General features: G+C 60.7%; 628 protein-coding genes, 4 tRNA genes, 2 rRNA genes, 2 other RNA genes and 9 pseudogenes (2 of these 645 only partly in view). 358 read left to right on the top strand and 287 right to left on the bottom strand.

Going from position 1 to position 720,868, the window contains the following annotated elements; genetic code table 11:
• The 8 genes from J3P89_RS24975 to J3P89_RS24940 all read left to right on the top strand — a co-directional run.
• Nucleotides 1-1,752, top strand: a 23S ribosomal RNA gene (locus J3P89_RS24975); it begins 1,140 nt to the left of the window's first position.
• Nucleotides 1,753-1,916: 164 nt separating this feature from the next.
• Nucleotides 1,917-2,032 (top strand): 5S ribosomal RNA (gene rrf, locus J3P89_RS24970).
• Between the two features lie 155 nt (nucleotides 2,033-2,187).
• Entirely contained in the window at nucleotides 2,188-5,640 is a 3,453-nt protein-coding gene (recC, locus tag J3P89_RS24965) for an exodeoxyribonuclease V subunit gamma (RefSeq protein WP_434695961.1), read from the top strand.
• Nucleotides 5,637-9,326 (top strand): exodeoxyribonuclease V subunit beta, encoded by a 3,690-nt coding sequence (recB, locus tag J3P89_RS24960; protein WP_434695960.1) that lies wholly within the window; start codon nucleotides 5,637-5,639, stop codon nucleotides 9,324-9,326. Before recC ends, recB begins: the two co-directional genes overlap by 4 nt.
• On the top strand, nucleotides 9,323-11,419 hold the full coding sequence (recD, locus tag J3P89_RS24955; protein ID WP_434695959.1) for an exodeoxyribonuclease V subunit alpha: 2,097 nt from the start codon (nucleotides 9,323-9,325) through the stop codon (nucleotides 11,417-11,419). The genes recB and recD overlap by 4 nt, the downstream gene beginning before the upstream one ends.
• A 133-nt stretch (nucleotides 11,420-11,552) precedes the next feature.
• A complete protein-coding gene (locus J3P89_RS24950; protein WP_305497013.1) occupies nucleotides 11,553-12,128 on the top strand; it encodes a YfiR family protein in 576 nt (191 codons plus the stop codon).
• Nucleotides 12,125-13,393, top strand: a complete 1,269-nt coding sequence (locus J3P89_RS24945; RefSeq protein WP_305497012.1) for a diguanylate cyclase domain-containing protein — start codon at nucleotides 12,125-12,127, stop codon at nucleotides 13,391-13,393. Before J3P89_RS24950 ends, J3P89_RS24945 begins: the two co-directional genes overlap by 4 nt.
• Nucleotides 13,394-13,398: 5 nt before the next feature.
• On the top strand, nucleotides 13,399-13,902 hold the full coding sequence (locus J3P89_RS24940; protein ID WP_434695958.1) for an OmpA family protein: 504 nt from the start codon (nucleotides 13,399-13,401) through the stop codon (nucleotides 13,900-13,902).
• Here the strand turns inward: J3P89_RS24940 and J3P89_RS24935 are convergent.
• Nucleotides 13,899-14,846 (bottom strand): LysR family transcriptional regulator, encoded by a 948-nt coding sequence (locus J3P89_RS24935; RefSeq protein ID WP_434695957.1) that lies wholly within the window; start codon nucleotides 14,844-14,846, stop codon nucleotides 13,899-13,901. The genes J3P89_RS24940 and J3P89_RS24935 overlap by 4 nt on opposite strands.
• A gap of 139 nt (nucleotides 14,847-14,985) precedes the next feature.
• Here J3P89_RS24935 and J3P89_RS24930 point away from each other — a divergent pair, with 139 nt between their 5' ends.
• Both J3P89_RS24930 and mmsB read left to right on the top strand, forming a co-directional pair.
• Nucleotides 14,986-16,512, top strand: coding sequence for a CoA-acylating methylmalonate-semialdehyde dehydrogenase (locus tag J3P89_RS24930; protein ID WP_434569899.1), 1,527 nt, complete (start codon nucleotides 14,986-14,988; stop codon nucleotides 16,510-16,512).
• Between the two features lie 10 nt (nucleotides 16,513-16,522).
• Nucleotides 16,523-17,410 carry a 3-hydroxyisobutyrate dehydrogenase gene (mmsB, locus tag J3P89_RS24925; protein WP_434695955.1) on the top strand — a complete coding sequence of 296 codons (888 nt, stop codon included), beginning with the start codon at nucleotides 16,523-16,525 and terminating at the stop codon, nucleotides 17,408-17,410.
• Nucleotides 17,411-17,548: 138 nt separating this feature from the next.
• On the opposite strand, the gene J3P89_RS24920 is transcribed toward mmsB, so the two are convergent.
• Together J3P89_RS24920 and J3P89_RS24915 are read right to left on the bottom strand one after the other, a co-directional pair.
• Entirely contained in the window at nucleotides 17,549-17,893 is a 345-nt protein-coding gene (locus tag J3P89_RS24920; protein WP_003177747.1) for a cupin domain-containing protein, read from the bottom strand.
• A gap of 96 nt (nucleotides 17,894-17,989) precedes the next feature.
• A complete protein-coding gene (locus J3P89_RS24915; protein WP_434695954.1) occupies nucleotides 17,990-18,871 on the bottom strand; it encodes a LysR family transcriptional regulator in 882 nt (293 codons plus the stop codon).
• Between the two features lie 200 nt (nucleotides 18,872-19,071).
• Here J3P89_RS24915 and J3P89_RS24910 point away from each other — a divergent pair, with 200 nt between their 5' ends.
• Entirely contained in the window at nucleotides 19,072-19,836 is a 765-nt protein-coding gene (locus J3P89_RS24910) for a sulfite exporter TauE/SafE family protein (RefSeq protein ID WP_434695953.1), read from the top strand.
• On the opposite strand, the gene J3P89_RS24905 is transcribed toward J3P89_RS24910, so the two are convergent.
• Nucleotides 19,826-20,140 carry a putative quinol monooxygenase gene (locus J3P89_RS24905; RefSeq protein WP_434626273.1) on the bottom strand — a complete coding sequence of 105 codons (315 nt, stop codon included), beginning with the start codon at nucleotides 20,138-20,140 and terminating at the stop codon, nucleotides 19,826-19,828. The two genes, J3P89_RS24910 and J3P89_RS24905, sit on opposite strands and share 11 nt — an antisense overlap.
• A 198-nt stretch (nucleotides 20,141-20,338) precedes the next feature.
• Here J3P89_RS24905 and J3P89_RS24900 point away from each other — a divergent pair, with 198 nt between their 5' ends.
• From J3P89_RS24900 to J3P89_RS24890, 3 genes are all read left to right on the top strand, one after another.
• The gene (locus J3P89_RS24900) at nucleotides 20,339-20,929 is read left to right on the top strand and encodes an NAD(P)H-dependent oxidoreductase (protein ID WP_434695952.1); all 591 of its coding nucleotides are present in this window, start codon (nucleotides 20,339-20,341) and stop codon (nucleotides 20,927-20,929) included.
• A 171-nt stretch (nucleotides 20,930-21,100) separates the two neighbouring features.
• A complete protein-coding gene (locus J3P89_RS24895) occupies nucleotides 21,101-22,012 on the top strand; it encodes a LysR substrate-binding domain-containing protein (RefSeq protein ID WP_434695951.1) in 912 nt (303 codons plus the stop codon).
• 103 nt (nucleotides 22,013-22,115) lie between these two features.
• Complete coding sequence (locus J3P89_RS24890) at nucleotides 22,116-23,009, top strand: NAD-dependent epimerase/dehydratase family protein (protein ID WP_434695950.1); 894 nt, start codon at nucleotides 22,116-22,118, stop codon at nucleotides 23,007-23,009.
• A gap of 134 nt (nucleotides 23,010-23,143) precedes the next feature.
• Here J3P89_RS24890 and J3P89_RS24885 read toward each other — a convergent pair whose 3' ends face one another.
• A complete protein-coding gene (locus J3P89_RS24885; RefSeq protein ID WP_434695948.1) occupies nucleotides 23,144-24,589 on the bottom strand; it encodes a SulP family inorganic anion transporter in 1,446 nt (481 codons plus the stop codon).
• A gap of 335 nt (nucleotides 24,590-24,924) precedes the next feature.
• Here J3P89_RS24885 and J3P89_RS24880 point away from each other — a divergent pair, with 335 nt between their 5' ends.
• The 6 genes from J3P89_RS24880 (at nucleotide 24,925) to J3P89_RS24855 (ending at nucleotide 29,858) form a co-directional block, all read left to right on the top strand.
• Complete coding sequence (locus tag J3P89_RS24880; protein WP_434695947.1) at nucleotides 24,925-26,274, top strand: gluconate:H+ symporter; 1,350 nt, start codon at nucleotides 24,925-24,927, stop codon at nucleotides 26,272-26,274.
• 24 nt (nucleotides 26,275-26,298) lie between these two features.
• A complete protein-coding gene (locus tag J3P89_RS24875) occupies nucleotides 26,299-27,159 on the top strand; it encodes a MurR/RpiR family transcriptional regulator (RefSeq protein WP_434695946.1) in 861 nt (286 codons plus the stop codon).
• Between the two features lies 1 nt (nucleotide 27,160).
• Nucleotides 27,161-28,633: an N-acyl-D-amino-acid deacylase family protein gene (locus J3P89_RS24870; protein WP_434695945.1), complete on the top strand. Its 1,473-nt coding sequence runs from the start codon at nucleotides 27,161-27,163 to the stop codon at nucleotides 28,631-28,633.
• Nucleotides 28,634-28,757: 124 nt separating this feature from the next.
• Nucleotides 28,758-29,126, top strand: coding sequence for a glyoxalase superfamily protein (locus tag J3P89_RS24865; protein ID WP_434569886.1), 369 nt, complete (start codon nucleotides 28,758-28,760; stop codon nucleotides 29,124-29,126).
• 70 nt (nucleotides 29,127-29,196) lie between these two features.
• Nucleotides 29,197-29,442, top strand: coding sequence for a FitA-like ribbon-helix-helix domain-containing protein (locus tag J3P89_RS24860; protein WP_305496991.1), 246 nt, complete (start codon nucleotides 29,197-29,199; stop codon nucleotides 29,440-29,442).
• On the top strand, nucleotides 29,439-29,858 hold the full coding sequence (locus J3P89_RS24855) for a type II toxin-antitoxin system VapC family toxin (protein ID WP_434695944.1): 420 nt from the start codon (nucleotides 29,439-29,441) through the stop codon (nucleotides 29,856-29,858). The genes J3P89_RS24860 and J3P89_RS24855 overlap by 4 nt, the downstream gene beginning before the upstream one ends.
• Before the next feature lie 54 nt (nucleotides 29,859-29,912).
• Here J3P89_RS24855 and J3P89_RS24850 read toward each other — a convergent pair whose 3' ends face one another.
• From J3P89_RS24850 to J3P89_RS24825, 6 genes and pseudogenes are all read right to left on the bottom strand, one after another.
• Complete coding sequence (locus J3P89_RS24850; protein ID WP_370871140.1) at nucleotides 29,913-30,617, bottom strand: methyl-accepting chemotaxis protein; 705 nt, start codon at nucleotides 30,615-30,617, stop codon at nucleotides 29,913-29,915.
• A gap of 201 nt (nucleotides 30,618-30,818) precedes the next feature.
• Nucleotides 30,819-31,697 (bottom strand): annotated as a pseudogene (locus J3P89_RS24845) (methyl-accepting chemotaxis protein); the annotation flags it as partial.
• 466 nt (nucleotides 31,698-32,163) lie between these two features.
• Nucleotides 32,164-33,105: a LysR family transcriptional regulator gene (locus tag J3P89_RS24840; protein ID WP_434569885.1), complete on the bottom strand. Its 942-nt coding sequence runs from the start codon at nucleotides 33,103-33,105 to the stop codon at nucleotides 32,164-32,166.
• Nucleotides 33,106-33,174: 69 nt separating this feature from the next.
• Complete coding sequence (locus J3P89_RS24835; protein WP_434695943.1) at nucleotides 33,175-34,704, bottom strand: tripartite tricarboxylate transporter permease; 1,530 nt, start codon at nucleotides 34,702-34,704, stop codon at nucleotides 33,175-33,177.
• Complete coding sequence (locus J3P89_RS24830) at nucleotides 34,701-35,234, bottom strand: tripartite tricarboxylate transporter TctB family protein (protein WP_434695942.1); 534 nt, start codon at nucleotides 35,232-35,234, stop codon at nucleotides 34,701-34,703. The genes J3P89_RS24835 and J3P89_RS24830 overlap by 4 nt, the downstream gene beginning before the upstream one ends.
• Nucleotides 35,235-35,286: 52 nt before the next feature.
• Nucleotides 35,287-36,303 carry a Bug family tripartite tricarboxylate transporter substrate binding protein gene (locus J3P89_RS24825; protein WP_434695941.1) on the bottom strand — a complete coding sequence of 339 codons (1,017 nt, stop codon included), beginning with the start codon at nucleotides 36,301-36,303 and terminating at the stop codon, nucleotides 35,287-35,289.
• 421 nt (nucleotides 36,304-36,724) lie between these two features.
• Between J3P89_RS24825 and J3P89_RS24820 the strand changes: the two genes are divergently transcribed.
• From J3P89_RS24820 to J3P89_RS24780, 9 genes are all read left to right on the top strand, one after another.
• A complete protein-coding gene (locus J3P89_RS24820; RefSeq protein ID WP_434695940.1) occupies nucleotides 36,725-37,729 on the top strand; it encodes a 4-hydroxythreonine-4-phosphate dehydrogenase PdxA in 1,005 nt (334 codons plus the stop codon).
• A 319-nt stretch (nucleotides 37,730-38,048) separates the two neighbouring features.
• A complete protein-coding gene (locus J3P89_RS24815; protein ID WP_434695939.1) occupies nucleotides 38,049-39,224 on the top strand; it encodes an L-rhamnonate dehydratase in 1,176 nt (391 codons plus the stop codon).
• 51 nt (nucleotides 39,225-39,275) lie between these two features.
• Nucleotides 39,276-40,271 carry an AraD1 family protein gene (araD1, locus tag J3P89_RS24810; protein ID WP_434695938.1) on the top strand — a complete coding sequence of 332 codons (996 nt, stop codon included), beginning with the start codon at nucleotides 39,276-39,278 and terminating at the stop codon, nucleotides 40,269-40,271.
• 23 nt (nucleotides 40,272-40,294) lie between these two features.
• Nucleotides 40,295-41,875 carry an aldehyde dehydrogenase (NADP(+)) gene (locus tag J3P89_RS24805; protein ID WP_434695937.1) on the top strand — a complete coding sequence of 527 codons (1,581 nt, stop codon included), beginning with the start codon at nucleotides 40,295-40,297 and terminating at the stop codon, nucleotides 41,873-41,875.
• Between the two features lie 118 nt (nucleotides 41,876-41,993).
• On the top strand, nucleotides 41,994-42,665 hold the full coding sequence (locus tag J3P89_RS24800) for a histidine phosphatase family protein (RefSeq protein ID WP_434695936.1): 672 nt from the start codon (nucleotides 41,994-41,996) through the stop codon (nucleotides 42,663-42,665).
• A gap of 24 nt (nucleotides 42,666-42,689) precedes the next feature.
• The gene (locus J3P89_RS24795; protein ID WP_434695935.1) at nucleotides 42,690-43,535 is read left to right on the top strand and encodes a phosphatase PAP2 family protein; all 846 of its coding nucleotides are present in this window, start codon (nucleotides 42,690-42,692) and stop codon (nucleotides 43,533-43,535) included.
• Between the two features lie 205 nt (nucleotides 43,536-43,740).
• Nucleotides 43,741-45,447, top strand: a complete 1,707-nt coding sequence (locus J3P89_RS24790) for a ShlB/FhaC/HecB family hemolysin secretion/activation protein (protein ID WP_434695934.1) — start codon at nucleotides 43,741-43,743, stop codon at nucleotides 45,445-45,447.
• A 24-nt stretch (nucleotides 45,448-45,471) separates the two neighbouring features.
• On the top strand, nucleotides 45,472-53,247 hold the full coding sequence (locus tag J3P89_RS24785) for a DUF637 domain-containing protein (protein WP_434695933.1): 7,776 nt from the start codon (nucleotides 45,472-45,474) through the stop codon (nucleotides 53,245-53,247).
• The gene (locus J3P89_RS24780; protein WP_434602755.1) at nucleotides 53,244-53,606 is read left to right on the top strand and encodes a hypothetical protein; all 363 of its coding nucleotides are present in this window, start codon (nucleotides 53,244-53,246) and stop codon (nucleotides 53,604-53,606) included. Before J3P89_RS24785 ends, J3P89_RS24780 begins: the two co-directional genes overlap by 4 nt.
• Before the next feature lie 229 nt (nucleotides 53,607-53,835).
• Here J3P89_RS24780 and J3P89_RS24775 read toward each other — a convergent pair whose 3' ends face one another.
• Nucleotides 53,836-54,012: a hypothetical protein gene (locus J3P89_RS24775; protein ID WP_434569872.1), complete on the bottom strand. Its 177-nt coding sequence runs from the start codon at nucleotides 54,010-54,012 to the stop codon at nucleotides 53,836-53,838.
• Nucleotides 54,013-54,388: 376 nt separating this feature from the next.
• On the opposite strand from J3P89_RS24775, the gene J3P89_RS24770 reads away from it, so the two are divergent.
• Both J3P89_RS24770 and J3P89_RS24765 read left to right on the top strand, forming a co-directional pair.
• Nucleotides 54,389-55,222 (top strand): oxidoreductase, encoded by an 834-nt coding sequence (locus tag J3P89_RS24770; RefSeq protein WP_434695932.1) that lies wholly within the window; start codon nucleotides 54,389-54,391, stop codon nucleotides 55,220-55,222.
• A 23-nt stretch (nucleotides 55,223-55,245) separates the two neighbouring features.
• A complete protein-coding gene (locus tag J3P89_RS24765; protein WP_434695931.1) occupies nucleotides 55,246-56,175 on the top strand; it encodes an AraC family transcriptional regulator N-terminal domain-containing protein in 930 nt (309 codons plus the stop codon).
• 57 nt (nucleotides 56,176-56,232) lie between these two features.
• Here the strand turns inward: J3P89_RS24765 and J3P89_RS24760 are convergent, their stop codons facing one another.
• Nucleotides 56,233-56,718, bottom strand: coding sequence for a MarR family winged helix-turn-helix transcriptional regulator (locus tag J3P89_RS24760; RefSeq protein WP_434626251.1), 486 nt, complete (start codon nucleotides 56,716-56,718; stop codon nucleotides 56,233-56,235).
• A gap of 49 nt (nucleotides 56,719-56,767) precedes the next feature.
• Between J3P89_RS24760 and J3P89_RS24755 the strand changes: the two genes are divergently transcribed.
• Complete coding sequence (locus tag J3P89_RS24755) at nucleotides 56,768-58,240, top strand: FAD-dependent oxidoreductase (RefSeq protein ID WP_434695929.1); 1,473 nt, start codon at nucleotides 56,768-56,770, stop codon at nucleotides 58,238-58,240.
• A gap of 38 nt (nucleotides 58,241-58,278) precedes the next feature.
• Here J3P89_RS24755 and J3P89_RS24750 read toward each other — a convergent pair.
• Both J3P89_RS24750 and J3P89_RS24745 read right to left on the bottom strand, forming a co-directional pair.
• Nucleotides 58,279-58,416: pseudogene (locus tag J3P89_RS24750) on the bottom strand (integrase); the annotation flags it as partial.
• Between the two features lie 334 nt (nucleotides 58,417-58,750).
• Nucleotides 58,751-60,655 (bottom strand): DUF6119 family protein, encoded by a 1,905-nt coding sequence (locus J3P89_RS24745; protein ID WP_434695928.1) that lies wholly within the window; start codon nucleotides 60,653-60,655, stop codon nucleotides 58,751-58,753.
• Between the two features lie 160 nt (nucleotides 60,656-60,815).
• On the opposite strand from J3P89_RS24745, the gene J3P89_RS24740 reads away from it, so the two are divergent.
• From J3P89_RS24740 to J3P89_RS24710, 7 genes are read left to right on the top strand one after another with little or no spacing between them, the layout of a single operon-like run.
• Entirely contained in the window at nucleotides 60,816-63,218 is a 2,403-nt protein-coding gene (locus J3P89_RS24740) for a type I restriction-modification system subunit M (RefSeq protein WP_434695927.1), read from the top strand.
• The gene (locus J3P89_RS24735) at nucleotides 63,215-64,441 is read left to right on the top strand and encodes a restriction endonuclease subunit S (RefSeq protein ID WP_434695926.1); all 1,227 of its coding nucleotides are present in this window, start codon (nucleotides 63,215-63,217) and stop codon (nucleotides 64,439-64,441) included. Before J3P89_RS24740 ends, J3P89_RS24735 begins: the two co-directional genes overlap by 4 nt.
• On the top strand, nucleotides 64,438-64,758 hold the full coding sequence (locus tag J3P89_RS24730) for an AlbA family DNA-binding domain-containing protein (protein ID WP_434695925.1): 321 nt from the start codon (nucleotides 64,438-64,440) through the stop codon (nucleotides 64,756-64,758). The genes J3P89_RS24735 and J3P89_RS24730 overlap by 4 nt, the downstream gene beginning before the upstream one ends.
• Nucleotides 64,758-65,060, top strand: coding sequence for a winged helix-turn-helix transcriptional regulator (locus J3P89_RS24725; protein WP_434695924.1), 303 nt, complete (start codon nucleotides 64,758-64,760; stop codon nucleotides 65,058-65,060). The genes J3P89_RS24730 and J3P89_RS24725 overlap by 1 nt, the downstream gene beginning before the upstream one ends.
• Nucleotides 65,057-68,173: a type I restriction endonuclease subunit R gene (locus J3P89_RS24720; protein WP_434695923.1), complete on the top strand. Its 3,117-nt coding sequence runs from the start codon at nucleotides 65,057-65,059 to the stop codon at nucleotides 68,171-68,173. Before J3P89_RS24725 ends, J3P89_RS24720 begins: the two co-directional genes overlap by 4 nt.
• Nucleotides 68,173-68,889 carry a M48 family metallopeptidase gene (locus J3P89_RS24715; protein WP_434695922.1) on the top strand — a complete coding sequence of 239 codons (717 nt, stop codon included), beginning with the start codon at nucleotides 68,173-68,175 and terminating at the stop codon, nucleotides 68,887-68,889. Before J3P89_RS24720 ends, J3P89_RS24715 begins: the two co-directional genes overlap by 1 nt.
• Nucleotides 68,870-69,307: a LasR-specific antiactivator QslA gene (locus J3P89_RS24710; RefSeq protein ID WP_434695921.1), complete on the top strand. Its 438-nt coding sequence runs from the start codon at nucleotides 68,870-68,872 to the stop codon at nucleotides 69,305-69,307. Before J3P89_RS24715 ends, J3P89_RS24710 begins: the two co-directional genes overlap by 20 nt.
• A 127-nt stretch (nucleotides 69,308-69,434) precedes the next feature.
• On the opposite strand, the gene tnpC is transcribed toward J3P89_RS24710, so the two are convergent.
• The 3 genes from tnpC to tnpA form a co-directional block, all read right to left on the bottom strand.
• Nucleotides 69,435-70,961, bottom strand: coding sequence for an IS66 family transposase (gene tnpC, locus J3P89_RS24705; RefSeq protein ID WP_434694656.1), 1,527 nt, complete (start codon nucleotides 70,959-70,961; stop codon nucleotides 69,435-69,437).
• Between the two features lie 83 nt (nucleotides 70,962-71,044).
• A complete protein-coding gene (gene tnpB / locus J3P89_RS24700) occupies nucleotides 71,045-71,380 on the bottom strand; it encodes an IS66 family insertion sequence element accessory protein TnpB (RefSeq protein ID WP_017279403.1) in 336 nt (111 codons plus the stop codon).
• Complete coding sequence (gene tnpA / locus J3P89_RS24695) at nucleotides 71,377-71,709, bottom strand: IS66-like element accessory protein TnpA (RefSeq protein WP_434694657.1); 333 nt, start codon at nucleotides 71,707-71,709, stop codon at nucleotides 71,377-71,379. The genes tnpB and tnpA overlap by 4 nt, the downstream gene beginning before the upstream one ends.
• A gap of 1,066 nt (nucleotides 71,710-72,775) precedes the next feature.
• Here tnpA and J3P89_RS24690 point away from each other — a divergent pair.
• Genes J3P89_RS24690 through J3P89_RS24675 form a run of 4 tightly spaced genes read left to right on the top strand, consistent with a single transcriptional unit; the run spans nucleotide 72,776 to nucleotide 75,752 of the window.
• A complete protein-coding gene (locus tag J3P89_RS24690; RefSeq protein WP_434695920.1) occupies nucleotides 72,776-74,176 on the top strand; it encodes a YfjI family protein in 1,401 nt (466 codons plus the stop codon).
• A complete protein-coding gene (locus J3P89_RS24685) occupies nucleotides 74,169-74,522 on the top strand; it encodes a hypothetical protein (RefSeq protein ID WP_434695918.1) in 354 nt (117 codons plus the stop codon). Before J3P89_RS24690 ends, J3P89_RS24685 begins: the two co-directional genes overlap by 8 nt.
• The gene (locus J3P89_RS24680) at nucleotides 74,506-75,486 is read left to right on the top strand and encodes an integrase domain-containing protein (protein WP_434695917.1); all 981 of its coding nucleotides are present in this window, start codon (nucleotides 74,506-74,508) and stop codon (nucleotides 75,484-75,486) included. The genes J3P89_RS24685 and J3P89_RS24680 overlap by 17 nt, the downstream gene beginning before the upstream one ends.
• Nucleotides 75,483-75,752, top strand: coding sequence for a hypothetical protein (locus J3P89_RS24675; RefSeq protein WP_223518197.1), 270 nt, complete (start codon nucleotides 75,483-75,485; stop codon nucleotides 75,750-75,752). Before J3P89_RS24680 ends, J3P89_RS24675 begins: the two co-directional genes overlap by 4 nt.
• A gap of 166 nt (nucleotides 75,753-75,918) precedes the next feature.
• Here J3P89_RS24675 and J3P89_RS24670 read toward each other — a convergent pair whose 3' ends face one another.
• The 8 genes from J3P89_RS24670 to J3P89_RS24635 form a co-directional block, all read right to left on the bottom strand.
• Nucleotides 75,919-77,175: an integrase domain-containing protein gene (locus J3P89_RS24670; protein WP_434695916.1), complete on the bottom strand. Its 1,257-nt coding sequence runs from the start codon at nucleotides 77,173-77,175 to the stop codon at nucleotides 75,919-75,921.
• 186 nt (nucleotides 77,176-77,361) lie between these two features.
• Nucleotides 77,362-77,755: a transfer-messenger RNA gene (gene ssrA, locus J3P89_RS24665) on the bottom strand.
• Between the two features lie 95 nt (nucleotides 77,756-77,850).
• Complete coding sequence (locus J3P89_RS24660; RefSeq protein WP_434695915.1) at nucleotides 77,851-78,132, bottom strand: hypothetical protein; 282 nt, start codon at nucleotides 78,130-78,132, stop codon at nucleotides 77,851-77,853.
• Nucleotides 78,133-78,260: 128 nt separating this feature from the next.
• Nucleotides 78,261-81,071, bottom strand: coding sequence for an FAD-binding and (Fe-S)-binding domain-containing protein (locus tag J3P89_RS24655; protein ID WP_434695914.1), 2,811 nt, complete (start codon nucleotides 81,069-81,071; stop codon nucleotides 78,261-78,263).
• Nucleotides 81,068-81,739, bottom strand: a complete 672-nt coding sequence (locus tag J3P89_RS24650; RefSeq protein ID WP_434653721.1) for a LutC/YkgG family protein — start codon at nucleotides 81,737-81,739, stop codon at nucleotides 81,068-81,070. Before J3P89_RS24650 ends, J3P89_RS24655 begins: the two co-directional genes overlap by 4 nt.
• Nucleotides 81,736-83,193, bottom strand: a complete 1,458-nt coding sequence (locus J3P89_RS24645; RefSeq protein ID WP_434695913.1) for a LutB/LldF family L-lactate oxidation iron-sulfur protein — start codon at nucleotides 83,191-83,193, stop codon at nucleotides 81,736-81,738. The genes J3P89_RS24650 and J3P89_RS24645 overlap by 4 nt, the downstream gene beginning before the upstream one ends.
• Nucleotides 83,190-84,014, bottom strand: coding sequence for a (Fe-S)-binding protein (locus tag J3P89_RS24640; protein ID WP_434695912.1), 825 nt, complete (start codon nucleotides 84,012-84,014; stop codon nucleotides 83,190-83,192). The genes J3P89_RS24645 and J3P89_RS24640 overlap by 4 nt, the downstream gene beginning before the upstream one ends.
• Nucleotides 84,015-84,164: 150 nt before the next feature.
• The gene (locus J3P89_RS24635) at nucleotides 84,165-85,859 is read right to left on the bottom strand and encodes a lactate permease LctP family transporter (RefSeq protein ID WP_434695911.1); all 1,695 of its coding nucleotides are present in this window, start codon (nucleotides 85,857-85,859) and stop codon (nucleotides 84,165-84,167) included.
• A gap of 263 nt (nucleotides 85,860-86,122) precedes the next feature.
• Here J3P89_RS24635 and J3P89_RS24630 point away from each other — a divergent pair, with 263 nt between their 5' ends.
• On the top strand, nucleotides 86,123-86,890 hold the full coding sequence (locus tag J3P89_RS24630; protein WP_434653717.1) for a GntR family transcriptional regulator: 768 nt from the start codon (nucleotides 86,123-86,125) through the stop codon (nucleotides 86,888-86,890).
• Between the two features lie 120 nt (nucleotides 86,891-87,010).
• Here the strand turns inward: J3P89_RS24630 and smpB are convergent, their stop codons facing one another.
• Nucleotides 87,011-87,493, bottom strand: a complete 483-nt coding sequence (gene smpB, locus J3P89_RS24625; protein WP_030139770.1) for an SsrA-binding protein SmpB — start codon at nucleotides 87,491-87,493, stop codon at nucleotides 87,011-87,013.
• Nucleotides 87,494-87,611: 118 nt separating this feature from the next.
• On the opposite strand from smpB, the gene J3P89_RS24620 reads away from it, so the two are divergent.
• From J3P89_RS24620 to J3P89_RS24610, 3 genes are read left to right on the top strand one after another with little or no spacing between them, the layout of a single operon-like run.
• Complete coding sequence (locus J3P89_RS24620) at nucleotides 87,612-89,015, top strand: sodium-dependent transporter (RefSeq protein WP_434695909.1); 1,404 nt, start codon at nucleotides 87,612-87,614, stop codon at nucleotides 89,013-89,015.
• Between the two features lie 7 nt (nucleotides 89,016-89,022).
• Entirely contained in the window at nucleotides 89,023-89,466 is a 444-nt protein-coding gene (locus tag J3P89_RS24615; protein WP_305496926.1) for a type II toxin-antitoxin system RatA family toxin, read from the top strand.
• Nucleotides 89,463-89,765 carry an RnfH family protein gene (locus J3P89_RS24610; protein WP_434695908.1) on the top strand — a complete coding sequence of 101 codons (303 nt, stop codon included), beginning with the start codon at nucleotides 89,463-89,465 and terminating at the stop codon, nucleotides 89,763-89,765. Before J3P89_RS24615 ends, J3P89_RS24610 begins: the two co-directional genes overlap by 4 nt.
• Before the next feature lie 59 nt (nucleotides 89,766-89,824).
• Here J3P89_RS24610 and bamE read toward each other — a convergent pair whose 3' ends face one another.
• A complete protein-coding gene (gene bamE, locus J3P89_RS24605) occupies nucleotides 89,825-90,352 on the bottom strand; it encodes an outer membrane protein assembly factor BamE (protein WP_305496923.1) in 528 nt (175 codons plus the stop codon).
• A 97-nt stretch (nucleotides 90,353-90,449) separates the two neighbouring features.
• Here bamE and fur point away from each other — a divergent pair, with 97 nt between their 5' ends.
• Nucleotides 90,450-90,854 carry a ferric iron uptake transcriptional regulator gene (gene fur, locus J3P89_RS24600; RefSeq protein ID WP_305496921.1) on the top strand — a complete coding sequence of 135 codons (405 nt, stop codon included), beginning with the start codon at nucleotides 90,450-90,452 and terminating at the stop codon, nucleotides 90,852-90,854.
• Nucleotides 90,855-90,928: 74 nt separating this feature from the next.
• Here fur and recN read toward each other — a convergent pair whose 3' ends face one another.
• The gene (gene recN, locus J3P89_RS24595; protein ID WP_434695906.1) at nucleotides 90,929-92,602 is read right to left on the bottom strand and encodes a DNA repair protein RecN; all 1,674 of its coding nucleotides are present in this window, start codon (nucleotides 92,600-92,602) and stop codon (nucleotides 90,929-90,931) included.
• A 240-nt stretch (nucleotides 92,603-92,842) separates the two neighbouring features.
• Between recN and grpE the strand changes: the two genes are divergently transcribed.
• The 8 genes from grpE (at nucleotide 92,843) to J3P89_RS24555 (ending at nucleotide 103,288) form a co-directional block, all read left to right on the top strand.
• Nucleotides 92,843-93,409, top strand: a complete 567-nt coding sequence (grpE, locus tag J3P89_RS24590) for a nucleotide exchange factor GrpE (RefSeq protein WP_181287537.1) — start codon at nucleotides 92,843-92,845, stop codon at nucleotides 93,407-93,409.
• 101 nt (nucleotides 93,410-93,510) lie between these two features.
• A complete protein-coding gene (dnaK, locus tag J3P89_RS24585) occupies nucleotides 93,511-95,427 on the top strand; it encodes a molecular chaperone DnaK (protein ID WP_434602781.1) in 1,917 nt (638 codons plus the stop codon).
• Nucleotides 95,428-95,717: 290 nt separating this feature from the next.
• Nucleotides 95,718-96,842 (top strand): molecular chaperone DnaJ, encoded by a 1,125-nt coding sequence (gene dnaJ, locus J3P89_RS24580; RefSeq protein ID WP_030139779.1) that lies wholly within the window; start codon nucleotides 95,718-95,720, stop codon nucleotides 96,840-96,842.
• Between the two features lie 9 nt (nucleotides 96,843-96,851).
• Nucleotides 96,852-97,658 (top strand): 4-hydroxy-tetrahydrodipicolinate reductase, encoded by an 807-nt coding sequence (gene dapB / locus J3P89_RS24575; protein WP_434653713.1) that lies wholly within the window; start codon nucleotides 96,852-96,854, stop codon nucleotides 97,656-97,658.
• Nucleotides 97,659-97,912: 254 nt separating this feature from the next.
• On the top strand, nucleotides 97,913-99,049 hold the full coding sequence (gene carA / locus J3P89_RS24570) for a glutamine-hydrolyzing carbamoyl-phosphate synthase small subunit (RefSeq protein WP_305496914.1): 1,137 nt from the start codon (nucleotides 97,913-97,915) through the stop codon (nucleotides 99,047-99,049).
• A gap of 105 nt (nucleotides 99,050-99,154) precedes the next feature.
• Entirely contained in the window at nucleotides 99,155-102,376 is a 3,222-nt protein-coding gene (gene carB / locus J3P89_RS24565) for a carbamoyl-phosphate synthase large subunit (protein ID WP_434695904.1), read from the top strand.
• Between the two features lie 2 nt (nucleotides 102,377-102,378).
• Nucleotides 102,379-102,855: a transcription elongation factor GreA gene (gene greA, locus J3P89_RS24560; protein WP_030139783.1), complete on the top strand. Its 477-nt coding sequence runs from the start codon at nucleotides 102,379-102,381 to the stop codon at nucleotides 102,853-102,855.
• A gap of 28 nt (nucleotides 102,856-102,883) precedes the next feature.
• Complete coding sequence (locus J3P89_RS24555; RefSeq protein WP_434695903.1) at nucleotides 102,884-103,288, top strand: MFS transporter; 405 nt, start codon at nucleotides 102,884-102,886, stop codon at nucleotides 103,286-103,288.
• Nucleotides 103,289-103,297: 9 nt separating this feature from the next.
• Here the strand turns inward: J3P89_RS24555 and J3P89_RS24550 are convergent, their stop codons facing one another.
• Complete coding sequence (locus J3P89_RS24550; protein ID WP_181287543.1) at nucleotides 103,298-103,606, bottom strand: YhbY family RNA-binding protein; 309 nt, start codon at nucleotides 103,604-103,606, stop codon at nucleotides 103,298-103,300.
• Nucleotides 103,607-103,713: 107 nt separating this feature from the next.
• Here J3P89_RS24550 and rlmE point away from each other — a divergent pair, with 107 nt between their 5' ends.
• The 16 genes from rlmE to J3P89_RS24470 all read left to right on the top strand — a co-directional run bounded on the left by rlmE (nucleotide 103,714) and on the right by J3P89_RS24470 (nucleotide 119,257).
• Nucleotides 103,714-104,364, top strand: coding sequence for a 23S rRNA (uridine(2552)-2'-O)-methyltransferase RlmE (gene rlmE, locus J3P89_RS24545; RefSeq protein WP_305496908.1), 651 nt, complete (start codon nucleotides 103,714-103,716; stop codon nucleotides 104,362-104,364).
• 193 nt (nucleotides 104,365-104,557) lie between these two features.
• Nucleotides 104,558-106,471 (top strand): ATP-dependent zinc metalloprotease FtsH, encoded by a 1,914-nt coding sequence (gene ftsH, locus J3P89_RS24540; protein WP_305496907.1) that lies wholly within the window; start codon nucleotides 104,558-104,560, stop codon nucleotides 106,469-106,471.
• 8 nt (nucleotides 106,472-106,479) lie between these two features.
• Nucleotides 106,480-107,331, top strand: a complete 852-nt coding sequence (gene folP, locus J3P89_RS24535) for a dihydropteroate synthase (RefSeq protein ID WP_434695902.1) — start codon at nucleotides 106,480-106,482, stop codon at nucleotides 107,329-107,331.
• Nucleotides 107,332-107,347: 16 nt separating this feature from the next.
• Nucleotides 107,348-108,685, top strand: a complete 1,338-nt coding sequence (glmM, locus tag J3P89_RS24530) for a phosphoglucosamine mutase (RefSeq protein ID WP_434602785.1) — start codon at nucleotides 107,348-107,350, stop codon at nucleotides 108,683-108,685.
• Between the two features lie 66 nt (nucleotides 108,686-108,751).
• Nucleotides 108,752-109,507 carry a triose-phosphate isomerase gene (tpiA, locus tag J3P89_RS24525; RefSeq protein WP_305496904.1) on the top strand — a complete coding sequence of 252 codons (756 nt, stop codon included), beginning with the start codon at nucleotides 108,752-108,754 and terminating at the stop codon, nucleotides 109,505-109,507.
• Nucleotides 109,508-109,511: 4 nt separating this feature from the next.
• Nucleotides 109,512-109,895, top strand: coding sequence for a preprotein translocase subunit SecG (gene secG / locus J3P89_RS24520; RefSeq protein ID WP_025211789.1), 384 nt, complete (start codon nucleotides 109,512-109,514; stop codon nucleotides 109,893-109,895).
• Nucleotides 109,896-109,916: 21 nt separating this feature from the next.
• Nucleotides 109,917-110,002 (top strand) — tRNA-Leu (locus tag J3P89_RS24515).
• A 97-nt stretch (nucleotides 110,003-110,099) separates the two neighbouring features.
• A tRNA-Met gene (locus tag J3P89_RS24510) sits at nucleotides 110,100-110,176 on the top strand.
• A gap of 138 nt (nucleotides 110,177-110,314) precedes the next feature.
• Nucleotides 110,315-110,773: a ribosome maturation factor RimP gene (gene rimP / locus J3P89_RS24505; RefSeq protein WP_053118762.1), complete on the top strand. Its 459-nt coding sequence runs from the start codon at nucleotides 110,315-110,317 to the stop codon at nucleotides 110,771-110,773.
• Between the two features lie 59 nt (nucleotides 110,774-110,832).
• Nucleotides 110,833-112,314: a transcription termination factor NusA gene (gene nusA / locus J3P89_RS24500; protein WP_047229054.1), complete on the top strand. Its 1,482-nt coding sequence runs from the start codon at nucleotides 110,833-110,835 to the stop codon at nucleotides 112,312-112,314.
• 27 nt (nucleotides 112,315-112,341) lie between these two features.
• The gene (gene infB / locus J3P89_RS24495) at nucleotides 112,342-114,861 is read left to right on the top strand and encodes a translation initiation factor IF-2 (RefSeq protein ID WP_434626165.1); all 2,520 of its coding nucleotides are present in this window, start codon (nucleotides 112,342-112,344) and stop codon (nucleotides 114,859-114,861) included.
• Between the two features lie 159 nt (nucleotides 114,862-115,020).
• Nucleotides 115,021-115,422 (top strand): 30S ribosome-binding factor RbfA, encoded by a 402-nt coding sequence (gene rbfA, locus J3P89_RS24490; protein WP_181287552.1) that lies wholly within the window; start codon nucleotides 115,021-115,023, stop codon nucleotides 115,420-115,422.
• A gap of 3 nt (nucleotides 115,423-115,425) precedes the next feature.
• Nucleotides 115,426-116,343: a tRNA pseudouridine(55) synthase TruB gene (truB, locus tag J3P89_RS24485; protein WP_434626164.1), complete on the top strand. Its 918-nt coding sequence runs from the start codon at nucleotides 115,426-115,428 to the stop codon at nucleotides 116,341-116,343.
• Between the two features lie 143 nt (nucleotides 116,344-116,486).
• Nucleotides 116,487-116,756, top strand: a complete 270-nt coding sequence (gene rpsO / locus J3P89_RS24480; RefSeq protein WP_011332409.1) for a 30S ribosomal protein S15 — start codon at nucleotides 116,487-116,489, stop codon at nucleotides 116,754-116,756.
• A 194-nt stretch (nucleotides 116,757-116,950) separates the two neighbouring features.
• Nucleotides 116,951-119,056 (top strand): polyribonucleotide nucleotidyltransferase, encoded by a 2,106-nt coding sequence (gene pnp, locus J3P89_RS24475; RefSeq protein WP_305496899.1) that lies wholly within the window; start codon nucleotides 116,951-116,953, stop codon nucleotides 119,054-119,056.
• Nucleotides 119,057-119,181: 125 nt separating this feature from the next.
• Nucleotides 119,182-119,257 (top strand) — tRNA-Thr (locus J3P89_RS24470).
• Nucleotides 119,258-119,268: 11 nt separating this feature from the next.
• Here the strand turns inward: J3P89_RS24470 and J3P89_RS24465 are convergent.
• Nucleotides 119,269-119,814, bottom strand: a complete 546-nt coding sequence (locus J3P89_RS24465; protein ID WP_434698054.1) for a hypothetical protein — start codon at nucleotides 119,812-119,814, stop codon at nucleotides 119,269-119,271.
• 299 nt (nucleotides 119,815-120,113) lie between these two features.
• On the opposite strand from J3P89_RS24465, the gene J3P89_RS24460 reads away from it, so the two are divergent.
• Nucleotides 120,114-120,419 (top strand): DUF6388 family protein, encoded by a 306-nt coding sequence (locus J3P89_RS24460; RefSeq protein WP_434602788.1) that lies wholly within the window; start codon nucleotides 120,114-120,116, stop codon nucleotides 120,417-120,419.
• Nucleotides 120,420-120,457: 38 nt separating this feature from the next.
• Here the strand turns inward: J3P89_RS24460 and nadC are convergent, their stop codons facing one another.
• Nucleotides 120,458-121,306: a carboxylating nicotinate-nucleotide diphosphorylase gene (gene nadC / locus J3P89_RS24455; RefSeq protein WP_434695901.1), complete on the bottom strand. Its 849-nt coding sequence runs from the start codon at nucleotides 121,304-121,306 to the stop codon at nucleotides 120,458-120,460.
• A gap of 267 nt (nucleotides 121,307-121,573) precedes the next feature.
• Here nadC and J3P89_RS24450 point away from each other — a divergent pair, with 267 nt between their 5' ends.
• From J3P89_RS24450 to J3P89_RS24430, 5 genes and pseudogenes are all read left to right on the top strand, one after another.
• Nucleotides 121,574-123,784, top strand: coding sequence for a DUF1631 domain-containing protein (locus J3P89_RS24450; protein ID WP_434695900.1), 2,211 nt, complete (start codon nucleotides 121,574-121,576; stop codon nucleotides 123,782-123,784).
• 64 nt (nucleotides 123,785-123,848) lie between these two features.
• The gene (gene ampD, locus J3P89_RS24445; RefSeq protein ID WP_434569850.1) at nucleotides 123,849-124,409 is read left to right on the top strand and encodes a 1,6-anhydro-N-acetylmuramyl-L-alanine amidase AmpD; all 561 of its coding nucleotides are present in this window, start codon (nucleotides 123,849-123,851) and stop codon (nucleotides 124,407-124,409) included.
• Entirely contained in the window at nucleotides 124,406-125,242 is an 837-nt protein-coding gene (gene ampE, locus J3P89_RS24440; protein ID WP_305496891.1) for a regulatory signaling modulator protein AmpE, read from the top strand. The genes ampD and ampE overlap by 4 nt, the downstream gene beginning before the upstream one ends.
• Nucleotides 125,243-125,542: 300 nt before the next feature.
• Nucleotides 125,543-126,682 (top strand): annotated as a pseudogene (locus J3P89_RS24435) (HAMP domain-containing protein); the annotation flags it as partial.
• Nucleotides 126,683-126,826: 144 nt separating this feature from the next.
• The gene (locus J3P89_RS24430; protein ID WP_434698053.1) at nucleotides 126,827-127,540 is read left to right on the top strand and encodes a methyl-accepting chemotaxis protein; all 714 of its coding nucleotides are present in this window, start codon (nucleotides 126,827-126,829) and stop codon (nucleotides 127,538-127,540) included.
• A 52-nt stretch (nucleotides 127,541-127,592) separates the two neighbouring features.
• On the opposite strand, the gene J3P89_RS24425 is transcribed toward J3P89_RS24430, so the two are convergent.
• Nucleotides 127,593-128,369, bottom strand: coding sequence for a TatD family hydrolase (locus J3P89_RS24425; protein ID WP_434695897.1), 777 nt, complete (start codon nucleotides 128,367-128,369; stop codon nucleotides 127,593-127,595).
• Nucleotides 128,370-128,389: 20 nt separating this feature from the next.
• On the bottom strand, nucleotides 128,390-129,385 hold the full coding sequence (gene cra, locus J3P89_RS24420; protein WP_434695894.1) for a catabolite repressor/activator: 996 nt from the start codon (nucleotides 129,383-129,385) through the stop codon (nucleotides 128,390-128,392).
• Nucleotides 129,386-129,673: 288 nt separating this feature from the next.
• Between cra and ptsP (J3P89_RS24415) the strand changes: the two genes are divergently transcribed.
• The 4 genes from ptsP (J3P89_RS24415) (at nucleotide 129,674) to J3P89_RS24400 (ending at nucleotide 136,968) form a co-directional block, all read left to right on the top strand.
• A complete protein-coding gene (ptsP, locus tag J3P89_RS24415; protein WP_434695893.1) occupies nucleotides 129,674-132,538 on the top strand; it encodes a phosphoenolpyruvate--protein phosphotransferase in 2,865 nt (954 codons plus the stop codon).
• The gene (gene pfkB, locus J3P89_RS24410; RefSeq protein WP_434695892.1) at nucleotides 132,538-133,479 is read left to right on the top strand and encodes a 1-phosphofructokinase; all 942 of its coding nucleotides are present in this window, start codon (nucleotides 132,538-132,540) and stop codon (nucleotides 133,477-133,479) included. The genes ptsP (J3P89_RS24415) and pfkB overlap by 1 nt, the downstream gene beginning before the upstream one ends.
• Before the next feature lie 13 nt (nucleotides 133,480-133,492).
• Nucleotides 133,493-135,238, top strand: a complete 1,746-nt coding sequence (locus J3P89_RS24405; protein ID WP_434695891.1) for a PTS fructose-like transporter subunit IIB — start codon at nucleotides 133,493-133,495, stop codon at nucleotides 135,236-135,238.
• A gap of 188 nt (nucleotides 135,239-135,426) precedes the next feature.
• Nucleotides 135,427-136,968 (top strand): alkaline phosphatase D family protein, encoded by a 1,542-nt coding sequence (locus J3P89_RS24400; protein ID WP_434695890.1) that lies wholly within the window; start codon nucleotides 135,427-135,429, stop codon nucleotides 136,966-136,968.
• 137 nt (nucleotides 136,969-137,105) lie between these two features.
• On the opposite strand, the gene J3P89_RS24395 is transcribed toward J3P89_RS24400, so the two are convergent.
• Both J3P89_RS24395 and J3P89_RS24390 read right to left on the bottom strand, forming a co-directional pair.
• On the bottom strand, nucleotides 137,106-139,631 hold the full coding sequence (locus J3P89_RS24395) for a PepSY domain-containing protein (RefSeq protein ID WP_434698052.1): 2,526 nt from the start codon (nucleotides 139,629-139,631) through the stop codon (nucleotides 137,106-137,108).
• Nucleotides 139,632-139,914: 283 nt separating this feature from the next.
• A complete protein-coding gene (locus tag J3P89_RS24390; RefSeq protein ID WP_434695889.1) occupies nucleotides 139,915-142,233 on the bottom strand; it encodes a TonB-dependent receptor in 2,319 nt (772 codons plus the stop codon).
• Between the two features lie 209 nt (nucleotides 142,234-142,442).
• On the opposite strand from J3P89_RS24390, the gene J3P89_RS24385 reads away from it, so the two are divergent.
• Both J3P89_RS24385 and J3P89_RS24380 read left to right on the top strand, forming a co-directional pair.
• Nucleotides 142,443-143,123: a Fe2+-dependent dioxygenase gene (locus J3P89_RS24385; RefSeq protein WP_434695887.1), complete on the top strand. Its 681-nt coding sequence runs from the start codon at nucleotides 142,443-142,445 to the stop codon at nucleotides 143,121-143,123.
• On the top strand, nucleotides 143,124-143,885 hold the full coding sequence (locus tag J3P89_RS24380; protein ID WP_434695886.1) for a tetratricopeptide repeat protein: 762 nt from the start codon (nucleotides 143,124-143,126) through the stop codon (nucleotides 143,883-143,885).
• A gap of 36 nt (nucleotides 143,886-143,921) precedes the next feature.
• Here the strand turns inward: J3P89_RS24380 and J3P89_RS24375 are convergent, their stop codons facing one another.
• From J3P89_RS24375 to J3P89_RS24355, 5 genes are all read right to left on the bottom strand, one after another.
• Complete coding sequence (locus J3P89_RS24375; protein WP_305496871.1) at nucleotides 143,922-145,085, bottom strand: type III PLP-dependent enzyme; 1,164 nt, start codon at nucleotides 145,083-145,085, stop codon at nucleotides 143,922-143,924.
• Between the two features lie 497 nt (nucleotides 145,086-145,582).
• Nucleotides 145,583-146,740 carry an osmoprotectant ABC transporter ATP-binding protein OsmV gene (locus J3P89_RS24370; RefSeq protein ID WP_434569839.1) on the bottom strand — a complete coding sequence of 386 codons (1,158 nt, stop codon included), beginning with the start codon at nucleotides 146,738-146,740 and terminating at the stop codon, nucleotides 145,583-145,585.
• Nucleotides 146,737-147,390: an ABC transporter permease gene (locus tag J3P89_RS24365; protein WP_305496867.1), complete on the bottom strand. Its 654-nt coding sequence runs from the start codon at nucleotides 147,388-147,390 to the stop codon at nucleotides 146,737-146,739. Before J3P89_RS24365 ends, J3P89_RS24370 begins: the two co-directional genes overlap by 4 nt.
• A 15-nt stretch (nucleotides 147,391-147,405) precedes the next feature.
• Nucleotides 147,406-148,308: a glycine betaine ABC transporter substrate-binding protein gene (locus tag J3P89_RS24360; RefSeq protein ID WP_434626150.1), complete on the bottom strand. Its 903-nt coding sequence runs from the start codon at nucleotides 148,306-148,308 to the stop codon at nucleotides 147,406-147,408.
• Between the two features lie 24 nt (nucleotides 148,309-148,332).
• A complete protein-coding gene (locus J3P89_RS24355; protein ID WP_186612146.1) occupies nucleotides 148,333-149,049 on the bottom strand; it encodes an ABC transporter permease in 717 nt (238 codons plus the stop codon).
• A gap of 334 nt (nucleotides 149,050-149,383) precedes the next feature.
• On the opposite strand from J3P89_RS24355, the gene J3P89_RS24350 reads away from it, so the two are divergent.
• The 3 genes from J3P89_RS24350 to leuS all read left to right on the top strand — a co-directional run bounded on the left by J3P89_RS24350 (nucleotide 149,384) and on the right by leuS (nucleotide 154,678).
• Nucleotides 149,384-150,967, top strand: coding sequence for a peptide chain release factor 3 (locus J3P89_RS24350; RefSeq protein WP_434626148.1), 1,584 nt, complete (start codon nucleotides 149,384-149,386; stop codon nucleotides 150,965-150,967).
• A gap of 288 nt (nucleotides 150,968-151,255) precedes the next feature.
• Complete coding sequence (locus tag J3P89_RS24345) at nucleotides 151,256-151,507, top strand: hypothetical protein (RefSeq protein WP_434569836.1); 252 nt, start codon at nucleotides 151,256-151,258, stop codon at nucleotides 151,505-151,507.
• Between the two features lie 711 nt (nucleotides 151,508-152,218).
• Entirely contained in the window at nucleotides 152,219-154,678 is a 2,460-nt protein-coding gene (leuS, locus tag J3P89_RS24340) for a leucine--tRNA ligase (protein WP_434695885.1), read from the top strand.
• Nucleotides 154,679-154,915: 237 nt separating this feature from the next.
• On the opposite strand, the gene J3P89_RS24335 is transcribed toward leuS, so the two are convergent.
• The 9 genes from J3P89_RS24335 to J3P89_RS24295 form a co-directional block, all read right to left on the bottom strand.
• Nucleotides 154,916-155,896: a peptide ABC transporter ATP-binding protein gene (locus J3P89_RS24335; protein WP_305496858.1), complete on the bottom strand. Its 981-nt coding sequence runs from the start codon at nucleotides 155,894-155,896 to the stop codon at nucleotides 154,916-154,918.
• The gene (locus J3P89_RS24330; RefSeq protein WP_434653691.1) at nucleotides 155,896-156,864 is read right to left on the bottom strand and encodes an ABC transporter ATP-binding protein; all 969 of its coding nucleotides are present in this window, start codon (nucleotides 156,862-156,864) and stop codon (nucleotides 155,896-155,898) included. Before J3P89_RS24330 ends, J3P89_RS24335 begins: the two co-directional genes overlap by 1 nt.
• A 10-nt stretch (nucleotides 156,865-156,874) precedes the next feature.
• The gene (locus J3P89_RS24325; RefSeq protein WP_186613348.1) at nucleotides 156,875-157,786 is read right to left on the bottom strand and encodes an ABC transporter permease subunit; all 912 of its coding nucleotides are present in this window, start codon (nucleotides 157,784-157,786) and stop codon (nucleotides 156,875-156,877) included.
• 10 nt (nucleotides 157,787-157,796) lie between these two features.
• Complete coding sequence (locus J3P89_RS24320) at nucleotides 157,797-158,807, bottom strand: ABC transporter permease subunit (RefSeq protein WP_305496852.1); 1,011 nt, start codon at nucleotides 158,805-158,807, stop codon at nucleotides 157,797-157,799.
• A gap of 74 nt (nucleotides 158,808-158,881) precedes the next feature.
• The gene (locus tag J3P89_RS24315) at nucleotides 158,882-160,477 is read right to left on the bottom strand and encodes an ABC transporter substrate-binding protein (RefSeq protein WP_434695884.1); all 1,596 of its coding nucleotides are present in this window, start codon (nucleotides 160,475-160,477) and stop codon (nucleotides 158,882-158,884) included.
• Between the two features lie 75 nt (nucleotides 160,478-160,552).
• The gene (locus J3P89_RS24310; RefSeq protein WP_434673518.1) at nucleotides 160,553-161,974 is read right to left on the bottom strand and encodes an OprD family porin; all 1,422 of its coding nucleotides are present in this window, start codon (nucleotides 161,972-161,974) and stop codon (nucleotides 160,553-160,555) included.
• A 171-nt stretch (nucleotides 161,975-162,145) separates the two neighbouring features.
• Nucleotides 162,146-163,747, bottom strand: coding sequence for an ABC transporter substrate-binding protein (locus tag J3P89_RS24305; RefSeq protein WP_434569832.1), 1,602 nt, complete (start codon nucleotides 163,745-163,747; stop codon nucleotides 162,146-162,148).
• A gap of 305 nt (nucleotides 163,748-164,052) precedes the next feature.
• Nucleotides 164,053-165,678 (bottom strand): ABC transporter substrate-binding protein, encoded by a 1,626-nt coding sequence (locus J3P89_RS24300; RefSeq protein ID WP_434695882.1) that lies wholly within the window; start codon nucleotides 165,676-165,678, stop codon nucleotides 164,053-164,055.
• 255 nt (nucleotides 165,679-165,933) lie between these two features.
• A complete protein-coding gene (locus J3P89_RS24295; protein ID WP_434695881.1) occupies nucleotides 165,934-167,535 on the bottom strand; it encodes an ABC transporter substrate-binding protein in 1,602 nt (533 codons plus the stop codon).
• A gap of 291 nt (nucleotides 167,536-167,826) precedes the next feature.
• On the opposite strand from J3P89_RS24295, the gene J3P89_RS24290 reads away from it, so the two are divergent.
• The 5 genes from J3P89_RS24290 to J3P89_RS24270 all read left to right on the top strand — a co-directional run bounded on the left by J3P89_RS24290 (nucleotide 167,827) and on the right by J3P89_RS24270 (nucleotide 182,577).
• On the top strand, nucleotides 167,827-180,654 hold the full coding sequence (locus J3P89_RS24290; RefSeq protein ID WP_434695880.1) for a hemagglutinin repeat-containing protein: 12,828 nt from the start codon (nucleotides 167,827-167,829) through the stop codon (nucleotides 180,652-180,654).
• On the top strand, nucleotides 180,651-180,971 hold the full coding sequence (locus tag J3P89_RS24285; protein WP_434695879.1) for a hypothetical protein: 321 nt from the start codon (nucleotides 180,651-180,653) through the stop codon (nucleotides 180,969-180,971). The genes J3P89_RS24290 and J3P89_RS24285 overlap by 4 nt, the downstream gene beginning before the upstream one ends.
• A 382-nt stretch (nucleotides 180,972-181,353) precedes the next feature.
• Nucleotides 181,354-181,635: a hypothetical protein gene (locus J3P89_RS24280; RefSeq protein WP_434695877.1), complete on the top strand. Its 282-nt coding sequence runs from the start codon at nucleotides 181,354-181,356 to the stop codon at nucleotides 181,633-181,635.
• 200 nt (nucleotides 181,636-181,835) lie between these two features.
• On the top strand, nucleotides 181,836-182,099 hold the full coding sequence (locus tag J3P89_RS24275) for a hypothetical protein (RefSeq protein ID WP_434695874.1): 264 nt from the start codon (nucleotides 181,836-181,838) through the stop codon (nucleotides 182,097-182,099).
• A gap of 208 nt (nucleotides 182,100-182,307) precedes the next feature.
• Nucleotides 182,308-182,577: a barstar family protein gene (locus J3P89_RS24270; RefSeq protein ID WP_434695873.1), complete on the top strand. Its 270-nt coding sequence runs from the start codon at nucleotides 182,308-182,310 to the stop codon at nucleotides 182,575-182,577.
• Nucleotides 182,578-183,141: 564 nt separating this feature from the next.
• Here J3P89_RS24270 and J3P89_RS24265 read toward each other — a convergent pair.
• Nucleotides 183,142-183,291, bottom strand: a pseudogene (locus J3P89_RS24265) (IS4 family transposase); the annotation flags it as partial.
• Nucleotides 183,292-183,333: 42 nt separating this feature from the next.
• On the opposite strand from J3P89_RS24265, the gene J3P89_RS24260 reads away from it, so the two are divergent.
• The 5 genes from J3P89_RS24260 to J3P89_RS24240 all read left to right on the top strand — a co-directional run bounded on the left by J3P89_RS24260 (nucleotide 183,334) and on the right by J3P89_RS24240 (nucleotide 186,177).
• Complete coding sequence (locus J3P89_RS24260) at nucleotides 183,334-183,750, top strand: hypothetical protein (protein ID WP_434695871.1); 417 nt, start codon at nucleotides 183,334-183,336, stop codon at nucleotides 183,748-183,750.
• Between the two features lie 129 nt (nucleotides 183,751-183,879).
• Nucleotides 183,880-184,161 (top strand): hypothetical protein, encoded by a 282-nt coding sequence (locus J3P89_RS24255; RefSeq protein WP_434695868.1) that lies wholly within the window; start codon nucleotides 183,880-183,882, stop codon nucleotides 184,159-184,161.
• Nucleotides 184,162-184,172: 11 nt separating this feature from the next.
• Nucleotides 184,173-184,553 carry a hypothetical protein gene (locus J3P89_RS24250; protein WP_434695866.1) on the top strand — a complete coding sequence of 127 codons (381 nt, stop codon included), beginning with the start codon at nucleotides 184,173-184,175 and terminating at the stop codon, nucleotides 184,551-184,553.
• 217 nt (nucleotides 184,554-184,770) lie between these two features.
• Nucleotides 184,771-185,325, top strand: coding sequence for a hypothetical protein (locus J3P89_RS24245; protein WP_434695865.1), 555 nt, complete (start codon nucleotides 184,771-184,773; stop codon nucleotides 185,323-185,325).
• Between the two features lie 468 nt (nucleotides 185,326-185,793).
• Entirely contained in the window at nucleotides 185,794-186,177 is a 384-nt protein-coding gene (locus tag J3P89_RS24240) for a DUF6124 family protein (RefSeq protein WP_434695864.1), read from the top strand.
• Between the two features lie 201 nt (nucleotides 186,178-186,378).
• Here J3P89_RS24240 and J3P89_RS24235 read toward each other — a convergent pair whose 3' ends face one another.
• A complete protein-coding gene (locus J3P89_RS24235) occupies nucleotides 186,379-187,095 on the bottom strand; it encodes an SIMPL domain-containing protein (protein ID WP_434695863.1) in 717 nt (238 codons plus the stop codon).
• Between the two features lie 365 nt (nucleotides 187,096-187,460).
• On the opposite strand from J3P89_RS24235, the gene J3P89_RS24230 reads away from it, so the two are divergent.
• The 4 genes from J3P89_RS24230 (at nucleotide 187,461) to J3P89_RS24215 (ending at nucleotide 192,102) form a co-directional block, all read left to right on the top strand.
• The gene (locus J3P89_RS24230) at nucleotides 187,461-188,723 is read left to right on the top strand and encodes an ATP-binding protein (protein WP_305496839.1); all 1,263 of its coding nucleotides are present in this window, start codon (nucleotides 187,461-187,463) and stop codon (nucleotides 188,721-188,723) included.
• Nucleotides 188,716-189,276: a response regulator transcription factor gene (locus J3P89_RS24225; RefSeq protein WP_003177957.1), complete on the top strand. Its 561-nt coding sequence runs from the start codon at nucleotides 188,716-188,718 to the stop codon at nucleotides 189,274-189,276. The genes J3P89_RS24230 and J3P89_RS24225 overlap by 8 nt, the downstream gene beginning before the upstream one ends.
• Nucleotides 189,277-189,367: 91 nt before the next feature.
• Nucleotides 189,368-191,095 (top strand): ABC transporter ATP-binding protein/permease, encoded by a 1,728-nt coding sequence (locus J3P89_RS24220; protein WP_434695862.1) that lies wholly within the window; start codon nucleotides 189,368-189,370, stop codon nucleotides 191,093-191,095.
• A gap of 260 nt (nucleotides 191,096-191,355) precedes the next feature.
• Complete coding sequence (locus tag J3P89_RS24215) at nucleotides 191,356-192,102, top strand: FadR/GntR family transcriptional regulator (protein ID WP_434626136.1); 747 nt, start codon at nucleotides 191,356-191,358, stop codon at nucleotides 192,100-192,102.
• A 163-nt stretch (nucleotides 192,103-192,265) separates the two neighbouring features.
• On the opposite strand, the gene J3P89_RS24210 is transcribed toward J3P89_RS24215, so the two are convergent.
• Nucleotides 192,266-192,607 carry a hypothetical protein gene (locus tag J3P89_RS24210; RefSeq protein ID WP_434695861.1) on the bottom strand — a complete coding sequence of 114 codons (342 nt, stop codon included), beginning with the start codon at nucleotides 192,605-192,607 and terminating at the stop codon, nucleotides 192,266-192,268.
• A gap of 314 nt (nucleotides 192,608-192,921) precedes the next feature.
• On the opposite strand from J3P89_RS24210, the gene kdgD reads away from it, so the two are divergent.
• From kdgD to J3P89_RS24185, 5 genes are all read left to right on the top strand, one after another.
• Complete coding sequence (gene kdgD / locus J3P89_RS24205) at nucleotides 192,922-193,833, top strand: 5-dehydro-4-deoxyglucarate dehydratase (RefSeq protein WP_186613371.1); 912 nt, start codon at nucleotides 192,922-192,924, stop codon at nucleotides 193,831-193,833.
• 91 nt (nucleotides 193,834-193,924) lie between these two features.
• Complete coding sequence (locus J3P89_RS24200) at nucleotides 193,925-195,370, top strand: aldehyde dehydrogenase family protein (protein WP_434626134.1); 1,446 nt, start codon at nucleotides 193,925-193,927, stop codon at nucleotides 195,368-195,370.
• A gap of 85 nt (nucleotides 195,371-195,455) precedes the next feature.
• Nucleotides 195,456-196,820, top strand: coding sequence for an MFS transporter (locus J3P89_RS24195; protein ID WP_434695860.1), 1,365 nt, complete (start codon nucleotides 195,456-195,458; stop codon nucleotides 196,818-196,820).
• Nucleotides 196,821-196,832: 12 nt separating this feature from the next.
• Nucleotides 196,833-198,386: a galactarate dehydratase gene (gene garD / locus J3P89_RS24190; RefSeq protein ID WP_434602819.1), complete on the top strand. Its 1,554-nt coding sequence runs from the start codon at nucleotides 196,833-196,835 to the stop codon at nucleotides 198,384-198,386.
• Between the two features lie 261 nt (nucleotides 198,387-198,647).
• On the top strand, nucleotides 198,648-199,589 hold the full coding sequence (locus J3P89_RS24185; RefSeq protein ID WP_434569817.1) for an AEC family transporter: 942 nt from the start codon (nucleotides 198,648-198,650) through the stop codon (nucleotides 199,587-199,589).
• Between the two features lie 12 nt (nucleotides 199,590-199,601).
• Here the strand turns inward: J3P89_RS24185 and J3P89_RS24180 are convergent, their stop codons facing one another.
• From J3P89_RS24180 to gatC, 7 genes are all read right to left on the bottom strand, one after another.
• A complete protein-coding gene (locus tag J3P89_RS24180; RefSeq protein ID WP_434695859.1) occupies nucleotides 199,602-201,077 on the bottom strand; it encodes a PhoPQ-activated pathogenicity-related family protein in 1,476 nt (491 codons plus the stop codon).
• A gap of 143 nt (nucleotides 201,078-201,220) precedes the next feature.
• Complete coding sequence (locus J3P89_RS24175) at nucleotides 201,221-201,601, bottom strand: carboxymuconolactone decarboxylase family protein (RefSeq protein ID WP_434695858.1); 381 nt, start codon at nucleotides 201,599-201,601, stop codon at nucleotides 201,221-201,223.
• Entirely contained in the window at nucleotides 201,598-202,656 is a 1,059-nt protein-coding gene (locus J3P89_RS24170; RefSeq protein ID WP_434698051.1) for a calcium/sodium antiporter, read from the bottom strand. The genes J3P89_RS24175 and J3P89_RS24170 overlap by 4 nt, the downstream gene beginning before the upstream one ends.
• A gap of 49 nt (nucleotides 202,657-202,705) precedes the next feature.
• Nucleotides 202,706-203,083, bottom strand: a complete 378-nt coding sequence (locus tag J3P89_RS24165) for a septal ring lytic transglycosylase RlpA family protein (RefSeq protein WP_434569816.1) — start codon at nucleotides 203,081-203,083, stop codon at nucleotides 202,706-202,708.
• A 185-nt stretch (nucleotides 203,084-203,268) separates the two neighbouring features.
• Nucleotides 203,269-204,714 (bottom strand): Asp-tRNA(Asn)/Glu-tRNA(Gln) amidotransferase subunit GatB, encoded by a 1,446-nt coding sequence (gatB, locus tag J3P89_RS24160; protein WP_305496820.1) that lies wholly within the window; start codon nucleotides 204,712-204,714, stop codon nucleotides 203,269-203,271.
• Nucleotides 204,715-204,724: 10 nt separating this feature from the next.
• Nucleotides 204,725-206,176 carry an Asp-tRNA(Asn)/Glu-tRNA(Gln) amidotransferase subunit GatA gene (gene gatA, locus J3P89_RS24155; protein ID WP_434695857.1) on the bottom strand — a complete coding sequence of 484 codons (1,452 nt, stop codon included), beginning with the start codon at nucleotides 206,174-206,176 and terminating at the stop codon, nucleotides 204,725-204,727.
• A gap of 16 nt (nucleotides 206,177-206,192) precedes the next feature.
• Nucleotides 206,193-206,480 carry an Asp-tRNA(Asn)/Glu-tRNA(Gln) amidotransferase subunit GatC gene (gene gatC / locus J3P89_RS24150; RefSeq protein ID WP_072388421.1) on the bottom strand — a complete coding sequence of 96 codons (288 nt, stop codon included), beginning with the start codon at nucleotides 206,478-206,480 and terminating at the stop codon, nucleotides 206,193-206,195.
• A gap of 214 nt (nucleotides 206,481-206,694) precedes the next feature.
• Between gatC and mreB the strand changes: the two genes are divergently transcribed.
• From mreB to tldD, 8 genes are all read left to right on the top strand, one after another.
• Nucleotides 206,695-207,732: a rod shape-determining protein MreB gene (gene mreB, locus J3P89_RS24145; protein WP_002555108.1), complete on the top strand. Its 1,038-nt coding sequence runs from the start codon at nucleotides 206,695-206,697 to the stop codon at nucleotides 207,730-207,732.
• A gap of 139 nt (nucleotides 207,733-207,871) precedes the next feature.
• Nucleotides 207,872-208,996, top strand: coding sequence for a rod shape-determining protein MreC (mreC, locus tag J3P89_RS24140; RefSeq protein ID WP_434698050.1), 1,125 nt, complete (start codon nucleotides 207,872-207,874; stop codon nucleotides 208,994-208,996).
• The gene (gene mreD, locus J3P89_RS24135) at nucleotides 208,993-209,481 is read left to right on the top strand and encodes a rod shape-determining protein MreD (protein WP_305496816.1); all 489 of its coding nucleotides are present in this window, start codon (nucleotides 208,993-208,995) and stop codon (nucleotides 209,479-209,481) included. The genes mreC and mreD overlap by 4 nt, the downstream gene beginning before the upstream one ends.
• Nucleotides 209,482-209,644: 163 nt before the next feature.
• Nucleotides 209,645-210,241, top strand: a complete 597-nt coding sequence (locus J3P89_RS24130) for a Maf family protein (RefSeq protein ID WP_434695856.1) — start codon at nucleotides 209,645-209,647, stop codon at nucleotides 210,239-210,241.
• Between the two features lie 56 nt (nucleotides 210,242-210,297).
• Entirely contained in the window at nucleotides 210,298-211,755 is a 1,458-nt protein-coding gene (gene rng, locus J3P89_RS24125) for a ribonuclease G (RefSeq protein WP_305496813.1), read from the top strand.
• A gap of 61 nt (nucleotides 211,756-211,816) precedes the next feature.
• Nucleotides 211,817-215,620, top strand: coding sequence for a YhdP family protein (locus J3P89_RS24120; protein WP_434695855.1), 3,804 nt, complete (start codon nucleotides 211,817-211,819; stop codon nucleotides 215,618-215,620).
• A gap of 134 nt (nucleotides 215,621-215,754) precedes the next feature.
• Nucleotides 215,755-216,618, top strand: coding sequence for a carbon-nitrogen hydrolase family protein (locus J3P89_RS24115; RefSeq protein WP_434626116.1), 864 nt, complete (start codon nucleotides 215,755-215,757; stop codon nucleotides 216,616-216,618).
• Between the two features lie 5 nt (nucleotides 216,619-216,623).
• Nucleotides 216,624-218,066 (top strand): metalloprotease TldD, encoded by a 1,443-nt coding sequence (gene tldD / locus J3P89_RS24110; protein ID WP_003197828.1) that lies wholly within the window; start codon nucleotides 216,624-216,626, stop codon nucleotides 218,064-218,066.
• Between the two features lie 155 nt (nucleotides 218,067-218,221).
• Here tldD and yjgA read toward each other — a convergent pair whose 3' ends face one another.
• A complete protein-coding gene (gene yjgA / locus J3P89_RS24105) occupies nucleotides 218,222-218,746 on the bottom strand; it encodes a ribosome biogenesis factor YjgA (RefSeq protein ID WP_014336624.1) in 525 nt (174 codons plus the stop codon).
• 108 nt (nucleotides 218,747-218,854) lie between these two features.
• Here yjgA and pmbA point away from each other — a divergent pair, with 108 nt between their 5' ends.
• From pmbA to J3P89_RS24075, 6 genes are all read left to right on the top strand, one after another.
• Nucleotides 218,855-220,201 (top strand): metalloprotease PmbA, encoded by a 1,347-nt coding sequence (gene pmbA, locus J3P89_RS24100; protein WP_434626111.1) that lies wholly within the window; start codon nucleotides 218,855-218,857, stop codon nucleotides 220,199-220,201.
• Between the two features lie 259 nt (nucleotides 220,202-220,460).
• Nucleotides 220,461-220,856, top strand: coding sequence for a FagA protein (locus tag J3P89_RS24095; RefSeq protein ID WP_434695854.1), 396 nt, complete (start codon nucleotides 220,461-220,463; stop codon nucleotides 220,854-220,856).
• Nucleotides 220,849-222,225, top strand: coding sequence for a class II fumarate hydratase (locus J3P89_RS24090; RefSeq protein ID WP_434695853.1), 1,377 nt, complete (start codon nucleotides 220,849-220,851; stop codon nucleotides 222,223-222,225). The genes J3P89_RS24095 and J3P89_RS24090 overlap by 8 nt, the downstream gene beginning before the upstream one ends.
• 27 nt (nucleotides 222,226-222,252) lie before the next feature.
• A complete protein-coding gene (locus J3P89_RS24085; protein WP_434695852.1) occupies nucleotides 222,253-222,693 on the top strand; it encodes a hypothetical protein in 441 nt (146 codons plus the stop codon).
• A 1-nt stretch (nucleotide 222,694) separates the two neighbouring features.
• Nucleotides 222,695-223,306 (top strand): superoxide dismutase, encoded by a 612-nt coding sequence (locus tag J3P89_RS24080; RefSeq protein ID WP_434695851.1) that lies wholly within the window; start codon nucleotides 222,695-222,697, stop codon nucleotides 223,304-223,306.
• A gap of 29 nt (nucleotides 223,307-223,335) precedes the next feature.
• Nucleotides 223,336-224,226 carry a ZIP family metal transporter gene (locus tag J3P89_RS24075; protein ID WP_434695850.1) on the top strand — a complete coding sequence of 297 codons (891 nt, stop codon included), beginning with the start codon at nucleotides 223,336-223,338 and terminating at the stop codon, nucleotides 224,224-224,226.
• A gap of 147 nt (nucleotides 224,227-224,373) precedes the next feature.
• Here J3P89_RS24075 and J3P89_RS24070 read toward each other — a convergent pair whose 3' ends face one another.
• From J3P89_RS24070 to J3P89_RS24025, 10 genes are all read right to left on the bottom strand, one after another.
• Nucleotides 224,374-224,649, bottom strand: coding sequence for an HPr family phosphocarrier protein (locus J3P89_RS24070; RefSeq protein WP_434695849.1), 276 nt, complete (start codon nucleotides 224,647-224,649; stop codon nucleotides 224,374-224,376).
• A 15-nt stretch (nucleotides 224,650-224,664) separates the two neighbouring features.
• On the bottom strand, nucleotides 224,665-225,522 hold the full coding sequence (rapZ, locus tag J3P89_RS24065) for an RNase adapter RapZ (protein WP_434695848.1): 858 nt from the start codon (nucleotides 225,520-225,522) through the stop codon (nucleotides 224,665-224,667).
• Between the two features lie 2 nt (nucleotides 225,523-225,524).
• Complete coding sequence (ptsN, locus tag J3P89_RS24060; RefSeq protein ID WP_210642854.1) at nucleotides 225,525-225,989, bottom strand: PTS IIA-like nitrogen regulatory protein PtsN; 465 nt, start codon at nucleotides 225,987-225,989, stop codon at nucleotides 225,525-225,527.
• Between the two features lie 12 nt (nucleotides 225,990-226,001).
• Entirely contained in the window at nucleotides 226,002-226,310 is a 309-nt protein-coding gene (hpf, locus tag J3P89_RS24055) for a ribosome hibernation-promoting factor, HPF/YfiA family (RefSeq protein WP_039592236.1), read from the bottom strand.
• Between the two features lie 76 nt (nucleotides 226,311-226,386).
• A complete protein-coding gene (locus J3P89_RS24050) occupies nucleotides 226,387-227,880 on the bottom strand; it encodes an RNA polymerase factor sigma-54 (RefSeq protein WP_434695846.1) in 1,494 nt (497 codons plus the stop codon).
• A 162-nt stretch (nucleotides 227,881-228,042) separates the two neighbouring features.
• Complete coding sequence (lptB, locus tag J3P89_RS24045; RefSeq protein ID WP_305496791.1) at nucleotides 228,043-228,768, bottom strand: LPS export ABC transporter ATP-binding protein; 726 nt, start codon at nucleotides 228,766-228,768, stop codon at nucleotides 228,043-228,045.
• Entirely contained in the window at nucleotides 228,768-229,316 is a 549-nt protein-coding gene (lptA, locus tag J3P89_RS24040; protein ID WP_305496790.1) for a lipopolysaccharide transport periplasmic protein LptA, read from the bottom strand. The genes lptB and lptA overlap by 1 nt, the downstream gene beginning before the upstream one ends.
• Nucleotides 229,303-229,875 carry an LPS export ABC transporter periplasmic protein LptC gene (gene lptC / locus J3P89_RS24035; RefSeq protein WP_434695844.1) on the bottom strand — a complete coding sequence of 191 codons (573 nt, stop codon included), beginning with the start codon at nucleotides 229,873-229,875 and terminating at the stop codon, nucleotides 229,303-229,305. The genes lptA and lptC overlap by 14 nt, the downstream gene beginning before the upstream one ends.
• Nucleotides 229,876-229,882: 7 nt before the next feature.
• Nucleotides 229,883-230,407, bottom strand: coding sequence for a KdsC family phosphatase (locus J3P89_RS24030; protein WP_305496788.1), 525 nt, complete (start codon nucleotides 230,405-230,407; stop codon nucleotides 229,883-229,885).
• Nucleotides 230,408-231,382 (bottom strand): KpsF/GutQ family sugar-phosphate isomerase, encoded by a 975-nt coding sequence (locus J3P89_RS24025; protein WP_434626092.1) that lies wholly within the window; start codon nucleotides 231,380-231,382, stop codon nucleotides 230,408-230,410. It lies immediately after the preceding gene.
• A 273-nt stretch (nucleotides 231,383-231,655) separates the two neighbouring features.
• Between J3P89_RS24025 and J3P89_RS24020 the strand changes: the two genes are divergently transcribed.
• From J3P89_RS24020 to hisC, 10 genes are all read left to right on the top strand, one after another.
• Complete coding sequence (locus J3P89_RS24020) at nucleotides 231,656-232,465, top strand: ATP-binding cassette domain-containing protein (RefSeq protein WP_305496786.1); 810 nt, start codon at nucleotides 231,656-231,658, stop codon at nucleotides 232,463-232,465.
• The gene (gene mlaE, locus J3P89_RS24015) at nucleotides 232,465-233,262 is read left to right on the top strand and encodes a lipid asymmetry maintenance ABC transporter permease subunit MlaE (RefSeq protein WP_305496784.1); all 798 of its coding nucleotides are present in this window, start codon (nucleotides 232,465-232,467) and stop codon (nucleotides 233,260-233,262) included. The genes J3P89_RS24020 and mlaE overlap by 1 nt, the downstream gene beginning before the upstream one ends.
• Nucleotides 233,262-233,729, top strand: coding sequence for an outer membrane lipid asymmetry maintenance protein MlaD (mlaD, locus tag J3P89_RS24010; RefSeq protein ID WP_030139861.1), 468 nt, complete (start codon nucleotides 233,262-233,264; stop codon nucleotides 233,727-233,729). The genes mlaE and mlaD overlap by 1 nt, the downstream gene beginning before the upstream one ends.
• An 11-nt stretch (nucleotides 233,730-233,740) precedes the next feature.
• Entirely contained in the window at nucleotides 233,741-234,394 is a 654-nt protein-coding gene (locus tag J3P89_RS24005) for an MlaC/ttg2D family ABC transporter substrate-binding protein (RefSeq protein WP_305496782.1), read from the top strand.
• Nucleotides 234,395-234,402: 8 nt separating this feature from the next.
• Nucleotides 234,403-234,708, top strand: a complete 306-nt coding sequence (locus J3P89_RS24000; protein ID WP_434698049.1) for an STAS domain-containing protein — start codon at nucleotides 234,403-234,405, stop codon at nucleotides 234,706-234,708.
• Nucleotides 234,709-234,822: 114 nt separating this feature from the next.
• Entirely contained in the window at nucleotides 234,823-235,062 is a 240-nt protein-coding gene (locus J3P89_RS23995; RefSeq protein WP_007953556.1) for a BolA family protein, read from the top strand.
• Between the two features lie 22 nt (nucleotides 235,063-235,084).
• The gene (murA, locus tag J3P89_RS23990; RefSeq protein ID WP_434695843.1) at nucleotides 235,085-236,350 is read left to right on the top strand and encodes a UDP-N-acetylglucosamine 1-carboxyvinyltransferase; all 1,266 of its coding nucleotides are present in this window, start codon (nucleotides 235,085-235,087) and stop codon (nucleotides 236,348-236,350) included.
• 129 nt (nucleotides 236,351-236,479) lie between these two features.
• The gene (gene hisG / locus J3P89_RS23985) at nucleotides 236,480-237,115 is read left to right on the top strand and encodes an ATP phosphoribosyltransferase (protein WP_305496776.1); all 636 of its coding nucleotides are present in this window, start codon (nucleotides 236,480-236,482) and stop codon (nucleotides 237,113-237,115) included.
• Between the two features lie 124 nt (nucleotides 237,116-237,239).
• Complete coding sequence (gene hisD, locus J3P89_RS23980; protein ID WP_434695842.1) at nucleotides 237,240-238,577, top strand: histidinol dehydrogenase; 1,338 nt, start codon at nucleotides 237,240-237,242, stop codon at nucleotides 238,575-238,577.
• A 1-nt stretch (nucleotide 238,578) separates the two neighbouring features.
• Nucleotides 238,579-239,631, top strand: coding sequence for a histidinol-phosphate transaminase (hisC, locus tag J3P89_RS23975; RefSeq protein ID WP_434695841.1), 1,053 nt, complete (start codon nucleotides 238,579-238,581; stop codon nucleotides 239,629-239,631).
• Between the two features lie 204 nt (nucleotides 239,632-239,835).
• Here the strand turns inward: hisC and J3P89_RS23970 are convergent, their stop codons facing one another.
• The 3 genes from J3P89_RS23970 to algW all read right to left on the bottom strand — a co-directional run bounded on the left by J3P89_RS23970 (nucleotide 239,836) and on the right by algW (nucleotide 244,091).
• On the bottom strand, nucleotides 239,836-240,555 hold the full coding sequence (locus tag J3P89_RS23970; protein WP_434695840.1) for a DUF4198 domain-containing protein: 720 nt from the start codon (nucleotides 240,553-240,555) through the stop codon (nucleotides 239,836-239,838).
• Nucleotides 240,556-240,569: 14 nt separating this feature from the next.
• A complete protein-coding gene (locus tag J3P89_RS23965; protein WP_434695838.1) occupies nucleotides 240,570-242,675 on the bottom strand; it encodes a TonB-dependent siderophore receptor in 2,106 nt (701 codons plus the stop codon).
• 255 nt (nucleotides 242,676-242,930) lie between these two features.
• A complete protein-coding gene (gene algW / locus J3P89_RS23960) occupies nucleotides 242,931-244,091 on the bottom strand; it encodes a Do family serine endopeptidase AlgW (protein WP_305496771.1) in 1,161 nt (386 codons plus the stop codon).
• A gap of 104 nt (nucleotides 244,092-244,195) precedes the next feature.
• On the opposite strand from algW, the gene J3P89_RS23955 reads away from it, so the two are divergent.
• The 3 genes from J3P89_RS23955 (at nucleotide 244,196) to cysN (ending at nucleotide 248,050) form a co-directional block, all read left to right on the top strand.
• Nucleotides 244,196-244,954, top strand: coding sequence for a Nif3-like dinuclear metal center hexameric protein (locus tag J3P89_RS23955; RefSeq protein WP_434626075.1), 759 nt, complete (start codon nucleotides 244,196-244,198; stop codon nucleotides 244,952-244,954).
• Nucleotides 244,955-245,224: 270 nt separating this feature from the next.
• Nucleotides 245,225-246,142 carry a sulfate adenylyltransferase subunit CysD gene (cysD, locus tag J3P89_RS23950; protein WP_007912374.1) on the top strand — a complete coding sequence of 306 codons (918 nt, stop codon included), beginning with the start codon at nucleotides 245,225-245,227 and terminating at the stop codon, nucleotides 246,140-246,142.
• A gap of 9 nt (nucleotides 246,143-246,151) precedes the next feature.
• Nucleotides 246,152-248,050, top strand: a complete 1,899-nt coding sequence (gene cysN / locus J3P89_RS23945; protein WP_434695837.1) for a sulfate adenylyltransferase subunit CysN — start codon at nucleotides 246,152-246,154, stop codon at nucleotides 248,048-248,050.
• Between the two features lie 192 nt (nucleotides 248,051-248,242).
• Here the strand turns inward: cysN and J3P89_RS23940 are convergent, their stop codons facing one another.
• Genes J3P89_RS23940 through J3P89_RS23930 form a run of 3 tightly spaced genes read right to left on the bottom strand, consistent with a single transcriptional unit; the run spans nucleotide 248,243 to nucleotide 251,650 of the window.
• The gene (locus J3P89_RS23940) at nucleotides 248,243-249,151 is read right to left on the bottom strand and encodes an acyltransferase (RefSeq protein ID WP_434695836.1); all 909 of its coding nucleotides are present in this window, start codon (nucleotides 249,149-249,151) and stop codon (nucleotides 248,243-248,245) included.
• Nucleotides 249,152-251,251, bottom strand: coding sequence for a phosphate acetyltransferase (pta, locus tag J3P89_RS23935; protein ID WP_305496764.1), 2,100 nt, complete (start codon nucleotides 251,249-251,251; stop codon nucleotides 249,152-249,154).
• 60 nt (nucleotides 251,252-251,311) lie between these two features.
• A complete protein-coding gene (locus J3P89_RS23930; RefSeq protein WP_305496763.1) occupies nucleotides 251,312-251,650 on the bottom strand; it encodes a DUF3565 domain-containing protein in 339 nt (112 codons plus the stop codon).
• Here J3P89_RS23930 and J3P89_RS23925 point away from each other — a divergent pair.
• The 3 genes from J3P89_RS23925 to J3P89_RS23915 all read left to right on the top strand — a co-directional run bounded on the left by J3P89_RS23925 (nucleotide 251,619) and on the right by J3P89_RS23915 (nucleotide 254,055).
• Nucleotides 251,619-252,104 (top strand): FKBP-type peptidyl-prolyl cis-trans isomerase, encoded by a 486-nt coding sequence (locus J3P89_RS23925; protein WP_305496761.1) that lies wholly within the window; start codon nucleotides 251,619-251,621, stop codon nucleotides 252,102-252,104. The two genes, J3P89_RS23930 and J3P89_RS23925, sit on opposite strands and share 32 nt — an antisense overlap.
• Nucleotides 252,105-252,219: 115 nt before the next feature.
• Entirely contained in the window at nucleotides 252,220-252,702 is a 483-nt protein-coding gene (locus J3P89_RS23920) for a glutathione peroxidase (protein WP_434695835.1), read from the top strand.
• Nucleotides 252,703-252,951: 249 nt separating this feature from the next.
• On the top strand, nucleotides 252,952-254,055 hold the full coding sequence (locus tag J3P89_RS23915; protein ID WP_434695834.1) for an NADH:flavin oxidoreductase: 1,104 nt from the start codon (nucleotides 252,952-252,954) through the stop codon (nucleotides 254,053-254,055).
• A 128-nt stretch (nucleotides 254,056-254,183) separates the two neighbouring features.
• Here J3P89_RS23915 and J3P89_RS23910 read toward each other — a convergent pair whose 3' ends face one another.
• Together J3P89_RS23910 and cysZ are read right to left on the bottom strand one after the other, a co-directional pair.
• Nucleotides 254,184-255,383: a glycosyltransferase family 4 protein gene (locus J3P89_RS23910; protein WP_434695833.1), complete on the bottom strand. Its 1,200-nt coding sequence runs from the start codon at nucleotides 255,381-255,383 to the stop codon at nucleotides 254,184-254,186.
• A 39-nt stretch (nucleotides 255,384-255,422) separates the two neighbouring features.
• Nucleotides 255,423-256,181, bottom strand: coding sequence for a sulfate transporter CysZ (gene cysZ / locus J3P89_RS23905; protein ID WP_434653658.1), 759 nt, complete (start codon nucleotides 256,179-256,181; stop codon nucleotides 255,423-255,425).
• A gap of 311 nt (nucleotides 256,182-256,492) precedes the next feature.
• On the opposite strand from cysZ, the gene trxB reads away from it, so the two are divergent.
• On the top strand, nucleotides 256,493-257,455 hold the full coding sequence (gene trxB / locus J3P89_RS23900) for a thioredoxin-disulfide reductase (protein WP_212799028.1): 963 nt from the start codon (nucleotides 256,493-256,495) through the stop codon (nucleotides 257,453-257,455).
• A 196-nt stretch (nucleotides 257,456-257,651) separates the two neighbouring features.
• Here trxB and J3P89_RS23895 read toward each other — a convergent pair whose 3' ends face one another.
• The 7 genes from J3P89_RS23895 to J3P89_RS23865 all read right to left on the bottom strand — a co-directional run bounded on the left by J3P89_RS23895 (nucleotide 257,652) and on the right by J3P89_RS23865 (nucleotide 262,329).
• Nucleotides 257,652-258,902: a 2-aminoadipate transaminase gene (locus J3P89_RS23895; RefSeq protein WP_434695832.1), complete on the bottom strand. Its 1,251-nt coding sequence runs from the start codon at nucleotides 258,900-258,902 to the stop codon at nucleotides 257,652-257,654.
• A gap of 277 nt (nucleotides 258,903-259,179) precedes the next feature.
• Entirely contained in the window at nucleotides 259,180-259,518 is a 339-nt protein-coding gene (locus J3P89_RS23890) for a HopJ type III effector protein (protein ID WP_434695831.1), read from the bottom strand.
• Nucleotides 259,511-259,807 (bottom strand): DUF1244 domain-containing protein, encoded by a 297-nt coding sequence (locus J3P89_RS23885; RefSeq protein WP_305496754.1) that lies wholly within the window; start codon nucleotides 259,805-259,807, stop codon nucleotides 259,511-259,513. The genes J3P89_RS23890 and J3P89_RS23885 overlap by 8 nt, the downstream gene beginning before the upstream one ends.
• Before the next feature lie 97 nt (nucleotides 259,808-259,904).
• On the bottom strand, nucleotides 259,905-260,285 hold the full coding sequence (gene folX, locus J3P89_RS23880; RefSeq protein ID WP_014340149.1) for a dihydroneopterin triphosphate 2'-epimerase: 381 nt from the start codon (nucleotides 260,283-260,285) through the stop codon (nucleotides 259,905-259,907).
• Entirely contained in the window at nucleotides 260,286-260,843 is a 558-nt protein-coding gene (gene folE, locus J3P89_RS23875) for a GTP cyclohydrolase I FolE (protein WP_434569779.1), read from the bottom strand.
• Nucleotides 260,844-260,863: 20 nt separating this feature from the next.
• Nucleotides 260,864-261,568, bottom strand: coding sequence for a dihydromonapterin reductase (folM, locus tag J3P89_RS23870; RefSeq protein ID WP_434695830.1), 705 nt, complete (start codon nucleotides 261,566-261,568; stop codon nucleotides 260,864-260,866).
• 200 nt (nucleotides 261,569-261,768) lie between these two features.
• A complete protein-coding gene (locus tag J3P89_RS23865; RefSeq protein WP_434653654.1) occupies nucleotides 261,769-262,329 on the bottom strand; it encodes an antibiotic biosynthesis monooxygenase in 561 nt (186 codons plus the stop codon).
• A 220-nt stretch (nucleotides 262,330-262,549) separates the two neighbouring features.
• On the opposite strand from J3P89_RS23865, the gene J3P89_RS23860 reads away from it, so the two are divergent.
• Nucleotides 262,550-263,509, top strand: a complete 960-nt coding sequence (locus J3P89_RS23860; RefSeq protein WP_434695829.1) for a MerR family transcriptional regulator — start codon at nucleotides 262,550-262,552, stop codon at nucleotides 263,507-263,509.
• Nucleotides 263,510-263,572: 63 nt separating this feature from the next.
• On the opposite strand, the gene J3P89_RS23855 is transcribed toward J3P89_RS23860, so the two are convergent.
• Complete coding sequence (locus J3P89_RS23855) at nucleotides 263,573-264,178, bottom strand: hypothetical protein (RefSeq protein WP_434695827.1); 606 nt, start codon at nucleotides 264,176-264,178, stop codon at nucleotides 263,573-263,575.
• 52 nt (nucleotides 264,179-264,230) lie between these two features.
• A complete protein-coding gene (locus J3P89_RS23850) occupies nucleotides 264,231-264,707 on the bottom strand; it encodes a PAS domain-containing protein (protein ID WP_305501358.1) in 477 nt (158 codons plus the stop codon).
• 155 nt (nucleotides 264,708-264,862) lie between these two features.
• Here J3P89_RS23850 and J3P89_RS23845 point away from each other — a divergent pair, with 155 nt between their 5' ends.
• The 4 genes from J3P89_RS23845 (at nucleotide 264,863) to J3P89_RS23830 (ending at nucleotide 268,206) form a co-directional block, all read left to right on the top strand.
• A complete protein-coding gene (locus J3P89_RS23845) occupies nucleotides 264,863-265,318 on the top strand; it encodes a flavodoxin (protein ID WP_434695826.1) in 456 nt (151 codons plus the stop codon).
• Between the two features lie 166 nt (nucleotides 265,319-265,484).
• Entirely contained in the window at nucleotides 265,485-266,267 is a 783-nt protein-coding gene (locus tag J3P89_RS23840) for a class II aldolase/adducin family protein (RefSeq protein WP_434569773.1), read from the top strand.
• Complete coding sequence (locus J3P89_RS23835) at nucleotides 266,267-267,169, top strand: alpha/beta fold hydrolase (RefSeq protein WP_434695825.1); 903 nt, start codon at nucleotides 266,267-266,269, stop codon at nucleotides 267,167-267,169. The genes J3P89_RS23840 and J3P89_RS23835 overlap by 1 nt, the downstream gene beginning before the upstream one ends.
• A 125-nt stretch (nucleotides 267,170-267,294) precedes the next feature.
• A complete protein-coding gene (locus tag J3P89_RS23830) occupies nucleotides 267,295-268,206 on the top strand; it encodes an SDR family oxidoreductase (protein ID WP_434695824.1) in 912 nt (303 codons plus the stop codon).
• A 42-nt stretch (nucleotides 268,207-268,248) separates the two neighbouring features.
• On the opposite strand, the gene J3P89_RS23825 is transcribed toward J3P89_RS23830, so the two are convergent.
• The 3 genes from J3P89_RS23825 to J3P89_RS23815 all read right to left on the bottom strand — a co-directional run bounded on the left by J3P89_RS23825 (nucleotide 268,249) and on the right by J3P89_RS23815 (nucleotide 271,631).
• Entirely contained in the window at nucleotides 268,249-269,013 is a 765-nt protein-coding gene (locus tag J3P89_RS23825) for an N-acetylmuramoyl-L-alanine amidase (RefSeq protein WP_434695823.1), read from the bottom strand.
• 330 nt (nucleotides 269,014-269,343) lie between these two features.
• Nucleotides 269,344-269,610, bottom strand: a complete 267-nt coding sequence (locus tag J3P89_RS23820) for a hypothetical protein (RefSeq protein ID WP_434695822.1) — start codon at nucleotides 269,608-269,610, stop codon at nucleotides 269,344-269,346.
• The gene (locus J3P89_RS23815; protein ID WP_434695821.1) at nucleotides 269,607-271,631 is read right to left on the bottom strand and encodes an S-type pyocin domain-containing protein; all 2,025 of its coding nucleotides are present in this window, start codon (nucleotides 271,629-271,631) and stop codon (nucleotides 269,607-269,609) included. Before J3P89_RS23815 ends, J3P89_RS23820 begins: the two co-directional genes overlap by 4 nt.
• Before the next feature lie 580 nt (nucleotides 271,632-272,211).
• Here J3P89_RS23815 and J3P89_RS23810 point away from each other — a divergent pair.
• The 3 genes from J3P89_RS23810 (at nucleotide 272,212) to J3P89_RS23800 (ending at nucleotide 278,170) form a co-directional block, all read left to right on the top strand.
• Nucleotides 272,212-274,005 (top strand): DUF1302 domain-containing protein, encoded by a 1,794-nt coding sequence (locus tag J3P89_RS23810; protein ID WP_434626045.1) that lies wholly within the window; start codon nucleotides 272,212-272,214, stop codon nucleotides 274,003-274,005.
• A 22-nt stretch (nucleotides 274,006-274,027) separates the two neighbouring features.
• Nucleotides 274,028-275,395 (top strand): DUF1329 domain-containing protein, encoded by a 1,368-nt coding sequence (locus J3P89_RS23805; protein ID WP_434695820.1) that lies wholly within the window; start codon nucleotides 274,028-274,030, stop codon nucleotides 275,393-275,395.
• Between the two features lie 222 nt (nucleotides 275,396-275,617).
• Nucleotides 275,618-278,170 (top strand): LuxR C-terminal-related transcriptional regulator, encoded by a 2,553-nt coding sequence (locus J3P89_RS23800; RefSeq protein ID WP_434698048.1) that lies wholly within the window; start codon nucleotides 275,618-275,620, stop codon nucleotides 278,168-278,170.
• Here J3P89_RS23800 and J3P89_RS23795 read toward each other — a convergent pair.
• Entirely contained in the window at nucleotides 278,167-278,973 is an 807-nt protein-coding gene (locus J3P89_RS23795) for an IclR family transcriptional regulator (protein WP_434653648.1), read from the bottom strand. The genes J3P89_RS23800 and J3P89_RS23795 overlap by 4 nt on opposite strands.
• A gap of 161 nt (nucleotides 278,974-279,134) precedes the next feature.
• Between J3P89_RS23795 and hmgA the strand changes: the two genes are divergently transcribed.
• From hmgA to maiA, 3 genes are read left to right on the top strand one after another with little or no spacing between them, the layout of a single operon-like run.
• Complete coding sequence (gene hmgA, locus J3P89_RS23790; protein ID WP_434695819.1) at nucleotides 279,135-280,439, top strand: homogentisate 1,2-dioxygenase; 1,305 nt, start codon at nucleotides 279,135-279,137, stop codon at nucleotides 280,437-280,439.
• A 3-nt stretch (nucleotides 280,440-280,442) separates the two neighbouring features.
• Nucleotides 280,443-281,747 carry a fumarylacetoacetase gene (gene fahA / locus J3P89_RS23785; RefSeq protein ID WP_434695818.1) on the top strand — a complete coding sequence of 435 codons (1,305 nt, stop codon included), beginning with the start codon at nucleotides 280,443-280,445 and terminating at the stop codon, nucleotides 281,745-281,747.
• Nucleotides 281,748-281,756: 9 nt separating this feature from the next.
• Nucleotides 281,757-282,392 (top strand): maleylacetoacetate isomerase, encoded by a 636-nt coding sequence (maiA, locus tag J3P89_RS23780; protein ID WP_434695817.1) that lies wholly within the window; start codon nucleotides 281,757-281,759, stop codon nucleotides 282,390-282,392.
• A gap of 36 nt (nucleotides 282,393-282,428) precedes the next feature.
• On the opposite strand, the gene J3P89_RS23775 is transcribed toward maiA, so the two are convergent.
• A complete protein-coding gene (locus J3P89_RS23775; protein ID WP_434602853.1) occupies nucleotides 282,429-283,232 on the bottom strand; it encodes a SirB1 family protein in 804 nt (267 codons plus the stop codon).
• A gap of 187 nt (nucleotides 283,233-283,419) precedes the next feature.
• On the opposite strand from J3P89_RS23775, the gene J3P89_RS23770 reads away from it, so the two are divergent.
• Complete coding sequence (locus J3P89_RS23770; RefSeq protein ID WP_434569763.1) at nucleotides 283,420-284,439, top strand: Glu/Leu/Phe/Val dehydrogenase dimerization domain-containing protein; 1,020 nt, start codon at nucleotides 283,420-283,422, stop codon at nucleotides 284,437-284,439.
• 67 nt (nucleotides 284,440-284,506) lie between these two features.
• Here J3P89_RS23770 and J3P89_RS23765 read toward each other — a convergent pair whose 3' ends face one another.
• On the bottom strand, nucleotides 284,507-284,767 hold the full coding sequence (locus J3P89_RS23765) for a YebG family protein (RefSeq protein WP_003205410.1): 261 nt from the start codon (nucleotides 284,765-284,767) through the stop codon (nucleotides 284,507-284,509).
• 293 nt (nucleotides 284,768-285,060) lie between these two features.
• On the opposite strand from J3P89_RS23765, the gene J3P89_RS23760 reads away from it, so the two are divergent.
• The 3 genes from J3P89_RS23760 to J3P89_RS23750 are packed head-to-tail and all read left to right on the top strand — an operon-like array spanning nucleotide 285,061 to nucleotide 286,778.
• Nucleotides 285,061-285,369 carry a phosphate-starvation-inducible PsiE family protein gene (locus tag J3P89_RS23760; protein WP_434695816.1) on the top strand — a complete coding sequence of 103 codons (309 nt, stop codon included), beginning with the start codon at nucleotides 285,061-285,063 and terminating at the stop codon, nucleotides 285,367-285,369.
• Nucleotides 285,370-285,424: 55 nt separating this feature from the next.
• On the top strand, nucleotides 285,425-285,907 hold the full coding sequence (locus J3P89_RS23755) for a phosphate-starvation-inducible protein PsiE (RefSeq protein ID WP_434695815.1): 483 nt from the start codon (nucleotides 285,425-285,427) through the stop codon (nucleotides 285,905-285,907).
• A gap of 7 nt (nucleotides 285,908-285,914) precedes the next feature.
• A complete protein-coding gene (locus tag J3P89_RS23750; protein ID WP_434695814.1) occupies nucleotides 285,915-286,778 on the top strand; it encodes an RES family NAD+ phosphorylase in 864 nt (287 codons plus the stop codon).
• Between the two features lie 142 nt (nucleotides 286,779-286,920).
• On the opposite strand, the gene J3P89_RS23745 is transcribed toward J3P89_RS23750, so the two are convergent.
• Nucleotides 286,921-288,456 carry a caspase family protein gene (locus J3P89_RS23745; RefSeq protein WP_434695813.1) on the bottom strand — a complete coding sequence of 512 codons (1,536 nt, stop codon included), beginning with the start codon at nucleotides 288,454-288,456 and terminating at the stop codon, nucleotides 286,921-286,923.
• 413 nt (nucleotides 288,457-288,869) lie between these two features.
• On the opposite strand from J3P89_RS23745, the pseudogene J3P89_RS23740 reads away from it, so the two are divergent.
• Nucleotides 288,870-289,133: pseudogene (locus tag J3P89_RS23740) on the top strand (phosphate-starvation-inducible PsiE family protein); the annotation flags it as partial.
• Here J3P89_RS23740 and J3P89_RS23735 read toward each other — a convergent pair.
• A complete protein-coding gene (locus J3P89_RS23735) occupies nucleotides 289,130-289,447 on the bottom strand; it encodes a DUF3509 domain-containing protein (RefSeq protein WP_305496721.1) in 318 nt (105 codons plus the stop codon). The pseudogene J3P89_RS23740 and the gene J3P89_RS23735 sit on opposite strands and share 4 nt — an antisense overlap.
• Nucleotides 289,448-289,955: 508 nt before the next feature.
• Here J3P89_RS23735 and J3P89_RS23730 point away from each other — a divergent pair.
• Entirely contained in the window at nucleotides 289,956-290,366 is a 411-nt protein-coding gene (locus tag J3P89_RS23730; RefSeq protein ID WP_434626030.1) for an HPF/RaiA family ribosome-associated protein, read from the top strand.
• An 84-nt stretch (nucleotides 290,367-290,450) separates the two neighbouring features.
• Here the strand turns inward: J3P89_RS23730 and fecA are convergent, their stop codons facing one another.
• The 4 genes from fecA to J3P89_RS23710 form a co-directional block, all read right to left on the bottom strand.
• Nucleotides 290,451-292,790 carry a TonB-dependent Fe(3+) dicitrate receptor FecA gene (gene fecA / locus J3P89_RS23725; protein WP_434695812.1) on the bottom strand — a complete coding sequence of 780 codons (2,340 nt, stop codon included), beginning with the start codon at nucleotides 292,788-292,790 and terminating at the stop codon, nucleotides 290,451-290,453.
• Between the two features lie 109 nt (nucleotides 292,791-292,899).
• Complete coding sequence (locus tag J3P89_RS23720; protein ID WP_434695811.1) at nucleotides 292,900-293,847, bottom strand: FecR domain-containing protein; 948 nt, start codon at nucleotides 293,845-293,847, stop codon at nucleotides 292,900-292,902.
• An 8-nt stretch (nucleotides 293,848-293,855) separates the two neighbouring features.
• Nucleotides 293,856-294,344, bottom strand: coding sequence for a sigma-70 family RNA polymerase sigma factor (locus tag J3P89_RS23715; RefSeq protein WP_434569758.1), 489 nt, complete (start codon nucleotides 294,342-294,344; stop codon nucleotides 293,856-293,858).
• A 156-nt stretch (nucleotides 294,345-294,500) separates the two neighbouring features.
• The gene (locus J3P89_RS23710) at nucleotides 294,501-295,376 is read right to left on the bottom strand and encodes a helix-turn-helix domain-containing protein (RefSeq protein WP_434695809.1); all 876 of its coding nucleotides are present in this window, start codon (nucleotides 295,374-295,376) and stop codon (nucleotides 294,501-294,503) included.
• Nucleotides 295,377-295,511: 135 nt separating this feature from the next.
• Here J3P89_RS23710 and J3P89_RS23705 point away from each other — a divergent pair, with 135 nt between their 5' ends.
• Complete coding sequence (locus J3P89_RS23705) at nucleotides 295,512-296,411, top strand: DMT family transporter (RefSeq protein ID WP_434695808.1); 900 nt, start codon at nucleotides 295,512-295,514, stop codon at nucleotides 296,409-296,411.
• Between the two features lie 166 nt (nucleotides 296,412-296,577).
• Here J3P89_RS23705 and J3P89_RS23700 read toward each other — a convergent pair whose 3' ends face one another.
• The 5 genes from J3P89_RS23700 to norR all read right to left on the bottom strand — a co-directional run bounded on the left by J3P89_RS23700 (nucleotide 296,578) and on the right by norR (nucleotide 301,790).
• A complete protein-coding gene (locus J3P89_RS23700; protein ID WP_434695807.1) occupies nucleotides 296,578-297,549 on the bottom strand; it encodes a 2-hydroxyacid dehydrogenase in 972 nt (323 codons plus the stop codon).
• A gap of 236 nt (nucleotides 297,550-297,785) precedes the next feature.
• Nucleotides 297,786-298,535, bottom strand: coding sequence for a YkgJ family cysteine cluster protein (locus J3P89_RS23695; RefSeq protein WP_434695805.1), 750 nt, complete (start codon nucleotides 298,533-298,535; stop codon nucleotides 297,786-297,788).
• Between the two features lie 78 nt (nucleotides 298,536-298,613).
• On the bottom strand, nucleotides 298,614-298,940 hold the full coding sequence (locus J3P89_RS23690; RefSeq protein ID WP_434695804.1) for a hypothetical protein: 327 nt from the start codon (nucleotides 298,938-298,940) through the stop codon (nucleotides 298,614-298,616).
• A 116-nt stretch (nucleotides 298,941-299,056) separates the two neighbouring features.
• Nucleotides 299,057-299,959 (bottom strand): chemotaxis protein CheV, encoded by a 903-nt coding sequence (locus tag J3P89_RS23685; RefSeq protein ID WP_030139917.1) that lies wholly within the window; start codon nucleotides 299,957-299,959, stop codon nucleotides 299,057-299,059.
• Between the two features lie 277 nt (nucleotides 299,960-300,236).
• Nucleotides 300,237-301,790 (bottom strand): nitric oxide reductase transcriptional regulator NorR, encoded by a 1,554-nt coding sequence (gene norR, locus J3P89_RS23680; RefSeq protein ID WP_434695803.1) that lies wholly within the window; start codon nucleotides 301,788-301,790, stop codon nucleotides 300,237-300,239.
• 150 nt (nucleotides 301,791-301,940) lie between these two features.
• Between norR and hmpA the strand changes: the two genes are divergently transcribed.
• The 7 genes from hmpA to cyoE all read left to right on the top strand — a co-directional run bounded on the left by hmpA (nucleotide 301,941) and on the right by cyoE (nucleotide 309,564).
• Nucleotides 301,941-303,122, top strand: coding sequence for an NO-inducible flavohemoprotein (gene hmpA / locus J3P89_RS23675; protein ID WP_434695802.1), 1,182 nt, complete (start codon nucleotides 301,941-301,943; stop codon nucleotides 303,120-303,122).
• Nucleotides 303,123-303,426: 304 nt separating this feature from the next.
• On the top strand, nucleotides 303,427-303,936 hold the full coding sequence (locus J3P89_RS23670; RefSeq protein ID WP_434602864.1) for a disulfide bond formation protein B: 510 nt from the start codon (nucleotides 303,427-303,429) through the stop codon (nucleotides 303,934-303,936).
• Between the two features lie 781 nt (nucleotides 303,937-304,717).
• Nucleotides 304,718-305,665, top strand: a complete 948-nt coding sequence (gene cyoA / locus J3P89_RS23665; protein WP_305496696.1) for a ubiquinol oxidase subunit II — start codon at nucleotides 304,718-304,720, stop codon at nucleotides 305,663-305,665.
• 3 nt (nucleotides 305,666-305,668) lie between these two features.
• The gene (cyoB, locus tag J3P89_RS23660) at nucleotides 305,669-307,699 is read left to right on the top strand and encodes a cytochrome o ubiquinol oxidase subunit I (protein ID WP_434626009.1); all 2,031 of its coding nucleotides are present in this window, start codon (nucleotides 305,669-305,671) and stop codon (nucleotides 307,697-307,699) included.
• Nucleotides 307,700-307,702: 3 nt separating this feature from the next.
• Nucleotides 307,703-308,329, top strand: coding sequence for a cytochrome o ubiquinol oxidase subunit III (locus J3P89_RS23655; protein ID WP_053125033.1), 627 nt, complete (start codon nucleotides 307,703-307,705; stop codon nucleotides 308,327-308,329).
• A complete protein-coding gene (cyoD, locus tag J3P89_RS23650) occupies nucleotides 308,330-308,665 on the top strand; it encodes a cytochrome o ubiquinol oxidase subunit IV (RefSeq protein ID WP_249876093.1) in 336 nt (111 codons plus the stop codon).
• 11 nt (nucleotides 308,666-308,676) lie between these two features.
• Nucleotides 308,677-309,564, top strand: a complete 888-nt coding sequence (gene cyoE / locus J3P89_RS23645; RefSeq protein ID WP_039591595.1) for a heme o synthase — start codon at nucleotides 308,677-308,679, stop codon at nucleotides 309,562-309,564.
• Nucleotides 309,565-309,757: 193 nt separating this feature from the next.
• Here the strand turns inward: cyoE and J3P89_RS23640 are convergent, their stop codons facing one another.
• The 4 genes from J3P89_RS23640 to J3P89_RS23625 form a co-directional block, all read right to left on the bottom strand.
• Entirely contained in the window at nucleotides 309,758-310,462 is a 705-nt protein-coding gene (locus J3P89_RS23640) for a hypothetical protein (protein WP_434626004.1), read from the bottom strand.
• A gap of 120 nt (nucleotides 310,463-310,582) precedes the next feature.
• Nucleotides 310,583-311,326, bottom strand: a complete 744-nt coding sequence (locus J3P89_RS23635; RefSeq protein WP_434695801.1) for a DUF72 domain-containing protein — start codon at nucleotides 311,324-311,326, stop codon at nucleotides 310,583-310,585.
• 76 nt (nucleotides 311,327-311,402) lie between these two features.
• Nucleotides 311,403-312,416 (bottom strand): sensor domain-containing diguanylate cyclase, encoded by a 1,014-nt coding sequence (locus J3P89_RS23630; RefSeq protein ID WP_434695800.1) that lies wholly within the window; start codon nucleotides 312,414-312,416, stop codon nucleotides 311,403-311,405.
• Nucleotides 312,417-312,689: 273 nt separating this feature from the next.
• Entirely contained in the window at nucleotides 312,690-313,592 is a 903-nt protein-coding gene (locus J3P89_RS23625) for a LysR family transcriptional regulator (protein ID WP_434695799.1), read from the bottom strand.
• 98 nt (nucleotides 313,593-313,690) lie between these two features.
• On the opposite strand from J3P89_RS23625, the gene J3P89_RS23620 reads away from it, so the two are divergent.
• Together J3P89_RS23620 and J3P89_RS23615 are read left to right on the top strand one after the other, a co-directional pair.
• A complete protein-coding gene (locus J3P89_RS23620) occupies nucleotides 313,691-314,866 on the top strand; it encodes an aspartate aminotransferase family protein (protein WP_434695798.1) in 1,176 nt (391 codons plus the stop codon).
• Nucleotides 314,867-315,019: 153 nt separating this feature from the next.
• Entirely contained in the window at nucleotides 315,020-315,754 is a 735-nt protein-coding gene (locus tag J3P89_RS23615; RefSeq protein ID WP_018604257.1) for an OmpA family lipoprotein, read from the top strand.
• Nucleotides 315,755-315,965: 211 nt separating this feature from the next.
• On the opposite strand, the gene ehuA is transcribed toward J3P89_RS23615, so the two are convergent.
• From ehuA to ehuB, 4 genes are all read right to left on the bottom strand, one after another.
• Nucleotides 315,966-316,835, bottom strand: a complete 870-nt coding sequence (gene ehuA, locus J3P89_RS23610; RefSeq protein WP_434695797.1) for an ectoine/hydroxyectoine ABC transporter ATP-binding protein EhuA — start codon at nucleotides 316,833-316,835, stop codon at nucleotides 315,966-315,968.
• Complete coding sequence (gene ehuD / locus J3P89_RS23605) at nucleotides 316,835-317,491, bottom strand: ectoine/hydroxyectoine ABC transporter permease subunit EhuD (RefSeq protein WP_434695796.1); 657 nt, start codon at nucleotides 317,489-317,491, stop codon at nucleotides 316,835-316,837. The genes ehuA and ehuD overlap by 1 nt, the downstream gene beginning before the upstream one ends.
• Complete coding sequence (gene ehuC, locus J3P89_RS23600; protein WP_434625989.1) at nucleotides 317,488-318,147, bottom strand: ectoine/hydroxyectoine ABC transporter permease subunit EhuC; 660 nt, start codon at nucleotides 318,145-318,147, stop codon at nucleotides 317,488-317,490. The genes ehuD and ehuC overlap by 4 nt, the downstream gene beginning before the upstream one ends.
• Before the next feature lie 78 nt (nucleotides 318,148-318,225).
• Nucleotides 318,226-319,083 (bottom strand): ectoine/hydroxyectoine ABC transporter substrate-binding protein EhuB, encoded by an 858-nt coding sequence (ehuB, locus tag J3P89_RS23595; RefSeq protein WP_434695795.1) that lies wholly within the window; start codon nucleotides 319,081-319,083, stop codon nucleotides 318,226-318,228.
• A gap of 289 nt (nucleotides 319,084-319,372) precedes the next feature.
• Here ehuB and J3P89_RS23590 point away from each other — a divergent pair, with 289 nt between their 5' ends.
• The 8 genes from J3P89_RS23590 to J3P89_RS23555 all read left to right on the top strand — a co-directional run bounded on the left by J3P89_RS23590 (nucleotide 319,373) and on the right by J3P89_RS23555 (nucleotide 328,860).
• Entirely contained in the window at nucleotides 319,373-320,767 is a 1,395-nt protein-coding gene (locus tag J3P89_RS23590; protein ID WP_434695794.1) for a PLP-dependent aminotransferase family protein, read from the top strand.
• A gap of 215 nt (nucleotides 320,768-320,982) precedes the next feature.
• Nucleotides 320,983-321,954, top strand: a complete 972-nt coding sequence (gene eutB, locus J3P89_RS23585) for a hydroxyectoine utilization dehydratase EutB (protein WP_434695793.1) — start codon at nucleotides 320,983-320,985, stop codon at nucleotides 321,952-321,954.
• Between the two features lie 22 nt (nucleotides 321,955-321,976).
• A complete protein-coding gene (locus J3P89_RS23580; protein ID WP_434695792.1) occupies nucleotides 321,977-322,969 on the top strand; it encodes a cyclodeaminase in 993 nt (330 codons plus the stop codon).
• A 41-nt stretch (nucleotides 322,970-323,010) separates the two neighbouring features.
• On the top strand, nucleotides 323,011-324,201 hold the full coding sequence (gene doeA, locus J3P89_RS23575; protein WP_434695791.1) for an ectoine hydrolase DoeA: 1,191 nt from the start codon (nucleotides 323,011-323,013) through the stop codon (nucleotides 324,199-324,201).
• 3 nt (nucleotides 324,202-324,204) lie between these two features.
• Complete coding sequence (doeB, locus tag J3P89_RS23570) at nucleotides 324,205-325,206, top strand: N(2)-acetyl-L-2,4-diaminobutanoate deacetylase DoeB (RefSeq protein WP_434695790.1); 1,002 nt, start codon at nucleotides 324,205-324,207, stop codon at nucleotides 325,204-325,206.
• 174 nt (nucleotides 325,207-325,380) lie between these two features.
• On the top strand, nucleotides 325,381-325,860 hold the full coding sequence (locus J3P89_RS23565; protein ID WP_305496671.1) for an Lrp/AsnC family transcriptional regulator: 480 nt from the start codon (nucleotides 325,381-325,383) through the stop codon (nucleotides 325,858-325,860).
• Nucleotides 325,861-325,990: 130 nt separating this feature from the next.
• The gene (locus tag J3P89_RS23560; RefSeq protein WP_434695789.1) at nucleotides 325,991-327,478 is read left to right on the top strand and encodes an NAD-dependent succinate-semialdehyde dehydrogenase; all 1,488 of its coding nucleotides are present in this window, start codon (nucleotides 325,991-325,993) and stop codon (nucleotides 327,476-327,478) included.
• On the top strand, nucleotides 327,475-328,860 hold the full coding sequence (locus J3P89_RS23555; protein WP_434695788.1) for an aspartate aminotransferase family protein: 1,386 nt from the start codon (nucleotides 327,475-327,477) through the stop codon (nucleotides 328,858-328,860). Before J3P89_RS23560 ends, J3P89_RS23555 begins: the two co-directional genes overlap by 4 nt.
• Nucleotides 328,861-329,114: 254 nt before the next feature.
• Here the strand turns inward: J3P89_RS23555 and J3P89_RS23550 are convergent, their stop codons facing one another.
• Nucleotides 329,115-329,552: a YhcB family protein gene (locus tag J3P89_RS23550; RefSeq protein WP_305496666.1), complete on the bottom strand. Its 438-nt coding sequence runs from the start codon at nucleotides 329,550-329,552 to the stop codon at nucleotides 329,115-329,117.
• A 148-nt stretch (nucleotides 329,553-329,700) separates the two neighbouring features.
• Here J3P89_RS23550 and J3P89_RS23545 point away from each other — a divergent pair, with 148 nt between their 5' ends.
• The 3 genes from J3P89_RS23545 (at nucleotide 329,701) to zapE (ending at nucleotide 332,905) form a co-directional block, all read left to right on the top strand.
• Nucleotides 329,701-330,330 carry an alpha/beta hydrolase gene (locus tag J3P89_RS23545; protein ID WP_434698047.1) on the top strand — a complete coding sequence of 210 codons (630 nt, stop codon included), beginning with the start codon at nucleotides 329,701-329,703 and terminating at the stop codon, nucleotides 330,328-330,330.
• Between the two features lie 24 nt (nucleotides 330,331-330,354).
• Nucleotides 330,355-331,710, top strand: coding sequence for a tryptophan--tRNA ligase (locus tag J3P89_RS23540; protein ID WP_434695787.1), 1,356 nt, complete (start codon nucleotides 330,355-330,357; stop codon nucleotides 331,708-331,710).
• Between the two features lie 100 nt (nucleotides 331,711-331,810).
• Nucleotides 331,811-332,905, top strand: a complete 1,095-nt coding sequence (gene zapE, locus J3P89_RS23535) for a cell division protein ZapE (protein WP_305496664.1) — start codon at nucleotides 331,811-331,813, stop codon at nucleotides 332,903-332,905.
• Between the two features lie 83 nt (nucleotides 332,906-332,988).
• On the opposite strand, the gene J3P89_RS23530 is transcribed toward zapE, so the two are convergent.
• From J3P89_RS23530 to J3P89_RS23515, 4 genes are all read right to left on the bottom strand, one after another.
• Nucleotides 332,989-333,975, bottom strand: a complete 987-nt coding sequence (locus J3P89_RS23530) for an asparaginase (protein WP_434695785.1) — start codon at nucleotides 333,973-333,975, stop codon at nucleotides 332,989-332,991.
• A gap of 74 nt (nucleotides 333,976-334,049) precedes the next feature.
• Nucleotides 334,050-335,246, bottom strand: coding sequence for a hypothetical protein (locus J3P89_RS23525; protein WP_434695784.1), 1,197 nt, complete (start codon nucleotides 335,244-335,246; stop codon nucleotides 334,050-334,052).
• A 13-nt stretch (nucleotides 335,247-335,259) separates the two neighbouring features.
• Nucleotides 335,260-336,147, bottom strand: a complete 888-nt coding sequence (locus tag J3P89_RS23520; protein WP_305496660.1) for a nitrilase family protein — start codon at nucleotides 336,145-336,147, stop codon at nucleotides 335,260-335,262.
• Nucleotides 336,148-336,398: 251 nt separating this feature from the next.
• The gene (locus J3P89_RS23515) at nucleotides 336,399-337,295 is read right to left on the bottom strand and encodes a GlxA family transcriptional regulator (protein WP_305501352.1); all 897 of its coding nucleotides are present in this window, start codon (nucleotides 337,293-337,295) and stop codon (nucleotides 336,399-336,401) included.
• 244 nt (nucleotides 337,296-337,539) lie between these two features.
• On the opposite strand from J3P89_RS23515, the gene J3P89_RS23510 reads away from it, so the two are divergent.
• Nucleotides 337,540-338,676: an acyl-CoA dehydrogenase family protein gene (locus J3P89_RS23510; RefSeq protein ID WP_434695783.1), complete on the top strand. Its 1,137-nt coding sequence runs from the start codon at nucleotides 337,540-337,542 to the stop codon at nucleotides 338,674-338,676.
• Nucleotides 338,677-338,802: 126 nt separating this feature from the next.
• On the opposite strand, the gene J3P89_RS23505 is transcribed toward J3P89_RS23510, so the two are convergent.
• Complete coding sequence (locus tag J3P89_RS23505; RefSeq protein ID WP_198796609.1) at nucleotides 338,803-339,843, bottom strand: NADP(H)-dependent aldo-keto reductase; 1,041 nt, start codon at nucleotides 339,841-339,843, stop codon at nucleotides 338,803-338,805.
• Nucleotides 339,844-340,088: 245 nt separating this feature from the next.
• On the opposite strand from J3P89_RS23505, the gene rplM reads away from it, so the two are divergent.
• The 7 genes from rplM to J3P89_RS23470 all read left to right on the top strand — a co-directional run bounded on the left by rplM (nucleotide 340,089) and on the right by J3P89_RS23470 (nucleotide 344,963).
• On the top strand, nucleotides 340,089-340,517 hold the full coding sequence (gene rplM / locus J3P89_RS23500) for a 50S ribosomal protein L13 (RefSeq protein ID WP_003205365.1): 429 nt from the start codon (nucleotides 340,089-340,091) through the stop codon (nucleotides 340,515-340,517).
• A 14-nt stretch (nucleotides 340,518-340,531) separates the two neighbouring features.
• Nucleotides 340,532-340,924, top strand: a complete 393-nt coding sequence (gene rpsI, locus J3P89_RS23495) for a 30S ribosomal protein S9 (RefSeq protein WP_003228056.1) — start codon at nucleotides 340,532-340,534, stop codon at nucleotides 340,922-340,924.
• Nucleotides 340,925-341,180: 256 nt separating this feature from the next.
• Entirely contained in the window at nucleotides 341,181-341,774 is a 594-nt protein-coding gene (gene petA / locus J3P89_RS23490) for a ubiquinol-cytochrome c reductase iron-sulfur subunit (RefSeq protein WP_305496657.1), read from the top strand.
• Nucleotides 341,774-342,985: a cytochrome b gene (locus J3P89_RS23485; protein WP_305496655.1), complete on the top strand. Its 1,212-nt coding sequence runs from the start codon at nucleotides 341,774-341,776 to the stop codon at nucleotides 342,983-342,985. Before petA ends, J3P89_RS23485 begins: the two co-directional genes overlap by 1 nt.
• Nucleotides 342,985-343,767: a cytochrome c1 gene (locus tag J3P89_RS23480; RefSeq protein WP_305496653.1), complete on the top strand. Its 783-nt coding sequence runs from the start codon at nucleotides 342,985-342,987 to the stop codon at nucleotides 343,765-343,767. The genes J3P89_RS23485 and J3P89_RS23480 overlap by 1 nt, the downstream gene beginning before the upstream one ends.
• A gap of 151 nt (nucleotides 343,768-343,918) precedes the next feature.
• Entirely contained in the window at nucleotides 343,919-344,536 is a 618-nt protein-coding gene (locus tag J3P89_RS23475; protein WP_003178195.1) for a glutathione S-transferase N-terminal domain-containing protein, read from the top strand.
• A 16-nt stretch (nucleotides 344,537-344,552) separates the two neighbouring features.
• Nucleotides 344,553-344,963 (top strand): ClpXP protease specificity-enhancing factor, encoded by a 411-nt coding sequence (locus J3P89_RS23470; RefSeq protein WP_434569742.1) that lies wholly within the window; start codon nucleotides 344,553-344,555, stop codon nucleotides 344,961-344,963.
• 325 nt (nucleotides 344,964-345,288) lie between these two features.
• On the opposite strand, the gene J3P89_RS23465 is transcribed toward J3P89_RS23470, so the two are convergent.
• From J3P89_RS23465 to J3P89_RS23445, 5 genes are all read right to left on the bottom strand, one after another.
• Nucleotides 345,289-345,444, bottom strand: a complete 156-nt coding sequence (locus J3P89_RS23465) for a hypothetical protein (protein WP_434698080.1) — start codon at nucleotides 345,442-345,444, stop codon at nucleotides 345,289-345,291.
• 689 nt (nucleotides 345,445-346,133) lie between these two features.
• Complete coding sequence (locus J3P89_RS23460; protein ID WP_030139689.1) at nucleotides 346,134-346,712, bottom strand: BON domain-containing protein; 579 nt, start codon at nucleotides 346,710-346,712, stop codon at nucleotides 346,134-346,136.
• Complete coding sequence (locus J3P89_RS23455; RefSeq protein WP_007928463.1) at nucleotides 346,709-347,302, bottom strand: phosphoheptose isomerase; 594 nt, start codon at nucleotides 347,300-347,302, stop codon at nucleotides 346,709-346,711. The genes J3P89_RS23460 and J3P89_RS23455 overlap by 4 nt, the downstream gene beginning before the upstream one ends.
• A 97-nt stretch (nucleotides 347,303-347,399) precedes the next feature.
• The gene (locus J3P89_RS23450; protein WP_434569741.1) at nucleotides 347,400-347,762 is read right to left on the bottom strand and encodes a YraN family protein; all 363 of its coding nucleotides are present in this window, start codon (nucleotides 347,760-347,762) and stop codon (nucleotides 347,400-347,402) included.
• Nucleotides 347,762-349,573: a penicillin-binding protein activator gene (locus J3P89_RS23445; RefSeq protein WP_434695782.1), complete on the bottom strand. Its 1,812-nt coding sequence runs from the start codon at nucleotides 349,571-349,573 to the stop codon at nucleotides 347,762-347,764. Before J3P89_RS23445 ends, J3P89_RS23450 begins: the two co-directional genes overlap by 1 nt.
• A gap of 251 nt (nucleotides 349,574-349,824) precedes the next feature.
• On the opposite strand from J3P89_RS23445, the gene rsmI reads away from it, so the two are divergent.
• The 18 genes from rsmI (at nucleotide 349,825) to lpxC (ending at nucleotide 369,268) form a co-directional block, all read left to right on the top strand.
• Complete coding sequence (gene rsmI / locus J3P89_RS23440) at nucleotides 349,825-350,697, top strand: 16S rRNA (cytidine(1402)-2'-O)-methyltransferase (protein WP_434625955.1); 873 nt, start codon at nucleotides 349,825-349,827, stop codon at nucleotides 350,695-350,697.
• Between the two features lie 74 nt (nucleotides 350,698-350,771).
• Nucleotides 350,772-351,125, top strand: an RNA gene (rnpB, locus tag J3P89_RS23435) — RNase P RNA component class A.
• 308 nt (nucleotides 351,126-351,433) lie between these two features.
• The gene (gene mraZ, locus J3P89_RS23430; RefSeq protein ID WP_186530428.1) at nucleotides 351,434-351,889 is read left to right on the top strand and encodes a division/cell wall cluster transcriptional repressor MraZ; all 456 of its coding nucleotides are present in this window, start codon (nucleotides 351,434-351,436) and stop codon (nucleotides 351,887-351,889) included.
• A complete protein-coding gene (gene rsmH / locus J3P89_RS23425) occupies nucleotides 351,886-352,833 on the top strand; it encodes a 16S rRNA (cytosine(1402)-N(4))-methyltransferase RsmH (RefSeq protein ID WP_305496646.1) in 948 nt (315 codons plus the stop codon). Before mraZ ends, rsmH begins: the two co-directional genes overlap by 4 nt.
• Nucleotides 352,830-353,123: a cell division protein FtsL gene (gene ftsL / locus J3P89_RS23420; RefSeq protein ID WP_003178214.1), complete on the top strand. Its 294-nt coding sequence runs from the start codon at nucleotides 352,830-352,832 to the stop codon at nucleotides 353,121-353,123. The genes rsmH and ftsL overlap by 4 nt, the downstream gene beginning before the upstream one ends.
• Nucleotides 353,123-354,862: a peptidoglycan D,D-transpeptidase FtsI family protein gene (locus J3P89_RS23415; protein ID WP_305501351.1), complete on the top strand. Its 1,740-nt coding sequence runs from the start codon at nucleotides 353,123-353,125 to the stop codon at nucleotides 354,860-354,862. The genes ftsL and J3P89_RS23415 overlap by 1 nt, the downstream gene beginning before the upstream one ends.
• On the top strand, nucleotides 354,862-356,325 hold the full coding sequence (locus J3P89_RS23410) for a UDP-N-acetylmuramoyl-L-alanyl-D-glutamate--2,6-diaminopimelate ligase (protein WP_434695781.1): 1,464 nt from the start codon (nucleotides 354,862-354,864) through the stop codon (nucleotides 356,323-356,325). The genes J3P89_RS23415 and J3P89_RS23410 overlap by 1 nt, the downstream gene beginning before the upstream one ends.
• Nucleotides 356,318-357,685 (top strand): UDP-N-acetylmuramoyl-tripeptide--D-alanyl-D-alanine ligase, encoded by a 1,368-nt coding sequence (locus tag J3P89_RS23405; RefSeq protein ID WP_434695780.1) that lies wholly within the window; start codon nucleotides 356,318-356,320, stop codon nucleotides 357,683-357,685. The genes J3P89_RS23410 and J3P89_RS23405 overlap by 8 nt, the downstream gene beginning before the upstream one ends.
• The gene (mraY, locus tag J3P89_RS23400) at nucleotides 357,685-358,767 is read left to right on the top strand and encodes a phospho-N-acetylmuramoyl-pentapeptide-transferase (protein WP_339478079.1); all 1,083 of its coding nucleotides are present in this window, start codon (nucleotides 357,685-357,687) and stop codon (nucleotides 358,765-358,767) included. The genes J3P89_RS23405 and mraY overlap by 1 nt, the downstream gene beginning before the upstream one ends.
• 5 nt (nucleotides 358,768-358,772) lie before the next feature.
• The gene (gene murD / locus J3P89_RS23395; RefSeq protein WP_434673579.1) at nucleotides 358,773-360,119 is read left to right on the top strand and encodes a UDP-N-acetylmuramoyl-L-alanine--D-glutamate ligase; all 1,347 of its coding nucleotides are present in this window, start codon (nucleotides 358,773-358,775) and stop codon (nucleotides 360,117-360,119) included.
• Complete coding sequence (gene ftsW / locus J3P89_RS23390; protein ID WP_434695779.1) at nucleotides 360,116-361,333, top strand: putative lipid II flippase FtsW; 1,218 nt, start codon at nucleotides 360,116-360,118, stop codon at nucleotides 361,331-361,333. The genes murD and ftsW overlap by 4 nt, the downstream gene beginning before the upstream one ends.
• A complete protein-coding gene (murG, locus tag J3P89_RS23385) occupies nucleotides 361,323-362,393 on the top strand; it encodes an undecaprenyldiphospho-muramoylpentapeptide beta-N-acetylglucosaminyltransferase (protein WP_434695778.1) in 1,071 nt (356 codons plus the stop codon). Before ftsW ends, murG begins: the two co-directional genes overlap by 11 nt.
• Complete coding sequence (gene murC / locus J3P89_RS23380; protein ID WP_305496639.1) at nucleotides 362,386-363,846, top strand: UDP-N-acetylmuramate--L-alanine ligase; 1,461 nt, start codon at nucleotides 362,386-362,388, stop codon at nucleotides 363,844-363,846. The genes murG and murC overlap by 8 nt, the downstream gene beginning before the upstream one ends.
• Nucleotides 363,843-364,808: a D-alanine--D-alanine ligase gene (locus tag J3P89_RS23375; protein ID WP_305496638.1), complete on the top strand. Its 966-nt coding sequence runs from the start codon at nucleotides 363,843-363,845 to the stop codon at nucleotides 364,806-364,808. Before murC ends, J3P89_RS23375 begins: the two co-directional genes overlap by 4 nt.
• Before the next feature lie 3 nt (nucleotides 364,809-364,811).
• Nucleotides 364,812-365,678 (top strand): cell division protein FtsQ/DivIB, encoded by an 867-nt coding sequence (locus J3P89_RS23370; RefSeq protein WP_434569734.1) that lies wholly within the window; start codon nucleotides 364,812-364,814, stop codon nucleotides 365,676-365,678.
• 15 nt (nucleotides 365,679-365,693) lie between these two features.
• A complete protein-coding gene (gene ftsA, locus J3P89_RS23365; RefSeq protein ID WP_058542749.1) occupies nucleotides 365,694-366,953 on the top strand; it encodes a cell division protein FtsA in 1,260 nt (419 codons plus the stop codon).
• Between the two features lie 97 nt (nucleotides 366,954-367,050).
• Nucleotides 367,051-368,244 (top strand): cell division protein FtsZ, encoded by a 1,194-nt coding sequence (gene ftsZ, locus J3P89_RS23360; protein ID WP_305496634.1) that lies wholly within the window; start codon nucleotides 367,051-367,053, stop codon nucleotides 368,242-368,244.
• 112 nt (nucleotides 368,245-368,356) lie between these two features.
• Complete coding sequence (lpxC, locus tag J3P89_RS23355) at nucleotides 368,357-369,268, top strand: UDP-3-O-acyl-N-acetylglucosamine deacetylase (RefSeq protein ID WP_030139673.1); 912 nt, start codon at nucleotides 368,357-368,359, stop codon at nucleotides 369,266-369,268.
• Between the two features lie 230 nt (nucleotides 369,269-369,498).
• Here the strand turns inward: lpxC and J3P89_RS23350 are convergent, their stop codons facing one another.
• The 5 genes from J3P89_RS23350 to J3P89_RS23330 all read right to left on the bottom strand — a co-directional run bounded on the left by J3P89_RS23350 (nucleotide 369,499) and on the right by J3P89_RS23330 (nucleotide 377,547).
• Complete coding sequence (locus J3P89_RS23350) at nucleotides 369,499-370,983, bottom strand: sensor domain-containing diguanylate cyclase (RefSeq protein ID WP_434698046.1); 1,485 nt, start codon at nucleotides 370,981-370,983, stop codon at nucleotides 369,499-369,501.
• Between the two features lie 258 nt (nucleotides 370,984-371,241).
• Nucleotides 371,242-372,621 carry a heavy metal sensor histidine kinase gene (locus J3P89_RS23345; protein ID WP_434695777.1) on the bottom strand — a complete coding sequence of 460 codons (1,380 nt, stop codon included), beginning with the start codon at nucleotides 372,619-372,621 and terminating at the stop codon, nucleotides 371,242-371,244.
• Nucleotides 372,596-373,270 (bottom strand): heavy metal response regulator transcription factor, encoded by a 675-nt coding sequence (locus J3P89_RS23340; RefSeq protein ID WP_434625940.1) that lies wholly within the window; start codon nucleotides 373,268-373,270, stop codon nucleotides 372,596-372,598. The genes J3P89_RS23345 and J3P89_RS23340 overlap by 26 nt, the downstream gene beginning before the upstream one ends.
• Nucleotides 373,271-373,279: 9 nt before the next feature.
• A complete protein-coding gene (locus J3P89_RS23335) occupies nucleotides 373,280-376,393 on the bottom strand; it encodes a multidrug efflux RND transporter permease subunit (RefSeq protein ID WP_434695776.1) in 3,114 nt (1,037 codons plus the stop codon).
• On the bottom strand, nucleotides 376,390-377,547 hold the full coding sequence (locus J3P89_RS23330; protein WP_434695775.1) for an efflux RND transporter periplasmic adaptor subunit: 1,158 nt from the start codon (nucleotides 377,545-377,547) through the stop codon (nucleotides 376,390-376,392). The genes J3P89_RS23335 and J3P89_RS23330 overlap by 4 nt, the downstream gene beginning before the upstream one ends.
• Nucleotides 377,548-377,776: 229 nt before the next feature.
• Between J3P89_RS23330 and J3P89_RS23325 the strand changes: the two genes are divergently transcribed.
• On the top strand, nucleotides 377,777-378,034 hold the full coding sequence (locus J3P89_RS23325) for a hypothetical protein (protein WP_434625934.1): 258 nt from the start codon (nucleotides 377,777-377,779) through the stop codon (nucleotides 378,032-378,034).
• A 28-nt stretch (nucleotides 378,035-378,062) separates the two neighbouring features.
• Here J3P89_RS23325 and J3P89_RS23320 read toward each other — a convergent pair whose 3' ends face one another.
• On the bottom strand, nucleotides 378,063-379,031 hold the full coding sequence (locus J3P89_RS23320) for a LysR family transcriptional regulator (protein WP_434569728.1): 969 nt from the start codon (nucleotides 379,029-379,031) through the stop codon (nucleotides 378,063-378,065).
• A 312-nt stretch (nucleotides 379,032-379,343) separates the two neighbouring features.
• Between J3P89_RS23320 and J3P89_RS23315 the strand changes: the two genes are divergently transcribed.
• The 4 genes from J3P89_RS23315 to J3P89_RS23300 are packed head-to-tail and all read left to right on the top strand — an operon-like array spanning nucleotide 379,344 to nucleotide 384,195.
• Complete coding sequence (locus tag J3P89_RS23315; RefSeq protein WP_434695774.1) at nucleotides 379,344-380,939, top strand: efflux transporter outer membrane subunit; 1,596 nt, start codon at nucleotides 379,344-379,346, stop codon at nucleotides 380,937-380,939.
• Between the two features lie 11 nt (nucleotides 380,940-380,950).
• Nucleotides 380,951-383,131: an FUSC family protein gene (locus J3P89_RS23310; RefSeq protein WP_434695773.1), complete on the top strand. Its 2,181-nt coding sequence runs from the start codon at nucleotides 380,951-380,953 to the stop codon at nucleotides 383,129-383,131.
• Complete coding sequence (locus tag J3P89_RS23305; protein WP_434569726.1) at nucleotides 383,121-383,321, top strand: DUF1656 domain-containing protein; 201 nt, start codon at nucleotides 383,121-383,123, stop codon at nucleotides 383,319-383,321. The genes J3P89_RS23310 and J3P89_RS23305 overlap by 11 nt, the downstream gene beginning before the upstream one ends.
• A 10-nt stretch (nucleotides 383,322-383,331) precedes the next feature.
• Nucleotides 383,332-384,195 carry an efflux RND transporter periplasmic adaptor subunit gene (locus J3P89_RS23300; RefSeq protein ID WP_434695772.1) on the top strand — a complete coding sequence of 288 codons (864 nt, stop codon included), beginning with the start codon at nucleotides 383,332-383,334 and terminating at the stop codon, nucleotides 384,193-384,195.
• Nucleotides 384,196-384,480: 285 nt separating this feature from the next.
• On the opposite strand, the gene J3P89_RS23295 is transcribed toward J3P89_RS23300, so the two are convergent.
• From J3P89_RS23295 to yaaA, 15 genes are all read right to left on the bottom strand, one after another.
• Nucleotides 384,481-385,305, bottom strand: coding sequence for an SDR family oxidoreductase (locus J3P89_RS23295; protein ID WP_434695771.1), 825 nt, complete (start codon nucleotides 385,303-385,305; stop codon nucleotides 384,481-384,483).
• A gap of 30 nt (nucleotides 385,306-385,335) precedes the next feature.
• Nucleotides 385,336-385,800 (bottom strand): multidrug transporter, encoded by a 465-nt coding sequence (locus J3P89_RS23290; protein WP_434695770.1) that lies wholly within the window; start codon nucleotides 385,798-385,800, stop codon nucleotides 385,336-385,338.
• 202 nt (nucleotides 385,801-386,002) lie between these two features.
• Nucleotides 386,003-387,454 carry a mannose-1-phosphate guanylyltransferase/mannose-6-phosphate isomerase gene (locus tag J3P89_RS23285; protein WP_434569722.1) on the bottom strand — a complete coding sequence of 484 codons (1,452 nt, stop codon included), beginning with the start codon at nucleotides 387,452-387,454 and terminating at the stop codon, nucleotides 386,003-386,005.
• A gap of 150 nt (nucleotides 387,455-387,604) precedes the next feature.
• Nucleotides 387,605-388,270 carry an alginate O-acetyltransferase AlgF gene (locus J3P89_RS23280; RefSeq protein ID WP_434625923.1) on the bottom strand — a complete coding sequence of 222 codons (666 nt, stop codon included), beginning with the start codon at nucleotides 388,268-388,270 and terminating at the stop codon, nucleotides 387,605-387,607.
• A 14-nt stretch (nucleotides 388,271-388,284) separates the two neighbouring features.
• Nucleotides 388,285-389,460 (bottom strand): alginate O-acetyltransferase, encoded by a 1,176-nt coding sequence (locus tag J3P89_RS23275; RefSeq protein ID WP_305496611.1) that lies wholly within the window; start codon nucleotides 389,458-389,460, stop codon nucleotides 388,285-388,287.
• A gap of 11 nt (nucleotides 389,461-389,471) precedes the next feature.
• On the bottom strand, nucleotides 389,472-391,037 hold the full coding sequence (locus J3P89_RS23270) for an MBOAT family O-acyltransferase (protein WP_434625921.1): 1,566 nt from the start codon (nucleotides 391,035-391,037) through the stop codon (nucleotides 389,472-389,474).
• A 213-nt stretch (nucleotides 391,038-391,250) separates the two neighbouring features.
• Nucleotides 391,251-392,375: a mannuronate-specific alginate lyase gene (locus J3P89_RS23265; RefSeq protein WP_434631474.1), complete on the bottom strand. Its 1,125-nt coding sequence runs from the start codon at nucleotides 392,373-392,375 to the stop codon at nucleotides 391,251-391,253.
• A gap of 23 nt (nucleotides 392,376-392,398) precedes the next feature.
• Entirely contained in the window at nucleotides 392,399-393,850 is a 1,452-nt protein-coding gene (locus J3P89_RS23260) for an alginate O-acetyltransferase (protein WP_434631471.1), read from the bottom strand.
• Between the two features lie 12 nt (nucleotides 393,851-393,862).
• The gene (algG, locus tag J3P89_RS23255) at nucleotides 393,863-395,455 is read right to left on the bottom strand and encodes a mannuronan 5-epimerase AlgG (RefSeq protein WP_434695769.1); all 1,593 of its coding nucleotides are present in this window, start codon (nucleotides 395,453-395,455) and stop codon (nucleotides 393,863-393,865) included.
• A 26-nt stretch (nucleotides 395,456-395,481) separates the two neighbouring features.
• Entirely contained in the window at nucleotides 395,482-396,966 is a 1,485-nt protein-coding gene (locus J3P89_RS23250) for an alginate export family protein (protein ID WP_305501346.1), read from the bottom strand.
• 5 nt (nucleotides 396,967-396,971) lie between these two features.
• A complete protein-coding gene (algK, locus tag J3P89_RS23245; protein WP_434569717.1) occupies nucleotides 396,972-398,456 on the bottom strand; it encodes an alginate biosynthesis TPR repeat lipoprotein AlgK in 1,485 nt (494 codons plus the stop codon).
• 15 nt (nucleotides 398,457-398,471) lie between these two features.
• Complete coding sequence (locus tag J3P89_RS23240) at nucleotides 398,472-399,641, bottom strand: alginate biosynthesis protein Alg44 (RefSeq protein WP_305496605.1); 1,170 nt, start codon at nucleotides 399,639-399,641, stop codon at nucleotides 398,472-398,474.
• A 35-nt stretch (nucleotides 399,642-399,676) separates the two neighbouring features.
• On the bottom strand, nucleotides 399,677-401,158 hold the full coding sequence (alg8, locus tag J3P89_RS23235) for a mannuronan synthase (RefSeq protein ID WP_370870998.1): 1,482 nt from the start codon (nucleotides 401,156-401,158) through the stop codon (nucleotides 399,677-399,679).
• Nucleotides 401,159-401,258: 100 nt separating this feature from the next.
• Nucleotides 401,259-402,575, bottom strand: a complete 1,317-nt coding sequence (locus tag J3P89_RS23230) for a nucleotide sugar dehydrogenase (protein ID WP_305496603.1) — start codon at nucleotides 402,573-402,575, stop codon at nucleotides 401,259-401,261.
• An 810-nt stretch (nucleotides 402,576-403,385) separates the two neighbouring features.
• Entirely contained in the window at nucleotides 403,386-404,165 is a 780-nt protein-coding gene (gene yaaA / locus J3P89_RS23225; RefSeq protein ID WP_434695768.1) for a peroxide stress protein YaaA, read from the bottom strand.
• 310 nt (nucleotides 404,166-404,475) lie between these two features.
• Here yaaA and J3P89_RS23220 point away from each other — a divergent pair, with 310 nt between their 5' ends.
• The 5 genes from J3P89_RS23220 (at nucleotide 404,476) to moaE (ending at nucleotide 408,651) form a co-directional block, all read left to right on the top strand.
• Nucleotides 404,476-405,600 (top strand): polysaccharide deacetylase family protein, encoded by a 1,125-nt coding sequence (locus J3P89_RS23220; RefSeq protein WP_434695767.1) that lies wholly within the window; start codon nucleotides 404,476-404,478, stop codon nucleotides 405,598-405,600.
• A 339-nt stretch (nucleotides 405,601-405,939) separates the two neighbouring features.
• Complete coding sequence (locus J3P89_RS23215) at nucleotides 405,940-407,334, top strand: PhoH family protein (RefSeq protein WP_030139644.1); 1,395 nt, start codon at nucleotides 405,940-405,942, stop codon at nucleotides 407,332-407,334.
• Between the two features lie 148 nt (nucleotides 407,335-407,482).
• Complete coding sequence (gene moaC / locus J3P89_RS23210) at nucleotides 407,483-407,956, top strand: cyclic pyranopterin monophosphate synthase MoaC (RefSeq protein ID WP_434695766.1); 474 nt, start codon at nucleotides 407,483-407,485, stop codon at nucleotides 407,954-407,956.
• Entirely contained in the window at nucleotides 407,953-408,195 is a 243-nt protein-coding gene (locus J3P89_RS23205) for a MoaD/ThiS family protein (RefSeq protein ID WP_305496595.1), read from the top strand. Before moaC ends, J3P89_RS23205 begins: the two co-directional genes overlap by 4 nt.
• Nucleotides 408,196-408,198: 3 nt before the next feature.
• Complete coding sequence (gene moaE, locus J3P89_RS23200; RefSeq protein WP_434695765.1) at nucleotides 408,199-408,651, top strand: molybdopterin synthase catalytic subunit MoaE; 453 nt, start codon at nucleotides 408,199-408,201, stop codon at nucleotides 408,649-408,651.
• A gap of 82 nt (nucleotides 408,652-408,733) precedes the next feature.
• On the opposite strand, the gene rhlB is transcribed toward moaE, so the two are convergent.
• Both rhlB and J3P89_RS23190 read right to left on the bottom strand, forming a co-directional pair.
• Nucleotides 408,734-410,209 (bottom strand): ATP-dependent RNA helicase RhlB, encoded by a 1,476-nt coding sequence (gene rhlB, locus J3P89_RS23195; RefSeq protein WP_434625908.1) that lies wholly within the window; start codon nucleotides 410,207-410,209, stop codon nucleotides 408,734-408,736.
• 98 nt (nucleotides 410,210-410,307) lie between these two features.
• A complete protein-coding gene (locus J3P89_RS23190) occupies nucleotides 410,308-410,964 on the bottom strand; it encodes an alpha/beta hydrolase (RefSeq protein ID WP_434625906.1) in 657 nt (218 codons plus the stop codon).
• A gap of 471 nt (nucleotides 410,965-411,435) precedes the next feature.
• On the opposite strand from J3P89_RS23190, the gene J3P89_RS23185 reads away from it, so the two are divergent.
• From J3P89_RS23185 to J3P89_RS23170, 4 genes are all read left to right on the top strand, one after another.
• A complete protein-coding gene (locus J3P89_RS23185; RefSeq protein ID WP_186610954.1) occupies nucleotides 411,436-412,467 on the top strand; it encodes an amino acid ABC transporter substrate-binding protein in 1,032 nt (343 codons plus the stop codon).
• 65 nt (nucleotides 412,468-412,532) lie between these two features.
• Nucleotides 412,533-413,714, top strand: a complete 1,182-nt coding sequence (locus J3P89_RS23180; RefSeq protein ID WP_434673593.1) for an amino acid ABC transporter permease — start codon at nucleotides 412,533-412,535, stop codon at nucleotides 413,712-413,714.
• Between the two features lie 10 nt (nucleotides 413,715-413,724).
• Nucleotides 413,725-414,822, top strand: coding sequence for an amino acid ABC transporter permease (locus J3P89_RS23175; protein ID WP_434695764.1), 1,098 nt, complete (start codon nucleotides 413,725-413,727; stop codon nucleotides 414,820-414,822).
• Between the two features lie 10 nt (nucleotides 414,823-414,832).
• Nucleotides 414,833-415,597, top strand: a complete 765-nt coding sequence (locus J3P89_RS23170; RefSeq protein WP_003178331.1) for an amino acid ABC transporter ATP-binding protein — start codon at nucleotides 414,833-414,835, stop codon at nucleotides 415,595-415,597.
• A gap of 57 nt (nucleotides 415,598-415,654) precedes the next feature.
• Here the strand turns inward: J3P89_RS23170 and J3P89_RS23165 are convergent, their stop codons facing one another.
• Nucleotides 415,655-416,140 (bottom strand): type II toxin-antitoxin system MqsA family antitoxin, encoded by a 486-nt coding sequence (locus J3P89_RS23165; RefSeq protein ID WP_434695763.1) that lies wholly within the window; start codon nucleotides 416,138-416,140, stop codon nucleotides 415,655-415,657.
• Nucleotides 416,137-416,448, bottom strand: coding sequence for a type II toxin-antitoxin system MqsR family toxin (locus tag J3P89_RS23160; protein ID WP_434625899.1), 312 nt, complete (start codon nucleotides 416,446-416,448; stop codon nucleotides 416,137-416,139). The genes J3P89_RS23165 and J3P89_RS23160 overlap by 4 nt, the downstream gene beginning before the upstream one ends.
• 166 nt (nucleotides 416,449-416,614) lie before the next feature.
• On the opposite strand from J3P89_RS23160, the gene J3P89_RS23155 reads away from it, so the two are divergent.
• The 5 genes from J3P89_RS23155 (at nucleotide 416,615) to J3P89_RS23135 (ending at nucleotide 420,532) form a co-directional block, all read left to right on the top strand.
• Nucleotides 416,615-417,274: a FadR/GntR family transcriptional regulator gene (locus J3P89_RS23155; RefSeq protein ID WP_434695762.1), complete on the top strand. Its 660-nt coding sequence runs from the start codon at nucleotides 416,615-416,617 to the stop codon at nucleotides 417,272-417,274.
• Nucleotides 417,264-418,592 (top strand): CynX/NimT family MFS transporter, encoded by a 1,329-nt coding sequence (locus tag J3P89_RS23150; RefSeq protein ID WP_434695761.1) that lies wholly within the window; start codon nucleotides 417,264-417,266, stop codon nucleotides 418,590-418,592. Before J3P89_RS23155 ends, J3P89_RS23150 begins: the two co-directional genes overlap by 11 nt.
• A gap of 88 nt (nucleotides 418,593-418,680) precedes the next feature.
• A complete protein-coding gene (locus J3P89_RS23145; protein ID WP_434695760.1) occupies nucleotides 418,681-419,151 on the top strand; it encodes a nuclear transport factor 2 family protein in 471 nt (156 codons plus the stop codon).
• A 42-nt stretch (nucleotides 419,152-419,193) separates the two neighbouring features.
• The gene (locus J3P89_RS23140; RefSeq protein ID WP_434695759.1) at nucleotides 419,194-419,517 is read left to right on the top strand and encodes a GIY-YIG nuclease family protein; all 324 of its coding nucleotides are present in this window, start codon (nucleotides 419,194-419,196) and stop codon (nucleotides 419,515-419,517) included.
• A gap of 79 nt (nucleotides 419,518-419,596) precedes the next feature.
• The gene (locus tag J3P89_RS23135; RefSeq protein WP_434695758.1) at nucleotides 419,597-420,532 is read left to right on the top strand and encodes a glutathione S-transferase family protein; all 936 of its coding nucleotides are present in this window, start codon (nucleotides 419,597-419,599) and stop codon (nucleotides 420,530-420,532) included.
• 147 nt (nucleotides 420,533-420,679) lie between these two features.
• Here J3P89_RS23135 and J3P89_RS23130 read toward each other — a convergent pair.
• Nucleotides 420,680-420,799, bottom strand: a pseudogene (locus J3P89_RS23130) (glutaredoxin family protein); the annotation flags it as partial.
• On the bottom strand, nucleotides 420,799-421,803 hold the full coding sequence (yejK, locus tag J3P89_RS23125; protein ID WP_420765369.1) for a nucleoid-associated protein YejK: 1,005 nt from the start codon (nucleotides 421,801-421,803) through the stop codon (nucleotides 420,799-420,801). The gene yejK and the pseudogene J3P89_RS23130, both read right to left, overlap by 1 nt.
• 394 nt (nucleotides 421,804-422,197) lie before the next feature.
• Here yejK and J3P89_RS23120 point away from each other — a divergent pair, with 394 nt between their 5' ends.
• Nucleotides 422,198-422,479, top strand: coding sequence for an HU family DNA-binding protein (locus tag J3P89_RS23120; protein WP_030139622.1), 282 nt, complete (start codon nucleotides 422,198-422,200; stop codon nucleotides 422,477-422,479).
• Nucleotides 422,480-422,772: 293 nt separating this feature from the next.
• On the opposite strand, the gene rlmF is transcribed toward J3P89_RS23120, so the two are convergent.
• The 5 genes from rlmF to J3P89_RS23095 all read right to left on the bottom strand — a co-directional run bounded on the left by rlmF (nucleotide 422,773) and on the right by J3P89_RS23095 (nucleotide 429,483).
• Nucleotides 422,773-423,792 (bottom strand): 23S rRNA (adenine(1618)-N(6))-methyltransferase RlmF, encoded by a 1,020-nt coding sequence (rlmF, locus tag J3P89_RS23115; RefSeq protein ID WP_434695757.1) that lies wholly within the window; start codon nucleotides 423,790-423,792, stop codon nucleotides 422,773-422,775.
• Nucleotides 423,793-424,054: 262 nt separating this feature from the next.
• Complete coding sequence (locus J3P89_RS23110; RefSeq protein WP_434695756.1) at nucleotides 424,055-426,901, bottom strand: valine--tRNA ligase; 2,847 nt, start codon at nucleotides 426,899-426,901, stop codon at nucleotides 424,055-424,057.
• A 231-nt stretch (nucleotides 426,902-427,132) separates the two neighbouring features.
• A complete protein-coding gene (locus J3P89_RS23105; RefSeq protein WP_434625881.1) occupies nucleotides 427,133-427,498 on the bottom strand; it encodes a DNA polymerase III subunit chi in 366 nt (121 codons plus the stop codon).
• Between the two features lie 7 nt (nucleotides 427,499-427,505).
• Nucleotides 427,506-427,934, bottom strand: coding sequence for a DNA polymerase III subunit chi (locus J3P89_RS23100; RefSeq protein ID WP_305496566.1), 429 nt, complete (start codon nucleotides 427,932-427,934; stop codon nucleotides 427,506-427,508).
• Nucleotides 427,935-427,992: 58 nt separating this feature from the next.
• Nucleotides 427,993-429,483, bottom strand: a complete 1,491-nt coding sequence (locus J3P89_RS23095) for a leucyl aminopeptidase (protein ID WP_434569699.1) — start codon at nucleotides 429,481-429,483, stop codon at nucleotides 427,993-427,995.
• Nucleotides 429,484-429,799: 316 nt separating this feature from the next.
• Here J3P89_RS23095 and lptF point away from each other — a divergent pair, with 316 nt between their 5' ends.
• The 8 genes from lptF (at nucleotide 429,800) to pdxJ (ending at nucleotide 438,325) form a co-directional block, all read left to right on the top strand.
• A complete protein-coding gene (lptF, locus tag J3P89_RS23090; protein ID WP_434625879.1) occupies nucleotides 429,800-430,921 on the top strand; it encodes an LPS export ABC transporter permease LptF in 1,122 nt (373 codons plus the stop codon).
• The gene (gene lptG, locus J3P89_RS23085) at nucleotides 430,914-431,975 is read left to right on the top strand and encodes an LPS export ABC transporter permease LptG (RefSeq protein WP_434625877.1); all 1,062 of its coding nucleotides are present in this window, start codon (nucleotides 430,914-430,916) and stop codon (nucleotides 431,973-431,975) included. Before lptF ends, lptG begins: the two co-directional genes overlap by 8 nt.
• A gap of 235 nt (nucleotides 431,976-432,210) precedes the next feature.
• Nucleotides 432,211-434,010, top strand: a complete 1,800-nt coding sequence (lepA, locus tag J3P89_RS23080) for a translation elongation factor 4 (RefSeq protein WP_434695755.1) — start codon at nucleotides 432,211-432,213, stop codon at nucleotides 434,008-434,010.
• Nucleotides 434,011-434,015: 5 nt separating this feature from the next.
• A complete protein-coding gene (gene lepB, locus J3P89_RS23075) occupies nucleotides 434,016-434,870 on the top strand; it encodes a signal peptidase I (RefSeq protein ID WP_305496556.1) in 855 nt (284 codons plus the stop codon).
• A gap of 184 nt (nucleotides 434,871-435,054) precedes the next feature.
• Complete coding sequence (gene rnc / locus J3P89_RS23070; RefSeq protein ID WP_030139612.1) at nucleotides 435,055-435,744, top strand: ribonuclease III; 690 nt, start codon at nucleotides 435,055-435,057, stop codon at nucleotides 435,742-435,744.
• Nucleotides 435,737-436,639 carry a GTPase Era gene (era, locus tag J3P89_RS23065; protein WP_072345611.1) on the top strand — a complete coding sequence of 301 codons (903 nt, stop codon included), beginning with the start codon at nucleotides 435,737-435,739 and terminating at the stop codon, nucleotides 436,637-436,639. Before rnc ends, era begins: the two co-directional genes overlap by 8 nt.
• A 202-nt stretch (nucleotides 436,640-436,841) precedes the next feature.
• Nucleotides 436,842-437,531, top strand: a complete 690-nt coding sequence (gene recO / locus J3P89_RS23060; RefSeq protein WP_434695754.1) for a DNA repair protein RecO — start codon at nucleotides 436,842-436,844, stop codon at nucleotides 437,529-437,531.
• 50 nt (nucleotides 437,532-437,581) lie between these two features.
• Nucleotides 437,582-438,325: a pyridoxine 5'-phosphate synthase gene (gene pdxJ, locus J3P89_RS23055; RefSeq protein ID WP_434695753.1), complete on the top strand. Its 744-nt coding sequence runs from the start codon at nucleotides 437,582-437,584 to the stop codon at nucleotides 438,323-438,325.
• Nucleotides 438,326-438,543: 218 nt separating this feature from the next.
• On the opposite strand, the gene mltF is transcribed toward pdxJ, so the two are convergent.
• Nucleotides 438,544-440,004 (bottom strand): membrane-bound lytic murein transglycosylase MltF, encoded by a 1,461-nt coding sequence (mltF, locus tag J3P89_RS23050; protein WP_305496550.1) that lies wholly within the window; start codon nucleotides 440,002-440,004, stop codon nucleotides 438,544-438,546.
• A 288-nt stretch (nucleotides 440,005-440,292) separates the two neighbouring features.
• On the opposite strand from mltF, the gene purL reads away from it, so the two are divergent.
• Together purL and J3P89_RS23040 are read left to right on the top strand one after the other, a co-directional pair.
• Nucleotides 440,293-444,189 (top strand): phosphoribosylformylglycinamidine synthase, encoded by a 3,897-nt coding sequence (gene purL, locus J3P89_RS23045; RefSeq protein WP_434695752.1) that lies wholly within the window; start codon nucleotides 440,293-440,295, stop codon nucleotides 444,187-444,189.
• Nucleotides 444,190-444,193: 4 nt separating this feature from the next.
• On the top strand, nucleotides 444,194-444,505 hold the full coding sequence (locus tag J3P89_RS23040; protein WP_434673607.1) for an NGG1p interacting factor NIF3: 312 nt from the start codon (nucleotides 444,194-444,196) through the stop codon (nucleotides 444,503-444,505).
• 331 nt (nucleotides 444,506-444,836) lie between these two features.
• On the opposite strand, the gene nagE is transcribed toward J3P89_RS23040, so the two are convergent.
• Genes nagE through J3P89_RS23015 form a run of 5 tightly spaced genes read right to left on the bottom strand, consistent with a single transcriptional unit; the run spans nucleotide 444,837 to nucleotide 452,005 of the window.
• Nucleotides 444,837-446,546, bottom strand: a complete 1,710-nt coding sequence (nagE, locus tag J3P89_RS23035) for an N-acetylglucosamine-specific PTS transporter subunit IIBC (protein ID WP_434695751.1) — start codon at nucleotides 446,544-446,546, stop codon at nucleotides 444,837-444,839.
• 34 nt (nucleotides 446,547-446,580) lie between these two features.
• The gene (gene ptsP, locus J3P89_RS23030; protein WP_434695750.1) at nucleotides 446,581-449,094 is read right to left on the bottom strand and encodes a phosphoenolpyruvate--protein phosphotransferase; all 2,514 of its coding nucleotides are present in this window, start codon (nucleotides 449,092-449,094) and stop codon (nucleotides 446,581-446,583) included.
• Nucleotides 449,095-449,147: 53 nt separating this feature from the next.
• Nucleotides 449,148-450,170 (bottom strand): SIS domain-containing protein, encoded by a 1,023-nt coding sequence (locus tag J3P89_RS23025; RefSeq protein WP_434695749.1) that lies wholly within the window; start codon nucleotides 450,168-450,170, stop codon nucleotides 449,148-449,150.
• On the bottom strand, nucleotides 450,151-451,257 hold the full coding sequence (gene nagA / locus J3P89_RS23020; RefSeq protein ID WP_434695748.1) for an N-acetylglucosamine-6-phosphate deacetylase: 1,107 nt from the start codon (nucleotides 451,255-451,257) through the stop codon (nucleotides 450,151-450,153). The genes J3P89_RS23025 and nagA overlap by 20 nt, the downstream gene beginning before the upstream one ends.
• 16 nt (nucleotides 451,258-451,273) lie before the next feature.
• On the bottom strand, nucleotides 451,274-452,005 hold the full coding sequence (locus J3P89_RS23015) for a GntR family transcriptional regulator (RefSeq protein ID WP_305496537.1): 732 nt from the start codon (nucleotides 452,003-452,005) through the stop codon (nucleotides 451,274-451,276).
• Nucleotides 452,006-453,674: 1,669 nt separating this feature from the next.
• Here J3P89_RS23015 and J3P89_RS23010 point away from each other — a divergent pair.
• Nucleotides 453,675-453,983, top strand: coding sequence for a DUF6124 family protein (locus J3P89_RS23010; RefSeq protein ID WP_434695747.1), 309 nt, complete (start codon nucleotides 453,675-453,677; stop codon nucleotides 453,981-453,983).
• Nucleotides 453,984-454,532: 549 nt separating this feature from the next.
• On the opposite strand, the gene J3P89_RS23005 is transcribed toward J3P89_RS23010, so the two are convergent.
• Together J3P89_RS23005 and J3P89_RS23000 are read right to left on the bottom strand one after the other, a co-directional pair.
• Nucleotides 454,533-455,039: a L,D-transpeptidase family protein gene (locus J3P89_RS23005; RefSeq protein ID WP_305496533.1), complete on the bottom strand. Its 507-nt coding sequence runs from the start codon at nucleotides 455,037-455,039 to the stop codon at nucleotides 454,533-454,535.
• A gap of 40 nt (nucleotides 455,040-455,079) precedes the next feature.
• Nucleotides 455,080-455,631, bottom strand: a complete 552-nt coding sequence (locus J3P89_RS23000; protein ID WP_434695746.1) for an NUDIX hydrolase — start codon at nucleotides 455,629-455,631, stop codon at nucleotides 455,080-455,082.
• Nucleotides 455,632-455,778: 147 nt separating this feature from the next.
• Between J3P89_RS23000 and J3P89_RS22995 the strand changes: the two genes are divergently transcribed.
• The 3 genes from J3P89_RS22995 to J3P89_RS22985 are packed head-to-tail and all read left to right on the top strand — an operon-like array spanning nucleotide 455,779 to nucleotide 457,125.
• Nucleotides 455,779-456,378: a CoA pyrophosphatase gene (locus J3P89_RS22995; protein ID WP_434569685.1), complete on the top strand. Its 600-nt coding sequence runs from the start codon at nucleotides 455,779-455,781 to the stop codon at nucleotides 456,376-456,378.
• A gap of 16 nt (nucleotides 456,379-456,394) precedes the next feature.
• Nucleotides 456,395-456,919 carry a gamma carbonic anhydrase family protein gene (locus tag J3P89_RS22990; protein WP_434695745.1) on the top strand — a complete coding sequence of 175 codons (525 nt, stop codon included), beginning with the start codon at nucleotides 456,395-456,397 and terminating at the stop codon, nucleotides 456,917-456,919.
• On the top strand, nucleotides 456,916-457,125 hold the full coding sequence (locus tag J3P89_RS22985) for a DUF1289 domain-containing protein (protein WP_434569683.1): 210 nt from the start codon (nucleotides 456,916-456,918) through the stop codon (nucleotides 457,123-457,125). The genes J3P89_RS22990 and J3P89_RS22985 overlap by 4 nt, the downstream gene beginning before the upstream one ends.
• A gap of 158 nt (nucleotides 457,126-457,283) precedes the next feature.
• On the opposite strand, the gene J3P89_RS22980 is transcribed toward J3P89_RS22985, so the two are convergent.
• On the bottom strand, nucleotides 457,284-457,892 hold the full coding sequence (locus J3P89_RS22980) for a Pr6Pr family membrane protein (protein ID WP_434698045.1): 609 nt from the start codon (nucleotides 457,890-457,892) through the stop codon (nucleotides 457,284-457,286).
• A gap of 42 nt (nucleotides 457,893-457,934) precedes the next feature.
• Nucleotides 457,935-458,165 (bottom strand): VF530 family DNA-binding protein, encoded by a 231-nt coding sequence (locus tag J3P89_RS22975; RefSeq protein WP_434569681.1) that lies wholly within the window; start codon nucleotides 458,163-458,165, stop codon nucleotides 457,935-457,937.
• Between the two features lie 57 nt (nucleotides 458,166-458,222).
• Here J3P89_RS22975 and J3P89_RS22970 point away from each other — a divergent pair, with 57 nt between their 5' ends.
• Complete coding sequence (locus tag J3P89_RS22970) at nucleotides 458,223-458,477, top strand: hypothetical protein (RefSeq protein WP_434625845.1); 255 nt, start codon at nucleotides 458,223-458,225, stop codon at nucleotides 458,475-458,477.
• 172 nt (nucleotides 458,478-458,649) lie between these two features.
• Nucleotides 458,650-461,064, top strand: coding sequence for a glucose/quinate/shikimate family membrane-bound PQQ-dependent dehydrogenase (locus J3P89_RS22965; protein WP_434695744.1), 2,415 nt, complete (start codon nucleotides 458,650-458,652; stop codon nucleotides 461,062-461,064).
• Between the two features lie 211 nt (nucleotides 461,065-461,275).
• Here J3P89_RS22965 and purT read toward each other — a convergent pair whose 3' ends face one another.
• From purT to J3P89_RS22935, 6 genes are all read right to left on the bottom strand, one after another.
• Nucleotides 461,276-462,457 carry a formate-dependent phosphoribosylglycinamide formyltransferase gene (gene purT / locus J3P89_RS22960; protein WP_434695743.1) on the bottom strand — a complete coding sequence of 394 codons (1,182 nt, stop codon included), beginning with the start codon at nucleotides 462,455-462,457 and terminating at the stop codon, nucleotides 461,276-461,278.
• A 90-nt stretch (nucleotides 462,458-462,547) separates the two neighbouring features.
• Complete coding sequence (locus J3P89_RS22955) at nucleotides 462,548-463,015, bottom strand: VUT family protein (RefSeq protein WP_434569679.1); 468 nt, start codon at nucleotides 463,013-463,015, stop codon at nucleotides 462,548-462,550.
• Between the two features lie 225 nt (nucleotides 463,016-463,240).
• Nucleotides 463,241-464,026: a siderophore-interacting protein gene (locus tag J3P89_RS22950; RefSeq protein ID WP_434653569.1), complete on the bottom strand. Its 786-nt coding sequence runs from the start codon at nucleotides 464,024-464,026 to the stop codon at nucleotides 463,241-463,243.
• A 4-nt stretch (nucleotides 464,027-464,030) separates the two neighbouring features.
• A complete protein-coding gene (locus J3P89_RS22945; protein ID WP_434695742.1) occupies nucleotides 464,031-464,600 on the bottom strand; it encodes a PadR family transcriptional regulator in 570 nt (189 codons plus the stop codon).
• Between the two features lie 150 nt (nucleotides 464,601-464,750).
• Nucleotides 464,751-467,858, bottom strand: coding sequence for a transglycosylase domain-containing protein (locus J3P89_RS22940; RefSeq protein ID WP_434695741.1), 3,108 nt, complete (start codon nucleotides 467,856-467,858; stop codon nucleotides 464,751-464,753).
• Nucleotides 467,859-468,089: 231 nt separating this feature from the next.
• Nucleotides 468,090-468,551 carry an REP-associated tyrosine transposase gene (locus tag J3P89_RS22935; RefSeq protein ID WP_434695740.1) on the bottom strand — a complete coding sequence of 154 codons (462 nt, stop codon included), beginning with the start codon at nucleotides 468,549-468,551 and terminating at the stop codon, nucleotides 468,090-468,092.
• 554 nt (nucleotides 468,552-469,105) lie between these two features.
• On the opposite strand from J3P89_RS22935, the gene J3P89_RS22930 reads away from it, so the two are divergent.
• The 4 genes from J3P89_RS22930 to J3P89_RS22915 all read left to right on the top strand — a co-directional run bounded on the left by J3P89_RS22930 (nucleotide 469,106) and on the right by J3P89_RS22915 (nucleotide 473,562).
• On the top strand, nucleotides 469,106-470,527 hold the full coding sequence (locus J3P89_RS22930) for an amino acid permease (RefSeq protein ID WP_305496506.1): 1,422 nt from the start codon (nucleotides 469,106-469,108) through the stop codon (nucleotides 470,525-470,527).
• A gap of 193 nt (nucleotides 470,528-470,720) precedes the next feature.
• The gene (locus J3P89_RS22925; protein ID WP_305496504.1) at nucleotides 470,721-471,095 is read left to right on the top strand and encodes a GtrA family protein; all 375 of its coding nucleotides are present in this window, start codon (nucleotides 470,721-470,723) and stop codon (nucleotides 471,093-471,095) included.
• Nucleotides 471,092-472,042 (top strand): glycosyltransferase family 2 protein, encoded by a 951-nt coding sequence (locus J3P89_RS22920; RefSeq protein ID WP_434695739.1) that lies wholly within the window; start codon nucleotides 471,092-471,094, stop codon nucleotides 472,040-472,042. Before J3P89_RS22925 ends, J3P89_RS22920 begins: the two co-directional genes overlap by 4 nt.
• Nucleotides 472,043-472,065: 23 nt before the next feature.
• Nucleotides 472,066-473,562, top strand: a complete 1,497-nt coding sequence (locus tag J3P89_RS22915; RefSeq protein ID WP_434698044.1) for a glucosyltransferase domain-containing protein — start codon at nucleotides 472,066-472,068, stop codon at nucleotides 473,560-473,562.
• Nucleotides 473,563-473,654: 92 nt separating this feature from the next.
• Here the strand turns inward: J3P89_RS22915 and J3P89_RS22910 are convergent, their stop codons facing one another.
• The 7 genes and pseudogenes from J3P89_RS22910 to J3P89_RS22880 form a co-directional block, all read right to left on the bottom strand.
• Entirely contained in the window at nucleotides 473,655-475,274 is a 1,620-nt protein-coding gene (locus J3P89_RS22910; RefSeq protein WP_434695738.1) for an FMN-binding glutamate synthase family protein, read from the bottom strand.
• A gap of 219 nt (nucleotides 475,275-475,493) precedes the next feature.
• Entirely contained in the window at nucleotides 475,494-475,928 is a 435-nt protein-coding gene (locus J3P89_RS22905; RefSeq protein WP_434698043.1) for a sensor histidine kinase, read from the bottom strand.
• Between the two features lie 291 nt (nucleotides 475,929-476,219).
• Nucleotides 476,220-476,306 (bottom strand): annotated as a pseudogene (locus tag J3P89_RS22900) (hypothetical protein); the annotation flags it as partial.
• A gap of 590 nt (nucleotides 476,307-476,896) precedes the next feature.
• Nucleotides 476,897-478,702 (bottom strand): DAHL domain-containing protein, encoded by a 1,806-nt coding sequence (locus tag J3P89_RS22895; protein WP_434695737.1) that lies wholly within the window; start codon nucleotides 478,700-478,702, stop codon nucleotides 476,897-476,899.
• Nucleotides 478,699-479,658, bottom strand: coding sequence for a cytochrome-c peroxidase (locus tag J3P89_RS22890; RefSeq protein ID WP_434695736.1), 960 nt, complete (start codon nucleotides 479,656-479,658; stop codon nucleotides 478,699-478,701). The genes J3P89_RS22895 and J3P89_RS22890 overlap by 4 nt, the downstream gene beginning before the upstream one ends.
• A 41-nt stretch (nucleotides 479,659-479,699) precedes the next feature.
• A complete protein-coding gene (locus J3P89_RS22885; RefSeq protein WP_434695735.1) occupies nucleotides 479,700-481,574 on the bottom strand; it encodes an EAL domain-containing protein in 1,875 nt (624 codons plus the stop codon).
• Nucleotides 481,571-483,862: a GGDEF/EAL domain-containing response regulator gene (locus J3P89_RS22880; protein WP_434695734.1), complete on the bottom strand. Its 2,292-nt coding sequence runs from the start codon at nucleotides 483,860-483,862 to the stop codon at nucleotides 481,571-481,573. Before J3P89_RS22880 ends, J3P89_RS22885 begins: the two co-directional genes overlap by 4 nt.
• Before the next feature lie 226 nt (nucleotides 483,863-484,088).
• Between J3P89_RS22880 and J3P89_RS22875 the strand changes: the two genes are divergently transcribed.
• From J3P89_RS22875 to J3P89_RS22860, 4 genes are all read left to right on the top strand, one after another.
• Complete coding sequence (locus J3P89_RS22875) at nucleotides 484,089-485,456, top strand: HD domain-containing phosphohydrolase (RefSeq protein WP_434695732.1); 1,368 nt, start codon at nucleotides 484,089-484,091, stop codon at nucleotides 485,454-485,456.
• 214 nt (nucleotides 485,457-485,670) lie between these two features.
• Nucleotides 485,671-486,087 carry an NUDIX hydrolase gene (locus J3P89_RS22870; RefSeq protein ID WP_434695731.1) on the top strand — a complete coding sequence of 139 codons (417 nt, stop codon included), beginning with the start codon at nucleotides 485,671-485,673 and terminating at the stop codon, nucleotides 486,085-486,087.
• 23 nt (nucleotides 486,088-486,110) lie between these two features.
• On the top strand, nucleotides 486,111-486,749 hold the full coding sequence (locus J3P89_RS22865; RefSeq protein WP_434602926.1) for a LysE family translocator: 639 nt from the start codon (nucleotides 486,111-486,113) through the stop codon (nucleotides 486,747-486,749).
• On the top strand, nucleotides 486,746-487,243 hold the full coding sequence (locus J3P89_RS22860) for a GNAT family N-acetyltransferase (protein ID WP_434695730.1): 498 nt from the start codon (nucleotides 486,746-486,748) through the stop codon (nucleotides 487,241-487,243). The genes J3P89_RS22865 and J3P89_RS22860 overlap by 4 nt, the downstream gene beginning before the upstream one ends.
• A 168-nt stretch (nucleotides 487,244-487,411) precedes the next feature.
• On the opposite strand, the gene metR is transcribed toward J3P89_RS22860, so the two are convergent.
• Nucleotides 487,412-488,329 (bottom strand): transcriptional regulator MetR, encoded by a 918-nt coding sequence (gene metR / locus J3P89_RS22855; protein ID WP_053124730.1) that lies wholly within the window; start codon nucleotides 488,327-488,329, stop codon nucleotides 487,412-487,414.
• 175 nt (nucleotides 488,330-488,504) lie between these two features.
• On the opposite strand from metR, the pseudogene J3P89_RS22850 reads away from it, so the two are divergent.
• Both J3P89_RS22850 and J3P89_RS22845 read left to right on the top strand, forming a co-directional pair.
• A pseudogene (locus J3P89_RS22850) lies at nucleotides 488,505-489,107 on the top strand (5-methyltetrahydropteroyltriglutamate--homocysteine S-methyltransferase); the annotation flags it as partial.
• Nucleotides 489,108-489,242: 135 nt separating this feature from the next.
• On the top strand, nucleotides 489,243-490,262 hold the full coding sequence (locus J3P89_RS22845) for an alpha/beta fold hydrolase (protein WP_305496480.1): 1,020 nt from the start codon (nucleotides 489,243-489,245) through the stop codon (nucleotides 490,260-490,262).
• Between the two features lie 59 nt (nucleotides 490,263-490,321).
• Here J3P89_RS22845 and J3P89_RS22840 read toward each other — a convergent pair whose 3' ends face one another.
• A complete protein-coding gene (locus tag J3P89_RS22840) occupies nucleotides 490,322-491,203 on the bottom strand; it encodes a LysR substrate-binding domain-containing protein (protein WP_434695729.1) in 882 nt (293 codons plus the stop codon).
• Nucleotides 491,204-491,313: 110 nt separating this feature from the next.
• Between J3P89_RS22840 and J3P89_RS22835 the strand changes: the two genes are divergently transcribed.
• A complete protein-coding gene (locus J3P89_RS22835) occupies nucleotides 491,314-492,942 on the top strand; it encodes a 5-guanidino-2-oxopentanoate decarboxylase (protein ID WP_434698042.1) in 1,629 nt (542 codons plus the stop codon).
• A 145-nt stretch (nucleotides 492,943-493,087) separates the two neighbouring features.
• Here the strand turns inward: J3P89_RS22835 and J3P89_RS22830 are convergent, their stop codons facing one another.
• Complete coding sequence (locus tag J3P89_RS22830; RefSeq protein WP_434569660.1) at nucleotides 493,088-494,017, bottom strand: AraC family transcriptional regulator; 930 nt, start codon at nucleotides 494,015-494,017, stop codon at nucleotides 493,088-493,090.
• Between the two features lie 327 nt (nucleotides 494,018-494,344).
• Here J3P89_RS22830 and J3P89_RS22825 point away from each other — a divergent pair, with 327 nt between their 5' ends.
• Both J3P89_RS22825 and J3P89_RS22820 read left to right on the top strand, forming a co-directional pair.
• On the top strand, nucleotides 494,345-494,698 hold the full coding sequence (locus tag J3P89_RS22825; protein WP_434673628.1) for a putative quinol monooxygenase: 354 nt from the start codon (nucleotides 494,345-494,347) through the stop codon (nucleotides 494,696-494,698).
• Nucleotides 494,699-494,738: 40 nt separating this feature from the next.
• Nucleotides 494,739-494,972 (top strand): hypothetical protein, encoded by a 234-nt coding sequence (locus tag J3P89_RS22820; RefSeq protein ID WP_434698041.1) that lies wholly within the window; start codon nucleotides 494,739-494,741, stop codon nucleotides 494,970-494,972.
• A 161-nt stretch (nucleotides 494,973-495,133) separates the two neighbouring features.
• Here J3P89_RS22820 and J3P89_RS22815 read toward each other — a convergent pair whose 3' ends face one another.
• The 6 genes from J3P89_RS22815 to J3P89_RS22790 form a co-directional block, all read right to left on the bottom strand.
• The gene (locus J3P89_RS22815; RefSeq protein ID WP_305496469.1) at nucleotides 495,134-495,754 is read right to left on the bottom strand and encodes a flavin reductase family protein; all 621 of its coding nucleotides are present in this window, start codon (nucleotides 495,752-495,754) and stop codon (nucleotides 495,134-495,136) included.
• Between the two features lie 194 nt (nucleotides 495,755-495,948).
• Nucleotides 495,949-496,167, bottom strand: a complete 219-nt coding sequence (locus J3P89_RS22810) for a hypothetical protein (protein ID WP_434695727.1) — start codon at nucleotides 496,165-496,167, stop codon at nucleotides 495,949-495,951.
• A gap of 136 nt (nucleotides 496,168-496,303) precedes the next feature.
• Complete coding sequence (locus tag J3P89_RS22805; protein WP_305496467.1) at nucleotides 496,304-497,623, bottom strand: MFS transporter; 1,320 nt, start codon at nucleotides 497,621-497,623, stop codon at nucleotides 496,304-496,306.
• 289 nt (nucleotides 497,624-497,912) lie between these two features.
• Entirely contained in the window at nucleotides 497,913-499,247 is a 1,335-nt protein-coding gene (locus tag J3P89_RS22800) for a sigma-54-dependent transcriptional regulator (RefSeq protein WP_434695726.1), read from the bottom strand.
• Nucleotides 499,240-501,003: a sensor histidine kinase gene (locus J3P89_RS22795; protein WP_434695725.1), complete on the bottom strand. Its 1,764-nt coding sequence runs from the start codon at nucleotides 501,001-501,003 to the stop codon at nucleotides 499,240-499,242. The genes J3P89_RS22800 and J3P89_RS22795 overlap by 8 nt, the downstream gene beginning before the upstream one ends.
• Nucleotides 501,004-501,314: 311 nt before the next feature.
• A complete protein-coding gene (locus J3P89_RS22790) occupies nucleotides 501,315-502,838 on the bottom strand; it encodes a fumarate hydratase (RefSeq protein ID WP_434695724.1) in 1,524 nt (507 codons plus the stop codon).
• Nucleotides 502,839-503,320: 482 nt separating this feature from the next.
• Between J3P89_RS22790 and J3P89_RS22785 the strand changes: the two genes are divergently transcribed.
• Both J3P89_RS22785 and J3P89_RS22780 read left to right on the top strand, forming a co-directional pair.
• A complete protein-coding gene (locus tag J3P89_RS22785) occupies nucleotides 503,321-504,427 on the top strand; it encodes a diguanylate cyclase domain-containing protein (protein ID WP_434602934.1) in 1,107 nt (368 codons plus the stop codon).
• Nucleotides 504,420-505,370: an iron-sulfur-binding ferredoxin reductase gene (locus tag J3P89_RS22780; protein ID WP_434695723.1), complete on the top strand. Its 951-nt coding sequence runs from the start codon at nucleotides 504,420-504,422 to the stop codon at nucleotides 505,368-505,370. Before J3P89_RS22785 ends, J3P89_RS22780 begins: the two co-directional genes overlap by 8 nt.
• A 173-nt stretch (nucleotides 505,371-505,543) precedes the next feature.
• On the opposite strand, the gene pyk is transcribed toward J3P89_RS22780, so the two are convergent.
• On the bottom strand, nucleotides 505,544-506,995 hold the full coding sequence (gene pyk / locus J3P89_RS22775; RefSeq protein WP_434695722.1) for a pyruvate kinase: 1,452 nt from the start codon (nucleotides 506,993-506,995) through the stop codon (nucleotides 505,544-505,546).
• A 311-nt stretch (nucleotides 506,996-507,306) separates the two neighbouring features.
• Here pyk and J3P89_RS22770 point away from each other — a divergent pair, with 311 nt between their 5' ends.
• Complete coding sequence (locus J3P89_RS22770) at nucleotides 507,307-507,681, top strand: tetratricopeptide repeat protein (RefSeq protein ID WP_305496455.1); 375 nt, start codon at nucleotides 507,307-507,309, stop codon at nucleotides 507,679-507,681.
• 271 nt (nucleotides 507,682-507,952) lie between these two features.
• The gene (locus J3P89_RS22765) at nucleotides 507,953-508,312 is read left to right on the top strand and encodes a PilZ domain-containing protein (RefSeq protein WP_434625785.1); all 360 of its coding nucleotides are present in this window, start codon (nucleotides 507,953-507,955) and stop codon (nucleotides 508,310-508,312) included.
• Between the two features lie 22 nt (nucleotides 508,313-508,334).
• On the opposite strand, the gene J3P89_RS22760 is transcribed toward J3P89_RS22765, so the two are convergent.
• From J3P89_RS22760 to J3P89_RS22735, 6 genes are read right to left on the bottom strand one after another with little or no spacing between them, the layout of a single operon-like run.
• On the bottom strand, nucleotides 508,335-509,666 hold the full coding sequence (locus J3P89_RS22760; RefSeq protein WP_434695721.1) for a DUF58 domain-containing protein: 1,332 nt from the start codon (nucleotides 509,664-509,666) through the stop codon (nucleotides 508,335-508,337).
• Between the two features lie 25 nt (nucleotides 509,667-509,691).
• Nucleotides 509,692-510,696 carry an AAA family ATPase gene (locus J3P89_RS22755; RefSeq protein ID WP_434695720.1) on the bottom strand — a complete coding sequence of 335 codons (1,005 nt, stop codon included), beginning with the start codon at nucleotides 510,694-510,696 and terminating at the stop codon, nucleotides 509,692-509,694.
• Nucleotides 510,693-511,856, bottom strand: a complete 1,164-nt coding sequence (locus tag J3P89_RS22750; RefSeq protein WP_434695719.1) for a DUF4350 domain-containing protein — start codon at nucleotides 511,854-511,856, stop codon at nucleotides 510,693-510,695. The genes J3P89_RS22755 and J3P89_RS22750 overlap by 4 nt, the downstream gene beginning before the upstream one ends.
• Nucleotides 511,853-513,409, bottom strand: coding sequence for a DUF4129 domain-containing protein (locus J3P89_RS22745; RefSeq protein WP_434695718.1), 1,557 nt, complete (start codon nucleotides 513,407-513,409; stop codon nucleotides 511,853-511,855). Before J3P89_RS22745 ends, J3P89_RS22750 begins: the two co-directional genes overlap by 4 nt.
• Complete coding sequence (locus tag J3P89_RS22740) at nucleotides 513,396-514,370, bottom strand: stage II sporulation protein M (RefSeq protein WP_434695717.1); 975 nt, start codon at nucleotides 514,368-514,370, stop codon at nucleotides 513,396-513,398. The genes J3P89_RS22745 and J3P89_RS22740 overlap by 14 nt, the downstream gene beginning before the upstream one ends.
• The gene (locus tag J3P89_RS22735; protein ID WP_434653540.1) at nucleotides 514,367-515,092 is read right to left on the bottom strand and encodes an RDD family protein; all 726 of its coding nucleotides are present in this window, start codon (nucleotides 515,090-515,092) and stop codon (nucleotides 514,367-514,369) included. Before J3P89_RS22735 ends, J3P89_RS22740 begins: the two co-directional genes overlap by 4 nt.
• A gap of 232 nt (nucleotides 515,093-515,324) precedes the next feature.
• Here J3P89_RS22735 and sbcB point away from each other — a divergent pair, with 232 nt between their 5' ends.
• The gene (sbcB, locus tag J3P89_RS22730) at nucleotides 515,325-516,752 is read left to right on the top strand and encodes an exodeoxyribonuclease I (protein ID WP_434695716.1); all 1,428 of its coding nucleotides are present in this window, start codon (nucleotides 515,325-515,327) and stop codon (nucleotides 516,750-516,752) included.
• Nucleotides 516,753-516,861: 109 nt separating this feature from the next.
• Here the strand turns inward: sbcB and mvaT are convergent, their stop codons facing one another.
• The gene (gene mvaT, locus J3P89_RS22725) at nucleotides 516,862-517,239 is read right to left on the bottom strand and encodes a histone-like nucleoid-structuring protein MvaT (protein WP_305496444.1); all 378 of its coding nucleotides are present in this window, start codon (nucleotides 517,237-517,239) and stop codon (nucleotides 516,862-516,864) included.
• A gap of 297 nt (nucleotides 517,240-517,536) precedes the next feature.
• Here mvaT and purU point away from each other — a divergent pair, with 297 nt between their 5' ends.
• Both purU and J3P89_RS22715 read left to right on the top strand, forming a co-directional pair.
• Nucleotides 517,537-518,385: a formyltetrahydrofolate deformylase gene (purU, locus tag J3P89_RS22720; RefSeq protein ID WP_305496443.1), complete on the top strand. Its 849-nt coding sequence runs from the start codon at nucleotides 517,537-517,539 to the stop codon at nucleotides 518,383-518,385.
• A 70-nt stretch (nucleotides 518,386-518,455) separates the two neighbouring features.
• Nucleotides 518,456-518,635, top strand: a complete 180-nt coding sequence (locus tag J3P89_RS22715) for a hypothetical protein (protein ID WP_434695715.1) — start codon at nucleotides 518,456-518,458, stop codon at nucleotides 518,633-518,635.
• 4 nt (nucleotides 518,636-518,639) lie between these two features.
• Here the strand turns inward: J3P89_RS22715 and J3P89_RS22710 are convergent, their stop codons facing one another.
• Genes J3P89_RS22710 through J3P89_RS22700 form a run of 3 tightly spaced genes read right to left on the bottom strand, consistent with a single transcriptional unit; the run spans nucleotide 518,640 to nucleotide 521,537 of the window.
• Nucleotides 518,640-519,635, bottom strand: a complete 996-nt coding sequence (locus J3P89_RS22710) for a lysylphosphatidylglycerol synthase transmembrane domain-containing protein (protein ID WP_434625767.1) — start codon at nucleotides 519,633-519,635, stop codon at nucleotides 518,640-518,642.
• Nucleotides 519,632-520,405, bottom strand: a complete 774-nt coding sequence (locus J3P89_RS22705) for a DUF2334 domain-containing protein (RefSeq protein WP_434695714.1) — start codon at nucleotides 520,403-520,405, stop codon at nucleotides 519,632-519,634. Before J3P89_RS22705 ends, J3P89_RS22710 begins: the two co-directional genes overlap by 4 nt.
• Before the next feature lie 10 nt (nucleotides 520,406-520,415).
• Entirely contained in the window at nucleotides 520,416-521,537 is a 1,122-nt protein-coding gene (locus J3P89_RS22700; protein WP_434569641.1) for a glycosyltransferase family 4 protein, read from the bottom strand.
• A 283-nt stretch (nucleotides 521,538-521,820) separates the two neighbouring features.
• Here J3P89_RS22700 and J3P89_RS22695 point away from each other — a divergent pair, with 283 nt between their 5' ends.
• Entirely contained in the window at nucleotides 521,821-523,308 is a 1,488-nt protein-coding gene (locus J3P89_RS22695) for a helicase HerA-like domain-containing protein (RefSeq protein ID WP_434695713.1), read from the top strand.
• A 138-nt stretch (nucleotides 523,309-523,446) separates the two neighbouring features.
• Here the strand turns inward: J3P89_RS22695 and J3P89_RS22690 are convergent, their stop codons facing one another.
• Nucleotides 523,447-523,902, bottom strand: a complete 456-nt coding sequence (locus tag J3P89_RS22690; RefSeq protein WP_053124648.1) for a DUF721 domain-containing protein — start codon at nucleotides 523,900-523,902, stop codon at nucleotides 523,447-523,449.
• Between the two features lie 307 nt (nucleotides 523,903-524,209).
• Here J3P89_RS22690 and secA point away from each other — a divergent pair, with 307 nt between their 5' ends.
• The 4 genes from secA (at nucleotide 524,210) to J3P89_RS22670 (ending at nucleotide 529,995) form a co-directional block, all read left to right on the top strand.
• A complete protein-coding gene (gene secA, locus J3P89_RS22685) occupies nucleotides 524,210-526,951 on the top strand; it encodes a preprotein translocase subunit SecA (RefSeq protein WP_305496429.1) in 2,742 nt (913 codons plus the stop codon).
• Nucleotides 526,952-527,070: 119 nt separating this feature from the next.
• Nucleotides 527,071-528,288, top strand: coding sequence for a bifunctional glutamate N-acetyltransferase/amino-acid acetyltransferase ArgJ (gene argJ / locus J3P89_RS22680; RefSeq protein WP_434653534.1), 1,218 nt, complete (start codon nucleotides 527,071-527,073; stop codon nucleotides 528,286-528,288).
• Nucleotides 528,289-528,421: 133 nt separating this feature from the next.
• The gene (locus J3P89_RS22675) at nucleotides 528,422-529,054 is read left to right on the top strand and encodes a glutathione S-transferase family protein (protein ID WP_434695711.1); all 633 of its coding nucleotides are present in this window, start codon (nucleotides 528,422-528,424) and stop codon (nucleotides 529,052-529,054) included.
• Nucleotides 529,051-529,995: a Nudix family hydrolase gene (locus J3P89_RS22670; RefSeq protein WP_434695710.1), complete on the top strand. Its 945-nt coding sequence runs from the start codon at nucleotides 529,051-529,053 to the stop codon at nucleotides 529,993-529,995. The genes J3P89_RS22675 and J3P89_RS22670 overlap by 4 nt, the downstream gene beginning before the upstream one ends.
• A 122-nt stretch (nucleotides 529,996-530,117) precedes the next feature.
• Here the strand turns inward: J3P89_RS22670 and J3P89_RS22665 are convergent, their stop codons facing one another.
• From J3P89_RS22665 to J3P89_RS22655, 3 genes are read right to left on the bottom strand one after another with little or no spacing between them, the layout of a single operon-like run.
• On the bottom strand, nucleotides 530,118-530,699 hold the full coding sequence (locus J3P89_RS22665; RefSeq protein ID WP_434695709.1) for a cob(I)yrinic acid a,c-diamide adenosyltransferase: 582 nt from the start codon (nucleotides 530,697-530,699) through the stop codon (nucleotides 530,118-530,120).
• Between the two features lie 2 nt (nucleotides 530,700-530,701).
• Nucleotides 530,702-532,738 (bottom strand): sensor histidine kinase, encoded by a 2,037-nt coding sequence (locus J3P89_RS22660; protein WP_434602950.1) that lies wholly within the window; start codon nucleotides 532,736-532,738, stop codon nucleotides 530,702-530,704.
• Nucleotides 532,739-532,784: 46 nt separating this feature from the next.
• Entirely contained in the window at nucleotides 532,785-533,702 is a 918-nt protein-coding gene (locus J3P89_RS22655; RefSeq protein ID WP_434695708.1) for a putative 2-dehydropantoate 2-reductase, read from the bottom strand.
• A 143-nt stretch (nucleotides 533,703-533,845) separates the two neighbouring features.
• Between J3P89_RS22655 and J3P89_RS22650 the strand changes: the two genes are divergently transcribed.
• Together J3P89_RS22650 and J3P89_RS22645 are read left to right on the top strand one after the other, a co-directional pair.
• Entirely contained in the window at nucleotides 533,846-534,331 is a 486-nt protein-coding gene (locus tag J3P89_RS22650) for a YajQ family cyclic di-GMP-binding protein (RefSeq protein ID WP_042728748.1), read from the top strand.
• Nucleotides 534,332-534,473: 142 nt separating this feature from the next.
• Nucleotides 534,474-535,316 carry a mechanosensitive ion channel family protein gene (locus J3P89_RS22645; RefSeq protein WP_305496415.1) on the top strand — a complete coding sequence of 281 codons (843 nt, stop codon included), beginning with the start codon at nucleotides 534,474-534,476 and terminating at the stop codon, nucleotides 535,314-535,316.
• Between the two features lie 93 nt (nucleotides 535,317-535,409).
• Here the strand turns inward: J3P89_RS22645 and J3P89_RS22640 are convergent, their stop codons facing one another.
• A complete protein-coding gene (locus J3P89_RS22640; RefSeq protein ID WP_434695707.1) occupies nucleotides 535,410-536,777 on the bottom strand; it encodes an OprD family porin in 1,368 nt (455 codons plus the stop codon).
• A gap of 818 nt (nucleotides 536,778-537,595) precedes the next feature.
• On the opposite strand from J3P89_RS22640, the gene J3P89_RS22635 reads away from it, so the two are divergent.
• A complete protein-coding gene (locus J3P89_RS22635; RefSeq protein ID WP_434695706.1) occupies nucleotides 537,596-538,021 on the top strand; it encodes an HIT family protein in 426 nt (141 codons plus the stop codon).
• A 3-nt stretch (nucleotides 538,022-538,024) separates the two neighbouring features.
• Nucleotides 538,025-538,231 (top strand): SlyX family protein, encoded by a 207-nt coding sequence (locus J3P89_RS22630; protein ID WP_217861372.1) that lies wholly within the window; start codon nucleotides 538,025-538,027, stop codon nucleotides 538,229-538,231.
• Between the two features lie 70 nt (nucleotides 538,232-538,301).
• On the opposite strand, the gene J3P89_RS22625 is transcribed toward J3P89_RS22630, so the two are convergent.
• On the bottom strand, nucleotides 538,302-538,907 hold the full coding sequence (locus J3P89_RS22625; protein ID WP_186611670.1) for a cold-shock protein: 606 nt from the start codon (nucleotides 538,905-538,907) through the stop codon (nucleotides 538,302-538,304).
• Nucleotides 538,908-539,304: 397 nt separating this feature from the next.
• On the opposite strand from J3P89_RS22625, the gene J3P89_RS22620 reads away from it, so the two are divergent.
• The 18 genes from J3P89_RS22620 (at nucleotide 539,305) to J3P89_RS22535 (ending at nucleotide 553,013) form a co-directional block, all read left to right on the top strand.
• Nucleotides 539,305-539,778 (top strand): Dps family protein, encoded by a 474-nt coding sequence (locus J3P89_RS22620; protein WP_305496408.1) that lies wholly within the window; start codon nucleotides 539,305-539,307, stop codon nucleotides 539,776-539,778.
• A 204-nt stretch (nucleotides 539,779-539,982) separates the two neighbouring features.
• Nucleotides 539,983-540,324, top strand: coding sequence for a ribbon-helix-helix domain-containing protein (locus J3P89_RS22615; RefSeq protein ID WP_434695705.1), 342 nt, complete (start codon nucleotides 539,983-539,985; stop codon nucleotides 540,322-540,324).
• A gap of 118 nt (nucleotides 540,325-540,442) precedes the next feature.
• Nucleotides 540,443-540,664, top strand: coding sequence for an FmdB family zinc ribbon protein (locus J3P89_RS22610; protein ID WP_003178589.1), 222 nt, complete (start codon nucleotides 540,443-540,445; stop codon nucleotides 540,662-540,664).
• A gap of 75 nt (nucleotides 540,665-540,739) precedes the next feature.
• A complete protein-coding gene (aspS, locus tag J3P89_RS22605) occupies nucleotides 540,740-542,515 on the top strand; it encodes an aspartate--tRNA ligase (RefSeq protein ID WP_305496406.1) in 1,776 nt (591 codons plus the stop codon).
• A gap of 117 nt (nucleotides 542,516-542,632) precedes the next feature.
• Complete coding sequence (locus J3P89_RS22600) at nucleotides 542,633-543,379, top strand: YebC/PmpR family DNA-binding transcriptional regulator (RefSeq protein WP_305496404.1); 747 nt, start codon at nucleotides 542,633-542,635, stop codon at nucleotides 543,377-543,379.
• 152 nt (nucleotides 543,380-543,531) lie between these two features.
• Nucleotides 543,532-544,056 (top strand): crossover junction endodeoxyribonuclease RuvC, encoded by a 525-nt coding sequence (ruvC, locus tag J3P89_RS22595; RefSeq protein WP_305496403.1) that lies wholly within the window; start codon nucleotides 543,532-543,534, stop codon nucleotides 544,054-544,056.
• Between the two features lie 115 nt (nucleotides 544,057-544,171).
• Complete coding sequence (ruvA, locus tag J3P89_RS22590; protein WP_434695704.1) at nucleotides 544,172-544,780, top strand: Holliday junction branch migration protein RuvA; 609 nt, start codon at nucleotides 544,172-544,174, stop codon at nucleotides 544,778-544,780.
• On the top strand, nucleotides 544,781-545,842 hold the full coding sequence (ruvB, locus tag J3P89_RS22585) for a Holliday junction branch migration DNA helicase RuvB (protein ID WP_003178599.1): 1,062 nt from the start codon (nucleotides 544,781-544,783) through the stop codon (nucleotides 545,840-545,842). It begins immediately after the preceding gene.
• Between the two features lie 128 nt (nucleotides 545,843-545,970).
• The gene (ybgC, locus tag J3P89_RS22580; protein WP_434695703.1) at nucleotides 545,971-546,438 is read left to right on the top strand and encodes a tol-pal system-associated acyl-CoA thioesterase; all 468 of its coding nucleotides are present in this window, start codon (nucleotides 545,971-545,973) and stop codon (nucleotides 546,436-546,438) included.
• Nucleotides 546,428-547,123, top strand: a complete 696-nt coding sequence (tolQ, locus tag J3P89_RS22575) for a protein TolQ (RefSeq protein ID WP_305496399.1) — start codon at nucleotides 546,428-546,430, stop codon at nucleotides 547,121-547,123. The genes ybgC and tolQ overlap by 11 nt, the downstream gene beginning before the upstream one ends.
• Before the next feature lie 23 nt (nucleotides 547,124-547,146).
• Nucleotides 547,147-547,599, top strand: a complete 453-nt coding sequence (gene tolR / locus J3P89_RS22570) for a protein TolR (protein ID WP_162254906.1) — start codon at nucleotides 547,147-547,149, stop codon at nucleotides 547,597-547,599.
• The gene (gene tolA, locus J3P89_RS22565; protein ID WP_186611664.1) at nucleotides 547,599-548,678 is read left to right on the top strand and encodes a cell envelope integrity protein TolA; all 1,080 of its coding nucleotides are present in this window, start codon (nucleotides 547,599-547,601) and stop codon (nucleotides 548,676-548,678) included. The genes tolR and tolA overlap by 1 nt, the downstream gene beginning before the upstream one ends.
• Nucleotides 548,675-549,976: a Tol-Pal system beta propeller repeat protein TolB gene (gene tolB, locus J3P89_RS22560; RefSeq protein WP_370870988.1), complete on the top strand. Its 1,302-nt coding sequence runs from the start codon at nucleotides 548,675-548,677 to the stop codon at nucleotides 549,974-549,976. Before tolA ends, tolB begins: the two co-directional genes overlap by 4 nt.
• A 52-nt stretch (nucleotides 549,977-550,028) precedes the next feature.
• The gene (gene pal, locus J3P89_RS22555) at nucleotides 550,029-550,526 is read left to right on the top strand and encodes a peptidoglycan-associated lipoprotein Pal (protein WP_003178634.1); all 498 of its coding nucleotides are present in this window, start codon (nucleotides 550,029-550,031) and stop codon (nucleotides 550,524-550,526) included.
• 6 nt (nucleotides 550,527-550,532) lie between these two features.
• Nucleotides 550,533-551,366, top strand: coding sequence for a tol-pal system protein YbgF (gene ybgF, locus J3P89_RS22550; RefSeq protein WP_434569627.1), 834 nt, complete (start codon nucleotides 550,533-550,535; stop codon nucleotides 551,364-551,366).
• A 166-nt stretch (nucleotides 551,367-551,532) separates the two neighbouring features.
• Nucleotides 551,533-552,180: a 7-carboxy-7-deazaguanine synthase QueE gene (queE, locus tag J3P89_RS22545; protein WP_434695702.1), complete on the top strand. Its 648-nt coding sequence runs from the start codon at nucleotides 551,533-551,535 to the stop codon at nucleotides 552,178-552,180.
• 1 nt (nucleotide 552,181) lies between these two features.
• The gene (queC, locus tag J3P89_RS22540; protein WP_305496390.1) at nucleotides 552,182-552,874 is read left to right on the top strand and encodes a 7-cyano-7-deazaguanine synthase QueC; all 693 of its coding nucleotides are present in this window, start codon (nucleotides 552,182-552,184) and stop codon (nucleotides 552,872-552,874) included.
• Between the two features lie 63 nt (nucleotides 552,875-552,937).
• Nucleotides 552,938-553,013, top strand: a tRNA-Lys gene (locus tag J3P89_RS22535).
• Nucleotides 553,014-553,183: 170 nt separating this feature from the next.
• Here J3P89_RS22535 and J3P89_RS22530 read toward each other — a convergent pair.
• The 6 genes from J3P89_RS22530 to J3P89_RS22505 all read right to left on the bottom strand — a co-directional run bounded on the left by J3P89_RS22530 (nucleotide 553,184) and on the right by J3P89_RS22505 (nucleotide 560,203).
• Nucleotides 553,184-554,635, bottom strand: a complete 1,452-nt coding sequence (locus J3P89_RS22530; protein ID WP_434695701.1) for a hypothetical protein — start codon at nucleotides 554,633-554,635, stop codon at nucleotides 553,184-553,186.
• 96 nt (nucleotides 554,636-554,731) lie between these two features.
• A complete protein-coding gene (locus J3P89_RS22525; protein ID WP_434695700.1) occupies nucleotides 554,732-555,919 on the bottom strand; it encodes a cyanate transporter in 1,188 nt (395 codons plus the stop codon).
• Nucleotides 555,920-556,191: 272 nt separating this feature from the next.
• Nucleotides 556,192-557,106 carry a copper homeostasis membrane protein CopD gene (gene copD / locus J3P89_RS22520; protein WP_434695699.1) on the bottom strand — a complete coding sequence of 305 codons (915 nt, stop codon included), beginning with the start codon at nucleotides 557,104-557,106 and terminating at the stop codon, nucleotides 556,192-556,194.
• A gap of 1 nt (nucleotide 557,107) precedes the next feature.
• Entirely contained in the window at nucleotides 557,108-557,494 is a 387-nt protein-coding gene (gene copC / locus J3P89_RS22515) for a copper homeostasis periplasmic binding protein CopC (protein WP_434695698.1), read from the bottom strand.
• 53 nt (nucleotides 557,495-557,547) lie between these two features.
• Complete coding sequence (locus tag J3P89_RS22510; protein ID WP_434695697.1) at nucleotides 557,548-558,450, bottom strand: copper resistance protein B; 903 nt, start codon at nucleotides 558,448-558,450, stop codon at nucleotides 557,548-557,550.
• 10 nt (nucleotides 558,451-558,460) lie between these two features.
• Nucleotides 558,461-560,203: a copper resistance system multicopper oxidase gene (locus J3P89_RS22505; protein WP_434695696.1), complete on the bottom strand. Its 1,743-nt coding sequence runs from the start codon at nucleotides 560,201-560,203 to the stop codon at nucleotides 558,461-558,463.
• A 316-nt stretch (nucleotides 560,204-560,519) separates the two neighbouring features.
• Here J3P89_RS22505 and nadA point away from each other — a divergent pair, with 316 nt between their 5' ends.
• On the top strand, nucleotides 560,520-561,578 hold the full coding sequence (gene nadA, locus J3P89_RS22500; protein ID WP_434695695.1) for a quinolinate synthase NadA: 1,059 nt from the start codon (nucleotides 560,520-560,522) through the stop codon (nucleotides 561,576-561,578).
• A gap of 216 nt (nucleotides 561,579-561,794) precedes the next feature.
• Here nadA and J3P89_RS22495 read toward each other — a convergent pair whose 3' ends face one another.
• The 8 genes from J3P89_RS22495 to J3P89_RS22460 form a co-directional block, all read right to left on the bottom strand.
• A complete protein-coding gene (locus J3P89_RS22495) occupies nucleotides 561,795-562,283 on the bottom strand; it encodes an RDD family protein (protein WP_434569619.1) in 489 nt (162 codons plus the stop codon).
• 94 nt (nucleotides 562,284-562,377) lie between these two features.
• A complete protein-coding gene (locus J3P89_RS22490) occupies nucleotides 562,378-562,590 on the bottom strand; it encodes a cold-shock protein (protein ID WP_003227496.1) in 213 nt (70 codons plus the stop codon).
• Nucleotides 562,591-562,983: 393 nt separating this feature from the next.
• Nucleotides 562,984-564,108, bottom strand: coding sequence for a glycine cleavage system aminomethyltransferase GcvT (gene gcvT, locus J3P89_RS22485; RefSeq protein ID WP_434695693.1), 1,125 nt, complete (start codon nucleotides 564,106-564,108; stop codon nucleotides 562,984-562,986).
• A 31-nt stretch (nucleotides 564,109-564,139) separates the two neighbouring features.
• Nucleotides 564,140-565,516, bottom strand: coding sequence for an L-serine ammonia-lyase (locus tag J3P89_RS22480; RefSeq protein ID WP_434695691.1), 1,377 nt, complete (start codon nucleotides 565,514-565,516; stop codon nucleotides 564,140-564,142).
• 191 nt (nucleotides 565,517-565,707) lie between these two features.
• Nucleotides 565,708-568,557, bottom strand: a complete 2,850-nt coding sequence (gcvP, locus tag J3P89_RS22475; protein WP_434695690.1) for an aminomethyl-transferring glycine dehydrogenase — start codon at nucleotides 568,555-568,557, stop codon at nucleotides 565,708-565,710.
• An 11-nt stretch (nucleotides 568,558-568,568) separates the two neighbouring features.
• Nucleotides 568,569-568,952, bottom strand: a complete 384-nt coding sequence (gene gcvH / locus J3P89_RS22470; RefSeq protein ID WP_434561638.1) for a glycine cleavage system protein GcvH — start codon at nucleotides 568,950-568,952, stop codon at nucleotides 568,569-568,571.
• Between the two features lie 432 nt (nucleotides 568,953-569,384).
• Complete coding sequence (locus J3P89_RS22465) at nucleotides 569,385-570,893, bottom strand: sigma-54-dependent transcriptional regulator (protein ID WP_186635657.1); 1,509 nt, start codon at nucleotides 570,891-570,893, stop codon at nucleotides 569,385-569,387.
• A gap of 204 nt (nucleotides 570,894-571,097) precedes the next feature.
• Nucleotides 571,098-572,003, bottom strand: a complete 906-nt coding sequence (locus J3P89_RS22460; protein WP_434695689.1) for a LysR family transcriptional regulator — start codon at nucleotides 572,001-572,003, stop codon at nucleotides 571,098-571,100.
• A gap of 112 nt (nucleotides 572,004-572,115) precedes the next feature.
• Here J3P89_RS22460 and J3P89_RS22455 point away from each other — a divergent pair, with 112 nt between their 5' ends.
• Complete coding sequence (locus J3P89_RS22455) at nucleotides 572,116-572,994, top strand: MBL fold metallo-hydrolase (RefSeq protein WP_434695688.1); 879 nt, start codon at nucleotides 572,116-572,118, stop codon at nucleotides 572,992-572,994.
• Nucleotides 572,995-573,187: 193 nt separating this feature from the next.
• Nucleotides 573,188-573,802: an NAD(P)-dependent oxidoreductase gene (locus J3P89_RS22450; RefSeq protein ID WP_434695686.1), complete on the top strand. Its 615-nt coding sequence runs from the start codon at nucleotides 573,188-573,190 to the stop codon at nucleotides 573,800-573,802.
• Between the two features lie 9 nt (nucleotides 573,803-573,811).
• Here the strand turns inward: J3P89_RS22450 and J3P89_RS22445 are convergent, their stop codons facing one another.
• The 11 genes from J3P89_RS22445 to J3P89_RS22395 all read right to left on the bottom strand — a co-directional run bounded on the left by J3P89_RS22445 (nucleotide 573,812) and on the right by J3P89_RS22395 (nucleotide 586,443).
• Entirely contained in the window at nucleotides 573,812-574,141 is a 330-nt protein-coding gene (locus J3P89_RS22445) for a GlpM family protein (protein ID WP_187293334.1), read from the bottom strand.
• A gap of 25 nt (nucleotides 574,142-574,166) precedes the next feature.
• Nucleotides 574,167-575,495 (bottom strand): sigma-54-dependent transcriptional regulator, encoded by a 1,329-nt coding sequence (locus J3P89_RS22440; RefSeq protein WP_434695685.1) that lies wholly within the window; start codon nucleotides 575,493-575,495, stop codon nucleotides 574,167-574,169.
• Nucleotides 575,492-577,393: a sensor histidine kinase gene (locus J3P89_RS22435; protein ID WP_434695684.1), complete on the bottom strand. Its 1,902-nt coding sequence runs from the start codon at nucleotides 577,391-577,393 to the stop codon at nucleotides 575,492-575,494. The genes J3P89_RS22440 and J3P89_RS22435 overlap by 4 nt, the downstream gene beginning before the upstream one ends.
• Nucleotides 577,394-577,608: 215 nt before the next feature.
• Nucleotides 577,609-578,343 carry an amino acid ABC transporter ATP-binding protein gene (locus J3P89_RS22430; protein ID WP_434695683.1) on the bottom strand — a complete coding sequence of 245 codons (735 nt, stop codon included), beginning with the start codon at nucleotides 578,341-578,343 and terminating at the stop codon, nucleotides 577,609-577,611.
• A complete protein-coding gene (locus tag J3P89_RS22425) occupies nucleotides 578,340-579,011 on the bottom strand; it encodes an amino acid ABC transporter permease (RefSeq protein WP_014339892.1) in 672 nt (223 codons plus the stop codon). The genes J3P89_RS22430 and J3P89_RS22425 overlap by 4 nt, the downstream gene beginning before the upstream one ends.
• The gene (locus tag J3P89_RS22420; protein ID WP_434569610.1) at nucleotides 579,011-579,757 is read right to left on the bottom strand and encodes an amino acid ABC transporter permease; all 747 of its coding nucleotides are present in this window, start codon (nucleotides 579,755-579,757) and stop codon (nucleotides 579,011-579,013) included. Before J3P89_RS22420 ends, J3P89_RS22425 begins: the two co-directional genes overlap by 1 nt.
• Nucleotides 579,758-579,944: 187 nt before the next feature.
• Nucleotides 579,945-580,859, bottom strand: coding sequence for a glutamate/aspartate ABC transporter substrate-binding protein (locus tag J3P89_RS22415; protein ID WP_434695682.1), 915 nt, complete (start codon nucleotides 580,857-580,859; stop codon nucleotides 579,945-579,947).
• Between the two features lie 440 nt (nucleotides 580,860-581,299).
• Complete coding sequence (gene glpD / locus J3P89_RS22410) at nucleotides 581,300-582,838, bottom strand: glycerol-3-phosphate dehydrogenase (RefSeq protein WP_434673656.1); 1,539 nt, start codon at nucleotides 582,836-582,838, stop codon at nucleotides 581,300-581,302.
• A gap of 319 nt (nucleotides 582,839-583,157) precedes the next feature.
• Complete coding sequence (locus J3P89_RS22405; protein WP_434569608.1) at nucleotides 583,158-583,913, bottom strand: DeoR/GlpR family transcriptional regulator; 756 nt, start codon at nucleotides 583,911-583,913, stop codon at nucleotides 583,158-583,160.
• Between the two features lie 96 nt (nucleotides 583,914-584,009).
• Nucleotides 584,010-585,515 (bottom strand): glycerol kinase GlpK, encoded by a 1,506-nt coding sequence (glpK, locus tag J3P89_RS22400; protein WP_434695681.1) that lies wholly within the window; start codon nucleotides 585,513-585,515, stop codon nucleotides 584,010-584,012.
• A 76-nt stretch (nucleotides 585,516-585,591) separates the two neighbouring features.
• On the bottom strand, nucleotides 585,592-586,443 hold the full coding sequence (locus J3P89_RS22395) for an MIP/aquaporin family protein (RefSeq protein ID WP_434695680.1): 852 nt from the start codon (nucleotides 586,441-586,443) through the stop codon (nucleotides 585,592-585,594).
• A 323-nt stretch (nucleotides 586,444-586,766) separates the two neighbouring features.
• On the opposite strand from J3P89_RS22395, the gene ybaK reads away from it, so the two are divergent.
• Together ybaK and J3P89_RS22385 are read left to right on the top strand one after the other, a co-directional pair.
• On the top strand, nucleotides 586,767-587,237 hold the full coding sequence (gene ybaK, locus J3P89_RS22390) for a Cys-tRNA(Pro) deacylase (protein ID WP_434695679.1): 471 nt from the start codon (nucleotides 586,767-586,769) through the stop codon (nucleotides 587,235-587,237).
• 186 nt (nucleotides 587,238-587,423) lie between these two features.
• Complete coding sequence (locus J3P89_RS22385) at nucleotides 587,424-588,206, top strand: PhzF family phenazine biosynthesis protein (protein ID WP_434695677.1); 783 nt, start codon at nucleotides 587,424-587,426, stop codon at nucleotides 588,204-588,206.
• 132 nt (nucleotides 588,207-588,338) lie between these two features.
• On the opposite strand, the gene J3P89_RS22380 is transcribed toward J3P89_RS22385, so the two are convergent.
• Both J3P89_RS22380 and argF read right to left on the bottom strand, forming a co-directional pair.
• Nucleotides 588,339-589,448 carry an ABC transporter ATP-binding protein gene (locus tag J3P89_RS22380; RefSeq protein ID WP_434695676.1) on the bottom strand — a complete coding sequence of 370 codons (1,110 nt, stop codon included), beginning with the start codon at nucleotides 589,446-589,448 and terminating at the stop codon, nucleotides 588,339-588,341.
• A complete protein-coding gene (gene argF, locus J3P89_RS22375; RefSeq protein ID WP_305496361.1) occupies nucleotides 589,445-590,365 on the bottom strand; it encodes an ornithine carbamoyltransferase in 921 nt (306 codons plus the stop codon). Before argF ends, J3P89_RS22380 begins: the two co-directional genes overlap by 4 nt.
• Before the next feature lie 403 nt (nucleotides 590,366-590,768).
• On the opposite strand from argF, the gene J3P89_RS22370 reads away from it, so the two are divergent.
• From J3P89_RS22370 to grxD, 3 genes are all read left to right on the top strand, one after another.
• Nucleotides 590,769-591,056, top strand: coding sequence for a hypothetical protein (locus tag J3P89_RS22370; RefSeq protein ID WP_305496360.1), 288 nt, complete (start codon nucleotides 590,769-590,771; stop codon nucleotides 591,054-591,056).
• A gap of 123 nt (nucleotides 591,057-591,179) precedes the next feature.
• Nucleotides 591,180-593,288, top strand: coding sequence for a molybdopterin oxidoreductase family protein (locus J3P89_RS22365; protein ID WP_434695674.1), 2,109 nt, complete (start codon nucleotides 591,180-591,182; stop codon nucleotides 593,286-593,288).
• A 99-nt stretch (nucleotides 593,289-593,387) separates the two neighbouring features.
• Entirely contained in the window at nucleotides 593,388-593,729 is a 342-nt protein-coding gene (gene grxD / locus J3P89_RS22360; RefSeq protein WP_186729809.1) for a Grx4 family monothiol glutaredoxin, read from the top strand.
• A 195-nt stretch (nucleotides 593,730-593,924) separates the two neighbouring features.
• Here the strand turns inward: grxD and bfr are convergent, their stop codons facing one another.
• Nucleotides 593,925-594,398, bottom strand: coding sequence for a bacterioferritin (gene bfr, locus J3P89_RS22355; RefSeq protein WP_186635709.1), 474 nt, complete (start codon nucleotides 594,396-594,398; stop codon nucleotides 593,925-593,927).
• A 199-nt stretch (nucleotides 594,399-594,597) separates the two neighbouring features.
• Complete coding sequence (locus J3P89_RS22350) at nucleotides 594,598-594,816, bottom strand: bacterioferritin-associated ferredoxin (protein WP_003178704.1); 219 nt, start codon at nucleotides 594,814-594,816, stop codon at nucleotides 594,598-594,600.
• A 305-nt stretch (nucleotides 594,817-595,121) separates the two neighbouring features.
• Between J3P89_RS22350 and J3P89_RS22345 the strand changes: the two genes are divergently transcribed.
• Nucleotides 595,122-595,724 (top strand): peroxiredoxin, encoded by a 603-nt coding sequence (locus J3P89_RS22345; RefSeq protein ID WP_434569603.1) that lies wholly within the window; start codon nucleotides 595,122-595,124, stop codon nucleotides 595,722-595,724.
• A gap of 213 nt (nucleotides 595,725-595,937) precedes the next feature.
• Here J3P89_RS22345 and rnt read toward each other — a convergent pair whose 3' ends face one another.
• Together rnt and pyrC are read right to left on the bottom strand one after the other, a co-directional pair.
• On the bottom strand, nucleotides 595,938-596,615 hold the full coding sequence (rnt, locus tag J3P89_RS22340) for a ribonuclease T (protein WP_434695673.1): 678 nt from the start codon (nucleotides 596,613-596,615) through the stop codon (nucleotides 595,938-595,940).
• Nucleotides 596,612-597,658, bottom strand: a complete 1,047-nt coding sequence (pyrC, locus tag J3P89_RS22335; RefSeq protein WP_434625695.1) for a dihydroorotase — start codon at nucleotides 597,656-597,658, stop codon at nucleotides 596,612-596,614. Before pyrC ends, rnt begins: the two co-directional genes overlap by 4 nt.
• Before the next feature lie 193 nt (nucleotides 597,659-597,851).
• On the opposite strand from pyrC, the gene J3P89_RS22330 reads away from it, so the two are divergent.
• Together J3P89_RS22330 and J3P89_RS22325 are read left to right on the top strand one after the other, a co-directional pair.
• Complete coding sequence (locus tag J3P89_RS22330; protein WP_434695672.1) at nucleotides 597,852-598,850, top strand: flagellar protein MotY; 999 nt, start codon at nucleotides 597,852-597,854, stop codon at nucleotides 598,848-598,850.
• 128 nt (nucleotides 598,851-598,978) lie between these two features.
• Nucleotides 598,979-600,196, top strand: coding sequence for an argininosuccinate synthase (locus tag J3P89_RS22325; protein WP_003204943.1), 1,218 nt, complete (start codon nucleotides 598,979-598,981; stop codon nucleotides 600,194-600,196).
• Between the two features lie 9 nt (nucleotides 600,197-600,205).
• On the opposite strand, the gene J3P89_RS22320 is transcribed toward J3P89_RS22325, so the two are convergent.
• Nucleotides 600,206-600,421, bottom strand: coding sequence for a hypothetical protein (locus J3P89_RS22320; protein ID WP_434695671.1), 216 nt, complete (start codon nucleotides 600,419-600,421; stop codon nucleotides 600,206-600,208).
• A gap of 292 nt (nucleotides 600,422-600,713) precedes the next feature.
• Between J3P89_RS22320 and J3P89_RS22315 the strand changes: the two genes are divergently transcribed.
• Nucleotides 600,714-601,340, top strand: a complete 627-nt coding sequence (locus tag J3P89_RS22315; RefSeq protein ID WP_305496355.1) for a response regulator transcription factor — start codon at nucleotides 600,714-600,716, stop codon at nucleotides 601,338-601,340.
• 54 nt (nucleotides 601,341-601,394) lie between these two features.
• Here the strand turns inward: J3P89_RS22315 and J3P89_RS22310 are convergent, their stop codons facing one another.
• The 8 genes from J3P89_RS22310 to metG form a co-directional block, all read right to left on the bottom strand.
• Complete coding sequence (locus tag J3P89_RS22310; protein ID WP_135846865.1) at nucleotides 601,395-601,577, bottom strand: PA3496 family putative envelope integrity protein; 183 nt, start codon at nucleotides 601,575-601,577, stop codon at nucleotides 601,395-601,397.
• A gap of 107 nt (nucleotides 601,578-601,684) precedes the next feature.
• A complete protein-coding gene (gene nth, locus J3P89_RS22305) occupies nucleotides 601,685-602,323 on the bottom strand; it encodes an endonuclease III (RefSeq protein ID WP_434569599.1) in 639 nt (212 codons plus the stop codon).
• Nucleotides 602,320-602,847, bottom strand: a complete 528-nt coding sequence (locus tag J3P89_RS22300) for an Rnf-Nqr domain containing protein (protein WP_434695670.1) — start codon at nucleotides 602,845-602,847, stop codon at nucleotides 602,320-602,322. Before J3P89_RS22300 ends, nth begins: the two co-directional genes overlap by 4 nt.
• Nucleotides 602,840-603,451: an RnfABCDGE type electron transport complex subunit G gene (locus tag J3P89_RS22295; protein WP_434695669.1), complete on the bottom strand. Its 612-nt coding sequence runs from the start codon at nucleotides 603,449-603,451 to the stop codon at nucleotides 602,840-602,842. Before J3P89_RS22295 ends, J3P89_RS22300 begins: the two co-directional genes overlap by 8 nt.
• Nucleotides 603,448-604,434 carry an RnfABCDGE type electron transport complex subunit D gene (locus tag J3P89_RS22290; protein WP_434653503.1) on the bottom strand — a complete coding sequence of 329 codons (987 nt, stop codon included), beginning with the start codon at nucleotides 604,432-604,434 and terminating at the stop codon, nucleotides 603,448-603,450. Before J3P89_RS22290 ends, J3P89_RS22295 begins: the two co-directional genes overlap by 4 nt.
• The gene (rsxB, locus tag J3P89_RS22285; protein WP_434695668.1) at nucleotides 604,421-605,425 is read right to left on the bottom strand and encodes an electron transport complex subunit RsxB; all 1,005 of its coding nucleotides are present in this window, start codon (nucleotides 605,423-605,425) and stop codon (nucleotides 604,421-604,423) included. The genes J3P89_RS22290 and rsxB overlap by 14 nt, the downstream gene beginning before the upstream one ends.
• Nucleotides 605,422-605,994 (bottom strand): Rnf-Nqr domain containing protein, encoded by a 573-nt coding sequence (locus tag J3P89_RS22280; protein WP_434695667.1) that lies wholly within the window; start codon nucleotides 605,992-605,994, stop codon nucleotides 605,422-605,424. The genes rsxB and J3P89_RS22280 overlap by 4 nt, the downstream gene beginning before the upstream one ends.
• Before the next feature lie 129 nt (nucleotides 605,995-606,123).
• Entirely contained in the window at nucleotides 606,124-608,169 is a 2,046-nt protein-coding gene (metG, locus tag J3P89_RS22275; protein ID WP_434569593.1) for a methionine--tRNA ligase, read from the bottom strand.
• A 311-nt stretch (nucleotides 608,170-608,480) separates the two neighbouring features.
• On the opposite strand from metG, the gene apbC reads away from it, so the two are divergent.
• Nucleotides 608,481-609,575 carry an iron-sulfur cluster carrier protein ApbC gene (gene apbC / locus J3P89_RS22270; RefSeq protein WP_434695666.1) on the top strand — a complete coding sequence of 365 codons (1,095 nt, stop codon included), beginning with the start codon at nucleotides 608,481-608,483 and terminating at the stop codon, nucleotides 609,573-609,575.
• A gap of 143 nt (nucleotides 609,576-609,718) precedes the next feature.
• Here apbC and J3P89_RS22265 read toward each other — a convergent pair whose 3' ends face one another.
• Nucleotides 609,719-610,477: an SDR family oxidoreductase gene (locus J3P89_RS22265; protein ID WP_434695665.1), complete on the bottom strand. Its 759-nt coding sequence runs from the start codon at nucleotides 610,475-610,477 to the stop codon at nucleotides 609,719-609,721.
• 158 nt (nucleotides 610,478-610,635) lie between these two features.
• Between J3P89_RS22265 and J3P89_RS22260 the strand changes: the two genes are divergently transcribed.
• The 4 genes from J3P89_RS22260 (at nucleotide 610,636) to groL (ending at nucleotide 614,162) form a co-directional block, all read left to right on the top strand.
• Entirely contained in the window at nucleotides 610,636-611,367 is a 732-nt protein-coding gene (locus J3P89_RS22260; protein ID WP_434695664.1) for a HugZ family protein, read from the top strand.
• Nucleotides 611,368-611,433: 66 nt separating this feature from the next.
• Nucleotides 611,434-611,910: an FxsA family protein gene (locus J3P89_RS22255; protein WP_434602980.1), complete on the top strand. Its 477-nt coding sequence runs from the start codon at nucleotides 611,434-611,436 to the stop codon at nucleotides 611,908-611,910.
• A 261-nt stretch (nucleotides 611,911-612,171) separates the two neighbouring features.
• Nucleotides 612,172-612,465 carry a co-chaperone GroES gene (locus J3P89_RS22250; RefSeq protein WP_003204913.1) on the top strand — a complete coding sequence of 98 codons (294 nt, stop codon included), beginning with the start codon at nucleotides 612,172-612,174 and terminating at the stop codon, nucleotides 612,463-612,465.
• Nucleotides 612,466-612,518: 53 nt separating this feature from the next.
• Nucleotides 612,519-614,162: a chaperonin GroEL gene (gene groL, locus J3P89_RS22245; protein WP_181288598.1), complete on the top strand. Its 1,644-nt coding sequence runs from the start codon at nucleotides 612,519-612,521 to the stop codon at nucleotides 614,160-614,162.
• Between the two features lie 185 nt (nucleotides 614,163-614,347).
• Here groL and J3P89_RS22240 read toward each other — a convergent pair whose 3' ends face one another.
• Nucleotides 614,348-615,091 (bottom strand): phosphatase PAP2 family protein, encoded by a 744-nt coding sequence (locus J3P89_RS22240; protein ID WP_434695663.1) that lies wholly within the window; start codon nucleotides 615,089-615,091, stop codon nucleotides 614,348-614,350.
• Nucleotides 615,092-615,410: 319 nt separating this feature from the next.
• Between J3P89_RS22240 and colR the strand changes: the two genes are divergently transcribed.
• The 5 genes from colR (at nucleotide 615,411) to J3P89_RS22215 (ending at nucleotide 619,096) form a co-directional block, all read left to right on the top strand.
• Nucleotides 615,411-616,094 (top strand): two-component system response regulator ColR, encoded by a 684-nt coding sequence (colR, locus tag J3P89_RS22235; RefSeq protein ID WP_030142512.1) that lies wholly within the window; start codon nucleotides 615,411-615,413, stop codon nucleotides 616,092-616,094.
• On the top strand, nucleotides 616,084-617,361 hold the full coding sequence (locus J3P89_RS22230) for a sensor histidine kinase (RefSeq protein ID WP_305496342.1): 1,278 nt from the start codon (nucleotides 616,084-616,086) through the stop codon (nucleotides 617,359-617,361). Before colR ends, J3P89_RS22230 begins: the two co-directional genes overlap by 11 nt.
• Before the next feature lie 123 nt (nucleotides 617,362-617,484).
• Nucleotides 617,485-618,153, top strand: coding sequence for a class I SAM-dependent methyltransferase (locus J3P89_RS22225; RefSeq protein ID WP_434695662.1), 669 nt, complete (start codon nucleotides 617,485-617,487; stop codon nucleotides 618,151-618,153).
• A gap of 5 nt (nucleotides 618,154-618,158) precedes the next feature.
• Nucleotides 618,159-618,872: a lipopolysaccharide kinase InaA family protein gene (locus J3P89_RS22220; protein ID WP_305496340.1), complete on the top strand. Its 714-nt coding sequence runs from the start codon at nucleotides 618,159-618,161 to the stop codon at nucleotides 618,870-618,872.
• A complete protein-coding gene (locus tag J3P89_RS22215; protein WP_305496339.1) occupies nucleotides 618,869-619,096 on the top strand; it encodes a hypothetical protein in 228 nt (75 codons plus the stop codon). Before J3P89_RS22220 ends, J3P89_RS22215 begins: the two co-directional genes overlap by 4 nt.
• Before the next feature lie 168 nt (nucleotides 619,097-619,264).
• On the opposite strand, the gene J3P89_RS22210 is transcribed toward J3P89_RS22215, so the two are convergent.
• The 6 genes and pseudogenes from J3P89_RS22210 to gap all read right to left on the bottom strand — a co-directional run bounded on the left by J3P89_RS22210 (nucleotide 619,265) and on the right by gap (nucleotide 628,388).
• The gene (locus tag J3P89_RS22210) at nucleotides 619,265-622,291 is read right to left on the bottom strand and encodes a multidrug efflux RND transporter permease subunit (RefSeq protein WP_434695661.1); all 3,027 of its coding nucleotides are present in this window, start codon (nucleotides 622,289-622,291) and stop codon (nucleotides 619,265-619,267) included.
• 13 nt (nucleotides 622,292-622,304) lie between these two features.
• Nucleotides 622,305-623,454 (bottom strand): annotated as a pseudogene (locus J3P89_RS22205) (efflux RND transporter periplasmic adaptor subunit).
• A gap of 132 nt (nucleotides 623,455-623,586) precedes the next feature.
• Complete coding sequence (locus tag J3P89_RS22200; protein WP_434695660.1) at nucleotides 623,587-624,684, bottom strand: DUF1513 domain-containing protein; 1,098 nt, start codon at nucleotides 624,682-624,684, stop codon at nucleotides 623,587-623,589.
• Nucleotides 624,685-624,686: 2 nt separating this feature from the next.
• A complete protein-coding gene (locus tag J3P89_RS22195) occupies nucleotides 624,687-625,751 on the bottom strand; it encodes an imelysin family protein (protein ID WP_305496335.1) in 1,065 nt (354 codons plus the stop codon).
• 28 nt (nucleotides 625,752-625,779) lie between these two features.
• The gene (locus J3P89_RS22190; protein WP_434695659.1) at nucleotides 625,780-627,207 is read right to left on the bottom strand and encodes a di-heme oxidoredictase family protein; all 1,428 of its coding nucleotides are present in this window, start codon (nucleotides 627,205-627,207) and stop codon (nucleotides 625,780-625,782) included.
• A 179-nt stretch (nucleotides 627,208-627,386) separates the two neighbouring features.
• The gene (gene gap / locus J3P89_RS22185; RefSeq protein WP_434695658.1) at nucleotides 627,387-628,388 is read right to left on the bottom strand and encodes a type I glyceraldehyde-3-phosphate dehydrogenase; all 1,002 of its coding nucleotides are present in this window, start codon (nucleotides 628,386-628,388) and stop codon (nucleotides 627,387-627,389) included.
• A 231-nt stretch (nucleotides 628,389-628,619) separates the two neighbouring features.
• On the opposite strand from gap, the gene edd reads away from it, so the two are divergent.
• From edd to J3P89_RS22130, 11 genes are all read left to right on the top strand, one after another.
• On the top strand, nucleotides 628,620-630,446 hold the full coding sequence (gene edd / locus J3P89_RS22180) for a phosphogluconate dehydratase (protein WP_434569583.1): 1,827 nt from the start codon (nucleotides 628,620-628,622) through the stop codon (nucleotides 630,444-630,446).
• On the top strand, nucleotides 630,443-631,402 hold the full coding sequence (locus J3P89_RS22175) for a glucokinase (protein WP_434695656.1): 960 nt from the start codon (nucleotides 630,443-630,445) through the stop codon (nucleotides 631,400-631,402). The genes edd and J3P89_RS22175 overlap by 4 nt, the downstream gene beginning before the upstream one ends.
• Nucleotides 631,403-631,577: 175 nt before the next feature.
• Nucleotides 631,578-632,309, top strand: a complete 732-nt coding sequence (locus J3P89_RS22170; RefSeq protein ID WP_042730801.1) for a response regulator — start codon at nucleotides 631,578-631,580, stop codon at nucleotides 632,307-632,309.
• Nucleotides 632,299-633,768 (top strand): ATP-binding protein, encoded by a 1,470-nt coding sequence (locus J3P89_RS22165; RefSeq protein ID WP_434625656.1) that lies wholly within the window; start codon nucleotides 632,299-632,301, stop codon nucleotides 633,766-633,768. The genes J3P89_RS22170 and J3P89_RS22165 overlap by 11 nt, the downstream gene beginning before the upstream one ends.
• 219 nt (nucleotides 633,769-633,987) lie before the next feature.
• Entirely contained in the window at nucleotides 633,988-635,247 is a 1,260-nt protein-coding gene (locus J3P89_RS22160) for an AGE family epimerase/isomerase (RefSeq protein WP_434695655.1), read from the top strand.
• Between the two features lie 116 nt (nucleotides 635,248-635,363).
• Complete coding sequence (locus tag J3P89_RS22155) at nucleotides 635,364-636,665, top strand: ABC transporter substrate-binding protein (RefSeq protein ID WP_434653473.1); 1,302 nt, start codon at nucleotides 635,364-635,366, stop codon at nucleotides 636,663-636,665.
• A 144-nt stretch (nucleotides 636,666-636,809) separates the two neighbouring features.
• Nucleotides 636,810-637,718, top strand: coding sequence for a carbohydrate ABC transporter permease (locus tag J3P89_RS22150; RefSeq protein ID WP_030139360.1), 909 nt, complete (start codon nucleotides 636,810-636,812; stop codon nucleotides 637,716-637,718).
• Nucleotides 637,711-638,556, top strand: coding sequence for a carbohydrate ABC transporter permease (locus tag J3P89_RS22145; RefSeq protein ID WP_305496327.1), 846 nt, complete (start codon nucleotides 637,711-637,713; stop codon nucleotides 638,554-638,556). Before J3P89_RS22150 ends, J3P89_RS22145 begins: the two co-directional genes overlap by 8 nt.
• 2 nt (nucleotides 638,557-638,558) lie before the next feature.
• Nucleotides 638,559-639,719, top strand: coding sequence for an ABC transporter ATP-binding protein (locus tag J3P89_RS22140; RefSeq protein WP_434569579.1), 1,161 nt, complete (start codon nucleotides 638,559-638,561; stop codon nucleotides 639,717-639,719).
• A 131-nt stretch (nucleotides 639,720-639,850) separates the two neighbouring features.
• Complete coding sequence (locus tag J3P89_RS22135) at nucleotides 639,851-641,197, top strand: carbohydrate porin (protein WP_434695654.1); 1,347 nt, start codon at nucleotides 639,851-639,853, stop codon at nucleotides 641,195-641,197.
• 286 nt (nucleotides 641,198-641,483) lie between these two features.
• The gene (locus J3P89_RS22130) at nucleotides 641,484-642,338 is read left to right on the top strand and encodes a D-hexose-6-phosphate mutarotase (protein ID WP_434695653.1); all 855 of its coding nucleotides are present in this window, start codon (nucleotides 641,484-641,486) and stop codon (nucleotides 642,336-642,338) included.
• A 140-nt stretch (nucleotides 642,339-642,478) separates the two neighbouring features.
• Here the strand turns inward: J3P89_RS22130 and J3P89_RS22125 are convergent, their stop codons facing one another.
• Nucleotides 642,479-643,348, bottom strand: a complete 870-nt coding sequence (locus J3P89_RS22125) for a MurR/RpiR family transcriptional regulator (RefSeq protein ID WP_025212249.1) — start codon at nucleotides 643,346-643,348, stop codon at nucleotides 642,479-642,481.
• 187 nt (nucleotides 643,349-643,535) lie between these two features.
• Between J3P89_RS22125 and zwf the strand changes: the two genes are divergently transcribed.
• Genes zwf through J3P89_RS22110 form a run of 3 tightly spaced genes read left to right on the top strand, consistent with a single transcriptional unit; the run spans nucleotide 643,536 to nucleotide 646,391 of the window.
• Nucleotides 643,536-645,008: a glucose-6-phosphate dehydrogenase gene (gene zwf / locus J3P89_RS22120; RefSeq protein ID WP_305496323.1), complete on the top strand. Its 1,473-nt coding sequence runs from the start codon at nucleotides 643,536-643,538 to the stop codon at nucleotides 645,006-645,008.
• On the top strand, nucleotides 644,995-645,708 hold the full coding sequence (gene pgl, locus J3P89_RS22115; RefSeq protein WP_434695652.1) for a 6-phosphogluconolactonase: 714 nt from the start codon (nucleotides 644,995-644,997) through the stop codon (nucleotides 645,706-645,708). Before zwf ends, pgl begins: the two co-directional genes overlap by 14 nt.
• Before the next feature lie 17 nt (nucleotides 645,709-645,725).
• On the top strand, nucleotides 645,726-646,391 hold the full coding sequence (locus J3P89_RS22110; RefSeq protein WP_283556083.1) for a bifunctional 4-hydroxy-2-oxoglutarate aldolase/2-dehydro-3-deoxy-phosphogluconate aldolase: 666 nt from the start codon (nucleotides 645,726-645,728) through the stop codon (nucleotides 646,389-646,391).
• A 229-nt stretch (nucleotides 646,392-646,620) separates the two neighbouring features.
• On the opposite strand, the gene J3P89_RS22105 is transcribed toward J3P89_RS22110, so the two are convergent.
• Together J3P89_RS22105 and J3P89_RS22100 are read right to left on the bottom strand one after the other, a co-directional pair.
• Nucleotides 646,621-647,808 (bottom strand): aminotransferase class V-fold PLP-dependent enzyme, encoded by a 1,188-nt coding sequence (locus J3P89_RS22105; RefSeq protein WP_434695651.1) that lies wholly within the window; start codon nucleotides 647,806-647,808, stop codon nucleotides 646,621-646,623.
• 16 nt (nucleotides 647,809-647,824) lie between these two features.
• A complete protein-coding gene (locus tag J3P89_RS22100; RefSeq protein WP_305496320.1) occupies nucleotides 647,825-648,061 on the bottom strand; it encodes a DUF3820 family protein in 237 nt (78 codons plus the stop codon).
• A 206-nt stretch (nucleotides 648,062-648,267) separates the two neighbouring features.
• Here J3P89_RS22100 and J3P89_RS22095 point away from each other — a divergent pair, with 206 nt between their 5' ends.
• From J3P89_RS22095 to J3P89_RS22080, 4 genes are all read left to right on the top strand, one after another.
• Complete coding sequence (locus tag J3P89_RS22095; protein ID WP_186709209.1) at nucleotides 648,268-648,732, top strand: PA2169 family four-helix-bundle protein; 465 nt, start codon at nucleotides 648,268-648,270, stop codon at nucleotides 648,730-648,732.
• A gap of 192 nt (nucleotides 648,733-648,924) precedes the next feature.
• Complete coding sequence (locus J3P89_RS22090; protein WP_434695650.1) at nucleotides 648,925-650,925, top strand: FUSC family protein; 2,001 nt, start codon at nucleotides 648,925-648,927, stop codon at nucleotides 650,923-650,925.
• Nucleotides 650,912-651,118, top strand: coding sequence for a DUF1656 domain-containing protein (locus tag J3P89_RS22085; RefSeq protein ID WP_249873604.1), 207 nt, complete (start codon nucleotides 650,912-650,914; stop codon nucleotides 651,116-651,118). The genes J3P89_RS22090 and J3P89_RS22085 overlap by 14 nt, the downstream gene beginning before the upstream one ends.
• A 10-nt stretch (nucleotides 651,119-651,128) precedes the next feature.
• The gene (locus J3P89_RS22080) at nucleotides 651,129-651,992 is read left to right on the top strand and encodes an efflux RND transporter periplasmic adaptor subunit (RefSeq protein ID WP_434602993.1); all 864 of its coding nucleotides are present in this window, start codon (nucleotides 651,129-651,131) and stop codon (nucleotides 651,990-651,992) included.
• 165 nt (nucleotides 651,993-652,157) lie between these two features.
• Here J3P89_RS22080 and J3P89_RS22075 read toward each other — a convergent pair whose 3' ends face one another.
• A complete protein-coding gene (locus J3P89_RS22075) occupies nucleotides 652,158-652,628 on the bottom strand; it encodes a MaoC family dehydratase (RefSeq protein WP_003227420.1) in 471 nt (156 codons plus the stop codon).
• Between the two features lie 40 nt (nucleotides 652,629-652,668).
• Nucleotides 652,669-653,613 (bottom strand): lysophospholipase, encoded by a 945-nt coding sequence (locus tag J3P89_RS22070; RefSeq protein WP_434695649.1) that lies wholly within the window; start codon nucleotides 653,611-653,613, stop codon nucleotides 652,669-652,671.
• A gap of 225 nt (nucleotides 653,614-653,838) precedes the next feature.
• Here J3P89_RS22070 and fadD2 point away from each other — a divergent pair, with 225 nt between their 5' ends.
• Nucleotides 653,839-655,527, top strand: a complete 1,689-nt coding sequence (fadD2, locus tag J3P89_RS22065; protein ID WP_434695648.1) for a long-chain-fatty-acid--CoA ligase FadD2 — start codon at nucleotides 653,839-653,841, stop codon at nucleotides 655,525-655,527.
• A 373-nt stretch (nucleotides 655,528-655,900) separates the two neighbouring features.
• Nucleotides 655,901-657,592 carry a long-chain-fatty-acid--CoA ligase FadD1 gene (gene fadD1 / locus J3P89_RS22060; RefSeq protein ID WP_434695647.1) on the top strand — a complete coding sequence of 564 codons (1,692 nt, stop codon included), beginning with the start codon at nucleotides 655,901-655,903 and terminating at the stop codon, nucleotides 657,590-657,592.
• Nucleotides 657,593-657,803: 211 nt separating this feature from the next.
• On the opposite strand, the gene J3P89_RS22055 is transcribed toward fadD1, so the two are convergent.
• Complete coding sequence (locus J3P89_RS22055) at nucleotides 657,804-658,181, bottom strand: hypothetical protein (RefSeq protein WP_305496313.1); 378 nt, start codon at nucleotides 658,179-658,181, stop codon at nucleotides 657,804-657,806.
• A gap of 195 nt (nucleotides 658,182-658,376) precedes the next feature.
• On the opposite strand from J3P89_RS22055, the gene J3P89_RS22050 reads away from it, so the two are divergent.
• The 3 genes from J3P89_RS22050 (at nucleotide 658,377) to def (ending at nucleotide 660,226) form a co-directional block, all read left to right on the top strand.
• Complete coding sequence (locus tag J3P89_RS22050) at nucleotides 658,377-658,568, top strand: CsbD family protein (protein WP_434695646.1); 192 nt, start codon at nucleotides 658,377-658,379, stop codon at nucleotides 658,566-658,568.
• A gap of 171 nt (nucleotides 658,569-658,739) precedes the next feature.
• A complete protein-coding gene (locus J3P89_RS22045; protein ID WP_434569568.1) occupies nucleotides 658,740-659,690 on the top strand; it encodes a YihY/virulence factor BrkB family protein in 951 nt (316 codons plus the stop codon).
• Nucleotides 659,687-660,226 carry a peptide deformylase gene (gene def / locus J3P89_RS22040; protein WP_434569567.1) on the top strand — a complete coding sequence of 180 codons (540 nt, stop codon included), beginning with the start codon at nucleotides 659,687-659,689 and terminating at the stop codon, nucleotides 660,224-660,226. The genes J3P89_RS22045 and def overlap by 4 nt, the downstream gene beginning before the upstream one ends.
• Before the next feature lie 124 nt (nucleotides 660,227-660,350).
• On the opposite strand, the gene J3P89_RS22035 is transcribed toward def, so the two are convergent.
• The 3 genes from J3P89_RS22035 to J3P89_RS22025 all read right to left on the bottom strand — a co-directional run bounded on the left by J3P89_RS22035 (nucleotide 660,351) and on the right by J3P89_RS22025 (nucleotide 662,810).
• On the bottom strand, nucleotides 660,351-660,770 hold the full coding sequence (locus J3P89_RS22035) for a GNAT family N-acetyltransferase (RefSeq protein WP_434695645.1): 420 nt from the start codon (nucleotides 660,768-660,770) through the stop codon (nucleotides 660,351-660,353).
• Between the two features lie 302 nt (nucleotides 660,771-661,072).
• Nucleotides 661,073-661,606, bottom strand: a complete 534-nt coding sequence (locus tag J3P89_RS22030; protein ID WP_434695643.1) for a hypothetical protein — start codon at nucleotides 661,604-661,606, stop codon at nucleotides 661,073-661,075.
• Nucleotides 661,607-661,778: 172 nt separating this feature from the next.
• Nucleotides 661,779-662,810 carry a LacI family DNA-binding transcriptional regulator gene (locus J3P89_RS22025; protein WP_434569565.1) on the bottom strand — a complete coding sequence of 344 codons (1,032 nt, stop codon included), beginning with the start codon at nucleotides 662,808-662,810 and terminating at the stop codon, nucleotides 661,779-661,781.
• A 216-nt stretch (nucleotides 662,811-663,026) separates the two neighbouring features.
• On the opposite strand from J3P89_RS22025, the gene J3P89_RS22020 reads away from it, so the two are divergent.
• Nucleotides 663,027-663,560 (top strand): gluconokinase, encoded by a 534-nt coding sequence (locus J3P89_RS22020; protein WP_434625629.1) that lies wholly within the window; start codon nucleotides 663,027-663,029, stop codon nucleotides 663,558-663,560.
• A gap of 92 nt (nucleotides 663,561-663,652) precedes the next feature.
• Nucleotides 663,653-665,005 (top strand): GntP family permease, encoded by a 1,353-nt coding sequence (locus J3P89_RS22015; protein ID WP_305496305.1) that lies wholly within the window; start codon nucleotides 663,653-663,655, stop codon nucleotides 665,003-665,005.
• Nucleotides 665,006-665,167: 162 nt separating this feature from the next.
• Here J3P89_RS22015 and alaC read toward each other — a convergent pair whose 3' ends face one another.
• A complete protein-coding gene (gene alaC, locus J3P89_RS22010) occupies nucleotides 665,168-666,382 on the bottom strand; it encodes an alanine transaminase (protein WP_434695642.1) in 1,215 nt (404 codons plus the stop codon).
• A gap of 208 nt (nucleotides 666,383-666,590) precedes the next feature.
• Between alaC and J3P89_RS22005 the strand changes: the two genes are divergently transcribed.
• Nucleotides 666,591-667,253, top strand: coding sequence for a LysE family translocator (locus J3P89_RS22005; protein ID WP_305496303.1), 663 nt, complete (start codon nucleotides 666,591-666,593; stop codon nucleotides 667,251-667,253).
• 79 nt (nucleotides 667,254-667,332) lie between these two features.
• On the top strand, nucleotides 667,333-667,821 hold the full coding sequence (locus J3P89_RS22000) for a GyrI-like domain-containing protein (RefSeq protein ID WP_434695641.1): 489 nt from the start codon (nucleotides 667,333-667,335) through the stop codon (nucleotides 667,819-667,821).
• Nucleotides 667,822-667,887: 66 nt separating this feature from the next.
• On the opposite strand, the gene J3P89_RS21995 is transcribed toward J3P89_RS22000, so the two are convergent.
• From J3P89_RS21995 to J3P89_RS21965, 7 genes are all read right to left on the bottom strand, one after another.
• Nucleotides 667,888-668,574, bottom strand: coding sequence for a dTMP kinase (locus J3P89_RS21995; RefSeq protein ID WP_434695640.1), 687 nt, complete (start codon nucleotides 668,572-668,574; stop codon nucleotides 667,888-667,890).
• Nucleotides 668,571-669,707: a radical SAM protein gene (locus J3P89_RS21990; protein ID WP_434695639.1), complete on the bottom strand. Its 1,137-nt coding sequence runs from the start codon at nucleotides 669,705-669,707 to the stop codon at nucleotides 668,571-668,573. The genes J3P89_RS21995 and J3P89_RS21990 overlap by 4 nt, the downstream gene beginning before the upstream one ends.
• Nucleotides 669,708-669,736: 29 nt before the next feature.
• Complete coding sequence (locus J3P89_RS21985; RefSeq protein ID WP_434695638.1) at nucleotides 669,737-670,570, bottom strand: inositol monophosphatase family protein; 834 nt, start codon at nucleotides 670,568-670,570, stop codon at nucleotides 669,737-669,739.
• The gene (locus J3P89_RS21980) at nucleotides 670,567-671,622 is read right to left on the bottom strand and encodes a hypothetical protein (RefSeq protein ID WP_434695637.1); all 1,056 of its coding nucleotides are present in this window, start codon (nucleotides 671,620-671,622) and stop codon (nucleotides 670,567-670,569) included. Before J3P89_RS21980 ends, J3P89_RS21985 begins: the two co-directional genes overlap by 4 nt.
• Before the next feature lie 3 nt (nucleotides 671,623-671,625).
• Nucleotides 671,626-672,960, bottom strand: a complete 1,335-nt coding sequence (locus J3P89_RS21975; protein ID WP_434695636.1) for an MATE family efflux transporter — start codon at nucleotides 672,958-672,960, stop codon at nucleotides 671,626-671,628.
• Between the two features lie 61 nt (nucleotides 672,961-673,021).
• Nucleotides 673,022-674,077 carry a hypothetical protein gene (locus J3P89_RS21970; RefSeq protein WP_434695635.1) on the bottom strand — a complete coding sequence of 352 codons (1,056 nt, stop codon included), beginning with the start codon at nucleotides 674,075-674,077 and terminating at the stop codon, nucleotides 673,022-673,024.
• A gap of 218 nt (nucleotides 674,078-674,295) precedes the next feature.
• Entirely contained in the window at nucleotides 674,296-674,781 is a 486-nt protein-coding gene (locus tag J3P89_RS21965) for a GNAT family N-acetyltransferase (RefSeq protein WP_434695634.1), read from the bottom strand.
• A gap of 140 nt (nucleotides 674,782-674,921) precedes the next feature.
• On the opposite strand from J3P89_RS21965, the gene J3P89_RS21960 reads away from it, so the two are divergent.
• The 3 genes from J3P89_RS21960 to J3P89_RS21950 all read left to right on the top strand — a co-directional run bounded on the left by J3P89_RS21960 (nucleotide 674,922) and on the right by J3P89_RS21950 (nucleotide 677,069).
• Nucleotides 674,922-675,347, top strand: a complete 426-nt coding sequence (locus tag J3P89_RS21960; RefSeq protein WP_434569559.1) for a YybH family protein — start codon at nucleotides 674,922-674,924, stop codon at nucleotides 675,345-675,347.
• A 56-nt stretch (nucleotides 675,348-675,403) separates the two neighbouring features.
• Nucleotides 675,404-675,748, top strand: coding sequence for a YciI family protein (locus tag J3P89_RS21955; protein ID WP_434695633.1), 345 nt, complete (start codon nucleotides 675,404-675,406; stop codon nucleotides 675,746-675,748).
• 85 nt (nucleotides 675,749-675,833) lie between these two features.
• Complete coding sequence (locus J3P89_RS21950; RefSeq protein WP_434653452.1) at nucleotides 675,834-677,069, top strand: RNA polymerase sigma factor; 1,236 nt, start codon at nucleotides 675,834-675,836, stop codon at nucleotides 677,067-677,069.
• Between the two features lie 210 nt (nucleotides 677,070-677,279).
• On the opposite strand, the gene J3P89_RS21945 is transcribed toward J3P89_RS21950, so the two are convergent.
• From J3P89_RS21945 to J3P89_RS21930, 4 genes are all read right to left on the bottom strand, one after another.
• Complete coding sequence (locus J3P89_RS21945; RefSeq protein ID WP_434695632.1) at nucleotides 677,280-678,623, bottom strand: imelysin family protein; 1,344 nt, start codon at nucleotides 678,621-678,623, stop codon at nucleotides 677,280-677,282.
• A 145-nt stretch (nucleotides 678,624-678,768) separates the two neighbouring features.
• Entirely contained in the window at nucleotides 678,769-680,820 is a 2,052-nt protein-coding gene (locus J3P89_RS21940) for a putative bifunctional diguanylate cyclase/phosphodiesterase (protein ID WP_434569555.1), read from the bottom strand.
• 410 nt (nucleotides 680,821-681,230) lie between these two features.
• Nucleotides 681,231-681,827 (bottom strand): superoxide dismutase, encoded by a 597-nt coding sequence (locus J3P89_RS21935; RefSeq protein WP_127929573.1) that lies wholly within the window; start codon nucleotides 681,825-681,827, stop codon nucleotides 681,231-681,233.
• Between the two features lie 174 nt (nucleotides 681,828-682,001).
• Entirely contained in the window at nucleotides 682,002-682,604 is a 603-nt protein-coding gene (locus J3P89_RS21930; protein WP_434625618.1) for a LysE/ArgO family amino acid transporter, read from the bottom strand.
• Nucleotides 682,605-682,702: 98 nt separating this feature from the next.
• On the opposite strand from J3P89_RS21930, the gene J3P89_RS21925 reads away from it, so the two are divergent.
• The 4 genes from J3P89_RS21925 to J3P89_RS21910 all read left to right on the top strand — a co-directional run bounded on the left by J3P89_RS21925 (nucleotide 682,703) and on the right by J3P89_RS21910 (nucleotide 686,608).
• On the top strand, nucleotides 682,703-683,596 hold the full coding sequence (locus J3P89_RS21925; RefSeq protein ID WP_434695631.1) for a LysR family transcriptional regulator ArgP: 894 nt from the start codon (nucleotides 682,703-682,705) through the stop codon (nucleotides 683,594-683,596).
• Between the two features lie 55 nt (nucleotides 683,597-683,651).
• Nucleotides 683,652-684,644 (top strand): NAD-dependent epimerase/dehydratase family protein, encoded by a 993-nt coding sequence (locus tag J3P89_RS21920; RefSeq protein ID WP_434695630.1) that lies wholly within the window; start codon nucleotides 683,652-683,654, stop codon nucleotides 684,642-684,644.
• A gap of 107 nt (nucleotides 684,645-684,751) precedes the next feature.
• Complete coding sequence (locus J3P89_RS21915; protein ID WP_434695629.1) at nucleotides 684,752-685,633, top strand: ATPase; 882 nt, start codon at nucleotides 684,752-684,754, stop codon at nucleotides 685,631-685,633.
• Nucleotides 685,634-685,765: 132 nt separating this feature from the next.
• Entirely contained in the window at nucleotides 685,766-686,608 is an 843-nt protein-coding gene (locus tag J3P89_RS21910) for a cache domain-containing protein (RefSeq protein WP_434695628.1), read from the top strand.
• Between the two features lie 99 nt (nucleotides 686,609-686,707).
• Here J3P89_RS21910 and rapA read toward each other — a convergent pair whose 3' ends face one another.
• Nucleotides 686,708-689,554 (bottom strand): RNA polymerase-associated protein RapA, encoded by a 2,847-nt coding sequence (gene rapA, locus J3P89_RS21905; protein ID WP_434695627.1) that lies wholly within the window; start codon nucleotides 689,552-689,554, stop codon nucleotides 686,708-686,710.
• Between the two features lie 248 nt (nucleotides 689,555-689,802).
• Here rapA and J3P89_RS21900 point away from each other — a divergent pair, with 248 nt between their 5' ends.
• From J3P89_RS21900 to ccoM, 3 genes are all read left to right on the top strand, one after another.
• A complete protein-coding gene (locus J3P89_RS21900) occupies nucleotides 689,803-690,144 on the top strand; it encodes an aspartate-semialdehyde dehydrogenase (protein WP_434569549.1) in 342 nt (113 codons plus the stop codon).
• An 88-nt stretch (nucleotides 690,145-690,232) separates the two neighbouring features.
• Nucleotides 690,233-690,394 (top strand): hypothetical protein, encoded by a 162-nt coding sequence (locus tag J3P89_RS21895; RefSeq protein ID WP_434569548.1) that lies wholly within the window; start codon nucleotides 690,233-690,235, stop codon nucleotides 690,392-690,394.
• Nucleotides 690,395-690,538: 144 nt separating this feature from the next.
• Nucleotides 690,539-690,655, top strand: coding sequence for a cytochrome c oxidase subunit CcoM (gene ccoM / locus J3P89_RS21890; RefSeq protein WP_434695626.1), 117 nt, complete (start codon nucleotides 690,539-690,541; stop codon nucleotides 690,653-690,655).
• Between the two features lie 257 nt (nucleotides 690,656-690,912).
• On the opposite strand, the gene J3P89_RS21885 is transcribed toward ccoM, so the two are convergent.
• On the bottom strand, nucleotides 690,913-692,388 hold the full coding sequence (locus J3P89_RS21885) for an inorganic phosphate transporter (RefSeq protein ID WP_305496282.1): 1,476 nt from the start codon (nucleotides 692,386-692,388) through the stop codon (nucleotides 690,913-690,915).
• 359 nt (nucleotides 692,389-692,747) lie between these two features.
• Entirely contained in the window at nucleotides 692,748-692,948 is a 201-nt protein-coding gene (locus tag J3P89_RS21880) for a hypothetical protein (RefSeq protein WP_305496281.1), read from the bottom strand.
• Nucleotides 692,949-693,491: 543 nt separating this feature from the next.
• On the opposite strand from J3P89_RS21880, the gene pcaR reads away from it, so the two are divergent.
• The 11 genes from pcaR (at nucleotide 693,492) to pcaC (ending at nucleotide 704,421) form a co-directional block, all read left to right on the top strand.
• Complete coding sequence (gene pcaR / locus J3P89_RS21875; protein ID WP_305496280.1) at nucleotides 693,492-694,334, top strand: pca regulon transcriptional regulator PcaR; 843 nt, start codon at nucleotides 693,492-693,494, stop codon at nucleotides 694,332-694,334.
• A 109-nt stretch (nucleotides 694,335-694,443) separates the two neighbouring features.
• Entirely contained in the window at nucleotides 694,444-695,790 is a 1,347-nt protein-coding gene (locus J3P89_RS21870; protein ID WP_305496279.1) for an MFS transporter, read from the top strand.
• Between the two features lie 303 nt (nucleotides 695,791-696,093).
• Nucleotides 696,094-696,954: a CoA transferase subunit A gene (locus tag J3P89_RS21865; RefSeq protein WP_434695625.1), complete on the top strand. Its 861-nt coding sequence runs from the start codon at nucleotides 696,094-696,096 to the stop codon at nucleotides 696,952-696,954.
• A complete protein-coding gene (locus tag J3P89_RS21860) occupies nucleotides 696,951-697,730 on the top strand; it encodes a CoA-transferase subunit beta (protein ID WP_420764441.1) in 780 nt (259 codons plus the stop codon). Before J3P89_RS21865 ends, J3P89_RS21860 begins: the two co-directional genes overlap by 4 nt.
• On the top strand, nucleotides 697,731-698,933 hold the full coding sequence (gene pcaF / locus J3P89_RS21855; RefSeq protein ID WP_434569544.1) for a 3-oxoadipyl-CoA thiolase: 1,203 nt from the start codon (nucleotides 697,731-697,733) through the stop codon (nucleotides 698,931-698,933).
• A gap of 37 nt (nucleotides 698,934-698,970) precedes the next feature.
• On the top strand, nucleotides 698,971-699,675 hold the full coding sequence (gene pcaH / locus J3P89_RS21850; RefSeq protein ID WP_434695624.1) for a protocatechuate 3,4-dioxygenase subunit beta: 705 nt from the start codon (nucleotides 698,971-698,973) through the stop codon (nucleotides 699,673-699,675).
• A gap of 1 nt (nucleotide 699,676) precedes the next feature.
• Nucleotides 699,677-700,243 carry a protocatechuate 3,4-dioxygenase subunit alpha gene (gene pcaG, locus J3P89_RS21845; protein WP_305496274.1) on the top strand — a complete coding sequence of 189 codons (567 nt, stop codon included), beginning with the start codon at nucleotides 699,677-699,679 and terminating at the stop codon, nucleotides 700,241-700,243.
• A gap of 217 nt (nucleotides 700,244-700,460) precedes the next feature.
• Nucleotides 700,461-701,756 carry an MFS family transporter gene (locus J3P89_RS21840; protein ID WP_434625601.1) on the top strand — a complete coding sequence of 432 codons (1,296 nt, stop codon included), beginning with the start codon at nucleotides 700,461-700,463 and terminating at the stop codon, nucleotides 701,754-701,756.
• A gap of 69 nt (nucleotides 701,757-701,825) precedes the next feature.
• Nucleotides 701,826-703,190, top strand: a complete 1,365-nt coding sequence (locus J3P89_RS21835) for a 3-carboxy-cis,cis-muconate cycloisomerase (RefSeq protein ID WP_434695623.1) — start codon at nucleotides 701,826-701,828, stop codon at nucleotides 703,188-703,190.
• Nucleotides 703,191-703,202: 12 nt separating this feature from the next.
• Entirely contained in the window at nucleotides 703,203-704,018 is an 816-nt protein-coding gene (gene pcaD, locus J3P89_RS21830) for a 3-oxoadipate enol-lactonase (protein ID WP_434695622.1), read from the top strand.
• Nucleotides 704,019-704,028: 10 nt separating this feature from the next.
• Nucleotides 704,029-704,421, top strand: a complete 393-nt coding sequence (pcaC, locus tag J3P89_RS21825) for a 4-carboxymuconolactone decarboxylase (RefSeq protein ID WP_305496270.1) — start codon at nucleotides 704,029-704,031, stop codon at nucleotides 704,419-704,421.
• A 209-nt stretch (nucleotides 704,422-704,630) separates the two neighbouring features.
• Here the strand turns inward: pcaC and J3P89_RS21820 are convergent, their stop codons facing one another.
• From J3P89_RS21820 to J3P89_RS21805, 4 genes are all read right to left on the bottom strand, one after another.
• Nucleotides 704,631-705,884 carry an OprD family porin gene (locus J3P89_RS21820; protein ID WP_434673685.1) on the bottom strand — a complete coding sequence of 418 codons (1,254 nt, stop codon included), beginning with the start codon at nucleotides 705,882-705,884 and terminating at the stop codon, nucleotides 704,631-704,633.
• 462 nt (nucleotides 705,885-706,346) lie between these two features.
• Nucleotides 706,347-707,804, bottom strand: a complete 1,458-nt coding sequence (gene adeC, locus J3P89_RS21815; RefSeq protein WP_434695621.1) for an AdeC/AdeK/OprM family multidrug efflux complex outer membrane factor — start codon at nucleotides 707,802-707,804, stop codon at nucleotides 706,347-706,349.
• Nucleotides 707,801-710,965, bottom strand: coding sequence for an efflux RND transporter permease subunit EmhB (emhB, locus tag J3P89_RS21810; protein WP_434653431.1), 3,165 nt, complete (start codon nucleotides 710,963-710,965; stop codon nucleotides 707,801-707,803). The genes adeC and emhB overlap by 4 nt, the downstream gene beginning before the upstream one ends.
• 3 nt (nucleotides 710,966-710,968) lie before the next feature.
• Complete coding sequence (locus J3P89_RS21805; RefSeq protein ID WP_434625590.1) at nucleotides 710,969-712,126, bottom strand: efflux RND transporter periplasmic adaptor subunit; 1,158 nt, start codon at nucleotides 712,124-712,126, stop codon at nucleotides 710,969-710,971.
• 265 nt (nucleotides 712,127-712,391) lie between these two features.
• Between J3P89_RS21805 and J3P89_RS21800 the strand changes: the two genes are divergently transcribed.
• A complete protein-coding gene (locus J3P89_RS21800; protein ID WP_434653428.1) occupies nucleotides 712,392-713,024 on the top strand; it encodes a TetR family transcriptional regulator in 633 nt (210 codons plus the stop codon).
• Between the two features lie 221 nt (nucleotides 713,025-713,245).
• Here the strand turns inward: J3P89_RS21800 and J3P89_RS21795 are convergent, their stop codons facing one another.
• The 4 genes from J3P89_RS21795 to J3P89_RS21780 all read right to left on the bottom strand — a co-directional run bounded on the left by J3P89_RS21795 (nucleotide 713,246) and on the right by J3P89_RS21780 (nucleotide 716,511).
• A complete protein-coding gene (locus tag J3P89_RS21795) occupies nucleotides 713,246-713,770 on the bottom strand; it encodes a hypothetical protein (RefSeq protein ID WP_434695620.1) in 525 nt (174 codons plus the stop codon).
• A gap of 172 nt (nucleotides 713,771-713,942) precedes the next feature.
• Nucleotides 713,943-714,992 carry an alkene reductase gene (locus J3P89_RS21790; RefSeq protein WP_434695619.1) on the bottom strand — a complete coding sequence of 350 codons (1,050 nt, stop codon included), beginning with the start codon at nucleotides 714,990-714,992 and terminating at the stop codon, nucleotides 713,943-713,945.
• Between the two features lie 32 nt (nucleotides 714,993-715,024).
• Entirely contained in the window at nucleotides 715,025-716,191 is a 1,167-nt protein-coding gene (locus J3P89_RS21785; RefSeq protein ID WP_305496263.1) for an MFS transporter, read from the bottom strand.
• A 17-nt stretch (nucleotides 716,192-716,208) separates the two neighbouring features.
• The gene (locus J3P89_RS21780) at nucleotides 716,209-716,511 is read right to left on the bottom strand and encodes an ArsR/SmtB family transcription factor (protein ID WP_014336977.1); all 303 of its coding nucleotides are present in this window, start codon (nucleotides 716,509-716,511) and stop codon (nucleotides 716,209-716,211) included.
• A gap of 152 nt (nucleotides 716,512-716,663) precedes the next feature.
• Between J3P89_RS21780 and J3P89_RS21775 the strand changes: the two genes are divergently transcribed.
• Nucleotides 716,664-717,248: an ACP phosphodiesterase gene (locus J3P89_RS21775; protein ID WP_434695618.1), complete on the top strand. Its 585-nt coding sequence runs from the start codon at nucleotides 716,664-716,666 to the stop codon at nucleotides 717,246-717,248.
• 113 nt (nucleotides 717,249-717,361) lie between these two features.
• Here J3P89_RS21775 and J3P89_RS21770 read toward each other — a convergent pair whose 3' ends face one another.
• Complete coding sequence (locus J3P89_RS21770) at nucleotides 717,362-718,156, bottom strand: lysophospholipid acyltransferase family protein (protein ID WP_434695617.1); 795 nt, start codon at nucleotides 718,154-718,156, stop codon at nucleotides 717,362-717,364.
• Nucleotides 718,156-718,911 (bottom strand): L-ornithine N(alpha)-acyltransferase, encoded by a 756-nt coding sequence (gene olsB / locus J3P89_RS21765; RefSeq protein ID WP_434695616.1) that lies wholly within the window; start codon nucleotides 718,909-718,911, stop codon nucleotides 718,156-718,158. Before olsB ends, J3P89_RS21770 begins: the two co-directional genes overlap by 1 nt.
• A 152-nt stretch (nucleotides 718,912-719,063) precedes the next feature.
• Here olsB and J3P89_RS21760 point away from each other — a divergent pair, with 152 nt between their 5' ends.
• Entirely contained in the window at nucleotides 719,064-719,936 is an 873-nt protein-coding gene (locus J3P89_RS21760; RefSeq protein WP_434695614.1) for an acyl-CoA dehydrogenase, read from the top strand.
• Nucleotides 719,937-720,119: 183 nt separating this feature from the next.
• On the top strand, nucleotides 720,120-720,868 hold the 5' portion of the coding sequence (locus tag J3P89_RS21755; RefSeq protein ID WP_434695613.1) for a serine hydrolase domain-containing protein. Its footprint extends 346 nt past the window's final position; the window shows 749 of its 1,095 coding nt (coding positions 1-749); its start codon is at nucleotides 720,120-720,122; its stop codon lies beyond the right edge, outside the window.

Here is a 720,868-nt window from a genome sequence, read left to right as displayed (position 1 = left end):
ACACCGAAGCTACGGGTATCACGCAAGTGATGCGGTAGAGGAGCGTTCTGTAAGCCTGTGAAGGTGAGTTGAGAAGCTTGCTGGAGGTATCAGAAGTGCGAATGCTGACATGAGTAACGACAATGGGTGTGAAAAACACCCACGCCGAAAGACCAAGGTTTCCTGCGCAACGTTAATCGACGCAGGGTTAGTCGGTCCCTAAGGCGAGGCTGAAAAGCGTAGTCGATGGAAAACAGGTTAATATTCCTGTACTTCTGGTTATTGCGATGGAGGGACGGAGAAGGCTAGGCCAGCTTGGCGTTGGTTGTCCAAGTTTAAGGTGGTAGGCTGAGATCTTAGGTAAATCCGGGATCTTAAGGCCGAGAGCTGATGACGAGTTACCCTTTGGGTGACGAAGTGGTTGATGCCATGCTTCCAAGAAAAGCTTCTAAGCTTCAGGTAACCAGGAACCGTACCCCAAACCGACACAGGTGGTTGGGTAGAGAATACCAAGGCGCTTGAGAGAACTCGGGTGAAGGAACTAGGCAAAATGGCACCGTAACTTCGGGAGAAGGTGCGCCGGTGAGGGTGAAGCACTTGCTGCGTAAGCCCACGCCGGTCGAAGATACCAGGCCGCTGCGACTGTTTATTAAAAACACAGCACTCTGCAAACACGAAAGTGGACGTATAGGGTGTGACGCCTGCCCGGTGCCGGAAGGTTAATTGATGGGGTTAGCTAACGCGAAGCTCTTGATCGAAGCCCCGGTAAACGGCGGCCGTAACTATAACGGTCCTAAGGTAGCGAAATTCCTTGTCGGGTAAGTTCCGACCTGCACGAATGGCGTAACGATGGCGGCGCTGTCTCCACCCGAGACTCAGTGAAATTGAAATCGCTGTGAAGATGCAGTGTATCCGCGGCTAGACGGAAAGACCCCGTGAACCTTTACTATAGCTTTGCACTGGACTTTGAATTTGCTTGTGTAGGATAGGTGGGAGGCTTTGAAGCGTGGACGCCAGTCTGCGTGGAGCCATCCTTGAAATACCACCCTGGCAACTTTGAGGTTCTAACTCAGGTCCGTTATCCGGATCGAGGACAGTGTATGGTGGGTAGTTTGACTGGGGCGGTCTCCTCCTAAAGAGTAACGGAGGAGTACGAAGGTGCGCTCAGACCGGTCGGAAATCGGTCGTAGAGTATAAAGGCAAAAGCGCGCTTGACTGCGAGACAGACACGTCGAGCAGGTACGAAAGTAGGTCTTAGTGATCCGGTGGTTCTGTATGGAAGGGCCATCGCTCAACGGATAAAAGGTACTCCGGGGATAACAGGCTGATACCGCCCAAGAGTTCATATCGACGGCGGTGTTTGGCACCTCGATGTCGGCTCATCACATCCTGGGGCTGAAGCCGGTCCCAAGGGTATGGCTGTTCGCCATTTAAAGTGGTACGCGAGCTGGGTTTAGAACGTCGTGAGACAGTTCGGTCCCTATCTGCCGTGGACGTTTGAGATTTGAGAGGGGCTGCTCCTAGTACGAGAGGACCGGAGTGGACGAACCTCTGGTGTTCCGGTTGTCACGCCAGTGGCATTGCCGGGTAGCTATGTTCGGAAAAGATAACCGCTGAAAGCATCTAAGCGGGAAACTTGCCTCAAGATGAGATCTCACTGGGACCTTGAGTCCCCTGAAGGGCCGTCGAAGACTACGACGTTGATAGGCAGGGTGTGTAAGCGCTGTGAGGCGTTGAGCTAACCTGTACTAATTGCCCGTGAGGCTTGACCATATAACACCCAAGCAATTTGCTGATCCTGCTCTGGAAACGGAGAAAGGCGCCAGATTGCGGTGTGTGAAGACGAAATGAACCGAAAGTTCGAGTCAAAACCCACAAACTATCGCATACCCATTCGCTGGAACGTGACCGCAAGGCACGCGCTGGCTACCGAATTTCTTGACGACCATAGAGCATTGGAACCACCTGATCCCATCCCGAACTCAGAAGTGAAACGATGCATCGCCGATGGTAGTGTGGGGTTTCCCCATGTGAGAGTAGGTCATCGTCAAGATTAAATTCCGAAACCCCTATCTGCTGACGCAGGTAGGGGTTTTGTTTTGCCCGCAAGAAAATTCTTACGACAAGTGCAGAAAGCTCCCGGCTGTCACGGCCCCCCGACAATGCTAAGGTTCCGCCCTGGCTTTTGCATTTTTCAAGGACGCCTTTATGCCGGACGCTAAGTCCCTCAGCCCTGCTTTCATGGTGGTCCACGGGAACCGCCTTGATGAGCTGCGCAGCCTGGTGATAAGCCTCATGCGGCGCTATCCGCTGGCCCCTCTTGAAAATGAAATCGCGCTCGTACAAAGCAACGGCATTGCCCAATGGCTGAAGCTGGCACTGGCTGAGGATCCCCTTGACGACGACATGGGCGGCTGCGGCATCGCGGCTGCGATTGATGTGCAGTTGCCCGGCAGTTTCATGTGGCAGCTCTATCGAATGGTGCTCGGGCGTGATGAGATTCCAGCCAAGTCCTTGCTGGACAAGGCCCCGCTTACGTGGCGCCTGATGCGCCTCCTGCCGCAATTGATTGAACAGCCCCATTTCGAGCCCCTGCGGCGTTTTCTGACCCATGACACGGACTTGCGCAAGCGGTACCAGTTGTCCGAGCGCCTTGCAGATTTGTTCGACCAATATCAGGTGTACCGCGCCGACTGGCTCGAAGACTGGGCCCAAGGGCGCCATCAGATCCGCAACGTCCGGGGTGAAATCAAGCCGCTCGCGCCGGCGAATTGCTGGCAAGCGGAATTGTGGCGGGCGTTATTGCTGGATGTGGGAGAGCAAGGCATGGCTCAAAGCCGTGCGGGTGTTCATCAGCGCTACATCGAGCGCATCAATAGTCTGGAAGCCGCTCCAAAAGGTCTGCCTGCACGGGTAATAGTCTTCGGTATTTCCTCACTGCCCGCCCAAGCGCTCGAAGCCCTGGCCGGGCTGTCACGGTTCAGTCAGGTTTTGCTGTGCGTCCATAACCCATGCCGTCACCATTGGGCAGATATCGTGGCCGACAAGGATCTGCTTCGCCACCAATACAAGCGGCAGGCACGCAAGAGCGGTATGCCGGACGTCCTGGACCCGCAAACCTTGCATCAGCATGCTCATCCATTGCTGGCTGCCTGGGGGAAGCAGGGGCGCGACTATATCAACTTGCTCGACAGCTATGACGAGCCAAACACCTATCGCTCGGTATTTCGCGAAGGGCGGATCGACCTGTTCAGCGAAGGCAATCCCACTACGCTCCTCAGCCAGTTGCAGGATGACATTCTTGAGCTGCGGCCACTTAGCGAAACCCGGGAAAAGTGGCCCGCGGTCGATACCTCGCGAGACGGATCGATCCGTTTTCATATCGCCCACAGCGCCCAGCGTGAAGTCGAGATTCTTCACGATCAGTTGCTTGCCCATTTCAGCAATGACCCGGCTTTACGCCCTCGGGATATCATCGTCATGGTCCCGGACATCGACAGTTATGCGCCGCATATTCGCGCGGTATTCGGTCAACTCGACCGGGTCGATCCGCGTTTCATCCCATTCACACTGACGGACCAAGGTCAGCGTGGACGCGATCCGCTGCTGATTGCCGTCGAGCATTTGCTGAAACTTCCCGATAGCCGTTTCCCCGTCAGCGAAATCCTTGATTTGCTGGACGTCCCGGCATTGCGTGAGCGATTTGGCATTGATGAGGCCGATTTACCGACACTGCACCGTTGGATCGAGGGCGCAGGCATCCGTTGGGGGATAAGCGCCGAGCACCGAGCCGGGTTGGGCTTGCCCGCGGAGTTGGAGCAGAACAGTTGGCGTTTCGGCCTGCGTCGCATGTTGTTGGGGTATGCCGTTGGTGATTCGCAAGCCTATGAAGGCATAGAACCCTATGACGAAATCGGCGGTCTGGATGCCGCATTGATCGGTCCGTTGGTTGCATTGCTCGATGCCCTGGAGGTTGCTTACCAGGCGCTCAGTCAACCCGCCTCACCTCAGGACTGGGGGACGCGCCTGCATGATCTGATGCAGTTGTTCTTTCTGGCGAGCAACGAGCATGACGATTATCTGCTGGCCCAGCTCGAGGACTTGCGTGAAAACTGGTTGGAAACCTGCGAGTCGGTCGGCCTGCACGACGAGCTGCCGTTGACGGTTGTCAGAGAGGCCTGGCTGGCGGGGCTGGATCAAGGGCGACTGTCCCAGCGGTTCCTCGCCGGTGCGGTCAATTTTTGTACCCTGATGCCGATGCGGGCGATCCCCTTCAAGCTGGTCTGCCTGTTGGGCATGAACGATGGTGATTACCCGCGGGCCCAACCGCCATTGGATTTCGATCTCATGGGCAGTGATTATCGGCCGGGAGATCGCTCTCGACGCGAGGACGATCGCTACCTGCTGTTGGAGGCGCTGCTTTCTGCGCGGGAAAAACTCTACATCAGTTGGGTCGGGCGCAGCATCCGCGACAACAGCGAGCGGCCTGCCTCAGTCCTGGTCGGACAGTTGCGCGATCATCTCGCAAGTGGCTGGCAGTTGGCGGATGTCCATGGCGACCTTCTTGAAGCGCTGACCCAGGAGCACCCCTTGCAACCGTTCAGCGCTCGTTATTTCTACCAGGGCGATGAGCTGTTCAGCTATGCCAGCGAATGGCGAGGACTTCATGAGATTCATGAGCACGCTGGCAAGCCTGGGGCCCTGGAGCCCTACGTTCAGGAGGAACCCCTGGGGCTTGGTCAGTTGCAGGATTTCCTGCGTAATCCTGTCCGGCACTTTTTCAGCCAGCGACTCAAGGTGTTCTTCGAGCCTCTCGAAGCCCCATTGGCGGACGACGAACCTTTCATCCTGGATGCCTTGCAGCGCTATAGCCTGAGCGACAGCCTGCTTGAGGCTGCCCTTGTTCGCCTTGACCAAGCGGACCTTGCATTGGACGCCCATGCCAGGAGGCTTCAGAACAGCGGCCTGTTACCCATGGCTGGCTTTGGCCAATGTATGCAGCGTGAATTGATCGAGCCGCTGCCTGATCTACTGCAACGCTACCAGCAACTTCTGGTGCTATGGCCGACTCCGCTGACCAGTGCCGTGCCCGTCAGCCTGCAATTACACGGTGTGAACATTGAAGGTTGGCTCAGCGGTCTGCACCAGCGCTCCGATGGTGCGGTCCTCGCCATCACTGCCATTCCCAACAGTATCGGTTCTACCAGGACCCGGAAATGGCACCGCTTGATACGACCCTGGGTGAACCATCTCGTGGCTTGCGCCAACGGTCTGTCGATGACGACGGCATTGGTCGCCAGCGATGACAGCTTGCTGCTGAATCCTTTTGACGAGTCGGTAGCCCGCAAGCTGCTCGGCGATTTGTTGCAAGCCTGGCAGGCTGGCATGCGCCAACCGCTGCCAATCGCAGTGAAGACCGCCTTCGCCTGGCTCGGCCAGAGTGATCCGGACAAAGCCGAATCGGCCGCTCGAAAAGCCTACGAAGGCGATGGGCTGACGTCTGAAGGCGAGCGGCGCGAAAGCCCCGCCCTGGCTCGGCAATATGCCGACTTCGATGCGCTTATCGCTGACGAAACATTCCCCGACTGGTGTGACGCGCTCTATCGACCGCTTCTGGAAGCACCGTGGCGTTCGTTGGCGGGTGAGGAAGCGCATTCATGAGTCGACAAACACCCTTGGCGCTGGCTTTCCCACTACGCGGCAGTCAATTGATCGAAGCCAGCGCAGGAACTGGCAAGACCTTTACCATCTCGGCGTTGTACTTGCGCCTGGTGCTGGGACATGGCGGCTCGACGGCCGGCTTTGGCCGTGAGCTGCTTCCTCCGCAGATACTGGTGGTGACTTTCACCGACGCTGCCACCAAGGAATTGCGCGAACGCATCCGCACCCGCCTCGCGGAGGCGGCGCGTTTTTTTCGTGACGAGATTCCCGCTCCCGACGCGTTGATAAACGCACTGCGTGATGAGTTTGTAAAAGGGCAATGGCCTGGCTGTGCGAATCGGCTGGATATCGCCGCGCAATGGATGGATGAAGCCGCCGTTTCGACGATCCACAGCTGGTGCCAGCGGATGCTTCGTGAGCATGCCTTTGACAGTGGCAGCCTGTTCACCCAGACCCTGGAAACCGACCACAGCGAATTGCTCGGCGAGGTGCTGCGCGATTATTGGCGATTGTTCTGCTACTCGATGGAGGGTGAGGCACTGGATTGGGTGCGAGCGCACTGGGGCGGTCCTGCTGCGTTGTTGCCACGGGTGAGGGGGTTGTTTGCCAACTCGCGAGGTGGTGACGATGGGCTTGAACCGACGGAACTCATCACCGCGTCCCTGCGCGAGCGCAGCGCAGCCTTGCTCGATCTCAAGGCGCCCTGGCGGCAGTGGGCGGTGGAGTTGCTGGAGATCTGCCAGCAAGGCGTAGCTAATAAAACCGTCGACGGGCGCAAGATGCAGGCTCGTTACTTCGAGCCATGGTTTCAGAAGCTATCTGCATGGGTTGAAGACGAGAGCCTGGAGTTGCTCGACATCGGCACCGGCTTCACGCGCTTGACGCCCGAAGGCATGGCCGAGGCCTGGAAGGGCGACGTGCCCAACCACCCAGGGCTGGACGCCATGGCGGGCCTGAAGGCCGGCCTGGATGCCTTGCCCACACCTGACGCTGCGGTGCTGCAGCATGCTGCACAGTGGGTCGGGGCGCGCTTCGAGGCGGAGAAGCGGCGCCGGGCGGAAATGGGATTCGACGACATGCTGCTGCGCCTGGACGCAGCTTTGCAGGCTGAAGGTGGGGAGCGCTTGGCGAGCCTGATTCGCGAGCAGTTTCCGGTTGCGCTGATTGACGAGTTCCAAGACACCGACCCGGTCCAGTACCGCATCTTCGAGAGCATCTATCGCATTGGCGACAACGATCCTGAAACGGGGCTGTTCCTGATCGGGGATCCGAAACAGGCCATTTATGCGTTTCGCGGCGCCGACATCTACACCTATCTGCGCGCCCGCGAAGCCACTGCCGGCAGGTTGCATACACTGGGGACCAATTTCCGTTCCAGCCATGCCATGGTCGGCGCTGTGAACCATATTTTTCAATACGCCGAATCGCGGCTGAATGGGCGCGGGGCTTTTCTGTTCCGCGAGCCATCGGGTGAGAATCCGGTGCCATTCCTGCCGGTCGACTCCCAGGGCCGCAAGGAGTCCTTGCAGCTTGCGGGGCGGACGGTCGCGGCCTTGAATATCTGGCATCTGGCCTCGGACCAGCCGCTCTCCGGAGCGGTGTACCGACAGCAAATGGCCGTGGCCTGCGCCAGTGAAATCACGGCGCTGCTCAATGGTGGCCAATCAGGGCACGATGGCTTCGTTGGTGATGGGGAAATGTTACGGGGGCTTCGACCGGCGGATATCGCCATCCTGGTGCGTGATGGCAAGGAAGCGCAGGCCGTGCGAAACGAGTTGTCGGCACGGGGTGTGCGCAGCGTTTATCTATCCGATAAGGACTCGGTCTTCGCCTCGCAGGAGGCAAGGGATTTGCTGGCCTGGCTCAAGGCTTGCGCCGAGCCGGACGTCGAGCGGCCGCTGCGAGCTGCGCTGGCCAGCGTCACCCTGAATCTGCCGCTTGCAGAACTGGAGCGCCTCAACCAGGACGAGTTGGCCTGGGAACGCCGAGTCATGCAGTTCCGTAGCTATCGGGTGGTCTGGCGCACCCAGGGCGTGCTGCCCATGCTGAGGCGCCTGCTGCATGACTTCAAGCTGCCCCAGGCCTTGATGATGCGTGGCGATGGCGAGCGGGTGCTGACCAACCTGTTGCATCTGTGCGAGCTGTTGCAGCAGGCCGCCGTCGAGCTGGATGGCGAGCAGGCCTTGATTCGCTATCTGTCCGAACACCTTGCATTGACCGGGCAGGCGGGAGAAGAACAGATCCTGCGCCTGGAAAGCGACGAGCAACTGGTCAAGGTGGTCACGATCCATAAATCCAAGGGGCTTGAGTATCCGTTGGTCTTCCTGCCGTTCATATGCTCGACGAAACCGGTGGACGGCACTCGATTGCCGTTGCATTACCACGATGAAGCCGGTCATGCGCAGATCAGTCTTACGCCCAGCCCCGAGTTGATCGCCAAGGCCGACGACGAGCGCCTGGCCGAGGATCTTCGGCTTTTATACGTGGCGCTCACCCGTGCGCAGCATGCCTGCTGGTTAGGTGTGGCCGATCTCAAGCGAGGCAGTAACAGCCGCTCGATCCTGCATCTGTCTGCGCTGGGGTATCTGTTGGGCAATGGTGCGCCGTTGACCGAGTCGGTGGCGTTGAGACGTTGGCTGGAAGATCTGCAGCAGGGTAGCGAGGCGGTGAGCTGCCAGGATATGCCGGAGGCCAACGATCAGCACTATCGAGCCCCACGTAACGATGCGGTGTTGCTTGAACCCTTGCTTCCGGTACGTAAAGCCAGCGAGAACTGGTGGATCGCTTCGTACAGCGCGCTGCGCTTTGGAGAAAGTCTCAGCGCCGGCACCGATTCCGCGCCGGAAAACCCGCAGGCGCAGAAAATGTTCGACGACGAACGGCTTGATCCTGACGCTCCCAGGGAAGTCATCGCCGTCGGCGGTGATATCCATCGTTTCCCCCGCGGTCCCAACCCCGGTACGTTTCTCCATGGTCTCTTGGAATGGGCTGCCGGAGAGGGGTTTACCGCCTCGCCAATGGCCCTCGAAGATGCCATCGCGCGACGTTGCAACCGCCGCGGCTGGAAAGGCTGGATCAGCACCCTTGGAGACTGGTTGCAGCACCTGGTCACGACGCCCTTGCAGATCGGTGGCGGACAGTCTCCGGTGGTACTGGCTCAATTGAGCCAATTTCAGGTCGAGATGGAGTTCTGGTTCTCCAGTCACAAGGTTGATGTGCTCAAGCTTGATGAGCTGGTTTGCCAGTCAACCCACGGTGGCGTGGCTCGTGTCGCCGCAGAACCGGCACTGCTCAACGGAATGTTCAAGGGCTTCATCGACCTGACCTTCGAGCATGACGGCCGGTATTACGTGGCTGACTACAAATCCAACTGGCTGGGCGCCGATGACATGGCCTACACCGCTCAAGCCATGGAGCAATCGATTCTGGACAATCGTTACGACCTGCAATACACGCTGTACCTGTTGGCCCTGCATCGCCAGCTCAAGGCGCGCCTGCCAGACTATGACTACGACCGGCATGTCGGTGGCGCGTTGTATCTTTTCCTGCGCGGCACACGTGCAGCCAGCCAGGGCGTGTTTTTCACCAAGCCCCCTCGGGCACTGATCGAACAGCTTGACCGCCTGTTCCAGGGAGCACCCGCGCCCAAGGCCGAGCTGGCATGGGTGCAAGGAGAATTGTTATGAGTCGCTCCTTTGCCGACCTGCTGCCTCAATCGCTCGACGACGAAGGGCTGGTCGACCTGGCGCCCCTGAGTCGTGCAGAGGACCTGCTGCTGTTGCTCACGCGCTGGGTGGAACGTGGCTGGTTGCGGGCCCTGGACAAGGCATTCGTGGTGTTCCTCCATGAATTGTCGCCTGGCGATGATCCGCTGGTATTGCTGGCGGCTGCGCTGACCAGCCACCAACTGGGCCATGGGCATGTTTGCCTGGACCTGTTAGAGACACTCAAGGAACCTGATTTCGCCCTGTCACTGCCCCCCGAGGGCGACCTGCAGACGGGCGTGATGCTGTTGCCTTCGCAGATCCTGAGAACGCTGGACGGTGCCCATTGGTGCAAGGTCCTGGCGTCCAGCCGCCTCGTGGCCCTGGCGGTCGATGAGAGCGAAGAGGCGCAGCAGCGGCCACTGGTATTGTCCGGCAAACGGCTTTACCTGCGTCGTTACTGGGGCTATGAACGACGGATCGACGCGGCGTTGCGTCAACGCCTGGCCGAACAGGAAAGCGCCCCTGATGACCTGCGCGAGCGGCTGGACGGACTGTTCGGGCCGGCCAGCACGACCGGCCCGATCGACTGGCAGAAGCTGGCTTGCGCGCTGGCGACGCGGAGCGCGTTCAGCATTGTTACCGGCGGCCCGGGCACGGGTAAGACCACCACGGTCGTGCGCTTGCTTGCCTTGCTGCAGGCACCTGCCGTCGAGGCGGGGAAACCGCTGCGGATTCGCCTGGCCGCACCCACCGGCAAGGCCGCTGCGCGGCTGACCGAGTCGATCAGCCAGCAAGTCCGGACGCTGGATGTGATCGACGCCGTACGCGAGCGAATTCCCTGCGACGTCACCACGGTGCATCGCCTGCTCGGCAGCCGTCCCGGCACCCGACATTTTCGCCACCATCATGGCAATCGATTGCCGTTGGATGTGCTGGTGGTCGATGAGGCGTCCATGATCGATCTGGAGATGATGGCCAATCTGCTGGACGCGCTGCCGTCCCATGCGCGGTTGATTTTGTTGGGCGACAAGGACCAGTTGGCTTCCGTGGAGGCCGGCGCGGTACTGGGGGATCTGTGTCGGGATGCCGAGGACGGCTGGTATAGCCCACAGACGCGCGCCTGGCTCGAATCCGTCAGCGGCGAGAGCCTGGCGGTGAGCGATCTGAAACAGGATCTCGACGACAGTCACCCCCTCGCGCAGCAAGTGGTGATGCTCAGGCATTCCCGACGCTTTGGCGAAGGCAGCGGTATCGGCCAACTGGCCCGACGGGTCAATCGACAGCAACCTGAAGAAGCTCGTCAATTGCTGGAGGAGGGCCGATATGCCGACCTGTTCTCCCTGGCGCTGAAGAGCCAGCACGACGGGACGCTCGAGCGCTGGTTGCTCGATGGTCGACCCGGTGGTCCGCAGGGCTATCGACATTATCTGAGCCTGCTGCGAGAGCGACGTCCGGACATTTCTCGCCCGCTGGAGGACAGTTGCTGGACTGATTGGGCGCGTGAGGTCTTGTCGGCCTTTGACGAGTTCCAATTGCTCTGTGCCGTACGCAAGGGGCCGTGGGGCGTCGAGGGCCTGAACCCGAGAATCACCGCCGCGCTGCTCAAGGCTCGCCTGATCGATAGCGATCACCAGTGGTACGAGGGGCGTCCGGTACTGATGACTCGCAACGACTACGGGCTGGGATTGATGAACGGCGATATCGGGATCGCTCTCAAGTTGCCCGAGCATGATGGTCCTGACGCTGGCAAGCAGGTCCTGCGTGTTGCCTTTCCTCGTAACGATGGCCGGGGTGGTGTGCGTTTCGTCCTGCCCAGCCGCCTGAATGACGTGGAAACCGTTTACGCCATGACTGTGCACAAGTCCCAGGGGTCGGAATTCACCCACACGGCCCTGATTCTTCCGGATGCCTTGAACCCCGTTTTGACCAAGGAACTGGTGTATACCGCCATTACCCGAGGCAAGCAGTGGTTCAGCCTGATCGAGCCGCGCACGGGAATATTCGAAGAAGCGGTTCGGCGCAAGGTCAAGCGGTTGAGCGGGTTGATGCTGGAATTGGATGGAAACGACTGAAGCTCGGGTTTGCCTGTTTGTTCAAAGGTTGTGATTAGTCTGTTTTCTGACGGAAATTTGCGTAGGACTCTGTCTCGCTGGCTTTTTGACACTGTGCTATCGTTTCGCACTTATCCACACCAAGAGATTCTCCATGGAAGCGGCGGTTCGGGGGGCGGCGCGCGGAAACGGCCGGAGGCATTATGTGCTCGCCGGTCTGCTGTGCTTGCTGTCGCCTGCAATTGCCGCCCAAGAGCCGACCTCTACCACTCGGGCCGAACAGCGGGCCGAAGCGGTCACCCAGGTCGTGTTGGGGATTCTCAGCTACGCTCGCTGGCCTGTTGAACCGACGCAATTGCAGCTGTGCATCGTCGGTCCGACCCAATACACCGACGACCTGGTCAAAGGCACCGCCCAGGCCACCGGCAGGCCTGTGACGGTACAGCGCTTGCTGGCCGACCATCCCGGCATCGCGAGCGATTGCAATGCCGTCTACATCGGCAGGCTGACCAACGACGAACGCTCCCGATTGTTTGAGTCCCTGATCGGCAAGCCGGTGTTGAGCATCAGCGAAGGCGGCGACCAATGCACCGTGGGCAGCCTGTTCTGCCTGCGGGTCGGAGATGAACAGGTGTCGTTCGAGGTCAACCTCGACTCGGTGGCACGCAGCGGTGTACGCATCCATCCGAGCGTCCTCCAGCTGTCACGCCGTAGGCCCGCCGCGCCATGAATTCGTCCAGATCACGAATTCGTCCCACGTTGGGCTCGGTCATCGGTCGCGGTCACCTGATCGTTGCGCTGGTGGCGATCACCATGGCCAGCGTCTCCCTGACCTTGTTGGGCGTGCTTGCCTTACGGGTCTATGCCGATCACAACTTGCATCTGATTGCCCGTTCGATCAGCTACACCGTGGAGGCGGCCGTGGTCTTCGATGACGCTGCGGCGGCCACCGAAGCGCTGGCCCTTATTGCTTCCACTGAAGAAGTCGCCGATGCCCAGGTCTTCAATGAAAGTGGCCGTCTGTTGGCGCATTGGCGGCGACCGGAAACCGGTCTCCTGTCGGAGCTGGAAATGCACATCGCCAAGGCATTCCTGGAAAAGCCCATCAGCCTGCCAATCATCCACCAGGAACAGAACATTGGCAGGATCCTGCTGGCAGGACACGGCGGTAGCTTGTTGCGCTTTCTGCTCAGCGGCCTGGCCGGGATCATCCTGTGCACGGCGGTCAGTGCCTGGGTCGCCCTGTATCTGGCGCGCCGTCAGTTGCGGGCGATTACCGGACCTTTGCGTAGCCTTGCTGAAGTAGCCCACGCCGCCCGTTGCGAGCGTGCCCTGGATCGCCGAGTGCCACCGGCCGATATCGCCGAACTGGATAATCTGGGCAACGACTTCAACGCACTGCTTGCCGAGCTGGAATCCTGGCAGACCCATCTGCAAAGCGAAAACGAGACCCTGGCTCACCAGGCCAGCCACGACAGCCTGACCGGGCTGCCGAACCGGGCCTTTTTCGAAGGTCGGCTGATCCGTGCCTTGCGCAATGCCAACAAGCTCGACGAGCAAGTGGCCGTCCTCTACCTGGACAGCGATCGCTTCAAGGGCATCAACGACAACTTTGGTCATGCCGCCGGTGACGCGGTGTTGACCGCCGTGGCGACCCGGGTCCGGGCGCAGTTGCGTGAGGATGACTTGGTCGCGCGTCTGGGCGGTGACGAGTTTGCCGTGCTGCTGGCGCCGTTGCACAAGACCGAGGATGCCGAACGGATCGCTGAAAAAATCATCGCGAGCATGGAGATGCCGATTCAATTGCCCGGCAATGCCTCGGTCCTGACGTCCCTCAGCATCGGCATCGCCGTTTACCCCGATCATGGCGCCACGCCCGGCGCCTTGCTCAGCGCCGCCGATGCGGCGATGTACCAGGCCAAACGCCTCGCCCGAGGCGGCCAACACACGGCGGGGTCGGAGCACCCGGTCGCGGATCTTCAAACCAGGAGCTGATTTGCATGTTTTCCAATTCGCGTTTTTCTCTGCTGCGTTATGCAGCATTTTTGTTCATCGCCATTTTTGCCATCAGCGGATGCCAGACGACGCCGCAAAAAGGACTGAGCCCAGCGCAGATCGCTGTTCTCAAGGAGCAGGGGTTCAAACTGACAGACGACGGCTGGGCCTTCGGACTTTCGGGCAAAGTGCTGTTTGGCAGTGACGTGGAAAGCCTCAACCCGGCCAGCACCGAGATCGTCGAGCGGATCGGCAAGGCACTGCTGGGTGCGGGAATCGAGCGGGTACGTATCGACGGCCACACCGATGCATCGGGCTCCCAGGCCTATAACGAACAACTGTCGATACGTCGGGCCGAAAGCGTTGGCAAAGTCTTGAGAGGCGTGGGCATGCGCGAAGAGAACGTCCAACTGCGTGGCCTGGGCAGCAGCCAACCCGTCGCCCCCAACGACACCGCCAGCGGGCGCACCGAAAATCGTCGCGTGGCCATCGTGGTCATCGCCGACTAATCGGCAAACACCATCTCCCGGCTGTCGCCCATGAGTAGTGGCTGGTTCTGTTCGGTGACTTCCCGGATGTAATCCCACAACAACGTGATCCGCTTGAGCTTGCGCAGATCCTCCCGGCAGTACATCCAGAATTGCCGGGTGACCGTGATTTCCTCCGGCAGCACTGGCAGCAGGCGTGGGTCTTGGGCGGCCAAAAAGCATGGCAGGATCGCCAGTGACCGGCCTTGTTGCGCCGCCACGAATTGCGCGATCACGCTGGTGCTGCGCAGATGAGCGTGGGCGCCGGGCAATACGTTGGCCAGGTAGAGCAGCTCGGAACTGAACGCCAGGTCATCCACGTAGCTGATGAACGAGTGCCTGCTCAGGTCTGCCGGGCGGTGGATCGGTGAGTGATTGTCCAGGTATTGCCGGGTTGCATAAAGCTGCAACCGGTAGTCGCAGAGTTTGCAGCACACGTACGGTCCGTGTTCCGGGCGCTCGAGGGCGATGACGATATCGGCTTCGCGCTTGGAGAGGCTGATGAAGTGCGGCAGCGGCAGGATGTCCACCGAGATCGCCGGGTAGGCGTCGACGAAGTGGCTCAACTGCGGGGTGATGAAAAAGCTGCCGAAGCCTTCGGTGCAGCCCATGCGCACATGCCCGGACAGCGCGACGCCTGAGCCTGAAACCTGTTCGCAAGCCATGTGCAGCGTGCTTTCGATCGACTCGGCATAGCCCAGCAAACGTTGGCCTTCAGCCGTCAGGACAAAACCGTTGGTCCGGGATTTTTCGAACAGCAGCGTACCCAAAGAAGCTTCCAGCGAGCTGATGCGTCGCGACACCGTGGTGTAGTCGACGGCCAGACGCTTGGCGGCCGTGCTGGCCTTGCGGGTGCGGGCCACTTCGAGGAAAAACTTGAGGTCGTCCCAATTCAGCGACCCGAGGGATGTAATGTTTTTTTGCATGATGGACCGGTTTTTATGTGCGTTCTTATTAGAAGTTTGCACATCTATACTCCAAAAACCGTCTCATCACCAAGGTGCCTGTTGACCTTGGTCGTTGCTGAACCAGCGCGCCCTTATAAGAACAATCCCGGAGGCCAGCATGAACGTTTCCCTTACGCCCAGCGACACAGCCCTGCAAACCGTCAGATTGCTGATCGATGGCGAGTGGGTCGAGTCCCAATCCAGCGAATGGCACGACATCGTCAACCCGGCCACCCAACAAGTGCTGGCGAAGGTACCGTTTGCCACGGCCTCGGAAGTCGATGCCGCCATCGCTGCTGCCCAGCGTGCTTTCCAGACCTGGAAATTGACGCCGATCGGTGCGCGGATGCGCATCATGCTCAAGCTTCAGGCGCTGATCCGCGAGCATTCCAAGCGCATCGCCGCGGTGCTCAGCGCCGAACAGGGCAAGACCATCGCCGACGCCGAGGGCGATATTTTCCGCGGCCTGGAAGTGGTCGAGCACGCCTGTTCCATCGGCACCCTGCAAATGGGCGAGTTTGCCGAGAATGTCGCCGGTGGGGTGGATACCTATACCCTGCGCCAGCCGATTGGTGTGTGTGCGGGCATTACCCCGTTCAACTTCCCGGCGATGATTCCGCTGTGGATGTTCCCGATGGCCATCGCCTGCGGCAATACGTTCGTGCTCAAGCCGTCGGAGCAGGATCCGCTGTCGACCATGCTGCTGGTGGAGCTGGCCATCGAGGCCGGTGTTCCGCCGGGCGTGTTGAACGTGGTGCACGGCGGCAAGGATGTGGTGGATGCGCTTTGCACTCACAAGGACATCAAGGCCGTTTCCTTCGTCGGCTCAACGGCGGTCGGCACCCATGTGTATGACCTGGCGGGTCGCCATGGCAAACGCGTGCAATCGATGATGGGCGCCAAGAACCACGCCGTGGTGCTGCCCGACGCCAATCGCGAGCAAACCCTGAACGCCCTGGTCGGTGCCGGTTTCGGCGCGGCGGGCCAGCGTTGCATGGCGACTTCGGTGGTGGTGATGGTGGGCGCAGCCAGGCAATGGTTGCCGGAGCTGAAGGCGCTGGCGCAGAAACTCAAGGTCAATGCCGGCAGCGAGCCGGGCACGGATGTCGGCCCGGTGATTTCCAAGCGAGCCAAGGCGCGCATCCTTGAACTGATCGAGAGCGGCGTGCAGCAAGGCGCAAAACTTGAACTGGATGGCCGCGACATCAGCGTGCCGGGCTTCGAGCAGGGCAACTTCGTCGGTCCGACCCTGTTTTCCGGCGTAACCACCGACATGCGCATCTACACCGAGGAAATTTTCGGCCCGGTGCTGGTGGTGCTGGAGGTCGATACCCTCGATCAAGCGATCGCCCTGGTCAACGCCAATCCGTTTGGCAACGGCACTGGCCTGTTCACCCAGAGCGGTGCGGCGGCGCGCAAATTCCAGAGCGAAATCGACGTCGGCCAGGTCGGTATCAACATCCCGATCCCGGTGCCGGTGCCGTTTTTCAGCTTCACTGGCTCCCGCGGCTCGAAACTCGGCGACCTCGGCCCTTACGGCAAACAAGTGGTGCAGTTCTACACTCAGACCAAGACCGTCACCGCTCGCTGGTTCGACGATGACAGCGTCAACGACGGTGTGAACACCACCATCAACTTGCGTTAAGGAGCCGGACATGAACATCGCATTTATCGGCCTCGGCAACATGGGCGCCCCGATGGCGCGCAATCTGCTCAAGGCCGGCCATTCGCTGAACCTGTTCGACCTGAACCAGACGGTGCTGGCCGAACTGGCGGCGCTCGGCGGCACCATCAGCGCCTCGCCTCGCGATGCGGCCCAGGGCGCGGCGCTGGTGATCACCATGCTGCCGGCCGCTGCCCATGTGCGCAGTGTCTGGCTGGGCGAAGACGGCGTGCTGGCAGGTATCGCCGCCGGTACGCCGGCGGTGGATTGCAGCACCATCGATCCACAAACCGCCCGTGACGTGGCGGCTGCCGCTGCCAGGCAGGGAGTGGCAATGGCCGATGCGCCTGTTTCGGGCGGCACCGGCGGCGCGGCGGCGGGCACCCTGACCTTCATGGTCGGCGCCGCGCCTGAGCTGTTCGCCACCTTGCAACCGGTACTGGCGCAAATGGGCCGCAACATCGTGCATTGCGGCGAAGTCGGCACCGGGCAGATCGCCAAAATTTGCAACAACCTGCTCTTGGGGATTTCCATGGTCGGCGTCAGCGAGGCCATGGCTTTGGGCGATGCCCTGGGGATCGACACCCAGGTGCTGGCCGGCATCATCAACAGTTCGACCGGCCGATGCTGGAGTTCCGATACCTACAACCCATGGCCCGGCGTGATCGAAACGGCCCCGGCGGCGCGTGGATATACCGGCGGGTTTGGCGCGGACCTGATGCTCAAGGATTTGGGCCTGGCCACCGAAGCCGCGCGGCAAGCCCGTCAGCCGGTGATATTGGGGGCAGTGGCGCAGCAGTTGTACCAGGCGATGAGCCAGCGGGGCGAGGGCGGCAAGGATTTCTCGGCGATTGTGAACAGCTATCGCAAGCCGCAGTGAACCTGTGATATCGAGAGGCTTTTGTGGCGAGGGAGCTTGCTCCCGCTTGGGTGCGAAGCGCCCATCAAAATTGGGGTTGCTGCGCAACCCAGCGGGAGCAAGCTCCCTCGCCACAGGTGGTCCCTCGGCTTTTTTGTTTCAGGCAAATACGAAATATTTGCGCACGGTCTCGACCACTTCCCACGTGCCTTTCATGCCTGGCTCGACGACAAAAATATCACCGGCGCGCAGATGAATCGGCGCCATGCCGTCCGGGGTGATCACGCAGTAGCCTTCCTGGAAATGGCAATACTCCCACTTCACGTAGTCCACCCGCCACTTGCCGGGCGTGCAGATCCAGGTGCCCATGATCTTGCTGCCGTCTTCGCTGGTATAAGCGTTGAGGTTGACGGTGTGCGGGTCGCCTTCGAGTTTTTCCCATTTGCAGGCATCGAGTACAGGCAGCGGATGAGTATCGCGCAGGACGGTGATGGGGGCGGTCATGTGAGCTCCGAAGGGGCAGGAAAGAACCTGCACCCTAGCGTGGAGAAGGACCAGGCAGATGCCTGAACTCGACACCGGGCTGCCCAGAAGCGCGCATCATTCGGCCAGATGCCGGGCCAGGGCCTTGGCGTAGGCCGGCAGACGTTCGAAATTCCGTGCGCAAAGCAACAGCGCCCGGTGCGCCCAGGCCTCCTGCAACGGCACGTAGTGATATGAGGATTGGGATGGACGGCGTTCGATAGCAGCTTTCGGCACGACGGCAATACCCGCGCCATGGGCAACCATGCGGATCACCCCGTCAAAGCTCTCGGCGCGAATGCGGATCTGCATGCGCATTCCGGTGTGCAGCGCCTGTTCCTCCAGGTAAATCGCCAGCGCGCTGGTGGCGCTCAGGCCGACATAGTCGTGGTTGAGGGTCTCGCTGAAACTCGGCGTGCGGCCGTCAGCCAAGGGATGTCCCGACGGTAGGACCAGGACCAGCGGATCGTCACGAAAAGGCCAGGTCTGAAGGCCAGCGGTGTCCACCGCGTCGGAAACGATACCCAGGTCTGCGGCGCCCTGGCGCAACGCATGGGTGATCCGTGAACTGGGCAACTCCTGCTGGTCGATGTCCAGGTTGGGGTGGCTGTTGAGGAAACTGGCGAGTAATTCGGGCAGGTATTCGGTCATCGCGCTGGTGTTGCATAGCAGCCGCACCTGGCCTTTGACGCCTTTGGCGTATTCGGCCAGGTCCTGTTGCAGATGTTCGGCGTGCTGCAGCAGGACCCGGGCATGCTGGGCCAAGGCTTTGCCGGCTGGCGTCGGAGTGACGCCGCGCCGCCCGCGTTCGAGCAGGTCGATGCCCAGGGACGCCTCCATGGCACGCACCCGGGCGCTTGCCGCTGCCAGGGAAAGATGGCTGCGAGCGGCGCCGGCGGTGATGTTGCCGGTGTCGAGGATGTTCAGGTAGAGGCGCAGGTCGGTGAGATCGAAGTGCATGGGCTGCTCTCGGGAGGCTTCGGTGCCTGGTTTATCGCTTTCGCGAGCAGGCTCGCTCCCACACGGTTTGCAATTCAACTGTGGGAGCGAGCCTGCTCGCGAAAGCGGCAACGTAAATTTTTTTTGCCTATCGCCAGACAAGAGGCACCCTCAGTATATGGCACATTTTCAAACCCGGGCGTGGACATCAGCATAACCCCATGAACACACTCCTCGCCTTCTATCAAAACCTCGGCCTGGCCCTTTCCTTGCTGGTCATCGGTACCTTTCTGCTGGCCGGTACCATCAAGGGCGTGATAGGCCTCGGCCTGCCGACCATTTCAATGGGCCTTCTCGGCCTGGCTATGGCTCCGGCACAGGCTGCGGCACTGTTACTGATTCCAGCCACGCTGACCAACGTCTGGCAACTGGCATCTGGCGGGCATCTGCAAGCGTTGATCCGGCGCTTGTGGCCGCTGCTGCTGGCGATTTTCATCGGCACCGGCCTTGGCACTTTGTGGATCGGCATGGTGGGCGGCGCCTGGGCGGTACGGGCGCTCGGCGCGGCGCTGGTGTTGTATGCGTTGAGCGGGTTGTTGTTGCCGACATTGCGAGTGAGCGCCCGGGATGAACACTGGCTCGCGCCACTCTGTGGCCTGCTGACCGGTGTGATCACCTCGGCCACAGGCGTGTTCGTCATCCCGGCGGTGCCTTATCTGCAAGCGCTGGGCTTGAGCAAGGATGAGTTGGTGCAGGCCCTCGGCCTGTCATTCACCGTCTCGACGCTGGCCTTGGCGGCTGGCCTGCTGTGGCACGGTGCGCTGGGGGGCGGTGAACTGAGCGCTTCGCTGCTGGCGCTGGTGCCGGCGCTGCTGGGGATGTGGCTGGGGCAATGGCTGCGCCAGCGGATCAGCGCCGTATTGTTCAAGCGGGTGTTTTTTATTGGCCTTGGTGTGCTCGGCGGCCACCTGTTGATCAGCGGCTAGCCGAGGATCGACTGAGCATGTCGACGCGGCGAATCTCGAAGTCGCGTTCCAGATAGTCCATGCGCTGCTCGAAGAACTGCTTCATGTGCGGCAGGTTCGAATGCACTTCCAGGTCAGCCTGGGATGCCCAGATCTCATAGAAGATGAACAACGTCGGGTCCTGCTGGTCGCGCAGCATGTGATATTCGATGCAGCCAGGCTCGGCACGACTCGGTTCGACGTAGGCGCGAAACAGCGTTTCGAAAGCTTCGGCTTTTTCCGGGCGGGTCTTGGCGTGCAGGATGAAACCGTGCAATTCACTCATCAGGTGGGCTCCTGGTCAAAGGGTCCGGCGAATTTTACGGCAACAATCCAGTTGCGATTCGTGCGTATAGGTCAAAACAGTTTTGTCGTTTCGCTGCTTATTCCGCGCGAAGCTCATCGGTACTCTGCCGCCATCATTTTCAATCTTTCCCTTCGGCGTCCGTCCAGCGGTCTACGCCGTGGAACCAATGAGGCTCCGATGAAAAAAATCCTGTTGCTCAATGGCGGTAAACAATTCGCTCACTCCGACGGTCGCTATAACGCAACCCTGCACGACACTGCGCTCAGCGTGCTCGATCGTGGCGGTCTGGATGTAAAAACCACGTTCATCGACGGCGGCTACGACATCAAGGAAGAGGTCGCGAAGTTCCTTTGGGCCGACGTGATCATTTACCAGATGCCCGGCTGGTGGATGGGGGCGCCATGGACGGTAAAAAAATACGTCGACGAGGTCTTCACCGAAGGCCACGGCAGCCTCTATGCCAGCGACGGCCGCACCCGTTCCGATGCTTCGCAGAAATATGGCAGCGGTGGCCTGGTGCAGGACAAGCAGTACATGCTGTCGCTGACCTGGAACGCCCCGCAGCAAGCCTTCGACGACCCGACTGATTTCTTCGAAGCCAAGGGCGTGGACGCGGTGTATTTCCCGTTCCACAAGGCCAATCAGTTCCTCGGCATGACCGGTCTGCCAACGTTTCTCTGCGTGGACGTGATGAAGCGTCCGAACATCGAAGAAGATGTGGCGCGGTATGAGCGGCATTTGATAGAGGTGTTCGGTCTTTCGCGGTAATCGGGCTAGTATCCGGCTGACTTGAAGCGAAGGTGTCGTGGCGAGGGAGCTTGCTCCCGCTGAGGTGCGAAGCGCCTCCAAAAAGCGGTCGCTACGCGCCCAGCGGGAGCAAGCTCCCTCGCCACAAAGGCGATCGTTACATCGGTATATGCATTCCACGAGAGGATGTCTGTGAAAGCCAGATCCGACGAGTTGCAGATTTTTGTCTGCGTGATCGAGTGCGGATCGATTTCCGCCGCCGCCGAGCAGGTCGGGCAGACGCCGTCGGCGGTCAGCCGTACGTTGTCGCGCCTGGAGGCCAAGCTCGACACCACGCTGATCAACCGCACCACGCGGCGCATGGACCTGACTGAAGAGGGCAAGTATTTCTTCGAGCAGGCCAAGGGCATTCTCGACCAGATGGACGAGCTGGAAGAGCGCTTGTCTTCCCGCCAGAAGAACCCCGCCGGGCGCTTGCGGATCAATGCCGCATCGCCGTTCATGCTGCACGCGATCGTTCCTCATATCGAAGAATTCCGCACGCTCTACCCCGACATTCAGCTCGAACTCAACAGCAACGACTTGATCATCGATCTGCTCGAGCAAAGCACAGACATCGCCATCCGCATCGGCACCCTGACCGACTCGACGCTTCATGCACGGTCGCTGGGATGCAGTCCGTTGCACATCCTCGCCAGCCCGGCCTATCTCAAGCGCCATGGCACACCCTCCAGCGTGGCCGAGTTGGCGGAGCATTCGCTGCTGGGGTTTGCCCAGAACGACGGGCTCAACCAGTGGCCGCTGCGCCACATCCACGGTGATCGCTGGCCGATCCAGCCGGCCATCAGCGCGTCCAGCGGCGAAACGGTGCGTCACCTGGCGCTGCAAGGGCAGGGCATCGCTTGCCTGTCGGATTTCATGACGCGCGACGATATCAGTGCCGGTCGCCTCAAGGTGCTGCTGGCCGATGCCAACAGCGGCTACCGCCAGCCGATCAACGCGGTGTACTACCGCAACTCTCAACTGGCGCTGAGGATCCAGTGCTTCCTGGACTTCATCCAAGGCAAGCTCGCCGGGTACGCCTCGCGGGAATTCAAGGGCTGATTCGTGACTTCAAGGCAAGAGTGATTTGGGCAACGTGGACTGTTTCGGCAAGGAACGCTCCTCGATACTCGTCCCATCACTGATCTCGCCAAGGAGTTACCCTATGAAAGTATTTGTTACCGGCGCTGCCGGCTTCATCGGCGGTTCCATTGCCACCGGTCTCGTGCGGGCCGGCCATCAGGTCACTGGCCTGGTGCGCAACGCCGAACAAGCCGACGAGTTGAGCGCGCTGGGCATCACGCCGGTTATCGGCACCCTTGAAGACAGCGCGCTGCTGATCAAACAGGCACGAGCCGCCGACGCGGTGGTCAACGCCGCCAGCAGCGACCATCGTGGCGCGGCCGGAGCGTTGGTCGAGGCGCTCAAGGGCTCGAACAAGGTGTTGCTGCATACCAGCGGTTCGAGCATCGTCGGCGACGCATCGGGCGGTCGTGCCAGCGATGACATCTACTACGAAGACTCCCTGCCGCAACCTACCGCCGACAAGGCGCCCCGTGTCGCGATCGACAACCTGATCCTCGAAGCGGCAAAGCATGGCGTGAATTCGGCGGTGATCTGCAACACGCTGATCTACGGCCACAGCCTGGGCGTCAAGCGTGACAGCGTGCAACTGCCGCGCCTGCTCAAGCAGGCACACAAAAGCGGCGTGGTGCGGCATGTCGGACCGGGGCAGAACATCTGGTCCAACGTGCACATCGAGGACGTGGTCGAGTTGTACTCGCTGGCCCTGACCCGCAACCAGCCTGGCACGTTCTACTTTGTCGAAAGCGGTGAAGCTTCGTTCATCGAGATGACCACCGCGATGGCTCAGGCGCTGAACCTTGGCGAACCGCAGGATTGGCCGCTGGCGGATGCCGAAGCCGAGTGGGGTTATGAAATGGCCAATTACGGCCTGGGCTCCAACAGCCGCGTGCGCGGCAAGAATGCCCGCGAGCTGTTGGGGTGGACGCCGAAGCGCACGTCGGTGGTGGCTTGGATTCTTGATGAGATGGTGTGAGTTACTTCAGTAAATATAAATCTTGTGGGAGCGGGCTTGCTCGCGAATACGGTGTGTCAGTCGATAGAAATGTCGCCTGACATGCCGCTTTCGCGAGCAAGCCCGCTCCCACACATTTTTATATCTGGCGTTTCTCAGTCGTGATGCACACCCGCGCGCTTGAGCATCTGTTTGCAACGCTCAGACAGATGAAACACCCGCAGATGCTTGCCCGCCTTGCTGTAGCGCTCGCGCAGGGTCATCAACGCGGCGATGGCCGAGTAGTCGACGAAGCTCAAGTGGCGGCAGTCCAGGGTCACCAGGTCGGGGTCGTTGGCCGTGTCGAACTGGTTGAGGAACGGCGTGGTCGAGGCGAAGAACAACGTGCCGTGCAACCGATAAAGCTTGCTGCCGTCGGCTTCCAGGTGCGTGTCGGCGTACAACTCCCGGGCCTGTTGCCAGGCGAAGTTGAGCGCCGCGATGATGATCCCGCAAAGGACCGCGACGGCCAGGTCGGTAAACACCGTGATGACGGTGACCGCGATAATTACCAGCACATCATTGGCCGGCACCTTGTTGATCACCCGCAACGAGGCCCAGGCAAAGGTCTGCTGAGCGACCACGAACATCACGCCCACCAGCGCGGCCAGCGGGATGCGTTCGATCAAGGGCGACAGGAACAGCACGAACAGCAACACCATCACCCCAGCCACCACTCCGGACAAGCGGCCGCGCCCGCCGGAGCTTAGGTTGATCACCGTCTGGCCGATCATGGCGCAACCGCCCATGCCGCCTAACAGGCCGGACGCCATGTTTGCCGCGCCCAAGGCCACGCACTCACGGTCCGGATAACCACGGCTCTCAGTAATTTCGTCGGTGAGGTTGAGGGTCAGCAGCGTTTCCAGCAGGCCGACCATCGCCATGACCACCGCATAGGGCGCGATTATCAGCAATGTTTCCAAGTTCCAGGGGATATCTGGCAGGGTAAAGACCGGCAAGCCACCGGCGATGTGGGCCATGTCGCCCAGCGTCCGGGTCGGCAGGCCAAGCAAGTAGACCGTCAGGCCAATCCCGAGGATTGCCACCAGGGCCGGCGGTACGCTACGGGTCAGGCGCGGGAGCAGATAGACGATGGCCATGGTCAACGCCACGAGGCCGGCCATCAGGTACAGCGGGGCGCCGCTCAGCCAGGTTCCGTCGCTCTTGAAGTGCTCCAGTTGCGCCAACGCGATGACGATCGCCAGGCCGTTGACGAAACCGAGCATCACCGGGTGCGGCACCATCCGCACCAGCTTGCCCAGCCGCAGCAGCCCGAACGCCATCATGATCAATCCGCCCAGCAGCACCGTGGCCAGCAGGTACTGCACGCCGTGTTGCACCACCAGCGCGACGATCACCACCGCCATCGATCCCGCCGCCCCCGACACCATGCCCGGCCGCCCGCCGAACAGGGCGGTCAACGTGCAGATGATGAAGGCGCCATACAGACCCATCAGCGGATTCAGATGCGCAACCAGGGCGAAGGCAATGCATTCCGGGAGCAAGGCGAAAGAGGTGGTGAGGCCGGCGAGGGCGTCGGCGCGAAGACGAGCTGGTTTCATGGTTTACCTGATTGGGCGCCGGTGAAGAGTCGGCTGCCGAAGAAGTGGTGCGAAAAGCAAGGGGGGAATGGTACGGAATCGAGGACCTTGGGGCCAGTGATTGGCTTTCCGGGGGCCGGCTTTGCAGGCCAGCGGGAGCAAGCCCCCTCGCCACGAAGGGCCAGTCTGGCGATGAAAATTCGGCTGTGGATTTTCATCGGCGCCTTGTCTCGATGTCCCTGCGCGACATTTTTTGTCTGTGGGCGAAAATTACTTTCAGCGGGTTTGTAGATTTCTTCTCGAAATGATTTATGAGTTTCATAAACAACGACGTGACCCCATTCGAGGAGTAACGCATGGCCCCTGATTTCGGTTATTGGCTGTTGGTCTACGCGGCGATCGCGATCATTGCGCTGATTGTCCTGATCGCCCGCTACCGTCTCAACCCGTTCATCGTGATTACCCTGGTTTCTATCGGCCTGGCGCTGCTGGCCGGGATGCCAGCGTCCAGCGTCGTGGGCGCCTACGAGGCGGGCGTGGGCAAAACGCTGGGGCACATTGCGCTGGTGGTGGCCTTGGGCACGATGCTCGGCAAGATGATGGCCGAGTCCGGTGGCGCGGAGCGGATGGCGCAGACGCTGATCGAGCGCTTCGGCGAGCGCAACGCTCACTGGGCGATGGTGTGCATTGCGTTCCTGGTGGGGTTGCCGTTGTTTTTCGAGGTCGGCTTTGTGCTGCTGGTGCCTATCGCATTCACGATTGCCCGGCGTGTCGGCGTGTCGATCCTGATGGTCGGCCTGCCAATGGTGTCCGGGCTGTCGGTGGTCCACGCCCTGGTGCCACCGCATCCGGCGGCGATGCTGGCGGTGCAGGCATTCCAGGCTTCGGTGGGGCAGACGCTGCTGTATGCCATCCTGATCGGCATTCCCACCGCAATCATCGCCGGTCCCCTGTACGCCAGATTCATCGTGCCACGCATTCAGCTGCCGGCCGAGAACCCATTGGAGCGGCAATTTCTCGACCGCGAGCCACGTGCCAACCTGCCGGGCTTCGGTATCACGTTGGGGACGATCCTGTTGCCGGTGGTCCTGATGCTGATCGGTGGCTGGGCCAACCTGATTTCCACACCGGGCAGCGGTTTCAACCAGTTCCTGTTGTTTATCGGCAACTCGGTGATCGCCTTGCTCCTGGCGACCATTCTCAGCTTCTGGACCCTCGGCCTGGCCCAAGGCTTCAACCGCGAATCGATCCTCAAATTCACCAACGAGTGCCTGGCGCCTACGGCCAGCATCACTTTGCTGGTGGGCGCCGGCGGTGGTTTGAACCGGATTCTGGTGGACGCTGGCGTGACCCAGCAAATCGTCGGGCTGGCCCAGGAGTTCCAGTTGTCGCCGTTGGTCATGGGCTGGCTGTTCGCCGCGTTGATGCGCGTCGCTACCGGTTCGGCGACGGTGGCGATGACCACGGCCTCGGGCATTGTCGCGCCCGTGGCGATCGGCCTCGGTTATCCCCATCCTGAACTGTTGGTGCTGGCGACTGGCGCCGGGTCGGTGATCTTTTCCCACGTCAACGACGGCGGCTTCTGGTTGATCAAGGAATACTTCAATATGACTGTCACCCAAACCTTCAAGACCTGGACCGTGCTCGAAACGTTGATCTCCTTGGTCGCGTTCGGCCTGACCCTCGGGCTTGCGCGCGTGCTCTGATCGCGCTCCAACAGAGGTGCCGTCATGGACATCCTTTACCAGATCCGCTCCCGTCAGGATTTCTTCAGTGCAGGCGAAGGAAGAATCGCCCGACTGATGCTCGACGACGTAGGATTTGCCGCTTCCGCCAGCCTGGATGAACTGGCCCAACGCGCCGAAGTCAGCAGTGCCACGCTGTCGCGGTTTGCCCGGACTGTCGGCTGTCGCGATTTGCGCGATCTGCGCCTGCAACTGGCCCAGGCCAGTGGCGTTGGCAGCCGTTTCCTCGACCCCACGGGCGCGCCCGAGCAGTCGGCGTTTTATGGGCAGATCGTCGGCGATATCGAATCGACGCTGCGCCAGCACTTGTCGGCATTTGACGAGTCACGCTTCGCCGACGCGGTACGGATGATCGGCAAGGCGCGGATGATCCATGCGTTCGGGCTCGGCGGGTGGTCGGCGCTGTGCGGCGAAGAGTTGCAGGTGCGGCTGGTGCGTTTCGGCTACCCGATCGCCGCCTGCCGCGACCCGCTGATGATGCGTATCACGGCCACTTCGCTGAGCGATCAGCATCTGGTGATTGCCTGTTCGTTGACTGGTATCACCCCGGAGCTGCTCGGCGCGGTCGAACTGGCGCGCAGCTACGGTGCAGCGATCCTGGCGATTACCCGCACCGACTCGCCGCTGGCCCACCTGGCGGATGTGGTACTGCCCCTGCAAGGTGCCGAAACCTCGTTCATCTTCAAACCCACGGCGGCGCGCTACGGCATGCTGTTGGCGATCGATGTGCTCGCCACCGAGTTGGCGCTGGCCCATCCGCAAGACAATCAAGAGCGCCTGCGGCGGGTCAAGCTCGCCCTGGACGATTACCGAGGCGGCGAGGACGACCTGCCGCTGGGAGACTGACATGCACTACGACACGCTTATTCGCAACGCGCTGATCATCGACGGCAGCGACAAGCCTGGCTACAGCGCCGACGTGGCGATACGCGCCGGTCGTATCGAGCACATCGGCGACCTCGGCGCCGCCCGGGCGACTGAAGAAGTCGACGCCGCCGGCCGGGTGCTGGCGCCGGGATTCATCGACGTGCATACCCACGACGACACGGTAGTCATACGCCAACCGCAGATGCTGCCCAAACTCAGTCAGGGCGTCACCACGGTCATCGTCGGCAATTGCGGCATCAGCGCTGCGCCCGTCAGCCTGCGGGGCGATCCACCGGACCCGATGAACCTGCTCGGTGCTGCCCAGGCGTTCGCCTACCCACGCTTCGCTGATTATCGTGCGGCGGTGGAAGCCGCCACGCCGGCGGTCAATGTCGCGGCACTGGTCGGGCACACGGCGCTGCGCAGCAACCACCTGGACGATCTGCTGCGCACTGCCAGCGCAGGAGAAATCGCCGCCATGCGTCAGCAACTGCGCGAAAGCCTGGAGGACGGTGCGCTGGGTTTATCCACCGGGCTGGCCTACGCCAACGCGTTCTGCGCGTCGACCGATGAAGTCATGCAACTGAGCGAAGAGTTGGCAGCGTTCGGCGCGGTCTACACCACCCATTTGCGCAGCGAATTCGAACCGGTGCTGGAAGCGATGGACGAGGCCTTCCAGATCGGCCGTCATGCCCGGAGCCCGGTAATCATTTCCCACCTCAAATGTGCGGGCGCCGGCAATTGGGGGCGTAGCCCACAGGTGCTCGCGGCGTTGGAAAGTGCCGCTAGAAGCCATCCCGTCGGATGCGACTGTTATCCCTACGCGGCGAGCTCTTCGACGCTGGACCTCAAGCAAGTGACCGATGCCCATCGCATCACTATTACCTGGTCGACGCCGCACCCGCACATGAGCGGACGGGACTTGATCGACATCGCCGCCGAATGGGGCATGCCACTGCTGGAAGCCGCGCGCCGCCTGCAGCCGGCCGGCGCGGTGTACTACGGCATGGACGAAAGCGACGTAAGACGCATCCTCGCGCACCCGTTGTCGATGGTCGGCTCCGACGGTTTGCCCGAGGACCCGTTTCCCCATCCTCGGTTGTGGGGCGCTTTCCCACGGGTGCTGGGACATTTCAGTCGAGATATCGGGCTTTTTCCGTTACACACCGCCGTGCACAAGATGACCGGCCTTTCGGCTGCACGCTTCGGCCTGAAGGAACGGGGTGAAATCCGCGAAGGATATTGGGCCGACCTGGTGTTGTTCAATCCGCAAACCGTCCGCGACGTCGCCGATTTCAACCAGCCGCAACGGGCTGCCGAGGGCATCGATGGCGTATGGATCAACGGCGTCCTGAGTTATCGCGATGGCCAGGCAAACGGCCGCCGGGAAGGCCGATTCCTGGCGCGGGAAGGCAATCTGCGCCAGGGATTTCGGACTTTTAAAGGTGTGTAAGCGGCTGATATAACGTTAATTGACGCCACAATAATGGCACTACGACACTAAAGAAGCCGGCTTATAGGCCGAAGCATTGGGGTCAACCCATCTAAACTGGGTCATTTCAGCCAGGGAGCAACCCATGAGCTTCGGTAAGACCACCCCGATCCTGCGGATTTTCGATGAAACCAAGGCCTTGGCGTTCTATGTCGATTTCCTGGGCTTTACTGTCGACTGGCAACATCGCTTTGGTGACGACTATCCGCTGTACCTGCAAGTGTCGCGCGGTGATTGCGTACTGCACCTGTCCGAACACCACGGCGATTGCACACCGGGTTCGGCGCTGCGGATCGAGACCGATGAGCTGGAAGCATTCCAGCAACAGTTGATGGCCAAGCAATACCGCTACGCCCACCCACAAATCCAGGCCATGCCATGGGGCAGCCAGGACATGACCATCAGTGATCCGTTCGGGAATCGGCTGGTGTTTACCAATGCGATCAGTGTGTAACGGCGGCTGGACAACTTGATGAGTCTTCGACTAGCCTGCAATCAATGATTTCATTGATTGCAGGGACGTTATGGCCAGTATTACGATTCGAAATCTTGATGATCAAATCAAAGAACAGCTGCGTATTGCCGCAGCTCATAACGGTCATTCCATGGAGGAAGAGGCTCGTCTTATTTTGGGGCGCGCGCTAGCGACGGTAAGCCCTGCGGGAGGACTTGGGAGCCGTATTCGAAACAGGTTCAGTGCTTTGGGGGGCGTTGAGCTGGATCTACCGTCCCGTGACGAAAAAGCCAAGGCGGTGGATTTCTCTGAATGATATTGCTCGATACCAATGTTATCTCCGAATTCATGCGCGCTGAGCCGGACACGAAGGTTCTAACTTGGATCGATTTGCAGCCCGCAATGGATCTGGTTATCTGCGCTGTCACGGTAGCGGAAATTCTTCATGGTATAGCTCGGCTGCCTTTCGGCAAGCGAAAGCAGAAGCTCGAATCCCATGCCATGGCCATCTTCGAAGAGGATTTTGCCGGCAGGATCCTGTCTTTTGATGCCCATGCGGCTGTTGAGTACGCAACTCTTGTCGCTTCATGCGAGGCCAAGGGTAAGGCGGTTGGCATGGCCGATGCGCAAATCGCAGCGATTTGCCGAGCTCACGGTGCTGCGGTTGCTACGCGCAATATAAGAGATTTCGAGTTTCCAGGAGTCGAGGTAATCAATCCGTGGTGCGCATGAGCCGCATCGCTACGTAAAGCGCCCGCTTTCTGTTGGAAGCGGGCGCTTTTGTAATCAAACCCTGAAATGACTGACCATCTGCTGCAACTGACTGCCCAACCGCGCCAGTTCAACGCTGGACGCCGCGGTTTCTTCACTGGCGGCGGCGGTCTGTTCGGACACGTCGCGCACGTTGATGATGCTGCGGCTGATTTCCTCGGCCACGGCGCTTTGCTGCTCGGCGGCGGCGGCGATCTGCTGGTTCATCGACTGGATGTTCGACACCGTACGGGTGATGTTCTCCAGTGATACGCCGGCCTTGCGGGTCAGGGCCACGCTGCTGTCGGTGAGGTTGCGGCTGTTGTTCATCACGGCGGCCACTTGCTGGGTGCCGTTCTGCAGGCCGGCCACCAGGCCTTCGATTTCCTCGGTGGATTTCTGGGTGCGCTGGGCCAGGCCACGGACTTCGTCGGCAACGACCGCAAAGCCACGCCCGGCTTCACCGGCGCGGGCGGCTTCGATGGCGGCGTTGAGCGCCAGCAGGTTGGTCTGTTCGGCCACGGCCTTGATCACGTCCATCACTGCGCCAATCTTGTCGCTCTCCTGTTGCAGCACGCTCATGGCGTCGGTGGAGCGCACCACTTCACTGGCCAGGCGTTCGATCTGGGCAATGGCTTCGCTGACCACCTGGTCGCCGGCACGGGCTTCGCCGTCGGCGGCGGCCGCTGCCTGGGAGGCTTCTTCGGCGTTGCGGGCAACTTCCTGCACCGTGGCGGTCATTTCGTGCATGGCGGTTGCGACCTGGTCGGTCTCGACTTTCTGGCTGTTGACCCCGGCACTGGTCTGTTCGGTGACCGCCGACAATTCTTCGGCGGCGCTGGCGATCTGAGTCACGCCATCACGGATGCCGCTGATGAGGTCGCGCAGGGTCACGCCCATGCGCGCGATGCCCTGTTGCAGTACGCCCAGCTCGTCGCGACGGGTGACGATCACATCCTGCGACAGGTCGCCACTGGCGATGCGTTCGACCACGGTCAGGGTTTCGCGCAGCGGACGGGTGATCTGGCGGGTGATGATGACGGCAGCAATGATGCCGACCAACAACGCCAGCAATGTGCTGACCATTTGCAACGTACGCGCCTGGGCGCTTTCGGCGTCGCGACGGTCGAGCTGGATCTGGTACAGCTGTTCGCTCAGGGAAACGATGGTCGCGCCCTGGTCGGTCATTTCCTTGCGCGCCTGCACCACGTCGGCCGTAGCCGATTTGAAGGCCTGCACGGCGCTGCGGTATTGCACCAGGGTGGTTTCCAGCTGACGCAGTTCGTCCTGATGGACGCTGGCAAAATATTCGTTCAGCGGCTTGAGCGAAGCAATCGCCGCGTCCAGTTGGGCGAAGGCCTTGCGTTCGGTATCGGCGTTGGGGTTGGCGGTGTAGCCGCGCACTTCATAGCGAGCGAGCATGAACGCCTGCTTGGCTTCAGTGATGGCCTGGAACTGGGCGAAGCGTTCATCGTTGAGGGCCATTTGCTTCACATCGGCGTCGATGGCCTCGATCAGCTTGTAGGCCGTTTCGGCGTTTGCCCCCATGACATCACGAGCGCTGTTGCCGGTGCGGTAAGCGCTGCGCATTTTGTTCAGTGATACTTGATAGGCGCTGATGGTCGCGCTCTGCTCTCTGAGCAGCTTGACGTTTTCCGGGCTCTTGAAGCTGTTGAGCAGCGCGTTCTGTTGCGCGACGAAACCGTCGAGGGTGGTTTGCACATTCTGTGCAGCGGTTTCGTCACCGTTGGCCAGCATGTATTGCAGGCGAGTCACGCGCAGTTTGGTCAGGCCAGCGTTGAGCTGGGTGATGTCGCTCATCCAGTTGCTGCGGTCGATCAGGCCGCCAAGACTGGTCCAGCTCGTCAGGGCCAGCAGGCAGGTCAGGACCAGCACCAGGCCGAAGCCCAGGCCCAATTTCATGTTGACGCTAATGTTGCCAAACCAGCTATTCATCAAATTCCTCCAGGAACGTTGTGCTGCTTATCGTCGGTTGGCTGGAAGATTGTTGTTGTTAAGAGCCAGCAAAAACGTGTAACGGAGCTTTATCGGCGGAAACGGAGGGATCTGTAAGATTTTTTTCCACATCGGGAAAGGCAGGGGGCACAGCGGGCGACTCGGCCTGAAATTCAGGCAAAAAAAAAGCCCGCGGGAGAGCGGGCTAAAACCTTAGTTTCTTGAATGAGCGAGGCGATGTTAGCGAATCCCGCGAGGACGTGGGGTGAAGAAAAGTTCATGCAGGGGCTGGCCTCATCGATTGGCTGATCGGCCGTCTGACGCGGGCCTGTCAGTTCAATAGCGCATGCTCGGCACGTACCGAATTCATGAACGCCTGCATCGCCGATGACTGGATGCGATGGCGGCGGGTGATCAATCCGTACGGTGGCAACCGGGCTTCGAACTTGATCGGCAACACGGCGAGCAAGTCACGACCTGGATAATCCTCGACGACCGATATCGGGGTGACGCCGAGCATGTCGGTCTGCTGGACCAATGAGAGCAAGGTCATGATCGAGGTGGTTTCGACGATGCTGCTGGGGATATCGACCCGGGCGTTGTGAAACACCTGGTTGATGATTGCGCGCATCGGGCTCGGGTGTTGTTGCAACACCCAGGTCATGCTCTGTAGCTCGGCCCAGCCCAGTCGGGTCGCCTGCGCCAGTGGATTCTGCGCGCCACAAATGACACACAGCGCCTCTTCCCCGAGGCTGTCGAAGAGCAACTCTTCGGCGCGGGCACCGGCGGGAATACGGCCGAGGACAATGTCCAGTTGATCCTGCAACAGCGCTTGTACCAGCACGTCGCTGGTGTCGACCTGGATGCTCATGGACAACCGGGGATGGCTTTGTTTCAGGGTCGCGATGGTGCGCGTCAGCAGTCCCGAAGCCAGTGCCGGAATGGCGCCGACTGCCACCCGGCCGAGGTTGCCGGATTCGAGTGCCACCAGTTCTTCGCGCATGCCGCTGAGCTCGGCGAAGACCATGCGCGCATAGTAAATGACGGTTTCCCCGAAAGGAGTGGAGCGCATGCCACGGGGCAGGCGCTCGAACAACTCGACGCCGAGCAAGTCCTCGGCTTCGTGCAGCATTTTGGTGGCAGCGGGTTGGGTCATACCGATGTGGTCGGCGGCGCGGCGCAGAGAACCTAATTCCTGCAATGCCAGCATCAGCCGAAGTTGGCGCAGACGCAGTCGACTATGGATGACATTGGCAACAGGAATTCGGGTCATGGGCGGTGCTCGCAGGAAGGTCCGTGGCAAGCCTGACAATAAATGCCAGGCGTTACCAGCAGCGCCGAGTCACAGCAATGATTTCGCCTCGGCGACGTGGGGTTTACGCAGGCCCACCAGCAGGCCCAGTGCCTTGGAAATCAGCGGCCAGAACAGCATCAGCAGCGCGGCGGTGGTCAGGCTGCCCACCAATGGGTTGGACCAGAAAATGCCCAGCTGTCCGTCAGAAAACAGCATTGACTGGCGGAATGCATCTTCGGCCTTGTCCCCCAGGACGGCTGCCAGCACCAGCGGCGCAATCGGATAGCCGAGTTTCTTGAACAGGTAACCCAGCGCACCGAAGCCCAGCATCAGTACCACGTCGAATAACGAGTTGTGCACCGAGTACGCACCGATGGCGCAGACCATGATGATGATCGGCGCGATGATCGAGAACGGAATGCGCAGGATCGACGCGAACAGCGGCACGGTGGCCAACACCACGATCAGGCTGACCACGTTGCCCAGGTACATGCTGGCGATCAGGCCCCAGACAAAGTCGTGTTGCTCGACGAACAGCGTCGGCCCGGGGTGCAATCCCCAGATCATCAAGCCACCGAGCATCACCGCTGCCGTGGCGGAACCCGGAATGCCCAGCGTCAGCATCGGCAGCAGCGCGCTGGTACCGGCAGCGTGGTCGGCGGTTTCCGGGGCGATCACCCCTTCGATCTCGCCTTTGCCGAAGTTGTCGCGGTTTTTCGAGAAACGTCGCGCCAGGCTGTAGCTCATGAACGATGCCGCCGTCGGGCCGCCGGGGGTGATGCCCATCCAGCAACCGACCAGTGTGCTGCGCACGATCGTCCACCAATAACGCGGCAGTCTGGCCCAGGTGCGCAAGATCACCATCGGTGTAATGCGCGCATGTTCGCCGCGAAACACCAGGCCTTCCTCCACCGTGCAGAGGATTTCGCCGATGCCGAACAGGCCGATCACCGCCACTTCAAAACTGATCCCGGTCATCAGGATCGGCTGGTCGAACGTCAGGCGCAGGTTGCCGGAAACCGTGTCCATGCCGACTGCCGCCATGGCGAAGCCAATCATCATCGCGACCACGGTTTTTAATGGCGGGTTCTTGCTCATGCCGATGAAGGTGCAGAACGCCAACAGGTACACCGCGAAGAACTCCGGCGAGCTGAAGGACATGGCGAACGCTGCGATTTTTGTCGACAGGAACGTCAGCAACAACACCCCGCACAACGCACCGATCAGCGCCGAGCTGAACGCGGCGGTCAACGCCTCGGCAGCCCGGCCTTCGCGGGCCATCGGGTAACCGTCGAAGGTGGTCGCCACCGATGAAGGCTCGCCAGGAATGTTGAACAGGATCGAGGTGATCGAGCCGCCAAACAGCGCGCCCCAATACATGCACGACAGCAGGATGATCGCCGACACCGGCGACATGGTGAAGGTCAAGGGCAGCAACAGCGCCACGCCATTGGGCGCGCCGAGACCGGGCAACACACCGACCAGGATGCCCAGCAGAACGCCGACCACCATCAGACCAATGTGGCCCGGGGTCAGGATCAGGTTCATGCCCTGCAACAGGGAATCGAACTCGCTCATTTGAAGGCTCTCCCGGCCAGGGCAATCCAGTCGCCTATTGGGCCGGCATCCAGCGGGACCTTGAACCACAGCGCGAAAATCAGGTAGCTGGCGAGCGCCGCACCGAGGGCAACCGCACCGATCATCCACTTGCCGTAAGGCTTGGCGCGGACCTTGTCGCGCCACATGAACCAGGCAATGAAGCAGGCCGACGCGAGGTAGATGCCGGTGAAGGGCATCGCACCGACGAACAGGGCAATGGGCACAAAAACCGATAGCACTTGCTTGAACGCACTGCGGGTGAGGAATGCAACACTGAGGGCCTGCCAGCGCACCACCGTCAGCACGCCGTTGGCGACGCTCGCCGCACTCAGTATCAGGCCGATATAGAACGGGAAGTAACCCGGTTCAGGGCCGGCATCGCCCCAGCCGATGCCTTGTTCGACACTGCCGAACATCACCACGGCACCGAGCAGGGTAGTAAACAGCGTCAGGCCGAGCTCGACCCAACGGGTACCGACCAGCGCCGGTGAATCCGAAGAATGGGACATCAAACACCTCCAGTAGGTGACGACCGCCCTGGGGCGAGCGGCCCTGGCAACTTCAGTTTTTCAGCCAGCCGGCTTCCTTGAACACCGGGGTGACGCGGGCGACGTCCTTTTCGATGTAGGCGGTCAGGGGCTCGCCTTCGAGGAAAGTCGGCACCAGCGCGTTCTGTTTGACGTAGGCCTTGAACTCATCGGTCTGCGTGACTTTGCGCATCAGCTCGACATAAAAGGCCCGTTGTTCGGCACTGACATCGCCGGGCATGAACACCGTACGCGGGAAGCGGTACTGATCGATGCCCAGGCCTTGTTCGTGGCAGGTTGGAACATCGGCCCAGGCTTTGTTCCCGGCGACTTTCTCGGTGTAGCTCATGCGCTCCTTGCTGAATACGCAGAGCGGTTCGACTTGCTCACCGCGCCATTGGCTGATGCTTTCACTGGGGTTGTTGACGTTGGCCGCGATGTGTTTGCCGGCCAGTTGGGTCGCGGCTTCACTGCCGCTCTTGAACGGGATGTACACCAGTTTGCTGTTGTTGGTCTGGTTGAGCAGCAGGGTTAGGGTCTGGTCGACGTCCTTGGACTGGCTGCCCCCCATGCGCAGCTTCGCCGGGTCGGTCTTGGCCGCTTCGTAGAAACCTTTCGCGTCTTTCCACGGCGCGCCCTTGTAGCTCCAGAGGATAAAGTCATCTTCGGCCACGGCGGCAATCGGGGTCAGTTCCTGCCATTGGTAGCCGAGCTTGGAAACCAGCGGCAACAGGTAAACGTTATTGGTGGCGATCACCAGTTTCTCTGCATCGCCCTTGTTCATCTTCATGTCGAGGAAGGCCTCGGCACCGTTGCCGCCACCCTTGTTGAGGACAATGGTGTTGACGTCGAGCAGCTTATGGGTGGTGATGATCGACTGGATCAGGCGACCGAGCTGGTCGGTTCCGCCACCCGGGCCGCCGGCGACGACGATTTCGACATTCTTGTCCGGTTGCCAGGCGGCGTGAGCAAGGGCGGGAAGGACGCCGACGGCAATCAGGGCGCCGCCTAGAAGAAGACGCGATGTGCGACGGACGAATGCATTTCGCATGATGGGCCTCGTTTTTGTCGTTGTTATGAGTGACTTGTCTGCGCGATGAAGCCGCAAGCCTGGCCTGAGTGTGGAAAGGTGCCGGCGCCGCGTCTAGTCAAAACAATACATACACCGATAGCCTGGGGTTATAGCTCGCGAAAAGGAGCGGGTGGACATCGTTCAGAGTCGAGGGCTGGGGCTTTTTTTGAAACAAGCAGAAATAGAACCCGAAGGCTGAAAGCGCGCTGTGCCATAACCCAAAGCTATCACGTGATTTCAAGTTTTGATTAGACGGTTATCGCCAGGCCTCCGATAGTGCTCGGCAACGTCTTCAGGCCGACGGCATTTCACAACAATAACAAACGGGGTACATGCCATGGCTCAGGACGAGAGCTTTGCGTCATGACCGGGCGTGGTATGGACCCTTGAGGAGTGAAGCATGAAAAAAACCACTATCGCCATGGTCCTGGGTGACCCGGCCGGCATTGGCCCGGAATTGATTGCTCGCTTGCTTGCCGAGCCCGAGGTACGCAGCAAGGCCAATATCATTGTGATTGCCGAGGAAGCGGAAATGCGTCGCGGCATGCGCATCGCCGGCAGCGAGTTTCCTTATCGCCGGGTGGAGACCCTGGACGTGTTGGAGTTCGTCGATGACACGCCGCTGTTCCATGACTTTCGCGGCGATACGGTCGGCGAGTTCCCCCGTAGCGAGGCCAGCGTGATTGGCGGTCGCTACAGCCTCGACACTCTGGAAAAGGCCCTGCGCCTGACCGAAGCCGGGACCACCGACGCGGTCCTGTTCGGGCCGCTGAACAAGACCTCGCTGCACATGGCGGGCATGGCCCACAGCGATGAACTGCACTGGTTTGCCGAGCTGCTGGATTTCCACGGACCGTTCTGCGAATTCAACGTGCTCGACAATCTTTGGACTTCACGCGTGACCTCCCATGTGGCCCTGTCCGCAGTGCCGGGCCTGCTCAGTGAGCAGCGGGTAGTGGAAGCGATTCAACTGATCGACACCGCCCTCAAGCGCAATGGCCTGGAGCAGCCGCGAATCGGTGTTTGCGGCTTGAACCCGCACAACGGCGACAACGGTTCGTTCGGTCGCGAGGAGCTGGACATCATCGGTCCGGCCGTACGCTCGGCGCGGGCGCTGGGCATCGCGGCGCAAGGGCCGTATCCGGCAGACACGATCTTTCTCAAGGTCCAGGGCGATGCCAATGCCTTCGACGCTGTCGTGACCATGTATCACGACCAAGGCCAGATCGCGATCAAGTTGATGGGTTTCTCCCGTGGCGTGACGGTGCAGGGCGGCTTGCCGATTCCGATCACCACCCCGGCCCACGGCACCGCTTTTGATATCGCGGGGCAGGGCAAGGCCAACGTTGGTGCTACGCGTCAGGCCTTCGAAATCGCATGCCGGATGGGGCGCAACCGGCACTGATCCTGAAATCAATGCGGTCCGTTGTGGGAGCGAGCCTGCTCGCGATCACGGTGGTACAGCCACATTTTCAGTGGCTGATACACCGTTTTCGCGAGCAGCCTCGCTCCCACATTTGTTTGTGTATGGCTGATAACCCGATCTGCTCTCTTACTCGGATGTGCTATCACCTCAGGCTATCGCCGGATACGCATAAGTGATTATCCGCAGTCCTCGGACGCTGGCTAAAGTCGGCCCATCGGATGCCGGAGCCCCTTCCTGAAAAGGCTCTGCGCACACGACTGACAATGACAAGAAGCCGCAGCCCAAGGAACTGTATTTCATGAAAATCAAAGCGATCCGTACCCGCGTTTTCGAGTGGAAGGGCAAAGTCGTCCCGCCCCAGGCGCACTTCTGCACCAACGCCAGCGACATCCTGTTCGAGCGCGGCGACGCGATGGGCTCCTTCCGTTTCCACGGCTGGCTGGTGGTGGAAGTCGAGACCGACAACGGCCTCGTCGGCATCGGCAACTGCGCCCTGGCACCGCGTGTGGCCAAGGAAATCATCGACACCTACCTGGCACCGATCGCCATTGGCGAAGATCCTTTCGACAACGAATACATCTGGCAGAAAATGTACCGTCAGAGCCACGCCTGGGGCCGAAAAGGCATTGGCATGGCAGCGATCTCGGCGATCGACATCGCGATCTGGGACATCATGGGCAAGGCGGTCAACAAGCCGGTGTTCAAGTTGCTCGGCGGTCGCACCAAGGAAAAGATCTGGACTTACGCTTCCAAGCTCTACGCCAACGACAACCTCGATCTGTTTCTCGAAGAGGCCCAGGGCTATCTCAACCAGGGTTTCACCGCGCTGAAGATGCGCTTTGGCTACGGTCCGAAAGACGGTCCGGCGGGGATGCGCCGCAACATCGAACAAGTGCGCGCCCTGCGGGAGCTGGCCGGCCCTGACATCGATATCATGCTCGAATGCTACATGGGCTGGACCCTGGAATACGCCAGGCGCATGTTGCCGAAGCTGGCCGAGTTCGAACCGCGCTGGCTGGAAGAACCGGTGATCGCCGACGACATCGAAGGCTACATCGAACTGAAGAAGATGGGGATCATGCCGATCTCCGGCGGCGAGCACGAGTTCACCTCCTACGGCTTCAAAGACCTGTTGGAACGCCGCGCCGTCGACGTCATCCAGTACGACACCAACCGCGTCGGCGGCATCACTGCCGCGCGCAAGATCAACGCCATGGCCGAAGCCTGGTCGGTGCCGGTCATTCCCCATGCCGGGCAGATGCACAACTACCACTTGACGATGTCCACCACCGCCTCGCCGATGGCCGAGTTTTTCCCGGTGTTCGACGTCGAGGTTGGCAACGAACTCTTCTACTACGTGTTCAAGGGCGAGCCGCAACCGGTCAACGGGTACATCCAGCTCGACGACAACACGCCGGGCCTGGGCCTGGAAATCTCCGATGAATACCTGAGCGACTTCAACATCATCGAGTGACCTGGACGCGCCGCAAACGAGCGGCGCCTACCCTGATTTCTGGAGGCCACCATGCGCCTGATTCAATTTGAAAACTCCGCCGGAGAGCGCCAGGTCGGCGTCGTCGATGGGGCACTTGTTCAAGTGCTCAAAGGAACCCGCAATACCCGTGAACTGGCGCTTGCAGCGATCCGCGGCAATCGCAGCCTGCATGAAGAAGTCGCTTCGCGCGGCACCGAGCCGGGCCCGGATTACACAGCGCTGTTGCACCAAGGCAAAGTCCTGCCGCCGCTGGATCACGAAGATCCGGCCCATTGCCTGATCAGCGGCACCGGCCTGACACATCTGGGCAGCGCCTCGGCGCGGGACAAGATGCACCAGCATGACGGTGAGGTCGAGGCCGGCATGACCGACACCATGCGCATTTTCAAATGGGGGATCGAGGGCGGCAAACCGGCGCCGGGGCAGGTCGGTGCGCAACCGGAATGGTTCTACAAGGGCGACGGCAGCATCGTCGTGCGCCCCGGCGCGGACTTCCCGGTGCCTCCGTTTGCCGAAGATGCCGGCGAAGAGCCGGAGCTGACCGGCCTCTACGTGATTGGCGACGACGGCCTGCCGTATCGCATCGGTTATGCATTGGGTAACGAGTTCTCCGACCACGTCATGGAGCGGCGCAATTACCTGTACCTCGCCCACTCGAAACTGCGCAGTTGCTCCTACGGCCCGGAGCTGCGCGTCGGGGAGTTGCCCAGGCATCTGGTCGGCACCAGTCGCATCGAGCGCAATGGCGAAACCCTCTGGGAGAAGGCTTTTCTCAGCGGCGAGGACAACATGTGCCACAGCCTGGCCAACCTGGAATTTCACCACTTCAAGTACGCGCAGTTCTTGCGGCCGGGTGATGTCCATGTGCATTACTTCGGCACCGCTACCCTGTCGTTCGCCGACGGTGTGAAGACACAGCCGGGGGATCGCTTTCGGATCAGCCTCGATGAGTTCGGTGCGCCGCTGGTCAACGGTATCGGCGAGAGTGCCCAGCCGCTGCCCATCGGCCAGGTGCGTGCGCTCTAAGCCTTCAACAGGAAAATGCCCTCATGACATTGCCACAGGGATACAACTACATCGGCGGCCGTCGCAGCGCCAACGGCACCCTGCAACTGCAAAGCTTCGATGCGAGCACCGGCGAGCCCTTGCCCGGCACCTTCTTCCAGGCATCCGAAGCCGAAGTGGATGCCGCCGCCAAGGCCGCTGCTGCGGTTTACCCGGTTTACCGCAACCTGAGCGCGGAAAAACGCGCTTCGTTTCTCGATGCAATCGCCGAGGAAATCGACGCGCTGGGCGATGACTTCATCGCTACCGTGTGCCGCGAAACCGCATTGCCTGCCGGGCGCATTCAAGGGGAGCGCGGTCGCACCAGCAGCCAGTTGCGTCTGTTTGCCAGCGTGCTGCGTCGTGGCGACTTCTACGGTGCGCGGATTGACCGCGCATTGCCCGATCGCCAGCCACTGCCACGTCCGGATCTGCGTCAATACCGCATCGCCCTGGGGCCGGTGGCGGTGTTTGGCGCCAGCAACTTTCCGCTGGCCTTTTCCACGGCTGGCGGCGACACCGCTTCGGCGCTGGCAGCGGGGTGCCCGGTAGTGTTCAAGGCCCACAGTTGCCATATGGCGACTGCCGAGTGGGTGGCGGACGCGGTCATCCGTGCCGCTGAACGGACTGAAATGCCGGCCGGCGTGTTCAACATGATTTATGGCGGGGGTGTCGGTGAATGGCTGGTCAAGCATCCGGCCATTCAGGCGGTGGGCTTCACCGGTTCGCTTAAGGGTGGCAACGCCTTGAGCCACATGGCTACCACCCGGCCACAGCCGATTCCGGTGTTCGCGGAAATGTCGAGCATCAATCCGGTGTTTCTGCTGCCCGAAGCGTTGGCGGTACGCGGCGAGCAGATCGCGGCGCAGTTGGCCGGTTCGGTGACGTTGGGATGCGGTCAGTTCTGTACGAATCCGGGTTTGGTCATTGGCCTGCGCTCGTCGCAGTTCAGCCTGTTCCTGGAAAGCTTCTGCGCGAGCATGAACCAGCAACCGCCACAAACCATGCTCAACTTGGGCACCCTGGCCAGTTACAGCCGCAGCCTCGGTGAGCTGCACGAACATCCGGGCCTGACGCACCTGGCGGGCAAACCGCAACAGGGCAACCAGGCACAGCCGCAGGTGTTCAAGGCCGAAGTCAGCCTGTTGCTCAAGGGCGATGCATTGCTTCAGGAAGAAGTGTTCGGGCCGACCACCATCGTCATCGAAGTGGAGAATCGGACACAGCTGGCGGCGGCGCTGCACGGCCTGCGCGGACAATTGACGGCCACGTTGATCGGCGAGGCTGATGAATTACTGGAGTACCGTTGGCTGACAGAAGTACTGCAGGAAAAAGTCGGGCGGATCCTGCTCAACGGTTATCCGACCGGGGTAGAGGTGTGCGAGGCGATGGTGCACGGCGGACCGTATCCGGCGACATCCGATTCACGAGGCACATCAGTGGGCACGTTGGCCATCGATCGTTTCCTGCGGCCGGTGTGTTTCCAGAATTACCCGGATGCGTTGTTGCCCCAGGTATTGCAGAACGGCAATCCGCTAGGGATTCGGCGGCTGGTGGATGGGGAGGTGACTGATCGAGCGCTGTGAGCGGCGCGATCGTTCAATCCGAAGTTTTTTTTCACATCGCTTTCACTGCCTGCCTACGTCGGCCGCTCTACTGTCGCGCCATCGAATCACTGGGTGGATGCCGTCGGGGCGGCTTGATGTGGAACTGAGACTGAGTCTTTTCGGCCTGACGCGCTCGATCGATAGGCGCCGTTTTGCCCGTTACCAAAACCCCGTGGTCGTGCTCGCCTCGGCGCTGCTGGCTGTCCCGTTGGTCCTGTGGCTACTCAGCCCGGCAGCGGTGCCGGACCTGGCCCATGGCAACGTCGCCGGCGCCCGGGCCCTGGCCAATGGCTGGGCCAAGGGCGAAATGATCGTGCTGGTGCGCCATGTCGAGCGCTGCGACCACTCCAAGGCTGCTTGCCTGGGTGACCGCGAAGGCATCACCGACCGCGCCCGTGCCGTTGCGGTGGGGCTCGGGGCCCGGTTCGAACAACTGGGCCTGGACCACGTCGACCTTTACAACAGCCCACGGGTGCGCACCGCGCAGACGGCGGGCTACATGTTCAACAAGGTGAGCGCCGGTGACGATTGGCTGTTCGATTGCCGCCATGACCTGCTGCGCAATGCCCTGGCCCACAAAGTGGCCGGTCGCAACCTGATCCTGGTCACCCACAGCGAATGCATGCAGGCGATGGAAACCGCGCTTCTGCGCCCGACCTCGACGTTCGGCTATGGCGCTTCGCTGTTTGTTTCCATCGCCCAGCCACAAGCGCCACGGTTGCTCGGTTTTATCGAAGCCCCTGACTGGCGCTCGGTGACATTCCAGTAATTCTTCCCACGACCAGGACCGCTCATGCTGACGTCTGCCCGCGCCCGTTTCTACGGGCTCAACCTCGGAATTCCCTTGGCCTGTGCCGCCGTGGTGTTCCTGCTGTTCGATCTGACCCGCATCGACATTGCCATCAGCAATCTTTTCTACGACCCGTTGCATCAGGTCTTTCCGTTGGGGCATGTGCGGCTGTTCGAGCAAATCACTCACAAATGGGCCAGGGCCATTCCGAACTGGACGGGGGAGGCGGCCATAATCGGCGCCGTGTTGTCGTTTTTATGGCCGCTGTTCAAACCGGAAAAACGCCCTGGGCTACTTCGCGTACTGGACAGAACCCGACTGGTGAAACCGCTACGTTTTGCCTACAAACACCGGCGCGATTTCCTCTACGTTGTCTTCGCCTTTTCGCTCAGTACCGGGGTTATCCATTACCTCAAGGGCCATACCAGCGTGTACTGCCCGGTGGAAACCACGCAATACGCCGGCAAGATCGAGCACAAGAAATGGTTCCGGAATTTCGACCTGCTCAAAGTCGCCGGTGACGGCCGTTGCTGGCCGGGTGGTCACGCGTCCGGCGGCTTCACCCTGCTGGCGCTGTACTTCGTCGCCCGTCGTTATCGCTGGCGTCATTCCAAAGCGGTGATGTATGGGGCGTTGGCCTTGGGGTTCGTCTATGGCACGACGCGGGTCCTGCAGGGCTGGCACTACATGTCCCATACCTTCTGGGCAGGAATCTTTGTCTGGTTGAGCTGTTGGCTGATGGCGCTGCTGTTTTATGGACGAGGCGCCTTGGAGCAGCCGCTGTCGAATCGACAGCGCACGGTGCCGCCCGTCGTGCCGGCGTTGGGCAACGCGCCTTCCTCCGCCTGAACGGCAGGCCTGGAAATTGCGGATAGCGCGAATCAACCAAGCCATTCGGACGCGTCCTGTGAGATGCGTCTCTTTTCTACGCAGAAAGTTTTCCCTCTCCTGAACTGACGGCGATATGCGCGGTCTGGTGTGCGCGCAACGCTGTGCCTGCATCCGGTTGGCCTGCTCGCACGCTTGCTGTCATTTCTGTATCGAGGGATCGAACATGTCCGTAATTGCCTTAGGGACGAGGCTTGTCGCTGCGTCGCTATATTTTCTAGCGATGAACATCGCCGTTGCCGCGCCCACCCCCGGCGATACGGACCTGATCCGCGAACGCCAGGACCGCCTGCTCGAAGAACAGCGCCGGCGCCTTGAAGAACTCAAAGACCTGCCGGGCAAATCCGCCGCGCCCCAGGCCCCCACCACGCCGGCCGACAGCCGTTGCTTTCCGATCAAGACCATCGAGCTCAAGGGCGCCGATGCCTTGTCCGAACGTGAGCGTCAACGTCTGCTCAAGCCTTACATCGGTCAATGCCTGGGCGTGCCGCAGCTTAACCAACTGCTCAAAGCCATCACCGACCATTACCTGGAAAAAGGCCTGGTCACCAGTCGCGCCTATTTGCCACAACAGGACTTGTCCAGCGGACATCTTCAAGTGCTGGTGGTCGAGGGACGGCTGGAAGGGCTGAAGGGGGAAGAGGGCAGTGGCTTGTCCGAACGGGAATTGGCCATGAGCTTTCCCGGCAAGCCGGGCGAGTTGCTCAATCTGCAGGAAATCGAGCAGATGGTCGATCAACTGAACCGCTTGCCGTCCAATAACGTGGCGATGGAACTGACGCCGGGGCAGAACATCGGCGGCAGCGAAGTGCTGGTCAGGAACACCCCGCAGAAACCCTGGCGCGCCGGCCTGTCACGGCATAACGATGGGCAGAAGACCACCGGCGAGCAGCAATGGGGCGCTTCCCTGGACTGGGACAACCCCTTGGGCCTGGCTGACCAACTGGCTCTGCGTGGCGGCCACGACGCCCTCAGCGATCATCAGAAGACCTCGCGCAACGGCATGCTTTATTACAACCTGCCGTTTGGCTGGTGGAACCTGACCTACAGCTATAGCCAAAGCGAGTACAGGGCGCTGGGCCAGGCCAATGGCTTCAATTTCAAGCAGAGCGGCGACAGCCAGAATCATCAGTTGCGGCTGGAGCGGGTGATCCACCGCGATGCCCTGAGCAAGACCTCCCTCAACACCGGGCTGGCCTACCTGCGCACCAACAATTTCGTCGAAGACAGCAAACTCGCCGAAAGCAGCAATCGTATCAGCGAGGCGCAATTGGGTATCAATCACGGGCGGCGGATCGGCACTGCTTTTGTCAACCTCGACCTGGGCATGCAGGATGGTATCGGTGCCCTCGACGCCCAGGGCGATCACGACCCCGGGCCTGGCCTGCCGGATGCGCGTTATCGCAAATACACCGCCACCCTCAGCTACCTGCAACCCTTTGTACTGGGCGGCGAGTCTTTCAGTTTCAGCAGCCTGATGACCGGTCAGCGCAGTGAAGACGCCCTGTTCAGCCCGCAGCGCATGAGCCTGGGCGGGTTGTCGTCGATTCGGGGTTACAAGGACCAGACACTGTCCGGCGACAGCGGCGGCTACTGGCGCAACGACCTGCGCTGGAGCCGGCCGGTGACGCTGCAATGGCTGCGTCCGGTGTTCGCCGAGTACGGCACCAGTCTGGGTTATGACCAAGGCGTGATCCGCGGCAACCGCTACAGCGGTGACGAGCACGGGCGCATGTCAAGCAACTCGTTGGAGCTGTTCGCCCGGGGTGAGCATCTGAACGCCAGCGTCACTTTTGCCCATTCCCTGGAACGCCCGGACGCCCTGACCGAGCGCGAAGCGCCGATCTATTTCCGCGTGGATTTTTCTATTTAACGCCGCTGCAACGAGACCTTGATCATGGACGACCGCCAATACGCCTTCCTGGCCCGCCAGCCTTCCGCTGCCTTGAAAACCCGTGACGCCTTCTGGGGCATGCCCAAGCGTGGGCTGGCGTTCCTGTTGGTCAACGTCATGTTCTGGCAGCCGCTGTGGGCCCAGGCCGAGGGCATCGTCGTCAGCGCTCCGGGCACCAGTCTCGGCCAGGCCGGCAATGGCGTGCCGATCGTCAACATCGCCAAACCCAATGGCAGTGGCCTGTCTCATAACCAGTTCAAGGATTACAACGTCGGCAGCAACGGCGTGATCCTCAACAACGCCACCAAACCCGCCCAATCCACGCAGTTGGGCGGGGTCATCCTCGGCAACCCGAACCTCCAGGGCACGGCCGCCAAAACTATCCTCAACGAGGTCAACGGCGGCAGCCCCAGCCAGTTGCGCGGCTACACCGAAGTGGCGGGGCAGTCGGCTCACGTCATCGTCGCCAACCCTTATGGCATCACCTGTAACGGCTGCGGTTTCATCAATACGCCGAAGGCGACCCTGACCACGGGCAAACCGATCATCGAAAACGGCCAGGTGGGCCGCTATCAGGTGGACCAGGGCAGCGTCGCCATTGAGGGCGCGGGCCTAAATGCCAACAACGTCGACCGCTTCGAAATCATCACCCGCAGCGCCAGAATCAATGCCGAGATCCAGGCGAAGAATCTGACCATCGTTGCCGGGCGCAACGACGTCAACGCCGACACGCTCGACGCTACCGCTCGCGCCGACGACGGCAGCACCCAACCGGAGCTGGCCATCGATTCCTCGGCCCTGGGCGGCATGTACGCCGGCACGATCAAACTGGTGGGCACCGAGGCCGGCGTCGGTGTGAAGCTGGACGGCAAAATGGTTGCCAGTGGTGGTGATATCCAGCTTGATGCCGATGGCCGTCTGAGCCTGGCCGAGACAGCGGCGACCGGGGCTGTCGATATCCACGCCAAAAGCCTGGAAACCCGTGGCCAGGTGTACGCCGGCACTCGACTCGAGGCCAACACCCAGGGTGACCTGACCAGCCAGAAAAACCTGGTGGCGCGCGACAGCATCCGCCTGGACAGCGGCGGCACGTTGACCAACAACGGTATTGTCGAGGCCGGGGTCAACGCCGATAACAGCCGAAATACCGGGGGCGATGTCACCCTTACGGCAAGGCAACTGAACAACGCCGGCAAGACGGTCATCGCCAGTCGCGACCTGACCGTCACGACCACCGCGGCGCTGAACAACCAGGGCGGCACGCTTAGTGGCGGGCGCAAGACCACGATCACCGCCGACGTTGTGGATAACCGCAACAAAGGCCGGATCCTCGGCAATAGCGAACTGCAGTTGAACGCCAATCGGGTCCTGAATGCCCAGGGCGGGCTGATCAACAGCCAAGGGACTCTGATCGCCCATCTGGGCCATCTGGACAGCAACTCGGGCGAACTCTCCAGCCTGAACAGCGCGACCCTGATCCTCGGCAGCCTGGACAACCTGACCGGCCTGGTGATGGCCGGCAGAAACCTCGACATCACCAACACGGGCGCGATCAACAACCAGGGCGGCGAGCTGTCCAGCCAAGGCGCCATGAGTGTGCGCACCGGCAGCCTGAGCAACCGCGACAAGGGCACCGTCGCCGCCAACGACACGTTGTCGGTCACGGCGACAGGCCAGGTGGACAACGCCCAGGGCGGGCTGATCGCCAGCCGTACCGCCGGCATCGAACTGGATGCCGGGCGCCTGGACAACGCCAAGGGCACGCTGCAAGGCCAAGGGCTGGTGACCGTGGATGTGGCGGGCGACATCGATAACCAGGGCGGCAGCATCATCGCTCGGGACGCCGACCTGAATGTCTTCGCAAACAATCTGGACAACCGTGGCGGCGTACTGTCCAGCGTCAAGGCCGCGCTCCAGGCGCGGGCCACAGGTGTGCTGAGAAACGGTTATGACGCGAACCGTCAGGGCGGCACGATCCAGGCCCAGGGGCTGTATATCAAGGCCTTGGCCGGGCTGTTCAACGACGGTGGGCGCATCGCCGCACAAGCGGGCGATGTGGTGATCGATAACGCCGGTGTGGATGTCGACAACCGCAACGGCGGGATCTACGCCGTTGGCAACCTCCGAGTCATTGGCCGCGCACTGGACAACAGCAGCGGCGGACAGGTCAGCGCCAATCGCATCGACCTCGATCTCTCGGGGGCTCTGAACAATAACGCCGGCATTATTGAAAGCCAGGACAGCCTGGATATCCTGGCCGCCAGCCTGAGCAACCAGAAGGGCCAACTGCGCACCTTGGGCAAGGCCAGCACGACGGTATTCCAGATTGGCGGCCTGTTCGACAACAGCGACGGCACTTTGGAAACCGCCAGCCAGGATGTGGGCCTGGACACCGGCAGCCTGCATAACGTGGGTGGCGAGTTGTTGCACACGGGCCTGGGATTGTTCGGCATCAGCCAGGCCAACCTGGGGCAGGCCGGCGGTCGCCTGGTGACTTACGGCAATCTGACCGTGAAGGCTGATCGCTGGACCAACAGCACCGCGATTCAGGCCGGGAAACTGGTCGTTGAAGTCGACCAATTCACTCAGACCGCCACGGGCCAGTTGCTCAGTACCGATAGCATGGTGGGCCGTGGCACCGACTGGCGCGTCGACGGCCTGGTCGGCAGCGATGGCGCCATCGACCTGCAACTGACCGGCGAATATGCCGGTAATGGCCGCCTGAGCAGTCTCGGCAGCTTGGGGCTCAAGGCCGCGCTGATCAATCTGGAGGCGGGCGGCAGTATTGCCGGCGGCGACAGCACAACCGTCGTGGTCGATGGCGTTCTCAACAGCTACGGTCGGCTGACCTCGGCGGCGGACATGAGCGTCACTGCCGCCACCATCAACAACTACGGCACGTTGGGCAGTGCTGACGGACTCGGCGTATCGACCGGCGACCTGCTCAACGAGCACGGATTGATTTTCAGCGGCGCCGATACCCGCCTGCGGGTAAACAGCCTGACCAACCGTTACGCCGACATCTACAGCCTGGGCAACCTGAGCATCGATCGCGACGGCCTCGGCACCCGCGCCCGCAGCATCCTCAACAGTTCCGGTACGTTGCAAAGCGACGGCAGCATGCGCCTGGCGGCCAGCACCATCGACAACGTCCGCGAGGTATTGACCTCCCATGACGCCGGCATCTACACCGCCTCCATCAGGGAAGTGGCCTGCCTCGAAGGCGTCAACGCCGGTGACTGCAGCGGCGGCAAGGAAAACCACGTCTGGCAGATCGTCCAGCGTGACAAGTTCGAAGTCACCGCGGCCAGCGCCGCTTCCAGCATCACCACCGGCGGCAATCTGGATATCCAGGGCGACAGCCTGACCAATCGGAGCAGCAGCATTGGCGTCGGCGGGGCACTGACCGCCAACCTCGTCAGCCTGGACAACATCGGTATCGAGACCGGTGAGATCGAAACCTCGCGCACCTTTATGTCCGAACGTACGCGCAGTCCGGGTGGCTGGCGCGCCGCCGCGAATGATTTCACCAACAGGTACTGGTTGCAGAGCCCGGGGTACAACGTCAACGACCTGGGCGGCCTTGAAGCGGCGATGAGTCGTTTCATCGGCATGACCGAGCGTGAGCTGCCCCAGTTCCGCACCCAGACCAGTACCACCGATAACCAGACCTATGCCGCGATCATCCAGGCCGGTGGTGCCGTTGATGTTCGCACCCAGGGCAACGCCGACAACAGTATCGTGCGCGGGGGCTACAACTACGTCGGTGCCGGGCCGCGTACCGATACCCAGGCGGACACTGCATTCTCGACCCGCATCAACGTCAATCGGCAGCTGCCGCCGGACCTGACCCAGCAGCAGGTCGATCCGCTCACCTTGCCGGGCTTCGATTTGCCCACCGGGCAAAACGGACTGTTCCGCATGAGCGGCGACGGCTCGGCCACGCCGACCCAAGGCGCGGGGCTGACCCAAGTGCGTGGCCTGCCGGACCGTTCGTTCCAGGCCAACCCGCAAAAATACCTGATCGAGACCAACCCGGCGCTGACCGACCTGCGCCGGTTCATGAGCTCGGACTACCTGCTGACAAATCTGGGCTACGACCCGGACACCGCCGCCAAGCGCCTGGGCGACGGTTTCTACGAGCAACGCCTGATCCAGCAAGCCGTGATCGCCCGCACCGGCCAGCGCTTCCTCGACGGCCAGACCTCCGATGACGGCATGTTCAAGTACCTGATGAACAACGCCATCGCCAGCAAGGACGCGCTCAAATTGTCGTTGGGCGTGAGCCTCACCGCCGAACAGATCGCGGCCCTGACCCATGACATCGTCTGGATGGAAACCCGGACGGTGAACAACCAGCAGGTGTTGGTGCCGGTGCTGTATCTGGCCCAGGCCAACCATCGGCTGGCGGCCAATGGTGCGTTGATCCAGGGCTCCGATGTAAGCCTGATCGCTGGTAAGAACCTGAATAACTCCGGGACCTTGCGCGCCTCAAGCAACCTGAGAGTCGCGGCCGGCGACAACCTGGTCAACAGCGGTTTGCTGGAAGCGGGAAGTCGCCTCGAGGCGCTGGCCGGCAAGGACCTCACCAACAGGGCCGGCGGCATCATTACCGGGCGGGACGTCAGTGTCGTTGCCCTCACGGGCGACGTGATCAACGAACGTACCGTCACCACTCACGAAAGCAGCAGCGGCTACCGCACCGAACGCACCGACTTCATCGACAGCGCGGCCCGCATCGAAGCGGAAAACAACCTGACCATCAGTGCCGGGCGTGACATCAACAACGTCGGCGCAGTGCTGAAAAGCGGGACCGACACCACGCTCAATGCCTCGCGCGATGTCAATCTCGTCGCCGCCGAACGCATCACCAGCGGCACTCGCGGCCGGCATCGTGATCAGGACATCAAGCAATACGGCTCCAGCCTCGACAGCGGCCGCGACCTGACCGCCAACGCCGGCCGCAACCTCCTCGTCGTCGCCAGCCAGATCGACGCCAAGCGCGACGTCACCCTCGCCGCCAAAGAAAACCTGACCATCGCCTCGGCTGCGGATGAACAGCACTCTTACGGCAAGAGCAAGAAGGTCACCAGCCAAGAGGATCATGTCAACCAAGTAGCTTCGACGGTCAAGGCGGGGCGCAACGTTGCCGTGAGTGCGGGGCAGGACCTGGCGCTGATTTCCAGCAAGGTCAACGCTGCTAACGAGGCCTATTTCGTGGCAGGTGGCAGGCTTGAGCTGCTGGCTGCGCAAAACAGCCACTATTCGCTGTACGACATGAAGAAAAAAGGCGGGTGGGGGAGTAAGAAAACTCAGCGGGATGAGGTGACCAAGGTTACGCATGTGGGCAGCCAGATCACCACGGGCGGTGACCTGGTATTGCTCAGCGGGAGTGACCAGCGTTATCAGGCGGCCAAGCTGAACAGTGGCAATGACCTGACGTTACAGAGCGGCGGTTCGATTACCTTCGAGGGCGTCAAGGACCTGAGCCAGGAAAGCCATACAAAGAGCGATTCAAGTCTGGCTTGGAACTCGATGAAGGGGAAAGGCCACACCGACGAAACCTTGATTCAAAGCCAATTGCAGGCTCAGGGGAATGTGGCCATCAAAGCGGCCGATGGCTTGAAAATCGATATCAAGCACATCAACGAGAAAACCGTCAGCCAGACCATCGATGTCATGGTCAAGGCTGATCCCAAGTTGGCGTGGCTCAAGGAGGCCGAGCAGCGAGGGGATGTGGATTGGCGGCTGATAAAGGAAACCCACGAGTCGTTTAAATACAGCCATTCGAGCCTGGGCCAGGGCGCGATGCTGGCGATCATTATCATCGTTACCGTGCTGACGGCGGGTACTGCAACCGCCGCTACAGTCGGCGCCAGTGCTGGCAGCGCTGCTGCTGGGGCGGCAACTGCCGCAGGTGCGTCAGCTGCCACGGCTGCGACTGTAGGCGCTGCTGCATCGGCCGCCGCAACGGCGAGCTTTTCGGCAGCAGTCGCGCAAACGGCGGTCAGTACGATCAACAACAAGGGTGATCTGGGGGCGACCTTCAAGGACGTCTTTTCGTCAGACAACCTGAAAAACTACGTAATCGCCGGGATCACGGCCGGTTTTACCAAGGGCGTCATCGACCCCGCGCTCGGCGGCAATACGGTGCCGTTCAATAACCTCACGAAGGGTTTTGATTTAAATACGCTTCAAGGCGTGGGTGGCTTTGCGCTGCATGCCGGGGCTCAGGGTGTTGCGGGAGGCATCATCAAGACCGCCATCAATGGCGGTAGCCTCGGTCGGAACCTCAGTGATGGGTTGGTCTATCAGGCAAGTACCATCGCAGCGGCCACAACGTTCAATTTTGTCGGTGGTTATGCCCAGGACCATTGGCAAACCGCGAAGAATGCGGGCGATACCACAGGCATGACCATGTGGGCCGAAGGCGGCGTCGCTCGTACTGCCATGCACGCATTGGCGGGAGGAGCGATCTCCAGCGCTACCGGTGGCGACTTCAAGACCGGCGCCATCGCGGCGGGTGCCAGCCAGGCCATGGCTGGAGAACTTAATTCGATTTTCGATACACAGCCTGATCTGCGACAAGCGGTTTCTCAGGTTGTCGGTTTGACGGCCGCTGGTCTTGCTGGCGGTGATGTCGAGAAAGCCTCTTGGGTCGCGTTGATGGCTGACGAATACAATCGTCAGCTTCACCAGAAAGAGACCGTTGCACTTGAGAAACTGCAAAAGGAAACACCTGAAAAATCTTATGAATTGAAAGCGGCTGCGTGTGCTCTGGTTCATTGTTCCGCCTCGGTTCCGGTGGACGATCCAAACTACCAGGCGGTCAAAGCGCTTGAGGCGGACGGCAAGGGATTCTCAGGTGCGCAAAGCGCGCTGATTGCAACCGGTGCCTATGACGAATATTCGAAGTGGGACCAGGCCAATGACGACCTGCTGGTAAACGATAAGGAGCTCAGACAGTCGTCCCAGGCAAGCCGCGCGGTACTCGGCGCGATAGGGGCCGCGGCAGGATTCGGCGGCGCGATACTTTCCACGCCCGCTTGTATCACCGGAGCCGGTTGCGCTATACCTGCGTTCTCCGGTCTGGGCGGCGCAGCGTCGTTTGTCGATGGGTGGCAGGCCACCGGGCAGCTGTTCGCTCCTTACGATTACACGCAAGGAAGCAAGGTACTCGCGTCCTTCGACAGCGCAACCTATCCAGGCGACGTAAACCCCCTCCGCGACTATGGAACCGAGGCCGCCAAGGCCGCGATGGAAATAGCGTTGCTCAAGGGCGCAGGGAAATACCTTGATGGGAGTGGGGCTTCGGTACTGGTTTCGGGGGTTAAAGGGGGTGGAGCAAAAGTAACGGCGGGGTCAGTAGAAAAGCAAGCGACGCCTAGTTTTCCCAATCAGTTTCCAGACCACCCAACAGGTGTTCCAACACTTATCTCAGATACGAAGTTGACTCAAGGCGCAGGAAAGTACAATTATATTGTTCTTGAAGATGGTCAGTTAGTAATAGGACGAAAATTTAATGATGTAGGTGGTGGTCATATTGATCTCGCGAATGGTAAGCCGGTTATTGCTGCGGGAGAGGTAAAAATTGTGAACGGCAATGTTAAATATATTGATAACACATCAGGGCACTATGAACCCTCTGGTCCCGCTGCTCAAGCCGCAGCAGAAAATGCATTTTCTAAAAAAGGGCTTGATGTGGGAGGTAAGTACATAGAAAAAGTATGGGTGTCTGATCCTGCTGACACCAGAAAGGGTGCCTGGGTGCCTAAATGAATGAAGTCATTAAACAGTTTGATATTCTTTGTGATGTGGCTGCGGCCGCCTTTGGTGAAGAACTAGAGATTTCCTACGAGACGTCTTTACTAAATATTTTGGAATTTGTTAAAAAAAATCCGGAGTATAAAGAAGATTTCATAGAGAGATTTAAGTTGATTTTAATGTCTGGGGGCTCGCCATTTGAAGTTGTGGCATTTTGCATGCGTGAGCTTCAATGGTACGAAATTAAAGAATTTGTAATTTCAAAGATGAATCCTTCGGAGGATCCTCGTAGTGAGGCCCTGCGAAGCACATTAACCGCCTATGATGAATTTTGGCCTGATGCGGATCTTTATCGCTACTATGGCGCAGACTAGTTGGTGCAGGCGAAAAGCGGGATGGTTGTGGAAATCAGCGCTGAGGTTGATGGCTTTAAAACGTTGTCGGCGGATTTTCCAATTTCATGTTGTATAAGCTTAAGTATGGTAAAGGTCTAATCGACTGGCGCGCAGATAACTAATCGTCGAAAGACCCTAATAAGCTTGAGTGAGGGACAGACCACATTCCTACCCAATTTCTGCGATAAAAACGTGGTCTGCCGCTTTTTCAGGCCTTGGTCGACTGAGTGAAAGCCCAAGCAAACACGATAACGGCAATGACGGGTCTGATCAGATCCGTCGCTGGCGCCTGACCGGTAAACACCCCGAGGCCGAAAAATACGAAGGCCGCCAGAGCTGCGAGAACACCCAATGCTGAAATCCAGCGGAAATATCGTGGGAACATCACATCAATCCGTTAAAAAAATAGTACAGACCAGGTTTTATGAGTAAGAGGCAACGGCTTCTTCGATAAAACAGGATGTGTCTTCGTTATCCTATGTATCTTTTTTTCGGGTCAGATTTCAATTCGTACTTGCTAATGGAACAGCAAGATATGTTTTCATTCGATCCATGAACTGGATGGGAGATTTCAGGGCTTGTGAAGCGGGCCCAGTATACCCGCGGAAGCCTCGGCTGAGGCATGTGAGTCTAGGGTAGGGCGCTGGCGGCGATGCCTCTGACGCGCTGATAGGAATAGGCAATGCCCCAAGGCAAACCGGCATAGGAGGGCCATTTTTCGCTCGCTACCATGGCTACCGGTTCATCCATTGGAGTTCACCATGCCCAGTCGCAAAACCCTATTCATCACCGGCGTGAGCAGCGGCTTGGGTAGCGCACTCGCGCAAGAGGCAATTGCAGCAGGCCACCGTGTCATCGGCACCGTGCGCAATAAGACGGCGTTGCAGGCCTTCGAGTCGCTGTCCACCGAGCGTGCCCATGGCGTTATCCTGGACGTCACCGAGTTCGATCGAATCGACGCCGTTGTGGCGGCGACGGAGGCTGCCCACGGCCCGGTCGATGTGCTGGTCAATAATGCTGGCTATGGCCACGAAGGCATCTTCGAAGAGTCGCCACTGGAGGAAATGCGTCGTCAGTTCGACGTCAACGTGTTTGGCGCGGTGGCGGTGACCAAGGCCTTCGTGCCGTATTTTCGCCAGCGCCGTGCCGGTCATATCCTCAATATCACTTCCATGGGCGGCACGATTACCATGCCGGGCATCTCCTATTACTGCGCGAGCAAGTTTGCCCTCGAAGGTCTCTCCGATACGCTGAGCAAGGAACTGCTACCGTTCAACATCTTCGTGACGGCCGTCGCGCCCGGCTCGTTTCGCACCGACTGGGCCGGCCGTTCGATGCAGCGCACGGCGCGGAGCATTGCCGACTACGACGCCAGTTTCGATCCGATACGTAAAGCGCGCGTGGAGAAAAGCGGCAAACAACTGGGCGATCCGCGGAAAGCGGCGCAGGCCATGCTGCAGATCATCGCCAGCCAGACGCCACCCGCGCATTTGCTGTTGGGCAGTGATGCGCTGAAGCTGGTGCGGGAGAAGCTGAGTCGTGCCGCCAGTGAGATTGATCAATGGGAAGCGCTGACCCGTTCGACCGACAGTTGAACGGCCCGCAAAAGGGGACGTCGATGACTCAGGCCGCTGCGCGCATGGTGCAGTTGATGGAACAGCTCGCACCGGCGGAGGGCTACAACCTCAGCGCGCTGGACGACGTCCGCTTCCTGCGTTCGAACCGCCCCCTGACGCGTACGCCGGTGCTGTATGAACCCGGCATCGTGATCCTCTGCCAGGGGCGCAAGCGCGGTTATCTGGGCGATGACGTCTATGTCTATGACGCCCAGCATTACCTGGTGGTGTCTGTCCCCGTTCCATTCACCATGGAGACCGACGCCAGCGCCGCGGAGCCCATGTTGGCGGTCTATATGCACCTCGACTTGCAACTGGCCAGCGAACTCATGTTGCAAGTGGACGAAACCCACGGCCCCAGCGACGCCCAGCCCAAAGGCATGTACGCCTCGCCCATGGATGAGCCGCTGCACGCCTCGACGCTGCGCTTCCTGGAGGCAATGAGCCGTCCGGGCGAGGCGCAAATATTGGGCCCCTCTCTGATGCGGGAAATCTACTATCGAATCCTGACTGGCGAACAGGGCGGCTCGATGCGCGCCGCCCTCAGTCGCCGGGGACATTTCGGCAAGATCACCCGGGCGATACGCAAGATCCACAGTTGCTATCACGAGCATCTGGACGTCGAAACCCTGGCCCAGGAAGCCGGCATGAGCGTCCCCAACTTTCACCTGCACTTTCGCAACGTGACGGGCGCATCACCCATGCAGTACCTGAAGTCGACCCGCCTGCACCAGGCGCGATTATTGATGCTGCGCAACACCATGAACGCCTCGACGGCGGCGTTCAGTGTCGGCTATGAAAGCGCCTCGCAATTCAGCCGCGAGTTCAAGCGGATGTTTGGTCGGACGCCGCAGGCCGAGGTGGAATGGATGAGGGCGACTTATGCGTTGCCGGAGGGGGTGGCGGCGTCGGGGTATGTTTCTTCGCATTAGGGATGGGGTGGTTGTTGTGGCCGCTCCATGGTGGCTGATCCCGCGAAAGTTGCCGAGCTAACCAGCCCCTGTGCCCTGTTCCAGGGCCTTGGCAAATTTACGCATCAGACGCACCAGGTCGGTGATGTCCTCGGCAGCCCAGTCCTGAAAGATTCCTCGTGCCAGGCGCTCGCGCGCTTGGTCTATCTGGTCGGTGATCGCCTTGCCCTTCGCGGACACCACCGCCTCGCGCATCCGTCGATCTTCCGAGTTCTCATGCCGGATCACTAACTCCATGTGTTCAAGCTTGGAGACCTGACGGCTGATGGTCGTATAGTCCCTGCCTAGGCGACCTGCCAGATCCACGACACCAATCGGCCCCACCCGCTCGATTACCACCAGCAGGCGAAAGAGCGCCTGGTCCAGGTGTACGCCAGCTTCCGCGATGAGTCGCTCGTCGTTCCTAGGCCGGTTCATCACGCTCACGATCGAGATCAAGGACCGATGCAGATCCTTCATCTGCGCCGATATATGTGTATCTTGCACTTTATTTTCGACGGTCATAAGCTGCCCTCCTGATATGTGCATCTTACACATTCTTGGGAGAGGTGATATGCGTAAGCCCGTTGACGTCCTGATTTGTGGTGCCGGTGCCGCGGGCCTTACCTTAGCGATTGACCTGGCGCGGCGAGGGGTGCGCTTTGCCCTCATCGAAAAGCTTTCCTCGCCCTTCTTGGGCTCGCGCGGCAAAGGCATTCAGCCCCGCACCCAGGAGGTCTTCGAAGATCTCGGGATCCTGGACCGGATCATGGCCGCAGGCGGTATCTACCCGACTATTCGCAAATACGCGCCCGATGGCAGTCACGTGGACCAAGACGTGACGAACGTTGCCGAGCCCACACCTGCCGAGCCCTATTGCCTGCCTTTGATGATTCCTCAATTCAAGACCGAAGCAGTCTTGCGCGAGCGCTTGATCGAACTGGGGCATGCGCCAGAGTTTGGTGTCGAGCTAACCGGGACGCTGGTCAGCGCCGACGGAGTCAAAGCCGTACTCGCAACCCCGGATGGAGAACAGACCCTCCATACCCGATACCTGGTGGGTGCCGATGGCGGGCGCAGCTTCGTGCGCAACACCTTGGGGATTGGCTTTCCGGGCAAGACCCTGGGCGTACGGGCAATCGTGGCCGATGTCATATTGGATGGACTGCCGCGCGACGTGTGGCACCAGTTTGATGGTGGGAACTCAGGCCCATTGGCTATCTGCCCGTTGGCGGGCACAGACCTGTTCCAGATCCAGGCCCCCGTTCCCTTGGAGGGCGATATAGATCTCTGCGCGGCTGCGCTGACCGAACGCGTTGCCCTGCACACGGGGCGCACGGACATCATGGTCCATTCGGTCGCCTGGTCATCCATCTACAGCATGAATGCCAGGCTTGCCGATCGTTACCGGGATGGCCCGGTGTTCCTGGTCGGCGATGCGGCGCATGTCCATCCGCCTACCGGTGGACAAGGCCTCAACACCAGCGTCCAGGACGCTTACAATTTGGGCTGGAAGCTGGCGGCCGTATTGGCCGGCGCACCAGAGGCTCTACTGGACACATACGAAGCAGAGCGCCGCCCGGTGGCCGCAGACGTGCTCGGGCTGTCCACGCGCCTGCTTGCAGGCTTCAAGACCGGGGACAACAGGCGGACCCGTGAGGTCCAGCAGTTGGATATCGGCTATCCCCACTCGCCGCTATCGCTCCCGTCGCAGGCCACTGACAGCTGGCTCGCGCCAGGCGATCGTGCACCTGATGCCGTCATGCGAGGCGCAGGCGGCAGCCCAACGCGCTTGTTCAACCTGTTCAAGGGCACACATTGGACCTTGTTAGCCAATGGTCCCTCGAACTTCGCGCCAAGCGCGGGCTTGCATATCCACGGCATCGGGCCCGGCTCGGAAATCGAAGATTATCTGGGTCAATTCGCCCAGTTTTACGGCCTCGCTGAAGGCTCCGCCGTGTTGGTCAGGCCGGATGGCTATCTGGCGGGGTTCTTCACGAAAGATCAGGTGGTTGCATTGGACGGCTATCTGGCTCGCTACAACTAAGAGGACTTCAGCGTTTCCTGATTATGGTCTGATTTCGGATGAAAATAGATGATTGCTTGGCCGTTGCTGCGTACGCGGAGCTGCAACCCGTCGTCATCTGTGAGGACGTAATCCTTGGACTCCGGTTTGGCTCCCTTCAGTTGTCGGTCGGATCGGCGCAGGGCTGGAGCAGGGATGAGATCTACCTCAGGCGCTGTTTGGTATTCCAGAAATTAGTCCCGGCGGGCTTGGAATACCTGAAGAGTCAGAGCTCGGCGGATGCCAAAAAACCTCAGAATCGCTGAGACTCTTGATTTCGCTGGGTTTCAGGCACAAAAAAGACGTCCCCAGACGTCTTTTTTTCGTTGAGTTGGGGCCGGGGTAAGTTGAACTGGTTACGTAACGTTATGATTTACTTGGTTAATATTTTTTTTCGTTTTCTCTTGGAATACCATTTGGAATACCGTGCCAAAAAATTGAATTTAATTTTGTCGCCAATTTTGGCAAGAGCAAGACCAATAGTTAAGGGGGTTAAGGTTTAGCAGGGCGCTTCTGGGGGCCAGAGATCGGCTTTTTGGCCTTGATTGCAGGCTTTTTTGGTTTGGCACTTTTCGCCGGAGGCTTGGGAGTCAGTTTCTCGATGATTTCCTTACGGATATTCATACCGGTGCGTTTCAGCCTATCACTGGCGGCCATTAAGCTGACTTTACTGAAAAATGGTATGCCGATAGTGCCGTCAACATACCTATGACGCATGATTCCATAAACAACGGTGTATTCGCCCCGATCCACTTCACGCTTGCGCCCGTCCGGAAGGGTTCCGACGAAGGCAGATCCGCCTTTCGTTGCCGTGACCGTGTCTTTTAGCTTTCGGCGAAACTCGCTGTCGGCAACAAAAGCCTCGGCGCTGACAACACCCTGCATCCATAAGTGACTGATCGGCCCAGACGACTCTCCATCTTTAAGATGAATGAAGTATTTATCGTTTGAATAAAAATCACAGGGTTCCAGGTTGGCGGCGACAACACCTTCCGGATTGATTTTTGTACGATCAAGCTTGACCAGATCAGACCGGTTTTTTAACAGATCTACGATTAGCTCTTCTTCATTTAGGCAGTGGGTCGGTCCGATGATTACGATGTCTTCAATGCTGTCAAAGTGCTCATCGACCCTGTCCTTGAACTTTTTCGAAATTTTGTACCACTTGCCTGCGAACAATACGTAGTTTGTAGGCGCTGGTGTCGACAGGGTCGCCTCCCAATTGAGGCAATCATAAACCTTCCAGCCGGGCTCAATGGCGCCGGTGTTCAGGTTTTCGGTGCGGATTTTGTGAGACGCTTTTATCTCCTGGATCGTGTGCGTGCAACCCATTCGATTAAGCTCTGCGGCATAATCCTCGATTGAAAGCTTGGTGAATTCAGGCTTGCGGCTATTGAAACCCGAATATTGAAGGGAGGTTCCCTCAACGTAGTTTTGGATTTCCGGAGGGGACATATGTAGCAGGCTCTTTGATCCGCTCCGGATTGCTTGGATTTCCTGGAAGAGGAGTCTGTCCAAGCGCCTAAGTCGAGATGGATTTGCCTCAACTTTGACGTTGTCAAACCACGCATAGTCTTTCTTATACGTCTTAGATTTGAAGGCACTCAAGATCTCTACGCATTTGCTGTGGAATTGCGATGGCGTTAGCGGAGTGTCCAGACTGAGAGCATCTTTTCCTGCGACGAATTTGGCGAAGGCGTCGTCTTCGGGCTTGCCTCCTGCAACCCTTGCGAGGTCTCGCAGGGTGTCTACCCCGAATTGGCTAAAATCGGAAAGCCTACTGGCCTGAACCCGCCGCTGAAACGTGACTGCATCCGGAGTCGCTAAGTCGAGACTCAGAAGGCTTCCCCTTCTTACAGTATTTAAGGCAACCTTCAGTCCGAATTGATGCACGAATGCATCGTCGTTCAAGGTGATGTGTGCGTATCCAAAGCACAGCGCCATCCACCTCTGCTCTACGCTCAAGAACAAAATCGCCGCTGAACCACTTGAATGCAGCGCGTCGAACGGATCGCTGACAAAGCCCTGAAGGAGGCTCAGCCATTCAGGTACGGTGTCGTAGACTTGGCCATAGTAAAGGACGCCTTCACCGTCACCATCCCAGTCCTGACCTTTTAGCTCGCGCGCGCCACCTGGCCCATAAGCAGCACTGATTGCATCAGCTGGATTTTTTTTAGGCTTGAGTAGCCTGACGGTGATCGAGTTAACAGCGTTCCGTGCCATCTTAGATCTCCACTTAGGCGCCAATGCAGGTATCTTGCGGATTTCCAGATTCTGATGGTCGTAATGGCAAATTGCAATGCTGGTCCACGTGTTGTCTTCCTGCCAGCTCTCGACCTTGAGCGAAACGGCGGTCCCGATCCCGGCGGGATGAAAAATGTATAGAATGGTGCCCATTCTGAGCTGGCAGTTTGAATCCAATCACTCCGGGAAAAGCTCACCCGCTTTGCAGCGACACTCATGCGGCAGTGGCTGCAATTACTTCAGCAAAAATGACGAATGATATGCCATCAGGCCAGGCCTGGTGGTTCAGAAAGCTACGGAAATCTCATCACTCATGGCCATCAAAAAATCAGAGCTCTACTCGTCTTTATGGTCTTCCTGCGACGAGTTGCGCGGCAGCATGGACCCGAGCCAATACAAGGACTATGTCCTTGTGCTGTTGTTCATTAAGTACGTCAGTGACAAGTACGCAGGCCAGCCCTTTGCCCCGATTACCATCCCAAAGGGTGCCAGCTTTGCCGACATGGTTGAGCTTAAAGGCAAGCCGGATATTGGCGATCAGATCAACAAGAAGATCATGGCGCCTCTGGCCAGTGCTAACAAGCTGTCCGATTTGCCGGATTTCGACGATAGCAACAAGCTCGGCACCGATAAGGAAAAGGTCGAGCGTCTCACTAACCTGATCACTATCTTTGAGAATCCAGCGCTCGACTTCTCAAAGAACCGTGCGGCTCACGATGACATTTTGGGGGATGCGTACGAATTTCTTATGCAGCACTTCGCCAAGGATTCGGGCAAGAGCAAGGGCCAGTTTTATACCCCGGCCGAGGTGAGCAAGGTCATCGCCAAAATCATCGGTATCGGGCAGGCGAAAACCAGCAGCGACACCAGCGTCTATGACCCGACTTGCGGCTCGGGTTCGCTTCTGCTCAAGGTTGCCGACGAAGCCGGAACGCCTGTGACCCTTTATGGTCAGGAAAAGGACTCGGCCACCAGTGGGTTGGCGCGTATGAACATGATTTTGCACGACAATCCCGCGGCGCTAATTGCCCAGGGGAATACTCTAACCAGCCCTGCTTTCACGCTTAAAGCGGGTAATTATGACCTGCTCAAGAACTTCGACTACGTTGTGGCGAACCCACCTTTTTCAGATAAACGTTGGAGCACTGGGCTGGACCCACTGAATGATCCTTACAACCGCTTCGAAACCTTTGGTGCGCCTCCAGCCAAACAGGGTGACTACGCCTACTTGCTGCATATCATCCGATCACTAAAAAGTGAGGGCAAGGCCGCCTGCATCTTGCCGCACGGCGTACTGTTTCGCGGTAATGCCGAGGCCGAAATCCGCCGTAAGTTGATCCGTCACGGCTACATCAAAGGCATCATCGGCCTGCCGGCCAACTTGTTCTACGGTACCAGTATCCCTGCCTGCATTATTGTTATCGACAAGGAACATGCGACGGGGCGCAAAGGCATCTTTATGCTCGACGCCAGTGCTGGTTTCATCAAGGACGGTCCGAAGAACCGCCTGCGTGAGCAAGATGTTCATAAAATCGTCGATGCTTTCGCCCGTCAGGACGACAGTGAGCCACGTTACGCTCGTATGGTGAGTTTTGAGGAAATCGAAAAGAACGACTTTAATCTCAACCTGCCGCGCTACATCGACAGCACCCAAGCTGAAGACAAGCAAGACATCGAAGGCCATCTCAAAGGTGGGATTCCGGCCTCTGATATCGAGGCGCTAGCCGGTTATTGGGCTGTATGCCCCCAGCTCAAGGCTGCGTTGTTTAGCGCCAACCGCCCCGGTTACTTTGATTTGACCGTGGGCAAAGCCGAGATTAAATCCTGCATTTTTGGACATCCGCAATTCGTCGATTTTATTGCCGGTATGGCCACACATTTTGATGATTGGCGTGTACCTGCGACGAAAACCCTCAAGGCTCTGCAACTGGGCTTCCATCCCAAGCAACTGATCCATGAAGTTGCTGAAAGCCTGCTGCTGCACTATCAGAACCAGCCGCTGATCGACGCCTATGACGTTTACCAGCATCTGATGGATTACTGGGCCAGCGTGATGCAGGACGACGCCTACCTGATTGCTGCTGACGGCTGGAAGGCCGTGACTTACCGCGTTATTGAGAAGGACAAGAAGGGCAAGGAAAAGGACAAAGGCTGGGCCTGTGATCTGTTGCCTAAAACTCTGATCGTCGCCCGCTACTTCGGAGCTGAGCAGGCGAAGATCGACCAAGTTTGTACCGACCTTGAGGCGACCAATGTTGCCCAGGCAGAGTTGGAGGAGGAACACAGCGGCGAGGAAGGCATATTCGCTGATCTCGAGAAGATCAACGCCGCCACCGTAAAAGAGCGCATAAAAGACGTCGGTAAGGAAGCTGCCGAGGAATTGGCCGTGCTTAAGCAATGGCAAGCGCTGGCAGCCCAGGAAACTGCGCTGAAAAAGCTGCTTAAAGAGCTAGAGGCTGATCTGGACGAAAAGGCGTATGCCAAGTACCCGCTCCTGACTGAGGTGGAAATCAAGCAATTGGCCGTGGATGACAAGTGGCTGGGTACCTTGAAGACCTCCATTAGCGGTGAGATGGATCGTGTTAGTCAGACCCTGACCCTACGTGTGAAGGAACTGGCTGAACGTTATGAAACTCCGTTGCCGCAATTGACCTGTCGCATTAGCGAGTTGGAAGCCAAGGTGGCCGAGCATCTGAAAATGATGGGGTTTGTATGAAGCCTGGTTACAAACAAACTGACGTGGGAGTTATTCCAGAAGATTGGCGTTATTTACCAATCACAAAGGTTGCTCGTCTAGAGAGTGGCCATACACCGAGCAAGCGCCGCTCGGATTATTGGGGTGGTGGTATCAATTGGGTTTCCTTGTTTGATAGTAAGGGGCTATCAAGGAATGAGATATCTACTACCGAAAAAACCATAACAGAGGAGGGACTGAATAATTCTTCGGCGAGGCTCCTACCTGCTGGGACTGTTGTTTTTTCGCGTACTGCGACTGTAGGGAAAACTTCAGTTATGGCCTCATCTATGGCTACTAGCCAAGATTTTGCAAATTATATTTGTGGTTCGGATTTGCATAACATTTTTTTGGTTTACCTTTTTCGCGGCATGGGGCGTACTTGGAAAACGCTCATGGCAGGTAGTATCCACAATACCATTTACATGCCTACATTCAAGGCATTGAAAATTCCAGTTCCTCCGCTTCCTGAACAAAAAGCTATTGCCGCAGCTTTGAGCGATACGGATGAGCTGATCGAATCGTTGGAAAAACTGCTCACCAAAAAACGTGAGATCAAGCAAGGCACGATGCGAGAATTGCTCACTGGCCTGCGCCGCCTTCCGGGGTTCAGTGCTGAATGGGAAACAAAGAGGCTTAATCAGCTAGCGGATATTCGCAGTGGTGGGACACCCAGTACTTCTCAATCGGAATACTGGGATGGTGATATTTTATGGTGCACTCCCACCGATATTACACGATTGAATGGCCATAAGTATCTTTCGGATACAAGTCGGAAAATCACTTTGCTTGGGTTACACGTAAGTTCGTCAGAGTTGATTCCAGAAAACTCGATTATTATGACTTCACGGGCAACGATAGGCGAGTGCGCGATCAATCTGCGGCCGCTATGCACGAATCAAGGCTTCAAGAATTTTATTCCGTTCGATGGAGTTAGCTTCGAATTTCTTTATTACTTGTTGTCAGCACAGAAACAAAAATTTATCTCTCTATGCGGTGGGAGTACCTTCTTGGAAATAAGTAAGTCGCAGTTGGTAGTTTATGAGGTGCAGGTGCCAGACGAAAAAGAGCAAACGGCTATCGCATCTATTCTCTCCGCTATTGACGCCGAACTTACTACCCTAGAAACCAAACTCCAGAAAGCTCACCGCCTCAAACAAGGCATGATGCAGGAACTCCTCACTGGAAGGATTCGATTGGTATGAGTGAACACCAGCAGCGGGAACGGAAGGCCGCGTGCCGTGACGTGTATCTAAAGTGGATATGCGGTTTCGCCAATGCTGAGGGTGGCGTGCTGGAGATTGACCGCAGCGATGCCGGCGAACCGATGGGAGTGGCCGACGTGGTACGCCGGCTGGAGGAGATCCCGAACAAGGTGCGCGACGTGCTGGGGATCATGGTAGATGTGAACCTGCGCGAGGAAGCTGGCAAGGCACTGCTGGAGATTGTGGTGCCGGCATACCCAAGCCCGGTAAGCTACAAAGGCGAGTTCCGTTTTTTGATAGTAGCCTGTCGGGGTTGATGATTACCTTTCGAGCCGATCCGGGGCAACTTGCCGAGGCCCTGGGCGAAGAAGTAAGACTGGATTTGGAGGAAACCCCGACGGAGCCACCGCTGGTTACCCAAGAAACCAGCTCGAAAACGGCACAGGGAAAAATTCTGGCTCTATTACGTCAGCAGCCGACGACAACCAGGCGCGAGTTGGCAACGCAACTCGGTCTGAGTGCTGATGAGATCAAATATCCTCTAAACAAGCTGCGAGCGGCCGGGGTGATCCGGCATGTTGGCCCAACCAAGAATGGACGCTGGGAAATACTCAAATGACCGATATCGGCAAAGCAGAACGCGTGACACAAAACCGTGTGGCTAAGTTGTTTGTTGATGCATTAGGTTATAGGCATCTCGGCGACTGGGCAGAGCGCGCCAACAACAGCAATATCGAAGAGGGATTACTCAGTCCTTACTTGGGCGGAGCGGGTTATAACCAAGCGCAAATCAATGCCGTGCTGCACAAGCTCACCACTGAGGCCAACAAATCCGACCGCACGCTGTATGGCACCAATCAAGCTGTTTATCAGTTGCTGCGCTACGGTGTGCCGGTGAAAACCGAAGTCGGCAAGGTGACCGAGACGGTGCATCTGATCAACTGGGTTGAGCCGCTGAAAAATGATTTTGCTATTGCCGAGGAGGTTACGCTCAAGGGCAGCCTGGAGCGTCGGCCGGATATCGTGCTCTATGTGAACGGTATCGCTATTGGTGTACTGGAGCTGAAGAACAGCCGCATTAGCATTGGTGACGGTATGCGCCAGAGCTTGTCCAACCAGCAGCCTGAATTCAATGAATGGTTCTTCAGTACGGTGCAGTTTGTCTTTGCCGGCAATGACTCTGAAGGTCTGCGCTACGGTACCACCGGCACTCAGGAAAAGTATTTCCTGACCTGGAAGGAAGATGAATCCGATAACAGCCACTACAAGCTGGACAAGTACCTGCTAAAAATGTGCGAAAAGGCCCGGCTGATCGAGCTGATGCACGATTTTGTGCTGTTTGACGGCGGTGTGAAAAAGCTGCCGCGAGTGCACCAGTACTTCGGCATCAAGGCTGCGCAGGGGCATGTGAAGCAGCGCCAGGGCGGTATTATTTGGCACACTCAGGGCGCAGGTAAAAGCATTTTAATGGTGTTGCTGGCCAAGTGGATTTTGGAGAACAACCCACACGCCCGCGTGGCCATAATCACCGACCGTGACGAGCTGGATAAGCAAATTGAAAGGGTGTTCCGCGATGCTGGCGAAACCATTTGCCGTACGGGCAGTGGCCAGGAGCTTATGCGCCAGCTCAGCCAGCCAAGCCCACGTCTGCTGTGCTCGCTGGTCCATAAATTTGGCGGCTCTACCAAAGGTAAAGATGACAAGGCCTTCGATGCCTTTATCAAGGAATTGCAGGCCCAACCCAGCCAGACCATGGGCGAGCTGTTTGTGTTTGTCGATGAGTGCCACCGGACTCAGGGCGGTCGGCTCAATCGAGTGATGAAGGCGTTGATGCCCAATGCGGTGTTCATAGGCTTCACCGGTACGCCGCTGCTCAAAAAGGACAAGGCCACCAGCCTGGAAGTGTTTGGTGGTTACATTCATACCTACAAGTTTAGTGAGGCGGTGGAAGATGGGGTGGTGCTGGACCTGCTCTACGAAGCCCGTGACATTGACACCAGGCTGGGGTCTTCAGAGAAAATTGATCAGTGGTTTGAGAACAGCACCAAGGCATTGAACAAGTGGCAGAAGGATGAACTGAAGCAGAAGTGGGGCACCATGCAGAATGTGCTCAGCTCCAAGACGCGTATGGACCGCGTGGTGGCGGATATCATCTTCGACTTCAGTACCAAGCCGCGTCTGTCCAGCCTGCGCGGCAACGCTATTTTTGTTGCCTCCAGCATCTATGAGGCCTGCAAGTACTTCACGCTGTTCCAGAAGTCATTGTTCAAGAGCAAGTGCGCAATCATCACGTCCTACAACCCGCTAGCCAAGGATGTGACGCTGGAAGAAACCGGCGCCAATACTGAAACCGACAAGCAGTTTATCTACAGCACCTACATGGATCTGCTGGAGGGTGTACAGGCAAAGCCTGGCATGTCTAAAACTGAAACCTATGAAGAACGGGCCAAGGCGCTGTTTATCAAGGAGCCGGCCAACATGAGGCTCTTGGTGGTGGTGGACAAATTGCTCACCGGCTTTGACGCGCCACCGTGCAGTTATCTGTATATCGACAAATCGATGCATGACCATGGCCTGTTTCAAGCCATCTGCCGCACCAATCGACTGGATGGCGAGGACAAAGAGTTTGGCTATGTTGTCGACTATAAGGACTTGTTCAAGAGTGTTGAGAATGCCATTGCGGTCTACACCTCAGAGCTGGATCACAGCGCTGGCGGGGTAGATCCAGAAGTGCTGTTGCACGATCGTTTGACGCAGGGCAAGGAACGGCTGGACGATGCATTGGAAGCGCTGGCACTGTTGTGTGAGCCGGTAGCTCCACCTAAGGATGAGTTGGCACATATTCAATATTTCTGCGGCAATACCGAGATAGCAGATGATCTGCAAAACCGCGAACCACAGCGAGTAGGCCTTTACAGGGCCGTAGTTATGCTGTTGCGCGCGTATGCGAATTTGGCTGATGAGATGGAAGCGGCAGGTTACAGCTTGGCGCAGATTGGAGAGATCAAGCGCAAGCGTGATCGATACCTGATGCTGCGCGAAATCATCCGAATGGCCAGCGGAGAGACGCTCGACATCAAGCCGTTTGAAGCGGACATGCGGCATTTGATCGATACCTATATTGAGGCCAGCGAATCGCGCAAAATTTCCCCCTTTGACAATATAGGGTTGCTGGACTTGATCGTGACGACGGGTATTGGCCAGGCCATTGCCGAGAAATTGGGTGAGATGAAAGGCAATCAGGGAGCGGTAGCCGAAACGATTGAGAACAACGTTCGCAGCAAGATCATCAAGGAAAACCTGACCGACCCGGCTTACTTCGCAAAAATGTCGGCGCTGCTTGATGAAATCATCAAGCAGCGTAAGGAAAAGGCCATCGAATACGAAGAGTACCTCAAGCGTATTGGTGAGCTAGCGATCAAAGTGCAAGCAGGCAAGGTGAAGGGCACACCGCAAGTGCTGAACACTCCTGGCAAGCTGGCGCTCTACAACAACCTGACGCCAAAGAACTCGGTGGGCGAGCCGGCAATGCCCTATGGTCAGTCGAGTGAGAACGCTTATTTGGATCTAGCGTTGAAGATAGACAAAGCCGTTAAACAGGCACGACCTGATGGTTGGCGCGGCATACAGGCGAAGGAGATGATGATCAAGCAGGCTATGTACAAGGTTTTGGACGATGAGGAAGAGGTCGATCGTCTGTTTCAAATCATATTTGCTCAGCAGGAATATTGATGTCCGAGCATATTGACCTTGGTGATATCCGTGTCGAGGTTCAGAGAAAGAACAATAAGCACGCGCACCTCTATGTCTATCCGCCCGAGGGGCGGGTGCATATATCTGCCCCTCTGCACATGGGCCTGGATGCTCTGCGAGCGTTCGCTATTTCTCGGCTGAGCTGGATTAAGGCGCAGCAGCGGCAAATGCGTGCCCAACCCCGCGAGACGCAACGTGAGTACCTGAATCGCGAAAGCCATCAGGTGTGGGGGAGGCGCTATTTGTTGGAGATTATTGAGGTAAATGCAGCGCCAGTTGTCGAGCTAAAGCATTCCACGCTGGTGTTGCAGATACGTCCTGATAGTGACGAAGCTTGGCGTGAGGCGTTGCTGGAACGCTGGTATCGCGAGCAGTTGCGGGCGAAGCTGCCCGTGCTGCTGGGCAAGTGGCAGCCTTTGATAGGGGTTAACGTTCGACGTATCTTGGTACAACGCATGAAAACCCGCTGGGGGGGATGCAAGCCGAGCACCGGTAATATTCGGCTGAACACTGAGCTGGCGAAAAAACCGCCGGAGTGTTTGGAGTATATTCTGGTACATGAGCTGGTGCACCTGATCGAACCTACTCACAACGCCCGGTTTCTAGCTCTGATGGATAAACTCATGCCCTACTGGCGGCATATCAAAGACGAGTTGAACCGTTTACCGGTCCGGCATGAAGAGTGGGATCACTGAAATATTTGAAATAGGGTTAGCAAGTTCTACCTTGAGTGAGCCTTTACACGTCAGGGTAATACTCAGGCCGGAGCCAACTGGTGCAGACGACGTTAGCTCCAGTATCATTTGGGTCATGCTCCATCCGCTCCCACGTTGGTCTGGTGGTGAGTTCTCTATTCCCTCTGCTGAAGGCTGTCCCGGTATCCGAACACTATGGGGCAATGAGTTCCGCTCGCTGATTGAGTGCGGCGTTAGGTGCGCTGAGGCCTGGCTAGATGACTCATCATTACCGCTGTGGTGGCAGATGGCGCGAGATCCCCAAGAAGCATTTGAAGCAGGCTTTCTGCTGCGGTTGCAGCAGACGCTGATCATGCGGCGCGAGGCCCCCCTTCCCAATCAACCAGCTTTGATGCATGAGTTTGTAACTGAGGTTTGAGACTTCGTTTTTCCCGCCAAACCCTCCGATCAAGCGATCTTTGATCGCGCCGATCGGAGGGTTCACTTGCTTTTTATCGCAGCGACCTTGTTCCACCGTAAGCGTCCGCCCAACACACCTTGTGTGATTAAACGGGCGTCCACCTGTGTGGCAACAGCGCGGTAATCTCACTCGCCCGCTGCGTCGGCAGGCGTGTAAGAACATCCTTCAAGTAAGCATACGGATCATGCCCGTTGAGCCGCACCGACTGGATCAAACTCATGATCGCCGCCGCACGTTTACCGCTGCGTAACGAGCCCGCGAACAGCCAGTTCGAGCGCCCAAGAGCCCACGGCCGGATTTGATTCTCGCACCAGTTATTATCGATGGGCACAGCACCGTCATCGAGATAGCGCGTCAGCGCTACCCAGCGTTTGAGGCTGTAATCCAGCGCCTTGGCGATGGCCGAACCCTCAGGCACAAGCTGTCTTTGGGCGATCATCCAGGTATGAAGTGCGTCGGCGATTGGCGCCGCTTTTTCCTGCCGTATTCGCTGCCGATCACTCAGCTCCAGCTCTCGGACTTCTCGTTCAACTTCGTACAATGCCGCGATGTAGTGCAGCGCTTTTTCGGCGACCTGGCTCTTGTTGGTCGCGTGCAAATCGAAGAACTTTCGGCGTGCATGGGCCATGCAGCCGATTTCTGTAACGCCCAGTTCAAAGCCTGCCTTGTAGCCGGCAAAGTCATCGCAGACCAGCTTGCCGTTCCAACTGCCCAAGAAGGCTCGGGCATGTTCGCCAGCGCGGCTCGGGCTGAAGTCGTAAACGACCGCCGCTAGGTCGGAGAACTGACTGGTGGCATAGGCCCAGACGTAAGCGCGGTGAGTTTTTTTCGCGCCAGGCGTCAGCATTTGTACCGGCGTCTCGTCGGCGTGAACGACGCCGTGCGTCAGCACGGCTTCGCGCAGCGCATCAACCAGCGGTTGAAGTTGCACGCCGCAGTTGCCCACCCACTGCGCCAAGGTCGAACGGGCGATGGGCAGCCCGGCGCGGCCAAAGATTTTCTCTTGGCGATACAGCGGCAGATGGTCGGCGAACTTGGCCACCATGATGTGGGCCAGCAGGCCTGCGGTCGGGACGCCTTTGTCGATGACGTGCGCCGGTACCGGCGCCTGGATCAGCGTTTCGCACTGTTCGCAGGCCCACTTTCCACGGATGTGGCGCTCGACGGTGAACACGCCGGGCGTGTAGTCGAGCTTTTCGCTGGCGTCTTCGCCGATGCGCTTGAGGGCGCAGCCGCACTGGCAGTGGCTGTTGTCCGGTTCGTGATGGATCAGTGTGCGAGGAAACTGCGGTGGCAGCGGTGCGCGCTTGGGTTGCTGGCGCACTTTGGCTTCGACAGGTGCCGGTTGCAGCGCCTCAAGTTCGGCTTCGATAGCGGCGATATCCGTATCGATCAAGTCGTCGAGCAGGCTGGCTTGATCCGGGCTCAACTGCTCGCTGCGCTTGGCAAATTTGAAGCGTTTGAGCAGCGCGATCTCGTGGGCCAATTTCTCGTTGACCGACTTGTGATGAGTGATTTGCTTGTCCATCGTCTCGACGCGCTGGATCAACTGCGCCGCCAAGGCACGCAATTCTTCAGGGTTTAATTGATCGAGATTCGGATGCGAAGTCATGCAGCCGATTTTGCCAGAGAGGGCTAGTGGCGGCGATAGACTGATGGGCCAATTGCGCTGGCAAGCGCACTATGGCAGACAAGTTAGAGCACCGTGATAGCTCCTCCGGAACCGACGCGTTGCCAAGGTAAGCCGAGCACCAAGGCTTGAAGTTGCTCTGCATCCAACTCGACTTCAGAGCCGTGCCGCACGCCCGGCCAAAAGAAACGTCCTTGATTCAAGCGCCGGGCTGCAAGCCAAATCCCCAAGCCATCATGCACCAGCACTTTCATGCGATTGGCACGACGGTTGGCAAACAGATAAGCACAGTGCGGCTTCGCCGCACCGAACACCGCCACGACCCGCGCCAGCGCAGTTTCAGTGCCGGCGCGCATGTCCATGGGCTCGGTGGCGAGCCAGATGGAGTCGATGCGGATCATCGCAGCAGGTCTCGCAGGAAAGCAGAACACGCCGCTGCATTTTCTGCCGGCCAACTCACCACGACTACGCCTTTTGAATGCGGCACTTCGATTCGGATCGTGGCAGGAAGGGCCTGATGCATCGGCACCGGCGGCGGTGTCTTGACCGGGATGAAGGCGGTTTGAAGTGTCAGGTTTTTCTGCGCATGCACGCGTATCCATTTATGGACGAGGTTGGCGTTGAGATTGTGGGTCAACGCGACATTGGCGATCGAGGTGTCAGGCTGAGCGCATTCGGCGATGACCTGGGCCTTGAAGGACTTTGAATAGGAACGGCGTTCTTGTGGCATAGGCGTCCGCTTAAAAAGGCTAAAAATGGTGTCCACTTAAATTTAGGTGGACACCATCGCCTCAAGCGACGGTGTTAGGAAGGTGTGTTGCCCGGACGGTTACGTTCCACCTGCCCATTTTCAAATTTGAACAACGCCACGCTTGCTTTCACCCGTCAGTAATCCCCCCCCCGATTTCTATCGAGCGCAGTATCATTTCACTGTACATGCGCATCTTTCGTTGGGCGTGGATGTAGGTGTGGTGACAGCGGCGACGCCGGCGACAACCCACGTAGAACGTGACCTGGAGCTTGGCGACAGACGTGGCGACAGTCGCCACTTTCTGAACGCATTGGCGGTGACGCTTGACCGCCTTTTCGAGTGGGTATAAAAATTGGCGCACGGATCGCTGTCGTTGACAGCACCTGCCCAGGTAGCCAGAACCTTCAAGGCTACGCCACTTGTGTGGTGGTTCTCCCAAAGTGCGATTAGCATCCGGCGGCTCGCACGGTCACTCCCCAAGAGTGATGGATGCCTACTCGACTGATCTGTCCACTGCGGCAGATGATGAACCTACCTCGCTGCGCTGCAGCAACCTCACATTTCGGCACACTTCGCTGCGCCCGTCTCCGCCCGTCTCTTTCTCCTGGAAAGAGACGGGCGCTCGTAGCACTGCTGCAAGCCACGTCGTACAAGGCATTGCCGCAACTCTCCTCGTGACAATCGGCCTGACAAATCCGATTCGTCGCCCTCCGCAACGACACAGGCACCGGTGCCGCAGCCCATGGAAAGGCTGCCCCTGACTGACAGTCAGGTATGCCCCAGGTTTCTAGGTCTTTGCCTTCTCCCTCCCAGGATCTCCAGGTGCCGAACTCGTCAGTCGGCACAGCCTCCACCCGCCCGCATCTTCGGATGCGCCTAAGGAGGCCAGAGCCATGGGTTCATGCCCTTGCTCCCGGTCGTAAGGAGCCGTTCGTTCCACGTCAGTGAACACCTCACAGGCCGCAGGGGCCTTGATCCCTGATAACACTCAACAGCCGTGGCGGGACTACGTGAGGACAACCAGCAATGAACGAGGAGAGGGCCCATGCAGCAGTTAGATCCGAAGCTTGAACTACCACAACCACCTCGACCGCTGATTGAGTCGAATCCCGTGGCCCAGTCTTATCCGGTGCAGGCGCTCGGGGGGATTCTTGGGCCTGCGGTGGAGCGCATGGCCGAGGTCATCGGCGTGCCCCAGGCGCTGGCCGCGCAATCGGTGTTGGCCGCCTCGGCCCTGGCCACTCAAGGTCATGCCGGCTTACAACTCGACGGGAGACATTATCCCCTGTCGTTGTACCTGATCACGGTGGCTGCGTCCGGTGATCGCAAGACCGCGGCAGACCGATCCGCACTGCTGCCAGCGCGCCAATGGGAGCGTGAACAGTGGCAACACTATCGTGAGCAGCTCTCTCGGTACCGTGCCGCACAGCGACAAGCGCAGCGTATCAATCCTGCCGATCCCGCCCCCACAAACAGCGTACCGCTCGAAGCGGAGCCTTCGGCCCCTCGGTTGATCACCACAGACCCGACGATCGAGGCCCTGATCAAGGGGCTCTGCCATGACTTGCCGAGTATGGGGCTGTTCTGTGACGAGGGAGGACAATTCCTTGGCAGCAGCACCATGAGTCGGGACAACCGTTTGAAAGCGGTCACGACCTTGTCGTCACTCTGGGACGGTAGCCCGATTGATCGTGCTCGCTCTATGGCAGGCGAAAGCCTAAGAGCCTATGACCGACGCCTGAGCCTGCACCTGATGCTGCAACCGTATTTGGCCATGCAGTTACTCAGTGACCCGTTGCTGCAGGGCCAAGGCATTCTAGGGCGCTGCTTGATGACCTGGCCCATCAGTCTAGCCGGGCAACGTAGCTACCAGGCTGTTGACTTGTCCAAAGACGCCGCCCTCAAGCGCTATCATTACCGCCTTTCGGCTCTGTTTTATCAGCCTTGGTCACTTTCCGCTGACGGCGCCTTGCAGCTGTCAAAGCTGAGCCTCAGTCCGCTGGCGCGTCGTCGCTGGATTGATTTGCATGATGCTATCGAGGCTCAGCTGGGGGAGTTTGGCGAGCTGGCCAGCGTACGGCCCAGCGGATCAAAGGCCGCCGATAACCTGCTGCGCATCGCCGGCATTCTTGCAGTTGTGGAGGAGAGCAGCGTCGTGGAGGTCGACCATATCCAACGGGCCTCCGCTTTAGTCGGCTACTACCTCACCGAGATCCAGCGCCTGACTGAGCAGGAGCCAGTGTGTCGAGTAAAAGAGGAGGCAGACCGGCTGCTGCGATGGCTACAGGTCAAAGATTGGAAGCGTTTCAGTATTCGTGAATTGAATCGCAACGGTCCCCGCTTTGCCCGCAAGAGCAGTCGTCATGCCGCCAAGCTGCTGGTCGAGTTGATTGATCACCAGTGGTTGATCACCGATGGCCACACCTTCGAGGTGCGCCATGTTTAATCTTGATGAAGCGCTGCGCAACCATCTGGCTCAGCGTCAAAAGGAGCCCAAAGCTCGATTTGTCGCCGCTACTGTCGCCACTTTGTCGCCACGCTCAAAACCAGGCAGGACGAAGGTTGTCGCCGCTGTCGCCAGTGTCGCCACCACCCATAAAGCTATCGCCTCTACGACAGCCATTATTCAATCGTTGAAAGAGGAGGGTGCGCATCTTTACGTCACCGACAACACGCTGTGTTTTCGCCCGACTGATTGGGCTCAGTTCGCGATTGTAAGTGCGCACTGGCGAGCCCTTTTGCATGATCTCTCGGCAGTCGATCAGGAACAGATAAATGGCTCGGGTCGGTAAGCGAGCGGGGCGCAATTTCGGCTTCGGTCGCCAGCTTAGCTATGCTGGACCGCAAGCACTGAAAGACCTGTTTGGCGACGGCCATTTTGCTACCGTCAAAGCCCATAGTGATCGCTGGCAGGCGTTCGTGCATTGGTGTCGATCCGATGAAGGACCGAGGGTCAACGACGCGCGCCAGATAGGCCGCGAGATCCTCATGCGGTACGCCGTCCACGTGCGGGAGCAGGTTGATCAGGGCAATGTCGGCATTGCCACCGCGCAGAACCGACTGTCCAGCGTGAACCGAACGATGGCCGCGCTGCGCGGTGATCAGTACGTCAAAATCCCGAGTCCGAGTAAGGCACTGGGCTTGCAGCGCTCTAGCGTGCGTAGTGAGGCTCCGCAAGGCCAAGACCGTACGCAGGTCAAGTTGATCGTACGGGCGCTGTCAGATCGTCAGCAATCGAGGGTGAGTTCCATTGTGCTCCTCGCCCGTGAGACTGGTATGCGCCTGCGCGAAGCGATCCTGGCCGATCTGCCCCGACTGCAACGTGAGGTTCGGCAACTGGGCAAGATCAACATCCAGGATGGCACCAAAGGTGGCCGATCAGGGGCCTCGGCACCGCGCTGGATTACGGTAACGGATCAAGTTCGCGATGCCCTGGATTGGGCCCGCGCGACCTCACCCAATGGCAGCCGGAATTTGTTGGCGCCCGGCGAAAGCTACAAAGACTTTATGCGGGCAGTTGTGCGACCGGCACGGGACATCCTGCATGAGCATGGATTGAAAGGTTTTCATGAGCTGCGGGCGGCTTACGCCTGTGAGCGCTATGAGCAACTAATCGGCTTTCCTGCACCCGTTAATGGCGGTCGTATTCATCAAGAGGATCGAGCACTCGATCGGCGAGCCCGTAAGCAGATCAGCCACGAGTTGGGACATAACCGCATCGATGTGGTGAGTGCCTACATCGGAGGCCAGCGATGACGGCCGAGTTCGACATAGCGTTGTTCCTGCGCCCTATGCTCAAAGGAGCACATGCCACGCAACAGCGGCACATCAGGCAAGCAGAAAGGATGCACGAGGTGATTCGTGAACGCTGGGGTTGCGCGACTCCCTGGTCCTGGAGAGAAAAGCACGTGAGATGGTTTCTGGAGCACTATTTGCGATGCTCAGCTCCAGCTACCATCTACTACTACGAGTTAACAGCGGGGTTGATCCGCCGTAGAAAGGCAAAAGTCGTGGTTGCCTGATAGACCTTTAAGCGTGAGCCCCTGAGTATGGGAATGCGGAGCCTTCCCATACTCAGGGGCTTGGCTGAAAAAGCGCAGGCATACCAGAGATCTGGCAACTGTCGTCACTCCTTTCGCCCTACTACACGACACGGATCGTAGACGGTGGCGCATACCTTTTGGATGTTCAGCGAATCGGTACGACATTGCGATCTCTGGTTTGATTGATGGCCGATGCCGACAGGCTGCCGGTGGCCGCCTCCTGGATATGTTCACTCCACCAAGCCATCATCGGACGCCGGCGTTCGATGTAATCCGTCCGGTTGTAGGCGCTACGAACTTCGTCCTTGTCGACATGCGCCAGTGCGACCTCAATCAGCTCCGGATCCCAGCCATGCTCATTCAGGATGGTGCTCGCCATCGAGCGCAAGCCATGGCTGACTAGACGGTCCTGAAAGCCCATGCGCTTCAACGCCATATTGGCGGTCTGGCTATTGGCATGGGTGCGGGGATTTCTATCTGACGGGAACACGTACTCTCTGTTACCGCTGAGTTGCTTGAGCGTCTCCAGTAACGAAAGTGCCTGATCGGTAAGAGGGATTGTGTGCGGCCGACGCTTTTTCATGCGCTCTGGCGGAATGGTCCAAATGCGCTTGTGGAAGTCGATATCTGCCCATCGTGTGGTAGCTGCTTCGGCAGGGCGGGTCATCGTGTGCAGTTGCCATTCGATCAGGCAGCGGGTCGTGCGCTTGATGCTGGCGTTCGCGATTTCCATCATGAGCTCGGGAAGCTCCTCAGGTGGTAGCGCAGCCATGTTCTCTTTCTTGGGTTTCTTGAACACCGCCCGAATTCCATTGAGGGGGTTCGCAAATATCAGCCCGGAGTTGACCCCGTAGGTCATGATCTCGTTGAGTCGTTGACTCAATCGTTTCACGGTTTCGAGACTCCCTTTGGCCTCGATTGGGCGAAGGATCTTGATAACCATCGGAGCAGTGATTTGAGAGAGCGGCGTTGTTTTCATGCTTGGGAACACATGGAGCGTCAGCGATCTCCAAATGTCTTCGGCGTAGGCTTTGGTTACGGAGTCTTTCTTCAGCTCGAACCAGGCGGTGGCCACCTTCTCGAACGTGTGTTCAGTCTCAGCAAGTTTGGCTTGCCTTACCTCATCACGCTGGGTTTTGGGATCAATGCCCAAAGCGAGCAGCTCACGCGCCTCTGCTGCTTTCTTCCGGGCGTTGGCTAGCGAGAGGTCGGGGTATGGACCGAGCGCCATATTAAGACGGGCTCTCGTCAACGGCTCGCGGTAATTGAAATTCCACATCATCGAGCCGCTGGCGCGTACTCGAAGCTGCAGGCCGTCGCCGTCGCTGAGGACGAAGTCTTTACCAGTTGCCTTGACTGCCTTGAGCTGGCGATCGGAGAGGCGGGTTGCGTTAGTAGGCATGGGGGCTACCTCCAGCACCGTTTTGGTATCCTGAAAATAGCATTTGGTAACTCGGGATACCACCTGGGATACCAAAGCGCATGGAACTCAGAAATCCTCCAAAGCCCCCAAAAGAGCTGAAACCCTCGTATTTACTGGATTTCAGGCACAAAAAAAGACGTCCGTGGACGTCTTTAGTTGATCAAATGGTGGAGCCGGGGGGATTTGAACCCCCGTCCGCCAGTACTCCGCTGTCGGTACTACATGCGTAGCCGTGTCTATTAAGTTAACCCTCAGCGACCCGACGGGCAGGGTGCTTTGGGCGAGTTGTGTAAGTTTTAGCCGCTTCGTCCACAACGTACTGCACGGCGATTCCGTTCTATATGACAATCACTTTGGGTTTACGGACATCCCCTGGTGATTGCTGGACCCGAAGGTACCAGAAGGGAAGGGCTAAGGCTGCTTACGCAGCGAGAGCGTATTCCCCGTAGGTTTCGTCATTGGCAACTATAGGAAGTTGCAACAGTGGATTTACGAGTTCTGTTACCAACTCGGCATGCACCTAAAGTTTCGCAACCGGCGTCGAATCCTAAACGGCCCCGAACCTGGCGCTCTGTGAATCTGTAGAGCGACAGGCCTGCGTAGTGTACGCCAATCAGTCGGCAAGGCCAACCCGAAGGTTGGCCTGCTCATCGATCACTTGTTGGTGCCATCGGAAGTTTTTCTTATTTCCAGGATGGTTTGCTGGGTTTCGGCGACGCAATCTTCATATTTGCCTTGCGCTTTAAGCGCCTTGGCCTTGCTCAAGCTAGCTGTCACACGGCCGTTCAGGTCGGCTGACGACTGATATTGCGTCTTGGCGTTTTCGATGGTTTGGATGTTGGTCTCGCACAGGCTGTCCGGCTTGTCGGCGGCGAACGAAGTGGAGGCCAGCATTGAGGCAGTTACGAACAGACCTAACAGTGCAGAACGCTTCATATGTATCTCCTTGAACTGAGGGATCCAGACTTCGCTGGCCGTCAGGACGGACAACCGAATGGAGGAAAAGCCCCGTCGTTCGGGGCTTGTTCTGTGGACTACCGTCTCGCTCAAGGGTTCTATTTTTTTCACATCGCCCTGGCCCGTGTCACTCGATCGACCAGATAAACCAGCCCGTGGTAATCAATCGCACCGTGTTGCGTAAGACCGATCTCACAGGTCCGGCTGGTGGAGATTCCTTCGCTGCAATGCTCCACCGCGCCCTTCAGCGTGCGCAACGAGTGGGCGTTCAGTTCCGGCGTGGTGAAGCCTTTGTCCCCGGCAAACCCGCAGCAATGGATGCCTTCCGGGATGACCACGTTTTTGCTGCACCTGCGCGCCAGATCGATCAACGCCTGGCTCTCGCCAAGGTGCTGCGTGCTGCAGGTGACGTGCACCGCAATGGGGGCCTCTTGAGGCGTGAAGTCGAGGCGATCCATCAGGTGCGTGCGAATGAAACGCACCGGGTCGTACAGGTCCAGACGTACGTCACCCAAGTCTTGAACGAGGCGCAGGGTGCATGGGCTGGTGTCGCAATAGATCGGGTCGAGCCCGCCGCGGCTGGCGTGCAGCAGCGCACCGATCAGTTCCTGGCGCTTGTGCTCGGCCTGTTCGGCGTAGCCTTTGGATGCAAAGGGCTGGCCGCAGCAGAGGCTGTCTACGTTGTCCGGGAAAACGACTTGGTAACCGGCTTTTTCCAGCAGCCCGCGGGTCTTGTCGTGCAGCGACATCTGTTCTTTGTCCCCTGCCGCCGGGCCCATGACGCGCGACACGCAGGCCGCCAGATAAACCACCCTCGGGCGTTGGTCCGACACGCTGGGGCTGAACCGAATCGCCCTTTCCGGTTGCGGCATGGCGTTGGTCCATTGCGGGACCTGTCCTTTGGACAGCCGCGTCAGCCCGGCGGACAAGCGTGCCAGGCGCGGCGCTCCCAACATCATCCGCGCACCGTTGGCGACGTGCAGGGTAAAGCGCGCCCCTTGCAGGACAGTGGCGAAATTGCCCGCAAGCCAATCGGCGGTTTTCGTACGCGTCGCGGTACGGCTGCGGAGTTTTTTCACCAGTTCGCCGGTGTTGATTCCGACAGGACAGCGCTGGGCGCAAAGGCCCGTGGCGGCACAGGTATCGATGCCCTGGTATTGATAGGCCGTTTCCAGCTCGGAGGTATCGATACCGGCGCGCTTTTTCGCTTGAATGTCGCGCCAGATCACGATGCGCTGGCGCGGGCTCAAGGTCAGGTCCTTGGAGGGACACACCGGCTCGCAGAAGCCGCACTCGATGCACTTGTCGACAATCTCATCGGCTGCCGGCAATGGCTTGAGGTGCTTGAGGTGGATCTGCGGGTCCTCGCTGAGCACCACGTCCGGGTTGAGAATGCCGTTGGGGTCGAGCAAGCGCTTGAGCTGCCACATCAGTTGATAGGCATCGGTGCCCCATTCCAGCTCGACGAACGGTGCCATGTTGCGGCCGGTGCCGTGTTCGGCTTTCAGCGAGCCGCCGAATTCCACCGCCACCAGTTGCGCTACGTCATCCATGAACGCCTGGTAGCGTGCGACTTCTTCAGTGCTGTTGAAGCCTTGGGTGAAGACAAAGTGCAGATTGCCTTCCAATGCGTGTCCGAAAAGGATCGCTTCGTCGTAGTGATGTTTGTCGAACAGGGCGATCAGGCGATTCACGCCGGCGGCCAGTTGCTCGACCGGGAAGGTCACGTCTTCGATGATCACCGTGGTCCCGGTCTTGCGCACCGCGCCTACGGCGGGGAAGGTGTCTTTGCGGATGGCCCACAAGCGGGCGTTTTCTCGCGGGTCCTCGGTGAAGTCGACTTGCCTTTCCACTGGGAAAGCCGCCAGGGAAGCCATGATCCGGGCCAGTTGTTCCTGTAGTAACGATGACGAAGCGGCGCGGGATTCGATCAGCAACGCGCAGGCATTGCTCGACAGGTGCTGTACGAAATCCGGCATGCCCGGCTTGTCCTGCACCGAGCGCAGGCTGCGGCGGTCCAGCAGCTCCACGGCTGAAACCGGCTGGCTTTTCAGTACGGTCACGGCGTTGCAGCAGGTCTCCACATCCGGAAACACGATCAGTGCCGAGGCCTTGTTCGGGTGGTCGATGACGGTGTTGTAGGTCACCGCGCTGATGAATCCCAAGGTGCCTTCAGAGCCCACCAGCAGATGGCTGAGGATATCCACCGGCTCGTCGAAATCCACCAGGGCATTGAGCGACAGGCCGGTGGTATTTTTCAGACGGTATTTGTGGCGAATTCGGTCGGCGAGCTCCGTGTTGGCGCGTGTCTCACGGCCAAGGGTTGCCAGTCGCTCCAGCAGTTCGCCGTGGCTCGCCCTGAATGCCGCCACGCTGGCGGCGTCTTCGGTGTCCAGGCGCGTGCCGTCGGCGAGTACCAGGCGAATGCCGGCCAGGGTGTGATAGGTATTCTGCGCCGTGCCGCAGCACATGCCGCTGGCGTTGTTGGCGACGATCCCGCCAATCTTGCAGGCATTGATCGACGCCGGGTCCGGGCCGATCTTGCGCCCGAAGGGCGCCAGCCAGGCGTTGGCCTGGGCGCCGATCACGCCGGGTTGCAAACGGATCTGCGTGCCTTGCTCGCGAATGTCCCGGCCGTTCCAGTTGTCCCCGAGCACAATCAGCACTGAATCGCTGATGGCTTGGCCGGACAGGCTGGTGCCGGCCGCACGGAAGGTCACCGGAACCCGGTCGCGCTGGGCCAGTTGCAGCAGGGCGATGACTTCGTCTTCGCTTTCGACGCGTACCACCAGTTTCGGAATCAGCCGGTAAAAGCTCGCATCGGTGCCGAAGGCCAGGGTCGACAACGGGTCATCGAAGCGTCGTTTTTCCGGGATCAGTTGGTGTACGTCGCGCAGGAAAGGGGCCGGAAGGGTCATTGGTCCTCCAGAATCAGCACTACCAGGTCCTTGGGACCGTGGGCGCCGTAGGCCAGGACCTGCTCGATGTCGGCGGTCTTTGACGGGCCCGACACCAGCAGGGCGTTGGTCGGCATGCCTTGGGCCCATTCGAATTCCTGTTGCACTTCATAGAAGTTGTCACGGATTTCGCTGGCCTTGAGCAAGGCGAAGTGCACCGGCGGGACGAGGCTCATCAGGCGCGGTTCTTCCCGCGTCGGCCAGAGAATCAGGCTACCGGTTGCGGCGATGGCTCCGAGGGTGCCGGTCAGGCTGGCAGGCGTATCGTTAAACAGCTCGGCTTTCCATTCCTCCACCGGCCGATCGTAGGCCTTGAGCGCAGGAAGACCCGGATTGTTCGCCCAGAACTGTACGATTTTTTGCCCGTGGGGCGTCGTCGGTGCGATCAGCAGGCTCGGCAGTTGTCGGTCGCGCAGCAGTTGTGCCAGCAGCGTCGGCCAGGCTTCGCCGGACGTCAGGTGAATTTCGGTGTGCACCGCTTCCATCAGCTTGCGCAGTTGTGGGATTCGCTCCTCGGGCGCGTAGCGGTAGGTCTGTGTCACCAGTTCGACGTCGTAGTTGTCGGCAACGGGCGTGGTGCCGGTCAGGCTTTTACGCAGCTTGGCGAGGATATTTTCCTTGGCGCTCATCGGCGGTCTCCCTGCGGGGTCAGGTGGTCGCGGGCCAGGTCATGCAACGAGCGGGCGGCGGGTTTCGGGGCGCTGTGGTTCTGGGTCCAGGGGCCGACGTTCTGCGGTGTCAGGCCGCGCAGGCGCGTGGCGAGGAAAGCGAACAGCCGGTACAGCCGTGGCGAGCTGTTGAGCCGGGCCCAGGCATTCCAGATGAAGCGCTCCTTGGCCGAATACTTGCTGCCCTGGCCGCGCATGACCGGGTTGGGGCTGTCCGGCGCCTTGACGTTTTCTTCTCGCAGCCGTCGCAGCAGGGCCGGGATCGGGATTTTCACCGGGCACACTTCGCCGCAGGCACCGCACAGCGAAGACGCGCTCGGGTGATCCGGCACTTTGGCCAGGCCGACCATGTGCGGCGTGATGATTTTTCCGATAGGTCCCGGGTAAACCTCGCCGTAGGCATGGCCACCGATTCGGGTGTAGACCGGGCAATGGTTCATACAGGCGCCGCAGCGAATGCAGTTCAGGGTCTGGCGCAGCTCACTGTCGGCAAATGCCTGGCTGCGACCGTTGTCGAGCAGGACCAGGTGAACTTCCTGCGGCCCGTCCAGTTCGTTTGCCTTGCGCGGGCCGGAGATCATGTTGACATAGGTGGTGATCGGCTGGCCCAGCGCCGAGCGGGTCAGCAGCGAGAGCAGCGGCACGACGTCCCGCAGGTTCTCCACGACTTTTTCAATGCCGGTCACGGCAATGTGCACCGGCGGCACCGTGGTCGACATCCGCCCGTTGCCTTCGTTTTCCACCAGCAGCAGCGTGCCGGTTTCGGCGACGGCGAAGTTGACACCGGAAACGCCGACGTCGGCTTCGAAAAATTTCTGCCGCAAGACCTTGCGACCGATCTGAATGAGTTGGTCGACGTCCTTGGTGTACTCCACGCCAAGTTTGTCGTGGAACAAGGACGCGACCTGACCGGCATTCTTGTGGATTGCCGGCATGATTATGTGTGAAGGCTTCTCGTGGTCGAGCTGGACGATGTATTCCCCCATATCGGATTCGAGACATTCAATGTCCCGAGCCTCGAGGAAATGGTTCATCTCCATCTCTTCGCTGACCATCGATTTGCCCTTGATCACTTGCCGCGCCTCGTGAGCGCGGATGATCGAGAGGACGATGCCATTGGCCTCGTCCACCGTTTCCGCCCAGTGCACATTCACACCGTTGCGGGTCAGGTTGGCTTCAAGTTGCTCGAGCAGGTCGGGCAGCTTGGATAACGCGCGGGCGCGGACAGCATTGCCCAGCACCCGCAGGTGTTCTCTTTCGTGGGCATCGCTGAAGGACGTTGCCCGTTTTGTCATCAGTGAATCCATCGCAGTGCGAAAGTTGTTTCGCAGTTGCGTGTCGTCCAACGCCTTGTGGGCGCGGGCGCGAAAATCTTCCTGCACTGCAACGGTAGGAATCAGCGTCGGCGTACTCATGCGACACCTCCGGTACGCTGCCAGAGGAAGCTCGCCAGATGCTGGCCGCGTAGCGCTTCGCGCTGTTTTTCCAGCGCGCCGTTGATGTTCATCAGGCAACCGCAGTCGGCGCTGACCACCTGATGCGCGCCGGATTCCTTCAGCGCGCGGGTCTTGTCGGCCACCATCGCGCCGGAAATATCCGGCATGCGAACGCTGAACGTCCCACCAAAACCGCAGCATTCACTTTCGTGACTGTGGTCGACCCGCTCCACGTTGCGCAGCTGTGCCAACAACGCACGGCCATGCAGGTGCGTATTCATTTCCCGTCGTGCCGAGCAGGACGTATGCAGCGCGACCTTTACCGGCGCGCCACCGTCGTTCAATTGCATCTTGCACACGAACAGCAGGAACTCGGCCAGCTCATAGGTCCTGGCCGCCAGGGCCTGGACCTGTTTGAGCATTTGCGGTTCGTCCTTGAACAGGTCGGCGTAATGTTCACGCAGCATGCCGGCACACGAGCCCGACGGCACGACCACCGGATAATCCCCGGCAAACAGGGCCAGTTGCGCCCGCGCCACCGTCCGCGCCTGCTCGGTATATCCCGAGGTGTAGGCCGGTTGCCCGCAGCACGTCTGGCCTTGCGGGTAGTCGACCTGGATGCCTTCGCGCTCAAGCAGATGAATCGCGTCCATCCCGGCTTCGGGGTAGAACAGATCCACCACGCAGGTTCCGAACAGATAGACCCGTCGGGGTTTCTCGCTGGGATACTGGCGCGGCTCAGGCAATGGCGGGGCGACTCGGGTCGCGTTCGGCACGGCGTTGTAAAAAAGCTCGCTCATCAGGCGTGTCTCCGGGTGGTCCCGGTTATCCGTCTGCTGAGGCTGCTGAATATAGAGAGGAAATCTTTCAGCAGCCTTGCAGACCCGGTGGTGAATAGCGGACGCCGAATCACGTTTCAGCGTCGGGTTTTTTAATGTTTCGTGTAGTACTCAGTGAACCAGCATGCCGGTGAACCAGTAGGCCTGGGCCAACGTGATCAAGCCGACGATCGTTGCAAAGAATAGGCTGTGTTTCAGGGTGAAACGGAACAGATCCGATTCCTTGCCCACCAGGCCGGTTGCCGCGCAGGCTACGGCGATCGATTGTGGCGAAATCATTTTGCCGGTGACGCCGCCACTGGTATTGGCTGCCACGAGCAATGTGTCGTTGACACCGATCTGGTGCGCGGTTGTCGCTTGCAGCGAGCCGAACAGCGCATTGGACGAGGTATCGGAGCCGGTCAGGAACACGCCCAGCCAACCGAGGAATGGCGAGAAGAACGGAAACGCTGCGCCAGTTCCGGCCAATACCAGGGCCATGGTTGATGACATGCCCGAGAAGTTGGTGACGAAGGCGAATGCCAGCACCATGCCGATGGACAGAATAGGCCAGCGCAGTTCGTAGAAGGTCTCCTTCAAAGTGGTAAGACCAGTTCTGAAGTTGATCTTCAAGACGATCATCGAGATGAGTGCCGAGAAGAAAATCGCCGTGCCGGTGGCCGAAATCGGATCGAGCTTGAACACCGCCGGAATCGCCGTGGGGTTGATCACGATAGGGGCGACCTTGATGACCATTTGATCCAGGTGCGGAATTGCGAAGTTGAACACCCAGCCGTACATCGAGCCACCGGCGGCGAACATCGCCTTGAAGGGCTTCAGGGTCCAGATGGTCACCAGCACGGTCAGGATCAGGAACGGTGACCAGGCCTTGATGATTTCCCCCAGGCTGTAGGGCGAAGCCACGGTGCTGCGCGGCTGGCCGAAACCGCCGACGCTGGCGGTGATCGCTGCGCTGGAGGTTGCGCCGGCAATCTGGGCGCCGGCGGTACGCTTGGGCTGCCAGATTTTCAGGAACAGCGTCAGGGATACCAGGCTGGCCAGGGCCGACGTGATGTCCGGCAGTTCCGGGCCGATGAAGTTCGAAGTGAAGTACTGGGTGATGGCGAAACTCAAGCCCGCTACCAGGGCGGCTGGCCAGGTTTCCCGCACACCGCGCAAGCCATCCATCATGAACACCAGCCAGAACGGCACGAACAGCGACAGCAATGGCAGCTGGCGACCGGTCATGGCGCCGATCTTGAAGGCGTCGATCCCGGTGACCTGGCCCGCAACGATAATCGGAATGCCCAGTGCGCCGAAGGCTACCGGAGCAGTGTTGGCGATCAGGCACAGGCCGGCGGCGTAGAGCGGGTTGAAACCCAGGCCGACCAGCAGCGCGGCGGTAATCGCGACGGGAGCGCCGAAACCGGCGGCACCTTCCAGGAATGCGCCGAAGCAGAAGCCGATCAGCAACACTTGCAGGCGTTGGTCATCGGTAATCGACAGCACCGAGCTGCGGATGATTTCGAACTGGCCGCTCTTAACGGTCAGTTTGTAGAGAAACACCGCGGCGACGATGATCCAGGCAATCGGCCAAAGACCATAGGCAAAGCCATAGCCGGCGGCGGCAAACGCCATGTCGGCCGGCATCTGGAAAGCGAAGATCGCGACGGCAATCGCCAAGGCCAGGGTGATGCTGCCCGCCACGTGCCCCTTGAGGCGAAACACCGCCAGGGCAAGGAAGAAAAACACGATGGGAATGACGGCCGCGAGTGCGGACAAGCCTAGGCTGCCGAGCGGGCTGTAAAGCTGTTGCCAGGTTTGCATATTGGGTGAGCCCCTAATTGTTGTTGGTCAGGCACTGGTCAGCGGTTTTGGATAATTGGTAATACCAATTTACAAGCGCTGTCGGCTAGGGTAAAAGCCTTGGTCGTCGTGTGTCAATTTGCCGCTTTGAAACTTTCGTCGAACAAGCGGTGCAGATGGCATCTGATCTGCTGGCATTAATATTTTTTGTCGGGTGTGGACGAGGCCCGGATGGGCCAGAATAGAGAGCCCGGCGAGCCGTCGGGACCGTGGAGAATCGAGTTATGGGGTTTGATCAGATTCGTCAGCGCCGTTTGTCTGACGATATTGTCGAGCGGCTTGAAGGCATGATCCTCGAGGGCACGTTGAAGTCCGGCGAGCGACTGCCGGCCGAACGAACCTTGGCCGAGCAGTTCGGTGTGTCACGCCCTTCGTTGCGTGAGGCAATCCAGAAGCTGACGGCCAAGGGTTTGCTGATCAGTCGTCAGGGCGGCGGCAACTATGTGGTGGAGTCGCTGGGCTCGACGTTCAGTGATCCGCTGCTTCAGCTCCTGGAAAGCAATCCCGAAGCACAGCGTGATCTATTGGAGTTCCGGCATACCTTGGAGGCGTCCTGCGCTTATTACGCGGCATTGCGGGCTACCGAGGTCGATCGCGAGCGGCTGACAGCGGCGTTCGATGAGTTGCAGGATTGTTACTCGCGTCACGAAGAGGTGAGTCGGGCGGAGGAGGGCGCGGCGGATGCGCGCTTTCACCTGGCGATCGCCGAGGCCAGTCATAACGCGGTTTTGCTGCACACCATTCGCGGCTTGTTCGACCTGCTCAAGCGCAACGTGGTGACCAATATCGGCGGCATGTACAAACAGCGCAGCGAGACCCGCGACATGCTGATCAGTCAGCATCGGGAATTGTATCAAGCCATCATGGATGGTCACGCCGAGCTGGCGCGGGAGGTTTCCAGCCGACATATCCTGTATGTGCAGGAGGTGCTGGAAGAGGTGCGTCAGGAAGTGCAGCGGGTTGCCCGGGCGGAGCGGCGCAAGGGGATGTAGCCCTGTTGCGGATCGTGTGGGAGCGAGCTTGCTCGCGATGGCGGTCTGTCTGACACATCAATGCAAGATATGCCGATGCCATCGCGAGCAAGCTCGCTCCCACAGTGGCTCGCGGTCGGGCTAGTCTTCCTTGCCCTTGTTACGCACCGCGCGCTGCAACTCGCGCCCGGCATCGCGTTCGCGCTCGGTGTCGCGCTTGTCGTATTCCTTCTTGCCCTTGCCCAGTGCAATTTCGCACTTGATCAAATGCTTGCTCCAGTACAGCGAGGTACAGACGCAGGCGTAACCCTTCTGCTGCACGGAGGCGAAGAGCTTCTCCAGCTCCCGCTTATTGAGCAGCAGTTTGCGCGAGCGCACAGGATCGGCAATGACATGGGTGCTGGCGGTGGTCAGCGGCGTGATGTGGCTGCCCAGCAGCCAGGCTTCGCCGTCCTTGAGCAGGACGTAACTGTCGACCAGTTGCGCCTTGCCGGCACGCAAGCTTTTTACTTCCCAGCCGGCCAGGACCATGCCAGCCTCGAAACGCTGTTCGATGAAGTAATCGTGTCGCGCCTTTTTGTTTTGCGCGATGGTCCCTGTGGGGTGTTTCTTCTGTTTAGCCATAGGGGCGGCATTATAGGCAGTTGCGTGCGTGTCGGCTACGGTGAAGCACCATGCTTGAGCAGGTTGAATGAATCCCGGACAATGCGGCCTCTTTTTTGAACGCTTGGGCGTGATCACGATGTCGACAGACAAGGTTTCTGTCCACGGCAGTTGGGCTAGCCGCTGGGTCTTCATATTCGCTGCCACCGGTTCGGCCGTGGGGCTGGGTAGTATCTGGAAGTTTCCGTACATGGTCGGCGTCTACGGCGGCGGTGCCTTCGTATTGATGTTCCTGGCATGCATCGCCCTGATCGGTGCGCCGGTCATGTTGGCCGAAACACTGATCGGTCGTCGCGCCCGGCAAAGCCCGGCCAATGCCTTGAAGGTGCTGGCGACGGAGGCGGGCCATTCGGCCAGGTGGTCGTGGGGCGCGTTCGCCGGAATGGTCACGGCACTGTTGATTCTTTCTTTCTACAGTGTGGTTGGCGGCTGGTCCCTGGATTACATCATCGATATGGGCCGGGGAGATTTCCAGGGGGCGACGCCCGATCAGGTCGGCGCCTACTTCGGCAACGTGATCGCCGACCCTTGGAGGCTGACACTTTGGCACACACTTTTCATGGTGCTCTCTGCCGTAGTGATCGCCCGAGGCGTGGTCGCCGGGCTTGAGCGCAGCCTGCGGATCATGATGCCGCTGCTGTTCGTGATGATCCTGGTGCTGCTGGGCTACAGCATGACCACCGGACATTTCATGGAGGGCGTGCATTTCATGTTCGACTTCCAGCCGGAGAAGGTCATGGACGGGCTGCTGCCGGCCATGGGGCATGCGTTTTTCTCCCTCAGCGTTGGGGTCGGCTCGATCATGATCTACGGCGCCTACATGCCCAAGAACGCCTCGCTGACCAGGACTGTCTTCGGCGTTGCGTTGCTGGATACCTTTGTATCGTTGCTCGCTGGGGTAGCGTTGTTCCCGATTGTCTTCGCCGCAGGCCTGAATCCCAGTGAAGGGCCGGGGCTGATGTTCGTCAGCCTGCCTTTCGCCTTCGGCAGCATGCCGTTCGGCCAGGTAATGGGCGTGGTGTTTTTTGTCCTGGTGGCGGTCGCTGCCTGGAGTTCGGCCATTTCCTTGCTCGAACCGATGGTCGCTTACCTGGTTGAACGAACCCGACTGAGTCGCGCCTGGGTCACTTTCTGGCTGGCCTTCACCTGCTGGTTCGTGGGATTGGGTACGGTGTTTTCCTTCAATATATGGAAGCAGGCGAAGTTTTTCGTGAACGAAGGCGGTCTGTTCCACCTCTATCAGTGGGGGGCGACCGGAGGGCTGGATTTCTTCGGAGTGATTGATTTCTTCACGTCGCGGATCATGCTGCCTTTGGGTGGATTGTGTTTCGTGGTGTTTGCAGGGTGGATCATGGGGCGTGACGCGGTGCGCGATGAACTGTCGCTGCGCAGCCCGGTGGTGTTCGCCTTGAGTCAGTTCTTGATGCGCTATGTGGCGCCCATCGGCATCCTGGTAGTGTTTGCCGCCCAGCTGTGGAAGTGACGCTTACATGACGACACATATTCAACGCTCGGCCTTGCTGCCCTACCCGGCGCAGGCGCTGTACGACCTGGTCAACGACGTGGCGAGTTATCCGGAGTTCTTGCCCTGGTGCTCGTCCGCCGAGGTGCTTGAAAGCTCCGAAACTCACATGCGCGCCAGTCTCAATGTGGCCAAAGGCGGATTGAGCCAGCACTTTGTCACGCGTAACACCTTGGTGCCGGGGCAGTCGATCGAAATGAACCTCGAAGAGGGGCCGTTCAATCAGCTCCATGGTGTCTGGGTGTTCAAGCCGCTCGGGGAAAAGGCCTGCAAGATCAGTCTGGATCTGTCGTTCGACTACGCGGGGCCAATCGTGCGGGCGACCTTGGGGCCGCTGTTCAACCAGGCGGCCAATACGTTGGTCGATGCGTTCTGCCAACGCGCGAAGCAGAACGCCGAGCTCAAGCGTTGATCGAAATTGAAGTGGTGCATGCCAGCGTCGACCGCCAGGTCTTGCGCACATGTTTAGTGCCCGAAGGTACCAGTGTTCGCGCTGCGCTGTTGGCGTCGGGTATTGCCGAGGATTTTCCGGAGCTGGACTTGAGCGCGTGTCCGATCGGTATTTTTGGCAAGGTGGTCGCCGATCCGGATCAGCAAGCGGTGCAAGCTTGTGATCGGCTCGAAATTTATCGACCGTTGCTGGCTGATCCGAAAGAAATTCGTCGTCTGCGAGCGGCCAAGGCTGCCCAGGCGCGTCAGGCGGATCAGTAAGCAACGCCTAATTACAGGCAATAAAAAACCCGGCATCCCGGGTTTTTTGTTGTCGCAATTTATTGCGGCGAGGTGTCCAGAGGCTCGGGCGTCGGGACAGGTACGGTCTCGACGTTGTCCACATCCTTCTGGATCTGATCCAGCAACGAACCTGGCTTGGCCGGTTTTTCCGGTTTCGGCTGTTCGGCATTCTGGGTCGGGTCGGTGACGGTCGTACCGCTGTCCTTGCCCATGATGGCCTCATCGCGGCTCACACCAGGCATGAAATCACCCGACAGGCTGACAAGTTGGTCATTGGCATTGAAGATAACGCTGATGCGTTCCTGTTGCCGTTCACCACCGCCTGGCTGCAGGCTGTACAGGTAATCCCAGCGATCGGCATGGAACGTGTCGGTCAGCAGGGGGTTGCCCATGATAAACCGTACTTGCCGACGGGTCATTCCCGGGCGTAACTGGTCTATCATGTCCTGCGTGACGACATTGCCCTGCTGGATGTCGATTTTGTAAACCCCGGGGAATGAACAACCGGCGAGTGCGAGCAGTCCCACGAAGGTGAAACTGGTTAGCAAGAGCTTGGTGTTTTGCATCGGTGGGCGACTTCCACTATCTTGGCTGGGACAACGTAAACGCCGATCATACCCGCATTAAGAGAAGCTGCGAAGCAGCATCGCGAGAAAGCTGACCATGGTTGAAAATAGCGAACTACGCAAAGCCGGCCTCAAAGTGACCCTGCCAAGGGTCAAGATTCTGCAAATGCTCGATTCCGCCGAGCAACGCCACATGAGTGCCGAAGACGTCTACAAGGCGCTCATGGAAGCTGGCGAGGACGTCGGTCTGGCCACGGTTTACCGTGTATTGACCCAATTCGAGGCGGCGGGACTGGTGGCTCGTCATAATTTTGATGGCGGTCATGCTGTCTTCGAATTGGCGGACGGGGAGCACCATGACCACATGGTGGATGTAGAGACTCGCGAGGTAATCGAGTTCGTCAGTCCTGAAATCGAAAAGCTGCAAAAGGCGATTGCTGACGAGTATGGCTTCGATTTGATCGATCACCATCTCGTCTTGCATGTCCGCAAGCGCAAGTAAGTTCGTCACGTAGGCGAAAGCCCGCAAAACGAAAGAAGGCGACCCTCGGGTCGCCTTCTTGCTTTACAGCGCTTTCAGCTTTTTGCCGCAACCACCATTTTTTTGGCATGGGCCAGGGATTCCTTGGTCAGGTCGATGCCTCCCAGCATCCGTGCCACTTCTTCCACGCGCTCGTTCTTGTCGAGCTTGGAGACAGCGGTGCGAGTCGCGTCTTCGCCACGCACCTTGTGCACGAACAAATGCTGATGGCCTTGGGCTGCGACCTGAGGCAGGTGAGTCACCGTCAATACCTGCCCGCGCTCACCCAGCCTGCGCAGCAATTGACCGACGATCTCCGCTGTCGGGCCGCCAATGCCCACGTCGACTTCGTCGAAGACCAATGTCGGTACACGGGATGTCTGCGCCGTGATGACCTGGATGGCCAGGCTGATGCGCGACAACTCACCGCCGGACGCCACTTTTGCCAGGGCCTTGAGCGGTTGCCCGGGGTTGGCACTGACCAGTAGCTCCACTTGTTCCAAGCCATTGGGCTGAAGCTCGTCGCCGGCGTTGGGGCGCAGTTCGATGGTAAATCGGCCGCCTGGCATGCCAAGGCGCTGGATTTCCTGCTCCACGGCACCGGCCAGGCCGGTGGCGGCCTTACGGCGCAGTTCGCTGAGTTCCCTGGCCTTTTCCTGGTAATGCCGCGCGTAGGAAGCCAGCTCATCTGCGAGTCGCTCGATGGATTCATCGTTGGCGTTCAGGGTTTCCAGTTCTTCCAGCAGGCGTTGCTGCAGTTCGACGACTTCGGTTGGCTGGACGCGGTGCTTGCGTGCAAGCGTATAGATAGTGTCCAGGCGTTCTTCCAGGTATTGCAGGCGCGCGGGGTCGGCATCGAAATGATCCATGAACCGGTTCAGTTCGCCGACGGCTTCCTCGACCTGGATCTGTGCGCTGGTCAGCAGGTTGCTGGCCTCGCTCAGGGCGCCCACCGAATTGCTGACACTGGAGAGCCGGTTCAGGCTCGCCGTCAATGCGCTGAGCACATTGCCCGAGTCGCTTTCGCTGCATTGTTCGACTACCTGGCGGCAGACGCCCAGCAGTGCTTCGGCGTTGGTCAGGTTCTTGTGTTCCTGTTCCAACTCCTCCAGTTCGTTTTCACCCAGGGCCAGGTTCTCCAGCTCTTCGAGCTGGTAGCTCAAGAGTTGGTGGCGGGCGCGTTGCTCGTCGCCGGAATTGGCGAGTCGGTCCAGCTCCTGCCGGGTCTGGCGCCAGCGTTGGGCTGCCAGGTGAACCTGGCGGGCCAGGTCGGTGGCTCCGGCGTATTCGTCGAGCAGGCGGCGATGGGTATCGGTCTTGAGCAGGGACTGGTGTTCATGCTGGCTGTGAATATCGATCAGCAGTTCGCCTAGTGCTTTCAGATCACCCAGCGGGCAAGGGGCGCCATTGATATAGCCGCGGGAGCGACCTTCGGCGGTGATGACCCTGCGCAGGATGCATAGGCCGTCGGTGTCCAGGTCCCGTTCGGCCAGCCACGCGCTGGCTTCGGGAATGTCGACCAGGTCGAAAGTTGCCAGGATGTCGGCCTTGTCTGCGCCGGGGCGCACCACGCCGCTATCGGCACGATCACCCAGGGTCAGCCCGAGGGCATCGAGCATGATCGATTTGCCAGCGCCGGTTTCACCGGTAATCACGCTCATGCCCCGGTCGAGTTCGAGGTCGAGATGTTCGACGATGGCGTAGTTGTGTACGGACAGGTGCACCAGCATAAGGCCGCTCCCAGGCTTTAGGTCTGGTTATTTATACAGTGTTTTGTCGCGAGCTGACAATGCCTGGCCTTAGCTCCATTTGCTTGGATTGCGTGGTTTTTTAGCGCGGCTGGGAATGATATGCAGCTGTTTTTTGTAAGGTTAATTCGTCGCGCGGCCCTTGAAGCTGAAAAACGTGGCCCCATATACCGGGGCAGAAGCGCGAGTCGAGCTCGCGGACGAAGTTGAAAGGAGAAATCTATGGCTGACGAACAGACGCAGGATACGCAAAATCTAGACGCCAATCAGGCTCCCCAGGATTCGGGCGAAGACCTGTCGGCTCGTGTACAAGTGCTCGAAGAGCAACTGGCCGGTGCTCAGGATCAGGCGTTGCGCGTAGCAGCCGACCTGCAGAATGTCCGCCGCCGCGCCGAGCAAGACGTGGAAAAGGCCCACAAATTCGCCCTGGAGCGTTTCGCCGGCGACCTGCTGCCGATCATCGACAGCCTGGAGCGCGGCCTGGAGCTGTCCAACCCGGACGACGAGAACATCCGTCCGATGCGTGAAGGCATCGAGCTGACGCTGAAAATGTTCCAGGACACCCTCAAGCGTTATCAGCTTGAAGCGATCGATCCCCACGGTGAACCCTTCAACGCCGAGCACCACCAGGCCATGGCGATGCAGGAAAGTGCCGACGTCGAGCCGAACAGCGTGCTGAAAGTGTTCCAGAAGGGCTACCTGCTCAACGGCCGCTTGCTGCGCCCGGCCATGGTTGTGGTCAGCAAGGCGCCAGCGCCGGTTTCGCCTTCTATCGATGAGCAGGCTTGAAATCGGGCGCAACGGCCCCATTAAGAAGTCAAGCGTTTAAGTACTACCGCAGTTAGCCACCACTGCTGCGGCAAAAAAATTCAAGTTCCGGGAGAGTTAACATGGGCAAGATTATCGGTATCGACCTGGGGACCACCAACTCGTGCGTCTCCGTGCTGGAAAACGGCAAGGCCAAAGTCATCGAGAATGCTGAAGGCGCGCGTACCACGCCGTCGATCATCGCTTACGCCAACGATGGCGAGATCCTGGTGGGCCAGTCCGCCAAGCGTCAGGCTGTGACCAATCCGCATAACACCCTGTACGCGGTGAAGCGTCTGATCGGTCGCAAGTTCGACGAAGAAGTCGTGCAGAAAGACATCAAGATGGTGCCGTACAAAATCGCCAAGGCTGACAACGGCGACGCATGGGTTGAAGTGAACGGCCAGAAAATGGCGCCGCCACAGATCTCGGCTGAAATCCTGAAAAAAATGAAGAAAACCGCCGAAGACTACCTCGGCGAGCCAGTGACTGAAGCGGTCATTACCGTTCCTGCGTACTTCAACGACAGCCAGCGCCAGGCGACCAAAGACGCCGGCCGCATCGCTGGCCTGGACGTGAAACGTATCATCAACGAACCAACCGCAGCCGCTCTGGCCTACGGTATGGACAAGGCCAAAGGCGATCACACCGTGATCGTTTATGACCTGGGTGGCGGTACTTTCGACGTTTCCGTGATCGAAATTGCCGAAGTCGATGGCGAGCACCAGTTCGAAGTATTGGCAACCAATGGCGATACATTCCTGGGTGGTGAAGACTTTGACATCCGCCTGATCGACTATCTCGTCGATGAGTTCAAGAAAGAAAGCGGCATGAACCTCAAGGGTGACCCGCTGGCCATGCAGCGTCTGAAAGAGGCCGCTGAGAAAGCCAAGATCGAACTGTCCTCGAGTCAGTCGACCGACGTGAACCTGCCGTACATCACCGCAGACGCTACCGGTCCGAAGCACCTGAACGTGAAAATCTCCCGCGCCAAGCTCGAAGCGCTGGTGGAAGACCTGGTTCAGCGCACCATCGAACCTTGCCGTATTGCGATGAAGGATGCCGGTATCGACGTCGGCTCGATCAACGACGTGATCCTGGTCGGTGGCCAGACCCGTATGCCGCTGGTCCAGAAGCTGGTTACCGATTTCTTTGGTAAAGAAGCACGTAAGGACGTGAACCCGGACGAAGCCGTTGCCATGGGTGCTGCCATCCAGGGTGCCGTTCTGGCCGGCGACGTGAAAGACGTTCTGCTGCTCGACGTCAGCCCGCTGACCCTGGGTATCGAAACCATGGGCGGCGTGATGACCGCGCTGATCGAGAAAAACACCACGATTCCTACCAAGAAATCCCAGGTGTTCTCGACGGCCGACGACAACCAGAGCGCCGTGACCATCCACGTGCTGCAAGGTGAGCGTAAGCAAGCGGCCCAGAACAAGTCCCTGGGCAAGTTCGACCTGGCCGAGATTCCACCGGCGCCACGCGGTGTGCCACAAATCGAAGTGACCTTCGACATCGACGCCAACGGCATCCTGCACGTCGGCGCGAAAGACAAGGCCACCGGCAAGACCCAGTCGATCGTGATCAAGGCCAACTCCGGCCTGTCCGAGGAAGAAATTCAGCAGATGGTTCGCGACGCTGAAGTCAACGCCGAGGAAGACCGCAAGTTCGAAGAGCTGGCCAGCGCTCGTAACCAGGGCGACGCCTTGGTTCACTCGACCCGCAAGATGGTTGCCGATGCCGGTGACAAAGTGACCGCTGAAGAGAAGACCGCGATCGAAGCCGCCGTGGTTGCCCTTGAAGCTGCCGTCAAAGGCGACGACAAGGCTGCCATCGAAGCGAAGATCGAAGAGCTGTCGAAAGTCTCCGCGCCAGTGGCCCAGAAGATGTATGCCGAGCAGGCCCAGCCAGCTGAAGGTGCTGCGCAGCAAGGCGAATCGGCCGAGAAAGCCGATGACGTGGTCGACGCTGAGTTCGAAGAAGTGAAAGACAACAAGTAATCGCTTGTTGGTCGGCCGGTTGACTGCGTTTGTGCGGTGGCTGGTAGGATGTCGCCGCGCGGGAGCTTGCTCCCGCGTTGGCGTGTCTGGAGTCAGTGAATTTTTACAGCATGCGACAGCGTTCGGGTGCTGGCGGTGTGTTCGGGAATGCTCCTGCTTTCCGGGCGATATGCGCCGAGACCAGGATCGTTGAATCGACGTGAGTTGGGTCCGGGCCTGTATTGGGGCTCAACGAGTTTGGCAAGGTTCAGGAGAGGTTTGCCGGACGTCCTATAAGAGTGCAAAGACTAATGGCGAAGCGTGATTTTTACGAAGTATTGGGTGTCGAGCGGGGAGCCAGCGAGGCAGAGCTGAAAAAGGCCTACCGTCGCCTGGCGATGAAGCACCACCCAGACCGTAATCCCGGCGATAAAGCGTCGGAAGAGATGTTCAAGGAAGCCAACGAGGCTTACGAAGTTCTGTCCGATTCCAGCAAGCGCGCGGCCTACGACCAATACGGGCATGCCGGTGTCGACCCGAGCATGGGGGGTGGCGGTGCCGGTTTCGGCGGCCAGAACTTCTCCGATATCTTCGGCGATGTGTTCAGTGATTTTTTTGGCGGCGGCCGCGGCGGCGCCCGTGGTGGTGCCCAGCGTGGCAGCGATTTGCGCTACACGCTGGAGCTGAACCTGGAAGAAGCGGTGCGTGGTACCACGGTCAATATCCGGGTGCCGACGCTGGTCAATTGCAAGCCGTGCGACGGTTCGGGCGCCAAGAAGGGCTCTTCGCCGGTCACCTGCCCGACTTGCGGCGGCATCGGCCAGGTTCGCATGCAGCAGGGCTTCTTCTCGGTCCAGCAGACCTGCCCGCGTTGCCATGGCCAGGGCAAGATCATTTCCGATCCGTGCGACTCCTGCCACGGCGAAGGGCGTGTCGAAGAGTACAAGACGCTGTCGGTCAAAGTACCGGCCGGTGTCGACACCGGTGACCGCATTCGTCTGTCCGGCGAAGGCGAGGCGGGTGCCCAGGGCGGCCCGACCGGCGATCTGTATGTAGTGATCAACGTGCGCGAGCACGCGATCTTCCAGCGTGATGGCAAGCATCTGTTCTGCGAAGTGCCGATCAGTTTTGTTGATGCGGCCTTGGGCGGTGAGCTTGAAATCCCGACCCTTGATGGTCGCGTCAAGCTGAAGATTCCCGAAGGGACGCAAACCGGCAAGCAGTTCCGCATTCGCGGCAAGGGCGTGGCTCCAGTGCGTGGCGGCGGTGCGGGCGACCTGATGTGCCGCGTCGCGGTAGAGACACCGGTCAACCTGAGCCGGCGCCAGCGGGAGCTGTTGGAAGAGTTCCGTAGTTCCCTGGCGGATGACAACAGCCACTCGCCGAAAACCACCGGTTGGTTCGAAGGTGTGAAGCGCTTCTTCGGCGATCTGTAAGGAGTGGGCATGCGACGTATAGCTGTGATGGGCGCCGCGGGGCGTATGGGCAAGGCGCTGGTCGAGGCGGTGCAGCAGCGCTCGCCGCTCTCTGGCCTGACGGCTGCCATTGTCCGGCCCGACAGTACGCTGGTGGGCGCCGATGCTGGCGAGCTGGCCTCGATCGGGCGTATCGGCGTGCCGATGTCCGGTGGGCTGGAAAAGGTACTCGATGAGTTTGACGTCCTGATCGACTTCACCCTGCCGGAAGTCATGCTGAAAAACCTCGCCACCTGCCGCAAGGCTGGCAAGGCCATGGTCATCGGCACGACCGGCCTGGATACCGCGCAGAAGCAATTGTTGGCCGATGCCGGCAAGGACATACCGATCGTGTTCGCGGCGAACTTCAGCGTGGGCGTGAATCTCTCGCTCAAGCTGCTGGACCTGACGGCGCGGGTGTTGGGTGATGATGCGGATATCGAAATCATCGAGGCGCATCACCGTCACAAGATCGATGCGCCTTCGGGAACAGCCTTGCGCATGGGCGAGGTGATTGCCGATGCGCTGGGTCGTGATCTGCAGGAAGTGGCTGTGTATGGGCGCCAGGGGCACACCGGTGCGCGTGAGCGAGACACCATCGGTTTCGCGACCGTGCGTGGTGGCGACGTGGTAGGTGATCACACCGTGCTGTTCGCCACCGAGGGTGAGCGCCTGGAGATTACGCACAAGGCGTCGAGTCGGATGACTTTCGCCAAGGGCGCCGTGCGTGCCGCGCTGTGGCTGGATGGTCGCGAACCCGGCTTGTACGACATGCAGGACGTTCTCGACCTGCGTTGATGCCTTCAAGGCGGGGTTCAGGTTACACTGAGCCCCGTTTTACACCGCTTCGCGACGGCCTGTCGCATTCCCCTGCCTTTAAGGCTCATTAGCGGTGGACCAAAAAAGCCTTTTTCTGTAAGCTACAGCTTTAGTGTGTCCACTAAAAGCGCGCAGAATAATTCAGTGAACAAGCGGGGTGACGTGTCCATACGTCACTCCGCTTTTTTACAACCTGCGATCGCCCTTTCAGGCTTTATTTACGGGAGGTCTTCTTGACTAAGCCAGCCATACTCGCCCTTGCTGATGGCAGCATTTTTCGCGGCGAAGCCATTGGAGCCGACGGTCAGACCGTTGGTGAGGTGGTGTTTAACACCGCAATGACCGGCTATCAGGAAATTCTTACCGATCCTTCCTACGCCCAGCAAATCGTTACCCTGACTTACCCGCATATCGGCAACACCGGCACCACGCCGGAAGATGCCGAGTCTGATCGTGTCTGGTCCGCTGGCCTGGTCATCCGCGACCTGCCGCTGGTAGCGAGCAACTGGCGTAACAAGATGTCCCTGTCCGACTACCTGAAAGCCAACAACGTCGTGGCGATCGCCGGTATCGACACCCGCCGCCTGACTCGCATCCTGCGGGAAAAAGGCGCGCAGAACGGCTGCATCATGGCCGGTGACAATATTTCCGACGAGGCCGCCATTGCCGCTGCCCAGGGTTTCCCAGGCCTCAAAGGCATGGACCTGGCGAAAGTCGTCAGCACTCAGAAGCAGTACGAATGGCGCTCCTCGGTCTGGGACTTGAAAACCGATAGCCACGCGACGATCGAGGCTTCCGAACTGCCGTATCACGTGGTCGCTTACGATTACGGCGTCAAGCTGAACATCCTGCGCATGCTGGTCGCGCGCGGTTGCCGCGTAACCGTAGTGCCGGCCCAGACCCCGGCGGCCGACGTCCTGGCCCTCAAGCCCGACGGCGTGTTCCTGTCCAACGGTCCGGGTGACCCGGAGCCATGCGACTACGCGATCCAGGCGATCAAGGACGTGCTGGAAACCGAGATCCCGGTATTCGGTATCTGCCTGGGGCACCAGTTGCTGGCCCTGGCTTCGGGCGCCAAGACCCTGAAAATGGGCCACGGCCACCACGGTGCCAACCACCCGGTCCAGGACCTGGATACCGGTGTCGTCATGATCACCAGCCAGAACCACGGTTTTGCGGTTGACGAGGCGACCCTGCCGGCCAACGTACGGGCCATCCACAAGTCGCTGTTCGACGGCACGCTGCAAGGCATCGAGCGTACCGACAAGAGCGCGTTCAGCTTCCAGGGCCACCCTGAGGCGAGCCCGGGCCCGAACGATGTGGCGCCGCTGTTCGATCGCTTCATCAATGAGATGGCCAAGCGACGCTGACCGCGTGAAACCCGAGGGCGGCCCCGGAAACGGTGGCCCCCGCGGGCGCTTCAAAGATTGTTCGACGGCCTAGCCGACTGACCTGCGGATTTGAGTGACAAACCCATGCCAAAACGTACAGACATAAAAAGCATCCTGATTCTCGGCGCTGGCCCGATCGTGATCGGCCAGGCCTGCGAATTCGACTACTCCGGCGCCCAGGCTTGCAAGGCCCTGCGCGAAGAGGGTTATCGCGTCATCCTGGTAAACTCCAACCCGGCCACCATCATGACCGACCCGTCGATGGCCGACGCCACCTACATCGAACCGATCAAATGGCAGACCGTTGCCAAGATCATCGAGAAGGAGCGCCCGGACGCATTGCTGCCGACCATGGGTGGCCAGACCGCACTGAATTGCGCTCTGGACCTAGAGCGCGAAGGCGTCCTGGAGAAGTTCGGTGTGGAAATGATCGGCGCCAATGCCGACACCATCGACAAGGCCGAAGATCGTTCGCGCTTCGACAAGGCGATGAAATCCATCGGCCTGGACTGCCCACGCTCGGGCATCGCCCACAGCATGGAAGAAGCCAACGCCGTGCTGGAACGCCTCGGCTTCCCGTGCATCATCCGTCCGTCCTTCACCATGGGCGGCACGGGTGGTGGCATCGCCTACAACCGTGAAGAATTCGAAGAAATCTGCGCCCGTGGCCTGGACCTGTCGCCAACCAAGGAACTGCTGATCGACGAGTCCCTGATCGGTTGGAAAGAATACGAAATGGAAGTTGTCCGCGACAAAAAGGACAACTGCATCATCGTTTGCTCCATCGAAAACTTCGACCCGATGGGCGTGCACACTGGCGACTCGATCACCGTTGCGCCGGCCCAGACCCTGACTGACAAGGAATACCAGATCCTGCGTAACGCCTCCCTGGCGGTACTGCGCGAGATCGGCGTGGAAACCGGTGGCTCCAACGTCCAGTTCGGCATCTGCCCGAACACTGGCCGCATGGTGGTCATCGAGATGAACCCGCGCGTGTCCCGTTCGTCGGCCCTGGCCTCGAAGGCCACCGGTTTCCCGATCGCCAAGGTCGCCGCCAAGCTGGCCGTCGGCTACACCCTGGACGAACTGTCGAACGACATCACCGGCGGCAAGACTCCGGCGTCCTTCGAGCCGTCCATCGACTACGTGGTGACCAAGCTGCCGCGTTTCGCCTTCGAAAAATTCGCCAAGGCTGACGCGCGCCTGACCACCCAGATGAAATCGGTGGGTGAAGTCATGGCCATCGGCCGGACTTTCCAGGAATCCTTGCAAAAAGCCCTTCGTGGCCTGGAAGTGGGTGTCTGCGGCCTCGATCCGAAGCTGGACCTGAGCAAGCCGGAAAGCATGAGCGAGCTCAAGCGCGAGCTGACCGTGCCGGGCGCCGAGCGTATCTGGTACGTGGCGGATGCCTTCCGCGCCGGCATGACAGTCGAGCAGATTTTCGACATGAACATGATCGACCCTTGGTTCCTGGTGCAGATCGAAGATCTGATCAAGGAAGAAGAGAAGGTCAAGACCATGGGCATGTCCAGCATCGATCGCAGCACGATGCTGGGTCTCAAGCGCAAGGGCTTCTCCGACATGCGCCTGGCCAAGCTGCTGGGTGTGACCGAAAAGAGCCTGCGCACTCACCGCCACAAGCTGGAAGTCTTCCCGGTCTACAAGCGCGTCGACACCTGCGCGGCCGAGTTCGCCACCGACACTGCCTACCTGTACTCCACGTACGAAGAAGAGTGCGAAGCCGCGCCTTCGACCCGGGACAAGATCATGATCCTGGGCGGCGGTCCGAACCGGATCGGCCAGGGCATCGAGTTCGACTACTGCTGCGTGCACGCTGCACTGGCGCTGCGCGACGATGGTTACGAAACCATCATGGTCAACTGCAACCCGGAGACCGTTTCCACCGACTACGACACCTCTGATCGCCTGTACTTCGAGCCAGTGACCCTGGAGGACGTGCTGGAAATCGTCCGTGTCGAGAAGCCAAAAGGCGTGATCGTCCAGTACGGCGGGCAGACCCCTCTGAAACTGGCCCGCGCCCTCGAAGCCGCCGGCGTGCCGATCATCGGCACCAGCCCGGATGCTATCGACCGCGCCGAAGACCGCGAACGCTTCCAGCAGATGGTCGAGCGCCTGAACCTGCGCCAGCCACCAAACGCCACCGTGCGCAGCGAAGACGAAGCGATTCGTGCGGCGGCGAAGATCGGTTATCCGCTGGTGGTGCGCCCGTCCTACGTACTGGGCGGCCGTGCGATGGAAATCGTTTACCAGGAAGACGAACTCAAGCGCTACCTGCGCGAAGCGGTCCAGGTGTCCAATGACAGCCCGGTTCTGCTCGACCACTTCCTCAACTGCGCCATCGAAATGGACGTGGACGCGGTCTGCGACGGCAAGGATGTCGTGATCGGCGCAATCATGCAGCACATCGAGCAGGCAGGCGTTCACTCCGGTGACTCCGCCTGTTCGCTGCCGCCGTATTCGTTGCCGGCTCACATCCAGGACGAGATGCGTGAACAGGTCAAGAAAATGGCCCTGGAGCTCGGGGTTGTCGGCCTGATGAACGTGCAGCTGGCGCTTCAGGGCGAAGACATCTATGTCATCGAAGTCAACCCGCGCGCCTCCCGGACCGTACCGTTCGTGTCCAAGTGCATCGGTGTTTCCCTGGCGATGATCGCTGCTCGCGTGATGGCTGGTAAAACCTTGGCGGAGCTGAACTTCACCAAGGAAATCATCCCGAACTTCTACAGCGTGAAAGAGGCGGTGTTCCCATTCGCCAAATTCCCTGGCGTTGACCCGATCCTCGGCCCGGAAATGAAATCCACCGGTGAAGTGATGGGCGTTGGCGACACCTTCGGCGAAGCCTTTGCCAAGGCCCAGATGGGCGCCAGCGAAGTTCTGCCAACAGGCGGCACGGCGTTCATCAGCGTGCGTGATGACGACAAGCCACTGGTTGCGGGCGTGGCCCGTGATCTGATCAACTTGGGTTTCGAAGTGGTCGCCACTGCCGGTACCGCCAAGCTGATCGAGGCGGCGGGCCTGAAAGTGCGCCGCGTGAACAAGGTGACCGAGGGTCGTCCGCACGTGGTCGACATGATCAAGAATGACGAAGTCACGCTGATCATCAACACCACCGAAGGCCGTCAATCGATCGCCGATTCCTATTCCATTCGTCGCAATGCGCTGCAGCATAAGATCTACTGCACCACGACTATTGCTGCCGGCGAAGCGATCTGCGAAGCGCTCAAGTTCGGACCCGAGAAGACCGTACGTCGCTTGCAGGATCTACATGCAGGATTGAAGGCATGAGCATAACCAAGTACCCGATGACTGTTCAGGGCGCGAAGGCCCTGGAGGAAGAGCACGCTTTCCTGACCAAGGTCGAGCGTCCGCGCTTGAGCCAGGCGATCGGTGAAGCCCGTGAACTGGGCGACCTGAAGGAAAACGCCGAATACCACGCTGCCCGAGAGGAGCAGGGTATGGTCGAGGCGCGTGTCCGTGACATCGAGGGTCGCATGCAGAATGCGGTGATCATCGACGTCACGACGATTCCGCACACTGGCAAAGTGATTTTCGGCACTACCGTGGAAATCGCCAACGTCGAGACTGATGAAAGCGTCACTTACCAGATCGTTGGCGAGGACGAGGCGGACATCAAGCTCGGCAAGATTTCAGTCGGCTCGCCTATCGCCCGCGCCTTGATTGCCAAGGAAGAGGGTGATGTGGTTGCCGTGAAGACACCTGGCGGTGTCATTGAGTACGAGATTGTCGAAGTCCGTCATATCTGAACGAAGGCACCCGCTGCGTGCGGGTGCCATGATCTGGCAGCTCACCCAGATGTTATGGGTGGGCGGCGTCTGGTTGTTGCATATCGGTCTGCTGCCGGTGCTGGGTCAGATCGGCCTGGCACCGCTGCTGATCGATGAAATCGCAGGTATGCTGACGGCGCTGCTGGTGGGTTTTTCGGCAGTGTGCGTGATCTTCCAGGCTTTGGTGCTGGTTCAGGCCGAGGGCCTTGGCAGTCTATGGCGCGACATCCGTGGGCAATTGCTGCTCATGGCCTTGTACGCTTGCGGGATGTTCCTGGCGGTGCGTCTCGGCTGGCCGGATGCGAGCCAATGGCAGGTATTCAGCTACCTGGTGCTGGGTTTTTCCGGCCTGGTGCTGGTGCTGCAGCCTGTTCCCGGATGGAGCGGCAGGGTGCGCGAAGCACACCCTTGACCCTTTGCATCATTTGAAGCGGTGAACGTTCGACAGTTGCTTGTTGACGCTGAAGTTCTTGCGATAAATCAGCGCCATCTTGCCGATGACCTGGACCAGGTCAGCCTTGCCGACCTTGCACAGCTCGGCAACGGCAGCCAGGCGGGCTTCGCGGTCGAGGATGTTGAGCTTGATCTTGATCAGCTCGTGATCGCCGAGGGCGCGTTCCAGTTCAGCGAGGACACCTTCAGTCAAACCGTTGTCAGCCACAGTCAAAACCGGTTTCAGATGGTGGCCGATGGATTTGTATTGTTTCTTCTGCTCTTGAGTGAGCGGCATAATCTGACCCCTGCGTCTGATCTTGTAAAAAGCGGCGGCCAGTTTACCCGAGCGAGTCCGGGACCGCCCACTTAATCACGACCCGATTTATTTTTCAGAGGTGGCCCGTGGCCCGTTCCAAGACTAGCCAGAACTGGCTCAGAGAGCATTTCAACGATCCGTACGTCAAAATGGCGCAAAAAGACGGTTATCGCTCGCGCGCCAGCTATAAATTGCTGGAGATCCAGGAGAAGGATCGCCTGATTCGTCCTGGCATGACCGTGATCGACCTCGGCGCAGCGCCGGGTGGCTGGTCGCAGGTGACCAGTCGTCTGATTGGCGGCCAGGGGCGATTGATCGCTTCGGACATCCTGGAAATGGACAGCATCCCTGACGTGACCTTTATTCAGGGTGATTTCACCGAGGACGCCGTATTGGCGCAAATCCTCGAGGCCGTCGGAAATACGCAAGTCGACCTTGTGATTTCCGATATGGCCCCCAATATGAGTGGATTGGCGGCTGTCGACATGCCTCGTGCAATGTTCCTCAGCGAGCTGGCCCTGGATCTGGCGGGGCGGGTTCTGCGTCCGGGTGGTGATTTCCTGATCAAGGTCTTCCAGGGTGAAGGCTTCGATGAATACCACAAGGGCATGCGCAAATTGTTCGACAAGGTGCAGATGCGCAAGCCTTTGTCGTCCCGCGACCGCTCTCGCGAGCAGTATCTGCTGGCGCGAGGGTTTCGCGGAATTGAAGGCGCTTCCAGTGATGAGCGGCTTTGAAAGAGGCCGATAGTTTTTTTTGTATCGCATTGCGGGCGTCGCGTAACGAAAATTGCGCGAGTCAAAGTTTCACAAAGGGTTACAGACGGCGCCTGCCAGAGTCGCAGGTAATGTAGTAAGTTAGGCCGGTGAATATCATGCGAAGCGCGCGCCAGTAGCGGAGCTTGCTTCAGAGGGTAGTTAATTGAACGATATGGCAAAGAATCTGATCCTGTGGTTGATCATCGCCGCTGTCCTTGTGACCGTGATGAACAACTTCTCCAGCCCTAACGAGCCGCAGACCCTCAACTATTCCGATTTCCTCCAGCAGGTCAAGGAAGGCAAGGTCGAGCGCGTAGCCGTTGATGGTTATGTGATTACCGGCAAGCGCAGCGATGGCGATAGCTTCAAGACCATTCGTCCGGCGATCCAGGACAATGGTCTGATCGGCGACCTGGTGGACAATCATGTTGTGATCGAAGGCAAGCAGCCTGAGCAGCAAAGTATCTGGACCCAGCTCCTGGTCGCGAGCTTCCCGATCCTGGTGATCATCGCGGTGTTCATGTTCTTCATGCGCCAGATGCAGGGCGGGGCTGGAGGGAAGGGCGGGCCGATGAGTTTCGGCAAGAGCAAGGCCCGACTATTGTCCGAAGATCAGGTCAAGACCACCCTGGCTGACGTCGCCGGTTGCGATGAAGCCAAGGAAGAGGTCGGCGAGCTGGTTGAATTCCTTCGCGATCCGGGCAAATTTCAGCGCCTGGGCGGGCGTATTCCCCGCGGCGTGCTGATGGTGGGGCCACCTGGTACCGGTAAAACCTTGCTCGCCAAGGCAATCGCCGGCGAAGCCAAGGTTCCGTTCTTCACAATTTCCGGTTCCGACTTCGTCGAGATGTTCGTCGGCGTCGGTGCCAGCCGTGTCCGCGATATGTTCGAGCAGGCGAAGAAGCACGCACCATGCATCATCTTCATCGACGAAATCGACGCCGTTGGTCGCCACCGTGGTGCCGGCATGGGCGGCGGTCATGATGAGCGCGAGCAGACCCTCAACCAGTTGCTGGTCGAGATGGACGGTTTCGAGATGAATGACGGCATCATCGTGATTGCCGCTACCAACCGTCCGGATGTGCTCGACCCTGCGCTGCTGCGTCCAGGTCGTTTTGACCGCCAGGTCGTGGTGGGGCTGCCGGACATTCGTGGTCGCGAGCAGATTCTGAAGGTTCACATGCGCAAGGTGCCAATGGGAGATGACGTTGCTCCGGCGGTCATCGCTCGCGGCACACCGGGTTTCTCCGGTGCTGACCTGGCGAACCTGGTAAACGAAGCGTCACTGTTTGCTGCTCGTTCCGGCAAGCGTGTCGTGGAGATGAAGGAATTCGAACTCGCCAAGGACAAGATCATGATGGGCGCCGAGCGCAAATCCATGGTCATGTCGGAAAAGGAAAAGCAGAACACCGCTTACCACGAGGCGGGACATGCCATCGTCGGTCGTGTCGTGCCTGAGCATGATCCGGTGTACAAGGTTTCGATCATTCCGCGCGGTCGTGCGCTGGGTGTGACGATGTTCCTGCCGGAAGAGGACCGTTACAGCCTGTCCAAGCGCGCGCTGATCAGCCAGATCTGTTCGCTGTACGGTGGCCGTATCGCCGAGGAAATGACGTTGGGCTTTGACGGCGTGACGACGGGTGCCTCCAACGACATCATGCGCGCAAGCCAGATTGCCCGGAACATGGTTACCAAGTGGGGCTTGTCCGAAAAGCTTGGTCCGTTGATGTATGCCGAGGAAGAGGGCGAAGTGTTCCTGGGTCGCGGCGGCGGTGGCCAGCATGCAAGCTTCTCTGGTGAGACGGCCAAGCTGATCGACTCGGAAGTTCGCAGCATCATTGACCAGTGCTACGGCACGGCCAAGCAGATCCTTACGGACAACCGCGACAAACTGGACGCGATGGCTGACGCACTGATGAAATATGAAACCATCGATGCCGAGCAGATCGACGACATCATGGCCGGCCGCACACCTCGTGAGCCTCGTGACTGGTCCGGTGGTGGCACGGGTACCTCCGGTACGCCGCCAGCGGTACAGGGTGAGCGTCCCGAGACGCCCATCGGTGGTCCGGCCGCCGACGTCTAAGGCTTGAAATGACTTCTGTTCAGTCCTCTAACCGGTTGCCTTGCGGCAACCGGTTTCTTGATTTGGCCCGTGCGCACGTCATGGGCATTCTTAATGTCACTCCCGATTCCTTTTCCGATGGCGGAAGATTCTGCCAGCTCGACGCTGCATTGCGGCATGCCGAGGCCATGGTGGCGGCGGGCGCAACGCTGATCGATGTTGGTGGTGAATCGACCCGTCCCGGTGCGCGGGCGGTGTCACCTACCGAAGAGCTGGAGCGAGTGGCGCCGATTGTCGAGCGTATACACCGCGAGCTTGATGTCATCATTTCGGTTGATACCTCTACGCCAGCGGTCATGCGCGAGGCAGCGCGACTGGGGGCGGGGCTGATCAATGATGTCCGGTCCTTGCGGCGCGACGGTGCGCTGGACGCCGCGGCGGCAACCGGTTTGCCGGTGTGCCTGATGCATATGCTCGGCGAGCCGGGGACCATGCAGGACGATCCGCACTATGATGATGTGACCAGGGAAGTGGCCGGGTTCCTCGCGGAGCGCCTGGACCAGTGTGCTGCCGTGGGCATCCCTGCCGAGCGGATCATCCTTGATCCCGGGTTTGGCTTTGCCAAGACCCTGGCTCACAACCTGAGCCTGTTCAAACATATGGAAGCCTTGCATGCCCTGGGGCGGCCCCTGTTGGTTGGCGTCTCGCGAAAGAGCATGATAGGCAATGCCTTGGGCCGCCCGGTGGGAGAGCGCCTGTATGGCGGTCTCGCCCTGGCTGCATTGGCCCTTACCAAAGGTGCGCGCATTTTACGCGTGCATGATGTAGCCGAAACGATGGATGTCGTGCGGATGATCGACGCTGTGGATTCAGCCGAATAAGAATGACGGAGCACTTATGAGCAAGAAATATTTTGGCACCGACGGTATTCGTGGTCGGGTCGGCGAATACCCTATTACCCCTGATTTCATGCTCAAGCTCGGCTGGGCCGCTGGCATGGCGTTCCGCAAGATGGGCGCATGCAAGGTGCTGGTCGGCAAGGACACGCGAATTTCCGGCTACATGTTCGAATCGGCTCTTGAGGCCGGTCTTACGTCGGCGGGCGCCGATGTGATGTTGCTGGGCCCGATGCCGACGCCGGCCATTGCCTACCTGACTCGTACATTCCAGGCCCAGGCGGGCATTGTGATCAGTGCTTCGCACAATCCTCATGATGACAACGGCATCAAGTTTTTCTCTGGCAAGGGCACCAAACTGCCGGACGAAATCGAGCTGATGATCGAAGAGCTGCTGGATGCGCCGATGACGGTGGTCGAGTCGAGCAAGATCGGCAAGGTGTCGCGGATCAACGATGCATCGGGTCGTTATATCGAGTTCTGCAAAGGCAGTGTTCCGACCGGTACGAGCTTTTCCGGTCTGAAAATCGTTGTCGATTGCGCGCATGGCGCAACCTATAAGGTCGCTCCCAGCGTTTTTCGCGAATTGGGCGCCGAGGTGGTGGTGCTCTCTGCCCAACCCAACGGGCTGAACATCAACCACAATTGCGGCTCGACCCATACCGAGGCATTGCAGGCTGCGGTCCTGGCCGAACATGCCGATCTAGGGATCGCTTTCGACGGTGACGGTGACCGGGTGTTGATGGTCGACCATACCGGTACGGTCGTTGATGGTGATGAGTTGCTGTTCATCATCGCGCGCGATCTGCATGGTCGCGGCAAGCTGCAGGGCGGCGTGGTTGGTACGTTGATGAGCAACCTCGGGCTTGAATTGGCCTTGGCGGATCTGGATATCCCGTTCGTACGGGCCAATGTCGGCGATCGCTACGTGATCTCTGAATTGCTGGAGCGCAACTGGGTGATCGGTGGCGAGAACTCCGGCCACATCGTCTGTTTTGACCATACCACCACCGGTGATGCGATCATCGCTGCCCTGCAAGTGTTGATGGCGCTCAAGGCGCGTAACGAGGGGCTTGCGCAGTCGCGCCAGGCGTTGCGTAAATGTCCGCAAGTGTTGATCAATGTGCGCTTCGGCGGAGGTGTCAATCCTCTCGAGCACACGACGGTCAAGCAGGCCAGCGAACGCGTAACGCAAGCAATGGCTGGCCGTGGGCGGGTGTTGTTGCGCAAGTCTGGCACGGAGCCTTTGGTGCGTGTCATGGTCGAAGGCGAGGATGAAGCACAGGTCCGCGGTTATGCCGAAGAGCTGGCGAAGCTGGTTACTGAAGTTTCTGCCTGAATTCGGCTTGCCAGTCATGAATCGGTTGGGTAACATCTGCGCCCACTTTGACCGACGAGGTACAGCATGCGTCGCCCTATGGTAGCTGGTAACTGGAAGATGCACGGTACCCGCGCCAGCGTCGCTGAGCTGATCAAGGGCCTTCGTAACCTGGCCTTGCCAAGCGGTGTTGATGTAGCGGTGTTCCCGCCTTGCCTGTATATCAACCAAGTGGTTGATGGCTTGAAAGGCAAATCGATTTCGGTGGGTGCACAAAACTCTGCAGTGGAATCCATGCAGGGTGCGTTGACCGGTGAAATTGCGCCGAGTCAGCTGGTGGACGCAGGATGTTCACTGGTCCTGGTCGGTCATTCCGAGCGTCGCCTGATCATGGGCGAGCAGGATAAGACCCTGATTCGCAAATTTGCCGCGGCACAGGCTTGTGGTCTGATCCCGGTGTTGTGCGTAGGGGAAACCCTCGAACAGCGTGAGGCAGGCAAGACTCTCGAAGTTGTTGCTCGCCAGTTGGGCAGCATCATTGAGGACCTGGGTGTCGGTGCGTTTGCAAAGGCAGTCATTGCTTACGAGCCGGTCTGGGCCATTGGCACCGGGCTGACTGCTTCGCCTCAACAAGCGCAGGATGTGCACGCCGCCATCCGCGCGCAGTTGGCGCAAGAAAATTCTGAAGTGGCACGAGGTGTGCGGCTTCTATACGGCGGCAGCGTGAAGGCGGCCAATGCGGTCGAACTGTTCGGCATGCCGGATATCGATGGGGGGCTCATTGGTGGAGCGTCCCTGAATGCAGATGAGTTCGGTGCGATCTGTCGCGCCGCGGGAAACTGAAAAAATGCTGGAAACAGTCGTAGTCGTTTTTCATCTGCTGGGCGCACTGGGTGTAGTTGCTCTCGTATTGCTGCAGCAGGGTAAAGGTGCGGATGCTGGTGCGTCTTTTGGTGCAGGTGCTTCAAATACTGTATTCGGAAGCCAAGGTTCCTCTACCTTTCTTAGTAAGTTTACTGCTATACTCGCCGCCGGTTTCTTCATAACCAGCTTGGGGTTAGGTTACTTTGCTAAAGAGAAGGCTCATGAGCTGACTCAGGTAGGTTTGCCAAACCCAGCGGTGTTGGAAGCGCCAAAGCAACAACCGGCTTCTGATGATGTCCCGGTGCTTCAAGAGCAAAAGTCGGCCAATCCGGCGACTGACGTACCTCCAGCTCAAGAGCAGAAGTAAGAAGGTTTCAAACGCTGTATTGCCGAGGTGGTGGAATTGGTAGACACGCAACCTTGAGGTGGTTGTGCCCATAGGGTGTAGGGGTTCGAGTCCCCTTCTCGGTACCAATTATCAGGAGAGCCCGCAATTGCGGGCTTTCTTGTAGGTGGAAGCGTTACATTGACCCTGTAAGGGATCGGTCGTATACTTCCGCCCCAGCTTTGTCGCGGGATGGAGCAGCCTGGTAGCTCGTCGGGCTCATAACCCGAAGGTCGTCGGTTCAAATCCGGCTCCCGCAACCAGTTTCAGGGCCCCTTCCAAGGGGCTTTTTGTTAGCTGGACATTTACAACGCCGCTGTTCGACGGCGTTTCAGGGATGGGCGATTCGCCCATTTTTTTTTATTTGCATGGCATGCACATACATGCACGAGGGGGTTCAGGTGTCGAGCAAGCTAGAACAGTTGCAGGCCTTGTTGGCCCCGGTGGTCGTGGCCCTTGGCTATGAATGCTGGGGTATTGAGTTTTCGGCTCAAGGTCGCCACTCACTGTTGCGCGTTTATATCGATAAGGAAGGCGGCGTGTTGGTGGATGATTGCGCCATCGTCAGCCGTCAGATCAGTGGTGTGCTGGATGTTGAAGATCCCATCACCTCCGAATACACCCTTGAAGTTTCCTCGCCTGGCATGGAACGCCCTCTGTTCACTCTTGAACAGTTCGCTTTGTTTGCCGGTGAACAAGTGAAGATCAAGCTGCGCTCGCCCTTTGAAGGCCGACGCAACTTCCAAGGCCTTCTGCGCGGTGTGGAAGAACAGGATGTCGTGGTGCAGGTAGATGACCATGAGTTCCTGTTGCCGATCGATATGATCGACAAGGCCAACATTATTCCCAGTTTTGACTGATACGTGCCAGATACTGCGGATCCCGCGGATCCAATGGCTTGCGAAAGGCGAGGCGTACGATGAGCAAAGAAGTACTGCTGGTTGTTGAGTCGGTATCCAATGAAAAGGGCGTACCGGCTAACGTTATTTTTGAAGCACTCGAGCTGGCCCTGGCCACTGCTACCAAGAAGCGCTTCGAAGACGAAGTTGATTTGCGTGTGGAGATCAATCGCCACACTGGTGCCTACGAGACTTTCCGTCGCTGGACGGTAGTCGAGGAAGCCGACCTGGATGATCCGGCTATCGAAACCTGGCCGAGCAAGGTTGCAGAAACGCATCCTGGCGCCAAGGTGGGTGATGTCGTCGAAGAAAAGATCGAGTCCATCGAATTTGGCCGCATTGCTGCACAGACTGCCAAGCAGGTCATTGTGCAGAAAGTTCGCGAAGCCGAGCGCGCGCAAGTCGTCGATGCCTATCGCGAGCGCCTGGGAGAGATCATCTCCGGCACCGTTAAAAAAGTCACCCGCGACAACGTGATCGTTGATCTGGGCAACAATGCCGAAGCATTGCTGGCTCGTGAAGACATCATTTCTCGCGAAACTTTCCGTGTTGGCGTGCGTTTGCGTGCGCTACTCAAGGAAATCCGCACCGAGAACCGCGGCCCGCAGCTGATCCTGTCGCGTACCGCGCCGGAAATGCTGATCGAGTTGTTCCGCATCGAAGTGCCGGAAATTGCTGAAGGCCTGATCGAAGTAATGGCCGCCTCCCGTGATCCGGGTTCGCGCGCCAAGATCGCGGTCCGCTCCAAGGACAAGCGCATTGACCCGCAAGGTGCGTGCATCGGCATGCGTGGTTCGCGCGTCCAGGCCGTATCCGGCGAGTTGGGCGGCGAGCGTGTGGATATCGTCCTGTGGGACGATAACCCGGCTCAGTTCGTGATCAATGCCATGTCGCCCGCTGAAGTGGCGGCAATTATCGTCGACGAGGATGCCCATGCCATGGACATCGCCGTTGGCGCAGACAATCTCGCTCAGGCCATCGGTCGCGGTGGTCAGAACGTGCGTCTGGCTAGCCAATTGACTGGCTGGACCCTGAACGTGATGACCGAATCGGACATCCAGGCCAAGCAGCAAGCTGAAACCGGCGACATCCTGCGCAACTTCATCGAAGAGCTTGAAGTCGATGAAGAGCTGGCGCAGGTGCTGGTGGATGAAGGCTTTACCAGCCTGGAAGAGATTGCCTACGTACCGGTGGAGGAAATGCTCAACATCGACGGCTTTGACGAGGACATCGTCAACGAGCTTCGCGCTCGTGCCAAGGATCGCTTGTTGACCAAAGCCATCGCTACTGAGGAAAAGCTGGCAGACGCCCATCCGGCCGAAGACCTGCTCTCGCTTGAGGGCATGGACAAGGATTTGGCGATGGAACTGGCGGTGCGCGGCGTAATTACCCGCGAAGACCTGGCCGAGCAGTCTATTGACGATCTGCTCGACATCGACGGCATTGACGATGATCGTGCCGGCAAGTTGATCATGGCCGCCCGAGCCCACTGGTTCGAGTAATTAGGCGCGGCCTGAGGAGAGAAGTGCATGACGCAAGTCACGGTGAAACAACTGGCCGATGAGGTCAAAACACCGGTAGAGCGCCTGTTGCAGCAGATGCGTGAGGCAGGTCTGCCGCACACCGCCGCCGAGGAACATGTGACCGACAGTGAGAAGCAGTCCCTGCTCACTCACTTGAAGAGCAGTCACAAGGCGAAAGTGGAAGAACCGCGCAAGATCACTCTGCAGCGTAAAACCACCAGCACCCTGCGTGTTGCCGGTAGCAAAAGCATCAGCGTTGAAGTACGCAAGAAGAAAGTCTTCGTACAGCGCAGCCCGGAAGAAATCGAAGCCGAGCGCAAACGCGAACTGGAAGAACGTCGCGCGGCAGAAAATGCTGCACGTCAGAAGGCTGAAGAAGAAGCCAAGCGTCGCGCCGAAGAAGAAGCGCGTCGCCAGCCTGCTGCTGCGCAATCTGCTCCAGCCGAAGTGGTCGAGACACCTGCGGCGGCAGCTGAGCCAGTGCGTGAGAGCGCTCCTGTCCTGGCAGCTGCTCCGGCGCCGGCGGACACCCGCAAGCGCGACGAACAGCGTCGTCCGGACAAACCACGTGCCGACGACAACCGTCGTGGCAGTGGCGATGGCGAGCGCAAAAACGCTCCTCATCGTGCTTCGGTCAAGGAAAAGGCGCCTGCGCCGCGTGTTGCGCCACGTACCACCGACGAAGAAAGCGATGGCTTCCGTCGCGGCGGTCGCGGCAAGGCCAAGCTGAAGAAACGCAACGCCCACGGTTTCCAGAGCCCTACCGGCCCTGTCGTGCGTGAAGTGAAGATCGGCGAGACCATCACTGTGGGCGATCTGGCCCAGCAGATGTCGGTCAAGGCTGCTGAAATCATCAAGTTCATGTTCAAGCTGGGCACGCCAGCCACCATCAACCAGGTACTGGACCAGGAAACTGCCCAACTGGTCGCCGAAGAGCTGGGCCACAAAGTGACCCTGGTCAGCGACACCGCCCTGGAAGACTCCCTGGCCGAGTCCCTGAAGTTTGAAGGTGAAGCTGTTTCCCGTGCGCCGGTCGTGACCGTCATGGGTCACGTTGACCACGGTAAAACCTCGCTGCTCGACTACATCCGTCGTGCCAAGGTAGCCGCTGGCGAAGCCGGTGGTATCACCCAGCACATCGGTGCGTACCACGTTGAAACCGACCGTGGCATGGTGACGTTCCTCGATACCCCGGGCCACGCCGCGTTTACCGCGATGCGTGCCCGTGGTGCCAAGGCGACCGACATCGTGATCCTGGTGGTTGCAGCGGACGACGGCGTGATGCCGCAAACCATCGAAGCCGTTCAGCATGCCAAGGCTGCTGGCGTGCCGCTGGTGGTTGCGGTGAACAAGATCGACAAGCCGGGCGCCGATCTCGATCGCATCCGCAGCGAACTGTCGGTCCACGGCGTGACCTCCGAAGAGTGGGGTGGCGACACTCCTTTCGTTCCGGTCTCGGCGAAGATGGGTACCGGCGTTGACGAACTGCTCGAAGCCGTTCTGTTGCAAGCCGAGGTTCTGGAATTGACCGCTACTCCTTCGGCTCCTGGCCGTGGCGTGGTCGTTGAATCGCGTCTCGACAAGGGCCGTGGTCCGGTCGCGACCGTCCTGGTTCAGGACGGTACCCTGCGTCAGGGCGACATGGTGCTGGTCGGTTCGAACTATGGCCGCGTGCGCGCCATGCTCGACGAGAACGGCAAGCCAATCAAGGAAGCCGGTCCGGCTATCCCGGTCGAGATCCTCGGCCTGGACGGTACCCCGGATGCTGGCGACGAGATGAGCGTTGTGGCTGACGAGAAGAAAGCCCGTGAAGTGGCTCTGTTCCGTCAAGGCAAGTTCCGCGAAGTCAAACTGGCTCGCGCTCACGCCGGCAAGCTGGAAAACATCTTCGAGAACATGGGCCAGGAAGAGAAGAAGACGCTTAACATCGTCCTCAAATCCGACGTCCGTGGTTCGCTCGAAGCGTTGAACGGCGCCTTGAATGGCCTGGGTAACGACGAAGTGCAAGTGCGCGTTGTCGGTGGCGGTGTCGGTGGTATCACTGAATCCGACGCCAACCTGGCACTCGCTTCCAACGCTGTACTGTTCGGCTTCAACGTGCGTGCCGATGCCGGCGCGCGCAAGATCGTCGAGCAGGAAGGCCTGGATATGCGTTACTACAACGTGATCTACGACATCATCGAAGACGTCAAGAAAGCCTTGACCGGTATGCTCGGCAGCGACGTTCGCGAGAACATCCTGGGCGTGGCCGAAGTGCGCGATGTGTTCCGTTCGCCGAAGTTCGGCGCGATCGCCGGTTGCATGGTGATCGAAGGTGTCGTTCACCGTAACCGTCCGATCCGCGTATTGCGTGAAGACATCGTGATCTTCGAAGGCGAGCTGGAATCCCTGCGCCGCTTCAAGGATGACGCTTCCGAAGTACGTGCCGGCATGGAATGCGGTATCGGCGTCAAGAGCTACAACGACGTCAAGGTCGGCGACAAGATCGAAGTCTTCGAGAAGGTCCAGGTTGCTCGCAGCCTCTGACTCGCGTACTTCAAGAGCCGTACCGGGCAGTCGCATGAATATGCGCTGCCTGGCTGGCGGACTCTAAACGCAACGCCCGGTCTGGCTTTTGCCAGGCCGGGCGTTTGCCGCTTTCAGACCTCACGGGTTTGACCGTGGGGCAGTAACAGGTAACAAGACATGGCAAAAGAATATAGCCGTACCCAACGAATCGGCGATCAGATGCAGCGCGAGCTGGCCCAACTGATCCGTCGCGAAGTCAAAGACCCGCGCGTCGGCCTGGTGACCATCACCGCTGTTGAAGTCAGCCGTGACGTCGGTCACGCCAAGATCTTCATCACGGTGATGGGGCAGGACAGCGCCGAAGAAATTGCCCAGAGCATCAAGGTACTCAACTCGGCAGCCGGTTTCCTGCGCATGCAACTGGCGCGGGAAATGAAGCTGCGCAGCGTTCCACAGCTGCACTTCCACTACGACGAAAGCGTCGTGCGGGGTGCGCATCTGTCGGCGCTGATCGAGCGTGCCGTGGCTGAAGACAGTCAGCATCCGGCTGCCGCTGAACCCGAAGACACCAAGGAGTAATCGGTGGCTCAGGTCAAACGTATCCGTCGTAACGTCAGCGGCATCATCCTGCTCGACAAGCCGTTGGGATTTACCTCCAACGCGGCGTTGCAGAAGGTTCGCTGGCTGCTCAATGCTGAAAAGGCCGGGCACACCGGCAGCCTCGATCCACTGGCTACCGGCGTGCTGCCGCTGTGCTTCGGCGAGGCGACCAAGTTCTCCCAATACCTGCTCGATTCCGACAAGGGTTATGAAACCCTGGCGCAACTGGGCAAGACCACCACCACGGCGGATGCCGAAGGTGAGGTTTTGCTGGAGCGTCCGGTGACCGTTGGTCAGGCGGATATCGAGGCGGTGTTGCCGAAATTTCGTGGGCAAATCAGTCAGATACCGCCGATGTACTCCGCGCTCAAGCGTGATGGACAGCCGTTGTACAAACTGGCCCGTGCAGGCGAAGTAGTGGAGCGCGAACCGCGTTCTGTTACTATTGCGCGCTTGGAATTGCTGGCCTTTGGCGGTAATACTGCACGGCTCGCCGTGGATTGCAGCAAAGGCACCTATATCCGTACCCTGGTGGAGGATATCGGCGAGCAGCTCGGCTGTGGCGCGTACGTGGCGGAATTGCGACGGACCCAGGCCGGGCCTTTCACCCTGGCCCAGACGGTCACGCTGGAAGAGCTCGAAGCGGTACACGCCGAAGGCGGCAACGAAGCGGTCGACCGTTTCCTCATGCCTTCGGACAGCGGTTTGCTCGATTGGCCGCTGCTGCAGTTCTCCGAACACAGTGCGTTCTACTGGCTCAACGGCCAGCCGGTGCGCGCTCCGGATGCGCCGAAGTTCGGCATGGTCCGGGTGCAGGATCACAATGGTCGCTTCATCGGTATCGGTGAAGTGAGCGAAGACGGGCGTATCGCGCCGCGTCGATTGATTCGGTCGGAATGACCGGAACCAGCCTGTGTAACAACAGGCTGGCGAGTGTGGCTGTTAACAGGCACGGTCACTACTCATTTATAGATACAGGGATTTGTCCCTGGCCTGTTGAAGCTGTTTCCTCGGAACAGTTTCCTGACTAAAAGGATTGCCTCATGGCTCTCGACGTTCAAGAAAAAGCTCAAATCGTTGCTGACTACCAGCAAGCTGTTGGTGACACTGGTTCGCCAGAAGTGCAAGTTGCACTGCTGACCGCCAACATCAACAAACTGCAAGGTCACTTCAAGGCCAACGGTAAGGATCACCACTCCCGTCGTGGTCTGATCCGCATGGTAAACCAGCGTCGCAAGCTGCTGGACTACCTGAAAGGCAAGGACGTGAGCCGTTACAGTGCTCTGATCGCTCGCCTGGGTCTGCGTCGCTAATCAGCGATTGCGCTAGAGGTTGGTGGTCTGTCGTACGTCAGTGGGTTTCCCGCTGGCGCATGGCAGGCTCCCAGCCTCAAGTTTTATCTGGATACACGTTTTACCCTGGACAGGCGTCGGGCCGATTCCCGTCATTGCCCAAGAATTTCGCAAGAAGACAAGTTCCCCAAGAGCCACAAAGAAGGTAGGACACCGTGAACCCGGTAATCAAAAAATTCCAGTTCGGTCAGTCGACCGTTACCCTCGAGACTGGCCGTATCGCCCGTCAGGCCTCCGGCGCAGTGCTGGTCACCGTTGACGACGACGTCAGCGTATTGGTGACCGTAGTGGGTGCCAAGCAAGCCGATCCAGGCAAGGGCTTCTTCCCTCTGTCTGTGCACTACCAGGAAAAGACCTACGCCGCGGGCAAGATCCCTGGCGGTTTCTTCAAGCGTGAAGGCCGTCCTTCCGAGAAAGAAACCCTGACTTCCCGACTGATCGACCGTCCGATCCGTCCGCTTTTCCCCGAGGGTTTCATGAACGAAGTGCAGGTTGTCTGCACCGTCGTTTCCACCAGCAAGAAGACCGATCCGGACATCGCTGCGATGATCGGTACCTCGGCTGCGCTGGCGATCTCCGGCATTCCTTTCGATGGCCCGATCGGCGCTGCCCGCGTTGCGTTCCACGAAAGCACCGGCTATCTGCTGAACCCGACCTACGAGCAACAGAAGGCATCGAGCCTGGACATGGTCGTGGCCGGTACTTCCGAAGCCGTGCTGATGGTTGAATCCGAAGCCAAGGAACTGACCGAAGACCAGATGCTGGGCGCCGTGCTGTTTGCCCACGACGAGTTCCAGGTGGTCATCAACGCTGTCAAGGAACTGGCCGCCGAAGCCGCCAAGCCAACCTGGACCTGGGCTCCTCAGCCAGAAGCCACCGAGCTGCTGGGCGCGATCCGTGCCGAGTTCGGCGAAGCGATCTCTCAGGCCTACACCATCACCATCAAGGCCGACCGCTATGCGCGTCTGGGCGAGCTGCGTGACCAGGTCGTTGCCAAGTTCTCCGGCGAAGAAGGCCAGCCATCGGCCAGCGACGTCAAGGCGGCTTTCGGTGAAATCGAATACCGCACCGTTCGCGAAAACATCGTCAACGGCAAGCCGCGTATCGACGGTCGCGACACTCGCACCGTGCGTCCGCTGAACATCGAAGTCGGCGTTCTGCCAAAGACCCACGGTTCGGCGCTGTTCACCCGTGGTGAAACCCAGGCGCTGGTCGTTGCGACACTGGGCACCGCCCGTGACGCGCAACTGCTCGACACCTTGGAAGGCGAAAAGAAAGACCCGTTCATGCTGCACTACAACTTCCCTCCGTTCTCGGTGGGCGAGTGTGGTCGCATGGGTGGCGCCGGTCGTCGCGAAATCGGTCACGGCCGTCTGGCCCGTCGTTCGGTCCAGGCCATGCTGCCGGCCGCTGACGTGTTCCCGTACACCATTCGCGTGGTATCGGAAATCACCGAGTCCAACGGTTCGAGCTCGATGGCTTCGGTCTGCGGCGCTTCCCTGGCCCTGATGGACGCTGGTGTGCCGATGAAGGCGCCGGTGGCCGGTATCGCCATGGGTCTGGTCAAGGAAGGCGAGAAATTCGCCGTCCTGACCGACATCCTGGGTGACGAAGACCACCTGGGCGACATGGACTTCAAAGTGGCCGGTACCGCCAAGGGCGTCACCGCACTGCAGATGGACATCAAGATCAAGGGCATCACCGAAGAGATCATGGAAATCGCCCTGGGCCAAGCCCTGGAAGCGCGCCTGAACATCCTCGGTCAGATGAACCAGATCATCGGTCAGTCCCGTACCGAACTGTCGGAAAATGCTCCGACCATGATCGCGATGAAAATCGACACCGACAAAATCCGTGATGTCATCGGTAAAGGCGGCGCGACTATCCGTGCGATCTGTGAAGAAACCAAGGCTTCGATCGACATCGAAGACGACGGTTCGATCAAGATCTTCGGCGAAACCAAGGAAGCGGCAGAAGCAGCACGCCAGCGCGTCCTGGGCATCACCGCAGAGGCCGAGATCGGCAAGATCTACGTCGGCAAGGTTGAACGCATCGTCGACTTCGGTGCGTTCGTCAACATCCTGCCGGGCAAGGACGGTCTGGTTCACATCTCCATGCTGAGCGATGCTCGCGTCGAGAAAGTGACCGACATCCTGAAAGAAGGCCAGGAAGTGGAAGTGCTGGTACTGGACGTGGACAACCGCGGCCGTATCAAGCTGTCCATCAAGGACGTTGCAGCAGCCAAGGCGTCGGGCGTTTAATCACTCCCTCGCTTGACCGCTGAACAAGCAAACGCCCCGACTGGTTCGGGGCGTTTTGCTGTGTGCTGAAAATCCCTTCAGGGCAGGTTGCCTGTCCCCCGGGGACGATGCTAGGTTTAGCCACCGCCCGTGTAGCTCAGTCGGTAGAGCAGCGCACTCGTAACGCGAAGGTCGCAGGTTCGATTCCTGTCTCGGGCACCAATCCCCCCTGGTTATTTCACCTTCCTGCTCAGTTCCTCGACCGTGCGTTTGAGCTGTGTCAGCTCGTTGTCCTGATCGCTGAGCTGCCGTTTCAGGGACGAAATTTCGCTGCTGCTCGAACTTGAGCTGGAACCGCTGTTGCGCTTGAGTTCTTCCACTTGCTTGCCAAGGTCGTTCAGATCGCGTTCCTGTTCCTTGATGATGCGCTTGAGATCGTCTATCTCCTTGCTGCTGGAGGTGGAGCTGGAGCCACTGTTGCGTTTGAGTTCTTCGATTTGTCGGGCCTGCTCGCCAAGGGTGCGCTTCTGACTGTCCAGCTCGGCGGTGTTGTCCTTGACTGCTTCTGGTAGTTTTTCCAGATCACCCACGCTGATATTGGTCTTGACCAGAATATCCTTGTCGAATGAGTTGCGAAGCAGCGGGATAGTGTCAGACGGCAGAGGGGTGCCGGAGGAAACTTCGACTGCCGCTTGAACGGCACCGATCAAGCTCAGGCTGCCGAGCAGGAGGGACGTGGTTGCAAACCGGGTCGACGAACGTTTCGCAAGGCTGCGCATCATTGGGTTCCTGAAGAAGTGCCGATATGGCACATCGCTATGACTGGTTGCCATGACAAATGTTCCTGGGCACCTTGCCGTCAGGCATGAGATTTTTTCTGCGGTGGATGTAAAGAGCCGTGTAAATCGTTGGCAAAACATCCTATATTCGTCACCTGCATGAGCATCGCCCAGCAGTTTTCAGATGATCCACGAATGGTTCTGAAGGCCAGGAAAACCGAGCTTCCAACGGCTTCCTGCGTCAGAGAGATCCTTGATGATCCAGATCCATCTTCCATTCCCAGATCAGCGAGAACGCCATGACCGCTAAAGAATTGTCCCAAGAAGCCAGGCACGAAGAAGCCCTGGAAAAGTACCTCGAAGAAACGCCGCAGTTGCGCGATGAGATCAAGGACTTGTCCGCCGATGATCAGAAAGACCAGGTCCAGTGGGCATTCGAGGATGAGGCTGAAGCCCAGGGCCTGCAGCCTTGGGAGCTGACGCTCAAGTACACCAGTACGCCGGAAGAGTTCGAGGCGCAGCGCCTTGTCTTGCACAAGGAGGCGGCCGAGGTGTTGGGTGTGGATTGGGATGAGTACTGCGAGATGAATAATCTGGTGGTCTGAAAAAAACGCCAGCCTCTCAAGGCTGGCGTTTTTTGTTGTCAGAGACTCAAGCGCATCGACAGATCCACGGCTTTTACGTCCTTGGTCATCGCACCGATGGAGATATAGTCCACGCCGGTCTCGGCGATCGGGCGCAACGTGCTTTCGTTGATGCCGCCGCTGGCTTCCAGTTTCGCCTTGCCGCCGTTCAGGCGCACGGCTTCGCGCATGTCGTCCAGGCTCAGCTCGTCGAGCATGATGATGTCGGCATCGGCCGCCAGCGCTTCTTTCAATTCCGCCAGGCTTTCCACTTCGATTTCCACCGGCTTGCCCGGTGCGATCTTGTGGGCGGCGCTGATGGCCTGGGCAATGCCACCGCAGGCGGCGATATGGTTTTCCTTGATCAGAAAGGCATCGTAAAGGCCGATGCGATGGTTATGGCAGCCGCCGCAGATCACCGCGTACTTCTGGGCCAGGCGCAGCCCGGGCAGGGTCTTGCGGGTATCCAGCAATTTGACCTGGGTGTCGGCAACAAAGTCCGCCAGGTAGCGGGCCCGGGTGGCAACGCCCGAGAGCATCTGCAGGAAGTTCAGCGCGCTGCGTTCGCCCGTCAGCAGTGAGCGAGCCGGGCCTTCGAGGTGGAACAGCGCCTGGTCGGGGCTTGCCCGGTCGCCGTCGCGCACTTGCCAATGCACCGCGACGCGGGGATCCAGTTGTCTGAACACCGCATCGGCCCAGGCCGTGCCGCTGATGATCGCGGCTTCGCGGGTGATGATGGTGGCCTTGGCCAGGCGTTCGGCGGGGATCAGTTGTGCGGTGATGTCGCCGCTGCCGATGTCTTCGAGCAACGCACGGCGCACGTTGGCTTCGATTTCGGCGGTCAGATCGGCGAGGCGTAGATTCGGCATGACGGGCTCCACAAACAAAGTGGCCGGATTATAGGGCCAGGCCGCAGGCGAACCCAAGGCGCCACTTGCGCGCTGCCGGATGAAACCTGCATTTGGTCGCATGCCCGCAACATTTTCCCGATTGTCCTGTCAGTTGTTCCGAGTATTTCGAGCTGGTTCACAAGTGTCCACTGGTGCGACAGGGTTCTTTTACTCGATAATCCGCCTTTCGATTGACGCCATGACTTTGACGTCGCGAACCGAAGAATGCCCTTTCAGGAGGCCAGGATGCACAACGACGGGAATGTAGTGCCTTTGCACAAGGCGTCTACCGATCAGGCGAGTCGCTCGCCGCTCGCCCGCCTGCCTGTGATTCTGCTTCAGGTTCGCGACAAGGCTGCGCAGCAGTTGCGCCTTGGCTTGCAGGAATTGTTCGATAACGCTGACGATACCTTGTTCGAAATGGCCGACCGGGCGCGTAACGATGTGGAGCAGAACCTCTACTTCGAAGCCATGCGAGACCTGCGGCTGAAACGCAAGAGCATCGAACGTGAATTCCTCGAGCAGTTTTTCGAGGCGTTCGTCAATCTTGCCCAGTACGATCTGACCCAGGCCACCCTCGCGCCCGTATTGGGCGCCATACCGGCCCATCCCAACCATGATGACCTCGAACGCCGGCTGGCGGTGGAAACCATGGTCACCCGGGTGCTCAGTCGCGATGGCCTGTCTCTCGATCAACTCACGGCGCGACTCGGCGCGTTACTGTCGCGGCCCCTGGCGAACCAGCACAACCCCTTGAGCCCGGCCCTGCTGTGTGAGAATTTTCTCCAGGCCGGGCGTAACCTGGGCGTAGGCATCAAGGTCAAGCTGATCCTGCTCAAGCTCTTCGAGCGGTATGTGCTCAGCGAATGCGACAACCTTTATTCCGAGGCCAATCAGCTATTGGCGGCAACCGGGATCTTGCCGGATTTGAAGGTTTCTCCGTCGCGGCGGGCCTCGGACCGTGTCGAAGAGCCTGCTCGACCCAGCACTGCCGGGCCTGCCAGGCCAAGGGTCGACGATGTCGATGACAGCGTGCACGAAGTCTTCGCCGCTTTGCAGAAGTTGTTGGTCCAGGTGCGCGGCAGTGTCGCGCCGACCCTTGAGCCCAGTGCACCGGCCCAGCCAATCACGACCCGTGACCTTTTGCGCTTGTTGTCTCATTTGCAGCAATACGTGCCGGCCCCCTCGGTTCAGGATGACTTCGACCTGCGCAGCCAGCTTGAACAGCTGTTGACCCGGGTCAGTGTCAAGAGCGGCAAATCCCGCGTGGTCGAAGGCGCGGACGAAGACGTGATCAACCTGATCGCGATGATGTTCGAATTCATCCTTGATGACCGTAACCTGCCGGACTCCCTCAAGGCCTTGATCGGCCGGCTGCAGATCCCGATGCTCAAGGTCGCGGTGCAGGACAAGAGCTTTTTCAGTCGCAATAATCATCCGGCGCGCCGGTTGCTCAATGAAATCGCAGCGGCGGCGATGGGTTGGGGTGATTGCGATGATCATCAGCGCGACAGCCTCTATCTGCGCATCGAGCAGGTGGTGCAGCGCCTGTTGAACGACTTCGTCGACGATCCGGCGATATTTTCCGAAGTGCTGGCCGATTTCCTGGCGTTCACCAGCGACGAGCGCCGCCGTTGTGAATTGCTTGAGCAGCGCATCCGTGACGCCGAAGAGGGAAGGGCAAAGGCCGACCTGGCCCGACAGCGGGTCGAAGGGGCACTGAACCAGGTCATGCTGGGCAAAGTCCTGCCCCAGGCCGTAGTGGATTTCGTGCAGCAGGCCTGGAGCCAGGTGCTGCTGCTGACCGGCTTCAAGCATGGCGAGCATTCAGCCGAATGGCGGGCCGACGTGCTGACCCTGGAACAATTGGTCTGGAGTGTCCAGCATCACGAAGAGTCCGATGCGGGCCTGCGTTTGCTGGCGATGGTGCCGGAGCTGCTCAAGGCCCTGCGCGAGGGGCTGAGTCGCTCGGCGTTCGATCCGTTCGCCACCAGCGAATTTTTCAGCGAGCTGGAATTGCTTCATGTCCAGGCCCTGCAGCGGCTGGGTCAGGCAACGGAGGCTGGCGAGCCGGCGGATCTGCCGGTCATGGTCGAAGTGGCGGAACCCATCGTCCTTCGCACTGCGCCACAGACGCCCGCGCAAGAGCCGACCGTGCGCTTGCCGGCTGATGATGCAGGCCTGCTTCAGGTCGATCAATTGCGCCTGGGATGCTGGGTAGAGTTCCAGGAAGACGAAGACAACAGCCTGCGTTGCAAGCTGGCGGCGATCATCCAGGCCACCGGCAAGTTCGTTTTCGTCAACCGCACCGGCCTCAAGGTCCTGGAGCACAGCCGCACCAGCCTCGCCCTGGAGTTCCGCCGGGGAGCGGCACGTCTGCTGGACGACACCCTGCTGTTCGACCGGGCATTGGAGTCTGTTCTCGGCAACCTGCGCCAGCTCAATCGCGGCAAGTGATCGCGCAGCCGACGTAGATCGCGGCATACTGGCGGCACTCACCGTCGTCATCGAAGGAACCCGTATGCAGCTGGACCCCGTGAGCGGTTGGTGCGATGGCGTGCGTCATTGCCCTTCGCCCAATTTTAATGCGCGCCCCGAAGGCGAGATCTCCCTGCTGGTGATCCACAACATCAGCCTGCCGCCGGCACAGTTCGCGACTGGCAAGGTGCAGGAATTTTTCCAGAATCGTCTGGATGTCACGGAACATCCCTACTTTGCCGGTATTGCCGACCTGCGTGTCTCTGCGCATTTTCTGATCGAACGTGACGGCGCCGTGACGCAGTTTGTCTCTTGTCTGGAGCGTGCGTGGCATGCGGGGGTTTCGTGCTTCGAAGGGCGGGAGACGTGTAACGATTTTTCCATAGGCATCGAGCTTGAAGGCACCGATGATCTGCCGTTCACCGACGCGCAATATGTCGCGTTGGTGGACCTGACCCGGCAGCTTCGCGCGGCGTTTACGGCGATCACGGTGCAGCGCATCTGTGGGCACAGCGACATTGCTCCGGGGCGCAAGACCGATCCGGGACCGGCATTCGACTGGGCGCGCTATCGCGCGGCCCTGACAGAAGGGGAAGGACAATGAGTTTTCTGGTGTTGCTGCTGGCAGTCTGGATCGAGAAATTCTCGGCCCTGCGCCAGCGGGTCCAGCGTGACGGCGGTTGGCTGGGCGAGCTGAACAAGCTCGAAGCGAGCCCACGCTGGGTCAATCGGCCCTGGCTGGTGCTGATGGTGATGGTGCTGTTGCCGGTGGCGCTGTTGGCATTGCTGTTATGGGTGCTGGAGCCGGTGGCCTATGGTCTGCTGGCACTGCCGGTGCACCTGTTGGTGGTGATCTACAGCCTGGGGCGCGGCGATCTGTTGGCTGAACTCGGGCCGTTTCGCGACGCTTGGCGCCGTGAAGATCTGCAGGCAGCGAATCATGTGGCCAAGCGCGACCTGAACATCGATGCCGATGGCGGCGAGCAGTTGCTGGAGCGGGTCCAGGGGCACTTGCTGTGGCAGGCGTACCAGAGTTTTTTTGCGGTCATCTTCTGGTATTTCCTGCTGGGCCCGGTGGCTGCCCTGAGCTATCGATTGCTCGCCCTTGCCGCCGAACACAGCCACAACCCCGGCGTGGCCGAGCGTGCGGCGCAGCTGCGCCACGCGTTTGATTGGGTACCGGTGCGGTTGTTGGCGGCGAGCTTCGCCCTGGTGGGCAACTTCGTGGCGGTCAGCCGGGTGATGCTGCACGAACTGCTGAACTGGAACATCAGCGCGGCCGACCTGATCAACAAGGTCGGCCTGGTGGCCGGCGAGATCCCGACTCCCGTCGCCGGGCCGGACGGCATCAACAGCCTGGATCGGCTGTGGGAACTGCTGTTGCGCGCGGCAGTACTCTGGTATGCCGGGTTTGCGTTGTGGACGGTGTTGGCCTAGGCAAGCGAGTCGGTTGTGGCGAGGGGATTTATCCCCGCTGGGGCGCGAAGCGGCCCCCTCGCTTTTGGAAGCCAGATACCAGGGGCTGCTTCGCAGCCCAACGGGGATAAATCCCCTCGCCACGACTGAGCCGGGTCATTCCTCTCGTTAACCTTAAGTTACAAATCTCCTCGCCGATTTAGGCTATACAGAAGCAGCGTCCGCATAGTGGCCTTCTGCTGCCTGCCCGCGCGCCTATAAAAATAAAAATTATCGGGAGACTTCCTTGTGAAGAGTTTGCTCTGGCCCGCCGTCGCCCTGATGAACCGCCTGAGCTTCGGCATGAAGTTCAGCCTGATCAGCGTGTTGTTCCTGCTGCCGATGCTGGTGACCAACTTCTTTCTGGTACGCGATTCCTACCGGGAGTTTCAGGGCACTCAAGTCGAGTTGCAAAGCCTCGACTTGCTGGGCAGCAGCCTGACTCTACGCCGCGACCTGGAGACCTTGAACAACCTGGTGCAGATCAATGCCAGCCTGGGCCAGTCCGGCAAGGCGGGCGACGTGGAAAGCCGGATCAGCACCCTGGAGCAACAGATTCTCGCGCGCCTCCAGGGCATGCAGGCGATGGCCGCAGAGCCCGAGCACGTCAGCGCCTTCGATGCCAAGCGCGACGAAATGATTGCCGCCTTCAAGGCCCAGCAGGCCGAAAGCTCACTGCAAAGCAAAAGCGCGTTGATCGGCAGGTTGCTCAACAATGCGCAAATATTTGGCCAGGTCATCGCCAGCCAGGCGGGCCTGAGCCGCGACAACCAGGGCGACATCCGCCAACTCAGCGACCTGATGGTCGGCGTGACTCCCAAGGTCACCCAGATCCTGGGCGAAGGGCGTGCGCTGGGGGCTTCGTCGTTGGGCTTGGGGTTCCTCAATTCTGCTTCGAGCACCCGGTTTGACGAGTTGCTGGTACAGGTCGAAAAACTCCAGGGCGAATATGATCTTAAATTGCAGGACGCCCTTGGCTCCAGCAAGGCGGCCGGGCAGGCGCTTGCCGAGCAGGCTGGCGCCAGCAGGAATTCTCTCAAGCAGGCCGCCGAACTGATCGAGGAACAGGTGGTGATGGCTGATACGCTCGACGCCCCCTGGTCGGCGTTTTACCAGCAGGTCAGCGGCCTGATGGAACAGACCTATCGGCTGAACGAAGTGACACTGGGTTTTCTCGGTGTCCAGTTGCAGCACCGCCTGGAGCAGAACCGCAGCCACATGGTGCTGCAAGCGGTGGCACTGGCGGTGGTGTTCCTGTTGATTTTTTACCTGTACGCCGGTTTTTATGCCTCGACTCGCACCACGCTCAAGCATTTGGGCGCAATGATGGACAAGGTCGCGGCCGGCGACATGACGGTCAATTTCGTGGCTCGCAGCAAGGATGAGTTGGGCGAGCTGGGTGAAGTGTTCAACGGCACCGTGGCGAAAATCCATGACCTGATCGAGCAGGTCGGTCGCACGGTTGCCGAGGTCGAGCGCCAGGCCGGTCAGGTGCAAGCGGTGTCTGCCCAGAGCAACCAGGCCGTGGCCGGGCAGCGCAGCCAGATCGAGCTGGTCGCCACGGCGATGAACCAGATGTCGGCCACCGCCCAGGAAGTTGCCAGCAGTGCCGCCGCGGCGGTCAGCAGCGCCCATAGCGTGAATGATGAAACCCTTAGCGGACGCGGCCTGGTTGAGTCACAGCAAAGCAGCATCGCCCGGCTGGCCAGTGAAATCGATCAGTCGGTGCAAGTGATCAATCAACTGGCCACCGACAGCCAGGCCATCAGCCGTGTACTGGATGTGATCAAGAGCATCGCCGAGCAGACCAACCTGCTGGCGCTCAATGCCGCGATCGAAGCGGCCCGGGCCGGCGAGCAGGGGCGTGGGTTCGCGGTGGTGGCCGATGAGGTCCGTACCCTGGCCAAGCGAACCCAGCAATCGACCGAGGAAATCGAAGCGATGATCAGCCGGCTGCACAGCGGCGTGGGCGCCGCCGTCAAGGCCATGGGCAGCAGTCATGAAATGGCCAGCGGCACCGTCGGCCAATCGGAAAGGGTTCAGCAGGCCCTGGAAAATATCCTCGGCGCCGTAGGCATGATCGTCGACCAGAACCAGCAGATTGCCGCTGCCGCAGAGCAACAGACGGCGGTCGCCCATGACATCGACCAGAACATCGTCGAGATCAACCGCGCGGGCGAGCGCACCGCCGAAGGCGCGCACCAGACCGAAGACGCCAGCCGCGAATTGTCCGCGCAGGTGGTGCAGCTGAAGCAGTTGATCAATGCGTTTCGGGTTTGATTCCTGTGTCCACACAGTTCCAATGTGGGAGCGAGCCTGCTCCCACAGGTTGTCACCAATTGAACAGTTGGCGGGCGTTGGCCGTGCTGGCCTCGGCCAATCGCTCCGGGCCGATCCCCATGATCTGCGCCAACGCCGCGCAAATCGCCGGCAAATGCGCCGGGCTGTTGCGCTGGCCGGGGAACATCGCCGGGGCCATGTCCGGTGAATCGGTCTCCAGCACCACCGCGTCCAGCGGCAGTTTTGGCAGCACCCGGTGCATGCGCAAAGCCTGCGGCCATGTCGCAGCGCCGCCGAGGCCGAGCTTGTAACCGAGCCTGATGTATTCGCGGGCCTCTTCGAAGCTGCCGGCGAAGGCGTGGATGATGCCGGTGCGGGTGGGGCGGATACGCTTCAGGGTCGCGATCACCGCCGCGTGGCTGCGGCGCACATGGATCAGTGCCGGCAGTTCGAACTCCACGGCCAGGCCCAGTTGTGCCTCGAACAACGCCTGCTGGCGATCACGGTCCAGGGTCTCGATGTAATAGTCCAGGCCGATTTCCCCCACCGCACACAACTGCCGATGCCCGGCCAGGCGGGCCAGCCAGTCACGCAATTGCTGAAGATCTTCGCCACGATGCCGGTCGAGGTACACCGGGTGCAGGCCCAGCGCGGCATGCAGGTCGGGGTCGCTTTGCACGAGGTCCCAGACCCGTTGCCAGTTGTCCCGAGATACCCCCAGCAAGACCATTTGCCGAACGCCCAGGGCGCGGCTTTCGGCCAGCAGCGCCGAGCGATCCGCGTCGAAATCCGGGAAGTCCAGGTGGGTGTGGGTGTCGATCAGCTCCATGGTTCGATCCGGGAAAATCCTCAGCCTTGGTGGATGCGCTGTTTGAACGTGCGGGCAATCGCCTGGACACCAGGCTGGTAGTTATCGTTCTCGATGGCTGCCAGCGCCAGTTCCAGCGCCTTGGCGGCGATCAGTTGATGCTGTTGGGACATGGCATTGACCGGCAGCGGCAGGAAATCCAGCAATTGCGTATCACCAAACGTGCCCAGGCGCAGCGGCCGCGACTTGAGCGGAAAATCATGCAGGGCGTCGAACACGCCTTGCAGCAGTACATAGGACGTAGTGATCAGCGCATCGGGCAAATGCCCCAGGCGCGCGAGCATCTCGTCCATCAGTTGGCGACCGCATTCACGGCTGAACGACTCGCCGTGTTCGATAAACACCTGGCCGTCGAACCCGGCCAGCGCCTCGCGGAACCCCGCGGCCCGCTCCTGGCTGATGCTCAGTTCGGGACGGGCACTGATCAGCGCGATCTGCCGCGGGTGGGTGTCCAGCAGGCTGCGGGTCAGTTGCAGGCTGGCCTGGCGGTCATCGCTGATCACCGAGCAGAAGTGCGCCGGCTCCATCACCCGGTCGATGGCGATGATCGGAATACCCTTGGCCTGGAGCTGACGGTAACTGTCATCCTCGGCCGGCAGGCAACTGGCGACGATCAGCGCATCGCAGCGCCGGGCGCGGAACAGTTGCAGCAATTGGCGCTCGCTGTCGGGCGCGTCGTCGGAACTGGCGATCAACAGTTGATAGCCCCGGGCGCGGGCGCCTTGCTCCAGGAGCTTGGCAATACGGGCATAGCTGGGGTTTTCCAGGTCCGGCAGGATGAAACCCAACGTCCGCGTGTGCCGGCTGCGCAGCCCGGCGGCCTGGGGGTTAGGCGTGAAGCCATGTTCTTCGACCACCGCCCGCACCCGTTCGACGGTCGCGTTGCTGATGCGTTGCTGTTCGGCCTTGCCGTTGATGACGTAGCTGGCGGTGGTGACGGACACACCGGCAAGCTGGGCGATATCACTGAGTTTCAACCCGGTTTTCCTTGTTTTTTCGAGTGTGCCGCGACATTGAAGGCCCATCCTACCCGATTCGGCACGATGGTCACCCCCGAGGCGCTTTCGACAAGTTGCACTTCAAGGATGAGAGATTATCGAGTAACGTGCCAATCTTTCTAGATTAAACGTTTCAGCAGGCGTATTTTCAGGCTCTTGGGATTTTCTGGCCGCACTGCCGCGATACCGCCGGAAGCCGTCCCACACGCTAAGCTGATTCATTCAAAACAATACCTGGCGCCCACCGGACGCCAAAAAGGAGAAAGCATGCTCGAGCTCACTCTAGAGCAGATATCCATGGCCCAGGTGGCTGTGGATAAAGACGCCGCGCTGCAATTGCTCGCCGACAAACTGGTGGCCGATGGCCTGGTCGCCGAAGGTTACCTCGCCGGTTTACAGGCCCGCGAGGCCCAGGGCTCGACCTTTCTTGGCCAAGGTATTGCCATTCCCCACGGTACCCCGCAGACCCGCGACCTGGTGTATGCCACCGGCGTGCGCCTGCTGCAATTCCCGGACGGCGTGGATTGGGGCGATGGCCAGATCGTTTACCTGGCGATTGGCATCGCGGCCAAATCCGACGAGCACCTGCGCCTGTTGCAACTGCTGACCCGCGCCCTCGGCGAGACGGACCTGGGCCAGGCCCTGCGCCGCGCCGGGTCTGCCGAGGCGCTGTTGAAACTGCTGCAAGGCGCGCCGCAGGAACTGGCGCTGGATGCGCAGATGATCGGCCTCGGCGTGTCGGCCGACGATTTCGAAGAACTGGTGTGGCGCGGCGCTCGTCTGTTGCGCCAGGCGGACTGCGTGAGCAACGGCTTCGCCGGTGTGTTGCAGCAGGTCGAGGCGCTGCCGTTGGGCGACGGCCTGTGGTGGCTGCACAGTGAACAGACCGTCAAGCGCCCTGGCCTGGCTTTCGTCACGCCGGACAAGCCCATCCGCTACCTCGGCCAGCCCCTGAGCGGACTGTTCTGCCTGGCCAGCCTCGGCGAGGCCCATCAGGCCTTGCTGGAAAGACTCTGCGCGCTGCTGATCGAAGGTCGCGGCCACGAACTGGGCCGCGCCACCAGCAGTCGCAAGGTCCTCGAAGTGCTGGGCGGCGAGCTGCCCGCCGACTGGCCCAGCGCCCGTATCGGCCTGGCCAATGCCCACGGCCTGCATGCACGTCCGGCGAAAATCCTCGCGCAGTTGGCGAAAAACTTCGAAGGTGAGATCCGCGTGCGCATCGTCGACGGCCAGGACAGCGCCGTGTCGGCCAAGAGCTTGAGCAAACTGTTGAGCCTGGGCGCCCGTCGCGGCCAGGTCCTGGAGTTCATCGCCGAGCCGAGCATTGCCGCCGATGCGCTGCCGGCCTTGCTGGCCGCCGTCGAAGAGGGGCTCGGCGAAGAGGTCGAACCGCTGCCGCCACCGAGCGCGCCACGGGAAACCACCATCGCCGAAGTCGCCAGCGTGATGCTGGCGCCCGAATCCGGCAGCCTGCTCCAGGCGGTCGCCGCCGCACCGGGCATCGCCATCGGCCCGGCGCATATTCAAGTGCTGCAAGACATCGACTATCCGTTGCGCGGCGAGTCACCGGCCATCGAGCGCGAGCGCCTGCAAAAAGCCCTGAGCCAGGTGCGCCGCGACATCGAAGGCTTGATCGAGCGCGCGAAGGCCAAGGCCATCCGCGAAATTTTCATCACTCACCAGGAAATGCTCGACGACCCGGAGCTGACCGACGAGGTCGACACCCGCTTGAAGCTGGGCGAGAGCGCGCAAGCGGCGTGGATGGGCGTGATCGAAGCCGCCGCGAAAGAACAGGAAGCCCTGCAGGATGCCTTGCTTGCCGAACGTGCCGCCGACTTGCGGGACGTTGGCCGTCGGGTGCTGGCGCAACTGTGTGGCGTGGAAACGCCGGCTGAGCCGGATCAACCGTACATTCTGGTGATGGACGAAGTCGGCCCCTCCGACGTCGCCCGCCTGGATCCGGCTCGGGTGGCGGGGATCCTGACCGCCCGGGGCGGCGCCACCGCCCACAGCGCGATTGTTGCCCGTGCCTTGGGCATTCCCGCCCTGGTCGGCGCCGGGGCAGCGGTATTGCTGCTGGCGCCGGGCACCTCCTTGCTGCTGGACGGCCAGCGCGGTCGGCTGCATGTCGACCCGGACGCCGCCACGCTGCAACGCGCCGCCGAAGAACGCGACACCCGCGAGCAGCGCCTCAAGGCCGCCGCCGAGCAGCGTCACCAACCGGCGCTGACCCGTGACGGTCACGCCGTGGAAGTGTTTGCCAACATCGGCGAAAGCGCCGGCGTCACCAGCGCGGTGGAGCAGGGCGCGGAAGGCATTGGCCTGCTGCGCACCGAATTGATTTTCATGGCTCACAACGAGGCCCCGGACGAAGCGACCCAGGAAGCCGAATACCGCAAGGTGCTCGATGGCCTGGCCGGTCGGCCGCTGGTGGTGCGAACCCTTGATGTGGGCGGCGACAAACCGTTGCCGTACTGGCCGATCGCGAAGGAAGAAAACCCGTTCCTCGGGGTGCGCGGCATCCGCCTGACCTTGCAGCGTCCGCAGGTCATGGAAGCGCAGTTGCGCGCCTTGTTGCGCTCGGCGGACAACCGTCCGCTGCGGATCATGTTCCCCATGGTTGGCAGCGTCGACGAGTGGCGCCAGGCCCGCGACATGACCGAGCGCCTGCGCCGGGAAATCCCGGTGGCGGACCTGCAACTGGGGATCATGATCGAAGTGCCGTCCGCCGCGTTGCTGGCGCCGGTGCTCGCCAAGGAGGTCGACTTCTTCAGCGTCGGCACCAATGACCTGACCCAATACACCCTGGCGATCGACCGGGGCCACCCGACTCTGTCGGCCCAGGCCGACGGCCTGCATCCAGCGGTATTGCAGCTGATCGACATCACCGTGCGCGCGGCCCATGCCCATGGCAAATGGGTCGGCGTGTGCGGCGAGCTGGCGGCCGATCCGCTGGCGGTGCCGGTGCTGGTGGGCCTGGGCGTCGACGAATTGAGCGTTTCGGCCCGCAGCATTGCCGAGGTCAAGGCGCGGGTTCGCGAATTGAGCCTGGCGCAAGTACAAACCCTGGCCCAAGAGGCCTTGGCCGTGGGCAGCGCTGACGACGTGCGCGCATTAGTGGAGGCGCTGTAATGGCGAAGATTCTTACCCTGACCCTCAACCCGGCGCTCGACCTCACGGTGGAGTTGGCGCGCCTGGAACCGGGCCAGGTCAACCGCAGCGATGCCATGCACGCCCACGCCGCCGGTAAAGGCGTGAACGTGGCCCAGGTGTTGGCCGATCTCGGCCACACGCTGACGGTCAGTGGATTTCTCGGCGAGGACAACGCCCAGGTGTTCGAGACGCTATTCGCTCAGCGTGGCTTCGTCGACGCATTCATCCGCGTTCCGGGCGAAACCCGCAGCAACATCAAGCTGGCCGAGCAGGACGGCCGCATCACCGATCTCAACGGCCCGGGCCCAATGGTCGACGAAGCCGCGCAGCAGGCGTTGCTGGCGCGCCTTGAGCAAATCGCCCCAGGCCACGATGTGGTGGTCGTGGCGGGCAGCTTGCCGCGTGGCGTCAGTGCGCAATGGCTGCGGGCGCTGATCACGCGCCTGAAACAACTTGGCTTGAACGTGGCCCTCGACACCAGCGGCGAAGCCTTGCGCGTCGCCCTGGCGGCGGGGCCGTGGCTGATCAAGCCGAACACCGAGGAGCTGGCCGATGCGCTGGGCTGCGCCGTGGTCAGCGAATTGGCCCAGGCGCAAGCGGCGCAGCGCCTGCATGCCGAGGGTATCGAGCACGTGGTGATTTCCCATGGCGCCGACGGCGTGAACTGGTTCAGCGTCGGTTCGGCGCTGCATGCTTCGCCGCCCAAGGTGACGGTTGCCAGTACCGTGGGTGCCGGTGATTCGCTGCTGGCCGGCATGCTGCACGGCTTGCTCGGTGCGCACACGCCGGAGCAGACCCTGCGCAGCGCCACGGCCATCGCCGCCATGGCGGTCACGCAGATCGGTTTTGGCATCCACGACACCGCGTTGCTGGCGTCGCTTGAACAGGGCGTGCGCGTGCGCCCCCTGACAGAACAATAAGAGGGTTCGCAAGATGAAATTAGCCATTGTGACGGCCTGCCCGAACGGCATGGTCACCAGTGTGTTGTGCGCCCGTCTGCTGGACGCGGCGGCCCAGCGCCAGGGCTGGAGCACCAGCGTTGAAGTGCATGACCCGGCGCACCCCGAGCGCCAGTTGTCGGCCGCCACGCTTGAGGCGGCCGAGTGGGTGCTGCTGGTTGCCAGCGGCCCGGTGGACCTGTCTCGATTTATCGGCAAGCGGGTATTTCGCAGCACTCCGGCCCAAGCCCTGCAAGACGTTGATACGGTGCTGCGGCGTGGCGCCGAGGAAGCCGCGGTACTGGCCGAGGCCGACGTGCTCGCCGAAGCACCACAGGCCTCGACCGAGCGCGCCCCGCGCCTGGTGGCCATCACCGCGTGCCCGACCGGCGTTGCCCACACCTTCATGGCCGCCGAAGCCTTGCAGCAGGCAGCGGCGCGTTTGGGCTACGACTTGCAGATCGAAACCCAGGGCTCGGTGGGCGCGCGTAATCCGCTGAGTCCCGAAGCGATTGCCGAGGCCGACGTGGTGCTGCTGGCGACGGACATTGAAGTCGCCACCGAGCGTTTCGCCGGCAAGAAAATCTACCGCTGCGGCACCGGCATCGCGTTGAAGCAGGCCGAAGCCACGTTGAGCAAAGCCTTGGCCGAAGGTCGGCAGGAAAGCGTCGCCAGCGAGGCTTCCGGCGGTCCGGCGAAAGCGGAAAAAAGCGGCGTCTACAAACACTTGCTGACCGGTGTTTCGTTCATGCTGCCGATGGTGGTGGCGGGTGGCTTGATGATCGCCTTGTCGTTCGTGTTCGGCATCGAGGCCTTCAAGGAGCCTGGCACCCTGGCGGCGGCACTGATGCAGATCGGCGGCGATACCGCATTCAAACTGATGGTGCCGCTGCTGGCGGGCTACATCGCCTATTCCATCGCCGACCGACCGGGCCTGGCGCCAGGCATGATCGGCGGGATGCTGGCGAGCACCTTGGGCGCCGGGTTCATCGGCGGGATCATTGCCGGCTTCCTGGCCGGCTATGCCGCCAAGGCGATCAACCGCTACGCGCGGCTGCCCCAGAGCCTGGAAGCGCTCAAGCCGATCCTGATCATTCCGCTGTTGGCGAGCCTGTTCACCGGCCTGGTGATGATCTACATCGTCGGCAAACCAGTGGCGGGCATGCTCGAAGGCCTGACGCATTTCCTCGACAGCATGGGCACCACCAATGCGCTGCTGCTGGGCGTGCTGCTGGGGGCGATGATGTGCGTCGACCTCGGTGGGCCGATCAACAAGGCCGCTTATGCGTTTTCGGTGGGGCTGCTGGCTTCGCAGAGTTATGCACCCATGGCCGCGACCATGGCCGCCGGCATGGTCCCGCCGATTGGCCTGGGCATCGCTACGTTCATCGCCCGGCGCAAATTCGCCAAGACCGAGCGCGAGGCCGGTAAAGCGGCATTGGTGCTGGGGCTGTGCTTCATTTCCGAAGGCGCGATTCCGTTCGCGGCCAAGGATCCGCTGCGGGTGATCCCGTCAAGTGTTGCCGGTGGTGCGCTGACCGGTGCGCTGTCGATGTATTTCGGCTGCAAACTCATGGCCCCTCACGGCGGCCTGTTCGTGATGCTGATCCCCAACGCCATCAATCATGCGCTGCTGTACCTGCTGGCAATCGTCGCGGGCAGCCTGCTGACGGCAGTGACCTATGCGCTGCTAAAGCGGCCTGAGGCGGTGGAGATGGCGCTGGAGCCGGCGAAGGCCTGACCTTTTGTGATTCCCCTGGTGGGAGCGAGCCTGCTCGCGAAGACGGTGTGTCAGTTGGCAAATTTGTTGCCTGACACACTGCTTTCGCGAGCAGGCTCGCTCCCACAGGGTTATCGATGTTCAGGTATCCCTGTCACACCCACTTCACACAGCCATGTTTAAGTTTTCCCATTTCAAGGGAGAACACCATGAGCGAATTCGACCTGGGCCGTCGCCGTGTAATGCAAGCCGTTGGTGCCGGTTTGTTGCTGCCGGGGCTGGCGCCGGCGGTGATTGCTTCGGTCAAGGATCGGCCGGTGCTGACCGAAGGCGTGCAGTCGGGCGACTTGCAGGGCGACCGGGCGATGATCTGGAGTCGCAGCGACCGCCCGGCGCGAATGGTGGTGGAGTGGGACACCCGCAGTCAGTTCTCCAACCCTCGGCGCTTTGTCTCGGCGCTGGCCGACAGCCGCAGCGATTTCACCGCCCGGGTCGAACTCACCGGCCTGCCGCCCGACCAGGCGATTTTCTACCGCGTGCATTTCGAAGACGCCCGCAGCGGTGTCGCCAGCGAGCCCTGGCTCGGCCACTTGCGCAGCGTGCCGCAGTTCAAGCGCAACATCCGGTTTGTCTGGAGCGGCGATACCGTCGGCCAGGGATTCGGCATCAACCCGGACATTGGTGGCATGCGCATCTACGAAGCCATGCGCCTGCGCCTGCCGGACTTTTTTATCCACAGCGGCGACACCATCTACGCCGACGGCCCGGTGCCGGCGCAGGTCACCACCGAGGGCGGGCGCATCTGGCGCAACCTGACCACCGAAGCCAAGAGCAAGGTTGCCGAGACCCTGGACGAATATCGCGGCAACTACCGCTATAACCTGATGGATGAAAACGTCCGTCGTTTCAACGCCGAGGTGCCGCAGATCTGGCAATGGGACGACCACGAGGTGGTCAACAACTGGTCGCCGGGCAAGCAACTGGACGAGCGCTACCAGACCAAGGATATCCACAGCCTGGTAGGCCGTGCGCGACAGGCCTGGCTGGAATATGCGCCGATGCGCCTGCAGAAGGCCGACCATGGTGAACGGATCTATCGCAAGCTCGGCTACGGACCGATGCTCGATGTGTTCGTGCTGGACATGCGCAGCTACCGCGAAGCCAATGACGCCAACCTCGGCGCGGCGAAACCGTTCCTGGGGCGTGAGCAACTGAACTGGCTCAAGCGCGAACTGAAGCAATCCCGGGCGCAGTGGAAAGTCATTGCCGCCGACATGCCCATTGGCCTCGGCGTACCCGACGGCGAAGTCAGCCCCGGTGTGCCGCGCTGGGAAGCGGTCGCCAACGGTGACCCGGGCGAGGCCCAGGGGCGTGAAGTGGAAATTGCCGAACTGCTCGGTTATCTGCGCAAGCATCAGGTGCGCAACTACGTCTGGCTGACTGCCGATGTGCACTATTGCGCCGCCCACCATTACCATCCTGAACAGGCCGCGTTCCAGGATTTCGAACCGTTCTGGGAGTTTGTCGCCGGGCCGCTGAACGCCGGCAGCTTCGGGCCCAATACCCTGGACAAGACCTTCGGTCCGGAAGTGGTATTCCAGAAAGCGCCCCCCGTGCAGAACACTTCGCCGTTTGCCGGTTATCAGTTCTTTGGCGAGGTGAACATCGACGGACAGAGCGGCGAGATGAGCGTGGTGTTGCGCGATCTTGAAGGGGTGGCGGTGTTCGAGAAGAAGTTGCAGCCGGTTTGAATCCAAGGCTCACCACAAAACCAATGTGGGAGCGAGCTTGCTCGCGAAAACGGTGTGTCAGGCAACACAAGTGCAAACTGACACACCGCCTTCGCGAGCAGGCTCGCTCCCACAGGGTTGATGTCGGGCGGCCAGGATCAGTAAACATCCCGCCGATACCGGCCCTGCTCGATCAGCTTTTCCACTTCCTCGCGGCCCAGCACCAGGTTGAGCACGTGGTCCACGCCTGACGCCATCCCCTGCAAGCTGCCGCAGACATAGATCACCGCGCCGTCGGCCAGCCATTGCTTGAGCAACGCGGCCGATTCCAGCAGGCGGTCCTGGACGTAGATTTTCTTTTCCTGATCCCGGGAGAACGCCAGGTCCAGGCGTTCCAGGTCGCCGGAGGTCACCCATTCCTGCAGTTCGTCGCGGCAATGGAAATCATGCTCGCGGTTGCGCTCGCCGAACAGCAGCCAGTTGCGCTGCATGCCCTGGGCAACACGGGCCTTGAGCAAACTGCGCAAGCCGGCCAGGCCGGTGCCGTTGCCCAGCAGAATCATCGGCACGCCCTGGGGCGGCAGATGGAAACTGCTGTTGCGACGGACGCGCAGGCTGATGGGGCTGCCCAGCGGCGCATGCTCGGTCAGCCAGCCGGAACCGATGCCCAGGCTGCCATCGGCGTGACGTTCCTGGCGTACGATCAGTTCCAGTACACCGTCGGCGGGGATCGAGGCGATGGAATATTCACGCATTCCCAGCGGTGCCAACGCCTCCACCAGCGCCTGGGCGTGCAGACCCACTAGGTGTGCGCGGTTTTCCGGCAGTTGACGCGTGGCGAGGGCTTGTTCGAGCGTCTGCTGCAAGCCATCGACCTGCACCCGAGCGATACCGGCGATACCCAGGCCATCGAGGAAGTGTTCGATAGCCCACGGGTCATTGCGCGGCAGGATTTCCACCAGGTCACCGGCCAGCCAGCTGCTCGGGCCGGGGGCGCCGAGGCCGAGCAGGTACACGCCCGAACCGCTGCTGTCGGGGTTGAGCAGGGTGCGTTGGCTCAAGGTCCAGTGTTCAAAACTCGGCGCTTGCCACGCATCCGCCGGAGGCTGGCCGGTCAGCTCGGCCAATTGCTGTTGCCAGTGCCGCAAGGCGTACGGGTCGCCGCTGTCCACTTCCACCGGTGCGAACAGCGTCTTGCCGCCGTGCTCCGCGAGCCAGGCGTGCAGACGGCGGGCGAAACCGCAGAAATTGTCATATTGCCGGTCACCGAGGCCGAGGACCGAGTATTGCAGGCTTTCCAGGCTCATCGCCCGGCCGAGCACCTTGCGCTCGAAACCGCGAGCGCTGTCCGGTCCTTCACCGTCGCCAAAGGTGCTGACGACAAACAAGGCGCGGGTGGCGCTGTTCAAATCCTTTTCGCTGACGCCGGCCAACGGCTGGACCTTCACCGGTAGCCCGGCGGCCTGGAGCTGGCCGGCGGTCTGCCAGGCCAGTTGCTCGGCAAAACCGCTCTGGCTGGCAAAGCCGATCAGCCACGCCGGGGCATCGCCAGGGTTGCCGGCAAGCGCCTGGCGAGCCTGGCGGACCTGACGTTTTTTGCGTCGGCGGTCCAGGTAGAGCAGCCAGCCGGTGATGAAAAACAGCGGCATCGCCAATGCGGCGGCGGTCACCAGGATCCGCCCGACCAGGCCGAAGTAACTGCCGACATGCAGGGCATAGATGCTGGTGAGCAATTGCGCCTTGAGGCTCTTGTCGGTGTAGCGGCTGTGACGGCTGATGACGCCGGTGCTCGGGTCGAGCATGAGTTGGTTCAGGGCGCGGTCATGGGGGGCGTCCTTGAGCAGGTAGAACACCGTCGCCGGTTGCCCGGCCACCGGTGGCATGCGCACGTTGTAGGCGGACAGGCCGGGGCCGGCGGCGCTGTAGATGCTGCTCCACATGGCCCGGTAATCGGCGATCGGCGCCGGGCCGCTCGGTGCCGGGCCACGGGTGCGCACGCGCTCATCCTTGGGCGAATCGGAAAGCAGGCGGGTCAGGCCTTTGTTGTACCACTCATAGGACCAGGTCAACCCGGTCAGGGCGGCCAACAGATAGAACAGCAGGCACCAGGTGCCCGCAACGGAGTGCAGGTCCCAGTTGAAGCTGCGGCCCTTTTTCGCCCAGTCGAGGGTCAGCCAGGCGCGCCAGTTTTTCCACTGGCGTGGCCAGCGCAGGTAGAGGCCGGACAAGCAGAAGAACACCAGGATCAGCGTGCAGGCGCCGGTAATCTGCCGGCCCACGTCGTCCAGGGTCAGGACGCGGTGCAGCCTGAGCATCAGGCCGAAGAAATCCTGGCCCACCACATTGCCGAGAAACTGCGCGTTGTAGGGGTTGAAGTAGCGCATCGGCCCGCGTTTCTCTCCGGGCGGGGCGGTGAAGATCGCCCGCGCGGCGTTGCCACTGTCGGTTTCGACCCAGAGCATGGCGACGGTCTTGCCTGAGGCGGCTTCGATCTGCTCCACCAGTTCGGCGGGCGGCAGGACGCCGGCCGGTTGTTTTTCAACCGTCAGCACCTCGGGGTTCAATGCCCGCAGGATCTCGTCCTGGAAAGACACCACCGCACCGGTAACGCCCATCAACGCCAGGACCAGCCCGGCACTGATGCCGAAAAACCAGTGCAACTGGAACAGGGTTTTCTTCAACACGTCGCCCGCCTTGTTCATTCAATACTGTTTGTCACGGCGTGCATTATGCCGTGTGTTATCGAGAAGCATTCATAAACACACATAAAAGCCCCATTCATTTGCATGAACGGGGCTTTGCCCGGTGCCGGTCAGTAATGGGCGGTGGTTAGATCCTGTGGGAGCGAGCCTGCTCGCGAAGACGTCGTGTCAGTCACGCATTTATCAACTGACACTCCGCTTTCGCGAGCAGGCTCGCTCCCACAGGTTCATTGCCTGGCCATCGGCGTCGGGTTCTTTCAACCGGTCAGAAGTGGAAATTAGTACTCAACAACGCCGTGCGCCCGGCCGCCTGGTTGGCGAAGTGGGTCGAGAATGCCTTGTCGTAGTAAGTCTCGTCGGTCAGGTTCTGCACGTTGAGTTGCAGGTCCAGGTGCTTGCTGACCTTGTAGCTGGCCATGGCGTCATAACGCACATAAGAGTCGACCATGGTGGTGTTCGCCACGCTGCCGAACACATCATCCACATAGAAGGCCCCGCCACCGATGGTCAGCTTTGGCGTGAGCGCGTAGGTGGTCCAGACGCTGGCGCTGTTTTTCGGCGTGTTCGGCAATTCGTTGCCATCGCTGGTGCTCATTGGCCCGCCATCGACCTGCTCACTGTCCAGGTAACTGTAGCCGGCGAACACCTGCCATTTCTCGGTGAGCTTGCCGCTGGCCGACAGCTCCAGGCCGTCGACGCGAGTCTTGCCGGCGTTTTCATAGGTCGTGGTGTCGACCTGCACCCGGGCGTTTTCCTTCTCGGTGCGGAAAATCGCCGCGGTCAGCGAAAGCCGGCTGTCGAGCAAGTCCCACTTGGTGCCGATCTCGTAGTTCTTGGTGGTTTCCGGCTCCATGTCACTGGCGAGCAGGTTGCCACTGCGGTCTGGCGTCCCACCGAGCGGATTGCCCTCGATGCCTTCGCCAACCATGCTGCCGGGCGGGGTGGCCGAGGTCGCGTAGGACGCATAGATGCTGCCGTTGTCGGCTGGTTTCCAGACCAGGCCGAACTGGCCGGTGACGAACTCGCTGGTGTCGTCACCCTTGGACGTGGTGGTGCCGGCGGCGTCGTAAGTCTTGTATTTCGTGTCGAAGTGGTCGTAGCGCAAGCCCATGTTCACCAGCCACTGCGGTGACAGTTCCAGCGTGTCGAACACGTAGAGCGCGCGGGTGACGCTGGTGGTGTCGGTGCCGGCATAGTTGCGGGAAATCGCGCCGTTCCAGGGATCGTTCGGGTTCGGATTGGACAGCGACGTGCAGTTGTAGCCGCTCGGCGCGCCGACCAGGGCCGGTGTGCAGTTGGTGTTCGCGGCGGTGGTGCCCGGTACGGTGTCGGTGTTGACGTTGTACGAAGTCTTCTCGCCGGTCTCGCGGCTCAGCTCGATGCCCGTGGAGAAACTGTTCTTGAAGCCGGCCACATAAAAATCACCGAACAGATCAGTCTGGTTGGTGGTGGTGTCGACGTTGCTGACGCGGCTGTTGACGCGCCGCCAGACCGTACCGTTGTTGACGTTGCCCTTGCTGTCGTCGGGTTGGGTGAGAATGTAGTCCTGCATGCTGGAGCCGTGGCGCAGGGTGTTCTTGACGGTCAGTGCATCGCTCAGGTCATGCTCGATGGCGATGGTCGCGGTGTCGACGCGGGTCTTGCGGAAGTCGCGGTCGCTGAGTCCATAGAAATTGCTGCTGTCGCCGCCGGCATCGGGCTTGTCCGGGTTGGCTTTGGTGCGGTCGGCGGTGCGGCCCGAGGCGGGAACGCTGTAGGGAATGCCCGAATCCGGCAGGTCGTTGCTTTCCAGGTGGTAGTAATCGAGGTTGACCCGGGTGTCGGTGCCCAGGCCGAACGCCAGCGACGGCGCGACGCCCCAGCGATCGTAGTTGACCTGGTCACGACCGGCGACGTTGCTTTCGTGGCTCATCAGGTTGAGCCGGCCGGCGGCGCTGTCGCTGAACTGGTAATTGCCGTCGAGGGTGTAGCGCTGGGTCTGGTCCGAACCCCAGGTGAAGCCGCCGTCGAACGAGTCGCCCAAGTGGGCTTTCTTGCTCACCAGGTTAATGGTGCCGCCGGCGGCGCCGCGGCCGCCGATGGCCGAGTTCGGGCCCTTGCTGACCTCGATGGACTCCACCGCAAAGATCTCCCGGCTTTGCGAACCGGTATCACGCACGTTATCCAGGTAGGTGTCGCCCTGGGCATCGAAGCCACGGATGAATGGACGGTCGCCCTGGGGGTTGCCGCCTTCGCCGGCGCCAAAAGTGATGCCCGGCACGGTACGCAGGGCATCCTGCATGTTAAGGGCGCCGGTGTCCTTGAGCACCTGCTGGGGAATGACCGTCACCGAGCGCGGCGTGTCGACCAGCGGCGCGGTGTATTTCGAGGACGAGGCTTTTTCGACCTGGTAGGACGTCGTGTCCTGGGCCTCGCCCGTAATGCTGGTAGCGTCCAGGGAAATGGCATTGCGCGGGGCTTTTTCGTCGATCTTTTCCGCCGCTTGGGCCATCTGTGCGATTGACGTCGCACCGAGGGCGACGCCGATGGCGGAGGCCAGCAGACGAGGTGAATTAACCGGTAATTGTGATTGTTGACGCGACATGAACAGTGCCTTCCCCAAGGTTGAGGCGGCGGAATATAGGGTAAACAGTTTTATGTATCAATTGCGAAATATTGCTATTTGGGAGGAATTTACATTCTTTACATTTTGCCTTTACGGTTTCTGCCCAATGGCGCGTTGGCGGGGGTTGTACACTGTCAATAAGAATCACTACCATTGGCGCCCCGCGTTATCCACAGGTCTTGAATGCCATGTTGCTGCACATTCCCGGTGTGTTTTCTCCTGAAGAAGTGCAGCGTATCCGCGAGGCCCTGGAGCAGGCCGAATGGGCAGATGGCAAGGTCACGGCCGGTTATCAATCGGCCAAGGCCAAGCACAACCTGCAACTGCCCGAGGGGCATCCCCTGGCCAAGGAAATCGGCGCGGCCATGCTGGATCGGTTGTGGAAAAACCCCTTGTTCATGTCGGCGGCGCTTCCACACAAAGTCTTCCCGCCGCTGGTGAACTGCTACACCGCCGGCGGCAGTTTCGATTTCCATATCGACAATGCCGTGCGCCAGCCCAAGGGCAGTGCCGAGCGGGTGCGCACCGACCTGTCGGCCACGCTGTTCTTCAGCGACCCGGAGGACTACGACGGCGGCGAGCTGGAAATCCAGGACACCTACGGCACCCAACGGGTCAAATTGCCGGCCGGGGACATGGTGTTGTATCCGGGCACCAGCCTGCACAAGGTCAACGCGGTTACCCGTGGTACACGCTATGCCTCGTTCTTCTGGACCCAGAGCCTGGTGCGCGAAGACAGCCAGCGCGCATTGCTATTCGAGATGGACGGTGCGATCCGGGAACTGACCCGGGACGTGCCCGAGCATCCGTCGTTGATTCGCCTGACCGGCACCTACCACAACCTGTTGCGTCGCTGGGTCGAGGTGTAGGTGGCGGATTTTCGTCTGCGCCGCGAGGAAGTGCTAGACGGCGAGGCCCTCAAGGCCATGCTCGAGGACAGCCCGGCGCGGGCGGCCCAGGCGATTCTGATCGCAGCGGGCGAAGGGCTGCTGGAGGCCCAAGCACTGCTCGGGCAGATCCTGCTGGACGGGCGCGGTATCGAACAGGACAAAACCCTGGCCCGGCGCTGGTTCGAGATCGCCGCCCAACGCGGGCACCTGATGGCGCGCAACATGCTGGGGCGATGCCATGAGCATGGCTGGGGTTGCGTCGCCGATCCTTCGGTCGCGGCCGGACATTATCGCCAGGCAGCCGAGGCAGGACTGGATTGGGCGATGTACAACCTGGCCAACCTGCTGGCGACTGGGCGCGGCGTTGCTGAGAATCAGCCGCAAGCGCTGGCTCTTTATCGTCGAGCCGCGGAGTTGGGGCACGCCAAATCAATGAATCTGTTGGGGCGTTATCTGGAAGAGGGGCGCTTCTGCCCGGCGGACCCGGTGGCGGCGGCCCGGTGGTATCGACGTTCGGCCGAAGGCGGGGATTTTCGGGGGCAGTTCAGCCATGGCTGCGTATTGATTGCCGATGCCCGTATCGAAGAGGGCTTGGTGTGGTTGCGCCGGGCGTTGGCCGGAGGGAATCTGAATTTTCTTCGTGTCGCCGTGCAAACCTTGCAGACGGCGCGGCTGACTGCGTTGTCTCCACTGATTGAGGCCTATCAGGCGCGAATCCAGCAGATGCAAAAAAGCCCGTGAGCCAGTCACGGGCTTTTGGGTCAGGCAAGCGCGTTTTTACACGTAGAACGACTTCAGCGGCGGAAAGCCATTGAACTCCACAGCGCTGTAGCTGGTGGTGTAGGCACCGGTCGACAGCCAGTACAAACGATCGCCAATCGCCAGGTTCAGCGGCAAACCGTATTTGTAGTTCTCGTACATGATGTCAGCGCTGTCGCAGGTCGGGCCGGCGATGACCACTTCTTCCATCTCGCCTTTCTTCTCGGTCCAGATCGGGAACTTGATGGCTTCGTCCATGGTTTCGATCAGGCCGGAGAATTTGCCCACGTCGGTGTACACCCAACGCTCGACGGCGGTACGCGACTTGCGCGCCACCAGCACCACTTCGCTGACCAGGATGCCGGCGTTGGCGATCAACGAACGGCCCGGCTCGAGAATGATTTCCGGCAGTTCGTCGCCGAAGTCTTCCTTGAGGAAGCGGATGATTTCCTCGGCGTAGGTTTCCAGGCTGTTGGTGCGGGTGATGTAGTTGGCCGGGAAGCCACCGCCCATGTTGATCAGCTTCAAGACGATGCCGTCTTCTTCTTTCAGACGCTCGAAAATCACCTTGACCTTGGCGATGGCCGCGTCCCAGACGCTGATGTCGCGCTGTTGCGAGCCGACGTGGAACGAGATGCCGTACGGCACCAGGCCCAGGTCGCGGGCGAGGATCAGCAGGTCCATGGCCATGTCGGTCTGGCAGCCGAACTTGCGCGACAGTGGCCAGTCAGCCGTGGTCGAACCTTCGGTGAGGATGCGCACATAGACTTTCGAACCCGGCGCGGCCTTGGCGATGTTGCGCAGGTCGGCTTCGGAGTCAGTGGCGTAGAGGCGCACGCCCTTCTCGTAGAAGTAGCGGATGTCCTTGGATTTCTTGATGGTGTTGCCGTAGCTGATCTGGTCCGGGCCGACGCCGCGGCTCATCACCTTATCCAGCTCATAGATCGAGGCGATGTCGAAGTTCGAGCCTTTATCCTTGAGCAGGTCGATGATTTCCACCGCCGGGTTGGCCTTGACGGCGTAGTAGACCTTGGCGAATTCGAAACCGGCGCGCAGGTCGTCATAGGCCTTGGCGATCATCGCGGTGTCGATCACCACGAATGGGGTTTCCTGCTTGTCGGCGAACGCCTTCATTTTCTGAAAGGTTTCGCGCGCGAAATAATCTTCGACCTGGATCGACATACTTGGGACTCCTACTGGCAAACATCAGGATCAATGGGTTTGAGGGCAGCAACCCCCGCGAACGTCCTCCGTATCCCCACTTTGGTTCGCCTACTTCCCAAGGCATGTCGCCGAAAGCAAAAAGGCCATGGGACGCTTGAGTCCCTTGGCCTTGCTGTCTCGTCGTCAGTACTTGAGCCGGATGGATCGTTTCCAGCATGGACGTTCGGCGCGAACTTTAGGGCGTGAGGGGCCTGAGATCAACTAAAAATGTCGCGTTTTTGCACGTCTCCGTCGTGCAGTGCGCGACAGCTCATGATGTAACCGACCGGTGTGACAGGTTGATGTTCCCTCGGATCGGTTTTCGAGCCTGTTGGATGTCACGTTTGCACTTGTGGCGAGGGAGCTTGCTCCCGCTTGGGTGCGAAGCGCCCATCGCTTTTTTTGGGCCGCTTCGCGACCCAGCGGGAGCAAGCTCCCTCGCCACAAAAGCAGCTACAAAGGCACTCTTTTCCCGCCTAGATAGACGCGGTCTCGGCCGGCGAGACGATACTGGTCTTGCCGCCACGGGACTTGCCGGAGCTCAGGTATTCGGCAATCGATTCCTGGGTCACTTCCCCAAGAAAGACCCGCTCGGCATCCATCACCGGCAGCCACGAACGGTTGAACTCATACATACGCGACAACAGAATCCGCAGATGTTCGTCGTAGGCCGCGGTGGCGTTGAATTCCCGCAGGAACTGCCCGCAGGTGCCGGTCTGGCGGTACAGGTCGCGCCGGCGCACATACCCCAGCGCCTTGTTCTCGGCGCAGGTGACCACCACGTAGCGACGGTCGTGTTCGTCCATCAACTCCAGCGCCTCGGCCACCGGTGTTTCGGGGCTGACCGACGGGGCGTTGTCCGCCGCGTCTTCGGCCTTGACCAGCAACAGGCGCTTGAGCGTGCTGTCCTGGCCGACGAAATTGCTGACGAATTCATCGGCCGGATGGGCGAGGAGCGTGTCCGGGTGATCGCACTGGACCAGCTTGCCGGCGCGGAAGATCGCGATCTTGTCGCCCAGCTTGATGGCTTCGTCGATGTCGTGGCTGACCATGATCACGGTTTTGTTCAGCGCCCGTTGCATCTCGAAGAACTCGTTCTGGATCATCTCGCGGTTGATCGGATCGACCGCGCCGAAAGGTTCGTCCATCAGCAGCAACGGCGCATCGGCGGCCAGGGCGCGGATCACGCCGATCCGCTGCTGCTGGCCGCCCGACAGTTCACGGGGGTAGCGATGCAGGTACTGCTTGGGTTCGAGCTTGATCATGCTCATCAACTCGCGGGCGCGGTCGTGGCATTTCTGCTTGTCCCAGCCGAGCAGGCGCGGCACCACGGTGATGTTCTCCTCGATGGTCATGTTCGGGAACAGGCCGATCTGCTGGATCACGTAGCCGATGTTGCGGCGCAGGGTCACCTCGTCGAGGCCGGTGGTGTCTTCGCCGTTGATCAAGACCTTGCCCGAGGTCGGCGGGATCAAGCGGTTGATCATCTTCAGCGTGGTGCTTTTGCCACAGCCCGACGGCCCGAGGAACACGCAGATCTCGCCTTCGTTGACGGTCAGGTTCACCGAGTCCACGGCTTTTACATCCTTGCCGTTGCTCTTGAAGGTTTTGCTGAGGTTTTGAAGTTCGATCATTTTAATAGTCCTTTCGGGGTCAGCGAGCGTTGCAGCCATTGCAGAAGCAGGTCGGCGAAGATGGCCAGGAGGCTGACCAGCACGGCGCCGACGATCAGCATCGACATGTCGCTGCGGCTGATGGAAGCGAGGATGAGCACGCCCAGGCCACCGGCGCCGATGGTGGCGGCGATGGTCATGACGCCGATGTTCATGACCACGGCGGTGCGTACGCCGGCGAGGATCACCGGCACGGCAATCGGCAGTTCGACCATGCGCAGGCGCTGGCCGAAGGTCATGCCGATGCCGCGGGCGGCTTCACGAATGCCCGGTTCGACGCCGGTCAAGGCCAGGTACGTGTTGCGCATGATCGGCAGCAGCGAATAAAGGAACACCGCGGTGATCGCTGGCATCGGACCGAGGCCCTGGCCGAACTTGGAATAGAACGGCAGCAGCAGGCCGAACAGGGCAATCGACGGAATGGTCAACAGTACCGTGGCGCTGGCTTGCAACGGGCCGGCGAGCGCCGGGAAGCGGGTCATGAAAATGCCCAGCGGCACACCGACGATTATCGCCAGGGTCACGGCGATGCCCACCAGGGTGATGTGCTGCCAGGTCAGGTGCAGCACCAGCGGCCAGTCCAGATGGGAAAAGGCGTCAAGAAAATCCATGGCTTTTCCTCCAGGTCATTGGGTTGAGAGCAGGGAATGCTGGCGCAGGAAATCGGCGGCAACGGCGGAAGGGCTTTCATGATCGACATCCACACGGGCGTTGAGCTGGCGCATGGTTTCGTCGTCGAACAGTTCGGCCAGTGGCTTTAGCTGCGCGGCCAGTTGCGGATGGGCGTCGAGGAAGGCCTGGCGCACCACCGGCGCGGCGGTGTAGTCGGGGAAATAGTGCTTGTCGTCTTCCAGCAGCTTCAGCTTGAACGCGTTCAGTCGGCCGTCGGTGGTGTACACCAGTCCGGCGAACACCTGGCTGTTGCGCAGGGCGGTGTAGACCAGGCCGGCGTCCATCTGCCGGATATTCTTGCGGGTCAGGTTCATGCCGTAGCGCTCGACCATGCCGGCCAGGCCGTCGGAACGGTTGGCGAACTCGGTGTCCAGCGCGACCAGGTGATTTTCCTCGGCCTCGGTCTGCAGCACCTTATTCAATTGGCTGATGGAATTGATCTGCGGGTACTTCTTCGCGACTTTCTCCGGCAGGGCCAAGGCGTAGGTGTTGCTGAATTTCGACGGCGCGAGCCAGACCAGGCCTTTTTTCGCGTCGAGTTCTTTAACCCGGGCGTAGGACTGGGCGCTGTCGAGTTTTTCCGTGACATGGTTGTAGGAAACCAGCGACACGCCGGTGTATTCCCAGAGTAAATCCAACTGCCCGGTTTCATGGGCGCTGCGGGCCAGGTTGCTGCCCAGCCCGCCAGTGACCTGTGCGTCGTAGCCCTTGTCGCGCAGGTATTGCGCGGTGATCTCGGCCAGCAGGGTCTGCTCGGTGAACACCCGGGCACCGAGGCGGATCAGCGGTTTTTCAGCGGCTTGGGCGAATCCCGCGAACAGCAGCAGGCAGCCCAGGATCAAGCTCAACTTCTTCATAATAATTCCTTTATCCAGCCAAGCTCAGGACGGTCGCAGACCGCGTTCCAGCCAGAGGCGGCTGGCCAGGGTTACCAGGCCGTCGAGCAGCAGCGCCAGCAAGGCGGTGCAGGCCGCGCCGAGCAGCAATTGCGGCTGATTGTTCAAGGCGATGCCGGGGAAGATCAGGCTGCCAAGGCTGTTGGCGCCGATCAGGAACGCCAGCGGTGCGGTGCCGACGTTGATCGCCAGGGCTACGCGCACGCCACCGACGATGATCGGCACGGCGTTGGGCAGTTCGACTTTCCACAACACCTGGCGCGGGGTCATGCCGATGCCGACGGCAGCTTCCTTGAGCGAGCCCTGGACATTTTTCAAGCCTTCATAGGTGTTGCGCACGATGGGCAACAGCGAGGCGAGGAACAGGGCGAAGATCGCCGGCCCGCTGCCGATGCCCAGGATACCCAGGGCAATGGCCAGCACGGCCAGGGGCGGCACGGTATTGCCGATGTTGAACACTTGCATGAAGCGTTCGGCGCGCCCGACCATGCCGGGGCGGCTGAGGGCGATGCCGGCGGGAATGCCGACGATCAGGGCCGCCAACATGGAAGCCAGTACAAGCATCAGGTGCGCTTGCAGGTAGAACAGCAGGTCGTCGCGGTAACGGTGGATCGTATCGATGCCGATCCAGTGGACCAACAGGGCCAGGAGGGCGACGACGACCGCCCCCCCGATAAGCCCTTTGCCATAGCGGATAGCCACAGGCGGACTCCTTTGTCTTTTTTTGTCGGCGCACGCTTTCCCGGGCGGCGGACCTTCATTGGTTGCCGGGAAAACGTTCGCGAGAAGCAGCTCTTTTCGATGCCGTCAAAACGGCTGTCGAAGCGAGCCATGAGCGCAGCCTCGTCAGGCTAACTTGCTGATTTTTCAGCCCCTGACGGTTGCTCGTATCAGGGTGGTGGACGCCTCCACGTGGCAAAAGGTTCCCATGTGCGGCAGCATCTGGCCACCCTTGATGTGCTCAACGGTTCGGTTCCTGGCACAAGTTGAGCTATAATCGCCGCCCTTTTTTGAATCACCTGCCAGGCGATTTCCCATGACCAAACAGGCCGCCGAAGTCGCGAAACGCCGCACTTTCGCCATTATTTCCCACCCCGATGCCGGTAAGACCACCATCACCGAAAAGCTCTTGCTGATGGGCAAGGCGATTGCGGTGGCCGGCACGGTGAAATCCCGCAAGTCCGACCGCCATGCCACCTCCGACTGGATGGAGATGGAAAAGCAGCGGGGTATCTCCATTACCACGTCGGTCATGCAGTTCCCATATCGCGAGCACATGATCAACCTGCTCGACACCCCGGGCCACGAAGACTTCTCCGAAGACACCTACCGCACCCTGACCGCGGTGGACTCGGCCTTGATGGTCCTCGACGGCGGTAAGGGCGTCGAGCCACGGACCATCGCGCTGATGGACGTCTGCCGTCTGCGGGACACGCCGATCGTCAGCTTCATCAACAAGCTCGACCGCGACATTCGCGACCCGATCGAACTGCTCGACGAAATCGAAGCGGTCCTGAAGATCAAGGCCGCGCCGATCACCTGGCCGATCGGTTGCTACCGCGACTTCAAGGGCGTTTACCACCTGGCCGACGACTACATCATCGTCTACACCGCCGGCCACGGTCATGAGCGCACCGAAACCAAGATCATCGAAAAGCTCGACTCCGACGAGGCCCGCGCGCACCTGGGCGACGAATACGAGCGTTTTGTCGAGCAGCTGGAGCTGGTGCAGGGCGCCTGCCATGAATTCAACCAGCAGGAATTCCTCGACGGCCAACTGACTCCGGTGTTCTTCGGGACCGCCCTGGGCAACTTCGGCGTCGACCATGTGCTCGACGCCGTCGTCGACTGGGCCCCGCGTCCGCTGCCACGCGTTGCCAACGAGCGCACCGTGGAGCCGGTGGAAGAGAAATTCGCAGGCTTCGTGTTCAAGATCCAGGCGAACATGGACCCCAAGCACCGCGACCGTATCGCCTTCATGCGCATTTGCTCCGGCAAGTACGAGAAGGGCATGAAGATGCGCCACGTGCGCACCGGCAAGGACGTGCGTATCGGCGACGCCTTGACCTTCTTCTCCTCGGAGCGCGAGCAACTGGAAGAGGCCTTCGCCGGTGACATCATCGGGTTGCACAACCACGGCACCATCCAGATCGGCGACACCTTCACCGAAGGCGAAGCCCTGGGTTTTACCGGCATCCCGCACTTTGCCCCGGAACTGTTCCGCCGGGTACGCCTGAAGGATCCGCTCAAATCCAAGCAACTGCGCCAGGGCCTCCAGCAGTTGGCCGAAGAGGGCGCCACCCAGGTGTTCTTCCCGGAGCGCAGCAACGACATCATCCTCGGCGCCGTCGGTGTGCTGCAGTTCGACGTCGTCGCCAGTCGCCTGAAAGAGGAATACAAAGTCGAGTGCTCCTACGAGCCGATCACCGTCTACTCCGCCCGCTGGATTGAATGCGACGACAAGAAAAAACTCGAGGAATTTTCCAACAAGGCCGTGGAAAACCTCGCGCTGGACGGCGGCGGCCACCTGACCTACCTGGCGCCAACACGGGTCAACCTCGCGCTGATGGAAGAGCGCTGGCCAGATGTGAAATTCCGCGCGACGCGCGAGCATCACTAAGCCCCAAGCGTCGAAACCGGAAACCTGTGGGAGCGAGCCTGCTCGCGAAAGCGGTGGGTCAGCTTGCCTGGATGTCGGATCTGCGGGCCTCTTCGCGAGCAGGCTCGCTCCCACATTGGACCTTTTGGTGTTATTGGGTTTGGGAATAAACCTTATTCGAAACCAATCTTTATGGCAGCGGCATTTCTGGCTGTTCCGTGGCGTCCTATCTGATGAACCGGTCTGTTCGGAACAGTGTTTCCTGAGCACCGTCGGCCCCGGCTTTATCCGGTAAAGAAGGAATTGGCTATGAATAAGCTGCTGCGCATGATGTTTTTTCTAAAGGTGTTGGTGATGCTGTCCCTCGGTTCCACCGCTGCATGGGCCGAATGCGATGAGCACGAGAAGCACGCGTCGAGTGGCTCGGTGGTTCAAGGCGAGTTGATGCTTGCCGCGACCGATGCGGACGCAGGCGATCCGGACGATGGCGAGGATGATGATGGTTCGCCAATCGACACGCCGGATGGCGATGAGGATGAAGAGGGCGATAGCCAGACGTAGATGCCCTGCATAAAAAGCCCTCCAGCCCGAGTCGGTCTGGAGGGTTTTTTTATTTCCCTGGCCAGGGTGTGGTTGCCCCGCCCATGGGTAGTCGATTTTTGTGCTCCGCATAATTTTTCATTATATGTCTGAAATATAAAATCCTGCTTGTGTCCCCGTTATAAGTTCTATCTGTAAGAATCTTCCTAACTGCTTGTAGGTTCATTCTTTTCGCATTGATGACCAAGCATTTAAAGCTATCTGTTTTTGCACCGCATTGGTTACAGTTGTACCGCCAAGCGTACACGCAAGGTGCAGCGCAATGACGGTGACTGGAGCGTGCAGGAAACAAAGTGATCCGCAGTCCGGCGCCTAGCTTCGATATGAAAGTTCATGTCGACGAAACGCAACGTTAGCGGATATTTAAGTCAGTTAGGGGGGCATATTTACTCAGGTATCCCTCCGCGAGCTCCTTCAGTCAGGAACTGATTGTATTGCGTTACAATTTAGCTGGGCGAGAATTTAGAGAGCCTACTATACATATGGCTGTCGTTCTCGATTGCTAAAGTTCCTGCCGCTGGAAAAATTTGAAAACTATAGAATGGATCGAGGCTAAGATATCTCCTATAACGCAGGAAAAGTTCCTCTGCACGAGATGGCGATCGAATTTGCCGTTCTTATTTTTCGCATAAGTTAACTCCTATAGCTTTTGGAAAGGCGCGAGAATCGATCATGGATAACGATCAGTTTAGAAGTAAGTGGCAGCAGCGCTGGATGGAAGACAATACATTTGCCGCTGATAACGTCAGTAGCAAGCCTCCCTATTATGTTTTGGATATGTTCCCGTACCCTTCTGGGAATGGCCTGCATGTAGGGCATGCTGTCGGTTATATTGGAGCCGATATCGTCGCCCGTAGAAAAAGAATGGAAGGGTTTAATGTATTGCACCCTATGGGCTGGGATGCGTTCGGTTTGCCGGCGGAACAATACGCAATAAAAACTGGCACGCACCCTGCAGAAATCACCAAGATAAACTGCAAAAACTTCAAGGGCCAACTGAAGCTGATGGGGTTAAGCTACGATTGGAGTCGAGAAATCGACACCTCTGATGTCAAATACTATAAGTGGACGCAATTTCTCTTTCTAAAACTCTACGAGCGTGGCTTGGTGTATGAGAAGGAGGAAAATGTCTGGTGGTGCGAGGCACTTAAAACAGTTCTCGCCAATGAGGAAGTTATCGATGGTCGCTCTGAGCGGGGTGATCACCCTTGCATCAAAAAGCCGCTGAAGCAGTGGGTAGTCAAGATCACTGAATATGCTGAGCGGTTATTAGCCGACCTGGATCGACTCGACTGGCCTGAATCAGTCAAAAAAATGCAGCGAGAATGGATCGGGCGCACAGAGGGTATTGAAATTGATTTGCTGACGCGTGAGGACGCCGCCCAGCTCTTAACGTTGTACACCTCAGAGGCCGAAACACTGTATGGCAGCAACGCCGTGTTCCTCTGCACTGAACATCCCTATGTGAAAGAACTGTGTCAGGGTCGTGACAGTGATCTTTCTGCCAGGATCGCCGCGTTGCAGGATCCGAAGATGACAGTGGACGGCCTGTCTTTAGATCGCCATGTATCTCATCCATTGACGGGCGCATTTCTGCCTATTTATGTCGTCAACTACCTGGCGTTCGATGGAAAAGAACAGGCGATATTCTCTGTCCCTGAGACCGATCCCAAAGCTGCAGCGTTGTGCCAGCTCTTCGGCTTATCGCACCTGTCCGTGCTCGATGAGGCGGATGGACAGGTCGTCCTCAGAAACTCCGCAAGTTTTAGCGGCCTCTCAAGACACGAGGCTCGGGAGCGGATTGAAGCAAACCTCATCGATGATCATTGTGCCACTCGTAAAGTGCGTTACCGGATGCGCGATTGGTTGTTCTCACGACAGCGCTATTGGGGCGAACCTTTCCCACTGTATCGAGACGGTAACGGTAAGCTTATTGCTGCCAGCCCTAACGAGCTGCCAATCGAATTGCCGGTAGTCGAGAACTTCTGCCCCGGTGCCGATGGCGCGAGCCCTTTGCAACGTGCACAAGAGTGGGTGAACTGCTGTGATGCGGCGGGTGACCCGCTCTACCGGGTCACGGACACCATGCCCGGATGGGCCGGCTCGTGCTGGTATTTCTTGCGGTTCATGGACCCCCATAATGACGCCGAGCCGTTCTCCGCACAAAGTATGGAGTATTGGCAACAGGTCGACCTTTATATGGGCGGTTCAGCCCATGCGACCATGCATCTGCTCTATGCCAGATTCTGGCACAAGGTCCTGTTTGATGTAGGTCTGGTGAATTTTGATGAGCCCTTCAAGACGCTTTATAACCAAGGATTGGTGACGGCTGATGCCTTCAAGGATGGAACCGGTCGCATCGTGGCCGTAGATGACGCCGAGTATCGCGTAGGTAAGTATTGGCTGAAAAATAGCGGTCACGAGTTGCAAGCTTTCAATACCAAAATGTCGAAATCCCTTCTCAACGTCGTCGTTCCTGATGACATCATTCGTGATTACGGCGTTGACACTTTCCGGATCTACATGATGTTCATGGGGCCGCTCGGGCAGAATAAAAAGTGGGACATCAAAGGGATAAAGGGGTGTGAGCGCTTCCTCAATAGGGTACTGAGTATTTTTTTCGATGGTCCTGAATCCGAAGCTACGCGCAATGAATCCGCGGCTTCGGATCAGCATCCGCTGGAGAGTTTGTGGGGAAAAACCCTGTCCAAGGTCGATGCGTCCTTCGAGACGTTGAATTTTAATACCGCGATTGCTGCGTTTATGGAATTCATGAATCAGGCCGAGAAGTACAAGGGGTATTTTCTTGAGCAAATAGGCGCTGATTTCGTAAAGGCCCTGTTCCCGTTTGCTCCTCATGTCTGCTCTGAAATTTGGGAGCGTTTGGGCTACAACACTATCGACTCTGAACCCTGGCCTCAGGTTCGAGTGTGTCCGATCAAGGCGACGCGGATCTATATCAACGGCAAGTATGTGGATGACCTAACGGAAGGGACAGGCGAGGAGTCGGTTGACGTCGATTTGGCTCGAAGCAAGGTTATCAAGGCCCTCGAAGGGTGCGCAGTAACCAAGGTGATATTTGTGCCAAATAAGGTTGTTAACTTTCTTTGCACTCATGAGGCCCGGGGATGACGATGAGGATGCAGAGAGCGACAGCCAGACGTAGATGCCCTGCATAAAAACCCTCCAGCCCGAGTCGGTCTGGAGGGTTTTTTTATTTCCTGTGGCGAGGGAGCTTGGCCCCGCTGGACCGGTCCGACGCTTCGGGCGCAGCAGGCCCAAAAGGAGGGTCCGCTTCGCGGCCCAGCGGGAGCAAGCTCCTTCGCCACAAAGGCTTTCTTGCCTTAAGTGCTTTGCTGCCTTTTAGCCTTACGCCGCGCCGTCGAGAAACCGCTCGGCGTAGTGACACGCCACCAATCGGTTATCCAACGGGCGAAGCGCCGGCTCTTCGGTCTTGCAACGCTCGGTCGCGTACGGGCAGCGCTTGTGGAAGGCGCAGCCGGACGGTGGGTTGAGCGGGTTGGGCAGTTCGCCGACGATTTTGATCTTCGGCTTGTTCGGGTCCGGGTGGATGGTCGGGGTGGCCGACAGCAGCGCCTGGGTGTAGGGGTGCAATGGGCGGCTGTAGATGGACTCGTTGGGGCCCATTTCCACCGGGCGGCCGAGGTACATCACCATCACGTCGTCGGCGACGTGCTGCACCACCGCCAGGTTGTGGGAGATGAACACGTAGGCGGTATTGAACTCCTGTTGCAGGTCCATGAACAGGTTCAGCACCTGCGCCTGGATCGACACGTCCAGCGCCGAGGTCGGTTCGTCCGCCACCAGCACCTTGGGCTGCAGCATCATGGCGCGGGCCAGGGCGATGCGCTGGCGCTGGCCGCCAGAGAACATATGCGGATAGCGCTGGTAATGCTCGGGGCGCAGGCCCACCTGCTTCATCATCGCCTGGACTTTGTCGCGACGCTCGGTGGCCGAGAGGTTGGTGTTGATGAGCAACGGCTCGGCCAGTTGATCACCGATTTTCTGCCGCGGGTTGAGGGACGCATAAGGACTCTGGAAGACCATCTGCACGTCTTTGCGCAGTTGCTTGCGCTCGGCCTTGTTGGCGCCGGCCACTTCCTGGCCGGCGATTTTCAAGGAACCGGCGGACGGCTCTTCGATCAGCGTCAGGGCCCGGGCGAGGGTGGATTTGCCGCAACCGGATTCGCCCACCACGGCCAGGGTCTTGCCGGCTTCCAGTTCAAACGACACACCGTTGAGGGCGCGCACGGTCGCATGGCCCTTGAACATGCCACGGGACACTTCGTAATGACGGGTCAGGTCACGGGCGGTAAGTACGACGGCCATCACGCCACCTCCTGGTTCAACGGGTAGAAGCAGCGGGCGAGGCTGTTGGATTTCGGATCGAGCGCAGGGCGCTCCTGGCGGCAGTTGTCGCGCACGTACGGGCAGCGCGGCGACAGCAGGCAGCCTTGCGGGCGGTCGTAGCGACCGGGCACGATCCCCGGCAACGTCGCCAGACGCTCGGCGCCCATGCTGTGCTCCGGAATCGCCGCCAGCAGTGCTTCGCTGTACGGGTGGGCCGGGATGTCGAACAGCTGCGGCACCTGGCCCACTTCCACGGCCTGGCCGGCGTACATCACGCACACGCGCTGGGCGGTTTCAGCCACGACGGCGAGGTCATGGGTGATCAGCACCAGGCCCATGTCCTGCTCTTTCTGCAGGGCCAGCAGCAGGTCCATGATCTGCGCCTGGATGGTCACGTCCAGAGCGGTGGTCGGTTCGTCGGCGATCAGCAGTTTTGGCTCGCCGGCAATCGCCATGGCAATCGCCACGCGCTGGCTCATGCCGCCGGACAGTTGATGCGGGTAGGCATCCATGCGGCTGGCGGCGCCCGGGATCTCGACTTTTTCCAGCAGTTCGATGGCGCGCTTGCGGGCGGCCTTGCCGGACAGCTTCAGGTGCAGGCGCAGCACTTCTTCGATCTGGAAACCCACGGTGTAGCTGGGGTTGAGCGCGGTCATCGGGTCCTGGAAAACCATCGCCAGGTCCTTGCCGACGATCTGCCGGCGCTGGCGGTTGCTCAGCTTGAGCATGTTCTTGCCGTCGAAGTTCAGCGCGTCGGCGGTGACGATGCCGGGGTGCTCGATCAGGCCCATCAGCGCCATCATGGTCACGGATTTACCCGAGCCCGATTCGCCGACGATCGCCAGGACCTCGCCTTTGTCTACGCTCAGGTCCAGGCCGTCGACCACCGGCACGGCGGTGGCGTCGCCGAAGCGGACGTTGAGATTCTTGATTTCTAGCAATGACATGGGAATCTCCTCAGGCGGCATTCTTGAGTTTCGGGTCCAGCGCATCGCGCAGACCGTCGCCCATCAGGTTGATTGCCAGCACGCTGAGCAAAATGGTCAGGCCGGGCAGGCTCACGACCCACCAGGCGCGTTCGATGTAGTCGCGGGCCGAGGCCAGCATGGTGCCCCACTCAGGGGTTGGTGGCTGCACGCCAAGGCCGAGGAAGCCCAGGGCGGCGGCGTCGAGGATCGCCGAGGAAAAGCTCAGGGTCGCCTGGACGATCAGCGGTGCCATGCAGTTGGGCAGCACGGTGATGAACATCAGGCGCGGCAGGCCGGCACCGGCCAGGCGGGCGGCGGTCACGTAGTCGCGGTTCAGCTCGCCCATCACGGCGGCGCGGGTCAGGCGCACGTAGGACGGCAGCGAGACGATGGCGATGGCGATCACGGTGTTGATCAGGCCAGGGCCGAGGATGGCGACGATCGCCACGGCCAGCAGCAGCGAGGGCAGGGCGAGCATGATGTCCATCAGGCGCATGATGGTCGGGCCGAGGATGCGCGGGAAGAACCCGGCGAACAGCCCCAGCAGGATGCCCGGGATCAGCGACATCACCACCGACGACAAGCCGATCAGCAGCGATAGCCGCGAACCCTGGATCAAGCGCGAGAGCAAATCACGGCCCAGTTCGTCGGTGCCCAGCAGAAACTGCATCTGCCCGCCTTCGAGCCACGCCGGGGGCGTCAACAGGAAGTCGCGGTATTGCTCGCTCGGGTCGTGCGGCGCGACCCACGGGGCGAAGAGTGCGCAGAACACGATCAGGATCATGAACAGCAGCCCGGCGACGGCGCCCTTGTTACGGGAAAACGCCTGCCAGAATTCTTTGTACGGGGACGGGTACAGCAGGCTTTGATCGACTGCTACCGCGGTAGTTGGAGTACTCATGGTCTTGATCTCAGCGCTGGTGACGGATACGTGGGTTGGCAAAGCCGTAGAGGATGTCCACGACGAAGTTGACCAGAATCACCAGGCAGGCGATTAACAGGATGCCGTTCTGCACCACGGGATAGTCCCGGGCGCCGATGGCTTCGATCAACCACTTGCCGATGCCCGGCCAGGAGAAGATCGTTTCGGTCAGGACCGCGCCGGCCAGCAGCGTGCCGACTTGCAGGCCGACCACGGTCAACACCGGGATCAGCGCGTTGCGCAGGCCGTGCACGAACACCACGCGCGATGGCGACAGGCCCTTGGCCTTGGCGGTGCGGATGTAGTCCTCGCGCAGCACTTCGAGCATCGAGGAACGGGTCATGCGGGCGATCACCGCCAGCGGAATGGTGCCCAGCACGATGGCCGGCAGGATCAGGTGATGCAACGCGTCGAGGAACGCGCCCGGCTCATCGGCCAGCAGCGTGTCGATCAGCATGAAGCCGGTTTTCGGCTCGATGTCGTAGAGCAGGTCGATCCGTCCCGACACCGGTGTCCAGCCCAGGGACACCGAGAAGAACATGATCAGGATCAGGCCCCACCAGAAGATCGGCATCGAATACCCCGCCAGGGAGATGCCCATCACCCCATGGTCGAACAGGGATCCTCGCTTGAGTGCCGCGATCACCCCGGCCAGCAGGCCGAGGATACCGGCGAACAGCAGCGCGGCCAGGGACAGTTCCAGGGTCGCGGGAAACAGTGAGCTGAACTCGGTCCATACGCTTTCACGGGTGCGCAGCGATTCGCCAAGATCGCCCTGGGCCAGTTTGCCGATGTAGTCCAGGTACTGGGCATACAGCGGTTTGTTCAGGCCAAGGCGTTCCATTGCCTGAGCATGCATTTCGGGATCGACCCGACGTTCGCCCATCATCACTTCCACGGGGTCGCCGGGGATCATGCGAATCAACGCGAAGGTCAGCAAGGTGATGCCGAAGAACGTGGGAATCAGTAATCCCAGTCGGCGGGCAATAAAACTAAACATCTTCAGGTGTACCTCATCAGCCGGTTAGGCGTGCCCGGCAATCCTTTGGTGAAGGTTGCCGGGCGTCTTCTTATCTACTTCACCTGGGTGGTGGCGAAGTTGTTAGTGGTGAGCGGGCTAATTACATAACCCTCTACGTTCTTGCGCATTGCCGTGAACATGCGGGTGTGGGCCATGCTGATCCATGGCTGGTCCTGGTTGAAAATCACCTGGGCCTGCTCATAGAGCCTCGCGCGCTCCTCGGGGTTCACTGTGGCGCGTGCCTGGTCGAGCAGCGCCTGGAATTTCTCGTTGCACCAGCGCGCGTAGTTTTCGCCGTTCTTGGCGGCTTCGCAACTGAGCATAGGCGTCAGGAAATTATCCGGGTCGCCGTTATCGCCCGCCCATCCGGCGGAAACCATGTCGTGCTCGCCGTTTTTCGCGCGTTTGAGCATTTCGCCCCATTCCATCACGCGGATATCGACCTTGATCCCGACTTTCGCCAGGTCGGCTTGCATCATTTGCGCGCCGAGCATCGGGTTGGGGTTGGTCGGACCGCCGCCGTTGCGGGTGAACAGGGTAAACACGGTGCCTTCCGGCACGCCGGCTTCCTTGAGCAACTGGCGCGCCTTGTCGAGGTCGCGGGTCGGGTTCTTCAGGTCGTGGTTGTAACCCAGCAGCGTCGGCGGGTACGGATTGACCGCGGCGGTGGCGTTGCCCTTGCCGAACAGCGCGTTGACGTAGGCTTCCTTGTCGAAGGCCAGGTCGATGGCTTTGCGCACCCGCACATCGCTCATGTATTTGTGGCTGGTGTTCAGGGCGGTGTAGGAAACGGTCATCGCATCCAGCTCGGTGACCTTCAGGTTCGGGTCTTTCTTGATGCCGGGGATATCGTCCGGTTTCGGGTAAAGCGCAATCTGGCACTCGTTGGTCTTGAGTTTCTGCATGCGCACATTGTTATCGGTGGCGATCGCCAGCACCAGCGCATCGGCCGGCGGCTTGCCCCGGAAGTAGTCCGGGTTGGCCTTGAAGCGAACCTGGGCGTCTTTGTTGTAGCGCTGGAAGATGAACGGCCCGGTGCCGATCGGCTTGTTGTTCAGCTCGCCGGCCTTGCCTGCCTTGAGCAACTGGTCGGCGTATTCGGCCGGGTAGATCGAGGAGAACGCCATGGCGATGTCGGCCAGGAACGGTGCTTCGCGGCGGGTCAGGGTGAACTTGACCGTGTGCTCGTCGACTTTTTCGACGTTCTTGAGCAGTTCCTTGAAACCCATGCTTTCAAAGTACGGGAAACCCACGCTCGACAGTTTGTGCCACGGGTGATTCGGGTCCAGCTGGCGCTGGAAGCTCCAGACCACGTCGTCGGCGTTCATGTCGCGGGTCGGCTTGAAGTAATCGGTGGTGTGGAACTTGACGCCTTTGCGCAGGTGGAAGGTATACGTCAGGCCGTCGTCGCTGATGTCCCAGGACTCGGCCAGGGCAGGAATCACTTCGGTGGTGCCGGGCTTGAAGTCGGCCAGGCGGTTAAAGATCGTTTCGGCCACGGCGTCGGCGGTGACTGCAGTCGTGTACTGGACCATGTCGAAGCCTTCCGGGCTGGCTTCTGTGCAAACCACCAGGGGTTTGGCCGTGGCGCCAACGGCAACACTCAGCAGTGCGGCGGCAATGGCGGCGCGTAGGGGGTTCATGTTCATCGTCAATCCTCTGCAATCGGTTGAACGGCAAAAAACCGAACGGTCAACCTTGTGGGTCGACCGTCGGTGGAAAGGTTAGAGAATGTTGAACGGGATGGTGGTGACCAGGCGGAATTCGTTGATGTTGCCATCAGCCTGGTTTTCGCTGGCGCGGTGTGTGGTGTAGGTCGCACGAATCGCGGTGGCCTTGAGCGGGCCGCTCTGCACGGCGTAGGAGGCGCCGACGCCATATTCGTAGTGAGTTTCGCCGTCCATCAGGCTCAGGTCGCCGCGCTGCTTACCTGGATCGGTGTAGGCAGTGCCACGGTAATGCGTGCCGTCAATGCCCCAGCCACGTGCCTGGTAGATGTTGAACTTCAGGCCGGGCACGCCGTACTCGGCCATGTTCAGGCCGTAGGCGATCTGGAACGATTTCTCGTTCGGGCTGTTGAAGTCGGACAGCAAGGAGTTGGCCAGGTAGATGCCGTTGGTTTCGTGCAGGTAGTCGAAGTATTCGTCGCCGTTCACTTCCTGGTAGGAGAACGTCAGGCTGTGAGCTTGGTGAGCAAGGCCGAGGGACAGGGAGTAGGTATCGTTGTCGATATTCCCCATCAGTTTTTTGCCTTCGTCGACGGTTTTGTAATAATTCAGGCTGGTGGTCAGGCTGAGCACCTGGCTATCGCCCAGTTCATGGGTGGCGCCGAAGTAGTATTGGTTCCAGAAGTCTTCGACCTTGGCGCCATACAGGCTGGTTTTCAGGCTCTTAAACGGCTGGTAGTTGACGCCGGCGGTATAGACCTTGTCGGTTTCCACGCCAGTGGCGGAATACTCGGTGCGAAATTTCGACAGGCTCTGCTCGGTTCGTGGCGAAACGCGATCGAAGCCGGCCAGATCGAACGACAGGTTGTTGAATTCTTCACTGTGCAGGCTGATACCTTCGAAGCTCGAAGGCAATGCACGGTTGCCGATGACGTCGATGATCGGCGTACTGAAATTCTGGCGACCCGCGGTCAGCGTCGTGTTCGATACGCGGAACTTGGCGTTGGCCAGGCCCAGTTTGCTCCACTGGTCCACGGCATCGCCGTTGGAGTCCGCCAGGGTGCGGTTGGAGCCACCGGCGATGTGCTTGCGATCCCGGTCCAGCACGATAGCGTTGTAGGCGGCGACTTCGGTGCTGACGCCGACGGTGCCCTGGGTAAAGCCCGAGGTGTAGTTGACGATGGTGCCTTGGACCCAGTTGATACGACGAGCAATCGGCGTCGCTGGCACGGTAGGGTCATTTTTTACGCTATTTGGCTTGTAGCTGAATCGGTCGTCGCGGCGTTTCAACTCGTTGGAGTACCAGTTACGCGTCGTGCCTCCCAGGCTTTGGCCGTCGATGAAACCTTTTGCTTCGCTTTGGGCGCTGCTGTCGGCCAGCGCGGTAGGAACGAATTCCTGACTGACAGATTCAGCGTAAGCCGTGGCCGTAACGCTGCTGATGGCCAAGGCCAGTATCGCGGTGCTGCTCAGTTTCATGGGTAACGCTCCTTTTTCTTTCTTTTTTATGCCGTTCTTTTTCGGTGATACGGCTATTGGTTTACAACTCATTTGCAGCTTGCAAACGTTTGCCAGGCGCTTGATCGGCGAATTAAGGCAAAACGCTGGCGGAGGGCTTCCAAAGGAAGCCCTCGCTGCATGGCTAAACGGTTATGGGTTCAGGCTGACGCCCGAGAAGACGTTGCGACCGAAGGGGCTGACCTTGAACCCTTCGACTTTGGCACTCAGCGGCTGATTGACCGTCGAGTGGGCGATAGGCGTGATCGGCACTTGCTGCTTGAGCAACTGCTGGGCCTGTTTATAGAGCACGGTGCGCTGCTCGCGGTCGGTGACGATCTTGGCCTGCTTGATCAGCTTGTCGTAGTCCTGGTCACACCATTGGGAGTAGTTGTTGCCGCCAATGGCGTCGCAGCTGTACAGCGTGCCCATCCAGTTGTCCGGGTCCCCATTGTCGCCGGTCCAGCCGATCAGGTTGATGTCGTGCTCGCCGTTCTTGGTGCGCTTGATGTACTCGCCCCATTCGTAGGTGACGATCTTCACCTTCAAGCCGATCTTCGCCCAGTCGGACTGGAGCATCTCGGCCATCAGCTTGGCGTTGGGGTTGTACGGGCGTTGCACGGGCATGGCCCAGAGGGTGATTTCGGTGCCTTCCTTGACCCCGGCGGCCTTGAGCAGCTCCTTGGCTTTTTCCGGGTCGTAGGGGGCGTCCTTGATGGTGTCGTCGTAGGACCATTGGGTTGGCGGCATCGAGTTTTGCGCCAGTTGTCCCGCGCCCTGGTACACGGCGTTGAGAATGCCCTGCTTGTTCACTGCCATGTCCAGCGCCCGGCGTACTTCGACCTGGTCGAAGGGTTTGTGGCGAACGTTATAGGCGATATAGCCAAGGTTGAAACCGGGCTTCTCGATCAGTTGCAGCTTGGGATCGTTCTTCAGCGCAGGCACATCGGCCGGGCGTGGATGCAGGGTGATCTGGCATTCGTTGGCCTTGAGCTTCTGCACCCGTACCGACGCGTCGGTGTTGATCGAGAAGATCAGGTTGTCCAGCTTGACCCGCTCAGGCGCCCAGTACTGCTTGTTGGCGACGTAGCGGATGTTGGAGTCTTTCTGGTAGCTCTTGAACTCGAAAGCCCCGGTGCCGATCGGCTTCTGGTTGATGTCGCTCGGCTTGCCGCTAGTGAGCAGCTTGTCGGCGTACTCGGCCGAAAGGATCGAGGCGAAGCTCATGGCGATGTTCTGGATGAATGCGGCGTCCACGCTGTTGAGCGTCATGACCACCGTCAGCGGTCCTGTCGCTTCGACCTTCGCGATGTTCTTGTTCAGGCTCATGCCGTTGAAGTACGGGAACTCGGTGGGGTAGGCCTTGCGAAACGGATGCTGCGGATCGAGCATGCGGTTGAAGGTGAACAGCACATCGTCGGCATTGAAATCCCGGGTCGGCGTGAAGTAGTCGGTGGTGTGGAACTTCACCCCTTCGCGCAGGTGGAAGGTGTATTTCAAGCCGTCTTCGGAAATGTCCCAGCTCGTCGCCAGGCCCGGCACGACATTGGTCGCGCCTTTTTCAAACTCGGCCAGGCGGTTGTACAGCGGTTCGGCGGCATCGTTGTCGGTCGCGGTGGTGTATTGCGCGGTGTCGAAACCGGCAGGGCTGCCTTCGGAACAGAACACCAAGCTGCCGCCGGCAGCCTGGGCCGCGGATGTAGCGGCCAGCAGGCCGGTGCCCAGCAATGCGGATAAAACCAAGGTATGGCGCATGACGCTCCCTCTCTCGTTCGGGGTGTTTGACAGTGAACCGGTGCCCTTCCAGGGACGGGCCGGGGCACTGGGCTCATTCCAATGCGTGAACAGCGCTGCCGCAGGATTGGCAAAACCTCCAGCCCCGACGGTATGAGTCGTGTGCCAGGCGGTAATGCGTAATGCCTGAAAGACTTGTGGGAAAAGGCGACACGTCCTAAACCAACTGCTGTGGTACGCAGTGCTTTTGGATGTAGGCAATTTCCAAGTCTTTGTCTCGGCAGATAAAGCAACGGCGACGTTGGAAACGCCGCCGTTGATTACCTTTATTTGCTGACGCTGACGCCGTAGAAGGAGTTCAAGCCAAAGGGGCTGATCTTGAAGTCCTGCACGTTGGCGCGCATGGGTTGATACACCGTCGAGTGAGCGATAGGTGTCATCGGCACGGCGTCCTTGAGGACGTGTTGCGCCTGTTTGTAGAGGTCGGTGCGCTTGGCCTGGTCGGTGGTGCGCTTGGCTTCCTTGACGAGGCCGTCGAACTTCTTGTCGCACCATTTGGAGAAGTTGTTGCCTTGCAGCGAGTCGCAGCCAAACAACACGTTGAGCCAGTTGTCCGGGTCACCGTTGTCGCCGCTCCAGCCAATGATCATGGCCTGGTTCTCGCCGCCCTTGGAGCGCTTGATGTACTCGCCCCACTCATAGCTGGTGATCTTGACCTTCAGGCCGATCTTGGACCAGTCGTTCTGCAGCATTTCCGCCATCAGTTTGGCGTTCGGGTTGTACGGACGCTGAACCGGCATGGCCCACAGAACGATCTCTGTGCCTTCCTTGACACCGGCTTCCTTGAGCAGAGCCTTGGCTTTTTCAGGGTCGTATTTGGCATCTTTGATGGTGGTGTCGTAGGACCATTGGGTCGGAGGCATGGCGTTGACCGCCAGTTGTCCCGCACCTTGGTACACCGAGTCGATGATCTGTTGCTTGTTTACAGCCATGTCCAAGGCTTGACGAACGCGCAGGTCAGCCAACGGGTTGGGCTTGTCGTCGCCTTTGACTTTTTCCATCACGTTGTAAGCTACATAACCCAGGTTGAAACCCGCCTGGTCAGGCATCTTCAGCGCTTTGTCGTCCTTGAGGGCCTTGAGGTCGGCCGGGCGTGGGAAGAGGGTGATCTGGCACTCGTTCTTCTTCAGCTTCTGGATACGCACCGACGGGTCGGTGGTGATGGCGAAGATCAGGTTGTCGATCTTCACGTCTTCAGGCTTCCAGTAGTCCTTGTTGCCGGTGTAACGGATGTTGGAGTCTTTCTGGTAGCTCTTGAACACGAACGGGCCGGTGCCGATCGGCTTCTGGTTGATGTCGGCAGGCTTGCCGTCCTTGAGCAGCTGGGCGGCGTACTCGGCGGACTGGATCGAGGCGAAGCTCATGGCCAGGTTCTGGATGAACGCGGCGTCGACATCCTTGAGGGTGAACTTGACGGTGTGGTCGTCGACTTTATCGACCTTGGTGATGTTGGTGTCCATCCCCATGTCGGTGAAGTACGGGAATTCGGTTGGGTACGCCTTACGGAACGGATCGTCCTTGTTGATCATGCGGTTGAACGTGAACAGCACGTCATCGGCATTAAATTCACGGGTCGGCTTGAAATACGGGGTGGTGTGGAACTTGACGCCGTCACGCAGGTGGAACGTGTAGGTCAGGCCGTCTTCGGAAATGTCCCACTTGGTGGCCAGGCCAGGAATCACGGCGGTACCGCCGCGCTCAAACTGGGTCAGGCGGTTGAACATGGTTTCTGCAGAGGCATCGAAGTCGGTTCCGGTGGTGTACTGACCAGGGTCAAAACCGGCCGGGCTGCCTTCGGAGCAGAACACCAGGTTAGTCGCGGCGGAAGCGAAAGGAGCGCTGGCTAACAAGCCTGCGCCGACTAAAAACGGAATGACCGCGTGTTTAAGCATGTTGGCCTCATGATTTGTTGTCATTTTTGGATTTGAGGGCGACCTCGTGAGTCGTCCTGCGGATACTTATGCAGGCCCCATACCCAATGCAAGATCCAGAGCGGTTTCAAGTCTGAAACAGTGGCACGTACGTACCTTAATGTCGCATCTTTATAACTTTTGACGCATTTGAACGTTTGCGCAGGTTTTTTTGGGGCAAGCGGCGCTCCGTACCGGTGCGCTGCGAGGCTGCAACGCACCGGCCTGGGGCGGGTTTTACTTGTTCAAACCCACGCCGTAGAAGGGTGTAAGCCCGAACGGGCTGAGCTTGAAATCCACCACTTCCTTGCGTATCGGCTGGAACACCGTCGAGTTGGCGATGGGCGTGATGGGCACCTGCTGCTTGAGGATTTTCTGCGCCTGGCGGTACAGGTCGATGCGTTGTTGGCGGTCGGTCGAGACCTTGGCCTGCTGGACCAGCCGGTCGTAGGCCGGGTCGCACCACTTGGCGTAGTTGCTGCCCTTGACCGCCGCGCAGCTGTACAGCACGCCGAGCCAGTTGTCTGGATCGCCGTTGTCGCCGGTCCAGCCGTAGATCATCGCGTCGTGTTCGCCATTCTTGGCGCGCTTGATGTACTCGCCCCATTCGTAGCTGACAATGTTGGCCTGGATGCCAACTTTGGCCCAGTCCTGCTGGATCATTTGCGCAGACATTCGCGCATTGGGGTTGGAGGCGCGCTGCACCGTCATTGCCCATAAATCGATGGTTGTACCGGGCGCAACCCCTGCTTCCTTGAGGAGCGCCTTGGCCTTGGTCACGTCATGGGGCGCGTCCTGGATCGCCGGGTCGAACGACCATTGGGCCGGGGGCAGGGCGTTCTGCGCCAGTTGCCCGGCGCTCTGGTACACAGCCTTGATGATCGCCGGCTTGTCGATGGCCATGTCCAGTGCCTGACGGACCTTGAGCTGGTCCAGCGGCGAATGCGTCACGTTATAGGCGAGGAAACCCAGGTTGAAACCGGGCTGCCTGAGCACGCGCAGGTTCGGGTCCTGCTCCATCACTTCGATGTCGGCCGGGCGCGGATAACCGCTGACCTGGCATTCGCCGCGCTTGAGCTTTTGCAGGCGCACGGCGGCGTCCGGGGTGATGGAAAAAATCAGGTTGTCGAGCTTAACGTCCTCGGGTTTCCAGTACGCCGTGTTGGCGGCGTAGCGGATCTGCAAATCCTTCTGATAGCGCTTGAACACAAACGGCCCGGTGCCGATGGGCTTCTGGTTGAGTTCGCCGGCCTTGCCTTCCTTCAATAGCTGCGCTGCGTACTCGGCGGGCTGCACGGAGGCAAAACTCATCGCCAGGTTCTGCACGAATGCGGCGTCGACGTTGTTCAGGCTGAAGCGCACGGTGTGCTCGTCGATCTTTTCGACGCTTTTGATCGTGGTGTTCAGGCCCATGTCGGTGAAATACGGCGACTCGGTGGGGTAGGCCTGACGGAACGGATGTTGCGGATCGAGCAGGCGCTGGAACGTGAACAGCACGTCGTCGGCGTTGAAGTCGCGGCTCGGGGTGAAATAGTCGGTGGTATGAAACTTCACACCCTCGCGCAGGTGGAAGGTGTAGGCCAGGCCATCGGCGGATACGTCCCAGCTTGACGCCAACCCGGGCTCGACTTCGGTGCCGCCGCGCTTGAACTGGGTGAGGCGGTTGAAGACGGTTTCGGCCGAGGCATCGAAGTCGGTGCCGCTGGTGTATTGGCTGGGATCGAAGCCGGCGGGGCTGGCTTCGGAGCAATAGACCAGGGTGGTCGCGGCCTGGGCCAGTGGGGCGCCGCTGATCAGGGCGAGCGTGAGCAAGAGGGGCTTGAAGGTGGTTCTGTCCATGAAATCCCTTAGGGCTTGATGACGGTTTTCTGAAGGGTAGCGGGTGCGGCGGGCGCGTAGGAAATATCTAAAAGTGAGGATGACCCGTGGGTTTGGGCATACCGCGCTTTTCATCAATATTTAATTGACGCCGAAATAATGGCTATCTAGTATCGCGCCACTATTTTGATATTGCTTTTTCGGGGCGGGGACGATGCGCGTCTTCCCGCCTCGGGACGAAGTCATGTTCGGCTCTGCCGCGACCGACTTCGGCATGGATGACCTTTAATTGCTCTGCAACGAGACCCGATCATGGACGACCGCCAACACGCCTTCCTGGCCCGCCAACCTTCTGCTCTCCTGAAAAACCGCGAGCGGTTTCTCGGCATGCCCAAGCGCGGCCTGGCGTTCCTCTTGGCCAACGTCATGTTCTGGCAACCGATGTGGGCCCAGGCCGACGGCATCGTGGTCAGCGCGCCGGGCACCGGCCTGGACCGGGCGGGCAACGGCGTGCCCATCGTCAACATCGCCAAGCCCAATGCCAACGGCCTGTCCCACAACCAGTTCAAGGACTACAACGTCGGCAGCAACGGCGTAATCCTCAACAACGCCACCTCCCGCACCCAGACCACGCAACTGGGCGGGATCATCGTCGGCAACCCGAACCTCCAGGGTTCAGCGGCCACGACCATCCTCAACGAAGTCAACGGCGGCAGCCCCAGCCAGTTGCGCGGCTACACCGAAGTGGCCGGGCAGTCGGCCCACGTCATCGTCGCCAACCCCTACGGCATCTCCTGCAACGGCTGCGGTTTTATCAACAGCCCGAAAGTGACCCTGAGCACCGGTAAACCAATCGTCGAAAACGGTCGGCTGGATCGTTATCAAGTGGACCAGGGCAGCGTCGCCATCGAAGGCGCCGGTCTTAACGCGAGCAATGTCGATCACTTCGAAATCATCACCCGCAGCGCAAAAATCAACGCTGAGATCCAGGCCAAGAACCTGACGATTGTCGCCGGTCGCAACGACGTCAACGCCGATACCTTGAGCGCCACTGCCCGCGCCGATGACGGCAGCGCCAAGCCGGAACTGGCGATCGACTCTTCGGCGCTGGGCGGGATGTACGCCGGGGCGATCAAATTGGTCGGCACCGAGGCCGGGGTTGGGGTGAAGCTGGACGGCAAGTTGATTGCCAGTGGCGGGGATATCCAGCTCGATGCCAATGGGCATCTGAGCATGGTCGATACCTCGGCCAGCGGGGGGGTCAACGTCAAGGCGGCGAGTCTTGACGCGAAGGGCCCGGTTTACGCCGGCACGACGTTGAATGTGCAGACTCAGGGTGACCTGAGCAACCGGCAAACCCTCGCCGCGCGGGACAGCATCACGTTGAATGCCGGTGGGCAGTTGAGCAACAACGGCATTATTGAAGCCGGGGTGAATGCGGATAACACGCGCAATGCTTCGGGGGATGTGAGCGTTACTGCGAATACGCTCGATAACCACGGCAAGAGCATCGTCGCCAGCCGTAACCTGACCGCCAACGTTACGCAAACGCTGAATAACCAGGCCGGCACCCTCAATGGGGCCACCACCGTAATCACCGTCGGAACACTGGATAACCGCAACACCGGACGCGTACTAAACAACAACACGTTGAACCTCAACGCCGGTCAGGTCCTGAACAATGGCGGTGTCATCAGCAGCGGCAATATCGGTGGTAACGTCGGGCAGCTGGTTAACAGTAACGGTGAACTCTCCAGCCAAACCAATACTGTACTGACGGTCACCTCGCTGGATAACGTTTCAGGGTTGATGACGGCTGGGCGTCTGCTGGATCTCACCGCGCTCGGTACCATCAATAACAGCACCGGCAAGATCGGCGCAAAACAGGCTCTGGTCATTCGGGCGCATCAGATCGACAACAGTCAACAGGGACAAATGACCAGTGAGGGGGCGCTGACCACCCGGATCGTCGCTCAGCTCAACAACCAGAAAGGCCTGATCCAGGCCAATGGTGCGATGGATGTGCAAGCCACTCGCTTGGATAACCGCACCGGCAAAATTTCCAGCCTCGGTACCCTGGACATCAACAGCACCAGTGTCGCTAACCGTGGAGGGCTCATTCGCGCCGATCAGGCCGCGAAACTGTTGATCGATGGACTGGATAACCGAGCCAAGGGCCGCATTGAAAGCAAGACCGCGTTGGCGTTTGAAGGCAATTCGCTGGATAACCGTGATGGGGGGCTGGTCACTTCGACAGGAAAGATGAATCTGAAGGCCAAAGAAGTGGCCAACGATGCCGGACGGATTTCCGGCAAGGGCGATATCGAAGCGACCATCGACACTTTGATCCAGCAGGGCGGCGAGCTGGTTGCGGAGGGTAATCTGCTGCTGACCGGCAAGAGCCTGGATAACCGCCAGGGCGGTTTGGTCGGATCACTCAAGGCGCTGACAATCAACGTCGATCAAATCGACAATCGCGGTGGCTCGCTGTCCAGCCAACTGGATCTGCACATCCAGGGCGCTCGCATGGATAACAGTGAGGGCGGCAAGGTGTTGTCCGATACCACGCTGGGCCTGAAGGTCGAGCAGATCATCAACGCCACCAATGGTCTGATCTTCAGCAAAGGTGCAAGCACGCTCAGCGGCATCGGACTGAGCAACATTGGTGGACAAATTGTCACCCAGGGCAGCCTGGCCCTGAACTTCGATGAGACCTTCGATAATCAGCGGGGTCTGGTCAGTAGCGAGGGTCAAACGACCTTGAACGTCGGTCGCCTCGACAACCGCCTGGGCAAGCTTTCGAGCCTTGAAGCGATGGCACTCACGTCTGCCGGCGAGGCGCTCAACCAGGGCGGCCTGATCGCATCGCAAAAAGGCCTGGCGTTCAACAGTGCCAGCCTCGACAACAGTGACCAAGGCCTTATCAGCGCGAAAGCCAATTCAACACTGACCACCGGTGAATTGAAGAATCGTCAGGGCGGCAGTCTCGCCACCGACGGCACGTTGTTGCTAACGGCGGCGCATCTCGACAACTCCGGTGGGAAGATCGGCAGCCAACAACAGCTTCAGGTGTCCGTCACCTCGCTGGAGCAGGAGGGCGGAGAGCTGTTCAGCAACAGCGACCTGACCCTGGACCTAAATCACGGTCTGCTGAACAACCAGCGCGGCAATCTGCATACACCGGGTCAATTGCTTCTGAAAAACCTCACTGAGGTGAACAACAGCGGCGGTGAAATTTCCGGCGCAAAAGCGTGGAGCATCAACGCGCAAAACCTGAACAACGATGGCGGCAAATTGCTGAGCAACGAAAAGCTGACCTTCGTCATCGACCAGGCGCTCAGCAACATAAAAGGATTGATCGCCTCCGCCGGCCTCGACAGCCGTAGTGCCAGTCTGAACAACGCCAATGGCGAAATCCGTAGTCGTGGAGATATCGATCTCACTATCGCGGGTTTTTTTGACAATCAGGCAGGGGTGGTCATCGCTGATGACGGTCTCACGATCAAAGCGACTGAGTTGGATAACCGCCAAGAGGGCTTGGTAGGTGCGACAAAAGCATTGGCACTGACCGTCGATCGTCTAGATAACCGCAATGGTGAACTGTCGAGCAAAACGGACGTGATGCTGGCAGGTGCCTGGCTGGATAACAGCGACAGCGGCTACATCCTGGCAGGCGGAAACCTGGCGTTGACAGTGGGGCAGATCATCAACCGCAACAAGGGACTCGTGTCCGGCGACACGGGACTGACGCTGACGGGCGAAACGCTGGAAAACAGCGGTCGGCTGATCACCCAGCGTGACCTCGCGATCAATCTTTCCTCGGATCTAATTAACGATCAAGGCGGCCTCTTCAGCGAAGGCTTGCTAACAATTGACGCCCAAAGCCTTAGCAACAACGGCGGCACGGTCTCCAGCGCCAAGGCCTTGGCTATCGAAACCCGTGATGCAGTCAGTAACCGTGCCGGTCAACTGCTGACCGACACAACCCTCACGATCAATAGCAGTGCGCTGGACAACCAGCAGAAAGGCGTCCTGAGCAGCAAGGGCAAACTGAACATCACCACCGGTGCGCTGAACAATAGCCAGGGCAGTGTCTATTCCGGCGACCGGCTGGAAATAAGCGCCGGTCAGGTGACTAATGCCGCTGGTAGCTTAGGCGCGGCCAATTCGTTGGTGGCAACTATCCAAGGTCTGGATCAGCAGGGCGGCCAGTTGTTCAGTAAGGGCACCCTGAGCGTCGACTTGAACGGTGGCGGGCTAAACAACCAGGGCGGCTTCCTCGGTGCGCCGGGCCAGTTGTTGCTGAAAAATCTAGGCGAGGTAAACAACCGCGACGGTGAGATTTCCAGCGACCTTGCTTTCGATCTGGTCGCCAAATCTCTGGACAACAGCGGCGGACAGTTGCTCAGCAATCAAAAGCTCACCCTGACCATCGACAATGCGCTGACGTCGGTGAAAGGCAAGATCGCGGCTGCCGCGCTGCAAATCCGCGCAGCCAGCCTGGATAACAGCGGTGGCGGTGTATTGCTCAGTGACAGCGATATTGGCGTGACCGTCGATGGATTGCTGACTAACGACAAAGGCACGATCAAGGCTGCGCAACAACTGGATCTCGACAGCATCGGGCTGAGCAACGTGGGCGGCACGCTGTTGGGCGGCTCGGGCGTCGACATTGATCTGGGGCCGGCAACGGGGGATCTGGATAATCGCAATGGTTTGATCAACACCAAAGGCGTGTTGAGCATCGCTCATCTGCGTGACCTCAATAACCAGATAGGCGAAATCTCCAGCGTCAACAGCTATAACCTGACCGGTAACCGCCTGGATAACCGCGGCGGTAACCTGATCAGTAATGATCGATTGAGCCTCGCCGCTGTAGAACTGGAAAACCAGGGCGGCTTGGTGTCCGGCTGGAACGGGCTGACGGTCAGCGGCGGCTCGCTCGACAACAGTCAGGAAGGCACGGTTTCCAGTTTACTCGGTAACCTGACCATCGACCTCAGCGGTGCGTTGATCAACCGCGACAAAGGCGGTCTGGCCGGTAAGGGCGAGCTGAGCATCACGGCGGCCAGCCTTGATAACAGCAGCGGTATCGTTACCAGCGGCGGCAAGCAGACGCTGACGTTCACCAGTGGAAACCTTACAAACGTCTTGGGTGGACTGATCGAAAGCGCAGACACGCTGGATATCCACGCGGCCGGTTTGGATAACACGTCTGGCCGTGTCACCGCCAGCAAAGCGATGGTCGTCACGGGTACTCAATTGAATAACACCGGCGGCAGCCTGGTGGGGGCAGACAGCATCACCCTCGACTTGCTTGGTGCCCTCACGAACGTCAATGGCGCACTGGGCAGTACCGGTCCACTGGTTATCAAACGTTCCAGTGGCGTGGACAACCAGGGCGGCCAGTTGATCAGCCAGTCCATATTGACCCTGCTGACTTCCGGTGACTTGAACAACAGCAATAGCGGGACAATTTCGGCTATCGGTCAGTTGAATCTCACTGCTGGCGGCACGGCTCACAACGATGCCGATGGTCTGATTTCCAGCCGTGACGCCGGCGTGACTCTTACATCCGCCGGACTGGGCAATGCCAAAGGCGCGGTGCAGAGCTACGGCGCCCTGAGCGTGAACGCTGGCAACGGCGCCATCGACAACCAGGGCGGTAAAATCATCGCTCAGGCAGGTGATTTGAACCTCACCGCCGCCAGCCTCGACAGCCGGAGCGGCGTGCTGTCCAGTCTGAAAGGCCTCTTACAAACTCGCCTGACCGGAGCGCTACGCAACGGCCAGGGCGGCAAGCTCGAAGGCAGCCGCCTTGACTTGCGAGCGTTAGGTGGCATCTACAGCGACGCAGGCCGTATCGCCGCAAATACTGGAGACATCCTGCTCGATGCTGGCGGGAACGCACTGGACAATGGCGGCGGCGGGATCTACGCCAAAGGACGGGTAAATGTCGCGGCCGGGTCGCTAAACAATAACGCTGGCCAAATCAGTGGCAGCAATATTGAACTTGGCGTCAATGGCAACCTTACTAACAATGCCGGCCTGATAGAAAGCGCTACGAATCTCGCTGTGCGAGCCTCCAATCTCGACAATCAGGGCGGCAAGTTGCGGGCATTGGGCAGCAATGGCAAGACCGATTTCCAGATTGGTAGCGTGTTCGATAACCGCAATGGTCTGTTGGAATCCGCCAATACGGATCTGACCCTCTTAGCCCCGAGCCTCCTCAACGCAGGTGGATCCGTCACGCACGTTGGCCTGGGTGAGTTCGGCATCTCCACAGCGAACGTAATGAATGCCGGCGGTTCGTTATTGACCCGTGGTGGGTTGACGTTGAACGCAGCCAGTTGGACTAACAGTAGCGTGATCCAGGCCGGTCGCCTGACGGTCAACGTCAACAATTTCACCCAGACAGCCAGCGGGCAACTGTTAGCGGCGAATCAACTGATAGGCAAAGGCGGAAACTGGATCAACGACGGGTTGATTGCCAGCGATGGCAGCCTGGACATCCAGTTGACTGGCGGGTACAGCGGCAATGGTCGCATGAGCAGCCTGGGCAATCTGACCTTCAAGGCTGCGCAGCTTGGTTTGACGAGCGCTTCGAGCATCGGCTCAGGCGGGCTCGGCACCATCACCGTGGACGGTTTGCTAAATAACGCAGGTGGGCGCCTGACGTCCAATGGTGGCTTGCTCCTCAAAGCCGGAGCGGTGAGCAACACTGGTACGCTCGGCGCCGCCCAGGAACTGACGATCAAGACTGCCAGCCTGGTCAATAACACCGGGCTCGTCTTCAGTCGCGGCAACATGAGTCTGTTTGCCAACGATTTCACCAACCAGACTGGTGATGTTTACAGCATTGGTGATCTGACGATCGCAGGGAGGGATGGTGGTAGGGCGAATAACGTCAACAACCTCGCCGCCTCTATCAATGTTGATGGTGATTTTTCGCTGTCGGCGAACAGTTTCAACAATAAAACTGAAGGCGTGGTTGGTGAAGAGAAATTTATCGCCGGGGACATTACGTTTGACCGACTTGCTACGTTCTACGTAAACGAACGCTATGAGTCGACTTCGACAATCTCAGGCCCGCAAGCCTCCCTCATCGTCGCGGGTAACCTCACAGGTGACATCGGATCCTTCAACAATACCGCATCGCTTGTTTCAGCTGGTAAGTCTATCAAGCTAGATGTTGACACTTTTAGTAATCTCGGCCTTCAGTCAGGCAGTTTCACTCGTTCGCGAATATATAAACTTAGCGGACTACCTAACGACGAAACTAGCTGGATCAACGCAGACCTACAACGTTATGCAGATCGAAATTCAGAAAGTCAATATGGCTATATTAGAAGGTGGCATGAGCCGGACAAAGGAGGAACTTTTTGGGACTACAATTCGCTTGATAAACAAAAACTCAACAAAATAAATACCAAGTTTGGCATTGGCGCCGAAGTCGCCATACCTACCCAGATATTGTCGGGCGTGCTGAAGAAAGATGACCGGATCTTCACCAACGGCGGCGGCAGCGTTTCGTCCATCGTGCAGGCCGGACAAGCTGTAGAAATCAACGCCAAAACCACGATCAACAACGGCAACCTCAACCCTTACACTAATTTTGATGGCACGGCCAAGACCTCGGCTGACACAGGCGTCAAGAGCGGCGTCAAACCGACTATCGTGTTCTTGAACCCGCAGTTGCCACCAGACTTGGCCCAACAGCAGGTCAATCCGCTGGCGCTGCCAGGCTTCACCCTGCCGGTAGGCAACAATGGCCTGTTCCGCCTCAACGGGAAGGGCGCAAGCGAGCAGACGAATGTGCCAGGCGGAGACCGAACCATTGGTTCGGTTACCGGCACGACCGCCGAGCGCTCTGTCGGGTATCCAGCGAGACCCGCCACTGCTTTGCAGTTCGATCAGAACGATCCAGTTGCCATAAACAAGCGCGACCTGATCCTGGCTGCTCGTCCTTCGTTGAACCTTAACGACAAGGCTGCCCTGATCAATGTCAACGCAAGCGCCGGTGATGGTCCGGTGGGTGTGCTGTTGCCCAACGGCGGCAACGGCGCGTTCGACGTTCCGCGTGTCCAGGGTCTTCCTGAGACCAGCGTGCGCTCCAACGCGCAAAAATACCTGATCGAAACCAACCCCGCGCTGACCGACCTCAAGCAGTTCATGAGCTCGGATTATCTGCTGGACAAGCTGGGCTACGATCCGGACACCAGCGCCAAACGTCTCGGCGACGGCCTGTTCGAACAGCGTTTGGTGCAACAAGCTGTGGTCGCCCGGACCGGCCAACGTTGGATTGACGGCCAGACCTCCGACGAAGCGATGTTCAAGTATCTGATGAACAATGCCGTGGCCAGCAAGGAGCAGCTCAACTTGTCCCTGGGCGTGACCTTAAGCTCCCAGCAAGTGGCGGCCCTGACGCATGACATCGTCTGGCTCGAAGAGCACGAAGTGAATGGGGAAAAGGTGTTGGTGCCGGTCCTCTACCTGGCCCAGGCCAACAACCGCCTGGCACCCAACGGTGCGTTGATCCAGGGCGGTGATGTAACCCTGATTGCCGGTGCGGATCTAAACAACGCTGGCACGCTGCGAGCTTCGAATAATCTATCGGCCGAAGCGGGCAACAACCTCACCAACAGCGGCTTGATCGAAGCCGGCGAGCGCCTGACGCTCAAGGCAGGCAACAATATCGTCAACAGCGCTGGCGGCATCATTACCGGTCGCGACGTGAGCTTGACCGCCACCAAGGGCGACGTGATCAATCAGCGGGACGTCTACGGTTTTGATACCAACTACGGCGGGACGCTGCAGCATCGGGATGTCTTGAACAGCGCTGCACGGATTGAAGCGGCCAACGATCTCAAGATCGATGCGGGGCGCAACGTCAATAATATTGGTGGGGTATTGCGAAGCGAGGGAGACCTGAAGCTCATCGCAGGCCAGGATGTGGATATCACTTCGGTCCAGGATCGCCGCACGGATTCGCGCGGCAGTAATTTCCTCAACCAGACCATTACCCAGCATGCAGCGGAAGTAACTTCCGGACGGGATCTATCGATCAGCGCCGACCGTGATGTTGCGATTGTCGCCAGTCGATTGGATGCCAAGCGTGATCTCATCGTTGATTCCGGTAATGACATCGTTATCACCTCTGCCGCCAACCAGAGCGACTACGTCTCGCGCAGTAAAAGAAGGGCGAATGAAACACACAGTGTCACCCAACAGTCGTCGGTATTAAATTCGGGCCGCGACATTGCGCTGAATGCGGGTAACGATCTGGGCATCATCGCCAGCCGGATCAAGGCCACTGAAGATGTCAGCCTCGATGCGGTACAGGACATCACTGTTGCGTCGGCCAAGGATGAAAGCTCTTCCTATTACTACAAGAAGAAAAAAGGTTCGTTCGGTCGAAGCAAGACGACCCAAAAAGAAAGCTATGAAAGCGAAAACGTCGCTTCGGTCATCGAGGCGGGTCATGACCTGACCGTCAACGCGTCTAAAGATGACGATGGAGCCGTCAGCCTCGATGGAGGACGCAATGTCGCGATCATCGGCAGTCAATTGAATGCCGGTAATGATCTGGTGGTCGGTGCAACCCAAGACGTAGCCGTTCTATCCGCCACGGAGGAGTCTGGCAGTTACACCAAGAAGACCAAGACGGGTCGGTTTGGCATGTCGAAAAGTGGCAGCAGTCAACTACAGACTTCTGTCACACAGATTGGAAGCGAGTTAAACGGCGGCCACGACGCGGTCGTCATTGCAGGGCGTGACGTGCGCCTGAACGCGAGTGAAATCAACGCCAATCACGACGCCGAGCTGCATGCCGGGCTGGTGGACAAGGAAGGTGATATTACCCTCTCGTCTGCGGATGACCAGGCTTACAGCCGCGCCGAGAAATATAAGAAAAAAGTGGGCATGTCGCTCAAAGACACCATTGGTGCATTCGCGGGCACGCCAGGATTGGGGGCAGATATCACTGTCGCCGCTTCACAAAAAGGCGGCCGAGAGGTTGTCAGCTCCACAAGTATTGGTAGCCAAGTGAATGCGGGGCACGATGCAATTCTTGATGCAGCCCGTGACATTAACGTTATCGGCAGTGGCATCAGCGCTGATAACAATGCTTCGCTAAAGGCAGGCCGCGACGTCAACGTCGTCGCCTCGATCGATCAGCAGCGTAGCAATACCTGGAAGACGGACAAAAGTGTAGGTCTTAAGCAGACCATAGACAGTAATGCGTTCTCGACATTTGTTGGCAGTGAAACCATCCAACATGGCGTAAATAGCAAGGGGTACACCGCAGCAGGTAGCTCCATCAATGCGGGAATGAACCTCAATGTGGATGCTGGGCGCGATATAAACCAGCAGGGCTCTGATCTGACGGCCGAGAACAATATTCGCTTCAAAGCGGGGCGCGATATCAACGTTGATGCCAAGGAGGAGGCTAGCCAAGTCACCATCATTGACAGCATCAAACGCAACGGTCTTACGGTGACGACGGCCTACAACATTGGCAACACGATGGACGGACTCAAGGGCACCGGCAAAGGTGAGGACGGGGTCAGCAAAGGATCGAGTGTACTCAAAGCGGTGGATACCCTTGATCAGTTCTTCAGTGGGCCAAAGTTTGACGGCCATTTTGGTGCCTCCAGCGTCAGTTCCAGCCACACTCAAAGCTCCGTGACGCAACGGCCGTCGACGCTTTTAGCGGGCGGCGATATTTCGCTGGACGCAGGGAACGACGTCAGTGTCAGCGGAAGCCAGTTCAATGCCGGTCGTGACATCAACGTCAGTGGCAAGAACATCACGTTGGATGTCGCCCACGGCTCAGACAGCAGTGAGGGACATTCCACCCAGAGTAAAGGTGGCGTCAAGGGCGGCACCACAGGTGGCTTCAAGCTTGGAGTAGGTGTCAGCAACGCAGGCACTGAGGATAAATCACTCCAAGGTTCCTCTTCGCCCACGCAGCTAACTGCTGGCGGCAATATAAATCTCGACGCGAAGAATGACCTGACCCTCATTGGGACCCAGGCGACCGCGGAGCGAGACATCTCTCTCAAAGCCGGTAACGATCTGAACGTTCTTTCGGCGCAAAACGCTTATAGCAGTTCTCATGATCGACGCAGCTGGGGGGCAGAGGGCGGCATTATCGCTGGTCAAGATGGCTTCGGCGTTTATGGCTCAGTAAACGTTGGGATCGGTGATCTGAATCGCGAAGGCGTAAGGCAGCAAGAGGCTTATCTGTACGCTGGCAACAAACTGGGCTTCGAGAGTGGACGTGATACCAACATTGCCGGCGCTACTTTGCGCGGTGATGAGGTCGTAGGTGACGTTGGTCGCGACCTCACTGTGACTTCGGTGCCCAACACCGGCAAGGTCGAGGGCAAGGAGTTCGATGCCAGCCTCACCGTTGCGGTCAGTTTCGGTGCGACAGTGAGTGGCTCGTTGGGTTATGGCCAGACCAATGGCAAGACCAATTGGGTTGAAAACCAGACGGTTATTAACGGTAAGAATAAAGTCGACATTCGTACCGAAAACCACACCCAACTCGATGGTTCGGTGATCACCGCCGATAACGGTAACCTGAAGCTGGATACCAACACCCTCGGGCACCGCAATATCACGGGTAAGGACAATGAGCACGGTTACTACCTCAGTGTCAGTGGCAGTTACGGCGGCGGCAATGGTTCTCAGGCAGACAAGCCGAACAAAGGCATGGAAGGCGAGAGTAAAAACAGCTGGGCGATCGAGGGCTACAACTACGAAAAGGAACGTGAGCAGATTCTCAATGCCACGGTGGGCTCGGGCCAGGTTGTCGTACGTAATGACAAGACCGCAGGGCAAGATTCTACGACGGGTCTTAATCGAGATGTGAACCAGGCCTACGTTGTCACCAAGGATAAAGAGCATCGTACAGATCTGTATGTGAGTAGCTCCTCGATCGACGCGGTCAGCCATCCGGTCGAGACGGTGACGAAGTGGGGCGAGAATGTAGTCAACTTCAAGGCGAACATGGTCAAGGAGGCCGAGGCCGGGGTCGATTTCCTTACAAATCTGGATCGAGCAATAAGTGCCCAATTGGTCGGGAATGGGGATGTTCCTCAAGCGCTTATCGACAAGTTGGGCAGCGAGCGGGCGCTTGCCGTTACTAAAAACTTCGTTCGACAGGGGCTTGATCCAGAGCAGATAAAAATATTGCCTGCCGCCGTGCTGGATGGATTGGCTGAGTTTGCAAAGCAGGCAGCTGATTACGAAAAATTGGTTGAGAGCTGCACGGCAAACAATACCTGCCCGGGCATGACGACATCGGGTGGGCCTGATAGGCCGGGCTCTATCGAACTACCGCCTATTCAGGTTCCGGCGGAGCTCGTTACTCACGGACAGCTTGCACTCAATCAAGTGTTGGATCTTATTGATCTCGCCCAGGGCATGCCCACGGAGACAGTTGAAGCGACCGTTGTTGGCATTCAGGCGCTGATGGGGCCCATGAAGTTCCTTTTGAGCATGACTGCCAATGGTTTGCTCAACGCCGCATATGGCCCTGAAATCGATGAACTGAAGGATCTGGCCGCGATCAAGGTGGCGTCGAGACTGATCGGAGAATCTGAGGAAGAGCTGACCAAGAGGCACCAGGAAGCCAAAGGTGAACATGACAAGGGTAATGATGAGTATCAATACGACGGTGATGGGTACGTTGTTGCGACTCGGTTTTTGATCGATGCGGTGCTGGGAGAGTTTAAGTCTCTTGGTATGAAAGGTGGTGAAAGGGTACTGTCGGTTGTCGGTAAAAGAGGCGGAAAGCAGACGGTCAACGAACCGCCGTCTCCACCTGATAGGACTCCTATTAAAATTGAGAAAATGGAAGATTTTTTCAATCAGCCTGGTTTCGGAAGTGAACTGTCCGAGGGAGTAAGAAAGACATCAAAGAGGGTTCAGGGGCAATCAGTTTTCAAGGCGACAGCTAAAATTGGCGAGAATATCAAAAAGGGAGATCAGGTGTATCTGGATAATTTACATAAAGATCATCTTGAGGTGTTTGATAAATTTGATAATGTAAAGTTTGTTTTGAATTTGGACGGTTCGATAAATGTGGATAAAACAAATAAGGTGCTGGCGGAAGGGAGGAAGTTGAAATGACTGATCTGGATAGCCTGAAAAAAGTTATCGCTAAGGTGGCGGAGGCAAAGAAAGGGGGGTTCAAGGGAGCAGATTGGGAGGCGGATTATAGTCTTAATTGGGATGACGAGTTTTTAGAGAGGTACGAAAAAGGAAAAGAAAGTGTTGCTAAAGCTTTGGCTGCATTAGAAGGAAATGATGATGCTGAGCTACAGGCGGCCTTGGTAATGGGGCGAGCAAACTTCCTTGATCTTTCGAATTTTTTTAGAGATATATATGATGATCTGGATGTTTTGGCTAGGGCAGGTTTGAAAGGGAGAAACGGGGACAGACCCTGAGGATCCCCACAAATCTACTCCTGACTCTGCACAAAAAAGGGGACAGATTTATTATATGTGATGATGCGGAGTGGTCAGGCCCTGGTTTGATTGTGTAGAGGCAAAGCTGATCGGAAAATAAATCTGTCCCCTTTTTTTTTGTTTTAAAGAAAAAAGGGAACAGATTTGTTTTTGAGCAAAAAGGGGACGATTTATTTTCGAGGAAAATGATGGGCATTTCCCTCTGGCGACCAGCAGAGATGTTCCTGACCTGAACCTGATTGGCTGTGAAGGAAATAAATCCGTCCCCTTTTATCCTTTTATCCTCGTCCCCTTTTATCCTATAGTTAATTCTGCAAGTAGAGCTTGGGAAACAATCGCGATTTTTTCCGTCAGGGTGAGTATGGACTATCCAATTTTGATTAATATTTTAAGGTCTGTATTTTCAGTTGATGTTGGGCTGGAGGCTTGCGAAGCGCAAGCAGCGTTGGAGCGCATTCTAAACGATGCAGTCCAGAAAGTACGTTTGGAAAAGGAATTGAAGTGCCTTTTTCAGGACGGTTCTGTTTCGTGGGTGAATCTATTAGATAATGTTGATTATGTTGTTTGTCCGGCAGATGATGAGTTTGAGGCCAAAGAGTATTTCATGACGATTATAGGCAGGCAGATTTTTGTTGGCGATTAAATGAAAAGGACAAAAAATGGAGAAAAGGGGATAGATTCGTTCTCTGAGCCTTTGGTGATGCGGAGGTGGTCAGGCCCCGGTTTGATCGTGTAGGGGCAAAAGCTGATCGGAAAATAAATCTGTCCCTTTTTTGCATGTCCCTTTTTTGCAGTAGTTGTTGGGGGTTATTAATACGGTTTTCTCAAAGTGATGGAAAGGCTATGCTTAACAATAGTTTGGTTGAGCGATTTGTTGCTCAGGAATTCAGTCCTCATGTTCGTAAGGTTTTACGGGAGGCTCTTCAGCAGAGAGTTGACGCCGATAAGGTTTTAGCTGGGCAGTGTGAGTTTAATTGCTTTGATGTTGAGTTTGATTTTTTAAAAGGAATGGTTGTTGTTCAAGATGTTCTCGACTCAGGGGAAGAGAGTAGCGTGGAAATGCCGATTGCAGATTTTGTTGTTCTTTGCGGTCTTAATGATAATTGATGGGGCCGGAATGGACCACGGCGCGTTGTTGTAGGGAGGGCGGTGGGATGTACCGCGCTCCCGATCATTACGAAACTTTCATTCCAATTAAAAGCTGAGGATTGTGGAATGGTGCCGTTCAGCTTTTCGGACCTGCTTACTTAGTATGACGCTGCGGAAGTTTTCTATGTGCGGACGGATCCCGCTATTGAATCCACAGAAGAATTTAATGAAGGCGTTTTATTACCTGCTTTGGTTGCCCGGATATTTTGGATTCAATTGGGATGCTTTGTATGATTGCTTGAGAGATCTCAGTTGGATTCCTTGCAGGCAGCTCGTTCTCGTGCATGAGTCTTTGCCAAGATTGCTAAGAAAAGATTTGCGGTTATATCTTGAGGTGCTGCGTGATTCGGTACTTGACTGGGCCGGAGATGAAGGGCATGAAATAGAAGTGGTCTTTAAGTCTGTAGATAGAAACATGGTTGAAGGTATGCTTTAGCATTAGCTTGAGAGGTACGTAAAAAGCGGGACGGATTTTCTTACTTCGCAGGGGAAATGCGGAGCGATTCCCACCTGATGGATCGCCTATAAGGCGAACCCAAGAGCAGCTGTAAAATAAAATCGTTCATTTTTATGTTAGTAAAGACTCAAATGGATTACTTTAATGATCAATGTATATCACGATTATGTTTGCCCTGTTTGTGGGTACGACCGTCTTGATGAGCCGGCTTACGATAACTTCGGCTGTGCCACGTACAATATTTGTCCGTGCTGTGGCACAGAGTTTGGATACGATGACTCGACAGTAGCGCATGCAGAGCTACGCAAAAAATGGATTTCTGAGGGTAAATTGTGGTGGAGTAAGCATCAATTGAAACCTAATGATTGGGATCCGGTAAGGCAGTTAAAAAAACTACCCTCGTAATTGGCGAGAATTAGAAGAGAGAAAATAAAAACGAATAAAAACGGTACGGATTTATTTCGCGGGGGAACCAAGGGTAGCCATCACCTGGATCTGATTTTCAAAAAGGGGACGCAAAAAGGGGACGGATTTGAATGGCACTTACTTAACCTTCTTCGGGTGTCCATTCTTCCTGACCTCAGCCCTTGCTGATCGACGTGTTTTCATCAGCATGGGGTAAGGCTTGAGTCTTCGTTTTATGGCGCGCGGCTCAATCCTGCCAGGACGCCTTCCAACACGTTTCTGGGCAATATGCGTCTAAGTTGAACCCGGTGATTTCAGGAAAAAATAGTGATGAGCTTCGAACTGTCGGGTTTTGGTGATTTAGGTCCGGTGCACGTGGGTATGACTCGCGATCAATCGCGGGCGATATTGGGAGGTAATTTTGACGAGTTCTTCAAAACGAAAGACTCTACAGTTCCGACTGACGCCTACGATGATCTAGGAGTGCATGTTTATTTTGATGAGGGTTTCACCATCATCGGCGTGGAATTTATGAAATGGAGCGACCTCAGCTGGCGCGGACAGCGTTTGTCCGGTGCGGATGTACTTGAAGTTCAGCAGCATATGGTTGCGCAAGGCGAGGTCCTGAGCTTTAATAGTTCAGGATTTGATGTGGACGGATTGGGTCTTAGGATTTATGCGCCTGATATGGGTGAGGAGGACGCTGTGATAGAGGCGGTTTATGTCAGCTTTGTAAAAAACAAATAAGTTTGCTAAAAGGGCGGGCACATTTTTAAAGCCTTAAAATTGATAAATAAAAAAGTGGTCATATTTATTTTCTAAGCCTGTGATGATGCGGAGCGATCAGGCCCCGGTTGGTCGTATGGGTGCGAAAAGATGATCGAAAATAAATCTGTCCCCTTTATTGTACGTCCAGATCTTCGGATAAATGGAGAACTGGCCGATGTATACTCCCCGACCTCAACGAGCCCTATTTCAGTATTGAAAACGGTAGGCTACAAGGTGCAGAAGCAAGCTGACAATATCGTGATAAACCTCGCTGACTCGCCGCTAAGTATCGAGGCGATAGAGAGTGCATTGAAATTAAGTCCTATTAAAAATCTGAAGCGCTTGTTTCTCATAAAGGGTGATAACAAGCGTGTTATCGAGATTGACTAATGACAATAACAATGTTTATGGAAGTAGAGGTTGGCGTGTCGTTGGAAATAATTAAGGGGGCCGTGGCAGAAATTGCTAACGATATTGAAATGGAGGAGAGGTCCTTTGAGGGGTATTTTTCTGCATCGAACGGTTTCTTTTATTTTGAGGAGGTTGAGCCTCCGAGTGCCGTCGCAGCGGAAGGATGGAACGTTGAGTGGCAGGTGGGTGTATTGGGTGCATTTCATTGTCCTATGCAGCAGCTGGAGCAAAACTGGAGCGAAATCAAGCATCTGATGGAAGAGGTTTTTAAATGCTCTTCGTCGCGCTTCGTCCTTTCTTTTCAGTTTGATCGTGTATATGCGTTTAATGAGGGGGATGGTGTTGTGTACAAAAGCAATATGGTGATCTAAGAAGAAATGGGGGCAGAAAACCACAGAAAAGGGTGCTGATTCTAATGGCATTACTTAACCCTCTCCAGTGTCTATTTTTCTTGATCTCAGCCCAGGATGATCGATGTATTTTTTCTGTTAAGGCATGAGCTGTACGATTCAATGGTGTAAAAATTCAAAGAACTGGAATAGTGCGTCAAGCACCGATGAGTTACCTAATCATGCGCACGGAGTGTTTATGAACAAGTTCCCCCTGGTGATATTAACCCTAATCCTGAACTTATCCGCCTGCAAATCCAACGTCAGAGATTCCTCCCCCACCGTGCTCAACAACGGCATCCAGTTCCAGCAAAACAAAGTGACCGTCGATGCGCAGCACGCCAAGGTCATCATGAAAGCGTCCGGGGCTACTTATCCGGTGGAGTTTTCCATCAGGCGCGCGGCGGATCCTGATCAGCGCATGGATGTGCAGGGAACCGTAGTGGATACCGGTCGGGGCAGGGTGTTCGGCTGGATTGCCAAGGTCAACGAGACGGTGCACAGCGCAACCTTGAAGCACTTTCCGCAATTGGAGGTGGAGGCTGACGTTGATCAGCCCTTCGAGGTCTCAGGCTTCGCCAGTGACGGGAGCATCGGTAATGGTTACCGTTGTGGTCCGGTCCGAAGCACTTTTACGCCGCAGCGAAGCAAGGTTTATCTGGTGGAATTCCAGTTTGTGGGCAGCCGGTGCGAGCAGCATGTGTTTGATGTCACGCAGCCACAGGAGCGTGTTCCTGTGGCGAGCTTGCCTTAGCTCGGAGCGAGTGGGCTGGGTGGCTTGATGTTGTCATGTCGTACCGAGGTGTCTGGTTTGGGGCTGCTGCGCAGCCCAGCGGGAGCAAGCTCCCTCGCCACGGGGAGATGTGGCGGGTTTTTAGGGGCATGCGTCCTTCGAGAGCTTAGGAACGTTCGGCCTTATAAAAGGAAATGTCCGACGTGTTTTTAAGGTTGTCGGTCGGAAGCGCGGTTTCTAGTCTTTTGCTTGTCGCTGCCATTCAGCGGCCGGGCGTGAGAAACCCGAATAATAGGCATCCAGCCTCGGTACCTGCATAATTGCAGCCAGCTTATCCGCTGCCTGTAGATGCGTTATGGCGGCTGTGTGCGGGCAGACCTCGGTCTGGCCGAGTACCTATTCTCGGATTTCTCACCCCTGCGCACAGCTGCCACCAATTACCGAGTGAGAAACGGTAAGTGATGGCTCTCATCACTAATAGGTAAAAAAATGGATAAGCCAGTCCCCGACCCCCCCTTCAACAAACTCAACCCGCTTGCCGGCTTCGATTCTATCGAAGAGCTGCTGAAAGACCGCGCCGCCGCCGAGCGAGTCCTCGATCATTACCTCAATCCAAAACCGTCAGAGACAAGCACTGATCCACGCATCGACAGCCTGTTTGCAGTCACGGCCGTAGCCGACACCGATACATTGCTAACCAGCGCTTCGGAAACCCTGGCTTCGATCAAAGCCATGGCCGAGGATCTGGCCTTTGAAGTGGAGGGCACGCGGCGCAGCGTGGCGCTGGGGATTCATCAGTTGGTGGAGTTGTGCCAGTTGCTGGTGGACAAGGCGCTGGATCAGTTGGAGGCGCAGGCCAGCCCGGCACCTTGATCTCCTTGTGGCGAGGGAGCTTGCTCCCGCTGGACTGCGAAGCGGTCCCAACAGCAGCGACTCAATTTATCTGGCACACCGAGGTGTCTGGTTTTGGGGTTACTGCGCCCGAAGCGTCGGACCGTCCCAGCGGGAGCAAGCTCCCTCGCCACGGGGGACGCGGTGGTCGGTCGGTGGATACTGACTGGCCACCGCCGATCATTACTGCATCAACACCTCAACCACCCCATCCGCGGTCATGGTCACTTTGCTGGTGCCGGCTTCAACCTCAGGCGTGACCGACTCGGTGTCCATGGATGCCGCTTTCATCATCATTTGCGGGCGCATGTACGGTTGTGGATAACCGTTGGTGTTGAAGTTCAGGTTGACGATCTTGTAGCCCTTGCCGCCCAGGGCTTCGGTGGCGAGTTGGGCGCGGGCCTTGAAGGCGTTGACGGCGTCCTTGAGCAGGGCGTCTTCGCTGGTCTGGCGGGTGGCGGTGGCGATGGCGAAGTCCATGCCGGCCATTTTCATGTCGCCCAGCAGTTCGCCGGTGAGTTTGGACAGGGCGGCGAAATCGGCGCTTTCCAGGCGCAGCTCGGCGCGTTCGCGCCAGCCGGTGATTTTCCCGCCTTTGTTGTCGTAGACCGGGTAGCTGTTGCGGCTGCCCTGGCGCAGGTTGATGTCCTTGACTTGCTTGGCCTGGCCGATGGCTTTGTTCAGCGTGGTGCTGACGGCGGCGGCGAGCTTGGCCGGGTCGGTGTTCTGTTCCTCGGTGTAGAGGGTGACGATCATCAGGTCGCGGGCCACTTCCTGGCTGGCTTCGGCGTGCAGGGAAATCTGGTTGTAGTGCAGCTCATCGGCGGCCAGGGCCGGCAGGCTGGCGGCGGCGCCGAGGCTGAGGGCGAGCAGGGCGGCGGGGCGACTGAACGTGTGCATGAAAGCTCCTTGGGATGATGCGCAGGGGTAGGTTCCGAGCCTGCGTGAACGATAAGACTCTAGCTTTTATGGGCGGGTTCGCACAGTTACAACTTCTATACAGATGATGCCCGGCGAGGGCTTTCTGTGGTGAGGGGATTTATCCCCGCTGGACTGCGTAGCAGTCCCAGAATTGTCATGATCCCGCTCAGCGTGGTGCCTGACCTTTTTTTGGGCCGCTTCGCGCCCCAGCGGGGATAAATCCCCTCGCCACAATATTGGTGTGCCATTTCATGGCTGTGGCGCTTTGCCGCATCTTCGCCTCTGCCCGCCGCGCCTTGGTTATACTCCGTGCGATCCGCCTGGAGCGCTCATCAGGAGAGCTCATGCTCGCCCCTTTGCAAATGACTTCCGCTTCGCGCCAGAACCTCTGGCGTCTGACGTTCATCCGCATTCTGGTCCTCGCGGCCCAGGCCGGCTCCGTGGGGCTTGCCTATTGGTTCGACCTGCTGCCGCTGCCCTGGCTGCAACTGGCGATTACCCTGGTGTGCTCCAGCGTACTCTGCGCATTGACGGCGATTCGCCTGCGCACTTCCTGGCCAGTGACCGAGCTCGAATACGCCGTGCAACTGGCCTGCGACCTGTTTATCCACAGTGCGCTGCTGTATTTCTCCGGCGGGTCGACCAATCCCTTCGTGTCGTATTACCTGGTGCCGCTGACGATTGCGGCGGTGACGCTGCCGTGGCGTTTTTCGCTGATCCTGTCCGGCATCGCCCTGGCGCTGTACACCTTGTTGCTGGCGCGGTTCTATCCGCTGGAAACCTTCCCCATCGCCCGAGAAAACCTGCAGATCTACGGCATGTGGCTGAGTTTTGCCCTGGCCGCCGCGGTCATCACGTTTTTTGCCGCGCGCATGGCCGAAGAGCTGCGTCGCCAGGAAGAGCTGCGGGCGATTCGCCGCGAAGAGGGCCTGCGCGACGAGCAATTGCTGGCCGTGGCGACCCAGGCCGCCGGCGCCGCCCATGAATTGGGCACGCCGCTGGCGACCATGAGCGTGCTGCTCAAGGAAATGCGCCAGGACCATCATGATCCGGCGTTGCAGGAAGACCTCGGCGTGCTGCAGGACCAGGTCCAGCTGTGCAAGGAAACCCTGCAATACCTGGTGCGTGCCGCCGAGGCCAACCGCCGGTTGGCCATCGAAATGCAGGACGTCACCGACTGGCTCGACGAGGCCTTGAATCGCTGGCACCTGATGCGCCCCGAAGCCAGTTATCGCTTCCAGTGCCTGGGCCAGGGCACGGTGCCGCGCATGGCGCCGCCGCCGGACCTGACCCAGGCCTTGCTGAACCTGCTGAACAACGCCGCCGACGCCTGCCCCGAAGGCCTGGAAGTGGTGCTGGACTGGAACGCCTATGAACTGACGATCTGCATTCGCGACCACGGCGCCGGTGTGCCGCTGGCGATTGCCGAGCAGATCGGCAAACCGTTTTACACCACCAAGGGCAAGGGTTTCGGCCTCGGCCTGTTTTTGAGCAAGGCCAGCGTGACACGCGCCGGCGGCTCGGTGAAACTCTACCCCCATGAGGAGGGCGGCACGCTCACCGAGCTGCGCCTGCCCCATGCCGACCGAGGAGACGAATATGAGTGACGAGATCCAAGTCGACGGCGAAGAACTGCCGCACCTGTTGCTGGTGGACGACGACGCCACCTTCACCCGCGTCATGGCCCGGGCCATGTCCCGACGCGGTTTTCGCGTCAGCACCGCCGGCTCCGCCGAAGAGGGCCTGACCATCGCCCAGGCCGACCTGCCGGACTACGCCGCCCTCGACCTGAAGATGGATGGCGACTCCGGGCTGGTGCTGCTGCCCAAGCTGCTGGAACTCGACCCGGAAATGCGCGTGGTGATCCTCACCGGTTATTCAAGCATCGCCACGGCGGTCGAGGCGATCAAGCGCGGCGCCTGCAATTACCTGTGCAAACCGGCCGACGCCGACGACGTGCTGGCCGCGCTGTTGTCCGAGCATGCCGACCTGGACACGCTGGTGCCGGAAAACCCGATGTCGGTGGACCGGCTGCAGTGGGAACACATCCAGCGGGTGCTGACCGAGCACGAAGGCAACATCTCCGCCACCGCCCGCGCCCTGGGCATGCACCGGCGGACCTTGCAGCGCAAATTGCAGAAGCGTCCGGTACGTCGCTGAACCTGCGCTGAACGAATGCTGTCCACCCTCGCGACACATCGGGCCGTTGCTTTATGATCGGCCCGAGTTTTCCCCTTATCGAGCCTTAACCATGAATCAGAACGCTGAATATTCCGCGGTCAATGACGCGGTGCGCGGCCAGTTTTTCCGCCGTGTCTGGCAAATGACCACGCCATACTGGCGCAGTGAGGAGAAGGGCAAGGCCTGGACGCTGTTGATCGCCGTAATTGCGCTGTCGCTGTTCAGCGTGGCGATTTCGGTGTGGCTGAACAATTGGTACAAGGATTTTTATAACGCCCTGCAGGAAAAGAACAGCGAGGCGTTCTGGAAGTTGATCCTGTATTTCGGCGGCATCGCCACGGTGGCGATCCTCGGCGCCGTGTATCGTCTGTACCTCACCCAGATGCTCACGATTCGCTGGCGGGCCTGGCTCACCGAGCAGCATTTTGCCCGTTGGCTGAACGACAAGAATTATTACCGGCTGGAGCAGGGCGGCTACACCGACAACCCTGACCAGCGGATTTCCGAAGACCTCAACAGCTTCACTTCCACGACGTTGAGCCTGGGCTTAGGGCTGCTGCGTACCGTGGTCAGCCTGGTGTCGTTCTCGATCATTCTGTGGGGCGTGTCGGGCAGCATCGAAGTGTTCGGCTACACGATCCCTGGCTATATGTTCTGGTGTGCGCTGCTGTATGCGGCGGTGGGCAGCTGGCTGACGCATTTGATCGGGCGCCGCCTGATCGGCCTGAACAACAACCAGCAGCGCTTCGAAGCCGACCTGCGTTTTTCCATGGTGCGGGTGCGGGAAAATGCCGAGAGCATTGCGCTGTACAACGGCGAACCCAACGAGAACCGCCGCCTGAGCGAGCGTTTCGGCCTGGTGTGGCACAACTTCTGGGACATCATGCGCGTGTCCAAGCGCCTGACGTTCTTTACCTCTGGTTACGGGCAGATCGCGATCATCTTTCCGTTCATCGTCGCTGCGCCGCGTTACTTTTCCGGAAAGATCCAACTGGGCGAGCTGATGCAGATCAACTCGGCGTTCGGCAACGTGCAGGAGAACTTCAGTTGGTTCATCGACGCTTACGCCTCGCTCGCCGCGTGGCGCGCCACTTGTGACCGTCTGCTGAGTTTCCGCCAGGCCATGAGCGACAACGAAGACCGGGTGCCGGCCATCGATGTGCAGAACCAGGGCAACGAACTGAAAGTCCGCAACCTCGGGCTGGACCTGAGCGACGGTCGCCATTTGCTGACCCGCGCCGAACTGAGTGTCGAACCGGGCGAGCGGGTGATGCTCAGCGGGCGTTCCGGCAGTGGCAAGTCCACCTTGCTGCGGGCGATGGGGCATTTGTGGCCCGCCGGGCACGGCAGCATCCTGCTGCCTTCGGCGCGTTATCTGTTCCTGCCGCAAAAGCCTTACCTGCCGATTGGCAGCCTGCGCGAGGTGTTGAGTTATCCACAAGCGGGCGATATCTACCCCAACGAACGTTATGCACAGGTGCTGGAAACCTGTCGCCTGCCGCACCTGATTTCGCGGCTGGACGAAAGCAACCATTGGCAACGCATGCTCTCGCCGGGCGAACAGCAGCGCCTGGCCTTCGCCCGTGCGTTGCTGTATGCGCCGCTATGGCTGTATATGGATGAAGCAACGTCGGCGATGGATGAAGAAGACGAGGCAACGCTGTACCAGGCGTTGCTCGACCAGCTGCCAGGCCTGAGCATCATCAGTGTCGGCCATCGAAGCAGTTTGAAACGTTTCCATGGGCGACATGTGCGCATCGAGAATGGCCAACTGGTGGAGCAGTTTGTAACCGCCTGAACACCATAGAACCTGTGGGAGCGAGCTTGCTCGCGATTGCGGTTTGTCAGTTGATATTGCATCGCTGACCCACCGCTATCGCGAGCAAGCTCGCTCCCACAAGGGTTTGCGGTGGAGCCGGGCCTCTGTGTCCATAGTTGCACAATGTAGGAGCGAGCCTGCTCGCGATGAAAGCGACTCGGTTTCTGCACCAACGGTGATCGTACAACCACGTTGCGCTATGATGCGTATTCAGCCGCTTGTCAAAATAGAGATACACCATGGAAAACCCGCTCAACGTCCCACGTCTTCCCCGCAAGCGCCGCAGCCTGGCGCAGGAGCTGGTGACGGTGCTGTCCGAGCAGATTCGCGACGGTCTGCTCAAGCGTGGCGATAAATTGCCCACCGAGTCGGCGATCATGGAGGCCCATGGCGTCAGTCGTACCGTGGTGCGCGAGGCGATCTCCCGTTTGCAGGCGGCAGGGCAAGTGGAAACCCGCCACGGCATCGGTACATTCGTGCTCGACACGCCGAGCCCGAGCGGCTTTCGCATCGACCCGGCGACGGTGGTCACCTTGCGTGACGTGCTGGCGATCCTGGAATTGCGCATCAGCCTGGAGGTGGAATCGGCCGGGCTGGCGGCGCAGCGCCGCAGCGACGAACAATTGGCAGCGATGCGCGCGGCGCTCGACGCCCTGAATGAAAGCGCGGCCCACGCCAGCGACGCGGTGGCCTCGGACTTCGCTTTCCATCTGGAAATCGCCTTGTCCACCGGCAACCGCTACTTCACCGACATAATGACCCACCTGGGCACAAGCATCATCCCGCGCACCCGACTGAATTCGGCGCGCCTGGCTCACGACGACCAGCAGCACTACATGGATCGCCTGAGCCGCGAGCACGAAGAAATCTACGAAGCCATCGCCCGCAGGGACTCCGATGCGGCCCGCGCGGCCATGCGCCTGCACCTGACCAACAGCCGCGAGCGGCTGCGCCAGGCCCATGAAGAGGCGCAAGCACAAGGCTGAACTTCGCTGCTTTTCGTGGCGAGGGAGCTTGCTCCCGCTTGAGTGCGAAGCGCTCATTTGGAGAGGGGCCGCTGCGCAGCCCAGCGGGAGCAAGCTCCCTCGCCACGCAGGCCCTGTGTTGGGTTCTGGTTCAGCAGATGAACAACCCGGAACGGAAGGGCGGTTACGGCTCGATCTTCAACTTCACCGGGGCTGAATGGATGTCCTGGCTGGACTCGTTGGCAAACCGGTACTGCAATTCAACTTCCTTTCCGATATACCTTCTCAGCTCTTTCTCGGGCACGATCACCCGTAATCCCGTCAATTTAATCGGCCCTTGGTCGGGGTCGTCCCATCGGCCCGCAGGCACTTGTTCTCCTTCCCAATCGGGAATGTTATCGGCGCGAAGCGTCGGAAAAACCCACCAGTCGGCGGAAATCCCGTCGGCATCAGGGATCAAGACGTCCAGGGTTTTTCCCAAAGCCGACAAACTGATCGACAGGATGGGTGGGTCGAACATAGCCATGATCTAACTCCATGTAGTCTTGGCCGCGGCTGTTTTGCGGGCGGCTCATGTCAAAGATTGTTTGGGTTCGCAGTAATACCCTCTCAGCACTGCCGAGAAGGCACAACTGTCAGATCTGCTAGTGGTAACGAGCGCTCGGGTATGCCGCGCACTGTCCTGAACCCCGGCGGAAGAGGTCGCGCTCGGCCACAACACCTACCCACCGACGAAATTCAGTTGACGTTCAGATTTTAAGTTGTACGATGACCTACAACTTCTCACGAAGCTGAACCGCTTTCCTACAACACAACATTTGCGTCCAGGGTGTTCGAATAATGAATCCACAAGAACTGAAGTCCATCCTCTCGTCTGGCCTGCTGTCGTTCCCGGTCACCGATTTCACTGCCAATGGCGATTTCAATCGCGACAGCTACATCAAGCGCCTCGAGTGGCTGGCCCCGTATGGCGCCTCTGCGTTGTTCGCAGCGGGCGGCACCGGTGAATTCTTCTCCCTGGCCGCCAGTGAGTATTCGCAAGTCATCAAGACTGCCGTCGATACCTGCGCCACCAGCGTGCCAATCCTCGCCGGTGTTGGCGGTGCGACCCGCCAGGCCATCGAATACGCTCAGGAAGCCGAGCGTCTGGGTGCCAAGGGCTTGCTGCTGCTGCCACACTACCTGACTGAAGCCAGCCAGGACGGCGTTGCCGCCCACGTTGAAGCCGTGTGCAAATCGGTGAAGATCGGCGTGGTGGTCTACAACCGTAACGTCTGCCGCCTGAACGCCACCCAGCTGGAGCAGTTGGCTGAGCGTTGCCCGAACCTGATCGGCTACAAGGACGGCCTGGGCGATATCGAATTGATGGTGTCGATCCGTCGTCGCCTCGGCGATCGTTTCAGCTACCTGGGCGGCCTGCCGACCGCCGAAGTCTACGCCGCTGCCTACAAGGCGCTGGGCGTACCGGTCTACTCCTCGGCGGTGTTCAACTTCATCCCGAAAACCGCGATGGACTTCTACCACGCCATTGCCCGCGAAGATCACGAAACCGTTGGCAAGATCATCGACGATTTCTTCCTGCCGTACCTGGACATCCGCAACCGCAAGGCCGGTTACGCGGTGAGCATCGTCAAGGCCGGTGCGAAAATCGTCGGCTACGACGCGGGCCCTGTGCGCACGCCGCTGACCGACCTGCTGCCAGAAGAATACGAAGCCCTGGCCGCGCTGATCGACAAGCAAGGCAAGCAGTAACAGACCCGACAAAGCCGCTGAGCAATCAGCGGCTTTTTGCGTACAGGGACGCCCAGCGTTCCTAGACAGGTTTTGTAATAGGAGAAGCTCCGTGGCAGATTCAAAGCGTTTCGATAACTACATCAACGGTCAGTGGGTAGCCGGTGCCGACTATTGCACCAACATCAACCCGTCTGACTTGTCCGATGTCATCGGTGAATACGCCAAGGCTGACGCCGCTCAAGTCAATGCCGCCATCGACGCTGCTCGTGCTGCGTTCCCGGCCTGGTCGACCTCGGGTATCCAGGCCCGCCACGACGCGTTGGATAAAGTTGGCAGCGAAATTCTCGCCCGCCGCGAAGAACTCGGCCAGCTGCTGGCCCGGGAAGAGGGCAAGACCCTGCCCGAAGCCATCGGCGAAGTGACTCGCGCCGGCAATATTTTCAAATTCTTCGCCGGCGAGTGCCTGCGCCTGTCGGGCGATTACGTGCCGTCGGTGCGTCCGGGCGTCAACGTTGAAGTCACTCGTGAAGCCCTTGGTGTGGTTGGCCTGATCACCCCGTGGAACTTCCCGATCGCTATTCCCGCGTGGAAAATCGCCCCGGCCCTGGCCTACGGCAACTGCGTGGTGATCAAGCCCGCCGAGCTGGTGCCGGGCTGTGCCTGGGCCTTGGCCGAAATCATTTCCCGCGCCGGTTTCCCGGCCGGTGCGTTCAACCTGGTCATGGGCAGCGGCCGCGTGGTCGGTGAAGTCCTGGTCAACAGCCCCAAAGTCGACGGCATCAGCTTCACAGGTTCCGTGGGCGTGGGCCGGCAGATCGCGGTCAACTGCGTGTCGCGCCAGGCCAAGGTGCAGTTGGAAATGGGCGGCAAGAACCCGCAGATCATCCTCGACGACGCCGACCTCAAGCAGGCCGTCGAGCTGGCGGTGCAGAGCGCGTTCTACTCCACCGGCCAGCGTTGCACCGCGTCGAGCCGCCTGATCGTCACCGCCGGTATCCACGACCAGTTCGTCGCGGCGATGGCCGAGCGCATGAAGTCGATCAAGGTCGGTCATGCATTGAAGGCCGGCACCGATATCGGCCCGGTGGTCTCCGAGGCCCAGCTCAGCCAGGACTTGAAGTACATCGACATCGGCCAGAGCGAAGGTGCGCGGTTGGTCAGCGGTGGTGGTGTGGTGACCTGCGACACCGAAGGTTATTTCCTGGCGCCGACGCTGTTCGCCGACAGTGAAGCCTCGATGCGCATCAGCCGCGAAGAAATCTTCGGCCCTGTCGCCAACGTCGTGCGCGTGGCTGACTACGAGGCGGCGCTGGCGATGGCCAACGACACCGAGTTCGGTCTGTCGGCCGGTATCGCCACCACCTCGTTGAAGTACGCCAACCACTTCAAGCGCCATTCCCAGGCGGGCATGGTCATGGTCAACCTGCCGACCGCCGGCGTGGATTATCACGTACCGTTCGGCGGGCGCAAAGGTTCGTCCTACGGTTCGCGCGAGCAAGGCCGCTACGCGCAAGAGTTCTACACCGTGGTGAAGACCTCCTACATCGGCTCGTAATACGCAATACCGGACGGCGCCGGGCTCCGGCGCCGACCGTACAATTTGATTTCCCGCATAAAAATAAATAGTGGAAGTAGATTACATGCAAGAGACCAAGCCGACGCACGTCCGCTATTTGATCCTGCTCATGCTGTTTTTGGTGACGACGATCAACTATGCCGACCGTGCCACCATCGCCATCGCTGGTTCCAGCCTGCAAAAAGACCTCGGCATCGATGCCGTCACCCTCGGTTATATCTTCTCCGCCTTCGGCTGGGCCTACGTGGCCGGGCAGATTCCTGGTGGTTGGCTGCTCGACCGTTTCGGTTCGAAAAAAATCTATGCCCTGAGCATTTTCACCTGGTCGTTGTTCACCGTGCTGCAAGGCTATGTCGGTGAATTCGGCATGTCCACGGCCGTGGTTGCGCTGTTCATGCTGCGCTTCCTGGTCGGGCTGGCCGAAGCGCCTTCCTTCCCGGGCAACGCCCGTATCGTCGCGGCCTGGTTCCCCACCGCGGAACGCGGCACCGCCTCGGCGATTTTCAACTCGGCGCAGTATTTCGCCACCGTACTGTTCGCACCGCTGATGGGCTGGATCGTCTACCGCTTCGGCTGGCAGCACGTGTTCATCGTGATGGGCGTGATCGGTATCGTGTTCTCGCTGGTCTGGCTGAAGGTGATCTACAGCCCGCGCCAGCACCCGATGATCAACGAGGCCGAGTTCAATCACATCGCGTCCAACGGCGCGATGGTCGACATGGACCAGGACAAGGGCAAGGAAAAGAAAGCCGATGGTCCGAAGTGGGATTACATCCGCCAGCTGCTGACCAACCGCATGATGCTCGGCGTGTACCTGGGCCAATACTGCATCAACGGCATCACCTATTTCTTCCTCACCTGGTTCCCGGTGTACCTGGTGCAGGAACGCGGCATGACCATCCTCAAGGCCGGTTTCATCGCGTCTTTGCCGGCCATTTGCGGCTTTATCGGCGGCGTGCTTGGCGGGGTGATTTCCGACTACCTGCTGCGCAAGGGCCACTCGCTGACCTTCGCCCGCAAGGCGCCGATCATCGCCGGCCTGCTGGTGTCCAGCAGCATCGTGGCGTGCAACTACGTCGACATCGAATGGATGGTGGTGGGCTTCATGGCCCTGGCCTTCTTCGGTAAAGGCGTCGGTGCACTGGGCTGGGCCGTGGTCTCCGACACTTCGCCAAAACAGATCGCCGGCTTGAGCGGTGGCCTGTTCAACACCTTCGGCAACCTGGCGTCGATTACCACGCCAATCGTCATCGGCTACATCATCAGCTCCACCGGTTCGTTCAAGTGGGCGCTGGTGTTTGTCGGTTGCAACGCGCTGATGGCGGTGTTCAGCTACCTGGTGATCGTGGGCCCGATCAAGCGTGTCGTGCTCAAGGAACCAACGGCCAGAGATGGCGACACTTCCAGCCTGTCTGAAGCCAAATCCTGAGGAGCGGCGTCGATGAATCTGATTGAACATGCCGATTCGCCCCGTTACATCCGCCTGCATGAGCGGGACAACGTGGTGATCGTCGTCAACGACCAGGGCGTACCGGCCGGGACCGAATTCCCGGACGGCCTGGTCACCGTCGACTTCGTGCCGCAAAGCCACAAAGTCACCCTGGAGGATATTCCCGAGGGCGGCGAGGTGATTCGCTACGGCCAGGTCATTGGCTATGCGCTGCAGCCGATCCCGCGTGGCAGCTGGGTCAAGGAAGACCAGCTACGTATGCCCACCGCGCCACCGCTGGACAGCCTGCCGCTGTCCACCGACGTGCCGGCGGCCGATGCGCCGCTTGAGGGCTACACCTTCGAGGGTTATCGCAACGCCGACGGTACCGTCGGCACGCGCAACATCCTGGGTATCACCACCACGGTGCAGTGTGTGACCGGCGTGCTGGACCATGCGGTCAAGCGCATCAAGGATGAGCTGCTGCCCAAGTATCCGAACGTCGATGACGTGGTGGCGCTGACCCACAGCTACGGCTGTGGCGTGGCGATCACCGCCACCGATGCCTATATCCCGATTCGCACCGTGCGCAACCTGGCGCGCAACCCGAACCTGGGAGGCGAGGCGCTGGTGATCAGCCTGGGCTGCGAGAAATTGCAGGCCGGGCAGGTCATGCACGAGGGCGACAGTTCGGTGGATCTCAGCGAGCCATGGTTGTATCGCTTGCAGGACTCCAGCCACGGTTTCACCGAAATGATCGAGCAGATCATGGAGCTGGCCGAGACCCGTCTGAAAAAACTCGACCAGCGCCGTCGCGAAACCGTGCCGGCCTCGGAGCTGATCCTGGGCATGCAATGCGGCGGCAGCGATGCGTTTTCCGGCATCACCGCGAACCCGGCCCTGGGCTACGCCTCGGATTTGCTGCTGCGGGCCGGTGCGACGGTGATGTTCTCCGAAGTCACCGAAGTGCGCGATGCGATCTACCTGCTGACGTCCCGGGCGCAAACCCGTGAAGTCGCCGAGGAGCTGGTGCGCGAGATGGACTGGTACGACCGCTATCTGGCCAAGGGCGAGGCCGATCGCAGCGCCAACACCACGCCGGGCAACAAGAAGGGCGGGCTGTCGAACATCGTCGAAAAATCCCTGGGCTCGATCGTCAAGTCCGGCAGCAGCGCGATCAACGGCGTGCTCGGCCCGGGCGAGCGCTTCAAGCAGAAGGGCCTGATCTTCTGCGCCACGCCGGCCAGCGATTTTGTCTGCGGTACGCTGCAACTGGCGGCGGGGATGAACCTGCATGTATTCACTACCGGACGCGGTACGCCGTACGGTTTGGCGATGGCGCCGGTAGTGAAGGTCTCGACCCGCACCGAACTGGCTCAACGCTGGCCCGACCTGATTGATGTCGACGCCGGCCGGATCGCCACCGGGCGTGCAAGCATCGAAGAGTTGGGCTGGGAGCTGTTCCACTACTACCTGGATGTGGCCAGCGGCAAGAAACAGACCTGGGCCGAGCGGCACAAGTTGTACAACGACATCACGCTGTTCAACCCCGCGCCGATTACCTGATGATTGAGTAACCGCTGGAGATCCAATGTGGGAGCGAGCTTGCTCGCGATGGGGGCGGTACATTCAGCATTGATGCAAGCTGCCCCGGCGCCTTCGCGAGCAAGCTCGCTCCCACAGGGGATATGTGGTGAATGTGGATTTGTGGTCGGCCCCGTACAGATGTAGGAGCGAGCCTGCTCGCGAAGAGGCTCGACCAGACGCCAGTGCCGTGAGTGGCTATCATTAGCCACCTAACGACACTCCTTCTCAAGGTCCCCCGGCATGCTGGCAATTTTCCTCGAAACCCTGAACATCACCGCGCCGGTGTTTGCCATGCTGTTTCTGGGGACGCTGCTCAAGCGTATCAATTGGATCAACGACAACTTCATCTACATCGCCTCGTCGCTGGTGTTCAACGTCACCATGCCGGCGCTGTTGTTCCTCGGCATCCTGCATGCCGACCTGCATGCGGCATTGCAGCCCGACCTGCTGATCTATTTCTCGATTGCCACCCTGGCGAGTTTTGCCATGGCCTGGGGCTGGGCGATCTGGCGTTGCCCGCGTGAAGATCGCGGTATCTATACCCAGGGCGCGTTTCGTGGCAATAACGGCGTGATCGGCCTGGCGCTGGCGGCGAGTATGTACGGTGACTACGGCATTTCCCTCGGCGCGATTCTCGCGGCGCTGGTGATCCTGTTCTACAACACCTTGTCGACCATCGTGTTGGCGGTCTACAGCCCGGTGATCAAGTCCGACCCATGGAGCATCTGCAAAAGCGTGGTCAGCAACCCGCTGATCATCAGCGTGCTCGCCGCCGCGCCGTTCGCCTATTGGCAAATCGGCCTGCCGAACTGGTTCGAGACCTCGGCCAGGTACTTGTCGCAAATGACCTTGCCCCTGGCGTTGATCTGCATCGGCGGCACGCTGTCGCTGGCGGCCTTGCGCAAGAGCGGCAAGATGGCCCTGAGTTCGAGCCTGGTGAAAATGGTCGGCCTGCCCCTGGTGACCACGTTGGGCGCCTGGCTGTGGGGCTTTCGCGGCGCCGAGTTGGGGATCCTGTTCCTGTACTTCGGCAGCCCCACCGCCGCCGCCAGCTTCGTCATGGCCCGCGCCGCAAATGGCAACCATGAGTTGGCGGCGGCAATCATCGTCATCACTACGCTGATGGCGGCGATTACCACCAACGTGGGGATTTTTGTGCTGCAGTGGGGTGGGTGGATCTAGACCCTTGCTTGTTCAGTGGTCAGCCAAGGTCTTGCAGGCCGGCTCGATCACGGGTGGAGCAACCGCAGGATAGCTGTCCGGCGTAATGACGACGGGCGTGGTCGAGACGAACCCATCGGCGAATGTCGCCTCTACAAACGTGGCGCTCCAACCGCTGTCTGGCGTGGCAAGCGGTACTTGCAGGTGTGGTTCACCGGGCTGCAATGGTTTCGATACGTAGCGGATGCCGCAAGAGTGGCGGAAATCGCGGGCCAGCGGATTATGTGCGGTCCATTGGACGACCTTTGACGGCGCCTCGGAAAACCTCACATCAAGCATTGGCTTTTGCGCCACCGTAAGCTGTTCGATGCGCACGACAGGCAACGGCCGGTCGCGCTGCCAACGCCCCAGAGCGGTGATCAAGGTCTGTTCGGTGAATGCCGAAATACCGTAGTGGCTGCTATTCGGAGCCACGCGAAGGGCGGTCGGCGCGGGCAGCTTTTCGAGATAGAAACGCGCATTGTCCGGAACGAAGAAATCGTCGCCGCTGGCATTGACGATGTACTTGTCGATCGACAGGCGCTCGGCATACGCGCTGTCCAGATAGGCCAGCGGGTCTTCGATTTGCCGCAGTTGGGCAAAGGCGGGGGTGTGTCGTTGCCGGGTGATGCCTTGCTCGTGATAGTCACGAAACGCCAGCGGCCACTGTTTGCCATAGGTGCGCCAGGTGTGCTCAAGGACCTGGTCCATGTTCAGTATGTCTATCACGAACGGGACGATGGCGTTGATCCGTGAGTCGACGATCGCGGCCAACCATACAGCCCAGGCCCGCTTCGAAGTGCCGGTGGCGACAAACGTGTCGATTTGCCAATCCTTCAGTTCCGCCTGGGCCAGGTCCATGGTCTTGACCACCGTTGCGGCCATGGGCAAATGCAGGGTCATGAACGGATTGGATTCCGGCGCCTTGAGAAAGAGTTGCCAGCTGTGCGCCACGCTGGAGTCCTCACGACGAGGAACCTGGTCATCGGTATAGGTCAGGTATTGGTTGGGCACGTCGCTGACCGAAATCACGATGGTGCGACTCTTGCGGGCGATTTCCTGCAGCGTCGCTTCCGTGAAGTCCGTCGGGGGAGCGGATGACTTGCCTGGAGCGGGGATGCTGATGCCGTTATTGGTCACCAGGAGCGCGCGGTGCCTGGTCGCGCCTGCGGGAATATAGATTTCTACCGTGTGCCCCCAACGCGTGGGGCTGACCAGCTCGCGAGGGGACCAGTCCTGTGAGTTCAGGCGAAAGCTGCGTTTTTCCAGATCAGGCAAGCGCTGGGTTTCGACGAGGTGGTAGTCGAGCGGGTAGCTGTCCTGGGTCTTCTTGTAACAGGCCAGCACTTCATTGAAATCCGCGGATTCTGCTCCGAGGCAGTACTGAGAAGGTTGTGCGGCAGCAGCGCAGGCAAGCGAGGCAAGCGCCATGACGATGGCCGATACGAGGCGTAGTGGGAATTTCCACATGAGGGGCTCCTTGTGGATAGGCGTCCATGAACTGGGCCGCCAGTTTGGCCCACGACACTTCGATAGGCACGTTCGATTGATGCCCCGATATTGTCCGGATATGTCGTCTCTTGCAGATGCCCCTTCGCTTGCGCGATTCCCGTCTATGCCAAAGGCTCGTACGCCTCAATCACTTCCTGCGCCGCCCGAAACGCATCGATCGCCGCAGGCACGCCCGCGTACACCGCGCAATGCAGCAGTGCCTCACGAATCTCCTCTACCGTGCAGCCGTTGTTCAAGGCGCCGCGCACGTGGCCTTTGAGCTCCTGGGGGCACTTGAGGGCGGTGAGGGCGGCGAGGGTGATCAGGCTGCGGGTTTTCAGCGGCAGGCCTTCGCGGCTCCAGACACTTCCCCAGGCGTGCTCGTTGACGAAATCCTGCAGCGGCTGGGTGAATTCGGTGGCGTTGCCCAAGGCGCGATCGACGAAGGCGTCGCCCATCACCTGGCGACGCATGTCGAGGCCGGTCTTCGGAGTGTCGGTCATCGCAAATCCCTCTTGTGGTGTTGGCGGCGCCAGGCGCGCACGGAAGTGAACAGCAAGAACGCCAGCAGCGCCGGCAGTACATAGAACAGCATCAGCCGTTCCAGTTGGCCGGCCAGGGGCATGCCGGTGGTGAACGACACCACGTGCAGCCCGTAAGCCAGGTACAAGCCCAGCAACAGCAGCCCTTCGGCGCGGGTGACGCGGTAACCGGAATAGAATACCGGCAGGCACAGCACCGCCACGCCGAGCATTACCGGCAGGTCGAAGTCCAGGGCATTGGGCGAGACCGAGAGCGGCGAAGGGGCGACGAGGGCGGTCACGCCGAGTACGCCCAGCAGGTTGAACAGGTTGCTGCCGATCACGTTGCCCACCGCAATGTCCCGCTGGCCACGCAGTGCGGCGATCAGCGAGGTGGCGAGCTCCGGCAGCGACGTACTGACGGCAACGATGGTCAGGCCGATGATGCGCTCCGACAGTCCCAGGTCCGTCGCCACTTCCACTGCGGCGCCCAGTAACAGGTGCCCGGCGAAAACCAGCATGGCCAGGCCCGACGCGATCATTACCAGGCTTTTGGGCCAGGCCATGTCGACCATTTCGCCCAGCGGATGCGGTCGTCCCGAATGCCGGGACTGGCGCAGCAGCAGCGCCAGGTACACCGCCAGGGCTATCAGCAGCAGCGCTCCGTCCAGTCGGCTCAGCTCTTCGTTCCAGGCCAGTACGAAAACCAGCAGGCACGCGCCGATCATCAGCGGGATGTCCAGGCGCACCAGTTGTCGCGAGACGCGCAACGGAATGATCAGGGCCGACAGGCCTAGAGTCACGAGGAGGTTGAAAATCGTGCTGCCGATGACGCTGCCCACGGCGATGTCGGCGTTTTGCGCCAGGGTCGCCTGCAGGCTGACGGCCATCTGTGGCGCGCTGCTGCCGAAGGCGACGACGGTCAGGCCGATGATCAGCGGACGCACCTGCAAGCGCGCCGCCAGGCCGACAGCGGCACGCACCAGCAGCTCGGCGCCGGCGATCAGCAACAGCAAGGCGCCGAGCAATTCGATCAGGCTGAGCAGGGATAAAGCGTTGATCAGGGAAATGGCCGGACTCCGTCTGTCAGTCGTCGAGGGCTTGTACGCGCACCCGCGCGGTACCGCTACGCAGCATGCCCAACTGTTCGGCAGCGGCGCGCGATACATCGATCAGTCGGCCGCGTGAATACGGACCACGGTCGTTGATGCGGACCACGACGCTGTCGTTGTTTTTCAGGTTGGTGATTTTCACCCGGGTGCCGAACGGCAACTGGCGATGAGCGGCCGTCAGGCCGTGCTGGTCGAAACGTTCGCCGCTGGCGGTGCGTTTGCCGTGGTGCCGGGAACCGTAATAGGAGGCGACGCCGGTCTGGTCGTAGCCGTGTGGATCGACCGTCCCGCTCTGGCTGGCACAGCCGGCCAGCAGGGACAGCAGGGCGCAGGCGCCGAGGAGACGCTTCATGTAGGGGGTTTCCACATCAGTGTGGTTGTGAAAGTTATTGTGGCGAGGGAGCTTGCTCCCGCTGGGCTGCGCAGCAGCCTCCTGAATCTGGCAGCAGATTATTGGGGGCCGCTTCGCGACCCAGCGGGAGCAAGCTCCCTCGCCACAGGGGGGTGAGCCAGATTGGAAGACTGGCTCCATGGCCATCAGCCCTCGAGCTTGCTTTTTAGCAGTTCGTTGACCTGTTGCGGGTTGGCCTTGCCCTTGGAGGCTTTCATGGCCTGGCCGACGAAGAAGCCGAACATCTTGCCGCGCTTGGCTTCGTCCGCCGCGCGGTACTGTTCGACCTGCTCGGCATTGGCCGCGAGCATTTCATCGAGCACGGCGCTGATCGCACCGGTGTCGGTGACCTGTTTCAAGCCGCGCTTCTCGATGATCTCGTCGGCGCTGCCTTCGCCATTGGCCATGGCTTCGAAGACCATCTTGGCGATCTTGCCGGAAATGGTGTTGTCCTTGATCCGCAACAGCATGCCGCCCAGTTGCTCGGCCGAGACCGGCGACTCGTCGATTTCCAGGCCCTGCTTGTTCAACAGGCTGCCCAGTTCGACCATCACCCAGTTGGCCGCCAGCTTGGCGTCGCCGCCGATGCTTACGACTTTCTCGAAGTAATCGGCCTGTTCGCGGCTGGTGGCCAGGACGTTCGCGTCATAGCTCGACAGCCCGAACTGCGCCTGGAAGCGCTCGCGCTTTTGCGGCGGCAGTTCCGGCAGGGTGGCGCGCACTTCGTCGAGGAACGAGTTCTCGATGACCACCGGCAGCAGGTCCGGATCGGGGAAGTAACGGTAGTCGTTGGCTTCCTCCTTGCTGCGCATCGGACGGGTCTCGTCCTTGTTCGGATCGTACAGGCGAGTCTGCTGGATGACCTTGCCGCCGTCCTCGATCAGTTCGATCTGGCGCTGGATCTCGCTGTTGATCGCCTTCTCGATGAAGCGGAACGAGTTGACGTTCTTGATCTCGCAGCGGGTGCCGAACTCGGTCTGGCCCTTGGGCCGGATCGACACGTTGCAGTCGCAGCGCAGCGAGCCTTCGGCCATGTTGCCGTCGCAGATGCCCAGGTATCGCACCAATGCGTGGATCGCCTTGACGTAGGCCACGGCTTCCTTGGCGCTGCGCATGTCCGGCTCGGAGACGATTTCCAGCAGCGGCGTGCCGGCACGGTTCAGGTCGATGCCGGTGGCGCCGTTGAATTCTTCGTGCAGGCTCTTGCCGGCGTCTTCTTCCAGGTGCGCACGGGTGATGCCGACGCGCTTGACCGTGCCGTCTTCCAGGGCGATGTCCAGGTGGCCCTTGCCGACGATCGGCAGTTCCATCTGGCTGATCTGGTAGCCCTTGGGCAGGTCCGGGTAGAAGTAGTTCTTGCGGGCGAACACGTTGTGCTGGCCGATCTCGGCGTCGATCGCCAGGCCGAACATCACCGCCATACGCACCGCTTCGGCGTTGAGCACCGGCAATACGCCGGGCATGCCCAGGTCTACCAGGCTGGCCTGGGTGTTGGGCTCGGAACCGAAGGTGGTCGAGCTACCGGAAAAGATTTTCGATCGGGTGGTGAGCTGGGTATGAATCTCCAGCCCGATCACGACTTCCCATTGCATGTGTTTCTCCTCAGAAGCCGGTTGGGGTGCGGGTGTGCCAGTCGCTGTTCAGCTGATACTGGTGCGCCACGTTGAGCAGGCGGCCTTCCTGGAAATACGGCGCGAGCAGTTGCACGCCCACCGGCAGGCCATCGACGAAGCCGGCCGGCATGGACAGGCCCGGCAAGCCGGCGAGGTTGGCGGTGATGGTGTAGACGTCTTCCAGGTACTCGGCGACCGGGTCGCTGTTCTTGGCGCCGAGCTTCCAGGCCGGGTTCGGCGTGGTCGGGCCGAGGATGATGTCGACCTCGTTGAAGGCGGCCATGAAGTCGTTTTTCACCAGGCGGCGGATTTTCTGCGCCTTGAGGTAGTAGGCGTCGTAGTAGCCGGCGGACAACGCGTAGGCGCCGACCATGATCCGGCGCTGCACTTCGGCGCCGAAGCCTTCGCCACGGGAGCGCTTGTACAGGTCGATCAGGTTCTGCGGGTTTTCGCAGCGATAGCCGAAGCGCACGCCGTCGAAGCGCGACAGGTTCGAGGAGGCTTCCGCCGGAGCGATCACGTAATACGCGGGAATCGCGTGCTGCATGTTCGGCAGGCTGATTTCCTTGATGACCGCGCCGAGCTTCTCCAGCTCTTTGACGCTGTTGTGGATCAGTTCGGCGATGCGTGGGTCGAGGCCGGCGCCGAAGTATTCCTTCGGCACGCCGATCCGCAGGCCTTGCAGCGAGCCGTCGAGGCTGGCGCTGTAGTCCGGCACCGGTTCATCGATGCTGGTGGAATCGTTCGGGTCGAACCCGGCCATGCCTTGCAGCAGGATTGCGCAGTCTTCGGCGGTGCGTGCCAGCGGGCCACCCTGGTCGAGGCTGGAGGCGTAGGCGATCATGCCCCAGCGCGAGACGCGGCCGTAGGTCGGCTTGAGGCCGGTGAGGTTGGTGAACGCCGCCGGCTGGCGAATCGAGCCGCCGGTGTCGGTGGCGGTGGCCGCCGGCAACAGGCGCGCAGCCACGGCGGCAGCGGAACCACCGGACGAACCGCCCGGTACGTGTTCCAGGTTCCAGGGGTTCTTCACCGCGCCGTAGTAGCTGGATTCGTTGGCCGAACCCATGGCGAATTCGTCCATGTTGGTCTTGCCCAGCGTCACGGCGCCAGCGGCGGCCAGCTTGGCGACCACGGTGGCGTCGTACGGGGCCTTGAAGTTGTCGAGCATCTTCGAGCCGCAACTGGTGCGGATGCCCTGGGTGCAGAACAGGTCCTTGTGGGCGATCGGCGCGCCGAGCAGGGCGCCGCTCTCACCGTTGGCGCGACGGGCGTCGGCGGCCTTGGCCTGGCTCAGGGCCAGTTCTTCGGTGAGGCTGATGAAGCTGTTGAGCTGCGGGTCGAGCTGGGCAATGCGCGCCAGCAGGGCCTTGGTCAGCTCTTCGGAGGAAAATTTCTTGTCGGCGAGTCCGCGGGCGATCTCGGCCAGGGTCATGTGATGCATGAGAGGCTCTTTCCCTTTAGTCGATGACTTTCGGAACCAGGTACAGGCCGTTTTCGACCGCCGGTGCGATGGACTGGTAGGCCTCGCGGTTATCGGACTCGGTGACGACGTCGGCGCGCAGGCGCTGGCTGGCTTCCAGTGGGTGGGCCAGCGGCTCGATACCGTCGGTGTCGACCGCCTGCATCTCGTCGACCAGCCCTAGAATGCTGTTCAGGGCAGAAGTAATGTGTGGAAGATCGGCTTCATTGAGGCCCAGACAGGCCAGATGAGCGATTTTTTCCACGTCGGAGCGTTCAAGCGCCATGGGATTCTCCAGTGGAAAACAAAACGGACGCAGTCTGTCCGTGTGTTAGATTGTCGGAACACTACCGCATTTCTACGGCCCTACGGCCGCGATCTTGGGGTTTGGTGCACAGAAAAGCGGCCAATTTAACATATTGGCGCCTTGCCCAAAATCCCTGTCGTTGTTAGAGTTTGCCGCACTTTTTTACCCACGCGTTGCCTAGGGTCCCTTTCCCATGTTCAAGAAACTGCGTGGCATGTTTTCCAGCGATCTTTCCATCGACCTGGGCACTGCCAACACCCTTATTTACGTGCGCGAGCGCGGTATCGTCCTGAATGAACCCTCGGTCGTGGCCATCCGCACCCACGGTAACCAGAAAAGTGTCGTGGCTGTCGGTACCGAAGCCAAGCGCATGCTGGGCCGCACACCGGGCAACATTGCAGCCATTCGCCCGATGAAGGATGGCGTGATCGCCGACTTCAGCGTCTGCGAAAAGATGCTGCAGTATTTCATCAACAAGGTTCACGAAAACAGTTTCCTGCAGCCCAGCCCTCGCGTGCTGATCTGTGTGCCCTGCAAATCCACTCAGGTGGAGCGTCGCGCCATCCGCGAATCGGCCCTCGGTGCCGGTGCCCGTGAAGTATTCCTGATCGAAGAGCCGATGGCCGCTGCCATCGGTGCCGGCCTGCCGGTGGAAGAAGCCCGCGGTTCGATGGTCGTCGATATCGGTGGCGGTACCACTGAAATCGCCTTGATCTCCCTGAATGGCGTGGTCTATGCCGAGTCCGTGCGTGTCGGCGGCGACCGTTTCGACGAAGCGATCATCACCTACGTACGCCGCAATTACGGCAGCCTGATCGGCGAATCCACCGCCGAGCGCATCAAGCAGGAAATCGGCACCGCCTACCCGGGCGGCGAAGTGCGTGAAGTCGACGTGCGCGGCCGTAACCTGGCCGAAGGCGTTCCTCGTGCCTTCACCCTCAACTCCAACGAAGTGCTCGAGGCGCTGCAAGAGTCGCTGGCGACTATCGTGCAGGCGGTCAAGAGCGCCCTGGAGCAGTCGCCGCCGGAACTGGCATCGGACATCGCCGAGCGCGGCCTGGTGCTGACCGGTGGTGGTGCGCTGCTGCGTGACCTCGACAAGCTGCTGGCCCAGGAAACCGGCCTTCCGGTGATCGTCGCCGAAGACCCGCTGACGTGCGTTGCCCGCGGCGGTGGCCGTGCGCTGGAAATGATGGACAAGCACACCATGGACCTGCTCTCCAGCGAATAAGCTGGCGGGATCGTCTATGTTGTTCGCTTCCGGGCAGCACTTTGCAGTGCTGCCCGTTGGCGTTTATCTTCTGTCATTCGTATCCAGGCCGGTTGATGCCGTATGAATAAAGACAACATTTGCCTGGGAGGAGCGGCCTATTAAACCGCTTTTTGCCAAGGGCCCCTCATTGGGCGTACGCCTGCTGGTGTTGGCCGTGCTATCGGTCGCGCTGATGGTGGTCGATGCCCGCTTCACGCTGCTCAAGCCGGTGCGCAGCCAGATGTCGCTGGTGTTGATGGAGTCCTACTGGATCACCGACCTGCCGCAGCGGCTGTGGCAGGGTGTGGCCAGCCAGTTCGGCAGCCGCACCGAACTGGTCGCCGAAAACGAAAAACTCAAGACCGAAAACCTGCTGTTGCAGGGGCGCATGCAGAAGCTCGCGGCCCTCACCGAGCAGAACGTGCGGCTGCGCGAGTTGCTCAACTCCTCGGCGCTGGTCAACGAGAAGGTCGAGGTCGCCGAGTTGATCGGCATGGACCCCAACCCCTTCACGCACCGGATCATCATCAACAAGGGTGAGCGCGACGGCGTGGTCCTCGGCCAGCCGGTGCTCGATGCCCGTGGCCTGATGGGGCAGGTGGTCGAGCTGATGCCCTACACCTCCCGCGTGCTGCTGTTGACCGATACCACCCACAGCATTCCGGTGCAGGTCAATCGCAACGGCTTGCGGGCGATTGCCAGCGGCACCGGCAACCCCGAGCGCCTGGAGCTGCGGCACGTGGCCGACACCGCCGACATCAAGGAAGGCGACCTGCTGGTCAGCTCGGGTCTTGGCCAGCGATTCCCGGCGGGGTATCCGGTGGCGACGGTCAAGGAAGTCATCCACGATTCCGGTCAGCCATTTGCCATTGTCCGGGCGGTGCCCACGGCCGCGCTGAACCGTAGCCGTTACCTGCTGCTGGTGTTCAGCGACAACCGCACGCCTGAAGAGCGCGCCAATGACGCCGCCGTGGCCCAGGAAGTCCAGGATCGGCAGGGTGGCGAGTCGACGGCGCCTGCTGCGCCTGCGCCCGCACCTGCACCCGCGTCGTTCCCGGCCACGGTGCCAAAACCCCAAGTGGCGGCGCCCGTCACGGCAACCACCCCGCCGGCCGCACCCGCTGCGACGCCCGCCCGGCCGGCCGCCCATGCGACGACATCCCAACCTGCAAGGCCCGCGGCCAAGCCACCGGCCTCGACACCCGCCGCTACACCGGCGACCAGGGGAGCACGAGAAGAATGAGCAGTACTCGATCCGGTAACGGCTGGATGGTCTGGCTGACCTTCGCCATCGGCCTGTTGCTCAGTGTGTCGCCGCTGCCGCAGTTCATGGAGATCCTGCGTCCGTTGTGGCTGGCCTTGCTGCTTGCCTTCTGGGCGCTGGCCTTGCCGCACAAGGTTGGCATGGTTACCGCCTGGTGCCTGGGCCTGACCGAAGATGTGCTTTATGGCACGTTGCTGGGGCAGAACGCGCTTATCCTGACCTTGATCACTTTCCTGGTGCTCTCGCTGCAACAGCGCCTGCGGATGTTTCCCATGTGGCAGCAGAGCCTGGTGATCCTGGTGATCTTTGGCCTGGCGCAACTGGTGCAATTGTGGCTCAGCGCACTGACCGGCAATCGTCAGCCGACGCTGGCGCTGGTGTTGCCGGCCCTGGTCAGTGCGTTGCTCTGGCCTTGGGTCAGCTTCGGTTTGCGTGGCTTGCGCCTGCGTTTCAAGATCAACTGATGCGGTCGGGATCCCTACACTTTTTTAATGACTTACATCCCTGTGGCGAGGGAGCTTGCTCCCGCTGGGCTGCGTAGCGGCCCCATTTTTACGGTCGCTGCACAACCGAGCGGGAGCAAGCTCCCTCGCCACAAAAGCCGGCGCGTACAAGGGAGATGTCTTGATGAAACCGCTTTACCTTGCCTCGGGCTCGCCGCGTCGGCGTGAATTGCTCACGCAGATCGGCGTTCCCTTTACCGCGATCAGCGCGGACATCGACGAAACTCCCCTCGACCACGAAACCCCATCGGCCTATGTCGAGCGCCTGGCGCGGGGCAAGGCCGAGGCTGGGCTGCACTCGTTGCAGAACGGCACCGATTGCTGTGTGCTGGGTGCCGATACCGCGGTGGTACTGGATGGCCGGATTCTCGGCAAGCCTCAGGACCAGGCCGATGCCAAGTCGATGCTGCTGAGCCTGTCCGGTCGCGACCATGAGGTATTGACCGCGATTGCCGTGCTCGATGGCCAGCGCTGCGAATCCCGGGTGGTTCGCAGTCGGGTGCGCTTTCGCCCGGTCACGGAGCAGGAAGCGATGGCGTACTGGGCCAGCGGCGAACCCCATGACAAGGCGGGTGGCTATGGTATCCAGGGGCTGGGCGCGGTGTTCATCGCCGACCTCGAAGGCAGTTATTCGGCCGTGGTCGGCCTGCCGCTGTGCGAAACCTTCGAGCTGCTCGGCCATTTCGGCATACCCTGTTGGCAAACCTTGAGCGCGCGCTGAGCGCCGTCTGACCAGATGCGGCCATAATCGTGAATATGCCTGAACGAGACCCTGCCATGAGTGAAGAGATCCTGATCAACATCACGCCGATGGAATCGCGCGTGGCGGTGGTTGAAAACGGCGTCCTGCAAGAGGTCCATGTCGAGCGTACGCAAAAACGCGGGATCGTCGGCAATATCTACAAGGGCAAGGTGGTACGGGTGCTGCCGGGCATGCAGGCGGCCTTCGTCGATATCGGCCTGGACCGCGCGGCGTTCATCCACGCCTCGGAAATTTCGATGCGCGAAGGGCCGGCGGTAGAGAGCATCAGCGCCTTGGTCCATGAAGGCCAGAGCCTGGTGGTGCAGGTCACCAAGGACCCCATCGGCTCGAAGGGCGCGCGCCTGACCACCCAGTTGTCGATTCCGTCGCGCTATCTTGTGTACATGCCACGCACCGCCCACGTTGGCATTTCCCTGAAGATCGAGGACGAAGCCGAACGCGAGCGTCTGAAGAAGGTTGTCAGCGACTGCGTTGAGAAAGAAGGCATCAAGGAGGCCGGCGGTTTCATCCTGCGCACGGCCGCCGAGGGCGCCGGGGCCGATGAAATCCTCATGGATATCCGCTACCTGCGCAGGCTCTGGGACCAGATCGCCGAGCAGATCAAGACCATCGCCACGCCGAGTGTGATCTACGAGGACCTGGGCCTGGCGCTGCGGACCCTGCGGGACCTGGTCAGCCCGAAGATCGAGAAAATCCGTATCGATTCCCGGGAAACCTTCCAGAAAACCACGCAATTCGTCGCCGAGCTGATGCCGGAAATCGCCGACCGCCTGGAGCACTACCCTGGCGAGCGGCCGATTTTCGATCTGTACGGCGTCGAAGATGAAATCCAGCGAGCCCTTGAACGCAAGGTGCCGCTCAAATCCGGCGGTTACCTGGTGGTCGATCCGGCCGAGGCGATGAGCACCATCGACGTCAATACCGGTGCATTCGTCGGCCATCGCAACCTTGAGGAAACCATCTTCAAGACCAATCTTGAAGCGGCCACGGCCATCGCCCGGCAACTGCGCCTGCGTAACCTGGGCGGGATCATCATCATCGACTTCATCGACATGGAAGACGAAGAGCACCAGCGCCAGGTGCTGCGGACCCTGGAAAAACAGCTCGAACGCGATCACGCCAAGACCAACATCATCGGCATTACCGAACTGGGCCTGGTGCAGATGACCCGCAAGCGCACCCGCGAGAGCCTTGAGCAGGTGCTGTGCGAGCCGTGCAGCAGTTGCCAGGGCCGGGGCAAGCTGAAGACTCCGGAAACCGTGTGTTACGAAATCTTCCGGGAAATCCTCCGGGAGGCGCGCGCCTACCAGGCCACCGGCTATAGAGTGTTGGCGAACCAGAAGGTGGTGGATCGCCTGCTGGATGAGGAGTCCGGCAACGTCGCGGAACTGGAGGCCTTTATCGGGCGCACGATTCGCTTCCAGGTGGAAACCATGTATTCCCAGGAACAGTACGACGTGGTGTTGCTCTGAAGCGGCGCGCGCAGCGCCAGGGCCGCGAATATGAATGCCTTTGCCAGGGGAGCCCGCTGACATGGAGCGTCTGACACGCCTTATGGGGACGCTGACTCGCTGGGGGCTGGGCCTGTGTGCGCTGCTGCTGATACTGCTGGCCCTGTATGTCAGCCTCGGCCGGGAGTTGATCCCGCTGGTGGCCGAGTATCGCGGTGAAGTCGAGAGCCGGGCCGGCGAAGCGTTGGGCATTCCCGTGCACGTTGGTAGCCTCGAAGGCAGTTGGAGCGCCCTGGCGCCCGTCCTGGCGGCGCGCGACGTGGTAGTCGGCGAGGGGCCCAACGCCTTGCACCTGGATCAGGTACGTGCCGTGCCTGCGGTGTGGGACAGCCTGCTGGCGCGCCAGGTGCGCATCGCTCATCTGGAAGTCAGCGGCCTGAAGGTCAGCCTGAAAGAGGGCGCTGACGGCAAATGGTCCCTTGAAGGCCTGCCGGTGAAGGACGATCAGCCGCTCGATCCGCAGCAATTGCTTGAACGCATGCAGATGATTTCAAAACTGTCGGTGCTCGACAGCCAGGTCACCTTGCAGCCGCTGGACCATCCGCCCCTGAGCCTGACCTATGTTGGTCTGAGCTTGCGCACCGGTCCGGCTCGCCAGCGCCTGGACGCACGTCTTACCCTGCCTGACGGCCAGCCCGTGGCGCTCAACCTGCGCACCCGTATCCGCGCCAGCGATTGGCGAAATGGCGAGGCCGACGCCTACCTGAGCCTGCCGCAAAGCGACTGGTCGAAATGGCTGCCGAAACGCCTGACCCGGCAGTGGAATTTTGCCGAGATCAAGGCCGGTGGGGAATTCTGGCTCAGTTGGGGCGGGGGCACGGTGCAAAGCGCCGCCGTGCGGTTGAACGCGCCACAGATCCAGGGCGCCTATGCCGATCGCAAGCCAGTGCAGATCCACAACCTGGCCCTCAACGGATATTTCCAGCGCAGCAGCCAGGGGTTCACCGCGACCTTCGACTCGCTGGCGATGAACCTGGGTGAGACGCGCTGGGAAACACGCCTGCAATTGCAACAGAACGGCGCCACCGAGAAGGTCGAGGAGCGTTGGCACGTGCAGGCCGATCGCCTTGACCTGACGCCGCTCACGCCGTTGCTCAATGCCCTGGCGCCATTGCCCGAAGGTGTCGCCACGGCGATCGACCGGCTCAAGGTGACCGGTGGCCTGCGCAACGTGTTGCTGGATTACCGGCCACAGAACACCGGTGATCAGAAAATCAGCTTCGCCACCAATCTGGACACGGTCGGGTTTGACGCCTATCGCGGCGCCCCAGCGGCGCGCAACGTCTCAGGCAGCCTCAGCGGTGACCTCGGCGGCGGTGAGCTGCGCATGGACAGCAAGGATTTTTCCCTGCACCTGGACCCGATTTTCGCCAAGCCGTGGCAATACTTGCAGGCCAATGCCCGGCTGACCTGGAAGCTCGACAAGCAGGGATTCACCCTGATCGCACCGTACTTGAAGGTGCTGGGAGAGGAAGGGCGGATTGCCGGCGACTTCCTGATCCGCCTGCATTTCGACCACAGCCAGGAAGACTACATGGACCTGCGGGTCGGCCTGGTGGACGGTGACGGGCGCTACACTGCCAAGTACCTGCCGGCCGTCCTCAGTCCGGCGCTGGATGAATGGTTGCGCACCGCCATCGTCAAGGGCGCGGTGGACGAGGGTTTTTTCCAGTACCAAGGCTCGCTGAACAAAGGTGCCGAGGACGCGTCTCGCAGCATCAGCCTGTTTTTCAAGGTGCATGACGCCGAGCTGGCGTTCCAGCCGGGCTGGCCTTCGGTCAGCAAGGTCAGCGGCGACGTCTTTGTCGAGGACAGCGGCGTACGTATCTATGCCAGCCAGGGGCAACTGCTGGACACGCAGGTCAAGGACGTTGCGGTGACCATTCCCCATGCGCCGGCTGGGCAGAATGTTCATCTGCTGTTGGACGGCGGCTTCGCCGGCGTATTGGGCGACGGGCTGAAAATCCTCCAGACCGCACCCATCGGCACGGCTGAGACCTTCGCCGGTTGGGAAGGCGAGGGCGGTCTGCAAGGCAAGGTGAACCTGGATATTCCACTGGCCAAAGGTGAACAGCCGAAGATCCTGGTGGATTTCAGTACCGACAAGGCCCGGCTCAAGCTCAGCGAGCCGGCGCTGGAGCTGACCCAGCTAAAGGGCGACTTCCGTTTCGACAGCAACAAGGGGCTCAGTGGCAAGAACATCGCGGCCCGGGCATTCGACCGGCCGGTAAGCGCGCAGATTTTTGCCGAGGGCCGTGCCGGTGCGCTCGACACACGGGTGGTGGCGTCCGGACGGGTCGAGGTCAAGAAGCTTACGGACTGGTTGAGCGTGACCCAGCCGTTGCCCATCTCCGGCGTGGTTCCCTATCAGTTGCAAGTGACGCTCAACGGTGCCGACAGCCAATTGTCGGTCAGCTCCGATCTCAAGGGCGTGGCGGTGGATCTCCCGGCGCCCTTCGGCATGGCTGCGGATGTCGGGCGCGACACGGTGTTCCGTATGACGTTGCAAGGGGCGGAGCGTCGCTACTGGGTCGATTATGGCGACCTGGCCAGTTTCACTTACGCCGCGCCGAGCGGAAAAGTCGCTGAGGGGCGTGGCGAATTGCTGCTGGGCGCCGGCGAGGCGGTTCTGCCTGGCGCCAAGGGGCTGCGGCTGCGCGGCACATTGTCGGAGCTGGACGTGAGCCCCTGGCAGGATCTGTTGGGCAAATATGCCGGCAAGGACCCGGGCGGCAGTGCCCGGCAGGTGCTCAGCAGTGCCGATCTCAAGGTTGGCAAGCTCACCGCGATGGGCACGACGCTGGACCAGGCCTCGGTGCAATTGGACCGCAAGGCCGATGCCTGGGCCCTGCGGCTCGATAGCCAGCAGGCCAAGGGCAGCGTCAACCTGCCGGATGCGAAGGCCGCGCCGATCGGGATCCGGCTCGACTATGTGCGCCTGCCGGCCGCGGACCCGACGGTTCAGGCCGACGAAAACGCCCCGGACCCGCTGGCCTCGGTGGACCCGAGCAAAATCCCGGCGATGGATATCGCCATCGACCAGTTGTTCCAGGGGCCGGATCTCATTGGTGCCTGGTCGCTGAAAGTCCGGCCGACGGGCAAGGGCATCGCGCTGAATGATCTGGACATGGGCCTCAAGGGCATGGTCCTGCATGGCAATGGCGCCTGGGAGGGCCTGCCCGGTTCCACCAGCAGTTGGTACAAGGGCCGGATCAAGGGCAAGAACCTTGCCGATGTGCTCAAGGGCTGGGGGTTTGCGCCTAGCGTGACAAGCCAGGAATTCCATCTGGACGTCGACGGACGCTGGCCCGGTTCGCCTGCATGGGTCGCCACCAAGCGTTTCTCCGGCAGCCTCGATGCGTCACTCAATAAGGGTCAGTTCGTCGAAGTCGAAGGCAGCGCCCAGGCCTTGCGGGTTTTCGGCCTGTTGAACTTCAACTCCATCGGCCGGCGCTTGCGCCTGGATTTCTCCGATCTGTTCGGCAAGGGGCTGAGCTACGATCGGGTCAAGGGCCTGCTGGTGGCGAGCAGCGGGGTGTACGTGACTCGTGAGCCGATTACCCTGACCGGACCTTCGAGCAACCTGGAACTCAACGGAACGCTGGACATGGTGGCCGACCGGGTCGATGCCAAGCTGCTGGTAACCTTGCCCGTCACGAATAACCTGCCGATCGCCGCGTTGATCGTCGGCGCACCGGCGGTGGGTGGGGCGCTGTTTCTGATCGACAAGCTGATCGGCGACCGCGTCGCGCGTTTTGCCAGCGTAAGATACGACGTCAAGGGGCCGTGGAAAGAGCCGAAGATCACTTTCGACAAGCCGTTTTGACAGGTAGTGACAATCCCTTTGTGGGAGCGAGCCTGCTCGCGAAGGCATAGGATCAGTGCCAGTGATGTGAACTGACCCAGCGCTTTCGCGAGCAGGCTCGCTCCCACAAGGGAGATCGACAGTAAGGAGAAGCCATGCCAGTCGCCGTGATTCAAATGGTCAGCCAGAGCGATGTGCTCGCCAACCTGGCCCGTGCCCGGGTGTTGCTGGAGCAGGCCGCGGCGGGTGGCGCACGGCTGGCGGTGCTGCCGGAAAACTTCGCGGCCATGGGCCGGCGGGACGTTGCCGATATCGCGCGGGCCGAAGCCTTTGGTCAGGGTCCGATCCTGCCGTGGTTGAAACAGGTCGCGCGCGACCTCAGGTTATGGATTGTGGCCGGCACGTTGCCGTTGCCGCCGGTGGGCCAGCCCGAGGCCAAGGCCCATGCATGTTCGTTGCTGGTGGACGACCAGGGCGAGATCGTCGCGCGTTATGACAAGCTGCACCTGTTCGACGTGGACGTGGCGGACAATCGCGGTCGTTACCGCGAATCCGATGACTATGCTTATGGCGGCAACGTGGTGGTTGCCGACACACCGGTGGGCCGGGTTGGCCTGACGGTCTGCTACGACTTGCGTTTTCCCGAGCTCTACAGCGAGTTGCGGGCGGCCGGGGCCGAGCTGATTACCGCGCCTTCGGCGTTTACCGCGGTGACCGGCGCTGCGCATTGGGACGTACTGATTCGCGCCCGGGCCATCGAAACCCAGTGCTACGTGCTGGCGGCCGCCCAGGGTGGGTTGCATCCGGGGCCCCGGGAAACCTTTGGCCATGCCGCGATAGTCGACCCGTGGGGGCGTGTGCTGGCGCAACAGGATCAAGGCGAGGCCGTGCTGCTGGCCGAGCGCGACGACAGTGAACAGGCGTCCATCCGGGCGCGCATGCCGGTGGCGAGCCACCGGCGCTTTTTCTCGCAGGGCGCTCGACAGCGACCTGTCCAAGACGACGAATTCAAGGCGTAAAACATATGAGCGGGTTGTTGTCCTCAGTCAGTGAACACCTTTTAGCCCCCGGCGGCGTGACCCTCGAAAGCCTGCAAGGCGTGCTGGGCGACCTGGCCGGTCCGGGCATCGATGCGGCCGACCTGTATTTCCAGGGACAGATTTCCGAGTCCTGGTCGCTGGAAGACGGCATCGTCAAGGAAGGCAGTTTCAACCTCGACCAAGGTGTGGGCGTGCGTGCCCAATCCGGCGAAAAGACCGGGTTTGCCTACAGCAACGCCATCACCCTTGAGGCCCTCGGCGCCGCGGCTCGTGCGGCTCGCTCGATTTCCCGGGCCGGGCAGAATGGCACGGTCCAGGCGTTCAGCAGCCAGGACGTGGCCCAGCTGTATGCGCCGGACAACCCACTGGAAGTCATGAGTCGCGCCGAAAAGGTCGAGCTGCTCAAGCGCATTGACGTCGCCACGCGTGCCCTCGACCCGCGTATCCAGCAGGTATCGGTGAGCATGGCCGGGGTCTGGGAGCGGATTCTGGTGGCCTCCACCGACGGTGGCCTGGCGGCGGATGTACGGCCGCTGGTGCGTTTCAACGTCAGCGTGATCGTCGAGCAGAACGGTCGCCGTGAGCGCGGCGGCCATGGGGGTGGCGGTCGTACCGACTATCGTTATTTCCTCAGCGAAGACCGCGCCATGGGCTATGCCCGCGAAGCGCTGCGCCAGGCGCTGGTGAACCTTGAGGCCATCCCGGCCCCGGCCGGCACGTTGCCCGTGGTGCTTGGGTCCGGCTGGTCCGGCGTGCTGCTGCACGAAGCCGTGGGCCACGGCCTGGAAGGTGACTTCAACCGCAAGGGCAGCTCGGCCTACAGCGGACGCATGGGCGAGATGGTCGCCTCGAAACTCTGCACCATCGTCGACGACGGCACGCTCGCCGGGCGTCGTGGCTCGCTGAGCGTCGACGATGAAGGCACCCCGACCGAATGCACCACGCTGATCGAGAACGGCGTGCTCAAGGGCTACATGCAGGACAAGCTCAATGCCCGCCTCATGGGCGTGGCCCGCACCGGCAACGGTCGCCGCGAGTCTTACGCGCACCTGCCCATGCCGCGCATGACCAACACCTACATGCTCGGCGGCCAGAGTGATCCGGCGGAAATCATCGCGTCGGTGAAGAAGGGCATCTACTGCGCCAATCTCGGCGGCGGCCAGGTGGACATCACCAGCGGCAAGTTCGTGTTTTCCACCAGCGAGGCCTACCTGATCGAAGACGGCAAGATCACCGCGCCGGTCAAGGGCGCGACGTTGATCGGCAACGGGCCGGAGGCGATGAGCAAGGTGTCGATGGTCGGTAACGACCTGGCGCTGGACAGCGGCGTGGGCACGTGTGGCAAGGACGGTCAGTCGGTGCCGGTAGGCGTCGGTCAGCCGACACTGAAGATCGATGCGATTACCGTGGGTGGCACGGGCGCATAAAAATATTCAGGGATGTGCGCACGTCATCGTGGCGAGGGAGCTTGCTCCCGCCGGGCTACGCAGTAGCCCCAATGCGGTTGCTACGCAACCGAGCGGGAGCAAGCTCCCTCGCCACGGTAACTGCCGCCTCTTGCAGAGGAGTCAAGCTGTTACGATCAGCGCAGGCCGCGTTGAGTCTCGTCCAGCTCACGGATGTACTTGAAGATTTTACGGCTCGACGCCGGCGGCTTGTTCTGCGCCAGTTCGTGCTGGGCCTGACGGATCAGCGAGCGCAGTTGCTGGCGATCGGCCTCCGGGTAGTCGATGACGAATTTTTCCAGAGTGCCGTCATCGCCTGCGATCAGGCGATCACGCCAGCGTTCCAGGTTGTGGAAACGCTCGTTGTACTGCCGGGTGGAGGCATCGAGCTGGTCGAGCAGAACCAGGATGGCGTCAGTGTCCTGGTCGCGCATCAGCTTGCCGATGAATTGCAGGTGCCGTTTACGCGCGATATTCGCGGTGTGCTTGGGCGCATCGGCCAGGGCCCGGCGCAAGGCGTCGGTCAAGGGCAGTTTGGCCAGCAAGTCAGGCTTGAGTGTTGTCAGGCGCTCGCCGAGGTCAACCAGAGCATGCAGCTCGCGTTTGACCTGGGATTTGCTTTTTTCACCCTCGTAGAGGGAGTCGTCGTAAGAATCAACCATGGTGGCAGTCCGCAAAGAAACGCCGCCATGATAACCAGTCGGGGGCCGCTTGTCCGGCCCGGTCGCTCGATGGCCATTACCGAAAGCAGAATTTGAGTGGAGAACACCATGAGTGCAGTTCAAAGCGTCGGCCCGCAAGCATTGCCGGCACTGCAGGAACAGGTCGAGCAGATCCTCGCCGAAGCCAGGCGACAGGGCGCCAGCGCGTGCGAAGTGGCGGTGTCGCTGGAGCAGGGGCTGTCGACGTCGGTGCGCCAACGCGAAGTGGAGACCGTCGAATTCAATCGCGACCAGGGCTTTGGTATCACTCTTTACGTGGGGCAGCGCAAGGGGTCGGCCAGCACCTCGGCCAGCGGCCCTGACGCCATTCGCGAAACAGTCGCCGCTGCATTGGCGATTGCCCAGCATACGTCCGAAGACGAAGCCTCCGGCCTGGCCGATGCCGCGCTGATGTGCAAGGAGCTCAAGGACTTCGATCTGTTCCACGCCTGGGACATCACGCCCGAGCAGGCCATCGAGCAGGCACTGCGCTGCGAAGCGGCAGCATTCGACGCCGACAGCCGGATCAAGAATGCCGACGGCACTACGCTCAATACCCACCAAGGGTGCCGCGTCTATGGCAACAGCCATGGTTTCATCGGCGGGTACGCATCGACCCGCCACAGCCTCAGCTGCGTGATGATCGCCGAGGCGGACGGGCAGATGCAGCGCGACTACTGGTACGACGTGAGTCGCCAGGGTACATTGCTGGCGGACCCGGTGAGCATCGGCCAGAAGGCTGCGCAACGGGCCGCCAGTCGCCTGGGCGCGCGGCCTGTGCCGACCTGTGAGGTGCCGGTGCTGTTCTCCGCCGAGTTGGCCGGTGGCTTGTTCGGCAGCTTCCTGTCGGCGGTGTCCGGCGGCAACCTGTACCGCAAATCCTCGTTCCTCGAAGGCGCGCTGGGCCAGAAACTGTTTCCTGAGTGGATGACCATCGACGAGCGTCCGCACCTGATGCAGGCCATGGGCAGTTCGGCTTTCGACGGGGATGGCCTGGCCACCTATGCCAAGCCGTTCGTGGAAAACGGCGAGCTGGTTTCGTACATCCTCGGCACCTATTCGGGTCGCAAGCTGGGCATGCCGAGTACCGCTAATGCCGGTGGCGTGCACAACCTGTTCGTCACCCATGGCGAGGAAGACCAGGCAGCGCTGCTGCGGCGCATGGGGCGTGGGTTGTTGGTCACCGAGCTGATGGGCCATGGCTTGAACATGGTGACCGGCGATTATTCCCGTGGCGCGGCGGGGTTCTGGGTCGAAAATGGCGAGATCCAGTTCCCGGTCCAGGAAGTCACCATTGCTGGCAACATGCGCGATATGTTCAAGCAGATCGTGGCGGTGGGCAGCGACTTGGAGCTGCGCAGCAACATCCGCACCGGCTCGGTGCTGATCGAGCGAATGATGGTGGCGGGTAGCTGAAACTCATCGCATCAAAAAAGGCGCGTCATCTGTTGGGATGACGCGCCTTTTTTGTGCCCGCAGAAACCCGAGACAAGAGAGCTTTTGTGGCGAGGGAGCTTGCTCCCGCTCGGTTGCGCAGCGACCGCAAAATCCTGGGGCCGCTGCGCGACCCAGCGGGAGCAAGCTCCCTCGCCACGACGGTGAGTGCTATCTTGCTGTTGTGTTGGTTCTTGTTATCATCTAATAATGAATCTCATTCGCCGATTGAGCCCCGGTCATGAGTCTTGCCCTGCACGAACAACCCTACCTTGAAAACTGGCGCTGGATGAGCCGCCAGATCCGCTGCGCGATGAGCCCGGACGAGCCGCGGCTGATCGCACACTACCTGGCCGAGGGGCGCTACCTGGCCTGCTGCACCGCCACGTCGCCGTGGATGATTGGCGAAACCGCCTTCCGGCTGTTGCTCGACACCGCTTCGGATGTCGCGCTGCCCTGGCACTGGCGCACCCTCTGCCTGGATCAAGCCTGGCGTCCTTTGCGTGAACTTGAGCGGCAAGCGCTTTGCCGCTGCCGCCTCAAGCGTTGGCAAAGCCATGCCTGGGCGCTGGCTACCTGCGCGCTGGAGCCATCGATTTCCCTTATTGAACTGGAGCAAGGATTTCCCGATGAGTAATACCCGTATCGAACGCGACAGCATGGGTGAACTTCAGGTCCCCGTGGAAGCACTCTATGGCGCGCAGACCCAGCGCGCGGTGGATAATTTTCCGGTCAGCGGCCAGCGCATGCCGGCGCAGTTCATTCGTGCCCTGATCCTGGCCAAGGCCGCAGCCGCACGAGCCAATGTCGACTTGGAGCAAATCAGCGTCGCCCAGGGCAAAGCCATCGTCGATGCGGCCCAGGGCCTGCTCGAAGGCGACTTCATGGCGCATTTCCCGGTGGATATCTTCCAGACCGGCTCCGGCACCAGTTCCAACATGAACGCCAACGAAGTGATTGCCACGCTTGCCAGCCGCTTGCTGGGAGAGGTGGTCAACCCGAATGACCACGTCAATTGTGGCCAGAGCAGCAACGACATCATCCCCACCAGTATTCATGTCAGCGCCGCGCTGGCCCTGCACGAGCAATTGCTGCCGGCGCTGTTGCACCTGGTCCAGGTGATCGAACGCAAGGCCGAAGAAGTCCACCCCTTCATAAAGACTGGCCGCACCCACCTGATGGATGCCATGCCGGTGCGCTTGAGCCAGGTGCTCGACGGTTGGGCGCAACAGCTCAAGGCCAACATCGGCCACTTGCAGGATCTGTTGCCGAGCCTGCAGTCCCTGGCCCAGGGCGGTACGGCGGTTGGCACCGGCGTTAATGCCCATCCACGCTTCGCCGAATTGTTCAGCCAGCAGCTGACGCAACTGACCCAGGTGCAATTCACCCCGGGCAAGAACCTGTTCGCGCTGATCGGCTCCCAGGACACTGCCGTGGCGGTTTCCGGGCAGCTCAAGACCACCGCCGTGTCGCTGATGAAAATCGCCAACGACCTGCGCTGGATGAACTCAGGGCCGCTGGCCGGCCTGGGCGAGATCGAGCTCGAAGGCCTGCAGCCTGGATCTTCCATCATGCCCGGCAAGGTCAACCCGGTCATTCCCGAAGCCACCGCCATGGTCGCGGCCCAGGTCATCGGCAACGACACGGTGATTACCATCGCCGGCCAGTCGGGCAATTTCGAACTCAACGTGATGCTGCCGATCATCGCCCAGAACCTGCTGAGCAGCATCGCCCTGATGTCCACCGCCAGCCGATTGCTGGCGGACAAGGCCATCGCCACGTTCAAGGTCAACGAAGCCAGGCTCAAGGAAGCGCTGTCGCGCAATCCTATCCTGGTCACGGCACTGAATCCGATCATTGGTTACCAGAAGGCCGCTGGAATAGCCAAGGAGGCTTATCAGCAAGGTCGCCCGGTGATCGATGTCGCCTTGGAACACACCGACCTGTCGCGCGCCGAACTGGAGATCCTGCTGGACCCGGAAAAGCTCACCGCGGGCGGTGTGTAACCCCGACACTTGTGTGGAGGACTCATCATGGAGCATTGGAAACGTACGATCGAACGGGCCAATCAACATTTCCTGCAGGGCGAGTGGGTGGATGCCCGCGAAGCCTACCTGCAAGCCCTGGCCCTGGCGCAGGTGTTGTTCGAGCGTTGGGCGGATGCCGACGAAGCCGTGGCCGCCTGTGTCGTGTCGCATCATAACCTGGCGGATCTGCACTTGCGCCTGAACCAGCCGGAGGAGAGCGCCGAATACCTCTGCGCGGTTCACCAACGGTTATTGCAGACCATGCAGGACGAACGCCTGGCGCCGGCCCTGCGTGCCGCCGCGATGCGCCAGAGCCACAGGACCTATGTCGAACTGCTGAATTTCATCAGCGAGCATGGCGAGTACCCACGCACTCAGCGCCTGCTGCACAACGCTGCCGTTTCGTCCCGGCACAGCCACGTCCCTTACCATTACGGAGTCCACTGAGATGGCTTTCACCTTGCCTGCATTGCCTTACGCCTACGATGCCCTGGAACCGCACATCGATGCGCAGACCATGGAGATTCACTACACCAAGCATCACCAGACTTATATCAACAACCTCAACGCGGCGGTGGATGGCACTGAATATGCCGATTGGCCCATAGAAAAACTGGTGGCCAGCGTGGAGCAATTACCGCAGGCGCTACGAGCCGCGGTGATCAACCAGGGCGGTGGCCATGCGAACCACTCGCTGTTCTGGGAAGTGATGACGCCCCACGGTGGCGGCCAGCCGGACGGTGCGCTGGCAGCGGCGATAGACGCGCAATTGGGCGGTCTCGATCAGTTCAAGGAAGCCTTCACGAAAGCGGCACTGACCCGTTTCGGCAGCGGCTGGGCCTGGTTGAGTGTGACCCCGCAAAAGACTCTGGTGGTAGAAAGCAGCGGCAACCAGGACAGCCCGCTGATGGGCGGCAACACGCCGATCCTGGGCCTGGACGTCTGGGAGCATGCCTATTACCTGCTGTATCAAAACCGCCGTCCGGAATACATCAACGCGTTCTACAACGTGGTCAATTGGCCAGAAGTCGCCCGGCGCTACCAGGCTGCGCTTGCTTGAGTTCCTTATAAAACAACCCAAGGCTAACTATGGACACTGAAACTCTGGCGGTAGGCGGCGGGCGAATGTTCCGCTATGCCTTGGGCTCGCTGTTGCTGTTGGCTGGCATGACATTATTGGTGGCCCAAGGGCTGGCGTGGCTGGACCTTGAGCCAAAAATGTTGCGTGCGCTCCAGGGCGGTGGGCTTTGCGCCTTGGGTACGGCGTTGGGCGCGGTGCCGGTGCTGGTGATACGGCGCATGCCTCAGGCCATGAGCGACTCGCTGCTGGGCTTCGGGGCCGGGGTGATGCTCGCCGCCACCGCGTTTTCGCTCATCGTGCCGGGCATTGCCGCAGCCGAGCAGTTGGGCTTCACGCCTTGGGCGGCCAGCGGGCTCATCTGTTTCGGCATCCTGTCGGGGGCGTTCGGACTGTACCTGGTGGACCGCAAGGTCTCTGCCAGCCCTGAACGACTGGTTGCGACGCCAGGACGACCGGTTATTGCGCCGCGGATCTGGTTGTTCGTGTTCGCCATCATCGCCCACAACATCCCGGAAGGCATGGCGGTGGGCGTTTCGGCGGGCGGCGGCATGGCGGATGCCGATAGCCTGGCGATGGGCATCGCTTTGCAGGATGTGCCGGAAGGGCTGGTGATTGCGCTGGTGCTGGCCGCGGCGGGGATGTCGCGGGTCAAGGCGTTCCTGATTGGCGCAGCGTCAGGGCTGGTCGAGCCGGTGTTCGCATTGCTTTGTGCCTGGCTGGTGACGTTGGCCGAGGTGCTGTTGCCGTTGGGGTTGGCGCTGGCCGCCGGAGCGATGCTGTTGGTGGTGACCCATGAGGTGATTCCAGAATCGCGCCGCAATGGGCACGAAAAACTGGCGAGCCTGGGGCTTTTGATTGGGTTCTGCTTGATGATGGTGATGGATACGGCGTTGGGGTGATGTGCAAGTGGATGAGCTTTTTGTGGCGAGGGAGCTTGCTCCCGCTCGGCTGCGAAGCAGTCGTAACATCTGTGTTGAGAAAGAGGGGCTGCTTCGCAGCCCAGCGGGAGCAAGCTCCCTCGCCACGGGTGAATCAGCAGTGCCTGATTACTCGCCTTCGTCGAAATAGTTGTTGATCAGTGCCACCAGCGCATCCATGGCTTCCTGCGCCTGTTCACCTTCGGTACTCAGGTGGATCTTGGTGCCTTTACCCGCAGCCAGCATCATCATCGCCATGATGCTCTTACCGTCGACTGTTGCCTCCGGCGTGCGCCCGACCCTGATCGTGGTATCCGGAAACTTACCCGCGACACCGACAAATTTCGCCGACGCGCGGGCATGCAACCCCAGCTTGTTGATGATTTCAATTTCCCGAGCAGGCATCGCGGTGTGAATCCTTTAGCTGAGGTCGCGGTGGCGGACCTGGACATTCTTCAAGGTTTGTTGCAGGAGCTGACCCAGGCGTTCCGTGAGGTACACGGAGCGGTGATGACCGCCAGTGCAGCCGACGGCAATCGTGACATAGGCGCGGTTGTTGGCGGCAAAACGCGGCAGCCATTTGAGCAGGTAGCTGGAGATGTCCTGGTACATTTCCTCGACGTCCGGCTGGGCGGCCAGGTAGTCGATCACCGGCTGGTCGAGCCCGGACTGCTCGCGCAGTTCAGGTTTCCAGTAAGGGTTGGGCAGGCAGCGGACATCAAACACCAGGTCGGCATCCACCGGCATGCCACGCTTGAAGCCGAACGACTCCACCAGGAACGCCGTACCGGGTTCCGGCTGGTTCAGCAGGCGCAACTTGATGGTGTCGCGCAACTGGTACAGGTTCAGGTTGGTGGTGTTGACCTTCAGGTCCGCCAGGTCGGCAATCGGCCCCAGCAGTTGGCTCTCGTCATGGATCGCTTCCGCGAGGGAGCGGCTGGCGTTGCTCAAGGGGTGGCGTCGACGGGTTTCCGAAAAGCGCTTGAGCAGGGTTTCTTCGTCAGCGTCCAGGTACAACACGTCGCACTGGATATGCCGGTTGCGCACTTCCTCGAGCAATTCGGGAAACCGCGACAAATGGCTCGGCAGGTTGCGAGCGTCGATGGACACGGCTACCAGCGGTTGCGCCAGCTCGGTATGGATCAGGGCACGCTCGGCCAGTTCCGGAAGCAGGCCGGCCGGCAGATTGTCGATGCAATAGTAGCCGCTGTCCTCAAGGACGTTGAGGGCCGTGCTTTTACCGGAGCCGGAGCGGCCACTGACGATGATCATGCGCATGTTTAATGGCCGTTCTGCTCGTCCAGGACTACCTGATACAAGGCTTCGTTGCTTGGGGCGCTGCGCAGTTTTTCGCGTACTTCCTTGCGGTCGAGCATGCTGGCGATCTGACGCAGCAGCTCGAGGTGCGCATCGGTCGCCGCTTCCGGGACCAGCAATACGAACAGCAGGTCGACCGGGGCGCCGTCGATGGCGTCGAAATCGATGGGGGCTTCAAGGTGTAGCAGCGCACTGATCGGCGCGGAACAACCCTTGAGGCGACAATGGGGAATGGCGATGCCGTTGCCAAAACCGGTGGAACCGAGTTTTTCACGGGCAACCAACGCCTCGAAAACGTCCTGCATTTCCAGATCCGGCACTTCGCGGTGGATCAGGTTGGCGATTTGTTCGAGGGCTTTCTTTTTACTGCCACCCGGCGCGTTCACCTGGGAACGGCCGGGGGTCAGGATGGATTCTAGTCGGATCATGGATTGGGGGGGTTAACGACCGGTTGCGCCCTGGAGGAGGCTCTGGGTCTTTTCCTTATGCTTTTTGAGTTGGCGATCCAGCTTGTCGGTCAGCAGGTCAATCGCGGCATACATGTCTGAATGCTCTGCGTTGGCAACCACTTCTCCGCCGGGGATATGCAGCGTGGCTTCGATTTTCTGCAGCAGCTTCTCGACGTTCATCGTGACTTGCACGTTGGTGATCTTGTCGAAATGCCTTTCCAATCGGTCGAGCTTTTCGCCGATGTAGGTGCGCAGGGGTTCGGTCACTTCCAGTTGGTGTCCACTGATGTTGACTTGCATACAGCTTCTCCTTCGTTGCCAGTGCATAAAGCGGCAGGCAGAAATACCTGCCACTGGAACGCTGTGGCGTGGCCTGTTACATCAACCGCTTGCGTTCGCTCGAAGGTGCGATTCCCAGGGATTCGCGGTATTTGGCGACGGTACGGCGGGCCACCTGAATGCCTTGTGCCTCCAGTAAACCAGCGATCTTGCTGTCACTCAACGGCTTTTTCTGATTTTCCGCGGCGACCAGTTTTTTAATGATCGCGCGGATGGCCGTGGACGAGCATTCACCGCCTTCGGAGGTACTGACGTGGCTGGAGAAAAAGTATTTCAATTCATAGATGCCCCTTGGGGTATGCATGAATTTCTGGGTGGTCACCCTTGAAATCGTCGACTCGTGCATGCCCACCGCCTCGGCGATATCGTGCAGGACCAACGGTTTCATCGCTTCGTCGCCGTACTCCAGGAAGCCGCGCTGATGCTCGACGATCTGGGTGGCGACTTTCATCAGGGTTTCGTTGCGGCTTTGCAGGCTCTTGATGAACCAGCGCGCCTCCTGCAACTGGTTGCGCATGAAGGTGTTGTCGGCGCTGGTGTCGGCGCGCTTCACGAAACCGGCGTATTGGGCGTTGACCCGCAGCTTGGGTACCGATTCCTGGTTCAGCTCCACCAGCCAGCGATCATTGTGTTTGCGCACGATGACATCGGGGACGACATACTCGGGCTCGGTGGACTCGATTTGCGAGCCGGGGCGCGGATTCAGGCTTTGCACCAGCTCGATGACCTGGCGCAGCTCATCTTCCTTGAGCTTCATCCGGCGCATCAGCTGGCTGTAGTCGCGGCCGCCCAACAGGTCGATGTAATCGGTTACCAGGCGCTTGGCTTCGGCCAGCCATGGCGTCTTGGCGGGCAGCTGGCGCAATTGCAGCAGCAGGCACTCACCGAGGTTGCGAGCGCCGATGCCGGCGGGTTCGAATTGCTGGATGCGGTGCAGGACGGCTTCGATCTCGTCCAGCTCGATATCGAGCTCTGGGTCAAAGGCTTCGAGGATCTCTTCGAGGGTCTCGTCCAGGTAGCCCTGGTTGTTGATGCAATCGATCAACGTCACCGCGATCAGCCGATCGGTGTCCGACATCGGCGCCAGGTTCAATTGCCACAGCAGATGGCTCTGCAGGCTTTCACCCGCGGACGTGCGAGTGGTGAAGTCCCACTCGTCGTCATCACCGCCTGGCAGGCTGCTGGCGCTGGTCTGGTAGACGTCTTCCCATGCCGTGTCTACGGGCAGGTCACTGGGAATGCGTTCGCTCCATTCGCCATCGTCGAGGTTATCTACCGTCGGGGCGGCTTCCTGATAGGACGGTTCCGGGACCTCCGGGGTGGTTTTCTGCTCGACGTTGTCGGCCAATGGGTCGGTGTTGTCGAAGTCGTCGCCTTCTTCCTGGCGTTCGAGCATCGGATTGGACTCCAGGGCCTCCTGGATTTCCTGTTGCAGGTCCAGGGTCGACAATTGGAGCAGGCGGATAGCCTGTTGCAGCTGCGGTGTCATCGTCAGCTGCTGGCCCATTCTCAAGACTAGCGATGGTTTCATGGCTGGGGCTTAACACCTTATTCGCCGGCGCACATGCGCCATCCACTACAGGGCGCCGGAGCGCCAAACTTAAGCAAATTATATGCCTGAAACTGAAGTGTTTGCCTAGGGGGCGATCTCAATTAATTGAGGGCGCCCCGGCATCCGCCAGGCCACCTTTGCTTAAAGGCGGAACTCATGACCCAGATACACTTCCTTGACCAGTTCGTTGGCCAGGATGGTGGCGGAGTCGCCCTCGGCGATCAGCTGGCCATCGTTGACGATGTAGGCGGTTTCGCAGATATCCAGCGTCTCGCGCACGTTGTGGTCGGTGATCAGCACGCCGATCCCCTTGGCCTTGAGGTGATGGATGATCTGCTTGATGTCGCCCACGGAAATCGGGTCCACGCCGGCAAACGGCTCGTCGAGCAGAATGAATTTCGGCGCGGTGGCCAAGGCGCGGGCGATCTCCACGCGGCGACGTTCGCCACCGGACAGACTCATGCCCAGGTTGTCGCGAATGTGGCTGATATGGAACTCCTGCAGCAGGCTTTCCAGCTCCTGGCGACGGCCAGCCTTGTCGAGCTCCTGGCGGGTTTCCAGGATCGCCATGATGTTGTCGGCCACCGACAGCTTGCGAAAGATCGACGCCTCTTGTGGCAGGTAACCAATGCCAGCCTTTGCCCGGCCATGCATCGGCCGGTGGCTGACGTCTAGGTCATCGATCAGTACGCGACCCTGGTCTGCCTGCACCAGGCCGACAATCATGTAGAAACAGGTGGTCTTGCCCGCGCCATTGGGGCCGAGCAGACCAACGATCTGGCCGCTTTCGATGGACAGGCTGACGTCACGCACGACTTGGCGGTTCTTGTAGCTCTTGGCCAGATGCTGAGCTTTCAGAGTTGCCATTACTGGGCCTTCTGCTCGTCGGTTTTCTTCTTCGGCTGGATCACCATGTCGATGCGCGGGCGCGATTCGGTGACCTTGCTGCCAGTGGCGCGACCGGCGCTGGCCAGTTTCTTGTTGGTGTCGTAGACGATTTTCTCGCCCTGGGTCACGTTATTGTCCTTGTCGACAACCTTGGCGCGGTCGATCAGCACGACACGGTCCTGGGACGCATGATACTGGATGGTGACGCCATAGCCCTGGACCGGCTTGGTGTCGCCCGCGGTCTGCATCTGCTCGAAGTAGGCCAGGTTGCCCACCGAGGTCACCACGTCGATGTCGCCGGACTGGGTGCGCGTGATGGTCACGGTGTTGCCGGTGACCTTCATCGAGCCCTGGGTGATGATCACGTCGCCTTTGTAGGTGGCGACGCCGTTCTTGTCGTCCAGTTGCGCGTCGTCGGCCTGGATGCGGATAGGCTGGTCGCGGTCGGTGGGGAGGGCCCAGGCGCTCGCGCTTCCCAGTGCTGCGCCCAGACTGAGCAAAATAGGGAGGGTTTTAGCGAGCTTCATACTGTCCTCTTACGTTCGATAGCAGGTGTATCCTGCTTTCCTTCAAATAGGCCTTCATTCCCGTGCCGGTCGACACGCCGCCGGCGCCGTCGATTCTAACGGGTTGCTCGGTCTGCGCATATTGGCGCTGCGGGAAGACTGTCATACGGGTACTGGTAATGATGGTCGTACGGTTCTTCTCATCGGTCCGGGCCACGCGTACCGAGTCGATCAGTTCCACCTCGGTGCCGCCGGGATTGACCTCGGCACGCTCGCTTTGTACGTGCCACGGAAATTCCGTGCCGCGGAACATGTTCAGGTCCGGCTTGGTAACCAGCGTGATGTCGCTGGCCTTCACGTGATCGACCTTGTCCGAGGTCATCTCATACTGCACCTTGCCGTCAGGCAGGTACTGCAAGGTATGCGTGTTGGTCGCGTACCAGTCGATATCGTTCTCCGGCGCCTGGACCGCGGGTTGGTCGAGGAAGCGTTCCGGGCTGATGTTCCAGTAGCCCACCGCCGCGAAGATCGCGGCGATACAGCCGAACACCAGGATGGTGCGAATTTTCTTGCTTAGCATAGGTGGCTCACAGGTACGCGGCGTTGGCCGCTTCGAGGTGGCCCTGGGCACGCAGGATCAGTTCACAGAATTCCCGGGCCGCGCCTTCGCCGCCCCTCGCCGTGGTAACGCCATGGGCGTGCTCGCGTACGAAGGCGGCCGCGTTGGCCACGGCCATGCCCAGGCCGACACGGCGGATCACCGGAAGGTCTGGCAGATCGTCACCAAGGTAGGCGACCTGCTCATAGCTTAGATTGAGTTGGCCGAGGAGTTCGTCCAGCACCACCAATTTGTCTTCGCGGCCCTGATAAAGGTGCGGGATGCCGAGGTTCTTCGCGCGCCGTTCGACCACTGGGGTCTTGCGGCCACTGATGATGGCGGTCTGCACGCCGGTGGCCATCAGCATCTTGATGCCCTGGCCATCAAGGGTGTTGAACGTCTTGAATTCGCTGCCGTCTTCGAGGAAGTACAGGCGGCCATCGGTCAGCACACCATCCACGTCGAACACTGCCAGTTTGATTGCTTTGCCGCGTTGCAACAGGTCTGTGCTCATTTACATGACTCCCGCACGCAGCAAGTCGTGCATATTCAGGGCGCCCACCGGGCGGTCTTCGTCGTCGACCACCACCAGGGCGCTGATCTTGTGGTCTTCCATGATCTTCAAGGCTTCGGCGGCAAGCATTTCGGCCCGGGCCGTCTTGCCGTGGGGGGTCATGACCTCATCGATGGTCGTGCTGTGAATATCGATGGTGCGATCCAGGGTACGACGCAGGTCGCCGTCGGTGAAGATCCCGGCGAGCTTGCCGTCCGTCTCTAGAATAACGGTCATGCCCAGGCCCTTGCGGGTCATCTCCATGAGGGCGTCCTTGAGCAGCGTGCCACGCTGTATCTGCGGCAATGCATCTCCCGCGTGCATCACGTTTTCGACCTTGAGCAGCAGCCGGCGGCCCAGGGCGCCACCGGGGTGGGAGAAAGCGAAATCTTCGGCGGTGAAGCCCCTGGCTTCCAGCAAGGCCACGGCCAGGGCGTCGCCCATGACCAGCGCCGCCGTGGTGGAAGAGGTGGGTGCCAGGTTCAGCGGGCAGGCTTCGTGTTCGACGTGCACGTTGAGGTTCACCTCGGCGGCCTTGGCCAGCGGCGAGTCAGGATTGCCGGTGAGGCTGATCAACTGGATGCCCAGGCGCTTGATCAGCGGCAGCAGGGTAACGATTTCATTGGTGGAGCCGGAGTTCGACAGCGCCAGGATGATGTCGTCCCGAGTGATCATGCCCATGTCGCCATGGCTGGCTTCGGCGGGGTGGACAAAAAACGCCGGGGTGCCGGTGCTGGCCAGGGTCGCGGCAATCTTGTTGCCGATGTGCCCGGATTTACCCATGCCCACCACGACCACGCGGCCCTTGCTGGACAGAATCATCTCGCACGCACGTACGAAATCAGCATCGATATGGGCCAGCAGACCTTGCACGGCTTCGAGTTCGAGGCGGAGGGTACGTTGTGCCGATTGAATCAGTTCGCTGGATTGGCTCATGTCAGAAATCGTATAGCCCGATGAAAAGGCGGCGATTATACCGGCAATGAACGATTCCCTCACGTTAGTTCGTCATGCTTTGTTCAGGCAGCCCCAACGCTTGACATGAAATGTGACGTTTTACCTCAAGCAAGGCTCAACGGGCGGGCGTCGGCCTTGGGCGCTTGGTCGTTGCAGTGATATAGTTCGCCGCCGGTTCGTGTGCCCGGCGTTACCGGCGTTTGTCGGCTGGCCGGGACATCCGAATATGAGGCTGCATCGCAAGGAGTTTAGATGAGTGCCGACAACGCCTACGCGGTCGAGCTGAAGGGGCTGTCCTTCAAGCGAGGGACGCGCAGCATTTTTAATGACATCGATATTCGTATCCCGCGCGGCAAGGTGACCGGCATCATGGGGCCTTCCGGCTGCGGCAAGACCACGCTGCTGCGCCTGATGGGGGCACAATTGCGTCCCAGTGCCGGCGAAGTCTGGGTCAATGGCCAAAATCTTCCAGAATTGTCGCGCAGCGATCTGTTCGATGCGCGCAAGCATATGGGCGTGCTGTTCCAGAGCGGTGCGCTGTTTACCGATCTCGACGTGTTCGAAAACGTGGCGTTTCCCCTGCGGGTCCATACGGAGCTGCCGGAAGAGATGATCCGCGATATTGTCCTGCTCAAATTGCAGGCCGTCGGGCTGCGCGGCGCCCTGGAGCTGATGCCGGACGAACTGTCCGGTGGCATGAAGCGTCGGGTCGCGTTGGCTCGGGCGATTGCCCTCGATCCGCAGATCCTCATGTACGACGAGCCCTTCGTCGGGCAGGACCCTATCGCCATGGGCGTGCTGGTGCGCCTGATCCGCCTGCTCAACGATGCGCTGGGCATCACCAGTATCGTGGTGTCCCACGACCTGGCCGAAACCGCGAGCATTGCCGACTACATCTATGTGGTCGGCGATGGCCAGGTGCTGGGGCAGGGCACGCCCCAGGAGCTGAAGGATTCGGACAACCCGCGTATTCGCCAATTCATGAAAGGTGATCCGGACGGCCCGGTGGCGTTCCATTTTCCGGCCACGGATTACCGTACCGATCTGCTGGGGAAGCGCTGATGCGCAAGAAGTCATTAATAGAAAGAGTCCGCCTGTTCGGTCGCTCGGGCATCGACGTGGTGGCGGTACTGGGGCGTTCGTCGCTGTTCCTGATGCACGCCTTGCTCGGTCGCAGTTCGACCGGCGGCGGTTTTGGCCTGCTGGTCAAGCAACTGCATTCGGTGGGAGTGATGTCCCTGGTGATCATCGTCGTCTCGGGGATTTTCATCGGCATGGTCCTGGCGCTCCAGGGCTTCAGCATATTGTCCAGCTATGGGTCGGAGCAGGCGGTCGGGCAGATGGTTGCGCTGACCTTGCTGCGTGAGCTCGGCCCGGTGGTCACTGCGCTGCTGTTTGCCGGGCGCGCCGGTTCAGCGTTGACGGCCGAGATCGGTAACATGAAGTCCACCGAACAGTTGTCGAGCCTGGAAATGATCGGGGTCGACCCGCTCAAGTACATCATTGCCCCGCGCTTGTGGGCCGGCTTCATTTCCCTGCCGGTGCTGGCAATGATCTTCAGCGTCGTGGGGATCTGGGGCGGCTCATGGGTTGCCGTCGATTGGCTGGGGGTCTATGAAGGCTCCTACTGGGCCAACATGCAGAACAGCGTCGATTTTCTCGACGATGTGCTCAACGGTGTGATCAAGAGTGCCGTATTCGCTTTCGTGGTGACCTGGATCGCCGTGTTTCAAGGTTATGACTGTGAGCCCACGTCAGAGGGGATCAGCCGTGCCACAACCAAGACCGTGGTATACGCCTCGTTGGCCGTCCTGGGCCTTGACTTTATTCTGACCGCCTTGATGTTTGGAGATTTCTGATGCAAAACCGCACCCTGGAAATCGGTGTCGGCCTTTTCCTGCTGGCTGGCATCCTGGCTTTGCTGTTGCTGGCCCTGCGGGTCAGTGGACTGGCGCCGACCGCAAGCACCGATACTTATAAACTTTATGCTTATTTTGACAATATCGCCGGTTTGACGGTCAGAGCCAAGGTGACCATGGCCGGTGTGACCATCGGCAAGGTCACGGCAATCGATCTGGATCGCGACAGTTTCACCGGTCGGGTGACGCTGCAGCTGGAAAAGCGCGTGGACAACCTGCCGACTGACTCCACTGCATCTATCCTCACGGCTGGGCTGTTGGGTGAGAAATACATCGGTATCAGCGTGGGCGGGGAAGACACCCTGCTCAAGGATGGCGGGACCATTCACGACACGCAGTCGTCGCTGGTGCTTGAGGACCTGATCGGTAAATTCCTGCTCAATACCGTTAGCAAAGACGCCAAATGAGGAGCTTTTGAATGATCTCTATCCTGCGACGCAGCCTGCTGGTCCTGCTGGCGGCGCTGCCGCTGATGGGCAACGCCGTGGCGGCGCCTTCGGCGCACGACATCATCAAGACGACCACCGACCAACTGTTGGCCGATCTGTCGGCGAACAAGGAAAAGTACAAACAGGACCCGGGCGCATTTTACGAGTCCTTGAATCGTATCGTCGGGCCGGTGGTGGATGCCGACGGTATTTCCAAGAGCATCATGACCGTCAAGTATTCGCGCAAGGCTACGCCCGCGCAGATGACCCGCTTCCAGGAAAACTTCAAGCGCAGCCTGTTCCAGTTCTATGGCAACGCCTTGCTCGAGTACAACAACCAGGGGATCACGGTCGACCCGGCCAAGGATGAGTCAGGCGAGCGCACCAGCGTCGGCATGACGGTCAAGGGCAACAATGGCGCCGTGTATCCGGTGTCCTACACACTCGAGAAAATCAACGGCGAGTGGAAAGTCCGCAACGTGATCATCAACGGCATCAACATCGGCAAGTTGTTCCGTGACCAGTTCGCCGATGCGATGCAGCGCAATGGCAATGACCTGGACAAGACCATCAACGGTTGGGCCGGTGAAGTCGCCAAGGCCAAGGAAGTTGCCGAAGACGCCCAAGAGAAGCAGCAACAATGAATGAGCCGGTGAGTGAATCGGCCATTCGCCTGAGCGAGGCCGGCGAGCTGCTGCTCAGCGGCGTGCTGGATTATCGTACTGGCCCTGGTTTGCGCAAGCAGGGCCAGGCGCTGATCAAGTCCGCGAAGACTGCGGAGCTGGTTATCGACTGTTCGGGCGTGCAGAAGTCCAGCAGCGTCGGCCTGTCGCTGCTGCTGTGCTTCATGCGCGACGCCAGGGCCGCCGGCAAGACGTGGAGCATCCGCGGGATGCCCGAAGACATGCGCGAAATAGCCCAGGTCAGCGAATTGACCGAGCTGTTGGCGCATCCCTGACCCACATCGCTGGAAGCGCCCCCTGTCAGAGTCCTGCTTCGCGGGGTTCGCAGGCGCGGGGCTTTTTTGTATGATGTGCGACCCGTGCGCACAGGGCGCCGATTGAGGTTGAGCATGCAGGCTGTAGAAGTGAAGAGCTTCCTTGAAGGAAAGCTGCCTGGTACGCAGGTGGAAGTTGAAGGCGAAGGCTGTAACTTCCAGTTGAACGTGATCAGCGATGAACTGGCGGCGTTGAGCCCAGTGAAGCGTCAGCAGAGCATCTATGCCCATTTGAACCCATGGATTGCCGATGGCAGCATCCACGCGGTCACGATGAAATTTTTCAGCAGCGCGGCCTGGGCCGAGCGCACCTGAGCCCAAGGGCCTCGAGATTCTTATGGATAAACTGATTATTACCGGCGGCGTTCGTCTTGATGGCGAAATCCGTATTTCCGGGGCAAAGAACTCCGCCCTGCCGATCCTGGCCGCGACGCTGCTGTGCGATGGCCCGGTGACCGTGGCCAACCTGCCGCACCTGCACGACATCACCACGATGATCGAGCTGTTCGGTCGCATGGGCATCGAGCCTGTGATCGACGAGAAGCTCAGCGTCGAAATCGACCCGCGCACCATCAAGACCCTGATCGCGCCGTACGAACTGGTGAAGACCATGCGTGCGTCGATCCTGGTACTCGGCCCGATGGTCGCTCGTTTCGGTGAAGCCGAAGTCGCCTTGCCTGGCGGTTGCGCCATCGGTTCGCGTCCGGTGGACCTGCACATCCGTGGCCTCGAAGCCATGGGCGCGGTGATCGACGTCGAAGGCGGCTACATCAAGGCCAAGGCGCCTGAAGGCGGCCTGCGTGGCGCGCATTTCTTCTTCGACACCGTCAGCGTGACCGGTACCGAAAACATCATGATGGCCGCCGCCCTTGCCAAGGGCCGCAGCGTGCTGCAAAACGCTGCCCGCGAGCCTGAAGTCGTCGACCTGGCGAACTTCCTGATTGCCATGGGCGCCAAGATCAGCGGCGCCGGCACCGACACCATCACCATCGATGGCGTCGAGCGCCTGCACTCGGCCACCTATAAAGTGATGCCGGACCGTATCGAAACCGGCACCTACCTGGTAGCCGCCGCCGTCACCGGTGGTCGCGTCAAGGTCAAGGACACCGATCCGACCATCCTCGAAGCCGTCCTGGAAAAACTCAAGGAAGCCGGTGCCGAAGTCACCTGCGGTGAAGACTGGATCGAAGTGAACATGCACGGCAAGCGGCCGAAAGCCGTCAACGTGCGGACCGCTCCATACCCGGCGTTCCCGACTGACATGCAGGCGCAGTTCATCTCCCTCAACGCCATTGCCGAAGGCACGGGCGCGGTGATCGAGACGATCTTCGAAAACCGTTTCATGCACGTCTACGAGCTGCACCGCATGGGCGCCAGGATCCAGGTCGAAGGCAACACGGCCATCGTCACCGGGACCGAAAAACTGAAAGGCGCGCCTGTCATGGCGACCGACCTGCGGGCTTCGGCCAGCCTGGTCATCTCTGCACTGGTTGCCGAAGGCGACACGCTGATCGACCGCATCTACCACATCGACCGTGGCTACGAGTGCATCGAAGAGAAGCTGCAGATGCTCGGCGCCAAGATCCGTCGCGTACCGGGCTAGTACCGGCTGAACGGGCACAAGGAAGTGCCCTCTGATTTCGTTTCACATCGAGGGTGGTTGCACCCTCGATGTCTGTCTGGCGCCGCTTGCGACCAGGCATGAGTACCTTGATAAGGACTGACGTTTCCCATGTTGACCATCGCACTGTCCAAGGGCCGCATCCTTGACGACACCCTGCCGCTTCTGGCCGAAGCGGGCATCGTGCCGACCGAGAATCCGGACAAGAGCCGCAAGCTGATCATTCCTACGACCCAGGCCGACGTGCGCTTGTTGATCGTGCGCGCCACCGATGTGCCGACCTATGTGGAACATGGCGCCGCCGATCTGGGCGTAGCCGGCAAGGACGTGCTGATGGAGTATGGCGGCCAGGGCCTTTACGAGCCGCTGGACCTGCGGATCGCCCGTTGCAAGCTGATGACCGCCGGCAAGGTTGGTGCCCCCGAGCCCAAGGGCCGCCTGCGGGTGGCGACCAAGTTCGTCAACATTGCCAAGCGTTACTACGCCGAACAAGGCCGTCAGGTCGACATCATCAAGCTCTACGGCTCGATGGAGCTGGCGCCGCTGATCGGCCTGGCGGACAAGATCATCGACGTCGTCGACACCGGCAATACGTTGCGGGCCAATGGTCTTGAGCCGCAGGATTTCATCGCCGACGTCACCTCCCGGCTGGTCGTCAACAAGGCTTCGATGAAAATGCAGCACGCCCGCATCCAGGCTTTGATCGATACCCTGCGCAAGGCAGTGGAATCGCGACACCGCGGCTGATTCACCTGCGCGACTTCTGCGTCGCGCCCGTCTATCCGCGTCATAGCCAATTTTCTCAGGTGCCCACGCGAATGGACTGGTAACTTAGGGCGCCTGAGCATTTGCCATTAATGAGGCCCTCGCCATGACCGCTCCCACCTCGATTCGCCGACTCAACGCTGCCGACCCGGATTTCGCACATCATCTGGATCATCTGCTGAGCTGGGAGAGTGTGTCCGACGACTCGGTCAATCAGCGTGTGCTCGACATTATCAAAGCCGTGCGCGAGCGTGGTGATGCCGCGCTGGTGGAGTTCACCCAGAAGTTCGATGGCCTGCAAGTCGCCTCGATGGCCGACCTGATCCTGCCGCGCGAGCGCCTGGAGCTGGCCCTGACCCGAATCACCGTGCCCCAGCGCGAAGCCTTGGAAAAAGCTGCGTCCCGCGTGCGCAGCTATCACGAAAGACAGAAGCAGGATTCCTGGAGCTACACCGAAGCCGATGGCACGGTGCTTGGCCAGAAGGTCACGCCGCTGGACCGCGCCGGCCTGTATGTGCCGGGTGGCAAGGCCTCCTATCCGTCTTCGGTGTTGATGAACGCGATTCCGGCCAAGGTGGCTGGCGTGACCGAGGTGGTCATGGTCGTCCCGACCCCGCGCGGGGAAATCAACGAACTGGTGTTGGCGGCCGCCTGCATCGCCGGCGTCGACCGAGTGTTCACCATCGGCGGTGCGCAGGCCGTGGCTGCGTTGGCCTATGGCACCGAAAGCGTGCCGCGGGTCGACAAGGTGGTCGGGCCGGGCAATATCTATGTCGCCACCGCCAAGCGCCACGTATTTGGCCAGGTCGGCATCGACATGATCGCCGGCCCTTCGGAGATCCTCGTGGTCTGCGACGGCCAGACCGACCCGGACTGGATCGCCATGGACCTGTTTTCCCAGGCCGAGCACGACGAAGATGCCCAGGCCATCCTGGTCAGTCCGGATGCCGGGTTCCTCGACAAGGTCGCTGCCAGTATCGCCAAGCTGCTGCCGACCATGGACCGCGCCGAGATCATCAACACCTCGATCAATGGCCGTGGAGCGCTGATCAAGGTCGAAGACATGGAGCAGGCCATCGAGGTCGCCAACCGCATCGCGCCGGAACACCTGGAGTTGTCGGTGGCCGACCCGCAAGCCTGGCTGCCGAAGATTCGCCATGCCGGTGCGATCTTCATGGGCCGTCACACGTCCGAGGCATTGGGTGATTATTGCGCGGGCCCCAACCACGTGCTGCCGACCTCCGGCACCGCGCGTTTCTCGTCGCCGCTGGGCGTTTACGATTTCCAGAAACGTTCGTCGATCATTTTCTGCTCCGAGCAGGGCGCGTCCGAACTGGGCAAGACCGCTTCGGTGCTGGCCCGCGGCGAATCGCTGAGCGCCCACGCCCGTAGCGCCGAGTACCGCATTCTTGACGAGCCATCCATTGAAGGGCAGGGGAACTGAAATGAGTAAATTCTGGAGCCCGTTCGTCAAGAACCTGGTGCCCTACGTGCCGGGCGAACAGCCGAAGCTGACCCGGCTGGTCAAGCTCAACACCAACGAAAATCCCTACGGCCCATCGCCCAAGGCCCTGGCCGCGATGCAGACCGAGCTGAACGACAATCTGCGCCTGTATCCGGACCCCAACAGTGATTTGCTGAAAACCGCCGTGGCCCGGTATTACGCAGTGCAGACCAACCAGGTGTTCCTGGGCAACGGTTCGGATGAAGTGCTGGCGCACATCTTCCACGGCTTGTTGCAGCACGATCAGCCGTTGTTGTTCCCGGACATCAGCTACAGCTTCTATCCGGTTTATTGCGGGCTGTACGGTATCCAGTTCGATGCGGTGCCGCTGGATGAACAATTCCGGATCGACCCGGCCGACTACGCCAAGCCTAATGGCGGGATCATTTTCCCCAACCCGAATGCGCCGACCGGTTGCCTGCTGGCGCTGGACGCGGTGGAACAGATCCTCAGGGCCAGCCCGGATTCAGTGGTAGTGGTCGATGAGGCCTATATCGATTTCGGCGGCGAAACGGCCATCAGCCTGGTGGATCGTTATCCGAACCTGCTGGTGACACAAACCCTGTCCAAGTCACGCTCGCTGGCGGGGCTGCGCGTGGGCCTGGCGGTGGGCCATCCGGACTTGATCGAAGCGTTGGAGCGGATCAAGAACAGCTTCAACTCCTACCCGCTGGATCGCCTGGCGAATGTCGGCGGCGCGGCAGCGTTCGATGATCGCGAGTATTTTGACCAGACCTGCCGGTCGGTCATCGAGCACCGCGAATGGGTAGTTGGGCAGCTTGAAGCCAAGGGTTTTGAAGTACTGCCGTCGGCGGCCAACTTCATCTTCGCCCGTCACCCCCGACATGACGCGGCGGGGCTGGCGGCGAAACTGCGCGAGCAGGGCGTGATCGTGCGGCACTTCAAGCAGGCGCGCATCGCCCAGTTCCTGCGGATCAGCATCGGCACGCCGGAGCAGAACCAGGCACTGATCGAGGCTCTCGGCGAGCTCTAACCTTCAGCACGGCCCTGTGGGAGCGAGCTTGCTGGCGATGGCTGACTGTCTGCCACCTCAAGAGTGGCTGAACTGACGCTTTCGCGAGCAGGCTCGCTCCCACATGTGTTTCAGGGTGTCCAAAAGGTCGGCAAAACTTGTAAATCCCCTGTGGGAGCGAGCCCGCTCGCGAAGGCGTCGGCTCAGCTCCCGCAGTTTTCGACTTCACTCGTGATGCGGCTCACCGAGGAATGTCAGCGAAGTAAACACCCCGCGCGTCTCCACGTCCTTGTTGTCCTTGAGCGGGATTTCCATGCTCGCGGCGATCACGTTCAAACCTTCATTGCGCACCAGCACCTTGGCCCGGCCTTCGGCGTCGGTTTCAGTGCTCACGGTGTTCGGTGCGCTGCGGTAGTCGCCCACCAGCTTCACACCGGCCGCCGGTTTGCCATCGAGCAGCACCCGCACCGGCAACGATTGGCCGGGGCCGACGGTCAGCGGGTCGACTTCCGGCAGGATCACGAACTTGATCGGTTCGAGCTTCGGCAGCTTGGCGCCCGGCTCGTAGATCGCCAGGCTGTACTTGAAGGTCTGGGTTGATTCAATCGCCCCAGGCACTTTGCTGCGGCCTTCGTTGATCCATTTCTTGTCGGCAGTCTGCGACCACATGCCGTTGTCCAGGGCGACCGCCAGCACGGCCGGCGGCTTGAGCGGCTGCAGGCGCGCGTGGTCCGACAAACGCTCCACCGTGACCGGGATCATCTTGCCGCCGAGGTCGTAGGCCCAGGCGCCACTGATTTTCTGCGCCTTGAAGGCGTTGTCTTCGGCGCCGTGGCCGTAGATCACCTCGATATTGCCGCGGCGTTGTTCGGTCCACAGGCCATGGGCCGAGGCGTCGATAGCCAGGAGCATGCCGAGCAGGGCAAAGGTCTTGGGGTATTTCATGCTGATTTTCCTTTTTATAGATCGAGGGTGAGGCTGACAGTGAAGTTGCGCGGATCGCCGGGGGTGACCCAGTAATTGCTGTAGGAGCGTTCGTAGTATTTTTCGTCGAGGACGTTGTTCAGGTTCAGGCCGACGGTGACGTTGTCACTGGCCTTGTAATGGGCCAGCAGATCCACGGTGTGGTAGGCCGGCAGTTCGAAGTCCTTGCCGGCCTCGCCCGAGCGATCGCCGACATAAGTGAATGCCGCGCCAACGTCCGAGCCGCGCAGATGGCCGTCCTGGAATTCGTAGACCCCAAGCAGGCTGCCGCTGCGCTTGGCAACGCCGAGGATCCGGCTGCCGTCGGGAATCTGTTCGTCGCCCTTGGTCACTTCGGCATCGATGTAGGCGAAGGCGCCAATTACCCGCACGGCGTCGGTCACCTGGCCGGTGACCTGGAGGTCGATGCCCTGGCTGCGGGCCTTGCCCACGGCGCGGCTGAAGTCGGTTCCGGCGACTTGGGTCAGGACGTTTTCCTTCTCTATATGAAAAGCCGCCAGGGTGGTGCTCAGGCGATCGTCGAACAGCTCGCTCTTGATTCCGAGTTCATAACCGACACCTTCCTCCGGGTCGAAGGTTTTGCCGCCGGCATCCAGGCCGTTATTGGGCTTGAACGAAGTGGAGGCGTTGGCGAACAGCCCGACTTCAGGCGTCAATTGATACAGCAGCCCCGCGCGTTGCGTCAGGGCGTCATGGCGCTGGCGACTGGTGACGTCGTTGACATGGTTGTCGATGCTTTGCTCGAAGTGCTCGTAACGCACGCCAAGCAGGCCGCGCAGCTTGTCAGTGAAGACGACCTGATCCTGCAGGTTCAGGGCCCTGCTTTCGACATGCTCGAAGAAGTCCGTGCCGGAGCGCGTACCGTTGGGTTTTGGCTGGCCGTAGATCGGGTTGTAGATGTCGATGGGATAAGCGCTGCCGGCGATGGTCGTCACGCGCTCGTTCTTGCGGTAGTCCTCGTATTCCGTACCGATCAGCAGTTCATGTTGCCAGGGGCCGAGGTCGAACTGGCCGCGCAGTTCCAACTGAGTGATGCTGTCGTGCCAATCATTGTCGCGCTCGCGGTAGCGGCGGTTCACGGTGTGGCCGTCGGCGTTCAGGGCGCGCGCCTCTGAGGCGAAGCCCCACAGTTCACCCTGCTTGTAATGGCTGGCGAGACGCAGTTGCCAGGTATCGTTGAGCTGATGCTCAAGGGCGGCCTGGAGCATATTGTTGTGATTGTCGATGTCGCCGTCGTTGGGTTCGCCGAGGAAAGTCGAGCGGGAGACGCCACCCCAGCGATTATTCGGAGCGACGATGCCGCGATCGAACGTCGAGCTGTGGCGCACGATTTCGCTTTCCACCAGCAGTCGAGTGTCCGGGCTCAGTTGCCAACTGATGGACGGGGCCACGAAGACGCGCTTGCTGTCGACGTGATCACGGAAGCTGTGGTTGTCCTCCACCGCCAGGTTTACTCGCGACAGCAGGTTGCCTTCGGCGTCCAGTGGCGTATTGACGTCCAGCGCTGTGCGATAGCGGTCCCAGCTGCCGGCGCTGGTCTGCAGTGTGGTGAAGGCTTCGGGTTGGGGTTTCTTGGTGACAATGTTCACCGTCCCGCCAGGGTCTCCCCGACCATAAAGGCTGGCCGCCGGGCCCTTCAGAACTTCGATGCGTTCGATATTGGCGGCGTCCGGGGTGCTTGGGTAACCGCGGTTGGCGCTGAAGCCGTCCTTGTAGAACTCCGACGTGGTAAAGCCGCGCACGCTGTATTCATAAAGCGTCAGGCCGCCGAAATTGTTCTGCTTCGATACGCCACCGGCATATTCCAGCGCCCGTTCGACGCTGGTACTGCCCAGGTCCTTGAGCACGCTGGCAGGAATCACGCTGATGGATTGCGGAACGTCACGCAGGGCGGTGTCGGTTTTGGTCGCGCTGGCGGAGCGGGTGGCGCGATAACCTGAAACGGGGCCGGTAGGGGATTCGTACTCGGACGTGACGTTGATGGCGTCCAGTTCCAGGGGCTGGATTTCTTCGGCGAAGGCGGGATCACCGAGCAGGCCCAGGGCGATACTGGCAGCGGAAATCCGTTTGAAGGATGACATGTTATGTTGTTCCAATTTTTAGTATTGAAACAATATAACACTACTAATGAGAATTTATGCTATTTCTGGCTCCTGCGATTCGCGGATAGTTTTTGTGGCGAGGGAGCTTGCTCCCGCTAGGTCGGTCCGACGCTTCGGGCGAAGCGGCCCCAGCAGGATCGGATGCGGTCGGTCTGATAGTTTTGAGGTGACAGGTTTTAGGGCCGCTGCGCGACCCAGCGGGAGCAAGCTCCCTCGCCACAGGGGAATGGATGGTTACTCTTCTTCCTTGAGCACCACCGGTGCCGGCGGTGGACGCAGGCCGATCTCGGCGGTGAGCTTGAGCTCCTTGCCGTTGCGCATCACCTGGATGGTGACCTTGTCGGTGGGCTTGATCCGCGCCACCTGGTTCATCGAGCGGCGGCCGTCGCCGGCCGGTTCGCCGTCGATGCTGAGGATCACGTCGCCCAATTGCAGGCCGGCTTTCTGGGCCGGACCGTCGCGGAAAATCCCCGCCACGACGATGCCGGGGCGCCCGGACAAGCCAAAGGATTCCGCCAGCTCCTGGGTCAGCGGCTGGACTTCAATGCCCAGCCAGCCGCGAATCACCTGGCCGTGCTCGATGATCGACTTCATCACCTCCATGGCCAGCTTCACCGGAATGGCGAAGCCAATGCCCTGGCTGCCGCCGGACTTGGAGAAGATCGCCGTATTGATCCCGGTGAGATTGCCATTGGCATCCACCAGCGCACCACCGGAATTACCGGGATTGATCGCGGCGTCGGTCTGGATGAAATCCTCGTAGTTGTTCAGGCCCAACTGGTTGCGACCGGTGGCGCTGATGATGCCCATGGTCACGGTCTGGCCGACGCCGAACGGGTTGCCGATCGCCAGGGCCACGTCGCCGATACGGATGCTGTCGGAGCGGCCGATGGTGATCGCCGGCAGGTTTTTCAAATCGATCTTCAGCACGGCCAGATCGGTTTCCGGGTCGCTGCCGATCACCCGCGCCAGGGTTTCACGACCGTCCTTGAGTGCCACCACGATCTGGTCGGCACCACTGGTGACGTGGTTGTTGGTCAGGATGTAGCCTTCCGGGCTCATGATGACGCCCGAGCCCAGGCTTGATTCCATGCGCTTCTGCTTGGGGGAATTGTCACCAAAGAAGCGTCGGAATTGCGGGTCCTCGAACAGCGGGTGACCGGACTTGTTGACGACCTTGGTAGTGTACAGGTTGACCACCGCCGGCGCGGCGAGGGTCACCGCATCCGCATAGGACACGGGGCCCTGCTGCGGAGCCTTGGCCTGCGGTGCCTGTTGCAGGTTGACGTCGAGGCTTGGCAAGCCGACCCATTCCGGGTAGCGCTGGATAATCAGTAGTGCGACAAGTACGCCGGCCAACAGCGGCCAGCCGGAAAAACGCAGCGCCTTGAGCATTAAGCACGTCCTACAGAGGTTGCAGGCGGAATGGGACCGCCCATAATGTCGCGCATTATACGAGGCCGCGCACGCCTCTGAACGGGATATTTAGGAGTCTTTTTATGGCCGTAGCCCTGAGCACCCTGGTTGAAGAAGCGGACCGGTACCTGGCAAGCAGCCGGGTCGCCGATTACTGCCCCAATGGCTTGCAGGTCGAGGGCGCGCCGCAGGTGATGCGCATCGTCAGCGGCGTGACCGCCAGCCAGGCGCTGCTCGACGCCGCCGTGGAGGCCAGCGCCGACCTGGTGCTGGTGCATCATGGTTATTTCTGGAAGGGCGAGAACCCGTGCATCACCGGCATGAAGCAGCGGCGCCTGAAAACGCTGCTCAAGCACGACATCAGTCTCTTGGCTTACCACTTGCCGCTGGATCTGCACCCCGAGGTGGGCAATAACGTGCAACTGGCCCGGCAACTGGACATCACCGTCGAGGGGCCGCTGGATCCGGACAATCCGAAAATCGTCGGCCTGGTCGGCTCCTTGTCCGAGCCGATGACGCCCCGGGATTTCGCCCGCAAAGTCCAGGAAGTGATGGGGCGCGAGCCGTTGTTGATCGAAGGCGAGCAGATGATCCGCCGGGTCGGCTGGTGCACCGGCGGTGGCCAGGGCTACATCGATCAGGCGGTACTCGCCGGGGTTGACCTGTATCTCAGCGGCGAAGCGTCGGAGCAGACCTTCCACAGCGCCCGGGAGAACGGGATCAGCTTCATTGCCGCCGGGCATCATGCGACCGAGCGCTATGGCGTCCAGGCCCTGGGTGACTATCTGGCGCGACGCTTCGCGCTGGAGCATATCTTCATCGATTGCCCAAACCCGATCTGACTGTTTATATCCCTGTGGGGAGTTGTAGCCCCTGTGGGAGCGAGCTTGCTCGCGATAGCGGCGGATCAGTCGACATTAATGTAGCTGACACTCCGTCATCGCGAGCAAGCTCGCTCCCACAGAAAAGCATGTGCGGGGCCCGAACCACTGGGCATATCCATATGCTGTTTCGATCTAGTTGGCGCCCTGATTAGAAGAGGTCGCTGTGCTAGGATTCCCCGCTCGAACACGGCCCGCTGGCCGTTCATAAGAAAGCTTTCGTGAGTAGCCATGGTCGACAAACTGACGCATCTGAAACAGCTGGAGGCGGAAAGCATCCACATTATCCGCGAGGTGGCCGCCGAGTTCGATAACCCGGTGATGCTGTACTCCATCGGTAAAGACTCCGCCGTGATGCTGCACCTGGCACGCAAGGCGTTTTTCCCCGGCAAGCTGCCGTTTCCGGTGATGCACGTCGACACCCGCTGGAAATTCCAGGAGATGTACAAGTTCCGCGACAAGATGGTCGAAGAACTGGGCCTGGACCTGATCACCCACATCAACCCGGACGGCGTCGCGCAGAACATCAACCCGTTCACCCACGGTAGCGCCAAGCACACCGACATCATGAAGACCGAGGGCCTGAAACAGGCGCTCGACAAGCATGGTTTCGACGCTGCATTCGGCGGCGCCCGTCGCGATGAAGAGAAGTCCCGCGCCAAGGAGCGCGTCTACTCGTTCCGCGACAGCAAGCACCGCTGGGACCCGAAGAACCAGCGCCCCGAGCTGTGGAACGTCTATAACGGCAAGGTCAACAAGGGCGAGTCGATCCGCGTCTTCCCGCTGTCGAACTGGACCGAGCTGGACATCTGGCAGTACATCTACCTCGAAGGCATCCCGATCGTGCCGTTGTACTTCGCCGCCGAGCGTGAAGTGATCGAGAAGAACGGCACGCTGATCATGATCGACGACGAGCGCATCCTCGAGCACCTGTCCGACGAAGACAAGGCGCGCATCGTCAAGAAGAAAGTGCGTTTCCGTACCCTTGGCTGCTACCCGTTGACGGGCGCGGTGGAGTCCGAGGCCGAAAGCCTGACGGACATCATTCAGGAAATGCTCCTGACGCGAACTTCCGAGCGCCAGGGCCGGGTCATCGACCACGATGGCGCAGGCTCGATGGAAGACAAGAAACGTCAGGGTTATTTCTAAGGGGTTGTCATGTCGCACGTATCTGATTTGATCAGCGAGGACATCCTCGCCTACCTGGGCCAGCACGAACGTAAAGAGCTGCTGCGCTTTTTGACCTGCGGTAACGTCGACGACGGCAAGAGCACCCTGATCGGGCGCCTGCTGCACGACTCGAAGATGATCTACGAAGATCATCTGGAAGCGATCACTCGCGATTCGAAGAAAGTCGGCACCACCGGTGACGACATCGACCTGGCGTTGCTGGTCGACGGCCTGCAGGCCGAGCGCGAGCAAGGCATCACCATCGATGTCGCCTACCGCTATTTCTCAACCGCCAAGCGTAAATTCATCATCGCCGACACGCCCGGCCATGAGCAGTACACCCGCAACATGGCCACCGGTGCCTCCACCTGTGACCTGGCGATCATCCTCGTGGATGCCCGCTACGGCGTGCAGACCCAGACCCGTCGCCACAGCTTCATCGCCTCGTTGCTGGGCATCAAGCACATCGTCGTGGCCATCAACAAGATGGACCTCAAGGACTTCGACCAGGGCGTATTCGAGTCGATCAAGGCCGACTACCTGAAGTTCGCCGAAGGCTTGAAGATGAAGCCCACCAGCATGCACTTCGTGCCGATGTCGGCGCTCAAGGGCGATAACGTGGTGAACAGGTCCGAGCGTTCGCCGTGGTACACCGGCCAGTCGCTGATGGAAATTCTCGAGACCGTGGAAGTGGCGGGCGACCGCAACTTCACCGACCTGCGTTTCCCGGTGCAGTACGTCAACCGTCCGAACCTGAACTTTCGCGGTTTCGCCGGCACCCTTGCCAGCGGCATCGTGCACAAGGGCGACGAAGTCGTGGTGCTACCGTCGGGCAAGAGCAGCCGCGTGAAATCCATCGTCACCTTCGAGGGCGAGCTGGAACACGCCGGCCCGGGCCAGGCTGTGACGTTGACCATGGAAGACGAGATTGATATCTCCCGTGGCGACCTGCTGGTACACGCCGACAACGTTCCGCCGGTGACCGACAGCTTCGAAGCGATGCTGGTGTGGATGGCCGAAGAGCCGATGCTGCCGGGCAAGAAGTACGACATCAAGCGCGCCACCAGTTACGTGCCCGGCTCGATTGCCAGCATCGTCAACAAGGTCGATGTGAACACCCTTGAAGAAGGTCCGGCCAGCGCATTGCAGCTCAACGAAATCGGCAAGGTGAAGATCGCCCTGGATGCGCCGATCGCCCTGGACGGCTACGAGAGCAACCGCACCACCGGCGCCTTCATCATCATCGACCGCCTGACCAACGGCACCGTCGGTGCCGGCATGATCGTCGCCCAGCCGCTGGCCCACGGCAGCAGCACGCACCACGGCAAACTGGCCCACGTGTCGGTGGAAGAACGCACCCAGCGTTTCGGCCAGCAGCCGGCCACCGTGCTGTTCAGCGGCCTGTCGGGCGCGGGCAAGAGCACGCTCGCCTATGCGGTAGAGCGCAAGCTGTTCGACATGGGTCGCGCGGTGTTCGTGCTCGATGGTCAAAACCTGCGCCACGACCTGAACAAAGGCTTGCCGCAGGACCGTGCCGGGCGCACCGAGAACTGGCGTCGTGCGGCTCACGTCGCCCGTCAGTTCAACGAAGCGGGCCTGTTGACCCTGGCCGCCTTCGTTGCACCGAGTGCCGAAGGGCGCGAGCAGGCCAAGGACCTGATCGGCCGCGAGCGCCTGCTAACGGTCTATGTCCAGGCCTCGCCAACGGTGTGCGCCCAGCGTGATCCGCAAGGGCTGTACGCCGCCGCCGGCGACAACATCCCGGGCGAGTCCTTCCCGTACGACGTGCCGCTGGATGCTGATCTGGTGATCGACACCCAGTCGCTGACCCTGGAAGAGAGCGTCAAGCAGGTGCTGGATCTGCTGCGCAAGCGTGGGGCGATCTAAGCCTCGCCGCTGTAACTAAAAAGCCCGCAGATGAGTGATCATCCGCGGGCTTTTTATTTCTCGAGAGAACACCCCCGGTCCAGTGTGGGAGCGAGCCTGCTCGCGAAAGCGGTGCGTCAGTCTAAGTAGATGTGACTGATCCAACGCCTTCGTCGGATCGCCGCCCGGAGCAGGCTCGCTCCCACAAAGGAATCAGCGGCGGTTTGGAAATTCGCGATGCATCTGCTCAAGCAGCGCATCCTTGTCCTGCCACAACTGGTTGATCCAACCCTGGAATTCCAGGCGATACTCCCCATCCTGATCGTAGCTTTTACCAATGAACTGCGGTGGGATCTTCAACTCCTGGAAATGCACCACCACCTCGCCAACGTTGCCGCAGAGCAAATCCCAATAGCCCGGACGGCCGCCCGGATAATGGATCGTCACGTTGATGATCGACTCCAGCTGCTCGCCCATCGCATCAAGCACAAACGCGATGCCGCCGGCCTTGGGCTTGAGCAGGTAGCGAAACGGTGATTGTTGCTGGGCATGCTTACCCTCGGTGAAGCGCGTGCCTTCGACGAAATTGAAGATGCCCACGGGGTTGTTGCGAAACTTCGCGCAGGTCTTGCGGGTGGTTTCCAGGTCCTTGCCTTTCTTCTCCGGATGCTTTTCCAGATACGCCTTGGAATAACGCTTCATGAACGGAAACCCCAGCGCCCACCAGGCCAGGCCGATCACCGGCACCCAGATCAGCTCCTGCTTGAGAAAGAACTTCAATGGGCGGATGCGTCGGTTCAGCACGTATTGCAGCACCATGATGTCGACCCAGCTCTGGTGGTTGCTGGTGATCAGGTACGAGTGCTGGTAGTCCAGGCCTTCCAGGCCGCTGAGGTACCAGCGGGTAGGGCGTACCAGGTTCATCCAGGCCTTGTTGTTACTGATCCAGGCTTCATGGATGTGGCTCATCAGCCAGTCGGTGAAACGCTGGGCGGCGGGGAAGGGCAGCAACAGCTTGAAGATCGCCACGACGAACAGCGGCGTACAGCAGGCGATGGTGTTCAGCGCCAACAGCAGCGAGGCAATGACGCCGCGCACGGGGGCAGGCAGGAAATCCAGCATTTAAATGTCCAGAGGTCGGTTGGCGGCTTGGATCGCTGTCAGGGCGATGGTGTACACGATGTCATCGACCTGGGCGCCGCGCGGCAGATCGTTCACCGGTTTGCGCAGGCCTTGCAGCATCGGCCCGAGGCTGACGCAGTCGGCGCTGCGCTGCACGGCCTTGTGGGTGGTGTTGCCGGTGTTCAGGTCCGGAAAAATGAACACCGTGGCGCGGCCGGCTACCTGGCTGTTGGGCGCCAATTGCCGAGCCACGGCCTCGTTGGCGGCGGCGTCGTATTGCAACGGCCCGTCGATCAGCAAGCCATGTTGTGCCTCGTGGGCCAGCAGGGTGGCCTCGCGGACCTTCTCCACTTCTTCACCGCTGGCCGATTCGCCGCTGGAATAGCTGAGCATCGCCACCCGTGGCGTGATGCCGAACGCTGCGGCTGAATCGGCGCTTTGCAGGGCGATTTCGGCCAGCTCCGCTGCACTGGGGTGCGGGTTCATCACGCAGTCGCCGTAGACCAGCACTTCCTCGGGAAACAGCATGAAAAATACCGAGGACACCAGCGAACAGCCGGGTGCGGTCTTGATCAGTTGCAACGCCGGGCGAATGGTATTGGCGGTGGAGTGGATGACCCCCGAGACAAGCCCGTCGACTTCATCCAGCGCCAGCATCATGGTGCCGATCACCACGGTGTCTTCCAGTTGCTGCTCGGCCATCGGTGCGTTCAGGCTCTTGCTTTTGCGCAGCCGCACCATGGGTTCCACGTAGCGCTCGCGGATCGTATCCGGGTCGAGAATCTCCAACCCAGGCGGCAGTTCGATGCCTTGGGCGCGGGCCACCGCTTCGACGTCGGCCGGCTTGGCCAGCAGCACGCAACGGGCGATGCCTCGGGCCTGGCAAATCGCCGCCGCCTGTACGGTCAGCGGTTCGCTGCCTTCGGGCAAGACGATACGCTTGTTGGCCGCTTGGGCGCGCTGGATCAGTTGGTAGCGGAACACCGCCGGCGACAGGCGCATTTCCCGGGGCGTGCCGCAGCGTTGGTGCAGCCAGTTGGCGTCGAGGTGACTGGCAACAAAATCGGTGATGATCTCCGCGCGTTCGCGGTCATCGATGGGGATTTCCTTGTTCAGGCTGTTGAGCAGGTTGGCGGTGTCGTAGGAGCCGGTGCTCACCGACAGCACCGGCAACCCCGCCTGCAAGGCGCCTCGGCACAAGTCCATGATGCGCGGGTCGGGCAGGGTGTCGCTGGTCAGCAGCAGGCCGGCCAGCGGCACGCCGTTGATCGCGGCCAGGCTCACGGCCAGGATGATGTCATCGCGATCGCCCGGGGTGACCACCAGTACGCCGGGCTTGAGCAGCTCCACCGTGTTGCGCATGGTGCGGGCGCAGATGATGATGTTGCTCATGCGCCGGGTTTCGTAGTCGCCGGCGTTGAGCACCTGCGCGCCCATCAGGTCGGCCACGTCGCGGGTGCGCGGGGCGTTGAGTTCGGGGCGAAAAGGGATGCAGCCGAGCAGGCGGAAGTCGCCGCTGCGCAGCAGGGGCGAGTGCTCCTTGAGCCGTGCTGAAAACGCTTCCATGCTTTCGTCGGTGCGCACCTTGTTGAGGATCACGCCGAGGACCTTCGGATCTTTCGGCCCGCCGAACAGTTGCGCCTGCAACTCGACACGACCGGACAGTTCGGTCAGCACTTCGTTTTCCGGCGCCGACACCAGGATCACCTCGGCGTCCAGGCTCTTGGCCAGGTGCAGGTTGACCCGGGCGGCGTAGCTGGCGCTGCGGGTCGGGACCATGCCCTCGACGACCAGCACGTCCTTGCCGATCGCGGCCTGTTGATAGAGGGTGATGATTTCTTCCAGCAATTCATCGAGCTGGCCATCGCCTAGCATGCGCTCCACATGGGCCAGGCCCAGTGGTTGCGGTGGCTTGAGGCCGTGGGTACGGGCCACCAGTTCGGTGGAGCGTTCCGGGCCGGTATCGCCAGGGTGGGGCTGGGCGATGGGTTTGAAAAAGCCGACTTTCAGCCCGGCCCGTTCGAGGGTACGCACCAGCCCGAGGCTGATGGAGGTCAGACCCACACCAAAGTCGGTGGGCGCGATAAAAAAAGTCTGCATGCGGATTCTCTAGAGGGGCATGGCAAGGCTGCAGCCTATGACTGGCTGTCTACCGTCAATTCAGTCGCCAAGGTTAGCGCTAACCGGGCCTTGAGCGCACCAGCCGCAATCAAAGGGCTGGCCTATTTTTTCAATACGTTGCGCCGGGTCCAGCACCCAGGCCCGGGATTGCCACGGTGGCTGGTGGCGCAAGTGCTGGGTGTGGCCGCAGGACAGCTCGGCCACCCAGTGCCCGTCCTCATCCTGATGGAAACCGGTGACCGTTGGTCTGTTCGAGCTAGCCCGTTTGTCCGGGTTCCGTTCGCTTTCGGGCAAATCCTTGTTTAGACTTGTCCGTTCTTCATTCTTATGCAAAAGGTCTCGCCCCATGCTGATCGCCGCCAATAAGGCTGTCTCCATCGACTATACCCTGACCAACGACGCTGGTGAGGTCATCGACAGCTCCGCCGGCGGCGCTCCGCTGGTCTACCTGCATGGCGCAGGCAACATCATCCCGGGCCTGGAAAAAGCCCTGGAAGGCAAAACCACCGGTGATGAGCTGAAAGTGGCCGTTGAGCCGGAAGACGCTTATGGCGAATATTCCGCCGAGCTGGTCAGCACCCTGAGCCGCAGCATGTTCGAAGGCGTGGATGAGCTGGAAGTGGGCATGCAGTTCCACGCTTCGGCGCCTGATGGCCAGATGCAAATCGTCACTATCCGTGACCTCGACGGCGACGACGTGACTGTCGACGGCAACCACCCGTTGGCCGGTCAGCGCTTGAACTTCCAGGTCAAGATCGTCGACATCCGTGATGCCAGCCAGGAAGAAATCGCCCATGGCCACGTCCATGGTGAAGGCGGCCATCAGCACTGATTTCTGCGCTACGCTCAAGTTGACTGGAGAGGCGCCCTATGGCGCCTTTTTAGTCGCTTGCTGTTAGCATCGCCCATGGCTGTTTCGAAAAGATCCGCAAACCCTGGAGTTCGTCATGAGTGCTTTCCACGACCTTAAACTGCAAGCCCTGGATGGTCAGGAGCTTCCCCTCGCGCCATTCAAGGGCCAAGTCGTGCTGGTGGTCAACGTCGCCTCCAAATGTGGCCTGACGCCTCAGTACGCGGCGCTGGAAAATCTTTATCAGCAATACAAGGACAAGGGGTTCAGCGTGCTGGGCCTGCCCTGTAATCAGTTCGCCGGCCAGGAGCCTGGGACCGAGCAGGAGATCCAGGAATTCTGCAGCCTCAATTATGGCGTGACGTTCCCGCTGTCGAGCAAGCTGGAAGTGAACGGCCACGACCGTCACCAGCTGTACCGTCTGTTGGCGGGTGAAGGTGCCGAGTTTCCCGGGGACATCACCTGGAACTTCGAAAAATTCCTGCTCGGCAAGGACGGCCGGGTGCTGGCGCGTTTCTCGCCGCGCACGTCGCCGGATGATCCTTCGGTCATCCAGGCGATTGAAAAAGCGCTGGCTTGAACCTCAGCTTGTGATTGCTCCGTGGCGAGGGAGCTTGCTCCCGCTCGGTTGCGTAGCGACCGCCAGAAGCCAGGGCCGCTTCGCAGCCCAGCGGGAGCAAGCTCCCTCGCCACGGGATGCTTGAGCCCATACCTCAGCGCGGCCTTTTGATCCTTAATCACTCCAATCAATAGTGCTACCCAGCGCTGTGCATGCCCCATATTATCGTCGTCATATCCGATCTGTGACCTCGTTTTCATGGAGTGCCCCATGCCTGTAAAAGCCCTGTTCAAACCCTTTCATCTCGGCGCGCTGGAATTGCCGACCCGGGTCGTGATGGCGCCGATGACGCGCTCCTTTTCGCCTGGCGGAGTGCCGAACTCCAAGGTGATCGAGTATTACCGTCGTCGCGCGGCGGCTGGGGTCGGCCTGATCATCACCGAGGGCACCACGGTCGGCCATCAGGCGTCCAATGGCTATCCGAACGTACCGCACTTCTACGGCGACGCCGCGCTGGCCGGCTGGAAAAAAGTGGTCGATGCCGTGCACGCCGAAGGCGGCAAGATTGTTCCGCAACTGTGGCATGTGGGCAACGTGCGGCGCCTCGGCACCGAGCCGGATGGCACCGTGCCGGGCTACGGCCCGACTGAAAAACTCAAGGACGGCCAGGTCGTGGTCCATGGCATGACCCAGACGGACATCGACGAGGTCATTGCGGCATTCGCCCAAGCGGCAAAAGACGCCCAGAGCATTGGCATGGACGGGGTGGAAATCCACGGTGCCCACGGTTACCTGGTGGACCAGTTCTTCTGGGAAGGCAGTAACCAGCGCACCGACGGTTACGGTGGCAGCCTGGCCAACCGTTCGCGTTTTGCGATCGAGCTGATTCGCGCGGTGCGGGCTGCGGTAGGTGAGGGCTTCCCGATCATCTTCCGTTTTTCCCAATGGAAACAGCAGGACTACACCGCGCGCCTGGTGCAGACGCCCGAAGCGCTGGGAGAATTTCTCAAGCCCCTGGCGGATGCCGGCGTGGATATCTTCCACTGTTCTACGCGTCGCTTCTGGGAGCCGGAATTCGAAGGCTCGGACCTGAACCTGGCCGGCTGGACCCGCAAGCTCACGGGCAAGCCCACCATTACCGTCGGCAGCGTCGGCCTTGATGGTGAGTTCCTGCAATTTATGGTGAACACCGACAAGGTTGCGCAACCGGCCAGCCTGGAGAATCTGCTCGAGCGCCTGAACAAGGAGGAATTCGATCTGGTGGCGGTGGGGCGCGCGCTGCTGGTGGATCCGGACTGGGCGCAGAAAGTGCGGGAAGGGCGCGAACAGGAGATTCTGCCGTTCAGCCGCGAGGCGTTGATGACGTTGGTCTGAGTGGCGCCTGCCTTCGCGAGCAGGCTCGCTCCCACATCCGATCCTCAGTGAACATACATCTTATGTTTGACCGAGATCCAATGTGGGAGCGAGCCTGCTCGCGAAGGCGATTTCAAAATCACCGAAGCTCAACGCACCGTCGGCGCCGCAGGCAGCACCTGCTCACCCACACAAACCCCGCGTAACTGCGCCTCGAACTGCTCGATCACCGATGCCCAGCCCTGGCGACTGGCATGCTGGCGCGCATTGAGCCGCACACAACGCAAGGCCTCGCGCTCTTCCAGCAGCCAGCGGGCCGCGTCGCAAAAAGCCTCTTCATCCCCAGGCATCGCCAGCACGCCGTTATAGCCGTGACGGATGTGCTGCGCCGCCGCAGCTTGATCGTAGGCCACCACGCCCAGCCCCGAGGCAAGTGCTTCGAGCACGACGTTGCCAAAGGTTTCGGTCAGGCTCGGAAAGACAAACACGTCCCCGGACGCATAATGCGCAGCCAGCGCTTCGCCACGCTGTGCGCCGCAAAAGATCGCCTCGGGCAATAGCTGTTCGAGGGCGGGCCGCTGCGGGCCGTCACCGACTATCACCAGTCTGATTCGCCGTGCCGGGAAGGCGCTACTCAGCGTGTCGAAACTGCGCTTGAGCAGCCCGAGGTTTTTCTCCGGCGCCAGGCGTCCGACATGGATGACTGCAATGTCGTCCTCGCCCAGGCCCCACGTTTCACGAAGGTCTGTGGAGCGTTTGGCTGGATGGAACAATTGGCTGTCCACGCCGCGGGACAGCAACGCCACGCGTTCGAAATGCCGGCGTTCCAGTTCCAGACGCTGGCTGAGGCTGGGCACCAGTGTCAGGCTGGAGCGGTTGTGGAACCAGCGCAGGTAATGGGTCAGCCCGCGACTTAGCAAGCCGAGGCCATATTGCTGGGTGTACTGCTGGAAATTGGTATGAAAGCCGCTGACCACCGAAATCCCCAGGCGCCGCGCTGCTCGTAGCGCGGACAAGCCCAGCGGGCCTTCCGTGGCGATATACAGCACGTCCGGGCGATGACGTTTCCAGCGCCTGAGCAACTTGTGCATCGACGCCTGCCCCCATTGCAGCCCCGGATACCCGGGCAAAGGCCAGCCCCGGCATAGCAGCAACTGCTCGTCACTGGCCAGGCCCTGGTCCCCGGCCTGGCGGGGGCGGATCAGTTCCACCCGGTGCCCGCGGGCACGCAAGCCGTCGTAGAGACGACCCAGGGTGTTGGCTACGCCATTGATTTCCGGCGCAAAGGTTTCGGTGACGAGGGTAACGTGCAGGAGTGTGGTCATGACCCCAGTGTCGACCGGGGCCATTTCGTCATTGTGACGCCAGGATGATGGATTTGTGACGGCTCAGCCCTGACGGGCCAAAGCGGTCTCGGCACCTTGTTCGCGCACCCAGAACAGCGTCGCCCCGGCCACCGCCGCCGGCATCATCAAAATGTTCACGAAGGGGATCAGCAACACCAGGTAAACGCTGCCGCCGAAGCCCAGGCTCTGCCAGCGTTTTTCCCGCAGCCAGGCGAGCATCTCTTTCCAACCCAGTTTGTGGTTGTCCGCCGGGTAGTCGATGTACTGGATCGCCATCATCCAGATGCCGAACAGCAGCCACAGCGGTGCGGCGACGATATTGATCACCGGGATGAATGACAGCACGAACAGCCCCAGGGCCCGGGGCAGAAAATAGCCGAGCTTGCGCGCCTCCCGGGCCAGGGTACGCGGGATCATCGCAACCAGCTCGCCCCAACTGAACGCGGGGAAATCATCGGTGCCGCGAACCACTACCTCGACTTTCTCGGCGAGAAAGCCATTGAAGGGCGCCGCAATGATATTGGCGAGCATGGTGAAGCTGAAAAACACCATCAGTACGACAAGGACGACGAACAATGGCCAGAGCACGTAGCTGAGAAAGCTCAGCCAATCCGGCAACGACGGCATCAGCGTGTCGACCCACAGGCTGAACTGGTGACCGGCGAGGTAGATCAGCCCGACGAACAACACCAGATTGATCGCCAGCGGCAACAAGACAAACAGGCGCAGGCTTGGGCTCAGGACCAGTTTGAGTCCTTCTCGCAAATATTGCGGGCCGGACAGGACAGGGGCGGCGGGCATAGGTGGCTCCGAGGGTAGGTGGACGCGCCGACCTTACCGGCTTTGCTCGGTGCGCGAAAGCCACGACACGGTGTGTAACAAAGGTTTAGCGCAGGGTCGCAGCTATCGGGAGCGCTGCCGCGGATAGAGCTCACCTATGAGCTGGATTGTTAAACCGTATTTCCTTAATCTTCGCTCCCTCGATACGCTGCACCCAATCTTTTTCAGGACTGTCGAACCCAAGCCTTCCCCAAGTGCATCCACAGTCCTTTTTTATTCCCGCCGCATAGCCGGCGTTCCGGGCCGCAGGGTCCGGTCAACAGGAGCAGGTCATGTCTGAAGTCCGTCATTCGCGAGTGATTATCCTCGGTTCCGGCCCTGCCGGTTACAGCGCCGCGGTCTATGCGGCACGTGCCAACCTCAAGCCGTTGCTGATCACCGGCATGCAGGCCGGCGGTCAGTTGACCACCACCACTGAAGTCGACAACTGGCCGGGTGATGTCCATGGCCTGACCGGTCCGGCCTTGATGGAACGCATGAAGGAACACGCCGAGCGCTTCGAGACCGAGATCGTTTTCGACCACATCAACGCCGTGGATTTCGCCGCCAAGCCCTACACCCTGACCGGCGACAGCGCGACCTACACCTGTGACGCCCTGATCATCGCCACCGGCGCCAGCGCCCGCTACCTGGGCCTGCCATCGGAGGAAGCTTTCATGGGCAAAGGCGTGTCCGCCTGCGCCACCTGCGATGGTTTCTTCTACCGCAACAAGCCGGTCGCCGTGGTCGGTGGCGGCAACACCGCAGTCGAGGAAGCTCTGTACCTGGCCAACATCGCCAGCACGGTCACGCTGATCCACCGTCGCGAAACCTTCCGCGCCGAGAAGATCCTGATCGACAAGCTCAACGCCCGCGTCGCCGAAGGCAAGATCATCCTCAAGCTCAACGCGACCCTGGATGAAGTGCTGGGCGACAACATGGGCGTGACCGGTGCCCGCCTGAAGAACAACGACGGCAGCTTTGACGAGATCAAGGTCGACGGCGTCTTCATCGCCATCGGCCACACGCCGAACACCTCGTTGTTCGAAGGCCAGCTGGAGCTCAAGGACGGCTACCTGGTGGTCAAGGGCGGTCGCGACGGCAACGCCACGGCCACCAGCGTCGAAGGCATCTTCGCGGCCGGCGACGTGGCCGACCACGTCTACCGTCAGGCGATCACCTCGGCCGGCGCCGGTTGCATGGCGGCCCTGGACACCGAGCGTTACCTGGATGGCTTGCAGAACGTTTCGTTCTGATCCATCGGGCAATAAAAAACCGGCTTCGGCCGGTTTCTTTATGCCTGTCACATGACCAACGGGTGGATGCCGAGCCCTTGTGGGAGCGAGCTTGCTCGCGATGACGGTGTGTCAGTCAACATAGATGTTGGCTGACCTGACGCTATCGCGAGCAAGCTCGCTCCCACAGGTTTTTTTGTGGTCAGAGCATTGCATTTCAGGCCAGTTCCGCCAGGCACGCTTCCAGGATGTCCAATCCCTCTTCCAGCACCGCCGGCTCGGTCGTCAACGGCGCCAGCAGCCGAATGATGTGCCGGGATTTGCCGCTGGGCATCAGCAGCAAGCCCGAATCCCGTGCCGCCGCCAACAATTGCGTCAGTTGAGCCGACGCCGGGGTGCCATCGGCGTGGGCCAGTTCGATGCCACGCATGGCGCCCACTCCGGTCAACCGCCCCAGATAGGGAGACAGCCCGCGGCGGCGCCAGGATTCGTAGCGGCTTATTATGGCCTCCTCCTGGCGCGCCCCCCAGGCCCGCAGGTTCGTGTCGGTCATCTCGTCCAGGGTCGCCAGCGCGGCGGCGCAGGCGATAGGGTTGCCCGAGTAGGTGCCGCCGAGGCCGCCCTTGGGCAGGTTGTCCATCAGGGCCTTGCGTCCCATCACCGCCCCCAGCGGGACACCGCCGGCGATGCTCTTGCCCAGCAGAATCAGGTCCGGTTCGATGCCCAGCCGCGAAAACGCAAAACGTTGGCCGGTACGGCCGAAACCGGACTGGATCTCATCGATGACCAACACGATGCCCTTGTCGTCACAGAACTGGCGCAGCGCCTGGGCGAAGGTCACGTCCATCGCCAGGAAACCGGCTTCGCCCTGCACCGGCTCGACGATGACACAGGCTACGTCGTTTACATCGATCTCGACGCTGAACAGCCGGTCCATGGCTTTCAAGGCTTCGGCACAGGTCACGCCGTTGTCCTGGCTGGGATAGGGCAGGTGATAGACCGGTCCGGGCAGGACACCTACTTTTTGTTTGTAGGGCGCAACCTTGCCGTTGAGGTTGAGGGTGGCCAGGGTCCGGCCGTGGAAGCCGCCATCGAATGCGATTACGGCGGTGCGCCCCGTGGCGCCGCGGACGATTTTCAAGGCGTTCTCCGCTGCCTCGGCGCCGCTGTTGGTAAGCATGCCGCTAACCGGATAGTCCACCGGGATAAACCTCGCCAGGCGCTCCATCAATTCGAGATAAGGCCGGTGCGGCGCGGCATTGAACGCATAGTGGGTCAACCGGGTGGCTTGCTCGCGAATCGCCTCGACGACACGCGGATGACAGTGGCCGAGATTCAGCACGCCGATGCCGCCGACAAAATCAATGTAGCGCTTGCCATCCGTGTCCCAGACTTCGGCGTTTTTTCCATGGTCGAGGCTGACGGGGTGAACGAAGGAAATCGATTGGCTGATGCTTTCGCGGCTCATGGATGACGGCTCGGAGGAAGAAATATTGCCTTTATCTAAGCCGCGGGGAGAGGTGTCCGGCAAACGAAATAAAGTTGCCGGGTCAATCATAAAAGTCGGGATGTGGATAACTGTGAATCTTGCCAGAATCGCTTCTGTGGCGAGGGAGCTTGCTCCCGCTGGACTGCGAAGCAGTCCCAAATCAGCAAGTGCGGTGTATCAGTTGCAGCGGCGCGTGGCCAGCGGGCTACTTCGTAGCCCAGCGGGAGCAAGCTCCCTCGCCACAAGAGCGGGACGGTCAGCGCCGTTGCAGCGGCTGCGCCTCGAACTTCACGCCGGCGAGACCATGGACCATCAACGCGCGGATATTGCCGTGATCGCTGCCCTCGGGCGTGGCCAGCACCGAACGGTAATGCTCGCCAAACGCCAGGAGTGCTTCTTCATCGCTCAAGCCTTCAAGCAACGCCAGGCCCAGGGTCTTGCACGAACCTTCGTTCTGCCCGGCGGCGTTCTCGACGCCACCGTTGTTGAAAGCCTGGGGCTGGTAATCGTAGCCATCGGCGACAAAGGCCAGGGTATCGGCGAAAACATGTTCGCCACTGTTGAGGCTGGCGCGGAAGGTGTTCAGGTCAGGCATCGGGAGTTCCTTTGGCGAACGCCGCTTGCTGTTCGGCGCTGGCTTCTTTCTGGTATTGAGCTTTCCACTCGGCATAGGGCATGCCATAGACGACTTCGCGGGCATCGTCGAGGCTGACCTCGACCTGACGCTCGTCGGCGGCAGCCTTGTACCACTTCGACAGGCAGTTGCGGCAGAAACCGGCGAGGTTCATCAGGTCGATGTTCTGCACATCCTTGCGGCTGTCCAGATGGGCAACCAGCCGGCGGAAGGCGGCGGCTTCGAGTTCGAGGCGTTGTTGATCGTTCATGGGAGTCTCTGCGAGACAGCTTCAAGCGGCGAGCTTCAAGCTGCAAGTGGGTTTGCGTTGTTCAGGCTTGAAGCTTACAGCTTGAAACTTTTGGCTGCTACGAAGCAGCACGGCTTGCCGCGAGGGTAATCGACACTGACTCGGCGAAGCGCAAGGCGTGCGGCTTGTCGACTTCGACCTCGGCGTACAGCACCGACTCGTTGGCCATGACCAGGTCAAGCAACTCCTGGGTCAGGCGTTCGAGCAAGGCGAATCGGTTGCCCTCCACATGGGCGATGATTGCCTTGGTGATGGTGCGGTAGTTCAGGGCGTGGTCGATGTCGTTATCGCGCACTGCCTCTTGGGCCGCGTAGAGGATGGTCAGGTTGATCAACACATCCTGCTTGTTGAGGATCTCGTCCTCGTTGATGCCAATGAACGTACGCAGGCGCAGGTCCTTGACCTTGATGCGCGCCATGGCGGGTTGAAGTTGTGGCATTTATTGGCTCCGTCGAATCAATTGCAGGAACTCCTGGCGCGTGGTGCTGGACTCGCGAAAAGCGCCAAGCATCACCGAGGTGTTCATCGTCGAGTTCTGTTTTTCGACACCGCGCATCATCATGCACATGTGCTGGGCTTCTATCACCACCGCAACGCCGGCGGCCTGGGTGACCTGCTGCACCGCGTCAGCGATTTGCCGGGTGAGGTTTTCCTGGATCTGCAGGCGACGGGCGAACATATCCACCAGCCGGGCGATCTTCGACAGCCCCAGGACCTTGCCCGTAGGAATATAAGCCACATGGGCCTTGCCGATGAAGGGCAGCAGGTGATGTTCGCACAATGAATAGAGTTCGATGTCGGCAACGATCACCATTTCATCGCTGTCGGAGGCGAACAGGGCGCCGTTGACGATCTGTTCGATGCTCTGTTCATAGCCATGGCAAAGGTACTGCATGGCCTTCGCGGCCCGCACCGGTGTGTCAAGCAGGCCTTCGCGTTCCGGGTCTTCGCCCAGGCCGATCAGGATCTCGCGGTAATGCTCGGGCGACAGGGCCATTGCGCTTCCTCGGAACAGGATTATTTGATGTGCCGCCCACCGTTGACGGTCAGGGTCGTGCCGGTGACGTAGGGGTTGTCCAGCAGATAACGCAGGCTCTGGTAGATCACTTCACTGCCCGGCTCGAAACCCAGCGCGGATTTGGCCAGGGCCTTGGCCCGATAGGCTGAATCGTCGTCGGGATTGAACAGTAGCAGGGCCGGGGCGATACCGTTGACCTTGATGGCGGGTGCGTATTTTGCCGCAAACGACAAGGTCAGGCTCTCGAGCCCGGCCTTGGTGGCGCAATAGGCGATGTGCCGGCTGCTGCCCTTGCGGGTCACGTCATCACTGATGTGCACGATATCGGCCGGCACCGAGCGTTGCAGCAGCTCGGCGCACTGCAGGTTGATCAGGTAAGGTGCGAGCATGTGCACGCCAAACATCGCGCCGAAGGCGGCCGCCTCATCGCCTGGGGTTTCGGCCAGCCAGGCCGAGGCGTTATGCACAATGGCGCGTAGCTGGTCGGTGTGCTGCTTGAGTTGTTCGATGAAGGCGATGATTCCCGCTTCACTGGAAAAGTCGGCAAACAGCATCGTGGCCCCTGAGTCCCGTAGCGTCTGCACGCCCGGGCGTTCGGTGCGATAGGTGGCGATGACCGGTTGCCCGTCTTCCAGCAACCGACGGGCGCAGTGCAGGCCGACACGCTGGGCTGCGCCGGTGATGAGGATCGGAGCGGTAGGCATGGGGCGGCTCGGTTTGCGGCGGAAGCAAAACTATAACAGTGCCGGATACCGTGTACCTATTGGCAACCGATCCAGTGAATGCATTGCCAATTTCACTGTGGGAGCGAGCCTGCTCGCGAAGGCGTTGGTCCAGCTGGATTCAATTTGGCTGGCAGGCCGCTTTCGCGAGCAGGCGCGCTCCCACACGAAGTCCTGCTGCATTAATGGTTCTGCGTCGCCGGCACTGGTCGTTGCGGTGCGCCGGCGAGCCAGTTCGCCAGCAAGTGGGTCGATAACGGGATAAACAGATAAACCATCAGCGGCGTCAGGATGAGCGTGCTGATCAGCACCCGGCTCAACATGCCCAGTTCAACCAGTAATGGCCCCAGCAGAAAATTGAACAACAACGAAACCGGAAAAAACGCCAGCCAGATAGCCACCGCCTGTTTCCAGCGCGGTGGGCGTTGGTTGACGGCGCCGAACCAGCCGTCGATGCCGCGCACACGGTGTTCGGAGGGATGGGCAAACAGCTCGCTGCCGCGTCCCAGCCAAGCCGTACGCGAGGCCGAATGTTCCCATGCATGCAGGGTCTGCTCATCGGCGAAACGGAAGATGATCTGGAATTCGTCGTCTTCGGGCGGCGGCGCAAGTACGCCTGAGCCCAGGTAGCCGGGGAAGTCGGTCGCCAGTTGCTCGCCTTCGCGCAACCAGGCGATCAGGTCCTGATAGCGGCCATTGGCGACGCGGCGGGCAACCATCAACGTGACGGGTGAGGCAGACATTTTGTATCTCCATGTTACGGTTGCGGCACTCCGGGTAGGAGATTCGCTTGAAGAACGGCCCGAGGGTAAGGGGGCGGCGTTCGATGCCTGAAGGCAAGCAAGGATTATTCCTTGTAGGATAAAAAACTACAAATTCGAATATGGTTCGCCATCTCCCTTGTAAAGACATCCCCGGTGAGGAGTAAACTGGGATCCAATTCGAGCCGGGTAAGCCTTCGGAATGAGCGTGATCATCGAAGAGAACCTTGCGTTTCAGGCCTCCGTGGCTTTGAAAAGCGAGGACTTGTTTCCCATCCGTGAAGTGGCGCGGGTGACTGGCGTGAATCCGGTGACCTTGCGCGCGTGGGAGCGGCGCTACGGCCTCATCCAGCCCACACGCACCGAAAGCGGGCACCGCCTGTATTCATTGGGCGATATCGAAAAGGTTCGCAGCATTCTCGCCTGGATCGAACGCGGGGTAGCGGTGAGCAAGGTGGGGAAAATTCTCGCCAGGACCGAGTCGGTCCAGCCAGCCTCCAGGTTCATTTCGCCCGATCTGGTGCGCGCCGATTACGCCCAGTGGCAACAGCTCGTGGCTGAAGCAGTCGGCAACTTTGACGATGTGGAGCTGGATCGGGTCTATGGACAGATTTTTTCCAGCTATACGGCACCGGTCGTCTTCCAGGACATCCTGATGCCGCTCTGGCGAGCATTGCTCCAACGCCAGCATGAGTTCGGGCAGACCAGTGAGTGGCTGTTTTTCGACGGTTTCTTGCGCTCGCGTGTCATGCAACGACTCTTGCTGAAGCGCGAAACTTCGTCGCGCCGGGTCCTGGTCAGCGCCATAGCTGGCCAATGCCGGGAATTGGAGTTGCTGGTCACGACGCTATTCATCTCCAGGGCGGAGGTGGATGTCAGGCTCATGGCTGTCGGCCAACCCTTTGACGAATTGACCCTGATTTGCCAGAAGATCAAGCCATTGGCGCTCGTGCTGGTTTCCAATCATGCGCCGGCCGCGGAGCTGCCCAAGCGGCTGAACAGGCTGGCGATGAGCCTCGATTGCCCGGTCATGCTCGCCGGCGATGCGTCCGACCTGGCGCAGGAAAGCCTGGCGGGCTCTTCCATCGCTTGCCTGGGAAATGAAGGCATGCTGATGCGCCAACGCTTGCGTCAATTTCTGGCGGGTAACCTGGACACTTGAATGGCTTGCTAGGATTTGTACGAAAAGTCGCCGATCGTCGCGCAGGCACTTTTCGTACAAAGCCTAGAGGTGCATCGCCGGATGGGTCAGACGATGTTGCTGGAGGATGTACTGACGCAGGCGCTCGGTTTCGTCCTGGTCATGCTGATTCAGATGGTAGGCGTACAGGCCCTGATCGGTTTCCCGTTCGAACGTACCGCGAAGCGAAATTCTCTCGTAGCCTGAAGGGCTGAACCACAACGCGAACTGTTTTGGCGGTTTGGTGCGGTTGCGAATTTCCAGCAGAACGCCCTTGCAAGATACCTCGTGCACCCATAAAGGACCTGGCTGACCCTTGGCATTTTCCAGCGCAACCGGTGCCTGGAGCGTCAGGCGCCATGGGCGCACCTTTGGTCCATCCTCATAGATGCTCGGCACACCCAGGCGCAGGTGCATGGCATGGAATTCGTCTTCCACCAGATGCAACGGAAAGGTCATCTGCTGGTTTTCGAAATTGGCTTGTAACGTGACCTGCTCGTTTGCCGCCAGGCGCGTCAAAAGGTCACGGATCTGCGACCCACCGTTTACCAGCAAGCTCGACGTGACATCCCGCTCGTTCAACTGCGGGCTATGCTGCATGGTCCGGATGAAATCCAGCTCATCCTGGGTAAGAAGGGCGTCGCGCTGCATACAGTGCTCGAAAAATATGTGCGAGTTCACGGGTGATTGTAGTGACTGACCATTAATTCGCCGTTTTGTTTGCGCCGTTCGTCGCATCCAGGCGCGCAATGGTCTCCCGTGCTTCAGCCAACTCCTTTTCAAGCTGGGCGATTCGCTGTTGAGCTTTCACCTGGATTGTCACGTCCTTCTGCACACCGACGAAATAAGTGTGCCCGTCAGCCTGGTTTTTCACGGTCGACAACGACAGCTCATTCCAGAACGGCGTGCCGTCCTTGCGATAGTTGCGAAGGACCTGTCGGCATGATCCGCCTTGCTTCAAGGCCATGCGGATGTGCTCCAGGGCCGGTTGATCGCGATCGCCGGACTGCAGGAAACGGCAGTCCTGGTAGAGGATCTCGTCGCGGCTGTAGCCGGTCAGCCGTTCAAACGCCGGGTTTACATAAATCAGGATATTGTCTTCGTCGCCTTCCTTTTCGGCGATGACGATCCCGTCGTTCGAAGCGCTGATCACTAACTGCATCAAGTGAGCATTAATCATGAGGCCTCCAGCCATCGTCATCCCTGCGTGCGCTGCATTCTAGAAGAACTCTGGGCGATGTCTACTTGCCATTATCGGTTGTTGAGAATCAATCCCGGCATCACTGTTCAGCCTGCTACCATTGCGGCTCTTTATTCCGCTTCAGGATCAGATTGATGAAAGTCGCCATCCTTTCCGGCTCCGTATACGGCACCGCCGAAGAAGTCGCCCGGCATGCCGCCAAATTGCTTGATGACGCCGGTTTCCAGACATTCCACAATCCGCGGGCAACCCTGGCGGATATCCAGGCGTTTGGCCCGCAGGCGTTGTTGGCCATAACGTCCACTACCGGCATGGGCGAGCTGCCGGACAACCTGATGCCATTGTATTCGACGATTCGCGACCATTTGCCCGCGTCGTTTCGCGGCCTGCCCGGTGCGGTGATCGGCCTCGGGGATGCCAGCTATGGCGATACGTTCTGCGGTGGTGGCGAGCAGATGCGCGAATTGTTCGCCGAGCTGGGCGTGCACGAGGTGCTGGCCATGTTACGCCTGGATGCCAGCGAGAGTGTGACGCCGGAAAGCGATGCCGAGCCCTGGCTGGGCGAATTGATCGCTGCATTGCGCCATTGATGGAGGAGCGGCCGGCACTGATCGCGGATGTTCGCCTGATGACCCGCTAGGTCAGTAAGCTGGCTGCCAATGCAACTACCGGCCCTGGCGGAGCTGACTAGACTGGTTTTCTGTTCATGGAGGTTGGATACGCCTCCACCATAACAAGAAACCAGAGGTCATAACCGTGAGCGTGACGCCCATTCAATCGACACCCGGCATCAAGGACCAGGTCAGCGCCGCGGAATGGCAAACCCGCGTCGATCTTGCCGCCTGTTACAGGCTGGTCGCGCTGCACGGCTGGGACGATCTGATCTTTACCCATATCTCCGCCAAGGTCCCCGGCACCGAAGATTTCCTGATCAACCCGTTCGGGTTGATGTTCCATGAAATCACCGCGTCGAGCCTGGTCAAGGTCGACCAGGCCGGCAACAAGCTGATGCCCAGCCCCTACGAGATAAACCCGGCGGGTTACACCATTCACAGTGCGGTGCACGAGGTGCGGCACGATGTGATGTGTGTGTTGCACACCCACACGGCCGCCGGTGTCGCGGTATCGGCGCAAAAACAGGGCGTCCTGCCGATCAGCCAGCAATCGCTGTTCGTGCTGTCGAGCCTGGCGTATCACCCTTACGAAGGGGTCGCCCTCAATCCTGAAGAAAAGGCCCGCCTGCAAGCGGACCTGGGCGACAGTAATTTCCTGATGCTTCACAACCACGGTCTGCTGACTTGTGGCGGCACCATCGCCGATACCTTCCTGATGATGTTCATTTTCCAGCGAGCCTGTGACATCCAGGTTCTGGCGCAGACCGGCGGCGCTGAGTTGATCGCCATCGAGCCTCAGGTGCTGGCCGGTGCCCGGGCGATGGTTGCCGGGGTGACCCGAAGCGCCCAAGGCATGGGGGGCGCGCTGGCCTGGCCGGCCTTGCTGCGCAAACTCGACCAGCAAGATCCGGGTTATAAAAGCTGATGCCCATGGTCCAGATTCCGCTGCGTATCTGGCGCCAGCGCGGACAGACCTTCATGTTTCGAGGTCACGCTATCCGCTATTGGGTGGCGGGCCACGGCGAGCCTCTGCTGTTGATCCACGGGTTCCCGACCGCCAGTTGGGACTGGCATTACCTGTGGCAGCCGCTGGCACAGCGTTACCGGGTGATCGCCTGCGACATGCTCGGTTTCGGTGACTCCGATAAACCCGTGGATCACACCTATAGCCTGTTGGAGCAGGCCGATCTGCACCAAGCGTTGCTGACGCATTTGAATGTGACGCAGGGAGTTCATGTGCTGGCCCACGATTATGGCGACAGCGTGGCCCAGGAGTTGATTGCCCGGCACAGCGAGGCGCGCGCCGACGTCGCCAGTTGTGTCTTTCTCAATGGTGGACTGTTCCCCGAGACCCATCGCCCGGTGCTGATGCAGAAGTTGCTGCTCAGCCCCTTGGGGTGGCTGATAGGCCGGGCCTTCTCCAGGGACGGGCTGGTGAAGAGTTTCCAACGGATTTTCGGCCCCAGGACCTGCCCGACCGAAAGCGAGATGGATGATTACTGGAGCCTGGTCGAAACCCATCACGGGCCGCGGATCATGCACAAACTCATCGCCTATATTCCCGAACGACGGGTGCAACGCGACCGTTGGGTGCAGGCGATGCAGCGCGGCGAAGTGCCGTTGCGGGTCATCGACGGGGCAATCGATCCGATTTCCGGTGCGCATATGGTGGCGCGTTACCGCGCCTTGATTCCGAACGCCGACACGGTGCTGTTGCCTGACATTGGTCACTATCCACACACCGAGGCACCTGTTCAGGTACTCAAGCATTACCTGGCATTTCGCGAAATCATCGCGGCGCCGATCAGGCAAATGGCCTGTTCATGACCGATTGCCTGGCATCATCCCCTCACCTTATCGCCCACCATTCACTCTGAGCCCAGTTGATTGTGGCCTGCCGACTTGTGCCGGACACTCGTGGCAATGTCCTATCGGCCTGCTGGAGTTCTGCCATGAGTGAATCTGTGCGCTTCGAAGATAAAGTCGTGATCGTCACGGGAGCCGGCGGCGGCCTTGGCCGCGCTCATGCGCTGCTGTTTGCCCGGCAGGGCGCACGCGTGCTGGTGAACGATCTCGGCGGGTCGGCGCAGGGGGAGGGCGCCAACGCCTCGGCAGCGGATCGGGTGGTGGCAGAAATCCGTGCCGCCGGTGGTGTTGCCGAAGCCAATCATGACTCGGTCACCGATGGCGACAAGCTTGTGCAAAACGCCCTCGACGCCTTCGGCAGGGTGGACGTGGTCGTCAATAATGCCGGTATCCTGCGCGACAAGACCTTCCATAAGATGGACGATGCCGACTGGGACCTGGTTTACCGTGTCCATGTCGAAGGTGCCTATAAAGTCACCCGCGCCGCCTGGCCGCACCTGCGCGAGCAGAACTACGGACGAGTGATCTTCACCGCCTCCACGTCCGGCATCTATGGCAACTTCGGCCAGTCCAACTACGGCATGGCCAAGCTTGGCCTGTACGGCCTCACTCGCACCCTGGCCATCGAAGGTCGCAAGAACAACATCTTCGTCAACGCCATCGCCCCCACCGGCGGCACGCGGATGACCGAAGGCCTGATCCCGCCGCAGGTATTCGAACAACTCAAACCTGAACTCGTCAGCCCGCTGGTCGTGTACCTGGCCAGCGAAGCCTGCCAGGAAACTTCCGGATTATTCGAAGTAGGCGGCGGCTGGATGGGCAAGGTGCGCTGGGAGCGCAGCCTCGGTGCCGGCTTTGATCCGCGCGAGGGGTTTTCACCTGAGGACGTCGCGGCTCACTGGCAGCAGATTTGCGACTTCGAAAACGCAGTCCACCCGAACGACAACCTGGAAGCTTTGAAAGAGATGATGGCGAACCTGCAGCGTCACGCCATTTGAGTCGCGTCCCTGGGCACGTTGTCGCCAGGCGCGGCACCGCGCTCAGGGGAAGTACTTCTGCACCAGGGCCGCGAGATTCGCGGCGGTCTCCATGTCCATCACACCGTCATGTTTCGCAGGACGGAAATGCAACTGGAAGGCGCGGACCAGGCGTTGGAACCCAACATTGGTCGTCGCGGCCGACGTATCAAAACCATACCTCCTGAACAGACCGAGCAATTGCTCGCGGGTCGGCACGCCGCTGATTTGATAGGCCTGCAGGAAAGCCTTTTGGGCGTGGTCATCAAACCAGGCGCCGATACCCTTGAGATACAACGCATGCCACGGAAACATCGGGCCGGGATCACTCTTGCGCCCGGCGGCGATATCCGAGTGCCCCACTACGTTTACCGGACTGATTTCCGAATGGCGTTTGAGGATATCCGTTGCCAGGTATTCGATCGCCTCGATTTGCTGGGGCGCATAAGGCGGAAAGGTAAATTGCCCTTGGTTGTCCGTTGCCAGATTGACGATTTCGACGCCGATCGAAGTATCGTTCAGGTTGCTGCGATTACCCCAACTACTCACCCCGGCATGCCAGGCCCGCTGGCTCTCGTCCACCAGATTGAAGATCTGCGGCTCCTTGAAACCCGCCTTCAAATAGGTAGGGTCGGCAAAGTCCGGGATGAGGTAATGAGCACTCACGGACGGGCCGGTCAAAGCATTTATCGAAGAGGCGAAGTTGCCGGCGGTGTAATGGAAGACTAGAAAGCGAACGCGACTGTTGTAGCCTTTTTTTGAACGATGGGTTGTGTTGTTTATTAGCATTATCAAATAACTCACTGGTTAATAATCGAAGCGGAGCGCTGCGATTGAATTTCAGCGTAACAGATGAGTTATTTAAGCGTGTGTAGTGGGTTTCGGGCTTTGTTGTAGGAATGGGTTCGTTAATGAAAGGGGCGAATCTATTGGGTGAGCTGTGGAATACGCCTGGTGATCCTTAATGACCGAAGTAGGCAGCGTGACGGTAACGCAAAAAAACCGACAAAGTATTACGTGTCAATTTTTCTCACGGGATTCTGATTTTGTACCAAAGATCCAGTCGGCTATTAAAGGCCGTCGCCAGATAGAGAGGCAACGGCCTGAGACCAAGTTAGATCAAGTGCTTTCGGCGTATCTTTTTTCCAATACGAATTTCGGTGCTTTCCAGTTTGGTCCCTTTAGGCATAGACCTTTTTCCCCCCTTGTCAGTATTCCCGCCTCGAAAAGGTTCTTATAAGTTATTTCAAGCTCCCCGTGTTGTATTAGCTCACGCTTGTGGCGCCTGATCATCATGTCTAAGTGCGGAGAAGCCTTCAGTAGCGCAAAGACCGTGACGATCTCTTCCAAAGACTCGTTCTTAACGATCTGCTCGACAGTGCTCATTGCGACATCTCCTTCAGAAGCTTCTGATAATCTCTTTCATCCTGTAGTCCCGCTTTGGCTAAGGCGTCGGAGGTATAAAGTAATGACTCGTGATCGTGGACTTTAAAATCTTCGAGTGTCGCGGTATGTGCATTGTTCCAAGCGGGTGAGCTTTGCTCGGGCGAGAAGTCGTCAGCCAGCCCGAGGTTTCGAAATCTTTCGAGTTCTCTAATCTCATGAGTGTAGTACCGCCGATCTGTATCGGTGATATTGATATTGCCACTCAGAATGTTTTCAAGCCGTACGATCATCACATCGTTCGCATCAGATTGGTTCAGCCGAGAGATATGCAGTTTTAGGGCATCCAAACCGTCCTGAGTGACGGTCGCCGTGCTCCAGTCTAATTCCACAATAGGCCCTCCCGCCTGCTCCGGATTGAAGTTGCGTCCACTGTGCTCACCTTTGGTGGTAGCACCCTCGTAAGGACTGTTGAAGACGGTATAGATCGGTGGAATGCCCGAGTCAGCTGGAAACACTGTAACGAACCCACCAAAACGGTAGAGATCAAACTCCGGGTGCGTATCGGTTCGTCCAGTTACCGCCACTGGCGTCGCGCCGGTATAAGGGATCATGTTCGGCACGCTGGCGGGCAGCGATGTCGATGCGCCGTCCGGCTTCACTATGGGCGTCCAGATAATGTTGCTGGACGCAGCATCCGGGCTTACGGACCGGTAAAAGTTTCCCAGCGGATCAAGCGTGGCGAGCCGTACGGGGACCTTGGAGAATGTCGGTGCACTTTGGGTGCTTGTTACGACGTACTCCGTTTTTTTGCTCGTTGTTCTGGAGCCAATGATGAGGGGCAGGATGATCTCACCCTGTACTGCTGCGATTGCCTGCAGATCGTCGGAGTTGTCTGGCGAGAGTTCGGAAAGGGGGACGCTCAAGGCATAAAGGTCGCTATTTCCCAGTTCCGATGAGTAAAGCAACGCCGCGAACCCCGCCAAAGCTGGCACTGTTACCGCTGTGAGCGATTCGATAGCCATGGCGACCGCGGTCCTTAGCGCAGTCTGGATTGCCAGCATCGTTGCCGGGCTTGTGGCCACAGTGCTGCCGGCCATGGCGAACACTGGACTGGCTGCCGCGCCTACCATGGGCAGTGCCCGACCAGACAGGGCTTGGCCTAACGCTTCTGCCTGGGTCGCACGCCGGATCTCGGCTTCGGCTGCTTTGCGAGCCTCTTCCTCGGCCTGGCTGTTGGCTTGCGCCTGGGCTTTTGCCTGCGCAGCGGTTTCCTCCGCCGCGAGTCGTGCTTGTTCTTCAGCGGCGTATTTAGCTTCGGCTTCAGCGGCTTCACGTGCCGTCTCAGCGGCCACACGTTGGGCTTCGGCTTGAGCAGCGGCCAGCGCTTTCGCCTGGGCCTCTGCGACGACTTTATTCTGCGCGGCCAAGAGGGCCTCAAGGAGTTTCATCTGTTCGGCAAGAAACTTCGCCTGGTAAGCGGCGGCGTAAGATACGTTCCATTTGGCAATGGCGTCGGTATAACCCCTTTGCCCTCCGCGACCACCTACGAGTTCAAAGCCTTTATGAGGGGGGTGCCCAGTCATGTGGGACAGCGGATCATAACCATAGTAAAGATTGGCGCTGGTTATTTGTTGTTGATGGTCTGCCCTGGTTTTGGAAAGTTGCTGGTCAAGGGTTTGTAACTCAATATCGTAAGCGGCGGTTTCCAGTGGGGCAGCAGCCCGAACGGCTGCTCTTGTATTCGCAAGTTCGGCATCGGTTATGTATGTAATATTCTGGATGTTTTCCGTAAAACATTCTTCGACCGACTCATTGCTTTCAATAAGCCATTCAAACGCGTAGTCAACTGCGTCGAATCCACGGTCGGAGTGGTCCGGGCCCGATACGCCCCCTACGCCAAAACCAAAGCCATGAGACGACGTAGGCGTGCGGGGTATACCTCTATTTACAACGATGTTCTTTTCCTGCGGCATGTCGAGGTCCTTTCGAATCGAATAATGGAAACTCATGTCGGTATTCATGAATCCGTGCATGGTCATAGGGATCAGTGCCATCCGTGGCGACGACGAAGACTATAAATTCAAACGCTTTAGCCAGACAGGTAGGCCTTTCCGACAATGTTGTAGGAAACAAGAAAGTCCCCCCGCGGAAATAACCCGGAAATAAAAAAGGCCGCTGCAAAACGCAGCGGCCTAAACGTGACGTTGTAAAGGAGCTACAAATCAACGTCAGTGGACACGGGGACGATGGATTGATGCGCAATCCATCCGAATGACGGTGCGCCAGGCGCGAGGGACGCCTGGCGGCTTGCGCTTGCAGGCCCGTTGTCCCGCAAGCCCGGCCAGCATAGGGATGGGACGTTTTCGGAAACAGCCCGGATCCGGACATGCACTGTTGCAGTGCATGTAACAGTGCAGGCGCAGCGATGAAAATGCACGCCGTTGATAACCTCTCATCCAGTCCGTTCATGCACCACGCAAAGGCCCGGCCCGCATGGGCTGTCATCCTTTGGAGGTACATCGCGAATACCCCCTTGGTGCGCTTATCGCCCATGACGTGGGGCAGTAGGGTGGAGGCTCTGTCACTCACCGGGGAAGACGCATGACAACAATAACAATGCGCGCCATCTTCAAGCCGCAGGCGCTGGCCGTCGCGGTGGCCTTGGGTTGCTGTGCCCAGGCGCAGGCCGTTTCATTCAACATTGGCGAAATCGAGGGGCAGTTCGACTCCTCGCTGTCGGTTGGCGCGAGCTGGGGCATGCGCGATGCCGACAGGGATCTGGTCGGCACCGTCAATGGCGGTACGGGCCAGTCTTCCACCGGTGACGACGGCCGATTGAATTTCAGGAAAGGCGAGACCTTCTCGAAAATCTTCAAGGGCCTCCACGACCTCGAACTCAAGTACGGCGACACCGGCGTGTTTGTCCGTGGCAAGTATTGGTACGACTTCGAGCTCAAGGACGAAAACCGCGAGTTCAAGGACATCAGCGACAGTAACCGCAAGGAGGGCGCCAAGTCGTCGGGGGCGCAGATCCTCGATGCCTTCGTCTATCACAATTATTCCATCGCCGATCTGCCGGGCACGGTGCGCGCCGGCAAGCAGGTGGTCAGTTGGGGCGAAAGTACCTTCATCGGCAACTCCATCAACAGCATCAACCCGGTGGATGTGTCCGCGTTCCGTCGCCCGGGTGCGGAGATCAAGGAAGGCCTGATCCCGGTCAACATGCTGTTCGCCTCCCAGGGCTTGACCGACAAGCTTACCGTCGAAGGTTTCTACCAACTGGAGTGGGACCAGACGGTTGTGGACAACTGCGGCACCTTCTTCGGTAACGATGTGGTCGCCGATGGTTGCACCGATGGCTATACCGTAGGCAGCCCGGCGATTGCGCCGTTCGTGCCGTTGACCACCGCGTTCGGCCAGGGCATCCAGGTGACCAGCGAAGGCGTGGTCATTCCCCGTGGCGGTGACCGCGATGCGCGGGACTCCGGCCAGTGGGGCACGGCGTTGCGCTGGCTCGGCGATGACACCGAGTACGGCCTGTACTTCATGAATTACCACAGCCGCACGCCGACTGTGGGCACCACTACGGCGGGGCTCTCTACGCTGGCTGCGCTGCCGGGGATGGTCGCGACTGCAAACGCCATCGCCCCTGGCAGCGGCGCGGGCCTGGCGCAAAGCGTGATGTTGGGGCGCGGTGGGTATTACCTCGAATACCCTGAAGACATCCGCCTGTACGGCGCCAGTTTCTCCACCACGTTGCCGACTGGCACGGCGTGGACCGGCGAAATCAGTTACCGCCCCAATGCACCGGTACAGGTCAATACCAACGACCTGACCCTGGCCTTGGTGAACCCGATCGCCGGAGGCGCCGCGTCACCGATCGCCACTTCGCCGGGCGCGGACAATACCGGTTACCGCCGCAAGGAAGTGACCCAGGTGCAGAGCACCCTGACGCACTTCTTCGACCAGGTGCTGGGCGCCGATCGCCTGACCGTGGTCGGCGAAGCAGCGGTCGTCCATGTCGGCGGTCTCGAATCGAAGGACGAGCTGCGTTATGGACGCGATTCGGTCTACGGCCAGTACGGCTTCAACGGCGACACCGACGGTTTTGTCACCTCGACCTCCTGGGGTTATCGCGCCCGGGCGATTCTCGACTATTCCAACGTTATCGGCGGGGTGAACTTCAAGCCCAACCTGTCCTGGTCCCATGACGTGGCCGGCTATGGGCCCAACGGTTTGTTCAACGAAGGGGCCAAGGCGGTCAGCGTGGGTGTCGATGCCGATTACCGCAACACTTACACCGCCAGCCTGAGCTACACCGATTTCTTCGGCGGCGATTACAACGTTCTCGAAGACCGCGACTTCCTCGCGCTGAGCTTCGGCGTGAACTTCTGATCTGGCTGACAAGGAAAACCCAATGCGCAAGATGATCCTGCAATGCGGTGCCCTGGCCCTGAGCCTGCTGGCCGCGAACGTGATGGCGGCGGTCTCGCCGGAGGAAGCGAACAAACTGGGCACCAGCCTCACCCCGCTGGGTGCGGAAAAGGCCGGCAACGCCGATGGCTCGATCCCGGCCTGGACCGGCGGTATCCCGAAGAATGCCGGTGCCGTGGACAGCAAAGGCTTCCTCGCCGACCCGTTCGCCAGTGAAAAACCGCTGTTCACCATCACCGCCACGACCGTGGACAAGTACAAGGACAAACTCTCCGAAGGCCAGGTCGCGATGTTCAAGCGCTACCCGGAAACCTACCGGATTCCGGTCTACCCGACCCACCGCAGCGTTGGCCTGCCGCCGGAGATCTATGAGGCGGCCAAACGTAGCGCACTGAACGTGAACGCCATCAACGACGGTAACGGCCTGGCCAACTTCACTGGCAACCGCTACTACGCGTTCCCGATTCCCAAGACCGGCGTGGAGGTGCTGTGGAACCACGTCACCCGCTACCACGGCGGCAACCTGCGGCGCGTCATCATCCAGGCCACACCGCAGACCAACGGCAGCTTCACGCCGATCCGCTTCGAAGAAGAGATCGCCGTGCCGTTTCTGATCAAGGACGCCGACCCGGAAAAAGCCAGCAACGTACTCACTTATTTCAAGCAAGAGGTGACGGCCCCGGCGCGCCTGGCCGGTAACGTGTTGCTGGTGCATGAAACGCTCGACCAGGTGACGGAGCCGCGTCTGGCATGGATCTACAACGCCGGCCAGCGTCGCGTGCGTCGTGCCCCACAAGTTGCCTATGACGGCCCGGGCACCGCTGCCGACGGCTTGCGTACTTCCGACAACTTCGACCTGTTTTCCGGCGCCCCGGATCGCTACGACTGGAAGCTGGTGGGCAAGAAGGAAATGTACATCCCGTACAACAGCTACAAACTCGATTCACCGAGCCTCAAATACGATGACGTGATCAAGGCCGGGCACATCAACCAGGACCTGACGCGTTACGAGTTGCACCGGGTCTGGGAAGTAGTGGGTACGGTCAAGCCCAGCGAGCGGCACATCTACGCCAAGCGCCACATGTATATCGATGAGGACAGCTGGCAAGCGGCACTGGTGGATCACTATGACGGGCGCGGCCAGTTGTGGCGCGTGGCCGAAGGGCATGCCCAGTTCTATTACGACCATCAGAACCCGGGCTACACACTCGAAGCGCTCTACGACATCATCGCTGGCCGCTACATTGCCCTGGGGATGAAAAACGAAGAGAAGCACGCCTACGTCTATGGGTTCGAGGCTCGGGCAGCCGACTACACGCCGGCAGCGTTGCGGTCGAGCGGGGTTCGCTAGATCGTCTTGGCAAAATACCCGTGGCGAGGGAGCTTGCTCCCGCTGGGCCGCGAAGCGGCCCCAAAGCCCTCCAGGCCCTGAGCAAAACCAATGACCGACAGCTGAGCTGCCGGTCATTTTTTTATGAGCCGCAATCAGCGCGCTGAATATTTCTCCTAAGGTGCTCGACACAGGTCTAGGGTGATGGAACAACAATAAAAGGGACCTTGCACAATGACCGCCATGACCGCCATGACCCCGTGTCCGGACCGTCCCGGGCTGCTGCCGCGCCTGTCTTCGACGCATGTGCCACGCCGGTCCTTGAGCGAGTCGTTGCTGGCTTCCGAGGCGCGGGTAAAGCTGCTCTACGCACCGGCGGGCAGCGGCAAGAGCGCTTTGTTCGCTGAATGTTTCCTGCAAGCGCCCCCGGGCTGCCGGCTGCATTGGCTGCGGCTGGGGGGCGCGGCGATGGATGTCGCGCAATTCTGTGAGTGCCTGGCCCAGGCCCTCGGATTGCCGGTGGTCGATGAGGCGAGCCTGTTGGCTCACCTGGCACGGTTGCAAACCCCGACATGGTTGTTCCTGGATGATTATTGCCGGGTGCCCAATCCGGCACTCGACCAATTGCTCGACCGCTTGCTGAACACCAGCAGTCCGGCGCTGCATCTGTGGCTCAATGGCCGTCGCCGCCCGCATTGCAATTGGCCGCGCTTGTTGCTGGACGATGAGCTGCACGAGTTCGACGCGCAAGCCCTGGTTTTCACCGCCGAGGATGTTCAGCAATTGCTCGGGCATTTGCCCGGCCCACTGGCAGCACGCACCGCCCGCGAGGTGGTTCAGCGCAGTGGTGGCTGGTGTGCCGGGGTGCGCTTCGCCTTGCTCGAACGTTGCGAGTGGGCGCGGAGCAACGCTTCGTCGGGGCGTGCCGGGACTTTGCCCGACTACCTCGAATATGAATTGTTTGGCGCCTTGTCCCCGGAGCTGGCGCAGGCCTGGCGCGTGCTGGCGCATTTGCCGCGCTTCAATGCCCGGCTTTGCGAGCATCTGTTCGGCGATACGGTGGGGGCCGAATGCCTTCCCTTGCTGCTGGACCTGGGATGCTTCATCGAACCGTGGGCGCAGTCTTCGGAATGGATGCAGATTTTCCCTCCGCTGGCCCGCCTCGTGCGTGAGGAGCCCTGGCCCCAGGCGCGCTCCTGGCACCGGCGGGCCTGCCAATGGTTCGCCGCCGAGCAGGATTGGCCGATGGCATTCGAACAGGCCATGCAAGCGGGGGAGTTCGAGACCGCCGTGAGTGTCCTCCAGCATCTGAATTTCGAGCATGTCTTGCAGGGCAACAACGTCCAGCTGTTATTGAGCCTGCATGACCAGCAGGACGAGGCGTTGTCCCTCGGTACGCCGCAATCGGTGGGGCTGGTTACCGCAGCCTTGCTGTGTGCCGGACGTTTCGCCGAGGCCGAGCGGTGCATCGAGCAATTGGGCAGGTTCGCGCCACAGCCGCTGGCCTGCCGGCAGCGAGAACTGATTGCCCGCTGGCAGGTCTTGCGTGGTTGGCTGCTGCATCTGGACGGCGAGGGCGAACCGGCGCGTGAGCATTTCCTTCAGGCCGAAGCCGGCCTCGAACCGCACGCCTGGGCCCTCAAGGTGCTGTGCCTGATCGGCCAGACGCAGCAGGCACTGCTCAAAGGTGAGCTGGCGTCCGCGCAATGGATCAACCGTCAGGCGCTGTGCCTGGCCCGGGCTCATGGGTCGCTGGTGTTCGAAGGATTGCTGGAACTGGATCACGCCCAGGTGCTTGAGCAACGCGGCGCGCCCCATCGGGCGGATCATTTGTTGAGCGCCGTCCAGGTGCTGCTCGACAAGCCCGGCCAGGACTTTTCCGCGTTGCTGGGACGTATCGCCCTGCGACGTGGGCGCCTGGCGTTACGCATGGGATCTGACGAGCAGGCCGCCGAACACTTTCAAGCCGGCCTGGAGGCGGGCCTGCGCAGCCAGGACAAACAAGTGCTCTACGGCTTTCTCGGCAAGGCTTGCCTGGCGGCCAACCGGGGTGACTATGGCGAAGCCTTCATGCAACTGCGCGACGCCGAGCGGATCATGCAGCAGCGACACATCCCCGACACGGTCTATCGCGGCGTGCTGCTGCAAACCAGCTGTCAATTCTGGTTGCAGCAGGGGCGCCCGGAGCTTGCTCATGAAGTCTTGACCCGGGTCTTGCGGCATTTCCACGGGCCGCAGGCCAAGCAGGCGCCGCCAGCGACCCTGGAGCTGATTCCGCGTCTTGAGTATCTGCTGGTGCTGGCCGAGGTCTACCTGCATCGGGCGCATGAGCCGCAGGCTCGCCTGCAGGCGATGATCGCCCAGGCACGGCAGCGCGAAATGCACGCATTGGAAACGGAGTTGCAGTTGGCGCTGGCCGAGGTCGTCTGGTTGTCCGTCGATCGCACTTCTCTTGGATTGATCGCGCCGGAGGCGCTCAAGCAAGTGGCCTGTTGGCGGGCGCAGCAAGCCTTGGGTGAGCTGCGTATGCGCCAGCCTGAACTGGTGCACTGGATGCAATCTCAGGAGCGGATCGAGCTGCCGGGACGCGCGGCGGAAGAAACGCTGCTCAGCCAGCGCGAACTGGAAGTACTGGAACTCATTGCCCAGGGCCATTCAAACCAGCAGATCGCCGAGCGCCTGTTCATCTCGCTGCATACGGTGAAAACCCATGCGCGGCGGATCCATAGCAAGCTGGGCGTACAGCGGCGGACACAAGCGGTCGCAAAAGCGAAAAACATGGGCGTGATGAGTTAGCCAATATCCTGCTGGGCTGATGACCCTGAGTCATACCCCATTCGCCGGCTCACGGCCCGGGTCGCGGTCAACAGGCGCTGCGCCGCCGGGCCGTTTTCGTCGGCGTGGAACAGCGATGTCGGACCCACAATGGTCATGACTGCCGCCACCTGGCCCATGGCGTTGAATACCGGCGCGGACAAGGCATCAATGCCGGGCATCAACAAGCCATGCACATGGTGCAGGCCGCGACTGCGGATCTGCCCCTGCAAGGCGGCATAGACATTGTCATCGGCCAAGGCGTGGTCAGTGGCGTCGCGCACCTCCTGTTCGCGCAGCTCGATGGTCTCGCGCTCCGGCAGGTAGGCACTGAAAACCAATCCCGTGGATGAGCTGAGCAACGGCAGGACCGAGCCCAGTTGCGTCACCACGGTCACGGCCCGCACGGCGGGTTCGATCCGCACCACGGTCGCGCCGTGATTGCCCCACACCGCGAGAAAACAGGTTTCGTTCAAGTCGTCGCGCAGTTCGGCCAAGGGCAGGGCAGCTACTTGCAGCACATCCATGCCGTTGAGCGCCGCCAGCCCTACGCGTAAGGCTTCGCGGCCCAAACCGTAGTGGTTGGTTGCGCTGTTCTGTTCGGCGAAGCCACTCGCGATCAGGGCTTGCAGGTAACGATGAACCTTGCTGGCCGGCATCTGCACATGTTCGGCCAGGCGTGACAGCGAGGTGGAAGGGGACAACTCGGCCAAGGCCTTGAGGATGTCGGTGCCGACCTCAGCGGAGCGGACTTTCTGTTTACCGTTGCTGGGCGGGTTTTCCATGGAGGTTCTGGTCCGGAAGCGAATGGGCGTCTTTATAGCTTGACGGTGGTCGCCGAGCAAATTACGTTATGCGTAATCGAATTACGATAAAAATAACCCGGTGCGCCCAGGCTCCTCCACAGAGCGACGGGACGCATCCAGTCCTGTATTCAGGAGGCTCCATGAACCTCGATTCCACGGCGTCGGACCTGGCTTACCAGTCTGGCTTCGGTAACGAATTCGCCAGCGAGGCGCTGCCCGGCGCACTGCCCGTTGGCCAGAACTCTCCGCAGAAAGCCCCGTACGGCCTGTACGCCGAACTGTTTTCCGGCACCGCCTTCACCATGGCCCGCAGCGAAGCGCGGCGAACCTGGATGTACCGCATCCGTCCTTCGGCCAACCATCCGGCCTTCGCCAGGTTGGAACGGCAATTGGCCGCAGGCCCGCTGGGCGAGGTGACACCCAATCGCCTGCGCTGGAGCCCGTTGCAGATCCCTGCGGAGCCCACCGATCTGATCGACGGCCTGGTGCGCATGGCGGCCAATGCCGGTGCGGACAAACCCGCCGGTATCAGCATCTATCACTACTGCGCCACCCGCTCCATGGAGCGGGTGTTCTTCAATGCCGATGGTGAGTGGCTGATCGTGCCGCAACTGGGGCGGCTGCGCATCGCCACTGAGCTGGGTGTGCTGGAAGTGGCTCCGCTGGAAATCGCCGTGCTGCCTCGAGGGCTGAAATTTCGCGTCGAACTGCTCGACGCGCAAGCTCGCGGCTACATCGCCGAGAACCACGGGGCGCCGTTGCGCCTGCCAGACCTCGGGCCGATCGGCAGCAATGGCCTGGCCAATCCAAGGGATTTCCTGGCCCCCGTCGCCCATTACGAAAACCTCGTGCAACCGACCACGCTGGTACAGAAGTTCCTCGGTGAACTGTGGGCCTGCGAGCTGGACCATTCGCCGTTCGACGTGGTGGCCTGGCACGGCAACAATGTGCCGTACAAATACGATCTGCGGCGATTCAACACGATCGGCACGGTCAGCTTCGACCACCCCGATCCGTCGATTTTCACCGTATTGACGTCGCCGACCAGTGTCCATGGCCTGGCGAATCTCGATTTCGTAATTTTCCCGCCGCGCTGGATGGTGGCGGAAAATACCTTCCGTCCGCCGTGGTTCCATCGCAACCTGATGAATGAATTCATGGGCCTGATCCAGGGCGCCTACGATGCCAAGGCCGAGGGCTTCCTGCCGGGCGGCGCGTCGCTGCACAGTTGCATGAGCGCCCACGGCCCGGATGGCGAGACCTGCACCAAGGCGATCAATGCCGAGCTCAAGCCAACGAAAATCGACAACACCATGGCCTTCATGTTCGAGACCAGCCAAGTGCTGCGTCCCAGCCGTTTCGCCCTGGACTGCGCACAATTGCAAACTGACTACGACGCCTGCTGGGCCTCGCTGCCGGTCACTTTCGACCCGACCCGGAGATAACCCATGACCCAAGTTTCCCCTACCCTCAGCTGGGTTGTTTGCGCTAATGGTCATCCCGACTTCCCGCTGCAGAACCTGCCGCTGGGCATCTTCAGTGTCGCTGGCGAAGCTCCCCGTAGCGGCGTGGCGATTGGTGAGCGGATCTTCGACCTGCAGGCCGCGTTGCAAGCGGGCCTGTTTGACGGCAAGGCGGCTGAAGCCGTCGAGGCCATGCAGGGCGGCCAGTTGAACGCCTTCTTCGACCTGGGGCGCGAGGCCCGGGTTGCCCTGCGCGAAAGATTGCTCGAACTGTTGCGCGAGGACAGCCCCCAGCGGGACGCGATCCAGGCCCAAGGCGCGCGGTTGCTGCCACTGGCGGCGGACTGCCAGATGCACTTGCCAGCGAAAATCAATGACTACACCGATTTCTACGTAGGCATCGAGCACGCGCAGAATGTCGGCAAGCTGTTTCGGCCGGACAATCCGCTGCTCCCCAACTACAAATACGTTCCCATCGGTTATCACGGTCGCGCTTCGACGGTTCGCCCGTCCGGTACCGATGTGCGCCGTCCGCAAGGCCAGACGCTGCCGCCCGGCCAGGCCGAACCGATCTTCGGCCCGTGCGCGCGGCTGGATTATGAGCTGGAGCTGGGTATCTGGATCGGCAAGGGCAACGCCCTGGGCGAGCCCATTGCCATCGGCGATGCGACCGAGCACATCGGCGGTTTCTGCTTGCTCAACGATTGGTCGGCCCGGGATATCCAGGCCTGGGAATACCAGCCGCTGGGGCCTTTCCTGTCGAAAAGTTTCCTCACCAGCGTATCGCCGTGGGTGGTGACGGCCGAGGCTCTTGAGCCGTTCCGTCGCCCGCAGCCGGCACGCCCGGAAGGCGACCCCCAGCCGCTGCCGTATCTGCTGGACAAGCGTGACCAGGCTGGCGGAGCCTTTGATATCGAACTGGAAGTCCTGCTGCTGACCGAATCCATGCGCGAGCAGGGCCTGGCGCCTCATCGCCTGACCTTGAGCAACACCCGGTACATGTATTGGACCGTGGCGCAGATGGTCGCGCACCACAGCGTCAACGGTTGCCAATTACAGGCCGGCGATCTGTTTGGCTCGGGCACATTGTCAGGGCCTGAAAATGGTCAGTTCGGCAGCCTGCTGGAAATCACCGAGGGCGGTAAAAAGCCGATCGAACTGGCATCCGGCGAAATCCGCAAATTTCTCGAAGACGGTGACGAAATCATCCTGCGCGCCCGTTGCGGCGGCGAAGGTGCCGCCTCCATCGGTTTCGGCGAATGCCGCGGCAAAGTCTTGCCGGCGCATTGAGGGGGCGGCATGGAGCTTTACACCTACTACCGTTCCACGTCGTCTTACCGGGTGCGCATCGCGCTGGCGCTCAAGGGCCTGGATTACCGGGCCCTGCCGGTCAACCTGATCGCGCCGCCAGGGGGCGAACATCGCCAGCCGGCCTACCTGGGGATCAACCCCCAGGGGCGGGTACCCGCGCTGCGTACCGATGAGGGCGCTTTGCTGGTCCAGTCTCCGGCGATCATCGAGTACCTGGAGGAACGTTATCCACAGGTGCCGTTGCTCAGCCGTGACCCCGTGCTTCGCGCACATGAGCGTGGCGTGGCCGCACTGATCGGCTGCGACATCCATCCACTGCACAATGTCAGCGTGCTCAACAAACTCAGGCAGTGGGGCCACGACGAAGCGCAGGTGACGGAGTGGATCGGGCACTGGATCAGCCAGGGGCTGGCAGCAGTGGAACAGTTGATTGGCGAAGACGGCTATTGTTTTGGCGCGGGGCCAGGCCTGGCGGACGTTTACCTGATCCCGCAGCTGTATGCGGCCGAGCGCTTCAATGTGTCGTTGCAGGGGTATCCACGAATCCGCCGGGTGGCGGCGTTGGCGGCAGCCCATGCGGCGTTCCAGCAAGCGCATCCGGCGAGTCAGCCTGATACTCCCTGAGTCGCTCCCACAGGGTGTGTAATGGGCCGCGGGGGCTCAATGCACAATCGTATTCGGTGGCAGATGCCCCAGCCGCTCGGTCAGCCGGATCCGCTGGATCGGGTCATCACTGAGCATCAATGCATGTTCGAGATCGAAACGTTCGGCGTTGGGGCAATCGAGTCGCTGGTAGAGGCTGGCGCGGGCCAGGTAGTCGGCGGCGCTGGCGTTACCCAGTTCCAGCACCCGTTCGGCATCGACCAGCGCGGCGATGTAGTCGTCGTTGGCCAGATGTAATTGCCTGAGATTACGCGACAGCCGCTGGAGCATCTGCATCGGCTCGGCGCAGACCATGTGCTCGGCCTTGAGCGGCAGGTTGGCGCCGTATTGGCGATGCAGCAAGTCCCGGCAGTCATTGGGGTACAAGCGGCGACCGCCGCAGGGGTCGAGCAGGTGGTCCGCGCCAGGTACGCGCAGCAGGAAATGGCCGGGGAAATTGACACCGGTCATCGGGATTTCCAGGCCCTTGGCCAGCTCCAGGGCTATCAGGCCCAAGGCCAGCGGTTGCCCTCGCTTGCGGACCAGGACCTTGTCCAGCAGCGCCGCGCCAGGCCGTAGCGGCGTAGCGTCGTCCTGGGCGAAACCCAGATCATTCAGGCGCCGAAGCAGGGGCTGGCCCAATTCGCTGACAGGCAGCATCGGCAGGCCGTGGCTGACTTTCTGCTGCAGCTCCCTGAAATCCTTCAATAACGCTGGCACGTCCACTTCACGATCATGCTCGGCGGCGATCCACAGGGCTGCTTCGAGCAGTGCGGGTGGCGAGCGGTGCAGACAGTCAAAAAAGGCTTGGCGCGGTTTCATCACAGTCTCCGGACTATGCCTCGTTTTAGCTCTGCCGCGAGGTTTCGTCCAGTCTCGCAAAGAGGGGGTAGCCGGTTATGCCGAAAAGACTGACGATCATGCGGCGTTATTCCGGCGTGCTCCTGCAATTTTCGATTGCGCGCCTATACTGGCGAGACAGACAAAAAAGTGATTCGGGAGCCTGTCGATGTTTGCTCTCATGCAAAGCTCCCGCCTTGAATCGCTGCACTTGAGCGTAGACCCGGCAACCGGGTTGAAGGCGGTGATTGCCATTCATTGCAGCCGTCCTGGGCCTGCACTGGGTGGCTGTCGTTATCTTTCCTACCCCGACGACGAAAGTGCCGTGGCCGACGCCGTGCGCCTGGCCCAGGGCATGAGCTACAAGGCCGCGCTGGCCGGCTTGCCCGTGGGCGGGGGCGTGGCGGTCATCATGCGTCCGGCACACGTCGAGAGCCGTGCGGCGCTGTTCGAAGCCTTCGGCCGCTGCATCGAGCAGCTGGACGGTCGCTACATTACCGCCATCGACAGCGGCACATCGGTGGCGGACATGGACTGTATCGCCCAGCAGACTCGTCATGTCACCAGCACCACTGCCGCGGGAGACCCGGCGCCCCATGCGGCAATGGGGGTGTTCGCCGGGATCCGCGCCACGGCCATGGCTCGCCTGGGCAGCGACAACCTGGAAAGCCTGCGGGTGGCCATCCAGGGCTTGGGCAATGTCGGTTATGCGCTGGCCGAGCAACTGCATGCGGCGGGCGCCGAACTGCTGGTCAGCGATATCGACCCCGGTAAAGTGCAACTGGCGATGGAACAACTGGGCGCCCATCCCATCGCCAACGACGCACTGCTCAGTACTCCCTGCGACATCTTGGCTCCCTGCGGCCTCGGCGGGGTACTCAACAGCCAGAGCGTGGCGCAACTGCGCTGCTCGGCCGTTGCCGGCTCGGCGCATAATCAGTTGAGCAACCTGCAAGTCGCCGACCAGTTGGAAAGACGTGGGATCCTCTATGCACCGGACTACGTGATCAATTCCGGCGGCCTGATCTATGTTGCCTTGAAACACCGCGGCGAAGAGCTGCCGACCATCACGGCGCATCTCGCCAAGATCGGTGCCCGGCTCACGGAAGTCTTCGCCCATGCCCAGGCCGAAAAACGCTCACCGGCCAGGGTGGCTGACGAGCTCGCGGAGCGTTTGTTGTACCGATAAAAAAAGATCGCAGCCTTCGGCAGCACCTACACCGTGTAGGAGCTGCCGAAGGCTGCGATCTTTTTGATCATTCGTCCGACGGATTGAGCAGTTCGGACAACGCGTCTGGCTGGCTCTTGAATGCCTTGGCGAACACATCACGATTCTTCGCCATGTAGATGCCGGCTTCCTCCACCTGTTGTTCGCTCAGCGATGGAACGGCTTTTTGCAATACTTCGGCGAGCAATTCAGCGAGTTCCAGCATTTTGTCATGACGGTCAGCTTCGGCTTTATCCATGAACAATCGCTCCAGATCTCGGCTGCTGCGGTATACCACTTCGACGGCCATTCACCACCTCACATGCCTTCACATTTGGTTTTGTCTGTGACTACTGTATTTATATACAGGCCAAAGGATAAGCGAATCCTGACGATTTGAATAGTGGCTTTTTAATGTAGACCGGTTTCGAGGTTTGTCGCCCAAGACAAACGTGCCCACGACGGGACCGCTTGATGTCGCCAACGTGTCGAATGCCAGCCCGGTGCCATCTCATTGCGGTCGCTGGCCTTTTTTCTGCATGCAGAACAACCGTCACGTCCAACCCGCATCATCCGGTCGAGTCGACCTAAGGAAACTACATCGTGAAAATCAACTGGGCCGAGAACCTGCGCCAGAATGTCCACCAACTGGCCGAATCCCTGGGCAACCTGTTCGTCGAGACCTTCCACTACCTGGCGCTGTTCGCCATCGGGGCGGTGACGGCATGGGCTGCCGTGATGGAGTTCCTGCAGATGATCGAGGAGGGTCATATCAAGATCGACGACATCCTCCTGCTGTTCATCTACTTGGAGTTGGGGGCGATGGTCGGGATTTGTTTCAAGACTACCTACGCAATACTAACACTCGAAATCCAGCCGAAATCCAGTAAGAACGGGTTTCTGGCTGCTTGACCTTAGACTTTATTTTTTCTCGTCTTGTTTTTGCATATGATTGGAGCAGTTGAAAATGGATAGTTTGAATTGGGCTGACAAGCTACGTAAAAAACTTCATTGCTCGGCTGATTCGCTGGGAAATCTGTGTGTTGAGGCCTTCCACTATCTAGCCTTGTTCGGCATTGGAGCCATTACCGCCTACGCTGCCATTGTCACATTTATCCGGATGTTGAGTGAAGGCAGTGTGAGTGTTGATGATGTTCTACTTTTATTCATTTACTTAGAGTTAGGGGCTATGGTAGGTATTTATTTTAAAACAAACCATATGCCAATTAGGTTTCTCCTTTACGTAGCTATCACAGCATTAACGCGATTATTGATTGGTGACGTATCCCACCATAAAGATCCCGATGCTGGCCTTTTGTATGTCTGTGGCGGGATTTTGCTACTCGCTTTTTCCATTTTAGTAGTTCGTTTCGCGTCTTATCAGTATCCTTCTACAAAAAATTTAGGGGCTTCAGGAGAGGGCGTTGTGGATAAGGGAATGATCAAATGAGGACTCTATGAAAACGATCACGGATTCATATCCACCTCTACCGCTAAAATACTTGCTTTCTCTTATCAGAGAATTTGAGAATGCATCTCTGAGTCTAAAACAGACGATAATTTCTGAGTTGATTAAGGTGCATCCTATTCTTAGTGTTGATTTTTCTAAGGGTTCTGTATTGAGGCGAGCTAGAAAAATTGAAGAAAGAGATTATCCTGAGTCAGTGCAGGAGCTACTCTGGCGGTTAGGCGGTGTCGCATCAGTGGGTCGGGCTAATCCTGAGGGTTATCCGGTTTTGTATGTCGCTGACAGACCAGAGACAGCATTCTCCGAGACACATATCGAGGGAAGCTTTGTTTTGCTATCCGAAATACAAATCAGAGATGGTTGTAAATGTCGAATTGCTCCTATCGGTGAAATGGTTAGAGTGCAACGTTCCGGTCGAGGGTTCCTCTCCGGTGATGCTTCCTCAATAATTAATAATATGTTGAACGCTTGTTCTTTGAATGAGGCGAAATCTCTTCTTATAACAGACGCATTTTTATTTGAATGCTTGGTAAAGGATGATGCTCCGTACTCAGTATCATCGTATGTTGCTAAATCAGTTTTTGAAAAAAATAGCAATATATCTGCGATTGCCTACCCCAGCGTCCGACAGGGTGGAGCTATCAATTTTGCGGTTAAGACCGAAGATTTTTGGAAGTCATGGGGAGTAGTAGGTGCTCGTCGAATGCATGTGCTTAATTTGGCATGTGGATTCTACGGAACATCAATGACTGAACATGTCGTAGAAATCACTACGCAAGGTAAGTTGGTTTGGGATAAAGGGGTCGTTGAGAATGATATTGCAAAGCGGTTTGTAAAGGCGTGGCGTCCATAAATATATAGAGATTTTTTTCATGCGGTCGATGAAAACCAAAACTCCAAAGAGTCGCCATTTTGAGTTATTTCGTTAATTTTAAGGGTGGCGAATCTTTCTGGTGAGGGCTTCTGGGTTGTCTGGCCAGAAGCCCTGGCATACATTACTCAAGCCTTTTTTTAAGCTCTACTTCTAGCCAGTTTATTAGATCTTTTTTGATGTGTTCAGCAGCAGATTTTTCAGGCTTGCTCGCATTCAAATTGACTTTTATCGTTTTCCATTTGTTGCAAGTTGGTTTTGATAGGTCTTCCCAGTTTTTTCTTTTTAGTAACTCGTAGGCAAAGTGGATGGATAGTTCTTTATAGGAGTATACGATTACCACGTGGAGACAAGCCGGTGGGGCTAATTGGATAGTCGGTTTGAAGTCGGTTTTAATTATCCTATCTTCGGTGTGGTGGGTGTAGCTAAAACCGTCTATATGGCGAGATGTTTTTGTCACGGTTTCAAGCTTGTATTCGACCTCTTCTTCACGTGCCCACCTTCCTAGAGTTCTTGCAATCGCAAGTCCGGAGGTTAAGCTTGCAAGTGCGTCGCGTTTGGCAGGTTTTGCAGGTAACGCCTTATACTCCTCTGTTTGGTAGTTCTTCGTTCCGTAAGTTGGTTGTGCGAAGTATTCTGTATCTGTTTTCTCGCTTAGCCACTCGCCGATTTTTACAGTGTTTGGGACTTCGGGTGGTGATAGATGGGTGTTGGTGGTGATTTCGTATGTTTCATTTATTTCTTTCGACCATTTTTGTATTTCGCTTTTAAACCCAGCTAGGAACCGGTTCAGGGTTTCTTCGCTAAAACATAATGTGTTGGATTTTTTCTTTGCTATTTCGTAAATTGACTCTTGCGCAGGTGCAGGAGTGGTTTCAGTTTGTGGTTTGCTTTTAGATGGGGTGTCACTTTCCTCATCGGTCTTCAAACCAAAAAGATCGTTAATAATTTTTTTGGTTTCTTTGGTTATATTCCCGAATTTTTCGATGTTGTCAGATTGAGTTGCAAAAATCGGCTTGGGACCTCCCTTTTTAGAAAAATCATCTGCAACCGCTGCCATGATGTCTCTGTAACGAACCTCGCCATCAAGGTCGCTTATTGCAGTCAATATACTTTCGGTAAATACGCTGAATTCTGAGCCTGCAAAGGAAGATTGGTCTTCTCGTGATGAGAACCAAAAATAAATATCGTTAAGTCCATACTTTTTCGCTGATTTTTTAAGCTGATCCTCAGCATTGAATTCACTTTTGATGTATTGGGTCCCACTGAAGCAGGCGTCGATGACTTTAATGCAAAGCTTTGGAGAGAGAGTTTTAATCCAATCATCAATTTCCGAGTTTCTAATTCCCGTGGCCTCTTTGCGGCTACTGTCAAAATCGGAGGGTACATAGAAAAAGTCGTCCTCGGTTCGCTCCCCATGGCCGGAAAAGTAAAAGAATAATTCGGTGAGATTTTCATCTTTATATTTTTCGACAATTTCCGAGATTTTCTTCTTTATTTCTGAAGCTGGTTCATTATTGCCTAAATAGGTTATCTCTTTGAAATCTTTTACGTTCTCAATAACCGCTTTAATCGCTTTTGCATCATTTTTGCAGGCTGGTAAGTTTTCATAATTCGAAGAGCTATATTGGTCTACTCCAATTACAATCGCAATATTCATTTGTTTACTATTACCTGTTTAAATTTTTTTGAAAGTGTCGATAATCTTATGTTTGGAGTTTTTGTTCAGCTTTTTCTATGTTTAAGTGCTTCGTCAAAGTTTGCTAATTTTTAGCGGTTTACTTCATGTTGAGCTGAGGCACTTTGACATCATAGGGTGAGCCATGTGGGTGTCAAGTGTTTAGACGGGGTCGGTTTAATGATTTTCGAGAAGGGGCAATTTAACGATCTGTACACGTCGATCAATGGTGCGAATTGATTCTTTAGCGAAGGCGTTTTGAAAATATGTTTTGTTAGGAGATGGTGTTGACCTGCTTTGTGTAATTCAACGGGGCGCTGAAATCAGGTTACAGAAGGATTCAGACGGGTGCCTGTGCCAAGATAGGGAGGCATCAGTGGTTAGCACGGTTACTCAAGACCAATCACATGCCGGTGCGATTTCTCATCTACGTGGCGATCACCGCGTTGACGCGCCTGCTGATTTCCAACGTCTCGCATCACAGCCCGCCGGACCTGGGCATCATCTACTTGTGCGGAGGCATCCTGCTGCTGGCGTTCGCGATCCTGGTGGTGCGCTACGCCTCGTCGCAGTTTCCCTCGGTGAAGATCGAACACCCGCACCGTAAGGTCGGCGCGGGGTCGAGCGAGCATGCCGAAGTGGAGAAGGGTGAAATCTAGAGACCGGCGGCGCTGGACGCCTGGCCCTGTGCCTGCGGTGGCGGCACCTTGATGTTGTCGCCGCCGGTCATGGCTTCGAGGATGGCCACGGCGCTGTGGCCCTGTTCGATGGCAATGCCGAATTGAATGCTCTGCACCAAGCGCTTGAGCCGTTCCGGGTCGTTGCGTTGCTGCGCGCTGATCATGCGCTTGGCAACGACGCGCCCGGCCTTGGACAAGGTCAGCATGATGCTGCCGTCCAGGCCCTGGATGCTCAGGTTGATCTGGTATTGCGGCGCGAAGGCGTCCGTAATGATCTGAAAAGGGTTGTCCATGATGCGTCACCGCCTGATTGAACGTGCAGTTGTTGACCGGCCATGATCGGGATTAGTTCGCAACACCGGACCACCGGCCATTCCATGATCGTATCCATCGCCAGATTCCCGGGGCGGGCAGGCGGCTGACCCATTGATCGCAGCCCGCGGCGCCTCCTGTAAGGGAGGTAGCAAGGGGCATGCCGGAAAAACTGTCGGACAATGATCACGGCGCCTGGACGCGCAATGCTCTGGAATGCGGTTATGGCGGCAGCCCGTTTCGGGGCACTGGCGGGCCGATGTTCGCTGACGGTGCAGGGCACGCAGGCGGATTGGAATGAACAAGCGGGGCGAGACAACTCCCGACATTAACAGCGCTGTTGCTCGTTGTCCGGCTTTATTTGCAAATGAATATTTATCTTTTTTCGGGGGTTGAATTGTTCTTCCGCCAGCCCGACTCTGTACTCAAGGGGCCGTTGCGCTAACGTCGATTGGCCCCTGGCGAGCTAGCCGAAATAAGGGATGAACTATGCAAATCCAAGTCAACAGCGATAACCATATTCAAAGCAGCATCCGACTGGAGGAGTGGGTACGTACTACCATTGAAAGCACGCTCGAACGTTACGAAGAAGACCTGACACGGATCGAGGTTCATTTGGGGGATGAGAACGGCGACAAGCCCGGTCCCCATGATTTGCGTTGCCAACTTGAGGCTCGGCCAAAAGGCCACCAGCCAATTTCCGTAACGCACAAGGCCGAGTCGCTGGAACTTGCGATCGAAGGCGCAGCCACCAAGCTGGAACATAAACTGGAGCATCTGTTCGGCAAACTGCGCGGCAAGCGCGCCGCCACCAACGGCCAGACCGAGTCGATTGCACTGGCTGATGCCATGCTGGAAGAAGAATTCCTCGAGAACGAACGGGCTGCGCTTAACGGCTGAACCCGGTCACTGAAATTACCCACCAAACAGACGGGCCTGCAATTGCAGGCCCGTCTTGTTTCAGCTATTCACCATGGCCCCGAATCAGAACGCCACGGACGTCTGCACATACAACGTGCGCGGTTCCCCTACGTACTTGCCCCGATTGTTGTCGTCAAACGAGCGGGTGAAGTATTGGGTATTGAAGATGTTCTTCACGCCCACCGCGACGTTCAGGTCCGACAGTTGCGGGCCGAAGTCATAAGCGGCGCGGCTGCTGAACAGCATATAGCCAGGGATATTGCCGGTGCTGCCATCGGCGCTTTCCGCGCGGGTATTGGCGTTGTCGGCAAACTGCGCGCTCTGGTAGGTGCTGTCCAGGTTCAGCTTCCACGGCCCATCCGTGTAACCCACGCCCAGCGTACCTTTGTGCCTGGAGGAGAAGGGCACGCGGTTGCCCTTGTTCGGTCCGTCTTCGCGGATGGTGGCGTCGACGAAGGCGTAAGTGGCGTACACGTCAAAACCGGCCAGCGCCGGGCTCAGGCCGTCGAGGGCATAGTTGATGCTGGTTTCGATGCCCTGGTGGCGGGTCTCGCCCCGGGCGATCACCGAATCGTTGGTCTGGTTGCTTTCGTACTGGTTGTCGAAGTTGATCAGGAAGGCGCCGATCTCTGCCCGCAGGTTGCCATTGTCATAGCGGGTGCCAAGCTCCCAGGTGCGGGCTTTCTCCGGCTTCACTTCACCGCTGCTGACGCGGTTGGGCATCTGGCTGTACTGCACGCTGCCGAACGAGCCTTCGGTGTTGGCATACAGATTCCATTCGTCGGTCAGGTGGTACAGCACATTCAGCGCTGGCAGGGCGGTGTTGTAGTCGCCCTTGTACTTCGCGTTGGTCAGGTTGTTGGTTTGCTGCGACTCGATCATTTCGTAGCGAATGCCGGGCGTGATCGTCCATTTGCCGATATCGATCCGGTCATCGATGAAAAATGCATTGGCTTCGGTTCCGCCGCGGGTATCGCGGTCGTTGCGGCTGGAGGTGGTCGGCAGCTCGTTGCTGGCGATCGGTGTGCGATAACGCAGTTCATGACCGGCTTCGTTGATATAGCGATAGCCGACGCCGACCTCGTGGCTGGTCGGGCCGAGATCGAAGCCTTGGGCGAAACGGGTTTCCAGGCCGCGTACCCAATATTCACGAGGCGACAGGGACAGGAAGGAGCCCTGGTCCAGATAGCCGCTGCGCAAGGTCTTGGTGAAAAACGTGTTGGCGGTGAATTCTCGCCGGTCCTGCTGGTAGCGGTAGCCGAAATTGACCAGGGTACGACGACCCCAGAACCGGTCTTTCTGGCGGGTGGACTGATACGGGTCGGCGTTGTAGTCGGCCACGTTCAGGCCGCCGGGCATGTCGGCCTCGCCTTCGTAATACTGGGCCATGGCGTTGAAGCTGTTGGCCTCGTCCAGTTGATAGTTGCCCTTGAGGATGAGATCGTCGATCTGCGTGTCGCTGTGCTCACGCCAGTCGCCGCCGCGGGTGCCGGAATACAGCAGGGCGCCGCCCAGGCCGTTATCGGCGGTGCCGCCGGCCAGCAGATTGGCGGACGTCTTGAAGCCATCGTGGCTGGAAGACGGGCTCGCCTCGGTCTGGAAACCGCCTTTGACGGTCGGTGCATCGGGTATTGCCCGGGTCACGAAGTTGACCACGCCGCCGACGTTTTGCGGGCCGTAGCGCACCGCGCCGCCCCCGCGCACGACATCCACCGCGTCCATGTTGCCCATGCTCACGGGAGCAAAGGACAGCTGCGGTTGGCCATACGGCGCGAAAGGCACTGGAATGCCGTCCATCAGTACCGTCGAGCGGGAAGCCAGGCGCGGATTGAGGCCACGGATACCGAAATTCAGCGCCATGTCATGGCTGCCGGTGCCGTTGTTTTCCGGTGCGTTGACGCCGGGAATGCGATTGAGCACGTCCCGGGCCTGGGTCGCGCCCTGGCGTTCGAATTCTTCGCGGCGGATAACGTCCCGAGCGCCCGGGTGTTCGAAGACGTTGGTCGGCGCTGCGTCGCCGAGCCAGTCACCGACCACGGTCGTGGTGCCGATGTCCAGTGCAGTGCTGCTGACCGGTTGCAGGCTGAAAGCATTGTCTCCCTCGGGCCGGGCTTGCAGGCCTGTGCCTTCAAGCAGCGCGTTCAAGCCTTGCTCGGGGCTGTAGCTGCCTTCCAGGCCGCGACTCTGCAGGCCGCCGGTCAGTTGCGAGCCGAAGGAAATCAACACGCCGGCTTCGCGGCCGAACTGATTGAGAGCGTTTTCCAGCGACGACGGCGCAATGTGATAGGCCTTGGCCTCTGCAGCCAGCACGGCGGGCAGTGCAACGAAACTCAAGCTGGCCCCCAGGAACAGTTGACGCGCGGCGCGAGCGAGCGGGGTGAGACGGGTGGGTTGCTGCGGCATGGATGGGAGTCCCGAGAAGGTTATATCGAAGTGGCTTTCCTTCTCTGTCACCCGAGGTGTGGAAAACGGCTCACAGGCAAATCATTTTTTTTGGTGGCCCGCCATGGGCTCAAGCGCGAGCTTCGACCGTGACCCAATAGCGCGTGAAACGCCGCACTTTTACCGGCAGGCTGATTTCCAGCAGATCAAGGATTCGCTCGCCGTTGTCCAGCGGATAAGTTCCGGAGACCAGAAGGTTGGCGACCGCCTCGTCGCAGTGCAGCTGGCCGCGTCGGTAGCGGCCCAGTTCCTCAAGGAAATCCGCCAGGCGCATGTGCGCGGCGACCAGCATGCCCTCCGTCCAGGCACCGCTGTTGGCGTCCAGCGCCGTGGCGACACCGGTACCGTTGATGCGAAGGGACGCTTGTCGGGAAGCCCCCAGCAGAAAAGCCGGGCCGTGCCTGCCGCGAATGTCCACCTGGCCGGCAAACACTGCGACCTGGGTGTGGTCTGCATACTCACGCACATTGAAGCGGGCGTCGTGGCTTTCCAGCAGGCCATGGGCGGTCAGCACCTGCAGGGGGCGCGGGTCCTGGGCTGCGGTCAACAGCAGTTCGCCTTCCAGCAGGCGGATCAGGCGGCGCTGGGCGTCGAAGCGAATATCGACCGCGCTGCCGCTGTTGAGCTGCAGCTGGCTGCCGTCATCCAGCGCCAGGCGACGCCGCTCGCCCACCGGGCTGCGGTAATCGGCAAGCAATGGCGGCAACAACTGGCGTTCACGCAGGCCCCAGGTCACGGCTGAGCCGGCACCCAGCAGCAACAACATCTTGAGGGCCCGGCGCCGCGTTGCCGACTTCGGTGTGTTGAGCGTCGCATGGGCCAACGGAGAAGACACAGTGCGCAGCCGCTGGTTGACCCGCTGGATATGCTCCCAGGCACGGCGATGTTCGCTGTGTGCATTGAGCCACTGTTCCCAGGCTTGCTGCTGGCGCGTATCGAGTGGCCCTTGCTGCATTTCCAGCAGCCAATGCACCGCCTGCTCGGCGACTTGCGCGCTGACGTTCGGCGCGCTGGGCATCGGCGGGTTCACAGGGCGAAGTAGCAGCGCATCGCTGCCTTGTTCAGGTGGCGCTTGACCGTCGCCAGGGAAATACCCAGTTCACGGGCGATTTCGTTGTAGGTCAGGCCATCGATCTGCGCCAGCAGGAACGCCTTTTTGACCGCACGTGGCAGTCCATCGAGCAGTTGGTCCAGCTCCAGCAGGGTCTGCAGGATGATCGCTCGCTCCTCTTCCGACGGCGCCACTTGCTCCGGCATCTGGGCGAGGGTGTCGAGGTAGGCGCGTTCCAGGTCCTGGCGTCGGTAATGGTTGAACAGTACGCGCTTGGCGATGGTAGTGAGAAATGCACGGGGCTCCAGGACCGGCTGCGGATCGCGCGCGGTCAGCACGCGCATGAACGTGTCCTGGGCCAGATCGGCGGCACTGTCGGGACACCCGAGTTTTCTTCGCAACCAGCCGTTGAGCCAACTGTGGTGGGCGTTGTAGAGCACTTCGACGGTGTGTGCAGGCGGCAACGAGGAACATCCCGACAGCGGTAAGCTGTGCTAGAGAACAAGAATTGTTCGCATTGTAGAGGCGCGCAGAGGGAAACGGCAATCGGGATGAGTGTTTCGTTTCGGTTACGGACCGGATCGGGCTTTCGCGAGCAGGCTCGCTCGCACATGGACGCGCTAGGGCAAAAATGCCTGCCGATACTCCCCGGGAGCTGCCCCCAGGGCCTGGCGAAAACGGTTGGTGAAATGGCTGGCGCTGGCAAATCCGCAGGCCAGAGCTACCTCGCCCAACGGTTGCAGGGTATGGCGCAGTAAGTGCCGCGCCCGGGTGAGACGCCGCGCCAGGACGTACTGGTGCGGTGGCAGGCCGAAGGTTTCGCGGAACATCCGGGCGAAATGGTATTCGGACAGGGCACACAGCGCGGCGAGTTGACCAAGGCTGATGGCTTCGGCCAATTGAGCGTCGATGTAATCCACCAGCAAGCGTCGCTGGTGCGCGGCCAACCCACCCTTCAGGCGCAGGCCCTGGCGCTGGCCAACCTGATTGAGCAGCAGATGGCTGAGCAGCTCATGGGCCAGGCTGGTGCCGAGCAGGCGTTCAGCCGGCTCGGCCCAGTCCAGCTCGATCAACTGTCGAAAGCGCTGTGCCTGCCGCGGGTCATCGAGAAAGGTTGCCTCGTGCAATTGCACTTGCCGCGGTTCGCGATCCAGCAGCGTGACGCAACCCAGGGCGAATTGCTCGGGGCTGAAATACAGGTGGGCGAGGCGAATGTTGCCGTTGATGACCCAGGCCGATTCATGTCCGGCCGGCAACACGCAGAGTTTGCCGGGCGCCCCCGTGGTGTCGGGACGCTCGCGGCGAAAAGTGCCGGTGCCGCCGGCGATGTAGCACGACAGCGTATGGTGGGTTGGCGCCTCGTAGTCACGGGCGTCGTGATGGTTGCTCCACAAAGCCGCCGCCATGCCGTCACCGAGCTCGGCGCTGTGCTCCAGGCGAGCATTGGGCGAGCTGTTGAGGGCTTGGAAGACTTGCAGGGTTTGCAGACTGGTCATGATCGGTTTCTCCAGCATGAATCCTACTCCCTCGAGGCGCCCATGCCAGCCTGTCCCTGATAAAAACCGCAAGTTTACGCAAGCGTCGGGTAGGTATCGGCGTGAGACTGGCCGTCATTGCCAGGAGTCGTCGCCATGAACCTTTCGTTGTACCTGCTTACCGTGCTCATCTGGGGGACCACCTGGATCGCCCTGAAATTGCAGTTGGGCGTCGTCGCCATTCCCGTGTCGATTGTCTATCGCTTCGGCCTCGCCGCGCTGATCCTGTTCGTGATGCTCCTGCTCAGCCGCCGCCTGCAGGTCATGAACCGGCGCGGTCATTTGATCTGCGTCGCCCAGGGCCTGTGCCTGTTCTGCATCAACTTCATGTGTTTCCTGACCGCCAGCCAATGGATTCCCAGCGGTCTGGTCGCCGTGGTGTTTTCCACCGCGACGCTCTGGAACGCCTTGAATGCGCGGGTGTTCTTCGGTCAGCGGATCGCCCGCAACGTCTTGCTCGGCGGTGCCCTTGGGCTGCTCGGGCTGGCGTTGTTGTTCTGGCCGGAGCTGGCCGGGCACCGCGCAAGTCCGCAAACGCTGCTCGGGTTGGCGCTGGCGCTGTTGGGCACGTTGTGTTTCTCGGCGGGCAACATGCTGTCGAGCCTGCAACAGAAGGCCGGCCTCAAGCCGTTGACCACCAACGCCTGGGGCATGGCCTACGGGGCCGCGATGCTGTCGGTGTGGTGTTTGTTCCAGGGCATTCCGTTCGAGATGGAATGGAATACGCGCTACGTCGGCTCGCTGTTGTACCTGGTGATCCCGGGTTCGGTTATCGGCTTTACTGCATACCTGACGCTGGTAGGGCGCATGGGGCCGGAGCGGGCGGCGTATTGCACCGTGCTGTTCCCGGTGGTGGCCTTGAATGTCTCGGCTGTTGTCGAGGGTTATCAGTGGACGGCACCGGCGCTGGTCGGACTGGTGCTGGTGATGCTGGGCAACGTGTTGGTGTTTCGCAAGCCGCGACCCGTGGCCGCGGAAGTCGCGCTGGCTCGTTAAGGCACAACGTCCGCTATGAATCCCGTGGCGAGGGAGCTTGCTCCCGCTGGGTTGCGAAGCAACCCCAAGGCGTATCTGCCACCGCGCTGTATCAGATAAACCGCAAGGGGCTGCTGTGCAGCCCAGCGGGAGCAAGCTCCCTCGCCACAATGAGTACTCGGCCCGCTTATTTCCAGACTTGCGGGTTGACCAGGTTCTTCGGTCGTTCGCCCAGCAAGGCGCTGCGCAGGTTTTCCACGGCCAGATTGGCCATGGCCTCACGGGTTTCATGGGTAGCCGAACCGATATGCGGCAAGGTGACGGCGTTTTTCAACTGGAACAGCGGCGACTCGGCCAGCGGTTCCTTTTCGTAGACATCCAGCCCGGCGCCGCGGATGCGGTTGTTCTGCAAGGCTTCGATCAACGCCGGCTCATCCACCACCGGACCGCGGGAAATGTTCACCAGGATGGCGCTCGGTTTCATCAGGGACAGCTCGCGCTGGCCGATCAGGTGGCGGGTCTTCTCGCTCAACGGCACCACCAGGCAGACGAAGTCCGCTTCGGCCAGCAACTGATCCAGTTCGCGGAACTGTGCGCCCAACTGGTTTTCCAGCTCGGGCTTGCGACTGTTGCCGCTGTAGAGGATCGGCATGTTGAACCCCAGCCGACCACGTCGGGCAACAGCCGCGCCGATATTGCCCATGCCGACGATGCCCAGGGTCTTGCCATGTACATCGCTGCCGAACAGCTGTGGCCCGACAGACGCCTGCCACTGTCCGGCCTTGGTCCAGGCGTCCAGTTCGGCGACACGCCGGGCACTGCTCATCACCAGGGCGAACGCCAGGTCGGCGGTGCTTTCGGTGAGCACGTCGGGAGTGTTGGTGAGCATGATCCCGCGTTCATTGAAGTACGCCAGGTCGTAATTGTCATAGCCCACCGACACGCTGGAGACCACTTGCAGCTTCGTGGCGTGCTGCAGTTGCTCGCGGCCGAGCTTGCGGCCAACGCCAATCAGCCCATGGACATGGGGCAAGGCTTCGTTGAACTGCGCATTGATGTCGCCGTTCGACGGGTTGGGCACGATCACCTCGAAGTCCTGGCGCAGGCGCTCGATCATGGGGGGCGTGATACGGCTGAAGGCGAGTACGGTTTTTTTCATCGTGCAAGGCTCATCTGCGGAGAATACCAAGCACGCTAACATTCCTGGCGCGGGTTAGGCGAGAGGGACAGTGCATCCCAGCGCCACACTTTTCCTTTCGGGAGTGAGCTTATGTGGGAGTGAGCCTGCTCGCGATCGCGGTGTGTCAGTCACCGGATAGGCCGGCAGATAAATCGCCATCGCGAGCAGGCTCGCTCCCACAGGGACTTTTCTTCCACAGGGGCTTTTCTACACAGTCAGGCAGCCCGCAGCGAAATAAACGCGTAGTTGACCGGCTCCTCGGTGACAACACTTGCGCCGCTGTCGGTGACTTGGCGAGCAACGTCATCACCGGACAAGTGGAACTGCCATTCACCTGCCTCTTGGCCCATCGGCTGCGCGCGAGCCTGATCGATGGCGGTGGCAAACGCCGCCATGTTCGGCAGGTACGCGGTAAATCCGTCGCCCTTCAGCGCGGTGGTGTGGATGCCCAGGGACACGCAAATGCGTTCCTTGATGGCGATCTCCTCACGGTCGGCCTGGCGGGAGCGCTCGATCAACCGGGCCAGTTCCTGATCCACCAATTGACCGCCGACGATCAGTTGCGGCCCCGTTTCCCACGACTCCGGCGGGCAATCCTTGGCGGCGGTATCGAGAGGAATATGCGGGTTGATTTCCATGGGATAGATGCGGCACACCAGGGGGCGACGCTCATAGATGCGGCACAGGTTGTCGGCGTCCAGATTATGGCAAGGACCGGGATTATAGGCGGCGAAGGTGATCGCCACGCGGGCCTCGCTGACGCCGCTGCGCACTACTGCCGATCGCCGTTCGGCGTGCTCGCGTTGCGCCACCGGCAGGCCGAGGCCATTGGGCAGGAAGGCCTCGACCAGGACAATCACCTGGCCGCCATCATTCGCCCACATCCTGGCTTCATCGAGCGTCAGGGGAACGTGATGGCCCGTGCAGCATTTACCGCACCCTACGCAGGAAAACGTTGTGTTCATTGATTGACCGAAGGCAATTGGCTAAAGCGGCGACAGAAAAACGCCGGGATAAGCCATGCGAAGCAATTTATGCGCCACTCATCGGGAGGTTTCGGTCGGGCGGATCGAGTCCCATTCGGTCACGAACGCGCTCTTGGTTTTCTTGCGGTAGAGGCACAGCTCGGTGCCGGTCGCGCCTTTCATGTGCTTTTGCGGATATTGGCCTTGCAGCAACAGCGCGGTGTAGCCCACCCGGTCGTCGAATTGCGCGGGGCTGCCGACCGGTTCGGCATTTTTCAAACCGCTGGCCTTGATGCAACTGGCGAGGACTTTCTTGTCATAGGCAGCCCAGGCATCGGAGCTGGAGGCATGGGCCTGTGCAGCCAGGGCGCTGAGGGCGAAGAAAATCAGGCAGGGTACTTTCATCGGCAAGATCCTTGTTCTGGGAGGCCAGCGCAGGAGTATGCCTGAGGTTGGGACGGTATCGAGGCCGCGAACTCGCAGCCTCGTGCATTCGGCGCACCATCGGAACGCGGGCGGGTTCAGCGACCTTGTTCGGCGACGGCCTTGGCCGCCGTGATCAGGCATTTGGTCAGTTCCGGCGAGGAGAACTTGGTCAGCACCCCGTTGGCGCCCGCCAGCCGCGCTTTCTCACTGTTCATCGCGCTGTCGAGCGAGGTGTGCAACAACACGTAGAGGTGAGCGAAGTCGGGTGTTTCGCGCAGGGTCCGGGTGAGGGCGTAACCGTCCATCTCGGACATTTCGATGTCGGAAACGATCAGGTTGATCTCCTGCGCCGTGCCTTGCAGCTCAAGCAGGCAGTCAATGGCTTCCTTGGCGCTGCGGGCGGTGTGGCATTGCAGGCCCAGGTTGCGCAGGGTATGCACCGATTGCTGGAGCGCCACCTGGCTGTCATCGACCACCAGGATTCGGGCGTTGCCGAGGACTTCGGCGTCTTCCATGCTCAGTTCGGTGGGCGCCGTCTCGATCTGCGCCGGGGCGATGCCATGGATGACTTTTTCGATGTCCAGCACTTGCACCAGCGTGCCGTCCACCGAGGTCACGCCAGTGATGAACGCACGCACGCCGCCGGAGCCGTAGGGCGGCGGCTTGATGTCGGTAGTCAGGCAATGCACGATCTTGCTCACCGCCTGCACGTGCAGGCCCTGCTTGGAGCGGCTGACGTCGGTGACGATCAGGCACCCGCCGTCCGGGTCTTCCAGCGGCCGCTCGCCAATGGCGCGGCTGAGGTCGATCACCGACAACGACGTTCCGCGCAACGTGGCGATGCCTTTTACGTGTGGGTGCGACTCCGGCAGTTTGGTCAGCGGCGGGCAGGGAATGATTTCGCTGACCTTGAGCAGGTTGATTGCCATCAGCTTGCCGCTGCGCAAGGTAAACAGCAGAAGCGAAAGGGAATCTGCGCGGGCTTTGTTGGAAGACATAAAAACCTTCTGTGGAAAAAGGTGGGGCGAGCATGAAGATCGCCAAGACAGCTTTTGATAACGGGTTATCGACTTGTCGGGGGCAGGCTTTAGGGCGAAAAACTGTCAATGGCAAGGATCGCTGCAGCACTGTCCACATAACGCTGCTTTTGTGGCGAGGGAGCTTGCTCCCGCTCGGCCGCGCAGCGGTCGCAAAATTCGAAACCGCGCTGCAGGTGAGGGCTGCTTCGCAACCCAGCGGGAGCAAGCTCCCTCGCCACAGAATCTCCTCGGCAAACTATTTGAGGCCCAGCCGCCTGGCCATCCGCCCGAGGTTGGCCCGATCCAGGCCCAGTTCCCGGGCAGCGCTGGCCCAGTTGTGCTGATGGCGTTCCAGGCAGGCGCTGATCATTTGCCGTTGATAATTTTCCGTGGCCTGGCGCAAGTCACCGGAAACCTTCACCGTGGAGGCTGGCGCGAGGCTGTTGGTCGGAGCATTTTCCGGGAGTTCGTGAGGCAGATCCAGATCATCGGCGCTCAAGCTGAGAATCTTCGGCCGAACCGGATGCTTGCCCAATGCCTTCAACGCGCTGCGACCGATCAGGTGTTCCAGTTCGCGCACGTTGCCCGGCCAATCGTAGGCCAGCAACGCAGCCTGGGCGTCGCTGGTCAGGCGCAGGCTGCCAAGGCCCATGCGCGAGCGGTTCTGTTCCAGGAAGAAGCCGGCGAGCAGCAGCACATCGCGCCCGCGATCACGCAGCGCAGGCACTTGCAGCGGGTAGACACTCAACCGGTGGTAGAAGTCGGCCCGATAACGGCCATTGCGCACTTCCTCGGCGAGGTCGCGGTTGGTCGCCGCAATCAGGCGCACATCGACGCGGTGCTCCTTGTCCGAGCCCAGGCGTTGCAGCTGGCCGCTTTGCAATACGCGAAGCAATTTGGCCTGGACGGTCAAGGACAGCTCGCCCACCTCATCGAGGAACAGCGTGCCGCCATCCGCCAGCTCGAATTTGCCGCGCCGGTCCTGGGTGGCACCGGTGAACGCGCCTCGAACATGGCCGAAGAGTTCACTTTCCACCAGCGTGTCAGGCAGCGCCGCGCAATTGAGGCTGATCAGCGGCTGGTCGGCACGGTGGGAGGCGGCGTGAATGGCCTGGGCGACCAATTCCTTGCCGACGCCGGTTTCGCCAGTGATCAGTACCGTCAGGTCACTGCCCCCGACCAGCTTGATCTCTTCCACCAGGCGTTTATGGGGCTTGCTCTGGCCGACCATGTCGCGCTGCTGCTGGCCGCTGGCCTGACGGTAAACCTCGGCGCGGCGATGCTCGTCCTCGGCCCTCAACGCCAGGCGCTCGATGCGTTCGGCGGCGCTGACGGTGGCGGCGGCGAGGCTGGCGAAGGCTTGCAGGGCGCTCAGGTCAATAGGTTCGAAGCGTTCCGGGTCCAGCGAGTCCAGGGTCAGCAAGCCCCAGGGCTGCTCATCGACAAACAGCGGGCAACCCATGCAATCGTGAACCTCCAGATGTTCATCCAGCCCTTCCACCAATCCGTCGTACGGATCGGGCAGGTCACTGTCGGTGGCGAAGCGAGTGGGCTGCGGATTGGCCAGCAAAGCTTCGAAACGCGGATGCTCACTGACCCGGAATCGCCGGCCCAGGGTGTCGGTGCTCAAGCCATCCACGGCCAGCGGGACGAGGCAGTCGCCGTCCAGGCGCAACAGTGCAGCGGCGTCGCAAGGCAACAGGCTGCGCAGGGCTCCGAGCAGGCGCCGATAGCGCTCGCCTTCAGGCAGTTCGCGGGACAGGTCGGCCACCAGCGGCAATAGCGAGGTCAGCAAGGAAGTTGCGGTCATAATGACTCCATCTAGTCATATGGACTATAAACGCTGTCTTGTCGATATGACTACATCGTCTTCAACTGACTGAAATACAAGGTAAAAATTTGTGGCATGAAAACTGATAGGCATAGGTAACTGTTAGTTGTACCACGCGAGGAGTCACCCATGCTGAGTCGAGAACAACGCGCCATCATCCGTTCCACTGTCCCCTTGCTTGAAAGCGGTGGGGAAGCGCTGATCACTCACTTCTACCGCATGATGCTGTCGGAATACCCGCAAGTGCGCCCGCTGTTCAACCAGGCTCACCAGGCCAGCGGCGATCAGCCGCGTGCGCTGGCCAACGGTGTACTGATGTATGCGCGGCACATCGATCAGCTCGACCAGTTGGGCGACCTGGTGGCGAAGATCGTCAACAAGCACGTGGCCTTGCAGATCCAGCCACAGCATTACCCGATCGTCGGCTCCTGCTTGCTGCGGGCAATCGCCGAGGTACTGGGCGAAGAGATCGCTACACCTGAAGTGATTTCGGCGTGGGGCGCGGCCTATAACCAGTTGGCCGATATCCTGATCGGCGCCGAAACCAGCTTGTATGATCGCAAAGCCGCGGCACCCGGCGGCTGGCGCGGTGAGCGTGAGTTCATCCTGAAGGCCAAGGTGCAGGAAAGCGCGGAAATCACTTCGTTCTACTTCGAACCGGTGGACAAGGGGCCTATCCTGCAAGCCGAGCCCGGCCAGTACATCGGTATGAAGCTGGTGCTGGACGGTGAGGAAGTGCGCCGCAACTATTCGTTGTCGGCCTTGGCTAACAATGGCCAGTACCGCATCAGTGTCAAGCGCGAGGCGGGCGGACGGGTGTCCAATTACCTGCACGACCATTTCCAGGTGGGCAGCAGCATCCAGCTGTTTCCGCCGTCGGGAGATTTTTACCTCACCGCCAGCGACAAGCCGCTGGTGCTGATCAGTGGCGGCGTCGGCATCACTCCGACCCTGGCGATGTTGCAAGCGGCGCTGCAAACCGAACGCCCGGTGCATTTCATTCACTGCGCACGCAATGGCCAAGTCCATGCCTTTCGCGAGTGGATCGACGACCTGGCCAAGCGGCACCCGCAACTCAAGCGTTTCTACTGTTATGACGAGCACGACGGCGCAGGGCCGGCGGCTGACAAGGTAGGGCTGTTGAGTGAGGAGCAACTGGCGCAGTGGTTGCCCGAGCAGCGAGACCTGGACGCGTACTTCCTTGGGCCGAAGGGGTTCATGGCGGCCATCAAGCGTCATCTCAAGGCCTTGGGCGTACCGCCGGGACAAAGCCGCTATGAGTTCTTCGGGCCGGCGGCTGCTTTGGAATAAATGCCAGGGGCAATCCGGGTGACCGGGTTGCCTTCTTCGCGAGCAGGCTCGCTCCCACAGAGGATCTGCATTATCCGGAACACGCATGCACGACGCGTGACCTGTGGGAGCGAGCCTGCTCGCGAAAGCGGCGGCATGACCGGCGCTGTCTTGAAATTAATCCCCGCTTAACCTCTTTCCTGTTTATTCCCTCCATATTGCCGACTGCGCTCGTTCACGATCTGCGTGTAGACTTCGGCCATCCGAAAGCGCGCCGGTCGCCGCAAGGCCGCGCGTCGATCCATGCCTATCAAAGGGAAAAGCAATGAGTGAGGAAATGCTGCGGCTGGGCCGTGAGCGGCGCTATCTGGTGCTGCTGGGGTTGATCTGCCTGGGACTGATCGGCGGTGCTTTATATATGCAGGTAGTGCTTGGTGAAGCGCCATGCCCGCTGTGCATCCTGCAGCGCTATGCGTTGTTGCTGATCGCCATCTTCGCCTTCATCGGCGCGGCCATGCGCACGCGCCGCAGCCTGACGGTCTTCGAAGGCCTTGTCGTGCTTTGCGCGCTGGCGGGGGCGGGTGTGGCAGGGCACCATGTGTACACCCAGTTTTTCCCCGCGGTCAGTTGCGGTGTGGATGTGTTGCAGCCGATTGTCGATAGCCTGCCGCTGGCGAAGATCTTCCCGCTGGGCTTCCAGGTCGATGGTTTCTGTTCCACCCCGTACCCGCCGATCCTTGGCCTGTCGCTGGCGCAATGGGCACTGGTGGCGTTTGTCCTCACCGTCGTGCTGGTGCCATTGCTGGTGTCGCGCAATCGCAAGGCGCTGCGCTGAAGTATCGTGGAAAAACGCCCCGGCTCTTCTTCGGAACCGGGGCGTTTTACGTTTCAGGGTCGATGGAGCAGCGTCTTGATCAGCGGCAGGATCACCCTGCGACAGTGTGCGACATGTTGTCACATATCTGCTGTCTCGCAGCCGTCCCGGGGCCGAATTGCCGCCTCATTCTGCAACAAAAAAACCGCCTGACCACCCTTCGTTTTCAATTGGGAGTCGCTCTGGAGCAGGCATTTTTAACAGCGCAGCGGGTTGCCTTCAAGGCCCCGTAAAATGGGCGCCTAAAGCGGATAAAAGCTCGCCTGAAATTGCTCGAGCTGTCTAAATCGGGCGTAGTAGCCTTACGTTTTTTGGGGTTCTTGTTGAGAATTAATTTCGATAACATGCTGGCCCGTTGCAATATCGGCGGCAGATTATTGCCGGATCGGAGAAAAATTATTTCGGGTTAAGACATGGTCTCGAACGCCGCAGCTCACTACAATCGCCCGCACCGATTTTCCGACCCGGCTCAGGCTTGAGCACGAGAGTGGTCGAAGGGCGCCAGCGCCCCATGCGACCCCAGGTGTCGGTGCCTCCAACTACCCGCACCAAACGGAATTGGGCTTGAACAGGCCTTTGACCAACGAATAAGAACTCACTGCTGGCCCAGGATGTGTCGAACAGCGTCTGACGTTCGACGGGCAGCCCTTATTCAATCCAAGAAAATGCCAACCCTTGGCAGGGTGAAGTGTTGGCGATCAAAACCCAACTGCATTGCGCAAGCTGCTTTAGAGGTCGTGAGATGAGTAAAAACAGGTACCCCCGATTACTAGGCTTGTTGCCGCTGCTCGGCACGTTGCTGCTGGGAGGCTGCAACATGACCCTGCTCGATCCCAAGGGCCAGGTCGGCCTGGATGAGCGAAACCTGATCATCACCGCCACGCTGCTGATGTTGCTGGTCGTCGTGCCGGTTATCGTCATGACGTTCCTGTTCGCCTGGAAATATCGCGCGTCCAACACCAGTGCCACCTACACGCCGAAATGGTCCCACTCGACCAAGATCGAAATCGCGGTGTGGACCATTCCGGTACTGATCATCATTGCCCTGGGTTACATCACCTACAAGTCGACCCACGCCCTGGACCCGTACCGTCCGCTGGATTCCGACGTCAAGCCGATCACCATCGAAGTGGTCTCGATGGACTGGAAGTGGCTGTTCATCTATCCGGAACAAGGCATTGCCACGGTCAACAAGATCGTGTTCCCGGCCCACACGCCGATCAACTTCAAGGTCACCTCCGACACCGTGATGAACTCGTTCTTCATCCCGGGCCTGGGCGGCCAGATCTACGCGATGGCCGGCATGCAGACCAAGCTGCACCTGATCGCCAACCAGAACACCGAACTTGAAGGTATCTCCGCCAACTACAGCGGCGCGGGTTTCACCGGCATGAAGTTCAAAGCGACCGCCACCACCCAGGAAGAGTTCGACGCCTGGGTAAACGAAGTGAAGAAGGCACCTAAACAGCTTGAAAAAGCTGAATACGAAGCCCTTTCCAAGCCGAGCCAGAACAACCCTGTCGAACTCTACTCGTCGGTCACGCCGAACCTGTTCCAGACCATCATCGATAAGTATGAAGGGATGAATCCGGGCAAGCCGATGCATCACGAGAAGAAAGACAAGGAAGTGGCCCACAACATGGAAGGGATGGACATGAGCTCGCATTCAGCTGCCGGGGCAGAGGAGTAAACGATGTTTGGTAAATTAAGTTGGGAAGCGATCCCGTTCCACGAGCCGATTGTCATGGTGACCCTCGCCATCATCGCGCTCGGTGGTCTGGCGTTGTTCGCGGGTATCACTTATTTCAAGAAGTGGACTTACCTGTGGACTGAATGGTTGACCTCGGTCGACCACAAGAAGATCGGCGTGATGTACATCATCGTCGCCATGGTCATGCTGCTGCGCGGTTTTGCCGACGCGATCATGATGCGTACCCAGTTGGCCATGGCCACCGAGGGCTCGCCCGGCTACCTGCCGCCTGAACACTATGACCAGATCTTCACCGCCCACGGTGTGATCATGATCATCTTCATGGCGATGCCATTCTTCACCGGCCTGATGAACCTTGCAGTGCCGCTGCAGATCGGCGCGCGTGACGTTGCCTATCCATTCCTGAACTCCCTGAGCTTCTGGCTGCTGGTGTCCGGCGTGGTGCTGATCAACCTTTCCCTGGGTGTCGGCGAATTCGCCAAGACCGGTTGGGTTGCCTATCCGCCGCTGTCGGGGCTGCAATACAGTCCGGGCGTCGGGGTGGATTACTACATCTGGGCGCTACAGCTATCCGGGCTCGGGACAACGCTGACGGGGGTCAACTTCCTGGCCACCGTGCTGAAAATGCGTACCCCTGGCATGAAGCTGATGGACATGCCGATCTTCACCTGGACCTGCACCTGGGCCAACGTGCTGATCGTCGCTTCGTTCCCGATCCTGACCGCTACACTCGCTCTGCTGACGCTTGACCGCTACATGGATTTCCACATTTTCACCAATGAACTGGGTGGAAATCCGATGATGTACGTCAACCTGTTCTGGGCCTGGGGTCACCCTGAGGTGTACATCCTGATCCTGCCGGCGTTCGGTATTTTCTCCGAAGTCATCTCGACCTTCTCCGGCAAGAAACTGTTTGGCCACCACTCGATGATCTACGCTTCCGGCGCGATCTCGGTACTGGGCTTCATGGTCTGGCTGCACCACTTCTTCACCATGGGTTCGGGTGCCAGCGTCAACGCCTTCTTCGGCCTGGCGACGATGCTGATCTCGATTCCGACGGGTGTGAAGCTGTTCAACTGGCTGTTCACCATCTACCAGGGCCGCCTGCGTTTCACCAGCCATGTGCTGTGGACCCTGGGCTTCATGGTGACCTTCGCCATCGGCGGCATGACCGGCGTACTGCTGGCCATCCCGGGTGCGGACTTCGTGCTGCACAACAGCCTGTTCGTGATCGCGCACTTCCATAACGTGATCATCGGCGGCGCCGTGTTCGGCTACATCGCGGGCTTTGCGTTCTACTTCCCGAAAGCGTTCGGCTTCAAGCTGCACGAAGGTTGGGGCAAGGCAGCGTTCTGGTTCTGGATCTCGGGCTTCTTCGTCGCGTTCATGCCGCTCTATGCACTGGGCTTCATGGGCATGACCCGTCGCCTGAACGCCACCACCAACCCTGAGTGGGTGCCGTACCTGTACGTCGCCATGTTCGGTGCGGTGATGATCGCTGTCGGTATCGCCTGCCAGCTGATCCAGCTGTACGTCAGTGTGCGTGACCGCAAGAAGCCGGAAAACATGTGCGAACACGGTGACCCGTGGAATGCCCATACCCTGGAATGGTCGACTTCTTCGCCCCCACCGTTCTACAACTTCGCCGTGCTGCCGAAAGCGGAAACCATCGACCCGTTCACCGAAGCCAAGGAAAACGGTACCGCGTACCAGACTCCGGCCAGGTACGCGCCGATCCACATGCCCAACAACACCGCTACCGGTGTGGTCATGGGGGCTCTGTTGACCGTGTTCGGTTTCGCGATGATCTGGCATATCTGGTGGCTGGCCATCGCCAGCCTGGTCGGCACCGTGGTGTATTTCGCCATCCATGCCGCCCGTGATGATCAGGGCTACATGGTGCCGGTGGATGTCATCGAGCGCATCGAAGCCGAGCAGCACAAGCGTCTGGTCGCGGCCGGGAAAGTCCCAGCCTCCGCCACCCGTGTTGAAACCTCGTTGGAACAGGCTTAAACCATGTCGAACTTAGTGACCAATGTTGGACACGCCCATGGTCATGACCATGGGCACGATGACCATCACCACGACTCGGGCGAGATGACCGTATTCGGTTTCTGGCTCTACCTGATGACCGACTGCATTCTGTTTGCGTCGATCTTCGCGGTATACGCGGTGCTGGTTAACAACGTCGCCGGTGGCCCGTCGGGCCACGACATCTTCGAACTGCCTTATGTACTGGGCGAAACGGCGCTGCTGCTGTTCAGTTCGATCACCTACGGCTTCGCCATGCTGGCGTTGTTCAAAGGTAAGAAAACCCAGGTACTGGGCTGGTTGGCAATGACCTTCCTGCTGGGCGCCGGCTTTATCGCCATGGAGATCAACGAGTTCCACATCCTGATCGCCGAAGGCTACGGCCCTAGCCGCAGCGGCTTCCTGTCCGGGTTCTTCACCCTGGTCGGCACCCACGGTCTGCACGTGACCAGCGGTCTGATCTGGATGGCGATCATGATGTACCAGGTCCAGAAAAACGGCCTGACCGCCACCAACAAGACGCGCCTGAGCTGCCTGAGCCTGTTCTGGCACTTCCTGGACGTGGTGTGGATCTGCGTATTCACCGTTGTTTATCTGATGGGGACCCTGTAAATGGCTAACGCTCATTCCCATGATGGCCACGACGCCGGCCACGGCAGCGTCAAGTCTTACGCGATCGGTTTCATCCTGTCGGTGATCCTGACCGTCATTCCGTTCGGCCTGGTGATGTATCCAACGCTGCCGAAAAGCCTGACGCTCTGGATCATTCTGATCTTCGCCGTGGTCCAAGTATTGGTCCACCTGGTGTACTTCCTGCACCTGGACCGCTCGGCCGCCCAGCGTAACAACGTGATTGCGTTTGTCTTCGCTGCGCTGGTGATCGTACTGCTGGTCGGCTTGTCGTTGTGGATCATGTTCAGCATCCACTCCAACATGATGGCGCACTGAGGAAAGTCCGGATGTCACTGAAGCACTTTATCCAAATCACCAAGCCGGGGATCATTTTCGGTAACGTGCTTTCTGTGGCAGGCGGGTTTTTCCTGGCCTCGAAAGGGCATGTCGATCTGGCCATCTTCCTGGCAGCGATGATCGGCACTTCCCTGGTGGTGGCGTCCGGTTGCGTGTTCAACAACTGCATCGACCGCGACATCGACATCAAGATGGAACGCACCAAGAACCGGGCGCTGGTCCAAGGCCTGATTCCAGTGCAACTGGCCCTGGCATTCGCCACGGTGCTGGGCGTGGCCGGCGTGGCGCTGCTGTATTGGGTGGCCAATCCGTTGGCGGCGTTGTTCGCGGTGATCGGTTTTGTCATCTACGTCGGTCTCTACAGCCTGTACCTCAAGCGCAAGTCGGTCCACGGCACGCTGGTGGGCAGCCTGTCGGGGGCCATGCCGCCGGTGATCGGTTATGTCGCGGTCAGCAACAGCTTCGACATGGCTGCGCTGACGCTGCTGGTGATGTTCAGCCTGTGGCAGATGCCGCATTCCTATGCCATCGCGATCTTCCGCTTCAACGACTACCTGGCGGCTTCGATTCCGGTGCTGCCGGTCAAGCGGGGCATCCAGGTGGCCAAGAAGCACATCCTGCTCTACATCCTGGCCTTCCTCGTGGCGACCTTGATGCTGACGTTCAGCGGTTACGCCGGCATGAGCTACCTCGCCGTCGCCGCCGCCATGGGCATGTACTGGCTGTACATGGCCTGGACCGGTTACAAGGCGGTGGATGACACGGTCTGGGCACGCAAGCTGTTCGTGTTCTCGATCTTCACCATCACCGCCCTGAGCGTCATGATGTCCCTGGACTTCAAAGTGCCAAGTGAGCTGCTGCTGACCTACGCGCCTTAAGCTTCAGACGCTGCACAAAAAGCCCCGCCTTCGAGAGAAGCGCGGGGCTTTTTCTTGGGTGATATTCCGGACGCTGTCGACCTTCCTGTGGGAGCGAGCCTGCTCGCGAATGCGGTGGGTCAGTTGAGTTGATGTCAACTGACACGGCGCATTCGCGAGCAGACTCGCTCCCACAAGGGCCCGGATTCGGGGGTTACTGCTGGGCGATGCTGTAGCCGTCGAAGGCTTTTTGCTGCTGCAAGGCGGTGACGATGCTTTTGCGGGTGACCGGCTGTTCGGTGCCGTCGTTGTCCAGGAAGGTTTCGCTTTCCAGCTCGGCTTCGTCGCCTTCGCCGATGAAGTTGAAGCCGAGGAATTCGAAGGCCTCGCGGTCGACGTTCGGCTTGGAGCGTGGTGTGCGCAAGGGCAGGGTGACGCTGATGCCGTCCTTGCTGATGACAAACACCTCGGCTTCCTTCTTGGCGCGCGCGGCCTTGCCCTTGCCGCCGCTCGGGTTGCTGATGGCCTGATGGGTCTGGTTCAGCACCTTCAGGGCCAGGCCGTAGACCAGTTCCTGGAAGGCCGGGTCATCCTTGTAGCTGGACAGGATACGGCTGATCGGGAAGCGGCTGCTGAGGTCTTCCAGCGCGGCGAAATCGGCGGCTTCGGCGTCCTTGAGTTGCTTGAGCTGGCCCATCAGTGCGTAGGCCTTGTCGTCGTCGAACGCATCGTGAGCCTGGCGAATGGCGGTGCGCAGTTCGCGGATCTGGTCGCTTTCGCGGTTCGACTGGAAGGCATCGAGGACCATTTCGCTGATGCTTTTGGCCTGGGGCAGATGCTGTGAAAGATTGATGGAGTTTTCGTATTCCGCTTTGGACGACAGGGAGACTACAGATTCAGCGGTATTGGAATCGGACATTGAAATTTCACTACTTCTGTTAGCGGGATATGGCGAGAAAACGCACGGGGCTTTTTTCGGTCGCCTAATCTATTGGACCCGGGCGGTGTTGTCACGGTCGGACCGGCCACCGGTGATATTTCAATCGCCCAGCAGGTCCAGCAATCGCAACGCATCGGGCGTCGCGGCGCCGCTGGCGGTGTTGTCGAAGATGCACCAGGTCGGCGTGTCCGGGGCAGCCTTCAGTAGGACTGTCAGTCGTCGCAGCCAGGCGTCTTCGTAGGCGGAGTAATAAATGCGCGGCGAGCCATGCAGCCGGTAATAACGCACACCCGCCCAGCCCGCCGGTTGATCGCCGCCCGGCACAGGCGACGGATCGGCGGCGACGCGGGCGATGCGCTCTTTCTCAAGCAATACCATGGCCTGTGGCGCGAGCCAGCTCGGGTGCCGGGGTTCGAGTACCGCGTGGCCCTGGTAACGGTCACGCAAGGCTTTGAAAAAGTCCTCGGCCTGGGTGTTATCGAAGGCCAGCGACGGCGGCAACTGGATCAACAGGCAACCAAGTTTCTCCCTCAGTTGCGAGCATTGCCCGAGGAACTCATCCACCAGCCCCTCGCAATCATGCAAGCGCCGCTCATGGGTGATCTGCTTGGGCATCTTGACTGAGAAGCGAAAGCCCGCCGGCACACTGTCGGCCCATTTTGCATAGGTGGCGGGACGGTGCGGGCGGTAGAACGAACTGTTGATTTCCACCGCTGTGAAGCGGGCACTGTAGCGCTGCAAATGGGTGCCTTCAAAGGGAAAAGCGGGCCATTGCTCCTTTGGCAATGACCAGCCCGCGCAGCCCACCAACACGGGCGAGGAGGAGAGGAGTCGAGTCGGCAATGGCGAGGACCTGATTGCAAGGGTTATAAACTATGACCACCGCCACGTCCCGAGGATCCAATCGGGCACTGCCCGTTCAATCACAGATCACATTCTTGCCAGCCATCTTGGAGCGATACAGTGCCTGGTCAGCCCGATCCAGTAGCGCTGCTTGCGGTTCGTCTTCGTGGCGTTGCACCACGCCAAAACTCATGGTGATCTGGAAATCGCCCACCGGCAGCAGGTCGGACAAGCCGCGGCGAATGGTTTCGGCCAACAGGACTGCATCGGCCTTGGACGTGTTGGGCAAGATCATGATGAATTCATCGCCGCCCCAGCGTACCAGCAGGTCGCCGTCGCGCTCGCAGCGCTTGACCGCCTGTACCACTTGCACCAGCGCCGCGTCGCCGAAGGCATGGCCGTAGCGATCGTTGATGTCCTTGAAGTCGTCGACATCCATGGCAATCAGCGACAACGGCTCGCGAAAGCGCTGCGTACGTTCACAGGCCAATGGTAGCGCCTGTTCCAGGCGATAGCGGTTGGCGACCAGCGTGAGGGCGTCGGTTTCGGCGAGCCTGCGGTTTTCCTCGAGCTGGATTTGCAACTGCTCGTTGACCCGGGACAGTTCGCGGGTACGTTCTTCAATGATGGCTTCGAGGGACTTGTTGCGCCGTTCAAGTTGTTCGAACAGACGCTTCTTGTCGTCGATGCTGCGATGGGCACCGATCATGCGGGCGACGCTGCCATCGGGGTTGCGGGCGATCACGTAGCCGCGGTCTTCGATCCAGATATAGGAGCCGTCATAGGCGCGGCAGCGGTATTCGGCCTGGTACTTAGGGGCGCGTTGTTCGAGGTAATCGTCGAATAACGCCATTACGTAGGGATAATCTTCCGGGTGGATCACACTCTCCCAGGTCAGCACGGTATTGCTCAGTGAGTGAGGCGTGTAGCCGAGCATCGTGTACCAGCCGGGATTTCGATAGACGAAGCCGGTGTTGGCGTTCCAGTCCCAGATGCCATCGCTGACCAGTTCCATGATGGTGTGCAGCACGTTTTCGTCCAGATCGGACAAATCGAACCGCAGCAAATCGATCTTCGAGGCGTCGTCCATATCGTTCCCTCAATCAGCCCTGATATCAAAATGCTTTCCAGGGGTTAAGAGTAGCCGATGGGGCGGGGCGCCACTAGCGGGAGGCATGGTTGATGGGACTCGCCGGCGCATACGCGGCCGCAGGGTAGCCCCACCGTGGCGAGGGAGCTTGCTCCCGCTGGGTTGCGCAGCAGCCCCCTGGATTATTCGTCCTGATTGCACTGACACACGGCATTGGGCCTGCTGCGCAGGCCAGCGGGAGCAAGCTCCCTCGCCACGAGAAGATTTATTACTTCAGGGTTTGCTCCACTTTTGCAGCGCAAACTCGACGAAACTGCGCAGCTTCGGCAAACGATAGCGATCCTGGGCGTACATCAGGCTCATCGGCCGGTGGGGCAGTTGATAGTTCTGCAACAGCGCCACCAAGTGTCCATCCTCCAGATCCTGCGCCACCAGCGCGTCCGGCAGCATCACCACGCCCATGCCGGCCAGGGCGGCGCGGTGCAGGCCCGACGAGCTGTTGATCAGCATCGGCCCGCGCACCGGCACTTTGATCTCCCCGTCCGGCCCGTTGATGGGCCAGTGCTCCTGGGCGAAACGCCATTCGTCTCCGGCGGAATAGGCAAACGACAGGCAGTCATGCTGTTGCAGGTCTTCGGGTTTTTGCGGCGTGCCGCGCCGTGCCAGGTAGGCCTTGGAGGCGCAGACGGTCAGGGTGTAGTCCATCAGGGGACGAACGATCAGCTTCGGGTCGGGACTGCCCAGGCGAATGGCGACGTCGAAGCCGTGGTCGAGCAGGTCCAGACGCTGGTTGGTCAAGACAACGTCGAGCTTGACCTGGGGATAACGCTGGCTGTATTCGGCCAGTGCCGGGGCGAGGCGCTCCGTGCCGAAGGTCAGCGGCGCGGTGATGCGCAAGGTGCCGCTGGGGTCGCCTTGGGTCTGCTCGGCCAGGCGTTCGGAATCGGCAACCAGCCCGATCACTTCCAGGCAGCGTTGATAGTAGGCCGAGCCGAATTCGGTCAAGCGCTGACGACGCGTCGTACGGCTGATCAGGCGCACACCCAGGCGTTGCTCCAGCGCCCGAAGGTGATTGCCGACCATGGTCGTGGACATTTCGCACGCCTGGGCCGCTGCGGTCAGGCTGCCGGTTTCCACCACTTTCACGTAAACGGTCATTGCCTGGAACAGGTCCATTATCAAGCTCTGCTTTTAAATGAATGAAGTAAAGCGAGGTTTATCCATCTAGAGTGGCTAACCATACTGGAAAAAACCACCCGATGGAGCTAGATGTCATGACTGCCGCCTGCCTGATGAGCACTTACCAACCCTTGGCGCTGAACTTCACCCATGGCTTGGGTACGCGCCTGTGGGATCAGGATGGTCGCGAATACCTTGATGCGGTGGCGGGCGTGGCAGTGACCAACGTGGGCCATTCCCATCCGCGGCTGGTGGCAGCCATCAGTGAACAGGCCGGCCTGCTGCTGCACACGTCTAACCTGTACAGCATCGACTGGCAGCAGCGGTTGGCCCACAGACTCACCCAGCTCTCGGGGATGGAACGGGCGTTTTTCAACAACTCCGGCGCCGAGGCGAATGAAACCGCATTGAAGCTGGCCCGCCTGTATGGCTGGCACAAAGGCGTCGAACAGCCGTTGGTCGTGGTGATGGACAATGCTTTCCACGGGCGCACCCTGGGCACGATGTCCGCCAGCGACGGGCCCTCGGTGCGGCTGGGTTTCAATCGGTTGCCGGGGGACTTCATCAAGGTGCCGTTCGGCGATCTCGGCGCATTGGAAAAAGTCCAGCAAGCCCACGGCGAGCGCATCGTTGCGATCCTGGTAGAGCCGATCCAGGGCGAAAGTGGCGTACAACTCGCGCCACCGGGTTACCTGAACGCTCTGCGGGATTTGTGCAGCCGGCGCGCCTGGTTGTTGATGCTCGACGAGATCCAGACCGGCATCGGCCGCACCGGGCAGTGGTTCGCGTTCCAGCACGAGGGCATCGTCCCGGATGTGATGACCCTCGCCAAAGGCCTCGGCAACGGCGTGCCCATCGGTGCCTGCCTGGCGCGCGGCAAGGCCGCCGGACTGTTCACCCCCGGCAGCCACGGCAGCACGTTCGGCGGAAATCCTCTGGCTTGTCGGGTCGGCTGCACCGTGCTGGACATCATCGAGGAGCAAGGCCTGCTGGAGAACGCCAGACGTCAGGGCGAGCAATTGCTAAGCCGGTTGCGGGCTGAGTTGGCGGACAACCCGAATGTCCTGGAGATTCGGGGCCAAGGCTTGATGATCGGCATCGAGCTCAAGCAACCGGTGCGCGACCTGACCCTCTGTGCCGCCCGGGATCATGGTTTGCTGATCAACGTCACCCGGGGCAAGACCATTCGCCTGTTGCCGCCGTTGACGATCGACGGGCGGGAAGTCGAGATGATCGTCAGAGGGGTGAGCCGCTGCCTGGCGCAGGCGTGAGGCTACCTCGTCCGGGCCGATGACTTATGGTGATCGCTCCGGGCGAAGCGCAGCGCGACGGGACGGAATTTTTGACGATTGTCGCGTTCCAACGCCAGCCAGAGTCGATTGCCTACACTTTGGCACTCAGACTGAAAACCCAGGAGCATCTTCATGTTCACCTCGCGTCGCTTGATCGTTGTCGCTACTGCCGTGGCCCTGTTGTCCGGCTGTGCGTCGCCCAACCCCTATGACAACCAGGGCCAGGCCTCTACCGAATCTTCGGGCATGAGCAAAACCGCCAAGTATGGCGGCCTCGGCGCCCTGGCCGGGGCATTGGCCGGTGCGGCCATCGGCCACGATAATCGGGGCAAGGGTGCGTTGATCGGCGCGGCGGTGGTGGGGGCCTCCGCGGCCGGCTACGGTTACTACGCGGACCAGCAGGAAAAGAAATTGCGCGCCAGCATGGCCAATACCGGCGTTGAGGTGCAGCGCCAGGGCGACCAGATCAAGCTGATCATGCCGGGCAACATCACCTTCGCCACCGACTCGGCGAACATCGCATCGAGCTTCTACCAGCCGCTGAACAACCTGGCCAACTCCCTCAAGGAATTCAACCAGAACCAGATCGAGATTGTCGGCTACACCGACAGCACCGGCAGCCGCCAGCACAACATGGACCTGTCCCAGCGTCGCGCGCAGAGCGTGGCGACCTACCTGACGTCCCAAGGTGTCAGCGGCGCCAACCTCTCGGCCCGTGGCGCCGGCCCGGACAACCCTGTGGCAAGCAACGCCGACGTCAACGGCCGTGCGCAAAACCGTCGCGTCGAGGTCAACCTCAAGGCCATCCCTGGCCAGCAGTACCAGGCGCCGCAGCAGCAGGGGCAGACTTACCAGCAATATCCATAACCGCTGAAGGTTAACTGAAAGGGGGCCATGGAAACATGGCCCTTTTTTTGTGACCGGCGCCTGGGCCTTCGTGGCGAGGGAGCTTGCTCCCGCTGGGCTGCACAGCAGCCCCCAGACCATTCACCTCAATCTTCCTGGCACGCCGTGGTGGCTGATTTGGGCCTGCTGCGCATGCCAGCGGGAGCAAGCTCCCTCGCCACAAAGTGCTCCCTTAATTCGCTTCTTTCACCGCACTCAAGAATGCGCACGTCCGCTCCTGCTGCGGGTGCTCGAAAATCTGCGCCGGGGTGCCTTGTTCGTGAATCTGCCCCTTGTAGAAAAAGCACACCCGGTCGGCGAATTCCCGGGCAAAGCCCATCTGGTGGGTGACCATCAACATCGTCAGGTTGTGCTCGGCGCCCAGCTTGCGGATCACGTTCAGCACCTCGCCGCACAATTCCGGATCAAGCGCCGAGGTCACTTCATCGAACAGCATCACCTTGGGGCGCATCGCCAGCGCCCGGGCAATCGCCACCCGCTGCTGCTGGCCGCCGGACAACTGCGACGGGTAATGGTCGAGCTTGTTGCCCAGGCCCACCAGCTCCAGCAGGTCGGCGGCGCGCTCCCGGGCTTCCTTGGGGTTCATGCCCAGCACCTGCACTGGCGCCTCGATCACATTTTGCAGCGCGGTCATGTGGGGAAACAGGTTGAAGCTCTGGAACACCATGCCGATCTTGCCACGCACCCGGCGGATGTGCCGGTCATTGGCCGGAACCAGCACGCCGCTGCGGTTGGGCATGTGGGTCAGGGAATCGTCCTCGATGCGGATCTGGCCCTGATCGATGCCTTCGAGCGTCATCAGCACCCGCAGCAGCGTCGATTTGCCCGAGCCGCTGGGGCCGATGATCGCGACCTTTTCACCGGGCGCGACATCCAGGTTCAAATGATCGAGCACGGTGAAACTGCCATAGCTTTTGGTCACGTCCTGGAAACTCACAATCGGCCGGGACGGTGTCGGAATCTGCATGGCCGGGGCCTCCTGCTGCGATGCCAGCGTGCTGCGCCGGGACAAATCGGTGGGCGTGGACAGGGGTAAAGTCATTAGCGTAGCTCCATGCGCGTTTCAAGGCGCCGTACCAGCCAAGCCAGGGCAAGGCTCAGGGCAAGGAAGAACAGGCCGACCAGGGTGATCGGTTCCAGGTAGCGGAAATGCTCGGAGCCGATGTTCTTGGCCTGTTGCATGATTTCCACCACGGTGATCGCCGACAACACTGGCGTGTCCTTGAGCATCGCCACCAGGTAGTTGCCCAGCGGCGGCACGATCGGCCGCAGCGCCTGGGGCAGGATGATGTTGCGGTAGGCGTCGTACGGCGCGATGTTCAGCGCGGTCACCGCCTCCCATTGCGCCCGTGGTACGGCGTCGAGGCCACTGCGGTAGACCTCGGCGATGTAGCAGGCGTAATGCAGGCCGATGCCGAGGACGCCGACTTGCATGGCCGTCAGGCTCAGGCCGTAGTTGGGCAGCACGTAGTAAAGGAAGTACACCTGGATCAGCAACGGTGTGCTGCGGATGAACTCGATTACCGCCGTGGCCGGCCACGACAGCCAGAACTTGCGGCTGCGCCGGCCAATCGCCAGGAACAGCCCCAGCACGATCGCGATCAGGAAACCGATCAGGGTAATGCCCACGGTGTTGAGCGACGCGCGCAGCAGGTCCGGGAGGATTTGTGCGGCGTAGGACCAATCGAACAGCGTCATGACAGACCTCCGCGCATCCGGCCCCGGCTCAGCCGACGCTCAACATGGCGCATGCCCAGGTTGATGGCCTGGGCGAGGATGAAATACATCACCAGCGCCAGGCTGAAGATTTCCAGGGTCTGGAACGTCGCCTGGTCCAGTTGGCGTGCCCGGAAACTCAGGTCGGACAAAGTGATCAACGACACCAGCGAGGTATTTTTCAACAACTCGATCAGCAGGTTTGTGCCCGGTGGAATGGCCGCCAGCAAGGCCTGGGGCAGTATGATTCGCTTGAAGCGCGTATAGCTGCTGAAGTTCAGCGCCGTGCAGGCTTCGTATTGCCCCTTGGCGACCGAGCTGATCGCGCCACGCATCACCTCGGCCCCGTAGGCGCCGATGTGCAGCCCCAGGCCGACAATCGCCACGGCGTAGGGACTCAGCTCGATGTTGAACGGCGGCAGTGGCAGCACGAAGAACAGCCAGAACAGCTGCACCAGCAGCGAGGTGCCGCGAAACACCTCGATGTAGGTGATGGAAAACCAGCGCAACGCGCGCCACGGCGAGAGCCGTCCGAGTGCCGCCAGCACCGCGGCGACAATCGCCAGCAACGAGCCAAAGAATGTCACCTGGAGCGTGACCCAGGCCCCTTGAATCAATAACGGAAGTAATTCGCCCATGGTTCAACCCGTATCCGATGAAGCTGGGAACAGGCATCACGCGTACGCGTCATGCCCGTTTCGGCACGCCAGTGTCGATTACGGCTGAGCGCAGAGCTCGGCCGCGGTCTTGGTGGTGACGTTGGACTTGTCGAAACCGAATGGCGCGACGGCCTTGAGATGTTCCTCCGAGCCCAGCCACTTTTTCAACTCGGCGTTGACCGCGTCGCGCAGGTCCTTGTCCTCGGGCCGGAAGGCCAGGGCGCCGTAGCCGATGTGGGACGGGTCGTCCTTGAACTCGGTCATCGCCTCGACTTTGTCGCCGCCCTTGCTGGCCAGGCCTTTCATGGTCAGTTGTGTGCCGACGGCGGCATCGGCGCGACCGGCGCGCACCGCTTGCAGTTGCGCCGTGGTGTCGGGAACCTGGAGGATCTGTTCGTCCTTGACCCCCGAGTCGCGGGCGTAAGCGAGGTTGACCGTACCGGCCATGATCGCCAGCTTCACGTCCGGTTGCTTGGCGATGTCTTCGTAGCTGTGGAGCTTTTTCGGGTTGCCCTTGGCCACGAGCAGGGCGTCGGGCAACTGGTACTGTGGGTCGGTGAACAACACTTGCTTGCACCGCGCCGGGGTGATGTACATGCCGGCGGCAATCACGTCGAAACGCCCGGCGCGCAGGCCCGGAATCAGCGAGCCCCATTCGGTGAGCACCCCATTGACCTGCTTGATGCCCATCCTGGCGAAGATGATCTTGGCGATCTCCGGCGATTCGCCGGTCACGCTGCCGTCGGTTTCGGTGAACGCAAACGGCGTTTCGTTGGCGTAGCCGATGCGGATGCTGCTGTTGCTTTTGACGGTATCCAGGGTGGCCGCTTGAACGCTGCCGGCCAGGCCGAGCGCGGCACACGTCAACAAGAGGCGGCGCAGGGGCGTGCAGCTGCTGGTTGGAAAATTGCTCATCGATAAAATCTCCTGTTTCTTGTGGATCCGTCGCTGGACGGTTCTGTGTTAGGAGGCAGTGTGGCAAGAGCAAAGCGTACAGCGGCGGATCCGGGCGGGGCCTGAGTCGGTAACAGCGCCGGTACAGGTCGATCCGGCTTTTTGTCGGGGGCAGTGTGCCCGCCTGGATGACGACCTTGGACCGAGCATACAAAAGCCCCGGCGCCGATTGTATTGCACTAGGACAATTGCTTTGCCGCGAAGCCCGAGCAATGCTGGGCGCACCAGTACACAGGCGGGTCGCAGCGTTATGGATAAGTGGAAGTCAGCCTTGGACGTCGCCCGCAGCGGTGAATCCAAATACAAGATTCTGGTCCAGGCGATCGCCGACGACATCGAACAGGGCATCCTCGCCAACGACCAGCGCCTGCCGCCGCAACGGCAAGTGGCCGACGCCATGGGCATCAGCGTGCAGACCGTCACCAACGCCTACAAGGAACTGGAGCGCCAGGGGCTGGTGCGTTGCGAAGTAGGGCGCGGCAGTTTCGTTTCGCGGCGCATGAGCGACCGGGTCGCCACTTACATACTCGACAGCCCCGAGCGGGCGCTGGTGGATTTTTCCATCACGCGGATCCTGCACACTCGCGAGCATGATCAGTTCTGGCGCGACACCTGCGCCGAGCTGAGCACCGAAGAGGATCAGCCATGGATTCATGCGTTTCGTCCGATTGCGGGGTTTGAATCCCATCGCGAAGCGGCGGCGCAATGGATCGGCCGGCAGGGGCTGAAGGTCGATCGCAACGACGTCCTGATTACCAACGGCGCGGCTCATGGCATCTTCCTTGCCCTGGCTTCCCTGGCCGGTCCCGACGACGTGGTGCTCTGCGAAGGGCTGACCGACCACGGTGTGATCGGCAATTCCCAGGTACTGGGTTTCACCCTCAAGGGCCTGGACACCGACCGCCACGGCATCGATCCCGAGCATTTCGAGGACATGTGCAGCAACGAGCGCATCACCGCGCTGGTGTGCACACCCAACCTCAATAACCCCACCACTAGCCTGATGCCCGACACCCGCCGCCGGGAAATCGCCGAGATTGCCCGGCGCTTCGGCGTGCACATCATCGAAGACGATGTCTACGGGCCGTTGCTGGACGAGCGCCGGGCGCCGCCCATCAGCCATTACCTGCCGGAGCTGTCGTTCTACTGCACGAGCATGACCAAGTCAGTGCTCACGGGCTTGCGCATCGGCTACCTGGTGATGCCCAAGCGCCTGGCGCTGCGCACCGAGAGTATCCTGCGGGTGAACAGTTGGATGGCCACGCCGATGGTCTCGGAGATCGCCGCTCGCTGGATCCGCGACGGGCGCGCCGACTCGTTGTTGCATTTACAACGGCGCCTGTTGGCCGGGCGCCAGGCGATGGTCACCGAGTACATGGGCGAGCACGTCTTGGCCCAGCATCCCCATGCCTTGAATGCCTGGATCGGCATCCCACCCCACTGGGAAGTCGACAGCCTGGTGCGGGCGCTGCGCCACAAGCACATCGCCGTCACGTCCCCCGACCCGTTCACCGTGCGCGGCACACCGCGGCCACGGGCGGTGCGGGTCTGCGTTGGCGCCGAATGCAGCGATGAAGAAATGCGCCACGCGCTGATCGGCATGCGGCAGATCTTCAACCAGTATCCGCAGATTCATGATTTTTAGTAACGCGAACAAAAATCCCGTGGGAGCGAGCCTGCTCGCGAAGGCGGCAGCACATCCAGCATTGATGTGACGGGTAGACCGCTTTCGCGAGCAGGCTCGCTCCCACAGGGATTTGTAGTGACTTTGGAACTTCATCACTAAATTGCCCTAGTACATTCATCAGCACAATCCGGCCCTCTTAGACTGCGCCCAACACATCGGCTCGGGACGCGGTCATGACAGGGTTGCAGCTTCAGGACATCTACCTCGCTCGCCAGCGCATCGAGTCGCTGGTGCGGCGCACGCCCATGGAGTACTCCGCCAGCCTGTCGCGATTGATCGGCGTGCCCGTATACCTCAAGTTGGAATCCCTGCAGATCACCGGCAGCTTCAAGCTGCGTGGCGCCAGCAATGCCGTGGCGCAACTCAGCGCGGAGCAGAAGGCGTCAGGCGTGGTGACGGCCTCGACCGGTAACCATGGTCGGGCACTGGCCCATGCCGCATCGCAACAAGGGGTCAAGGCGATTGTCTGCCTGTCGACCCTGGTGCCGGGCAACAAAGTGCAGGCGATCCGCGATCTGGGCGCCGAGGTGTGCATCGTCGGCCAGTCCCAGGACGACGCCCAGCGCGAGGCCGAGCGCATCGCCCGTGAGCAGGGCGCGACCTTCCTGCCGCCGTTCGATCATCCCGCAATCATCGCCGGCCAGGGCACCCTTGGCCTGGAGATCCTCGAACAGCAAGCGGATGTGGCCCAGGTGCTGGTGCCATTGTCCGGCGGCGGCCTGTTTGCCGGTATGGGCCTGGCCCTGAAAAGCGCCAATCCAGCCATTCAAGTCCACGGCATCAGCATGGCGCGAGGCGCCGCGATGCACACCAGCCTCGCCGCCGGCCAGCCGCTGGAAGTCGAAGAACTGTCGACCCTGGCGGACTCTCTTGGCGGCGGCATCGGCCTGGACAACCGCTACACCTTCGCCATGACCCGGCAGTTGGCCGATGACGTGCACCTGCTCTCGGAAGCTTCGATCGCCAACGCCCTGCGCCACGCCTATCACCACGAACGCCTGGTGCTCGAAGGTGCCGCCGTGGTGGGCATCGCGGCGTTGCTCGACGGCCTGGTCGAACCGCGCGGACCGATCGTGGTGGTGGTCAGCGGGCGCAACGTCGACACCGAACAACATGCCCGCGTGATCGCCGGCGCCAACGCCTGATAACCCGTTAACGGAGCCTGTCATGAGTGAAGTCACCCTATTGAGCGAGGCCGACCTGCGCAGTTGCGTGGCCCTCGACCTGGCCAGCATCGACGCCATCGAGCAGGCCTTCGTGCTGCTGGCCACCGCGGCCGTGGCGATGCCGCCGATCCTGCGGCTGGACATTCCCGAGCACAACGGCGAAGTGGATGTGAAGACCGCTTACCTGCCGGGCCTGGAGCGCTTCGCCATCAAGGTCAGTCCGGGTTTCTTCGACAACCCCAAGCTCGGCCTGCCCAGCCTCAACGGCATGATGATGCTGCTCTCGGCGCGTACCGGTCTGCTGGAGGCGCTGCTGCTCGACAATGGCTACCTCACCGCCGTGCGCACCGCCGCGGCCGGGGCGGTGGCGGCGCGTTGCCTGTCTCGCGAGCAAAGCCGCAGCGTGGCGTTGATCGGGGCCGGCGAGCAGGCGGCGTTGCAGCTTCAGGCGCTGCGCCTGGTGCGGCCGATCGACGAGGTGCGGGTCTGGGCGCGGGATGCGCAAAAGGCCAAGGCGTTCAGTGATGGACTGGCCCGTGACAGCGGACTTGCCGTCACGCCCTGCAGCTCCATTGACGCTGCCCTGGAGGGCGTGGATATCGCGATCACCTGCACGCCCAGCCGCGAGCCGCTGATCGAGCCCCGCCACTTGCATCCTGGCCTGCACATCACCGCGATGGGCTCGGACGCGGAGCACAAGAACGAAATTTCCCCACAGGCCCTGGCAGCCGTCGACTGCTATGTCGCCGATCGCCTCAGCCAGACCCGCGTGCTCGGCGAACTGCACCATGCCTTGGCGGCCGGCTTGGTCCGTGACGACCTGGATTTGATGGAACTCGGGCAAGTGCTGGCGGGCCGGCAGCCCGGGCGCTCCGATGCAACGCAGGTAACGCTTTGCGACCTGACCGGCACCGGCGCCCAGGACACCGCCATCGCCAATCTGGCGTTCGAGCGGGCGAGGGCGGCAGGCAAGGGTTTCGCGTTCGGTCGTTGAATCGATTTGTTTATTCGTGTCATTGAACAGAGGGCAGGTGGATGTCAGAGATAGTCGTCAATCTTCCGTTCCAGCGGGAGGAATACGCCCAGCGCCTGGCAAAGGTTCGCGCGGCGATGCAGGCCCAAGGCCTGGAGCTGTTGCTGGTCACCGATCCGTCGAACATGGCCTGGCTCACCGGCTATGACGGTTGGTCGTTCTATGTGCACCAGTGCGTGCTGCTGGCGCTGGACGGCGAGCCGGTGTGGTTCGGGCGTGGCCAGGATGCCAACGGAGCGAAGCGCACGGTGTTCATGCAGGCCGACAACATCGTCGGCTACCCGGACATCTACGTGCAGTCCCGCGAGCGTCATCCCATGGACTACCTGTCCCGCGAGGTGATCATTGCCCGTGGTTGGGGCGCGCTGAGCATCGGCGTGGAAATGGACAACTACTACTTCAGCGCCGCCGCGTACCTGTCGCTGCAAAAGCACCTGCCCGAGGCGAAGCTGGTGGACGCGGTGGGCCTGGTGAACTGGCAGCGCGCGGTCAAGTCGCCGCAGGAAATCGCCTACATGCGCATCGCCGCACGCATCGTCGAGAACATGCACAGCCGGATCCTTGAACGCATCGAGCCGGGCATGCGCAAGAACGAACTGGTGGCTGAGATCTACAGCAGCGGCATCCTCGGTGCCGACGGCCATGGCGGCGATTACCCGGCCATCGTGCCGCTGCTGCCCACCGGTGCCGACGCCAGCGCACCGCACTTGACCTGGGATGATTCGCCGTTCGAAAAAGGCGCTGGCACCTTCTTTGAAATCGCCGGCTGCTACAAGCGTTACCACTGCCCGCTGTCGCGCACCATTTACCTGGGCAAGCCGCCGCAGCATTTCCTCGACGGCGAAAAAGCCGTGGTCGAGGGCATCGCCGCTGGCCTGGACGCGGCCAAGCCGGGCAACACCACCGGCGACATTGCCGTGGCGTTTTTCAACGTGCTGGAAAAATTCGGTATCCACAAAGACAGCCGCTGCGGCTACCCCATCGGCATCAGTTATCCGCCGGATTGGGGCGAGCGCACCATGAGCCTGCGCCCCGGCGACAACAGCGTGTTGCAGCCGGGCATGACCTTCCACTTCATGCCGGGGCTGTGGATGGACGATTGGGGCCTGGAAATCACCGAGAGCATCCTGATCACCGAGACCGGCGTCGAGACGCTGTGCAACGTGCCCCGTCAACTGTTCGTGAAGGATTGAGCCATGCGCGAATTGCCCAGCAATCCCATCAGCGCCACGGTCGACTTCAGCCGCGAGGGTGTGCAGCACGGTTTTCTCAAGTTGCCGTATTCGCGGGACGATTCGGCCTGGGGCGCGGTAATGATCCCCATCACCGTGATCCAGCGCGGCAGCGGCCCGACCGCGCTGCTCAGCGGTGGCAACCACGGCGACGAATACGAAGGCCCGGTGGCCCTGAGCAAACTGGCCCAGCAGTTGAGCGCCGAAGACATCAGCGGGCGGGTGATCATCGTGCCGTTCATGAACACTCCGGCGTTCCGTGCCGGACGCCGGACTTCGCCCATCGACAAAGGCAACCTGAACCGCAGTTTTCCCGGCAAGCCGGACGGCACCGTCACCGAGAAAATCGCCGACTATTTCAACCGCACCCTGCTGCCGTTGGCTGACATTGTGCTGGACATTCATTCCGGTGGGCGAACCCTGGATTTCCTGCCATTCGCCGCCTGCCACGTATTGCCGGACAAACAGCAACAGGCGCGTTGCGAGGCCGCGATGCTGGCGTTCAACGCGCCGTATTGCATGCGCATGCTGGAGCTGGATGCCGGGTCGATGTACGACACGGCGGCCGAGTCCCAGGGCAAGGTGTTTATCACTACCGAGCTGGGCGGCGGCGGTTCGTCCACCGCCCGCAGCGTGGCGATTGCCGAGCGCGGGGTGCGCAACCTGTTGATCCACGCCGGCATCCTGCGGGGTTCGATCGAGTTGCAGCCGTCGGTGATGCTCGATATGCCGGACGCCAGTTGCTTCGTTGCCAGCGAGCATGACGGCTTGCTGGAAATGTGTCGCGACCTCGGCGAGAGCGTGAACCAGGGAGAAGTGGTGGCGTGCATCCACGACGCCACTCGCAGCGGCGTCGCCCCGGTTGAATACCGCGCCGCCCGCAGCGGCCTGCTGGCGGCGCGGCACTTTCCCGGGCTGGTGCAGTGTGGCGATACGCTGGTGGTGATCGCGGATGTGTTGGCTTGATACCCCTCAACTGACACATACACACCCTGTGGCGAGGGAGCTTGCTCCCGCTGGGGCGCGCAGCGGCCCTGATCTTCAGGCCAAAAGCGACGACTGCTTCGCAGCCGAGCGGGAGCAAGCTCCCTCGCCACAGGGGACGGTATGATTTTCTGATTTGCCTGGAGAGCCCGGCCTATGCACAAGCTCGATCGCTACGACCTGAAAATCCTGCAGATCCTCGCCGAGGACGGGCGGATCACCAAGTCGAGCCTCGCCGAGGCGATCAACCTTTCAGTGACCCCGGCCTGGGAGCGGGTGCGCAAACTGGAAGCGGCGGGGCTGATCATCGGCTACCGGGCGCAAATCGACTGGGGCGCGGTGTTCAAGCGCCAGCAGGTACTGGTGGAAATCACCCTGGCCAGGCACACCGCCCAGGACATGCGCCGTTTCGAGCAACGCCTGCTCGCCGCGCCCGAAGTGGTGTTCTGCTACGCCACCGGCGGCGGTGTGGATTACCTGGCGATGATCCAGGCGCCGGACGTCGATTCGTATCAGCGTTTCGTCGATCAACTGTTGCTTGAAGACCTCGGCATCGAACGCTACTTCACCTACATCGTCACCAAGACCATCAAGACCGTCGGCGCCTTGCCGGCGGAGCTCACACCGTCATCCTGAACACCGCAGAAAACATTTTCCGGCAGGGTATTTCCGGAAAAAAACCAAGGTCTGGGCCCGTGCAAACAGCCGATAACAAAAGCGCAGCAGCCCTAGCATGGATTCACGCAAACGGTCTGGAGTGAACGTCATGCCTTATCAACACCCGCTGCTGTTCAAAGCGCTTTGCTACATCGATGGCCATTGGGTCCACAGCGACAGCGGCCAGAGCATCTCAGTGCAGAATCCAGCAACCCGCACGGTTATCGGCCATGTGCCGATGCTCGATCAACCTCAGATCGTCGCGGCTGTTGACGCGGCGCATCGCGCGTTCCCCGCATGGCGCGAGCAGAGCCTGGAGATTCGCGGCGCGATGCTGCGGCGCTGGGCGGCGTTGATCAGCGAGCACAGCGAAGACCTCGCGCGAATTCTCAGCCTGGAGCAGGGCAAGCCGCTGGCCGAGTCCCGTGGCGAAATCGCCTATGCCGCAAGTTTCATCCCGTGGTTCGCCGAGGAGGCCCGGCGCCTCTACGGCCAGAACATTCCCAGTCATATCCCGAACGCTCATTTGGGCACGGTCAAGGAACCAGTGGGCGTCTGCGCGCTGCTCACACCCTGGAACTTCCCCTCGGCGATGATCACCCGCAAGGCCGCTGCCGCGCTGGCGGCCGGATGCACCGTGGTGGTCAAGCCGGCCCATGAAACGCCTTACTCGGCGTTGGCCCTGGCGCAACTGGCCGAGGAAGCGGGCTTTCCTGCCGGCGTCTTCAACGTGGTATTGGGCGAGCCGCAGATGACCATGGAGACCCTGGTCAAGGACCGCCGCGTGCGTTCGGTGAGTTTCACCGGCTCGACCCGGGTCGGCAAACTGGTGCTGCAAGCAGCGGCCCATGACGTGAAAAAGGTCGCGCTGGAGCTGGGCGGCAATGCGCCGTTCATTGTCTGCGCGGATGCCGATCTGGCCTTGGCAGTCAAAGTCGCTGTCGAGGCGAAATTCCAGACCTCGGGTCAGGATTGCTGCGCGGCCAACCGGATCCTGGTGCAGCGCCCGGTTTATCAGGCGTTTCTCAGTCGTTTCGCCGCCGCGGTGCGCGCCTTGCGGGTCGGGCCGGCGCTGGTTGATCAACAGGAGCAGGCGGTGGATGTCGGGCCGTTGATGCATCAGGCGGCGCTCGATGCGACCGCCGACCGCGTCGCCGATGCGCTGGCCCTTGGCGCCCAACGCCTTGTCGGTGGCGAGGCCCATGCTCTGGGCGGGTTGTTCTACCAACCGACCGTGCTGGCCGACGTCACGCCAAAAATGCGCATCTACCGTGAAGAGAACTTCGCGCCCATCGCCGGGGTGATGCCGTTCGACACCCTGGACGAAGCCATCGAACTGGCCAACGATACCGAATACGGACTGGCCGCCTATATTTGCTCCAATCGCCTGGATGTCATTTACCCATTGATCCGTCGTCTCGACCACGCCATGGTCGCCGTCAACGGCGTCAAGTTCACCGGTCATCCGATTCCCTTCGGCGGCATGAAAGCCTCGGGCCTCGGCCGCGAGGGCGGCACCGAGGGCTTCGAGCCCTTCGTCGAAACCAAATACTTTTGCCTGCACCATCAAGGCCAATTCCCAGGAGAGCCCGCATGAGCCAAGAACTCAACACGCTGTTCGAACAAGACCGTGCGCATTTCATGCACCCCTCGACCCACGCCCACGACCACGCCAGCGGGGCGCTCAAGGGGCGCATCATCAAGAGCGCGTCAGGCATTCGCATACGCGATCACGAGGGGCGTGATTTCATCGACGCGTTCGCCGGGCTCTATTGCGTGAACATCGGCTATGGCCGTACCGAAGTGGCCGATGCCATCTACAAACAGGCCAAGGAACTGGCCTACTACCACACCTATGTCGGTCATTCGAGCGAGGCGATCATCGAACTGTCCAGCCGCATCATGGACTGGGCGCCGACGGGGATGAAAAAAGTCTATTACGGGCTGTCCGGCTCCGATGCCAACGAAACCCAGATCAAACTGGTGCGTTACTACAACAACGTACTGGGCCGGCCGCAGAAGAAAAAAATCATCTCCCGTGATCGTGGCTACCATGGCTCGGGCATCATGACCGGCAGCCTGACCGGACTGCCGGCGTTCCACCAGCATTTCGACCTGCCGGCCGAAGGGGTCAAGCACACCGTGTGTCCGCACTGGTATCGCAAGGCCCCGGCGGGCATGGACGAAGCAACGTTCGTGCGTTATTGCGCCGATGAACTGGAAAAAATGATCCTCGCCGAGGGCCCGGACACGGTGGCAGCGTTCATCGGCGAACCGGTGATGGGCACCGGTGGCATCATCGTTCCGCCCGCCGGTTATTGGGCTGCGATCCAGGCCGTGCTGAACAGATACGACGTGCTGCTAATCGCGGATGAGGTGGTCTGCGCGTTTGGTCGCCTGGGTTCGAAGATGGGCAGCCAGCGCTATGGCATGCAGCCGGACCTGATCACCACGGCCAAGGGACTGACCAGCGCCTACGCGCCGTTGTCGGCGGTGATCATCGGTGAAAAGGTCTGGAGCGTGATCGAAAAAGCCTCCCAGGCCGAAGGTGCGATGGGCCATGGCTGGACTTACTCCGGACACCCGATCTGCGCGGCGGCGGCCCTGGCCAACCTGGATATCCTCGAAAGGGAAAACCTCATGGCCAACGCCGAAGACGTCGGTGGTTACCTCAACCGGCGTTTGCGCGACACCCTCGAAGGCCATCCGCTGGTGGGCGAAGTGCGCGGTGACGGCATGCTGGCGGCGGTGGAGTTCATGGCCGATCGTGAACAGCGTACGGCGTTCGACCCGGCACTCAAGGTCGGCCCCAAGGTCTCGGCCGCCTGCCTGGAACGCGGCATGATCGCCCGCGCCATGCCCCACGGCGACATCCTGGGCTTCGCTCCGCCGTTGATCCTGACCCGCGAAGACGCCGACCTGATCGTCGACATCACCAAAGTGGCCATCGACCAGGTGGCGGAGGAAGTGTTGGCTTGAGCTGAGTGAATAATTCTTCAGGACCCTGTATCCCGTGGCGAGGGAGCTTGCTCCCGCTGGGCTGCGAAGCGGCCCCAAAACCAGGCAACTCGGTGTGCCAGGAAAATCGAGTTCGCTGCTACAAGGGCCGCTTCGCGACCCAGCGGGAGCAAGCTCCCTCGCCACAGGTGACCAAAATTGAATAGGGGAAATTGGTAGCAATAAAAAGCCCGCCCGATCATGCGATCGGGCGGGCTTTTTGGTGTTGCTGGAAATTACTTCTTCAAACCGTAATGCTCATCCAGCATCCCCGGGGAGTTCGGGGCCTTGGGGGCGTAGTCCCGTGGCGGTTCCTGGATCCCTTTGGGCGGGGTCAGGCGCTCCCGTGGCGTCTGCGCCGTGTCGGCTTGCAGGGCGGCCAGCAGGCGCTGGCGCGTCTGCTCGTCCAGGGCCAGGCGGTTGGCGCCCTCGGACAGATGATCCTGGACTTCCTGGTAGCTCTGGGTGAGCTTTTTCACCAGGGAAGCGGTGCTGTTGAAGTGGGTTACCACTTCATTCTGGTAACTGTCGAAACGTTCCTGGATGTCGTCGAGCTGACGTTGGGTGCTGTTGGGCACCGCGTTAGGCAGCAGTCGGGCAATCAGGAAACCAATGGCGACACCGGCAACCAGGGCAAGAGTCGGCAACAGCCAAACTAAGAGCGAGTGTTCCACGAGTCCTTCCTCTATAAACGGCTTTGCTTTACGTTAACGGCTCGGACCTGCGCTGTATACCGCGAAGAACATCGCAATCATGCCAGGCACAGACTTTTAGCTAGACGAGTCGACCCTATTCGGGGTCACGGAGTTCTTTCCCTTGCTTATGCGCGAAACCCATGTAGTCATCGATGGCCCGGTCGGCCAACTGGAAGCCTTGTACCTGGACAGCGAAGCGCCCCGTGGCCTGGCGCTGATCTGCCACCCCAACCCGGTACAGGGCGGGACCATGCTCAACAAAGTGGTCTCGACCCTGCAGCGTACCGCCCGCGACGCTGGCCTGGTTACGTTGCGTTTCAATTATCGCGGCGTCGGCGCCAGTGCCGGTAGCCATGACATGGGCACCGGCGAAGTGGACGATGCCCAGGCCGCGGCCGCCTGGTTGCTGGAAAAATACCCGCAGCTGCCCCTGACCCTGTTTGGTTTTTCCTTCGGCGGCTTCGTCGCCGCCACCCTTGGCGGACGCCTGGAAGCCCAAGGCCAGGCGCTCAAGCACCTGTTCATGGTTGCTCCGGCGGTAATGCGCCTGGATGCACAAGCGCCCCTGCCGACCAGCGGCGAATTGACCGTGATCCAGCCGGAAACCGACGAAGTGGTCGATCCCCAACTTGTCTACACATGGTCCGACGCGCTCCAGCGCCCCCATGAGCTGCTGAAAGTGGCAGAATGCGGACACTTTTTTCATGGCAAGCTGACTGATCTCAAGGATCTGCTCCTGCCGCGCCTCTCGAATTGACAGCAGTCTGACAAGCGATAACCCATGACGACTCGTACCCGTATCCTGACCGGCATCACCACCACCGGCACCCCGCACCTGGGCAACTACGCCGGCGCCATCCGTCCGGCGATCCTCGCCAGCCGCGAAAGCAATGCCGATTCGTTCTATTTCCTGGCCGATTACCACGCCCTGATCAAATGTGATGACCCGCTGCGCATCCAGCGCTCGCGCCTGGAAATCGCCGCGACCTGGCTGGCCGGTGGCCTGGATGTGGACCGCGTGACGTTCTATCGCCAGTCCGATATCCCCGAAATCCCGGAACTGACCTGGCTGCTGACCTGCGTCGCCGCCAAGGGCCTGCTCAACCGTGCCCACGCCTACAAGGCGTCGGTGGACAAGAACGTCGAGACCGGCGAAGACCCGGACGCCGGCGTCACCATGGGCCTCTACAGTTACCCGATCCTCATGGCGGCCGACATCCTGATGTTCAACGCCCACAAGGTGCCGGTCGGTCGCGACCAGATCCAGCACGTGGAAATGGCGCGGGACATCGGTCAGCGCTTCAACCACCTGTTCGGCAAGGGCAAGGAGTTCTTCACCATGCCTGAGGCGCTGATCGAGGAAAGCGTCGCCACGCTGCCGGGCCTCGATGGCCGCAAGATGTCCAAGAGCTACGACAACACCATTCCGTTGTTCAGCAGCGCCAAGGACATGAAGGACGCGATCTCGCGGATCGTCACCGACTCGCGCGCGCCGGGCGAAGCCAAGGACCCGGACAACTCGCACCTGTTCACGCTGTTCCAGGCCTTCGCCACTGCCGAGCAGTCCGCCGCGTTCCGTAGCGAACTGTTGCAAGGCCTGGGTTGGGGCGAGGCGAAGAGTCGTCTGTTCCAACTGCTCGACGACCAGTTGGGTGAAGCGCGCGAGCGGTACCACCACTTGATCGAACGCCCGGCGGACCTTGAAGACATCCTGCAACTGGGCGCGAAAAAAGCCCGGGCCGTAGCAACGCCGTTTCTCAATGAACTGCGCGAGGCAGTTGGCCTGCGGTCCTTCGTCAGCCAGGTGCAAGTGGCAACGCAGACCAAAAAGAAAGCGGCCAAGGCTGCGCGCTTCGTCAGCTTCCGCGACGATGACGGCAGTTTCCGCTTCCGCCTGCTTTCTGCCGATGGCGAGCAGTTGTTGCTTTCGAACAACTTCGCCGATGGCAAGACCGCTGGCCAGGTGACCAAGCAATTGCAATCCGGCCAGCCCTTGGACGTGCGCAGCGATGAACTGAGTTTCAGCGTCTGGCTCGACGGCGAATGCGTGGCCCACAGCCCGGCCTTTGCCGACCGTAGCGCCCGAGACGCGGCCATCGATGCGTTGCGCGTGGCACTGACGCCTGCCCAGGATTGATTGACGGCGTTCCCGACCATCGGCCCGAATAAGGGCCGATTGCCATTCCTCTGGGCCATCGCTACAGTGACGGCCCGTTTTTGTTGCCTTGCTAACGAATATGACGCCCCTAGAACGATATCAAGCTGATCTGAAACGCCCGGAATTCTTCCACGACGCAGCCCAGGAAACGGCCGTGCGGCATTTGCAGCGCCTGTACGACGACCTGGTTGCCGCGTCGAACAACAAGCCGGGCTTGTTGGGCAAACTGTTCGGCAAAAAAGACCAGACACCGGTCAAGGGCCTGTACTTCTGGGGTGGCGTCGGCCGTGGCAAGACTTACCTGGTGGACACCTTCTTCGAAGCGTTGCCCTTCAAGGAAAAGACCCGGACGCACTTTCACCGCTTCATGAAGCGTGTGCACGAGGAAATGAAGACCCTGGGTGGCGAAAAGAACCCGCTGACCCTCATCGCCAAGCGCTTCGCCGCCGAGACGCGGGTGATCTGCTTCGATGAGTTTTTCGTTTCCGACATCACCGACGCCATGATCCTTGGCACGCTGATGGAAGAACTGTTCAAGAACGGCGTGACCCTGGTCGCCACCTCGAACATCGTCCCCGACGGCCTGTACAAGGACGGTCTGCAACGGGCGCGCTTCCTGCCGGCGATCAAGCTGATCAAGGAGCACACCGAAATCGTCAACGTCGACAGCGGCGTGGACTATCGCCTGCGTCACCTCGAACAAGCGGAGCTGTTCCATTTCCCGCTGGATGCCGCCGCTGAAGAAAGCCTGCGCAAGAGCTTCCGCGCCCTGACGCCGGAATGCACCCAGGCGGTGGAAAACGATGTGCTGATCATCGAAAACCGCGAAATCCGTGCGATCCGCACCTGCGACGACGTGGCCTGGTTCGACTTCCGTGAACTGTGCGACGGCCCCCGCAGCCAGAACGACTACATCGAGCTCGGCAAGATCTTCCACGCCGTGCTGCTCAGCGGCGTCGAGCAGATGAGCGTCACCACCGACGACATCGCCCGCCGTTTCATCAACATGGTCGACGAATTCTACGACCGCAACGTGAAGCTGATCATCTCGGCTGAAGTCGAGCTCAAGGACCTCTATACCGGCGGTCGCCTGAACTTCGAATTCCAGCGGACCCTCAGTCGCCTGCTGGAGATGCAATCCCACGAATTCCTGTCGCGGGCGCATAAACCGTAATACAACTGCAGCACAAACCCGTGGCGAGGGAGCTTGCTCCCGCTGGGCTGCGCAGCAGCCCCCGCCGATCCGTCTAGGCAACCTCAATACTGCAAAAGCCTCAGATAGCGAGCCAGGTCATCTTGTCGCTGGCAACCGAGCAGCAGCCACAAGAGAATCCTCGATTTTCGTGGGCAGACAAAACCGGCCATCGAAGCACCTCTTTTAACCAGATCCATCTCGCCGCCCTTGAAGCCGTAAGTCGAGCGAGCCGTTGGGCCGCAATCGCAGCGAGTCGCAACAATGACCGGGATTTTTCTGGCAATGGCGTCAATTTTTCCAGCCCAGGTTTCAGAAACGTGCCCAGCACCGAAACCGGCGATCACCAGCCCGTCGTAACCCAGCGCGAGAATGTTTTCCAGCAACAGGCTGTCGGCAGACAGCGACGCTTGTAATAGCGCAACCTTGTGCGTCGAGCGCTGTGGCAACGGCAAGACGTGGCGCTGGCGTGGAGGGTGGAAATAGTGAACGTCACCTTCCAGTAACAGGCCTGCCGGACCTACGACGGGCGAAGAAAAAGCCTGCAGTGCCATCGAATCGGTTTTGCGAACCGCCTGCGCCGAATGAATCTGTCCGTTCAGGACCACCTGAACACCTCGTCGCCAACTGCTCTCGGCCAGGCCGACCTGGCAGGCATCCAGCAGATTGCCCGGTCCGTCAGCGCCTGTCTGGGCTGCGGAACGCATCGCTCCAGTAAGCACCAGAGGTTCGTCGTGGTCCCACAGGAGATCGAAAAATGCGGCGGATTCCTCCAGCGTGTCGGTGCCCTGAGTGAGGACAACCGCCACCGCACCTAGCTCGATCTGAGTGTTCGCCCAGCGCAGGACACTCAATAAATGCTCGAAACTCAATGAGGCGCTGGGCAACAGTTGGAGCGTTTCGACAGTGACGCGGGCCAGGGTTCTCAATTCGGGTACCGAAGCCAGCAGGGTTGCGCCGCTGACGGTCGGGACCACTCCTTCTCCGAAGACCCGGGCCTGCATGCTCACGGTGCCGCCGAGTGAAGCGATGCTCAGGTTGGGCAAGTCCATGTGATACCTCGCGTGCTTGCAAAAAATGGCTGCAACCGCCTACCGGTCGAGATGCAGCCGTGGAAGGGGGCGGCTCAGTTGGTTATCAGGCGTCCGATAAGCGGAATGATGAGCAAGGTACTGATGGCCATGGACAGGACATTCGCAATGAAACCGTGCATGTCGGTGGGTAGCCTTTTGGCAATCGCACACGCCAGTGGCGGCGCCACAAGTGCACCTAGCAAGGCGCTGGAGACAATCACCGGCCAACTGCCGCCGTAGGTCAGAACCGCGGCAGGCACGACCGATACCAGCGGGATATAGGTGGGATACCAGCCTCGCAACCTCCACTGTCGACGCCAGATCATCACGCCCAAGGCCGAGGTCAGCGCTTGCGCACCGATCAGTTGCGGCAGCAAGCCCGAGCCGTAGACCGGGCTCATCGGGTTCAAGGCATAGGCCAGCAAGGCGCCCGATATGAGCCCAAGGCTGGCCCACTCATTGCCGAAGAACGGCGCTTCGGAGAAATCCGCCAAGACTCGGCGCAGGCTCCAGACGACACCGTAGTCGGGTGCACGGCTGGGCGTGGGCCTTGATGGCGTTTCGGATGGTTTCATTGAGACCTGCGAGCTCACCAGGCTTGGCACATAACGACAGAGCAGGAATGCCATGACGCTGGCGACAGCCATCCCCGAGACGTTGCCGATCACTGCCGGCAAACCCAGTGGATTGCAGACGTAATTGACCAGCAACAAGCACGCCGGGGTGACCAGCAATGCACCCATGACTGCGCCATTGATCGCCACTTTCCAGCCACCGCCAAACATCAGCACCATCGCCGCCGGCAATGAAACGAATGCGGCAAAGGTCGGTTGCCAGGCGGTGGCCGTAACGGTCCAGCCCCATAACAGGTTGCTGAGCAGGAGCCCAAGCAGTGAGCTGGCGACGACCCACGGCCACAGGCCGCTACCGTAGCAGATGGGAAAGCCTTGCCAGGCCTTTCCCGTTTCATTGGCCCGGTATGCCAGGTATGCCCCCGCCAGCAGTCCGATGGATGCAAATTCATGCTTATAAAAGGCGACTTCGCTGATGTCTCCCACCACCCAGCGTAGCCATGAGGTTGGCTGTGGCAAATTCGACACCATATGGCCGTAGTCGGGCCAGGAGGCGAGGCTCATGAAAGAAAGCCAGAAGACCAGCGACAGCGCGCCGAGCATCAACAGGATCACTGCAAGATCCAGCGGTGAACGAGCGGTATGCCGGCGTTGACGTTTTTCGTTTGTGGATTCCATTGGATAAACCCCCTCAGCGCGGCAGGAGAGGGTGCTGGGTATAACCGAGCATCGGATCGTAGAGATCCGAACGCCGATCACGGTGCAGGTCGTTCAGGTTGTTCCAGATGGCGGCGCTACGGGAACTGGTCAGGTCGATGTCGGCGAACAGCACTTCCTGCTGGTCGGCGGAGGCCACCGCGCCAATCGGCCAACCGTTAGTACCCGCGATCAGCGAGCAGCCCAGATAGCGGGCGCCGCGTTCTTCGCCGATGCGGCTTGCCGCCGCAATGAACACATTATTGACATGGGCTGCCGTCATGGTCAGGTATGACGCCATGCACTTGCCTGCGTCATCAAACAGCGGTGGGGGCGTCCAGACCCAGTTGTTCAGGCTGCAGATGATGTCCGCGCCTTGCTGGGTCAGGATTCGCGGCACTTCCGGAAACCAGATGTCCCAGCAGATCAGCATTCCGATGCGGCCTATCGGGGTTTCGAACACTGGAAAACCCAGGTCCCCTGGTGTGAACCAGAGTTTCTCCAGGTTCCACAAATGGGCTTTTCGGTACTTGCCAATAAAACCGTCTGGCCCCAACAGAACACCGGTGTTGAAAAGCCGCATGCCCTCGCGCTCTGTCAAGCCGGCCACCAGGTAAATCTTGTGCTGGCGGGCGAAGTCCTTCCAGGCCTGCACGCTCGGCCCGTTGGGGACCAATTCGGAGTGTTCGAACGCATCCTGTCGGTTGCTGAAAAAATAACCGGTATTTGACAGCTCGGGCAGAACGATGAGATTCGCTCCGCCGTTTACCGCCTCCAACGCCAGCGCAAGGCTGTGATGCAGGTTCTGCTCATGATTCCTTACGCCGACCTGAGGGTCGAATTGCACAACCGCTACGCGGACAGGACTGGTTGGCTCGCTCATTCAAGAAACCTCTTTTTATTTTTATTCACGCTGTTTAATGGCGTGTTTATAAGAGGCGAAACGGGCCTGGAGCGTAAGTCAGCCGTTTCCGCGTGGTTTGTAGGGCATCTCCCAAGATGAATGAGCGGAAATCAAAAGTAGGAGCGAGCCTGCTCGCGAAGAGGCGGGCATGTTCAGCAACCCTGCAAGCTGACACACCGCCTTCGCGAGCAGGCTCGCTCCCACAATGGAATTTGCGTTCGGCGTTGGGCTCACGCCGCCTGCTGGAATTGCTGCCGGTACTGGTTCGGTGACAGGTCGGTGTGCTGCCGGAACAGGCGTGCGAAAAAGCTCGCGTCGTCGTAGCCGACTTCATAGCTGATCGTCTTGATGCTCTTGCGGCTGCCGGACAGCAGGCCCTTGGCGGTTTCTATCCGCAGGCGTTGCAGGTAGTGCAAGGGCTTGTCGCCGGTGGCGGTCTGGAAGCGGCGCATGAAATTGCGGATGCTCATGCCGTGCTCCCGGGCGACGTCCTCGAAGCGGAACTTGTCGGCGAAATGCTCCTCCAGCCATTGCTGGATCTGCAGGATGATCACGTCCTGATGCAGTTTCTGCCCGCCAAAGCCGATGCGTCCCGGCGAATAGTTGCGTTGCACTTCATACAGGATGTCCCGCGCCACGGCCTGGGCGACGTTGGCGCCGCAGAAGCGTTCGATCAAGTAGATGTAAAGGTCGCAGGCCGAGGTGGTGCCGCCGGCGCAGAACAGATTGTCGGCGTCGGTCAGGTGCTTGTCCTGGTTCAGGTGCACCTGAGGGAAACGCTCCTTGAAGGCATTGAAGAAGCGCCAGTAGGTGGTGGCTTCCTTGCCATCGAGCAGCCCGGCCTCGGCCAGCCAGAATACTCCGGTGGCTTCGCCGCAGAGCACCGCGCCGCGAGCGTGTTGTTCGCGCAGCCAGGGCAGGACCTGGGGATAACGTTGGCAGAGCGTGGCAAAGTCATCCCAGAACGCCGGCAGGATGATCACATCGGTATTTTCGAGGCCACCGTCCACCGGCATGAGCACATCGCTGAAGCTGTTGACTGGCTTGCCGTCAGGGCTGACCAGCCGGGTTTCGAACGCTGGGGTCAGGCCGTGGCCAAGCTGTTTGCCGTAGCGCAGGCTGGCCAGGTGGAAAAAATCCTTGGCTTGCATGAGGGTGGAAGCGAAAACCCGGTCGACTGCCAGGATGCTGACGCGCCGCAAGGGCGTGGAGGCGTGCATGGACATAACTCATCTTTATTTTTATAGGGGAAAGTGGTCACCAGACGGCTGGATCGTCTTATTTTTTGTCGGATGTGTCCAGTGTCCTCTCATACGCCGCAGGCTTAGGCTCTGTCGGATAACCACACCCAACAATAACCAAAGGTGCGCCATGATCCCCAGAACCCTGTTCAGTCCCGAGCACGAGTTGTTTCGCGACACCGTACGAACCTTCCTTGAAAAAGAAGCCGTGCCGTCCCACAGCCAGTGGGAAAAACAGGGGCATATCGATCGCCAACTCTGGAACAAGGCCGGGGAGGCGGGGATGTTGTGCTCGCATCTGCCGGAGGCCTACGGCGGGCTGGAAGCGGATTTTCTCTACAGCACGGTGGTGATCGAGGAAATCGGCCGCCTGGGGCTGACCGGGATCGGTTTCTCGTTGCACTCCGATATCGTCGCGCCTTACATCCTGCATTACGGCAGCGAAGCGTTGAAGCATAAATACCTGCCGAAACTGGTGTCCGGCGAAATGGTCACGGCCATCGCCATGACCGAGCCGGGCGCCGGTTCCGACCTGCAAGGCGTGAAGACCACGGCAGTGCTCGACGGCGATGAATACGTGATCAACGGCTCCAAGACGTTCATTACCAATGGCTTCCTGGCCGACCTGGTTATTGTCGTCGCCAAGACCGACCCGAAGGCGGGGGCCAAAGGCACCAGCCTGTTCCTGGTGGAGGCGGGTACGCCGGGCTTTGAAAAAGGCAAGCGCCTGGAGAAAGTCGGAATGAAGGCCCAGGACACGTCTGAGCTGTTCTTCCAGGATGTCCGCGTGCCGAAGGAAAATCTGCTGGGCCAGGCCGGAATGGGCTTCGCCTACCTGATGCAGGAACTGCCTCAGGAGCGCCTGACCGTCGCCATCGGTGGCCTGGCCTCGGCCGAAGCGGCGCTGCAATGGACGCTGGATTACACCCGTGACCGCAAGGCGTTCGGCAAATCCATCGCGGATTTCCAGAACACCCGCTTCAAACTGGCGGAAATGGCCACCGAGATCCAGATCGGCCGGGTCTTTGTCGACCGCTGCCTGGAGCTTCATCTGCAGGGCAAGCTCGATGTACCGACGGCGGCGATGGCCAAGTACTGGGGCACCGACCTGCAATGCAAGGTGCTCGACGAATGCGTGCAGTTGCATGGCGGCTACGGTTTCATGTGGGAATATCCGGTTGCCCGGGCGTGGGCGGATGCGCGGGTGCAGCGGATCTATGCGGGGACCAACGAAATCATGAAGGAGATTATTGCGCGATCGCTTTGATGCATTAGGACAGTTAGACCGCTATCGCGAGCAAGCTCGCTCCCACAGGGTTTGTGTCTGATCATTATTTTGTGATCGACAAAGAACCCTTGTGGGAGCGAGCTTGCTCGCGATGGGGCCTATGGATCAAGGCGCCGGATTCGGCTGGTCCTTGTGAATCGCCTCGATTCCCGCCAGCACTTCATCCGACAGCTTCAGGTCGAAGCTGGCGATGTTGCTGTCCAGTTGCTCCAGTGTGGTGGCGCCGATGATGTTGCTGGTCACGAACGGTTGCTGGGTAACAAATGCCAGGGCCATCTGCGCCGGGTCCAGGCCGTGTTCGCGGGCCAGTGCCACATAGCGGCTGCAGGCGGCTTCCGATTGCGGGTTGAAGTAACGCATGAAGCGGCTGTACAGCGTCAGGCGACCCTTGGCGGGCCGTGCTCCGTTTTCGTATTTGCCCGACAGGAAACCGAACGCCAGGGGTGAATAGGCCAGCAGGCCGCATTGCTCGCGAATGGCGATTTCCGCCAGGCCGATTTCGAAGCTGCGGTTGAGCAGGTTGTACGGGTTCTGGATCGACACCGCGCGAGGCCAACCGCGGGCTTCGGCCAGGGCGAGGAATTTCATGGTGCCCCACGGCGTCTCGTTGGACAGGCCTATATGGCGGATCTTGCCGGCGCGGACCTGTTCGTCCAGGGCTTCGAGGGTTTCCTCCAGAGGAGTGAAATCCTCGTCGGCCTTGTGCGTGTAGCCCAATTGGCCAAAGAAATTGGTGCTGCGCTCCGGCCAGTGCAGTTGGTACAGGTCGATCCAGTCGGTCTGCAGGCGCTTGAGGCTGGCGTCCAGCGCCTCGACGATGTGGCGGCGGTTGTGCTTGAGATTCTTGTCGCGGATATAGTCGATGGTATTGCCCGGGCCGGCGATCTTGCTGGCCAGGATCCAGTCGGCGCGGTCGCCACGGCTCTTGAAATAATTGCCGATATAACGCTCGGTGGTGGCGTAGGTCTCGGCCTTCGGCGGCACGGGGTACATCTCGGCGGTGTCGAGGAAATTGATCCCGGCACCCTTGGCGCGTTCAATCTGGGCGAACGCCTCTGCCTCGCTGTTCTGCTCGCCCCAGGTCATGGTTCCGAGGCACAGGGCGCTGACATTCAGATCGGTACGGCCTAGCTTGCGATAGTCCATCAGGGACTCCTTGGGCAAAACAATCATAAAAGCAGGTTGAAATATTTTTCGCAATCTGCATAATTGCGCACCTCTTTCTGCAGTGGAAGTGATGCGCCGCCGCCGAAGAATCTTGCCGTTGAACGGACGCGCCGACCCGAGCCCCCGAAAGCGTCTGTATCCGGCTGCCTTTGACTTGTCAAAGTACGCACTATTCAGTAAGATCCGCCGTCTAATTTACAGGGCGGCCCCTGAGGCTATAAAGAATGAAAACTTTTACTGCTAAACCGGAAACAGTAAAGCGCGACTGGTTTGTCGTCGACGCTGCTGGTCAGACCCTGGGTCGTCTGGCCACCGAAATCGCGAGCCGTCTGCGTGGCAAGCACAAGCCTGAGTACACCCCTCACGTTGACACCGGTGACTACATCGTCGTGATCAATGCCGAGCAAGTACGTGTTACTGGCGCTAAAACCACTGACAAAATGTACTACTCCCACTCCGGTTTTCCTGGCGGCATCAAGTCGATCAACTTCGAAAAGCTGATCGCCAAAGCCCCTGAGCGCGTGATCGAGACCGCGGTTAAAGGCATGCTGCCTAAAAACCCACTGGGTCGCGACATGTATCGTAAGCTGAAGGTTTATGCGGGCGCTGCTCACCCTCATACTGCTCAGCAGCCCCAAGAACTGAAGTTTTAACGGAATAGTTCATTATGTCGGCGACTCAAAATTACGGCACTGGCCGTCGCAAGACTGCAACCGCACGCGTTTTCCTGCGTCCGGGTACTGGCAACATCTCCATCAACAACCGCTCCCTGGATAACTTCTTCGGCCGCGAAACTGCCCGCATGGTAGTTCGTCAGCCGCTGGAACTGACCGAGACCGTCGAGAAGTTCGACATCTACGTCACCGTTATCGGTGGTGGTGTAAGTGGCCAGGCTGGCGCAATCCGCCACGGCATCACTCGCGCCCTGATGGATTACGACGAAACTCTGCGCAGCGCCCTGCGTAAAGCTGGCTTCGTAACTCGCGATGCTCGCGAAGTAGAACGTAAGAAAGTCGGTCTGCGTAAAGCGCGTAAGCGTCCGCAGTACTCGAAGCGTTAATTTCGCTTCCGCGTTCAAAAGGCGCCCAGTTCCTCACGGAGCTGGGCGTTTTTTTATGCGCGAAATAATTGCTCTGTGACAACTTGCCACATTCGTAGAGCCCCTATACTACAAGGCCTGGCGGTTTGGCCGCTGGGTAATTACCTTGTCAGAATTGGGGGTTTTCATTACCATTCGGCAAAATTTTTATAAGTTCAGATTTTTACTTAGTAGACGCCTGATTTAACAGGCCACAAAGCTGATGGGAGAGGACTGAATGAGCAATGACGGCGTGAATGCAGGCCGGCGTCGCTTCCTGGTAGCAGCCACATCCGTGGTGGGTGCTGCAGGAGCGGTGGGGGCTGCGGTCCCGTTCGTGGGGTCATGGTTTCCCAGTGCCAAGGCGAAAGCCGCAGGCGCACCGGTGAAAGTGAATGTCAGCAAGATCGAGCCAGGCCAGCAGATGATTGCTGAGTGGCGCGGCCAGCCGGTATTCATCGTCCGCCGTACAGAGGAGATCCTGGGGAATCTGAAAAAGATCGAGGGCCAGCTGTCCGATCCCTCTTCCAAGAACTCGGTCCAACCGGAGTACGTCAACCCTGAAACCCGTTCGATCAAGCCGGAAGTGCTGCTGCTGATCGGGATCTGCACTCACCTGGGTTGCTCGCCAACGTTCCGTCCCGAAGTGGCGCCTGCCGACCTGGGCAAAGACTGGGTCGGTGGTTATTTCTGCCCATGCCACGGCTCCCACTATGACCTGGCCGGTCGCGTCTACAAATCGCAGCCTGCACCTCTGAACCTGCCAGTTCCCCCGCATTCCTATGAGTCGGACGACATCATTGTCGTTGGCGTCGATACGGAGAAAGCGTGATGAGCAAATTAATGGACTGGTTTGATGCGCGCTTTCCCGCGACCAAGATGTGGGAAGACCATCTCAGCAAGTATTACGCGCCGAAGAATTTCAACTTCTTCTACTTTTTTGGCTCCCTGGCATTGCTCGTCCTGGTCAACCAGATCGTTACCGGTGTCTGGCTGACCATGAGCTACACCCCGTCGGCGGAGGAAGCGTTTGCCTCCGTCGAGTACATCATGCGTGATGTCGAGTACGGCTCGATCCTGCGTCTGCTGCACTCCACCGGCGCCTCGGCGTTTTTCATCGTGGTCTATCTGCACATGTTCCGTGGCCTGCTCTACGGTTCGTACCAGAAGCCGCGTGAGCTGGTGTGGGTGTTCGGCATGCTGATCTACCTGGCGCTGATGGCCGAAGCCTTCATGGGTTATCTGCTGCCGTGGGGCCAGATGTCCTACTGGGGCGCCCAGGTGATCATCTCGCTGTTCGGTGCGATCCCGGTCATCGGCGATGACCTGACCCAGTGGATCCGCGGTGACTACCTGATCTCGGGCATTACCCTGAACCGCTTCTTCGCCTTGCACGTCGTGGCCTTGCCGATCGTGATCCTCGGCCTGGTCGTACTGCACATCCTGGCGTTGCACGAAGTCGGTTCGAACAACCCCGATGGCGTGGATATCAAGAAACACAAGGACGAGAACGGCGTACCGCTGGATGGCATCGCCTTCCACCCGTACTACACCGTGAAAGACATCGTCGGCGTGGTGGTCTTCCTGTTCATCTTCTGTTCGATCGTGTTCTTCTTCCCGGAAATGGGCGGCTACTTCCTCGAAAAGCCGAACTTCGAACAGGCCAACGCCTTCAAGACCCCTGAGCACATTGCCCCTGTCTGGTACTTCACCCCGTTCTACGCGATCTTGCGGGCGGTTCCCGACAAGCTGCTGGGCGTAATTGCCATGGGTGCCGCGATTGCCGTGCTGTTCGTCCTGCCCTGGCTGGACCGCAGCCCCGTCAAGTCGATGCGCTACAAGGGCTGGCTGAGCAAGATCTGGCTCTGGGTGTTCTGCATCTCGTTCGTGATCCTCGGCGTGCTGGGTGTGCTGGCACCGACACCGGGCCGGACGCTGCTGTCGCAGGTCTGCACCTTCCTGTACTTCGCCTACTTCATTCTGATGCCGTTCTACACCAGGCTCGAGAAGACCAAACCGGTTCCGGAAAGGGTGACTGGCTGATGAAAAAGCTATTTTCTGTACTGATTCTTGCTGCTTTGCCTGTCCTGTCCTTTGCGTCCACATCGAGTGGTCCGGAGCTGGAAAAAGTCGATATCGACGTTTCCGACAAAGCGGCCATGCAGGACGGCGCCCGTACTTTCGCCAACTATTGCATGGGCTGCCACAGCGCCAAGTTCCAGCGCTACGAGCGCGTGGCCGATGACCTGGGCATTCCCCATGAGTTGATGCTTGAAAAGCTGGTGTTCACCGGTGCCAAGCTGGGCGACCACATGAACATCGGCATGCAGCCAGCGGATGCCAAGACCTGGTTCGGCGCGGCGCCGCCCGACCTGACCCTGGTGGCGCGCGTGCGTGGTACCGACTGGCTTTATGGTTATCTGCGTTCGTTCTACGAAGACCCTGCGCGCCCCTGGGGTGTGAACAACAAGGTCTTCCCGAACGTCGGCATGCCGAACGTTCTGGTCGGCCTGCAGGGTCGTCAGGTGATAGGCTGCAAGCAGGTTCAGATCGTCGAGGACGGCAAGAAGCAATATGATCCGCTGACCGGCACCGCTTTGACCCATGAAGCCTGCGACCAGCTGACCATCGTGCCGAACTCCGGCAGCCTGACCCCGGAGCAGTTCGACGAGAAGGTCAAGAACCTGGTGACCTTCCTGGCCTACTCGGCCAACCCGGTGAAGCTGGAACATCAGCGCATCGGTACGTATGTATTGCTGTACCTGGCGTTCTTCTTCGTATTCGCTTATCTGCTCAAGCGTGAATACTGGAAAGACGTGCATTGATAAAGCTGTAGCCGTTGCTGTTAATCGTGCGCGCCCAAGGGCGTCTCTGAAGGTGTAACGAGCCTGGTCGGCCAGGTGGTTACGGGAGACGCCCTCTGGGCGCGCTCGTTTTTCCGTTTTTCGATAATTTCAACAAGCGAGGAGGATCGCCATGGGCGTGACCAATCGGTTGGCCTGTTACTCCGACCCCGCCGACCACTATTCCCACCGGGTACGTATCGTACTGGCCGAGAAGGGTGTCAGCGCCGAGATCATTTACGTCGAAGCGGGCCGTCAGCCGCCGAAGCTGATCGAGGTGAACCCTTACGGCAGCCTGCCCACGCTGGTCGATCGTGACCTGGCACTGTGGGAGTCGACCGTGGTGATGGAATACCTGGATGAGCGTTATCCGCATCCGCCTTTGTTGCCGGTGTACCCGGTCGCGCGTGCCAACAGTCGTTTGCTGATCCATCGCATCCAGCGTGACTGGTGCGGGCTGGTGGACCTGATCCTGGATTCCAGGACCAAGGAGCCGGCGCGGGTCGTGGCGCGCAAGGAATTGCGCGAAAGCCTGACCGGTGTGTCGCCGCTGTTTGTCGACAAGCCGTTTTTCCTCAGTGAGGAACAAAGTCTGGTGGATTGCTGCCTATTGCCCATACTCTGGCGTTTGCCGATCCTGGGTATCGAACTGCCACGGCCCGCCAAGCCGTTGCTTGATTATATGGAGCGCCAATTTGCGCGTGAGGCTTTCCAGGCGAGTCTGTCTGGTGTCGAACGTGACATGCGCTAAGGCTTAGGGAGCCGCTATGAACTCCAGTCGACCTTATCTGGTCCGCGCGCTCTACGAGTGGATTGTGGACAACGATTGCACCCCGCACATGCTGGTCAATGCCGAGTATCCGTCGGTACAGGTGCCGCAGGGTTTTGCCAATGACGGGCAAATTGTCTTGAACGTATCGCCAGCCGCTGTGCGTCATTTGCACATGGACAACGATGCGGTCAGCTTCGAGGGGCGCTTCGGTGGGGTGCCGCATACGCTGTACGTGCCGATTGCCTCGATCCTGGGGATCTATGCCCGGGAGAATGGCCAGGGAATGGTATTCGAGCTGGAAGTGCCGTTGGATGGTGAGGAAGAGTTCGAGGCGGATGAGGATCTGCCGCCCGACGATGAGCCGCCACGTCCTAGCGGGCGGCCTAGTTTGAAAGTGGTGAAGTGATCGGGTCTGTGTGAAAGCCCGGTTACCTGGTTGAGAAAATGCCTGTGTCGTGAGATGCGGGCATTTTTTTGCTTGAATGGGGTGTATATCCGTTTTTTTGGTAACGGCTGCCTATGGTTCCGCCCTTACGGCGGGTCACTTTTTTTCAGACGCCAAAAAAGTAACCCAAAAGGCTTTGGGTATGACTCACCCACATAGGTTACAAATCAGTTCACTCACATAGGTAACAGTTTCTAACTGGCAGGGTCGGTTTTCGAGGATCTGACCATGCCATGGCGAGAGCTGAAACCTATGGAACTGAAACTGCTATTCATCGCGGACTACGTCAAAGGCCCACTGCGCAATGCCTGCGTTCGACCAGCGTGGTGAACGGGGCGCCCCAGATCAAGATCAACAGCGAGGCGGCGTAGTAGCCGGTCTGTTTCTTCAGCTTCACTCCGATCCAACTGTGGGAGCGAGCCTGCTCGCGAATGGGGCTCACAACCGGCATATCTTTACCGGTCGTACTCGATCCTATTGTGGGAGCGAGCTTGCTCGCGATGGCGGCCTGACAGTCGGCCAGGGTTTTATTGGCTGAGTGCATATCCGTTGCTGCGGTCACGGCTGCTTAGGGTTCCGCCCTTACGGCGGGTCACTTTTTTCAGACGCCAAAAAAGTAACCCAAAAGGCTTTGCCCCACCACTCGGTGCCTCGCCAAGGCTCGGCATGCCCTCACTCCGGCATTGCTCCGTGGGCCCGCCGCGAAGGGCCATCCCTGGCCCAGCGCGGCTATCCCGGCATCCATGCCGGGATGCCTACTGCGCAATGCCTGCGTTCGGCCATCGTGGTTAACGGGGCGTCGAAGATCAAAATCCAAAGCAAGAGCAAGAGCGGGGTGCACACCGACCAAGCCTACCAGCGATGCATAAAAAAACGGCGCTTTCCTTTTAAGGAAAAGCGCCGTTCTTGTACGGTAATGCTGCCCACTTAAGGCAATCGTGGAACCCGTGGCGAGGGAGCTTGCTCCCGCTGGGCCGCGAAGCGGCCCCAAAACCTGCCAAATACGTAGTATCAGACACACCGCATCCGCCGGTTTACGACCGCTTCGCAGCCGAGCGGGAGCAAGCTCCCTCGCCACGGGTACATCATTCTGTTTAGTGAACAGCATTACGTTCTTGTACGGGGACTTTATCAGTCAATGTACTCAAACAACTTGACGATCTTCTGCACCCCAGACACACCCTGAACCAGATTGGTCGCCTGCGCGGCCTCCTGCTTGGTCAGCAACCCCAGCAGATAGACAATCCCGTTCTCTGTCACAACCTTGATGCGCGAACCAGGAATGCTGGCGTCGGTGAGCATCTGGGTCTTGATCTTGGTGGTCAGCCAGGCGTCGTTCTGGCGAGCCAGCAGCGAAGAGGGCTGGAGGACCTGCAGTTCGTTGTGCACGGTCTTGACCCGCTGCACGGCGCTGGCTTCCTGTTCGGCCTTGGCCTTGAGGTCCGCGCGGGGTGTCTGGCCGGCCAGCAGCACAACGCCGTTGAAGCTGGTGACGACGATGTGCGAATTGTTGTCCAGGTCCGGGTCGGCCTTGGCAATGTTCACGCCCACTTTGGTTTCGATCAACGAGTCGTCGATCTTGCTGCCGAAGGTGCGGGTGCCGCGGTCGTCTTCAATCGGCTTTTCCCGGCTGGCGTTAACCACCGATGTGCAGCCGCTGATGCCGAGGCACAGGGTCAGGGCCAATAGGCCTAGGCGATTAGGGGTCATTCTTCACTCCCGAACAGTTGGCTGTCGATCAAGTCGCAAAGGCAGTGGATCGCCAGCAGGTGGACTTCCTGAATACGTGCGGTGACATTGGCCGGTACGCGGATCTCGACGTCTTCAGGCAACAGCAGTGAAGCCATGCCGCCGCCGTCGCGACCGGTCAATGCTACGACAATCATTTCGCGATCATGTGCGGCCTGGATCGCTTGAATAATATTCGCCGAATTGCCACTGGTGGAGATCGCCAGGAGCACATCGCCAGGCTGGCCGAGGGCGCGGATCTGTTTGGAGAACACTTCGTTGTAGCTGTAGTCGTTGGCGATCGAGGTAATCGTCGAGCTATCGGTCGTCAGTGCGATGGCCGGCAGGCTCGGACGTTCGCGCTCGAAGCGGTTGAGCAGTTCCGAAGAGAAGTGCTGGGCGTCGCCGGCCGAACCGCCATTGCCGCACGAAAGCATCTTGCCCTCGTTGAGCAAGGCATTGACCATCACTTGGCTGGCTTGCTCGATGTGCGGTGCAAGTACGTCCATCGCCTGTTGCTTGGTGTCGATACTGGCCTGAAAAAGCTGGCGGATTCGCGATTGCATGTCCATCTGTGTGACCTTAAGTAGCGCGACTTATCGGCACAAATGTGCGGCGCGCAAAGCAAAGAGCAAAAAAGTTGAGTGAAGGTGTCCGGCTCGGCTGCGCTCAACTGTCGAAGGCGTTTTGCAGCCAATTCAGTTGGTCGACGTTGCTATCGATGGCAACCACGTCGAAGCGACAAGGATGATCGGCCCAGCGAGACTCGCGTTGCAGGAAATACTGCGCGGCGAAAACCAGCTTCTGGCGCTTGCGCTGGTCAATGCTGTCGAGCGCGCCACCCCATTGGGTATTTTTTCTGTAGCGGACTTCGACGAATACTACTGTATCGCCGTCAAGCATGACCAGATCCAGCTCGCCGCGTTTGCACAGCCAGTTTTGCGCCAGCAGTCGCAGGCCGTGTTGCTCAAGATGCGCGAGGGCGAGGCCCTCGGCATCCCTGCCGCTTTGCTGGCGCGATCGGTCGGGCATCAGCGCGGAGTGTCCGGCAGGCGCTGGACCTGGCCGTTGACGAACTGCGCCCAAGGGAGTTGACGTTGCACGCGCTGGGTCGGGGAGACAGCCAGGCTACCCGACAGGCCTTCGATGCGGCTGTCCGGCAGGGCCTTGAGCTGGCCGAGGCGTGGAGCCAGGCGATAGGCGTCAGCGCCCATCGCGTACAGCCGGCCCAGGCTGCCGGCCGCCTGGGGCCACTGCGCGGTGACCTGCTGGCGCAGCGGATCGTTCGCGTCGAGCAGCCATGGGGTTTCGCAGAAGCGAACGCCGTTCATGTCGTTGTACTGGTTCTGGTCGCCGCTGACGCTGAACACCGAGGAGGTCGCGTAGACCGGCACGTCGCCGGCGTACTGGAAGTTCAGGGTCGGCTTGATCTGCTGGGCCTGCTGCGGGGTCGACGCGAGGAAAATGAACTCGATGTCCTGGCGACGCGATGGCTGCGCCGCGACCGCGGTGCCTACCGTACTTTGCAGGCTCTTGGCGCGACCTTCGCTCTGGCGCAGCTGGAACATGTCGGCGATCTGCTGGGCCAGTTGCACCGGCTGGTCGACACGCTCGATTGCCATGATGGTCCCGCCATTGGCCTGCCAATCCTGGCTGAAGGCTTTCAAGACGCGATCGCCCCATTCGCCTTTCGGCACCATCACGGCTGCGCGATGCAGGCCGTCGGCGCGGGCGCGCCGGGAAACTTCGCGGGCTTCGTCTTCAGGCGCCAGGCCGAACTGGAACAGTTGCGGCGGGCCTTGTTCGCCTTCGCTGTAGTTCAGCGCCAGGGTGGTGATCGGCAATTGCGGGCGGGTGCTGATCTGTTTGACCAACGGTTTTTCCAACGGGCCGACCACCAGCTGTACGCCGTCGGCCTGGGCCTTGCGATAGAACTCGTCCATCGAGGTCAGGCTGGCGCTGTCATAGAACTGGATGCTCGGCGGCTTCTGCCCGGCCTGTTGGGCTTGGTAATGCGCGGCCATGAAGCCTTCGCGCAGTGCTTTCGCGACCGCGGCCAGCGGGCCATTCTGCGGCAGCAACACGGCGATCTTGCCCAGTGGCTGGCTTGCCAGCTCCTTGAGCTTGACCAGCGGCGTAGGCAACTGGAGTGCGGCAGGGTGTTTCGGGTTCTGTTCGCGCCAGCTGTCGATGGCGGCTTGCTGCTGCTCCAGGGTGCCGGCGGTTTTCACGGCTTTGGCCAGGCTCAGCCAGCCACCGAGATCGTCGGTACTGGTCGGTTGCAGTTGATCGGTGGGCAGCGAGGCGATCAGTGTCCAGATGGCTTCGTGATTTTTTGCCTTTGCTTCGTCTTCAAGCAGCGGAGCAATGAAGATCCGTTCGCGGGCGGCGGCCAGGGTCTGGCCATCGGCCTCCAGGGCGCGAGCGCGGACGGTACCGGTGCGGACTTGCTGCTCCACGGGCATTTCGCTCAGGTGCTGCAGGCTCGGATGGCTCAGCGAAGCCAGCGCGGCCTTGGGCTGGTTGCGCGTCATCGCCAGTTCGGCCGACAGCGTGTTGGCGAAGATCTGCTGGCCGGGCTTGAGCTGCTCCATTGGCACTTGTTGCAGGATCTGTGCGGACTGGCCGGCATTGCCCTGGCGGTAGGCCAGGTCGGCGGCGCTCAAGCGCAGCAGGGCGGCTTGTTCCGGGTTTTTACTCTGGGCGGCCTGTTCGAGCAATTGCTCGATACTGGCGTCCGGGGTCCGTGGAAGTTCGCCAAGGCTGGACGAGGGCGAGCTGACGCAAGCCGCCAGGAGGGCAGCGAGGCAGAGGGCGGAGAGCAGCCGCAGGCAAGCGATCATGTAAGTGTTCCTGATACGAGATCAAATTAGCGTCGAATTGTACCCAAGCACTGGCCGGGGCGCGATGTTAGTGGTGTGAATCGATCAATTTAGGTATTTCAAAGCGTGCATTGCAGCACAAAGATGCTGCTCACTCGAATGTCTGACCCCGTGGGAGGGAGCAAGCTCCCTCGCCACAAGGGGTAATGTGAGCGGCTGAGAATGGCGGCACACGCTACAATGCCCACTTTCATGATCATGAGGTGTGCGCTTTGACTGCTCCAGGTGCTTTGAATTCCGCTGCCGGCTCGCTTTACGTGGTGGCGACGCCCATCGGCAACCTGGACGATATCAGCGCCCGCGCGCTGAAGATCCTTGGCGAGGTCGCCCTTATCGCCGCCGAAGACACGCGTCACTCCCAGCGTCTGCTGCAGCACTTCGGTATTTCCACGCCATTGGCAGCTTGCCATGAACATAACGAACGGGACGAAGGCAGTCGTTTCATTACCCGTCTGCTGGCCGGCGACAATGTGGCGCTGATTTCCGATGCCGGCACGCCGCTGATTTCCGATCCGGGTTACCACCTGGTGCGCCAGGCCCGCGCTGCCGGTATCAATGTAGTGCCGGTGCCAGGTGCCTGCGCATTGATCGCGGCGTTGTCGGCGGCCGGCTTGCCATCGGACCGGTTTATCTTCGAAGGTTTCCTGCCGGCCAAGGCGGTGGGGCGGCGAGGGCGCCTGGAAGCTATAAAGGAGGAACCTCGAACGCTGATCTTTTATGAGGCGCCGCACCGTATCCTCGAATGTCTCCAGGACATGGAGCTGGTGTTCGGTCCCGAGCGCCAGGCATTGCTGGCTCGGGAACTGACGAAAACCTTCGAGACCTTGAAGGGGCTGCCTCTGGCGCAGTTGCGTGCGTTTGTTGAAAGCGACAGCAATCAGCAGCGTGGCGAGTGTGTAGTGCTGGTCGCGGGCTGGACACCGCCCCAGGACGAAGACGCCGTCAGTAGCGAAGCGATGCGCATCCTTGATCTGTTGCTGGAGGAAATGCCCCTCAAGCGAGCGGCGGCCCTCGCCGCGCAGATCACCGGCGAGCGCAAGAATGTGCTGTATCAGGCTGCGCTGGATAAACAGAAGGCCCAATGAAACCGGCGCGCCAAGCTGGCCAGGGGCTTTTAGCGCTTGTTCTTCGGGCGCGCTACCGTTAACCTTCGCGGCGGAGAGTCGATCGGACAGTCGCTGCCCTCTATGAAAATTAGGGGGGGGAGGAAAGTCCGGGCTCCATAGGGCGAAGTGCCAGGTAATGCCTGGGAGGCGCGAGCCTACGGAAAGTGCCACAGAAAATAACCGCCTAAGCGCTTCGGCGCCGGTAAGGGTGAAAAGGTGCGGTAAGAGCGCACCGCACGACTGGCAACAGTTCGTGGCTAGGTAAACCCCACTTGGAGCAAGACCAAATAGGGTCCCAAGGCGTGGCCCGCGCTGGGACCGGGTAGGTTGCTAAAGATGTCCAGTGATGGCCATCGTAGACGAATGACTGTTCAAGACAGAACCCGGCTTACAGATCGACTCTCCACCTTTTCCCTCCCTGCCGGAATCAATGGCAGAAGCAGTTCCTAAGATCAAAAAAATCTTACTCTTAATAAATCACTTTAACTTCTGCGTGCAGTCCCCTGTGTGCCTTCGAGTTAAAGCGAATTTTCCTACGTCAGTTTCTTGTTGCCCCTCCTGAAACGCTCCTAAATCTCCGATCTATAAGGCTTTTCCTTCATTCCGCGCCTTGACGGTGCGGTGGGCGCATTCCTATAGTGTGCGCAAGTGGCGGAAAGTGGCATGAAGTGGGTTTTTTTGAAGGTAAAACGCCAAAAAGTGGAGAAACGCTGACGTGTTTCGCGGAGCTAACGCTATCAGTCTCGATGCAAAAGGCCGTCTCGCCATGCCGAGCCGGTATCGTGACGAGCTCGTTTCGCGAAGTTCAGGGCAGTTAATCGTCACGATCGATGCCGTTGATCCATGTTTATGCGTTTACCCTCTCGATGAGTGGGAAATCATCGAAACCAAACTGCGCGCACTGCCTTCGCTGCGGGAAGAGAACCGTCGCCTGCAACGCTTGCTGATCGGTAATGCCGTCGACCTCGAACTCGACGGCAGCGGTCGTTTCCTGGTGCCGCCGCGTCTGCGCGAGTACGCCAGGCTGGACAAGCGCGCGATGCTGGTGGGCCAACTGAACAAGTTCCAGCTGTGGGACGAAGATGCCTGGAATGCGGTTTCTGCCGCCGACCTTGCTGCTATTCAACAACCGGGCGCGATGCCTGATGAACTGCGTGATTTGATCCTGTGACTACTGATAGCGGCTTTAACCACATCACCGTACTGCTTGACGAAGCCGTCGAGGCTCTCGCCGTACGTCCTGATGGCTGCTATCTGGACGGCACGTTCGGGCGTGGCGGGCATAGCCGGCTGATTCTCAGCCAGCTCGGTCCGGACGGTCGGCTGCTGGGGTTCGACAAGGATCCTCAAGCGATTGCCACCGGGCAAGCGCTAGCGGCCGAAGACGGCCGCTTTGTCGTTGTGCAGCGCAGCTTTGCGGAGCTCGGTTCGGAAGTCGCCCAACGCGGCCTGGCAGGCAAGGTCAGCGGCGTGTTGCTTGACCTGGGCGTGTCTTCGCCGCAGCTGGACGACCCGGAACGCGGCTTCAGTTTTCTCAACGACGGTCCGCTGGACATGCGCATGGATCCGTCCCGTGGCATCAGCGCGGCTGAATTCGTCAATACCGCGTCCGTAGAAGAAATCGCCCGCGTGTTCAAGGAATACGGCGAGGAACGTTTTTCCGGGCGCATGGCGCGCGCGGTGGTCGAGCGTCGCGACATCAAGCCGTTCGAGCGTACCGGTGATCTGGCCGAAGTGCTGAAGGTTGCCAACCCTGCCTGGGAAAAAGGCAAGAACCCGGCGACCCGGGCTTTCCAAGGGCTGCGTATCCACGTCAACAACGAATTGGGCGATCTTGAGGCCGGTCTCGAAGCCGCTCTCGAGGCACTGGAAATCGGTGGGCGCCTGGTGGTGATCAGCTTCCATTCCCTGGAAGACCGTATCGTCAAGCTGTTCATGCGCAAGCTCACCAAAGGCGAAGCCGATAACCTGCCGCGCAATCTGCCGGTGCGTTTCGAGGCCTTCGTACCGAAAATCAAGATTCATGGCAAAGCGCAGTTCGCCTCCGAGGCCGAGCTCAAGGCCAACCCTCGCGCCCGTAGCGCCGTTATGCGTGTCGCGGAGAAGTTGCGGTGAGCAAGCTCTTCGCCAAGCCCCTGCCAGGCGGCAGCTTTTTCATGCTGCTGCTGTTTATTGGCGTGCTCGTGTCGGCCATTGCCGTGTCTTACAGCGCGCATTGGAACCGGCAGTTGCTCAACACCCTTTACAACGAGCTCAGCGTGCGCGACAAGGCGCAGGCCGAGTGGGGTCGGTTGATCCTGGAGCAAAGTACCTGGACCGCCCACAGCCGTATCGAAGTCCTGGCGACCGAACAACTGAAGATGCGCATCCCCGGTGCGGCTGAAGTGCAGATGGTGGCGCCATGATGAAGCTCGAAGGGGCGCTGTTCCCGTGGCGGTTCCGCCTGGTTCTGGGTTTGCTCGGGATCATGGTCGCGGCCATCTCGTGGCGCATCATCGACTTGCAAGTGGTCGACCGTGACTTCCTCAAGGAACAGGGCGACGCCCGTAGCGTGCGTCATATCCCGATCCCGGCTCACCGTGGCCTGATCACCGACCGCAATGGCGAGCCGCTGGCTGTCAGTACCCCGGTGACCACCTTGTGGGCGAACGCCAAGGAAATGCAGCAGGCCAAGGAGAAGTGGCCGGCGCTGGCTGCCGCCCTCGGCCAGGACCCCAAGGCTCTGACCGAACGCCTCGAAGCCCAGGCCAACAAGGAATTCATCTATCTGGTGCGCGGGCTGACGCCCGAGCAAGGCCAGAGCGTGCTCGACCTGAAAGTGCCGGGGGTCTACGGCATCGAAGAGTTTCGGCGTTTTTATCCGGCCGGTGAGGTCACCGCCCATATGGTCGGGTTTACCGACATCGATGACCGGGGACGGGAAGGGGTCGAGCTGGCCTACGACGAATGGCTCGCCGGTGTCGCCGGCAAGCGCCAGGTCATCAAGGATCGGCGCGGCAGGCTGATCAAGGATGTCCAGGTCACCAAAAACGCCAAGGCCGGCAAGCCCTTGGCGTTGTCCATTGACCTGCGCCTGCAATATCTGGCCAACCGCGAGCTGCGCAACGCCATCGTCGAGAACGGTGCCAAGGCCGGCAGCCTGGTGATCATGGACGTGAAGACCGGCGAGATCCTCGCCATGGTCAACCAGCCGACCTACAACCCGAACAACCGTCGCAACCTGCAGCCGGCGATGATGCGCAACCGCGCGATGATCGACGTGTTCGAACCCGGTTCGACGATGAAGGCCGTGTCCATGGCCGCCGCCCTGGAAACCGGGCGCTGGAAGCCGAGCGACACCGTCGAGGTCTATCCGGGCACGTTGCAGATCGGCAAGTACACCATTCGTGACGTATCCAAGACCGAAGGACCGGTGCTCGACCTGACCGGCATCCTGATCAATTCCAGTAACGTCGGCATGAGCAAGATCGCCTTCGATATCGGTGGCGAGGCGATTTATCGCCTGGCCCAGAAGATCGGCCTCGGCCAGGACACGGGCCTGGGCTTCCCGGGCGAGCGCGTCGGCAACCTGCCCAACTATCGTGAATGGCGCAAGGCGGAAACAGCCACTTTGTCCTACGGCTACGGTGTTTCCGTGACGGCGATCCAGCTCGTCCACGCGTTTTCCGCGCTGGCTAACAACGGCCGTATTGCCCCGTTGACGCTGATCAAGACCGACAAGGCGCCGCAAACTACCCAGGTAATTCCTGAGGACGTCGCCAAGACCATGCAGGGCATGCTGCAACAGGTGATCGAGGCGCCGCGCGGTGTCTATCGCGCTCAGGTTCCGGCCTATCACGTTGCCGGCAAGTCCGGTACGGCGCGCAAGACTTCCGTGGGCACCAAGGGTTATGCCGAGAACTCCTATCGTTCGCTGTTCGCCGGCTTCGGGCCGATGAGCGATCCGCGCTATGCCATCGTGGTGGTCATCGACGAACCGAGCAAGGCCGGTTATTTCGGCGGCCTGGTATCGGCGCCGGTGTTCAGCAAAGTGATGTCCGGCACCCTGCGCCTGATGAATATCACCCCGGATAATCTGCCGCCGACCCAGCAGGCGAGTACCGCCCCGGTCGTCCCCCTGAAAGCCGACGGAGGGCGAGGCTGATGTCCCTGAGCCTGAACAAGATTTTTGCCCACGCCGGGCATGACCTGCTGATTCGCGAGCTGGCCCTCGACAGCCGCGACGTGCGCGCCGGAGACCTGTTCCTGGCGGTGCCGGGTGCCCGTTTCGATGGCCGTGACCACATCGCCGACGCCTTGAAGCGCGGCGCGGCGGCGGTGGCTTATGAAGTGAACGGCGCAACCGTGCTGCCGATCACCGATGTTCCGCTGATCCCGGTCAAGGGACTGGCGGCGCAGCTGTCGGACATCGCCGGGCGTTTTTATGGCGAACCGAGCCGTCACCTGAACCTGATCGGCGTGACCGGCACGAACGGCAAGACCAGCGTTACCCAGTTGGTGGCGCAGGCGCTGGATCTGCTCGGCCAGCATTGCGGCATCGTCGGAACGCTGGGCAACGGTTTCCATGGCGCGCTGCAAAGCGGCCTGCACACCACGCCGAACCCGATTGCCGTGCAGGCGACCCTGGCCGACCTGAAGAAGGCCGGCGCCAAGGCCGTGGCGATGGAAGTCTCTTCCCATGGCCTCGATCAGGGTCGCGTCACTGCACTGGCGTTCGACGTCGCGGTGCTGACCAACCTGTCCCGGGATCACCTGGACTACCATGGCTCCATGCAAGCCTACGGCGAAGCCAAGGCCAGGCTGTTCGCCTGGAACGACCTGAAGTGCCGGGTCATCAACATTGATGACGAGTTCGGCCGGCAACTGGCCGCCGAGCAACGCGAGTCCCGGTTGATCACCTACAGCCAGGAAGACGCCAGCGCCTACCTTTATATCCGCCAGGCGCAATTCGATGACGAAGGCGTGCGCGCCACGCTGGTCACGCCCCAGGGCGAACACCACTTGCGCAGCACCTTGCTGGGGCGTTTCAACCTGAGCAACGTGTTGGCCGCCATTGGCGCCTTGCTCGGGCTGGACTATGCCCTGGACGAAATTCTCAAGGTGCTGCCGAAACTCGAAGGTCCGGCCGGACGCATGCAGCGCCTGGGCGGCGGAACCCAGCCGCTGGTGGTGGTCGACTATGCCCACACCCCCGATGCACTGGAAAAAGTCCTCACGGCCCTGCGCCCGCACGCCAAGGGCAAGTTGCTCTGTCTGTTCGGCTGCGGCGGCGATCGTGATCGCGGCAAGCGACCGTTGATGGCCGAGGTCGTGGAACGACTGGCCGATGGCGTGCTGGTCACCGATGACAATCCGCGCAGTGAAGATCCAGCGCGCATTTTCGACGACATCCGCGCCGGTTTCTCGGAGGTGGACAACGTCACCTTCGTGGCCGGGCGTGGCCAGGCCATTGCCCAATTGATCGCCAGCGCTTCGGCGGACGATGTCATCGTCCTGGCCGGCAAGGGGCACGAGGACTACCAGGAAATAAACGGCGTTCGCCAGGCCTTTTCCGATCTGGTGGAAGCCGATCACGCCCTGACCGCATGGGAGGTGGCCCATGCTTAAGGCCTTGAAGCTCAGCGAGCTGACCAACGCTTTGAATGCGCGCCTGATCGCCGTGGACGCCTCGTTCGACGGCGTCAGCATCGACAGCCGGGCGATCGCGCCGGGGCAGTTGTTCGTCGCCCTGGCCGGACCACGTTTCGACGGTCACGATTACCTCAACGAGGTGGCAGCCAAAGGCGCGGTCGCGGCACTGGTCGAGCGGGAAGTAAGCAACAGCACGCTGCCGCAGTTGCTGGTCAGCGACACTCGCCAGGCCCTGGGCCAGCTCGGTGCGCTGAATCGCGCGGCGTTTGCCAATCCGGTCGCGGCCATCACCGGTTCCAGCGGCAAGACCACGGTCAAGGAAATGCTCGCGAGCATCCTGCGCACGCGCGGTCCGGTCCTGGCGACCCGTGGCAACCTGAACAATGACCTCGGCGTGCCTTTGACCCTGCTCGAACTGGCGCCGGAGCACAGCGCCGCGGTCATCGAGCTCGGCGCTTCACGGCTCGGCGAGATTGCCTACACGGTCGGCATGACCAAGCCTCACGTGGCGGTGCTCAACAACGCCGGGACCGCCCATGTCGGCGAGTTCGGCGGCCCCGAGAAAATTGTCGAGGCCAAGGGCGAGATCATCGAAGGGCTGGCTGAAGATGGCGTCGCCGTGCTCAATCTCGACGATAAAGCCTTCGAAATCTGGAAGACCCGGGCCGGGGAGCGCAAGGTGCTGACCTTCGCCCTGAGCAACCTGGCGGCGAATTTCTACGCCAGCGACCTGGATCGCGACGCCCGTGGTTGCCCGGCTTTCAACCTGCACAGCCCTGATGGCGCGGAGCGCGTGCAGTTGAACCTGCTTGGTACGCATAACGTTGCCAATGCCCTGGCCGCCGCGGCCGCCGCCCATGCGCTGGGTGTGTCGTTGCCGGGCATTGTCGCCGGGTTGAACGCCGTACAACCGGTCAAGGGACGCAGCGTCGCGCAGTTGGCAAGCAACGGCATGCGCGTCATCGACGACACCTACAACGCCAACCCGACGTCCATGTGCGCCGCTGTGGATATCCTTGCCGGTTTCTCCGGTCGCACCGTGCTGGTGCTCGGGGATATCGGTGAACTGGGCGAGTGGGCGCAGCAAGGCCACCACGATGTCGGTGCCTACGCGCGCGGCAAGGTCGATGCGCTGTATGCCGTCGGCCCGATGATGGCCCACGCCGTGGCGGCGTTTGGCGAGCACGCACAGCATTTCACCACGCAGGCCGAGCTGATCCAGGCCCTGGGCGCCGAGCAAGACCCGAACACCACCCTATTGATCAAGGGCTCACGCAGTGCGGCGATGGAAAACATCGTTGCGGCTTTGTGCGGCACCCGTATGGAGAAACATTAATGCTGCTGCTGCTAGCGGAGTACCTGCAACAGTTCCACAAAGGCTTCGCGGTCTTCCAGTACCTGACCCTGCGCGGGATCCTGGGTGTGCTGACCGCGTTGTCGTTGTCGCTGTTCCTGGGCCCGTGGATGATCCGCACCCTGCAGAGCCTGCAGATCGGCCAGTCGGTTCGTAACGACGGCCCGCAGTCGCATCTATCCAAATCCGGTACGCCGACCATGGGCGGCGCGCTGATCCTGTCGTCCATCGGTATCAGCACCTTGCTCTGGGCCGACCTGGCGAACCGTTACGTCTGGGTCGTGCTGCTGGTGACGCTGTTTTTCGGCGCCATTGGCTGGGTCGACGACTACCGCAAGGTCATCGAGAAGAACTCCCGTGGGCTGCCAAGCCGCTGGAAATATTTCTGGCAGTCGGTGTTCGGCCTCGGCGCGGCGATCTTCCTTTATATGACCGCCGCCTCGCCGGTGGAAACCACCCTGATCCTGCCGATGCTCAAGGACTACAGCATCCCGCTGGGCGCAGGTTTCATCGTGCTGACCTACCTGGTGATCGTCGGTTCGAGCAATGCGGTCAACCTCACCGACGGCCTCGACGGCCTGGCGATCATGCCGACGGTGATGGTCGGTGGTGCGCTGGGGATCTTCTGCTACCTGTCGGGTAACGTGAAGTTCGCTGAATACCTGCTGATTCCTTATGTACCGGGGGCGGGCGAGCTGATCGTATTCTGCGGCGCGCTGATCGGTGCCGGCCTGGGCTTTCTCTGGTTCAACACCTACCCGGCGCAAGTCTTCATGGGCGACGTCGGCGCGCTGGCGCTGGGCGCGGCCCTGGGCACCATCGCCGTCATCGTTCGCCAGGAAATCGTCCTGTTCATCATGGGCGGCGTGTTTGTGATGGAGACCCTGTCAGTCGTCATTCAGGTTGCTTCCTTTAAATTGACCGGCCGCCGGGTATTTCGCATGGCGCCGATCCACCACCACTTTGAACTCAAGGGCTGGCCCGAGCCGCGCGTGATCGTCCGTTTCTGGATCATCACCGTGATTCTCGTGTTGGTCGGCCTTGCCACCCTGAAGCTGAGGTAGAACGAGTGTCCCTGATCGCTTCTGACCACTTCCGCATCGTTGTCGGCCTCGGCAAGAGCGGCATGTCCCTGGTTCGCTTCCTGGCGAACCGGGGTGTGTCGTTTGCCGTGGCCGATACGCGGGAAAATCCACCTGAGCTGGCCACGCTGCGTCGTGACTATCCCCAGGTGGATGTGCGTTGTGGCGAGCTGGACGTCGAGTTCCTGTGCCGCGCCGATGAGCTCTACGTGAGCCCCGGCCTGGCCCTGGCGACCCCGGCCCTGCAGGCTGCCGCCGCCCGTGGCGTGAAATTGTCCGGCGACATCGAGCTGTTCGCGCGCAACGCCAAGGCGCCGATTATCGCCATCAGCGGTTCCAATGCGAAAAGCACCGTCACCACGCTGGTCGGTGAAATGGCCGCGGCCGCCGGCAAGCGTGTCGCCGTGGGCGGCAACCTCGGCACCCCGGCGCTGGATCTGCTCAGCGACGAGGTCGAGCTGTACGTCATGGAGCTGTCGAGCTTCCAGCTCGAGACCACCGATCACCTTGGCGCTGAAGTGGCCACTGTGCTGAACATCAGCGAAGACCACATGGACCGCTACAGCGGCCTGCCGGCCTATCACCTGGCCAAGCACCGGATTTTCCGTGGTGCCCGGCAAGTGGTGTTCAACCGCCAGGACGCCTTGACCCGTCCGCTGATGAGCGAAGGGCTGCCATGCTGGACTTTCGGCCTCGGCGCTCCAGATTTCAAAGGCTTCGGTTTGCGCGAAGAGAACGGCGAGAAATATCTGGCCTTCGAGTTCCAGAACCTGATGCCGGTGCGCGAACTGAAGATTCGCGGCGCCCATAACCAGGCCAATGCCTTGGCCGCGCTCGCCCTCGGGCATGCCGTCGGGCTGCCGTTCGACGCCATGCTTTCGGCGCTGCGCAGCTTTGCCGGGCTCGAGCACCGCTGCCAGTGGGTGCGCGACCTGGATGGCGTGGCCTGGTACAACGATTCCAAGGCCACCAATGTTGGCGCCGCCCTGGCTGCCATCGAAGGCCTCGGCGCGGACATCCAGGGCAAGCTCGTGCTGATTGCCGGTGGCGACGGCAAGGGTGCCGATTTTAAAGACCTGCGCGATCCGGTGGCGGCCAACTGTCGTGCCGTGGTGCTGATGGGCCGCGATCGTGAACTGATCGCCCAGGCCCTCGGCGATGCCGTGCCGCAGGTTCGCGTCGCTTCGCTGGACGAAGCCGTGCAGCAATGCCGTGCCCTCGCGCAACCGGGCGATGCCGTGCTGTTGTCGCCGGCCTGCGCCAGTTTCGACATGTTCAAGAATTACGAAGAGCGCGGGCAACTGTTCGCCCGGGCTGCGGAGGACTTGGCATGAGCCTGATGAACATCATCAAGCCGTACCCGTCGCCGCTGATTACCGGTCGCGGTATCGACCTGGACTTCCCGATGCTCGCCGGCTGCCTGGCGCTGCTCGGCCTGGGCCTGGTGATGATCACCTCCGCCTCGTCGGAAGTGGCCGCCGTGCAATCGGGCAACACCCTCTACCACATGATTCGCCACCTGATTTACCTGGTAATCGGCCTGGGCGCGTGCATTATCACCATGATGGTGCCGATCGCCACCTGGCAACGCCTGGGCTGGTTGATGTTGCTGGGTGCCTTCGGCCTGTTGGTGATGGTGCTGGTGCCGGGTATCGGCCGCGAGGTCAACGGTTCCATGCGCTGGATCGGCTTCAGCTTCTTCAACGTGCAGCCCTCGGAAATCGCCAAGGTCTTTGTGGTGATCTACCTCGCCGGGTACCTGGTGCGTCGCCAGAAAGAAGTGCGCGAGAGCTGGATGGGCTTCTTCAAGCCGTTCATCGTGCTGCTGCCGATGGCCGGCCTGCTGCTGATGGAGCCGGACTTCGGCGCGACGGTGGTGATGATGGGCGCGGCGGCGGCAATGCTGTTCCTCGGCGGTGTCGGGCTGTTCCGCTTCACCCTGATGGTAGCGCTGGCGTTCGCGGCAGTGACCGTCCTGGTGCAGGCCCAGCCGTACCGGATGGCGCGCCTGATCACCTTTACCGATCCGTGGGCCGACCAGTTCGGTTCCGGCTACCAGTTGACCCAGGCATTGATCGCCTTCGGTCGCGGCGAGTGGCTGGGCGTGGGCCTGGGCAACAGCGTGCAAAAGCAGTTCTACCTGCCGGAAGCCCACACCGACTTCGTGTTCTCGGTTCTCGCCGAGGAGCTAGGGGTAGTGGGTTCCCTGTGCACCGTCGCGCTGTTCGTCTTCGTTTGTGTGCGCGGCATGTACATCGGCTTGTGGGCCGAGAAGGCCAAGCAGTTCTTTGCCGCGTACGTGGCGTACGGCCTGTCGTTCCTCTGGATCGGCCAGTTCCTGATCAACATCGGGGTGAACGTCGGTCTGCTGCCGACCAAGGGCCTGACGCTGCCGTTCCTCAGTTATGGCGGCAGCTCCCTGGTGATCTGCTGTGCCTGCCTCGGCTTGTTGCTGCGCATCGAGTGGGAAAGTCGAACCCACCTGGGCAGTGAAGAAATGGAATTCCATGAAAGCGACTTCGCCGAGGAGCCGACTCATGGGCGCTAACGTGCTGATCATGGCGGGCGGAACCGGCGGGCATGTATTCCCGGCGCTGGCCTGTGCCCGGGAGTTCCAGGCGCGCGGCTACACCGTGCACTGGCTCGGCACGCCGCGTGGCATCGAGAATGAACTGGTACCCGCCGCCGGCCTCGAGCTGCATCGGATCAACGCCAGTGGCCTGCGGGGCAAAGGCAAGCTGTCGCTGCTCAAGGCTCCGCTGATGCTGCTCAAGTCGATCTGGCAGGCGCGGGCGGTCATCCGTCGGCTGCGGCCGGTGTGTGTCGTCGGCTTCGGCGGTTATGTGACCGGTCCTGGCGGCGTCGCGGCAAAACTGGCCGGTGTGCCGGTGATCGTTCATGAGCAGAACGCGGTCGCTGGTACCGCCAATCGGTTACTGGTGCCGTTGGCCGCTCGAGTGTGTGAAGCCTTCCCCGACACCTTTACCCTGTCGGGCAGCCGTCGCACCACCGGTAACCCGGTGCGCACGGAGCTGTTCCTCGATACACCGCGCCCGGCCCTGGCCGGACGCAAGGCGCGTTTGCTGATCCTCGGCGGAAGCCTCGGAGCGGAACCGTTGAACAAACTGCTGCCCGAAGCCTTGTCCCAGGTCGCCCCCGAATTGCGCCCGGAAGTGTTTCACCAGGCTGGCAAAAACCACGATGAAGTGACCGCCGAGCGCTATCGCGCCGTTGGCGTCGAGGCGCAAGTGCAGCCTTTCATCAAAGACATGGCCCAAGCCTATGGCTGGGCCGACCTGGTGGTCTGCCGCGCAGGCGCGCTGACCGTCAGTGAACTGGCTGCCGCCGGTCTGCCCTCGATGCTGGTGCCTTTGCCCCACGCCATCGACGATCACCAGACCCGCAACGCCGATTATTTGGCCCGCGAAGGCGCTGCCTTCCTGATGCCACAAAGAACGACTGGCGCCGCGCATCTAGCCGCGCGCCTGACAGAGGTCTTGATGCAGCCGCAAACACTCGAAGACATGGCCCGCGCCGCACGCCGCCTGGCCAAACCCGATGCCACCGCCCAAGTGGTCGATACCTGCCTGGAGGTGGCCCATGGTTGAGAATCGCAAAGCCATGCCGCAGCCGGAAATGCGCCGCATCCGCCGCATCCACTTCGTCGGGATCGGCGGCGTGGGCATGTGCGGGATCGCCGAGGTGTTGCTGAACCTGGGTTACCAGGTCTCGGGTTCCGACCTGAAGGCTTCGCCGGTCACTGAGCGCCTGGAATCCTTCGGTGCACAGATTTTCATCGGCCATCGTGCCGAGAACGCCGCCAACGCCGATGTGCTGGTGGTCTCCAGCGCCGTGAACACTTCCAACCCGGAAGTTGCCACCGCCCTGGAACGTCGCATTCCCGTGGTGCCGCGCGCCGAGATGCTCGCCGAGCTGATGCGCTATCGCCACGGCATCGCCGTCGCCGGTACTCACGGCAAGACCACCACCACCAGCCTGATCGCCTCGGTGTTCGCTGCCGGTGGCCTGGACCCGACGTTCGTGATCGGTGGGCGCCTGAACGCCGCGGGCACCAACGCCCAACTGGGCACCAGCCGCTACCTGATCGCCGAAGCCGACGAGAGCGATGCAAGTTTCCTGCACCTGCAACCGCTGGTGGCCGTGGTGACCAACATCGACGCCGACCACATGGCGACCTACGACGGTGACTTCAACAAACTGAAGAAAACCTTCGTCGAGTTCCTCCACAACCTGCCGTTCTACGGTCTGGCGGTGGTGTGCCTGGACGATCCGGTGGTGCGCGAAATCCTGCCGCTGATCAAGCGTCCGACCGTGACCTACGGCTTTGGCGAAGACGCCGACGTGCGCGCGATCAACGTGCGCCAGCAGGGCATGCAGACGTTCTTCACCGTGCTGCGTCCTGATCGCGAGCCGTTGGACGTGTCGGTGAACATGCCCGGCAACCACAACGTGCTCAACTCGCTGGCGACCATCTGCATCGCCACCGACGAAGGCGTCAGCGATGAAGCCATCGTCCAGGGCCTGTCCGGGTTCCAGGGCGTGGGTCGACGCTTCCAGGTCTACGGCGAGCTGCCGGTGGACGGCGGCAACGTGATGCTGGTGGACGACTACGGCCATCACCCGACCGAAGTCGCGGCGGTGATCAAGGCCGTGCGCGGTGGCTGGCCGGAGCGCCGGCTGGTGATGGTCTACCAGCCGCACCGCTACAGCCGCACCCGCGACCTGTACGACGATTTTGTCCAGGTGCTGGCCGACGCCAACGTGCTGCTGTTGATGGAAGTCTACCCGGCCGGCGAAGAGCCGATCCCGGGCGCCGACAGCCGCCAGCTGTGCCACAGCATCCGCCAGCGCGGCCAGTTGGACCCGATCTACATCGACCGCGGCGTGGACCTCGCACCGCTGGTCAAGCCGCTGCTGCGCGCCGGCGACATCCTGCTCTGCCAGGGCGCCGGTGATATCGGTGGCCTGGCCCCGAAACTGTTGAAAAGTCCGTTATTCGCCGGAGCCACCGTGGCCTCCAGCGAGGGGAAACTGAAATGACTGCTGCCTACGCCAACCTGGTCTCGACCCTTGATCCGAAAGCCTTCGGCCGCGTGGCCGTGCTGTTCGGTGGCAAGAGCGCCGAGCGCGAGGTCTCTCTCAAGTCCGGCAACGCCGTGCTGCAAGCCCTGCAAAGCGCCGGTGTCGACGCATTCGGCATCGACGTGGGCGACGACTTCCTGCAGCGCCTGCTGAGCGAAAAAATCGATCGCGCCTTCATCATCCTTCATGGCCGTGGCGGCGAAGACGGCAGCATGCAGGGCTTGCTCGAATGCCTGGGCATCCCCTACACCGGCAGTGGCATCCTGGCTTCCGCCCTGGCGATGGACAAGTTGCGCACCAAACAGGTCTGGCACAGCCTCGGCATCCCGACGCCACGTCACGCCGTGCTGGCGTCCGAGGCCGATTGTATTTCGGCGGCGACGGAACTGGGCTTCCCTTTGATCGTCAAACCGGCCCATGAAGGTTCAAGTATCGGCATGGCGAAAGTGAATTCGCTGCCTGAGTTGACCGCAGCCTGGAAGGACGCCAGTTCCTACGATTCGCAAGTGTTGGTCGAACAATGGATCACCGGTCCCGAGTTCACCATCGCCACCCTGCGTGACCAGGTGTTGCCCCCGATTGCGCTGGGCACGCCCCACACGTTCTACGACTACGACGCCAAATACATCGCCAATGACACCCAGTACCGCATTCCCTGCGGGCTGGACGCTGCCAAGGAAAAACAATTGATGGACCTCACGGCCAAGGCCTGTGAGGCGCTGGGTATCGCCGGTTGGGCGCGGGCGGACGTGATGCAGGACGCCGATGGGCAGTTCTGGTTCCTGGAAGTCAACACCGCCCCCGGCATGACCGACCACAGCCTGGTTCCGATGGCGGCTCGTGCTGCCGGCCTGGATTTCCAGCAACTGGTGCTGTCGATCCTGGCCGCCAGTGTCGGCAACCAAGAGTCCAGGGGTTAAGCCATGCAAGGCGCATCGCTTCGTCATCAGCCATCCGCACCCGGTCGCAAGCCGGTGCCGCGGGGTGCCAGCCGAATGGTGGCCAAAGAGCCGATGTCGGCGCGCTTGCCGAAAGCCAATTTCGGCTTTCTCAAAAGCCTGTTCTGGCCGGTGATGCTGGTGGTATTGGGGTTCGGCACGTATGAAGGCGCGCAGCGGCTGCTGCCTTATGCCGATCGGCCGATCGCCCGGATCAACGTCCAGGGTGACCTGAGCTACATCAGCCAGCAGGCGGTGCAGCAGCGGATCGCTCCGTTCGTCGCGTCGAGCTTCTTCACCATCGACCTGGCGGGCATGCGCACCGAGCTGGAGCAGATGCCCTGGATCGCCCACGCCGAAGTGCGGCGGGTATGGCCGGACCAGGTGTCGATTCGTCTGGAAGAGCAGTTGCCGGTGGCCCGTTGGGGCGACGAGTCGCTGTTGAACAACCAGGGCCAGGCGTTTACGCCACGGGAACTGGCCAATTATGAACATTTGCCACAACTGTTCGGTCCACAGCGGGCCCAGCAGCAAGTGATGCAGCAATACCAGGTGTTGAGTCAGATGTTGCGCCCACTGGGCTTCTCCATCGCGCGCCTGGAATTGCGTGAGCGCGGCAGCTGGTTCCTGACCACTGGCGCGGGCAGCTCGGGGCCGGGCATCGAGCTGTTGCTCGGGCGCGGCAACCTGGTGGAAAAGATGCGCCGCTTCATTGCCATCTATGACAAGACGCTCAAAGAACAAATTACGAACATTGCGCGCATCGATCTGCGCTACGCCAACGGCCTCGCTGTTGGCTGGCGGGAACCTGTAGCGCCGACGACGGCCGAACCCGCCGTCGCGAAGAATTAAGAAGAGGCAGGACCCATGGCAAACGTGCAAAGCGGAAAAATGATCGTCGGTCTGGATATCGGCACTTCCAAGGTGGTAGCGCTGGTAGGCGAGGTCGCGGACGACGGCACGCTGGTCATCGTTGGGATCGGTACACACCCGTCCCGTGGCTTGAAGAAAGGCGTGGTGGTGAACATCGAGTCCACCGTCCAATCGATCCAGCGCGCCATCGAAGAAGCGCAGCTGATGGCCGGTTGCCGGATCCACTCGGCGTTCGTCGGTGTCGCGGGCAATCACATCCGCAGCCTGAACTCCCACGGCATCGTGGCGATTCGGGACCGTGAAGTCAGCTCCGCCGACCTTGAGCGCGTACTCGACGCGGCCCAGGCCGTGGCGATTCCGGCCGACCAGCGGGTGCTGCACACCCTGCCGCAGGATTACGTGATCGATAACCAGGAAGGCGTACGCGAGCCCCTGGGTATGTCCGGCGTACGCCTGGAAGCCAAGGTCCACGTGGTCACCTGCGCCGTGAACGCCGCGCAGAACATCGAGAAGTGCGTGCGTCGCTGCGGCCTGGAAATCGACGACATCATCCTCGAGCAACTGGCTTCGGCCTACTCGGTGCTGACCGACGACGAGAAAGAACTCGGCGTTTGCCTGGTCGACATCGGCGGCGGCACCACCGACATCGCGATCTTCACCGAAGGCGCCATCCGCCACACGGCAGTGATCCCGATTGCCGGCGACCAGGTGACCAACGACATCGCCATGGCGCTGCGCACCCCGACCCAGTACGCCGAGGAAATCAAGATCCGTTACGCCTGCGCCCTGGCCAAGCTGGCCGGTGCTGGTGAAACCATCAAGGTGCCGAGCGTCGGCGACCGTCCGCCGCGCGAATTGTCGCGCCAGGCCCTGGCCGAAGTGGTCGAGCCGCGCTACGACGAACTGTTCACGCTAATCCAGGCCGAACTGCGCCGCAGCGGCTACGAAGACCTGATCCCGGCCGGCATCGTGCTGACCGGCGGTACGTCGAAGATGGAAGGCGCGGTCGAGCTGGCCGAAGAGATTTTCCACATGCCGGTGCGCCTGGGCGTGCCCCATGGCGTCAAGGGTCTGGATGACGTGGTGCGCAACCCGATCTATTCGACTGGCGTGGGGCTGTTGATGTACGGCCTGCAAAAGCAGTCCGACGGGATCTCGTTCTCGGGCATCGGCAGCCGTGACAGCTACAGCAGCGAAGAGCCCAAGGCACCGCTGTTCGAGCGGCTCCAGGCTTGGGTGAAGGGCAATTTCTAAGCGATTTCAGATTCAGGCGTCGGGTTTCAGGCCCGGCGTTGCAAGACGGCAACAAACGCAGTAGGCGAAAAAACTAGAGAATGAAAGGAGAGGGAAAATGTTCGAACTCGTAGACAACATCCCCGCCAGCCCGGTTATCAAGGTAATCGGTGTCGGCGGTGGCGGCGGCAACGCTGTCAACCACATGGTCAAGAGCAACATCGAAGGCGTTGAGTTCATCTGCGCCAACACCGATGCTCAGGCGCTGAAAAACATCGGCGCGCGGACCATCCTGCAACTCGGTACCGGCGTGACCAAGGGCCTGGGTGCCGGCGCGAATCCCGAGGTTGGCCGTCAGGCTGCCCTGGAAGATCGCGAGCGCATCGCTGAAGTCCTGGCTGGCACCAACATGGTGTTCATCACCACTGGCATGGGCGGCGGTACCGGTACCGGTGCAGCGCCGATCATTGCCGAAGTGGCCAAGGAAATGGGCATCCTCACCGTTGCGGTGGTGACCCGTCCGTTCCCGTTCGAAGGCCGCAAGCGCATGCAGATCGCCGATGAAGGCATCCGCGCGCTGAGCGAAAGCGTCGACTCGTTGATCACCATCCCCAACGAGAAGCTGCTGACCATCCTCGGTAAGGACGCCAGCCTGCTGTCGGCTTTCGCCAAGGCCGATGACGTACTGGCCGGTGCCGTTCGCGGTATCTCCGACATCATCAAGCGTCCGGGCATGATCAACGTCGACTTTGCCGACGTACGCACCGTGATGTCCGAAATGGGCATGGCGATGATGGGCACCGGCTGCGCCAGCGGTCCGAACCGTGCACGCGAAGCCACCGAAGCGGCCATCCGCAACCCGCTGCTCGAAGATGTGAACCTGCAGGGCGCCCGCGGCATCCTGGTGAACATCACCGCCGGTCCGGACTTGTCCCTGGGCGAGTATTCCGACGTGGGTAGCATCATCGAGGCGTTCGCTTCCGACCACGCGATGGTCAAGGTCGGCACCGTGATCGATCCGGACATGCGTGACGAACTGCACGTGACCGTGGTTGCCACTGGCCTGGGCGCGAAAATCGAGAAACCGATGAAGGTGATCGACAACACCGTGCAGACCGCCATGGCTTCGCAGCCCCAGCAGCAAGCAGCCGCTCGTCAGGAAGCTCCCGCGGTGAACTACCGTGACCTGGACCGTCCGACCGTCATGCGCAACCAGGCCCAGGCCGGTGCTGCGACTGCCGCGAAGATGAATCCGCAAGACGATCTGGATTACCTGGACATCCCGGCATTCCTGCGTCGTCAGGCCGATTGATGGAATGTATCAGGGGTATACGGGTGATTGGTGTTCAGCAAAGGTCTGGTCTGCTATCATCGCCAGCCTTTGTTGATACCAGTTCGCAATTTGCGCTGAAGCGGCCCATGCCATGATTAAACAACGCACCCTGAAGAATATTATCCGTGCCACAGGTGTCGGCCTGCACTCCGGCGAGAAGGTCTATCTGACCCTCAAGCCCGCGCCTGTCGACACCGGCATTGTGTTTTGTCGTGCCGACCTCGACCCTGTGGTGCAGATTCCTGCTCGCGCGGAAAACGTTGGTGAAACCACTATGTCGACCACGCTGGTCAACGGTGACACCAAAGTGGACACGGTGGAGCATTTGCTCTCGGCCATGGCTGGCCTGGGCATCGATAACGCCTACGTCGAGCTCTCCGCGTCCGAAGTCCCGATCATGGATGGCAGCGCCGGACCTTTCGTATTCCTGATTCAATCGGCTGGCCTGGAAGAGCAGGACGCGGCCAAGAAGTTCATCCGCATCCTGCGGGAAGTGACAGTGGAAGACGGCGACAAGCGCGCCACTTTTGTCCCTTTCGAAGGTTTCAAGGTGAGCTTCGAGATCGATTTCGATCACCCGGTTTTCCGTGACCGCACCCAGAGTGCAAGCGTGGATTTTTCCAGCACTTCGTTCGTCAAAGAAGTCAGCCGCGCGCGTACCTTTGGTTTCATGAGTGATATCGAGTACCTGCGCAAGCACAACCTCGCACTCGGTGGCAGTGTGGAAAACGCGATCGTGGTCGATTCCGATGGCGTGTTGAACGAAGACGGCCTTCGTTATGAAGACGAATTCGTCAAACACAAGATCCTCGATGCAATCGGCGACCTCTACCTGCTGGGCAACAGCCTGATTGGTGAGTTCAAGGGCTTCAAGTCCGGCCACGCGCTGAACAACCAGCTGCTGCGCAAGTTGATTGAGCAGAAAGACGCTTGGGAAGTCGTGACGTTCGAAGACGCCAGCACCGCACCAATCTCTTACATGCGCCCTGTAGCGGCCGTGTAAGCAAAAAACCTCTCTAGTTTTTTAAGGGCTGCCTTCGGGTGGCCTTTTTTTATGGCTGGGTTTTATGTCGGCTGCGAAAGGCTTTTGTGGCGAGGGAGCTTGCTCCCGCTGGACTGCGAAGCAGTCCTCAACCTGGTCTGCGGTGGATCAGGCGAGCGAGTCGCTATCTCTGGGGCCGCTTCGCGGCCCAGCGGGAGCAAGCTCCCTCGCCACAAAAGCAGGAGCAAGGCTTACATCGCACAAACAACTCGATTACGCCCGCTGGCCTTGGCCTGGTAGAGCGCCTTGTCGGCGGCGAGCAGCAACGCCTCAAGTTCGTTGTAAGGCCCGTTCGCCCACGTAGCGATGCCGATGCTGACGGTCATGGGGGCGTCGCCGGGCAGTTGCTCAACGGCTTCGCGAATGTTTTGCGCCATGGTGAACGCTCCTGCGGTCGTCGTCTCCGGCAGCACCACCGAGAACTCTTCACCGCCATAACGCGCCGCCAGGTCGGCGGGTCGGCGCACGTACCCGCCGATCAGTTGCGCCAGGGTTCGTAACGCCTCGTCACCGCGCTGGTGGCCCAGGCGATCATTGAGCGCCTTGAAGTGGTCGGCATCGATCATCAGGATCGACAACGGTTGACCGGAGCGCTGGGCGCGCAGCCACTCCAGTTGCAGCGTCTGGTCCAGCGTCCGGCGGTTGGCCAGGCCTGTCAGCGGGTCGACGGATGCCAGCAGGGCCAGTTCCCGTTCAGCGGTGTGCCGGCGTCTCAATTCCCGACGCAGCAGCCAGGTGAGCCAGAGCAAGCTGAAGCACAGCGCGCCCGTGGCGCCACTGACCAGCAGCGCCGTGCGTTGCCATGAAGCGAAAACCTCTTGGGAAGAGAGTGCGACCACGACGATCAGCGGCAGATTACCTACCTGGGAAAAGGTGTACAGCCGCTGCTTCTGATCCACGCTGGACACGCTGGTGAAACTGCCATCGCCTTCGCGCAGGATCCGCACGAAGTTCGGTCGGCTGCTGAAATCCTTGCCAATCATGTCTTCGGCCAGAGGCGGCTCCTGAGCCAACAGGATCCCGTCGCGGCTGACCAGGTTGACCGTGCCGCCATGGCCGATGTTCAAGCTCTTGAAGAGCTGGCTGAAGTAGCCCAGGCGCATTGCAGCCTCGGCCACGCCCATGAACTCGCCCCTGTCGTCGTTCAAGCGGTAGCTGAAGCTGATGCGCCAGTCATGCGGACTGCTCCGGGCCCGGAACGGGCGGCTGATCTTCATGCCCGGGCCCGGATCCTGCAGATGGGACTGGAAATATTCCCGATCGGCGTAATTGCCCTTGCGCGGTTCGACCGAAGCGGAATCGGCGACCACGTCGCCGCGCTTGTCGAGCAGCAATATGTCGCCTTTATAAGGGGCTGCGGTGGCGCGGTCGAACAGGGCGAGGTGGCGGATCGTTGGCGAAACGTCCTGGAGGTCCTGGCGTTTCGCTGCGGCAATCAGGCCTTGCAGCGAAAGATCGTAGAGTTCGACATTGCGTAGTACGTCGGCGTCGATCAACTGCACAATGTTGCTCGCCGCGCGCGTCGCTGCCTGCTGCGCGCTGGCGTGTTCACGGATCAGCAGGAACGTGACGATAGCTACGATGGCGATGACAACCAGCGAGCTGGCCAAAACGAGTACCCGTTCCGAACGTATCGAAAGCGGGATGTTGCCGGGTGTTGCACTGCTCGCGCTCATGATTCCGATCTGCATTGTCATGTGGCTGGGATCCTTCCCATAGGCTGCTCATCTTTAACAGCGGATGACTGGCATCAGACAATGCTGGCCTTTTGCAAGATTGTGCTTGTGACACTGAAATTGAGCAATCCACATCGTGGCTTATTGCATGGAAATCGAGGTTGGATGGACTGCCGCTTTCGCGAGCAGGCTCGCTCCCACAGTGTTGTCCTTGGGTGGGCGTATGCCACAGGAATTTCGTGGGGGCGGGCTTGCTCCTCAGGCCGGCAAGCGGATCCCGAAGGTGTTGGCACCACGGTCGCTGCGCACGAATACATCGCCGCCGTGCATGAGCGCAATCGCCTTGACGATGGCCAGGCCCAAGCCGTGGTTGGCGCCGCTGTTGCTGCGGGAGACGTCGACCCGGTAGAAGCGCTCGAACAGGCGCGGCAGGTGTTCGCCGGCGATAGGCTCGCCGGGATTGGTGACGCCTAGGATGACCTGGTCGCCGGTGGCTTCGATGTCCACGTCGATCACCTGGCCGGGCGCGGTGTGCTGGACGGCGTTGCTGAGCAGATTGATCAAGGCCCGGCGCAGGTGGGCGATCTCGATACTGGCCTGGGCATCGCCGCTGACGCGAACCTGGACCTGGGCGTCCTCCAGGATGAAGTCCAGATAATCGAGGGTGGTTGCCACCTCATCGGCCAGGGACGTCGTGGTCAGCTTGGTGGCCTTGCTGCCCTGGTCGGCGCTGGCCAGGAACAACATGTCGTTGATGATCGAGCGCAGTCGCTCCAGCTCTTCGAGGTTCGATTGCAGCACTTCGAAGTAATGCTCTGCCGAGCGCCCGCGGGTCAGCGCCACCTGCGTCTGGCCGATCAGGTTGGTCAGCGGCGAGCGCAGTTCATGGGCAACGTCGGCATTGAATGACTCCAGCCTTGAATATGCCTGCTCGACGCGGTCCAGGGTTGCGTTGAAGGAACTGACGAACTGGTTGAGTTCCGGTGGCAGCGGTGACAATTGCAAGCGCCCGGTGAGCCGGGGCGGGGCCAGGCGCCGCGCTTCGTCCGACAACTTGATGAGTGGCTTGAGACCGATGCGCGCCACCCAGTAGCCCAGCAACGAGGCCAGCAGCACGCCGACGATCGCCAGGCTCACCAGCGCGACCAGCAAACGATGCTGGGTCTGGTAGAAGGTCTCGGTGTCGATACCGATCATGAACCGTAGCGGCGGCCGCTGGTCCTTGGCCGGGAACTGGCTCACCAGCACTTTCATCGGGTAATGCTGCGTCGCCAGCTTCAGGTCACGTTTGCCCAATGGACCTGCGGCGAAGGCACGGATCTGTGCATCGGGGTTACCGTATTCAAAGCGCGGGTCATCGCTGACGATCCAGAAGTGGATGCGTTTATCCTCCTCGCCGAGCAAGCGCAGCTTGTTGTTGATCTTGACCCAGTGCTCCGGCGTGCCATAGCGGCCGACGGTGGACTCCAGCACGCTGTAGCGGGCATCGAGCTCTGCCTCTGGCAACAGGCCGAGACCTTTTTCGACCTGCTGGTACAAGCCGCCGCCAATCAGCAGGAACACCAGCGCCGCCACCAGCGTGAACATGCCGCTCAGGCGCAGGGCGATGCTGTTACTCACCGCGATTCTCCAACACATAACCCATCCCTCGGATGGTGTGCAGCAGTTTGTGCTCGAAGGGCCCGTCGAGCTTGGCCCGCAGGCGTTTGATCGCCACTTCGACGACGTTGGCGTCGCTGTCGAAATTGATGTCCCAGACCATTTCGGCAATCGCGGTTTTCGAAAGGATCTCGCCTTGGCGGCGAGCCAGCACGCTGAGCAGCGAAAACTCCTTGGCGGTCAGGTCCAGACGCTGCCCGGCGCGGCTGGCCTTGCGGCTGATCAGGTCGATCCAGAGGTCGGCGATGCTCACTTGTACTGGTTCATGGCCGCTGCTGCGGCGGGTCAGGGCTTGCAGGCGGGCCACCAGCTCCAGGAACGAAAACGGCTTGCCCAGATAATCATCGGCGCCATCGCGCAGGCCCTTGATGCGATCTTCGACCCGTTCGCGGGCGGTGAGCATGATGACCGGCGTCTGCTTGCGGGCGCGCAGGGCCCGCAGCACGCCAAAGCCGTCGAGGCCCGGCAGCATGACGTCGAGCACGATCACCGCATAGTCACTTTCCAGGGCCAGGTGCAGCCCTTCGACGCCGTCCCGCGCCACATCCACGATGTAACCCTGTTCGGTCAGGCCGCGGTGCAGATAGTCGGCGGTTTTTTCTTCGTCTTCGATGATCAGAACGCGCATGGCCCGGCCTCAGTCTGCATTTGCCAGCGCCGCCGTCGGCGCAGAACCGGGTCGAGGCGCGGGCCGATGGAACAATCGCTCCAGCCACAAGTATATGACCGGCGTGGTGAACAGCGTCAGTGCCTGGCTCACCAGCAGGCCACCGACCACCGCGATGCCCAGTGGTTGGCGCAATTCGGCTCCAGGGCCGTAGCCGAGCATCAATGGCAGGGCGCCGAGCAGGGCGGCCAGGGTCGTCATCATGATCGGACGGAACCTCGTCAGGCAGGCCTGGAAAATCGCCTCCTGCGGCGTCATCCCACCGTTGCGCTGGGCATCGAGGGCGAAGTCGATCATCAGGATGCCGTTCTTCTTGACGATGCCGATCAGCAGCACCAGGCCGATCAGCGCCATGATCGAGAAATCCTGGCCCAACAGCCAGAGCATGATCAACGCGCCGAGGCCGGCCGAGGGCAACGTGGAAATGATCGTCAACGGATGGACGAAACTCTCGTAGAGCACGCCGAGGATGATGTACACCGCCACCAACGCGGCGAGGATCAGCCACGGCTGGCTTTTCAGCGAGCTCTGGAACGCCTGGGCCGCGCCCTGGAAGCTGCCGGTGATGGCGGCGGGCATGCCGATCTCGTTCTTGGCCTGGTCGAGCAGGCGCACGGCATCCCCCAGCGCCACGCCCGGCGCGAGGTTGAACGACAGGTTGGCGGCCGGGAACATGCCGTCGTGGGCAATCGACAGCGGGCCGTTGGTCGGTGCGTCGAAGCGGGCGAGGGCCGAGAGCGGGACCATTTCCCCGCTCAGCGGCGAGCGCAGATAGAAATACGCCAGGCTTTCGGCCTTGCCGCGTTGCTGGGTGTCGAGTTCCAGGATGACGTTGTACTGGTTGGTCTCGGTCTGGAATTCATTGATCTGCCGCTGGCCGAAAGCGTCGTAGAGCGCCTGGTCGACATCGCTGGCGGTGAGGCCGAAACGTGCCGCCGCGCTGCGGTCGATGTTGATGTGGGTGATGCTGCCGCCCAGTTGCAAGTCGTTGGAAATGTCGCGGAATGCCGGAATGCTGCGCAGCTTGTCGGTGAGTTTCTGCGTCCAGGCGTTGAGGGTCGGCCCGTCGTTGCTCTTGAGCACGTATTGATACTGGGCGCGGCTCGGGCCGGAGCTGAGGTTGATGTCCTGCCCGGCCCGCAGGTACAGCACAACGCCGGGAATCTTCAGCAACTTGGGGCGGATCCGGTCGATGAAGCCGCTGGCCGATACATCGCGCTCGCCCCGAGGCTTGAGGGCGATCCAGAAGCGGCCGTTGGCGATGGTCTGGTTGTTGCCCGAGACGCCGACGGAGTGCGAGAAGGTCTGCACTGCCGGGTCGGCGGCGACGATCTCGGCCAGGGCCTTGTGCTTGGCCACCATGTCCGGGAACGAGATATCGGCCGCCGCTTCGCTGGTGCCCAGCACCAGGCCGGTATCCTGGACCGGGAAGAAGCCCTTGGGGATGAACACGTAGCCCACGACCGCGAGGGCGAGGGTCAGGCCGAACACGCCGATCATCAGTTTCTGGTGGGCCAGGGCCCGGCGCAGGCCGCGTTCGTACCCGCCGAGCAGGCGCTCGCCGAAACCCGGCCTGGCATGGGCGTGATGTTTCGGGGCGCGCATGAACAAGGCAGCCAGGGTCGGCGCCAGGGTCAGGGACACCACGACGGAAATCAGGATGGTCGAAGTGGCGGTCAGGGCAAATTCCTTAAACAGCCGCCCGACCACGCCGCCCATGAACAGCAGCGGAATGAACGCCGCCACCAGCGAGAAACTGATGGACACCACCGTGAAACCGATTTCCCCGGCGCCCTTGATCGCCGCCTCGCGCATGCCATCGCCGGCTTCCAGGTGCCGGTGGATGTTCTCCACCACCACGATGGCGTCGTCCACCACGAATCCCACCGAGATGACGATCGCCACCAGGGTCAGGTTGTTGAGGCTGAAACCCATCACATACATCAGCGCGAAACTGGCGGTCAGCGACACCCCGAGCACGGCCGAGACAATCAGCGTCGCCGAGAGCTGGCGCAGGAACAGCGCCATCACCGCCACCACCAGCAGCACCGCGATCAGCAGAGTGATTTCCACTTCATGCAGCGAAGCGCGAATGGTCTGGGTGCGATCGATCATCACCTTGACCTGTATGGCGGCAGGCAGCATGGCTTCCAGGGTCGGCAGCGCCGCCTGGATGCGGCCGACCGTCTCGACGATGTTCGCCCCCGGCTGGCGGAAGATCACCAGGTTGACGCCGGGCTGGTCGTCGGACCAGGCCTGCACGTAGGCGTTTTCCGAACCGTTCACGACTTTGGCGATGTCCTTGAGATGGACCGGTGCGCCGTCCCGGTAGGAAACGATCAGCTCGCCGTATTCCTCCGGCTTGAACAGCTGGTCGTTGGTGGACAAGGTGGAAATACTCGACTCGCCATACAGCGCGCCCTTGGCCAGGTTGAGGCTGGCCTGCTGCAGGGACTGGCGAATATCGGCGAGGGTCAGGCCGATGGCGGCAAGCCGGTCGGCCGAGGCCTGGACCCGGATCGCCGGCCGCTGCTGGCCGGTGATATAGATCTGCCCAACGCCGTCGATCTGGCTGATCTGGCGGGCGAGCAGCGTCTCGACGTAATCACTCAGTTCGGTGCCTGGCATCAGGTCGGAGCTGATGCTGAGAATCAGCACCGGGCTGTCGGCCGGGTTGACCTTGCGCCAGGTCGGCAGGTTCGGCATGTCATTGGGCAGCTTGCCGGCGGCGGTGTTGATCGCCGCCTGCACTTCCTGGGCGGCGGTGTCGATGCTCTTGTCGAGACTGAATTGCAGGGTCAGGTTGGTCGAGCCCAACGCACTGCTTGAGGTCATCTGGGTAATGCCGGGGATGGCGCTGAATTGCACCTCCAGCGGGGTCGCCACGGACGATGCCATGGTTTCGGGACTGGCGCCGGGCAGTTGGGCGTTGACCTGGATGGTCGGGAATTCCGCCTCGGGCAAAGGCGCGACGGGCAGGCGGGGAAAGGCGATCAACCCCAGCAATACCAGGGCGAACGTCAGCAGCACCGTGGCGATGGGGTGGTCGATGCACCACGCCGATATCGAGCCGCGGCCCTTCATGGCTGCGCCTGCCCGGTCTTGGCGAGGGCAGGCGGATCGCTGAGCACCTGGACGCTGCCGCCGGGCTTGAGGCGTGACTGGCCGTCACTCACCAGCTGATCGCCGGCGTTCACGCCTTTGATGATGTGCCTGTCGCTGTCCTGGTAAACCATTTGCACCGGCACGCTTTCGACCTTGTCACCTTTGACCCGATAGACGAAGTGTTGCTCCAGCCCGCGTTGGACCACGGTGGGCGGCACCACCAGGGCGCCCTTGTCGATAGCGGTCTGGATTTTCAGCGTCACCAGTTGCCCCGGCCACAGCCGTTGCGCGGCGTTATTGAATTCGGCCTTGGCCCGCAGGGTTCCGGTGTTGGTGTTGATCTGGTTGTCGATGAGGCTGAGCCGTCCCTCGCCGAGCAATTCCCCGGTCACGCCGTCGGCCCCGATATAGGCCTTGACCAAGGCCTGGTCCGGGGCGGCGATCAATCGCTGCAGGGTCGGCAGCATTTGCTGGGGCAAGGAGAACTCCACGGCGATCGGGTCGATCTGGGTCACCGTGAACAGGCCTTCGGTGTCGCTGGTGCGCAGGAAGTTGCCTTCATCCACATTGCGAATGCCGACGCGACCGCTCACCGGCGAGCGGATCTGCGTGTAGGACAGCTGCACCTGCGCCGAATCGATGGCCGCCTGGTTGCCCTGGGCAGTGGCCTTGAGCTGGTTGACCAGCGCCTGTTGCTGGTCGTAGGTCTGCTTCGATACGCCGTCATCGACGCTCAGCAGCTTGTAGCGCTTGAGGTTGACCTGGGCCACGGCCAGTTGCGCCTGGCTCTCGCTGAGCTGGGCCCGGGCCTGGTCGAGGCTGGCGCGGATCGAGCGATCATCGATGGTCGCCAGCAGGTCGCCCTTCCTGACCAGTTGCCCTTCCTTGACCAGCAGCCTGGTGAGGATGCCGTCGATCTGCGGACGGATCACCACGCTGTGCAGCGACAATACCGTGCCGATGCCACTGGCAAAGCGCGGCACATCCTGCTCGACAACGCTTATCACTTTCACTGGCACTGCGGTGGAAGCACTGGGTTTGCTGACGACGGGCTTCATGATGAACCAGAGGGCGAGGGCGGCCAGGGCGATCAGTAACGCGACGAGCAGGACGGTTTTTTTCTGGATAGGCATGAACGTGAAACGCCGGTTCGGGACGGAGGAATTCCTGGCTTTCTTATATAGCGTTGTGAGCCCGTCAGGAAGGTGACGGCTAGCTGTCAGGGCTGTCAGTTTTGTCTTGGTTTCCCGTCAGACGGAACTTAGCCATTGAATCTACCCCGTGCACCGCGATTTTGCGCAGGTATACTGCTGCGTTTCGCGGCTCACTTACCGAGCCCGGCATACCCGCCCGGAGCCTTACATGACTTCCCCAACACCATCGCCTGTGGACGAGCACCCGAACGGTGAACCGTCCGGCCAGACCGACAGCGATGTTTCCAGCGCCGCCGACGACAAGGCGCCGATCCCGGCCTTCAAGTTTCCATTCAAACCAGGCGACCTGGCGGCGGCCAAAGGTGCCGGCCAACAACCGTGGTACAAGAACGGCGCGAAGAATGGCCATACCAAGACCCCCGGCGCCGCGCCTCCCGGCACGCGCCGTTCGATGGGCAAACGCTGATCTTTCCCCTCGGCGCGCGGTCGCGGATTCAGTTCGCGACCCGTGCTCCCGTCAGGCTTCCACTCAATTCATAGGCCGTCAGTTCGGCCTGGTGCGCCGCGAGGATTTCCGGCAACGAGCCTCGCAGGTATTCGACCCACGTCTTGATCTTCGCATCCAGGTACTGGCGCGAAGGGTAGATGGCGTAAAGGTTCAGCTCCTGCGAGCGGTAGTTGGGCATGACCCGCACCAGCGTCCCGTTGCGCAAGCCTTCGATGGCGGCGTACACCGGCAGCACGCCCACGCCCATGCCGCTGGTGATCGCGGTCTTCATCGCATCGGCGGAATTCACCAGGAACGGTGAGCTGTTGATGGTGACCATCTCCTGGCCCTCCGGGCCGTCGAACACCCATTTCTCCAGCGGAATGACCGGGCTGACCAGGCGCAGGCAGGCGTGGTTCAGCAGGTCGCTGGGTTTCTGCGGGCAGCCGCTGGCCTTCACGTAGGCGGGCGACGCGCAGACGATGCTGTAAGTGATTCCCAGGCGCTGGGACACGAAGCCGGAGTCCGGCAACTCGCTGGCGAGTACGATCGAGACGTCGTAGCCCTCGTCGAGGATGTCCGGCACCCGGTTGGCCAGGGTCAGGTCGAAGGTCACGTCCGGGTGCGTCTTGCGATAACGGGCGATGGCATCGATGACAAAATGCTGGCCGATGCCGGTCATGGTGTGGACTTTCAATTGTCCGGCCGGGCGCGCATGGGCATCGCTGGCCTCGGCTTCCGCCTCTTCGACATACGCCAGGATCTGCTCGCACCGCAGCAGGTAGCGTTTGCCGGCTTCGGTCAGGGCGATGCGGCGAGTGGTGCGGTTGAGCAGACGGGTTTGCAGATGCGCTTCCAGGTTGGAAACCGCACGCGAGACGTTGGCCGTGGTGGTGTCGAGTTGCGCGGCGGCGGCGGTGAAGCTGCCGGCTTCGGCAACACAGCTGAACGCACGCATGTTTTGCAAAGTGTCCATGGAGGGCTCTCTTGGGAGGTGCCAAATTGTGACATGAAGTTACAGAGATGCGGGACCCCGACTAATGGATTATCACGATAACGGTAACAAAGATTCGCAGAAAGGTCGGCTTATCGCCGTTGGGGGCGATGCCTAGAATTGCCGCCAGTCCAGGATCCTGTGGGAGCGAGCCCGCTCGCGAAACAGGCACCCCAGTTGTCCTCGGTGTGTCTGCGCGGCCGCTTTCGCGAGCAGGCTCGCTTCCACAGGCGTGTACCAGGGCGAAATTCTTATCGTCTCTTCTTGCCTCTCCACCTCAGGAATATTGCGCCCGTGCCGCGTTGCATCAGCAGAGAGCTGAAGACTCTCAGTGTTTGGGTTTTGACGCTGACTCTCAGCGGTTGTATCGGGACGGGAGGAATCGCGCCGCAAGGCGAGCTCTTGTTGGCCAACCAGTTGGCGACCGATGCGGCGATACGCGAGGCCGCCCGCGATGCTCACTGGCCGACCCGCCAGTGGTGGAAAGCCTATGGTGACCCGCAACTGGACGGCTGGATTGACCTGGCCGTGCGAGACAGCCCGAGCCTGGCCATGGCCGTCGCCCGGGTGCGCCAGGCCAAGGCCATGGCGGGTGTCGCCGAGGCCGCCGAGTCGCTGCAGATCAATGGCGAGTCGGCCCTCAAGCGCCACAACTGGCCCACCGATCAGTTTTATGGCCCCGGCGAACTGGCCAACACCACCACGTGGGACAACAACGCCGCCCTGGGCCTGAGCTATGCGTTGGACCTGTGGGGCCGCGAGCGCAGCGCCAGCGAGCGGGCCGTCGACCTGGCCCATGTCAGCGTCGCCGAGGCGCGGCAAGCGCAGCTGGAACTGCAGGACAATATCGTGCGCGCCTACATCCGGTTTTCGCTGCATTACGCCCAACGCGACATCATCGCCGCGACCCTCCATCAGCAAGAGCAGATCCTCGAACTGGCGCAAAAGCGTCTGGACGGTGGCATCGGCACCCATTTCGAAGTCAGCCAGGCCCAGGCGCCATTGCCGGAAACCCATCGTCAGCTCGACGCTCTCGACGAAGCCATTGCCCTGAGCCGCAATCAACTGGCGGCGCTGGCCGGCAAGGGCCCGGGCGACGGCGCGCGCCTGCAACGGCCGAGCCTGGCGCTGGGGGCTCCGTTGAAACTGCCATCGGCATTGCCCGCCGAACTGCTCGGCCAGCGCCCGGATGTGGTTGCCGCGCGCTGGCAGGTGGCGGCCCAGGCCCGTGGAGTCGAGGTGGCGCGCGCGGGTTTTTACCCCAACGTCGACTTGGTCGGTAGCCTGGGTTACATGGCTACTGGCGGTGGGGCGCTGGAGTTCCTGACAGGCAAGAAGCTCACCTACAACGTCGGCCCGGCGATTTCGCTGCCGATCTTCGATGGCGGACGCCTGCGTGGCGAGTTGGGCGAGGCTGCGGCGGGTTATGACATCGCCGTGGCGCGCTACAACCAGACGCTGGTGAATGCCCTCAAGAGCATTTCCGATCAGTTGATTCGCCGTGAGTCGATGGACAAGCAGCAGGCCTTCGCCGCCGAATCGGTGGCCGCCGCCCAGCGCACCTACGACATTGCGCTGGTGGCGTTCCAGCGGGGGCTCACCGACTACCTCAACGTGCTCAACGCCCAGAGCCTGCTGTTCAAGCAACAACAGGTGCAACAGCAGGTAGAGGCAGCGCGGCTGAGCGCCCATGCCGATTTGGTCACCGCATTGGGCGGCGGGCTGGAGGCCGGCAGCGACATGCCTGTGGCAGGCGCTCCCCTGTGGCGAGGGAGCTTGCTCCCGCTGGGCTGCGAAGCAGCCCCAGGTTCTTCAGATGGGTGCCGCGCCGTCCCTTCAGGTGGATGCTGCGCACCCAAGCGGGAGCAAGCTCCCTCGCCACGATGCTGAGCAGGCCTTCCGTGACGTATTTACTTCGGCTTCATCGCCTCGAATGGCGCCGTGGCTTTTTCGACTGGGCCCGCAGCGATGGGGTGACCTGGGTCTACATCTTCAAGGTATTGCTCGCCGCGTTCCTGACGCTGTGGCTGGCGATGCGCCTGGAGTTGCCGCAACCGCGTACGGCGATGATCACCGTGTTCATCGTCATACAGCCCCAGAGTGGCCAGGTCTTCGCCAAGAGTTTTTATCGCCTGCTCGGCACCTTGGCCGGCTCGACGGTGATGGTGGCGCTGATCGCCCTGTTCGCCCAGAACACCGAGTTGTTTCTCGGCTGCCTGGCGATCTGGGTCGGCATCTGTTCGGCCGGAGCAGCGCGTTATCGCAACTTTCGCGCCTACGGTTTTGTGCTGGCCGGGTACACCGCGGCGATGATCGGCCTGCCGGCCCTGGCCCATCCGGAAGGGGCTTTCATGGCGGCGGTGTGGCGGGTGCTGGAGATTGCCCTGGGGATTCTCTGCGCCACCGCGGTGAGCGCTGCAATCCTGCCGCAAACCGCGAGCGCGGCCATGCGCAACGCGCTCTACCAGCGCTTCGGGGTGTTCGCCCTGTTCGTCACCGATGGCTTGCGCGGACGCAGCCAACCCGAGGCATTCGAGGCACGCAACGTCGCTTTCATCGCCGAGGCGGTGGGCCTGGAAAGCCTGCGCAGCGTGACCGTGTTCGAAGACCCGCACATGCGCCGGCGCAACGGCCGACTCAGTCGCCTGAACAGCGAATTCATGGGCGTTACCACGCGCTTCAATGCCTTGCATCAGTTGCTTGAACGCTTGCGCAACGGCGCGGCGGACGCGGTGGTGGACGCGATCAAACCCGGTTTGCAAACCCTCGCCGAATTGCTCGACGGCTTCAGCGCGCGGGCCTTGACCGATGCCGATGCGACGCACCTGGCGGCGGCGCTGGCGGCCTACAAGGCCGACTTGCCGGCTCGGGTGCGCCAGCTGCGGGCACAGTTTCAGGAGACGGATCCCAGCGAGGCGCAGCAGTTGGATTTCCATACTGCATACGAATTGCTCTATCGCTTCGTCGAAGACCTGCATGGCTACGCCCAGACCCACGCGTCACTGGCCGATCACCGCCACGAACGTGAGCGCTGGGACGAACCCTTTGTGTCGCAGACCAATGGCCTGGCCGCCGCGGCTGCCGGTTTTCGTGCTGCCTTCATCCTGGTGGTGCTGGGCAGCTATTGGGTCGCCACGGCCTGGCCGAGCGGTGCGACCATGACGATGATCGCCGCCGCCACCGTGGGCTTGTCGGCCGCCACGCCGAACCCCAAGCGCATGGCGTTCCAGATGGCCTGCGGCACGTTGTTCGGGGCGTTGATCGGGTTCGTCGAGATGTTCTTCATCTTCCCGTTGATCGACGGCTTCCCCTTGCTGTGCGTGATGTTGGCGCCCGTGATCATGCTGGGCGCGTTCCTCAGCTCACGTGCGCAATACGCCGGGGTCGGGCTGGGCCTGCTGATTTTTTTCAGCACCGGCTCGGTGCCGGACAACCTGACGGTCTACAACCCCTACGCCTTCATCAACGACTACCTCGCGATGATCCTCGGCATGCTGGTGTGTGCGGCTGCCGGGGCGATCATCCTGCCGCCCAACAGCCGCTGGATGTGGCGCCGGCTGGAACAGGACTTGCGCGAACAAGTGGTGTTCGCCATCAGCGGCAAGCTCAAGGGCCTGGCGTCGGGATTCGAGAGCCGTACCCGCGATCTGCTGCACCAGGCCTACGGGCTGGCGGCGGGACAGCCCCGGGTGCAACGGGACTTGCTGCGCTGGATGTTCGTGGTGCTGGAAGTCGGCCACGCGATCATCGAGTTGCGCAAGGAACAGTCGACGCTGCCGGTGCATCCGGCCTATGCCGAAAGCCAGCCATGGCGCCAGGCGATCCGGGTGATGGGGCGGGCGCTGGTGCGGCTGTTCCGCCAGCCCGGCCAGAACAATCTGGAGCGCGCCCTGGTCGCGGTGGACCAGGCCATCAGCCGGGTCCAGGCCACCGACGAACCTTTCGCCCCGCATTTCGACACCTCCGCCCTGCGCCGGGTAAAGAGCTACCTGCACTTCATCCGTACCTCCCTAATGGACCCGCAATCACCCTTGGCGGCTTATGCCGCGTCGCTGCCCCAGGAACCTGAACATGCTCCGTGAGATCGCCTTCCACGGCGTATACATGCCGACCATGACCCTGATGTTTTTCATCGCCGCCGGCCTCGCCTGGGCGTTGGATCGTTTCCTCTCGGGGCTGGATCTGTACCGTTTTTTCTGGCATCCGGCGCTGCTGCGCCTGAGCCTGTTCACTTGCCTGTTCGGCGCGCTGGCGCTGACGGTCTACCGTTGAGATCGATGCGATGAAGAAATTTTTCAGCCTGCTGGCGACGCTGTTGGTGCTGGCGCTTGCGCTGTGGATCGGCCGGACGTTGTGGGTGCATTACATGAACACCCCATGGACCCGCGATGGCCGGGTCCGGGCCGACATCATCAACGTCGCCGCCGACGTCAGCGGCGAAGTGATCGAGGTGCCGGTGCGTGATAACCAGTTGGTCAAGAAGGGGGACTTGCTGATGCGCATCGACCCCGAGCATTACCGCATTGCGCTCAAGCAGGCGCGTTCCCTGGTGGCGTCCCGCAAGGCCACTTGGGAGATGCGCAAGGTCAACGCCCATCGGCGCGCCGACCTGGACAGCCTGGTAATTTCCCGGGAGAACCGTGACGACGCCAGCAATACCGCCGACTCGGCCCTGGCTGATTACCAGCACGCCCAGGCGCAGCTGGAGGCGGCCGAGCTGAACCTGGCTCGCACCGAGGTCCGTGCGGCGGTGGACGGCTACGTCACCAACCTCAATGTGCACCGTGGCGACTATGCGCGCATCGGCGAGGCGAAGATGGCCGTGGTGGACATGAATTCGTTCTGGGTCTATGGCTTCTTCGAGGAAACCAAGTTGCCCAAGGTGCAGGTCGGCGATGCCGCGCAGTTGCAGTTGATGAGTGGCGAATTGCTCAAGGGGCACGTGGAAAGTATCTCCCGGGGCATCTACGACCGCGACAACCCCGAGAGCCGGGAACTGATTGCCGACGTGAACCCGACCTTCAACTGGGTGCGCCTGGCCCAGCGGGTGCCGGTGCGTATTCATCTGGACGAAGTGCCGGACGGCGTGCTGCTGGCGGCGGGGATGACCTGTACGGTGGTGGTAGAACCCCACGACAAGCGCTGAGCCCCTGTGGGAGCGAGCCTGCTCGCGGAAGCGGTGGTTCAGCCAACATCAATGTTGAATGTGAGACCGTATTCGCGAGCAGGCTCGCTCCCACTTTTTTACCAGTTGCTCTTGGATTTTCGTTCACCCGTGGCGAGGGAGCTTGCTCCCGCTGGGCGGCGAAGCCGCCCCAAACCAGCCACTGCGGTGCGTCAGGTAAACCGCATCAGCCGGATTGCGACTGCTGCGCAGCCGAGCGGGAGCAAGCTCCCTCGCCACAACAGCAAAGCTTGCAAGCCTTGATAGTTACAACGACCGACCCAACCCGAACCGCTTCATCAAGCCTTTCTCCAGCAACCCCTTGGGCAACAGACCGGCCATCAACGGCAAGGACCGGCTGCCGTTGCCCAGACGCAACAAGCGCGGTGGTTTGGGTTGTTGCACGGCTTTGAGCAGCGCGGCGGCGAATTCGGCGGTGGGGGTGGGGTTGTCCTGGGAGGCCTTGGCGCGGGCGCGGATACCGTCACGCAGGGGCCACCAGGGCGATTGTTCGCTGATCAACTGCTCGGCTTCATGCCCGGCATTTTTTGCGAAGCTGGAGGCAATGGCACCGGGCTGAACCTCCATCACGCGGATCCCGAACGGCGCCAGTTCCATGCGCAGCGCATCGCTCAACGCATGCACCGCTGCCTTGGAGGCACAATAGGCCCCGGCAAATGGCGTGACCAACACACCGGAAACACTGCCGATGTTCACCACCAGCCCCTTCGCCCGGCGCAGCACCGGAAAGAGCGCGCGGGTCACGCCGACGATGGCGAACACGTTGGTTTCGAACTGACGCTGCATGGCCGGCACGCCGCCATCCAGCAACGGGCCCATGGCGCCATAACCGGCGTTGTTGACCAGCACATCGAGGCCGCCATGTTCCTGGTTGATTCGCTCGCCGAGCTGTTCCAGCGCCTGAGCGTCATTGACGTCCAGTTGTACCGCGGTGAACCCGGCGGCGCGCAACTGCGCCACGTCGTCATCCTTGCGCGCGCTGGCCCAGACCTGGTAACCGGCGGCCTTGAAAGCCTCGGCGAGGGCGCGGCCGATGCCGCTGGAACAACCGGTGATCAACGCAACGGGCATGGCGCTTTCCTTGTGCAAAAAATGGGAGGGTCAGTTGGAGAAACTACCTTGCAGTCGCTCGGCACGAAACTCCAAGGTCTGCGGGCGGTAGCCGGGGCGCAGTGGCGGTATCGGCAGGCAGTCCTGCCAGTCGGCGCCGGGTTGCAATTCGCCAGGGCCGCGGTAGCGCGGTGAGCTGTAGAGGTTGTCCGCCAGGTTGATGGTATCGCCGGGAGCATAGGCTGCGATTCGCCAGCGCAGTTCGGTCAGGGGCACGTCGTTGCCGTTACGCATTTTCAGCAGCAGTGGGCGATCGGCGGGGCACTGGTCAGGAGCGAACGTGACGCGCAGGTCCAGACGTGCCAGTTGCCGGGTTTCCCGGTTCTCTTCCCAGAGTACCCATGCCGCCACCAGCCCCAACCCGACAAACGCCGCCAGGGACACCGGCAATGCCTTGGCCGGGTAGCGCAACAGCAGGATGAGCCAGGTGATGACCAGCAAGACGCCGATAAACATGGTTGAAGCCTCCGTGACCGTCGCCACATCCTACCGAAGGGGGCGGGCCATGGGTATTGCTCCCTGGATGGGTCACCGAACGCCTAGGAAAAAGCCCCCGCCCAACCCGCTGCGGATAGGGGACGCAGTGGGCTGGACGGGGGCTTCTTGTACGACTGATCTTTTGTTGCCGATCGTTACTACTGATCGTTGCTACTAGTTGTTACTGGGCGATGGTCTTCACCGACACGCCGCGTTCGATCGGGGTGGAGCGACCGTAGATGTCTTCGAAGCGCTCGATGTCGTCTTCGCCCAGGTAGCTACCGGACTGCACTTCGATGATTTCCAGCGGGATCTTGCCCGGGTTGCGCAGGCGGTGGACCGACGCGATCGGGATGTAGGTCGACTGGTTTTCGCAGAGCAGGAACACATTCTCGTCGCAGGTCACTTCGGCGGTGCCGCTGACCACGATCCAGTGTTCGGCGCGGTGGTGGTGCATCTGCAGCGACAGGCACGCGCCCGGCTTGACCGAGATGTGCTTGACCTGGAAACGACCGCCCATGTCCACCGAGTCGTAGGAACCCCATGGACGATAGACTTCGCAGTGGTTCTGGGTTTCGGTGCGGCCCTGGGCATTGAGGGTGTTGACCATCTGCTTCACGCCTTGGACCTTGTCCTTGTGGGCGATCATCATGGCGTCCTTGGTTTCGACCACGACGATGTTGTCCAGGCCGATCACCGACACCAGCTTGCCGTTGCCGTGGATCATGCAGTTGCGGCTGTCCTGCACCACGACGTCGCCCTTGGTGACGTTGCCGTTGGCGTCCTTCGGATTGACTTCCCACAGCGACGACCAGCAGCCGACATCGCTCCAGCCGGCCGACAGCGGCACTACGCAGGCGCGTTGGGTTTTTTCCATCACGGCGTAGTCGATGGAGTTGTCCGGGCAGCAGGCGAAAGTGGCTTCGTCAAAAGTGATGGTGTCGGCGGTCTGCTCGCTGCGCTCCAGAGTCAGCAGGCAGGTGTCGTAGATGTCCGGATCGTGCTTTTTCAGCTCTTCGAGGAAGCGGCTGGCACGGAACAGGAACATGCCGCTGTTCCAGAAGTAACCGCCGGCATCGACGAACTCAGTGGCGCGCTTGACGTCGGGTTTTTCGACGAAGTGCGAAACGCGGCTGACGCCTTCAGGCAGCAGGGCATCGTTGGTCGACTTGATGTAGCCATAACCGGTTTCCGGCTTGGTCGCCGGTACGCCGAACAGCACCATTTCGCCACGCTCGGCGGCCACGGTGGCCAGCGCCAGGGCGCGTTGCAGGGCCTTCTGGTCCTCGACGACGTGGTCGGCCGGCAGCACCAGCATCAGTTCGTCGCGGCCTTCATTGACCAGCATCATCGCAGTCAGGGCCACGGCAGGTGCGGTGTTGCGACCGAACGGTTCCATCAGGATGCGCTGGGCTTCCAGGTTGCGGGCCGACAGCTGCTCGTTGACGATGAAGCGGTGGTCCTTGTTGCAGACCACGATCGGCGTGTCCATGCCTTCGAACACCAGGCGCTCGAGGGTCTGCTGGAACAGGGTGTGTTCGCCGGTCAGGGCCAGGAACTGTTTAGGGAATTGCTTGCGCGAAAGCGGCCAAAGACGTGAGCCGCTACCACCTGACAAGATCACCGGAATCATGTGTGTTACTCCTACAAAATCGAAATGGTTTCAGAGCTACTGCGTTCTGTCGTTTCACTCTCTTGTTGTTGTTCCGTGCCTGAATGACGCCTCGGTTCAAAGTGGGAGCAGGTTGGCTCCCACAGGCAGGGCGTCAGTCAGGAAAACTCATCAGCGGGTCGACACCGGGCGTTTCACCCAGACTGGCGACAGGCTGCTGCCGGAGCCGGTTACGTACAGCACGGCCGCTTCGCCACGCTCCAGGGCAACAGGCTTGACGTCGCCGACTTTCTTGTCGCCTTCGTACAGTGCCAGGCTCACTTTCACCGGGTTGATTTCACGTTCGCCACGGCCCTTGGCCGCTACGTTCGGAACCACTTCGGTCTTGCCATCAGCGGTCTTGAGGGTCAGCGGCTTGTCGCTGAGGTTCTGCATGCGGACCAGGGATTTCTGCTTGTTCTTGAACGGTGGCTCTTCGATCAGTTGTGGCTGGCCGCTGGCGTTGTTGACCAGGGTGTAATAGTGATCGGAGGCCAGTTTAACCGGTACGGTCTGGCTGCCCACCTTGGCGCTGTAGTCGCCGCCAGGCATGAAGCTGAAGTCGCTGCTGGCCAGTGGGGCCACGTCGCTGATATTGGTGCTGCCGACGGTGGCGCTGACTTCGGCGTTGCTGGCGTTGTAGATCCGCACGAAGCTCGAACCTTTTGGCGCGACCGGGCCATACAGGGCCGAGTCACCGGCAAAGGCTGAGAAGGACAGGGCACTCATGCTGGCGACCAGGGCAACGGCCTTGAAGGAGCGAGCAGCGAGACGGCGAGGAGTAGTGTTGAAAGTCATGGTGGACCTCTCTTTCAGTTTTGCGCCCGGTCGGGCGTCTCGGATTGTGTGTTTGCAGCTACGTTCTGTTGGCGGGCGCCGGCTTGTTTGAGCTCGGCGACCCATTGCGGATCGGCGTCGCCGATCTCGTTGTTCACGGGCAGATAACGTTCAGGAAACTCCCAGATCAGCACTTGCGGCGGGCTGTTCTTGAAGGCGTCGCTCTTGAGGTAGCTGAGCATCGGCAGAATCGGGCCATGGCCGTCTTCGGCGTAGTTGACGACGTCGCTGTGCAGGGCTTGCTTGAGTGCACCGACGAAGTTCCAGTTCGGGTTGGCGCTGTAGCTGGTACCGATCAGGGCCACGGGCACCTGGGCATCGGCGAACAGTGCGTCTTCGCTGGCCGGCTGGTCGTCGGCTTCGCGGGTGTTGCGCTTGACCAGCGGTTCCTGGGCTGGCATCAGGTTTTCGAACAGCGGGTCCAGCGGCAGGAACTGACGCAGGTCGCCCTTGTGGATGATTTTTTCCGCAGGCTCTGTGACGAAACGCTGTGGCTCACCATTCAGTGGTGTGCGTTCGGCAATCGCTTTGGCCAGATGTTCCGCAGCGATTTGCGCGCCTTCCGGAGTCCAGTGGGTGTCGGTGCGCAGGAACACTTGCTGACCGCTTTGCTTGGCCTGTTGCAGCGGGGCGAGCAAGTCAGGGGCAAGGATCTTGTCCGCCGCGACACGGGCGTGGAAATCCTGGTACAGGTTGGCGTGAATGCTCGAAGGCTTCACTTCACCCAGGTGCTCCGGATACAGCCGCGCCTTGGCCGGCACGATGGCCATGACCAGGGTAATGCCTTGCTCCTTGAGCTTCTGGCGCACGCCTTCGATCAGCGCGTAGTTGCCTTGCAGGTTCTGGTCTTCGTTGACGATCGGGTTGAATTCCTCGTCGCTGAACAGCCACTGATCGCGGCCCAGGACCACGCCTTTGCGGCCCTCGTTGAACAGCTTGTAGTCCAGCGCCGCCCAGATGTTGGTGCCCAGGCGTTTGATCGGGAATTCTTCGTCGTAATGCGTTTCCACTGCCTTGGCCCAGCGACCGTTGAGCACGGTCGCATCGGGGTTGGTGCTGAAGCCGAGGAAGCTGCGCATCGACCAGATACCCAGCGCTGTCAGTATCAGCATGAACAGTGCGACGTAGAAGATGCGTAATGAGCGGGTCATGTCCGGATCCCTCAGAACTGGAAGTAAAGGAACGGCGAGAAGCTTTGCGCCGACAGTTTGAGAATCGAGGCGATGAACAACACCAATACCAGGGTGCGCATCACGTAGCGCGACCAGTCCACGGTCCAGTAGGCCGGTTGCACCTGGGCTTCGACGCCGACGGTGTAGCCTGGTTCATGGATGGTCGACGGGTTGTCACCCGGTACGGCTTTGATCAGTCCCGGTTGCGCAGTGGCAGGCCCATTGGCTTCGGTGCTCTCTTCAGGCTTGGCCTTGACCGGCGGACGATTGGTGTAGAAGTCGCGCAGGCCGAAGAAGGCGAGGGTGATGTAGGCCACCGCCAACGTAGCGATCTGCAGGCCGGTGAGGTTGGCGCGGGTCAGTTCCGACAGCGACCAGTCACCAAAGCTGAACATCGCGCTGTACATGCGACCGGCGACGTGCAGGTTTTCGGCACGGAAGATCACCCAGCCCATCACCACCAGCAGGAAGGTCAATGCCCAGCGGATCGGGTTGATGCTGCGTGGGTTGGTGTCGATACCCACCGCTTTTTCGATGGCCAGCCACATGCCGTGCCAGGCACCCCAGATCACGTAGGTGATGTTCGCACCGTGCCACAGACCACCGAGCAGCATGGTCAGGAACAGGTTGCGATAGGTCATCAGCGTGCCTTTGCGGTTACCGCCCAGGGTGATGTAGAGGTAGTCGCGCAGCCAGGTCGACAGGCTGATGTGCCAGCGCCGCCAGAACTCGGTGATCGACTGGCTGATGTAGGGCTGCTTGAAGTTTTCCATGAAACGGAAACCCATCATCAGGCCCAGGCCGATGGCCATGTCGCTGTAGCCGGAGAAGTCGAAGTACAGCTGCGCGGTGTAAGCCAGCGCGCCGAGCCAGGCATCGCCCGTGGTCGGGTTCTCCAAGGCGAAGCAATGGTCGGCCACCACCGCCAGGGTATCGGCGATGAACACTTTCTTGATGAAGCCCTGCATGAAGCGCGTGCAGCCTTCGGAGAACTTGTCCAGCGTGTGGGTGCGGTTGTTGAACTGGTCGGCCAGGTCACGGAAACGCAGCACGGGGCCGGCGATCAGGTGCGGGAAGATCGCCACGAATGCCGCGAAGTCGATCAGGTTGCGAGTGGCCGGTGTGTCACCGCGATACACGTCGATGATGTAGCTGATGGACTCGAAGATGTAGAACGAGATACCGATCGGCAACAGTACGTGGGTCAGGATGAACGGGTTCAGCCCGAAGCCGGTGATGATCGCGTTGAGGCTGTCGACACCGAAATTGGCGTACTTGAAATAGCCCAGGATGGCCAGGTCCACGCCCACGCCGAGCAGCAGCCAACGTTGGGCCGGCTTGGTGCGCACGCCGGCGGCACCGACTTTCAGGCCGATCCAGTAGTTCCACAGGGTGACGCCGGCGAACAGGGCGAGGAAGTCCACCCGCCACCAGGCATAGAACACGTAGCTGGCGATCAGCAGCAGCAGGTTGCGATAGCGTTGCCCGCTCAGGTAGTACAAGCCGAGAAAGATCGGCAGGAACAGGAACAGGAACACATTGGATGAAAATACCATCCCGATCTCTCCATGTTGAATCAACAGTCAAGGGCCAGAGCCCCCCCAAACCCCCCCATGAAAACCGGGGGGCTATTACATTTCGAACACTTGCTTACCTGTGGCGAGGGAGCTTGCTCCCGCTCGGCTGCGAAGCAGTCGCATCGTCAGGCTTGGGGGCGCTACGCACCCCAGCGGGAGCAAGCTCCCTCGCCACAGGAAATGTGTTGAGTCTTAACTACCTTTTTCGCCTTTCTCCCGCGAAGGGTCATACACCCGGGTCAGGTCGCCGCCGAGGCGGAAGGTCTTGAACGGTTGCATTTCATGCTTGCGTTCCAGCACGTCCTCGGAGCAGGTGTAGAGGCTGCAGAACGGTTCGAGCCAGGCGAATTTCGAATCGATCTTCAGATCCTTCATGTCCTGCTCGTCGCCGTTCTTCTCTTCGAAGATGTCCGGGTCTTCCACCCCGGCCAGCACCCGGTCGCCCAGTCGCTTGAGGGCGCCATTGTTTTCCTGGCGCAGGTCCACGCCGTTGACCTGGGCAAAACTGGCGATCATCGCCAGCGGCGGCAGGGCATAGTTGTGATAGGACAGGGCGCGTTGCTTGCGCTTGAGCTCGTTGGGCAAGAAGCCTTCGGCGTCTACCTGGTTGACGCCGACCTTGTATTCCTTGACGGCCCAGTCGAACAGGTCACGACGGTTGGTCGCCACGGCGGTCGCCATCACTGACCAGGCGGCCCAGTACGAGTGGTTGTTGGTCTTGTCCAGCGGCAGGTTGTCCCAGTCGCTGACGACCTGGTCGGCCATCTTGCTGAACCAGCTCTCGATCAGTTGCGCCTGTTCCTGGTGGTTCGCCAGCGGGCGCGACTCGGAGAACTTCAGGCGCACATAGGCCGAAGCCATGCTGCCCAGCGCCCATTTGCGCATGGACTTGCCGGTGTGGTTGAAATCCTTGGACATCAACGCATCGGCCTTGGCCCAGGCGGTCAGCCAGTTCAGGGTGCATTCCAGTTGCTCGGGGCGACCGTCGCGCATGAACTGCATCACCTGCTTGCTGATGCCGCGCTCGATCTTGGTGATGTCGGCAGTGCTGTCGCGGAAGGCTTTTTCCGACTGCACGTTCAGCGTCGCGCGAGCCTTGTCGGAGCCCTCGTACTTGCTGCGAAACTGCAGCGAGCCGGTGTAAGGCGTCGGCACGGCTTCGCAGCCCTGGCCGCCGGAGCCTTCCTTGACCTTTTCAATCGGTGCGAAGTAGCCCTGCGGCGGGCGCAGTGGAGCCGCGGCCTGCGTGGCCCCGGCGAATATCGCCAGGGTCAGCAGCGATGGCGCCAACAGCGTTTTCAACGTTCGGGTGCGCATGGTTCTGGTCATGAGACGAGACCTCATTGTCCGATTTGAGCCGTTTGTTGCTCGGCTTGCGGAGATGCATTGCGTTTGCAGACTTTCGCTTCCACTTGCAGTGGCTCTTTACCGGCTTCAGGACCCTGGACCTCTAGAGCCAGGAGGTTCTGCGAGGCCCAGTCTTCGTCGGTGCGCAGTTGGAAGGCGAAACGCCCGTCGGTTTCGGAGGTGTTCGGTTTTTCGATCTTGATGTCCTCGTGGCGCCCATTCATGTACCAGAGGGTGGCTTGCAAGGTTTTCACCGAGGTGTCGGTGAAGCGGATGTCGATCTGGTGACTGCCGTTACGCAGGTCCATATTCTTGCTGTTGACCATCAATTCGTTCTTGCCCGGCTTGAGCTTGGCCTTGCTGCTCATCAGCGCCGGCTTGCCTTCGCAACCGTTGTTGTCCAGCAACGCCATCATCTGGCGGTAGATGGTTTCCTGGTCCAGGCGATACAGCGGCGAGAATTCCCAGATGAGAATCTTCGGCGGGTTCTTCTGGAACTCTTCGCTGCCCAGGTACTGGATCATCGCGCCCTCGAAACCGCCGCCCGGGAAGGCCACGTTGAGGATGTCGGCGCCGATGGCTTCTTGCAGGAAACCGGCGAAGTTGTAGTTCTTGCCGCTGTGGCTGGTGCCCACGAGGGTGATCTGCGGATTGCCGGAATCGCCGAACAGGTCGCCGTCGCCAGCCTCGCCCTTGGGCTCGGTGGTGAACTGGTCCATGTACTGGATCGCATAGCTGGTGCCGCAGAGTTGCCCGGCCATGTTGTGCAGGGTGCCGGTCTTGCCCATGCGGCCAGACTTCTTGGTCTCGAATTCCTGCTTGGGAATATCAGCGAAAGCCGGGATCTGCTTGACCTTCTCGGCCACGATCTTCGCCGTGCGCTGGGCGCCGTACGGGGTCCAGTGCTGGTCGCCGCGGAAGTAGAAGTCGTGGGCCGGCAGGGTTTCGGGCAGGTTTTCGTTGGTCAGTGGCGACAGGTCCGGCACCACGTAACCCATCTGCGCGAAACGGCCGAGCATGGTTTTGTAATTGGCCAGGGCCTTTTCGTAGTCGAAGGAAGCCTTTTCCTGCGGGTTGAGCTTGTTGCGGTTCACCAGGCCACGGGTCGGCTGGTAGACGATCACCAGCTCGACGCCTTTTTTCTTGAAGGCATCGTGCAGTTGCTGCATGCGCTTGTAACCGGCCGGCGTGGTATTGAACTCGGTACGCAGGTCTTCCTGGGTACGGAACAGCCAGTCACCCTGGGCTTGCACCAGCGTGGTGAAGTTTTGCTGGTAGCGCGTGGTGTAGTTCTTCGCGTCATGGGCAGCCGGGCACAGGTTGCAGCAGGGTTCGGCGGTAAAGGTCGGTGCTTTGACTTCATCGGCGCGCGCGCCGCTTGCGGCGGCGAGAATGCCGGCAGTCAGGGCGGACAGGCCCAGAAGTTTAATCATCTGTGGGTTCATAAAGGTCATTCCTCAGTCCCGCATTTCGGTCTGGCGTTCGACAGGGTCGATCAGCACGGCTTTTTGCTGGCGCACCAGCAGATCGAGGATTTCGTCCTGGCGTTCGCCAAGGATCCCCGTGAAGCTGATGCCGCTGGATTTGGTCGGCGCGAGCATGGACACGCGGTACAGCTCGACGCTCAATGGCGAGTCGATGGACAACGGGCCGCTGCCGTTGCCGGCCAATTCACCACCGACCACGATCAGCGACACCTCGGTATCGAACGGATCGAGCTTGATGTCCCGGTCGGTGTCGGAGAGGTCCTTGATGTGGCCGTAGAGCCCGGTCAGGCCGTTGGCCATGGACAGGTTTTCGTACAAGCGGATGTTCACGCTGTTACGAATCCGAATGCCGTGGCGCTGGTTGCTGATCACCTTGTTGCCCCACAACAGGTTGTCACCACTCTCATAAAGCGTGATGCCGTCGGTGTGGTTCTTGTAGATCTCGTTGTAGGCGATCACGTTGTTCACGCTGTTACGGTCGATCACCAGGCCCGAGAGTTTGTTGTCGTAGCTGCGGTTGTTGAAAATGAAGCTGTCGTTGACCTCACGGGAAATAATGATCCCGTGCTTCTTCTTGGTCCCGTAGACGGTGTTGTCGGCAATGATCAGCCGATGGGAACGGTCGTGGGGGTCGATGCCGTAGACGATGTTGTCTTTGTAGGTGTTGCTCTTGACCACGAAATCGTTGGTTTCGTAGCAGTAGAAGCCGTACCACATGTCCGAGAACTCGGAACCGATGATCCAGCCGGTCGGTTCCGGGCGCTTGAGGACCTTGGCCATGTTCGGCGTGTACTGGGAAATACTCACCCCATACGACTTACTGTTGGCGTAGCCGAAGCTGGCCATCTTGGTGTTGACGATGTAGGTCTCGGTGCCGCCCCAGGACAGCAGGAACGGCCGGAACTCGTTGGCCGAACGGAACGTCGCGGGGCCGTTGTCCTTTTCTCGCCAGCCGGTGACCTTGGTGTCGCGGATGAACATCCGGCCATCGTTGACCAGGAACGAGCCGCCCTCTTGGGACAGGCGCAGTTCCTGGGTCTGCTTATCGATTTCCAGGATGCCTTTTTCGCCCACGACAATCGGAATCCGCGCCAGGAAGACGCCTGGCGAAGTTTCCTTGAGGTACTGCTTGGGCACCTTCTTGACCAGATCCTTGAGGTTCATGTAGCCGTCGTCGATGAAGATGGCCTGCGGGATGCCGTGCTGGCGCACCACCCACTCGGCCATCTTGTTGTCGCCGCCGATGAAGTCCTTCAAGGCGTTTTCCTGCATCATCCGCCGCACGCTGACCTTGCCGGGCTTGCTGCGCACGATCTTCGCCGCGACCGCTTCGGCGGTGTAGCCGGAGAGGTCGGGCAGGGTCGGTGCGGCCAGTTCCAGCGGTGCGGTTGGCGCGCTGCTGACGGTGTAGGTCTTGGCTTGCTGCAGTTCCTTGACCACGTTGCCCGGCTTGACCACCGGTTCAACGTTGGCGAACGCCGACGAGCCGGCCAGCAGCATGGCTGCGGCCAACAGGCTGATCGAACCTTTCATCGCCTGGCTGTTCCTGAGGTAGTGGTTCATATCGGGCACTCCCATGGCCGTTCGCATCAGAAGCGCCAGATCACGTCGACAAAGGCGCGATGCATGTACGAATCGACCTCTTTGCCGTAGGCGTCGCCTGGCTTGAACACGCCGCCACGAAAGCGCACCAGCGCCGACGGCTCATCAATCGATTGACTCAGCGCAGCCGGCAGCAGGCCTTGCTTGAAGTACTTGGTGACGACCAGGTCGACTTCCTGGCCCAGGTCCTTGTTGCCGTCGCGCAGCGGCAGGGACGAGGTGGACAGGATCGCGCCGGTCACGTCATCGGTGTTGTTTTCCACGGCGTTGATGCCGTTGCTGCCCACTGCCTTGTTGCCGTCCACGCGCCAGAACTTGTGGTACACCAGGCTGGCGTCGTATTCGTCACGCAGCTGCCAGGAACCGAACAGGCTGGCGCTCTGGGTGTTGGCCATCTCGCCACGGAACGCCTCGCCGAAACGATGCACGCGCGAGCGGGTGCCGGTGAAGTTCGAGCGGTTGCTTTGCAGGCCGTTCTGTTCGTAGTCCTCGCTGGCGCGGGCATAGGCCGCACCGACTTGCCATTGCGGGTCGAGGCGCAGGCGGATACCCAGGTCGGTGGCCCAGCCGTCGACGTCGTCGCTGCGCTTGAGCTGCGCGGGGCGGGTGCCGTCGGCGTTGAGCGGGTTGACGGTGTCGCGGTCGCCGGTCATGCCGGTGACGCTTGCCCAGTAGTTGACGGTATTGGTGTTGCGCCAGTTGTAGGCGTCGCTGTTGGCTTCCAGGCCGAGCCAGGTCAGATCACCGTTCTGGGTCTTGTCCAGGGTGTCGGTGGCCTGGCCCGGGACCGGGTAGTCGAGGCTGCCGCTGTCATGGCTGTGGTGGGCACGGATCCCGGCCCATTGGCCTGGCATCCACTGATAGCCGACGTCACCGTAGACATGCATACGGTCCTTGTCCTGGGGCGACAGCTCCTTGAGGTCGGTGCGGTATTCGCTGAACCGCTCGGCGACGCCCAGGTTGGCGCGCAACAGCGTGGTGTCGAAGGTCCAGTTCAGGGCTTCGATGTTGGTGTCGCGCCATTGCCCGTCGTCATTGCGCAGGCGTTGGCGGCCGAACTTCAACTGCTCGCCCGGATAAGGGGTCAGGCCCCGGTAGCCAATCCAGAATTCGCGCATGGCCAGGTAGCTTTTCTTGGCCTCGCGGTCGCCGCTGTCGGTTTGCTGGGTCGCGTCGTCCGACTGTTGCAGGGTGTCGGTCTCGATGATGTCGGTGGACGTCACGGCCTGGGCCATGGCATAGGCGCTCCACGCACCGCTTTCGCCGTAGACCCAAGGGCGCAGGTCGAGGCCGATGCCGTTGACGTCGCCACCACGCTGGGTGCCGAGGTCGCGGTCATCTTCGGACTGGCCGGTGATCTTCACTTCCAGGCCGAAGTTCTTGCTATCGGTCAGGGCCGCCAGGGTCGGGCAGGACCACAGCAGGGCAAACGACAGGCCAATACCGGCCTGTACAAAAGGATTGAGCTTCAAAAGCTTCATAGAGGTTCCTCGCCGTCATCTTCTTTTAGGGCTTGCAGTTCCAGCGTATCGGGGCTCATGGCGCCGCGAATGGCCTGCTCTTGTTGTAGCAGGCGTTGCGCTTGTGCAAGTTGTTCCGGCGGTAATTGTTCTTCGAGGGTCTGGGCAAGCTCGATGGCTTGCGGGGTGTTTTGCGCCTTGGCCAACTGGCTGAACACATAAGCGTTGACCGGGTTGGGCTTGGTGCCCTTGCCTTGGGAAAACAGCTGGGCAATGGCGTAGTCGGCGCTGTTCTGGCCGTTGCGGGCGGCCTTGAGCAGGTGATCCAGGGCCTTTTGCGAGTACACCTGGCCCAGGTAGCCGCGACGATAGATCTGGCCGAGGTAGTAATCGGCGGCCACTTCACGGCCCACGGCTTTCTGGAAATGCGCCTCGGCGACCTTGGCGTCGGCGGGTACCCATTTGCCTTCGTAGTACAGCTTGCCCAGCAACAGCTCGGCGCGCGGCTGGTCGGCGGCGCGGCCGTTTTCCAGGTATTGCATCATCTTGTCGACGTCGCCCAACTCGGGGAAATCGTAGAGCAGCTGCGCCAGGCTGACCCAGGAAGCAGGGTTGCCGGGCGCGATGCCTTCGAGCAGCGACTGAGCGGTTTTCTCGTCGGTCTTGCCCAGGCTGGAATCGGCCAGGACACGCGCGACACTGTCCACGCGCTGGGCCGAGACCACACCGCGAGCGTGACCGGCCTGCATCTGCTTGATCAGCTCGGCCTGCTGTTCCGGCTGGCCGCGTTTCTGATAGACCGTGGCCAGTTCGACGTAGCAGATGTCGGTGGTCGCCAAGGCGGCCTTGCAGACTCTTTCCACTTCGTCCAGATGCTGGTCGTACGTACCCTGGGTGCGATAGAGCAGGATCTGCGCCAGGCCCGCTTCCGGATAACCGGCGCTGCGCCATTGGCTGATCTGTTGCTGCGCGTTGACGTTCGGGAAGCTGTGGGGATATTGCAGGTACAGCATCGCCAGCGGGATCAGCGTATTGCCTTCACCGTTGGCAAAGGCTTTTTTCAACAGGCCTTCGGCTTCGTGCTTTTCAGCTTCGGTGGAACCGGGCTTGGCCACCAGCAGGCGACCCAGGCGAGCCTGGGCGCGCGGCGAGATGTCGGCGGCGGCGCGGTAGGTCGCCTCGGCCTTTCTCATCTGCTCGGGGTCGCGGCTGTCCACCTGGATATCGGCCAGGCCCACCTGGGCCTCGCTGTAGCCCAGGTCTGCCAGTTGCTGATAGTTCTGCTGCGCCAACGCCGTGTCGCCGCGCTTGAGGGCTTCGTTGGCCAGGCGCTGGTCGGGCAGGCCGGCGCAACCGGCCAAGCTCACGGCCAGTGCCAAGGCGCAGAGGGTCCCCACTTGGAAACGGGCTTGCGGCGCATCATCCTGACCGCGTTGATCCTTTCGCGAGCTGGCTCGCTCCCACAGGCTCTGTGGGGTGTTAAGGATTTTTATAATGGTCACGGGCATTTCCTCGACTTAAAGACCGACGGCCATGGCTTTGTCGATCAGCCAGTTCAAGTTCGGGCCACGGTCGCTGACGACTTCTACCGGACGGCCGGCCAGCGCGCTGTCCAGGGCTTCGTCAGGCTGGATCAGCACACGGATATCGGAAGACAGGTCGGCGCTTTTCAGGCTGGTGCTGCTGACGATCTTGCCAGTGCGGGTGGCGTCTTCGCCGGCTACCTGGAAGCTGACCGGGGTGCCTGGACGCACGTCGCCGAACTGGCGATAGGAGAAGCGTGCCTCGACGTTGGCTTCGGCGCCGCGAGGAACCAGTTGGAAGATCACGTCACCCTTGCTGGCGTACTGGCCGTTGGAAACCAGTTGCTGGGCCACGATGCAATCGCATGGCGAGGTCAGGGTGCCGGTCATTTGCTTGCCGAACAGTTCCTCGACCTTGGCTGGCTGCAGCTGGTTGTCGTCCAGGTGACCCTTGAGCACGTCGAGCATGCTGGTGCTGAAGGTCGCCAGCGGGGCGCCCTTGGCGGCCAGGCCGTCGGCCTTGACCAGGCTTTGCACGGTGCCGTCGCGCGGCATGGTGATGGCCATGCCCGGTACGTTGACGATGCCGGCCTGGGCGTGGCTGACGAAGTACATGCCGTACACCGACTTGAAGATGAAGCCGAATGCCGCCAGGCCGACAATGAAGATGCCCAGGCTGAAGGTCACGGCGCGCAGGCGACCGAAGGCGCTCATGCCACCGTTTTCATCTTTCTGCTTGCGAGCCTTGGTGAAGTTGTCGCGTTGCAGGGTCGCCAGCACATCACCGACGCCGACGATGTCGCCGGCCAGGTGCGAGGTGATGATGTGGCGCAGTGTCGAGATGTCCCGCGGCTCCAGGTTCTGGAACTGGCAACCGGCGCGGCCGGTCTGGCGGTCGTAGGAACGGATCTGCAATTCGACGTCCATGGCCAGGCCGAGGTTGTCGATCACGAACTGCAGGCGCGCCTTGTAGGTCTCGCCAACCTTGAGCGGCAGTTGGCCGGCGTTGAAGCACAACCCACCGGCGGACAGGTCGAGAACCTTGACTTCCATCGGCGTACGGTCGGGGCCGAAGAAGCGCAACTTGGCCGGGATTTTGACCCGGGCGTGTTGGCGTTGGGCTTCGGATTCATGCACTACGTTGACATTCACGGCGGTGTTCATAGGGGCGATTTCCTAGTTAATTCATTCAAGTCCGGTCAGACCATCGTCAGCAGCACGGCGACAAAGATGCTGCCGGCGGAGAAGGTCATGGTCCGAGACGACCAAGTGTTGAACCAACGTTGAAAGCTGGCGAGATCACGGGTCAGGTGGGTGGGCTGGCGAGTCCAGGATTGTTGATCGAGGCGGAAGAACACGTAGATCTTCACCAGCGCGCCGACGATCTGGTTGTAATAGAGAATCGCCGGGTAGGCCGGGCCGATCCGGTGTCCGGAGCACGACAGCAGCAGGGTCAGGAGCAACCGCGTGATGCCGATCCACAGCAGGTACACCAGGATGAACGCGGTGCCGTACTTGACACTGGCGATGATCGCCACGGTCAGGCCCAGCAGCGAGGTCCACATCGATACGCGCTGATCGAACAGCACTACCGAGGTGAACAGGCCCAGACGTTTCATGCCCAGGCCCAATGCCCGGGAGTTCTGCCGCAGGTTGTTCCCGTACCAGCGGAACATCAGTTTGCGGCTCGCCTTGATGAAGCTTTTTTCCGGCGGGTGCTCAACCGTGTTGATGGCGGCGTCCGGCACGTAGAACGTGTCGTAGCCCAGGCGCATCAGGCTGAACCAGCTCGACTTGTCATCGCCGGTGAGGAACTTGAAGCGGCCCAGGCGCCAGTGTTGCAGCGAGTCGCTTTCGACGTCGGCGATGAAGTCCGGGTTGGTCACGACGGTGGCGCGGAACACCGACATACGCCCGGTCATGGTCAACACGCGCTTGGACAGGGCCATGGAGCACATGTTGATGTGACGCTGGGCGAAACGCAGCTTGTGCCACTCGCTCATGATGTAGCCGCCGCGCACTTCGCAGAACTCGTTAGTGGTCAGGCCGCCGACGTTGCCGAACAGCTGGAACCACGGCACGGTCTTGCGCACGACGCCTTCGGCCAGGACGGTATCGCCGTCGATCACGGCCACGACGGCACGGTCGTCCGGCAAGTGACGGGAGATGGCACGGAAACCGAAGGCCAGGCCGTCACGCTTGCCGGTACCGGGAATGCGCACGAAGTCCAGCTTGACGTGCTCTGGCGGGTTCATGCGGGCCCAGAGGCTCTTGACCAGCAGTTCGTCGGACATTTCCACGATGGAGCAGACCACGGTGGTCGGCAGCCCGCAGTCGATGGCTTCGCGGATGACCGAGCTGTAGACCTGGGCGGTGGTCAGCGCATCGATGCGGAAGCTGGTGACCATCAGGTAGACGTGGGACGGATCCGCCGCCTTGCCCAGCTTGCGCACTTTGCGGCGCAGGTGTGGGTAGACGATGTACAGGAAAATCATGCCGCGCACGAAATGCGTCGCGCCCATGGAATAACGCCAGATGCCCACGGCGCCGATCAGGAAGATGAAATCCTTCGATTCGGAGTCGAACGTGGACGTGGGCAGCGCCGTGGCGATGCCCATCAATAAACTCAAGTAAAACAGCCAACCGGCGGCCTGAAGCAGGCCGTGCTTTAGCCTGTGCATAATCTGCATCCGTCTCTATCTCGGGCGGGCCTTGTGGGCGGCCCGATGGGTTAAGGCAGGCGAAAGGCCGGCCGGGGCAAGCCCCGGCCGGCTAACAGACTTACCAGCAGATGCCTTCGGTCCGGCCACTCGGGGAGGTGGCCTTGGACATGAAGCCAACCAGGTCGATGACCTGCTTGCCTTCCGGTACGTTCTCGGTCAGCGCGCGGAACTTCTCGTCGCGGTTACCAAGGATGATGATGTCGGAGTTGTCGATCACCGCGTCGAAGTCGGAATTGAGCAAGGACGAGACGTGAGGAATCTTCGACTCGATGTAATCCTTGTTCGCACCGTGGACGCGTGCGTATTCGACGTTGCTGTCGTAGATCTTCAGGTCGAAACCCTTGCCGATCAGCATTTCCGCCAGTTCCACCAGTGGGCTTTCACGCAGGTCGTCGGTGCCGGCCTTGAAGCTCAGGCCCAGCAGGGCGACTTTGCGCTTGTCGTGGCTGGAGACGATGTCGAAGGCGTTCTGCACCTGGGATTCGTTGCTGCGCATCAGCGAGTTGAGCAGCGGCGCTTCCACGTCCAGCGAGCCTGCACGGTAGGTCAGGGCGCGCACGTCTTTTGGCAGGCACGAGCCGCCGAAAGCGAAGCCTGGACGCATGTAGTACTGGGACAGGTTCAGGACCTTGTCCTGGCAGACTACGTCCATCACTTCACGACCATCGACGCCGACGGCCTTGGCGATGTTGCCGATCTCGTTGGCGAAGGTCACCTTGGTGGCGTGCCAGACGTTGCAGGTGTACTTGATCATCTCGGCGACAGCGATGTCCTTGCGGATGACCGGTGCGTCGAGTTCTTCGTACAGCGATTGCAGGACGTCGCCCGACGCTTTGTCGAACTCGCCGATGACGGTCATTGGCGGCTGGTCGTAGTCCTTGATCGCGGTGCTTTCACGCAGGAACTCAGGGTTGACCGCGACGCCGAAATCGACGCCGGCTTTCTTGCCGGAGCAGTCTTCGAGGATCGGGATGACCACATTGGCCACGGTGCCCGGCAGTACGGTACTGCGAACCACGATGGTGTGACGGGTGGTCTTGTCACGCAGGACAAAACCGATCTCGCGGCACACGGCTTCGATGTAGTTCAGTTCCAGGTCGCCGTTCTTTTTGCTCGGTGTACCGACGCAAATCATCGACAGGTCAGTATCACGAATAGCTTCGGCGAAGTTGGTAGTACCGCGCAGGCGACCTGTTTGAATGCCTTGCGCCAATAGCTCGCCCAGGCCCGGCTCAACGATCGGTGATTTACCGGCGTTGATCATGTCGATCTTGTCTTTGGCGACATCTACGCCAACTACATCATGGCCCCGTGCAGACAGGCAACCGGCACATACTGCACCGACGTAACCCAAACCAAATATGCTAATGCGCATCGCATTTACCTCTGTTTTCACGCCATCAAATGGCCGGAGTTAATAAGTGTTCAGCGGTCATCGCGCACTCGGAAGTGTGGAATGCAGGCGCCACAGTGCCGTGTGCAGGCATACTAAGTTCCGAGTGTCTAAATAAATGCACTCAAGTTGTGCGCAAAGCGGCCTAGTTGTTATGACCTGCCCTGTTATGCAGCCAGTCCTCGTTGGCGGGACGTTCGTGCAACGGTCGTTCACTTTCCGATTTCTGGCAAAAAGCCCACAAAATCAGAAGCTTGTGTGCTCGGGTGAGCACGTTATAGGGGCGCAGCCTTGGCCTTGTAGGGGATACAAATGGTGCTTTATCTCCCGTCCTTTTAAGGGTGGATCCAATTAGACGACCGTTTCGCTAAATTGTCGTGACAACTCGGTTACTTCGGACGACGTGCCACGTAAGTTATCTCGTACACACTCGGCGAGAATCGTTACGGGTGGTATGAGCCGTGCAATTTCACATAGTTCCGATCCGCTCATCGCCATTTTCGAAATTTTTCGAAATATTTGCCTAGATGGCACTGCTCTCAAATTGATAGCACGCGTGCTTTTGCCCTTTAGTTTCGGGGAGTTGGCGGGGGTAGATAGTTTTGTGCCACTACTGATGAAAAATTTCCGTGCCACTACGGAAAAATCTGACATTTGTCGAGTGAAAGAAAAGTTAGAGCAGGGGGTGTTTGTTTTGTTGACGCCAAGAAAGTGTCAAGTGCGGTGGGGAAGTGAGATGACATATAGCGGGATGATCGAGGCCCCTTATCGGGGCCTGAAACCGGTGTTGCGTTATTGCGGGGCGTGGTCGCGCAAAAAGACCAACTTGTCCGGGGAGGATTGTTCGGCGTTGTAACGATAGCCCTGTACATCGAAGTGTTTGAGTTGCACGGGATCGTTGATGCGCTGCTCGATGACAAACCGGCTCATCAAGCCCCGGGCTTTCTTGGCGTAGAAACTGATGATCTTGTATTGGCCGTTCTTGAGATCCTTGAACTCGGCATCGATGACGCGGGCTTTCAGTGCACTGCGCTTGACCGCCGAGAAGTATTCATTGGAAGCCAGGTTCAACAGTACGTCGTCGCCCTGATCGGCCAAGGCTTCGTTCAGCCATTCGCTGATGCGGGTGCCCCAGAATGCATAAAGGTCCTTGCCCCGGGCATTGGTCAGCTTCGTGCCCATCTCCAGACGATAAGGTTGCATCAAGTCCAGCGGACGCAGCAGGCCGTAGAGACCGGAGAGCATGCGCAGGTGCTGTTGGGCGTAGTCGAAATCGGCTTCACCGAGGCTTTGCGCGTCGAGGCCGGTGTACACATCGCCCTTGAACGCCAGCAACGCCTGTTTGGCATTGGCCGGGGTAAACGCCGGGTTCCAGCTGCCGAATCGCGCGGCATTGAGGCCGCCGATCTTGTCGGAGACGTGCATCAACTCGCTGATCTGCGCTGGCGAGAATTCGCGCAATTGTTCAATCAGCTCTTGGGAGTGATCCAGGTACTGCGGCTGGGTAAAACGCTCGGTGGCCGGCGGTGTTTCGTAATCGAGGGTCTTGGCGGGGGAAATCACCATCAGCATGCAAACGTCTCCTTTAAGGGTGCGGCGATTCTAGGGGGTTGTCCGGGTGGACTCCAGCTATTGAGGTGATAGGGGATGGGTGGTGGGCGGATGGATTGCAGAGAAGCCCTTGTGGCGAGGGAGCTTGCTCCCGCTCGGTTGCGCAGCGACCGTAAGATCCTGGGGCCGCTGCGCCCGAAGCGTCGGACCGACCCAGCGGGAGCAAGCTCCCTCGCCACAAAAGCAGGTTCGCCAAGAAGATGCGGTCACAGGCCAGTGCCGCACCAGATCAGCTATCATCCCGCGCGGGTTTCGTTATGGAGCATCCCTTTTGCGTATCGTCCTTTTACTGTCGGCTTGGTTGTTGAGCCTCGGCGCTTTCGCTGCGCCCAACGACGTCGCTACCCTGGACCGCAGCACCTGGCCTGAACAGCTCACCAGCCCGACGCTGTTCGATGTGGCTTCGCGGGCCGAGGTCCTGATGTTCGCCCGGGTATTGCTGGATGCCGATGCCATGGACGAAATAGCCCTCAAGCAATACCTGGGGCTGCGTTCGGTCAATATGGTCGCGGTAAACGCCTTGCGTGCACGGCTGTGGCAGCGCCTGCTTTCGAGCTACAACTTCGCCCAGCGCAGTTGCACGCTGGATGCCTCCTTCTGCTACCTGGTCGAGGACATGGCGACCCTGCGCGAGGAGGCGGGCCGGTTCCGGCTCGACGACAATTCCTATTACATCAAGTGGGCCGAGCCGAGCCGGATCTTTCATACGCAGTACCGCGACGAGCTGCTGCGCAAGGCTGCTCTGTTTCCCCAGGTCAGCAGCGAAGTCGAGCGTTTCGGCGATTACGAGCGCAACGGCGAGCAGATGAATGACCGGCTGTTTTTGCTGACCTTCGACAGCGCTGCCAACGTCGCGCCGGACCACACGCCATGGCTGACCGAGTATCTGCGCAAGTCGAACATGAACGGCACTTTTTTTGTGCTGGGCAAGGACATTCAGGCGCGCCTGACAGACGGCTCGGCAAATGATCTCCAGACTCTGTTTGCTGGGCAATGCGTCGGGGTGCAGGGATGGGAGTTCCGCTCCCACAGCCATTGGCAGGACTGGCAGGATTCGGTACGGCGCAGCGTTGACCTGGTCAAGGGCCGGCTGCCGGAGAATTACGTGCCCTTGTTCCGTCCGCCACAGGGCCAGCGTCGAGGCGATGCCCAGGCATTTTTCAGGAACCAGGGCCTGCAAGTGGCGCTATGGGATATCGATCCCCTGGACAGCATCAACCGCCTCAAGCCCGAGCAGAGCGCCCAGCGCGCGCTGACCTTGATGCTGTTGTGGCGCCACGGGGTCATCAACTTCAATGCCAAGCAGGACGCGGTGAAAACGGCGCTGCCCTGGCTCGTTACGCAAACGGCGCAAAGCGGGATCGGCTGGCAAGAGTGTCAGGACGCGTTTCGCTGAAAATAGGCAAAAGTCCCGTAAACATTGGGCGGGGCGGGAATCGGGGCGCGCATTCAGGGCGACCGGACTTCCGACTTTAACGGCGCCGGGGCACTACGCCAAGGGTTATTCGTCACTCTGAAAAATAAACTTCAAAAAAGCGTCAAAGTGCTTTTTCCTGTCATCGTTTTTGGAGTATCAAGAAGTCAGACCGCCGAAACCTGCAACACAGGTGGCGTCTTCCAAGACCCAGATTGTGTGCAGTTCACCCGAAATCCTCGCGGGTGAATTCGGTGGCTACCTCGAGGCGCAGCACTGTCACGGTATTGCGTCGAATGGCCCCCACAAAGGTGACCGAGTATGGATGACCACGGACGTAGCCCTTCCTCCAACCAGCCAATCCTGTATGTACTCGATACCAACGTATTGATCCACGATCCAAACGCGCTGCTGAATTTCGAAGAACACCATGTTGCCCTGCCGATGACCGTCCTTGAAGAGCTGGACAAGCTCAAGAGTGGCCATCACAGCGTAGCGGCCGAATGTCGCCAGGCGATCCGCCTGATCGACAAGACCCTGGGCGATGCCTCTCCAGAAGACGTTGAACTGGGGGTGCCGATCCAGCGCGGCAAGAGCGGCCCCAAGGGCCTGCTCTCGATCCTGATGAGCAAGCGCACCGAACCCAACCTGGTGCTGCCTGAACACCTGAACGACAACATCATCATCAACCAGCTGATCGACCTGCACGCGCGCAACAAGGATCAAGCCGTGGTGCTGGTGACCAAAGACATCAACATGCGCCTCAAGGCCCGCGCCTGCGGGATCGCGGCGGAGGACTACAGCACCGACCAACTGGTCGACGACGTATCGCTGTTGCCTAACGGCTACCACACCATGACCGGCTCCTTCTGGGACCGCGTCAGCAAGGTCGAGACCCGCCAGGACCATGGGCGCACCTGGCACCAGGTGCAACTGATCGACAACCTGCCGGCGGTGCACATCAACGAATTCATTATCGATGAACAAGGATTCGTCGGCTGGATCAAGGAAATCCAGGTCGACAAGCTGCTGATCCTCGACCTGCACCAGGAACCCCTGCTGCATCAGGAGGCGTGGGGCCTCAAGCCTCGCGACATCTACCAGAGCCTGGCGCTGTTCGCCTTGCTCGACCCGGACATCCACCTGGTCAACCTGTCCGGCGCCGCTGGTTCCGGCAAGACCATCCTGGCCCTCGCCGCCGCCATCGAACAGACCATGGTCAGCAAGCGCTACCGGCGCATCATCGCCACTCGCAGCGTGCAGGGCCTGGACCAGGAAATCGGCTTCCTGCCCGGTACCGAAGCGGAAAAAATGGAGCCGTGGCTGGGTGCAATTACCGACAACCTCGAAGCCTTGCACATGGATGACGAGAGCACCCATGGCAGCGTCGACTACATCCTCAGCAAAGTGCCGTTGCAGTTCAAATCCCTCAACTACATCCGAGGCCGCAGCTTCCAGCAGAGCCTGATCCTGATCGACGAATGCCAGAACCTGACCCCGCACCAGATGAAAACCATCATTACCCGTGCCGGCGCCGGTTCCAAAGTGGTGTGCCTGGGTAACCTGGCGCAGATCGACACCCCTTACCTGTCCGCGACCAGCTCCGGGCTGACCTACCTGACCGAACGCTTCAAGGACTTCCCCAACGGCGTCCACATCACCCTGCAGGGCGTACCGCGCTCGATCCTGGCCGAATACGCCGAATCTCATCTGTAACCCCAGCCGAACCGGGCGGCCATCAAGGTCGCCCGGTTCTTCCATGCACCACATGACCCTGTGGGAGCCAATTGTGGGTACGACAATCAACCCTGCCGGAATTTGACTCACAGGTTTACAATCGACGCTCCTGATCAGGAGTTACCCTGTGCTGACCCATCTCGATTCCCAAGGTCGCGCCAACATGGTCGACGTGACCGACAAGGCCGTGACGTTCCGCGAAGCCACCGCCGAAGCCTTTGTGCGCATGCTGCCCGATACTCTGCAAATGATCGTCAGCGGCGGCCATCCCAAGGGGGATGTGTTCGCCGTCGCGCGCATTGCCGGTATCCAGGCGGCAAAAAAAACCAGCGACCTGATCCCGCTCTGCCATCCGCTCATGCTCACCAGCGTCAAGGTCGAACTGACCGCCGAAGGCGAGGATCGCGTGCGCATCGTGGCCCGCTGCAAGCTGTCGGGACAGACCGGTGTCGAGATGGAGGCGCTCACCGCCGCCAGCGTCGCCGCGCTCACCCTCTACGACATGTGCAAGGCCGTAGACCGGGGCATGACCATCGAGGGCGTGCGTGTGCTGGAAAAACTCGGCGGCAAGAGCGGCCGCTTCCAGGCGGATGCGCCATGAACATCACCGTGAAGTTCTTTGCCCGTTATCGCGAAGCGCTCGGCGTGGATTCGCTGAAAGTGGAGGGCGTTTTCGCCACGGTTGACGATGTACGCGCATTGCTCGCTCAGCGTGACGGAGCCGAAGTGCTGCGAGAGCAGAACCTGATGTGCGCCCGCAACGAAGACCTGTGCCAGCTCGATGAACCGCTGGCGGACGGCGACGAAGTGGCCTTCTTTCCCACCGTGACCGGAGGCTGAGCCATGGCGATTCGGGTGCAGGCCGAGCCGTTCGACCCAGGGGCCGAGGTCAATGCGATGCAGGCAGCAAATGTCGGCGTCGGCGCCGTGGTGAGTTTTGTCGGCTACGTGCGCGACTTCAATGACGGCCTCGATGTGTCCGGGATGTTCCTCGAGCATTATCCGGGCATGACCGAAAAAGCCCTGGGCAAGATCGCCACCGAAGCCGAGCAGCGCTGGCCGCTGCTCAAGCTTGAGGTATTGCACCGCATCGGCGCCCTGGAACCGGGTGAGCCGATCGTTTTTGTCGGCGCCGCCAGCGCCCATCGCCAGGCGGCATTTGACGCCTGCGCCTTTGTCATGGACTACCTGAAGACCCGCGCACCGTTCTGGAAAAAGGAAAATACCGCCGAGGGCCCGCGTTGGGTCGAGGGGCGGGACAGTGATCATGTGGCGGCGGATCGCTGGAAGCGGTAGGCAACCTGTTGAACTACCAGGGTATCCAAGACGAAAAAAAGCGCAGCCTGGTTGGGCTGCGCTTTCGGTACTGTGAAGACGGTTAAGGTCGCTTGCGCTCGACCGGCCGCAACAGATGAGTCGGCGGCATCTCGCAACTGATCTTGCGGCCCAGCAGTGCCTCGATCGAGGGTAACTGGTAGGAATCATCCTCGCCGGCGAAGCTGATCGAAACCCCGGCGGCCCCGGCACGACCGGTGCGGCCAATACGGTGCACGTAGTCGTCCGGCACTTCCGGCAGGGTGAAGTTGATCACGTGGCTGATGCCGTCGATGTGAATGCCGCGACCGGCCACGTCGGTGGCGACCAGCACGCGGATCTTGCCTTCACGGAAACCTTCGAGTGTCTTGATGCGCTTGTGCTGCGGCACGTCGCCCGACAGTTGCGCGGCGTTGACGCCATCGCGCACCAGGCGTTCTTCAATGCGGCGCACTTCGTCCTTGCGGTTGGCGAAGACCATCACCCGCTCCCAACCGTTGTCGTTGACCAGGTTGTAGAGCAGTTTGTACTTGTCGGCACCGGCGACCGCGTAGATGTGCTGTTCGACATTTTCGCTGGCGACGTTTTCGGCTTCGATCTCGACGATTGCAGGATCGGTGGTCCATTGCTTGGCCAGGTTCATCACGTCTTCGGTGAAGGTGGCGGAAAACAGCAATGTCTGGCGTTCGTTTTTCGGCGGGGTCTGGCGAATGATCTGGCGTACCTGGGGTATGAAGCCCATGTCGAGCATTCGGTCGGCCTCGTCGAGCACCATCACTTCGACCATGTCCAGGTGCACGTCGCCGCGCTGGTTGAAGTCCAGCAGGCGGCCCGGCGTCGCCACGAGGATGTCGCAGTGGCGGGCCTCGAGGTGCTTGAGCTGCTTGTCGAAATCCATGCCGCCGACGAACGTCATCACGTTCAGGCCGGTGTACTTGGTCAGGTCGGCGGCATCCTTGGCGATCTGCACCACCAGCTCACGGGTTGGCGCGATGATCAGCGCCCGCGGCTCGCCCATGTAGCGTTCCTTGGGGGGCGGGGTCTGGAGCAACTGGGTGATGATCGAAATCAGGAACGCGGCGGTCTTGCCGGTGCCGGTCTGGGCACGACCGATAGCGTCCTTGCCGGCGAGGGTATAGCCCAGCACTTGCGCCTGGATCGGCGTGCAGTACGGGAAGCCCAGGTCCTGGATGGCATGCATCAGCTCGGGGGCGAGCTTGAAATCGTGGAAGCGGGTCTTGCCTTCCTGAGGTTCTACGACGAAGTCTTCGAGCTTCCAGGCAACGACCGGCGGTTTGGGTGCGCGCTCGCGACGTGGCTTGGGGGCTTCGCTGCGTGGTTTTTCCGGCTCGGATGCCGCCACAGGTTGCGCAACGGATGCGGTCGACGGCGATAGTTTTGCGTCCGCAACGGGGGCGGTCCGACGTGGTTGGTGCGCATCGGTGCGGCTCGCGCCGTGGACGGGGGCGCTGGCTTCAGGCGCGAGTTGCTCGGCCTCGCTTTTACCGAACATCTTCTTGAGTGCTTTGAGCACGGTCATCTCATCGGTTGGTTAAGGAATGTACGCCGGCCAGTGTAATGCAAGAAACGGGCGCGGCGTAGTGTGATCATCAAAGCGCTGGCGTGGCTATCTGCCTCTTAGCGCAAGCGTTCCGCCAGCCAGGTACCGATGTCGCGAATCTCCTCGGGTAACACTTCGTGGCCCATTGGGTATTCTTGCCATGTCACGGTGACACCATGCTGCTTCAGATACTCTTTGGCGGTCCGGCCCATCGGGTTGAGTACCACTTCGTCGTACTGTCCGTGCAGCGCCAGTACCGGAACGCGTTGCTGGCTGGCTGACAGCTGCAGTTCTTCGCCGAAAGTTGGCGCATAAGTGGACAGCGCAATCACGCCCCCCAGCGGTCCCTGCCACTTGACGAATGCCGTGTGATAAACCACTGCTCCGCCTTGGGAAAACCCTGCCAGGAAAATCCGCGAGGCGTCTATTCCGCTGGCTCGCTGGGTTTCCATCAGGTCGATGACCCGTTGCGCCGAGGCGTCCAGTTGTTGTTCGTCGATCGCCCGCGCCGGGCTCAAGGCCCGAATGTCATACCAGCTGGGCATGGCGTAGCCACCATTGATGGTCACCGGTTGCGTCGGCGCCTGGGGCAATACGAAGCGCGTAGTCAGCAGGCTTTGCTGCAGCATTTCGGCGACCGGCATGAAGTCGTAGCGATCGGCGCCCAGGCCGTGGAGCCAGATAACGCACGCATCGGCGGTGCTGGAGGGCTCGAGAATCAAGGGGTCGGTCATGGTGTGCTCCAAAAATGTGCGGGTGCGCTCAATCAGTGCCTGATTGCGGTGCGCGCCTGGTGCCTCAGTTAATTAGATGTCGCAATGCTACAAGTTTTTGTCTTGACGTCGCCAGTAACGGACAAGCGCAGCGGTGTGGTACGGGCTTTGCTATTGGTTTAGCCGAATGATGATTCTTACGCAGCGCGGTAACACTATCAGCTCGACGCGACGCATGGGATATCAGAAATCCGGTGATGGATGTTCGCCAATAGCCGCTACGGGCTTCGCGAACGTGAAGGGCTACAGCCCGTTCGGCCGATTGGTGAGAAGTGAGTAAGGCGCCGTTTATAGCCGCTCTCATTACTAGACTCATAGCGAAGGCCCAGACGTCGGTTGACCCTAAAAAAAGCCAACAAGGGTCGGCAATGCCTCAAAAGGGTGCGACAGGGTCCCAGCTCCGACACAACAAGAGCAAAACTGGAGGTTTGAATGAAGTTACTGAAATCCACCCTGGCAGTCGTGACTGCAGCAGCAGTCCTCGGTGTCAGCGGGTTCGCTCAGGCGGGTGCAACCCTGGATGCCGTGCAGAAGAAAGGTTTTGTGCAATGTGGTGTAAGTGATGGCCTGCCGGGTTTCTCGGTGCCTGATTCCACCGGCAAGATCGTGGGTATCGACGCTGACTTCTGCCGTGCCGTGGCCGCTGCGGTGTTTGGCGATGCGACCAAGGTCAAGTTCAGCCAGTTGAACGCCAAGGAGCGCTTCACCGCGCTGCAATCCGGCGAAATCGACGTGCTGTCGCGCAACTCCACCATGACCAGCTCCCGTGATGCGGGCATGGGCTTGAAATTCCCGGGCTTCATTACCTACTACGACGGCATCGGCTTCCTGGCCAACAGCAAATTGGGCGTCAAGAGCGCCAAGGAACTGGACGGTGCAACCATCTGCATCCAGGCCGGTACCACCACCGAGCTGAACGTGTCCGACTACTTCCGCGCCAACGGCCTGAAGTACACCCCGATCACTTTCGACACCTCCGATGAAAGCGCCAAGTCGCTGGAATCCGGTCGTTGCGACGTGCTGACCTCCGACAAGTCCCAACTGTTCGCCCAGCGCAGCAAGCTGGCTTCGCCGAAGGACTACGTGGTCCTGCCGGAAACCATCTCCAAGGAGCCACTGGGCCCGGTCGTGCGTAACGGCGACGACGAGTGGCTGGCCATCGTGCGTTGGACTGGCTTCGCCATGCTCAATGCCGAAGAAGCAGGCGTGACCTCGAAGAACGTCGAAGCTGAAGCCAAGTCCACCAAGAACCCGGACGTCGCTCGTATGCTGGGCGCTGACGGTGAATACGGTAAAGACCTGAAGCTGCCGAAAGACTGGGTTGTGCAGATCGTCAAGCAAGTCGGCAACTACGGTGAAATGTTCGAGCGCAACCTCGGCAAGGACACCCCGCTGCAGATCGATCGCGGTCTGAACGCTCTGTGGAACGCAGGCGGCATCCAATACGCACCACCAGTGCGCTGATGGTTCTATCACCCGGTGGGCCAACCACCGGGTGATGTTCTGTTCCATTCTTTGCGGGGCACTTCATGCAAAATTCAATCGGCGCACCTAAGCAGAGGCTCAGCCTCAGCGATCCACGAGTGCGTGCGTGGGTATTTCAGATCGTCACCATCGTGGCGGTTATTTCGCTGGGCTGGTTTCTGTTCGATAACACACAGACCAACCTGGAACACCGGGGCATCACGTCCGGTTTCGGCTTTCTGGAGCGCAGTGCCGGTTTCGGCATCGCCCAACACCTGATCGACTACACCGAAGCGGACAGTTATGCCCGCGTCTTTGTAATCGGTTTGCTCAACACCCTCCTGGTGACCTTCATTGGCGTGATTCTGGCGACCATCCTGGGGTTCATCATCGGCGTCGCACGCTTGTCGAAGAACTGGATAATCTCCAAGCTGGCGACCGTCTACGTGGAGGTCTTTCGTAACATCCCACCGCTGTTGCAGATCCTGTTCTGGTACTTCGCGGTATTCCTGACGATGCCGGGACCACGGGCTGCCCACAACTTCGGCGACACCTTCTTCGTCAGCAGCCGTGGCCTGAACATGCCGGCGGCGCTGGTGGCGGAAGGGTTCTGGCCGTTCGTGGCCAGTGTCGCGCTGGCGATCGTCGCCATCGTGCTGATGACCCGCTGGGCCAACAAGCGTTTCGAAGCAACGGGCGAGCCGTTCCATAAATTCTGGGTGGGCCTGGCGCTGTTCCTGGTGATCCCGGCGTTGTGCGCACTGATCTTCGGCGCGCCCGTGCATTGGGAAATGCCGCAGCTCAAGGGTTTCAACTTCGTCGGTGGCTGGGTTCTCATCCCGGAACTGCTGGCCTTGACCCTGGCGCTGACAGTGTACACCGCGGCGTTCATCGCCGAGATCGTGCGTTCTGGCATCAAGTCGGTCAGCCATGGCCAGACCGAGGCGGCTCACTCGCTGGGCCTGCGCAACGGTCCGACCCTGCGCAAGGTGATCATCCCGCAAGCCCTGCGCGTGATCATCCCGCCGCTGACCAGCCAATACTTGAACCTGGCGAAGAACTCTTCGCTGGCGGCCGGTATCGGTTATCCGGAAATGGTTTCGCTGTTTGCTGGCACGGTGTTGAACCAGACCGGTCAGGCCATCGAGGTGATCGCGATCACCATGAGCGTGTACCTGGCGATCAGTATCAGCATTTCCTTGCTGATGAACTGGTACAACAAGCGCATTGCGCTGATCGAGCGGTGAGGAAAAGCGCATGACATCCCATACTTTCAAACCTGATATGCCGCCACCGAGCAAAGTGTTCGGGCCGGTGGCATGGATGCGCGCAAACATGTTCTCCAGCTGGCTCAACACGCTGCTGACGTTGTTCGCGTTCTACCTGATCTACCTGATAGTCCCACCGATCCTCGGTTGGGCTATCCTCGATGCCAACTGGGTCGGCACCACCCAGGCCGACTGCACCAAGGAAGGCGCCTGCTGGGTGTTCATCCAACAGCGTTTCGGCCAGTTCATGTACGGCTATTACCCGACAGGCCTGCGCTGGCGCGTAGACCTGACGGTGTGGGCGGCAGTGCTTGGCGTGGCGCCGCTGTTCATCTCGCGCTTCCCGCGCAAGGCGATCTACGGCCTCTGCTTCCTGGTGCTGTACCCGATCATTGCCTGGTGCCTTCTGCACGGTGGCGTTTTCGGTCTGGATACCGTGGCGACCAGCCAGTGGGGTGGCCTGATGCTGACGTTGGTGATCGCCACCGTCGGTATCGTCGGTGCTCTGCCGCTGGGCATCGTCCTGGCCCTGGGCCGGCGCTCGAACATGCCGGCGATTCGCGTGGTCTGCGTGACCTTCATCGAGTTCTGGCGCGGCGTGCCGTTGATCACGGTGCTGTTCATGTCCTCGGTGATGCTGCCGTTGTTCCTGCCTGAGGGCATGAACTTCGACAAGCTGCTGCGGGCGCTGATCGGCGTGATCCTGTTCCAGTCGGCCTACGTGGCCGAAGTGGTGCGTGGCGGTCTGCAAGCGATTCCGAAGGGGCAATACGAAGCGGCCGCGGCGATGGGCCTGGGCTATTGGCGCAGCATGGGCCTGGTGATTCTTCCGCAGGCCCTGAAGATGGTGATCCCGGGGATCGTCAACACCTTCATCGCATTGTTCAAGGACACGAGCCTGGTGATCATCATTGGCCTGTTCGACTTGCTCAACAGCGTGAAACAAGCTGCCGCCGACCCGAAATGGCTGGGCATGGCCACCGAAGGCTATGTATTCGCCGCCCTGGTGTTCTGGATTTTCTGTTTTGGTATGTCCCGCTATTCCATGCATTTGGAACGCAAGCTGGACACTGGCCACAAGCGTTAGGAGTTGACTCATGAGTGAAGCGATCAAACAGCCTGTGAGCCCTGAAGGCATTATTCAGATGCAGGGCGTGAACAAGTGGTACGGCCAGTTCCACGTGTTGAAAGACATCAACCTGAACGTCAAGCAGGGCGAGCGTATCGTGCTGTGCGGCCCGTCGGGTTCTGGCAAGTCCACCACCATCCGCTGCCTCAATCGCCTGGAAGAACACCAGCAGGGCCGCATCGTGGTCGACGGCGTGGAACTGACCAACGACCTCAAGCAGATCGAAGCGATCCGCCGCGAAGTCGGCATGGTGTTCCAGCACTTCAACCTGTTCCCGCACCTGACCATCCTGCAGAACTGCACCCTGGCGCCGATGTGGGTGCGCAAGATGCCCAAGCGCAAGGCCGAGGAAATCGCCATGCATTATCTGGAGCGCGTACGCATTCCGGAACAGGCGCACAAGTACCCGGGCCAGCTCTCTGGCGGTCAGCAGCAGCGCGTGGCGATTGCCCGTGCCCTGTGCATGAAACCGAAAATCATGCTGTTCGACGAACCGACCTCGGCCCTCGACCCGGAAATGGTGAAAGAGGTTCTGGACACCATGATCGGCCTGGCCGAAGACGGCATGACCATGCTGTGCGTGACCCACGAGATGGGCTTCGCCCGCACCGTGGCCAACCGCGTGATCTTCATGGACAAAGGCGAAATCGTTGAACAGGCTGCGCCGAATGACTTCTTCGACAACCCGCAGAATGACCGTACGAAGTTGTTCCTGAGCCAGATCTTGCACTGATCCGATCTCAGGTAGTGAAAATAGACCCGGACTTGTCCGGGTTTGTTTTTTCTCGGGTCAGAGATCCGCCGTGTCATGTTCCGGATGGCGGCTCGACAACAGTTGCTGAAAATGGGCTTCGTCATTCAGCGAATGGACTTCAGCCATCAGGTGCGGATGGCGATCAAGCAGGCGCATCAGCACGAATAGCGATTGAGCCGGGGCAACTTCGCCACGTTCATAACGGGAAAAAGCGTTATGCCCGCCTCCGGATAGCAGTTTCACTGCGTCTTTTTGCGTGAGGTGCAGTTTGCGGCGAATGCGTTTGATTTCCGCACCTGTCGCCAGCGAGTAATCTTCCAGCAACTGGTCGCTGGCCTTGGAATAACGCTCGGCGCTGTCAGTGTCGTGATCGAATTCGATTTCACCGCAGATCCGGCATTCCCATCCGGCAATATCGTGTACTTGCCGAGTCACCTGCCTGTAGTCGACCGTAAAGCTACGGCCTTTGAAATGATGCATCGCGTCGATGCTGCCGCAGCTGACACATTGCTGGGTTTTCATTGGTTTTTCTCCTTGAAGGAGACCACCGGATGCCCACCGCCGGGGCGGTAAGTCACCTTGATGTAAATCTCCCGATCCTGAAATGTTGTGTGATAGACGTCTTGCCAGATTCGGTGATCGGCATACGTGGTCATCGATTTATGCAGCATCCTGTATTCCAACAGGTGAACGATCCGCAGCATCCGGGCGAGACTCAACATCATCCTTCGTCCGCCTTCGCGGGCGTTCAATGTGAACGCCTTGCTTCCCAACCTGTGAACCTCGGCCTTGACCACTGTCAGGTCGTAATGGGGTGTGCTCTTTTCCATAAGAAGCCGTTTGCCTTGTCTCAATGATTACCCATAAAGGGTAAATCTGACTAATCGAAAATTCGGATTCTTTGCCTCCAATAAAACGTAGGCGGTTGCCGTCCTACGCGAAGCTGACTAACATGTCAGAAAATTCATCCCATGATTGGATGAAAAGGCGAATTCCATGTCAGAAATGTCCCCGCTAATAAAGCGCTCCCTGGTCGATCAAGCCTTGGAGCAACTGCGCCAACGCATCAGCGACGGCGTGTGGGCTGTCGGCCAGCGCCTGCCTACCGAGCCGGAATTGGTCGCCGAGCTAGGCATCAGCCGAAACACGGTGCGCGAAGCCATGCGCGTACTGGCGTTTTCCGGATTGATCGAGATTCGTCAGGGCGACGGCAGTTACGTGCGTGCGGTCGTCGACCCGCTGGACACGCTCAAGGCGCTCTCCCGTTGCTCGTTGGAGCAGGCCCGGGAAACCCGGCACATCCTTGAAGTCGAGGCCATCGGCCTGGCGGCGCTACGGCGCACCGAGGACGATCTGCTTGCCTTGCGCCAGGCGCTGAAAACCAGCGGCGAGCATTATCACGGCGACCTGGAGCACTACATCGCCTGCGACCTGGTGTTCCATCGCCTGCTCGTGGACGCCGCGCACAACCCGGCCCTGAGCGAGCTGTATCGCTATTTCTCCAGCGTGATCGGCGCTCAGTTGCGTCAGAGCCTCAATATCATTCCGCGCCATCAACACGTGTTCGACCTGCACATCGAAATCCTCGAAGCCGTCGAACGCCAGGATCCGGAGCGGGCCAAGACCCTCTGCCGGCAGTTGATCAATGAACCCTGAACCCGAGCTTTCCATGTCCCGCGATCCGCTTGACCGCACTACCGCAACGCCGAACAAACGCGGCGCCGAACTCGATGAATTGCTGATCGACGCCGAGGCGGACGACGAGCAGGCCCAGCAGAGCCAGTCGCTGGTGCGCCGGCCCTGGTTGCTGCTGCTAGGCCTGATCCTGGTCGCGTTGAACCTGCGCCCGGCCTTGTCGAGCATGGCACCGCTGCTCAGCGACGTGTCGAAAAGCCTTGGCCTGTCGGCTGCCCAGGCCGGTCTGCTGACAACCTTGCCAGTGCTCTGCCTGGGCCTGTTCGCGCCATTGGCGCCAGTGCTGGCGCGGCGCTTCGGCGCTGAACGAGTGGTGCTCGGGATCCTGCTCACGCTGGCTGGCGGCATCATCCTGCGCAGCTCGTTCGGCCAGTTCGGCCTGTTCGCGGGCAGCATCCTCGCTGGCGCCAGCATCGGTGTGATCGGCGTGTTGCTGCCGGGCATCGTCAAGCGCGACTTCGCCAGGCAGGCCGGCACCATGACCGGTGTCTACACCATGGCGCTGTGCCTGGGTGCGGCGATGGCGGCCGGCGCGACGGTGCCATTGAGCGAACACCTGGGCCATGACTGGGCCCTGGGCTTGGGCTTCTGGATGCTGCCGGCCCTGCTGGCCGCCGTGTTCTGGCTGCCGCAAGTGGGCCAGAAACACGGGGCGCATCAAGCGGCGTATCGTGTCCGCGGGCTGCTGCGTGATCCCCTGGCCTGGCAGGTGACCTTGTACATGGGGCTGCAATCGTCCCTGGCCTACATCGTGTTCGGCTGGTTGCCGTCGATCCTCATCGGTCGCGGGCTGACCCCGACCCAGGCGGGGCTGGTGCTGTCCGGCTCGGTAATCGTGCAACTGGTCAGCTCCCTCGCGGCGCCCTGGCTGGCAACGCGCGGCAAAGACCAGCGCCTGGCCATCGTGATCGTCATGTTGATGGTGCTCGGCGGGCTGTTCGGCTGCCTCTACGCGCCCATCGAAGGGTTGTGGGGCTGGGCGATTCTGTTGGGCCTGGGGCAGGGCGCGACGTTCGCCCTGGCTCTGACGCTGATCGTGCTGCGCTCGCGCGACGCCCATGTAGCCGCCAACCTCTCCGGCATGGCCCAGGGCTTTGGGTATACGTTGGCGTCACTGGGCCCGTTCGCGGTCGGCGTGGTACATGACTTGACCGGTGGCTGGAATGCCTTGGGCTGGATCTTTGGCCTGGTTGGCCTGGGCGCGATCATCGCCGGCCTCGGCGCCGGTCGAGCGTTGTATGTCGGTGTCGTCAGCGAAAGAGTCGGCGAGCTTCGCTGATGTCATTTTCATAGCGAATGACGATAGTGTTCCTCGCGGCGGCAGATTATCGTGCAGGCCTTACTGAAACGATTTCCGGAGTCCGTCCATGAGCGATGCCCACACAGCCCTGATCATCCGGTTCTACCAGGCATTCCAGCGCCTCGATGCCGAGGCCATGAGCGCCTGCTACACCGATGACGTGGTGTTCAGTGATCCGGCCTTTGGCGAACTGCGTGGGCGCGATGCCGGCGACATGTGGCGCATGCTCACCACGCGGGCCAAGGATTTTTCCCTGACGTTCGATAACGTGCGCAGCGACGAACGTTCCGGCGGCGCCCATTGGGTGGCGACTTATCTGTTCAGCCAGACCGGCAATACAGTGGTCAACGACATCCAGGCGCGCTTCGTGTTTCGTGACGGCAAGATCTGCGAGCACCACGATCATTTCGACCTGTGGCGCTGGTCGCGCCAGGCCTTGGGCACCAAAGGCCTGCTGTTGGGCTGGACACCGCTGGTGCGCAACGCCGTCCGCGCCCAGGCGCTCAAGGGGCTGCGGGCGTTCCAGGCCAGTCGCTGATAAGATCGCGGCTTGTTTCCATCGCGGCTGTTGAATATTTCCGTGACCACCGTCGAATCACCCCCCGGCCTCGCTGCCCCCGCCACACCCGAACCGGCCAAGCCCTGGTTCGTCTACCTGGTGCGCGCCGCCAACGGCTCGCTGTACTGCGGCATCAGCGATGACCCGGTGCGGCGTTTCACCAAGCACCAGAGCGGCAAGGGCGCGCGTTTTTTCCTCTCCAGCCCGGCGGTCGCGCTGGTCTATACCGAGGCCTGCCGTGACAAGGGCGAGGCGTTGCGGCAGGAGCGGTTGATCAAAAAGCTCAAGAAAAGCGCCAAGGAATGCTTGGTGGCCAGTGCGCTGTCGCTTCATCAGCCAGGCTGATAGGCCTTCATCAGGCCGGTAGGCTGGTCCGGTCAGGCGCGCTAAGCTGCAAGACTTCATCCCAGCAGTGGCGAATCTCATGTCTGAACTGATCCTCCATCATTACCCAACTTCCCCATTCGCAGAGAAAGCCCGCCTGTTGCTGGGTTTCAAGGGCTTGTCCTGGCGTTCGGTAGGTATCCCGCCAATGATGCCCAAGCCGGACCTGACGGCCTTGACCGGCGGTTACCGCAAGACGCCGGTGTTGCAGATCGGCGCTGACATCTACTGCGACACGGCGTTGATAGCCCGGCGGCTGGAGCAGGAGAAAGCCTCGCCGGCGCTGTTTCCCGAGGGCCGGGAAATGATCGCTGCGTCCTTTGCGGCATGGGCGGATTCGGTGGTGTTTCAGCATGCGGTAAGCCTGGTGTTCCAGCCGGAATCGGTGGCGGTGCGTTTTGCCAAGTTGCCGCCCGAGGCGATCAAGGCGTTCATCAGCGACCGTGCCGGGCTGTTCAGTGGCGGCACGGCCACGCGTCTGTCCGCCGAGCAGGCCAAGCATCAATGGCCTGTGATCATGGCGCGCCTGGAGCAGCAGTTGCAGCGTGAAGACGGCGACTTCCTGCTAGGCGATCCGTCGATTGCCGACTTTGCCATGGCGCATCCGCTGTGGTTCCTCAAGGGCACGCCTGTCACTTCACCTTTGGTGGATGCTCACCCTGCGGTATCGGCGTGGCTGGCGCGGGTGTTGGGTTTCGGCCACGGTGCGTCGAGCCAGATGAGTTCCGAAGAGGCCCTGGAGGTGGCTCGCAATGCGACGCCGGCAGCGTTGCCGGATGAGTCATTCGAGGAGCCGAACGGGTTTGTGGCGGGGCAGCGGGTGAGCATCGCGGCGACGGATTACGGTGTCGATCCGGTGGTTGGGGAGTTGTTGTTTGCCGGTAGCGAAGAATTGATTCTGCGTCGTCAGGACGAGCGTGGCGGGGTGGTGCATGTGCACTTTCCGCGGTTCGGGTTTCGCATCGAGGCGGTTTGATTTTTGCTGAGGTGGTGACTGGGCTTCCGCTTTCGCGAGCAGGCTCGCTCCCACATTTGGCCGGGGGTGAGCCCAGGATTTGTGTTTGCCGCAATCACTGTGGGAGCGAGCCTGCTCGCGATGGGGTCATCAGGGCCGACATCACTGTTGGCTGGTAGAACTTATGTCGCGGCTAGGATTGAACACCCGCTCGATCTTGCCCCAGTTCTGGTACGCGACCACCACCAGCAGAACCAGCAGGCACTTTTTCAGTACCCGAGTGAGCATCAGTTACGCCGCTTGAGCTGATCGGTCAGCGAGGTCGGTAGACCCTTGATGATCAGCGTGCCGGCCTCTTCGTCGTATTCGATCTTCGAGCCCAGCAGATGCGCTTCGAAGCTGATGGACAAGCCTTCGGCGCGGCCGGTGAAGCGGCGGAACTGATTGAGGGTGCGTTTATCCGCCGGAATTTCCGGCGACAGGCCGTAGTCCTTGTTGCGGATGTGATCGTAGAACGCTTTCGGGCGCTCTTCGTCGATCAGCTCCGAGAGCTCTTCCAGGCCCATCGGCTCGCCGAGCTTGGCCTGGCTGCTGGCGTAGTCCACCAGGGTCTTGGTTTTCTCCCGGGCGTCGTCTTCGGGCAGGTCTTCGCTTTCGACGAAGTCGCTGAAAGCCTTGAGCAGGGTGCGGGTTTCGCCGGGGCCGTCGACGCCTTCCTGGCAACCGATGAAGTCGCGAAAGTACTCCGAAACCTTCTTGCCGTTCTTGCCCTTGATGAACGAGATGTACTGCCTGGACTGTTTGTTGTTCTGCCATTCCGACACGTTGATCCGCGCCGCCAGGTGCAACTGGCCCAGGTCCAGGTGGCGCGACGGGGTCACGTCCAGCTCGTCAGTCACGGCTACGCCTTCGCTGTGGTGCAGCAGGGCGATCGCCAGGTAGTCGGTCATGCCTTGCTGGTAATGAGCGAACAGCACGTGGCCGCCCACCGACAGGTTGGATTCTTCCATCAGCTTTTGCAGGTGTTCCACCGCCACGCGACTGAACGCAGTGAAGTCCTTGCCGCCGTCGAGGTATTCCTTCAGCCAGCCGCTGAACGGATGCGCCCCGGATTCGGCATGGAAGAAGCCCCAGGCCTTGCCTTGCTTGGCGTTGTAGCTCTCGTTGAGGTCGGCGAGCATGTTCTCGATGGCCGTGGACTCCGCCAGTTCGGAGTCGCGGGCATGGAGCACAGCGGGCGTGCCGTCGGGTTTTTTGTCGATCAGGTGGACGATGCAATGACGGATCGGCATGGATTTCTCGGCTGATGAAAGAGGGGAGGGCGCGCTCCCCGAAAAAGGGCCCAGTGTACCGCAATCACTGGTTTTGGAACGTGGTGAAGGCCCTTTCAGACCGGTCTGACACCCGGTGAGCATTTTTTTACCGATTTAGCGCAATAAAGCTGACCAAATGGGTAGGTAGAGGCGGATATTTCACAGGCGTTGTGCTAGTTTTGCCCGGTCTTACGCGAAGTCACTGCGTTAAGCGTGCATTCAGCATTTGTCAGGTCGAACCAAACCCGGATTTCGGCATCTATTACCCCGATCCGTCGTGGTGATGACCGAGGGCGGCTGATCAGATAGATCGGCTCGATGGCTGACACTGCACTCTGCAATCCATATGAATTTGATAGGGAAGGAACACTACATGGCTCTTACTAAAGACCAACTGATCGCTGATTTGGCTGAATCTGTAGACGCACCAAAAGCTACCGTGCGTGCGCTGCTGGACCAACTGGGCCAAGTGGTTGCCGATCAGCTGGAAAACGGCGGCGAACTGACCTTGCCAGGTGTTGGCAAGCTGAAAGTCACCGAGCGTCCTGCCCGTACCGGTCGCAACCCTTCGACTGGCGCAGCCATCGAAATCCCGGCCAAGAAAGTGATCAAGCTGGTTGTGGCCAAAGGCCTGACCGACGCGGTCAACAAGTAAGATCGTTTTATGAAAAACCGTGCCGCGGAGCGATCCGGGCACGGTTTTTTGTTGTCTTGAAAAAGTGGCCAGTGGTCAGTAATGCTATTCACTCAAGAAAAACGACGTACCTGTGGCGAGGGAGCTTGCTCCCGCTCGGCTGCGAAGCAGTCGTATTCCGGCGGGTACGGTGTGTTTGATGCTGCGTATTCGGCAGGTTTTGGGGCCGCTACGCAGCCCAGCGGGAGCAAGCTCCCTCGCCACGGGAATGTCGATACCTTAAGTGAACCGCATCAGGCTGTGTTGAGGGAGGTTCAGTCCTTGCGAGCCCAGCGCGCCTGGCGCCAGGCTTGTTGCTGCGCCTGGTCCTGAAAGGTCCAGGCCACGAACCGACTCTGCTTCTGCCCCTGGGACATTTCCACCACCTGGCTGTGCAGCGCTCCGGCCTTCTTCAGCGCGGCTTGAATTGCCGGCAGGTTCGACGCCTTCGATACCAGCGTGCTGAACCACAGCACTTGTCCGGCGATCTGGGCGCTCTCACTGATCAACTGCGTGACGAAGCGCGCCTCGCCACCCTCGCACCACAGCTCCGCCGCCTGGCCGCCGAAATTCAAGACCGGCAACTTGCGCTTCGGATCCGCCTTGCCCAGTGCCCGCCATTTTCGCTGGCTGCCCTTGGTGGCTTCCTCCAGGGAGGCGTGGAACGGCGGGTTGCACATCGTCAGGTCGAACCGTTCGGTACTTTCCAGAAGCCCCGACAGGATGTGCTTGCGGTTGGGTTGCTGGCGCAGCTGGATGGCTTTGTTCAGGCCGTTGGACTGGACGATGGCCTTGGCCGACGCGATTGCCGTCGGGTCGATTTCCGAGCCCAGGAAGTGCCAGCGGTAATCGCTGTAGCCGATCAGCGGATAAACGCAGTTGGCGCCGGTGCCAACGTCCAGCACCTTGACCGCCGCGCCGCGAGGGATTTCGCCTTCATTGTGGCTGGCGAGCAGGTCGGCGAGAAAATGCACGTAGTCGGCGCGCCCCGGCACGGGAGGGCACAGGTAGTCAGCCGGAATGTCCCAATAGGCGATGCCATAAAAGGACTTGAGCAGCGCCCGGTTGAACACTCGCACTGCCTCGGGGCTGGCAAAGTCGATGCTTTCCTTACCGTAGGGATTGATGATCACGAACTTCGCCAGTTCCGGTGTGCTCTTGATCAGCGCCGGGAAGTCATAGTGGCCCTGATGGCGATTGCGCGGATGCAGGCTGACCTTCTCCCGCGGCGCTTTGGCCTCGGCGACGGGCTTGGGCTTCTGGCGGGGAGGGCGGGGAGGGCGAGGGGCGGTCATGGCGGGTCGATTCAGGGCTGGCTCAAAAAGTGGCGGGCATTGTCCCACATTCGGCGTTGATGGCTGCGCGAATTAAATGTGGAGGCAAGCTTGTGTGGGAGCGAGCTTGCTCGCGATGGCTGTGTATCAGCTGGCATATAAATTGGCTGACCTGCCGCTATCGCGAGCAAGCTCGCTCCCACAGGTTCTCTATTGTCTGAAGGATGGAGCAGGCAGAAAAAAGGAGGCCACCAGGGCCTCCTTTTTCAGTTACATGCCACCGTTACAGGCTGGCAATCCGCGCGTGCTGCTCGGCCAGCTTGCCCAGGGCCTGTTCGGCCTCGGCCAGTTTGGCCCGCTCCTTCTCGATGACTTCGGCCGGTGCCTTGTCGACGAAACCGGCATTCGACAGCTTGCCGCCGACGCGCTGGACTTCGCCCTTCAGACGCAGGATTTCCTTGTCCAGGCGCGCCAGTTCGGCGGCCTTGTCGATCAGGCCGGCCATTGGCACCAGCACTTCCATCTCGCCAACCAGGGCGGTGGCTGACAGCGGTGCTTCTTCGCCCGTAGCCAGTACCGTCACCGATTCCAGTTTCGCCAGCTTCTTGAGCAGCGCTTCGTTCTCGTTGAGACGGCGCAGGTCTTCGGCGTTGGCGTTTTTCAGGAACAGGGTCAGCGGTTTGCCTGGGCCGATGTTCATTTCGGCGCGGATGTTGCGCAGGCCGAGCATGAAGGTCTTCAGCCACTCGATGTCGTCTTCGGCTGCCGGATCGATGCGGCTTTCGTTGGCCACCGGCCACGGTTGCAGCATGATCGTCTTGCCCTGGGCACCGGCCAGCGGTGCGACGCGCTGCCAGATTTCCTCGGTGATGAACGGCATGAACGGATGCGCCAGGCGCAGGGCCACTTCCAATACGCGAACCAGGGTGCGACGGGTGCCGCGCTGGCGCTCGACCGGTGCGTTTTCGTCCCACAGTACCGGCTTGGACAGTTCCAGGTACCAGTCGCAATACTGGTTCCAGATGAACTCGTAAAGCGCTTGTGCGGCCAGGTCGAAACGAAACTGGTCGAGCTGGCGGGTCACTTCGGCTTCGGTGCGTTGCAGTTGCGAAATGATCCAGCGGTCAGCCAGGCTCAGCTCGTAGGTTTCGCCGTTCTGGCCGCAGTCTTCGCCCTTGTCCAGCACGTAACGCGCGGCGTTCCAGATCTTGTTGCAGAAGTTGCGATAGCCTTCGACGCGGCCCATGTCGAACTTGATGTCGCGACCGGTGGATGCCAGCGAGCAGAAGGTAAACCGCAGAGCGTCGGTGCCGTAGCTGGCGATGCCCTCGGCAAATTCTTCGCGGGTGGCCTTCTCGATCTTCTTCGCCAGTTTCGGCTGCATCAGGCCCGAGGTGCGTTTCTGCACCAGGGTTTCCAGGTCAATGCCGTCGATGATGTCCAGCGGGTCGAGGACGTTGCCCTTGGACTTGGACATCTTCTGGCCCTGGCCGTCGCGCACCAGGCCATGGACGTAGACAGTCTTGAACGGCACTTGCGGCGTGCCGTCCTCGTTCTTCACCAGGTGCATGGTCAGCATGATCATCCGGGCGACCCAGAAGAAAATGATGTCGAAGCCGGTGACGAGCACGTCGGTGGAGTGGAATTTCTTCAGGAACTCGGTCTGTTGCGGCCAGCCCAGGGTCGAGAACGTCCACAGGCCCGAACTGAACCAGGTGTCGAGAACGTCGTTGTCCTGCGCCAGCGTTACGTCCGGGCCAAGGTTGTGCTTGGCGCGGACTTCGGCTTCATCGCGACCGACGTAGACCTTGCCCGACTCGTCGTACCAGGCCGGGATGCGGTGGCCCCACCACAGTTGGCGGCTGATGCACCAATCCTGGATGTCGCGCATCCAAGAAAAGTACATGTTTTCGTATTGCTTGGGCACGAACTGGATGCGGCCGTCTTCCACGGCGGCAATCGCCGGCTCGGCCAGCGGCTTGGTCGACACGTACCACTGGTCGGTCAGCCACGGCTCGATGATGGTGCCAGAGCGATCGCCTTTCGGGACTTTCAGCCCATGGTCGTCAACGCTGACCAGCAGGCCGGCGGCGTCGAACGCAGCAACGATCTGCTTGCGCGCTTCGAAACGGTCCAGGCCGGCGTATTCGGCCGGGATCTGGCCGTCGACGCTTTCGTTCAGGGTGCCGTCGAGGTTGAATGCCTGGGCGGCTGGCAGGACATTGGCGTTCTTGTCGAAGATGTTCAACAGCGGCAGGTTGTGGCGCTTGCCGACTTCATAGTCGTTGAAATCGTGGGCCGGGGTGATTTTCACGCAGCCGGTGCCGAATTCGGGGTCGCAGTAATCGTCGCCAATGATCGGGATGCGACGGCCAACCAGCGGCAGCTCGACGAACTGGCCGATCAGCGCCTGGTAGCGCTCGTCGTTCGGGTTCACCGCTACGGCGGAGTCGCCCAGCATGGTTTCCGGACGCGTGGTGGCGACGATCAGGTAATCCTTGCCTTCGGCGGTCTTGGCGCCGTCGGCCAGCGGGTACTTCAGGTTCCACAGGAAACCTTTCTCGTCGTGGTTCTCCACTTCGAGGTCGGAAATCGCCGTGTGCAACTTGGTGTCCCAGTTGACCAGGCGCTTGCCGCGATAGATCAGCCCGTCGTCATGCAGGCGCACGAAGGCTTCCTTGACCGCTTCGGACAGGCCATCGTCCATGGTGAAGCGCTCACGGCTCCAGTCCACGGACGAGCCGAGACGACGGATCTGACGGCTGATGTTGCCGCCGGATTCGTCTTTCCATTCCCAGACTTTCTCAAGGAATTTTTCCCGACCCAGGTCATGGCGATTCTGGCCCTGGGCTTCGAGGCGACGTTCCACCAGCATTTGCGTGGCGATACCGGCGTGGTCGGTGCCAGGCTGCCACAAGGTGTTGCGGCCTTGCATGCGACGGAAACGGATCAGGGCGTCCATGATCGCGTTGTTGAAGCCGTGGCCCATGTGCAGGCTGCCGGTGACGTTCGGCGGCGGGATCATGATGGTGTAGGAATCGCCCGCGCCTTGCGGAGCGAAATAATTCTCGGACTCCCAGGTGTTGTACCAGGAAGTTTCAATGGCGTGCGGCTGGTAGGTCTTATCCATGCGCGGCGGGACCCTATTGGCATTTATTCAGGAAAAGCCGGGAAGTATAGCGGGCGGGGCGAGTGCAAGCCACAGGCTGGGAGCGGCACGTCGGGTATATATAGGGGCAGTGAACCCTGTGGGAGCGAGCTTGCTCGCGATGGCGGTGGTTCAGCCTGCACTTATATTGGATGTGCCGGCCCCATCGCGAGCAAGCTCGCTCCCACAGAGGAAGATCAGTAGGTCTGTTATCTATTCGTACTGGCTCAACAACCGCTCCATACGCGCATCCAGCCGGCGTTTGATCTCGGTTTCGATGTGGGGGGCGAAATCGTCGATCACGTCTTGCAGGATCAGTTGGGCGGCGGCGCGCAATTCCTGGTCCAGATGCAACAGGGCGTCGGGGCCTTTTGGTTCGGCATTGGGGGCTGGCTTGGGTTCGGGCTGGCCGTTGATCGGTTCGAACAGCAGCGGAATCTGCTCGTCATGCACGGCTTCGTGTTCCACCGTGTCGGTCAACAGCGGTGGCTGCAAGGTATCGTCACCGAGCAGTTGGCGGATCGACTCGAGGTCATCCAGCAGGTGAGCAGGTTTTTGCGGCGGTTTTGGAGTGTCCATCGTAGGCTCAGAGTCGCTGTAAACGGTGGTCTTGCAGAGCATAGCCCTGTTCGCGGTAGAAACGGAAACTCTCCCGCGCGGCTTGCCGGATGGCCGGGTCTTCAACCACGACTTCCGCCACGCGGGCGAAACGCTGGGCAAACGCCGGCACTTTCAGGTCGAGATTGACCAGCAGGTCCTGATGCTGACCGCAGTCTTCCCCCAGCCCCAGCACGATCAGCCCTTCGGGTTCGCTTTCGGCCGGACCGTGGGGCACGAAACTCTCGCCCTTGAATGCCCACAGGCGCGCGTCCAGGTCTTCGCGCTGAGCGGCATCGCTGCAATGCAGATAGATGCGATGGCCCATGCGCCAGGCTTTCTCGGTGAGCTTGCAGGCGAAATCCAGTCGCGCCGAGGGATCGGCGCTGGGCAGGATGTAGAAGTCGACTTTGGTCATTGCGTTCCTTGAATCGCCGGTGCGTCACCCGAGGGCGACGCACCGGCGATCATCGGTGTCAGGCCTTGGCGCGGTCCAGCAGGTACTGGGTCAGCAGGGGTACCGGACGGCCAGTGGCGCCCTTGTCCTTGCCGCCGCTGGTCCAGGCCGTGCCGGCGATGTCCAGGTGCGCCCAGTTCAGGTTCTTGGTGAAGCGCGACAGGAAGCACGCTGCGGTGATGGTCCCGGCTTTCGGGCCGCCGATGTTGGCGATGTCGGCGAACGGGCTGTCCAGCTGTTCCTGGTACTCATCGAACAGCGGCAACTGCCAGGCGCGATCGTCGGCCTGCTGGCCGGCGCTGAGCAGTTGGCTGATCAGCTCGTCATTGTTGCCCAGCAGGCCCGAGGTATGGGCGCCCAGGGCGACGACGCAGGCGCCGGTCAGCGTGGCGATGTCGATCACCGCTTGCGGCTTGAAGCGTTCGGAATAGGTGAGGGCGTCGCAGAGCACCAGGCGGCCTTCGGCATCGGTGTTGAGGATTTCCACGGTTTGGCCGCTCATGGTGGTGACGATGTCGCCCGGGCGCGAAGCCGTGCCGCTGGGCATGTTCTCGGCGCAGGCGAGGATGCAGACCAGGTTGATCGGCAATTGCAGCTCGAGCACGGCGCGCAGGGTGCCGAACACGCTGGCGGCGCCGCCCATGTCGTATTTCATTTCATCCATGCCGGCGCCGGGCTTGAGGCTGATGCCGCCGGTGTCGAAAGTGATGCCCTTGCCCACCAGGGCGTACGGCTTCTCGGATTTCTTGCCACCGTTGTATTGCATCACGATCAGGCGTGGCGGCTGGGCGCTGCCCTGGCCGACGGCATAGAACGAACCCATGCCCAGGTCCTTGATTTTCTTCTCGTCGAAGACCTCGACCTTCAGACCCTTGAATTCCTTGCCCAGTGCCTTGGCCTGTTCACCCATGAAGGTCGGGTGGCAGATGTTCGGCGGCAGGTTGCCCAGGTCGCGGGTGAAGGCCATGCCGTTGGCGATCGCGGTGGCGTGGGTCACGGCGCGCTGGACTTCGGCCTGGGCGGCCTTGATGGTCAGCAGGGTGATTTTTTTCAGCGCACGGGGTTCGGCTTTCTGGCTCTTGAACTGGTCGAACTGGTATTCGCCATCCACCAGGGTCTCGGCCAGCAGGCGATTCTTGCCGTAGCTGTCGCGGCCTTTTACAACCAGTTCGTCCAAGGCCAGCACGGCGTCGCCACCGCCCAGGTTCTTCAAGGTGCCCAAGACGCCGGCAATGATCTTGCGGAACGGACGGTCGCCCAGTTCAGCATCCTTGCCGACGCCCACCAGCAGCACGCGTTCGGCCTTGAGGTTGGGGAGGCTGTGCAGCAGCAGGCTCTGGCCGACCTTGCCGGCCAGGTCGCCGCGCTTGAGCACGGCGCTGATGGCGCCGCCGCTCAAGGCATCGAGCTGGGTGGCGACGACGCCGAGCTGGCGGTTCTCACCAACGGCAACCACCAGCGTGGCGGTCTTCAACGTTTCTGGGCTGACGCTTTTTACAACCAGTTCCATGTCCGGATCCTTGAGTCAATGGTCAAGAGGCCAGGCGCCGCGACGACAGTGGCGCGCTGAACAGCTGTCTTCTATATAAAAGAAGCGCCGGAGCTTGCCGGCGACAAAGGCCGCAGTTTGAACCCCGGCGCCCGAAGCTGACAACCCTCGCAACGGTTAACTTTTTTGGCTGGGGAGCGTCTGCTTAAAGCATGCGCAGTGACAGGCGCCTCCAATCACAGGATAATGCGGCTCTTTTTTCGGCTGCTCGCAGTATGCGTCGGCTCGATACGTTTCTTGTTTGGCCGCCTAGCCTGACAATCGTGGAGTGTCTGGTTTGATCGTCTTCCGTTATCTATCCCGCGAAGTCCTGCTGACCCTGAGCGCGGTCAGTGCCGTGCTGCTGGTCATCATCATGAGCGGGCGCTTCATCAAGTATCTTGCCCAGGCGGCTTCGGGCGCCCTCGATCCGGGCTCGCTGTTCCTGATCATGGGGTTCCGCCTGCCGGGCTTCCTGCAACTGATCCTGCCGCTGGGATTGTTCCTCGGGATCCTGCTGGCCTACGGTCGCCTCTACCTGGACAGTGAAATGACCGTGCTGTCGGCCACCGGCATGAGTCAGCAGCGTCTGTTTCGCATCACTCTGTTCCCGGCCACATTGGTGGCGCTGGTGGTGGCCTGGCTGAGCCTGAGCCTGTCGCCCCAGGGCGCCAACCAGTTCCAGCTGCTGATCAACCAGCAGGACGCCATGACCGAATTCGACACCCTGGTACCGGGGCGCTTCCAGGCCCTGCGCGACGGGACGCGTGTCACCTACACCGAACAACTGTCGGACGACCGGGTCAACCTCGGCGGCGTCTTCATCACCCAGAAAAACGTCTCTTCGGACACCAAGAAGGACCGCGGCATTTCCGTGCTGGTGGCTGAGAAAGGCCGCCAGGAAATCAACCCCGACGGCAACCGCTACCTGATCCTGGAGAACGGCTATCGCTACGATGGCACCCCGGGACAGGCCGATTACCGGGCGATCAAGTACGACACCTACGGTGTGCTGCTGCCCAAGCCCGATGTCAGCGATGAAGTCACCGACCGCGATGCGATGCCTACCGCCAGCCTGCTGGGCAGTGATGACATCCGCGCCCGCACCGAACTGCAATGGCGCCTGTCGCTGCCGTTGCTGGTGTTCATCGTGACCCTCATGGCGGTCCCGCTGTCGCGGGTCAATCCGCGCCAGGGTCGTTTCCTCAAGCTGCTGCCGGCGATTCTTTTGTATATGGCCTACCTGACCATCCTGATTTCCGCCCGCAGTGCCCTGGAGAAAGGCAAGATCCCGCCGGCCCTGGGCCTGTGGTGGGTGCATTCGATCTTCCTGGTCATTGGCCTGGGCTTGCTCTATTGGGAGCCGTTGCGCTTGAAGCTGGCCAGTCGTCGCAGCGCGCTGGAGGTGGCCCGTGGTTAAACTCGACCGCTATATCGGCAGCAGCGTGTTCATGGCGATCCTCGCGGTGCTGGGGATCATTCTTGGCCTGGCGACCCTGTTCGCGTTCATCGACGAGATGGGCGATGTCAGCGATACCTATACATTGCTGGACGTGGCGAGTTACGTGTTGCTGACGGCACCACGGCGCCTGTACGACATGCTGCCGATGGCTGCGCTGATCGGTTGCCTGATCGGCCTGGGGAGCCTGGCGAGCAACAGCGAACTGACCATCATGCGCGCCGCCGGCGTGTCCATCGGCCGCATCGTGTGGGCGGTGATGAAACCGATGCTGGTGCTGATGCTGGTCGGGCTGCTGGTTGGCGAGTACGTCGCGCCGGCCACCGAGAACACCGCCCAGGCCAATCGCTCCCTGGCCCAGGGCGGCGGCGATGCCCAAAGCGCCAAGCATGGCTTGTGGCACCGCCAGGGTGACGAGTTCATCCACATCAACTCGGTCCAGCCTAACGGCACGCTGTACGGCGTGACCCGGTATCGCTTCGACGAAGAGCGGCACTTGTTGTCGTCGAGCTTCGCCAAACGCGCCAATTTCGCCGAGGATCACTGGCAACTGACCGACGTTACTACCACGTTGTTCCATGACAAGCGCACCGAGGTGGTCGCCGCTCCGCAGGAACGTTGGGACGTGCAGATCAGCCCGCAGTTGCTCAGCACCGTCGTGATGGCGCCGGAGTCGCTTTCGATCACCGGTTTGTGGGGTTACATCCACTATCTGGCGGACCAGGGCCTGAACAATGGCCGCTACTGGCTGGCATTTTGGGTCAAGGTGTTGCAGCCGCTGGTCACTGCCGCCCTGGTGTTGATGGCGATTTCCTTCATCTTTGGTCCGCTGCGCTCGGTGACCCTCGGCCAGCGGGTCTTCACCGGCGTGCTGGTGGGCTTCACCTTCCGTATCGCCCAGGACCTGCTGGGGCCATCGAGCCTGGTGTTCGGTTTCTCGCCGCTGCTCGCGGTGCTGGTGCCGGCCACGGTCTGCGCGCTGGCCGGGCTCTGGCTGCTGCGCCGGGCGGGTTGATCCATTTTATTGTGGCAGGGGGGCTTCTGTGGCGAGGGAGCTTGCTCCCGCTGGACTGCGCAGCAGTCCCCTGCAGCCTGCCTGACACATTGCCGTTGCGCATAATCGAGGGGCCGCTTCGCAGCCCAGCGGGAGCAAGCTCCCTCGCCACACGTGACGCTTGCACGATGGATCAGGTACAATTCCCGGCTATTTTTCGGCGGGCCATGCCTGCAGCCTTTTTGAGTGTTGATCCGTGAGTGATTTGAGTCATATCCGCAATTTCTCCATCATCGCCCACATTGACCATGGCAAGTCGACGCTGGCTGATCGCTTCATCCAGATGTGCGGCGGTCTGGCCGAGCGTGAAATGGAAGCCCAGGTCCTGGACTCCATGGACCTCGAGCGTGAGCGCGGGATCACCATCAAGGCCCACAGCGTTACCCTCTATTACAAGGCTCGCGACGGCGTCACCTACCAGCTCAACTTCATCGACACCCCCGGCCACGTCGACTTCACCTATGAAGTCAGCCGGTCGCTGGCGGCCTGTGAAGGCGCGCTGCTGGTTGTCGATGCCGGCCAGGGCGTCGAGGCCCAGTCGGTCGCCAACTGCTACACGGCCATCGAGCAAGGCCTGGAAGTCATGCCGGTATTGAACAAGATCGACCTGCCCCAGGCCGATCCGGACCGCGTGAAAGAAGAAATCGAGAAAATCATCGGCATCGACGCCACCGACGCGGTCACTTGCAGCGCCAAGACCGGCCTGGGCGTGGATGAAGTGCTCGAGCGCCTGGTCACTACCATTCCGGCGCCGACCGGCAATATCGAAGATCCGCTGCAGGCGTTGATCATCGACTCGTGGTTCGACAACTACCTGGGCGTGGTCTCCCTGGTTCGCGTGCGCCATGGCCGCGTGAAGAAGGGCGACAAGATCCTGGTCAAGTCCACCGGCAAGATCCACCTGGTGGACAGCGTCGGTGTGTTCAATCCGAAACACTCCGCCACCGTCGACCTGAAGGCCGGCGAAGTCGGCTTCATCATCGCCGGCATCAAGGACATCCACGGTGCGCCGGTCGGCGACACCCTGACCTTGAGCTCGACCCCCGACGTCGACGTGCTGCCGGGCTTCAAGCGCATCCAGCCGCAGGTCTATGCCGGCCTGTTCCCGGTCAGCTCCGATGACTTCGAGGATTTCCGCGAAGCCTTGCAGAAACTGACCCTGAACGACTCGTCCCTGCAGTACACCCCGGAAAGCTCCGACGCCCTGGGCTTCGGCTTCCGCTGCGGGTTCCTCGGCATGCTGCACATGGAAATCATCCAGGAGCGCCTGGAGCGCGAATACGACCTGGACCTGATCACCACGGCGCCGACGGTAATCTTCGAGTTGCTGCTCAAGAACGGCGAGACCATCTACGTCGACAACCCGTCCAAGCTGCCGGACCTGTCGGCCATCGAGGACATGCGCGAGCCAATCGTGCGGGCGAATATCCTTGTGCCTCAGGAACACCTGGGCAACGTCATTACCCTGTGTATCGAGAAGCGCGGCGTGCAACACGACATGCTGTTCCTCGGCACGCAGGTCCAGGTGACCTACGACTTGCCGATGAACGAAGTGGTGCTGGACTTCTTCGACCGCCTGAAATCCACCAGCCGCGGCTATGCTTCGCTGGACTATCATTTCGATCGTTACCAATCGGCTAATCTGGTGAAGCTGGATGTGCTGATCAACGGCGAAAAAGTCGATGCCCTGGCATTGATCGTGCACCGTGACAACGCGCATTACAAAGGTCGTGCGTTGACCGAGAAGATGAAGGAGCTGATTCCGCGGCAGATGTTCGACGTGGCAATCCAGGCCGCCATTGGCGGGCAGATTGTGGCGCGCACAACCGTCAAGGCACTCAGAAAGAACGTATTGGCCAAATGCTACGGCGGCGACGTCAGCCGTAAGCGCAAGCTGTTGGAAAAGCAGAAGGCCGGTAAAAAACGCATGAAGCAGGTCGGTAACGTGGAAATTCCACAGGAAGCCTTCCTTGCGGTGCTCAGGTTGGATAGTTAGGTCCTATGTCGCTAAATTTCCCGCTGTTGCTGGTGATCGCCGTGTTCGTCTGCGGCCTGTTGGCGTTGCTTGATCTGTTGTTCCTGGCGCCTCGGCGTCGGGCCGCCATTGCCTCATATCAGGGCAGCGTCAGCCAGCCTGATGGCGTGGTCATCGAAAAGCTCAACAAGGAACCGCTGCTGGTCGAATACGGCAAGTCGTTCTTCCCGGTGCTGTTCATCGTCCTAGTGCTGCGCTCGTTCCTGGTGGAGCCGTTCCAGATCCCGTCCGGCTCGATGAAGCCGACCCTGGACGTGGGCGACTTCATCCTGGTGAACAAGTTTTCCTACGGGATCCGGCTGCCGGTGATCGACAAGAAAGTCATCGAGATCGGCGACCCGCAACGGGGTGATGTCATGGTGTTCCGCTTCCCGAGCGACCCGAACGTCAACTACATCAAGCGTGTGGTCGGCCTGCCGGGCGACAGGATTCGCTACACCGCCGACAAGCGTCTGTTCGTCAACGGCGAACTGGTAGCCGAGCAGTTGATCGGCTCCGAGCCGGGCACGCTGGGCAGTGCCGAGCTCTACAAGGAAAAACTCGGCGAGGCGGAACACCTGATCCGCAAGGAAATGAGCCGCTACCGCGCCACGCCGGACCATTCGTGGACCGTGCCGGCCGGGCACTATTTCATGATGGGCGACAACCGCGACAACTCCAACGACAGCCGCTACTGGGATGATCCGAACATTCCCAGGGACATGCTGGGCATGGTCCCCGACCGCAATATCGTCGGCAAGGCCTTTGCGGTCTGGATGAGCTGGCCGGAACCCAAACTCAGTCACCTGCCGAATTTTTCGCGGGTTGGCCTGATCAAGTAATCACACACGGCGCTGTTGAACACAGCGCCGAATGCATTTCTGGAGCCTGCACAAGGTTGCCCGAAGGCATGAAGCCAACGATAGTCAGGACGTCATTTTTGAACACAGCGTTAATTGTCCCAAGCCAACGGCGCTCAGTCGCCGTGGCGGTGGAATCCAGCCACGAACTCAGCGTGGGTAAACCGTGAGCGTTTCTCTAAGCCGTCTCGAGCGTCAGCTCGGCTACACTTTCAAGGATCAGGAGCTGATGCTCCTGGCCCTGACTCACCGCAGTTTTGCCGGGCGCAACAACGAACGCCTGGAATTCCTCGGCGATGCCATCCTCAACTTCGTGGCCGGCGAGGCGTTGTTCGAACGCTTCCCCCTGGCGCGGGAAGGCCAGTTGTCGCGTTTGCGTGCACGGTTGGTAAAAGGTGAGACCCTGGCGGTACTGGCCCGTGGTTTTGACCTAGGCGATTACCTGCGCCTGGGCTCCGGAGAGTTGAAAAGTGGCGGTTTTCGTCGCGAATCGATCCTGGCCGATGCCCTGGAAGCGCTGATTGGCGCGATCTATCTGGATTCGGGCATGGAAATGGCCCGCGAGCGTGTGCTGGCCTGGCTGACTTCCGAGATCGACAGCCTGACGCTGGTGGACACCAACAAGGATCCCAAGACGCGCTTGCAGGAATTCCTGCAGTCGCGCAGCTGCGAACTGCCGCGCTACGAAGTGGTGGATATCCAGGGTGAGCCGCATTGCCGAACCTTCTTCGTCGAATGCGAAGTGGTCCTATTGAATGAAAAAAGCCGAGGCCAGGGCGTCAGCCGTCGTATTGCCGAACAGGTAGCGGCCGCTGCAGCACTGATCGCCCTGGGCGTGGAGAATGGCAATGACTGATACAACCGTTACCCGCTGCGGCTATGTCGCCATCGTTGGCCGGCCGAACGTGGGCAAGTCGACATTGCTCAACCACATTCTCGGCCAGAAGCTGGCGATCACGTCGCGCAAGCCGCAAACCACTCGCCACAACATGCTCGGCATCAAGACCGAAGGCGCCGTACAGGCGATCTACGTCGACACGCCCGGCATGCACAAGGGTGGCGAGAAGGCCCTGAACCGCTACATGAACAAGACGGCCTCGGCGGCGTTGAAGGACGTTGACGTGGTGATCTTCGTGGTCGACCGCACCAAGTGGACCGAAGAAGACCAGATGGTCCTCGAGCGTGTCCAGTACGTGACCGGTCCCTTGATCGTTGCGCTGAACAAGACCGACCGCATCGAAGACAAGGCCGAGCTGATGCCGCACCTGAGCTGGTTGCAAGAGCAGTTGCCGAATGCCCAGATCATCCCGATCTCTGCCCAGCACGGTCACAACCTCGACGCGCTGGAGCGGGTAATCGCCGAGCACCTGCCGGAAAACGATCACTTCTTCCCCGAAGACCAGATCACCGACCGCAGCAGCCGTTTTCTCGCCGCCGAACTGGTCCGCGAGAAAATCATGCGCCAGATGGGTGCCGAGCTGCCATACCAGATCACGGTGGAAATCGAAGAGTTCAAGCAGCAGGGCAAGACCCTGCACATCCATGCCTTGATCCTCGTCGAGCGTGACGGCCAGAAAAAAATCATCATTGGCGACAAGGGCGAGCGCATCAAGCGCATCGGCACCGAGGCGCGCAAGGACATGGAGCTGCTGTTCGACTCCAAGATCATGCTCAACCTGTGGGTCAAGGTGAAGGGCGGCTGGTCCGATGACGAGCGGGCGCTGCGCTCGCTGGGTTACGGCGACCTGTAACCTGATTGGCTGGGGGGCGGGCTCTTGTGGCGAGGGAGCTTGCTCCCGCTGGGTTGCGAAGCAGCCCCAGAACCTGCGACTTCGTTCCGCCAGACATACCCCGCTGCCTGATTTTACGACTGCTTCACAGCCGAGCGGGAGCAAGCTCCCTCGCCACAGGACTTGTTCATCCATTGATGTCTTGCTGATACTCAGGCCCCCGATGCCGCCCAACCAACCCCTCGCCCAACCCGCCTACGTCCTCCACAGCCGCGCCTATCGCGAAAGCAGCGCCCTGGTGGACTTCCTCACGCCTCAAGGGCGGCTGCGGGCGGTGTTGCGGGGGGCTCGGGGCAAGGCCGGGACCCTGGCGCGGCCGTTCGTGCCGCTGGAAGTCGAGTTTCGCGGCCGGGGTGAGTTGAAGAATGTCGGGCGCATGGAAAGCAATGGCGTCGCTTCCTGGCTCAATGGCGAGGCGCTGTTCAGTGGCCTGTACCTCAACGAACTGCTGATCCGCCTGCTGCCCGCCGAAGATCCCCATCCCGCCGTGTTCGACCATTACACCGCCACGTTGCTGGCCCTGGCCGAGGGTCGACCCTTGGAGCCATTGCTGCGCTCTTTTGAATGGCGCCTGCTGGATGACCTGGGCTACGGTTTTGCCCTGGGCGCCGACCTGCACGGCGATCCTATTGCGGCCGACGGTCTGTATCGCCTGCAAGTGGATGCAGGCCTGGAGCGGGTCTACCTGCTGCAACCGGGACTGTTCAACGGCGTCGAGTTGCTGGCCATGGCGCAAGCCGACTGGACAGCGCCTGGCGCGCTGGCGGCGGCCAAGCGGCTGATGCGCCAGGCCCTGGCGGTTCATCTGGGCGGCCGGCCGCTGGTCAGTCGCGAGTTGTTTCGCAAGCCCTGATCTCCCCGTATGCTGTGGGCCGAATCTCTGTCCATTCAGGAGCGCTTTTCGTGAGCACCAGCAATCGCATTCTTCTCGGCGTGAACATCGACCATGTCGCCACTCTGCGCCAGGCCCGTGGTACGCGTTACCCGGACCCGGTCAAGGCCGCACTGGACGCCGAAGAGGCGGGCGCCGATGGCATCACCGTGCACTTGCGCGAAGACCGTCGACACATCCAGGAGCGCGACGTGCTGCTGCTCAAGGATGTGCTGCAGACTCGCATGAATTTTGAAATGGGCGTGACTGAGGAAATGATGGCGTTCGCCGAACGCATCCGTCCGGCGCACATCTGCCTGGTTCCGGAGACGCGTCAGGAATTGACCACCGAAGGCGGCCTGGATGTAGCGGGGCAGGAGTCGCGGATCAGCCTGGCGGTGGAGCGCCTGTCGAAGATCGGCGCCGAGGTCTCGCTGTTCATCGATGCCGATGAACGGCAGATCGAAGCCTCCAAGCGTGTCGGTGCGCCGGCCATCGAGCTGCACACCGGCCGTTACGCCGACGCCGAGACACCTACGGACGTGGCCGATGAGCTGCAGCGGGTCGCCGACGGCGTCAGCTTCGGCCTGGCCCAAGGGCTGATCGTCAACGCCGGCCATGGTCTGCATTACCACAACGTCGAAGCCGTCGCGGCCATCAAGGGCATCAACGAGCTGAACATCGGCCACGCGCTGGTGGCCCATGCGTTGTTCGTCGGGTTCAAGTCGGCTGTGGCGGAAATGAAAGCGTTGATCCTGGCGGCTGCCAGGTCCTGACCGCAGCCACAAAACCTGATGTGGCTGCTCATTTAACTTGCCTGATCCATTGTGGTGAGGGGATTTATCCCCGCTGGGCTGCGCAGCAGCCCTAAAATCTGGCGCCTCGGTGTGTCAGGCAGATTGAGTCGACCTGTCTTAGGGCCGCTTCGCGCCCCAACGGGGATAAATCCCCTCGCCACAGGTGCATCGCAGCCTCAGGAATTGTGTTCAGCTTTTTAGAGCTGTGGAGATTCCTGGTTAGGCTTGCTCTTGTCCACGCCCGGTACATGAAGGTTGCCCTCGGCCACCTGGTCGCCTTCGAGCTGTGGCTGCGTCACCCAGGTGAGGATGTCGTAGTAGCGACGAATGTTCGCCACGAAATGCACCGGTTCGCCGCCCCGGGCGTAGCCGTAGCGGGTCTTGCTGTACCACTGTTTCTGGGACAGGCGCGGCAGGATCTTCTTCACGTCGAGCCACTTGTTCGGGTTCAGTCCTTCCTTGGCGGCGAGCTTGCGCGCGTCGTCCAGGTGACCACTGCCCACGTTGTAGGCGGCGAGGGCGAACCAGGTACGGTCCGGCTCCTCGATGCTCTCGTCCAGTTGCTCCTTCATATAGGCCAGGTACTTGGCGCCGCCCATGATGCTCTGCTTCGGATCGAGGCGGTTGGACACACCCATGGCCTGGGCGGTGTTCTGGGTCAGCATCATCAGGCCGCGCACGCCGGTCTTGGAGGTGACCGTCGGTTGCCAAAGCGATTCCTGGTAGCCGATGGCAGCCAGCAGGCGCCAGTCGACCTTTTCCTTCTTGGCGTAGGTCTTGAAGTGTTGCTCGTATTTGGGCAGGCGTTGCTGCAGATGCTGGGCGAAGGTGGTCGCGCCCATGTAGCCGAGGACGTCGACGTGCCCGTAATAGCGGTCCTTGAGGCGTTGCAGCGTGCCGTTCTTCTGCACCTTGTCGAGGTAGGCGTTGATTTCGTTGAGCAGGCTGTTGTCTTCGCCGGGGCCCACCGCCCAACTCTGGCTGCGGGCATCGCCGAGGTCGAACGCCACGCGCACGTTAGGGAAGTACACCTGGTTCATCGCCACTTCGTTGGAATCCACCAGCGTCAGGTCGATCTGACCTTCATCGACCATGCGCAGCAGGTCGACGACTTCAACCGCGTCGGATTCCTCGTATTCGATTCCCGGATACTGCTGTTTCAACTGCGCCAACTGCTCCGCGTGGGAGCTGCCCTTGAGCACCATGATCTTCTTGCCCGCCAGGGCGGCCGCGTCGGTGGGGCGGGACTGGCCGTTGCGGTAGATGACCTGCGGGGTAACCTCCAGGTAGGCGTGGGAGAACCGTACCTGTTTCTTGCGCTGTTCGCTGCTGACCAGGCCCGCCGCGGCCAGCACCGGGCCATTGGGCTTGCCGACCTGGCTGAACAGGTCGTCGAGGTTGTCGGCGGTCTCGATCTTCAGCTCGACCCCCAAATCCTCGGCGAAGCGCTTCACCAGCTCGTATTCGAAGCCGGTTTCACCATTGCGATCCTGGAAGTAGGTGGCGGGGCTGTTCCGGGTAACCACCCGCAGCACGCCATCCTCCTTTACGCGCTCCAGTGTGTTGGGTTTCTCAACACAACCACTGAGCACCAGGAAGAGTCCGGTTGCGATCAGCCATCTGGCGTACCGCGGACGCAAAGCCGTTGGGGAAAACATCTGCGCAGTATACGCAAACGGCCTCGACCGCCATATATCGACAGCAAAAGGCCAGTCTGCTAGAGGTTGCAAAACGTGTCCGCAACACAGGCGGGCCGGCGTGCGGCGGCGGTTGCGCCGGAAAAAAATAACTCCGCTGAATTATCCCAATGACGCCTGGCTGCAGCCGTCCAAGGGATGACCGACGTCCGGCTGGCATCGCACGTAGCGTTTCGGGTGCCGTTGCCAGCGGTTTAGGCTAGAATGCACGGCCTCAAAGCACACCCCCTTCCCGAGGCTGTCCCGAAGATGTTGATCCTGCGCGGCGCTCCTGCCCTTTCTGCCTTTCGCCACAGCAAACTCCTTGAGCAACTGAACCGATGCGTTCCGGCTGTCAGTGGCTTGTATGCTGAATTCGCTCACTTCGCCGAAGTCACCGGCGGTTTGACCGGCGACGAACAGCAGGTGCTCGCGCGCCTTCTGAAGTACGGTCCCAGCGTTCCCGTCCAGGAGCCGACCGGTCGTCTGTTCCTGGTATTGCCGCGTTTCGGCACCATTTCGCCGTGGTCGAGCAAGGCCAGCGATATTGCGCGCAATTGCGGCCTGGCGAAAATCCAGCGTCTGGAGCGCGGCATTGCCTTTTATGTCACCGGTGAGTTCAGCGAGGCCGAGGCCCAACTGATTGCCGATGGCCTGCATGACCGCATGACCCAGGTCGTTCTGGGCAACCTGGAGCAGGCCGCTGGCCTGTTCAGCCACGCCGAACCCAAGCCGCTGACCGCTATCGACGTGCTGGGCGGTGGCCGCGCCGCGCTGGAAAAAGCCAACGCCGAGCTGGGCCTGGCCCTGGCCGAAGACGAGATCGATTACCTGGTCGACGCCTTCCAAGGTCTCAAGCGCAACCCGCATGACATCGAACTGATGATGTTCGCCCAGGCCAACTCCGAGCACTGCCGCCACAAGATCTTCAACGCCAGTTGGGACATTGACGGCCAGAGCCAGGAAAAAAGCCTGTTCGGCATGATCAAGAACACCTACCAGATGCACAACGAAGGTGTGCTGTCGGCCTACAAGGACAACGCGGCGGTGATCGTCGGCAACGTTGCCGGTCGCTTCTACCCGAACCCTGAGACCCGCCAGTACGGTGCGGTCCAGGAGCCGGTGCACATCCTGATGAAGGTCGAGACCCACAACCACCCGACCGCCATCGCCCCGTTCCCGGGCGCGTCCACCGGTTCCGGTGGCGAGATCCGCGACGAAGGTGCCACCGGCCGTGGTGCCAAGCCCAAGGCCGGCCTGACCGGCTTCACCGTGTCGAACCTGCAGATCCCGGGTTTTGAACAGCCGTGGGAAAAGCCCTACGGCAAGCCTGAGCGCATCGTCACTGCCCTCGACATCATGATCGAAGGCCCGCTCGGCGGCGCGGCATTCAACAACGAATTCGGCCGTCCGGCCCTGACCGGTTACTTCCGTACTTTCGAGCAGTCCATCAACACCCCGCGCGGTGAAGAGGTTCGTGGCTATCACAAGCCGATCATGCTCGCTGGCGGCATGGGCAACATTCGCGCCGAACACGTACAGAAGGGCGAGATCCTGGTCGGCTCCAAGCTGATCGTCCTCGGCGGCCCGGCCATGCTGATCGGCCTGGGCGGCGGCGCCGCTTCCTCCATGGCCACCGGCACCAGCTCGGCGGACCTGGACTTCGCCTCGGTCCAGCGCGAAAACCCGGAAATGGAACGTCGCTGCCAGGAAGTCATCGACCGTTGCTGGCAGCTGGGCGAGCAGAACCCCATCAGCTTCATCCATGACGTCGGCGCGGGCGGCCTGTCCAATGCCTTCCCGGAGCTGGTCAACGACGGCGGTCGTGGTGGTCGCTTCGAATTGCGCAACATTCCGAACGACGAGCCGGGCATGGCCCCGCACGAAATCTGGAGCAACGAATCCCAGGAACGTTACGTCCTGGCGGTCGGCCCCGCCGACTTCGAGCGCTTCAAGGCAATCTGCGAGCGTGAGCGTTGCCCGTTCGCGGTCGTCGGCGAAGCCACCGCCGAACCGCAGCTGACCGTCACCGACAGTCATTTCGGCAACAGCCCGGTGGACATGCCGCTGGAAGTGCTGCTGGGCAAAGCCCCGCGCATGCACCGTTCGGCCGTCCGCGAAGCCGAGCTGGGGGATGATTTCGATCCGTCCACCCTCGACATCGCCGACTCCATCGAGCGCGTCCTGCATCACCCGGCCGTGGCGAGCAAGAGCTTCCTGATCACCATTGGCGACCGCAGCATCACCGGCCTCGTGGCGCGCGACCAGATGGTCGGCCCATGGCAGGTGCCGGTGGCCGACGTGGCCGTGACCGCCACCAGCTTCGACGTCTACACCGGCGAAGCCATGGCCATGGGCGAACGTACCCCGCTGGCGCTGCTGGACGCTCCGGCGTCGGGCCGCATGGCGATCGGCGAGACCCTGACCAACATCGCGGCCTCGCGCATCGGCAGGATCTCCGACATCAAGCTATCGGCCAACTGGATGTCCGCCGCCGGTCACCCTGGTGAAGACGCCCGCCTGTACGACACCGTCAAGGCTGTCGGCATGGAGCTGTGTCCTGAGCTGGGCATCACCATTCCGGTGGGCAAGGACTCCATGTCCATGGCCACCCGTTGGAACGATGAAGGCGTGGACAAGAGCGTCACCTCGCCGCTGTCGCTGATCGTGACCGGTTTTGCCCCGGTCACCGACATCCGCCAGACCCTGACCCCGCAACTGCGCATGGACAAGGGCACCACCGATCTGATCCTCATCGACCTGGGCCGTGGCCAGAACCGCATGGGCGCCTCGATCCTGGCCCAGGTGCATGGCAAGCTCGGCTCGCAAGCCCCGGACGTCGACGATGCCGAAGACCTGAAGGCGTTCTTCGCCGTGATCCAGGGCCTCAACGCCGACGGTCATCTGCTGGCCTACCATGACCGTTCCGATGGCGGCTTGCTGACCACCGTGATGGAAATGGCCTTCGCCGGCCACTGCGGCCTGAACCTGACCCTGGACAGCGTGGCCGAATCGGCCAGCGAAATCCCGGCCATCCTGTTCAACGAAGAGCTCGGTGCGGTGATCCAGGTTCGTCAGGATGCCACCCCGGATATCCTCGCCCAGTTCAGCGCCGCCGGCCTGGCCGAGTGCGTCTCGGTGATCGGCCAGCCGATCAACAACGCCCACATCAACATCACCTTCAACGGCGACACCGTCTTCGAAGGCCAGCGCCGCCTGTTGCAGCGCCAGTGGGCCGAGACCAGCTACCAGATCCAGCGCCTGCGCGACAACGCCGATTGCGCCGAGCAGGAATTCGACGCAATCCTGGAAGAAGACAACCCGGGCCTGAGCGCCAAGCTCAGCTACGACGTCAACGACAACGTGGCCGCGCCTTACATCAAGAAAGGCATTCGCCCGCAAGTGGCGGTCCTGCGCGAGCAGGGCGTCAACGGCCAGGTGGAAATGGCCGCGGCATTCGACCGCGCCGGCTTCAACGCGATCGACGTGCACATGAGCGACATCCTCGCCGGCCGTGTCGACCTGAATGACTTCAAGGGCATGGTCGCTTGCGGCGGCTTTTCCTACGGCGACGTGCTGGGTGCCGGTGAAGGCTGGGCCAAGTCGGCGCTGTTCAACAGCCGCGCCCGCGACGCGTTCCAGGGCTTCTTCGAGCGCACCGACAGCTTCACCCTCGGCGTGTGCAACGGTTGCCAGATGATGTCCAACCTGCACGAGCTGATCCCAGGCAGCGAGTTCTGGCCGCACTTCGTGCGCAACCGCTCCGAGCAGTTCGAAGCGCGCGTGGCGATGGTTCAGGTGCAGGAGTCGAACTCGATCTTCCTGCAGGGCATGGCCGGTTCGCGCATGCCGATCGCCATTGCCCACGGCGAAGGCCATGCGGAATTCGAAAGCGAAGAAGCATTGCTTGAAGCCGATCTGTCCGGTTGTGTGTCGCTGCGCTTTGTCGACAACCATGGCAAGGTCACCGAAACCTACCCGGCCAACCCGAACGGCTCGCCACGCGGGATCACCGGCCTGACCAGCCGCGACGGCCGCGTCACGATCATGATGCCGCACCCGGAGCGAGTGTTCCGCGCCGTGCAGAACTCGTGGCGTTCGGACGACTGGAACGAAGACGCGCCATGGATGCGCATGTTCCGCAACGCGCGCGTCTGGGTGAACTGAGGCGGTGTACAAGCTCTGCTTCTTCGTCCCGGCCAGCCACGTGGACGTGGTCAAAAGCGCTGTATTCGCCGCCGGTGGCGGGCGGATCGGCGACTATGACCACTGCGCCTGGCAAGTACTGGGCCTGGGCCAGTTTCGCCCCTTGGACGGCAGCCAGCCGTTCATTGGCGAGGCGGGGCAGGTCGAGCAGGTCGAGGAGTGGAAGGTTGAGCTGGTAGTGGCCGACGGGTTGATCCGCCCCGTGGTGGAGGCGCTGAAACAGAGCCACCCCTACGAGACACCGGCGTATGAAGTGTGGCGCTTGGAGGATTTCTGATCCTCCTCAGGCCGAAATGAAAAACCCGCTGATTGATTCAGCGGGTTTTTTATTGGCTGCGATTCGGTGTACGCGAATCCCGTGGCGAGGGAGCTTGCTCCCGCTCGGCTGCGTAGCAGTCGCAAAAAACCGGGGCCGCTGCGCGACCCAGCGGGAGCAAGCTCCCTCGCCACGGGGGGGTGTCGCAGGTTAGGTGTTGAGTGTCTTCAGGCCCCATCGCGAGCAGGCTCGCTCCCACAGTGGTTTTGTGGTGTTGCAGATATTCGTGACTCACACCGTACCCTGTGGGAGCGAGCCTGCTCGCGAAGAGGCCAGAACAGACACCAGGAATCTAAGCCTTGACCCCAGCCTTGGGGTTCACGATCACCGCCTCCAACGCCCGCCACACCCCCGGCGCTTTTTCCCCCAGCAACAAATGCCACACGCCATCCTCCAGCGCGCTGACCCCCTGGCAGCCAAGCGCTTTTAGCTGGCTTTCCGACAATCCCTTGCCATCGGCCAATTGCACCCGCAACCGGCTCATCGCCACGCAATCGAGTTGCACCACGTTGTGATTGCCGCCCAAGGCATCCAGCCATTTCTGTGCTTCGACAGCGCCGACCTGTGGTGACGGTTCAACGCTATCCAGTACAGCGACAGGGGCCGTCTGTTCGGAGGAGGGCAATGCCAGGCGGATTTCATCGGCGATGCTGTCAGCCATCGGCCCGACCACCACCTGCAAGCTACCGCCATAGCCCGGGCGAACCACGGCCATGGCGCCGAGGGCCTTGAGCTGGGCGTCGGACGCCTTGCTGCGGTCCACCATGTCCAGGCGCAGGCGAGTGGTACAGGCGCCGACGGTGATCAGGTTGTCGGCGCCGCCCAGCGCCTGGATGTAGGCTGCGGCTCGCTGGTTTTCGGTGATGACCGGTTTGTCGCCCGCCGGCACCTCTTCACGCCCCGGGGTCTTGAGATCGAAGCGGCGGATGCAGAAGTCGAACACCAGGTAATAGATCAGCGCGTACGCCAGGCCCACCGGGACGACCAGCCAGCCGTTGGTGGATTTGCCCCAGCCCAGCACCATGTCGATGAAACCACCCGAAAAGGTGAAGCCCAGGTGAATGTCCAACAGGTTGGTCACCGCCATCGACAGACCGGTGAGCAGCGCGTGGACCAGGTACAACAGTGGCGCAAGGAACATGAAGGCGAATTCGATCGGCTCGGTGACGCCAGTCAGGAACGAGGTCAGCGCCATCGACAGCAGGATCCCGCCCATCACTTTGCGCCGCTGGGGCAGGGCGTTGCGGTACATCGCCAGGCACGCGGCGGGCAGACCGAAGAGCATCACCGGGAACATGCCGGTCATGAACTGGCCGCCCTTGGGGTCGCCGGCGAAATAACGGGTCAGGTCACCGGTGACCACCGCGCCGGTCGCCGGATCGGTGAAGCTGCCGAAGATGAACCAGGCCATGTTGTTGAGGATGTGGTGCAGGCCGGTGACGATCAGCAGCCGATTGAACACGCCGAACACGAACGCGCCGAAGCTGCCGCTGGCCATCAGCAGTTCACCGAAGCCGTTGATGCCATGCTGGATCGGCGGCCAGATCAGGCCGAACACGACGCCCAGGCCCACGGCGCTGAAACCGGTGACAATCGGCACGAAACGCCGGCCGCCAAAAAACGCCAGGTACTCCGGCAACCGGATGTCCTTGAAACGGTTGTACAGCGCGCCAGCCAGCAGGCCACTGATGATCCCGGCGAGCATGCCCATGTTGATGGTCGCGTCGAGTACCTTCAGCGTCGCGATCATGACCAGGTAGCCGATCGCCCCGGCCAGCCCGGCGGTGCCGTTGTTGTCCCGGGCGAAGCCCACGGCAATGCCGATGGCGAAAATCAGTGCCAGGTTGGCGAAGATCGCCTGGCCGGCGTCGTGAATGATCGCGATATCCAACAGGTCCGTGTCACCCAGGCGCAACAGCAGGCCGGCAATCGGCAGGATCGCGATCGGCAGCATCAGCGCCCGGCCGAGGCGTTGCAGCCCTTCGATGAAATGCTGGTACATGGCGTCTCTCCTTTTTGTTGTTGTTCGACGTGGCTCAGCCCAGAGGCCAGTGTTGGTGACAGGCCTGGCGCACAGCGGCGGCGCTCGGCAGACTCAGCAAATCGGTACTGATGCGGCGGCATTGGGCAGCGTCGAGGTGGCGCACGCGGTCCTTGATTTCACCAATCTGTGGCGGGCTGACCGATAGCTCCCGTACGCCCAGCCCGATCAACACCGGTGTCGCCAGGGGATCGGAAGCCAGGGCGCCACACACGCCGACCCAGCGTCCATGCCTGGCCGCGCCGGCGCAGGTCTGGGCGATCAGCCGCAACAGCGCCGGGTGCAGGGCATCGACCCGGGCGGCGAGGCCGGCGTGGTCGCGGTCCATGGCGAGGGTGTACTGGGACAGGTCGTTTGTGCCGATGGACAGGAAGTCCGCGTGCTCGGCCAGTTGCTCGGCGAGCAGGGCGGCGGCCGGCACCTCGATCATCACCCCCAGTTGTGGACGTTCGCTCAGGCCCAGTTCGGTGCCCAAGGCATCGAGGCGCTGGCGGATGTGCAGCAGTTCGTCGACTTCGGTGACCATTGGCAACAGGATCCGGCAGCGATTCAACGGACGGGTCTGCAGCAGGGCGCGCAATTGTTGATCGAGCAATTCCGGGCGCACCTGGGCCAGGCGTATGCCGCGCAGGCCGAGCACCGGGTTGGCTTCGGCCGGCAGCGGCAGGTAATCCAGCTGCTTATCGCCGCCAACATCGATGGTGCGGATGATCACCGGCCTGTCGCCCATGGCATCGAGCACGGCTTGATAGGCCTGGCGTTGCTCGCTTTCGTCGGGGGCCGTGTGACGGTCGACAAAAAGAAATTCGGTGCGCAACAAACCGACGCCATCGGCACCGTTGGCGAAGGCCTCGCCCGCTTCGGCGCTGGAAGCGACGTTGGCGGCGATTTCGACATCGACCCCATCAACGGTTCGCGCCGGCGTGTGGGCGAGGGACTGATGCCAGGTGCGCAGGGCCGCGCGTTGGGCTTGTGCTTGGCGGACCTGCGTCAGGCGCTCGGCGCTGGGCGTGAGTTCGAGGCGGTCATTGTCAGCGTCCAGCACCACCGTTCGCCCCGGCGCCTGTTCGAGCAGCGCCTCGCCCAACGCCACCAGGCAGGGCAGGCCTTTGCCCCGGGCCAGGATCGCTACGTGGGACGTCGCGCCGCCTTCGGCCATGCATACGCCGGCCACGCCCTGGGCGCCGAGTTGCAGCAGGTCCGAGGGGGTCAGCTCCTGCGCGGCGACAATCGCGCCCACCGGCACGTCGAATTGCCACGCTTCACCAAGCAACACCCGCAAGACCCGCTGACGCAAGTCGTGCAGATCATTGGCGCGCTCGGCCAACAACGTGCTGCCCAATTGCCGCAGCACCTGGCACTGCACGTCGATGGAGCGGCTCCAGGCGTGGGCCGCCGCGCAACCCTGATCAATGGAAAGGTAAGCGGCGTCCAGCAGGACCGGGTCTTCCAGCAGCGCCAGATGAGCGCTGAAAATCGCCTGCTCATCCGCGTGGTGCCGGGCCTTGGCGTTTTCCAACGTAACACCGATGTCGCGGCTGACCTGCTCCAGGGCTTGGCGCAGCCGTTGTCGTTGTTCTTCAACGTCGTGGCCACCGGGGTCCTCGGGCAATTGAATGCCCTCCAATCGAACCAGCGGGCCGGTGACCAGGCCGGGTGCGGCGCAGACACCGTGCAGCACGCCATCCTCGGCGGCATGGTTCGGCGCCTGGACCCGTGGCGTGTCGGCGTGAACCTCTTCGGCCAAGGCTGTGGACAATGTCTTCAACAACGCTTGCAACGCCGCTTCGGCATCGCTGCCGCGGCAACTGACATGGACTTCGGCCTGCTCGGTGATTGCCAGGCCCATCATGCCCATCACGCTGTCACACGGCGCCGAGCGGTCGCCGAAATGCAGGTGCGAGCGGCTCTTGAAGCGTTGCGCCGTCTGACGAACCAGGGCGGCAGGGCGGGCGTGCAGGCCACCTCGATGGACGATGCGGATCTGGCCGGACACTTCGATGCCGATCTCCGCTTCATCGCTGCGGGTTTCACTCGCTGTCCGAGCGACGATGTGCAGCAAGGGCTCGCCGACCTTGACCGCCTTGAGGGTGATGGGCCGTGCCTGGAAGCGCTCGCCATTGGTGATGACCAGCAGGCTCACCAGGCTTTTGCAGCGCAATGCCACGCGGTCCAGGTCGTAGCGCAGCAACGCTTGCCCGTTGCTGACCCGGGCGCCTTGCTTGACCAGCATCGAGAACCCGTCGCCCTGCAACTCGACGGTGTCCAGCCCCAGGTGCAGCAGCAGTTCGGCGCCGTTGTCGGCCCGCAGGGTCACGGCGTGGCCGGTGCGAGCGACGTGGATCACCTCGCCGTCACAGGGCGCGTAGAGCGTGTCGTTCAGTGGATCGATGGCAATCCCGTCGCCCATCGCGCCGCTGGCGAACACCGCGTCCGGGACGTTGGCGAGGGTGAGCAGCGGACCGCTGAGCGGGGCGCTGAGGGTCAGCTCTTTATTGTTATTGGGCATGGGCTCGCTCTCTTTGAAATCGGGTTGGCCTTGCGTTAAAAGACGCCGTCGGCTCAGTGGGTTCGGGTGACCTTGCTCAAGTGCCGTGGCTGGTCCGGATCCAGGCCTCGGGCCACGGCCAGCCGGGCGGCCATGCCATAAAAGCTCTGGATCGCCAGGATCGGGTCCAGGGCCGGGTGTTCGGCGCGGGACAGGGTCAGGTCGCGTTCGGCAATGTCATCGGGGGCCGCCAGCAATACCCGCGCGCCGCGTTGGCGCATGTCGGCGGCCAGGCTCAACACGCCGGCTTGCTCGGCACCCCGCGGAGCGAAGACCAGCAGCGGATAGTGTTCGTCGATCAGTGCCATCGGCCCGTGACGGACTTCGGCGCTGCTGAAGGCCTCGGCTTGAATCGCCGAGGTTTCCTTGAATTTGAGCGCCGCTTCCTGGGCGATGGCGAACCCGGCGCCACGGCCGATCACCATCAACCGCGTACAGTCGCGCAGCGCCTCGACGGCCGGGCTCCAATCCTGGCGCGCGGCGTCGCGCAAGCCTTCGGGCAACGCGCGGCCAGCCTCCAGTAACTCGGAATCGTCCTTCCAGTGCGCCACGAGCCGCGTGCTGGCGCTGAGGGTGGCGATGAAACTCTTGGTCGCGGCGACGCTGTTTTCGACGCCGGCGCACAGCGGCACGCTGAATTCACAGGCAGCCTCCAGCGGCGAATCCTCGGCGTTGACCATCGCCACGCTCAGCGCGCCACGCTTGCGCAACAGACGCAGGCTGTTCACCAGGTCGGGGCTCTGCCCGGACTGGGAAAAGGCAAAGGCCACCTGGCCGCTGACCTTGAGCGGCGCCTGCTGCAGGGTTACCACCGACATGGGCAACGATGCCACCGGCAAGCCCAGGTGCTGCATGGTCAGGTAGGCGAAGTAACTGGCGGCATGATCGGAACTGCCCCGGGCGACGGTCATCGCCACTTGCGGCGGCTGGCGGCGCAGGCGTCCGGCGATTTCCTGCAGGGCCGGATCCAGCCGCTGCAACTGGCGCTCGACGGCATCGGACGAGGCGAGGGCCTCTTCAAGCATTCTGGAAGACAATGGCTTCTCCTTCGACCATCACGTCGGTCAGGTTCAGGGAACGGTCAAGGCGCACACAGTCGGCCCAGGCGCCGGGGCGCAGGCGTCCGCGTTCGGGCAGGCCGAGGTAATCGGCGGGAAATTGCGACAGGCGTTGCGAGGCTTCGGCGATGGGCAGGCCGATCTTCACCAGGTTGCGCAGGGCCTGGTCCATGGTCAGGGTACTGCCGGCCAGCGTGCCGTCGGCCAGCCGCACGCCGCCCAGGCATTTGGTCACGGTGTGGCTGCCCAGCTTGTATTCGCCGTCGGGCATGCCGGCGGCGGCCGTCGAGTCGGTGACGCAATACAGGCACGGAATCGAACGCAGGGCCACGCGCATGGCGCCGGGGTGTACGTGCAGCAGATCCGGGATCAATTCGGCATATTGCGCGTGGGCCAGTGCCGCGCCGACGATGCCCGGTTCGCGGTGATGCAGCGGGCTCATGGCGTTATACAAATGGGTAAAACTGCTGGCCCCGGCGGCCAGCGCCGCGACGCCTTCTTCGTAGCTGCCGAGGGTATGGCCGATCTGCATGCGCACGCCGCGGGCGCTGAGGGCGCGGATCAAGGCATCGTGCCCGGCGATTTCCGGCGCAATGGTGATCACCCGGATCGGCGCCAGGGCGAGATAAGCCTCCACTTCCGCCATCAACGCGGTGTGGGCGAAATTCGGTTGGGCGCCGAGTTTTCCGGGGTTGATATAAGGCCCTTCCAGATGCACGCCGAGCACCCGCGCGCTGCCGCCGGGCCGCTGTTCGCAGTATTCGCCGAGGGCCTTGAGCACCCCGGCGATTTCTTCGCTCGGTGCCGTCATGGTGGTGGCGAGCAGCGACGTGGTGCCGAAGCGCACGTGGGTTCGGGCGATCGTCTCGAACGCCGTCGCGCCCTCCATGATGTCCTTGCCGCCACCGCCGTGCACATGCAAGTCGATGAAGCCGGGCAGCAGATAGGGCAGGTCGTTGCTCGCCGGGTCGCAGGGCTGGCCTTCGATGGCCGCGACCTTGCCGTGTTCGTGGAACAGGCGGCCGCGTATCCAGCCGTTGGCGGTGAGGATGTTGTCTTCGGACATGGAAATTCTCTGGTCTCTAGCGCCGCAGCTCGGCGACAAAGTCGTAGTAGTCGTTGCGACAATAGGTGTCGGTGACTTCGATGGGCGTGTTGTCTTCCAGGTAGCCGACCCGCGTCATCAGCAACATCGCGGTGCCGGGGGCGATGCCCACCAGGGCGGCGAATTCATCGGAAGCGTTGATCGCCTGGATGTGCTGCAGCGCGCGAACGACCGGTTTGCCAATACCATCGAGGAACTCGTACAGCGAATCGCCCACCGCCTGTGGCTTGGGAATGATCGATGCCGGCAGCGTGCTCATTTCAATCGCCATGACCGTGTCATCGGCCTTGCGCAGGCGCTTGAGCCGCGCGACTTTGTCGGTGGGCGACAGGCCCAGGCGGATCAGTTCTTCGTGGGTCGGCGGGGTGATCTCGCGCTCCAGCCATTGCGAACCGGGCACAAAGCCCTTGAGTCGGAGCATCTCGCTGAAGCCGCTGAGGCGTGACAGCGGTTGTTCCAGGCGCGGGGTGATGAACGTGCCCGAACCCTGGTTACGGCGGATCAGGCCTTGTTCGAACAGCACTTCCAATGCTTTGCGGGCGGTGACCCGGGAGATGCCCAGTTGTTCGCTGAGGCTGCGCTCGGACGGCATTGCCTGCTCGGCTTTCCATTGGCCGGCGTGGATGGCGGCTTCCAGGTTGCGGGCCAGTTGCAGGTAGAGCGGGGTGGGTTGGGTATCGTCAGGGCGCAGGGTCTGGATGTCGTTCATGGGGATGTCCGATGCGGTTTTTTTGGGCGTTGTCGCTCGGTAAGTTGGGTGGAAGCTAATACCACTTGAATACCATGTCAACGTGGGATCTGGTTGGTTTTTGGGCGTTTATGGGGTGTTTCGAGGGGGTTGGCTTTAAGTGGTATTACCGGGCGGAGGAGGGTTCGTGAGCGTACGGCGTTGGGTGGTGGTTTCAGGAGGGCAGTGGTATGCATGGGTTGTAAATTAGGGGATTTGATATTTATTTTTTTTGCGACCGGAGGGGGCGGCGTGTATATCCGTTGCTGCGGTGATGGCTACTTATGGTTCCGCTTTTACAGCGGGTCACTTTTGGAAGAGCGCCAAAAGTAACCAAAAGCGCTTTGCCCCACCACTCGGCACCTCGCCTGGGCTCGGTGTGCCCTCACTCCGGCATTGCTCCGTGGGCCCGCCGCGAAGGGCCGTCCCTGGCCCAGCGCGGCTACCTCGGCATCCTTGCCGAGATGCCCACTGCGCAACGCCTGCGTTCGGCCAGCGTGGTTAACGGGGCGCTGAGATCAAAGTCAAAAACACAGCAAGAGCAAGAGCAAGAGCAAGAGCAAGAACCGGCCTGTCTTTTGGCGGTTGTACTTCGATCCATCTGTGGGAGCGAGCCTGCTCGCGAAGGCGGAATGTCAGTCGATGAAGAGGCTGGATGTGCCGGCCTCATCGCGAGCAAGCTCGCTCCCACAGGGGTTGTGGCGTACGCTAATTTTGTAGCTGCTGAAGATCCAATGTGTGCGAGCCTGCTCGCGAAGGCGGAATGTCAGTCGATGAAGAGGCTGGATGTGCCGGCCTCTTCGCGAGCAGGCTCGCTCCACAGGGGCTGTGGCCTACGCAAATTTTGTAGTTGCTGAAGACCCAATGTGGGAGCGAGCCTGCTCGCGAAGGCGATGTCACAGCCGATGAAGATGTTGGCGGTACCGGCCTCTTCGCGAGCAGGCTCGCTCCCACAGGAGAAGTGCGGTCCCACCAAAACCAGGTCGGCTTCAGGCCGCCTCGTGGCGGACGTTGATTTCGGCGCCCCGTTAACCACGCTGGCCGAACGCAGGCATTGTGGAGTGGGCATCCCGGCATGGATGCCGGGATAGCCGCGCTGGGCCAGGGACGGCCCTTCGCGGCGGGCCCACGGAGCAATGCCGGAGTGAGGGGACACCGAGCCTTGGCGAGGTGCCGAGTGGTGGGGCAGAGCGTTTTTGGTTACTTTTGGCGCTCTTTCCAAAAGTGACCCGCTGTAAAAGCGGAACCATTACCGGCCGTGACCGCAGCAAAGGATATGTACCCCCATTCAACTCCAAAAAAGCTACCCGAACTCTGTGGGAAACATCCCGGATCAGATGGTTGGTCTGTCAGACGCCCCGAAATTTCCGACATGTTTTTAAGGTTGTCCCTCGGAAGTCAGGGTTCTAGTCTTCAGGCGTCGCTGCCAATTCAGCGACCGGACGTGAGAATCCGAGCATCTCTAGGCGCACAGGCGCCCACCATATAAAGTGCAGGCGCATTTCGCCTATGCATCATGTTATGGCGGCTGTGCGCGGGCACGCTTCTGCGTGGCCGGGTTCCTAGAGTCCGGATTCTCACCCCGCGTACGGCTGCCACCCTCCAGTCCGTGAGAAGACCCGGTGGTAGCTCCATCTCTAGGAGCAAGACCATGATCAAAGAAACCCCAAACCCGCCAAACCCCGCCGACCGCGCTATGGACCAGAATCCCAAGCCCGACGACAGCGATTCAGACCCCCAACCCTCGACACAGCTGTTCAACGTGACGGACAGCATCGACACCGAAACCCTGCTAGCCAACCTCAGCGAAACCCTGGCCTCGGCCAATGCAATGCTCAGCGACCTGGCATTCAATCTGGAAGGCTCACGACGGCACGTAGCGTTGGGAGTGGTGCAGATGATTGAGCTCGGGGAGTTGCTGACAAACAAGGCCTTGGATCGAGTCGAGCTTCGAACTTGATGCCATAAATAATGGCCTCTTCGCGAGCAGGCTCGCTCCCACAGGAAAAATGCGACTCCATCAAGAGTCAGGTCGGCTTCAGGCCGCCTCGCGATGGACGTTGATTTCGGCGCCCCGTTAACCACGCTGGCCGAACGCAGGCATTGCGCAGTGGGCATCCCGGCATGGATGCCGGGATAGCCGCGCTGGGCCAGGGACGGCCCTTCGCGGCGGGCCCACGGAGCAATGCCGGAGTGAGGGGACACCGAGCCTTGGCGAGGTGCCGAGTGGTGGGGCAGAGCGTTTTTGGTTACTTTTGGCGCTCTTTCCAAAAGTGACCCGCTGTAAAAGCGGAACCATTGCTGGCCGTGACCGCAGCAACGGATATGTACCCAATTCAACTCCCAAAAAGACTACCCGGAATTTTGTGGGAAACATCCCGGATCAGAGTTGCGAAGCGGCCCTGAAACCTGACAGCGCGGTGTGTCAGGCGGATTGAGTTGTCTGCGTTGAGGCTGCTGCGCAGCCCAGCGGGAGCAAGCTCCCTCGCCACAAAGGCTCCTTGCGCAGTTACGGGCGAATCTCGATCATCGTCCCATCCGGCACCAGGTTCCACACCTCACGCATATCCACATTGCGCATGGCGATACAGCCATCGGTCCAGTCCAGCGTATGGAACAACTGCTCCGGGTTCTCCTCCGAATCCGGCGTGCCATGGATCATGATCATTCCCCCCGGCTCCACGCCTTCGCGGCGGGCGCGGGCGGCGTCGCTGATGTTGGGGTAGGAAATGTGCATCGACAGATAGAAGCGCTCGCTGGTCTTGCGCCAGTCCAGCCAGTAGAAACCCTCGGGGGTGCGCTTGTCGCCTTCGATCAGCTTGGGGCCTTTCTTGGCGCCCTTGCCCAGGGAGATGCGATAGGTCTTCAGCGGCTTGCCGTCGTTGATCAATTGCAATTGATGGGCCGACTTCAGCACCAGGACTTTTTCAATGACCTTGCCGTTATAGGTTCCCACGGCGGCGGCTTGGGACACAGCGGTAAACGACAGGCAGAACAGGACAAGCAACCAGCGCATTAAAACGATATCCCTAGAGGTGTCGCGACTATATTGATGTTCAGGTATTGGCAGGCTGGGCCAGCGGCGGTATCGACTCGGATCGCACCGGGTAATCCTCGGCCCGTCGGTCAGCGTAAAAGTATTCCAGGGTACGGCCCACCGTGCGGAAAGCCAGCTCGTCCCACGGAATCTCGGTTTCTTCGAACAACTTCACTTCCAGGCTCTCGGGCCCGGCGGCAAAATCCATGTCGACCAGCTCTGCGCGGAAGAATACATGCACCTGGCTGATGTGCGGTACGTCGATCAGCGTATAGATGCTCAGGTTTCGCACCCGGGCGCAGGCTTCCTCGGCGGTTTCACGGACGGCGGCCTGCTCGACGGTCTCGCCGTTTTCCATGAAGCCCGCCGGCAACGTCCAATAACCGCGGCGCGGTTCGATGGCGCGGCGGCATAAAAGGACTTTGCTACCCCAGGTCGGTACACATCCGGCAACGATATTGGGGTTCTGGTAATGGATGGTGTGGCAGGTGTCGCAGACGAAGCGCAGGCGCGAGTCGCCCTCGGGTATGCGCTGGGTCACCGGGTTACCGCACTGGCTGCAGAATTTCATGCTTGGATTCCTGGAGGCTGCGCCTATCTTGGCGTGTGCGGGCGGGTATCGGCAAGTTGTCGTTTCGCGACATGACGTGGTCCCGGGGCTTGGGCCGCTTGGCTGATTGGTGCATGATGCTAGGCAGCGAATAAATCGAGAAGTCTCATGCTGGACGAGCTACTGCATCGAGTAAGCAACCATACGCCGCGCGATCTGGAGACCGATCGGCGTTTCCCTGAAGCGGCGGTGCTGGTGCCGATCACCCGCAGCGACGAGCCGGAACTGGTCCTGACTTTGCGCGCCAGTGGGCTCTCGACCCACGGCGGCGAAGTGGCTTTCCCCGGCGGGCGCCGCGACCCGGAAGACCCGGACCTGATCTTCACTGCCCTGCGCGAAGCCGAAGAGGAAATCGGCCTGCCGCCTGGCCTGGTGGAAGTGATCGGCCCTCTCAGCCCGCTGATTTCCCTACACGGCATCAAGGTCACCCCCTATGTCGGGGTGATTCCCGATTACGTCGAGTACCAGGCCAACGATGCCGAGATCGCCGCGGTCTTCAGCGTGCCGCTGGAGTTTTTCCGCAAGGACCCGCGCGAACACACCCACCGCATCGATTACCAGGGGCGCAGCTGGTACGTGCCCAGTTATCGCTTCGGCGAATACAAGATCTGGGGCCTGACGGCGATCATGATCGTCGAGCTGGTCAACCTGCTGTACGACGCGGGTATCGACCTGCACACACCGCCCAACAGTTTCATCAATACCTGACGCCCCGAGGACTTCCATGAAATACCGCCTGGGCGATGCCCGTGTCGAAACCCATCCACAGAGCTGGGTTGCGCCCAACGCCACGCTGGTGGGCAAGGTCCGCCTCGAAGAAGGCGCCAATGTCTGGTTCAACGCCGTGCTGCGCGGCGACAACGAACTGATCCTGATCGGCAGGAACAGCAACGTGCAGGACGGCACGGTGATGCACACCGACATGGGCTTTCCGCTGACCATCGGCACCGGCGTGACCATCGGCCACAACGCGATGCTCCACGGCTGCACGGTGGGGGACTACAGCCTGATCGGCATCAACGCGGTGATCCTCAACGGCGCGAAGATCGGCAGGAATTGCATCATCGGCGCCAACTCGCTGATCGGCGAAGGCAAGGAGATTCCCGATGGTTCGCTGGTGATGGGCTCGCCGGGCAAGGTCGTGCGCGAGCTGACCGAGGCCCAGAAGAAGATGCTCGAAGCCAGCGCGGCGCACTATGTGCACAACTCGCAGCGTTATGCCCGCGACTTGGTCGAGCAAGGACAATGAACCCGGCTGAACGTCCGGTTCCCTCGCCCTGCGTGAACATCTGCGCGCTGGATGATGACGACATCTGCACCGGCTGCCAGCGCACCGTGGCGGAAATCACCCGCTGGAGCCGGATGGACAATGAAGAGCGGCGCGGCGTCCTGGCGTTGTGTCATGAACGGGCCAAGGCCAGTGGGTTGGTGTGGATGTTGCCGGCAAAACCTTGATGTATTCACTGTGGCGAGGGGATTTATCCCCGCTGGGCTGCGCAGCAGCCCCAAATCAAGCTCCAGGTGGTGTCAGGAAAAACGCATAGCCTTTTAAAGGGGCCGCTACGCAGCCCCGCGGGGATAAATCCCCTCGCCACAGATAATCACGGTGATTCTTAGTGGGGCCGCCGCCCCAGCCACCAATCCAATCCCACAACCCCCAGCGCGATCCCGACAAACCCCGCCAATATCCCCCCGGCGTTGATCAGTACCTGTGGATAACCCAGAGTCGCCACATCAATGAAAGGGTAAGGGTAGGCCGCCAGCAGATTGCCACGCAGCAGGATATAACCGAAGTACACCAAGGGATAAAGCATCCACAGCCCGATGTGGCGCAGGCGCAAGCTGCCCTTGGGCACGCAGAACCACCAGTAGCCGATGAACAGCGCGGGCATCACGTCATGCAAAAGTTCGTCGGCAATGAACTGCCAGCCTTCGGGTTGCCAGAGATGGCGCAGCAGCAGGCTGTAGGCCAGCCCGACCAGGGCAATGCTCACGGCGATGCCGCTGCATACCGCTGGCCCGAGGAACCAGCGCCGCGCCGCTGAATCGCGGTGGGTCAGTTCGAAGCTCAGCACCACGGCCACCAGCGTGTTGGTCAGCACCGTGAAAAAACTGAAGCAATTCACCAGCCCGCCCAGCAGGCTCGCGCCCAGCTCCCAACGCCCGAGCAAGATCAGATACAACTGGATGCTCAGTCCCGCCCAGCCAAGCAGTGCCGCCATCGACACGAAACTGCGCCGCAGGGGAATTCCAACGCCCACGACTCAGACCGGCCGTTTCGTGCGCATCAGCTTGATGTACAGGCGCTCGACTTTTTCCCGCGCCCACGGCGTCTTGCGCAGGAAGGTCAGGCTCGACTTGATGCTGGGGTCGCTCTTGAAACAGCGGATATCGATGCGTTCGGCCAGGCCCGACCACTCGTAGTGCTGCACCAGGGCATTGAGGATCTGCTCCAGCGTCACGCCGTGCAGTGGGTTGTCGTTGTGTTCGGTCATGAAGCCTGTACGCCAGGTAAGTGATATGCCGCGCACCTTAGCCGAGGTGCCGTTCGGGTGGAAGCGCCGCGCTTTGAAAGCAGTGGCCGCGTCGTTGAAGCCCGTTTGACTGTTACCGAATCCGAAAGGATCCATGTTGGTAAAAGCGCTTTCTCTATTTGTAACAGAACATTATCCTTGCGCAGCCAGCTGAAACGCTTCTCCTGCCGCGCCAGAGCCTTTGCGTTTGTTCAATCCTTAAAAAAGATCAAGAAATCCCTCTTTATGTTTGATGTTCAGACTCTGCCAGACAGCGCTGTCCGGCTTCGCTGACAGGCGGACGACACGCCGATTGGCGGGATCCAGTCGTCGTTCTGATGGCCAACGCAAGCCCAGCGGCAGCGCGTCGACCGATCACTTTTTTACTGAACCATGCCTGCGCGAGATCGTCATCTAAAGTGACTGCTTGCGCGGGACTCTTTAAAACGTCACGGAGATACACACTATGAGCACTGAGGGTGCTTTGAGTCGAAGCCGTCTGCTACCGAGCCTGCTCGGCATTCTGCTTCTGTTGATGGGCCTGGCCCTGTTGGCCGGGGGAATCAAGCTGAGCACGCTCGGCGGCTCGCTGTATTACCTGCTTGCCGGTATCGGCCTGGCGCTCACCGGCGTCCTGCTGATCCTGGCCCGCCGTGCGGCGTTGGGGCTGTACGCGCTGGTGCTGTTCGCCAGTACCGTTTGGGCCCTGTGGGAAGTGGGCCTGGACTGGTGGCAACTGGTGCCGCGCCTGGCGATGCTGTTTGCCCTGGGCATCGTCTTGCTGCTGCCATGGTTCCGCCGCCCGTTGCTGACTGCCGATGCGTCGCCGATGGGCACCCGCGCATTGGGCGCTGCGGTGATCATCGCCGGTATCGCCGCGCTCGCCAGCCAGTTCACCAACCCGGGTGAAATCAAGGGCCAACTGGACCGCGACAGCGTGCCAGGCATGGCCAACACCGCACCGGCGATGCCGGACGGGGACTGGAACTCCTACGGCCGCAGCGCCCACGGCGACCGTTATTCGCCGCTGGCGCAGATCACCCCGCAGAACGTCGGCCAGTTGAAGGAAGCCTGGACGTTCCGCACCGGTGACCTGCCAGGGCCGAACGACCCGGGCGAGACTACCGCTGAAAACACCCCGCTCAAGGCCAACGGCATGCTCTACGTGTGCACGCCGCACAGCCAGGTGATTGCGCTGGAGCCTGAAACCGGCAAGGAAATCTGGCGTTTCGATCCGAAGCTTTCCACGCAGAATGCGGAAAACTTCAAGGGTTGGGCCCACATGACCTGCCGCGGCGTGAGCTATCACGATGACGCCGTGTACGCCTCGGCCGAGCAGAGCCCGACCGGCACCGCCAGCACCACGCCGGCCAGCACCGTGTGCCCACGGCGGATCTTCCTGCCAACCGCCGACACCCGCCTGATCGCCCTCAACGCCGACACCGGCAAGATGTGCGAAGACTTCGGCGACAAGGGACAGGTCGACCTGACCGCCAACATCGGTGGTTTCACCGCCGGCGGTTACTACTCCACCTCGCCGCCGGCGGTCACCCAGAACCTGGTCGTGATCGGCGGCCACGTCACCGATAACGTTTCCACTGACGAGCCAAGTGGTGTAATCCGTGCCTACGACGTGCACACCGGCAAGCTGGTATGGAACTGGGACAGCGGCAACCCGGACGACACCACGCCGATTGCCGAAGGCCAGACCTACACCCGCAACTCGCCAAACATGTGGTCGATGTTCAGCGTCGACGAAAAACTCGGCATGCTCTACCTGCCGATGGGCAACCAGACGCCCGACCAGTTCGGTGGTTTGCGCACGCCCGAGTCGGAAAAATACGCTGCCGGCCTGACCGCGCTGGACATCGCCACCGGCAAGGTGCGCTGGTACTTCCAGTTCACCCACCACGACCTGTGGGACATGGACGTCGGCGGCCAGCCGACCCTGATGGACCTCAAGACTGCTGATGGCGTGAAACCGGCCGTGCTGGCTTCGACCAAGCAGGGCAGCATCTATGTGCTGGACCGCAGCAACGGCCAGCCGATCGTGCCAATCAAGGAGATCCCGGTGCCGCAAGGCGCGGTGGAAGGCGACTTCACTTCACCGACCCAACCGATGTCCGACCTGAACTTCGTGCCGCCGGTCCTTAAGGAACGCGACATGTGGGGCGTGACCCCGTTCGACCAGATGCTGTGCCGGATCGACTTCAAATCGCTGCGCTACGAGGGCATGTTCACACCGCCGTCGTTGCAGGGCTCGATCGTCTATCCAGGCAACTTCGGTGTATTCGACTGGGGCGGTATCTCGGTGGATCCGGTGCGCCAGATCGCTTTCGTCAACCCGAGCTACATGGCGTTCAAGTCGAAACTGGTGCCGGCGGCTGAGGTTGCTGGCGGCCCGGGTCGCAAGAGCGAAACCGAAGGCGTGCAGCCGAACAAGGGCGCGCCGTACGGCGTGATCCTCGAGGCGCTGCTTTCGCCAATGGGCCTGCCTTGCCAGGCGCCGGCCTGGGGTTATGTGGCGGCCGTCGACCTGACCAACAACAAGACCCTGTGGAAGCACAAGAACGGCACCGTGCGCGACAGCTCGCCAGTTCCGATCCCGCTGAGCATGGGCGTTCCGAGCCTGGGCGGCACGTTCACCACCGCCAGTGGCCTGGCGTTCCTGAGCGGCACGCTTGACCAGTACCTGCGCGCCTATGACGTGAAGAACGGTAAACAGCTGTGGGAAGGCCGCCTGCCCGCCGGCGCCCAGACCACGCCGATGACCTATACCGGCAAGGACGGCAAGCAATACGTGCTGGTCGTAGCCGGCGGCCATGGCTCGCTGGGGACCAAGCAGGGTGATTATGTGATCGCCTACAAGCTGCCGGATTAAGCAGAACCGCGCCCAAGAAAAAGGCGACACCCTTGCGGGTGTCGCCTTTTTTGTACCGGAGTCTGAACACAAGCCGCTTTTGTGGCGAGGGAGCTTGCTCCCGCTGGATGCGTCAGCATCCCCTGCGGTGTGATGGCTGACAAAGCAAGGGGGCTGCTTCGCAACCCAGCGGGAGCAAGCTCCCTCGCCACGGGGTTTTATGTACGAGGTTTCAGAGTTCGATCTTGACCGCCTGCGAAGTCCGGGTTGCCTTGGCGCGGGCGGCTTCGATGGATTCGTCGCGGGCCAGGGCCACGCCCAGGCGGCGTTGGCCGTTGACTTCCGGCTTGCCGAACAGGCGCAGGGCGGTGTCCGGTTCGCTCAGGGCGGCGCCGAGGTTGGCGAAGGCGGTCTGCGTCGACTGGCCTTCCACCAGAATCACCGCCGAAGCCGATGGGCCGAACTGGCGGATCAGCGGAATTGGCAGACCCAGAATGGCGCGGGCGTGCAGGGCGAATTGCGACAGGTCCTGGGAGATCAGCGTCACCAGGCCGGTGTCGTGCGGGCGCGGCGAGACTTCGCTGAACCACACCTGGTCACCCTTGATGAACAGTTCGACGCCAAACAGTCCACGACCACCCAAGGCCTCGGTCACTGCCTTGGCGACGCGCTCGGATTCGGCCAGGGCCACCGGGCTCATGGCCTGTGGCTGCCAGGATTCCTGATAGTCGCCCTTTTCCTGACGGTGACCGACCGGTGCGCAGAACGTGGTGCCGCCGACGTGGCGCACGGTAAGCAGAGTGATTTCGTAGTCGAAGTCGATGAAGCCTTCGATGATCACCCGGCCCTTGCCGGCGCGGCCACCTTCCTGGGCGTAGTCCCAGGCTTTCTGCACGTCATCGGCACTGCGCAGCAGGCTCTGGCCCTTGCCCGAGGAACTCATCACCGGCTTGACCACGCATGGGAAACCCAGGGTCTCGACGGCCTTGCGGTAGTCTTCCACGGTGTCGGCGAAGAAGTACGGCGAGGTCGGCAGGCCGAGTTCTTCGGCGGCCAGGCGGCGGATGCCTTCGCGGTTCATGGTCAGTTGCGCGGCGCGGGCGGTAGGGATCACGGTGAAGCCTTCGGCTTCCAGTTCCACCAGGGTCGCGGTGGCGATGGCTTCGATTTCCGGCACGATGTAGTGCGGCTTCTCGGCCTCGATCACTGCGCGCAGGGCCGCGCCGTCGAGCATGTTGATCACGTGGCTGCGGTGGGCCACTTGCATGGCCGGCGCGTTGGCGTAGCGATCCACGGCAATCACTTCAACGCCCAGGCGCTGCAGTTCGATTACCACTTCCTTGCCCAGCTCACCGCTGCCACACAACAAAACGCGGGTCGCGGTGGGCGACAATGGGGTTCCGATACGGGTCATCTGAAGGTCCTCAAACAGGAGCGGATCATCGGGGCGCGCGCCGGGCGAGCTTCCCATGGGGAGAAAGCGCGGCATTTTACATGAACCGCGTCAGCCGGCGACGGCCTGTTTGCGCAGACGCCAGGCCATGATCAGCCAGACGGCCGTGACCCCGGCGAATTTCGACAGCAGGGCGGTGATGACCACGCCTGGCGTGAGGGCGTCGATCAGGCCGAAAAAGATGAAGGTATCCAGCGGAATACTCAGGGCCGAGCTGATCCACAATCGGTCGTGCAACGGGCGCTTGGTGACGCTGAACACCAGCCAGTCGATGCATTCGGACACTGCGAATGCCGTGGCGCTGGCCAGGGCGATGGTCGGATCGGAGGTGACATAGGACAGCACCAGCGCCACCAGCATCGCCGCGATGGCGCCATGACCGAAGCGGGTCTGCACCATGTCGCGCAGGACGAACACCAGGCCACCCCAGGCCGACCAGATGATGTCCAGGTGCGGCGCGGCGGAGAACGCGAAGTTGATCAGCACGACGCTGCCGATGTAGGCGATCAGGAAAAGCATGGGGCGGGGTACCTGGTGGGTTGGATGTCGGGGTAACGACTCCGTGGCGAGGGAGCTTGCTCCCGCTGGGCTGCGAAGCAGCCCCCAAAGCAGTCACCTCGATTTATCTGATCCACCGAGTTGTCAGGTTTTGGGTCTGCTGCGCAGCCCAGCGGGAGCAAGCTCCCTCGCCACAGAGGTTGTGTTCAGTCAATGGGTAAAGGTTACTTCAGCGCCGCCAGACCCTCAATCTTCCTCATTGTCATCAAGCTTCCAATACCCCACCGCCTTGATGAAATCCTGGTCCAGCCCTTTCTCCTCCAGCAACACTTTGCGAATCTGCCGCGACACTTTGCTCTCGGTCGCGACCCAGGCGTACAGCTTGCCACCGGGCATTTCCAACTGCTGGACGGTGCGAAGCAGGCTGTCGCGGTGGCCTTCGCGCAGTACCCAGATCACTTGCACCTGGGCCGGGCTGTGAAGGATCTGCTGTTCGGCACCGTTTTCCACTTCCACCACCACCAGTGCCCGCCGGTTGGGGGCCAGGCCTTCGAGACGTCGGGCGATGGCGGGCAGGGCGGTTTCGTCGCCGATCAGCAAGTAGCTGTCGAAAATATCCGGCACGATCATCGAGCCCCGTGGCCCGGCGATGTTCAGGTACTGCCCGGGAGCCGCCTGGGCCGCCCAGGTTGAAGCGGGGCCGTCGCCGTGGAGGACGAAATCGATCTCCAGCTCCAGGGCGTCCAGGTCGTAGCGGCGCGGGGTGTAGTCGCGCATCTCGGGCATCGGGCCCTGGGCCTTGCCGGCGCCGGGGTTGAAGTTTTCCAGGGCGGCGTGTTCCTCGGCGTTCTGCGGGAACAGCAACTTCACGTGATCGTCCGTGCCGAGGCTGACGAACCCCGCCAGTTCCGGTCCGCCGACGGTGATGCGGCGCATGCGTGGTGTCAGGTCTTGCACCCGCAGCACTTGCAGGCGGCGGCGTTTGATTTCGTGGCTGACGCGGTGGATGGTGTCTGGATCGACTTCAGTCATGCTTTTACTCCGAAACGGTTGGACGGCGAGGGCCGTCGACAATGGCTTTGGCGGTGTCGTTGAGCAGGTCGCGTACCCGCAGGATCTCTTCCGGGCTCCAGCGACCATGGTGCATCTGCAAGGCATGGCGCAGGTTGTGGACCGCCTCGTGGATTTCCGGCGGCCGATCCTGGCCGCGCAGCGAACGCTTGCTGACTTCGATGCGCATCCGTACGCCGTCCAGCGCCACTGCCTGGTCTTCAAGGGATAGACGTCCGGCATCGGTCACGCTGTAGCGTTTTTTTCCGCCATCGGCATCGCCGCTGACCATTTCGCTTTCTTCGAGGAAGGTCAGGGTCGGATAGATCACGCCGGGACTGGGGCTGTAGGCGCCGTCGAACATGCTTTCGATCCGGCGGATCAGGTCATAGCCGTGGCAGGGTTGTTCGGCAATCAGCGCCAACAACAGCAGTTTCAGGTCGCCCGCGGCGAAAACACGCGGCCCGCGACCGCCGCGCTCACGGCTTGCCGCACGTTTGTCGAAGCCGTCGTGAGCGACATGTTCGCGGTGAGGGTGGAAATGCGGGTCTCTCATCGGTCTGTCCTCAGAAATTCTTAAGATAGAACTTAAGATATATCTTTAGACGATGCACGCATGTTTTTTATAAATCCGACGAGCAGCCGGATTCGCCCGACGGCGCAGCGTTGAGCGCGATGGGTTATCAGAAGCTGAAATGGCGGTTGCTCAGCGGCTCGTCACCAATGGCTGACACTGGGTGTGGCTGCCCGGTTGTAAATAGGCCGAGAGAAACGGCGCCATGCCCTTGAGCACCTGTACCGGCAAGGCCGAGGTGAACTTGAAGTTCTGTGCCGAGGCGCCCGGGACGAAGGCGGTCAGGGTGCCGAAATGGCTGTCGCCGATGTAGAACACGAACGTGGCGGTGCGGTTTATCGATTTGGAACTGATCACCCGTCCGCCTGAACCGACGGCTTCGATGCGGTTGTCGCCGGTGCCGGTCTTGCCGCCCATGGCCAGCGGCGTGCCGTCGGCCAGTTTGAAACTGCCCGCGACACGTTTCGCGGTGCCGGCGTCCACCACTTGCGACAGGGCGCCGCGCAAGGCCCGGGCCACTTCCACCGGCATCACCCGCTTGCCGTTGTCCGGATCGCTGACCAGCCGCGTTTCGTAAGGCGTGTCGACGGCAAATTGCAGGCTGTCGACACGCAGCGCCGGTTGGCGGATGCCGTCGTTGAGAATGGTCCCTACCAGTTCCGCGAGGGCGGCGGGGCGGTCGCCGGAGCTGCCGATCGCAGTGGCTAGCGACGGCACCAGATGGTCGAACGGATAGCCGACTTGCTGCCAGCGCTGATGGATATCCAGGAAGGCTTCGACCTCCAGCATGGTGCGGATGCGGCTGTCGCGGGCACTCTTGTGCCGGCTCTTGAACAGCCAGCTGTAGACCTCCTGGCGCTCGAACTGGCTGGCCTTGACGATCTGGCTGAACTTGGCGTCGGGGTTGTTGAGCAGGTAGCCCACCAACCACAAGTCCAGTGGATGGACCTTGGCGATGAAGCCTTGATCCGGCAGGTCATAGGCGCCGGGGCCGTAGCTTTGGTAGAGCCGCTGCAGACGCTCGTCGGTGAGCTTTTCGGCGCTCTTGGCGTTTTTCAGATGGGCGCGTACGAAGCGGTTGAAACTCTCCTGGCTGTCGTTGGGAAAGAAATAGCGGTGCACGGCGGCGAGGCGGATCGCGGTGGGTCGCATGCCGTCGAGGAAGGTTTCGAGGCGCTGGGCGGTGTCCTTTTTCTGGTATTTTTTCCAGAACCTGAGCAGGAACGAGGTGCCTTCGCGATCGGCGAACTGGGCCAGGTATTCCTGGCGGCGCGGGTCCTTGTCATCCTTGAGCAGTTCGGAGCTGTTGTTGGGACCGGCATAGGTGGCGTAGCGCACCAGGTCGCGCATCAGGCGAATGAACGGCAGGTTGATCGATTCGCGCAGGGCGTCGCGCAGGGTCGGCAGGCGACCGTCATCTTCCCTGCGAAAGTTGTGAAAGGTGTGCAGTCCGCCACCGGTGAAAAATGCCTCGCCGGGGCTGGCGGAGTAGGTGCGGTCGAGTGCCGCTTCGAGCATTTTCGGCAGGCTGCGGTCGGTGTTTTCAATCAGGTAGTCCACCGCCCAGCGCGAGAGGCGGTCCTGGTCGGCGATCTCGGTTTTCTTCAGTTGCGCCGGGGTCTGCTGGGCGTAGCGCTCGTGCAATTCGGCGATGATCTGCAGGTAGGTGGTCAGCACCCGCAATTTGGCGGTGGAGCCCAGTTCCAGCTTGCTGCCCTCGTTGATGTCGAAGGGCTGATCGGTGCTGTCGGTCTGTACCCGCACACGCGAACCGTCCGGCGTCAGTTCCAGCAGGGTAAAGCTGTAGCGCACCTGCGTGGTGCTGGTGGGGGTCAGCAGGCGCTCTCCCATCAGGCCGATCTCGGCGGCGAACGCCGGGTCGGCCAATCGCTTGAGGTACTCGGTGGCCTGGGCCTGCAATTCGCTTTGCAAGGTGCTGGTGGCCGACAGGTCGAGGCGATCAAGGTCGTACAGCGGACGATTGAGCAGCGTGGCGAGACGACTGCGTGCGGCGCTGATGCCCTTGTTGGTTTCGTTGGGCTGGATCGTCGGCTGCTGCACCCAGTCGCGATAACTGACTTTGCTGGCCAGGGCGGCCTCGGCCAGGGCCGCATCGATCACGCCGTTCTGCGCCAGCAGCCGGATGTGGCTGTCAGTCAGGCGAGCAAGTTCATCGTGACCCTTCGATAGGTAATGGGACGGCCGCCGCTGGGCGATCATCAGCGAGAGCATTTCCCGCAGGGCCAGGCCTTTTTGCGCCAGGCTCTCGGGGTCGGTGGCGGTGCTGAACAGGCGCTCGTTGGCCTTGTTGAAATCGGCGCCGTACCAGACCCTCAATCCTTCCGCCATGCCATGGACTTCGCCATGACCCGGAACAGCGGAAAGCGGCACGCTGTTGAGGTAGTCGCGGATGACCCGCTGGCGGGCCTCGAGGGTTTGCGGGCCGGCCTGGTAGGCGCGCACGCTGGCGGAAATCATCTGGCGGATCTTCTCCGCCCCCGACACGGTCAGGCCCTCGGGGGAGTGCCGGTACTTCTCCAACTGCGTCGCCAATGTGCTGCCGCCCGCCGACTGGCCGGGCAAGCTCAGCAACTTGGCCACTTGCGACCAGGCCGCCATGCCGAAACGCGGCCAGTCCACCGCCGGGTTAGCCAGCGGCTGCTTGGGATCGAGCAGGAAGCGGTTCTCGATAAACAGCAGGCTCTGCACCACGAGCGGTGGGATGGCGTCGAAACTGGCGTACAGCTGTTGCGGGTATTTGAACTGATACACCGGCGCGGCGCGGCAATCGGTGATGGTCAGTCCCGCCTGGATCTTTTCCGCGTAGGGCACGAACAGGCCTTTATCGACATAGTCCATCAGCTCTGGCGAGAAACGGGCCTGGGCCTGGATCACATAGTCGCGCTTGATCAGTCGTGGCAGGAACTCCCCCAGCGAGCTGTAGCCCAATCGCCGGTCGAACGGACCCGCGCCAGGGTAGACGATGGCGTCGCTGGGCCCCGGTTGCACCGAATAGGTCAAGGACGCGGCGTACTTGCTGATCTCCCGGGCCTGGAACCGGGACGTGCGCATCTCCTTGGCCACGGCAAAGCCGACCACCACGACGATAATCAGCAACAACAACCAGAACGCCCGCCAGCCATGCCGTGCGCGGCGTTTTTTCGGGGGTAAAGGCGCTTCTTCCATACGTTCAGTCGGGACCACAGGTTTATTCGAATCGGTTTGCCACAAAGCGCCCATAGTCGACTGATCCATTCACGCAGATTGATCGGACTTGCTTGAAGCTTAGACGGTGGTTGGCGTGGGGGGAGGGAAATTGTGGCGGTCAGCTCAAGGCAACTGAGTGGCGAGGCTTGTGTGGCGAGGGAGCTTGCTCCCGCTCGGTTGCGCAGCAGCCGCAAGCTTTCAAAAGCTGAAAGCGAGGGCGGCTTCGCCCCCCAGCGGGAGCAAGCTCCCTCGCCACAAAGGCGGTTAGAGCCATATCGCATCCCAGAGAGGGTAATCACCAACGCGTGTTACCAAGCCGGCGCGAAGAGGGTTGGCAATGATGTAGCAAGCGCAAGGCAACAAGTCCTGGTTATCGCGGATTGCCCTGTCATGAAATCCGTTTTGCCAGAAAGCGCCCTGCCTGCCCATGACTCGATTGATAGCGAGGGTGCTGCGGGATTTCACTGCCTGCATCACGTTGGGCAGTTGGGCTTGTTCCAATTGCAGCAGCCAATGCAGATGATCCGGCATCACGACCCAGGCGAGAGAATTGACCTGACATTGCTCATGCGCCAAACGCATTTCCGCAACCAGCAACCGGCCTAACTGCAAGTCGTTGAACAGAGGTGCGCGTCGGTGGACTACCGTAGTGACGAGGTAACCTCGCCCCGTATCCGAAGAGCGTCCGTGGCGAAGACGATGAGAGTTTGGACGGTGAGGACGCATTCCGTGCTTCCTTTGACTGGAGTAACTATTACCGTAGCTTCGCTCGTTCCGACCCGACGCGTTGATGACTGAGCGACTTTTCCGAAAACAACGTAGTCCCGTGGCGAGGGAGCTTGCTCCCGCTCGGTTGCGCAGCAGCCGCAAGCTTTCAAAAGCTGAGAAGCGAGGGCGGCTTCGCCACCCAGCGGGAGCAAGCTCCCTCGCCACGAGGCGTAGGCTGAAAGTATTGTGCTAGAGCCATCGCCTGCGCCAACGCATGACCCTGCACCATCACTGTGCAATACTTGCGGCGTTCCCTGAACCGCTGTAACTGCAGATAATGCCTCTCCTTAAAGACGGTTTTTACTGCGGCATATCCCTGAATTTTCCGGGTTTTACAGTGAAACTCTCTGTTCTCTGCTTTTTATACTGCACGACCCGCTGATCTGGAGGACTTGTCCTACAGGACGGTCTGCCCACGAGGCAGGCCCGGTTTCGGCAAGGTTGCAGGCTTATCCGCCTGTGGCCTTGGAGACTCGGTGGTTAATCCAATAACAAGACGAGGTTGTATCCCTATGCCAGTCGGCAATCCTCTGCCCCATGGCGAGACCGCTCAGGGTGGTCCGCTCAAACGTGAGCTCGGCGAGCGGCATATCCGCTTGATGGCGCTCGGCGCCTGCATCGGTGTCGGGCTGTTCCTCGGTTCGGCCAAGGCCATCGAAATGGCCGGCCCGGCGATCATGCTGTCCTACATCATTGGTGGCCTGGCGATCCTGGTGATCATGCGCGCCCTCGGCGAGATGGCCGTACATAACCCGGTGGCCGGTTCGTTCAGCCGTTATGCCCAGGATTACCTCGGCCCGCTGGCAGGCTTCCTGACCGGTTGGAACTACTGGTTCCTCTGGCTGGTGACCTGTGTGGCGGAGATCACCGCGGTGGCGGTGTACATGGGCATCTGGTTCCCCGATGTGCCCCGCTGGATCTGGGCGTTGGCCGCACTGGTCAGCATGGGCTCGATCAACCTGATCGCGGTCAAGGCTTTCGGTGAGTTCGAATTCTGGTTCGCCCTGATCAAGATCGTCACGATCATCGCCATGGTCATCGGCGGCGTCGGCATCATCGCCTTCGGGTTCGGCAACGATGGCGTGGCCCTGGGCATTTCCAACCTGTGGACCCACGGCGGCTTCATGCCCAACGGCGTGTCCGGCGTGTTGATGTCTCTGCAAATGGTGATGTTCGCCTACCTGGGCGTCGAGATGATCGGCCTGACCGCCGGTGAAGCGCGCAACCCGCAGAAAACCATCCCCAACGCCATCGGTTCGGTGTTCTGGCGGATCCTGCTGTTCTACGTCGGTGCGTTGTTCGTGATCCTGTCGATCTACCCGTGGAACGAAATCGGCACCCAGGGCAGCCCGTTCGTGATGACCTTCGAGCGCCTGGGCATCAAGACCGCCGCCGGCATCATCAACTTCGTGGTCATCACCGCTGCCTTGTCGTCCTGCAACGGCGGGATCTTCAGCACCGGTCGCATGCTCTACAGCCTGGCGCAGAACGGCCAGGCCCCGGCCGGTTTCGCCAAGACCTCAAGCAACGGCGTGCCGCGCCGGGCGTTGCTGTTATCGATCGCCGCGCTGCTGCTGGGCGTGCTGCTCAATTACCTGGTACCGGAGAAAGTCTTCGTCTGGGTCACTTCCATCGCCACCTTCGGCGCGATCTGGACCTGGGTAATGATCCTGCTGGCCCAGCTGAAATTCCGCAAAGGCCTGAGCGCGTCCGAGCGTGCGGCGTTGAAGTACCGCATGTGGTTGTACCCGGTCAGCTCGTACCTGGCGCTGGCATTCCTGGTGCTGGTGGTGGGCCTGATGGCGTACTTCCCCGACACGCGTGTGGCGCTGTATATCGGCCCGGCGTTCCTGGTGCTGCTGACGGTGTTGTTCTACACGTTCAAGTTGCAGCCGAAGGAGCAGGTGCAGGGTTCGATGCGTTCCGCATCGTAAGCCCGGCACTGTCGAAGAAAGCCCCGGCCGAATGACCGGGGCTTTTTCATGGGCTCGAAGAAACCTGACCCCCGCCTCGCGGCAACTGCCGAAGCGTTTTCCTGAACTGTCTCGCTCCTGTTATTTCTAACGCAAGACCGCGTGTTTAAGGCGTTGGACGTCATGTCCGGCGGCACTGACCGTTGGAGGGAGCATGAAAGCGATATGGAATGGTTTTTTCAGCTATTCACTCGTCGGATTGGCCAACACGCTGATCCACTGGCAGGTGTTCTTTGTGTTGCGCGTGGCGTTCGACCTCGATCAGTCAACGAGTAACTTCATCGCTTTTTGCCTCGCCGCGACATTTTCCTTTTATGCCAATGCGCTTTATACCTTCGAGGCCAAGCTCTCGGTGCCAGGTTATATGCTGTTCCTGTGTGTCATGGGCGCCCTTAGTTTCATCGTCGGGCATCTCGGGGATCGCTGGCAGTTGCATGGCCTGCTGACCGTCGCGGCGTTCTCGCTGTTGAGCCTGGTGCTCGGTTTTCTGTTTTCCCGGTTTGTCGTGTTTCGCGGACCTCGTCCATGAAAATTTCGCTGATCGTTCCGGTGTACAACGAAGAGCAGGCGATCAGCCTGTTCTACCAAAGTGTCCGCGAGCATCCGCAGCTCCAGGACCATAGCGTCGAGATCGTTTTCATCAACGATGGCAGCAGCGACCAGACTGCCGTACTGGCCCGTGAGATAGCGTTGGCGGACAGCCAGGTTGTGTTGATCGACTTCTCGCGTAATTTTGGCAAGGAGCCGGCCTTGTTTGCCGGGATCGAACACGCCAGCGGTGATGTGGTGATCCCGATGGACGTGGACCTGCAGGATCCCATCGACGTCATCCCCCGGATGATCGAGCAATGGCACAAAGGCGCCGAAGTGGTGCTAGCCAAGCGTCGCAATCGTTCATCCGACAGTTACCTGAAGCGGCGCGGGGCGGCGCTGTTCTACCGCCTGCTCAATCGGATTGCCTACCCGCACATTGAACAGAACGTGGGCGACTTTCGCCTGATGGACCGCAAGGTCGTGGAGGTCATCAAGACCCTTCCCGAATATCAGTTGTTCATGAAAGGCGTTCTGTCGTGGGCCGGTTTCAACACCGTCATCGTCGAATACGACCGCGCCGGTCGCGCCGCTGGCAACAGCAAGTTCAACGGCTGGAAGTTGTGGAACCTGGCTCTCGAAGGCATCACTTCGTTCAGCACCGTGCCTTTACGGTTGTGGACTTACGTCGGCAGTTGCATTTCGTTGGTTTCGTTGCTGTATGCCGCCTACCTGATTCTGGACAAGTGGATCTTCGGAAACGATCTGCCCGGTTATCCATCGCTGATGACCGCGATCCTGTTCCTGGGCGGCGTGCAACTGATCGGGATTGGCGTGTTGGGTGAATACATCGGGCGCATTTACCTGGAGACGAAACATCGGCCTCGGTATGTCATCAAGGAAATGATCCAGGGCGGACGACCCAAAATGCGAGATGAACCGTGAGCCAGTCCCTGTGGGCCAGGATAATGACGCCACGGGAGGTGCTGCTGTTTTTCCTGGCGGCCAGTTTTCTTCATATCTTTCCCCTGGTTCAGGCTGATTATTTCTACAACGACGATAACTGGCGGGCGCTGGTGGCGGGCGAGGGCTGGCGCGAGGAAGGACGGGTTGTCATCGAGCTGTTCTACAACGGCCTTTCGTTTGGTTCGAAAGCGCCAGATCTGTTTCCTTTGCCATTGTTCATCGCCACCGCGGGCATCTCGTTTGCGCTGAGGTCGCTGACGTTTTTTTATTTCAAACGGCCGACGTTTGTTCATTGCCTGGTCGTCCTGCCGATCTGGTACAACCCGTTCTTCTTGCAGAACCTGTCCTACCACTACGACGGGCCGGCGATGGCGTTGGGACTGGTGGCGCTTGTTTACGCCGTCATCGGGTCCAACGACAGGGCCTGGCGAGACGTATGGATTCCGGCATTGTTATTGGCCGTGGCCCTCGCGATCTATCAAGTGCTCATTGGTTTTTTTATCGCCATGTGTTGTGTCGAGTTGATCAGACGGGTGTGGGAGGGCGAGCCGTCGGAGCAAGTACTGCGGTTCATTACGCGCAGGCTTCTGGTCATTCTCGGCGGCGGGTTGGTCTATTACGTCACAGCTTATCAACTGATGACCGGAGCGCGTCAGGCGTTGCTGCCGCTGCAAGCCGGCAGTCTGATGGAAGTAGGCGACCGGCTTTTTTTTCTTGCGCATCTGCTGGTTGAAGGGGCCCGACCTTGGGTCTGGAGCGGTGCGTTGCTCATGCTGGTCGGGTTCGCATGGGCAGGCATCGGGTTGTTCCGGCGCCCAGACCTGCTTTGGCGAAAAGCACTGTTGTCGTTCCTTTATGTGTTGGCCCTTCCAACGCTCTTGTTCTGCATCCCGGGCATCACGCTGTTCTTCGTTGAATTCAATTACGGTGCCAGGACGCTGGTGGCTTTTTCGGCGTTGCTGTTGCTGATGTTCTTTCTGAGTCAGCAGATACTCACCCGTGTCCATGCAGGCCTGGGACTGGTCTTGCTGATTCCGTTGTTGGCGATGTTGTCATTCTCCTTCGGACACGGCCGTGCCCTGTCGCTGCAAAAGGAACAGGAAACCGTGGTGCTGGCTTCGCTGGCTTATGACATCAACCATTCGCCGCTGCGCGATAAAAGCCGTCTCTACATGGTCCCGGAACTGAAAGCCAACTGGCTCCCGGCCGCCAGCGGATTGTTCGCGGCGATGCCGGCTCAACGGTATGTGCTTGGCGTGGGCTACGTATTACTGCCGGAAAGCTTGCCGCGAGCGGGCATCACCAACGTGTATCTCGCCAAGGATGCAGAAGTGGTTGCATCGATCCGGCGCGGGGATTTCCTGCCGGTGGTGTCTACTGGGTTTTATGACCTGTTTGTCATCAATGACAGCGGCTACATCTTCATGAAAAAACCGCAGGGTGATCCTGATGTGGCGCCCAAGTTGTGTTTGATGGTTGATATCGAGCGGTGTCGCTGAACGTCCGCGGCGGCTGCCTTGGGGTTGCTGCGCAGCCCAGCGGGGATGAATCTCCTCGCCACAGGTGTTTGTGCGCATCTGCAATTCCGCTTCTAAGCAGCCGCTATTTCCTGAGGCTCAAAACTGTCCGCCCGTGCCAACTGCCACATCCGTGAGTAGAACTCGCCATTGACCTCACCAGTCAGCAGCTCCCCTGGTTTGAGGAAGACATGCAGTTGGGAGAACAGCTTGATCTCCGTAGCCGACATGCGCCGCACCAGATGCTTGGGTTGCAGTTGCGAAGGGTGGTCGAGGCCGGCGGCGGCGAGCATTTCGGCCAGGGCCTTGAGTGTGTTGCGGTGGAAGTTGTAGACCCGCTGGGCTTTGTCCGGGACGACCAGGGCGCGCTGGCGCAGGGTGTCCTGGGTGGCGACGCCGGTGGGGCATTTGTTGGTGTGGCAGCTTTGTGACTGGATGCAGCCGATGGCGAACATGAAGCCGCGCGCGGCGTTGGCCCAGTCGGCGCCGATGGCCAGGACACTGGCGATGTCGAAGGCGCTGACAATCTTGCCGCTGGCGCCGAGCTTGATCTTGTCCCGCAGGTTCAGGCCCACCAAGGTGTTGTGCACAAACAGCAGGCCTTCGCGCAGCGGCACGCCGATGTGGTCGGTGAACTCCACCGGCGCGGCGCCGGTGCCGCCTTCCTTGCCGTCGACCACGATGAAGTCGGGCAGGATTCCGGTTTCCAGCATGGCCTTGGCGATGCCCATGAATTCCCACGGATGCCCCAGGCAGAACTTGAAACCCACCGGTTTGCCGCCTGACAGTTCGCGCAGTTGCTGGACGAACTGCATCAGTTCGATAGGCGTGGAAAACGCGCTGTGGCAAGACGGCGAAATACAATCCTCGCCCATGAGGATGCCCCGGGTCTCGGCAATTTCCCGGGTGACCTTGTGCTTGGGCAGAATCCCGCCGTGGCCCGGCTTGGCGCCTTGACTCATCTTGATTTCGATCATCCGCACCTGCGGGTTCTGCGCCTGGATTGCGAAGCGCTCCGGGTCGAAGCGCCCGTCGGAGGTGCGGCAACCGAAGTAACCGCTGCCCAATTCCCAGGTCAGGTCGCCGCCGTGTTCGCGGTGGTAAGGGCTGATGCTGCCTTCGCCGGTGTCATGGGCGAAATTGCCGAGCTTCGCGCCCTGGTTCAACGCCCGGATGGCGTTGGCACTCAGGGAGCCGAAGCTCATCGCCGAAATGTTGAACACCGACGCCGAGTACTGCTGGGTGCATTGCGGGCCGCCGACCGTGACGCGAAAGCCGCTGGGGTCGCTCAACGGGGCCGGGCGCATGGAGTGGCCGATGAATTCGAAGCCGGTCTGGTAGACGTCGATCAAGGTGCCGAATGGTTTGTCGGCGCTTTCGTTCTTGGCCCGCGAGTACACCAGCGAGCGCTGGGCGCGGGAAAAGGGCAGGGCGTCGCTGTCGGACTCGAGCAGGTATTGGCGGATCTCCGGACGGATGCCTTCGACCAGGTAGCGGATGTTGCCCAGGATCGGATAGTTGCGCCGTACCGCGTGACGGCTTTGCAGCAGGTCGAACACCCCCAGCAGGCTCAGCAGCCCGGTCAACAGCACAATCGGCCAGAGCCAGTCGTGTTGCAGGAACGGCAGGCTGGCGAGGGTGAAGATCACACAGCCGGCGAAGAAGGCGTAGCGGCTCAGCAGCGATAGGCTCATGCGGGTTCCTTGGGGGAGAGCGATTGGCGAGACATTAGCGTGGAATGCAACCCCGTGGCGAGGGAGCTTGCTCCCGCTCGGCTGCGCAGCAGTCGTAAAACCGGATCCTACGCAACGACTGGATTACTGCGACGGGCCATTTGGGGCTGCTGCGCAGCCCAGCGGGAGCAAGCTCCCTCGCCACAAAAGCCCTCTCGCTGAAATTAGAACTGCGGTCGCTCACCCCGCGAGCTTCATCTGCCTTACCGGCAGCTCCACACGAAAGGTGGTCCCGACCCCGACTTCGCTGCGCACGGTAATCTCGCCGTGGTGTTTCTTCACGATGCCGTAGGACAGCGACAGCCCGAGCCCCGTGCCCTGGCCGATGGGTTTGGTGGTGAAGAACGGGTCGAAGATTTTCTGCAGGGTTTCCGGTGGGATGCCCGAGCCGTTGTCGGCGACTTCGATCCAGACGTTGTCACCCTCGACCCCGTTGCGCAGGGTGATGGTGCCGCGCTCGGGGCCGATGGCCTGGGCGGCGTTGACGATCAGGTTCATGATCACCTGGTTGATCTGCGACGGCAGGCATTCGACTTCCGGCAGAGGACTGTATTGCTTGACCACGTCGGCCTTGTATTTGATTTCGTTGGCGACGATGTTCAACGTCGAATCCATGCCCTGCTGCAGATTTGCCATCTGCCATTCCTGGCTGGAGTCGACGCGGGAGAAGTCCTTGAGGTCCTTGACGATCTGCCCGACGCGAGCGATGCCGTCCTTGGATTCCTTGATCAGTATTGGAATGTCCTCCACCAGGAAATCCAGCTCCACCTGTTCGCGCAGGCTCTTCAAATTCATCGCCAGCTCCGGCGAGGCGATGGCCTGTTCGGCGCTGCCGTAGGCCTGGAGCATTTCCTCGAGTTTGCTGAAATAGCCACCCAAAGCGCCGAGATTGGAAGAAATGAAGCCGATCGGGTTGTTGATTTCGTGGGCCACGCCGGCCGCCAACTGACCCAGCGAAGCGAGCTTTTCCGACTGCACGAGCTGGCTTTCAAGCATCTTGCGTTCGTCAATTTCCATCTGCAGCAATTCGCTGGCCTGCTTGAACGCCAGGGTGCGTTGCTCCACCAGGTCTTCGAGCTTGTTCATTTTCAAACGGGCACGGGAAGTCATTTCCCACTTGGTGGTCAGAGTATTGGCCATCTGCTGGACTTCGATGTTGTCGAAGGGTTTTTTCAGTATGAGCAGCCGGTCGTGGCCGTTCAGGCGATCGAGCAATTCGTCCCAGGAATAATCCGAATATGCGGTGCAGACCACCACTTGCAGCTGCGGGTCGACTTTCCACAGCTCTTCGATGGTCTTGGCGCCGTCCCAGCCTTCGGGCATGCGCATGTCGACGAAGGCCAGGGCATAGGGAAGTTCCTTGGCCAACGCCCCTTGCAATTTGGCCAAGCCTTCCTGGCCACCGTAGGCCGAGTCGAGTTCGAACACGGTGGCGGCGGGTTTCGGGGCCTCGCCGAACAGCGCGCTTTCCATGTCCTGCAAGTCGCTGTCGCTTTCGTCCTCCGGGGTCAGGATCTTGCGGAAATCTTCGTGGATGGCGGGCGTGTCATCAATCAAGAGGATGCGCCGGTTGCTCAGGCTGTTCATGGCTCACCTTCTGCGAGTTTCAGGGGCAGCTGCAATACAAACGTCGCCCCGGTACCAGGCCCCTCGCTGTGTGCGGTGAGGTGGCCGTTCATTTCAATCGCCGCCAGTGCGCAACTGTGCAGGCCGAACCCGTGGCCGTCCTTACGGGTAGTAAAACCGTGGGCGAAGATGCGTGTCATGTTCTCTTCCGGGATGCCTTCGCCTTCGTCCTTCACGCTGATCTGCAGGGTCTCATCGTCTACGACGGTGGCCTTGAGCGTCATGTTCCGTGCATGGTTGGAAACCCCGGCCATGGCGTATTTGGCATTGCTGATCAGGTTGATCAGGATCAGCAACAAGCGGTGTTTGTCGCCCATGATCCGCGGCACTTCGCCGTAGTCCTTGAGGACCGTTACATGGTGGCGGGTCAGGGCTCCGGAGTTCATGCGCAGGGCATCTTCGAGCAGTTCGCTGACCACCAGGGGTTCCATCAGGCTGTTGGCGCCGGCATAGGACTGCTGCGTGGAAACGATGTCCTTGATGTGGTCCACGCTCTTGCTCAGTTGCGCCAGTTCATCGGTCAGGCCTTGTTGTTCCACCGCGATGGCTTCCACCAACTGGTTGAGGTAGCCGGGCAGCAGCTTGCCTTTTTCGTCCTCGGTGAGGAAATGCCCCAGGTCGTGGTTGTGTTCGTTGATCAGGTTCATCGCCTTGCCCAGCCCCAGGGCCTTGCTGCTGCGCAGCTTGCGGCTGACCAGGTCGGCGGAGATGTTCACGCTGTTGAGCACGTTGCCGACGTTGTGCAATACGTTGGTGGCGATCTCCGCCATGCCGGCCTGGCGGGCGGTGTCCATCAGTTCGCTCTGGGTGTCCTTGAGCTGGCGGGTACGTTCTTCGACCCGTTGTTCGAGTTCGTCGTTGGCGGTTTGCAGCGCACTGTTGACCCGCTTGATCTCGCCGAAACTGCGCACCAGCCGAACCGCCAGCCAGATCAGGATCAGCACCAGGAGGGTAGCGAACACCAGCAACATAATGTGGTTGCGCTGATGCTTGGCGGCGGCTTTTTCCTGGTCCTTTTCCAGCAGGCTGGTGATGGTGTCCAGGCGGGCGGCCAGGGGGACGGCCTCGAAGTCGCGCAGTAGCTGGTTGACCAGTGGTTGCTCGCGCAGGATCAGCGCGATGTGCCTGCGCAGGATTTCCACGGAGCTGACGAGCCCGTCCGGCAAGCGCTCCTTGTTGATATCCAGCTGGTTGAGGCCCATCAGGATTTCGGCAGCCTGGTCCTGGGTGGTGATCTGCGCGAACTCCAGCGTGGCGAGCAGCAGGTCGTAGGTGTCGATGGTGGCGCTCTGCAGCCGCAGCTTGTCGTTGTCGGACAGCAGGGAGAACTGGCGCTGGATATCGTCTTCGGCGGTGGGCAGGAAAGCCAGGGAGTTGCGCAGCACCGCGTTATGGGACTTGAACTGTTCCACCAGGCGGGTTTTTTCCTTGAGTGCCTTGAGGTACTCGTCGCGCTGGGTCGACCAGAGCTCGGGCGCATGGCGGCCCGGCTCCGCCTCGATGGCATCGAGGCGCTGCCACAGGCGCGTCATTTCATTGAGCGGCGATACCAGCGGGTCGTAGTTGTGGCTCAGGGCGATTCGCGACTTGAGCACTTCGTTGTCCCAGATCCCGTCCTGCTGCTTGAGCAGGCGGATCAAGTCGCGCGATTCGATGTGCGAGGCGGCTTGCTGGGCGCCTGATTCGATATACATGAACAACAGGACTGAGGCCAGCAAGACGCCGATGAAAGCCAGGCCGAGGCGGCGGGAGAGACTGTTCATAGCGGCTTGCCCTCCCATTCGCCAGTGAGGGTCTTGAGGAACTCGACGATCAGTTCGGTATCGTTTTTCAGCGGCTCACGGCCCAGCTGGTACTTGAACATGACTTCCACCGCGCGCTCCAGGGTCGGCGCGGAGCCGCCATGGAAATACGGCGCGGTGACGGCCACGTTGCGCAGGCTCGGCACCTTGAACACCTGGCGGTCGGTTTCGTCGCCGGTGATGTTGAAGCGGCCGTTGTCGGCCCGGGTGGGGTTGCCCCGGTCCTGGATGTAGTCGCCCATCACGCCGAACTTCTGAAACATGTTGCCGCCGATGTTCACGCCCTGATGGCAGGCGATGCAGCCGTATTCCTTGAAGCGCTGGTAACCGAATTTTTCCCGGGGGGTGAGAATGTCAGTGTTGCCCAGCAGGTATTGGTCAAAGCGCGAATTCGGCGTCAGCAGGGTGCGCTCGTAATCGGCGAGAGCGCCCTGGATGTTGGGCTGGGTCACGCCGCCGGGGTAGGCGTCGGCAAAATCCCTGGCGTAGCCCGGATCGTCGGCGATGCGCTTGACCACCGTCTTCCAGTCGCTGCCCATTTCCCCGGGGCTGGTCACGACGATGTGCACCTGTTCTTCCAGGGTATCGACGCGACCGTCCCAGAACTGATGGAAGTTCAGGCTGGCGTTGAACACGGTAGGGGTATTGAACTCCACCGGCTTGCCGTCGAAGCCCAGGGAAAACTGCTTGTCATCGGCGCCGCCCTTGTCCAGGCGATGGCAGCTGGCGCAGGACAGCGTGTTGTTGACCGACAGCCGTGGGTCGTTGAACAGCCGCTGGCCCAACTGGACCCGCTTGGGGTCCAGGGCCGGCGCGGCGGGCAGGGGTTTGAGCGGTTCGTCCAATGGTTCTGCGTGAGTGGTCACGCTGTATCCCAGAAGCAGGCAGAGAGCCAGAATCAGTCCGTGTGACGCCATGGGATGCTTTCCTTGAAACTTCGGTTTATGGACTCAATTGCTCATGAAAACGGATTCGGTTTTTTTTCCCATGCCGCCATCCACTGGGCAAAGGCCTGCGGCTCCACGGCCTTGCTGAAGTAATAGCCCTGGGCTTCCTCGCACTGGTGCGCCTTGAGGAACGCCAGTTGCTCGCGGGTTTCCACACCCTCGGCAATGATGTGCAGGTTCAAGCTCTTGCCCAGGCTGATGATGGTGCTCACCAGTTTCGCGTCGTTGCTGTCGATGCTCAGGTCGCCGACGAACGACTGGTCGATCTTCAACACGTCCACCGGAAATTTCTGCAGGTAACTCAGGCTCGAATAGCCGGTGCCGAAGTCATCGATGGCCAGCCGTACCCCCAGCTGCTTGATGGCCTTGAGGGTGGCGACGGTGGTATCGATGTTCTGCATGAGCACGCTTTCGGTGATCTCCAGTTCCAACTGTGTCGGGTCCAGGCCGGTTTCCTTGAGGGTGCGTGCAATGCCTTCGACGAAACCGCGCTGGCGAAAATCGATCGCCGAGACATTCACCGACAGGTACAGCGGCCGCATGCCCTCGGCTTGCCAGCGACAGGCCTGTTGGCAGGCTTCCTGGAGCACCCACTGGCTCAGCGGTACGATCAGCCCGCTGTCCTCGGCCACCGGGATGAAATCCGACGGAAAGACGAGCCCCTGGTCGGGCCGGTTCCAGCGCACCAGTGCCTCGACACCGACCACCGCGCCGCTCGTCAGATCGAGCTTGGGTTGGTAATGCAGCACGAATTCCTTGCGTTGCAGCGCCAGGCGCAAACCTGATTCGATCGTCTGCTGCTGCCGTGCCCGGCGGTTCATGTCCTCGGTGAAAAAACGGTAGTCGTTGGGGCCGGTCTCCTTGACGTTGCGCATTGCCGTCTCGGCTTTCTTGATCAGCGCCACGGCGTCGAAACCGTCGGTCGGGTACACGCTGATGCCCAGGCTCGCCGTCACCGTCAGGTCATGGCCGTCGATGGGGTGTGGAGAGTTGATCGCCGCGAGCAGTTTTTCCGCCACGCCCTTGATCAATTGCGGATCGGCGACGTCGCCGAGGATCACCACGAACTCATCGGAGCCGTAGCGAAACACCGAGTCGGATTCACGCACCACGGTGGCCAGGGTGCGTGCCACCCGCTTGAGCATCTCATCGCCCACCGGATGGCCCAGCGCATTGTTGATGCGCTTGAAACGGTCCAGGCCGATGAACATCACCGCCAGTTGCCGGTCATGCCGGCGGCACTGGGCGAGGGCCTGGGTCAGGCGGTCGCCGAGTAGCATGCTGTTGGGCAGTTCGGTGAGGACGTCGTATTGCAGCAGGTGAGAAACCTTGAGCAGTTCCTGGACCCGCTCTTCGATCGTGCGCTCCAGGCTGCGCATCTTCCGCGCTGCGTCTTGCGCCAGTTGCCATTTCCAGGTCATGGCGCTGGCCATCTGGCGGATTTCCAGGGTGTCGAACGGTTTCTTGAGAATCAGCAACTGGTCGTCGAATTCGATGCGCTCGGACATGGTTTCCCAGGAATAGTCCGAATACGCGGTGCACAGGGCAATTTGCAGTCGCGGGTCGGCTTTCCACAGCTGTTCGATGGTTTGCAGGCCGTCCCAGCCCGGCGGCATGCGCATGTCGGCGAATACCAGCGCATACGGCTGGCCCTCGGCCTGGGCGCGCTTGACCAGCTCCAGCGCTTCCTCGCCCTGATAGGCCGAGTCGATCTGGAATTGCAATCGATTGACCTGCGGTGTTCCGAACAGCAGGCTCTCGGTGTCGTCCAGCGAATCGTCATTGCCGGCGCTGGGGCTGAGGATCTTGCGAAAATCCTGGTGGATGGCGGGCGTGTCGTCCACCACCAGGATTCGCCGGTTGGCAGGTACCGACATGGGGTTCATGGGTTGCTCTCCAATAGCTGGCTGGCCGGCCGGGTCCAGTGGTCCGCCACCGGCACGATGGTACCGGCCTTGAGCAGTGCGGCCGCCTGGTCGCTGTCGACCACGGTACTGAAGTAATGCCCCTGGGCCTGCATCGAGCCGCCGCTGGACATCAGGGTGGTGCGTTGTTCCTGGGTCTCGACGCCTTCGGCAATGATGCCGATGCCGACGTCCCGGGCAAAGTTGATGATCGCCCGCAGGGTCGTGGCGTTTTCTGGATCGGCGTTGGCGCTGTCGAGGAATCGCTGGGCGAGCTTGAGATGGTTGACGCGGTAGGTCTTCAGATAATCGAACGAGGAATACTCGGTGCCGAAATCATCGATGGCCACCTGCACGCCGAGTTCGCACAGGCGGGGCAGCACGTCGTTGTGGGTCCATTTGGTCTGGGCCAGGGTCGCTTCGGTGACATCGAAGCGCAGGTCCCAGGGCGCCAGCTCCCAGCGCGCGGTGGTGCGCAGCACGTCGTAGATCAGTTCCGGGCCGGTCTTGAGCTGGGTCAGGGACAAGTCGATGGCGATCACCGGCGGCGCCATGCCCTGGTCGCGCCATTGGCGCATCTGCTGGCAGGCCTGGTCCAGGACCCAGTGACCGAGGCCGATGATGATCCCGGTTTTCTCGGCGGCAGGCATGAACGCCGCCGGCTCCAGCCAGCCGCGTTCGGGGTGGTTCCAGCGCACCTGCACGCCCATGCCGAGGATCTTGCCGGTGCCGAGGTCGACTTCCGGCAGGTAGTGCAAATGCAGTTCGTTGTTCTCGATGGCCTGGCGCAGGTCATTGGCCAGGGCGACCCGGTCGGTGACTTCCTGATTGATCTCTTCGTTGTGGAAGTGATATTGGTTGCGGCCCTTCTCTTTCGAGCGGTACAGGGCCATGTCGGACTGCGCCATCAGGCTGTCGGCGCTCAGGCTTTGTGGCGTGTACAGGCTGATGCCGATGCTCACCGAGATGCGCACATCGTTGCCGTCCAGGAAATAGGGCGCCACCAGCGCGTCACGGATTTTGCCGGCCAGCGCGGCGCAGTGCGTCGCTTCGTGGACATCCAGTTGCAGGATGGCGAATTCATCGCCGCCCAGGCGCGCCACCACGTCGTTTTCCCGGGTACAGCCCTTGAGGCGCGCCGCGACTTCCTGCAACAGCAGGTCGCCGATGGGGTGACCGAGGGTGTCGTTGATGCGCTTGAAGTGGTCCAGGTCCAGGTAGAACATCGCAAACGGCGCCGCCCCCCGGCGCGCGGCGGCGAACGCCTGGTGCAGGCGCTCGATCATGGTGGCGCGGTTGGCGAGCGCGGTCAGGCCGTCGGTGCGGGCGAGCAGGGCGATCTTTTCCTCGGCCACTTTGCGCTCGGTGATGTCGAGGATGATGCCCTCGACTTCCAGCAGCAGGCCTTGTTCATTGCGCACTGGAATGTAGCGGTTCTCCACCCAGCGAAAGGTGTCGTCTCCGGTGCGCATGCGAAACTCGATGGACGCCCCGGCCGTGTCGCGGTCCAGGACGCGGACCATGGCCTCCTGGACCTTGCCCTGATCGTCGGGGTGGATCAGGGTTTGCGCCCAGTCCGGCGAACTGATCAGTTGCGCCGCGACATGGCCGAACTTGGTGATGTTGTGCGAGATGTACATCAGCGGGAACGGCGGCTCGCCACGCAGGCGATAAAGGATGGTCGGGCTGTTCTGCACGATGATGTTGGCGTCGGCCAGTTCCCGGGTGCGTTCCTCCACCGCCCGTTCGAGCATGTCCATTTTCAGCGCCGCGTCTTCGGTCATCTGCCATTTGACGGTGAGGGTGCTCGCCATCTGGCGGATCTCGATGGCGTCGAAGGGTTTCTTCAGGATCAGCAGGCGATCACCCAACTCCAGGCGATCGGCGATGTCCTCCCAGGAGTAATCCGAATAAGCGGTGCACAGCGCCACTTGCAGCTTGGGGTCGACGCGCCACAGCCGCTCGATGGTTTCAAGACCGTCCCAGCCTGGCGGCATGCGCATGTCGATAAAGGCCATGGCGAAGGGTTTACCCCGGGCCAGGGCCGTTTCCACCTTGCTCAAGGCCTCCATGCCCTGGAATGCCGACTCCAGCTCGAAACTCTGGGCGGCGATCACCACCGGTGCGCCGAACAAGGCTTCTTCGGCGCTGCTCAGGCTGTCTTCGGGGATCACATGGGGGGCGAGGATCTTTCGAAAATCCTCATGAATCGTTGGCGTGTCGTCGACGATCAGGATCCGCCGATTGGATCTATCCATCGGCAGGCTCATGGCCGTGCACCGTCGAGATGCTGACTATGGAACCGTGGGAACATCTGATATCCCTTTCGCTGGCATGAGTATTCGGCCTGTACTTGGCCCTTCATGAGGTACAGCATAGTCGGCTCAAGGAAACCGCGCGGTGCATGGTGGCGAATTGTGTCTAAATGTCCGCTGTCTACTAGCCTGTCTGTCAGGGGTAAGGTAGAACGGTGATCGTCAATAGGAGGGGGTGCCAATGGAAGATCAATCGTCGAACGTTCCTGCTGCGAAGCCGACGGTGTTGCTGGTGGATGACGAAGAGTCGATTCTCAACAGCCTGCGTCGGCTGTTGCGCAGCCAGCCGTATGAAATCCTGCTGGCCGACAGCGGTGCGAAGGCCCTGGAAATCCTCAAGGAGCGGCCGGTCGACCTGGTGATGACCGACGCCCGGATGCCGAACATGGACGGCGCCACGCTGCTGGCGGAAATCCGCAAGCTGTATCCATCGACCTTGCGCATCCTGCTCACCGGCTACGCCGACGTGGACATGATGACCAAGGCCATCAACGAGGGGCAGCTCTATCGCTACCTCAGCAAACCCTGGAATGACGAGGAACTGGTGCAGGCCCTGCGCCAGGCCTTGGCCCACCAGCATTCGGAAAGCGAGCGTCAGCGCCTCGAAGCGTTGAACCGCGAGCAGAATCAGCAACTCAAGACCCTCAACGCCACGCTGGAAAAACGCGTGGCGTCGCGCACCGCCGAGCTGCAGCAGACCGCCGATATGCTCGACCTGGCCTACGAAGAGCTCAAGCGCAGCTACGTGACCGGCACCGAAGTCTTCTCGCTGATCGCCAACCTGCGCCTGCCCAAGGCCAAGCAGACCAACCGGCAGATCATCGAATTGATCCGGGTCTACAGCCGGCTCAACTTTCTCGACGAGTCCACCGACCGCGACCTGACCATGGCCGCCGCGCTCTACAACATCGGCAAGCTGAGCTGGACCGATAACATGATGGTCACGCCCGCCGACATGCTGCACCACAGCGAACTGGAACTGTACCGGGCCTATCCGAAGCAGAGTGAATCGCTGCTGATGACCCTCGACCCGATGAAGGACGCGGCGCGCATCATCCTCCATCACCAGGAGCGCTGGGACGGCAGCGGTTTCCCCGATCACCTCAAGGGCGAGGCGATTCCGTTCGGTTCGCGGCTGTTGAAACTGGCGGTGGATTTCATCGAATTGCAGCGCGGGTTGATCCTGGAGCGGCAGATGAACAGCGATGAAGCGCTGGTCTACATCCGCAAATACGCCGGCAAGCTGTACGACCCGAACATGGTCGAGGACTTCATCAAGGCCTGCGCCGAGTACCTGGAAGACGTGACCTTGTCCGACCCGACGGTGAAGGTCGTGACCACCCGCGAGCTGGCGGCCGGCATGGTCCTGGCCCGCAATCTCAATGCCGACAACGGGATGCTGTTGCTCAATGCCGGCAAGGTCATGAGTGCTCCGCTGATCGAAAAACTCATCGCCTTCGAGGCGATGGAAGGGGCGCGGTACAGCGTGTTCGTCAAGATCCCCGAGGAGGAAGCGGATCCTTCGGTGCCGAAGCCGATTTTGGGGTGATGAAAATCTGCCGGACGATGGGTTCCCTGTGGGAGCGAGCTTGCTCGCGATAGCGGAGTGTCAGTCAAATATTTTCAACTGATCCACCGCCATCGCGAGCAAGCTCGCTCCCACAATGGGGCTGTGTCGGGTTTGGGGATCTGGGCCAGGCTTTGCTCCCACCGCCTGCCCCCTGTACCCTGCCCGGCATTTTCCGCCCGAGGCCTTTTTGACCATGACCACTGCTCTCATCCGTATCGCCGCCGCCCTGCTCATCGGCCCTGACGGCCGGACCCTGCTGGTACGCAAGCGCGGCACCCAGGCCTTCATGCAACCGGGTGGCAAGATCGAAGCCGATGAACAACCGGTCCAGGCCCTGGCTCGGGAGCTGGAGGAGGAACTCGGCCTGAGGATCGATCCGGCGCAGGCTCGTCACCTTGGACAGTTCAGCGCGCCGGCTGCCAACGAGCCGGGTTTTACCGTGCAGGCCGAAGTGTTTTTGCTGGACATCGATGCTCAGGTTTCTCCCGCCGCCGAGATCGAGGAAGTGTGTTGGGTCGATCCGGCCGGCACCGGCGATTTGTTGCTGGCGCCGTTGACAGGCGAGGTGATCCTGCCGTTTTATCGAGCCACTTGTCTCGCGATTTGCTGATTCAGAACTCAAGGACTGACCTCATGATTCCATTGCCGGACCTGCTGATTTTCGCCGCCGCCGCGTTGTTGATGGTGCTCACGCCCGGCCCGAACATGATCTACCTGATTTCCCGCTCGATCTGCCAGGGCCGCAAGGCCGGCGTCACCTCTTTGCTTGGCGTGGTGGCGGGCTTCTTCGTGCACATGTTCGCCGCGGCGGCGGGGCTGACGGCGGTGTTCCTGGCGGTGCCGATGGCTTATGAAATCCTCAAGTGGGCCGGCGCGCTGTATCTGCTCTGGCTGGCCTGGCAAGCGGTGAAGCCGGGGGCTCGCTCGCCTTTTCAGGCCCAGCAGTTGCCGGCGGACTCGACCCGCAAACTGATCACCATGGGTTTTCTCACCAGTGCCTTGAACCCGAAGATCGCGGTGTTCTATCTGTCTGTGTTCCCGCAGTTCATCAGCCCGGAGCACGGCTCGCTGTTCACCCAGAGCATCATCCTCGGGCTGACGCAGATCAGCGTGAGCTTCAGCGTCAACCTGCTGATCGCGCTGTTCGCCGCCGGCATCGCCTCGTGGTTTGTCCACAACCCGACCTGGCTGGCGGCGCAGCGCTATTTCATGGGGTTTGTTCTCGGTGCGCTGGCGCTGCGACTGATGCTTGAGCAACGGCGCTCGGCGTGAACATCCGACGGCTGAAGGTGGCTGATGCCCAGGGCTATCGGGAGTTGATTCTCCAGGCCTATGAGTTGCATCCAGAGGCTTTTACCTCCAGCGCCAGTGAGCGGGCGACGCTGCCCATCAACTGGTGGGAATCACGCCTGACCAGCCGGCTCGATGTGATCCTCGGGGCGTTCGTGGTGGACGAACTGGTTGGTATCGTCGGCCTGTCCCTGGAGCCTCGGTTGAAGGCCAGGCACAAGGCGACCCTGTTCGGCATGTACGTCGCCGCCGCCCATCGCCACGGGGGGCTTGGTCAGCAGTTGGTCCAGGCGGCCCTCGACGAAGCCCGTCGTCACGCCTTTCTGCGGCTGGTGCAACTGACCGTCACCGCCGGCAACGACCCAGCCGTCAAACTCTATCAGCGCTGCGGTTTCGTGCTCTACGGGCTCGAACCGATGGCGATCCGCGTGGGCGAAGAGTATTTCGACAAGATCCACATGTGGCTTGAACTCTGAACCGAGCGAGCATCACCGTTGCGCTTTGTGGCGAGGGGATTTATCCCCGTTGGGCTGCGCAGCAGCCCTGAAGCACTGAACTCAATATTCCTGGCATACCGAGTTGCCTGGTTTGGGGGCTGCTGCGCAGCCCAGCGGGGATAAATCCCCTCGCCACAAAGGCCCTTGTCAGCGCACGGCACTGACACCGTCGAGGGTGGAAAACGATGTGTCCTTGGCCGTCAGCAAAAAATCGCGCATGTACGGCGCGTCGAGCATGTCGGTGCGCACCGCCGCGTAGAGCGTGGCGAACAGACCCTTCTCCCCCAGCCGCTTGGCCTTCACGTAGCCCCGTGAGCTGTATTCATGCAGTGCCCAGTGAGGCATGCCGCAGACGCCCCGGCCGCTGGCAACCAGTTGCATCATCATTACCGTCAGCTCGGAGGTGCGAACCTGGGCCGGTTCGATGTCGGCCGGCTCCAGGAAACGGGTGAAGATGTCCAGCCGATCGCGCTCCACCGGATAGGTGATCAGGGTTTCGCTGACCAGGTCTTCGGGCACGATGTACGGTTTGCCCGCCAGTCGATGCTGGTTCGCCACTGCGAGCATCGCCTCGTAGGTGAACAGCGGCACATAGGTGATGCCCGCCAGCTCCAGCGGGTCGGAAGTGACCACCAGGTCGAGGTCGCCCCGGGCCAGGGCCGGCAGCGGGGCGAAGGCGAAGCCCGAGGCCAGGTCCAGCTCGACTTCCGGCCAGGCATCGCGGAACTGGTCGATGGTCGGCATCAGCCATTGGAAGCAGCTGTGGCACTCGATGGCCATGTGCAGACGCCCGGCGGTGCCGCCGGCCAGCCGCGCGATGTCCCGCTCGGCGCTGCGCAGCAATGGCAGGGCGGCATCCGCCAGTTGCAACAGGCGCAGGCCGGCGCTGGTGAACCGGACCGGTTTGGTCTTGCGCACGAACAGCTGCATGCCCAGGCGCTCCTCCAGTTCCTTGAACTGGTGGGATAGCGCGGACTGGGTCAGGTGCAGGCGTTCGGCGGCCTCCACCAGGCTGTCGGCTTCGCGCAGGGCGTGCAGGGTCTTCAGGTGACGGAGTTCAAGCACCAGAGTGGCTCCATGAGTAAAACTTGTGATCAACACGAAAAGATTGAGTTTGTCTCATGTGGGTCCGGCTGTCGACAATGACGCCATCTTTTACAGAAGGACATTCACCATGGCCCTGGCCCATACCCTCGGTTTTCTTCGCATCGGCGCCGATCGCCGCCCCGTGCGGCAAGCCCACAACCGGGTGCCGGAGTTTACCGCCGGGCAGACCTTCGCGCTGAGCTGGGAGCACCTGTTCGACGAGGTCGACGAAGCCCACGCGCTGGGACATCGAGTCAAGCCGGCGATCATCGGCCCGCTGACGTACCTGTGGCTGGGCAAGGCCAAGGGCGGTGACTTCGACAAACTCGACCTGCTGGAAAGCCTGTTGCCGGTTTACGGCGAAATCTTCAATCGCCTCAAGGCCCAGGGCGTGGAGTGGGTGCAGATCGATGAACCGATCCTCACCCTCGACCTGCCGCTGGCCTGGCGAAGCGCCTTCGAGCGGGCCTACCACGTCCTCCAGTATTCACCGCTGAAAAAATTGCTGGCGACCTGTTTCAGTGGCCTGCAAGACAACCTCGGCCTGGCGGCGGGCCTGCCGGTGGATGGGCTGCACGTCGACGCCGTGCGTGCGCCGGAACAACTCGGCCAGGTGCTCGATCGCATGCCGACCTACAAGATCCTGTCGGTGGGCCTGGTCAATGGCCGCAACGCCTGGCGCTGTGAACTGGAACAGGCGCTGGCACAATTGCGACCGGCCCGGGAACGCTTCGGCGAGAACCTTTGGGTCAGTACCCTCGCCACGGGTGCTCAGCAATTCAGATAACCACTCGGCAATCTTCATCAAACTGTCACGCAACTGTGGCAGCGCGCTTGAACAAACTTCATCAGACTTGCGCTCTATTGGGGTTCTGCGTTCTGGTGTTTGTTCATGCGTGTATTCATTTTTCTGGCCGCATTGTTGTGCGGCCTGCCGTCGTTGGCGGCTTCTCGTTGTGATGTCAATGTCGCGACCCAACGGGTCGACCTGGACCAGGTAAGCCTGGCGTACCAGAGCATCGGCCGTGCTTCGGATCCCGCGCTGCTGCTGGTGATGGGGCTGGGCGGTCAGTTGATCCATTGGCCGGACGAAGTGGTGGTGGCGCTGTGCGAACAGGGTTTCCGGGTGATTCGCTACGACAACCGGGATGTGGGTCTGTCCGCCTGGCGCCAGGCCCCAGGCACTGCCAACCTGACCTTCGAAGCCTTGCGCTACAAGCTTGGCTTGCCGGTGGCCGCGCCTTATACCTTGACCGACATGGCCGCCGATGGCCTGGGCTTGATGGATGCCTTGCAGGTGCAAAGCTTCCATGTACTGGGCGTGAGCATGGGCGGGATGATCGCCCAGCACATGGCGGCGATGGCGCCGCAACGGGTCGAGAGCCTGACCCTGATCATGACCAGTTCCGGCGCCGCAGGCTTGCCGGCGCCCAGTGAAACGCTGGTGCAGTTGCTGTCACGGCGCAGCGCGCCGAATCGTGAAGTGGCGCTTGAGCAACAGGCCGACCTGCTCGCCGCGCTGGGCAGCCCGATGGTGGTCGATGACCGGCAGGCCTTGCTGCATCAAGCCGCCGTGGCTTACGACCGGGCCTTCAACCCCGAAGGTGTGAAGCGTCAAATCATGGCAATCCTGGCCGAGCCGAGCCGGGTGGCGCTGCTCAATCAATTGCAGGTGCCGACGCTGGTGGTCCATGGCACCGCCGATCCGTTGCTGCCGGTGATGCATGGTGTGCACCTGGCGGCGCACATCCGTGGCAGTCAATTGAAACTGATCCCAGGCCTTGCCCATCGCTTTCAAGAGGCCTTCAAGGAACCCTTGCTGGGCGCGGTGTTGCCCTACTTGCAGCAGCACCGCGAAGACACCTCGCACTGGGCGCAGGTCGAGCCGGCGCAGGCGCCGAATCTGCTTTGATCTTCAAGACTCGCACGATCCCCTGTGGTGAGGGAGCAAGCTCCCTCGCCACAGGGTGGCTACCGTGCGCGAGCCTGCTCTACCAGCCATTCCATCATTTCCTGCAACTGGCCAGACACCTGGACCTTGCGCGGATGCACCAGGTGATAACCCAGCCCGGTCCTGACCTTCAATTCGAACGGCGCCACCAGCCTGCCGGCGCTGAGGTCGTCGCCGATCAGCGACCAGTCGCCAATTGCCACGCCTGTGCCTTGAGACGCCATGGACATCGCCAGGTCCAGGGTTTCGAAATGCTGGCCCTTGCTGACGTTGTTCAGGTGGATGCCGGCCTCGGCGAGCCAGGCGTTCCAGTCGCGCTCGTCGGTGGTGGGGTGCAGCAGCAAGTGCTGTTGCAGGTCGGCGGGCGAGCGCAACGGTGCGGGGCCTTCCAGCAGCGGCGGGGAGCAGACCGGCGTCAGTTGTTCATCGAACAGGTGCAGGCGGGCCAACGAGGCATCGGGCGGCGGGCCGTAGACGACCGCCGCGTCGAAGGTTTCCTGTTGGAAATTCACGCCGTGCCGGACCGTGGTGGTCAGCTCCACCGGCACGTCTGGCCGCTCCTTTTGCCATTGCAACAGGCGCGGCAGCAACCAGCGCATCACGCAGGTCGGCGCCTTGAGTTGCAGGGCCTGGCGTTTCTCGCCGATCTGCTCCAGCGCCTCGCCGATCAGGCCGAACACCTGCTGCACCCGCGGCAGCCACGCCTGGCCTTCGGCGGTCAGGCTCAGGCCACGCGCCTGGCGGTGAAACAGCGGGTAACCCAGGTGCGCTTCCAGTCCGGCAATTTGTCGGCTCACCGCACCTTGAGTGATATGCAGCAGTTCCGCCGCGCGGGTGAAATTGCAACATTGGGCGGTGATCAGGAAGGTGTGCAGCGCCGGCAGCGGAGGAAGTCGTTTCATTGAGGCCGAGCCATGACTTGAAGACATGGCTAGTATGACTTTTTATCGATTGTTGTCGCTATGGCCCGACCGTTCCAATAACGCCATTCCCGAAGAAAAAGGCGATGGCAATGGCGACGTGTGGCGAAGTATTGGTCAAGTTACTCGAAGCTTATGGTGTGGAGCAGGTGTTTGGCATTCCTGGCGTGCACACCGTCGAGTTGTATCGCGGGCTGGCCCGTTCGAGCATCCGTCATGTGACGCCGCGTCACGAGCAAGGCGCCGGGTTCATGGCCGACGGTTATGCGCGGGTCAGCGGTAAGCCGGGGGTGTGTTTCATCATCACCGGGCCGGGCATGACCAATATCGCCACCGCCATGGGCCAGGCTTATGCCGACTCGATCCCGATGCTGGTGATCTCCAGCGTGCAGTCGCGCAGCCAGTTGGGCGGCGGCCGCGGCAAGTTGCATGAGCTGCCGAACCAGAGTGCGCTGGTGGGCGGCGTGGCGGCGTTTTCCCATACGTTGATGTCGGCTGCCGAGTTGCCCGGCGTATTGGCCCGCGCCTTTGCGGTGTTCCAGGCCGGGCGCCCACGGCCGGTGCACATCGAAATCCCGCTGGACGTGCTGGTCGAGGACGCCGATGCGCTGTTGTGCAGCGCACCGGTCCGGGTCAGCCGCGCCGGGGCTGCGCCAGACGCCGTGGAGCAGATGGCGGCATTGCTGGCGACGGCCAGACGGCCACTGATTCTTGCCGGCGGGGGCGCCATCGATGCAGCAGCCGAATTGACCGAACTGGCCGAACGCCTCGGTGCACCGGTGGCGTTGACCATCAATGCCAAGGGCTTGCTGGCGTCCCGGCACCCGTTGCTGATCGGCTCTACCCAGAGCCTGGTCGCGACCCGGGCCTTGGTGGCCGAGGCCGATGTGGTGCTGGCCATCGGCACCGAACTGGCCGAGACCGACTATGACGTGACCTTCGCCGGCGGCTTCGAGATTCCCGGTGCGCTGCTGCGCGTCGACATCGACCCCGACCAGACCGTGCGCAATTACCCACCGAAACTGGCGCTGGTGGCCGATGCGCGAAGTGCTGCTCGCAGCTTGCTCGACGCGCCGAGCCTGCAAGCGCCCGCCGCACGCCAGGACGACTGGGGAGCGGCGCGTGTCGCGCGGTTGTGGGCTGAACTCGACCGACTATGGGATGCACCGACTCGCGCCCAGACCGTGTTTCTCGACAGCGTTTTACAGACGCTGCCTGACGCGGTTTTTGTCGGCGATTCCACCCAGCCGGTGTACACCGGCAACCTCACCTTCAATCTCGAACAGCCGCGCCGCTGGTTCAATTCCTCGACCGGCTACGGCACCCTCGGCTACGCATTGCCGGCGGCGATCGGCGCCTGGCTTGGCGGTGTCGATAACGCCCATGGACGCCCGCCGGTGGTGTGCCTGATCGGCGATGGCGGCCTGCAATTCAGCCTGCCGGAACTGGCCAGCGCCGTGGAAGCGCGGGTACCGGTGATCGTGTTGCTGTGGAATAACCAGGGCTACGAAGAGATCAGGAAATACATGGTCAACCGTGCCATCGAACCGGTGGGCGTGGACATCTACACGCCGGATTTCATCGGCGTCGCCAAGGCGTTGGGCTGTGATGCCGAGGCGGTTGAGGATGTGCCGTCATTGCGGGTGGCGTTGCTTGCTGCACGTGAGCGGCAGGGGCCGACGTTGATCGAGATTGATCAGGCGCGTTGGAAGCCGGAGTAACTGAGGTGTTGCGGCTGGCCCCTTCGCGAGCAGGCTCGCTCCCACGGATGATTTATGGCGAACGCCATGTATGCGCACACCAGAGATCCCCTGTGGGAGCGAGCCTGCTCGCGAAGAGGCCGGTAAGCGCTACACAAATCTCAGGTCACACGGTCATCCGCAACCGCGCCAGATCCCTCAGCGGCGGCGCGCCGAACAGCCGGCTGTATTCGCGGCTGAACTGCGATGGGCTTTCATAACCCACGCGATACCCTGCCGCCGAGGCTTCCAGCCCTTCGGCCAGCATCAGGCGACGGGCTTCCTGCAGGCGCAATTGCTTCTGGTACTGCAACGGGCTCATGGCGGTCATTGCCTTGAAACGATGGTGCAGGGTCGAGACGCTGAGGTTGACTTCCCGGGCCAGGTCGTCGATGCGCAGCGGCTGTTCGAAATGGCCGTTGAGCCATTTGATCGCCTGGCTGATGCGATGGCTCTGGCTGTTGGCAATTGCGATTTCATACAGCCGGTAGCCTTGCGGGCTGCGCAGCAGGCGATAGAGGATTTCCCGGCGCACCAGTGGCGCGAGCATGGCGATGTCTTTCGGGCTGTCCAGCAACCGTGCCAGACGCAGCACCGCATCGAGCATCGGCGTGTCCAGGCGCTCGACATACAGGCCGCGACCGGCGGGGCGGGTCGGTACGCCCAAGGGACCGGCGTCGGCGATCAGCGCGGTGATTTCCGCCGGGTCGATGTCCAGGCGCAGCGCCAGGATCGGTTGTTCGGGCGACACGTCGGCGATGCACCCGCTCAATGGCATCGAGACCGAGACCACCAGGTAGTGCAACGGGTCGTAGTTGAACAGTTCGTCTGCCAGGCGCACTTGCTTGCTGCCCTGGGCCATGATGCACAGCGCCGGTTGGGCCAGCACCGGGGCAAATCTATGCGGCTGGCTGTGGCGCGACAGGTGCAGCGAACCGATGGCCGTGGCGTAGCTGCCGTCCTCGCTGGTATTGCGTTCGATGATCGATGCCAGCTCGGCGCGCTGTTGTTCCAGGTAAGTGTCCAGCGGGACGTGGGCGTGATCGAGTGGCGACATGCCGAAATCCTCGGATGATAGGGATGCGATGGACGCAGCTTAAATTTGTGCAAGGCGCAGCGGTAGCAACATCCTGTTGAAAGCTTGCCTGATCCTGCACGGCCTGTCGGATCGGGACGGTGCAACCTGCTCGAAACTTGCTTGAAACCTTTTGTTTCAAGTTGCGCTGTTTGTGTCGGTTCCAAGCCAGGCCGGCGGCATCTGCGGGCAGGATCGTGCAATGTGTCGGCAGGAATCGACTAACGAAGCTGGCGTCAGGGCGCTTAACCTTTGATCCTGTCGCAGCCCGTCCCCGGCTGCACAATGGATCACCTGGGAGGGTTGAACATGACTACACAGATCCCCGTCAGTCACATGGCTTTCGTGCGGGCACGAGCCGGCTGCAGTCAGCAATTGGGTGCGCGCCTGAGTACCTTGATCACCCCGTCGCGGCAAGCTCCCGGTTGCCTGCACTTCGCCTTGCAGCAATCGCAATGCGACGCCGACCTGTGGCTGGTGTCCGGGCTGTGGACTCACCAGCAGGCGATGGAGGCCTACTTCAATTCCCCGGTAATGGCGATCTTCGCCGAGCTGGTGCAGGACCTGGTGGTGAGCAGCCTGGATTTCCATACCTTTCGCGAAGTGTCTGCCGCCAAGGCGACCGAAGGGTGTATGGCGAAGGTACACAAACTGGCCGGTTGAAGGTTTAATGACGGTCATTCCAACCGCCAGGATGCGCATTATGGCACGCAAAGCCTTTGAAACTTTTGAAGCTGTTTCCGCTGTTGTCCCCAAGGAGGGTGGCGGCTACTATGCAGCCATCGCCACCAAGGCCATCGGCAGTTCCGGCGCGCCGCGTTTCAATAAAGTGCTCGAAGAGCAGACGTTCGAGACTGCTTTCAAAGCCGATGAAGCGGCTGCCCAGCAGTTGACTCACCTGCAGGGTGTCGACGACGAAGGCGACCTGATCTGGTAATCGGCATTTGAGGATTGCTTTTGTGGCGAGGGAGCTTGCTCCCGCTGGGCCGGTCCGACGCTTCGGGCGAAGCGGCCCCTGCTTTCTGGCCATCACACCGTAGGGGATGCTGACGCATCCAGCGGGAGCAAGCTCCCTCGCCACGGGTGATCGTGCAGGTCTCACTTCGGGCGATGCATCCTGAACAACGCCTCCGGCCCCAGCTGGAAATAATCCGCCGGCCCGCCACCGCGCAAAATCGGCTCGGCGGCGGCGGTGTCGTATACCCCATCCTTCAACAGCCACTTGGCGATGTGCACGGCGACGACTTCGCCGAGGATCAGCCAGCTCGGTACGAGCGCCTTGTCGGCACGTTGCAGCTGAATGATCTGCGTGACCTTGCATTCGAAGGATACCGGGCTTTCTGCCACGCGCGGCACCTGGATCACCCGCGACGGGGCGGTTGTCAAACCTGCCAGTTCGAACTCATCGACCTCTGGCGCGACCATTGCGCAGCTCTGGTTCATCTGCTCGGCCAGCGGGCGGGTGGCCAGGTTCCAGGCGAACTCCCCGGTCTGCTCGATATTGTTCAGGCTGTCTTTGCGCCCGACACTTGAGAAACCGATGATCGGCGGAACGTAGTTAAAGGCGTTGAAGAAACTGTAAGGCGCCAGGTTCAGGCGACCTTCGCCGTCCTGGGAAGAAATCCAGCCAATGGGCCGTGGACCGACGATCGCGTTGAACGGATCGTGGGGCAGGCCGTGACCGTTGGCGGGTTCGTAGTAATGGATGTCATCGGGCATGGAGGCGTAGGTCCTGGGATCGGTTTGAACGGTATCCGAGGATAGTGCAGGCGCCGACCGGTTTTGTCAGCAACCCAGAACCCGTGTGGGAGCGAGCCTGCTCGCGAAAGCGCTGGATCAGTTGGCTGGGATGCCGACTGTGCCATTGTCTTCGCGAGCAGGCTCGCTCCCACAGTGTCGGGTGATGGCTGGAATCAGTTGGTGGACGCCGCATCGGCGCGGTCGGCGCCCTGTGTTGCGACGGTCGGCTCGGTGGCGTGATTTTCATCTTGTCTGGCAACAGAGGCCGAGCCGCTGCGGTCATGGGTGCCGGCGATAAAAGCGGCGGTGCCGGTGCGGTCGAAGCCGTCGTCGGCAAAAGCGCTGGTGGCCAATACGGAGAGAGTCAGGGCGAAAATGAGTTGGGTTTTCATGGTCATGCTCCAATCAATGTTTTGATGGAGATGAGAATGAAGTGCGGTCATTAAGTGACAATTAATCTCGAAAACCTGGAACGAAAAAGGGGCGAACCCGGCGAGGTCAGCCCCTTCTGTTGCTACGCCTTGACTATCAGTCCGTCACGATCCGCGAGTGCTTGCGGGTGTCTTTCATGGTGATGTAGACCAGCAGCGATACCGCGATGCAGCCTGTCACGTACCAGTAGTAGCCGGTTTCCATGCCGATGCTCTTGAACCACAGCGCGATGTATTCGGCGGTGCCGCCGAAGATCGATACGGTCAGGGCGTACGGCAGGCCGACGCCGAGGGCGCGGATCTCGGTAGGGAACAGCTCGGCTTTCACCACCGCGTTGATCGAGGTGTAGCCGCTGACGATGATCAGCGCGGCCATGATCAGGAAGAACGCGCCCCACCAGGTCTGGATGGTGTGCAGGGTGGTGAGGATTGGCACCGTGAACAACGTCCCCAGGATGCCGAAGGCAATCAGGATCGGCCGGCGACCGATCTTGTCCGACAGCCCACCGATGATCGGTTGCAGGCACATGAACAGGAACAGCGTGGCGGCGGAAATGGTGGTGGAGTCGGAGATGCTCATGCCGACGGTATTAACCAGGTACTTCTGCATGTAGGTGGTGTAGGTGTAGAACGCCAGCGTACCGCCCATGGTCAGGCCGACCACGGTCAGCAGTTCCTTGGGATGACGCATCAAGGTGCGCATCGCGCTTTCCTTGGCTTTTTCCTTCTTGGTGAACGACTCGGTTTCTTCCATGCCGCGACGCAGGTACAGCGCCACGACTGCGCACAGCGCGCCGATGGCGAACGGGATGCGCCAGCCCCAGGCGTAGAGTTGCTCGGTGGTGAGGACCTGCTGCAGCACGATCAGCACGCCGAGGGCGATGAGCTGGCCGGAGATCAGGGTCACGTACTGGAAGCTGGAGAAGAAACCACGTCGTTCCTTGGTCGCCATCTCGCTCAGGTAGGTGGCCGACGTGCCGTATTCGCCACCCACCGACAAGCCTTGGAGCAAGCGGGCGAAGACCAGCAGGATCGGCGCGCCGACGCCGATGGTTTCGTAGCTCGGGCTCAGGGCGATGATCAGCGAGCCGAAGCACATCAGGTACACCGAGGCCATCAACGCGCGTTTACGGCCGGCGCGGTCGGCGTACAGGCCCATCAGCCAGCCACCGATCGGGCGCATCAGGAAGCCGACGGCGAAGATCGCGGCAGTGTTGAGCAGTTGGGCGGTAGTGTCGCCCTTGGGGAAGAAGGCTTTGGCGAAGTACAACGAGAAAGCGGCATAGACGTACCAGTCGTACCACTCGACCATGTTGCCGACCGAGCCGCTGAAGATCGATTTGATCCGGCTGGCGGTGGTTCTTTCACGGGCGGGCACGGCAGCCGACCCAATGGGCAGGGCGTTGGAGTTATCCATTGAAGGATCCTTCGTTTAATTGTTTTTGTGGAGCGCGTGTGAACGCAGCCTGCCAGGGCTATAGCAGGAGCTGTGCCAGGTGGCGGAGGGCCGGTTTAGAGGGGTTCATGGCGGCGTCTAAGCGGAAATCCGCTTATCGTGGCTAAGGGGTTGAGCGGAAATCCGCTTATCAAGTGATGTATCGGGCGGCCTCTTCGCGAGCAGGCTCGCTCCCACATGGGTTCAGTATTCGCAGGTCCCTGTGGGAGCGAGCCTGCTCGCGAAGAGGGCAGAGCAGGCAGCGCAAAAATCAGCGCTCCTGCAAAAACATCTCCCGATTCAACCCATGCCGCTGCATCTTTTCGTTGAAGGTGCGGCGTGGCAGTTGCAGTTCTTCGAGCACGGCTTTCACGTCGCCCTTGTGTCGCGTGAGGGCGGCGCGCAGGCATTGGGCTTCGAAGGCTTCCTGCCGGGCCGCCAGGGATTGGCCGGGCGCCGTATCCTCGGCGGGTAGTTGCTCCAGGCCCAGCACCTGGCGTTCGGCGACGTTGGCCAGCTCGCGGACGTTGCCCGGCCAGTCATGGCTGAGCAAATGGCTCAGTTGCGGGCCGCTCAGCGGCGTTGCCGGGCGGCCCAGGCGTTCGGCGGCGCTGTGGGCGAAATGTTCAAACAGCAAGGGGATGTCTTCGCGCCGTTCACGCAGCGGCGGCAGGCGCAGTTCGGCGATATTCAGCCGATAGGCCAGGTCTTCGCGGAATCGCCCGGCACGGGCTTCGTCCAACAGGTCCGGTTTAGTCGAGGCAATGATGCGCAGGTCCACCGGGATGCTCTGGTTAGAGCCCAGGCGCTCGAGTTTCTTTTCCTGCAGAACCCGCAGCAACTTGGCCTGTTGCGCCAGGGGCATGCTTTCGATTTCATCAAGAAACAGCGTGCCGCCATCGGCATATTCGAGCTTGCCGATGCGTTTGCCCTGGGCGCCGGTAAACGCGCCGCTTTCATGGCCGAACAGTTCGGCCTCGAACAGCGGCTCGGGAATGGCCGCACAGTTCAGCGCCACGAAAGGCTTGCTCGCCCTTGGGCCGAAATCATGCAGGCAGCGGGCGACCAGTTCCTTGCCACTGCCGGTTTCGCCGCGAATCAACACGTTGACTGGCAGGGTCGCCAGGTCCAGCACCTGGCGGCGCAGGTTCTGCAAAGGCCGGGAGACGCCCAGCAGCGTGGTGTCCAGCCGGGCCCTGGCGTCGGCCTGCTCGTGCAGTCGCCGGTTCTCCAGCACCAGGAAACGTTTATCGAGGGCGCGACGCAGGCTGCCCAGCAGGGCCTCAGGGCTGAAGGGTTTTTCCAGGAAGTCGTAGGCCCCGTCGCGCATGGCTTCCACCGCCATGGGTACATCGCCGTGACCGGTCAACAGGATCACCGGCAGGTCGGGGTCGCGCTTGCGTACTTCGGCCAACAGTTCCAGGCCGCTGAGCCCAGGCATGCGCACGTCACTCAGGATCACCCCGGCAAAATTCTCCGGCAACTGAACCAGGCAGTCTTCGGCGCGGCTGAACAACTGCACGCGGAATCCGGACAGGCTCAGCCACTGCTCTACGGCACTGCGGATACTGCTCTCGTCATCGACGACTATGACCGAATCAAGCATGCAACGGCGCCTCCGGATCGATGGGCAAGGTGACGCAGAATACCGCGCCGTTTTCGTGATCGCCCGCTGTCAGCCGCCCGCCGGATTCATGAATGATCGCAAACGACACCGCCAGGCCCAGGCCCAGGCCATCGCCGACGGCCTTGGTGGTGAAAAAGGGGTCGAACACCTGGGCCAGGTGCTCTTCGGCAATTCCGCCGCCGCTGTCTTTCACCGTCAGGCACCACAGTTGCTCATCGGCCTGCAGGCGCACTTCCAGGCGCTTGATCGGTTGATCGACCATCGCGTCGAGAGCGTTGCGCAGCAGGTTGATCAGCACCTGTTCGAGGCGGATCGCGTCGCCGCGAACCCAGGCCGGGCGGGCCAGGTGCAACACCGTGCTGACGTGTTCATCGCGCAGGCGTGTCTCCAGCAATTGCAGGGCCTGGTCGACCACCGCTGCCAGGTCCAGGCGCTCTCGGAGGCCGCTCGGGCTTTTGCGGGCAAAGGTTTTGAGGTGGCCGGTGAGAGCCGCCATGCGCGTGAGCATGTCATCCACCGGTTTGAGCGCCTTGTAGGCGTCATCGATCCGGCCATGGTCAAGCAACAGGCGCAGGGTCGCCAGCTGCATGCGCTGGGCGGTCAGCGGCTGGTTGATCTCGTGGGCCAGTGCTGCCGACATCTGCCCCAGGGCAGCGAGCTTGGCCGATTGCACCAGGCCGTCCTGGGCAGTGCGCAGTTCACGCGTGCGTTCCTCCACCAGCCGTTCGAGTTCCTCGCGGCTGCGTTGACGCAGTCTTGCCAGGCGCCAGCGCTGGTTGAGAAACAGCAACAGGAACACCAGCGCCAGCCACAACCCGGCGGCGGCGAGCCCGGCGTTGCGCAGGTCTTCAAAGGCGATCTGCGGCCTGCGCAACAAATGCAGGGTCCAGCCTTCGCCGGTCAACGGCAGGGATTCCCAGAGATAGTCCGCCGTGCCATCGGGCGCTTCGACCCGGGCCAGATGGCTGTTGTCGTCGAAGCGTCGCAGCGGATCGAAGGCCAGGGGCTGCAGCGGTTGCTTGTCGTATTGACGGGTAGCCTTTAGTTCTGCGCGGTCGCTGTCGGCCAGCGGGCGCAGGTGGCGATAACGCCAGCCCGGGCGGTTGGCAATGAAAATGATGCCGCGCGCATCGCTGACCAGCAAGGTGTCGCTGCCCTGGCGCCATTCCCGTTCCAGCTCGGGAAACTCCAGCTTCACGACCATGGCGCCTTGGAACTCGCCGTTGTCGCCGGTTACCGCGCTCGACAGGAAATAGCCGGGGATGCCACTGGTAACGCCCACGGCATAAAACCGCCCGGTGCCCTGGGTTCGGGTCTGGATGAAGTAGGGACGAAAACCATAATTGTGGCCGACATAGCTGCTCGGCAGCCGCCAGTTGCTGGCCGCTACGGCCAGGCCGGTATGGTCCAGCAATTCCAGGGTGGAGGACTGCGCGGCGCCGTTGATCTTTTCCAGCTTGCGATTCAGTTCATCCTGTTGCGCCGCACTGACCGGGCCCTTTAGGGCATCGCGCAGTTGTGGGTCCAGCGCCAGCACGGAGGGCAGGGCGCGGTAGCGTTCAATCAGGGTATGAAGGGAGTTGGCGTACAGCGCCAGTTGCTGGCTGGCACGGCTGGCGTCCTCTTCCAGGGCCGCGCGTTCGGCGTGACGCACGGCGAGGGTGGCGGCGATGGCAGCGCCAGTAAGAATCAGCAGGGTGTACAGCGACAGGCGCAGGGTACGGGTATTCGGCATGCTGGCGTAAACCAGTGGAAAGTCGGGCGGGCAAGATAGCATGCTGGATCGGCTTCGGGCCTGCACCACCGCCATCGCGAGCAAGCTCGCTCCCACACTGGGTCTGCGGTGATCACTGTATTTCGATTCACACCCTATCCCTTGTGGGAGCGAGCCTGCTCGCGAATGCGGTGGAACACTCTGCATTGATGTCGACTGACAAAGCGCTTTCGCGAGCAGGCTCGCTCCCACAGGTTTTGATTGTCGTATCACAAAAAAAGGCCGGTGAGCTTGTCGCCCCACCGGCCTTTTTCACAACGGTAAAATGCGCGTTACTGCACCTCTACCGCCAGGCTTTCGCTGATCTTCTGCTGCCAGATCGCCGGACCGGTGATGTGCACCGACTCGCCCTTGCTGTCGACCGCAACGGTCACCGGCATGTCCTTGACCTCGAACTCGTAGATCGCTTCCATCCCCAGTTCGGCGAAGGCCAGGACCTTGGATTTCTTGATCGCCTGGGCCACCAGGTAAGCGGCACCGCCGACGGCCATCAGGTAGACCGCCTTGTTGTCCTTGATCGCTTCGATGGCGGTCGGGCCGCGCTCGGATTTGCCGATCATGCCCAACAGGCCGGTCTGCTCGAGGATCTGGCGGGTGAACTTGTCCATCCGCGTGGCGGTGGTCGGGCCGGCCGGGCCAACCACTTCGTCGCCGACCGGGTCGACCGGGCCAACGTAGTAGATGAAGCGGCCCTTGAGGTCCACCGGCAGGGTTTCACCGTTGTTCAGCATCTCGACCATGCGCTTGTGCGCCGCGTCGCGACCGGTGAGCATCTTGCCGTTGAGCAATACCGTTTCGCCCGGCTTCCAGCTCTGCACTTCTTCCGGGGTCAGGGTGTCGAGGTTCACGCGACGCGCCGACGGACCGGCTTCCCAGACGATTTCCGGGTAGGCGTCCAGCGGTGGCGCTTCCAGCGAGGCCGGGCCGCTGCCGTCGAGCACGAAGTGGGCATGACGGGTGGCGGCGCAGTTGGGGATCATGCACACCGGCAGGGAGGCGGCGTGGGTCGGGTAGTCCATGATCTTCACGTCGAGCACGGTAGTCAGGCCGCCCAGGCCCTGGGCGCCGATGCCCAGTTGGTTGACCTTCTCGAACAGCTCCAGGCGCATCTCTTCGATACGGTTCTGCGGGCCGCGGGCCTTGAGCTCGTGGATGTCGATGGATTCCATCAACACTTCCTTGGCCATCACCGCGGCTTTCTCGGCGGTGCCGCCGATGCCGATACCGAGCATGCCCGGTGGACACCAGCCGGCGCCCATGGTCGGAACGGTCTTGAGTACCCAGTCGACGATGGAGTCGGACGGGTTGAGCATCGCCATCTTCGACTTGTTCTCGGAGCCGCCGCCCTTGGCCGCCACGTCCACTTCCACGGTGTTGCCCGGGACGATGGAGTAGTGGATGACCGCCGGCGTGTTGTCCTTGGTGTTCTTGCGCGCGCCTGCCGGGTCGGCGAGGATCGATGCGCGCAGGACGTTTTCCGGCAGGTTGTAGGCGCGACGCACGCCCTCGTTGATCATGTCGTCCAGGCCCATGGTCGCGCCATCCCAACGCACGTCCATGCCCACGCGCACGAACACGGTCACGATACCGGTGTCCTGGCAGATCGGCCGATGGCCGGTGGCGCACATGCGCGAGTTGATCAGGATCTGCGCCATGGAATCACGGGCCGCCGGCGATTCTTCGCGCAGGTAGGCCTCGTGCATCGCCTGGATGAAATCCACGGGGTGGTAATAGGAAATGAACTGCAAGGCGTCGGCGACGCTCTGTATCAGGTCATCTTGCTTGATCACGGTCATGAGTCGCGCTCCTCTCTAAAGACGGGAACATTCAATAAGGTGCCGGCCGCTTGGGTGCATCGGTCGACGGGCGGCACCTCTATAAGGCACGCCGGGCATGCTGGCGCGACGCTAAAAAGGCGCGGCAGTATATCGCAGGCACGCAGCCTGTGGGAGCGAGCTTGCTCGCGATGGCGACCTGCGGCCTGAAGGCAGCGTCACCAAACCCGTGGCGAGGGAGCTTGCTCCCGCTGGGCTGCGCAGCGGCCCCAGGATTTTGCGGTCGCTGCGCACTGGAGCGCCAGCCCGGCCGAGCGGGAGCAAGCTCCCTCGCCACGGGGACCGCGTCGGAGCCAGCAGATGCGTCAATCTGGGCCATTGCTTTGACGCCATTTTTCTGCGCCAGAATTGAATGGTCATTTGCCGAACACGCCACTAAAGTGGCGTCTGGCCTGTAGCGTAGGACGCCTCTGTCAGTCTCCTTTCCCATGGTGAGTCACCGATTGACCCATAACGCCATCCAACGTCTTTTGCTTAAACGCTTTGCCCTCGCAGCCACGACTTATGCGCTGGCACTGGTATTGTTGTGGCTGGCGTTTTTCAGTGGTCATTACCTCGACACATTGCGTGGCGTCATTGTTGGCAGCCTGTTGGTCGTGCTGTGCCAGGCCGGTCTGTTCACGCTGTTCATCACCGACCGCAACCTGCGATTCGCCGACCCCAGCCTCACGGAAATACAGGTCTGGATCGGCCTGGGCTGGCAGACCTGGATGATGGCGCACCTGGACCAGGCCCGGGGCGTGTTCCTGGTGTTCTATGTGCTGATCCTGCTGTTCGGGCTGTTTCACCTGTCCCGCCGGGCCTTCGTGCGTTGCGCGACGCTGGTGTTCATCAGCTTCACCGGGATCACGCTCTGGGACGGTTATTTCTTTCGCCTGCCCGATCCGACGCTGGCCGGTCTGCAGGTCTGCGTACTGTTCATCGTGCTGGTGTGGCTGGTGTTGTACGCCCGCTACGTCCAGACCTCGCGTCAACGCATGCGCCAGCGTCGATTTGCCTTGCAGGCGCACCAGGACACATTGCGCGGCATGATGCGCCAGCTCGAAGACCTGGTGGCCACAGATGAACTGACCGGCCTGTTCAACCGCCGGCACTTCCTGCGCCTGGCCGGCCGCGAGCTCAATACCCTCAGGCCCGGCGTCGCCCATGGCCTGGCCTTGATCGACCTCGACCATTTCAAACGCATCAACGACCTGCATGGCCATGCCGCGGGCGACCAGGTATTGCAGGCTTTCGCCGCTGTCGCCACGGCGTGCCTGCGCGAGGGCGATGTGCTGGCCCGTTACGGTGGCGAGGAGTTTGTCATGCTGCTCCCCGCTTGCGATCCCACGCGCCTGACGGCCTGTTGCGAGCGATTGCGGCTGGCGTTCACCGAGGTTCGATTGGTCGATCTGCCGGTGGGCAACCTCAGTTTGTCGGTGGGGATGACGATGCTGGAAATCGGCGATGACCTGGACAGCGCCTTGCAGCGCGCCGACCAGGCCTTGTACCGTGCCAAGCGGGACGGCCGCAACCGTTGCGCCGCCGCCTGGGAGAACGTCGATGCCTGAACTGAAAGTCGCCGACCGGCAATGGACGGTGGCGGCTGGCGGCAACCTGCTGGACGCGCTTAACCACGGCGGCGTGCCGGTGCCCTATAGCTGCCGTGCCGGCAGTTGCCATGCCTGCCTGGTGCAATGTGTGAAGGGGGATGTGCGTGACAGCCGCCCCGACGCCCTGAGCCCGGCGCAGCGAGATAACGGCTGGCGCCTGGCATGCCAGTGCCAGGTGGTCGAAGACGTGCAGATCCACACCTTTGATCCACAGCGCGACGGCCAGGCCGCCGCGGTGGACGCGGTGGATTGGCTGGGGGCTGACGTGCTGCGCCTGCGCATCAGCCCGCAACGACCGCTGCGTTATCAAGCCGGGCAACATCTGGTGTTATGGGCCGGTGACGTGGCCCGGCCGTACTCCCTGGCGAGCCTGCCCGAAGAAGATCGTTTCCTGGAGTTTCACCTCGATTGTCGCGAGCCCGGTCAATTCGTCGATGCGGCACGACAACTGAGCACCGGAGACCCGATCCGCCTCGGCGAACTGCGCGGCGGCGCGCTGCATTACGACGCCGACTGGCACGATCGGCCGCTCTGGCTGCTGGCCGCTGGCACCGGCCTCGCACCGCTATTCGGCATCCTCCGTGAAGCGCTGCGCCAGCAGCACCAAGGCACGATTCGGCTGATTCACCTGGCCCATGATGAGGCCGGGCATTACCTGGATAAACCTCTGAAGGCACTGGCGGCCAAACACCCCAACCTGAACGTCGAGCTATTGACCGCAGCCGAGGCGCCAGCGGCGCTCGCGCAACTGCGCCTGGCTTCGCGCCAGACCCAGGCCCTGGTGTGCGGTCATCCGGACCGGGTCGAGGCGTTTGCCAAGCGTTTGTACCTGGCGGGGCTGCCGCGTAATCAGTTGCTGGCGGATGTGTTTCTGACCCGGGAGGACAGTGGCCGCCGATAGACCGCCTTCGCGAGCAGGCTCGCTCCCACAGTGGAATTTGCGGCGTGCATAAGCCCCCCTGTGGGAGCGAGCCTGCTCGCGAAGGCGTCAGCCCAGGCACCACATCCCCAAAGCCATAAACCAAAAAGCCCCGCCATTCACATGGCGGGGCTTTTGTTTTCAGCAACCGGTCATCAAACCATCGGGTCGCCGACGTGCAGGATCTTCATCCCGTTGGTGCCGCCGATGGTGTGGTAGCTGTCGCCCTTGGTCAGGATGACCCAGTCGCCGGTCTGCACCACGCCACGCTTGACCAGTTCATCCACCGCCGCCTGGCTGACTTCGCCCGGTTGCAGGGCGGCCGGGTCGAACGGCACGGTATAGACGCCACGGAACATGGCGGCACGGGCCTGGGTTTCGCGGTGCGGGGAGAACGCGTAGATCGGCACGGAGGAGCGGATGCGCGACATGATCAACGGCGTGTAGCCACTTTCGGTCAGGGCGATGATCGCCTTTACGCCCGGGAAGTGGTTGGCGGTGTACATGGTCGCCAGGGCAATGCTCTCGTCGCAGCGCTCGAAGGTCTTGCCGATGCGGTGGCTGGAGGTTTTGCCGGTCGGGTGCTTTTCAGCGCCGATGCAGATACGTGCCATGGCCTGCACCGCTTCGAGCGGGTAGAGGCCGGCGGCGCTTTCGGCCGAGAGCATCACGGCGTCGGTGTAGTCGAGCACGGCGTTGGCTACGTCGGACACTTCGGCGCGGGTCGGCATCGGGTTCTGGATCATCGACTCCATCATCTGGGTCGCAACGATCACCGCTTTGTTGTGGCGGCGTGCGTGCAGGATGATCTTCTTCTGGATGCCTACCAGTTCGGCATCGCCGATTTCCACGCCGAGGTCGCCACGGGCCACCATCACGGCGTCGGACGCCTTGATCAGGCCATCGAGGGTTTCATCGTCGGCCACGGCTTCGGCGCGTTCGATCTTGGCTACCAGCCAGGCGGTACCGCCGGCCTCGTCGCGCAATTGACGGGCATATTCCATGTCCGCCGCGTCGCGCGGGAAGGACACCGCCAGGTAGTCGACTTCCATTTCCGCGGCCAGCTTGATATCGGCCTTGTCTTTATCGGTCAGGGCCGGAGCGGTCAGGCCGCCGCCGCGACGGTTGATACCCTTGTGGTCCGACAGCGGGCCACCGATGGTCACGACGCAGTTCAGTTCGGTGGCGGTGGCGGTCTCGATGCGCATCACCACGCGGCCGTCGTCGAGCAGCAGCTCGTCGCCCACGCCACAGTCCTTGACCAGGTCCGGGTAGTCGATACCGACGACTTGCTGGTTACCCTCGGTCAATGGATGGCTGGTGGAAAAGGTGAACTTGTCACCGATCTTCAGCTCGATGCGCTTGTTGGCGAATTTGGCAATGCGGATCTTCGGGCCTTGCAGGTCACCCAGCAGGGCGACGAAGCGGCCATGCTTGGCGGCCAGGTCGCGCACCAGCTTGGCACGAGCCTTGTGCTCGTCGGGGGTGCCGTGGGAGAAGTTCAGGCGGGCAACGTCCAGGCCAGCCAGAATCAGCTGTTCGAGAACTTCCGGCGAGTTACTGGCCGGGCCAAGGGTAGCGACGATTTTGGTGCGACGGACGGACATGCAGGACTCCTCAAGTTCAAGCGCCAGCGAAGGCTACTATGGTCTTTGGGTGTAGTCATTGTTCATGTGCACTACTTATTCGTTTCTTTTTCGAAATGAACATTCCTGAAAATTTCTGCGCCGTTAATTACTAAAGCCGAACATCGCTTTTGTGGCGAGGGAGCTTGCTCCCGCTCGGTTGCGTAGCGACCGCAAAATCTTGGGGCCGCTGCGCAGCCCAGCGGGAGCAAGCTCCCTCGCCACAAGAGCTGGTCCGATTGAAGATTTTTCGCGCCAGGTCGATAAAGAGCTCAAGACAGGAGAACCTCCCCATGCGATTCGTGCTTTTTATTGCCTTGGCCTTGAGCATCACGGGCTGCACCCGTTGGTCGATGAACCACCACATGAACCTGGCCTACAAGGCCTACGAGCGCGGCAATTGCGAGCAAGTAATGCTTGAACTGTCCAAGGTCGACCGCGCCAGCCGTGCCCGTCGTTATATGCAGCCGGAAGTCTCGATGATGCGTGGTCAATGCCTGGAGCGGCAAAAGCTGTTCGTCGATGCGGCGCAGACGTACCAGTTCATTCTCACGCAATACCCCAACAGCGAGTACGCCTATCGTGCCCGCGCCCGGCTCGAAACCTTGCAGAGCCTTGGGCATTACCCGACCCGTAGCACCTCGGCCATCCGCCCGACGGCGTTCTGAACGACGCCGGATCCAGGCCCTCGGCCAGGCGACGGCGCGGCATTATGATGGGGATCGCATCCGGACTGGCCGTCGTCAGAACCTGCGCTATAGTTGTACATCTGGCTATTAGAGCTTGGACTCTAATAGCCAGGTGGCGCCTGTAACCGATGAGACACGCCATGACGTTTGCTGGCGTCTGGCAAGGGAATCAGGGAGAGCGGGCTCGCTTGGGTTCGTTCCGAAGTGTTCGGTTGGCCGGTGAGCGGCCATTAAAAAAGCGATACAGGACATGTACAAAGAGCGCCGCATTGAACGACATCAGTTGGCTTGTTTTCTTGAGGTGTTCAACGGCCTCAACGAGAAACCGATCGGTTTTCTGGGCAACGTCTCTGAAAGTGGCCTGATGTTGATCAGTCAATTGCCGTTGATGATTGGCGCAAGCTTTGATCTTTATCTGAAAATCCCCACCGACGACGGATCACAGCAAGAGATCCGGTTGAAGGCCAAGTGCCTGTGGTGTCATGAAGACGTGACGCCGCAGCATTTCGATGCCGGTTTCAGCCTGCAATGGGCGCCGCCGGAGTACGGGGCGCTGGTCAGCGCGTTGCAGCAGTATTTCTGTTTTTATCCGTTGCCCGCCTCGGCTTGAGTAACCGACTCCTGCGCAGGGCCTAAGCGGTTCCGGCTTTTTTCCATGCCAGGTATTGGCTCACCAGATCCGCCCCTAGCTCGCCGGGGCGCGAATCCAGGGTCGGGATGCCATGGGCCGCCAACCGCAGATGGAGTCCGGCGCGGGTGTTCATGTAGTCCACCGTCCCGCAATAGGCCAAGGCTTCGGGCTGGGTTTGTACCGGCGCCTGGCGCAACCGGTCGAGTGCCTCTTCGCGCAGGCTGGCCACCAGCACCCGATGCCGCTGGCCCAGGCGCTTGACGGCAGCCAGCAGTTCCTCGTCGTCCTCATCCCGCAGGTTGGTCACCAACACCACCAGGGCCCGGCGTTTTTGCCGGGCCAGCAGTTGATTGACCGCGACCTGGTAATCGGCGGGATGCTGGCTGCTGTCCAGGTCATAGACCGCGTTGAGCAAGACGTTGAGCTGGCCGCTGCCTTTGACCGGCGCGAGGTAGCGCGGTCGCTCACTGGCGAAGGTGTACAGGCCGACGGCGTCGCCCTGGCGCAACGCGGTATAGCTGAGCAAGAGGCAGGCATTGAGAGCGTGATCGAAGTGCGCCAGCTCGTCGTCCTGGCTGCGCATGCGCCGGCCGCAGTCGAGCATGAAGATAATCTGTTGGTCGCGTTCGTCTTCGTACTCACGGGCGATCGGCGTACGGTGGCGGGCGGTGGCCTTCCAGTCGATCTGGCGCAGGCTGTCGCCCTCGCGAAACTCGCGCAGTTGATGAAACTCCTGGCCCTGGCCACGGCGCTGCCGCTGGCGTATGCCGAGCTGGCTCAGCCAGTTGTCGACGGCCAATAGCTGGCCGTCATAGAGCCTGGCGAAATCCGGGTAGACGCGAGTGTTGTCGAGCGCCTCCAGCAGGCGTTTGCCGGACCACAACCCCAGCGGGCTGGGCAGGCTGATCTCGCAGTGGCTGAAAATGAAATGACCGCGCTTGAGCGGGCGCAAGCGGTAGCCGAGCTGGCTGCGTTGGCCGGGTTGAAGTTCGACCGACAAGGGCAGGTCGTCGAAGTCGAGGCCATCGGGTACGTGATCGAACACCTGGATCGGCATTGGCTGGGCAAAATCATGGCTGATCTGCAGGCGCACTTCGCCCCATCGGCCCAGTGCCAGGCTGCCCGGCATGTGTCGCTGTATGCGGGGCGAGGGCAGGCGCCGCAGCCGCACGGCATCGAGCAGCGCCAAGGCCAGCAAGGCCAGCAACATCCCCCAGTTGATCGACAGGAGTGTCGACGGCACCGCGATGCCCAGCGCTCGCAATGTGCCTAGCACGATGCCGACGGCCAGCAGGATCGCGAGCCAGATGAGCAACAGGCGCGAGGGTTTCATGAGCGCATCCTTACCGCGCGATTCTTCACAACCGCGGCGCCGAGACTTGATCGAGCAACTGCCCCAGCACCTGGTCCACCGAGAGCCCCTCGATGTCCAGCTCCGGCGCCAGCCTTACGCGATGGCGCAGCACGGCCAGGGCGCAGCCCTTGATGTCGTCCGGGACCACGAATTCGCCACCGCGCAGCAGCGCCCGGGCCCTTGCGCAGCGTACCAGTGCGATCGAGGCGCGCGGCCCGGCGCCCAGCGTCAGCCCCGGCCAGCTGCGAGTGGCGCGGGCCAGGCGGACGGCGTAGTCGAGGACCTGATCGTCCATCGGCAGGTCACTGGCGATGCGCTGCAAGGCCTGCACATCCTTGGCTTGCAGCACCGTGCGCAACGGTTGCACGTCAAGCATGTCGGCCCGGGTCGAGCGGCTGACCTGGCGGACCATGTCCAGTTCCTGGTCGGCATCGGGATAGTCCATGCGGACCTTGAGCATGAAGCGGTCGAGCTCGGCTTCCGGCAGCGGGTAAGTGCCTTCCTGTTCGATGGGGTTCTGGGTCGCCAGCACCATGAATGGTTGGGCGATCGGCAGGGCGCGGCCTTCCAGGGTGACCTGGCGTTCCTGCATGGCCTCGAGCAGCGCCGCCTGGGTTTTTGCCGGCGCGCGGTTGATCTCGTCGGCCAGCAGAAGGTTGGTGAAAACCGGACCCTTGCGCAACTTGAACTGCTCGGTCTGCAGGTCGTACACCGCATGGCCGGTGACGTCGCTGGGCATCAGGTCGGGCGTGAACTGGATGCGCGCGAACTCGCCACTGAAACAGCGCGCGAGCGCGCGCACCAGCAGCGTCTTGCCCAACCCTGGAACGCCTTCGAGCAGCACATGCCCGCCAGCGATCAACGCCGTGAGCACATCGTCGACCACCGCAGCCTGGCCGACCACCGCCTTGTGCAGTTCGGTACGGATCGCCTGGGCCAACTGGCTGGCGCGCTGGCGCTGTTGGGCGGCATGGGCCTGGCCGTCGACAGGTTCGTTCTGTTCAGTCATAAGGCATTCCTGAGAGTTTGCAAAAGGGCAACCTGGCGGCAGAACTCAGTGCTGGACATGCGCTGCGCCGGCCGGGGGCTGAGGGCCTGGCTGATGGTTCGCGTGGGTTGGCGGGTCAGGCGTGCAAGCACTTGCCATTGTTCGGCGACGACCAGCCGTTCGAAACCTGGATGAAGCTGGCGCGCCCGGCGCAACACGTCATGCTGCAAACTCTGCAACAGGTGTTGCCGGCCGTGGTGGCGCAGCTGGAACGCGGCGCTGGCCTGCAGGTGTTCCAGTAACTGCCGTCGCGCCTTGGGGGCGGGTTGTTGCAACGGGCCATGCCGCACCGCCGAGCGCCAGAACCACAGCCCGATCAGGACCAGCAGCGCCACCAGGGCCTGGGGGAAATAGCGCAGCAGCAGGGTCAGCAGGTTGTCGTGCTCGATGTCGAACAGCAGCGTGACATTCGTGTCGGCACTCAGGTACCAGAGCAGCCAGGCGTTGTCGTATTGGTCGATCTGGTCGTTCTTCCAAAGCTCGGCGTCAGTGAGCACGGTGATGGTGCCCAGGCCGTGGTTCAGTTGCATCATGTGAGTTGCCTGTGCGCTGTTGGCCCAGGCCTGGGCGAGGTTCTGCGGGTCTTCGAGATGGAAGTCAGTGTCGAAGCCGACATAGGCCGGCGCTTCTTCATCTTCCAGATAAAGCTTGGTCAGTTCGGGGTAGCGATCCTTGATGAGTTCGGCGTCGGATTCCTCGAGGTCCTTGCTGAGGAGTTGGCGCAGACCCACGCGGTCCAGCAACAAGTCGCCGCTGCTGCTGGTGCTGTCATCCCACAAGGCCTCGGCGACGAACAGCAGCCGTCCGCCGGCCCGGGTCCAGTTCATCAACTGGTCGGCCTCCCGTGGCGTCATGTCGCTGCGCTCGCCCAGCAACAGCAGGCTGCGCTGGTGGGGTTCGAGGCCGGGCAGGACGTCCAGGCTGTTGGCATGATCGACTTCTACCCCATGCCGACGCAGGAAATGTTCCGCCGCCAGGTAGGGATTGGCCTGGGCTTCGGGGGATGGGCCGTGATCAATGGTTTCCTGGTAGGGCACGGCTTTCGTGGACAAATAGAGGCCCACTGCACAGACCAACGCCGCAACCAGCGCCGCGACCAGCCATCCGGCGCGGCGGCTCATCGGGAAACTCCCGGACCGAACAGGCCGCGCCAGCCATCGCACAGCTCTCGTTGCAGATGCGGCGCTGGTGGACGGTGCCCGTAGGCGATGTTTTGCCAGTGCTGGGTCAGGTTTTTGCTGAAGACCAGCAGGTCCGGCTGCTGGAGTCGTTCGACTCGCTGCAACACCTGGCCTTCCGTGTCCGCGGGTTTCAGGGGGATGGCGAACTCATGGTGCAATCGGCTGAGCAAGGCTCGATAGAGCAAACCCAACGCCTCGCGAGGCGCGGTGGACCATAACTGCTCGGCGCGGCTCGCCACATCCTCCGGCAGGCTCTCTTCGCGAATATCCAGGCCGAACATCTGTGTCGGCGCAGGAGGTTTCGAAGGTATGCGCTGTGCTGGCCTACGGTTCGCCAGGGCCTTGAGACTATGGCGGTAATGCCAGGCCAGCCAGGCGATGGCCGTCAACAGGGCCGCCCAGAGCAGCACCTGGATCAGCGCGGCAATACCCTCGAAGCGTTTTTTCGACAGCCATTCGAACAGCGACTTGAGCCAGCCCGGCGCTCCATCGGTTTCAGCTGGCTCGGCTGATTCGGCTGGTTTTTCGGCTTCTTCGCCGAAACGATAGCGGGTAATCGTTTCCGGATTCTTGAATGGTGGCGCTTCGAGAATCGCTTCAATGCTTTCCCGAGAGGCCTCGCTGGTCAGCGGCTGGTTGAGCAAGCGCGGGCTGTCGGGACCGTTATCGTCCTGCGCGGCCCACGCAGGTGGCGCCAGCGGCAGCAGCGTCATTGCCAGCAGCAACAGCGCCGGGGCCAAGCCGGCCAGGCGCTGGCGCAGGCGCCTGAATACCAGTTCGATGTCCCAGGCCTCGAGAATCGTGCGGCGGTTCAGGTAGAGGCTGAAGCCACAGGCGACGTAAACCGGTTCCCAGAAGATCAGCAACAGTGGATACAGGAAGTTGACCAGGTGTTCGAGCCACAGCCAGTCGTGCTCGGCCACGGCGATCAGGGTCTGCCAGTCCCATTCCAGCTCGACCTGTTGCGGTATGAACAGATAGAACAGCGCCATCAGGCCGAACCACAGCGCGGTTTCCAGGTGCACGCCGATGATGGTCAGCCACTGCGCCGCGCCGCCGTTGCGCTGCAGCAGGACGCGCAAGCGTTGCTCGCGCGCCTCGCCGGCCAGGCCTTCGAGTTGCACCACCGGCATCAGGAAGCTGCGGTTCAGGCTCAGCCGTCGCCAGGTCAGGCTAGCCAGCAATTGCGGCTTGAGCAGCGCGGGCCATTGGCGCAACGCCTGCTTCAGCGTAGGCGGCTCGCCAAACAGGGCCTTGGACAAAATGAACAGGGGCAGGCGGTCGAAGGCCGGTTTCAGCCACCAGAACACAATGACTACCAGCGACGGCGAGTCCCACAACAACAGGGTCAGCAGCGCATACACCGGTAGCGTGACGATGGCCCAACTGGTCATCAGCAGCCGTCGGTGCTGCTGGCTCATCAGCACGCCGAGGTCCATGGCTTCCCAGGTGGTGCGGGGGCGGATGACAACGCTGGCGTCACTCAGGCGCATGGTGGCCTCGTCCGGCAAACAGCAGATACCCGAGCACCAGCAGCCACAACAAGGCGCCGACGATGTATTTGGTGGTGGGTGTCACCGCGCTGGAGGACCAGTAGGCCTCGACGAACGCGGCGATGAGCAGCAACAGCACCACGCCGCCGATGATCAGCACGCTCTTGCCGGCGGCGAGCCGTAACGCTTCGCCTCGGGTGAGGCGCCCCGGCGCGATCAATGCCCAACCGAGCAACAGGCCCGCCGCGCCGGCCAGCACGATGGCAGTGAGTTCGAAGGCGCCGTGGCCGATCACGAATGACCAGAACGTCGATCCCGAACCGATCTGGGTCAGATGCCCGGCCACCGCGCCAATGGTCAGGCCGTTGAAGAACAGGAAGAATGCGCTGCCCAGGCCAAACAGCAAGCCGCTGGCGAACGTCTGAAAGGCAATACCGATGTTGTGCATGATGTAGTAGCCGAACATGACCCAGTCTTCGCTGGCGGCCCGCTCGATCGAGCGCCCCAGGTGGCCGGCGGCAGGGTCGTACATGCCGCGTATCTGGCTGGCTTCTTCGACGCTCAACACGCTGTAGACCAGTTCGGGGAACAGGTAGACCAGCAGCCCGATGCCGACCAGGCTACCAAGGAACATCAAGGCCGCCGCCAGCACGAATCGCCATTGCTCACGAATCAGTCGGGGGAAACCGGCCAGGATGAAGGTCGACAGGCTGGCCGAGAACCGGCCGCGGTCCCGGTAGAGTTGCTGGTGACCACGCAGGGCCAATTGCTGCAACGCGTCTATTAAAAGGCTGCTGTAGCCCCTGGCCTGGGCCAGCGTCAGGTGGTGGCAGAGGCGTCGATAGGCATTGGGGAAATCGCTGCTCTGCCCGACGTTGCGGCTGCGCTCCAATTGGTCGAGCTGTTGGGACAGACGGTCCCATTCCTCTTGATGACGTTTTTCGAAAAGGCTTTGTTTCATGTCGGCCCCAGCAGGCCGCGGGCGATGCCATTGAGTTCGGCCACGGCTCCGGAAGGGTGCACCTTCAGCGGCGCGGCCAGGATCGTCGCCAGTTCGGTGACCCTGGCACCGGACAGTTCTGCCTGGCGCTCGGCGAAGCCCAGCACGGCACGCTGCTCGTTGAGGTCGAGGACAAAGGGTGGCCGTATCGGTCGGGCCGATGGCAGTACGGGGCGTTTGATCGCTTGTTCGCGATAAACCACCAGGGTCCCGGCCGCCAGGTCGCCCAGGCGCTTGAACGCTGGATGCTGCAGGCAGGTAATCGCCCCGAACGCATAGCCGAAGGGCAGCATGTCGACGAAGCGCAGCAGGTTGCGGATCAGCGAGGCCGACCAGTCGACAGGCCGGCCGTCATCCTGCACCACGCGCAAACCCATGATCTGCTTGCCGGGGGAACGCCCTTGGTTCAGCACCTCGAACAGCACCATGTACCACCAGCTGATGACGAACAGCAGGATCGAGCCCAGGCCGACGCCCAGTTCGCCAAAAAACGCCAGGATCAGGAACAGCAGGCCCAAGGCCAGCCCCCGTATGCCGAGGTCGATGGCAAAGGCCAGGGCGCGAGGCATCAGCCCCGCCGGGCGCAGCGGCAGGTCGATGCCCTCGGGCGTCTCGACCTGGTAACGCGTGTCCAGTGGCGCGGGCAGCGGCGCGTTCCTTTGCAATGCTGGTGTCTCGAGCATGGGCAACCTGTGAGGGGGCGGTTCGAACGTTCGATCTCGGCCCAGATGCTAGCAGTCTTCGTGCAGGCGCACGATACAACTCTGTGGGTCATTTCACGCTTCATGTAAACAACAGGGATCTTGCGGGAGGGCGCAGGCTTGCGCCTCCCAGGTATTCAAAAGTTACAGCAGCGCTGGCCGCCGGCCGGTTGCAGCGCCTAGACTTCGCCAGTCCTCAGCACAGGAACCACCCGTGACCTCCATTTTCTGGTACGACTACGAAACCACCGGCATCAATCCGCGTTGCGACCGCCCCTTGCAGGTGGCCGGGATACGTACCGATTTCGAACTCAATGAAATCGATGAACCGGTGAACCTGTACTGCCGGCCCAGCGATGACATCCTGCCCCATCCGGCCGCATGCGCGATCACCGGGATCACACCGGCCTGCCTGGCGGAAAAAGGCTTGAGCGAGGCCGATTTCATGACCCGCGTCCATGCGCAACTGGCCGCGCCCGGGACCTGTGGCGCCGGCTACAACACGCTGCGCTTCGATGACGAGATGACCCGCTACAGCCTTTATCGGAATTTCTTCGACCCGTACGCTCGGGAATGGCAGGGGGGCAACAGTCGCTGGGACCTGATTGACCTGGTGCGGGCCGCCTATGCGTTGCGCCCCGATGGGATTGTCTGGCCGCAGGAGGAGGGGCGCGTCACCCTCAAGCTCGAACGCCTGACCGCCGCCAACGGCATCGACCATGGCCAGGCCCATGATGCGCTGTCGGATGTACGTGCAACGATTGCCCTGGCCCGGTTGATCCGTCAGAAACAACCCCGGCTTTACGACTGGCTGTTCCAGTTGCGCACTAAACAGAAAGTGATGGACCAGGTCCGCCTGCTACAGCCCATGGTGCACATCTCCGGGCGCTTCTCGGCGGCGCGAAACTACATCGGCGTGGTCCTGCCGCTGGCCTGGCATCCGAAGAACCGCAACGCCCTGATCGTCTGCGATCTGCATCTGAATCCTCAAGGGCTGCTGGACCATGACGCCGAAATCCTGCGCCAACGCTTGTATACCCGCCGTGAAGAGTTGTTGGAAGGGGAATTGCCCGTACCCCTCAAGCTTATTCATATCAACAAGTGCCCGGTGGTCGCGCCGCTGTCAGTCCTGCGCGACGAGGACCAGCAACGCCTGCAACTGGACATGGAGGGTTATCGCCAGCGGGCGCTGCGGCTAAGTGACGCACAGCAAGTCTGGCACGATAAACTCCAGGCGATTTATGGTCGCGAGGATTTCACTGCGAGCGAGGACCCCGAACAACAGTTGTACGCTGGATTCATGGGTGATCGTGATCGGCGTTTGTGCGAACAAGTGCGCCAGGCAGATCCCGACCAGTTGGCGGGGGAACGTTGGCATTTCGATGATGAGCGCCTGCCGGAATTATTATTCCGATACCGGGCCCGTAACTTCCCCGACACCTTGAGCACCGAAGAGCAGGCACGCTGGAAACTATTTTGCCAGCAGCGACTGAAATCACCGGAGTGGGGGGCGCCTAATACCCTGGAAAGTTTTGATGAGGCGATGACGCAGTGGCTGGCGCTTTCCAGCCCAATGCAGCAAGGGGTGCTGACTCAATGGCAGGGCTATAGCCAGCAATTGCGCAAACGTTTAAGCCTTTGAGTCGCCGCGCTGCCATGTAAGGAAATAAATCAGAAGTGGACAGGCAACAAAAAACGCCAGCAATCGCTGGCGTTTTTTCTGTGTCGAGAACGCTTCGAACCGCCGGAGCTTAGCCCAGCAGGGTCGCCCAGCCTTCAACCACGTCGCCGCCCCACTTGGCTTTCCACTCTTTCAGAGTCTTGTGGTTGCCACCTTTGGTTTCGATGACTTCACCGTTGTGCGGGTTCTTGTATTGCTTAACTTTGCGAGCGCGCTTGGTGCCGGTAGTTTTCACAGCGCCACGCGGGGCTTTGCTCGACTTGGACTCTGGATCCAACAGGGCAATGATATCGCGCAGGGACTTGGAGTATTCACCCATCAGCGTGCGCAGTTTGCCTTCGAATTCCAGTTCTTTTTGCAGTTTGTCGTCTTTGGACAGGTCGGCCAGACGTTGTTGCAGTTCTTCAATGGCTTGTTTTGTAGCGTTGTATTCGGTGATCAGGGACATGGGGACTACCTTATGTAGGACGCTGGTGACAAGGAGACAGTGGGGTAATAGTAATCAGACAGTTTCATCAAGTAAACATTTAAGCAGTGTTTATTTAATTAATAGTGCGCTAGCACAGAGTGGGCGCCGTGAAATAAATAATGTGATGCAGTCTTCACATCTGTTCACGATAAAGCTTGCCATGCGGGCATTGGCAGTCCAGGTCAGCCACTGCTGGGCGCGATGTGTGATCGATACTGCAGTTTTGCCGCGCAATGGCTAGAATGGCCGCCTTTGCGAAGTTCTGGAGTTCCCCTAATGCGCACTTTTCGGCTGGTGATCGCTTGCCCGGACCGCGTCGGTATCGTTGCTAAAGTCAGTAACTTTCTGGCGTCCCATAACGGCTGGATCACTGAAGCAAGCCACCATTCGGACAATCAGAGTGGTTGGTTTTTCATGCGTCACGAGATACGCGCCGACTCGCTGCCCTTCGGCATCGAAGCCTTCCGCGAGGCATTCGCCCCGATTGCCGAAGAGTTTTCGATGGACTGGCGTATCACCGATACCGCGCAGAAAAAGCGCGTAGTGCTGATGGCCAGTCGTGAGTCCCACTGCCTGGCTGATCTGTTGCACCGCTGGCACAGCGATGAGCTCGATTGCGACATCGCCTGTGTCATTTCCAACCATGACGACTTACGCAGCATGGTGGAATGGCACGGCATCCCTTATTACCACGTACCGGTCAACCCGCAGGACAAGCACCCGGCGTTCGCCGAGGTCTCGCGGCTGGTCAAGCAGCACGACGCCGAGGTGGTGGTACTGGCCCGCTACATGCAGATCCTGCCGCCGTCACTGTGCAGCGAATACGCGCATAAAGTCATCAACATCCACCACAGTTTCCTGCCGTCGTTCGTTGGTGCCAAGCCTTACCACCAGGCCTCGATGCGCGGAGTGAAACTGATCGGCGCCACGTGCCACTACGTGACCGAAGAGCTGGACGCCGGCCCGATCATCGAGCAGGACGTGGTCCGTGTCAGCCACAGCGACAGCATTGAAGACATGGTGCGCTTCGGTCGCGACGTGGAAAAAATGGTCCTAGCGCGCGGCTTGCGCTATCACTTGGAAGACCGCGTACTGGTGCACGGGAACAAGACCGTGGTCTTCTGATCTGTAGTCTTCTGACTCTATGTGGCAAGGGAACTTTCTCCCTTGCCACGAACCTCGAGGCATGAATCCCATGACCGATCCCTTGGACAAAGCCACCGCCAGAGCGCCGGCAACCGTGGGCGAGGGTTGCCTGAGTCGCTACGATCCCGAAGCGCTGGGCCCGGAAGACGGCACCGAATTTCCCGACGCCGCCCAGCTGTGGGAAGAAATGCACAAGCAGCCCCAGGACGACCCCGAGTCCAAGGGTTGACCTCTCAGGCTTGCCGCAGCTTCATCAGCTTCTTGATCAAAGGTCGCCCGACCATCATGAAGAACACCGGTCCTCCGGCCAGCAGATAGAAGTAATACGTCACCGCCCGCCAGATCAGGATCGCTGCCGCCGCGGTGGATTTGCCCACCATCGGTGCCAGCAACGCCGCCGAGGTCAACTCCGCCGCTCCGGCGCCGCCCGGCAACAGGCTGAACTGCCCAGCGCTGAGGGACAGCATCTGGATCAGGAAACTCCAGGCCCATTGCAGATCCGCCCCGAGTCCTTTTAATGCCAGGTACAGCACGCTGTAGCGCAGAACCCAGTGCAGGCAGGTCAAGACGAACACCTGGAACAGCGTCTGGCGTGGCAATTTCAGAGTGTCGGTAAATGCCGCGAGGAAATTCAGGATCTTGCGTCCCCAGCGTCGACGGGTCACCGGCTTCACTCGCAAATGCCGCAACAGCCGCGCACCCAGGAGAATCAGCCTGCGATGGTAGCGGGCGACCAGCGCGCAGCAAAAGAGCCCGCCGAACAATGAAACCGCGCTCAGCCCCAGCATCCATTCCATGCGCTGGCTGAGGTTCTGGAAAAGTGCATAAAACAGGATGCCCAACAAGGCGCAGAGAAAAAACAGCAGGTCGCTCAACTGATCCATGGCGAACACCGCGCTGCCATGGGCGGGGCGCACGCCGTTGCGCGCGAGCAGCGCCATCAGCGTCAGCGGCCCGCCACTGCCGCCGGGCGTCGCGCACATCGCGAACTCGGTGGACATCACCACGCCAATGCTTTTCAACCCGCCTATGCGCCCACGGTGTTCACCCAGCAGCAAGCGCAGGCGCACCGAGTTGAGGCCCCAGCAGAGTACGATCATGCCAAGCATGACCAGCAGCAAGGACAGCGGAAAGCGCTGCAGCCGCGACCACATTTCCCCGCCGCCCACGAGCATCGGGACCAATACCGCAATCAACAGGGCGGCGCCTAACCAGACCAGCCGTTTCATGCGGCACTGCTGACTGGCTGGCGCAGTGACGCCAGCCAGTCGATCTTGGTCATCGGCACGCGCCCGTCCTCAAGCAGGCGCTCCAGGGTTCGCAGCCAGTAGTTGCGGGAAAATCCGTGGCGCATGTCTACCGGGTGCAGGCCCAGGCGAATGACCGGTGCCTGGCGCCAGCGCTGTTCACGCCGGTCGCTGATGACTTTTGACAGGCCTCGACGCCAGGCGCTGCGGGCGCTCCAGACCAGTCCCGGGGCATCGATCGGGGTGAACTCCGGCAAGCGGTAGAGGTGCTGGGTGTCGCTGGTATAACTCAACGGCAACTGGCGCAAGGCCTGGCGTGTGCCTTCGCTCATCAGCCAGGCCGGTGCGACGAAGCCTTGCAGCGGCCACTGGTAGCGCTGAAAGATCTCGATGCCGGCGCGAAGGCGGGTGAGGGCCGCTTCCTCGGACAGACCGTAGAACTCCCCTTCATGGGTATAGACCCGGCGCATGAACCAGTCCTTGGGATGGAGCGCCGGCGGACCGTCATCACAGTGGTAATAACCGTGCAGCACCAGTTCATCGCCGCGTTCGACCCGGCTGTCGAGCATGCGCCGGAAGCCGGGATGTTCGTCGAGCGCGTTGGCGTGATGGAAGTCCGGCACCACCAGCCAGGTCATCGGCACCTGGCCGAGGGCGTCGACGGCTTCGACGAAGGGCTGGTAGTCGGGCCAGGTTTGCGGTGCGACATCGTGCAGCACCAGCAGCAGGCTGGATTGAGCGGTCATCGACATGGGCCTCGACTCAACCATTGGCCAGCAGGGGCATTTCTGCGCCGAGCACGCTGTAATAGTGGCCCAACAGACTATTGACCACCGAATCCCAGGCGTAATGACGTTCTACATGTCGGCGTGCTTTTGCGCCGCGTTGCTGGCAGCCTTCGGCGAACAGTTGCCGAACGGCGTTGGCCATCGCCTGTGGATTGTCGGGCGCGCACAGCAGGCCACAGTCCTCGTGGACGATTTCATTGAAGGCGCCTGCCGCGACCGCTACCACCGGGATGCCGCTGGCCATCGCTTCGAGGATTACCAGGCCGAAGGTTTCCTGGTCGCCTGCGTGCAGCAGGGCGTCGGCGCTGGCCATCAGCCGGGCGACTTGCGGAGCCGGGCAGAATTCGTCGATCACCGTGACGTTGTCCGGCACCACGGCAGGCATGGAAGAGCCCACCAGCAGCAGGTGATAGCGTTCGCCCAGGCGTTTCATGCATTTGAGCAGCACCGGCAGGTTTTTTTCCTTGGAGCCGCGACCGGCGAAAATCAGCAGGCGCGCATCCTCGGCGATGCCCAGTTCGGCCCGCAGTTCCGGGTCGCGAGCGGCGGGATTGAAGGTCTGCAGGTCTACCCCCAACGGCTGCACGTAGACATTTTTGACTCCAAGCCCGGTGAGTTTGTCGGCCATGACCTGGCTCGGCGCGAGCACCCGGTCGAAGTTGCCGTACAGTTTGCTGACATAGGCTTCGATATTGGGCGTGAACCAGTTGCCCATGCGGTTGCTTACCAGCAACGGCAGGTCGGAGTGATAAAAGCCGATCACGGGCACGTCCAGCTGTCGTCGGGCATCCAGGGCGGCCCAGGCGGTGAGGTAAGGATCGCCGACCTCGATCAGGTCGGGCTGCAAGTCGCGCAGGACATTACGCCAAGGGGCCAGGCGCAGCGGGAAGCGGTAGCCCTTGCCAAAGGGCAGCGGAGGGGCCGGGACCTTGTAGATCCCATCCTGCTCGCTCAAATGCGCGCCGGGGATCAGAAGACTATGGCGAATACCCGGCCGATTGCCCAGGCGCCGGTGCTTGGCATCCAGATAAGTGCGTACACCTCCGCTGGCGGGGGCGTAGAACATGGTTATGTCCGCTATATGCACGATGAACATCCCTCCGGTCTGTGTTCTCCCCTTGTTGACCTTGGGTAAGAATAGATGTTCGGTTGGGGTTGGGTGCAGTAAAGGAATGCGTTGTCGGGCACTCTTCGCGAGCAGGCTCGCTCCCACAGGGTTCTGTACTCAACATAGGTCCAAATTGTGGGAGCGAGCCTGCTCGCGAAGGGGCCAGTGCTGGTTGCAGGCTATTATTCTGCCGCTCGGGCCTTATTGCACTGGGCATGCTTTTATATAAGCGCGCAAAATGGCGTCATACCGCAAACCCACAGGTGACCAAATGCCTGATTCATCGCAACTCGTTATCGGGGCCGACCTGGCCGGCCAACCTGTCGCCCAGGCCATGCGCCTGGCCAATCGTCATGGGCTGGTGGCGGGCGCCACCGGCACCGGCAAGACCGTCACCTTGCAGCGCCTGGCCGAGATGTTCAGCGATGCCGGCGTGGCGGTGTTCGCGGCGGACATCAAGGGTGACCTGTGCGGCCTCGGCGCCGCCGGCAATCCTCAAGGCAAGATCGCCGAGCGCATCGCCGGCATGCCCTGGCTCGGCCATGAGCCCCAGGCCTATCCGGTGACCTTGTGGGATATCCACGGCCAGTCCGGTCATCCGCTGCGCACCACGTTGAGTGAAATGGGCCCGTTGTTGCTCGGCAGCCTGCTGGAACTGACGGACAGCCAGCAAGCGGCGTTGTACGCAGCGTTCAAGGTCGCCGACCGCGAGGGCCTGTTGCTGCTCGACCTCAAGGACCTGAAGGCGCTGCTCAATCATCTCAAGGACAACCCTGAATTGCTCGGGGACGACGCGGCCCTGATGACCACCGGTTCCAGCCAGGCCTTGATGCGCCGACTGTCCACCCTGGAACAGCAGGGCGCGGACGCCTTGTTCGGCGAACCGGCGTTGCAGCTTGAAGACATCCTGCAACCGGCCAGTGACGGCCGTGGCCGCATTCATCTGCTGGACGCCAGTCGCCTGGTCCATGAAGCGCCGAAAGTCTACGCGGCATTCCTGCTGTGGCTGCTGGCCGAGCTGTTCGAGCAACTGCCCGAGCGCGGCGATGCGGACAAACCCTTGCTGGCGTTGTTTTTCGATGAGGCACATTTGTTGTTCGCCGGCACGCCCAAGGCGTTGCAGGAGCGCCTGGAACAAGTGGTGCGGCTGATCCGCTCCAAGGGCGTCGGGGTGTATTTTGTCACCCAGTCGCCGGGCGATCTGCCGGACGACGTGCTCGCGCAGCTGGGGTTGCGCATCCAGCATGGTCTGCGGGCGTTCACCGCCAAGGAACAGAAATCCCTGCGGGCGGTGGCTGACGGTTTTCGACCAAATCCGCAATTCGATGCCCTGGCGGTGCTGACCGAGCTGGGCATCGGTGAAGCGTTGGTCGGCACCTTGCAGGAAAAAGGCACGCCGGAAATGGTCCAGCGTGTGCTGGTGGCGCCGCCGCAGTCGCGCATCGGGCCGTTGACCGCGGCCGAGCGTGCCGGGCTGATCGCCAGCTCACCGTTGCAGGGCCGTTATGACAAACCCATCGACCGCGAGTCGGCCTATGAAGTGCTGATGGGGCGCAAGGGGCTGGAGCCGCAGGCCGAAGCCGCGCCAGGCAAACCGGCGACCGAGGAACCGAGCTTCACCGAAAAGGCCGGGGAATTCCTCGGCACCGCGGCCGGCCAGGCGCTGAAATCGGCGATGCGCCAGGCGGCCAATCAGTTGGGCCGGCAGTTGGTGCGTGGGTTGATGGGGTCGTTGCTGGGGGGCAGCAAGCGGCGGTAGGCAGAAACCGAATCGCTCCCTTCGCGAGCAGGCTCGCTCCCACAGGAGATCTCCTGCGCGCGCAAATCTTGTGCCTCATGCAGATCCATTGTGGGAGCGGGCTTGCCCGCGAAGGCTATTCAACAGCCGAAAAAAATCTCAATCCTTGGGCCGCGCATGGGCCGCCAATCGCTCCAGCGCTGCCCGCAGGTTGGGGTCGCTGATGCCATCGGCCGTGGCCTGGATGGTGGCGGCAGCGTCGGTGGACAGATCCAGCGTATGACCCTTGGCGCCGACTTGCACCGTGGGCGGCTGGACCTTGAACAGGATTCGCGTCAGGTTGGCGAACTCCTCGAATGCCTGCAATTGGCGCAGCAGGCGCTTTTGCTGGTAGCGCAGGCGCGTGGCCCAGTGACCGTCGGTGACGATCAGCAACAAACTGCCTTCCCGCCAGGACGCTACGTGACAATGCTCGCGCGCAGCGGGCTGTAGCTGGCTGTCGAGCAGGCGCTGCAGGTGCCCCAGGCGTCTGGCGTGGCCGAAGATGGCTTTCAGCGGCTTGGCTTCGCGCAGCAGAACGGCGGGCGCCTTGGCTGGAAGAGGGCGAAAGGCCATGGTTGATTACCGCAAGTGACAAAGGCGCCATGGTAGCAGAAAGCGCCAGATACGCCCGAGCCCTGCCGCCCGGTGGCTTTTACTCGCATAATCAATGAGTAACTTCTGCGTTTTGTGGGTTGAAGTTCGCGCAAAAGCCCTTATTTTAGGGAGGCCCCGTCACAGCGCTGTGCCAGCATCGTGGAATAACGCCACTTTCCTCTCCATCGTTTCCGGGTAGAATGCTCGTTCGCATGCGGCCATGAGGGCTGCACGGGCGACTCATGGGGCCGCCCTCCATCCCTTTAGTGTGGAAGATCCTGCCGATATGTTTGCGCCTTTGTTAAAGAAACTTTTTGGAAGCAAGAACGAGCGTGAAGTCAAACGCATGCTCAAGACGGTACAGATCGTCAATGCCTTCGAAGAGCAAATGGTGGCCCTTTCGGACGATCAGTTACGCGCCAAGACCGCCGAATTCAAGGACCGCATCGCCAAGGGCGAGACCCTTGACCAGATCCTGCCCGAAGCTTTCGCGGTCTGCCGTGAAGCCGGCAAGCGGGTCATGGGCATGCGCCACTTCGACGTCCAGTTGATCGGCGGCATGACCTTGCATGAAGGCAAGATCGCCGAAATGCGCACCGGTGAAGGCAAGACCCTGGTGGCGACCCTGGCGGTATATCTCAACGCACTGTCCGGCAAGGGCGTGCACGTGGTGACGGTCAACGACTACCTGGCCCGCCGCGACGCCAACTGGATGCGCCCGCTCTATGAATTCCTCGGCCTGACGGTCGGCGTGGTCACGCCGTTCCAGCCGCCGGAAGAGAAGCGCGCGGCCTACGCCTCGGACATCACCTACGGCACCAACAACGAATTCGGTTTCGACTACCTGCGCGACAACATGGCGTTCAGCATGGAAGAAAAATTCCAGCGCGAACTCAACTTTGCCGTGATCGACGAAGTCGACTCCATCCTCATCGACGAAGCCCGTACGCCGCTGATCATTTCCGGGCAGGCCGAAGACAGCTCCAAGCTGTACATCGAGATCAACAAGCTGATCCCGCAGCTCCAGCTGCACGTCGAAGAAGTCGAAGGCGAAGTGACCCAGCCCGGCCACTACACCGTCGACGAGAAGACCCGCCAGGTCGAGCTCAACGAATCCGGTCACCAGTTCATCGAAGAGATGCTGACCCGCGTCGGCCTGCTGGCTGAAGGCGAAAGCCTCTACTCGGCCCATAACCTGGGCCTGCTGACCCACGTCTACGCCGGCCTGCGTGCCCACAAGCTGTTCCATCGCAACGTCGAATACATCGTCCAGGACGGCCAGGTCGTACTGGTTGACGAACACACCGGCCGCACCATGCCGGGCCGTCGCCTGTCCGAAGGCCTGCACCAGGCCATCGAAGCGAAGGAAGGCCTGAACATCCAGGCCGAGAGCCAGACCCTGGCCTCGACCACGTTCCAGAACTACTTCCGCCTGTACAACAAACTGTCCGGCATGACCGGTACCGCCGACACCGAAGCGTTCGAATTCCACCAGATCTACGGCCTGCAAGTGGTGGTGATTCCGCCGAACAAGCCGCTGGCGCGCAAGGACTACAACGACCTGGTGTTCCTGACCGCCGAAGAGAAATACGCGGCGATCATCAACGACATCAAGGAAGGCATGGCCCAGGGCCGTCCGATCCTGGTGGGTACCGCCACCATCGAGACCTCCGAGCACATGTCCGCCTTGCTCGCCAAGGAAGGTATCGAGCACAAGGTCCTCAACGCCAAGTTCCACGAGAAGGAAGCCGAGATCATCGCCCAGGCCGGTCGCCCGGGTGCGTTGACCATCGCCACCAACATGGCCGGCCGTGGTACCGACATCCTGCTGGGCGGCAACTGGGAAGTCGAAGTGGCTTCGCTGGAAAACCCGACCCCCGAGCAGATCGCGCAGATCAAGGCCGACTGGCAGAAGCGTCACCAGCAGGTGCTCGAATCCGGTGGCTTGCAGGTGATCGCGTCCGAGCGTCACGAATCGCGCCGTATCGACAACCAGCTGCGTGGCCGTGCCGGTCGCCAGGGCGACGCCGGCTCCAGCCGCTTCTACCTGTCCCTGGAAGACAGCCTGATGCGCATCTTCGCCTCTGATCGGGTGAAGAATTTCATGAAGGCCCTGGGCATGCAGCCGGGCGAGGCGATCGAGCACCGCATGGTGACCAACGCCATCGAGAAGGCGCAGCGCAAGGTCGAGGGCCGCAACTTCGACATCCGCAAGCAGTTGCTTGAGTTCGACGACGTCAACAACGAGCAGCGCAAAGTGATCTATCACATGCGCAACAGCCTGTTGGCCGCCGACGACATTGGCGAAACCATCGCCGATTTCCGCCGCGAAGTGCTCGACGCCACTGTCAGCGCACACATTCCGCCGCAGTCGCTGCCGGAGCAGTGGGACGTTGCTGGTCTGGAAGCCTCCCTGCGCAGTGATTTCGGCGTGTCGTTGCCGATCCAGCAGTGGCTCGACGAGGACGATCACCTCTACGAAGAAACGCTGCGCGAGAAACTTCTGACCGAACTGATCGCCGCGTACAACGAGAAAGAAGACCAGGCCGGCGCCGAAGCGCTGCGCTCGTTCGAGAAGCAAATCGTGCTGCGGGTGCTGGACGACCTGTGGAAAGACCATCTGTCGACCATGGATCACCTGCGCCACGGTATCCACTTGCGTGGCTACGCGCAGAAGAATCCGAAGCAGGAATACAAGCGCGAGTCCTACACGCTGTTCTCCGAGCTGCTGGATTCGATCAAGCGCGACTCGATCCGGGTCCTGTCCCACGTTCAGGTTCGCCGCGAAGATCCGGTCGAAGAAGAAGCCCGCCTGCGCCAGGAGGCCGAAGCCCTGGCCGCGCGCATGCAGTTCGAGCACGCCGAAGCTCCGGGCCTGGAAGTGGTCCAGGCGATGGAAGAGGGCGTCGATGTGGACGTGGCACTGGCCACCGCACCGGTACGCAACGAGCAGAAACTGGGCCGAAACGAGCTGTGCTATTGCGGCTCGGGCAAGAAATACAAGCATTGCCACGGGCAGATCCAATAAACCCGTTTCAACGCTGAGCGACCCGCGCCGCGACAAGAGTCTCTTGTCGCGGCGTTTTGCCATTTGATTCGCCGTCTTGATGAAGGCGGTGCTGAAATAATTTTATAAGGAGCGCATTCATGGCTGTTGGTCTTGGTCCGTTGCCAACGTTGCACCCGGTTGCCGGTTTTGAACTTGGTATCGCCTCGGCGGGCATCAAGCGTCCCGGGCGCAAGGATGTGGTGGTCATGCGTTGCGCCGAGGGCTCGACGGTCGCCGGCGTGTTCACGCTCAATGCGTTTTGCGCCGCGCCGGTGATCCTGGCCAAGCAACGCGTGCAAGGGCCGGTGCGTTACCTGCTGACCAACACCGGTAACGCCAACGCCGGCACCGGCGCGCCAGGCCTGGCCGCTGCCGAGCGCACCTGCGCCAGGCTGGCTGAACTGACCGGTGTCGACGCCAGCCAGGTGCTGCCGTACTCCACGGGTGTGATCGGCGAACCGCTGCCGGTCGAAAAAATCGAAGGCGCGCTGCAAGCCGCCCTTGATGACCTCTCGGAAAACAACTGGGCCGCGGCCGCCACCGGCATCATGACCACCGACACCCTGCCCAAGGGCGCGAGCCGCCAGTTCCAGCACGACGGCGTGACCGTGACCGTGACCGGCATCAGCAAGGGCGCCGGCATGATCCGCCCGAACATGGCGACCATGCTCGGTTACATCGCCACCGACGCCAAGGTCTCCCGCCAGGTGTTGCAGGACCTGATGCTCGACGGCGCCAACAAGTCCTTCAACCGCATCACCATCGACGGCGACACCTCGACCAACGACTGCTGCATGCTGATCGCCACCGGCAAGGCCAACCTGCCGGAGATCACCGAAGCCAGCGGTCCGCTGTTCGCGGCGCTGAAGCAGGCGGTGTTCGAGGTGTGCATGGAAGTGGCCCAGGCCATCGTCCGCGACGGCGAAGGCGCGACCAAGTTCGTTACCGTACAGGTCAACGGTGGTGGTAATCACCAGGAATGCCTGGACGTCGGTTATACCGTGGCGCATTCGCCGCTGATCAAGACCGCACTGTTTGCTTCCGACCCGAACTGGGGTCGTATTCTCGCCGCTGTCGGCCGCGCCGGGGTGCCTGAGCTGGACGTGAGCAAGATCGACGTCTTCCTCGGTGAGGTCTGCATCGCCAGCCAGGGCGCCCGGGCGACGACCTACACCGAGGCGCAGGGCGCGGCGGTGATGCAGCAGGAGGAAATCACCATCCGCATCGAGCTGGGGCGTGGCGATTGCAGCGAAACGATCTGGACCACCGATCTGTCCCACGAGTACGTCAAGATCAACGCTGAGTATCGGACTTAAAACCGAGTCGTTCCATTCGCGAGCAGGCTCGCTCCCACAGGGATTCTGTGACGCCGCAGATTCAGTGTGGGAGCGAGCCTGCTCGCGAAGGCGGCAGTACAAATACCCCCAGAACCACAAGAAAGGAATCCACATGAGCCTGCACCTGATCATCGGCGATAAACGAGCTTCATCCTGGTCCCTGCGGGGCGCGCTGGCCCTGTCGTTGACCGGCGCGAAGTACACCGAAGAACTGGTCAGGCTCGGCCAGCCCGACACCCGCGAAAAACTTCTGAAGTATTCGGCCACGGCCAAGGTCCCGCTGCTCAAGACCGAGTTCGGCGTGATCGCCGACTCCCTGGCGATTGCCGAGTACCTGGCCGAGCTGTTTCCCGAGGCCGGTCTCTGGCCCAAGGATGTAGCGGCACGGGCCCAGGCTCGTTCGGCCTGTGCACAGATGCACAGTGGTTTTTTTGCCATCCGCACCCACATGCCGTTCGACCTGGGCCGCGATGCGCCGTTGTCCCCGATTCCGGCGGATGTGCAGGCGGAAATCCAGCGGATGCTGGCGTTGTGGGCAGAGTGCCGCGCGGCGGCTACCGAAGCCGGTCCCTACCTGTTTGGTACCCTGAGCCTGGCTGACGTATTTTTTGCGCCGATTGCCGTGCGCTTGCGCACCTACCAGGTGGAACTGCCGGAAGTCGACGCGGCCTACGTTGAAACCCTTTATCAATGGCCGGCCTTCAAAACGTGGCAACAAGCTGGCCTGGAGGAAATCGCCCGGTGAAACGCGTACATGTAGCGGCGGCAGTCATTCGCGACGCCGCCGGCAGAATCCTGATTGCCCGCCGGGCCGATTCCCAGCATCAGGGCGGCCTGTGGGAGTTTCCGGGGGGCAAGGTCGAGGCTGATGAGTCGGTCGAAACGGCCCTGGCCCGGGAGCTTCTCGAAGAGTTGGGCATTGTCGTCAGCGCTGCCCGGCCACTGATCAAGGTGCGCCACGATTATCCGGACAAGCAGGTGTTGCTGGATGTCTGGGAAGTCTCGGCGTTCAGCGGCGAGCCCCATGGCGCCGAAGGCCAGCCGCTTGCCTGGGTGACGGCCCGTGAATTGACCAACTACGAGTTTCCAGCGGCCAATCAGCCGATCGTCGCGGCGGCCCGTTTGCCGGGCGAGTACCTGATCACCCCTGAAGGCCTTGAAACGCGCGCCTTGCTGCGTGGCATTCAAAAGGCTGTTGCTGGCGGGATCAAGCTACTGCAACTGCGCGCGCCCAACGGTTACGACCCGCAATACCGTGACCTGGCGGTGGACGCGGTGGGGCTGTGTGCCGGCAAGGCGCAATTGATGCTCAAGGGCCCGTTCGAATGGCTGGGTGACTTTCCGTCTGCCGGCTGGCATATCACCGCCGCGCAACTGCGCAAGCATGCGGCGGCGGGTCGGCCGTTCGGCACCGACCGCTGGCTGGCGGCCTCGTGCCACAACGCCGAGGAACTCTCCCTGGCTCAGCAGATGGGCGTGGATTTCGTGACGTTGTCCCCCGTGCAACCGACCCAGACCCATCCCGATGCGCAGCCATTGGGGTGGGAAGAGGCTGCGCGACTGATCGAGGGGTTCGACAGGCCGGTGTATCTGTTGGGCGGGGTAGGCCCCGATCAGCGGCAGAAAGCCTGGGAAGCCGGGGCGCAAGGGGTGGCAGGGATTCGGGCGTTCTGGCCTGAAGCCTGATGCTGCGGTGTGGCTGCTGGCCGCTTCGCGAGCAGGCTCGCTCCCACACTGGATTTCGGCGTTCACAAAACCTCTGTGGGAGCGAGCCTGCTCGCGAAGAGGCCCTGACAGGCGCCTATGCTTCAACTCCCAGGCTTTGCCGCCGCCTCCCAAAGCACTTCCGCCACACCCTGGCGCCGGGCGATGACCCGCGCCGCCACGAACAGCAGGTCCGACAACCGATTGATATACGCCAGCCCCGGCCCGGCCAGTGGTTCCACTGCGTTCAACTGTTGGCAACGGCGCTCGGCGCTACGGGCCAGACTGCGGCACACATGGGCCTGGGCGATCAGGGTCGAGCCGCCGGGCAGGATGAAATTCTCCAGCGGCCCCAACTCTTCATTCCACATATCGATGGCCGCTTCCAGGCGCGCCACTTCTGCATCGTTCAGGGCCTGATAGGCCGGCATCGCCAGCTCGCCGCCGAGGTCGAACAGCCGATGCTGACAAGGCGCCAGCACCTCGGTTACTTCCTTCAACGCCGGGTAACGTTCCATTTCGGCGGCAAGCCCGGCCAGCAACAAGCCCAGTTGGCTGTTCAGCGTATCCACTTCGCCGATGGCCTCGATCCGCGGATGATCCTTCGCCACTCGGCGACCATCCCCCAGTCCGGTTTCACCTTTGTCCCCGGTACGGGTGTAAATCTTCGACAGACGAAAACCCATGTTCAGCGCTCCACTTGCTTGTGTTCTTGCGCCACCATCGAAGTGCCCGCCAGTGGCAGGCGCAGGGTGAAGCAAGTGCCTTGGCCCGGCGCTGATTGCACTTCCATCTGGCCCTTGTGGTTGTTGGTGATGATGAAATACGACACCGACAATCCGAGCCCGGTGCCCTGGCCGATCTCCTTGGTGGTAAAGAACGGCTCGAAGGTACGCTTGCGCACGTTCTCGCTCATGCCGATGCCGTTGTCCTCGACCTGGATTTCCGCCCACGGCGGATTCAGCCGTGTACGCAGGATGATACGGCCGGGCTCGCTGTCGTCCTGGCGTTGATGGATGGCCTGGGCGGCGTTTTTCAACAGGTTGAGCAATACCTGCTCCAGTTCGTTGGCGGTGCCTGGCACCGGGCCGAGGTTGGGGTCGAACTGGCGGATGATCGCCTGGCCCTTGAAGTCGAAACCGATCGCCAGATCGAAGTCGTTACCGGCAATTTCCACAGCCTGGTCGATGAGTGCCGGCAGGTCGCAAGGCGCCATCTGCCTTGTGCTGCGGCGGCTGAAGCTGAGCATGTGGGTGACGATTTTCGCTGCCCGGGCGCCGGCCTGCTGGATGCCATCGAGCAATTGCGGGATCTCCCGGCTTTCCAGGTAGCGGTTGACCACCGGTAAATCGATCCCCAACTGCTCGGCCTGCTCAAGGTTCTTCGGCAATTCCGCAGACAGGCGTCGGCGAATATTCTGCACGTTGTGCAGGATCGCCCCCAGCGGATTGTTGATCTCATGGGCCATGCCCGCCGCGAGGCCGCCTACCGAGAGCATTTTTTCCGATTGCACCATCATTTCCTCCAGCGACAGGCGCTGGGTGATGTCATCGATGCGGATCACCACGCCGCGCCCGGCACCGCCCATCAAAGGATAGAAAGTCAGGGCGTAATGCCGGGCTTCATCGTCCTTGGTCCAGGTGACGCGCTCGATCTTGGCCACCGTGTGCTGTTCCACCGTCTGCTTGAGCTGCGGCAGGTACGGCTTGAGCGGCTCGAAGGCGAGGAAGATCGGCTGGTTCAGCGCCTCGTCCAGCCGGGTGCCGGAAAGGGCGCTGGCCTCCTGGTTCCATTGCGTGACATAGAGCTGCTCGTCGAGGGCAATCAGCGCCGACGGCATGGAGTCGATGATGCTGTTGAGGTAGTTCTGGAAGCCGGTGAGTTTTTTCTCGATCTTGCTGCGGACCTGGACTTCCAGCTCCAGCTTGCGGTTGGTGTGACGGGTTTCTTCCGCCAGGCCCTGGGCCTGGTCGTAGGCGGCCTGGGAATCGTCGCGGGCGCGCTTGAGCTGCTGCTCCCGGGCTTCGATCCGCGAGAGCATGGTGTTGAACGCCTCGGCCAGACTGCCGATTTCGTCATGGTTGCCCCGGGCGGCGCGCAGGGAATAGTTTTCTTCGCGGGTGACCTGGCGCGACAACTCTTCGAGTTGATGGATCGGCTGGGTGATCAGCCGCTTGATCTGCTGGGCAATGACCAGCCACAACAGCACGCTGAAAATCAGGATGCCCAGGCTGGCGGTCAGGGTACCGGTGTAGAACGCGGTGGGCAGTTCGCTGCTGGCCACCAGCAGGAGATGGCCGGGCGCCGTGCCGGGGCGGGGCAGGGTAATGACCTGGTTGCTGCGAAACTCCCCGGCCTGCCAGGCCTGCATGTTACGGAAATGCTCCGGCAACTTGAGCTTCTCGCCCTGTTGCAACTGGGCCAGGCGTACGCCGTCACCGTCATAAAGTGCCGCAGCCCGCAGCGGCGCATAGCTGTTGAGTTCATCGAGCAGGCGCTTGGCGCTTTGCGGCGATTGCAATGCGTCGGAGATCAGGCTCGGGTTGGCTACCAGTCGGCCGATGGTCTGCAAGGCCTGGGGTGCCATGCTTTCCTGGGAAATGTAATAGGCCGCGCTGATAAAGGTCAGGTTGGCCACCAGCAGAACCGTGGTCAACAATACCAACAGGGCCGCCAGCAGTTTCTGGCCGACCGGGAGATTTTCAAGGCGCTGGCGCAATGGCATCTGACTCGTCGCTGAAAGGGAACACGAGGGCCAGCGTAGCCGCTGCTCAGTCGCTGGGCAATCCGAGGTTGTCCAAGTGGGCAATCAGGCGCTGGCGCATCTGTTCAAGATGCGGCACCGCCACGTCATGGCGCCGCGCGACGGCGCAGGCATGGCCGAGCAGATAGCTGATTTCGGTACGTCGCCGGTTGGCAACGTCCTGGTACATGGAGGAATAGTTGGCGGCTGTGGCCTGGATCACCCGTTCCACCTCCGACTTTAAATCCTCAGCCGCCGTCGGCTGGCCGCAGCGTTCGAGCAGATCGGCGAGCTCCGCGCAAAGGGTTGCCACTTCGCAGCGGTGTTCCTGCAAGCCACCGTTCTTGCATTGATGCAGTACCGTCAGTGGGTTGATTGCGCAGTTGAGCGCCAGTTTGCGCCACAGGCGGGTGAGGATGTCGGCGCTCCACTCGTGGGGAATGCCGGCCATGCCCAGGTCATCCAGCCAGAACGGCGCCACCGGCTGGGCGGGGTCGCCCAGCCAGGTGTAGCCGTGGCCGGCGAACACCACGCGCCAGTCACCGTCGCGAAACGCGCCTTCGGTGCTGGAGGCGCTGATACAGCGGGCCTGGGGGACGCGGTTCGCCACGGCGTCCTGGCTGCCGAGGCCGTTCTGCAGCAGGATCAGTTCGCTCTCGCCATCCAGACGATGGGCGACCGAAGCCACAGCCGCCTCCGCGTCATAGGCCTTGCAGGCCAGCAGCAAGCGTTTTATCGGTTCGAGGCCCTGCGCGGTTTCGCCTGGCACCGGGTAACACTGCGCCTGGCCTTGTTCCACCAGCGTCAGCCCTCCGGCCTCCCGGTAAGCCTGCAGCCGCTGTTCATTGCGCAACACCAGCCGCACCGGCAGGCCGGCCCGGGCCAGGCGCGTCGCCCACAAGGTGCCGAGGCTGCCGGCGCCCAGGACGTGCCAGGTGGTGGACATCAGTTTTTTACTCGGTTTGGCGCAGGCATCTGAGGCGCTCGCGGTAACGACGGGAAAAGACCCGTTATAATGAGCCCGATTTCAACCACAAGCCAAGTGCGCGCCTTTGTCATGAGCGCGCCTTTTTATTTGGAGAACACTACATGCCGTCATTCGACGTGGTATCCGAACTGGACAAGCACGAAGTCACCAACGCCGTTGAAAACGCCGTCAAGGAACTCGACCGTCGGTATGACCTCAAGGGCAAGGGCAGTTTCGAGTTCAAGGAAAAGGACCTGACCGTCAACCTGACCGCCGAGGCCGATTTCCAGCTCGAGGCGATGATCGAGATCCTCAAGCTGGCGCTGGTCAAGCGCAAGATCGACGTGCAATGCCTTGAGGTCAAGGACGCCTTCGCCTCCGGCAAGCTGATGAAGCAGGAAGCTGTGCTCAAGGAAGGCATCGACAAGGAACTGGCCAAGAAAATCGTCGCTCATATCAAGGACGCCAAGCTCAAGGTCCAGGCCGCCATCCAGGGCGAGCAGGTGCGTGTCACTGGCAAGAAACGTGACGACCTGCAAGAAGCCATCGCCGCGCTGCGGGGCAAGGAATTCGGCATGCCGCTGCAGTTCAACAACTTCCGCGATTGACCCCTCGGTTATAGGGAACCACTGTGGCGAGGGAGCTTGCTCCCGCTGGGCTGCGGGCCCCTTTGGTGGGTGCTGCGCCCCCAAGCGGGAGCAAGCTCCCTCGCCACAAATGCCGCGTACAACAGGAACAAAGGAGAATTAGATGGACTTGAACGCTGAAGTAGACCACCTGGTCAAGGCCTCCCAGGCCTGGATACCGATGATCATGGAGTACGGCAGCCGCGTGTTGCTGGCAATTGTCACCCTGGCCATCGGCTGGTGGCTGATCAACAAGGTGACGCAGAAGCTCGGGGCGCTGCTGGCCCTGCGTAACGCCGACCTCGCGCTGCAAGGCTTTATCAGTACCCTGGCAAACATCATTCTGAAGATCCTGCTGATCGTCAGCGTCGCCTCGATGATTGGTGTGGAAACCACATCCTTCGTTGCGGCCATCGGTGCGGCAGGCCTGGCGATTGGCCTGGCCTTGCAAGGCAGCCTGGCGAACTTCGCCGGCGGCGTGCTGATCCTGCTGTTTCGTCCGTTTCGCATCGGTGACTGGATCGAGGCCCAAGGCGTGGCCGGAACGGTCGACAGCATCCAGATCTTCCACACGGTCCTGCGTACCGGTGACAACAAGACGGTCATCGTGCCCAACGGCAACCTGTCGAACGGCATCATCACCAACACCAATCGCCAGCCGACCCGCAAAGTAGTGTTCGACGTGGGCGTGGATTACCAGGCCGACCTGCAAAAGGCCCGGGAAGTGTTACTGGAGTTGGCCAAGGACGAACGTGTGTTGACCGATCCTGCACCTGAAGCGGTGATCTCCACCTTGGGCGACAGCTCGATCACCGTGTCGTTGCGCATCTGGGTGAAGACGGCGGACTACTGGAACGTGATGTTCATGCTCAATGAACAGGCCCGCGACCGCTTGAAGGATGCCGGTATCGATATTCCGTTTCCTCAGCGCGTGATTCGAGTGGTTCAGGAGTCCGCATCGGCCTGACCGATTTGATTTTCTGGTCAAGCTTCAGCGCAATAAAAAAGACCCATCCGAAGATGGGTCTTTTTTTGATTACCGCAAACTGACTTTCGGCAATTACAGAACCGAAATCGGGTAGTCGACGATCAGGCGGAACTCTTTGACGTCGCCTTCACCTTCGTCAGCGTTAGCGTAGTGCCAGGCTTGACGAATACGGAAGGAAAGATCTTTGGCCGGGCCAGACTGAACAACGTACTTGGCTTCGAAGTTGGTTTCGTTGTGCTTGCCGTCTGCACCGTACAGCGGGTTGCCCAGGTCGTCACGGTAGACGCTGTTAGCAGCCAAACCGGTACCGTCGATGTCCCAGCCCTTAACGTAACGGGTCATGAAGCTCAGACCAGGAACACCGTATTCAGCCATTTTCAAGTCATAACGGATCTGGGCAGATTTCTCGTTAGGTGCGTTGAAGTCGGAGTACTGAATGGAGTTGGCGAGGAAGATCGAGTCGCCGCCACGGTTGTTCGTGCCCACGCCGATGTAGTCGAACGGGGTGTCGCCGTTGACCTTCTGGAAGGCCACGGTGATGGTGTGTGCTTTCAGGAACGAGAAGGCCGCTGCCAGGGAGAACGTGGTGTTGCTGATGTCGCCAGCTTCAGCGCTACCGGCATCAGTGGTGCGGTAGATGTTACCGTCCAGGTTCAACGACTGGTCACCGCCCATTGGGATGGTGTAGTTCAGGTTGGCGTAGTACTGGTTCCAGATGTCTTCCAGCTTGGCGCCATACAACGATGCGCTCAGGTTTTCGCTGATGGCATATTTGCCGCCCAGGTAGTCGATAGTATTGGCTTCGACGCTAGCGTAGGTAGCCCATAGGCCGCCATTGCGTGCGTTACGGTCCTGGCTGGTACCCGAGTAGAAGTGACCGGCTTCGAGATCAAGGTCTTTGACTTCGCTGCTCTGCAGTTGGAAACCGCTGGCAGTTTGAGGCAGGACGCGGGAACCGCCAATCGCGAACACTGGAGCGGTGCTTGGCTGCATGTCGCCAACTTTCAGCTCGGTTTTGGATACGCGGAACTTAATCGCTGCACCGGCTTTGCCCTGGCTGTCGTTGACGGGGCCATCGGAGTCGCCGTCGCCATCGCGATCGACACCGCGGCTCATGTTGCCGGTACCACCGGTACCGTCGCCACCGTCCAGTTTCAGTGCCAGGTAACCAAACGCATCGACACCGACGCCTACGGTACCTTGGGTGTAGCCAGAGCTGAAGTTGCCCCAGATACCTTGGGTCCAGTCTTTCTGGTCGTTGCCACCGTCTTTGTTATCACGGTTGAAGTAATAGTTACGCAGCAGCAAATCGAACTTGGCGTCTTCAACAAAGCCTTTGGCTTCAGACTGGTCACTTACGAAAGGTGCGGCCGTAGCCATTTGAGTACTGGCTGCTGCAGCAACGGCCAGTGCGATCATGCTCCACTTCATCACGCGCATCGTGATTTGCTCCTTTGGTTTTAAGAGTACTGCCGTCCCACCTGTTTTTTTATCTGGGCGGCTCTTTCTTTTTGTGTCGGCGCAAACTTATATCACGCCGACATTCTTTGGCGACACTTGCCCATTCAACCTTTCAGCTTCTTTACGACCATGTCGCCAATGGCTCGATCCATGTCGTATTTCAGCTGAACCGAGGCGTCCGAACTGACAACTTCAGAGTTGTTCTATTGGGTTCGCCATCGGTGTAAAGAGTCCCTGGTTGCTACGCTTGACGCTCCTGAGGGCAGCCTTGCCACTTTAATTTTCGAGCCTGCAGGTTTCGCTTCCTACGCTACCCTGTAGACGATGTTGGGATGAATGCAACAAGCATGCACAAATCCGGTTTTCTTTTACATTTTTTTCACATTTTAGCTGCGGTTGCGGTGAAACCTCATGAAACCGGGCTCCAAAGGCCTTGTTTTAAATGGGGTTGACTGCTGGGCAGCTGCCATGTTTGAAGCGGGTAAACCGCGCCGGACAACCAAAAACGTTACCGGTTCACCCCTTCGGTGGGTAAAACGCGGATGCTTCGTGCACAGAGCGTAGACGCATTGTGCTGTTTTGGTGCAAAAAATCTTCCAGCTGTACGAAAACCGCACAGGGCTTGTGTCTGCTCAGCTCGAGGTGCGCCGTTAAAGTACCGGTGCGCGGTATTGGTGCGCAAAGACGGTGCGCAGTGAACGTTCCGGCATTCACAGGTATGCTGGTCTCCTGTGCTCGGGCGGGCCTGCGGGCTGCCAGCTCGATCGCAATCGATCAATGAGCGAGGAGTACGCGCGGTGTTTGCCCTAGATCCACGACTGCAACAAGACACATTGCCTATCGGCGATTTCCCGCTGTGCCGTTTGCTGTTGTCCAATGATTCCAATTACCCGTGGTTCATCCTCGTGCCGCGCCGGGAAAATATCAGTGAATTGTTTCAATTGGATGACGCCGATCAACAACAGTTGTGGAAAGAAACCACGGCACTGGCTGAAACCCTCAAGGACTCGTTCGATGCCGACAAATTGAATGTTGCAACCTTGGGTAACGTCGTCAGTCAATTGCACATGCATGTGATCGTGCGCAAGCGAGAGGATGCCGCATGGCCTGCGCCGGTGTGGGGCAAACATCCGGCACGGCCTTATGATGCCGAGCAGGTAAGCGTCATTCGTGAACGCTTGCGCGCGGTCCTGACCGATGATTTCAAGTTCCTGGAGGGCTGAACCATGAACCTTGAAGAGCGTGTAACCGACCTTGAAAGCCGCCTGGCGTTTCAGGACGATACCATCCAGGCATTAAACGACGTGCTGGTGGAGCAGCAGCGAGTTGTCGAACGTCTGCAGCTGCAGATGGCGGCGTTGCTCAAACGTCAGGAGGAAATGGCCGGCCAGTTCGAATCCTTTGAAGAAGAAGCGCCGCCACCGCATTACTGACCGGGGCCGAACGGCAGGCAATAAAAAACCGCGAGCAGCCTGGCTGCATCGCGGTTTTTTTACGCCTGGATCAGCGGCGCGGCAGCGCGGCGATCACATCTTCGGCCTGCAAGCCTTTGTCACGGTGCATGACGGAAAACTCCACGCGCTGGCCTTCGACCAGGACGCGATGGCCTTCGCCACGAATGGCCCGGAAATGCACAAAAATGTCATCGCCGGAGTCGCGGGAGATGAAGCCGAACCCCTTGGAGGTGTTGAACCACTTCACGGTACCGGTATCACGGTTGGACATGTCGTAGTTCTGCGGTGCGGCGGCCGGCGACGACTTCTTGTAGAAGCTGACGGCCAGGTGCAGTAACACAGCGAGCAACGCGGCGGCCAGGCTGGAAAGAATGGCGGGTTGGCCGCCGATTTCCGGCATGGGCGCCAGCAGGGTCAGTGTTTGCAGGGCGACGGCCAGCACCAGCAGGGCGCTGACAAGGTTTTGCAGTTGATGACGTGGACCTTTGTTCCAGTAAGGGATGACGGGTGCCAGGGTCAGGTTGAGCAGGCCGAAAAAGGCCAGGTACAGCGCGTCGGGATGTTGCAGGTAAGGTGTGGCTTCGGAACCCAGGCTAGGGATGAAGGACAGCAGCAGGGCAGCTGCGCCCATTAGCAAGTGGACGATTTTCAACATTTTGATTGGCTCACGGTTAAGACAGATCACAAGGAAGAGCTGGTCGGGGACGGTTCGCTCCAGAACAATGAGAGGCGTAGGAACACGTACCCGAATCAGCCTATGCGCGACGCCCGGAAAAATAGGCGTAGCGACACACTGCCTATTTAACAGCAAAGCCCCGGCCTTCTCAAACCCGTTACGGGCCCGTGACACGCTGTTCGTCGGCCGAAAAGCGTCGGCGGGGCGCTTGAAGATGGTCGGTAAAGGAGCTTGAATTTTCCCCTGCGCCGGAACCCTCCGCCATCCCGGCTTGTCGGTTCAGGAGGGCTGGCGATTAGTCGCAGGCTACAGATGGCGACACCCGCTAGAGTGCAATGGCCGCTGTCGAATTCATCACCGTCAGGAGATCAAACACATGGCAATTGATATCGGTATCAGCGAAGAAGATCGCAAGTCCATCGTCGACGGGCTTTCGCGCCTGTTGTCGGACACCTACGTGCTTTACCTCAAGACCCATAATTTCCATTGGAACGTCACCGGGCCGATGTTCCGGACCCTGCACTTGATGTTCGAGGAGCAGTACAACGAGCTGGCGCTGGCGGTGGACCTGATCGCCGAGCGAATCCGTGCCCTGGGCTTTCCGGCGCCGGGTGCCTACTCGGTGTATGCGCGGCTGTCTTCCATCAAGGAGGAGGAAGGCGTGCCTGGCGCCGAGGACATGATCCGGCAACTGGTCGAAGGCCAGGAGGCGGTGACACGTACCGCCCGCGGAATCTTTCCTTTATTGGACAAGGTCAGCGACGAGCCGACCGCCGACCTGCTGACCCAGCGCATGCAGGTTCATGAAAAAACCGCCTGGATGCTGCGTTCGCTGCTGGACGAGCGGTAATCCGCAATCGGGTGATGGTGCCGCCATTGGCATCATCGCCTGCGGTCCGGGGTAGGACGGAGTCATTCGTCCTCGGGCTACTGTTGTCATCTCCTACGCTGATGGGCAAAAAGTCATCTGGAGCTTGCGCTCGAGTTGAGCTTCCATAGAGCCACAGGCCGCTTGGCCTGACTGAGGCTCGTATGGCAAAGGAGTGTCAACGGTATGATTCAAGGAAAAGCACCCAGGGGCGGTGCAGGCGGGCGCCTCAAGTCCGTCAGCATCGACCCGTTCGTCAGCGGGTTCGATATGCAACTGGCCCGGCCCCTGGCCCGCTCCATCCGGCTTAACGGGTTCGCCACCTGTTTACGCCTTGAGCAAGTCTATTGGGATATTCTCGGCGATATGGCCGAGCTCAACAGTTGCTCCGTCAGTACGTTGCTCTCCCATGTGGATCGGGAGGTGCAGTTGCGTCACGGGGGCGTGCGCAATTTCAGCGGGTTGGTGCGCGTTGTCTGCGTGGTGCACAGCCTGAAGGATCTGGGCGCCGATCATCGCGAGGCCTAACCCTCTCAATGCCTGTGCGGTCTTACGGCTGCACAGGCCGCATTTAATGGATATAATCCCGCTCTTTGCCGCAAAGCCCGGGTTTTGCGTGAATAACCTGATTGCCGAGACAACCCCCATGCCGATGTACGACTATCAATGTGCTTCCTGTGGTCATCAGATGGAAGCCATTCAAAAAATCAGCGCGGCACCGCTGGTCGATTGCCCTGCCTGCCAGGCGCCGGAGCTGAAAAAGATGCTGTCCATGCCAGGTTTCCGCCTCGGCGGCACCGGCTGGTATGAAACCGACTTCAAGACCGGTGCCAAGAAGAACCTGGCCGGTGGCGACAAGGCTGACTGAGTTGAACACGCGCGGGTTCTTGCACGGGCAGGGCCTCCAACCGAATTTCGAATTACGAGAAGTGAAACCACGACCATGATGCGCAGCCATTATTGCGGCCAACTGAACGAAAGCCTGGAAGGTCAGGAAGTTACTCTTTGCGGATGGGTTCATCGTCGCCGTGACCATGGCGGGGTGATTTTCCTCGATATCCGTGATCGTGAAGGCCTGGCCCAGGTAGTGTTCGACCCTGATCGCGCGGAAACCTTTGCCACCGCCGACCGCGTGCGCAGCGAATACGTGGTCAAGATCACCGGCAAGGTGCGCCTGCGTCCGGCCGGCGCCGGCAACGCCAACATGGCGTCCGGCATGATCGAAGTGCTGGGCTACGAGCTGGAAGTGCTGAACGAAGCGGAAACCCCGCCGTTCCCACTCAACGAATATTCCGACGTGGGCGAGGAAACCCGCCTGCGCTACCGCTTCATCGACCTGCGTCGCCCGGAAATGGCCGAGAAGCTGCGCCTGCGTTCGCGCATGACCACCAGCATCCGTCGCTACCTGGACGAGAACGGCTTCCTCGACGTCGAGACGCCGATCCTGACCCGTGCCACGCCGGAAGGCGCCCGCGACTACCTGGTGCCGAGCCGTACCCACCCCGGTAGTTTCTTCGCCTTGCCGCAATCGCCACAGTTGTTCAAGCAGCTGCTGATGGTGGCCGGGTTCGACCGCTACTACCAGATCGCCAAGTGCTTCCGCGATGAAGACCTGCGTGCCGACCGGCAGCCTGAATTCACCCAGATCGACATCGAGACCAGCTTCCTCGACGAAAAAGACATCATGGGCCTGACCGAGGGCATGATCCGCAACCTGTTCCGGGAAGTGCTGGGTCTTGAGTTCGGCGAGTTCCCGCACATGACCTTCGAAGAGGCCATGCGTCGCTACGGTTCCGACAAGCCTGACCTGCGCAACCCGCTGGAACTGGTGGACGTCGCGGACCAGCTCAAGGAAGTCGAATTCAAGGTCTTCAGTGGTCCGGCCAACGATCCGAAATGCCGTATCGCCGCCCTGCGTGTTCCAGGCGGCGCCAGCATGCCGCGCAAGCAGATCGACGATTACACCAAGTTCGTCGGCATCTACGGTGCCAAGGGCCTGGCGTACATCAAGGTCAACGAGCGTGCCGCCGGTATCGACGGCCTGCAGTCGCCGATCGTCAAGAACATCCCGGAAGCCAACCTCAACGTGATCCTCGATCGCGTGGGCGCGGTCGATGGCGATATCGTGTTCTTTGGCGCCGACAAAGCCAAGATCGTCAGCGAAGCCCTGGGCGCGCTGCGCATCAAGCTGGGTCACGACCTGAAACTGCTGACTTGCGAGTGGGCGCCGATGTGGGTCGTCGACTTCCCGATGTTCGAGGAAAACGACGACGGCAGCTTCTCTGCCTTGCACCACCCGTTCACCGCGCCGAAGTGCTCGCCTGAAGAGTTGGAGGCCAACCCGGCCGGCGCATTGTCCCGTGCCTACGACATGGTCCTCAACGGCACCGAGCTGGGCGGCGGTTCGATCCGTATCCATCGCAAGGAAATGCAACAGGCAGTGTTCCGTCTGCTGGGTATCAGCGAAGCCGAGCAGGAAGAGAAGTTCGGCTTCCTGCTCGATGCTTTGAAGTACGGTGCGCCGCCCCACGGTGGCCTGGCCTTCGGCCTGGATCGCCTGGTGATGCTGATGACCGGCGCCCAGTCGATCCGCGAAGTGATCGCATTCCCGAAAACCCAGAGCGCGGCCGATGTCATGACCCAGGCTCCGGGCGTGGTGGATGCCAAGGCGCTGCGCGAGTTGCATATCCGTTTGCGTGAACAGCCAAAGGCTGAGTAAGGCCGGCACCTGAGGGCGCATCTTCGGATGCGCCTTTTCGTTGGGGTCGATATTTCCGATTGCTGGCTGCCGCGCAAGCGGGGCGGGCAATGTTTCAAAGAAAAACCGGAGCGAGTTATGGCAGGTCATTCCAAGTGGGCGAACATCAAGCACCGCAAAGAACGTCAGGATGCCAAGAGGGGCAAGATCTTTACCAAGTGGATCCGTGAGCTGACGGTCGCGGCCCGCCAGGGTGGCGGCGATCCGGGTTCCAATCCGCGCTTGCGCCTCGCCTTGGACAAGGCACTGGGCGCGAACATGAGCCGCGACATCATCGACCGGGCCATTGCCCGTGGCGCGGGTGCCACCGAGGCCGACAATGTCGAAGAGCTGACCTATGAAGGCTACGGCCCGGGCGGCGTGGCGGTCATGGTCGAGTGCATGACCGACAACCGCAACCGCACCGCTGCGGCCGTGCGCCATGCGTTCAGCAAATGCGGTGGCAACCTGGGGACCGACGGTTCGGTGGCTTATCTGTTCGAGCGCAAGGGGCAGATCAGCTTCGCGCCAGGCATCGATGAAGATGCGCTGACCGAAGCGGCGCTGGAAGCCGATGCCGATGACGTGGTCAGCCACGAAGACGGTTCGTTCGACGTGTTCACCTCGTTCGCCAGCTTCTATGCCGTGCGTAATGCCCTTGAAGCTGCCGGTTTCAAACCGGTCGACGCGGAAATCGTCATGCAGCCGACCACCAGTGCCGAACTCGACCTGGAAGGCGCCGAGAAGGTGCTCAAGCTGATCGACATGCTTGAAGACCTGGACGATGTGCAGAACGTTTATTCCAACGCCGATATTCCGGAGTCGGTGGCTGAGCAACTGGGCTGATGGTCTTTATCCAATAGCATGAGTGCCAGGGTAGGAGCGAGCCTGCTCGCGAGTGCGCTGCATCAGCCGACATTCATGTCGGATGTGACGGCCTCTTCGCGAGCAGGCTCGCTCTCACCGTTCCAGGTAACCTCCTTCAAGCCGCAGGCGTTATGACTTTAATCCTTGGTATCGACCCCGGTTCGCGCATCACCGGCTACGGCGTGGTTCGCGATACCGGGCGTGGCTGCGTGTACGTTGCTTCCGGCTGTATCCGCACCGGTGCGGGCGAGTTGCACGAGCGCTTGCAGATCGTTTATCGCGGCGTGCGCGAAGTGATCCAGACCTACGGCCCGGTGACCATGGGCATCGAAAAGGTCTTCATGGCCCGCAACGCCGATTCCGCCCTGAAGCTGGGGCAGGCCCGCGGCGCGGCCATTGTGGCCGGCGCCGAGGAAAACCTGGAGATCGCCGAATACACCGCGACCCAGGTCAAGCAGGCCGTGGTAGGCACAGGCGCGGCAAACAAGGAACAGGTGCAGATGATGGTGATGCACCTGTTGAAACTGGTCAGCAAGCCGCAGATCGACGCCTCCGACGCCCTGGCCATCGCCATTTGCCATGCCCATACCCGTTCCAGCCTGCTGCCTCATGGTCTGGGAAGCGCACGCAGTCGTGGCGGGCGCCTGCGTCTCTGATAGCATCAGCGCATTCATTCATCAGCCCATGCAAGTTGCGCCTGTGTCGTCGGCCTTCCTGCCTGGGCTGTTATTCGCCAGCCAGCGGGCTGGCCAACGCCCAAGGATCTGAAACGTGATTGGACGCTTGCGCGGCACCCTGGCTGAAAAACAGCCGCCGCACCTGATTCTGGATGTAAACGGCCTCGGTTATGAGCTGGAAGTGCCCATGACCACCCTGTATCGCTTGCCGTCGGTCGGTGAGCCACTGACGCTGCACACTCATCTGGTCGTGCGTGAAGATGCGCAGTTACTCTATGGTTTCTTCGCCAAGCGCGAGCGGGATTTCTTTCGCGAGCTGATCCGGCTCAATGGCGTCGGCCCGAAGCTGGCGCTGGCCTTGATGTCCAGCCTGGAAGTCGATGAGCTGATTCGTTGCGTGCAATCCCAGGACACCTCGGCCCTGACCAAGGTGCCGGGGGTCGGCAAGAAAACCGCCGAGCGCCTGTTGGTCGAGCTCAAGGATCGCTTCAAGGCCTGGGAAACGGTGCCGGCAATGTTCGCCCTGGTGCCGAACCAGCCGGATGCGCCCATGCCTGCGGTCAGCGCTGAAAACGATGCGGTCACCGCGCTGATTTCCCTGGGCTATAAGCCGCAGGAAGCCAGCAAGGCGATCTCCACGATCAAGGAAAAAGGCTTGAGTACCGAAGACATGATTCGCCGTGCCCTGAAGGGAATGATTTAAGTGATTGAAGCCGATCGTCTGATCGCCGCCACGGGCGCACCCCGTGACCGCGAGGAAATCCAGGACCGTGCGATCCGCCCCGTCAGCCTCGCCGACTATATTGGCCAGCCGACCGTGCGCGAGCAGATGGAGCTGTTCATCCAGGCGGCCCGCGGGCGCAGCGAGTCGCTGGACCACACGCTTATCTTCGGCCCGCCGGGCCTGGGCAAGACCACCCTGGCCAACATCATTGCCCAGGAAATGGGCGTGTCGATCAAGAGCACGTCCGGCCCGGTTCTCGAACGGCCGGGTGACCTGGCGGCGCTGCTGACCAATCTGGAGCCGCATGATGTGCTGTTCATCGACGAAATCCATCGGTTGTCGCCGATCGTCGAGGAAGTACTGTACCCGGCCATGGAGGATTTCCAGCTCGACATCATGATCGGCGAAGGGCCGGCGGCGCGCTCCATCAAGCTGGACCTGCCGCCCTTTACCCTGGTGGGCGCCACCACCCGCGCCGGGATGTTGACCAACCCGCTGCGCGACCGGTTCGGTATCGTCCAGCGCCTGGAGTTCTACAACAACGCCGACCTGGCGACAATTGTCAGCCGTTCGGCGGGCATCCTCGGGTTGCCGCTGGACCCTGACGGCGCTTATGAGATCGCTCGTCGGGCGCGGGGGACGCCGCGGATCGCCAACCGCCTCCTGCGTCGGGTCCGCGACTTTGCCGAAGTGCGGGCCAAGGGGCACATCACCAAGCCGATCGCCGATCTGGCCTTGAACCTGCTGGACATCGACGAGCGCGGCTTCGACCACCAGGACCGGCGCCTGCTGCTGACCATGATCGAGAAATTCGACGGTGGCCCGGTGGGCGTGGACAGCCTGGCGGCCGCCATCAGCGAAGAGCGCCACACCATCGAGGACGTGCTGGAACCGTACCTGATCCAGCAGGGCTATATCATGCGCACGCCCCGCGGACGCGTGGTGACCCGTCATGCTTATCTGCACTTCGGCTTAAACATCCCGACACGAATGGGTGAGATGCCGGTGGTAGACGAATTTCTCGATGCGGTGGACGATTGAACCCGCTCTGTATCCCGACTTTTTTCCGCTTCGTGCTGTCCCAGACCACGCCTGGAGCGTCAATGCGTTCAAGAATGAAAAAACAGTTGCCTGGCCGGATTGGCAACCCGAGGAGTAAGCACTAGAGTATGCGCGCGCAAAACGGGCTTGAGTCGTTCGCACATCGCTGTCGCGTTTATTACGAGGACACCGATGCCGGCGGCATCGTTTACTACGTCAATTACCTCAAGTTTATGGAACGGGCTCGAACCGAACGGCTGCGGGAACTGGGTTTTGCCCAATCCGCGCTGGCAGGGGAGGACCTGTTATTCGTCGTGCATTCCAGCGAAGCGCGCTACCACGCGCCGGCGCGACTGGACGACGAGCTGGTGGTGACTGCCGATGTCATCGAATTGAACCGCGTCAGCCTGCGCTTCAAACAGCAGGTCAGGCGGGCTGTGGATAATGTGCTGCTCTGCGAAGGGCAGTTTTTGGTGGCCTGTGTGCGCACCCATAGTTTGAAACCCCGGGCCATTCCCGAAGCTTTACGCGCGGCCTTTGCCGGCGTGAGCGGCGCGGGTACACACTCAGAGCAGGAGATAAAGCGTGGAAGCTAACGTCGTCGACCATTCCTCCATGTGGAGCCTGGTCAGCAATGCCAGCGTCGTGGTGCAACTGGTAATGCTGATCCTGGTAGCCGCATCGGTGACCTCATGGATCATGATTTTTCAGCGCAGCAACATGCTGCGTGCCGGTCGCCGTGCCCTGGAGAGCTTCGAAGAGCGCTTCTGGTCCGGCATCGACCTGTCCAAACTCTATCGCCAGGCCGGCAGCAATCCGGACCCGGATTCCGGCGTCGAGCAGATCTTCCGTGCCGGCTTCAAGGAATTCTCCCGTCTGCGCCAGCAGCCGGGCGTAGACCCTGAAGCGGTGATGGAAGGTGTGGCCCGCGCCATGCGCGTCGCCATATCCCGCGAGGAAGAAAAACTCGAACAGGGCCTGCCGTACCTGGCTACCGTCGGTTCGGTCAGTCCGTACATCGGCCTGTTCGGTACCGTGTGGGGGATCATGAACTCGTTCCGTGGGCTGGCTTCCGCCCAGCAGGCGACCCTGGCCACCGTAGCCCCGGGTATCGCCGAGGCGCTGATCGCCACCGCCATCGGCCTGTTCGCGGCGATTCCGGCCGTGATCGCCTACAACCGCTTCGCGGCTCGCAGCGAAACGCTGACCAGCCGTTACTACACCTTCGCCGATGAATTCCAGGCGATCCTGCACCGCAAAGTGCACACCAGCGAAGAATAAGCAGGTATTTCCCGATGGCTTTAATCGCTCGAGCCCGAAACAAGCGCAAGCCGGTTGCCGAGATGAACGTGGTGCCCTACATCGACGTGATGCTGGTGCTGCTGGTCATCTTCATGGTGACCGCGCCGATGCTCAATCAGGGCGTGAAGGTCGATCTGCCCAAGGTTTCCAGCGAAGCCTTGCCGCAGGACAACAACACCCAGGTCCTGACCATTTCGATCAAGGCCGACAAGACCTATTACTGGAACCTTGGCAGCGAAGTCGACACCGAGAAGCAGCAGGACCGGGCCATGACCCTGCCGCAGATGACCGATGCGGTGACCAAGATCATCAATGCCGGCAACAGCAACGGCAAGCGCACCCAGGTCTTCATTCGCGGCGACAAGACCGTCGACTACGGTGCCGTGATGGGCGCCATGGGCGGCCTGCAGAAAGCCGGGGTCGGTAATGTTGGCTTGATCACCGAGGCGCCCTGATGCAGCAACAGCGAGAGCCGTCCGCCTCGGAAAGCTACTTCTGGCCTAGTGTCCTGGCAATCGGCCTGCATGTGCTGGTATTCGGCATGCTGTTCGTCAGTTTTGCCATGACACCGGAGCTGCCGCCGGCCAAGCCGATCGTGCAGGCGACCCTGTACCAGCTCAAATCGAAAAGCCAGGCCACCACGCAGACCAACCAGAAGCTTGCCGGCGAGGCGAAGAAATCCGCCGCGCGCCAGACCGAAGTCGAGCAGATGGAGCAGAAGAAGGTCGAGCAGGAAGCGGTGAGAGCAGCGGAACAAAAGAAAGAGGAAGCTGCTCAAAAGGCCGAAGAAGCCAAGAAGGCCGATGAGGCGAAAAAAGCGGACGAGGCCAAAAAGGCCGACGAAGCCAAGAAAGCCGACGAGGCGAAGAAAACCGCCGAAGCGAAAAAGGCAGAAGAGAAACAATTGGCTGATATAGCCAAGAAGAAAGCCGAAGAAGAAGCCAAGAAAGCCGCTGAAGAAGAGGCCAAGAAAGCGGCCGCTGAAGAAGCGAAGAAAAAGATTGTCGAGGACGCGAAGAAAAAAGCGGCCGAAGACGCCAAGAAGAAAGCTGAAGCTGAAGAGGCGAAAAAGAAAGTCGCCGAAGACGCGAAGAAGAAAGCCGCCGCCGACGCCGCCAAGAAGAAGGCCCAGGACGCAGCGCGTAAATCCGCCGAAGAGAAAAAGGCCCAGGCCCTGGCAGATTTGCTTTCCGACACGCCGGAGCGTCAGCAGGCCTTGGCCGACGAGCAGGGCGATGAAGTCGCCGGCAGCTTCGACGATCTGATTCGCGCCCGGGCGGCGGAAGGCTGGGCTCGTCCTCCTTCGGCGCGCAAAGGCATGACGGTAGTATTACAAATCGGCATGTTGCCCGACGGTACGGTTACCTCGGTCAGCGTGGCCAAGTCCAGTGGCGATGGTCCGTTCGACGCTTCGGCGGTCGCGGCGGTCAAGAACATTGGGCGATTGACGGAAATGCAAGGAATGAAGCCGAGCGATTTTGCTCCCTATCGTTCGTTCAAGATGACATTCACACCTGAGGATCTAGCCTTGTGAGAAACCTTCTTCGATCAATGCTTGTCGTTATCTGCTGCCTGGCAGGGATAGCGGTAGCAGAGGAAAAGAACATCCTGGTCACCAGCGGCAGCGACCGTGCGACCCCGATCGCCGTCGTTCCGTTCGGTTGGCAGGGCGGCAGCGTCCTGCCGGACGACATGGCGGAAATCATCGGCAACGACCTGCGCAACTCGGGCTACTACGCGCCGATTCCCAAGCAGAACATGATCAGCCTGCCGACCCAGGCCAGCGAAGTCATCTACCGCGACTGGAAGGCTCTTGGCGCCCAGTACATCATGGTCGGCAGCATCGTTCCGGCCGGTGGCCGCCTGCAGGTGCAGTACGCCCTGTTCAACGTCGCCACCGAGCAGCAAGTGCTGACCGGCAGCGTGTCGGGCAGCGTTGACCAGTTGCGTGACATGTCCCACTACATCGCCGACCAGTCGTTCGAGAAACTTACCGGCATCAAGGGCGCGTTCTCGACCCGCATGCTCTACGTGACCGCCGAACGCTTCTCCGAGAAAAATACCCGCTACACCCTGCAGCGCTCCGACTATGACGGCGCCCGCGCGGTGACCCTGCTGCAATCGCGCGAGCCGATCCTGTCGCCGCGTTTCGCCCCCGATGGCAAGCGCATCGCCTATGTGTCGTTCGAACAGAAGCGCCCGCGCATCTTCGTTCAACACATCGACACCGGTCGCCGCGAGCAGATCACCAACTTCGAAGGCCTGAACGGCGCGCCTGCCTGGTCGCCCGACGGTACGCGGCTGGCGTTCGTGCTGTCCAAGGATGGCAATCCGGACATCTACGTGATGAACCTGGCTTCACGCTCGATCTCCCGCGTGACCAACGGCCCGGGCATCAACACCGAACCGTTCTGGGGCAAGGATGGCTCGACTATCTACTTCACCTCGGACCGTGGCGGCAAGCCGCAGATCTACAAGACCAGCGCCGGTGGCGGTGGTGCCGAGCGCGTGACGTTCGTCGGTAACTACAACGCCAACCCTAAACTTTCGGCGGACGAAAAGACTCTGGTGATGATTCATCGCCAGGACGGTTTCACCAATTTCAAGGTGGCGGCCCAGGATTTGCAGCGCGGTAGCGTAAAAATCCTCACTGATAGCACTCTGGACGAGTCACCTACTGTTGCGCCCAACGGCACCATGGTAATCTACGCCACCCGCCAGCAGGGCCGGGGAGTCTTGATGCTCGTGTCCATTAATGGACGCGTGAGGCTCCCGCTTCCTACCGCTCAAGGCGAAGTCAGAGAACCGTCCTGGTCCCCTTACCTGAACTGACGCGGCGCAATACGTTTTACTTAACACACTGGGGTTCATTAGGAGTTTCACGATGGAAATGCTGAAGTTTGGTAAATTTGCTGCGCTGGCTCTGGCCATGGCTGTAGCTGTAGGTTGCTCGTCCAAAGGCGGCGACAACGCCGGTGAAGGCGCTGTTGATCCAAACGCTGGTTACGGCGCTAACACTGGTGCAGTTGATGGCTCCCTGAGCGAAGAAGCTGCTCTGCGCGCAATCACCACCTTCTACTTCGAATACGACAGCTCGGACCTGAAGCCAGAAGCCATGCGCGCTCTGGACGTTCACGCCAAAGACCTGAAAGCAAACGGCGCTCGCGTTGTTCTGGAAGGCAACACCGACGAACGTGGTACTCGTGAGTACAACATGGCACTGGGCGAGCGTCGTGCGAAAGCCGTTCAGCGCTACCTGGTACTGCAAGGTGTTTCCCCAGCTCAGCTGGAACTGGTTTCCTACGGCGAAGAGCGTCCAGTTGCTACCGGCAACGACGAGCAGTCCTGGGCTCAAAACCGTCGCGTCGAACTGCGTAAGTAATTCGTCATGCGAACGTGCCGTCGTGCTGTAACTGTTCTGGCTCTCAGCCTCGCGCCGCTTGCGGCGTGGGCTGCGGTTCCTGTGGTCGATAACGATGCCGGCTATAACAATAGCGGGAGCAGTTATCCGCCTGCAGGTTACGGTACGAACGGCGCCTATGCCGGGGGAGGGGTTTCGGCCCCTGTCTCGGCACAGGGCGAGCTGTTCAACCAACTGCAGCAAATGCAGGATCAACTTTCACGCCAGCAAGGCGCGATTGAAGTTCTGCAAAACGAAGTATCGCGCATGAAGCAGGAAAACCTGGAGCGATACCAGGATCTTGATCGGCGCATAGGAACCGGCGTTGCACCTGCCGCGACTCCTGAGAATTCTCCAGCCGGTGGCGACTTGAACGCCCCCGGTGCAGCCGCAGGCGCTGGGGCGAGTGCCCCGGCAGCACCTGCCGCCGGTGGCGAGCCGGCTGACCCGGCGAAGGAAAAGCTCTATTACGATGCGGCCTTCGACCTGATCAAAGCCAAGGATTTCGACAAGGCCAGCCAAGCCTTCGGCGCTTTCCTGCGTAAATACCCCAACAGTCAGTATTCGGGTAATGCCCAATACTGGCTGGGCGAAGTGAACCTGGCCAAGGGCGACCTGCAAGGCGCCGGCCAGGCGTTCGCCAAGGTCTCGCAGCTGTATCCCAAGCATGCCAAAGTGCCGGATTCGCTGTACAAGCTCGCTGATGTCGAGCGCCGCCTCGGTCATACCGACAAGGTAAAAGGCATTCTGCAGCAGGTGGTGGCCCAATATCCGGGCACCTCCGCCGCTCAGTTGGCCCAGCGCGATCTGCAACGCATGTAAGGCCGTTTGACCCGTTTTGAAGAAACCCGCGCCTGTCGCGGGTTTTTTCGTTAGAATTCACGCCCTTTTTCTGAAACACGCTTCCTGGGATCTACGCGTTGGCGGGGTTGCTTGAAGTGCCTGACGGAGGCGGACAGCCTGTTTAGCTGTTACGCCCGTGGCGACTATGCAAGACACATTGAGAATTACCGAAGTTTTTTACTCGTTGCAGGGTGAAACGCGGACGGCCGGGTTGCCCACTGTTTTTGTGCGCCTCACCGGTTGCCCGCTGCGTTGCCAATACTGCGACAGCGCCTACGCCTTCAGCGGCGGTACCTTGCGCACCCTCGATGAGCTCGTCGAACAAGTGGCAGGTTTTCGTCCGCGCTATGTTTGCGTCACTGGCGGTGAGCCATTGGCACAACCCAATGCCATCCCTTTACTCAAGCGACTGTGCGATGCCGGCTATGAGGTCTCGCTGGAGACCAGCGGCGCCTTGGATATCTCGGCTGTCGATCCGCGCGTCAGTCGTGTCGTGGACCTGAAGACCCCGGGTTCGAAGGAGGCGCATCGTAACCGCTACGAGAACATGGAGCTGTTGACGTCCAACGACCAGGTCAAATTTGTTATCTGTTCGCGGGAAGATTACGACTGGGCGGTGTCCAAGCTGATCCAGTACGGACTCGATCAGCGCGCCGGCGAGGTATTGTTCTCGCCGAGTCACCATGACCTGAACGCCCGGGATCTGGCCGACTGGGTGGTAGCGGACAATTTGCCGGTGCGCCTGCAATTGCAGCTGCATAAATATCTTTGGAACGACGAGCCGGGGCGCTGACATGACTGAACAGTCAACCACTTCTGAAAAACGTGCCGTCATCCTGCTGTCCGGTGGCCTGGACTCGGCGACCGTCGTGGCGATGGCCCGTGCCGAAGGTTATCGCTGCTACACCATGAGCTTCGATTATGGCCAGCGCCACCGTGCCGAACTGCATGCTGCCGAGCGAGTGGCACGAGACCTGGGTGTAATCGAACACAAGGTGATCGGCCTGAACCTCAACGGCATCGGCGGTTCGGCGTTGACCGACAGTTCCATCGACGTACCCGAAGCACCGAGCGAGGGGATTCCGGTGACCTACGTGCCGGCGCGCAATACCGTGTTCCTGTCCCTGGCGTTGGGCTGGGCCGAAGTACTGGGGGCGCGTGACATCTTCATTGGTGTCAATGCGGTGGATTATTCCGGTTATCCGGATTGCCGCCCGGAGTTCGTCGAAGCCTTCGAGCGTATGGCCAACCTGGCGACCAAGGCCGGTGTAGAAGGGCAAGGCTTCCGTATCCAGGCGCCGCTGCAAAATCTCAGCAAGGCTGACATCGTCAAGGCGGGGGTGAAGCTGGGCGTGGACTACGGCCTTACCGTCTCGTGCTATCAGGCCGATGATCAAGGGCGTGCTTGTGGCAAGTGCGACAGCTGCCGTCTGCGTGCTGAAGGCTTCGCGGCAGCCGGCGTAAGCGATCCAACCCCTTATTTTTGATTTATTTCAAATTAAGTGTTGAATAGTCCTTAGAAATCAGTATTATACGCGCCACCACACAGAGGGTCGTTAGCTCAGTTGGTAGAGCAGTTGGCTTTTAACCAATTGGTCGTAGGTTCGAATCCCACACGACCCACCATTTTCTGTAGTTTTAAAAGTCTGGAAGGCCCACGTAAGTGAGGATTTCCGGATTTTTTTTTGCCTGGAATAAAGTATCCCCCCGCGCAGAAGCGAGGAGTCAGGTGCTGCGGCTGGACGGTCGCAGAGCGGACGCATGCCAGCTCTGCGACGAGTAGCGCGAGCTATACGCTATGACCTGACCTGGTCTGGCGCTTTCTTCTCGCCCCAAGCGGAGCGATGGATACCTGGAACCAGCACTTCCCAACCTAGCCAACGTCCTGCGTGGATTTGCCATGATGGTACCCGGCAGGACCATTCATTTGGCGCCTTCCTGGCGAATGCCGGCAACAGAGGTTTTCGTACGACTTTGCTGTTGAGCGTGCTGACACAGAACTTCGAGTAGTTTTTCAGCTCCTTGAGTTCAAGCGACAGCATGTCTTTTGGGCACAGCAGCAGTACGTCCCCAAAGGAATACAACTGGAACGCCTCGACTTCTATTTTTTTCGCGGCCACCTGACGTGTTTTCCACAGGGTGGCGCTCAGGTCCTGCAGCTCCATGTCTTCTGGCAACGCATATCGTTCTGCCGTTTTTTGCCGAACTGACAAGCCTTCGGCCGCGATATAGGTAATGTGGCTCAAACTGCCTGGTGAAAGCATTGTGAAGGCGCAGAATGCGAGGATCATTGCCATCAGGCCATTGAAGGTACGCCTGTAGATGTCCCCCTTGAAACAATAAAAGATGATGACTGGCAGCAGGGTGAAGATGAGTGTCAACCAAGACAGACCCGCCACGTAGGGGACGGTGTCCGGCGTTTCCCTCTCCATATACGAACGTATCGTCAACAGGATTGGAAAAGCGGCGAAGATCACAGTGACAAATATGGAGAGCGAGAGCAGGGAGACGAGCCAGAATCCTTTGCGAGCCCATACCCATGACCATAGCCGCTGGCATTCTCCTGTCATCCGTAGCCACGTCGGCGTCGTCCTGTTTTTGAGTGCCTGCCACGAATCAGTAAGCCGTTTTGGCAGCCGGACCTTCGGGGCGCGGGCTGCCTTCTGCGGCTTTTGTTTTTTTTGCTTTATCTGCTGATGGTGCGCCAGGCGTTTCAGGCGGGCTCGATCCAGCCTGGCTTGGACAAGGATGCTTTTCCTGATGATTTTTTTGAACGGCGTGAAGGCGTACATGAGAAAGCACGCAACGAAGACGACCACCAGTAACGCCGCGAATGTCGCCCATGCGTTTAATGCGGGCAGGAAGAAAGTGGTCAGGATGAATGCGCTAAATCCAACGACAGTGGGGAACGCCAGATAAAAAACGATCCTCGGCTGGTTATCCTTCAGGTTTGAAAACAGCGAAACCGAGCAGCCGAACATCCAGGTTGTTGCTCCGAGGATGAACAGGTACGAGAGCATCAGCAGTAGAACCAGTACGACCCAGACCAACAGTGCGGACTTCACATCGATGGACGGCATGAACAGATCGATTCGTCCAATCGTGCGGGTATAGAGATACAGTGTGATGAACCCTAGCCCTGTTGCGAGCAGGCCCAAGGTGACTGTGATCTGGGTCCAATAGGAAAGAATGCGTCTGACGGTGTGCTTGAGTACTTCAGCGAAGGTTCTGTCAGGTCTGACGGACAAGGCGTAGCTCCCTTACAAGGTAAAATTCCTGGCAGGTATAGTAGCGCCAGGAAGCGAGAGCTAAAGCTTCAACCTGTAAACTCCTACCTGAAATCGTTAGCGGATGTGCTTTGCGTAATGTTTCGGGTCCAGGCGCAATACCATAACCATCATCAGCGCGATGACCGCCACGAGCGACCACCAAGCCCATTCGAAACTTCCCAGCCGGTCGCGGATCATCCCGGCAATCAGCGGCGACAGCCCGGCGATGAGGTAGCCGATGCCCTGCACGAATGCAGTGAGCCCCCCGGCGCGGCGTGGGTTGTCCAGGTGATCGAGGGAGACGATCAGGCTCATGGGGAACAGCCCGCCGATACCCAGTCCCAACAGGCTCGGCCATAACAGGCTGAGGCGCTCCGGATTGAGAATCAGACCGCAGAAGCCGGCCATGATCATGACCAGCAGAACGAACAGGATTTTACGTTTGTCCTGCCTGCGGTTGGCGATCGCCGGAGTGATGAGGCCGGACAACACCTCCATCGTCGTGAGAAATCCCAGCAGCAGGCCGGCGTGCTGTTCGCTCCAGCCTTTTTCCACGTAATACGGGGCCAGCCAGGCCAATACGCAAGTATAAGAGGCGGTGCCCAAGCCAAAAAAAATCGCCAGCAGCCAGGCTCGGGCGTTGCCGAAAAACGCTTGGTGGCGTTGGGATGCGGCTTGGGGCAGGGGCGTGACGCTCCAGCGTTGGACCCACCAGCAGCCCAAGGCGACCAGCGCCAGCAAGGCCCAGATCGCCAGGCCGATGCGCCAACTGCCGGTCTGCGCCAGGACAAAGGGTGAAAACGAGGCGGCAAGCGCCGCGCCGCCCATGATTGAGGTGACATACAAGCCCATCAGCAGCGAGACGCTGTCGGAGAAGCGCGCCTTGATCAGTGCTGGCATCACGGCCTGGATCAAGGCGATTCCGAGCCCGGCCACCACCGCGCTGGTGACCAACCCGGCGGCGCTGTCCAGATACAAGCGCGATGCCGTGGCGATACCAATGATCAGCAGCGACAGGACGACGGTACGGTGTTCACCGATGCGCAGGGCGATGCGCATGCCCAGGAACATGGCCACGCCCATCGCCATGACGGGCAGCATGGTCAGCAGTGAAGCGCTGCTGAAACTCAGGGGCACCTCGTCGCGAATGGCTGACAGCAGCGGCCCGACCGCGGCCATCGAGGGCCGCAGGTTCAGCGCTACCAGCACGATACTGACCATCAGCCAGACGGCGCGGGAGCTCAAGATCTGGATGTTTTCCATGATGGGGCCTTGGCTAAGACGAAGCACATTTAGGCTACGGCGACCTGCTTTGGGCAAACTGAAAAACGGCGGGGCTTATCGAATAATCAAATTCCGCACGCAGTTGCCCTTCGTGGCGAGGGAGCTTGCTCCCGCTGGGCTGCGAAGCAGACCTGAAAAAGAATGGACGCGATGCATCTGGTGGACCGAGTGCGGCGGTTTTGGGGCGGCTTCGCCCCCCAGCGGGAGCGAGCTCCCTCGCCACGGGTTCGGTGAGTGCCGTGAGAGGGGTTCTATCCTATCCCTGGGCTTAACGTCCCCAGCCACGCCACCAATCCCAGGATAACCACCGCTACACAAAGCTCCAGCAGCATGCTGCGCCGCAGGGCCCTCACCGCGGCTCGGCGCTCGCCGGTCTGTCGGGCCTGTTCCAGCAGCGGGCCCAGGTGAAAACGGTTCAGCGCGGCGAACCCCAGCATGGCCAGGAACAGGCCGAGTTTCAGCACCAGCAACTGACCATAGGTGCTGTCGAGTAACCCCGCGATGTTCGGGCCGACGATGAACAGATAATTGGCGACTCCTGTCACCGCGATGACTGCCACAATTACCGCACCGGCCGTGGCAAATCCGCTCAAGGTCCGGGCCAGTACCGCCAGCTGAGGTTCGGCCTGCCGAAGCAGCAGGGCAAACGCGGCCAAGGCTCCGACCCAGCCACCCGCTGCCCACAGGTGCAGGAAGTCGCTGATGAAATGCCAGCTCCGGCGTGCGCCTTCGTCCATGGCGCCGTGCCCCGCCCAGGCCAGCGTCGCCAGAGCCACGGCTCCGCCCAGCATGGCCAGGACCAGGCTGACGGTTGGCGAGCGGCTATCAAGCGTCACGGCGAAACCGGCCAGCAACAACGCCGCCATGCGCAGCGTCCAGCTCAGACCGACATCGGTTTCCAGCACCATCATTTCGAAGTGCGGCCACAGCTCCGCCCACTCCGAAGCTCCGCTCATGGCCCAGGTCATGCACGCCATGGCGCCCAGGGAGAGCAACATCCCAAGCACGGCCGTGGTCGCCAGCAACGACGCGAAAGGCAACACCGCGCCTGACGCCCGCTCCCGACCTCGCAGGCTGTAAAGGCCAAACGCAGCCAGGCCGAACAGCAACATCAGATCCAGGTACAGGGCAAAGCGCAGCGCGATGTTGATCGAGTCGCTCGTCAACTCACTTCACCTTGAACGTGATATTGCCGGTGATCGGGTGCGTGTCTGACGATACCGCACGCCACTGCACCTGGTAGGTGCCGGCGGTGAGAGGCGCATGGGGAGTAATGACCATGGTTTTCGGATCATCGCTGCCGGAAACCTTGGCTGGCACGGGCATTGGTGCGTGCGCCGACATGCCGGGCATCCCGGTCATAATCAGCTTGGCGCCGGAAAATTGGGTCACGAGATTTTCGGAAAAGTGCAGCTCGATCTTCCCTGGCGATGCCCCCTCAGCGCCTTCGGCGGGGCTGGAGGACAGCAGTTTCGGATGGGCCTGGGCCAGGCCACTGGCCAACAGGCCGGTGGACAGCGCGGCGGCCATGACAGCGGTTTTGATGAATGACATGCAAGGACTCCTACAGCTTGTTTTTCAGTGATTGATGGAGCAGGGCCAATGCCTCAGAACCACAGGCGCACACCTACGACCAGGCGTGCCTCGCTGCGGTCTTCGCCTTCGTCCCGGGCGTAGTCGGCGGTGTTGCCGTAGACGCGGTTCCAGGTCACGCCAACGTACGGGGCGAACTCACGGCGGATTTCGTAGCGCAGCCGCAGCCCCACTTCGGTGTCGGACAATCCCGAGCCGACGCCCCGATCAGGGTCATTCTTGCCGTAGAAGTTGGCTTCGGCGGTGGGCTGCAGAATCAGCCGATTGGTCAGCAGAATGTCGTAGTCGCCCTCCAGGCGCGCCGCGCTCTGGCCATCTTCACCGATGAAGGCGGTGGCCTCGGCTTCGAAGTTGTACAGCGCCATGCCTTGTACGCCGAATGCTGCCCAGGTCTGTGAGTCGCCTGGCTTGAAGTCCTGGCGCACGCCGGCCACCACATCCCACCAAGGGCTGATGGCATGGCCCCAGAGGGCCTGGAGTTCGGCTTCTTCGGTCTTGCCATGGGTGCGCTCGCCTTCAGAGCGCAGCCACAAGCGGTCGATGTCGCCGCCGATCCAGCCGGAGGCATCCCAGCTAAGGGCGCTGCCGTCATCGGCGTCTTGCCACTCCAACTGGTCGATCAGGAAGAATGAGTTGATGGCGCTGTCGTGCACCGCATGGCCACCATGGTCTTCATAGACGGCGGCGCGGTCAGCGGCGGTCAGTTCAGGGATCGGTGTGCGACTGCTGGTGGGCGCGGCTTGCATGGAATCCATGCCCTGCATCGAGTCCATGCCTTGCATCTGGCTGTGGTCCATACCCGGCATCTGGCTGTGATCCATGCCTTGCATCGTGTCGCTTGCTGCCCAAGCTGACAGGCTGGTGCCGAGGGCAAGCACAGCCACGGGCAGGGTGGGGGATTTAAACAGGCTGATCATGGTCGGCTCCTCATTCCTGTACCCGGACTTCGCGGAACATGCCCATTTCCATGTGAAACAGCAGGTGGCAGTGATAGGCCCAGCGGCCAAGCGCGTCGGCGGTCACTCGATAGCTGCGCCTGGAACCGGGCGGTACGTCGATGGTGTGCTTGCGCACCATGAACTGGCCGTTTTCGTCTTCCAGGTCGCTCCACATGCCGTGCAGGTGGATGGGGTGGGTCATCATGGTGTCGTTGATCAACACGATGCGCAGGCGCTCGCCGTACTTGAGCAGCAGCGGCGCGGCGTCGCCGAACTTCACGCCGTTGAACGACCAGACGAATTTTTCCATGTGCCCGGTCAGGTGCAGCTCGATCGTGCGGCCCGGCTCGCGGCCGTCGGGGTCGGCAAAGGTGCTGCGCAGGTCCGCGTAGGTCAGCACTTTGCGGCCATTGTTGCGCAGGCCCATGCCTGGGTCGTCGAGCTTGGGTTTGACGCTCATGGCCTGCATGTCCACCAACGGATTGTCGTTCTCCGTTTCGGGATGGGTTTGCATCCCGCCCATACCTGGCATGGTGCCGTGGTCCATGCCGGTCATGTCATCCATGCCCTGCATCTGGCTATGGTCCATGCCCCGCATTGATCCGTGATCCATGCCGGCCATGCCCATGTCGTCCATGGTCACCAGCGGCCGTGGGTCCAGGGGCGGTACCGGCGCCGCCAATCCGGCCCGGGTCGCGAGGGTGCCGCGGGCGTAGCCGGTGCGGTCCATGGACTGGGCGAACAGGGTGTAGGCTTGCTGCGTCGGCTCGATGATGACGTCGTAGGTTTCCGCCACGGCAATTCGGAACTCATCGACACTCACCGGTTTGACGTACTGGCCATCAGAGGCCACGACGGTCATTTTCAGGCCGGGGATACGCACATCGAAATAGGTCATCGACGAGCCATTGATGAAACGCAAGCGGATGCGTTCCCCCGGCTTGAACAGGCCGGTCCAGTTCAAGTCCGGTGCCTGGCCGTTCATGAGATAGGTGTAGGTGGCGCCACTGACGTCGGCCAGGTCGGTGGGATTCATCTTCATCTCGGCCCACATCTTGCGATCGGCCACGGTGGCGGCCCAGCCGTTCTTGCCGACATCGTCGATGAAGTCGCCGACCGTGCGTTTGTTGTAGTTGTAGTAGTCCGATTGTTTCTTCAGCTTGCGGATGATTTGGGTGGGGTTTTCATCGCTCCAGTCGGTGAGCATGACCACGTAGTCCCGCTCGTACTGGAAAGGCTCGGGTTCCCTGGCGTCGATGACCAGTGGGCCATAGACCCCGGATTGCTCCTGGAAGCCGGAATGGCTGTGGTACCAGTAGGTGCCGTTCTGCCGGACCTTGAACTGGTAGACATACAGGCCGCCGGGCTCGATGCCTTTGAAGCTCAGCCCGGGGACGCCGTCCATGTTGGCCGGCAGGAGGATGCCGTGCCAATGGATCGAAGTGCTGTCTTGCAGGCGATTGCGTACGCGCAAGGTCACGGTGTCGCCCTCACGCCAGCGCAGCAACGGCCCGGGAATGCCGCCGTTGATGGTCTGGGCGGTGCGCGGGTTGCCGGTGAAATTGACCGGGCTTTCGCCGATGAACAGGTCGAACTCGGTGCCGCTCAGTACGTTGGGCTGGCCCGGGCTGGCAATCGCCCAGACGGGCGAGCGCCACAAGCCCAGGCCACCAAGGATGCCGCCGGCAGTCAGGCCCTTGACGAAGGTTCGCCGGGAAGTTTTCGATTGCATGACGTTTGAAAATCCATCGCTCGATTCAAAGCAGGCACAGGAGCTGGCCCCTGTGCGGGTTGAAAAGAAGATGACACAGCCGGACGCGGCGGGTGATTACATTTCAGTCAGCTTGGCACCACGAGGGAACGGGTGCGTTGCAGTGGCCGGGCACAGGTCAGAATGATCTTTTGTAACGGCGGGATATTCTGTAGCCTTGCCGGCTTCATGCTGTCCCGTGCCTGATTGATACCCACTTTCCCGGCGGTACCCGAGTGGTCCGGAGCCGGGTGTATACTCGACTTTCGCGCAAAACGCGCCCATAGGTCTTGCGAACATGACGCAGATTTCCGAACGCCTTCTGGTCCAGGCCCACCTCGATGCCAAGCAGCCCAAGCCGCTGACGGCCGAGCAAGAAGCCTGGTACCGCGCCGCCATCGCCGCCGAGCTCAAGGCTCAGGACGCGGTGCTGGTTGCGCATTTCTACTGTGACCCGATCATCCAGGCCCTGGCCGAGGAGACCGGGGGCTGTGTTTCCGACTCCTTGGAAATGGCCCGCTTCGGCAACGCCCATCCGGCCAAGACTGTGGTGGTGGCCGGGGTCAAGTTCATGGGCGAGACCGCGAAGATCCTCAATCCTGAAAAACGCGTGCTGATGCCGACCCTGGAAGCCACCTGTTCCCTAGACCTGGGCTGCCCGGTGGATGAGTTCTCGGCGTTCTGCGACCAGCATCCGGAGCGTACCGTGGTGGTCTACGCCAACACTTCGGCGGCGGTAAAGGCCCGGGCCGACTGGGTCGTGACGTCCAGCTGCGCACTGGAGATCGTCGAGAGCCTGATGGACAACGGCGAGACGATCATCTGGGGCCCGGACAAGCACCTGGGGACCTACATCCAGCGCAAGACCGGCGCCGACATGCTGCTCTGGGACGGTGCCTGCATCGTCCACGAGGAGTTCAAGTCCAAGCAACTGGAAGACATGAAGGCGCTGTACCCGGACGCCGCGATCCTGGTGCACCCTGAGTCGCCGACCTCGGTGATCGAGCTGGCGGATGCCGTGGGCTCCACCAGTCAATTGATCGCTGCGGCGCAAAGCTTGCCGAACAAGACGCTGATCGTCGCCACCGACCGCGGCATCTTCTACAAGATGCAGCAGCTGTGCCCCGACAAAGTCTTCATCGAAGCCCCTACGGCTGGCAACGGCGCGGCGTGCCGCAGTTGCGCGCATTGCCCGTGGATGGCGATGAACACCCTGGAGCGCACCCTCCAGGCGTTGAAGGACGGGAGCAACGCGATCTTCGTCGACCCGGCCTTGATCCCTCAGGCCATCCGCCCGCTCAAGCGCATGCTGGACTTCACCCAGGCAGCGCGGATGAAGTTGGCGGGGAATGCTTGATTCCTGGAGTCTTGAGACCTCTGAAGGGCTTGAAGCTTTGAGAGGTATTGAGACCTGAGAAACCTTCGTGGCGAGGGAGCTTGCTCCCGCTAGGCTGCGAAGCAGCCCCCTCCTGCCAGCACCGCATATCTTCAGGTAAACCAAACAGGCCTTTTACGACTGCTGCGCAGCCGAGCGGGAGCAAGCTCCCTCGCCACGAGACCAGTGGTTGTTCCTTTACTTGGTTTTCTTGGGAATCCGCACCAGCTGCGTATCCGAGTAGATGTCGTGCCAGCCGCGCTTGCGCTTGTCGAACAGCGCCCAGATGAAACCCAGCCCCAGCAGCAGCAACGACGCAATCGACACCACGAACCGCAACAGCGCCTGCCACAGACTGATGGCCGTGCCATCGGCGTTCTGCACGCGAATACACCAGACTTGCATGCCCAGGGTCTGGCCGTTGTGGGTCCAGAACTTGGCGAAGAAACCGAACAGCACGAAGAGCAATACGGTGGACAGCAGCGGGTCACCGTCCAATGCTCCGGCGTCAGTGAGGGCGCGCATCTTTTCTTCGCCGATGATCGCCATCTGGATCATCTTGTAGACGCCGCCGGTCACGATCAGCAGCGCCGTGCACAGCAGGAAGTCATAAAACATCGCTGCCAGGCGACGGCCCAGGCCGACGGGTGGAAAATCGCCCTGGGGAGTGAGCAGGTGTTTCGGCATGACGGCCTCGGCTGAAAAAAGAAGCCATTTTACGGATTTGCGCCCATAAAAAAGCCCCTGATATCAATCAGGGGCTTTTTAGTTTGCGAAAGCCTCAGGCCTCGGCTTGAACCTCGTCAGCCTGCATGCCTTTCTGGCCCTGCACAGCGACGAAAGTGACTTTCTGGCCTTCTTTCAGGCTCTTGAAGCCGTTGCCCTGGATGGCGCGGAAGTGCACGAACAGGTCCGGACCGCTTTCAGGGGTGATGAAACCAAAACCTTTTTCGTCGTTGAACCACTTGACGGTACCGCTCTGACGAGTAGACATTTTCTTAATTTCCTTGACGCTAAATTAATGACAGCCTCTTTCAACGCGAAAGAGTACTGGGGCTGGGTTGCAGGAAAGTAAGATGACGTCGAACGGGATGTAGCTAACTTCGTAGGCTACTGCCCAGGTCACGATCCAAGCGACCCATGCAAACACAGTGACGAAACTCTACGCCAACTTCCGATGAAAAAACAACCCCCCTCAAGGGCCCGGATTTGCTCAGCTTGCTGGCGATTTAGATGTTTCGCTGGGGAAGGCTTATTCGAAAGGCTAGTCCGATAGTTCCGCGACGTTATAAGCCCGGTTGAATATCAAACATGCACCTTTTTATGGCGGTTGCGTTACACATTAGTGCACGTTTAACGCAACCGCGTTACTTATAGAAACAGCCAATCAACCACGGTAGTAGCGCTGTGCAACAAATGGCATTTTGCTTACAAGCATGGGCACCTTTTTCCCACGCACAATGGCCCAGACCGGTGTATCCATTGCCACGTAGGCGCTGTCCAGATAGCCCATCGCCAACGGACCGCCCAGCGTCGGGCCGAAACCGCCGCTGCATACGGTGCCGATGTTCTCGCCAGCTTCGTTGACGATCTCCGCGCCCTCGCGCACCGGTGTGCGTTCCTGGGGCAACAGGCCGACGCGTTTGCGGCTGACGCCGCTCTGTTGTTGGGCGAAGATGGTCTCAGCCCCGGGGAACCCACCGGCGCGGGCACCGTCGGCACGGCGTACTTTGGAAATGGCCCAGAGCAGGCTGGCTTCGATCGGCGTGGTTTCGGTGTTCATGTCGTGGCCATAAAGGCACAGGCCGGCTTCCAGGCGCAGGGAGTCGCGGGCACCGAGGCCAATGGCCGCGACTTCCGGTTCGGCCAGCAGGGCACGGGCGAGTTTCTCCGCGTCGGCGGCCGGCACGGAAATCTCGAAACCGTCTTCGCCGGTGTAGCCCGAACGGCTGACAAAACAATCCACGCCCAGCAGCGTGACGCGCTGGAACTGCATGAAGGTCATTTTCGCCACGTCCGGCGCCAGGCGCGCGAGTACGCTGACGGCGGCCGGGCCTTGCAGGGCGAGCAGGGCGCGGGCTTCGAACAGCGGTTCGATGCTGCACCGGTCGCCGATTTTCGCTTGCAGGTGGGCCAGGTCCTGATGCTTGCAGGCGGCGTTGACCACCAGGATCAGTTCGTCATTGCCCAGGTTGGCGACCATCAGGTCGTCAAGGATGCCGCCGTTATCGTTGGTGAACATGGCGTAGCGCTGCATGCCCACCGGCAGGTCGATGATGTCCACCGGCACCAGTGTCTCCAGGGCTTTGGCGGCATCGGCGCCGGTCAGGCGGATCTGGCCCATGTGGGACACATCGAACAGCCCGGCCTGATCACGGGTGTGCTGGTGTTCTTTCATGACGCCCAGCGGGTATTGCACGGGCATGTCGTAGCCGGCAAATGGCACCATGCGCGCGCCCAGCTCAAGGTGCAGCGCGTGCAGCGGGGTTTTCAACAATTGTTCGGTGGACATATCAGCTCCTGGAAAATGAAAGTGGCGCGTATCAGCATTCGATGATGTTGACCGCCAGACCGCCGCGGGCGGTCTCCTTGTATTTGCTTTTCATGTCGGCGCCGGTCTGGCGCATGGTGCGGATGACTTTGTCGAGGGAGACGAAGTGATGCCCGTCGCCGCGCATGGCCATGCGCACCGCGTTGATGGCTTTCACCGAGCCCATGGCGTTGCGCTCGATGCAGGGCACCTGGACGAGGCCGCCAATGGGGTCGCAGGTCAGGCCGAGGTTGTGTTCCATGCCGATTTCGGCGGCGTTTTCCACTTGTTGCACGGTGCCGCCCAAGACTTCGCACAGTGCGCCGGCCGCCATGGAACAGGCCACGCCGACTTCGCCCTGGCAGCCGACTTCGGCGCCGGAAATGGAAGCGTTTTCCTTGTAGAGGATGCCAATGGCGGCGGCCGTCAGCAGGAACCGCACCACGCCATCCTCGTTGGCCCCGGGAATGAAGCGCATGTAGTAATGCAGTACGGCCGGAACGATGCCTGCCGCGCCGTTGGTAGGCGCGGTGACAACGCGTCCGCCGTAGGCGTTTTCTTCGTTGACGGCCAAGGCATACAGGTTGACCCAGTCGAGCACGGACAACGGATCACGCAATGCCGCTTCGGGGTTCTTGCACAGCTGGCGATGCAGCGCGGCGGCCCGTCGCTTGACCTTCAGCCCGCCCGGCAGGATCCCTTCATTGCGACAGCCGGCCGCCACGCAATCCTGCATGACCTGCCAGATCTTCAGCAGGCCGGCGCGGGTTTCGGCTTCGGGGCGCCAGGCACTTTCGTTGGTCAGCATCACCTGGCTGATGGACAGGCCGTAAGTGGTGCAATGGGCGAGCAGGTCCTTGGCGCTCTTGAACGGGAAGGTCAGCGGTGTTGCATCCTCGACGATGCGGTCGGCACCGGCGGCGCCTTCGTCCACCACAAAGCCGCCGCCTACCGAGTAATACTCGCGGCTGCGCACTTGCAACCCGGCGGCATCGAAGGCGCGGAAGATCATGCCGTTGGGGTGGAAGGCCAACGGTTTGCGGATCATCGCCAGGTGCAGTTTTTCGTTGAATTCGATGGGGTGTTCGCCGAGCAGGTTCAGGCGACCGCTGCTGCGAATCTCCTGGAGCCGGGCGGTGACTGTTTCGGTGTCCACGGTATCCGGGTGCTCGCCTTCCAGGCCCAGCAGCACGGCCTTGTCACTGCCATGGCCCTTGCCGGTGGCACCGAGGGAGCCATACAGCTCGACTTTGACGCTGGCAGTGGTCTTGAGCAGGTCATCACGGCGCAGACCTTCGACGAACCGGGCCGCGGCACGCATCGGGCCAACCGTGTGGGAGCTGGAAGGGCCGATGCCGATCTTGAACAGGTCGAACACGCTTAACGACATGGTGTTTCTCCGGTTTCTTTTTATGAGTTCGAGATTGGCGTAGATCCCCTTGTGGGAGCGGGCTTGCTCGCGAAGGCGGTGTGTCAGCCAGATAGATGTTGACTGATACACCGCCTTCGCGAGCAAGCCCGCTCCCACAAGGGATAGGCGGTGTTATTGAAAGAGGGGCGAGCTAGCCCGCCCCTTCATGGTCAAGCGTAGCTTTCGATCGACGGGCAGGCGCAGACCAGGTTGCGGTCGCCGAACACGTTGTCGACCCGGCCCACCGGCGGCCAGTATTTGCCTTCGATCAACGACGCCACCGGGTAAACGGCCTGTTCGCGGCTGTAGGGGTGAGTCCACTCGCCGACGAGTTCCGCCGCGGTGTGCGGGGCGTTTTTCAGCGGGTTGTCGTCTTTGTCGAGGCTGCCGTTCTCCACCGCGCGGATTTCTTCACGGATGCAGATCATGGCGTCGCAGAAGCGGTCCAGTTCTTCCTTGGATTCGCTTTCGGTCGGCTCGATCATCAATGTGCCGGCCACCGGGAACGACATGGTCGGGGCGTGGAAGCCGAAGTCGATCAGGCGCTTGGCGACGTCATCGACGCTGATGCCGCTGCTGTCCTTGAGCGGACGCAAATCGAGGATGCATTCGTGGGCTACCAGGCCGTTGCTGCCGGAGTAGAGCACCGGGTAGTGCTCTTCCAGGCGACGGGCGATGTAGTTGGCGTTGAGGATCGCCAGTTGCGAGGCGCGCTTGAGGCCGGCGCCGCCCATCATGCGGATGTACATCCAGGTGATCGGCAAAATGCTCGCACTGCCGAACGGCGCCGCGCATACCGCGCCTTCCTTGCGCTCCATGTTCGCATGGCCGGGCAGGAACGGTGCCAGGTGCGACTTGACGCCGATCGGGCCGACGCCCGGGCCGCCACCGCCGTGAGGGATGCAGAAGGTCTTGTGCAGGTTCAGGTGCGACACGTCGCCGCCGAACTTGCCTGGGGCGCAGAGGCCGACCATGGCGTTCATGTTGGCGCCGTCGATGTATACCTGGCCGCCATTGTCATGAATGATGCCGCAGATTTCGCGGATGCCTTCCTCGAACACGCCGTGGGTGGACGGGTAGGTGATCATCAGCGCGGCGAGGTGTTCGCGGTGTTCGATGGCCTTGGCGCGCAGGTCTTCGATGTCGACGTTGCCACGGGCATCGCACGCGGTCACGACCACCCGCATGCCGGCCATGTTGGCGGTGGCCGGGTTGGTGCCGTGGGCGGAGGACGGGATCAGGCAGATGTCGCGACGGTCTTCACCACGGCTCTGGTGGTAGGCGCGGATTGCCAGCAGGCCAGCGTATTCACCTTGGGAACCGGCGTTGGGTTGCAGCGACACCGCGTCGTAGCCGGTGGCGGCGCAGAGCATCGCTTCCAGCTCGTCGGTCAACTGCTGGTAGCCGGCGCTCTGCTCGGCCGGGGCGAACGGGTGCAGGGCGCCGAATTCGGCCCAGGTCACCGGGATCATTTCGCTGGCGGCGTTGAGTTTCATCGTGCAGGAACCCAGCGGGATCATGGTGCGATCCAGCGCCAGGTCCTTGTCGGCGAGCTTGCGCAGGTAGCGCATCAGCTCGGTTTCGGAATGGTAGCGGTTGAACACCGGGTGGCTGAGGATCGCCGATTGGCGCACCAGTTCGGCCGGGATGCGGCTTTGCACGCTGGCGGCGAGGGAGGCGAAGTCCGGCAGGGCCTTGCCGTCGGCCAACAGGCTCCACAATGCCTCGATATCAGCCTGGCTGGTGGTCTCGTCCAAGGACAGGCCCAAGCGTTCTGCATCCACCACGCGCAGGTTGATGCGTTGAGCGTGGGCCTTGTCGTGCAGGGCAGTAGTCTGTGCGCCGGTGTGCAGGGTCAGGGTGTCGAAGAAGCTTTCTTGCTCGACGCTCAGGCCCAGCGCGCCCAGGCCCTTGGCGAGGATCGCGGTCAGGTGGTGGATGCGGTTGGCAATCTGCACCAGGCCTTTGGGACCGTGATACACAGCGTACATGCTGGCGATGTTGGCAAGCAGCACCTGGGCGGTGCAGATATTGCTGGTGGCTTTCTCGCGGCGGATGTGTTGCTCGCGGGTCTGCATCGCCAGGCGCAGGGCCGGCTTGCCGAAACGGTCTACGGACACGCCAACCAGACGGCCCGGCATGTCGCGCTTGAACGCATCCTTGGTGGAAAAATACGCCGCGTGCGGGCCGCCGAAACCCAGTGGCACGCCGAAGCGCTGGGCGCTGCCGATGGCCACGTCTGCACCGAATTCACCGGGAGCGGTCAGTAGCGTCAGGGCCAGCAGGTCAGCCGCGACGGCCACCAGGGCATTGGCGGCGTGGAAACGTTCGGTCAGCTCGCTATAGTCGAACAGGTCACCGTTGCTGGCCGGGTATTGCAAGAGTGCGCCAAAAAAGCCGCTGACGTCGCTCAGTTCGCGTTCATCACCGACCACCACGTCGATACCCAGGGGTTCGGCACGGGTGCGCAGCACGTCGAGGGTCTGCGGGTGGCAATGGCGAGAGGCGAAGAAGGCATTGCTGCCCTTGTTCTTGCTCAGGCGTTTGCAGAAGGTCATGGCTTCGGCAGCGGCGGTGGCTTCGTCGAGCAGCGAGGCGTTGGCGATCGGCAGGCCGGTGAGGTCGCTGATCAAGGTCTGGAAATTCAGCAGCGCTTCGAGACGGCCCTGGGAAATTTCCGGCTGGTACGGCGTGTAAGCGGTGTACCAGGCCGGGTTTTCCAGCAGGTTGCGCAGGATCGGCGCCGGGGTGTGGCAGTTGTAGTAACCCTGGCCGATGTAGGTCTTGAATAGCTGGTTCTTGCCGGCAATGGCCTTGATCGAGGCCAATGCATCGGCTTCGCTCTGGCCGTCGCCCATGTCCAGCACACTGGTGCCCTTGATGCTTTCCGGGATGACGCTGGCGCTCAGGGCTTCCAGGGAGTCGAAACCCAGGCGCTCGAGCATGGCTTGCTCGTCGCTGGCCCGAGGGCCGATATGACGGGCGATGAATTCGTTGGCGGTGCCGAGATTTACGGTCATGTCGTGGCTCCTCAGGCTTCGGCGTTGGCTTTGATCAGGCGATCGTAGGCGTCTTGATCCAACAGCTTAGCCACTGCGTCGGCGTCGGTCGGTTTAAAGCGGAAGAACCAGCCGTCGCCCAGCGGGTCTTCGTTGACCAGTTCCGGGCTGTCGCCGAGCTTGTCGTTCACTTCAAGTACTTCACCATCGAGGGGCATGTACACACCGCTGGCGGCTTTCACCGATTCAACCGTGGAGGCTTCGTCGCCCTTGGCGTAGGACTGCAATTCAGGCAGTTGCACAAAAACCACGTCGCCCAATGCGTTCTGCGCGAAGGCGGTAATGCCTACGGTGACGCTGCCGTCTGCTTCGGTGCGCAGCCATTCGTGATCTTCAGTAAAACGCAACTCGCTCATGGAAACTCCTGGGGCCAGATTTCGTCTGGTGGACGCGAAGAAAGGCGCGGGGCTTGGCCCGGCCGAATGGCTAAAGCCTTAGCAAGAACGTGGCCAATTTACAAAATTCGTTATTTATCAATAGGTTGAAGGATTTTCGTGCGACGATAGTCTTTAGCGCTGTAGCGAAATCGTTACAGCGCCTGGGCCGGATAAAATCGTTATGGGATCAGAGCCTTACGCTGCGCAGGCTGACGGCGACTGTAGCGTTATCGTTCCGCTGTAGCGCTTTCAGTACAGTGGAGGTCGTTTTTGGATGCGATTTTTTCGACCGCACCCATAACCCCTGTGGGAGCGAGCTTGCTCGCGATGACGGTAGCTCTGTCAGCGATAGGTTGACTGATACACCGCTATCGCGAGCAAGCTCGCTCCCACAGGGGAACTGCGGCGGGTCTATGGCTTCCCGGAAATGCCGTACTTGCGCAATCGATGGGCAATGGCCGTATGAGAGGTTTGCAAGCGGCTGGCGAGTTGACGGGTGGAGGGGTAGTTGGTGTACAGCGATTCGAGCAATTGCTTCTCGAACGCTTCGACGGCTTGCTCCAGGCTTTCGACTTCCACGTCGCCCTGGCGCGCCACGGAGGTGCCGGCGATGTCGAGGTCGCCGATGTCCACCAAACTGCTTTCGCAGATGGCGGCGGCGCGGAAGATCACGTTCTGCAGTTGCCGCACATTGCCCGGCCAGCGATTGCCCAGCAATGCCGGATAGGTGCCGGGGGCCAACCGGCAGACCGGGCGCTGGATCTGCGCGCAGGCCTGCTGCATGAAATAACGCGCCAGCAGCAGGATGTCCTGGCCGCGTTCGCGCAGCGGCGGGACTTCGACGTTGAGCACGTTCAGGCGGTAGAACAAGTCTTCGCGGAACGAGCCTTCGCTGACCATTTTCTCCAGGTTGCGGTGGGTGGCGCTGAGGATTCGCACATTGACCTTGATCTCCCGATCGCCACCCACACGGCGAAAGCTGCCGTCATTGAGGAAACGCAGCAGCTTGGCTTGCAGGTACGGCGACATCTCGCCGATTTCATCGAGAAACACCGTGCCCTGGTTCGCCAGTTCCATCAGCCCCGGCTTGCCGCCGCGCTGGGCGCCGGTGAAGGCGCCGGGGGCATAGCCGAACAGTTCGCTTTCGGCGAGGTTCTCCGGCAGCGCGGCGCAGTTCAGGGCCAGGAATGGCGCACCGTGGCGGGCGCTGATGGCGTGGCAGGCGCGGGCCACCAGTTCCTTGCCGGTACCGGTCTCGCCCTGGATCAGCAGCGGCGCATCCAGGGCCGCGACGCGCTGGGCCCGGGCCTTGAGCGTGCGGATCGCCGGGGATTCGCCCAGCAGCGCATCGAAACCCTCGGCGTGGTCGTGATGCAGCGCCGACAGGCGTTCGCCGATGCGGTTTGGCTGATAAAGCGTCAGCAGCGCCCCGGCATCGGTAATGGGCGTGGCGTCCAGCAACAAGGTCTGGCCGTTGAGGGTGATTTCCCGCAGCGGCAGGCGAAAGCCGTTCTCAAGCAGGGCGTCCAGCAGCGCCGCGTCGCCGAACAGCTCGGCCACGCTTTCCCCGGCCGGTTCCCGACCGTACAAGGCGATCAGTGCTGGGTTGGCGAGCAGCACCTTGCCGGCGCTGTCGAGGGCCAGCACCGGGTCGGTCATGGCGGCGAGCAAGGCATCGAGCTGCAAGTGCCGGCGTTGCCCCGGGAGAATGTCCACCACGGTGACCGCCTGCACGCCGCGCACGCTGAACAGTGCCTCGCGCAGTTCGTCGAGCACCTGCGGGCTGAGGGTCGGGGCATCGATGTAGACGTTGGGCGGCACCATCTCCACCGCATCCAGGTTCAAATTGCGCCCGCCGAGCAAAGCCAGGACTTCCTGGGTGATGCCGACGCGGTCGATGAAACTGACGTGGATGCGCATGGGGCGGTTTCGGGTTCTGGATTACGAAGGGTGGCAAGTATGCCTTGGGCCGGGGTTTTGGTGAAATCCCGGAGAGTACTCAATCCCCTTGTGGGAGCGAGCTTGCTCGCGATGGCAGCGGATCAGTTGCACTTTATTCGGCTGGCCCACCGCTATCGCGAGCAAGCCCGCTCCCACAGGGGGATTTGGTGAGTCTACTGTTGCTTATAGCCCGTCATCCCACTCAGGCGTCTCGGGAAACTTCAGCACCAGAAAATCCACCAGGCAACGCAGCGCCGAGGGCATGTGCTTGCGCGATGCATACACCGCATACATGTTCATCAGCCGCGGTTCGGCGTGGGCCAGCAGGCGCACCAGTTCACCGCTGCGCAGATAAGGGCCGGCCTGGTAGCTGGGCAGCATCGCCACGCCAGCGCCGGCGATCGTTGCCTGGAGCAGCGTGCTGGCCTCGTTGGCGCTGATGTTGCCCTGCACCGGCACCGCGATCTGTTCGCCGTCCTGCTCGAAATGCCACAAGCTCTTGCCGACGTAGGAATGGGTCAGGCAGTTGTGCCGGCCCAAGTCCTCCACCCGTTGCGGTGTCGGCTGCTCGCGCAGGTAACGGGGCGAGGCGCAGATCACCGAGCGGCACACCGTGAGGCGCCGGGCGATCAGGTTGGGATCGAGATCGTTGCTCATGCGGATCGCCAGGTCGATGCGCTCATCCACCAGGTTCACCGTGCGATCGAGCATCTGCAGGTCGACGCTTACCCCCGGGTAGCGCTTGACGAACTCGGCCATGGCCGACGCCAGCTGGGACTGGCCGAATGATGGGCTGGCGGTGATGCGCAGCATGCCCCGGGGCGCGTCCTCCGGCGTGCTCACGGCGGCTTGAATGTCGCCGGACAGCTCGAGCATCTGTCGGCAGCGCGGCAGAATCTCCGAGCCGGCGGCCGTCAGGCTCAGTTTGCGTGTGGTGCGGTGCATGAGCCGAGCACCGACCCAGTCTTCCAGCTCCGCCAGGTACCGCGACACCACCGGTCGCGACAGGTCCAGATGTTCGGCCGCCGCCGATTGGCTGCCCAGGTCCACCACGGTTACGAACACCCGCATTGCTTGTAGACGATCCATGATCTGCCCGATTTTAGAAACAAACTATGTCCCAGCATCGCATTTTTTGTATCGAGTCAGGCAACTAAGCTCTGTCCATTCCCTTGCGGACCCTTGGACGACGGAGCACAACATGACCGGATTCACCCCAATCAAACGCCTGCTGCTGGCGACCGCCGCCTTGGCCTTCACCGCCCAGGCCTGGGCGGGCGACTTGACGCTCGATGTCTATAACCCCGGCGCCGCGGCGATTTTTCCGGTGACTTCGGTTCTGGTCAGCGGCGACAAGGAGGCAATCCTGGTGGACGCCCAGTTTGGCAAGGCCCAGGCCGAGCAGGTCGTGGAGAAAATCCGCGCCAGCGGCAAACGGCTGACCACGATTTACATCAGCCACGGCGATCCGGACTACTATTTCGGCCTTGAAACCCTGACCTCAGCGTTCCCTGAAGCCAAGGTGCTCGCGTCGGCAGCGACCGTCGAGCACATCCAGCACACCGCCGACGGCAAGTTGAAATACTGGGGGCCGATCCTGAAGGCCGATGCACCGGCCAAGACTCTCGTGCCCCAGGTACTCAAGGGCGACAGCCTGACGCTGGAGGGCAAGCGCTTGCAGATCATCGGCCTCGACGGCCCGCAACCGGACCGCAGCTTTGTCTGGATTCCATCGATCAAGGCAGTGGTTGGCGGCGTGGTGGTGGCGGAAAATATTCACGTCTGGATGGCCGATACCCAGACGGCGCAATCCCGCAAGGACTGGCTGGCGACGCTGGCGGGCATTGAAAAACTGCAACCGGCCACGGTGATCCCCGGCCATTACCTGGGTGAAAGTGCCCGCTCCCTGGCGCCGGTGCGCTTCACCGCCGACTACATCAAGGCCTTCGACGAGGAGACCGCCAAGGCCAAGGATTCCGCCGCGCTGATCGCCGCGATGAAACTACGCTATCCCAACCTGGGGGAGGACAGCTCCCTGGAACTCAGCGCCAAGGTCGCGAAGGGCGAGATGAAGTGGTGAAGCTCAACCTTTGATCGGGGCTTTTGTGGCGAGGGAGCTTGCTCCCGCTGGGCTGCGCAGCAGCCCCCATACCAGCAAATGAGTTGTACCTGGCACACCGCATGAACCTTTTTGCGACTGCTTCGCAGCCGAGCGGGAGCAAGCTCCCTCGCCACGTTGAAGTAATCCCTACGAATAACCATAGGAGAATCTCATGAGCAAAATCGCAATCATCGGCGCCACCGGCCGGGCCGGCAGCCAGCTGTTGGAAGAGGCCCTGCGACGCGGCCACAGCGTGACGGCCATTGCCCGCAATACAACCGCGATCGGCGAGCGGGCCGGCGTGGCCAGCAAGCAACTGGACGTACTGGACAGCGAGGCGTTGACCGCAGCAGTCACCGGCCATGACGTGGTGATCAGCGCCGCGCACTTTGCCACCGTGCCGGCCGATAAGGTCATCGCACCGGTGAAAGCCGCCGGGGTCAAGCGTCTGCTGGTGGTGGGCGGTGCCGGTTCGTTGTTGCTGCCGGATAACAGCCGTGTGATCGACAGCGAGGGCTTCCCGGAGGAATACCTGGCCGAAGCCAGCGCCGGTGCATTGTTCCTCGACGTGTTGCGCAAGGAACAGGACCTGGATTGGACCTTCCTCTCGCCCTCGGCGGAGTTCGTCGAAACCGAGCGCACCGGGCAGTCCCGTGTCGGCAAGGATCACCTGTTGTTCGACCAGGCCGGACGCAGTTGGATCAGCTTTGCCGACTACGCCATTGCGATGATCGATGAAATCGAAACGCCGCAGTTTTCACGGACGCGGTTTACCGTCGGCTATTGATCGCGGGGATCAGCCGTGAAGCCGCACCCAGACGCTGACCAGCACCGTCGCCGCCATCAGCCAGGCGACGGCAGCTACGGCCAATGAGGCTTCGAGGCGCATGCGGTCGACCATCACGTACAGCGTCGCAAGATAGACGAAGTACGGAATGATCGACCACATGCCGAACACGATGGTGGTCTTCAGGTCGTCCACCGAGCGGCCCTTGCCGACGATGTAGTGGGCGATCAGGGCGAAAGTCGGAAACAGCGGCACCAGCCCGGCGATGTAATAATTCCTGGTCTTGGCGAGCATCGCCAGGATGACCACTACGGCCGCGCCGAGCGCCGCCTTGAAAATCAGATCCACAGGTTCGCGTCCCCGGTCAGTGGCTCAAGCCATATTTTTTGACTTTGTCGAACAGCGTGGTCTTGGCCATGCCCAGTTCCTGGCTGGCCTGGGTCAGGTTGCCGCCGCTGCGTTGCAATGCGTCCACCAGCAGGTTGCGCTCGAAGGCTTCCACCGCTTCGGCGAAAGCCAGGCCCTGGCTGCCCGCGCTGGCGCCGGACTTCTTGAAAGCGGGCAGGCCGAGGGCATAACGCTCGGCGACGTTGCGCAGTTCACGTACGTTGCCCGGCCAGTCGTGGCTCATCAGGTTCGACAGGGTCTGGTTGTCCAGCTCCGGCACCGTGCGGTCGAAGCGCAGGGACGATTGCTGGAGGAAATGCTCGAACAGTTGCAGGATGTCCTCGCGCCGTTCGCGCAGGGGCGGCAGTTCCAGGGTGACCACGTTGAGGCGGTAATACAGGTCGCTGCGGAACTGCCCGGCCCGGCCCATTTCGTCGAGGTCGGACTTGGTGGCGGCGATCACGCGACAATCCACGGCCACGCTCTGGTTCGAACCCAGGCGCTCCAGGGTGCGTTCCTGCAACACCCGCAGCAGCTTGATCTGCAAGGGCAGGGGCATGCTTTCCACTTCATCGAGAAACAGCGTGCCGCCATCGGCGTGCTCGATCTTGCCGATCCGACGTTTGCCCGCACCGGTGAAGGCGTTGGCCTCGTGACCGAAAATCTCGCTTTCGAACAGGTTCTCCGGCAGCCCCCCGCAGTTCAGCGCGACGAACTGTTTGTCATGGCGCCGGCTGAAATCATGCAGGCAGCGGGCGACCAGCTCCTTGCCGGTGCCGGTTTCGCCCTCGATCAGTACGTTGGCCGAGGTGTCGGCGACATTGGCGATCAGCGCTCGCAAATGCTGCATGGCCGGCGAGCGGCCAATGATCCTGCCTTCCAGCGAATCACGTTCGGCCAGTTTCCTGCGCAGCGTTGAAACTTCCCGGGCCAGACTGCGTTGCTCCAGGGCGCGGCGGGCGACGTCCACCAGGCGTTCGGGAGAGAAGGGTTTTTCCATGAAGTCGTAGGCGCCTTTCTGCATGGCGCCGACGGCCATGGAGATGTCGCCGTGGCCGGTGATCAATACCACTGGCAGGCTGCGGTCGCGGGCCTTGAGCCGGGTCAGCAGTTCCAGCCCATCCATGCCCGGCAGTCGGATGTCACTGATGACGATGCCGGCAAAATCATCGCCAACCCGTTCCAGGGCCTCTTCGGCGCTGCCCACGCCCACACAGGGAATGTCTTCCAGGGTCAGGGCCTGTTGGCAGCCCAACAGGACATGGGGGTCGTCTTCGACGATCAGAACGCTCAGGTCGTTGTTCATAGCGGCTCGGCAGGTGAAAGGCTTACCAACGGTAAACTGAGTACAAACGTGGTGCCACCATCGTCCGGGTGCTCGACGCCCAGATGCCCGCCCGCGGCGGCGCACAGGCTCGCCGAAAGCGTCAGGCCGAGGCCCAGGCCTTGTTCGCCGGGCTTGGTGGTGAAGAAAGGTTCGAACAGATGCTTGCGTGCCTGCGGATCGATGCCGTGGCCGTTATCGCGCACCCGCAGGCGGTATTTGCCATCGCTGATCTCACCGGCGAGCCACAGTCTTGGCTCGGGTTGGACTTGCATCGCGTCCAGGGCGTTGCCAATCAGGTTCACCAGGATCTGCTCCAGGCGTGTCTGGTCGATTTGCAGCTGGACGTCTTCGAAAGCTGTCTGTGTCTGGACCCCAAGTTTTTCCAGACGCGCCCCGAGCAATTGCAGCGCGGCCTCGACGGCCTTGCCCAGGCTGGCCCGGCCTTTGTCGTCACCGCGCCGGGCAAAGGCACGCAGGCTCGCGGTGATCCGGCCCATGCGATCGATCAGGTCGTTGATGGTCCTGAGGTTGGCGCTGGCAATGTCCAGTTGGCCGCGCTCCAGGAAGCGCACCGTGTTGCCGGACAACGTGCGCAACGCAGCCAGCGGCTGGTTGAGTTCATGAGCGATGCTGGTGGACATCTGGCCGATGGCCGCCAATTTGCCGGCCTGTACCAGTTCGTCCTGGGCGCGGCGCAGGGTCTCTTCCGCTTGCCGGCGTTCGCGGATCTGGCCTTTGAGCCGCTCGTTGCTGGCCCGCAGGTCGGTGGTGCGTTCGGTAATCCGACGTTCGAGCTGGTTGTTGGCTTCCTGCAACGCTTCGCGGGCGGCGAGGCGGGTGGCAATGACCTTGCGCCGCTCGTTCCAGGCGATCAGCAGGAAGGCCACCAGGGCAAACGCCACGGCCACCAGGATGCCCTGGTTGATCGCTTGGCGGCGCAGGTCTTCAAGCGGGGTGAGCAAGGTGAAATTCCACGGCGTGTCGCTCAACGGCCGGGTCTGCGAGAGGTAGCTGGTGGCCTGCTGGTCGGCGGCGATTTCGGTATTGGCGGGGAAGGTCAGCTTCTCCATGCCTTCGGCCAGTTGCTCGCGGGCCAGGGGGATCAGTTCGTTCAGTGGGAACCAGTAATATTGCAGGCTGCGGGCCAGGCGTTCCTTGGTTTCGTCGCTCAGCGGCCGTACGGACTTGAGCCGTCGCGCCGGATCGCTGGAGAGGATGATGATGCCGTTCTCGTCGCTGACGAAGGCTTCCAGGCGTGCTCGCTGCCAGCGTTCCTCCATGGCTTCGAGACGCACCTTGACCACGGCCACGCCGATGATCTTGCCCCTTTCTTCCAGCCCATGGGCCAGGTAGTAGCCCGGCTCGCCGTTGGTGCTGCCGATGCCGTAGAAGCGTCCCGGCTGGCCGCGAACGGCGTTCTGGAAGTAGGCGCGGAATGACAGGTCTTCGCCCAGGTAACTGTCGACGTCGCGCCAGTTGCTGGTGGCCATCACCCGGCCGGTGGTGTCCATGACATAGATGGCCCGGCTACGGCTGCGCCGATTCAGGCCTTCGAGGTATTCGTTGACGGTCTTGCGGTGCTCGGGTGTCGGGTCGTCGAGCAGTTTCGAGACGCTGGATTCAAGCTCGAGCAGGCTGGGCAGATAGGTGTATTTGCTGATCTCGCTTTCCACCGCCCGGGCATGCAGTTCCAGCTGGCGCTCGCCATTTTCGGCCAGGCCGCGAATGCCGTAGTGCTCGCTGATCCAGAAGCCGAGGTAACCCAGGCCGATCATCAGCGCAATGACCAGCGGCGGCAGGAACAGGTGGCGAATCAGGCGGGGTTTCACGGCGAGTGATGGCGGCGCGGCGCGATAGAGGGTGGGGTCGCATTTCATCACAGAAGCCTTGGGTCAACCAGTGAGGCGGCGATTGCCCTTCAAACGCGGTCCCGTGGCGAGGGAGCTTGCTCCCGCTCGGCTGCGAAGCAGTCGCAAAACGGCTAATGCGGTATGCCTGATACATAGCATTTGCCGGATTTGGGGCCGCTACGCGACCCAGCGGGAGCAAGCTCCCTCGCCACAAGGGCAAGCGCGTCTAAAGAAGGCGACGCTTAGTGCTGCAGGATTTTCTCAAGGAAATGCTGCGCGCGTTCGGAGCGGGCGTTGATGTCGCCGAAGAACTCTTCCTTCTCGCAATCCTCGATGATCTGGCCCTGGTCCATGAAGATCACCCGGTTCGCCACCTTGCGGGCGAAGCCCATTTCGTGGGTCACGCACATCATGGTCATGCCTTCGTGGGCCAGTTGCACCATCACGTCCAGCACTTCGTTGACCATTTCCGGGTCGAGGGCCGAGGTCGGTTCGTCGAACAGCATCACCACCGGGTCCATCGCCAGCGCACGGGCAATCGCCACGCGCTGTTGCTGGCCGCCGGAAAGCTGGCCCGGGTGCTTGTGGGCGTGGGCGGACAGGCCGACGCGCTCAAGCAGTTGCAGGCCTTTTTTGGTGGCTTCTTCCTTGCTGCGGCCCAGCACCTTGATCTGCGCGATGGTCAGGTTTTCGGTGATGGTCAGGTGCGGGAACAATTCGAAATGCTGGAACACCATGCCCACCCGCGAACGCAGTTTCGGCAGGTTGGTCTTCGGGTCGGCGATGGAGGTGCCATCGACCACGATGTCGCCTTTCTGGAACGGCTCCAGCGCGTTGACGCACTTGATCAGCGTGGACTTGCCCGAACCCGACGGCCCGCACACCACCACAACCTCACCCTTGCTGACCTCGGTGCTGCAATTGGTCAGTACCTGGAAGTCCCCATACCACTTGTTGATGTTCTTGATAGAGATCATACGGCGAACCTTTTTTGCAGACGCTTGACCAGCAGCGAGGCGGCAAAGCTGATTGTGAAGTACACGAGACCTGCGATGATCAGGAACTCATTGGAGCGGCCGATGATGTCGCCATTGGCCCGCGAAGCATTGAGGAAGTCCACCAGGCCGACGGTGTAGACCAGCGAGGTGTCCTGAAACAGGATGATGCTCTGTTGCAGCAACAGCGGGGTCATCTTGCGAAACGCCTGGGGCAGGATGATCAGGCGCATGACCTGGCCATAGTTCATGCCCAATGCCTGTGCCGCGCCCATCTGGCCCTTGGGGATCGACTGCACGCCGGCCCGGACGATTTCGCAGAAGTAAGCCGCCTCGAACATCATGAACGCCACGACGCAAGAGCCGAACGCGCCGATCGGCGTGTCTTCACCGGTGATCCAGCGCAGCACGAACGGCACCGCCAGGTAGAACCAGGTGATGACCAGCAGCAACGGGATCGAGCGGAAATAGTTGACGTAGGCGCCAGCGATGTTGGAGACCAGCTTGTTGTGGGACAGGCGCATCAGCGCCAGGATCGTCCCCAGGATGATCCCGCCAACGACACCCAGGGCCATCAGCTTGAGGGTCATCACCATGCCGTTCCACAAACCGGGAATGGCCGGGATGATGCCTGTGAAGTCGAATTCCATTATTTACCCCCCACGGAGATCAGGCCGGGCACCGCGACTTTCTTCTCGACCATGCGCATGAGCAGCATCAGGCTCATGTTCAGGGTGAAGTAGATCAGCGTCGCCAGGGTAAAGGCTTCGAACAGGTTGGCCGAGAACTCGGCGGTCTGCTTGGTCTGCGCGAGCAGCTCCATCAGGCCGATCAGCGAGGCCACGGAGGAGTTCTTGAAGACGTTGAGAAATTCCGAGGTAAGCGGCGGAATGATGATCCGGTAGGCCTGGGGCAACAGCACGTTCCAGTAGATCTGCGGCAGCTTGAAGCCCATGGCGCGGGCGGCGGCTTCCTGGCCGCGTGGCAGCGCCTGGATGCCGGTGCGCACCTGCTCGCAAACCCGTGCGGCAGTGAACAGGCCCAGGCAGACGACGACGCTCAGGTAGGCCGAGGTGGTCGGGTTGAGGTCCTGCTTGTACCATTCCTGCATGTCGGCGGGCAGCAGGTCCGGCACCAGGAAGTACCAGATGAACAGCTGCACCAGCAGCGGCACATTACGAAAGAGTTCCACGTAGCAAGTCGCGATGCCGGACACCAGCCGGTTCGGCACGGTGCGCATCACACCCAGGATCGAGCCCAGCAGCAGGGCAATGATCCAGGCGACGACGGCGATGGCAATGGTCCAGCCCAGGCCGGCCACGTACCAGTCGAGATAGATCTCGCTGCCCACGCCGGTGGACTTGAAGAACACGCCCCAGTCCCAGTTGTAATTCATCAGGGTCTCCCCTCAGATCGATCGATGTACAAATATCTGCAGGGGGAAGTCCTTTCCCGCCCAATCTTGAGAATCGGGCACACACCGACGGCTCGACCGCACCGTTCGAGTGGTTCCTTGGATGCCAGCAGGGAATGACACACTCCTGGAAGGGCAGGCCCTTCCAGGAGGTAAGGTTAGTCAGAAATCAGGATTTCTTGTCGTCAGCCGCTTTATCGGTCGGCGTGGCGATCAGTGCCTTGAGTTCGTCGCTCATCGGGAAATTGAGGTTCAGGCCTTTTGGCGGGATCGGTTGCATGAACCATTTTTCGTAGATCTTGTTGATCTCGCCCGACGCGTAGGTGGCCTTGATAGCGTCATCGACAACCTTTTTGAACGGCTCGTCGCCCTTGCGCACCATGCAGCCGTAGATTTCGTAGGATTGCGGAGTACCGGTGACGGCCCAGTCATCGGCCTTCTTGGCCTTGGCGGCTTCGCCGGCCAGCAGCGCGTCGTCCATCATGAACGCGACGGCACGACCCGATTCCAGCATCTGGAAGGACTCGCCGTGGTCCTTGGCCGAGATGACGTTCATGCCCATTTGCTTGTCGGCATTCATGGCCTTGAGCAGGCGCTCGGACGTGGTGCCGGCGGTGGTCACGACGTTCTTGCCCTTGAGGTCGTCGAAATCCTTGTACTTGGAGTCTTTCTTGGACAGCAGCTTGGTGCCGATCTCGAAGATGCCAACGGAGAAGGCGACTTGTTGCTGGCGCTCGACGTTGTTGGTGGTGGAGCCGCACTCCAGGTCCACAGTGCCGTTCTGTACCAGCGGGATACGGGTTTGCGAGGTGACCAGGTTGTACTTGACCTGCAGGTTCGGCACATCCAGCTCTTTTTTCAGAGCGTCGACGACTTTCAGCTGGATGTCGTGGGAGTAGCCGACCGGTTTGCCGGAAGCGTCCGCGATGTAGGAAAACGGAATGGAGGCGTCGCGGTGGCCGAGCGTAACGACGCCGGACTCTTTGATCTTTTTCAGTGTGCCGGTCAGTTCGGCGGCGAAGACCGGAGTGCTGATCAGAGCGGCAGCAACGGCTGCGCCCAGGAGATGGGGAACGATGCGCATCGATGTTTCCTCGACATTGTTTTTTTTGTATTCGGCCGGTTCACCGGCCCTGAGTGCTTCGAATGCCTGGCAGCTCCTGTTGTGTTGGCGTACAGGCGTTCGTCTCCACGAGTGTAGAGCATGACTCGTGCCAGGCCAGTCGCGATTGGTTAACAGACTGTTTTTAAAGGAAATTAATGTTTTGTTTCAGATTTTTGGCCGGTTGTTTATCCGGTTTGCCGAACTGACTGTCGGGTCGTGTTCGGAAAACCGAATGACTCGAGAGCTCATCAACTCTTGTGGGAGCGAGCCTGCTCGCGAAGGCGGTCACTCAGTTCCATCAGTTGTGAAGCGGATGGCCTCTTCGCGAGCAGGCTCGCTCCCACAGGGATCCGTGGCGGATCCGGATAACAAAAAGCCCCTGAATTCAGGGGCTTTACGTTTAGCTAGCGAAATACTGCTCAGGCCGCTTCGATCTTGCGCCGGTTGTGCTCGACCTTGTCCAGGTACGTGCGAAGCTTCTCCTGTTCAGCGGCGGTTGTGAACAAGCCCAGCTTGCTGCGACGCCAGAGAATATCCTCGGCGTCGATGGCCCACTCGTCGCTGCACAGATAGTCGACCTCCCGGGTATAAAGGCCCGCGCCGATGTGCTCGCCCAGGTCGGCAAGGCTGTGCACGCCTTCGAGCATGCGCCAGGTGCGGCTGCCATAGGTAGTGGCCCAGCGGCGGGCGATATCGGTGGGCAGCCAGTCGAACTTGTCGCGGATTGCCGAGCACAAAGCCTGTGGCGTGGTCATGTTCTCGCCGCCGGGCAAGGTCTCCAGGGCCGTCCAGCTCGGGCGCATCTGGGTGAAGTACGGAGCCAGCTGGGCCATCGCCGACTCGGCAAGCTTGCGGTACGTGGTCAGTTTGCCGCCGAACACCGATAACAACGGAGCTTCCTGGCCACCGCCCGACAGCGCCAGGGTGTAGTCCCGGGTCACGGCGGAAGGGTTGTCGGATTCGTCGTTGCACAAAGGCCGGACACCGGAATAGCTGTGCAGAATGTCGTCGCGGCTGATCTGCTTCTTGAAGTGCGCATTGACGACCTTCAGCAGGTAGTCGGTTTCGCCCTCGGTAATTGCCACCTTGGCCGGATCGCCGGTGTATTCGCGGTCGGTCGTGCCTATCAGGGTAAATTGATTCAGATACGGGATGGTGAAGACGATGCGCTGGTCTTCGTTTTGAAGAATGTGCGCATGCTCGCCTTCGTAGAGTTTTGGCACGATCAGGTGGCTGCCCTGGATCAGACGGATGCCGTAGGGCGATTCCATTTTCAGGTCATCACGAATGAACTTGGCGACCCATGGGCCGGCAGCGTTTACCAGCGATTTGGCCAGGATTGAAAACAGGCTGCCGTCGGCACGTTCCAGGTTCAATTGCCACAGGCCTTTACTGCGCCGAGCGCTGACGCAACGGGTGCGGGTGTGGATATGCGCACCTTTTTCTCGCGCCGCCATGGCATTGAGCACCACCAGCCGGGCGTCATCGACCCAGCAATCGGAGTATTCGAAGCCTTTGGTGATCTCGCTTTTTAATGCGCTGTCGGCGCCGAATTTCAGGCTCCGGGAGCCGGCGAGTTGCTCGCGCTTGCCCAGGTGATCATAAAGGAACAGGCCGGCGCGGATCATCCAGGCCGGACGCAGGTGCGGGCGATGGGGCAATACGAAGCGCATCTGCTTGACGATATGCGGAGCCTTGGTCAGCAGCACTTCGCGCTCGGCGAGTGCTTCACGCACCAGGCGGAATTCGTAATGTTCGAGATAGCGCAGGCCGCCATGGATCAGCTTGCTGCTGGCCGAAGAGGTGTGGCTGGCCAAATCGTCCTTTTCGCAAAGGAACACCGAAAGACCGCGACCGGCAGCATCCGCGGCGATCCCTACACCATTGATACCGCCACCGATGACGGCGACGTCATAGATTTCAGCGAGAGGGGGCATAGGCAAGGTGGAATTGGGCATCGGCTGGCCTCGGGTTCTTTTTTCGAAATATTTGAATTCGAACATAAATGTTCATTTGCGAAAATACTAGCCCATAAGCACAGCAACAGCCAGTCGAATCCGATTGAAAATACTGATCGAAGTACGCTGAAAGGAAAATTTTCGAACAAAAAGGAGTTGAGGAGGGCTTCTGTGGCCAGGGAGCTTGCTCCCGCTGGATGGCGAAGCCATCCCAAGCAGGCCGGCGTTTTTCTTCAGGCTAACCCCATCAGGCCGATTTACGACGGCTGCGCCGCCGAGCGGGAGCAAGCTCCCTCGCCACAGGGGATCGGGGGTGAAGTCAGACCACTTCCAGGCGAATCTTGTGCTGGCTCAACAACTGCGCCAGGGCCGGCACCGGTTGCTGGTCGGTCACCAGGCAATCGATCAGGCTGATCGGGCCCAGGCGGACCATGGCGTTACGCCCGAACTTGCTGGAATCCGCCGCCAGCAATACCTGCCGGGCGTTGGCGATGATGGCTTGGGAGACCCGGACTTCCTGGTAGTCAAAATCCAGCAGGCTGCCGTCCTCGTCGATCCCGCTGATGCCCACCAGGGCGAAGTCGACTTTGAACTGACTGATGAAATCGACGCTGGCCTGACCGACCACGCCGCCGTCACGGCGCACGTTGCCGCCGGCGATCAGGACTTCGAAATCATCCTTGGCACTGAGGATCGATGCCACGTGCAGGTTGTTGGTGATGACTTTCAAATGGTTGTGATTGAGCAGCGCCCGGGCGATGGATTCGGTGGTGGTACCGATATTGATGAACAGCGAGGCGTGGTCGGGAATCTGCGCAGCGATCGCTTCGGCGATGCGTTGCTTCTCATCGCGCATCTGATCGGCGCGCATGGCGTAGGCGGTGTTTTCCACGCTGGAATCGTAAGCGGCGCCGCCATGGTAGCGGCGCAGCAGGTTCACTTCCGCCAGTTGATTGATGTCGCGGCGGATGGTCTGCGGGGTGACGACAAATAGCTGCGCCATTTCCTCGATGCTGACATAGCCGCGTTCGCGGACCAGTTCAAGGATTTGCTGCTGGCGGGGAGGCAGATTCATGGGGCTTCCTTTGGGCTGCCGTACAAAATTTGCCCATGATGCCGCAGGAATCCTTTCCCGACCAGTTTCAGATCCTCATCATCCCCGGCTCAGCTGTCATTCAGCGTCTTCGTGGGGCTCCCAATCGCGCGTGCGGCTGACGGCTTTTTTCCATCCTGCGTAGAGTTTTTCCTTGGCTTGCTCATCCAGCTGCGGTTCGAACTCGCGCTCGATGACCGCTTTGCCACGCAACTCTTCCAGGCTGCCCCAGAAACCGCATGCCAGGCCAGCCAGGTATGCCGCGCCGAGGGCGGTGGTTTCGCGCATTTTCGGGCGTTCGACCTGCGTGCCAAGAATGTCGGCCTGAAATTGCATGAGGAAATTGTTGGCCACGGCGCCACCGTCCACGCGCAAGGACTTGAGGCGTTCGCCGGCATCCTGTTGCATGGCGTCGAGTACGTCGCGGGTCTGGTAGGCGATGGATTCCAGCGTGGCCCGGATGATGTGATCGACCCGCACGCCACGGGTCAGGCCGAACAGCGCGCCACGGGCGTAGGGGTCCCAGTACGGTGCGCCGAGGCCGGTGAAGGCTGGCACCAGGTAAACGCCGTTGCTGTCCTTGACCTTGTTGGCGAAGTATTCGGTGTCGAGGGCGTCGTTGATGATTTTCAGTTCATCGCGCAGCCACTGGACGGTAGAGCCACCGTTGAACACCGCGCCTTCCAGGGCGTAGGCCACTTCGCCGCGAGGACCGCAGGCGATGGTGGTCAGCATGCCGTGGTTGGATTTGACGGCTTTGTTACCGGTGTTCATCAGCAGGAAGCAGCCGGTGCCATAGGTATTTTTCGCCTGGCCCGGTTCCACGCACATCTGGCCGAAGAGGGCGGCCTGCTGGTCGCCGGCGATGCCGCCAATAGCGATGCCGCTTTTGGTCCGGCCGTAGATTTCCGAGGATGATTTTACTTCCGGCAGCATCTCGCGAGGGATGTTGAGGATGTCGAGCATCTTCGCGTCCCACTCCAGCGTGTGGATGTTGAAGAGCATGGTGCGAGAGGCGTTGGTGTAGTCGGTGACGTGGACCTTGCCGCCGGTAAATTTCCAGATCAGCCAGCTGTCCACGGTGCCGAACAGCAATTCACCGTTGCGCGCGCGCTCGCGGCTGCCTTCGACGTTGTCGAGGATCCACTTGAGCTTGGTACCGGAAAAGTAGGGGTCGGTCACCAGGCCAGTGGCTTCACTGATGTACTGCTCGTGGCCATCGCGCTTGAGTTGCTGGCAGATTTCAGTGCTGCGTCGACATTGCCAGACTACCGCGTTGTAAATGGGGCGGCCGGTGGACTTGTCCCAGACCACGGTGGTTTCGCGCTGGTTGGTGATGCCGATTGCGGCGACCTGGTCGTGATGCAAACCCGCTTGAGCCAAGGCTTCCACCATCACCGCGCTTTGCGTGGCAAAGATTTCCATGGGGTCATGCTCGACCCAGCCCGGTTGCGGATAATGCTGGACGAATTCCCGTTGGGCGGTGCAGACCACGTTGGCGTCACGGTCGAAAATAATGGCGCGTGAGCTGGTCGTACCCTGGTCGAGGGCAATGATGTAGTTTTTGTTCTCTGAGTCAGTCATGTCGATTGCCTTGGGACGTGTGTTTGGGATGAAGCCATGGCGCATGCTTGAAGGGCAGTGGCATGCGCCCATTGTTTCAGGAAGTTCTTGGCTTGCCGTCAATGGCCGGTTCTGCATCCTTTGTAGCAGCCTTGGCACCCGGCAGGTGTCGGGCAATCAATCCGCGATACGCGGCAGCGCCCAGGCACGCACCCACTATCGGCGCGAAAATCGGAACCAGGAAGTAAGGGATGTCACGCCCGCCCGTGAGGGAAATTTCACCCCAGCCAGCGAAGAAAGTCATCAATTTTGGACCGAAGTCCCGCGCCGGGTTCATCGCGAAGCCTGTCAGCGGCCCCATCGAGCTGCCGATCACGGCGATCAGAAGGCCGATCAGCAGCGGCGCAAGCGCACCGCGAGGCAGGCCATTGTTGTCGTCGGTCAGGGACATGATCACGCCCATCAGGATTGCAGTGATGATCACCTCCACCAGAAAGGCTTGGCCGGTGGAGAGCGCCGGGTGCGGGTAGGTGGAGAATACCGAAGCCAGTTCGAGGCTGGCTTGGGTGCCACGAATTATCTGCCGGGACTGTTCGAAATCGAAGAAAAGATTGCTGTACAGCGTGTAGACCAAGAGCGCGCCACAAAATGCCCCCGCCACCTGGCAGACAATATAGAAGGGCAGTTTGCGTTTTTCGAAATCGGTAAAAATACACAGGGCGATGCTGACGGCGGGGTTGAGGTGGGCGCCGGAAATACCCGCGCTGAGGTAGATGGCCATGCTGACCCCGACACCCCAGATGATGCTGATTTCCCACAACCCGAAACTCGCACCCGCGACCTTGAGCGCCGCGACGCAACCGGTACCGAAAAAAATCAGCAGGGCGCTGCCGAGGAATTCGGCCAGGCATTGGCTGGAAAGGGTGGGCTGTTGTAAAGCGGTAGTCATGCAAACCTCGGTGTTTTTGTTCTTGTCTGGTGCCTTCGATAAACCTTGAAGACACGTTCTTCGCCGAGACCAGGATCCCCATTTAGGTCTCGGGTGCTGCTTGAGACAGGTAAATCTACTTTCAGTTTCGAAAAAATATAGACAAGAAACGCTGGTGTCAAAGGTCGAAAGTGAACCATCGGTCACATTTGGATTATTCGTCACGTGAATGTCTCGCTGTGCGCCCTTCAGGGAGATCATCCCAGTAGGCTCACGACGCCTTTTCATTGCCGATGGCTTAGAATCCGCGCCACTCTTTTGCTTTTTCCTTGTCAGGAGCCGTCATGACCCCCGCATTGGACCTGCTTAAAAAAGTGCGCGCCGAACATCGCATCCACAGTTACGAACATGACCCGAAGGCTGCCTCCTATGGGCTGGAGGCGGCTGAAAAACTCGGTCTGGATCCGGCGCAGGTGTTCAAGACCCTGTTGGCGGCCAGCGAAAAAGGCGAATTGCTGGTGGCTGTGGTGCCGGTGGCCGGGAGCCTGGATCTGAAAGGCCTGGCTCATGCGGCCGGGGTGAAAAAAGTCGAGATGGCCGATCCGGCCGCGGCGCAGCGTTCGACCGGCTATTTGCTGGGCGGGATCAGCCCGCTGGGTCAGAAAAAGCGTCTTCGCACGTTTGTCGACAATTCTGCGCAGCCGTTAGCCAGCATGTTCGTCAGCGCGGGGAGGCGCGGGCTGGAAGTGGAACTGGCGCCTGCGGTACTGGCGGAGCATACCGGAGCGATCTTTGCTGATATCGGGCGTGCCTGAGCCTGTTGGTGGCCGCTGCGCGCCCAAGCGGGAGCAAGCCCACTGGCCGAGATGATTTGAATCTTCGAGCCACATGGTGCGTCAGATTTCATGTGCGCTGTAGGGTGAAAATTCTGCTGATCTGTCACTGGCTAAACGATGTCCGGGCAGCTCATGCTCGCGCATCCATAAAAAAGGAGAAGTGCCATGCAGCTCGCGTTTCATCAAGTCGATGCGTTCAGTGACCGGCCGTTTGGCGGTAACCCGGCGATGGTCTATCGGCTCGATGCCTGGCTTGCCGATGAACTGATGCAGAAAATTGCCGCCGAACACAACCTGGCCGAGACCGCTTTTCTGGTACGTGAGAACCAGCGTTGGCACATTCGCTGGTTCACGCCCACCACCGAAGTGCCGCTGTGTGGGCACGCGACGTTAGCCAGCGCTCATGTGCTGTTCGAGGTTTACCGCGAACCGGCCGAGCGACTCGACTTCATCTGCAGGTCCGGAGCGTTGAGTGTCACTCGTGAAGGCGATCGGTTGTGGTTGGATTTCCCGGCCATCGTGCCGACTGAGTTGGGCGCCTCCCTGGCGGTCCAGAGCGCCTTGGGTGTCGAGGCGGTGGATGTGCTCAGTTGCAACGAATTGTTCGTGGTGCTGGAGTCGGAGCAGGCAGTGCTCGATTGCAAGCCGGACATGGCGGCCCTGGCGAAGCTGCCGTGGCCGGGCGCGATCGTTACCGCACCGGGAAGCAAGCACGATTTTGTCTCGCGCTATTTTGCCCCGGCGATCGGCATCAACGAGGATCCGGTGACCGGGTCGACTCATTGCAGCCTGATTCCATATTGGTCCAAACGCCTGAACAAACACGGCCTGACGGCCTATCAATGCTCGGCGAGGGGCGGTGCGCTGTTTTGCCGATTGGAAGGTGAGCGGGTGAAGATTGGCGGGGATGCGACGTTGGTGGCTAGTGGTACGCTAGTGCTCGGCTAACCCGTGGCGAGGGAGCTTGCTCCCGCTGGGCCGCGAAGCGGCCCCATCCAGGCGCGTCAGCTTCCAGGGCCCATGCGACTGCTTCGCAGCCGAGCGGGAGCAAGCTCCCTCGCCACGAAGGCCCTTGCAGCATCAATCAGACGTGCCATACCGCCGCACACCACTTTCCCCGATCGGCAGATGCGCCGCCGTGCTTCCCGACGCCTGGAACAGCACCAGGTGTTCAGCCGCCACGCGGATACCGACGGTAGCACCGACCTGATGGTCGGCATGGCTAGGGAAAATCGACTCCAGTTGTGCGCCGGTCGGCAGTTGCAGGCGATACAGGGTTGAAGCACCGAGGAACGTCTTGCCAACGATAGTCGCCGTGAGCGGACTGTCCGGCGCGTGGACGATGTCGTCCGGGCGCAGCAGGACGTCTACGGCACTGCCGATGGACCAGGTGTACGCCCGGTTGCCGCGCAGCACGCCGAGTTCGGTCTGCACCGATTCCGGGCTGTCGAGCTGACCGCGGATGAAGTAACCCTGGCCGATGAAACTGGCGACATAGGGCGTCAGAGGTTCGTGGTACAGGTTGTAGGGCGTATCCCACTGTTCCAAGCGACCCTCTCTGAACACGCCGACATGGTCACTCACCGCAAAGGCTTCTTCCTGGTCATGGGTGACCAGGATTGCGCTGGTGCCGCGGGCCTTGAGAATGTCCCGCACCTCATGGCTGAGCTTGCGTCGCAGCTCGCCGTCGAGGTTGGAGAACGGCTCGTCGAGTAACAGCAGTTGGGGTTCCGGTGCCAGTGCGCGAGCCAGCGCCACGCGCTGTTGCTGGCCTCCCGACAGCTCGTGGGGAAAACGCTTGCCCAGGCTTTTCAGGTTGACCAGCTCCAACAGTTCTTCGACCACGCGATCCTTGTCCGGATGTTTGCGGATGCCGAACGCGATATTTTCGGCGACGCTCAAATGCGGGAACAGCGCGTAGTCCTGGAACACCATGCCGATGCGGCGTTTTTCCGGGGCGAGGGTAAACCCCGCGCGGGAAATGGTTTCCCCAGCCAACTGGATCTCGCCTTCATGCACCGGTTCGAAACCGGCGATGGCCCGCAGGGTGGTGGTCTTGCCACACCCGGACGAGCCGAGCAGGCAACCGATGTCACCAGCATTGAGGTGCAGGTTGAGGTTCTGGACGACCCGCTGGTCCTGATAACCGCAGGCCAGATTGTGCAGATTCAATAACAATGGAGCACTCATGCGTGGTGGTACGCCGGCTCGACGAGGAATTCAAGCAGGGCCTTCTGTGCATGGAGACGGTTTTCTGCCTGGTCCCACGCCACCGAGCGGGGATCGTCGAGCAGGTCGAGGCTGATTTCTTCGCCACGGTGGGCTGGCAGGCAATGCATGAACAGCACCTCGGCATCCGCGAGGTCGAGCAGTGCCCGATTGACCTGGAAGGGCGCAAACAACTCCAGGCGCTTGGCGGTTTCTTCTTCCTGGCCCATGGATGTCCAGACGTCGGTGCTCACCAGGTGCGCGCCGGCGACGGCCTGTTTCGGATCGCGCAGGATTGTCACCCGGTCGCCGGCCCTGGCGACGAATTGCGGGTTGGGTTCGTAGCCTTCAGGGCAGGCGATGCGCAACTGGAAGTCGAACTGGATCGCCGCTTCTATATAGCTGTTGCACATGTTGTTGCCATCGCCGATCCAGGCCACGGTCTTGCCCTGGATCGGGCCGCGATGTTCGAGGAAAGTCTGCATGTCCGCGAGCAACTGGCACGGGTGCAGATCGTCGGACAGGCCATTGATCACCGGCACGCGAGAATGCGCCGCGAACTGGGTCAGCGTGCTATGGGCAAAGGTCCGGATCATCACCGCATCGAGCATGCTCGACATGACGATGGCGCAATCGCCAATGGGTTCGCCACGGCCCAGCTGGGTGTCACGGGGCGACAGGAAAATCGCCTGGCCGCCGAGCTGGATCATGCCGGCTTCGAAAGAAATGCGCGTGCGCGTGGAGGATTTCTCGAAGATCATCCCCAGCACACGGTTTTTCAAGGGCTCGAACAGTACGCCGCGCTTACGCAGGTCCTTGAGCTCCACGCCTCGACGGATCACGCCGAGCAACTCTTCGGGCGTGAAATCCATCAGGGAGAGAAAGTGCCTTGCGCTCATGATTGACTACCTTTTTGTAACTGACCGCAGATGCTCAAAGCCTTGTTTAATGGAAAAACGGGCGAGACCTGCGGCAAAAGCCGCACGGGGCGACGAAATTAGGGGAAGGCGCGATATTGACATTAAATGTCGCGTCTTACCAATAGGGCTACGGTTTTAGGGGATTTCAACGAGGTCATGGCAGGACTGCGATGACATGTTTGAAGCCGGTTTCCTGACAGCAGCGAGCCCATTTGTACACTGGCGCTGCGGCGCTTGGCAAACAAGCCGGACGGGCGCCGGAGGACAGACGGCGTTTTATTGGCCAGCGTGCAATTGATTTCGTGTGTCTGTCATCGGATGTGAGATTTCTTAATGCAAGGGCCTGGGTTATAAATGAACCCTTAGACGCAGGAGCCCCGAAATGGATTCGAAAGAGCAACAACTGATGGAACTGCTGGGGCTGACGGCACGCTCCCTGACGCACCTGACCGCTTCGGTGACCTCCATGTCATTCGAATTGTTGCGCAGCGAAGACGAAGTGACCAAGGCTGCCGGCCGCCGCATGATCGACCGCATGGCTACCATCAGCAGCGGCCTCGACGAACATTGGCGATTGATCGGCGAGTTGACCGGAGTGCCCATCGCTCAGGAACAAGTGGAAACCGTCGAGGAAATCCAGCTGCTGGCGCCGCCTCCCGAGCACCCCTGAAATCGGTTGGCCTGATGCCCGGCGATTCACAGGACGAACGTCGCTGGCGCGGTGGAGGATCCCGCGCCATAGTTTTGTTCCCGCGGCCGAAAGTGCCCGCTACGAATAAAACAGAGACTGGCCATGACCAAGACTCTTCATCACCGTGCGTGCCATCTATGTGAGGCCATCTGTGGCCTGACGCTCGAAACCACCGAAACTGAAGGCCAAGGCCTGGCGATCACCTCGATCAAGGGCGATCCGCTGGACAGTTTCAGCCGTGGGCACATCTGTCCCAAGGCCGTCGCCCTGCAAGATATCCAGAATGACCCGGACCGGCTGCGCCAACCCATGCAGCGAGTCGGCGGCGAGTGGCAGCCGATTGCCTGGGATGACGCTTTCGCCCTGGTCGCCGAACGCCTGGCGGCAATCCAGGAGCGCCACGGCCAGAACGCGGTGGGCGTCTACCAGGGCAACCCCAGCGTGCATAACTATGGGTTGATGACCCACAGCAACTATTTCCTCGGCCTGCTGAAGACACGCAGTCGCTTCTCGGCGACGTCGGTGGATCAACTGCCCCATCACCTGACCAGTCACCTGATGTACGGTCACGGCCTGCTGCTGCCGATACCGGACATCGACCATACCGATTTCATGCTGATCCTGGGCGGTAATCCCCTGGCTTCCAACGGCAGCATCATGACCGTGCCGGACGTCGAGAAGCGCCTCAAGGCGATCCAGGCCCGTGGCGGCAAAGTCGTGGTCGTCGATCCACGGCGCAGCGAAACGGCGGCGATTGCCGACCAGCATGTTTTCGTGCGTCCCGGTGGCGATGCCGCGCTGCTGTTTGGCCTGCTCAATACGCTGTTCAGCGAAGGTCTGAGCCGCGACAGCCATTTGCCGGTGGACGGCCTCGAAGAGGTGCGCCAGGCCGTGGCAGGATTTACCGCCGAGGTGATGAGCCCCCTCTGTGCGGTGCCAGCGCCGCAGATCCGGCAGTTGGCCCGCGACTTTGCCGCTGCGCCCTCAGCGGTCTGCTACGGCAGAATGGGCGTGTCCACCCAGGCGTTCGGCACGTTATGCCACTGGCTGATCCAAGTGATCAATCTGGTCACCGGCAACCTTGATCGGGTGGGCGGGGCACTGTGCACCGAGCCGGCGGTGGACCTGGTGGCGACCACCTCGGGTGGCCATTTCAACCGTTGGCAGAGCCGCGTGTCCGGGCGTCCCGAATACGCCGGCGAGCTGCCCGTGTCGACCTTGGCCGAAGAAATGCTGATCGAGGGCGACGGGCAGATTCGTGCGCTGGTCACTGTGGCCGGCAACCCGGTGCTATCCACGCCCAATGGGCGGCAGCTCGAACAGGCGCTGGATGGGCTGGAGTTCATGGTCAGCATCGATTTGTACATCAACGAGACCACGCGTTATGCCGATCTGATCCTGCCATCGACTTCGGCTTTGGAAAACGATCACTACGACACCACGTTCAACCTGTTCGCGGTGCGTAACGTCAGCCGTTTCAATCGGGCGATCCTGCCCAAGCCCGAAGGGGCGCTGCACGATTGGGAGATTTTTGTCGGCCTGGCCAAGGCCTTCGCCGCGCGGACTGGCAAGGAACTCAAGCCGACCATGCCGCCCGCGCAAATGATTGATTTTGGCCTGCGCGCGGGAAGGTATGGGGATGCCTCGCCACACAAGTTATCGCTGGCGACGCTGTTCGATCATCCCCACGGCATCGACCTCGGTGCGCTCAAGCCCAATCTGACGACGCGCTTGAAAACCGAAAATGGCCGCGTGCAGGCCGCGCCGGCGGTGATCCTCGCGGATCTGGCGCGCTTTGCCGCGCTGCGAGCGCCGGCATCGGACGAGTTGCTGATGATTGGCCGTCGGCATGTGCGCAGCAACAATTCCTGGATGCATAACTTTCATCGGCTGGTGAAGGGCAAGCCGCGCCATCAGTTGCTGATGCATCCTGAAGACCTCGCCAGTCGCGGTTTAGTCGATGGCCAGCGCGTGCAGGTCAGTTCACGGGTAGGCGTGATCGAAGTGGAGGTGCAAGGCAGCCTGGACATGATGAAAGGCGTGGTCAGCCTTCCCCATGGCTGGGGCCACGCCCGACCAGGCGTGCAGATGACCATCGCCAGCAGCCAGCCTGGTTCCAGCGCCAACGACCTGACCGATGAATGTCAGCTTGATGAGTTGTCCGGCAATGCGGCGCTTAATGGGGTTCCGGTGAAAGTGGCGGCTGCGTAGAATTGTCCTTGGGCCGGACCGAGCAGGGTGCTCGGCTTTCCGTTACAATGCGCCACCGTGTCGACATCTGTAGTCGCAAAGTTCAAGCCGAGGTGCTCCGTGGATATCATCGAAACGATCAAAGACCAGATTGCCAACAACACTATCCTGCTTTACATGAAAGGCTCGCCGAACGCCCCTCAGTGCGGCTTCTCGGCCAAGGCTGCTCAGGCGGTGATGGCGTGTGGCGAGAAGTTCGCTTACGTGGACATCCTGCAGAACCCGGAAATCCGCGCCAACCTGCCCAAGTACGCCAACTGGCCAACCTTTCCACAGTTGTGGGTTGGCGGTGAACTGGTCGGCGGCAGCGACATCATGACCGAGATGGCCGCTGATGGCTCTCTGCAGGCCACCATCAAGGCAGCTGTGGAAGCAGCGGCGGCGAACAAGACCGAAGCCTGATTCACCCCAAACCAATGTGGGAGCGAGCCTGCTCGCGATGAGGGCGTGTCAGTCAATTTGATGGTGACTGACACACCGCTATCGCGAGCAGGCTCGCTCCCACAAGGAATCTAGGTGAGCCTGGAATCCAGGCAATAAAAAGCCCCGCCTCTCGAAAGAGGGCGGGGCTTTTTAGTGGCCTGCTACTGGGGAAACTTACTCTTCGCCCATCTGCGATTGCAGGTAGTTCTCCAGACCGATCTTGTCGATCAGGCCCAACTGGGTTTCCAGCCAGTCGATGTGCTCTTCTTCGGACTCGAGGATATCCTCGAGCAACTCGCGACTGCCGAAGTCACCGACGGTTTCGCAATGGGCGATGGCGGCTTTCAGGTCGGCGTGGCCGGTGCGTTCGATGCGCAGGTCGCATTCGAGCATTTCCCTGGTGTGTTCGCCGATGTGCAGCTTGCCAAGGTCCTGGACGTTCGGCAGGCCTTCGAGGAACAGGATGCGCTTGATCAGCTTGTCCGCGTGTTTCATCTCGTCGATGGATTCGTGGTACTCGTGCTTGCCCAGCTTGTTCAGGCCCCAATCCTCATACATGCGCGCATGCAGGAAGTATTGATTGATCGCGACCAGCTCATTGGCGAGGATCTTGTTGAGATGCTGGATGACTGTGATGTCGCCTTTCATGGTGAGGGCCTGCCCTGTAATAGCTGTGTATACGGCAGAGTTTGAGCCGCGCAATTACTAGTGTCAAACCTAAGTTATTGAATAATAAATGAAAATTAATCGGAATAAGAATGTTTGTGTTCCGCGTCTGGAGGCTAAGCACTTGATTTACCGGCATAAAAAAACCGGACATTGAGTCCGGTTCTTCAAAAAGCTGGATTTATGCGGCAGTAAATTCTACCGGATAAGGGATCGAGGCCTGAGCGGTCTGCACTTTGGCGAGGGTTTCACGCACCACTTCCTTGGCAAGGCAGGCACATTTACCGCATTGGCTGGCTACGCCGGTGGCCTGGCGGACTTCCCGATAACTGCAGCAACCTTCATAGATCGCTTCGCGGATCTGTCCGTCGGTGACGCCAGTGCAGAGGCATACATACATAAGTGAGAACCGTCGCTGGTTGTGACTCAATTGAGACGGATCTTAATGTTAACGAGAATGATTGTCAAAGCAGTTTCTGATAGTCCCCTGGCTTGAGCTGCCTCGGTCTGACGAACGGTTTTTTCCCGGTGGGCCATGCGACGTCGCGGATTTACGAGATCCCCGAAAAACCGTTGAGGACAGTCCAAACGCGCGGTGTATGATGGTCGGTCCTTGCAAAGCGGGTTCGTGTCACAGGGCTGTCGCCTGAGGGTGGCAGGCTGGCGCGGACCCGGTTTTCACGTTACTACACCAGGAGATATCCAATGAGCGTACTCGTAGGCAAACAAGCCCCTGACTTCACCGTTCCAGCCGTACTCGGCAACGGTGAAATCGTCGACAGCTTCACCCTGTCCTCGGCCATCAAAGGCAAATACGGCCTGGTGTTCTTCTACCCGCTGGACTTCACTTTTGTCTGCCCGTCCGAGCTGATCGCACTGGATCACCGCATGGACGATTTCAAGGCGCGCAACGTTGAAGTGGTCGCGGTTTCGATCGACTCGCACTTCACCCACAACGCCTGGCGCAACACCCCGATCAACAACGGCGGGATCGGCCCGGTGAAGTACACCATGGCCGCTGACATGAAGCACGAAATCGCCAAGGCCTACGACGTTGAGTCCGAAGGCGGCGTGGCCTTCCGTGGCGCGTTCCTGATCGACGACAAAGGCGTGGTCCGTTCGCAGATCATCAACGACCTGCCGCTGGGCCGTAATATGGAAGAGCTGATCCGTCTGGTCGACGCTCTGCAATTCCACGAAGAGCACGGCGAAGTCTGCCCGGCCAACTGGAAAAAAGGCGACAAGGGCATGACCGCATCGCCTGAAGGCGTAGCGGCTTACCTGGGCGAACACAGCGACAAGCTGTAAGCGCACTCAGGCATAAAAAAAAACCGGCCCTTGATGGGCCGGTTTTTTTATGGGCGGGTTATAAGCTGCAACGCAGGACTTTTTGCACTGAACATCGTGGCGAGGGAGCTTGCTCCCGCTCGACTGCGCAGCGGTCGCAGGCTTTTGGGGCCGCTACGCAGCCCAGCGGGAGCAAGCTCCCTCGCCACAAGAGCACTGGAGTCAGTGCCGATATCAGTCGTCGAAATCCTGCCAGCCGCCCATTTCCTTCCAGCGATTGACGATGCCGCAGAACAGCTCGGCAGTCTTCTCGGTGTCATAGCGGGCCGAGTGGGCTTCGCGCCCGTCGAAATCGATGTCGGCGGCCTGGCAGGCCTTGGCCAATACGGTCTGGCCGTAGGCCAGACCGGCCAGGGTCGCCGTATCGAAGCTGGAAAACGGGTGGAATGGGTTGCGCTTCATGTCCAGTCGCGCAACGGCGGCGTTAAGGAAGCCCAGGTCGAAGCTGCTGTTGTGACCGACCAGGATCGCGCGCTTGCAACCGTTGGCCTTCAGGGCCTTGCGCACGCCACGGAAAATGTCGGTCAGTGCCGTTTCCTCGCTGACCGCCATGCGCAGCGGGTGGTCGAGCTTGATCCCGGTGAATTCCAGCGCGGCTGCTTCGATGTTGGCGCCTTCGAACGGTTCAACGCGGAAGAAATAAGTGTGGTCCGGGAACACAAAGCCTTTTTCGTCCATGCCGATAGTCGTCGCGGCGATTTCCAGCAACGCATCGGTGGCCGAGTTGAAACCGCCGGTTTCTACGTCGACCACGACCGGCAGGTAGCCCCGGAAACGGGCTGCCATGGGGTGGCGAGCGCCGCCGGAACCACCGTTGCCGTCCAGTTCCTCGTCGAAATGATCTTCACTCACGCGTTTTCCTCCAGCAGGCGCCAGCGCAGTTTTTCACCGGCGCGCAGCGGGATGACAGTCTGTTCGCCAAACGGCAGGCTGGCGGGGGCAGTCCACTCGTCGCGGACCAGGGTAATGCTATCGGTGTTCACCGGCAGGCCATAGAAACGCGGGCCGTGCAGGCTGGCAAAACCTTCGAGCTTGTCCAGCGCGTTGCGCTGCTCGAACGCTTCGGCGTACATCTCGATGGCGGCATAGGCGGTGTAGCAACCGGCGCAACCGCAGGCGGCTTCCTTGGCATGGCGGGCATGGGGCGCCGAGTCCGTGCCGAGGAAAAACTTCGCACTGCCGCTGGTGGCGGCGTCGAGCAAGGCTTCCTGGTGGGTGTTGCGCTTGAGGATCGGCAAGCAATAGAAGTGCGGCCGGATCCCGCCCACCAGCATGTGGTTGCGGTTGTAAAGCAGGTGATGCGCGGTAATGGTCGCGCCGACGTTGGCCGGGGCTTCGTTGACGAACTGCACGGCATCGCCGGTGGTGATGTGTTCGAACACCACCTTGAGCGTCGGGAAACGCTCCACGACGCGGCGCATGTGCTCGTCGATGAAGATTTTCTCGCGGTCGAACACGTCGACATCGCCCCGGGTGACTTCGCCATGGATCAGCAACGGCATCCCGACTTCGGCCATCGCTTCAAGCGCCGGGAAGATCTTGTCGATGCTGGTGACGCCGGAGTCCGAATTGGTGGTGGCGCCGGCCGGGTACAACTTGGCCGCGTGGACGAAGCCACTGGCCTTGGCCTCGCGAATTTCCTCGGGCTGGGTGCGGTCGGTGAGGTAAAGCACCATCAGCGGTTCGAAGCGGCTGCCGGCCGGGCGTGCGGCCAGGATGCGCTGGCGATAGCCATCGGCCTCGACGGCGTTGCGGACAGGCGGAACCAGGTTAGGCATGATGATTGCGCGCGCGAAGGTGCGCGCGACATCGGCGACGGTATGGGTCAACACAGCACCATCGCGAAGATGAATATGCCAGTCGTCGGGACGCAGCAGGGTCAGGCGGTCGGACATTGAGGGGCTTCCAGGCGGGTCAAACTCTGGGGGAATGCTACCGGAAAAGACCGATGCGGGCACCCGCTATCAAGTTTTGCCACAAGTTACCGATAGCCCCTTCAGGTGTGCCACGAATCCGTGCGGTGTCTCGTACAGGCGTCATGCCCGGTGTTTTTCGATTTCCGTAAGTAAAAAGCCAGTGGAGCCTCCCGTGCGCCAGCGTTATCTAGCCTTGCTCAGCGTGTTTGCCAGCCTTCCTGCGATGGCGCTCACTTTCCAGACTCGTCTGGAGAGCATCGAGTGGACGGTCGAAGGCGACAAGTTCGAGTGCCGGCTGAGCCAGCCGATCGCCGATTTTGGTAGCGGCGAGTTCGTCCGCCGGGCGGGCGAGCAGGCCACGTTCCGACTCAAGGCCTACAACCCGGTACTGGGTGGCGGTTCCGCGACGCTACTGGCGGCCGCTGCGCCGTGGCAACCGGGGCGGGGCGACATCAACCTGGGGTCGGTCAGGATCGGCAGCGGCGACGTGTTGTTCAACAGCTCCCAAGTCCAGGCGGGACGCCTGATCAGTGGGTTGATGGAAGGGCGCAGCCCCGTGGTCCGGCGTAATACCGAGGATGGCCGGGTGTCGGAAGTTCGCCTGTTGCCTGTGCGCTTCAACAAGGCCTTCAGCGACTACCAGGGCTGTGTGGCGAAACTGTTGCCCAAGAATTTCGAGCAGATCAAGCAGACCCAGATCGGCTTTCCCGGCGAGGGGGTTGAGCTCGACGCCCAGGCCAAGGCTCAATTGCAGGTCATGCTCGACTTCATCAAGGCTGACCCGAGCGTCAACCATGTCGAACTCGATGGGCATTCCGACAACAGCGGCAACCGCTTGACCAATCGTGAGCTGTCGCGCCGCCGTGCGCTGGCGGTCATGGATTTCTTCAAGGCCAATGGCTTCCAGGAATCGCAGTTCACTGTGCGTTTCCACGGTGAGCGTTATCCGCTCGTGCCTAATAACAACGCCGCCCATCGCGCCAAGAACCGGCGTGTGGTGGTGCAACTGGATCGAGTGGCGGCCACTCAGGCGCCAGCGGCCCAGCCCACCACGCCAACCCCGCCAGCTGTGCCTGCCGCGACGCCCGCTGCGGCACCCGGCAAGGCTCCGGCGCCGGTCGCCCCCACCAAGGCCGTGGCCCCCGCAGCGGCAACTGCTCGAACTTCCTGAGGCCATTCTGATCGTCGCGCCATCGACATAATCTGTCGCTTCGTCGTCATAAGCTGTCGCGCCTCTGTAAATTATCCGCGCTGGACGTTAGACTTCCCGGCTTTCCGTACAACCCGTGGAGTGATGGCATGGCGGACGTAAACAAGGTCGTTCTGGCGTATTCCGGCGGCCTGGACACTTCGGTGATCCTCAAGTGGCTGCAGGACACTTATAACTGTGAAGTGGTGACGTTCACCGCTGACCTGGGGCAGGGCGAAGAAGTTGAGCCTGCCCGCGCCAAGGCTCAGGCCATGGGCGTCAAGGAGATCTACATCGATGACCTGCGCGAAGAATTCGTCCGCGACTTCGTGTTTCCGATGTTCCGCGCCAACACTGTTTACGAAGGCGAATACCTGCTGGGTACCTCAATCGCCCGTCCGCTGATCGCCAAGCGCCTGATCGAAATCGCCAACGAAACCGGCGCCGACGCCATTTCCCACGGTGCTACCGGCAAGGGCAACGACCAGGTACGTTTCGAGCTGGGCGCCTATGCCCTCAAGCCGGGCGTCAAAGTCATCGCCCCGTGGCGCGAGTGGGACCTGCTGTCCCGTGAAAAGCTGATGGACTACGCCGAGAAGCATGCGATCCCGATCGAGCGTCACGGCAAGAAAAAATCCCCGTATTCGATGGATGCCAACCTGCTGCACATCTCCTACGAAGGCGGCGTGCTGGAAGACACCTGGACCGAGCACGAAGAAGACATGTGGCGTTGGACCGTCTCCCCGGAGAAGGCTCCCGATACCCCGCAATACCTTGAGCTGACCTATCGCAACGGCGATATCGTTGCCCTCGACGGCGTGGAAATGAGCCCGGCCACCGTCCTCGCGACGCTGAACCGTATCGGCGGCGAACACGGCATCGGTCGCCTGGACATCGTTGAAAACCGCTATGTCGGCATGAAATCCCGTGGCTGCTACGAAACCCCCGGCGGCACCATCATGCTGCGTGCTCACCGGGCGATCGAGTCGATCACCCTGGACCGCGAAGTGGCTCACCTGAAAGACGAGTTGATGCCCAAGTACGCCAGCCTGATCTACACCGGCTACTGGTGGAGCCCGGAGCGTCTGATGCTGCAACAGATGATCGATGCTTCCCAGGCCCACGTGAACGGCGTCGTGCGCCTGAAGCTGTACAAGGGCAACGTGATCGTGACCGGGCGCAAGTCCGACGAGTCGCTATTCGATGCAAACATCGCGACCTTCGAAGAAGACGGTGGCGCCTACAACCAGGCCGACGCGGCCGGCTTCATCAAGCTCAACGCCCTGCGCATGCGCATCGCGGCGAACAAGGGTCGCAAGCTGTTCTGACCCGGCTGCTCAAAAAAAGGCCTGCCCTGCGCAGGCCTTTTTTTTGCGCATTGTCTCGTCCTGAATAATGTATTGCCGGGGAATATCATTGATCGCTTTTGCTGGTTTATAACAAAAGTAAAGTGGTTGAATTGAGTAAGCGCAAATAGGCTTCGGAAATAACGTTATTGTGCTGCTTTCTCTTTCTCTGAAAGTTTTTTCTGGAGGAGGCAGGCGTTTGTGCATGAATAAATCAATTACTTTTTATGAGAAAAGTCCCACGTTAATAACAGGTCAGGTGTGTTTTTTGCCGAAATCGAGCTGTTCTCGGGGAGCTGTGGCGCGTCAGAATCACTCCATCGCTGCGACGGAAAAAATCATGGCGCGTTATTTCACGGATTATTTGTAGGATTTTTCTGCATTGCTTGTAAGTTATGTCTTTCGGTGCGAACGGCTTGCTACAGCGGCATCCCACGGGTGAAATGACTACGCTATTGTGCGTGCTCTAAAAATTCGAACAGCTAAGTTGGATTTGCCCATGAATAAAGTGCTGATCGTGGATGATCACCCCGTCATTCGTCTTGCTGTACGTTTGTTAATGGAGCGCCATGGATATGAAGTCATCGCGGAAACAGACAATGGCGTCGATGCGTTACAGCTGGCGCGCGATAAAATGCCCGACATCGTTGTTCTCGATATCGGGATCCCGAAGTTGGACGGACTGGAGGTTATCGCGCGCCTGACCACCAATCCTTCGCCGCTCAAAGTGCTGGTGCTCACCTCTCAGTCGCCAGGGCATTTCTCGATGCGATGCATGCAGATGGGAGCGGCCGGTTATGTGTGCAAGCAACAGGACCTGACCGAGTTGTTGAGTGCAATAAAAGCGGTGCTCTCGGGCTACAGTTATTTTCCCAACCAGGCGTTGCATACCGTGCGTTCGAGCCTGGGCAACGCCAGCGAGTCGGATATGGTCGATCGTTTGTCCGGACGAGAGATGATGGTCCTGCAGCAGTTGGCCCGTGGGAGGACCAACAAGGAGATTGCCGACGGGATGTTCCTGAGCAACAAGACAGTGAGTACCTACAAGACCCGACTGTTGTTGAAGCTCAATGCCCGTTCACTGGTCGACCTGATCGAGCTGGCACAGCGTAACGGATTGGTGTGAGTCCGCAGGCCCACGTGCTCGGTAAAAGGCCTCCGACAGGGAGGCTTTTACGAGTCAGAGGTCAAAATCATAGTCGGCCAATTGTTTCTGCAAGCGACGCTCTTCCAGCAGGTTATCGATGGTGCGACGTTTGCTCAGGTTGGTTTTCGCCACTTCCACGACCACAGGTTCCGCATCGTCAGCCTCGACGGCGATGAAATCGTCTTCTACATCCAGTTGTTCTTTGCCAGCACTCATGGGTTCGACTCCAGGCTAAGACTGCCATTGGCGCTCCTTATAGCGATAAACCTGCGGCGGGTAAAAAAGATTTTTTCAATCGCTCGATAAAGGAAAGCAATAGCGCCTCAATCGTCAGATGTCTTGTGCTTGTATTCGCACAGGTCTTCGATTCGGCAACTGCCGCAACGGGGCTTTCTCGCCAGGCAGACGTAACGCCCATGGAGGATGAGCCAGTGGTGGGAATCCAGGAGGTATTCCTTGGGGACAAATTTCATCAGTTTTTTTTCCACTTCCACGACATTTTTGCCCGGAGCAATGCCGGTACGGTTGCTGACGCGGAAAATGTGCGTGTCGACTGCCATCGTCAGCTGACGAAACGCGGTGTTGAGCACCACGTTGGCGGTCTTGCGGCCGACGCCTGGAAGCGCTTCCAGCTCTTCGCGGGTCTGCGGGATCTCGCCGCCATGACGCTCTATCAGCAGGCGGCAGGTCTCGATGACGTTCTTGGCCTTGCTGTTGAACAGCCCGATGGTCTTGATGTATTCCGACAGCCCTTCGACCCCCAAGGCGTGGATCGCTTGCGGCGTATTGGCCACGGGAAACAGCTTGGCCGTGGCCTTGTTGACGCCGACGTCGGTGGATTGGGCCGACAGAATTACCGCGATCAGCAGCTCAAAGGGCGAGGAGTAGGCCAGTTCGGTTTTTGGCTCCGGGTTGTCTTCATGAAAGCGACGGAATATTTCCAGGCGTTTTGCGGCGTTCATGGGCGCGGCGTTTCCTCTAGGGGTGGATGGGGTTTGCTGGCCGTCCAGGCCTGGTGGGCCGCCAGCAGCAGGCCGAGCAGGATGAACCCGCCGGGAGCGAGCAGGGCCAGTGGGACGCCATTGCCGATCAATTCGCGCAGGGCGCTCAGAATGGCCATCAGGAGGCCAGACTGGGCCGCCAGCCTGAGGCGGTCAGCTACCCGGGATTCGTCCACTGGCGCTTGATCCAGCGCTACGCAGCTCAAGGCGATCCAGCCGAGGTAAAGGCCTGACAATGCATACCACTCCGGCAACCAGGCCTGCGCGACCAGGCTTGCGCAAGCACTCAAGGCTGCGGCCAGCAGGATAGCGGCAACCAGCCGCTGATAAGTCGTGCAGCGTGGCCCGGCCAGCGTCATGGCCCAGCCATGGCCGAAGCTGATCAAAACCCAGGCCAGCCACACCCCCAGTGCATTCGTCAGCGAGCTGCTTGAACCCACCAAGGGCACGAGCAGCAGGCCACGGGTCAATACCAGCTTATTCATTGACACTCGCTCCGGTCAGGTGGGCCTGGTGCTCATCGAAATAACGCAGCGCATCGTGGATCGCCTGGAGCACCGCGCGCGAGGTCACCGTCGCGCCGGCCAATTGATCGAACTGGCCCTGGTCCTTTTTCAAGGCCCAGCCGTCATCGGTCGGCGCCTGGCGCGACTTTCCGGTGAATGTTTGCAGCCAGGCATTCGGCCAGTCGGCGATTACCGCGCCCAGGCCGGGTGTTTCCGACTGGCGCAGGGTTTTAACGCCAAGCAGGCGGCCGCTGGGATCAATGGCGATCATCAATTCGATGCTGCCCTCATAGCCCAACGCCTGGCTGCGCAACAGCACCGCGCTGGGCTGGCCGTTGCGGGTCGCCAGGTAACCGCCCAGCAACCGGCTGTGGCTCAACTCAACCGGGTTCGTCATGACCGGTTGCGCCAACGGATGGTTGTCATAACGCTCGGAGGGCAATACCTCGAGCAAGGTCTTGCCGGCCAAGGCTTGCCGTTGGGCTTCGATGCGTCCGGCCAGATTGACCTGCATCAGGTACGTGGCGCCGATGCCGAGGCCGGCAAGGACGATCAGGATCAGCACGCCGCCGGGTCTTTTCATGTCAGCGCTCGCCTTTGTCGTGCCTCGGCGAGACGATCCAGCGCAGGCACACCGAGGTTCATCAGCAGCACGGCAAACGCCACGCCGTCCGGGTAGCCGCCCCAGGTACGAATCAGGTAGACCAGCGCGCCCACCCCGGCACCAAACAACAGTCGGGCGAGCGGGGCCTTGGCGCCTGACACCGGTTCGGTGACGATGAAAAATGCGCCCAGCATGGTTGCCCCGGTCAACAGATGAAACAGCGGCGAGCCATGGGAGTCCGAGCCCGAGCCGTTCCAGCACAGCAGGCTCAAGGTGAACAGGCTGGCAAGCATGCCCACCGGCGCGTGCCAACTGAACACGCGCTGTTGCAGCAGGAACAGGCCGCCGGCGAGGAAGGCCAGGTTGACCCACTCGACACCGCGCCCACCCCAACGACCGAACGCCGGATTGCTGGCGAACAGTTCGTCGACGGTCAGGCTTGTATTGATTCGCAGACTGTCCAGGGCCGTGGCGCCGGCCCAGCCGTCGGGCGCCTGGGCAATGCCGGCGACTTGTCGCAGACCTTCGAGAAAGTCCATGTCATGGGGCACGGGCCATTGGCTCAGGTGCTGGGGAAACGCCACCAGCACCAGGGCATACCCGAGCATCGCCGGATTGAAGGGATTGCTGCCGAGCCCGCCCCATAAGTGCTTGCCGAACAGCAAGGCGCAGGCAGCGGCCGTGACGGTCAGCCACCATGGGCAATACGCCGGCAAGGCCATGGCCAGCAGCGCGGCGCTGACCAGTGCGCTGCCGTCGCTCAGGCCGGGCTTGAGAGGGCGTCGTCGCAGACGCAACGCCAGCGCCTCGACAGCCAGCGCGGCGAGGGCCGACAACAGCAGGTTCAGCGCCACGCCCCAGCCATAAAACCAGACCATCGCCAGCACGCCGGGCAGCATCGCCAGCAGCACCCGTCGCATCGCTTGCCGCAGCCGCTCGTCCACCGGATCAGGGCGTAGCATGGGCGTCCACCTGCCGTTGGGCGTCTTCCACCGCTTGTTCCAGTGCTTGTAGCTGTTCTGCGGAAGCCGCGGCAGCGCGGGCCTTGCCGAGTTCGGCGCGACGCATCGCCAGCTGGATCTTGGCCAGCTTCAATTCAGCACTCTGCGACGGTGCCGGGGCGGCGGGCGCCGCGCTGCCTTCCAGTCTGGCCAGGGCCTGCTCTGCCGCTTCGAATTGGCGTTGCAGCACGATCAATTGTGATTGTTGTTCGAAGGTCGGTGGATGGCCAAACGCTTTCAAGGATTTATTCAGCTGTGCCCGGCTCATGGCCAGGTCGACCTTGGCTTTTTTCAGGGCGGCGTCGGCGCTGGCGGCTTTTTGCGCGCGCACTCGTTCCAGCGCAGCCTGCACCGGATCAGGTGGCTGGGCCTGGGCTGGTTGAGCGTTGCGCTGGGTTCGGGCCAGGCGCTCGGCCTGGCGCTGCTCTTCTTCGCGGCGCAGGCGCGCATTGCGCAGCTCGAAGCGGCGGCGGGCGTGATTGCGCTTGGCGGTCCGCGCCTGCTGTTCTTCGATGCTGGAGGCCAGGCCACCGACAACCGGCGTTACGGTTGCCATCGGCAGTGGGCGCATCTCGATGCAATCCACCGGACAAGGCGCCACGCAGAGGTCGCAGCCGGTGCACTCATCGATGATGACGGTGTGCATCAGCTTGGCCGCGCCAACAATCGCGTCCACCGGGCACGCCTGGATGCACTTGGTGCAACCGATGCATTCGGCTTCGCGAATGTATGCGATCTGCGCCGGGGCCGAGCCACGGCTGGCGTCCAGTTCGAGTACCGGCACGGTCATCAGCTCGGCCAGGGCCGCGATGGTTTCGCGTCCGCCGGGGGGGCATTTGTTGATCGGTTCACCCTGGGCGATGCCTTCGGCGTAAGGCTTGCAGCCGGGATGGCCGCACTTACCGCATTGGGTTTGCGGCAGCAGGGCGTCGATACGTTGAATCAGGTTCATGTCTTGACCAACCCGCGCAATCCGAGAAATGCCACCGCCATCAATCCGACGCTGATCAACTGGATTGGCAGGCCCCGAAAAGGCAAGGGGATATCGTTATTCTGGACTCGCTGGCGCAAGTCCTCGAACAGGCTTAAGACCAGCCAGAAACCCAGCCCGGCGCCCAGGCTGAAGGCCATGGCCTGGCCCAGGCCCTGGTCGTTCCGGCTGTTGAGCAGCGTGACGCCCAGTACGCCGGCATTGCCGAGCAGCAGCGGCCACAAGCCATCGAACGGCTGCGACGGCAGCCAATGCGTCAGCAGGCGCAGCAACGGGCTGATCAGCAGCACGCTCAGGGGCAGCCATACGAACAACCGTAGCGATGTCAGCTGCGCCGGAACCAGGAGCCAGCGGTCGGCCAGATAACCGAGGGTCCCGACAACCAGCATCAGGCAGGCTGTCGCCAGGCCCAGTGCATGTACCCGGCTCCGCTCCCTGACTGCCAGCAGCGGATCGACGCCCAGCGGCCAATGCAACACGAGGTTGTTGATCAGGGCAGCGCTGAACAGCGAGAGAAGAATGTCAGTCATGGGCATGGGGCAACAGGGGAGCCGGTTGAAAGATCAGGCATTATCCGGCACGCCGCGAGGGCGGGCCAGATATGAAAATCCCACAGCCGCTCGGCAGCGACTGTGGGATCGGTGCAGCGCGCAGTCGCGTTATTTGATCCGCTGACCCGGCTTGGCGCCGCTGTCGGGGCTCAGCAGGTAGATTTCCTCGCCGCCAGGACCGGCCGCCATGACCATGCCTTCGGATATGCCGAAGCGCATTTTGCGTGGCTTGAGGTTGGCGATCATCATCGTCAGCCGGCCCTCGAGCTTGGCCGGATCCGGGTAGGCGCTCTTGATCCCGGAGAACACGTTGCGCTGTTCATCGCCGATGTCCAGGGTCAGGCGCAACAGTTTGTCGGCGCCTTCCACGGCTTCAGCCTTGACGATCAGCGCCACGCGCAGGTCGATGGCGGCGAAGGCATCGAAATCGATTTCCGGCGACAGCGGGTCCTTGGTCAGCTCGCCGTTGCCAGCAGGGGCACCGGTGTCGGTCTGGCTGGCGGCGAGGTCTTCCTTGGACGCGTCGATCATGGCCTGGACCTTGGCCGGGTCGATGCGGGTCATCAACGGTTTGAACGCGTTCAGTTGATGGTTGCTCAGCAGGGTCTGGTGGTCGTTCCAGGTCAGCGGCGCAACGTTCAGGAACGCTTCGGCATCGGCGGCCAGCAACGGCAGCACCGGCTTGAGGAAAATCACCAGTTGGCGGAACAGGTTGATGCCTAGGGCGCAGATGGCCTGGACTTCGTCCTGCTTGCCGTCCTGCTTGGCCAGCGACCATGGGGCCTTGTCGGCGATCCAGGCGTTGGCGCGGTCGGCCAGGGCCATGATCTCACGCATGGCGCGGGCAAAGTCGCGGCTCTCGTAGGCCTCGGCGATGCTTGGTGCGGCAGCCAGGAACGCGTCGGTGAGTTCCGGCGCGGCGTTACCCGCCACCAGCACGCCGGCGTTGCCCTTGTGGATGAACCCGGCGCAACGGCTGGCGATGTTGACGACCTTGCCCACCAGGTCGGAGTTGACCTTCTGCACGAAGTCCTCGAGGTTCAGGTCGAGGTCGTCGACGCCACGGCCGAGCTTGGCCGCGTAGTAGTAGCGCAAGTATTCAGGCGACAGGTGATCCAGGTACGTCCGCGCCTTGATGAAGGTGCCGCGGGACTTGGACATCTTCTGGCCGTTGACGGTCAGGTAGCCGTGGACGTTGATGCCGGTCGGCTTGCGGAAACCGGCGCCTTCTAGCATGGCGGGCCAGAACAGCGCGTGGAAGTTGACGATGTCCTTGCCGATGAAGTGATACACCTCGGCCGTAGAATCCTTGGCCCAGAACGCGTCGAAGTCCAGCTCCGGGGTACGATCGCAAAGGTTCTTGAAGCTCGCCATGTAGCCGATGGGCGCGTCCAGCCATACATAGAAGTATTTGCCGGGCTCGCCAGGAATTTCGAAGCCGAAATACGGCGCATCGCGGGAGATGTCCCATTCCTGCAAACCGGAGTCGAGCCATTCGGCGAGCTTGTTGGCCACCGCGTCGTGCAGCGTGCCGCTGCGGGTCCAGGTCTGCAGCATTTCCTGGAAGTCCGGCAGCTTGAAGAAGAAGTGCTGGGAATCCCTGAGTACCGGCGTCGCGCCGGAAATCGCCGATTTCGGGTCTTTCAGGTCGGTCGGTGCGTAGGTGGCGCCGCATTTTTCGCAGTTGTCGCCGTACTGGTCTTCGGTGCCGCATTTCGGGCAGGTGCCCTTGATGAAGCGGTCGGCCAGGAACATTTTCTTTTCCGGGTCGAAATATTGGGTGACCGAACGGGTGGCGATATGCCCGGCGTCACGCAGCTTCAGGTAGATCTGGCTCGACAGCTCACGGTTTTCTTCGGCGTGAGTGGAGTGGAAGTTGTCGAAGTCCACCAGGAACTCGGCAAAGTCGGCGCTGTGTTCAGCCTGGACATTGGCGATCAGTTGTTCCGGGGTGATGCCTTCCTTTTCCGCGCGCAACATGATGGCCGAACCGTGGGCGTCGTCGGCGCAGACGTAGATGCACTGGTTGCCGCGATGTTTCTGAAAGCGCGTCCACATATCGGTCTGGATGTATTCCAGCATATGGCCAAGGTGAATCGAACCATTGGCATAGGGCAGGGCGCTGGTGACGAGAATCTTGCGTGGCTCGGACATGGGGCTCGGCTACTTGATGAAACGGAGGTCGGCCACTATAAAGCGCCGGGAAATATATTTCACCCCGCGGGCCTGTTTCCCGCCGAATCCGTGGCGAGGGAGCTTGCTCCCGCTGGGGGGCGAAGCCGCCCCAAAAATGGTTCTACGCCCTGGCTGGTCGACGGCGTCGGCTTCATTGCGACTGCTGCGCAGCCGAGCGGGAGCAAGCTCCCTCGCCACAAGAGCGTTCGTCACCCTTAATCGGGTCGCCACGCGAGAGCGTGCGGCGTAGGATAGCGGCCTGTTTTCAAGTCTTGTTATCGGAGTTGCCCATGAGCGCCGTCAATCGCGCAGCGGTGGAAGCCGTCCTTCGCCAGTACACCGACCCCTACCTGAGCCAGGACCCGGTCAGCGCCGGATGCGTGCGAGCCATCGATATCCAGGGCGATCGCGTCAGCGTCGAACTGGAGATCGGTTATGCCGCCGATCTGTTCAAGAACGGTTGGGCGCAGATGCTGCAGATGGCGATCGAAGGCCTGGACGGCGTGGCGAGCGCCAAAGTCCAGGTCACCAGCGTGATTTCCGCCCACAAGGCCCAAGCCCAGGTGCCGGGGTTGGCGAACGTCAAGAACGTCATCGCCGTGGCCTCGGGCAAGGGCGGCGTAGGCAAGTCCACCACCGCCGCCAACCTGGCGCTGGCCCTGGCTCGCGAAGGGGCGAAGGTCGGTATCCTCGACGCGGATATCTACGGTCCGAGCCAAGGCATCATGTTTGGCATCGCCGAAGGCACCCGGCCGCAGGTCAAGGACCAGAAGTGGTTCGTACCGCTGCAATCCCATGGCGTGGAGGTCATGTCCATGGCCTTCCTCACCGATGACAACACACCGATGGTCTGGCGCGGGCCGATGGTCTCCGGCGCCTTGCTGCAACTGGTCACGCAAACCGCGTGGGGCGACCTGGATTACCTGGTGATCGACATGCCGCCGGGAACTGGCGACATCCAGCTGACCCTCGCGCAGAAAGTCCCGGTGGCCGGCGCGGTGATCGTTACCACGCCCCAGGACCTGGCCCTGCTGGATGCGCGCAAGGGTGTGGAGATGTTCCGCAAGGTGAATATCCCGGTACTGGGCGTGGTGGAAAACATGGCCGTGCACATCTGCTCGAACTGTGGGCACGCCGAGCATCTTTTCGGTGAAGGCGGCGGTGAAAAACTGGCGACCCAGTACGGTGTCGAGCTGCTGGCTTCGTTGCCGCTATCGATGGTGATCCGCGAGCAGGCCGACGGCGGCAAGCCGACCGTTATCGCCGAGCCGGACAGCCAGATCGCCATGGTCTACCAGGAGCTGGCCCGCCACGTGGGCGCGCGGATCGTGTTGCAGGAGGCTGCGTCGCCGGCGATGCCGAACATTACCGTCAGTGACGATTGATAGATTGATGAAACCCTATCCACTGTGGGAGCGAGCAGGCTCGCGATGGCGGAGTATCAGTCACATCCAAGCTGACTGACCCGACGCCATCGTCGGATCGCCGCCCGGAGCAAGCTCGCTCCCACAGGGGTTATGGGGTGGGTTTAGATCCGCAACCCGCCATCCATTTCCAGGATCCGCCCGGTGTAGTAGTCGTTCTCGAAGATATACGCCGCCGAGTGCGCAATCTCTTCGGGCTTGCCCATGCGCTTGAGCGGAATCCCGGAGGTCATTTTCTCAAGGGCTTCGGGTTTCATGCCGAGGGTCATTTCGGTTTCGATGAAACCCGGAGCAATCCCCGCCACGCGGATGCCGTAGCGCGCCAGTTCCTTGGCCCAGGTCACGGTAGCGGCCGCGACGCCGGCCTTGGCCGCCGAATAGTTGGTCTGGCCGACGTTGCCGGCCCGGGAGATCGAGGAAATATTGATGATCGCGCCGTTGTTCTTCAGCTCGACCATTTTCGCCGCCACTTCGCGGGTGCAGAGGAATACGCCGGTGAGGTTGACGTCGATCACCGCCTGCCACTGGGCCAGGCTCATCCTGGTCATTTCACCGTCCTTGACCTTGAGCAGCAGGCCGTCGCGCAGGATCCCGGCGTTGTTGATCAACCCGTGGATCGCGCCGAAGTCAGCGGCCACCCGGGCAACCATGTCGATCACCTGATCTTCGTTGGCCACGTTGCACAGGTACGCACGCGCCTCGACGCCCTTGGCGGCGCAGGCGGCGACCGCCTGGTCGAGCTTTTCCTGATTGAGGTCCACCAGCGCGAGCTTTGCACCCTTGCCGGCGAAATACTCGGCCATGGAGCGACCCAGGCCCTGGCAACCGCCGGTGATAATGATTACTTTGTCAGTGAGTTGCATTCTCATGTCCAGGTGGCGCAGCCGTGGAGGGGTTGGGCGCGTCTCGATTTGCAGCGGCGTAGCGCGGCTGCACGAGCAAACCGGCCCGAAGGTGCGTCAGAACATTACTCCACTCAACCGACCGTTTTCTAGACGAATTTTATTAAAGGAGTCATAAATTGAGCGTTGAAGCTGCCAAGCATGCCCGCGAATTGCTGCTCAAGGAATATCGGGGCATGCTCTCCACCCATTCCAAATCGATGCCCGGTTTTCCGTTCGGCTCCGTCGTGCCGTATTGCCTGGACGCGCAAGGCCTGCCGCTGATACTCATCAGCCGCATCGCCCAGCACACCCACAATCTGCAAAAAGACCCTAAATGCTCAATGCTGGTGGGAGAGCGGGGCGCCGAGGATGTTCAGGCCGTCGGGCGCCTGACCTATCTGGCCGAGGCGCAGAAGCTGGAGGACAGCGCCGCCATCGAGGCCGCCGCCGAGCGTTACTACCGCTATTTCCCCGAGTCGCAGAACTACCATAAGGCCCACGATTTCGATTTCTGGGTTCTCCACCCGGTGCGCCATCGTTATATCGGCGGCTTCGGCGCGATTCACTGGATCGACCAGATCACCCTGGCCAATCCCTTTGCCGGCAAAGCCGAGGCGGGCATGATCGAACACATGAATGCCGATCATGCCAAAGCCATCGCCCACTACGTCGAATTGAGTGGCCTGCCAAAAAAACAACCCGCGCAATTGGTCGGTATCGACAGCGAAGGCATGCACCTGCGCATTGGGCAAGGCCTGCACTGGTTGCCGTTTGCGGCGCCTTGCAACACGCCGACACAAGTGCGCGAAGCCTTGGTTTACCTGGCTCACGCCGAGCAATGGCCAAAAAATGCCGAGGTTGATGCTTGAATTCACGAAAGGGCGACGTCATTTAGGTTTTCATAGCAAGGCATTCTTGCGTTGAGGAACCATTTGATGCGCCCTTTTTTATTGCTCTTTCTGCTGTTCCCGGTGTTGGAGCTGTTCGTATTCGTCAAGGTCAGCGGTGCGATCGGGTTCTTCCCGGCGTTGCTGCTGGTCATTCTCGGCTCGATGCTCGGCGTGTTCGTGCTGCGCATCGCCGGCCTGGCCACGGCACTGCGCGCCCGTGAAAGCCTGACCCGTGGCGAACTGCCCGCCCAGACCATGCTCGAAGGCCTGATGCTCGCGCTGGGTGGTGGTCTGTTGATCCTGCCTGGCTTCATCAGCGACGTGCTGGGCCTGGTCTTGCTGCTGCCCTTCACGCGCCGGTTGCTGGCCAACAAGATGCGCCAGCGCGCCGAAGAACAGGCGATGCGCCAGCGGGCTTTCGCCGATGACCTCCAGCCCCGTGGCGGTCCGACCCCGCGCGAACCGGTAGGCCGCGAGCCCAACGTGATCGAAGGCGAATTCGAACACCGCGACCCCAAGTAGCTTTCAGTGACACGGCAGCCAGCGACACGGCACCTTCGGGTGCCGTGTTCGTTTTAGCGCTCGTTCAGTAAAAAATTTCACCCCCGACCCTTGTAATCGACTTGCACGCCCTTATGTATGGGTCACCGCAAGGTTTCCGGTGGCGACACCGGACAGACTTCCGCGGTTCGCTTGACGAACCGCACCCCGGCTCCGCCGGCTTTTGTTAAACCCGCCGGGACTACACCGGCCGATGAAAACCAAAATTAGGAGAGATCGACAATGAAGCTTCGTCCTCTGCATGACCGCGTCGTCATCCGTCGCAGCGAAGAAGAGAAGAAAACCGCTGGCGGTATCGTCCTGCCAGGTTCCGCTGCTGAAAAAGCCAACCACGGTGAAGTTCTCGCTGTAGGTCCGGGCAAGGCTCTGGAAAACGGTGAAGTACGTGCGCTGGCCGTGAAAGTGGGTGACAAGGTTGTGTTCGGCCCTTACTCCGGCAGCAACACTGTGAAAGTCGACGGCGAAGACCTGTTGGTGATGAGCGAGAACGAAATCCTCGCCGTTCTCGAAGGCTGATTTCCCCGCTCATTTTCCCGCTACTACTACAAAGTATTTAAGGAATATCGATCATGGCTGCTAAAGAAGTTAAATTCGGCGATTCCGCCCGCAAGAAAATGCTCGCCGGTGTCAACGTCCTGGCTGACGCAGTAAAAGCGACCCTCGGCCCGAAAGGCCGTAACGTGATCATCGAGAAGAGCTTCGGCGCTCCGACCATCACCAAGGACGGCGTTTCCGTAGCCAAGGAAATCGAGCTGAAAGATCGCTTCGAAAACATGGGTGCGCAGCTGGTCAAGGACGTTGCGTCCCGTGCCAACGATGACGCCGGCGACGGTACCACCACCGCGACCGTACTGGCTCAATCGATCGTCAACGAAGGCCTGAAAGCCGTCGCTGCCGGCATGAACCCGATGGACCTCAAGCGCGGCATCGACAAGGCGACCATCGCCATCGTCAAGGAACTGAAGGGTCTGGCCAAGCCTTGCGCTGACTCCAAGGCAATCGCCCAGGTAGGTACCATCTCCGCCAACTCCGACAACTCCATCGGCGACATCATTGCCGAAGCCATGGAAAAAGTCGGCAAGGAAGGCGTGATCACCGTTGAAGAAGGCTCGGGCCTGGAAAACGAACTGTCGGTTGTAGAAGGCATGCAGTTCGACCGTGGCTACCTGTCGCCATACTTCGTCAACAAGCCGGACACCATGGTTGCCGAGCTGGACAGCCCGCTGATCCTGCTGGTCGACAAGAAGATCTCCAACATCCGCGAAATGCTGCCAGTGCTGGAAGCCGTTGCCAAAGCCGGCCGCCCTCTGCTGATCGTGGCTGAAGACGTCGAAGGCGAAGCCCTGGCGACCCTGGTCGTGAACAACATGCGTGGCATCGTCAAGGTTGCAGCCGTCAAGGCTCCAGGCTTCGGCGACCGTCGCAAGGCCATGCTGCAGGACATCGCCGTACTGACCGGCGGTACCGTTATCTCCGAAGAGATCGGCCTGAGCCTGGAAAGCACCACCCTGGAGCACCTGGGTAACGCCAAGCGCGTGATCCTGTCCAAGGAAAACACCACCGTGATCGACGGTGCTGGCAACGATGCCGATATCCAGGCTCGTGTCACCCAGATCCGCGCACAAGTGGCCGAGACTTCGTCCGACTACGACCGCGAAAAACTGCAAGAGCGCCTGGCCAAGCTGTCCGGCGGTGTTGCGGTGATCAAGGTTGGCGCCGGTTCCGAAGTTGAAATGAAAGAGAAGAAAGCCCGCGTTGAAGACGCCCTGCACGCAACCCGCGCAGCCGTCGAAGAAGGCGTGGTACCTGGCGGCGGCGTGGCACTGGTTCGTGCCCTGCAAGCCATCAGCGAGCTGAAAGGCGACAACGATGACCAGAACGTCGGCATCCAGTTGCTGCGTCGCGCTGTTGAAGCACCTCTGCGCCAGATCGTTGCCAACTCCGGCGACGAGCCAAGCGTAGTGGTCGACAAGGTCAAGCAGGGTTCGGGTAACTACGGTTACAACGCTGCCACCGGCGAATACGGCGACATGATCGAAATGGGTATCCTGGACCCGGCCAAAGTGACTCGTTCGGCTCTGCAAGCGGCTTCGTCGATTGCCAGCCTGATGATTACCACCGAGGCGATGATCGCTGAAATCAAGGACGACGCTCCAGCTGGCGGCGGCATGCCAGACATGGGCGGCATGGGTGGCATGGGCGGCATGATGTAAGCCAGCCTTACCCCTGTAGCGAAAAACCCCGCCTGTGAAAGCAGGCGGGGTTTTTTATTGCCCTGAATAACAGCACCAAACTCTGTGGGAGCGAGCCTGCTCGCGAAAGCGGTATAACAATCAACATTGATGTTGCTGATCCGACGCTATCGCGAGCAGGCTCGCTCCCACATTGAAATTTATGTTCAGGCATTGACGGAGCGGGTGACGCTCATACGTTCAGGTGTGGAAACTGGTCGGTACAGAACGCAGTAATAACACCCGAGGCAAATCAGCCAGCAGAACACCGCTGTCCAGACGTTGTGGGAGAAAAAGTGCGCCCCTTGCATCATGCGTCCCACGGAAAACACCGTGCCCAGGGCAAAGGCGAACACCAGCGCCTGGCGTGCGAGGCGTGGGCGACGGTCACGCAGTGCGAAAAACAACGCGAACAGCGTGAAGCCGGTGGCAGCATGCCCGCCGGGCCAGCATCGGCCGGGTTTGTCGGTAGCCGGACGTGGGCTCAGCAGCTCACTGTAGGTTTCCTTGCCGCCGAACTCCTTGAGACTCCATGGGCATTGCACTGCCGTCACTGCCTTCAAAGGTGTGACAAACGCAGTCGCCAGTGCCAGCGACAGGACCAGGCAACCCAGCTCACGTTTGTACGGCTTGAGCCGAGCGATAAAAAACGAGGCGACAAACCCCACGACCGCCAGCACGGAAAACCCGATGACGAGCTGTTTGGCCCGGTCGTGCAGGATGTCTTCCAGGAAAAAACTGTGTCGACCGATAAACCCACCCGCCGTCGGATCGTAAAACAGCTTGGCCACGTTCATGTCCAGGCTGGTCAGTTCCAGCAACACCAGAATGGCTGCGACCACGGCGGGCAGGCCCAGGGCGACCCATAGATTCAGGGGCCTGGAAGCGGGGCGGATGGCAGTGGAAACCATGGCAGTACCTTTGATGGGAGTTTTCGTGATCAGCGCGTTGCACAGTCTGGTCTGCGTTGCGTTCGGGTGGTGTGAAGGTTGGGTGAAAAACTCGTCAACACCCGCGCAGCCCCGCTGCTGAGGGCTCTTGACCTTTGTGGAGCGAGCCTGCTCGCGAAGGGGCGGCACATTCAACCTGGATGGCGGCTGTTCCACCGCCTTCGCGAGCAGGCTCGCTCCCACAACGACTCGCACTGCGTATACAACCCTAGCCGTAAGCCACGCTTGGCCTTAAGCTGCGCGGGCCACGACGATTGCCCCGTGCGCAGAGGAGATGCCCATGCGAATTCTGTTGGTTGAAGACAACCGTGACATCCTGGCCAACCTGGCCGACTACCTGGGCCTCAAGGGCTACACGGTCGATTGCGCACAGGACGGTTTGTCAGGGCTGCACCTGGCCGCGACCGAACACTACGACTTGATCGTGCTGGATATCATGCTGCCGGGCATCGACGGCTATACGCTGTGCAAGCGCCTGCGCGAAGACGCCCGGCGCGATACGCCGGTGATCATGCTCACCGCGCGGGACCAGTTGGATGATCGTTTGCAGGGTTTCAAATCCGGGGCGGATGATTACCTGGTCAAGCCTTTTGCCTTGTCGGAGCTGGCGGCGCGGATCGAAGCGGTCATGCGGCGTGCCCAGGGCGGTGGCCGACGCGCGTTGCAAGTCGGCGACCTGAGCTACGACCTCGATACGTTGGAAGTGACCCGGGAAGGTAAACTGCTCAAGCTCAACCCCGTGGGCCTCAAGTTGCTGGCGGTACTGATGCAGAAAAGCCCCCACGTGCTGCGGCGCGAGATCCTTGAGGAAGCCCTGTGGGGCGATGATTGCCCGGATAGCGACAGCCTGCGCAGCCATGTCCACCAATTGCGCCAGGTGATCGACAAACCGTTTGAAAAACCGCTGCTGCACACTGTGCACGGCGTCGGCTATCGGTTGGCCGAGGGCCGAGATGGAGTTTAAGCAAAGCCTTGCGCAACGGATCATCATCGCTTTTGCGCTAATGAGCGCATTGGTGGCGGGAGCGTTTGCACTGGGCATCGTGGCAACGGTCCATCTGGTGGAGGAAAAGCTGATTTCCGCCGGGCTCGGAGGCGACCTGCAACGCCTGCTGTTGATGGACAGCGTCTCCGACTGGAGTCATCGCCCGGAACCCGACCAGCTGTTCTATTTCAGCGGCGGCCCGGGAGACTTCGAGTTGCCCAGGGACCTGCGTCACCTGCAACGTGGCTTTCACGAAGTCTTTCGCGAACAGCTGTCCTATCACGCGATGGTAGAGATCGTTGACGGTCGGCATTACGTGCTGTTGCAGGACCAGAGCGATTTCGAGGAGCGCGAGCGGGTGCTGTTTGCCGTGGTGCTGGTGGGCTTCGTCCTCAGTCTGGCGCTCGCGGTGTTCCTGGGCTGGGTCCTGGCACGCCGGGTGATGGCGCCGGTGGTACGTCTGGCCCGGCAGGTACGGCATCGCGACCAGTTGCTCGGGCTCGCTCCGCCATTGGCGCCGGATTATGCCGCTGATGAGGTGGGCGAGCTGGCCGTGGCGTTCGATGCCACGCTGGGCCGGTTGCGCCAGGCCCTGACCCGGGAACGGTTGTTCACCAGCGACGTGAGTCACGAACTGCGCACGCCGTTGATGATCCTCGCCACCTCCTGCGAATTGCTGCTGGAGAATCCGGCGTTGGACCAGCGTGGTCGCACCCAGGTCGAGCGCATCAACCGCGCCAGCGAAGAAATGCGCGAACTGGTGCAGACCTTCCTGATGCTTGCCCGGGCCCAGCGCGAGGACAACGGCATGTCGCCTCGCTCGACGCTGGGGCAGGTCGCGGAAAACCTCCTTGGGGTCTGGCGCGCGCCGATCGAATCCAAGGGCCTGACCTTGATCTTCGAACCAGGGCAAACCACCGATACGCAGTACAACGCCACGTTCCTGACTGCCGTCATGGGAAATCTGCTGCGTAACGCACTGCATTACACCGACCAGGGTTTTATCCGCGTCTCGCTGACCGCCACTGGATTTGTCGTCGAGGACAGCGGCGTAGGCATTCCCGAGGAGAAGCGCGAGGCGATGTTCGAGCCGTTCGTGCGCGGTAACGAAAAGCGTGGCGAGGGACTGGGGCTGGGGCTGTCACTGGTGCAGCGGATCTGCGAGGACCAGGGCTGGACCGTGAGCCTCAGCACGATGGAACCCAACGGATGCCGTTTCGAGGTGGAGTTGAACCCGAAGTCCTGAGATCGGCGGCGAAAAATCTTGAAAACATTCAGCCGTTTACATGACGAAGTTTTCACAAAGGGATGACCTGTCAGCTACAAGCCGATCCCTAAGGTGGCGCCATCAACTCTGGAGGCGCCATCGATGTCCAATCCCATCAAGCTAGCTTTTTCCGCCAAGTACGACGAGCGACATGCCCAGCAATACCTGCGCAAACACAAGACGGGGCTGAGCCGCCGTCTTTCCCACCGTCGGGACGAACAACTGGCCCGGCGCGCCTTGATGCTCGCGGGCGACCCGGGCCTGGTCCTGGACCTGCCGTGCGGAGCCGGGCGTTTCTGGCCGCTGCTGGCCGAGAAACCCGGCCGGGTGATCGTCGGCGCGGACAATTCCACCGCCATGCTCCAGACGGCATTGAAGGCACAACCGGCCGATGTCGTAAAACGGGTACAACCTTTGCACACATCTGCGTTCGACATCGCCTTGCCTGATAACGCCGTCGACAGCATTTTTTGCATGCGCCTCTTGCACCACATCGGCGAACCCGCGCACCGACTGGCGATATTGAGGGAATTCGAGCGTGTCACCCGTGACAGCGTGATCGTTTCATTGTGGGTCGACGGCAATTTCAAGGCCTGGAAACGCAAGCGCCTGGAGCGCACCCGTGGGCAGAAAGACTACCAGAACCGATTTGTGTTACCGGTCGCTACAGTTGAAGAAGAGTTTCGGCAGGCCGGGTTTCGCATTGAGGAACAGTTGGATTTCCTGCCGCTCTATGCCATGTGGCGAGTTTATGTATTACGCAAGGGGTAGCAGGCATGGTTGTACAGGTAGCAGGAGCCCAGGCGGCTTCTCGTAGTTGCTTTGACCAGATCTGGAATCAGCGTGGCGAGTGGGTGGAAGCCCCCAATACCCGGCGTGGCGGCGAAAGCGGTGTGCAGCGGATCAGCCATGATGGCGAGCTGTTTTATTCCAAGCGCCAGACCGGACACATCTACCGCAGTCTGTTGCACCCGTTCGGCCGTCCGACCGTGTTGCGTGAAGAGCGAGCGCTGCTGGCCCTGGCGGAACTCGGCGTCACGGTACCCCAAGTGGTCTTTTGCGGCGCGCAGAGAGACCCGGTGCATAAGTGGCGGGCGCTGCTGGTCACCCGCGCTCTGGACGGCTTCGAGGAAATCGGGCGTTGGTATGCCGCAGGCGGCCGCGAGCGTCATGGCGAGGCGGTCCATGATCGTCTCCTTCAGGCCCTGGCCGAGAATCTCGCCCGCATGCACAAGGGGCGCTGGCAGCACAGTTGCCTCTACATCAAGCATGTATTCGTGCGAGTAACCGGAGAGGGCGAGTCGGCCAAGGCCGAAGTGGCGTTGCTCGATCTTGAGAAATGTCGCCAACGGCTGACCGCCCGCGGCGCGGCGTTCCATGACATGAGCCAGCTGCGGCGCCATTCGTCGTTCCAGGATTGCGACTGGGGGAAACTCGTCTATTTTTACGAGGCGGCGTTTGGCAGCGCTATCAAAGGTTTATCCCGATGAAACTAGAAATTGCTAGAGGTTTGTTTTTAGTCGGAGCCCTGGCAGTTGCATCCCTGGCGCTGGTGGTGTGGGAGCAGCCACGCTCGCAGATACTCAGTGCCTCCACTGTCGGCGCACATTGCCCGGTGCCGCGGGTGGCCAAGGCCAGCGAGGCGATCCAGCCGGACGACGACCTGTTGCTGTTCATGTTCAGTCTGTCCCAGGGCATGCGACCGCAGAGTTGAGTGTCAGGAAGCCCAAACACGGGGGCTGTGGCGAGGGAGCTTGCTCCCGCTCGGCTGCGAAGCAGTCGTCATCCATACGACGAATAGCCTGATCCGGAATCCAGTCGGGACCGCTTCGCGGTCCAGCGGGAGCAAGCTCCCTCGCCACGGGACCCCGACCCTCATGCCTCAGGCTTTGTCCGGCTTGGCCAGCAAGGTGTAGACACACGGCAGCACGAACAACGTGAACAAGGTGCCGATCGACATGCCCGTGGCGATGACCGTGCCGATGTCGAAGCGGCTCACTGCGCCGGCGCCGGTGGCGAGGATCAACGGCACCATGCCAAACACCATGGCGGCAGTGGTCATCAGCACCGGACGCAGGCGAATCGATGCGGCCTGTTCCACTGCGTCACGCGGACTCAAGCCTTGCTCCTTGCGCAGCTGGTTGGCGAATTCGACGATCAGGATGCCATGCTTGCTGATCAGGCCGATCAGGGTCACCAGCCCCACCTGGGTGTAGATGTTCATGCTCGACCAGCCGAGGAACAGCGGAATCAGTGCGCCGCAAATGGACAACGGCACCGTCACCAGGATCACCAGCGGGTCGCGGAAGCTTTCGAACTGCGCCGCCAGCACCAGGAAAATGATTGCCAGGGCCAGGCCAAAGGTGACCCATAACGCGCTGCCTTCCTGGACGAACTGACGCGAAGCGCCGGCGTAATCGAAGGCGAACCCTGTCGGCGCTTCCTCAAGGGCTATCTGGCGAACGGTCTCGATGGCCTCGCCCATGCTTACCGTAGGAAAGCCCGAGATCGTGACGGCATTGAGCTGCTGGAACTGGTTCAGTTGCCGCGGTCGTGCCTGGTCGCTGACCTTGATCAGCGTCGACAACGGAAGCGACTCGCCCTGGGCGTTCTTTACGTAATAATTGTTCAGCCAGTGCGGATTGTCCCGGAATGGCCGCTCGACCTGGGCGATGACCTTGTAGCTACGCCCCTCCAGCGTGAAGCGGTTGATCTCCGCCTCGCCCAGCAGTGTCGCCAGCGTGCCGCCGAGGTCTTGCATCGAGACGCCCATCTGGGCGGCTTTGGCGCGATCGATGTCCACCACGACTTCAGGCTTGTCGAACGCAAGGTCGATGTCCATGAAGGCGAACTTGCCGGACTCCAGCGCACGCTTCTTGACCCGTTCGGCAATCTGCAGGAGCGTCGTGTAGTCCTTCGGCGAGTTGATGACGAATTCGAAGGGCAAGCCTTCGCCCGTGCCGGGCAGCGAGGGCAGGTTGAAGCCGAAGATCTGCAGGCCGGGCACGCTTTCCAGCCTGGCCTGGACTTCCGGGAGGATTTCCATCTGGGTGCGGCTGCGTTCGTTCCAGGGCTTGAGCAGGAACCCGCCGATGCCCGACTGTACGCCGTTGTAGCCGTTGATCTGGAACGAAGAGTAGTACTCAGGGAATTCCTTGAAGATCGTGATGAAGTGATCGGTATAGGCGTTCAGGTAGTCCAGGTTGGTGGTCTTCGGGGCGTTGGCCATCATGAAGATGATGCCCTGGTCCTCGTCGGGCGCCAGTTCGGACTTGGTGAACATGATCAGCACCGGAATCAGCAACAGCACGAGCACGGCAAACACCAGCACCACCGGCCGGGTATTGAGCGTGCCGTGAAGCATGCGCTGGTAACGGGCCTTCAGGCGCTCGAAGATCACGTCCAGCCGATGGGCCAGCCCCGAGGGGTTCTGGTCATGACGCAGCAGCATCGCGCACATCATTGGCGAGAGGGTCAGGGCGACGACTCCAGAGATCACCACCGCGCCGGCCAGGGTCAGGGCGAACTCCTTGAACAGCGCCCCCGTCAGGCCTTCGAGCAGGCCGATCGGTGCATACACCGCCGCCAGCGTGATGGTCATCGAGACCACCGGCATGGCGATTTCCCGCGCGCCTTCAATCGCGGCGTCGAACGGTGTCTTGCCTTCCTCGATGTGCCGGTGGATGTTTTCCACCACCACGATGGCGTCGTCCACCACCAGGCCGATGGCTAATACCATGGCCAGCAGTGTCAGCAGGTTCATGGAGTAGCCCATCAACTGCATGAAGAACATCACGCCGATCATCGACAGCGGAATGGTCACTACCGGAATGAGCACCGAGCGCAGGGCGCCGAGGAACAGGAACACCACGACGATGACGATCAGCACCGCCTCGAACAGGGTCTTCACCACTTCGTCGATGGAGGCCTGGATGAACAGCGTGGCATCGTAGGCGATCTCGGCCTTGAGGTTGGACGGCAGCTGGGCCTCCATTTCCGGCATGATCTTGCGCACTTCCTTGATGACATCGAGGGGGTTGGCCCCAGGGGTTGCCTTGATCCCGATGTACACCGAAGGGGTACCACCGAAAGAGCTGATGGTGTCGTAGTTTTCGGCGCCCATCTCCACCCGCGCCACGTCCCGCAGCAACACGCGGCTGTCACCGTCAGTCTTGAGCGGGATGCCGGCGAATGCCTCGGCGGATTTGAGTTCGGTGTTGGCGTTGATGCTGGTGACCACGTACTCGCCTTTCACTTCACCAGCAGCGGAGAGAAAGTTGTGCTGGCGCACGGCGTTGGTCACGTCGGCGGCGGTCAGGCCGAAGCCTGCGAGCTTGACCGGGTCCAGCCACAGGCGCATGGCAAATACCTGGTTGCCGAGGATCTCGGCCTCGGCCATGCCCGGCAGCGTTGCCAGTTTGGGCTGGATGACGCGCGACAGATAATCGGTGATCTGCGGGTTGTTCAGCTCCTTGCTGAAGAAACTGATGTACATCAGCGCCGAGGCATCGGCTGCCTCGCGGCTGAGGACCGGGTCCTCGGCGTCCTGGGGCAGTTGGTTCTTCACCTCGTTGGCCTTGGCCAGCAGTTCGGTAAAGAGCCGGTCGCTGTTGGAACCGATGCGCGCGTAGACCGATATGACCGAGAAATTCTGGCGGCTGACCGAAGTCATGTAGTCGATGCCCTCGGCACTGGCCAGGCTCTGCTGCATCGGCTGGGTGATGTAACCCTGGATGGTCTCGGCGTTGGCCCCGGGGTAGGCGGTGGTCACCGTGATCAGGGCATTTTCCATCTGTGGATACTGACGCAGGGGCAGCTTGCTCCAGGCCTGGAAGCCCAGCAGCACGATCAACAGGCTGACCACGGTGGCGAGCACCGGGCGGCGGATGAACGGATCGGTAAAGGCCATGGGGGTTCCTTGATCAGTCCGCGCGCGGTGGGCTGTTCTGTTCGGTCAGGGTCTTGTCGTCGCTGATGGCGATAGGCGTGCCGTTGTCGAGCTTGATCTGGCCGGCAATCACTACTTCTTCACCGCGCTGCACGCCCTTGGTCACCAGGACCTGCCCGTCACGGCGCTCACCGGTTTCGACAAAACGCCGTTCGGCAATCAGGATCGGCTGGCCCTTGTCATCCTTCTCGACACTGCCATCGGCGGTTTTCTTCGGAGTGACCACGTACATGGAGTTGCCATAGAGGGTGTAGGTCACGGCGCTCTCCGGCACGACGATCCCGACGGCGAGGTCCGGCAGGATGACGTTCAGGTTGGCGAACATGCCGGGCAACAGCTTGCCGTCGGGGTTGGCGAGCGTGGCGCGCACGAGCACGTTACGGGTGCTGTCCTCGACCTTGGGGTTGATTGCGCTGATGGTGCCAACGAAGGTCTGGCCGGGATAGGCCGAGACGCTGACGTTGACTGGCTGGGCAACCGCCAGCCGAGGCACCGTCTGTTCAGGAACGTAGAAGTCGACGTACAGGCTGCTGAGGTCCTGCAGGGTCGCGATCACCGTGCCGCTGGCGAGGTAGTCGCCGACATCCACCTGGCGGATGCCGATGGTGCCGCTGAACGGCGCGACGATGTGTTTTTTTCGCCAGCGAAGCCTTGAGCTGGTTGACCGTGGCCTGGTTCTTCTTCAACTGGGCCGAAAGCCGGTCGAACTCACCCTTGGAAATCGCCTGGCTGCCCACCAGCTGTCGGCCACGGCCGAAATCCAGTTGCGACAGGCCAAGGTCGGCCTGGGCAGTTTCCAGCAGGGCGCTTTCGACTTCGCTGTCCAGTTGCAGGATCGGTTGCCCGGCCTTGACCTTCTGGCCGGATTCGAACTGGACCTTTTGCACGGTGCCGGCGATTTCCAGGCTCAGGTCGACGCCTTGCAACGCCTTGAGGCTGCCGACAGTGGGCAGGCGGGCTTGCCATGGCTGTTCGACGGCCTTGGCCACGGCGACGCTGACCGCAGGTTTGGGCGCAGAGAACATCTGGATCTGCTGATAGATGGAATAGGCCTTGTAGCCCGCCAGCGCCAGCACCACCAGCAGGACAACACCCAACATGATCAGCATGCGGCGTCGCAGCATGTTCCACTTCCTTGGAAAATAGCCGAGAGAAATACAGACAGGCGGGCACCTTACCTTGAGTGCCCGGAGGATTCCAATCGGTGTTTGTCGGCAATGTGTAAGGTTTTTCCCTGCGCCCTCTGCGCTTGCAGCTCAGACCAGATGCAGATGGTTGTCCCAGAGCCCCGCCGGCAGATCCAGCGGCTTTGCAACCAGTTGTGGCTGCCGACAATCGTAGTAGCGGCAACGTCCCTGGCCCGACGTCACGACAAACCCGTCGGCTACCGCGCCGACCCCGGCGCAGTCCGGCAGGGGCGCGTCGAGGCGAACCTCGCCGCTGTCCAGGTCCCAGATGAAAAAACGGTTGCCCCGTGGCACCGTCAGGGCTACCAGGCGCAGGTCGCTGTGCACGGCGACGCTGGCGGTGTAATGCCCCATGGCTTGCAACTGGTATTCAGGTACCGGGAACGCCTTGAACGGTTGGCCCGGACGCTTGATCGCGAGCAATTCGGACGATTCGTGGGCCGCTCCCATGAACTGCTGGCCGGTGACGATGGTGCCATCGCTGGCGATGTCCATATGGCGCACGCTGTTCATCTGCTGGGCGAGGGTTTCCTTGCTCAACAGCGTGCCATCACGGTGCATCAGCACCAGGCTCGGCTCCATGGCGTCGAGGTTCATTTCGACCCGGCTCTCGGCCTCGGTGCGGATGCCGCCGTTGGCCACCACCAGCGTCTCACCGTCGGGCAGCCACGACACCTGGTGAGGGCCGATGCCGTGGGTGGACAGTTCGCCACTGTGCACCAGCCGTTCGCCTTCGAAACGGTATACGCCGAGCAGGCCGCGCCCCGGATCGCTGGTATCGTTTTCTGTGGCGTACAGCCATTCGCCGCTCTTGTGGATCACCGCATGACCGTAGAAATGCCGGTTCGGCAGCGAGGTGATGGTTTGCAGCAGCGTGCCGTCGCGCAGGTCGACCAGATAGCTTTCGGTGCCCGGGCGGCGGGCGACGAACAGGGCGATCGGCAGCGCCGGGTGATTGATGATGTCATGGCAGCGCTGGCCAACCTGGGTGGCGAACACCCGTGTGCCGTCCAGTCGATAGCCGACCGCGTAGTGCTTGCCGTCGGCATCGTCCCGTGCCGACAGCAGTAACGGACTCTTGTCCTTTTGCTTGAACAGCGTCCAGCCGCCCAGGGTGATGGCGCCGAGCAGCAAGCTGCCCAGCGTCAGAGCCTGACGTCGAAACATGATCAGTCACCGTCGTTGGCGTTGAAGCCCAGTTGAATGCCCAGCGCCTTGGCCAGTTCGCCTTCATGCAGGCGATGGACGACGTTGAGGCTGTCGTACAAATCGTTGAGTTGCTGGCGCCCGGCGTCGTCACCGAGCATTTCGGTCAGTGAGCGTTGGCTGCTGGCGAACAGTTTCAACGAGGCGTCGTAGGCGGCGTCGATCTTGTCGGCCAGCGGCTTCTGCTCGCTTGGCAACAAACCTCGCAAGCCTTTGTTGTCGACGCCAACCCACACGGTCCGGGCGGCGCTCAGGCTGGCCTCAAGCCCTTGCAGAGACGACTGGCTGCGCCACGCATCGGCCTGGAACGGTTGCGGCACGCCCTTGCTCTGGCGGCCCATCGGCGTGCCGAGTTTTTTCTTCAAGGTGTCCAGGGCGGTCACCTGGACCCGCAGCAGGTCGGCGATCGCTTCATGGGAATCGGCATAGCGCTGGTTCGGGAACTTGCTCATCTGGGCGAGCATGCCGTCGTTGGTGTTCCACCGCGACAGGATCTCTTCGGCCAGTTGTTTCTGGCGTTCGCCGATGGCGATCAGCAGCGGGCAGTACTTGGCTTTCTGGGCGCTGTCGGCCATGTCGATCTTAGCGTCGAACAGCAGGTATTCGTAGGCCGAGAGCCCCTGCACGACGACGCTGGACTTGGCCAGGCCGGCGGCGTCGATCTGCGGCTGGCTGTTGACCAGTTGCTCGACCTGGCGGCCCACGAGGTTTTTCTTGTCCGGCCAGAACTGTACCTGCCAGGCGCGGTTGCCCTCCGCCAGCGGCCCGATCAGCAGCGGCTGGAGTTCAGCCCAAGCTTTTTGTGCCTTGAGGAAATCGGCGCGGGCGGTTTCCAGGTTTTCCTTGCCCTGGCAGAACGCCAGGGCGCTGGTCGCCAGTTGGCGGTCGGCCTCGACCCAGCGACTGTAGGTCGGCAGGATCACCTGCTTGGCGATGGCGGCCGAGGTGACCGCTTGCGGGTCCTGGGGCGAGCAGGCACCCAGGGCGATGGCGGCGAGGCTGGTGAACAAAAGCTTGGGACGGAACATGTCGGGCTCCCGTTTTCGGAAAGTGCGTTTAAAGAGAGTTCAGGAAAGCCAACAGCGCAGCGCGCTGCTCGGCGTTGAATGCTAGAACCTGTCGCTGCGCCGCCTGGGCTTCGCCGCCATGCCAGAGCACGGCTTCGAGCAGGTTGCGGGCGCGACCGTCGTGGAGAAACTGGGTGTGGCCGTTGACGGTTTCGGTCAGGCCGATGCCCCACAGCGGCGGGGTCCGCCAGTCGCGGCCGCTGGCCTTGAATTCGCTGCGGTTGTCCGCCAGGCCTTCGCCCATGTCGTGCAACAGCAGGTCGGTATAGGGACGGATGACCTGGTTCGCCAGCTCGGGTTCGGCGGCGTTGGCAGACGTCGTGTACTTGGGAGTGTGGCAGGACTGGCAACCGGCCTGGAAAAACAGGTTCTTGCCGGCCAGCACCTGGGCCGAACCCACCTCGCGGCGGGCCGGCACGGCAAGGTTGCGGCTGTAGAACAGCACCAGCCGCAGAATATTGTCGCTGACTTCCGGTTCGCCCTCAGGGCCGTTGCCGTTGGGCGCGCGCTGGCAATCGAGCTGGGCCTGGGTGCAGTCGTCGAAGGGCCGCAGGCTGGTCGTCAGGCCCATGTCGCCGGAGAACGCATGGACGTTCTGTTGATTGAGGTTCGGTTGTCCGGCCTTCCAGCCGAAGCGCCCCGGCACGGTTTTTTGCTGGACGTCGTCCCAGACCATGTTCGGGCGACCGGCGATGCCGTTGTTCTCCCGCGCCTGGGCCTCGGCATTGGCCAGGATGGCTGCATCGGGGATGGCCTCGAGCAGACCCAGGCCGATCATCGGCGGTGCGACACGGGCCGAAAATCGTGTGTCGGGGTGCATCGGGCCATAGCCCAGCTGGGTGATCTGCAGGCTCGGCTTGCGCAGTTCGACGACGGTGCCGTCCTTGAAGCGCACCGGGACGGGAGAGTAATCGACCCTGACCTTGCCTTCCGGCGCGACGCCCGGCACCGACATGTCCTGCAATTGCCCGCCATAGACCGGCTCCGGTACGACGCCGAGTTGTTCGATGAGCTTGGCGTAGGGCGGCGCATCGGGGATCGACAGGCGTACCAGCATCGACACCGCGCTGCTGGCATCCGGCGCCGGCGGATGGCCGCGACCGTCCTTGATGTGGCAGTTCTGGCAGGCGTTGGTGTTGAACAGGGGGCCGAGGCCGTCCCGGGCGGTGGTAGTCGAGGGCGCGATTACCCAGGGACTGCGGAAAAAACTGTTGCCGACGCTGAAGTCCACGCGCCGCGACGGCGGCAGATTGGCCGAGGGCAGCGAGAAGGCGTTCTGGTCGGCCTTGCGTACTGTCGCGCTGCCGCCGGATCTGGCTTCGCCGGGCTCGGCCTGGGTAAAACGCGGGGCGTCATCGCAGGCCGTCAGGCCCAGGGCCATGAACAGAGCGCACAAGCGAAGAGGCAACGACAGCATTGGAAATCCTGCGGGACGAGTGAAACGCGGGCGCAAAGTCTAACAGGGTGGGGGAGTTTGAATAAGAGGAATTATCGTTTGGTTCGAGGCAGATGTTTCAAGCGCGCGGCGGTCGACGGCCTTTTTCGACTATCGCCCCCAAGGGAGCAATAGTCGAGGCACACGCAGCTATCGGGGGATTATTCGGCGTTGCACAGCGCCAGGCAGTTATCCAGCATGCGGTTGGAGAAACCCCATTCGTTGTCATACCAGGCCAGTACCTTGAGCAGCTTGCCGCTGGCCTTGGTGTGGTTGACATCGAAGATCGACGACAGCGGGTTGTGGTTGAAGTCGCTGGAGACCAGCGGCAGGGTGTTGTAGCCAAGGATCTTCGAATGCTGGCTGGCCTGCTTGAGCAGCGCGTTGACCTCATCGGCCGAAGCTTCGCGCTTGAGCTGCACGGTCAGGTCCACCAGCGATACGTTGATCACCGGCACGCGCACGGCCATGCCGGTCAGCTTGCCCGCCAGCTCCGGCAGCACCAGGCCTACCGCTTCGGCGGCGCCGGTCTTGCTCGGGATCATGTTCTGGGTGGCCGAACGGGCGCGGTACGGGTCGCTGTGATAGACGTCGGTCAGGTTCTGGTCGTTGGTGTAGGCATGGATGGTGGTCATCAGGCCGCTTTCGATACCCAGCTCGCGGTGCAGCACCTGGGCCACCGGGGCCAGACAGTTGGTGGTGCACGAAGCGTTGGAAATGATCTGGTGGGACTGGCGCAGGATGTCATGGTTCACGCCATACACCACGGTCGCGTCGGCGCCCTTGGCCGGGGCCGAGATGATCACCTTGCGGGCGCCGGCGCTGATGTGCGCGGCGGCCTTGGCGCGGTCGGTGAACAGGCCGGTGCATTCGAACACGACGTCGATCTTTTCGGCGGCCCAGGGCAGTTCGGCCGGGTTACGGATGGCACTGACCGCGATGCGGTCGCCATTGACCGTCAGGCTCTCATGATCGTGCTGCACGTCGGCATCAAAGGTGCCGTGGACGGTGTCGAACTTGAGCAGGTGAGCATTGATCGCGCTGTCACCCAGGTCGTTGATGGCGACGATCTGCAAGTCGCGACGATAGCCTTGGGTATACAGTGCACGGAGGACGTTGCGGCCGATGCGGCCAAAACCATTGATTGCGATTCGAAGAGTCATTAACTGCGCCGCCGTCGATTTGTTGTTGGAATTACAAGATTATTCGCATAAAAATAGAAAACAAGCCTTTTTAGTGGCAATATTTTGTTTTATCTACAACGAGTGACCTGAATCAACTGGTCCGATTGGTCAAAAACCGTTTGTCGCCCTGTCTTTGCCGCGGTGTGTAAAGGGCTTTTGAACCAGCATAGACAATCAGGTCGCCACATCCGTTAGCCTGGAGTTCTACACATGCATCCCCGCGTACTTGAGGTCACCGAACGGCTTATCGCCCGCAGTCGCGCTACACGCGAGGCTTACCTTGCATTGATCCGCGGTGCAGCCAGCGACGGTCCGATGCGCGGCAAGCTGCAATGCGCCAACTTCGCCCATGGCGTCGCCGGTTGCGGCACTGAAGACAAGCATCACCTGCGGATGATGAACGCCGCCAACATCGCCATCGTGTCGTCCTATAACGACATGCTCTCGGCCCACCAGCCGTACGAAACCTTCCCGGAACAAATCAAGAAAGCCCTGCGCGAGATCGGCTCGGTCGGCCAGTTCGCCGGCGGTACGCCAGCCATGTGCGATGGTGTGACCCAGGGCGAGGCGGGGATGGAGCTGAGCCTGCCGAGCCGCGAAGTGATCGCGTTGTCCACGGCGGTGGCGTTGTCCCACAACATGTTCGACGGTGCCTTGATGCTGGGCATCTGCGACAAGATCGTCCCGGGCCTGATGATGGGCGCGCTGCGCTTCGGTCATCTGCCGACGATCTTCGTGCCTGGCGGGCCGATGGTCTCGGGCATTTCCAACAAGGAAAAGGCCGATGTGCGTCAGCGCTATGCCGAAGGCAAGGCGACCCGCGAAGAGCTGCTGGAATCGGAGATGAAGTCCTACCACAGCCCAGGTACCTGCACGTTCTACGGCACCGCCAACACCAACCAGTTGCTGATGGAAGTGATGGGCCTGCACTTGCCGGGCGCGTCGTTCGTCAACCCGAACACGCCGCTGCGCGATGCCCTGACCCGCGAAGCGGCGTTCCAGGTGACGCGCCTGACCATGCAGAGCGGCAACTTCATGCCCATCGGCGAAATCGTCGATGAGCGTTCGCTGGTCAACTCCATCGTTGCGCTGCACGCCACCGGTGGCTCCACCAACCACACCCTGCATATGCCGGCCATCGCCATGGCGGCGGGCATCCAGCTGACCTGGCAGGACATGGCCGACCTCTCCGAAGTGGTGCCGACCCTGAGCCACGTCTACCCGAACGGCAAGGCCGATATCAACCACTTCCAGGCGGCGGGCGGCATGTCGTTCCTGATTCGCGAACTGCTGGAAGCCGGCCTGCTCCACGAAAACGTCAACACCGTGATGGGCCATGGCCTGAGCCGTTACACCCAGGAACCGTTCCTGGAGGACGGCGAACTGGTCTGGCGCGACGGCCCGACCGAAAGTCTCGACGAAAGCATCCTGCGTCCGGTAGCCCGGGCTTTCTCGCCGGAAGGCGGGTTGCGGGTGATGGAAGGCAACCTGGGCCGGGGCGTGATGAAGGTCTCGGCCGTGGCCCTGGAAAACCAGGTCGTCGAAGCCCCGGCGATGGTGTTCCAGGACCAGCAGGACCTGGCCGATGCGTTCAAGGCCGGTCTGCTGGAGAAGGATTTTGTCGCGGTGATGCGCTTCCAGGGCCCGCGCTCCAACGGCATGCCGGAGCTGCACAAGATGACGCCCTTTCTCGGCGTGCTGCAGGATCGCGGGTTCAAGGTAGCGTTGGTCACCGACGGGCGCATGTCCGGCGCATCGGGGAAAATCCCGGCGGCCATCCATGTCAGTCCCGAAGCCTATGTCGGCGGCGCGTTGGCTCGGGTGCGCGAGGGCGATATCATCCGCGTCGACGGCGTCAAAGGCACCTTGGAATTGAAGGTGGACGCCGAGGAATTCGCCGCGCGCGAACCGGCCAAGGGCCTGTTGGGCAACAACATCGGCACCGGTCGCGAGCTGTTCGGTTTCATGCGCATGGCCTTCAGCTCGGCAGAGCAGGGCGCCAGCGCCTTCACTTCTGCCCTGGAGACGCTTAATTGAAACTGGCTTTGGTCGGTGATATCGGTGGGACCAACGCACGTTTCGCGTTGTGGAAGAACCACAACCTGGAAAACATCCAGGTGCTGGCGACGGCGGATTACGCCTGCCCGGAAGATGCCATCAAGGTTTACCTGAGCGGCATGGGCATGGGGCCGGGTTCCATCGGCTCGGTGTGCCTGTCGGTGGCCGGTCCGGTGAGTGGCGATGAGTTTCGCTTCACCAACAATCACTGGCGCTTGAGCAACCTGGCGTTCTGCAAGACTCTGCAGGTGGAGAAGCTGCTGCTGGTCAACGATTTCTCCGCCATGGCCCTTGGCATGACCTGCTTGCGTCCCGATGAATACCGGGTCGTCTGCGCGGGCACGCCGGAGCCGATGCGCCCGGCGGTGGTGATCGGCCCGGGCACGGGGCTGGGCGTCGGTACGCTGCTGGACCTGGGCGAGGGCCGTTTCGCGGCGTTGCCGGGGGAGGGCGGGCATGTCGACCTGCCGATGAGCAGTCCGCGCGAGACCCAGCTCTGGCAGCACATCTACAACGAGATCGGCCACGTCAGCGCCGAAACGGCGCTGAGCGGCAGCGGTCTGCCTCGTGTGTACCGGGCGATCTGCGCGGTGGACGGCCATGAGCCGGTGCTTGATACCCCCGAGTCGATCACCGCCGCCGGCCTGGCCGGGGACCCGGTCGCCCTGGAGGTGCTCGAACAATTCTGCCGTTGGCTGGGGCGCGTGGCGGGCAACAACGTGCTCACCGTGGGCGGGCGTGGCGGCGTGTACATCGTCGGTGGCGTGGTCCCGCGCTTTGCCGATTTTTTTGTCGAGAGCGGCTTCGCCCGATGCTTCGCCGACAAGGGCTGCATGAGCGATTATTTCAAAGGCATTCCGGTCTGGCTGGTGACGGCGCCGTATTCCGGGCTGATGGGCGCGGGTGTGGCGTTGGAGCAGTCCTCCGCAGTTTGAGATGTAGCCCTTGTGGGAGCGAGCCTGCTCGCGAAAGCGTTGTATCAGCCAGCATTTATGGCGACTGACACACCGCTTCGCGAGCAGGCTCGCTTCCACAGGGGTTGTGATGTGTTTGTAAAACCCGTCCATCAGGCATAATCGCCCCCAATTCAAACAACAAGGACGAGGCCCCGTGAGTTCAGTGAACAAATCGATTTTGCTGGTCGACGACGACCAGGAGATTCGCGAACTGCTGGACACTTACCTCAGTCGCGCGGGTTTCCAGGTGCGTACCACCCCCGATGGCGCCGGGTTTCGCCAGGCCCTCAACGAGGCGCCGAGCGACCTGGTGATCCTCGACGTGATGCTGCCCGACGAGGACGGCTTCAGCCTTTGCCGCTGGGTTCGCCAGCATCCGCGCCAGGCCCATGTGCCGATCATCATGCTCACCGCCAGTTCCGACGAGGCCGATCGGGTCATCGGCCTGGAGCTGGGGGCGGATGATTACCTGGGCAAGCCGTTCAGTCCTCGCGAATTGCAGGCGCGCATCAAGGCCTTGCTGCGACGGGCGCAGTTCGGCCAGGAGCGATCCGGCGGCGAAGTGCTGGCCTTCGATGAGTGGCGGCTGGACATGGTCAGCCACCGGCTGTTCCATGCCGATGGCGAAGAGGTGATCCTGTCGGGTGCCGATTTTGCCTTGCTCAAGCTGTTCCTCGATCATCCACAGGAAATCCTCGACCGCGACACCATCGGCAACGCCACCCGGGGGCGTGAATTGATGCCGCTGGACCGGATTGTCGACATGGCGGTGAGTCGCTTGCGCCAGCGCCTGCGCGACACCGACAAGCCGCCCCGATTGATCCGCACGGTGCGCGGCAGCGGTTATCAACTGGCGGCCAGTGTGGTTGCCAGCAATGGTCATTGAGGGAATCCGCAAGATTGCCCGACGGGTGCCCGTGCCGCGCTCGTTGCTCGGACGGATGCTGCTGCTGACGCTGCTGGTGGTGCTGTTCGCCCAGACGCTGTCGAGCCTGATCTGGGTTTCGCAACTGCGCGCCACGCAGCTCGAAGGCCTGGTCACCAGCGCCCGCAGCCTGGCTCACTCGATGACCGCCACCGTGACCTACCTGCGTTCGCTGCCGGTGGCCTATCGGCCGTTGGTGCTGGACCAGTTGCGCAGCATGGGCGGCACGCGGTTTGTCGTTACGCTCAATGACAAGCCGCTGGGCATGGATGTGCTGCCGGTCACGCCGCGCAAACTGGCGGTGCTCAAGGCCGTGGACGATGTGCTGCGCCGCTCCCTGGGCAATAACGCCGACATCTCCGTCAAGTTTGTCAGCCCCGAAGACCTGCGGATCTTCAACGGCGGGCTCAAGCTTGATGAATTGCCCCGTTCGTGGGCTCACTACGCCCTGACGCTCGAGCCGGTGAACCCGCCGGTACTGGTCACGCAGATCCAGATGGCGCCGGGCGAATGGCTGTACATCGCCTCGCTGCTGCCCGAACCCTATACCAGTCTTGAAGAGCAGGACCTGCCCAAGCAGCAGGTGGGCTTCATCGTGCTCACCAGTAGCCTGTTGCTGTTGTTCATCGGCTTGCTGGTGCATTGGCAGAGCCGGCCGCTCAAGCGCTTGGCCCGTGCCGCGCGGGACATGTCCCTGGGCGCGGAAGTGCAGCCCGTGGCCGAGGGCGGCGGCAGCGAAGTGGTGGAGGTGGGGCGTGCGTTCAATGCCATGCGCGAGCGTATCAGCCGCTACCTGACCGAGCGCAGCCAGTTGTTCAGCGCGATTTCCCATGACCTGCGCACGCCGATCACCCGCCTGCGGCTGCGGGTCGAGTTGCTCGAGGATGAAAATCTGCAGGCCAAGTTTGGCCGCGACCTCGACGAGCTGGAGCTGCTGGTCAAGGGCGCGCTGCAATGCGTCAAGGACACGGATATTCACGAGAACATCGAGCCGGTCGACCTCAATCATGTGCTCGATTGCCTGGTGGAGCCTTACCTGGCGCCCCACGGCAACGGCCGGGTGACCCAGGATGGCCGGGCGTTGGCACCGTACCCGGGCAAACCGCTGGCCCTCAAGCGCTGCATCGGCAACCTGATCGACAACGCCTTGAAATACGGGCAGAGGGCCCACTTGCACATCGACGATGATGAAAACGCCTTCATCCTGCACGTTGACGATGAAGGCCCGGGCGTACCGGAACAACGCCTCGAACAGGTCTTCGAACCGCACTTTCGCCTGGCCGGGCAGCAGCAGGGATATGGCCTGGGGCTGGGCATCGCGCGCAACATCGCCCACAGCCATGGCGGCGAGGTGAGCCTGCAGAACCTGCGCGAGGGCGGGTTGCGGGTGACGTTGCAGTTGCCTCGCAGTGTGGATTAGCGGCACCGCGTCATCGTTCTTCGCGAGCAGGCTCGCTCCCACATTTGACCTCATTGAGCGCCCCTGTGGGAGCGAGCCTGCTCGCGAAGACGCCAGTCAATCCAACCCTTCTCTCAGTAAATGTCACAAGCCGGTGACATAACTCGCCCCTTTCGTTACCTGCCACCCATCCCGCCTTGTTTAGACTCCCTGCGTCAAAACAACAAAAAAGGTATCTCGATGGACACCTTCCAACCGGCGTTCAGCAGTTGGCTGAATGCGCCTGCCCATCAGCAGTGGCTCGCCGCCGAAGGTTTGCGGCTGCTGGCGTTCGCCAAGGCTTCGAAGCTGCCGGACGGTTTCGGCAACCTGGACGAGCTGGGTCGCCTGCCGGCCGGTGCGCGGGCCGAGACCATGAACACCGCACGCATGACCCACAGCTTCGCCATGGCCCACATCCAGGGCCTGCCGGGGTTCGCCGAGCTGGTGGATCATGGCGTCCAGGCCCTCGGCGGCGCGCTGCGCGATGCCGAACATGGCGGCTGGTTCGCCATGGCCGATCCCGATGCCAGCGACACCGGCAAGGCCGCTTACCTGCATGCTTTCGTGGCCTTGGCCGCCAGCTCCGCGGTAGTCGCGCAACGCCCCGGCGCCGAGGCATTGCTCAAGGAAGCGGTGCGGGTTATCGACGAGCATTTCTGGTGTGAAGAAGAGGGTGCCCTGCGCGAATCCTTCAACCGCGACTGGAGCGAGGAGGAAGCCTATCGCGGCGCCAACAGCAACATGCACGCCACCGAAGCCTTCCTGGCCCTGGCCGACGCCACGGATGACCCGCGCTGGTTGGCCCGCGCGCTGCGTATCGTCGAGCGGGTCATCCATGGTCATGCGGCCGCCAACGATTATATGGTGGTGGAGCATTTCGACCGCGACTGGCAACCGCTGCGCGAGTACAACCAGGACAATCCCGCCGATGGCTTCCGTCCCTACGGCACCACGCCCGGTCATGGTTTCGAATGGGCGCGGCTGCTGCTGCATCTGGAAGCCGCGCGCGTGCAGATCGGCATGCTGACACCGGGCTGGCTGGCCCAGGATGCGCAGAAACTTTTCGATCAGAATTGCCGCCATGGCTGGGACATCGATGGCGCGCCGGGAATCGTCTACACGCTGGACTGGGGCAATCGCGCCGTGGTTCGCCATCGCCTGCACTGGGTGCACGCCGAAGCGGCAGCGGCGGCCAGTGCCTTGCTCAAACGTACCGACGAGGCCCAATACGAAGTCTGGTACCGGCGTTTCTGGGAATTTTGTGACAAACATTTCATCGACCGCTGCAACGGCAGCTGGCATCACGAGCTGGACCCGCAGAACCGCCCCAGCGCCGACATCTGGCCGGGCAAACCGGATCTTTATCACGCCTGGCAAGCGGTGCTGATACCACGCTTGCCATTGGCGCCGAGCATGGCGTCGGCCTTGGCGCGATTATCCGATCCTGCACCTGTGTAACCATGTCGTGACATACACGCGTCCCTTCGTTACCTGCGAAGGGATTGCCCCTGATTAGAATCCATGCAGCGCAAGCACCAGACTTGCATGCATAACAACAAGAAAGGTACTTCTAGATGAATGCGATTTCTCGCCTCGCTACTGTCATTTCTCTTGCTTCCTTGCTTCCCGTCGCAGCATTCCCCGTCAGCGCCCTGGCCGCCGAATCGAAAGGTTCCGTGGAAGTCGTCCACTGGTGGACGTCGGGTGGTGAAAAAGCCGCGGTCGATGTGCTCAAGGCCCAGGTAGAAAAAGACGGCTTTACCTGGAAGGACGGCGCTGTCGCCGGCGGCGGCGGTTCCACCGCCATGACCGTGCTCAAGAGCCGCGCCGTGGCCGGTAACCCACCGGGCGTAGCCCAGATCAAAGGTCCGGACATCCAGGAATGGGCGTCCACCGGCCTGCTTGATACCGACATCCTGGAAGACGTTGCCAAAGCGGAGAAGTGGGACAGCCTGCTCGACAAGAAAGTCTCCGACACCGTGAAGTACGAAGGTGATTACGTCGCCGTGCCGGTGAACATCCACCGCGTCAACTGGCTGTGGATCAACCCGGAAGTCTTCAAGAAAGCCGGCATCACCAAGAACCCGACCACCCTCGAAGAATTCTACGCTGCCGGTGACAAGCTCAAGGCCGCGGGCTTCATTCCCCTGGCCCACGGCGGCCAGCCATGGCAGGACAGCACCGTGTTCGAAGCGGTGGTGCTTTCGGTGATGGGCGTCGATGGCTACAAGAAAGCCCTGGTCGACCTGGACAACAAGGCGCTGACCGGTCCGGAAATGGTCAAGGCGCTGACCGAGCTGAAAAAGGTCGCGACCTACATGGATCCCGATGGCAAGGGCCAGGACTGGAACCTGGAAGCGGCCAAGGTCATCAATGGCAAGGCCGGCATGCAGATCATGGGTGACTGGGCCAAGAGCGAGTGGACAGCGGCCAAGAAGGTCGCCGGCAAGGACTACGAGTGTGTAGCCTTCCCTGGCACCGACAAGGCTTTCACCTACAACATCGACTCTTTGGCGGTGTTCAAGCAGAAAGACAAGGGCACGGCGGCGGGTCAGCAGGATATCGCCAAGGTCGTGCTGGGCGAGAACTTCCAGAAAGTCTTCAGCATCAACAAAGGCTCGATCCCGGTGCGTAACGACATGCTGGGCGACATGGCCAAGTACGGTTTCGACTCGTGCGCCCAGACCGCCGCCAAGGACTTCCTGGCAGATGCCAAGAGCGGCGGCCTGCAACCAAGCATGGCGCACAACATGGCGACCACGCTGGCGGTGCAGGGCGCGTTCTTCGACGTCGTGACCAACTACATCAACGACCCGAAAGCCGACCCGGCCGATGCCGCCAAGAAGCTTGGCGCAGCGGTTCAGTCTGCGAAGTAATTAGCGCCGCGGTCCCTTGTGGGAGCGAGCTTGCTCGCGATAGCGGAGTGTCAGGCAGCAAATAAGTGAACTGACACACTGCCATCGCGAGCAAGCTCGCTCCCACAAAGGGAGGCCCTTGTAACCTAGTTTTTGGATTTCCCCATGAGTTCTGTTGCTGTGTTCAGCAAGGCCTCGCCGTTCGATGCATTGCAGCGCTGGCTACCAAAACTGGTGCTGGCGCCGAGCATGTTCATCGTCCTGGTGGGCTTCTATGGCTACATCTTGTGGACGTTCGTCCTGTCGTTCACCACATCGACCTTCCTGCCTACCTATAAATGGGCCGGCCTGGCGCAATACGCACGGCTTTGGGACAACGACCGCTGGTGGGTGGCGAGCAAGAACCTGGCAGTCTTTGGTGGCATGTTCATTGGTATCACCCTGGTGATCGGCGTGCTGCTGGCGGTGTTCCTTGACCAGCGTATTCGCCGCGAAGGTTTCATCCGCACCATTTACCTGTACCCGATGGCGCTCTCGATGATCGTCACCGGTACCGCCTGGAAATGGCTGCTCAACCCGGGCATGGGCCTGGATAAATTGTTGCGTGACTGGGGCTGGGAAGGCTTCCGCCTGGACTGGCTGATCGACCCCGATCGCGTAGTGTACTGCCTGGTGATCGCTGCGGTCTGGCAGGCCTCGGGTTTCATCATGGCGATGTTCCTGGCCGGCCTGCGGGGCGTTGATCAATCGATCATCCGTGCCGCGCAGATCGATGGCGCGAGCATGCCGCGCATCTACTGGAAAGTGGTGCTGCCAAGCCTGCGTCCAGTGTTCTTCAGTGCCGTGATGATCCTGGCGCATATCGCGATCAAGAGTTTCGACCTGGTGGCGGCGATGACAGCTGGCGGTCCGGGGTATTCCTCCGACCTGCCTGCCATGTTCATGTACTCCTTTACGTTCAGTCGCGGCCAGATGGGCATGGGCTCGGCCAGTGCAATCCTGATGCTCGGTGCGATCCTCGCGATCATCGTGCCTTACCTGTATTCCGAGCTGAGGGCCAAGCGTCATGACTAGTCTCGCTGCGAAACCTGCCATCAGCCTGAGCCGTATCGCGATCTATGCGGTGCTGATCCTTGCCGTGTTGCTTTACCTGGTGCCGTTGGTGGTCATGCTGTTGACCAGCTTCAAGACGCCGGAAGACATCAGTACCGGTAACCTGTTGAGCTGGCCGACCGTGGTCAGCGGCATCGGCTGGGTCAAGGCCTGGGGCACGGTCAACGGGTACTTCTGGAACTCGATCAAGATCACCGTGCCGGCCGTGCTGATTTCCACCGCCATCGGCGCGTTGAACGGCTATGTGCTGTCGATGTGGCGCTTCCGTGGGTCGCAGTTGTTCTTCGGCTTGTTGCTGTTCGGCTGCTTCCTGCCGTTCCAGACCGTGCTGCTGCCGGCCTCGTTCACCCTCGGCAAGATGGGCCTGGCCAGCACCACCACCGGCCTGGTGTTTGTCCATGTCGTCTACGGCCTGGCGTTCACCACGCTGTTCTTCCGCAATTACTACGTGAGCATCCCCGACGCGCTGGTGAAGGCCGCGCGCCTCGACGGTGCCGGGTTCTTCACGATCTTCCGGCGGATCATCCTGCCGATGTCGACGCCGATCATCATGGTCTGCCTGATCTGGCAGTTCACCCAGATCTGGAACGACTTCCTATTCGGCGTGGTGTTCTCCAGCGGTGACTCCCAGCCCATCACGGTGGCGCTGAACAACCTGGTCAACACCAGCACCGGGGCCAAGGAATATAACGTGGACATGGCGGCGGCGATGATCGCCGGGCTGCCGACCCTGCTGGTCTATGTAATCGCAGGCAAGTATTTCGTGCGCGGCCTCACGGCTGGCGCGGTCAAGGGGTAATCATGGCTACGCTTGAACTTCGCAATGTAAACAAGACCTACGGCGCGGGCCTGCCCGACACCTTGAAGGACATTCAGCTGTCGATCAAGGAAGGTGAATTCCTGATCCTGGTCGGTCCTTCGGGCTGCGGCAAATCGACCCTGATGAACTGCATCGCCGGCCTCGAGACCATCACCGGTGGCGCGATCATGATCGGCGACCAGGACGTCAGCGGCATGAGTCCCAAGGATCGCGACATCGCCATGGTGTTCCAGTCCTATGCGCTGTACCCGACCATGAGCGTGCGCGAGAACATCGAGTTCGGCCTGAAGATCCGCAAGATGAAACAGGCGGACATCAACGAAGAAGTGGCGCGGGTGGCCAAGCTGTTGCAGATCGAGCACTTGCTCAACCGCAAGCCCGGCCAGCTCTCCGGCGGGCAGCAACAGCGCGTCGCGATGGGCCGGGCCCTGGCGCGGCGGCCGAAGATCTACCTGTTCGACGAGCCGCTGTCCAACCTCGACGCCAAGCTGCGCGTCGAGATGCGCACCGAAATGAAACTGATGCACCAGCGCCTGAAGACCACCACGGTCTACGTGACCCACGACCAGATCGAGGCCATGACCCTGGGCGATAAGGTCGCCGTGATGAAGGATGGGATCATCCAGCAGTTCGGCACGCCGAAGGACATCTACAACAACCCGGCCAACCTGTTCGTGGCGAGTTTCATCGGTTCGCCGCCGATGAACTTCATCCCGCTGCGCCTGCAACGCAAGGACGGTCGCCTGCTGGCCCTGCTCGACAGCGGCCAGGCCCGTTGCGAGCTGCCGCTGGGCATGCAGGACGCCGGCCTGGAGGATCGCGAAGTGATCCTTGGTCTGCGTCCGGAACAGATCGTGTTGGCGGGCAACGAGCCGAACGGCCTGCCGACCATACGCGCCGAAGTCCAGGTCACCGAGCCCACCGGTCCGGACACCCTGGTGTTCGTCAATCTCAACGACACCAAGGTCTGCTGCCGACTGGCACCGGACGTGGCGCCGTCGCCGGGAGAAACCCTGACGTTGCAATTCGATCCATCGAAAGTGCTGCTGTTCGATGCCAAGTCCGGCGAGCGCCTGGGCGTGGCCGCGCAACCGTCGATGGAGGCCCGAGCCGACAACGTGGCGCAGTTCAAAGGCCGCTGATGAACAAATGTGGGGGCAGCAAGCCTGCTTCCACACAAAAGGAGTATGCGATGGGTGGGGACATTCATCGCAATCGTTGTAAACCGCGTTAGATAAAAACAGTTAATAACAATAAAGACGAGGATGTAGGGATGAAGAAGAAGAACAATGCCCAGCTTATCTGCCAGTTGTCAGCCGTTGCGGCGATGATGCTGGCCGGTAGCGCACACGCAGCCGACGCGTTCAGCGCCGACTCGAAGTGGATGACGGGCGACTGGGGCGGTGAACGGACCAAGCTGATCGAGCAAGGTATCGATATCAAGGCGGATTTCGTCGGTGAAATGGGTGCCAACCTCGACGGCGGCTACAACGATGACAAGACCGCGCGCTGGTCCCAGCAGTTTGGCCTGGGCGTAGCTCTTGACCTGGAGAAACTGGCAGGCTGGAACGATACCGAAGCCAAGATTCAATTCACTCGCCGGGACGGTCGCAACATCTCCAACGACCGTATCGGTGATCCACGTGCCGGCACCCTCAGTTCCTCCCAGGAAGTCTGGGGCCGTGGGCAGACTACCCGTCTGACCCAGTTGTGGATCAAGCAGAAGTACTTCGACAGCAAGCTGGATGTCAAAGCCGGTTACTTCGGTGAAGGCGAAGACTTCAACACCTTCCCGTGCGAGTTCCAGAACCTGGCGTTCTGCGGTTCGCAAGCGGGTAACTGGGCGACCGGCATCTGGTACAACTGGCCGATCATGCAGGCGGCGATCCGGGTTAAATACAACCTCACGCCTGAGCTCTATGCGCAAATCGGTGCCTACAACCAGAACCCTTCGCAACTGGAAAACAACAACCGCTACAAGCTCAGCGGCAGCGGCACCAAGGGCACTCTGATTCCGGTCGAGTTGGTCTGGTCGCCGAAGCTCAATAACCTGCCGGGCGAATACCGCGTCGGTTACTACAAGAGCACGGCCAAGGCTGACGATGTTCGCGAAGACATCAATGGCGATGACGCCGCGACTACCCGCAACGCCTATCGTAGCCACAGCAGCAAACATGGCTACTGGCTCGTCGTGCAGCAGCAGCTCACCACTCACAATGGCGATGCTTCCCGCGGCCTGAACATCGCGGCCAACGCTACTGTCCACGACAAGGACACCAACGTCGTCGACAACTACCAGTCGCTGATGTTCGTGTACAAGGGGCCGTTCGATGCGCGTCCGAAGGACGACGTCGGTATCGGTTTCGCCCGTATCCATGTCAACGAGGACGTCAAGAAAAACGCCGAGCTGACCAACGCCGCCAATGGCGTCAGCGACTACGACGATCCACTGTTCGCGCCGTTGCGTAGCACCGAGTACAACTACGAAATCAACTACGGCTTCCATGTCACCAACTGGCTGACCGTGCGTCCGAACCTGCAATACGTGACTCACCCGGGTGGTGTTGATGAAGTCGACAACGCGCTGGTGGCCGGCCTGAAAATTCAGTCGGTGTTCTAACGCTGTTGCGATAAGCTCCTCTCTATGTGCGCATATTTGCGGACGGCCAAGGCTGTCCGCTTTTTTTTGCGGGGGGCGTTTGGTTGCGCGCGGAACCCGTGGCGAGGGAGCTTGCTCCCGCTGGGTTGCGAAGCGACCCCAAAGCCCTTCACTGCGCTACTTCAGCCAGATCGCGTTTGCCTTGTTTACGACTGCTTCGCAGCCGAGCGGGAGCAAGCTCCCTCGCCACAAAAAAACGCGTCGTACGCAGTTGAATATCGAATGATTTCCAGGACCGCGACCCATCATGCATGAGCATCCACTACAACGCTTTTTCAGATCCTTGCGCGAGCGTCCGGTGTTTGCGTGGGAGCGCTATCAGCAGCGCGATGTGTTGGTGATCGACCACCCGTTGTGCCAGGCGGTGTTCAGTCGCCAGGGCGCGCAGTTGCTGCACTTCCAGCCGCGCGGGCAGAAGCCGTGGTTGTGGTGCGCAGCCAGATGGCCGCAAGTCGGGGCGATTCGCGGCGGGGTGCCGGTGTGTTGGCCATGGTATGGCCGTCATCCAAGTGAAAACGCCTGGCCCTCCCATGGTTGGGCGCGATTGATCGACTGGAAATTGCTCGACAGCAGCAGCGACGAAAAGGGCGTCCACCTGCATTGGCAATTGCAATTGTGTGACTGGCAGGTGGACCTGCATGCCGACCTGGGTGAGCGCATGGAACTGCGCTTGAGCACCGAACATCAGGACAGCCTGCCCTGCCAGTTGAGCCAGGCCTTGCACGCCTATTGGCGCATTGGTGACGTTGGTGAGGTAGCGCTGTCTGGCCTCGACGGCGCCCAGGGTTACGACCAGTTGAACCGGGCGGTTTGCCAGCAGGAGGGCGAGTTACGGGTGGAGGGTGGCTGCCAGCGAGTATTCCAGCATGAGGGCGAATTGCAGCTCAAGGATCACGCCTGGCAACGCGAGCTGCGCATCGACACCGGCGACAGCGCCGATACGGTTGTGTGGCATCCCGGCGCACGGCCACTGTTGGGTGTGAGCTGGGATGAAGTGAGTGAATTCGTCTGCGTCGAAGCGGCCAGCGGCGGTACCGGGAGCCTGTGCCTGGCGCCGGGTGAGCGGGCGCATTTGAGTTTGCAGGCGCGGGTGGGGGCTTAGCGCTGGATCTCGGGTGTGGTGGCTGGCCCCATCGCGAGCAAGCTCGCTCCCACACTAGATCTTTGGTGTTCACAAAAACCCTGTGGGAGCGAGCTTGCTCGCGATGGCTGACTATCAGACACCGAAGGCTCTGGACCGAATCAGTTGAACTCATCCCCAACCGGATACCGGCTGGCATTCAGGCTTTCCTTGATCTTGCGCAAATGCGGTTGGAAATCCACGCCCCGGCGCAGGGTCATGCCGGTGGCGAGCACATCGAGCACGGTGAGCTGGATGATCCGCGACGTCATCGGCATGTAGATGTCGGTGTCTTCCGGCAAAGGGATGTTCAGGCTCAAGGTGCTCGCCTTGGCCAGCGGCGAGCCCTCGGCGGTCAGGCCGAGCACCGATGCGCCGTTTTCCCGGGCGATGCGCGCCACTTCCACCAGTTCGCGGGTACGCCCGGTGTAAGAGATGATCACGAACAGCTCGCCGGTATGGGCCACCGAGGCGATCATGCGCTGCATCAGCACATCGGCATGGGCGGTCACCGCCAGGTTGAAGCGGAAAAACTTGTGCTGGGCATCCAGCGCCACGGGGGCCGAGGCGCCGAGGCCGAAGAAGTGAATCTGGCGGGCCTGGATCAGCAGATCCACGGCGCGACTGATCAAATTTGGATCAAGGGCCTGGCAGGCGCTGTCCAATGAAGCGATGGCACTGCCAAAGATTTTGCGGGTATAGGCTTCCGGATTGTCATCGGCCTCGACCGCACGGCTGACATAGGCCGCGCCGCTGGCCAGGCTCTGGGCCAGTTGCAGCTTGAGTTCCGGATAGCCGCTGACGCCGAACGAGCGGCAGAAGCGGTTGACGGTCGGTTCGCTGACCGAAGCGGCCTGGGCGAGGGCGGCGATGCTGAAGCGGGTCGCCTGCTGCGGGTTGAGCAGGATCACCTCGGCCACCTTGCGCTCGGCCTTGTTCAGGTCTTCCAGGCGACTCTGGATCTGCTCCAGTAGATTTCGAACGCGGTCCATACAAGATTCCTAGAGAAACGGGTCTTTGATACGACCCTTGGCGGTGGCCTATCCTACTGATGGCTCCGACGGACCACCACTCGGAATCGGTATTTTCGAAAAATGTTGTAGTTATTACTACATTTTTCCTTGAGTGATACCTTGAAAAAAGGTATTTGTAGTTTAACTTGATAAAAGAACAAACATCATGCATTCGATTACGGTTGAACCGTGCACCTTTGCCTTGTTCGGCGCGTTGGGCGACCTGGCGTTGCGCAAGCTGTTTCCTGCCCTTTATCAGCTCGACGGTGCCGGCCTGTTGCATGAGGACACGCGAATCTTCGCGCTGGCCCGCGAACCTGGCAGCGAACAGCAGCACCTGACGTTCATCGCGACCGAGCTGCGTCGCTATGTGGGCGAAAAAGACCTCGACGAAACCGTGATCGAGCGCTTCCTGGCGCGGCTGACGTATCTGCATGTGGATTTTCTCAAGGCTGACGATTACGTCGCGCTTGCCGAGCAGGTCGGCCAGGCCCAGCAGCAAGTCATCGCCTATTTCGCCACGCCGGCGGCGGTCTACGGCGCGATCTGCGAGAACCTGGCGAAAGTCGGCTTGAGCGAGAACACCCGCGTCGTATTGGAAAAACCCATCGGCTCGGACCTGGAATCGTCGCGCAAGGTCAATGACGCCGTGGCGCAGTTCTTCCCGGAGAACCGCACTTACCGCATCGACCATTACCTGGGCAAGGAAACGGTCCAGAACCTGATCGCGTTGCGTTTCGCCAACAGCCTGTTCGAAACCCAGTGGAACCAGAATTACATCTCCCACGTGGAAATCACCGTGGCCGAGAAGGTCGGCATCGAAGGCCGCTGGGGCTATTTCGACAAGGCCGGGCAACTGCGCGACATGATCCAGAACCACTTGCTCCAGTTGCTGTGCCTGATCGCCATGGACCCGCCGGCCGACCTGTCGGCCGACAGCATCCGTGACGAGAAGGTCAAGGTGCTCAAGGCCCTCGCACCGATCAGCCCGGAAGGCTTGACGACACAAGTGGTGCGCGGCCAGTACATCGCCGGCCACAGTGAAGGCAAGGCCGTCCCCGGATACCTGGAAGAACCCAATTCCAATACCCAGAGCGACACCGAGACGTTCGTCGCCCTGCGTGCCGACATTCGCAACTGGCGCTGGGCCGGTGTTCCGTTCTACCTGCGTACCGGCAAGCGCATGCCGCAGAAGCTGTCGCAGATCGTGATTCACTTCAAGGAACCGTCCCACTACATCTTCGCCCCCGAGCAGCGTCTGCAGATCAGCAACAAACTGATCATCCGCCTGCAACCGGACGAAGGCATTTCCTTGCGGGTGATGACCAAGGAGCAAGGCCTGGACAAGGGCATGCAATTGCGCAGCGGTCCGCTGCAACTGAACTTCTCCGACACCTATCGCAGCGCGCGGATTCCCGATGCCTACGAGCGGTTGTTGCTGGAAGTCATGAATGGCAATCAGAACCTGTTTGTCCGTAAAGATGAAATCGAAGCCGCGTGGACGTGGTGCGACCAGCTGATTGCCGGCTGGAAGAAGTCCGGCGATGCGCCCAAGCCGTATGCCGCCGGGTCATGGGGGCCGATGAGCTCCATCGCACTGATCACGCGGGACGGGAGGTCATGGTATGGCGATATCTGAATTGAAACTGCCCGAGGGCGTCGCGGCCCTTGAGTTCAAGAGCCCGGTGCTGCTGGCGGAAAACCTCGCGCTGAACGTGGCGCAGCAGTTGCGCGCGGCGATCGATGCTCGCGGTGCGGCGACTTTGGTGGTGTCTGGCGGTCGCAGCCCGGTGGCATTTTTCCAGAACCTGTCCAAGCAGACGCTGGACTGGTCGAAGGTGGTGGTGAGCCTGGCCGATGAGCGCTGGGTGCCGGTAGAACACGCCGACAGCAATGCCGGTCTGCTCAAGCGTTACCTGCTCCAGGGCGCGGCGGCCAAGGCGCAGTTCTTGAGCCTGTACAGCGCCAGCGCCAACCTGGAGGCTGCGGCCGAACAGGCGGATCGTCTGTTGGCCGAGCTGCCGCCGATTGATGTGCTGGTACTGGGCATGGGGGACGACGGGCATACCGCCTCGCTGTTTCCCGACAGCCCGAACCTGGCCGAGGCCCTGGATGAAAAGGGCGCTCGCCGTTGCTGGCCGATGCTCGCGCCAACCGTCCCGCACCAGCGCCTGACCATGAGCCGCGCATTGCTGGCCTCGGCCAGGCACAAGGTGCTGTCGATTTCCGGTCAATCGAAGTTGACCACCCTGAACGCCGCGGCGGCCGGTGACAACGTCGCCGAAATGCCGATCCGCGCGTTTTTGCAACCTACGTTAGAGATTTACTGGTGCCCATGAACCAAGGATCAGCCGCTATGACAAACCCATCCCCGACCGTTTCCATGGCGGACAAAGTAACGCTGATCGACAGCCTCTGCGCCAAGGCGCGGATCTTGCCGGTGATCACTATTGCCCGTGAGCAGGACATCCTGCCGCTGGCCGATGCACTGGCCGCCGGTGGCCTGACGGCGCTGGAAGTGACCTTGCGCTCGCAATACGGCCTCAAGGCCATCCAGGTGCTGCGCGAGCAGCGTCCGGAACTGGTGACCGGCGCCGGCACGGTGCTCGATCGCCATATGCTGGCCGCCGCCGAGGCCGCCGGTTCGCAATTCATCGTGACGCCGGGTATTACCCGCGACTTGCTGGAGGCTAGCGTCCAGAGCCCGATTCCGTTGTTGCCGGGAATCAGCAATGCCTCGGGCATCATGGAAGGCTACGGGCTGGGTTATCGCCGCTTCAAGTTGTTCCCGGCGGAAGTCAGCGGTGGCGTGGCTGCCATCAAGGCCCTGGGCGGCCCCTTCGGCGAAGTGAAATTCTGCCCGACTGGCGGCGTCAGTCCGGCCAATATCAAGAGCTACATGGCGTTGAAAAACGTGATGTGCGTGGGCGGCAGCTGGATGCTGGATCCGGAGTGGATCAAGAACGGCGACTGGGCCCGCATTCAGGAGTGCACCGCCGAGGCCCTGGCGCTGCTGGACTGATTGTCTTACCGAACTTCGTTGGGTGTTCTACGGCTTTACGGTGCGCTTGGTCGGCGCACCGTTTTTTTTTGCCTGTTGTTTCACTGCGCATCCCCGTGGCGAGGGAGCTTGCTCCCGCTGGGCTGTGAAACAGCCCCAATCAGCACGAACGAGATTGGTCTGATTCACCGAGGTGATAGTTCAAGGGGCTGCTGCGCAGCCCAGCGGGAGCAAGCTCCCTCGCCACGGGTTATGTGTTGCTCAGGTGGATAAGCGCCTGGGTCAATCGCTCGATATCCCGTGCCAAGGTAATCAACCCCGGCGTGATGCGGATGCACGGGCCGACGCTGGTCTTGCGCACCACGGTAAAGATTTCATATTCCTTGAGCAGCCGATCGGCCATGACTTGCTGATCGGGCTGGGCGGTGAAGCGCATCGAGGTGATGCCGCAATAGAGCCGCCGGTCGTCCGGAGTCATGACTTCAATGCCGGGCACATCCCGCACCGCGTTCACCCACAGGTCCCGCAAGTGGCAGAGTCGGGCACCTTTGGCCGACGCGCCGCCCAGGGTGCGGTGTTCTTCAAAGACCAATGGCAGCGTCAGCAGGGCAGGGATGTTGGGCGTGCTGTGGGGTGTGCGTGAGCGCACATCGGTGGCGGGGTAATTGGCTTCGTCCATGTCCGGATCGATGTCGACCAGCCGCTCTGGAGCGATATAGAGAAAGCCCAGGGCCAGCGGGCCGCCAATCCACTTCTGCAAGTTGAAACCGGCAAACTGGATACCCAGTTTCTTCAGATTGAACTCGATCTGACCCAGGGCGTGCGCGCCGTCGAGAATGATGTCGACATCGAACTCCCGCGCCGCCTCGGCAATCGCCTTGACCGGCATGACGAGGCCGGTCAGGTGGTTGACGTAAGTCAGCGCCATCAGCTTCAGGCGCGGGTAGCGAATGAAGGTTTCCCGATAGGTGCCCACCAGGCTTTCGAAACTGGCGGGATGCGGGTGCACCAGTTCGATGATCTGCGCCCCTCGCTGGCGAGCCAGCCAGCGCATCGCGCTCTTGACTGACTCGTACTCGACGTCGCTTATCAGCACCTGGTCGCCAGGCTTGAGGCCGTTGTAATTGCGAATCAGCGTCTGCAGGGCGTCCACCGCGCTGGTGGCCAGCGCCACGGTAGAGGAGGGGACGTGAATCAGTTGCGCCACTTGGCGGCGAATCGCTTCGCCATGTTCCCGGTCGAAATGCTGACGTACGTACACCGAGTTGCCGCGATTGACGAATTCGATGTTGCGCTGGTACTCCTCGACCACGGTACGGGACATCCGCCCGAAGTAGCCGTTTTCCAGGTTGAGCGGGCCCTCGGGCTCGACGTCGTAGCGGTCGACGAAGGTCTGCCAGAAAGCTTCATCATGGGCGCGCAGGGTGTTTTCGGGCATGGGCGGATTCAGTCGGTCAATGGCGTGGTTTGGGCAGGCCGTGTTTGGCGCGCAGCGGATCCAGCAGGTCCGACAGACCGTTGTGGTCGATCTCCTGCATCAGCGCCAGCAAAGCGCCCAGTTCTCCGTGGGGAAAACCCTCCCGGGCAAACCAGTTCAGGTACTGGCCCGGCAGGTCGGCGAGGATTCGGCCCTTGTATTTGCCGAAGGGCATCTGGCGCGTCACCAGCAGTTCAAGCTTTTGCGGATTCATGGCGATTTGTCTTGATAGGAACCATCGGCAAAATACAGGCATTCTGCATGCAGGCCAAATGACAGATCATGCAAATAACGCGGATACAGATTTTTGGGTATTTTGTAACTTGTTGAATTTAAAGTATTTTTATTGTTGTTTTTGGCTGGCACGGCCAATGCAATATTCCTTGCAGGTTTTTATTCACCAAGCAAAGGAACTGAAAAATGACTGACATCAATAAAGAATCCATCTCTGTCTTGAACGACCTGATCGAGACCAGCAAGGATGGCCAGGAAGGATTCAAGACCTGCGCTGAAGACATCAAGCATCCAGAACTCAAGGCCCTGTTCGTTAAACGCGCGGCCGATTGCGCAACTGCCGCGGCCGAGCTGCAAGCCGCTGTGCGTTCGTTGGGCGGCGATCCGGAAACCTCCACCAGCGTCGCTGGCGACCTGCACCGTCGTTGGGTAGACGTAAAATCGATGTTTACCGGCAAGGATGAAGAAGCGGTCCTCAACGAAGCCGAACGCGGCGAAGACCATGCACTCAAGGCTTACAAGGAAGCCATCGAGAAGATCAACAAGCACAACCTGGTAGGTATTCGTGACCTGGTTGAGCGTCAGTACCACGGCGTGCAACGCAACCACGACCAGGTCAAGGCACTGCGTAACCAGGCGCGTGCCAGCTGACACCTGCCTGTGACGCAAAAAAACGCCAGCCTGCTGGCGTTTTTTTATGGGCCACGAAACCGCAAGAGTGTTTGTCAGATCCATCAATAATCTGCTCTGGACTCGAATAGGTAGCTAGCTAATAATTGCGTCGCTGTTCGCGCGATCTATCGTTATTACGTTCATTACTACAGTCCCAGAAGAGTTTTCCGCGTGCCCATCACCTTCCAGGCCTTGTTCGCCCCTGACCGCCTCGCCGTGCAGTTCGCCATCAAAACCGTGCTCGGCGGCGGCCTGGCGTTGTGGCTGGCGTTGCGCTGGGGCCTGGAGCAGCCGTCGTGGGCATTGATGACGGCGTTCATCGTCGCCCAGCCGCTGTCCGGCATGGTGGTACAGAAGGGCCTGGCGCGTTTGGTCGGTACTTTGGTGGGGACGATCATGTCGGTGGTGTTCATGGGATTGTTCGCCCAGGCACCGTGGTTGTTCTTGCTGGCGCTGGCGCTGTGGCTGGGTGTGTGCACGGGCTGTTCGACGCTGTTGCGCAGCGCCTGGTCGTATTCTTTCGTGCTGGCTGGCTACACGGTGGCGATCATTGCCTTGCCGGCCCTTTCCCATCCACTTGGGGTTTTCGATCAGGCCGTGGCGCGGTGCACCGAGATCAGCCTGGGCATCACCTGCGCCACGGCGGCCAGTGCCTTGCTCTGGCCGTTGCGGGTCGAACGACAACTGGCGGATCAGGCCCGTGCCGCCTGGCAGAGCGGCATGCAGGCGGCGCGTGCAACGTTGGCCGGCGATGCCCAGGCGCGCAAAGGCTTGCTCGAAATCCTCGGCAAGATCGTTGCGGTGGATGCCCAGCGCGAACACGCCTGGTTCGAAGGTAGCCTGGGCCGCCAGCGCGCCCGGGCCATCAGCGGCTTGAGCCAGAAACTGCTGATGCTGTTGCGTATTTCCCGTTCGGTGCGTCGGCAGTGGAAACAACTCGAACCTCAGGAAGCCGAAGCGCTCCAGCCGTGGATGGACGAGGTGCAGCAGGCGCTCGCTGAAGACAGCGCGACGCTCCAGGCCCTGCGGCCTCGGGTTCTGGATGCCTCTCATGACCTGCGGGTCAGCTCGGCGCAAAGTTACTGCCTGGCTCGTTTCGCCTTGTTGCTCGATACCGCCCTGGCTGCCTGTGCCGCGCTCGCGGCCGTGCAGGAGGGCAGGGCCGCCGCCGATCCGCCGCGCACGCTGGCGTCGCACCGTGATCTGTCTCTGGCCATGGTATTCGGCGCCCGCAGCGCCCTGGCATTCCTGACGGTAGCCTGTTTCTGGCTGGCCACCGCCTGGCCCGCCGCATCCGGTGCGCTGTTGCTCACGTGCGTGGTGTGCAGCCTGTTTGCCAGCCGCGAAAACGGTGCGCAGATCGGCATGAGTTTCCTGCGGGGTATTTTCCTCGCAGTGCCGACGGCGTTTGTCATTGGCGAGATTTTCCTGCCGCAATGGAGCAGTTTCGCCATGCTGTGCATGGCCATGGGCGTGCCGTTGTTCCTGGGGGCGCTGTGCATGGCCAAGCCGCCGCTCTACGCCACGGCCACCTCGTTCTGCCTGCACTTTGTGGTGCTGGTCTCGCCGCTCAATGCGATGAAGTACGACGTTTCGGCATTTTTCAACAACGCCCAGGCAATGATGATCGGCGTCGGCGCGGCGGTGCTGGCGTTCAAGCTGCTGATCCTGCGCAACCCGGCCTGGCATAGCCGTCGGCTGCTGGCCGCGACGCTGGAGGATCTGGTCAGGCTGACCCATCGCAATCTGCGTGGTGCTGAAAGCTGGTTCGGTGGCCGCATGGCTGACCGGCTGTTGCAACTGGCGCGGCATTATCCCGAGCTGCCGGTGCCGGCGCGCAGCCGTTGGGACGACGGCTTGCTGGGCCTGGACGTCGGTGATGAGTTGCTGCATCTGCGCCTGAGCCTGGCCGTCGCCCAGATACCCGACAGCCCAGCCCAGCGCGAATATTTCGAAACGCTGGAACAGGCGCTGGAACGCGGCCCCGGCGGGGATCAGGCCGAGGCTTTGGCCCAGGCAAGCGACGCATATCTGCGGGTGCTGTCGCAGCAACCGTCCAGCGATGCGCTGAAGCTCGCCCAAGGCGCGGTGGTGCAATTGCAAAACAGCTGGCGCGCCTGGTGCCGCCAGCACGAATCCGAAGAAGGGAAACATAGCCATGGGCTTGCGTGAATGGTCGATTGGCGGGGTGCTGCTCAGCCCGTTCCTGATTTATGTGGTCCTGGCCTTGCTGGCAACCGGGGCGCTGCGCCTGTTGCTCGGCCTGTTGCCGGTCGGGCGCTGGATCTGGCATGAAGCCTTGTTCGACTGTGCCCTGTACGTCTGTGTCCTGACTGTCATTACCCTGGTCCTCGGACCGCTATAAGGAGTTGAACATGCGTACACCCGTACGTGTCGCCGTCACGCTGGGCGTGGTGGCCGTGGCGATCTTCGCCGGGTTTCATCTGTGGCAGTACTACATGCTCACGCCCTGGACCCGGGATGCGCGAATCCGTGCCGACGTGGTGGTGGTCGCCCCTGACGTATCCGGTTGGGTGCGCGAGCTCAAGGCCGTGGACAACCAGCAGGTCAAGGCCGGCGATTTGTTGTTGAGCATCGATCGCGAACGCTTCGAGGCCGCGCTGGAAAAGGCTCGCGCGGTGGTCCAGACCCGTCAGCAGCAGCTGAGCCTGCGTGAACACGAAGCCAGCCGCCGCGCCGCCCTGGGGCCTCAGGCGATCAGCGCCGAGCTGCGGGAAAATGCCCAGATCAACGCCGGCATTGCCCGTGGCGAACTGCGCGAGGCCCAGGCCCAGGCCAAGGTCGCCGAGCTGAACCTGGCCCGCAGCCAGGTCCTGGCCCCACGCAGTGGTCATATCACCAATCTGCGCCTGGCCGAAGGCAACTACGTCAACGCCGGGCAACCGGTGATGGCGCTGATCGATGATTCGACTTTCTACGTGCAGGCCTATTTCGAGGAAACCAAACTGCCGAGGATCCGCGTGGGCGATCCGGTCAAGGTCTGGTTGATGAGCGCCGACCATGCGCTGGACGGCCATGTGGAAAGCATCAGCCGCGGTATCACCGACCGCAACACCAACCCCGATGCGCAATTGCTGGCAGAGGTCGAACCGACCTTCAACTGGGTGCGCCTGGCCCAGCGGATCCCGGTGCGGATCAAGCTCGACAAGGTGCCGGAAGGGGTGAGCCTGAGCGCGGGTATGACGGCGAGTGTGCAGGTGCAAGAGCGGCTGCAATAGCCGTCGCACTGCGGACTCCGTGGCGAGGGAGCTTGCTCCCGCTCGGCTGCGAAGCAGTCGTAAAAAGAACATCACGGTTAATCAGATTAAACGCGGTGGGCTTTTCTCAGGGGCGCTTCGCACCCCAGCGGGAGCAAGCTCCCTCTCCACGGGGAATCATGATCATCAGCCGATGCTGATCGCCGGCAACGTCGGCAACGTAACAGTCTGCTGCTTGCGCGGAGCCAGGATCTCGGCCTCGCCGTCCACCACCAGTTCATCGCGCTGATTGAACACGCGCGTGGCGATGCGCACGCGGAACTTCGGCAGTTTCTCGAGGATTTCCAGGCGCACGGTCAGGGTGTCGCCAATCTTCACCGGTTTCTGAAAGCTCATCTGCTGGCCGATATAGATGGTGCCCGGCCCAGGCAGCTCGCACGCCACCGCCGCGCTGATCAGCGCACCGCTGAACATGCCATGGGCGATGCGTTCCTTGAACATGCTGGCGGCGGCGAATTCGGCGTCCAGGTGCACCGGGTTGTGGTCGCCGGACATGGCGGCGAACAGCTGGATATCGCGCTCTTCGACGGTCTTGCTGTAGCTGGCGGTCTGGCCGACTTCGAGGGCTTCGTAAGGGATGTTGGTAACCTGGGTCATGTCTGGATCCTGTAACAGGTAAAGGAAAAACGCTGCGAACCTACTCGCTGCGTGGCGGCCGCTGGTGGCTCAGCGCCTGGGCAATCCAGGTCAGCACGTCGGCCGTCACTTCATCGCGGTTGGTTTCATTGAACAGTTCGTGTCGGGCCTGCGGGTAGATCGTCAATTGCAGATGTTGATTGCCGGCGTCGCGCAGGGCATCGGCCAGATCTTTCAGACGCTTGCCTTCGCTCACCGGATCACATTCGCCGCCAATCACCAGCAACGGCAGGCCCGGATCGATCTGCGCGAGATTGGACGCTTTGCTGATCTGCTGCAAGCCGCCGAGGAGGTCGATCCACAGCTGATTGGTACAACGAAAGCCGCACAGCGGGTCCTGGACGTATTTGTCCACTTCGGTCGGGTCGCGACTGAGCCAGTCGAAGGGCGTGCGCGCCGGTTTGAATTTCTTGTTGAAACTGCCGAATGACAGCCACTCGATGAGCGCGCTACGCCCCGTGGCTCCCTGGCGTCGACGTTCGAGGCGGGCGATCAGGCGCGCCGCGCGGTACAGCGCCACGGGCTGGAAATTCGAGCCGCTGAGAATCGCCCCGTGCAGGCTGGCGCTGTGGTGCAGCAGGTAACCCTGGGCGATATAGCTGCCCATGCTATGGCCCAGCAGGAGAATTGGTATTTCTGGATGTTGCTGGCCGATGTGCTGATTGAGGCTCGCGAGATCGCCGACCACCTTGGCCCAGCCGTCCTCGTCGGCAAAATGCCCCAGGACTGTTTCCTCGCCGGTCTTGCCATGGCCGCGCAGGTCCGGTGCGTAGACACCATAACCTTCATCGCACAATGCCTGGGCCAGGCGCCCATAACGAGCGCTGTGTTCGGCCATGCCGTGGGCCAGCATAAGCACGGCCTGCGGGGCGGTTTCGGGCAACCATTGGTTGACGAAGATGCGCCTGTGATCGGTCGCGGTCAGCCAGAACGTTTGGTGGATCATGGCGGTTCCTTTGCACAAAGTCAGACGCAGCGTCGCTGCATTGTATAGCGCATCCGTCGCGTCTCGCCTGATCAGGTCACGGCAAGGGAGGAAGATTCACACGATCTATGACGCAAGTTGCCATATTTGCCTGATTGGCCATAGCTGCTAGTGTCCGAGGAGCTCCGCCTGTGCAAGCGATACGCAAGCGGTCCCGGATACGTTCAGGTAAAGAGGACAAAAACAATGCAGCCTGATTTCTGGAATGACAAACGCCCGACCGGCGTGCCCTCGGACATCGACCTGGGTGCCTACAAGTCGGTTGTTGAGGTGTTCGAGCGTTCCTGCAAGAAATTTGCCGACCGTCCGGCCTACAGCAACATGGGGGTGACCCTCACCTACGCCGAGCTGGAGCGCTACAGCGCGGCCTTTGCCGGTTATCTGCAAGCCAATACCGACCTGGCGCCGGGCGATCGCATCGCCGTGCAGATGCCCAACGTCCTGCAATACCCGATCGCCGTCTTCGGTGCCCTGCGCGCCGGCCTGGTCGTGGTCAATACCAACCCGCTGTACACCCCGCGGGAAATGCGTCATCAGTTCAAGGACTCCGGTGCCCGGGCGCTGGTGTACATGAACCTGTTCGGGCTGAAGGTCCAGGAAGTGCTGCCCGACACCGACCTGCAATACCTGATCGAAGCGAAGATGGGCGACCTGATGCCTACCGCCAAAGGCTGGCTGGTGAATACGCTGGTCAGCAAGGTCAAGAAAATGGTGCCGGCCTATTCGCTGCCCCAGGCCATTTCCTTCAAGAGCGCCTTGCGCCTCGGGCGAGGCCAGGGCATCAAGCCCCTCAACGTCAGCCTCGATGACATCGCCGTGCTGCAATACACCGGCGGCACCACAGGGCTGGCAAAAGGCGCGATGCTGACCCACGGCAACCTGGTCGCCAACATGCAGCAGGCCCGGGCGTGCCTGGGGCAGATCGGCGATGACGGCCAGCCGCTGTTGCGCGAGGGCCAGGAAGTCATGATCGCGCCGTTGCCGCTGTACCATATCTATGCGTTCACGGCGAACTGCATGTGCATGATGGTCACGGGCAACCACAACGTGTTGATCACCAATCCCCGGGACATCGGTGGCTTCATCAAGGAACTGAAGAACTGGCGGTTCTCGCTGTTACTGGGGCTCAACACGCTGTTCGTGGCGCTGATGGACCATCCTGATTTCAAGACGCTGGATTTTTCCAACCTCAAGGTCACCAACTCAGGCGGCACCGCGCTGGTCAAGGCCACGGCCGAACGCTGGAAGCAGCTCACCGGCTGTGGCATCACCGAGGGCTACGGCCTGACGGAAACCTCGCCGGTGGCCAGTGCCAACCCTTACGGCGGCAAGTCGCGCCTGGGTACGGTGGGGCTGCCAGTGCCGGGTACGCTGATGAAGGTCATCAACGACGACGGCGTCGAGCTGCCCCTGGGCGAGCGCGGCGAGCTGTGCATCAAGGGCCCGCAGATCATGAAGGGCTACTGGAACAAGCCCGAGGCGACCGCCGAAGTGCTCGACAGCGAAGGCTGGTTCAAGTCCGGCGATATCGCGGTGATCGATCCCGACGGGTTCGTGCGCATCGTCGACCGCAAGAAAGACATGATCATCGTCTCGGGTTTCAACGTGTATCCCAACGAGATCGAGGACGTGGTCATGGCTCACCCGAAAGTCGCCAGTTGCGCGGTCATCGGCGTGCCGGACGAGCGTTCGGGGGAGGCGGTGAAACTGTTCGTGGTGGCCCGTGAGGCGGGCGTCAGCCTTGAAGAACTCAAGGCCTACTGCAAGGAGAACTTCACCGGCTACAAGATCCCCAAGCACATCGTATTGCGTGACTCGCTGCCGATGACGCCGGTGGGCAAGATCCTGCGGCGGGAACTGCGCGATATCGCCTGAGGCCTTGCCTCATTGGAAACCCCTGACCCTGTGGGAGCGAGCTTGCTCGCGATAGCGTTAGATCAGTGACAGAGATGTTGGCTGATCCATCGCTATCGCGAGCAGGCTCGCTCCCACAGTTCTTTATGCATGGGGTGAATTACGCGGCCTTAGAATTTTTACTCTAAAAGTGACCATTGGATTTTCTTGAGTCAAATTTGTGACTGTGGAGCCCATTTTTGGCTCTAGTCGACCCTCGGCAAAGCTGCTACTCTCGGCGCGCTTTTGTGACTTCTCGGCCTTGATTCAAGCCAGATTCACCAACAAAAACACACACCAATAATAATCGCATCAAATGCGGTGAAGAATTCGCGTTGCTGAGGAGTGGGCTTCCATGATTGAAGACTTTTGGAAGGATAAGTACCCAGCTGGGATTGCTGCCGACATCAATCCAGACGAGTATCCGAATATTCAGGCGGTGTTGAAGCAGTCCTGCCAACGCTTCGCCGACAAGCCGGCATTCAGCAACCTCGGCAAGACGATCACCTACGGTGAACTCTACGAATTGTCCGGTGCCTTTGCCGCGTACCTGCAACAGCATACCGATTTGCAGCCGGGCGATCGAATCGCCGTGCAGCTGCCCAACGTTCTCCAGTATCCGGTGGCCGTTTTCGGCGCGATCCGCGCCGGGTTCATCGTGGTCAACACCAACCCGCTGTACACCGCGCGGGAGATGGAACACCAGTTCAACGACTCCGGCGCCAAGGCGCTGGTGTGCCTGGCCAACATGGCGCACCTGGCCGAGAACGTGGTGCCCAGGACCAGCGTCAAGCACGTCATTGTCACCGAAGTCGCCGACCTGCTGCCGCCGCTCAAGCGCCTGCTGATCAACAGCGTGATCAAGTACGTCAAGAAGATGGTCCCGGCTTACCATTTGCCCAAGGCCATCAAGTTCAACGACGTGTTGAGCAAGGGCCACGGCCAGCCGGTGAACGAAGCCAACCCCACCAGCGATGATGTGGCCGTTCTGCAATACACCGGTGGCACCACCGGCGTGGCCAAGGGCGCGATGCTGACCCACCGCAACCTGGTGGCGAACATGTTGCAGTGCAAGGCATTGATGGGCTCCAACCTCAATGAAGGCTGCGAAGTGTTGATCACGCCGCTGCCGCTGTACCACATCTATGCGTTCACCTTTCATTGCATGGCGATGATGCTGATCGGCAACCACAACATTCTGATCAGCAACCCGCGCGACTTGTCGGCGATGGTCAAGGAACTGTCGAAGTGGAAGTTCAGCGGTTTTGTCGGCCTCAACACGTTATTCGTGGCCCTGTGCAATAACGAAGCCTTCCGCAAGCTGGACTTCTCCGCACTGAAGGTGACCTTGTCCGGTGGCATGGCCCTGCAACTGGCAGCGGCCGAGCGCTGGAAGGCGGTCACCGGCTGCCCGATCTGCGAAGGCTACGGCATGACCGAGACCAGCCCGGTGGCTACCGTCAACCCGATCCAGCACATCCAGGTCGGCACCATCGGCATTCCGGTGCCATCGACGCTGTGCAAGGTCATCAATGACGCGGGCGTCGAATTGCCACTCGGTGAAATCGGCGAATTATGTGTGAAAGGTCCGCAAGTGATGAAGGGCTACTGGCAGCGCCAGGAGGCCACCGACGAGATCCTCGACGGTGAAGGCTGGCTCAAGACCGGTGATATCGCGCTGATCCAGCCGGACGGCTACATGCGCATCGTCGATCGCAAGAAGGACATGATCCTGATCTCCGGCTTCAACGTTTACCCCAACGAACTGGAAGACGTACTGGCCACCCTGCCGGGTGTACTGCAATGCGCGGCGATTGGTGTACCGGACGAGAAGTCCGGCGAGGCGATCAAGATTTTCATCGTCGTGCGTCCAGGGGCCACGCTCACCAAGGAACAGGTGATGGAGCACATGCGCGCCAACGTCACTGGCTACAAAGTGCCCAAGGCCGTGGAGTTCCGCGATGCATTGCCGACCACCAACGTGGGCAAGATCCTGCGGCGCGAGTTGCGCGATGAAGAACTGAAGAAGCTGGGGCTGAAGAAATAAACCCGCCGCCAATGAAAAGCCCCGCTGATGCGGGGCTTTTTGTTACAAGGCTATGGCCTCGCGCGGGGCGACCGTTGTGGCGGGGGAGCTTGCTCCCGCTGGGCTGCGCAGCAGCCCCATCCGGTCCGACTGATACACCGCAGGGGCCGCTTCGCGTCCAGCGGGAGCAAGCTCCCTCGCCACAGGGGAACCGGTGATCCTGGCGATCGGACTACAACCGAAACTGCGCAAAATCCAGGTTGGTGCCACCCGGCCGCATGTCTTGCAGGTAGGAATCCTTGTCGGCACTCAGTTCCAGGCTCAGGGCCGCCTTGCGTTTGCCCTGGTTGCGTACTTCCAGGCCTTCCAGTTTTTCCCGCAGGAACACCGTCGGTACTTTCAGGTGCAGCAGTTCATCGGTGGCGGGGGTGTGCAGCAGCAGGTGAATCCATTCGTATTGACCAATGGCCAGCCGGGCCACCGGAATGTCGAACCAGAAGATGTTGCGATTGCGGTTCAGTTCGCTGAAATGGCAATTGTTGACGCCCAGGACGGCGCCGCCCAGTTGCTGGTTCCTGCGGGCGATGGCCTGCTTTTTATCGAGTTTCATAACGTTCCTACGGGATTGGAGCTTCAGGTCGCAGCCTGAATAGGTGGGGCATTCTCGGGGGTTGATCGGCAAACATAAAGCGCAACCTGCAGGCGCCGACGAAATCAGCCGCAGAAAAAATGAAACTCCCCGCAAACGGCCTCAGTCAACCTTTATGTAATGACTTTTCTTACAGTTATTCACAGGAGAGACACCATGGGTAGCACGAGCGATAAAGTGAAGGGCGTTGCCAACGAAGCCGTCGGCAACATCAAGCAAGGCGTCGGCAAGGCCACCGATAACGACCGCATGCGCGCCGAGGGCGTGGTTCAGGAAAAAAAGGGTGAGGCCCAGCAAAACGTGGGCAAGGCCAAGGATGCCGTCAAGAAAGGCGTCGACCAGGCGTAACCGATCAGTTGAAACGTGATCGGAACGGTCATCTGCGGGTGGCCGTTTTCATGTCGACTCGAACTTGCACCGGGGGAAATTGTTCCAAAGTTGCCAACAGGTTACTTTGTCTTGGCATAACCCGATGAGTCGCCAGGCGACCTTCCTTTTTTGCGGCGAAAGGAGACGCACATGATGTTCCCGGCCTTGAAAGGCTTGCCCCTGCACCGCGTGATGATGCGCACGGTGACCGAATTTCTCGACGACGAGATGTCGACGTACGCCTCCGCACTGGCTTACCAGATGTTGTTTTCGCTGTTCCCCTTCATTCTTTTCCTGATAGCCCTGATCGGTTTTCTGCACCTGCCGGATTTTTTCTCCTGGCTGCGCCTGCAATCGGAACTGGTGCTGCCGCCGCAGGCGCTGGAGCAGGTCAACCCGGTGATCGACCAGCTCCAGCAGTCCAAGGGGGGGCTGCTGTCGGTCGGTATCGTAATTGCGTTGTGGACCGCGTCGGCCGGCGTGCGGCTGATGATGAGCGCCATGAATGCCGCTTATGACGTGGTCGAAGGGCGTCCGGCCTGGAAGCGTTTTCCGCTGTCGATCCTGTACACCGTCGGCATTGCCGGCATGCTCCTGGCCGCCGCGGCGCTGATGGTGCTGGGGCCGCAGGTGATGGGCTGGATTGCCGCCCAGATCGGGCTGGAGGAATTCATTGTCACCGTCTGGACGCTCGCGCGCTGGCCGGTCATCGTGTTTTTGCTGATGGTCGCGGTGGCGCTGATCTATTACGTGATGCCCGACGTCAAACAGGAGTTTCGCTTCATCACGCCGGGCTCGGTATTGGCGGTGGTGGTCTGGATCATCGCGTCCCTGGGCTTCGCGTTCTACGTCAAGACCTTCGCCGACTACAACGCCATGTATGGCAGTATCGGCGCGATCATCGTGCTGTTGCTGTACTTCTATATCTCGGCGGCGGTACTGTTGCTCGGCGCTGAGATGAACGCGGTGATCGAGCACATGTCCGCCGAAGGCAAGGACCATGGCGAAAAGAGCCCCGGCGAGCATGAAAAACAGCATGTATCGGGCCTTGGGCGCGACCATTCCATTCCTCACAATCACACTGACGAAGCCCGACCATGATCCGCGAAATCCTGAAGATGGGCGACGAACGCCTGCTGCGCATCGCACCGCCGGTGCCGCCAGAAATGTTCGACAGTCCCGAGTTGTGGCAATTGATCGATGACATGTTCCAGACCATGGAAAGTGTCGGCGGTGTCGGCCTGGCGGCGCCGCAGATCGGCGTCGACCTGCAACTGGTGATCTTCGGCTTCGAGCACAGCGAGCGTTACCCCGATGCCGAGGCGGTGCCGCAGACCATCCTGATCAACCCGCTGATCACGCCGCTGAGCCCGCTGATGGAAGAGGGCTTCGAGGGCTGCCTATCAGTGCCGGGCCTGCGCGGTGCGGTGGATCGCTACCAGCACATCCGCTATGAAGGTTTCGACCCGAAGGGCGAGCCGATCGTGCGCACCGCCTCAGGCTTCCACGCGCGGGTAGTCCAGCATGAATGTGATCACCTGATCGGCCGCTTGTACCCATCGCGCATCACCGACTTCAGCAAGTTCGGGTTCACCGAGGTGATGTTTCCGGAGTTGGATCCCTCGGCCGACGATTAGCTGAGTCCTACCCGAAACTCTGTGGGAGCGAGCTTGCTCGCGATTGCGGTGTGTCATCCAAATTGATGCAGCTGACCTGACGCCATCGCGAGCAAGCTCGCTCCCACACTGGACTGATGGGTCTTCAGGGTCTTGCAGGCACCAACCCCATCGCAATCATCGGCTTGCTCCGTGCGTACCGGCTCAGCCGTTCAGCCATTGCATAAGGCAGTTCCGGATCGAAGGCGAACCCGCGTCGCTCATAGAAGCTGCGCAGGTCAGGGTGGCAGAACAGCCACACCGGCGCCTCCACGCCGTTCACTGCCTCTTCTATCAACCGCGCCGCGATGCCTTGCGCGCGGAACGCCGGGTCGACGAACAACCCCGTCAACCAATGCCCACCGGACACCGGTCGCAGGCACAGGGCCGCGACGATTTCATCGCGCCGCGCCACCCAGAGTTGCGCGTCGCGCACGGCTTTCATCGAGGATTGGTGGGCACGATAAAATTTGTTCATCAACGGCCAAAGCGATTCTTCGAGCGCTGCATAACGGATTTCGGACATGGCTGGGTCATGGCGAAGAGGGGGAGGCGATTATAAAAGAACGCGGCTGCAGGGATAGGTGTATACCTGAGGTACATCCCGTATGAATGGAGTACGTATCATGGCCAAAGGCATGGATTCAAAAAAAGCGGCAAAGAAAAAACCAGCGAAGAGCGCCGATGAAAAACGCGCTGACAAAAAAGCCAAGAAGGTCAATCTGTTCGGTCATTGAAGCGCTGTCGGCCCGGCTGGTCGCAGGTTTGAGGCGGAGGTTGCAACGTTCCGCCCAAACCCGCTGAGGTGATACCGAGGCGCTGCCAGACTCAGAGGGTGGCGAGGACAGTGCTCTGGGCAGGGTTTTTCTCGCTCTGCTGATCTTTCTCCATTTGCGCCATGGCCGACTTGTCCTGCATGCGCTGGGCAATCTCCTCGCCGACCGCCAATTGTTTCTCCGGCGGCATTGCGGCGTACTCTTTTTCGGTGATGCCCATTTCCTTGAGGATGCTGTCCCGCAAGCGTTGTTCAGGCGTCTTGCTCATGTAGTCCTTGAACTGCGCCATGGCAGAGCTGGTCTCTGCGAAGGCTGGCGAGCCAACCGTCTGCAATTGCACACGGGTCTTGGCGAAGGCTTCGTCGACCTTGTCGCTGATGGCGGTGGCGGCGCTTACCTGTTGCGTGGCTTGTCGAGTGGCGGAGTCCTGGACTTGGGCGCTGGCCTGGCTGGCCTGGGTCTGGACGTTATCTCGCAACGCTTGCAGCGCGGCGCTTTGCAGGCCGCTGGCGGCTTCGGCTGTCGGGTCTTCGCCGGGGCGCTTGAGCGGCAGGATCATTGCTTGCTGTTTTGCACTGACCAACATGATACGTACCTGTAGAAAGTGGCTGAGCGAGGGAGGGAGCAATTCCCATGCCGTCGTGCCAGATCCCTGGAATCAAAGGGCTGCAGGCGAGAGATATGGGGTAGGGCGGCCATTCCTTGCCGTTCGTCGGCATGGTTCGTCGGCATGGCTCGGCCGCATCCTGCCGGGCCACTCAGGTGCTTTCGCGGACCTTGAGTTCGAAGCCCAGGTCCACCACCGGCTGGGCGATGCGGTTGCCAGCCATCAAGGTGAGCATCTGTTCAGCGGCACGGCGGCCGATGGCTTCCCGTGGGGTGCTGATGCTGCTCAAGCGCGGCACCATGTGGGCCGAGGCGGGCAGGTCGTTGAAACCGAGGATCGAAACCTGCTCGGGGATCCTGATACCGCTGCGCAACGCTTCGAGCAGGGCGCCGTGGGCCAGGTCGTCGTTGCCGAAGAAGATCGCATCGACGTCCGGATGGCTGGCGAGCAACTGCAGGAACAACTCGCCGCCCAGGCCCACCGATGACGGACGCGGCGTGAGTATTTCCAGGTCCGGGTCGTAGAGCCCGGCCTCCTGCAATGCGCGCCGGAAACCTTCGCCGCGCAACAGCGTGCGCTGGTCCAGTTGCGCGCCGATGTAGGCCAGGCGCTTGCGGCCTCGGGAAACCAGGTGTTCGGCAGCGGTTTCGCCGGCCTTGAGCTGGGAGAAGCCCACACAGTTGAGGCCGGCGCCCGGGTCCAGTTCCATCATGTACACGCAGGGAATGTTGCTGGCCTCGATCATCCGTCGAGCGCTTTCGGTGCGGTCGAACCCGGTGAGCAACAATCCTCGCGGCTGATAGGCCATGTAGTTGCGCAACAGGTCCTCTTCTTCATCCCGGGAATAATGGTAATTGCCGATCACCACTTCGAAGCCCTTGGGCCGCAGCACGCGATGAATGGCTTCGAGAGTGTCGATGAACAACAGGTTCGACAACGATGGCACCAGCACCACCACCGAATGGCTCTGGGCCGAAGCCAGGGCGCGGGCGGCGGGGTTGACGACGTAGTTGAGTTCCAGGGCGGCCTGGCGGACCTTGTCCACCAGTTCGACGGCCACGGTGCTGACGCCGCGTAGCGCACGGGAGGCGGTGATCGGGCTGACCCCGGCCAGGCGTGCGACTTCGTTGAGCGTGGGGCGACCGGTGGTGCGAGTATTCTTATCGTTTTTAGGGGCGGTCATCAGGGCGGCTTGCCAAACAAAAATCAAGGCACTAAGGTAGCGCTGTCTCGGCGCGGCTGCAAATGCGTGAGCAGGGTTTGCCTGATCCCCTGTCCGCTGGCGTCGTGGACGTACATGCTGCAACCACAAAAATGACAAGAAGGCGTCGGCAACTTCTGCTTTTGCTGCGGTGTCATAACTGGCAAAGGTAGCGCTGTCTGCGCGCTGAGGTGTTACATGAATAATCCAATCACCGCCCTGGTCATCATGGGCGTTGCCGGTTGCGGCAAAACCTGCGTCAGCCAGGCCCTGTGCCAACTGAGCGGCGCCACCGCCATTGAAGGCGACACTTTCCACCCTGCGGCCAACATCCAGAAGATGAGCGCCGGTATCCCCCTGAACGACGACGACCGTGCCGGCTGGCTCGACAGCCTGTGCGACGAGTTGCGCCGTGTCGACGCCGTGGGTGCGCGCCCGGTGCTGACCTGCTCGGCCCTCAAGCACAGTTATCGCGAGCGCCTGCGCAGCGCCTTGCCGGGCCTGGGCTTCGTATTTCTTGAACTGACCCCGGAAGTGGCCGCTGATCGCGTGTCCCATCGCCCGGGCCATTTCATGCCGTCGACCCTGATCGACAGCCAGTTTGCCACCCTTGAATCTCCTGTCGGCGAGCCCCTGACCCTGGCTCTGGATGCGTCCAGCCACAGCGTTGATGAACTGGCCCGCCAGGCTTACGTCTGGTGGCTGGCCCACGGCCTGAAGCTCGCGAGCTGAAGCGTGAACAATTTGCGTCAGAAAGATAGCGCTGTCCCGACGGCTTGAAAATAACTGCTTCAATAACAACAACAAATCAGGAGACACCTCCCATGTTCGGCATGTCCCACGAGACGTTCCTGCTGCTAGATGCAGTGGTTACGGTGATCGGACTCATCGTCCTCATCACCAAGTTCAAATTCCACCCGTTCATTGCACTGACCATCGCCGCCGCGTTTCTCGGCCTGACGTCGGGCATGCCGACCGGCACCATCATCAAGGCGTTCCAGGACGGCTTTGGTGGCGTGCTCGGTTTTGTCGGCATCATCCTGGCGCTGGGCACGATGCTCGGCAAAATGATGGCCGAGTCGGGCGGCGCCGATCAGATCGCCCAGACCCTGATCCGTGCCTTCGGCAAGGAGAAGGTGCAGTGGGCCATGATGTTCGCCGCGTTCCTGGTGGGCATCCCGCTGTTCTTCGAAATCGGCTTCGTGCTGCTGATCCCGCTGGTGTTCATCGTCGCGCGCCGCACCGGCGTGTCGATCATCAAGATCGGTATCCCGCTGCTCGCCGGTCTTTCCGCCGTCCACGGCCTGGTGCCACCGCACCCGGGTCCGCTGCTGGCGATCGGCATCTTTGGCGCTGACATCGGCAAGACCATTCTCTACGGCCTGATCGTCGCGCTGCCGACCGCCATCATTGCCGGACCGATCTTCGGTACGTTCATCGCCAAGCACATCCCCGGTCATCCGAATCAGGAGCTGGTGGACCAACTGGCCCGTGAGACGAACGCCGCCGAACTGCCAAGCTTCAGCATCACCCTGATCACCGTGCTGTCGCCGGTATTCCTGATGCTGCTCAAGACCTTCGCGGATGTGGCGCTGCCGGACGGCAACCTGTTCCGTGTCTGGATGGACATGATCGGCCACCCGATCTCGGCCTTGCTGCTTGCGTTGCTGCTCTCGCTGTACACCTTCGGCTACAAGCAGGGCATCGGTTCCAGCCAGATGCTGAAGTGGCTGGACGCGAGCCTGGCGCCGACGGCGGCGATCATCCTGATCATCGGTGCCGGCGGTGGCTTCAAGCAGATGCTGGTGACCAGCGGCGTGGGTGACGTGATTGGCCACATGGCCGTGAGCGCACAGATTTCGCCGATCCTGCTGGCCTGGCTGGTGGCGGCGGTAATCCGGATTGCGACCGGTTCGGCGACCGTGGCGACCATTACCGGTGCCGGGATCGTGGTACCAGTGGTGGGGATGATGCCAGGGGTGAACCGTGAGCTGCTGGTACTGGCGACCGGCGCCGGCTCGCTGATCCTGTCTCACGTCAACGATGCGGGCTTCTGGCTGGTCAAGCAGTACTTCAACATGACCGTGGCCGAAACCTTCAAGACCTGGACCGCGATGGAAACCATCCTGTCGGTGGTGGGGCTGATCTTTATCCTGTTGTTGTCGCTGGTGATCTAAGACATCCTGGACTTACTGTGGCGAGGGAGCTTGCTCCCGCTGGGCCGCGAAGCGGCCCCAATCCAGTCAACTCCGATTCATAGAGTGAGGCGACCGGTTTGCGACTGCTTCGCAGTCGAGCGGGAGCAAGCTCCCTCGCCACATAAAAATTGTGGTTGGCTGTCAGGTTTGTTTGCCAGCCAACCCATCCGCCCGGAACATCCCGCGGATCCCGCGTACCGCCTGGCGAATCCGGTCCTGGTTCTCGATCAGCGCAAAGCGCACATGATCGTCCCCATATTCCCCGAACCCCACCCCCGGCGAGACGCAGACCTTGGCTTCGGCCAGGAGCTTCTTGGCAAACTCCAGTGAGCCCAGGTGCGCATAGGCCTCGGGAATCTTCGCCCAGACATACATCGATGCCTTGGGATTCTCCACCATCCAGCCCAGTTCATGCAGGCCCTTGACCAGTACGTTGCGGCGCTGGCGGTACTGCTCGGCGATGTCGCGCACGCATTGCTGGTCGCCTTCGAGTGCGGCGATGGCGGCCACTTGCAGCGGGGTGAAGGTGCCGTAGTCGTGGTAACTCTTGATCCGCGCCAGGGCGCTGACCAGTTCCGGGTTACCCACCATGAAACCGATGCGCCAGCCGGCCATGTTGTAGCTCTTGGACAGGGTGAAGAACTCTACCGCAATGTCTTTCGCGCCTGGCACCTGCATGATCGACGGGGCTTTCCAGCCGTCATACACGATGTCGGCGTAGGCCAGGTCGTGGATGACCAGTACGTCGTATTGTTTGGCGAGGGCGATGACCCGCTCGAAGAAGTCGAGCTCCACGCATTGCGCGGTCGGGTTGGACGGGAAACCGAGGATCATCATCTTCGGCTTGGGGATCGAACCACGAATGGCCCGTTCCAGTTCATCGAAGAAATCCACGCCGGGCACCAGCGGCACCGAACGCACCTGGGCGCCGGCGATCACCGCGCCGTAGATGTGGATCGGATAGCTGGGGTTGGGCACCAGCACCGTGTCGCCCTGGTCCAGGGTGGCCAGCATCAGGTGTGCCAGGCCTTCCTTGGAGCCGATGGTGACAATGGCTTCGCTTTCCGGGTCGATGTCCACTTCGTAGCGGTCCTTGTACCAGCGCGAGATGGCTCGGCGCAGGCGTGGGATGCCTTTGGAAGTGGAGTAGCCGTGGGTATCTTCGCGCTGGGCGACGGTGACCAGCTTCTCGACAATATGCGGGGGCGTGGCGCCGTCGGGGTTACCCATGCTCAAGTCGATGATGTCTTCGCCGCGCCGACGCGCAGCCATCTTCAGCTCGGCAGTGATATTAAATACGTACGGGGGGAGTCGATCGATGCGCGCAAAGCGGCGCGGCGAACCTTGTTCGGCCATTGTTGCCTCGAGATACGTGAGCGCCCGGAACCGTCCGAGCGACGTCGGCCAATGCGTTGGCCTGCGGCGCAAGATAATCGGGCCAATGGCGGATTGTCCAGTAGCCGCGCCGAACTATTTTCGACGACACTGTCGCCCTGGCTGCGCCACCGGCGGTGGCCGTAGCGGCTTGTCGGACCTGTCTTACCCAATTGTGATGGAATGAATAATGGAATTTTCCAGCGGCTTCCTGCTGAGCCTTTCCTTGTGCCTGGACATCGGCGTGGCCAATATCGCGATGATCACCCTGGCGATGCAGCGTGGCTATTTCCAGGGCTTTGCCCTGGGCCTGGGCACCTGCGTAGGCGACCTGGTCTATGCGGTCCTGGCGCTGGCCGGGATGACTGTCCTGCTGCAATACGAAACGGTGCGGTGGGTGCTGTGGATCGGCGGTTCGGTGCTGTTGCTGTATTTCGCCGCGAAGATGGTTCATTCGGCGATCTTTCACAGTGCGGTGCTGGCCGAGGCCGGCGAGGTCCGGGGCAACTCGTCTCGGCAGGAGTTTTTTCGCGGGATTTTCCTGGCGATGTCATCCCCCAGCGCCATCCTCTGGTTCGCGGCGGTGGGGGGTACGCTCATTGCCCGCTCAGGGGGTGGCACGGTAGTCAGTTCGGCGCTGTTTCTGAGCGGATTCCTCTGCGCCGGGCTGCTCTGGAGCGCCGGCCTGTGCCTGGCGGCAACCCAGGGCGGAAAATTGTTGGGGGATAAATTGCTGCGTTATTCCTATTGGGCATCGGCGGCGATTTTCTGCTATTTCGCCGTCTACGTGATCGTTTCTGGCTACAACGAGTTTGTCGGAACAACCGCCTCGGCTGTCCCGCCTGGACTCTGACAAGCGAAACGGCCTGGCAATCACCGTTTGGGTTCTATACTGCCAAACCCGACTTCAAGTTTTCCGGAGTGTCGAAGCAATGGAATCGCAAAAACGCGTTAATGCATCCGAGCCGCGCTTCGAGCAAGGACGCTTTCAGCTAATCGCCGGTTTCGGCGCGCGTTTTACCCAGGATACCGCCCAAGACATCCCGCTGCTCTGGGAAAAGTTTCTGCCCTGGCTTGGCAAAGTGCCGGGGCAGAAAGACGAAGTGACTTACGGCGTGTGTTGCAACCCGGACGGTACAGGCGGCTTTGAATACATTGCCGGCGTGGAGATCAGCCGGCTTGACGACCTTCCGGAACAATACCGCTGGATCGAAATCCAGCCCGGGCCCTACGCCGTGTTCGAGCACAAAGGGCCATTGAAGAATCTTTCGGACACTTTCCAGTACATCTGGAAGGAATGGTTGCCGCAGTCCGGCCACCAGGCAGCGGATGAGCCTGAATTCGAGCGCTACAGCGAAGACTTCAACCCGCGGACGGGGGAAGGCAGCCTGGAGATCTGGATACCCCTCAAAGCCACCTGATCGAGGCATATCGGCGGGGAATTAGATCCCCGCTTGGCAACGCTTAGCTTCGTAGCTCTGATTGTTCTACGCTCCTATAATTATGTTTCGCACTGAGCTGACGGCTTTATCGAGGACGGCTTCCTCACTGAGGTCGGTCGTATCGATGCTTATCCAGTTTGCTAAACCACACAGCTCGTAGCTGGATCGGACCTGATTTTGATAGGTGATGAAACTGTTATAACGATCCTCATTGCCTCCATCATAGGCGCCACTCTCGCTAAGCCGAAAAGCCCCTTTCCGTTGCGCCGCGCGAGCTGGATCAACGTCCAAGAAAATGACCGCATCCGGAGTTCTGATCGTAGAAAAGATGGCCAAAGCTTCTTCTGCCAAATCGGAATTCTTAAGTAAAAAACGAGCCAGATATTTATAGTACCAACCGTCTGCAATGCAACTGATTCCAGAATTGATTAAGGGAGTAATGGCGGCGTAATCGGTAGCTTGAAACCAAGCAGCTATTAAATTTATCCAATGCCTGTCACCCAGCTGATCCAGCGGGGCATCGTCTGGGTACTCCCAGAGTATTTCGCGTATACGAGACATGTGGAATTCCGTATATCCAGATGTTACCGGTGGTCGATTCTTGTCTATATAGCTAAGGCCGGGAAAGGAGTCGAAGATTTTACTATATGTTGCTCTTGCTATCGTAGATTTTCCCGCACCATCAGTGCCTTCAAATGCAATAAACATTGATCGTTCAGTTAAGTTGTTCATGCGAACCCCTTCAGATAGGCTTCAGTGTCCAAGGAGTTGCGGCCACTTCCCTCAATTAATGGTTTGAAGCCCTCCCTCTGATATATCTCCGACATTTTTTTTCCAAGCGATTTCAAAAAATCTAATGAAGGGCGCTGCCGGTTGGCGTATTGAGAACCGGCATCAGGATGAAACACCGCCACAGCAGGTACTACTCCCATTACACCGAAGTGCTCGATTCCTTCGATAATCGATTCTAATGGCTCCATCCCCGCGACGAACCCAGCGTAAACGTTACCGCGCCCCAACACGTCCACCGCCGCTTCGAAAGCCGCAAGAAAGCGTTCACGAGTGAAATCACGAGATTTTCCGGGACAGACCTTAGAGAATAATTCGGGATCGAATACTTCCAGGCTCATCGACATATTGTTTCCGACGGTTTTAAAACGCTCGAAAAGGCGGAAGTCTTTAGGAGGCATGGAAATCAAGTGATAATCCAATGTGCTATTCGCGTCGGTATTCTTTACCCGCTCAAGGAGGTCTAAATGTATTGAGTAGCCCTTGTCATAGTTTGGGATTGTGCCACCATTTAATAGAACCCTTCGATATCGATTACGCTCCTCGGTAATGGCCATGGCCACAGCCTCACCTGCCAAGCTGCCCTTTATTCGCATCTTGTGATCAGAGAAACTCTTTCTCGCAGAACCTAACGAACAAAACTTACATTCATGGCCGTCATTGAAATAGTAACAGTGGCCTGGTGAGAAAATGCCGAGAGTCGAGTTGCCATATGCGGTTAAATGTTGTTCGCATAGTTCGCCGTTACTCAGGTGCGCTCCATAAAATGCGGGTCTCTTGGGGAATGAGATTTCAATTTTTCTATTTCCTTGTTTGAGTATGGGCGTTTCCCGCTCCAAGACTATAAAATAATCTGAGTTTGGATTGTAGTTGGCTGCAACTATGATTTGTTCATTTAGAATGAGTTCTTGCGGAGTGCGAATATTTGAACTAACGATGACGCTGTCGCCCGTGCCGTAAGCACGCCTTTTTTCAATGTGGTCAGTCGCAGCTTTGAAATGCTCAAGGAATTCTCGGGAGAAATTTACGCCATGGCATAATATTTCAAGTTTAAGATTTACCATGTCGATTAACATAAGCTATGCCTCTACCATCTAGTTAAATATCATATGATAAGTTTTATTAGCTGTGCGGATGATAATGCGATCAATGTGCCCCTGTCAGTGAGCGATTCTTCTGATGGGGGGAGGGAATATCTTACTTTTCCTGTGCCGTCAAACATTGCGCCACCTGCTTCTTTGAGAATCAATTCTGCCGCGGCAATATCACAGCTACGTTCGTGTCCTGGTGTGCTGACATCAATAAAAGCGTCAAGGATGCCAGCAGCAATCAGGCATATTTCTAACGAGGAACAGGAATAGATGCGGACTTTATTTGCGCTCCATAATAGGTTATCAATTATTTTTTTCTGGCTGTCTGTGTTGGGGCGGTGAAATGAAATGCGCATATCATCTATATGGCTGACTTTTCGAGTCTTCAATCTTTTTACAATGATGGGTGACTGCAAATAGGCCCCTTCACCTAGTGCTGCGGTAAAAACCACATCTCTCGATATGTCGTAAACCCAGCCGAAAATATAAGAACTGCCGTGGTAGAGCGCTACGCTGGAAGTATAGGAGGGAAATCCCAGCATGGCGTTGTGTGTGCCATCTAAAGGGTCTATGAGGAGGGAGAAGTCTCCGTGGTTACCAAGTACAATTTCTGAGGTGCTGTCCTCTGAATAGATTGTTATGTGTGCGTCGATATTGGATAAGCTATTTAGCAATATTCTTTGGCACTCTACGTCGTACTCGGTTAGTGTGGTGTTAAGGATATCCTCTAGGTGAGTGCTAGGTAGGCAAATTAGCGTGCCCGCCCAATAGCGACGTAATTCTTTTCTTGCTTCATAAAGGCATTCTTCTAATTGGTAAATGTGTTTTTTACTAAATAGAGGTCTCATGTCGATGGCTCGTTATAAGTTGTTTGTGCCAATGGTTTCTGTCCAGTTGAGGCGTGAGTTTTTACTTCATACAATCGACCTGCATAGACCGCATAGTCGGCGCTCATGAAGGCGCCGAAAGATTTTGGAAATAACGCTAAGGTCTTTATGTTGACTTTGTATCCTAAAGTGCTTCTGATTAAGTTTGCTGCTTGTATTAAGCTTCCTCCGGTATAAGATTTGTCTATGATCAGCCAAGATTCATCTGTTAGAGGCGGTGTTGGAAAAATGTCTCGGAAGGCATTGTTTCTTGAAAGCATGCCAGCATCGTTTTGTCGATGAATCTCCGAAAAAAAGACATTGCTATCTCCCGTTGCGGTCATATAGCCAAGCGCAAGCGGTAAACCAGCTGATAATAAAAATAATTTGTTGTTCGATATCTGTTCAATTTCGTGCCAAATATCATGGTCTTCATAAATGAATCTAGTATTAAGGGAGCTGCTGCTGTTCCAATGCTCATGCGAGATGTAGCGACTATAGAACGCGCAAAATTTATTGTGAAAATTCAAGGTGGCGTCACTCATGTTTATGAGTGGCAGGTCTTTATTAATGCCGCGCACCGCTCCTGGCTCATTGGTAGGAAAAATACCTTTGCGTAGGTGCAGAAACGCCTGTTTGATAAGTGATTTTTTTACCTCGATTAAACGAGACTTTGAAGGGCCCGCAATAGCTATTTCTGGCGATAATCCATCACCTCTTACCCTGCAGATTTCTCCATGAGCCCAATTTCGCGTCCATACGTCCAGGTAATCCCATATTCGTACAACGGCTTGTTCTGTCATTCCATCGTAGATTCGCTCAAGATTACTGAGGTCACATACCATTTCTTCAGGATGGCGAAGATCGAAAGACGCTCTTTGAAGGTGACAGCCGTTCTGTATGGCATGTCGGTAGGTGTAATAATCATTGGTCTTGACACCACTTAATGTCCTCCATGCATGATGTCGGCTAATAATAGTAATGGGGACGGTGTGATGGTCTGATGTGTGTGACGTAGGATTTGCGTGTTTCATAGTTTAACTCGCAATCGTATCAGAGATTTTGGAGGTTGGGCGTCGCTTTATTTGCCGGTGAGGGTAGTGGTGAAATTTGTACGCCAGACGCCAAGTTAAAAGCAGCATCAAGAGCAATGAGCAAATGACCAAGGCTAAAAATATAGAGTGGACGCTGTCGTCATAAAAAGACAACAGAGCAATAGCACAGATAATGCCGACGATGTTTAGCGACGACACGGTTAGTAATGTTGGGACCCAAAAGTCACCCATGCCTCTCAAAGTCATTCGGGTGATCACGTAAATATATTCGAATGCTAGAAAGGGGATGGATATCAGAATGTTTTTTTCGATAAGTTTTCTAGTTTCTATGTGTGAGGTGTAAATTATAGAGATATAGTCGTTTAGAAAGTAACAGGCCAGCAGTACGGGTGCAATTGTAAATAATCCAAGCTTAAGCCCATGAGTATAGGTTGCGCGCAAAGAGTCGAGGTCTTTTTGGATGTGGTGTCGAGCGCATGCGATTCCTATCGCGTTTCCCATTCCAATTGCGATCATATATACAAAGCTGAGAAAGTTAAGCGAGGCTTGGTACGCTGAAAGGCTGAAGTGATCGAGGCTGTTCGATATGAGGGAGAGCAGAAAAAATAATAAGCTTTCTCCTCCGATGCACAATGCTAGTGGTAGCCCACTTATCAGATATTGGCTATATTTTCTTATGGGTATATGTCTTGAGTGCTGGAATTCAGGAATATATTTGTGTATCTCTTTATTGAAAAGTACGAGGGCTGCGCCAGCAAAAAGCCATCTTAGGTTGGAATAGATTAGCGTGAATTTTATTAAGTCTATGTCTGCATTGGTCGTTATTAAAATGACACAGGTTAGACAAAAGATGGTGTTTAAAGTCCAGATGTAAATGAGTTCGTATTCTGTTTTTTTAACGGTTGTGAAAAAATTGAAAATAACAATCTGCAAATATAAGGCAGGTAATGAAAGAGAGAGTGTTAGAAGGGTGTGGGCTTGTTCCGAGTTGCTTCTGTCGGAGGGGGAGATATAGACATAAAGCATTAATCCAATCGCGATCGATATGCCGAGTAGATATGCGAGTCTTAGAGAAATTATTAAGTGCGCCTCAGTCTCATCTGCGTTAAGGTTTGCGGATCCGGCGTCCGCAGTTAGCATTATTGAGAAAAGTCCAATTCCAACTACGGTCAGGAAAGAAATATAGGCCCATGCGAGTGATGCATGGCCAAGAGAGTTAACCATGTAGTGGCCAGCAAAGGACAGATAGAGAAGTGGGGCCGTCAGGTCGCCTAGCCTTGATACTGTTAAAAAAATGGCAGTTCGGGTGACTTCCATCTGGGTCCACCGCTGATTATGTAGTACCTAGAAAAGTGGAGCGTTTAAATATTGGCTTTGCTTAGTCCCACTCTTTAAGCAAACTGATCAAGGAGGGCGTCCCTTGTGCTGCGAAATATTTTTTCCTGAAATGGTACTCGCACATTGAAATTCTGTGTTTCGTTTGTTTCCGTTTGTCGAACTCATTGTCTAGCGCTGTGAGAGATTGTTTTGCGGAAGGATAGGGGTGTTTCTTTAAAAGCTGTTCAATGGCTAAGAATAATTGATCCATATATTCAAGTCCCTCTTGTATATAAGATCGACATTCTTTCTCCGTGGTTGCACCTTGGCGGGCTAGAACGAAGAACTTATTTTTTATTTTGTCGAATCCTTTAACTCTATGCATGTTGGAATAGATCCACTTGTAATGCTTGTTCGTCGTTCCGGCTAAATACGTGAAACTCATGCTGGTCTTCAACAGCATGTCTCGCACGATTTCACAACCCATCCATAAGTTTCCTGACTGCCAGCAGCCCTGGACATCTTGGAAGGCATAGAATACGGGTAGTTTTTCACGGTGAGATACATAGATGTGCTTTTCTATCGGTATTTTTGATTTTAATTCGTTGAATTTTTCTTGGTTTATAAGTGCAAAACCAATTAGGGATCTGTGTATTATATTGTTCTCTGTATTGGATAAAATTGGGCCGTAAAGAACCCGTTGGTCGGAGATTATTTCGTTGAAAGCTTTCTCGATATTGGCGATTATTTTGTCAAATTCAGTGAATGTTATGTAGTCGACATCAATGTGGATACTTGTTTTACCATAGAAGTCTGTGGTGTTGTGGACTTCTTCCTTCTGTGTTATGTGATGGTAGTCAATGTCAGTTACCAGCGCGTGCCCACTTTCTTTGATGGAATCTGCTTTGGGGCGTTGGTTGCAAAAGACGATGCAGTCAATGTCGGAATGAACGGTACCAATACCTTCAATTAACGAACCCGAGACGATGAGGGCGCTTGCATCTTCCAAAAAAGCTCTTTTACGCAGGTAGTCTTTGGGTATTGAAACTCTTCCGTCCAGAACGGAAATTTCATTTTCGTTTATTTTTGAGGATGAAGTTTTTACAAGAGCAGTCATTGGAACTGTCCTTCTGTGTTGCGGCGAAGATGAAAATAGAGGCTCGTTCCAAAAAACGAGTCATTGAAGGAGAGGTATACGGAGGCCTCTTCTAATTAGAACTTATAGTATCGCTCTGAGCAGAGCGTCAATTGCTGCAAGCAAAATCAGAAGTGTCTTACAGATGCTGGTTTCAACAATACAAAGAAGCACGGGTGATTGGTGTCGACTCCGTTGGGCTAAAACACCAACCCCATCCGCCGTTCATAACCGATTCGGCCCTTGTAGGCCTCGCCGCTGTCGACCCAGCCCAGGCGGGTGTACAGGCTGATGGCCGCGTCGTTGTCTGCATCCACCGAAAGCTCAAGCCCCTTTATTTCCGGCCATGCCGCTCGGGCGACGGTGGGTAGCGCTTGCAGGCAGGCCTTGCCGTAGCCTTTGCCTTGAGCCCGGCGGTCTACCTGCAAGGCGTGCAGGGTGGCGCTGTGTTCGTTGGCCCAGGCGGGCAGTACGGGTGGCCGCTTGAGCAGCAGGAACGCGACGGGCACTTCGTCGGCCAGCAGCGCAAAACCCTTTACCCCAGGGGCGGGCCTGGACAGCAGCGTATGCAGCGCACCATGGATATCGCCGGAAAACCTGATCTGTTCGGGGTGGATTTCGATGGCTTCGACCTGTTGCCGTTGCAGCGCGGTCAGGTCTTCATAGGGTACGAGCTGAGCAGTCACGAAAACGTCCATTGTTGCCGACAGAATGAGGCCTGGATTCTAGCGAAATTTTTTCTTTGGATTATTTTTGTTTGGCTGTCGATTCACTGTTTCTCCAGACGACTAAGGCTGTCTCTAACAAAAAACTGCGGAGAACCACCATGAATACCGAAACCGAAATCCAAGCGTTGATCGACACCTATCGCCAGGCCGTCATGGCCAAGGATGTGGAAAAAGTCATGGCGCTCTATGACGACGATATCGTCTCGTTCGATGCCATCCAGGCCCTGCAATTCAAGGGCAAGACCGCTTACCGCGCGCACTGGGAAGCCTGCATGGAAATGTGCCCTGGCCCGCACAAGTTCGATTTCCATCAGGTCCAGATCACGCCGGCCGAGAACATCGCCTTCGCCCATTGGCTGGCCTATTGCGGCGGCACCAACGACAAAGGCGAAGAGCAGGCATGCTGGATGCGTGTGACAGCTTGCTACAAGCGTACGGCCGGCGCGTGGAAGATCGTCCATGAGCATTGGTCGGCACCGTTCGATCCGATGGCGGGTACGGCGATATTCGACTTGCAGCCCTGATCGGCTACGGTTTCCTCCTGCCACCTTTGTCGATCAGTTCGATCACGGAGCTTTCCATGAAGTATTTATGCCTGGTGTATAGCAACGAACAGGCCCTGCACAACTCTCCCGACAGCCCTGAGGACGCAGAGTGCATGGCTTATGCCGAGTCGATCCAGGGCAGCGGCCGCATGCTCGCCGCCGAAGCCCTGGAGTCGGTGCAGACCGCCACCACGGTGCGTATGCGCGGCGGCAAACTGTCGATTACCGACGGCCCGTTCGCCGAAACCAAGGAGCAACTGGCGGGCTTCTACCTGATCGACGCCAAGGACTTGAACGAAGCCATCCAGGTCGCCGGGCACATCCCGGCGGCCCGGGTAGGCTGCGTCGAAGTCCGGCCGGTACGCCAGCTGAATCCCTGAACGACAATCACAACGGGATGATTTTCATGAGCCGTGAACCTGCTTTGTTGTCCATCAGTCCGATCACCCAAGGCCTTCCCGGCTGATGTCGGCCGAAGCGGTCAAGGCGCGGGTCGAGCAGGTTTATCGCCAGGATTCGCGGCGAATTCTGGCGACGCTGATTCGCCTGCTGGGAGATTTCGATCTCGCCGAGGAAGCCTTGCACGAGGCGTTCTTCGTCGCGGTCGAGCGCTGGCAGCGCGACGGCGTGCCGGACAATCCCCGGGCCTGGCTGGTGTCGGCCGGGCGTTTCAAGGCGATTGACAGCCTGCGTCGGCGGGCGCGCTTCGCGGCGTCCCAGCCGATGCTGATCGCGCAACTCGAAGCGCTTGAACAGGCCGAGTGGAGTGACGAGGACGTGGAAGACGACCGCCTGCGGCTGATTTTCACCTGTTGCCACCCGGCCCTGGCGGCTGATGCCCAGGTGCCGTTGACGCTGCGGGAAGTCTGCGACCTGACCACCGAGGAAATTGCTCGTGCGTTTCTTGCCGCGCCGGCAGCCATCGCCCAGCGCATCGTGCGGGCCAAGGCGAAGATTCGCGATGCGAAGATCCCCTATCAGGTGCCGTCCCGCACGGAGCTGCCTGAACGACTCGACAGCGTGCTGCGGGTGATTTACCTGGTGTTCAACGAGGGCTATTCAGCCTCGATGGGGGCCGAGTTGACCCGCGATGACCTGACCCGCGAAGCCATACGCCTCGCACGCCTGCTGCTGGAGTTGCTGCCCGAAGCTGAAGTGATGGGCCTGTTGGCGCTGATGCTGCTGCACGAGTCGCGGCGGCCCGCGCGAATGTCGATGGCCGGCGATCTGGTCTTGCTCGATGAGCAGGACCGGTCGCTATGGGACCCGGCAATGATTGCCGAAGGTTGCGCGATGGTCGAGGCCGCGCTCAACACCCGGCGGTTCGGACCGTATTGCCTGCAAGCCGCGATTGCTGCGGTGCACGCCGAAGCGCCGAGCGCCCGGGAGACCGATTGGCCGCAGATCGTCGGCCTCTACGATGTGCTGTTGCGGGCCGTGCCGTCGCCAGTGATCGAACTCAACCGCGCGGCCGCCCTGGCCAAGCGCGATGGGCCGCAGGAGGGGCTACGCCTGGTTGACGGGATACTCGGCAGGGGCGAGCTGCTTGACTATCACCTGGCCCATTCGGCGCGGGCTGAGTTCTGCCGGCAGTTGGGGCGAGTGGAGGAGGCGAGGGCCGCCTATCGACGGGCGCTTGAATTGACGCAGCAACTGCCGGAGCGGCGGTTCATTGAAGCACGGCTTGCCGGTTTGCAATGAGGGGAGTCGAGCCCATGCCCGTGGCGAGGGAGCTTGCTCCCGCTGAGCTGCGCAGCAGCTCCTTTTATTCAACTGACACGCCGCAGGGGGCCGCTTCGCGACCCAGCGGGAGCAAGCTCCCTCGCCACGGGGGGCTCCTTCATCCTGAACTGGCGGGCAACAGACAAAAAAGGCGACCCGAAGGTCGCCTTTTCAGTCAGCCGGCGTTGATCAGAACTCGTGATCAGCGTTGTCCGGGTTCAGGTCGCTGATACCCAGCTTGCCCGCAGCCTGTTCGATCGAGCCGGTCTGCTTGACCAGGGCGGCGATGGCGTCACGCACGATCTGGTTGCCAGCGGTGTTGCCGGCGGCGATCAACTGGTCGTAGTGCTCACCCTTGCTGGCGTGATCGACCATGACCTGGATCTTGGCTTCGGTGTCGGCCAGCTCGGCCTTGAGCGTGGTGTCGGCGGCCGGGTCGGCCTTGGCCACCAGGGAGGACAGGCTCGCGCCGGTCATCTTGGTGCCGTCGACGCGGGTGTACTCGCCCAGGTAGACGTTACGCACACCCTTGGCATCGTAGAAATGCGAGTAGTGGGTGTTGTCGCTGAAGCAATCCTGTTCGTCTTCTGGCGAGTTGGCTTCCAGGGAGACCTTCATGCGCTCGCCCGCCAGTTCACCCAGGGACAGGCTGCCCATGCCGAACAGCATCTTGCGCAGACCGGTTTCAGCCGGTTCGGCTTCCAGCGTGGCGCGGTAGTTGTCGGCGACGTTCGGTTTCCAGTTGCCGACCATTTCCTGCAAGTCGTTCACCAGCAGCTGGGTCACGGACTTGAGGTAGGCACGCCGACGGTCGTTGTGGCCGCCAGTGGCGCCGGCGCCTTCCAGGTAGTCCGAAGCCGGACGATTGCCGGCACCCGGGCCGGTGCCGTTGAGGTCCTGGCCCCACAGCAGGAATTCGATGGCGTGGTAGCCGGTGGCAACGTTGGCCTCGGAACCACCCAGCTCGTTCAGGCTGGCGAGTTTTTCCGGGGTGATATCTTTGACGTCGACCTTGTCTTCGCCGACCTGCACTTCGGTGTTGGCGATGATGTTGGCGGTAGCGCCCGGGTTACCCAGGGCGTGCTCGTAGGATTTGTCGACGTAGTCGATCAGGCCTTCGTCCAGGGGCCATGCGTTCACCTGGCCTTCCCAGTCGTCGATGATGGTGTTGCCGAAGCGGAACACTTCGCTCTGCAGGTAAGGTACGCGCGCGGCAACCCAGGCAGCCTTGGCGGCTTTCAGGGTATCGGCGTTCGGCTTGGCGAGGAAGGCGTCGACGGCGGTCTGCAGGGTTTTCGCGGTGGATTCGGCATCGCTGTAGACGGCGTAGACGATGTCGGCGTAGTGCGCGACAACGGCCTTGCCAGCGGCTTCGTCGATCTTGCCAGCGGCAGCGGGGGCAGCCGGAGCCGCAGTGCTGGCGGCCGGCGTTGGCGCTTGCGGCGCGGCCGCCTTGTCTTTGCCTTCGCCGCAACCGGCGAGGGAAATAGCGATGGCCAACAGACTGGCGGTAGCCAGAGGCATACGAATCATGGCGAACATCCTGCTTCGGTGATGAATGGGACAGGCGCGAGGGCGCGCAAAACTGCGACATAATGCGAAAGATTTGCATTATATGTAAAGAGCTGCGGCGGTAATATTTCTAGCGCAGGCAGCCCGCGGAGAAGGGGGGAAACAGTCAGATGATCGAGGCGTTGATGCGCTCGGCTTGCTTCAGATAGTTACCCAGCTCCCGTGCCGGCAACGGTTTGCTGTAGTAGTAGCCCTGACCTTCATGGCAGCCCTCGGCAATGATGTAGGCTTCCTGCTCGATCGTTTCGACGCCTTCGGCGATCACCTGCATGCCCAGGCTCTTGCCGAGCTGGATGATGGCGCGAACGATGGTCGCATCGTCTTCGTCATCGAGCAGGTCCTGGACGAAACTCTTGTCGATCTTGATCTTGTCCAGCGGCAGGCTCTTGAGATAACTCAAGGACGAATAGCCGGTGCCGAAGTCGTCGATGGCAATCAGCGCGCCGGAACGGCGCAGGCTCAACAGATGCTGGGCGGCCGTGGTGATGTCTTCCATCAGGCCGGTTTCAGTGACCTCCAGCTCCAGGCTGCGCGGGGGCAAGCGGTACATCTGCAGGAAATTGCTCACCACCCGGGGCAGTTCGGCGTGGTGCAGTTGCACCGTCGACAGGTTGACGGCCATGCGCAGGTCGACAAAACCCTGGTCGTGCCATTCGCGCAACTGTTTGCAGGCCTGGTCCAGCACCCATTCGCCGATGGCGATGATGGTGCCGTTCTGTTCCGCCAAGGGAATGAACAGGTCAGGCGGTACGAGGCCGTGCTCGGGGTGATGCCAGCGGATCAGCGCTTCGGTGCCGACCACCCGCAGGTCGCGGTAGCTGACCTGCGGCTGGTAGACCAGGGTGAACTGGTCGCGAGCCAATGCCTCGCGCAGGTCTTTTTCCAGTTCACGCCGACGGCGCATTTCACTGTCGACGCTGGCGATATAGAACTGGTAGCGATTGCGCGAGCGCGTCTTGGCCAGGGTCATGGTCTGCTCGGCTTTTTGCAGAAGCTTCTCGGTACTGTCGCCGTCTTCAGGGAACAGCGTGATACCGATGGTGGCCCGCAGTCGGATCCCCTGGTCGTCGAGGATGAATGGCGCTTCCAGATCGTCGAGGATGCTCTGGGCCAGTTCGGCGGCCTCGTAAGGCTGCTCGATATCGGCTTGCACCAGGGCGAACTGGTCGCCGCCCAGCCGCGCCAGGGCGCCGAGGCGTCCGCTGTGGGCGCGCAGCCGATCGGCCAAGGCCAGCAGCAACTGGTCGCCGGTCTGATAGCTGAACTGCTCGTTGATGCCCTTGAAGTCGTCCAGTCCCACACACAACACGGCCACGCGACGTTGCAGGCGCCCGGCGTCCACCAGGATCTTGTCCAGTTGTTGTTGCAGCTGCTGGCGATTGGGCAGGCCGGTAAGAAAGTCGTACTGGGCCATGCGCAGCAGGCTGTTTTCCGCTTCGTGGCGCAAGTGCGTGTTGCGCTCGATGGATTCGAGCAACTGGTTCGCGGTGTTGATCCACAGGCCGAGTTCGTTTTGTTCGTGGCCTCGTAGCTGCGGAATCTTGTGCGCGCTGGGGCGATCGGGGTTGATTTCGGTCAGGTGCTGGATAATCCGCGACAGCGGTTTGGTCAACAGCCAGTGATAGACCAGGTACAGCACCAGGCCCATGGCCAGGGCCCGGAGCATTCCGGAAATGAAAATGATCACCGAGCTGACAATGAAGCCCTGGCCGTAGGTGGCGGTGTCGAGGGTGATGCTCAGGTCGCCGTAATATTCACTGTAGGGCCCGCGTCCCACCAGTTGCGTGGTGAAGGTGCGTTCCTGGCCCAGGATCAGGTCGGTCAGCCAGCGGCTTTCGGAATGCTGGAGGGGTCGGGTCTTCTCGGCGAGCATTGTTTCGTGGGGGTGGCCGATGGAGGCCATGCGCACGGCCTCATCCTGGAACAGGCCTTCGATGACCTGCATGCCCATTTCCCGGTCGAGGCTGTAGACCGCCTGGGTGGAAGGATCGCGGAACATATCGAGGATGCGCTGGGCGTCGTCGGCGACGGCCCGATTGGTTTTGTAGGCATCGAAAACGATCTGGGCGCAGCTCAAGACCACGCCAACGATCAATGCCGAAAGGAGCACGACCCGGAGCAACTTCACAGACAAGCTGTTCTTGAGTTCCAGCTTCAAAGAGGGATTCCTTGTTCCGTGCGGGTAGCGTCAAGTTGCCATGAGTATTGGCAATCCTGTGATGTCAGTCAAAGGGACAATCCAACACAAGGCTTTTCGCCTGAAACCTGGCCGTTATACGGTGTTTGCAGAGTCTTTGCTCTACGACCATTGTTTCGGTTGAGGAGGGCCGCAACTTGAGGCCTGGCGGGATTATTTATCGGATTTCAGACGCGAGGTCATTTGCACCCCGCAAAGCTAGGGGGGAGCGAGCTTATGTGGGAGCGGGCTTGCTCGCGAAAGCGGTTTATCAGTCCACTAATGCTTGTCTGTCAGACCGCTTTCGCGAGCAAGCCCGCTCCCACAGTCCAGACCATAAAAAAAGGCGCCTTCCCTCGCGGAAAAAGCGCCGTTTTTCATGGCATCACAACTTACGCAGTAAAGGTCTTGCCTTCGAACTGCTCAGCCACGAACTTCCAGTTGACCAGGTTCCAGAACGCCTCGACGTACTTCGGACGAACGTTGCGGTAGTCGATGTAGTAGGCGTGTTCCCAAACGTCGCAGGTCAGCAGCGGAGTGTCGCCGCTGGTCAGCGGGTTGCCGGCGCCGATGGTGCTGGCCAGGGCCAGGGAGCCGTCGGCCTTTTTCACCAGCCAGCCCCAACCGGAACCGAAGGTGCCGATGGAAGTCTTGCTGAATTCTTCCTTGAACTTGTCGAACGAACCGAAGGCTGCGTTGATGGCTTCAGCCAGGGCGCCGGTTGGTTGACCGCCAGCATTTGGCGCCAGGCAGTTCCAGTAGAAAGTGTGGTTCCAGACCTGAGCGGCGTTGTTGAAGATACCGCCCGAGGAAGTCTTGACGATTTCTTCCAGGGTCTTGCCTTCGAACTCGGTGCCAGGCACCAGGTTGTTCAGGTTCACGACATAGGTGTTGTGGTGCTTGTCGTGGTGGTACTCCAGAGTTTCTTTGGAGATGTGCGGCTGCAGTGCATCGTGAGGATAGGGCAGCGGCGGCAATTCGAAAGCCATGGTGATTCTCCTAATCAGGTCAGTTGCGGTGAGCGCAAGGCCGATCACGGGCGGCCAGACTAGCGCCGGGGAGTTTGTACTCTTTGCGGCGCAGGAGTCGGATCATAGCACCGGGGGTGCGGCATAACCACGCAACAACTGTGTGGAATAGAGGTTCCAGAGCGGTTTGGAATATCAGCCCGAGACGATCAGTTGCAGCGCCACGGTGAACATCATCAGCGCCACCAGCAGGTCCAGGATCCTCCACGTACTGGGTCGGGCCAGCCAGGGTGCCAGCCATGCGGCGCCGATGGCCAGGGTCGAGAACCACAGCAGCGAGGCACTGGCCGCCCCCATGACGTAGGCGCCGGGCATGCTCTGCTGGGCGCCGAGGGAGCCGATCAGCAACACGGTGTCGAGATAGACGTGGGGGTTGAGCAGCGTGACCGCGAGTGCGCTCAGCAGAACTGTTCCCAGTGAGCGCGCGGCCTGTTTTTCATCGCGCTGCAGGCTCTGTTTCGAGCAGGCGCGGCGCAGCGCCTGGGTACCGTACCAGAGCAGAAATGCGGCGCCGCCCCAGCGTGCGATTGAAAGCAGCAACGGGCTTTGCGCCAATAGCGTCGCCAGGCCGAACACGCCGGCGGCGACCAGCAACGCATCGCAGATGATGCACAAGGCAGCCACCGGCAAATGGTGCTCGCGGCGCAAGCTCTGGGCGAGCACGAAGGCGTTCTGCGTGCCAATGGCCATGATCAATCCGAGGGCGACCAGCAGCCCGTTCACATAACTTTGCCACATGACATCAATTCTCCAGCTGGATTTGCAATGCTGGCCATTCTCCGGTCCGGCGCGGTATAAGAAAAACCAATCTTGCTGATTGCTCATTAGGAGTACTGATGTTCGATTACAAACTGCTGTCTGCCCTGGCGGCCATTGTCGAGCAGGCCGGATTCGAGCGTGCCGCCCAGGTGTTGGGACTGTCGCAGTCGGCCATCTCGCAGCGGATCAAGCTTCTGGAAGCGCGTGTCGGCCAGCCCGTGCTGGTGCGTGTCACACCGCCGGTGCCCACTGAAATCGGCCGACGCCTGCTCAACCATGTGCAACAGGTTCGTTTGCTTGAACGCGACCTGCAAAGCCTGGTACCGGCGCTGGATGAGGCCGGGTTGCCGGAGCGCCTGCGAATTGCCCTGAACGCCGACAGCCTGGCTACGTGGTGGGCCGGTGCGGTGGGGGCGTTCTGTGCCGAGCGGCAGCTCTTGTTGGACCTGGTGGTGGAAGACCAGAACGTCGGCCTCAAGCGCATGCGCGCCGGGGAAGTGGCGGCCTGCGTCTGCGCCAGCGAACGGCCAGTGGCCGGCGCCCGCAGCGTATTGCTGGGGGCGATGCGCTACCGGGCGCTTGCCAGCCCTGCGTACATCGCCCGGCACTTCCCCGGCGGGGTGCGCGCCGATCAATTGGCTCGCACGCCGGCCCTGGTATTCGGCCCGGATGATTTCCTGCAACACCGTTACCTGGCTTCCCTCGGTATCGAGGGCGGTTTCGAGCACCATTTGTGCCCGTCGTCCGAAGGTTTCATCCGTCTCGCTGAAGCGGGGCTTGGCTGGGGACTGGTGCCGGAACTGCAAGTGCGCGAGCAACTGGCGCGGGGCGTGCTGGTGGAGTTGTTGCCTGACAAGCCGATTGATGTGCCGCTGTACTGGCATCATTGGCGCAATGGCGGACAGTTGCTCGGTCTGTTGACCGAGCAACTGATTCAGGCGTCCCGGCAGTGGCTGGTGCCGTTGGCCTGACTCACAGCGTCAGGATTAGACGAAGCATGCAAAACCCTAGCAATCGGAGCACTACATGAAGATTCTGGTCACCGGCGCAAGCGGCTTCATCGGCGGACGCTTCGCGCGTTTCGCCCTTGAGCAGGGCCTGGATGTACGGGTCAATGGCCGCCGGGCCGAAAGCGTCGAGCATCTGGTGCGGCGTGGCGCCGAGTTCATCCAGGGCGACCTCAGCGAGCCGATGCTGGCCCTCGATCTGTGTCGCGATATCGATGCCGTGGTGCATTGTGCCGGCTCGGTGGGGCTGTGGGGGCGCTATCAGGACTTTCACCAGGGCAACGTCCAGCTCACCGAAAACATCGTCGAGGCGTGCCTCAAGCAAAAGGTCCGGCGATTGGTGCACCTCTCCTCACCGTCGATCTATTTTGATGGCCGTGACCACTTGGGACTGACCGAAGAGCAGGTGCCAAAACGTTTCAAGCATCCCTACGCCGCCACCAAGTACCTGGCCGAACAGAAGGTCTTCGGCGCCCAGGAGTTCGGCCTGGAGGTGTTGGCGCTGCGGCCGCGCTTCGTCACTGGTGCCGGTGACATGAGCATTTTTCCGCGCTTGCTCAAGATGCAGCGCAAGGGACGACTGGCGATTGTCGGCAACGGCTTGAACAAGGTCGATTTCACCAGCATGCAGAACCTCAACGAAGCACTGCTCAGCAGCCTGCTGGCCACCGGTTCGGCCCTGGGCAAGGCTTACAACATCAGTAACGGGGCGCCCGTTCCGTTGTGGGACGTAGTCAATTATGTGATGCGGCAGATGGAAGTCCCACAAGTCAGGCGTTACCGCTCCTACGGGCTGGCCTACAGCGTTGCGGCCATGAACGAAGGGTTCTGCGCATTATGGCCGGGGCGCCCGGAGCCGACGTTGTCGCGCCTTGGCATGCAGGTGATGAACAGGAATTTCACCCTGGACATCGGTCGGGCCCGGCATTATCTCGATTACGATCCGCAAGTCAGCCTGTGGGCCGCGCTCGATGAATTTTGCGCCTGGTGGCGCGTCCAATATGCCCGCTGATCGCCCCGTCATGAACCGAGTGCCCGGTTCGGGGTCAATGGCTGCGGTGGGCGAGGGGGTTATACTCGCCGCATCGAGTCACTACCGATTTCCCAAAGGTTGAACCCATGCCCACGCGTAACGATGCCAACGACGACTTCGACGATGTACCGAGCCTGCGGATGCGGGCGGACATTCCCGATGACGATGACTTCCTGACCAACCGCCAGCCCCACGTGCAAGCGCGTCCGGCGCCTGTTGCGGCGGCCAGGGTCAAGGCACCAAGCACCGGGCCTTTGTGGGCATTGGTCGGTGCATTGTTGTGCGCCTTGGCGTTTCTCGCGTGGTGGAGTTTCCAGCAGATTTCCCTGATGGAGCAGCAGCTGGTGGCCACCCAGGAGAGCTTCGCGCGGATCAGTGAGGATGCCGCGGGCCGCCTGCAGGACATCTCCGGCAAAGTGGTTGCCGGGCAGTCCAACGTGATGAGCGACAGTGAAGCCTTGAAATTGCAGATCAAGCAGTTGGACAGCAAGCTGCAGGAGCAGGGCCGGCAATTCGACGGCAAGTTGATGGAGCAGTACAAGCAGCTGCAAGGCGCGTTCGGCCCGTCCGCCGACCTGGACAAGCAACTGGCCCAGATGATCGCCCAGGATTCCGAGCAGCAGAACGCCTACACCCAGTTGCAAGCGGCCAACACCCAGCTCCAGGCCCAGGTCAAGGCGCTGGCGGCCGAGGTCGCAACCGTGAAGAATCAGGGCGAGGGCGGCGCGCTGGATGCCCAGCTCAAGAGCATCGGTGCCGACATCACGGCCTTGAAAAGAGCCAACTCGAACTCGGCCATCGAGCGCCTGGAGCAGGACATGATCGTGCTCAAGAGTCAGCAGGAGAACCGCTCGGGCGGCAATAACGCCGAGTTCGATGCCTTCCGCGGCCAGGTCACGCGCAACATCAATACCCTGCAATCGCAGATCCAGTACCTGCAACAGCAACTGAGCAATCGGGCCCAGTAACGGGCCCTGTGGGAGCGAGCCTGCTCGCTCCCAAAGGTATTGCTGTTCGCCTGCAACCATCTCCTGAATACTCCAACATCACCTCACCCCGTCTAAGCTCTTGGAACACCAACAAGAACGAGGGGCGTGCCCATGGGGTTTATTCGAAGGCTGGCCTGGCTGGCCGCAATGCTGGCGCTGGGGCTGAACCACGCACAGGCCGCTACGCCGGATGACGGCCAGGCGGCTCGGGCGCTGTTGGAAAGGGCGTTGGCCTACTATCACGATTACGGCGACTATGCGTTCGCCGCCTTCAGCCGCCAAGGCGAATTCGTCGACAAGGACCGCTACGTGTTTGTGGTCGACACCCAAGGGGTAATGCTCGCCAGCGGCGGCCCATCGTCGGCGCTGATCGGGCGAGACGTGTCCGAGGTGTTGGGGCCGGATCTGCGCAAGGCGTTCAAGGATGCGTTGAAGACCCCGGAAGCCAGCGGCATCCAGCAGGCCGAGTATCGCTGGCAGAACTGGGCGGACGGCAAGGTCGAGCGCAAGCGTGTGTATTTCCAGCGGGTCGGCGAGCATATCCTCGCGGTTGGCTATTACTTGCCAAGGGCTTCTGCCGAACAGGCCAGGGCGCTACTGGTCAAGGCTTCGGCGGACCTGCTGAAGAGTGAGAAAGCCACGCTGACGGCGATCAATTCCCTCAAGGGCGGTTACCTTCAGGATGACCTGTACGTCTTTGTCGTTGATCTCGATACCCGCCGTTATGTCGGTCATGGCACCAATCTGCGTTTGATCAATACCGATTTTGCGAAGGTCAAGGATCCGGCTGGCAAACCGGTGGGTGAGCCGATCCTGGCAATGATGGGCAAGCAGGATGCGGGGGAATATGAGTATCGCTGGAAGAATCCGGTCACGGGGAAGGTCGAGAACAAGCATGCCTATTTGAAGAAGGCTGGGCATTTGTTGGTGGCTGTGGGGTATTACAGTCCTTGATTTCTGGGTTTCTGGGTTTCTGGGTTTCTGGGTTTCTGGGTTTTGGGTGTATATCCGTTACCGCAGCAACGGATATACACACGATCAAAGCGGTAGGAATCACCCCGCCACCAACACCCGAATCGCCTCCAGCCGCAACGCAGCCTTCTCCAGCATCGCCAACCCTTGCTCACGCTGCTGGCGCAGAGCCTCCAGTTCGCTGTCGCGTACGGTAGGGTTCACCGCTTGCAAAGCGGTCAAACGGGCCAGTTCCTCTTCGGTGTCGGCCGCCAGACGGCGTTGCGCCTCGGCCACGCGTTCGGCGTGACGCGGGGCGATCTTCTCTTCGCCGGCGTTGATCCGTGGCGAGAGCTGGTCGCGCTGGGCCTGGATGAACTTGTTGGCGCTGGCGCGGGGCACGCTTTCGAGCTGGTCGTTAAGGGTTTCGAACGACACCCGGCCCGCCAGGTCGTTGCCGTTGGCATCCAGCAGGCAGCGCAGGGCGGCCGGTGGCAGGTAGCGGCCCAATTGCAGCGAGCGCGGGGCGACCACTTCGCTGACATAGAGCAGTTCCAGCAACACGGTGCCAGGCTTGAGCGCCTTGTTCTTGATCAGCGCCACGGCGGTGTTGCCCATGGAGCCGGACAGCACCAGGTCCATGCCGCCTTGCACCATCGGATGCTCCCAGGTGATGAATTGCATGTCTTCACGAGACAGCGCCTGGTTGCGGTCATAGGTGATGGTCACGCCTTCGTCGTCGCCGAGGGGGAAACTGGCGTCGAGCATTTTTTCGCTCGGCTTGAGGATCAGTGCGTTATCGGAATGGTCCTCGCTGTCGATACCGAAGGCGTCGAACAGGGTTTCCATATAGATCGGCAGGGCGAACTGGTCATCCTGTTCAAGGATGGCCTCCACCAAAGCGTCGCCTTCGCCCGCGCCGCCGGAATTGAGCTCCAGCAGACGGTCGCGACCGGTGTGCAGCTCGGCCTCCAGGCGTTCGCGTTCGGCGCGCGCCTCGTCGATCAATGCCTGCCACTCGCCGTCGTCGGCTTCTTCCAGCAACGGCAGCAGGCGCGGGCCGAACTGATGTTGCAAGGCGTTGCCGGTCGGGCAGGTGTTGAGGAAAGCATTCAGCGCCTCGTGATACCACTGGAACAGCCGCGCCTGCGGGCTGGTTTCCAGGTACGGCACATGCAGCTCGATAGTGTGTTTCTGGCCGATCCGGTCCAGACGGCCGATCCGCTGTTCCAGCAGGTCCGGGTGCGCCGGCAGGTCGAACAGCACCAGGTGATGGGCGAATTGGAAGTTACGACCCTCACTGCCGATTTCCGAGCAGATCAGCACCTGGGCACCGAACTCTTCGTCGGCAAAGTAGGCCGCCGCGCGGTCGCGCTCAAGGATGTTCATGCCTTCATGGAACACCGTGGCCGGAATGCCGGAACGCACGCGCAGGGCGTCTTCCAGGTCCATCGCGGTTTCGGCGTGGGCGCAGATCACCAGGACCTTGGTGCGCTTGAGCATCTTCAACTGATCGATCAGCCATTCGACGCGCGGGTCGAATTTCCACCAGCGTTCTTCTTCGCCGGCTTCAGGCTGAGCCTGGAAGCTGACTTCCGGATACAGCTCGGCGTGTTCGCCCAGCGGCAGTTCCAGGTATTCGTCAGGGCACGGCAGAGGATAGGCGTGCAGCTTGCGCTCGGGGAAACCCTGGACGGCAGCGCGGGTGTTACGGAACAGCACGCGGCCGGTGCCGTGGCGGTCCAGCAGTTCGCGAACCAGGCGGGCGCTGGCTTCGATATCGCCATCGTTGACGGCGGTCAGCAGCGCTTCGCCTTCGTTGCCCAGGAAACCATGGATGGTCTGGTGGGCCTCGGGCGACAAGCGTCCCTTGTCCAGCAGCTCCTGGACGGCTTCGGCCACCGGGCGATAGTTCTCGCTTTCGGCACGGAAGGCCTGCAGATCGTGGAAGCGGTTCGGGTCCAGCAGGCGCAGGCGAGCGAAGTGGCTGTCCTGGCCCAGTTGTTCCGGGGTGGCGGTCAGCAGCAGCACGCCAGGGATGGTCTCGGCCAACTGTTCGATCAGCGCGTATTGCGGGCTGACCTGGTCTTCGTGCCACACCAGGTGGTGCGCTTCGTCGACTACCATCAGGTCCCAGCCGGCGGCGAACAGCGCGTCCTGGGCCTTTTCGTCCTCTACCAGCCATTCCAGCGCGACCAGCGCCAGTTGGGTGTCTTCGAACGGGTTGCTGGCATCACTTTCGATAAAGCGTTCTTCGTCGAACAGCGCGACCTGCAGGTTGAAGCGCCGGCGCATCTCCACCAGCCACTGGTGCTGCAAGTTTTCCGGGACCAGGATCAGGATGCGACTGGCGCGGCCGGAAAGCAGTTGCCGATGGATGATCAAGCCGGCTTCGATGGTCTTGCCCAGGCCCACTTCGTCCGCCAGCAATACCCGTGGCGCAATGCGGTCGGCGACTTCACGGGCAATATGCAACTGGTGAGCGATCGGTTGGGCACGCACGCCACCCAGGCCCCAGAGCGGCGACTGCAATTGGCGGCTGGTGTGTTCTAGCGTGTGGTAGCGCAGGGAGAACCAGGCCAGCGGATCGATCTGCCCGGCGAACAGGCGATCGCTGGCCAGGCGGAACTGGATGAAGTTCGACAGTTGGGTTTCCGGCAGCGTGACGACTTCGTTCTGCCCGTTGAGGCCGTGGTAGACCAGCAGCCCGTCGACGTCATCGACTTCGCGCACGGTCATTTTCCAGCCTTCGAAGTGAGTGATCACGTCGCCCGGCGAAAACCGCACGCGGGTGAGGGGCGCATTCCGTAGCGCGTACTGGCGAGTGTCGCCAGTGGCCGGGTAGAGCACGGTCAACAAGCGGCCGTCCTGTGCCAGAACGGTGCCCAAACCCAGCTCGGCTTCGCTGTCACTGATCCAGCGTTGCCCCGGTTGATACTGCTGCGCCATGCTGCCTGACTCCCGCCGTGAAAAAGCCGGCTATCTTAACGGAATGACGCGTCAGACCAAAGGATTTACGCACGTAACCAGCGCTCGTGACGGCTTGCCCATCAACCGGCCCAACGGAACTTAAGCGTGTTCTGCGATCAAACAAGCTTGTGTCCTCGCCCCGCGTAATGCCAACCAGCTCACAAGTTTCAGACCAGCGGTTCAAGCTGTCCTCGCCGCCGCCGACAACCTGAAGACAGGAGACCTTTATGTTGCCACCCATGCTCCCCTTGAGCGCCGTACCCATCACCGCTCAGCAGGATCCGATCCGCCCGCGACCGGATATTCCTCCCGTGGTCCCGGTACAACAAAGCTCCAACGAAAGCACCATCGACCTGCAAAAGGGTGACCCGGAGGAGGCCGCTCTGTTGCTGCGCGAAGAGCAGCGTCGCCAGCAGGAGCGCAACCGGCGCCGCCGCGAAGCTGACGAGGATCCCGAGGAGCATCTGGCCGTTCCGGGCACGGAACTGAACGCCGACAACACCGTGCCGGTCGTTCCGCTCGTCGAGGGCGAAGAGCGCCAGGGCCTATGGGTGGATATCCAGATCTGAGGTCTCGTCGACGTCGCTGGCTGGTCAACGCAACCGGTAACCCGCATCATGGGCGCATCTGCCACTCACCGTACGATGTCGACACAGCATGAGCCAAGAAGACAAACTGATTGATCTCGGTGCAGAGCGCGCAAAGCGCGTTCACGACCTCAACGAAAAACGTCTCAATGAAGTCCGCCAGGCCTTCGAGCAGGCCATGCCCTTGGGCAAGCCGAAGAAAAAATCGAAAAACAAACCGAAAAAGCGCTGAACCCCCTCGATCCATTGATATGGATCAGTTATCACCCTTCCTTTGCGCTCCGTCGCGAGCGTTATTGACCCCGGTCAATTTTCCTCCAGGCCTGATTGGTTAACTTGATCCCATCGCAACAGGGGCAAGACCAGGAGGCCAGTCATGTTTATCGATAATGTGGTGTTTGCCGGTGTGTTGACGGTCGGCCTCATGTTCGTGTTTTTGGCAGGGTTTGGATTATTCATCTGGAAAGACGCACACAAGCGCAAAAAGCCGTAGGTTTTTTCCGGCGACAACGAGCACGCAAGGCATTTGGGCGACTTCGGTCGCCCTTTTTTTGCGCCAGTTTTCAAGTCCACACCAAACGCCGCCCCTGTGGGAGCGAGCCTGCTCGCGAAGGCGGTGTGTCAGTTGATGAAGATGTCGGAGGTGATGGCTCTTCGCGAGCAGGCTCGCTCCCACAAGTTGTTCAATGTCAGGGCATAAAAAAAGGTGCGAACCGCAAGGAACGCACCTTTTTCACGAGCCGCTGAAACTCAGCTGCCGATGGCCTTCGACGCCAGCCAGAACAGTGCCGCCGACAGGCCCACCGTCGCTGGCAGGGTCAGCACCCAGGCCAGCAGGATGGTCTGGACCGTGCCGCCCTGCAGGCCGCTCTTGTTGGCCACCATCGTGCCCGCCACGCCGGAAGACAGCACATGGGTGGTGGAAACCGGCAGGCTGAAGATATTCGCTGCGCCGATCATGCAGGCCGTGGTGATCTGCGCCGACATGCCTTGAGCGTAGGTCATGCCTTGCTTGCCGATCTTCTCGCCGATGGTCAGTACCACGCGCTTCCAGCCGACCATGGTGCCCAGGCCGAGTGCCAGGGCAACCGCCAGGATTACCCAGAACGGGGCGTATTCGGTGGTCGCGGTCAGGTCCTTGCGCAGCTTGTTCAGGTCGTCTTTTTCACGGGCTGCCAGGCCAGGCAACTTGCCGACCTTTTTCGCCGTGTCGTCCAGGCAAAGCAGGTAGCGGCGTACTTCGATGCGGCTTTCCGACGGCAGCGAGTGGTAATCCGCCACGCCTTTGAGGGTGTCGAGCAGCGCATTGATGGTCGGTTCGGTCTGCTGCGGGTTGCAGCGGAACTTCTCCGGCAGGTCGCCTTCGACGCTCTTGCCCAAGGCCAGGAATTCACCCAGCGACTCGTTGTTGCGCTTGTAGAACTGGCTCAGGTGCAGCGTCGCGTCGCGGGTGCGCTCGATCTGGTAGGTAGTGCTGTTCAGGTCGAGTACGAACTGTGCGGGCACGATACCGATCAGCACCAGCATGATCAGGCCGATGCCTTTCTGGCCATCGTTGGAACCGTGGACGAAGCTGACGGCCATGGCGGAAATCACCAGTACCAGGCGATTCCAGAACGGCGGATGTTTCTTGTCGTCGATCTTGCGGCGCTGTTCCGGCGTCTTGTGCATCTTCGACAGCGGGCGCCACCATTTCAGGCTGAGCAACACCAGGGCCGCGATCAGGAAGCCGGCCATCGGCGAGAACACCAGGGAGGCGCCGATATCGATCGCTTTCTGCCAGTTCACCCCGTCGGCCAACGGGATATCGTTGATCAGCGCATTGGCCAGGCCCACGCCGAGGATCGAGCCGATCAGCGTATGGGAGCTGGACGCCGGGATACCGAAGTACCACGTGCCGAGGTTCCAGGTGATGGCCGCCGCGAGCAGCGAGAACACCATGGCCAAGCCGTGTCCGGTGTTCACATTGATCAGCAGCTCCACGGGCAACAGGTGAACGATGGCGTACGCCACCCCCACGCCACCCAGCAGTACGCCGAGGAAATTGAACACACCGGAAAAGAACACCGCCAGGTGAGGCGGCATGGCTTTGGTGTAGATAACAGTGGCAACCGCGTTAGCGGTGTCATGAAAGCCGTTGATGAACTCGAAGGCGAGGACAAAAGCCAGGGCGAGCAAGAGGCTCACGAGCACCCAAGCATCCAGTCCGCTGAATAAATCGATCATGAAGGTTTTCTGACCCGGTCATAAGGGGGCGCGATTATGCCAGAAAACCTCGCTAATCGATGCATCGCCTGCTCATCGGTAACATTCTTCAACGAAATAACCGGCAGGAAGCCGTGCAGGCCGGGGTTTTGAATGGGCTGCGCAACCCTTTGATTTCGGGATGAAATGCCGGCTGGCAAGGTTCTGCGCAAGGCGCGAGGGGGCCGGGGCGGGCGCCTGAAAATCTGAAAAAAGAAAATCAGCGGTGAATGTCCGCCGACCGATGGTGCAGAGAATGACGGCCCGCTTTTGGCGGGCCCTCGCTTTCGGCGTCCGACCAGGGTGTGGCCGGACACGCTACGGAACTCAAGCCCGGAGAATCATTCTTCCTCGGCCTTGAGTTCTTTTTCCATCTTTTGCAGTTCCTGGCTGAACGCCTGGTCCTGAACAGTGGCGCGTTTGCGCCAGGGTTTGCGTTCCGGTTCAGGTTGCGCGGCGTAGGTGGTGATTTCTCCGCCGTAAACTTCCTTGTAACGTTGTTCCTGGCGCTCAAGTTCCGCGCGCAGTTCGTCTTTCGTCACATGATTACCTAATGAATTGAAATTGATCTGGTGATACGCACTGCATGTACGCGATGCAGACGGCCACGGCACCAGAGCTGATAGCTGACGTAGCATCAGGGTTTCGCATATTGCCGATACGGGAGACGCGGCCAGGCTGCTGACACAACAAAACCATTGTGCCCGCGGAAGGAGTCGATCCATTGGCCGATCCGCCACTGACGCGCATTATAGCGGTCCGCCGCAATAACACTAGCAAAGTTAAAGTACCGGGTTACCGGTGTGAATCAATATTGCATAAGTGTTGCTAGTTGTGCGGCACGTATCACAAGTGTCGATATCCTGACGTCATCTTCATATGACAAGTTCATTATTCTTTGTCGCTGTTCAAGTTCGTCGTCCAAGGTGCTTGCTGGAAAAACGCAAAAAACGGCAAGACTGGCAGGCGCCTGCTGATTGCGATTATCGACCGCCGGTTCGATAATCGCACGGTGTTGATGGGTCGACACTTGTCTGTCCGACGGGCAGCCGCTTGTAATAGCCGTCATTCCGGGAGAACCAGAGATGAACGACCAATTGCGCAACGCCTTCACTTCAGTAGCGCCGCCGATCGTCGCTTCGCCGGCCAAGCGGATCCAGGCCCTGACCGGTGACCCGGACTTCATGACCTCGCTGGCCCGTGGACTGGCCGTGGTCCAGGCATTCCAGGAGCGCAAGCGTCACCTGACCATCGCCCAGATCAGCCACCGCACCGAAATTCCCCGCGCGGCGGTGAGGCGCTGCCTGCACACGTTGATCAAGCTCGGCTACGCCACCACCGACGGACGGACCTATTCGCTGTTGCCCAAAGTGCTGACCCTGGGCCATGCCTATCTGTCATCGACACCGCTGGCGGTTTCTGCCCAACCCTACCTGGACCGCATGAGCGAACAGCTGCACGAGGCCTGCAACATGGCGACGCTGGAAGGCGATGACATCCTTTACATCGCCCGGTCGGCCACGACCCAACGGCTGATTTCGGTCGATCTGTCCGTCGGTGGCCGCCTGCCAGCTTATTGCACGTCAATGGGCCGGATTTTGCTGGCGGCACTGGATGACGCGTCGCTGCGTGATTATCTCGAGCATGCCGACCTGCAGGCCAAGACCAGCCGCACCCTGCACACGCCCGAGGCGTTGCTCGAATGCCTGCAACAGGTCCGGCAGCAGGGTTGGTGCATTGTCGATCAGGAACTGGAACAGGGCCTGCGCTCGATTGCCGTGCCGGTATACGATGCTTCGGGCCAGGTGGTGGCGGCCCTGAACGTCAGCACCCATGCCGGACGGGTCAGCCGCAACGAGCTGGAGCAGCGCTTTTTGCCTGGCCTGCTCGGGGCCAGCCGGGACCTGAGCGCGCAACTGTTCACTTAAGCTGTTCGATAAACGCACACACTCCGCTTCGGTGAATTGACGGTATTTGCCCGGGCTCATTAATGTCGCGCAGCGTCATCTGGCGTTTCTTGCGTGGAATAAAAATAAAATGAACCAGCCCCAGACCTCCGTAGGCACCTGCCTCGATGTGCAGTCCTTCATCAATGCCCAGCCCATTTCTCGTTACCAATGGCGAGTGGTCATTCTCTGTTTCCTGATCGTTTTCCTCGACGGCCTCGACACCGCGGCCATGGGATTCATCGCCCCGGCGCTTTCCCAGGATTGGGGCATCAACCGGGCCAGCCTTGGCCCGGTGATGAGCGCAGCGCTGATCGGCATGGTATTCGGCGCACTGGGTTCCGGCCCATTGGCTGACCGTTTCGGACGAAAAATCGTATTGGTGGGGGCGGTCGTGTTGTTCGGCGCTTTCAGCCTGGCCTCGGCCTTCTGTACCAACGTCGACCAACTGCTGGTGCTGCGTTTCCTGACCGGCCTGGGATTGGGGGCCGGGATGCCGAATGCCACGACCTTGCTCTCGGAATACACCCCGGAACGCAAGAAGTCCCTGCTGGTCACCAGCATGTTCTGCGGCTTCAACCTGGGTATGGCCGGCGGCGGTTTCATCTCCGCCAAGCTGATACCGGCGTTCGGCTGGCACAGCTTGCTGCTGATCGGCGGCGTGCTGCCGTTGATCCTGGCGGTGGTGCTGGTGTTCTGGCTGCCGGAGTCGGCGCGTTACCTGGTGGTGCGTAACCGTGGCACCGACAAGGTGCGCAAGACCCTGGCGCCGATCGACCCGCCGACCATCGCCCAGGCGGCCAGCTTCAGCGTGCCCGAACAGAAGACCGTAAAAGCGCGCAACGTGCTGGCGGTGATCTTTTCCGGTACCTACAGCGCCGGCACCCTGTTGTTGTGGTTGACGTATTTCATGGGGCTGGTGATCGTCTATCTGCTGACCAGTTGGCTGCCGACGCTGATGCGCGACAGCGGCGCGAGCATGGAGCAGGCGGCGTTCATCGGCGCGCTGTTTCAGTTCGGCGGCGTGTTGAGCGCAGTCGGGGTGGGTTGGGCGATGGACCGCTTCAATCCGCACAAGGTCATCGGCATTTTTTACCTGATGGCCGGGGTGTTTGCCTACGCAGTGGGGCAGAGCCTGGGCAACATTACCTTGCTCGCCACCCTGGTACTGGTGGCCGGCATGTGCGTCAACGGCGCGCAATCGGCGATGCCGTCCCTGGCGGCGCGGTTCTACCCAACCCAGGGCCGGGCCACCGGGGTGTCGTGGATGCTGGGCATCGGCCGGTTCGGCGCAATTCTCGGCGCGTGGATGGGCGCGACGTTGTTGGGGTTGGGCTGGAACTTCGAACAGGTCCTGACCGCGCTGGTGATTCCAGCGGCATTGGCGACCGCGGCGGTCGTTATCAAAGGCATGGTCAGCCATGCGGATGCGACCTGACTTTTTCTCTGAAGCTGAATCTGCACCTGTGGCGAGGGAGCTTGCTCCCGCCGGGGCGCGAAGCGGCCCTGTTTTTTGGGGGCTGCTTTGCAGCCCAGCGGGAGCAAGCTCCCTCGCCACAGGCCCTGCGTTGTTGCAGGACAGAGTAAATCGATAGCTACGCAACAATCTGTTCGATAAACGAACACTCTGTCGATTATCGGATTGTTTGGCGTTTTTCCCCGGCTTAATCTTCAGTCACCCAGGCGCTGAACCTCGCGCCTCTTTTTCATGTCGGTCTACTGGATAACGGGAGCCTGCCCCATGGCTGAAATCCTTTCGCTGCACGACGCGGTGAAGCAGTTCGTCAACGACGGCGATACCGTCGCGCTCGAAGGCTTCACGCACCTGATCCCGACGGCGGCGGGTCATGAAATCATTCGTCAGGGCAAGAAGGACCTGACCCTGGTGCGCATGACGCCTGACCTGATCTACGACCAGTTGATCGGCGCCGGTTGTGCTCGCAAGCTGATTTTTTCCTGGGGCGGCAATCCTGGCGTGGGTTCCTTGCACCGGCTGCGCGATGCGGTCGAAAAGCAATGGCCGCATCCGCTGGAAATCGAGGAGCACAGCCACGCCGACCTGGCCAATGCCTACGTTGCCGGCGCCTCCGGCCTGCCGTTCGCGGTGCTTCGGGCCTACGCCGGCTCCGACCTGCCGAAGGTCAATCCGCTGATCAAGAGCGTCACCTGTCCCTTCACCGGGGAAGTGCTTGCCGCCGTGCCGTCGGTGCGACCGGACATTACCGTGATCCACGCACAGAAGGCCGACCGCAAGGGCAACGTGTTGCTGTGGGGCATCCTCGGTGTGCAGAAAGAAGCGGCCCTGGCGGCCAAGCGTTGCATTGTCACCGTGGAGGAAATCGTCTACGACCTGAACGCGCCGATGAATGCCTGCGTGCTGCCAACCTGGGCCTTGAGCGCGGTATGTCATGTACCGGGTGGCGCGCATCCGTCCTACGCTCACGGCTACACCGAGCGTGACAATCGTTTCTACCAGGCGTGGGATCCTATCGCCCGGGACCGTGAGACATTTACCGCATGGATTGACGAGTACATCCATGGCACCAGGGATTTCAGTGAATTCCAGGCCCGGCTGGCGGCCGCTTCGCAGGTGAAACCATGACCTATTCCACCAATGAGATGATGACCGTCGCCGCGGCCCGTCGGCTAAAGAACAACGCCGTGTGTTTCGTTGGCATCGGCCTGCCGTCGAAAGCGGCCAACCTGGCGCGGCTGACTTCGTCGCCTGATGTAGTCCTGATCTACGAGTCCGGTCCGATCGGCGCCAAGCCCAGCGTATTGCCGCTGTCCATCGGCGACGGTGAACTGGCGGAAACCGCGGACACCGTCGTACCCACCGGTGAGATTTTTCGCTACTGGCTGCAGGGCGGGCGCATCGACGTCGGCTTCCTCGGCGCGGCCCAGGTGGACCGGTTCGGCAACATCAACACCACCGTGGTCGGCGATTATCATCAGCCGAAAGTCCGTTTGCCGGGGGCCGGTGGCGCGCCGGAAATCGCCGGCTCGGCGAAAAGTGTGTTGATCATCCTCAAGCAATCGGCGCGTTCGTTTGTCGACAAGCTGGACTTCATCACCTCGGTCGGTCACGGCGAAGGCGGTGATTCGCGCAAGCGCCTGGGCCTGCCGGGCGCTGGCCCCGTAGGGATCATCACTGACCTGTGCATCATGGAACCGGAAGCCGGCAGCCATGAGTTCGTGGTCACTTCGCTGCACCCCGGGGTGACCCGTGAGCAAGTGATTGCCGCCACCGGCTGGGCGATCCGTTTCGCCGACCAGGTGCAGACCACCGCCGAACCGACCGAGGTCGAGTTGCGCGCATTGCGCGACCTTGAGGCCCGTACCGCTGCGGCCCACGGCCAGACTCCAGGAGAAGCCTGAATGCGTGACGTTTTTATCTGTGATGCGATTCGAACCCCCATCGGCCGGTTCGGCGGCAGCCTGTCCGCGGTGCGTGCCGATGACCTGGCGGCCGTGCCGATCAAGGCGCTGATGGAACGCAACCCATCGGTGGATTGGCGCGCGGTGGACGAAGTGTTCCTCGGCTGCGCCAACCAGGCCGGTGAAGACAACCGCAACGTCGCGCGCATGGCCTTGTTGCTTGCCGGTCTGCCGGAGAGCATCCCGGGCGTGACGGTCAACCGCCTCTGCGCCTCGGGCATGGACGCTATCGGCACGGCGTTTCGTGCCATTGCCAGCGGCGAAATGGAGCTGGCCATCGCCGGCGGCGTCGAATCGATGTCCCGCGCGCCGTTCGTGATGGGCAAGGCCGATGCGGCGTTCTCACGCAACATGAAGCTGGAGGACACGACCATTGGCTGGCGCTTCATCAACCCGCTGATGAAAGCCCAGTACGGCGTTGATGCAATGCCGCAGACCGCTGATAACGTGGCGGATGACTACGCGGTGTCCCGCGCAGATCAAGACGCCTTTGCCGTGCGCAGCCAGCAGCGTGCGGCGGCGGCCCAGGCGGCGGGATTTTTTGCCGAAGAAATCGTGCCGGTTCGCATCGCCCACAAAAAGGGCGAAACGGTGGTCGAGCAGGACGAGCATCCACGCGCCGACACCACGTTGGAAACCTTGGGCCGACTCAAACCGGTCAACGGCCCGGACAAGACCGTGACCGCCGGCAACGCGTCGGGCGTGAATGACGGGGCGGCGGCGCTGATCCTCGCGTCCGCCGAAGCGGTGAAGAAACACGGCCTGACCCCCAGAGCCAGAGTGCTGGGCATGGCCAGCGCCGGCGTCGCGCCACGGGTGATGGGCATCGGCCCGGTGCCGGCGGTGCGCAAACTGACTGAGCGCCTGGGCCTGGCGGTTGCCGATTTTGACGTGATCGAGCTTAACGAAGCCTTTGCCAGCCAGGGCCTGGCGGTGTTGCGCGATCTTGGGCTGGCGGACGATGCACCGCACGTCAATCCGAACGGTGGCGCCATTGCCTTGGGCCACCCACTGGGCATGAGCGGGGCGCGGCTGGTGATGACAGCGCTGCATCATCTGGAAAAGACCGGCGGCAAGAAAGGCCTGGCGACCATGTGCGTCGGCGTCGGCCAAGGTCTGGCACTGGCTATCGAACGCGTCTGACGGGTCGTCCTACCAATAAGAAACCGAGGAATGCTGCATGACTGACAAGCCTGGTTACCGTCGCCCTCAAGCGGGCACTCAGCCGGAGTATCTGCACCCGCCGTACCAGTCCACCAACCTGCGCTCGCCGTCCAAGCCGTTGGTGTACCTGCCCCATTCATTGTCGGAAATCACCGGGCCGACCGTAGGTGCTGATCGTCTTCAGGAGAAGGACCATGACCTGACCGCCCAGCATGCCGGTGAGCCGCTCGGTGAGCGGATCATCATTCACGGGCGCGTGCTCGATGAGCACGGCGAGCCGGTACCGGGCATCCTGATCGAGATCTGGCAGGCCAACGCCGCCGGCCGCTACAACCACGACCGTGACAGCCACGATGCGCCGCTGGACCCGAACTTCACCGGCACCGGTCGCACCGTGACCGATGCCGATGGCGGGTATCAGTTCCAGACCATCAAGCCCGGCGCCTATCCGTGGGGCAACCACCACAACGCCTGGCGTCCTGCGCATATCCATTTTTCATTGTTCGGGCCGAGCATCCTGACGCGCCTGGTCACGCAGATGTATTTCCCCGGTGATCCGTTGCTGGAATACGACCCGATCTACAACTGCGTGCCGGACAGCCGTGCCAAGGAACGCTTGATCGCCAGTTTCGACCTGGAAAAAACCATTCCTCACTACGCCCTCGGTTATCGCTGGGACATCGTCTTGCGCGGCCGCGAAGCCACGCCGATGGAGAAATAAGATGACGCTCAACGCCACTACGTCCCACACCGTCGGGCCTTACTACCACATCGGCCTGACGTGGCTGAACCGTGAAGACCTGACCGACGCCCAGACGCTCGGCCAGCGCGTGGCGATCACCGGGCAAGTGATCGACGGCAACGGCCAGTTCGTCAACGACGCCATGCTGGAAGTCTGGCAGGCCAACGCCGCCGGTAAATACGCTCACCCGGAAGACGATCAGGACAAACCGCTGGACCCGCATTTCGACGGTTTCGGCCGGGTGCCGGTGGATGCCGAAGGGCGGTTCCGCTTCACCACCATCAAGCCGGGCACCGTGCCGGGGTTGGGCGGTACGACCCAGGCGCCGCATCTCGTTGTACTGGTGTTCGCCCGCGGGTTGGTCAAGCATCTGTTGACGCGCATCTATTTCGCCGACGAACCCGCCAACGAAGCTGACCCGTTGCTGGCCTGCGTACCCGAGGAGCGTCGCGACACCATCGTGGCCAGGCCCGATGCATCGGGTGTTTACCAGTGGAACGTGATTCTCCAGGGCACGGATGCCGAGACAGTGTTCTTCGATTACTGAGTGAAAACCCCCGTGGCGAGGGAGCTTGCTCCCGCTGGCTTGCGCAGCAAGCCCATGGCAGGCGACGCGGTGCATCCAAAACAGCGCCGGGCCTGGTTTTGCGACTGCTGCGCAGCCGAGCGGGAGCAAGCTCCCTCGCCATAGGTGGCAAGACTGTGGAACGGGAGTGTTACGAAGTATGTCTAGACTTCGTCAGTCCCCAACGAGTGATTAACCCATGACCACCCCAATCAGCCACTACACCGGCGAAGAACGCAGCAAGCGCATCTTCGCCATCGTCGGTGCCTCATCCGGCAACCTGGTCGAATGGTTCGACTTCTACGTCTATGCGTTCTGCGCGATTTATTTCGCCCCGGCGTTTTTCCCATCGGACAATCCGACGGTGCAACTGGTCAACACGGCGGGGGTATTCGCCGCCGGGTTCCTGATGCGGCCCATTGGCGGCTGGATTTTCGGCCGGGTAGCGGACCGTCACGGGCGCAAGAATTCGATGATGATCTCGGTGATGATGATGTGCTTCGGCTCGTTGCTCATCGCCTGCCTGCCCACCTACAAGGACATCGGCGTCTGGGCGCCGGTGCTGCTGCTGTTCGCTCGCCTGCTGCAAGGCCTGTCGGTGGGCGGCGAGTACGGCACGACCGCGACCTACATGAGCGAAGTCGCCCTCAAGGGGCAACGCGGCTTTTTTGCTTCGTTCCAGTACGTGACGCTGATTGGCGGACAACTTTTGGCAGTGTCGCTGGTGGTGATCCTGCAGCAGTTTCTCAGCGAAGACGAACTGCGCGCTTACGGTTGGCGAATCCCGTTCGTGGTGGGCGCCGCCGCGGCGTTGATTTCCCTGTTCCTGCGCCGGTCCTTGAAGGAAACCACCAGCAAGGAAATGCGCGAAAACAAAGACGCTGGCAGCATTGCCGCGTTGTTTCGCGACCACAAGGCTGCGTTCATCACCGTGCTGGGCTACACCGCCGGCGGTTCGCTGATTTTCTACACCTTCACCACTTACATGCAGAAGTACCTGGTGAACACCGCCGGCCTGCATGCCAAGACCGCCAGTTACATCATGACCGGCGCGCTGTTTCTCTACATGTGCATGCAACCGCTGTTCGGCATGCTCGCAGACAAAATCGGCCGGCGTAACTCCATGCTCTGGTTCGGCGGCCTGGGGGCGTTGTGCACCGTGCCGATCCTGCTGACCCTCAAAGGCACCAGCAACCCGTTCCTGGCGTTTGTCCTGATCACTTTCGCCTTGGCGATCGTCAGCTTCTACACCTCCATCAGCGGTCTGGTGAAAGCCGAAATGTTTCCACCAGAAGTGCGGGCGCTGGGAGTAGGGTTGGCCTATGCGGTGGCGAACGCGATTTTTGGCGGTTCGGCCGAGTACGTTGCCTTGAGCCTGAAAGCCCAGGGCATGGAAAACGCTTTTTATTGGTATGTCACGGTGATGATGGTCGTTGCGTTCCTGTTCAGCTTGCGCCTGCCCAAACAACCAGCGTATTTGCACCACGATCTTTAAGGCTTGGTTGATTCATTGTGGCGAGGGCATATCTGGCCATAGAGGCATCCATTTTTCGAAGGACTGTTTATGAGCGAACGACCGGGCAATCAGCTGTTCGATGCCTACTTCACCGCCCGCGACATGCGCGAAGTGTTCTGTGATGCGGGGCGTGTGCAGGCGATGCTCGACTTTGAGGCGGCGCTGGCCCGGGCCGAGGCGCGGGTTGGGCTGATCCCCCAGGAGGCGGTGGCGCCGATCGGGAATGCCTGTCGCGCCCAGCTGTACGATTTTTCGGCGTTGAGCGAAGCGATTGCCAGTGCCGGCAATTCTGCGATCCCGCTGGTCAAGGCGTTGGGCAAGCGCATCGCTGCCGAGAGCGCCGAGGCCGAACGCTACGTGCATCTGGGCGCCACCAGCCAGGACGTGATGGACAGTGGCCTGGTGCTGCAACTGCGCCAGGCGCTCGGACTGATCGAAGGTGAGCTGGCGCAACTGGCTGTCACCCTGGCTCGACAAGCCGAACGTTACGCTGCCACGCCGCTGGCCGGGCGCACCTGGCTGCAACACGCCACGCCGGTCACCCTGGGGATGAAAATCGCCGGCTGGCTGGGGGCCGTCACGCGCAGTCGCCAGCGCTTGCGGGAACTCAAGCCGCGCCTGTTGGTACTGCAATTTGGCGGCGCCTCCGGGACCCTCGCCGCTTTGGGTGAGCAGGCGCTGCCGGTGGCCGAAGCCTTGGCCGCCGAGCTGCAACTGAACCTGCCGGAGCAGCCTTGGCACACCCAGCGCGATCGTTTGGTGGAGTTCGGCGCGGTGCTGGGCTTGATCGCCGGCAGCCTGGGCAAACTGGGGCGCGACGTCAGCCTGTTGATGCAGACCGAGGCAGGCGAGGCGTTCGAACCTTCGGCACCGGGCAAGGGCGGTTCGTCGACCATGCCTCACAAGCGCAACCCGGTGGGCGCGGCGGTGTTGATCGGCGCTGCGACGCGGGTGCCCGGCTTGTTGTCGACGCTGTTCAGCGCCATGCCTCAGGAACATGAGCGCAGCCTCGGCCTGTGGCACGCCGAATGGGAAACCCTGCCGGACATCTGCTGCCTGGTGTCCGGCGCGCTGCAACAGGCGCGACTGCTGGCCGAAGGGCTGGAAGTGGATACGGCGCGCATGGCCCGTAACCTGGAACTGACCCAAGGGTTGGTGCTGGCCGAAGCCGTCAGCATCGTCCTGGCCCAGCGGGTTGGTCGCGACACCGCGCATCATCTGCTGGAGCAATGCTGCAAGCGCGCGGTGGCCGAACAACGGCATTTGCGCGAGGTGCTGGGGGACGAACCCCAGGTCACCGCGCAGTTATCCGCGAGCGAGCTTGATCATCTGCTCGACCCGGCCCACTACCTCGGACAAGCCCAGGCCTGGGTTGCCCGAGCGGTGGCCGAACACCTTGCCTTGAATGCCTGAAAGGAGATTGTTGTGGGAATGGTCAAACTCGCCGAGGGCGATCTGAGCTATTGTTTTGATGAGCGGCGATTGGACGGGCCGCAGGACGCCCCGGTGCTGGTGCTCTCCAACTCTTTGGGTACCGATTTGCATATGTGGGACGAGCAGGTCGCGGCGTTCAGTGAACACTTTCGGGTCTTGCGTTTCGACACCCGTGGTCACGGCCGGTCGCTGGTCACTGAAGGCCCCTACAGCATCGAACAGCTGGGCCGCGACGTGCTGGCGATGCTTGATGCGCTGGACATCGACAAGGTGCATTTCTGCGGCCTGTCCATGGGTGGCCTGATCGGCCAGTGGCTGGGAATCAACGCCGGTGAGCGCCTGCACAAACTGGTGGTGTGCAATACCGCCGCGAAGATTGGCGACCCTTCGATGTGGAACCCGCGCATCGAAACCGTGCTGCGTGATGGCAAGGCGGCGATGGTGGCGTTGCGTGATGCGTCGATTGCCCGCTGGTTCACGCCGGATTTCGCCAAGGCCCATCCGGCGACGGCGGAAAAAATTACCGACATGCTGGCGGCGACCTCGCCCCAAGGCTATGCGGCCAACTGCGCCGCAGTACGCGACGCCGATTTTCGTGAGCAGCTATCGCTGATCCGTGTGCCACTGCTGGTGATCGCTGGCACCGAAGATGCCGTGACGCCGCCAGCGGGCGGACGTTTTATCCACGAGCGGGTCGAGGGTGCCGAATACGCCGAGTTTCATGCCGCGCACTTGTCCAACGTCCAGGCCGGCGCCGCGTTCAGCGCGCGGGTACTGGATTTCCTGCTTGATACTGGCCGCGCCTGAGGAGTTTTTTGTGGACGAGAAACAACGTTACGACGAAGGCATGCAAGTACGCCGCGCAGTGCTGGGCGATGCCCACGTCGACCGCAGCCTCAATGCCTTGACCGAATTCAACAGCGAATTCCAAGAGATGATCACCCGCCACGCCTGGGGCGACATCTGGACCCGCCCGGGCCTGCCGCGCCATACCCGCAGCCTGATAACCATCGCCATGCTGATCGGCATGAACCGCAACGAAGAACTCAAGCTGCACCTGCGCGCCGCCGCCAACAACGGCGTGAGCCGCAGCGAGATCAAGGAAGTGATCATGCAGAGCGCCATCTACTGCGGCATCCCGGCGGCCAACGCCACCTTCCACCTGGCCGAATCCGTCTGGGATGAACTGGGCACCGAATCACGAACTTGAGGGATGACTTCATCCCTGTGGGAGCGGGCTTGCTCGCGAAGGCGGTGGTTCAGCCAGCACTCATGTTGGATGTGCCCACGCCTTCGCGAGCAAGCTCGCTCCCACATTGGATCTTCGGTGAGCACAAGTTTTTTGCTCGGCACTGATCCCCTGTGGGAGCGAGCTTGCTCGCGATGGCGGTGGTACAGCCGCCGTCCATGTTTGGCTTTTTACAACAAGCTGATCGGATAGCTGACAATCAACCGGTTCTCATCGAACTCATTGGTATTGAAGTCCCGGCGCATCGTCGAGTTGCGCCACTTCACGTTCAGACTCTTCAGCGCACCGCTCTGCACGGTATACGCCAGCTCAGTCTCGCGGCCCCATTCCTTGCCGTCATCGACGGTGGCGGTGTGCACGTTGTCACCGCTGATGTAGCGGTTCATCAGGGTCAGGCCCGGCACGCCAACAGCGGCGAAGTTGAAGTCATGGCGCAGTTGCCAGGATTTTTCCTTGGCATTGTCATAGCTGGAGTTGTAGCTGTCGTTCGCCAGGGTGCCGCCGCTGGTGCCGTTGACGCGCATCCAGGCATCATCGCCGCCGACTTTCTGCAGGCCGACGTAGAAGGTGTTGCCGCCGTACTTGGCGGAGAGCATGGCGAACGCGGTCTTGTTGTCGAGATCGCCGGCCAGGGCGCTGCCGTCTTCCTTGCCGGTGAAGTAGCCCAGGTTGGCGCCCAGGGTCCAGTCGCCCATGGGTTGGCTGTGGGTCAGGTTGAAATATTGCTGCTGGTAGATGTCGGACAGTTCCGCGTACCAGACGCCGACCTGGGTGCGTTTTTCGTTGAAGGCATATTCGCCGCCGCCGAAATTGAAACGGTCGGAAGTGAAGGCACCGCGGCCGTTCATCGACATGTCTTCCATGCTCGCGTCGTTGCGCGGGCTGTTGCCACGGAACTGACCGCCATAGAGGCTCAGGCCGTTGATCTCGGTGGAAGTGACCTGGCCGCCCTGGAAGGTTTGCGGCAGGGAGCGGCCGTCGTCGGAACGCAGGATCGGCAGCACCGGCATCCACTCGCCGACTTTCAATTCAGTCTTCGAGACTTTGGCCTTGAGGGCCACGCCCAAACGGCCGAAGTCATCGGCCGGACGACCGTCGTCGTGCACCGGCAGCAACTGGGTACCGGCGGTGCCGCGACCGCCGTCGAGCTTGACCGAGTACAGGCCGAGCACGTCCACGCCGAAACCGACCGTGCCCTGGGTGAAACCGGACTTGGCGTCGAGGATGAAGCTTTGAGTCCATTCCTCGGCCTTGCCTTGGGCGGCGGCGTCATTGGTGAAGTTGCGGTTGAAATAGAAGTTACGCAGGTTCAGCGTGGCCTTGGCGTCCTCGACGAACCCCGATTCCGCTGACAACACCGGCAATGCTACGCCGGACAGCGCGACGGCAATGAGGCTGGGGAAAACTTGCTGTGTGGGTTTCATGGGCGTGTCTCTTGTTTTTCTGTGGGCGAAGCGAGTCGTTGCCGCAACCCTTGGGTTGCAGGCAGTACGGTGGGGCTGGACGGTTAAAGTGGCTGAGGATCAGCCGGACGGTGCAGGGCGTAGGAGCATGGCGTCGAACCTGTTGTTATTGGTTTTGTGCGAGCGATGGTGAAGGGCCGCCCGGGATCGGTTCAATTGCGATTTGCGGGTTTCGGGCGATTATCGAACGGCAAAACAAACACAATTCCCTGCGGGAGCGGTGTACGCAGATTTGACGAGCGCAGACGACTCGGGTGGGAGCGAGCCTGCTCGCGAAGACGTTGGCACATTCAAATCAGTGCAAGCTGATCCAATACTTTCGCGAGCAGGCTCGCTCCCACATTGGAATTTGTGTTGGGCTGGGAATCAGGCGCAAACAAAAAGCCCACCTTTCGGTGGGCTTCATGTTTTCAGCGCATCAAATCAAAACAACTTCGTCTCCGGCGCTTTCTCCGCGATCGGTTCGCGCTTGCCCGTCTCGGCATTCCAGCCGCCGCCCAGGGCCTTGTACAAATTGACCTCGCTGGTCAGTTGCGCAAGGCGATCGGTGATCAGCGATTGCTGCGCGCTGAACAACTGACGCTGGGCGTCGAGGAAAGTCAGGTTGCTGTCGACGCCGATGCGGTAGCGACGCTCGGCCAGGCGGTAGTAGTCCTGGTTGGCGGCGACGAAGTCGGTCTGTGCCTGCAACTGTTCGTTGTAGGTCTGGCGCGCGGCCAGGCCGTCGGAGACTTCCTGGAACGCGGTCTGGATCGACTGCTCATACTGCGCGACGTTGATGTCTTTCTGGATCTTGGCGTAGTCCAGGCTTGCCCGCAGGCTGCCGGCGTTGAAGATCGGCAGGTTGATCTGCGGAGCGAAGGTCCAAGTGCCCGAGCCGCCCTTGAACAGGCCGGACAGGTCCGGGCTGAGGGTGCCGGCATTGGCCGTCAGGCTGATGCTCGGGAAGAACGCGGCCCGCGCGGCGCCGATATTGGCGTTGGCGGCGAGCAGGTTGCGTTCGGCCTGGAGGATGTCCGGGCGCCGTTGCAGCAGGTCCGAGGGCAAGCCGGGTGGCAGTTCGCTGAGCAGGTCGGCGCTCAGCGGTTGTGTCTGCAGGTTGGTCGGCAGGCCGGTGCCCAGCAGCAGGGTCAGGCTGTTTTCGTCCTGGGCCACCTGGCGGGTGTAGCGGGCCAGTTGCACACGGGCGTTTTCCACTGCCGTACGGGCTTGGCTCAAGTCCAGGGCCGAGGCCACGCCGACTTCGGCGCTGCGCGAGGTCAGCTTCAGGCTTTGCTCATAGGTGCCGAGGGTATCTTGGGTCAACTTGAGCAGTTCCTTGTCGGCCTGCCAGGTCAGGTAAGCGTTGGCGACGTTGGCAACCAGGCTGATCTGGGTGCTGCGGCGGGCTTCTTCGGTGGCGAAGTAGCTTTGCAACGCTTGCTCGCTCAGGCTGCGGACACGACCGAACAGGTCCAGTTCGTAGGCGCTGATCCCCAGCGTCGCCGAGTAGGAGCTGCTGATTGCCGCTTCACCGGTTTGCGAGGCGCGTGCCGGCACCCGCTGGCGGTTGCCGGAGCCGGTGGCCGAGACTGCCGGGAACAGGTCGGCGCGCTGGATGCGGTACTGCGCGGCGTAGGCGTCGATGTTCAGCGCCGCGACGCGCAGGTCGCGGTTGTTTTCCAGGGCGACCTGGATCAGCTGTTGCAGTGCCGGATCGTGGAAGAACTGTTTCCAGCCCTGCTCGGCGGCGGCCTGGCCGGGTGCTTTGGCCGGCTCATAGGCCGGCCCTTGCGGGTACTGCGCCGCGACCGGTGCTTCGGGCCGCTGATAGTCGGGAATCAGCGAGCATCCGCTGAGCACGACGGCAGCGATGGTCAGGGAAAGTAGCGACTTGCTCATTGGCCAGCCTCTTTAGAAGTTTCAGGAGTGTGGTCCTGGTCGATATTTTTACGTCGACCGATTGACGACACCGTCACGAAGAACAATGGCACCCAGAAGATTGCCAGGATGGTCGCGGTGAGCATACCGCCAATCACGCCGGTACCGATGGCGTGCTGGCTGCCCGAGCCGGCGCCGGTGGAAATGGCCAGCGGGACGACGCCGAGGACGAACGCCAGGGACGTCATGATGATCGGCCGCAGACGCATCCTGCAGGCTTCGATCGCGGCCTCCACCAGAGTCCGGCCCTGTTCATGGAGTTCCTTGGCGAACTCGACGATCAGGATGGCGTTTTTCGCCGCCAGGCCGATGGTCGTCAACAGACCCACCTGGAAGTACACGTCGTTGGACAGGCCGCGCAGGCTGGTGGCCAGCAGGGCACCAATGATCCCCAGCGGCACCACGAGCATGACCGCGATCGGAATCGACCAGCTTTCATACAGCGCCGCCAGGCAGAGGAATACCATCAGCAGCGAGAGCGCGTACAGAGCCGGCGCCTGGGAACCCGACAGGCGTTCCTCGTACGACAGGCCGGTCCAGGAGATGCCGACACCCGCCGGCAGCTTCTGCGCAATGGCCTCGACTTCGGCCATCGCTTCACCCGTGGAGTAACCTGGCGCCGGAGCACCGAGGACTTCCATCGCTTCCACGCCGTTATAACGGGCCAGTTTCGGCGATCCGTAGGTCCACTCGCCCTTGGCGAAGGCGCTGAACGGCACCATGGTCCCGGCGCTGTTGCGCACGTACCATTTGTTCAGGTCCTCCGGGCTCATGCGCGCGTCCGGTCGGCCTTGAACGTAGACGCGTTTCACCCGACCACGGTCGATGAAGTCATTGACATAGTTACTGCCGAGGGCAATCGACAGCGTATTGTTGATGTCCGAAAGGGTGATGCCCAGGGCACTGGCCTTCTCGTCATCGATGTCCAACTGGTACTGGGGCTCGTCGTTGAGACCGTTCGGACGCACCTGGGTCAGGACCTTGCTCTGCGAAGCCATGCCCAGGAACTGGTTGCGAGCCTCCATCAGCTTTTCGTGACCGATGCCGGCGCGGTCCTGCAGGAACACGTCGAAACCGGTGGCGTTACCCAATTCCATCACCGCTGGCGGAGCGAAGGCAAACACCATCGCGTCGCGGAACGTGAAGAAGTGCTGCTGGGCGCGGCCGGCGATCTTGAATACGGTGTTGTCGGCGTTTCGCTCTTCCCACGGCTTGAGCATGATGAACGCCATGCCGGAGCTCTGGCCACGACCGGCGAAGTTGAAGCCGGTTACGGTAAACACCGAGGCCACGCCATCCCCTTCACCGCCGTCCTTGCTCGGACGCAGCAGGAACTCACGCATCTTGTCCACGACCACCTGGGTGCGCTCGGCACTGGAGCCGGCCGGTGTCTGCACCTGGGCGAACAACACGCCCTGGTCTTCTTCCGGCAGGAACGCGGTGGGGATGCGGGTGAACAGCCAGACCATGCCGACCAGAATGATCACGTAGGCCAGCAGGTACGGGGCCTTGTGCTTGAGCATGTTGCCCACGCCACGCTCGTAGCTGCGGACGCCACGGTCGAAGTTGCGGTTGAACCAGCCGAAGAAACCGCGTTTCGGCGTGCCGTGCTCGCCCTTGGGGATTGGCTTGAGCATGGTGGCGCACAGGGCCGGGGTGAAGATCAGGGCAACCAGCACCGACAGGGCCATGGCCGAGACGATGGTGATGGAGAACTGTTTGTAGATCACGCCGGTGGAGCCGCCGAAGAACGCCATCGGCAGGAGTACCGCCGACAGCACCAGGGCGATACCCACCAGGGCGCCCTGGATCTGGCCCATGGATTTCTTGGTCGCTTCCTTGGGCGACAGGCCTTCTTCGCTCATCACCCGTTCGACGTTTTCCACCACCACGATGGCATCGTCCACCAGCAAGCCGATGGCCAACACCATGCCGAACATGGTCAGGGTGTTGATGCTGAAACCGAACGCGGCGAGGATCCCGAAAGTACCCAGCAGTACCACCGGCACCGTCATCGTGGTGATGATGGTGGCGCGGAAGTTCTGCAGGAACAGGAACATCACCAGGAACACCAGCGCGACCGCTTCGATCAGGGTTTCAATCACGCCCTTGATCGATTCGCTCACCACTGGCGTGGTGTCGTACGGGAACACCACCTCCAGGCCTTGCGGGAAGAATGGCTTGAGATCATCGACGGTCTGGCGCAGGGCCTTGGCCGTGTCGAGGGCGTTGGCACCGGTCGCCAGGCGCACCGCCAGGCCAGAGGCCGGCAAGCCGTTGAACTGAGCGTTGATGCTGTAGTTTTCGCCGCCCAGGGCCACATCGGCGACATCGCCGACGCGCACTTGCGAGCCGTCCGGGTTGACCTTGAGCAGGATCGCCTTGAACTGCTCGGCGGTCTGCAGGCGGGTCTTGCCGATGATGGTGGCGTTCAACTGCTGGCCGGGCAGGGCAGGCAGGCCGCCGAGCTGGCCGGACGCGACCTGGACGTTCTGCGCGGAAACGGCGTTGCTCACATCCACCGGGGTCAGGTTGAATTTGTTCAACTTGGCCGGGTCGAGCCAGATCCGCATGGCGTACTGGGCACCGAAGACCTGGAAGTCACCGACACCCTTGGTGCGCGAGATCGGGTCCTGCATGTTCGACACGATGTAGTTGGACAGGTCCTCACGGGTCATGCTGCCATCGCGCGAGACCACGCCGATCACCATCAGGAAGTTTCTCACCGACTTGGTCACGCGGATGCCCTGTTGCTGCACTTCCTGCGGCAACAGCGGAGTGGCCAGGTTCAGCTTGTTCTGCACCTGGACCTGCGCGGTATCGGAGTTGGTGCCTTGCTCGAAGGTTGCGGTGATGGTCATGCTGCCGTCGGAGTTACTTTCCGACGACACGTAACGCAGGTTGTCGATACCGTTGAGCTGTTGCTCGATGACCTGCACCACGGTGTCCTGCACGGTTTGTGCGGATGCACCCGGGTAGGTCACCTGGATCGCAATGGCCGGCGGCGCAATGCTCGGGTACTGGTTGATCGGCAACTTGAGGATCGATAGAGCCCCGACCAGCATGATCACCAGGGCAATCACCCAGGCGAAGATCGGACGGTCGATAAAGAATTTCGACATGGTTTACTCCCCTTTGCCGCCGGCGGCTTTGTCAGCTGCCTGAGCGGGGGCCGGGTTCTTTGCGTCGACGTTGGTGGCTTCGGTGGCTTTGACTTCCACCCCTGGCCGTACGTACTGCAACCCTTCGGTGATCAGGCGATCACCGGCCTTGAGGCCGTCTTCGATCAGCCACTGGCTGCCGACGGTACGGCTGGCCTTGAGCTGACGCAGCTCGACCTTGTTGTCCGCGCCCACGACCATCGCAGTCGGCGTGCCCTTGAGGTCGCGGGTCACGCCTTGCTGCGGCGCCAGGATTGCGGCGCTGTTCACGCCGGCCTGCAGCTGTGCGTGGACAAACATGCCCGGCAGCAGCGTGTGCTCAGGGTTGGGGAACACGGCACGCAAGGTCACGGAACCGGTGGTCGGATCGACCGAGACTTCAGAGAACTCCAGCTTGCCTTCATGGGGATACTGGCTGCCGTCTTCCAGCGTCAGCTTGACCATGGCGGCATTATCGCCAGCCTTCTGCAAGCGACCGCTTTCCAGCTCACGGCGCAGGTTCAGCAGCTCGACGGAACTCTGCGTCACGTCGACGTAGATCGGATCGAGTTGCTGGATGGTCGCCAGGGCGTCGGTCTGGCCATTGCTCACCAGCGCACCCTCGGTGACCGAGGAGCGCCCGATGCGACCGGAAATCGGCGCGTAGACCTTGGTGTAGCGCACGTTGATCTGGGCCGTCTGCAGGTTCGCTTCCGACTCCAGGCGGTTGGCCACGGCGGTGTCGTATTCCTGGCGGCTGACGGCCTGCTCGTCGACCAATTGCTTGTAGCGATCGGCGATCGACTTGGTGGATCGCAGGTTGGCCTCGGCGCTCTTGAGGTTCGCTTCATAGACGGCCGGGTCGATCTGGTACAGCTGCTGGCCGGCCTTGACGTCGGCGCCTTCCTTGAACAGGCGTTTGAGGATGATGCCGTTGACCTGCGGACGCACTTCGGCGACGCGGAACGCACTGGTGCGGCCCGGCAATTCAGAGGTCAGGGTAAAAGGCTGAGTCTTGAGGGTTACGACGCCGACCTGAGGAGGGGGAGGGGCAGGGGCAGCCTCTTCCTTGTTGCATCCGCTGAGCAGCGATGCCAGGGCGATGGCAGTGACCAGAGCGGTAACAGCTGGCTTGAATTGCATGGAAATCCTCGGGTCCAGGCGCGCAACAGGCGCACTCGAAAAGTGGAAGGTTAAAAAATGAGCATTATTCAATTAATAGGTTGCTAAGAAATATACTTACGTACATGGTTGTTTGTAAACAGCCAAATTGCGTACCATCCGTATTTACAAAAGCCTGACAAAGGCCGATGCAGTCCGGGGACGCGTTCCGACGGGCGCTGCCTCATAGGTTATCCAACCGATCCTTACGCATTGCTTACGCATCCTGATTGAGGTGTTTACTGCCATGGTACGTCGTACCAAAGAAGAAGCCCTGGAGACTCGCAGCCAGATCCTTGAAGCGGCCGAAAAGGCCTTCTTCGAGCGCGGCGTGGCGCGAACGACGCTGGCCGACATCGCGACGCTGGCCGGTGTGACGCGTGGTGCGATCTACTGGCATTTCAGCAACAAGGCGGATTTGCTCCAGGCCATGCTCGATACCTTGCATGAGCCGCTCGATGAGTTGGCCCGCGCCAGCGAAAGCGAGGAGGAACTCGACCCGCTGGGGTGCGTGCGCAAGCTGCTGGTGAGGTTGTTCCAGCAGGTGGCCCTGGACCCGAAAACCCGCCGCATTAATGAGATTCTGTTCCATAAGTGTGAATTCACCGATGAAATGTGCGACTTGCGCCAGCAGCGGCGCGAGGTCAGCCTCGACTGTAACGTGCGAATCGCGCTGTCCCTGCGCAATGCAATGAAACGCGGTCAGATGCCAAATGACCTGGATCCCGAGAGGGCTGCGGTGGCTATCCATGCCTATATCGACGGGATCCTGTATCAGTGGCTGCTGGCGCCGGACAGCTTCGCCCTGGCCGGTGAGGCCGAGCGCTGGGTGGATATCGGGTTGGACATGCTGCGCCTGAGCCCTAACCTGCGCAAATGAAACAAAATGCGTAATTGAGTCGGTTTATGTCAATAGCTCATTCGGACGGCCCTGACGGAATGGTTCCGGGTTCGGGGCACTTTATATACGTAGTGCTGATTCGTTGACAGTCAGCACACGCATTACTTTGTAGGGAAATTGTGTGTGGTCCGGCAAGCGAGCCCCGTCAGGGCGCAATGCCGGCGCAGCAGGCATGTTTGCAGATGCTCGGAGAACAAGCCTCAGCCCAGCGTGACCTCCATGGTAAAGCTGTAAGGGTCTGTGCTTAATGCACGAGTAATCCGGGCTGTGCAATTGATTGGGAGGGTTCCGATAGTCGTAACTTTGCAAATGCGCACTGGCGTTACGGTCGGCGCGAAAAGCCCGAACGAAGTTTCAACGCGCAAACCAAACTCAACGAACACGCCCACGTCCATTTCGCCGAATTGAATAGAGTGGTGATATATGTCCTTGCTGCGAGAACCTGGGTTTCGAACGTAGCGGAAGTCTTGACCATAGACGCTGATACCTCCTGAGGGAAGTTGCAAGGTGGCGAGGTTGTCGGCGCTCAGGCCAAGCGTGTTTTTATTGGCATCAAGGTCGTGCTCGGTATTGTTGACGACTTTCATGATGAATCGTGTTGAGTGAGCGGGCGCCTTGGCAGATTCCAACGCCTGGATCTGCCTGTCGTAGTGTTCGTGGTACGCTTTTTCTTCAGCGGAATCGTTTGGTTTTGTATCTGCTGGATCTTCTGGAAAGTTATTCATATTGCTCTCTTTGCTTGAGATAGTTGATGTTTGATCGTCGCTAATTTACTCGTGGCGACCAGAGGCAATATGAATGATTGAAGTTTTATTTAGAACTTTTAGATGTCGACGAAATGTTTAAACAAAAAGCCCCGCTGTGCAAAGGCGGGGCTTTTTGTTTGCGGCGGGTTAATTACATGACTGGATAGTCGATATACCCCACCGGTCCTTTGCCATAGAAGGTTTCCGGGTGAGGTTCGTTCAGCGGTGCATCGGCTTTCAAGCGTGCCGGCAGGTCCGGGTTGGCAATGAACGGCACGCCGAACGCCACGGCGTCAGCCTTGCCTTCCGCCAGCCAGGCATTGGCACTCTCTTTGGTGAAGCGCTCATTGGCAATGTACGGGCCGCCGAACGCTTGCTTCAGTTGTGGGCCGATGCTGTCCGCGCCTTCTTTCTCGCGCGAGCAGATGAAGGCGATGCCACGCTTGCCCAGTTCGCGGGCCACATAGCTGAAGGTTTCCAGGCGGTTTTCGTCGCCCATGTCATGGGAGTCGGCGCGCGGCGCCAGGTGCACGCCCACGCGGCCGGGGCCCCAGACGTCGATCGCCGCGTCAGTCACTTCCAGCAGCAGGCGAGCACGGTTTTCCAGGGAGCCGCCGTAGTTGTCGGTGCGCTGGTTGGTGCTGCTTTGCAGGAATTGGTCGAGCAGGTAGCCGTTGGCGCCATGAATTTCCACGCCATCAAACCCGGCGGCCTTGGCGTTTTCGGCTCCCACGCGGTAGGCATCGACGATGTCGGCGATTTCCGCGGTTTCCAATGCGCGCGGCGTCGGGTAGTCGGCCAGCGGACGTACCAGGCTCACATGCCCCTTGGGCTGGATGGCGCTCGGAGCGACCGGAAGCTCACCGTCCAGGTAGGACGGGTGGGAAATCCGGCCGACGTGCCAGAGCTGCAGGAAAATCTTGCCGCCGGCGCCGTGGATGGCTTTGGTCACGTTGGCCCAGCCGCGTACCTGGTCGTTGGACCAGATGCCTGGGGTATCGGGGTAGCCCACGCCCATCGGCGTCACCGAAGTGGCTTCGCTGAGGATCAGCCCGGCGGAGGCGCGTTGCACGTAATACTCGGCCATCAGCGCGTTGGGTACTCGGCCTGCGTCAGCGCGGCAGCGGGTGAGCGGGGCCATGATGATGCGGTTTTTCAGCTCGATGTCACCGAGTTTGATGGGGTCGAAAATTGTCGCCATGAAATGCAACCTCGCAAGTGAAGGGCTAAAAGTCAGTGAGTGGCAGGGGCCAGGTCGGCATTGCCGCCCTGGCGAAAAGTGATCAGGGTTACCAGCAGCGCCAGCACGGCCAGCGCGCCGGCGGCCAGGGGCACGGCTGTCAGGCCCAGGCCATGGTCGATGACACTGCCGCCGACCCAGGCACCCAAGGCATTGCCAATGTTGAACGCACCGATGTTCAGGGTGGACACCAGGTTTGGCGCGGCTTTGCCGAAGGTCACCACGTTGACTTGCAGGGCCGGCACGGCGGCGAAGCAGGCGGTGGCCCAGAGGAACAGGGTGATTTCAGTCGGGATCAGCGCCACGCTGGTCCAGCTCAGTACGGTGGATACCAGCGCCATGGTCAAAAAGACGCCCATCAGCGTGTTCGCCAGGCTCTTGTCCGCCAGCTTGCCGCCGATGATGTTGCCAAGCGTCAGGCCGAGGCCGATCAGGACCAGGGTCCAGGTCACGCCACGGGGCGAAACGCCGGTGACTTCGCCGAGCAGGGGGGCAACGTAGGTAAACAGCGTGAACACCGAGGCGGAGAACAACGCGGTCATGCTCAGCGACAGCCACAGGCCAGCGCCCTTGAGCGCCACCAGCTCGGCACGCATGTCGAGTTTTTCCTCGTCGCGCTTGGCCGGCAGGAAACGGATCAGACCGATCAGGGCGATCACACCGATGACCGTCACGGCCCAAAAGGTCGAGCGCCAGCCGGCCTGTTGGCCCAGTGCGGTGCCCAGCGGTACGCCGAGCACGTTGGCCAGGGTCAGGCCTGTGAACATCAGGGCCACGGCCGAAGCGCGCTTGTTCGGCGCCACCAGGCCGGCCGCCACCACCGAGCCGATGCCGAAGAACGCACCGTGACACAGGGCAGTAACGACCCGGGCGAACATCAGTACGTTGTAGTCGCTGGCGACGGCGCAGAGCAGGTTGCCGACTATGAAAATCCCCATCAGCGCCACCAGCGCAGCCTTGCGCGGCAGCCGCGCGGTGGCCATTGCCATGAACGGCGCACCGATGGCCACGCCCAGCGCATAGCCGGTCACCAGCCAGCCGGCGCCGGGAATCGATACGCCGAGGTCCGCCGCCACATCGGGCAACAGGCCCATGATGACGAATTCCGTCGTGCCGATGGCGAAGGCGCTGAGCGCCAGAATCAAGAGTGAAAGGGGCATTTCGAATCCTTGTCAGGTCAGAGCTCTTGGCTCATTTGCTTGAGGAATTGCTGGATCACGTCCTCGTTGCGTTTGAAGAAGTGCCATTGACCGACCTTCTGGCTGGTGATCAACCCCGCCCGCTGCAACACCGCCAGATGCGCCGAAACCGTGGACTGCGAAAGGCCGCAGCGCTGATCGATCTGGCCGGCGCAAATGCCGAATTCATGGTTGTGCAACTGTTCGGGGAACTGGACCTTGGGGTCCTTGAGCCAGTTGAGGATGTCTCGCCGTACTGGGTGCGCCAGGGCTTTTATTATTTCGTCGAGGTCGAGGGTCATTGGGGCAGCTCTTATGTATAACGCTATATCGCGATGAGGCGAACCTTAAATCGTTGCTTCGCGATATACCAATATGTATTTGATCTGAGGGACGAACAAATCGCTATATCGGGTTATAACGATATAGGCGTGGCGATGGTAAGCTGCCCGCCATGAACTATCTCGCACACCTGCACCTCGGCGGCCCTGGCCGGGAACAACTGCTCGGCAGCCTCTACGGCGATTTCGTCAAAGGGCCGCTGCAGGGGCAATTCACTCCGCAGATCGAAGCGGCGATCGCCCTGCATCGACGCATCGACATGTACACCGACCGCCATCCGTTGGTGGATATCGCCTTGTCGCGCTTCTCCACGGTCCGCCGGCGTTATGCCGGGATCGTGCTGGATGTGTTTTTCGACCATTGCCTGGCCCGCGACTGGGCGCAGTACGGCGAAGGGCCGCTGCTGGATTTCACCTCCCGGGTCTATCAGGTGCTCGCCGCCGAAACGCAACTGCCCGGGCGCCTGGCGCAGATCGCGCCGTTCATGGCCGCGGATGACTGGCTGGGTTCCTATAAGGAATTCGACGTGCTCGGGCAGGTGCTGCGCGGTATTTCCCGGCGCCTTTCGCGGCCCGAGGAACTGGCCGGGGCGATGGAGGAGTTGGTCAGGCTGTATGAGCCGTTGAGCGAGGATTTTCGGTTGTTCTATCCGCAGTTGCAGGATTTTGCGCAGAATCAGATCACACCGCAGGACTAAATTGTGGGAGCGAGCCTGCTCGCGATAGCGGTGTATCAGCCAGCACATCTGCTGAATGTTAAATCGCTATCGCGAGCAAGCTCGCTCCCACAGGGACCTCATGCGGATTCGGATCAAGCCGCAATCGCCGCAGGCCGCACCGGCGCTTGCTGTTTCTCTGGAATCGTACCGAACAGCGCCTTGTGCACTGCCTGTTGCGCCTGGAACGCCAGGGCCGCGCGTTCCTGGCCGTGGCAGGCAATGGGCTTCAGCAAGTGGATTTCCACGTCGCCCAGGTCATTGGCAAACAGGCGCATCAGGTGCGACAGCAGGTCATCATCGCCAATGAAGGGAGCCAGCAAGTCGGGTTTGCCGTTACGCAGGTAACGGATCGCCACCGGTTGCAAGGCCACGTCGGCATCGATGGCCGCCGACAGCAGGCGACCATGGAACGTGCGCAGCGAACGTCCGTCGGTGGTCGTGCCCTCAGGGAACATGAGCAGCGGATGCGCTTGCTCCAGATGGCGGCTCATCTGTTTACGAATCAATTGGCTGTCGCCCGAGCCGCGCCGGATGAACAGGCTGCCGGCCTTGGCCGCCAGCCATCCAGCCACCGGCCAGGTGCGCACTTCGGCCTTGGACAGGAACGACAGCGGCGCGAGCATGCCCAGCAGCGGAATGTCAGTCCAGGACACATGGTTGCTGACCCACAGCATCGGCTGTTTTGGCAGGCGTCCATGAACGGTGACGCGAAAGGGCAGGGCATTGCTCAGTCGCGCCATGAAAAACCTCGACCAGCGCTGGCGGCGCACCATCGAATGGGCCAGCCCCAGGCGCTCCAGCAGCCCGAACACACTGGCCATGGCCAGGCCCAGCGCGACGACCAGCAACACGCGCGCGATTCGCGCGTACACCCGCAGCCGGCTCATCACACCGCCGCCTTGAAGTGACGGGCATAACGCGGGCAGAGTTCGTCGCGCTTGAGCAGGATGAACACGTCGGCGACCTGGAAATCCTCGTCCCAGCACGGCTCGCCGCAAATCTTCGCGCCCAGGCGCATATACGCCTTGAGCAGCGGTGGCATCTCGGCGATGACGTTGGACGGTACGTCCAGTGCCGGCAAGGGTTTTTTCGGCACGGCTTGCAGGTGTTCGGTGCACAGGTAGCGTTCGCGCAGGCGTTGCATGATCGCCTGGGCCTGGATGCCGCCGTCTTGCATCGGAATGCTCGCGCAACCCATCAGGTAGCTGTAGCCGCCTTCATTGAGGACTTCGGCCAGTTCGCCCCAGAGCACCGCGATGGTGCCGCCGTTGCGGTAGGCCGGGTCGACGCAGGTGCGGCCGATTTCCAGGATCGGACCCTGGAGATGGACCAGGCCGTGCAGGCTGAATTCTTCCTCGCTGTAGAACCGGCCAAGGCTGCTGGCGGCCTGGTGGTCGAGCAGGCGGGTGGTCGCCACGAGGCGGCCGGTGTTCAGGTCGCGTACGCCGATGTGGGCGCAGTGAACATCATAGTCATCCATGTCCAGACCCAGTTCCGCGCCCTTGAGCTTGGCGTTGAATTCGCCGCTGAAGACGTTGAAGCGCAGGGCCTGTGCTTCGTGCAAGGTCTTGGCGCCAATCAGGCGTTCGGCTTGCAGGCGGCGTTCATTGCCGGTGTCGCTGATGCGGGCGATCTGAGTCATAGCGAATCTCCGTGCGGGCTTTACACCCGTCTTGGGGTGAGCCAATCGACTTTCTTTATGCAGCCATGTTGTGCAAAGTCAGGCTATGTAGCCCCGGTGTCATCGCCATGAAGCTTTGGTGATGCTTATATGACAGCCCACGAGGAACCCCCATGCCTTGGCAAACCCTGATCGAACGCGGCGAGCGGTTGCCTGTCTTTGTGGATCTGGCGGAAGGTCACGCGGGCTTGTTGCAACGGCTGGGGCCGGTCACGCCATTCGAGCTGGCCGTGGCCGGCGCAAGGTTGATGGCCACGCCGGGGCTGGCGTTCCTGGTGGGCTACCAGGCGGCCCTGCGGGCGCTCTGGCCAAGCGCGCCGCAGAGCCTCGGCGCCTTGTGCGCCACCGAGCAGCGCAGCCTGCGCCCGGCGGATATGCAGACCCGTCTCAGCGACTTGCGGGTGAATGGACGCAAGGATTTCGTCACCGCGGGCGATGCCGCCGAATGGCTGCTGATCGCGGCCCGAAGCGAAGCGGCCGGCGAAGCACCGCGGCTGAAGCTGGCGGTGGTCTATGGCGGAGAACCCGGTGTAAACCTGGAAAAACTCCCCGCCATCCCCTTGATGCCGGACATCGGCCATGCTCGGGTATTGCTCGATGGCGCGTTGTGCGAAGTGCTGCCAGGTGACGGCTGGGATGCCTACGTCAAACCGTTCCGTACCCTGGAAGACCTTTATGTGCTCAGTGCAATGGCTGCCTGGCTCTATGGTGTGGGCCAGGAGTGCGATTGGCCGCAGGCCTTGCAACTGCGTCTGTTGGCGTTGCTGGCGGGGTGCGCGGAGGTGAGCCGGCAAAATCCGTCCAGTGCGGCCGGGCATGTGCTGCTGGGTGGGCTGTTCGCGCAGTTCAAGGGGCTTGATGTCCAATTGAATGAGGCACTGGCTGCTGGGCCGGCGTCGTGGCGAGAAATGTGGGGGCGCGACAAAGGGGTCATGGATATCGCGGCGGGCGCGCGGGCCAAGCGGTTGGCCAAGGCGTTGGGCTAGCCTTTGGAGCGACGGGATCTATGTGGGAGCGAGCCTGCTCGCGAATAGCGGAGTGTCAGCCTGCATCCACGCCACAGATCCGGCGCTTTCGCGAGCAGGCTCGCTCCCACCGGGCGCCCTCCACACTCAAACTGTCATCAAGCCCGGCTAGTCTCTGCAGGTTCAACCCTGCGAGCCCCACGCATGTCCAGACGCTGGCTGTTGCTTCCGCTGTTGCTGTTGACCCTCACAGCCCGCGCTGAAGACTGGCCGTCGGAACAATGGCCAACCGGCCCGACGCCCACCGGGCCGGCCCTCGAAGCGCTGGAGCAATACGCCTTTCCCCAAAGGGATGACAGCGCCCGCGAGGGCATCCGCACCGACGCGCTCCTGATCATCCAGGACGGCCGACTGGTCTATGAACGCTACGCCGGACCCACGACCGCCCAGACTCCGCACCTGACCTGGTCCATCAGTAAAAGCCTGCTGGCGACAATCTTCGGCGTGGCCTACGGCGAAAGGCTGTTTGCCCTGGATGCTCCCGCTGCCAAGTACTACCCGCCGCTGCAGCGACACCCGGACATGACCCTGGCCGATCTGTTTCATTGGACTTCCGGCCTGGACTGGCAGGAAGACTACGAATACGCGCCACTCAATTCCTCGGTGGTGGCGATGCTCTACACGCGGGGGCGCCACGACATGGCGGCGTTCACTGCCGCGCACGCAAGCTTCGGCCCGCCCGGGCAAGTGTTCCGTTACTCCAGTGGCGACAGCAACCTGCTGGCGGCGGCGCTGAAAACCATCGTCGGCCCGGCGCGCTATGCCGATTACCCCTGGACGGCCCTGTTCGAACCGCTGGGCATCCGCCACGCGACCTGGGAAACCGACGCCAGCGGCACGTTTGTCGGGTCGTCCTATGCCTACCTCACGACGCAGGACCTGGCGCGTGTCGG

The organism is Pseudomonas sp. Z1-14 (assembly GCF_051132005.1).
Lineage (GTDB): Bacteria > Pseudomonadota > Gammaproteobacteria > Pseudomonadales > Pseudomonadaceae > Aquipseudomonas.
This window is presented reverse-complemented; position numbering and strand designations above follow the sequence as displayed.

Coding starts and splice junctions, on each gene's coding strand:
- hmpA (WP_434695802.1), top strand. CDS start 301,941: ATGCTGAGTCGAGAACAACGCGCCATCATCCGTTCCACTGTCCCCTTG.
- fahA (WP_434695818.1), top strand. CDS start 280,443: ATGACCCAAGTTTCCCCTACCCTCAGCTGGGTTGTTTGCGCTAATGGT.
- J3P89_RS21990 (WP_434695639.1), bottom strand. CDS start 669,707: ATGTTAATCGACATGGTAAATCTTAAACTTGAAATATTATGCCATGGC.
- J3P89_RS24365 (WP_305496867.1), bottom strand. CDS start 147,390: ATGGATTTTCTTGACGCCTTTTCCCATCTGGACTGGCCGCTGGTGCTG.
- J3P89_RS24915 (WP_434695954.1), bottom strand. CDS start 18,871: ATGCACTTCGATCTCACCGACCTGCGCCTCTACCTGAACATCCTCGAC.
- ampE (WP_305496891.1), top strand. CDS start 124,406: ATGAGTTTTCTGGTGTTGCTGCTGGCAGTCTGGATCGAGAAATTCTCG.
- J3P89_RS23215 (WP_030139644.1), top strand. CDS start 405,940: ATGGATGACCACGGACGTAGCCCTTCCTCCAACCAGCCAATCCTGTAT.
- J3P89_RS24250 (WP_434695866.1), top strand. CDS start 184,173: ATGTTTATGGAAGTAGAGGTTGGCGTGTCGTTGGAAATAATTAAGGGG.
- J3P89_RS24275 (WP_434695874.1), top strand. CDS start 181,836: ATGCTTAACAATAGTTTGGTTGAGCGATTTGTTGCTCAGGAATTCAGT.
- J3P89_RS23695 (WP_434695805.1), bottom strand. CDS start 298,535: ATGAACACAACGTTTTCCTGCGTAGGGTGCGGTAAATGCTGCACGGGC.
- J3P89_RS23340 (WP_434625940.1), bottom strand. CDS start 373,270: ATGCGCGTTCTGATCATCGAAGACGAAGAAAAAACCGCCGACTATCTG.
- maiA (WP_434695817.1), top strand. CDS start 281,757: ATGGAGCTTTACACCTACTACCGTTCCACGTCGTCTTACCGGGTGCGC.
- rpsO (WP_011332409.1), top strand. CDS start 116,487: ATGGCTCTCGACGTTCAAGAAAAAGCTCAAATCGTTGCTGACTACCAG.
- J3P89_RS24555 (WP_434695903.1), top strand. CDS start 102,884: ATGATCTGGCAGCTCACCCAGATGTTATGGGTGGGCGGCGTCTGGTTG.
- J3P89_RS22840 (WP_434695729.1), bottom strand. CDS start 491,203: ATGAAACGACTTCCTCCGCTGCCGGCGCTGCACACCTTCCTGATCACC.
- J3P89_RS23580 (WP_434695792.1), top strand. CDS start 321,977: ATGAGTGAAGTCACCCTATTGAGCGAGGCCGACCTGCGCAGTTGCGTG.
- mltF (WP_305496550.1), bottom strand. CDS start 440,004: ATGTTTTCCCCAACGGCTTTGCGTCCGCGGTACGCCAGATGGCTGATC.
- mreB (WP_002555108.1), top strand. CDS start 206,695: ATGTTCAAGAAACTGCGTGGCATGTTTTCCAGCGATCTTTCCATCGAC.
- J3P89_RS22800 (WP_434695726.1), bottom strand. CDS start 499,247: ATGCTTGATTCGGTCATAGTCGTCGATGACGAGAGCAGTATCCGCAGT.
- J3P89_RS23335 (WP_434695776.1), bottom strand. CDS start 376,393: ATGAAGGGCCGCGGCTCGATATCGGCGTGGTGCATCGACCACCCCATC.
- J3P89_RS22935 (WP_434695740.1), bottom strand. CDS start 468,551: ATGCGTCCTCACCGTCCAAACTCTCATCGTCTTCGCCACGGACGCTCT.
- J3P89_RS22620 (WP_305496408.1), top strand. CDS start 539,305: ATGGCAATTGATATCGGTATCAGCGAAGAAGATCGCAAGTCCATCGTC.
- bfr (WP_186635709.1), bottom strand. CDS start 594,398: ATGAAAGGCGACATCACAGTCATCCAGCATCTCAACAAGATCCTCGCC.
- J3P89_RS22265 (WP_434695665.1), bottom strand. CDS start 610,477: ATGCAACTCACTGACAAAGTAATCATTATCACCGGCGGTTGCCAGGGC.
- J3P89_RS23815 (WP_434695821.1), bottom strand. CDS start 271,631: ATGAATACCGACATGAGTTTCCATTATTCGATTCGAAAGGACCTCGAC.
- murG (WP_434695778.1), top strand. CDS start 361,323: ATGGGCGCTAACGTGCTGATCATGGCGGGCGGAACCGGCGGGCATGTA.
- gap (WP_434695658.1), bottom strand. CDS start 628,388: ATGACTCTTCGAATCGCAATCAATGGTTTTGGCCGCATCGGCCGCAAC.
- algG (WP_434695769.1), bottom strand. CDS start 395,455: ATGAACCACTACCTCAGGAACAGCCAGGCGATGAAAGGTTCGATCAGC.
- J3P89_RS22100 (WP_305496320.1), bottom strand. CDS start 648,061: ATGAATCCGCAAAAGCTTGAACTGCTGGTGACGCGCCAGATGCCCTTC.
- nadC (WP_434695901.1), bottom strand. CDS start 121,306: ATGCCGAATCTACGCCTCGCCGATCTGACCGCCGAAATCGAAGCCAAC.
- J3P89_RS23805 (WP_434695820.1), top strand. CDS start 274,028: ATGCGCAAGATGATCCTGCAATGCGGTGCCCTGGCCCTGAGCCTGCTG.
- J3P89_RS23510 (WP_434695783.1), top strand. CDS start 337,540: ATGATCCCCAGAACCCTGTTCAGTCCCGAGCACGAGTTGTTTCGCGAC.
- rapA (WP_434695627.1), bottom strand. CDS start 689,554: ATGGCGCAGCAGTATCAACCGGGGCAACGCTGGATCAGTGACAGCGAA.
- J3P89_RS24460 (WP_434602788.1), top strand. CDS start 120,114: ATGACCGCTAAAGAATTGTCCCAAGAAGCCAGGCACGAAGAAGCCCTG.
- tnpB (WP_017279403.1), bottom strand. CDS start 71,380: ATGATCCGCATCGACTCCATCTGGCTCGCCACCGAGCCCATGGACATG.
- J3P89_RS22795 (WP_434695725.1), bottom strand. CDS start 501,003: ATGCCGAATACCCGTACCCTGCGCCTGTCGCTGTACACCCTGCTGATT.
- J3P89_RS23795 (WP_434653648.1), bottom strand. CDS start 278,973: ATGGAAAACCCGCCCAGCAACGGTAAACAGAAAGTCCGCTCCGCTGAG.
- J3P89_RS24220 (WP_434695862.1), top strand. CDS start 189,368: ATGAATCAGAACGCTGAATATTCCGCGGTCAATGACGCGGTGCGCGGC.
- ptsP (WP_434695750.1), bottom strand. CDS start 449,094: ATGCCCAATAACAATAAAGAGCTGACCCTCAGCGCCCCGCTCAGCGGT.
- J3P89_RS24715 (WP_434695922.1), top strand. CDS start 68,173: ATGTCCGAGCATATTGACCTTGGTGATATCCGTGTCGAGGTTCAGAGA.
- tldD (WP_003197828.1), top strand. CDS start 216,624: ATGAGCGGGTTGTTGTCCTCAGTCAGTGAACACCTTTTAGCCCCCGGC.
- J3P89_RS24280 (WP_434695877.1), top strand. CDS start 181,354: ATGGACTATCCAATTTTGATTAATATTTTAAGGTCTGTATTTTCAGTT.
- J3P89_RS24620 (WP_434695909.1), top strand. CDS start 87,612: ATGTCGACAGACAAGGTTTCTGTCCACGGCAGTTGGGCTAGCCGCTGG.
- J3P89_RS23820 (WP_434695822.1), bottom strand. CDS start 269,610: ATGAGCACTGTCGAGCAGATCGTTAAGAACGAGTCTTTGGAAGAGATC.
- ptsN (WP_210642854.1), bottom strand. CDS start 225,989: ATGATCCGACTAGAATCCATCCTGACCCCCGGCCGTTCCCAGGTGAAC.
- nagE (WP_434695751.1), bottom strand. CDS start 446,546: ATGTACCAGCATTTCATCGAAGGGCTGCAACGCCTCGGCCGGGCGCTG.
- gatC (WP_072388421.1), bottom strand. CDS start 206,480: ATGGCGCTTGAACGCTCCGACGTGGAAAAAATCGCTCATCTGGCCTGT.
- J3P89_RS23710 (WP_434695809.1), bottom strand. CDS start 295,376: ATGACCAGTCTGCAAACCCTGCAAGTCTTCCAAGCCCTCAACAGCTCG.
- doeA (WP_434695791.1), top strand. CDS start 323,011: ATGTCAGAGATAGTCGTCAATCTTCCGTTCCAGCGGGAGGAATACGCC.
- J3P89_RS22630 (WP_217861372.1), top strand. CDS start 538,025: ATGAACCTTGAAGAGCGTGTAACCGACCTTGAAAGCCGCCTGGCGTTT.
- J3P89_RS23450 (WP_434569741.1), bottom strand. CDS start 347,762: ATGCCCGACCGATCGCGCCAGCAAAGCGGCAGGGATGCCGAGGGCCTC.
- J3P89_RS23920 (WP_434695835.1), top strand. CDS start 252,220: ATGAGTGCTTTCCACGACCTTAAACTGCAAGCCCTGGATGGTCAGGAG.
- J3P89_RS22825 (WP_434673628.1), top strand. CDS start 494,345: ATGACTACACAGATCCCCGTCAGTCACATGGCTTTCGTGCGGGCACGA.
- J3P89_RS24350 (WP_434626148.1), top strand. CDS start 149,384: ATGACCAAACAGGCCGCCGAAGTCGCGAAACGCCGCACTTTCGCCATT.
- argJ (WP_434653534.1), top strand. CDS start 527,071: ATGGCTGTTGGTCTTGGTCCGTTGCCAACGTTGCACCCGGTTGCCGGT.
- J3P89_RS23970 (WP_434695840.1), bottom strand. CDS start 240,555: ATGAAATACCCCAAGACCTTTGCCCTGCTCGGCATGCTCCTGGCTATC.
- J3P89_RS24775 (WP_434569872.1), bottom strand. CDS start 54,012: ATGTTCCCACGATATTTCCGCTGGATTTCAGCATTGGGTGTTCTCGCA.
- cysN (WP_434695837.1), top strand. CDS start 246,152: ATGTCGCACGTATCTGATTTGATCAGCGAGGACATCCTCGCCTACCTG.
- J3P89_RS23690 (WP_434695804.1), bottom strand. CDS start 298,940: ATGAAAGTACCCTGCCTGATTTTCTTCGCCCTCAGCGCCCTGGCTGCA.
- hisC (WP_434695841.1), top strand. CDS start 238,579: ATGAGTAAATTCTGGAGCCCGTTCGTCAAGAACCTGGTGCCCTACGTG.
- J3P89_RS23265 (WP_434631474.1), bottom strand. CDS start 392,375: ATGCGCACCCGAACGTTGAAAACGCTGTTGGCGCCATCGCTGCTGACC.
- J3P89_RS22715 (WP_434695715.1), top strand. CDS start 518,456: ATGACCGATCCCTTGGACAAAGCCACCGCCAGAGCGCCGGCAACCGTG.
- J3P89_RS22810 (WP_434695727.1), bottom strand. CDS start 496,167: ATGAAAACCCAACTCATTTTCGCCCTGACTCTCTCCGTATTGGCCACC.
- tnpC (WP_434694656.1), bottom strand. CDS start 70,961: ATGACTTCGCATCCGAATCTCGATCAATTAAACCCTGAAGAATTGCGT.
- leuS (WP_434695885.1), top strand. CDS start 152,219: ATGGATAACGATCAGTTTAGAAGTAAGTGGCAGCAGCGCTGGATGGAA.
- J3P89_RS23455 (WP_007928463.1), bottom strand. CDS start 347,302: ATGGACATGCAATCGCGAATCCGCCAGCTTTTTCAGGCCAGTATCGAC.
- J3P89_RS22320 (WP_434695671.1), bottom strand. CDS start 600,421: ATGCACAAACGCCTGCCTCCTCCAGAAAAAACTTTCAGAGAAAGAGAA.
- rsxB (WP_434695668.1), bottom strand. CDS start 605,425: ATGAACCTGATTCAACGTATCGACGCCCTGCTGCCGCAAACCCAATGC.
- bamE (WP_305496923.1), bottom strand. CDS start 90,352: ATGCAAAACACCAAGCTCTTGCTAACCAGTTTCACCTTCGTGGGACTG.
- J3P89_RS23105 (WP_434625881.1), bottom strand. CDS start 427,498: ATGGACACTCCAAAACCGCCGCAAAAACCTGCTCACCTGCTGGATGAC.
- fadD1 (WP_434695647.1), top strand. CDS start 655,901: ATGATTGAAGACTTTTGGAAGGATAAGTACCCAGCTGGGATTGCTGCC.
- fur (WP_305496921.1), top strand. CDS start 90,450: ATGGTTGAAAATAGCGAACTACGCAAAGCCGGCCTCAAAGTGACCCTG.
- J3P89_RS22700 (WP_434569641.1), bottom strand. CDS start 521,537: ATGTTCATCGTGCATATAGCGGACATAACCATGTTCTACGCCCCCGCC.
- J3P89_RS24310 (WP_434673518.1), bottom strand. CDS start 161,974: ATGAAACTGAGCAGCACCGCGATACTGGCCTTGGCCATCAGCAGCGTT.
- J3P89_RS23765 (WP_003205410.1), bottom strand. CDS start 284,767: ATGGCCGTCGAAGTGGTATACCGCAGCAGCCGAGATCTGGAGCGATTG.
- J3P89_RS22940 (WP_434695741.1), bottom strand. CDS start 467,858: ATGGGCGCTTTGTGGCAAACCGATTCGAATAAACCTGTGGTCCCGACT.
- J3P89_RS22750 (WP_434695719.1), bottom strand. CDS start 511,856: ATGAGCCGCCGCGCCGGATGGCTGGTCGCGGCGCTGGTTGCGGCGTTG.
- J3P89_RS22440 (WP_434695685.1), bottom strand. CDS start 575,495: ATGAACAACGACCTGAGCGTTCTGATCGTCGAAGACGACCCCCATGTC.
- pgl (WP_434695652.1), top strand. CDS start 644,995: ATGGCGATATCTGAATTGAAACTGCCCGAGGGCGTCGCGGCCCTTGAG.
- J3P89_RS24865 (WP_434569886.1), top strand. CDS start 28,758: ATGAGCTTCGGTAAGACCACCCCGATCCTGCGGATTTTCGATGAAACC.
- J3P89_RS23915 (WP_434695834.1), top strand. CDS start 252,952: ATGCCTGTAAAAGCCCTGTTCAAACCCTTTCATCTCGGCGCGCTGGAA.
- J3P89_RS23185 (WP_186610954.1), top strand. CDS start 411,436: ATGAAGTTACTGAAATCCACCCTGGCAGTCGTGACTGCAGCAGCAGTC.
- J3P89_RS22745 (WP_434695718.1), bottom strand. CDS start 513,409: ATGCGCCTGAGTGACGCCAGCGTTGTCATCCGCCCCCGCACCACCTGG.
- nagA (WP_434695748.1), bottom strand. CDS start 451,257: ATGTCCGAAGACAACATCCTCACCGCCAACGGCTGGATACGCGGCCGC.
- J3P89_RS22950 (WP_434653569.1), bottom strand. CDS start 464,026: ATGACTGAAGTCGATCCAGACACCATCCACCGCGTCAGCCACGAAATC.
- J3P89_RS24630 (WP_434653717.1), top strand. CDS start 86,123: ATGGGGTTTGATCAGATTCGTCAGCGCCGTTTGTCTGACGATATTGTC.
- J3P89_RS24075 (WP_434695850.1), top strand. CDS start 223,336: ATGGACACTGAAACTCTGGCGGTAGGCGGCGGGCGAATGTTCCGCTAT.
- J3P89_RS21970 (WP_434695635.1), bottom strand. CDS start 674,077: ATGACTGCTCTTGTAAAAACTTCATCCTCAAAAATAAACGAAAATGAA.
- J3P89_RS21960 (WP_434569559.1), top strand. CDS start 674,922: ATGAATACCGAAACCGAAATCCAAGCGTTGATCGACACCTATCGCCAG.
- J3P89_RS22480 (WP_434695691.1), bottom strand. CDS start 565,516: ATGTCGTTAAGCGTGTTCGACCTGTTCAAGATCGGCATCGGCCCTTCC.
- pyk (WP_434695722.1), bottom strand. CDS start 506,995: ATGTCCGTCCGTCGCACCAAAATCGTCGCTACCCTTGGCCCGGCCAGT.
- araD1 (WP_434695938.1), top strand. CDS start 39,276: ATGCGCCTGATTCAATTTGAAAACTCCGCCGGAGAGCGCCAGGTCGGC.
- J3P89_RS22915 (WP_434698044.1), top strand. CDS start 472,066: ATGACGCCACGGGAGGTGCTGCTGTTTTTCCTGGCGGCCAGTTTTCTT.
- J3P89_RS24175 (WP_434695858.1), bottom strand. CDS start 201,601: ATGACCGACACTCCGAAGACCGGCCTCGACATGCGTCGCCAGGTGATG.
- J3P89_RS22160 (WP_434695655.1), top strand. CDS start 633,988: ATGGACACCTTCCAACCGGCGTTCAGCAGTTGGCTGAATGCGCCTGCC.
- ybgC (WP_434695703.1), top strand. CDS start 545,971: ATGCGCGCGCAAAACGGGCTTGAGTCGTTCGCACATCGCTGTCGCGTT.
- J3P89_RS24225 (WP_003177957.1), top strand. CDS start 188,716: ATGAGTGACGAGATCCAAGTCGACGGCGAAGAACTGCCGCACCTGTTG.
- J3P89_RS23205 (WP_305496595.1), top strand. CDS start 407,953: ATGAACATCACCGTGAAGTTCTTTGCCCGTTATCGCGAAGCGCTCGGC.
- ftsW (WP_434695779.1), top strand. CDS start 360,116: ATGAGCCTGATGAACATCATCAAGCCGTACCCGTCGCCGCTGATTACC.
- J3P89_RS23445 (WP_434695782.1), bottom strand. CDS start 349,573: ATGATCGCTTGCCTGCGGCTGCTCTCCGCCCTCTGCCTCGCTGCCCTC.
- J3P89_RS23325 (WP_434625934.1), top strand. CDS start 377,777: ATGACTTCCCCAACACCATCGCCTGTGGACGAGCACCCGAACGGTGAA.
- era (WP_072345611.1), top strand. CDS start 435,737: ATGACTGATACAACCGTTACCCGCTGCGGCTATGTCGCCATCGTTGGC.
- J3P89_RS24295 (WP_434695881.1), bottom strand. CDS start 167,535: ATGGACAGAACCACCTTCAAGCCCCTCTTGCTCACGCTCGCCCTGATC.
- recN (WP_434695906.1), bottom strand. CDS start 92,602: ATGCTGGTGCACCTGTCCGTACACAACTACGCCATCGTCGAACATCTC.
- J3P89_RS22820 (WP_434698041.1), top strand. CDS start 494,739: ATGGCACGCAAAGCCTTTGAAACTTTTGAAGCTGTTTCCGCTGTTGTC.
- J3P89_RS22165 (WP_434625656.1), top strand. CDS start 632,299: ATGGTCATTGAGGGAATCCGCAAGATTGCCCGACGGGTGCCCGTGCCG.
- J3P89_RS22310 (WP_135846865.1), bottom strand. CDS start 601,577: ATGAGTGCTGGCAAAGAACAACTGGATGTAGAAGACGATTTCATCGCC.
- J3P89_RS24835 (WP_434695943.1), bottom strand. CDS start 34,704: ATGAGCGAGTTCGATTCCCTGTTGCAGGGCATGAACCTGATCCTGACC.
- dnaJ (WP_030139779.1), top strand. CDS start 95,718: ATGGCGAAGCGTGATTTTTACGAAGTATTGGGTGTCGAGCGGGGAGCC.
- pcaR (WP_305496280.1), top strand. CDS start 693,492: ATGAACGACCAATTGCGCAACGCCTTCACTTCAGTAGCGCCGCCGATC.
- J3P89_RS22980 (WP_434698045.1), bottom strand. CDS start 457,892: ATGGCGGCACTGCTTGGCTGGGCGGGACTGAGCATCCAGTTGTATCTG.
- J3P89_RS22140 (WP_434569579.1), top strand. CDS start 638,559: ATGGCTACGCTTGAACTTCGCAATGTAAACAAGACCTACGGCGCGGGC.
- J3P89_RS22025 (WP_434569565.1), bottom strand. CDS start 662,810: ATGACCGCCCCTAAAAACGATAAGAATACTCGCACCACCGGTCGCCCC.
- J3P89_RS22945 (WP_434695742.1), bottom strand. CDS start 464,600: ATGAGAGACCCGCATTTCCACCCTCACCGCGAACATGTCGCTCACGAC.
- J3P89_RS23830 (WP_434695824.1), top strand. CDS start 267,295: ATGAGTGAATCTGTGCGCTTCGAAGATAAAGTCGTGATCGTCACGGGA.
- J3P89_RS24290 (WP_434695880.1), top strand. CDS start 167,827: ATGGACGACCGCCAACACGCCTTCCTGGCCCGCCAACCTTCTGCTCTC.
- J3P89_RS24790 (WP_434695934.1), top strand. CDS start 43,741: ATGTCCGTAATTGCCTTAGGGACGAGGCTTGTCGCTGCGTCGCTATAT.
- J3P89_RS23475 (WP_003178195.1), top strand. CDS start 343,919: ATGGGCGTGACCAATCGGTTGGCCTGTTACTCCGACCCCGCCGACCAC.
- J3P89_RS24095 (WP_434695854.1), top strand. CDS start 220,461: ATGAGTCTTGCCCTGCACGAACAACCCTACCTTGAAAACTGGCGCTGG.
- ftsA (WP_058542749.1), top strand. CDS start 365,694: ATGGCAAACGTGCAAAGCGGAAAAATGATCGTCGGTCTGGATATCGGC.
- ptsP (WP_434695893.1), top strand. CDS start 129,674: ATGCTCGAGCTCACTCTAGAGCAGATATCCATGGCCCAGGTGGCTGTG.
- J3P89_RS22880 (WP_434695734.1), bottom strand. CDS start 483,862: ATGAGCCTGCCGATGGATAGATCCAATCGGCGGATCCTGATCGTCGAC.
- J3P89_RS24940 (WP_434695958.1), top strand. CDS start 13,399: ATGTTTTCCAATTCGCGTTTTTCTCTGCTGCGTTATGCAGCATTTTTG.
- recO (WP_434695754.1), top strand. CDS start 436,842: ATGCCGCCCAACCAACCCCTCGCCCAACCCGCCTACGTCCTCCACAGC.
- ruvC (WP_305496403.1), top strand. CDS start 543,532: ATGACTTTAATCCTTGGTATCGACCCCGGTTCGCGCATCACCGGCTAC.
- J3P89_RS23150 (WP_434695761.1), top strand. CDS start 417,264: ATGAACCCTGAACCCGAGCTTTCCATGTCCCGCGATCCGCTTGACCGC.
- ccoM (WP_434695626.1), top strand. CDS start 690,539: ATGTTTATCGATAATGTGGTGTTTGCCGGTGTGTTGACGGTCGGCCTC.
- copC (WP_434695698.1), bottom strand. CDS start 557,494: ATGTCATTCATCAAAACCGCTGTCATGGCCGCCGCGCTGTCCACCGGC.
- J3P89_RS22395 (WP_434695680.1), bottom strand. CDS start 586,443: ATGACTACCGCTTTACAACAGCCCACCCTTTCCAGCCAATGCCTGGCC.
- J3P89_RS21950 (WP_434653452.1), top strand. CDS start 675,834: ATGTCGGCCGAAGCGGTCAAGGCGCGGGTCGAGCAGGTTTATCGCCAG.
- fadD2 (WP_434695648.1), top strand. CDS start 653,839: ATGCAGCCTGATTTCTGGAATGACAAACGCCCGACCGGCGTGCCCTCG.
- yjgA (WP_014336624.1), bottom strand. CDS start 218,746: ATGGTTGATTCTTACGACGACTCCCTCTACGAGGGTGAAAAAAGCAAA.
- rng (WP_305496813.1), top strand. CDS start 210,298: ATGAGTGAAGAGATCCTGATCAACATCACGCCGATGGAATCGCGCGTG.
- fecA (WP_434695812.1), bottom strand. CDS start 292,790: ATGCCGCAGCAACCCACCCGTCTCACCCCGCTCGCTCGCGCCGCGCGT.
- J3P89_RS24240 (WP_434695864.1), top strand. CDS start 185,794: ATGGATAAGCCAGTCCCCGACCCCCCCTTCAACAAACTCAACCCGCTT.
- J3P89_RS22740 (WP_434695717.1), bottom strand. CDS start 514,370: ATGAAACAAAGCCTTTTCGAAAAACGTCATCAAGAGGAATGGGACCGT.
- J3P89_RS24850 (WP_370871140.1), bottom strand. CDS start 30,617: ATGACCGCCACGGTGCAGGAAGTTGCCCGCAACGCCGAAGAAGCCTCC.
- J3P89_RS21975 (WP_434695636.1), bottom strand. CDS start 672,960: ATGGAAGTCACCCGAACTGCCATTTTTTTAACAGTATCAAGGCTAGGC.
- J3P89_RS22975 (WP_434569681.1), bottom strand. CDS start 458,165: ATGACCGAACACAACGACAACCCACTGCACGGCGTGACGCTGGAGCAG.
- J3P89_RS24405 (WP_434695891.1), top strand. CDS start 133,493: ATGAAATTAGCCATTGTGACGGCCTGCCCGAACGGCATGGTCACCAGT.
- J3P89_RS21770 (WP_434695617.1), bottom strand. CDS start 718,156: ATGAGCCGGCTGCGGGTGTACGCGCGAATCGCGCGCGTGTTGCTGGTC.
- J3P89_RS24320 (WP_305496852.1), bottom strand. CDS start 158,807: ATGTTTAGTTTTATTGCCCGCCGACTGGGATTACTGATTCCCACGTTC.
- ehuD (WP_434695796.1), bottom strand. CDS start 317,491: ATGACGCTGTTCGATTGGTCCTACGCCGCACAAATCCTCCCGGACCTG.
- J3P89_RS23705 (WP_434695808.1), top strand. CDS start 295,512: ATGAACCTTTCGTTGTACCTGCTTACCGTGCTCATCTGGGGGACCACC.
- J3P89_RS22610 (WP_003178589.1), top strand. CDS start 540,443: ATGCCGATGTACGACTATCAATGTGCTTCCTGTGGTCATCAGATGGAA.
- J3P89_RS23630 (WP_434695800.1), bottom strand. CDS start 312,416: ATGGACGACGCCTCGAAGATCGATTTGCTGCGGTTCGATTTGTCCGAT.
- J3P89_RS22600 (WP_305496404.1), top strand. CDS start 542,633: ATGGCAGGTCATTCCAAGTGGGCGAACATCAAGCACCGCAAAGAACGT.
- dapB (WP_434653713.1), top strand. CDS start 96,852: ATGCGACGTATAGCTGTGATGGGCGCCGCGGGGCGTATGGGCAAGGCG.
- J3P89_RS24930 (WP_434569899.1), top strand. CDS start 14,986: ATGAACGTTTCCCTTACGCCCAGCGACACAGCCCTGCAAACCGTCAGA.
- J3P89_RS22835 (WP_434698042.1), top strand. CDS start 491,314: ATGGCGACGTGTGGCGAAGTATTGGTCAAGTTACTCGAAGCTTATGGT.
- queE (WP_434695702.1), top strand. CDS start 551,533: ATGCAAGACACATTGAGAATTACCGAAGTTTTTTACTCGTTGCAGGGT.
- J3P89_RS24655 (WP_434695914.1), bottom strand. CDS start 81,071: ATGACCCTTCCGGCCCCTTTCCTGCGCGACGTACACCAACTGATCCCG.
- mmsB (WP_434695955.1), top strand. CDS start 16,523: ATGAACATCGCATTTATCGGCCTCGGCAACATGGGCGCCCCGATGGCG.
- grpE (WP_181287537.1), top strand. CDS start 92,843: ATGGCTGACGAACAGACGCAGGATACGCAAAATCTAGACGCCAATCAG.
- J3P89_RS23700 (WP_434695807.1), bottom strand. CDS start 297,549: ATGAAAAAAACCGTACTCGCCTTCAGCCGTATCACGCCCCCCATGATC.
- J3P89_RS22125 (WP_025212249.1), bottom strand. CDS start 643,348: ATGGACCGCGTTCGAAATCTACTGGAGCAGATCCAGAGTCGCCTGGAA.
- J3P89_RS22080 (WP_434602993.1), top strand. CDS start 651,129: ATGCGTACACCCGTACGTGTCGCCGTCACGCTGGGCGTGGTGGCCGTG.
- J3P89_RS23375 (WP_305496638.1), top strand. CDS start 363,843: ATGACTGCTGCCTACGCCAACCTGGTCTCGACCCTTGATCCGAAAGCC.
- J3P89_RS24260 (WP_434695871.1), top strand. CDS start 183,334: ATGAGCTTCGAACTGTCGGGTTTTGGTGATTTAGGTCCGGTGCACGTG.
- J3P89_RS22015 (WP_305496305.1), top strand. CDS start 663,653: ATGTTCGGCATGTCCCACGAGACGTTCCTGCTGCTAGATGCAGTGGTT.
- emhB (WP_434653431.1), bottom strand. CDS start 710,965: ATGTCGAAATTCTTTATCGACCGTCCGATCTTCGCCTGGGTGATTGCC.
- J3P89_RS21870 (WP_305496279.1), top strand. CDS start 694,444: ATGAACCAGCCCCAGACCTCCGTAGGCACCTGCCTCGATGTGCAGTCC.
- J3P89_RS22905 (WP_434698043.1), bottom strand. CDS start 475,928: ATGGATTCGACGTTGAACATCGTCGCCAACGAAATCAAATACAAGGCC.
- rbfA (WP_181287552.1), top strand. CDS start 115,021: ATGGCAAAAGAATATAGCCGTACCCAACGAATCGGCGATCAGATGCAG.
- J3P89_RS24335 (WP_305496858.1), bottom strand. CDS start 155,896: ATGGCCGTCGTACTTACCGCCCGTGACCTGACCCGTCATTACGAAGTG.
- argF (WP_305496361.1), bottom strand. CDS start 590,365: ATGAGCGCAAGGCACTTTCTCTCCCTGATGGATTTCACGCCCGAAGAG.
- J3P89_RS21945 (WP_434695632.1), bottom strand. CDS start 678,623: ATGATTCGTATGCCTCTGGCTACCGCCAGTCTGTTGGCCATCGCTATT.
- J3P89_RS24640 (WP_434695912.1), bottom strand. CDS start 84,014: ATGAGCGAGCTTTTTTACAACGCCGTGCCGAACGCGACCCGAGTCGCC.
- J3P89_RS23750 (WP_434695814.1), top strand. CDS start 285,915: ATGAAAACGATCACGGATTCATATCCACCTCTACCGCTAAAATACTTG.
- folM (WP_434695830.1), bottom strand. CDS start 261,568: ATGCCTACCGCTCCGATCCTCATCACCGGCGCAGCCCAGCGTGTCGGC.
- tnpA (WP_434694657.1), bottom strand. CDS start 71,709: ATGCCACAAGAACGCCGTTCCTATTCAAAGTCCTTCAAGGCCCAGGTC.
- J3P89_RS21790 (WP_434695619.1), bottom strand. CDS start 714,992: ATGGCGACAATTTTCGACCCCATCAAACTCGGTGACATCGAGCTGAAA.
- J3P89_RS22070 (WP_434695649.1), bottom strand. CDS start 653,613: ATGATCCACCAAACGTTCTGGCTGACCGCGACCGATCACAGGCGCATC.
- pfkB (WP_434695892.1), top strand. CDS start 132,538: ATGGCGAAGATTCTTACCCTGACCCTCAACCCGGCGCTCGACCTCACG.
- J3P89_RS22870 (WP_434695731.1), top strand. CDS start 485,671: ATGACCACTGCTCTCATCCGTATCGCCGCCGCCCTGCTCATCGGCCCT.
- J3P89_RS23565 (WP_305496671.1), top strand. CDS start 325,381: ATGCACAAGCTCGATCGCTACGACCTGAAAATCCTGCAGATCCTCGCC.
- J3P89_RS24390 (WP_434695889.1), bottom strand. CDS start 142,233: ATGTCGCGTCAACAATCACAATTACCGGTTAATTCACCTCGTCTGCTG.
- J3P89_RS22300 (WP_434695670.1), bottom strand. CDS start 602,847: ATGAATAAGCTGGTATTGACCCGTGGCCTGCTGCTCGTGCCCTTGGTG.
- J3P89_RS22885 (WP_434695735.1), bottom strand. CDS start 481,574: ATGAACCCCATGTCGGTACCTGCCAACCGGCGAATCCTGGTGGTGGAC.
- J3P89_RS24890 (WP_434695950.1), top strand. CDS start 22,116: ATGAAAGTATTTGTTACCGGCGCTGCCGGCTTCATCGGCGGTTCCATT.
- J3P89_RS22075 (WP_003227420.1), bottom strand. CDS start 652,628: ATGACCCAGGTTACCAACATCCCTTACGAAGCCCTCGAAGTCGGCCAG.
- J3P89_RS23405 (WP_434695780.1), top strand. CDS start 356,318: ATGCTTAAGGCCTTGAAGCTCAGCGAGCTGACCAACGCTTTGAATGCG.
- lptC (WP_434695844.1), bottom strand. CDS start 229,875: ATGCTAAGCAAGAAAATTCGCACCATCCTGGTGTTCGGCTGTATCGCC.
- J3P89_RS23530 (WP_434695785.1), bottom strand. CDS start 333,975: ATGGACTTGCCCAACCTGAGCATCGCTTCACTCGGCGGCACCGTGAGC.
- J3P89_RS24825 (WP_434695941.1), bottom strand. CDS start 36,303: ATGCGAAATGCATTCGTCCGTCGCACATCGCGTCTTCTTCTAGGCGGC.
- J3P89_RS23260 (WP_434631471.1), bottom strand. CDS start 393,850: ATGAACCCACAGATGATTAAACTTCTGGGCCTGTCCGCCCTGACTGCC.
- J3P89_RS23330 (WP_434695775.1), bottom strand. CDS start 377,547: ATGCCTATCCAGAAAAAAACCGTCCTGCTCGTCGCGTTACTGATCGCC.
- J3P89_RS24180 (WP_434695859.1), bottom strand. CDS start 201,077: ATGTGGAAATTCCCACTACGCCTCGTATCGGCCATCGTCATGGCGCTT.
- J3P89_RS24910 (WP_434695953.1), top strand. CDS start 19,072: ATGAACACACTCCTCGCCTTCTATCAAAACCTCGGCCTGGCCCTTTCC.
- J3P89_RS22955 (WP_434569679.1), bottom strand. CDS start 463,015: ATGCTTTTCCTGATCGCCTACATCGGCAGCGTCGTGCTGATCAACTTC.
- gcvT (WP_434695693.1), bottom strand. CDS start 564,108: ATGTCCACCGAACAATTGTTGAAAACCCCGCTGCACGCGCTGCACCTT.
- J3P89_RS24885 (WP_434695948.1), bottom strand. CDS start 24,589: ATGAAACCAGCTCGTCTTCGCGCCGACGCCCTCGCCGGCCTCACCACC.
- J3P89_RS22460 (WP_434695689.1), bottom strand. CDS start 572,003: ATGGATCGTCTACAAGCAATGCGGGTGTTCGTAACCGTGGTGGACCTG.
- J3P89_RS22370 (WP_305496360.1), top strand. CDS start 590,769: ATGGATTCGAAAGAGCAACAACTGATGGAACTGCTGGGGCTGACGGCA.
- J3P89_RS23685 (WP_030139917.1), bottom strand. CDS start 299,959: ATGTCTTCCAACAAAGCCCGCGCAGATTCCCTTTCGCTTCTGCTGTTT.
- J3P89_RS22920 (WP_434695739.1), top strand. CDS start 471,092: ATGAAAATTTCGCTGATCGTTCCGGTGTACAACGAAGAGCAGGCGATC.
- J3P89_RS24710 (WP_434695921.1), top strand. CDS start 68,870: ATGAAGAGTGGGATCACTGAAATATTTGAAATAGGGTTAGCAAGTTCT.
- J3P89_RS22055 (WP_305496313.1), bottom strand. CDS start 658,181: ATGAAACTCGATAAAAAGCAGGCCATCGCCCGCAGGAACCAGCAACTG.
- J3P89_RS22505 (WP_434695696.1), bottom strand. CDS start 560,203: ATGCAATCGAAAACTTCCCGGCGAACCTTCGTCAAGGGCCTGACTGCC.
- glpK (WP_434695681.1), bottom strand. CDS start 585,515: ATGACTGACTCAGAGAACAAAAACTACATCATTGCCCTCGACCAGGGT.
- J3P89_RS21925 (WP_434695631.1), top strand. CDS start 682,703: ATGTTCGATTACAAACTGCTGTCTGCCCTGGCGGCCATTGTCGAGCAG.
- mlaE (WP_305496784.1), top strand. CDS start 232,465: ATGCGCAAGAAGTCATTAATAGAAAGAGTCCGCCTGTTCGGTCGCTCG.
- J3P89_RS24425 (WP_434695897.1), bottom strand. CDS start 128,369: ATGGAGCTGATCGACACCCACACCCACCTGGACTTCCCGGATTTCGAC.
- mraY (WP_339478079.1), top strand. CDS start 357,685: ATGCTGCTGCTGCTAGCGGAGTACCTGCAACAGTTCCACAAAGGCTTC.
- J3P89_RS22985 (WP_434569683.1), top strand. CDS start 456,916: ATGAACCCGGCTGAACGTCCGGTTCCCTCGCCCTGCGTGAACATCTGC.
- J3P89_RS23560 (WP_434695789.1), top strand. CDS start 325,991: ATGCCTTATCAACACCCGCTGCTGTTCAAAGCGCTTTGCTACATCGAT.
- J3P89_RS22200 (WP_434695660.1), bottom strand. CDS start 624,684: ATGTTTCGACGTCAGGCTCTGACGCTGGGCAGCTTGCTGCTCGGCGCC.
- J3P89_RS22030 (WP_434695643.1), bottom strand. CDS start 661,606: ATGTTGGTCAGTGCAAAACAGCAAGCAATGATCCTGCCGCTCAAGCGC.
- glmM (WP_434602785.1), top strand. CDS start 107,348: ATGAGCAAGAAATATTTTGGCACCGACGGTATTCGTGGTCGGGTCGGC.
- J3P89_RS24635 (WP_434695911.1), bottom strand. CDS start 85,859: ATGCAAACCTGGCAACAGCTTTACAGCCCGCTCGGCAGCCTAGGCTTG.
- J3P89_RS23720 (WP_434695811.1), bottom strand. CDS start 293,847: ATGCCCAGCGCGCCGAACGTCAGCGCGCAAGTCGCCGAGCAGGCGGTG.
- J3P89_RS23290 (WP_434695770.1), bottom strand. CDS start 385,800: ATGTTTATCGGCGTCTTGCTGGTCATCACCTGGCTCATCCTGCTGTTG.
- J3P89_RS22045 (WP_434569568.1), top strand. CDS start 658,740: ATGATGTTCCCGGCCTTGAAAGGCTTGCCCCTGCACCGCGTGATGATG.
- J3P89_RS22345 (WP_434569603.1), top strand. CDS start 595,122: ATGAGCGTACTCGTAGGCAAACAAGCCCCTGACTTCACCGTTCCAGCC.
- J3P89_RS24325 (WP_186613348.1), bottom strand. CDS start 157,786: ATGAGTACTCCAACTACCGCGGTAGCAGTCGATCAAAGCCTGCTGTAC.
- gcvP (WP_434695690.1), bottom strand. CDS start 568,557: ATGACCGTAAATCTCGGCACCGCCAACGAATTCATCGCCCGTCATATC.
- J3P89_RS22240 (WP_434695663.1), bottom strand. CDS start 615,091: ATGGTTTCCACTGCCATCCGCCCCGCTTCCAGGCCCCTGAATCTATGG.
- adeC (WP_434695621.1), bottom strand. CDS start 707,804: ATGAGCAAGTCGCTACTTTCCCTGACCATCGCTGCCGTCGTGCTCAGC.
- J3P89_RS24770 (WP_434695932.1), top strand. CDS start 54,389: ATGCCCAGTCGCAAAACCCTATTCATCACCGGCGTGAGCAGCGGCTTG.
- J3P89_RS22765 (WP_434625785.1), top strand. CDS start 507,953: ATGTACAAAGAGCGCCGCATTGAACGACATCAGTTGGCTTGTTTTCTT.
- J3P89_RS23745 (WP_434695813.1), bottom strand. CDS start 288,456: ATGAATATTGCGATTGTAATTGGAGTAGACCAATATAGCTCTTCGAAT.
- J3P89_RS21760 (WP_434695614.1), top strand. CDS start 719,064: ATGCCTTGGCAAACCCTGATCGAACGCGGCGAGCGGTTGCCTGTCTTT.
- J3P89_RS22790 (WP_434695724.1), bottom strand. CDS start 502,838: ATGACCGTGATCAAGCAAGATGACCTGATACAGAGCGTCGCCGACGCC.
- J3P89_RS24080 (WP_434695851.1), top strand. CDS start 222,695: ATGGCTTTCACCTTGCCTGCATTGCCTTACGCCTACGATGCCCTGGAA.
- J3P89_RS24685 (WP_434695918.1), top strand. CDS start 74,169: ATGTTTAATCTTGATGAAGCGCTGCGCAACCATCTGGCTCAGCGTCAA.
- J3P89_RS24195 (WP_434695860.1), top strand. CDS start 195,456: ATGCAAGAGACCAAGCCGACGCACGTCCGCTATTTGATCCTGCTCATG.
- J3P89_RS23540 (WP_434695787.1), top strand. CDS start 330,355: ATGACGACTCGTACCCGTATCCTGACCGGCATCACCACCACCGGCACC.
- J3P89_RS24725 (WP_434695924.1), top strand. CDS start 64,758: ATGATTACCTTTCGAGCCGATCCGGGGCAACTTGCCGAGGCCCTGGGC.
- J3P89_RS23890 (WP_434695831.1), bottom strand. CDS start 259,518: ATGCCTGACCTGAACACCTTCCGCGCCAGCCTCAACAGTGGCGAACAT.
- alaC (WP_434695642.1), bottom strand. CDS start 666,382: ATGGCCGAACAAGGTTCGCCGCGCCGCTTTGCGCGCATCGATCGACTC.
- J3P89_RS21785 (WP_305496263.1), bottom strand. CDS start 716,191: ATGCCCCTTTCACTCTTGATTCTGGCGCTCAGCGCCTTCGCCATCGGC.
- J3P89_RS24550 (WP_181287543.1), bottom strand. CDS start 103,606: ATGCCGCTCACTCAAGAGCAGAAGAAACAATACAAATCCATCGGCCAC.
- J3P89_RS22815 (WP_305496469.1), bottom strand. CDS start 495,754: ATGCCCGATGACATCCATTACTACGAACCCGCCAACGGTCACGGCCTG.
- J3P89_RS22780 (WP_434695723.1), top strand. CDS start 504,420: ATGCCTGAACTGAAAGTCGCCGACCGGCAATGGACGGTGGCGGCTGGC.
- J3P89_RS24670 (WP_434695916.1), bottom strand. CDS start 77,175: ATGCCTACTAACGCAACCCGCCTCTCCGATCGCCAGCTCAAGGCAGTC.
- J3P89_RS22755 (WP_434695720.1), bottom strand. CDS start 510,696: ATGACTGAACAGAACGAACCTGTCGACGGCCAGGCCCATGCCGCCCAA.
- cysD (WP_007912374.1), top strand. CDS start 245,225: ATGGTCGACAAACTGACGCATCTGAAACAGCTGGAGGCGGAAAGCATC.
- ehuB (WP_434695795.1), bottom strand. CDS start 319,083: ATGAGCAATTTTCCAACCAGCAGCTGCACGCCCCTGCGCCGCCTCTTG.
- J3P89_RS24305 (WP_434569832.1), bottom strand. CDS start 163,747: ATGCGCCATACCTTGGTTTTATCCGCATTGCTGGGCACCGGCCTGCTG.
- colR (WP_030142512.1), top strand. CDS start 615,411: ATGCGAATTCTGTTGGTTGAAGACAACCGTGACATCCTGGCCAACCTG.
- carB (WP_434695904.1), top strand. CDS start 99,155: ATGCCAAAACGTACAGACATAAAAAGCATCCTGATTCTCGGCGCTGGC.
- J3P89_RS24950 (WP_305497013.1), top strand. CDS start 11,553: ATGGAAGCGGCGGTTCGGGGGGCGGCGCGCGGAAACGGCCGGAGGCAT.
- J3P89_RS21775 (WP_434695618.1), top strand. CDS start 716,664: ATGAACTATCTCGCACACCTGCACCTCGGCGGCCCTGGCCGGGAACAA.
- J3P89_RS22735 (WP_434653540.1), bottom strand. CDS start 515,092: ATGCTCGAGACACCAGCATTGCAAAGGAACGCGCCGCTGCCCGCGCCA.
- J3P89_RS22990 (WP_434695745.1), top strand. CDS start 456,395: ATGAAATACCGCCTGGGCGATGCCCGTGTCGAAACCCATCCACAGAGC.
- J3P89_RS24345 (WP_434569836.1), top strand. CDS start 151,256: ATGAATAAGCTGCTGCGCATGATGTTTTTTCTAAAGGTGTTGGTGATG.
- J3P89_RS22875 (WP_434695732.1), top strand. CDS start 484,089: ATGGAAGATCAATCGTCGAACGTTCCTGCTGCGAAGCCGACGGTGTTG.
- J3P89_RS23160 (WP_434625899.1), bottom strand. CDS start 416,448: ATGGAAAAGAGCACACCCCATTACGACCTGACAGTGGTCAAGGCCGAG.
- J3P89_RS22290 (WP_434653503.1), bottom strand. CDS start 604,434: ATGCTACGCCCTGATCCGGTGGACGAGCGGCTGCGGCAAGCGATGCGA.
- J3P89_RS22105 (WP_434695651.1), bottom strand. CDS start 647,808: ATGCCCGAAAACACCCTGCGCGCCCATGATGAAGCTTTCTGGCAGACC.
- J3P89_RS24210 (WP_434695861.1), bottom strand. CDS start 192,607: ATGGCTATGTTCGACCCACCCATCCTGTCGATCAGTTTGTCGGCTTTG.
- J3P89_RS23910 (WP_434695833.1), bottom strand. CDS start 255,383: ATGGCCCCGGTCGACACTGGGGTCATGACCACACTCCTGCACGTTACC.
- def (WP_434569567.1), top strand. CDS start 659,687: ATGATCCGCGAAATCCTGAAGATGGGCGACGAACGCCTGCTGCGCATC.
- mvaT (WP_305496444.1), bottom strand. CDS start 517,239: ATGTCCCTGATCACCGAATACAACGCTACAAAACAAGCCATTGAAGAA.
- pcaH (WP_434695624.1), top strand. CDS start 698,971: ATGACTGACAAGCCTGGTTACCGTCGCCCTCAAGCGGGCACTCAGCCG.
- J3P89_RS23270 (WP_434625921.1), bottom strand. CDS start 391,037: ATGGTATTTTCATCCAATGTGTTCCTGTTCCTGTTCCTGCCGATCTTT.
- J3P89_RS23470 (WP_434569742.1), top strand. CDS start 344,553: ATGAACTCCAGTCGACCTTATCTGGTCCGCGCGCTCTACGAGTGGATT.
- J3P89_RS22110 (WP_283556083.1), top strand. CDS start 645,726: ATGACAAACCCATCCCCGACCGTTTCCATGGCGGACAAAGTAACGCTG.
- J3P89_RS23775 (WP_434602853.1), bottom strand. CDS start 283,232: ATGAAACCGCGCCAAGCCTTTTTTGACTGTCTGCACCGCTCGCCACCC.
- J3P89_RS24165 (WP_434569816.1), bottom strand. CDS start 203,083: ATGAAGCGTCTCCTCGGCGCCTGCGCCCTGCTGTCCCTGCTGGCCGGC.
- rplM (WP_003205365.1), top strand. CDS start 340,089: ATGAAAACTTTTACTGCTAAACCGGAAACAGTAAAGCGCGACTGGTTT.
- J3P89_RS21820 (WP_434673685.1), bottom strand. CDS start 705,884: ATGAAACCCACACAGCAAGTTTTCCCCAGCCTCATTGCCGTCGCGCTG.
- J3P89_RS21995 (WP_434695640.1), bottom strand. CDS start 668,574: ATGAACAACTTAACTGAACGATCAATGTTTATTGCATTTGAAGGCACT.
- J3P89_RS23305 (WP_434569726.1), top strand. CDS start 383,121: ATGCTCCGTGAGATCGCCTTCCACGGCGTATACATGCCGACCATGACC.
- J3P89_RS24690 (WP_434695920.1), top strand. CDS start 72,776: ATGCAGCAGTTAGATCCGAAGCTTGAACTACCACAACCACCTCGACCG.
- J3P89_RS23175 (WP_434695764.1), top strand. CDS start 413,725: ATGACATCCCATACTTTCAAACCTGATATGCCGCCACCGAGCAAAGTG.
- J3P89_RS22770 (WP_305496455.1), top strand. CDS start 507,307: ATGCGATTCGTGCTTTTTATTGCCTTGGCCTTGAGCATCACGGGCTGC.
- J3P89_RS22155 (WP_434653473.1), top strand. CDS start 635,364: ATGAATGCGATTTCTCGCCTCGCTACTGTCATTTCTCTTGCTTCCTTG.
- J3P89_RS22865 (WP_434602926.1), top strand. CDS start 486,111: ATGATTCCATTGCCGGACCTGCTGATTTTCGCCGCCGCCGCGTTGTTG.
- J3P89_RS23005 (WP_305496533.1), bottom strand. CDS start 455,039: ATGCGCTGGTTGCTTGTCCTGTTCTGCCTGTCGTTTACCGCTGTGTCC.
- petA (WP_305496657.1), top strand. CDS start 341,181: ATGAGCAATGACGGCGTGAATGCAGGCCGGCGTCGCTTCCTGGTAGCA.
- J3P89_RS24020 (WP_305496786.1), top strand. CDS start 231,656: ATGAGTGCCGACAACGCCTACGCGGTCGAGCTGAAGGGGCTGTCCTTC.
- J3P89_RS23505 (WP_198796609.1), bottom strand. CDS start 339,843: ATGGACTATCGCAAGCTAGGCCGTACCGATCTGAATGTCAGCGCCCTG.
- J3P89_RS23275 (WP_305496611.1), bottom strand. CDS start 389,460: ATGACCCGCTCATTACGCATCTTCTACGTCGCACTGTTCATGCTGATA.
- J3P89_RS22005 (WP_305496303.1), top strand. CDS start 666,591: ATGGAATTTTCCAGCGGCTTCCTGCTGAGCCTTTCCTTGTGCCTGGAC.
- J3P89_RS23965 (WP_434695838.1), bottom strand. CDS start 242,675: ATGTCATCCTTCAAACGGATTTCCGCTGCCAGTATCGCCCTGGGCCTG.
- tpiA (WP_305496904.1), top strand. CDS start 108,752: ATGCGTCGCCCTATGGTAGCTGGTAACTGGAAGATGCACGGTACCCGC.
- J3P89_RS22415 (WP_434695682.1), bottom strand. CDS start 580,859: ATGCGCATCGTTCCCCATCTCCTGGGCGCAGCCGTTGCTGCCGCTCTG.
- J3P89_RS23460 (WP_030139689.1), bottom strand. CDS start 346,712: ATGACCCCTAATCGCCTAGGCCTATTGGCCCTGACCCTGTGCCTCGGC.
- purT (WP_434695743.1), bottom strand. CDS start 462,457: ATGACCCGTATCGGAACCCCATTGTCGCCCACCGCGACCCGCGTTTTG.
- doeB (WP_434695790.1), top strand. CDS start 324,205: ATGCGCGAATTGCCCAGCAATCCCATCAGCGCCACGGTCGACTTCAGC.
- J3P89_RS23810 (WP_434626045.1), top strand. CDS start 272,212: ATGACAACAATAACAATGCGCGCCATCTTCAAGCCGCAGGCGCTGGCC.
- hisG (WP_305496776.1), top strand. CDS start 236,480: ATGTTGACCATCGCACTGTCCAAGGGCCGCATCCTTGACGACACCCTG.
- J3P89_RS22660 (WP_434602950.1), bottom strand. CDS start 532,738: ATGCCATTGCGCCAGCGCCTTGAAAATCTCCCGGTCGGCCAGAAACTG.
- J3P89_RS21800 (WP_434653428.1), top strand. CDS start 712,392: ATGGTACGTCGTACCAAAGAAGAAGCCCTGGAGACTCGCAGCCAGATC.
- J3P89_RS21915 (WP_434695629.1), top strand. CDS start 684,752: ATGCCCACGCGTAACGATGCCAACGACGACTTCGACGATGTACCGAGC.
- J3P89_RS24005 (WP_305496782.1), top strand. CDS start 233,741: ATGATCTCTATCCTGCGACGCAGCCTGCTGGTCCTGCTGGCGGCGCTG.
- J3P89_RS23280 (WP_434625923.1), bottom strand. CDS start 388,270: ATGACTTTCAACACTACTCCTCGCCGTCTCGCTGCTCGCTCCTTCAAG.
- pal (WP_003178634.1), top strand. CDS start 550,029: ATGGAAATGCTGAAGTTTGGTAAATTTGCTGCGCTGGCTCTGGCCATG.
- J3P89_RS23865 (WP_434653654.1), bottom strand. CDS start 262,329: ATGTCTGCCTCACCCGTCACGTTGATGGTTGCCCGCCGCGTCGCCAAT.
- J3P89_RS23485 (WP_305496655.1), top strand. CDS start 341,774: ATGAGCAAATTAATGGACTGGTTTGATGCGCGCTTTCCCGCGACCAAG.
- J3P89_RS23410 (WP_434695781.1), top strand. CDS start 354,862: ATGTCCCTGAGCCTGAACAAGATTTTTGCCCACGCCGGGCATGACCTG.
- ampD (WP_434569850.1), top strand. CDS start 123,849: ATGCAGCTGGACCCCGTGAGCGGTTGGTGCGATGGCGTGCGTCATTGC.
- J3P89_RS23860 (WP_434695829.1), top strand. CDS start 262,550: ATGAGCGTGATCATCGAAGAGAACCTTGCGTTTCAGGCCTCCGTGGCT.
- J3P89_RS22210 (WP_434695661.1), bottom strand. CDS start 622,291: ATGGCCTTTACCGATCCGTTCATCCGCCGCCCGGTGCTCGCCACCGTG.
- J3P89_RS22435 (WP_434695684.1), bottom strand. CDS start 577,393: ATGAAATGCGACCCCACCCTCTATCGCGCCGCGCCGCCATCACTCGCC.
- nth (WP_434569599.1), bottom strand. CDS start 602,323: ATGAACGCCGCAAAACGCCTGGAAATATTCCGTCGCTTTCATGAAGAC.
- J3P89_RS21840 (WP_434625601.1), top strand. CDS start 700,461: ATGACCACCCCAATCAGCCACTACACCGGCGAAGAACGCAGCAAGCGC.
- folE (WP_434569779.1), bottom strand. CDS start 260,843: ATGGCCCTGTCGCCCGAGCATTACCGCGAGATCCTGATCGGCCTGGGC.
- J3P89_RS21780 (WP_014336977.1), bottom strand. CDS start 716,511: ATGACCCTCGACCTCGACGAAATAATAAAAGCCCTGGCGCACCCAGTA.
- J3P89_RS23845 (WP_434695826.1), top strand. CDS start 264,863: ATGAAAGTCGCCATCCTTTCCGGCTCCGTATACGGCACCGCCGAAGAA.
- J3P89_RS22895 (WP_434695737.1), bottom strand. CDS start 478,702: ATGAACAGTCTCTCCCGCCGCCTCGGCCTGGCTTTCATCGGCGTCTTG.
- J3P89_RS23620 (WP_434695798.1), top strand. CDS start 313,691: ATGACTGCCGCCTGCCTGATGAGCACTTACCAACCCTTGGCGCTGAAC.
- J3P89_RS23145 (WP_434695760.1), top strand. CDS start 418,681: ATGAGCGATGCCCACACAGCCCTGATCATCCGGTTCTACCAGGCATTC.
- J3P89_RS23295 (WP_434695771.1), bottom strand. CDS start 385,305: ATGCCCGTTGCGTTGATCACCGGTTGTTCCAGCGGCATCGGCCGCGCC.
- J3P89_RS21885 (WP_305496282.1), bottom strand. CDS start 692,388: ATGATCGATTTATTCAGCGGACTGGATGCTTGGGTGCTCGTGAGCCTC.
- J3P89_RS24645 (WP_434695913.1), bottom strand. CDS start 83,193: ATGAGTACGCCGACGCTGATTCCTACCGTTGCAGTGCAGGAAGATTTT.
- J3P89_RS24370 (WP_434569839.1), bottom strand. CDS start 146,740: ATGATCGAACTTCAAAACCTCAGCAAAACCTTCAAGAGCAACGGCAAG.
- murA (WP_434695843.1), top strand. CDS start 235,085: ATGGATAAACTGATTATTACCGGCGGCGTTCGTCTTGATGGCGAAATC.
- hisD (WP_434695842.1), top strand. CDS start 237,240: ATGACCGCTCCCACCTCGATTCGCCGACTCAACGCTGCCGACCCGGAT.
- trxB (WP_212799028.1), top strand. CDS start 256,493: ATGTCTGAAGTCCGTCATTCGCGAGTGATTATCCTCGGTTCCGGCCCT.
- J3P89_RS22230 (WP_305496342.1), top strand. CDS start 616,084: ATGGAGTTTAAGCAAAGCCTTGCGCAACGGATCATCATCGCTTTTGCG.
- J3P89_RS22430 (WP_434695683.1), bottom strand. CDS start 578,343: ATGATCTCTATCAAGAACATCAACAAGTGGTATGGGGACTTCCAGGTA.
- J3P89_RS22095 (WP_186709209.1), top strand. CDS start 648,268: ATGACTGACATCAATAAAGAATCCATCTCTGTCTTGAACGACCTGATC.
- J3P89_RS24285 (WP_434695879.1), top strand. CDS start 180,651: ATGACTGATCTGGATAGCCTGAAAAAAGTTATCGCTAAGGTGGCGGAG.
- J3P89_RS22350 (WP_003178704.1), bottom strand. CDS start 594,816: ATGTATGTATGCCTCTGCACTGGCGTCACCGACGGACAGATCCGCGAA.
- J3P89_RS23120 (WP_030139622.1), top strand. CDS start 422,198: ATGGCTCTTACTAAAGACCAACTGATCGCTGATTTGGCTGAATCTGTA.
- J3P89_RS24330 (WP_434653691.1), bottom strand. CDS start 156,864: ATGTCATTGCTAGAAATCAAGAATCTCAACGTCCGCTTCGGCGACGCC.
- J3P89_RS23180 (WP_434673593.1), top strand. CDS start 412,533: ATGCAAAATTCAATCGGCGCACCTAAGCAGAGGCTCAGCCTCAGCGAT.
- J3P89_RS24680 (WP_434695917.1), top strand. CDS start 74,506: ATGGCTCGGGTCGGTAAGCGAGCGGGGCGCAATTTCGGCTTCGGTCGC.
- J3P89_RS24360 (WP_434626150.1), bottom strand. CDS start 148,308: ATGAAGAAGTTGAGCTTGATCCTGGGCTGCCTGCTGCTGTTCGCGGGA.
- J3P89_RS23995 (WP_007953556.1), top strand. CDS start 234,823: ATGCAGGCTGTAGAAGTGAAGAGCTTCCTTGAAGGAAAGCTGCCTGGT.
- J3P89_RS22220 (WP_305496340.1), top strand. CDS start 618,159: ATGGTTGTACAGGTAGCAGGAGCCCAGGCGGCTTCTCGTAGTTGCTTT.
- J3P89_RS24120 (WP_434695855.1), top strand. CDS start 211,817: ATGGAGCGTCTGACACGCCTTATGGGGACGCTGACTCGCTGGGGGCTG.
- J3P89_RS24795 (WP_434695935.1), top strand. CDS start 42,690: ATGCTGACGTCTGCCCGCGCCCGTTTCTACGGGCTCAACCTCGGAATT.
- J3P89_RS24230 (WP_305496839.1), top strand. CDS start 187,461: ATGCTCGCCCCTTTGCAAATGACTTCCGCTTCGCGCCAGAACCTCTGG.
- J3P89_RS22365 (WP_434695674.1), top strand. CDS start 591,180: ATGACCAAGACTCTTCATCACCGTGCGTGCCATCTATGTGAGGCCATC.
- J3P89_RS22490 (WP_003227496.1), bottom strand. CDS start 562,590: ATGTCTACTCGTCAGAGCGGTACCGTCAAGTGGTTCAACGACGAAAAA.
- J3P89_RS23230 (WP_305496603.1), bottom strand. CDS start 402,575: ATGCGCATTAGCATATTTGGTTTGGGTTACGTCGGTGCAGTATGTGCC.
- J3P89_RS24615 (WP_305496926.1), top strand. CDS start 89,023: ATGACGACACATATTCAACGCTCGGCCTTGCTGCCCTACCCGGCGCAG.
- J3P89_RS22425 (WP_014339892.1), bottom strand. CDS start 579,011: ATGGAATTCGACTTCACAGGCATCATCCCGGCCATTCCCGGTTTGTGG.
- J3P89_RS23545 (WP_434698047.1), top strand. CDS start 329,701: ATGCGCGAAACCCATGTAGTCATCGATGGCCCGGTCGGCCAACTGGAA.
- J3P89_RS23350 (WP_434698046.1), bottom strand. CDS start 370,983: ATGAGCGCGAGCAGTGCAACACCCGGCAACATCCCGCTTTCGATACGT.
- J3P89_RS23930 (WP_305496763.1), bottom strand. CDS start 251,650: ATGGAGACAGCCTTATTGGCGGCGATCAGCATGGGGCGAGACCTTTTG.
- J3P89_RS23825 (WP_434695823.1), bottom strand. CDS start 269,013: ATGCTAATAAACAACACAACCCATCGTTCAAAAAAAGGCTACAACAGT.
- J3P89_RS22455 (WP_434695688.1), top strand. CDS start 572,116: ATGACCGGATTCACCCCAATCAAACGCCTGCTGCTGGCGACCGCCGCC.
- J3P89_RS24235 (WP_434695863.1), bottom strand. CDS start 187,095: ATGCACACGTTCAGTCGCCCCGCCGCCCTGCTCGCCCTCAGCCTCGGC.
- J3P89_RS22665 (WP_434695709.1), bottom strand. CDS start 530,699: ATGGGTTTTCGTCTGTCGAAGATTTACACCCGTACCGGGGACAAAGGT.
- lptB (WP_305496791.1), bottom strand. CDS start 228,768: ATGGCAACTCTGAAAGCTCAGCATCTGGCCAAGAGCTACAAGAACCGC.
- J3P89_RS24755 (WP_434695929.1), top strand. CDS start 56,768: ATGCGTAAGCCCGTTGACGTCCTGATTTGTGGTGCCGGTGCCGCGGGC.
- J3P89_RS22050 (WP_434695646.1), top strand. CDS start 658,377: ATGGGTAGCACGAGCGATAAAGTGAAGGGCGTTGCCAACGAAGCCGTC.
- J3P89_RS21795 (WP_434695620.1), bottom strand. CDS start 713,770: ATGAATAACTTTCCAGAAGATCCAGCAGATACAAAACCAAACGATTCC.
- J3P89_RS21935 (WP_127929573.1), bottom strand. CDS start 681,827: ATGGCTTTCGAATTGCCGCCGCTGCCCTATCCTCACGATGCACTGCAG.
- J3P89_RS22225 (WP_434695662.1), top strand. CDS start 617,485: ATGTCCAATCCCATCAAGCTAGCTTTTTCCGCCAAGTACGACGAGCGA.
- J3P89_RS24430 (WP_434698053.1), top strand. CDS start 126,827: ATGAACCAGATGTCGGCCACCGCCCAGGAAGTTGCCAGCAGTGCCGCC.
- J3P89_RS23110 (WP_434695756.1), bottom strand. CDS start 426,901: ATGGATAAGACCTACCAGCCGCACGCCATTGAAACTTCCTGGTACAAC.
- lepB (WP_305496556.1), top strand. CDS start 434,016: ATGTCGCTAAATTTCCCGCTGTTGCTGGTGATCGCCGTGTTCGTCTGC.
- J3P89_RS22510 (WP_434695697.1), bottom strand. CDS start 558,450: ATGATCAGCCTGTTTAAATCCCCCACCCTGCCCGTGGCTGTGCTTGCC.
- ybgF (WP_434569627.1), top strand. CDS start 550,533: ATGCGAACGTGCCGTCGTGCTGTAACTGTTCTGGCTCTCAGCCTCGCG.
- J3P89_RS24900 (WP_434695952.1), top strand. CDS start 20,339: ATGAAAAAAATCCTGTTGCTCAATGGCGGTAAACAATTCGCTCACTCC.
- J3P89_RS24315 (WP_434695884.1), bottom strand. CDS start 160,477: ATGAACATGAACCCCCTACGCGCCGCCATTGCCGCCGCACTGCTGAGT.
- pmbA (WP_434626111.1), top strand. CDS start 218,855: ATGAGTGCAGTTCAAAGCGTCGGCCCGCAAGCATTGCCGGCACTGCAG.
- J3P89_RS24820 (WP_434695940.1), top strand. CDS start 36,725: ATGAAAAAAACCACTATCGCCATGGTCCTGGGTGACCCGGCCGGCATT.
- J3P89_RS23655 (WP_053125033.1), top strand. CDS start 307,703: ATGTCGAACTTAGTGACCAATGTTGGACACGCCCATGGTCATGACCAT.
- J3P89_RS24720 (WP_434695923.1), top strand. CDS start 65,057: ATGACCGATATCGGCAAAGCAGAACGCGTGACACAAAACCGTGTGGCT.
- J3P89_RS24030 (WP_305496788.1), bottom strand. CDS start 230,407: ATGAGCACAGACCTGTTGCAACGCGGCAAAGCAATCAAACTGGCAGTG.
- algW (WP_305496771.1), bottom strand. CDS start 244,091: ATGCTCAAGGCGCTGCGTTTTTCCGGCTGGCCGCTGTTGGCCGGCGTA.
- J3P89_RS24745 (WP_434695928.1), bottom strand. CDS start 60,655: ATGGGCACCATTCTATACATTTTTCATCCCGCCGGGATCGGGACCGCC.
- secG (WP_025211789.1), top strand. CDS start 109,512: ATGCTGGAAACAGTCGTAGTCGTTTTTCATCTGCTGGGCGCACTGGGT.
- J3P89_RS24830 (WP_434695942.1), bottom strand. CDS start 35,234: ATGTCCCATTCTTCGGATTCACCGGCGCTGGTCGGTACCCGTTGGGTC.
- hmgA (WP_434695819.1), top strand. CDS start 279,135: ATGAACCTCGATTCCACGGCGTCGGACCTGGCTTACCAGTCTGGCTTC.
- J3P89_RS23100 (WP_305496566.1), bottom strand. CDS start 427,934: ATGACCAAAGTCGACTTCTACATCCTGCCCAGCGCCGATCCCTCGGCG.
- J3P89_RS22250 (WP_003204913.1), top strand. CDS start 612,172: ATGAAGCTTCGTCCTCTGCATGACCGCGTCGTCATCCGTCGCAGCGAA.
- olsB (WP_434695616.1), bottom strand. CDS start 718,911: ATGACTCAGATCGCCCGCATCAGCGACACCGGCAATGAACGCCGCCTG.
- J3P89_RS23895 (WP_434695832.1), bottom strand. CDS start 258,902: ATGAGCCGCGAAAGCATCAGCCAATCGATTTCCTTCGTTCACCCCGTC.
- J3P89_RS23370 (WP_434569734.1), top strand. CDS start 364,812: ATGCAAGGCGCATCGCTTCGTCATCAGCCATCCGCACCCGGTCGCAAG.
- J3P89_RS22465 (WP_186635657.1), bottom strand. CDS start 570,893: ATGCGCATCCACGTCAGTTTCATCGACCGCGTCGGCATCACCCAGGAA.
- ftsZ (WP_305496634.1), top strand. CDS start 367,051: ATGTTCGAACTCGTAGACAACATCCCCGCCAGCCCGGTTATCAAGGTA.
- J3P89_RS23885 (WP_305496754.1), bottom strand. CDS start 259,807: ATGAACGATCAACAACGCCTCGAACTCGAAGCCGCCGCCTTCCGCCGG.
- J3P89_RS24270 (WP_434695873.1), top strand. CDS start 182,308: ATGAAGGCGTTTTATTACCTGCTTTGGTTGCCCGGATATTTTGGATTC.
- J3P89_RS21865 (WP_434695625.1), top strand. CDS start 696,094: ATGGCTGAAATCCTTTCGCTGCACGACGCGGTGAAGCAGTTCGTCAAC.
- J3P89_RS23640 (WP_434626004.1), bottom strand. CDS start 310,462: ATGTCCGATTCCAATACCGCTGAATCTGTAGTCTCCCTGTCGTCCAAA.
- J3P89_RS22675 (WP_434695711.1), top strand. CDS start 528,422: ATGAGCCTGCACCTGATCATCGGCGATAAACGAGCTTCATCCTGGTCC.
- J3P89_RS21930 (WP_434625618.1), bottom strand. CDS start 682,604: ATGTGGCAAAGTTATGTGAACGGGCTGCTGGTCGCCCTCGGATTGATC.
- J3P89_RS24130 (WP_434695856.1), top strand. CDS start 209,645: ATGAAACCGCTTTACCTTGCCTCGGGCTCGCCGCGTCGGCGTGAATTG.
- J3P89_RS24465 (WP_434698054.1), bottom strand. CDS start 119,814: ATGCGCAGCCTTGCGAAACGTTCGTCGACCCGGTTTGCAACCACGTCC.
- lptA (WP_305496790.1), bottom strand. CDS start 229,316: ATGAAGCTCGCTAAAACCCTCCCTATTTTGCTCAGTCTGGGCGCAGCA.
- J3P89_RS24085 (WP_434695852.1), top strand. CDS start 222,253: ATGGAGCATTGGAAACGTACGATCGAACGGGCCAATCAACATTTCCTG.
- J3P89_RS23285 (WP_434569722.1), bottom strand. CDS start 387,454: ATGATTCCGGTGATCTTGTCAGGTGGTAGCGGCTCACGTCTTTGGCCG.
- purL (WP_434695752.1), top strand. CDS start 440,293: ATGTTGATCCTGCGCGGCGCTCCTGCCCTTTCTGCCTTTCGCCACAGC.
- J3P89_RS23165 (WP_434695763.1), bottom strand. CDS start 416,140: ATGAAAACCCAGCAATGTGTCAGCTGCGGCAGCATCGACGCGATGCAT.
- J3P89_RS23590 (WP_434695794.1), top strand. CDS start 319,373: ATGGATAAGTGGAAGTCAGCCTTGGACGTCGCCCGCAGCGGTGAATCC.
- J3P89_RS23770 (WP_434569763.1), top strand. CDS start 283,420: ATGTTTGCTCTCATGCAAAGCTCCCGCCTTGAATCGCTGCACTTGAGC.
- J3P89_RS22845 (WP_305496480.1), top strand. CDS start 489,243: ATGCGTGTATTCATTTTTCTGGCCGCATTGTTGTGCGGCCTGCCGTCG.
- queC (WP_305496390.1), top strand. CDS start 552,182: ATGACTGAACAGTCAACCACTTCTGAAAAACGTGCCGTCATCCTGCTG.
- J3P89_RS24245 (WP_434695865.1), top strand. CDS start 184,771: ATGAACAAGTTCCCCCTGGTGATATTAACCCTAATCCTGAACTTATCC.
- J3P89_RS24855 (WP_434695944.1), top strand. CDS start 29,439: ATGATATTGCTCGATACCAATGTTATCTCCGAATTCATGCGCGCTGAG.
- J3P89_RS22315 (WP_305496355.1), top strand. CDS start 600,714: ATGAATAAAGTGCTGATCGTGGATGATCACCCCGTCATTCGTCTTGCT.
- recD (WP_434695959.1), top strand. CDS start 9,323: ATGAGTCGCTCCTTTGCCGACCTGCTGCCTCAATCGCTCGACGACGAA.
- cyoE (WP_039591595.1), top strand. CDS start 308,677: ATGTCACTGAAGCACTTTATCCAAATCACCAAGCCGGGGATCATTTTC.
- J3P89_RS24870 (WP_434695945.1), top strand. CDS start 27,161: ATGCACTACGACACGCTTATTCGCAACGCGCTGATCATCGACGGCAGC.
- ehuA (WP_434695797.1), bottom strand. CDS start 316,835: ATGACTTTACCCCTGTCCACGCCCACCGATTTGTCCCGGCGCAGCACG.
- J3P89_RS22000 (WP_434695641.1), top strand. CDS start 667,333: ATGGAATCGCAAAAACGCGTTAATGCATCCGAGCCGCGCTTCGAGCAA.
- nadA (WP_434695695.1), top strand. CDS start 560,520: ATGACGCAGATTTCCGAACGCCTTCTGGTCCAGGCCCACCTCGATGCC.
- J3P89_RS24255 (WP_434695868.1), top strand. CDS start 183,880: ATGATCGAAAATAAATCTGTCCCCTTTATTGTACGTCCAGATCTTCGG.
- rhlB (WP_434625908.1), bottom strand. CDS start 410,209: ATGACCGTGCTCAAAGCACTCAAGAAGATGTTCGGTAAAAGCGAGGCC.
- J3P89_RS24880 (WP_434695947.1), top strand. CDS start 24,925: ATGGCCCCTGATTTCGGTTATTGGCTGTTGGTCTACGCGGCGATCGCG.
- pcaG (WP_305496274.1), top strand. CDS start 699,677: ATGACGCTCAACGCCACTACGTCCCACACCGTCGGGCCTTACTACCAC.
- J3P89_RS22910 (WP_434695738.1), bottom strand. CDS start 475,274: ATGAGCCTATCGCTGCTGAGCCGCTACGCCTTCTTCGCCGGCTGTGTG.
- J3P89_RS24660 (WP_434695915.1), bottom strand. CDS start 78,132: ATGAAGCGTTCTGCACTGTTAGGTCTGTTCGTAACTGCCTCAATGCTG.
- J3P89_RS23925 (WP_305496761.1), top strand. CDS start 251,619: ATGCTGATCGCCGCCAATAAGGCTGTCTCCATCGACTATACCCTGACC.
- J3P89_RS22295 (WP_434695669.1), bottom strand. CDS start 603,451: ATGAAAAGACCCGGCGGCGTGCTGATCCTGATCGTCCTTGCCGGCCTC.
- J3P89_RS22405 (WP_434569608.1), bottom strand. CDS start 583,913: ATGAATCTGCCTCCCCGCCAGCAGCAAATCCTTGAACTGGTCCGCGAA.
- J3P89_RS22420 (WP_434569610.1), bottom strand. CDS start 579,757: ATGAATTACAACTGGGACTGGGGCGTGTTCTTCAAGTCCACCGGCGTG.
- pcaF (WP_434569544.1), top strand. CDS start 697,731: ATGCGTGACGTTTTTATCTGTGATGCGATTCGAACCCCCATCGGCCGG.
- J3P89_RS23320 (WP_434569728.1), bottom strand. CDS start 379,031: ATGGACACTTTGCAAAACATGCGTGCGTTCAGCTGTGTTGCCGAAGCC.
- J3P89_RS24090 (WP_434695853.1), top strand. CDS start 220,849: ATGAGTAATACCCGTATCGAACGCGACAGCATGGGTGAACTTCAGGTC.
- J3P89_RS21835 (WP_434695623.1), top strand. CDS start 701,826: ATGAGCGAACGACCGGGCAATCAGCTGTTCGATGCCTACTTCACCGCC.
- pta (WP_305496764.1), bottom strand. CDS start 251,251: ATGCAGACTTTTTTTATCGCGCCCACCGACTTTGGTGTGGGTCTGACC.
- zapE (WP_305496664.1), top strand. CDS start 331,811: ATGACGCCCCTAGAACGATATCAAGCTGATCTGAAACGCCCGGAATTC.
- J3P89_RS22655 (WP_434695708.1), bottom strand. CDS start 533,702: ATGTCCACCACCTGGCACGTCCTGGGCGCCGGCAGCCTCGGCACCTTG.
- tolA (WP_186611664.1), top strand. CDS start 547,599: ATGCAGCAACAGCGAGAGCCGTCCGCCTCGGAAAGCTACTTCTGGCCT.
- J3P89_RS22450 (WP_434695686.1), top strand. CDS start 573,188: ATGAGCAAAATCGCAATCATCGGCGCCACCGGCCGGGCCGGCAGCCAG.
- J3P89_RS23170 (WP_003178331.1), top strand. CDS start 414,833: ATGAGTGAAGCGATCAAACAGCCTGTGAGCCCTGAAGGCATTATTCAG.
- J3P89_RS22805 (WP_305496467.1), bottom strand. CDS start 497,623: ATGGATAACTCCAACGCCCTGCCCATTGGGTCGGCTGCCGTGCCCGCC.
- recC (WP_434695961.1), top strand. CDS start 2,188: ATGCCGGACGCTAAGTCCCTCAGCCCTGCTTTCATGGTGGTCCACGGG.
- J3P89_RS21910 (WP_434695628.1), top strand. CDS start 685,766: ATGGGGTTTATTCGAAGGCTGGCCTGGCTGGCCGCAATGCTGGCGCTG.
- edd (WP_434569583.1), top strand. CDS start 628,620: ATGCATCCCCGCGTACTTGAGGTCACCGAACGGCTTATCGCCCGCAGT.
- J3P89_RS22890 (WP_434695736.1), bottom strand. CDS start 479,658: ATGGCGTCACACGGACTGATTCTGGCTCTCTGCCTGCTTCTGGGATAC.
- rlmF (WP_434695757.1), bottom strand. CDS start 423,792: ATGACCGCCCCTCGCCCTCCCCGCCCTCCCCGCCAGAAGCCCAAGCCC.
- ftsH (WP_305496907.1), top strand. CDS start 104,558: ATGGCAAAGAATCTGATCCTGTGGTTGATCATCGCCGCTGTCCTTGTG.
- rapZ (WP_434695848.1), bottom strand. CDS start 225,522: ATGCGCATGATCATCGTCAGTGGCCGCTCCGGCTCCGGTAAAAGCACG.
- aspS (WP_305496406.1), top strand. CDS start 540,740: ATGATGCGCAGCCATTATTGCGGCCAACTGAACGAAAGCCTGGAAGGT.
- J3P89_RS22695 (WP_434695713.1), top strand. CDS start 521,821: ATGCCTGATTCATCGCAACTCGTTATCGGGGCCGACCTGGCCGGCCAA.
- J3P89_RS24050 (WP_434695846.1), bottom strand. CDS start 227,880: ATGAAACCATCGCTAGTCTTGAGAATGGGCCAGCAGCTGACGATGACA.
- J3P89_RS24385 (WP_434695887.1), top strand. CDS start 142,443: ATGTTGCTGCACATTCCCGGTGTGTTTTCTCCTGAAGAAGTGCAGCGT.
- cyoB (WP_434626009.1), top strand. CDS start 305,669: ATGTTTGGTAAATTAAGTTGGGAAGCGATCCCGTTCCACGAGCCGATT.
- J3P89_RS23855 (WP_434695827.1), bottom strand. CDS start 264,178: ATGCAGCGCGACGCCCTTCTTACCCAGGATGAGCTGGATTTCATCCGG.
- J3P89_RS24300 (WP_434695882.1), bottom strand. CDS start 165,678: ATGCTTAAACACGCGGTCATTCCGTTTTTAGTCGGCGCAGGCTTGTTA.
- J3P89_RS22380 (WP_434695676.1), bottom strand. CDS start 589,448: ATGAGTGCTCCATTGTTATTGAATCTGCACAATCTGGCCTGCGGTTAT.
- J3P89_RS24765 (WP_434695931.1), top strand. CDS start 55,246: ATGACTCAGGCCGCTGCGCGCATGGTGCAGTTGATGGAACAGCTCGCA.
- J3P89_RS22325 (WP_003204943.1), top strand. CDS start 598,979: ATGGCGGACGTAAACAAGGTCGTTCTGGCGTATTCCGGCGGCCTGGAC.
- J3P89_RS23240 (WP_305496605.1), bottom strand. CDS start 399,641: ATGAACACCGCCGTGAATGTCAACGTAGTGCATGAATCCGAAGCCCAA.
- J3P89_RS22925 (WP_305496504.1), top strand. CDS start 470,721: ATGAAAGCGATATGGAATGGTTTTTTCAGCTATTCACTCGTCGGATTG.
- J3P89_RS23735 (WP_305496721.1), bottom strand. CDS start 289,447: ATGGACAACCCTTTTCAGATCATTACGGACGCCTTCGCGCCGCAATAC.
- J3P89_RS24735 (WP_434695926.1), top strand. CDS start 63,215: ATGAAGCCTGGTTACAAACAAACTGACGTGGGAGTTATTCCAGAAGAT.
- mreD (WP_305496816.1), top strand. CDS start 208,993: ATGAGCAGTACTCGATCCGGTAACGGCTGGATGGTCTGGCTGACCTTC.
- J3P89_RS22085 (WP_249873604.1), top strand. CDS start 650,912: ATGGGCTTGCGTGAATGGTCGATTGGCGGGGTGCTGCTCAGCCCGTTC.
- J3P89_RS23010 (WP_434695747.1), top strand. CDS start 453,675: ATGATCAAAGAAACCCCAAACCCGCCAAACCCCGCCGACCGCGCTATG.
- J3P89_RS24650 (WP_434653721.1), bottom strand. CDS start 81,739: ATGAGCGCCAAGGAAAATATCCTCGCCAAGCTGCGTAAAAGCCTGACC.
- J3P89_RS24760 (WP_434626251.1), bottom strand. CDS start 56,718: ATGACCGTCGAAAATAAAGTGCAAGATACACATATATCGGCGCAGATG.
- J3P89_RS24375 (WP_305496871.1), bottom strand. CDS start 145,085: ATGTCGATCCAGGTCGAAGATTATTTCGCGCGCGAAACCTTTCAGAAA.
- cysZ (WP_434653658.1), bottom strand. CDS start 256,181: ATGCCCGCCGCCCCTGTCCTGTCCGGCCCGCAATATTTGCGAGAAGGA.
- J3P89_RS22495 (WP_434569619.1), bottom strand. CDS start 562,283: ATGCCGAAACACCTGCTCACTCCCCAGGGCGATTTTCCACCCGTCGGC.
- eutB (WP_434695793.1), top strand. CDS start 320,983: ATGACAGGGTTGCAGCTTCAGGACATCTACCTCGCTCGCCAGCGCATC.
- hpf (WP_039592236.1), bottom strand. CDS start 226,310: ATGCAAGTCAACATCAGTGGACACCAACTGGAAGTGACCGAACCCCTG.
- metG (WP_434569593.1), bottom strand. CDS start 608,169: ATGTCCGAGCCACGCAAGATTCTCGTCACCAGCGCCCTGCCCTATGCC.
- J3P89_RS24070 (WP_434695849.1), bottom strand. CDS start 224,649: ATGCCTGCTCGGGAAATTGAAATCATCAACAAGCTGGGGTTGCATGCC.
- J3P89_RS24730 (WP_434695925.1), top strand. CDS start 64,438: ATGAGTGAACACCAGCAGCGGGAACGGAAGGCCGCGTGCCGTGACGTG.
- rpsI (WP_003228056.1), top strand. CDS start 340,532: ATGTCGGCGACTCAAAATTACGGCACTGGCCGTCGCAAGACTGCAACC.
- J3P89_RS24780 (WP_434602755.1), top strand. CDS start 53,244: ATGAATGAAGTCATTAAACAGTTTGATATTCTTTGTGATGTGGCTGCG.
- yaaA (WP_434695768.1), bottom strand. CDS start 404,165: ATGCTGATGGTGATTTCCCCCGCCAAGACCCTCGATTACGAAACACCG.
- J3P89_RS23955 (WP_434626075.1), top strand. CDS start 244,196: ATGGCCGTAGCCCTGAGCACCCTGGTTGAAGAAGCGGACCGGTACCTG.
- J3P89_RS23415 (WP_305501351.1), top strand. CDS start 353,123: ATGAAGCTCGAAGGGGCGCTGTTCCCGTGGCGGTTCCGCCTGGTTCTG.
- dnaK (WP_434602781.1), top strand. CDS start 93,511: ATGGGCAAGATTATCGGTATCGACCTGGGGACCACCAACTCGTGCGTC.
- groL (WP_181288598.1), top strand. CDS start 612,519: ATGGCTGCTAAAGAAGTTAAATTCGGCGATTCCGCCCGCAAGAAAATG.
- J3P89_RS23015 (WP_305496537.1), bottom strand. CDS start 452,005: ATGAACGACATCCAGACCCTGCGCCCTGACGATACCCAACCCACCCCG.
- J3P89_RS24185 (WP_434569817.1), top strand. CDS start 198,648: ATGCTGGCAATTTTCCTCGAAACCCTGAACATCACCGCGCCGGTGTTT.
- folX (WP_014340149.1), bottom strand. CDS start 260,285: ATGCCACAACTTCAACCCGCCATGGCGCGCATCAAGGTCAAGGACCTG.
- J3P89_RS22525 (WP_434695700.1), bottom strand. CDS start 555,919: ATGGAAAACATCCAGATCTTGAGCTCCCGCGCCGTCTGGCTGATGGTC.
- J3P89_RS22640 (WP_434695707.1), bottom strand. CDS start 536,777: ATGCGCGTGATGAAGTGGAGCATGATCGCACTGGCCGTTGCTGCAGCA.
- secA (WP_305496429.1), top strand. CDS start 524,210: ATGTTTGCGCCTTTGTTAAAGAAACTTTTTGGAAGCAAGAACGAGCGT.
- J3P89_RS22830 (WP_434569660.1), bottom strand. CDS start 494,017: ATGTCGCCACTCGATCACGCCCACGTCCCGCTGGACACTTACCTGGAA.
- J3P89_RS22385 (WP_434695677.1), top strand. CDS start 587,424: ATGCAGCTCGCGTTTCATCAAGTCGATGCGTTCAGTGACCGGCCGTTT.
- moaE (WP_434695765.1), top strand. CDS start 408,199: ATGGCGATTCGGGTGCAGGCCGAGCCGTTCGACCCAGGGGCCGAGGTC.
- J3P89_RS24450 (WP_434695900.1), top strand. CDS start 121,574: ATGCACAACGACGGGAATGTAGTGCCTTTGCACAAGGCGTCTACCGAT.
- J3P89_RS24115 (WP_434626116.1), top strand. CDS start 215,755: ATGCCAGTCGCCGTGATTCAAATGGTCAGCCAGAGCGATGTGCTCGCC.
- J3P89_RS22215 (WP_305496339.1), top strand. CDS start 618,869: ATGAAACTAGAAATTGCTAGAGGTTTGTTTTTAGTCGGAGCCCTGGCA.
- J3P89_RS23625 (WP_434695799.1), bottom strand. CDS start 313,592: ATGGACCTGTTCCAGGCAATGACCGTTTACGTGAAAGTGGTGGAAACC.
- J3P89_RS22965 (WP_434695744.1), top strand. CDS start 458,650: ATGAGCACTGAGGGTGCTTTGAGTCGAAGCCGTCTGCTACCGAGCCTG.
- J3P89_RS22020 (WP_434625629.1), top strand. CDS start 663,027: ATGAATAATCCAATCACCGCCCTGGTCATCATGGGCGTTGCCGGTTGC.
- kdgD (WP_186613371.1), top strand. CDS start 192,922: ATGAATCCACAAGAACTGAAGTCCATCCTCTCGTCTGGCCTGCTGTCG.
- J3P89_RS21860 (WP_420764441.1), top strand. CDS start 696,951: ATGACCTATTCCACCAATGAGATGATGACCGTCGCCGCGGCCCGTCGG.
- J3P89_RS24935 (WP_434695957.1), bottom strand. CDS start 14,846: ATGCAAAAAAACATTACATCCCTCGGGTCGCTGAATTGGGACGACCTC.
- J3P89_RS24905 (WP_434626273.1), bottom strand. CDS start 20,140: ATGAGTGAATTGCACGGTTTCATCCTGCACGCCAAGACCCGCCCGGAA.
- J3P89_RS24920 (WP_003177747.1), bottom strand. CDS start 17,893: ATGACCGCCCCCATCACCGTCCTGCGCGATACTCATCCGCTGCCTGTA.
- murC (WP_305496639.1), top strand. CDS start 362,386: ATGGTTGAGAATCGCAAAGCCATGCCGCAGCCGGAAATGCGCCGCATC.
- J3P89_RS24840 (WP_434569885.1), bottom strand. CDS start 33,105: ATGACCCGAATTCCTGTTGCCAATGTCATCCATAGTCGACTGCGTCTG.
- J3P89_RS22930 (WP_305496506.1), top strand. CDS start 469,106: ATGCCAGTCGGCAATCCTCTGCCCCATGGCGAGACCGCTCAGGGTGGT.
- J3P89_RS22760 (WP_434695721.1), bottom strand. CDS start 509,666: ATGAAACCCTCGCGCCTGTTGCTCATCTGGCTCGCGATCCTGCTGGCC.
- J3P89_RS21900 (WP_434569549.1), top strand. CDS start 689,803: ATGTTGCCACCCATGCTCCCCTTGAGCGCCGTACCCATCACCGCTCAG.
- J3P89_RS22645 (WP_305496415.1), top strand. CDS start 534,474: ATGGACTTGAACGCTGAAGTAGACCACCTGGTCAAGGCCTCCCAGGCC.
- J3P89_RS22705 (WP_434695714.1), bottom strand. CDS start 520,405: ATGTCGATGACCGCTCAATCCAGCCTGCTGCTGGTGCTGCACGATGTC.
- gatA (WP_434695857.1), bottom strand. CDS start 206,176: ATGCATCACATGACCCTGGCCGAGATCGCCCGCGGACTCGCCGACAAG.
- smpB (WP_030139770.1), bottom strand. CDS start 87,493: ATGGCTAAACAGAAGAAACACCCCACAGGGACCATCGCGCAAAACAAA.
- J3P89_RS24860 (WP_305496991.1), top strand. CDS start 29,197: ATGGCCAGTATTACGATTCGAAATCTTGATGATCAAATCAAAGAACAG.
- J3P89_RS21805 (WP_434625590.1), bottom strand. CDS start 712,126: ATGCAATTCAAGCCAGCTGTTACCGCTCTGGTCACTGCCATCGCCCTG.
- J3P89_RS23850 (WP_305501358.1), bottom strand. CDS start 264,707: ATGATTAATGCTCACTTGATGCAGTTAGTGATCAGCGCTTCGAACGAC.
- J3P89_RS22130 (WP_434695653.1), top strand. CDS start 641,484: ATGCATGAGCATCCACTACAACGCTTTTTCAGATCCTTGCGCGAGCGT.
- J3P89_RS22710 (WP_434625767.1), bottom strand. CDS start 519,635: ATGAAACGGCTGGTCTGGTTAGGCGCCGCCCTGTTGATTGCGGTATTG.
- purU (WP_305496443.1), top strand. CDS start 517,537: ATGCGCACTTTTCGGCTGGTGATCGCTTGCCCGGACCGCGTCGGTATC.
- infB (WP_434626165.1), top strand. CDS start 112,342: ATGACGCAAGTCACGGTGAAACAACTGGCCGATGAGGTCAAAACACCG.
- J3P89_RS22135 (WP_434695654.1), top strand. CDS start 639,851: ATGAAGAAGAAGAACAATGCCCAGCTTATCTGCCAGTTGTCAGCCGTT.
- J3P89_RS23480 (WP_305496653.1), top strand. CDS start 342,985: ATGAAAAAGCTATTTTCTGTACTGATTCTTGCTGCTTTGCCTGTCCTG.
- J3P89_RS24805 (WP_434695937.1), top strand. CDS start 40,295: ATGACATTGCCACAGGGATACAACTACATCGGCGGCCGTCGCAGCGCC.
- J3P89_RS21985 (WP_434695638.1), bottom strand. CDS start 670,570: ATGAGACCTCTATTTAGTAAAAAACACATTTACCAATTAGAAGAATGC.
- J3P89_RS23525 (WP_434695784.1), bottom strand. CDS start 335,246: ATGGAATCCACAAACGAAAAACGTCAACGCCGGCATACCGCTCGTTCA.
- nusA (WP_047229054.1), top strand. CDS start 110,833: ATGAGCAAAGAAGTACTGCTGGTTGTTGAGTCGGTATCCAATGAAAAG.
- J3P89_RS23520 (WP_305496660.1), bottom strand. CDS start 336,147: ATGAGCGAGCCAACCAGTCCTGTCCGCGTAGCGGTTGTGCAATTCGAC.
- J3P89_RS24675 (WP_223518197.1), top strand. CDS start 75,483: ATGACGGCCGAGTTCGACATAGCGTTGTTCCTGCGCCCTATGCTCAAA.
- J3P89_RS23670 (WP_434602864.1), top strand. CDS start 303,427: ATGAGTGAGGAAATGCTGCGGCTGGGCCGTGAGCGGCGCTATCTGGTG.
- cyoA (WP_305496696.1), top strand. CDS start 304,718: ATGAGTAAAAACAGGTACCCCCGATTACTAGGCTTGTTGCCGCTGCTC.
- alg8 (WP_370870998.1), bottom strand. CDS start 401,158: ATGCACAGGCTAAAGCACGGCCTGCTTCAGGCCGCCGGTTGGCTGTTT.
- J3P89_RS22255 (WP_434602980.1), top strand. CDS start 611,434: ATGCGCCCTTTTTTATTGCTCTTTCTGCTGTTCCCGGTGTTGGAGCTG.
- J3P89_RS23755 (WP_434695815.1), top strand. CDS start 285,425: ATGGATAGTTTGAATTGGGCTGACAAGCTACGTAAAAAACTTCATTGC.
- J3P89_RS23135 (WP_434695758.1), top strand. CDS start 419,597: ATGTCTGAACTGATCCTCCATCATTACCCAACTTCCCCATTCGCAGAG.
- apbC (WP_434695666.1), top strand. CDS start 608,481: ATGAGCGCCGTCAATCGCGCAGCGGTGGAAGCCGTCCTTCGCCAGTAC.
- J3P89_RS23730 (WP_434626030.1), top strand. CDS start 289,956: ATGCAAATCCAAGTCAACAGCGATAACCATATTCAAAGCAGCATCCGA.
- J3P89_RS23555 (WP_434695788.1), top strand. CDS start 327,475: ATGAGCCAAGAACTCAACACGCTGTTCGAACAAGACCGTGCGCATTTC.
- J3P89_RS23300 (WP_434695772.1), top strand. CDS start 383,332: ATGAAGAAATTTTTCAGCCTGCTGGCGACGCTGTTGGTGCTGGCGCTT.
- J3P89_RS22995 (WP_434569685.1), top strand. CDS start 455,779: ATGCTGGACGAGCTACTGCATCGAGTAAGCAACCATACGCCGCGCGAT.
- J3P89_RS23155 (WP_434695762.1), top strand. CDS start 416,615: ATGTCAGAAATGTCCCCGCTAATAAAGCGCTCCCTGGTCGATCAAGCC.
- mlaD (WP_030139861.1), top strand. CDS start 233,262: ATGCAAAACCGCACCCTGGAAATCGGTGTCGGCCTTTTCCTGCTGGCT.
- folP (WP_434695902.1), top strand. CDS start 106,480: ATGACTTCTGTTCAGTCCTCTAACCGGTTGCCTTGCGGCAACCGGTTT.
- J3P89_RS22650 (WP_042728748.1), top strand. CDS start 533,846: ATGCCGTCATTCGACGTGGTATCCGAACTGGACAAGCACGAAGTCACC.
- yejK (WP_420765369.1), bottom strand. CDS start 421,803: ATGCCGATCCGTCATTGCATCGTCCACCTGATCGACAAAAAACCCGAC.
- J3P89_RS23345 (WP_434695777.1), bottom strand. CDS start 372,621: ATGTGTTGGAGAATCGCGGTGAGTAACAGCATCGCCCTGCGCCTGAGC.
- norR (WP_434695803.1), bottom strand. CDS start 301,790: ATGACCGCAACTTCCTTGCTGACCTCGCTATTGCCGCTGGTGGCCGAC.
- pyrC (WP_434625695.1), bottom strand. CDS start 597,658: ATGTCCGACCGCCTGACCCTGCTGCGTCCCGACGACTGGCATATTCAT.
- J3P89_RS23615 (WP_018604257.1), top strand. CDS start 315,020: ATGTTCACCTCGCGTCGCTTGATCGTTGTCGCTACTGCCGTGGCCCTG.
- gatB (WP_305496820.1), bottom strand. CDS start 204,714: ATGCAATGGGAAGTCGTGATCGGGCTGGAGATTCATACCCAGCTCACC.
- J3P89_RS24025 (WP_434626092.1), bottom strand. CDS start 231,382: ATGAGCCAATCCAGCGAACTGATTCAATCGGCACAACGTACCCTCCGC.
- J3P89_RS23835 (WP_434695825.1), top strand. CDS start 266,267: ATGCCCATGGTCCAGATTCCGCTGCGTATCTGGCGCCAGCGCGGACAG.
- ehuC (WP_434625989.1), bottom strand. CDS start 318,147: ATGGGCGAATTACTTCCGTTATTGATTCAAGGGGCCTGGGTCACGCTC.
- J3P89_RS23940 (WP_434695836.1), bottom strand. CDS start 249,151: ATGCTGGATTTCCTGCCTGCCCCCGTGCGCGGCGTCATTGCCTCGCTG.
- J3P89_RS21895 (WP_434569548.1), top strand. CDS start 690,233: ATGAGCCAAGAAGACAAACTGATTGATCTCGGTGCAGAGCGCGCAAAG.
- garD (WP_434602819.1), top strand. CDS start 196,833: ATGAATCTGATTGAACATGCCGATTCGCCCCGTTACATCCGCCTGCAT.
- J3P89_RS22145 (WP_305496327.1), top strand. CDS start 637,711: ATGACTAGTCTCGCTGCGAAACCTGCCATCAGCCTGAGCCGTATCGCG.
- J3P89_RS23000 (WP_434695746.1), bottom strand. CDS start 455,631: ATGAAATTCTGCAGCCAGTGCGGTAACCCGGTGACCCAGCGCATACCC.
- zwf (WP_305496323.1), top strand. CDS start 643,536: ATGCATTCGATTACGGTTGAACCGTGCACCTTTGCCTTGTTCGGCGCG.
- J3P89_RS24740 (WP_434695927.1), top strand. CDS start 60,816: ATGGCCATCAAAAAATCAGAGCTCTACTCGTCTTTATGGTCTTCCTGC.
- J3P89_RS22150 (WP_030139360.1), top strand. CDS start 636,810: ATGAGTTCTGTTGCTGTGTTCAGCAAGGCCTCGCCGTTCGATGCATTG.
- ybaK (WP_434695679.1), top strand. CDS start 586,767: ATGACCCCCGCATTGGACCTGCTTAAAAAAGTGCGCGCCGAACATCGC.
- J3P89_RS21980 (WP_434695637.1), bottom strand. CDS start 671,622: ATGAAACACGCAAATCCTACGTCACACACATCAGACCATCACACCGTC.
- J3P89_RS22280 (WP_434695667.1), bottom strand. CDS start 605,994: ATGACTGACATTCTTCTCTCGCTGTTCAGCGCTGCCCTGATCAACAAC.
- J3P89_RS24785 (WP_434695933.1), top strand. CDS start 45,472: ATGGACGACCGCCAATACGCCTTCCTGGCCCGCCAGCCTTCCGCTGCC.
- recB (WP_434695960.1), top strand. CDS start 5,637: ATGAGTCGACAAACACCCTTGGCGCTGGCTTTCCCACTACGCGGCAGT.
- J3P89_RS23190 (WP_434625906.1), bottom strand. CDS start 410,964: ATGACCGACCCCTTGATTCTCGAGCCCTCCAGCACCGCCGATGCGTGC.
- J3P89_RS24215 (WP_434626136.1), top strand. CDS start 191,356: ATGGAAAACCCGCTCAACGTCCCACGTCTTCCCCGCAAGCGCCGCAGC.
- J3P89_RS24875 (WP_434695946.1), top strand. CDS start 26,299: ATGGACATCCTTTACCAGATCCGCTCCCGTCAGGATTTCTTCAGTGCA.
- J3P89_RS23095 (WP_434569699.1), bottom strand. CDS start 429,483: ATGGAACTGGTTGTAAAAAGCGTCAGCCCAGAAACGTTGAAGACCGCC.
- J3P89_RS21920 (WP_434695630.1), top strand. CDS start 683,652: ATGAAGATTCTGGTCACCGGCGCAAGCGGCTTCATCGGCGGACGCTTC.
- J3P89_RS24945 (WP_305497012.1), top strand. CDS start 12,125: ATGAATTCGTCCAGATCACGAATTCGTCCCACGTTGGGCTCGGTCATC.
- J3P89_RS24400 (WP_434695890.1), top strand. CDS start 135,427: ATGAGCGAATTCGACCTGGGCCGTCGCCGTGTAATGCAAGCCGTTGGT.
- cyoD (WP_249876093.1), top strand. CDS start 308,330: ATGGCTAACGCTCATTCCCATGATGGCCACGACGCCGGCCACGGCAGC.
- J3P89_RS22035 (WP_434695645.1), bottom strand. CDS start 660,770: ATGTCCGAAATCCGTTATGCAGCGCTCGAAGAATCGCTTTGGCCGTTG.
- lpxC (WP_030139673.1), top strand. CDS start 368,357: ATGATTAAACAACGCACCCTGAAGAATATTATCCGTGCCACAGGTGTC.
- J3P89_RS22625 (WP_186611670.1), bottom strand. CDS start 538,907: ATGTTGAAAATCGTCCACTTGCTAATGGGCGCAGCTGCCCTGCTGCTG.
- J3P89_RS22615 (WP_434695705.1), top strand. CDS start 539,983: ATGATTCAAGGAAAAGCACCCAGGGGCGGTGCAGGCGGGCGCCTCAAG.
- J3P89_RS21955 (WP_434695633.1), top strand. CDS start 675,404: ATGAAGTATTTATGCCTGGTGTATAGCAACGAACAGGCCCTGCACAAC.
- J3P89_RS22195 (WP_305496335.1), bottom strand. CDS start 625,751: ATGTTCCGTCCCAAGCTTTTGTTCACCAGCCTCGCCGCCATCGCCCTG.
- J3P89_RS23800 (WP_434698048.1), top strand. CDS start 275,618: ATGACCGCCATGACCCCGTGTCCGGACCGTCCCGGGCTGCTGCCGCGC.
- J3P89_RS22190 (WP_434695659.1), bottom strand. CDS start 627,207: ATGCTGTCGTTGCCTCTTCGCTTGTGCGCTCTGTTCATGGCCCTGGGC.
- J3P89_RS24815 (WP_434695939.1), top strand. CDS start 38,049: ATGAAAATCAAAGCGATCCGTACCCGCGTTTTCGAGTGGAAGGGCAAA.
- J3P89_RS22690 (WP_053124648.1), bottom strand. CDS start 523,902: ATGGCCTTTCGCCCTCTTCCAGCCAAGGCGCCCGCCGTTCTGCTGCGC.
- gcvH (WP_434561638.1), bottom strand. CDS start 568,952: ATGAGCGAGTTGCGTTTTACTGAAGATCACGAATGGCTGCGCACCGAA.
- glpD (WP_434673656.1), bottom strand. CDS start 582,838: ATGCCCAATTCCACCTTGCCTATGCCCCCTCTCGCTGAAATCTATGAC.